Raw genomic sequence first — 902,416 nt, forward strand, 5'->3', positions numbered from 1 at the left:
TTTGATGTTCATAAGGGAACGACCTCGATCCTCGAGATTGCTTCCGCACGCCCACCGTTCCGAGCTGACATTTGGCACATGGATTGGTCGTGCCGAGATGCCTATCCCAAGATTTCGGTGCTGCGGGGCGTTGTGATACCGCCACTCGGCGGCGACACGGTGTGGTCGAACACCGCAACCGCATATCTGGACTTGCCGCTGCCGCTGCAACGGCTTGCCGATGACCTCTGGGCTATTCACAGCCTCGTCATATTTTCTCGCCCCAGCGAAGCCGATAAGAATCTTTATGATGAGGGCGTTGCTAGGGTGAGGTTCGAGACCGAGCATCCCGTCGTACGCGTCCACCCCGAGACCGGCGAGCGCACGCTGGTGCTCGGCTCTTATTTGGAACGTTTTGTTGACGTCCGGAAATATGATGGCCAGAGGCTATTCGATCTATTCGAGTCTCATATCATCGCGCCGGAAAATACCGTACGTTGGAGTTGGAAGCAGGGTGATGTTGCTGTCTGGGACAACCGCGCTACGATGCATTATGCGGCGAGAGATTACAACGACCAGGCCCGTGTCGTTCATCGTGCGATGATCGAGGGCGAGGTGCCGGTCAGCGTCGATGGTCGGCGCAGTGTCGCGCGTGTCAAGCTCGTCGAGCCGCCGCCTCCAACATAGCCTGAGTTTTCGAGATAGTTTGCGTACTCCTGCTTGGAGAAGCGATCGAGGTGTTCATCGACCTTCGCTAGGTTGCGTCGACATAGCAAGGTTCTGCCGCTCGGATTAGAGGTACTTGAGTTTGGCGAAGACCTGCTCGATCGGATTGAGATCCGGGCTAACGCGGAAGCGCAAATGCGCTCCGGTGAACCTCCTCCGAATGAGTAGACACCTGTAGTAGGCTCGTTGAGCCCGGAGGTGTCGAATGGAACGTCAACGTGGCACGAGTAGCGCGGATTGCGTTGTGGTCAGGTTCGCCCTTGCGACTGCCGAGGCTGTCGAGAATGGCGATCTCGCCCTCTGCCAAGGCTGGCGCCAGCACATTCTGGACGTAGAGTGTATCGACAACTGGATGGACGATACAACAACACCCCGCATTCCGGCTCGCCGCGGGAGGATATTGTATCAATCAAGCGTGCCAAGTCTATCGGGCTCAACTCCATTTGAAGCCGGCAATATCCGCATGCAGTCGTACTTAATCGATGAGGACGTCACCGGCTTGCGCACCAACTAGTGACAGCTGCTGCATCCGACTTATCGAAGCTTGCAATTCATGCTGTCCCACCTTTGCGATTTATACTTCAGCTTCTGGTCTGTCGGCAGTATCGCAAGATTCCAAAATGCAGTGACCGAGCACAACATTTTAGGAGTGTCGCATTCTGTCCTTAATCCTCCGCTGTCCAATCCATGACAGTAGCCGAGCACTTGGGGCAGGAGCGGTTGATCATCTGCAGGCAATGGCAGTTACATCACCCTCGTTGAGCATGCCATGCGGAAGTACGAAATCGTAGGCTCGCCGGCTGCCGCCTTCGGAACGTATCCCCGATCATTTGTAGTATGGAATGCCAATTCTCTGGAGTGACCTGGCTCGGGATATCGTGTCTCCCAGACCAAAAATTGACAAACCGCTCCTCGCTCATGGTTATCGCTTCGGTGGTAGCGAGTGAAATGCAGTTACCCAGACCGGGATATTGGTTGAGGAGCGCCGCGTATGTTCCCATCTGACCGAGGAGTTGAGTAAGCGCCCGGCGTAAAGCCGGTGCCATGTCACGTATCTGATTTTCGATTTCTAGTTGAAAGGGGTCAGTCTCAAGATCTGCAAAGAGGGTTACAATTGTGAAGAACCCGGAAGGTTTTAAGAGTCGCATGCTTTCGCGAAGCGCTTCCCTCGCGTTCGTCAAATGGAATGATGTGCTATAGCAAATCCAGTCCAGCGAACCGTCAGCTAGGCCCGTGCACTCGCCCGGCGTATTGATCCACGATACGGCTGGATACTTTGGGCCGAGCCTCTGCCCCACCGCGACCATTTGACTCTCAGGTTCGACCGCATAACCCGAAAGCCCCATATCAGCCAGAGCATAGGCGATCGCACCCGTGCCAGCGCCGATATCACCGAATATCGGGCTCTGAGTTACTTGCTTTACCTGGTCAGCGAGCATCTGAAGCAGTCGCCGTGAATAGGACGGGAACGCCGGATAGGAGTCTGCTATTTCGGAAAAGCTTCCAAAGGATGGCCTCTTATCAACTTGCATCGTTTTCTCCATCTCGTTGATGATTTGTTAGGGTGCAGCTCATCTGAGATGTCCCCCAGTTGGCAGTCACCCACCCGCGTCCTTGCAAGAAAGAATTCAAAAATCGTGCCACTGGCTGATCGAAGTCGAAGGGAGAACTACCCGGCAATGACCGACACACGATTGTCCTATTCACGACAATGGTGCTTGGACAATTTCCTAAGGACCTCTCATCTAAGCCCCTTGAGTAACTTTTAGTGGAACTCTGCGAGGTCTTTTCTCCGCGGTTGGCACGGATCTTGAAGCGACGGTCGAGAGGCTGCAAATGCGCTTCGGAATGTCGGAGAATCGCTCCCAGTCATCGAGTGCCAGGTCTTGATCACCGGCTACAAAACTCAACTGCGACTCGTAATCTATGAGGTCGACTATGCGTGCAACAGAGGGCTGAGTCGTTGCTCAACGGAGCTCTTAATGAATGGAGCAGAGAATATCTTAGGTTGTGCTTTGGTGAAGTTCCGGGAGTCTGCTGAATGCAGAAGATAGTAGTAGTTGGCGGTGCGCTGCACGAAGCGATCAGACAAGAGATCATGCGGCGAGTAGCCAACAATGAATATAAGGCAGGGGAAACTCTACCCTCTGCCGCGGCGTTGGCAGAGGAGTTTGGCGTAAGCGCAATAACGATTAAGCGTGCGCTGCGGGACCTTCAATCTACCGGAATCCTGCGTGCCGTCCCTGGGCTTGGAACATTCATATGTGAGACGCGTAGGTTCGTTTGCAACACCGAGTTCGGCTTTACATCTTTTAAAGATGTGCAGCGACTTGGACTAAAGCCGCGCATTCAATTGACATCAGTAACAAGGGAGGCGATCCGCCATTCAACGTTTTGCGAGTTCGATGCGCCGACTCGAACAATGCTTTGCCTAAGAAGGATCATATCGGTCGATGGTATACCGATCATATTTGACACTTCGTACTTGCCGCTTTCCTTAAGCGACAGAATGGTCAACGAGTTTGGAGGCAAGCTTTTCTGCGAGGCATTGCACGCTTGCGGGGCACGCCTTCGAGAGACCACCCTCCTCATCGCAGCCGCACCGGTCTCGGAAGAGGCTCAACAAGTATTCGGGATTCCTAATGGATATGCAGCCCTCCGACGCCTTTATGAACTAACGATTATGGAGCCTTCCTTTAAAATATTCGGAATGGCGGAATCTCCGTTTGACCGGCTAGCCTTCTCGGTCGATATGAGATGCGGGTGTTCCGAGTTGTAATCCTTCATCCAGTTGTCGATCCGCATTAGCGGTGCTGGCGGCGGGAATCGGATTCACACGAACGTAGTCGCGCTTGATGGTGATCTTGCCCCCGAGCTTACCAAATCCTGAGTTTACCCTGGCGGTTGGATTTGTCCGGTTGGGCGGTAGGAGTGACGGGAGCTGGCGCGGAGCTTGCGACCTAGCCCGTCTTATTCATCAGCGGATTGTTGAGAGGCTGGCGAGCGTGGCGGAAGCCGCTGAGATGGCGTAGGATTCGGTTGCTAACACCCACCCTCCGCGCATCCGGGCCGCCACACTGGCCATGACCGACGATACGAGCCTGCCGTTCTCATGTCCAGCCGTTTCCCGCAAGAAGATCACAGCCTCGTTCGACGGCGGCAAGCTGACGTCGGATGGCGGCGTCATGCTTCTGGCCATGGCGGACCGGCGCCTCGGCTAGGCCGCGAAGTTGTCCTGCGTATTCCCCGAGCGGCGGGATCCGGGACGCATCGTGCACAGCTTTGCGGATATGATCCGCGCCCGCATCTTCGCCATCACGTGCGGCTACGAGGATGGCAATGATCTCGATCGTTTACGCGGCGATCCGGCGTTCAAGCTGGCTTGCGGCCGGCTGCCGGACACTGGCCGGGATCTATGTTCGCAGCCGACCCTATCGCGCCTGGAGAATGCACCGCACCTGCGCGAGGTGATCCGGCTGAGCTATGTGCTGGTTGACCTATGGATGGACAGCTATGCGCGAGCGCCGAGCGCAATCACGCTCGACATCGACGACACGGTCGACGTGGTGCATGGCCGTCAGCAACTCTCGCTGTTCGACGCCCATTATGACGAACACTGCTTCCTGCCGATCCACGTCTACGACACCGAGCACAGCCGGCCTGTTGCGGTCATCCTGCGCCCCGGCAAGACGCCGAGCGGAATCGAGGTGCGGGCCCACCTGCGCCGCCTGGTTCGGCGCATTCGCCGGCGCTGGCCCGATACGCGGATCACCTTCCGCGGCGACAGCCATTACGCCTGCCCCGAGGCGATGACTTTTTGCGGCAAAACGGCGTCGATTACATCTTCGCGCTTGCCGGCACGAAGCACGCTCGCCAGAAAGGTCGACGAGGTCTGCGATGCAGTTCGAACCGAACGTGCGGTCGAGAACAAGACCGTGGTTTGCGGCTACACCGGGACCCGCCACGCGGCAGGGTCCTGGCATCGTGAGCGCCGCGTCGTCCCCCGCATCGAGGCAACCCAACAAGGGCTCGACGTCCGCTACGTCGTCACCAGCCTGGATATCGGCCCGGCTGAGTGGATCTATGATAGCCCCTACTGCGCACGCAGACAGGCCGAAAACCTGATCAAGCTGCACAAGACCCAGCTCGCCTCCGATCGCACCAGTTGCCGCTCGGCGCTCGCCAATCAGGTCCGCCTCGCCTTCCACACCGCCGCCTATTGGCTCATCCTCGCCCTGCGCGACACCATCCCAAAGCCGCGTGATCTGGCAACGGCCGAGTTCAACACGATCAGGCTCAGGCTTCTCAAGATCGCAGCCCGTGTCATCGAGACCGCCGCCCGCGTCCGTCTTGCCTTCGCTGCGGCGTGTCCCGACGCCGACCTGTTCCGCGGCAAACGCTCTGGTTCCGCAAGCGCCCTGACGCGCGGGGCATCAGCCCCGGTCATCCCCGCCGCCGTCCTCCAACGCGCTCACGAAGTCCGGTCGACAAGCGGCGAAAAAGCCGAAGCGTTCGCGCGCCTTCACGCCGACCAGAAATGTTCCAGCAACCGTGCCCGGCAATCATGAATAAGACGGGCTAGGTGTTTAGTCCCGGCATTTGCTGGAGCGGATTGAGAGTGAATCGTCCGGGCTCTTTTGTCCAGGCTCTGCAGATGTATTCGTAGGGTGTGAGGCCCTTCAGGGTCTTCAGCCGCCGAGCGTAGTTGTAGGCGCTGATGAAGTCGGCAAGGTGTGCTTCGAGCTGATCGTGTCGATCGTAGTGGTAGCGTTGGATGGTCGCTTCCTTGATCGTGCGGTTCATGCGCTCGACCTGGCCATTGGTCCAGGGGTGCTTGATCTTGGTCAGCCGATGTTCGATGCCATTCTCTTGGCAGCGCATATCGAACATATGCGTCACGTATCTTGCCGTCGCCCCGTCCGCGTAGCGCGGCGGGAAAGTGAACTGGACCCCATTGTCGGTGAGAACCGTATGGATCTTGTAGGCGACAGCCCCGATCAGAGCTTCGAGGAAGGTCGAGGCCGAGGTTCTTCCTGTCTTCTTGACCAGTTGCACGAAGGCGAACTTGCTGGTGCGATCGATGGCGACGTAGACGTAGAGCTTGCCTTCAGCGGTCTGGAGCTCAGCGATTTCGATGTGGAAATATCCGATCGGATAAGCCTTGAACTTTTTCTTCGAAGGCTTGCTGCCTTCGACCGCGGGAGGCGCGCAGTGAATGACCCGCGAGGTTCGCCTGACACGTGATCTCCGTCCGTCGTTCCTGAGGAAAGAGGCCGAACACCTGACGAAGCTGTCGGATTTGTCGCATCAGCGACAACGTGTTGTTCATGGCCTTTTTCTGCGCTCTATATATGCGACAGGACCGGTGATGGAAATTCTTGTGAACCCGTATCTGCGCGGTTGGCACGGCTTTTGAAATCCCTTGTCTAGACCGCAAAGCGCTGCTCATCGTTATCTGATGGTGAGCGAGGTATTCATGCGGTCTTCGCCAGAGCCAAGCCTCGCTGATAGGGAGATGCAAATGCGTGCGACGCTGAAAACGTTGTCACACCTTGATTACGCCATGGTTGCCCATTTGGACCTTGGGCCGGAGCAAGAACAGTTCGTGGATCCATTGGATTGGGTGTTTGCTCAACTTCGAAATAGCGCACATCCTGAACTAGAGCACCCGTTCGCGATCGTCTTTCGCCAAGAGGTTGTTGGCTTTTTCGTTCTTCGCGAAAAGGCGGCTTCGCCTGAATGGGCACCGCCAAACGTGATTACATCGCATAGTATTCGGATTGGCCGCGTATACCAAGGGAATAGATATGGTAGGGCAGCGATTGGACTTATCGTCGAATGGGTATTGGCAAATCGACCAGGTATCAACCGTATCATGGCAGCCATCAACGCACGCAATTCAACGTCTAGAAACGCTTTTATGAGGGTTGGTTTTCGAGATACGGGCGCTACTTACTTAGGCCCAGTCGGGCTTCAGAACATTTTTGAATACCAGTTCAGTTCGGGATGATTATCGCGGTCCTGCTACTCTTTCGATTATCACGGCAGGCATTTGTGACGAAAGCCGAGTTGGATTTTGCGAGCGCGGGTGCAATCATCTACGGTGAGGACGCGGAAGCGGCCGCCGCAGGTCAGATGATCCGACACGAGGTCGAGCGACCAGTCAGTCGTTCGCAGCCATCGGCGCCATAGGTGTCCCTATGGCTCGCTTTAGATCGCCGAGGCGGTGCATCTCTTCCCGGTAGAGGCGGAACCGCTTCTTGTGGCTGCCCCCTATAGGCTTCCCACTTGAGCAGAATATGCACACGCCGATAGCCGAAGCCGCGGCGCTCATCAGCGATCGCCTTCATACGTTCGGCAAGGCCGCCATCGTCCGTTCAGATCGCCTTACATCTCATAGTCATGCGGCAGCTGCCGATGGCTTGACGCGCCCGCCGTTCGATCATCCCGTGGGCATCGATGAGATGGGAGACAGCTTTCCGCTCAGCCGCGGCCGTCACCATTTCTATCCCAGCAAATCCCTCAGCGCGACATTATCGAGCATGGCATCCAGCCAGCAACTGCTTCAGCCGCGTGTTCTCATCCTCCAGTGTCTTCAGCCGCGCGGCCTCCGACACCTCCGTACCGCCGAACTTCACCTTCCATTTGTAGATGCCGGCGTCGCCGACGTCGAGGTGCGGCACAGGCCGGCAACAGAAACGCCGGCCTCGTACTCCTGCAAAATGAAGATGATCTACTCTTCCGGGAGGCAGCTGCGCTTCATACTTTGGTCCTTGTCTTGGGCCAGAACGAACTTCAAACTGGATCAAGCCTTTCGGGCAAGGTCAGGTGCTCTATCCACGGGAGAGGCCGCCTTGGTCCTTGCGCCGGATCATCAGGCGGAACGCGCGGCGATGATCTCGCGTGCCTCGACCTAGATTCGTACGTCCGCTTCAATCGCCGCGACCGTGACGGTCTCCGCGTTCGTGAGCAAGTCTCGCTTGACAACGGCGCGAGATCGTTCTGGCCGACGGAATCCTCCTTAGGTTTCGAGCGTCGACCTTTTCAGAGGACCTCCGACATCGCGCAGTGTGAAATGTCGACCGTGATAGCGTTGGAAATGAGCTACGTGAACGTGTGATTTGTCGCGGTCGATAGCCGAACCCCGGAGAACGAACGTCAGCTGGCGTAGCGGTGTGCGCGCTGCCGCATAGTCCGGTCCATGGTTCTGATGCCACACCGACGTGTGATCGGTTCCAACCGCCGTACACACCAGCCGCTCGCAGACCTCATAGCGAGCTAAGGGGGACCGACGGCCTCACGCTTGGCGGCGGGCGCCACCATTTTGCTAAGACGTCCGTAGCAAGGCATTGTCGAGCATCGTCTCCGCCGGAACTTCTTCAGCTTTGTGTTGCCGTTCTCCAGTGCCTTCGGTCGCTTGGCATCGGATGCGTCCAGCCCTGTATTTGGTCTTGCACTTGTAGAAGGTTGTGCCGCGAGCCCGTGTCTGGGACACGTCGGCTGTCCTCGCCCCGGCTTCCTGCTCCCGCAAGATCCTGAGGAGGCGTTCTTCCGCAAATCGGCTCAGCTTCATATCGATCTCATTCCGAGGTGTTGGACCTACCACTCTTAGGAGCAGATTATGGGGCTCGGGTCGGTTAGGAGCTTTTTGAGGCCGCGAGGCTGGCAGGAAGGGTCTATGCCACCTGATAACCGCATTGCCGATGGAACGACATTCTTGGTGTTGCTGTATCGGATTTTGCTGGGTCTGTCCGCCATCACCACAGCAATCCTTTTCGCTTGGCTGCTATACTACAGCCGTTACGGCCTCAATCCCGCCGACGAAGGTCTCTACCTCAACTCGATCGCGAACCCATTCGCCTACACCATCAATAGTCCACCGTCCCTTTTCGGCTTCTTCTATCATTGGCCTTATCAGTGGGCGGGAGGCGACATCGCAGTGCTTCGTATGGCGAACGTCACGCTCAGCATGGCGCTGGGCTGGATTCTCAGTTTCCTGGTGATCCGGCGCCTCTGGACGGTGCGCTGGCCGCATGCGGCGGCGCTATCCGCAGGGATCGCAAGCCTGGCTTTAGTCGGCTGGTACTCTTGGGCACAGCTTACCCCAAACTACTACACACTGAACATTCAATCGCTTTTGATGGTGATGATCGGTCTGCTGCTGGCCGACCGGCCAGGGCGCATCGGCTGGGTGTTGGGGGGGGGCCTGATCGGCATTGGCGGCTGGTGCTGCTTCATGGCTAAGCCGACCACCGCCGCGGCCATTGCCCCCGTGGTTATGCTCTATAGCGCCGTTTTGCGCCGAAAGTCGCCGCTGGCCATACTTGGCGCGGCGCTAGTCGCTGTCGCTCTACTGATCATTACCGCGCATTTGATCGACGGCAGCATCACCGGGCTGGTGACCCGTATGGTCAACAGTGCTGAGATGGAAATCCTGCTCGGTGCAGACCACGAGGTATCTCGCATGTTTCGGATCGACGGGCTCGCCACAAGTCGATCCGAGCTCGCTATCGCTGTGTTACTGGCGACAGCTCTTTTGCTCAGCATTCTCATGGGGCCTGCGCACTGGTTGTTCTCATCGTTGGCGCTCGCTGCAGTGTCGATCGTGACAATAGCAATTGCGCTGCTTGGGACCGATCCGATTATTATCAAGCGGTCGACCCTGTTCCTGGTGCCGAGTTTCACATGCCTTGGCGCGATGTTCTATCGTGGGGGATTGCTTCTGCGCAGCCAGGCGCCAGCCAGTATCGGGCTAGGATTAACATTTCTTATTCTGCCGCACCTGCACGCACTTGGCTCCAATGTCAATTACTGGATCATCGGTTCCGGTGGCGCCTTGTTCTGGATGCTAGCGGTCGTTGCCTTCCTGAGCCCACTTGCGCAACAGGAACGCAGCGTCGCCACCCTACTGCCTCTGACCGTGATGGCACAGTTGCTCACTGCATCAACGATCAATGCCGGCATCCTCAATCCGAACCATCAGGTGAAAGATCTACGCGCTTATGGCGCTGTCATGCTCCTGCCGGGTGGTGGAAAATTGGTGCTCTCGCAGCCCTTCCACGACTATCTGGCGACGGCCAAAGCTCAGGCTCGTGCGGCCGGCCTGGGAGTCGGTACCCCAGTGATCGACCTATCGGGCCGCTCGCCGACGTTGCTGTATGTGCTCGAGACGCGAGCACTCGGTCTGCCATGGTTGCTGGGGACATATCCCGGCGGTAGTAAGGCGGTCGAAATGTTCGGTCGATCATCGCTGATCGGGGGGGTGGGTCTCGGCAGTAACGCAGCCGCAGTGGAAGCGCTCGGACTTGAGAACTGCGCCGAACTGGCCAAAGCGTGGGTATTGATCGAGCCGGGGGGCCCGCGTCATCTTGACCAAGTCAGTGTCATGGCTTCCTTTGGGGCCGGGCAGGCGGACTACGTCGTCGCCGCTACGTTCGAAACCCCCATCAACAATGGGGCATTTCCGAATGCTTACAGGCAGTTCTTGCTCAAGCCCATCCGTCCCGCCGCGCTGGCGGAACAACCCTGCCGTGAAGCCGGGCAACAACGGCCGGATCGCCAGAAATGGAGCCAATGGTGAAAGCTGTGGTCCTCGCGGGTGGCCTCGGAACCAGAATCTCTGGGGAAACCCACCTTCGGCCCAAGCCCATGATTGAGATGGCGGCAAGCGGCACATCCTCAAAATCTCCTCGCACTATGGCATCAAACATTTCGTCATTCCGACGGTAGCATTGGTCAGCTGCATTCGTTGCGCGATCGCATCGTTGGGCTCCATCTGCACCACTCAGTATAATGCACGCTCGACCGCTGAGCCTCGCGGGCAGGTCGACCAGCGAATACGAGTTCGGCGCCAGATTGTCGTGCGACAGCATCGCGCCTTTGGAGCGGCCGAGCTGCTACGTGCAAACGTTTGAAGCTGTGAACGCTCCTGGTCCGATAACAGCAGATCAGCCGTACGCGTACGACGAAGGCTTCATCGTAGGCGTACGATCAGCCTTCGGTCTGCTCATCGTCATCGCCATCTCTCCATCCAAAAAGATCGCAAGAACGATGCAGAATCAATGCCAGTTGTTTGCGGGACAGCACGCTAGGATACCACAACAACACAATGAGTTTACGAACTCCCTTTGCGGACGAAATCGCACTGCACTCAATCTACTCATAAGAAAATTACCGAATAAAAATGTAGCTCACTTACTACTCAGTCGCTGCGTTTGATCTGATCAATAATAAAAAGTGGCCTGTTCTTCGTGCTGAGATAGATGCGACCAATGTATTCGCTGATAATGCCCAGCGAGGCGAGTTGGAAGAACGACACGACCAAAAGCGGAATCATCACGCCGGTCCAGCCGGGGACTCGTTCAAAGTAAAGCCAAGAGCAAAGTGAGTAGACGGAGACCGCAACGATCGATATCAACAGAAAGACTGCGCCCGCTGATGGTAGGCGAAACAAGGCTGACGAATAGCCGAGGAAGGCATCGATCGCAAGACGAACAAGTTTTGATGCTGGGTACTTCGTTTCACCAGAAAATCTCCGGTCCCTATCATACAAGAACGGTACCTGCCTGAAGCCAACGGAGGCTACCATTCCTCGTACAAACCTGTCCCGCTCGGGCATCTGTGCTACAAGTCTAGCGACTCGGCTCGTCATTAACCTGAAGTCGCCGGTGTCGACGGGGATCGAAAGACTGCTCGCTTGTTTGAGCAGGCGATAGAAGATGCTGGCTGACTTCGTCTTGAACCAGCTTTCACCGATGCGTGTCTTCCTCTGGCCATATACGACATCCGCCCGCTCGCGCCTCATGACCTCTAGCATAGGTGAAAGCAATTCTGGGGGATCCTGTAAATCCGCATCGACAACTAGAACCGATTCGCCACTTGCCGCTGACAAGCCTGCCGTTAGCGCAGCTTCGTGCCCGAAATTCCGCGATAGCCTGACGCCAACGACATTCCGCCCGCGCTCGGTCTCTGATGAGATTGCCTGCCACGTTCCGTCGGCAGAACCGTCATCCACGAGTACAATCTCATAGTCATCGCCGGCTACATCAGAAGCACTCTGCCGACACCTTCTAATCAGTTCAGCGATACCATCCTCTTCATTGTAGCAGGGGGCCACAATAGAAAGCAGCTTCGGCCGGCTTTGCGCTGGTCGGTCCTCGATTAAGTTATCGATAACACTTCGACCCAAAGTTATCCCCCTTGCAATGAGCTACCTATGATCTGCGCTATCGTTCGGTGGCTCCGACGCCTCTTCTGGGCATCTATTGAAGCCGTTTCATCAAATTCGCCGGCTCCTACGAAGCAAGATTTGAGAGGCGCGTTGCGATTCCCGATCGGCGCATTCATTTGCGATGAAGTTGAGGTAGTAGCCATAGTCGACCAGGTTGAGTCCGTGACCGCCGTAGTGTAGGAGCCAAGCGAAAGACCATTGCTTTGGTTGGACAGGGCCAGCCAAAGTCCAATGTAGACTAGCCAGCGTCCCTCCGTTGGCGAATTGATTATATCTTGGCGTGCGGCCATTCCCGCCAGCTTCCTAGACGAAGGCCCGTTCCAATGGATATTAGCTCGAGGAATTCTAACTGACTTGAGCCCCCGTAATCTCCTCCAAGAATTGGTAGAGAGCATCACGTTGTGCGGCGAAGTTTGGCAATCGGGAGTAGAGCTTGCGCGTTAGTCACGCTGGCGGTTGCGCCGCGGTGGCCAATCTCCACTTTTTTCTCAGCGTCCGCTAGGCTGACGGACCAATGAGCGTTGAGGCATTCGACCCGGAATCTGTTGAAGCCGATAAACGCATTGGGTCGGCTTGCCAGGCCCCAAGAAGTCCAGCATGATGCCGCGCCGAAAGGCCCCAGAGATCAAGATCGCGCTACACTCCAGACCGTCGCCGGGAAGCCCACTTCCTTGCGGGTCGTTTCCAGGACCTATGACGTCAACGCCGTGGAAGGTGGGCCGTGGCTCGAGCGCCGGCGAGACCCGGGTAGATATCGACAATGATCAGCAGGCGAAGCTTGTGTCCGATTGGTCGTGCACGAAGTCCATCGCCCGGGCTCGTTTGATCGCGTCGTCGGCTTGCGGTCATCGAGCAGCTTGACCTTGACGCGGCGCGCCGAAATCGCGGTAGACGTGCCGTGTCATGTTCTGGCTGTCGCGTCAGCCTTCGCAAGGAAGCAGGATATGCTGACACTGATAGTTATGGCGAACATGCCGCTAGGCGAGTTCGCGAATACGTTTCCAAAGCGCGTCTTGCGGCGGACGTGCGGATTGATGGTGTACGTGGATCGCCGCGCCGGAGCCGCTCGACAGGCGCGGCGTGTGGAGACTTGAAACTCGGTCGTCACAGTATCGATCGTCTCGCGCCCTCGCTCCGCGGACCATATCTGAATGACTTCGGTGAGCATCTCTTTGTCCAGCGTAAGATCGGCGATAAGTGTGCCAGACCGCGCATTCTCCTTCTGGAGTGCTTCAGCTTTCGAACTTCGGACGGCATTAGGCCGCTATGCACCCTCTTCCACCGGAAAATGGGTTGCTTGGCCGATCTCCAACTCGCGACAGATCTCCTCAACTGAATACTACATTCCGCCTGCCGAGAGGCGAAGGCGATCTGCTGATCTGTGAGCTTCGACGACTTCATGGGCCACAGCCCCTCAGGGCGATCGTAGCCAGAAAACCCTCACTCAGACTGGCTCAAGAGTCTGGGAGAAGACCACATCGAGTGGGTGCGAGTGCCGAGCCCAGGGTGCGCGTCAGGTAATCGGAGAGTCCGGATGACGGAACCGTGGATCCGGGACTGTCCTATCGAATCAGGTAGTCTAGAAGTTCTGGTTCGTCCTTTCACGATCTCCATATTCGTGGGGTGACCAATTGGGAGTTGTCAGGAAATGGACACAAACGACGTTGGGCGCAGGATCCCACCGACGGGTAGTGTGGTTTCTGGCCGCCGCTGTCTGGCCTGTGACGCGATCGAACCAGTGGCCGGCGATGAACCGATTTGGCCGCTCGCTTGGCGCTGCCCTCGATGTGCGCACGTCGTTCCACAAGTGGAGGGGATTTCGATGTTCTCCCCCGAGCTTGCGAATACCACCAGCGGATTTGATCCCGATGCATTCGACACGGTTGCCCAATTCGAGGCGGGACATTTCTGGTTTGTCACCCGCAACCGCCTGATCGTCGGTTTGGCGGATCGATTCTTTCCGCGAGCGCGCTCGTTCATGGAAATTGGCTGTGGAACTGGCTTTGTACTGCGGGCAATCGCGGGTTCACGGGAGTGGGATCGCCTGGTGGGCTCCGAATTACATCCTGCAGGGCTTGCGTATGCAAGGAAGTACCTGCCGCCGAAGGTGGAATTTGTTCAAATGGATGCACGTGACCTTCCAGCTGAGCGCATCGTCGACCTCACCGGCGCATTCGATGTGGTTGAGCACATTGCGGACGATGAGGCCGTTCTGAGAGGCTTGCGCTCGGCCACGAAAAGCGGAGGCGGAACGATCATAGCCGTGCCGCAGCATCCGTGGCTATGGAGCCGCGCAGACGAGATCTTTCACCATCAGCGCCGTTATCGTCGAGGTGAGCTGGAAGCGAAGCTGCGTTGCAACGGCTTTGAAGTTCTTTTTTCATCGTCTTTTACTTCATTGCTCTTGCCGCTGATGATGGTCAGTCGCTTCAAGCCCAGAAAAGCGAGCGCGATCGAAGACGTTTATGAGTACAAACTGAATCCCGCCATCAACGCGTTGTTTCGCGGCATACTTGAAGCTGAGGTCCGGATGGCGCTCGCGGGCGTTCGATGGCCCGTAGGAGGCAGTCGCGTTGTAGTTGGACGTGCAATCTAAAGTGGCGGCGGCTCGGCTCTGTCGGGGCACGTGCGATCAGAGTTCATGGTGAACGGGACAGATGATTTCGAGAAGCGTGCCAGGAACGTGCAGGGCAGCAGCTTCATTTGGAATCGGCGCGTTTCTCGTTCTGGTCTCCTGCTTGCCGACCAAGCCCAGTCCTCCGCGCAACATTATCTCGTCTTGCTGCTCTATGACGTAGGCCAAGCGCACCGCCAGCTATCGCGGAAAGCTAGCAACTGGCTCAGCCTATTCGTGGTGACTAGCCCGTTCTACGCGAAGCGCGACAGCGGATCCGTGATTTCGCTTCGCGGACACGTTGCGTGGCGAGGTCACGGATCAGCACCTGCGGATGCCAAGGACCGTCAGAAAGATTAGCCCGAGGATGATCGTCGCGATGCCTAGCTCAGCGGGCTACCTGTAAGATAAGACTGATGACTGAGGCCCGCAAGAAGCCAGGTCAAGCTGAACTGAGCCGAAACTGAATCTTATACCAATCCTCAAATTGATCGACCGATGTAGGCCCAATCGCGGAGCGCGATTGACATGATCTTCCAGGGCTGATCGATGAGAGTGTTCCAGGCGTAACAGCAGTGATCGACGATGTTGTCGTAGGATTTGAAGACGCGGTTTTGGCGCATGAACTGCCAGATATTCTCCTGGCTGTTGAGCTCGGGCGAACGCGGCGGCAACGGCATCAGCGAGATGTTGTGCGGGATCTTCAGCTCCTTCGCTCCGTGCCACCCGGCCTGATCGAGGATGACGATGGCGTGGGCGCCAGGGCTGACCTTGCTTGCGATCTCGCTGAGGAACGTTGATCAGACCATCAGGCCCTTGCTCGTTGAATCTGATCACCCAGTCGCGAAGCGTCTGCCGGTCCATCCCGCCGACCTTGGCGGCCTCCGCCCGCGATGCGCCATCGAGCACCGCAGCGATCGCCAGAAGGCGCCGGACCTGATCGCTGTCCTTCGCCCGCCGCGCGAGCCGGCGCACCTCAACCGCTGCAAAATCCGTTCGAACCGCAATCGGCTGGCCCATGGCAACTCTCTCCAGTTGCCATGTTGAATCATCGATCCTCTGATTTGGGAATGCCCGCCGTGAGTCAGCACCTCAGCGGATTGGTATTAGGCATCCCTGATCGTCTCTCATTGAAACACAGCGTCACGATCGAAATCGTCTTCGTCGAGGACTGCCAAATACAAGATAGCGATTGATCGCGTAAGAGATCAGAGCGAGAATGGGGATCGCAAGGAGTTGCCCGGCGAGCGGCGGAATTCTGAGGGCGGTCAATTCGTCCAACAGCAGGATATTGACGAGCCAGATGGCAGCGTGACCAGCCACAAAGGGCAGGAGTGCGGAAAGTCTTCGACTGCGAAACACCAGCCTTCCGGTGGAATGAAAATTGAAAACAACGCCGCAAGCAGTCGCGAGCGTTATGGCAAGTAGATGTGATCCGAGCAACAGGTAGAAAAGGGCAAACAGAGCGTAGCCGAAGGCCGTGTTGGCAACACCGACCAGTACAAATTTGACGAATGTGACCGTTGTGCGCTCGTCTTCGTGGCCAGTGGCGCCATGTGTCTGATTGTCATTTGCCATGGCTGGCCCTCGCGCCGCCCGCAAGCGTCTCCAGGACAAGCAATACGAGCGAAACTGCTTTCGGAACTTCCGAGCAAGCATCGTCTTGGATATCGTGGGGCTGCTGCCGGCAGTCCGTGTAAAACTGGATCTGAATGGGGAAGCGCGTGGCAGCCAATTCGAGGAGTTCGTGCTCTCAGACATCATCGGAGTCCGGCGAGGACAAGCACCCCGTTGCATGCAATGGAGCAGGCGACGTCCACAGAGCAGGAATCGGCTCCCGAGAGAGGATCGCGATGTCGGCATAACCGATGATGCGGACGTCGAGCATCTCCGTGTTGTGGCAAGAGACGATGGCGCGTTTCAATTTAAGGTCCGCCAGCGTGTAGGTGGGAAAAGACCTAAGTCGATTGATTGACTGGTACAGTTGCGGCTCTTGGTCGATCGTCGAGGAAATCCCTCACCGCAGACTGCGCCACTCGACAAGAACATACCGCATCGAACAGAGCCGTTGACGAAACAGATTGTGATTGATCTTGATGCTGACTCCTTGCAAGATCGTTTGATCAGCCTAACGCTCATCACCGAAACGTGGCATGTTTTTGTGCTCTAGATCAATCGCTGGCGTTGGTAGTTGACCGTCGCGCAGACTATTGCATCTCAGCAATAGCGGGCAATCACAAGGTGTACAGTCGTTGATGGCCGGAAGTTCAAAAGAAAGGCACGCACGACAGCCAAGAGAAGTCTCGACCATACCAGCTGGCTTAACCAAGTGGAGCGCCTCTTTGCATTGATCACCGACAAGGCGATCCGCCGCGGCTCTTTCCTCCAACGTCAAACAACTCGTCCGGAAAATCGATCGCTTCGTCACACACAACGCCACCTGCCAGCCCTTCCGATGGACCGCTATGGCAGACGCAATCCTCGAAAACTGCGTCGACTTTGCTCACGAATTACCGGGACAGGACACTAGACCAGAATTCAAGGGCTACGGATGATCAGAAGAAATGGATTCGGAGCAAGATCCGTATTGGGCTTGTCTACCTAGCTAGCGGCTTCTCTTCACTGGCCGTCTCAGGAACTCAGCAGGCTCGACGTCGAGCTTGTCGGCAAGGCGACCAATGATTTTGATGCTGACGAAGTACGCGCCCTTTTCAAGTCTGCTCAAATAGCCCCGGCTGATCTTGGCCTCGAAGGCAAGTTCGTCTTGGGACCATCCCCTCGCATTGCGCAGACGGCGCAAATTTGTGGCGAATGTCTCCCGCAAGTCCATGCGGAAAAGGAAGCCGCTTGCTCGATATACTGCACCTCGATATACTTCACAAAACGTCGTCTCATGCACGTTGTGAATCGAAACTGCGTCCATCTGCTGCGCATGCGTAAGATCATCCGGATCCCAACCCTCAATTCTCGCTGATCCGGATAATTCAGTGCTCACTGCACATGGTGCGCAGCATCTGGTGACCCGCTGGCGACTTCTTGATGCGGAAGCCGCCGACGCCGACCGGGCAGAGGTCGCTCGGACCGTGCTGCATGTCGAACCGGTGCGCGGTCACGAAGCGTTCATTGGCCATTTGGCGGGGGCTTAAAGTGGATGGCAACCGAGATTACCGCGGCTTTCGTCGCGGTGGGGCGCGATCAAATAGCAAAATTGGTCACGTGGAGATCGAAATTGAGAATGAAGTTCCCACCAGCAGGCTGGACCGAGCAGCCAAATCATCGGCCCGCGATCACGCAATGAAATTGCCCGTCAAACCAAACGCGTCCGCCTTCTGGCTGGAACAAGCGAGCGGGCACTTGCAGGACAGCAAATCTGCCAATCGCGCTCCGAGTGAGGTGGACCATGGTCAAATCCAACTGACCAAATCGGAGTGAGCGAAATGGAAATAAACGATGGAACCAGGTACGCGAGGATATCTAATGGCAGCCTTGAATCAAGGTTTCTGCGGGGAACATTCCGCACAGATCGCGACAATTGGACGGTACCAAGATGCCATGAATACGGCTAGCATCGCCTAGATTTTTGTCGAGGTTTTTCAGTTTGATGGGAGTTCAAGGCTGTGCCGGCCGATCCGAAGATCGCAGATTTGGCGCCCACCGCGCCCGAGCTTTCTCCATACGACGAGCAGCACGCTCTTACCTACATGCGTCTCCTCGATGCCGAAGCCGATAACGCTGATTGGCACGAAGTCGCGCGCATTGTGCTTGGTGTAGATCCGATCCTTGAGCCGGATCGTGCGCGCCGTGCTTTCGAAAGTCATCTGGCTCGCGCCAAGTGGGCGGCGCGTCACGGCTATCGTGAACTCCTGCGCCGGGGGTGGCCGAAAAGTGAAGGATGAGACGTAACGGGTTGTCTCCTCTCCAATCGCAAAAGTAGATCGTTCCATCGCGCAAGTGCGTCAACATTGAATGGCTGCGAGAACGCAACCAAAAATCGTCACAATTGTTGGACTGCAGTATCCTTGCGTGCGCATTGAGAACATGCAGGGAAAATAGTGCGATGCTAGGTGCCGACTGGAGATCAGAGAGCGCATACCACGATGTCAAGCAGGCAGAAACGGCCGACATGGCCTGGGAGTGGCGACGCCGCGATCGCGAGTATCAACAGGACTTCCGGGGCCTCCTCAGCAGCAAACAATCCAGTGTGACGGATCACTTCCGAAGGAAGTGGGGGCTGACGTTTCGCTGCTGATCCGCAAAAGACGTTCGACGAACAAGCCATTTTCTGGGCGCCTGAGGCGCTGTCGACCGTGCTAACCGTCCGCACGGCGATTTTCTCGACCGCGTCCAAACTGTACGAGCTTGATTTCGCCGACCTGGAAGGCAACGAGCTTCGTGAAGCACCGGATGGATGCATGCCATCGTGCCGCTCGGAGGAGCGAAGCATCGGCTTTGGCTAACACAACGTTCCACCGCGCGGCTCATTGGTTGCCGTCGACCTGCCACTCGACCGCAACTTCGACCTCCGTTTGCAGGCCGCACATCGATTTTGGTTGGCGCTCCAACAGCACCCCGTTGGACCGCCCCCTCTTGCTCAATCGATCGGGACCCGGCATCGGCACATCCTCGCTTTGCGAGCAGTGGATGGGTGGCTGGAAGGCAACAGCTATCGCAACATCGCCCAAGGCCTGCTTGGCAAGCTTCGCATTCCCGATCGAGGTTGGAAAACGCACGATCTGCGTAGCCGGACCATTCGTCTGGTCCAGATGGGGCTACGTCTCATGCGGGGCGGCTATCGTGACTTGCTCCGTCACAAGCGCAAAGACAAGGACGACACCTCCTGAGCTCATGGGTGATTGGCTCGGCATCGCGTCAACTTGCGGGTTGGACTACAGTAATGGAGATTGCCTGGTGCACGGTCGAGTAACGACGTCAGCCCGACGATGTGATGCCATGTCTTAACTCGGTGCACCAAGTCTTCGTCTTGAACGCTGGACCACGAGATCTCCCGCGCGGCAAGAACGTCGCCTCCCATCTGCGCAGCACTCTGCCGCGTCGACCAACGACGATCGTTCGCAATCGCCGTTACCGGAATTGGCCCATGAACGCATTCGTTCGAAGCCGGCAAGATGGGTCCGGACGCCGAGAGGTAGAACGACGTCATCCTGCGGTCGCGTCCGCATCCGGAACAGGGCTTCCGCTCAGCCATCGGGATCCTTAGGCTCGTCACCAGGAACAGGTCGATGCTGCCTGCGTCCGTTACCTGCCGCTGCTACAAGCCAGTCGCCGCCATCCTCAAGAACGGCACCGACAGAACCGTCCCGCCAGCTCTCCATCCTTTTCAACGCCAACATGCGCGACCGCAATTACTACAATTGATCAGGAGACCTTCGTGCTCATTCACTCCATCGTTGAACGCCTGCGCGCACTTGGCCTCGCCGCCATGGCGGATACTCTTACCGAACTGCAGAACAGTCCCGAGGCGGCCGAGATGCCGCACTCCGATTGGTTCGGTCACCTCGTTGATCGCGAGGTCTCGGCCTGCGACAACCGCCGTCTCGTACGGCACTTGTGCGAAGGTGCGTCAAGTCGCCAGCATCGAGAATGTCGACTATCGCACCGCTCGCGGTCTCGACCGTTCGCTCTTTCATACTTTCGCCACCTGCCAATGGATCCGCGAGCACAACCATCTCGTCATCGTGAGGCGACCAGGACCGGCAAGTCTTGGCTGGCTTGCGCGCTCGGGGCCGCACAAGAACGGCGAGTGAGCAAAAAGTCCCCGTCCGGTCCGCCAGGTTGGCTCCATCTTGCGAGCATCAGGCGTTGCGAGCATATCGCCGAGATCGCCCGCTCAAGAACCACGCGACTTACGCGGCAGAAGGCCTGCTCGATAGTTTTCCCTCATGGCACGTAGTTTCTCAGATGTCTGATCTTAGCTGGTTCGCCGCCTTGATCTTTGCTCCCTTCAACGGCTTCAAACCACCTCGATGCCTATAAAGTGATGGCCCCAGCAGTTGCAAGTGTTGCGTCACCCCAGGCTCGTCTTGCCGATGTCGCCCCGAAGATCGTTGCGACGAGTTCAACGACCACATCGACGCGCTCCAGCGTCGGGCCATCTCGAACCGATATCAGCCGCGAAGCCCACGCGCGGCCGCTAGGAATCACTTAGGCGAGCTTTCAAGGGCTAGGGAAGAGACCAGAAGAAATGGATTAGGAGTAAGACGTGTATTGGGATGTGTCTACCTAGCGGCCTCTCTTTGCGGGCCGTTTCAGGAACTCAGCAGGCTCGACGTCGAGCTTGTCGGCAAGGCGACCTATGATTTTGATGCTGACGAAGTACGCGCCCTTTTCAAGCTGACTCAAATAGCCCCGGCTAATCTTGGCCTCGATTCGTCCTGGGACCATCCCCTCGCATTGCGCAGACGGCGCAAATTGGTGGCGAATGTCTCCCGCAAGTTCATGCAGGAAAGGAAGCCGCTCGCTCAATATACTGCACCTCGATATACTTCGCAAAACGTCGTCTCATGCTCGTTGTGAACCGAAACTGCGTCATTGTCCCACGCGTTCGTAAGATCATGCAGGCTCGGTCACTCGATGCTGTCGTCGCTGATTCTGCTCCGGATGACTCGGTGCTCGCGAGTTCGAAATCGAGAACGACGTTTTCGTCAGACGGCTGGGTCGCACAGCCAAGTCATGAGCAGGCGCGTCGCTGGACGGCAATCTGCCGATCGCGCTCCGAGCGAATATGGACCGTAGTCAATTCCACGCCGACCAAGTCGGAGCGAGCGAAATGGAATAAGCGACGGAACCAGGTGCGCGAGGATATCTGCCGGCAGCCTTCAATCCAGTTTTCCTGCGGGAAATATTCGCGCAAATCGCGACAATTGGACGGTACCAAGATGCCGTGAATGCGGCTAGCATCGCCTAGGTTTGCGTAAGTTGTTCGCCTTGACAGGAGTGTCCGACAGTGTCAGCCGATCCGAAGATCGCAGGTTTGGCGCCCAGCGCACCCGAGCTTACACCATACGACGAGTAGCACGCCGTTACCTACATGCGTCTCCTCGATGCCGAAGCCGATAACGCTAATTGGCGCGAAGTCGCGCGCATTGTGCTTTGTATTGATCCCACCGTTGAGCCGGATCGCGCCGTGCTTTCGAGAGTCATCTGGCTCGCGCCAAATGGGCGGCGCGTCACGGCTATCGTCATCTCTTGCGTCGCGGTTGGCCGAAGAGTGAACAATGAATGCCTTTGGATCGGACGAAGCCTCTTATTGAGGTCCAATCGAAAAAGTAGACCGTTCCATCGAGTAAGTGCGTCAACGGCGAATAACTGCATTAGCGCAACCAGAAATCGTCACCTTTGTCGGGCTGCAATTCCTTTGCGTGTGCATCAAGAACATACGGGAAAAGCAGTCGATGCCGAATGCTGACTGGAGATCAAAGGAAGCTTATCCTGACGCCAAGAAAGCAGAAGCCGCCGACATAGCCTGGGAATGGCTACGCCGGAATCGCGGGTACCAAAGAAATTATGGAAGGCTGGTCAGCAGCGAACGATCCAGCGCGATGGCGGAGCAGTTCCGTCGGAAGTGGGGGCTCTCGTTTCGCAGCTGATCCGCAAAAGACGTTCGACGAACAAGCCATCTTCTGGGCGCCTGAGGCGCTGTCGACCGTGCTCGCTGTCCGAGCGGACATCTCCTCGACGGCGTCTAAACGGTACGACTTGGATTTTGCCAAACTCGCGAGCAGTGAGCTTCGTCATGCGCCAGATGGATGGCATGCCATTGTGCCGCTCGGAGGAGTGAAGCATCGCCTATGGCTAAGAGAGCTTCTGCCGAGCGGCTCATCGATTGCCGTCGACCTGCCGCTCGATCGCAATTTCGACATTCGTTTACGCGCAGCACATCGATTTTGGCTAGCGCTCGAACAGCGCTCCCTCGGACCAGCCCCTCTTGCTCTATCGATCCTGACTCGGCAGCGGCTCATCCTCGCTATGCGAGCAGTGGATGGGTGGCTGGAAGGCAACAGCTATCGCAAAATTGCGCAAGGTCTGTTTGGCGCGCGTCGTATTCCCGATCGAGGCTGGAAAACGCGCGATCTGCGCAGCCGGATCATTCGTCCGGTCCAGACGGGGATACGTCTCATGCGCGGCGGCTATCGTGCATTGCTCCGTCGCAAGGGCAAAGACAAGGATGACGCGTCATGAGCACTGGCTGATCGGCTACCGCACGCTGGTCCCTCGAAAATGACACTTCGCGAGTATGCGAGCGATGTCATCATCGCGCGCGGTATCCTCTGGGCATCGCTTCCGCGCGGTCTTCGCGACGGCGGAGGGAGGCGCTATCGTCGAATATGAAAGGTACAGGCTGGTTTGCATCATTCGTCTCGCCACTGGAGCGGACGATCGCCCTGCCACGTTGAGTTATGGGGTCTAATCCAATCCATGGATCGAACGTCTGATATCGCCGGAGACGTGTTAGACGGCCTCCGGAATTGCGGCCTTTTTACAGAGCCGAGCGACCCATCGGCAAAAGGCTCGAGCGATTTCGGGATTGTCACTGCGGTCCACCGCATAAGCTCGATACTGCATCCCACTTGCAGTACGCGATCCTGGTATCACTTGCAGCGCGCCTGCGCGCGCGAGATCGCTGTCAATGATTTCAGGCGCGACCAGCAGGCATTTTCCCGTTATCGCGGCCGGCAGAGCCAGGTAATTGTGATCGTATCGCGCCCCGGACTTTATGTCGCTCGCGGCCAGGTTCATCGCCCTCAGCCATGTGGGCAGTATGTCGGGCCGTGATGTGATGCTCAGAATTGGCATTGAACGAGCAATTGAGAGTGGTTTTCCCGCCACGTGAAAAGCGCTCGCAAGGTCAGCGGCCTTGCAGTGGAACTTACGAGGACGGTCAGAGTTGCTGCTCGATAATGCGCACATCAACAGGTACTGTGCCAAAATTCGGCGGGTGCCGGCCGTGTTCTGCTCATCAACGTGGATACGTTGCGGTCGGTGCGGACGAATAATGCGAGTACTATGGGCAGTGAAATGCTCGTCGCGAGCATCCCGCCGTTGATAGCGCCGATGTGAGCCGGGCGGCCTGTCGGGAGCTCGTAGATCGGTTCGACGACTGCGGGGCGTGCGCGTGTATCTGTCTGAAACCAAACATACCTGATGTTGAGAACCTGCTCAGCTGTTTGGAGCGCGACATTGCGCGCGCAAGAGTCGTCGGCGTTTCGCCGCGTCGCACTGGCATAAATCCTGCTCCGCTCCTTCTGGGAGAAAGCCAGGAGGATGCCATGCCACTCGACCATCCGCTTCCCGTTGTCTTCAACCACGCAAGAATTTGCGTATCGTTTTACTGCAATCTTCATTGCGAGCACTGCTATGTTCCCGAAGAGTATCGAGATCAGTACAAGCGGCTTTTGGAGCCATCGCAGTTGGCTACATGGGAGATAACAGAGTTCGTCGACCTTCTCGTCGACAGGTATTTTCTGAAAAAAGTCTCGGTGACGGGTGGCGAACCGCTTCTCAAGGTTGTATTTCCGCGCTCCGCAGCCGTGATGGCGCATGCGAACAAACGAGGCCTGCAAGTCCAGTTAAACACGGGGGGGCTCGGCCAGGTTCCAATTCCTGATGTGGTCTCCATCTTCGACAATCCTGAGAAGCTGGCGTTCCAGTTCAGCTTTGACGGTGCCAAGAGAGACACGGTGGACCGTTTCCGGCGCAGGTCAGGCGTTTACGATTCCGCGCTCCGACAGATGGCTGAGGCGGTCAATTGCGGGGCCGTGGTGCAGGCCAGGATGACGGCCAATCGGCACAACATCGGTGAGTCGCTGGATGCCTATCGGCTGCTGTCGTCGATCGGCGTCGATTCCTTCAGGATCAAGCCGATGTTCGCCTCGGGTGTCGCCCTCGGCAATGAGGACGCGCTCTTGGGCTCGGCTGAGGAGATTAGAGAGCTGCAGGAAGCCCTGATCGGGGTGGCTGCGCAGCCGAGCTCAGCACGCCTCGACCTGCCGCCGCCGATTTTCGTCGACACGTCGGAGCCACGGCCAAACGTCAAATTTACCGAATGCGACTGTGGGACCACCTCGGTCTACCTCTCGACAAACGGCGACATCTATCCTTGTCCCTACGTCGTCGGGGATCCCGATAGCCTCGAGTTCCTCGTCGGCAACATCCGAGCGCCGGAATTCGACCTGGACAAGGTTTGGCGGACCTCGCCGGCTCTCAAGCACTACCGGGCGAACAGCGGCTGCGCTCAATGCCCTAGCCAGGTCGCGCTCCTGAAGAATGTCGAGAATCGTGCGCTTGCCTGCGCATGACCAAGCGATCGATGAAACAAAGGCCGTTTCCTTAGCTGCGATTCTCGATGCTCGGCGGCAGCTCCCCCTTGTCGGGTCCCGTCGAACGAGCCTGTGTCGGCTCTGATCGAAGCCGAAGGTCTGATTGAGGCAAAAGCGAGAGGATATGGGAGGCATGAGAGACCATCTCATACTCGTCGGGCTCGGTCCCTTTGCTCGGGCGAAGTATATTCCTCTGATCGAGGACGCCGTCGCCCGCGGCCGAGCATCGGGTTTTCATGTCGTCGAGCTCGCGAGCGCACGAGACGATGTGGTTGCCTTCTTCCGTGCCCGCCCATGCAAGCCGGCGAGCGTCACATGCGTGCCCGATCTCCGGCGGCAGGGGATTTGGTATTCCGGACATGGAGAAGATGCCCTGACGGCTCTGGCAGGTCCAGGCACCAAAGTGATCGTCTCGACCGAACCGAAGGCGCATTTAGGCTACCTTCGCGCGGCTCTCGGACTTGGTCTGGATTGCTTGGTCGACAAGCCGGTCGTGCTTCCGATGGGTTCGAATGGTCGCCCTGCAGCAAATGGTCTGGTGAGTGCCGTGGCAGAGCTCAAGCAGATCTGCAATCGGACTGGCGGCCGCTGCGTTGTGATGACGCCGCGCCGCTACAACGCTGTCTACGAATTGATCGGACGCTATGCGCGTCGCGCCTCCCGGAATCTCGGCACGCCGGTCACCTATATTGGTATCGAGCATCACGAGGGGGTGTGGAACACGGAGGAGGAGATCCTCTCCCGGGAGGACCATCCCTACCGCTACGGCTACGGCGCGCTTTGCCATTCCGGCTATCATTACATCGACATTCTCTCCGGCGTCCTGGCTCACAATGAGGATCACTTCGGGACGTTGAAGGTCGAACTGGACGTCCATCGGGCGACCGCCGCCGACCAGATTAGACAAATCGGCCCGGATCCGGTGCGCAGGCTTCGCGGTCCCGCGCCGGTCCCTGGACGTTTTCCCGCTCCGCCGGTTTGGGGGGAGACGGACTTCGTCTCGGCCGGAGCCGCTCGCCGCCATGGGAGCGGTAATACCGTCTGTCTCTTCCGGCTCGACCTCCTGCAGACCAGCGTATCGCTGCGCAACTGGCGGCAATTGCCGACCAACGTCTACAACAAAAACGGGCGGTACGCGTCCGAGACGATTCGCTTGAATATCGGTCCCTTCGCAGCGATCGAGGCCAGGGTCTTGAAGCGCCCGCACGCGAACACGGAAGGTCATCCGCAATTCGCCAAGGAAGCGCACATCACGCTCTGGCGGAATGGCGGGTTCCTCGGCCGCGCAGCCTTGCGGGAGAGCGCCTATTCTACGGGGAACACACTCGTCCGAAACGCCGACCTTGGCGCTGCCCGCAAAAGATTGTTCGACGATTGGCTGGAGGGGCGAAACAGCAAGAGCAGCCTCGAATCACACACCCGCACGATCTCGCTCTTCGCTCGCTATCTGGCGGCGGTCACGGGGGATCAAGGTGACGTTACCGCATCACTTGCCATCAATAAGGTGCCGGCATGAGTGTCGCCGCTTTAAGTTCGGCGCGCTCTGCGCATTTTCGGCTTGCGATTGTCGCTGGATGCGGCGTGATGTTGGCCATCGTACCGGTCGTGACCGCACCGAAGGTGAGGCTTTGGAGGATGCGCGCGCCCTGTCCGAAGTACATTGTCTGAGCAACCCGGAGACGATTGATGAATGTCGCACGATCAACTATTTGACGCTCGTCATCCTTTCCCGAGCGACTACCGTGCCTACAGGAACTCGGTTCATGCGCGCCTGCTCCAGATCCTTCGACACCATCGGGGCCGCCGCTTTCTCGAGATCGGGGTAGGGCCGACCTTCAAGCAGGAGCGGTTCAGGACCATCGACGACCTCGGCATCCACTATGTCGGCTTGGACTTCGAGCATGTTTGCGCCGAACGGCCGGGCCGACCTGGCAGCGGCCGGCATCGCCGATCGGCACATCCGCTTGGTGGGAAATCGGTCAGGAACATATCTGCACAATTTGATCAGGTTGGCCAGGAATCTCGAGACTTTCGATATCATCTATCTCGACGGCAACCATTCGATCCATGTCGATCTGGCGGCCGCCATTGCAGCAGTGCGGCTGTTGAAACCTGGTGCCTTATTCCTTTTCGATGATGTGAGGTTCTGCTTCGGCAAGCGACATCTGATCCAGAGCGCCGCTCAATATGCGGATAACGAGGAGACCAAGCAGTTGACCGAGGATGAGGCCAACGAGCCTCACGTCACGATCATTATCCGGGACTATCTGATCCCCTTGTTCGGCTTTGAGGTGGAGCGGTCGTGGTCGGATCCTGATTGGATCGCACTCCGCGCCCCCAACTCCGCGTGGTGGATGCGGATATGACAATTCTCGCGATTTCCGGCTTCTCGATCGACGTCTACACCCGGATCACGATCAATGCCGGCAGGAGTTGCCTTCCAGGCATGCATCAAGGTGTGGTCGCGGATGTTCGCAGCCTTGAACCGGTGACCCTCGATCATCGCGCTTTGCGTCTGCGAGAGGCCCAGTTGCCGGCACATCACAATGGCCTCCGCGCAAGCGGTTTGCCCTTCGTTCACTGGAGGAAGACATGATACGCTTGCCGCTTCTGAACGGCGCTTGCCGTTTTTCGCCGACGATCGCCGTGCTTCTGGCGGCTCTTCTGAGTTCGGCAGGCAACACGCCTGCAGAGGACATGACGCCGGCCCGCATCAAGGCGGCGACGTCGGCCGTCGACACTGCCATGATCAAGGCAAACACCGCGACGTCGCAGGACTGGCCAACCATCGGTTTCGACTATGCCGAGACGCGCTTCTCGAAACTGAATCAGATCACCTCGGACAACGTCAAAGGCCTCGGGCTCGTATGGAGCTACAGCCTCGCCTCGGAGCGGGGCATCGAGGCCACGCCCGTCGTGGTCGACGGCATCATGTTCCAGACCGGCCCCTGGAGCATCGTACATGCGATCGACGCGCACACCGGCAAGAAGATCTGGAGCTTTGATCCCGGCGTCAACCGCGGCGAGGCCTACAAGGGCTGCTGCGACGTCGTCAATCGCGGCGTTGCCGTCTACAAAGGCAAGGTGTTCGTCGCCGCCTATGACGGCCGGCTGATCGCGCTCGATGCTGCGACCGGCGAGAGGGTGTGGGACAAGGACACGCTGATCGACCACGATCACTCCTACACTATCACGGGCGCGCCGCGCGCCTTCAACGGCAAGGTCGTGATCGGCCAGGGCGGCGCCGAATACGGTGCGCGCGGCTATGTCACCGCCTTTGACGCCGAGACCGGCAAGCAACTCTGGCGCTGGTTTACGGTGCCGGGCGACCCGTCCAGACCGTTCGAGGACGCCTCGATGCAGGCGGCTGTAAAGACCTGGGATCCATCAGCCAAATACTGGATCAATGGCGGCGGCGGCACGCCCTGGGATACGCTCACCTTCGATCCCGACTTGAACATGGTTTACATCGGCACCGGCAACGGCGCGCCATGGAATCGCAAGATTCGCAGCCCCTCTGGTGGCGATAACCTCTATCTCGGCTCGCTGGTTGCACTGAACGCCGACACCGGCAAATATCTCTGGCACTATCAGGAGACGCCCGGCGACAATTGGGACTACACGTCGACCCAGCCGATGATCCTGGCCGACATCAACATCGATGGCGCGCCGCGCAAGGTGATCCTGCACGCGCCGAAGAACGGCTTCTTCTTCGTGATCGACCGCACCAACGGCAAGTTTATCTCGGCAAAGAACTTCGTCGACGTGAACTGGGCGACGGGCTACGACGCCAAGGGTCGGCCGATCGAAGTGCCGGCTGACCGCAGCGACGAGCCATATGACGCCATCCCCAGTTCTGACGGGGCGCACAATTGGCATCCGATGTCGTTCAACCCGCAGACCGGCCTCGTCTATCTGCCAGCACAGAATGTGCCGCGGAACCTGACGCCGGAGAAGAACTTCACGCAGAACGCCGCGACAGCCGGCAAATTCGGCGGCATCCTGGGTTGGAATGTCGGTTTCATGCTGGATGCGACCCGCTCGAAAGCGCCTGCCTTCGGCCGCCTCATCGCCTGGGATCCGGTGAAGCAGAAGGAGGCCTGGCGCGTCGAGTATCCGTCGCCGTGGAATGGCGGTACGCTGACGACCGCTGGCAATCTGGTGTTCCAAGGTACGGCCGACGGGCGCTTCGTCGCCTATGATGCCACAAGTGGCAAGAAGTTGTGGGAGACACCGACCGGGACCGGCGTCGTGGCGGCGGCCTCGACCTACCTGGTCGACGGTGTGCAATATGTCTCAGTCGCCGTCGGCTGGGGCGGTTCCTTCGGCATGGCCGCGCGTGCCACCGAAAACCGCAGCCCGGGAACGGTCTACACGTTTGCACTTGGCGGCAAGGCGAAGCTGCCCGAGTTCGTGAGGTACCAGACCGAGAATCTGCTCGAAGGCGTTCCCTACGATCCCAAGGACTATGAATCCGGCGCCGCACTCTATGTCGCGGCCTGCGCCCCCTGCCACGGCGTGCCCGGTGTCGACAAGGGCGGCGTTGTCCGCAACCTCGGATACGTCCCGAAGGACGAGATCATCAAGTTGAAGGACATCGTGTTCGACGGGCCTTTCAAGGATCGCGGCATGCCTGACTTCACCGGCAAGCTGAAGGACGAGGATATCGTGAAGATCACGGCCTACATCCAGGGCACGGCCGATGCCGTGCGGCCAAACAAATGACGTTGTGCAGGCCGCTGTCTCCGCCCCGGATCTTTCGCGCTGGCTCCGATTCCACGAGCCCGGGCATCTTATGGCTATTCGACGAGGCTTTCGCTGTTGAGATCCGGTTGCTCGATGGCCGAATTTTACAGCGAAATGGGGCTTGGCATGTGCATGTGGAGGTGAGTTGAGGCTTCCAGGTGACTGGATGGCGTCCAGATTGATGTCGGAATGGACGAAGAGCGGTCGCCAAGGACCAATCGTTGAACCGCATGCTCGGTCAACGCGCCAGCCGAGATCGCAGCCGCCAACTGAAGCCAAGGACGAATGACTCACAGCCGTAGCGAAGAAGAACGAGGCTACGAACTGCCGCATAAGCCTCGGTCTGGGGTCTGAACCAGTTCGGACTTTCGTTGTGTTGGCGCATACGGCCTGCAGCTTCATAGGGGTGAGAATGGATGACCGCATCTGCGGTTGATCCGATCCGAAGTCGAGTGTCAGAGGTCATTCGGCGCTACCGGGACCATCATCGGCGCCCGGATCAGCCCGGGGAGGGCCTTATCGATCTTGCCAGCGGCCATTTGTCTGGATTCCTGCCTAACGGCCACGACAATGCTGAATTTCTGCGCCGCGTGGTCCGGTCTTGCAGGTTTATATGACGACAAACCGCTATCCCCTTTAGAAAGACTGTCCAGGGAGGTAGATTGTGAGGGAAGGTCAGTGTTCGCACGGAAATCAAGGAGCTCGACTATCGCGCGGGCCTTTGCGCCTGGAACCGTCCGCGAAGACGTTGCGGCTCGCCGCAGAGTGATGGTCGAACCGATGACGGCGCCGGCATTCGCGCAACCAACGGCAATGACCGGGAAACGCTACGCAAATGATTCTGGAATCCGTTCGCGAGATGTTAGCATTCGGCGCAAGTGATCGTAGGGGTCCAGGAGCGCGCTTCCTCCCGGAGGGATGCGGTCGCGAGAAAAGCAGATCCTCTTCGCTGATCTGCAGCTGGCGCGCTTCTTTCGCAAACGAGAATCTGCATGGCTGAGAAAGCAATCAAATGAGCACCTGCAGCGAGCGCGTATTCGCCATGGCGCGCGAGCGTTTCAGCGAAGCGTTCGGCCCTGTCGGTAAGATCATCGCGGCCGAGCGCCATGCCCCGGACACGCACCGGGACGTCTCCCGTTCTCAGCTTGACCAGAAGCTGGACAATCGGCGCATCCATTGTGCCGTGGTCGAGGATCCGCTTTTGCGGGTCAACTGTTGGCGTGCGGGCGCTCTGGCCGCAGCGCTCTGCGGCGAGGGCGCTTCATGAGGATCGACTGCGAGGTCCACGCCTTCCGCCGAGAGACGAGGTGTGCCGCGCCCGTCATTGACGGCTCCTTGCAAGAGCTGGAAGGTGCCGCGCGCGACTGCGCGGTCACCGGGCTGGTCCTGGTCCAGCCCGCCTTCCTGAACGATGACCCGACAGAGCTGTTCGCTCAGGCGAGCGAGGCCACAATGCCGGTGAGGCTCATTCCGCCCCTCGTGCAACCGCTGGCATCTGAGGTCCTAGAGGCGTGGGGCCGATCAGGCGCCGCGGGGTTGGCGGTAAGCCTCGACAATCCCGATCCGCTGGCCGAGTCCTTCAAGGCCGCGCTTCAGCTGGGCTTGCATCTGGAGGTGTCCGGCGGCATCGACGGACGTGAGCATCTGGCCGAGCTGCTTCTGGCGGACGGCCATCGCCTCGTGTTCCGAGGCTTCGGACTTGCGGACTGCGTCCGCGATCCGGCCTGGGATCAGCGCCTGGAGCGGCTTCTGGCGCTTGCGAAGGGCGCCGAGGTGTGGGTGAAGATGTCGGGAATCGCACGCGTCCCTGATGGCTGGGACCGGGCAGCAGCGCGCAAGATGCTGGAGGCGCTCGGACCGGAACAGCTGCTGTTCGGGTCGGAGTGGCCGCACATGACAGCCGCCCACGCCTATGTGCCATCCTACGCGCAGACTATCGCATGGTTCGAGACACTCGTCCCGGACGAGCACGCCCGCGGGCGGATGCTTGGCGAGACGGCTGCTGCCCTCTACGATTTCCGCAACCAAGACCCGGTATATGTTCGAAAAATAGCCGAATAAACATGCAGAGCGCGTCCCTTCGCTGGGCTGTATGGCGCCGAAGAACCTTTGGCTTGAGGGGCGCCGGCAGAACAGGCGACCCATCAAGGCTTTCTTGGACCCCATACCGCAACGGGCGTAGAATAAGTAGAGCACAACAGTAGGCCGGCACCGGCGCAGGTTGGGCTATGAACCCAGGAATGCAGACCACGGGTGGAGGTGTGGGTTGAGGGGCTGATGGATGTCTGATCGATTTCCGATCTTCGAGATTGTCTTGAAACAGCGCGGACGAAGGTTGCTGTGGTCGCTCTACACGAGAGAAGGCACGCTGGTCATGACAGGTACAAGAAACAGTCGATCCGCTGCCAATTATGAAGCGAACAGGGCGCTTTTTCTGATGCTGCTGAGCGCGCCGTACTATTCGCGGCTTTCGGGTGGAGAGATCCAGGCGGAACACGAAGCGCGCGCGCGGCGCTCTCTTCCGCCAAAGACTAGAATGACATGACGTTCGAGAAACGGCGGCGCGCGTAGCCGTTCGGGTTCGGGTTGCAGGCTTCAGGGATTTCTTTTGTCAATGCTGACGCTGGCAACGCGACTGTCGAGGCGCCGCGATAGCTCACGCAATCTTAAGTGGCCTCCAGAAGGGCGGCCTTTTTGCAAAGCCGGACCAGCCACCGGCAAAACGCACGCGCCATTTCGGAATTGTCACTGCGATCGACCGCATAGGGCCGACATTGCATGCCGCTGCCGGTCCGTGCCCCCGGCACCACGTGCAGAACGCCTCCGCGCACCAAGATGTTTTCTTAAAACAGCGCGGGCGAAGGTGGCTGTGGTCGCTCTACGCGAGCGAAGGCACGCTGGTCATGACGGGTTCAAGAAGCAGTCGATCCGCTGCCAATTATGAAGCCAACAGGGCGCTTTTTCTGATGCTGCTGAGCGCGCCGTACCGTTCGCGGATTCCGGATCGAGAGATCCAAACTGACCACCAGGCGCGCGCGTGGCACTCGCTTCCGCCAAAAGATTAGGGTCATGTGGCGTTCGAGAAACGACGTGCGCTTAACCGTTGAGGTTCACAAATAGAAGTATCCAGGGCTCTTCTCAATACTGACGCGGACAGTGCGACTTTCGAGGCGTCGCGATAGCTCACGTGATCCTTAAGCGGCTTCCAGAAGAGCGGCCTTTCTGCAAAGCCGGACCAGCCAGCGGCAAAAGGCACGCGCCATTTCGGAATTCTCACTGCGGTCGACCGCAAAGGCCCGATATTGCATGCCGCTGCCAGTACGTGACCCCGGTAGCACGTGCAGAACGCCCCCGCGCACGAGATCGCTGACAATAATCTCGGGCGCTACCAGAAGGCATTTTCCCGTCATGACCGCCGGTAGAGCGAGGTAATTGTGGTCGTAGCGCGCTCCCGACTTGATGTCTGCAAAGGTCAGGTTCATCGCCCGCAACCATATTGGCAGTATGTCGGGCCGAGATGTGATGTTCAGAATCGGCATCGCGCGAACGACTGAGAGGTCCTTACCATCCACGTAATCTGGCGCGCCCACACAGACGAGTTGCTCGTTATAGACCTCCCAATCGTCGGCCGGTTCGATGACGGAAAGATCGCGCGTAATCAAGACATCGTAGTGGTCGGAAGATGTCGGCTGAGACAATGAACTGATCACATCCACGATGACGCCGCCCATCTCAGCGGAGAATGCCTGAAGATTCGGAATCAGGAGAGAGTAAGCAAAGGTCGAAAGCGACGTGCGGACCACAATCCGATTGGCGTCCGGACGATTCCGCCGACGCATTCGTTTGGCGGTGAAGCACACCGTATCGAGCGGTTCGGCAACTGTATTGACAAAAAGCCGTCCGAATTCCGTCAATTCGCTCCGCCCACCGCGCCGTTCGATCAGATCCGTACCCAGATAGTCCTGCAGCACGGCCAGATACCGGCTGACGGAGCTCTGTGCTGCTCCCAGCGCGCGAGCGGCGCGCGTTACGCTTCCTTCTCGCGCGATCGCCACGAACACGCGGATCGCACTGAGAGGCACTTCATCGTCTCCGCGGGCCATCTGCAGTTCCGACACCTTCCGGGAAGTCCGCCAATGTTCACGGTGATGCGTTGCCAACCAAGGATATTCCATCACATTATTTGATGCTTACAACTTATTTGACGTATGTAGCCGGATTGCTGCTCATTAATGACATCTCGCGCACAAAACCGGGTGCGGTCGGTACGATCCGTACAACCAGCCGCAACACTTCAATTTGATCGCCGGCTTCAGAGCCGAGTCTTGAGCGCGCCGTGAGATTGGTTTGCGCGAACGCTTCTTCTCGCAGTCGACACACCACCCGGCTTTCTGGAGGGGAGAGCCGTTTACTCAAATCTTCTCAACAGAGCCACGATAGCACCTGATCGGAGCTCGCGCGCCATCTACGGTGTTAGAGTCTTGACGGTTGCTGCGGGAAGGACGGTTGCGTTCAGCGCAGGAACCGAGCTTCAGCGGCCTTAACCTGGTCCATCGTCTGAAGTCTGAAAATCTCCTCCACCGGCAGAATGTCCTTGTGGACGTTCTGGACGCCGCCGTCGGCGATGATCCGGCGGAAGGTCTCCTGCATGGCAGTTGCAGCCGCGCGAACGCCGTAGTTGCCGTAGATCATTATGCGGATATTGCCGAGCGCCTTGACCCGCTCGGCATTGAGATCCGGGTAGGCGTTCGGCACGATCACCAGCGGCACCGCTCCGGTCCAGGCCCGTGAAAAGCTTTCGATCTCGGAAGGATCCTTTTTTTTCGAATGGATCAGGATCATGTCGGCGCCAGCCTTCACATAGGCTTTTGCGCGATCGAGGGCTTCCGCTTCGCCAAGGCCGGCGATCAGCGCTTCGGTGCGGGCGATGACGAGAAAATTCGGGTCCCGCCTTGTCGCAACCGCAGCCTCGATCTTGCCTTGAAACTCCTCAATGCGCAGCAGTTCCTGGCGGCCGCCGGCAACAAGACTAGTCACTTTCGGAAAGGTCTTGTCCTCGATGACAACGGCGCTGGCGCCGGCCCGCTCGTATTCGCCGATGGCATGGATGACATTGATCGCGTTACCGTAGCCCGTATCGATGTCGGCGACGATCGGTAGCCTCGTGCGTCCGGCAATTGCCCGCAGCATGTCGAGATGCTGTGTCATCGAGATCAGGCTCATGTCCGGCAGGCCGTAAAGTGCCGACAGCTCGAACCCGGAAGCCCACAGGCCATCGAACCCGGCTTGTTCTGCGAGGATCGCCGAAAACGGGCTATGGGCGGCCATGATGTGAACAAGACCGGTCTCGGCCATGCGGGCGCGGAGGCGTTTGGCAGGGGACATCGGACGGTCTTTCAGGACAGGGCCGCGCAGGCGGCGATGATACGGTCGCAGGCGCGGGTGAGATCCTCGAGTGAGGAGGCATAGGAAATGCGGATATAGGGCGAGGCCATGAAGCCGCTCCCCGGCACGACGGCCACAGCGAAAGCATCGAGCAGATACATGGCGAAATCGGTGTCGGTTTCGATCACCTTGCCGTCCGGTGTGCGCTTGCCGATGACGCCCGCGCAGGAGGGGAAAGCGTAGAAGGCACCGTCCGGCACCCGGCACGAAAGTCCATCGGTCTGGTTCAGCTTGGCGACGACGACATCGCGGCGCTCGAGAAACGCGCTCGCGAATTCCTTGATGTGATTCCTGCCGCCGGACAGCGCCTCGACGGCGGCATATTGCGAAATCGAGCTGGTATGCGGGGAGGTCTGGCCTTGGACGAGGTTCATGGCCTTGATGAGCGACAAAGGTCCCGCGCCATAGACGTTTCCATCTCTGATGAACGCTGCGATCGCTCACTTCCATTGCGTGCCTCGCTCTCGCACAGATTGCGATGAGCATACGCATCCCGAGCCGCTTCGTCCGACGTCCACCAATGTCGCGGCTGCTGCAAAAGGCGGTGCCCCATTTCCGACTTATGTCGCAATTGTTTCGATGGCTTGAAGCGACGCAATCGATCGCCGTTGTTCTCAAGCGTTTGTTTTCCGCGGCTGATCTCGCTGGCGCCGCAGCTGGTACGATACTTGCTATCCTCATCTCGGGTCCTCGGAAGTTATGGAGAGGAGCGCGTGCACGGTATCGTCTCCATCATGCAGCATCGTCAGCTTTATCGCAGCCGGAACTCCTGCGGGTCAGTTCCAGCGAGAGGCGTCGACGTGATCCCCACGATCTACAACGAAGAACGCAATGCTCCTCAACCTCGCCTCTACCGCCAGCGGAAGTCACCGATCCGGTGGCGGGAACCACTTGACGCCGCTTTCGTTCGCGTGTGCCGGTGCGCATTCGCGCGGCCGGATCTAGGTCAAGTGCGGCATAAAGGTACCGCCGCGGTAGCCGCGCAAGCGGGCGCAAGTCGGCCGCACCTGGTACGAGCGCATAGTTCGAAGAAATGAGCACCGCTTCTCATACGGCTATGCGTGAACAAGAACTGAAGCGTTTTGCTCCATGGTGACCACTTACAGGCGCGGCCTGAAGCATGAATATCGAGTGGTGTTGCAGCGCGCTGGCCCAGGAGGATCCAAGTGCGGCGTCATGCCTTCCAATTTCCCAGAGCATCAATCAGAGCTGGTACCGATGATACCTATTAGGAAGACGTCAGCGATCCGAGAACTGCACCTCTTACGTTGTTATGTGTTGCGGCCGCTGCGATGCTGGCCTCATCACAAGCTAACGCAGATGATGATCTGATGGAGGCTGCTAGGCAGAGTTTCAGACCTATCCCCTCGGTCGTACTCGCGGTAAAGGACAACCCGGTCACCCACGAGAAGGTCGAACTCGGTAAGATATTGTTCTTCGATCCACGAGTGTCGGCGAGCGAAATCATTAGCTGCAATACCTGTCACAATCTTGGTACGGGCGGAGTGGATGCCGGTCCGACTTCGGTTGGTCACGGCTGGCAACTGGGACAGCGTCGGGCCCCAACCGTCTATAGCTCAGTCTTCAATGTGGCGCAGTTCTGGGATGGACGCGCCGCAGACCTCAAGGCGCAAGCAAAGGGACCTGTGCCGGCGAGCGTCGAGATGAACGCGACCCCAGATCATGTGATCGACACGCTGAACTCGATGAGCGAGTATGGGGTCATGTTCAAAAAGGCGTTCCCAAGCGAGGCGTCGCCGGTCACCTTTGACAACTTTGCCAAGGCGATCGAGGCCTTTGAAGCGACTCTCATTACACCCGCGGCCCCTTTCGATCAGTACCTTGAAGGCGATACGAATGCTCTCAATAATCAGCAGAAGTCAGGTCTGAAGCTATTCATGGAAACGGGATGCTCCTCTTGTCACAACGGGATCAACGTCGGTGGACAGGACTATTTCCGGTTTGGTCAGATCGAAAGGCCGAGCACAAGCCTACGTCCGACCGCCGACAAGGGCCGCTTCGCGGTCACCAAAGTTGCCAGCGACGAATACGTATTCCGCGCAGCGCCGTTGCGTAATGTCGCGTTGCGACCGCCATACTTCCATTCGGGTCAGGTTTGGAGCCTGAAACAGGCTGTTGGCGTGATGGCGAAAGTCCAGCTTGGTGCCAAGCTTAGCGATACGGAAGAGAACGATATTGTCGCATTTCTGAATTCGCTGACCGGGCAGCCGCCCAAGATCGAGTATCCGATATTGCCCACGCGTACCGACGCGACGCCGCCGCCAGCTTTAGGCAAATAGGATGGTTCTTCGCTGTCGGTGACATTGCGCGTGGCTGAATGCAAGGTCTGCAATGAAGAGAGTCGGGCGTCGGCAAAACATCACGTTGATAAGGCGGACAACGATACAAGCAGGATGCGTACGCAAGTGCCCGATCGGAAATCGAGAGCAGCTGCGGCGAGCACCAGGTGACCACGCCCCTACGCCGCGCTTCAGGCTTGGCGCGCCTGTGACAGCGCGGCTAACGCAGCCGAGGAGTCGGTCGCCTGCGACCTTGAGCTACCAGCAGGCACGATCGCGTTTCTCCGGCTTGTCTGCGCCTGTTGAGCCAACATCAAGCTGAGCATTGCAGGGCACAGAAACGGCAAAAAAGAACCCCGGCCTGGGGCCGGGGCGCTCGTTTCATCGTCTTGACGCGATTAGATCAGTATCTGGGAACTACCGGGCCCCAGAACTTGTAATTGAGCCGGGCGGTCACAACGTCGAAATCCTGCCCGATGCGGTCGCTCGCGGTCGCGCCAGCGGCAGTGGCGAAGTTCACGTTAGCGTCCTGCCTGAAGAGGTGGTCATACTCGACGCCGAACGACCAGTTCGGCGTGAAACCGACTTCGACGCCCGCGCCGACCGTGCCGCCCCAGCGGGTGTTGTCGGTGCTCGCCAGCTGGGCGCCGGTGAGGGTGGAGTTGACCTGATAGGTGTTGCTGGTCTCCGCGGCACCGACCTTTGCGTAGAGCAGTACGTTGTTGATGGCGTAGCCGATCTGGCCAGTGAAAAGGCCGAACCCACCAGTCTTGGTCTGATTGATGTCACCCGGGAAGGCGAGGCTGACATTGGAGCCGCTGAGACCAGCCCAGTTGCCCTGGCCTTCGATACCGAAGACGACCTGGCCTGACTGCCAGCGATAACCGACCTGGCCACCGAGCGTCCCGCCGCTGGCGTCATGGGAGCCCTCCGGCGTGACGCCCGAAAAATCCCAGGAGCTATGGCTCGAACCCAAACCGCCATTGGCACCAAGATAGAAGCCGCTCCAGTCATAGATCGCGGCCGCGACCGGTGAAGGTGGCGGCGCTTTGTAAACGGGCTGCGCAGCGAGATCCGCGGCAAAGGTGGGCGTCGCCGCATTCAGCGCGACGATGCTGGCAGTCATAAGCAACAAGTAGTTCTTCATTCCGAGTACGCTCCTTCACATGTCCCCTGCACCGTGCGCACTGTTAACAGTGCCGTTGCAAATTGATGTAACTGCTGCGCAACACTCGCGTCCAGGAAATGACGTGAAGCAAACGCCGCGTCAGGTTGTGCGCCGGGACGCGAGGTAAAAACTTACATAATGGTCCCTCGCGTATCGGAGCCTGAAGGCGGGCGCGTCAATCCAACATTGGAATGAAGCAAGAGTCTGTTCGAACCAACGCTTACAAAGAAACTCGTTGCGACGAAGCTGGCGATGGCAACCTCGAATAGCCTGACCGAACCCCATTGCCAGGCATCTCCTTGGACGGCCGCCGGTTAAACGGCAAACACAACGCGACCATCGACGTCCCCGCGACTTTTCACGGCCGTGGGCGGACCGAATCCGCTTGAAAGCGGACGGCATGAAAGCGGCCAAGCCATGTTGAGATGATCTTGCATGGCCGTTCCGGCCAGCCGTCATCACGGGAGACTCTGCGCGCGATCGGAGGGTTCGAATTGTCTGGAGCTCGCGATGGGGAATCTGACGTTCGACGTCGTTCTGCAACGAGCCGGCGATAGCGATCGGGTCAAAAGCGTTGCCAACGCGCGTCAAATAAGGCGGAGGGATGCGATCGATGCCGTACTCTCATGGCGGATGGTGTATGCGGGGCATCCAACGCGGACCTTATGCTCTTGCTTCGCAAACAACCGTATTTGGGCTCCAACGCCGCTGGCGTGCAGGCATTCGCCCGCAACACTCATCGGAAAAACTTGGTTCGACCATGATCGACCCGAAGTGGTGGATTCGGGACATGACGTGTTGACTTTCGAACAACGCAGACCGACCGCGGTGCAAGCTGATCTGCGCGTTTCCGGGCAATACGCTGATCGCGTGCATAGATCAGCGCTTGTGGCCCGGCTCTTGCTTCCAATGCGCGCAGCGGCCTGCGGTGCTTGGCAACAGGCGGTGAATGCGAGGGCTATTGGGAATCTTGCGAAGCAGCGCGCTTGAGAGTCGTCGTCGCCGCCTGTGTACGAGCCATTCTCGATGAGGCGGACGCAACGCACGTGGTGAGGGTGCAAAAAAAGAGGCTGCCCGATGTCGACCGTATACGAAGAAGCCGCCCGGGAAGGGGGCTCACCGTTATGAAGTTTCATCTGAGCGGTTGGCTAGCGTCGCCATGTCCTTGAGCAGGCCATCCACAATCCCACCAGAAAGAAACAATGAAGCATCTGGACGACAGCGGAAGCCTTAAGACCGAGACGCGACTTTCTCATCTCGGCCGTTCGCCCGCCAAACATGCCGGGATGGTCAACGTGCCTATCTATCGGGGCTCGACTATCTTGTCGGAGACCCTGGAGGAATACGGATCGCGAATGCAAGACGATCCGACGGCGAATTACGGGCGCTTCGGCTCGCCTCTGTCGCGAGCACTTGAGGCTGCCGTTTGCGAGTTGGAGGGCGGGTATCGTTCGATCCTCTTCCCGTCGGGGCTCTCTGCTTGCGCGCATTCGCTTCTCGGGGTCCTCAAGGCGGGCGATCATGTTTTGATCAGCGACGGCGTCTACGCACCTCTGAGAACCTTCGCCGACCAGGTTCTCACGAGGTTTCAGATCAGAGTCCAATATTTCCATCCAACGCAACCCTCGGAGCTCGCCGCGAAGATCAACGCAAATACCCGGGCGGTCTATCTGGAATCGCCTTCATCCCTGACCTTTGAGGTGCAGGATATCCCAGCACTCGCTGCCATCGCGCATCAGTCGGATGCGCTTGTGATCCTGGATAACACATGGGCAACGCCGCTTTATTTCAAGCCGTTTGAGCATGGCGTCGACATCTCGATCCAAGCCGCCACAAAATATATCGTCGGCCACTCCGATGCCTTGCTTGGGATTGCCACTGCGAACGAAGCCGCCTGGCCCGCGCTGCGGTCAAGCGCCCATGATTTTGGGGAGATCGCTGGGCCAGATGACATCTATTTGACCCTGCGCGGACTGCGCACGCTGGCGGTTCGCATGAAGCAGCATTGGAACAATGGCCTCGAGCTGGCCAAGAGCCTGCAGGCGCATCCGGCAGTCGACAAGATCTTGCACCCGGCGCTTTTCAACGATCCTGGCCATGCCATCTGGAAACGAGACTTTCTGGGTGCGAGTGGTCTCTTCGGCGTCGTGCTCAGACCGATGTCGCAGCGTCAGCTTTCGGTTCTGTTCAGTCGGCTGCAGCTTTTTGGCATCGGCTGGTCCTGGGGCGGGTATGAAAGCCTCGTGATGCTTGTTGACCCGTCGAAACGAACGGAGACGTCGCTGCCTTTCGCGGGACCGCTGATTCGCACTCACGCGGGCATGGAGAGCGCGAGCGATCTGATCGCGGACCTGCATCAGGCGCTGCGGGCGGCTGGCGAAATGACGGGCGGTGGTGTTGTTCGCAACGAAGAGGCCGCGCTCATGGCTGGGCTTTCCGAGCCAGCTTAAAGTCAGCAGCGTCCAGAAATGAAGGCTGGTCTTGTCAAGAATTGCTCCGTTGCTGCCCAGCCACAGTCGTCTCAGGATCAGGTACGTCCGTCACATGAAGAACGTTTTGGAAGAAAGAACAGGAAAATCACCAGCAATGCCACGACGTCTTATAGCTCATCGTCAGAAACAACGCCCTGAATCCAATACCAGTGGGCCGAACATCGGCGACGTGCTGGCGAAGGACTAGAGACGCGCTCGTGCTTTAAGTCGTTTTCGGAACCATTTTCGCGCGGGCGATTGGTGCGTCGGCTGGATGGTGGTGCCGGAGCTCGGACGCCCGATCGAACGGGCTGCCGCAGAATAGGGGAGAAGCGCTATGACCACCATGACCGCCGCGGTGCCCGCGCGGGCCCTTCGATCCTGGTACAAGGTTCTCTACGTCCAGGTCCTGATCGCGATCCTGATCGGCGTCATCGTCGGCTGGCTATGGCCGTTGGTTGCGACCAACGACTGGATCAAGGCGCTCGGCGACGGCTTCATCAAGCTGATCAAGATGGTGATCGCGCCGATCATCTTCTGCACCGTGGTCTCCGGTATCGCCCATATCCAGGATGCGAAGAAGGTCGGCCGGGTCGGCCTCAAGGCGCTGGTCTATTTCGAGATCGTGTCCTCCTTTGCTCTTGTTTTCGGCCTGATCATGGGCAATCTGTTCCAGATCGGTCATGGGCTCGCCACCAAGCCCGATGCTGCGGCAGTCGCCAACTACGTCAAGCAGGCGGAAGCCGCGAAGTCCGTCGATTTCATCCTCAACATCATCCCAGACAGCGTGGTCGGCGCGCTCGCGCGCGGCGACATCCTGCAAGTGTTGTTGTTTGCGATCCTGTTCGGCTTCTCGCTGATGGCGCTCGGCGCGCGCGGTGACAGGCTGCGCGGCTTGATCGACGACGCAGCGCATGCCGTGTTCGGCGTGATCGCGATCATCATGAAGGCAGCACCGATCGGCGCGTTCGGCGCCATGGCCTATACGGTCGGAAAATTCGGGCCGTCCGCGCTCGGTAATCTGATCGGCTTGATCGCGCTGTTCTATGCCACGGCAGCGCTGTTCGTGGTGATCGTGCTCGGGCTGATCGCGCGCTTCGTCGGGTTTTCCATTTTCAAGTTCATCGCCTATATCAAGGACGAGTTGTTGATCGTGCTCGGTACCTCGTCCTCGGAAAGTGCGTTGCCGCAGTTGATGGAGAAGCTCGAGCGGCTTGGCTGCTCCAAGCCCGTCGTCGGCCTCGTGGTGCCGACCGGCTATTCCTTCAACCTCGATGGCACCAACATCTACATGACGCTAGCGACGCTGTTTATCGCGCAGGCGCTCGGGGTCGATCTCACGTTCGCCCAGCAGCTGACCATCCTGGTCGTGGCGATGCTCACCTCGAAGGGCGCTAGCGGCGTCTCCGGTGCGGGCTTCATCACGCTGGCCGCGACGCTCTCGGTGGTCAATCCGGCGCTGGTGCCTGGCATGGCTATCGTGTTCTCGATCGACAAGTTCATGAGCGAGGTGCGCGCGCTGACCAACCTCACCGGCAACGGTATCGCCGCAGTGTTCGTGTCCTGGTGGGAGGGCGAGCTCGACCAGGCCACGCTGCATGCCGGGCTGAACCACGAGATCGATCCGGCAGACGTGGAAAGAGCGATCACGACCGCTGACGTCATTCCTCAACGCCCCCGAAGGGAGGCGAATCAGAAATCCAGGGATTCTGGGCACGAGAGCACGAGCCCGCCTCGAACGCGCGCGACACCCTGACGACATGAGACACCACGGAATCGCAAGCATTGGAACTCGAAAGAGCGCTTCGGCCTGCAGGGCACAAGAGGAACCCTACCAAGTGTCAGGCGGCATGAGGCGCTCGTCGGTAGGTTCGAAGCCACGGCGCCAATATCGGGGCGGCAGAGAAGGCGCACTGGTCGGAAAAAGTGGTAGGGATCGAACCGCAGCGCCGACGCCGACCGGCGTGACGCGATCGACTCGTCAAGGATGGTGTAAGCACGGCTGTCGAACCGTCGTCCGGATGATTGGACTCCTAGTGGACACGCTGCCACGCTAAATGATCTCGAAGTACCGCTGGCGTTCAAAATCGGTGACTCGATCTTGAACAGCTTCCCATTCCCAGCGGCGGGAGCAAGAGAAGGCGTCAACAAACCCGTCACCAAAAAGCTCAAGAGCCTTTGGCGATTGCGCAAACCGGCTCGTTGCCTCCGACAAGTTCTGCGGAAGCCGCTCGAAGCAGGGGTGTTCTTCCTCGCTTGCATCACCAACAATCGGCGCTGCTAAGACAGCATTCTCTTCAATCCCCAGAATGCCGGAGCCGATAGCACACGATAGGGCGAGATACGGGTTCACGTCTGCGCCACTCAGCCTGTATTCAAGGCGGTGTGCCGTCGGGTCTCCCGGAATGACCCTCACCGCACAGGAGCGGTTATCAACGCCCCAGCTTGGGCAGGTAGGAGCCCAGTAGCCGGCCACCAGTCTTTTGTAGCTGTTCGCGTTGGGGGCGGCGAGCACACAGAAGTCCTTCATGTACCTCAGCTGTCCGCCGATGAATTGCCTCATCATGTTTGAGACGTTCTGGCTGGTCTCGCCGTCGTGAAACGCATTTCGACCGTCCAATGACATTGAGATGTGAATATGTCCCGACTGACCCGGCCAATTCTCAGAAACCTTGGCCATAAAGGTGGCCATCATGCCCCGGGTCTGCGCCCAGGATTTTATCATCGACTTGAATACCACGGCGCGATCCGCAGCATCCAAGGCGTCACAATGACGAAGCGAGGCCTCAATCACACCAGGCCCGGTTTCAAAGTGGAGTCCACTGAGAGGTAGTCCGGCGTTCTCACAAAGCGCGAGGATCTCATCGAACAGCGCTTTATTCGCCACCGCGCGCGTTACGGAATAGCCGAATGGCCCGCGCGTCAACGGCGTCCATTGATCAAAGGGCTTCTTATCGATTGTCTCGGCGCTCTCCTTGAAAAGCATGAATTCAAACTCGAACGCAGCGGTGTAGCTGTGTCCGTGATCGGCGGCTCTTCGCAGGATCTTGCGCAAAACACCACGCGGGCAGAGGCTCTCATGAACACCTGTGAACTCAGCAAGGTAGACAGGCTGATCATGACCGATGGACACAGCACGGCCCGCGCCTGGTAGAATACGCAGCTCGGCGTCTCCGAATGCTGATGGCGGCCTTTGGGCAAAACTGGCCGGTATCACCTGGTCCGAACAGTCCCAGGCGAGCACGGCTTCAGAGAACCTGATCCTGCTTCCATCCGAAATATCTTCGACCCTTACGTGCTTCCCTCGAAGGATTCCGTCAAAGTCGCAGACTCCAATCAGCGCCACGCGGGACCCATCGGTGCCAGTCACCCGGATTTCGCTCGGCATTACCCGTGACCTTGGGGAATCAAGTCAAAGATTTGGTCCATCCGCATCGCTCGCAACTTGCGATAGTCATCTTCAAGCTGGGTCGGATCATCGTTTACAAGATATACGATTCCTGGTGTCGATGCTAAATCGGTCGTAGGAAGCAGAGTTTGGCCTACGGGAACGAATGCAATTGCATCCGCAAAGCTCGAGAGCTCGTGGATTGCGCCAAGTCCCGGATAGCCGCCAACAACACCGCTCACATCGGAGATAAGCGAGACACACAGTGCGTGGGCCCGCCGTCGGTAAGGCCCGCGTTGCCTCATATACTCAAGAAAGCCGACCGGATCTGCGTAGCGCCACGCCGTGAGCGTCAAGTGGTTGTGACCCAGCGCCATCGTCCGAGCTATTCTCGACATCGTCCCTTGAAGCCTGGCGCCAAAGTCCACCAAAACCGGCCCGCTATGGTCGACGATGATCTCGGCATGAGCGGGTCCGTTAACAATCTCAAGTGCCCGCAACGCGCGCATCAGATAGTCGGACAGCTCTTCCACAACGGGGTCCCTGCCATCCAGCAACCGCTCCAGTGAGCAGACCGATGCCGCGCCCTTGATGGGAACGGTGTGATAGGTCCAGACCTCGGTGACGAACGGTTCCCCTTGGATCGAGACAGCGTTCACAGTGTATTGCTGACCGCTTATCTTCTCCTGCCCAAGCGCAAAACGATTCAACGCTCCGGCACGATTGGTCTTTCCGACGATGGTGTTTGAAGCTCGCTCGACATCAGCATTGCTCGCGCAAAAGAACACATCTTCGGTCCCGGTGCTGTTCAGCGGCTTGACCACGATTTCATCGAAGCCCTCCTGAAGCATCCAACCCTTGAGGTCCGCCGCACGGTTGGACACGATTTGTCGGATCGATCGCAGGCCTGCAGAGGTCAAGGCGTCAGACAACAGCGATTTGTCACGCCTTGCGGCCGATAGGGCGGTCCCATTCGAAGGCAAGCCAAGCCGTTCGGACAAGACATCGGCCAGTTCAACTCCGGTCTCGCACCCGGCTATGATGAACTCGAAGTCTCGACCTCGGAGAGCCTCCAGATGATATGCGACGAGTTCCTCGCCGGTCATGCCCTCGGGCGGTCGAATGAGTTCATGATAGAGGTCAGCGTTGAAATGCGGACGAAAAACCGGTGGTATCTGCGCAGACGACAAGACGTGCACAGTCTTGATTCCGTAACGCTTGAACTCGTCCGGCAGGTATCGGCCGGTTGAGAATGCGTCGACTATCACACAATGCCGTTCGTTCATGCGGATCTCCGATACTGCATGTAGATGCTGGATACGGCGACAGCCGTGATGAGGACATCTCCAAAGAACGTATAAGAAGAAAACGCGATACGAGTATCGAAAGACTGGAACAGAAACGTAATGATCGGACTGGTCGACAGGACCATGTTGACCGTGAATGGTTCGACGCGGCGAATGCCCTCCTGGATCACGAGCAAGGGAACGATGATCGTTGTTAGTGCGACCATGACGATCGCAGGCCAACGCTGTGAGATCTCGAGGACAATCGAGGAAGGATCGCCCAAAACCAGCAGCAGGAGGATTGTCCCGTAGAAGCGATGAGCCAACACTCGTCGACCGGAGAATCCACGGTCGAAGAGCCACTTCACGAGAATATTGGTCAGCGCAAGCGATAGGCCGGCTACAATTGCCAGGCAAATGCCAAAGGATGATCGAGGCCCCCACGCGATGCCGGCGTTGCCGCTTGCTGAGATCCAAATCATGTAGCTGCCAATAATCGCAACCAAGGCGCTTACGGCAATGTCCGATCTGGCGGGGAGCCCCTGTTTGCGGATCAGTGCGTTCAACCACACTGTCGCAGACGGTCCCAATGCGACCATGAACGTGACAACGATAGCGGGTTCTGCGTACTTCAGTCCGACAAATAGGCCAACCCAACTAACGGCTGTGACGACGTTGAGCGAGGCAAAGGCTATCAGAGACGACGTCGTGACTCCTGGTTGACCGCCGTGGCGGCCAACCAGGCAGTTGAACGTCACGGATACCAGGACAAAGGACAACAGGAGAGTGCTGTATATATCGGCCTGCTGAAAATATGCGGCCGCATAGACCTCGCCTGCCGCGCTCACAACGACGTAAAGGGCCACGAAGAGCACGCCTGCGGCAAAGCGATTCACGAACCGCCCGCTCAGCCTGTGCGCCGTGAGCGAAACAGCGCGAAACGAGGACCGAGTTCTCGAACCACTTCCGAGAGGTTCTCCTTTCGCCTGCAAATGACCGCGTTTTGATTGGAATTGCACGACGCGCGTCCTATCGGTTGTTTCTTTGGCAGTACGCAACGCAAGCCGCTCCAAATGCACTGAAAATGCGCTGGCTGAGTGGATCGGTTGCAGCGTGCCATTCGGGGTGCCACTGCACACCGATCTGCAGCGTCGGCGCGTTCGCTATTGACGCTGCTTCGACGAGGCCGTCCGACGTCCAGGCTTCCCGCTTCAGCGCATCGGCGAGTTTCGCAATGCCTTGATTATGCAGGGAGTTGACTTGTGCTTCGGTCGCATCCGCGATGGCAAACAGCGCGCCATCAGAACAGATCTTGACGCCGTGCGTCACATCGTATTGGCGATCCCTTGGCAGATCTGCGTTCTCAGCATGCATCTGGCCACTGTCTGGGTTCCACTGCGAAAGAGATGAGTGAAGCGTCCCTCCATAATAGACATTGAGCTCCTGAAGCCCGCGGCAAATACCCAATATCGGCATTCCGAGGGCGACGGCTCGCTCGATGGCGACAGACGACAACCTGTCACGTGGACGATCGCAGATGCCAAATTCAACGTCTTGCCGGCTTGTCACGCTACCGGATGTGGGCGCCGTCAAGATGGCAGGATCAATATTCGATTCATCACCTGTCAGCACCAGGCCGTCGACCCTGCGCATCATCGTCTGGACAATATCGGCTCTTGCATCCTCAGCATCGATTGTTGGCAATATCACGCACGACACGCCCGCATAACGAACGAGGGCTTGGACGTATTTGCGGCGCAACCAGTCGCGGTGAACACCATCGACCAGAAGGCGGTTCGAGGTGACGGCGACCACGGCTCGGATCGGGTATGCCCCTGGCGCCATCACGCGACTTGCTCCCGCGCACGTGCGCCGGCCTGAGACTGCTCATACAAGCGTCGGTTTCGTTCCTTCAGCTGAGTCATGACGCTCGGTTGGCCTTGGGGGCCTTTGACGAAAAGCCCGCCCCAGGTGGAGGCAACACGTGAGTACCGAGGGTCCTGCATTCGGAGCTTTTGAGCTTTGGGCAAGTGCCAGAACGGGATGCCGGGCGACAGATGGTGCTCGAGGTGGTATTGATCCAGGTTCACCCCAAAGATGACCCGCTCCAGAAGGGTCCCTTTCCTGTTCCGCGTCAGATGGACGTTCGTGGTCTCGGTCTCGCACATGGGCGAGTGTTCGGCGATTTCGACAAACCAGCCGAGGATCTGAAACGTGGTGAGATAGGGCACGATCCAGAACAGGACGAGAATGTGGATGAGCCCAAGAGCATAGAAACCGACCAGTATGGCGATCCAGAAAACATAGAAGCCATACGTATCGATCAGGATGCTCGATCGATCCAATTTCTGGTCCTCGATATCTGTTATCGAAAACCGATTCTTCCAAAGATATTGCAGATACGCGACTGTCGCGCCGCCCAATATGGGCTTCCAGATGATAGTAAAGTCGTACCGACCTGGAGATTGGACGTCGTAAACGCCGCTGGCCAGAAAGAACTTGAGATCCGGGTCCTTCTCCGGGTCGCCGAGATTCGGATGATGCAAGTACACATGTGAAATCCGATATGCCCAATGGCGCTGGAACAGGGGGTAGGCGGCAAACAGAATCCCCAGGACGTTATTCCAAATTGTGTTCCTTGCGAGCGTGCGGTGAGCCGCGTCGTGAGAGATTGTCGTTAATCCACGCTGATGGGCGCCGATCATGAGAACCGCGAGGGGATATAGCCACCACGACAGATAGACCGTCGCGAGCGCGCAAGCTGCCATGATCGCATAATCTTTTGCGATATAGGCGACCGCCGTTACGTTGTCGGTTTTCAGCTTCGCGAGCTGCCTATTGATCTCGGGGCTGAATTGAGCCGCCTCAAAGCGTGACGACCTCAGTTTCCAAGCATCTGTCTGTGTCATGACAATTCCTTCATGATAGCCCTTCAGCGGGTCAGATTGCGGAAAGCGCCTTGGTTAGATCGTTGATGATGTCGTTGACGTCCTCGATGCCGACGCAAAGCCGGATCGAGCCACCGAATATGCCTGCGGCTTCGCGCTTTTCCCGCGGGACGGTGGTGTGAGTGGTCGAAACAGGATGCGTCACGAGCGTGCGGGTATCCCCTACGTTCGAAACGTGATACATCAGGTCGACGTTCTGGATGAACTTACGGCCGGCTTGCTCGTCCTCGACCTCAAACATGACCATCGCCCCGTATCCGTACGAAGCGTCGAGTGTCTGATCGACGATTTCTCGATCAAATCCTTCAAAGAGACCTGGGTAGAAGACACGGCGCACTTTTGGATGGTCTTGAAGAACGTCGGCCACGATCTTGGCGTTTGCGCAGTGCTGCCTCATGCGAAGAGGCAGTGTTTCAAGCCCCTGAATGATTTGAAAGCTTGCAAAGGGGGAGATGGCCGCGCCGGTGTCCCGCAACCAAGTCATTCGAGCTTTCAACAGATACTCGCTCTGTCCAAGATCATCGAGATTGCGCAGTGCATCGCGCCAGATAATGCCGCCGTGAGCGTCGTCGGGATTGTTGAACAATGGGAAGCGGGAATTTCCCTGGTAATTGAACGTACCGTTGTCAACGATCAGTCCACCGAGCGTTGTGCCATGGCCGCAAATATATTTGGTTGCGGAGTACGTCGTAATCGCAGCTCCAAGGGCTGACGGCTGGCACAGCAGTGGGCTCGTTGTATTGTCGACAACCAGGGGGACGCCATGCTTTCTGCCGATCTCTGCCAGCTGCCCGACAGGAAGCGGTATCAGGCAGGGATTCGAGATCACCTCCCCGAACAGGCATATCGTGCGATCGTCAATGGCAGATTCGAAAGTCTCGGGCTTTCGAGGGTCGGCCGTCCTGACACTGATACCAAGGCGCCTTAACGTGTTGTGGAGCAGGTTCCAGGTATTGCCGTAGAGGTACGGAGAGGCGACGACATTATCCCCCACCTCGCCACTCGAAAGGTTTACGATCGCAAGAAACGTCGCCGCTTGGCCTGATGCGACAGCGAGCGAGTCGCTTGCCATGTCGACGGCGGCATACCGTCTTTCCAGCGCGCGCGTGGTTGGATTGATGATCCGAGTATAGGTGAATCCATCGGCCTTTACGTTGTAGACGTCGGCAATATGGCTGAGATCACCGTCGAGCTCATAGGCCGTATTCTGGTAAATCGGTACTGCCACAGCTTTGGTCGTGGGATCGCGACGGTATCCCGCGTGCAGAACGGCAGTTTCGGTAGAAAACGGGTGCCGCGAGGTGACAGGCCGTGGATGCGACATCTCGGCATGACTCTCGCAACTGTCCTGGGCGGACACCGGTCCTGCAAAAGAAGTCCGACCGGACCGGAAAAATGCGCGAACGGCACACCCCAACTGCTCGATCCAACTGGATTGGATTTCCCCGATACAGCCAATCCGAAAGCTTCGGGTGGGCAGATGTAGTCTCGAGTAGACGTAAAGATTATGGGCCGCCAGGTACCGGTACAGCCGATCAAACGCGACCTGATCCGCAATTCCAGTCGGCGCGGTGAACGCTACGCAAATGGGTGACTGCAAGTTCGCCGAGAGAAGAGGGTGCACGACACCGTCGAGTTCGTCGATGATGCGGTGCCTGATCGTCTCGTACCTGCGGCGCCTGCCATCGATGCCTTCATCGTCGAGAATCTCCAGCGCCTTTGTGGCAGCCTGAACAATATGTGTAGGAGGTGTAGATCGCCATTCACCTGTGCGCTCGAGCGAAAGCCATTGATCTCTCACGTCGAGCACAAAGGACCGTGGCGGTTGAGCCGCATTCTCAAGAAGGGCGCGGGAAGAAATGACAAATGCGACGCCCGGGGGGCCTTCTATGCACTTGTTGCTTGAGGTAACCAGGACGTCTGGTCCGCCACAGGTGAGGTCGATGTGGATCGCGCCGAACGAACTCATCCCGTCAACGATGGTCTTTACCCCCCGTCGCCTCGCCCGTTCTACGATCGGCTCGAGCGGATTGATGATCCCGGTCGTGGTCTCGCAATGAACAAAACATAGGTGCGTGATGCCTGGATCTCGGCTCAGACGTTCGGCAATTTCCTCAGGGTCCAAAGCCTCGGTGGCGCGTTTGACCAGCGCCAGCGCAGGAACACCCCACAACCGTAGAATTGTGAGAATACGCTCGCCATAGATGCCGTTGATACAAACGAGCGGCCTGTCGGCCTGGGAGACAAATGAAGAAAGGGCGGCTTCCATTCCGAACGAGCCGCCTCCCTGGATGGGGACCACCGAATAGGCTTCTGCGTTTCCCGACAGATTGAGCACCAGCCGCCTCATGCGGGCCGTCACTTCCTTGAATTCGAAATCACGAGATGCAAGGTCAAGCTGCATCTGGGTCTTAACCGTCGACGAGAGCGACATTGGACCAGGTGTCAGCAAAGAGCGCGGCTGAGTTGTCACGTCATTCTCCATCATAGTGGTATCTACCAATGGGTCCGGAGCATTACCGCACGCCCGGCGGACGAAGCCCGATCAAAGCTGCGGTAAAGAGCGAGGAACGACCCATCTCCTTCGCTGTGGTGCGGAACGCAGTAAGTCCCGTCTCTGTCGATGCGGCTCTGTCGATGCGACGCTTCGCCTGACGACCGCCGGAAGCGAACCGGAAACCACGCTTCACAGCTTCCCCCAGATGCCGAGCCGCGCCGTCAAAGCATCTCGCTGATATCATCCGACCCTCCTGAAAATCGAGTTGCGACCACGTTGCCGATCGCAATCGGTGCGACCGCCAGTCTCTCCTGGCACTGAGCGTCGTTGTACCGCCGACCGGTACCGCGCCGCTGCGAAGCCATTGCAGCTGTGCGGGTTTGAGCTCTGTCGCGAGTGCGGAGAATTGCCAATCTGCTATGTCTGGCCGGTGGTCGTCAGTTGCATATCGACAAGTTCGCCAACGGTCTGCTTGGGACCATCGCGCGTGAATGCCAACTTAGCCTCAGCTGATCTCGAACAGCACTTGGTGGCGGAACACGTGTCGCTTGATACAGAGACTAGAGACATTCGCAATCTCGTTACTCATGGGAGAGCTGTAGAGAACCGAAGACCGCCGCCGCCCGGCTTCGAGAAGGTACAACTTGACGCTAGGTGCGATTCAAGCCCCCTCGAGAACTCGTTCTTAAATATATTTCCAGGCTCGAAGTGTCCGGGTGCGACGACAACAAGGGCCGCATCCACGATTACGAGTCGTCAAGGGATGCGTGTTTCGGAAAGCCCGGGACGTCGATTTCGGCAATCGGCGGACAGCGCTCTTAATTGTTGAGGCGTGCGTTTTGGTGAGTCGTGGATTCGTTCTCGCAGGCGATCGGTCTTCGCTGACGCTTGAGGCGTTGGGGCTATCTTGCTCGCAAACGACACTATGCCGGACGATCTACTCCATGGCGTACGGCTGCACCGAGCTCGCGAAGCGCCAAAGTGCAGTCTCCTTGCGTATTTGTCGCGATGTCTTGCCAGGGGCCCTTGATTGGGAGGCCTCCTGAGGGGCCGCGGCCATCCTGGTCGCGGGCGAATTTGCTCGAAAGATGCTTCACAATGCGAGGGCGCAACATGCTGCGCGAGGTCCGTTCGACCAAAGTGCTGAGAGGTTCATGAATTGTGCCGTCAACCCGGCAGGCGAATCGCGCGTGCGACATGGGCTACGTTCGGATTGGCGTGCTCTTCCACTGGCACGACGACCAGCGCGGCGTGCCGTCGTTTCCTTGCATCTTATCTCGCTCCGGGAAGAGACACTCCTCTTCGTTGTTCATTGAGCTCGCTTCGCCGCAAGTGAGCCCGGCAATTCGAGGGCCGGAGAACGGGAATGATCGTGGCGGTGCGTGACTTTCAGCACCCAAATCGCCAAAATGGCGCGTGGCGATACATCGGATAGTGTGTGATCGAGTTTAGCGAGCTCCGCCGCAGTGCCGAAAAGCCAGTGGCGCATCAATGGCAGCACCGAGCAAGGACATGGTGCTGTGCGCGCCGGGAGGGAGACGAAGATCGCGTTCGTGCGTGCTTCGCATTGTTGTCCAGAACCAAACATGCTTGACGTCAGGAATCAGCCAAGTTGTTCGCGAACGGACACTCGTCGGCTAAACCGCTCGGTGTTACCGTGGCCAAAACCCTGCAGCGCGCTGACCGGCGGGTGCGCGAAATGGGCGCTGTGTGCGTGTCTGGAGTGCGTTGCTCACGTGTCGCACCCGCAAGTTGGAGTATGATGATGCGCCGCATGGAATTGGCATGAATGCGATCGCATCGCGCGAAGGCCTGGACGGACATTTAGTCGCAGGATACGGCAGCGTGTCTCCGCGCCAAACATCACGCGCGTCGCGGTGCGCCTGGTCAGATGCACAAGAAGAGGGCGCCGGTGCCATTTTCCTATATTCGGGTGGGCAATGTGCCTAGGGCCGAGCGGGTAAACTATCTTGCGAGCACTGAGATGCCCTTGCGTGTTTGCCAACAGCTCGTGATCGTTGACTGTCCGGATCGGAAGAGCGAAGACGACGCACGCAACATTGATGGAACTCGTGTTGCACTCTGAAATCGCGTGACGATTTTTCTAAGAAGAAAGTCAATGCCGCTGTTCGTTACAACGATGCCACAAAAATGCGCTATCGGTCGCCGGAGTCCCGGAAGCGGACGCGAGATCGAGGATGAGACGCAACGCATACTCGCAACATCCGAGCAAGGTGGTAGGGCGATGCTCGGAACAACGGAGACGTCGTCATGCTGAATATAGCTTCCGTACGTGAAGGGTCTCAGTCAGTGTCGGAGACCGACCACGCCGTCCCCATCGTACCGTTGCACGAAAGCGCGCTCACCGGCGTCTTTGAAATTGCGAAGGTGCTTACCAGCCTGTGCCGGCTGGAAGTCACGTTGGCCAACGTCGTGGATCTCCTGCAATCCTTTGTGCAGACGCGGCACGGCATCATCTCTCTTTTCGACAATGATGGCCTTCCAGACGTTACCGTGGGCGCCGGCTGGACTGAAGGCAGCGATGAGCGGTACCGGATGTGTCTGCCGCAGAACGCCATCGACCAGATCGTTGCGACAGACATGCCGCTTGTGACCGACGACATCGCAGTCCATTCGGCCTTCAGTGACGCCGACCGGGACGTGCTCGGCGTCTCCGAAGCCACACGGGTGTCATTCATCGGGGTTCCGATCCGCATCGACACGAAAATCGTCGGCACGCTGACGGTCGACCGTATCCTGGACAACAGCTCGAACGTTCGGCTCGAGTCCGACGTGAGGCTGCTTGCTATGGTCGCCAATCTGGTGGGCCAAACCGTGAAGCTGCATCGGCTGTTCGCGAGCGACCGCGAGCGACTGATGGCGGAAAAGAACCGATTGCAAAAGCAATTGTCCGAACTCCAGCAACCTGCGCGCGAACGCAAGAGAATTGATGTGGAAGGGATCATCGGCGACAGTCCGGCGCTGAGCCGGCTGCTCGAGAAGATCGCGGTGGTTGCCAAATCGAACAGCACGGTTCTGTTGCGCGGCGAATCCGGTACCGGGAAGGAGCTGGTTGCCAAGGCCATTCACGCGCAGTCGTCACGCGCCAAGCGGCCCTTCGTCAAGCTCAACTGTGCGGCACTTTCCGAGACGGTGCTGGAATCCGAGTTGTTCGGCCATGAGAAGGGTGCATTTACCGGCGCCTTCAGTTCACGCAGGGGGCGCTTCGAGCTTGCCGACAAGGGGACGCTGTTTCTGGACGAGATCGGCGAGATCTCAGGCGCGTTTCAGGCAAAGCTGCTGCGCGTTCTGCAAGAACAGGAATTCGAACGCGTCGGCGGCAACCAGACCATCAAAGTCGATGTTCGCGTCATTGCCGCCACGAATAAGAACTTGGAAGAGGCCGTGGCAAGCAACGCGTTCCGCGCCGATCTTTATTACCGCATCAGCGTGGTTCCTCTGCTGCTGCCGCCGTTGCGCGAACGGCGTAGTGATATTCCGCTGCTCGCCGCCGAGTTTCTCAGGAACTTCAACGCTGAAAACGGCCGTACGTTGACTTTCGATTCGAGCGCGACCGACGTGCTGATGAATTGCGGTTTTCCAGGTAATGTGCGCGAGCTCGAAAATTGCGTGCAGCGGACGGCGACTCTCGCGCCGGGACCGTCGGTCCGCAGGGAGGACTTTGCCTGCTGCCACGGCCAATGCCTTTCCGCGATGCTGTGGAAGAGCGGACCGGAAGACATGCCGCTGCACGGACGTTCGATCGGACCAGGGTCCGTAAGGGCGAACGCGGCCTGCGCTGGAGCCGCTACGTCCGCCGCGGTTGCGCTCACGCCTGTCGACAGCGCGCAGGCGTCGCTCGGACCTGTCGGCGCTGCCCTCGTAAATGCTGGAGGGATGACCGATCCTGAGCGTGTCGTTGCGGCCATGGAGAGGTCAGGCTGGGTTCAGGCAAAGGCGGCGCGCCTGCTTGGCTTGACACCCCGCCAGATTGGTTACGCGCTGAGGAAATACCGCATCGAGATCAAGCGCTTCTAGGGGATTCTCGGTGTCGTGCCGTGTTGGTGCGCATGAGCGCTGTCGCGATGACGACGGATGTCGGACGTCTGTCGCCGTCCATGTCGGGCTACATGATCCTGACGCTCGCGGCACTTATGGTATGTTTGGTGACTCTTTGAACCACCAAATGGTACGACACTTGCTGTTCTCTCTCCGGTCCGCGAAATTTTCTGGAGAAGCACATGCACAATGTTGTCTGCGTCAAGCAGGTCCCTGATTCCGCACAAATCCGCGTGCACCCCGTGACCAACACGATCATGCGTCAGGGAGTGCCGACCATCATCAATCCCTATGACCTCTTCGCGCTCGAAGCTGCGCTGGAGCTGCGGGATAAGTTCGGCGGGGAGATCACCGTCCTCACAATGGGGCCGCCCTCGGCCGAAGACACCTTGCGCAAAGCACTGACCTTTGGCGCCGATCGCGCTGTACTGCTTACCGACCGCTACTTCGCGGGCGCAGACACCCTGGCAACGACCTACGCACTCGCGACCGCCATCCGCAAGATCGGGAGGGACTACGGCCCGCCCGACCTCATCTTCACAGGCAAGCAGACCATCGACGGCGACACCGCGCAGGTTGGGCCAGGTATCGCGAGGCGGCTTGGCGTGCTCCAGCTCACTTATGTCGCCAAGATCGGGACTCTCGATCTCGCCACACGCACAATTGAGGCGGAACGGCGCTCCGAAGGCGGCGTGCAGGTGCTGCGCTCCAGGCTGCCGTCGCTCATCACCATGCTCGAGGCGACCAGCCAGATTCGCCGCGGCACAATGGCGGATGCTCTGCGGGCGGCCCGAGCTCCGATCGTGAAATGGAATGCGCAGCAGGCCGGCGTCGAGGATATCTCCAAATGCGGTCTCAAGGGCTCGCCGACCGTCGTCAAACGTGTCTTCGCGCCCTCTGCGCGTGCTGAGAAGGCAACGCTGGTGGATGCTGCCGCGCGGCCCGCGCAAGCGTTGATCGACGCCATCTTCAAGCACGAGCCCAAGCTTGAAACCGAACTTGCGGCCCTGGCTCGGGGCTGATGATTTCGACAGTGTTGCACAACGAGCAATGTCAGACGACGTCCGTCGACAATGGGTTCACGTTGGCGGACGGCAGGTGGGTGAACATGGCGCTGCAAGTTGCGCGGCGGCTCTCGACTGTCAAGACAGCTTGCCGGATTCGAGTTCTCATTCCGTCCGCTCTCGGCCGGGGCGGGTTCGATGATCCTGCGATTGCACCGTGCCGTCGAGCATTTGGACGTATGGAGCGCAAGCGACGATGGCTTTTCGTTCGTGGTGACCTATCAGAGCCCCACGGGCCGCGGCTTTCGCGGACGTCCCGGCTATGTGGCGTCATGGCGTCGCCTTCATGGGGGGCGTGGCGCGATCAAGATCGCCGGCTCGCCCTTTAGAAGGTTCGCGGATGCCGAGGAGGCTTGCAACAAGATGCTGGAACTTCTGACGAGGTGAGGCTCAAAGCCAAATGACGGCGCGCAACGGGAGCGCGACCGCGATTCAAGGCACGCGGTTTGTGGACAGGATCTGAACGGTGAACCGCTTGGCCCAGTCCGGTTCGAAGCCGCTCTGCGCACCTCATCATCCGCGGCAGATCGTCGTTTCCTAACAACGGGCATCGATGCCTATCGACCTCTAACAACGCTGAAAAGACGCTCCTTTTCTAGGTGAAGATGCCGATCCAGCGTCGTGTGCAGCGCCGCCCGTAGCTCAAGCGGGATCGAGTCGTCTGTGTCGATCAATGCCCGAATCTTCAGAAACATCCGTTCGATTGATTCGAGCGTTGCCATCATTCGCAACGGTATCATCATTGCTTGTCTCCTTCGCGACAGCGCACAGGCGCGATCAAGCGAACCGCCACAGACTCTGGCGGTTCGGCAATTGCGGCGGGCGCGGGGCCGGCTTTCGCCGCAGCCCATAGCTGTCGACGTTTACGCGGTTTAGGTATGGTCATTGTCGCCATGTCTACAATCTGACGCAGCGTCCGGTTCAAGCCGTTTCGATAGCGTAGTTGAACTTATTTCCGTTCTGGAAACAATGTGACGCGCCTTCCGGCAACTGCGCGGCGTGACGGAACAGGCTGCTTCGGAGTCACCGGCCGGCTATGTTTGGATAGCGCTAACCGTAGGTCTGTCCATACCGGCTGCGCCCAAGGTTCTCCATGGGCGCATCAGGTGTTTCGCGACCAAACCATGATGCAGGCAGCGGAAGGTTTGACAGACGGCGCGGCGCCCGACGGCCCAGGCTTGGCGATTCTCTTTCCTCTACCTTCGTATCCGAGTGCGAGCACTGCCGATGTCGGTATCGCCGTGGTGCGACCGGGCGTCGCAGGTATCGCTGCAGTGGGTCTGCAGAGCGCAGGAACGCATCGGTAGCCATCGAACCCGCTGCTCAAATCGGGGGGATGTATTTGCAAACTGACCTGCGTCCGACAGACGCACCGCTCGCGCGCCAAGCGCCGCGCGTGAGTTCGACCTCGGGATCGCCCCGACTCTCGCGGCGACGTCCAGAGCGAGGGCCGGATCGACGGTCAGCGAATCGGTTTCATGGTCGTCACCGATTCGTCGGTGGTGACACCGGACAAGACCTCGATCGCCCGGTCTGGGCCGCGGTCCTCGCGCAGCCAGTACAACGCGACCGTCGCCACCATGGTGCTGTCGAATGAGGCATCGTCGGAGAACCTGCTCGGGCGTTAACTTCCTGTCCAGGCTGAAGCGGTTGAGTTCGCCGACGGCCAGACGATCCTGTGCAGTAGCTCGGCGCCGCGGTCGCCGGGTCGACCGGCGAACTCTTACGCGCCGTGCGGCGCGACGGTACGCCAAATATCGCACATTGTCCGGCGACTGAATTCGGACCCAGCGATAGGGTGCGCGCGACCACGGCCTGATCTCCGGGGTCAAATTGTCGAGCACCAGGTCCCTGGCGCTGGTCCGTACCACCAGAACGAGATGATGCTTGCCCCAACTGGTCACGACCTCGGCGAGAAGCAGCGTCCGCGCGGGCCATCCGCCGTTGAGAAGCCTATGGCGCTTGTTGACGGCGTAGTCGTTGCAGTCGCCGCGCTCCGGATCAATGAGCCAGGCTTCTGGCACCAGACCGAGCTCGCTTCGTTCTGGGATGATGGCGAGGTTCACGGTCTGGTTGATCTCGTTCAGACGTCTCCACCGTGCCTCCGTCAGGAGGACCGGACCGCCTCGAAAGAGCGGGCCGCCACGGCATTCCTTCTGGTAGCGCTCGCAAAACATGGTGTGCGCCATCGGGGGCAAGCGCCGGACCGTCAAACTTGAGATGCGCGGGCGTCGACGGGGGGACGGTCGGCATGCCCGCCAACGTCCCGTCGTCCGATCGAGCGGCCGTCATCGTTTGACAGATGATCATGATCGTGGCGGCTGCGATCGCAGCCAGGATCGACGTCCTGCGCATGCTGTTGCTGACAGACGACCGATCGGATCCGGAGATCGCGAGCAGGAGTCGACCGACCAATTGCGGTGCAGGTCTGAGGCTGCCCAGCGGTACACGGAACGCCACCATCCGAACGTTCGGTCATCTGCAGCGCGTCCGTGACGCCGCAATCCGCAAATCATTGACGGGTCTACTTCGATCCGGCAACCAGTTCGGCGTGACTCCAAAAATGCAAGAACAAATGCAAGAAAGAATGCAAGACATGTGCAGTCGCTGTTACCGCCCGAGGAGAGATTGGGGACGAGCAGAAGTCCCAACAACCCGGTCCGAAATCGTGCAATCTGACGCCACGTGCGATTCAAGCCCCGGTGTAGTGCGATATGTTCGGACTCATATCGCTCCTGAACAATTTTCTGTGCAGAAGCGTTCACCAAAAAGTGGCAGTTCTGTTTATCGCCGAGGAGGGTCTGACCGACACCGTGATCCGCGCAGAGAGCCGCGGCCAAGGCAATCGGTCGGGGGAGGAATCCCAAAGCACGTCACACCAGCTTTCGTCGGTAGACGATGACGGACAGTTCATTTGCGGTCAGACACGGTCAGTACATTGCCGTTAACTGGAGGCCTGGTTTCACGGAAGTCCGTTTGGTCGAACAGTGGTTTTGCGTCCTTCTTGAAGAAATTGCGACTTCCGCGCGTGAACTCCCTACGTATCAATACGGAAACCGGATGCCGCATCGCTTGGTCCGGCCGTTGCATGTCGATCGCCATGAACCGCAAAGATCCATTGCACGGTCCGAAACATTGGCTGCAGCGAGCTGAAGCGACGCTGGCTAAGGCGGAGTCGTTCGCATGTCCAAGGTCGAAAGGCAGGCTGCTTAAGATCGCGGACGAATATTACGAGCTGGCACGATCGGCGGCGGAGCGGGAGAGGTTGACAAATGACGCCAATTGAATTTGCCGACCTGGCCGCTTCCCGACAAGAGTCCAGCTAGCTCGAGCCACGAGCATTTGAAGTGTTTCCTTCGCTCGCATCGGCCAATCTGCTCGCCAGTCGGTGTCGCACGGGTCATAAACCGCACGCAGGAATCTATTCTCGACTTTGGAATCCCAAAGATATTTCAGCCGCTCGACCCGATCGATCGGTCAAAAGGGGCGCAGCCATCGCGAGAAGAGTGGGTGCGCCCGTCCATGATCGGGCGCGTCTTGCAAATATGAATGGGAGTCGTTCCTGCTATTCGCAGACGCGACGGATTATCATCGGATCATGCGGGGCGGCATGTGTCTTGCTGAAGCGTCGTGGGGAGGTGGCGCGGTCTTTGCCGCACCTGTGCCTCACCGGCCCGACGCACCTTCTGCCCGGCAAGGTGCGTCGGGCTTCTTCAAGCGGCTCGACTGAGGGAGGGGCGGTCAGCCGCATCGGAAGGTCCGGGTCGTGTTGGCGCGATGTTGAATGATTGACACCTTCCATCGGCGTTGTCGGAGTTCGGACACCGCCGGGCGCCCTGGACATTGTGAACCGGTTATGTCTCCGGGGAGCGCCAACACGGGCAACAATCACTCGGCTTAGAATAGTGAGTGTTCCGCCCAAAACCTTTCGGCGACCGCCGTGGCATATAATTTGCTGCAATCATCTTGGGCATGAGCATGGGTACCCCCTGCGCCGCGTTGATGCCCCAACCTAACCAGGTTGTGCTCGACGCACCTCCAATCCCCCCGGGGGGCGTCGAGCTTTTTCGTGCCGTTTCGTCGGTGGGATGTCTTGTATCCTTGCTCGGACCCGGTCGTCACTTGGAGCCATGACGCTGCCCGAGGAAGGCAGGAATCCAGCTCACGATCCGACGTCCAAGAGGTGGCTGAAACAAGGAAATCCTGGTCACGGATCGACGACACCGGACTCCAGCAAGAATGCCTTGGCGTCGGCAGACTTGCATTTCACGCCGGTAGGCCAGCTAACTGAAGAACTCGTGGCGGAACTGCCACCACACGCTTACCGCTGCGGCAACAGCCGCGCCGATGAATGTCTTGGGAGCGTCAGCGTAGTAGGCGATGAACATCGTCCACACGCTCACTGAGAACGCGACGCACCAAATCACTCGTGTCCACCTTTGGTGCTGGCGCTGTCGGCGAGGGGCTTGGGCAGCGCGCTGAACACAGCACGCGCTTGCGGCGAGCTGCGGCCGCTCATCGAACGACGCTGGGTACAGCTGCTCATCCAGAGGAGCGCGACGAGGAGGATTGCTACAAGCGACCAAAAAAAATGCAGCAGGCACACGTCAGAATGCGATGCGCGCACCGCTTTCTGCGCTTTGATCGGGAGGCGTCTTCGTTCGCGCCAGTACATCGTCGGTACCCATCCATGTGCTGATCGATCCAGGCTCGAGCTGGGATCACAGCGTTCGGCGATCATCAGGTCAGGTGAATGGCCCGATGCTCGCCGGATGATGATCGAAACCTTGCCGGCGCTGGTCGTTGGTCGAGCGTCGGATCCCAACCGGCAACGCGTCCACGCGCCAGTCGAGCGCCTCGAGCACGGGGCCGTGGCGTACGATGATGCCGGGAGCCGTCGGCCTCCCAGCGAATCGCTCTCCGGCCCTTGCGTCGCCTCACGCAGCGCTCCTTTGTGCAGCGCGGCGTCTTGTCAGATGACCATCGAGCTTCGGCGGCATCAGCCAAGCGCGGGGCTGGCCTCGTAGACGACCAATTCGGACGTTCGGACAAGCCGAACTCTCACAGCCGACCACGAACTGATCGACACGCCTGATCTTCACGACCCTCTACAGGTCTCGACGGCAAGGAGTCATGAACGCCGAACGAACTCACCGCCTCAAGCACGGCGACTCTAAAAAGCGTCTCGGTACGATTGCCGATGCGACTTTTCCAAGCATTCCGCTCGGGGCATCTCTGCGCAGTGCGCGCACGTCGCAGTCCTGTGCTAAAGCACGAGCTCGCTGGAGTTCACCTGGTGTTTCAGTGTGTCGGCGCCATCGGCGCCCAGCGTTTTTAGTGGTCAAGGTCCGTCCGAGGAAGATCGGCAATCTCGTCGGCTCCGTGATGTGGCGGAACAATTGTCCGGTCGCGCCAAAGCTTAATACAGCCGCATCACCGGCAGATCGCTTCATCGTTGTGGATATTGGTCCGGCGAAGGTGGCGCCGACCGCAACGTCGATATCTGCCGCCTGCCCAGTCACGATTTGGTTCAAGGCCGTCTTGATCAGGGTGGATCGAGCAGGTCTCATAAGGAACTCCCGCGTTGGTGGCTTGTGAGCAATCGTTGAACTGCCGCGTTATCCGTCTCAGCAATCGGTGTGCCGCGCGAACCGGCGCTGTGGCTATGCCAAGATGCGAGAAAAAGGCTGGTCTTGGCGTCGCCGCGACCGAATGGTGTCGTGGCTGTCGTCCGGTTGCCGACATCTTTGTCTCGAACTGGACACGATTGAGAGATGATGGCGACCTCTCCCGCGACCCAGTGACCGCATCGCGTTGGCACTTGCGACCGCCTGAGGTTCGATCAGTCATCACGGCCCGCCGTTCGCCGCCGGCCGCCCTCTTCAGATCAACCAAAGGACCATCTTCGTTGGACCGCCTTGTTTGTTAGAGGAGCAATTGGGTGGCGACACGCATTGCATGTGGTTCAACTAGGCCAAAGCCGATGGCTTCATCAGGGGCCGACCCCTGACGTATCGGCTCACGCGTCTGTGGTCGAAAGGCCAGATCACTCTGACATCCCCGAAGCCAAGATCAGCTACACCAGCCAATAAATCACTAGCGGAAGATAGTGGTCGAGAATTTTCGCATTGGCGGCTGGCGTGTCGCATGCAGAGCGGTCATGGCGTGGGAACAGCAAGGCCAGGCAGCAATCGCGTCTTCAATTTTATTCTTCACATCGCGAATCTGGCTTGCCTAGGAAATATTTTGTGCTGTTCATGAAATTGGCGGTTTCGGCGATCTCGTCCAGCGAGGCGACCGACGGACCAAGGATATGGAATACGGCAAAGATGATCTGGCCGGATCTCACCGCATCCAGGAATCCGGTGTCGCGCAGGACGCTGGTCCATGCCCAGATCAAGTTCATCCCTTGCATCGTTGGGCTTGCAATCCTCCGCGCGGTCTTGAGGCCGACCAGTGCCAATTCGTCGGAGCAATTGTCGGGGTCCCGAGCTCACGACACCGCGCGGTTCGATCATCGGAAGTGCTGCGTTTCACCGTCCGCTCGGAACCGAAATCCATTTGCAATTGGAAGCGTCCCAAGCATGGTTTGTCGGCACCCTTCGTATTGTACGACCTGCGAGTCGATCGCCGCCATGTGTTGAGCTTTTAAGTAATCAAAATCGGGGATTCCGCGGGCGATCGCGCCTGCATTTTGCAACTCATTGAAAGCCTCGCGCGTGACCGGCACCCGCTTGTTTGGACGGCGACCGTGGCTGCCAAACGGCTGCGACTAGCCACTACTGGTCGTATCTTCGGTAATTAGCGAATAGCTTGTGCTGCGACCGCCGGCCGCGTCCTTGGTCAGCACGCGCTTTGCGACAAGGTCGTCGATGTCGCGCAGAGCTGTATCCTGCGAGGACTTCGTTAGCTGCGCCCATTTTGACGAGGTAAGCTTGCCTTTAAAGCCCTCGAACAGGCGCTCGATCATCGCTCGCTGCCGGTCGTTAAAGGTCTGGTCGGCGTGCTTTTTCCAGAAGCGCGCTTTTCTAAGAACTGACGCCAGGATGGTGTCGGCGCGATCGAAAGCGCGGTCGAGACAATCGAGAAACCATTCGAGCCACTCGGTAATGTCGAGATCGCCTTTCTGTGCGGCTTCCAGAATATCGTAGTAGGCATTGCGCTCCTGCCGGATCTGGGCCGACATGCTGTAGAAGCATTGCGAACTGTTCTCGGAGCGGGCCAGCGCCATGTGGGCAATCGCACGCGCGATACGACCATTGCCGTCTTCGAACGGGTGGATTGTGACGAACCAGAGCTGTGCAATCGCCGCCTTCAACACCGAATCGATATCTTGCGTGTCATTGAACCAATTGATGAAGGCTTTCATCGCATCGGCTAGCAATGCTGCTTTGGGGGCTTCGTAGTGCACACGTTCGCGGCCGATCGGCCCCGAGACGACCTGCATCGGTCCGGATGCGTCGGTACGCCAGTTAGCGACAGTGATCTTGGTCATTCCGCTGTGTCCCGTCGGGAAGAGAGCGGCATGCCAACCAAACAGACGTTTGGAGGTGAGGGGAGCGTCGTACTGTCCTGTCGCGTCGAGCATCATCTCGACGATGCCCTCGACGTTACGTTCCGAAGGGGTAAGCGCGCCGATATCGACCCCAAGGCGGCGCGCCAGCGACGAACGCACCTGCTCCCGGTTAAGAACCTCGCCTTCGATCTCGCTCGATTTGATGACTTCCTCGGTGAGGGCCTCGAGGTTGGCTTCGGTCTTAAGTTTGAAGCCGAGTTCCTCCATGCGCCCAGCAAGGCGTCCCTGGTGATTGCGCACCGCCGCCAGCTTCTGGGTGATCTTTGAGGCGTCCCAGGTGAACTGGGGCCGGTCCTTTAGCTCATGGATATAGGTCGCCATTCTCCGCATCCTCTGCGGAGAATATGGCCCCTAATCTCCGCAAGAGCAATATTATTCTCGCATCCAATGCGGTGAAGATGGTGAGTAATCTCCCCAACTTACCGAGATAGCCCCAGCAAGAGGTCGCTGACCGGCTCGGTGTCAGCCGGACACCATCCAGAATTGGGAAAGTAACACCCCGATCCCGCAAACCGTCGATATGAGTTGCAAGGTCTGGGAGCACCGTCTCCAACAGGAGAACCCCGCAGTCGGTCCGCTCACGCTGATCTACAGCGATGCGCCGATGTTCGTGGACCCCTAATCGTCGTCGATTATATTCAGCTCATGCAAGGCACATCCCATCGGGCTGCGCCGAACCGCGTGCGGGAGGTGACGGAGATTACGGTTGGCCTGAAGGCCCTCGCCAAGCAACTCAACGTGCCGATCATCGCCTTGTCGCAATTGTCGCGGCAGGTCGAGAACCGGGAAGAGAAGCGTCCGCAACTGTCGGACCTGCGAGAGTCCGGCTCGGTTGAACAGGATGCCGACGTAATGCTTTTTGTCTTCCGCGAGGAGTACTGCCTGAAAGGTCGGGAACCGGCAGCCGGGACCGATGCTCATATCACGTGGGCGGCGGAGCTCGAGGCCTCCCGCGGGAAGGCCGAGATCATTATTGGGAAGCAGCGGCACGGGCCGACGGGCACTGTCAATCTGTCATTCCAAGGCGAGTTCACGCGATTTTCCGATCTCGCCGCTGCGCCCCGTTCATTATTGCCCGTCGCCTTGAAGTCGGCGCTCATCGGCTGAATGCGCCGCGTTTGGTTACCGGAGCGCCGGGCGGTGGGCTCGCTCTACGAGCTTGTTTTGGTCGCCGGCCGCGGCACACCGAACCGAGTAGGGTGTGCCGCAGCGATCCCGGCCTCTCTCGGCGTTGCCGACGATGGCAAAGCGTGCTCGCCGGAGGAACCCCGATTCTTGCTCGCATCGCCTATTGTCAGCCGATCACCCGCAGCGAGCTGTCGCCCCGTTCCGCAAACGGATCCCTTGAAATCATGAGCCGAAGACGTTATGTTCAACGAAAGCGAAATTTGTTGTACAAGAGCGCCGAATGCCGAAAGTCGCGACAAGGAAGTCCACATCCCGAGTCAAACGATCCGCGGTCAGCCGCCACGCCAAGACCGGTAAAATTGCGGCGAGCGGTGGCTCACGCTTTGCCGCGATCATGACCGCTGCTGAACATTCGGGATTGCTCGGGGAGAAGAGGGCACGGATCGCCGGCCGCATCAGTCCGGAGCTTATCCATCGGGCGAAGCAGCAGACCGGGATCGCGACTGATACGGATCTCATCGAGTTCGCGCTCGCCAGCGTCGCTCTCGATGACAATTTTGGCGAGACGTTCCGGAAGACGATGGGTTCGGTCGATCCCGACCTGAAGCTCGGATTCTGAGGTGGCGCAATTCGACTTCGCTGCGGCGCTTCGCTGGGCACGCTTCGACCCTGGCGCGACATTGACGAGGCGTTCGGATCATAGACTTCCGTTCGCTGGTGATACGCCCGAGGCGGGGCAAGAGCTCTTGCTCGATACCTGCGTCTACATCGATGGTCTGCAGGGGCGCGCCCCGAACGCGGTCGCTGACCTGTTGAAGATCAGGCACGCCAATCACTCGACCATCGCTATCCAGGAGTTGATGCATACGGTCGGGGTGCTTGATCCCAAGCATCTTGGCACGCGCGTGGCGGTCAAGCAGATTGGCACATTGATCGCGAACATGCCGTCTCACCGGATCTTTGCGCCGGATGCCGAGATCGCCGGCCGCGCCGCGCTCCTCTCGGGCATGCTCTGCCGCCTGCAAGGCTACCAGAAGGACCACAAGCTTCGTGCACTTCAGGATAGCATTCTATTTCTGCAAGCCCAAAAGGCCGGATTCACTGTCCTCACGGCCAATGTGGCGGATTTCGACTACTTGTTGCAACTGATCCCTGCCGGTCGTGTGCTGTTCTATCGACGATGAGGTTAATACATTGCTTCCCGGCTTGGTTCAGGTTGTGGATGTCACCGACATCGAGGACGTCGACCGCGTGGAAGGAGTTACCATCCCGACTTGTGGCCGGTTTCTCATCAGCAGTTTCTTTACCGCCTTTGACAAAGATTCCCAGGGAGTGAGTCGTGAGGCCGAACGATTATGATGCGATGGCAGCCGCCTACAGCGCTGACAACGAGCACAACGCTTGGAACGCGCTCCATGAAAGGCCTGCCATTCTCGCCTTGGCTTGGCTGGTGACGTGGCGGGCTTGCATGTTCTCGATGCGGCCTGCGGTAGTGGCGCCCACGCCGCAGCGCTGATCAATCGCGGTGCGCTTGTATCGGGCTTTGATCTCAGAAGGCCTCTTGGCCATCGCACGAGAGCGTCTTGGCGATGCTGTTCCGTTAGCACAGGCAGATTTGAGTTCGGTGCTCCCCTATGCCAATGGTCAGTTCGATATGGTGCTTTCTCCCCTTGCCATGCACTATATCGAGCACTGGGCCGTGCCACTTGGGGAATTCGCGAGGGTTCTAAAAAAAGGCGGTCGTCTGGTATTTTCAACTCATCATCCCTTCATGGATCATACGGCAGCCAAAGGCGAAAACTATTTCGCGATCTATCCGTTCGAGGAAAAATGGCAGCGCGGCGACCTACAAATTTCAATGCAGTTTTGGCATCGCCCTTTATATGACAAAAGCCGTCAACGAAGCCGCCTTTTCGATCGAGCGAATCGATGAACCAATGCCGCTCGATCAAGCTCAGGAACCATATCCGGACGCGTACCGGATGCTGACAACATCGCCACGCTTCATATTTTTCTCAGCACGAAAGCTCTAGTCGACTTGGCGTTCGCCAGATCGCTGAAGGTGGAGATCGAGCGGGCCGGCCTCACCCGAAAGAAGTCGTTGAGCGGGGTGGCCTCAGCGTGCCCGACTATGGTGGCAGCGAACGTGATGAGATCAGGAAGCGGGTCGAGAGTTTCAAATCGCATCAAGAGCGCTTCACCCCCGCGAGTTCACTCCGCTGCGCCCCGTCTGACACGCTATTTCTTTTGCTGGCGCACGCCGAATGAAGGCCGGATTACAATTGGACTGCACCCCGTAAGTGAGACACGCTAATTTCTGTGACAGGTTGTCCCTGAGGATGACCGATGACAGACAAAATGGCGATCAGAACGTTTCCGACTTCGTTGGTGCGGCGGGCGCCGGGGTTGTCATGTTTCGCGCCTGCCGTTATGCTTCACCTCGGCACATACTGACCTGCAACCAATAGGATCGCACTATGCCGACCGCGGGCCTGGCCCCCCTCGACGAGACCATCACCATCGAGCAACTCACGCGCGATCCTTATCCGATCTACCGGCGCCTCAGACGCGAAGCGCCCGTATTACGGGTCAAATCCGTGGGGCGCACCTTCCTCACCAGGGCCGCCGACACCAAAGACGTGAAGGACAATGCGGCGTTGTTCAGTTCCAATGATCCGAACACGCCGATGGAGCGCGCCTTTCGCGCGCGTACGCTGATGCGCAAGGACCACGACGAGCACCGGTCCGAACGCATGGCGATGATGCCGGCCTTGATGCCCAAGACGATCGAAACCGACTGGGCGCCGTTGTATGCGAAACTGGCCGCGGCGTATCTTGACCGGCTGCCTCGCGGCGAGGTGGTCGATGTCTTTCCCGCCCTCGCGGGACCGCTTGCCGCGCGGATTCTGGCGCATGTGATGGGCGTTCCGGACGCCAGCGATGAGGACATGCAGCGATGGTCGCAGACGCTGATCGACGGCGCCGGCAATTTCGGTTGGACGCCGGGGCCTTTCGAAGCGACCGACATCGCCAATGCGGAGATGGACAGATGTATCCGTGCCAACGCCGAACGCGTGCAGGCCGAGCCGGATTCCTCAGCGCTCTCCTTCATGGTGAACGCGAAGAACCCGATTCCAGAAAGCCAGATGATCGCCAATGTAAAGATCGCGATCGGCGGCGGCATCAACGAGCCGCGCGACGCCCTGCTGACGATTCTCTACGGGCTGCTCACCAATCCTGATCAGCTTGAAGCCGTGCGTGCAGGCGGCAAATGGCGCTCCGCCTTTGAGGAAGGGGTGCGGTGGGTAGCGCCGATCCAGGCAAGTTCACGGTTCGTTATGGAGGACACGGAGATTCGCGGCTGCTTCATCCCGAAGGGCGACACCGTGATGACGATCCAGGCGTCGGCCAACAGAGACGAGGACGTCTTCGAAGATGGCGAGAACTACAACGGCCTGCGCGAGCCCAATCCTCACCAGGCCTTTGGCAACGGCCCGCATCATTGCGCGGGCGCGCACCTGTCGCGGCGCACCGTTGGCGTCATCCTGCTCCCCATGCTGTTCGAGCGCTTCCCCAACATGACCTTGCCTGATCCCGGGAGCGTGCGCTGGCACGGATTCGGTTTCCGCGGCCCGCTCAATCTGCCGCTTCTCCTGCAATAGGACCGGCGCGAGGTGCATAGTTTCCTTCTCGCCGGTCTCAGTCATCGCGCAAGCTGGCGAGGCGATTGAATAACTTCGGGAGTGGGATGTCGAACAACGCCGAGATGCTGCGCGTGTTGCGCAACGTTAACGCGCGGATTCGTTTCGTGCGCTGGATCGACATGGACCGCATCAACCGCTCCAACACCCAGGCCGAACATCGCGCCGTCGTCGAAGGATTGAAGGCGCGCGACAAGGACACCTGTGTCTCCGTGCTCGAGAAGCATATCGACGCTTTGCGCTCAGCAATCCCGCCTTGGTGAGCGCTCCTTCTAAAAAATCGTTCTCCAGCGTCAGCTCTCCGATCTTGGCGTGCAGCGACTTCACATCAATGGCGGGTAACGCCGCCGCTGTACTGCTGCCGCCCGGACCGAACACATCGGCGGCGCCGCCCTCAAGCTGCGCTTTCCACGATGTGATCTGATTGGGATGAACGTCGAATTGCTCAGCCGACTGAGCCAGTGTCCGGTCACCCTTGACCGCGGCAAGCGCCACCTTCGCCTTGAAAGCCGGTGTGTGGTTCCGGCGTGCTCGTCTGCTCATCGTCTCTCCTGATTCGCGGGCCAATCTTGCCCGCCGTCAGGCAGAAACTCCACTTATCGACCTGTTCAGATTTGCGGAGCCGGCTCTAGCACCCGGTCGTCTGCTGCAGGGAGATCGAGTTGTTTCCAAACGGTCGAACGCAACGTAAAGGCCCGGCATTATTGCCGAGCCTTTGTTGTTTTGATCGAGCCTCAAAGCTTGGACTTAGAAGTCCATACCGCCCATGCCGCCCATTCCGCCGCCACCCGGAGGCATGCCGCCGCCGCCAGCGTTCTTCTTCGGCAGTTCAGCTACCATGGCTTCGGTGGTGATCAGGAGCGCTGCCACAGAAGCCGCGTTCTGAATCGCCGCACGAACCACCTTGGTCGGATCGATGATGCCCTTGGAGATCAGGTTGACGTATTCGCCGGTCTGCGAGTTCGATAACGTGGGTCATGAGAGCTGACCTGTTGCGTGAATTGAGACCCGCGTCGCACCGGCAAGTGAAACCATTTCGAATTCTCGGGGGTTGGATGCCAGGAGAATCGCCCGTGAAGCGAATTCTGAAACCGGTCACTTATGTTCTGGCCGCCGCCCTGTACTTTTTGGTGGACGCGGCTTTCATGGCCATCGCCAAGCCGATCTCGGACTGGCTTGCCAGGCATGTCGCGCTGAGGCGATTGAGCGCCTGGATCAGATCGTTGCGGCCCTACCCGTCGCTGGCGTTGTTCTCGGTACCGGTGATCATGCTGGAACCGGTCAAACCGGTGGCGGCTTATCTGGCGGCTACCGGCCAGCTGGTCAGCAGCGTTGTGACATTGATCGTCGGCGAACTTCTAAAGCTCGTGCTGGTCGAGCGCCTGTTCAGCCTTACCCGGGACAAACTGATGAAAATTCCAGCCTTTGTCTGGGCGTACACAAAATTCCGCGAAGCCAAGGCTTGGCTGGAAGCCACCGAGGCTTGGCAAGTCATTCGCGCAATCAGCAAGGCCGCCCGCCAGCATCTAATCCGAGATGAAAAAATCCGCTGCGGTGGCGTTTCGGCAGTCTTGAACACTGCGGTGGGCGCTAATCCGAGAGAGGCCCCGGGCCTTCGATCCCGGCGAGAATGGGCAAATAGCAATCGCCTATGCTGAGGCCAAGCGGGCTAGCGCGGCCGTCTAATCCTGGCAGCTGCCGAAACTGCCGAAGAGCCGCTTAGTCTGTTGTGCGCTCAAAGCGACATCGGCGGAGGGTTAGATCAACGCGTTCGTGGTGTCTTTCGCACACTGAGGCGGTAACGTTGATCAGTTAGGTTAACGGGCGAGTTTCGTTGTGCTGTAGCCACTGGCCGTTATTGTCCCGCAAAACGAACTCTTTTGTTTTAATGATTGATCGCGATGAAAAGACCGCTCGAAGTTTTGAGTGAGGTAGTTTGCCCTGCCTGCGATGGCACGGGGCTTCAGAAGGTCAATCAGCCAACGCAACCGGGTCACAAGATCTTTCCCCCGAAATGCACACGATGTCTCGGAAAAGGTCGCATAACGAAACCCGCCGCACCGTGAGTCAAATCCATCCGCCGGTCGCACTAGAGCGTGATGTTTTTATACGGAAACATACCCTGAGTTTTTGAAGTAGTTGGCGCACTCCTGCGTGGAGAAGAGATCGAGGAGTTTGCCGACCGTTTGCCAGGTTGCCTCGACATCGCGGGGCTCTGCGGCTCGGAGCAGGTGTTTGATTTTGGCGAAGACCTGCTCGATGGGATTGAGATCAGGGCTGTAGGGCGGCAGGAAGAGCAGATGCGCTCCCTTGGTGCGAATGGTGTTGCGGGCCGGCTTACCCTTGTGACTGCCGAGGTTGTCGAGGATGACGACCTCGCCCTTTGCCAGAGTTGGCGCCAGCACCTTCTCGACATAGAGGGTAAAGAGTTCGCCATTGATGGGACCATCGATGACCCACGGCGCGCTGATCCGGTCGTAACGTAGCGCCGCGATGAAGGTCATGGTCTTCCAATGGCCGAATGGCGCAGGTGCCTCGAGACGCTGCCCACAGGGTCCCCAGCCACGCAGCGGCGCCATGTTGGTTTTGATCCAGGTCTCGTCGATGAAGACCAGGCGCGAAGCGTCAATCCTGCCTTGATGCGCCTTCCAGCGCGTCCGCCTACGGGCGACGTCGGGGCGATCTTGCTCGGCCGGCTTGATCGTTTTTTTTGAAGGTCAGCCCCTCGGCGTGAACAAAAGTCCACACTGCCCGCACGTCTGTCTCAATGCCGCGCGCCGCCAGTTCCCTCGTCAGCTTGCGCAGGGTGAACGGCCCCGAGCGAACGCGTTTGCGCAGCCAGTCGGCGTTGGCGCCGGACAGAACCGGCCTCTTGTGACCACCAATCTTGCCGGGCGACAGGCCTCCGGTCTCCCGCCTCAGATTCTTCCACTTTGTCACACAGGAGGGACTGATCTGAAGTGCTTCGGCAATCGAACGAACCGTCTCGCCGGTGTCAGCCCGCGCCAGAGCGCGTTCGCGAATATCTTCCGAGTAGGGTCGTGTCATCCATGCTGGCCTCCGTTCCCCAGCACGGAGCTTGAATCAGAAATTCTCCCAGCTGGGAATCCCGATTCCGGTAAAAAACAACATGCTCTAGCGAGCCTTGCCCGACCGAGCTGACGGCCACGTGCATCTGTCGAGGCGCGTTGTCTTCGGCAGGTTGCGCTTACTTACTCCCGCTCTAGTTGAAGGCGACCGCGCGCTTAGCTCCTTCGGATCACCCGTCCAGGGTTGGCCCGCGTTATGCCTCTAAGATGGCGGAGGGGAGCGAAGCGCAAGGAGGCGGGACCTTTGGGCCATCAGTGGGGGAATACTTGCGGTCGGCGTTATCGCTTGGGTAATTTGGGGCAATCCAGAAAGCATCCCGCGAATGCATGCGCCTCAGGCGATGGCGGCAGATCCTGATCTAAGGCTCGTCTCGCAGCAAAGTCCCTACATGCGAAACGAGCGATAAGGCTATCGCTCTATAGGGCGCGTACTCCTAAACGTCGGCTTCCAGCCATAACGGAGAAGTTGCCCAGTTCGGTCGTCATCGGCGGCTTATGCTCACCCAAGTGCGGCCGCGTTTCTAACTGTGCCGCGCCCTAGGGCGGCGGACGAATTGAAGGCAAAACAGCGATGACCAGCATGGCGATAGCGAGGATCGTAACCAAGCTAGGTGTTGAGCGGAGCAAACGGGTCATGCGGAGGTTCGGTCATCTCCGAAGCGACGCGATTGTCCGGCCCACTCGGAGCGCCGGGCGTAAGAATAGTTGTTTGCGAGCGCTTTGAGGCCGCTCTCCGTGCGAAAAAGATGTACAGCAAATAGGCGTCGACCAAAATTGTGAGGGCCAGGACGACATAGGCCCAGGGGCTTTCGATCAAATTCAACTCGATCAATACGCGGGAGAAGCCGAATCCCACGACCCACGCGTCAAAGCTCATACATACCCGACGAAATGTCTCGGCATCCAGATGGCGGATGACGTAGGCACCGAGCGGTACTCCAACCGCAACGCAGGGAACCAACACCCATAAGAGCTTCCCGCTTTCAGCTGTAAACAGGCCAAGCTGGTAATAGACGATGGCGGTCACGCTCGACTCGACCACGCGAACCAATGCCAGACCGGCCCGAAACTCGGTTTTGACCAGACCTTGGTTGTTGAACAGGATCGCCAACGGCGGTCCCGAAATGGTGGAGACCGAATACAGGACGCCCAGCGCGGTTCCAAAGGGAAGACCGACCAGCCATGTCGACCGAATTGGTCTTCGCCAACCGGCTGCCTGAACCAGGATGAGAGGCAGAATAAGTGTGTAGGTCCCGAGTTTGATCCAGCCTGGCTGAAGCGAAGTGAGAACCAAGGCTCCGATTCCGATGCCGGGGAGGAGTCCGGTGACGATTGGAAACACCCTTTTCCATACAGCTGCAACGCCCTTCAGATTGATGAATAGAACGTAGAAGTTGGTGACAACCTCGACCAGGACGACGGCGGGATTCAGGATGCGATTTGTATAGAAAACTAGAGCCACCGGCACGGTGAGTGATGAAAACCCATAGCCGAGGGCGCCATTCATGAAGGCTGCAAATACCGCGATCCCGGCGAGAACGATCACCGCAGTATCAAGAGGAGGCATCGTTGGCTTCTCCAATTGCCAGAGTTTTCACACAGCTTGGGCCCAAAGCCCACATGCAGCGATGTCGGCTTCAACGTCAGCTTCCGAGATCAAAGCGGACGCGACGAGCTTATAAGTACACGCCCTAGGTCATGTCGATGGCGGGTGCATGGCGGATATTTTGTTAGTCTGCAACCCCAAAAAGGTGGCTGCGGCTATTTTCGCGATCTTGCCTGCTTCCAATCGATGTAGACGCGACCGGTCGCCTCCAAACGGTCAACCAATATGGCCGAACGGTCGTGATTTACGAGTCCCGTGGTGACGAGGGCTGCGTGTCGGGTAAGTGCTTCGCTGGTCGGCCTGCTGAGCGGATGCTCTTGGATGATGACGCCACTCGGTCTGCGGGCGACGATCGCCGTCAGGCGCGCGAGCTGGCAATGTTGATCTGCTCAAGTGAGGAAGCAGTTGAGACACTCATTGCGCATTGCGATGTCGCGGCGCGTGATTTGTTGATGCCTTTGATCCCTTAACGGAAATGATCGCGAAGAAGATAATCAAGATCGCGCAAACCGGCATCATGGACCTTGCACAGATTTCGGCCTTGGCGATCAAGGAATTGGAGCTTCGGTGAGGCCGCCGCTGCATCTCATGCCAACGCGCTTGGAACTAAAAGCGCAGTCGCCAAGTCGCTCGGGTGAGAGTACTCACGCGACTGCAATCGGTTCCCCTCGCGCATCATTCGCGTTGGCGAGCTGCGCTAGGTTGTTCGCGCTAGTGGCAGTGCATTCCTTGAAGTGTTCTGAGAGTGCAGCAGCCGCCAGGTGATCCCAGTACTCTGCCTCCGCGAGCAGCTTCCAGCTTCTGTCAGAATTGTATGCGGCACTCTGTCGGCACAGCGACGCCATCGCGCGCAAGCGGCGTACGGTTTCCATTGCGATCCTCCCGTCGTTTTCCCACCTTATTTTTTGTTTTTGCATCGGAGCCATCATGATTATGACTCAGAACTAATTTTTGCGTTCTCGCGGCAGCGAATGGCGCGGTTGATTGCGAATTATTTTCGGTTCGGGTTCACATCAGTCTCGAAGCGTCCGAACACTGTCTCGTCGGGAGCTGGCGGCAGCTTTATTCCGTGGAGACGCCACGTTATAGGCGATCGACGGCACACCAAAGGCCAAGTTAGCGTGGGACACTTCGTACGGCATCTGATCCCCACGTCCCGGCGGCCTTCTTAGGCAGCCTTGCTTGACATAAGCTCCGATGCCGCCAATCGCCCGGCTTCGGTCAGGCCCCCCAAAGTTTGATCTCCACTCGCCGCGCGTTTGATAATCCTGCGCGCGATGTAACGGCGCGCCGCATGATTATCGGTGCCCTTCGGCAAATGCTGACAGGCCCTTTCCAGTGCGACATCCATGTTGGCAAAGGTCCGACTGTCAAACCTTTCTGCAATCACCATGATCGACCTCCTGAACAATCACTTCGGTGGGACGAATTCAGCGCTGCCGATCCATCACATCGCCTCGGAGCTAAGCGGGTCGGCCTGCACCTGAACGTCTTGGACCTTTCCGCACTTGATGCAGCGCAATGTCCAGTGCTCGAAGCCGGGCCTGGCCTCGACCACGTGCAGTACGGTCATGCGGACTTGGCATCTAAGGCAGCGGGGATGCTGCATCGCCCGAGGCGGAAGGACGGATGGCGTTGACTGCGTTTCGGACATGGTGGTGCACGTCTGAGAGCAAGTTCCAACACCCATATTTAGAGCCGGAAATTTTCACTTTGCAATCACATTCTTATCGCCCGACGTGAACTGGGTGCGATGCAACGTGGGCTCTGAGGGGGGTCTCAGTCGGAAAGCGATCCCACGCTAACTCGGCCTTTGGTGTGCCGTCGATAGCCTGCGCGGTGTCTCGCAGAATATAAAGCCGCCGCCCGACGGGGACGGTATTCGGACGCTTCGAGACCGATGTGAACCCGAACCGAAGTTGCAAGCCATGGGTTCGAAGAAAGGCCATCCGGGCGCATCTTGGTACACTCCTGGTCAAACCACTGGTACGAACACAAAGCGTAGCAACTGACAATCATCTAAAATTGCCAATAGCAAGAGCCGCCGCTGTCTCAACCCGGCGGCAGCTATTTAAGGCCTCTGAACGATCCGAGTGCGGTGATGAGGTGTTGCGGATCACTGGAGCCGGGTAAGTCGGGAAACACCGCCCGGCATCGGCGGATCGCAGCTTGGTTGGTGGAGATGCTGTAGAGGTTGCAGATGTGGACGGCCCCCACTTGTCAGGATTGTAGCAGACTTCTGGCCAGATCGCTTGCTATCAGATGTCCGGCCTGTTTGCGCGGGCAAAGCCCGCTGGCCGAGATGGTGTTCGCTACGCACGTTCCAAGCACATGGGCGACATTCTTGGTGCCAGTGTAACCTTCGGAAGCTCGCGCGTATCGACCGATCGGTCCTTCCATCTACTGCGTCCTGCAAGTTCATGGGCAATCCGCCGAGCAACCTTGCTCGCGGGCCGATTTCAGATCAAGTCGGCATGGCGGCTACCGGCTGCTTGTACACGCCACCCGAAATCATCAAGCGCCAAGCGATGCGGGCAAACTTGTTGGCCAAGGCCACCGCGACCAGCTTCGGCGGCTTTCGCTCCAGCAGCGCGGCGAGCCATGGTGTGGGCTTATGACGACCCTTTCGGACATGCCTCAGCAGCGCAGTTGCACCGACGATCAACGTCGATCGCAGTACAGAATCTCCAGCCTTTGTGATGCCGCCGAGTCTTTGCCGGCCGCCAGTTGAATGGTCCTTGGGCGTCAGTCCGAGCCATGCCGCAAAGTCGCGACCCGATCTGAACGTCTCGGGCGGCGGTGCCTTCATGCTGAGCATCGACGACCCAATCGGACCGACGCCGGGAATTGTCGCAATACGCCTGCTGATGTCATCCTCGCGATGCCACTTCATCAGCTTAGCCTCGATCTTTGCTAGGCGAGCTTGGACCGCGGCATACTCGTCCGCCTGAAGGCGGAAGAGATCCCGCGCCATTTCCGGCCGGCTATCGTCTTCGAGCACGCGTTTGATGAGTGCCGCCACGTTCTGCCGGCCGGCGGGGCCGACGATACCAAACTCAGCGGCATAACTCCTGAAAGCATTGGAGAGCTGCGACTTCACGCTGACCAGGCGTTCCCGCACGGTCATCAACATGCAGGCCGCTTGCCGTTCCTTTGATTTCACCGGTGCTGGGCCGGGTGACCGCCTCGCAAAGTGCCTCGGCGTCAGCCGCGTCGTTCTTGCCGCGCTTCACGTAGGCCTTCACGTATTGAGGAGGAATTAGCCTTACCTCGTGCCCGAACGATTGGAGCAGGCGCCCCCAATGGTGCGAGCTGCCGCAAGACTCTATGGCGACGAGAACCGGCGGAAGCCGCTCGAAGTAGCGGATCATCTCGGCTCGCCGAAATTGGCGCCGGACAACCACGACCTCATTCTCATCAACACCGTGAAGCTGGAACACCGACTTCGAGGTATCCATGCCGATACGAACGGGAATATTCATCAGACTTTCCTCTCATCTTTCTGTGACGCCAAGAGCGCCATCAAACCGCGGGGATGAGAGGCCGTCCACACCAGCACATCGCTTGCTTTTGCGCGGACTGATCACGGCGTGGCGACTGTTACGGTCTCTTCCATTATCTTGGGCTGATCACCCTCGCGAACAACTATTGCGGTGTAATAACCGTGGAACGATTGATCACCTAGCTTGGCCTGCCATCTTCCCGCATTGAAAACGAAGCTGCCCTCCGAACGCGAGATTACCCGTTGAACCGAGTAGTCGTGTAGTCCCAGCTTGAGGGCGTCCTCGAACCCTCGCCGGATTGCATCTCGGCCCTGGAATATGCCACTAGGTGTCACCCTGACGGCGTTCTCTGCAAATGCGGCGGCCATGGCGTCTGCATCCCCGCGATTGTACGCCTCGGCGAAATGCTTCTGCATCTCAGCAATGGCGTCGTTTTCGAGTTGATCCTGGGCCATGGCGTGGTTTGGCATTGCAAACAGCAGGCAAAGTAGGGGGAGTAGCTTGATCGCCATATTCCTTCCTCCTCGCATCTAACGGCTGCATTCGGCCTATCGCTCCCCCGGCCACCACGTCGATGGCGGATCGTCAGCCGAAATCTTGGTCCGCCGCACGCCACGAGATGGGTCCGCTTGTACGGATAACCCGGCACCTCCGAGCAGTCCTTGCATCGCATGTATCGCCCCAACTCGTGGATCGGTGTCGTCTTCAGCCTACGCACAACGTCGAGCGCGACAGTCTGATGCGTCTCGCGCCCGAGGCATTTAACCTCAAGGTAGCAGTACCCGGCGTTCAGGGCGTCGCCGAGCGCAGGCGAAGATTGTGCGGGTCCTTGGCGAGCATGCGCTTGTTCCGGTCGGCTTTTCGTCGAGCCTCGACAGCGCGCTCGGCAGCGGCGCGGACCGATACGCCGATTAGGTATTCGCGGGATTTGGTGCCCATACCGACCATCCAACCGGAACTGGAGATCGTGCAAACAATCAAAATCTTGGGGTGCGATTGAACCTGAAGACGCATTGAGCGGGGGTGTTGAAAGGCGACTCGGCTGGGAACGAGGTCTCACCCGGGAGAGTTGTCCTACCAAACCCGGGAGTGGAACAATGCGCACCTTGACTGAGGAGAACATCCGGACACGGGCCTATAAGCTTTGGAAGGCCGCTGGTGAGCCCAGAACGAAGTTGGATGCCTTTTGGTACCAAGCAGAGAGACAACTATTGGCCGAAAGAGCAACGAGGGATTCCAGGTCCCACGCGCCGAATTCCGCAGGTCGCCGAGCCGTTGGACGGCGGCGCGATATAGTTCAGACGGACGTTAGCTAGCGCTGGATCATAAAAGCGTGGCGGCGGGACTTACGGGGCAAGAGTACCCTTCACGAGGGGTAGCTGGGCCTCGACCGGAACGCCATAGACGGGAATGTGCTCACTTTCGTGAGCTACAAGGTTTACCACGCTCTTGCAGATCGAGCAGGCAAACCAGCGAAGCTGATAGTGCTCCGCAATTGGAGCGATGCCCGTTAGCTTGCGCTCGACATCGCAGGTTGTGCAAATTTGTGGCGTCAAGGGACGGACTTTTCCTGGTGTGAAGGGCCATCTTATCGACCAACCTATGGAAAGCACCGTTAACGTCGCAGGCCGTAAGAATACGGTCTCTGCCAGACCCCGATGTCGGCCCACCAATGCGCGACCAGAAACTCGCGCATCGCAGCGGCGAGGGCAGGGTGATTTCTTACTGTTCCGCCCCGTGGATATCACGCAGAACCAAACGCGTTTTCGGAACACCAGCCCGGAATGGAGAGCATCCTGGTCGCTTTCATGACCGGAGGGTATTGCGATGACTGGCACAATAACCCGCAAATTCTTTGAAGAGTCCGATTCCGCGATTGATGAGATCGTGGCCCACTGCGATGCCGATATGCGCAGCGCGTTAGAAGCTCTGCTGCTCATCAATGAGCACCTCGAATTGGAAAATCGCACGCTCAGTGCGGCGATAACCTTCCAGATCCCGCCGCCCAAAGTACCGTCCACTGACCTCGTGCAAGCTCAAGGGCGCGAGTTGACCTTCGGGAGCGCCTGCGTCAGGTTGGCCTAACAGTCTGACTTGGTAGGTTTGAGTTCATGAGCATCTTTGACAGACATCGCGGCACGTTAGTGCCCATCCATGCGGACAAGGCCAGTACAAGAGATTGGCTGGTTCTACTGGAAGCGGCCACCATTGTTGGCCATCAACGTGACAAGCTTCGGGTAGCTCTGACCACTCAGGAGCGAAAGCTGGTCAAAAGGCGTAGGCTGTTCGGCAAGCCGGAGCATTTTCTGGTCATAGATGGATATGATCCACGAATACACGCGCTCTACTTTTGTCCGCAGCTTTACAAGAACGAGGACGGCAGCCTTGTGCTGCTGACTGGGCCAGAAATTGGAAAGTTGATGGCTCAAGCCCTTGAGGGCGGAGCGATTGAGAAAGCCCCGTGGTACGAGCCTGCCGACAGCTTACCGAAGGAGCCTGTTATCAAATCTTCTCCCGGAATGGAGTTTGACAGTTTGGTTGTCGATGCGCCGAGCCCCGAAGCAAATAAGCCAGCGGCGCTCCGCGCGGTGGTAAGCACTGACAAGGCAAAGACCTGATCGCCCAGCGTTGCGCCGGTTCACGCGTCCCTCTGCTGATCGGACCGCGCGTTAACTCGGCCCCGTTGGCCCCTCAAATCTCCCAAGGGTACCTATTGGCGACTTTGGAGCTTCATTGGCCTGTCGACGTCCGTTGTTCGGGGGTACAGCGGACGCCGCAGTGACCGAGCGCGACTTCCGAGTTTGACCCATAGCCGAAGTCGCACCACTTCATACAACATTGACCATTCGACGTGTAAAGGTTGACGCGGTGAATTTGTGCAACGTAATGCTACTTCAGCGATCTAGTATTGTTAGACGCTGAACGTTTCCGGACTTCCATCAAGAAAATGAACCCTGTCTTACGCCTTGTTCGAAACTATGGCATTGCGCTGATCGTTGTCGGGGCTTTGATCTGGTTTCCATTTACCGGGTTCTTCCTAACGATCCTGACAGGCGGGTTGTTGCCTTCTCTCATCTGCAACCTTTTCCTAGTTCATCTTATGTACTTAGCCTGCACGAGAAGAGCCTCATTCGGATGGTTAGCAGTACCAATCGTCTGCTACAGCGCATGGCTTAGTTGGGTCACTTGGCAAAATAACGCTGCCTCAGACGAAAAGAACAAGCTTGAGAGCGAGAACCACCTAACAGTGGCTACACCGCCGAACGCAACGTTGGTGTTTCCCGCAAATGAGCCAGACACCTTGGCTTTCCTTGCAAGGCGACACCTTGCTCCCCCGGTACGAGTGTTCTTCGGCCCGACTGAGCTTTGCTGCTCCACCGAGCGCCCCTCGGCGCCACCAGCCGACGCGATTGTTTTCCACCAGCTCGAACGGCCTGATCTTAGTACGAAGTCTGGGACGTTTCGCTATCGCTACGAATTGACGCAAGGTGTTTCGCCGACAGGTGATCCTGTGGTCGGCCATTTCAATCACGGATGGTTGCAGGCACCCGTGTGGGCGCCGGTCTTTATCGCGGGCTGCTTTCTCATCGATCAGCCTCCCGCGTGGAAATGCGTTATGTCACCGATGCAGCGCAGGGTCCCGGTTGGCGAGACCGGATACGCGGATACCTATGAACGCGCGTCAGGAAAGAAAGACCCTGTTATCGCGACCCTCGCCAATATGTTTGGCGCTAAATTTATAGAGGGTGAGCCCTGAGCGTTGAGCGTGTGTCGAATTTCTCGGACCGGTATTCCTCGTTCAATAGCTTCCGCTTCTGGCCCGTATGAGACGTGCCGACTGGCTCTCACGATGTCTGTTGTCAGAGGTGAACCGGAAGCGGTCAGCCCTCGTTAGAATGACGCGATCGACCCGTAACTGACATTGCGGTTGACCGTCGCCGCGCCCGGCGTCGGCCTAATTCATGGCGACCTGGCGAGCGTGAAGGACGTAGTTTGAACGACACGGCGCTGCAAGCCTCCCTAACATTTCGGATTTCGGCCATTATGTACTCGACCTGTTGAGGTCGCCAAGCAGGGCCGACGTCATAATGGTCTGCGCAATTCCCAGCATTGATGCCGGCGTTTAGATAGTCGTGACCGCTGACCATGCAGATTTTCGCGCTCGGTATCGAAAGGACGCGAATTCTATGGTCGAAAAAGTTTCGGCTTTCTACCATCCGGACCAGATCAAACTGCGCTTGCGATAGGTCAAGATGATACTCGCCGTCCACAGCTGCTCCGCGTATATCTACGTCAAACTCGCAGGGAGCCAAGCGCTTGATTGTGGTCGTCGTCGGACGCAAACCATCCACCTGCGTTGTCGAGTGAAGAACACTATCATTCTGCGTCGTAACGATGTGGGTATTTTCGTTTTCTAGCAATCCACCACCTAGAGCGAGCCAAAGGATCGAGTCGAGGAGAGTTTCCGCGTGCGTAACTCTCACGTCTGAAAAGAGAAGCCCGATTGTCGTGAGGAAAACTGCCGTAAGCGACCGCCAGTACCTGATAGAACATCCAGCGCAGTCGTGCGCGTGCTCAGACTTGTTATTGACGGGCCTTCTCATCACTGAAGATATCCCGTTCACGGCCGTCAATGGCTCCCGATACGTTGAATACGTGACAAGGATCGCCTGCGCCCCATTCGCCTATCACCCCATAGCACGTACTAGTTGCGCAATTTGCTGGCCACTCCGGGCGATTTGCAGCTCGACATTAATTGAGCGTTAATCGAGTCGTTTTGAGAAATTGCTGATCCGATCCTAAACGAGTCTGTTTTTGGCCCAAATGCGAAGTGCGGGCGGCCACTGAGACGGTCCGCTTATCAGGGTAGACCGGAAGTGTCTGGCCGACCTCCCAAACGACTCTGTTGACCCATAGCAGAAACCACGCCTGTTCATTCAGGATTGAGCATTTGACCACGCTATCCGGCATAGGAGGTTGAAATGCCGCGTATTCGCTCGTTCAATACACCAAGATCAAGCGACCGATGGGTCGCTGAGGAACGAAAGGCAGCGTTTATGTGGACGGTGAAGAATGGTCTCATCTCCGCGAGAGGGGGCGCGTTTGAGCGTTTCTACGTCGAGGACGAGTATGGTACGAAGCTCATCTTTCTCGGGTTGGTTGGCCGCGTCGAAGACGCTCAGGAGGAGTTTGAGTACAGGCGAGGAGACTTGTCGTTTGAAGTCTTAGCGACACGTGTCGACACCAACTCGAGAACCGTTCGCGACTACTATACTGTATGGCTTGGAATGGCGTTCAAGGGGGTTTCTCGCAGGCTGTCGGCCGACCAGCTAACTCTAGATTGGGCCCGCACCATCGCTCTGGACATCAAGGGTGCGTTGCTAGTCTGGGTGTATCGGGGCGCCGTAGCTGATGCTCTCTCGTGCCATTCACCGGCACATGACGTCGCTTTTGTGATGAAGCAATGGGATCGATGGGACGCTGGCATGGAAGATCGTTGGCCATGAGCCACGATGACGGTTTCCGCTTGTGGCCGATTCTGTTGAAAAAGACGGCTGTTGCGACGCAGGGGTATCAGTGATTCAGTCTGTCTAATTGGCAGGACTGAAGATCATGATGGGGCATCGGCAAGTCGAACAGGCTGCGTTGTTCTATGAGTTCTCGCTCGAAAGGCATATCCCCAGCGACCACTTGCTCCGGTCGATCGATAGATTTGTCGACCTTGATCAGGTCAGGCAGGAGCTGGCGCCTTTCTACAGCAGTATCGGTCGACCTTCGATCGATCCCGAGCTCATGATCCGGATGCTCTTGATCGGTTACTGCTTTGGCATCCGATCGGAGCGGCGACTGTGCGATGAGGTTCATCTCAATTTGGGCTACCGGTGGTTCTGCCGGCTCGGCCTGGATGGGACGGTGCCGGATCACTCGACGTTCTCCAAGAACAGGCATGGCCGCTTCCGGCAGAGTGATCTGTTTCGTCGTGTGTTCGAGAGCGTCTTGCGCCGCTGCATCAGGGAGCGGCTGGTCGGTGGGGACGGATTTGCAGTCGATGCGAGCCTGATCAAAGCCGATGCCAATCGACAGAAGGGGATCGAAGGTGACAAGGGGCTTCCGGCTGAGGCTACTGGACGAGCCATCGATGAGTATCTGGCTGCCCTCGACGATGCCGCCTTCGGCGCAGCGACTGAGGTTACCCCGAAGTTTGTGTCGCCCTCCGATCCGGCGGCGCGCTGGACGGGAGCGCACGGCGGCCAAGCCTTCTTCGCCTACTCGACGAACTACCTGATCGACATCGAGAATGCGATCATCGTCGATGTCGAAGCGACAACAGCAATCCGGCAGGCTGAGGTCTTGGCCGCCAAGCGCATGATTGAGCGCTCGCTCGAACGGTTCGATCTCTATCCGAGCCGACTCCTTGGCGACAGCGGCTATGGCTCGGCCGAGATGCTCGGATGGTTAGTCTATGAGCACGGCATCGAGCCACACGTCACAGTGTTCGACAAGTCGGTCCGCACAGACGGGATATTCTCGCGCGAGGACTTCACCTATGACCACGCAGGTGACGTGTACCGCTGTCCCAGCGGCAACGTACTCACCACGACGGGAACGCTGGTGAATGATGGCGCCACGATGCTTTACATGGCCAGAAAGCGCGATTGCGATCGGTGCGCACTGAAATCCCGGTGTTGCCCCAAGCAGCCTTCACGGAGGGTGCCGCGCTCAATCTATGAGGGCGCTCGCGACATGGCCCGCCAGATCGCAGGCTCGTGGGAAGGAGGCACCTCGCGTCGGCTCCGCAAAAAGATCGAGATGCTGTTCGCGCACCTCAAGCGCATTCTCAGGCTCGACCGTCTACGTTTACGAGGCCCAAACGGAGCCCGAGATGAGTTCATCCTCGCAGCCACCGCCCAGAACCTTCGAAAGATGGCCAAGCTGATCCCGATGCCCACTCCGAGGCTCGCATAAGAACAGCCGGAGCCGTTCGCCTGCATCAGTACTCGTCATTGCGACGAATTACTTCCGGTCTTTTTCAACAAAATCGGCCCTTTTGAGACCTTCCGCAATGTCCATTGTCCGGTCGCTATCGGGGGACAAGCGGACTTAGCGCCGACACACCAAAATCGCCGCGATTGACCCCTTGCAGACATTGCGGACTCGTTCCCGCGTGAGGGGACGAGCCCACATCTCAGGGTTGATTTAATGTGGCTGCCATCCGGTGACACATCTCGAACTGATAGCCAAGCCCGATCCCGTTGCTATAATAGCAGTTCATTGATCGCACGAGATCGGCGAGCGCGGTGCGAATGCCGGGCGCGAGGCTGCTCCGGAATCCGGCGGCTTTACCCGCCAGATCGACGGCCAGATCGGTCAGGGCTCCCCGTTGCCTTGAGCTCTCGGAGATTGGCAGGGGCTCCATCTGGGAAGGACTTTCACCCCGGTCGATGACCGTCGAAATGTCCTCTTTCTCGTCCTCTATCTTTTCCGTCATAAGTCACACAATATCATATAGTTGTGTAAAATGCAGGTTGATTGAAGCCCGTCAAAATGTCCGCTTTAAGGTCCGGAAACACAACGATTTTTTTGAGGGCTGGCCTGTCCAGAGAATGCGTGGGACCGCTATTACCGCTGACATGGAAAGTCGGCCAATGACCGCGGAGATCTTCTGGCATCGACGCAGCTACGAACTATTCCTGGGCATGCAGGCCTTTGCTGAATTGATGCTGGAGCCCTTGACGCCTTTCGTCGCGCCTTGCCACCTTTCATTTTAGCGAGACAGGAGATGGCGTCGGTTGGCTATCCGACCGTGCGCGCTTTCTGAACTTGCGGGGCTTCTTCGATGGTTTTGATCGTTTGTATGCGGCCTTTACTCTGGAGGGCCTGCTCGACAACCCTGCGGAGTTGTCCGCCCGCGCTGCCGACTTTGTCGAACAGGGAGGGAACGTGAGAGTCAATAGGGCCTTGGCAACGCTCCGGGAGTTCGGGCTTGGGAGCCTCCCCGACTGACGCAGAAAGGCATGGCATTACCCACAGAAGCCAAACCGAGCGCGCCGCGTTCGACCGCGCCTTTCATGTTGGAGAATGTCGGGCCAGTCTGGACCGATCCAAGCTCGCTGCGATGTAAGGCCCGCAAAACTGGACGTCGCCGGATGCTGCGGGAGCTTGGCATCATGTGACAGCGTGGTGTTTGGTCCGATCAGCCAGATGTGGCGGGAGGTGAGAAATGTCAGCCCGCCGGCAAACAGCTCTGACAGCCGAGCCGGCTAATTCTCCGTCCGGTTGGCCGGCACGATGATCCCTCGTGTGGCCAGGCAGTTTAGCACCGTATCGGCCAAGCGTTCCGGCTGCTGGTTCAGGGTTGTCAAATGGATCTCCGGCGCGCTCGGCGCCTCGTACGGCGCATCGATGCCGGTAAAATTCTTGATCGTGCCTGATTTCGCCTTGGCGTAGAGCCCCTTCGGATCGCGCCGCACGCATTCGCCGATCGGCGTGTCCACAAAGACCTCGATGAATTCGCCGTCGGCCACGAGATCGCGAACCATGTCTCGCTCGGCCTTGTAGGGCGAGATGAACGAGCAGACCACGAGCAAGCCGCTATCGACCATCAGTTTGGCAACCTCGCCGGCGCGGCGGATGTTTTCAACCCGATCGGATTCGGTGAAGCCAAGATCTTGATTGAGACCGTGCCTGAGATTGTCGCCGTCCAAGAGCATGGTGTGATACGACATCGCAAACAGCTTCTGATCGACGAGATTGGCGATGGTCGATTTGCCCGCGCCGGAAAACCCGGTAAACCAGATGATGCACGGTCTTTGGTGCTTGAGAGCGGCGCGCTCCTTCTTGCCGAGTGAGTGCGGCTGCCGGGCTATGTTGGCGGCACGCCGCAAGGGGAAGGCGATCATGCCAGCGCCGACGGTCCGGTTGGTGTCGCGGTCGATCACGATGAAGGAACCGGTGCGTCGATTCGCTTCATAAGCATCGAAGGCTGCCGGCAGTACGGTTGCAATATTGCAAAAGCCGATTTCATTGAGGCTCAAAGTGCGGGCTGCCACGTGCGCGCCGGTGTTGACGTCGATCCGGTATTTCATCGCGGTGATGCTGCCGGACGCAATCGATTGCGTGCCGATCCGGAAGGCATAGGACCGGCCCGGGACCATGTCCTCCTGGTCCATCCAGATCAGGTGGGCGGCAAACTGATCAGCGACCTCCGGTCGTTCCGTCGGCTTAGCGATGATATCTCCGCGGCCGATGTCGATCTCGTCAGTCAGCGTAATGGTCACCGCATCGCCGGCTTCCGCGCGCACAAGGTCGCCATCGTACGTCACGATCTGCTTGACGCGCGAATTGCGTCCCGATGTCGGAACGACGATTTCGTCGCCGACCACAATGCTGCCGGAGACCACCGTTCCAGCGTACCCGCGGAAATCCAAATTCGGCCGGTTCACCCATTGTACCGGGAAACGGAAGGGCAAGCCGGCCGTCTCGGACTGGATGTCGATATTTTCGAGATAGTCCAACAGGCAAGGGCCGCGATACCAGTCGGTATTGCGGGACAGGCTGATGATGTTGTCGCCGTATCGTGCGGAGATCGGGATAGCCGCGATCGACGTGAAGCCGAGGTTCGAAGCGAAATCGACATAGTCGTCCACCATTCGATCAAACACTTCCTTGCGGTAATCGACCAGATCCATCTTGTTCAGGGCCACGATCACGTGCCGGATGCCCAAGAGCGAGCAAATGTAGGAGTGGCGTTTGGTCTGCACCAGGACGCCTTTGCGCGCATCGATCAAGATGACCGCGAGCTGGGCGTTGGAGGCGCCGGTCGCCATGTTACGCGTATATTGTTCGTGACCGGGCGTATCGGCCACCATGAACGATCGGCGCGGCGTGGTGAAGAAGCGATAGGCGACATCGATGGTGATGCCCTGTTCGCGTTCGGCCTCGAGTCCATCGACCAGCAGGGCAAAGTCGATATCATCTCCGGTTGTGCCGTGCTTGACGCTGTCGCGCGCAAGGGCCTGCAGCTGATCCTCATAGATCGCCTTGCTGTCGTGCAGAAACCGGCCGATTAGCGTCGACTTTCCGTCGTCCACCGAGCCGCAGGTGATGAAGCGCAGCTGATCCTTGCTGCCGGTGAAGGTGAGCTCTCGCAGCGCATCAATATCCATTCAGAAGTAGCCTTCCCGCTTCTTTTTCTCCATCGATGCCACTTCATCGGTATCGATCAGCCGTCCCTGACGCTCGGAGAGTGTCGCAACCTGCATTTCCGCAACGATGTCCTTGATGGTGGCGGCGTCAGACTCGATGGCGCCGCTCAGCGGATAGCAACCAAGCGTGCGGAAACGCATCGTCTTAAGCTCGGGCGTCTCGTCAGGAGCCAAGGGCAGGCGCTCGTCATCCACCATGATCAGAGCGCCATTGCGATGGACCACCCACCGCTTTTGCGCGAAATAAAGCGGCACGACCGGAATGTTCTCCAGCATGATGTATTCCCAGACATCGAGTTCCGTCCAATTCGAAATGGCAAACACGCGCATCGTCTCGCCTTTTCGGCTGCGCGTGTTGAAGAGATTCCACAGCTCCGGCCGCTGGTTGCGCGGGTCCCAGACATGTCCGTGCGAACGGAAGGAGAAGATGCGCTCCTTCGCCCTGCTTTTTTCCTCATCGCGCCGGGCGCCCCCGAACGCCGCGTCAAAGCCGTAAAGGTCGAGCGCCTGCTTGAGCGCGTCTGTCTTCATCACCTGCGTGTGCAGCGTCGATCCGGAATCTATCGGGTTGATGCCGCGCTCGATCCCGTCCTGGTTCACATGAACGATCAGGTTGATGCCGAGACGCTGGGCCGTCTCGTCGCGAAAGCTGATCATCTCGCGAAACTTCCAGGTCGTGTCGACATGCAGCAGCGGAAACGGGACCTTCGCCGGATAGAAAGCCTTCTGCGCCAAGTGCAGCATGACGCTCGAATCCTTGCCGATCGAATAGAGCATAACGGGCTTACTAAATTCGGCAACGACTTCGCGCATGATCTCGATGGACTCGGCCTCCAGCCGCCGCAGATGGCGCGGCAGCGTGCGCGTCTGTGGTTTGGTGATATTTTGTGCGTCCATTCTGAACATCTGCGGTTCCCCGCGCGGCAAGTCGCCGTTTCGATAATCTAACTTGCCATAGCTCATGGTGCCGCTCTCAGGGTCCGTAACGTTGAACAGCATTCACGCCGATTATCCGCGCGAGCTTTCGAAACTCATCCAGATCAAGTGTCTTGCTTACGTGTAGCTTTCGTTTCCGTGCCACGCCGATGGATCGAGAACGGAAAAGTAGAAAAGTTGGCACCAGGAACGAAGCATGGACCTGAGTGCTCGAAGCCATTGGTTATGAGATGAGGAGATCAAGATCAACACCTGAAGCGGCTGTCTCTATTCAAATTCTGGATGTGCTCCATCGAAACAATCGATTTTACCAGTTGTACGAAATGGCGGATAACAAACGCTCAGTTGGAGAAATAGACCATCAGGCCGGTTTCCATCGTATTCATGTGAGCGTCGTCTCAGATAGCGGTCGTCGGTTCTCGACGCGCCTGTCATCGCGCAGCTTTTCGACGAACGTCATCCGGCGAACGGCATTCAATTGACGTTTTGCAAAAGGCTTTGTGAAGAAATATTGACGCCGCTGTCGACTTGCCTACGCGCAAGTGTTGGGCCGAATTGCCTGAAGCGCATTTTCTATAGAGCAGTCAGCCGCGACAGCACGCTGTGTTCGTCATGGATATCAGCCTGCTCGTGGCCAAGGTTAACGGCGAATGCCCTCGCCGTAAATGAACCGCCGGTAGCCCTCCTTCTGCCGACGGAAGCTGGTGCGATGTCTTGTAGCATCGCTCCTCCCAGACTGAACTTCGCCGGCCCCAAAAGGGTCGGCCCTTTTTTATGCGGCCGGATCCATCTAGCCCTCAGTGGGTCAGGGCTCGCAAGCGAGCTCAACGCCTTTGGGCGAGCCCTTGGGACGCATCTGTCCATTCTAGCCAAGACCAGACTATCTATGGCTGGAATCGTATAGCGATCCGCCTTTGTATCCATGTCGTGGATACATTCGATCATAACAATCGGTTTTACCGATCGACTTAACGCTGGATATTCAGCGCGCCGGTGAATTTGGAACTGAGACGCCGCAGGTCGTCAAGGCCGATTGTCGATTGATGAGGCAGTCGGCCAGCCCTGCGCAATCGGCTGGCCGGCAGGTCTCAATCTTCAAATTCGCGTGCCAGAAGGGTGCATGAGGCAGCCACGTCGGTTGCTTGGCTCATCCATCAGATGCGCAACGCATCCTCTTCGAAGAAGACATCGCCTTCGAGTAGGAAGCAGTCTCCGGAAAGAAGCGCATCGCGCGCCAACCAAAGGGAATAGGCGCTGCCGGTGCGGTCGAAGACAGACGATTCGACATAATCGATTTCGAGCTCACCAAAGCGGCTGCCGCAGGCATACTGAATAGCGTCCTTGCGGTAGCCAACCACAATTGTGAATTTTTTCCACGCCGAACGCTTCCAAATTTCGCAGAGCGATATGGAGTATCGGCGTTCCATTGACCTCGACCAGCGGCTTGGGCCGCAGATCGGTCAGCGGTCGCAAGCAGGAGCCGAAGCCCGCGGCGAGAATAACGGCTCTCTTGGGGGCACTGGCGGTCATTTCATTCCGCCTCGTGGTTGTTGAAAATCGCGTCCTCACGCTAAGCTTCAAGAATTTAGATAAGCCGGCTCCGACTTCCCCAAGAATTTAGTTCCGCTTTTACAGAGTTGCGGTCAGGCGCCGCTGGGCTCGTGCGAGCAATTCGAGATCGCTGCGTAGGAGAGCCGGACCCCGGCGGGACGCGAAAAGATGTACCCGAAAACTATTGCGACATTGGCATGCATCAGCAGCGCGCTGGCGACATCATCGGTACTCAATCCGTTGGCGGACCGTTGCAGGTCATCGAGCTCTGAAACTGTCGATAGCCTGCGCGCTCGCGTGTCACCAAGGTGGTGCCGTGATTGATTCCTCAGCACAAAGTCAATGTGCCAAGTTGCGATCAAGACTGGCTTGCCGACGGCTACGACAATTTGACCCAGGATAGCTGTCCAACAGGGCGCGGGGATCAGCACGTCGCCCGCGGGATTCAAAGGAGCCATCGTCGGATTGCCGCGCATCACTGCCGTTTCGTCTGCCGACCAGAGTTGATCGGTCTCGGCAGAATTCCTGCGAGCAAGGGAGGCGCGCAACTCTGTCAGACCAAGCGGGTCAGTGCAGCTGTGGCATGTTTGATTCCTTGCGGCGATCGTGCTCGCGCGCGCCATGGCACAAGCTAGCCTAGCTCCCGAGTTTTCGCGAAGTCCGATCGATGATTCTTGCCACTCGTGGCAACTGCCTTAGCAGCAGTCCTCGCCACAGCGGTGCCCGACGATTTGAACAAGGACTATCCGTTGCCCCAGCACAAGCGCTCCCAACCGGTCCACGATCTCGCTTGTGGTTGTCCACTGCAATGTGGAGTTTACGGGCTACTTGAAACACAGACCCCACATCTCAGGAAAGACGGATCATCGTTCGCGTTGGCGTTTCTCCAAAAGAGGAATGAGCTTGTGGGCCTTCGTCGGTGACTGGATGATTGTTGAGATGGGAGATCGGGCCGAAATATTGCGCCAATCGACAGATCGGTCGCGTAAGAGCTGTCGCGGCAATCGATCGTAAGCCCACTTTCAGGAGTAAACACCTGTACGCCGCTGATAAGTGCGGTTGAGTTTGTTGGAGCGGCAGCAGGTTGCATTGCGGTGGTCTTTCGAGAATGAGTATGTTGCAGTGCGAACGAGACGTCATAGCGGTCGGTTCAGGCGGGGTGAAGATTAGGCGCTCCCGCACGGGCGAGTTCGTCGTACCTGAAGAGTTGGAACACCTCGTCAAGCGTCGCAATATTCGGCTCAATGCAGGCTGTGGTCTCCTCAGTGAGGCTGCGATGGCAGACCTGCCGCATTGCTGCCATTGCGGCTCGCATGGCATGGTTGGCCCAGATCACCGTGGAGACGCGGGCTTTACCATACGCCGAGACCGGTGTTCGATAGCATTTCGTTGGAACGATCACGACGGGCAATCTGTTCTGCCAGGCGTGTACGAACGAAAGGACCTCGTCCGCAGTGCTCTTTCGCGAGTGGATGAGGATCGCATCGGCATCCGCATCCGCGTAAGCATGGGCACGCGAAATTGCTTCGTCCATTCCATGGCCGGCGATCAGCGCCTCGATCCGGGCCACGAGGACCAAGTCTTCTGCGACTGTATCCTTCACCGCCCGTACGGCCAGAGAATTCACCGGTATCGGCGAGGGGATGCCGCTCGCCAGGGTCTTTCAATTGCCCCCTCTCGTCATGCGCTTCCATGAGGAAGGAGAGTTCGCTGCTGGAGCAGATCTGAGTGTGCAGCATTTGTGACGATGAGGAGTCAGCGGATCGATCAGGCGCTTTGACGAGAACAGATTGTGATTGGTTGTGCATGGTGAGTGCCTGCGTGTGCTGTTGACCGAGCAACGGTCATCTGTGAGGTGACATGTTTCTGTCATCTAGATCAATTGCGTGGATTGGTAGTCGACCGGGGCGCACAATTATTGCGCCTTGCTGTAGATCTGCAGTAATCGTGGCTAGGCCCGAATAATCACGGGATGTACGATCGTTGGTGACGACGGTTGAAGAACGCGCGCGTGGATGCTGGTCCATGCCCTGATCAGGTTCATCCCTTGCATCGTTGGCCTTGCAATCCTCCGCGCGGTCTTGAGGCCGCACGAAGCGCGCCAGCAGTCTCGGTGCGGTGCAAGTCGCGCCTGCCGATTTCGTCAGGCCAGACGGCATTGGCCGACTGAAGCCAAAAAACGTCGTCTCTGGGCTAGACCAAGTCGATTTTGTCTGGTGTCTGACAGCTGCACGAACCTCTGTCGGCTTGAGAGCGCGCACCGTCATTTGGCCGACCTCACCTTCTCGTGCCCAATCAACGGCTTAAATTGAAGATGCCATTGGCACGACCGTTGCTATTGAAATTAAGCAATATTGATTGGCTGAGCGCACTAGATCCGTAAGACGACCGATGCGCTCCTTTGCTTGAGCCCGCATGCCTTGTTCCTGAGAGAAAGTCGGCACGTCCTCAAATGCAGTCGAGCGCACGAAGAGATTTTCCTTTTGTTCGAGCCCAATCGGCGCATGAGCCAGCCGTTGGGCTCTCACCAATGCGGCCGAGCGGGCAACAATGCTTGCGCCACCGGCCATTCCAATGGGGCGCTTGGATGCCAACTTGTGGTGGCAAGCAAGCCTGAAGGTGTGGAATGCATCTCATACTCGAAATCCTCGGAGAGAACGCCGAGCCCATGGGCCGCAACGCAAGACAGGCGTTTGGACCGGATGGGGGCTCCGTCGGACGCGGGAGCGGCTGCAACTGGCGGATTCCAGATCCAACCAATACGCTGTCAGGACACCACGCGCTGATCGCATTCAATGGCACCGGTTTCACGATCACCGATACAAGCACCAATGGCGTCTACATCAACACCGTGGACGCGCCACTGGGACACGGCAATACCGCGCCGTTAGCCGATCGCGATACACTATACATGGCGAATTACATCATCTCAGTGATGATCGAGAACGATCCTGTCGAGGAACGTCAACAGCTCGGCTTGACGGGCTCGAAAGCGGTGCCCCTCGGCCGTGCAACGCGGACGTTGCCGTCGCCTTCACTCACCCAGGAGTCCCCAACTGCAGCTCTTCCGACCGCCGGACAGTTGGGCTGCGATGCCAAACTTCCTCTCGATCCGCTAATGGTGATTGGCCCGCGCCAGTCCTCCTATTCAGCTGCCCAATGGGAGCCGCACGCACCTCATCCGGCGTCCTCGCTCAGCAACGGCGTCGGCGCTGTCGATCCGACACTGGCGGATCTTCCTCGGCGGCTGTCGAGCGTGGCCACGACTGCGATGCCGTCCTCCCACACCCGATCGGAAAATATCGGATCGGGTCCGTTGTCGTCGGTCGACGCTCCATTTGTCGGTTCATCGCAGCCGCTGCCTTCAGTACCCTTGAATGGCGTTGGCGGACCGTCGAATGGCTTTACTGTGCCAATTGTTCCCGAAGATCTTGATCTTAGCGATCTGTTGCCGGGAGCGGTCTCGTGCGGGATGCCATTGGTGCTACCGCAGCGGACAGATGCGCGCCTTGATGAGTCGGACGAAGCGCTGCAGATCACGTGCAAGCGGCTTGCTCCTTCCCCGACGACCGATCTCGGGAGATTATCTGATCCTGGCACGTCGTCCCCTCGAACCGATGAGCTTGATCGGTTGGCGAGCCTGAAGGAGGCTGCTGCGCCGCGCGCGGTTGGCGCTCCCGAGATGAGCAGCGAGACAAGGAGCGGGGCTTCGCCGTTGCCTGCGGCCTCTCCATCCGACGCAGACGAACTGCAGGCGTTCTGGAATGCTCTCGGGTTTAATCCGGAACTTGTGCCACCAGCGCAGCGTCGAGAGTTCTTTGCCGAACTCGGCCGTGCGATCGCCGAGATGGCGAACGGGCTGCATTCGATACTGGCGGCGTGGGCCATGGTCAAGAATGAGTGCCAGATCGGACCGGCGCCGACACGCGCTGGAAACGACAACGCATTGCAGTTCGCGAAGAGCGGGCATGCCCTGCGCGAGGCGCTCGCAAAGGATCACGGATTCCTGCTGCTCTCCCGGTCGGTACGTGCAGGCTTCGACGACATCAAGGCGCATGAGGTTGCGGCCATGGCGGCAATGAGAGGGGCGGTCAGCAATGTGCTAACGCATATGAGTCCTCAGCGTATCGAGAGCGACGGTGCAAACCGCGGTCTTTTCGGCGCCTGCGTCAACAAGGCCAGGTTGTGGGACCGATTTGTGGAACTGCACGCATCAATGGTCAGTGACATTGATCGAACTGCTCGCTCCTATATCGCAGAAGAGTTTACTCGAAGCTACGAGATGCAACTCACCGCACCTGCCCTGAATGAAGGGAAGACGGCGTAATGGCGCCGCCGAGCAACGTCCAGCGGTTGTCCGTTATTGGCGGTGCGTTGCTGGCGGCCGCTGCAGTCAGTTGCTCGACTGACAAGAGCTCTAAGACGACGCCGATCAGGTTCGTGATCGAGGCCGATGAGCTCGTCAATCCAAACACGCACGGCAACCCCTCTCCAGTTGTCATCCGTATCTATGAGCTGAAGTCAACGACCAGTTTCACGCAAGCGCAGTTCTTTGAGTTGTTCGACGATGACGCCAAACGCCTCGGGCCCGATCTGGTGGCTAAGCGCGAGGTCGAGCTGACGCCAGGCGACACAGTCGATTTCGAGCGTGACACGCCGATCGAGACTCGAAATGTCGGCGTGATCGCCGGCTTCCGCTCGGGCAACGATGCGCAATGGCGCTCAACCGCCGAAATCAAGCCGAATCGTGACAACAAAATCTCGGTAAAGCTGACTGCGCAGGCCGTCAGCATTGAGGAGGAGGCTAGCCGAAAGTGGTGGAAAATCTTCTGACCGGTCCGTCGTGATCGCAGCGGCCATCCGACAGATGCACCTTTTGGAAAGTCAGCGAAGAGGCCCGTGAAATAGTGTCTACGACAAGCAAACCGATCTGGTCCGAAGGCATGTTGGTGCGGCCGCAGCACTTTCAGCAATATGACCGCTGGATCGAGCAACTGGTCGAGAACCGCGTTGCTGGTCTGGTCGGCTATGGCTGGGGCATTCGAAGAATTGCCTTTGATCGTAATCTTCTGCCGCTTGGCCAAGTCGCCCTTACCGAGCTTGAAGCCATGATGCCCGACGGTACGGCCCTTCATGCGCCGGAGCATGTCGGCCTTCCGATCGGACGAACCCCTCCGCCCGCTGCGGAAAACCTGCTGGTCAAGATCGCCGTGGGTACACGGCGGCCGGTTAGCAGCGGCGTTTCTTCTGGGGATGCACTCGCGCGCCGCTACGATCAGGAGGTCTTTAAGGTCCGGAATGCGAGCGCGCCGGAAAAGGCGCCAGTCGATATCAGGGTTGCGTCGCTAACAACACACCTCATGTTCGACGGCGAGGAACAAAGTGATCTGATCACGCTGCCTATTGGCCGGATCCGTGACGTCGATCCGGCCGGCGCGATCACTTTATCCGACACCTACGTTCCGCCGGCCATAGACATTCACGCAGTCCAGCCGCTCATCGCGCTGTTGAACGAAGCCCGATCGCTGTTGCGATCACGCGCAGAAGCCCTTGCTGCGCGCGCGGATCCCTCACGCGCGTCGGTAGACGGAGCAGGACTGATTGATCTTGTCGCTTTGTCGATCGTGAATGGCGCTGAAGCGATCTTCGACCATTTCGCAGCAACACGTGGGCATCATCCTGAAACCCTCTTTCGGGCACTGCTCGGCCTTGCAGGGCAGCTGTCGAGTTTTGCCGGCGACCGCCGCAAACCGCAAGAGATGCCTCCCTATCGGCATGAGAATCTCGAGAGCTGCTTCACGCCGTTGGCTGATGTCCTGCGTAAGCTGTTGTCTGTCGTGTTGCAGAGCGCCGCAATATCGCTTCCGTTGCAGGACCGAGGCTACGGCATCCTGATCGGCCTGATCACCGATCGTACCTTGTTCCAGGACTCTCGGTTCGTTCTCGTCGCTGTTGGAAGCGTACCGGCCGAGACATTGCGCAACCAGCTTCCGGCGCAGATGAAAGTAGGCTCGGTGGAGCAGATTCGGGACCTCGTCAATCTTCAGCTCCCCGGTGTTCCGATTCGTACGCTCGCCGTGGCGCCGCGCGAATTGCCTTACATCCAGAATGCCGTCTATTTCGAGCTGGACCAGTCGGCGGAGCCGTGGCGTATCCTGCCGCGCTCGGCGGCCTTTGCTTTTCACGTCAGCGGTGACTACTCGGATCTCCATCTCGAATTCTGGGCCATCCGTGGGAAACGTGCGTAACGGGCTCGACACATGGATGAACCAACAGTCATTGGACGCAGGCCAGTCGGTCCGACCCGCAACACTCAATGCTGGCGATCCTCCGGCTATGTTCCACCGAACGTGGCCGCGCCGACCGGCCCTCACCTGCCGTCGCCTGTATCTGAATCCGATGACGTATGGGCGGCCAACCATTCCGAGATGGTTGTGCAGGGTCTCTTCGAGCCAAAGGCGGTGGAGGACGCCTTGGTCGCGGCCGCGACGCCGCTCCTTTTGATCGTCGCGCAGCTTCGCATGATCAACAATGCCGATATCGGCGTGCTGCGTCGCGGGATTGTCAAGCAAATCCGTTGCTTCGAGGAGCGTGCCGCCAAAGATCAAGCGGGCGGCAGCGATGTAGCAGTCGCCCGTTACGTGATGTGCGCGCTGCTGGACGAGGCGGTGATGACCACCCGTTGGGGCAGTGAAAGTACCTGGAGCGACAACAGCCTGCTCAACCAATTCCATAACGAGACCTGGGGTGGCGAGAAGGTCTTCCAGATACTCGAACGCGTCCAGGTAAAGCCGGGCAAATACCTCACGTTGCTTAAGCTCATCAACATCTGCTTGTTGATGGGGTTCGAAGGCAAATACCGCGTGGTGGAAGGGGGGCGCGAACGGCTCGAAGACCTGCGTTCCGACGTTCAGCGTCTGATGCGGGACTATACGAGCGCACCACCTGCCGAACTATCGAGCCAATGGCGCGGCATCAAAGCACGTACGGGCGTCCGTCGCTACGTGCCATTGTGGACCATCTTTGTCGCCGCCGCGGTTGTTATGCTGACCGGCTACAGTTTCTTCCATTGGCGCCTATCGGACGAACTCGCGCCGGCCGAGCGGCAGCTAGTCGTGATCGGCCAGTCTCGGCCACGGTAGGAGAGGTGCTGGTGTTTGGCGCTCAATTCGCTGTACTTTGTTCGGCCCGAAGCATCATCACGCTGATCGCCTTGTTGGTGGTCGGCGTGTTCATCTGGTTCGCCGCCCCTTACCTTGACCTGTTCGGTCAACATCCGTTCGTTTCGGTGACTGTTCGCGCCACCACAATCGCCTGCCTCTTCCTGGCGGTCGTCGTCACCATCCTTGTCCGTTACTGGCTAGCGCGCCGCGCTAACCGGCGTGTCATCAAGTCGCTGATGGAGAGCGAAGGCCTCGCCACGACCTCCAAAAATCGTACCCAGGAGGAGGTCGAGCTGATCCGCAGACGCTTTGAGGACGCGCTGAAGGTCCTGCGCGATACGGTGTTCGCCGGCAAGCGCGGACCAAGCTATCTGTTCGAGTTGCCCTGGTACGTCATCATTGGGCCATCGCGCGCCGGCAAGACAACGGTCCTGCGCAACTCGGGCCTCGAGTTTCCGCTGGCCGAACGGCTCGGCGTCGACCCGGTGGCCGGCGTCGGCGGCACGCGAAACTGCGACTGGTGGTTCACCGAAGAAGCAGTCTTCATCGACACGGCAAGCCGTTACACGACACAGGATACGGATGCCGAGGTCGATCGCGCAGCCTGGCACGGCTTTCTCAATCTTCTCACGATTTATCGACGCCGGCGGCCGATCAACGGTATCTTGGTTGCGATCAGCCTATCCGATCTTTTAATGGGCAATGCAGAGGAGCGCAGGCTCGCCCAGTCGATTCGTTCGCGGATACAGGAGCTATTGAACACGTTTGGCATGCGCATTCCGGTCTATGTTCTGGTGACCAAGTGTGATCTCGTGCCTGGCTTCGCTGAATATTTTGACGATCTTGACCATGAGGGCCGCGCCCAGGTCTGGGGCAAGACCTTTCCTCTCGAGGGGCCAGGCGATCACATCGACGACGTCGTAATCCTTGCGATCGAGGAACTTGCCAAGCGGCTCGAGGGCAAATTGGCCTTTCGCATGCATGACGAACGCAACCTCAACCGTCGTGCAATGATGTATATGTTCCCGAAAGAATTGTGGAGCATCCGGACCGCGGTCGCCGCCTTCGTTAGCGAGGTCTTCCGGCCGAGCCGTTTCGAAGTGCGACCAATGCTGCGCGGAATCTACTTTACAAGCGCCGCTCAGGAGGGAATGCCGATAGAGAAGATGAGCGGTGCAGTCAGAGGGAGTTTCGGTCTGCGCGCAGCCCCGCCTAGGTCGTCAGTCGGGCCGGGAAAGACATTCTTTATCAAACAGTTGCTGACCGATGTGGTCTTCGCCGAGCAGGGACTGGTCGGCCGCAATCTCAAGCTCGAACGCAAGCTCGTGATGGTGCACTGTGGTGGCTATCTCGCGGCCGTCATGGTGGCGGTAACCGCATTGACTCAGTGGTACGATGCTTTCGCCCGAAGCGAAGCGCGCTTCGCTGAAACCAAGATGGCCGCACAGACAATGCAAGTGCGCCTCAAGGAAGTGCGCGAGCCGCTGGACCTGAAGAAGCTCTTGCCGATCCTCAATGCCGCGCGCCAGCTGCGTCTGGCAGCCGGCGAGAGCACTTGGTACGAATGGCTCGGTGGCCTCGGGATTTCAGCGACCCCGGTGCTCGCGCCAGCTGCGCAACAAGCCTATGATCAGATTCTGGTCGACCACCTGCTGCCGGCTTTTGCTGGAAGGCTTGCCGTTCGCATCGACGGGCTATTGCGTACTGGCAATGATACTCTGCTGGATCAGGCCAAGGAAGTGTTCCGCACGTATTTAATGCTGAGCGATCCGCGGCATTTCGATCCCGGCAAGGTCGAACAGGCTGCGCGCAGTGAAGTAGCGCTTGCGTTTGCGCTCGATACGACATCAGCGGGCGAACTGAAGGAGCATTTTTCGCGCCTCATCGAGTTGTTGCCAAAGCCCATCACGAGTGACCAGAAATTCGTGATGGCGGTGGGCCTGCGGCTGATGGAACGTCCCCTCGTCGAGCAGATCTACGCCCGGCTTTTGCGCGAAGGTGCTCAGAACATGCGGCTCCGGCCAATCGACCTGGTTAGTGTGTTGGGCGCCGGCCAGCTGGAGATAAAGCTCCAGGCTGTTTTTCCCGCCATTGGTCGGCAGGAGTCACCTTCTTCGGGGGGCATTGCGATCATCCCGGGCATCTTCACACGGGATGGTTTGATCGATTTCGTGCTACCGCACCTTCCACTCATCGTTCAAGGCGAGCAGAGCGGCGACTGGGTCCTTGCCGGCAGCTCGTTCGACGCGGCGGATACACAACAGATCGTGCGCGAGGTCATCGATCGTTATGTCGCCGATTACATTCGCATCTGGACCAGCGCGCTGAGCGGCGTCCGCGTCGTCAAGTTCGACGATATGCAGCGCGCTTCGGCGATCCTGCGTGGGCTGGCCGGCCCGGAAAGTGCACTTCAGCAGATCATTTCCCTCGTGCGCGACAATACGAACCTGCCGCCGCCCGGAGGGCAGACCGCGGCCAAGGCGGGTGAGACAACTTCCGCCACGTTCTTGGCGGCATTCGGCGACGCCCCGTGGCCGGGAACACGGATCACCGAAGCCTTCCGGCCTTTGGTCCAGTTGGGCATAGGCGGGGCCTCCGGGCAGGCGGCCAGCATGGATCGCATCCGCGATCTTTTCGGCGGCCTGTATGTCACGACGGCCAATATTGCGACCGCTCCGGATCCCGGCCAGGCCGCATTTCAGCTCTTTCAGCGGCGCGTCAAGGATCCGAGCAACGATGTCTTCGGTACCTTGCGCGCCGACTCGGCGCTACGACCCGAGTTGGTCCGCACCATCATGAACGACATCGCGCTCTCGACATGGAGCGTCTTGCTTCAACAGGCACACGGTTACGTTAATGCTGTGTGGACGCGGGAAGTGGTGCCGGTCTGCCAGGCGGGCGTCCACCAGCGTTATCCATTGTTTGCGGCCGCGACCGAGGATGTAACATTAAAGGACTTCGGCGACCTCTTTCGACCTGGCGGCATCCTCGATGATTTTTTTCAGAAATACCTGTCGCCATTCGTCATCGAGCGCAGAATCGGCCTTGGGCTGGCGACCATCGACGGTGTGGCGGCGCCGATCCATGCCGATGCCCTGACCCAATTTCAGCGCGCGCGACAGATTCGCAGGGCCTTTTTCAGCGGCGCGGGCTCCGCACCGGCCGTGAAGTTCAGCATCAAGCCAGTTTATCTCGCCTCGAAACTTCTGCGCGCGGCTTTTGTCATAGATGGCAAGGAGATCCCCTATCGCCACGAGGCGCCCCGTGCCTACGACCTCGAATGGCCGAGTCGAACCGAGGCAAGCACGGCCTCCGTCACCCTTGCTTCCGTGGATGGAACTGAGGAGAAGGTTGAGCGCTCGGGCCCTTGGGCTCTCCTTCGTCTCATCGACGCCTCGCGGCCTTCCTCACGTGGTGCTTCCGACCGTTTCACCATCACGATTGGTCGACCTGACCGGCCCGACGTGATCTATGAACTGCGGGCGGAGAGTGTGAGCAATCCGTTCAGCTTGGACGTCCTTCGTTCGTTCCGATGTCCGGATCACCTATGATAGGAGCGTCGTGAGGTTCTGTTCGGCTTTTTCAGGGGGAGGCGGGCACATGCCACTGGCGGCACCTTGGCGCGAGCGGTTGGTTCGGCCGCGACGCTTGTGCGCCGTCCCCTGCTGGCGACGAGTGAGCTACGCGACACGTTCCAGTTACGCTGCAACCAGATCGAAACGGCGATTCCGTATCGGGAGCTCAATGGATTATTGGCGGTCGACGTTCAGACGGGCAAGGGTCCTGCCTTGCGCTCTTGCGAAACGGGCTACCGACGATGCGAGTGCGATCGTCGAATGCTTGGGCGAGTCTGCATTGTGAGTGCTGCTCCCTCGGGATACCTGCTCGGCGGTCGTTTCGACCTGGTAGAGGTCATTGGCGAAGGCGGCACCAGCACCGTCTATCGAGCGGTTGATCGGATCGGCCTGTGGGCCCGTGAACAAAGTCCCGAAGTGGCAGTGAAGCTCATCCAACCACATGCGAAGATGCGTCAGAAATTAGTGCAGTTGCTGCACCGCGAGGCGCGTCTTTTGCGTGACTGCGTACACCGGAATTTGGTGCGGATCTACGATTCCGACTACGACGGCACGTACCATTACCTGGTCATGGAGTTCTTAAAGGGCCGCTCGCTAGCGCAGATTCTGGCCGATCGTCAGGGGCGGCCGCTTTCACCCTCTGTGTCCTTTCATATGGTTTGCGCCGCCGGGCAGGGCCTTGCCCACATGCACAGCCTAGGTATCGTTCATGGTGACCTCAAACCAGGAAACATTTTCATGACCTCGACGGGCGAAGTCAAAATTTTGGACTTTGGGACAGTCCTCAAGCCCGGCGTTTCGCCGCAACGCGACAGGGCCGCGGCTCTGCTCGACGAGATTGGATTGTTGACGCCGACTTATGCGTCGCCAGAGATGCTGATGGGTGAGCCACGGGCGGAAAGCGATGATGTCTATTCTCTCGCAGTGGTCGCCTATCTGGCCTTGACAGGCACGCACCCGTATGCGCGGTGGCCAGCCGACGAGGCACTCAAGGCAAATCTCACACCGGAGGCGCCGCCGACTATTTCGCCGGCGCAATGGAGGGTGCTCGCTTCGGGCCTTGCCCTCAACCGCCGCCACCGTATCAAGACCGTCGGTGAGCTCGTCCAGCGTCTTGCCCGTCCGCGCTGGTTCTACCGATGGCGCGGTCGGCGCATGCCGTTGTTGTAAAGCGAGACTAAGCGCCGCTTATTGGTGGCCTTAGACGCTGTTATGACCGCGGTTCTCTAGCTTGCGCCGGAGCGCAACTTGGAGGCCAAGTCTTTCCTCGTGGCCAGACGTCCACTTGCCCGCGCAAAGGGTCAACCAGGTAAAGCCTTTCGATGCCATGGATCGAGACGGCTCCGTGCCAGCGGACAGCTTCTATGCGCCGGAGTTTTGCCCGGAATGGGTTGAACGATCGACTCGATAGCGCAAACTGTGAATCAAGAGGAAGGTTGGGCCGGGCGATGCGGCGTCAACCTCGCCAATGCGGCAATAATCACCCGGGAGCAAAACCAGGCGCCTTGATGTTCGGTCACGATCGTACCCCAAAGTGGGACGCTCGCTTTCGGACGCCGCTCGAAATATCTAAGTCAGACATTACAACCTCATCGGTGGTCGCGTCGGCACAGTCTTTGCTGATGAGAGGCTTAGTCATTCTCATTCACATCGGAGATGGATATGTCAGGCACCCGAGGGAATTCGCGCATCTCCCAATTTTGGACTGACAGCACCGATCGCGCGACCAGGTCTCGAAATGAAATAGGTTTTGTTCCTGGCGAAAGTAGCCGAACCTCCCGTTCTGTCCCGCTCGAGATGGGCCCTGAACCGTCAGACGTGGTGACTCCGGCCGCTCGCATGGAACGCGGCGCACCAAGTCGGGAAGTCAACTTGTCGGGCTCCGGTGGTGAGCCCGGATCCAGCAATCAAGCGCTGCGCCGGCGAGCTGCGCTGGTTCCTTATCCCGAAGACGCGACGCTGATCGACGCGGCGGCCCAGGCGACGAAGGCCAATCTTGCGGCGCGGCATCCCTGGGACCAGCTCCGGACTCTGTCACAAATCTCCTGTGCCGCTTATTATCTTCGCAAGTTTAGCGATTGGCTTCGAAGAGAACATAAAGAGGCGATAGCCGGCCGCCTCGACGACGACTCGGTCAATGAAGATTGTGCGACGTTCCGACGTGCGCACCCCAAGCGCTCCCCCAGCGCTGGCTTGAGGATGCTTCGAAGCCACGCTGGCACACCCGGGTCCAGCGCTCGTCCTCCGCTCCGGCGATCCGCGCTCGTTTGTTATCCCCAAGACGCGGCGCTGATCGACGCGGCCGCCCAGGCGGCCAAGGCCAACATCGCGGCGGGGCGCCCCTGGGAGCAGCTCGGGCGTCGGAAACTCGCCTCCAATGCGGCTCATGAGCTTCGCCAGTTTAGCAACTGGCTCCGAAGAGAGCACAAAAGCGCCATAGCTGGCCGCATCGGCGAGGCGTCGCTGCAACAAGATTCCATCTTGTTCTCTCGCGCCTACCCGAGGAGCTCCCTCAGTGTCGGCTTCATGATGCTTCAAAAGCACCGTGGCGAGCCCATGCCCAGCGGTCAAACGCAGCGCCGGCGAACTCGGCCGGTTCCTTATCCAGAAGACGAGGCGCTGATCAACGCGGCGGCCGAGGTGGCCAAGGCGAACATTGACGCCGGCACGCCCTGGCCCTTCGTCGGAACTCGCAGAAGAGTCAATCAAGCCGTTAAGCATCTTAAAGAGTTTAGCGGGTGGCTCAAAACGATGAGCAAAAGGGCTATCGCCGACCGCCTCGACGACGCCTCGCTAAAAGAAGACATTACGACATTCTATAATGCTGAGCGCCGGTACAGCGTGGACTCCGGCGTCAGGATGCTGCGGGAGCACGCGAAGGACCTCGAGGAGTTCGCCGCAGGCCTGGAACAGCAGCTTGAAATCGTTGAGGCACCGTCGGCGGCCGGAGAAGGCACTTACCAGCACGGCCCGCTAAAGTCCGTCTTCGCGCAATTATTTGGGGAATCGCCGCCACGGGAATCCCCACCGTCGTCTCCAGGATTGCGCAGCGGCGGTTCGGATCGTAACGCAGCCACATCGCGCATGGTGCGTGACGATGCTATCGATGCGCCGATGCCCGACATCCCTGAGCAATTGCTATCTGCACGATCCGGTGGTTCGCACTCGAGAGAGGACGCTCATCACAGCTCGCTGCAACCGCTCTTCACGCAGCTGTTCGGGGAATCCCCGCCGCCATCGGAATCACCACAGTGGTCTCCAGGCTTGCGCGGCGGCTCAGATCTTAATGGCGCCATGTCGCCCACAACGCGCGACGCTGTGGCGCGTGAGGATTTCGGACAAATCGTCGGTCTTGGCTGGAGTCACGGCCCCCAAGCGGCCCCGGACGTTCTGATCGGTGCCCTCAACAGAAGAAGCATTTTGCCGACTCCGCTCCAGCCGATGATAAACTTCTACATCTGCGGTCAGCCCTATACTGCGCAGCTTGGGAGAGGGATCAGGGAAGTGAGCCCGAACAATCCGCTGGGCGTGAGTATCACCCTGATCCCTCTACTTAAAGGAGGCTGATTACCGTCCTTGCAGATCTAGGAGCTGAGTAGCCGAAGACCTGGGCGTTCTCAGCTCCAATTCGATTCGCCGACGCGCGTTGGAAAAAAGGACAGAATAACTCGGCGCACTGGGGTCGGGCGGCATCGACGACTGGAATCCCAGATACGGAGCGTGGGGTCGGTACTTAATGTGATCTCTGTGCAGCTGATCAGCCAATTTTTCACCCACCGTACGCAGCTGTCGGCCGCGTTCTTTAACGAACTTGGGGTCGATGGATCACAAGGACGCGGCCGCCTGGCCCCGATTCGGCCGTGTACGGCTCACGGTGGATGTAGAAACGTGTCATCGGAACCGCCTGGGTCGGCAGAAGTCTGAACTCTCCCAGTACACTGATTAGGAAGTCGTTCGCCACTTGGGGTCCGTGGATCCAACCAACGCCGAGTCTCTCGCCGATATCGGGTGGCCCGACTTCATTCATGTGCTCAACTCGAGGGTGGGGTAGCTGCCCTAACTCCCTGTATCCAGGGGTGAGAATAATGTTTTCGCCTTCCGGGTTGTTGGGGGTCACGGGCGCCCGCCCTGGCCACAATACAGCAGCATAGCGCATAGCGTTGATAAGCACACTTTGCGGCCGTAATAGCGTGGGCAGGAGGCCGCTTTCCCGCAATGCCGCGATCAGCGGGTCCGGGGCAAGGCCGCCCCCCCAATTGGGGAGGACATAAGCTCCGAAATCACGCTCTGCCTGCCCAGCCCCTGCGCCGGCTGCAATGGTCGGCCTATCCAACGGCATTGTGGGCGCCAGTGGTGATGACGATGGTCCGGCGTCTTCGATGCCCTGAAACATTGCACCCCTCGCACGAGCCCAGTTCTCGGATTTGACCTGGCGGTGAAAATCCCGAAGCATGTCGCGCAAATTCATGAGACGGTTACGAAACCCGCCAATCGCGGGTGCGTCGCGTCCAAAATAGGCGTCTGCATAGGCTTGCACGTCGGTATCCAACGACGGCAGCGCGATCCGGTCGACCATTGGGGGTCTGTTGGTCTCGCGGATCCACTCGAGGAAATCGTACATATCGCCTGCGGCATGGTCGGCGCCGCCGGAGCGGTGGTTCGGGAGCTTCTCAGTAAGCCAATTCCAAAAGTCCTTATGGAGTGGCCAATCCACGTCATGGGGGCCGGAAACTTGATTGGAGCCGGTGCGGTTACCGCTGTCACCACTGTTACCGCTGTCGCTGCTACCGCTGCTGTCGGCGGTATCGCCGCTACTGCGGCTGCCCGACGACGTCCCGGCTCCATCAAAGCCCTGAAACATCACATGCCTCTCACGAGCCCAGTTCTCGAAATGCCGGTCCCGAAGAATATCTCGCAGGTTCAGGAGGCGGTTACGAAACCCCCCAATTGCCGGTACATCGCGCGCTATATAGTCGTCTGCATAGGCCTGCACGTCGGTGTCCAACGACGGCCGCGCAATCCGGTCGGCCACTGGCCGTCTGTTGGTCTCGCAGATCCACGCAAGGAAATCGTACATATCGCCTGCGGCAATGTCGGCGCCGCGGGACCGGCGGCCCGGGAGCTTCGCGGCAAGCCAGTTCCAGACGTCCTCATAAAGCTGCTTATCCACCACATAGGGGCGCGGCCACTGATTGGAGCCGCTGCTACCGTCACTCACGCGAATCTCCGGCAAAAAGGTGCAGTGGCATCGCATGCTCCCTCGATCCGAAGCGCGCACGTTGCCTGAGTTCGGTCGAGGGCCGTCTTGCCAGACGTGTTCGAATTGAAAAGAGCGCGATTCACTGCCGCTCCAATTTGCTCGCGATCAATCTTCCAACAGCCCACACTCCGTCATTCGGCAACGCCATATGTGATGCAATGACCATGAGGAATTCGACGACGTCGACCATCTGAACTTCTCGAGACTCGTTCTCGCGTTCGCTCGAAGGCAGTTCTATTGGAGCAATAAACGAGTCAATCGGCTGCCGTATATCGCGATCGACGAGAATCTCAAATCGCCAGCTCATCTGCGCCTCATGCTCTGCTCCTCGGACCCTTCATGTCTGCGCATGGACAAGAGTCAATGGCTGTCCTGTCCGCTCGTAATGTCCGCGCCCTCGATAGATCCGGGGTTATCTCGGCCTCGCATCCAAGGCGGTCACAATCTTCAGTGGCGCGTCTAGGCATGAATCGATCATGACGTGCCTCCTCTTTAGGAGCGCAAGGCGCGTCGCGCTTTTTTCTGAGGTGCGCAGGCCAGGAGAAGAGATCACGATGCCAGAAAGTGAAACGACCCATCTGCCCTGTCCGCTCGATCACAAGCACATTCTGTTCAATGATCGACATGTCTGTTTGTCGGGCATTGTTAGAATCGACGTACCATCTTCGATGTTGTGACTCACCGAACAGGCTCGCCATCAGCCGTCGAAGGCCTCTCTTGGGCAGCCTCGCGCGGCACGTCACTTGCTAATCATCTTGGATCGTCCCTCTGAAGTTCGGTTTCAAAAATAGCCAGCCTTGTCGAGCGAGAAATCATGGGATGCAGCGAAAGACCTTATATCAGGGTTCGACCAGCTTGACTCTTGTCCAGTGTCCGACAGTCGCGCCACCGCTGTTGGATTGACAACACCTATTTGGCAAACGGCAGCGTTTCAAAACCCAATCAGCGGCTCAAATAAGGAGATGCCATTGGCACGGTTGTTGCTATTGATGGGATGCAAGGACATTGATGGGCTGAGTGCACGAAACGCAAGAGGAACGAGGTTCTCTTTCCCTCGAACCCGTCTGCATCGTCTTGACAAGGAAACCCATCGTATCTTCCACCGAACCAGAGAGCACTCACAACAGGCGCATAGGCCAGTCGACCGGCTTCACAACAATGGCGCGAAAGAGGCGGTCAAACCTAGCGGCGCAGGCAATTCGAATGCAACACCCGGGTGTCGATCCGTGCTGACGGGCAAGGCTCGCGGTGAGACGCATCTTGCGTTCGGAGCATTGGAGAGAGCGATGAACTCTTCAACATCAAGGGCGGTAGATGCGCGGCTGGGACCTGCATCACGGCGCCGCTAGCCGATCGCCATACCTTATGCACGGCAGCGAAAAACTGACATCGGGCCGGCCGCCTACCATCTCGCCAGCGGAATGGCCGGTTTCGCTTCAGGTCCTAAACCGTCGCGACCGTATCGAGCCTGTCGGCGAGTTCGTCGAGCACCTCGACGGTCCCGTGTCTGCCTCGGCTGTGGGCGCTTGCTGCTGTCGTAAAACGAGTAGGGTAGGAGAGATATCGTTATCATCAAGTGCTTCGGCTCCCAAGCGCCCCTCGTTCCGTGGCGCGGTGACAAGCGTTGTTAGCACTGCCGCAGTTTGATTTGGTGCACCAATGACCAACGAATCCAATCTCAGCATTGACTTGGAGATTCGCAGCAAGCCCGGCATTGAGCTTGACGTCCAAGGCTTCGAAGGCACAGAGTGCATTTCTTTGCCGTTCAGCTACGTGATCTACGCCACGACATCGAGCGATGTCGACACCGGCTCTTTGATAGGCGAGCGCGCCAAGCTGTCTGTAAAAACGGCATGCGGGCGATGGATTACCTCGGGCCTCTGCGCCCAAATCGAGGAACTCGACCCTACGGTGACTAACCTGCGGGTGCTCCAGTTTGTCCTGCGGCCGCGTTTTGCCGTCGCCGAGCTCTCAGTTGCGAGCCGCATTTATGGTCCAGGCCAAGCGATGGGCGTCGATGACATTATCAAACTGCAGTTGAGCAAGGTCAGCATCAGCATTCCGAGCGAATACAATATTGATCGCTATCCCAAGCGAAATTATGTTGTGCAATACAATGAAAGCGATTTGACGTTCATTTCCCGCCTTTGCGAACGAAATGGAATTTTCTATTTCTTCAAGCAAGAAGACGACGGTGAAACCGTCGTATTCGGCGACAAAAATCTGGCCTTCCCCAACGTCAAGTTCGGCGCCAAGTCGACGCTGCCTTATGCGCGCCAGCACGAGCGCAAGCCACCGCGAGGCGTTGACGAAGCCGCCGTTCGGTCGTTCCGGCAGCGCCGGGTTCTCTCGACAAAGACGATTGCGCTCCGCGATTACAACGAAACGGTGCCTTCCGTCGTGTCCGTCGATAAGCAGGTCGGACAAGGCAGCGGTTTCTTAGGCAAAGCCTCGCGCTTCGGCGGGCATTTCGCGAACGAGACGGAAGCGACCGCGCTGGCCCGGATCCGTGCCGAACAGATCTGCGCGGGCCAGATAATGTACATCGCCCACAGCGACGCACCGGAACTGCGCGCTGGCGTCATTTTCGAACTGGAGGGCCATCCCCGCTTTGACGGTGAATATCTCGTCATCGCCGCGGATCACTCGGCCTATCGCCCGGCGCCGACCGGATTCCGCGGGCCCGGGCAGGACGGGCGAGCTTACCAGAACATGGTCCATTGCATCCGCTCGGACGTGCCTTATCGACCAGTTGCGATGACGCCTGTGCCTCTGGGCGTCGGCCTCCACACCGCCACAGTCGATGGAGAGGCCTGGAACGGGCGGGCTGAGATTGACGACCAGGGCCGCTACACGCTGCGGTTTACGTTCGCCGATGAACCGGCCGAGGGCCGTGGTAGCGATTACGTGCGCAAGCTCGAACCTTATGTAGGTCCGAATCAAACCGGCTTGCATTGCCCGTTGGTGCCAGGCACGGAAGTCCTGGTCAGCTATTTGAACGGCGACATTGACCGACCAGTCGTGATCGGGGCGGTCCACAACCCCGATATGAAGGGAGGAGTGACATCGGACACGCACTTGTTCAATCGGCTCAAGTCGCAATCTGGCGCCTCGATCGAGATGTTCGACGGATCTTCGTGATTTCTTCTCCTCATGGCGCATTATGACCCTCTGGTGTCCAGCGACACACGAGATCGACCCGCTATTGGAAGCGGTCACCAATACGGCACGGGCGACCATCTTGCCGAGCGCATCGATCACCATACCGCCGCCGTCGACGGATGGCATTTGGTCGCAACGGCTTCGTGACGGACGAGAAGTTCGCCTCAAATTGTCGGCGCACTGTCTCGAGCAGGAACAGCGCGGTCCGCGCGCGGTGCTGGTTTACGCACTGCAGGGCAATGCCGTTGTCGATAACGGCATGGGTTACCGTGTGACGGGGCAGGCTGTCCTCGACGTCGCCACGCGTGCATTTCTTGATGTCAAGTGTCAATTGGAATGGGTCGGCCCAGTTACGCCGTGACAGTTCGCTGTCACGATCGCGACGACGTCGTCGCTCGATGGTGTCGGTGTCTGGAAAACCGCGCAGTGCTGTGCCGTCAGATCCGGAAAGGGCTCGCGATATTAGGTATTTGATGCCACGGCTCTTGGCATGGATGTTGCGATATCAATTGTGCCGGCGTATGTCAGAAAATGGGAGCCGAAAATGTCACTTGACGCCTACTTGAAAATCAAGGGAAAGAAGCAGGGCGAGATCTCCAAGGATGCCTCTAAGCCGGACAGCATCGGGCAGGTCGCCAAGGGTGACTCGGGCAAGCAAGGGAAGATCACCATTGTCGCCTTCACCAGCGGCATCATCGTTCCCCGCGATGCCACGAGCGGTGTCGCCACGGGCGCTCGCAACCACCAGCCGGTGCTCTTCACGAAGTTCTTCGATCGAGCCTCGCCGCTACTATGGCAGGCGCTGGCTACTAACGAGGTGCTCGAAGAAGTGGTTTGCGAGTTCTACCGTACCGACCCTGGGGGCATGCCGCAGCCGCAGAACTTCTTCCAGATAAGCTGGAAGAACGCGACGTTAGTCGAAGGCAAGGCCTATGTGCCGCTAACGATCAATCCGCAGAACAACTTCTTTCAGAACATGGAAGACTGGTCGTTCACCTACAAAGAAGTGAAATGGGAGCACGTTCCCGGCAGCACTAGCGGCGAGGATAAATGGTGACAACGCCGACACGTTCGCGCTGTCGCCGTTTTTCCGCACCAACGAAACGCTATGCTCCCCGCCAAGCCAAACACAGCGACTTGGTCCCAGCACCGATCGGACAATGGCGGATATATTGCGTATATTCCGACGGGTCTACAGGTTTCGGAGGTGGCGATGCCGGGTCTGCTTCGTCGCAGCGTGTGGACGCTGCGAAGAGCAGGTAGATTGGTCCAGCTTTGCTCGACAGAATGTTGGATCGAGCTTTGCCCTTCTGGGCCGCGCGGTCGAACCTTGCCGGTCCGCTCGTTTGGGAGTTCCACAAGTCATGCCCGAGCCTCGATGGGTTTGTTCCGTGCTTCATCAATGCCGTCAAATGGCGCCGGAACGCTCTTCTCCAATCCGATAGCCGTCACCACGTATGCTGATCACCGGCGATAGATGAAGCAGGCGATCAAGAACTGCGGCCGAGCAGTTACAGCCAGACGTCGTACGTCTGCACGACATCTGCGGCCCCGTCGACCCGGTTTATATTGTTGAAGGGGGTCAGCAAATTCTCCTCCGAGTCTGGCCAGATCAAGCCAGACCGCTGACTCCTAGATAGAGACGTTCTCATGGGCGGCAAGTCTCGTGTGATGCCGCTCGGATTTCACTCCAAGGCCGCGCACATTCCTGACGCAATCGGCGATCGCCGGCTTCGTCATTGGTCGGATGATGAGCTCCCGCCTCGTCCAATGCTCGATTGCCCCGGCAATGCTGATGCCGCCGAGCGCACCGTTAACTCGAAAGCGATGCTGGCATGGCATTTGCAAGTTAGAGCGCGGAGAGCGCCGTTGCTCACATCTTGCTGTCCTCGAAAGCGCGAAGGGAGGAAAGTCGCTCACCGCAAACGGGAAGCTTGACGATATCAGCGCATGCCGAGGGACATTGATGAATTCCAATTCGATCAACGCGGCCGGACAACAGCATGGCAATGCGAGCGCACAAGCCACTTCACCAGCGCATACACCGACTGCGTTAGATGCTGGATTGCCCGCGCCAGAGACGGAAGGCAATGCGAGAGCGGGCACTATCCGCGCGAACGAACGGTGCAAGGCCTCATCGTTTGTCAAAGCGCGCGCCCAGCTTGCCGCAACGCTGGCCGGCGCGAACGTTGAGGCGCTCAGGAGCGAAATCAGGCAGGCAGAGCTCCGATCCGCACAGTGGACAACAGCGAACGGGTCTCCAGCCGACGCTTTCGATGGTAACCGCATTCTGAACGACGTGGTCGCTTCGTCGTACTTGCAACTCCAGCGTTTCCAAGACCATGCAGGTCATTGCCTGCCGCTGCTGAACGTCGAACAGACAGGCATCTCGCATGCGCGTGATCTGCGTTTTTGCAGTGTCCACCAGGAATATACTCGGCGACAATTTCTCGCGCGCACGGCTGCGGCTCACACGAGAGGTAATAGGGTTTCTCCTTTTGTGTCATTATGCGCTGACTCCTCACAGCTGCTCGCGTCGCCGGATGCAACCGGACGCGAAATCGCAAGAAGCGCTAGGAGGTTGCACGCCTACACTGTACCTAGGACCATGATATGGACGCCGGAAGGTATCATCACTGTTCTTGTGCAGGGGGACTGCGACGATCTTCGCTATGATGCTAATGATATAGAGTGGTTGAACGGAACACCGACCTCAGAGTCCGAAGCGCTGTTTCTGGGCGGCAATCTCGATGATTATCAGACCGCCAGCGAACCGAATCCATACAGAACGCCCACGCCAGGAAACTAGACCGAGTGTAGGCGATCCACTTTCTCTCATTCCTTTTCTGGGTGTACAATATGCAGCAGAGAAGGAATGTGATTTCGGCACTAGCAAGGCTGCGTGTCGTCGGTCCCGTGAGGGCGCAGCGGGACGCTCGGCCGGACGGCTCCCGTCTGGTGCAGACCCTTTCGGCGCTTCCGCAATGGCAATGCGTCGACCGACAGATCATGTTTGAGTTGATGCCATCGAGCGCGATCGGGCGACGCCACACTGGCAGATTCTGCGGGGTGCGCCCGCCCCTTGCCTACCGGTCTTTTTGTAATCGCACGTCGGCAACCTGACAGAGGGATGCGCCTGCGATGTCGCATTATGTGCGGGTCAAGTGACAGGTCCGGTGGCGCGCATCAGGCAGGTTGGTCATGTCGACCCCAACCGGAAAGTCCAATCGACAATCCGGTCTCCCTAGCACTCTTGAGCGGACCTCGCGATCCTCAGCCTTGAAGATACCGCAGCCTTCCAGACGTGCTCGTGGAAGCACGCTACTCAATCGCTCGTTGATGCAGCAGCGCCTCAAGCCGACGCCGCCCTTCATTGATTGCCCCAGCCCAGTCACCGAGTCGTTCCTGCACGACGACTTCGAACGATGGGTACCACAGTGGCTTGCCGTCTGCCTGAGCCCAATACCAGGGATAGCCGCACGGCACGAAGACCACGCCGGGAACGCCGAGCGCTCCGGCGATATGGACGGCGAAGCTGTCGGGCCCGACCACGGCATCGAGATTGGCGATCGCTGCGATCAATTCCGCTGGGCGCTCGATATGCACACCAGCATCGATCGGGCGACTCCATCGCTTCATGTCGTGCCGTTGCGCCTCGGTCACCAAACTGACCGGCGTGACGCAGTTAGGAATCACGGCGGCGACCTGCTCCATCGATAGGCCGAGAGCGCCACTCTCCCACACGACGCCTACCAAAGGCCTTGCGAAAACAGCCAGGGCATCACGCCATTTGGCGGATAGCTCGGCCTCAGGGAGCAGGTAGGGGATCCCATCGGCAATGTTGCTGGCATCGTTCGACAAAACGCGAAATAACGACTGCAGCGGCATAGCGGAGAGCTCGGGCGTCACCTCGTCGAAAATGACCTGCTCAGCAAGGCTGGTAAGAAGAGCCTGGTAACGTGGCTCCGCGACCACATGCACGTCTTGCTGGCTCGCCAGCCGACGCAAGAGACGAACGAGTGCGACGAATTCGAGGGCGCCCGTCGTCGGCGGTACGGCTATCCGCGTTACAAGCGCCGAGGCGACCGGCTCGGGCGTCGGGAAGCGACCGAGCGTCAGTTCAAGTGTCGTCTGTAGAGACTTCGCTGCTTCATTTTCAGGTCGCGTGTGCACGACGTGCCTAACAAGGTTGAGCGATTCATCGAACCGGCCAACGAGCTGCAGGACACGCGCCAGTGCAAGCACGGCGGAAGGATCAGATCTGCGAGCGCGAGCGAATTGCGTCAGTTGCGCGATGCCTTGGTCCACCTCACCCTTGGCAATCGTAACGCGGGCCAGGATTTCGCGGGCTCCAACATGAGCAGGCGCATAGGCGAGCAACTTCCTGCAAGTGGCCTCCGCTTGGGGCCACAGTCCAGTTGCGGCGCGGCAATAGGTCAGATGCAAGAGCCTGGCCGTATCGAGCGGGGCGCGCAGATGCGCCCGTTCGGCAAGGCTAAGCGCCTCGTCGAGGCGGCCGCGTTCGAACATGAGCACCGATAAGTTGCCGAGCGCATCGGGATCGTCCGGAGCAATCTCAAGCGCACGAAGCAGGGCGGCCTCAGCCGACGAGCTGTGGCCCAAGGCGAACTCGATGGCGCCGAGTTGAAGGAGGGCCCGCGCATTCCCAGGCTCGCGTTGGACAACGATCTTTGTCACCGCGCAGGCTTCCGCAACCTTGCCGCGACTCAACAGGGCATGAGCGAGCGCTAGCTTGATCTCCTCGTTGCGCGGCGCGAGAGCGGCCGCGCGTTCGAGGCAGATCACCGCCTCCTCAGCGCTGCCGAGCAATCCGTGGGCGATGCCGAGATTGGTGGCGATGCCCGCGTGTTCGGGGTGGAGTGTCGCCGCTTCCGCAAGCATGTCGAACGCGAACTCGATCCGTCGCCGCGCAAGCGCCAAAGCGGCCCTTGCATTGAGCGTATCAGGATCGCTAGCGGCGACGACCTCCTCGAGTAGTGCCTCCGCCTCCTCGAGACGGCCGGCCGCAATAAACTCCCGGGCCGTTCTAACCCGGTCCTGCCGGGTCGGAGTCGGCGTGCCAGTGGGTGGCATCTACGCTATGCAACCGTGACGCGCTTGCCGTCGAGGCGGAGATCCTCGCTCACCGCGATCACTTTGCTGTGAGCCATCTCGGTGGCAATACCGGTGACCCTAGTGGCCTGGGTTTCGGTCTGCAACGAGTCGATATGCTCGATCACCGCGACACGCTCGACCGCCTTTACGGTAAGCGACTCGGCGCTCGATTCCTGAATTCGCGCCGAGCATCGGACACGGTCCGCGATCAACGTGTAGAGCTTGCCGATCCAGGTGCTTTTATCCGCGAGCACGGCAAACAACTTGGCCTGCAGATCGATACTATCGGCGCGCAAGGAGAGGCGCTGGCGCGCGGCGAAAGTGATGGTGTCGCCCTCAATCGACATGTTGCGCCCCCCGGGCAGGCTGACCATGCCACCACCGGAAGCCGCCCGCTCGAGCACGGTCACGACGAAGACCTGTTCCACGTTGGTGAAGAGCAGTACCAGGTCCTGTGGTGTGGGCCGGACCAGGCAGCCAACAGCTACCGTCGCCGTGTGACGAGCGCCAGCGACTTCGACTTCCGCCGCCGTGCCGTCCTCGCTGACTGACACGACGCGAGCGGTGTGATGTCCAGGTTGAAGCAAGCGCTCGGCCATCGCCAAGATGTCGGTGTTTGTGGCGCGGATCGTCATCGTCATTCTTGCTCTCCAGGCGGCTATATGAAATTGATCGATTTCTTTTGTATGACTTCCTCATTGCCGGTGCTGGACATGATCTCAGCGTTTCGGGTCACAAGCTTGTGCTCTTCCGTGTTCGACTGTCCCTTTCTAAATTCTTCTTCTGTCATCGAAACGCTGGTCTTGCATACTTTGAAGTCGCGGCCGACCGACTTAAAGTCATCGACGGGAACGATCTTGCGATCGCTTGTCCTGAGAATCTTGGTATCGCTGTCAGCCGACTTGAAGTCGGGTCCAAAAACACACTTGGTCGAGCTTCCAATCACTTGCTTGATGTCGTTTCCTTCGACAATGTCGAGTTTGTTGCCGATCGTGATGGAGTTCATATCGCTGAGATTGAATGAACATTCTCGCGACATTTTGAAGGTGAACGCTTCTCCAAAGAACATGTACACGTTCCTGGCCATCGTCAGCGTGGTAGCTGCGCCTCTCATGCAGGTGAATTTGGTGCCCTGGAAGAATTCCTTGGTGTCGCCCATCGTGTGCTTTTCCGAGTTGCCAACGGTCGTTTCCAGCTTGTGGCCATTGTTGATTAGCTTGACGCGGTTCGAGGCCGTCAGGATGATGTCCGCAGGCGTACCATTAGCGCCAGCACTGATTGATACGCCATTCTCGGCGGAAATCTCATAAGTACCTTTCGAGACCCGATGTTGCGAGTTGCCGTCCGTGACCTCCGTAGTTTGACCTCGACCGATTTTGAGCAGTGCAGCGCCTTCGACATTTGCCTGAAAGTCCTTATTGGTGAAGGCTAGCATGCCGGCGTTGTCGCTTTCGTGTTTGCTGGTCGCAGCTGGACTTTCGCTAGTAGTTGTCGTGAGACCGGTGACGAGTTCTTCTTCTTCGCCCGAATAAGAACCGAGGCGCAGATAAGTTGACTTGGTCAGGGGAGAAGTCAGGGTTTCTGGAACGACCAGTCGCGTGTAGGCATTTGGCATAGCGGGTTTCCCAATCGTATGGCTGTCGGCACCTTAGCGCTGCGCCGTCAAGCGGGTTTGAGAAGGCGATATCGAAAGTCCGAACGCGTTCGGGTTGGCACCATTCTGCTTGGTCGGCATCCCCATTTTGGTTGCCGGTGATCCGCCGATTGACAAATTGTCCGACCCCGCCTTGGCACGGCCCGGACCCATGACAAGGCCAGAGATGACGCCGAGGGCTACACCTGCGCTATCACCCATCGATGTCGCGCGCTCGGTCGTCATGTTGTGTGCAGGCATACACATGATCAGGCACCGGGACTGCGTGGGAATAGCCGTCGTGTTCAGAGTGACGTTTGGGTAGGGGGTAGGCACGACGGCGGGACCGGATGGCGTGTTGCAGACGTCGGGAAACGCATGATCCTCCGCCGACATCGGGCCACTTGAATTGACAAAAGTCATCTGTCTAGCCTGCTCCGTTGAGAGGAATGACGCGGCTTGCATCGTAGAGTTCGGCGACGGCGCGTTCCGGCACGGTTTGCAGGGCACTCCCATATTGGCCCACGAACAGAGTGCCTTCAGTCGACGCGCAATGAAAGTCAGTGCGCAGAAAGCGCGCGCCGGAAAAGTCGCTGCCATCAATCTTGGCGTGGTGCATTAGCGCGTAGGACATGTCGGCGCGGGCAAACAAGGCAAACTTGGCCGATGCACGCGTGAAAACGGACGTTCCCAATTTTGTGCCCGAAAGATCGCAGCCGTCGAGGCTCGCTTCTTCGAAGATGCATTGCGTCAAATCGGCATTGCGGAGCCTTGCGGCTCGCAGGTTAGCCCGCACAAACAGCGCGTTCGGAGCGGTAGCGCAGGAGAGATCAGCGCCCACGAGGCTCGCACCCGCCAATACCGAACCGGAGAGATCGGCTCCGGACAGGTTTGTGCGGTTCAGCTTGGCGCCACTCAGGTTCGCTCGCGCAAGCTTCAGCCCGGAGAGATCCCGCTCCGACAGATCGCATTCCGAGAAAAGGATCGTGTCGCAACGAAGTCCCGTGACCTGTGCACTACGCAAATCGGCCTGAGTTATGGCTGCGTTCGTCAGCGTGGCGCTGTCGAGCACGACTTCGGCCAACCCACAATCCATGAGAGCGCTTTGAGATAGGGTCGCCCCGCGCAAGAGGCTGTGGGCCAACGCGCAACGCATCGCTGTCGTCTGGCTGAACCGCGTCTCGCTGAAGTCGCTATGCCTGAAATCCGATGACATGAACGTCGATTGGGTGAAGCGCGCCGCCTGCCAGTCGGATCCGCCAGCGCGACAACCGACGAATATGCACTTTTCAAGACAAGCGTCGGCGAAGGACGCGCCGCTGAGGTCGCAATCCTGAAACGTCATGCCAGTCAAGCGGGCACCCGTGAAGTGGCTGTTGCGAAAAGAAGAACTCAGCACAACGCCATCGTTCAGGCTCAGCCCGGATAGCGTCTGGCCATCGAGATTGGCGTCGCGTACCGGTAATTTATGGGCGATCGACTGCAGAAAGAGATCAATTGGCATGGCGCGTGACCATCAGGACGGTGCGGTCGATATTTGCGTTGCTCAAATCGGTCGCGGCCAAAGCAGCATCCATCAGGTCGGCGCCGTAGAGATTTGCATGGCGTAGGCTGGCGCCGGTCAGGTCGGCCTGATTGAGATGTGCCTCGAGCAGGTTGGCGGCATAGAAGTCGGCGCCGCGCAGATCGTTGCCGGTGAAGACGGCGCGTTTCAGCGATGTCATTCGGAAGGTGGCGCGCGCCAGCGTCGACTTGCCGAAATATACACCGTTCAGTCGAGCCATGGTGAAGTCGGTGCCGCTAAGGTCGGTCGCCTGAAAAGAGAGCGCCTCGCCGCTGCTGCGGCCGAAGTGGGCGTCGCGTAGATTGATGTCGCCGATGAAGCTGACTTGGTCAAATTGCGAGCTTCTGAGATCGAGTTGAGGCGCCCCCACCTTGAGAAAGCAGGTCTGCTCGAGTCGTGCGCCAGCAAAATTCGCGCCGGATAACGATAAATCCATGAACTGTCCGCGCTCAAGGATCGCGTTCTCCCAAACGCTGTTGTCGAGGGCGGCTCTAATGAAGGAGCATTGTTGTATTTGCGCACGGCGGAAGGTTGCCCCGATCATCGGTACCCGCAAAACCTGAAGCTCGGCAAGGCGCGCTTGGTCGAAGCATGCGCCCACCATGCGCGCGCCGAGAAGATTGGTGCGCACAAGTTGGCTGCCCGCGAAACGCGTTCCGCGGCAGTCGGCTTCACCCAGATTGGCTTCGGTGAGATCGGCCGCGCTTAAATCAGCATTGATGAGCGTCGCGCCGGTTAGTGCGGCCTTCATCAGCTTTGCACCGGTCAGGTTGGTCCCGTTCAGGTTCGCGCGTTCAAGGAAGGCGCCGGAGAAGTCCGCATTCGCGAATCGCCGCCGGGAGAGGTCGGCACCGGCGAGATCCCGACCGGCAACACTGCCGCCACGCCGGAACTCCTCTTCCACCAGATCGCCCAGCGCGCGTGCGACAGCTGGTGCCAGCGCCGTTTCCGGCTTGAGCGGCTTCGGTGAGGCGAGCCTTGCCGCGGCCATGCCGGCTGCCAATTGTCCTTCCGCTTTGTCGATCTCGGTCCGCAGCACCGTCAATGCTTTCGTAGACTCGATCTTCGCCGCGGCAATCTGTGCTTCGGGTTCATCAGCACTGGCCGTTTGATGCGGCGCACTTAAGGCCCCGAACGGCGCGCCGTTATCGGACGGTAGCGCAGGAATGGCTCTTCTGAGCGCCGCTTGAGCATCGGCAAGCGCCTTACGCGCTCGTCGGGTGGCGTCGGGCGGCGTCCCGGAGGCCTCGATCTGCGCCAGGATCTCGTCAATGGTCAGGTGCGGCGGCGCCTCCGCGGTGACGCTCCGGGCTTCTTCCGGCAGCACCAGCGCCGGAATATCGGGAAGTGAAAAGGCGTTATCCGATATCGCGTTGCGCATCGATTCGAGCGGTCGTCCAGCCGCCAAGTTAAAGAAACGAGCATGTGCAAGTTCGAATTGTTTTTGCTCGTCGAGCGGTTGCGGTGCCGCGCCAAGGATCTCGCCACGCCAGTTTTTCGCCCGCGCGAGCTTGTCTTCGATAACGCCGATGAGGGCCGGATCAGTGTCCGGCAGCGCAGGGAGTGGCGGAGCCTGCTCAAAGCTTGCGTCCATCGACTGCGCAGCGTCAGTGGAAGAGATCGCGGCAAGCAGGGCGTCGATGTCGCTTGATGCGGCGTTTCCACCGGCAATCTTTTCATAGGCGGCACGTATGGGTTGACATTGGGCGTCAAGCTTGTCGACATCGAATTCTGCCTTCGCCTGCAGCGTCTCCAAGGCGTCGAGGATCTCGGCCAATTCGATCTCGCCACTATCGAGTTCCTCCGGCAACAATTCCGGAATGCTTGACGGTTCGATCGACGGTATCTCGATCGTCGGACGCAGCGAAGGTGGAAGCTCAATGCCCGCGAACTCTTGCTCGAGCGCCCAGCGCATGGAGGCCAGCTGCCGCGCTGCGCGCTGTTCGGCCAATTGGCGACGCCGCGCTGAGCGGCGCTCGCGTTCGGCAACCGAAATCTCGGGGGCAAGTTGGTGCTCCGAAAAGGCATGGCGTGGGGCGCTCGTCGGGTCGAGCCGCAGCTGTCGGACATTCAGATAATGATCTAACGGCCGCGCTGGCTCGCCTTGTTGTTCGTAAGCGACCATAATGTCGCCAACGTCACTGCCGTCTAATTCCTGCACGGCGATCGCGGCGCGGTAGATCATGACGCCGCGGCAGGCTCCTGCGAACAGCCACAGGGTATCGATGCGCGTCGGTAGTTCCGTGACGCCACGCGTCGCATCGCTCCAGCCAACGAAGCAGCGCACGCGCAAGGTCGGCAGGTGGCCCTCGATTAACGGATGCGCGGCGGAGAAGTTCTGCAGCACGTAACGTTCTCCGCCGCTGATGAAGCCACTCAGGCGCTGGTCTGGCGGAGCGAACAGAAAAAGCCGCGGATCGGCATCGCTCGCCAGAGCAGGGGCAACTGATTTCAACCACGCGGTGTCATAAGTTCCCGCGTATTGCAGGCGTTCCTTATCATCAATCGCGATTGGTCCGAAGGTTGCGGGCGGTGCGATCGTGTCGATGAACTGAATCGCGTGCTCGGGGTTTTCTATGTTGGGCAGGGCCACCAGTTCGCCGGCCATGCTGCGGCGGAGAGCCTCATGGCCGGTACCCGTCCGGTTCGCCGCGCAGCCGGGCCCGCCAAACGCGCGTTGCCGCGTCAGCGGCATTTGCTGGAACGGTTGCACCGCTGTCGGTCGCCAGCCGGAGCCGGTCATCTGCCAATAGCGGTCGCCAGTCACCTGAAGATGCTTCCGAATCGGTCCGAGTGCAAAGCCCAACATCATGCGCTCGGTTATCCGTCCCTCAGGTGCCGCCGCATGTCCGCCGATAAGCACCTCCGCTTGCGGCTTGGGCATGCCGATGTCGAGAGAGGTGCCGGGCGGAAGCTCCTTCGCCGCCATCACCCAAAGCTCCTGCTCGCCTTGCAGACGGTCGGCGCCCGGGTTGGCGAGGTCGAACATCGCGAAGACCGAAATGATGAGGCTGGTTCCGGGGGGACGACGCTCGTATTTGGTCAACAGACCCAATGTGCGCGGCTTTACCAGAATGGGCATGAGACCTACCGAGACGAATTCGTTTTCAACCAATATCTCTCGACTGTGACGCACGTTCGATCCACCATGCGGAACGCGCCTTTGTGTCGCATACCAAGTCAGGTAGGCAGCAATTCGGCTCGGCGTCGCGTAAATGGTCGCTCCGCATCGCAACGGTTAATCGAGAGACAGCCGCGATTTGCTCCTGCGGATTCATCGGCTCGCAGGCCGCTCGAGCGGCCAGAGGATCGCGTAGGGGGGCGGCTCGCCGAAGAGTACAAGCCCTTCTGTCTGCAGAAAATCGGTGCTTCGTTCTCCTTGGGAAAGCTGCCCTCGGTAGCCGAAAGTTGTTGGCGCGCTCGGCGCCGGAGTGGCCACATTTGTCTTGCAGGTCATCGAGGGCCTACGTGGCACGCCCGTTATTCGAGGCGGGTCGCTGGATCTATTAACAGTCGACAAAGCGCACATGAAATCGTCGAGGCCGGTCAGGCGTCGGGTCGCAAATCTTCGGTGATCAAGCGTGGCAAATTGATCGAACGCCTAGCTAAACGGCAGATCAGACGAGAAGGGGTGACTTGTGAATCTTGTCGTCGTGTCGAACCGGGTTGCCGGCAGCGACGTCAATGAACCCAAGACAGGCGGGCTTGAGGCGGCGCTGGTTCCCGTGGTGCGACAATCCGGAGCAATTTGGGTAGGGCCATCGCGCCCTTTGGAGGCTGAAACGTCCGTCATGGCGCTCGGCGGAGGCAAGCTCGTGAGGGTGGATCTGCCTGCCGAGGACTATCGCCGATATTATGAGGGCTTTGCTAACTCGCAACTATGGCCGGCGTTGCATTCGCTGACAGACCGGATCTGCTTCTCGGAAGGCGATTATGACAGCTACCGTGTAATCAACGCCCTCATGGCGGACGCGCTGCTCGAGCATAGGGCGCGAGATGCGTTCTGGGTGCATGATTATCATTTCCTCACGCTCGGCGCTGAGCTGCGTGATCGGGGCGTCGACCGGCCGATCGGTTTCTTCCTGCACACGCCATGGCCGGCGCCCGACGTGCAACTGGTGCCGCATCATCGCGAATTGACCGAATTGATGCTTGCGTATGATTTGGTAGGCTTTCAGACGGACGAGGACCGGCAGAATTTCCTTGCCTGTGTCCGTGCCGATCTCGGGCTCACACCCAGCGAAGACGGCCTTGTGATCTCTCGCAGTGGTGGCGTAACCAGATGCCGAGTGTTTCCGATCGGCATAGATACAGAGAAATTCGCACAAGATGCTGCAGACGCGGGTTCGAATGCCGATGTCGCGTCGCTAATGGATGGTCTCGATCGTGAGAAGCTCGCCATCGGCGTCGACCGGCTCGACTACACCAAGGGTCTCGACAGTCGCGTCCGGGCTTTCGATCGCCTTTTGAACAAAAAGCCGGGCAGCATCTCGCTTTTGCAGATCGCCACCCCCTCGCGATCCAGCATCGAGAGCTACAGAGCCTATCAGAACGATGTCGCTGCTCTCGTCGACGATGTCAACGCACGCCATGGTGCGGATACCTGGAAGCCGATCCGTTACGAGACGAAGCCTGTGAGTCAGGCCGTGCTCGCGGGTCTCTACCGCGCCGCACGCGTCGGCGTGGTAACCCGTTGCGTGACGGGATGAATCTCGTAGCGAAGGAACATGTCGCCGCGCAAGATGCGAGTGATCCCGGCGTGCTGGTTTTGTCGAAATTTGCCGGCGCTGCCAAAGAGCTGGAGGGGGCGCTGCTCGTCGATCCGAACAACATCGATGATATAGCAGACAAGATTTCGGCGGCATTTTCAATGTCGCCTACCGATCGCACCTCGCGCTGGCACGACATGATGGTTGCGCTTCGAGCGTATCCCATCCAGCAATGGACCGCGGACTTCATTGCGGAGTTGGAGAAGATTCGGACCGAGAAACTCGCGGGACAGAGCGCGCGGGATGCGCGGGAGCCCTTCGGCTCGAAACGGAAGGTCGAGGGGAAATTAGCCGGCGGTGCGAGCCACTTGGACCCGCCGTGGCAGTTATCACGTCCAGCGTTCGATGTGCGGGCTAGGAGATTACATGATGATTTCTCGCATATCGTAAGCACGGGCTGGAACCACGGTCCCCCGCCGGCCCTGGATATCCTGCTCGGCGCGCTGAATGGAATGGGCGCCTTCCCGGAGCCATTCCTGCCGACGACTGATTTTTACATCCACGGCCGTCCCTACATGGCGCAGTTGGCCGCAGGGATCAGGGAGGTGACCCCTAACAATCCGCTGGGTGTCAATGTTATTCTCATACCTCGGCTTAAGGGCGGCTGAACAGCTCGTCCGGACTGCAAATCGTCCCTAAAGCTTTTCCTCTATTGCCCATAACTTTGAGCGCTCTGGTTAGCCCGGCTGATCGGCGAAATCTTGAGCCGAAAGAATCACTTGTGATTCCTTGCCGAGCATCTGGCTCGCGAGGGGGAGCTTCTATGAGGCCGACATTAAGGGATCAATCGACAAGAGGCAGTTTGCGGCTTCTGGGCGTTGAACGTTGGATTGATCGAAAGATTCGTGGATATGAATGTAGGGACGCGCCGCCCCGGCAACGTTAGGTAGTCCTGGCCACTCCTACGCCGGTGGTGTTGGTCGACGGAGGCGAAGCTGTGCGGATCATCGAGGAGAGTTTCGAGCTGGGCGAGACGGTGTCGGCAGTAGCCTGGCGCAACGGCGTGGCGCTCGACTTGAACGAGTTACGCTAGCGTCAGCTCCGCACCATACGCAAGAAACTCGAAGACAATCACAATAGAACAAAGCTTCCGGTTCCTTTGGGCGGCTCGATCGATGTAGTCCAGCCCAATTCTCCTTCCCCCAGAGTCCATTCCGGCGTCTCTCCGGGCGCCAATTCCAGCTGTAGATCCCATGCCAAAGGCTCGCGGAGAATGACGTTAATGAAATGGCAGAGGGTGACGTAGGTCTCGCAACTGGGCAGCAGTGATCGAAACTGCTGCTGGTTGACCGGGCCGAGGCAAAGCCGGAATTTGCCCACCATGTCCGGCATGGTTTCGCCAGCAAGGGTGTCAACGCCGAGTTCAAGACCTGACCGGCCAAGGCGCCACTGTGCCTGCGGTGGAATGTCGATCTCGCGCCAGATGAATTCTTCGACTCGGGCTGAAATGTTCAGATGGCTAGAAATGACGCCGGCCACAAGCTTGGCCGACCGGCTGCACAATGCAAGGACACCGGCATGAGGCAGCAGCCGCCCCCGCCATTCCCGTTCCTTGGCCGTGTCGTCCCCGGGCATGAGCCCAAAGAGCGCACCAATCAGCATCGAGATCGCGTCGGTTGCGCCCTCCTCGAACCGCAAATGGTGGCGGTAGTACCGCCAGATCCGCGGCAGCAGGCCAATCAGACGGTGATTGAAGAAATCAAAAAAATCGCCGAGCGATCCCATACCGTCCGCGTGCATGACCCGCTCGGTGTAGAAGGGCGGCAGCGGCGAGGAGGGGCCGTGCAGCCCGAGGAAATTGACGTTTACCTCCACGCGCTCGCCGGCGGCCTTCACTCGTCTGACTTCCGCGATCTCTTCGGCAGGAAAGCCAAGCGTCGGCGCCGCGCGAAAGCGCACCGCTTCACGCTCGGGATCGTCGGTGGATCCGATCGGGGGAGCGTCGCTGAAGCGCCGCTCAAGAAGCGCAGCGAGCGCGAACAACCCGCAAGCCGAAAGCTCATCGAGCTCGGTCAGAATGGGGTGATCGATCCGATTCTCGCTGGCCATATGTAGTGTGCGTTGCTTTCCGTGCCGCGGACCGAAAACCGGTGCAGCATGTTCATGCCGGCGAAGGTCGCAAAGAAGGCGTCAAGCACCGAACCCAACAGGAACAATTCACCATCACCACCGATCTTGCTGTCGATCACGGCCAATTCGATATTTCGCATTCGGATCGGCGCGCCGCGTACCACGTGGTCAGTGTCCGTGGTCACGAACTGGTCGAGGCCTTCGAGCAACAACTCCAGGCGGCGACGCGCCTGAACGTCGTAGACCGCACGGAATTCGTAGCTGGCAAGAACGGTCCGCAGCGTATCTACGTTGACCATGGCGCCGTAATTGCGCGCCAGGTTGGCCGTCAGCCGCCGCAATAAGCCATCATTGATCGGTGGCGGCACTTCTGCAACGACCGCCGTGATGTTGGAGAACGTGACTGAGCGAGGCGTATCAGAGGTCGGGAGATCCACGCCACCAACTGGCAACCGGTCGGCGATGGGGCCGTTGGAGCAGGTCAATTGCAGGGATGCGACGTCGATCGGCGGATGCTGGCCGATGTCGAGCCGATCAACGAAGCTCACATAATGATCGATGCCCCGGCCGACCACCGCTGGCCGGATACGCTCGCGAAAGTAAGCTCGATTGCGCTCGGCGCCGGGCAGGTCGTGGCGCAAAAGCTCGAATGGCTCGAACTCGGTGCGTTCAGGCCGGCCTTGCACATAGCCGGTCACACGATCGACGGAACGGATGGAAAAGTTCGGCCCTCCCGACGCAAGCACGCGGTATTCGGTCTTCGCCCGCTTGAAGCGAATCGGCAAGGCCTCGTGGCTGAAGACGTTGATTGCCGGCGTGCAGTTCAAGCAAATCTGGCCCTTGCCCAGGCGCATCTGCGCGGGGAACGGGCGCAGAAACTCGAGGCTGAGCCTGCACTCAGTCTCCGTGTGGGCTGTGAGCGGCTCGAGACCAGACAGTTCGACATAAAGAAATTTCGACGGATAGCTCAGATACTCCTGAATGATCCTGAATCCTGAGAAGGCGTTGCGTGGCCAGGGCAAAACTGCCTCGTCGTCGCTGAGGCCAACTGGCGTGATCTGTGCTGGGCCGATTGTGGCGACCTGTCGATCCGTCACGGTGACAGTTGCTTGCGAGACGTGACGGCCCAGCCAGGCCAGAAGGCAGCGCCCCACTTGCGGCTCTCGCTCGGTCGAGAAGAAGAGGCGGAGCCGACCATTTTTGAGACATGACAGGTTTTGCTGGCCAGTTGCTTTGATACCCAGAGTAAGGCGAGCGGAGTTCGTCCGGTTCTCGAGCTGAACGTCATTGATCTCCAGCGGCAGCACGTCAATTGAGTAGCAGGTGACAAACGTGCAGCTCGTTCCTTCAACTGGACGCGAGCGGACGCTCGTGCCGGCCGGCACGCTCAGGCTCGCGGCGCTCGCCGACGACTTCAAGGCAAAGGCCAGAGTTGTAACGGGCGGCAGGGCTTGAAGATATTGCGGCCATACCATCCGCAACAGACCATGGACGAATTCGGGAAACTCGTCGTCGAGCTTTTGCCGCAGCCGCGCGACAAGGAAGGCGAAGCCTTCGAGCAACCGCTCGACGTCGGGATCAGTGGCATCCCGGCCGAGAAAGGGCCCAAGCTTCGGATTGGCTAAAGCGAAGTCGGCGCCGAGCTCGCGCAAATAGGACAGCTCATCCTCGTAATAGGGATTAATGGCCACCGCCGCCTCAGCCCCTCACCCGAACGTGCTTCTCGAAAATGGCATCGAAGGAGACAGGCTCAATGTGGTCGTTATAATCGAGCGTCGCGTTGACCTGGAATCTGAGCTGCAGCGGGTTGTCGGGATCAGCATGAAAGCGGATCAAAACATTCTTCAAGCGCGGCTCAAACGCCTCGATCTGCTGCTTGAGCGAACGGGCGAGCGCCCGCACCGCCTCGGCTCCCCGCCCGCCCGCCTCGTTGAGGTCGGGCATCCCGAAGTCCGGCCGTGTTTCGCAGCAGCCCTGCCGCGAGTTTAGAACCCGACGTAAGTTCTCCAGGACACTTGCTCGGAAACGGTCGAACGACCCCTGATTGGTCGCCGTCCCGTCCTCCAAGCGCTCCATAAGGCTACGATCGAACATGACCCACCACCTTTATTGCTTGTCAAGTTTACCTTTGAGCGTCAAAGCAAAATCCGCGCCCATGTACTTCAAGTGTGGTACGACGGCGATGCCGACGCGATACCAGCCCGGTTCACCTTCGACGTCCTCGACAATGATCTCCGCCTTTCGCAAAGGCCGCCGCGAGCGCACCTCTGCCGACGGATTCTCCTGATCGGCGACATACTGGCGGATCCAGTTGTTCAACTCGCCCTGCAACTCTTCCCTGCTTTTCCACGAGCCGATATTCTCGCGCTGCAACACTTTGATGTAGTGTGCGAAACGATTGATGATGAACATATAGGGTAGCTGGCTGCCGAGCTTGTAGTTGAGCTCGGCCGCCTTGCCTTCCTGACTGTTCCCGAAATATTTCGGCTTCTGTACCGAATTTGCCGAGAAGAAAGCGGCATTGTCGGCGCCCTTGCGCATGGTCAGCGCGATGAAGCCCTGCTCGGCAAGTTCGAACTCACGCCGATCCGAGATGAGAACCTCCGTCGGCACCTTGGTCTGCAATTGCCCCATCGCCTCATAGGTATGCAGATTGAGGTCCTCGACCGCCCCGCCCGACTGAGGGCCGATGATGTTCGGGCACCAGCGATATTTGGCGAAGCTTTCGGTCAGCCGCGTCGCAAACGCAAATGCGGCATTGCCCCACAGGTAGTTGTTGGTTTTGCCGTCTGAGGCCTCCTGGTAATTGAACGCCTTCAGCGGGACCGTCTCTGGGCCATAAGGCAAGCGCAGCAGGAAGCGCGGGAGCGTCAGAGCGAAATAGCGAGCGTCTTCGCTTTCGCGGAACGATGCCCACTTGGCGTATTTGGGTCCCTCGAACACCGATTGCAGGTCCTTCAGACCCGCGATCTCCTCATGACGTTCGACGCCGAACATGTCGGGTGCAGCAGAGGCGATGACTGGCGCATGCGACATGGCGGCGACTGCGCTCATGTACCGCATCAGCTTAACATCCTGGCTGCCACTGCCAAACTCGTAGGCCGATATCATGGCAGCGACGGGTTGGCCGCCGAATTGGCCGTACTCTGCGGTGTAAACTTGCTTGTACAGGCCGGACTTGACGATCTCAGGGCTGTCCTCGAAATCGGTGAGCAGTTCGTCCTTGCTGACGCTGAGGATTTCCACCTTGATGTTCTGACGAAAATCAGTGCGGTCGACCATGAACTTAAGCCCGCGCCAGGCCGACTCGAGCCGCTGGAACTCATCCGTGTGCAGCACATCGTCGAGCTGAGCCGAGATTTTGCCGTCGATCTCCGCGATCATCTGATCGACGAGCGCGTTGTTGACCTGCTCGTCGGCCCGGCTCGGTTTGATGAGCTCGGCGAGGAAAGCTGCGACGCCCCGGCGGGCGAGATCGTACTCCTCGTCGCGCGGGGTGATCCTGGTTTCGATAAGGACCTGATCCAGCAGCGAAAGGTCAGTGGTCGAGGTGGCGACTTCGGCCAGCTGCTGCGCACTTGTGTCGGTCATGGTGACCTCGTCCTCAAAACAATTGGTTGATCCGCTCACTCGCTCTTGCTGGTGAGCTCGCTCAAGAGCCGCGGCCGCGCGCCGTGGTCCTCGAGCAGATTCTGGATGGCTTTGCGGAAACTAGGCACGTTGCCGAGCGGGCTCTTCAGGGCGATCAGGGCTGCGCGCAATTCGGTCAGGGCACGCAATTCAGGGATTTGCTGCGCGACGCGCTCGGGTTCGAAGTCCTTCAGGCTCTCAAACGTCAGCGACACCGATAGCTTGCCGGCCCCGGGCTGGTCCTCGAGCCTATTCTCAGCGGAGACATGAAGAGTCAGTTCCTGGCTCTTGAGAACCTCGTTAAAATTGTCTTTGTCGATATTGACGAGCTCGCGCGCCTCGATCGGGCGGTCATCAACCCGTCCGGTGAAGTCGCCCAGAACCAACAATTTGAGCGGCAGCTCGACATCCTCCTTCAGGTTGCCGGTTGCCGGCTTGAAGCGGATATTGATGCGCTCCTTCGGAGCGACCGAGCTTTCCTGTGCCATATGAGCTCCTGTTGAGACTTCGTTCCGGTACTAGATCAGTTGGCGATCAAGCTGGCTCGCGCGTGCGATGTCGATGCCTGCGACCCGCATTCGGATCTGCTCGAGCGCGGCGCGACGGCGAGGCTCGTCAATCATCTGCTGCGAATCGGAATGGGTCATCGCGCGAAAGCGCAATTCGGCGACATCGAGCGCGAGCGCAGGCTCCCAGCTTTCAAGGTTGCGCTCGGCAATGACCTCTTCCATGTGCTCCAGCAGCGGGATGGCGGTCGTGATGAAGCCGGTTTTGATGCAGAAACGCGCTTGTGCAAGCTGGCCGACGAACCGCGCGCGGCCTCCGGTCGCGCCATTCTGCGCTTGCGACAGCTTCTCAAGTGCAGCCTGCGGCTGCCCGCCGCCGATCAGCCTGTGTGCCTCGGCAACCGCTTCGTCGACAGGATCACAGCCCGTCGATACGTCCACACCACCCACGGCGGCCCAAGCACGAGTGTCCTCGTCCGCGAACGGCCGGCCGTCGTTGAACTGACACTCCAGAATTCGCGGATAGCGTGTGACCAGCAGGGCGACGCCCGCGCGCACCGCCGCGGCCGCTGGCTCAAAGAGCGGTCCCATTTTCTCCAGCGCCCTGGCAGCATGCCGGTGAGCGTCAAGCCAGAATGGTGCCGTCCAGACGATCTCTTCGGCCAGATTCACGACGTCGGCATGCTGACCGGCGGCCATCTTTGCTTCCAAAGCGGCGATATTGTCGGCGGGTGGAAATATTGTCGTGCGGCCCTCTGTATCGGGCGGCAGCGCATCAAAGCGCAGCCAAGAGCCGAGGCGTTTGAGCAGATAGGCCTTTGGGTCTGTGGGCGATGTGACGCGCCGGGCGGCCGCAGCCTGCCGCAGCATATCAGGCAAGTGGTCGATAACGCCGGCCCGGTCGCCGTAGGAAGGAGCCGGTAGCGATACCCCCGCCGCTGCCGGTTGAACCTCGTCAACCGGCGAAGCGGACACTGCCGGTGCGGGCGCAACCTCATCGGCATCTTCCGCCGCCTCAGACGCACGTTCGGCCGCCGCGGCGATCGCTTGCTTGGCCCGTTCGTGATGCGGTTTGAGCGCCCTCAATAACTCGCCCAAAGCGGTCTGCTCATTGACCAGCTTCTCGCGCAATTGGCGATCGAGATCATCAAGCGCCTCATAGGCGGCGAGCACTGCCGGATACTCGGTTTCGATCGGCGCGTTCTCTGCGACCGCTGGCTCAACACGACCAACGAGCCAATCGATCGCTCCGGCCCGCGCCCGTTCCCGCTTGATCGGCGGAAAGAGCCCCTCCCAATGCGCGTCCACCATGCCGCGCAAAACGCCTAAGCCGACAGCAAGGCCCTGGTATCCTCCGGTCCGAAACAAACCATAGGTCGCCCAACAGGCGACCAAAATGTCCTTTGACTGGTTGGCCAGGATATGGAGCGACAATGTACTGACCTTGCTCCAATCGACCGCAGCCGGTCCGTCGGCATCCATGTGCCGCACCTCGGCTTCGAGTCGTTCGAATTCGGCCGTATCACGGACATTCATGCCGGCGGCCGCGGAGCCTGGCACAGGCGCAGCACCGTGGCGCGCACGCGAATTTATATCGTCTCGAACCATCACCCAGTAGTCAATCACTATGACACAGCCATACGCGACCGCGCATTGTGACGGATCGCGACATTGGGACAGCCAACATCGTACCCGCCGCATACAACAAGCTGAGATGCAACACTCTTGTAAGCCACCACTGTCCCTCCTTGCACAGGCGTACTGGATGACGCCCCTGTTTCACTCTCACCTCCTTCAAACCTTGTGCCAATTGCAACGGCTTGATTTGCAGCAGCGATTTTCTCAATCGGAGGCGTCTGGCCCCGACAGCATGTTGCAAACCCGACATCAAAGGCGGTGGCTGTTGGGTCGGCTTCGTTATTGGCTATTGGCCTCAAGGAGCCTTGGGCTCAGGCAAACCGCGTCGCGCGCGCTCGCCTCGCTAAACGTCGAAAGAAGATGAGGCGAGGATCTTCAATTCGGTGCGTCGATGGATCGTCGTTGGAACATCTCATGTCGCACGCGACTTTAAGCGCACTTCCGACTTGAGATGCAGCCAGTATTGAGAAAATGATGAGCGATGGTGAGTTCTGGATAATCAAAGACCTCCCGATCCGGAGTTGATGCGACTGAGCGCAAGGACAAGCCCCTGGTTGAAGCCGGTTCTTCGGCCGTCGAGGCTCACCGAGGCATCAGGTCGGTCCGGGAGCGGATGCGCTCTGAACCGGAGGATTTGGGGACGTCTTCAGTTGGCGCGGATCGTGGTGCGCCAAGCCGCGAAGGACATGAGGCGCGTTCCGGCGAAGAGCCCCGGTCGGGTCATCGATCACCAGTTGGGCCGTCCGCGCGCGACCCGGAAGTCAGATCCGGCGCTACCACCGCTAAGTCGATCCCGGAGAGCCTGCCGATCGGCGACGAGGTTGTCGAGGTGAAGCGGCTCGCCATCAGGCCGCTGTCCTTCCGCCAATCGAGCAGCCAGCCTCCGTGTGGCGTCCACCACAAAGACGCCGCAATCATAACCGTTCCCCTGCTGGGTTATGCGGGCGGTCTCGAGGCGAGCGCCCAGCTTGACTGCAAGCTGTTTTGCCCCGGCGCTGTGAGAAGATTTCCGGGAGGAGTCGTAGTGATAGGCAACGATCCCTTCCGGCTTGCGGCGATCAACGAGGAGCAGCGACCAATGCGTACCGTCGCTACTGACACCGCCATTGTTCACTGGCACGAACAGGAAGCTAGCGGTATCGTTACCATCCTCGTCATTGACGATCCCCTGCAAGGTTTCCTGCTGGACGTTCTTGTCCTGGGTCAAACCCAGCAGATGGGCTTGTGCGGGCCGCAGAAGCCGCGTGCAGGCGGCCAGATCCGTATTGTCCCTCTGCAACTCCCCCTCGAGCAGTGTGTAATCCGCCGTGATATGCTCGTCACCCAGCCACTCCGTGCGGCGGAGCAGCAGCGCAGGCTGCACTGGGATGCTCGATGCGAAGGCCGGTTTATCCGGTTGATCCAGACGGCCGGACGATTTTTCGCGACGACTTCCTCGGAGGGCTTTGCTAAAGGCTGACTTAAAACACGTCCACAGTCCACCGCCTTTGGCATCCTTCGTCGGCATCGCAGACGTCGCAGCCCTGATCGATGGCGATGTCTTTCCCATATAACCCGGGAAGCCTTCGATGCCTGCCCCTACGGGCTCGTGAGATTCGAGTCCAAGTCCAGGGATGAGCGTGACGCCAAGTCCTCCCGGACTGTTTGGGGTCGCCTCCCTTGTTCCTTGCCCCAACTTCGTTGTGTAAGGCCGACCATGGATGTAAAAATGTGTTCCCGACTGGAGCGGTGACGTCGGCAGGAGGCCTTTTCTGTTCAGTGAACCGATCAAAACATCGGGGGCCGATTGGCAACCATGCTCCCACCCCAATCCGACGATATGTGTGAAGTCTTCCGCATGTGGGAAGTCCTCCGCCGGCACGCCGGCCTGTGTGTCGACTGCGCGGTGTGACAACTGGGCCGGCAGGTCCAAGTGGCTCCAAGCCGCGTTGGATCCATGAGGCCCCGGTCGCTCAAGATGGCCGGAGGTCGCGGGGATGGCCCGGCCGCTTGCAGACTGCGATGGCGACATTGGCTGTGCCCTCCCAAAGGTCCCATCCGCCGCGATTGGTTAAATTGAAGGCGGCATAGTCTCCGCGGCAATCAACTTCGAACATCCGGCGCTGGAGCGCCGGATTGGAGTCCACACCATGCCGAGCACTATCAACGTCAGTGATCGCCGGTGGGTGGTCTGCGTGCGATAAGGAATGAGCTCTCGGAGTTCATAGCCGCGGATACCCTCGGTCGAAGCTTGTGATGCAATTGGAGCGGCGACCGTAGGACGCACTTTGTCACTTTGGCCGCACCGGCTTCTTTGAGCTGAATCAACTCACAGAATACGAAAATATACATAGCGCCGATTCGAGGCCGCGCCTTCAAAGGTCGCACCCGTACATTTCGCTCACGCAAGCCTCACTTTTCCGAACGGGTAGAGACGCCTCAATTCAGGAGCGCCATGTTAGGTAAGTCGAGACCATGTCGCGTCCACCTGCGAAGCCGCCAGCAAGACCTGGTCCTTCAACTCGCGATGACGTTCCTCACCAGTACTGGCATGAAGCCAGCCATGCTTGACAGTCGCCAACGCTTTCGAGCAACTGAATTGAAGCAGCTCGCGGAGGTGAGCCAGAGGTCTTCGGGAAGAGCCACTGGCGAATACTTTGTTAGCCGGCATGATTTTGCGCAAGCTCCGCCTGGGCCGGAGATCCGCCAACTTCGCCTGAAAAGAAGCCTGTCCCCGGAAACTAGCGGATCGATGTGGTATTCGGGCGCTCCCGAAGCTCCGCCGAAGATGCCGCCGAACGTCGGGGGCTCGGTCGGTGGCACTTTCCCGGCCCAACCGGAGACAAGGGTGAGCTGTTCGCGCAACGGTAAACCAGTCCCGTGCAATTGAAGAATTTGGTTAGGCGCAGCGACGCGGGTCTGAGATTCCACACTCCACCGCGTGCGTCATGAGCACAGGCCGAGGTAGGAAGACGCCAACTATCATCGGTAACCCGAACCGGTGATCGCGATATCCTCGGTACCAAGACTGAGATGGTGAAGACAGCCAAGCGGCCGGCGAAACGACCAGGCAGAGGACGCAATGGTTCTCGCGGAATGGAAGCATTCCGCAGCTAAAAAACCGGCGACACCGCCGACATCGCGGGTTGTATCCGCGAATCCTTGCGCGCCGGCTGGCGCTATCTCACGCGGACCCGCGATCTGCAGATCGTGCAGTATGAACTCACCTTGTACGCGCTCCGGCGCGACGATGCGGCCGGGCTCGCGGGCTACCAGTATGATGCCTACGTCAAACTCTATCAGGACATCCTGCAAGGCGTTGCTGCGCGAACCGGCGAGCTCGATGCAAGGGGGTGCGCCGATCTCTCACGGTTCATGCTGGCCGGCATAGACGGGTTACTGCTGCAGGAGCTGGCGAAGCCCAACAAGGTCCGGTCCTCGCGGGAAATCGAGGTGCTGATCGCAGCGACGCAAGCCTTCGCCGTCGATCTGTCTGGCATCCGCGAGAAGCCGCGGGAAAGTAAGCTACTAACGGATTAGTCGCCAAGATGGTCGGAGCCGCGTTAGAGGCGCGTCTGATGCGTCCGCAATGACCGCGAATGGCTCAAAGGATGATCCCTTACGCGCGTTTTCCCATCGGCACCACGTTTCCATCACTCCGCGGCACCACGGACACGACTGCCGCCCTTGCGAGGTCTTCCAAGGCGGTCGCAATGTATTTCGCGTAGTGCCGCTCGATCATCTTGACTGAAGTGTTGTGCAGTTTGGCGACCTGTTGGATGGCAAGCCCTTTCGGAGACCGCGCACGATGCTCGAGTGCCGCAAAGCATAGGGAATCACTTGCGGCATACCGGCGCGCTAACGAAACCTCGGTTCGAATTCCTCCTCATGGACTCACGTCCTGTTTCGCCGCTTCGCGGGGTGTCACGTCTGCAATCTCCACCCTCAGTCGTTCATCGCAAGACACCAGGAAAGTTCCTCTGCCGGCATCCGCGAGATAGTCGTCTTCCGCTCCTCAGACGACGAACTGTTTCCCGTATCAAGGAACCTTCGCTTTTACCTATGCCCTGCTTTGTCCGACAGACAGATAGACCTCGCGCCGGTCGATATGATCGATATCGTGAAGTCGTCCGGATGAGACATTAAAAGCGAGATGGATTTGCACGTGCAGGACAAAGTAAAGCACGAGGGGATCGCTTCCGCGCAATCGATGCGCGCGTTTTTGTCGAAACTTGCCGACGCCGGCGAACTCGTCACCATGCCCGAGGCATTAGATCTCAAATACGATATCGCCGCCTTCCTCGCTGAGGCAAAAGACGGTCCGGCGATCAAAATTCGCCGAGGTTAGAGGCCGCGGTGCCGCTGCGATGCCTATCGTCGGCAATTTGGGGACGCGGCCGCCGCTGCCGCGAAGCTCCGCGGGATGATCACGAAAGAGGTGCTGAGCGTCGAGGGACGCCCAAAATTCTCGACGAGCCTCGAAGGCTACTACTCGATGGCCATGCATGTGATGGTGTGGTTTGGGCGTTGGCAGGACATCATCGAAGCGTCCATGCCCGGCGAACCAGACCTCTACCCCGTTCGGCCATGCATCACTACGAAAATGCGGTCGCTCATGCGACGCTGAAGCAATTCCCCGAAGCCCTCGCCTAACGCGCATCCTGCCTAGAGTCGCTTGGACGAATATCGCCGCAGCGAAAGGTCTTCAACAACAGGCCGCAGCATCCTGTCGTGCCGCCGCGTGACTATCCAGAGCTCCCGCGAAGGCGGGACATGATCCAAAACGCAGATGTCGAGGCGATCATCTGGCCTTCCGATGAAATGCGGAAGCAAGGCGACGCCCGCATCCTGTCGGGCGGCCTCGGCGTGGCCCAGGTAATTGTTCGTCCGAAAGGAGATTCGAGCGCGAGAAAACTGTCTAATCAGCCGTGCCGCATCGGGAACATACGCGCTCGCTTCGTCGAAACGGACGAAGACCGGGGATTCCTTTTCCCGATGAGCTTCCGCCATTTAGCCGAAGCGTAGAAGCGAACCCAAGGGTCACGAGACGTGTCGCGATCAAATCGCCGTCCTGCGGCCGCCCGAACCGCAACACGATGTTGGTCTCTCTCCAAACTGACGGAACGGAGGTCCGAGGCGAGGTCGATGTCCAGGCCTGGACGCCGAGCCGGCAGCTTCGGAAGGATCGCCACAAAGAGCCCAATGCTGCTCCGTCCCGCACGCGAGGATATGACAACCGACTGCTCGAAGGCCTCGAACCGCAAGCGGTTGCCATTGTTAAAAAACGAACAGCGACTGCGCGCTGTTGAAGGATAGCGCGCAGAGCCTGTAGGGGCTACTCGATGGACACATCATTGGAATGGAACAACGGGTCATGAGCAGCAATATTGAAGATAAGGTTGTCGTTATCATGGGGGGAGCCGGCGGTATCGGCTCCGAAACCGCGCGGGAAGCGGAGTGTACAGCGCTGCCTGGGGACACTTTCGATTGCGGCTTTTCATGGCAAGCGCTGTACCGTACCGAGGTGCATAGCACGGTGGTGTGGGAGAAATTCAAAGCTTTGCGCCAGGCGCGGATTTGGCGACACGGCGGCTGTGGGGCAGCGCCTAAGGACCCGCCAGCGGTCTGCCGCAAGACAACAACAGCTTTCATTCTGTCACGGAGAGTCTCGAAGCAACGAGTTCGCCCTTCGTAATCATGCTGCGCTGACTGCGACATTGCGGCGGGGCAACACCCCATCCCATTTCATGGGCAACGTAAGAGGCCCTCGGAAGGCCCAGCCGCCGATGCGCACGGACTCCTCGTCGGCAAGCCGGAGGTTTCTCAGCCGAGAAAAGATCGTCGGCAGCGCGACATCCGTGACCATCGCCCGCGACGCCCACGCGCCGGCGCAGAAATGAGGTCCCGCGCCAAAGGCGACGCTTTTTGACGCGTCGCGGCGGATATCGAACTGGTCCGGATCATTGAAATATCTTTCGTCGCGGTTGGCGGACCCGAACATCAGGAAAACGCGATCGTCGACCTCGAACGCAACGTCCCGAATTGTCCAAGGTTTTGCAATCCGGCGCGGCGACATCCCGATGGGCGAGATCCAGCGCGCATATTCCTCGAACGTCTGAAGCCATGGAATTTGTCCGCTACGCGCCAGCTCGAGCTGATCGGGATGGGTGAGCAGCGCCCAGACAGTGCCGGCGATCGCGTCGCGCGGTTCGTTTTGTCCACCGCTGATTGCGAGCTTGATGTTCGCCCGCACGCTCGCCATCGGCATTCCAGATGCGACCATCACGCCAAGCAAGCTCTTATCCGCGCGCTTGGTGATAACGGGGAGCATGTCGTCAATTGCCGCATCGATGCCGCCGGTTGCCGCATGGCAACGCGCCTCAACTGCGGGATCGCCGATGTAATTCGCGATCCCGTCGATCATGCCTTGGGACCAAGCATTCATGTCCTGGTAGCGCATGTTCGTAAGGCCAGTGATAGACTTCAGGCATTCCGCGGAGAAGGGCAGCGCGAACTGCTGAATGAAGTCAATGGACGTCGAGAAGGAGGGCAGCTCGTCGATAATGCGATCGGCATGTGCCTGGAACTGGGCGATCCAATGGGACGCCACGGCTTTCGGCGAAATGGCGGGAAAGAAGACCTTGCGCTCCGATAGGTGCGCCTCGCCGTCCTTGCGCATCATATTGTGGCCCATCAGCTTGGTCATCAGCCCATCCGGCTGTTCAGAGCTGAACACGTCGATCTGCTTCTCGGAAACGAAGATGTCATCGCGGCTGGACAGCAGCGTGCTCCCAAGCTGGGGCACATAGGCGATCGGCGCCTCTTTCCGCAGTTTGGCCAGGGTGGGGTAGGGATCGTTCCAGAATGCAGGGACGTCAATGTCTATATGGGGAGCGGTGCTCACGATGTGGCCCTCGGTTTTCTAGGCGTAAGCGTAGGATCGGGAGCTCTGAACGTCTGTCCCTGTAGAATGGGACAAAACCGAAGCTAACTCAATTGAGACGGTGCGGCGAGGCCAGCAGACGCAGCACAATTGTAAACAGTTCGTTTTGAGCGGAAATGCCGAGCTTCCGGTAGGCGCGCTTTCGATAAGTGAATGTCGACTGCAGGCTGATTCCCAAGTCGACGGAGATCGCCTCGGAGGTGAAGCCCGAGAGAATACGCAGGCACACCTCCTTTTCGCAGTGGGTCAGCCGCCTCAGCGGGTCGCAAGTCGAGAACAGAAGTTCAAGCTTGTCGAAGGGGTTATGGTCTGACGGGCTCTGTGCTTGGAAATGACGCGCCACGGCCGCACCCAAGGCAGGTGCGATGCTGCTGAGCCGCTCGACTTGTTGAGGGCTGAAGCGGCCCTGCTCAGCCCGCTCTTTCATTTGTGAGCCATACGGCCGTTCTTCTAACCGCACGGGAGTTTCGCCTCGGATGCCGAGTTAAGGGAGGCAGCCCAGGCGAACGAGAGAAGCCGGTCAAGCCCCACATCATGGCGAAGCAGCGGGCAAGGATCGGAAGACCCCAATTTGCTGATGAGGAGCTTCAGGAATTCCGGTCCCGGACCGCGCTGTGACATCAAAAGCGGTTCGTGCCTCAGTTCGCCCCAGTGAACGACATCACGATCTGTCAGCGGATGGTTCTCGGGGAGGGCGGCGACGACACGTTCGCTCCAGACCGATAATGACCTGTCGCTCCACCTTGGATTGGGCTCGGCCACGACGGCGACGTCAATGGCGGAACCGGCGAGGTCGGAAATCAGGTGGTTGCTCGATCCGTCGACCAGATGCGTATCGACATCGGGGAAGCGGCGCCGGTGGTCGAGGAGGGTGGCCCGGAGATTGCCGGCTGAGAGTGAGGCGTGGATGCCGATGGTCAATCGACCGCTCTCGCCTCGCGAGCGGGCCTTGAGGCGAGCGACGGTCGCTTCAGCATCATCCACGATGCGTCGGGCCGCATCGAGGAACTCCTGACCTTCAATGGTTGGTTGCGTGCCGCTATTGGTGCGCTCGAAAAGAGTGACACCCAACTTGTATTCGAGGTCCCGCAGACGACGACTAAGAGTCGGCTGCTTGATTCTGAGCGTCTCTGCCGCTTGGCGAAGGCTTCGGTGTTGGGAAGCGGTGATCGCCCAGCGTAGATCTCGAAATTCCACAGGCACGGTGGAAGCCCTATGGCGAGTTGCCGTTGACCAGGTTTGAACGGGTCATTTCAGTTGCTTGCACTACTTCACATCCTCCGATCCGGCCTTGGCGGTCGCTCCCAAAGCTCTGCGTATCTCTGTCCCTCACTCCATCGATGTAGTGGCCGTTATTTCGTCAGTGAGGACTGCTCATGATGCCGCTTGCCTGACGGTAGGCCCGCAGCGCATCGATGAAACGCTCACCAGCGACATTCAACGACCCACTATTGTCTATGTGCAGCACATCCTTTCCGATCGGATTCAGGTTGCTTCGCGCAAGCCGCTGCTTCAATGATGCTTCGTTTTCTCGTCCGCGTTCTGTTAGGCGCTTGGACAAGATCTCAACCGGTGCAGTGACATTAATGACCCGAAGTTGCGGGTAGCGCCGACGGGCCAGGGGCAGGATCCCCGGGAGCCGTTGGCGACCACGGCTATGCCGCGATCAAGCTGGTCTTCGACTGCGGCAGGAATCCCGTAGAAGAGCCCATGCGACTCCCAATGCAGGGCGAACGCGTCGGCGCTGGCTCGGCGTTGGAATTCGTTGATATCGACAGGTTCGTGATCCTCGCCAATGGAAGGAGGCTTGGTGATGATCCGGCTGGCAAAATGAAAATTGGCATCGGACCCTAACTGTGCGCGGGCAAAATCGATCAGAGTGTCCTTGCCCGCCCCGCTGGGGCCAACAACGAGAACCAGGTGGCCGCGCGCAGAGGTCATCGGCTCATACGGCCTCGACGAGGATGCGGCTCCTCAAGGCGAACTGCGACCGCACGACGAAATCTGCGCTGGAATGCTCCTGAACAAAGAGGGAAACAGCATCGATAGTGTAGTCTTCGAAGAGCAACGGTCCGAAGACCGCTTCCAACCCTTTCCGCACGTCGGGCCGACTTTCGGCGGGAACACGATCGGTCAGGGTCATGTGGAAGCGAAAGCGATCAAAGACATAAGGATAACCCCATAGCACGAGATGGGTGGTCTCAATCTCGTCGAGTGGGCTGCGCAAACGCCGTTGAAACTCATCCTGGCTCAAGGGTGCCCGGAAACGATCCAACTCCTCAACGATGTGCGAGGCAAAGCTACGCAGAGTGGGCATCGAGCTCACAGGAATCAGAGCGAAGAAACTGCCGAGCAGATCAATCTTCAGGGGGCCGATTGGGCAGGGGGGCCAAGCTGCCACGAACGTGCGGAGCGCTCGCTCCAGTTCTTCGACCGAATAATCCTGCCGCAGCCGGAACGGCGCCTTGAGCGTTGCATGGAACCCGTAGTGGCGGGCCGTGCTAGTCAGCGTCCCGCGAGCCAAGTCCGTACCAGTGGCAGCGAGTCCTGCGGCGGCGGTGTGCGAGCCTCGAGCAAACGCGTCACGCCCGAGCCAGCTTTTCGCCGCCACCGTCAGCGGATGTTCCGGTGCCGGCGTGTAGTAGATCGCGTAACGGGGCGAGCACGGTTCGGGCATTATCCGACGGGCTCCGCCGCTGTGTTAGTGCGCCGAGACATGCGAACGGGCGACCGGCCCACCTCGAATAGGCGGCCGGCCACAGCCTCGCGCACCTCCTCATCATGGAAAATGCCGACGATGGCAGCCCCGCGCGCCTTGGCCTCGTTGATCAGCTCAACCACGCTCTGGCGGTTGGCGGCGTCGAGCGAAGCTGTCGGCTCGTCGAGGAGCAGGACCGGGTAGTCGACCATGAAGCCGCGGGCGATATTGACGCGCTGCTGCTCACCGCCGGAGAAGGTGGCAGGCGCCAGAGACCACAGCCGCTTAGGGATATTGAGGCGGGCGAGCAGCGCCTTCGCCTTCGTATGCGCTTCATCTGCCGGAATACCAATGGCGATCACCTGTCCGGTGACGATGTCGATGGTGGCGACGCGCGGGACGACGCGTAGGAATTGGCTGACGTAGCCGATCGTCCGGCGCCGCACCTCGATCACTTCCCAAGGCTCGGCGCTGACAAGGTCGATCGATTCGTCGCCATGTTGTACGACGACGTGCCCGGCGTCCGGCTTGTAGTTGGCGTAAAGCGAGCGCAGCAAGGTCGACTTGCTGGCCCCGGAGGGACCATGCAGGCAGACGCACTCTCCCGCGCGGACCTCGAGCGAGAGGTCGTCGAAGACCGCGATCTCTGCGCCGCCCTGGGTATGAAGCGTGAATGTCTTGGAAAGGCCGACGACGCTGACGAGGATGGTCATGACCAGTGTCTTTCCTTAGACCTGCAGGACGGAAGAGACGAGTAGTTGCGTATAGGGGTGGTGAGGATCATCGAGCACCTGGTCGGTGCTCAATCACTCGACCGCGCTGCATCACCATCGACGGATAATAACCGAGCTCCTGCCATTGCTGGTCATGAACGAACCGGTCCAGCTGCACGGGGCAGCGACTTCTCACATCCGAACATTTCTTCGGTTTTTGTATTGGGCCGGCCACCATGACCAGGATCTCGCCCACGTTGTCCCAGGGACGCCCCATTGGCGTTTGGCGCATTTGCCGCCGCGCCTTGCATGGGATGACGTTCGGCGCGCAATCGATGCGGTCGGCGCAACGACGCCGGTCGACATCCGCGATCGAGCCGTCCTGTTGCTGCTCGCCACCACGGGTATGCGCAACGGCGAGCTACGCGCCATTCAGCTGCAGGATATCGACTGCCGAACTGGCGAGGTTTTTGTCCGGCGCACCAAGGGCAAGCGTGATCGGGGGGCGCCGCTCCTCGAGGAGACCGGCGCCGCGCTCGCCGACTACATCCTGCGCGCTCGACCGAAGGTGGATAGTCCTGTTCCTATCCTTCACGCCGCCCGTGTTCAAGTACGCATCACCTGTTTCGAGGATCGTGCGGAAGCGGTTGCGGCATGGCGGAGTCGAACCCGGGCGGGTTGGAGGTGCGCATTTCCTACGCCACAGCCTTGCTACCCAGCTCGTCAGGCAGCGAAGGCAGATCAACGAGGTCGCCGATCTTTTCGGGCACCGGAGCATCAACACAACAGCGCTGTACGTAAAGGTCGCGGCTTCGCAGCTCGCCGAGGTCGCACTCCCCTTTCCGGGAGGCGTCGCATGACCGTGTTTGCCCGGTTTCTCGGCGAGAAGGCCGAGCGTTACATCGAACTGCGCCACTCCCTCGGCTACACCTTCAGTAAGCAAGCTGGCAAGTGGCGGGCTTTGGTCCTCTACGTTGAGCGCGCTTAGGTCAATGGGCCCGCCGCCCGGACGATGGCGCTGGACTTCGTCCTGTCGTTGGGCGGCGCCGCCAACGGTCGCGCCACTCGTCACGGCGTGCTCCGCCGATTCTACGAGTATCTGGCCGTCTATGACGCGCGAACCGAAGCCTTGGGGCGCAGAGCTTTCGCCAGATCCAGGGCGATTCCGCCGCCCCGTATCCTCAGCGAGGCTGAGTTGGCGTCGCTCATCGACGCATGCGACCGCATTTTGCCAGGGATCCCTCGCAAGGGGCGGACGATGGCGATGGTGATCGGATTGTTGGCGAGTTCGGGACTACGATCGGGCGAAGTGATCAGGCTTGATCGTTCTGACGTCGATCTGGCCAGTGGGATTCTCCTTGTTCGGAAGACGAAGTTCCGCAAGGACCGTCTCGTCCCAGTTCACACCACGACCCAAACAGCCCTTCGTCAATATGTGCGTGGCGGCAATGACGTGCCGCTACCGTCCGACCGAGCGGGCCTTAACGGCGGGGGTGGAAATATCGCGCTTCGGCACGGGCAAGCTCGTCGTACTTCAACAATTCGAAGACCTCGTCGAGCGTCGCAACGTCTGGTTCAATGCCAGCAATGCTTTCGTCGGCAAGAATGCGACCGCAGACCCGCCGCGTTGCCGCTATTGCAGCGCGCATGGAGTGGTTGGCCCAGATCACTGTGGAGATGCCAGCATCACGGTATGCCGAGACAGGGGTTCGATAGTATTTCGTTGGAACGATCGCAACAGGCAGGCGATGTTGCCAAGCAGTCGAAAAGGAGAGGATCTCCTCCGCGGTACTCTTGCGCGAGTGAATGAGAATCGCATCGGCCCCCGCCGCGGCGTAGGCGCTGGCGCGCACAATCGCTTCGTCGATTCCATGACCGGCTATCAGCGCTTCGATCCGCGCCACCAGGACTAACTCTTCCGCGACTGTATCTTTCACAGCCCGCAGTCGGCCGGAAAATTCATCAATATCTGCCAAAGGATGCCGATCGCCAACAAACGAGTTCATCTTCGGAAAACAGCTGTCCTCCAGCGCAATCCCGGCAGCGCCACGCTGCCGAAGTTTGCGTGCCAAAAGGCGCGCATTGTTGAAGTTACCGAAGCCGCCATCGCCGTCAACGAGCACAGGCAATTCGGTCGAGTCGACTATTCGCTCGACGACGTCGACGAGTTGACTCCATGACGCTTCGTTGGCATCGCGGTAGCCGAGAGAGCTGGCAATGGACAGGCCTGACGCCCAGAGGCCCTTGAAGCCTGCGCGTTTGGCAATCGCCCCGGAAAGCGCATCATGAGCCTCCATCAGGAACGAAAGGGTGCTCCGGGAGCAAATCTCAGCGCGCAGCATTTGCGAAAGTAAGGGGCCTGCACGTCGTTCAATGACATTAGCGACCGCCGATTTTGGTTGATGTTGCATGCCGCCTCCTTGCACGAGCGTTTGACTTGTCGGGCGTTCAGCACGTGCTTGCGCCAGCTGTCGTTGACGAGGGAATTCGGGCAATCCCACGGCTCGATCAGCAGGTGACATGAATTTGTCATTCTGATCATTACCAACGTTAGTAGTTGACCGAGGGGCATCGTGTTCTATCGTTGACTGGCGGAAAGTGGAAGAGCGCTCGCGTTTGAGGTCTCGACTTACTCCTGGTATTGCCTGGCGTGATTGAGGCAAATCGGGTGGTAGTATCCCGGTGGACGCTGCGCTCGTTCACGTTCCTTACTCGGATAGTATCACACGCTGATGCAGAAGATGATTTGATGATGGCTGCGAGGCGCACGTTCAAACCGATCGCCTCGGCGTCCCTGCGGTGAAGGACAACCCGCAGTATTCGATGTGGCGCAGTTCTGGATGGGCGGCCGCCGGATATCAAGGCGCAAGCAAAGGGCCCCGTGCAGCGAGTGTTGAAATGAACGCGACCCCAGATAATGTGATCAACACGCTGAGCTCGATGAGCGACTATGTGGTCATGTCCAAAAAGGCGTTTCCAAACGAGGCGTCGCCAGTCACCTTTCACAACTTCGCGCGGGCGATCGATGCCTTTGAAGCGATTCTCATTACGCCCGCAGCCCCTTTCGATCAGGACCTTGAAGGCGATACAAATGCTCTGGATGATCGGCAGAACGCAGGATTGAAGCTATTCATGGAAACAGGATGCTCCTCCTGTCACAATGGAATCAACGTCGGCGGAAGAAAGGATGGCGCAGACAGTCGGGCGTCCGCCAGCGGCCAAGTGCCGCTAAAGAGCCGAACATATGACCGCACCGTCATCTCTTGTTAACCAGGGAAAATCTCGCAGCCCGGGCCGTTCCACATATGGGGCAGACCCATGCGTCTGCGCCGATTCACATTTTGGACGAAGTTGTCCCGCGCCGTGCTGAATGAAAAGCACGACAGGCTCAAACTTAGACGGCATATCGAGGAAGGCAACGCGTAGGTGTATATAGAAGAAAAGAACAAATGGGGGTTGTGCGCCTCGAGAGAGAGGTTTATCGGCAAAGCGCGACCTTTCTGAAGCGACATGGAGACGGCGGTGCATCAAGAAAACTGGAGACTCACGAGATGGATGGCTTTGGCCGGCCTTGGGCTGCTACTGGCGGCACCCGCGCAGGCGCAAACTATCTGGATGTGGAACAACCAATACGGCTCGGTTCTGGCGGTCAACAGCTACAACCAGAGCACGGGCGCCATTTCCGGCACCTATACGAATAACGCGACGAATAGCTGCGACGAAGGCGCCCCTCAGCCGATGACGGGCTGGCTTGCCCAGACCAATAGCGGCACAGCGATCAGCTTTACAGTCAACTTCGGGGGCTGCGGCTCAACGACCGTGTGGACGGGACAGCTCAACGCCGCATCGGGTTTTCAAGGGCTTTGGCTCCTTTCGCTCGCCGAGCCCGTGGTATGGAATGGGATCAGTGCCGGCGCGGACACTTTCACGTTCAGCAGCGGCGACAAGTCGAAATTGATATCCGCTGGTCAAGGGACGGCCAAGGATGGGCCAGGCGAGAAACTCTCCAACACGAAAAACCGCAAATAGCGCCACCTTTGGCGTGACGACGTTCAGCGTCGTCACGCTGACATTACCGAATGGATCCGGTTTTGCGCCGAAGGCGCGTTACAATCATGGTGGCAGTACACTCTTAGAATACTCGACAAGTGCCAGGGGCATTTGCCGGTGCTTTCGAAGATGAGCGCCATTAAGCATGCTGCCCTCCGCTGTACGGCTCGATCTGAATGGTTGCCGCGTTTTCTGGATGACGGCGGGGAGGATCGGTGCGTGCCAGCACGGCTCTGAGAGCTTCTCGCCATTTTTGAATGTGCCGACCCATGGCTCGCCCACGGCGGCGCTTTCAGGTACGAACGATCGGTCAGGTCGAATGGTCGAATAATAGCGCAAGCCGGAGTGCAGCTCCCTGTCATGATGAGGGGAGCGCGAACTGGCGTTCACTTCCATAATCGTTCTTCGCACAACCGTTCACCTGATTGCAGCGTCATCGCGAGCTATCGCTCAACTTTGCTGACGGCGTGGCCGGTCAGCTGGCGGCGGTTGGCGGTTGACTGGGCTAGAGACGGAATGTCACGCCGAGATCGAGATTTTGGCAATCGATTCTAACCATCGAGACGACCCCCGCCCTTCTGCGCGGCCGCAAGCAATTTGACACCTCGGCACCCGAAGATGAACCGACGGGACACCGATGAGAATGCCCGGCTGCGTCTGGCGGAAAATACAATCGCACCGGCGGTTGATTTGGTTGTGGGGGGCTCCTTTAGGCATTGCCTGGGCGATCAGGCGATAGGTCCTGATCTTTGCGGTCGCATGCTGATGTCAGTTGTCCATATGCAGTAAGCAGGGGGCCATCGCCGCATTGTATTGGCATCGAACGAGCGAGCGAACTAGACAGCCGGGGGGAGTTGATCGTTTGCAGCGACAGTTCCGCGGTCCGACGTCGCATTTCCATGTCAACTGCCGTTGTCAGGAGCCTCGGATGCGTTGGCGATAGTGGCTCCCCCGCATATGCAAGCGAGCGGTCTGCCGCCCCGGTGGAAGCGGTAGCCGTGTTTCGGAAGATGTGGCTTGCTGTCACGGGCGAAACGAAAGTCGAAATTGATGTCTCCTTTTCCTTCACTTGCGGAGCCGGAAAGTCGGCGGCGACTCCTGCGGCATCTGGCCGAGGCGGCCTTCTTGGCCTGTATGACAAATGACGTCGTGAGGGCGAGACGGATTGCGAAGGGGCTTGAGGTGGTTGCCCCGGGAGGTCGGGAGTGCGTCATTGCTTACGCGCTCTCAGATCTGTTGGCCAACGACGTTGACGCGGCGCTGGAGCGGCTCCGTCCTCTTGCCCGCACCAATGATCCGTATGGCATGGCATTTCTGGTGCTGGCTCTAGGCATTGCTGGACGGCTAAGGGAGCGGGAGGCGGTGCTTAGATCTCTGCCCCGCGACGATCCCGCTCTCGACGAGCTCCTTACGGTGCTGAGCAATCCAGCAAGAGCGCATACTGCAGGAATTCCAGCCAATGAACAACGTGTCTAACATCGCCGCGCAATTTGCGGCGGCGGCGTCAGTGACGGAACGGCCGACTCTACCGCAACCTTCAAGTGACTCGGTCGAGGCCTTCCATGCCGCACTCGAGCAGCCGGAGCTGTCGCCACGAGGCGACCGGCCAATCGCGTTCAACGGCGGCGGCCGGGCCGAAGATGGATGGGCGGCCGGGCTTGTTCCGATATCTAACGGCATCCTCAGTGGAATGGGGCAGCTAAGCGTCAACTTCGACCATGCTGTGAAGTCCGTGGTCGCAGTCGCGGACGGCGCGAGCTCGCGAGACGTCCGTTCGGCCGAGTGGCTGAAGGTCCAGCTCGCCCTCTCGGCTGTGACGCTCCAATACGACATTGCGACGAAGGTGGTTGGAAAGGTCGCGCAAACCCTCGATACGTTCCTGAAGAGCCAATGACCGGCGGTTATACGGGTGCGGCCTGGTTGAAGCAGGCAGTGATACTTCTTGTGCTATTCACACTGACAGGTTGCGAGAGAAAGATCGAACTTTATCACAATCTTCCTGCGCGTGACGCCAACGAAATGCTCGCGCTGCTCATGCGGCACGGCATCGATGCCGAACGGATAGCAGATCACGGCGGCGCTGCATCGCTGGTGATTCCAACCAAAGACGTGCCGGATGCCATGAATGTGCTGGATAGCGCCGGATGGCCTCGCGATCGCTTTTCCGATTTGGGCACGCTGTTTAAGAAGGAAGGCCTGATCTCATCACCGACAGAAGAGCGTGTGCGCTTTGTTTACGGAACCACGCAAGAATTGTCAGAGACCCTGTCTAGGATCGACGGGGTGCTCAATGCGCGCGTTCATTCGGTCTTGCCCGAAAGCGAAAGTGATGATCGCCTGCCGGGCACTCCCCCAACCGCCGCCGTGCTGATCCGCTACATGGCTGGTGCTCCCATCGATCAAGCCGTACCAAAGATCAAGGAATTGGTCGCAAATAGCTTGAAAGGCGTATCCTACGACAGGGTCTCAGTTACGCTTGTCGAGGCCACTCAGGATGATACCGCGCCACGGCCGCATGGAGCGGCGACCTTTGGCGCCGAGGGTAGCGATCCGCCTTATCTCGTCGTCGGGCTGGTCGGCGCAATAGCGACATCGCTCATCGGCAACGCAGTGCTCGCCTTTTTCGTGTGGCGAGAGCGATTTGGCCACACACCGGCCTAGTGGGGCGCCATGAGCTCAATGCAAGAGAGCAAAAGCCGTATGATCGCGACAGGCTTAGCAGCGAGTTCGGATGTTTGGCTCGATAAGCCATGGGCGGGAGCGATGATGCGCTGCATCGCCGATCCGGCTGCCGATCTCGATCCGTCCATGGCGAAAGACTGGCCCGAATGGATGCCGCTGGGACCCGCGCAGGCCGATCCATTTATTCGTTTAAAACTTGGAGTCTGGCTGCTCAACGATCAAAATCAGGCAGCATCTGCGATCATTTCGGCCGCCAAGGCCCCCCGCGTGCGACTCGCATTTCTGCCGATCTCAGACGCTATGCGGCTCATGAGCCTGGCCGCGGCCTGGATCGGAGCGCCCAGTATCGTCGGCCGTGTTCGCAGGACCGATGTTGTGGCGGCTCGCACCGCGCTCGGAGAAGACGCCTTCGCATTCGCTTTCCACGCTGCGCTGCTGCCGCGACCGACCCACGGGCTAATGTCGGCGATTGGTGTCGTCGAGCTGCCTACCCAGCCGGCTGCATTGCTCCGCTGTGGCGCGGCGATGTTCGGCCGGGCGATGGGTTGCATTCCACACACGCTGCAGGAGCGGCTGCGGTTGCGCCATCCTGCTTCGATCTGGAAGGCGGTGGCTGATGCCTGCCTCAACGACGGAGCTGGGGAGGATGCCTTTCGCGCGATGCGCCGCCTGATCCGCACAAGGATGCCGGCATGGTCGCACTGGTTCAATTGACATCCGAAACGGTCAACATTCTCGGCCCGGGTCGAATCCTGCCCGCGGCAAACGCGCAGGTGTTGTTGGAGGCCGAACAACTTCTTGCTCGCGCGCGGCGCGAGGCGGACACCCTCGTTGATGAGGCTCGCAAGTCCGCCAACATGATAGAGGCGGCCGCCAAGGAGGCGGGGCTGAGACAATCGCAAGCGGACTTTCAAGAGCGATTGACCGCAATTGCCGTGGAGTCGCTTTGGATCATGGAGCAAAACAAGGAGAGGATCGTCGACATGGGTCTGCAGATCGCACGCCGGGTGATCGACACCATGGCGCCGGATGAGGCCGCGGTGCAGATTGCGTTGCGAAGCCTGAGAGTCGCTGGCCATAGCACCCTCGTTCGGCTGCGCGTGGCACCATCGCTTGTCGAGACGGTTCGCAGACGGGTCGACGAGATTGTCCCGGCGTTGACATCGCGTGCGGTCGTCGATGTCATTTCTGATCCGGGCATCAAGGATGCCGGGTGTATCCTCGAGACCGATGCTGGACTGGTCGACGCGACGATCGAAAGCCAACTCTCGTTGATCGAAAGCGGCCTGCGCAAAAGCCGAGAGGCCTCTGCAACGTGATGTCAGAGCCAGCCGAGCCATCAATGGCAGCAACTCCCGTGGGTTCTTCGCACGAGAACATCGGTCGATTCTTCCAACTCGCAAGAAGCGCGGTCGAGCAAACGCCCACGATGAATGTCCGTGGCCGGATCCTCGAGGTTGTTGGAACAATCATCCGTGCGACGGCCCCGGGTGTCCGCATCGGGGACCTCTGCGCGCTTCGCAACTCGGAAGACGACCATGAATTGTCGGCCGAAGTTATCGGTGTTCAGCGCGATGTCGCAATTATGACGCCGCTCGGGGACATGAAGGGACTTTCCACCCTTACGGAAGTGGTTCCGACAAGAAAGCCTCTGCTCGTGCCCGCGGGCTGGAACCTGCTCGGTCGGATCCTTGATGGTCTTGGTCGCCCTCTCGACACGGCCACGCATGGTCCGTTGCCGGCCGAAGCTTGCGTGCCAGTCCACGGCAGCGCACCGGATTCCTTGACCCGGCGTGGCATAGATCGCGTTCTTCCGGTCGGTGTACGGGCGATCGACGGCCTTCTGACGTGCGGGGAGGGGCAGCGCATCGGTATCTTTGCCGCGGCAGGCGGCGGCAAGAGTACATTGCTCTCAATGCTCGCGCGCGGCGCAGCGGTTGACGTCACAGTGGTCGCATTGATTGGCGAGCGCGGCCGTGAGGTGCAGGAATTCATAGAACACAATCTTGACTCACGATCGGGTCCGAATTCGGTCTTCGTGGTTGCGACATCCGACCGTCCTGCCCTGGAGCGGGTGAAGGCGGCTTTTGTGGCCACCGCAATCGCGGAATGGTTTCGCGACCAAGGTGCGCGCGTGCTGCTTCTCATGGATTCGGTGACGCGCTTCGCGCGGGCGCAAAGAGAGATCGGTCTTGCGGCAGGTGAGCTGCCCACCCGGCATGGTTTCCCACCATCAATGTTCGCGGTTCTCCCGCAGCTGTTGGAACGCGCCGGCAACAACGATCGTGGATCGATAACTGCCTTCTACACCGTGCTCGTCGAGGGTGACGATATGACCGAGCCGGTTGCCGATGAAACGCGCTCCATCCTCGACGGTCATATTGTGCTCTCACGCGCCCTGGCGATGTCGAACCACTATCCTGCTATCGACATTTTGGCGAGCGTTAGCCGAGTCATGAGCACGATCGTGGGTGCGCAGCATGAAGGCTTGGCGCGCAGGCTACGGGAGCTGATGGCCAAATACCAAGAGGTTGAACTGTTGATTCGCGTTGGCGAATACAAGAATGGAGCCGATCCAATCGCCGATGCGGCGATCGCCAGAATGGAGGATCTAAGAAGCTTCTTGCAACAGTCGACATGCGAGCAGATCGACTTCGACACTACGGTTCAGGAGCTTGCATCGTGCCTTGGATGATTTCCAAAGCTGTACCTCAGCTCCTCGAGGTGAGGCAATTGCGGTTTCACCGTGAGCAAGATGTTCTGCGAGTGCGTCAATTAGCCCTCGACCAGGCTGTCGCTGCCGCCGAGCTCGCCCTGACAGACCTAGGGAGCTGGCAGCAAGACCGCCGTCGCCTGGAAGATGCGATATATCATTCGCTGATTGGAGAAACTATTGCTCTCAGCGATCTTTTAGGGCTGAAGGAGAAGATAGTCTCGCTGCACGAACACGAACGACTGCTCGAACGGCGAGTTCAGGAAGCAGTCGTCGAAGCCGACCAGGCGCTGCAGGCGCGCGACGAGGCGCACAAGGTCGCACGTCACCTATACAATAAATTCCATAAATGCGAACACCTGCTGCAGGCCTTACGGGATGGTGATCTGAGATCGGCAAACCGGACCAGTTTTGGCTAGAGTTTTCACTGCCGAACCACCGTCGCTGGGAGGAGCGGAAGACGACGAAGGCGCCGAAGCAGGCCAATAACGGCGTTCCGGTTGCGGAGATCTGCCGCAAGGCACGATCAGACAAACGATCTATTGGAAGAGGAAGTACGACGAACTGGTGTCGACCGAGATGCCGCGCTTGAAGCCGCTCGAGGAGGAGAAGAAGAAGCTGGCCGCCGATTTGTCGCTCGACAAGGACATGCTGTAACTTGATCCGACGAATGCTCTGCTCCGCCTGCGCAGGGCTCACGAACAATCCAACTTCGGCAGCCTGCGTAATGTATGCGCCCTCTCGCCAGTAGGCTGAGGCTGCAGCCAAGCCATGATGAGATCAGCACGCCAGGTTCCCAGATAGCGGCATTCGCCCGGTTTCGGGAGCTTACACGTGCAGCGACCACCTGTCTCCTTGTCACCACCCGAATCTCGCAGTCTGCTGCGCCGGGCCAATGGGAATGCGCGAGGGCAGCGCTCGTCGTTGGAGCGCGCAGCGTGAGGATGACCCCCGTATTCGAGGCAAACGCCCGCAAATGGCAGACGAGCTGAGTTCGCAGCAACCTTCTGGTCTCGGATGCGGTGGCGCCCTGGATGTCGCGTTCGGCTTCCAGTTGATCTCGACAACGCGCATCGCGGGCCGGGCGGCGGCCCATACGGATCTGTGCGGGAGCACGGAGAAATCCAAGTCCTTATCGAATCCAGACAACGCCACAGCATAGTAAGTGAAAGGCATATCACTGTCAGCTGGACCAATATCGAAATTGTATTTGCTTCGGGTCGGTCCAAAGCAGATGAGAGGTGAAGGGTTGCTCCGCCGAGCGATGCGTCGCCGTCTTTTGGCCTCCGCACGTATGGACTAAGACGACGCTTGACCAATGCTGGAGGGGAGATCCATGGCCGCGGGGAAGCGCTGTGAACACAGTAGGAATGAGGTGTCTTGCGCCGCGTTTCAGCCTGCGGTCATCGCGATAGGGTTGACGTCTATAATAAGCGGCAATGTGGCTGGTTTGATGAATGTTCGCGCTCGTACGAAGCTCTCCGATGACCGCAATCACGCGACGTGACCGTCCCGTCCCACCTGCGGCGGCCGCCCCGCTGAAGCGCGCGCATATTGCGGATTCCGAGCGCTTTGATCAAAGGTTCGAGGGGTCCGCTCTAGATCGCTGTCAGACATCCGAAGAGGGTTCCGGCTCCAGGAGTCTCGGCGCTGATCGGCGTGAGCCGACAGAGACCGAGAGTGCCGCCCCACATTTTCTAGCTGCCGCCTCGCTCGAAGGTGCCGTACCGGATCCTGCAGAGCGTCCGCCACTAGACGGAACCTCACGATCTGCTGAGCTCGTCGAGCTAGCGGAGGCGATACGGGACCATCTCGGTCCGCGCGGCATGATTGCAGTCGTCGCCCCCGGCTCACTTTCGACGCACAAGACAGCCATCAGCGTTCTCGCGGATTCGCGCCAACAATCAGACAACGCTGAGAAGGACGCGTGATCAATCTTCCATTCTATAGCCGATGTGAGGCAGCCGCCGTCTCGCAAATTGCCGCCCGTCTTCCGGTTGCTTTCAGCCTGGGCAGCATCAAGGTGCAAGCCGTCATGACCGATTGGGGGCTGCCCCGCCTTCCGGCCGATACCTATACTGTTGCAATGCATGCGCGCGGCCACAATATACGCCTCGCATTGGGCTCGGCGCTCGTTCCGCAAATGGCCGTGGAACGCTGGCCAGAGATCACCGCCCTGCCTCCAGCTCACGGCCTTGCCGAAATATGGCTCGATATTGTTCTGCGAGATCTCGCGGTCGAGGTGGAGCAATGGTGCGGCCAGAGGCCGACCTGGTCCTGCTTGAACATTGCAGAATCGCGTCCCTACGCTTTGAAGCTCGTTCGGCAAGAGCCTCCGAACGATCTGGTTGGCTTAGTGGAATTCGATGCTGGCGGATTGCAATGGATCGCCGACTGCTGCTCTGACCTGCCGGTCATGCATGCTCCGCTTGATGATCTTCCGCTGCATCTGGATATGCGAATCGCTCGCATTAGTGTTGTCTTGGCGGATCTGCAGCAACTCGCGCAAGGTGACGTCATCCTGCTGGACCATTCTCCGGTCGGCCAAGATGGCGAGATGGCCGTTGTGATGTACATCTCTGACAGTCCTCGGTTTCGTGCCTCGATCTTGAACTGTCGCCTTTCGGTCCTTACAGCGGTGGAGTGTTTGATGGGTACACCAGAGCCGCTCCCGCCCGAAAGCTTCGACAGCGTTAACCTGACGGTTGACGTGGATGTTGGGCGTCTGACTATGCCGCTCAGGCAGCTTCGTGAACTCGCCGTCGGCCAGGTCCTGGATCTCGGTTTCGATGCAACCACCAATGTTTGTTTGCGCGTCAATGGCCAAGTGGTCGCAACCGGCGAGCTCGTGCGCATCGCCGAGCGGACTGGTGTGCGCTTGCTGGATCTGCGCTTACGACGAGCAGAACGATGAACCGGTTACCCGATCCAGTTACGCTAATGGTTCTGATGGGGGCCATCGCGGTCATCCCCTTCCTTGCAATTACAGTAACGTCTTACGTGAAGCTCATCGTTGTCCTGGGGTTGGTTCGCAACGCTCTCGGACTCCAGAACATTCCGCCGAACATGGCGCTGAATGCGATCGCCATCTTGCTCTCGGTCTACATCATGCAACCAGTCGCCAAGAGCGTGTATGAAATCCTGCGTGACAAGCCGATCGCGTCCGAAAATCTTGGAGAACTGGTCGGCACCATAGCTGCAGCCGCCGAGCCAGTTCGTGACTTCCTCATGAAGCACACCTCACAAACGAAACGTCAATTCTTCCTAACTGCGACCCGCAAATTGTGGAGCAAGGATGACTCTGCCGTCGTCACCGATCATGATTTTTTGGTCCTGATCCCGGCCTTTCTCACATCCGAACTTGAAGACGCATTCAAGATCGGGTGTTTGTTGTTCTTGCCCTTTATCGTCGTTGATCTCGTCATTTCCAACATTCTTCTGGCGATGGGCATGATGATGGTATCACCTATGACGATATCCCTGCCGTTCAAGCTGTTCTTGTTCGTTGCAGTAAACGGGTGGCAACGCCTCATTCACGGTCTCGTCTTGTCCTACGCGGGACCCGGGCCATGAATTCCGCCATCCTCACCCACCTCGCCATTGAAGCGCTCAAACTGTCGGTTGTCCTGTCAATGCCGGCAGTCCTCGTGGCCACGATAGTCGGGCTAATTGTCGGCGTTGTGCAGGCTATGACCCAAGTTCAAGAGCAGACACTTCCTTTCGCGGTGAAGCTGATATGCGTGAACATCGTACTGGTGGCCACCGCGAGCTGGTTCGAGGAGCTAGGCCGGTATACGACGCAAATCTTCGACAAGATCGGCACGATGTAAGCGTTAGGAGCTCGAGGATATGCTCAATCGCCCATTTTTTAGTGCGGCTTCTACGAGCGCGACCGCAGGGAGCCCGCGCGTTATCATTTTGGTTGTCCGTTTGATGCTGCCAGTTGATCCGGCTGACTTGCATAGTACCTTCATTACTTTTGTGCTCGCGATCGCGCGCATAGCGGGTATGATGCTGGTCGTTCCTATTCTGGGGCGCCGCGTGATGACGGGAGTCGCGCGCAACGGCGTGATCATTGGCTTGGCGTTCCCCGTCATTGTGCTGGCTTGGGCAACAAAGCCTAGGGACCTCGATATGATGGGCCTGACGCCGCTGCTGGGCCTCGGACTCAAGGAACTCCTGCTCGGGGTTGTACTAGGTCTGCCAGTTGCCGCGATCATGTGGGGCATAGAGGCCGCCGGCACGTTCATTGACAACCAGAGGGGCGCCATGATGACGAGCCTGCTTGATCCGGCAAGCGGCAATCAGGCGTCTCCGCTTGGGACATTCCTGGGTGACCTTTACGCCATATGGCTGTTCGTCACCGGTGGCTTCTCTAAGCTCTTGGAGGCCCTCTATCGCTCGCATGAAATCTGGCCTGTGTGGAGCTTTCATCCTAGGATTGGCCCTGCATTCGTTGCAGAGGTCCTGGGTCTCGCAGACGTCGTGATGCGGTTGACATTGCTTCTCGCCGGTCCAGCCATCGTTGCCATGCTCCTCAGCGAACTAGGGCTGGCCCTCATCGGTCGGTTCGCGCCGCAATTGCAGGTCTTCTACCTCGCTATGCCAGTCAAAAGCATAGTCGGCCTTCTGCTGCTGATTCTTTCGCTGACGGTTGTTTTGTCCCATGCCGACAATCACGTGCTATCCCCGATCGCGTTTGTTAGCCGGATTGCCGAGTGACTCTTCATGGCCAGTCGAAAGAGCGAAAAGCCGACCAGCCAAAGGCGGCGCGACCTGCGCAAAAATGGACAGGTCCCGCTGAGCAAGGAGGCAGTGTCCGCAGCGGTAACTATTGCGTTGTTCGCCCTGCTCTTCGCTTGCTCGGACAGCTCAATCGACCGACTTGAGTCGGTGGTTCTGTTACCTGTCTCGTTTCTGACAGAAGACTTCGTCGTGGTCGCGCCGCAGCTGCTCGACTGTTACATCCGCGACATACAGAGCCTAATTGCACCATTTCTCGGCGTCGTCCTGATCGTCGGTGTGGGTGGCTACCTGCTGCAGAATGGAATCCTGTTCGCGCCGAAAGCAGCCGCGCCGTCGCTCAAAAAACTAAGCCCAAGCGAAAACATCGCAAGGATATTCTCCCTGCAAAGCGTTATCGATCTGGGGAGGTCGATCGTGAAAGTGGTGCTACTCGGCCTCATTCTAGTGTGCGTGCTTCGCGCCGGCGTAGGCGCGCTCGTGTGGGTCCCAAGCTGCGGGATAGCTTGCCTAAGTTCCGCTACAGGCGGGCTTCTACGCTATCTCGCGGTTGGTGTGGCGTCGAGCCATCTCGTGGTGGCAGTTGCGGATTTCGCGTTTCAGCGATGGCAGTTCGAGAGGAGGAACATGATGTCGCTGGACGAAGTGAAACGAGAATATAAGGAAAATGAAGGCGACCCCTTCATCAAGGGGCGTCGCAAGCAACTCCGTTCGCAACTATTGACCAAAGATGCACTTGCCCAATCTCGTCAAGCGACCGTCTTGGTCTCCAATCCCACGCGTATTGCAGTGGCGATTTATTACGACCGGCGGCAGACTCCATTACCAGTGATCGAGGCTATCGGTACCGATCTTTTGGCGCAACGAATGATTGATGCTGCGGCCGCTGCTGGAGTGCCGGTGATGCCAGACATTCCGCTCGCCCGCGCACTCCTGGAAGACGGCCTGGTCGATGAGTACATCCCGTCGCACTTGATCGCACCTCTCGCGGCGATCCTGGGAGCGCTCGGGAAATCCTACCGCTGAGACGCTCGATCGGCTCTGATGTCCGTCGGGGCAATTGCGGTTTTCGACTGGAGGGTGGCTCTTTGCTCCGTGGCTGGTTGCGTTTGCGCAACGCCATCCCAAAAATGTTCCTGCAGCCGGGGCGGCCCTCCCTGATTTCGGTGTGACGTGCTAGCCGCTACGACGCAACTGGCGCAAAAGCCGTTGCCAGGAAATTCGGTGCTGCAAGCACCTAGAGCATTTTCACAATTGGTGGAATCGGAGGATTCCCAGCGCGGTTGCTCCATGATTCAGTTTCCGCATTGATTCGAGGCGGAGGCTTTGATGGGAGCACCTTATTCTCAAGATTTGCGTGAACGGGTCATTTCCGTCGTCGACGGCGGAATGGGAGCGTATCAGGCAGCGCCGCTGCTGCGGGTCAGCGTTTCCTACATTTACAAGGCGCTGGGGCGTTGGCGGGCGACTGGCGAGACGACGGCTCGCCCGTCGGGCCGCGGGCCGGCTCCGAAACTTGCTGCTCACGATGAAGCGCTGCGCCAGCGGATCGTGCACAAGCCAGACGCCACGCTGGAGGAGATCCGGGCGTGGCTGCTGGCCACGCACGACGTGAAGGTCAGTATCGGCTGCTTGTGGAAGCGCCTGCGCCAGCTCGGCCTGACGCTCAAAAAAAGTCACTGAGAGCTGCGGAGCAAGATCGGGCCGATGTCGCCGAGGCGCGTGTGGAATGGCGCGCCGGTCAGGCGGAATTGAGCCCGGAGCGCCTGGTCTTCATCGACGAGAGCGGCGCGTCCACCAAAATGACCCGGCTTTACGGCCGCTGCGCGCGCGGCAAGAGGCTCGTTTGCACAGTCCCGCACGGCCATTGGAAAACAACCACCTTCGTCGGAGCTTTGCGCCAGGACGGCATGACCGCGCCGTGCGTCTTCGACGGCCCGATGAACGGCGAGACATTCCTCGCCTGGGTCGAGCAGTTCCTCGTTCCGACGCTGCGGTCGGGCGACATTGTCGTGATGGACAATCTGTCGAGCCACAAGGTCAGGGGCGTCCGCGAAGCCATTGAGGCGGCCGGTGCGATGTTGCGCTATCTGCCGCCATACAGCCCGGACCTCAATCCGATCGAGCAGTTCTTCGCCAAATTAAAGTCCCTGCTGCGCAAGGCAGGCGCACGAACTCTCGAAGCCCTCGACAACGCAATCGCCGACGCCCTTACCCGCTTCTCGCCAACAGAATGCCTGAACTTTCTCGCCGATGCCGGTTATCGTCACCAACCATGAAAACGCTCTAGTGCAGCAGATGGTTCAACTGGGTCGAGGCGGGAGCGCCGCACTCGCGGAGACCGGCCGTGCCATCATGCCCGGCTATGTCCACATAGCGAGGAAGTATTTCTGACCTTGCGCGGCATCAGGTACTGGTCTCGTGCAACACCCCGTCTGGGGGCTCGAGCAGTCAATCCGTTCTCGGCAGAGTGTTGCTGCGAGTTAACGCAATTGGCGTGGCAGGCGAGTTGGCCTTGCCAAATGCGGAGCCGCCAACTCGGCAGTATGCGGTCGACTCACGCGTCGCATCTGCTCGCTTGCGCGGCGTCGGCGCAAGTGCTGCTTTCGAGGGTAGAGACATGAGAACGAACGTGGACCTCGACGAAACGATGCGGAATGCCAGGCAGACGATCGCGCAGATGGACAGCCTGTTGAGCAGGGTTGAGGATCAACGCGATCAGTGGGTTCGATTGTTAGACGGCGCAGCTGAAAGGGCTGCTTCATTTGCGGCACAGATCGACGGCCGCGAAGAAGTAGACTATTCGCACGAGCTAGCGGCCCTGAGCGAAATAATGTCCTGGTCCGATTGAGTCTTGAGGTGCCCCCGCGTCAACCGGCGCGACCGAGATCATGGTGTGAGGCGGAGGCAGGCTCGTTGAAGAACCGTGACGCAGTCGATGCGTTTGAGGCTGGCAGGTTGGCGCAACTCGCCCTTGATCTTATGACGGGGCGCGCCAAGCTGGCCGACGTCATTGGCATTACGGATGACGAGCTAGAGGCGCTGTATGTATCGGGTCGCCGCTACTACTGTTGCGGTCAGTACGAACACGCGGTGACGTTTTTCCGCTTTCTGTGCTTACATCAGCACACGGATGCAAGATACTGGTTCAGCTTGGCTGCTGCTAGCCAGATGTTTGGGGATGCGGAGAACGCCCTACACGCCTACAGGGTGGCTGCGCTTCTGAACAAACAGGAGCCGCAGATACCACTTCGGGCCGCAGAATGTTTCATCAAGCTCAAGCAACCGGCAGGAGCCATCGGCGCGCTCGCTGATGCCTTAGCGCTGAGCGCGGCAAAACCCGGGCACAGCGCTTTGGCCTGGCGGGCACGCAGGATGCTCAGTCGCCTCAAATCGGAAGCGAATTCGAACAATGCATAGCTTGACCATGGTTCGCGCAATCAGCGTACCGCTGCCTGAGGCCGGCTCGCCGCCTCTGGATGGTCACTCCGCAACCGCCTTTCCGGGCCGCCTCTATATCTCGCCGGCCAGCCTCTACATGTCGGGCGTCGATCATTTGCCGTCACTGGCTTCCGGACAGCTGTCCGCGTCAGGGTCCATCCCGAATTTACCGGCACCGCGTGAGATCGGTTCGGTCGACCTTCTCACCGCGTTTCTGGCGCTCAAGCTCAAGGTCGATGACGGGTTGATCAGGAGTGGTCTGGAGGATGTCCGATCCAGGGGTGAGCAGCAAAAGCAGTTGCACGAGAAGATTGGTCAAGAGATCATCGAAGCCGCACAAGCGCTGTCGAGGTCGAAGAAGACCTCGCGTATAATGAAATTCCTCGGGTGGCTTGCCGTCGGATTGTCGGTCGCGGCTGCCGCTGTCACTGGCGGCACTCTGGCTATAGTGGCGGCAGCAGTCAGCGTTGGCGTAGCGGTTCTCAATGAAACGGGTGTCGTCGGCAAGATGACGCAGGCGATTGCCAAAAGGCTCATGAAAGATCAGGCGATGGATGCCGGCAAGGCGAATATGGTGGCCTTGGCTATCACGATGGGCATCATGTTCACGGTCTCAGCGTTGGCAGGAGGCGCTGGGTTTATCCGTGGTGCTGCGAATTGGTTACGCACTCCCGCCATGTGGAGCCGCCTCGGTGAGGCCGGCGCCTCAGTCCTACGTGGACTTGCCTCGCTCGCAGGCAAGCCCGGGGCGCTGGGGACCGTCATTGCGAGGGTCATGGATCAAATGGCATCCCATCTCGCTAACGCAGCCTCAGACTCCGCCAAAATCGCTCAGATCAGCCAGACGGTTTCGACCCTTGCTCAAGCCGGCGGGGCGGCTGCTTCGATGGCTGAAGCCGTTGCCGGACTTGTAAGTGGGTGTCAGCAGAAGAAGGCCGCGGACGCTCAGGCGGAAGCGGTGGATGTCAGGACGCGCCTGACCGCGTTGAGGCAGCTGCAAAGCGATGAAATGGACTTCATCAAGCAGCTGATCGGCGACCGGGAGTCGACCACCCAGAAGGTTGCTGAGGCCATCGAGGGCCAGATTCACTGTAACGCGACTCTAATCAGTCACTTCCGTTAGCAGTTGCTAGAGGCCCTTCATCTGCCGAGGTTACGCAATGAGAGTTATGCCAGGTGCTGTTGAGCACGCGAGCTTGGCCGGTATTGATCGCTCGGACACTGCCGCCGATCACCAACCTCCGCTGATTTCGCTATCCGCAGCCAACGACGATGGAAGCAAACCAGAGGAGAAAATAACTCGTTCGCTTGCGCAGGTTGATGACGGCACGCCGGCATCTTTTGGCGTATTCCAGGAGAAGCTCTCAACCACCCAAACTAAGCTGAAGGACTTCGCCACGGGGACCGAACTATCGGCAGTCGCCACGCTCATTGTCCGCCTCAATAGCGACTTCCGCAAATCTGCAAGGGAGGATCTGTGGGCTGCAGTTTCTACGGATGTCGCCGCGCAGGAAGCCGCCGCCAAGGCGCTTCGGGATTCTGGGCTCTGCCAGATGATTGGCGCAATACTGACGTCAAGTGGAGCGATCGCCGGCGCCTTTATGAACCTCAGGGGTGCTCGTCAGAGTCAAGTAAAATTCAATGAACAGCTCACGACGAAAATCGAAGGGACGCTTCCGAAGTCTGATTTGAAGCCGGAGCTGTCGAACAAGCCGGCAGGTCAGCCGCCGCGGCTCGCAGCAGTGGAAGACGCGCCGCAGGACATCGCACGGCAGGACCGCACGGCAAAGCGCGGGGGCGGGGATGTGACGCCGCATTCGAGCGAGATCGAATCATCGAGTGAAAGCGATGCACCTAGCGCCTCGGCCGAAAATGATGTCCAGCCGCATGATACCACTGGCCCTCTTCAATTTACGCGCATCGCCATGGCGCAAACCGCAGCCCAGCGCGAAATCATGAAGTGGGGCGGATTGGGTACGATCACATCGGAAACGACCAAAATTCTAGCCGCCGGCGTGAACATGGGGGCCACGCATTTTCAGGAGGAGAAGGCGGAGCGGGACGCGGACAGCACCAAGGCGAAGGCCCAGACCGACAGCGAAAAGCAGTTCATCGAATATTATCAGACGGTGATCCAGGACCTGCTGGGCAAACTTGCTGAACTCCGTAGTGCGGATAGCGAGACCAGAAGCAAACTCGTCAATATGGCGTGAGCGCAATGCATCGCTTGAATGCGCAATGTTCGGGCCAGAAGGATTAGCATACGATGATCGCCTCAATTTCCGGAGGTCAGCTCTATAGCGCAGACTATGCCCTCGGGTATGGAGAGTCGCTGTGCTCGACCATGATTCTGATCCTGACGGTGCGGTTCGTCATCTACGACACCCAAATCCGATCTGAATACGACAGCATGCGGGCCCGGAATGATCTGCTTAAAGACATGAATGCCGTATTGGCGGCCCTGCGTACCAACAGGCCCAATGATGAGAAGAGCGTCAAAGATTATGGGACCTTCGTTAATTCACGTGGTGAGACAAAAGATGTCTTCGACTGGATGGACGCAAATGGCATTTCCATCGAGCATAGTGGTGACAAGGCCGGTGTGCAGGCGGACTTCGACGCTGCCATCAATAATGTCAAAGGTGCGATGGATAGCGCCAACAGCGAGACGCAAATGATGATCATTCGCTTGCAAGACCTTCTGGGTAAGTTCAACAGCGTGGCCGAACTGATGTCTAACCTTGTTTCGAAAGATCAAAAGCTCAGCGAAATGATCGTCGGCAATATTCGCTGACGAGCAACAGGGAGCGGTGCGGGGCCGGCCTGTTATCGGTACCGCGCCCCGAGCTTTCAGAGGATCTGCGTCTTTGCCACGGTGCATGGAAAACTTGAATGGATGCGGACTCTCTGCGAGAGCGCCCCTCGTCGCCGTTACGCCGGACTTTACTCGCGCTCTTTTGTCTCATTCTGCCCGGATGCGCTGGCTCCGACTCGACTGCTAAACGGGGGCTTCTACTGAGTTCGCCGAGTGAGGGCCAGCATGAGGCCAGATACACCCGCGAGGAGCGCGCTCCGCAAGCAGGTGGTTTTGAACTGCTGACGGAACCGTCTGCCCAGCCGAACAACGCGACCTCGGAGCGGCGGCTGCCGGTCACATCCGATAGCACGCGCGTGAGTCTCAACTACATCAATGCCGATATTCGTCAGGTTGTGAATGACATCATGAGCAATATCTTGGCGATGCCTGTCATTATTGATCCGGCCGTGAGCGGGACGATGACGCTCGTGACCTCGGGCAAGGTCCCAGCCAGTGACGTTCCGCGACTGCTCGACGAGGCGCTGGCAAAGTATGGCTACGGACTGTCGGCAGTTGAGCAGGGAGTGAGGGTGGCGCGCTTAACTGACCTGTCTGGTGGAGGCCGGAGCGGTTTTGAGGTGATTCCGCTTCGCTATGTCAATCCAGCGGACGTCATCAATGTCATCCGGCCGAACGTCGAGGAGAGCGTGCATTTGGCGCCAGCTGCCAAGGAGCGAGGCATCGCTATCGATGGACCCGCCGGAGGCGTGAGTTCCGCGCGCGAACTCATAAGCGTGATTGACACCGATGCCATGCTTCACAAGTCATTTGCCCTGTATACCTTGTCTCAGGCGAATCCCGCTGCAGTCGAGCGAGAACTCAGCTTTTTATTCCACCAGAATGCCTCGGGTGCGACGCGCGTTCGGTTTGCGACGCTGGAGCGCTTGAACGGCATCCTTGTGGTGGCGGACGAGCCTGCGGCGCTCCAACAAGCGCGTCACACAATCGAAAAGCTGGATAGGCCGTCGGAGGCAGCAGCAAACATTTACGTGCGCCCACTGAAGTACCGAAGGGCCACGGAAGTGGCGCAGGTGCTGGCCCAACTCGTCGGGGCTGAGCCGCATGCTGCAGTACCTCCTGCCCAGCCTGCGGGAGAGTTTGAGAAGACGTCAGACACAGGCGTCGCCAAGCGATCCGGCCTTGTCCTCAACCAGCCCAGCCCGTTGGACGAGCAATCTCCCTCGATCACGCTGACGACGCAGGTGGTGGGCGGCATTCCCGCGGTTAGTCTCGGTCTGTCGGCGCCAGTAAGGATCGAGGCGGATCGCAGTCAAAACGCGCTCGTGATCCTAGCCGCGCCGCACGATATCAAGATCATCGACGCTGCGCTTCGCCGCCTTGACGTCAGGCCTCGCCAGGTTCTGATCCAGGCAATTGTCGCGGAGGTCCGGCTTAATGATCGCCTGGCGTACGGAGTGGACTACCTTCTATCCTCGCGCGACCTGGGTGGCGTTCCAAAAGGTGGTCTGTCCTATGTGTTTCCCGGGACGGGAGTCAATGCTGTGCTACATGCGCTGAACGCGGTGGCTGACGTTAAGGTCGTATCCGCGCCCCGCATTCTGGCGCTCGACAATGAGCCCGCAACGATCCAGGTGGGCGATCAGGTTCCGGTCTTGTCGCGATCATCCCAATCCACGTCAAGCGAGAGCTCACCCATCATCAGCAGCGTCGAATTGCGCGACACAGGCGTCATTTTGGCCGTTACGCCGCGGATCGGCACCGGTGGCAGTCTCACGCTCGAGACCCTTCAGGAGGTCAGCACCGCCAACAAGAACACACTCACCAACGTTCAGTCCCCGGTCATTTCGGTGCGCCGCCTCCAAAGCAAGGTCGTGACACGAGACGGCGATACGATCGCGATCGGTGGTTTGATGGAGGATTGCACCGACCAGGTTGCCTCCGGGATTCCAGCGTTGATGGACATTCCGCTTCTGGGACCTCTATTCCGCAGTACGGAGCGGATCAAGGTCCGAACGGAGCTCTTGGTGTTGCTCAATCCTCGTGTGCTTGAAAGCGAGGCAGAGGCCTCGGCGCTCACCGGCGAGCTGCGGGAGAAGTTCGAATCGCTCGCCCCCGACCTGGCCGGTCAATTAGGGGCCCGATCGCGACGAAGCACCGCCCCACCGAGGCGCGGGCAAGCTGTGGAGGAGCCGGGCTGGTCGGCGACCCCCGCTGTCGCCGGCCCCTCTTTTGGACCCAAACCCTCTCCTGAAACCCTAACGGCTCGCCACTCAGCGATAGCACGCTAGACGGGCTGACAGGAATGAGGGCGGGGCGCTTTGGAGCGCAGAGCACGCGCGAAAGGAGAGTTGGCGCAGCTTGCTGGCTCGATCAGATGGTAAGGCCGGATGCCCGAAGGCTATCAGAGGCGAGAGCTATCGATGATGTTGCGCGCAGTCAAAAACTCCGAACCACGCCTCCAGCCGTTTCAGCTGGGCTGGCTGACGGCCGGACCAGTTGCTCGTCGATCCCTACTGTTCGAGCTGCTATCCCAGGTGCCCGCTGTGGACGAGATGATGATCGTGGCGTTCGCCTGCAGATCGAAAGCACTGTGAGGCTCGAATCGACGATGTGCGGGCCGATGGACGCAATATGGCTCAGCGATCTGGCGGACCGTCGTGGATTTGCCGACTGTATCGGGCTTCGCGAGGCGCTAACGGCCCCTGAGCAGGAAGAGCAGGATCGATTTCATTTTGATCTTCCTTGATCGAGCGTGGCGATGATAGATGCGCTTATCAGTCCAGCTAGGCTCGACAGTCCGTCGCTCGTTGCTTGCCTCTCTGTATTGTTAAAGTGTCCGCCGAATTCGGCCAAGTTGCTGCAAGCACAACAAGGTCTCTATCCCGAGGCGCGCCGGGATAAACATGCGCGCCCTCTCGCACGCCTCCAAGCTGGGCACTGTGAGGAGCCAGCCGCCCATCCGGGGTGGCTTCGTCTACCCGTCGCGGCAAGCGTGAAACCCGGGATCTTGCGGCTTTTGGTGCGGACGAACTGGCAACTCAGCTTCGGCGGAGAGGTAAGCGCCTTTCAGCGCGCGGCTGTGTCTCTGAGGCCGAACCTCGTCGTACAAGGCAAGTCGCGCGGGTGGATGACATGAAGTTATTCGAGAAAATCCTGGCGATCGTAACCGGTCGCAATGATATCGTTCTGGTGGCGTTGCTCGTCACCATTGTTTTCTTGATGATCATTCCACTTCCGCCAGTTCTTATGGATGTGCTGCAAGCCGTCAATCTGGGAATCTCGGCACTCCTGCTTATGGTGGCGGTCTATATTCAATCCCCCCTTGAGTTCGTCTCCTTCCCGTCGGTGCTTTTGCTGACAACGCTCTTTCGGCTGTCGCTTGGGATTGCGGCCACACGCACGATCTTGCTGCACGCCGACGCCGGCCAGATCATCAAAACCTTCGGCGAATTTGTCGTGGCCGGCAATCTCGTCGTAGGTGCCGTCACCTTTCTGATCATGACAATCGTGCAGTTTGTTGTCATCACCAAAGGATCTGAACGCGTTGCCGAGGTCGCTGCACGCTTCTCCTTGGATTCGATGCCGGGCAAGCAGATGAGCGTCGACGGCGACTTGCGTGCGGGCAGCATCGACATACGAGAGGCGAGCAGGCGCCGTGTTGCAATCGAGCGCGAGAGCCAGTTGTACGGAGCCATGGATGGCGCAATGAGGTTCCTCAAGGGCGACGCGATTGCGGGCTTGATCAGCATTATCATCAACATCATAGGCGGAATTACGATTGGTTCGCTTCAAAAGGGGATGGGAGTGTCCGAGGCGCTTGAGGTCTATGCGATCCTAACTATTGGGGATGGCCTTGTCGGCCAGATTCCGGCTCTCTTCACCGCGATCACGGCGGGCTTTATCGTCACGAGGGTAAGCACCGAGGACCATGGCGCAGATCTCGGCAATGCGATCGGTAGTGAAGTGAGCGCGCAACCACGTGCACTCATCGTTGGATCCTTCATCCTCCTTCTGTTCGCGTTGATCCCTGGCTTTCCAACATTGATCTTCATCGTGCTGGCAGGCGCGGTGGGGGCTGGTGGCTGGCTGCTGCGCGGCCGGCGGCCTTCACGGGCAGGCTCCGAGTCATACCTCTCCAGCAGGGGAGCGCTCTCGACGAGTCCGGGCCAATCCGCCGAGCGGAACGGCGCAGGCGGCGATGGTATCGCGCTTACGGTCCCTCTGATGATCGATATTGGTCGCGATATCCAGGCGATGATTCAGCCGGAGGTGCTGGAAAAGGTGTTGGCGGCTGTGCGCCACGCACATCTGCTCGATTTCGGTGTTCCTATCCCAGAGATCAATGTGCGGGTGAACGACAGCTGCCTGAAGGATGAATATATCATCATGGTAAATGAAGTTCCGTATGGGGAGGGACGCTTGCGGCCGCAACACATTCTGGCGCGTGATACCCCCGAGAACCTGGAGATGATGGACATTCCATATGTCCTGGGAAAAACCTTCTTGCCTCAAATCGAGACCGTCTGGGTCGATGTCGCACATCTCGAGTCGCTGCGAGGTGCGAGCATTCCATATTTTGAGTCAGCTCAGGTCCTTGCCTATCATATTGGCCAAATCCTGCGCCGGCTTGCCGAGGAGTTTGTCGGCATCCAGGAAACGAAAGCTCTTCTAAAACAAATGGAGGCATCGTCTCCGGAGCTCGTAAAGGAGGCGCTGCGATTGCTCCCTCTGCAAAAGATCTCGGAGGTTCTTCAATGCCTTATTTCCGAATGTGTTTCTGTCCGGAACATGCGCACCATCCTCAACGCACTGGTCCAATCGGGACAGAGCGAGAAAGATACAATCCTGCTAACGGAGCATGTGCGAATTGCGCTGAAGAGGCAGATCTGCTTCCAGCACTGTGCCGGTATGAACCTGCTGCCGGCCTATATTCTGACGCCGGAGGTGGAGGAGATGGTCCGCAACGCTATTCGGCAGAGCTCTGCCGGAAGCTATCTCGCCCTCGATGCGCGAACCACACAGCAGATCATTGCTGCCATACGAGAGGCGATCGGTCCCCTCGAACAGCAGCTGTGCAAGCCGGTGCTACTCACCTCGGTCGATATCCGCCGATACATGCGCAAACTCATTGAGGTTGATTTGTACGGCCTCCCAGTGCTCTCCTATCAGGAGCTCACGCCCGAAATTTCCGTGCAAGCCTTGGCCAGGATTTCGCTGCAGTGACGGATACGGAACGACAACACGACGTTCTGACAGCTGATCGGGCCAAGCTCACCTTACGCGTGCTGTCTGGGCCAAACATCGGGGCAGAGACACGGCTGGGGGAGGGCACTTGGCTCATCGGGAGCCATGACAGTGATGACCTCACCTTTGGGGATCCGGAACTCCTTGGTTCACATGTTCGCATCGCCATCGCGGCCGGGACACTCGAGGTCACTGCGCACGCCCCGGGTGTGTTCATCGGCAATAGGCAGTGCCCAACAGACAGCCCGAGGATCCTCGCCCCCTTCACCCCGGTTCGGATTGGCCGGACGATTTTTAGCCTGGGTCCGGTCGGGCAGAACTTTCCCGACGTCAATTCGCTGGGCGAGTACGAAGAGGTGGATGCGAACCACGTTTCTTCCGCTCCCGCAGACTCATCGACCCCAGACGGTCGACGAACACGCCTCGCCAAGGGCTCGATACGGCCGCTTCTGAGGGTGGGGGCGGTGATTTCTGGCGTCCTGATTGCCGTATATGCATCCTGGGTAGGGATCGGGCGGCTTCGCTCGTCGAGGTTGGCTACCATTTTGAGTAGGTATCCGATCACGATCGCAACGGATATCTCTCCCGCGAGACTCGGGCCCAACGTCAACGTCACACGGCCCGATGATAAGGTAGCCAGCCACTTGGGGCCGAGAGAGACTGCTCAGGTGCAAGGCAGCGGCCCTGGGGGGGCGGCAGAGGCGGCGCCCCAACGGCCGAACGTCACCACGTTATCTCATGCCAAGCTCATCGACCTCGCAACCACGGTATTACGCGCGTTTGATATCGAAGGCAGTATTCGCGTGGAAGATGCCGGACAAATCGTCGTAACGGGATATAGCCGGAGCGATGCCATGGTCAAAGCGGCCCTTTACCGTCTGCAGCAGGATATTCCGGGTGTGCACAAGGTTGATGATGAAGTGATAACACCAGACCGCTCCCGAGCGTTTTTGGAGGCGGCGGCGTCAATCGAACTGCGTCGCTCCATCCGCATTGTGGCGAAGCCGGATGTCGTATCCGTTTCGGGAGTGCTAACGGCGACGACCTACAGCGATTGGCAGAATGTTGCTTCTCGCTTCGAGCAGAGGTTCAAGCCGTACATCCGCCTCGAGTCGCATTGCGAGCTGATGATGTTGCCCGCGACACGAGGTGTGCATCTCGGCCGCGTTCCCTTCATCGTCCTTCAGAATGGGACGCGCGTGAAAGTGGGCGACAATATCGATCGGTTCGGCAAAATCACTGCAATTGATGGCGAGGGGGTATTCGTGCAAGTCGCAACGTCTAACCTGCGCGTTCCCTACTCAAGCAAGCCGGAATGGATAACTGAGGAGGATCAAAGGTGAGCCAGCAATTCGTGGTGTTCGAGCTGCAGAAGCTGCTGCTGAATGACGCAGATGGCGCTAACAAATCTGCCATCAATCAAGAACTGCAAAGTTGGCAACAATCTTTCAAACGTGAAATTGATCGCGGTGCCACGAAGAGCCAATTCGAAGCATTGCGCGCACTATTCGATGCAATAGATGCTGCAACAGAAGTTGTGAATGCAACGTGGTTACGGCACCATCGCGAAGCCGTCGTTTGATCGAGGAAGATCAAATGGATGTCAGCGCGATAAGCAACTCTCTTGGTAGATCGGTTGCCGAGTCAGAGCGCAACGTTAGAAGTCACATGGCAACTATGAATCCAGCCGACCCCATGGACGAGCTTCGGCTTCAGGCCTCGATGAGCGCGTACAGTACGCTCTTGCACTTGGACTCGACCATTATCAAAGCGATTCACGAGGCGCTCAATGGTATCATCAAGAACATCGCCTGAGCCTTGCAAGCATCCGAACCGGTTCGTAGACCGTGATGTCGTGCCAAGTCCCAGCGTTGCGGGGCATTTCCGATACACGTCTGGGACGGCACCGGACACGGCCGCAGTTCACTTTAGGCGCGATTGATGTCGTCCAGCTTCTTGCAACTTCGGCACCTTCGCTATTTCCTGGGCGTCGTGGATGCCGGTAGCTTTTGCCGGGCCTCGGCCACAATCAATGTGGCGCAGCCGGCCCTGAGCCAGCAACTGGCTGCGGTCGAAGCCGAGTTTGGAGTCACGCTGCTGCAGCGCAGCTCACGGGGCGTTCGCCTGACGCGCGAGGGCGAGGTCTTCTATCGGGAGGCCGCTTCCATCCTTCAGCAGGTGGATCAGCTTCATGGTATCGTCCGCTCTACGGCAAGAGAACCGGAAGGTTTGGTAAGGCTAGGCATGTCCTCGGCTCTCGTCGTGTCGTGGGCTTGCGAGTTTATGGAAGCCTGCCGGACAATGCTTCCGAAAGTGGATGTCCGTCTGGTGACGGGTGACGATCTGCGCATGAGGTCGCTCGTCGCATCACGCGCGCTCGACATCGCTCTCGTGTTGGAAGATGAGCCTATCCAAGGTATGGCCCGCCAGCCGCTGTTTCATCAGCCACTATCCCTGGTTCGGCCTCCGGTTGCTGAAGCTGTCGCGCCTTCCATTTCGCTCAAGGCAGTAGCTGACGTTCCTCTTGTGCTGCCGGCACGGCCCAACACGCTTCGCAGCGTATTGGACCGGGCGTTTCAAGCGGCGGGCGTGCTTCCCAACTGCATCGCCGAGGTCGATACGTTCGTCAGTGCGCTCTCCTTGGTCAAGGCTGGTATCGCCAATGCGGTCGTTCCGAAGTGCGTTGTCTCCGGCATCCCTGCCTATGGAGACCTGAGGCCGATCGTGATAGATCCCCCCATATCTGTGACAGGCTGCCTGATCTCTTCCGGCGATACTCCGCTCCCATCCAACGCGCAGGCGGTAGGTGCCTTGTTGGCCACCCATGTGGAAAATATGCTTCCGAGAGATCTCCTGTCGCTTGAAGCCTCCTCGCGATAGCAGCCTAGCGACGGCGACTTTGCTCGGACACCACTTCGTCGGTCTGGTCCCGGCTCGAAGCATCGACCATGCCTTTGCCGGCGTGCTCAGCCCGCATTCCTGGCCACCCAGGTCAGTTGCTGGTTCAGCGGCCGATAAAGATGCGCACCTGTCGCAGCCCATGAGTGCGCCGGGCGTCGAGCCGAGCATCTCGAGGCGCGATGGTTGCGGCGGTCGGAACTGATGATACCAACGAAGACCTCGACTGAGGAATATTCGTATTGGGTGGATACGTTCGACCGGTCGCATAGAGCGACGGTACTGCTCACCAATCCCGCGCGAATTGCCCCGGCGACTTATGACGATCGGCAGTTTGCTTCCTGATCCGTGATCGACGCCATCGGTACCGATCTCAATGGCGCAGCGAACGATTGACGACGCAGCCACTGCCCGGTGCCGGTGACGCGAAATGTTCCTCCGGCGCGCGTTCCTAATCTCGCGGAGGATCTCGTGGACAAGTGTGTTCGGTCGCACCTGATCGAACCTCTGCAGCGTTCTGCGGGCAATCGGATAACTCGCGACTGAGACGGCCTATCTGCCGTGATGGGCCATGTGGATTGCGGTCTTCAACAGCCGAGGACGTGCTTCCGATCCGATGGATCTGCGACTCTCTTTGCAGCCATAGGCATGAGATATCGCTTCATAATGAACAGCTATTTGTTCTGGGCCTAGGGATTATCTATCTATCACGTACGTAGGAGCCCGCGCATCGGGAACGAGCCTCGGCAGCACTGTGGGAGTAGAAGGTGAGATGAAGCCACTGACCACAATGTATCGACACGTGGCGGACTAAGTGGAGGCCGAGGCCGCAATTCATCGGCTTCTCGAAGGAAGACAAGGCAAGTGTTGGCTCTAACGCTTCTATCGCGCGGGCGACGTTTTCGAGGATTTCGGCCGCGGATTTGGTTCAGACAAAGGACTTTGAGTCAGCACTGTGGTTTTCCAGGTATTCCATGATCTCAGCGAAGGGGCATGTGTTCGGACTTGGCAGACCGGTTGATGCGCCGGTCCATATCTCGCGCACGGTCGCCGTATTGTTTCGATTCCGCAGTAGGAATGAAGGAATTCGTGAAGCGTCGCCACCGCCTCGCCTGCGTGCACTGAAGGTCGACTATGACGGGGATTGACGGGCTCGGTAAGTCGCACGCAACTGACTTCAGAGCCGACCATCCTGAGGGTGGGGACGCGTCTTGTTCTGAAGCGAGTCATGGCTTTGAACAAGGGACCCAAACTTTCAGCTCTGTCGGGGAGCGAGCACGGTCTCAGTCTCAACTATTAGGATCGTCCTCCAGCAGCGGCATCTTTCGGGGCGGATTTGCCGATCGTTCGTTCGGCGCATCTCGGATCTTCGCGCAGGCGCTGCAGGACGCAACCGATGGGGGCCGTCCCGGTTCAGGCCTACCGGAAGCCAGCTCCTCGCGTGCCGATCGGGAACTGCGGCGCGATGATCGACACCCTAATCCGAAGAGGAGGTTGCGGATTACAGATTGCCCTCAACGGCCTCTGGAATAGGACAGTCAGGATTTCGTCGAGGCCTTCGAGTGATTGACGACATGAGATGTGAGTTGGGGGTAACCAGCCTGGACGGCGTTCGGGACTTAACCGGCGGATTGATCATGGACTCTGACAGAGTAGCTCGATGACCACGTTTCACAAAATTGGCAATTCCCTTGCTTCTCTACGTTCCCAGGTTGGGCAGATCGTTGGCGGACAGGCTGAGGCCCCGAGAGCGATGACTGCGCTCCAAGGAGAGGGGCATTCAGTTGCTCCGCTCTATACTCGGAGTGTGGCAACTCCAGCTGAGAGGAGCTCTGCACTGCGGCTGGTCGGGAAGGCAACGAACAATGGAGACGGAGCGAAAGACGGTAGGGGAGACGGGCCAAACTTTGCGCGCGGAGTGAAATTCGGATTGTGTCTCGCGGGAGCAGGCTACGTCTACAATGAGGTCGCAAACAACTTCTTCCTTTCTACCACATCACTGCATGACGGGAAGAAGGGTTTCACCAGCAACGATCGGCTCAGGTTGGTTCAGGCGAAGGCGCGGGAGTATTACACATCGTATCACGCTGCCGGACCTGACGCTCGGCGCCTCCACGAATGCCCCCTCAATCCAATCCGTACCTGCGGCAACAACCTGTTCGTAACGATGATCGACTACCGGGCGGCGACCTATGTACATGTTGGCCGCCTGGCGGATTCCACAAAGGCGCGCACTTCTCTTGCGCTGAACCTGAGCTGCATGAAGGGTCATCTCGTGAAGGACGGGTGCGTGGCCAAGTATAGGCCACCCAAAGCGCCGAAGGATCCGGATCTGACGAGCAGTGCGTTATACGACAGAAAGAACAAGTATGCATTGACGGGCGTGCTCAACGAGGAAACCGGTGCTTACGGCTACACCTCGAGGTCGGTCACTCAGCCATTCGTGAACAAGGGCGTTCAGCACTTCCGGGACGCCACCTTCCGGAGCGAGAATGGACTAACTTTGAAGCGATGCATCGAAAAGCTCGAGGCGTTACTCGACAAGGACAAGGGTCTCAGAGAGGAATCCCAGTTCGCAGCTGGCCAAGCCATCCTGAACTTTAGGCAGGTCTACGCTGCGGACGAGCATTGGGGACACGCTGAGAGCGTCGTGATGCGGACCCTGGCCGAGCACGGATGGCTATCACGGACGGAGACCGAAAGGCTCGATGCGACTCTTATGTTCGAAGATCCAAATAAAAATCCGCTCAAACGCAACAAAAGCTGGGTTGGGCCTAGACTACACCAACTTGACATCTGGCTTCAGCAGAGGTGGTCGGGTCATGATCCTGTGATAAGCGAGGAGCTGAACCACCGGGAAATCGACAACATGAGCAATCTACCCATCGCGCACGTGAAGTTGAACGAGCGGGGCAATGGGTTCGAGGACTGCTCCGGGCTGGGCGACTCGTTCACGTGCGCAAATGCCGTCGCCTGCATCAATCACGCGCGCTTGATGAGTGGTCAGCCACGCCTCTCAAAGGAGGAGGTCATAGTCATCGTCGCGTGTCTTAACGCCGTATACGACGATACGACGTCAATACGGCATACGCTCCACGAGGTGGCACGAGGCTGCTTCGCCGGCGCTGGTTTCACCATCGAAGACGCGGATGAATTCTATGAGGAGGTATGTCGGAAGGCCGCGCGAGAGTACTACGGCGGCAGGTATCTCTCCAACCAGAGCTGACGCCATAAGAAGTCGCCTGTCAATCGGCGTTCAAATTTGACGGGGGGTCAATATTGCAGGCCGAATGACACATCTGGTCAGCTGACAATCGTTCGCCGCCTTCTGATTGATCATTGAAGATCACTGGTCCATCGTTTTCTCGCGGTTCGTACGGGGTCCAAACCGCCTCTCGCTGGATCACTTCAAGAGGAAATTCAAAACGGCCTCGAAATGATGTGTATCACCACAAGTCAATCGCACCAACGCAGTCGCGCGCAAAATGGCTGTCATCCTCCATGCGATCTGGACCGATGGCACCGAGTTCCAGGCAGAGATGCGCACCGCATGAACCAGCCTTAAACAAATCCAGATCCGCCTCGGCGGAAGTCCCTGCCGGGACGAAGGTGTTGGCAATCTCGAAGTCGTCCCTGCGGGCGTTACGCGCACCGCGCTCTTCTCATCGAGATGCCGCGCCTCTTGAACGCCACCATGCGGCGCCTCTGCATAGAGACGACCGCGGAAAGAACCATGAACCCAGCGGTGGATCATTTTTGTCTATCGGGGTGTTAAAGAACAGACGACTGGTTATGATCGGAACTGCGGGCTGGCTTGCCGGCTACTTCTACATACACGACGGTGACGATTCAGGTTTCGTTTGCGAACGGCTGCGTTCTTCAACAGCCTGGCAGGTCCGAGCGCGGTCGGGACAAATGACGTACTCGTAGCTGTCCGCGTTACCCGCCTACGGTACAGGTCGTCTCTCATCGCAGCTTCTGGGAGCAGCCTGGACATAGGCACGCGACGAGTTCTCGATTCGCCTTGAATCGCACGTAGCGTCATATTGTATGATCTCGAAGTAGACGACAACCGTCTCTGGCCCGACAAAGCGCTTTCCAACAAGCAACAGAGGTTGCAAATGTCTCAACTCTTGGCTCGTGCAACACGAGCCCCATTATCAGCGGCGGTTTGGCGCTGTCCACGTTTTCATCCGCGATCGCGGATACAAAATTGGATTCGAAGCCACGCGGGCTCAAGGCCTGCGCGGCGGTTTGTCCTCCCGATGCACGAGAAGTCGCTCCCACCGTTTCGCTTGAGGAACTGGCTGAGCTCCCCCTTTGTGTTGCCGACGCGCCCAAACACAGTTCGCGATGCGCTAGACCGGACGTTTGAAGGGGCCGGCGTGATGCCGAACTGCATCGCGGAAGTTGACACGTTCGCCAGCGCGCTCTCCTTGGTTCAGAGGCGGTCTCGCGAATGCGATCATACCCAAGGGCGACATTCCCGATATTCCGGGCCACGAAGATCTGAGGCCGCTCGTGAGAGATCCACCGATCCATATGACAGCCTGCCTCATCTCCTCTGGCGACCTCGCCTCCGCCGCCGAAGCCGTGAGCGCCTTGCTGATTGCGCAGGTGGGTGCTTCAAATAAGACCTCATGCCGGATGCGAGCTGATTGCGATATCTGATCTCGCTTCAAAAGCCGAGGCCCTAACAGCTGCTGAGTGACAATTCAGTGGCAGGCGGTTCAACTACTAAAGGTGATAGGAAATGCGTATCACAAATAGTCAATTGGGAAGGGTGTTTCAGGCGGCGCAACGCACCGAGATCGCACCACAGGGCTTGATGGTTGCGCCCCACAGGGCCAACTCGAATACGACTCCACTGACCAACTGTCTTGCCCCTCGACAAGTCACTTCTGGTCTTCGTGGGCCAAATCAACGCTCGAAATCCAGTGGCGGAGAGGAAACACGCGGAAGCGGCAATTCGCCTGACTTGGCCTCTCGCGTGATGAAGTACGCTTTGGGCACGGTCGGGGCGGCCTATCTTTATGACAAAATGGCCAACGACTTCTTCCTCTCCACTACGTCTTTGCACGATGGAAAGGGGGGATTTAGCAGCGACACCAGACTTACCAAGGCCGAAAAGCAAGCGGAAAAATACTATCAAGTTCATTGCAGCCTTTCCGATGAAGAGAAGAATCGTATTGCCAGCCGGGCTAAAGCCCCAGAAATCGTTGGAGCTAACAAGTTCGCATCTATGATGGACTACCGTGCGGCCACCAAGGTTCACATCAAGAACTTGGTAAATACGGAGCAGGCACACGGCTCCATCATGAAAAATATTAAATGCCTCAAAGGGCGTGAGATGACAATTGAGGGTATCTCAAAACATGTCCCGACGATCGTGCCGGACTGCTTAGATTTGACGAGTTCACCAGAATACCTCAGGAAGAACAAGTACTCGCTGTCAGGTGTTAAAAATGAAGAAACCGGTTCGACCGGTTATGCATCCAGAACGATAACGAAGCCGTTCATTGAGAGAGGGCTGAATCATTTCATTGCAGAAGTTGAAAGCGACAGATCTCTGTCACCCAAGCAGGCCGTCGAGGCACTGGAAGCCCACCTCAATAGCGACAGACGCCTTGGTGACAACGCTCAGCTTGTCGCGGGCCAAGCTTTTTTGATTTTCAGTCGGGTCTATGAGAGCAACTGGGGAACCGCACACAAGGTTCTGATGCCTTATCTTCATGAAAAGGGATGGCTGTCTCTGGCGGAAAATGAGAAAATGGGCAAGACGAGGCCATTTGCTCGGGAAGATATGGAAAAGGGCTTGCTTAGGAGAAACACCAGCGTGATCGGCCCATTTTTTCATGATGCGTACGTCCGTGTGCATAGCGCACTTTCTGAAATGGAGCTGGTACCATCAAAAGACTTTTCGGATAGGCAAGTCAGAGAAATGAGATACCTTCCGATTGCTCATTTTAAACTGAATGATAGCGGAGATGGATTTGAAGACTGCTCGGGTCTAAGCGACTCGTTCACATCGTTCAACGTTGCCGTTTGCATCAATCACGCGAGAATGATGAATGGCGACGAGCGTTTGTCAAAGGATGATGTGGTGGTACTTGTTGGTTGTCTAAATGCGGTTTTTGATAGTGCGAGCGGGGTGAGGCATACACTACAAGAAAACGCGAGAGGATGCTTTGCCGGGGCTGGATACGCAACCGAAGACGCGGACGACTTCTACAGAACTGTATGCAAGAATGCGTCCGATAAGTTTTATGGTGGCAAGAGCCAGATACCGTGAGGGCGTCGCCGCGTAAGCCACTGTCGAGGCTTTGAAGCGCTCGACGGCGCACTTCCTTAATCGCTTTAGTGGTTCATCACAGTGGTTTTGACGTTTTGGTACCGAGCCATTCGAGGATGGGCAAGTTTTCGGGTGGCAAGAGAATCTCGATGCTTCGGGGAACGCCGGGCTGACGGCGAATGAAACCGTTCCGGGGGTGACGATCAACCGGTCTCGCGACTGCGCTCGGTCCCGGGTCCGGCCGCTACGCGTCGGCGCTATGCTGACCCTCCTGCGGGTGCCTTTTTTCTTTAGCCTCCGCTTCGCTTCGGCACCCCGCCCTTTACTTCATGGTCAGATCGCCATGTCAGCGACATCGGCAAGTGAGGAACGATCGGGCTGTAAAGCCAAGAACGATGAAGTTGCGAGTCCGATTCTCGGGACCGTCGGAGATGATCATTGTTCTCCAGCGGAATTTCGCATCAACGCGCTTTGAGAGTGAGAGTGCCGGCCGGGTTCGCCGTGACGGGTTGAGGGTTGGGAGAGAGGCTCCCGACGCCCGTCGCGGAGAACCGCCTTCCACGAACTCTCACATTGGAGTGGCGCAGCTTCCCGACTCGGTCGGGATCTCTCGGGCTCATTCGGCTCCAAATCCTACGCACGCGAGGAGTTGGTCGCGGAGATGGCCGGTGCATTCGTCTGCGCCTCACTTGGCATCGTGCCGACCGTGCGCCACGCCGACTACGTTGGATCGTGGCTGGAGGTGCTGCGCGAGGACAACCGCGCCGTCGTGCGCGCGGCGAGCACGGCATCGAAAGCCGCCGATTTCCTGCTTGCCTTTCTACCGCACACGATTGCCGCTGACGGCGCGAGGAATGAGGAAACCGCGTGATGGATCACCACCTTCCTGAACCGCCTGCTCGCGCTCACCATCGACCTGCAAGCCGTGTTGTTTACGGCGTTCGAGCAGCTCCTCAATGCAAAGGTCGAGGGCGCGATCGCCAGCGGCGTCTACGATGTCGGCCTGGAGACATTGCAGGCCGAAAGCTTCGGCGTCACCGATCGGCGCACGATCTACACGCACCCTGCCACCGGCGCGGAAACCCGGCTGCTCACGATCACCGAACGCCGGCGCAATCGCCCCACGACGCTGCATCAAGCGCTCGACTATCTCCCCGATGCTCAAGCGGTGCTCCTAGTCAACGAGCGCTCGGGGCGCGCCGCGATACAGATTCCGGCGCCGAGCCTCATGCTCGATGACGGCGAGATCGAACGCCGCGTGCGGCTGATCCGTCCGATGGAGCACCATCACGCTTCGACGAAGATGGTGGACGAAAGCCACTGGCAGCCAGCGGATCGCGAAACATTCGCCGCGGCATGGAACGGGGAGGTCGTCGACGTACCGGAGTTCGCCGACAGCACCCTCCATATTGTCGCCGGCTTGCTGTTGCCGATCTGGAAGCGACTTCCAAACGAGTCGACCCGGGTCTATCGGCTCCAGACCGACGAGGGCGAGCGCCTCATTGGTCGCAGGGTCTCGCCAGCCTGGGCGGCTAAGCGTAGGATCGGGAGCACCGAACGTCTGTCCCTGTAGAATGGGACAAAACCGAAGCTAACTCAATTGAGACGGTGCGGCGAGGCCAGCAGACGCAGCACAATTGTAAACAGTTCGTTTTGAGCGGAAATGCCGAGCTTCCCGTAGGCGCGCTTTCGATAAGTGAATGTCGATTGCAGGCTGATTCCCAAGTCGACGGAGATCGCCTCGGAAGTAAAGCCCGAGAGAATACGCAGGCACACCTCCTTTTCGCGGTGGGTCAGCCGCCTCAGCGGGTCGCAAGTCGAGAACAGAAGTTCAAGCTTGTCGAAGGGGTGATCGTCTAACGGGCTCTGTGCTTGAAAATGACGCGCCACGGCCGCACCCAAGCCAGGTGCGATGCTGCTGAGCCGCTCGACTTGTTGAGGGCTGAAGCGGCCCTGCTCGACGGTTCTGTAGAAATTCATGTAGAAGCAGGTGCGATCGACCCAGATAGCCGCGGCGAACTTGTCGACGATGTCGGCGTCTTCGAAGAAGATTTTAGCGTATCTCGCGCTATACATTCGGCGCGCGAAGGCGGGTAGTGTGATTGGCGAGGCACTTGTTCGCTCGCGAAAGATCCGATCCCGATTTGGATCAGCCAGATGAAAATGGCTGGAGTAGGCGGAGCCGAGATCCGGTCCAATCGGGATGTTGCCGATATCAAGCAGGCAACGCGCCGAACGCTCGTCGGCGAACGCAAATACCATGCAGTGCCCGACACCTGCTATGCGCCGCGTGGTGTCGATCAGGACTTGCCCGAACGAGGGGCGTCCAATCGCGAGCACTGCAGGCGCGATATCAGTGTCTCCTGACCTGTCGGTAGGCCGGGAAGCCTCCATGGTTTCCTCCGTCAAATCTGCTTTTTCGCAAGCTTACCAGCGGCCTGCGGATCTTGGAAGCGGCTGCGGGTGCCCGCTCGCGCAAAACTCTAGCGCTCCATCTTGTGTCACTACGGATAGGGACAGACGTACGGGTCCGGTCTGTCTAGGGTCCAATTACTTTAGGGACGCAAGCAGGGGGGCCGGTCTAGTGAATCTCGCTGTGTTCCGGTTACTTGTTCAGGACGAAGTGCCGCCAGCCTTCATCGTGGTGCTGGTTTTTGCACCCGCGCTCACGACGTGGCGCGCAACAGAGAGCGCCGTGCGGCGACGGGCCGGAGCGGCATGAGCGAAATCCGACAAACGGTATTTGTGGTTCCGCTGCCGCTGATCATCGCGGAGTCTAGGGGGGCCTCAAAGATCTTGCGATCAGCACCACGCTGACCCGATCGTCACTGGAGCAGGAGGCCGTCCTGAGGGCCGGCGCCGTGGATGTCGCAATCACCGCCATGGACAATGTGATTGCCTGGAACCGTCGCGGCGGCGATTTCATCATCATCGGCCAGATCGAGCAGACCACGCCCCTGACGTTATGGGGCGGTCCCAGCGTCCGCGAGATCAGCGAAGTTGCGGGTGCTCGCCTGGCAGTCGACGCGGCCGACAGCGGCTTCGCAATTGCGCTGCGCGCTTTGCTAAAGCGGCACCGCATACCAGACCAACACTGTTCATGGCTCCCTCTCGGAGGCGTCAAGCAAAGATCCGAGGCGCTGCTGGCCGGCCGATGCGACGCAACGCTGCTCGGTCCGCCTTTCGACGATCTTGTCCTCCGGGCCGGGTGTCATGCGCTCACGGATCTTCAGGAGTCCTGGCAACAATTTCCGGGCCAGGGGATCGTTGCACGCAAGACGACGATACAAGATCACGCGGCTGCCTTGAGAAAGTATCTTGAAATAATTGGAGCGTCGCTCTCATGGGCAAACGAGCATAAAGAGCGCGCCATGAACGTTCTCGTCGAGGCGCAGCTCCCGCCCACTGCTGCTCAGGCAATGTTGCGAACCGCAGCCCGCGACCTTCGCCCATCGCCAGCCGGAATAGACCTCCTTATCCAGATGCGTTCCGAACTCAATCTGTTGGATGGGCCAGCTCCGAACTACGCGTCCCTCGTGGACCAATCCCTCCTGCCACGCAAGCTCGCTTAGGCCGACGAGATAAGACGTCCGGCGCAGTTGACCGTGCGAGGCATCCGGCTTGCCAAGCGTCTTGACCATCCTATTTCGAAACGATACGGTTAGTAATTAATATGTCAAAAAGACATCGCTTGGGACGGAAACGGAGGAGGCAAAAGATGGACGATGAAACTCGTTCGGAAAGCGAGCTTTGGCGCGGTCGGTACCTGATCGCAGGCTGCCTGCTCGGCATGATGATGAGCGTCTCATCGATTTACTTTTATACGTCGGGCCTGTTCTTGAAGCCGCTAGCGGCGGAGTTCGGCTGGACCCGCGGGATGGCCTCGCTCGGGCCTCTGATCGGAATTCTGACCATCGGTCTTGCCAGTCCCTTCGCGGGCCGCCTGGTAGATAAGTTCGGTGCTTTCCGGATGGCGCTTCTGTCCGCGGGCGGGTTAGCTTTGTCGTTTCTCTTGCTGGGGATAGCGACGGCGGGCCTGGTCAGCTTCCTCTTTCTGACGTTCCTGCTGGCCATTCTTGGTAGCGCCACAACTCCGGTCTCGTACGGACGCATGGTCGTCGGCAATTTTCCGATGCGCTTGGGACTGGTATACGGGATCGTGTACTGTGGACCCGGGCTTGGAGCATTGCTGTTCCCAATCTTGGTCAGTCCCCTGCTAGGCGCCTATGGCTGGAGGGGTGCATATTTTGCGCTCGCACTGGTGACCATTGGCACCATCCCGCTGATCGCGTTGCTGCTGAAGGCGCAGGCTGGGACGAGCAAATCCAATTCTGGCAGCGCGCAGTGGAATTGGCGTTTGTATGCCGACCGGCGCTTCATGCTGCTGGCAGCCGTCTTCCTGCTCGCTTCAACAGGCATATTCGGCACCATTGTTCATTTCGTCCCAATGCTGACGGACCGTGGTATTCCGCCGGCCACCGCTGCGGGGCTGGCTGGCGTGATTGGCTTCGCCGTCATCGCCGGGCGGCTGATTACCGGCTTTCTGCTGGACCTTGTCGAGACGAACCTGCTCGCGGCTGGGATCTTTCTCTTGTCCGCGTGCGGGGTGCTCATGCTGGCTTCGGGCAACTCGGAGCTGATTCTTCCGGGGACCTTGGCGATGGGCTTCACCATAGGATCGGAGTTCGACCTTGCTCTTTTTCTGGTCGGCAGGCGCTTCCCGCCCACTCATTTCAGTGCGCTATTCGGTGGCATCTATTTGGCGGTGTCCGTTGGTGGCGGCGGTGGGCCGATCCTGGCCGGAGTGATGTACGACGCGGCCGGCAACTATCTTCCCTGGTTCGTGGTCGCGGCCATTTGCCTGCTCCTTTCGTCTGGACTTTGTCTGGTGGGTCGTCTGGCCGTGTTCCGAGATAGCGCCATCGCGCCGAGCACCGCGTAGAATCAAAGCGGCTTCTCAGGTCCAACAAGGAATCGGTGGCTTTCCGCCGCCCAGATGGTTTCTCAGACCGCGGCACCGGCGGGTTGCGTGTCTAGATTTGGAAATGTAATGAACCTGGATCAACAGCTTCTACGTCAATACCGGTCGGGAGAAGGGTTGCCGATCGCGATCAAATCGACCCCTCTTGCTGAATCGCTCGGGACCAAGCTTGAAACAATCGATGCCGCGGGATCGCGTATCGAACTGTCCTTTGTTGTTGGACAGCAATTCCTGCAAGCCGAGGAAGTTGTTCACGGCGGCATCGTTACGACAATGTTGGGCTTCGCCATGGCCTATGCAGCGCTGCTAGCAATTCCGGAAGGCCTTTCGGTTGCGACAATCAACATGAATGTCTCCTACCTTAGGTCGGCAATACCGGGTCACCACAGCGCCGTTGCTGAGATCGAGCGGTGCGGGAGAAACATCGTGTTCGCGCGGGCGCAGTTACTGGAGCGCGAGAACAAGCCAGTCGCCACGGCGGTCTCCTCGCTCGCAATCGTGAGGCCTCGCCGCAACGATGTGCACGAGCTTGTCACCGGCGCGCCCAGGCAAGTTATCGTATAGGATACAGAGCTATTTCTTCTTCAGCCGCGAGACCCTTGCTCTTGCATCGATCGTAAACAACGAATCGACGCTGTCGCAAAGCAATTGGATGAATTCTTCATCCAGCGATTGGCCGAAGATCAGACGACGATAGATCGGCGAATACAGCATCTCGACGGCCCAGGCCGCGTCGATATCAGGCCTAAATAAGCCTTCCTGCTGCCCTCGCTGGAATGTCTCCTGAACCAAGCGCCGACGGTTCTTGGCAAACCGCTCGTTGAACTCGGCCAGGAGTGCATTGTTGTCGTGGCCTTCACAGAGGATCTGCACCACGAGCTTGCCGGCGCGACCGCTGAAATATTGCACGAGAGACGTCAGGTGCCGCTTGAGCGCCGTCCGCGGATCAACCGCAGTTGGCATCGGGGTATTGCTGAAATGGGATTCCATGAACGCATCGATGACCAGAGCGCCCTTGCTGTCCCACCAGCGATAGATCGTCGCCTTTGAAACCCTTGCCTCGCGAGCGACCGCTTCAATTGCGAGGTCGGCGACCGACATGGTCTGCAGCAGGCTCATCGTCGCCGACAATATCGATCGCCTGGAGGCGAGGTCGCGTGGTCTCCCGATCGCCCTTTGATCCGACGTGTCGGCATCTTGAGTAGTCATCTGTCCGCCGGCCGCAGCTCGCTTTGGCGCGCGCCTTGCCTGAATGGGTGATGCCATGGTGCTGAGCATTTCAAAACGAAATTCGAACCTGTTCGTTTCCGTAGCACAGCATCGCGTCCTTCGACAAACAGGTTTGCCTCGCTATTCCTAAGTGATTGGTGCGGCCAACTCCTTGACAAGCAGTCTCGTTATAGATACGAAACGGATCGTATAAGAAATAGGGAGGAATACGGTGAAGCTCGGACGAATCTCAGTCGATACTCCTTTTGGTCCGGTAAGCCGGCTCGTGGCGGTCGAGACAACGAAGAACAGGGTCGTCGATCTCGCAACGGCGGAAGTTCTTCGCCGCCAGGCCAAAGGCGCCACGCGAGAAGCTGCCCAGCGGTTCTCGTCGGCCATCTTTCCCGGGAGCATGTCTGCCGCCATTGCTCTCGGTGATATCTTCCTGGCGACCGCGCATGAGGCGCTCGAGGTGCGCGGGGATGACGCCGCTTCTCCCATTTCAAGTGTGAACTGGCTGAGCGCCGTTGATCCACCTGTGATCAGGGACGGTCTCACTTTCGCGAAGCATATCCGCCAGTTTCATGAGCGCGTCGGCGCCGAGCCGACGGAGGCACTGCTCGAGATTCCCGGCTACTTCAAGGGCACTCCCTTCACCGCCGTCGGCCACGATGCCGAGGTGCCGAAGCCGTTCTACACAGACTACTTCGACTACGAGCTGGAGCTCGGCTATGTCGTCGGGCGGGTCTGCCACAACGTTACGCCCGACGAGGCGCGGCAGGCGCTCTTTGGCGTGACCATCTTCAATGATTGGAGCGCGCGCGATGTTCAGAAGCTCGAAATCAAGATCGGCATGGGTCCGGGAAAGGGTAAAGATTTCGCGTTTGGAATCGGGCCATGGATCGTGACAATGGACGAAATCGGCCGCCTCGACGATCTTGAAATGACCGTTCGCATCAATGGCAAGGAATGCTCGCGCGGAAACAGCACCGAGACGATCTGGAGCCCGGCCGAGTTGGTCGCCTATATGTCGATATCCGAGTACGTCCAGCCGGGTGACCTGATTGCCTCCGGCACGGTCGGCAACGGATCCGGCCTGGAGATCGACCGAAAGTTGGAGGTCGGTGACGTCCTTGAGCTTGAAGTCTCGCGGATCGGCACACTCCGCAACAGGATAGGCCCGCCGGAGGAAAAACGCTGGTGGCCCGAGCGGCGCAAAAAGTTCTGGTGAGCCATTTCCTCCAGCTTTGGCCGCCGACTTAATCCAGGTTGAGAATTGATCATGGCAAGACCAGTTCGTCGCATTGTGACCGGACACCGCGCTGACGGCCGTTCGGTTATCGTCTCCGATGACGCCGCGCCCAATGTTCATGTTGTACCGGGCACCCCCGGCCTGGCAGGGACCGTTGTTTGGGTAGCGGATAAAACGCCTGCGGACATCGTGCAGCAGCAGGAAACAGCTCCTTCCGATCGCAAGCTCGCCATTGAGCCGCCCCCCGGCGGTAACGTCCTTCGCATTGCCGAATTTCCGCCCGACCACCTCTATTCCCGCGAAGAGCTTGAGAGATTCAGGCGCGGGATCGGCAGCCCCGAAGCCTTCGACACCAAGGCGCGACACTTCTTCTTCCACAAAACGCACACGCTGGATTACGCGATCGTGCTGGAAGGGGAGATCTGGGCGATGCTCGACGAGGGCGAGGCCTTGATGCGGCCCGGCGATGTCTTGATTCAGCGCGGTACCAACCATGCATGGTCGAATCGCTCCGAACGAATCTGCAGGGTGGCGTTCGTGCTGATCGATGCCGAGCACGACTAGGAGCGAGGTGGCTGAAAACGATGTCCAATCCAACCATCATCAGTTGCGCGCTAACCGGTGCCGGAGACACGGTCAGCAAGAGCCCAGCCGTTCCCGTCACGCCTACGCAGATCGCGGATCAGGCGATCGACGCGGCGAAGGCAGGAGCTGCCGTCGTGCACATACATGTGCGCGACCCTGTCACCGGCGCGCCGTCGGTTAAATTCGAGCTCTATGCCGATGTCGTGGAGCGTATCAGGGCATCATCGACCGATGTTGTCATAAACCTGACCAGTGGGCCCGGTTCTCTGTACGCCGCAGATGGCTTGTTGCTTCAGCCGGCTCCCGGGATCAATCCGCCCATGACGGCGCAGCAGCGGCTCGACCACATCCTCAAGCTGAAGCCGGAAATCTGCAGTCTTGATGTTGCGACCCTGAACTTCGGTCGCATTGCAATGGTCAACCTCGTCAACGACCTCGAGGTCATGGGCCGAACGATATCGGATGCCGGGATCAAGCCGGAGATCGAGGTGTTCGATCTCGGACACATCCGGCTGGCCAAACACCTGCTGGACACCGGCGTGCTGAGGGCTCCGGCCTTCTTCCAGTTCTGTCTCGGCATTTACTGGGGCGCTCCGGCCCAATCGGACGTTCTTCAGTTGATGCGCGGGATGCTTCCGCCCGGCGCACTCTGGAGTGCTTTCGGTATTGCGCACGATCAATTCAAGATCGCAGCCGCAGCGTGCGAGCTTGGAGGCCACGTGCGAGTCGGCCTTGAGGACAATCTCTATATCGCGAAGGGTAGGCTTGCCTCCAGCAACGCCGAGCTCGTTGAGGAGGCAGCCCGGCTCGTGACGAGACATGGGTCCAGGCCAGCTTCGCCGAGCGAAGTCAGGAAGCTATTGCTCGGCATTTAGCCTTTCGCACCGAGAAAAAGGTCAGAAGGGTCATCTCGTCGGAACGCCGATTTCTGATCGCCAAGATCGTTTCGGCAGAGCTTGAGCCAGAGGATGCAATGATCGAGCCGTTGCGGACTGAAACTTCTGACGGGATGGGAATCGATTGGGACGTCGGCATCCAAATGGATGATGGCATCGTGCTCCGTGCCGACGTTTTCAGGCCGATTGCAGATGGAAAATATCCGGCGATCCTCACCTATGGACCCTATGCCAAGGGGTTGCATTTCGAGGATGGCTACCCGACCGCCTGGCAAATCCTGATCAGAGATCATCCGGAAGTGCTACGAGGCACGAGCGGAAAATACGCGAATTGGGAAGTTGTCGATCCTGAAAAGTGGGTGTGCGACAATTTTGTCTGCATTCGCATCGACAGCAGGGGCGTTGGAAGGTCACCGGGCGTGATTGATCCCTGGTCGCCACGCGAAGCAAGAGATTGCCACGATTGTGTCGAGTGGGCGGCGGCTCAGCCCTGGAGCAACGGACGCATCGGCATCGCCGGAGTTTCCTATTTTGCGACGAATGCATGGCATGTCGCGGCGTTGAATCCACCTCACCTGGCCGCAATCTGCGTCTGGGAGGGCGGCGGAGACTTCTATCGCGATTTCACCCGCCAAGGCGGTATCGTCTGCGACTTCCTGCTCAATTGGTACGACATACAGGTCAAGAGCGTTCAGCACGGACTGGGCCTGCGCGGAGCCCGAAGCCGAGTGACCGGCCTACCGATCGCTGGAGACGAGACGCAGTCCGAGGAGGAGCTCAGGCGCAATCGCGTCGATTTCGCGCAGGACATTCTCCGGCATCCGCTTGATGACGTCTATAACCGCGCCCACTCAGCGAATTGGTCAAAGGTTCGTGTTCCCCTCCTGTCGGCGGGAAGCTGGGGCGGAAACGGCTTCCATTTGCGCGGTAACGTCCAAGGCTTTCTCGAAGCTGCGTCCGAACAGAAGTGGCTCGAGATGCACGGCTTAGAGCATTGGACGCACTTTTACACAGATTATGGAGTCGGGCTACAAAAGCGGTTCTTCAGTTACTTCCTGAAACGCGAGCCAAACGGATGGGACGCGCATCCGCGCGTGCAACTCCTAGTCCGGCATCCCGGCGAACGTTATGTCTTGCGGTACGAGCATGAATGGCCATTGGCCCGAACCAAATGGACCAAAATGTATCTTGCTCCAGGCGGCGCGGAATTGCGATCGGAGAGTCCGGCGAGCCTCGAACAGGCGACCTTTGAGGCGGAAGGGGAGGGGCTAACGTTCAAGACTTCGCCAATGGCGTGTGAGACGGAGATATGCGGGCCGGCGGCCGCCAAGCTCCATGTTTCATCGACGACGACGGATGCGGACCTGTTCGTGGTGATCCGTCTGTTCGATGAGATGGATCGCGAAGTTCATTTCGTGGGCGCTGCGGATCCCCATACACCGATCGCACAAGGCTGGCTGCGCGCCTCACACCGCAAGCTTGATCCGTTAAAGAGCACCCCGGTCCGCCCCTTTCACACGCATGACGAGGTCTGGCCGCTTGCGCCAGGTCAGACATATGAGCTCGACATTGAGATCTGGACGACGAACATCGTGATTCCGGCTGGTTATCGATTGGGATTTTCGGTTCTGGGGCATGACTACGAGTATGGGGGACTAGGCATCCCCATGTCGAACTTCAAAAACAAAATGAAGGGTTGTGGGCCAGCCATCCATACAATGGATCGGCAGTCCGATGTGTACAAGGGGACGACATCGATCTACTCCGGACCTGGGCAACCGAGCTACATTCTACTGCCAATCATCCCAACGGCCGATGCATCTTCGAGCTGACGCGAATGAAGGTCTTTCCAAGTAGCCAGATGGAGCGATCGGCAACTTGCCGTCCCCACTCGGGAGCCTCAGCACGCATCCTGGAAAGTCGGGGAACTGCAATGGAGGCCTCCGTTCCTTCGCAAAGGATTGGTTTACGGGCAGGAGGTTGTGCCTGATGATGCCGAAAGACGATCTCACTGGCAAGCTTATCGTCGTCACGGGCGGCAGCAGCGGCATCGGTGCGCCCACAGTTCGCGAATTCGCGGCGCTTGGTGCGGGGGTTGTCATCGGCTATCACAAGGGAGAGGAACGCGCGAAAGCGCTGCTGCAAACGTTGCCTGCGGCTGAGCACCGGATTGCTCACCTAGAGCTCCAAAACCCGGCAAGTTTTAGCGCCTTAGCCGAATCCCTCACGTGGGAGTTCGGCCGGCTCGACGTCCTCGTCAACAGTACTGGATACACGAGGGCTGTTGCGCATGCGGATCTCGCAACCCTCGATGACCGGCAGTTCACAGAAATCGTCACGGCGAACCTTTGCGGACCTTACGCCGCTATCCGGTCTTTTCTGCCTTTGCTCCAGGCCTCCGGCGAGGCGACCATTATCAACGTGTCCTCGATTTCAGGGTTTACGGGCTCGGGCAGCAATATCGCCTACTGCGCCGCCAAGGCCGCTCTCGACAATTTAGCCATGTCCCTGGGGCGCGCTCTTGGCCCCGCGATCAGGGTGTTGAGTGTCTCACCCGGAGCGGTCGACACGGATTTTGTCCCCGGTCGCGATCTTGCTGCCGTGCACGCGGCTGCCAAGTCGACGCCACTGCGGCGCATTGTCGAACCGGAGGACGTAGCTTCCGCGATTGTTGCCTGCGTTACGCGTTTGCGGCGAGCACCGGCATTCGATTAGTTGTTGACGGTGGGCGGCATCTGTAACGATCTCGCGAGGCAATGATGGAGCAGACTGAAGTGGAAGCTCCCTCGCCTAGGCTTGCCGACGGGGCTGGACACAAGACCTTTGAACAGTTCCGCGAGATGCTAAAGCCCATTCGCGGACCGGCGGGGCGTGGCTGCAGCGAGGCGGACGTCCTGATCGTGGGAGCCGGTCCCATCGGGTTGACGGCTGCCAACTTACTTGGCTCATTAGGCGTTAAGACGCTTCTGATCGACCGTAACGAATTCACCGCGGATCTACCTCGCGCGCTGGTGATCGATGACGAATACATGCGTCTGCTGGACAATCTCAGCATTCTTCCCGCAATGCGGGACGATATAGCTCCGCCCTTTGGGATCTACTTTTACTCATCGTGGGGAACGCCGATCATCAAGGTTCTTCCTTTTCTGACTCCGAACGGGTTCAGTACGCGAACGGGCGTTGTGCAGCCGGTTTTTGAGAAGACGTTGCTATCGAGCGTCCAGCGGCTTCCAAGTGTGGATGTTCAATATTCGACAACCGTCATCGGCCTGGAGGTGACACACGACGGAATCCGCTTGCGCGTGCAAAAGCTCGATGGGACGGATCGAACCATCGAAGGCCGCTATCTTCTGGCGTGCGACGGCGCGAGGAGCTTCGTCCGATCCGAGCTTGGTATCCCATTTGAGGGGACGCGAATCGATCAGCCGCACCTGGTGATCGATCTTGCCGAATTTCCGGATCAATCACCGTACTCGCGATTTTTTTGCAACCCGGCCCGACCACTCAACAGCATACCGACTCCCTATGGCGGTCGCCGCCTAGAGTTCATGCTTGCTCCCGACGATGATCGGGAGGTTGTTACGACTCCCGAGAGCATCCGCTATTTGCTCGACCATCATTCTCCATACAAAGGGATCGAGGCCAAGATCATCCGTTCGGTCGTCTACGGATTTTCCGAGCGCATCGCCAATCGTCTGCAGCAAGGACGAATCTTCCTCCTGGGCGATGCCGCCCATGTCATGCCACCGTTTGGTGCCCAGGCCATGAACACCGGTGCAAGGGATGCGAACAATATTTGCTGGAAGATCGCAGCTGTGCTGTCGGGACGCGCAAGTGAGCGCATCCTTGATACATATGAATCGGAGCGACGCCCCCAAGTCGAAGCGATTATCCGCTATTCGGTCACAATCGGCAGGCTCGCAAACATCCACAGCAGACCTCTCGCCGTGCTTCGAGACATCGTGTTTTCGATGCTGAACAAGGTTCCGCCGATAAGGCGCTTTTTCTCAAGCATGCGCTACATGCCAAGACCGTGGCTGGAGAGGGGCTTCTTGGTTCGTCGAGACAAGCGGAGCACTGGGCTTGTCGGCCGCACACTTCCCCGTCTCAACTTGACCCTAAGTGACGGGAGGGTTCGAACTGTCGATGATATTTCCGGACGCGAATTCCTGCTGGTGGGAATCGGGGTGGACGGGACATCGCTACGCGAACTGTTGGCCCATCCTCTCGCTCAGCAACAGCGCTGGCGCGCCATTGCGATCAACATCGGGCAGCGCCAATTGCGAGCGGACGACGGAATCGAAGTGGCGCGGATTCTCGGTGAAGACATGCAACGGATGTTTGCGGCTTACCGCGGGGACGTGGTGCTGGTGCGGCCTGATGGATATGCGGCGCTGGCAGGCGATCGAAACTCGGTGAAGGCCGATATGGATATCCTCTGGCAAGCATATGGCAAACAGCCAAGTGAGCACCGCGAAGCTAGACCGGCCGCACGCAGTCAAGTCGAATGAACGCGTCGCCGCCATTCGACAACGACCGGACCAGAACAAGGAGGATAAGGTTGAGCGGCACGGCAGCGGCCTCGCCACGCGAAGATGGAATCCGCTTCGCTGGCGTTCAATGTTTCAGCGCGACCTTCTCGATCCCGGCTGCGACCACTCTTTGTGCCGCGCCGATCTCATTCAACTGGAAAGTTCTGGCGATCGGGATCGTCAATAACCTCGTGATGCGGCATCGGCGACGCCATATCTTGGAGGTCGCCACGCGCTTGCGGCGCTCGCAGACCGCATCAACTGCGGATGGGCCGAAGCGAACGGCGCGGCCTTCAATGCGGTCTTCGTCGTTCGGCTTGGCCTGACGGCTCGGTGAAGAGTGACGCAGCCGATTCGCGCAGCCATTTAAGGGCCGGATCTTTATGAAATCTTGCATGCCAAAACTGATGGATGGCGTAAGGCTTGATATTGATCGGCGGCTCGACGATCCTGAGATTCTCGATCCGGGCATAGTAGTCAGCGATGGAGCGGGGAACGGTCACGATGAGATCAGTCTGGGCGATTATCGCGGGGACCGATAGGAAATGCGACGAAAGAAGCTGGATTCTTCTACGTAGACCCTGCTTCTTGAGCAGCATTTCGAACAACTCGTTGCTCCGACCCACAGAGCGCACCACCGCGTGAGACAATTCGAGGAACGTCGCGAGCGGCACGGTCTTCGACCTTACAATCGGGTGGTCGGTCCGCACAAGGCAGACGAGCGAGTGCATGAACAGCCGCTGCCTGAGCACGCCGTGCCCCTCGAGGTTCGGGAAGTATCCCAAAGCGAGGTCGATCTGACCGGAGGACAAAGCTGTCTCCATCTGATCGTCGATGATCTGCTCGCACCGCAGATTGCAAGTCGGCGCATGTTTAGAGAGAAACGCCGTCAGCCGCGGCAGAAAGTGAATCTCGCCGACATCGGGCATAGTCACGACGAAATCCCGCCGTGCTGTCTCAGGGTCAAATCCAGATCGTCGCAGCACAGTTGTATCGATCGTCGCAAGTGCCTGTTCTGCAACAGATGCAAATTCCACACAACGGGACGTCGGCATCATGCCTGCGGCAGTTCGCACAAAGAGAACGTCTCCTACTGCTTTGCGAAGCCGCGCGAGGGCAAGACTGGTCGCCGGCTGACTCAATTCGAGTTGTTCCGCCGCTCTGGAGACGCTCTGCGTGCGATGTAGAGCGACCAACAGGCGCAGCAGATTGAGGTCCAAGGGTTTATCAAGTGGCATGTCGTCCCGGGTGTCGTGGAAAGCCCAATATTAGCGTGACAAATATACTAGATAAATCTGGCTTTATTGCGCAAATATAGGCCAGGCCCCATCTTGCGAGATCACGAGGCTGATAAGCAGCGGACAAGAAGGGGAAAACGCATGGAGCCGGCACAACAGAGTACGAGATTATCCCTTGACGACCGCTATGTGGTCGAGGACGGCCGGGTGTTTTTGACCGGCAATCAAGCTCTTGTCCGGATGTTGATCGAGCAGATGAGGGGCGACCGGGCTGCAGGGCTGCGCAGTCGCGCATTCGTGACCGGATACCCTGGCTCTCCGCTGGGAAGCATCGACATGGCGCTACAACAGGCGAAGAAGCATCTCGATGCCCACGGTATCACACATCTTCCCGCGCAGAACGAGGAGTTCGCCGCATCATCGCTGATGGGGACGCAGATGCTGGATGAGCACCCGCACCCGGATGTCGATGGGGTTGTGGGCTACTGGTATGGCAAGGGTCCGGGATTGGATCGGGCTGGCGACGCGCTCAAGCATGGCAACTTTGCCGGCACCAGCCAGCATGGCGCAGTTGTCCTTCTCAGCGGCGAGGATCACGAGGCGAAGAGCTCAACCGTCCCCTATCAGCAGGAATTTGCCTTCGAACATCACGGCATTCCGGTGCTTTACCCGGCTGATATTCAGGAGTTCCTGGATATGGGACTTCATGCCGCTGCGATGTCGCGCTTCAGCGGATGCTGGGTGGCTCTTAAGCTCGTCGGCGCCCTCTGTGACGGGGGCGAAGTGGTGAAAGTCCACGGGAGCGGCGTTCCGATTGTGATACCGGACCCGCAAATCTCCGGTAAGCCGTTCGTGAAGGTTGCAAATCATCGTTTCTTTCCGGTGGTAAATGTCGAAACGGAGCGGAAGCTTTACGAGGAACGGCACGTCGCAGTGCAGGCCTATGGGCGAGCTAACACGCTCAACAAGATCATGGCGCAAGGACCGACTGACCGTACCGGCATCCTTAGCGCCGGGAAAAGCTGGTCAGACACCTTGCAGGCCTTGGAGGATCTGGGTCTTGCAGAAGATCTGTCGTTATCCGGCATTCGGCTGGGCAAGATCGGTCTGCTATGTCCGATCGACCGTGACTTTGTCCGGGAATTTGCGGAAGGTCTGACAACGATTGTTATCGTCGAAGAGAAGCGGGACTTTCTGGAGCGACAAGTCGCTGCGGCGGCGATCGGTACCGGGGTCGTGCGGGTGCTCGGCAAGAAGGACGAGAGTGGAAACACCCTCTTTCCGGTGCAGGGCGGCCTCAACAGCGACATGATAGCCGACGGCTTGGCGAGGGTGCTCGCCGATTTGGGCAGACCGGTGGTCGGTCCCGAAAGGCGGGCTCCCGTGGCGACCGTCGCGGCCGCTTCGGGAATTCAAATCAAGCGAACCCCCAACTATTGTTCGGGTTGCCCCCATAATGCTTCGACCCTTCTCGCCCCGGGCCAGGTCGCCTGGGGCGCGCCCGGCTGTCATCTCTTTGCTGCCCTGATGGACAAGCCCCAAAAGCGTGTCGAGGCTACCACTCAGTTGGGCGGGGAGGGCCTCCCATGGATCGGATTGGCGCCGTACACCAGCCGCCACCACATCGTGCAAAATCTGGGCGACGGCGCGCTGTTTCATTCCAGCTACCAGAATATCCGGTACGCCGCCACAACGGGCGTCAACATCACCTTCAAGATCCTTCTCAATGGAGTGCTCGCCAACACCGGAGGCCAGGAGGCCGTGTCCGTGACAACGGTGAGCGACCTCCTCGGTCACCTCTCCCTGGAGAAGATCTCGAAGATCGTCCTTATCACCAAGGAGCCGGACCGATACCGGGGCGTGACGTTTCCTTCGGGCGTGACACAACGACCGCTGGACGAGCTCGAGAGCACGATGGCGGAGTTGGCTGCCATTTCCGGCGTGACGATCGTCATCTACGACGGGATGTGCGCCAACGAGCGCAGGCGGAGGCAGAAGCGTGGACTGTTGCCGCCGCCGTCACGGTTCACGTTCGTGAACGAGGACGTCTGCGAGAATTGTGGTGATTGCGGCGCCAAGGCAAACTGCATGTCACTGCAAAAGGTTGAAACCGAATTCGGCCTCAAAACTCAAATCCATCAATCGTCCTGCAATCAGGATCAAGCGTGTGTCGCCGGAGATTGTCCTTCGTTTGTTACGGTTGATGCGCCGTCCGGCGCAGCTCTCCGCAAACCGTCCCCGTCTGAGATCGACGCATCCATGTTGGTTGATCTGCCGCCTAACCAGATCGAAAAGCCGTTCAACGTCTATATCCCCGGCCTCGGCGGTACCGGTGTCTTGACTGCAAGTGCGATACTCGCACAAGCGGCGGCGCTTGATGGCCTCAACGTCAAAACCTACGACCAAACGGGCGCCGCCCAGAAATGGGGGCCAGTGCTTTCGAGCCTCGTTCTTTCTCCTCGCGGAATTGCGCCGCCGACCAACACGGTCGGACGCGGAAAGGCGGATCTTTATCTGGCGCTCGATCTTCTCGCCGCTGTCGAGCCTATGAATCTCGCGCGGTGCAACAGCGATCGCACCAAAGCCGTCATGAACACCAGCGTGCTCCCTAACGGCGAAATGATCCGGGATGTCCGGGTGCAGGTATCGGCCGAGCGGCTTTGCGAGGCCATCGGCACGGCGACGAATGGGACGGCGGCTGTCGCGATCGATGCGCGTCGAATTGCCGAGTCTCTGTTCGGCGATTACCTGATGACGAACATGGTCGCGATCGGCGCGGCTCATCAAGCAGGCTGGCTACCAATCTCTGCCGCTTCGATCGAGGCGGCAATCGCCCTGAACGGCACTCAGGCAAAGGCCAACATACACGCGTTCAGGGCAGGCCGGCTATCGCAAAGCGATCCCGATGCACTCGCCAGGATGGTGCATCCTCGGGCCCCGCTGCTTTCGAACCGGCTGGAACAGCAAGAGCGTCGAGCCGGACCCAAGGCCGTGAAGATGTGGAAAGAAGTCCTTGCAGCAAATTCCTGGCTGGATTCCACGACCAGAGACTTGATCGAGAAACGCTTCATGGACTTGGTCGACTATCAGGACCTCGACTACGCCAGAAAATATCTGCACGAGGTTCTGCGCATTGCGGATGCAGAACGAGCCGGGATGGGAAAATCCTTCGATGCCACCATCGTTCGGATCGTAGCCCGCAGTCTGCACCGGCTTATGGCGTACAAGGACGAGTATGAGGTCGCGCGCCTGCTTACACAATCGAGCTTCGAGGACAGGTTGCGGGCAATGTTCACGGGACCTGTTCGCATCAGCTACAACCTCCAGCCCCCCCTCGCGCGCCAGATCGGAGTCCGTCACAAGGTGAAGTTCGGCACCTGGTTCAAGCCTGCCATGACCGTTTTGGCGCGCCTGAAGTTTCTGCGCGGCACGCCCTTCGATCCTTTTGGTCGGCTTGCCGTCCGACGCGAGGAACGGGAGTTGGTCCGCTGGTACATGGATCTGATCGACCAGGCGATTTCGCTTCAGCATCGCCAAGACGTGTCGACGGTCGCGGCGATTTTGGCTTTGCCGGAGGACATTCGCGGATATGAACAGATCAAGTCGGCGGCTGCCGCAAAGGCTGAAGTCCGGGCTCGCGAATTGCTGGGATCGGTGAGGCCTGACACTCCCGGCGAAGCCAAGTCCGCGGCCCTGGTGGCTGCTCGGTAATCGTCATAGGCCGGCTCTCAGGGCGAAAAGGATACCCCCGTCGGAAACGCGGCTTCGGCGGGGCGTGGGAGGCAGCATAGCGTGGCCAGTCAAGGTTTCATGCTGCGGGCTGCGTTCGAACCTCTAAGCTGAACGATGCGCTCATACATCCGGCTGAGCGTCTGGCGCGTTGTTTCGACGTCCTTGCCTGGTAGTCCTTCCAGGATCGCAGCCTCATATTCGAGGGCTCTGGGCGTAAGGGATTCCACGAGATCCCTGCCGCGATTTGCCAGAGAGACCACGATTTCGCGTTTGCTCTGCTTTGAGCGAGTTTTAGTGATAAGACGCCGGCGACCCATGGCCTCCGTGGTTCGCGAGAGCGTCGATGCGTCGATGCTCGTGTGAAGTGAAAGATCGATCAGCTTTTGCTCGCCGAAGTCGTGCAGGATCGTTAGCACCCTCCAGTTCGCAATCGTGAGATCATACTCGGCCAGATCGCGCGAGAAGAGCTCATTGATCGCCGACGCCAGCCGGTTCGTGAGATAAGGTATCCTCTCCTCAAGAGAGTAGTTGAGATTCATCATCTGCGGTCATTTCGAAAACCGCAGATTAGTCATAGGACCCGAGCGAGGCAAGCCGCAGGGCGCGCTTGTCGCGGAAGCGTCAGACATCGGTGGGGATAACGGGCCGATCCCAATGCTCGGATCATGCCTTCTCTTCGCGGAATAGTCCCAACTTCTCGTGCACAGGGCGGTCCGAGAAGGAGAAAAGGACACAATCCCCTTTCGAGGCGCGAATGCTATAGCGGAGCCATCCAGGCATCGCGAAGATGTCATTCGGTCTCATCATCACGGGCGATTGTCCCTCGGCTGCGATCTCGGCTTCGCCCTCCATGAGTACGAAAACAGCGCTGTCAGTCGAGCGGTAGGACCGCGTGGAGAAGCCCTCCGGCAACAATCTCATACTTGTCCCGAGTGTAGGCATGACCCAGTCTCCGTTCACCGGATTCACATACCGGAGACAGATTCCGAGATGAGGATCGGCTTCCTCGTTCTGGGAAAGCCTATGCAACGCCTCTCGCGTCCTTGAATACGGATAGTTGAACACAGGCGAAGTTAGAGAGCCGGGCACATGTCCGACGGGCAGCAGCCCGCTTCCGTACCTCGCCTCGGAATAACCCTCGGGCCTGGACGACGTCTGCGCCGTGTCGGCGTGCTCTTCCCTGAATCCGGTCTTCAGGAATCCCACCAGCGGAACGTCGAGCCCGTCCATCCAGATCACCGGACCGACGCCGTCGTGCCCGTGATCATGCCAGGTCCAGTAGGGGGTCAGGATGAGATCGCCCCGATGCATGGTCGTCCTTTCGCCGGAGACGGCAGTGAAACCGCCTTCACCTTCCAGAACAAAGCGCAGCGCCGATTGAGTATGACGGTGTGCGGGCGCGATCTCGCCGGGCAGGATGAGTTGCAATCCCGCGTACAGCGTATCGGTAATCTGCGACTTGCCGCGTAATCCGGGATTCTCGAGAACGAGAACTCTGCGTTCAGCTTCTTCGGCGCTGATCGCGGCTCCGGCCGCCAGCAGATGCGGCCGAACGGTCGCCCACGACCATTGGAATGGCACCGCGGCTGGTCGTGGACCGGTCGGTACGAGACCTTTAAGAACCTCCCACAGAGGCGCCAGATTGAGTGTGTCGAGCTCCTTATAGAAGGCCGCCCGATCGATGCTGTTCTTGAGGTGGGGCTCGTTCATCGTAACTGTTCTTTCATTCGCCGGCGTGACCATTAGAGTTTCACCTTCTTATCTCCAAGCCGGTCCGCGATGACCGTGCGCAGTGCGGCGCGATCCAGTTTCCCCACGCGTGTCGTTGGGAACGCGTCGATTGGCTCGATCCGCTCCGGCAGCTTGAATTTCGCAAGTCCGCGCTCGAGGAGGAATAGGCCGAGGCCTTCAACCGACGGCAGCGGTCGCCCTGGCTTCTGAATCAAGAAGGCGCACGCCTTCTCGCCGTAGACCTCGTCGGGCATCGCCACGACCTTGCCGTCGGCGATGTCGGGGTGAAGCGCAATCAAGCGTTCGATATCTTCGGTCCCGAACTTCTCGCCGCCGCGATTTATGTTGTCGCGAGTTCGACCTTCGAACGCATAGGCGACGCGACCATCGAGCTCGACACGTCGCACCATGTCAGCCGACCTGAAGAATCCAGAGCTGGTGAGGCACTCGACCGAAAGCTCGGGCGCCGCGAAATAGCCCCTCAACGAGGATGGCCCCCTGAAGCAGAGTTCTCCGACTTCGCCGGGGCCAACCTCGTCCTCGGAATCAGGGCGCAACAGCCTGACTTCGTCAAAATCCGAGCAGGGCGCCCCGACGGTTCCATGCCGCAGCGAAGGCGGGTCGTCGAGCGTGCTCGTAAGAACGAGGCCCTCGGTGATGCCGAACATGTTGGTGGCGCGGACGCCGGTGGCGCGCTCGATCGCAGACGCGCCCTGCAACGTGAAGAAGAAGCGCAGCGAGGACAGATCGAACTTGCCGATATCGTGAAAGGCGGCGATGGCTGGGGCGTGTGGGCCGATTGTGAAAGCATGGTTCACGCGCCATCGCTCGATCAGAGCAAAAAAGCGTGCCGGATCCCAACGTGGCATGAGCACGGTCGTGCAGCCGTAAATCACCGTTCTGAGCAGCGCAAACATCATGCCGGCGTTGTGCATCAGCGGCAGCGCCCAAATCCCCACATCGCCCGCACGCATGCGATACCTGTCGCACCACAGGCGCACGTGCCCCATATATTCAGCGTGAAACCGCGGGATGATCTTCGGTATCCCGGTCGACCCTCCGGAAAGCTGAAGAACCGCCACATCCTCGCTGCCGGTCGGCATGGCCCGCCGCGTCCAGTCGCCGGAGTTCGACAGTTCTGACAAGTCAATCGTGTCCGGCTCGCCCCTGCCGCCTGCGACGACCACATGCGGTATCGATCTCCGTCGAGCCATGTGCTTTGCGAAGCCTATCAGATCGAACGATCCACCGTCGTCCTGCACGAAATAGGCGGAGGGCTGTGTGAGGGTTGCTAACTGGTCTATTTCGAGCTCCCGGTATTGCGGGATAGTACAGACTGGTATCACGCCTGCTCGTAAGCAGCCGAAAAAGGCGATGACCGTATCGAGCGTTGTTCCCATCTGAAACAGGGCACGATCGTTTACCCTTAGCCCGCTCTGATGAAGTCCATTGGCCAGGGCATCAGCCCGGCGATCCAACTCACCGAATGTCAGAACGTCATCGTCGCAGATGAAGGCAGGATCGTTCCGGTTAGTTTCACCCCAGATCCTCAACTGGTCATCAATCCTGCGATCGATCCAGGCACCCTGCGCGAAGTAGCGGGCCGCCGATGCTGCATCCGCGTAAACGACGCCCTTCAAGGGAAGCCTCGGACCTGTCATTCCCACTTTCCTCCCCGAATTTTGCCATCGGTTCCCGAAGCGGAAGTCAGGCAGCTTGACGTTTCCGTCACAGCAATATACTGCAAATGCATTAAATGCAAATGCAGCATTCTTTTGAATGCGGCTGGGGAGGATGCCGGAGTGAGAATCTGCAGATTCAACAACGACAGGATTGGCGTCATCGAAGGGTCCGGCCTGATCGATGTCAGCGACCTGTTGGATATGCGCCCGAAGTGGCCGTTGCCGCCCTGGGATTGGGTGGCACCGCAACTCGACACGCTGAGCAAGGACAAGTGGGCGGGCCGCGCCTCCATCGCGCTTTCGGGGGTGCGCCTGGAAAGTCCGATCGCAAATCCCGGCAAGATCATCGGCGCGCCGATCAACTACAAGGCCCACATTGACGAGGCCAACGCGGACCGGGAGATCAACCAGGGAAAGACCTACACGTCCCTCGACGAGTTCGGTCTGTTTCTCAAGGCCGGAAGCTCTTTGATTGGGCCATCGGACTCGATCCGACCACGGTTTAAGGATCGTCGAACGGATCATGAGGTCGAGCTGGCCGTGGTGATCGGAAAGACGGCCAGCCGCGTACCCCGCGAACAGGCCCTGAGTTTCGTGCTCGGCTACACGATAGGCCTCGACATCACTGTCCGAGGCAGGGAATTTCCGGGCTTCCGCAAGTCTCCTGACACGTTCGCCGTGCTCGGCCCGTGGCTGGTGACGGCCGACGAGATCGCCGACCCGAACAAGCTCGACTTGTCCCTCAGCGTCAACGGCGAGGTCAGGCAGAAATCCAACACGAGCCGGATGATCTTCGATGTTGCGCGCCTGATCGAGTACGCCTCGGCGTTCTACACGCTTTATCCGGGAGACGTCATCATGACCGGCACTCCGGAAGGCGTGGGACCGGTATCCCCCGGAGATCAGTTGGTCGCGGATATCGATGGTATCGGGCAGCTCAACATCCGGGTCGGAGAGATGGCGAATTGACGACGTATTCATACGAGCGGCGATTGCAATGGAGTGAATGCGATCCCGGCGGGATCGTGTTCTTTCCGAACTATGCGAAGTGGGCGGTCGATGGATTGAACGAGATGCTGCAATCGTCCGGCTACGTTCCAAATCGCAAGCTGGCGCATGGGGAAATAGAAGGCATTCCATGCGTCGAATTCAACATGCGGTTCTTCGGCGCGCCCGGTCTGCATGCGATGGTCCGGCATGAGATCGCCGTTATCCGTTCCGGAACGACCTCCTTCACCTTGCGTCACCGGTTCTGCTCCGAGAGCGACAGCTACGCTGAAATCCTCGACACCCGCGTGTGGTCGGTTCACGGCGAGAATGGGCTTCGGAAGAGCCCTTTGCCGCCCGAGGTCGTTGCCATTCTGAATGATCATCTCGATCCGCCTAACCGGGAGTAGAAGTCATGCCAACCGGCGGTGCTCGCAACATCAAGATTCTCGGCGCCGGCCCGGCGGGGCTTTATGCCGCTTACAGGCTTAAGCGCCTGCTTCCCGAAGCGAACGTGTCGGTGATCGAGCAAAACATGCCCGACGTGACGTTCGGCTTCGGCGTCGTCTTCTCCGCGCAGGGCCTCCAGTTCTTGGCAGACGATGATGCAGAGCTTGTCCGATCAATCTCTGCCGGATTGGAATCCTGGGAAGACATCGAGATCAGGGTCGGAGGCGAGCGGATCAGAATCGACGGGATCGGCTTCACGGCGATCAGCCGGGTGACGCTGCTGCGCATTCTGAACGACAAGGTGGGGGAAGTGGGCATAATCCCGACCTTCGGAAAAGTGATCGCAGATCCCTCAGAACTCGGCGAAGCGGATCTCATCGTGGCGGCCGACGGCGCGAATTCCGTGCTGCGAAGCCGATATGAGGCGGAATTCGGCACGCGAGTCGAGATGTTGACGAATTGGTTCGCGTGGTTCGGTGCCTCGCGGCCCTTTGATGCGTTGACCCAAACGTTCAAATTCACCGACCAAGGGCCGTTCAACGCGCACCATTATCGGTTTTCTCCGAGCCATAGCACCTTCCTGGTGGAAACCACCGCCGACAACTTCCAGCACCGCGCTCTCGCAAGTCTCTCGGTCGAGGAATCCCGTGCTCTCTGTGAACGACTTTTCGCCGACGATCTCGAGGGAGCCCAGTTGATTTCGAACCGATCGATCTGGCGGCAGTTCCCGAAGATCACGAATGCCCGCTGGTTCCATGGAAACATGGTGTTGGTCGGCGACGCGCTTCGCACCGCGCACTACTCGATCGGTTCCGGCACGCGCCTCGCGCTCGAGGATGTTCAAGCCCTGGTCGGCGCGATTAGTTCGACCGAGGGCGACATTGCAGCCGCCCTGCCGCTCTACGAGCAGCGGCGACGGCCTGTCGTGCAAAAGCTGCTTGATGCCGCGTCGAGAAGCGCGGATTGGTACGAGCATTTTGCGGAGAATATGAACCGTCCGGCCTGGGACTTCGCGATGGACTACATCAGTCGTTCCGGTCGGGTCGATCCAACCCGTCTCGCGTCGATCTGTCCCGCGTTCATTGGAGAATACGAACGACGAAAGGAGAGCCGACAGCCCGATGTCGGGGCGGAAGCGGGCGCGCAACCAGGCGTTCCGTGACACGATAGAGTTCTTAAAAAAATAATTCAGGGGGAAACAATGTCCACAAACGATCAGATAGCTGTTGCAGCGCCAAAGCTCATTGCCAGGCAAGTCCCAGACACGGACAGAGCGGCTCATCGCAGGCTCCTCGTCGCCGGGGCAATCGGAACCACCATCGAGTGGTACGATTTCTTCATCTATGGGTTGATTGCTCCATTGGCTTTCGAGCGGCTTTTCTTTCCGAAAGTGGACGCAACGGTTGGGACCATCGCTATCTTTGCGACGTTCGCGGTTGGCTTCGTGGCACGTCCGTTGGGAGGGCTGGTATTCGGCCATTTCGGCGACCGCATCGGTCGCAAATCGGTGTTGCTGACGACCATGCTGATCATGGGGGTGGCCACCATGCTGATAGGCTTTCTGCCCACATACGAAAGCGTGGGTATCGCCACGACAGTAGCCCTCGTCGCCCTTCGCTTCCTGCAGGGATTTGCCCTCGGAGGCGAGTCCACCGCCGCCGGGCTCATGGCGATCGAGTCGGCGGAGGAGAAGTCGCGCGGATTTTCCGGATCCATCATTCAGGCGGCCGGGCCAATCGGGGTGGTGTTTGCATCGCTGTCGACACTGCTGATCACCAAATTGCCTGAAGCCGAACTGCTGTCATGGGGCTGGCGCGTGCCGTTTGTGGCGAGCGGCATCCTGGTCGGTATCGGCCTCTATTTGCGCTACGGAATCGATGAATCGAGAACGTTCCGGGAATCCGCTCGCGTGTCGCCGTTGCCCGCAGTCGAGGCGATGAAAAAACACACCAAACCGATCCTGATCGTGTTCTTCATCGAACTTGCTCAAACGTCCTACTTCTATCTGACCGCGATCTTCACTCTTGCCTACGCCACCCGCGAGCTTGGGATTGCCCGCGACGTGCTCGCTCAAGCCGTTCTCATCGCCAACATCTTTGGTCTCTTCCTGGTACCGTTGTTCGGGGCATGGTCGGACATAATAGGACGAAAGCCGATCTACGCTTTCGGCCTGACTGCAGCGGCGCTCTCCATGCTGGTGTTCTACAATGTTTTGGCCCTCCAGAGCCCACTGCTGATAACCGTGGCTATCATCGTGGCAGCCGGCGTCATCCACCCAATGATGTTTGGTCCCGAGGGAAGCTTCTTTCCGGAGTTGTTTCCGACAGCGGTGCGGTTCAGCGGCGTTTCCATCGGCAAACAATTCGGCACGGTCCTTGGGGGCGGCATCGCACCGCTCGTCGCGGCGAGCCTTTACGCTTGTTACGGCACGACGGGGGCGATCACCGCCTACTATATCGTGCTCGCCGTTGGCGCGGGCATTGCGCTTACGTTTGCTGCCGAAACCAGGGATAAAGCGCTCAACGACTGATCCGACGGCAACGCCCGGCATCCAGCCGGGCCGCGCTGAGGGCGTGTTGCTCTGGCGTACCGAAATTGCTTTGCGTAGCGAACGGTCACGGCCGTTCAACAAAATGAGGGAGGGCTGACATGATCCGTCTGATGGTCGTTGCGCTCGTATGCCTGGCGTTTGGCCAGGCCAGGGCGGAGATATCGGGTAACGTGGTGCGCATAGGCGTGCTCAACGATATCTCGGGGATATTCCAGGATACCAATGGCATGGGATCGGTGGAGGCGGCACGGATGGCCGCTGAGGATTTCGCCGGCGGCGGCAAGAACATCAAGGTCGAGATCGTATACGCCGATCATCAGAACAAGGCTGATGTGGGCTCCGCCATCGCTCACAAATGGCTCGAGGTGGATGGCGTGGATGCGATCGTCGACGTGCCCAATTCGGCCGTCGGCCTCACGATCAATTCCCTGCTGCGCGACACCCGCATGACGTTCCTGGCGTCGTCCACGGCGAGCTCCGACCTTACCGGCAAGGCTTGCTCACCCAACACGATTCAGTGGGTCAATGACGTGTGGGCGACCGGAAACGCCACGGCTGCGGCGATGATGGGGCGCGGCGGTGACAGCTGGTATTTCCTGACCGTGAACTTTGCGCTCGGTCAGGGCATAGAGGCGGAAGCGACCAGGTACATCGAGAACCACGGCGGCAAGGTTCTGGGCTCCAGCAAACATCCCCTAAATACGTCAGACTTTGCGTCGCTGTTGCTCCAGGCGCAGGGATCAGGAGCCAAGGTGATCGGGCTCGCCAACTCCGGCGGCGATGCAGTGAACGCGGTAAAACAGGCGGCCGAATTTGGCATCCAGCAAAATGGCCAATCCCTCGTCGCGTTCCTGGTATTCGTGAATGATGTGCACGGAATGGGATTGAAAGTGGCGCAGGGGTTACAGCTGCTTGAGGCCTTCTATTGGGACATGAATGACGACACGCGCGCTTTCGCCAAGCGGTTTGCGGGAAGACCGGGCATGAACGGCAAGATGCCGAGTGGAAACCAGGCCGGCGTCTATGCATCGACGCTCGCTTATCTCAATGCGGTCGCCGCGATCGGAAGCGATGATGCCAAGGAGGTCGTGCCGCAGATGAAGAAATTTAAAGGGAAGGACGAGCTGTTTGGCGACGTCACCATCCGGAAGGACGGCCGCGTCATTCACCCGATGTATCTATTCGAGGTGAAAAAACCTGCGGAATCCAAATACCCCTACTACTACTATACGCTCGTTTCAACGATTCCTGCCGATGAGGCCTTTCGACCGGTCGCGGAAGGAGGGTGTTCTTTAGCCAGATAGACAGCGTACTAGTAGCTTCATTCCTCGAAGCCGACGTGTGTCATCTGCTTTGATACGTCCCACAGACGTTTCGCAACGGTCTCATCTTTTGCATCGGGCGGTATCTTCGCATGTGCGGGAAAGCCTTTCATTTCCTTAGAGCCATCGGGTCCGTAATACCCGCCACTTTCCGCTTCCGCGGAGGTTGCCGCAAACAGCAGCGGCAGAGCGCCTTGTTCGGGAGGCTGAAACAGAAGCGGCGCAATCAAGCGGAGCAGGAAGGGCATCCTGTTTTCTCTCGTCTTGTCGGCTCTCAAACCCGACGAATCTGTTCGCGCCAGCCCCGGATGGGCGGCAATGCTCTTGATCCCCCACTGTCCTGCAATGCTACGGCGATGAAACTCAAGTGAGAACATCAGGCTTGCCAGCTTTGACAGCCCATATGCCGCCATTGGGGCGTACCGATGTTCCGACTGCAAATCGCCGAAGTTAATCGCGCCGCGGTTGGCAGCGAGCGCACAGACACTGACGACACGCGGATCGCGTCCCTTCCGCAAGAGTGGCATGACATACGCCGTCAGCGCAAAATGGCCAAGATAGTTCGTGCCGAAATGCAGTTCGAAGCCATCCTTTGTGACCTGTCGACGGGGCGTCATTATCACAGCAGCATTATTAATGAGTACGTCTACTCTTTCGCATGTATCGCGCAGTCTTCGCCCGAACTCCTCAATAGAGGCAAGATCGGCAAGGTCAAGTTGCTCAAAGCGAATGTTTGCTGAAGCAACGCTTGAGCGAACTTTCGCGATCGAGGCCTCTCCTTTGTTTCTGTTGCGGCCGGCTAGAATAATGTCCGCGCCCGCTCGCGCCGACGCCAAAGCACATTCATAGCCTAACCCACCGGTGCCCGTGACAACGATCAGGCGGCCAGTCTGGGGTGGCATGTCTGAACTAGTCCAATGACTTTTTCTCTTCACTTCTTCCATGACCTCGCAACTTTTATTTGAGCCGCAGACCCCAATGTGCAATTACTTAGCTCTCTTATCGTGGAAGAGCTTGCGGCTTGTCCTCAAAGTCAATTCAAGAGCTGTTTATGCGGCAGAACCAATAGCACTCTCAATCCCGTCGTCTGTCTCGGATGCATTTCAATTGAGCCGCCATGGCGCTTGACGATATCCCGTGCGATCGAAAGTCCAAGACCGAACCCGGTGCTGTCCTGGACGCGCGCATCGTTGCCCTTAAAAAATGGTTCAAACACTTTGTCGAGAAGCGCTGATGGAATTCCCGGACCGTCATCGACTACCTCAATTTCGACCAGATCCGCAGGCCGGATTCCGAGACTGACCGTGGCGTTACCCGCGTGCTTGACAGCGTTCTCCACAATGTTGGTGACTGCACGCGACAATGCGCGCGGCCGGCAGGCGCAGGAAAGCCGCGCTAGGCCCACATAGGCGACGGGATGTCCGGTATCGGCGAAGTCAGAGCAAATCGTCTGAAGAAAGCTTGACAGATCGATCAGGAACATCGCCTCGGAACGGGCATCGTCGCGTAAATACTCCAGCGTGTCGTCCAGCATTCTGGTCACGTGGGTGATCGTTCTGCATTCCGGTGCGCAGGTTGTCCTGGTCGACGCGCTCGGTGCGCAGCCGCAGCCGCGTCAGCGGCGTTCGCAGATCGTGACTGATCGCTGCAAGCATGCGGGTGCGGTCGTCGAGCAACTCGCCGATGCGGGTGCGCATCTCGTTAAGCGCGTCGGTCACCTGCACGATTTCGCGGGGGCCTCTCCGGTGCAGGGCCTCATGATCCTTTGGCGACCGCCCGAACGCCACCGCGGCCGTAGCGACCTCGGCTAGTGGAGAGATCAGCCAGCGCACAGCGTAGACCGACAGGAACAATACGGAGACCAGAACGATGATCAGCATCATAGCTGTCGGAGTCAGGAGCAAGCGCCACAGGTTTGTATCGAGCGAGATATCGAACGTCAGCGCATGTCCATCATCGAGTTTGGTGACGATCTGTGATCGCGTACTACCGGGATATCGGAGATCTTCGCCCCCTTGGATGCCCGGCTGGAGCGCGAGCTGCCGGAGCGCGAGTCTAAGAATGAAGGGCGGGCTGTCGGTGTCCCGCGGTACGAGGTCCGACACGGCAATGCGCTCGACTTTCATTCCGGTCCGCTGCACCGCCGCAAGGAGGTCGTCTGCTTCGACCGGGCTCCTGGCAGCCCTCAACAGTCGCGTGGCGTCGGCCACGCGCGCGACCGTAAAGGTCGGGTTGCTGGGCGGGTCGAGCAGCAAAACCAAGATGGCGACGACGGCGACGAATCCGAGCGTCACGGAGATGGCGACAAGACTGCTGATCTGCGTGGTAATGCTACGCGGCATCAGGCGCTCCGGCCATCCCATCAGAACTGCCTTCAACCTTGCTCTAGAGTTGGAGTAAACAAATTGCCGCCGAGCCTTGCTGTCTTGGATCATTGAAGGATCGTTGGTGTTGAGTCCGAAGTGCTGCAACTTGGGGTGAATGATCGCTTCGGTGTTCGTCTCTGTGTCTCGGAGTAACAGTACCTAGCGGTACGATAAGGCGGCCGATCATTCGGAGTCAATAGATGTGTACCATACGGTTCGGTTCTGTTTACTTTGGTCGGGACGCGCGCTAATCTTGGTTGGTCGGCGGGTGTCTCGGAGCCCGGTCTGTATGAAACAGGCAAGAGGTGGATCATGGAAACGGGGGTGAAGCCGAGGGCTCCTGGAAAGGCCGTCCGCATGGGGCGGCCGCCAAAGGATCTCGCGGCGGAAGTGGACGAGCGGATCCTCGCCGCCGCGCGAGACCTGTTTCTCGCACGGGGACTCGCCGGCGTTAGCGTTGAGGAGATCGCGCGCCGAGCCCGCGCCAGTAAGGGAACGATCTACGCGCGGTTTCCCACCAAGGAGGCGTTGTTCGCCGCGATTGCGATGCGAAACGCGGCGAAGGTGCAGGAGGGATACGGGAGCGAAGCGCCGCCCGGAGACACGGTCGAAGAGCGGCTCTCGAATCTCGGAAATGGAATCCTGAAGCATCTGTTGGCCGGGGATAGCGTTGACTTCATCCGTCTTGCAATCACGGAGGCGCGACGCTTTCCGGATCTCGCCAAAGTGGGAGGGATGATGCGCGAACGCGGAGCTCAGCACGCCGCCGCTGTCTTCAAGGAAGTCGCCCTGTCGAAGCAGGGCAGGGCTTATCCCGCCTTCGCTCCAAAGCGCCTGATGAAAACGACTTATTTCTTCCTCGACCTCGTCGTGGCGCCTCTCCTGATGCGTGCGGCGTTCGGCGAAGACCTCAAATCGGTTCGGGGACAGATCCGGAGCCATGTGGCCGAAAGTGTCTCGTTCTTCCTGACGGCCTGCCGGAGCGCCGAGACTGAAAGATAGCGGCCCGCGGCGGCCGCCGGTTCAGCGGGCATACGTCTTATCTGTTTTCTCGATAGTTCCGGTCGGAGGTCATTGGCTATCGGCCTCGCCGTCGGGCAGCGATCCTGGCTACTGAGATTTGTGCGCGCAACTGGATTGCAGGCGAATCGGGTGCGCCGGGCGAAAACGAACCTCGCGGTACGGTTAGTTGACAGAACGTTTAGCTCCGAATAACGGTACAGAACCGTACGGTACGGTTCGATTAACCGACAAAAGAGTATCGTTTTGCAGAATCACCAAAGATGCAGGGATTTCCGAGGCGCCGAAGAGGCCCTCCTTCCGCCGTCGGTCGCCATGTTTCCGCCTCCGAGAGCCGGGCTTTCGATAAGCATCCTCGCGCCGGCAGTCCTACTTGCCTCCTGCGCGGTTGGCCCCAATTTCCTCGCGCCCGATGGCCCCGCAGCAGAAGGCTACACGGGCGAGCGTCTCCTTCCTTCGACGGCCAGCACGAAAACGCCCGGTGGCGATGCGCAGTCCTTCTCTCCAGGGCGCGATGTGTCGGGCGTTTGGTGGACGCTTTTCCGGTCGAGGAAGGTCGCCGCGTTCGTCGAAGAGGCGGTCCGCAATCACCCCGATGTTCAGTCCGCCGAATTCGCCCTACGCGCGGCACGGGAAACTGCGTTCGCCGAGCAGGGCTCACTGTTTCCGCAAGTAACCGGGACCGGGTCGGCGGCACGCGAGCAGGGGCCGCTATACAAGCTTTTCAATGCGTCCGTCAGCGTCTCCTACGCCTTGGACCTCTGGGGCGGCACGCGCCGACAGATCGAATCGCTTCAGGCCCAGGCCGATTACCAAGCCTTCAGGCTAGAGGGGACGTATCTTGCGCTGACAGCCAACGTGGTTACGGCCGCGATCACGGACGCTTCACTGCGCGACCAGATATCGGCGACCGAAGACATTATCAAGGCGGAGAGCGATCAGCTCGCGCGCATCCAGCACCAGTTCGACATAGGCGCGGTCTCACGCTCGGATGTGCTGTCGCAGGAGTCGACGCTGGCGCAGGCAAAGGCGACGCTGCCGCCGTTGCAGAAGCAGTTGGCGCAGCAACGCAATCAGTTGATGGCCTATCTCGGGCGGCTGCCCAGCGAGGATCGCGGCGAGCATGTCACGCTGACCGAACTGCACCTGCCGGCGGGGCTGCCGGTCTCGCTGCCATCGGCACTCGTCGGGCAGCGTCCGGACATCCGCCAGGCCGAGGCGACGCTGCATCAGGCGACGGCAACCGTGGGGGTCGCGGTCGCGAACCTACTGCCGCAGATCACGCTGTCGGGCAGCTATGGCGCGAGCGGCACCGGCAACCTGTTCTCGCCCGGCACGGTCGTCTGGAATGCGACCTCCGCGATCACCCAGAAGCTCATCGACGGTGGCACGCTCTATCACACTAAGGAAGCCGACGTGGCGATCTTCGAGCAGGACATGGCGTCCTACAAGAGCACAGTGATCACTGCGTTCCAGAACGTCGCAGATTCGCTGCGCGCCATCCAATACGACGCGGCGACCTTGAAGGCGCAAGCCGAGGCCGAGAAGGCCGCCTCTGAAAGCCTCGCGATGGCGATCGAGCAGTTCAAGACCGGCGCGGTGCCGTACGCGAACGTCATCACCGCCCAGCAATCCTATCTCAACGCGCGCATATCGCGGATCAGGGCGCAGGCTTCGCGCTTCACCGACAGCGCGGCGCTTTTCCAGGCGCTCGGCGGCGGCTGGTGGAATCGAGACGATCAAACCCCGGATGCGCTGCCACGTCAAAACCCCGGCTACTTCTCAGGCCCTGACCGTTCTACCAAGGAAGCGTTGCGATGATCAAGCGTATGACCATCATGCTGGGCATGATGACGGTCCTGTTCGGGGGCCTTCTTGGCTTCCAGACGTTCAAGGACACGATGATCAGAAAGGCGATCGGCGCGATGTCGAACCCGGCGCAGGTCGTCTCGACGACCGCGGCCGGAATGGCCTCCTGGCAATCAAGCCTGTCTTCCGTGGGCTCGCTGCGCGCCGTAAATGGCGCCGACCTCGCACTGCAGGCTTCCGGAATCGTGCAGAGCATCCAGTTCAAATCTGGAGACGCGGTCGCCGAAGGACAACCGCTGCTCCAGCTCGTCGCCACCGACGACATCGCCAAACTGCAATCGCTGCAGGCGACTGCGGAGAACTATGCCATCGTCGTCAAGCGCGACGAGGAGCAGATCAAGTTCAACGCCGTGAGCCAGGCGACCCTCGACAGCGACCGCGCGAACCTGAAGAATGCCCGGGCGCTGGTCGACCAGCAGAAGGCCATCGTCGAGCAGAAGACCCTGAAGGCGCCGTTCGCCGGCCGGCTCGGGATTCGCTCCGTCGACCTCGGCCAGTTCTTGAGTGCCGGCACCACCATCGTCACGTTGCAGAGCCTTGATCCCATCTATGTCGACTTCTACCTGCCGCAGCAGGCGCTGGCGTCCATCAATATCGGCCAGGACGTCACCGCGACCCTGGACGCCTTCCCCGGAGAACGCTTCGCGGGCCAGATCTCGGCAGTCAATTCCAAAGTCGATACGGCGAGTCGCAACGTTCAGGTCCGCGCGACGATCAGGAACAACCAGGCGCGGCTGCTGCCGGGCATGTTCGCCAAGGTCGACATCGCGGTCGGCAAGCCGGAGCAGATCGTCACGGTTCCGCTCACCACAATCGTCAACAACGCCTATGGCGACCAAGTTTATGTCGTCGACAGCCTTCACGACGGGCAGGGCACTGCACGGCAGATGTTCGTCAAGACGAGACCGGCGAAGGGCGACCACATCGCGGTGACGGAAGGGATCAAACCGGGAGAGACAGTGGTGGTCGCGGGCCAGATTAAGCTCCGCAACGGCAGCCCGGTCAAGATCGACAACTCTCACGTTCCGGTCGCCGAGCCGGCGCCCTCCATCATCGACCGGTAACCGGCGTCAGCAGCGGAGCAGACACGATGCACTTCACGGACATCTTCATCCGGCGGCCGGTGCTGGCCATCGTCGTCAGCGCGCTCATTCTGGTGCTCGGCCTACGCTCGATGACCTCGCTGTCGATCCTGCAGTATCCGCGCACCCAGAACGCCATCGTTACCGTGATGACGGCCTATGCAGGCGCCGACTCCGACATCATCGCGGGCTTCATTACCACGCCGCTCGAAAATGCCATCGCACAGGCGAACGGCATCGACTTCATGAACTCCAGCAGCATCACGGGAACCAGCACCATCACCGTGAACCTGCGGCTGAACTACGACTCCGGTAAGGCGATGACGGAGATCAACGCCAAGGTGAATTCGGTCCTCAACCAGCTTCCGACCGGCACCCAGCAGCCGACCCTGACGCTGAAGGTAGGTCAAACCATCGATGCGATGTACATCGGCTTTGCCAGCGATGTGCTGGCCCCTAACCAGATCACAGATTATCTGACGCGCGTCGTGCAACCTAAGCTGCAGGCCGTCGCGGGAGTGCAGACGGCCGAGCTGATCGGCGGCAAGAAGTTCGCCCTGCGCGCATGGCTCGACGCCGACAAGCTAGCGGCCTACGGGCTCACCGCAAGCGACGTCTCCACTGCCCTGTCCGGCAACGACTACATCGCCGGCCTGGGCTCCACCAGGGGGCGTCTTGTGCAGGTTGATCTCTCGGCCTCGACCAACCTTCACTCGCTCGAGCAATACCGCAATCTCGTCGTTAAGCAGGTCAACGGTGCCATCATCCGGCTGAAGGACGTCGCAAACGTCACGCTCGGCAACGACGACTACGACAGCTCGGCCAGGTTCAACGGCGAGACCGCCGTCTATCTCGGCATCCAGGTCGCACCGACCGCCAATCTGCTCGACGTCATCAACGGCGTGAAGGGAGTGCTCCCCGACATCGGCGCCAACCTGCCGAACGGCGTCAAGAGCGAGATCCTCTATGACTCGACCGATTTTGTGAACAGTTCGATCGACGAAGTCGTCCGCTCGCTGGTCGAGGCGGTGGCCATCGTGATCGTCGTCGTCTTCCTGTTCCTGGGGTCGTGGCGATCGGTGCTGATTCCGGTGATCGCGATTCCGCTTTCCCTGGTCGGCACCTTCGGCCTGATGCTGCTGATGGGATTTTCGATCAATCTCTTGACGCTGCTCGCGCTCGTGCTTGCGATCGGACTCGTCGTCGATGACGCCATCATAGTGGTCGAGAGCGTCCATCGCCTGATCGACGGGGGCGTGCAGCCCATCGAGGCGGCCATCCAATCGGCCCGCGCACTCGGCAGCCCGATCATTGCGATGACCGTCGTCCTGGTCGCCGTGTACCTGCCGGTCGGCTTCCAGGGCGGTCTCACCGGTGCGCTGTTCACCGAGTTCGCCTTCACGCTGGCAGGCGCGGTGACGGTCTCGGCGGTGATCGCGCTCACCCTGTCGCCCATCAACTGCGCCTGGCTGCTGCGCCGGACCGAGCGGGACGCCTCGGACTGGCAGGCGCGCCTGGTGCGCGGAATCGACCACGCGCTGGAGTGGCTGACCGCCGTGTATCGCCGAAGACTCGAGGCCGTGTTTTCCATGAAGCCGGTCGTGGCCGTATTCGCACTGCTGCTGCTCGCCGGGATTCCATGACTCTATGCAACGTCCAAGAGTGAACTCGCGCCCGACGAGGATCAGGGCATGATTCTGGCGCTGACCTACGCCGCGCCTTCGGCCACGCCCGAGCAGCGTCAGTTCTACGGCCAGCAGCTCTACGACGTCGTGGCCAAGCGCCCCGAGACCGGGACCGTGTTCCAGATCGATACTCCGTCCCAGGCAATTGGCGGATGGGTGCTGAAGCCTTGGGACAAGCGGGCCGCAACCACTAAGACGCTGCAGCCAGAATTCCAGGGTCTGCTCAACAGCATCGCTGGCACGCGCTCGGTCGCGTTCCAGCCGTCCCCGCTGCCGGGTAGCAACGGCTTGCCGATCCAGTTCGTCATCGGCACGACGGGCTCGTTTAACGAGCTCGACGAGGCCGCGCAGAATTTCATGGCTCAGGCGCTCAAGACCGGGCAGTTCATCTTCCTCGACAGCGACCTTAAGGTCGACAGGCCGAAGAGCACGGTCGTCTTCGACCGCGACAAGGCCGGCGACCTCGGGCTGAAGATGAGCGACCTCGGAGGCGCGCTGGCGACCATGCTGGGCGGCAATTACGTCGAGTATTTCAGTCTCGACGGCCGTTCCTATAAGGTGATCCCGCAGGTCCGGCAGAACGACCGCCTTACCACCGAGCAACTGCTCGCCTATCAGATCCGCGCCAACAGCACGATGGTGCCGCTGTCCACCGTCGCGCACCTGGAGCAGAAGACCGTTCCGGAGGCGCTCAATCATTTCCAGCAGCTCAACGCCGCGACCATCTCGGGCGTCGCCATGCCGGGCGTGCCGATGGGCGATGCGCTCGCGACCATGAAGGACCTCGCGAAGTCGCTGCCGGCCGGTTACACCATCGACTTCGCCGGCGCGTCCCGGCAGCTCGAGCAGGAATCGGGCGGTTTCGTCACAACCTTCCTGTTCGCGCTGATCATCATCTATCTCTCGCTTGCCGCGCTCTTCAACAGTTTCGTCGATCCCGTCATCATCCTGGTCTCGGTCCCGATGTCGCTCGCCGGCGCGTTGATCTTCATCAGCGTCGGAATCGGTGGGGCGAGCATCAACATCTACACCCAGGTCGGTCTCGTCACCCTGATGGGCCTGGTCAGCAAGCACGGGATCCTGATGGTCGAGGTGGCGAACGAACTGCGCGCCGCCGGCAGGAATCACGCGGAGGCGATCATCGAGGCGGCGTCGATCCGGCTGCGGCCCATCCTGATGACGACGGCGGCAATGGTGCTCGGGGTCGTGCCCCTGATCACGGCGAGCGGCGCCGGTGCCGTCTCCCGCTTCAACATAGGGCTTGTCATCGCGACCGGCCTTTCGATCGGCACCCTGTTCACTCTCTTTGTCGTTCCGGTCGCCTATGCCCTGATCGCCCATTGCGGGCAAGGAAGCACGCCCAAGGCTTCCGAACTTGGTTTGCGACAGCCGGTCGGCAGGGACACATGACCAGGGGATTAGGCAAGCTCGCTCTCTTGATCGACGGCTTCAACTTGCGGTCCACAACGCGAGCCTTGGGATTCGACGTCGATTACAAGCGGTTTCTTGAACAGTTCGAGAGCCGCGGGACGGTACTGCGCGCGTTCTACTACACCGTTCTGGTAGCGGATCGGGATTATTCCTCCGCGCGGCCGCTGGTGGACTGGCTCGACTACAACGGCTTCACCGTGGTCACGAGGACGGTCAAGGAGTTTGTCGATGGCCGAAGGTCGGCCCCGGCGACCAGCAAGCGGCGGGTAACGTGGAAAGGGAGAGATCAATATCTATCTATCGATAGGTGACTGATTCGATCGATTGCGGTTGCTCGGCGTCGCGAGGAAAACCTCGGAAATCGCGTACAAGATTTGCTCGTAGGCCGCCTCCACTCTTCCGATTAGTGCCGTCTTCCACAGTCGAAAGCATTTGCCGGCCTCCATCCAATCGGAGTATCTATCAATAGATAGATATTGGGGGCCGGCGAGGTGAAAACGTCATCACCTCGCCTTAGATGGAGGACACAAGGAAGTGAGTATTGCGGCCCGCGTAAGCGCTGGAGCCTGGACCTGGCCTGGGAAGGGCTGGGGCCGGTCTGGAGCCTTCTTACGGCGAATGCTTCAATTGAGAAAAATCTGCGGACGCTGTGCCAAGGTCGACGCTTGAGCGTGGGGGCCGACTCTACGCAGGAGTTTTTCGGCTTCTTTCTGGATTGCCTCCATCGCGCGAACGTACGGAAGGTTGCCGTAGCTAACTCGCGCGACGCCGAGGTGGGCGAGGCGGTCGTTCGCGGGGACGCCTTCCATGTACATCACGTTGACCGGAAGAGAGACCTCCTCGCAGATACGGCCGATCAAGCTTTCCTGCTGCAGCCCCGGGATGAAGAATCCGAACGCGCCGGCGTCCGCGTAGAATTTGGCCCGCTCGATGGCCTCGTCTACGGATTTCGCGGGATCCTTTTTGCTTCCGAGAAAGAGATCGGTCCTCGCGTTGATGAAGAGTTCAACCCCCTTCTGCCCCGCCGCCCTCCGGATCGCGGCGATCCGCTTCGCCTGACGATTGACTGTGTAGAGTCCGGATCCGTTGACGACCCGGTCTTCGAAATTGATACCCACGACGCCGAGGTGTAGCAGCCGTGAAACGTTCTTCGCCAGTTCGTCGTCGTTCTCGCTGTAGCCGCCCTCGAAATCAACGGCGACCGGCACGTTCACGGCCTCTACGATGCCTGCCGCAAGCTCCTCAACCAGCGTCCTCGGAACCCTCTCGCCGTCTTCGTATCCCAGTGCAGCCGCGACCGCCCAACTGCTCGTGGCGACCGCCTTGGTTCCCGCCTGGACGATGGCTTTGGCACTGCCCACGTCCCATGCGTTGTACAGAAGAAGCGGTTTCCCCTTCACGTGGAGCCTCGAAAATTTGTTCGCTTGGTCGCTCTTGCTCACAACGCTCTCCTTTTTGTTTCACAGCTTCGATGAGGCATTTCGACGAGCCTGGCTGGGCTGGGCGCGGGGAAGGCGATGCTTGGATCATTCCAGGGCCGCCTCACTTGGCGGCCTCTTCGCGAAACTCTTTTCAAGAACGACTGTCAGGAAAACAGAGCCGCACCGGCGGGCGTGAACTTCACGTAGGTCCCGCTCTCGAACGAAGCCGCCACGCCGATTATGATGGCGCGGCGGCTTTGACCTGGTGGACCCGGACGATGGGCAATGTCCGGTGAACGCAATCTACGCAGCTGTGAGCTTGCACAAATGAAGTCGCGGGTTAAGCTTGATGCCGGAGAAAAGGGTTAAAAACCCCGCGAATTTACGGGGCGCGTGGCCTGATTTTTGCGGTGCAACTGCCGGTTTTCGGTACTGGTCGAAAGTGCGCGGTCACGGCAATGCCGCATTCGCTGGCTCATCTGGCGATAAGTCGGCGCCCTGGGCGAGGGCGCGGGTGACTAAGAGAACCCGGAGTTGAGCGCAGGTTCTGCACCGCCAGCCGCAAGCGGCGCTCCTCCGGGTCCCCTCACTGAAACAGCACCCAAGACGGGGCCCTGATAAGTCTCCCGGTTGCAGCTCACGCGGGCACGCGGCGCTTTCGGTTTTAATGGGCATGGGGTGTTATTGCCTTCAACCGCGAGAGGCCGCCCACCTGAGCCGGCTTCAAACTCCAAACGAATGCCTCATCTGGATCACCATGCGCTGGACGGCGTAGGTGTATTTGCCCTGTGCGTATTGTTGGTCAGCGAGGTAAAGGGTAGCAATAATGCCTGCAGCTATCAGCAGTCCCTTCATGAGAAATTCTCCAAAGAATCGATGCGATTCGCAGAGCCAGCGCAGTTGAGCCTCCTACCCCAACTCTCTAAGCAGGTGCTCAACTTCTTGCTCGTGAAGTGTCTGTGCGTCTTTCAATACGGCCAGGATCTTTCAGGCTTCCACGGTATTGTGGCCGTCCCGTTCCATACTCACTATCAGCGCCTCTTGAACAGCGATGGCGCGTCTGCCTTCGGCTGCTGCCGGCCTTACATGTCGATCCCGAAGAGCGCGAAGAGGAGCGAGGTCGCCATTCTCACAATGGCGAAAAGCGCGATGATCGCCAGCCATGGTACGGGGCGTGAGGCGGTAAGATCGGTTGCGGGCTTAGAAATTGCGGTCATTAAAATACTCCAAGCACAATGCAATGGAGCGACGCTAGACAGCGACTGTTGCAGGCGGATTTCGCGAATTGTTTCCTCTCTGTTTCTTGGGAACCGGCTTCATTGGGAACCCGAGCCCGGTGTCGGTGCCTGAAGAAGCTACGCCGCCGGGCTCGAAATACATTGTCCCGGCGGCGCCCTGTTGCAAACTGGGCCCCGCAATTCCCAGTGCCATCGAATTAGCAAAGCCGGTGCCAAAGCGTCGGTGCACTTGTGGACAGAGGCCTCGGAGCAACGCGACGTCGTCCCGCCTGTGAGCGTAGGTGTGCACCGGCAGGGCTCCGCAATCATACGGACTCGAATTTCATCGCGCTGTAACGGACGCCGCCCTTTAATCCCTGCATCCTTTACCTGTTTATATTTGCGAATTGCCCGGCAAGCTTTCTGCCGGGTTTTTCGCGCGACCGCCCAACAGCGCATGTCAGCTCAGTGTCAGCTTCTCGAACTACATCTGCGGTTTTGGGGTTGTCCCGGTGCGAAAGAGATTAGCCACGGTGGGTTTGACCTACGCGGCCCTTCGCAAAGAATGCCTCCACGCCGTTCGGCAGCGGCCCGGCTGCGAAACGATCAGCGGCATCCAGATCATTCGACAGAACGATGGGAGTTTCGCGGTAAAGGTTACTCTGTACGGGGCATCGCAGACGCGGCTCGCGGATCGAGCGATGAAGGTCGTTCAGCGAGAGATGCGGCACCGGTTTTCATTTGATCGAGCGAACTTTTGGTTGAGGTGAGCCCTCATTTCCTGCCAGGCGCTCAAGTCCCGTGTGATCAATTTGGGCCATGAACCTTTTGCGCCCTTTGTGCCACCTAATATCAACGGGATTTTGCAATCACCTTCCCGGGGCTAGGACCAGCGCCGTCTGCAATCATTTCAAGCAGGCGGCGTTGTGTTGTCGGGGGCCGCAAACCAACCCGCATCAAAAGTGGAAGGCCCCAACGCGGGGCTGGCTGCGTCGAGGACTTCGGATGGTGCTGAGACGTGGGAAACGCGCATTTTCCAAATCGTTCCCGCGGCCAACGTCTGGGATGCTGGGAACCTTACGCCAACCTGAAACTTGGATCCCCCGTTCCGGGCAGGGAACCAGAAGGGAGACGCCATCATGGAACGCCGTCGGGTGAAGCATGGTCTCACACTTGAGGAGAGGCTGGCGAATGAAGCGAAAGAGCTGAGCGCGGGCCAAGAGCATGCCGCCCTGTGTCGAGCGCGACGCGCTGATCCGCCGGGCGCGGCAGAATGAAGCCGCAGCGCACATGACGGATTGGTTGCAATCGCCCGGTTTGCAGTCGCCAATCTAGCTAGGGAACTAACCTTCAGAGGGGCCTCACTGAGGCCTCCTCCCGGTTCATAAATTTCAGCATGTGGATGGCGAAACGCTCTTCGGACAGACGCCGTTCGATGAAGTGCATCTCGACGTCGTTGAGCCTGGTGCGCAGCAGTCCCTGGTAACGCTCGATGTTTTGCTCGTGCGCGCGCAACATCGCGATCTTTCGCTCTTCCATGTACGCCCCCTTGGTTCTTGGAGGTGCTTTCGCGCCAATTCCAGCCAGCGTACATGCAAGAGTCAATGCCACAGTGACGGTGACTTGAGGTGGCCGTCAAATTGTCAGGAGCGGGGGATGCCGCCTTGAATTGCGGGGAGATCAGCCCATGCGTCACGAAACTGCAATGCGAGATTGGTGAAATCTTCACGGACCATCCTGCGACGGATCACCAGCGCGGGTAAGGCGCGGTCACTCGTGTTACGCGGCCGAGTGGCCCCGCTGACGCCCTGCGGGACGCTTAGGCTGGATCGTAAGCCGATAGGCGATGAGCTTGGCCCCGTCGAAAACCTCCAGGGCCGTATCGCAGACCGGACAGCGATACTCTCCTTTAGGGCCAGGTTCGGACCACAACTCCAGCCGCTTGAACCCGGCCCCACAGCTAGGGCAGGTTATGTCCGATTTTTTCATATACGCGTCCCCAAGCCGCTCGTGGCCGATGACACTTTAGCGAACGGTGCGCGGCGGAACTATGTCCTGTGGAGAACGCTGCTATCCAGCTTAGTTAGGTTGCGATAGCCGGTATTCGTGTCAATCACGCGCATAACCCCGCAAAACTACGGCTGCGAAAGCGCTGATCAGTTCTGCGCCAAGGTTTTTCTGAATGCCCCCAGAGGTCGTTATGAGGTGATAAGGCCTTTGATCACGATAAGAAATTCTAAGTATTTGCCTCGTACGCTCGGCGAATGGAGCACGCATCGGCGGAAACATTCCGACAGATGGCGCGGCGAAACTACATTCGTCTCGCTGCATGGATGACGCGTGACGGGCGCGTTTCTGAACCGGCGCGGGCGCCAGAGGCTGCGCGGCTTGAAGCTCAAACCAGGTCGCCCCAACCGGCCCGGCAACCTCAACCTCCGCGGCGGTGAGGCGGAGCCGGTGCGCCGGAAATGGGCGCATGTCCGAGGATAATACTCTCAGGCAAACAAATCCGCACCGGCGTGAACTTCACGTAGGTCCCGCTTTCGTGATACTCGAGCCAGCCCTGCGCGATCGCGAACTGCAGGCCGGCCCAGTATTCCGCCGCCGTCGTCTTGTCCTCGTAAAGCATCTTGCCGTTGACGTACTCGATGTAGATCCGGCCATCCTTCAGCGGCGGGAAAGAGTTGGCGTGCTCCAGCAGCCGGCGAGCGGCTGGCGTAGGGGCGATCTTCGGCAAGCTTTTTCATGCTGCGGCTTTATCTTCCTTATAGTCCTTGCTCTGCTATCCCGCACGCTCTTCATCGTCGGGTCACGCATATTGCCGGGCCAGATCGTTGCGACAGTTAGGGATGCGAAGGCGGGGCGGGTGTGCGCTTAATCCGAGGCCAGCGCAGTTTTGAATCGAAAGGCGCCACTCACGCGCGCCCCCTTGCCGGTTTTCAGAAATGAAAATCTAAACGGGATGAAATCTAGCCCCGGCAAGAGCCATATTGCACTTGTCCACATCGATGCGGATTACGTGGAAACACGGCAAAGGGCCCCGACGCGGGGTTGGATGCGTCGACGGAAGTCGACGGACCGGGGGCCTCTACCTGAGACCCATCCGCGCTACTGCCATTCCCGCAATCTCGCGCGGATCGCTGATGCCGGCTGCATGGATGTCGATAACGTCGCGGGCCACCATCCTGCAAAGTGGATCGTCACGATCAAGCACGCCCAGCAAATGGAGCGCCTGGCCGAAGGCCCTGTTCAGAAGTTCGATTTCCTCAGGCACGCGTTCGCGGCCCTTCAACAACTGAGTGATTGGCATTGTTCCTGCCTTCAGCAAGTTCGCCTGGCAAAAGCTAGATTCCTCTCATTATAGCACAGCGGATTCCAAAAGACTTCTCTGCGACGCGAAGGCGGGGTGGTGTCGGTTGTGTGAGGGCCGGCTTAGCTCACGAGTCACTTTCCGAATGCTTTTTTCCAACCGTGAGGGCTTTCGATCGTATATTTTCTAATCGTTGTCTCCGCACGCACTCTTGCATTGCGGCTGAGATTGATTGATGGGCTCTTCAACCCATAGGGTGTTTTGCGTTTTGCGCTCAATCGTTATTGTGGTCTTGAAGCACCCGAATGCACTATCATCCACGGCAACAACTTCGTAAGGCGTCCACTTTCGAATTTCGAATTCGTAGGGCGCATCCATTCTCCCGATTTGTTGCGCTCCAATCGCCTGCACCGAAGATGTCCAACATTCCTTTCGATCCTTGATGCAGGCGATGCTGAAGGTGTTGTTCGGATAGCCCAATCCTTTGCCGGCAAGCGTTCCAGAAACTGCAACAACTGCCTCGCTGTCATAAAAATTCTTGGGAGCAAACATGATAGCCATATCGTCGGGCTGTTTATCTCGCGCTTGCAAGAATAGAAGTGAACCCGCACCAACGATTAGGCCAATCAGTCCTCCAACAAGAAAGACAGCAGACTTCATTTTCTTCGCCCAGATGTACAGAAAAACGCGGGAGCGACAATCCGTTCTGTCTGTGACGGCCGATTCAATGGAATAAATGTGACAACGCCGTTCTTAGGCGTTCGCATTCGACAAAACCCGAGGCGTATTCACATTCGATCATGGCAACGCGCCGCTCCTGCTGATCGCGCTGATGAATCAAGATTTCAGAACGGGACATTTGGTGAGCGCCGTCAGGCGTGACGACGGTGCAATTACCATTACCAAAGCAGGTTGTGACATCAGCTGCGGCTGGATCGAGCATAAATGCTATTATGGTAACGATGAAGAGGATGCTGCGCACCGAGTCATTCATTTGCTTTGATCCCATCGCGCGCCGTAGTTGCCCAGACCACAATATCGGGAAGTTCGGGCTTATTTGTTTGCATTAGCCATCGCAGGCCGTCGTGGGGCGGCATTTGATATTCGCGCGCCGGAAAGATGGCTGCAGAGATGTCTGGCGCCTCAAACTGGGCTTCATGAACGCATGGTCTGTTGATCTGACCATCAGGCCTACGTGTAGCGACCTGCGGCCTGAATTTTGGCATTTTCACCCCGTTCGTCCCCAGCCCAACACCAAGGGGTAAATGGCCTCGGAGTGTCCCAAAAAATCCACCCCATCCCGCCGCCACCATAAGGCGAGTGAGCCGGGCGGGGCAACTAGCCCTCGGTTTCTTCAACACCACCGCCATCATGGCCCGCATTGCCTCGGGCCGCGTGGATCCAGTCTATTTCAGCGACCACACCAACGGTGCCACTCATATTCAGCGACTTTCTTACCGCGTGTGAACAGCGCGATAGTCGGGAAGAGAATGCCGCCCAAGAAGCCCAGGAGACAGAACCCGCCGAAAAGAATGACGGGTATCAGAAATAGTATCGTGGCTGTGCCTTTCGGAAAATAATCCGGAAAGATGACGGTCGCGACCCAGCCAAGGCAAAATGCAACTACTATCCAGCGAGTACCCGTCATCGATTTTGCCTACAGCCCAAACTAACCCTTAGTCTTCCCCTTCAACCCCAACTCCACCAGCCGCCGAATGGCCTCCGGCCGGCCAGGCAGGTCGTCTTGTTTCCGGCGCCAGTCGTCGAGCGTGCGGAGAGCGTCAACCGTCATGCGGACGGTCACAGGCTCGCTCTCGACCGAAGGCCTACCGCGCTTTGAATTTTTAATGTTGTTTATTGTTGACGTCATAAAGTTAAAATGGCATTAATTAGCGAGACGAGCAATCGCTCGATTCTTAGGGGCGGGAAAATCATTACATGACAACGACCGAAACGGACAATAGAGACCACCTCGTTGACCTTTCTCATACTCAGGTGGGAATTTCGGATCTGAAGACTGCGACGGATATTATCTACTCGCTAGTCATAACGATGGGGACGAAGACCAATTGAGATGGTGGCCGCTAAGCTTCTCGACGACGCCCACGTTCTTTCCGAACAGTTCTCAAAAGCATTCGGCGCCAAAATAGCCGCGCTGCGCCAGATCGATGGACTGGACGTGTTAGCGGAAGCTGCGGAATAACAGCGCTTGGCTGCCAGTCATTGCCTGATACCTATCAAGCCCGCGCCGCCGAGACGCCTCACCTGAAAGGGTGGGGCGTTTTACAATTGAGGGTAGGGCTCCGGTCATGGTGGCTGGCTTTACCCCCGTCGATCTTCAAAGGTGAACAGCGCTTTCATGAGCGGGCCGTCGTCGTCCCTAATCTCGATGGCCAAGCGATGTGCACCGATCGTCTGCTCCATCACCAATTCCGCCAAGGTGCGGGCGGCCTCCTCCTGTGCTGCCTCAATGGACGGAAGCTCGATTCCCAGCTCATCAAAGATGACGGAATCGCCGTCCAGCAAATCAAAAAAGTAGCGTGTCATAGGGCCGCCCCGGATCATTGATCGCCAGGCCAAACGGCAGAGGCGGGCAAACGATGCGAAACTCGAATTAGGACACGCTCAAATCCAACTCAGGACACTAAAGGCTTCAAATACGGATAGCGGGCCGGCCAGACCATTGGATGCATTGTGGAAAATGATATGGCACAAACTGCATGTTGGGTAGCTAGCCGAAAGGCGGCCGGGCCCTGGAACACGGAACCGAACCGTTAAAGCAATGGGTGCCTGCCGCTAGGCGCCCGATCCTAGTACTTCTGCACAGTGATTATGACTTTTTGGAAGTGTCTGGGTAGACGCGCTCCAATTTGGCGCGGGCCTTTTCTGTCGCCAGATTGTGGAGACGATCGACCAACCGCGCATTGACGCTGCCCTCGGTGAGCATGCACGCGTCCTAGAAATGAGTATCGCGGGCAAGACAGCGCGAGAGATTGCCGCAGTGTGCTGCCTGGGCGGCGGCAAGGCCGGCGAGCGGAAGGCTGTTGCTGCGCAGGACGCCGCGTTGGCGGCGCTCGCCGCGTAGCCTGAAATCACGGTCTGGCCTTAGTTTGAGCAGGAATCGCCGATCAATTCACCGTCACTATAGCGGAGGAGACGGCGAGACGTGGCGAATGAGCGGCAGCGGAATGTCTGTGCAGGCCAGATCGTGGTTGATGGCGCTCCTCTGCGCTGCAAGGTACGCCACCTGACGGCTTCCTCCGCAATTGTACAAACTCCTGACGCACCCTTCGTGCCCGCAGCCTTCGGCTTGCGCGTTCCGAGCATCGGACTTGATACAAATTGTGCTGTAGTGTGGCGGGACGGGCGGCGCCTCGGCGTGACGTTTTTTCCGAACTAACCGCGAACTTTCTTTCGGGGGCGCGTCCCTCGGTCGGAGGGTCGGACCCTATTAATTAAGACGGGCAATGTGCTGCCCAACGCGACGTAGCGCCGGTTCAATCCCGGCCATCTCCCTTTTCATAACTCGGTGACATTCGGCTCCGTTGTCATCGCGCGAAACTGAGACTCCACGGAGTCTCTTTTTTCGACATTCCATATTCCGATTTTAAGGAAACGACATGAGGAAATCAGAAGTCGCCCGCCTCTTGGCGCGGCGGCTCATGCTTAGGCCGACCAGACTTGCGGCGCTGGTACAACGATTAGCCGTAAGTGGCCAGATGCATAGCTATGTAGGTCCGCCTTACGCCGACGTCTCAATGATCGAGGCCGCCCGCATGCTGCTGGCCGGCGTTGTCGACGAAGGCATCGCAGCGGCGCCCAGCGTTGGCGCGAAATACGGTAGCTTACGTGGGCTGGGATCGAGTCTTAAGGAAGCGTTGGCTCATGCGCTGTCGCGGCCCGACTGCCTGGCGCCGATTTGCAGCAGCTTGGAAATCCACGCGATTGAAAATCCATACGTGCTGCTCACCGTGAGTACAGCGGACGGTGCCAAGACGACCGTTTTTGGCGACATGCCAGAGGTGGAAAACGTTGATCGTGTCGTGACCGTAAGCGGCGCGGCGTTATTCGCAATCAGTCAAGAGCTCGCAGGAATGCCTCCGGGCGAGGTTGATGATTTGCTTAGGAGGATGTAGGGGCGGCGTGTCGCGCTTTGTCGAGACGCCGCTGATGCCGATGGTCGATGCTGTTCGCCTCGGCTCGAGCTACGCAACGCCGCAGGTGGAGAATTACACTCGTATGATCTGGCGCGGCTGTTGCTCGGAACGCGAAGATATAAGCTGCAGGCTCAGATGAGCGAGAGATCACCGGCGGAAGGCTCAGCTGCCGCGCGATCTGGAAGAGCCTGCGCCGCGCGGGAGTTCCCGTTGCGCTGCGCTGGACGCTTTCGCCTTGAGGCCCGCGATCTCGCCGATCAAATCCTCTATCCGCTTCTGAAGGTCTCGAATCTGCTCCCGGTCTTCGCGTCGATTGCGCTCGAAGCCGTCGATCGTGCGTTGTGCAGCGCGAACGTCGGCCTCCGCGTTGCGCAGCGCCGATTGGAGGGTGCCAAGGTTCCGGACAAGATCGTCCCTCTCGATCGTGAGTCGCTTCAGAGCGGCGTCCTTCTCCTTCCGCTGGCTCTCGGCCAGGGCTGTTCGCTCCGACGCGGCCAGCGCGTCGTTCTCAAGATCCTCAATGCGGTTCCGAAGCCTTGCGTTCTCTTCCCCAATCGTACTGGTTGATGTCGTGGGTGTGGCTGCCCAATACTTGGCGAGAACAAGAAGGATTTGCTGGGAGGTTTCGGTCGTCAGGTGCTGCAGCTCACGTTTCAATGCACCCGGCAGGTTGGTAGCGAGGGCTGGGCTCGGGGTGCGCCGTCGAGGCATGCCGGCAATGATGGCCTTGATCCGATTGACGTTTCCTCCTCCCAATCGGACCCGGACCCGCATAGGATTGATTTCTTCGCCCTCTGCAATCAATGCTTGCGCAGCCGCCAAGATTTGGGAATCGGTATACTTCTGCGGACGGGACATGGGATTTGTTTGATTTATGCTAACTTATTTTACATCCGGTTCCATTCCGATGAAAGACGAGAATGAGCTTTCTTGATGTCATTCCCCACACGTTGTTTCGCCTGCTGTCGTCGCCGGCGCATGTTCGCAACGTCGCGGTCCTGGAAGCCATCTTTGATCAGTTCTTCGATGATTTTGCTTTCGCACCGAAGAAATCCGAAGTGCTGCAGGTCATTCGGCAGGTGCTTGTGAATCCGGATTTCCGGAGCGTCTCTGAGGACGACGGGACAAGCCCGACTCCGGAAACCGCCGATCACGTCATCTATGGGCGATTGCGTGAGGATGGCTGGATCATGGAAGTGGCGAACCGAAAGGCCGCCGAGGTCTACATGCCCCGTGAGGCCCACGCTCTGCTTTCCTCGCTGATCACGCTCAAGGAGGAGCTGAAGGTCGATATCTCGGCCGAGGCGAGCCTGATCGACAGCGGCATCATCGCGGCCTACCAGGACCCCGTGGGCAAGGTCATGAACATTGGGAGCGCGCGCCGCCAAGCGGTACAGCTGCGGCGTTCGATCGACGGTGTTCTGACATCACTCCACCGGATCGAAGAAGACTTGATGCGGTCCGAAGGCCTTGCCGACCTGTTGGCCAGATTCATGGAGCGTTTTGTCGAGAAAATACTGCTTGAGAATTATCGCGCGCTCAAGGCATCTGCGTACAACCCGATGCGCTTCCAGCGCAGCATCCAGACGAATACCGACCGATTCATCAATGACGAGGGCCAGGTGGCGCGTGCCGCCGTTGCGCTTGCGGATCAGGGATTGGTCGCCGACATTGCTACGGCCGAGTCCCAGATCATCCAGGATCTCATGCGCATCCGCGCTGTGTTTGCTGGTCTCGGGGAAAAGCTCGACGTCATCGACCGCTTTTCGCATCGGCTCGAGCGCCGGATTGCGACGACCGTGCGATACCAGGAGACGGCTCGAAACGTCCGCGAGGAGCGGCTGCGGGATGCGATCCGCCTGGCGTTCACCCATTGGAGCGCCGGCAACATCGAATGTGTCACGCCGCTCGTCGAAATCCCGGTTCCCTACTCGACAGCGACTCTGGCCCTGGCCAAGAAAGCGCGCGAGCCGGTCGAACCGCAGACGCGGGAGCCAAAGATGGTTGATCCGGCCGACGTTAAGCGCGAGCAGATGATCGACGCCTATGTCACCGCGATGGATGTCACTCCGCGTGCCGTCGCCGAACGTATGCGGATTCTGGTGCCGGATGATGGCGGCTTCTTCGATCTCGACCAGTTCGAGCCCGAATCCGCGCGCGATATCGCGATCCTTTACGAGGCGCGGGCCGGGGCACTCGCATCGAACCCCGAATTCGAAGTGCGAGCGAGCGCGTCTCGGACTGTGAACCGGTTTATTTCCGGACCCGGCGTTCTGGTGCGCCGCAGACAGGGCAAAGCATGACCTACTTCTCGCGTTGGGCGACCCGGCAAGCCGCCCAGGATCCTAATTTCAGCGCCGAGCAGCTGACCGAGACCGCAAACCGCCTCCTGCATCGGCAGTTCGTTGCCCGCGGCGATTTCGGCGGAGCTGCTCATTTCGACCGCATCGCGAGCAACCTTGACTACTTCAAAGATCTGTTCGCAAGCTTCGGTTTCAGGTTCGTCTTCAACGATACCTGGGGCTATGCAGGATTCGTCAGCCCCGTTGCCTATAGCAATGCGCGGGTGCCGACGCAGGAAACCATCGTTCTTCTCTGCCTTCGCATGCTCTACAACGAAGGCGCCGAGAAAGGATATTTCGTCGACTCGAGCGCGCAGATCCTCGTCGAAGAAGAGGAGATCCAGACCGTCTTCTCCTCCATGGGATCCCGAACCCTCAAGCCTGGGGAGTTGCGAGCGATTCTGACAACATTCAAGCGCAAGGGTTTGGTCACCTTCGACCAGAGCCACTCCCTGCAGGTGTCAGCCGATATCCTCATCCGCCCAACCATTACCGAGGTGGTCGACGGTTCGTTCCTGGCCCGAATTGAGGTCTGGGCAGGTCAGCCAGCGCGGGCCGCTGAAATTGCCGCTGGCGAAGATGATACCACAGATGACGACTCCGACGTTGCTCCGGAGCCATCATGATTCCGGCCTTCGTGTTGCGGAACATTACCGCCGTCAACTTCTACCTCTATGCCCAAGACTTCCCCATTTCCGGGCGCGGCAATGCCGTCTTCCTCGGTGGCAACGGATCGGGCAAATCGGTTCTGCTCGATGCGATCCAGATCGTCATGACGGCCATGAACCGGCGTTACCTTGACCTCAACAGCCGCGTCTCCGAGGGAGGGCGCAGTACGAGAACCGTGCGAGAAGCCTGTCTCGGTCTCCTCGACGACGGAGAAGGCTATCAGCGCGAAGCCTGCTTGACATATATCGCTCTCGGTTTCGAGGCCGTCGACGGATCACGTCGCTGCACGGCGGGAGTCTGTCTCGAGGCGAAAGCATCTCTCAGTGAGGAGAACGTCCTCGGCCTCTTTATCGTGGAGGGCGAGATCCTTGGCTTCGCCGACTTCGTGCATCCGAAACCCAAGGGTTTCGAGGAGAAGGCGTGGCAATCCTTTCTGGATGAGCAGCGTCGCAAGGGCCGCAACGTCCAGACCTTCCAGCGGCAGAAAAATCAGACTTTCTTGCGAGAACTTTACTCGATCATCAACGCGAACGCCCGCGGCACCCAGCTCGATCCCGATCGTGCGCGCGCGGCGCTGCGCCAGGCGCTTTCCTTTGACATCGGACAAATCACGAGCGTCACCGATTTCGTCAAGCGCTTCCTACTCGACGATCTTCCGATCGAGATCGAGACCTTTCAGGCGCGCTATAACACCTGGCGCGACATGCAGAAGACCATCGAGCGCGTCGAAGCGGAGATCAAGACGGTCGAGACAATCCGCTCGGCATGCGAGCGGGTCACGGAAGATCAGTTCAACACGCGGATGTGGAACTACGCTGCTCAGCGCGCGGAGTACGATCGATACGGTGCCTTCATCGCCAAACAGCGTCAAGAGATCGACGAGATGCAGGAGCAACTCGAGAGCACAAGATCTTACCAGCACACGCTGGGCGAGGCGATCGAGCAGACCCGGCGCCGGCTGGAAGCTATCAAGGACCAGATCGACGGAACGCCGGCCTATAAGCAGATCGAGAAGGCGGAGGCTGAGAAGAACAGTCAGGATGCCATCCGCAGGGCGGCAGCCATCGAGGCCAAGCCGATCTTCGATGGCCTCAGCGCCTTGCGCGAAGCCGCAACGAGCCCCGCATTTCCGACTGATTTTATAGGCATCGCAGATTTTGCCTCGCGCCTGACGTCGGGCCTGTTTGGCAACTACGATGCCGCCTGGCCCAAGTCCCCCAAGCAGATCGCGGCCCTCGTGACGGCCGTGCCGCAGCTATCCGACGCCCGGGTTCGGCTCGACGAACGCTATCAGAACGCCGCATCCGACAAGGCAAGCCTCGCCAAGGAATTCGAGGAGGGGGATCGCGTTCTGAAGAAGCTGCGATCGGGCGGTACCTACATGTCCAACGACACGCAGAACTTCCTGGCCGACATGGCGAAGATGCGTGTGCCGGCGCAAAGCCTTTCGGAGGTCGCCGATATCGCGCCTGCCTTTGCCGAATGGCGCGCAATCATCGAATCGATCCTCGGCGATTGGGCCGATGCCCTCATCATCGAGCCGCGTTTCATGGACCAGGCCTACCGGCATTTCGACAGCCACTATAAAGCAACCAGGGCCAAGCTGATACAGTCGGAGAATGTGCTGGCCCAGGACCAGAGTGTCCGCTCCGGCACGTTAGCCGAGGCGGTGGTCACCAATAATTCATATGCCCGCGCGTTCCTCAACGTGCGGCTCGGTCGGATCATTCGGGCGCGCTCGGCCAATGATATCCGTAAGGGCGACCTCGCGGCATCAGCCGACGGCAAATACGCTCACGGCCGCGGTATCGAGTATCGTCAGCTCAAGCAAATTCCGCGGCTGGGACAATCGGTCCGCGAGCAGCAGATCGCCCAGCTCAGTGAGCAGCAACGCGAGCTCGAGACGAAGTTGCAAACCGCGCGGGACAATGAGCGCCGATCATTCGCCGTTCTTGAGGCCGTCAAGCGCGCAGAAACTGCCCTCGTGACCACTCGGGGCGCGGCGACCCAACTGCTCGAGAAGATCGAATCCGCGGATCGTGAAAGCGAGCGCCAGGCGGCCCTCATTCGCGACCTCGAGGCCGAATTGCCCCAAGGGGTGATGGAGGAAAAACGCGAAATCGAGCAAATGTTCGGTCAATACAAAAAAGAAAGGGACGAAGAGGAAGAGAAGGAAGACAAATTCATTGATGCCATCGGCCAGCGCAAGGGCGCCATGAATGCGAATGCAGAAGAACGCAAGAAGGCCGCTGACCGGGCTTGCGAGGCGTTCCCGCCATTCGACCGGCGCCGGCAGAGACACGATCCTGCCATCGGCCTCGAGGCATTTGTCCGCCGCGCCCGTGCTGCCTATGTGCAAGAGCGCGCCATACGCGGGCATCCCGCGCATGTCCGCAATCATTTTGAGGGTCTTCTCAAGGACAGGGCGCCGGCCCAGCGGGTGGCGAGGCTGAACGCCGCGATCCAGGACTATGTACAGGCGAATCCGGACCAGCATCCGGGATTCGAATGGACTCAATTTGTCGCCACCGAACAGACGACCACTCTCTATGACTGGATCGACTTGAGACATCGCGAGCTCACTCAAACCATTCTGCGCAACTTCAAGGGCCAGATTGATAAGGCCGTCGCCGCCCTGGTCGAGACGATGGTGCATGACTTCCTGAGCCGCCTTAGCGGCAACATCGACGCGGTCGATCGCATCAAGGACGATCTGAACCGGGCGTTGCGCAGCAGCGTCTTCATGGGGGAAGTCTATCAGATCCGCCAGGAGCGTGACCAGGACAAGGAGACCATCCGCTACCTGATCGATCGGCTCGACATCGTGGCGCCAAAGGCCACCGCGCTGATGCAGAGCAATCCGGATCCAAGCGATCCCGACCAGGTGAAAATCAAAGAGTTGATCGACATGCTGACGATCGAGAATGGCGACGATGCCCAGCATCGCCGCCGCATTCGCGAGCTGGCGGACTATCGGAGTTACTTTCGTTTCAGCATCGATATCTGCGATCCGGAGCAAGGCTACCGCAGAATCTCGGATCTCGAGCAGCGTCGCGGCAAGGCCAGTGGAGGGCAGAAGTTCGTCCCGTTCTATATCTGTCTTGGCGTTGCAGCCGCATCAGCCTACTTCAATCACCTTGGAGGCAGTCGCGATGCGCCGCCCCAATCGGCCCTTATGCTGATGGACGAGGCCTTCGAGAAACTCGATCCGGACAATATCTACAAGATCATCCGGTTTTACCATCAGCTCGGCCTGCAGCTCATCATGGCCGCGCCAAAAACGCATCAGGCGCTCTATCAGGAGACGTTCGATACATTGATTTCGATCATCCGGGTCGGTCGCGCGATCCAGGCGATCCCACAGCACTTCCATCACGAGGCACACGTTCTCTTGCGGAAGGAAAATCCGATGCATCAGCCGCGCAGCTTCTTTGAAGAGCGCGTCCGCGAGGAGCGGAGGCATGCCGCGGAATAGCCAATACACCGCCGAGACCCTGCTCAATCGGCTCCTTGACCGCTTTGAGGCCCCGCTGGCTCGCACGCGCGACATCACGCAGACGATCGACTACACCTTGGTCGGTGGTCCCGCCGCGCAAGACGAGTTTCACCGTGTGCTGCGGGATGCGGAACGAGCGGGCGGTGTCGCACTCGAGCAGGATCGGGTTGGTCGCTTCACGGGCGAGTTCGCACGGGTGCGCCTGCTAGACCCTGATAAGCTTTATCGGTTTCTGGTCAGAGCCCCCGCAGGAGTGACCGCTGCGACCGCACACCAAACAATACTCGCTGCTGTTCCCAAAATCCTCGCCGATCCATTCTTTCGGGACATCGAGCAGGAGGCGATCACTGCCTGGAGAGGCAACAAGAGCTTTCTAGGACTCTCGGTGGGCGAGGTCGACACGTTCCTCACGATTCTCCGTCTCACGTATGGCGTCACAAATCTGTCGGGTCGCGATATCGACCACCGAACCTTTTCTCGCCGCACCGTAAAGGACAGCAAGGCCCTGGAACGGATGGAAGGACGCATCGCCCAGCTGCTCAGGCGTCGTGATCCGAATCTGGTCGGCGAGGAGCCGCGAGAAGTTCTGGAGGCGAGCGGCATCGTACGCCGCGCTCACCTTCTGCAAGTCAAGGGTCCGCTCCGTCTCTCCTCCGATGCGCTGAATATCTACGGTACCGGAGGCGCTTTCATCGGCCTACCATGGCTCTCAGTTCAACACGCATCTTTGGCTCATGCCGTCGACTACGTCATTACGGTCGAGAACCCGACTAGCTTTTGGCGTTACAGCGTGGAAGTCGAGGGTAACTATCTTGCCCTTCTGACTGACGGGTTTCCGGCGCGCGATGTCCTCTCGAGCATGGAACATTTCGTTCGATATGCTCTTCTCTTGGCGCCTGATACGCCGGTGTATCATTGGGGCGATATCGATGCCGGCGGCTTGAGGATCGCCGCGCACCTCGAGGACGCTTTCGGAACTCGTATTCGACTGCATCAGATGAATGCTGAACTGGCATTGGCCTTTGGATCTCCGCTGCAGTCGCAGAAGGGCCTCGAGAGACTCTCGATGCGTTCGGGCGAAATCGGACAATTGGCGCGCTGGCTCCGCAGCGAAGCCGCAAGAATGTTGGAGCAGGAAGAGCTCGATCCGACGGTGCCCATTTTTGCGGCCAACGCACCTGCGACGTCATGAGCGCGACTAGCTAGCCGCCGCCCGCTGATCCGAGGTAGGCCGATCAAAAATCAGCGTGTCTCTTAATCAGCGGGTCTCAGGTTCGAGCCCTGGTGCGCCCACTATCGCGAAAACATCTTCCTTCAACAAGTCATAGGAAAAGTGGATGAGACAAAACGGGGCTCGTGCGACGTTTTTTGTGATTGGACATTGCACGGCCGGACTGGTGTTCGACTTTTCCTTTGTTTCGGTACCTTCACCTATTCGATACAGCCTGCAAGAGCTCGCGGGGGCTCAATCGGGGCTTGGATGCCACCGTGTGATCACGGCTCTCCTGCGGAGCCGGCTACGTTGAGGGCAGGTGCGAGATGAGTCGCATAGGTGAGACGAACAACCATTTGCGCTAATAGCTTCACGCGTGTCAGCAATGCGCGGATGTATCGGAGGATCGTGCGTGCCTGCTTGCGATCTGTTGCGATCACAAAGACTGTGCCGCGTTCGCCCGGTGTTAGGTGTTTCCGATAATCGTAGAAGCAGGCCAAAAAAACCGCGAATAGTGCCAGGACAAAACTCTTGCCCGTACGCCGCCCGCTTATCAGCCAGCCCTCTTTCGGGGCTCACGAGGTGCGCGCTTCCGTCCGGTGCAGTCGCGATAGATCGCCAGCTGCTTCGTATCCATCGGAAGTGCAAAGAGGGCAGCTATGAAGGCGAACCACGGCGCCCAAGTGCTGGCGTCTTTAAACCACGGTTTGAAGAGGTGAGGGTCGTCAGCTCATGACCGCAACGTTTGAGTTCGTCCATGATCTCGGTCAAGCCCGCATCGCGATCGATGACGGCCTTTCTGATGCGGTTCTTCAATTGGAGTCTGATCGTGCATCGCCATCACGATCGCGGTTTCCTCCTGTGCGGAAATTGCCTCGATCTCAATGTTGGTTTGAGGGGGCTGACTCCTGCCTCCTTTTTCGCACACCCATCTTGCGCGGGATTTGATCGAGCTTCAGCCTTTCCATGCGTTTGGTGCTCGGTCTGCCGCTGAGTAGTCGTTACTCCAATCTACCACGTGGTTCTCCCTTTCGGCTCGATCGCGCGATCGTGTCGCCCACTGCCCATGTGTCACGCCCGGGGGTGTGATCACGCTCCGATTGACGGGTGCCAGGGTCTGCTGCGCCGTCCCCACATCCGCGTTTCCCGTTTTGATGGTCAGGGACCCCTGTTATGCGGTTGGGGAGCTCTGTGCCGCACGAGCTTGTCAGTGATGACGTCTGAACCGCTGATGGGGAGGCTTGATGGACAAGCCAAACACTGAAATTGAAACTGAATAGTGAAAGCGATTTTTTACCAAGCCAGTTGAGAAACATTCAATCTCGATATGCCAGACATTCTATTTGGGTAGAACGGTATCCCTTCAACACTGGATCAAACGTAATGTTGAATCCGAGCAAAATGCGCGGCCACGAGATTCTGATCTTTTGGGTTTTGACGCTCACGACCGTTTTTGGTGGTTTGATTTATTTGGCTTACTTGGGGGTGGTCTATCGCATGGACCGCGATAGCCCGATCGTCGGTCAACAAATACTTACGCGCGAGGCCGTTCTTGCGAAAGACGCGCAGGAGCGCCGCGACTCATTCTTCCGCTTCATCAAGAACCGGTACGTGTGGGGTTCACTCGCTGCCATTATCGTTCTCCGATTGATCTATGTTGGGGCACATCCCCCGGTCGTCCCGGCAACTGTGGCGGCGGTGACTCCGTCTGCACTGCCCATATCTGACGGATGCGATCTTGCCGGTGCCGTAGCCGACTGCAAGGCGGTCGTCGCGGGTTTAGTCGCGAAGGGGGTGAAAGGAGCGGGGGCTCCCATGGAGGCTACCAAGTCACCTGAACATGCTGATGGGATGGATAAGCCTATTATGTCGAAAGAGGAGTGGGCTGAGTTTCAGGCGAAGGTATCGCGGCAACGGCTTGAACAATACGAGGCGGAGCGCGAGGTTGATGATGCGCGGAAGAACGTCGACAATGTAAAGCGGATGATGGAGCAGGAGCGACTCGCCGGCCGGGCGCCGCTGCGCTAATCGTCACAGCCTTTCTCGAATAGCCAGTCTTTCACGTCGAATAAGCGCGGGGCCATGTTCATGAGGTCCTTGATCACGCAATGCATGTGTTATCCCATTGATTTCGTTGGATAGGCGTTTTTCAGCACCTGAATTTCGTTTTGCGCCCACACCAGTCTTTTGCCACATGGACCATGCGATTATTCGTGTGCAGTCTAATGCGCGGGTATCCTCCGTGCTCGATTACGCAGCACGCCAGGGCGCCACGTACAGTGGCGGTCAAGGCATCACTGATCCTGAAGTGGGGCCGACGCACGGATGGCGGCACCTGTTCCAGCGGATCGCGGACAGCGTGGATATCGCGGAGAAAATGAGCGATGCAATCACTGGGCACGCTCCGGCGAGTATCCTACACTGCGGGAACGCCGACGAGTGGACACTGTGCGACTTTATCAAACGTGTCCCCGTAAGTGAGCAAATGCGCCCATAAGGAAATTCAATGTCAGTTGATAAGGCCAAAGACCCTCCGCCCAAAAAAGCGATCGCCGGCTGTAGAAGCGAAAGAAGATTCCACTAGCAAGATTGAGAACAAGCCAGATTCGTCCTCCAAGACCGAAAGCGCACCGGACGCTCCGGCACTCAAGCAAGGTATGGGCGAGGGTCAGAAAGGCAGTATCTAAAGCATACAAGGATAACTGGAACGACATTTTTGCGAAAAAGAGAAAGCGATAGCACCCGGTCGTCTGCTGCAGGGAGATCGAGTTGTTTCCAAACGGTCGAACGCAACGTAAAGGCCCGGCATTATTGCCGAGCCTTTGTTGTTTTGATCGAGCCTCAAAGCTTGGACTTAGAAGTCCATACCGCCCATGCCGCCCATTCCGCCGCCACCCGGAGGCATGCCGCCACCGCCAGCGTTCTTCTTCGGCAGTTCAGCTACCATGGCTTCGGTGGTGATCAGGAGCGCTGCCACGGAAGCCGCGTTCTGAATCGCCGCACGAACCACCTTGGTCGGATCGATGATGCCCTTGGAGATCAGGTTGACGTATTCGCCGATCTGCGAGTCGAAGCCGTAAGCATACGTTTTGTTCTCGAGGATCTTGCCGACGATGACGGACCCGTCTTCGCCTGCGTTGATCGCGATCTGGCGCGCGGGAGCCGACAACGCCTTGCGCACGATCTCGACGCCGGTCTTCTGGTCGTCGTTCTTGGTTCGAAGCCCCTTGAGGTGCTCGGAGGCACGCAGCAGGGCGACGCCGCCGCCCGGCACGATGCCTTCTTCAACCGCCGCACGGGTCGCATGCATCGCGTCATCAACGCGGTCCTTGCGCTCCTTCACCTCAACCTCGGTAGCGCCGCCGACGCGGATCACCGCGACACCGCCTGCGAGCTTGGCCAGGCGCTCCTGCAACTTCTCACGGTCGTAGTCCGAGGTGGTTTCCACGATCTGCGCCTTGATCTGATTGACGCGTGCTTCGATGTCGGTCTTCTTGCCGGCGCCGCTGACGATCGTGGTATTTTCCTTGTCGATCATCACCTTCTTGGCGCGACCGAGCATGGCGAGCGTGACGTTCTCCATCTTGATGCCGAGATCTTCCGAGATCGCCTGACCACCGGTCAGAACCGCGATGTCCTGCAGCATCGCTTTGCGGCGATCGCCGAAGCCGGGCGCCTTGACGGCCGCGACCTTCAGGCCGCCACGCAGGCGGTTGACGACGAGGGTGGCAAGCGCCTCGCCTTCGACGTCTTCTGCGATGATGACCAGCGGCTTGCCGCTCTGCACGACAGCTTCGAGCAGCGGGAGCAGCTCATTCAGCGAGGAGAGCTTCTTCTCGTTGATGAGAACGTAGGCATCTTCCATTTCCACGCGCATCTTGTCGGCGTTAGTGACGAAGTAAGGCGAGATATAGCCGCGGTCGAATTGCATGCCTTCGACGACTTCAAGCTCGGTTTCGAGCGACTTAGCTTCTTCAACAGTGATGACGCCCTCGTTGCCGACCTTTTTCATCGCGTCTGCGAGGAACTTCCCGATTTCGGCGTCGCCATTGGCGGAAATGGTGCCAACCTGGGCGATTTCCTCGTTCGAGGTGACCTTCTTGGAGTTCTTGACGAGATCCGCGACCACGGCATCCACTGCCAGGTCGATACCGCGCTTCAGGTCCATCGGGTTCATCCCGGCGGCAACCGACTTGGCACCCTCCCTAATGATGGCCGCAGCCAGCACGGTCGCGGTGGTGGTACCATCGCCGGCAGCGTCGGCCGACTTGGAGGCGACTTCGCGCACCATCTGGGCGCCCATGTTTTCGAACTTGTCCTCAAGCTCGATTTCCTTGGCGACGGTGACGCCGTCCTTGGTGATGCGGGGAGCGCCGAACGACTTCTCGAGCACGACGTTGCGGCCCTTGGGGCCGAGCGTGACCTTTACCGCATTGTTGAGAATGTCGACGCCGCGCAACATTTTGTCCCGCGCTTCAACGCCGAATTTAACTTCTTTACTCGCCATGTTTGCTTATCCTTGTGAGATGATTTTAGGGAGACGGCGCTTAAGCAGCCTTCTTCTTGGTGGCGGGGACGTCGAGGACGCCCATGATGTCGCTTTCCTTCATGATCAGCAGTTCCTGACCATCGAGCTTGACCTCGGTGCCGGACCACTTGCCGAACAGGACGCGGTCGCCGACCTTGAGGTCGATCGGGATCAGCTTGCCAGCTTCGTCGCGGCCACCCGGGCCAACGGCGGTGATTTCGCCCTGCGAGGGCTTTTCCTTGGCACTGTCCGGAATGAGGATGCCGCCAGCAGTCTTCTCTTCGGCGTCGATGCGTTTGACCACGACGCGGTCGTGAAGCGGACGGAATTTCATGCGATCCTCCTTGTTTGCTTGTTGATTTTGGATTGGCAGTCACAATATGTGAGTGCTAATCATGCGTATACACGCTCATAGGAACAAGATACAAGGGGCGACCGGCCCTCGCTGCTGGAATAGCGCCGGCTTTGGTTCTATCGGCGCGGATGCGAGGGCAAGATTTTCGGTCCTGAGACCTGCGCAATTATGCCTCTGGCAATTTCTCTGGCTAGCGTGGTCTTGCTGAAATTGGGGCGAATTATTGTTTCGTCCCGTTATCTGCATCGCAAATTTCCGTTCCTGGCTCCGCAGCGGAGACCGGTTCGATGCCAACCAGTTCGAGCCCTTCTGTCTCCACCACCCGGTTAAAGGGTGTAGACCCTCGCAAGTAATCTGGCAGACTGCGCGCGGAAATCGGGCATTTCTCGCTTCCAGCACGTCTCTGAGTTGGTCTCCGTTATCTTCTCGGCCAGTTTTTGTCGGCCTGTCTCTGCAGAGGGAATTTCCGTTCCCGGCGAAAGCGGAGACCGGTTCGACGAGGGAGAAATCCCAATTCGAGTCGTCCCGGACTGACAAGCTTTCTGACACTACCTGATCAGTCTCGGGTCACCGGGGCATGTTGACACGGCATGAGCCGTCAGGCTCATAACCTGAAGGTCATAGGTTCAAATCCTATCCCCGCAACCACTTTCGTCATAACTCAATCACCCTCCAGATCTAGCGATCTGGGTGGTTTTCGCGTTTGGACGAACCGTGGCGCGTTCAAATAACCCCTTACGCACAGCGCCAGGACCATCCACACGGCCACCCAAGCTATGAGGAGGGCAACGCAGACCACCGCCAGCCATATGGCGGCCTCCGGCGACCTTGCCCGTTGTGTGATGCGCTCCCACCAGTCCGTGCCCCATGGATTCGGTCAAAGTTTTTTCTTTTTCCGTTCTGGATTGACGCTGTCGGGACGAGCGTCGGTTAACGATGCCAAATTCCGCCCAAATTAGGACTTATGGCCGATGCCCCCGGAGGTACCTATGGTTGAGCAGCCCAAGCCGAGTGAAATCTCGAATGTGTTCGGGATGGACCACCCGCAACACATGTGGACGAAGCTGGTCTGGGAGCTGAATGGCCTCATGAGTTCGATGTCCGTTTGGAAGGACAATGAGGCGGCTCCTGAGCCGCTGTTTCACGCGTTCAATACAGCTGTCACCACATGGCACATGACCGACTGGCTTTGGCAGTATGATTGTGCGACTCGTAAGAAGCTCGCAACCAAATTTCAATTTGTCTTTGAATGCACTCCCACCGGGATAAAGCGGGGCCTTGAGAAATTCCAGGAAGCCGTAGTTCTCCACTGCGACGAGTTGAAGGTATGCCGCGAGATTGCGAACGGCTCCAAGCATATGCGGAGGAACAAGGTCGACCCCAGCATCAAAGCCCAAGCGGTTTGGGCAAAGGCAATCGATGGCGCCGGGTTCGCGAGGCCTAGTGGCTCTGCACAGTGATTTTGACGGGTTGGGTCGGCGGTCAGATTAGCTCCGGCAGGTGGTTGGGATCAACGAGGACTTCGATACTACGAGGTGTCCTGGGCTGCCTTTTGATGAGGCCGCCTCGCTCGAGCGAGAGCACCATTTGGTGAACCGAAGGCGGGGTGACGCGAAAATACTCTCGCATGTCGGGTTCCGCCGGGGGTCTGCGGTGCAGACGCGTATAGAGGTGGATGAAGGCGAGGTACTGCCCCTGTTTGGGCGTGAAGGCTTTTGCCGAAGGACTCACGCCGGCCATCCGATTCAGTTGTTCGTGCGTGCCTCGATCAAGGAGGCAGGCATGAATGTACGCTATCGGGTCGAACTCAGCCAAGTCGAGCGGACCGAACTCAAGGCGCTGCTTAGCGGCGGCAAGCATGCGTCCCGCAAGCTCAAGCGAGCACAGATTTTGCTGGCTGCCGATGCCGCGGCCGGCGACGAGGAGATCGCCAGGAGCGTTGGCGTGAGCGGCTCGACCGTGTACCGGACCAAGCGACGCTTCGTGGAAGGCAATCTGGAGCGGGCGCTGAGCGAAGAGCCGCGTCCCGGAGCGGAGCGCAAACTCACGGGCAAGGAAGAAGCCTTGCTGGTGGCGACCGCCTGTGCCAGCCCCCCAAAGGGCCGTGCCCGCTGGACGCTCAAGCTGCTGGCAGGTGCGATAGTCAATCTCACCGAACACGACAGCCTGTCGCACGAGACGGTTCGGCGACGCCTGGCGGAAAATGACCTCAAACCATGGCGCAAAGATATGTGGTGCATTCCGCAGGTCGATGGCGAATACGTCGCCCGCATGGAGGACGTGCTTGATCTCTATGCCGAGGTGCCCGATCCCAAGCGGCCGGTCGTGTGCTTCGACGAAAGTCCGGTGCAACTCATCGGCGAGGTCCCTCAGCCAATCCCGATGAAGCCGGGCCGGCTCGAACGTTACGATTACGAGTATCGTCGCAACGGGACGGTCAATCTCTTCGTTCTCCTCGACGTGCATCGTCCCTGGCGCAAGGTCAAACTTACAGAGCGACGAGCGGCAAAAGATTATGCCGAACGCGTACGTGACTTCGTCGACATCCATTATCCCGATGCCGAGACCATCCGGGTCGTGCAGGATAACTTATCGACCCACTCCGCCGGCGCCCTGTATCAGACCTTTCCGCCCGCCGAAGCCAGACGGATCTTGCGGCGGATCGAGTTCCACTTCACTCCCAAGCACGCAAGCTGGCTCAACATGGTTGAGATCGAGATCGGCGTCTTGCGGGGACAGTGCCTCGCTCGCAGGATCGACGACCCCAAGCGACTGCGCCGCGAAATCACCGCTTGGGAACGGCAGAGAAATGCTGCACGCTCCCGCATCAAATGGATGTTCACGACAGAAAAAGCCCGCGCAAAAATGGGCCGAGCCTACCCAGACGCTTCCAAAGAGTTATAATCACTGTACTAGGCTATCGGCAGGCGGGAGAAATCTTATCGACATAAACAGGGTCCGCCTGTACCTGAACTGTGCAGGTATAAACGTATTGGGGGCAGTTGAATGGAGCGCAGTGATTGTTGATGTGCTCACCTGAGCCTGTCGATTGGAAACTACCTCCAGGAAATTCTCCCCGAAGTGCGCCAATCAAGTTATTGCACCACTCTGATTGGTTGTGCCCGCCCCCCATTTCTGGAGAGTCTCTTGTAACCGCGAGCGTCCGGCCATACTTTTCAACGCCATGGCTTGGATCTCGACATGATCGCTTGTTAGGATCGGGATTTATAGTGATTGGGCTGTTGTTATTGTCACGACCAATTACAACGCCGCCCTGCGCGATCGTCGAAGAGGGTGAATTCTGGCCCTCTACAATAACGAGGTTCGGAGTGTACAAGAACGTTAGAACGAAGAGAGCGAGTGCACCCCCGGCACGGATTGCCAAGCCAGTACCTGACCATCCGACCTCCAAGAAGCCCGGTATCGTCGCTCCCAAAAGAGCGGTGCTAAAGCTGAGCAGCACACGCATCACCAGGAACAGTCTGGGATCGGCGATTGGCTCGTTGCGGACGAGCAGATATACCCCTAAGCAGACGACTACCAGCGCGGCGCATGTCGCCACTATGCGGTCGAATTGAGGACGTTCTGTTTTTTTTGACCTCGCCATTGTCGTTCGTCCTCGGACTCGCAATACGTCCTAGGAAACACGTTCAGGTCGACTGTTTTCCGTTGCTGATGATTTCTTGCCAAATCGCGAAATCAGAGCTGCCGATCAGCTGCGGCTGAGGCCCCGCGGCGGACATAGATAATTTTCCAATAGTGCACGAAAGTTTTCGTCATGCAACCCAGGGGGGCGGCGTTTATTTACTTTGTCATAATCGTTCCGAGTGCCCCTCGCATCCCTCGTGACCTAGGAAGTTATCAAGCGTCGGATGTCTGTTCGGGAAATAGGCTGGGCATCCAGCGGGAGGCGAGGGCGGTCGGAAGTGCTGCGCGGCCGTCCGTTTCATCCCCGGCGGATATACGCCGAAGAATGACAACAGTGGTGGAACTCTTTCCCTGACCGATGGCGTCCACATGGCTGATATCGGCTTGCTCGGGCAATTTGGTATCGTCTTTTGCGACATCCAGCTACGGGCACGGCGGAACGCTAGTCGCCGTTCAGCCTCCGGACCAGCAGCAAATTGTGGCCTCAGCTCACGCATAACCCCTTTTGCGGGTCCTGAAAGTTCTTGGGGTGCCTTAACGATATCGTCTCCTCAAATACTACCACGAATTTCGTTGCGACGTTCTGTCATCGTGCGACGAACGCCCATCTTCGGCCGGATAAGTCCAGTGGTGCGACCGGTAAGTCATTGATTGTTCTCAATCCGAGGTTGACTCTTAATCAGCGGGTCCCAGGTTCGAGCCCTGGTGCGCCCACCAAGCTTCTCAATAGCTTTGGGACCTTTCGAGAGAGCCATTCCGACAGGCGGTCGTGGCTGTTCCGGCAAACCGGCTGGTTTTGTTTGCCGCGAAGATCAGAAATGCCGCTCTAGGGTGGCGATTTCATGTCGCGAACGATATCGAAGCGAAGGCCTGACCGCCCGGAGCTTTGCTTTGTCCTGACTTGCGCGCCAGCCAAAGAAAGACGGAGCCATCGGAAGAGCGCGTGTAGCGAAAGAAGCGGTCCACTTGGACGCGTGATCTCGGGACGGCGTGGTCGATCACCCGGGCGTCGAGATCGCCCTGCAATCGAGTCTCTACGGCCCACGCCATCGCCGCCATGTCGTCGCGCAGGAAACGGACCTTTTCGATAGCGGCCGCATCACTGACCACGCCGAGCGTTGGTGCCATCAGAATGAATCCGATCGAACGCCGTCTCCAGAGATTTTGTACATCGACCATGGCGTTTCACCTGGATTGACCTCGGTTTGCTCGGCTGGCCGGATCAAGGTGCGAACACCGAACGTGTCGGTCACCACGGGCGTGGTCACGCGCGTCAGCGTCCCGCGCGGTGAAGCGGTGGAGGTTCCGATTGTGACCGGCACGGGCACGCTGAACCCGGTAACCCAGAAGCGCGTTGAGGCTGGTCGCTCGGAGCATTCGATCGATCGCCGATGGATGACGTCCTTCCTCCAGCGGACCCCCTTCGCTGGCGTTGTTCAGCGCTGCACCAGTACCGCGCCTAACGCGCGGTCTTCATCGATACGTCAAAGATCTTGCCACTCATGAGGAGGGCGATCTCGGTCGCGGGCAGCGGCTTCTGGCATTCGGACAACGGATTGAGCCAGAAATTGGAGTCAGGCAACATCTCGAACAGATTGCGCGCGGCGGCGCCAAGGCACACTTCGGGCTCCTTGATATAGTCGTAGATTCGCTTCTTCGATGTAAAGGCGGGGTGCCATCTCATGTTCTGGAAGCCGACTGTCGCAACATTGATCTCTTCTTGAAATTTAAGCGAACGGCGGCGTCCAGGCTTCATGGGCGCTTCCGGTGTCAGAACATAAATTTCGGTCTCCAGCAGTGCGCGATAGAATGCCGGAATAATGCCGGAATCCCTTCCCGCGGCTTGCATAAGGGCTTCGAGACTGTTCTCCGGTTCAAACATGGCAACCCTCCCAATTGAACGCGACGAGGAACTCGACGTCGGCGCCTTCAGTTAAAGCCAGATCGCGCCGTCGTCCCGGAGCCCTCGCCTCGGTTGGCTAATCTTGCTTGCCGCGCAGGGCGCGATAGATCGTATTGCGCGAAACGCCGAGGCGGCGTGCGGTCTTGCTGATGTTGTTGCCGGTTTCCGCATACGCGGTCAGCACATGCGAGCGCTGAATCTCGTGCAAATTGGCCTTGAGTCCGCCGCTGCCCGCCACCCTGCCAGCCAGGCGCTCGCCGCCCAAATGCACAAGAGCCGATTCGATCGAGGTCTCGTCGATCAAATCTCTCGGCTCGGTCAGGGACAATCGGGAAAGAACGTTGCGCAATTCGCGGATGTTTCCGTCCCAATCCAGTTCGGCCAGGCGATCGATCGCGCCTTCGGTGAGATCCATCAAGGGATCGATCTTCTGGATCAAGTGGCGGGCGATTTCGGCGAAATCGGACCGCTCGCGCAACGGCGGCAACGTCACCTCCAGCGTGTTGAGGCGAAACAGCAGGTCCGATCGGAACCGGCCCTTGGCGATTGAGTCGTCGAGATTGGCATTGGTGGCAGACACCAGGAGAACGTCGACCTGACGTTTGGTGCCACCGACCGGACGGACGGTCCAATCGTCGAGAAAGCGCAGCAGCACGGCCTGCAGCGTCACCGGCATGTCGCCGATCTCGTCGAGGAAGAGCGTGCCGCCGTCCGCTTCCTTGAACAGTCCCCCAGCCCCGCCCTTCTTGGCTCCGGTAAAAGCGCCTTCGGCGTAGCCGAACAACTCTGCCTCGATCAGGCTGTCGGGAAGCGCCGCGCAATTGACGGGGACGAAGGGGCCGGCCCGTCCACTGGCCGCATGGGCATGGCGGGCGAGTTGTTCCTTGCCGGTGCCGGTTTCGCCGCGGATGAGGATCGGCATCTTCCGGACGGCCGCGATGCCCACCTGCTGGACAACGGTTGCGATCGCCGGATCGGCGGAGACGAACTGGGTGGGGACGTCCTTGGGTGCCGGCGGCCGGGGCCGCGAGACGGCCTGGATCATCGAGAACTGACGCGCGTTCTCGATTGTCGCGATGAACTGGCTGCCGACCTCGTCCTCGAGGCGCTGACGTTCCTTGCGCCGGCCCTCATCGACAAAGGCGTTGAATTTCGTACGAAAGACGTCGGCGAAGCGGCGCCCCGGCGATGCCGGCAAGCCATGCAGCAGGACGCTTGCGGCCCGGTTTGCCGCCAGGATCCGGCCCTCGTTGTCGACGGCCAGCAGGCCCGCGCTCAACGTGTGCAGATATTCGCCGCGGTTATGGAACGCGATCAGAATATTTCCGCGGTGATGTTCGCGGAACAGGCCGTTCTCGATCTGGGTTGCCGCCATCGCGACGAGCGCCTGGGTGTGAGCCTGCCGCGACATGCAATCCGATGACGCATCCAGTATTCCGGCCAGTTCGCCATCGGGCGCGAAGATCGGTGCTGCGATGCAGGTGAGATTGTTGTAGCGCGAGAAAAAATGGTCGCGCCCGTGAACCACGATGGCGCGCTTGAGATAGGCGGCGGTGCCAAGGCCGTTGGTGCCGCAGATGGCCTCGGTCCAGACGGTGCCGGGCCGAATGCTCGCCGCGTTCGAGGCGTCGCTGAAGCTCGAGTCGGAGATGATGTCGAGCAGCAGGCCGTCGGCGTTGGCAAAGGCGATCATGAAATTGGAGCCGGCAATCTGCTGATGCAGCGTGTGCATCTCCGCGAGTGCGAGGCCGCGAATGAGCGAACAGCGCTGCTGCTCCTGACGCAGGATTGCGGCGTTCACGAACTCCGGTGAAGGCGGACGCAAGGTGTCGAGGCCAAGCGAAATACAGCGCATCCAGCTGTCATAGATATCGGCCGACAGAAGTTCTGCCGGTGGCGCTCCGCGCTGCTCGAGCGTCATCAACGCACTGTCCAGGCGCCGGCTGGCGGTCAGCATCATTGCTCCTCCTGAAATCGCTGTCTGCGATTTCCTCTTGGTCGCCGCCCGGTTTCGGGCGTTGTCGCGCGCCCGCGATTTTCACAATCATAGATCAAACAATCAAAAATCCAAATTTTCACCCACGCGCTGTTAGCGCCGCCAAACTGTTCCGTCTCGGAACAATCCGTCGCGAAGTCTGCTCCGAGGCGGATCGGCGCGAGCACTGTCGAAATTGCAAGAACGATAGAAAGATCAGGCTGTTGTGTGCTTGGCACAGGCCTTGCTCACTTCTTCAGCGGGATGGCGATCGCGTCTTGCCGGCAGAATAAAAAATTTCCAAGGGGAGGATCACTCAATGAAAGCTGCGGTGCTTCACGAGTTCGACGAAAAATTGACGGCGAAGGAGTTCGTCAGATTCCAGGACGTGACTGACCCAAAGATTTCGCGCCCAATGGACGTGATCGTGCGCATCGGCGGTGCCGGCGTCTGCCGCACCGATCTGCATATCGTCGAAGGCATCTGGCGCAGCAAGGTTGAGGTCAAACTTCCCTATATCATGGGTCACGAGAATGCCGGTTGGGTCGAAGCGATCGGGCCGGGGGTCGAAGGCGTCAAGGTCGGCGATAGCGTGATCTGCCATCCGCTGGTGACCAGTGGGCATTGTCTCGCATGCCGGCGCGGCGACGACATGCATGCGTTGGACAGCTCATTTCCCGGCATCAATGCCAATGGCGGCTATGCACAGTATTTGCTGACGGGACAGCGCTCCCTCATCAAGCTGCCGAAGTCGCTCGCGCCGAAGGATGTCGCTCCCTACACCGACGCCGGCCTGACGGCCTATCGCGCCGCCAAGAAGGCGTCCCGTCATCTGTTGCCCGGTGAGTATGTCGCCGTGATCGGCGCCGGCGGGCTGGGCCATATCGGCATCCAGGTTCTCGCAGCACTTTGCGCGGCGGAGATCATCGTGATCGATCGCGCCGAAAAGTCGCTCGAACTCGCCAAGAAGTGCGGCGCGCATCATCTCGTGAAGGCGGATGGCAACGAAGTCGAGGCGGTGTTGGCGCTGACCGGCGGCCGTGGCGCAGAGGCCGTGATCGATTTTGTCGGCGAAGGCGACGCCATCGCCAAGGGCCTGTCGATGACGGCGAACGGCGGCTACTACTACATCGTCGGTTATGGCGGAAAGATCGACATCCCGACCATCGACATGATCACGTCGGAAAAGACCATCGTCGGCAACCTGGTCGGTACCTACGCCGAGCTGGTCGAGCTGATGGCGCTCGCCGATCGCGGCCTCGTCGAACTCCATACCAAGGAATACCGGCTCAGCGAGGCCAACGACGCGCTTCATGATCTGCATCATGGGCGCATCCATGGCCGCGCGGTCCTGATCCCGTAAGGCATGTGCCGCGAAATGCCCAGCTTCAGTCCGGACCATCGAACGAGAGTGGCGCGAGTGACAAACGACAGCCCGCGCGGGCCACAGATCACCGTCGAGCAAGCTGCTGAATTGCAGCGTGCCCGCGATCGGATGAATGCCCGCGACAGGCTGATCGACGAGATGGTCGACAACAGCGAGCTGCAGATCAGGAATGAGCATGCGCGCGGCGGCGCCGAAATTGAGCTCGCGTGCGCCCTGCGCGACGCAGCGAGCGCCGGTGCCGGAAGCGAGGCGCATGCCGAATTGGGGCGAGCGACCGCGCGTCTGGAGATGCTCCGGGAGCAGCATCGGCGTCTGGTGGCGGAGCGGGAATGGCTCAACACATCCTTGCTTGAAATTGAAACCGGCCCTTCGTCCGGCGAACACCAGCGTTCGGGGCATGCATGATGAGCAAGAGCAAGGCGACAACGAAGATTGCGTCTGAGGGGCAGCAGCGAGCGCCGTCTCCGCAATCGGACATGAGTGACGAAGAGAGGTCGAAAGATGCCTTCTTCGTTCAGCTTGCCGAGATCACGGAAGCCATGATCGCCGGCCACGGCAAGGATTTCGCAATCGGTGCGTTGGTCCTCTCGGCGAAGTTCGTCGCCGAAGGCAAGCCTCTCATCAAACGGACCAACGGAGGTGGCGAGACCGTCAGCGTCGAGAAACCGAGCTGACGGGAGACAATGAGTTAGCAGATCAGGAATCCATTTAACGAAATCAAAGTGTGTTTTGCAGCCGAGAATTTCAAAGACTGCGATCCAGGAGTTTCGACCTGGAACTGACGCGAGAATGCCAAGGATAACGCAACGTTCAAAGGAGCTGGAAATGACTGCAAGTCTGACACTGAACAAGATCACCGCCCAGAAAGGAATCAGCATCGCTGAGGCGGCAAACCGTGTCGCGGATCTTGGCTGGACGCCAAGCTACGTGCAGGAGGCTATGACCTTCCCGACCGACTACAAGATATCGAAGACGCCGCGTGACCCGATGAAGCAGGTCCTGCGGTCGTATTTCCCGATGCAGGAAGAGAAGGACAACCGCGTCTACGGTGCGCTCGACGCGGCGTTGCGCGGCGACATGTTCCGCAACGTCGAGCCGCGATGGGTCGAGTGGATGAAGCTGTTCCTGGCGATCATCCCGTTCCCGGAGATCTCGGCAGCGCGCTCGATGGCGATGGTCGGACGGCTGGCCCCCGGCGAGGAACTGCGCACCGGGTTCACGATGCAGATGGTCGACGAGTTCCGTCACTCGACGATCCAGATGAACCTCAAGAAGTGGTACATGGAGAATTATATCGATCCCGCAGGGTTCGATATCACCGAAGCCGCGTTCGGCAAGTGCTATGCGACCACGATCGGCCGCCAGTTCGCCGAGGGCTTCCTGACCGGCGACGCAATCACCGCAGCCAACGTCTACCTGACGGTCGTCGCCGAGACGGCCTTCACCAACACCTTGTTCGTGGCGATGCCGTCGGAAGCGGCGCGCAACGGCGACTATGCGTTGCCGACCGTGTTCCTGTCGGTTCAGTCGGACGAATCCCGCCACATCGGCAACGGTCACTCGATGCTGATGGCGATGATCAACGATCCGTCGAACCACCAGTTGCTTGAGCGCGACCTGAAGTACGCGTTCTGGCAGAATCACGCGATTGTCGATGCTGCGATCGGGACGTTCATCGAGTACGGCACGACCAACCGCGACAAGAACAAGGAGTCCTACGCCGAGCTCTGGCATCGCTGGATCTACGAGGACTATTACCGGACCTACATGCTGCCGCTCGAGAAATACGGCATCAAGATCCATCACGACGACGTCGCTGCCGCCTGGGACCGGATCGTCAAGAAGAACTACGTCCACAAGACCGCGCAATTCTTTACGGTCGGCTGGTCGGTGAACTTCTGGCGCATCGAAGCTCAGACCGAAAAGGACTTCGAGTGGTTCGAGCACAAATATCCGGGCTGGTACGCCGAATTCGGCGACTTCTGGAAGTGGCACGCCAAGCTCAGCGTACCCGGCGAGACCAATATCCTCTTCAACAGCGAGGTGGGCTATGTGTACCCGCACCGGTGCTGGAGCTGCATGGTCCCGTGCCTGATTCGCGAAGACTTCGTCTGCGACGAGGTCGACGGCAAGATGTACACCTACTGCTCGGAAGGCTGCCGTTGGACCCACAAGGTGGCATTCGCCGCCGAATACGAGGGTCGGGCGACGCCGGCGATGGGCCGCTTCAGCGGTCGCCGTGAATGGGAAGACTGCTATCACGGCTGGGATGTCGCCGATGCGATCAAGGATCTTGGTTTTGTCCGTCCTGACGGCAAGACCATGATCGCGCAGCCGCATCTGCGCTTCGACTCCAAGGACATGTGGACGCTCGATCACGTGCGCGGACACACGCTTGGCAGTCCGTTGCGCGGCTTCAGGGCGTTGTCGCCGATCGAGCGAGAGGTCGCTACCGCCGAATACCGCAAGGGCTTCAAGATCAATCCCTGCAACTAGCAATGACGACGGGAGGGGCCGCTTTCGGCGGCCCCTCTTGCCGGGATCGGCAAGCGAGTTGCCCGATCGTTCTATTCAACTGCGATGACGAAGGCTGGGATGATGACCGACGTGCGGGTTCACAAGGTTCGTTTCGAGCCAGTGGGTATCGAGATGGAAGTGGAAGAGGGCGAGACCGTCCTTGACGCGGCGTTTCGTCAGGGCATCTCGCTGATGCACGGCTGCAAGGAAGGCCAGTGCGGTAGCTGCAAATCGAAGCTGGTCGATGGCGACATCGAGCTGCTGAAATATTCGACCTTCGCGCTGCCGGATTACGAGAGCGAGACCGGCCATGTCCTGCTGTGCCGGACGCATGTCTACAGCGATATCAGCGTCGAGCTGCTCAACTACGACGAGGACCTGCTCAGCCGCTCGATTGCGGTGAAGGCATTTGCCGGGCGTGTAGCTGGGGTCAGCGCGCTGACACCCGACATCAGGTTGCTGGAGATCGAGATCGAGAAGCCGTTGAAGTTCTGGGCCGGCCAGTATGTCGATCTGACGCTTCAGGATGGCACCATCACCCGCGCCTTCTCGATGGCGAACCCGCCGGGCGAGAACACCAATCTCCGCTTCATCATCAAGAAATATCCGAACGGGGCGTTTTCGTCCCAGCTCGACGGGAAATTGGCCGTCGGCGATTCCGTGACCGCCAAGGGACCATACGGCACCTGCTTCCGGCGCGAAGAGCGGCCGGGTCCGATGCTGCTGATCGGCGGCGGTTCGGGCATGTCGCCGCTGTGGTCGATCCTGGCTGATCATATCGGGAGCGGAGAGCAACGGCCGGTGCGGTTCTTCTACGGAGCCCGCACCCGCGCCGACCTGTTCTATCTCGAAGAGCTTGCGGTCATCGCGGAACAACTCAATGACTTCAAATTCGTACCGGCGTTGTCACACGCGGACGCGGGCGACAGCTGGGATGGCGAGACCGGGTTGATCCACGAGGTCGTGCTGCGGCATCTGCGCGAGGAAAAATTGAGCGGCGCCATCGACGCCTACGCATGCGGGCCGACTCCGATGATCGACGCTGTGTTGCCCGTCCTGCAAATGAACGGCGTCGAGCCGGACCACATCTATTTCGACAAGTTTACGCCGGCGGTGCGATGACGGCGTTCAAAGTTCGTCGCAGAACAGAATGGCAAAAAGGGAGTGAGCAATGAGCGCACAAACGAGCAGAGCAGCAGCGACCAAGCCCGCAGTCATCGTCAAGTCCGGGGCGGCCGGGGCAGCGGTATTTCCCGGCTCCGACAGCCGCAAGTACAACTACTTCGAACCCAAGGGGCGCAAGGCGACCCACTACGAAGACATGACGGTCGACGTCCAGCCGGATCCCGAGCGCTATCTGCTGCAGGACTGGATCATCTCCTTCCCTGACGGAACGCCGACCTATTCCAAGGACTGGACCGCGGCGAAAAGCTCGAACTGGCACAAATTCCGCGCCGTCGATCAGGAATGGGAGCGCACGCATTATCAGCGCCAGTCGACGATCTGCGGCATGGTGCAGAACACCATCGAAAACGGCCGGAAATCCGGTGCGCCGACTCGCTTCGATCCCGCCTGGGTGAAGATCCTGCAGAACCATCTCGGCGCTTACAAGCACGCGGAATTCGGTCTCGGCACCTCGACGATGCAGGCACAGCGTTACGGCTACACGCAGATGGTCAACAATGCGATCCTGACCAACTCGTCCTACAAGCTCCGCTTCGCGCAGGATCTCACGCTCTATCTGAGCGAAATCGGTCTCGACCTTCCGGGCTTCGACATTGCCGCCGGCAAGCAGCACTGGCTGGAAGATCCGATCTGGCAGGGCGTGCGCAAGTCGGTTGAATCGGTGATGGGTTCAAACGACTATCTGGAGCAGTATTTTGCGACCAACGTGGTGTTCGAACCGCTGATTGGCGAACTGTTCCGCTCCGGTTTCCTGATGCAGGCGGCGTCGGCGCAGAACGATTTCATCACGCCGGCCGTCGTCTCCGCTGCGGAGGCCGACTATGAACGCAATCTCGCCAATACCGTCGAGCTGTTCCACATCCTCGGCACCGATCCGACCTTCGGGACGCAGAATCTCGCGCTGTTCAACAAGTGGTTGGTCAAGCATGGCGATCTCGCGCTCGATGCGGCCAATCATCTGCAGCCGATCTGGTCGCAGCCACGTGTCAAGGTCGCGGCCTTCGCCGATGCCATGGCGCACGCAAAGAACCGCATCAGGGGTATCGCTTCCGAACTCGGCCTGACGGTGCCGGCAACTCTGGCGTCGTAACCGACATCGCTTCACGTCCTTCACACTCAATCCTTCAGGAGATCGACATGCTGCACGAGAATGACAACATCTTCAAATCGATGAAAGACATCACGTTCGAGGACACGGTGTCGCATCAATGCGGAGTAACCATGAACGATAGCGTCGAGGCGCGCGCTATCGCCGAGGTCATGAGCCGTCATGAACACATCAGGGTGACCTACATGCCGGCGATGATCCGCATCGACGGCGACGGCAAGATGGAATTCAAGATGGATGAGATTTCGGAGGAACTCGGCCGGGTCATGACCCCGCATCTCTTCGAGATTTCAACCTCGACGCACTACGGCCGCATGGTCATGACCGATGACAACACCGTCATGCTGTTCGGCGACATGAACGAGATGATGAAATACATCGTCTGACCGGACGTCTGCGGACAAGTCCCGGCCGGCGCAAAGCCGGCCGGGCGCATTCGACGACATCAATCGCGCGCCTCATAGCAACACGCAATCCAGCGGGACCAGGAGAAACGCCATGTACAGGACAGCCAAGGGTGAAGAGATTTTTGTCATCGATGGGCACACGCATTTCTGGGATGGTAGCCCGGCCAACCAGAAGAACATCCACGGCAAGCAGTTCATCGAATGCTTCTACGCCTATCATTCGAATCTGAGTCCCCCGTCGGAGAAGTGGCCGCTGGAGAAGTTCGAGAAGTACGACGCCAAGACGATGTTCGACGATTTGTTCGTCACCGGCTACGACGACATGGCGATTCTGCAGCCGACCTATCTCACCGACTTCTACAAGAACGGCTTCAACACGACCGAACGAAATTCGGCAATGAAGAAGAGCCATCCGGACCGCTTCATCCTCAATGGCGCTTTCGATCCGCGTGACGGCACCAAGGGCATTGAGGATCTTCATGCACTGTCCGAGAAGCACAAGCTTAAGGGCGTCAAGCTCTACACCGCGGAGTGGCGCGGCGAATCCAAGGGCTACAAGCTCACCGACAAGGCGTCCTATAAATATCTCGAGGCGGCGCAAAAGCTCGGGATCAAGAACGTTCACGTCCATAAGGGGCCGACGATCATCCCGTTGAATCGGGACGCGTTCGATGTGGCCGACATCGATGACGTCGCGACTTCGTTCCAGGATCTGAACTTCATCGTCGAGCATTGCGGCCTGCCGCGTCTCGACGATTTCTGCTGGATCGCCACCCAGGAAACCAACGTCTACGCCGGTCTCGCGGTGGCGTTGCCCTTCATCCATTCGCGGCCGGGGTATTTCGCCCACGTGATTTCCGAGCTGCTGTTCTGGGTCGGACCCGACAAGATCCTCTACGGCAGCGATTACGGCATCTGGACGCCGAAATGGCTGATCGACAAGTTCATGGCATTCGAAATTCCAGCCGATGTCACCAAGGAGACCGGCTCGGTGTTGTCGATGGAAGCCAAGACCAAGATCCTCGGCCTCAATGCCGCGCGCATCTACGGCATCGATGTCGAAGCGCAGAAGAGGAAGATCCGGGCGGGCGGCGGTTATGCCCATTTGCCCGAAGCTGTGCACGCACCGAGGTGACGGTCATGAATGGTGGTGGTGCGGGGGCGGTTCGGCCGAACCGCCTGTCGTCCAACGACAAGCAGGCCCAGATTTGGGCCTGCCTGCAAGGCGTGATGGACCCGGAGCTCGACGAATCCGTCACCGATCTGAATTTCGTGACCAGGGCCGATGTGGACGCCAAGGACCGGGTCCACATCGAGTTCCGCTTGCCGACCTATTGGTGCGCCGCGAACTTTTCGTTCCTGATGGCGGACGACATGCGCCAGGCGGTCAGCGCCTTGGACTGGGTCAAGGGCGTCAGCGTGGTCTTGGGCGAGCACATGTATGCCGACAAGATCAATGCCGGTCTTGCCGAGGGGCGCTCGTTCCAGGAGACGTTCGGCGCGGAGGCCGATGGTAGCGTGGATGATTTGCGGCAGACATTCCTCGTCAAGGCATTCCAGCGCCGGCAGGTTGCGCTGCTCAATCATCTCGTCGCGCTGGGACAGTCTGCCGGTGAGATCGTCAGCCTGACATTGGCAGAGCTCGCCTGCCTGCCGCTCGACGATGCCGGTGAGAAGCTGGTTCAGCGTTATCTCGAGCGACGCGCCGTTGTCGGCCCGGCGAGTGCCGATGCGCCGGCCTTTGTTGATGCAACGGGAGCGCGGCTGAAGGCCGACGGCCTTGCCGGCTACGTTTCGAGCCTGCGGCGCGTCGGCATCAATGCGGAGTTCAACGGCGCGCTGTGCCGCGGCCTGCTGGCCGCGCGCTTCGACCTCGAAACACCGTTCATACCGAAATCGAAAACGCTGCCGGCGTCGCCGGGCACGTAGCACGTGCCACGACGGCGGTGCGGAGCACCTAGACCAAGTCCAGACCAGGCGACCCTCAAGGCAAAAATCGGGGATATCCAATGCCGAAGATCATGCTGCACGATGAAGATGCAAGGGCTGCGCTGGGCAGGGGCGTCGCCAAGCTCGCCAAGGCGGTACGGGGGACCCTGGGGCCAAAGGGCATGAACGCGATCATGGATCGGCCGATCGGCACGCCGATCGTGTCGCGCGATGGCGTCAGCATCGCCAGCGAGATCGAGCTCGAATGCCCGTTTGAGAATATGGGCGCGCAGGTGCTGCGGGAAGTTTCTGCGCGGACCAACGAGGTGGCGGGCGACGGCACTACCACGGCCACCGTGCTCGCCGACGTCCTTGTCCAAGACGGCCTGAAATGTCTCGCGGCCGGCGCCAATCCGGTCGAGCTGGTTGAAGGGCTGGAGCTGGCGGTCACCGAAACCATCGCTGCACTGAGGCGTTCGGCAAAGCCGCTGCAGGGCGCGAGCGGTCTGCGTGCCGTTGCGAGCATTGCCGCCAACGACGCGGCGCTTGGCGACATGGTGGCCGAGGCCTTCGAGCGGGCCGGCAATCACGGCATCGTCGCCGTTGAGTATGGCAGCACGGTCGAGACGACGCTGGAAATCGTTGAGGGCATGGCCTTCGATCGCGGCTATCTCTCGCATCACATGGTGACCGATGTCGAGAAGATGCAGGTGGTTCTCGACAATCCGTTCATCCTCATGACCGATATCAAGATCGAGACCGGGGAGCAGCTGGCTGGTGTGATCTCGCTGATCGAGAGGAGCGGGCGACCCTTGTTGATCATCGCCGAGGAAGTGGCGCCATCGGTGATCATGCAACTGCTCGCGCGTCGGGAAAAAGGCGGCTTCAAGGTCGCCGCGATCCATCCGCCGGAGTTCGGCCATTGGCGCAAGGCAATGCTCGAGGACATTGCGATCACGACCGGAGGCCGCGTCATCTCGGTTGATCTTGGCGGCCGGCTCGAAAAGGCCGAGCTGCACGACCTCGGGTCCGCGCGCCAGGTGCGTATTTCTGCCTCGAAGACCCTGATCACGGCGGGCGGTGGCGATCAAAAGACCATCGCCGCGCGACGCGAGCAAGTGTTGCGCCAATACGATGCCGCCCCTGAAAATATCGAGCGGGACAAATTCCAGGAGCGGATCGCAAAATTGTCGGGCGGCACGGCGATGATTCTCGCGGGCGGGGCGACGCCGGTCGAGCAGAAGCGCCGAACCCAGTTGATCGAGGATGCGATCAACGCGACCCGCGCGGCGATCGAAGAGGGCATCGTGCCGGGCGGTGGACTGGCCTTGCTCAGAACCGCTGGAAAACTAGACGAGTTGACCGGTCGTCTGGGCGGTAGCGCGAAGCAGGGCGCGGAACTGCTGCAACGCGCGCTCAGCCGTCCGCTTTTCTACATTGCAGCCAATGCCGGCCTGAACGGAGAGGCGGTGGTTGCGAAAATCGCCAAGGAGAGGAACGGTCACGGGCTCGACGCGCGCAATGGCAAGGCCGTCGATCTGGTCGAAGCCGGCATCATCGATCCGGTCAAGGTTTGCTATAGCGCGGTTCGCAATGCGGCATCGGTGGCCGGGCTGATCCTGACGACGCAAACGTTGATCGCCAAGAAGCCGGATGATTACGATCCGACCGCCGGACCAGCTCGCGGCGGCGGCGCCGAACTGCTCTGATGGAGGATCGTCGGTCTGAGTTGATCAGCTGGCGTTCGATTGCCACGCGCGCTGCGATATCCGCAGTACCGACGGTTGACGATCCTATGGCTTCATTCGGGCTTCTTTTGCCCGAGGGCGCGATAGATGGTGTTTCTCGAGACGCCGAGACGTCGCGCCGTTTCGCTGACGTTTCCCGCGGTCTCGGCATACACCACAAGGATGCGGGCCCGGTGGACGTCGTGGAGCGATCCGGGCTCTGCCTCCGGGCGTTGAGCGATGATGTCCTCCGCACCGGCCTCTTTGATGGAGCTGTTTGCAGCGGCGAGGGTGAAGCGTGCCAGCACATTGCGAAGCTCGCGGATGTTGCCGGGCCAGGGACGTGCGGCGAGATGCGCAATGTCCGCCGGCGTGATGCCGCAATTCGGGTCGATCGCATCCAGCAGATGGCGAACGATGGCGTCAAAATCGTTGCGTTCCCGGAGCCTCGGCAGCGTCACCTCGAGCGTGTTGAGGCGATAGAGCAGGTCGGAACGGAACCGGCCTTCGGCGATGGCCTTGTCGAGCCTGGCGTTCGTGGCGGAGATCAGAAAAACATCGACCTTCGATCGGACGCCGCCGACCGGGCGTACAGTCCAGTCGTCCAGCAGACGCAAAAGCACCGCCTGCAATGCGACAGGCATGTCACCGATCTCGTCAAGGAACAGCGTGCCTCCGTCCGCCTCCTTGACCAGTCCAGTCGCGCCACCGCGCCGCGCCCCGGTGAATGCGCCCTCGGCATAGCCAAAGAGTTCGGTCTCGATCAGGCTTTCGGGCAAGGCGGCGCAATTGACGGGGATGAAGGCACCCGTTCGCCCGCTCGCCACGTGGGCGTGGCGGGCAAGCTGTTCCTTGCCCGTCCCGGTCTCGCCGCGGATGAGGATGGGCATCTTGCGCGCCGCCGCCGTCTCGACCTGACGGACGATGGCTCGCACCGCGGGATCGCGGGCGACGAATCCGGCGGCTGTGCTCCCGGCCGCGTGCTGAGGAGACCGGCCGGCCGGCTTCAAATCCTTTCGCGCCGACACCGCATTCGCGGTCTCGTCGCGTTCAACTTCGGATCTCGACTTCTGAACGTCGCGATGCACGATCAGGGGGCGCCGTCGTGCATGCAGCACCACAATGGCGCCGATGCCGGAGCGTTCATTCTCGACGAAATTAAAACTGGCGTTTGGAAGCAGCTCCTTCAACCTGCTTGGCCACTCCTCGAAGGGAACCGTCTTTAGGAATCGGGTTGGCGCGTCGTCGTGAATGCCGTGGTGGTCACGCCGAAAAGCGTTCAGGGCGCGTTCGGTGGCATGGAGGATCGTGCCTCGGCGGTCGAGCACGATGCATTCGTCGTTCGACCATTGCGATCTTTTGGCGAGAAAGCGGCACAACAATTCCTCATGTTCCTGTCGCACTGATTGTGCCAGAACGCTTTCCACATGGTGGCCGACCGCGACAGCCAAAGCGAGGCTCTGCGGATTGAATGTGCTCGCGGGGCCCGAGATGTCCACCACGCCAAGCAGCTCGCCATCGCTCGGATCGTGAACCGGAACGGCAGCGCAGGTCCACCGCTGGACCTCCGAACAGAAATGCTCTGCGCCGCGGATCTGGACCGGCTTCGATTCCGCTATCGCGGCGCCGATCGCGTTGGTGCCGATGTCGGCCTCGCTCCAACGTCCACCGTGTTCAAGATGAACCGCGCGGCCGGCGTCAATGACCCTATCGTCGCCCTGCGTATCGATGATCAGCCCACTGGGATCGGTGAGGATCATGATCGAATTTGCGTCACGCAGGAATGTCTTCGAATTCTCGAGCGCGCACCGCGCGGCATGACGGAGCGAAGCGTATTTGGAGCGATGGCGAAACAACTCGGCGTCGGCGACGAGGGGCGCCTGCGCACGGTCGATGGTGACGTGGTGGTTCCTGGATCTCTGCCACGACGCTGCCACCGACGACCTCAAATCGGACGACAACGCTCCGCGCTCGACGAACTTCTCCCACGCCGCCAGCACTTCTCCTTGGTCCATCCCGGCTCCTCCGAGGTGAAAAGCGGCTGGACCCGGTCGTGACGGGCCCTGCGATCAATCACCTGAATGCGGGGACTGCCTGTCGCAACTGCCGGTTCGATCACGCAAGGCGCGACGGTTAAACCCAGCCAGGCTGCTCGGACGGCCGCCTGCATCGGATCCCATACCCGTCGCACCCGCTGTGAAGCCGGCCGCGCCGTGCAATCAAACAACCCCTTCAGCGTCCCACTTCCCTGAAGTCCCAGGCCGTTCTCTGAAGCCCGTTGACGAGATCAGCGTATACTTTTTGAACGGTTCTAGCAAAGGTAGCGATCGGAGGTTTCGCTGTGTTGCGGTGGAACCGGTCAAGCAGCGGGTTCCGATCTCTACTCCGCTGCAGCGATCGATTTGCCGAGGGGGCGGCTCGATCTGTTCAAAAATCGGGGCGAGAGCTCGTTGTGACCAGTGCAGCGCAGCATCCGTGAGTGGCCTGCGGTAGTATCCTCGGCCGTGGAAAGCTCATCCGTTGAATCTCCCGTTTACCAGACGCTGCTGTTTGATTCGCTGGAGGAGGCCTTCATGTCAGATGGGGACGAACGTAGCATTCCTCGGCATGTCTTTCATGATCGAGGCGTTCATGGCTCCCAGTTGGGAGATAACTTCAGTGCGAGACGAATAGAATGACCACTCTTGCTCTCTTGGCGCAGATGCGGACCTTGACTTCATGACGGCTTCGATCGTGGCGCGCAGGATGCCTGTATCAGGAAGGTAAACCGCGAATCCATCGCCCTTGAGCGCCGTGACATCCATGCCCAGCTCCTGGCAAATGTCTGCCTTGTATCCGATGTCATCGCGATCGGCCTGACGCGATTGCTCGATCAATTGGGCAAGTGCCCCGTCGACCACGCGGCCGTCGCTGTAAACCATCGGGCCGGTCTCGTCCCAGGTTTCGGGAGCGCAGTCCTTGTGCTCCGGGCGGAGCTGAATATGCGGGTTGATCTCAACCGGGTATATCTGACACACGAGGGGGCGGTGCTCATAGATACCGCAACGCTTGTCTTTCGTCAGGAACCGGCAGGTACCGATGTTATACGCAGCGAAAGTGATGGTAACGTAGGCATTGGCTCCTCCACAACGCACTTTCAACGATCGGCGCTGCGCGTGGTCACGCTGTACAGGGGGAACTCCGTCGCCATTTTCCAGGAATGCTTCGATCAGTATGACCAACAGGCCGCCGTCATCAACCCAACGCAAGGCCTCGTGCAAGGTCAGTGAAATATGATGTCCGTGGCAACACTTGCCGCAACTGTTGCATGCGAAATGGAGATTCATCAAGCTGCTTCCCCAAGGTTCTTGTCTCGATACGTGAACCCTGCGCGGTTGTTACGCGTCGAAGAAAAATAACAGGCAGAGAGCCTTGGTACACCCACCATCCTCTCGGGGATATAGCCGCAGCCAATATCGGCCAAAACGCCGGGATCGTTCCTCCCGGAAGGGTGCCGCCTGCCTGCTGCGGGAGAGCCGTCGGCGGAGGTAACGCAAAGGCAGCGCCTTGCGGCTTCAACCCGGCAACGCCGGTTCGATCGGAAGCGGGCGGACCGGGACATGGCAACCGCGCCCCAGCCTCGCATCATCCGCCCGCTGACATCGCGGCTGCATCCAACTCGATATTGAGGATCAGGCCTGTCCCAGTACTGGTCGTCACTACCGCAAGCGGATCGTGAAGGTCGACGATCTCGGTCCTGCACTCGTCGAGGATGGTCGCCGCAGGTCGCTGCTCATCACGTCTTCGTGGTCAAACTCACCTCCAGCCAACTGCAAGCCACTGCTCACGAAAATGACGCATCAGTGCTTATCGAGGCCTGCACCGGCGAGCTTCGGGCCGGCGCGCATTAACCTCCACAGGTTGATGTCCTTGACGATATCAGCGCGAAGTTGGAGGGTTGGTGGAGATGCTACAACGAAGAGCGCCGATACGGCGCAGTCGGACGGGTACATCCGATTTCGTTGGGCCAGTACGAAGACCGCCCGGGCGCACCATCAGATAGGAGCGATGAGGGGACAGGGTCATCGAGATTTGATCATCATTGATACTGACGTTCGACGATGCCGTTACGATGATTGGGCGGGAAATTGAGTAGCGAAGCATGCTGAATTCAATGTTCCATATTGCTGGCGTCCGCGCTGCCGATCTGTGTGGCGCGCCTGACGACCCCGTATCGAACCTTGCGCGCTAGAATGTCGCAACTCGAGACATCAATGCCTGTTGATGTGCCTGCCAAGCGCAAGGGCGCCGTCAGGCCGATGACCGCTGCGGACGTGCCCGCGGTCGCTCGGCTTTTCCTCAAGATCTTCAGGGGGGCCGACAGGCAGGTGGGACCGGACCTTGAAAACTATCTGCGAGTGCTCACCCTGGGCTCTCCGTCCTACAGCGAGACGGCGGGTACGCAGATCTACGAGCAACAAGACGGGAGCATCCGCAGCGCTCTGCTTGCTGTGCCAATGCGTTTCGTTGCTTGCGGAAATGTCGTGCCCGGGCGGCTTCTCGGCGTCTTCATGACCGACAAAGAGGCCGTCGGCGCGGCGCAGCTCATCCTTGCCTTGCGGCCCAGGCGCGCCGATTTCTCCTTCTGCGACAGCGCTTCGCCGACGAGTTGCAACCATATGCTGGCTATTGGTGGAAAGCCGATTTCCGTACAGAATCTCGAATGGTCGCGCAGCTTCCGTCCTCTGGGGGCTTTGGCCGGACGCCTTGCGGAGCGTCTGCTGCGCCGCAGGGATCCGGGTCTGGCGGCCCTCGCACGTCCCGTCGATGCCCTGCTCCGACGCCGGCTCGCCGCAAAGGACGCAGTTGACCCGGCCGGTCCGAAGGTGACGGAGATGTCGGTCTCGGCCTTCCTCGAGCATGCGCCCCGGCTCATTGCCCACTACGCGGTACGCCCCTTGTGGCCCGAGGACGAACTCTCATGGCTGGTTTCCCTGGCCGCGCAGAACACCCAGCTCGGCACGTTCACGATCCGCGCGGTCGAAGACCGCACCGGTGCGATTACCGGTTGCTTCGTCTATTATGCCGCGCCGGGTCGGACCGCGCATGTTCTCAATATCATGTCGCTGCCAGGTCAGGAGACCGCTGTGCTGGACGCGATGTTTCGCGATCTCGACCGCGCCGGCCATCTGGAAGCCCGCGGTCGTGCGCAGCCTGCTTTGATGGCCGGGCTCGCGCTTCAACGCTGGCTTGTCTTCCGGCACAAGGCCTTCGCGATGGTGCTGACGCGGGTTCCGGAAGTGAACGATGTCGTCGCGCGCGGAGATATCTATATCGGTGGTCTCGCCGGCGAGGACTGGAGCCGGCTCATGTCTGATTTTTACTAAGGCAGGTGATCGCGATGGCAGTGTCGGTCATCCTCAAGACGCTCAACGAAGAGGCCAGGATCGGTCCCGCGATCGAGAGCGTGCTGGCTGCGCTCGAAGCGATCGGTGGCGAGGTCATCGTGGCCGACGGCGGTTCGCGTGACCGCACACTTGCTATGGCGGCGAATTATCCGGCCCGCGTTGTCCAGCTTGAGCCCGCGATCCGTCCGAGCTGCGGCATCGGTCCGCAACTCGGCTTCCAGTACAGCCGCGAGCCGTTCATCTGCCTGATGGACGGCGACATGTTGCTCGATCCGGACTTCCTGCCCGACGCTCTCGCCTATCTCGCAGCCAACCCCGGCGTTGCCGGCGTGACCGGCCACGTCGAGGAGATGAACGATACCAGCCTCGAATATGTGCGGCGCGGCCGGAGGATTTCGCCGGAGAACCGGACGGGCGCGATCGACCGCATGAATGGCGGCGGGCTCTATCGGAGAGAGGCCGTCGAGCAGGCCGGATATCTGTCGGACCGCAACCTGCACGGCTACGAGGAGTTCGATCTCGGTGTGCGGTTGCGGGCGCGAGGCTGGACCCTGCATCGTCTCGACCGCCGTTTCGTCCGCCATTTCGGACATGCGCTCAACGCCTATGCGCTCCTCGTCCGGCGTTGGAAATCGGGTTACCTGCGGGGGATCGGCGAATTGTTGCGGGCGGCATTCGGAAAGCCGCAATGGAAGCAACTGGTTGAGGATCTGCCCGAGCTGAAGCTTTGGGTCGCGGTCTATCTCTGGGTGATCGCGATGGTCGCGCTGCCGTTCGTGACACCGACGCTCTCGCTGGGGCTCGCGATCGACGTCGGTCTGATCGCCGGCGTCGTCGGATTGATGAGCCTGCGGCAGCGGAGCCTGTCACTCGGCTGCTACGCGATCGTCGCGTGGTTCTTCCACGCCGCCGCCTTGCCGCTTGGCTTCTTCCAGAGCCGCAAGGCTCCGGCGGTGTGGATCGACAGCCGGGTCGTGCACGACGCTCCTTAAGGGGAGAGCGGCTGTGACAATGCGCCAGCGGTGGGGCGGGGGCCTGCCGCGTCCTGGCGGCTCCGGCGCGAGAGCTCGAGCAGAACCAGCCACGCGGAAATGACCACAGATCCTTCGATGACATAGAGCGCGACGAACGTACCGATGGGTGCGGCGAGCCACGTCGCTGCCGCGATAAGACCGCTGCCCAGGATGTTGGTGCCGTTCAGGATCAGGGCCTCGTGCGCCCTGCCGCCCTGATGCGCCCAACAGGTCGACCGCCACCGCCCAGGCGCCGACGAGGACGATCGTGCCCGAAAGGCAGCGCACGAAGAACGTCAGATCGTGATAGTCCCGACCGAACAGCAGCGGAAGGTATGGTGCCAGCACGAACAGGATGAGGAACGTCGCGACGCCAAGCACGAGCGCCGCGCCGAGCGCACGCTTCGCCGCGGGCAGCGCCAAATAGAGCCCGTCGCGGCTCGCGCGTGCGAAGCGCGGATAGACCAGCCGGTTGAAGGCGTCGATCGAGAGATAGCTGCTGTCCATGATTCGTCGCGCCACGCCGTAGCTGCCGACCGTCTCGACCGGGGCAAACAGGCCGATTACAAACAAGTCCACGTTGGATCGAACCGCCCGCACCACGAATTGCGAGCTGAAGAGAATGCCCAGGCGCAGCTCCTCACGCAGGATCACAAAGCGAGGCCGGCCGAGTGGTCGCAGCCACGCCGTTGCCACGAGCGCGTAGATCAGGTGGCCGCTGAACTGCCAGACCGCCCATTCGGACAGGCTCGCCGTGCCAAAGACGATACAGGCGAGGGCCGCGGTGGCCGTGCGCACGAGAGCAAAGCCGACGACCGAGCGATTTGCCGAGCGCACCTCGCCGAAACTGAGAAACACCGTCTCGACGAGAAGGATGACCCGGACGAGCACGACGTTGCCGAAGAACAGCAGGGCGATGGTCGAGATGCCGGAATCGATGTGGGGCCAGGACGACATCGCCATGACTCCGCCGAACACGAGCACGACACCGGTGAGGCCGATCAGAAGAAGGTTGTGGCCGAGAAGGCTGGGATAACTTCCGGGATCGCGCGACACCCCGCGAACCAGGCAGTCCGCGGCGCCGAGGCCGCAGATCTGAACCGCGATCGCGGTGACGGCTGATATCTGCACGAACAGACCGAACTCGGCTGGCCCCAGCGCGCGCGCCAGAATCGCGAACGTCACAAGCTGGGCAAGACTGGCCGAGGCCAGCGATCCGCTCGAGAGCAGATAGCTGACGATCAGCGGAGTGGCCGTCGAGATTGTCCGGCTAACAGCTTTGAGGTGTTGCACTGGTCCAGCGGCCCTGGTTGTCGGCGGATCGCCCGAGCACAACATTATCAGGCTCGGATGCACTTCATATCGCGCGCGGTGTGCTGTTCGAAATTGACGTTAATGGCGCACGTCGGTGCAACGACGCTATCCGCGCGCATTTACGCGACTGCATGCGATGCGAACGGCGCTTCTCATTGTCGTCGTCCCAAATGTCGCACGCACGCGTGCATGTTCGACGCAATCTCTTGAATCCACAACGAGTAGTGCAAAGAAAAATCGCATTGTGCGTCTGCACGGCGAGCAAACTGCTGCGCGACAATTCAATCAAACGTCGAACGAGTTCGCCGTCGGCATAAATGTTGATGGATGCATCATCATAAATGATGCCATCAACGAAACCGATAATACGGTTAACGCTAAAATCCACTTAAAGTTGTCTGCATCTATGAGAGGAGGATAGTGGGCCTACACCAAACAAATCGACGTTTGGGCAAAGAGAAAAATGGAGGCCGTCATGATGCGCACCACAAGTGTGCCGCTCGCTATGATTTGCGTTTTGTCGACTGATGTCGGCGTGAACGTTTTGAGCAATCGCAGGGCCGGCGTGTCGGCTGTCGCTCCGATCAGTCCGACCAACAGCAACGCACGTTCCGGAATCGTCGTCGTCGGCTTGCGTTGCTGCTGCGATCTGGCCGGATGATCCGGCGTGGATGCGCTCTCTCATTGAAGTCAAGCGAGATGTACACAGTGACCGATACCAACAAGACGCAACGCGGCGACGCGCCTTCCTATCGAGGGGCGGCGGTAGCGATTGCCGTGCCCGGAGTTGCGATCGATGCCTTCCAGGTCGCGGGCTGGGTGCTGCGCGGTTGGCTATGGATACTGATTGCAGCTCTCGCCGGTGCAATCGCAGGCGTCGGCCTCACGGAGCTCCTGACACCGCGGTTCACTGCGATAACGGACCTCACGATCGCGCCGTCCAACTTGCTGGTCACTCCGAACGATCTCTATGCGACGAACATCCAGAGCGACAGCCAGATCCTGGATGTCGAAAGCAAGATGAGGATGATCACCTCCGGAAATGTCCTGCGCCGCGTCGTCGACAAGCTCGGGCTCGAGATCGATCCGGAATTCGCATACAAGCCGCGGCTGTTCGACCTCGGTGCGCTGTTCGATCGCGGCGCGCCGGAGACTGCCCAGCGGATGGATCTTTCGGGGGTTCTGGCCAAGCGCATCAGCGTCACGCGTCAGGAGCGTTCCTACGTCGTGACACTGTCGGTCTGGGCGAGCCAGCCGGAGATGTCGGCCCGGCTGGCGAATACTATCGCCGAGACTTTCCGTGGAGAAGTCGTGCGCGCCGACGCCGAGCGGTCGGGGCGGGCAGCGCAAGGACTGGCTGCTCGGCTCGACGAACTCAAGGCGGCTGCGACCGAGGCGGAAGACAAGACCGAAGCATTCCGACGCGCCAATGGCTTGCAGCAAGGTCAGTCCGGGCAGCCTCTCAGCTCCGACGCGATGGAGCAGATGAACGCGAAGCTGACCGATGCCAAGGCGCGGCTGGCCGAGGCGGAGGCGCGCTATCGCGAAGTTTCGCAATCGGTCTCGCTCTACGGTGTACAGGGAGGTGCCCTCCAGTCGCAGACCCTGTCCGGATTGTTCGCCGACGAGGCGGCCTTGCGCCGCCAGATCGCGACGCTTTCGCAGACGTTGGGACCGCGCCATCCGGCCCTGATGAATGCACTGGCCGAAGCCGGCGCCCTCAGTAACGCGATCAACGCCGAAACCGAGCGGCTCCGTCGCGCGGCGCGGATTGCGGTCGATCAGGCCAGAGCAGCGCTCGACACACTGACCAACGAGACAAGTGCTTTGCGCGGCAATGTGGCCGTCGACGACCAGGCCAAAGTGAAATTGCGCGAACTCGAGCGCGAAGCGAGCGCCAGGACTGCGCTCTACCAGACTTTCCTGAAGCGCGCCGGCGAGGCCGCCGAGAGACAGCAGATCGATGCGACCGACGTGCGCGTGATTTCGCCAGCAGCCGCTCCGTTCCGTCCGACCTGGCCACCGCGCCCGATCATCGCCGCGGTCGCAGGTGCGGCGCTGGGCTTGCTTCTCGCCGCGGGGATGCTCGCAGGCCTCGGCTATCTCGGCGCGTTTCGGCTCGGCAGGAAAGGAATTGCGTGATGCACACCGATGACATGCGCGGGGGCTCAGGTATCGGCATTCTGGGGCCGCCGCTGTTCGTGGCGACGCTGTTGTTCTACCTGATCACGCTGACACCGTTCATTGATCTATCGGCGGCCAATGCGGGAGATCCGGCAGCCGACAAGTCGAGCACGATCAACCAGATCGTCTTCCTGGGACTGACCGCCAGCCTCTGGCTGACGGTCTTCAGCTCACCGGTGCGGCATCTTGCCGTGCGCCCCCGTGGCGTTCTGATCGCGACACTGTTCTGGTTTGCGATCGTCTCGGCGATCTCGGCGCATCCCGACATTGCGCTCAAGCGTGTCGTGCTGGCGACGCTGACGATCGTGAATGCCGGGATCTTCCTGCTGCTGCCGCGTTCGGAGCGTCAGTTCGCCAGTCTGCTCTCGATGTGTTGCCTCGGCACACTGGCTCTCGCCTACCTTGGCGTCATCCTGTGGCCGCATCTCGCCATCCATCAGGCCAGCGAGGTTCGCGAGCCGATGAATGCCGGCCTCTGGCGCGGCCATTTCGCACACAAGAATGTCGCGGCCGCCGCGATGGTGATGATCAGCTTCGCGGGCCTCTATCTGTACAGCACCGGCCGCCGCGTCACGGGGGGAGCGATCACGTTGCTCGCGATCGTGTTCCTCACCCAGACCGGCGGAAAATCCTCCAGCGCGGCATTGCCCGGCATTCTCGTCGTCGCCTGGTTGTTCGAGCGATGGCGCGCGATCCGGATCCCGATGGTCTTGCTCGGAATCGCAGCCTTCAACACCGTCACGATCGGCTGTTCGATCTCGCCTGCGATGCGAAGGCTGGTCGCTGATCTCGGCATCGATCCGACCTTCACCAATCGCATCGACATTTGGCGCGTTGGCGTCTCCGCCGTCGGAGACAAGCCGCTGACCGGTTACGGCTTCCAGATGTTCTGGCAGACCGACGAGATGGTCTACAAGGCCGGGGGAGGCGCGAGTTGGGCGGTCGGCGCCTTCAACGCTCATAACGCCTATCTCGATGCGGCCATCACAACCGGCATCCCGGGCCTCTTGCTGACCCTGGCTCTGCTTGTCTGGTTGCCGCTGCGCGATGTGACCCGAGCAGAGACCAGGGACAACGATCCTGCGCTGACCCGTCTCTTCATCCGGATCTGGCTCTATGGTGTGTTCTCGGCCTGCGTCGAGAGCCTGTACTTCCAGTCCGGAAGCCTGATCTGGTTCATGGTGATTGTCGCGATCTTTGGCCTTCGTCTCCAGGCGAGTGCGCACGAGATCCGGGTGCCGGAAGTCGAGTTGCGTGGCGTGGAGCCGGCCCATGCATAGTCCGTCCATCGTTCCAAACTTGCGTGGCGGCATGCTTCGCCTGCCGATCGACCGGCTCGCCGGCCGTTTGACGAACAGGCTGATCCGGGCCACGCCCTGGCAGGTCATCCGAATCCCGACCCGGAAACCGATCGTCTCCTTCACGTTCGACGACGTGCCGGACTCTGCGCTCCACTCGGGTGCAGCAATCCTTGAAGCGCACGGAGTGCGCGGCACCTTCTATATCGCGGGCCGCCTGGCGGGCCGCGTCGAGCCGGATCGCACGTTGATCGACGCGGCGGGCTGCAAGGCACTCGCCGCGCGCGGGCACGAGATCGGCTGCCATACCTATGACCACCCGGATATCCGGCATGTCGACCGCTCCTTCCTGGCTGCGGACCTTGCTCGCAACCAACGCTACCTCAACGCGATCGATCCGCGGCCGAGCCGGCGCAATTTCGCCTATCCCTACAACAGCGGGTGTCTCGGCAAACGGCCGATGTTGGCCTATTCGTATCGGACCTGCCGCGCCGGCGGCGAGGCGATCAACCGCGGCCCGACGGACCCGACCTTTCTCCGGTCGGTCGAGATACGGCAACCCGAAACGCACGTGTCCGGGCTGACTCGCTGGGTCGACGCGCTGGTCGCGGATCCGGGCTGGCTGATCTTCTTCACGCACGACATTTCGCCGACGCCGACGCCCTACGGCTGCACGCCTGCTGCCTTCGAGCGGCTGGTCGCGCATACCGTCGAACGCGGCTGCCACGTGCTGACCGTCGATGCGGCGCTCGACAGCATCGGGTTCCGGGAGAGTGCCCGATGACGGGTGCCCGACGGCTTCTGGCCATCAACAATTACTTCTACCGGCGCGGCGGCGCCGAGAGCGTCTTCCTTGATCACATCGACCTGTTCGCGGATGCCGGCTGGGACGTCGTGCCCTTCGCGATGGAGCATCCCGACAATCTGCCGAGTCCTTGGTCTGACTATTTCGTCTCCGAGATCGAGTATGGCCGGACCAGCGGGCCGCTGACGAAGGCAAGACAAGCCGCCAAGATCATCTTCTCGTTGGAGGCGCGCCGGAAGATCCGTGCCCTGATCGGTCGCGTGCCACCGGCGGTGGCGCACGCTCACAACGTATATCATCACATCTCGCCATCGATCTTCGAAGTCCTCAAGGCCGAGGGCGTGCCGATCGTGATGACGGCGCACGACCTGAAGCTTGCCTGTCCTGCCTACAAGATGCTGAATCAGGGCAGCGTCTGCGAGCGTTGCCGCGGCGGACGAATCCACAACGTCTTGCTCAACCGCTGTGTCAAGGACTCGGCTGTGGTGAGCGGGCTGGTCTTCCTCGAGACCTTGGTTCACCGGAGTCTCGGACTCTACCGTGACACGATCGACCGTCTCGTCACCCCGAGCCGCTTCTACCGCGACAAACTGGTGGAGTGGGGCTGGGACGCAAAGCGGATCGCCTACATCCCGAACTGCATCGATGCGAGCCAGTTCACGCCCTGGTGCCACGAAGGCAACTACTTTGTTTACGCAGGACGGCTAGCACCGGAGAAGGGGCTCGCCACACTCGTGCGGGCTGTCGCGTTATCGCGCCAGCGGCTGGTCGTGGCCGGTACCGGCCCCGAAGAGGCGGCCTTGCGCCGTCTCGCGGACCAAGTCGGCGCCGACATCGTCTTCGCGGGCCATCTGGACAAGCCGGAGCTGAAGCGGCTGATCGGAGAAGCGCGCGCACTGGTTCTGCCCTCCGAATGGTACGAGAACGCGCCCGTCAGCGTCCTCGAGGCCTACGCACTCGGACGCCCCGTTATCGGCACAGAAATCGGAGGCATTCCGGAGTTGGTCGTTCATGGCGAGACCGGCGTTCTGGTGGAGCCCCGCAACGCCGCAATGTTGGCCGATGCGTTAGCTGTTGTCGCTGGCCTGCCACGAACCGAGCGAAACAGGTTTGGCGCGAACGGCCGCAATTGGGTGCGTCGGGAGTTCACTCCCGACAAGTACCGCGACCGCACGATGGAATTGTACGACGCGGTGGTCCCCTGATGTACACGTTCATACCAGCAGGCGGAGCAGACCGGAGAAAAGTGATCTTCCTCGGCTTACGGGGCATCCCGGAGGTTCAGGGCGGGGTCGAAACCCATGTCGCCGCGCTCTCGGTGCGAATGGCGCAGCGCGGCTGGAACGTCGAAGTGCTCGGACGCAGGCCGTATCTCCCGGTGCGAAGGCCGTTCGTCTGGAAAGACGTCACCGTGACCCCGATCTGGTCGCCGCGATCGAGAAGCTTCGAAGCGCTGCTGCACACGGCCTTCGGTCTATGCGTCGCCGCCCAACGGGGCCCGGATCTCGTTCATATCCAGGCCATCGGGCCGGCCCTGCTGACCCCGTTCGCCCGCCTGCTGGGCCTTCGAGTCGTGGTGACTCATCATGGCTTCGACTACGAACGTCAGAAATGGGGACGGTTCGCAAAGTCGGTCCTGCGTGCCGGCGAAATGATGGGAATGACGTTTTCGAACGCGAACATCGGCGTTTCGAAGGCCATTGCCGATGCGGCTCGTCGCAATTTCGGTGTCGCCGCGACCTTTATCCCGAACGGAGTGGAGAGCGACCTTCCGAAACTCGGCACCTCTTATCTGGACCAGATCCAGGTTGCGCCGCGCGCTTATATTTTATGTGTCGGCAGAATTGTCGAGGAGAAGCGGCAACTCGATCTGATCAGCGCCTTCTCCCGCGTGAACGAGCCTGAGACGAAGCTGGTCATTGTCGGCACCGCTGATCACAACGGCAGCTATCTGCGCGCGGTCGAGGAGGCGGCGGCAGCGACGCCCGGGGTCGTGATGACCGGCTTTCAGCGCGGGGAAGCCCTGTTGCAGCTCTATCAGCACGCGGCGCTGTGCGTTCTCCCGTCGAGTCACGAAGGAATGCCGATGGTGCTGCTCGAAGCGCTCAGCCACGGGACCCCGTGTCTGGCAAGCGACATCGATGCAAATCTCGCGCTCGAACTCGGGGCGGAGAACTATTTCCCGCTAGGTGACGTGGATGCTCTCGCGAACGCGATGAAGGAGAAGCTTGCAGCTCCCGACAGTGCGCAGAGCAGGGAGGAGCGTGCGGCACAGATCATCGGTTCCTTTGGATGGAGCCCGATCGTCGATCGCACCATCGAGGTCTATGAGAGCGCGCTTCCAGTTTGGAAGCCGCGCAGAGCGCTTCGCGGCGCGGCCGTCAACAAGCATCTCGAGTTTGGAGGCTGATAATGACGCATGACTTGCGAAACCTGGAAATGATAATACTCGGCCTCGGCTTCCTCGGCCTTGCATGGAGCAAGTACAGGTTGCGCGGCTATGTCACGCCGAACACCGTGGCAAAGTCCGACGTCGTGGGGCAGATAGCCTATCTTCTCGACATCTTCGCCTCGCTGCGCCGCTTCATGCCGCCGGATTTCGATCTGCGCGGGCGGGACGTGCTGGAGCTAAGCCCTGGGGCATCGCGCGGGAACGGCGCGCTGTTTCTCGCCATGGGTGCGCGATCCTATCACGCTATCGATGTGTTCGATCTCGCCGCGAGCGAGGATCCTGCCTTCTACGGGCTGCTGCTCGATCGCTTTGCCGAAGCCACGGAGGAGGACCGCGAGCGCGCGCGGGCCATCACATCTGCCTCCGCGGCCCGCGAGTTCGGCTATGCCGTCGGGCGGGATTTCGATATTCCTGGCCTCGCCGAGGGACGGACCTTCGACCTGATCGTCAGTTGCGCTGCCTTCGAGCACTACGACAACGTTCCGGATGCCGTCGCCGGCCTGACGCGGGTCGCCAGGCCGGGATGCCAGACGGTTCACATCATCGATCTGCAGACGCATTCCCGCTGGATCCGCGAGCACGACCCCAACAATATCTATCGCTATCCCGAGGCGATCTACCGGCTGTTCCGGTTTCCCGGGCAGCCGAACCGGCAACGCCCCAGCGACTACGTGCAGGCCTTCGAGACCCAGGGGTGGAGCGACGTCCATTTCGTGCCGTCGCGAACGATCGAGCCCGAGCTTCGGGATGCTTCGCTCCGTGGCCTCGCTGCGCGCTTTGCGGGCCAGGATGACATGAATGTACTCGATGGTGCCCTGACGGCGCGCCATCCCGGAAAGGTCGGCGTACCGCAGCCGCTCGATCGGCAGGAGGCGTCGTGACCAGCCGCCGCTCCGTTCTCGGCAGCATTGCCGGCATTGCGATGCTCGCCCCGTTCGGGGCGTTGCGGGCCGCCGCCGAGTCGCCAAGCGAAATCCCCGTATTCCGGCGCGGGATCGGCGTCTCGCATGCGTTGGGATGGGCCGACGTCGATGCAGAGGGCGCCTATGGCGATGCTCCTTTCTCCGCCCCACGGTTTCGCTTCGACGCGGCGCAGCGGCGAGCGATCCGTGCGGCAGGATTCGATTTTGTGCGTCTCGTCGTCGATGTCGGCCCCTTCCTTGTCGTTGATGGCGCGCGCCGCGACCGACTGGATGACCTTCTCATAGATACGGTCCGCGAACTGCTCGACATCGATCTTGGCGTGATCGTGGATCTGCATCCGAGCGCGATGAATCCGGCGTACCGGCCCACCGCGTTAACCGCAGGTGTCGATACGCCGAATTTTCGGGCCGTGTTGGCGTTGCAACGCCGTCTCGCCGCCCGTCTGGAGCAGGTCGTCGAGGGCAGGAGAGCCGCTGGCCCGCCAAGGCTTGCGCTTGAACTGATGAACGAGCCCGAGATCAACCAGACGACATGGCAGCCCATGCTGGAGGCCGCTTACGCCGCTGCGCGCAGCGGTTCGGCGAAGCTGCCGCTCGTGCTTGGTGGCGGCGCGATGAACACTGCTGCCGCCTTGACGCAGATCGACACGCGTCCGTTCGCAGGCGATGCGCGCCTGATCTATACGTATCACGACTACTCGCCCTGGCAGTTCACCCATCAGGGGGTGCGCGGAAATCCCGCCTATGCGCTGGATGCGATCGCCTATCCGGCGCCGGCGTCGACGGATGCCATGAAGCAGGCAACCGAACTTCGCCTGGCCTTTCTCGAACTCGACGGCTCCGCGCTCGAGCAGGCACGGAAGGCGAAGCGGACGCTTGCAAGCTACGTCGGCTCCGGCTTCGATCAGTCAAACCTCGAACGGACGTTTCGACAGGTGACGGCGTGGCGGATGGCGCGGCGCCTGCCCGCACATGCGATCCTGCTCGGCGAGTTCGGTGTACACAAGACGTCCTATCAAAAGACTGTCGAGGGTTCGGCCGCACGCGAGCGCTGGTTGCGCGACATGCGCGAACTCGCCGAGACGCACGGCTTCGCCTGGGCGTGCTGGACTTATGCGGGGACAGGCGGCTTTGCGCTGGCCCAGAACGAGATCGGACCCGGCTTTGATGCGGCGACCAGCCGCGCACTCGGGCTTGTCTCAACATGAGCAGCAGCATGACACCCCAGCGCTACGCCAACATCGACGGGTTGCGGGCCATCGCAGCGCTCGGCGTCATGATCGAACATCTGTTCGGTGACCTGCTCAGGCAGACTCCTCCCGCCGCCGGACCGATGAATGCGGTGGGCGAGATACTGGTTCAGAATGTGAGTCTCGGCCGGTTCGGCGTGGCGCTGATCTTTCTGATCAGCGGCTTCGTCGTGCCATTCAGTATCGGCGGCGAGCGGCCGCTCGCTCATTTCGCGATCTCGCGGGTGTTTCGGCTCTACCCTGCATTCTGGCTCGCGCTGGCGGTGCTCGCGACGATGGCATGGCTTGCGGGCGAGCCGCCGGGCATCGCCACCGTGCTGGCCAACATGACGATGGCACCCGCGCTGTTCCGCCAACCCTGGCTTTTGGCGATCCACTGGACGTTGTTCATCGAGCTGGTCTTCTACGTTCTCGTGGCGCTGCTCTTCTCGGTCGATAGGTTGAGACATGTCGGCGTGCTGTCCACTCTCAGCCTGGCCCTGATTGCCGCAACGGTGCTGCCGGTTCAGCTGCGGACGCACGGCGTGGCTAATTTGCCGGTCCAGTATCTGGGGATGCATCTGTCGTCGCTGTTCCTGGGCCTGCTGCTGCGCTTGTGGCTTGTCGAGCGGGTCCAGAGCGCGCGTCTGGCCGTGTTGGTCGTTGCCTTCGCGCAGTTTGCGGCGCTGCTGTCGGTCTCGGACTTCTCATTGGCGCGCGGTGACAACTTCGTCATGGGAGGACGCTTACCGATCCTGGCCGCTTATTTGCTCGCTTTTGCGGTCTTCCTTGCTGCCGTCAGGTTCGGTCGTCCGCGTCCGCGCTTGCTCGCGCAGACCGGGATGATCAGCTACTCGATGTATCTCTTCCACTGGACCGTCAACGTGACGGTGTACCGGTTCGTGCCATTGACCGGACAGATCAGCGACGTTGCCGTGATGCTGATCTGCATCGCGCTCACCCTGGCGGTGTCCTTGCTGGTTTACCGGATGGTCGAGCGTCCGATGATCATGCTCGGCCGCACCATCGTGCTTTGGCGTGGACTACGGGCTCGTCCCTGAGGCGCACCCTTCGATCGCCTGAACAACAAGTGTGATGCGTTCGCCGCGCATGCCGGGCCTAATTCGGCCTGAGCGTTCGAGTTCAGCGAGCCCATGAAGGGCTGCCCAAAAAGTCTCGGTCACGTCAGCTACATCGACGCAAAACGGCGTTACGACTGCCGCAAGTGCTTCGAAGGCAGCCCGTAGTTCCGGTCTGGTTCCAGCTTCGGCGAACCGCAAAACCGTCGGCAGGATAAACATGGCCTCGTAGAGTGCGGGGCGACTTAGCGCAAAGGCGAGATAGGCCATGGCGACATTCTCGAGGGCGTTTCGCCGTCCGGTCGATCCGCTTGCCGCTTCCCGAAGATCTGCTGTGAGTTCCTGAAAACCCTCGACCGCAACTGCCGCGACAATCGCATCCCTATTCTCGAAATGTGAGTAGAGCACCGGCTGACTGAATTCGATCTCATCGGCCAGGCGGCGGATGGTAACGGCGTCCCATCCTTCGCACTCTGCGATCGCGCGCGCTGCCGCGACAATGCGATACTCGCGCTCAGCCCGCTCCCTACCTTTTCGCTCGGCGACACCCAATCCTCGATCTCCAGACCTGGAAGGCCCACATATCTGTGATCATACCAATGCTTGATGATCTAGCAATGCTATATTATCTTCCTAGCGATGCTAGATCATCTTATTTGGCTAGATAGGACAGTGTGATGGACGGTGTGGTGCATTGGCTTTCGCTCGGAATGGCGTTGCTCCTGGCTCTCGCGATTATCGCGATCGGCACCCAATATGTCGCAAGCCCGACGACCGCGACACGCAGTTTCGGCCTGCCGCTTCCTGAAAACGGCACCAACGTCGTTTGGTGGCTTCGCCTCAAGGGGGTGCGCGACATTGCTGCGGGATTGGCCGTATTGGGGCTCATGGCGTGGGTCGGGCCCCGGGCGGTCGGCATTCTCCTGCTGGTCGAGGCCATCATCCCTGTCGGCGACATGCTGCTCATTCTTGCCGCGAAAGGTTCGGCCAAGAGCGCCTTCGGCATCCATGGTTTCACGGCATTGCTGATGATCCTGGCAGCGATCCCCCTGATCATGGGGGTGTCCTGAGATGCTGCATGCCCTCTCGATCTGGCTTCTCGTCGCCGGGTTCTTCGGCGCAGGGCTGTTCAATGCGATCGGCACCCCCGCGACGCAAAGCAGCTTCGCCCGCTGGGGGTTATCCTCCGTGGTGGTGCCGCTTAACGGGCGGGCTGGAGATCGCGAGCGCCGTTGTGATTGCGCTTCCCGGCAGTCGCGAAGTGGGCCTCATTCTCGGTGCAGTGATCGTTGCGGCAGCGGTTTTGACCGTGGTGCGTCACCGTGAGTTTTCGCATCTCGTGCCGCTCGGCGTCTTCGTCGCCTTGCTTGCACTGGCGGAGATCTCGTCTTGAGGGTTGCCAAATTTGACGCCGATTGACCATTGGCCGCATCCGTCAACTGCGCGCCTCCCGTAGCAACGGTTCGCGGGCATTTTCCTTCGCGCGCAGCAAGGCGTCGGCGAAGATCGGCTGCCAGGAGCGGATGTGGCTTCTGAGCAGGGTCGTCAGTGCCTCGGCCTCGCCGGTAAGCGCGAGTTCGATGAGCCGGTAGTGTTCGGGGACCGACGCCTGTTGTCGCTCCAGGCCTGCGCGTGAGCTGATGCCGTAGAGCCGCATCTTGTCGCGCAGGCCCATCACCATGTCGGTCAGCAGTTCATTGCCGGCGGCCGCGATCAACTCGCGATGATAGTTGCGATCGGCTTCCAGATAGAGCTGTACGTCGTCGCTCTCGACCGCCATGGCGATCTGGTCGGCCCAGCCACGCACGGCTGGAAGATCCGACGGCGGATGTGCGGCGAGCAATGCGGCTGCGTGCAGTTCCAGCACCTCGCGCATGTCAAACAGGTTGTGCAACTCGGTCAGCGACGGCTCCACCACCTTGAATCCGCGGTTGCGCATCGGCTCGACCAGGCCGCCGCGGCTGAGTTCGAGCAGCGCCTCCCGCACCGGCGTGCTCGAGACACCGAGGCTCGCCGCCAGACTCGGTACCGAATACATCGTGCCTGGAAGGCTTTGCCCGGAAATGATCTCGGCGCGGACGCGCTGCAGCACCTGCTCTCGCAAATTCTGGTCCATGGGTGGTCCCGACCGCCTCTCGTTGGGAACTCCGATTCGTCCTAGCCTATTACTTGGCCTTGACGAAATCAGTAGCGTGTGACGTAAATGTGTAACGCATTACTAAAATGCGTCACTTTTCGCGAGATGGTGAGGCTGCTGAGTTGAAACAACGCCTGCCCGGCTATTGCACGCTTTGTCGCTCGCGCTGCGGTTCAGTCAGCGTCGTCGAGGACGGGCGGCTCATCGGTGTAGAGGTGTTGAATAACCATCCGACCGGCGGCGCACTCTGCGCGAAGGGACGGGCAGCACCGGAAATCGTGGCTAGTCCCCGTCGCCTGACCGTGCCGCTGAAGCGCACGCGGCCACGCGATGCAGCGGATCCGGGCTGGATCGAAGTGTCCTGGGACGAGGCGTTGACCGAGATCGCCGAGAGGCTCGGCGCGATCAGGGCGGAGAGCGGCGCCGAAGCGGTCGCCTTTGGCGTCACCACTCCGAGCGGCACGCCGATGGTGGATAGCTTCGAGTGGGTCGAGCGCTTCATCCGCGGCTTTGGCAGTCCCAACCTGATCTATGCCGTCGAAATCTGCGGCTGGCACAAGGACCATGCCCACGCACTGACGTTCGGCCGCGGCATCGGCTTTCCCGATTACGACAATGCCGACGCGATCGTGCTGTGGGGCCACAATCCGGCACGCACTTGGCTGGCGCAGGCTATGCGGATCGCCGACGCGCGCCGGCGCGGTGCACAGGTTGTGGTCGTCGATCCCAAACCGAACGGGTCGGGTCAGCAGGCGGATCTCTGGCTGCGCATCCGTCCCGGCGCCGACGGCGCGCTGGCGCTGGGTGCGATCCGTCACCTCATCGCAACAGGCAGCTACGATGCGGATTTCGTCAATACATGGACCAATGGCCCGCTGTTGGTCGATCGCGCGACCGGACGTTTCTTGCGCGCCGACGCATTGTGGTCCGACGGCGCGGCGGGCGCCTACGTTCGCCTCGATGCGTCGGGCTCGCCTGTGCCTTGCGATACAAGCTGCGCGCCGGAGGAGGGCGGCCAACTTCGAGGTGCCCTGTCGATCCGCGCGCGCGACGGCCGGTTGATCTCAGCGGCAACTGCGTTCGAGCTGCTGGCTGAGAGAGTTGCCGATTATACGCCCGCGCGCGTGGCCGATTTGACCTGGCTTCGTGTCAACGACATCGAAGCGTTCAATGCCCTGTTCACCAATCGGCCGCGGCTCGCTTATCACTCCTGGACCGGCGTCGGCCAGCACACCAACGCGACCGCGATCGAGCGCGCGATCGCATCGCTCTATGCACTGACGGGCGCCTGCGACCGGCCCGGCGGCAATCGCTGGCCGGTGCCGCCGCCGACCCGCGCGCTCAACGACTACAATATCCTGCCGGCCGAACAGCAGGCCAAGGCGCTCGGCCTCGCCGAACTGCCGCTCGGGCCGCCGGCGAAGGGATGGATCACGGCGCGGGATTTCAGCAGGGCCGTGCTCGATGGTGAACCTTATCGGGTGCGTGCGCTGGTCGCCTTCGGCACCAATTTCGTCGTCTCGCAGGGCCATTCCGAACGTAACCGCGAGGCGCTGAACGCGCTCGAATTCCAGGTTCATGTCGACATGTTCATGAACCCGACCGCGGAAAGCGCCGATTTCGTTCTGCCGGCCAGCATGCCGTGGGAGCGCGATGCGCTCAAGATCGGTTTCGAGATCACGCAGGCCGCCGTCGAAACCGTGCAGTTTCGCCCGCGCGTGACCGAGCCGGTTGGCGCAGTGAAGGCCGACTACGAGATCGCTGCGGCGCTTGGGCTGAAGCTCGGGATGGGAGAGCTGTTCTTCGGCGGCGATATCAAAGCCGGATGGAATTATCAGTTGGAGCCGCTCGGCGTCAGCGTCGACGATCTGCGCAATCATCCCGAAGGACGCCGCTTTCCGCAGACCTTCCGTAACGAGAAATACGCTGTCGCGCGCGAAAACGGAACCGTGGCCGGTTTCGCGACGCCAACGCGTCGCGTCGAACTCTATTCGGAGCTGATGTTGGGTCACGGCTATGATCCCTTGCCCGATCACGCCGAGACCGCAGAGAGCCCGCTGGCAGGAGGGACCGACGAGCGCTTCCCGCTCGCGCTAAGCACCGCCAAGAGCGGATGGTTTGTTCATTCCTCCTATCGGCACGTCGCCTCGTTACGACGGAAGTCTCCCGACCCCGCGGTCGAAATCAGTCCGTTGCTCGCTGAGCAACGCGGGCTTGTCGAAGGCGACTGGGCCGTGGTGGAGACACGCGGCGGCGCCGTTAGCCTGAAGGTGCGCCTCAATGCGGCGCTCGATGCGCGGGTGGTGGTCGCCGAATTCGGCTGGTGGGAAGACTGTCCGCCGCTCGGCCGCGATCGCTCCGCCGCCGCCGGCAATCATACCCGCAACATCAACGCCGTGTTGCATGACGACGCCCGCGATCCCGTCAGCGGCTCCGTGCCGCTGCGCGCGATCGTCTGCGATATCAGGCGCGACGCGGTGGCGAGCCGCGGCGTGTGGAGTGGTCGGCGGCGGTTCGTAATCAGCGAGCGTCGCGCGGAAGCCGACAATGTTATCGCGTTCCATCTGCTGCCGCAGGACGACGGTCCGTTACCGGACTTCCTGCCGGGGCAGCACGTCATGATCTCGCTGCCTGACGCTTCGGAAGGGCGCGCCTATTCCCTGATCGGATCCGGTGATACGCCAAATGTCCTTTCGATCGCGGTCAAGGGGCGATTCCCTGGTGAATCGCGACGCAGCGACGCGCCTTTCTTCATGCCGGATCGCCTGCATGGTCTCGCCATCGGAGGCGAGGTCGTGTTGGAGCCGCCGGGCGGCATCTTTACGCCGCCGCTGAAGGGCGCGCGGCCCCTGATCTTCCTTGCCGCGGGCATCGGCATCACCCCGTTCATGAGCCATCTCGAAACGCTGCAGCGCGTCGCTGCGCAGGATCGCGTTGGTGAAATCCTGCTGCTGCATGGTTGCCGCAGCGGCAGGGAGCATCCTTTCGCACAGCGGCTCGCGGAGCTGGAGACCCGCACACCGGAGCTGAGGCGCGTCACGTTCTATTCCGCGCCACTCCCGCGGGACTCGATCGGCTCCGGTTCGCTGCGCAAGGGCCGTCTCGACCCCGGGCTGGTGAAGCCGCTGTCGACACGCCGACCGCTGGTCTACATCTGTGGCTCGCCGGATTTTGTCGCGGCCCAGATCGAATCCGTGACGGCGCTCGGCGTGCCGCGCTTCGACATTTTTGCCGAGAGCTTTGTGTCGCCGCCGTCGGTGCCGAGCGACCTTGCGCCGCGCACCATCCGGCTTGCCAACAGCGAGCAAAGCTTTTCGTGGGCGCCGGAGCAGGGGACGTTGCTTGATGCGGCCAATGCGGCCGGCGTCGCGCTGCCAAGCGGCTGCCGCGTCGGCCAATGCGAAAGCTGTGCCGTGCAGGTCGTCGATGGGGAGTTCACCCATCTCAGCCCTGTCGACGGCAGCGAGGGGCAATGCCTCGCCTGCCAGGCCGTGCCACTGACCGACCTCACGCTGGCGCTGTGACCACCAACTCAGGACTTAGGGCTGTAACCGCATCACCGGAAGGGGAAGTCATGACGAATGCAACGCACGATGGGACCGCGAACCTGCGAAAATCGGGGCCAGACAATGTCATGGCGCGATTTTCGCAAGCCCTGGTGGCTTTTGCGGAGCGGTGGTTTCCCGATGCTTACGTCTTCGTGCTGATCGCGGTCATCGCTGTGGCCGTTGGTGCGATCCTGCATGGCGGCTCGCCGCTCGCCGTCAGCCGTGCGTTTGGCGACGGCTTCTGGAATCTGATCCCCTTCACCATGCAGATGGCGCTGGTCGCAATCGGCGGCTATGTCGTTGCGATGTCGCCGCCGGTCGCCGCGCTGCTTGCCCGGCTGGCGAGCGTGCCAAAGACCGGTCGCGGCGCCGTGGTCTTCGTCGGGATGCTGAGCATCGCCCTGTCGCTGCTGAACTGGGGCCTGAGCTTGATCTTCTCCGGTCTGCTGGTGCGCGAGATCGCGCGCCGCTCGGACATCCGGCTCGATTATCGCGCCGCCGGCGCTGCCGGTTATCTCGGGCTCGGCTGCGGCTTCACGCTCGGCATCACGTCTTCGGCGGCACAGCTCCAGGCCAATGCCGGCAGCATTCCCGCATCCCTTTTGCCGATCACCGGCGTCATCGGTTTCTCGGAAACAATCCTTACCTGGCAGAACATGGCCACCGTCGTGACGGTGACCGTGGTTTCGGCAGTGATCTGCTATTTCACGACGCCGGCACCTGAGCAGGCGAAGACGGCAGAGGACCTCGGCGTTGCCCTCGGAGACGATCGCATCGAGGCCAAAAAACCGTCACGGCCGGGTGACTGGCTCGAGTTCAGTCCGCTCCTGACGATCCTGATCGCGCTTCTGGCCTGCGGCTGGTTGTGGCAGACGTTTCAGTCGGGCAATCCGCTGATCACCCTGTCAGGGCTCAACACCTACAATTTCGTCTTCCTCATTCTCGGCATTGTCCTGCACTGGCGCCCGCGCAGCCTGGTCGAGTCGTTTTCCAAGGCGATGCCGAGCGTATCGGGCGTGCTGCTGCAGTTTCCCTTCTATGCCGGAATCGCGCAGATCCTGACCAAGGTCCCGAACAGCAACGGCACGACGCTATCCGACACGATTGCCCATTGGTTCGTCGGCGCCTCGAGCAATTCCACCGTCTTTTCATTCCTGGTCGGAATCTATTCGGCGCTGCTCGGATTCTTCGTGCCGTCGGCCGGCGGCAAGTGGGTCATCGAGGCGCCCTACATCATGAAGGCCGCCAACGATATCGGCGCGCATCTGGGCTGGACGGTGATGGTCTACAACATCGCCGAGACTCTGCCGAACTTCATCAACCCGTTCTGGATGCTGCCGCTGCTCGGTATCCTCGGCCTGAAATCGAAGGATCTGATCGGCTACACGTCGGTGCAGTTCTTCATCCACTTCCCGATCGTAATGCTGCTGGCGGCCATTCTGATGGCCACCTTCTCCTATCATCCGCCGATCGTGCCCTGAGCCGCCAGGATTCGGACGTCAGGACGCAGCGGCGAGCGGAGGAGAGACGACTTCCGGCGCCGCGGTCACCTCCGCGGATGTGGTCGCAAGCTGGAAGCGGACGCCGTGCAGGGTGTAGGTCAGCGGGATGCCGCGGAAATCGTCGTGGAAGGCACGAACCCGGCGCGCCAACTCGGTGGCGCTGATGCCGGCGGGAAGCTCGCACATCTCCCGGTACATCTGCTTCGTGCTCTTCATTCCGCACCAGGCAATCGGCAGCTCGGCCAGTGGCGAGGGATCACAGGCGAGTTCGCGTGACATCCGCCAGAACAAATGCGCAAGCCGCACATAGGCGACCTGCTCGAGCCCGCGGACGCTGATCTTGTCAGGGATGATGAAGGACTCGACGCCGATGATCGGACCGGAATCGACGCGCTCGGCCATCGCATGCGCGGTGGCGCCGAACATGCGCGCGCCGTCATAAAGCGCGAAATGCGCCGGCGCCCAGCCGGGATATTGCGGCGGGCCGGGGTGGAAATTGTAGGCGCCGTGGCCGAGCGCCGCTAGCGTGCTGCCTGATACGACGACGCCGGTGGTGAACGCCAGCAGCCGGGCGTCGCGCAGCACTTCGGGCTCGATCGCTGCGAGCTCGTCGGCTGTCGTGGCGCCGCGGAAGGAGAGGGCCGGGTTGTGCTCCCTCAACAAGGCGCTCAGCGCCATCTGCTGATCGGCGACGCCGGTGAGAAGGATGATGGTCTTCATGATGCGATGTCCTTCCCAAGTCTCATTCCGAGTCTCATCTAAAGTCTCATCTCAAGTCTCATCTCAAGTCTCATCCCGCGGCCCGGGTCAACCGCGATGGCCCGCCATGACGACGACGCTTCCGGAATCCCGGGATTGCGCCACGGCGCGGAACAGATCGGCGGGCAGCGTCTGCCACGGTGCAATCTCGATGACCCGGTTGTTGGCGCTCTTTGCCGCCGACTTTGCCGCGCGGATATCGTCCAGCCAGGGGCACAGCGAGAGTTCGAGCCGGCCGAAACCGCCGCAGTCGGCGGCAAACGCCCCCGTCACCGCCTCGATGCTGGCCGCCACCTCGCGCGCGTCGCTGGTGGCGATATCGCGCATGATCACGGTGATCGCATCGGTCGCCGCCGCCTGCGACGTCACCACGATCATGGAGTCGCGGCCGCCGCTGCGGCTGGCGCGCCGCGCGCCGCGCATGGCGATGCCGAACTCGGCGTCAGGCCCGAGATCGGCGTTGTCGGCGGGAAGATTGTGAACGATCGTGGTATGCCGGGGCGTGCCGAGGTCTTCGGTCGGTGCATGATATGAGCGCGGCAGCCAGACGGTGTCGAGCGGCAGCTGCGACGATGTCAGGCTCCAGGCCTGATCGAGCAGATAACCGTCCCAGACCGGCGGATACGCTGCCGCAATGTGGTGCCAGTTGCGCAGCAGCGCTTCGGCTGCGGCCGAGCGGCCCAAATAGAGGGTGCGAGCCGACATCTCCCACCGGTTCCACTTGTGAAGTGCGACGTCGCAATCGAGGTTCGAAGGCAGCAGCGGCGGCTCGCTGAGCGTTGCATCGGCCTCGATGAAGAGCAGCGGCTCGCGGTGTTGTTGCCACATCCGAAGGATGAAGGCGGCCTTCTCGGACGCGCACATGCATCCGTCGGCCACGGTATCGATCGGTGCGATGTCGCAGGAGATATGGAAGTCGGTCAGCGTCTCGCGAAGCTGAGCCGCATGATCGTCCCCGAATGCGCGGGGATAGCACGAGACGACGCGCAGCGGAGCATCGGTGCGGGAGCCGTTCTCGGGGGCAATCGCGCGCCAATTGACTCCGCCCCACCACATCTCATGGGGGCCGTCGAGGCTCGGCCCAATCGTGCCGAAGTCGGTCAGCTTGGACTTGAGGAAGTCGAAGGCCGGGTTCTCGCCGAACGGAATAATGACCGCGCAATCGGCGCGGAGCGACCGATAGAGCGTCTCGGCGGCGGGCCCGCTTGGTGGTTCGACGACGATGACGACGCCGCTACTGCGGACCGGGACCGAGCCGCCATGGCTGAGGACCGCAGCCCCGAGCCGTTCGACCAGCCAGTCGAGCCGCCGGCGCTGCGCGGCGTTCAGCCTTATGCCGTTCGATAACAGCAATTGGTCAAGATCTGTCTGCAAGCGGTCAGCTTGCATCGTGTCAGCCGGTATCATGCCCACGCCACCCCTCGTTAACTTTTACGTTCGGGGCGGCCGGATCAGGCGGACAATCAATGGCCGTTGATCGCCGGATTGCGCCAGGTGAGCGTGGCCGAGGGGACGCCGTTGGCGTTGCGGTTTTCGACCGCCAGGATGCGGTCGTGGCTGAGCGAGGTCAGCGCGATGGTGTAGATCGCAACGTCGTCTTCGAAGGACTCGACCGGGATCAGGAGCGTGCCTTCGTCGCTGCTGGCGCGGAAATGACGGCCACTCCGCTCGAGGCCGGCATAGACCAGCCGCGCGTTAGCGATGGCCTTCGGGGCCGGATTTCTCGCCGCCTCCACGGCATCCTTGCCGGACTGGACAACGACGCCGTGAAGAATCCCCTCGCGCGCGAGCTTTGCGAGCGGCAGGGCGATGGTCGTCACCGCCATGCGGCGAGACAGCGGGATGCGCAGCCTGATATCGCCGAGCCCGGTATGATAGACGGTGATGGGTTCCAGCGAGGCCTGGCCATCGCTCCTGAACAGGCCGACTTGCAGCGTCCCGCAGGGGGACTCGCCGAAGACGTTCGCCGGCAGGCGATTGGCGCCGAACAGCGCGTAAAGGTAAGCGTGCGATGGCGACAGGGCGGCAAAGCTGCCGGCAAGCCACATCGGCGGCGCCGGCGCCGTGCAGGCAGCGCCGATGCCGCGCGCGATCACCAGATCGTTGACGAAGTTGGCGTCGAGCAGCAATGCCAGCGCCTGGGTGCCGAGATTGACGTCATGCTTGAAGCCGCTCAGAAGCACGAGCTCGTCATCGTCGGGAAGCAGCAGGAATCGCCCAAGGACCGCGGCGGTCCAGCGTGCGGCGATGGCCTGGTCGGCGTAGGGCCGCAAGGCGTAGCGCGGCGCGAGTTCGCGGGCGCGCGATGCGTAGCTCACTGCTCCGGACTGGATTTCGGCGGTAAGAGCCAGTTGCGCCGCCGGGCGCTGGTCGCCCTCGCGCAAGACTTCGCCGCCGCGATAGTCCCGCGCCGAGCCCTCGGCCGAACAGCAGAGCTGCTCCAGCAGCGCGACGTTGCGGATCAGCATGCGCTTGATATGGGGCGTGACGACGCGATCGGAGATCAGTCCTTCCGCGGTGTCGTCATCGGCGATGTCGTCGAACGCATCATCGAGCGTCAGCAGGTAGGCGCCGTGCAGGCGGATGTTGATGCCTTCGCGATCGAAGATGCGCCGCAACGACTTCTGCACGCTCGCGGAATAGCCGAGATCGGCCAGGATCAGGTCGGTACAGTTGTCGAAATCCGGGATCTTGGCGCGCAGATAGGCGAGCAGCCGGGTGCGGACACCGGCTGAGATGTCGGTGATCTCGCGCGGGTCCATCAAGTCGGGCAGGGCATCGGCGAGATCTTTGCCTTCCGCGATGCCGTCCGGGTATTGCGCAAAGAAGGCCGTGACCGCCGGCGGTTGTACCTTGACGATGTCGGCGAAGGTTGCCGCGTCGATCTTGACGACCCGGCCCAGCAATTCGCAGAGAGGTTCGAGCGTATCTGCGGACCCGACCAGGCTGACGCGGCGGTTGATCTCAAGATAGGCGCCGGTGCCCTCGTGCGCGTCTTGCCAGATCCGATGCTGTAGAAAGCCGTCACGGCCGAGAAAGCCGACCGAGACGCGCGCGCCTTGCCGGACCAGAGCCGCGCGCCGCGCTTCGATAAACGCGTCGAACGCCGTCATCACCGGGCCGAGCACGGCAACGCCGAGGTGGAAACCCGGCGTGCGTTCGGCGCTCTGCGCCGTCACCGCGCGCCGCAATGTGCGGGCGCCGTGATCGAGCCGAGACGGCTGTTCGGGGGAAAACAACTCGAAGATCGACGTCTCGCGCTGCAGCTTCGATGCCAATGCCGCGCTCGCCTGCGGATAATAGCGCGGGCGGATGCCGTGACGGCGAGCCCCCTTGATGTCGGCATTCTCGTTGTCGCCGATGTGGAACGAACCTGCCGCATCGATGCCTTGTTCGGCGAGATAGGTCCGGAACAGCGCTTCGCTCTTGCTGCTGCCATGATCGCAGGAGGCGTACAGGAAATCCCAGGTCAGCCCGGGACTGCAGGCGTGCAGGAGGCGCGCGAGCTGCTCCGAGTTCCAGTAGGTATCGGAAATGAAGCCGACGCGAAGACCATCGCCCTTCATTTCTAAATATTGCTGAATCATTTCTGGATTAGCACGGCAGAGCTCCAGCTCAGCCGCGAATTCGGCTTCTGTGAGATCCTGCAGCGCGGCGCGGTTCAGGCCGAAGAGCCTGAAAGGAAAGTACTTATAGATATCGGAGATGTGGACTTCCGCCGATCCACGCTGCTCCGCCGCCAGTTTGCGCGCGCGCGCCTCCGCCTGGATTCGATGCTGAACGAAACTCGCAGACATATTTGGAAATTTTTCAGAAACATTCGAAAGCTGAAAAACCCTTTCAAATACGCCATCTGGCGTCGTGCATGCTCGCAAAAGAAATGTATCGAAAACATCGAACGAACATGCAGAAACATTTCGCGCGCGACGCGTCGCGTCGACTGTCACGATCGTCATGCGCAAAAACCCCCGCCAATTCTCGTGGGTAGAACGCGATCGTGCGACAAATCAGGCGCGCTGATTCAAAAAAGTCGACGCGAGATTCCAAATCGCGCGCTTCGCGACTGACAGATTCAAAAAATTCGATAACGTCGAATTGGTGATTCGGAAAAAATTGCCTAGTCGCAATCGTCGAATGCAAGATCGCGACCGCGTGCTGACGAACCACCCGCATGCCAGGCGCATGCATGTGTTCGCGTAGTGTTTATACGTGTGAAACAGCGTTTTCAGGCGCAATCATTCCTGCCGCGGAATTCAAGGCGATGCTGAACGACAGCTCCGAACCATGCCGATTGTCTGCCTGCGGGCCGGCGAGGCGGCATCTTTTGCCGGGCAGTCGGCAAAAAATTCCACCTAAGTATTTGAAAAATAACGAAAAAACTTCGCCTGGATTGCCTGGCCTCCCCGTTCAACCATCAGAAGCCGCGTGGGATGTGTGCCAGCGGCGTTGGGTTGGAGAGTAGGGGATGACCTACGCGCTTGATATGAGGGCACCGGCCGAGATCGAGGTCGCGACGGCCACGGTCGCGCCGATCACGGCCACGGTCGCGCCGATCGATGCGACCTCTCCCTGGAGCGACGTGCCGACTGTTGTCGAGGCGGTCCCGCTGGATACGGTCGAGATCCAGGATGAAGACAAGGACCTGCTCGACCGCCTCGCCGCCGGCGACGAGGTGGCGTTTCGTCTTCTCGTCGAACGTCATGTCGATCGCGCCTACGCGATTGCGCTTCGCATCGTCGGGAATGCTGCCGATGCCGAGGACGTGGTGCAGGACACGATGCTGAAGGTGTGGACGCATCGCGGCCGCTGGCAGCACGGCCGCGCCAAGTTCTCGACCTGGCTCTACCGCGTGGTCAGCAACCGCTGCATCGACCTTTGCCGCAAGCCGCGCACCGAGAATGTCGACACCGTGCCGGAGGTCGCCGACACCCAGCTCGACGCCTCCAGCCTCATCGAGCGCAACGAGATCGGTAACCTTCTGGAGGTCGCGATGCAGCGGCTGCCCGAGCAGCAGCGCGTCGCGGTGATCCTCTCCTATCATGAGAGCATGAGTAACGGCGAGATCGCCGAGGTCATGGACACGACCGTGGCCGCGGTGGAGTCGCTGTTGAAGCGTGGGCGGCAACAATTGCGCGAAATGCTGCGACGGCACGAGCGCGACCTCCGCGGCGCGTTTACCGATTGCTAACCATAAAATCCGGCTTCTGAAGATTTCGCGCCTGACCACCGACGGCCGTTCCGTTTGATCGGACGGACGGGGGCTGGATCCGCGTCACCTCTCTCTTTCACGATGCGGCATGTCATGCCCATCACCACAGGAGCTATACATGCCCGTAATTTCCACCAACAGCGCCGCCAACTCCGCGGTTATGTACCTCAACATCAACTCGGCGCAGGAAGGCAGCGCGCTCTCGAAGCTGTCCAGCGGTTCCCGCATCACCTCGGCCTCCGACGACGCGGCCGGCCTCGCCATTTCCACCCGCATTTCCTCCGACATCACCACCCTGCAGCAGGCCGCGACCAACGCTTCGCAGGCGACCTCGATCCTGCAGACCGCCGACGGCGGCGCCTCCAACATCTCCGACATCCTCGCTCGCATGAAGTCGCTGTCCTCCGAGTCCGCCTCGGGCACCGTAACCGACTCCAGCCGCGCCTACATCAACTCGGAATTCTCGCAGCTCACGAGTGAAGTCGATTCGATCGCGAGCGGCACCCGCTATAGCAGCCAGAGCCTGCTCGACGGCACGAGCGCGTTCTCGTCCGGCGTCGCAGTGCTGGTTGGTTCGACCGCGTCCGACACCATTACGATCACCCTGACGAGCCTGACCGCGTCCTCGCTCGGCCTGACCTCGCTCGACGTCTCGACCCTGTCCGGCGCCACCAGCGCGCTGTCGGCGCTCGATACCGCGATCAACAGCGTGTCGGCCGCGCGTGCCACGATCGGTGCTCAGGAGTCCCGCTTCAACTTCAGCGCAAGTTCGATCTCGACCCAGACCCAGAACCTGCAGTCGGCCAACTCGGTGATCAAGGACGTCGATATCGCGTCCGAGCAGGCGATGCTGTCGTCGGCCGAAGTCAAGACCCAGGCCGCGGTGTCGGCCGAAACGGCGGCGAACCAGATGCCGCAGTACCTGCTGAAGCTCCTTGGCTAATTGAAGACATGTCGGGCCGGCCTCGCGCCGGCCCGATCCCCATAGCGGCGGACGTGTTGACATGACTGTAAGCAGCGCTACCTCCGGCACGTCCACCACGCCGAGTTCGTCGGATACGGTCACGACGACCGGCACGACCACCTCGACCAGCATCGACTGGACGACGTTGATACAGTCAGAAGTCGACGCCAGGCTCGCGCAGGCGACGTCGATCACGACCAAGATCACCGCAAACCAGGCCAAGGTATCGGCGTATCAGAGCCTGCAGACCGACCTTTCGACGTTGTCGACAGGGCTGGAGTCGCTGGCCACGTCGGTCGATAACTCGCTTGCGACCAACGCATTCGCAACGCGCTCGGCAACAATCTCCTCGACCGGTGACGTCAGCTCCTCGTCGGCGCTGTCGATGAGTGTCAACAGCGGCTCGGCGACCGGCAACCACACCCTCCAGATCAGCCAGCTTGCGACCGCGCAGAAGGTGATGGGCTCGGCGCAGTCCAGCTCCTCGACGGCGCTTGGCTATTCCGGAACGTTCTCGCTGGGGCTGGCGGGCGGCACCAGCAATTCCATCACCGTCAACAGCAGCATGTCCATGCAGGACGTCGTCGACGCCATCAACGCCCAGAGCTCGACCACGGATGTTCAGGCATCGATCATCCAGGTTACAAGCGGCTCGTACCAGATGGTGCTGACTGGAACGCAGGATGCGGCCAACATCAGCTATTCGTCGACGTCCGGCGACGACATCTTCAACAAGCTTGGCGTTACCAATTCGTCCGGCGCATTCACCGACGTGTTGCAGACGGCCCAATCCGCGAAATTCACGCTGGACGGAGTTTCGCTGACACGCAATACGAACGACATCTCCGACGTCCTCTCGGGAGTGACGTTCGACCTGCTGCAGCCGACACCAAGCGGCACGTCGCTGAACATCAGCATCGGCACCGACACCACCCAGGTAAGCTCGGCCATACAGACGTTCGTGACGAATTACAACGCGTTTCGCGACGCTGTCCTCGCACAATCGACCACCAATTCCGACGGCACAGCCTCGTCTAGCGCTGTGCTGTTCGGCGACAGCACGATGCGCGATATCATGACACAGCTCCAGGGCGTGCTCAGCGGCTCCGTGGGCGGACTGAGCATGGCCGACCTTGGTCTGTCCTTCAACGTGAGCAACGAACTGCAACTCAATACCGGAACCTTGTCCACCGTGCTGAGCACGAACCTGAGCGGCGTGACCGCGCTTCTGTCGGCGCAAACTACCACCTCGTCGAGCCAGCTCAGCGTCATCAATACCGGGACGTCGCCGCAATCATTCACGCTGGATCTCGCGGTCGACGCAAACGGCAAACTGACATCGGCCTCGGTCAACGGTGACAGTTCACAATTCACGATCAGCGGCGACAGCATCGTCGGCAATTCGGGGACGATCTACGCCGGCATGGCCTTTAGCTATACCGGGTCGACATCGCAATCGATCAACGTCTCCTCGACATCGGGCCTGGCGGCGCAAATCTACCAGATTGCGAAGAGTGCCTCCTCGACCAGCACCGGTTCCTTGCAGACGGTGATCTCCAATCTGCAGTCGAACGACAATAGCCTGCAAGACCAGGTCAACACCATCCAAAGTAATGCCGCGACCTACCAAACGCAGCTCCAGCTGGAATACGCCAACTATCAGGCGACCATCCAGCACTCGAACAACACGTTAAATTACCTCTCAGCACTGCTGAATGCCAACTCGAGCAATTCATGACACAGAATCCCGCTGCGTATCGTGCCAACAACGCCTATCGATCCGCCGCGGTTGCGGTCCCGCCGCTGCAGGCAGTGGTCATGCTTTACGATGGCGCGATCACGTTTCTGCAGAAGGCGCTGGAGGCGCACGAAGCCAAGCGGTTCGAGGAAGGCCAGGCCTATCTGATGCGGGCGACCGCGATCCTGCGCGGGCTGAGCCACAACCTCGATTTCACCCGCGGCGCTGCGCTGGCTGATCGCCTTTACAAAACCTACAACGCCCTGATCATGGCGTGCCTGCGCTCCTACGGCCGGCCGCAGGCCAAGGAGAGCTTCCGGCGCATCATCGCCAGCCTGACGGAACTCCGCGACGCCTGGAAGTATGTCGACGCGACCGTCGGCAAGGCCAAGGCGGCCGAATCGGCCGCCAGGCGTTAAGTAGCGAACGAGCGCGAATCGGTTGGGGAAGCCCGCCTGGCGCGGCGGACGGGCAGGCCACCGCGTTGTTTTGGTGGGGGAAAATGACCGTCCGGTGGATACCATGGTGGGCCTAATGTCGCACCGGCGGAAATTGATTTCCGCCGTCTCGCGAATGGATTATGACAGCCTCGGCGACGAGGCTGGGTCTGCGCGCGCGATGGACGTTGCGACATTCGAGGATCTGATCGACCGGCTGGGGGAAGACCTGTCCCGCTGGCCAGACGACTGGCGCCTGCCCGCCATGCAACTTCTCGCATCCTCGGCCGAGGCGCGCGCGCTCTACGAAGAGTCGAGCATGGTGCGACGGGCGCTCGCAGCGCCTCCGGTTCGGGCGCCTGCGGGTCTTGTCGACCGCATCGTCTTCGCCGCGGCGAAATTGCCCAGGGAACCGGCCGCGCCTGAAGACCAGTCGAAGGATGCGGAAGCTCCCGCCGAATCTGTGCATCCGGGGAAAGCCCTGCCTGCGCTGTAGCCGGCGTTGAGCCTGCTGGCGCCGCTCACATTGATGTTGGACACGCCAGGTCCGCCTGTCGCTCTGCGCGACCTGGTATCAACTCCCAAAGCACGAGCTGGAAAGCGCGAGGCGATTTCGCTTGCGCCGAAATTATCCGCAAACAAATCCTAACCGCAGCCACGTTCGACCTGATTGCTCAGCGCTTCAGCCGGCCGGCCGAGCGCCTGCCGGTTGCGCCTTCTGAGGTTGCCTGTGCCGCCGAACGACACGGCCAACACGGCAAATTCTGCCGATTAATCAAATGATTCCGCGTGCGTGAATCCGCGCCTGAAATCTGCGCGCCATCCGTTTTATCTGCGAACGACCTTCACGGCCTCGATCTTCAAAACGCGTTCCGTCGCACAACCCGCGGCGAAGAGAGTCTTGTCATGACCGTATCCTCAGCCGCCTCTGCTGCAAGCTCGACCTCCTCGACTTCGTCGACGGCCGCGTCGATGGGGCTGACCTCGACCGATTTTCTCAATCTGCTCGTCAGCGAGTTGCAGAACCAGGATCCGCTCAACGCGACCAGCACGACCGACTTCATCAATCAGCTCACGTCCTACGCCAATTTCAACGAGCAGCAGTCGATCAACAGCAGCATGACGTCCTTGGCCAGCTCGTTCTCGAGCCTGGTGACGCTCAATTCCGTCAACTACATCGGCCACACGGTCGAAGCGAAGACAAACACGGCGCAACTGACCAACGGTTCGGCGACGTTCGGTTACTCGCTGTCTTCGGCCGCTTCCAACGTCGCGATCTCGATCCAGGATTCGTCCGGCAACGTCGTGTGGAGCGGTACCGGGACCGGAACCGCCGGTGCCAACACTTTCACCTGGAACGGCAAGACCACGAGCGGCACCCAGCTCAGCGACGGCGGCCAGTACACCATCTCGGTCACCGCGAACGACTCCGCCGGAAACTCGCTGCTCAACTACATGACGATGACCGGCAAGGTCACCGGGATCGACGCCTCGGGCTCGACGCCCGAGTTGCTCGTGAACGGCGTCCCCGTCAGCGCCTCAAACATCATCGGCGTCACGTCCTGATTGTATCCGGAGTATTATCATGAGTCTTACTGGTGCTCTTTCCTCGGCGATCACGGCGCTTAATGCGCAGAGCCAGTCGCTGTCGATGATTTCCGACAACATCTCCAACGCCGATACTACGGGTTACAAGACCACGTCGGCGGCGTTCGAGGATTTGGTGACGGCGTCGAGCAGCTCCCAGTCCTACAACTCCGGCGGCGTCACCGTGTCCGGCTTTGCCAACATCACCCAGCAGGGTTTGCTGGCGGCCACCACCACCGCCACTAACGTCGCGATCCAGGGCAGCGGATTCTTCGTCACCACCAACTCGACGTCCAGCGGTACCACCGCCTATACCCGCAACGGCGGGTTCACCACCGACAATTCGGGTTACCTCGTCAACAACGGCAACTATCTGGAAGGCTGGCGCACCGATTCGTCCGGCAAGATCGTGGGCAACGCTTCGGCCAGCAGCCTTGCGCCGATCAATACTCAGGTCGCCGCCACCAGTGGCTCTGCGACTACCTCAGCCACGATTGCCGCGAATCTGCCGTCGGATGCGGCAACCGGCGCCACCTTCACCAGCTCGATGACGGCCTACGACTCGCTCGGCACCGCGAATTCGATCCAGATTACCTGGACCAAGACCGCCGCCAACGCCTGGAGCGCAAGCTTCGGCAACCCGACGCTCGCGTCCAACTCGAGCACCACCACTGGCACGACGGGCACCGGCACGGTTGCGATCACCTTCAACAGCGACGGCTCGCTGGCGTCGACGACTCCGAGCCCGCCGACAATCTCGGTGACCGGCTGGACCGATGGTGCTGCCAATAGCAGTATCGCGCTCAATGTCGGTACCGTCGGCAAGACCGACGGCCTGACCCAATACGCTTCGGGGGAAACGACGCCCTCGATCGACCTCACCGGCATCACGCCGAACGGACTTCCCTTCGGCAAGCTGAGCAGCATCTCGATCGGAAAGAGCGGCATGGTTGATGCAACCTATTCCAATGGTCAGACCATCCCGATCTACCAGATCGCAGTCGCGACGTTCAGCGATCCCAACGGCCTGAACGCGGGCAGCGACGGTATGTACACCGCAACTGCGGCCTCCGGCAACGCGACCTTGCAGACCTCGGGAAGCAACGGCGCGGGCAAGATCTACGGCAGCGAGCTCGAATCGAGCACCACCGACACCAGCGGCCAGTTCTCCAACATGATCTCGGCGCAGCAGGCTTATTCGGCGGCCTCGCAGGTGATCACTACGGTCGACAAGATGTACCAAACCCTGATCCAGGCAGTGCAGGCGGGATGATGGCGGGTAAAAAGAATCAGGGGAGCCGCCTGCTACGCAGGTTTGAGCAGCTGAAGGCACGGGCCGCTTCGGTTCAACCCGACGATCGGGCGCAACTCTATGCACTGCTCGACGATATCGGAACCGTGCGGGACCAGCTGATCCGCGAATGCGCACGGCTCGACGAGCAAATCAACCGGACGACGGTCCAGGCAACGGCCATCACTGCCTATGGGCGCAGTGCACGATTGGTCCGCGGTCCGCGTCGCGTACATTAGGATGAATGGGAGCGATAGCATGACACCGGCCGGCAACATCAAGATCAATCCCGCAGGCGGCGACGAGCGCGCCCGATCGCTGATCACGCTGATCGACAGCCTGATCGTGGTCGTGAACGAGGAGAATGTGGAGCTTGCCAAGGGCATGCCCGCCTCACGGCTAAAGCAGGTTGATGAAAAAAACCGGCTTGCCAATATATTCGAGCGGTGCGTCGCTGAAGCGGTGGGCAAGACGGCAAGTCTCAACGTCCAGGACCGCGTGCTGCGCGAGCAGCTCATGGAGCGGATCCTGCGGCTTCGCGCCGCAATGGATGAGAACGTGATGCGGCTGCGCGCCGCCATCGAAGCCAGCAATCGGCGGATCGAGGCGATCATGCAGGCGATCCGCCAGCAGATTGCCAGCGTCTCGCCGTATGGCGCCGGGGGTCGTCGCGTGACCACGGCGGTGTCTTCCGGGACCAACGTCCGGGCCTGACCGGGTCAGGCGCGAGGAGAGTTAGCCGTGTCACTCAGTAGCGCGCAACGCATTGCATTCAGCGGAATCGCCGCCACGCAAGTGCAGATCAGCGTGACCTCGGCGAACATCTCCAACGCCGACACCAAGGGCTACACCGATAAGACCGCCAACCAGAGCAGCAATGTCACCGCCGGCGTCGGCACCGGCGTCGTCATCAGCGGAATCACCAGCAACGTCGACCAACTGCTGTTGAAGTCGCTGATCGGAGCCAACTCCAATCTCGGTTCTGCCAACACGGCCAACAACTATCTGACGCAGCTCGAGCAACTCTACGGCACCACCTCGGGTGGCAGCAGCTCCACGACCGGAACCTCGCTTGCCAACACCCTGGCGTCGTTCGAGGCGGCCCTGTCGTCGCTGGCGAGCACGCCGAACAGCCTGTCGCTGCAATCGAACGCGGTGAGCGCGCTCAACGCGGTGACGCAGCAACTGCAGAATACGTCGAAAGGTATCCAGCAGCTGCGTTCCAACGCCGACCAGGATATCGCGTCGTCGGTCAAAGATATCAATTCGGATCTGCAGCAGATCGCCAGTCTGAATGGAGAGATCAAGCAGACGGCCGCGGCGGGACAGTCGACTGCCGACCTCCTGGACCAGCGCAACAACGCGCTGCAGGATCTCTCGTCGATGATGAACGTGAGTTACTTCACGGCATCGAATGGCGACCTGCAGGTCTACTCGGGTTCGGGCCAGGCGCTGGTCGACACCACGGCGCACACGCTGAGTTACTCGCCGGCGTCGGATGTCACGGCAGCGACCACCTACACCCCCGGCTCGTCGAGCGGCTTCAGCGGCATTACCGTGAACGGTGTCGACATCACCTCCCAGATCACCTCCGGCAATGTCGGTGCCCTGATTACGCTGCGCGACCAGACACTGCCGAACGCGCAATCGCAGCTCGACCAGCTCGCCCAGCAGCTTTCCTCGAGTGTCAACGCGGTCTCGAACCAGGCTACCGCGGTGCCGCCGCCGACCAGCCTCACCGGCTCAACCACCGTCAGCGGCACGACACCGCTGTCAGCCACCGGCACGGTGCGCCTTGCGGTGGCGGATCAGAGCGGAAACCTGGTCTCCTATCAGGATATCAACCTCGCGTCTTATTCGACGGTTGGCGCTCTCGTCTCTGCGATCAATAGCGGCACCTCGGGAGTTACCGCATCGATCAATTCGAGCGGACAGCTGACGCTCTCGGCAAGCGGATCGGGCCACGGCGTCTCGATCAACGAGATGACGAGTTCGGTTGGTAGCTCGGATGAGGGATTCTCGGACTATTTCGGCCTCAACAATCTGATCACCGGAACCAACGCGTCCAATATCGCGGTCCGCAGCGATATCCTCGGCGGCGCATCGGGATTGCCGACCGCTACGCTCGATTCGTCGTCTACGCTGACCGTCGGAAATTCGGTTCTCGCATCCGGCTCCGCCACGGTGCTCAATGCCCTGCAAAGCGCGATGACGGGCTCGACGAACTTTGCCATGGCCGGCGGAATGGGCGCGACCACCGGCTCGTTCACAGATTATGCCTCGGCGATCATAGCCAACGTCGGCAGCAAGGCGAGCCAGGCGACGACGACCTACAACAACCAGACGACCGCGCAATCGACCTACGCGAATTCGCTATCGTCGGAATCCGGTGTCAACATCGACCAGGAAACCGCGAATTTGAGTTCGCTGCAAAACAAGTACGCCGCGGCGGCCCAGCTGATTCAGGCCATCAACACCATGTTCTCGGCGTTGGTGTCGGCGATGCAGGCGGCATGAGTGTGAGGTAACGGTCATGGCGATGCGTGTTGCGACCTTTGCTCAGTCGGAGCTGATGACCGCCAGCGCGATGCGCCTGGAAGCGGTGATGGCGAACGAGCAGGTGCAGGAGTCTTCCGGGCAGCAATCGCAGGACATCGCCGGCTACGGCTCCAATGCCGGTCGCGTGGTCAATCTGCAGGTCTCGGTGACCCGCTCGCAGTCCTACATCGACGCGGCCCAGCTTGCCGACAGCAAGGTGCAGGTGATGTATTCGGCGGTGGGGTCGATGACCAATCTCGTCACACAGCTCCGGTCGCAACTGACGGCCGCCAACACAGGCTCCAGCGCCAGCGTCGCATCGGTGATCAGCTCCGCCCAGCAGATGCTGTCGCAAATGGGGTCGCTGCTCAATACGCAATATGACGGGCAATATGTCTTCGGCGGCGCCCAGACCAATTCCGCGCCGGCTGACTTGACGAGCTTCGCGACGGGGACGGGTTCGTTGACGACTGCCGATACCAGCTACTATAAGGGTGACAGCGAGATCGCATCCGTTCGCGTATCCGACAGCCAGTCGGTCTCCTACGGCGTAACGGCCGACAATTCGGCATTCGAGCAGGTGATGCGGGTGCTGAAATACGTCGCCAACAGCACATCGCTGTCGTCGAGCACGATCAGCCAGGCGCTCAGTTTCGCCAGCACCGCGCTGGACGCAACGTCCACGGTGCAAGCGAAGTTGTCGTCGGCCGCGTCGCAAATCGAGACGGCGAGCGCAGACCAGTCCGATTACCAGAATTTCGCCTCGACCCTGTCCACCAACCTCACCAGCGTGGATGTTGCCGCCGTCACGGCGCAACTCTCAACCTATCAGACGCAGCTCACGGCGTCGTTTTCTGCGATCGCAAAGATCCAGAGCCTCAACCTGGCGAACTACGTTAAGTAGCCCGGACCTCAGTTTCGTCGTCCCTTGGTGTCATCGGTTCATGACTTTCAGCCGGGGCAACCAGGCAGGCCCAGGCGCTGCTGGAATTGGCGGTCGACAAATAACGCAGCGCCGGTTTGATCGGTCGGTGGCCAGTCCCTATCTTTGGGGTTGGTTCCGTGCCCGGGGAGACGCCATGACCGCCGCCATCAATCCGTTTCGCATTTCCGTCAGCGACGAATTGCTCGAGGATCTCCATGCCCGGCTGCGCCGGACGCGCTGGCCCGAGGCCGAACTCGTCTCCGACTGGAGCCAGGGCGCGCCGCTGACTTGGATCAAGGACGTTTGCCGCTATTGGGCCGAGGACTATGACTGGCGCGCGCGCGAGGCGCAGCTCAATCGCTTCTCGCAATTCACGACCGAGATCGACGGGCTCGACATCCACTTCATCCATGTCCGCTCGCCGCATCCGAACGCGATGCCGCTGATCATTACCCATGGCTGGCCGGGATCGGTGGTCGAATTCCACAAGGTGATCGAACCGCTGACCGATCCGACGGCGCATGGCGGCCGCGCCGAAGATGCATTCCACGTGGTATGCCCGTCATTGCCGGGCTTTGGATTTTCCGGGAAGCCGACCACGACCGGCTGGGGCGTCGACCGCATCGCCAGGGCTTGGGCCGTCCTGATGGAGCGGCTGGGTTATGGGCGCTATTTCGCGCAAGGCGGTGACTGGGGTTCGGCGGTCACGACCGCAATCGGTGGCTTGGATGCCGCGCACTGCGCCGGCATCCACATCACGTTGGCGATGTCGACACGGCCCAACGTCGAGGGACAGCCGACGCCGGAGGAGACCCGCGCCCTCAACGGCATCAAATACTATGCCGATTGGGATTCCGGATATTCGAAGCAGCAATCCACCCGGCCGCAGACGCTCGGTTACGGCCTGACCGATTCACCAAGCGGGCAGGCGGCCTGGATCCTGGAAAAATTCTGGGCCTGGACCGATTGCGACGGCCATCCCGAAAATATCCTCAGCCGCGACGAGATGCTCGACAACGTGATGCTGTACTGGGTCACCGCGACGGCGGCGTCGTCGGCGCGGATCTATTGGGAGAGCTTCGGGCCTAGCAAGCGAACGGTGCACAAGGTCGCGGTGCCGACCGGCGTCGCGGTCTTTCCCAAGGAGATCGTCACGCCGGTCCGCAAATGGATGGAAACGAATTTCACCAACATCCAGCACTGGCGTGAGATGCCGAAGGGCGGCCATTTCTCGGCGTTCGAGCAGCCGGAGCTCTTCGTCGGCGAGGTGCGCGGGTTCTTCCGGACGCTGCGCTAGAGCGTTTTCATGGTTGGTGACGATAACCGGCATCGGCGAGAAAGTTCAGGCATTCTGTTGGCGAGAAGCGGGTAAGGGCGTCGGCGATTGCGTTGTCGAGGGCTTCGAGAGTTCGTGCGCCTGCCTTGCGCAGCAGGGACTTTAATTTGGCGAAGAACTGCTCGATCGGATTGAGGTCCGGGCTGTATGGCGGCAGATAGCGCAACATCGCACCGGCCGCCTCAATGGCTTCGCGGACGCCCCTGACCTTGTGGCTCGACAGATTGTCCATCACGACAATGTCGCCCGACCGCAGCGTCGGAACGAGGAACTGCTCGACCCAGGCGAGGAATGTCTCGCCGTTCATCGGGCCGTCGAAGACGCACGGCGCGGTCATGCCGTCCTGGCGCAAAGCTCCGACGAAGGTGGTTGTTTTCCAATGGCCGTGCGGGACTGTGCAAACGAGCCTCTTGCCGCGCGCGCAGCGGCCGTAAAGCCGGGTCATTTTGGTGGACGCGCCGCTCTCGTCGATGAAGACCAGGCGCTCCGGGCTCAATTCCGCCTGACCGGCGCGCCATTCCACACGCGCCTCGGCGACATCGGCCCGATCTTGCTCCGCAGCTCTCAGTGACTTTTTTTGAGCGTCAGGCCGAACTGGCGCAGGCGCTTCCACAAGCAGCCGATACTGACCTTCACGTCGTGCGTGGCCAGCAGCCACGCCCGGATCTCCTCCAGCGTGGCGTCTGGCTTGTGCACGATCCGCTGGCGCAGCGCTTCATCGTGAGCAGCAAGTTTCGGAGCCGGCCCGCGGCCCGACGGGCGAGCCGTCGTCTCGCCAGTCGCCCGCCAACGCCCCAGCGCCTTGTAAATGTAGGAAACGCTGACCCGCAGCAGCGGCGCTGCCTGATACGCTCCCATTCCGCCGTCGACGACGGAAATGACCCGTTCACGCAAATCTTGAGAATAAGGTGCTCCCATCAAAGCCTCCGCCTCGAATCAATGCGGAAACTGAATCATGGAGCAACCGCGCTGGGAATCCTCCGATTCCACCAATTGTGAAAATGCTCTAGCCGCGTAGGATGGGTGGAGCGAAGCGATACCCATCTGTCGTGTCTCGGATGTGAATTGATGGGAATCGCTTCGCTCCACCCATCCTACGGACTGCTGCGCATGGTGTGTTGCAGGGCCGCGGCGAACCATGGACCACCGGGCGGAGTAGCGGCTACCGAGGCGGTGCCCGGCCGCTGCTTTTTGTCACGCGAGACTTCAAATCATCCACTTTCGTGAGGATGAATTTCAGCAGTGGCGATGGGTTTGCCTCATTGTAACCGATGACCAGATCGACCGTTGGCGGCGCACCACGGATCGGCCGGCAGACGACGGTTTTCGGCAACAGATTCTGGGCATAGAGCGGGAGCAGGCTGACGCCTCCGGTGGACGCCACCAGCGAAATCGCCATGGCTAGATTCTCGGCCTGGTGTTTGGGTTTCACGCCGAGGGGTTTGATGTAGTCGCTGATGGCAGCCAACAGGGTTGGTGCCCGGACCGAAGACACGCCGATCAAGGTCTGGCCTGCGATGTCCTGCAGGCGGATGGAGTTCCGCACAGCCAAAGCGTGGTCGCGCGGCATCAGGACGATCAGAGGATCCTTTCGCAACAGCCTGAATTTCAGACCGGACGCCTGCTTTTCCGGGCGCATGAAGGCGAGGTCGATCCTTCCGAGAGCGAGACCTGCCGCGAGATCCGGCGAGTCCTGGCTGTGGATGACGACTTCAGTGCTCGGTAGTTCGGCGCGCAGGATTTCCATCACCGCCGGCAGCCAATCCATCTCGTAACCGGTGAGGAAGCCGATCGCAAACAATGTCCGCGGCGGTTGCGCCGCTCGCCGTGCCGCTTCCGTAGCTGCCTCCGCCTGTGTCAGCGCCAGCCGTGCATGGTCGAGAAAGGCCCGGCCGGCAGCCGTCAATTCGATGCCGTGCACGCCGCGTATCATCAACTGAACGCCGACCTCATATTCGAGATCGCGGATTTGCCGGCTCAGTGACGGCTGCGCGGTGTGCAGCCGCTTTTCAGCTGCGAGCGTCAGGCTGCCCTCTTCGGCGACCGCGATGAAATAACGAAGGTGCCGCAGCTCCATCTCGACTTCCATATCTCTCAGGCATGCCCACCAACTTATAAAGTCTTTGGCGGAGACACCGCCGGTTCCTACCTGCCCAATCACGCGAGCGCCCTCGGGAGACACCTGCAGGGCTTATAGGCTTCCGGGCGAGATAATCCATGCTCCGCCGGCAGGAACGTCAATGGGGAATCGGAAGATGAGCATTCCAGTCGAATCGATCATCGGCACGAAACGGACGAAAAACGGCGAGATCGAAGATCTCGATGTCATCCTGGTCGGCGCGGGATTTGCCGGTCTCTACCTCCTTGACCGTCTGCGCAGCACCGGCATGTCCGTCCAGGTGTTCGAGGCCGGCGATGCTCCTGGCGGTATCTGGTATTGGAATTGCTATCCGGGGGCTCGCGTCGATTCTCCGGGCCCAATGTATCAATTCTCGCGCGACGACCTGTGGCGAGACTGGAAGTTCAGCGAGCTCTATCCTTCGTGGCAGGAAATCCGCGAGTATTTCCACTACGTGGACAAGAAGCTCGACCTTAGTCGGGACATTCGCTTCAACAGACGCGTGAACGAGGCCGAGTTCGATCCGGCGCGCAATCGCTGGATTGTCCGTTCAAGCGATGGCTCGGTCGCGACGGCTCGCTACTTCGTGCTCTGCACCGGCTTGGGTTCGAAGCCTTACATACCGGCGTTGCCCGGCCTGAGCGATTTCGCCGGCGAGCGCCATCACACCGCGCTTTGGCCGCAGCAAGGTCTGGACCTGGCTGGCAAGCGGGTCGGCGTGATCGGCACGGGAGCAAGCGGCGTGCAGGTGGCTCAGGAAGCGGCCGCCGTGGCCGCCCAGCTCACCGTCTTCCAGCGTACGCCCAACCTGGCCCTGCCGATGCGTCAGAAGAAGCTCGACGACGATACGATCCGCCGCATGAAGGAGGGCTATCCGCTCGCATACCAGAAGCGCAGAACGTCGTTCGGGGGATTTGACTACCAGTTTCTCGACAAGGCGGCATCCGAGGTGTCCAGCGAGGAGCGGCAAGCGACGTTCGAACGAATCTGGGAGATTGGCGGCCTTGTGCCGTGGGTTGGCTCGTTCAACGACCTCTTTGTGAACGAACAGTCGAACCGTGCCGCCTACGATTTCTGGCGCGACAAAACGCGGGCACGGATCAAGGATCCTGCGCTTGCCGAGATCCTCGCGCCGATGGAGCCGCTTCACCCCTACGGCACCAAGCGGCCGTCCCTCGAGCAGAACTTTTTCGATATCTTCAATCAGTCCAACGTGAGCCTCGTCGACCTCCGCAAGGACCCGATCGAAAGAGTAACGCTTAGTGGGATCAAGACGACGGCCGGCGAGCATGATCTGGATATTCTCGTGCTGGCTACCGGCTTCGATGCCATCACCGGCGGGCTGACCAGCATTGATATCCGAGGCACTGGCGGCCAGACGCTCAGGGAGAAGTGGGCGAAGGGCGTTCAGGCTCATCTCGGAATGGCAGCAGCCGGCTTTCCGAATCTCCTGTTTGTCTACGGCCCGCATAGCCCAAACGCTTTCGCCAATGGCCCGACTTGCGCGGAACTTCAGGGCGACTGGATCGCTCGGATGCTGAACCACCAGCGCGAACGCAATTGGGCACGGTTCGAGGCAACGGTCCCCGCGGAGGAGGCATGGCGCGCGCAGGTGCTCGAGATAGCGGATGCCACTCTCTTCCCCCGCGCGGACTCCTGGTACTTCGGCGCGAACATACCCGGCAAGCGGCGAGAAATGCTTGCCTTCGCCGGTGGTCTCTCGACCTACATGGCGAAATGCAACGAGAGCGCCGAGCGAGGATACGAGGGATTCACGATCGGTTGAATTTTGTCGAACCCCATGCGTGACCGCACCGCTGCTTGGTCGCCTTCCAAAGGCCTCGCACGACCCGCTTCAAATTCAGAAGGAGAGACATCATGGATAGACTGATAAAGATTCCGAATCCCGACCATCCCATTGCGATCGAGGCGAACCGGTCCCGCGTCGTGGTCAAAGTGGGTGGAAAGATCATCGCCGACACCAGCGATGCGCTGACACTTCGCGAGGCGTCCTATCCGCCGGTTCAATATATCCCCCGCCGCGATGTCGATATGGCCGCGCTCACGCGCAGCGAACACACGACGTACTGCCCCTACAAGGGCGACGCGTCCTACTACAGCATTCCGGCGGGCGGTGATCGCTCCGTCAATGCGGTGTGGACTTACGAGACCCCGTTCGAAGCGATGGCGCGGATCAAGGATTACGTCGCGTTTTATCCAGACCGTGTCGACGAGATCAGGGCGATCTAGAGGAGAGAAGGCAGATGCCGACGACAAAACGTACCGCGCTCGTCACAGGTGCTTCCGGTCTTGCCGGCAGCTATCTGCTCACCCACCTGCTGGAGCAGGGCGGCTGGGACGTCATTGCGGTGTCGCGCCGCAAGCCGCGGGTTCCCGGCGACTACAGGTACATTCCCGTGGATCTGCTCGATCCCGCCGATTGCCGGGCAAAACTCGCGCCGATCACGAACATCTCGCACCTGTTCTATCTGGCCATCACCGAGCGTCAGGATCCAACTGAGACGATATCGGCGAATGCCAACATGTTCTTCAACCTCGCCAAGACCGTGGATGCGGCTTCGTCCGCGCTCGAGCACGTCCATCTTTCTCAGGGCACCAGATGGTACGGAAATCACCTCGGTCCGTACAAGACCCCAACGAAGGAGGACGATCCGCGGCACATGCCGCCGAATTTCTATTACGACCAGCAGGACTTTCTCGAGGAATTCCAGAAGGGAAAGCGCTGGACATGGTCGGTTGGGCGTCCGCACGCTGTCTGTGGATTCTCCACCGGCGGACCGATGAACCTGACCCTGGCGATCGCGGTCTATGCCAACATCTGCAAGGTATTGGGACTGCCGCTCAGCTTTCCCGGCAAGCCGGGCGCGTACACCGCACTCTACCAGTGTACGGACGCCGCGCTGCTGGCAAAGGCCGTCGCGTGGATGGCGACCGATCCGAAATGCGCCAATCAGGCGTTCAACATCACCAACAGCGATCTGATCAGATGGCAGAATTTGTGGCCCAAATTCGCCAGGTTTTTCGAGATGGAGCCGGCGCCGCCACGGCACATCAACCTTGCGCGCTCCATGGCAGACAAGGGACCGGTCTGGGAAAAAATCGTCGAGAAGAACGGGCTGCATAAATTCCGGTTCGAGGAGATTGCGGCCTGGGGCTACCCGGACGGCGTGTTTGCGTCCGATTACGATATCGTCTCCGACACCAGCAAGGCCCGCCGTTTCGGCTTTCACGATCTGGTGGATACCGAGGAGATGTTCCTTCGGATGTTTTCGGACTTCCGGCGTGAGCGGATCATTCCGTGACACCGCAAGCCTTCGCGCCCCGCGCGATCAATCTGCGTCGTCCCCCGCGACGGGGGAGCGCTGGTCCAAATCCCCAAAAATTTGTGAAACAGGTACGACGGCGATGACCGAGACAGCGCCAGCATTCATTCGCCGTGCGGTGGCGGACCGGGCTCGGCCTTCGCGCGGGCGGTTTGTCCTCGGGCGTCGCGCAAGCCTGCTGGTTTCGGCGGGCGTCGTCGGCCATACGCTTTGGACCAGTGCGGCGCCCGCCCTGACCTATGGGCTTTATGCCAAGCAATGGCATCTCACCCACACAGTGACGGCGGCACTCTTCGCCGTCTATCCGATCGCCGTCGTTGTCATGCTGGCCGGCTTCGGTGGAATTTCCGATCAGATTGGCCGACGTACGACGATGTTGGCCGGCCTCTTTGCGTCCCTGGCCGGTGCCCTGCTGTTTGCGGTTGCACCTGACGTGTGGTGGATATTCGCCGGACGTGGCCTGATGGGCATCGGCGTCGGCCTGGCGGCGGGCCCGTCGACCGCCGCGATCCTGGAGTTCACGCGCCCCGAACGTGCGAAGAGTGCGGCCTCGGTCACGATGGGGGCGCAGGCTATTGGCTTTGCTGCCGCCTTGCTGCTCGGCGGAGCGCTGACGGAGTACGGGCCGTGGCCGACGCGCCTGTGCTTCTGGATGCTGGCTGTTCTTCTCGTCATCCTTCTCACCGGCACCTGGCTCTTGCCCCGTCATGCGGTCGGCGATGGAGCCGCCAAGCGGCGCTCCCGGATGCCGTTCGTTCCAAAGGACGCACGCCGGGCCTTCGCGGTGTCATCCACGGCCATGATGGCGGCCTATACGTTCGGCGTGCTGGTCCTCTCGCTCGGTGGCCAGGTCGAGCATGACCTGATCGGTTCGCCCAACGCGTTTCTCAACAGCGTTGTACTTTCACTGTTTCCTGTCGTGATGGTCGGCACCGCGCTTGTCTCTCGGACCCTCTCGCCGCGAGCAGCGCTCACCGGCGGCGCGTTGGTCTCTGCACTGTCGATGCTGCTGCTGATCCTGGCGATCAATCTGCGCCATCTGGTGATCTACCTGCTCGCGACGGCCGGTGCTGGAGCGGCGTATAGCCTGTTATTCGTCGGCGGCCTGCAAGTTATCAGCACGGCGGCAGCCGAAACCCACCGGGGCGGCATCCTCTCCGCCCTCTATCTCCTCGGTTACCTGTCGATGGGTGTGCTCGCCCTCGTATTGGGCGCGATCGCCACGACCCGTGGGCTCGGTTTCGCCGTCGATGTCGGCGCGGCAGCGATCATCTTGATGAATTGCTCCACGTTCGTGCTCGCAATGACCATGCCAGCCGCACCGGCGTCCGGCGCGTCGAAAGACACCGGGTGACACAGGACACCCGGCGCTTTGATGGCCTTGGTGATGGCTTTGGCCAGCCACACGATGCGAAACGCAAGCGCGAAGTGGTCAATTACTTGCGGCAAATCGACCCGACGGGCAACTCGGCGAAAACCCGTCAAGCCCTGGTATCAAAAATATTTCGGTTTATCGAAAGTGCAAACCGATGTTACAGATGTGCCGTCTCATCCGATTGAGGGGCGCGTCGCGATCGTCACGGGTGTTGCGGTGAGATGCGGTGGACGCTGATGTCACGATCGACGAGCGTGGCAGACAGCGGACGGCGAAGTCGTGCAGGCCTGACGCCCTAGTGGCAGGTGTCCTGTCAGCGAGGGACTGACGTCTCTTGCTGACGGCGGTGACAAGCAAGCCTAGTCTCGCCGGGGAGAGCACGTATAAGCCGTAACCCATCGCGCAGGGAAAGCCGGAGTTCCCGGTTACACCTGTGGTCCTACCCCGGTGCTTTCTGTTGCACCGGGCCCATGGGTGCGATCGGCACCCGGCTTTCCCTGCGCCCTCTGCATGATAAGAGGGCGGAACGAAATGCAAGACTCGGGCAAATCATGTCGCGAGAACGCGAATGTATGACTTCGCTGTCCGCAACACATTCGATGTCGTGCCTGCGAAAGCAGGGACCCATAACCACAAATGCTGATTGTTACGCAACGCGGAATGACGAGTCTCGTTCACAACGTCGCCGCGGAGTATGGGTCCCTGCTTTCGCAGGGACGACGAATGGAGAGCGGCTTGTCTTGCAACTACAAGCCCTCCTCAATCCCGATACGACGGATCGGCACGATCGAGCTTGCGCAGCAGAGCGGGCCAGGCGAGTTCGCCGTTGCGCGCGGCGCGGTCGGGCTTCGGCAGCATGCGCTCGTAGGTGTCTTCGAGAGTTTTTTTCGGCGGGTAGACCAGCTTGGTGTTGCAGGACAGCGCCATCACCTGCGTCTGGCAGGCGCGTTCCAAACGGAACAGCACGTTGAACGCCGACGGCACGGTCTGGCCGACAACCAGCAGGCCATGGTTGCGCAGGATCATCGCCTCGTTGTCGCCGAGGTCGCGGACCAGGCGTTCGCGCTCGTCGACATTGTCGGCGATACCTTCGAAGTCGTGATAGGCGATATGCAGGAAGCGCATCGAGGTCTGCGCGAGCGGCAGCAGGCCGCATTCCATCGCCGAGACCGCCATACCGGCGGGCGTGTGGGTGTGCGCGACGCAGTCGATCTCGTGCTTGGCCATATGGATCGCGCTGTGAATGACGAAGCCCGCGACATTGACGTCATAATCCGAGGCGTTGAGCAGCGTGTTGCCCTGCACATCGACCTTGATCAGGCAGGACGCATCGATCTCCTCGTAGAGCATGCCGTAGGGATTGATCAGGAACTGGTCGGTGGTGCCGGGCACGCGGCAGGAGATGTGGTTGGCGATCATCTCCGTCATGCCGTAGATCGCTGTCAGCCGGTAGCAGGCGGCGAGATCGACGCGGGCCTGCCACTCCTCGGTGCTTACCTGATCGCGAACCGATTTGACGACCTTGATCGCGGGGGAACTGACAGCGGAATTCATGGCGTTCTCTCCTGAAGATCTGGATTGGCCGAGGCCGGCGGTTGGTGTGCAAGATAGCAGAATCCGCACGGCAGCAAGGCGCGCCCTGTCAGCTTATTTGCAGGTCTGGCGGGCAAAATTCGAATGCGCCATTGGCCTGCAGCGGGTTCGATGTCAGTATGCGAAAAAAGAGCCGAGGCGCACATAATGAGCGAGCGCAAGATACGTATCGCCGTCCTGCATTTCTCCCACGAAACCGTCTCGTTCCTACCGAACGAGACCACGCTCGACGATTTCATCTATCCGGGCTCGCCGGCCAAGGGCGAGGCGCTGCTGCGCTTCGATGCCAGGAATTACATGGGCGGCTTCGTGCAGGTGGCGCGGGAGTTTTCCGAGGTCGAACTGGTCGGCATCGAATCTCCGTTGTGGCCGAGGACCGGCACCGGATCGGGCTGGATCACCCAGGAAGCCTATCGGACCTTTGTCGGCAAGATGATCGCGGGCCTTAAGGAAGAGGGGCCGTTCGACGGCGTCTATCTCTGTTTGCATGGCGCCATGGCGGTGCGCGATGTTCCACGCCCCGAGGCCGATCTGGCCCGGCAGGTCCGCGAAGTGGTGGGCCGTTCCGCCTTCATCGCCGCGACCTTCGATCTTCACGGCAACGAGGACGAGGCGTTCCTCGAACAGGCCGACATGGCCTTCACCGTCAAATATTTTCCGCACTATGACGCGCATCTGCAGGGCGAGCGTGCCGCACGGATGCTGGTGCGGGCGATCCGCGGGGACTACACGCCGACGCACACAACCATCAAGGTTCCCGTGATCTCGCCGACCGTGCTGCAATGGACCGGAGCGCGGCCGTGGATGGACCTGGTGCAGCGGGCGCTGGTGTGGGAGGCCCGCGAGGTCGACGTCTATGTCAACATCTTCTTCGGCTTTCCGTTTGCCGATGTCCCCGATGTCGGCATGACCGTGCAGGTCCTGACCAATGGCAATGCAACACTCGCCGAGCAGGTTGCGCGCGACCTCGCCGCGACGATCTGGCGGCTGCGCACGGAGTTGCTGGAATCGACACAGCTCGACAGTATTACCGAAGGTGTTGCGCTGGCAAAGCAAGCCATTGCGGATGGAAACACGCCGGTCGTGCTGGCCGATCACAGCGACCGGTCGGGATCGGCGACCTGGCTGCTGCGCGAGATCATCGCGCAAGATCTGCCCAACACGCTGATCGCCACCATCGCGGACGCCAGGGCGACCGCGAGCCTGAGGGCGGCCGGCGCCAAGGCCGGCGACGCCTTCGATATGGAGATCGGCGGACTGGCCGACGAGTCGGCGGGCGAACCGGTCCGAATCCAGGGCACGATTACGGCGGCTGGCGAGGGGCAGGGGCAGTTCTGGGTCTGCGTGCGCTTCGGCCGCGACAATGTGCTGATCCTCTCCACCTATCTGGTGCAGATCATGGAGCCGTTGTCGTTGAAGACGCTGGTGCCTGACATCGGCGCCTTCGACGTGATGGCGATCAAGTCGCGGGTTCATTTCCGGCGCGGGTTTGACGACAACGGTTTTGCCAGGACGATCCTTCTGGTCGAGCCGGAGCAGCCGTTCCTTGGGACGACGCGTCTGGACCAGCTGCCGTACCGGAATGTCGACCTCGCGCGGTTCTATCCGTACGGCAACCCGGCGTTTTCCGTGTAAGCGTCATGACCGACAGCCGCTATCGCGTGATCGGATCGACGGCAACGCACACTTTGATTTACAACCATAAGATGTTAGTGTTGGGTCTTACCTGACGAAGACGATGGTTTCTTTTCCTGGACGTGCTTTGGCGAAACTGCATTTTCCGGCGTGACTGACCCTCGACGGGTCGATTTGAGATGCTGGCCCCGTCCACCATTGCAAGCGGGAGATATCAATGAGCGGCAGCGATAAACTGAATCGGCGCGACTTCATCGTGACGACGGCGGGCGCCACAAGCGTCCTGGCCGCCGGCACATCGATTGCTGCGGCAGATCAGGCCGATCCGCTCGGTCCCGGCTTTGACCAGCAGGACCCGCTCAAGCAGTACTGGACGAAGCCGCTCGGCGAACTCGTGCACGTCGATTACGGCCGGGATACGAGGGAGCTGGAGCGGCCGGAGAGCCAGGAGCGTCACCGCATCTACAGCTATCTGCTGATGAAGCTGATCCTGCGTTTCTGGAACGGCAACAAGAACGGCCCGATCGGCAACTATCCGCAGCGCGCCAACCAGCTCGATCCGTCCGTACCCAACCGCTATCGCGGCGATCTCAATGAACGCGATGACCGCAGCCATACTGCGGGGGATCGCTATCTCGGCCACAACATCGCCTGCATCGCGGTCGACGGCCTCGGCCACATCATCGATTTCGACTTCAACCATAATGCATTCTTCCGCAGCTCTGCGGAGCACGCGGAATCGCGGCTGGTCCGGCGTCTGTTCAGCCTGACCGACGTCTTCGACAGTTGGAAGACCGGGGCGCATGTCGCGGCCAGGCCGCATGCCGCGTTCCTGAGCGAGGTTACGCTCTACACTTCGCTGGAATCCTGCGCGCAGTGCTCCGGTGTGATGTCGCTCGCCGGTGTGAAGCAGATCGTTTACATGCAGAATGACTTCACGGCCTACAAGATCGGCAACATCATGTACAATCTGGCCAATCGCACGCCGATCAAGGACAAGGACGGCAATGTCACCGGAAGCTTCGCTGGAGCTCCGGTGCCGATCCCGGCCTCAAAGGTCGGAATCGCGGAGTTCGACCGGCTGAATCAGGGCAATCTGGGCTTCATGAAGAAGATGAACGACGGCGGCGAGCCTTTCTTCCGTTCAGCCAGCTTCGCCGATCACGATCCGTCGATCACCTCGTTCCTGTGCACCGACGACGCCTATGACATCTTCAAGGCCGGTGCGGCCAATCTGGACAGCCTTCAGCTGCAGTTCGGGGGCTATCGGTTTCCAGTGCAGGATCCGTTGCCCGACGATCCCGCCAAGCAGACCCTGACCAATGACGAATGCCTGGCGGAGGCGCGCAAGTTCTTCGAGTATGTCGACATCGAGGGGTATCGCGGATCGCCCCACAAGCTGTGAGTCCGACGTCGAGCCTACTTGCGTCGAGCCTATTTGCGGTGCCTGCTTCCGAGCGCGAGCGTGATCGTCTCCGGCCTTTCGATCCGCTCGATCAGCAGGTCGATCCGATCGCCACCCCAGAACAGCTCGCCGTTGAACACCATGCAGGGAACGCCGAACACGCCGAGCGCTTCGGCTTCGTCGATGATGCGGTCATGCTCCGTGCGGGCCGGTCCGCGCACATAGGCTTCGAAATCGTCGGCGGAGCCGCCGATTGCGGAAATCACGCCGGAAATATCGGAGAGTTCGTCGATCTCCAAATCGTGGTTCCAGAACCGCTGGAAGACCGTGTCGTGATAGGGTCGAAACAGTCCATGACGCTGGGCAAACAGCATCCCCGCGCTGGAATAGAACGCATCATAGATCCGGCGCGGACCCTTCATGACGAGACCTTGCGCGTTGGCGAAGCGCCTCGCGTCCATATACAAATAGCGCACCTTGCGCCAGAAGTGCGGGGTGCGCTCTTCGACGGTGCCCATGAACTCGGGAATGCGCAGGGTGTACGGGAGCCACTCCAGTTCGACGCCGTGTCTGTCCTCGAGCTCGAACAGGCGTTTGTTGGCGACGTAGGCGTATGGGCTCTTATAGTCGGTATAAATCCGTACCCGCGGCTTTTCCATCATCGTTCCTCACCTGGCTCGGATAATTGTTTCCGATCTGGAGCGGTGAGGCAATGCGGCGTGACGATTGAGACGGCAGCCAAACGAACGCGGGGCAAACGAATGGGCCCCGGTGCAGTCAAGCAGCGCGGGGCCCTGATACTTCGTTTTAGCGAAGGATGTCTGGTACACACCAGTGAGACTTCGGGACCTAAAAGCGCTTGGCCTTCGCGCTCTCGTCCTGCGGATATGCTTGAATTGTCGGTAACGCAATGTGGCGAGCAGCTGCTGTTCGCCTCAATTTGCGCCGAGACCTTGCCGTTGAGCAAGGTCGCTGGCTTTCGCCGGTGGCGTCATGCTCCTCTCCAAGGGTGGGCCGACGGACATCTGTCCGCTTCTGCTGCCTGGCGGCCGATCATGTCATCGTCCGCCAATTCCCGCGACGCCGGGAGCGGCGCTCCCGCACTCCAACAGGTGCAGTCACCGAAATGCTGCGGCAGTTATGGTCGCCTGTCAAGTTAATGAGAGAGCGAATTCAGGTCAGCGTTCCTGTCAGGCCTTGGTCTGGCGATACTGATTGAAATCCGGATCGTGAGTCATCTTCCAGTAGTCGACGAACCGCCACGGCATTGCCGAGAACACGCGCCCGCGGCTGTTGCGGTAGTAGGTGGTCATGCCCGGATGCGTCCAGATCAGCTGCTCATGCTCGGCATCGACCTCGCGGATATACTGATCGTGCGCGTCGGGATGCACATCGATCGCGGCGATGTCGTTCTCGATCATCTCGACCAGGCAGGCCGAGATGTAACGGCTCTGGCATTCGGATTGAAAGATCACGCTGCCGCCATGTGCAGGCCCGAGTTCGGACCGAGCATCAGGAAGAGGTTGGGAAAGTCCGGCACGGTGAGACCGAGATAGGCGGTCGGATTGTCGTCACCCCAGGCCTGCTTGAGGTTCTTGCCCTCACGTCCAGTGATATTGAGCCGCGCCGCCATCTCGGAGACCTTGAAGCCGGTCGAGATCACGATGATGTCGTGCCGCCGCAGCCCGCCATCCGCGGTGACGACCCCCTCCGGCGCAAAACGGTCGATCTTGTCGGTGACGAGCTCGACATTCGGCTTAGTCAGCGTCCTGAACCAGTTGTTGTCGAGCAGGATGCGCTTGCCGTAGGGCGGATAGGTCGGCACGCATTTCTCGATCAGGTCGGGACGATCCTTCAATTCGGAGAGGATGAAGTCGGTCAGCTCCTGGCGATGCCGGTCGTTGCCCTTGTTGACAGCGCGATCGGGATGCGGCCAGGCCGGATCCTTGCGCAGGAACGGCAACAGCCCGTCGCCGTAACGCCAGAACATGTTGAACCGGTACCACTGCACATAGAATGGCAGATGTGCGAGCAGCCATTGCGCGCCTTCAGTGATCGGATCCGAATAGCCCTTCACCGGCCGCGCCCATTGCGCGGTACGCTGGTAGACCGTCACCGAGGCAACGCGATCCGCGATCGCCGGCACCAGCTGCATCGCAGTCGCGCCGGTGCCGATCACGGCGACATGTTTGCCGTCGAGCTTGATGTCTTCGGACCACATTGCAGAATGGACCTTCAGGCCCTTGAAGTCTTCATCGCCCTCAAAGCGCGCAGGCGAGGGGTCGTTGAGCTGGCCGATGGCGCTGACCAGCGCGGTCGACTCGAACGTCTCTTCGCCATCCTTGGTCTTGAGCATGGATATCCAGCGCCGTTTGCTCTCATCCCAGCGCGAGGCGACGAGTTCGGTGTTGAGACGGACATTCTTGCGGATGCCGTATTCGCGTACGACCTTGAGCAGATAGTCGAGCAATTCCTGGCGCTGTGCGAAGTAGCGCGTCCATGGATTGCGGGCACCAAACGAGAAGGAATAGGAGTGGTTCGGTGTATCGACGCCGCAGCCGGGATAGCGGTTGACGTACCAGGTGCCGCCGATCTCGGCCTGCTTCTCGACGATCGTGTAGGGGACAGCGAGCCGCCCGAGCGCAACACCGAGCGCGATCGCGCAGACGCCGGCGCCGACGATCAACACATGCTGTCGCGCAAGCGTCTCATCGGCCGGCCGCTTGTGCCAGCGAGCCTCACGCGGAACAAAGCCCATCTCCTCGCGCATCAGCGGCGCATATTCCGGCGTGACGTTCTCACCGAGTGTTGCGCGCATCATCTTCAGCACCAGCTCGTCGCCGGGATCGGTGATGACGGGCTTGGGCGTGCCGGCCGCGAACAGGTTCAGCACCGCGGCGCGGATCTCGTCCTGGATCTCCTTCGGCACGCCGGCATCGAGATCGGGGATCAGGCGGATGTCGCGCTTCGGCTTGTAGGGCGGCTCCAGCCACTTCTCGTCGCCGGTCATGTGCATCAGCACCATCAGCAACACGCGGATATCGCCTTCCGCGATGGCGGACGACAGATCGAAGGTCTTGCGCGGGAGCTCGATATTCATGTTGCTGTCTCCTTAGCTCGTCGGTGCGTCCGGCAGACCGCCATAGGCGGCCCAGGTGGTGCCCGCGATGTAGCCGGCATCCACCGGCAGGTTGATGCCGGTCACGCCGCTGCTCAGCGGCGAGAGCAGCCAGGCGATCGCCTGCGCCACTTCCATCGGCTCGACCAGCCGGTTCATGGCGGTCGGGTGCGCGAGCAGGTCCTTGTTCAGGGCGCCCGATGCGATGCCGGCTTCGAGCGCTGCCGTGCGGGTGAAGCCGGGCGACACCGCGTTGACACGGACGCCGACGCGGCCCCATTCGGCGGCGAGCGTCTGCGTGATCTGGATGACGCCGGCCTTCGCCGCGGTGTAGGCATGGATCGGTCCCGACGTCATGCCGGCGACCGACGCGACATTGACGATCGCGCCGTGCCGGCGCTTCGCCATTCCGATCCCGACGCTGCGGGCGACCAGAAATGTGCCACGGAGATCGATATTGATCTCGCGGTCCCACTGCTCCATCCGCACCCGCTCGATCGCATGCATCTTGCCGAATACGCCGGCCGCATTGACGAGGCCTGTGATCGGGCCATGCGCTGCCTCGATGTCGGCAACACCGGCGACGACGGCACTTTCGCTCGCGACGTCAAATGCGGCCGGCCAAAGGATCGCCTTGCTGCCGACCAGCGGTTCGGGCGCGATATCGACGATGACGACGCGATGCCCCTGATCGGCGAGCAGGGTCGCGATCGCAGCGCCGATGCCGCGGCTGCCGCCGGTGACGAGGATGGTGCCGTCAGCGCTCATGACTTTGTTTCCTTGTCGCCAGTGTTGAACAGGCCATGCGTGACCAGCTTCCGGTAGGCCGAGATGACGTAGTCGGGCACTGCCGTGACGCCGTGTTCGGAATAGGAATAGCGGCGGCTGAGATAACCGCGCGCGCCCATCAACACCTGAACGATGGCCTCGAACTCCTCGTCGCTGAAATTGTTGGTGGCTCCCGCAGTCCGCGCCCGCTGCAGGATCCGGACGTAGGCGATCGAGATGTTGTCGAAGTGCTTCTGATAGCCAATGGGCGCAAAGAACTCGGCCTCGTTGAGGATGCGCAAAAACTCCGGCACCTCGCGGATGAAATCGAAGAAGGCGCTGAAACGTTCGACCTCCTCCCGCGCCGCGCTGGCAGTGCCGGTCCGCGCGCGGATGAAGCGGACCATGTCGAGGCCGATCTTCGGCAGCAGCTGATCGAGCAGTTCCTGGCGGTTCTCGAAGTGATTGTAGAACGTGCCCTGCGCGACGCCGGCGGCTTCGGTGATGCGGGCAACAGAGGCTTCGGCATAGCCATATTTGCCGACGATCTTGGTCGCGGCGTCAAAGATCTTCTGCTTGGTCCAGGCATTGCGTTCGACGCGGTTCAGCTTGGCCACCTTGGCGGATGTCGGTTGCGTCATGCAGTAGCCTCGAGTTCGGCGCGGAGCACGCATTATATGAACTATGACTCATAGTTCATATAATGCGCCGTGTCATCCTCTTTGTTCTAAAGTCGTCGGCGAAATGCCGACGTCGCACAGCCTCTTTGCGCAACACAATGCTGATCGAAGTTGAGCGCCGCCACGCCGGGGCCGTCGGCCCTGTTGGCCACATCGTATTGGTGATGGAGGCCTATCGCACCAGCAAGCTGCTGCGGCGACTTCGCGGCCCCGGTGCCGCGGTATTCGCGGAGCAGAACATGCATTTTTGCCTTGGCCTTGCGAGCCAGGCGACGGTTATCGACAAAGGGCAGATCGTCTACACATCCTCCATCGAAGAGTTGAAAGCCAACGACAACATCCGGCAGCGCTATCTGGCGCTGCAGGGCTCTTCGCAAGCCGTGGGAGGACAAATGGCGGGCAAGTTAACGCCGACGCACGAGGCGCCGTATCGGGGACTGAAGGTGCTCGATTTCGGGCAAGGCATTGCCTCGCCCTATTGCGCGATGTTGCTCGGGGTCTATGGCGCCGATGTCATCAAGGTCGAGCCGCCCGAAGGCGACTGGTCGCGCTATCTCGGGACGACTTACGGCAATCACACGACCCTGTCGGCGGTCTACAACCGCGGCAAGCGCAGCCTGTGTCTCGACATGAAGCACACGGACGGGATTGCGATCGCTCAGCGGCTGGCCAAAGAGGCGGACGTTCTGATCGAGGGATTCCGCCCCGGTGTCGCCGAGCGCCTCGGGCTTGGGTATGAAAGCCTGTCGCTCGACAATCCAGGTCTGATCTATTTGTCTGTCAGCGGCTTTGGGCAGAGCGGGCCATATTCAAAGCGGCCCGGCTCGGATTCGGTGGCACAAGCGTTCTCCGGGCTGGTGTCGATCAATGTCGGAACCGACGGCGTCCCGCACCGGGTCGGCACAACGATCTCGGACGTGGTCACCGGCGTTTACGCGTTCCAGGCCATTGCCACGACCCTGTTCGCGCGTGCGACTGTCGGCACCGGCCGCTGGATCGACGTCAATCTCTGCCAGTCGACGGCGGCCTTGCTGGGCCACAAGGTCGCCGAGTTCATCCTCGAAGGCGGAACGCCGCGGGCTCTCAACGTGCCCGCCGGCACCTACCAGACGCAGGACGGCTGGATGATGGTGACGCTGGTCAATGAGCCGCAATACAAGCGCCTGTGCGCCGCAATCGGCCGCGACGATCTCGCCAGCGATCCGCGCTTTGCCGATTTCGCGGCGCGTGCCGATTCGGCGGATACGCTGATCCCGGAGATGCGCGAGGTCTTCCTGATACAGCCGACACAGGCTTGGCTGACCCGGCTGCACGCGGCCGATATCATCGCCGAGCGGATCCTCAACCCCGGCGAATGGCTGCGCAATCCCCATGTCGAGGCGACGAAGGCCTCCGTATGCCAGGATACGCCCGGTGTCGGCCCCGTCTACTCACCGCGGACACCAGGGATCGCAAGCCAGTCTGAGGATCTCTTGTGTCCTGCGCCCGATGTTGGACAGGACAGCCGTGCGGTTCTCGCGGAGGCTGGCTTTGAGGCCGCCGCGATCGATGATCTGCTACAGTCCGGCGCTGTGCGACAGGCCAAGAGATAGCGGGGAAGGCGGCATATCATGAGTACAGACCTCGTTCGTTACTCGGTCGCGGACCAGATCGCGGAGATCGTGCTGGATCGCGCGCCGGTCAATGCGCTCAGCATACCCTTGATCGACGCGCTGCTGGCCGCGCTGGCAAAGGCGCGCGACGATGAGGCCGTGCGCGCCGTCATCGTCAGCAGTGCCCACAAGGTGTTTTGCGCAGGGCTCGACCTCGACATCGTCAGGGGCAAGCCCGCGATCGAGACCAAGGCGTTCCTCGAGCGTCTGTATTTTGCGCTTAACGATACGCAGTACCGCCTGGGCAAGCCGACGATTGCGGCCGTCGATGGCGCAGTCCGGGCCGGCGGCATGACGATCGCGATTTCCTGCGACATGATCATCGCGGGCGACGCATCGACATTCGGCTACCCCGAGATCGATGTCGGCCTGATTCCGGCAATTCATTTCGTGCAGCTCCCGCGGCTGGTCGGAAAGCACCAGGCCTTCGGCCCTCTATTTCTCGGCGAGCCCTTCGATGCGGCAACCGCCTATCGCATGGGTCTGCTCAGCGAAGTTGTGCCGAAGGGGACGGCGCTCGATCGTGCCCGTGCGATCGCACAGAAACTTGCGACGAAATCGCCGATCGTGATGAAGATCGGCCGCGATGCCTTCATGCGCGCGATCGATACCGATTTCCGTCGCTCGGTCGAGAACACGGCGGAAAGCTTCGTGGTGGTCGCATCGACGGAAGACTGCCAGGAAGGACTTAACGCGTTCGTCGAGAAGCGGACGCCCAACTACAAGGGACGATGATGGCTGGATTATACTTTGAAGAGTTCGAGGTCGGGCAGGAATTCCATCACGAGTTCAGCCGAACCGTGACCGAGATGGACAACACCATGTTCAGCCTGCTGACCATGAACCCGCAGCCGCTACATCTCGATGCGCATTTCTCCGAAAAGACCGAATTTGGTCAGCGGCTGTTCAACAGCCTCTATACGCTCGGCATCATGATCGGCATGAGTGTGTACGACACCACGCTAGGAACGACCGTCGGCAATCTCGGCATGACCGACGTCAACTTTCCAAAGCCCGTCTTCCACGGTGACACGTTGAAGTCGCATACCAAGATCATTTCCAAGCGCGCCAGCAAGTCGCGGCCGACCCAGGGGCTGGTGGAATTCGAGCACACCATGACCAATCAGCGCGGCGAGGTGGTCGCAAGCTGCCGCCGGACCGGCCTGATGCATTGCAAACCGAAGGCATAAGCGATGCGATCATTCCTGTTCGTTCCCGGTGACAGCACCCGGAAATATGAAAGCGCGAAGAAGACCGCGGCCGATGCGCTGATCCTGGACCTCGAGGATTCCATCGCGCCGGACCAGAAGGTAGTCGCGCGCGGCATGACACGGCAAATGCTCGACGAGCGAGGACCGACCCAGAAACTCTACATTCGCGTCAACGCACTCGACACGAACATGACGCTTGGCGACCTCGCCGCCGTAATGCCGGGGAAGCCGGATGGCATCGTGCTGCCGAAATGCGCTGGCGCCGCCGACGTCAACAAGCTGGGGCTTTATCTCGACGCCTTTGAGGCTGCCTCGGGCATCGCGCAGGGCACCACGCGGATCGTGACGGTCGCGACCGAGACGGCGCGAGCCGTCCTCAAGATCCTCGACTTCGAAAATATGAGCCCGCGGCTGTGGGGTATGATGTGGGGAGCGGAAGATCTTGCGGCCTCCCTGGGCGCCACGCGCAACCGCACCGATGGCCGCTACCATTCGCCGTTCATCCTGGCTCGCGATCTCTGCCTGCTCGGCGCAACTGCCGCAGGCGTCGTGGCGATCGATACGATCGCGACCGACATCAACGATCTCGATGCATTGAAGGCCGAGGCGATCACCGCGCGTCAGGACGGGTTTCAGGCCAAGGTCGTGATCCATCCCAAGCACGTTGATATCGTCAACGCGGCATTCATGCCGACGGATGAGGAGGTCGAATGGGCGCAACGTGTCGTAGCCGTGTTTGCGGGCAATCCGTCCGGCGTCGCGAAGATGGATGGCAAGATGCTCGACAAGCCGCACCTTCGTGCCGCGGAGAAGATCCTGGCATCGCGCGGGCAGTGATCAGTCATCGGGCTTGATCAACGCGCCATCGGCGACCAGGGAGGCAATCTCTGCCTCCGCGAGCCCCGCCTCACGTAAAATATCTTCGCCGTGCTCACCGAGACGCGGCGGGTAGCTCCGGATCGATGGCGGTGTCTTGCTCCAGGTCGCGGCAGGGCCGGCAACCCGTAATGTGCCTTCCGTCGGATGCTCGATCGACTGGATCAGTCCGACGGCCTTAAGATGCGGATCGTCGATCAGGCTGTCGAGGTCGTGCAGCGGCGCATGCGGAATGTCGGCGTCCGCGAAGAAGGCCATCCATTCCGCCGTCGTGCGGGTCTTGACCATCTGCGAGAACCAATCGTAGACGAAGTCGTAGTTCCGCGCTCGCGCTGCGATGTTGTTGAGCCGGGGATCGCGGTCGGCTTCGTTGGCAAGCCCGATCCTGGCGAAGAACGCGTTCCACTGCTTGTCGGTATAGACCAGCGCGCAGATGTAGCCGTCGCTGGTCTGGTAGGGGCGGCGGTCGGGCGACAGCAACCGTGAATAGCCAGCCGGTCCGATCGGTGGCTCGAAGCTGCGGCCGGCCATGTGATCGCCGAGCACGAATTGCGCCATGGTCTCGAACATCGGGATTTCGATCGCCTGGCCTTGGCCGGTCCGCTCGCGGTGAAACAGCGCCGCAAGGATCGCGTGGACGGCGTTGAGGCCGACGATGCGGTCGGCCATGGTCGCCGGCGAATAGCGCGGCTCGCCGGTGACTTTGCCGGTGAGCGCGGGGAGAGCGGTCAAGCCCTGGATCAGATCGTCATAGGCGGGCCGCCCCGCATAGGGCCCGGTTTCGCCGAAGCCGTGCAGGCTGGCGTAAACCAGCCTTGGGTTGACGGCGAGCAGGTCGGTGGCCCCGAGCTTCAACCGCGCCACCGCCGCGGGGCGGACGTTGTGGACGAAAACGTCGGCATTTGCAGCCAGCCGCAGCAACGCCGCGCGGCCGCCCGCCTGCTTCAGGTCCAGCACGATCGAGCGCTTGTTGCGGTTCCCTTGCAGGTACATCGCGCCCATCGCCGGATGGCGCATTGGGGCCGCATGGCGCATGACATCGCCATCGGGGCTTTCGACCTTGATCACGTCGGCGCCGTAGTCGCCGAGGATCATGGTCGCGTAAGGCCCCATCATCACGCTGGTGAGGTCGATGATCCTGACCCCGGCGAGCGGTCCCGCCGGCGCGGATGGCGTGTCTTTGGTGGGCGTTCCGCTCAATGGGTTGCAGCCAGCGCTTCGGTGAACGCCTTGAAGACGTCGGTGCCGGGCTTGCCGCGCTTGTCGACGTCCTTCACCCAATCCAGCGCGACGGATTTGAAGGCGGTGTCGAACACCTTCTTGTCGTCGGCGCTGAAGTTGATGACCTTCATGCCCTGTGACTTGATCTTGTCGGTGGCAGCCTTCTCGCCGTCCTCGAAGCGCCTGCAGGCCTCGCGCGTGGTCTGCTCGCCGGCTTCGACCAGCGCCTTGCGCACGTTCTCGGGCAGCGATTTGAATTTCGTCTCGCCGATCGAATAGGTGAAGATCGCGGTCCCGAAGTTCAGCCTCTCGGTGCCGGATTTCAGGATCTTGCCGAAGTCGTAGGACGCCGAGCTCTGGTAGGAGAAGATCAGCCCGTCGAGCGTCCCGCGGGTTAGCGACTCGTAGATTTCAGGGGCAGCCATCCGCACCGGCACGCCACCGATCGAGCGCATCATCAGATCCATGGCGCCGCCCGTGGTGCGGATCTTCAGCCCTTCCAGGTCCTTTGCAGTCTTGATCTCGCGGCTGGTCGCAAGCTGGACCTGATAGGCCGGCAGCGCGAGCGTCACCAGCGGGCGGAGCTGGTTGGGAGCGAATTCCTTGGTCTCCAGGATGCCGCCATTATGCGAGATCTTGTAGAAGGCGAGCGAGCCTTGACACTCGCTGTCAAAGATACCGGGCAACTCGGCGACAGCCGTCAGCGGAAACTTGTCGGACGAGTACGACGGCACGATGTAGGAGACATCAGCCACGCCGAGCGCGGTGAGCTGGGCCATATCCTTGGCCTTGCCGAGCTGCTCTGCCGGGAAGTGGTGGAATGTGACCTGGCCGTTGGTCAGTTTCGTCACCAGCTCCGAAAATGGCTTGCCGACGAGTTCATGGATCACGTGGCCGGATGGCAAGCTGTCGGAGAGGCGGAGCGTGATCTTCTCTTGCGCCAGGACCGATGACGCAGACGTCGCCAGCAAGGCTGCCGCAACGCCGGCGTGGGTGAACAATCGAGAATAGAACTTCATTATGATCTCCCAGTAGATGGCCGTCTCAACCGACGGCTTCTTCAACGTTGCATATGGTTCGGCAGCCAAAGGATGATGTCCGGAAATGCCACGAAGATCGCGATCGCGATCAGGTGCGCGATGAAATGCGGGAACGTGCCGTGGAACACCTCGCCCACAGGCCGTCCTGCGTAACGCGCCACGATGAAGCAGTTCAGCCCGATCGGCGGGGTGATCATGCCGACCTCCGCGGTGACGATCTTGATGACGCCGAACCAGATCGGATCGAAGCCAAGCGACTTGATCAGCGGCAGCACGATCGGAACCGTCAGAACCAGGATCGCAATCTGATCCATGAACGAGCCCAGCACGATATAGCCGCACAGGATCAGCGCGATGATGATCCAGCGCGAGACGTCGAGGGCGCCGACCCAGCTCACGATGTTCTGTGTCACCTGGGTGAGCGTGAAGAAATAGCCGAAGATCTGGGCGCACATGATAATCAGCACAATCATGCAGGTGCCCTGCGCTGCGTGCCGCAATGTCACATAGAGCGACGTCAGGTTGATCTTGCGCTTCCAGCAGGCGAGGCAGAAGGCACCGAACGCGCCGAAGGCCGAGGCTTCCGTTGGCGTCGCGATCCCGAGATAGATGGTCCCGGTCACGATCGAGAACAGGACCACCATCGGGCTGACCTGCCAGAGCAGGCTGAAGCGCTCCGACCATGTCACCGCCGATATCATCGGTGCGCGTGAGGGATCCAGCCACACCAGGATATAGATCGTCGACATGATGATGACGGTGACGAAGATCGCGGGAATGATGCCGCTGATCAGGAGCTTTCCGATGTTCACTTCCGCGAGCAGGCCGAAGATGACGAGCGCCACCGAGGTCGGCAGCAGCATCGCGAGCGTGCCCGATATCGCGACGACGCCGGCGGCCATTCTCGGTTCGTAACCCTGGCGGATCATCGCGGGCAGGCTGGTCGAGGACAGCGTTGCGGCTGAAGCGGTGCTGGTGCCGCAGATCGAGCCGAAGCCGGCGCCGGCAAGCGCGGTTGCCATGCCGAGGCCGCCGGGAATTCGTCCGACCCAGGCCGCGGCCGTCTTGAACAGATCGTCGGCGACGCCGGACAACAGCACAAGATCGGCCATCAGAAGAAACATCGGGATCGTGATCAGCTCGTAGGAGCTGACGGCCGACAGCGGCGTCGTCTGCAGCACACCGAGCAGGATCGGCAGGCCGCCTGTCAGATAGAGGCCGAGCCCGCCGGAGAAGGCCATGGCGAACGCCACCGGCGTTCCGATCGCCAGCAGGAGGAACACCAGGCCAAGCACAAGGGCGGGGATCATTCGAAACCTCCGGCGGCCTTCTCCGCATGACCCGAGATCGCCGGCAGCGGCAGCAGATTCTCGCCCGTCAAGAGGCTCGCGGTATTGGCAATGAGATGAACGGCGAGCCGCAGCGCCAGAATTCCCGCTCCGATCGGGACCAAGGCCGCGGATGCCCAGGTCGGCCAGGGGATAGCGCCGGCCATCACGTCGCCGGAGACGTAATTGTCGAGCGCCCGCTGATAGCCGAGCCAGGTGATCGGGACGAAGATCGCAAGGCCGACGAGGTTGGAGATGATGATGCAGAGGCGCTGAATGAGGGCCGTGAAGCGCGGCAGCAGGATATCGACGCTGATATGTCCATTGACCGCGTATGTGCCGGACAGCGAGAGGAAGAAGACACCGGCCATGACGTAAAGCGAGATCAGGTCGTAGGCCCAGGAGAACGGCCGATTGAAGACGTAGCGCATCACCACGTCGGAGAAGACGATCATCATGATCGCAAACATGAATGCTGCGGCGACAGCCGAGGTCACCTTCTCGATGGCGCTCAAAGCCTTCAGGCTTGCCTTGATCACGTTGGGCTCCGTCACGTTACTTGGCCGGCACAGCAGCGGCGGCGGCGCTGAATTCCATCAGCGCGTCACTGCCATGCTTGCCCCGCGCATCGAGCCCATCGGCCCACGCTTTGCCGACGTCCTTCGTCAATTCCTTGAGCTTTGCGACCGCCTCGGGCTGCAAGGTCTCGAATTGGACGCCCGCGGCTTCCATCGATTTCATGGTCTCGCTGTCGGCCTTCTGAACTTCCTTGCAGGCGGACGGCAGGATATCGTCGGCCGCATCGACCATCGCTTTCTGAATTTCGGGAGACAGCTTCTTCCACGCGTTATCGCTGATCGAGTAGGCGACCACGAAGCTTGCGAAGCCGAAGCCGTCGGTGGAATATTTCACCAGCTTGTCGGCGCCGTAGGCGACCACGCTCTCGAGTGGAAACAACAGGCCGTCCATGGTGCCGCGTGACAGCGATTCATAGGCATCGGGCGCTGCCATGCGCACCGGCACGGCGCCGATCGCGCGCAAGGTGAGATCCTGCGCGCCACCGGTCGAGCGGAGCTTCAATCCATTGAGATCTGCGACATCCTTGATCGGGTGCTTCACGGTCAGGATCCGATAGGGCGGCAGGCTGACCGCGAGCAACAGGCGGATGCCGTTTGCGGTATAATCCTGCTCTGCGATTACGCCACTCCGGGCGGCCTTCCAGTAGGCCAGCGTGCCCTGGCAGGAGTGCTCGAACGCGCCCGGCAACATCGCAACTTCGGAGACCGGCATCTTGTCGGACACATAGGCGGGTGCGACATAGCCGATATCGGCTACACCGGTCTGCGTCAGCTTCAGCATGTCGGCAGCCTTGCCGAGCTGCTGTGCCGGATAGTGTTCGAAGGTCACCGCATTGTTGGTGCGCTTCTGGACCTGCTCCATCCAGGGTTCGAGCACGAGCTTGACGAGGTAGTGGCCCTTCGGAAAGGAGTCCGCCACGCGCAGCTTGATCGGCTCCGCTGCCGCCAGATTGACGGATGTGATGAGGAGGCCGTAACCGACCAGTGCCCGCCGAGCCGCGCCCATATTTCCTCTCCCGGAAATCTCTTGTTTCAATTAGCTGCGCATAAACGAATTTGCGCGTCAAGCTTGGCTCGGCTGAACATGGCTGACGCGACAACCCGGAGGCGCGCGGCGAAGGCGTGGGTCGCGAATTGACTCCGATCGGGGATCGGCGGCAAATGTCTCAAACCAATATGCCGAGAGGAAATCATCATGGCCGACGCGCTGATCATCGATACCTGCAGGACTCCACGAGGGATCGGCAAGGCCGGCAAGGGCGCGCTTTCGGGTATCCATCCACAGCAACTCGGCGCGACCGTGCTGCGAGCGCTGGCTGAGCGCACCGGCATCAACACCGCCGACGTCGACGACATCATCTGGGGCACCAGCTCGCAGCGTGGTCCGCAGAGCGGTGACCTCGGTCGGATGTCGGCGCTCGATGCCGGCTATGATGTGCGCGCCTCAGGCGTCACGCTCGATCGCTTCTGCGGTTCCGGCATCACCAGCGTCAACATGGCCGCCAATGCCATCATGGCGGGCTCCGAGGATCTCGTGATCGCCGGCGGCACGGAAATGATGTCGATGGAGGGCCGCCGCGGCGAAGGGCCGTTCATGATGGACGCCGGCAACCTTCGCTTGCGCGCGCGCCACCCGCAGTCGCATCAGGGCGTCTGCGCCGACGCGGTGGCGACGCTGGAGGGGATTAGCCGGCAGGACGTCGATGCGCTCGGCCTCGAAAGCCAGAAGCGCGCGGCGGCAGCGATCAAGGGCGGTCATTTTGACAAGAGCTTGGTTCCGGTCCATCGCGAGGACGGCACGCTGGCGCTCGACCGCGAGGAGTATCCGCGGCCGCAGACGACACTGGAAGGTCTCGCGGCGTTGAAGCCGGCATTCCCCGCCATTGCGGACTACGCGCTCGACGACAAGGGCACGACTTACCGCAAGCTGATCCTGGAGAAATATCCCGATCTCGACATCAATTTTGTCCACCACGCGGGAAATTCCTCGGGCGTGGTCGATGGCTCCGCTGCGATCCTGCTGGCGTCGCCGGACTACGCCCGCAAGCACGGTTTGAAGCCACGCGCTCGCGTGGTCGCAATGGCCAATATGGGCGACTCGCCGACTCTGATGCTGAACGCACCGGTGCCGGCCGCGCGCAAGGTGCTAGCCAAGGCCTGGCTCACGCTCGACGACATCGACCTGTTCGAGATCAATGAGGCGTTTGCGGTAGTCGCCGAGAAGTTCATCCGTGATCTCAAGCTCGACCGCGACAAGGTCAACGTCAATGGCGGCTCGATCGCGCTCGGTCATCCGATTGGTGCGACCGGCTCGATCCTGATTGGAACGATGCTGGACGAGCTGGAGCGGCGCGATCTGAAGCGCGGCCTGATCACGATGTGTGCCGCCGGCGGCATGGCGCCGGCCGTCATCATCGAGCGCGTCTGAGCCCGGTCAGACGGCGGGAAACTGCAGCTCGAAGGCAACGCCTCGGCTTGACGGCACGAGACGGATCGAGCCGCCGTGGGTCACCATGACGGCTTGCGCGATCGCAAGCCCCATTCCGGTGCCGCCGGCATCGCGGCGGGTGGTGAAGAAGGCGTCGAAGATCTTGTCGCGATTGGCGTCGGAGATCGGGTCGCCGTCGTTGCTCACCGTCAATCTGACGGTGGACAGTTCGCCGGCCGCTTCGATCTGGACGGACTTTGCGTTGTGACGGATGGCGTTGTCGGTCAGGTGCGCCAGTACGATCATGGCCTTCTCGCCGGACATGCCGATCGAGCGCTCGAGGCTGCCGCTGGCGGTGATTGTCCGCGTCGGAAAGCGGCTCTTCAGGCCTTCGATGATGGTAGAAAGCTGGGTCTGCTCATTCTGCGGGGCGCTTTCCGCTTGGGCCAGTTCGCGGAGCCGGCGGCTCATGGCGTCCAGCCGTTCGACGTCGCCGAGGATGTTCGAGATGAAGTTCTTTTGCTCGGTCCGGGTCAGCGTATCCGACTTGCTTTGAAGCGAATCCAGCAGCAGCTCGGCGGCGCCCTTGATCGATGTCAGCGGCGACTTCAATTCATGCGTCAGATGCGCGGAGAAGGTGGCGATGTAGTCGGAACGGCGCGACAGCTGGTGGGCCATGTCGAGGAAGCTGTCGGAGAGCTGGGCGAGTTCGCGTGTGCCGTAGTGCTGCAGCGGCTGAAACGCGTTGCGATCGCCGCGGCCGATCCGCACGGCGCGATCGACGAGTTCGCGCATCGGCCGGGTGACGGTGCGCGAGAAGACCAGCCCAATCGCGATCGTCGCCAGCACCACGGCCAATCCAGCGAGCAGGAACTTGCCGCGTTCCTGATAGAGATGTTCGAAGATGTTGCTTGGCGTGCGCGAGGTGTAGATCACGCCGGCGACGTGGTCATTGACGATGACGGTCGCCGAGAAAACATGCACCCCGACGCCGCGGCTGATCGAATAGATCGGCGGCGGAGGCTTGTCGGGCACTCGGATGCGTAGCGCTGCGCTATACTGGCCGCGCAGCGCGATCGCCACCTCCTCGATATGGGCGAGCGATTGCCCGACCTCCTGACGTCCCGCGATGACCACACCCTGCGGGTCGAGAATCCGGAAGCCTGCCAGCGTGACCTTCTGGGTCTCGCGAATGATCGGCGTCAACCGGGCGCCGATGTCGAGATAGGCCTGATCCGCCGGCTTGGCCGCGGGCAGGGCATCGGGTCGCCGGCGCAGCAAGTCGTTGCCGGCGAGATCGAGCGTAGGCCGGATCGGCGTGACCTGATCACCGGGATCTGGGAGTGCCTCCGGTGGAACCACCGCACCGAGCGGAATCCCCTTGTCCAATCGCGCTTTCACTTCGTCGGCGTAGATTGCGGCGAGCACGCGGCTTTGCGCGATCAACTCGGCCTGGGTCTGGTGGATGAGCTGGTTGTCGTAGAGGCGGAAGAAGAACAGCCCCAGCAATGGTAAAGTCGCGACCTAAGCGAGCACGGTGAAGATGACGAGAGTGAGCGACGGTCGCCACTTCTGGCGGGCGCGGAAGGACGTCATGCCTGTGGCTCGCACCGGCCGAGTTTGAAGCCGACGCCGTGAACGGTCTCGATGACGTTGTCGCAGTTCACGGCGGCAAGCTTGGCTCTGATGTTGCGGCCAGCGTGCGATCTCCGATGATCCCGCCAAGGTCAGCAGGATCGCGAGCGCCTATATCCACGGCCTCGAGGCGTCAGGCGTCGGCGCGACCGTGAAGCATTTTCCGGGACTGGGCCGCGTGCGCGCCGACACGCATCATTTCAGCGCTGATCTCGATATGCCGGTTGGTGAGCTGGAAGCGACCGACTGGCGTCCCTTCCGGGAGGTGCTGTCGACGACCGGCGCGAGGCTGATGGTCGGGCACGTCGCCGTGAGCGCGCTCGACCCGGGGCGCCCCGCGTCGCATTCGAAGGCCGTCATCGACGGGCTGATCCGGAAGACCTGGAACTATCAGGGCATCGTCATGACCGATGATTTGGTTATGGGGGCGATCTATCAGCACGACGTCTGCACCGCGGTCGTCGAGGCGCTCAACGCCGGCGTCGATCTCCTGCTGGTCGCCTATGATGGCGCGCAGTTCTACCGCCTCTTTGCCTGCGCCTCCGACGCAGCCAGTCGGAATGCCCTCGATACCGTGATGCTGCATGACAGTGAGACGCGGCTCAAGCGCGCGCTGATCGTCGACTAGATGGCAGGTCCCTTCAGATCTTCCACCAGGAAATCAACAAGCGCGCGTACCTTGTTGGACGGTCGAGGGCCACCGGGAAATACCGCATGCACGTCGATGGATGAGAGCGTATAGCCGCGCAATAGCGGAACCAGAAGGCCTGCCTTGATCTCCGGACCGGCCATCACCGTGGAGACCATCGCAATGCCGAGCCCGGCCATCACGCTGGCGAAGGCGCCGGGGCCGGAGTCCGTGTGAATGCGGCCGCGCACGTCGACCGAGACCTCGGTGCTATTGCGGCTGAACGACCAGCTCTCCCGACCAAAATCGCGGGGGCCGAAAATGCAGTCGTGTGCAGCGAGATCGGCCGGCGTTTTCGGCGTTCCACGTGCGGCAAGATAGGCAGGCGAGGCGACCAGCATCCGCTGCAGTGTCGCAAGCTTGCGCGCGCCGAAGATGGAGTCGTCGAGGTCGCCCATGCGAATCGCAACGTCGGTGCCCTCGGCCACGAGATCCTGCCTGTGGTCGGCAACCGACAGTTCGACTCGCACCAGAGGATGAATGGACATGAATTTCGCCAGTCGCGGAATGATTTCGCGCGTGCCGTAGACGGTCGGGATCGCGAGCCGGATCGTGCCGCGCAGTGAATCCAGGCCACGCGCTGCTTCCTCGGCATCCTCGATGTCGGCCAGGATCTCGCGTGCCCGCGCAAGGAACAGCGCACCCGCATCGGTCAGGGTGATGCGGCGGGTGGTGCGCAGCAACAGGATAACATCAAGCCGCGTTTCCAGCTCGCCGATGATGCGCGACACCGAGGGTTGCGACAGGCCGAGTTCGCGGGCAGCGCGCGAGAAGCTGCCGCCATCGGCTACCCGGACGAAAACTGACAATTCCTGCAGCCGGTCGCTCATTCGTATCTCGAATAAATGTTGTCAACATTTACCGTATACACCCTGTGCAGCAAATGAACCAGATTTCGCAGGCCAACCCAACCAACGGAGACTTCTCATGGCCCTGCAAGACCGTCTCGATGCCCTCAAGGCAGATTTTGAATCCGGCCGCTTTCCCCTGAAACCGACACGGGAAGCGCTCGACACCATGCACCGCGCCACCGCCGAATTGATTGCCCGCGGACAGGCCCAGCGCGCCCGCAAGGCCGGCGATCCCGCTCCGGAATTCACCCTGAGGGATCCCGACGGCAAACCGGTCTCCTCGCGCGAACTGCTCACCCGGGGACCGCTCGTCGTGTCGTTCTATCGGGGTGTTTGGTGCCCGTACTGTAATCTCGAGCTGCAGGCCCTGCAGGCGGCTCTGCCGGACATCGCCGCGCGCGGCGCCAGCCTAGTGGCGATCTCGCCACAGACTGCACCGAACAGCCGGAAGTCGCAGCGGGAGAACAAGCTCGACTTCCCAATTCTCATTGACGTCAGGAGCGAGGTTGCTGACGCCTTCGGCATCCGCTTCGCATTGCCCGACTATCTCGTCGAGCTCTACAAGAGCTTCAAGAATGACTTGCCCGTGTTCAACGATGACCCGTCCTGGGTGCTGCCGATGCCGGCGCGCTACGTGATCGGGACGGGCGGCACCATCGCCTATTCAGAGGTCAATCCGGATTACACTCAGCGTCCAGATCCGTCGGAACTGCTCCCGGTCCTGGATCAGCTGAAGGCTGCGAGGGCGGCTTGACTTGGTATTCGAGGCGGCGGCAGTGCTGCCGCCTCCCTTCACCCGTGGGAGCAGGTTCGGGTCGCCGCGGCGTGCCAGTCAGGACCCTGCTCCGACGGCTGATTTGTAGTCCTGGTGCTTCGACCACGAGACGTAATAGGCGACGCCGGTCATGGCCACGATGCCGGCGATGCTGACGACGATCTGCATCGCCAGCGAGTTCGGGCCGGTAATCAGCACGAAATGCGCGGCAAAAGAGAGGAAAACGCCGGAGCAGAACACAGCCAGCCACTCCTCGCCACACTTGATGATCGGCTGTAGCGCGTAGGATCGCAGACCCGCCCACCCCTGTGGGACCAACAGAGTGAACAGGAACGTCAGCGCCAGGAAATGCAGGATACGGTGAAGCTCGACGTCTTCCTTGTCGTTTGGCAGGAATGCGTCGGCAAGCGGGCCCGGGATCACATCAGCAAGTGCGGGGATATTGCTGCTCGAGACCATCACGAGTGCAAACAGCAGATACAGCAGCACCGCGGCGCGCAGCACCGGTATAGCCTGCAGGTTGCGGATCACGCGTTTGTACCGCTTTCCCATCAGCGCGAACCAGCCGCCCATCACGAACAGCAGCTGCCAGCAGAAGGGATTGAAGTACCAGCGCCCATCTGGATACGACGTCAGATTCCAGTCGAGCACGCGCGCGGCGACATAAAGCGCCACCGATGCGGCGAGCGTCACATTCGGCACGCGCAGCAGCCCAAGCAGAATGACCGGCAGGAGCGCCATCAAGGCAATGAAGAGCTGCAGGACGTCGAGATTGAGCGGCTTGGCCTGCAGGAACAGGCCATAGATTAGTGTCCGGAGCGGGTGGTCGATAAACCCGGTGATGTTGAACTCGCTGAATATCTCAGGCGCTGCGGTTCGGGTGGCGACATAGCTGATCAGGTCGACGTAGATCACAAACAGCACAATATAGGCCGCATAGAGCTGCCACACGCGCTTGAAGATGCGGGTTGCAGCGACCAGGAACCCGCGTTCCAGTGTCATCCTGGCGTAGATCAGCGTCGCCGCATAGCCGCCGACGAACACGAACAGGTCGGTCGCGCCGCTAAAGCCGAAATTGCGCATCGTCAGTGCACTGACCGCGTCGTGCGGGATGTGGTCCAGGAACAGAAACCAGTTCGCAATGCCAAGCAGCAGTGCAATTCTGAGATCGCTACCGCGTGCTGCGATCTCGGCGTGTGTTGTCGGATTCATTTGCAGGCAAGCGTTTGTGAAAGCAAGAGTCTGTGAAAGCAGGGGTTTGTCGGCCCGAGAAACGAATCGGTAATCTAGTGCGAACTTCCGCTCAGTCCGAATGGACTTTGCAAGTCGTATCTAGTCTGCTTCCAATTCAGTTGTAATGGCCGATGTACCGGGAGGATCACGTTTTCGAAATCACCACGTGATCGACCCCGCCTTCAGACAGGCTCGTGTTTGCGCAAATCCCGGGCGTGATCGAGGGCGGCGGCCTGCAGATCGGCGCCGGTCAAGCCGAGTTCGGGCAGGGAAGCCTCGGCGAGGATGTCGCCGGTGATGTCCTCGACCGATGACTCCGCAATCTCGTGGATGAAGCTGATATTTGTATATTCCCCCGAAGCGACCCGCGCGACGACCTCGCGCCGCGTCATTTCGGGATCGACGATCGCCTCACGGCCGCGGCGTCCGTAGTCGATCATCACGACGAAATACTGCATGTTCGAAGGTTCGATGCCTTGACTGCCACCGGCCGCAGTATTTCCGATAATCGGAAATATGTCAAGCTAAACTTGCCGCACCCGGGAAGCCGGGCTCGCCGGACGCGAGCCTTTCGGTTTCGCTCCGCCGACCTCGGCCCGGCCGTCCTGGAAGGAACGGCTACTTTTCGGCAGGCCGTGCCCGGGTCGTCTTGCGGCTCTTTGACGCCGTCTTGCCGCGCAGCCGTTGGATCTGGCCGCGGGGCAAGGTGACGCAGATTTCGCCGATCCATTCGAGCTTCACGCCGTTGATGGGCTTGGCGTTGAAGCTCGTGAGATTGACGAGGCCCGTAGAACTGCCGCGCCCGATTGTCTTGAGATAGCGCTCGCCGCTCTTCAGCCGTACCGCGGCTTCTTCTCCGTAAAAGCTCGACAGCGGATAGCGCTGCTCGCGATAGACCACGACGACGTCGCCATTCTCGTATTTCGGAAGCATGGAATCGCCGGAGACCTCGAAGGCGATAGTCTCTTCCACGATAGGAAATGGCAGCTCGACCTCGCCAAGGCCCTCGGGGGGCACCTGCTCGAGCTCCGGCTCGATCAAGGCACCGGCGCCGACCCGGCCCATGATCGGCACCGAGTTCAGCTCGAGATATTCCATGATAGGCGCGATCTCCGAGGCCTTGATCAGCCGGATTCCCGAAAGTATCTCGGATACCGCCCCGGCCCGAACGCCCATCGCGCGCGCCAGCCCGCCCTTGGACTTGCCCGTCTTTTCCAGTCCCCGCTCAATCAAGGTCACATCCAGCACGACTCATCCTCCTTAGGCCTGAACATGTCATACCCGTTCCGATAATCGGAAATCAAGCCTGACTTTTTCTTCGGAATATCGGAAGTTAATCGAGGCGCCGGCGGAATGACAACGACGGGAACTTGGAATGGAAGCGATGAACTGGCTGCCGGAGCATTCGGCAGCGCTGCGGGACCTTCGCGTCCGCGGCATGTCTTATTCGGAGATTGCTGACTCAATCAACGCGAGATTCAACACAGCCTACACGCGAAACGCGGCACTTAGCCGGGGTCAGCGCATGGGCCTGGGAGGCCTCGAGCGACTTGAACCGTCCTTGCCGGGACATCTCGACCGACCCGTGCCGGCCTTGCCCGGGCGGTCAAATGTCGATCACGCGCACGAGCTTCGCGCCGAGTCGAGGGCCGATGTGCTTCGCTGGCCGAAAATCTTCTCGGAAAAGGTAGACCTGCCCCGGCTCCGCTGCGTCGAGATCGCGCCACGCCATCTTTCATTGATCGAACTCGAACACGAAGACTGCCGGTATCCATACGGCGGTGACAGCGAGGATGAACCGATCACCTTCTGCGGTCATCGGCGCCGGCCGGATTCGAGCTACTGCACGCCGCACTTTCACCTGAGCCGCGATCCCCAGGGGTCAGCGGCTCCGTTGCTGAGCGCCGACTGGCTTCGCGTCGTCGGGGCGGACTGAGACAGCTCATCTCCTGACCATTGGAGTTCGGTCCGCGATCTCAATCGCGCGGATGCTTTGTCCGCGCGCCCTTCCATCAGGCATCAAGGAGATATCAATGCCGAAAGCCAGACGCCGAAGACCGTATGATCCTGCCGGGCCGCACGACCGCCGCTCCCAGGATCTGCCGTATAACGCCGAGGTGGCGACCGTCGAGGTCGACGATCCTCTCGGGTTGGAGGCGGGCGAGAAAATCGTCGCGCTGCGCTCGATTCGAAACGATCCGCTCGGCCGGTTGCACGCCCACCGCCAGATCGACGAGGCGCAGTATCGGGGCGGCCGTGCCTTTCAGGGCGATTCGGAAAGGGCCGAGCGTGGTCCCCGTGCGGTGGACACCACACGTGATTACGTGGATGGAGGCCAGCGGCGTGAGCCGGTTACGGAGGGACAACGTCAGGCAGCCCTGAGGTTGAATCGCGCGGAGCATGAGCTTGGCGCCGACGGCTCGATGCTCGTGCACGAGGTCCTGATCCTCGGCATGACCATGGAGCAGATTGGACAAAGGCGCGGACTGCATACGCAGCGTTGGCAGGACTATTTCGCACGGCGGCTAAAGGAATGCCTGGACCGACTGGCGCTTCTGTATGGATTTGCCACGCAGCATCCGGTTCCATTGAAGGACCATCAGCGCTGAGAATGAAGCCATGAGTTCACTTGCATTCGCCGCACCGTCATTTGAGTTCGGTGCGGCGAACTCCTTCTGGAGATTGGTTCAAGTCGTAGTGAGGTCTGCCTGCGAGTCGGTGTCGAGCGACGTCCCGAAAATCGAGCGCCAACGTTCGCCGCGTTGCTGTGTGACTCTGTGGCGTACCTCACACTTCTCTTCGCATCCTGTATGTCATTGGCGCTCCGTCTGACAGGATCGTGCCCAAGACGGTCGACAGCGGTGCGGAGTTTCATATAACCTGCCGCTCGTGCTGAAGATCCCGTCTTCAGTGGATCACAGAGTGATGGCCCGCAAATCGTTTCAAGCAACACGGGGCGCACTTCATTCCCCGTTGGTCGAATGGAGGATCTGCTGTGCGAACTGATCGATCAATTCACCCAAGGAGAACTGACTGATGAAGCACACTGGAAACTGCTTTTGCGGCGCCGTCGAACTGCAGGTCACGGGTGATCCGGAGGCCATGGGCTACTGCCATTGCCGCTCGTGCCGTTCCTGGTCCGGCGGTCCCGTAAATGCGTTCAGCCTTTGGAAGCCCGAAGCGGTTGAGGTTACCAAGGGCGCGCAGCACGTCGCGACATTCGAGAAGACAGCGATGAGCCAGCGCAAATATTGCGCCAAATGCGGCGGTCATCTGATGACCAGCCATCCGACGCTCGGGCTTGTTGACGTCTTCACGGCAACGATACCGACGCTCACCTTCACGCCCGGCGTCCACGTCAATTATGCCGATACGGTGTTGCCGATACGCGACGGTCTGCCGAAGCTGAAGGATTTTCCGGCTGAGTTCGGCGGCTCCGGCGAGATGATGGCCGAGTAGCGCCACGATTCTCCACCTGCGAGGATCGCGTGGCGGAGGGGGCGTCACCACGCGATGATGTCGTTCTTCGCCGTCCAATGTCCGAGCAAACAGGATATTCGACCGGTTTCCTTGCAACTGCACGGGTGACTGTGCCGGATCCCATTGATCCGCTGGCAGAGGGATCCGTGCGGCCGGCGACAGCCATGTCAGGCGGAAGTCCCGCTCTGCAAAATCCGGATTTGGTTTTGGCGACGGGCATCCGCTAAAAGGCGATTGCGCCGCCCAAAATGGCGATTGTCGCATTTCGCCTGGTAAAATAAGCAGAGGAAACCTCCGATCATGACCGCCAGACCAGAATTGCCGGAGCGCACGCCGCGCGGAGAGGGCGTTCCGACAGCGCTCGATGGTCTGCTGGTGGTCGATTTTACCCGCGTCGTAGCAGGCCCCGCCTGCACGCAGACGCTGGCAGATTTCGGCGCCGACGTCATCAAGATCGAAAATCCGGACGGCGGCGACGACACGCGCGCCTACGAGCACGCGGAAATTGGTGGCGAGAGCGCCGCGTTCCTGAGCTTGAATCGAAACAAGCGCGGTATTGCGCTGGATTTCAACAACCCGGCGGCGCTCGACGTGGCGCGCGAGTTGATCGCCAAGGCCGACGTCGTGGTGGAGAATTTTTCCGGCGGCGTGATGAGGAAGTTCGGCCTCGACTACGCGTCGGTCGCACCAGGCAACCCGCGCTTGATCTATTGTTCGATCTCGGCCTATGGCCGCAGAGGCGATTTTGCATTGCGTCCCGGCTTCGATCCGATCACGCAGGCCGAAAGCGGTTTCATGTCGCTCAACGGCTTTCCGGATGGTGAACCGGTGCGTACCGGTCCACCGATTGTCGACATGGCAACGGGCATGTCGGCTTGTAACGCTATCCTGCTGGCGTTGATTGCGCGTGATCGCCTCGGCCGCGGTCAGCAGGTCGAGGTCGCGCTGATCGACACGGCGGTGGCGATGACCGGATTCTACGGCATGGCCTATTTGATCAACGGCAACAATCCGGGCCGTTTCGGCAATTCGCCAAACGGGTCGCCGACCGTAGGCGTCTACCGGGCATCGGATGGGCCGCTCTACATGGCTTGCGCCAATGATCGCCTGTATCGCCGGCTCGTGACCGACGTGCTGGAGCGACCCGATCTGGTCACGGACCCCGAATTCGCTCACCGCAAGGCACGGACTGCCAACAAGGAGAAGCTGCGCGCCATTATCGCCAGCGTGTTTGCGAGCGACACACTCGATAACTGGATGGCGAAGATGAAGAAGGCCAATATTCCGGTCGGTTATCTGCGCACGGTCGAGGAGGGCTTCAATGCGCCTGAGGTGCGCAATCGCGACCGCCTCAGCAGGATCCCTCATCCGACCGCGGGCTCGGTTCCAAACATCGAGTCGCCGGTCAATATGAGTTTGACTCCGACGATCAATCCAGTTGCCGCGCCGTTGCTTGGCCAGCATACCAGAGACGTGTTGCGCAAGACGCTCGGCTACGACGACCGGCGCATCGCGGCTTTGGCCGAGGCGGGCGCTTTCGGCAAGGCAGCAACGACCAGTTAGCCCTGCCGCACGGGCCCGATCAGGCGCTTTAACCACCATTCATTGCCGGGCAACCGACGCCGGCGAGCAGGCAATCGCCCGCCGATACTGGCGCGCGCCGGCCCGATGTCACGGGTCGGGCGGCGCGTGCCAATCGTTTCTATGCCGAAATAGGGCCGTTTCGGTGCTCAGTTCGGCTTGCTGCGCAGGTTGTTCCTTGGCATACTTTCAACTTCCTCGGGCTCCGCCCGATCGATTTCGAGGCGTGCCATCCGGAGTATCAAGGTTGCGGTCGTCAGGCCGAGACGTTCGGCCTCCTGGGCTGCAGTATCGACCTTCTGAGCCAAGCCTTCGCGTTTACCTGGGTATGCCATTCCTGATCCTCACTTACGGTGCGAGATGAAAAATCCAACTTGTGTTGCAGAGCTGCAGAAGAAGCTCGGAGCTCCGTCGAGCGAAACAATCGAAAGCCTGCGACTGTTGAAGGCCTTCCTTCGGCTAGCGCCCGACCAGCGCGGCGAAGTGATCGAACTGGTCGAACGTTTGGCGGCTCAACCGCCAGATAGTCCCTCGTTGTCCTGAAGGGCTTGACGTTCCCCTTGGCTATTAATTGCTGATTGGCCTGGCCGGCGGCTGCGTCGCGATCACGTAGACGGCGCCACCTTCGAGCGCCTCCGATTGATGACGGGTGCCGGCCGGCAACATGATGGTGTCGCCGGCGCCGACGATGCGCTCCCCGTCATCCCAGATGAAATTCAGACGGCCGCTGATGATCATCAGAATTTCGTCCACCGGGTGGGTGTGGAACTGATGCACCTTGCCCGCGGCGTCATGCTGCAGCTCCACGGAACCCTGCGCGGGAAGCAGGTTCAGAATCGCCGGATCGATGGCAAATTCGGTCTTCGTGCTTGCGATGATCCGGGTCATGCTGCCTGCTCCTTGTTCTCGATGGATGGTGTCTTGTTCTGTGCGAGCTTGGCGAAGGGGCAGCCTCCGCCGGTGTTATTGTCGTCGTGCAGAAAGTACTGCAGATATTCGCGCCCGTCGGCTGCGCCATAGCGGCCAAGCGACGGCGAGGGGCTCGCGCTGTCGTAGGGGATGAGACGCTTGCGCACCTCGGCGAAGGCGGCGTTGGCCGTCTTCTCGGTCCCGAGGATCTTCTCGAACACCCAACGCGGCTGGAAGGTCAGCATGAAGGCGCTGGATCGACGGCTCTGCCGCATGACGTGCGCAGGCGTCGTGCACACCACGAAGATCGGCTCGCCCGCGAACGAGAACTCCCACATCGGATGATCGATCTGCTCGGGAATTTCGGCAGGCCATGGATTTTTATCCAGACATGCGAGCTGGTCGAGCGTCATCCACATCTTGCGATAATAGGCATCGAGCGTTTGCACCGGACGAGGCCGCGTGAACACGATCAACGAGGTGTTGGGGCCAAACGAGCGCGCCTGCGAAACATATTGTGCGAGCTGTTCGCCGAGGACGGCGACATCGTACGGATCAAGGAAGAGATAGCGCAGCTGATCCTGGCGATGCCCCGTCACTCCGAATACGCAAGGAAACGGTCTCGCCTCGCTGCTCATCTGCGCTTCGAATTCGGAGAACATCACGCTTTGCCAGCTGCTCACCGGATAGTTCGACGCAACTTCGTCTTTTCTCAAAAACAAGCGCTCCATAATACCCCCTTCACCCTTAATGAGACTAACGAGCAATTAACTTGCTCCTCATCAGCAACGGCCCGGCGATGCCCGGCAGTGACATGAGCAGCAGAATGGCAATCAAGGCACTGTAGCCGGCATCGCCGATGACAGCCGCGTTGTGCACGGCGTCGGTTCCTGAGACCTGGCTGGCGGCGAGCATGGCGAAGCCGATGACGGGCTGCGAAGCGCCGGCGAAGATTCCCGCGGCGGTGGTGTTCACCGAAGCGCCAACTCCGATGAGGTCAGCGGTGTAAAGCTTTTTGACAGATTTCAGCACCAGCGGAACGGTGCCGCCGGCGACGAGACCCAACGCCGTAAACACGACGGTGACATAGACAAAGCCGAGGGCGTGCGCGACCGGGGGCAGCAGCATCGCGATCAGAACCATGCGCAGCAAACAGATGCGGACCAGCGCGCTGTCGAGCGCAGTGGCGGCGCGGTCGGCGACGTGTCCGAGGAACACCGAGCCAAGTGCGTTGCCGATCATGAAAGCGAGCAGGGGCGTGCCCGCGGTCGTCGGTGAGATGTGGAAGAAATGCGCCACCATCGGAATGCCCCACACGCCTGATAGCGTCGTGACAACTGCGAAGTGCGACGCAAACGTCATCGCGCAACCCCAGTTCGCGGCATGAGCCAACGACTGCCATGCAGCCGTGGCGACGCCCTTGAGCGTCTTGCTGCTGTGCGAGACTGGATCAGGCTTGAGCGCAAGTTTGGCGAAAGCGAGGTTGGCGAGGCCGATGCAGGCGATGAACAGAAAGCAGGCCCGCCAGCCAAAGCCAGAGACTGCAGCGGCGAGCGGCGTGGTCGCGATGACGCCTCCGACGTAACCGGAGACCTGTGAAATGCCCGACATTACGCCGAACCGCTCGTCAGAGAAGCTTTGCGCGACGAGTTTGAGGAGCGCGGTGAAGACCAGTGCGTCGCCGCAGGCGACGACGAGACGGGCTGCAAAGACGTCCAGCAAATTCGGCGCCAGCGCAAATGCCGCGCTGCCAAGCGAAGAGGCGATCATGCTGGCCAGCACGACGCGCTTGACGCCGTAGCGGTCGACCAGAAGGCCCGCCGGAATCTGCATCAAAGTGTAGCCCCAGAAGTAGCTGGAGGCGAGCATCGCAACACCGGCCGCGTCGGTGTTGAAGTCGTGCATGAAGCTCAGGCTCACCGATTGCGGTGATACGCGCTGCAGGAAGGCGATCGCGTATGCAATGGCGACCGCCGCCCATGCCAGGTAGGCACGATCGGTCAGACGCGACGTGGGGGCGTATACGGCTTGTTGTCCAAACGTCGACATCACACCCTCGCGTAGCCAACCGAGAAAACGGCATCTGCTGAATTCGGGATCTTGCGCGACATCGCCACATCGACGAGCGATGCGGCGCCATGATAGGTCTGCCGATGGTGCTTTATGTGGCCATAGGCGCCGCGCATGATCATGTCGGGCAGCTCGAGCGGCTTGCCCGGATAGAGCGACGCGCACATTTCGACACAGGCCGCCTGCAATCCGGGGTCCTGCATGTCGTCGAGCAGCGACGGCGTCACCTTTTCACATATCTTGGCGTTGGCGGCCCACACGATGGGATTGCGGGTCCGCCAACCGTAGAGCACGCTGCCTTCAATTCTTTCGGCAGCGCCCGAGCGTTTCAGGACTTCGGTGGTGAAGAAGCCGTAGAGGCCGCGGCCCTGATGCGCCGGCAGCACCTCGGTGCCGCTGCGATAAATCGCAAGCCCGGCCGACATTTGCAGCACACGATAGACCGAAAATGCCACGAGACCGGAGCCGTCATAGACCAGGACGAGACTGTATTTCCTGTCGAATGGCGAGGAGGCGGCCGTCCAGTGCGGTTCGGCGGCTTGCCAGTTGACGGCAATGATGCCGTTCATGGCGTCCATCAGAGGCTGACGGTCAGCGTCCTGGATTTGGGATGCGTCGGGAAAGCTATAGATCGCGTAGTCCGTCCACGACGATTTGATCGCCTGATATCGGCTGCCCAGATGTCGCGACATGGCAGAACTCCCGTATTCCACCGCGAGCTATACAGGGGAGCCTCGAATGGCTTAAAGGACAATATGCCCTCGAAATCTGCCAAGTCCCGGCCCGAGCCGCCCGACAAGACCGCCATGCGACGGATCGCGATCGTCGCCTTTCCGGGCGTGACCTTGCTCGACATCTCGGGGCCGGCGCAGGTGTTTGCGGAGTTGGAGGCGATCGAGCTGTCCGGGCCGGGCTATTCGCTGTCCTATCTCTCGGCCTCGGGCGGGCTAGTGACGACCGATGTCGGCATGATGGTCGACACCGCCTCGATCGACAGTGTCGGGCCTGGCGAGATCGATACGCTGGTGATCCCCGGTGGGCCGGGCATCTGGAAGATCCGCAATGACGCGAAACTGATGAACTGGATTGCGCAGGCGCTGCCGAAGTCGCGCCGTGTCGCGTCGGTATGCCTCGGGGCATTCGCGTTGGCATGGACCGGCATTTTGGACGGCAGGCGTGCTGCGACGCACTGGCGCTATTGTCCGCGGCTGCAGGACAGTTTCCCCAAAATCCGTGTCGAGCCGAATGCGATCTTCGTCAAGGACGGACGGGTCTGGTCGTCGGCTGGAGTCAGCGCCGGCATCGACCTGGCGCTCGCCATGATCGAGGAGGATTTCGGTCACACCACCGCACTCGATGTTGCACGCAGGTTGGTGGTGTTCCTGAAGCGGCCGGGCGGACAGAGCCAATTCTCGACCGTCCTTGCGGCGCAGGCATCGGATGTCGAGGGGCGCTTCAGCGAGCTGCATGCGTGGATCATCGAGAACATCGCCAGCGACCTCAAGGTAGAGACGCTGGCGGAAAAGGCCGGAATGACGCCGCGCACATTCGCCCGCACCTATGTCAGTCGCACCGGTATGACGCCCGCGAGCGGCGTCGAGGCATTGCGCGTCGAGACCGCGCGGTTGCTGCTCGAGAGCCGACAGATTGGCGGCGTGGTCGAGGTGGCCAAACGTGCAGGCTTCGGGGATGACGAGCGGATGCGCCGCGCTTTCCTGCGGCACCTCGGCGTCTCCCCAACGGAATACCGAAACCGGTTTTCGGGCAGGTAGAGCGATGCCCGCCGCATGGCACGAGTTGCCGAAATCCTGGCACTGATGCCGATCCATCCCGCACGCGAATAGCAGACCTTCGAAGACGGATTCAATCGTTCAAGGCGGTAGCTTTTCCAGTTTGTCTGCGGCTAATGTGCCGGCCAAAATCGGGAGAGAAACAGCATGAGCGACGGGACCCCCCTTCAACCGACGCGCAATGTCGAACTCGGCGCCAGCGGCGAGGAATATCAGAATCTGCATGAATTCGTGCGCAAGGCCCGCGCCAAGCTGAACCAGAATGCCTGGGACTATATCGTCGGCGCCTCCGAGACCGAGACCACGATGCGCCGCAACAGAATGGCTCTGGACGAGATCGCTTTCCGGCCGCGCGTGTTGCGCAACGTCGCCCGTGTCGATGCCTCCACCGAAGTGTTCGGGCGCAAACTCCGGATTCCCGTGATGATTGCCCCCGTCGGCGCGCTCGAAATCTTCGATCCCGAGGCTGGCGGCGCCGTCGCGCGTGGCGTCGAAAGGTTCGGTGCGGCGCACATGCTGAGCTCGGTCTCGGAGCCCGGGCTGGAAGCCACCGCGAAGGCCGCGCCTGACGCGCTGCGTATCTATCAGCTCTACGTGCGCGGCGACGATGCTTTCGTCGAGGGCGTCGTGAGCCGCACCATCGCCAATGGCTATGCCGCATTCTGCCTGACCGTCGACACCGCCCACTATAGTCGCCGTGAGCGCGACATCGCCAAGCGCTACGTCCGCGAAAGCCGCATTCGCGCCACCGGGGGTGATTTCCAGAAGGGTCTGGAGTGGCGGACGGTGAAGTTGATCAAGGACAAGTTCAAAATTCCGCTCGTCATCAAGGGTATCGCCACCGCCGAAGATGCGAAGATCGCCGTCGATCACGGGGTCGACTGGATCTACGTGTCGAACCATGGCGGCCGGCAACTCGACCACGGCCGCGGCTCGATGCACGTATTGCCCGAGATCGTTCAGGCCGTCGCCGGCCGCGCCAAGATCATGGTCGACGGATCGTTCTACCGAGGCACCGACATCGTCAAGGCGATCATTTCGGGAGCCGATCTGGTCGGCATCGGCCGGCTGCAGTGCTGGGCGCTCGCGGCCGCGGGCGAGGCTGGCATTGTGCGCATGCTTGAATTGCTGGAGGACGAGGTGATCCGCTGCCTCGGGCTACTCGGCGCCACCAGTTTTGCAGAACTGGACAAGTCCTATCTGCATCCGGCGATGCCGACCAATCTGCCGGGCGTGTTCAGCGCCTTCCCGCTTCTCGACATCGAACCGTACCGTTACTGAGTCACAGCGCGGGCCGTGCAAATCGACTTTGCAAGCGTGATCGCGGTCGTCGAGAGCTCGATCGCGCCTGCCGTATCATTCTGTGATGTCCATGAAGACGCCGCGGCACCGTCAAAGTCTGAGCGAAATGCCGCAATAGTCGAAGCGAATGGCAGATAATCCGTTCGCTGAATTTTCCCTCGAGAGAGCTATTGGTCTGCGCTGGACGCTGCGGGATATCCAGGCTGGTCGACTTAAATTGTCACCGGTCAGCGACGAGGATCTGGATGTCCTCACGGTGCTCGGTCTGATCGAATTGGATGATGACGGGCCGGTGCTGACGCCGGCTGGGACCGCGGTACTGAGCGGGTAGTCCGAGGTCTAGCGCGCCTTCAGGAAGCTCTCGCCGGAATTGCAGGGCGTGCACTGATAGGTCAGCACATCATAAACATGGTCACGCGGCTCGATCACCGCGAGCCGCATCTGCGAACCGCACTTCATGCACGGCATTTCAATGCTGGTCTTGAACCGGGTGCAGGTCGGCGTCGGACGGAAAGTGTGCAGCATCGTATCCCCATGTCCCCAAGAGAGACGCAAACGCCACCAACTCAAGACCGAATCACTATGCCACAGTGCTGACATGATTGGAATCCGGGCGGTAACGGGGACGGGAGGTTCCCGTTTGGGTAAATTTTCCTCGACGGGTTAGGGCGGCCGATCGCCATCGTGGCTGGCGATCCGGCGCTGACGTGATCGCAATATGTGCTAACGTTACGGGAAGCAAAATTCAGGGGGGCGAAAAATGATCGAGCCGAAGCTTGAAGTTCCTGCCGAACTCCGCGACCTTGCGGAAAAGACCATCGACCAGGCCGAGAGGGCGTTCGGCATGTTCTTCGATGCCGCCAGCAAGTCGATGACGGCGATGCCGGGTACCGGAACGGATATCTCCAAACAGGCGCTGTCGTTCACCGAGCAGAACATGAAGGCCGCATTCGAGCATGCGCGAAAGCTGGTGCATGCGACCGATCTGCAGGAGGCGATGCGGATTCAGTCGGAATTCCTCCGCAGCCAGTTCACCAATGCCGGCGAACATATGCGGCAGATCACCGGAAACGTGATGGCTGCCACGAAGGACGCGACAAAAGGCAAATTCTAGGCAGCGCTTCTCTTAGAGTAATCTCGTCGCCTTGGCGTTCAGCGTCGGCGGGCAACGGCTACGCCAAGCAGGAAGGCGACGAACAGGCTGGCGAGTGGTGCTTCGCGCGTGACCGCGCTCACGGTAGCGAGTGCTCCGCCTGGCCGGCGCGAGGCGGCGATTGCGCTACTCAGCCGATCGACAGCGGCTCGCAGTCCGTCCGATACGTCGGTGATGGTACGTGAAACGTCGGTCGCCGCATCGATCGCTCGCTCGCCGAGGCTGGGTTGCAGCGGGGATTCGGGTGATTCGAAACTCATATGATTTTGCCGCGGTTGCACCGAAGGTCGTCGGAAGTGGGCCGCCACCTTTGGCTATCTGCGACAGGCGCCGTTTTGAACGGCGGGTGACGGCCACATTCATCCAATGCCGGTGCCGCGGATTGGTTCCGCGAACATACCGCGCTTTCAGCGCGGGGGACCGGAAACTTCCGGGCAAGTCGGCGCTTGGTTCAGCGAAGGACAATTACAGCGCAGGCCTATGCCATGACGAATGTTCACACGATGAAAGAGAGAAAACGGCACGGCGGCACGCCACTCGTGGTGGCCGCGGTAGTGGCGATCCTCGGTGTTTTGGGCATGTTGATCGTCGACCACGGTCCCTGGAATAAGCCTAAGGTGCAGACAGCCGACACAGCCAATTATTCGACGACCGGCGAGGCCGCGCGTGCAGTTGGTGCAACGGTGATGCCGACCGAACCCAAGGCGCCGATTGAACCCGTTCCGCCTGGCCCAAAGCCGGTTCAACCGGCGAGCCCAAGCTCGCCGTAACGGATTTCGTTGGATTGTCGGACGATCACACGGTTGCGGACCGGGCTCAGCGCGAAGCACGCGGCGCCTGGGACTTCAAATGAGCCGCAAAACAAAATTTGACTCGTCGGGCAAATCAGCGGCACAGCGCCATCATCGCGAACGTTGAGAGGCGGTCAGCGCATGCTGACGAACATGCCCCAGGCTGCTGACAGCCCGGCTGCGACCACAACCAGGAACGGACTGTCACAGAACAAGCCGCCATACTCGCACATGGTGGTGCCGAGCGAACCGGCCTGATGATGACCCGCGGCATAGAACAGGCCCGACAGGACCGCGAGCACGGTAGCAACGAAATACATCGACGCCTCCTTGCGATGCGAGTACGGCGCAGGCCAATCCGACCAACGCCAGTCAAAACCGTCTTGATGTCGATCCGAATGATTTGCTCTCCGCCCGCTTGACGCGTCGGGCAAATCAGCGGCACGCTGACATCATCCCGACAAGCATACGGTGGTTAGGTGTGGAATCGGCAGCATGATTGCCGTGCGTCCGCCGATTTTCGATCAAGGCAGTTTCTTGCTGTCGAAGCGGATGCGTAGCATTTTAAAAGTTTCGTTCAGTTTACAAAAGGTTTGACACGTCGGGCAACTCACCCGCATAATGCCACCATCGAAATTGTTGAGGCCCGCGCGGAGAAATCCGCGGCGGGCTTTTTCTATGCCGCTTTGCCAATCGGACGGCGGCCGCACGTCACGACGCCGCACCTCCCCACGCCCGTCGCCTGAGCGTCGGAAGCGCGCCGCCGTCCGAACCCCTTGAATCGAATATAGATTGGCCGGTGCGCGCGAACGCGCCGGCCCGCGGCGAGGCGAAAGCCGGCGCCGCACGCGGCCCCTGTCGTCAGGGATAAGGTTCGCGCCCAAAGATCGCAGCAATTGCGCGATCTGCCGCACGTTTAATTCCACGGCCCGCGCCGCGCGTTGCCGGCCGATCAACGAGGCCTTGAATGACTGCCTATCTGATATCGCTCGCGCTCGCGGGCCTGTTAGCCATTGCCCTTTGGGAGGCCCTTGCGTGAGCGCGGAGATCATTCAACTCATTCCGCGGCCGCAGCCGCGTCATGACCGCGAACAGACGGATTTTCCGACGATCGCATTCCGCTCCGCCGTTGCCTATCCCGACACGGATTACGGTGACACGGCTCCGTGCGAGTACCTCCCGTCAGACTGGCAGGAGAAGTAGGTGGCGAAGTCGATCACCCAGCTACGCGCAGATTTCCAGCACCTGAGGCGTTGGAGGAAAAGCGTCGAGCAAGCCCAAAGCTACACCTTCAAGGCCGTCATCACCATCATCGCTACCGGTTTTGTAGGCGCCGTGTGGCTGGGACTCAAGGCGACGCTCGGAAAGTGACGCTGTTCGGGTCGCGAAAGTTCGCGATCTATCAGATCCGAGAAGTTGATGGCCGCGATGACGAGATTGCGGACACGCTTTGCGATCTTCATCGACTGACGTTCTTTGACGGGGCGCGTATTCCTGACTTCGAGCAGGGCCATTGGTGGATGGCTTTTCATCAAGCAGAGCCCATTGCCTTCGCGGGAGTCGTCGCCTCAACTCATGCCGCCAACGCAGGATACTTCTGTCGCGTCGGCGTGTTGGCTCAGCACTGTGGTCGCGGCCTGCAGTTGCGACTGACGCGTGCGCTGGAGGCGCGATCCCGGCGGAATGGCTGGAGTGCCATTGTTTCTGACAGCACCGACAACGTTTTCTCCGCGAACAACTTCATCCGTGGAGGATACCGACTTTATCAGCCCGAATCGCCCTGGGCGTGGCCCCATACGCTCTATTGGCGAAAGGATCTGAGAGCACCAAGAGCCGACTGATCTTATGCGAACGGCGCCAACGGCTCGACATGTCGGAATACGCAAAACGCCCGGTGGCCGATGGCCCCCGGGCATTTTGCATTTTCAAACTCAATCTTCACTCACCGACGCCTCGCCACGCTCGCCGCTTGGTTGGAGGACCGCGGCTCCCGAGGCACAATATTAGGCGGAAAGCTGTGCGAGGGCGCCTTGATCCTCGGTGATCCATCGATAGACTGCCTAGCGGTTCGATCCGATCCCCGATAAAGGGACGAACGAAGGGAACCGTCAATGGCTGGGGACGGCCGCAGGTCTGATGCTAGCACGCCGCCAGGGTCGGGCTCCGGCCGCAGCTTGATCATGGTCGCACGGGCAAAGGAGCTCATTCCCGTGCTGCGTGAACGGGCACCCAGGACCGAGGAGTTGAGACGATTGCCGATCGAAACGGAGCGGGATCTTCACGACAGGGGCCTGTTCCGGATACTGCAGCCCAGGCGCGTTGGCGGAAGCGAACTCGACTATGTCGCTCTAGTCGATTGTGCCGATGCGCTCGGTCAAGGTGATGCTTCCGTTGGGTGGAATTTTGCCAATCTCGCCAGCCATCACTGGATGCTCGGTATGTTCGCGCCCGAGGCGCAGAGTACCGTGTGGGGCAATGATCCCGACACGCTGATCGCATCGTCTTTCGTTTTTCCGGCCGGTCGCGCCAGGAAGGTGGACAGAGGATACGTACTGAATGGTCATTGGCCGTTCTCGTCCGGAGTGGAAGCATGCGATTGGAATATGCTCGCCAGCATCGTCGCGTCCGATGATGAAGCCGATGGCGTCGAGTACCGGCTGTTTCTGTTGAACAGGCGAGACTACAGCATCGACGATACGTGGAATGCGACCGGCCTGCGCGGAACGGGATCAAACGATGTTCGGGTGATGGAGGCATTTGTTCCCGAGCATATGACTGTTCCAGTTGGAGACCTGACGGGCGGTCCAACGCCTGGCAGCGTTGCTAATCCGAATGCGCTCTACGCGCTTCCTGTGTTCTCGTTGTTTCCATACGTGCTGTCGGGTGTTGGGCTGGGGAATGCCCAAGCTTGTCTTGACGATTACGTCGAAATCGCACGACATCGCGCCTCGACGTACAACAGGGCCAAGATCGGTGACTTGCAGAGTACACAGATCAAGATCGCGGAAGCGTCCGCGAAGATAGATGCAGCTCGTCTTATCATGCGAACCAACTGCATCGAGATGCTCGCTCAAGTTCGGCGTGGTCATATTCCGAATATCGCGGCCAAGACGAAGTTGCGCCGCGATGGCGCCTTCTCGGTGAACCTGTGCACCGAAGCAGTGTCCCTTCTGTTCACGGCGAGCGGAGCCCGCAGCCTGTTCACCTCTGGAGCCCTGCAACGGCAGTTCCGCGACGCGCACGCAGTGAATTCGCACCTCGCATTCAATTTCGACGCGGCGGGGACTAACTATGGACGGGTCGCGCTAGGGCTGCCATCCGAGAATCTGACGCTCTGAGGCCAGTGGATGTCTGACGCACCCAAACATCCGGTGGATCCAGCCAACGAGCTCGCAAGTGACAATTCGGCGATCGATCCCCGTGATTTCAGAAGCGCGCTAGGCTCATTTGCGACCGGTGTCACCGTTGTCACGGCGATGTCGGCCGAAGGAAAGCCGTACGGAGTGACGTGTAATTCCTTCGCATCGGTGTCTCTCAATCCGCCGCTCGTGCTGTGGAGCCTCGGGATGTTCTCGCAAGGGCTCACGATCTTCCAGAACGCCAGCCATTTCACGGTGAACGTCCTTGGTGCATCGCAGCAGATACTGGCAACGCAATTTGCAAGGTCTTCGGGGGACAAGTTCGCCGGCGTGAACTGGGCGCCCGGCCTCGGAAATGCCCCGGTACTCGGCGACGTGGTCGCCAGCTTTCAATGCCGGGCTGCCAACCGCTATTATGGTGGCGACCACGTCATTTTCCTTGGAGCAGTGGAGGCCTACGCCTACAACCGACAAGAGCCTCTCCTGTTCGCGCGCGGGAGCTTTGGCCGATTTCTTGCTGGTGATGGTGACGAAGCATCATGAACCGAAGGACACCAGCGAAACAAACCCGCGCCAAGCAACGGCGATTATCGGCTGATGACCGCCGCAGCGAGTTTGTGGCCAAGGCGACCGAACTTTTCGCGGAAGAAGGATTTGCCGGCGGCACCAGAGCACTTGCGCGCAAGCTCGGTGTCACGCAGCCGCTGCTTTACCGTTACTTTCCCAGCAAGGACGACCTCGTCAAGGAGGTCTACCGCAAGGTATATCTTGGTCCGCTTGAGACTGGTTGGGAGACGTCGCTATCCGATCGTTCCCGTCCGCTGCGCGTGCGGCTACAGGAATTTTATCAGGTCTATACGGACACAATTTTCACTCGCAAATGGCTCCGAATCTACCTTTATTCAGGTTTAAAAGGCCTCGACATCAATCGTTGGTACGTCGGCATGGTCAAGGACAAGATCCTGACCAGCATCATAAAAGAGTGCCGCCACGAAGCGGGCCTTGTGATGCAGAGCAGGCCAAGTGCGGCTGAGCTGGAGCTGGCTTGGGTGTTTCACGGCGGCATCTTTTACTACGGCGTGCGGAAGTACATTTATGAAGCGCCAGTTCTCGAGGACAAGGCGCAGATGATAGGCGACGCGCTGGATATCTTTCTGGCGGGATTTGAACGGATAGCCGAAGGCTCCGCCGATCGCCAACGAGCGTCGATCAAGGTCGTTGGTTGAGTGGCTCCTTCGCCATCTCGCCACGATACCAATCTCCAATCTCACTCGCCGTCATCAGCGCCACGCCGTCATGGCCGATGACATAGTCGAGCAGCGCCTCCAGATACTTGATTCGGTGGGGCACTCCCGTGATGTAGGGGTGTACCGAGATTGCCATGATCCGGGCGTTTTCCGCGCCCTCAAGATAGAGCCGGTCGAACTGATCGGTGCAGCGCTTCAAGAATTGTTCCGACGGAAGGTGCTGCAGAGCATGAATGACGATGTCGTTGGTTTCGACGGAATAGGGTATCGTCGTGATGGTTCCATACGGTGTTGCGATGTCCTGCGGAAGATCATCGATCACCCAGTCTGCCAGATATTCGATCCCGTTGAGACGCAAGAGGTCGAGGGTTTCTTCCGTCTCCGTCAAGCCCGGGCTCTCCCACGACCGCGGCGGCTTGCCGGTGAATCTCGCGATAGTATCGACTGAGCGCTTGATGGCATCGGCTTGGTCTTCAACCTTGTGCATCGGCCCTTGAATGAATCCATGCCCCATGAATTCGAAACCTGCCTCGAGCGCCGCGGCAGCCACACGTGGATAGGAACTGCAGACATTGGCATTTATGGCTAGCGTTACGGGTATCTTCCGGTCGGTAAGTGCCTTGAACTGTCGCCAAAAGCCAGCGCGCATCCCGTATTCATGCCAGGACCAGTTCGGGACGTCGGGTAGCAGAGGTGCGCCCATCGGTGGACTAAGAACGGTACGTGGCATGGCATTCTCGATGCGCCACTCCTCGACGTTGAGGATTACCCATACCGCGAGCTTCTTGCCCGGGGGCAATGCGAGTTTCGGTCGATCGACCTGAGCTTGATAGGGAATGCGATCAGTGAAAGCCACCTTGGGATCTCCTTGATCACGTCGACGATCCGGCAGCGCCGGCATTGACCCGCGGCAAAACCTTCTCGGCCATCAGGATCATCGATTGGCGGCCGAGTTCGCGATCCTTCCAGTCCTTGCCGGCATAAAGCAGCGTTCCGAACGCGCCGACCTCCTCCTGGAACGACAGCAGCTGGTCGGCCACACTCTCGGCCGTACCGTAGATGACGAGCTTGTCGCAGATCGACTCCAGCGTGATCTCCGAGTCCGGCTGCTCCCGTCGCGTCTTGAACAGCTCAAGCCGGCCGCTACGCTTCAGCTTGGTGAACAGCTGGTGATAGTAGTACACGTAAGGTCCGTTCGCGGCTGTGGCGTAGGCCTTCGCCGTCGCCTCGTCCTTGGCAACGAATACGCTTTTGGCGACCCGCCAATTGGCGGTGTCAACTGTGCGATTCACGCGCTCGCAGCCTTCGACATATTTGGGCCAATGGCTCTTCACCCAGGCGGGCATCAGGAAGTTTGCCGAGATCGGATCCCAGCCGCGCGCAGCTGCTTCCGTGACGCCCTTTGAGAACGGCGCGACCGCGGTCACGATGATGGGAGGGTGCGGGGTTTGCAAGGGACGGGCGACAAATCCCTGGCCGATGTCTTCGATCAACGTCTTCCTGACCGAGATATCCCAATACTTGCCGTGCAACTCGTAGGGCGGCTTACTCGCCCAGATATCCAGCACCTGATTGATCGCCTCCAGGAACATCGCATTGCGGTCCGCGTCGAGATTGCCGAAGATCTCTGCGTCAGAGAGCAATCCGCCGGGGCTGATGCCGAGGATGAAGCGGCCATCGAGCATGTGGTCAAGCATCGCGATAGACGCGGCAACCGCGGCTGGATGCGTGTTCGGCATGTTGATCGTGCCGGTTCCAAGCCTGATCTGCTTGGTGGCAGCCGCAATCCAGGCGATGAAAGCGATGCTGGAGGTGATGTTCTCGGCCTTGTCGGTGACATGCTCGCCGACATAGGCCTCGCTGAAGCCGAGCTCATCGGCGAGTACGAACGCCTCACGATCCTCCCGGAGCGACTGCCGCCAATCCTTCTCGATAGGATGGATCGGCATCGTAAAGAATCCGAGCTTCATGATTGGCTGCTCCCCGCGGGCAGACTTTTCTGTTGGTGAGGAACCTGCGTCCTTCGCGCCACGAAGACAAGCCCCGGCCGAGCAAATAATCACTTGATAAACAAGCTTGACCTTTAGAAAGGGCCGCCCTCTAATCCGGCAAAGCGAAGCTTGGGCCAGGGAGGCCACGCCCATATGAAAGCCGCGGCTTTCGCCTACGCACGCGCGACCAGCGTCATGAATGCGCTGGAATTGCTTGCCGTGCATGGCGACAAGGCGAAGGTGCTGTCGGGCGGCCAGAGCCTGATGCCGGCGATGAATCTCCGGCTCATATCTCCAGACATTTTGATCGATATATGCGACCTCGCCGAGTTGCGCGGCATCGCGGTGAATGGAAATATGCTCGTTGTTGGCGCATTGACCCGCCACGTTGACCTGCAGAGGTCGGCGGATGTTGCGGTGTGCGCGCCGTTGTTGCGTGACGCCACTACCCATGTCGCGCATCCCGCAATTCGCAATCGTGGCACGATTGGCGGAAGCTCGGCCCATGCCGATCCCGCATCGGAGCTGCCGGCCTGTATGGTCGCGCTTGACGCGACCATTATCGTCCGCGGTCTCGATGGGGAGCGCAGGATCGCCGCGGCTGAATTTTTCAAGGGCATATACGAAACGGCGCTGTCGCCGCAGGAATTGCTCGTTGCAATCGAATTGCCAGTTGCCCCTGCGGGCTCGACCCACTTCTTTCAGGAGTTTGCACGGCGGCACGGTGACTACGCCATCGTCGGTCTTGCAGCTCGGGCGGTTGTCAAGGATGGCACGTTCGCAGATCTTCGCCTCGGCTTCTTTGCGGTCGGCGATCGGCCTCTGCTCGCCGCGGCTGCCGGCAAGCTGATCAACGTGCTCGTTACCCCTGCTTTACTCGCTGAAGCCGCGGCTGCGCTGGTTGAAGAACTCGATCCTCACGAAGATCAGCAGGCGTCGCCGGCCATGCGCCGACACATGGCAAAGGTCTTGCTGCTGCGCTGCGTGGCCGCGCTTCTTGCGCGCCCCGAACTCGACACGGGAGCCGTCGGGTGATCGCACCGTTGCCGGTCTCGCTTCTGGTAAACGGCGAACCCGTCGATGCCTTTGTACTGCCGCGGCTCAATCTCGCCGATTTCCTCCGTGAAAATCTGAAGCTCACCGGAACGCATGTCGGCTGCGAGCATGGAGTCTGCGGTGCATGCACAGTCCGTATCAATGGCGAGATCGTTCGTTCGTGTTTGATGCTGGCGGTGCAAGCGCAAGGCGCGTCCGTTGAGACGATCGAAGGGCTTTCTGACAGCGGCGAGATTGCCGATCTTCAGGCGGCATTTCGCGAGCGCAACGCGTTGCAGTGTGGTTACTGCACACCTGGAATGCTCCTGACGGCACAAGATTTGCTAAAACAATCGCCTGCGCCTGATCGCGAAGCGATTCGGGAGCATCTTTCGGGCAACTATTGTCGTTGCACCGGCTATCAGGCCATCGTCGATGCCGTGGAGGCGACGGCGAGGGCGCGCGCGAGGCGATCGTCATGACTCCGATTCGTCCGGCCGCGGATCGGCTCTCGGTGCTCGATCGTCCGAATTCCTACATCGGCAAGACGGTGCCGCGGCCGAATCTCGACCGGCTGCTGCAGGGCCGCGGACAATATGTCAGCGATCTCGAATTGCCGCGCATGGCGCACGTGGTTTTTCTGCGATCGCCATACGCCCACGCCAGAATCGTGGCGATCGATGCCGACGCGGCGAAGCGTATGCCGGGCGTGATTTCCGTGGTTACCGGCCGCGAACTTGAAGCGGTCGTCACGCCTTGGGTCGGTGTGCTCTCGCATTTGAAGGGATTAAAGTCGGCGCCGCAGCGTGCGATCGCGATTGACCGGGCTTGCTGGCAGGGCGAGGCGGTTGCCGCGGTCGTGGCAACTAGCCGAGCAGCCGCTGAAGACGCGATGGAACGCATTGGTGTCGACTACGAAGAACTCGATGCGGTCACCGACATGTCTACCGCGCTCGATCCGTCGACACCGGTCATTCACGCTTCGCTCGGAGACAACCTTGCTTTTGAGCGGAGTCACAATGCGGGCAATGTCGACCAGTCATTCTCTGCGGCCGATGCTGTGGTCGAAGCTGAATTTGTCTTCGGACGTCACACCGGCGTGACGCTCGAACCGCGAGCGGTTGTTGCCGAGTGGAATGCAGCTGAGGCCCGACTCACGATCTACCAGGGCACGCAGGCGCCTCACATGGTGCAGAACATTGCGGCCCTGCACTTGGGGTTGAAGGAATCGCAGGTTCGCGTGGTCTGCAAGGATGTCGGCGGCTCCTTCGGCATCAAGGTTCATATTTATGCCGATGAGATGGCGACCTATGCGCTGTCCAAGCTGCTGCGACGACCTGTCAAATTCGTCGCCGACCGCGTCGAGAGCTTCAACACCGACATTCACGCCCGCGATCATCGCTGCAAGGGCCGGGTAGCGGTCAAGCGGGACGGTACGATCACAGCCTTCGAGATTGACGATTTGACGGGGATCGGTCCTTATTCGATGTATCCCCGGACCAGTGCCATCGAGGCAAATCAGGTAGTCAATCTCGTCGGCGGCCCGTATGTCGCGGAGAACTATCGAGCGCGAACCCGGGTTGTCTTCCAGAATAAGAACGTCATGTGCCAGTACCGGGCGGTCGGACATCCGATTGCCTGTTCGGTAACCGAAGGTTTGGTCGATTTGGCGGCCGCGAAGATCGGCATGGATCCGGTCGAAATCCGCCGTCGCAACCTGATTGCTGACGACGCTTATCCTTGCGCATCGCCCTCCGGCATGAGGTTCGAGCGGCTGTCGCATCACGCCTCACTGGCGAAGTTGCTTCGGATGATGAACTATGACGTTCTCCGCGCCGAGCAGGCAGCCTCGCGCGCCCGGAACGTTCACCGGGGTATCGGCATCGCGAGCTTCATCGAAGTGACCAATCCGAGCGCCGCATTTTACGGCGTTGGCGGCGCAAGGATTTCGTCACAGGACGGCGTTGCAATTCGGCTCGATGCGCAGGGCTCGGTGATCTGCCAGACTAGCATCACAGAGCAAGGACAAGGGTCGGAATCGCTTACCGCTCAGATCGTAGGCAGTGTGCTTGGCGTTTCAATGGAGCGCGTCCGCGTCATACTCGGGGATACCGACAATACGCCCTATGGCGGCGGCACATGGGCCTCTCGCGGCGCTGGCATTGGCGGCGAAGCCGCGCTGCAGGCTGCCAAGATCCTGCGCAGCAACATCCTGGATGTCGCCGCGGCTATCCTGCAATCGGCGCCGGCCGAGCTCGATATCGTCAGCGACAGCATTGTGAACGCCAGTGATGGCACGCAGCGGATTGAACTGAGCGAGTTGGCGCGGATCGTTTATTTCCGACCGGATACACTCCCGCCGGGCATCCAGTCTGAATTGATGGCGACCCGACATTTCGTTCCGCGGCAATATCCCTTTGCCTTTACCAACGGTGTTCAGGCCTCATGGCTCGAAGTCGATACCGACACCGGGTTCATCAAGCTGCTGAAGCACTGGGTGGTCGAAGATTGCGGCACGATCATCAATCCGCAACTGGTCGATGAGCAGATCCGGGGCGGGGTGGTGCAGGGGCTCGGCGCGGCGCTTTTTGAGAAGTGCATCTATGACGAGCGCGGTCAGCTCACCAACGCCAACATGGCGGACTACCTCGTTCCGATGTCCGGAGAGATGCCCGATATCGAGGTCGGTCACGTGGTGACGCCGACGCTGGAAACGGAGCTGGGAGCCAAGGGGGCGGGCGAGGCGGGCACGGCCGGTGCGGCCGCCGCGGTGGCCAATGCTGTTAATGACGCGCTCCGGCCTTTCGGCGCTATAATTACCGAGATTCCGCTCACGCCTCAGGTTATCCTGACGGCTCTGAGACGAATCTAAGCTGGAGACGTCCGGGCGAGGATAAATATAATAAGCCAAACAAAACATTCTTGGGGAGGAATAGTCATGACGAAGACGGTCACCAAAGCCGGGTCGATATCGCGCCGTCGGCTGCTGACAACCGCGAGCGGCGCTGTCCTCGCAGCCTCATCCTTTCGTATTAACCTGGCTCAGGCCCAGGAAGCGTCGATCAAGATCGGCTTCCCGGTCCCCCTCACCGGTCCTTATGGCGCCGAGGCACAGGACCAGGTCCGTGCTGCGCAGCTCGCCGTGGCGCAGTTCAACGATGCCGGTGGTCTCAATGGCCGCAAGGCTGAACTCGTCGTGCGCGACGACAAGCTGAATCCCGGTGAGGCCGCGACGCGGACACTGGAACTGGTCGAGAAGGAGAACGTCAATTTCGTCGTCGGAAGTCTGTCCGCGGCCGTTCAGCTTGCGATAAATAACGTTACCAAAGAGCGCGGCATCATCTTCAATTCGATCAGCCAGTCCGACGCCATCAACGAGGCGAGCGACTTCAGCAAGTACACATTCCACGAAGCATTGAATCCGCATATGACGGCGGGCGCGGTCGGCCGATACGCCTTCCCCAAGTTTGGCAAGAAGGTTGCATTCCTCACCGCGGACTATGCCTATGGTCACGAGATGGTTCGTGGCTTCCTCGAGGTGGGCAAGGAGTTCAACATCGAGAATCTCGGCGACATCCGCCATCCGTTGGGTACGACCGACTTCTCAACCCTGCTCCCGCGTCTTCAGGCGCTAAAGCCCGACATCCTGTGCATCAGCAATTTCGGCCGGGATCAGCAAGTCGTGCTCAAGCAGGCAACCGACTTCGGAGTCAAGAAATCGATCCAGATCATAGCGCCGCTGCTCTCGCATGCCAGTCGTGTTGCAGCGGGCGCTCAGGCGTTCGAAGGCGTCGTCGGAGGCTGCTCGTTTTACTGGGGTATCGAGGATAAGTTCGCTTCGACCAAGGCGTTTAACGACGCCTTCCGCAAGATGAATGATGGCAAGCTGCCAACCGACTACGGTGCGCTCGGCTATGGTGGCGTTCGGACCGTGCTCGAGGCGGTCAAGGGTGCGGGCACCGTCGAGACCGACAAGGTGATCGCGGCATTGGAGGCCTTGAAGTACGATTACTACAAGGGACCGCAATACTATCGCAAATGCGATCATCAGTCTGTGCAGTCGGTGCTCGTCATCAAGTCGAAGTCCAAGGACATGAAAAACGACTCCGATGTGTTCGAGGTGATTTCAACCGAAGAACCCAGCGAGAAGAACCTGCGGACCTGCGAAGCGCTAGGTCACAAGAGCTGAGTTCGCGAGATGGCGCGCGCCGCGAGGTGCGCGCCAATTGGGGGGTATGGATGGCGGGCCTGAGCTTTGACCTGATTGCCTTGCAATTGTTCGCCGGGCTGGCACTCGGCGCGATCTACGTGCTGTTTGCGATCGGACTCTCGCTGATCTTCGGGATGTTGACCGTCGTCAACTTCGCCCATGGGGCGTTCTACATGGTCGGCGCCTATGTCGGGCTCTATCTGATCTCGCTCGGCGGCAATTTCTGGCTCTGCCTCGTGGCCGTGCCGCTCCTGGTCGGGCTGTTCGGGGTTGCCGTCGAGCGCATACTGATCCGGCCGCTGTATGGCCGCGGCATTGACTATCCCCTGCTGCTGACCTTCGGGCTGAGTTACGTGATGGTCGAATGCGTGCGCATTGCCTTTGGCAAGACTGGTTATCCTTTCGACACGCCCGAGGTTCTGCAAGGCGCCGTCGATATCGGCGTTGGGTATTTCCCGCTGTATCGCTTGTTCGTGATCGGTGCGACGGCTGTCGTGTTGCTGGCGCTCTGGCTGTTCCTCGAAAAAACCAGCTTCGGGCTCATTATCCGTGCCGGGGCGCGTGATCCGCAGATCGTCCGTGTCCTCGGCGTCGATGTCTCGCGGGTCTGGCTGATCGTATTCGGAATCGGAACCGGGATTGCAGGCTTCGCAGGCCTGTTGGCAGCCCCGCTTCAAGGTGTCATTCCGGAGATGGGTGGCACCATCCTCGCCGAAGCCTTTGTCGTGACGGTGGTAGGAGGTATGGGCTCGATCGGCGGCGCGGTGCTGGCAGGTCTTTTGGTCGGCGTGGTCGTCAGCATGACGTCGCTGTTTGCGCCCGAAATGGCCAAGGTCTCGATCTTCGCCTTGATGGCAATCGTCCTGATCCTCCGGCCCCAAGGCCTCTTCGGCCGCGCTGGATTGATGAGTTGAGCCGGGCATGACCGAGGCCACCACCGAGTCTATCAAGCAACCTCGGGCCGCGACGGTCGGTTGGTACGAGTTCGCGACGCGACATCGTGCCAGCCTCGCAGCTGCGGTGATCCTGATTTTCCCTCTGGTGATGCCGTTCACAGCCTTGGCCGCGAATATCCTGATCTACGGGCTGTATGCCCTCGGATTCAACCTCGTGTTCGGATATCTGGGGCTCCTCTCGTTCGGTCACGCCGCGCTGTTTGGAACGGGGGCCTATCTTTGCGGCATCGCGATCGTGCACTTCGGTTGGCCGTGGTACGCGGCCATCGCAACCGGCGTTCTGGGCGGCCTCTTGATGGCGCTGCTGATTGGTGTGCTCGCGATCCGTACCCGCGGTATCTACTTCGCCATGGTGACGATGGCGCTGTCGGAGTGTGTCTATTACCTGTTCTATCAGGCCGTTGACTGGACCGGTGGCGAGAACGGTCTTCGCGGCATCAATGTGCGCACCATTGATCTGTTCGGCTGGCAGATCGATTTCATCAATCCAATGATCCGGTACTACGTCATTGCAGCTTTCGTAGTTGCCGCGTTCTTCGTGATGTCGCGCATCCTCGCGTCGCCGTTTGGTGCTGTCATCGAGGCGGTGCGGGAAAACGAGATGCGCGCGCGCGCATCGGGTTATAACGTCACCCTGACCCGGTTGCTGACCTTCGTTCTGTCAGGCGGATTTTGCGGCCTCGCGGGGGCGTTGCAGGCGCTTCATCTTTCGATCGTGCCGATCGAGATCCTGCATTATGAGACGTCGGGTCTGGTGGTGATGATCGCGTTGCTGGGCGGCATGGGGACATTTTTCGGACCGATGATTGGCGCGGCGGTTTTCCTGGTCTTGGAGAACCTGGTCTCGGTATGGACGGTCCACTGGCAATTGATCGTCGGAGCCATTTTCGTGGCGTGCGTGTTGTTCTTCCCAGCCGGCATCTGGGGGACATTGATTGGGCGGGGCAGGCGATGAATGCCGTGCCAGGGCGATCGGGAGAGATTATTCTGCGCACCACGGGCGTCGGCAAGACGTTCGGTAAATTTGTCGCGCTCAGCAACATCTCGGCGGAGTTCTCCAAGGGAGCGATCACCTCCATCATTGGTCCGAACGGCGCGGGAAAGAGCACCTATTTCAACTTGCTCTGCGGCGCATTTCCGCCGTCGAGAGGCAACGTCGAATTCGAGGGCAGAGATGTCACCGGGCTACCGCAGCACCGCTTTGCTCATTTGGGGATCGCAAAGTCATTTCAGATCACCAGCGTGTTCCCCCAACTCACGACGCGCGAGAACATCCGGATCGGTCTGCAAGCGCTGGTGTCGCGATACGACATCTGGCGGCCGCGTGCGCGTCTGACCGAACTGATCGAGCGCGCGGACGAGTTGCTGGCCCTTGTCGGGTTGTGGGAGGCCCGCGAACGCGCAGCCAAGACGCTGGCACATGGCGAGCAGCGGGCCCTTGAAATTGGCATGGCGCTGGCCAGTCAGCCTCGTCTGCTGCTGCTGGACGAGCCGACGGCGGGGATGAGCCCGGAGGAAACCAGGACCATGATGGATCTGATCGTGAAACTCGCGAAAGAGCGGACGGTCATCCTCGTCGAGCACAAGATGAAACTGGTTCTGGGGATCAGCGATCGCATCCTGGTGCTGCACCATGGAGAACTCCTTGCCGAGGGAACGCCACAGGAAGTCCGGCAGAACGAAGCGGTGAAGCGCGTCTATCTCGGCCAGCGGGAGCACTGACTGGATGCTGCAGATCAGCAAGCTCAATGCCTGGTATGGAGCAAGCCACGCATTGCAGGACATCAGTCTGGAGATTGCCAAGGGTGAAATCGTCTGCCTGATCGGTCGCAACGGAGCCGGCAAGACGACGACGTTGAAGTCGATCATGGGTCTGATGGATCGAACCCGCGGCTCGGCAATCTTCAAGGGCAGGGAGCTGTTGAACCAGCCGGCGCATACGCGTTTCGCGCTGGGGCTCGCCTATGTACCCGAAGAACGGCGGATCGTGCAGGGATTGTCGGTGCGCGAGAATCTGCGGCTTGGTCTGGTCGCGTCGCCGAAGAAGAAGTGGGAAGCCGAACTGATTGACGAGATCGCAGGGATATTCCCACGATTGGCCGAGCGCCTGGACCAGGAAGCCGTCACGATGTCCGGCGGTGAGCAGCAAATGCTGGCGATTGCGCGGGCCATGATCGCAAAGCCCGACCTGATCATGCTTGATGAGCCATCGGAGGGCATTATGCCGGTGTTGGTCGACGAGATGTTCGCGCTGTTCCGCAACATGAAGGCGCAAGGGACAACCGTGCTGCTCGTCGAGCAGAATGTCGAACTCGCGCTTGACATTGCTGATCGCGCCTATGTGTTGGATCACGGCTCCGTGGTGCATCACGCGACGGCGCGGGAGCTGCTGGCTGACAACGAGATCAAGGAGCGGTACTGCTCGGTGTGAAGAGTTCTTCTCGAATTGGTGTTGCCACAGCCTGACCGGTGCACTCCTATTCCGCCGCGCTCGCGATCACCTCGGCGTTTCTGATAGCGATGACGACCTTGATAGCGTCGTCTACACGATCTCGCGCATATCTAAGGGCTGTCGGCAGGTCGGCCAGAGCGAACGTATGCGTGTGTATCTTCGTTGCGTCGAACCGCTTCTCCGCCATCAATTCCATCGCACGGTGGGTCGCGCTGCGGCCCTCGCCACGAATGCCGTAGGCGTAAATGTTGTTCCTCACGAGATGCGCGATGTCCAGCGTTGCGGCCTCATGCGGAAAAGCGGCAAGGCAGATCTTGCCTCCGCGGTTGGTCATGTGAATGGCCTGGTTGAGCGTCGCTTCGGTCCCGGCGCATTCGACGACATAGTCCGCACCGATCCCACCAGTTAGTTGCCTCACAACATCAACTGCGTCTTCATCGTTGATGTTGATGACCCGGTCGGCACCCAGTTCCCGACCGGTCGCCAGTCGCTTGTTGCGTGTTCCCGTCAGGAACACCGGGCTTGCCCCCAGCGCCTTGGCGACAGCCACCGCGAGCAGTCCGATCGGACCAGGGCCGATCACAACGACGCTCTCACCGGCAACCAATCCCCCCAATTCCGTCAAGCCATACATTGACGTCCCCGCAGTCACCACGAGCGTCGCTTCCGCGTCGCTCATGGTTTCGGGGACACGCGCAAGCGTATTGATGTGATTGATGGCGTATTCCGCGAATCCGCCATCGGTCGTGAAGCCGTTTGCCCGATGCCCTTTCTCGGGCTTTCCATAGTTGAGGCATGACGTGTACATGCCCTGGCGGCAGCGCTTGCATTGGCCGCAGCCGGCATGAATTTCAACGCTGACCCTCTCACCGATCCTGAACTCGTCGACAGCAGGCCCGAGGGCGGCAACCGTGCCCATATACTCATGGCCCGGTGTGAAATTCTTGTTGAAGGGCAGCCCGCCCTGAATGCTCGCCGGCGAGCCGGAATGAATGATCTCCAGATCAGTCGCACAGATCGCGACGGCGTCAATGCGGACCAACACCTCGGCACGCGACGGGACCGGCGTCGGCTTTTCGCGAAGGAAAAGCTGGTCGGGATCACCGAGAACCCAGGCCTTCATCTGATCCGGAATGGGAAGGTCGGACGATGTGGTGACACCGGAGGGCTGATACACGGGCGCATCCTCTTTTGGTCGTTAGCCTAGCCCAAAACGGTCGGCCGCCGCGAGCGTTCCGCTCGCTCGGTTCGGCCTGCGCCAATTGTTGCACGGCAGCATGGACGTCGCAAAACCTTCATACGCGGCCTATACTTGGTCGCTCAGTTGATATTGAAGCCTTCATTGCGCCGCCGCCAAATCGGAGTCTCCCATGAAGACCGTCCGCCTTGTCCTCGCCTTGCTGGCGCTGACGCTGATCGCGCCATGGCAGTCTGCGAAGGCAGCCGACGTGATCTGTTACAACTGCCCGCCTGAATGGGCAGACTGGGCGTCGATGCTGAAGGCGATCAAGGCAGATCTCAACTACGATATCCCGCACGACAATAAGAATTCCGGCCAGGCGTTAGCGCAAATCCTGGCCGAGAAGAGCAATCCGGTCGGCGACATCGGCTATTTCGGCGTGACCTTCGGCATGAAGGCCAAGGCGCAGGACGCGCTCGAACCCTACAAGCCCGCTCACTGGGACCAGGTCCCCGCGGGTCTCAAGGACCCTGACGGCTACTGGACCACGATCCATTCCGGCACGCTCGGCCTGTTCGTGAACAAGGACGCGCTCGGTGGCAAGCCGGTGCCGGCCTGCTGGAAGGACCTCTTGAAGCCCGACTACAAGGGCATGGTTGGCTATCTCGATCCGTCGTCCGCGGCGGTTGGCTATGTCGGGGCGGTCGCGGTGAATCTGGCGCTAGGCGGCTCGCCGACCAACTTCGATCCGGCGATCAATTTCTTCAAGGAACTGCGCAAGAACGATCCGATCGTGCCCAAGCAGACGTCCTATGCCCGTGTGGTCTCGGGCGAAATGCCGATCCTGTTCGACTACGACTTCAACGCCTACCGCGCGAAGTATTCGGAGAAGGGCAATTTCGAGTTTGTCATTCCCTGCGAGGGCTCGGTGGTGTTTCCCTACGTCGTCGGCCTCGTGAAGAACGCTCCGGACAAGGAGAAGGCCAAGAAGGTGATGGACTATCTGCTGTCCGACAAGGGGCAGGCGATCTGGACCAATGCCTACCTCCGTCCGGCCCGCCCCATCGAGTTGCCGGCCGCCGTTAAGGGCAAATTCCTTCCTGACAGCGACTATGCCCGCGCCAAGAGCGTGGACTGGGGCGAGATGGAAGACGTGCAAAAAGCCTTCGTCGACCGCTATCTCGCCGAGGTCCGCTGAGGCAATATGGCACCCTTGGCCGGGGCACCATTCTCACGATGTCGCAAAAGTCCTTTGTTTGGCTCTGTCTGTTGCCGCTTGCGGTCGTGACGACCGCATTCTTTTTGCTGCCAATGGCACGGCTTGTGGCCGCTGGCGCAGAAGGCGAGCACGGCCTTGCCGGATACCTCGCGATCCTTGCGGAACCGCGTTATCGCGCAACCCTGATCAATACAGTGCTGTTGGCGACGGCAACCACGATTGTCACGCTGATCGTGGCAACGATTGCAGGAATGTTCCTGCAGCGGCACCGCTTTCCCGGGCGTGCCGTCCTGATCGCCATGCTGACCTTTCCATTGGCCTTTCCGGGTGTGGTCGTCGGTTTCATGATCATCCTGTTGGCCGGGCGGCAAGGACTGATCGGCGAGTTGTCGAACCGGCTGTTCGGCGAAAAGATCGTCTTCGCGTACTCGATCTACGGGCTCTTCCTCGGCTATCTCTATTTCTCGATTCCGCGCGTGATCCTCACCATCATGGCTGCGGTGCAGAAGCTGGACGTCGGCCTTGAAGAGGCTGCACGTTCGCTTGGCGCCAGCCCGTGGGCGGTCCAGCGCGATGTCGTGCTGCCGGCGCTTGCGCCCGCCTTCGTCGCGTCCGGCGCGATCGCCTTTGCAACGGCGATGGGGGCGTTCGGAACCGCCTTCACGCTGGCGACGAACATCGATGTGCTGCCGATGCTGATCTATACCGAGTTTACCCTGGCGGCGAATTTCGCGACTTCAGCGGCATTGTCGGTTGGGCTCGGCCTGATTACCTGGCTGATCCTCGCGCTCGCCCGCTCGTTCAGCGGCAGCGCGGTCGCGGCGGCCGGGTGAGCCATGCGCGATCGCCTGATCTTCACCGGCCAACTCGTCTTTACGCTCCTCGTCGCGGCTTTTCTGGTGGTACCCGCCGGGCTTTCGATTTCCGCCGGCGTCACCGTCAACTATTTTCGGGGTATTCAGTCCGGCGTGACCTTGCATTGGGTGGCGCAGGTCTGGGAACTGTATGCCGGCACGATCCTGCTCTCCTTCGTGATTGCGTTTGCGGCACTTGCGGTCACGCTGCTGGTCGGTGTCCCAGCAGCCTATGCGCTGCATGTGCGGGGAGGCCGTCTTGCGCGGATCGTCGAGGAGATCATCACGCTGCCGCTCGCGATCCCAGGTCTTGCGATCGCACTGGCGCTGCTATTGACCTATGGCAGCTTTGGCAGCTTTCGCCGCTCCTGGCTCTTCATTCTGGTCGGGCACGTCATCTTCACCATGCCGTTCATGGTCCGATCGGTCATGGCGGTGTTTGCGACCGTGGACATCAAGACCCTTGATGAGGGGGCAGCCTCGCTGGGCGCGCCGCCATGGCGGCGATTTCGCGATGTGATCGTCCCGAACGCGGTACCGGGAATCCTCGCCGGCGCCCTGATGGTGGTCACGCTGTCGCTCGGCGAGTTCAACCTGACATGGATGCTGCATACGCCACTCACGAAGACTCTGCCGATCGGACTTGCCGACAGTTACGCGTCGATGCGGTTGGAAGTGGCCTCCGCCTATACGCTGATCTTCTTCGTGATGATCATTCCGCTCCTGGTAGCGATGCAACTACTGGCCGACAGGGATCACAGGCGATGAGTACGGCCGGGCATGGTGCGGCAGTGCGGATTGAGACTTGCGGCAAGACCTTTGCCGACGGCACGCGCGCCCTTGATCCCGCAACCCTCGACATTGCACGTGGCGAGACACTGGTCCTTCTGGGGCCGTCTGGCTGCGGCAAGACCACGATGTTGCGTATCATCGCAGGCTTGGAACTCCCGGATTCCGGCGGCAAGGTCTTGTTCGATGGGAAGGATGTGACGACCGTTCCGATCGAGCGCCGCAATGTCGGAATGGTGTTTCAGTCCTATGCCCTGTTTCCCAACATGACGGTGGCGGACAATATCGGCTATGGCTTGAAGATCCGTGGTATCGCCAGGGAGGAACGTGCCACGCGCGTTGCCGAACTGGTCGCTCTGACAAACATCACCGGATTGGAGAATCGCCGTATCGATCAGCTTTCCGGCGGCCAGCGCCAGCGTGTCGCATTGGCGCGTGCCGTTGCAATCCGGCCGGGCATATTGTTGCTGGACGAACCGTTGACCGCCCTCGATGCGTCCCTGCGGGACCGGCTGCGCGGCGAACTGAATCGATTGCTCCGAGCGCTCGGGATCACGACGATCTACGTCACGCATGACCAGGCTGAGGCCATGGAATTGGGCGACCGCATCGTGGTGATGCGGAAGGGCGCGATCGCCCAGATCGGAACACCGCGAGGCGTCTATTTCGCGCCAAAAGACCGGTTCGTGGCAGAATTTGTTGGCGCGGCGAATATTGTTGAAGCGTCGGTGGAGAAAGGTGAGCTGATCTTGCCGGGCGGACGGCTGCCCGTTGGTGGTGAGGCGACCGTGCCGAACGCAACCATCATGGTTCGCCCCGAAACAATTCACGTGGTGGAAGCAGGAACCGGATCGCTTTCCGGTATCGTGGACTCCGTCAGCTTCATCGGCGATCGACAGCGGCTCGTCGTGAGTGGTGCCTCGACCAAGGCGCTTAATGTCGACGCCCCCAACACAATTCAAGCCAGGGCTGGCGACCGGATTGGGCTTTCGATCTCGCCTGAGGCCATTCGTCTGCTGCCGTCCGGAGATTGAGAAAATCGATGTCGCCGAAACCTGTCTTGATCGCTCAGATATCCGATCTCCACATTAAGCCGCCGGGAGCGCTGGCTTATGGCAAGGTCGATACCGCGAAGGCGCTCGAACGGTGCGTCGCGGCGCTGAATGCGTTCGAACCTGCACTCGATTTCGTGGTGATATCGGGTGATCTCGTCGATACGCCGACCGCCGAAGAGTACGATTACCTCAAGCGACTGCTTGAGCCGCTCAAGCTGCCGTTTGCCGGCATTCCCGGCAATCACGACTCGCGTGAGTTGATGCGTACCGCGTTTCCGGCTGCGCCTTATGTGCGGGCAACCGGCTCTCTCGACCAAAAGATCGAGGTCCACGGTCTCGATCTCCTGCTACTTGATTCAAGCGTGCCCGGGAAGCCACATGGCACCCTCGAGGCCTCAACGCTGCAATGGCTCGACGCGACGCTGGCGATGTCGGCCGATCGACCGGCACTGCTCTTCCTGCATCATCCGCCGTTCAAGGGCGGCATCTGGCACATGGATCAACAGGATCTGTTCAACGCAGATCAACTGGCCGGAATAGTGAGGGCTCACCCGCGCGCGCGGTCTATCGCGTGCGGGCACGTTCATCGCGCCATGCTGACCATTTTTGCCGGAATTTCCGCTACCATATGCCCCGCGCCGAACCACGCCGTCGATCTGGACCTGGCGCAACTCCGCGTGCCCTCGTTCAAGGTCGAACCGCCTGCCTTTCACATCCATGGCTGGTTTCCAGGCGAGGGCTTCGGGCGGGTGGTCACGCACCAGGTCCCGATCGGCGAGTTTGGCGGACCGCATCCGTTCTTCGGTCCGGACGGCAAATTGCTTTGAGATGGCCGGTGTGATCAGCCCGCGGCGCTGCGTCCGGGTTTATCGTGACTCGGAATGATCGCGATGTCCGCCGGATCGCCGCGCGACATCATCTCATGCATGTTGCGAAGATCGTGGACCGCCTGATCCATGGCCGGGTCCGCATTCCGGATCGCGGCGATGAACCTTGCCATCAGCTCGGGATCGAGCTTTGCGCGAGTCATTCCATCGCAACTCTTCTTTCGGTCCAGCGCGCGCTGGATCGTTGCGGCACGCGCGGTCTCCGCGTCGCAGCCCAGCATCTCGGCGATCTCGTGATAGGTCATCCAAATCTGCGGCATTCTTCGCACTCCCTTTTTGGGGGAAGACTGGCGGAAGTTGATGAATAGTGGGTTGCCCATCCCTGGTGGTCCATGCGCACGGCATGCAAGGCTTCGTTCTTGGTTAAGCGAATGGCCAAGTCAGGAAGGTAAGCGCAGCTGCCCCCGAAAAGCCAGCAAGGCAGCCGACCGCCCGGAGGCTGGCGGAGGTTCTGCGGAGAACGTTCGGGTTCTCCGGCGCGCGATTAACCCGCCTAATACGCGCGTTTGATCGAAGAAATAGGGATATCAACCAATCGGCCTGCGACCGCAGCGTGCGGCCGGGCCATCGAGCTACGATGACGTGCAGAATGGTTCGCCCGGCGGAATAACAACTATAAATTTTTAAAATAAGTTTTATTTATTTGAAATTGTATTTAGCGAAACGCTCTGGCGAATGATGACGGCGCCGGACCTTTTGTTGCTGTAGGCCCGCAGCGGAGCTATAACCGCATTTGCTCTCATTGATCGATGGCTTGTCGGTGTCCGCCGTGGTCGCAGGCCGATCATACGCAACACAATCTTTCTGGATGACGATGACCGGTGCGCCCATAGAAAGAACCGTCGTCGCGCCGCCGTTTTCAAGCAGCAAGCTGTCGGTGCTGCGCAAGCATCCCTATTTCGTCGGTCTGGAGCCTGAGGCTTTCGACCAGCTCTGCCGGTACGCCAAGCATATTACGCTAAAGCGCGGGACGACGATCTTTTCCAAGGGGGATGCGGGCACGAGCCTGATTGCGGTGATCTCCGGCACGGTGAAGATCAGTATCTCCTCGCCGGACGGTCGCAACGCGATCCTGAACCTGATCGAGGCGGGAGAGATATTCGGGGAGATCGCGCTGCTTGACGGGTTGTCGCGGACCGCGGATGCCACTGCCAATACAAATTGCGAGCTGTTCGTCATTGACCGGCGCGAGTTCATTCCATTTGTGCGCAGCCAGCCAACGCTTGCGATGAAGTTCATCGAACTGCTCTGTGCGAGATTGCGCTGGACCAGCGATCAGGTCGAGCAGGTCATCCTGCAAGACTTGCCTGGCCGCCTTGCCAGTGCACTGCTGCGCCTCAGCGATAAGCACAAGAGTGCGCCGCAAGGCCGTACCATCTCGATTACCCAGCAGGAGATCAGCGAGATGGTCGGCATGACGCGCGAGAGCATCAACAAGCAGCTGCGCGCGTGGGCGGCACGCGGTTGGGTCAGGCTTGAACATGGTGCGATCGTCGTGCTGAAGCCGGATGCGCTTCAGGAGTTGGTCGCTGCGGGATCGAACGACGGCGAATAAGCCTCCTGGCGCCTAGTCAGCTGGATACCTCACAAATTGGTGAACCGGATAAGCCTGTGAAACCATTCACATTGGATTGCCGTGCGCTGCGGTAAGTGAGGCTTCGGGAATCTCATCCGCAATGAGGAGGAATCCATGCACGGCTCTTTCGACAAGCAACCGCAAGACGAGCAGAACAACTACCAGAGTTTCAGCATCAAGCTTGTCGCTCTGCCCGTGCTCGTCCTCATCGCAGTGATCGGGATGGTGGTCGGCCACCCGGCGGCGGTCAAATGGATATCGGACGCGGCGCAAGCGGAATTCGTCGGCTCTGAGTTCGCCGGCACCGATCTGGCGCCTGACGTTCCGCGGCCGGCGCAAATGGCCCAGCCGAGCAATGCAATCCGGACGGTGACAGCCTACTGACCGAGGACGTTGGCGCCGCGCCCATCACGCGACGCCGGCGATTGAGGTCGTCCGACAACCCGGCGCCATCTCCTTACGCCGCAATGCCGAGCAGCCTTGCGGCCGTGCGGCCAAGAATGTTGGCCTTGTCATCATCGCTCAGCGATGCGCAAGCAAAGATGTGGTCGACCGGCGCCAGTTGCCATGGATAGGGGTAATCGCTCCCCAGCACGATTTGCTCTGCCCCGACCTGGGCGGCCAGGTGCCGGATTGCCTCGGGTGTGAAGAGCAGCGAGTCGAAATAGATCTGTTTGAGATACTCGGTCGGTGGCTTCTTCAGCCGGATGTCGGGGTTACATCCCTTTGGCCCGACCAGGCAGGCATGATCCGAACGATCGGCGTACGAAGGCAGATAGCCGCCGCCATGTGCCGCAATGACCTTCAACCCCGGGAACCGGTCGAACGTGCCCTCGAAGATCAGATGGGAAAGCGCGATCGTGGTCTCCAGCGGATTGCCGATCGTATTGCCGAGCCAGCCGTTGCCGGAGAATCGTTTGTTGAGTTCCGGCACGCCTTGCGGATGAATAAACAGAGGGACGCCAAGTTCTTCGGCCTTGGCCCATACCGGGTGAAATTTCGAATCGGAGAATTCGACACCGTCGACGACGCCGCCGATCGCCGCGCCCTTCAGCCCCTGCTTCCTGACCGCGGTCTCAAGCTCCTGGACAGCGAGATCCGGTGCCTGCAGGGTCAGCGAAGCGAAGGCCGCGAACCGATCAGGCTTGGAGGCGCAAAGCTCGGCCAGCTTTTCGTTCTGGATCTTGACGATCTGTCCCGCGAGGTCGCGGTTCCGATCGTACCAGAACGGATTGATTGAGAGCACCTCCATATCGACAGCTTGGGCGTCCATCGCAGCGAGGCGCTTGTCGATTTCGATGAAGGCTTCGATCGCGCCATTGACCGGCGGCACCTGCAGTTTGTCGGCATCGGCCCCGAGCAGCGCGCCGGCCTCACGGAAATGGCAGTGCGAGTGAATATCGATCGTCTTGACGCGTCGGCCGTCGACCGTAACCGGCAACTTCTGTCGCGATTGTTGCGCATCTGCGTTGTGTACGAGCCCGCAACTGCAAAACACGATGCCGCTGGCCGCCGTGGCTCCCGCCTTCAGGAAATCCCGCCTCGTGGTCATGACCATTGCCTCCCTGATATTGTTTTTGTAGGGAAGCAGCGTAGGCATGCTGGGAGGCGGTCGCAAGACTACACGCTGCGCGTGTCGCGCAATCTTGATCTGATCAGACCGGCTTGATCCCTGCCTTCACGATGACATCATGCCATTTCGGCACTTCATCGGCGATGCGCTTGCTCCTGCCGTCGGGGCCGTTCGCGAGCACCTCGAAGCCGTCATTGCGCAGCTGCTCGGCAATCCTCGGTGTCTTCAGAATCTCGATCGACTTGGTCGAGAGCCGCTCGACAATGGAAGTTGGCGTGTTCGCGGGCGCGAGAAATCCCTGGAACGTGTCGGAGATGAAGTCCTTGTAGCCAAGGTCGACCATCGTGGGCACGTCTGGCAGATCGAACCATCGGTGGATTGCAGTCACAGCCAGCGCTTTCAACGCCCCTGACTCGATGTGCGGATGCGCGGGCGGAAGTGCAGCAAAGGCTACCTGGGTCGTTCCGCTCAGGATCGCCTGGATTGCCGGACCAGCGCCGGAGAACGGAACATGCGTCATCTGTACGTTGGCTACGATCTTGAACAACTCACCCGAAAGGTGAGGCGTTGTTCCGAGGCCAGGGGCTGGCGTAGTTCAATTCGTCCGGATTGACCTTTGCGCGAGTGATCAGGTCGGCGACCGAATTGATTCCGAGCTTCGGATTGACCAGAATCACGTTGGGCGAGGTACCCAGCTCGGCGATCGCTGCAAAGTCCTTGAATGGATCGTACGCAATTTTTGGCGTATAGGCCAGGATTGACGACATAGGCGCTTGACGTGATCAGTAGCGCATGGCCGTCCGGCTCGGCGTGGGCCGCGATGCCAATTCCGATATTGCCGCCGCCGCCGGGGCGGTTCTCGACCACGATTGTGCCGTTCAGTGCCTCTCCGAGGTAAGTACCGAGAATGCGGGCCATGATGTCGGTCGGCCCGCCGGGAGCGAAGGGCACGATGATTTTAATCGGACGTTCCGGATAGTCCGCGGCGCCCGCGTGCGATGCGGTTGCGGCCGCGGCGGCGAGTGCGACGCCGGCTCTCAGGACTGCGCGGCGTGAGGGATCGGCCGACCATCTGCCCGTCATCAGGTTCCTCCCGCAGTATCGCGACGTTACAAGCCGAACACCGCTACCGCCCGGATTGGCGACGCTGTTCCCTCGCGCCACTTCATCGGCAGGCCGATGAAGGTAAACTGCCCTTGGCCGAGCAATGCCTCGAGATTGCAGAGGCTTTCGATGTGGGTGATGTCGAGGTCGAGGCAGGCCTTGTGCACCAGCAAATTCGCATCGCTGTCGGGGCCCGGGCGCATCGAGTCGATGCCGAAATGAACGATGCCCTGTCTAGCCAGCCATTCGGTGGCGGCGACGTTCACTCCGGAATTGTCGGTAGAGTACTCCTTGCGCGGAAACGTCCGGGCGTGGTGGCCGGTGCAGAGCAGAACGGTACCGCCTTTCGGCACCGGCGCCCCGGCTGTCGTCACGGCGGATTCAAGGTCGGCAGGGGTGATCTCGGCGCGCGGCGCAATGTGGCGAAGATCGAGACAGATGCCGGGAACGATGCACTTCTCGAGCGGATATTCATTGATCGGTATTCCGCTCGGGCCAAAATGCCGGGGAGCATCAATGTGGGTGCCCCCGTGATCAGGCATCGAGATGAACATTGACGCCAATCCGTAGACGCTCCTGGATTCCACGAAGGCCTCTTCATGGCTCTTCCACATCCCGTGCATGATTGGCGGGTGGCCGGGATAACTTGGGGCGCGGTGATAGAGTTCTCGGCTCAGGTCGACGATCTTCACGGCTTGTGCCCTTTCTTGACGGAGCTGGCGCGAGCGCGCTTCTGGCGGCCATGCTGACGCGTTTGCCGCAGTTCCGCAAGATGCGCGCCGCGTTCAGTGCAGAACCTGGAGTTGCCGAGGGAGCCACAGCGAGATTTCCGGCAGATAGGTTACGCACATCAGGACGAAGAACATCACGGCGTAGAATGGCCAGATCTTGCGCATGACCTGTTCGATCGTGACCTTGCCGACCGCGCAACCGACGAAGAGGATCGAGCCGACCGGCGGATGGCACAGGCCGATGCCGAGGTTGAGCAGCATGATCATGCCGAAATGGACCGGATCGACGCCGAAATTCTTCATCACCGGCAACAGGATCGGTGTCGCGATCAAAATCGACGGCGCCATATCGACGAGCGTGCCGAGCACCAGCAGCAGGATATTGATCAGAAGCAGGATGACGTATTTGTTGTCGGAGATCGACAAAAAGAACGCCGTCATCTTGGCCGGCATCTGGGTCAGCGCCATGATGTAACCGACGCTGGATGCGCAGGCGATCAGGGTCAAGACTACCGCCACCGTGCGCAGCGTGCGGTGCAGGAGCACGGGCAGATCGCGCCAGCGATAGTCGCGATAGACGAACATGGTCACGAAGAACGCCCAGATGCAGGCAACGGCTCCGGCCTCGATTGCGGTGAAGATGCCGCCCAGAATGCCGCCGAGGATGATGACCAGCGTAATCAGCCCCCAGGCGGCATCGATCGTGATCCGGATCGCATACTTTGCCGGCACTACTTGACCCTGCGGATGTTTCTCGCGGTAGGCGATGGCCAGGCACAGGATGACCAGCGAGAAGCCGAGCAGCAGGCCGGGGAAGACTCCCGCCATGAAGAGGGCGCTGATCGAAATGGTGCCGCCGGTAGCAAGCGAATAGAGGACCGCATTATGGCTCGGCGGAACCAGCAATGCTTGAACCGACGAGGTGATCGTCAAATTGGTGGCGAAAACGCGTGGATAGCCGCTCTTCTCCATCTGCGGGATCATGACTGAACCGATCGCGGACGTGTCGGCGACGGCCGAGCCAGAAATACCGCTCAGGAATGTCGTCGCGAGCACGTTGACGATAGAAAGGCCACCGCGCAAGCGCGTGAAGCCGACCAGCACATCCGCAAATGCGACGAGGCGTCGCGCCATGCCGCCTTCCGCCATGATCGCCCCGGCCAGCACGAAGAATGGAATCGTCAGCATCGCCACCTTGCTGACACCGTCGGATATCTTCAGCATGACGGCTTCCAGTGGAATGCCGATCCACAGCGCTCCGACGATCGCCGCCATCGCCAGCGAATAGGCGATCGGCATCCCGATCAGGAAGCAGAGCAGCATCGTCGCGAGTAGAATGAAGATATCCATGATGGCTACTCTCGATCAGTCGAAGGACATTTCGCGATGCTGCCCGATCGGGTCGGGCGGCGCGCCAAGCAAGATGCGTTCGATGATGAAGAGCAGCAGGCACACCCCGCCGACCGGGATCGGCAGATAGGTGACACCGACCGAAAGGAATGGAAAATCCGCGATCGTGTTGTGCCAGGTAACCTCCACAAGGCGCCATCCCCAGATGATCATGAACAGCGAGATCGATCCCATCAGGAGCTGCACAATCAGATCAGCCAAAGACCGAAACGGGTCCGGCAGCTTGTTGGCGAAGTAGGCAACGTTCATATGCAGGTTGAGCCGATACCCCGCGGCCGCGCCGATGAACGTCACGACGATGGTCAGCAGAACGGCAAGCGGTTCCGGCCACGACGCTGCACTATTCAGGACATAGCGCGTAAACACCGCCCAGGGGATCACCGCCGAAATCAGCACCAGCGCGATGCTGCCCGTGACGACGCATGCAAGGTACAGAAAATCCATCGCTCGGCGATATGATCCGGCCATATCCATCCCCCCTGCAACAACCCCGTATCAGGCCGACTGGATGCGATTGATCATGTCCTGGTATTTGGGACCGTACTTGTTCCATACGGGCTTGACCGCGATCTGGAACGGCGTCTTGTCTGCAATCTCGACGATCTCGCACCCGGCAGCCTTGGCTTTCTCCATCGCCTGCTGCTCATACTTGTTCCAGAATCCGCGCTCTTCCATCTGCGCTTCGCGAGCAAGTTTCTTCATCAGTGCCTGATCGTCGGCCGAAAGCGCGGTCCACGCCCTTTTCGAGAACACCAGCAGTTCAGGAACGATCAGGTGTTCGGTGAGCGAGAAGTGCTTCGCAGCTGTGTAGTGGTTGCTGAAGACGTAACTCGGCGGATTGTTTTCGGCGCCATCGATCACCCCGGTTTGCAGCGCGCTGAAGACCTGATCATAACCCATCGCGACGCCGTTGCCGCCAAGTGCGTTCATCATGTCGATGAAGATCGGATTGCCAATCACGCGGAATTTCAGACCCTTGATGTCCTCAATCGCCTTGATCGACCGCTTGGTGTTGTAGAGGCTGCGCGCGCCGGAATTCATCCAGCACAGTGCAACCAGTCCGGCGTTGGCATTTGCCGTGATCTTGTCGAGCAGCTCCTGTCCGATCGGACCGTCCATCATTTCTTCAGCATGGGTCATGTTCTTGAACAGGAAGGGCATGTTGACGACGTTGATGTCGTCGACAATCGGGCCGATCGATCCCGCGCTGACGCGCAGCATCTGGATCGCGCCAATCTGGGTCTGTTCGATGGTTTCCTTCTCGCCGCCGAGCTGCATCGACGGGAACATCTGTACCGAGAGGCGGCCGTTGGTGGCGGCCTCGAGTTTCTTGCCGAGGTTTTCGGTCGCGACGACGGTGGGGTAGCCCGGAGGTTGTACGTCGGACGCTTTGAAGACTGCTTTCGATTGGCCGCGGACCGGCGACATTGATGTCGCCACCACCGCGCCAAGACCTGTGCTCAGCCTGATGAAGTCGCGACGGCCGAGCGTCGCAACACCGTGTTGCGATTGACGTGTGCTGTCCATGTCATTTCCTTCCCTGAATGCCGCGCCGGATTCCGGCTGCGGTCGTGTCGGCTAGCTTCGCTGGTCGAAAAACTCCGGATTGTTGTGTCGTGTGGCCGAGATGTCGGCGAGAAGCCGTTCGAGATGCCTAACCATCGCAATCCCGGCAGCAGCGGGATTCCGCGCTTCGATCTCTGCCATGATGGCCTCGTGCTCGGCGATCACCTCGGCCATCCGCCCGCGTTGCGGCAGGGTGAGCCGTCGGAAGCGATCGACGTGAACCTTGACCTGGAGGATCAGCTTCCAGATGCCCGGATGCCCGGCAATGTCGGCGATGGTGGCATGAAACGCCTCATCGGCCTGATGGAATGCCTCGCGATCTCCGGCGACATCGGCCTCGCGCTGGCGCTCGAGGATGGAACGCAGGCCGAGGATCTGGCTGGAACTGGCCCGCTCGGTTGCCATGCGTGCGGTGGTTTCTTCCAGCGATCTCCGGACAATGATCGCCTCGGGGAGTGCAGCCAGCGGGATGCGGGAGACGAAGATGCCCGATTGCGGGAAGATCTCGACCAGGCCCTCATCGGATAATCTCAGAATGGCTTCGCGCACCGGCGTCCGGCTAACGCCGTAGGACAGGGCGATTTCCGCTTCCAGGATCGGGTCGCCTGGCCGGCGCAGTAGCGAGACCAACTCCGCACGCAGATCGGTGTAGATTCGCGCCGCTGCCGTCGCCGTGCGGGGCCGGCCGGTTCGCCTGTGGCCGCCCGCGGAGCGAAGCTCGGATTTATTTGGCGCGCGCACGGGTATCTCTGCTTAGTTAATATATTAGTATATGAAGTGAGATTTGAACGCAAACCCGGGTCGGGCCCACTCCCGGGGCGCTTTGCTACTGAAGGGAGCTTTGACGTGACCGATTATCGCAAGCTGTTTGATCTCACCGGCAAGAACGCTGTCGTGCTGGGCGCAGCCTCGGGGATTGGCAGATCCTCGGCCGAGGCATTGGCGTCGCTGGGTGCAAGCGTGTTGTGTGCCGATCGAACGGCGGAGGGCGCGGACGCAACCGCCGCCGCGATCCGGGAGCAGGGCGGATCGGCGACGACGGCAAGGTGTGATGCCGCCGATCGCACCGACGTTGAGGCGTTGGCGGCGAAGGCGCTGACTGAGTTTCCGCGCATCGACATCGCCGTCACGACGCCGGGACTGAACATTCGCAAGACCATCCTCGACTACACCGACGAAGATCTCGACCGTGTCATCAATTTGAACATCAAGGGCACCGTGTGGTTCTTCCAAGCCTTTGGCCGCATCATGGTCAAGCAGTAAGGCGGCAGCCCGATCGCCTGTTCCTCGGTGCGTGCGGTCACCATCGAGCCGGAGCTTGCGGTCTATCGCGCGACCAAGGCGGCGATTGGGCTGCTGGTGAAAGGCTGCGCGTCCGAAGTCGGGCGTTTCGGCGTTCGGGTCAATGCGATCGCGCCGAGCATTGCGGAAACTGCGCTGACCGGACCCTTCAAGCAGCGGCTTGACATCTACAACCTCTATGCCGGTCACACCGTGTTCAATCGCTGGAGCAGCGCGGACGAGGTCGCAACCGCGGTCGCCTACCTGGCATCGGACGCCGCAAGTTACGTCAGCGGAAGCACGCTGTTCGTCGACGGCGGCTGGACCGCGGTCGACGGGCCGCCGACGGGGCTGACCCAGTTGGCGCGTTAGGCCGCAATGCGGCTCCGCTTCCCTTATGCGACGAACCCGGATCGGCCGCGGAGTTCCTGCGCATCGGACGAGGTCAGCAGTGCGATCAGCCGTTGCGCTTGCGGTGCGGCGGACGCCTGGGTCGCCAGAGCCGCCGTATACATGGTCGCGAGCTCACATCCCGGCGGTAACGCACCCGAGAGCGTCACGCCTTTGGTGCTGATGATCTCGGTCGATTGCGTGCAGCCGATCGGCCGCCGAGCCTCGGACTCGGCCAGATGGCGCATCGCGGTCGCACCGTTTGGAAACACGCGCACCCGGTTGGCGACGTCGCTGTCGATGCCAAGCTGCGCCAGGACTTTGGCGACGTGAATTCCAGCCGTCGATGCCTTGGTGTCCGGCACGAAGATCGCGTCCGCGGCCAGCAGCGCATCTCGCAGACTGGCGGCGTCGGTAATTTTTACCAGCGGATCGCCTGTGCGAACGGCGAGGGCGGTTTCAACCCGGCCGATATCCGTGATCGAACCGCGCACAACCAGCCTTTCGTCGGCGAGTCCTGCGATCAGTGCGGCCGTAAGGATGACGACGTCGGTCGGCACGCCGGAGCGCAATTTGTCGGCCATGACGCCGACGGCGCCAAACTCGCCGGCGATGTCGAAACCGGTCTCGGCCTTGAATGCAGGCCCAACGCTGCCAACCAGGCCCTGCGCCGCGCCGCCGCTCAGAATGTTCAAGGTCGTCATCTGCTCAATTCCATGGTTGCGATCACGGCTGGCCTGGTGGCCACAGCTACTGGGTTTTGTCCAATCCTTTGACGACAGCAGCCCATTTCACAATATCGGCGCGCAGGAATTTGTCGAACTCCTCCGGCGACATCTCCATCGGCACCGCACCCTGGGCGGCCCAGAGCGTCGCAACCTCCGGCCGCTTGATCACAGCGTTCACTGCGGCATTGAGCTTGTCGATGATCGGCTTCGGTGTGCCCGCTGGTGCCATCAGGCCGAGCCAGATCGTCGCCTCGTAACCGGGAACGCCCGCCTCGATCACCGTCGGGACGTTGGGCAGCACGGTCGAGCGCGTCTTGCCCGTGGTCGCAAGCGCCCGGACCTGGCTTTCGGCAACATTCGGCGCCATTGCCGGAACAGCATCGATCATCATCTGGACCTGGCCGCCGATCACGCCGCTGCGTGCTTCACCGCTGTTCCGATAGGGCACATGAACGAGATCGATGCCCGCCATGGCTTTGAACAGCTCACCCGCCATGTGGTACGGCGTGCCCTGGCCCGATGAAGCATAGTTCAGTTTCCCGGGCTGTGACTTCGCGAGCGCGATGAATTCCTGCAGAGTCTTGGCTGGTACGGCCGGATCAACCACGATCACGAGATCGGAATAGTTCAGCGGCGCGATCGGCGTCAGGTCGCGCATCAGTTCATATTTGCGTTGCGGCACCAGTGATTCATTTGCGGTCTGGGTATTCGACATCATGAGCAGGGTGTAGCCGTCGGCCGGCGCCTTCGCGACCTCGAGCGTGCCGATCACACCGCCCGCGCCGGTGCGATTCTCGACCACGAAGGGTTGGCCGAGGTTTTCCTGCAAGATGCTGCCGATCTGACGCGCGACGACGTCGGCCGGTCCGCCGGGGCCAAAAGGAACGATGATCCTGACCGGACGCGCCGGATAGTCCTCGGCTTGTGCGTGTGCGCCTGGAATCGACGCGGTCAGCAGACCCGCGAGCAGCGTGAGCGCGATCCGTGTGCTCGCCATCGATCCTCTCCCCGACTTTAGTCTTCTTTCTTGACCGCAAGTCTAGCTGCAACCTGACGAGGCTGTCGATGACAGACTCCGTTTCCGGCCTCGGAATAAAGGACCGGAAGCGGTGTACCCAACTTCGCCATCAAGCGCGGGGAATCATATGAGGAAACGTCTAGGGATGTCGCGCCGCGACGTGCTGAAGGGCACCGGTGCGGTGCTTGTCGGTGCCACGCTTTCTACGCAGGTCGTGGCCGCCGCGCCTCCCGTCGAACCGATCACGCCGGCGTTGATCGATGCAGCGACAAAGGAAGGCCAGGTCATCTACTACACCTCGACCGATTTGCCGGTCGCGGAGAAACTGGCCAAGGCCTTCGAAGCGAAATATTCGGGCATTTCTGTGCGCGTGGAACGCACCGGTGCGGAGCGCGTGTTCCAGCGGATCGGCCAGGAATACTTGAGCAATATTCATGCGGTCGACGTCGTCAACTCCTCCGACGCGGCGCATTTCATCGTCTGGAAGCGGGATGGCATTCTGGCGCCTTACGTTCCCGAGGAAGTCGCAAAATTCTATCCGGATGAGCACCGCGATCCGGACGGCCAGTTCGCAAGCTTCCGTGTCTGGCTTTCGATCATCGCTTACAATAACAGCCTGGTGAAGGCAGAAGAGGCGCCGAAGAGCTTTGCCGATCTGCTCGATCCCAAATGGAAAGGCAAGATCGTCAAGGCGCATCCCGGCTACAGCGGCACCATCATGACGGCGACCTATCAGATGCAGCGTGATCTCGGCTGGGGATATTTCGAGCAACTCGCCAAGCAGAATATCATGCAGGTGCAATCTTCGACCGACCCGCCGAAGAAGCTCGATCTTGGCGAGCGCGCGGTGATGGCCGATGGCAACGAATACAATATCTTCCAGCTGAAGGAGTCGGGCCGGCCGGTCGAGCCGGTCTATGCCATCGAAGGATCTCCGATCATTGTCGGCCCGAATGGAATCTTCAAGGATTGCCCGCATCCGAACGCTGCAAGGCTGTTTCAGTCGTTCGCGCTGGGACGTGAAGCGCAGCAGCTCAACATTGACGTTGGGGGTCTGCGTTCCGTGCATGCACAGACCCAGGAAAAGGCTGGACGCAAGCCGTTGAAGGACATCAAGACGATGAAGGATGACGCTGCGGCGGTAGAGCGGGAAGGGGAGTCGATCAAGTCACGCTATACTCGTATCTTCCACGTTTGATTGGGGCGATCCCACTAATGGCGGGCCGATTTGGGCGTCCGACGCATGGCTCTGCCCGGTTTTTGCACAAACTGGCGGGACAAACCCCCTCGGCGGACTGCCCGTTTGGTGTTACCTATTTGACATGAACCAGCATGCCAAGGTCGACATCCGCCATTCCACCTGTCCGCACGACTGCCCCTCGGCATGTGCGCTTGATGTTGAGGTCATCGAGGGACGCTCGATCGGCCGTGTCAGGGGCTCCAAGCAGCAGACCTACACGGCCGGCGTGGTCTGCGCCAAGGTGGCGCGCTATGCCGAGCGGATTCACCACGCTGAGCGGCTGATGTATCCGATGCGCCGGACCGGGCCGAAGGGTTCAGGCCAGTTTGCGCGGATTTCCTGGGACGAGGCGCTGGACGAGATCGCGGCGCGTTTCGACGCTGCCGAGTGCGAGTTCGGCGCCGAGTCGGTCTGGCCTTACTACTACGCGGGCACCATGGGGCTGGTGATGCGCGACGGCCTCAACCGTCTGTCGCATGTCAAGAAATACTCGCGCTTCTACGGCACGATCTGCTCGACCATCGCTCGCATCGGCTTCACGGCAGGGACCGGCAAGATCGCCGGCGTCGACCCCCGCGAGATGGGTGTCTCCGACCTCGTCGTGATCTGGGGCACCAATCCGGTGAACACCCAGGTCAACGTGATGACGCACGCGTCGCGCGCGCGGAAAGAGCGCGGGGCGAAGATCGCGGCAATCGACGTCTACAACAACGACACGATGAAGCAGGCCGATATCAAGATCCTGCTGCGGCCGGGCACCGACGGTGCATTCGCTTGCGGTGTGATGCATGTGCTGTTCCGCGAGGGTTTTGCCGACCGCGACTATCTCGCGCGCTACACGGATTGTCCGGAAGAGTTCGAAGCGCATCTGAAGACCCGGAGCCCGGAATGGGCCTCGGCGATCTCAGGCGTGCCGGTCGAGGAGATCGAGGCGTTTGCACACACGGTCGGGCAGACCAAGCGCTCGTTCTTCCGTCTCGGCTATGGTTTCACGCGCAGCCGCAATGGCGCCGCGCAGATGCACGCTGCGCTCTGCATTCCCGCGGTCACCGGCGCCTGGCAGTACGAGGGTGGCGGGGCGTTCTTCAACAATGCCGGGATCTGGCGCTTCGACGAATCCATCATCGAGGGCCATGACGCGATCGACCGCAATACGCGCGTGCTCGACCAGTCGAAGGTCGGCCGCATCCTGACCGGCGACGCCGAGGCACTAAGGGGCGGTGGCCCGGTCAAGGCGATGCTGATCCAGAACACCAATCCAATGACGGTCGCGCCGGAGCAGGCATTGGTGCGTCAGGGATTTGCCCGCGAGGATTTGTTCGTCGCGGTGCATGAGCAGTTCATGACCGAGACGGCGCAGATGGCCGATATCGTGCTGCCGGCGACGATGTTCATGGAGCACGACGATCTCTACTATGGTGGCGGCCACCAGCATATCTCGGTCGGTCCCAAGCTGATCGATCCGCCCGGCGAATGCCGCTCCAATCACGATGTGATGCAGGCGCTCGGCCGCCGCCTGAATGCGGTGCACCCTGGCTTCGACATGACGGCCCGTGAGCTGATCGACGCGACGCTGAAGAAAAGCGGCCATGGCGATATCGCCACGCTCGAGGCCGAACTGTGGCGTGACCTTCAACCCGACTTCCGCGCGTCGCACTATCTCGACGGCTTTGCCCATGCCGACAACAAGTTCCACTTCAAGGTCGAATGGAGCAAACTGCCGGTCGGGACCGGCGGCCTGATGGGGGCGTGGGACAAGATGCCCTCGCTGCCCGACCACTGGACGATCATCGAGGAGGCAGACGCGCAGCACCCGTTCCGGCTCGCCACCTCGCCCTCGCGCAGTTTCCTCAACACCAGCTTCAACGAAACGCCGTCGTCGCAGGCCCGCGAGGGTGTGCCGACCGTGATGATCCACCCCGAGGACGCGGCGACCCTTTCGATCGCCGATGGCGAGGCGGTGACCCTCGGCAACACGCGAGGCGAGACCACGCTGACCGCGAAATTGTTCGATGGCGTTCGCCGCGGCGTGCTGATCGCGGAGTCGATCCATCCGAACAAATCGCATATTGGCGGTCGCGGCATCAACATGCTGACCGGGGCCGAGGCTGTCGCACCCGTCGGCGGCGCCGCGTTCCACGACAACAAGGTCTGGATCAAGAAGGCGTCGGCCGCCGCTTAAATCCCGCTTGCAGTCGGCGCCGATCCTGCCGCAAATGTGGGCTGAAAACAGCGCACAGGCAGGAAACATGACCGACAACAGTGTCATTCTCGAAAAACGCGCGCAGGCGTTCTGGATCACCATCAATCGACCGGAGAAGCGCAACGCGCTCAATGCCGAGGTGATCGCGGGCATCGCGAAGGGCTATCGCGACGCGCATGACGACAAGGACGTGCGCGTCATCGTGCTGACGGGCGCGGGCGACAAGGCCTTCTGTGCCGGCGCCGATCTGCAGAACAGCGGCGCGGCATTTGCGATGGATCATTCGCGCCCCAACGTCGACTATGCCGACCTGTTGCGGCTGTCGCAGAACTCGACCAAGCCCGCCATCGCGCGGGTTGGCGGCGTCTGTATGGCGGGCGGCATGGGATTGTTGTGCATGACCGACATGGCGGTCGCCGCCGATCATGTGATCTTCGGTCTCCCCGAGGTGAAGGTCGGCGTGTTTCCGATGCAGGTGATGAGCCTGCTGCAGTCGATCGCCCCGCCGCGGCTCGTCAATGAATGGGCGCTGACCGGCGAGCCCTTCGACGCTGGCACTGCGCGGGCGGCGGGTTTGCTGAATTACGTTGTCCCGGCTGCCGAGCTCGATGCCAAGATCGACTGGCTGATCGGCCGCATTGTCGACAAATCGCCGACTGCGATCCGCCGTGGCAAATATGCGATGCGGGCGATTGCCTCGATGTCGTTTGACGAAAGCATCGCCTACACCGAAAGCCAGATTGCGCTGCTTGCGATGACCGAGGACGCCAAGGAAGGCCTCAAGGCATTCGGCGAGAAGCGCAAGCCATCTTGGCCCGGACGGTAGGGCACCATCGGCGGTCGATTGGCGAGCTCAAGCATGCTGTTCTGGCACCTTTCGATCTTGCGGAGCCAGACAGCAGGTCGACCCTATGTGGTCGAGCGCCGAGGAGTGAGCTGACCCATGGAAAGGAACGCCGTTCTGGTTCGCTCTCCACGGCGCTTCTTGGTGGCCGCGATTAGCTGCCTGGAGGTGCGCTTGGCATATGTCGGTAACTGATATTTCGAACGATGGCGGCCCGCAGCTCGTAACTCCGCATCCGTGAGATCGCTGTCGGCTCCTTCGGTGAAGCCACCGTGACGAAACGAAGTAAAGGAGAGCTCGTGTCGAAGCCCGGCCGTGACAATTATCTTTTTGACTACGCTTCGGAGATACCGCAGATCCTTGCGCTCTGTGATCCATGGTAGCGGAACCCTCGACCTGCGATGTGGATGGTCACGCCGAAACGCCAGTCCCGAGGCGACGGACGCTTTGATGGCGTCCAGCTCTGCCATCAACTCAGGGAAGAGCGGCTCGTCGAATTCGTCGAAGAGGGGCCACCAGGCCTCCTCGTTGTTCTTCGGGTGCAATATCCTGACGCTATCTGGTCGCTGTTTGGGCCGATAATGAGCGACTTCGAACACGCCGAACACGTGTTCTTCGCGCTGTAGCCATTCCCAACTTAGAAGCGCGGCTGTACCAATCGAGTGATACCCCAGTGTCGTGGCACACTGTCTAAATGCGACGAGCTCTTCCCACGTCGCCGTGGGTGTCTCACGCACTAACTGGCCGGGCGAGCGGGATTTTAAGCCCATCCGCGAGAACGGATTTACTTCCGGTACTTTCTTTTCTTGGGCGCGCTGGCCGACGAACCAGGCACGCCTGCAAGCGGTCATGGCTGCATTTGCGAAGCGGCGGCGCTCTCGTCTGATGATATTGCCAGCTGCATCTTTGTCGTCTACGACCAGCAACTTTGCATAAACCGCATCGACAAATGCTTTGGTAAAGTCAGATATCTGCTTTGAGCCAGCTCGGCTGCCATCTCTCAGCGTGTGGTTGGCGAACAGCGCTAGACCTTGCTCATAGAGACGCTGCGTTTTTCTATCGATCTCATTCCACTTCTGGTGCGCTTTGAAAATACCGACGAGCCAATCGAACGTGCCGGGCGCGGGCGTAACTGGAACCATGTCGGTTAATCCTCCGGAACGCCAGCTGTCGAAGGCGGGCAATAGAACACTCTCGGCTCGGTCTACTGCGGCCGCCAAGTCTTCCCCTAACGCCTCAGCCTCGACATGGCAGCCCTGTTTGCGGGCCCAAGTCGGGGATTCAAAAAAGTACGCCAATCGACCACACTTCAACGGCTTTGACCTACAGTAGCGGGGTAGCTTCAATGCAGGATCCGGTGTTTTCATACGAGAGAGGCCAAATCCTCGCCTTCCGATCTACCTGGACTTCTGGCTCTGGCTGGCGCCGTGAAGTAGTCGATGACCGCCTTAGACCAGACTGGCTGTCGAGCGCGCCCTACTCCGTGATAGCCGGTCGGCGGTGGAGCCTGCCCGCGGGCGACGGCGCGTGAGAGTTCGCCTGTGTCGTGGCAATCCAGATAGGCTGCAGCCATGTCAGCTCGCATGAGTGCAGGCCATGTTCCGAAGGGCGGATAACGGGCGGGGAGGGCGGAGCGGGATGCCATGAACGCAAGCTCGCGCGTCAATCGGTCTACGCCGTTAACCTAGCGGAATGACGCCATCGTTCGAGAGAATCCTCCCTCGCGCCGTGCGTCGGAAAGCAGAAATCCAGATTCACCAAGTCGAGCTCGACGTTCTTTGTGCCCTTTATCAGCATGCTTCCGAACCTTCCAGTCAAGCGTACATCCGAATTGGAACCTACGAAGGCAGCAAGAAAAGAGCCGCCAATAGCTGATGCGGGAATCGGCAGCGCCAGGGTACAAATGAGTGGTGAGCGCCGATTGAAGGGGTCGTTCGGCGCGGCTGCCTGGAACCGGAACGGCACTGGTCGACACTTAGGTTGCGCTATCTCCAGCTGCTTACAGGCGTCAGATATAGACTGTCACGCAATTGGGCCGCCCAACGAGCATATTGTTGGCACAGCCGATGTTCGTCCGCTCGTCGAGAGTCATATGATTCTTGCGAGTGATCAGTTCTCATTCCGACAGGTCTGCCGCTCAACTGACGTTGAGACCACAATAGGTCCTTGCGGGTGTCGGAATGGCAAGCGCCACCCAGCCATAGCTGCTCCCGTCGATGGATCCCTCCCGAGGTGACCGATTAGATCAGGAGACAAGCAGGCCTTGGGCAACCTCGGGCCGGTGATGCGGTGAAGGCGGAGAACGATTGCGCCTCAATCGCGCCGATAACTAACGGAAGCAATCCCCGTAAAATAGTTGTATCGCCCCAGGGGGACGTCGCCCTAGCAGGCCGGGCTGTCGGCTGCGCTGAAACTCAGGCTCCGCCGGATTTTCACCCTTCGGGCTTCCATCCCTGACGCGGTGCGTGCTGTGCAGTCGGATATCCCCATCCGCGCTGCGCAAGTGGAAGCAGCAGCAGACATGGAGAGTAGGAGGGCGGCCGCGGGAAGCCGTGACGGGTTGGAGCTGCGAGAGAGTTGCGGCGTCCGTCGCGGAGATCTGCGATGTCCAAACATCATCCTCGGGCGCGCACCGGTCAGGACCGGTCGAGCCTCTATGACGAAATTACCAGCGAGATTATTGCCGAGCTGGAGGCAGGCTATGTGCCCTGGGTCCTGCCATGGGAGACTGCGGCAGCGGGCGTATCGTTGGCCATGCCGAGAAACGCCGCGACCAATCGTCAGTACAGCGGCGTCAACGTACTGATACTCTGGATCACGGCCCGCAAGCGCGGCTTCTCAGGCCAGAGCTGGCTCACATACCGTCAGGCGCTCGCACTCGGTGGTTATGTCCGCAAGGGCGAATGCGGCACGACGGTCGTCTATGCTGATCGCTTCGTACCACTCGAAGAAAAGCGTCGGGCGTACGAGACCGGCGAGGAGGCCCAGGCTGTTCCATTTTTGAAGCGTTTCACGATCTTCAATACTGATCAGTGTGATGCACTTCCTACGGAAATAGCGACTGCTGCACCACCGCTGCGGCCCGGCATAATTGAACCGACGGTCGAGGCCCTGATCAAGGCAACTGGCATTGATTTTCGGATCGGCGGCAGCCGCGCCTTCTATGCACCCGCGGAGGACTATGTCCAGGTACCGCCTCCGGCGGCCTACTTTGAGCCGATCAATTGGCACCGGACCGCGCTCCACGAACTTGGCCATAATGCCGCGATCCAGATTATGCCGCATGGCCTGCGCTGGAGGCCGGATAGCCCGGCATTGGCCATGCGGCTGTTCGGCATAATCAGAGCCCTTCCAGGAACGCGAGGAGTTGATCGTCAGGCCGGAACCGGCCCGGCGGCGTGGCTGGGGCGGCGACGCGCGCGAGCGCCTTTTCCTTCATCCGCATGTCGGCATGGATGTAGATCTGGGTGGTCTCGACGTTCTCGTGACCAAGCCAGAGCGCGATCACCGCTTGATCGACGCCGTGGTGGAGCAGGTCCATCGCCGTGCTGTGGCGCAGCGTATGTGGCGTGACCCGCTTGGTGCCGATGCTCGGGCACACGCGCGACGCCGTGAGGCAGTGCTTGCGGACCAGATGCTCAAGAGCGTCACGGCTCAGCCGTTCGCCCCGGATCGACGGGAACAGCGGCTTGCCTTCATCCTTGTCGGTGCCGATCCACGTCGCCAGCAGCTTGGCTGTCTCGCGGCGAAGCGGGGTGGCGCGCTCCTTCCGGCCCTTGCCCGTGCAACGGATGTGCGCGCCGGTCCCCAGCACGACATCGCCCCGCGTGAGGCCAACCAGTTCGGAAGCCCGCAGGCCTGTCTGGACCGCAAGCAGCAGCAGAGCATGATCGCGCCGCCCCGCCCATGTTGTACGATCTGGAGCCGCCAACAGCGCCGCCATTTCCTCAGCATCGAGGAACGTGACCGCACGCTTCACATAGCGCTTATTGGGCATGGCGAGGATGCGCTGGCAGTGCAGCAGCCGGGTCGGATCGGTCATCGCGACGAAGCGGAAGAACGATCGGATCGCGGCGAGCCGGGTATTACGGCTGCGAGCGCTATTACCCCGCGCGGCCTCGGTGTGGGCGAGGAAGTCCGCGACCAGATCGGCGTCGATGTCTTCGACCGTCAGGTTGACCGGCGGCTTTTTGCGGCGAGCGCTCGCATATCTGAGCAGCAGCCGGAACGTATCGCGATAGCCGGCGACCGTATGTCGGCTCGCCTCCAGTTGCGTGCAAAGCCGGTCGGTGAAGAAGCGCTGGATCAGCGCAGGCAAGGTGATAGCGTTCATTGTGCCGTCTCCCCGCCGCTCGCGGTGGCGCGGGCCATCGCCAGATCGAGCAGTTCCGGGACCGCCTCCAGATCGCAGGCCATGACGGCGCATTACGCCAAGGTCGATATCGCGCTGCTGTCGGCCATCGCGCGGCCCTGGCCCGGGAGGTCACCATGCTGATCGATGATGTTGATCGCTACATTGAGCTGCGCCGCTCGCTCGGCTTCAAGCTCGCAAAGACGGCCCGACACCTCACCGCGTTCGCGCGTTATGCGGTCGACCGGGGTGATACCCATGTTCGCCGCGAGACCGCGATCGCCTGGGCGGCGGCCGTCTCGTCGACCCCGCGCAGTCACCAGCGGCGGCTTCAGGAGATCGCGCTCTTCGCACGCTTCCTGCATGCGGAGGATCGCGCGCATGAGCTCCCGCAGCAGCATCTCAAGCGCAGTCCTGCGACACGTCCGGCACCCTATATCTACACGCGGGAGGAACTGGCGCGCATGCTCGATGCCGCAGGCAATCTGCGGCGCCAGAAGCCAAGCCCGCTCAGGCGCCACATCTATGTGATGCTGATCGGGCTGCTCGCGTCGACGGGTCTGCGGATCTCCGAAGCCCTGAACCTGAGATTGGACGATCTGCTGCCCGACGGCGTGCTGCACATCCGCCAGACCAAGTTCAACAAGAGCCGGCTCGTGCCGATGCACCCCAGCGTGGTCGAGGCGCTGCGGGCCTATCTTGAGATCCGGCGGCGGTTCGCCGGGATGGATGATCATGTGTTCCTGTCAGTGGATGCCAAGCAGATGGGGCATGGAACTGTCCTGAGCAACTTCGACGTGATCCTGCGCAAGGCTGGCGTCGGCCAAGCCCGGTCGCGTCGCCCACGTATCCATGATCTGCGTCACACCTTCGCAACGCGCGTTCTGGAGCAATGCGCGATGCATCGTGATGATGTTGCGCGCGACTTCGTCGCGCTCTCCACTTATCTAGGCCACACGAACATCCGGCATACCTACTGGTATCTGGAAGCCACGCCGGATCTAATGGCCGACATTGCTGGTGCTGCCGAGGCGCTGGTCGCCGGGGAGGTCGCATGACGCCGATCGCCCCGCTCATCACCAGCTTCATGCGCGAGCACATGCCACAGCCTGCGCGTCTCCGAGTTGATCGGCCTCACCCTGGAGAACGTCACGCTGCAACCGAGGCCAAGCATCCTGGTGGTCGGCAAGGGCCGACGCGAACGCAGCCTTCCACTCTGGAAGGAAACCGCGCGCGACTTGCGCGCCTGGCTAGCAGTGCGAGGAAAGCCGCCGGCCACAGAGCTGTTCGTCAACGCACAAGGGATGGCGATGACCCGCGCCGGCTTCGAGTACATCCTCGAAAAGCACGCAAAAGCCGCCGCGGCTCGATGCCAGACCCTGAGCGGCCGCACGGTGTCGCCACATCTTCTGCGGCACAGTTGTGCAGTCCTGATGCTGCAGGCCACACGCGACATCCGCAAGGTCGCACTCTGGCTTGGCCACGCCGATATCCGCACTACCGAGGTGTACCTGCGGATGGATCCGTCCGAAAAACTTGAAGCCGTCGAAGCAGTGCTGCCGCCGGCGCTTCGACGCGGTCGGTTCAAGGCACCCGACGCATTGATCGCGTCGCTGATGACCGATGTGCGCACCGTGCCGACGTGACCGTGAGCGGACCGGGGGGCCATTATAGCAGCGCTACCCGACTGGAGCCGGATGGTTCTCCTGTGCCGTGATGCCCTGCGACCGACGGGCCTTGCTGGGCGGATCTGCCCCGAGATGCGGTCTGCGACCCGGCCTGTTCCCCGCAACAGCGTGCCGGCGATCTTCTTCCCCGCGGCTGCGCCGCTCCTCGCGCAGCAACAAGATCGCCGCACGCCGTCCTCCGCATGCGCTGCGGCCTGACGGTGCGGGTCGGCCGTCCCGGGGCTTTCGATCGCCACAAGGCCGCGATGGTCGCGGGCTTGAACACAGCACAGGAGATCCACCATGTCCCAGATCGGTTCGTTCACCCGCAGCAACGATGGCACCTATACCGGCACCATCAAGACGCTCGCGATCGATGCCAAGGCGCGCCTCGTCCCCAGCGATCCCGCCTCCACCAGCGAGAAGGCGCCAGACCTGCGCGTGATCGTCTCAGGCGTCGAGATCGGTGCCGCCTGGCGCCGGACCTCGAAGGACGACCGCACCTACCACTCGGTCAAGCTCGACGATCCGTCCTTCACCGCGCCCATCTACGCCAACCTCTTCGAAGCCGACAATGGCGAGTTTGCGCTGATCTGGTCGCGCTGACCCACACCGCGGCGTCTCGCAACAGCGCGAGGCGCCGCGGACAGCGCTCCGTTATTATGCGGAGCGACACAGCGGCAAAATCCCGGGAAACCGGGGCTGCCAGCCAACGACTCCGCATAATCCCGCGCTACGCATAATCGGTGTTATGCGGTGCACCGCATAAGGCCGAGATCGGGGCCGCCTGGTCGAAGCGCTCCGAGGAAGGCCGCGACTACCTCTCGCTCAAGCTCGACGACCCCTCGTTCAACGCACCGATCTACGCGAACCTGTTCGACGACGAGGAAGGCGAGGGCTACACCCTCATTTGGTCGCGGCCGCGCAAGACCGGCGACTGAGGTTCTGCAAAAAGCCCCGTCCGGTCCGCCGGGCGGGGCTTCTCAATCTCAGGCACGCATCTCGCAGTGAAGACTCCGGCAGATCGAGCCGCTCGGCCCCTTATCGGCTGTTCGGTCTGCCCGCGCGTCTACTTCCTCTAGTCTATCCGTCGCCGCCGGTTGGCAAGCCGGCCCGGCGGCGATGACGCGTGCCGTGTCCGGCGCTCGCAGAGCCTTCTGCTCGGCTCGCGAAAGCAAGCATCTACGACTATCGAGATGGGCTGCTCAGATCCAATTACTTCCGTTTGGAAGACTTTGTTCGTTCGGCGCGCGCCTCTTCGTCAGGCAGGACGAGATCGACGTGGCTGACGCCCAATGTGCTGGCGAGTTCAAACAAGGTTACGACAGTTGGATTACGGCGGCCGCGCTCCAGGTCACTGATATATTGCTGCGTGAAGCCAGACACTTCGGCGAATTTCTCCTGCGTGAAGCGCTTCTGCTTCCGCAGTCTTGCGAAATTCCGCCCGACCAACTTGCGCATGTCCATACGCGCAACTTGCGGCTTTACATACTATGAGGTTTATCTCCTATAATATGTATTGGGGCTCGTTCGCTGGCCGCAGGAGCTGGAATGAGGCCAAAGTGAGACCTGCGGGATCGTACTCGGCCCTCGATAGATTAGAATCATTCGCCGTTTGCTGGGACACTCATGAAGAAGCCGGAGCTAGACCCTGACGTCGCGGATGTCGCGCCAACCGATTCGGCGCTGACGGTCTATGACGAGCAACACGTCGTGACGTACACGCGCCTTTTGCAGGCCGAAAGCGAGGGGGCCGACTGGCGGGAGGTCGCACGAATAGTATTGCACATCGATCCGGAGCACGAACCCGATCGCGCGCGCAATGCATACCTGACTCATCTCAAGCGCGCCAAATGGGCTACAGAACAGGGACGTCTCTTGCGCGGTACTGGCTCGAAATAGAAGAAATTCATCGACGCTCTTCCCGTCGAGGACACAATCTTCTTCGACTGATCGGTGGTCATCCCGGAGCACCACGTGGTGCCAAATTAGGGACTTCCTACAACCAAATCGATCAGAATTATTGCTCCGCAATCCTCGTTAGCTAAGTGAAATGGGGCGGAAGCAATGCCTGAATTCGACTGGCGGTCGCCGGAGACTTACAAGAGCCTACAAGAAGCTGACATCACCGACATCGCCTGGGAATGCCTGCGCCGCAATCTCGACTACCAACGCGACTACCAGGCGATGATCGCAAACGGTAGCGATGCTGAAGTGACGCCGGAATTCAGGAGGAAGTGGGGCATCTGCTTTCGCGCATGACCCGCGGGGGTCTTTTGGCGAGCAGGCCATCTTTTGGGCGCCCGAGGTTTTGCCGACTGTCGTGCCTGTTGTACCGACCACGACGCCGTTTGACGGTGACACGCCTCAGCGACTGCTAGATCTCGCAGCCGGCCAGGTGCGGCGCGCCTCGGATGGATGGCACGCCATCCTTCGTGCCGGCACAGTGGAACACCGCGTCTGGCTAAAAGAGCCGCCTGCGATCGGCGCCAACTATGTGGCGGAGTTGCCATTAGATGGCGATTTCGATGCACGCGCCTATGCAGCCCGACGGCTGTGGCGCACGATGCATGGGCGCAGGCCGGGACCAGCTTTTCACGAGTTGTCCAAACAGAGACGCGAGCGGTTAAGCACCGCCATACACGCGCTCGACGCGCGCGCGGCCGGCAGTACTTACCGTGCGATCGCCGAAGCGCTGTTCGGCAAAAAGCGCATCCCCGAACGTGCGTGGAAAACGCACGATCTCCGCAATCGTACAATCCGTCTCGTGCAAGGCGGCCTCGCATTGATGCGAGGCGGCTATCGCGAATTGCTGCGTCCCAAGCGCAAGGACAAATAGCGCTTCCAGTCGGGGTATCGAAATCATACCCCACAATCATCGGCATCCTCCTTCGCGGGCCTTCTCCGCGATTGTGACCGTCGACGCGCCGCTGTTCGCATCGGCGCTCCAGATGCTCCCGGAGCTTCTCAAATGCCGATCCGAACGCCGGCTTGCCGCCGCGATACTTGCGCACGCCCGAAGCCGCGCGATTTCTCGGCCTTTCCGGCCGAACGCTGGAAAAGCACCGCACCTACGGCACAGGGCCGACTTACCGGAAGATCGGCGGTCGCGTTGTCTACGCGCTCGATGACCTGAAGGCCTGGGCCGATCTCGGCGCCAAAACGTCGACGTCCGATCCTGGCAAGGGGACCGTACTGCCTGCCAAGAAGCATCCGACCCTGCGCCCGTATGCGGGCCAGGAACGCCGCTGATCGTCAGGAAAGAGCACTGGTGATGCGGCGCAAACACCTATCCGAACGCGATCAACTGGAGCTGTTTCGTGCGCTGCCCGGTGATCTCGCGCCGCGCGATGCGCAGGATCTGATGGCTTATCCGTTCTTTTCGCTCGCAAAGGCCAAACGCATTGTGCCGATCGATTTCCGTGCCGGCGCGATCGCCATTCGGGTCGAAGCCGTGCCGGAACACGGCATGGCAACCATCTGGGATGCAGATGTCCTGATCTGGGCTGCGTCGCAGATCGTCGAGGCCCGTGACTCAGGCCTGAAGACCTCGCGTCTGACGGCTGCAACCCCCTACGAGATTCTGACGTTCGTCGGCCGCGGCACCAGCGCACGTGACTATGATCGGCTGAAGGCGGGTCTCGACAGGTTGCAGTCAACGACTGTGCTGACGTCGATCCGCCAGCCAACAGAACGACGGCGGCATCGCTTCTCCTGGATCAACGAATGGAAGGAGACGTCTGATGCAAATGGTCGTCCCTTCGGGCTCGAGCTGATCCTGCCGGATTGGTTCTATGCCGGCGTGATCGACGATGCGCTCGTGCTCACGATTGATCGCGCGTACTTCGACCTGACGGGCGGGCTTGAGCGTTGGCTTTACCGTCTTGTGCGCAAGCACGGCGGCCGGCAGGAGGGCGGCTGGAGTTTCGATCTTGTGCATCTCCATGCCAAGTCCGGCGGCCTGTCGCCGCTCAAGCATTTTGCATACGACGTGCGCCAGATCGTCCAGCGGCAGACATTGCCCGGCTACCAACTCGTGCTCACGCGCGATCCTAATGGCGCCGAGCGATTGAACTTCGCGCCAGCCGTCGCCGATCCATTCACCGAGAGGCTTCGCAGGCGCGATCTCAGTCCGCAGTCGGGAGGCAGCCTGTGAATCAGCTCGTGCTATCGGGGACCACAACCCTCGTGCCATCAGGGACCGGATCCTCGTGCTATCGGGGACCGGAATCGGAATTAAGTCCTTATCGCCAAACGCCTTCCAGCCGCCCTAACTCTTCTAACATACTGACACTAACTTCTTGTTGTGAATCAGTACGTTGTGAACAAGTCGGCCGCGCGTGCAACGAGGATGCCGCATGCATCCACTCTCTCACGCGCAACATCCACTCTCTCACGCGCAACATTGTCCTGCAACGCGAATCTTTTCTCCAATCTGCGCGCGCGTGCGCGATCACGCGCAACACTGCGCGATCGTCAAACTCAGCGTCACCGCATCACGATCGTTGCTTCCCTTTGCGGCCACTCGCTCGTCGAGGAGAACTCGCTAACATCCGTGGTTGGCACGATGGCCACCACAAGCCGGAATCTGGAGAATGGGCGGTCAGGCTAACCAGCGCCGTGCTTGATGGCTTCAATGGTCTGCATGAAGCCGCCGGCAAGAAAAGTTGCGATCTCACCCAAATCCCCGTCTCCTCGGGAGACGCCGCTCCGCCGTGGCGGAAGGAGAAGGCGCGCGTGGAAGCGGCCGGGTCGCGGAGGCCCTTACTTCGCCGCAGCGACCCGGCCGCGCTTGCCGCCGGCGCCAAACCGGAACGTGGTGCCACTGGTCCAGATCTTGTGCAGCAGCACGGCGAGCGCGCGCGCCACTGCGGTCGCCGCGCGCTTCAAACCCTTCTTCCTGGCGAGCCGCAGGCCCCACAGCCGCAGCTTAAAGTTCTTCGGAATGCGCGTCAGGATCGCGATCGCCGCCTCGTACAGCATCGCCCGCGTCAACTCGTCGCCGCATTTGGAGATGCTGCCCGTGCGGTCGGTCTGTCCGGATTGGTAGCGCCGCGGCGTCAGGCCAAAATGGGCGCCGACATTGGTCGACTTCCTGAATCGCGCCGGGTCGTCGACAGTGGCGCGGAATGTCAGCGCCACGAGCGCGCCGACACCGGGAACGGTCATCATCCGCCGCACGGCGTCGTCGCTCCGCGCCGCCGCCAGCGCCAGGCGCTGCAGTTTTGCCAGCTGCAGCCGCATTGCGCCGCGGGCGTCCAGCAACGGCGTGACGATGGCCTCCAATTCCTTCTTCCCGGCCACGATCTCGCGCACCCGCGCGTCAAAGCGGCCGACCGAGATGTCGCCGACCTTCAGGCCAAACGGGCGCAACAGGCCGCGGATCATGTTCTCCATGTCGAGCACCTTGCCGAGCAGCGCCTTGCGTCCGACCAGCAGCGCCCGCAGCGTTTGCGCGCCCTCCGATTTGACATGGACCGCACGGAACCAGCCGGTTCGCATCATCTGGGCGATGCCCTTGGCGTCGTTGCGATCGGTCTTGTTCAGCATCGCGTTCAGCGCCGCCTTGGCATGCCGGGTCTCGATGCACGTCACGGGGAGGCCCTTTTCGGCGAGCGCCGTGAACAGCCAGGCGCTGTACGAGAACGCTTCCAGCCCGACGCGCTTGAGGTGAATGCCCCATTCCGCCAGAAACAGCTCGATCGCGTCCGGATCGGTGTCGAGTTTCGCCTCCCGGATGACCTTGCCGTCGCCATCCACCACGCAAACGTTCGTCGCCTCGAGCGACACGTCGAGCCCTGCATAGAAGTCCATCGTTCGCCTCCACCGTCGACCGCCGGAACGCACCGCGCGTTCCGTTCGCGAATCGCTGCGAGGCATCATCGCCGCAATGCGGCCGGCGAGGGGGCACCGGTCAGTACCCCGGCTAACCAGAAATCCTTCGGATTTCTTCTAACGGACTGCATCGCTCGCGCAGCTGCGGACAACCACCAACAACCATTCGCCTGTTCAGCCTCGCCTCGCTGTCAACGGCGACGTCGATGCGCTGTCGCGATCGTGTTCCAGCGAGGCGATCGGACCGTCTCTCAAAATCGGAACGTCTCATGAGCGATCTTACCGAAGTCGAGCTCCTTTGGCTCGAGAAGCGCATCGAGAACCGCATTTGTTTCGGACGTTCCGTCGAGGAGAAGATCCTCGATCGCCGCCGGCGTCTGCTGTCGTTTACGCCGGGCAGCATCTTTGCGTTCGTTCGCTGGACGTCGAACGACTTTGGAACGGCGATCTCACGGATAGACATTCTGCGAGCGGTTGCGCCCGGACAACGGTGCTTGACCGTACCTTATGTGAAGCCCGGCGGAGAGATTCTCCTGCGTCTGTCGGGCTGGCCCAAGGTCGAACGGGTGCTTCAATTGATCGAAGCCGTCGAAGCTTCGGCATCGATCCAGCGGACGCCGCCCCCGACTATTGGCATCATGTTCATAACCGCATGTCGGTCAACGAAAGCCCACGCCCTTACACAAAAGGGCGGCACCAGGCGTGGCTTCATCGGCAGAGGGTCACGCGATGACCAGACACTGGAAGACGTTGACCGCGATGCTCGCCAGCGCTGCGGCCTTGCTCGCACCAACGGTTATCGAGATCACTCCGGCCTACATCTGGAACGCATCTGATAGCGTGCCGATCGGCCTCTATCGTTTGCGCTCCGCTGACAAACTATTCGTCACGGAACTCCTCGCCGTACAGCCGCCAGAACCGCTTGCGACCTTCCTCGACCTGAACGGATATCTGCCGGCCGGGGTGCCGATGCTCAAACGCGTTCTGGCACTTCCCGGGCAGACCGTCTGCCGAAGCGGGCTCACTGTCTCTGTCGACACGATCGAAATGGGCGAGGCCCGAGATCGCGATGGACGCGGCCGGCCGCTCCCGAAATGGCGGGGCTGCCGCGTCGTCGGCGAGGGCGAACTTTTTGTCATGAACTGGCAGTCCGCCGACTCGCTGGACGGACGATATTTCGGGTTCTTGCCGGCATCCGCCGTCATTGGACGTGCGCTCCCTGTGTGGACCTGGGAGGACTGATTGTGCGCGTGACCGGAGTCCAATCTGCCATTCCTCTGTTCGGCCGAGTGCTGCACCATTCCTCCGTCCCGACCAACAACTGCGCAGCCGTCGCGCGCAGGGCCGGTCCAGGGCGGCCGAGAGGCCGGCGCGAAGCGGCTTTACCCTGGACGGGCACGAGCACGGCGGCATGCTTGCGTTCAGTCCGGACGAGCGTTCGCGCTGTCGTGCTGTTGTTCCTTGCGCTGACGATGAGTGGTGCTGCGGCTGTCGCCGAGACACGATCCGCAGAACACACAGAGAGTTCTCGGATCAACGATCGGTTTGCGCAGTTAATTGACGAGGCCTCACATCGCTTTGAGGTACCGGCGCACTGGATACGCGCAGTCTTGGATGTCGAGAGCGCAGGAGATGTGCGCGCGACGTCCCCGAAAGGCGCCATGGGACCGATGCAGGTCATGCCGGAGACGTGGGCCGAGCTCCGATTGCGGTATGATCTTGGCAACGATCCCTATGATCCCCACGACAACATCCTTGGTGGTGCGGCCTATCTGCGTGAACTGCATGATCGATACGGTTCGCCGGGTTTCCTGGCTGCCCACAATGCGGGACCTGCTCGCTACGAAGAACATCTCGCTGGTCGACCATTGCCAGCCGAAACCCAGGCCTATTTGGCGAAGCTTGTGTCAGCGATCGGCAGCGACATTGCCGTTTCCGGAGCAGTTGCCAACCTCCGGCCATCAGCGGCGACTCTCTTTGTTTTGCTGTCCGCCAGTTCAAAAACCTCTAACTCGGCGCAGATGGCCGCGTGCCAAATCGCGCTCTGATCGTCGTCTCTGCTCACGACGTTTCAGCCATTGTGCCGCAAGCTGACGGGCTATTTGTGGCGAGATCCGATGCGGGAGGTCGCCAATGAGCGAATGCGCGAGCTCGCATGCAAAAGTGTGCCCTGGCGAAGAATGGGCGGAATGGCGGGGGCGGTGGGAAGGCACGACAGAACGACGGCCGCCCGTAATCGGCCTGCAGCGGGATGTGCGGCGGGTGACCAAGTAGCCTGCGCGATGAAGGACGGGCACAGTGCGCCGCCTCAGCAACGCGGGAGGCGTGTGATGGAATTCTTCTGTGGCCTGGATGTCGGCATGGACGAGACGGCGATCTGCGTGGTGGACGACAAGGGCAAGGTGATGCTGGAGACGGCGGTGGTGACCGATCCCGACGCGATCAAGGCGGCGCTTGTGCCGTATCTTGGCCGCTTGCGGCGGCTCGGCCACGAGGCGGGCTCGCTGTCGCCCTGGCTGCACCCGGAACTGTTGAAACTCGGCCTGCCGGCGGTGTGCCTGGAAACGCTGCATGTGCGTGCCGCGCTGAAGGCGCAGCGCAACAAGACCGACAAGGCAGACGCGCTCGGCATCGCCCACATCATGCGCACCGGCTGGTTCAGAAGGGCGCATATCAAGAGCGCGGCGTGTTACCGGCTGCGGCTGCTATTGACGCACCGGCGCAATCTGAAGCGCAAGTTCCTGGATCTGGAGAACGCGATCCGGCACTCGCTGAAGGTGTTTGGCATCCGCCTGAACCGGGTCGGGCGCGGCGGTTTTGCGCAGGCCGTGCGCGAAGCGGTGGCACACGATGCGCTGGTCAGTGAGCTGATCGACGCCATGCTCAACGCTCGCGGGGCGCTGTGGAAGGAGTATTGCCGGCTGCACGATCTGGTGGTGCGCCTGGTTGCCGGGCACGAGCTGTGCCGGCGCTTCATGCAGATTCCAGGCGTCGGTCCGATCGCGGCCTTGAGCTTCATGACCGCGGTCGACGATCCCTCGCGCTTCAAGCGTTCGCGCGACGTGGCGGCGTATTTTGGCCTGACCTCGCGGCGCTGGCAGTCCGGATCCTCGGTCGACATCAAGGGGCGGATCAGCAAGGCGGGCGACGGCGACGTGCGGCGGGCGCTGTATGAAGCGGCGAGCGCGCTGCTGACCCGCTACAAGAAAAAAGACAAGGTCAAGACGTGGGGGCTGGCGCTGGCCAGGCGCTCCTCGCACCGCAAGGCGACGGTCGCGGTGGCGCGCAAGCTCGCCGTGATCATGCACGCGATGTGGACCAGCGGCACGTTCTACTGCGGCGATCCGGACGTCGCGGCGGCCGACGTCAGCGCGCGGGCCGCGGCCAAGGACCACCGGCTGCTGGGAGCCTACGCATGACCAGGGCAAGGGATTTGCACGTCGGCGGCACGATGATCGCCACGCATTGAACACGGAGCTCCGCGCGAGCGGATGAGGACTGGTGCAGCACAACGACGACGGAACGCACGTTATCTTGCCTGCGACGGTGCATCTTCGGATTGCCGATCGCGCCGGATTGCCTGTGATGTGGCTCCGTCATCCCGATGGAAAGATGCGCCGCGACGGCGTCCACGCTGCCTCGCTGCAGCGATCTTGTGCCGTCGATGAGCGCGGAAGACTGCACGGCGCATCAGGACTCGCAGCTATCGCGGCGCATCGTGTCATGGCGTGGATCAGAGAGACTTGTCGCAGGAAGGAAAGGAAGCGAGAATGGCTGAGAACAGAGAGACGACACGACCGATTAAGACGGCGAGATAAAAGGGGCTCGCCGGTCGAACCGCAAGCCATTGGCATGGCTTGGGTTCTGGCGGGCCGGTCGGTCGGGGCGCGTGCCGCGCCCTACATTTTGAACAATGCAATCAACGACATTTTCGGCACTCCATGTGCTTTGACGCTCTTCGAGGCCCGGCCATGACCGTCGGCGACAGCGATCTGCGTATTCGGCCCGGGCGCATTCGCAGCACCCGCGCGCGGAAGCCGAAGAGCTTCATCAACCAGGTGCTACGCGCAGCGAAGAAGGCCGGACACACCTCGGGTCAGACCGCCGCCGGCAGGCGTTCTGCGGCCTATGGGCGCTCGACCTTTGGCCGCGGCCGGCTGGCCTTTGGCCGCGCCCGGTTGTTCAGCCCGACACGCCGCGTTGTCGTGAAGGCGCGCGTCGTGCGTCACAAGGGACGTTCGTTCCGCTCGGCGCCGCTGACCGCTCATCTTTCATACCTAAAGCGCGATGGGGTGACCCGAAGCGGCGAGAGGGCCGAGATGTTCGACGCCGGCAGCGATGGTGCTGACGGCGCGGCTTTCGCGGAACGCTGCAAGGACGACCGCCATCATTTTCGGTTCATCATCTCACCCGAGGAGGCCGGCGACATGACCGACCTTCGGGCCTTCACCCGCGACTTGGCCAAGCAGATGGAGATCGATCTCGGCACGCGGCTCGAATGGGTGGCTGTCGATCACTGGAACACGGACAACCCTCACGTCCATCTCCTCGTTAGAGGAGTCGATGAGGAAGGGGCCGATCTCGTAATCTCCCGCGACTACATCAGTCGAGGCCTGCGCTCACGCGCCGAGGAACTGGTAGCTATCGAACTGGGTCCGAAACCGGAGCATGAAATCCGCAATTCGCTGGAAAGGGAAGTCACGGCGGAGCGATGGACGCGGCTCGACCGGGAGATCCGGCAAGCCGCCGACGAAACCGGCTATATCGATCTTCGCCCAGAAAGTCCCGGCAGCTCTGACTCCGAGATCCGGCGCCTGATGGTTGGCCGCCTTCAGCATCTGGAGAAGATGGACCTCGCGATGTCAGGCGCACCGGGGGAATGGATGGTGGGGCTCGAGGCCGAGCGTAGCTTGCGCGACCTCGGCATGCGCGGCGACATCATCAAGACCATGCACCGCGCCTTTACCGAGCGTGGGGAGGCGCGCGGCGTTTCCGACTATGTCATCGAGAGCGGGCAGCCGACGTCTCAGATCATCGGGCGACTGGTCGATCGTGGATTGCATGACGAATTGACGGGTGAGGCCTATGCCCTGATCGATGGAACAGACGGACGTGCGCATCACGTGCGCTTCCGAGGAGTCGAGGCCTTCGAACAAGCTCCGCCGGTCGGGGGCATCGTCGAGGTCCGTCGCTTCGGTCAACCCGGCGATCCACGCCCCACCTTGGTGGTCGCGATCCGTTCCGATCTCGATCTTGCCGATCAGGTCAACGCGAAAGGCGCCACTTGGCTCGACCACCGGCTGGTCGACCGCGATCCGATCCCACTCGCCATGGGCGGGTTCGGCCGCGAGACGCGCTACGCCATGGAAGCCCGTGCCGACCGTCTGGTTTCCGAAGGTCTGGCGCGGCGGCAGGGACAGCGCATCATCATTCAGCGAGACCTCCTGAACACGCTCCGCCGACGCGAGCTGGACGAGGTAGGGGCAAAAGTCTCGGCCGACACCGGCTTGCCTCACGTGAACGCCGCCTCCGCGGAGCAAGTGGCGGGCACCTATCGCCAGCGTCTGACGCTCGCCTCGGGGCGTTTCGCCATGATCGACGACGGTCTTGGCTTCCAGCTCGTGCCTTGGTCGCGCGAGCTCGAAAGGAGGCTCGGCCAACACGTCGCCGGCGTTGTGAAAGACAGCGGCGGCATCGAATGGGGCTTTGGTCGCAAGCGCGACCTGGGCCTCTAACCATCTCACCAATGTAGTAGCGGAAGGGCGTTCGGGATGTCCGGAACCAAAATCCTCTGGGGCCAGGTGATCGTTGTCGGCTTGATCGTTCTGCTGGCGATCTGGGGAGCAACCGAATGGACGGCGTGGCGGCTTGCCTACCAACCGGAGCTTGGTCCGCCCTGGTTCGAGCTGTCGGGCTTGAAGATCTATTACCCGCCGGTCTTCTTCTGGTGGTGGTTCGTCTACGACGCCTATGCGCCTCAGGTCTTTGTCGAGGGAGCCTTCATCGCGGCGTCGGGGACCTTCGTTTCGATTGCGGCGGCGATCGGCATGTCGGTCTGGCGAGCGCGTGAGGCGAAGAACGTCGAGACCTATGGCTCTGCGCGCTGGGCCAGCCAAGAGGAGGTGAAGGCTGCCAGGCTTCTCGGCCCGGATGGCGTTGTGCTCGGCAAACTCGACCAAGACTACCTTCGCCTACGGACCGGAGCACGTGTTGTGTTTCGCGCCCACCCATGATGCGCTTGATCTCGTGTGAATTCTATTCGCGCGCTGGCGCCAGCGAGCGAGCGTAAATTTGGGTGGCCCGGATAAGAGCCTCAATCCCTCGCTTCGATCGCGTTTGATTGGGTTTGGCCAGTTCCTGCAATAGCAGCCCGTCCACGCCGGCAAGCATGAAGCGGACAACGGCGGTGCACCCGGCGGGGGAGAGTTCTCCGCTCTTTTCGGAGACGGCGATCAGGAAATCGCGATAGACCCGAACATAGGCGTCATATTGCTGCTCGGCGAGCCACCGGGCGCCCTCGCGAAGCGCATACAGGGTCAGCTCATATTGGACGATCTGCAGCACCCGCGTTTGCATGGCCCAGCGCCATGCCGCCTTGAGCACCTGTTCGATGCAATCGTCAAGCCCGGTGCTGTCCTTTACCTCCTCGCGAAATGCCAGGACCGTTTCATCGATCAGCGCCTCGAACACCGCCAGAAGCAGGGCGCTCTTGCTGTCGAAGTGATAGTGAAGGGTTGCCAGGCGCACGCCGGACTCATTTGCGATCCTTCGCGTCGTGGCCCCGATGACGCCCGTCGCCGACAGCACCCGTATCGCGCCTTCGATCACTTGAACTCGGGTCGCATCGCTCTTGGTCTTTGCCATGTGTCATTCCTTTGTCGTTCCGGGCGACCTTGTCAATTTCAAAGCGCGGTTCTGCCACGCGCCGATCGTCGGCATCCCGGCTGCCGCGTCGGCAGGACGGTGGATCAAACGCAGGCAAGTCGCCGCCTCTAATCTGGTCATCTGACCATATTTGGTCGCTTGACCAAAAAGTTATTTTGAGCCTATGGTGTTGAAAATAACGGCGGCGCGATTGCGGATCGGCAACAGGCGTTGGCCCTGGAACGGGAGACTGTGTCATGCAAAGCGAAATGCACCTCGCCAACAACAGACTCACCAAGGACATCGTCTACCCGTTCGCGAACGCCAATTTTCTGGCAAAACATCCGCCCCTTTGCATCGAGGGGGGCGAGGGCGTCTACATCATCGACGGGCGCGGAAACCGTTATATCGACGGCCAGGCTGGATTATGGAACGTCAATGCCGGCCACGGGCGGCCGGAAATCAAGCGGGCCATCGTCGAACAACTCGACAGACTGAGCTTCTATTCGATGTTCGGCAATACCGCGACCATGCCGATGATAGAGCTTGCGGAATTGCTGTGCCGGCTGACGGCGCCCGAAGGCATGAAACGGGTATTTTATTCCTCGGGAGGCTCCGAGGCGGTCGAAGCGGCGATCAAGCTGACGCGGCAATTTTGGCGGCTGTCGCAAAAGCCGGAACGAACAAAATTCATTTCGCTTCAACAGGGCTATCACGGCGTGACGCTCGGCGCGCTCTCGCTGAACGGCAAGACGGCGTATCGCGAACAATACGAACCGTTGCTGCAAGGCTTCTTCCAAGTCGAGACGCCCTACCTCTATCGCAATCCCTTTACCAGCGATCCTATGGAACTGGGCCGCATCTGCGCCGAGCTTTTGGAGCGGGAGATCATCTATCAGGGGCCCAACTCCGTGGCGGCGTTCATTGCCGAGCCGATTCAGGGCGCAGGTGGCGTCATTGTTCCGCCCGCGAATTTCTGGCCGCTGGTTCGCGAAATCTGTGATCGGTATGGCGTGCTCATGATCTCCGATGAAGTCGTGACCGGCTTTGGACGGTCGGGCAGCATGTTCGGCTGCCGGGCTCACGGGGTTAAGCCTGATATCATGGTTTTCGCCAAGGGGATCAACAGCGGCTATGTGCCGCTGGGAGCCACGATGATCAACGCGCGCGTGGCGGCAGCGTTCGATTCCGATGACAACAGTGAGTTCACGCCGCGCGCCTTCATGCACGGCAACACCTATGCCGGCCATCCCCTGGCCTGCGCGGCGGCGGTCGCGAACCTGCACATCGTTGAGCGCGAGAATTTGCCGGCGAACGCGGGGGAAGTCGGCAAATATTGCCTCGACCGGCTGAAGGAGCTTGAGCCGCGCCATCGCAACATCGGCGACATCAGGGGGATGGGATTGATGATCGGGATCGAACTGGTCGCCGACAAGAAAACCAAGCAGCCGTTCGACCTCGCGGAGAGATTTGGCGCGAAGATATGGGAGCGTTGCATGGAAAAGGGCGTGTTGATCCGCAATCTGGCGGACACCTTCATCATCTCCCCGCCGCTGACGCTCAGGAAGGAGCACGTCGACGTCATCGTGGAGACATTCGACAAGGCGATATCGGCGGTTGAATGAGAGATTTGGCATGGGGTTTTGCGCCGCAGCGCAATCGGGGCGATGGCAATGACGACGGGTTGGCTCAGTCACGAGCTCTATATGTGGCACGACACCGGCGCCTCGGCGGGCGTGCTTCCGCCAGGCCTCGGCGTGCAACCCGGTACACCCTACGAAAACCCGGAATCGAAGCGTCGCTTCCGTAATCTGGTCGAAGTCAGCGGTCTGATCGATCATCTCAAGGCGCTCAAGCCGCGCGCCGCCACCGAAGATGAAGTCGGACGCGTTCATACTCGCGCGCATATCGAAAAGATCAAGGCCATGAGCGCGGCCGGAGGAGGCGACGCCAGTTTGCTGTCGCCGTTCGGCCGCGGCAGCTTCGAGATCGCGTTGTTGTCCGCCGGCGGCGCGATCTGCGCGCTGGATGCCGTGGTGCATGGCGAAGTGAAGAATGCGTACGCGCTGGTGCGTCCTCCCGGACATCACGCCGTCCCCGACCTCGGCATGGGTTTTTGTCTGTTCGGAAATGTCGGCATCGCGATCCGGCACGCCCAAGTGACCTACGGTCTCGAGCGCATCGCAACGGTCGATTGGGATGTGCACCACGGCAACGGCACCCAAGCGATCTTCTATCGTGACGCCGGCGTACTGACGATCTCCCTGCATCAGGACAATCTGTTTCCGGCGGACTCCGGCGGCCTGGAGGAGAACGGCGAAGCCGAGGGCAAGGGATTCAACATCAACATTCCGTTGCCGCCGGGATGCGGCAACGGCGCCTATGTCGAAGCCATCCGCCGCGTCGTGATCCCGGCGCTGCAGCGCTACAAGCCGGAACTGATTGTGGTGCCATGCGGCTTCGACGCATCGGGCGTCGATCCCCTGGGTCGCATGCTGGTGTCGAGCGAGGGCTACCGCGACATGACGCGCCTGTTGTTGACCACGGCGGACGAATTGTGCGGCGGCAAGCTCTTGATGGTGCACGAGGGCGGCTATTCCGAAAGCTACGTCCCGTATTGCGGCCTCGCTGTGCTGGAGGAAATGTCCGGCGTGCGCACGACGATCGAAGATCTCTGGGCGCCGCTGATGGCGAATTGGGGACAACAGGCGCTGCAACCGCATCAGGCTGCGGCCATCGCGCGAGCAGCGCAACTGATTGAGAATTTGCCTTAGGTGTTTTTGGAGGAGGAAGTCATGTCTCGATCCGATATCAAGAAGCCGAATGTCATCCCCAGTCGACGATCTGTTCTAACCGGTGGCGCGGCGGCCCTTACCGGGGCAGCAGCGGTGCTGGCCAGCATCAACGACGGCGCCCGCGCCGCCGGTGCCGCCATTCCGGTGGGACAAGCCGCGCCGCTCACGGACTTCGCCGCCGCTGATGGCGTCGAGTTCAAGAACGGGCTCACCCTGGCGTGCGAGGAAATCAATGCGCTGGGCGGCATTCTGGGCCGTCCGCTTGAACCCTATTTCGAAGACACGGTGCAGATGGGCGACGCCACCAACGTCCAGGCCGTTCAGCGGCTGATCGACCGCCGTTCGGTTCACGCGGTTATCAATGGCTACAATGTCGGCTCGGGCGCTGCGATCCAGGATGTGATCGCCGATTCCGGTATCATCTATGTGCACTACGACACCACGATCGCTCACAATAATCTGATCAAATCGAACAAGGAGAAATATTACGGCTCGTTCCAGGGCGACCCTGCCGAGTACTGGTATGGCCCGGGGTTGCTCGACTATCTGAAGGCGCTGTCGGCAAGCGGTCAGTGGAAGCCCGCCAACGACAAGGTCGCCATTATCACCAGCGCGGGCGTCTATAGTGTGAATATCGCCAATGCCGTGAAGGACAAGGCCGGTCAATATGGCTGGAAGGTCAGTCTGTTCGAGACCGTCAATGTGCCGATTTCGGAATGGGGTCCGACGCTCGCCAAGATCCGGCAGGAGCCTCCGGGTCTGATCGTGATCACGCATTTCTATCCCGGCGATCTCGCGCAGTTCATGATACAGTTTATTCGCAATCCGACCCCAAGCCTCGTCTATATGCAGTATGGACCGTCTATCCCTGCGTTCCGGGACGTCGGCAAGGAGGCCGTCAACGGCGTGCTTTACGCAACCGTGGTCGCCGCGCTGCAAGACGAGATCGGCACCGATTTCGAGAAGCGCTACAAAGCCAAATTCGGCCCGAATGCGGGGCACCTGTCGGGATGCCAACCCTATGACGGCGCCTATATCTGGGCGACGGCTGCGGCGATCGCCGGCGGCACCGGAGAACCGGGCAACGACGCGCAAAATCGGAAGGTGGCCGATCGGATGCGCGTCATGATTTATCGCGGCGTCAACGGCACGACGAGGTTCATTCCCAACGAGCAGGCGGCCTATCAATATCCGGTCCAGACCAAGGATCCGTCGCTGGGGATGCCACATCAATTCCTGCAGATTCATGACTTCAAGAAAGGGCCTGCCCTGATCGGTCCGGAACCCTATGCGACCGGCAAGTTCATGACGCCGCCCTGGATCAAGGCATAGCCGCCGATGAATGCCGCCGGCGCGCCCCTTCTGCAATGCAGGAATCTGTCCAAATATTTCGGCGCGCTGGCGGCAGTCAAGGATTTGAGCTTCGACGTCGTCGAGGGTGAAATTCTCGGCATCGGCGGACCCAACGGCGCAGGCAAAACGACGCTGTTTGAAATGATCTCGGGTTTGAATCCAGCAAGCGCGGGCGAGATCCTGTTCGAAGGCCGCGACGTCGCAAGGCTTGCTCCCGAGCGCGTCTGCCACCAGGGCATCCTGCGAACCTTTCAGCTCAATGCGGGCTTTGACAGCCTGACGGTTGCGGAAACCGTCTTCGCCTCCGCGCAATTCGGCGCGGCCAACCGGCTCTGGCCGGGCCTGCGCCTCGATAAACGATCCCGCGAGACCACGGCCGACGTTCTCGCGCTTGTCGGGCTCACCAGCGTTGCCGCTGCGTTGACCGAGAAATTGCCGATCATGGAGCGCAAATTGCTGATGATCGCCAGCGCGATGGCGGCAGCCCCAAAGCTGCTGTTGATGGACGAGCCGGCGGGCGGCCTGACGCCGAGGGAAATCGATCGCGTGATCGAGGTCGTCGAGAGTGTCAGGAAGCGCGGCGTGACGATCATTCTGATCGAGCACGTGATGCGGTTTCTGACGCGGCTTTCCTCTCGCGTCATGATCATGCATCACGGCGAGAAGATCTACGAAGGGCTTCCGCAGGGGCTCGCTGGTGACGCCAGGGTGGTGGACGTCTATCTCGGCGCCGGCGCGTCGTCACGCCTGAAAGCGCAGTTTGACGGAAAAGCGCAACCATGATGGCGACGCCACTGCTCGCGATCGAAAACCTGTCGGTCGGCTACGGTGGGCTCAATGTGCTCGACGGCCTGTCGCTGCAAGTTGGCGCGGGGGAGTTCATTGCGGTTGTGGGACCCAACGGGCACGGCAAGACCACGCTTCTGAAGACCATTTCCGGGCTCCTGTCCGCCAGCGCGGGCTCCATCACGCTCGCCGGTCTCGATCTGACACAGCGACGCGCCGATCAGATCGTCGCGGCCGGAATCGTGCACGTGCCGCAGGGCGACCTGCTGTTTCCCGACATGACGGTGCGGGAAAATCTTCTGATGGGTGCCTACCTCCCCGAAGCCGCGGCGCAGGCCAGCATGCGCCTGGAGGAGGTATTTCAACTGCTTCCCAAACTGGGCGAACGGCAGGGGCAGATCGCTTCCACTCTGTCCGGCGGCGAGCGGCGGATGACCGGGATCGGGCGCGGCCTGATGAGCGGTGGAAAGGTTCTGATGCTCGACGAGCCCTCGTTGGGATTGGCCCCGATTATCATCGACCAGATCTACGAGCTGATCGACCGTCTCAAGGCGAGCGGGCGCACGATCGTGTTGGTCGAGGAGAACGCCGCCCGCATCTTCGATCGTGCCGATCGTGTCTATCTGCTGGACAATGGTCATTTCGTCTGGTCGGGCAGCGGGCCCGAATTGATGGAACGTCCTGAGGTCCTGCAAACCTATCTGGGGGGCTGAGGGCCGTGGAAGTCTTCACTCAAATCGTCGTCTCCGGCTTGACGCTCGGCGCGATGTACGCGATTTCGACGGTGGGCCTGTCGCTAGTCTACGGCTCGCTCAACATGCTGAACATGGCGCATGGCGGGATCCTGACCATTGGCGGCTATGCCGCCTACGCGGTCTCGCAGCAATTGGGCTGGCCGCCCGCATTCGGCTTTCTTGCGGCGCTGGTCGTCGGTGCGGCCGTGGGGCTGTCGATTTTCGTCGCCACGGCTTGGCCGTTGCTGAGTTCGAAGAATTTTGAAACCAACGTGTTTATCGCCACGATCGGCGTCGGGGCGGTGTTTGAAAATCTCGTGCTTAAAATCTTCGGCCCTTACGCGAAGCCGCAACCGCTCAACATTGCCGGAGGGATTAAGGTCGGTGCGGTCCTGGTTCCCTACCAGAATATTTTGATCCTGGTCGTCGCGGTAGTGATGATGATTTTGGTCGCGCTGCTCCTCCAACGCACCCGCACCGGCCGTGCTATCCGCGCCACGGCACAAAACCGTGACGCCGCCCAGCTCATGGGCGTGCACGTCGTCAGGGTCTATGCGCAGGTGTTGGCGTTATCGGGGGCGCTCGCTGCGCTCTCGGGCGTCATGATCAGCTCGCTCGCGACGCTGTCGCCGACCATGGGGGGCGATCCGATGCTAAAGGCGTTCATCATCTGTGTCGTCGCGGGATTGGGCAACACCTATGGAGCGGTGGCGGCCGCGGTGGCGATCGGGCTGATCGAAGCCTCCACGCAGTATGCGCTCGGCGTTCGCTTCGGGTTCGCGTTGCTGTTGCTGCTGGTCATTGCCGTGTTGATCTGGCGGCCCTCGGGCATTTTCGGCAAAAGCCGGGTGGTGCGGCTTTGAGCGCCGGTCGCCGCGACCTCATGGTCGGAGTGGTGATGCTCGCCTGCGCGAGCGCGGTGCCGTTTGTGTTTCCCGAGCGCTATCTCATCACCCAGATCACGGTCTTCTTCATCTGGGCAACAGTGGTCGCGCAGTGGAACCTGGTACTCGGCGTCGGCGGAATTTTCTCGCTGGCGCAGATGGCGCTGTTTGCCTTCGGCGCCTATGGCACCGCGATGCTCGGCTATTACTTTCACTGGCCGCTCTGGCTCGCGATGCCGGCTTCGGCGGTGCTGGCGCTCGCTGCCTCGATGCTGATCGGGCTCGCCTGTCTGCGGCTGAGAGGTCCCTATGTCGCGCTGCTGACGCTTGCGATCGCCCAGGTCATCTATCTCCTGATCATCAATGACACCGAATGCTTCACTACCAACGAAGGCGGCTGCATGCCACTGTTCGGCGGTGTGCGCGGCATTGGAAAGTTCGGCGATCTCGGTTTTCGTGATCTGTTCGGGTCGAAATTCATCGTGGCGAACTATTTTCTCGGCCTGGTACTGCTGGCAGCCGCTTTCGCGTTTTCCGTGATCGTCATTCGCGGTCCGCTCGGTCTGGCGTTTCGGGCCTTGCGCGACAATCCGGGCTACGCGATGTCGCGCGGCATCGGCCAGTTCAAATATCAATTGTGGATTTTTGGGCTGTCGGCCTTTTTCACGGCGCTCGCCGGCGCGGTCTATGCCGCCGACTTTCGGGTGGTGGGGCCGACCATCTTCTCATTCACGTTGCTGCTATTCCTGCTATCCATGATCGTGGTCGGCGGCATGGGGTCGGTCTGGGGCCCCCTGGTCGGCGCGGTCGTGCTGATGGTCGTGGACGAGGGGTTCAAGGAATTTCAGGATTGGCGCGCGCTCGGCATGGGATTGATATTGCCCTTGTTCGTGGTGTTGCTGCCAGGCGGACTTGTCGGTCTCTTCAGGCAAAGACGATCCAAAACCGTCGCCAACAACGAAGCGCGATCATCGGGTCTGTCGGGTGCGGAAGCGCAAAAGCCTTGAAGCATGATTGATTGGTCGCTTGCGTCGATTTCGGCGAAATGTCGGCTTAACCTACCGAGGAGGAATGAGGTGACGAGAATACTCTCAATTGCGGTCACTCAGATGGCGTGTTCGTGGGATCGGGACAAGAACATCCAACGCGCCGGCGAAATGGTCGAGCAGGCGGCGTCGAACGGGGCACATGTTGTTTTGCTTCAAGAACTGTTTGAAACGCCCTATTTTTGCATCGACAGAGACCAATCATTCTTCAAGCAGGCGACAACCGTCGAGGCTAACCCCGCGATCCAGGCCATGCGGAAGCTTGCGCGCAAGCTCAATGTCGTCATTCCCATTTCCTTCTTCGAACGAGCCAACGAGCGCTATTTCAACTCACTGGCCATGATCGACGCGGGCGGGGAATTGCTGGGCGTCTATCGCAAGAGCCATATCCCCGATTTTCCGGACTACGAGGAAGCCTACTACTTCGAACCCGGAGATACTGCCTTCATGGTTTTTGATACCAGATTCGCCCGCCTTGGCGCGGCGGTCTGTTGGGACCAATGGTTTCCGGAAGCCGCGCGCATCATGGCCTTGCAAGGCGCTGAGGCGCTGCTCTATCCGACGGCGATCGGCCGGCCGATCGAACCCTCGAAGAGCAAATTCAAGAACTCGAAGCTACACTGGCAACAGGTCATGCAGGGGCATGCCGGTGCCAACGTCATGCTTCTGGCAGCATCCAATCGAATAGGCGCGGAATTCGGTGTTGCCGGTCAAACGCAATTCTACGGCGGTTCATTCATCGCCGATCATACCGGGACCAAAGCCGTGGAGGCGGATGAGGGGACGTCGGACGTCATGGTCTCCTCTTTCGACCTCGATGAAATTGCGAGGTATCGAAAGGATTGGGGAATCTTCCGGACCCGCCGGCCGGACCTCTATGGTCCTATTCTCTCCGACCGTGCGATGGAATGATCCCGGGAGTTTGCTCGAGTCATTCTGATAATGATTGATGAGAATCGGATTCCAACACTTATGCTGCGATATCCGAGCTTTCCGAGAGTTAACAAACGTGGATGATTTACCAATCAGCAGATTGCTGCCATTGCTGCAGCCGTGGTCATCAGGCCGCGAGGCGGAGCGGCGAAAATTCTCGCAAAACGAGCCGAGCCATGACAACTGCTGGACGAAGGCGAGGTAGTTGGCGGCAAGTTTATCGTGGCGCGCCGCCACCCGACGACATTGCTTGAAGAACCGTTCGATCCGGTTGCAGGCGCGCGAAATCTGTCTGGTCATAGAGATCGATTTGATTGCGGTGACGGTGTACCAAATTCGCCTATAGTGCGTAGGACAGATTTGCGCGACGTAGTCCACGATCTCTTGTGTCGCATAGCGACGCTTCGATATCAGCACCTCAGGAATTGGTCGTCTTCGCAGCTGGCGTTGGTACCAGGCTGGTCTTTCTCGCTTTCCGAACATCGCCGCTGGCTACTGGGGTAGCACAGCGCGCCGCAGGCTGGCGGGCCGAGAGAGATTCGAACTCGTCTTATAGAGGGTGGCCATGCTGCTAGCTTTGGGATGGCTCTCTCGATCAATCGCAAGAATCGGGTGTTGCGTGTCCGCGATTTGAACCTATTCGAGCACCATAAGGGGCGGCGGGGAACGGTGCGCGGACGGTAGCTTTTGGCGGGCTATCAAGAGGCTATCTCGCGAGTTAAGCTGCCATCCGGTAAGAAAACAGGGCTCCTGGAGTAGTGGGTATCGCGATGTAGCGGACCTCTGGCTTGAACCCCCGATGCCCCACGATAGGGCTTGTCAACCGCTGTCGACGAACGAGTATTAGCCCGGATTCGGCTTCAGCCCGGCGACCTCGATGCCCGCCACCGCGCAAGTCTCGTCGTTATCGGACGTATCGCCGCTGACGCCGACGGCGCCCAGCAGCGTGCTGCCGTCGAGGATCAGGACGCCGCCGGGAACAGGCACCATCCGGCCCTGCGCCAGCGTGTTCACGGCGTCGATGAAATAGGCCTGCTCCTGCGCGCGCTGAAACAGCGCCCGCGACCCCATTCCCATCGCCAGCGCGCCATAGGCCTTGCCGTGCGCAATCTCGGCCCGCATCAGGCTGGTGCCGTCCTGGGCGGCGGTCACCTTCACGGCGCCGCGGGCGTCGAGGATCGTGATCACCAGCGGTTTGAGCTTCTTCTCGATCCCCTTGGCCAACGCGGCATCCAGGATCTTGCGGGCAATGTCGAGGGTGAGCTCAGCCATGGGTCATTCCTTTGCGGGACAAATTGTTGGAACTGGATTTCGCACAATTAAGGCTCATCGCCAATACGCGGGCGACGTGAAGCGGGGTGCGTCCGCTGCCGTCCTTGATCTGGTGCCGGCAGGAGGTTCCGTCGGCCACGATCAGTGTCGCCGGATCGGCGCGCCGGACCGCCGGCAGCAAGGATAGCTCGGCCATGTCGATCGAGGCCTGGTAGGTCTCGGCACCATATCCGAAAGCGCCCGCCATGCCGCAGCAGCTCGACTCGACCGTTTCGACGCTCAGATCGGGCACCAAACGAAGCACCTTCTCGACCGGTTTGAAGGCGCCGAATGATTTCTGATGACAGTGCCCGTGGACCATGGCCTTCGCGGCGACGGCTCCGAGCGGCAGGCTGAGGCGGCCGGCCTCGGCCTCAAGCACCAGAAATTCCTCGAACAGCAGCGCGTGCGCACTGACCTGTTTCGCGATCGCATCCGATCGCAACGAAAGCAGCTCGTCCCGGAGCGTCATAAGACAGCTCGGCTCAAGCCCGACGATCGGCACGCCGCGTGCCGCGAACGGCGCGTAGGTCGTCACCAGCCGGTCCAGTTCGGCACGGGCCTGGTCAACGAGACCCGCCGACAGGAACGTCCGTCCACAGCAGACGGGCCGGCCTTGGTCCGAGGGACGTGGCAAGTGCACCCGATATCCACCGGCGATCAATACCTCAAGTGCAGCATCGAGGTTTTCACGCTCGTAGCCGCGATTGAATGTATCGGCAAACAGCACCACCTCGCGACCGTCAGGCGGACCAAACGCCGTGGCGTCAGGCCGGAACGTGTCACGACGAAACGGCGGCAGGGCGCGGTTGGCGCTGATGCCGGCAATCTTCTCGAACAGCGCACGCAGCAGCGGGCTGCTGTTGCGCCAATTCGCGATCGGAGCGAAGCGCGACGCCAGATCGACATAGCGGGGCAGATAACCCACCAGACGGTCGCGCAGCGACAGGCCGTGCCGTGCCACGCGGGCCGCCAGCACTTCGATCTTCATCTTGGCCATGTCGACGCCGGTCGGGCATTCGTGGCGGCAGGCCTTGCACGACACGCAAAGCTTGAGTGTTTCTATCATGTCGTCCGAGGCCAGCGCATCGGGGCCCAGCTGACCTGAAATCGCGAGCCGCAACGTATTGGCGCGGCCACGGGTGACGTTCTTCTCGTCGCGGGTCGCGCGATAGGACGGGCACATCACGCCGCCCTCGAGCTTCCGGCAGGCGCCGTTGTTGTTGCACATCTCGACCGCGCCCTGGAAGCCGCCGCCGGCGCCAGGGTAGGCCGACCAATCCAGCACGGTCTTCAATTCGCCGACGCAATAATCCGGAGAAAAGCGAAACAGCGAGCGGTCGTCCATCTTGGGCGGATCGACGATCTTGCCCGGGTTGAGCGTGTTATCGGGATCGAAGCGCTGCTTGACCTCGCGGAAGTCGGCAACGATGCGCGCACCGAACATTGCCTCGTGAAACTCCGAGCGCATCAGGCCGTCACCGTGCTCCCCGGAATGCGAGCCTTTATACTCGCGCACCATCTCGAACGTCTCCTCGGCAATGGCGCGCATTGCCTTGACGTCCTTTTCAAGCTTGAGGTTGAGCACCGGGCGTACATGCAGGCAGCCTTCGGAGGCGTGTGCGTACATCGTGCCGCGGGTGCCATGTTTGGCGAAGATCGCGTTGAGCCGCTCGGTATAGTCGGCCAGATGCGGCAGGGGCACCGCGCAATCCTCGACAAAGGAGACCGGCTTGCCCTCCTGCTTCATCGACATCATGACGTTGAGTCCGGCCGCGCGGAAATCGGCGATGCCGGCCTGCAACCCGGGCTCGACGATCGCGACCACGCCGCCCCATTTGCGTTGCGCCTTGTCCCAGCCGAAGCCGAGATCGACCATCAGCTCGCCGAGTTGCTTCAGGCGGGCGAGATTGTCTGCCTGATCCTCCTCTGCGAACTCGACCACCAGGATCGCGTCCGGATCGCCGCGCACGGCCGCGGAGATAATCGGTTGGAACATCGCGATCTCGCGGCCGAGCGCGATCATGGTGCGATCGACCAGTTCCACGGCGATCGGCCGCAGCTTGACCAGGTGCTGTGCTGCGTCCATCGCCTCGTAGAAGCTGCCGAAATGGCAGACGCCAAGCACCTTGTTGCGGATCACCGGCCACAGCTTGAGCTCGACCTGCGTCGTGAACGCGAGTGTCCCCTCCGACCCGACCAGGAGATGCGCCATATTGTTCGGCGCATTGCGCGGCACCAGCGCGTCGAGGTTATAGCCGCCGACCCGGCGCTGCACTTTCGGAAATTTGTCCGATATCTCTTCTGCCTCACGCTCGCCGAGATCGAGCATGTTGCGGAACAGCTTCAAGCCGCTGTCGGGAGAATTGACCTGCGTGAGATCACGCGGCACCTCGCCGAAATGCAGCAGCGTGCCGTCAGCGAGTGCCGCATCCATCGATAGCGTGTTGTCGCGCATGGTGCCGTAGCGCAGCGAGCGGCCGCCGCAGGAATTGTTGCCGGCCATGCCGCCGATGGTGGCGCGCGACGCCGTGGAAACGTCGACCGGAAACCACAATCCGTGCTTCCTGAGTTGCCGGTTGAGATCGTCGAGCACGATGCCGGGATCGACGACGCAGGAGCGGTTCGCCACATCGAGCGAGATGATCCGGTTCAGATGCTTCGAAAGATCGACGACGATGCCGTCGTTGACGGTCTGTCCGCACTGCGACGTACCGCCGCCGCGGGGGGTAACGATGCGTCCGTCGCCGCGCACGATCGAAAGCGCCAGCAGCGCTTCGTCCATGGTCCTGGGGACCACAACGCCGGCCGGCATGATCTGGTAGAACGAGGCGTCGGTGGCGTAGCGCCCACGGTTGAAGGCATCGAAAAAGATGTCGCCGGTCAGTTGTGACCGCAGGCGCTGCTCGAGCGATGAGGCGTTCTTCATCCCGAATCCGAATTCATCAGGGAGGGCCGTCCGAGTTCTCCCTTCGATTATGCATTCTTGTTGGGTGATAGTTACATTATGAATTCATAATCGGCAAGGCTAGCTGCCTCGAGGCGTGACGGCAGGTTCGGTCGGCTCTTCGGTGAGGTGCTCAATCGCCGCGGCCCGCTTGTTTCGCAGATGCTGAAACATGATGTCGCTCAATTCGCTCCCGGCGCGCCGGCGCAGGGCGTCGAGGATGGCCTCGTGCTCGCGCATCGCCTCGGCCCAGCGCTGCCGCTTGCGGGCGAAATTGGCGGAGTAGCGGACGCGCCGGATTCGCCCGGCGAAGTTGGCGTAGGCGACCTTCAGCGTCTCGTTGCGCGCGGCCGTCACGATGCTTTCGTGGATGCGCTGATTGACCTGAAAATAGCCGTGCATGTCGCGGTGCAGATAATAGCCGTACATCTCGTAATGCAGCCGCTCGATTTCGGTAATTTCCTCGTCCGTGATGGCCTCGCAGGCCAGTCGTCCGGCGAGGCTCTCTAGTCCGGCCATGACGTCGAACAGCTCTTCGAGGTCGTGTTCGCTGAGCTGGCGCACCCGCGCGCCGCGATTGGGCAGCAGTTCGATCAGGCCCTCGGCGGCCAGCACCTTGAGCGCTTCGCGTAGCGGCGTCCTGGAAATGCCGAACATCTCGCAGAGCTGGCGCTCGGGAACGCGCGCGCCGTCCGGAATGTTGCCTTCGACCACATAGTCGCGCAGCCGCAGCAGGATCTCCCCATGAAGGGAGGACTCCTGGCGGTCGCTGCCATTGCCGGTGGCCGATTCGGCGATCGGAACCTCGGCTTCAAGAATCGTGGATTTCACATGCACGACAGTAATTTACCAGCTTGATCGCGTCGACGTCCACAATCGAATTACAAAATTAAATTGTAAAGACCAAAAATGAATGCAAAACTGACGCGACAGCAGACCAAAGAAGCCCGATCGGGAGGATATCATGCATCAAGGACGCCATTTTCTGCAGATTCCGGGACCGAGCCCGGTCCCCGACCGCGTTCTTCGCGCCATGGACATGCCGGTCATCGATCACCGGAGTGCGGAATTCGGCGAGCTCGGCCTCACCGTGCTCGAGGGCAGCCAGAAGATCTTTCAGACCGCGGGACCGGTGGTGATCTTCCCGTCGTCGGGAACCGGCGCCTGGGAAGCTGCGATCGTCAACACGCTGTCGCCGGGCGACAAGGTCCTGATGGTGGAGACCGGCCATTTCGCGACCCTGTGGCGTCAGATGGCCGGCCGCTTCGGCATCGAGGTCGACTTCGTTCCCGGTGATTGGCGCCGCGGCGCCGATCCCGGCCAGATCGAAGCGCGGCTCGCGAATGACACCGCGCGCGCGATCAAGGCCGTAATGGTCGTGCACAACGAAACGTCTACCGGCGCGACCAGCCGCATCGCAGACATCCGCGCCGCGATCGACCGCACTTCGCATCCGGCGCTGTTGATGGTCGACACCATCTCCTCGCTGGGCTCGGTCGACTACCGGCATGACGAATGGAAGGTCGATGTCAGCGTCAGCTGCTCGCAAAAGGGCTTCATGCTGCCGCCCGGCCTCGGCTTCAACGCGATCTCCGAGAAAGCCCGCGCTGCGGCGAAGACTAGCCGGATGCCGCGCTCCTATTTCGATTGGGAGGAGATGCTGAAGCCGAACGCGAAGGGCTTCTTCCCCTACACGCCGGCGACGAACCTGCTTTATGGCCTGCGCGAAGCCATTGCGATGCTGCTGGAGGAGGGGCTCGACAACGTGTTCGCCCGCCATCAGCGGCTGGCTGCGGCGACGCGCGCTGCCGTCAATCAATGGGGCCTCGAGGTGCTCTGCCAGGAGCCCTCGGAATTCTCGCCGGTGCTGACCGCCGTACTGATGCCGCCCGGCCATGACGCCGACCAATTCCGCAAGGTCGTGTTCGACAATTATAACATGTCGCTCGGCTCGGGCCTGTCAAAGGTCGCCGGCAAGGTCTTCCGTATCGGTCATCTCGGCGAATGCAACGAGCTGACGCTGCTCGGTGCGTTGACCGGCGTGGAGATGGGGTTGTCGGCCGCGGGCGTCCCGCACCGCTCCGGCGGCGTGGATGCCGCGATGAAGTCGTTCGAGCAGCGGACGCAGAGTAATTCGCCGCCGCGCCTGGAGTTGGCCGGCACCTAGCGGCCACGGCGATACCGCACGCGCACAACTCAAAAAAATACAAATTCGGGAGGGAAAACATGAGGCTTCGGCTCAAGGCCACGCACGTCGTGCTGGCGCTGCTCTGCGTGATGTATTTCATCACCTATGTCGACCGGGTGAATATCGGTACGGCGGCGGGCGAGATCCAGAAGGAGCTTGGTCTCAGCAATACCCAACTCGGTCTGGTGTTCTCGGCCTTCGCCTATCCGTATCTGCTGTTCCAGGTGATCGGCGGCTGGGTCGGCGATCGCTTCGGGCCGCGCAGGACCTTGTTCTGGTGCGGCATGATCTGGGCCGCGGCGACCATCATGACCGGCTTTGTCCATGGTCTCGTCGCGCTGTTCATCGCGCGCTTTGCGCTCGGGTTCGGCGAGGGCGCGACCTTTCCGACCGCGACGCGCGCGATGCAGTACTGGACACCTGCGAGCCGCCGTGGCTTCGCACAAGGGCTCACCCATTCGTTCGCGCGGCTCGGCAATGCCATCACCCCGCCGGTTGTCGCGCTGTTGATACTCTGGCTGACATGGCGCGGCGCATTCGTGATACTTGGTCTGGTCAGCCTGGTGTGGGGCATGGTCTGGCTCTGGTATTTCCGGAACGAACCGAAAGACCATCCCTCGATCACCGCGGCTGAGCTCGCGGTGCTGCCGGCGCGTCCGCGGGGCGAGAGGCCGACGGTGCCGTGGGGGCCGCTGCTGCAACGCATGTGGCCGGTGACGCTGACATACTTCTGCTATGGCTGGAGCCTGTGGCTCTACCTCAACTGGCTGCCGTTGTTCTTCAAGAACAACTACAGTCTCGACATCAAGAATTCGGCGCTGTTCGCCTCGGGTGTCTTTTTCGCCGGCGTCATCGGCGATAGCCTTGGCGGCGTCATCTCGGATCGCATCCTGGAGCGGACCGGCAACGTACGCTTCGCACGGCTCAGTGTCACGATCGTGGGATTTGCCGGCGCGCTGCTGTCACTGCTGCCGATCCTGTTTGTCCACGACATCACGGTCGTTGCGATTTGTCTGTCGGCCGGCTTCTTCTGCGCAGAACTGGTGATCGGCCCGATGTGGTCGATCCCGATGGACATCGCGGCGAAGCATTCCGGCATCGCGGCGGGGATCATGAACTCCGGATCGGCGTTCGCGGCCATCGTGTCGCCGCTTGTCGCCGGGTTCGTCATCGACGCTACCGGAAATTGGTACCTGCCGTTCCTGATGTCGATGGGGTTGTTGCTGCTCGGCGGCTTCTCCGCGCTGTTGATGCATCCCGAGCGGCCGTTCGAGGAGGCCGACGGACTGGCGCCGTCGGGCAAGGTGGTGGCCGCCGAATAAAGCGGCGGTGGGCCGGCGGAGAGGCGAGGGAAGAGGGTCTTGGATATGCATGACGGCCTCCCGTCTGGCGAGGGACAAACCCGGCGAATAGTGATATGCGAGCGGTTTAACAAGCCGTACGCAAGACCGGGAAGGACGCCCATGACCGTGCATACTGGAAGGCATTTTCTGCAGATTCCGGGACCGACCAACGTGCCGGATCGGGTGCTGCGGGCGATGGATATGCCGACCATGGATCATCGCGGTGCGGAGTTTGCCGAGATCGGCTTTGCGGTACTTTCCGCGATGCAGCGCGTGTTCCGCACCAAACAGCCGGTCATCATCTTTCCCTCGTCCGGGACCGGTGCCTGGGAAGCCGCTATCGTCAACACCCTGCAGCCGGGCGACAAGGTCCTGATGTGCGAGACCGGGCAGTTCGCGGTGCTGTGGCACGGCATCGCCGACAAGTTCAAGCTCGACGTCGATTTCATTCTGGGCGACTGGCGCCATGGCGCCGATCTCGAACAGATCCAGGCGCGGCTTGCCGCCGACAAGGCGCACAAGATCAAGGCGGTCTGCGTGGTCCATAACGAGACCTCGACCGCCTGCGTCACCCATCCGCGCGACGTGCGCAAGATCATGGATGATCTCAAGCATCCGGCGCTGCTGATGGTCGACACCATCTCGGGCCTCGGCTCGCTGGAGTACGAGCACGACGCCTGGGGGATCGACGTCTCCATCGCTGGCTCGCAGAAGGGGCTGATGCTGCCGCCGGGTCTCGGCTTCAACGCCGTCTCGGAAAAGGCACTGGCGGTGGCCAAGGGCAATCCCGGCATGCGCTCCTATTGGGATTGGCAGGAAATCATCAACATCAACAAGGCCGGTACCTGGCCGTACACGCCGGCGACCAATCTGCTGTTCGGCTTGAAAGAGGCGGTGAAGATGCTGGAGGAAGAAGGCCTCGACAACGTCTTCGCCCGCCACAAGCGCCACAGCGAAGCGACGCGCGCGGCGATCAGGACCTGGGGCCTGGAGACGCAGTGCCAGCAGCAGGGCGCGCATTCGCCGGCGCTAACCGCGGTGCGGATGCCGGAAGGGCACGACGCCGACCATTTCCGCAAGATCGTGCTTGATAATTTCGACATGTCGCTCGGCACCGGCCTCAACAAGGTCAAGGGCAAAGTGTTCCGGATCGGCCATATCGGCCACTTCAACGACCTGATGCTGATGGGCACCTTGTCGGGCGTCGAGATGGGTCTCGACCTGGCCAAGGTGCCGCATCGCGCCGGTGGCGTGCTGGCGGCGATGGACGTCCTGAAGGGACGCGACATCGTGCAGAAGGCCGTTGCCTGATATCGAATCCTCCACAACAGAAAGAGCGAGACATGAACGCGCCCGTCACTCCGACCGAAGACCTGATCTACGCCGTCGAGGACGGGATCGCGCGGATCACGTTCAACCGGCCGCAGGCCCGCAACGCGCTGACCTTTGCGATGTACGAGCAGATGGCGTCGATCTGCGAGGCCATCAACCAGGATCACTCGATCAAGGCGCTGATCCTGACCGGCGCGGGCGACAAGGCGTTCGCCTCGGGCACCGACATCTCGCAGTTTCGCGCCTTCAAGACCGCGCAGGATGCGCTCGACTACGAGGCGCGGATCGATCGCGTGCTCGGCACCCTCGAGCAGTGCCGCGTGCCGGTCATTGCGGCAATCGCCGGCGCCTGCACCGGCGGCGGCGCGGGAATCGCGGCCTGCTGCGACATTCGCATCGGCACCGAGGCAACCCGTATTGGCTTTCCGATCGCGCGCACGCTCGGCAACTGCCTCTCGATGTCCAACATTTCGCGCCTGGTGTCGCTGATCGGTCCGGCGCGCACCAAGGATCTCATCTTCAAGGCCCGCCTGGTCGAGGCGCCGGAAGCGCTGGCGCTGGGCTTGCTCAGCGAAATTGTGCCTGATGTTGCGACACTGCAGCGCCGCGCCGACGAGACCGCGAAACTGGTCGCGAGCCACGCGCCGATTACGCTCGAAGTGACCAAGGAAGCCGTGCGCCGCATCCGCCGCACGCTGTCGCGCGACGAGGGCGAAGATCTGATCCTGCGCGCCTATATGAGCGAGGATTTTCGCGAGGGCATGGACGCCTTCCTCAACAAGCGAACGCCGAACTGGAAGGGCAAGTAGCGGCAGCTTCTATGCTGGGCTGACCTGTACGGTCGCAGGACTGGAGGCTTCGATGAAGTGCCTGCGGATTTACTCCACGGCGGATAGCGAGCCGCACTTTGATGAAGTCGACATTCCGACCAACCCGCAGCAGGTTCATCCCAACGCTGCGATTCAAGATATCCGTCGTCACATATCAGCTTCACGCGCATTCCGGCGGGCGCGCGACAGGTCGATTGGCACACTGTTCCTGGGCGCGTGCTCACGGTGAGGCTTGATGGATCGGCCGAATACCAGACCAGTGACGGAGACCAGAGGCACGTCCCGACCGGGAGCTTCATTTTGTTCGAGGACACTCATGGCAAAGGACATAAAACGGAACATTCGCCCGAAGAGCAGACAGTCATCTGGATCAGTTACGATGAATTGCTCTGATCGGGTCGGCAATCGGCCCTTAGAGACGTGTCGAGCTGGGGCGTGAACGTCCGCTTCTTGAGCGCCACCAGAAGTCAACTACGGTGGGTCAAATCGACGCTGATGACTGTGCGCCCCGAGGGCGCGAACTACCAGTGAGGGAGGAACTCACCCGGATAATTGTCGATTGGTCCGGAAGCTGGCAGGCGGCTCGGCCGGGTAACTGGCTGGGTCGGAGCCCTGCGACGAAGGCAGCCGTGGGCTGCTGAGCGATCTGATGGGCCGTAACAAAAGTGAAGCCCGAGCAGGCCTCGAAAGTTCTAATGCGGATGCCGACCCTCCGGTCATTTGGGGAAGGCCGCACGTGTGGGGAAGCAATCGACACGCGCACCCACGCGATCCGCCGGGGTAGTGGGCACGGCACGTCGGAAGGGTAGTTCGCAGTTACAGGGGGAGACCCGTCGCGGACGAGGGTAGCGGCCTCAGCATCGCATCAGGCGGTGGTCACGGCGGGAGTCGGACGGGGCCATAGGAGCGTTGATGCCGGGTAATGCCGGTGGAGCAAAGGGCCCCGACTTCTGGTGCGCTTTTGAAGATGGTGAGGTGAAGGTGATTGGTGATGAGCCTGACAACGCCTGATAAGATCCGGAGCCTTCAGAGAAAGCTCTACTGCAAAGCGAAGGCGGAGCCCACCTTCCGCTTCTATCTGCTCTACGACAAGATCTGTCGCGAGGACATCCTAGACCACGCCTATCGGCTTGCCCGCGTTAATGGGGTGCACCAGGTGTGGACGGGATGACGTTTGCTCAGATCGAGAAGCAGGGCCTGGAAGCATGGTTGGCGGGCTTGCGCGCGGAACTGGTCTCGAAGACGTACCGACCTGATCCGGTGCGGCGGGTGATGATCCCGAAAGCGAATGGTGGCGAGCGTCCGCTCGGCATTCCGACCATTCGTGATCGTGTGATTCAGACTGCCGCCAAGATCGTGATCGAACCGATCTTCGAGGCTGACTTCGAGGACAATGCCTACGGCTACCGGCCCGCTCGCGGGGCGGTGGACGCGGTCAAGGAAGTGCACCGGCATTTATGCCGGGGCTATGCCGACGTAGTTGATGCTGATTTGTCCAAGTACTTCGATACGATACCGCATTCCGAGCTGATGAAGTCAGTAGCCCGGCGTGTGGTGGATCGAAACGTCCTGTGCCTCATCAAGATGTGGCTGAGGGCGCCGATCGAGGAACGGGACGCGGACGGAGCCCGGAGTATGAGTGGCGGCAAGCGAAACACGCGTGGCACGCCGCAAGGCGGTGTCGCAAGTCCACTGCTGGCCAACATCTACATGAACCGGTTCCTGAAGCATTGGCGTTTGACTGGCTGCGGCGAGAGCTTCCAGGCTCACGTCGTCTCCTATGCCGACGACTTCGTTATCCTCAGCCGCGGTCGTGCGGCGGAGGCACTAGCGTGGACGAAGGTGGTGATGACCAAGCTCGGGTTGACGATCAACGAGGCGAAAACTTCGTTGAGAAACGCCCGACAGGAACGCTTCGACTTCCTCGGCTACTCGTTCGGCGCGCATCGGTTTGAGGCGAACGGGAATTGGTATCTGGGTGCAAGCCCGTCCAAGAAGAGTGTGCAACGGCTCAAGACAAGAATCGGCGACCTTCTGGTGCCGAGCAATATCGATCCATGGCCGGAAGTATGTGACAAGCTGAACAGGTCTCTGCGAGGCTGGTCCAACTACTTTGGCTACGGCTCGCTGAGCAAGGCATACCGCAGCGTCGACCAATACGTCTTTGAACGATTGCGCAGGTTCCTCGCGCGAAGGCACAAGGTGCAAGGGCGCGGCAATCGCCGATTCACATTCGATGTTATTCATCGAGAACTCGGCGTTCTGTGCCTCCAACGCCTGCCCCGAGCGGTCCCGTCGCGTGCCTTGCGGTGAAGCTGGTCGGAAAGCCGGATGCCGGAAATCGGCCCGTCCGGTTTGATGAGCGGGGATGGGAAACGGGGCGTTGGCCATAGGCCCCAAGCTACCGCGCCCATCCTCGACTCTACCAAAGGCGACTTGATCAGAGTGCCAAATGTCTGCTTCGCGCTGCTTTCAGACGTTCGAAGTGTTATTCTATTTGGGATAGGTACGACGGCCTATTGTTGACTGTTTCAACATCGAGGCCTGCAGCCGCCGCAAAGGATTTCGTGATGACATCCAATTCATCCTGCGAAATCACGTCTTCGACGCGGGCAAACCCGTTTGGCGCTCGCTCTTCGGCGAGCCGCATCGCGGCCTCGGGTCCGAGATTCCGATTCCGCAAGATGATGTCATTCATTGCGGGTCGACGCTCTGCGTCATAGGACGCCAGCGCCGCGACAGGATTACTTGTCTCGGCCAAGGCACGCGTCAGGCTGCGGGCGTCCAGGATGGCTTGCGACCCAGCCTGGCCACCAATGGGTTGCATTGGATGTGCGGCGTCGCCGAGAAGTGTGACGCGGTCGAACGACCAGCCCGCGACGGGATCTCGATCGACCAGCGGAAACTCGTAGATATTGTGCGAATGCTCGATTAGCGCCTGCAGGTCGAGCCAAGGGAACCGCCAGCCCCGGAATGCCTCAAGTACTGTCTGGTTTTCGACGCGCCTGTTCCAGTCTTCGCGCGGCGGCGCCTGATCCGGCACCGTCATCTGACAAATCCAGTTGGTCAGCAATTTGCCTTCAGCCCGGGCGATCGGATAGACGATGATCCGCTGGTGGTAATGCCCAGCAATGACCATTGTTTGTCCGTCGAGGAACGGTTCGGCCTTGACTGCTGCACGCCAAAGGATTTGCCGCGCAAAACGGGGCCCGCCTTCATCGGGATAAAGTTGGTGCCGAGCGACGGAATGGATGCCGTCGGCGCCGACGAGGATATCGGCCTCTTCGAACATCTCCGATCCAGATTCCCGATCGCTGAAACGAGCTCGGACACGGCTCCCGCTTTGATCGAAGCCGACAAGCCTCGTCCCCGCGCGGACATTGCCTTCACCGATCCGCTCGCGCGTCGCTCGGAGCAGGATCAGCTGCAGTTCGCCACGATGGATTGAAATTTGCGGCCAGCGATATCCCGCCGCTAGTCCCCTCGGCTCCCCATAGATCAATTGTCCGAACCTGTTGCAGAGATTCAGCCGTTGGGTCGCAATCCCGGCGCTCGCAACGGCGTCGCCCAGTCCAAGCTCCGTCAACTCGCGTACGGCCGTCGGCTGCAGGTTCATCCCGACGCCAAGCGGAAGCGGGTCGCGCACGGCTTCGTAGACACAGACGGATATCCCAGCCTGATGCAGGCTGAGCGCGAGGCTCAGCCCACCGATCCCGCCTCCAGAGATGATAACTCGCAAAGGTTTCATTTCGCCGCTACGCGCGGATCCCTGACGTCGTTGAAGGTCTCGAACTCTGCATTACGCAGTTCGCCGTCTACCTTCTCGACCCTGCGGATGTAGATGTTATGCACGATCTCGCCGCTGTTGCGGTCGATCGACACGGGGCCGCGCGGGCTTTCCCAGCTCATGCCCTTCATCGCAGCGACTAGAGTCTTGCCGTCGGTCTCGCCGGACGTCTTCTTCAGCGCCTCATAAATGAGATGCATGCCGTCATAGCCGGAAACCGCCATGAAATTTGCACGCATATTCGCCTCCTTCCGATAGGCCTCGGTGAAAGCCTTGTTCAGGGCGGAAGCGTGCGCCGCGGAATAGAAATGCGCCGTGACGGTACCCAACATCGCATCGCCCATGTTCTGAAGGGATTCGTCGTCGGTGAGGTCGCCGGGACCGATCAACGCAATGCCGGCCTTGTCGAGGCCACGCTCGACGAACTGCCTGGCGAAGGCCGCGGCCTGCGTCGAGGGGATGAACACGAACAGCGCTTGCGGGGCGGCTTCCTTCACGCGCTGCAGGAACGGCGCGAAGTCCGGGCTGCGGAGCGGCACGCGGATCGCTTCGGCGACCTCACCACCAGCCGCCTTGTAATTGTTGGTGAAGGTTTCCTCTGCCTCGAGCCCAGGGGCAAATTCGGTAACCAGCGTCACGGCCTTGCCGAGCCCCTTCTTCACTGCCCAGTCTGCGAGAATGGCCGAGGACTGCGCCAGCGTGCAACTTGTGCGCACGAAGAAGGGCGATTTCTCGACCACGGCCGTCGTGCTGGAAATCATGATCACGGTCGGCTTCTGCGCTTCGGTGAGGAGCGGTGCGCTCGGCATCAGGTCGGCCGTCAGGCTGCCACCGATGATGTCGACCTTATCGTTGACGACGAGCTCCTGAATCAGGCGCTTGCCGGTCTCACCGGACGAGGCGTCGTCCCTGACGATCATCTCGATCCGCTTGCCGGCCACGGTCTCACCATGTTGGTTGACGTAAAGACGTGCGCCTGCGAGCACCTGTTGTCCTGCCGCCGCCAGGGGGCCGGTCATCGGCATCACCATCCCGATTTTGATGGTGGATTGGGCGCCGACGCTGCCGGTTGCGGCAATCGAAGCTGCGAGAACGGCAGCCGAAAGAACGTAATGCCTTGGCATCGTTGGCCTCCTGCGTTGGGCTCGGCGCGCATCCCGGTCGGGATTCAGGATCGCCGACTGCAGGTTGAAATACTGGCCCTCCGTGCTGTAGTTTGAAAGTCCGATTATGACACATCCCTGTAGTGCTAAGACTAAGGGGGCGAGAATGGACTGGTCGGATCGCATTGGCCGTCGCATCAGGTTGCGCGACCTTCACATCGTGCTTGCGGTTGCGGAATCGGGCGGCATGGCAAAGGCATCGCAGAAGCTCGCGATCTCCCATCCCGTCGTGTCCAAGACCATTTCCGATCTCGAACATACGCTCGGGGTGAAGCTGTTCGATCGCACTGCGCGGGGGGTCGAGCTGACCAGCTATGGAGCGGCCCTGCTCAAATGCGGTGTCAACGTCTTCGACGAATTGCGGCAGGGGCTGAAGCTAATCGAATTCCTCACCGATCCGACGTCGGGCGAACTGACGGTGGGGTGTCCTGAAATCATGAATGCCGGCATCGTGCCGGCGATTTCGGAACGGCTGCTCCAGCAACATCCAGGTGTACAGTTGCGGGTCATCCACGCCGACATCGCGTTGTCGCAGTTCGATCCGCTGCGTGAGCGCAAGGTCGAACTTCTGGTTGGACGCTTGCCGGATCCCTTTGTCGAGGATGACCTGCTGTTCGAACCGTTGCTGCAGGAGCCGTTTGTCGCAGTTGCCGGTACAAATAGCCAATGGGTACGCCGGCGCCGCATCAAATTGGCCGATTTGATCGAGGAGCCTTGGGTGCTCCCGCCGTATGACAGTACGCCCGGCGGAATCATTTCGGGAATCTTTGCAGCCAGCGGATTGAAATCGCCTCGACCCGGCGTTGCGACGCTCTCGATTCAGCTGACCACCACGCTGATCGCGACCGGCAGGTTCGTTGGCATCCTGCCGAATTCCGTTGCCCGGTTCAGTGCCCGGCGCGTGGGGCTGAAAGTCCTGCCTGCGAAAATTCCGGCCACGCACTATGCTATCGCTATCCTCACCGTCAAAAGCCGTACTCCGGGTCCGTTGGCTAGATTGTTTATCGAGCATGCGAGAGCTGTGGCAAAAACGTTGTCAACGTGATCTGAGCTGCGGCTTCTTCAACCCGTCGCCAAATACTGTGGCTCATGTCTGCTCCTGTGACAAAACCGGCCGCTAGGGTGAGTTCGCCTTCTGGCCCATCCTGACAAAATTCGCAGGCTTCGCCCGGTCTCCTTTCGAAGGAAGAGCCGACGTGATTTGCTGACTAGGAGTATTACGGCTCGTGAGACCAAGACCCGGTGCAGACATCCTCCGGGTCAGGCAGACGATGTCTTGCTCCACTTGTTCCGGAAACGCGTCGACGCATCGCTGGCGATAGGGTTGCCGTGGCCGAACCCGGCGGCATCGAATGAGAGACTGGCGAGCTTGCGCTGGCTTGCGCGACCGTCCTCCAGACTTTCGAAGCCGATCGGATCGCCGAGGCCCAGGAGGTTCATGCAGACATCGGCCGCGAACAGCATACGTCCTTGACGCCACAGCAGCGCCACCTGCCCCGCGCAATGCCCGGGAATATGAATGATCTGGAGGCCCCCGGCGATGGGCAGGATCTCTCCATCGCGCAAAGGCTGGTCGATGACGACCGGCGCCACGCGCTTGTTATGATCATAGAACAGCCTGCACATCACCCGCCGCAGCAAGCCCGGTGCCGGGCTCATGGGCCGAAAGGGACCTCCACTCTCGGCCAAAGGAATATCGAGCGGGTGCATGTAGGTCCTCGCACCGGTTTTCTGCACGATGGCTGCGGCGCTCCCAATATGATCAGGGTGGCCGTGGGTGAGAATCAGGTGCTTGAGCTCGTCGGGTCGACGGCCAACGCGGCTAATCGCCTCGAAGACGGTTGCGGGTCGCCAGCGTCGACAAGTGTCAATCCATCCTCGCCCTCGATCAGGAATGCATTTGCATTCCCCATCGGGACAACGTGCACGCCTTCGATCACGCGCTTCATGGGCAAAACCCCGCGCACGGTTTCCACCAAACAGTGAAGCCGTGTGCCCCTAGATCCTTTGAGATATGAAGACCGCTTCCTTGATTAGCCCCGGTGACCAGGGCGAGGGGTTTGTCGTATTTCATGGGAACTCCTTTTGCAGTACGGACACCTATGTCTCCGCAGCCGAACTTGCTAACATCAGAAGTCCAGATTTCGTTTGCAGGAGTCCATTGTGGTCGAACCGCTCTCCGAGGTCGTCACGCTGCTCCAACCGGGCGCTCCGTTTTCGAAGATCGTCAGCGGCGCAGGTCATTGGCGCGTACGCCGCTCGGAGTACGGGCGACCCTTCTACTGCGTGATCCTCGACGGTTCGTCCCGTCTCGCGGTCGACGGACACGAGCCGGTCGCCCTCCGGGCGGGCGACTTCATCCTGGTCCCCGCTGCCTACGGCTTCACGATGTCGAGCCTCGAGCCCGCGACGTCGGAGGACACCGATATCCCGCCCGTCACGCTGCCCGATGGCCAATGCAGAGTCGGCACTCAAGGCTGCCCGCCTGACGTTCGATTGCTGATTGGCTACTGCGTGTTTGGTTCGCCGGACGCGGCCTTGCTGGTCTCGCTCCTCCCGCAACTTGTGTACGTTCGCGGCGAGACGAGGCTGGCCACCCTCGTCGAGCTCGTGGTCGAAGAATCTCGCCAGCTGCGGCCCGCGCGGGATATCATCCTGGCGCGCCTCCTGGAGGTTGTTCTGATTGAAGCCCTTCGATCCACGGCGGGCACTGCCGCGTCGCCAGGCCTCTTGCGCGGGCTTGCCGACGCACGCCTCGCGGTCGCGATCCGACGGATGCACGAAAGTCCGACCCGGCCTTGGACGGTTGCGCAGCTCGCGAAAGAGGCAGCACTCTCCCGCTCGGCGTTCTTCGAGCGATTCAGACGCGCGGTCGGCGTCTCCCCGATGGAGTACCTGCTCGCCTGGCGCATGGCTTTGGCAAAAAACCTGCTGCGGCGGAAAGAAGGTGGCGTCGCCGAAGTTGCCGAACGCGTAGGCTACAGCTCCGCAAGCACCTTCAGCGTCGCGTTCTCCCGCCATGTCGGACTACCGCCGATGCAGTATGCGCGGGAGCAGACGGGAAATCGTGACGCTGTCGCTAGGGCGCCGGACCTCACCATCTCACCCACGCTACTCGCGCGCGCCGACGAAGTATTCGAATAGACACCACAATGTCGGTTCGTGGCACATCGCGACGAAATTCGCAGGCTTCGCCCGGTCTCCTTTCGAAGGAAGAGCCGACGTGATTTGCTGACTAGGAGTATTACGGCTCGTGACCCAATTCGGACCACAGTTAGCCGGGTGACCGAGCCCGCGCAAACCGTTCCCAGCACCGGGCCCGGCTGTTGCCGTTCGAGCGCGAGACTTGAGAACGGGTTGGGCAAGGCACCATGCGAGGTCCTGCCCTGGGTCCGTGCATGCAGGCGTCGCGCGTCGTGGTTTCCACGACACCCATAATACTACAAATGTAATCCTTTATCGCGTCCCAGCAATAAATCTGAAATTCCGCACGCGCAGTGTCCTGCTTCGGCTGAATCGAAGCTTGGTAATTATCAAGAATAGAGACCGCTGATACCGGGCGGCCAGCTTGAGAAGGTTCAAGCATGCACCAACGACAATAGGAAGAAATGGTGATGACGCGTCGCGACTATCTGACAACGAGCGTTCTCGCATTGAGCGGATTTGCACTTTCTGAAGTGCGCGGCAACGCGGAAGGCGCCAAGCATTCCCTTCGCGCGCGCCTCTCGCTCAATGAAAACCCGTTTGGACCTTCGCAACTCGCGCTCGCAGCGATTCAGGAGCAGTTCGGCGAGCTTTACCGCTATGTTGACAACGGAGCTGACGTTCTGACGCCAGCCATCGTCGAGCGCGAGGGCATATCAGCCGACCAGATCGCGCTCGGCGAAATTCTCGAAGCTATGGGGCTTCATTTGGCAACGAACGGCCCAAGCGGAGGAGAGTTCATCTATTCCGAGCCGGGCTACACCGCCTTGGTGAATGCGGTGGGGACAGGTGGAGGCGTCGTCGTCGGCGTCCCACTTAACCAAGACTTTCAAAATGATCTTGCCGCGATTGCTGCGAAAGTAGGTGCGCGAACACGAGCAATCTACCTCGTCAACCCGCATAATCCCACCGGGACGGTGAGCGATGGCGCAATATTCGAGGCTTTCGTGCGCGAGATCTCAAGGCGCGTCACCGTCATTGTCGATGAGGCCTATTTGGAATTTGAGCCGGATTTCGACCGGCGAACGGTCGTCGGCCTGACCCGGGCCGGCGAGAATGTGGTCGTGTTCAGAACCTTCGGCAAGCTCTATGGCCTGGCCGGTCTTTCCGTAGGCTATGCGGTCACCCCCAAAGCGCTCGCCGCATCGTTGAAGCGCGCCGGCATCGGCACGCCCGAGACGCTCAATCGTCCCGCTCTTGCGGCCGCAGCAGCCAGCCTGCGGGATGAGAATTACGTGACGGCCACGCGGGCAAAAGTAACTGCGGAGCGCGACAAATGGAACCTACTCTTCGATGCCTTGAAACTTCGGCACTCGGACGCCAGAGGAAATTTTGTCTTCTTCGAGACGGGTCGTCCCCACCACGAGGTCGCGGAAGCGCTTCTTGCAAAAGGCATCGAGATCGGTCGTGCATTTCCGCCCTTCGACGGCTGGGTCCGCATCTCCATCGGCTTGCCCGAGGAAAATGCGGTGGCGCGAACTGCCATCGCCGAATTGCTGAGGTGAACTAGGTATGCTCCGGCCCGTGCGGACGAAGGGGATCGAATAAAACCCGTCGATAACCGCTTTCGGGCCCTAAGCGGACCTTGTACAAGGTCCGCTTCTACTCCGCTGTTGAGGGCTGAGCAGACATTGCGGCTTTATGAGCACCAGGCGCGTGCCCTGCGCCGTCGCAATGACACCGGGGACTTTAGTGCATGGCACTGATTTGCCCGACGAGGCAAGTCCCCATGAGAAAAATATTTCGTTTTATCAGAAATGAAAATCGGTGTATAGATATGCCCGTCCCACCCGATTGAGGGGCGAGCGCACGTCACGAACGCGCGGTGGGATGCGGTGGACGCGAATTGCGCAACAGACGAGTGCGCATGAAGCGGACGGCGAAGTCGTGCAGGCCTGACGCCCTAGTGGCAGGTGTCTCATCAGCGATGGGACTAACGTCCCTGCTGACGGCGGTGACAAAAGAGCCCAGTCTCACCGGGGAGAGCACGTATAAGCCGTAACCCATCGCGCAGGGAAAGCCGGGTTGTTCCCGGTTACACCTGTGGTCCTACCCCGGTGCTTTTTGTTGCACCGGGCCCATGGGTGCAATCGGCACCCGGCTTTCCCTGCGCCCTCTGCACAATGAGAGGGCAAACGAAATGCAAAACTCGGACAGATCATGTCGCGAGAACGACAAGCTGTATCCGCCGCCGTCTTCCCTGTTTTCGCACGGAGCTTGTGGCATTGGTGGAACCCATCATTGCGCGCGAAGTGCCGCACCCTGCCTCATTCCAAAGTCATACAAGCCGCGGCAGTTCGCGGCTTGAACTCATCTGTGCTATCCGCAGAATGCGCCGCCAGCCGTCGTCGGGTTTTGACAAGCCGAACAAATAGATGGGGAAGAAACAAGTGGGACAGATTGCGAGAACCACGGCCGCCATTTCGGCTTTGCTGCTCAGCGCGCTGGCCTTCGCCGGCTGGGAGCCGAGCAAGCCGGTCGAGATCGTGGTCGCGGCCGGCGCAGGCGGCGCGTCCGACCAGATGGCGCGCATGATGCAGGCGGCGATCCAGAAGAACAATCTGATGAAGCAGCCGATCGTGGTCTCGCTGAAAGGCGGCGCGTCGGGCGCGGAAGCGCTGATGTACATGAAGTCCAGCGAGGGTGATCCCAACAAGGTGCTGATCGCCTATTCGCTGATCTACATGCTGCCGCTGTCGGCCAAGATTCCCTTCAACTGGCACGAGCTCACGCCGGTGTCGGTGATCGCGCTCGATCAATTCGTGCTTTGGGACAATGTGTCGGGCCCCAAGACGGTGAAGGATTTCATCGCGGCGGCGAAGGCTGCCAGCGCGCCGTTCAAGATGGGCGGCACCGGCTCGAAACGCGAGGACCATGTGCTGACGGTTTTCGTGGAACAGAAGACCGGCGCGAAATTCTCCTATCTGCCGTACAAGTCCGGCGGCGAGGCTGCGACCCAGCTGGTCGGTGGGCACACCGAATCCAACGTCAACAACCCCAGCGAAAACCTCGAGGTCTGGCGTGCCGGACAGGTTCGCGCGCTCTGCGTGTTCGACAAGGAGCGCATCTCCTACAAGACCAAGGTTACCGACACGCAGTCCTGGAACGACATCCCGACCTGCAAGGAAAAGGGACTGGACGTGCAGTATTTGATGCTGCGCGCGATGTTCCTGCCTGGCAAGGTCACGTCCGAGCAGCAAGCGTTTTATGCCGATCTGTTCCAGAAGGTGACGCAGACGTCCGGGTACAAGGATTACATGGAAAAGCAGGCGCTGAAGCCGATCTTCCTCACCGGCAAGGACATGCTGGAGTTCCTCGAGGACGACGACAAGCTTAACGCCACGCTCATGAACGAGGCGGGCTTCGTCGCGAAGTAGGGATCGCTGTGGTGGCGCACCCCGTAAGTGGTCATTCCGGGGCGATGCGAAGCATCGAACCCGGAATCTCGAGATTCTCAGGTGCGCAGTTGCGCACCACAGTTCACGCTGCGCGTGCCCCGGAATGACGGCGGCAACATCGAGCAGCTAACGATGGCCAGGAGCGACCATATGTCCCGCGGCCGCGATCGCTTTACCTTTCGCTCGAAATTGCCTTGCAAGCGGTTGGCGAGCGGTGATTATTGCGCCGCAATATGGTCGGACGTCCGGCGTGCCCGATCGGGCTGGGGAAACCCTCTGTCGCTGCCGCAGGACCCAGAGGAGCGATCATGACCAAAGCCGTTCTCGGGATCATCGGCGGATCCGGAATTTACGACCTGCCGGGTCTGGAAAACGTTCGCGAGGAGGCAATCGGGAGCCCGTGGGGCGAACCGTCGGCGTGCTTGCGGCGGGGCGAGATGGCGGGATTGCCGATCGTGTTCCTGCCGCGACACGGCAAGGGGCATGCCTTGTCGCCGTCCGACATCAACTACCGCGCCAATATCGACGTCTTGAAGCGGGCAGGGGTTACCGATCTGGTCGCGCTGTCGGCGTGCGGCTCGTTCAAGGAGGAGTTTCCGCCGGGCACCTTCGTGCTGGTCGATCAGTTCGTCGACCGCACCTACAAGCGCGAGAGTTCATTTTTCGGCAAAGGCTGCGTCGCGCACGTCTCGATGGCGCATCCGGTATCGCCGCTACTGCTTGGGCATCTGGGGGCCGCGGCGGAATCCGAGGGCATCGATTGCGCGCGCGGCGGCACGTATCTCTGCATGGAGGGTCCGCAATTCTCCTCGCTTGCGGAAAGCCTGACCTACAAGGCGCAGGGCTATTCGGTGATCGGCATGACCAACATGCCGGAAGCCAAGCTCGCCCGTGAGGCCGAAATCTGCTACGCAAGCGTGGCGATGGTCACCGATTTCGACTGCTGGCACCCGGCCCATGACGCCGTTACGGTGCAGGATATCATCCGTGTGCTGAACTCGAATGCCGAGAAGGCAAAGGCGCTGGTCGCGCGTCTGGCACAGGATTTCCCGCGCCAGCACGAGCCGTGCCCGATCGGCTCGGATCGCGCGCTCGATAGCGCGCTGATCACGGCGCCCGATGCACGCGATCCCGAGCTTCTCAGGAAGCTCGATGCCGTCGCCGGACGGGTGTTGCGGTCGTGAAGGTCGACGGACAGCATTTTCGCAGCATCTGGCTCGAGCCCGACGGCTGGTCAGTCGGTGCGATCGATCAGCGGCGGCTGCCGCACGAGTTCATCGTCACACGGATCACGACGGCGGAAGAGGCCGGCGAGGCGATCCGCTCGATGCTGGTCCGCGGCGCGCCCTTGATCGGCGCCACCGCCGCTTACGGCATGGCGCTGGCGATGCGCACTGAGGCATCCGATGCAGCGCTCGAGCGCGCGGGCAGGATGTTGATCGCGACGCGGCCGACCGCGATCAACCTGAAATGGGCGCTCGACGAAATGCATCGTGCGCTCGCGCCGCTTCCGGCCTCGGCGCGTGCCGAGGCGGCCTATGCTCGTGCCCGCGAGATCGCCGACGAGGACGTTGCGATCAACAGGGACATTGGCCGTCACGGCCTCGACCTGATCGAGACGATCGCCGCGACGAAGCCGCCGGGCGAGCGGGTCAACGTCCTGACGCACTGCAATGCCGGCTGGCTTGCAACCGTCGATTGGGGAACGGCGACGTCACCCATCTATCAGGCGCATGATCGCGGCATTCCGGTTCACGTCTGGGTCGACGAGACGCGCCCGCGCAATCAGGGGGCCTCGCTGACCGCCTGGGAGCTCGGCCATCACGGCGTGCCGCATACGGTGATCCCGGACAACACCGGAGGTCACTTGATGCAGCATCGAATGGTCGATCTGGCGATCGTCGGAACCGATCGCGTCGCCGCCAACGGTGACGTCTGCAACAAGATCGGGACCTATCTGAAAGCGCTCGCCGCGCGCGACAACGGCGTGCCGTTCTATGTTGCGCTGCCGTCGCCGACTATCGACTTTAGTATCGATGATGGCATCCAGCAGATTCCGATCGAGCAGCGCGCGGCCAGCGAAGTGACCCACCTCACCGGGCGAACGGCGGATGGACGGATCGAGACCGTGCGCGTGGTCCCGGAAGGCTCTCCCGTGGCCAATTTCGGCTTCGACGTGACGCCGGCGCGGCTGGTGAGCGGATTAATCACCGAGCGTGGCGTGCTCAAAGCGGACCGTGCCGCGCTTGCGAGTGCGTTTCCCGAACGCTCTGCCGCTAGCTGAAGGCTCATTGACGTTGATTGCATCAGCACGCTATCCAAATCGCAGCCCTCGCTAGCGCAGATTCTTCGCATCCATGTCCAATTCCGATATTGAGATCGTCGTCGACGATCCGACCGCGCCCGAAGCCGGCTCACCTGCGGTCGTCAGTACCGGCGCCGTCGAGGTCGTCGTGTCGCTGGCGCTGCTTGCGTTCGCGATCACGCTCGGCTAGGAAAATTGGCGCACCGGCGCGTCATGGGACTCGACCGGACCGCAACCGGGCTATTTTCCGTTCTATCTGTCGGTGATCCTCGGCGGCGCCAGCCTTTACGGTCTCGGCACAGCGTTTGTCTCGCGCCGCGAAGCTGCTGAAACATTCGTTACCCGTGCCCAGCTTCGCCGCGTGATGGCGGTGTTCGTGCCGACATTTCTGTTCTGCCTCGCCACGCAATTCCTCGGGCTCTATGTCGCGAGCTTTCTCCTGATCGCAGGCTTCATGCGGCTGGTCGGCAAGATTGCGCTGTGGAAGTCGCTACTGACCGCCTTCATCTTCACCGCCGTGATGTTCGTGACCTTCGACATCGCGTTCGACGTCATCATGCCGAGGGGCCCGCTCGAAGCGGCGTTCGGCTACTGAGCGATCGACAGGATCTCGAGACATGGAAGCCTTCGGGTCTTGCTGCACGGCTTCGTCGTCCTGCTGACCTGGAAAACGCTGCTGCTGATGATGGTCGGCCTCGTGCTCGGCATCTTCGTCGGCGTGCTGCCCGGTCTTGGCGGACCGAATGGCGTTGCGATCCTGTTGCCGTTGACCTTCACGATGGATCCAACCTCGGCCATCGTGATGCTCTCCTGCATCTATTGGGGCGCGTTGTTCGGCGGCGCCATCACCTCGATCCTGTTCAACATCCCCGGCGAGGCCTGATCGGTCGCGACCACGTTCGACGGCTATCCGATGGCGCAACAGGGCAGGGCCGCGGAAACCCTGACCGCGGCGTTCACCTCGTCGTTTATCGGCTCGCTGGTCGCCGTGCTCTTGATCACGTTCCTAGCGCCGATGATCTCGTCATTTGCGCTGAAGTTCGGGCCGCCGGAATTCTTCGCCGTCTATCTCCTGACCTTCTGCTCATTCGTCGGTCTCGGCCGTGAAGCCAAGCACAAGACGGTGATCTCGATGTCGCTCGGGCTTCTGCTTGCCGGCGTCGGCATGGACACGTTGTCGGGCCAGCTGCGCATGACCTTCGGGTCAGCCGACCTGCTGCGCGGCATCAACTTCCTTGTCGCCGTGATCGGGCTGTTCGGCATCAGCGAAATCCTGCTGACCATGGAAGAACGTCTGGCGTTGCGCGGACACGCCGCCGGCATCAGCCTGCGCGTGGTGCTCTCGGCCTGGAAGGACCTGCCGAAATACTGAGCTCATCCTTCATCGGCTGCTGGCTCGGCATCACGCCGGGCGGCGCGATCGCGGCCTCGTTCATGGGCTACAATCTCGCCAAGCGCTTTTCCAAGGGCCCGGAGAGCTTCGGCAAGGGCCGTATCGAAGGCGTGTTCGCGCCGGAAACCGCGGCGCATGCGTCCGGCACGGCCGCGCTGCTGCCGATGCTCGCGCTCGGCATTCCCGGCTCCGGCACCGCGGCGATCCTGCTCGGTGGCCTGATGGAGTGGGGCCTCAATCCGGGCCCGCTGTTGTTCGTCGAGCACAAGGATTTCGACTGGGGCCTGATTACCTCGATGTATCTCGGCAATGTCGTCGGCCTCGTGCTGGTGTTGACCACCGTGCCGATCTTCGCCTCGATCCTGCGGGTGCCGTTTGCGGCCGTCGCGCCGATGATTGTGGTGTCCTGCGCGATCGGCGCCTATGCGATCCAGAATGCGATGTTCGATATCTGGCCGATGCTGGGCTTCGGCGTCGTCGGCTATTTCTTCAAGAAGATCGACATCCCGCTGGCGCCAGTCACGCTCGCATTGGTGCTCGGCAGCCGCGCCGAGGACGCATTCCGCCTCTCGATGATCGGATCGGGCGGCGACATGACGGTGTTCCGGTCGCGCCTGTGGCGGTCGGCGAAGGCCTGAGGCGTCACACCACCTTGCGCTGCCTGAGCTCGGCGATCTCGTCCTTGCCGAAGCCGAACTCGGCCAGCACTTCCTCGGTCTGCTCGCCGAACTCCGGCGGCCGCGCCGCCATCTTGCTCGGTGTCCGCGACAGCGTCACCGGTTGTCCGACCAGCTGGATGTGCCGGTTCTCGTCATTGGGCACGTGCTGGGCAATGCCGAGATGCTTGACCTGGGCATCCTCGAACATCTGGTCGATCGAATAGATCGGCCCGCAGGGAACGCCGGCCTCGTTCAATTCCTTGACCCAGGTCTCGGTGGATTTCTTCTCGGTGAGCTTGTTGATGGTCGCATTCAGCGCATCGCGGTTCTTCGAGCGCAGCGGGGCGGTGACGTAGTCGGGATGGCTGAAGAGTTCGGGCGCGCCGAGGGCCTGCGCGCAACGTTCCCAGATCCGTCCGCCTGTCGTGGCGATGTTGATGTAGCCATCGGAGGTCTTGAACACGCCGGTCGGAATCGAGGTCGGGTGATTGTTGCCGGCCTGTTTTGCGACTTCCTTTTCCATCAGCCAGCGCGCGGCCTGGAAATCCAGCATGAAGATCTGTGCCTGCAACAGCGAAGTCTGCACCCATTGGCCCTGGCCGGAGACCTCGCGTTCCAACAGCGCGGTCAGGATCCCGATCGCGCAGAACAGTCCGCCGGTGAGGTCGGCGACGGGAATGCCGACCCGCATCGGGCCTTCGCCGGGGGCGCCGGTGATCGACATCAGCCCGCCCATGCCCTGCGCGATCTGATCGAAGCCGGGCCGCTTGTGATACGGGCCGTCCTGCCCGAACCCGGAGATGCTGCCATAGACGATCTTTGGATTGATTTGGCGCAGGCTCTCGTAATCGATGCCGAGCTTGCCTTTCACGTCGGGCCGGAAGTTCTCGACCACGACGTCGGCCTGTTCCGCCAGCCGCTTGAAGACCTCAAGTCCTTTGGGGTCCTTCAGATTGAGCGTCATGGCGCGCTTGTTGCGGTGCAGGTTCTGAAAATCGGATCCTTGGCGCGCCCCGCCAAGCTGTTCGCCGCCGGCATCCTCCAGCAGCGCATCGATCTTGACGACGTTGGCGCCCCAATCCGCGAGCTGCCGGACGCAGGTCGGTCCGGATCGGACACGGGTCAAATCCAGCACGGTGAAACGGGACAGCGCTTGGGATGCATGAGGAAAGGGCATTGAGACACCTCTTGTTTGGCGGGCCGATCCGGAAATTACGCCCTGTCTGGCTTAGACAATTTGGCAGGCTTTTCCAACTGTTAGGCGTTATGGCCTGGAAACGATCGTTCGGCCGAGGGCGGCGTTCCCGGCCCCGGATACGGCTGGGCTGATGCGATATCCGCAAATCTACGGGGCCGTCCGACTGGGGGCAGCGGGTTTATGGCTGAGTTCACGGCGGACATTTGTCCAGGCCATAGCGGCCGCTTCACCCCTAGTTTGATGATTCTCCAACGACACTTCCGCAAAAATGCGAAGTAACGAAATGCCCTTGGGGCCGTGTTATTCTCGACGTCTTCGTTAGTTGATTCATCCAAGAGTCGCCGAAGGATAATTCTGTGACTTCTCGTGAGCAAGATCTACAGTTAAGTGAAGCGTCCTCATTCTCGCGACACGATCTGTCCGAGTCTTGCATTTCGTTTGCCCTCGTTCGATGTAGAGGGCGCAGGGAAAGCCGGGCGCCGATGCACCCATGGGCCCGGTGCAACAAAAAGCACCGGGTAGGACCACAGGTGTAACCGGGAACTCCGGCCTTCCCTGCGCGATGGGTTACGGCTTATATCTGCTCTTCCCGGCGAAACCGGGCTTTCTTGTCATCGTCGCCTGTAGGAAGCACCTGCTTCCTACGAACTTCCAGCCTGCCAGTGGAGCTCCGGACCACACGACTTCGCCGTCCGCGTCGCATGCGCTCGTCAGTCGCACGCTGAGCGTCCACCGCATTCCACCGCGCGTTTCTTACGTGCGCTCGCCCCTCAATCGGGTGGGACGGGCCAAAATTATACTTCAGATAAACCGAAATATTTCTGATGCGGGAGATTGCGCCCTCGGGCAAATCAGCGGTAGCGGCCTGACCGCTCGGCACCGCCAGTGGTTCGGTTCTGATTCCAATCCGAGCCGAAAATGCTCTAGTGTCGGCACCGGCGCTACGTGATGGGATCGATGATGACCTGCCTTGAGGATTTGAGCCAGACGACCCGCAGCCTTCTCTCGTGGCTTTCGGCTCTCGTGGCCGCGATGGCCGTGCTGATGCTCACGACCGGTAGCGCACCGGCGCAATCGCTGAGTCGGGGCGTATCGGCCCTCGATCGGCAGGACTATCAGCGGGCGTCAAGGATCTTCATTCCGCTGGCCGAACACGGCAATCCGTCCGCGCAGGCCTATCTCGGTTTCCTGTTCGAGACCGGCCGAGGCGTCCCGCAGAACTACACGGAAGCCGCGATGTGGTATCGCCGCGCCGCCGAACAGGGCGACAGCGTCGCGCAATATTCGCTCGGCCTGCTCTATGACCGCGGCCAGGGCGTGCCGCGCGATATCGTGGAGGCCGGCAAATGGCTCAATCTGTCGACCGCCGCCGCACCGCCCAAGGCGCGCGAGGCGCGGCAGCGCATCCGCGATGCCGTCACCAGCAAGATGTCCCGAGGCGAAGTGGCGCAGTCGCGGCAGCGGGCGTTGGAATGGGCGCCCACAAGGGAGCATTGACGGGCGGGGGCTGGTCAGAAGGACCAAAGGCAAGCTGCACCCGCCTGCAAATAGATGGCGTGAACTCAGGTTGCCACGCTCACCGCTCCCTTGTCTGTCCATGCCGGCGTTGCCCGACGCCATCAAGCCAATAAGGCCGGGAGATCGACCGAAGGCTTCGCACGGAGATACTTGGGGGCGCCGCCGAGCAGGAAGCCAAGCCTTTCAGCGGACGGAAGAGAGGGAAGCGCTTTGCCGAACGGCTGGTTCCGGTGACCAACATTTCGCTGAAGTCGCCACCAAACGCTGCCGCCAAGGTGTATGCATCGGCCTCAACCGCGATGCGGCCGGACTCCGTCGGCACATTGGCACCGCGCGCCCATATCATCGCGGCTTTCTGGCTTCCGCGCAGGTCGTGGGCCTCGGCTTCAAGCGATAGGCTGCCCAATCCGACGGGAATGCGCGGAAACGGGACGGGTACACCAGGAAGGAGAACGTCCTTCGCTACGGACAATCCCTTCGACATTCCGACCGCGACGGAGTCGGTCGGGGTCAACTACGTAACGACGGCGTGGACGGTCAGGTCGGCCGGCTCTGATTGACCTACGACTTCGAAGCGTTCGCTGAAACCTGCGCACAGCAATCGGTCGACGGCGTGGGTCACAAGGGCTGATCCGCCCTGAGAGATGTGTGTTCAGGCGGCTCCGAGAAAGCTGTCGGAATGATCCTCACTGTTTTCGCAGCAAGTACGTCCTCCTTGCTCACCCTGAGAAGCGAACGCGTCAGCAGGCCATCAGACTGCTCCAGGTCGCCGTAGGATTGAAGCGAACCAGCTCGATCCAGGGCAGCCGTGGCGCAGCCTGCGGCCTGCAAGCCAAGGAAGATCGCGCTCAATCGGCTTGCCCCCCTGGCTAAGCCTCTTCCGGGACCACAGCTCGAAGAAGGCGGCAGGCGCCCGGTGGCAAGGTATATTCAAGCCAAATTCAACAATCTAAGAGCTGAGATCGGTTAGTCGTTGGCAGGCAACGCCGCGACAGCGAGACGAAGGCATCGACGGAAGCCATCGCAACGAGCCGGAGGCGCTCGCGGCGGTCCTTGGCCGGCCACAGTTCGCACGGTGCTTCATACACCGCCTGCTCATGCTGGAGAAAATTACCTTGTCGACGCAGACGCAGTGACTCATTTTCACGAACCATCTTCGCGATTGCAATCGATCGGCTCGATTGAAGCTGTTCGAGGCCTTGAGCAACGCTTCCCTCGCCACATCGAGCGGAGTGTCTGTAATCGATCCCTGCAAGACCGTCGCTTTGAGAAAAGCTTCGTAACCCTCCAAATGAGCAACCAGGATGTCGTCCTTGCTTCTGAAATAATGGAAGAAGGTCCGGCGGGATATCCCGGAAACCGCAGCGATTTCGTCGAGAGTCGTTGCTTCGTAGCCTTGGATAGAAACAGCTCAACACCGATACCCGCGATGCGCTGAAGCGTCGCGCGACGATACAGTTCGCGCAGTGTTTCCGCCGATGGCCGGCTTGCATCATGAAAAGCGGACACCCGCGGGTTGTGAGCAAATGTCCTAGCCCAGCAGCGCCTCGGCCAGCCAGCCGAGCCAGATGGCGGGCGCCAGGAACAGGCCGAAGGGCAGGAAGGCGTTCGATCTCAGCGGCCGCCGCAGCAGCACGCCATTGGCGAAATAGGCCGCCAGCGCGGCCAATGTTGCGGCCTCGAACACGGCAAACACGGTGACCAGACCGAGCCAGGCGCCGGCAACCGCGGCGAGCTTGATGTCGCCGAGCCCAAGCCCGTCGCGGCCGCGCCAAGCCCGGTAGGCCGCCATCAGCGCCAGGAACGGCAGCGCGATAGCGAGCGCCCGGCCGGCCGCCCAGAGCAGCCCAAACCAGCCGGCGTCCGGGCCCACGGTGGCGGCCCTGAGCAGCGCCAGCCCCGCTGCGGCCCCCGACAGCTCGTTTGGAATGATGTAGCGTCGTGCGTCCGTGGCGGCGATCGCCAGCATCAAGGCGCCAAGGAATGCGCCCAGCAAGCCGTCCGGCCCGGGCGCGGCCAGCAAGCTCGCCGCCACGACGGCCACCAGCGCGATGGCGAGGCTGAATTGGCGGAGCGCGTCGTTCATGATCACCGGATCAGGCCAGCGGGGCACATCGCCGGCGGTCGGGGCCGAAATCCCGGGCTTGTGGGCGGCGGCCGCTAATGCGGCTGCACCCCGGGCGGGGTCGTCACGACCACGGGATTGCTGGTCCCCACCAGGCGGCTGTTCATCTTGCTGCGCATCTCCTCGGCGATCACGCGCGCATCGACGGCGTCGCGGATCATGGTCGGGCGGATGAACAGGATCAGTTCGGTGCGCGCCCGCGAGGTGACCTGATGCGAGAACGCATCGCCCATGCCGGGAATCTCGTCGAGGACCGGGATGCCCTGGCGTTGCTTGTTCTCGGTCTCGCTGATCAAACCTGCCAGAAGCACGGTCTGTCCGCTCGCGACGGCGATCGAGCTCTTGACCCGGCGCTGCGCAATCGTCGGCGTCAGGCCGTTGGCGCCGGTGGAGGAGACGCTGGAGATCTCCTGCTCGACGTCGAGCACGATATGGCCGTTGGAATTGGCGCGCGGCTGCACGCGCAGGATGATGCCGGTGTTCTTGTAGTCGATGGTGTTGACGACGGTGTTGTTGGCGGTCAGGACGGTGGCGGTGCCGGTCGAGAACGGCACCTGGTCGCCGACCTGCAACGTCGCCACCTGATTGTCGAGCACGACCAGCGACGGGTTGGATAACACCTTGACGTCCGTGACGTTGTGCAGCGCGTCGAGGATGACGCGCGGCGAGTTTTCCGAGCCGATCAGGAAGTTGAAGCCGGGAAGCGCGCGTGACAGCAGCGCGCTGGCGGCGGCGTTCACGGCGTTGCTCGGCGGTTCGACACTGTTGGTGCTGCCGCCTCCGGTCGAGACCGTGTTGGAGATCGAACCTTTCTGGCTCGCCAGGAAGAACTGCACGCCGTAGTTCAGCTGATTGTTCAGCGTCACCTCGGCGATGGTCGCCTCGATGGCGATCTGGCGCTGCGGCCGGTCGATCTGGCGGATGGTCTGGTCGACGATGCGCTGCGAGTCCGCATTGGCGTAGACCAGCACCGCGTTGTTGGTGACGTCGGCGGTGATCCGGACGTTGGGCAGGAAGCTGCTGACGGACGCCTTGTTGCCGGATGCTGAATTGGCCGACAGCTGGTCCTGGCCGGCCGAGGGGGCGCCGCGCGTGTTCAGCGCCGAACTGCCGCCGCCACCGCCGCCACCACCAACACCGCCGCCGGTGACCGGCGTGGCCGCTCCAGACGCCGCGGTCGGCACCGCGCTGAGCGAGGCGATCGGACTGCTGCCCGACGAGGACGCGGAGATGCCCGAGCCCGGTGCGAGCTGGCTGGCGCCATTGTCGAGGGACGACGAGTTACCGCTTGGGGCGATCAGCATATCGGTGAGCAGCGCCACCACCGTCTTCGCATTGCCGTAGCGCAGCGGATAGGATTTCAGATTGACCGCATCGGTGTCGGAGCGGTCGAGCCGCGCGATCCAGGTGGCGGCGCGTTTGAGATAGTCGGGCTTCTGGCTCACCACGAGGACGGCGTTGAGGCGGTTGATCGCCTGGAACTTGACGACATTGGCGCTGAGGCCGCCCTCGCCGGAATCCATGATCTTCTCAAGCTCCGTTATCAGCGGCTCGGGCGATGAGTTATGCACCGGGAAGATGCCGACCGATTGTCCGCGCATCCAGTCGGCGTCGAAGCTCAGGATGGTGTCGATCGCGGACGCCCGATCGGAACCGCTGCCGGTGACGATCAGCGTGTTGCGCCCGTTGTCGGGTCGTACCGCGGTCGCCTTCACGCCGAAGCCATCGAGCAGCTTGAACATCGTCTGTGCCGAGACGTAGCGCAACGGCACCACGCTGATGCCCTGTCCGGCGCTGGCGGTGTCGCCGCGGTCGATGCTGCCGGGGCCGGCTTCCGCCGCGGGCAGCAGGCGGTAGCTGCCACTGTGATCGCGCACCAGCGCGACGCCCGACATCCGCAGCGCGTTCTCAAGAACGTAGATCGCGTCGGCTTTCGGAACCGGGCGGACCGAAGCCAGCGTCACGGTGCCCTGCACGCGCGGGTCGATTGTGTAACCCGCGTTCATGACGTCACCAAGAATGACCTTTGCGACGGTCGCGACCGGCGCATTCTCGAAATTGAGATCGTAGCCGTTGCCGCCGCCATCGCGGTCGGCAAGTGCGCCGCCTTGGGGTGTGGTGCCGTCGCTGAGATAGATCGCCGGCCGAGACGCGTTCTGCTGCCGGAGGCCGCCCGCGCCCGCGTCCATAGTTTGACGGGGCAGCAGGTCGATCGAATTGACTTTCTCGGTGATGTCCTGCGGGCTGGGATCTTTCGGGTTCTTCTCGACCGACTGGTCGGCCGTGACCATGCACGCGGTCAGCGCCAAGGCGGACAAAAATAGAACGAGCGGTCCAGCCAACCCTGAACGCAGGCGCGAAAGCGGGTGCACCACTTTGAACAAAGGACGCCTACCGATACGACAGTTGGAACTGAAACTACGTCCGATCCCCCACGGCCCGGACATTGGCAGATTTGCGCTGCGATTATGTTTTTGCTACTAGAAGAGTCAAGCGCTAAGGCCCTGTTGCTGCACGCGATCGCTGTTGTATTCCGGTAACAAAGTTAGCGGTGGGGATTCGATGCGCGATCTGTCCGCAGAGACCTTCCGACAGCATCTCCTCGAAAAATATTCCTTGCCGCCACGCGCGCGTGCTCGTGCACAACATCCTGCCAATTCAACCCTGGCGCGTCCCTTGCGCGAGTTGTGGGAGGCGACCGATCTGTCGGCTGCCGAATTCGCCGACGAGGTCTCCGATTATTTCGGCGCGGTGCGCCTGAGCCTGCCGCAATTGCTCGCGGCAACGCCGTGTCTGGACGGATTTTCGCGTCGCTTCCTGCGCGAGTCCACGGTCTTCCCGTTCCGCGCCCCGAATGGCGGCTATCGCATCGCGGTCGCCGATCCCTCCGACACCGCCGCCATTCGCGCCGCCGAGATCGTGTTCGGCGAGCCGGTCGAGGTCGCCGTGGCGTCCTTCGAGGATGTCACGACAGTGCTCGACCAGCGCATCGAGGCCGCTGACGCCGGCGCTGAAGAAAGTGCGAAGGGATCGAGCCAGCAATCCGACGACGATATCGAAAGCCTGCGCGATCTCGCCAGCGGCGCGCCGGTGGTGCGCGCGCTCAACGATCTGCTCGAGCGCGCCGTCGAGCTGCGCGCCAGCGACATCCACATCGAGCCGTTCCGCACCGGTCTCGTCGTCCGCTTCCGCGTCGACGGTCTGCTGCGCGCGATCCCTTCGCCCTCGGGGATCCCACCGCAGGCCTTGATCTCGCGTGTGAAAATTCTCGCAGGGCTGAACATTGCCGAACGCCGCCTGCCGCAGGACGGTGCGGCGCGCGTCCGCGTCAGCCGCGCCGAGCTCGACGTCCGCGTGGCGACGATGCCGACGCAGGGCGGCGAAAGCGCCGTGATCCGCCTGTTGCCGCGCGATCGCGGCCTGCTCGAGATGAGCAGGCTCGGGCTCGCCGCGCGCGACGAGACCATCCTGTCGCAGCTATTGGCGCTGCCGCATGGCATGATCGTGGTAACGGGCCCGACCGGCAGCGGCAAGACCACGACGCTTGCCACCATGCTGTCGATCCTCAACGAGCCAACACGCAAGATCCTGACCATCGAGGACCCCGTCGAATACGAAATTCCGGGCATCAACCAGTCGCAGGTGAAGCCCTCGATCGGGCTGACCTTCGCGTCGGCGATGCGCTCGTTCGTCCGCCAGGACCCCGATGTGATCATGGTCGGCGAAATCCGCGACGCCGAGACCGCGCATATCGCGATCCATGCCGCGCTGACCGGCCATCTCGTCCTGACCACGCTGCACACCGAGACCGCGGCGGCCGCGGTGCCGCGGCTGATCGATCTCGGCATCGAGGGCTTCCTGCTGAAGTCGACCTTGCGCGCGGTGGTGGCGCAGCGGCTGGTGCGCGTGCTGTGCGACCGCTGCAAGGTGCCGCACACGCTCTCGAGCGCCGACATCGGCAAAGATCCGCGCTTTGCCGTGATCGGCTTCTCGGCCGGCGAGGTGATTCACGAGGCCGGCGGTTGCGAACGCTGCGGCGGAACCGGCTATCGCGGCCGCAACGGCGTGTTCGAAATCCTCGAAATGAGCGATGACGTGCGCAGGCTGATCGGACCACAGACGGACTCGCACTCCATCGACCAGGCGGCGATGGCCGGCGGCATGACCACGATGCTGGTGGATGCGGTCGCGAAGTGCCGCGCCGGCATGACCACCGTGCCCGAGGTGTTCCGCGTCACGACGATCCGGTGATGTAATGCCGAGCTACCGCTACCGCGCAATGAACCCCGACGGCGAACTGGTCTCCGGCGCGATCGCGGCGCCCGCACCCGGCGACGTCGCGGCCAGAATCGAGCGGCTGGGTCTCGTGCTGGTCGACAATGTCACGCTGGAGGAGGGCGGCTCGGCGGGCGGCGCCTTCAGCCTGTTCAACAAGCCGAAACCGGAGGACGTCACGATCTTCACCCGCGATCTCGCGTTGCTGCTGCGTGCCGGCGCGCGGATCAATGACGGGCTCGAACTGCTCGCGGCCGACCGCGATTTCGGCCGGTTGCGGCCGGTGGTCGCCGACATCCGGTCCCGCGTCGTGGCCGGCGAGAGTTTTGCCGAGGCGCTGGCGCGGCATCAGGGATTGTTTCCGCCGATGTATGTCGCGCTGATCCGGGTCGGTGAGGCGTCCGGCTCGCTCGACCGCGTGCTGGAGGTGCTGGCCGACGAACGCAGCCGCTCCGAGACGCTGAAGCGCCGGCTCAGCGATGCCGTGCGCTATCCGCTGTTCGTGCTGAGTGCCGCCGGTTGCGTGCTGCTGTTCTTCCTGACCTTTGTGCTGCCGCAGTTCGCCAGCGTGCTGCAGGATTTCGGCGCCAAGGTCGATCCGATCGTCCTCGGCGTCCTCAATCTCTCGACGTTCCTGCGCGCCAATTCGGATGCGGTACTGGCGACCCTGGCCGCGGCGATCGCGGTGGCCTGGTTGTTGCTGAGGCGGGAAGGGGTCCGCCACGGCCTGATGACCGCGGTGACCCGGCTGCCGATGATCCGGGAGGTGACGAAATATTACCGGACCTCGCTGTTCTGCCGGAACCTCGGGCTGCTGCTCGGCAGCGGCGTCAATTTGACGACGACGCTGCGCATCCTGGTCGACATGATGGCGTCAATCGGTTCGACTACAGTATGGACGGATGCCGCCGATCGGGTCCGGCATGGGGCGAAATTGTCGGACGCGCTGGCCGACACCGACGCGTTGCCGGCAATGGCGGTGCGTATGCTGCGGCTCGGCGACGAGACCGGGCAGTTGCCGATGCTGGCGGGCCGGGTCGCGGAGTTCTATGAGGCCAAACTGCAGCGCACGCTGGATCGCGTGGTCGGGATCGCCGGCCCCGCGGCGATCATCGCGATCAGCTTCGTGGTCGGCGGATTGATCGTGTCCGTGATGACGGCGCTGATGTCGGTCAGCCAGCTCGTCGATTGAGGTCTGTTGAGTGGAGGTTGTTTGGGATGAAGATATTGCAGAAATCCGTCGCGAGGCCGGCGCGCCTCCGGCACAGGTCCGAAGCCGGCTTCACGCTGGTCGAGATGCTCGTCGTCATCGCCATTATCGGCCTCATCATGGGGCTGGTCGGGCCGCGGGTGCTGAGCTATCTCAGCGAGTCCAAGACCAAGGCCGCGAAAATCCAGATCGAGAGTTTCTCCAGTGCGCTCGATCTCTATTATCTCGACCTCGGCCGCTATCCGAACAGCAATGAGGGGCTCGCTGCGCTGGCCCGCGGCAACAATGCGCCGGGCTGGAACGGGCCATATTTGCGCGGCGGCCTCGTGCCCAACGATCCCTGGGGCCATGGCTACATCTATCGCTCGCCGGGCGAGCGCGCGCCCTATGACATCATTTCGCTGGGTTCGGACGGCCAGGAGGGCGGCAGTGGCGCGGCATCGGACATCGTCAGCGGCACACGCTGATCGGGCGCGAGGCGAGGCGGGTTTCGCGCTGATCGAAATCCTCTGCGTGCTCGCGATCATCGCCATGCTTGCGGCGATTATCCTGCCGGGGATTCCGCGTGCCACCTCGCGGGCACGGCTGGAGAGCTATGCGGTCGCGACCGCGGCGCTGCTGAAGGCCGACCGCAGCGCGGCCTTGCGCCGGCACGCCCAGATCGCAACGCTGGTGGATGCCGAGGGCCGCGCGATCCGCTCTGGCGCGACCGGCCGCATCGTCCGGCTGCCCAATGACGTCACCATCGACACAACGCTGGCGTCGCGCTGCGCGGACCGCGGTGCCGGCCGCTCGATCGACTTCTTTCCGTCAGGGATGTCCTGCGGCGGGACGATCGCGCTGGCGCGGCCCGGCATGGGATACGAGGTCCGCGTCAACTGGCTGACCGGGGGGGTCGATATTGTCGTACAGACGCAAAAGATCCTCTGACGGGGAGCGGGGCTTTACGCTGATCGAGACGCTGGTGGCGCTGGCGATCATCGCAGCCGTGCTGGCCCCGATCGGGGCCGTGATCGCCACCACGGTGCAAGGCACCCGTGTGATCGACCAGAAGCTTTCGCTGAGCGGCGCCGCCGAAACCGTGCTCGCCGGACTTCCGGGGCGCAGCGCGCTGAAGCCGGGACAGCAGTCCGGCGCACTTGCCGGGCATCGCTGGCGCATCGACGTCGCGCCGATCAATGCCGCCGCTCCGGATGCTCCGCCGAGCCGCTTCGTGCCGCTTGCAATCAACATGCGGATGCAGGGGCCGGGCGGGGCGCAGATCCAGGTCACGACCGTGCGCCTGGTGCCGAACGTCGCCGCTGAACCGGGGCCGAAAGCGGCCGAGCCGGGACCGAAGGCTGCCGAATGAGACGGCGACGATCATGGCGTGTCTTCTGGCGTGATCTTTGGCGCGATGAGGCCGGCTTCACGCTGCTCGAGGTGCTGCTGGCGACGCTGTTGATGACGGTGATCCTCGGCGCGCTCGCCACCGTCACGGCGCAATGGCTGCCGAACTGGAACCGCGGCATCACCCGGGTGCAGCGCGCCGAACGGCTGGCGATCGGGCTGGAGCGGGCGCTGGCCGATCTCTCGGTCGCCGAGATGGTGCCGATGAGCGGGGATGGCAAGCGGCCGCTGTTCGAGGGCAGCGAGCTCTCGGTCAGCTTCGTGCGCACCGCAGTCGGCCCCAACATCCATCCCGGCCTCGAGATCATCCGCCTGATCGAGAAGGCCGATGCCCAGGGGCTGGCGCTGGTACGCGAGCGCGTGCCGTTCCGCCCGATGCCGGCGGAAGCGCAGATCCGGTTTGTCGATCAGGTGGTGCTGATCCGCGCGCCGTTCCGCGTGACCTTCGCCTATGCCGGGCCCGACCAGGTCTGGCACCCGACCTGGCACGATCAGCTCGAGTTGCCACGCACGGTCCGCGTCTCGGTGCGCGATGCCGGCACCGGGCAGGTGCTGGCGGTCTCCAGTGCCGCGATCGTGCATATCAACGCGCCGGCGGAATGCGCTCGCGCCAAGAGCGTGGCGGCCTGCATCGCGGCGCGGGCCAATCCTGCTGTCGACAAGAAGGAGGAGCAGCTTTGACGACCGCGCCCGGCCATGCTGGACGGCAGGGATCGGAGCGTGGCTTCATCGTGATCGCGGTGTTGTGGATCCTCGCTGCGCTCGCAGCACTGGTGCTGGTCTATCTCACCTACGTCACCAACACCGCCGTGGTCGTGGCCGGCAGCACCGACCGGATCCAGGCCGAGGCAATGGTCACGGCCGGCCTCGAACTGACCGCGCTGAAATTGTTGGGCGACACCAACACCACGCGGCCGAGCAGCGGGATCTTCAACGCCCGGGTCGGCCCCGGCCGGGTGTTCGTGACCTTCCGTTCCGAGGCAGCGCGGGTCGATCTCAATCTCGCGTCGAAGGGGCTGTTGTCAGGCCTGATGGCGGGGTTCGGCGTCAGCCCGTCCGATGCCGACATCTACGCCGACCGCATCCTGGCCTGGCGGGCGCCGACCGAGCTTGGTGACAGCGATCCCGAAACGGTGTTCTACAGGACCTCGGGCGTCGCCTATGCGCCGCGGCATGCGCCGTTTCCCGCGCCCGAGGAGTTATGGCTGGTTTATGGCATTCCGCCCGCGTTGGTCGAGCGCATGCTGCCGTTCGTAACCGTGTTCAGCAATGTGGCGCAGATCAACGTGCTCGACGCCGCGCCGCAGGTCCTGGCGGCGCTGCCGAACATGACGCCGCAGGCGCTGCAGGACCTGTTGTCGCAGCGCAGCGACCCCACGGTCGATCGGCGCGCCCTGATCGCCGCGAGCGGCGGCGAAGGGGTGACGCTCGCGGCGTCCACGGCCTACCGCGTCACCGTCGATGCCGAGTTCGGCGACGGCAGGCGCCGCAGCAGCGAGGTGGTGATCCTGCTTCTCGAAAGCGGCGACGAGCCCTATCGTGTATTGTCGTGGCGCAACAATTCCGACGGCAGCACGGCGTCGCAAAGGACCTCCTCCAGATGACCACGTTTTCGACCATCCGCGCCGTGCTCAGCGCCTGGACCGGAAGCGTCGCGAACGCGATCATTGCGTGCCTCAATCGCATCGTCTCGCCGCGGGTGGTTCGTCTGGTCGAGGGCGACGACGGCGGCTTTGCCGTGGAGGCGACCGGCAAGGTCGACAACCTTCCCTCGCGCATCGCCTACGCCGACGGCGCGCTGTCGGCGCCGAACCTCGCGCCGCTGTTCCGCGGCAGGCGGGTCGAGATCATCCTGCAGCCGAGGCGCTTCCTGTTCCGGCCGCTGGAACTGCCGGCGCGGGCGGCGGATTTCGTGGAAGGCATCGTGCGCGCGCAGATCGACCGGCTGACGCCGTGGACTGCGAGCGAGGCGGTGTTTGGCTGCACCGTGCCGGTTGCCGGCGGCAGCGACACCATCAGCACCATGATCGCGGCGACCACGCGCAAGGTCGTGACCGGCTACGCGCAGGCCGTGGCTGCGTTCCATCCATCGGCGGTCGCGGTCTGCACCGGCGTCGAGGGCCACGCGGACCCCGTCAAAGTGTTCGAGCAGAGCGCGCGCGGCCATCTCGATGCGGCACGGCTGAGCCGGATGCTGCAGACCGTGCTCGGCGCCGTCGCCGTGGTCGCGGTGGTATCGGGCGGCGTGTCCGCCTACGTCGCTAGCAGCCTCGGCGCCCAGGAGGAGGAACTGGCGCGGCAGATCTCGACGCGCCGCGCGGCGATCCGCGGCGGTGCCGATGGCGGCGACCGCTCGCCGGTCGCGGTGCTGGAGCGGCGTAAATACGAGAGGCCGGCGAGCGTGATCGTGCTGGAGACGCTGAGCCGTGTGTTGCCCGACCACACCTATGTCACCGAGCTGCATCTGGCCGGCAACAAGCTGCAGATATCGGGCATTACCAGCGACGCACCGTCGCTGATCCCGCTGATCGAGCAGTCGCAGCACTTCACCCGTGCCACCTTCTACGCGCCGACCACGCGCGCGCCGTCCGATCCCGGCGAGCGCTTCCATATCGAGGCCCGGGTCGAGCCGAAGAACACCGTCGGCAATACGGGGGCGGGGACGCCATGAGTGCGGGCAACCTCGTGACGCGCACGCTCGTGCAGTCGCCGCTGATCGCGGTCGTGCTCTATCTCGCGGTGCTCGGTGGGCTCGTGACCGCGAGCGTGGTCGCGATCGCCGACATCTTCGATCACCAGCGCGCGCTGGCCCAGACCTCGGACCTGCTCGAGCAATTGCGCGGGCGCAAACCGCGCAGCGTCGGCGCGCTATCGGCCGACCATCCCGGCGTGCCGTTCCTCGAGGGGCCGACCGTAACGGTCGCGGGCGCGGCGCTGTTGCAGCGGGTCGCGGCCGCGATCGGCAATGTCGGCGGCACCGTGCAATCCTCGCAGGTCGACGTGCTCGGCACCCAGGCCAAGGACGGCTTCGTCGGCCTCGTCGTCAGTTGCGAGATGGAGCAGCCGGCGTTGCAGAAGCTGCTGTACGACCTTGAGGTCGGCATGCCATTCCTGTTCGTCGATCAACTCGACGTCCAGGTGCCCCAGACCACCACCATCAGCGACAACAACACCGGACGCATTCGCGTCGTGCTCGGCGTCTCCGGGCAGTGGGTGGGCGGCAAATAGACAACGAGCGGCAGCAGGGCGCTTACGCAACCTTCGGCGTGTCGATCGGCTCGGCCACCAGCTTCACCCCGAGCGAATTCATGACCTTGCGGACGGTCTCGAACTCCGGCCGCGCCGTTTCCTTGAATGTCTTGTATAGACTCTCTCGCGACAGTCCGGTGGCCTTCGCGATGTCGGCGATTCCCTTGGCACGCGCCACCGTGTCGAGCGCCGTACAGATATAGGCCGGATCGTCGGTCTCGAGGGCTTCGGTCAGGTAAGCCGCAATCGAAACCGGGTCCTTCAGATAGTCCGCCGCGTCGAACTTCGAAATCTTGACCATCGTGCCGCCTGTCAGAGTTGTGCCGCGATTTCCCTGGCGCGTTTGATGTCGCGGTCCTGAGTCGATTTGTCCCCGCCACACAAGACCAGAATGATGCGTTGTCCCGTTTGCTTGTAGTACATGCGGTATCCCGGACCGTATGCCAGTCGCATTTCGCTGACGCCTTCGCCCACCGGCCTGACGTCTCCGGGATTGCCGAGACCAAGCCGCTCTATTCGGGACGCGATCCTGGCGGCGGCTCGCCGGTCTGGAAGGTTTGAAAGCCAACTATCGAACAGGTCGGTTTTCAGGACCCCCAAACATCGATGTAGCCTATAGGCTACAAATCCCGCAATGTCAACAGAGTGCCGCCGTTCCAGGTGTAGCCAGCGGCTACCAGCTGTACTTGGCGACGCCCTTGCCGGCGTAGCTCGTGACGTTGTCGGAGAACTCTCCCTCGAAGGTGGCGGCGAGCGAGAACCCGTTCAGCCACTTCACCTCGGCGCCGGCGCTGACCAGCCCGGCGTCCGGATTGGCGCGTGCACCGTTGACCACGAAGTTCGAACCCGGCAGCGACTGGAAGATCGCGCTCACCGAGCGGTCGTTGTCGTAGTCATGCGCCCAGGCGGCGCGGCCGCGCAGCGTCAGCATCGCGTCCTGTAGCGCGTAGGATTTGTCGGTGCGCAGGCCGAGCTCGGTGCGGGTCGCGGTCGTGGTCTGGCTTGCATAATTGAGCGCGAACATCGGCGTGCCGACCAGGGCGGTTTCGGCGTAGGACGGCAGGTGGAAACTGACCACCTGGGCCGCCGCATAGGGCGTGAAGGCGACCACCGGCGTCACAAAGCGGTAGCCGCCTTCGAAGCGGGCCGAGAACGACTCGGCCTGGAAGCGGCCCTGCAGCTGGTCGAAGCCGGCCAATGTCACGTTACGGGTGGTGGTGACGTCGTGCCAGCCATAGGCCAGCGCCGCCGACAGATAGGCCGCGCCGATATTCTGGCGGCCGTACACGCCGGCCTGGAACAGGTCGGCCGAGCCGTTGCCGAGGCCATTCGCCAGCGAATAATTGGTGCCGCCGCCGCCGAGCGCGAAGCCGATCAGCGAGTCCGGCGAGACCTTGTAGTCGGCGCCGCCAGCGACGCCCCAGACCCGCGACGTGGTGTCCCGCGAGCCGACCACCGCATTGCCGTCGGTCTTGGCCGATCCGCCATAGCCGGCCGCCCAGACGCTCCAGCGGTTGAGGGGCTGCGGGGCGAACAGCGGAGCCTTGGTCGCCATGGCGTAGGCGGCGCGCTCGCTGGCGGTTGCCGGACGCTGGTCGGTATAGGCGTTGCCATCGTCGGCAAAGTGCGAGGCGCCGCCCGGTGCCGCAAAGCCTGCGCCGCGGCTGGCGATCGTCGGATCGAGCAGCAAATTAAGGAACTGGCTGTCGGCATTGATCGAGGACTGGATCACGCCGGTACCGAGCTCGCCCGAAACGGCGGTCAATCCGGCCGCATTGAGCGAGGCAAAGGCCGTCGGGATCGAGCCGGTGGAGTTGAAGAAATTGACCAGCGTGTTGGCGACGTTCTGCTGATTGATGTTCAGCCCGCTTGGCGATGGTGGTGTCGGCGGAGGAGGCGTTGGCGGTGTTGGTGGCGTTGGTGGCGGCGGGTTGTACGACAGCTTGACGTTCAGATATGCCTTGTTGGCGTCGTAGATCAGCGACGTCTGCAGGTTCGTCATGTTCGACGTGACGACTGAATTGAACGTGGTGCCGCCGAGTCCGCCGGCTGCGTAGAGGATGGTGTATTGCTTGTTGACGTAGCCGCCGGGCTGGAACACCGCGTTGACCTTCCCGCCGCCGAGATTGGCGATGCCGGTCACATTGGTCAGGCCGGACGTGGCCGGCGTGACCTGGACCAGGTAGCTCGAGGCTGCGGTGAAGGAGAGATTGCCCTGCACGGTGAGCGGTCCGAACACGCTGCCGCCGACCGATCCCGGCGCCAGCGTGCCGCCCATGATCGACGTGTTGCCGATGGTGCCGGAGCCGGTCAGCAGGGCGTTGGTCGTCACTGTTGTCATCGATGACGACGTAGTCGAGCCGTCGACAACCAGCGTGCCGTTGACAGTGGTGGTGCCGGTATAGGCGTTGATGCCGGAAAGGATCTGCGTGCCGCCTGCGATCACAAGGTTGCCGCCTGCGCCGCCATCGCCGATTACGCCGGCGAAGTTGCCGTTCGCATTGGTGATCGTGAGCGTGTTGCCGCCGAGATTGACTGAACCGGTCGCTGCGCCCGACAGCGACTTGATCGAGGTGCCTCCGCTGGTGAGGTTCGAGATATCGAAGATGCCGTTGTTGACGACGCCGCTGGAGGTGGCGATGCTGCCATTGGCTATGCCGGAGTTGACGAGGTCGAGCTCGCCGCCGGCGACGATCATCGTCGTGCCGGTATATGTATTGGTGCCGGCGAGTTGCTGGTCCGCGCCATTGGCAATGACGAGATTGCCGCCGGTGCCACCGCCGATGCCGCCGTCCTGAACGATGCCGGCGAAAAGGCTGCCATTGGTGATCGTGAGCGTCTTCGAGCCCAATGCGACGATGCCAACGCCGGCGACGTCGAACAGCGCGCCGACCGATGCGCCGGTATTGGTTTGCGAGATGTCGAAGGTCCCGACCTGACCAGGACCACCGGGCGAGAAGCCGACATAAGCCGAATTTGCGATCGAGCCGTTGCCTTTCAGCGCCAGCGTCGCGGTGGGATCAATCTGGGTGGCGTTGGCGTAGGTATTGACGCCGGACAGGGTTTGCGTTCCCCCCAGCACCTCGAGGCCACCGGTGCCTTGGATCGTGCCGGCAAATTCGGTTGAGCCGTTGCTGATGGCGAGGCTCTTGGCGCCCATGTTGAACACGCCGGCAGCGCTTCCGGCGAGCGTCGTGATCAGGTTGAATGATGCTGTCGTCCCGGAGATATCCAATATCCCATTCACGGTGACGACGCTGGAGTTCGCGATGCTGCCGCTTCCTGTCAGCGCCAGAGTGCCGCCATTGACGGTGGTGGCGCCGGTATAGGTGTTGGTGTTGGTCAGCGTCATCGTGCCGGTGCCGACCTTGGTCAGGCCGCCGCCGGCGCCGGAGATCACGCCATCCACCTGGGTGGAGAGATTGTTGCTGCCGGTGGTCAGCGTCTTGGAGCCGAGGACATAGCTGCCGGCGCCCTCGATCGAACCCGCGGTCATGCCGCTCGTCGCCAAGCCGGACACGTCGAACGTGCCGCCCGCATTGGTGATGAACCGCGCGTTGCCGCCGGTGCTCGATCCGCTGAAGATGGTCGTCGCAAGGTTGTTCGTCGTGATCGTTGCGGTGCCAGCGGTCGAGGAACCGGTGAAGCTCAATGTTTGGTTATTGGTGATATTTGCCGTCGATGCCGTGGCCGACGTGTCGAGGGTCAATGTGCCGTTGTTGATGATGGTCGAGCTGCCGGCAGACGTCGAATCGTTGAAATTCAACGTCAAGCCGTTCGTGATCATCGCTGATCCGGCGCTGCTGTTGGCGTTGAACTCGACGTCCCCAGACGTGTTATTGATAGTCGCGGTGCCTGCGGTGCTGGTGCTATTGAAGTTCAACGCTCCACCGCCGTTGATATTATACGTCACGGCTCCGGTGCCTGAGTTCGCGCTGCCTGCACCCGTAAAGACCATCGACGCGTTGACGTCGAAAGTCTGCGTGTTGGTCGAATTGTTGGATACCCCGGCGCCGTTCACGAGGAAGAAGTCGTTGGTGTTGATGATATAGGCTTGTGCGTTAGGCGCGGCCGTGAAGACGATGCTGCCGATATTGACCAGAGAGCTGCTATTGAGGTTGCTCGGACCGGTGTTGGTGAACGTCGCGGCACCGTCCGGGACGACGGGGGTGGACGTCCAGTTGGTACCGTCCGTCCACTCGTTGCTGGAAGCGCCGGTCCACGTGCCATCAACCGCATGTGCCGAGACGACGCCGAGCGCCGTGGTCGCGAGCAAGACCGCAATCGAATGGCGTGTCGCGGATCGCAATCCGCTCTGCACGTCCCGTCCGGGCAATTTCAGATCGGCCATAGCGCCTGTCTCAATATTATTGTTGGGTGAATGCGTCAGAACCAACTCGCAAATCAGCGCGACGAACTGCACTGATTTTAGCCATGGTCTCACAGGGTTACGACGGCTGGCAACGCGCTAGGGCAGCCTATGTCGGCGTTTTGGGGCGGGTGCCTGTGTATTTTAGTCGGCGTGACTGTTTCGCAACATTAGCGGCCTGGTCAGCCGGTGATGGCTTCGGGAGGTGGGCGGCCCCAACGTCCTCGGGCGGCCGATCGCGCCTGGTTGCTGGAATGAACCGGTACGGATAGGGTGGCAGCCGGTCGGTTGCGCCCGCGATCGTGCTTGGCGGCTGGCGTCAGGATCAGAATGGTCAGGTGGCCCAAAATCGCGACCTTCGCGCTGCTGTGCGGCACGACGGTTTCCGTCAGTGTCTTGCCGGAACTCCGGGCCGCGACCTCGTCGCTCGAGGTTCTCCCCGCTGACCGCGCCAGCGATGGCACCGATTCCGTCGATATCGGGGGCCTGAAGCCGCTTGGGCAGCCGATGCGGGAGCTGGCGCGACCATTGCCGAGCGGGAATCCACTGTGGGCGGTGCCGCTGTCGGCGCTGACAGCGACACAGGCAAGGCCGATCTTCTCGGCCTCGCGACGACCGCCGCAGCGTGCGGTGGTCGCCCCGACGGCCGAACCTGTCGTCACGCCGCCCCCGGCTCCAGTGAAACCCGAGCGCCCGGCGCTGGCGCTGATCGGGGCTGCCGTCGGCGATGGCGATGCGATTGCGGTGTTCCTCGACCAAGCCACGCAGAAGATCGTCCGCCTGCGACAGGGCGATAGCCATGCGGGATGGCAGCTCAGCGCCATTCAGGGACGGGAAGTCACCTTCAAGAGAGCCGGGCGCAGCGACGAGGTCCTTGCGATGCAGCGCCAAGAGGGCCGGGCGCCCGGGGGTGGGGGGGCGCCAGCGAAGCCGCAGCCATTAGCGGGTGCGCTCGACGGCTCGTACGCACCGTTCACCCCGCGCTCGACGCCGAAGAACGGCTTGCCGGACGGGCTTTGAGAGTCCGGGCCGGTTGTCACGTTCCGAGAATCGTCCCCAGACGTTTGCAAACACGCAGCTGCAGACTCTCGGTGATGCAATCCCCATCGACCCATCTGGTTTAGAACAATTTGGCGAGCCTTTCCAATTGTTCCGGCTCGGAAGGGCAGGATCAATCTCGAGGCGGCCCTAGCTTGACCCTCGACAATTGCTGCGTTGGCTGCTAGCCCGCTTGCTATACCGAGCAGTTTTTACCTTGATCGATGAGGTACTTGAGGCGCATCGAAGCGGTGGCCCGAAAGCTGACATGGCATTGAAGAAAGGTCCATCCGATCTGCTCGGCAACTCGGCATGGAATGCGATTGCCTTCGCGGTCGCGGTGCTGCTCAATCTGGCGATCCTGCCGTTCGTGATATTCCGTCTTGGCCTCGCAGCGTTCGGCGTCGCGGGCCTGGTGACGGCTTGCGTCGCCCCGGCCCTGATGTTCAGCAATGCGCTTGGCCTGTCGACGGCGCGCGAGCTCGCGCAACGGCTGGCGGCGTCCGATCGCGGCGAGGCGCGGCGCTACTTTGCAACCGCGCTGGCGCTCGCCCTCGTCGTCGGCAGCGTGATCGCGGCGCTGCTTTGCCTCGCCGGAGCGCCGCTCGCGCGGCTGGGATTTCATTTGGGCGGGCCGGCCGCCGACGATCTCCGGCTTGCCTTTGTGCTGGCCGGTATCGGCTGGCTGTTGCAGTGCCTGTTCATGGTCTTCCTTTCGTTGTTCACCGCGCGCCAGGATTACCGGCGGATCGCGTCGATCAGCGTCGCGGGCACGTTGGTGACGACGATGTCGATGTTGCTGTTGATCCCGCACGCGCCGCGCGCCTCGACGTTCCTCGGCTGCCAGGCACTGGGCTTTGCAACGAATTTGCTGATGGCCCTCGGCTGGTCGCGGCGCATGCTCGGTGAATGGCTGGCGCGGCCTGCGTTCGATCGCAACGCGCTTGCCGCGCTGGTCAAGCTTGGCAGTTGGCAAATGGCGGCGCAAAGCGGCGCGTTGCTTGCCGGGCAGGCGGACCGCTATCTGCTCGGAGCGCTGCTGCAGCCGCAATTCGTCGGATTCTACAGTGTCGCGCAGCGGCTGGAGGAGGCGGTCTATATCGGCGTGCTGAAGATCGGCGAAATCTTGTTCCCGTTCTTCAGTACGCTGCAGAAGGAGGCCGACGATCGCAAGGTCGACCTTTTGCTTCGCTCGTCCTGGATCCTCAACGTGCTCGCCGCGAGTGCGCTGGGCGGCATCATCCCCGTCGCCGGCGCACTTCTGTATCGATGGACCGGTGCCGAAGTCGCCGCCGAGGCGCAACTGGTGCTGGTGGTGCTGTCGATCAGCGGAATATTGGGGTCCAGCGCCAACGTGTTCGCGTTCTACCTGCTGTCGCAGGGGCGGTCGCGTTCCAACGCGCTGATCTCCCTGCTCACGGGTATCTTCACGCTAGCGACCAGCGCCATCGCCTTGCCGTATTTCGGCTGGCCGGCGGCCGGCTGGAGCACCTGTGTCGGCATGATCGCGCAGATGGTCACCACGGTGTTCCTGCTGCGGCGGACCTTCGAGGTGCCGGGCATCTGGTCGCGCGTCGTGCATTTTGTCCTGACGCCGCTCGGTGTCGGGATCGCGACCGCGCTGGCGCTGTATTCTCGCCTCGGCCACGTGTCATTCGACCACGCGCCGTCATGGTGGTATGTGGTGTCGCTGTATGCGGTGTCGGCGGCGGCGATCTTTGTCGCTACTGTTGCCGCGTCGCAACTCGGCCCCTATCGCGCGGTTTGCTGGCGGGATCTCCGCGCCATCGTGAGTCGCTTCTTGCCCTTCAAGACGGTCTAGACATGTGCGGCATCGCAGGCATCGTTAATCTTCGCGGCAGCCCCGTCGAGCCGGCCGATATCTCGCGGTTGACCTCGCTGCTCGCGCATCGCGGTCCGTTCGGCGAGGGCACCTGGTTCAACGCCAAGCGAAACCTGGCCTTCGGTCATCGCCGGCTTGCGATCATCGATCCTACCGACGGCGGTTATCAGCCGATGGCGTCAGGCGATGGTCGCCATGTGATCCTCTACAACGGCGAGATCTACAACTTCCTCGAATTGCGCCGCGAGCTCGAGGCGAAGGGGGCGGTGTTCCGCAGCCAGTCGGATACCGAAGTGATCCTCGCCGCCTGGCAGGCCTGGGGCGAGGACATGCTGCCGCGCTTCAACGGCATGTGGGCACTGGCGATCTATGACACGGTCACCGACGATCTGTTCCTTGCGCGCGATCGCTTCGGCATCAAGCCGATGCTGTATGCGCTGTCGCCCGAGCGCTTCGTGTTCGCCTCCGAGCTGCGCGCGCTGGCGCGCAGCGGCCTCGTCGAGGCGACGGTTGATACCGACGTGGCGCGACGGCTGTTGCTCGATCCGTTCGGAATCGAGGGCAGCAAGCGGACCTTGTTCCGGCAGGTGCGCCGCCTCCAGGGCGGCCACTGCATGTGGCTGCGGCAGGTGCGCGTCGAGGTGCGGCGCTGGTGGCGGACGGTGGATCACCTGGCTGACATCCCGACCAACGAAGCCGACCGCGTCGGGCGCTTTCGCGAGCTGTTCGAGGACTCCGTCGCCTTGCGCATGCGCAGCGACGTTCCGATCGGGACCTGTCTGTCCGGCGGCTTCGATTCCTCCGCGGTGATCTGCGCGATGGCGGCACACGAAAGGGCCGGGATGGGCCCGCGTGACTCGACCGCCTGGCGCCATGCGTTTGTCGCGACGTTTCCGGGGGCGATCAACGACGAGCGGCCGATGGCCGAGGAGGCGGCGGCCTGGGCCGAGGTCAAGCCCATCTTCCTCGAGATCGGGCGGTGCGATGCGCTCACCGACCTTGACCGGATCCTCGACGACAATGACGACGTCTATATCGGACTGCCGAGCGCGCCATGGCTGATCTATCGCGAACTGCGGCGCCAGAACGTCACGGTGTCGCTCGACGGCCACGGAGCGGACGAATTGATGGGCGCCTATTTACAGGAGGGCCAATCGGCCGCATTCCGAATCCGGAACGCCGCGGCCGCGCTGACCTCTCGATCCGCGCTGGCGCAGCGCGGGGTCGATTTCCTGCGGGCGCAGATGATCAAGCAACAGGGGCATTATTTCCTGCGCGGCGGCCTTGCCGAAATTCCCGCGCCGCTTCCGTTGGTCGCCGAGGACGACGAACTGCCGCGCGAGTGGGGCGCATTGAACCGGCGCCTCTATCGCATGTTCCACTCCACCACGCTGCCCACGATCCTGCGCAATTTCGACCGGCTCTCAATGGCGCACGGGATCGAGGTCCGGATGCCGTTCATGGACTGGCGGCTGGTGACCTATACGATGGCATTGCCGGAAGCGAGCAAATCGTCCGACGGCTACACCAAGGTAATAGCGCGGCAGGCGATGGCGAATCTGATGCCCGAAAGCATCCGGACCGCGCGCCGCAAGGTCGGCTTCAACTCGCCGATGCCGGAATGGCTGAACGGGCCGTTGGACGGCTGGACTGCCGATTTGCTCGGCCGCAACGTGCCGGCATTCACCGAGCTTGTCGACGAGGCGCCGCTTCGGCAAGCCGTCGGCCGCTTGACGGCGTCGCAGAGCTGGGATTGGGAGAGCGTCGGCCGGATCTGGCCCTATCTGAACATGAAATGGATGTTGGCAAGGTACGCGTGAGCGATGCGTCTGTTCCAGAATAGCGGCCTCTATCCGTCCTATCTGCCGCGGCTGAACCAGCTCGCCGCGAACGCGTCGAGCTTCGAGGTGCGGCGCGACGTGTTCCTGCACGATCGCTTCGGCGCGGCGCATTTCCTCAAACCGGTACTGGATGGGGCGCCGGAGGCTTTCTTCACCAATGGCGACGACGAGGTGCTACAGCGGCAATGGGCGCGTGCACAGGGCATGGCTGGGACGCCGAAATTGGAGGCCGTCCTGCTGGCGCAGATCGAGCACCACGCAACCGAGATGTTCTACAACCTCGATCCGGTGCGCTATCCGAGCGCGTTCGTTGCGAAGCTTCCTGGCTGCGTGAGGACAACGCTGTGCTGGCGCGCGGCGCCGTCGGGCAATGCCGACCTGACGGCCTATGGCGCGGTGCTCGGGAACTTTCCCTCGATCCTGGAATCATGGCGAGCCAAGGGATGCCGGGCCGAGTTGTTCTTTCCCGCGATCGATCCGGTGATGGAGGAAAACGGCCATGGCGAGCGGCCGGTCGACGTGGCGTTCGTCGGCGGATATTCGCGGCATCACAGCGCGCGGGGGAGGACGCTGGAACAGGTGGCAGCGCTCGCGTCCGGTCATCAGATCGTGTTCTGTCTCGATGCGTCGCCGCTGACGCGACTTGCTGAAAGCGCGGTCGGCCGGTTGTTGCCGCTCGGCAAGCACCGTCGCCCTGACTCGATCGCTGGGATCGCGCGGCTGCCGGTGTTCGGCCGCGACCTCTACAAGCTGTTCGGGTCGGCGAAGATCGTGCTCAACGGCGCGATCGACATGGCAGGAAACGATCGCGGCAACATGCGCTGCTTCGAGGCCATGGGGTGCGGGGCGCTGCTCGTATCCGACACCGGCAGCTATCCGGCGGGGATGGTGGACGGCGTCACCATGCAGACCTACGAGACCCCTGAGCAGGCCGCCGCGGCGATCCTGCGCAGCCTGCAAGACTGGCCGCAATCGGCCGGCATCGCCGCGCAAGGCAGGAAGGCTCTCCAGGAGACCTACAGCAAGGCCGCGCAATGGGCCCATTTTGTCGATCTCGCCGCACGGATTAAGCCGTGCTAGAGCGTTTTCGAGCGAAGTGGATACCGGTTCGCGTTAAGAAAACGCGTCGAAACAACAATCTGGCGCCCTGTTCCGATTCCATCGGAACGGAAAAGGCTCTAGAGCGGCGCATGGCCGGCCAGCGGGGCGGGCGATCGGGAATTGATGATGTCTGCGGGTGACGTGATCCATCAGCTGAAATGGGCGGCCGACGGGCTTGCCGTGCCGCTGTTCAAGCTGCGGCCGCGGCCGTTCGGCCCGGGCTATCAGACGGTCAAGCGCGACACCATCACCTCGGCGATCGATGCAGGCCTGCTGAAGGCCGGACACGATCTGCCGCAGGGCTACGGCATCGCCATGGACGAACGTGTCGTCGAATATCCGTGGGTGTATGCCCGGCTCAACAAGGTCGGCAAGATGCTCGACGCCGGATCGACCTTCAACCACGACTTCCTACTGCAGCGCGCACCGTTGCGCGGCGCGGATCTCACCATCATGACGCTGGCGCCCGAGAAAAGGTGCTATTGGCGCGACGGCTATTCCTACGTGTTCGGTGATCTCAGGAAGACGCTGTTCGGCGATCATGTCTTCGACACGGTCGCCAGCATGTCGACGATCGAGCACATCGGCCTCGACAACCAGATGCTCTACACCGGTGATCCGCAGGATGCGGAGACCGACCGGGACGGCTTTGTTCCGGCGGTGCAGGAGTTCAAGCGCATTCTCAAGCCCGGCGGCGTTTGCTTCATCTCGGTGCCGTTCGGCAAGAGGGACAATCTCGGCTGGTATCAGGTGTTCGATCTTGCCATGGTCGAACGGATCATCGAGGCGTTCGGGCCGACGTCGTCTCATGTCGACTATTTCGGCTATGCGCGGAACGGCTGGTCGCGCCAGAGCGCGGCGGCGCTTGCGGATGCCAGCGTCCACGACGTCCATAGCGGCAAGGGACGGGGCGACGACCTCGCGGCATCGTCGCGCGCCGTGGCCTGCCTGCAGTTAACGGCGTGAATCTCGATTACCTGATCCAGCGCCTGATCGGCCGCGCGACCTGCCGGCTGCAGCCGGACGCGGTGCTCGGTCGCCACGCCCGGATCAGAAACATCCGCGGCGATGCCGACCGAATCGTCGTCGGCCGGAACAGCCGCATCCTGGGCGAGCTGCTGACATTCGCGCATGGCGGAGAGATCAGGATCGGCGAGTGGTGCTATGTCGGCGAGGGGACCCGGATCTGGTCGGCATCCTCCATCGAGATCGGAAACCGGGTCTTGATCTCGCATTCGGCGAATGTGTTCGACAATCTCACGCATCCGCTGCGGGCCGCGGAACGGCACCGGCAGGTCCGGGAGATCTTTACGCGCGGTCATCCGTCCGAGATCTCGCTTGACGAGAGCCCGGTCCGCATCGGCGATGATGCCTGGATCGGCGCCGGCGCGATGGTCATGCGCGGCGTCACGCTGGGGCAGGGCGCCATCGTCGCGGCCGGCGCGGTCGTGACGAAGGACGTCCCGGCGTTTTCGATCGTGGCGGGCAATCCGGCCGTGCTGGTGAGGGAGCTCGCGCCCGATGAACGATGAGCGCAAGTTCACGACCTGGGAGGATGCCGTGGTCTGGCTCCGCCACCAGCCGGACCAGTATCAGCTCGTGCTCGACGCGTTCTACGACGATCCCCTGATCGGCGCTGCGAAGCGCTATTTCAGGAGCACCGAATGGCAGGCGTTCGCTTCGCTGCTCGCCGGGTGGTCCGGAACAGCGCTCGACGTCGGCGCCGGACGCGGCATTGCGAGTTATGCGCTCGCCCGCAGCGGCTTCGCTGTGACCGCGCTCGAGCCGGATCCAAGCGCTATCGTAGGAGCGGCGGCGATCCGCGAGCTGGCGGCGCAGGCGGAACTGCCGATCCAGGTGGTCGAGGAGTTTTCCGAGCGGCTGCCGTTCGACGACGCGACCTTCGATCTGGTCTTTGCCCGCGCCGTGCTGCATCACACGCGCGACCTAGAGAGCGCGTGCCGCGAGATGTTCCGGGTGCTTCGGCCCGGCGGCACGCTGATCGCCGCGCGCGAGCACGTCATCAGCAAGGAAGCCGATCTCCCGCAATTCCTCGCGCAGCATCCGCTCCATCACCTCTACGGCGGCGAACATGCCTTTCTGCTTGATCGCTACACCGGCGCGCTGACGGCCGCCGGCTTCTTCCCGATCGACACGCTGACGCCGCTGCGGAGTCCGATCAACCTGTTCCCCTATACGCTTGAGACACTGAGAGCCGCCGTCGTGGCGAAGCTGACGCGGACGATTCCGGTGGGGCCGGTGTGGCGGACCGCACTCGCGTCGCGCTCCGTCTTTGCTTCACTGCTGTCGGTCGCGGAACGGTTCGACAATCGGCCGGGCCGACTCTATTCGTTCGTCTGTCACAAGGCTTGAGCCATGTTGATCTGGGTCACCGGTGCGAACGGGTTCATCGGCCGCCATCTCGTCCGCGAATTGGCCGTTGCCGGCCATGTGATCCACGGGGTCGGCCACGGGGCACTCGATGACGCGGAAGCGCGCCGACTTGGTTTGCAGAGCTGGATCAACGGCGAGATCGACGCGGCCAATCTCAATGCGCTTGCGGCCGCGCACGGGCTGCCGTCGCTTGTGTTCCATCTGGCCGGCGGATCGTCGGTCGGCCTGTCGATCGAGCGGCCGTTCGAGGATTTCTCCCGTACCGTCGCGAGCACGGCCCGGTTGCTCGAATGGTTGCGCGGCTTCGCGCCGAACAGCCCGCTGGTCGCGGCGTCGAGTGCGGCGGTCTACGGGGCCGACCACGCCGGTCCGATCCCGGAGAGCGCGGTGCCGGCTCCGATGTCGCCCTATGGTCAGCACAAGCTGATGATGGAGCAATTGTGCCGGAGCTACGCCCACTCGTTTGGCATTCGCTGTGCCGTGGTGCGGCTGTTCTCGGTCTATGGACCCAACCTGCGGAAGCAGTTGCTCTGGGACATCTGTTCGCGGCTGAAGGCACAACCGGAGGAACTGCGTCTCGGCGGAACGGGCGGCGAAATCCGCGATTGGACTGACGTCCGCGATGTCGCTAGATTGCTGGTCGGCCTCGCTGAACCATCGCCGCAATACACATTCCGCGCCATCAATGGCGGCTCAGGTAGGGGCACTAGCGTCACTGACATCGCGGAGGCAATCATCCGGCACTGGGGATCTAACACGGCCGTGCATTACTCCAGCGTCGCGCGGCCCGGCGATCCAGCGAGCCTGTTGGCGGACGATAATATCTTACGCTGTACCGGGTTCAATTGGCGGATTCCACTGGACCGCGGCATTGCCGACTACGTGGCGTGGTTTAAGAGGCAGACGCGTGGCTGAGCTAGCACCGTTGCGGGTCGCTTTTATCAACGTTCCGCGTCGCCTCTGGGCCGGAGGACACAACTATCAGCGCAATCTCTTTTTGGTCTTGAACCGACATCAGCCGGGCGCAATCTCTCCGGTGCTTTTTGCCGGGCTGAATGAGAGCTCGGACGAGATCGCTGCCTTCTCCAACATTCCCGACGTAGAGGTGGTGCGTTCGCACGCTTTTGACCGTCACGTTGCGGGGTTGCTGGGCGCGTTGGCTTTGGGGATCGACTACGCGGCCGCCGCAGAATTTCGCGACCGGCGTATCGACCTAGTGTTCGAATCCGCTCGCTTCTTCGGCTGGCGCCTGCCGGTTCCGACGATCGCGTGGTTCCCCGATTTCCAACATAGACGCCTGCCGCATCTCTTCTCGACGGCGGCATGGCTTCGACGCGATCTCGGCTTCAGGATCCAGATCGCCTCTGGTCGCCATATCATGCTAAGCAGTGTCAGCGGGCTGAAGGACCTGCGCCGATTCTATCCGAACCCGAAAAACGATGTGTCGGTGATCCGGTTCGCTACGGAACCGCCCTCGGCAATGCTGGGTGCGAACCCTGCTGACGTTCTTGCGAACTATAAATTACCGTCCAGGTACTTTTATCTGCCCAATCAATTTTGGCGGCACAAAAACCACTACGTCGTCATCGATGCGCTTGCCATACTGAAGCAGCGTGGATTCGATCCGGTGGTCGCAGCGTCCGGCAGCACGGAGGATCCGCGCGAACCCGGCTATTTCGAAAGCGCGATGGAGCAGGTCAAGGCGCGCGGCCTCGACACAAATTTCCGCCACCTAGGGTTGATTCCGCTGGCTCACGTCTATGCGCTGCTGCGCGCATCGATGGCGCTGATCAATCCGTCTCAGTTCGAGGGATGGAGCACGACGGTGGAGGAGGCTAAATCGTTCGGCGTCCCGTTGATCTTGTCTGACATTGACGTTCATCGCGAGCAGACTGCAGGCTCGGCGCGTTATTTTGGCGAGAAGGAGTCCGCGGTTCTCGCTAGCCATATGTCGGAGATGTTGAATTGTGTAGGGCCTGTGGTTGCTCGAAATCTTCGAGTGAACCTCGACGAAGATGTTAGGGCGTTTGCTTCGAACTTTGTTAGCCTTGCACGGGAAGCAGTCGCCTCAGCCAGCCAAGACCGGTGGCGCCGAGATATTTCCAGCGTACAATAAATCGAGGCCCCTTTGGCTGTGCCCGGACATCGCTCGGAATGGAGAAGGTGCAACTGGGACGATGTCAAGCTGCGCGCAAGGCGCAGCCGGCTGATACAATCGGTGTAGCCGCGAGTAGCGATAATTGTCGCAATCTATAGTTGTTGAATGCGCGATTCAAGCCCTTGCCGGACCGTAGACCCTCGGCTCTACGATTTATCACTTGAGGATATTGTTCCCACCGGGGTGAGAAACTCACCGGATTATGCAGCGAGAGCGCTCGAGCACATCTGCCTTGAGCGGCGGGGCATGCGTGTTGTTGGAGAGTGGCGATGCGCTGCGTCAACTGGCTGCTGACCGTGCGATCCAGGCTGCCAAGTTGGAGAACAGGCTTGTACTACCCCGGCCACTCGTTGCGCCACGGTCTAGCAGGCTGTTGAAGAAGTCTTTGAACGACGTGCGATGAATGGGATATCGTCGCCGTTGAGGAGGCAGATTTCACCTTCGAGTGAGCCGTCATCCCGTAGTTCGGCCCAGCCGGACGAAGACGGCATCCACGCGGTCGCGGCCTCGCAGCTTGACCTTGGCCAAGCCGGCGGAACTCTTGATCCAGCCGAAGACTTCTTCGATGCGTTTGCGGCAACGCTGGGTGATGTCATAGCCGCTGTGACGTGTGGTATGCGCATCGATCGCCGTCTTGCGCCGCTTGCCGGTCTTACTCAGATGTCCGTCGATCGCGATGTGCGGGGTAACCAATCTAACTCTCAAGTCGTGCACGAACTGCGTGACGTCATAGGCCTTGTCCGCCCCCAAGGTGATCCGCTTCGCGCATCCGCGCCTGTCGATCATCGCAAGCGCAATCTCCCGTTCGGCGGTGCCCGTCGCTTGGCTCACTCCACCCAAAATCGCTAAACCATTGCGGTTCTCCATCAGCGCATGGCCCATATAGCTCAGCTTGGCCGGCTGGCCGTCACCTTCTTGTAGAGCCGGGCCTCGGAATCGGTCGTGCTCGCATGGGTCTCGTTGGATCGCTTATCCTTGTGGAAACTGCGCTCGGCATTGCGTCCCGGACCGCCCCGGTCTTCGTCGCTGCCATCCTTCCTCCGGAAGCTCTTGATCGAAGCCCAGGCTTCAATCAGCGTACCATCCACCGAGAAGTGATCGCTCGATAGCAGGCGCTTGACCTTCGGCTGCGCCAAAAGCGCATTTAAGAACTTGGCCGCAATCTCGCCTTCAAGCAGCCGGTCGCGGTTCTTCGAGAAAGTCGAATGGTCCCAAACCGCATCGTCCACCCCAAGCCCGACAAACCAGCGGAACAGAAGATCGAATTCCATCCGTTCCATCAGATGCCGTTCCGAGCGAACCCCGTAGAACGCCTGTAGGAGCATCGCCCGAAGCAACTTCTCCGGTGCAATCGAAGGGCGGCCGAAGTCCGTGTAGAGCTTGCCGAACTCCCCAGAAAGATCGCCCAGCGCCGCATTCGCCAAGTTCCGGATCATCCGTAGCGGGTGGTCGGCGCGAACCCGAGCCTCCAGGTCAACATAACTGAAAAGCGAGCCAGACCGTTCGTCACTTCCCCGCATCGCGCCACCCCAGCAAAATCCTGATCCTAGGGAATCACGATCCAAAACGCTTCGCCAGAGACTTCTTCAACAGCCTGCTAGAGCAGATTCTGATCAGGCGCGATCATAGCCGGCTGCGGCGAAGAAGTTCAGACAGTCTTCGGCAGTGAGGGCAGCAATGGCAGCGGCGATCGCGCTGACCAGGGTCTCGATTGATCTGGCAGGGGCCTTTTGAAGGGCGGCTTTGAGCTTGGCGAAGGCATTTCGATCGGATTGAGGTCGGGCGAGTAAGGCGGCAGATAGAGGAGCCGGGCGCTCGCGGCCTCGATTGCGATGCCGACCCCGGCCCGCTTGTGTGCTGCGAGATTGTCCATCACGACGATGTCGCCCGGTTTGAGCGTCGGCACGAGAACTTGCGTCACGTAAGCCTCAAACGCCAAGCCATCCATGGGACCGTCGAGGACCATCGGCGCAGTCATCCCGCTCGCCCTGAGCGCGCCGACGAAGGTCGTCGTCTTCCAATGACCGTGCGGCAGCGCTGCGACACAGCGCTGGCCATAGGGCGAACGACCATAGAGCCGCGCCATCTTGGTGGAGGCTCCCGTCTCATCGATGAACACCAGCCGTTGGATGTCGATTTCAGGCTGCCATGCCTTCCACGCCGCACGTTCAGCGGCCACGTCTGGTCGATCCTGCTCGCTGGCGTGCGATGTTTTTTGAACGTGATGTTGCGGCGATCGAAGAACCGCCAGACCACGCTCGGCACGAAGCGTTCCCCATGCGCTTTGAACAAATGGTCAGCGATCTCGGCCAGTGTCATGTCAGGCGTAACCTCGACCAGAGCGAGGATCTCCGCAGCATGACCCTAGATCCGAGCTGAACGCCGGTCTCCGCCCTGCGCTCCTGCTTTCACAGGCGCCGGTGCTTCGCCACTCGCTGACCAGGTCAATTGCTGTCGACGGCGCCACGCCGAACCGGCCGGCGGCGCCTCGACAGCTCATGCCCTCGTCTTCCACGGCCCGAATGATGCGAAGCCGAAGGTCCGGCGAGAGTGGTTTGGCCATGCGGGCTGGCCTCCACTACCAGCCCCCATGATGAATACGATTTGCCCCGCAGGAATCCCTTCCGATTCCGCTGGATCGGAAAATGCTCTAGCAGCGTTCGGAAAGCTATGATGAGCTCCTTTGGTATCGAGTCTGGGATATAGATTCGCGTTGGGCTGACAGGGGGCAGCGATGTCAGCCGGATCCGAGATTCGACAAAGTACAATCCTGACATGAATGCTCAAGTTAGCCCGTGGGGAGACTTTCTTGGTTCTTTCCTGAAATCATGCGATATTGAGTTGCTAGCCACCATCTCAAAGGCTGCGATGCGGGCTGGTTAGCGCTATCGTCTGGTCGCGATCGGCCCAAAACGGAATTGCTAACGTGTGCAAGCGGCTCGCTATCGTGCTCAAACCATGAACAATCGAATTGCCCTGCTTACTGGCGCAACCGGGTTTATTGGCCGGCATCTCGTACCAGTCTTGCAACGGGAAGGCTGGAAAGTACGATGTGCAGTACGGGCCACCAAGGCAAGAGAAGATGAAGTGATAGTCGGACCCATTGGTCCTTCGACCGACTGGTCCGAGGCTGTCCGAGGAGTTCAAGCTGTCGTTCATTTGGCCGCGCGCGTACATCGCGTTAGTGAGGAAGGCGAGATTGATCTCTATCGAACAATCAATACCGAGGGTACCCTAAAGCTCGCGCGCTGCGCTGCACAAGCTGGTGCTAAGCGGTTTGTCTTCGTCAGCACCATGCTGGTCAATGGTAGCTGTTCTGATGGAAGGGAGCCGTTCCGCGAAAGCGATCAGATCGCACCACGTGGCGTTTACGGTGCATCAAAGGCAGCTGCTGAACTTGGATTGTTCGGTATGTCTGCCCAACTGTCCATGAAGATTGTGATCATTCGTCCGCCATTGGTTTATGGACACGGCGCTGCCGGCAATTTTGGACTTCTGGTACGAGCAATTCAGTCGGGCGTGCCTCTGCCGTTTGGTTTGATTTCCAATCGTCGGGCATTCGTAGGCGCACAAAATCTGTCATCTTTCATAGCAAATCGACTTTCATTTCACGATAGTCCATATGATGTCTTTTTTGTCGCTGACAAAGAGCAAGTCTCAACACCAGAATTTATCGAGAGAATTGCGCAAGCCATGAATAGGAGAGCCCCCCTCTTTCCATTTCCGATCAGGGCTTTGGAGTTGTTCTTGCGAGCTAGCGGTCGGCCGAGGATTCGCGACAGCTTAGTCGGTAACCTAGAGGTTGATCTTTCAAAACTTGACGAGACCGGATGGAGGCCCGAGCTAAGCCTAGACGAGGGCCTTGCAAGGGCTATTGGGAAGCTCGCTTGAGTAAGCCCAAGAGGGGTCGTTGGGTTCCGCAGCGCTTCCCATAGGCATTTTTATTGTGCGCGCCGTCCGTGGTCGCAATATCCTAAGGCAGATTACCCAGTCCGGCTCGCCGCGTTCGGTTTGTAAGCGTGTAGGTCATCCCACGTAGCGGATGATGTTCGATTGTCAGAGAATCTCCTGGTGATTTGTCCTAGGAGTTCATGAGAGCGAACATATGTCTGATACCAAGAATTTCGAAGTTATCACAGCGGCGGCCGAGCGGCTTTCGGTGAGTCCCGGGCGGAGCTACCGCACCTGGTCGCGGGAGGAGAAGGATCGCATCGTCGGGGAAACGTTTGCGCCGGGGGCGAACGTGTCGGCGATAGCGCGCTGTCATGGGATCGATCCATCGCAGTTGTTTGCGTGGCGACGCAAGGCGCTGGCCTCGGGAATGGTGGCGCCGCTCTCTGGGGCGCGAGACCGAGCGGTTAAGTTCGCGCGCTTTGAGACCATGGCGGGGGAGATGGTGGAAATCGTCATCGGCGATGTCGTGGTGCGCGTTGGTGGAGATGTGGAGGCGGGGCGGCTTGCTGCTGTGATCCGGGCGGTTCGGCAGGCATGATCCCGGCGGGTGTTCAGGTTTACGTGGCCAGCACGCCGGTCGACTTCCGCAAGGGAGCCACGGGTTTGATGGCGCTGGTTCGAGATGGTGGGGCCGACCCCTTCAGCGGAGCACTGTACGTGTTCCGTTCGAAAAGGGCGGATCGGATCAAGGCGGTTTGGTGGGACGGCAGCGGGGTATGCCTGTTTGCCAACTAATTGGCTTCATACTACAGCCCTTTCTTTGGGATCGGTGCATTTTGATGAGTTGAGCTGACGAATGATCTCAGCGCGGTGGGCAAGCTGATTCCATCGGCTGCATTGCTTGGCCGGAACGTGCGGTCCTGGCGGTTCATAGAGGCCGATATAGCCATTGTAGGCATGTCTTTTCACGATGCCGTATTTCGCCCATCTGACCAGGGTACTTTCGGTGATGCCGAGTTTGGCGCAGGCCTCCGCTTTTGTCAGCATCCCCCGTTCGCGCAGCCGATCATAGCGAGAGCGCAGACCATATTGTTTAACAAGATAGATGACCCGCAAATCAGTGAACTTCGCGTCGGCTTTAGCACGGCGTGCTGAGCCGCCGGGGCGGATCCCTCGGTCATTCAGGATGTCAGCGATTTCGGCGCAGATATGATCGTCGAGAAGCTTGTCGACCAGTTCGACCACCTCGGACCGGGTCTTTACCTGTTGTGCGGAGGATTTTGGGTTCTGAGTGGTCAATGTTTCGGTCTTTCCGCCTTTGAAGCGGATGTGGATCCGGGTCTCTCCCTCGGCCGGGAACTTGAGCAAGGTGACGTCTTCGACGAGATAGGCAAGGAGCCGCTTGCGTTCGCGGTTCGGCAAGGTCCGATCACACCAGACTGTTTTGAAGTCGGCCGTCATGGCGATCAATCGATCCCGGATCGCATCGTCGAGCGTCACCCGATCTTCGCACAGAGCACGTTCTCTTTCTTCTCGCACATCAGCCAGCACGCGCAGTTTTTCGTTCCATTCGCGTTCAAGAGTGTCCGCAACCAGGCGGTTGTTCGGATCAACCAGCATGAACCGCCGCTGTGCAAGATCGGCATCGATCTGGGCGCGTTCGACGGCACGGAGCCGGAGTTTGTCCGCTTCGTCATGACGCGCTTCGATCTCTTTTCGGATCTCCAATGCTAACTCCACGGCGGCAGGCGTCATTTCGGCGGCGATCAATTCGCCGACCGCTTCGTCGACAGGCCAGCCTGCGATCGACTGACAGTGGGGTTCGCCGCGAGAGGCGTAAGCGCGGTGACAGACATACCAGGTGTCCACCTGGCCGCGTCGGGCCGCGTAACGGGCGCTCATATGACTGCCGCAACGCCCGCATATGACACGCCCTTGTAGTAAAGCCGCGCCTTCGCGCGGTGGCGAAGCGCGAACGGCTTGATAACCTTGGCCATTGGCCTCGAGTACCTTGAGGTTGTGCTGGAACTGCTCCCAGCTGATATAGCCGGGATGGGCGTCCGGAATGCAGGCGAGCCATTCCTTGGGGTCCCGTTTGCGGAGCTGCTTCTTTCCATCGACGGTCCGGCGGTAAAGGCGCTGGCCATAGGCATAGACACCCGCGTAACGAGGATTGTGCAGCATGCGCATGGCGGTCGATGTGGTCAGCTGTTGGAAGACCACTTGTTTGCCGTTGCGCAGACGTGAGGGGAAGAGCAGACCTTCCCTGGTGAACGTCTTGACGGTCTGCGTAGCCGACCCGACCCGCGAGAACGTCTCGAAGAAGTGGGAGATCATCTCCCGGATCTGAGCGTCCGGATCGAGAACGACATCGCCAATCTCATCATAGATAAAGCCGGTCGGCAGAGGGCAACGATATTCACCACGACGCACCTTGTTGAGGATGCCGCCGCGTAATCGGGCCTTGATAACATGCAGTTCAGCTTCGCTCATCGTGCCCTTGAGCCCGAGCAACAGGCGGTCATTGAAGTTGGCCGGGTCGTACACGCCGTCTTCATCGAGGATAAGCGTGTCAGCCAAGGCGCATATCTCTAGCAGTCGGTGCCAGTCTGCATTGTTTCTGGCGAGGCGGGATACCTCCAGCCCCATGACGATCCCCGCGCGCCCCATGCCGACATCGGACACCAAGTGCTGGAAGCCTTCGCGCCATGACGCAGATGCGCCGGATACGCCCTGGTCGCTGTCGATGACGATGATCTGGTCGTCGCGCCATCCAAGTCCGATCGCGCGACCGCGAAGATCGTATTGACGCTTGGTGCTTTCGACGTTCTCCATGACCTGTCGCATCGACGACTGCCGGATGTAGAGATAGGCGCTCCGCTCGAGATGATGCGATTGGACCTTGAGCTTTTCGTTCATGCTGTTTTCCGTTCAGGGGTTGCCATCACGATGGCGGCGAGCAAGTGGATGATTGTGTGTCGCTCGGAAGTTTCGTCCGCGATGGGCAGGCCAGCCCTCAGCGGCACGGCAATGGGTTGGCGCCGGCAAGGCTCACGCAAAATCGCACGCGTCCACGCCCACATGCCGCGGTGTAGAAGGATGGTAAGGCCGCTGCGCGCCTCCGGCGGCAAAACGGCGCCGAGCGCGGCTGCGCGCAGTATTTCGTATTGTTCGGTGGCGTTGGACGACATCGTGCAATGCGGTCCCGGGCCACGATTGGTCACGCTGTTTTTTTTACGCCGAGCGCACGTTCGATTGTTCTGGGATGGATATCGAGGCCGAACTCGGTCCGAAGCTGGTTTGCCAGTGCGCGCGCCCGAATGGGTTCGCCGGGCTCCACCTGTGCCTTGAGGAAGGCCAGTACGTCGCCTTGGATCTTGTGTGGCCCGCGCGGTCCGCGTTTCCTGGGCACCAGACCGGCCAGACCCGCGTCCTCGAAGTCCGCTTTGGCCTGGTAGAAAGTTGGCCGAGAGACGCCATATTCGTCGGACACCTCCGTTACCGACATTTTGTCGACCGATACGCGCCGCAGCATTTCGTACTTCACTTGCACGATGTCTCGCGGGTCGAAGAAGTCGTTCTCCTGGAATTTCGGGTCGCCGACTTTCTCCGGAGCCGGATTGAGCACCCCATCCGCGGCCAGAGCGCTGACCTTCGATCGCTTGTGTTTGACGCCGTCCGACACCTGCGTCGCTCTCCAAGGTCGACTCAATAAACGTAACTATTAATATGCCGCACAAGACTAAATGGTCAAGCACCACGCTGCCGCCTAATGGTGTATTTGAGATCTACAAATAGGCAACATTTAGCGAAGCGTCCATGGGCTTTGCGGCGTTATTTCGCTTACATTTCCGGCAAAATTTACTTTACAGCCTTTCGGCGTCATGCACCTGCCTTGCAACATGAGGCGCTCTACAAGGCCGCTGAGAGCCAGTAGATCGGCGAGACTGCACAGTGCGCGCCCATCTCCCACCACCCCCTCGAGATTGGGGCCTGCTGCATCGGTCCATTGCGGCGGAACAGAGCAAATTCGGCCATCGTCAAAGCGCAGCAGCAACAGCTTGCCCGCTCGGTTGCCACGCCTCCCGACGCAGGCACCTCTCTGGCCGGAATACGGATGAAAGGGATGGCTCACCGTCACAAGCTGCAACGGGACTGATGAACCGCTTGCATTTCCAACTGAGTTACAAGACTCTCGAGGAGTCAAAGTTCTGCTGGCCGAGGATTGCGCCGACCCGGGTGCAGCTGAACCATGCGCAGTTGCTCGCGCTGATTGACGGGCTGGACTGGACGAAGGTGCGTCCGGTGGTTGTGAAGCGCCCAGAAACGGTAGGCTGACAAGCTGCGGCGAATTGAATCAGGGTGCTGAAAAGTTTGGAAGAGTGGCGGCGACTCTGCTGTGATGGCGACGATGACGACGCCCGTTACAGAGCTCCCGACGACGCTTGCCGAAGCCCACGCGCTGATCGTCGCCTTGGCGGAAGAGCGGGCGGCGATCGAGGCCGAGAACAGCCGCATTGCCGCTGCAAACACCGATCTTACGGCGATCAACAAGGCCGCCGATGCGCGGATCGTGGAGCTGACGGCGATCGTCAAAATGCTGGAGCGCACGCTTTACGGCACGCGCTCGGAACGCTTGCGCAGCGACAAGCTGAGCACGGAGCAGATCGCCTTCGTGTTCGAGGAGATTGAGACCGGCGTGTCGGCGGTTGAAGCCGAACTGGCCAAGGCTGGCGGCAAGGACATGCCGAAACGCGTGCCGCGGCCGCGCAAGGAGTTCGGGGCGCATCTGGAGCGGGTGGAGATCGTCATCGAGCCGGAGGTTCCTGCCGGGTGCGAGGGGCTGGAGAAGGTGCTGATCGGCGAGGACGTGTCGAAGCGGCTGGATGTGACGCCGGCGAAGTTCCGCGTGATCGTCACGCGCCGCCCGAAATACGCCTATCGCAACCGCGACGGCGTGGTACAGGCGCCAGCGCCTGCCCATTTGATCGAGAGCGGCCTTCCGACTGAAGCGCTTCTGGCCCAGATTGCCGTCTCCAAATATGCGGACGGGCTGCCGCTTTACCGGCAGGAAGCGATCTACGCCCGCGATCGGGTCGAGCTGGACCGCTCGTTGATGGCGCAGTGGATGGGCAAGGTCGGCTTCGAATTGCAGCCGCTGGCCGACTATGTGCTGGAAAAGGTCAAGCAAGGCGAACGGATCTTCGCCGATGAGACGACCCTGCCAACGCTCGCTCCCGGATCCGGCAAGACGCAAAAGGCCTGGCTGTGGGCTTATGCCCGTGACGACCGGCCGTTTGGCGGCATCGGTCCACCGATGGTCGCTTATCGCTTCGAGGACAGCCGTGGCGGCGAATGCGTCGAGCGCCATCTGGCAGGCTTTGCTGGCATCCTCCAGGTCGATGGCTATGCCGCCTATAATCGGCTCGCCAGGTCGGCGGGCGCCAACGAGGGAGTGCGGCTTGCAGCGTGCTTTGCCCACGTCAGGAGACGGTTCTACGAGCTTCACGTCAACGAGAGCTCGCGCCTGGCGACACAGACCGTCACCACCATGGTCGAGCTGTGGGAGATCGAGGCCGATATCCGCGGCCAGGATCCTGAGACGCGGCTGAATGCGCGCCAGCAAAGGTCCGCCCCCATCGTTGCGGCGCTGTTCGATCTGTGGGAGAAGGAGCTGCCGCGTCTGTCCGGCAAATCCAAGCTCGCCGAGGCGATCCGCTATGCCACATCCAGACGCGCCGCACTCGAGCGCTTTCTGAGCGACGGTCGTATCGAGATCGACTCCAATATCGTCGAGCGGACCATCAGACCCCAGGCAATCACAAGAAAAAATGCGCTCTTCGCGGGTAGCCCTGGTGGCGGCCGCTCCTGGGCGACCATCGCTACGCTTCTGCAGACCGCCAAAATGAACGACGTCGATCCACTCGCCTGGCTCACGCAAACGCTCGAGCGCATCGCGAACCGGTGGCCGATCACTCAGATCGATGCCCTCATGCCGTGGAACTTCAGAGCCTGAACGGCTTCGGCTACACGCTTACTTCGGTTTGCCAAATTTTGACGCTGCTCCAACAACGCGCCTCTGATGGCTATGGCAGGTAACTAACGTGCCCTCAATTTGGCGGTAAACAGACGAGTTCTCTTCGTAGTTCGGGCATCGGGGACGTCCAATTTACGGAACTCATGCGACGCTGACTATCCACGATTGAGGAGATCCCGCTCCTGTCTTAGTCTGAGATGACGCGATCCTTAAACTACCCAATTTGGAGCTCGGCCCGCATGTTGCGTCCAAAACTGTTGCCTCTCACGTAAGGGCCCGCATTTGGAATATACATCCCCTCCTTTCCGCCGAATTTGTAGTGTGTTGCTCGTCGCGCACATTGGAATTTGCTGCATTTCTTTGATTGCGCTCGCGACCACTGCTGCGTCGAATCCATTCGATCCTGCTGTCTTTCACATATTGTTTCTTCCTCAGCGGTTAGTGGTTGCTGTCACGGTTGTTGCGGCATTCGCGCTGATTGCCATTTGGTTTGTGTATGCGCCGGCTACAATTGGCTACTACATAGGGATTTATCTTTATTCGATGGTCCTGAGCTATCTCTGGCTCAACTGCTTCAGTGATCTCGACTACAACCATATCCTGTCCGGATCATCTGCTTTCTTGTCGTGTATGTTGTTCCTACTGCCGGTACTGTTTGTGGCTCGTCCGTTTTCGATCGATGTTCGGCTCTCCTTGGCTGCTTTTGACAGGCTGTTGGTTCTGTTGCTTTGTTCTGCAGCAATCGTCATCTTCGCTGGAGCGAGTTACAGTTTTAGCTTTGTATCGATCGACGAAATGGCCGCGGCTCGAGAGAGTTTGGCAACGCCCAAGGTGCTTAACTATTTCCTAGCAATAACAATGAGTGCCGTCCTTCCATTTACCTTCGCGGGCCTCGTAGCGCGGCAGAACTATTGGCTTGCTGCGGTCGCGATAACCTTACAGTTTTTTCTCTATCCGATAACGCTTAGCAAGCTCGCGCTGTTTGCGCCGTTCTGGCTTATTGCCCTTCTTTTGCTTACGAAAGCCTTTGAGTTTCGGCTCGCTTCGATTCTTTCGCTTCTGCTACCTATGCTCCTAGCACTCCTTGCGGCACTCATGATCGGACGCAAGGCAGAATTGCCGTTCTCGGTCGTCAATTTTCGTATGATTGCCGTGCCTGCTGTAGGGCTCGATATATATAATGATTTCTTTTCGAGGCACGAGCTCACACACTTTTGTCAGGTCTCTATCGCAAAAGCCTCCTTGGGTTGCACCTATGATGTGCAGCTCTCTATTATAATGCACCAATACTACCATCTCGGTAATTTTAACGCCTCCCTATTTGCTACCGAAGGTATAGCCTCGGTAGGGCCATGGCTTGCTCCTCTTGTCGGTTTTGGATGTGGCTTTGTCGTTGCTATTGGAAATCGAGTGTCGGTGGATCTTTCTCCGAGATTCGTATTGCTTTCTGGAGCCGTGCTTCCACAAATCCTTCTCAACGTTCCCCTGACGGTGGCACTTGTCACCGGCGGCATGGGGCTGCTTTATCTGCTCTGGCTCGTTACGCCACGCGCGCTACATTTCAGTCAGGATTCTAGTTCGTCAGATGCACCTTTAAAAGAGGTGCCAACGCAGCAAATTAAGTGAGTCCCCGCGTGAGGAATGAAGGCCCGAAGCGCTGGAGGGGACGTTGACCGGGCCGTGCTGCCGACGGCGTCCGGTCTGGCGGCCCGCGGCGGTGGCAACACGTGAATGAGGAGGGATCTGCGGTTGTTGCTGGGTGGTTACTCCGGGGTGTGTCGGGGCAGGAACACGCGCGGTATGTAGGTGCTAGGATTTCACACGGTGGCTGAGAGGGCCGTTAATATTAGATTCGAGGCAGATCGATAGAGGTCGTGGCATTATATGCCGTTGATAATGCGTTAAAATCATGTGATAGGTCTTATGCTGGTTGACTGCGATTTCGAGGGGGCGATTGGTTGGTCCGCGCTGGCCGAACGGCCAATGAATAGCTCGCGCCTTCGATGACGGAGGAACACATATTCATGTAGAGTCGACTGGCATTGCTAGCGTTGCGCTGTCGTCGGACGCATGTTACCCACATCAGAGGCTCTGGATGATCAAATTTGGCCTGCTGGGATGCGGACGTATCTCCAAGCGTCACTCCGATCTGTTGGGCGGCAATCATATCGAGGGCGCAAGCCTCGTCGCAGTCTGCGATTCTACTCCCGCACGGGCCGATGCACTCGCAGCGAAATTTGGCGTTCCGGCAACCTACGAGATTGACGACCTTCTCGCCCGGAAGGATATCGACGCTGTGGCTGTCCTCACTCCGAGTGGCATGCATCCCGAGCACGTGATTGCCTGCGCCAGGGCTGGTAAACACGTCGTCGTGGAGAAGCCGATGGCGCTCCGCTTACAGGACGCTGACGAGATGATTCGCGCTTGTGATGAAGCGGGAGTGAAGATGTTCATCGTTAAGCAAAATCGGTTCAACGTCCCGATCATGAAAGCGCGCGAAGCTCTGGAATCTGGTCGGTTTGGTCGCCTGATCCTCGGCACTGTGAGGGTTCGCTGGTGTCGCGATCAAGCCTATTATGATCAGGATTCCTGGCGTGGAACCTGGGCCCACGACGGTGGCGTGCTAACCAACCAGGCAAGTCACCATATCGATCTGCTGGAATGGTTTTTCGGCGATGTCATCAGCGTTCATGCTCGTGCGACAACGGCGCTCGCAAAGATCGAGACAGAGGATACCGCTGTAGCCACATTGAAGTTTAGGAGTGGTGCCCTGGGCATTATCGAGGCGACTACTGCCACGCGTCCGCACGATCTGGAAGGTTCCCTGTCGATTCTCGGCGAGAAGGGGGTTGTCGAGATCGCGGGTTTCGCCGTGAACCAGATCAGGCATTGGCGCTTTGTCGATGAGACCCCTTTTGACAAGGACGTGGTCGAGAAGTTCTCAGTCAACCCTCCGGATATCTACGGCTTCGGTCATCGGGCTTACTACCAGCATGTGGTCGATTGCTTGATCAACCAGCGCGCTGCGCTCGTCGACGGTCTCGAGGGTCGCAAGAGCCTGGAGCTGATTTCTGCGCTTTACGAAGGGATCGAAACCGGCGAGGAAGTCGCCCTGCGTTTCATGCCGCGGTCGAGCCGGCTAGGGGGCGTTTCGTGAACAATCCGGAGCTTCTCCAGGCAGGCGTCTGCGATGTCGAGTTCGGCCTTCGTACCAAAGTGATCGAACCTTGCAATCTCTACGGCTGCAAGATCGGCGACGACTGTTTCATCGGACCGTTCACCGAAATTCAAAAAGGCGTCGTTGTCGGTGCGCGTACGCGGGTGCAGTCGCATACGATGGTTTGCGAACTGGTTACGATCGGCGAGGATTGCTTCATCGGTCACGGCGTAATGTTTGTGAATGATACGTTCTCGATCGGCGGTCCAGCGGGAGGCAAACGGAATCTGTGGCGCGAAACTCACGTCGGAAATCGCGTTTCAGTCGGCTCTAATGCCACGATCATGCCTGTGAATATCGTCGATGACGTTGTGATCGGTGCGGGATCGGTAGTCACGCGCGACATTGTCACGCCAGGCACGTATGCTGGCAACCCGGCGCGCCGTCTGCTCTCGGGTAGATAGGTCATCTCTATGTCCGTACCGTTCGTCGAACTAACATCGCAGTATCAGAACATCAAACGTGAAATTGATGACGCAATCGCGTCCGTGATCCGCGACAATGCTTTCATTCGCGGCGCCTATGTTGATGATTTCGAGCGCGCCTTTGCCGCCGCTGCTGAAGTCAAGCATTGCGTATCCTGCGCGAACGGCTCCGACGCCCTGTATCTCGCAATTGCCGCGATGCGGCCGAAGCCGGGCGACGAGGTCATCACGTCAGCACATTCCTGGATCTCGACTGCGGCAATGATCACGCACGCCGGGGCTAGCGTCGTATTCTGCGACACCGATGGCGCGACATTCACAATCGACCCGGCGGGAATCGAGGCAGCGATAACCCCGCGCACCGTCGGCATTGTCCCGGTTCATCTCTACGGGCAGCCAGCCGATATGAGCGCCATCATGGCGGTTGCGAAGAAACATGGCCTATGGGTCATCGAGGACTGCGCGCAGGCGCACCTTGCTCGTTACAAGGGACGTATGGTTGGAACGTTCGGTGCAGCGGCGACCTATTCGTTCTATCCCGGTAAAAATCTCGGCGCTATGGGGGACGCCGGCGCGGTTGTTACGAACGACGATGCGCTGGCTGAGCACATGACGATGCTGGCGCGCCATGGCGGTCTTGTAAAACACCAGCACCGGATTGAAGGCATCAACAGCCGGCTCGACGGCATGCAGGCGGCAATTCTATCGGCGAAACTGCCTTATCTATCGGGCTGGACTGAGGCCCGACAGCGGGTTGCGGGGAGATATGACGACGGGCTCAATCAAATTCCGGATCTTGCCGTTCCGAGTATCGCCGCTGGCCGCAGTCACGTTTATCACCTCTATACTATCCGGCACCCGCGCCGCGATGCGCTCGCTTTGTATCTGAGCACTCGCGGAGTGCAATCCGCGATCAACTACCCGACGGCGCTCCCATTCGTGCCCGCCTACAAGCGACTCAATTGTCGTCCCGAGCAGTTTCCAAATGCGTTCGGTGATCAAGGCCAGATTTTGTCGTTGCCGATGTTCGCAGAAATCACACAGGCGCAGCAGAGCGAAGTGATCGAGCTTGTGCGCGGATTCTCGTGAACAAGGGGCATTCGCTTCACCAAAATTTGCTGTTAGAAAGCCGGCACCTTTGCCGTCGCCGACGATGCTTAGCTGAAAGTGGCTGATGCCGCCTGGGAATCCGAAAATTGTCGTGCTGCTCGCGACCTTCAATGGCGCCGAGCATATCCGAGAGCAATTGGATTCCATTGCGACCCAGTCCCACGAAAATTGGGAGCTCATTGTTTCGGACGATGGCTCCGCCGATCGAACCGTCGAGATCGTAGAGAAATTTGCGTGCTCGGTGCCTCAGAGCGTTCATTTGGTGGAAGGTCCCCAAAAAGGATTCTGGCGGAATTTTCTATCTTTGGCCAAGCACGCTGGATTGCTCGACGCTGAGCTATATGCATTTTGCGATCAAGACGACATTTGGTTGCGCGATAAGCTGGAGAGGGCGGCAAGATGGTTTTCGAAGGGGGCTTCCGATTCGCCGCGGCTTTATTTCACCAGAACCGAGTTGATCGAGGAGAACGGTCGACCTGCAGGGCTCTCACCGCTGTTTCGACGCAAGCCGAGCTTTCAGAACGCGCTGGTGCAAAACATCGGTGGCGGAAACACAATGGTCATGAACAAGGCGGCCAGCCTCCTGCTCGCCCAGGTTCCCGACGACGTTACGTTGATTGCGCATGATTGGTGGACGTACCAGATTGTAACCGGGGCAGGCGGGACGGCGTTTTACGATTCTGTGCCGAGCCTGAAGTATCGGCAACATGGAAAAAACTTGATCGGATCGAACAGGGGCTTTTCTGCAAGGTTATTTAGGGCGGTCGCGTTCGCGAGCCAGCGGATGAGACACTGGAATGAAGTAAATACAGCGACGCTGAACGGTATGCGCGGATTGTTGTGCCAACCGGCACTCTCAGTTCTCGATGATTTTACGGTGGCGCGCCGAAGTAAGCTGCCGAAGAATATCTACCTGCTTGTCCGATCGGGCGTATACCGACAGGGTTTCCTGGAAACGATCGGACTTTATCTTGGAGCGATTCTGGGGTTGATCTAACCGTCTACCAAGCGCGTACTACGCATTATTCTCAATCGTCTCAGCTGGAGTATGCCTCCAGTACAGCATTGATGTCACCCGCCATCCGAATTCTTCCTTGTTCCATCCAGATTGCTCTGGTGCACCATCGTCTGCAAATCTCGACGTTGTGTGAAGCCAGCACCAACACGTTCGCACGCTCCACAAATGATTCAACTCGGTGCTGCGCCTTGGTGAGAAATCCGGCGTCGCCGGCCATGATCCACTCATCCATCAACAGGATTTCGGGCGAAAAGCATGTCGCGACACCAAACGTAAGCCGCGTGACCATGCCGGAAGAATATGTGCGGACCGGAATATCCAAATAATCGCCGAGTTCCGTAAACTCCGCGATACCCGGCAAATAGCCTTCGATTTCGCTGGCACTTAGGCCCAACAACATTCCGCGCATCCGGATATTGTCGTATCCGCTCAACTCGCCGTCGATGCCGAGGGAAATGTCGAAGAGCGGCGATATGCGGCCGTAAGAGGTAATGAAACCGACACTTGGTTCGTAGATGCCAGCCATGAGGCGCAGCAGCGTCGTCTTTCCCGCGCCATTGCTACCCACGAGGGCGACGCGATCGCCTGCTACCAGAGACGTAGAGAAATCCCTCAAGGCTTCGACGGTAACTCGGTGGCTTGCGTCTGTGGCAAGCTGTCCGCCCGTTCCGCGAAACAATAGATGCTTCTTTAAAGAGCGAGATCCGCTTTGATAAACAGGAAAGGAGACACTCACGTTCTCGATCGTGATCCGCGGCAAGTTAGAGAGATTGTCGGATGTCAGCATCAGTTAGACCCAGTAGGCGATCCGAGCGCGAAAGCGCACGAATAACGCACCTGCGACGGCAACATTTATGAGGGTGATGATTGCGACCGCGGCCCAATTCGACAATGTCGGCAGGGTTCCCAAGAGCGGAGCTCGCACGATTTCCAGCAGGTGATAGAACGGATTCCATTCCACGATGAAGGCGTGGTCTTTCAGGGAATTGGGCTTCCAGATCACGGGAGTCAGGAAAAACACGATCTGCACCACCGAGCTGATCAGCTGCGGAATGTCACGAAAGCGCGCGGAAACGATCCCGATTGACAAGCTCACGACCGTTCCATTGAATACAACGACCATCAACGCCGGTATTGCGACAATCGCAATGGCTCCTGGCCATATTCGGAAATACGCAATGGTGGCGAAGTAGATGATGACGTTGTGCGCGAATATGATCAATTTAGACCAACTTGCTCGATAGGCGTAGATCGAAAAGGGAAGGCTGATTTGCTTGATATACGCTTCAGAGCCCGTAAACAGCGTTCCGCTTTCGGTCAGGTAGCCTGATATCAAGCTCCAGACCAGGATGCCGACACAGAAAAAGGGCAGAAAGTCGTCGATAGCTTGCTTGAAGAGCTTCCCGTAGAGCACACCCAGTGCTGCGACCATGATCCCCATACTGACCGTCAGCCAGAACGGGCCTAATATTGAACGTCGGTAACGCTGTCGAATGTCATTCCAGCCGAGACGGCCCCACAGCCTCCAAAGCAACAGGCCGGATACAACGTCTGCGCGAGCGGCCGAAAGCTTGGAGCGATCTGTTGTCCGCACCACTGTCGCTTTTCTCGCCAGCATATGCTCGGTTTCGATAGTTGCGCTCATATCCCAAAAGTTCCTTGGCTGGCGGCGTTTAAGCAGGTCTGTAGCTGGAAATCAAAGCATTTAGCCGGCCGAGAAGATTGGACTCTGGCGATAGTGTAGCCTGGTGCAGTAAAGCCATCCGCGCGCGTGCCCTGAAATAGGGCCGCAACGGCCGGACGACGAAGGATTACCGGCGCCAGAATTGCGACTCACCGAAGCGGCTGAAGAACCGCCGATGAGCGACCAGACAATAGACCCATGCATGGAAGAGCCCCCGGTTCATCGTGCGAGATGATGATCGTACCACGTGAAGCAGCCGAGACAGGACCGTGACCTTCAGCCCGGTGTCGCTGCGGAACTGCAGCCAGTTCGCGATGACGGCACGGGGCATGCACGTCATACGTCGCCCATCAGCTCTTCAGCTCTTCAGGCACAGCGGGTGGAGAACCTGACCCGAGGTTTTGCTCGGCTGATCGAGGCGTAGACGATGGCAATTCGAGGCGAAGTACGCAGTGGCATGGGATTGTTGCAAATAGATTCCATCCCCATGTAATATGTCGAAAATTTCTCCTAGGAAGTCAAAAGGTTGATGGGTAATTTGAGATGCGATCTGGAACTTGTGCAGCAGAGAAAAGAATGGTCCTCGATGATCTTTGAGCGCTTAGCGATCCCTGCCGTAGTCTTGATCGCGCCGAATAAGCATTCGGATCCGAGGGGGTTTTTCTCAGAAACGTTTCGCGCTGATGCCTTCAGCTCGAACGCGGCGGATGGGCTCGTCTTCGTGCAGGACAACCATGTCAAGTCTTCCCAGCGGGGTGTGCTTCGCGGGCTGCATTTTCAATTGCCTCCCCGCGCGCAAGGCAAGCTGGTGAGATGCGCGCGTGGCGCCATCTTGGACGTTGCGGTCGACGTAAGATCAGGCTCACCAACCTATGGGGATCATGTCGCCGTCGAACTTTCGGCCGAAAACTGGAAGCAACTCTGGATTCCACCCGGCTTTGCTCATGGTTACGTGACGTTGGAAGACCGGTGCGAAGTGATCTACAAGGTCACGGACTACTACTCTCCGGAATGCGATCGCGGCATCGCGTGGGACGATCCCATGCTGTCTATCAATTGGCAGCTCCCGAAGTCTGAGATCATTTTATCGCAGAAGGACAAGAACCAGCCGAGACTGGCAGAGATGCCGGCTTCATTCCACTTCGTCGATTAAAGATTGTTGACATGCGCGTATTGGTTACAGGCGGCGCGGGATTCATTGGATCGGCAGTGTCGCGCCATTTTGTTCTCGATCTGGGTTATGAGGTCATTGTCATTGACAAGTTGACCTATGCCGGAAACCTCGCCTCGCTCGCGCCAATCGCATCACATCAGAAATATTTTTTTGAACGACATGATATTTGCGATCTCAAAGCCGTCGATGCAATTTTTGCGGAGTATCGACCGGACGCAATCGTCCATCTGGCCGCTGAAAGTCACGTCGATCGCTCCATTTCCGGATCGGATGTCTTTGTCAGGACGAATGTGAACGGCACGCTCACGCTCCTTGAGGCGGCGCGGCGCCATCTTTCGTTCAACAACAACGCAGACTTTCGCTTCATCCACGTGTCGACCGACGAGGTCTACGGTTCAGTCGGCAATGAAGGATTATTCACCGAGAAGACGCCGTACGATCCCAGTTCGCCTTATTCGGCAACCAAGGCAGCTTCCGACCACTTGGCGAAGGCCTGGCACCGCACCCATGGACTGCCGGTCATCGTGACGAACTGCTCGAACAACTATGGCCCGTATCACTTTCCGGAGAAGCTCATACCTCTTACGATCTTGAATGCGCTGGAACGCAAGCCGCTGCCGGTTTACGGGAGCGGTCTGAACATACGCGACTGGCTTTACGTCGAAGATCACGCGTGCGCCCTTGGCCTAATTCTGAGCCATGGCAGGCCTGGCGAGACCTACAATATTGGCGGACGCAACGAGCGCCAGAACATCCAGGTTGTTCGGCAGATTTGTGCGTTGATGGACAGGCTGCGACCACTTGATCATCCTCACCATAATCTCATACAATTCGTGTCAGATCGGCCCGGCCACGATCAGCGTTATGCGATCGACGCTTCGAAATTAGAAGACGAACTGGGATGGCATGCCCAGGATAGTTTCGACACTGGAATTGAGAAGACTGTTCGCTGGTTTCTTTCCAATGAAGACTGGTGGCGGCCTTTGAGGCAGCAGGTCTACCGCGGAGAACGGCTGGGGCTTGCAAGACCATGAGGCGATGATGCGGCTATATGTCATCGGGACCCAAGGTCAGGTAGCGCGCTCGCTACACGACGCGATGATCGGTCACCCCGACATTGTCGCCGGCTTCGGTTCGCGGCCGGGTGTTGACCTTCTCGACCCAGCTTCACTTGTGCGGGCGATCGACGAGTTCGGGCCTGATATCGTCATAAATCCGGCGGCCTACACCGCAGTCGACAAGGCGGAAGACGAGCCTGATCTGGCGTTCGCAATCAACCGGGATGGCGCGCAAGCAGTAGCCAGCGCGGCTAAACAGTCCGGGGCGTCGATAATCCATCTATCGACCGACTACGTTTTTGACGGAAGGAAGGAGGTCCCGTATCTGGAGACGGATGATCCTAATCCGCAAGGGGTTTATGGCAAGTCGAAGCTTGCAGGTGAGCTCGCCGTTATGCATTCAAATCCGCGCCATATCGTTCTTAGAACATCATGGGTTTACGCGCCGTTCGGTAACAACTTCGTACGCACTATGCTGCGGCTTGCCGGAGAGCTAGATCAGATTCGAGTTGTCAATGACCAGAAGGGGTGCCCTACTTACGCTCCTGATATTGCGGTATCTATCATTTCGCTAGCGCGAAAGCTGATTAGTTGGCGGCCAGAATATGCAGGTGTGACGCACCTAGTCGGCCCGAACTCGATGACATGGTGCGAATTTGCACGTGAGATTGTCAGCCAGAGTGCACGGAAAGGTGGTCCTTCATCATGCGTCGATGCGATTGCGACATCCGAATATCCGACGCGAGCATCCCGACCTGCAAATTCGGAACTTTCGACGCGAAGATTGCGGTTGCTGTTCGATATCGAATTGCCGAAAATGGACACTTCTCTGTCTAATTGTATTGACCGAATTCTTGCCACGCGGGGAACTCCATGAAGGGAATCATTCTGGCAGGCGGCAGCGGCACAAGGCTGTACCCGATGACCTTGGTCACGTCGAAGCAGTTGCTCCCCGTCTATGACAAGCCAATGATCTATTATTCGCTGACCACGCTGATGCTGGCGGGAATTCGCGAGATTCTGATCATCTCGACGCCTCACGATCTGCCCCTCTTTCAATCGTTGTTGGGTGATGGGAGCCAGTGGGGAATAGCATTGTCCTACGCACCCCAGCCGAAACCTGAAGGGTTGGCACAAGCCTTCATAATCGGAGCCAAATTCGTCGAGGGGGGAGGTTCAGCCCTGGTCCTTGGGGACAACATTTTCTTTGGACATGGCCTTCCTGCACTGTTTGCAAATGCCCGGTCGCGCACGTCGGGAGCTACCGTGTTTGCTTACCGCGTAGCCGATCCGGGGCGCTACGGCGTGGTCTCTTTCGATGAAGATGGTCGCGCGCAGTCGATCGAGGAGAAGCCAAAGCAACCCAAATCACACTTCGCAGTAACAGGACTGTACTTCTACGATAGCCAGGTCGTGGATTTGGCGGCCAATATTCGCCCGTCGGCCAGAGGCGAGCTGGAGATCACAGATCTCAACAAGAGCTATCTCGATCGTGGTCAGCTGACGGTCGAGCGCATGGGGCGCGGCTTTACTTGGCTTGATGCTGGAACTCCAGACAGTTTGCTTACGGCTGCAGAATTTGTCTCTATGCTCGAACGGCGGCAGGGAGTTCGGATAGCATGTCCGGAGGAAATTGCCTTTGGGCAGGGCTTCATAGATAGGAGCCAACTTCTGAAACTGGGAGAAGCGCTGGGTAAGAGCGATTACGGTCGCTATATTATGAGCATCGGGATGGACCAGTAAATCTGAGGGGCGAGAGTTGTATTTACGCGAACATAGACGCCGAGTTTGCTTCATCGTTCAGTGAGTCGCTTGCACGATGAGACTATTCGACAAAGCCGTACTGCTTCAGTCACTCGCTGAACATCTCCCGGCGTCCCTCAAGGCGCAATTGAAACGTGTTGGACGCCGCCTCGGAAGTCAAAGCCGTAGCTATGCTCGCTGGCTTGGCGAGTTTGATACCTTGTCGGAGTTGGATCGCCTCGCGATTGCGCGTCACATCGAGAAATTCGAGTATAGGCCACTCATATCAGTGGTCATGCCAACATATGAGACCCCGCATTGGGCGCTTCGGGAAGCGATCGATAGTGTCCGTGGTCAGCTCTATCCGAATTGGGAATTGTGCGTCGCCGACGATGCGTCGCCCAGCCCGCACGTAATACAGATCCTTCGCTCCGCCGCATTGGAAGACCGTCGGATCAAGTGGATGGAGCGCGAGGAGAACGGTAATATTTCGACCGCCACAAACTCGGCCCTCTCTCTCGCGTCGGGAGAGTTTGTTGCTCTGATGGACCACGACGATATCATCGCCCCGCATGCGTTGTACGAGGTGGCGGTCGCGCTGAACAATAATCCCAGCCTCGACGTCATCTATAGCGATGAGGACCAGATCGACAGGAAAGGACGGCGTCATAGTCCCCATTTCAAGACGTCGTGGAACATCGAGCTTCTGCTAGGCTACAACATGATTAGCCACTTGGGAGTCTATCGACGTGCGCTAGTTGAGCGCTTAGGCGGATTTCGAACAGGCTTTGAGGGCAGCCAGGACTATGACCTTGCGTTGCGATGTGTGGACGCGACGTCGGCTGATCGTATTCATCACATTCCGTCGGTTCTATATCATTGGCGGCGTGACTATGGTTCTGACTCATTTTCGGAACGGCGGCTTAAATTGTGTTCAGATGCTGCGCAACGCGCGATCGGAGAGCATTTGCATCGGCGCGGCGAGGCAGGTGTGGTTGGTCCACACCCCACGCTGCCGCAGTGGAGCCGCGTCAGTCGTCCTGTGCCGTTGCCGGCCCCGTTGGTTTCATTGATCGTGCCAATGCGGGATAGAGCTGATTTGCTCGAAAGATGCGTGAGAGGCCTGCTCGATCACACGGATTATCCTAACGTGGAGGTAATAATGGTTGATCACGAAGGCAAATCTCCTGACGCGCACAGACTATTAGAACAATTGAGGTCTGATACGCGTGTGCGCAGTGTCCCTTGCATGGGGATGTTTAACTACTCTGCTTTCAACAACATCGCGGTAGCTCAGAGCCGCGGGTCAATTGTGGGGTTGATCGATAGCAAGATTCAAGTGATCAATGCTAATTGGTTGGCGGAGATGGTTTCGCTGGCGACCTTGCCAGGGTTAGGCGCCGTTGGGGCAAAGTTACTCTACCCGGATGACATGGTGCAACACGGCGGTATTGTGTTGGGCTTGGGCGCCGTGGCAAGCCATCTTGGTAACCGTCTCCCTCGCCAAGCCAGGGGCTATTTCGGAAGAAATCAGCTCACTTCATCGGTATCTGCCGTAACTGCGGCATGCCTAATCGTGAAGAAATTGGTCTATGAGGAAGTGGGCGGCCTCGATGATAAGCACTTGCCAGCTGTATTCAATGATGTCGACTTCTGCCTTAGAGTGAGCGAGAGAGGGTATCGCAACATTTGGACTCCTCACGCTGAACTTTATCATCACGGGTCGTCCAGCCGCAGTTTTGATATTCCATCGGATCAATTTCAGGCGGAGATAGAGTACATGCGTGGAAGATGGACGAATGAACTTAAGTCCGATCCGTTTTACAACGATAACTTCTCGCTCAGTCTAGGTCGTGACTTTGAATTGGCGTTCCCTCCGCGTTGCCCGAAACCTTGGAGGTGACTTGCGACCGTATATTTGATGGAAAGCCCAAAGTAGTCCGGAAGGATGATGAAGCAAGATTCACAGACGATTAGACTATCGCGATGTGGAATAGGCATGAGGCCAACTTCAGGATGTAGTTCAGCGCCTTGGCCAGGTTGTGCCTACAGGACAGCTTGGCGGGTTGCTTCCGCACACAAATCTGAAGCTTCCCGACCGAAGGCCGGCTCGGTTTTTGCCGAAGCTAAGCGGTTTCCTCGTAAGCGTGTAGGTCATCCCACGTAGCGGATGATGTTCGATTGTCAGAGAATCTCCTGGTGATTTGTCCCAGGAGTTCATGAGAGCGAACATATGTCTGATACCAAGAATTTCGAAGTTATCACAGCGGCGGCCGAGCGGCTTTCGGTGAGTCCCGGGCGGAGCTACCGCACCTGGTCGCGGGAGGAGAAGGATCGCATCGTCGGGGAAACGTTTGCGCCGGGGGCGAACGTGTCGGCGATAGCGCGCTGTCATGGGATCGATCCATCGCAGTTGTTTGCGTGGCGACGCAAGGCGCTGGCCTCGGGAATGGTGGCGCCGCTCTCTGGGGCGCGAGACCGATCGGTTAAGTTCGCGCGCTTTGAGACCATGGCGGGGGAGATGGTGGAAATCGTCATCGGCGATGTCGTGGTGCGCGTTGGTGGAGATGTGGAGGCGGGGCGGCTTGCTGCTGTGATCCGGGCGGTTCGGCAGGCATGATCCCGGCGGGTGTTCAGGTTTACGTGGCCAGCACGCCGGTCGACTTCCGCAAGGGAGCCACGGGTTTGATGGCGCTGGTTCGAGATGGTGGGGCCGACCCCTTCAGCGGAGCACTGTACGTGTTCCGTTCGAAAAGGGCGGATCGGATCAAGGCGGTTTGGTGGGACGGCAGCGGGGTATGCCTGTTTGCCAAGACTCTCGAGGAGTCAAAGTTCTGCTGGCCGAGGATTGCGCCGACCCGGGTGCAGCTGAACCATGCGCAGTTGCTCGCGCTGATTGACGGGCTGGACTGGACGAAGGTGCGTCCGGTGGTTGTGAAGCGCCCAGAAACGGTAGGCTGACAAGCTGCGGCGAATTGAATCAGGGTGCTGAAAAGTTTGGAAGAGTGGCGGCGACTCTGCTGTGATGGCGACGATGACGACGCCCGTTACAGAGCTCCCGACGACGCTTGCCGAAGCCCACGCGCTGATCGTCGCCTTGGCGGAAGAGCGGGCGGCGATCGAGGCCGAGAACAGCCGCATTGCCGCTGCAAACACCGATCTTACGGCGATCAACAAGGCCGCCGATGCGCGGATCGTGGAGCTGACGGCGATCGTCAAAATGCTGGAGCGCACGCTTTACGGCACGCGCTCGGAACGCTTGCGCAGCGACAAGCTGAGCACGGAGCAGATCGCCTTCGTGTTCGAGGAGATTGAGACCGGCGTGTCGGCGGTTGAAGCCGAACTGGCCAAGGCTGGCGGCAAGGACATGCCGAAACGCGTGCCGCGGCCGCGCAAGGAGTTCGGGGCGCATCTGGAGCGGGTGGAGATCGTCATCGAGCCGGAGGTTCCTGCCGGGTGCGAGGGGCTGGAGAAGGTGCTGATCGGCGAGGACGTGTCGAAGCGGCTGGATGTGACGCCGGCGAAGTTCCGCGTGATCGTCACGCGCCGCCCGAAATACGCCTATCGCAACCGCGACGGCGTGGTACAGGCGCCAGCGCCTGCCCATTTGATCGAGAGCGGCCTTCCGACTGAAGCGCTTCTGGCCCAGATTGCCGTCTCCAAATATGCGGACGGGCTGCCGCTTTACCGGCAGGAAGCGATCTACGCCCGCGATCGGGTCGAGCTGGACCGCTCGTTGATGGCGCAGTGGATGGGCAAGGTCGGCTTCGAATTGCAGCCGCTGGCCGACTATGTGCTGGAAAAGGTCAAGCAAGGCGAACGGATCTTCGCCGATGAGACGACCCTGCCAACGCTCGCTCCCGGATCCGGCAAGACGCAAAAGGCCTGGCTGTGGGCTTATGCCCGTGACGACCGGCCGTTTGGCGGCATCGGTCCACCGATGGTCGCTTATCGCTTCGAGGACAGCCGTGGCGGCGAATGCGTCGAGCGCCATCTGGCAGGCTTTGCTGGCATCCTCCAGGTCGATGGCTATGCCGCCTATAATCGGCTCGCCAGGTCGGCGGGCGCCAACGAGGGAGTGCGGCTTGCAGCGTGCTTTGCCCACGTCAGGAGACGGTTCTACGAGCTTCACGTCAACGAGAGCTCGCGCCTGGCGACACAGACCGTCACCACCATGGTCGAGCTGTGGGAGATCGAGGCCGATATCCGCGGCCAGGATCCTGAGACGCGGCTGAATGCGCGCCAGCAAAGGTCCGCCCCCATCGTTGCGGCGCTGTTCGATCTGTGGGAGAAGGAGCTGCCGCGTCTGTCCGGCAAATCCAAGCTCGCCGAGGCGATCCGCTATGCCACATCCAGACGCGCCGCACTCGAGCGCTTTCTGAGCGACGGTCGTATCGAGATCGACTCCAATATCGTCGAGCGGACCATCAGACCCCAGGCAATCACAAGAAAAAATGCGCTCTTCGCGGGTAGCCCTGGTGGCGGCCGCTCCTGGGCGACCATCGCTACGCTTCTGCAGACCGCCAAAATGAACGACGTCGATCCACTCGCCTGGCTCACGCAAACGCTCGAGCGCATCGCGAACCGGTGGCCGATCACTCAGATCGATGCCCTCATGCCGTGGAACTTCAGAGCCTGAACGGCTTCGGCTACACGCTTACGTTTCCTCGGCACTCCTGCCATTGATGGATCGCTCGATCTGTACGCATCCTCGCACATTATCGTGGTACGCATACGACGAAGACCGCCTGATTGACGCATGCGCGCGGGCATGGCGAGCTCTATGATGGCGTTGCGCGAAGGTCAGGCGGCCTGCTGATCGGCAGGCTTGCCGGCTTGGCGCAGGAGCTTCCATTCCCAGGGCAGCAGTTCGTGCAGACGCGATGCGGGAAGATCTGCGATACGGGCGAGGACGTCGGCGAGCCAGGCCTTGGGATCGACGTCGTTGAGGCGACAGGTCGTGATCATCGTCAGCATGATGGCGGCACGGTCAGCACCCCGCCGGCTGCCAGCGAAGGTCCAGTTGCGCCTTCCCAAGGCGATGCCTCTCAATGCGCGCTCAGCGCAATTGTTGGTCAAGCAGATCCTGCCATCGTCGAGGAAGCGGGCGAAGTCGTCCCAGCGCCTGAGCATGTAATTCATCGGTTTCAGGACCTCGGCAGAGCGCGACAGGGTTTCGCGCTCACGCAGCAACCAGGCGTGCATGTCCTCGAGAAGCGGCTTGCTCTTTTCCTGGCGCACGGTGCGCCGCTCGTCGGCGCCGCAGCCGTTAATGGCGCGCTCGATCTCGAACAACGCATCGAGGCGTCTGACCGCCTCCAGCGCGATCGGAGAGACCGGTTTGCCCTTGTTACCTTCCCGAGCATTTTTCTCGATGTCGGCCAGCTCGAAGAAGCCCCGCCGCGCATGGGCCAGGCAAAACGCCGGTGTGATCGGCAGCACCTTCTTGCGCGGGTCGAACAACGGCTCAAAACCATTGTAGCAATCGGCTTGCAGGATGCCGGCGAAGGCGGCCAGATGCTTCTGCGGGTGCTCACCTCGCCGGTCGCTCGAGGCGTAATAGACCGCCGCCGGCGGCGCAGGCCCGGCAAAGGGCCGGTCATCCCGCACATAAGTCCAGATCCGACCGGTCGTGCACTTGCTTTTGGCCAGGATGCGGATGGTGGTGTCGTCGCCATGAAGGCGCTCGGCAGCGAGCACATGGCGCTCGATCAGGTGGAAGAGCGGCATCACGGCGAAAGTCCCGTGGCCGACCTGATCGGCCAGCGTCGACAGCGGCAAGTCGATCCTCTCGCACTTGAAGCGCGCACTCTGGCGGTTGAGCGGGATATGCATGCCGAACTTGTCGAACAGGATCGTCGCCAGCAACTGCGGGCCGATGAAGCCGCGCGGCGTGGCATGGAACGGCGCCGGCGGCTGGGTGATCTTCTCGCAATCGCGGCAGGTGAACTTCTCGCGCACCGTCTCGATGACCTTGAAGCGACGCGGGATCTCCTCCAGCGTCTTGGTCACATCCTCACCGATCTTCGCCAGCCGCGATCCACCGCAGCAGGCGCAGGCCGTTGGAGCCTCAATGACGACGCGCTCGCGTTCGATATCATCCGGCCATGGCTTGCGCACCGGCCGCTTGCGCATGAAGGGGCGGACGTTCTGCGTCTTCGCCGCCGCGGCCTGTGCGGCAAGCTCATCCTCGCTCGCCGTGGTGACGAGTTCTTCGAGCTCCAACTCCAGCTGCTCGAGCAGCCGTGCCGTGCGCTCGGAGCGCTGCCCGTACAGTTCGCGTTTGAGCTTCTCGATCCGCAACTCGAGATGCGCGATCAGCGCCTCGTTGTCCGACAGCTCCGCCCGCGCATTGGCCGCTTCGGCTTGCCAATTGATGGCTTCGGCTTGTATCTGGGTGACCTTCGCCGCGGCCGCATCGCGTTCGACCTCGACCCGCAGCCGCGCTTCGCGTTCAGCCCGCAACGCCTCACGTTCGATCAATAGCGCCGCCTGGGCGCTGGCAAGATCCGAAGGAAGATCATCCGGCTTCAAACTCATGAAGCCAGTGAATCAGATTTCCCGGGAGGTTCAATCGCAGAATGCTATCCAACCCGCGTTGGACGCAAAGTTTCTTGAGGATTCCGCCAGTCGATCCCAGACAGCAGGTAAGAAAGTTGTGCCGGAGAGATCGTTACGGCTTCACCAGCAGCCGAAGGCCAAATGAATCTTCCTCTTTCGAGTCTTTTTGTAAACAGGCACGCTCCCTGAGAATCGTGCCAAATGATTTTTATCAGGTCTGAACGGCGCCCCCTGAAGCAAAACAAATGACCCCCCAGTGGGTCATGCTTCAAGACTTCCTGCACCTGCAAAGCCAAGCTCGGAAAGCCGCGCCGCATATCGGTATGGCCCGTCGCCAGCCATACCCGCACGCCAGAGGGGATCGGAATCATCGCAGCGCCTTCAACACCGCCGACACCAGCAAGGGCGGCGCCGACCCGCAAATCCTGATCCGTCCGCTCCCCGTCAATTCCACCACGATCACTTCACCGGACGGCGCCGCTTCCTTGATCGGCTCCGCTTCCATCGAAGCTTCCACAAAGCCCTGGTCAGCAAGGTCCTGGCGAAGCCGGCGACGCCAAGTGTAAATCAGACCCGTCGAAATATCGTGATCCCGCGCAACCTGCGCCACACACGATCCCGGCGCAAAGGCCTCCGCAACGATCCGGCACCGTTCATCCTCGCTCCAACGCCGCCGCCGTTCCGGCCCCGTCAGCACCGAAATCTGACCCATCAACCGCTCTTAAGCTCGCTCTTAAACACGTGCTTATGAGTGCTCAATCCACCTCTCAGAACAAGGCGGTCTTCATCGTAGGCGTACTTATCGTGGCATCACGCCAATCTGGATCGACGCCTCGTGGGCGGTTCCTCATTCCTCATGCGTGTTCGGACGTTCGGACCGCTATGACCGCCATCTAAGCGGGCTTGTGCCGAACCGTACTCATTGCCCGCGGGGAAAGCGGGTGCTCCGGCATCGCAGCAGCGGGATGTTCGATCCCACAGGCCCCGAAAAGTCAGCGCGCAACCTTCAAGAGCGCGATATCCGCTTACGATGTGATGAATTCTCGGATGATCTCTTACCTACTTCGATTGCTGACGTGCAGTCTCGTCACCGACGGTGCCGTGAACCTCTATCGTGACACCGCCGATCAAATCGGCTGACTTTGCAACGTCTTCTCCCACGAAACAACAATACGCTGACATGCCCAAGAGCTGCGCGTGGGATGCCCCGCGGCCCCGATGATGGGAAACTTCAGCGGGCGGGGAGCGCCTCGCTGGCCGGACGAGGGCTTACTAAATTACGAATCAGTCGTTGAGTGCGGCATTAGAGCTCGCGCGGCACTGGCAATGGTGTGATTAACTTTCCTTTGTAACCTTTCGCGCGCAATTTGGGCGCGAGCTCTTCGGCAATGTGCCAGGAGAAAATGATGGCGCAATCGGGCTGATCCTCAAACATGCGGCTCTCCTCGACAACGGGGATCGAGGTGCCGGGCATACACTTGCCGATCTTCAACGACCCCTCGATTTCGCACACGTAGTCGATGATCCCGGAGTCGAGGCCGACGTAGTTCACCAGCGTTGACGCGCGGGATGGCGCGCTGATGCCGCAGATAGTTTCGTCATTCTCCTTGATCTCGCGGATCATTGAGTAAAGGCGCAACTTGGAAAGTGCTACGTCATGACTGAATGAGGCGAGGCGGGCGCGCATCCCGCTGCCACGCGGTTCGTTTGCGAGCAGGGCGCCTACACTTGGCCGAACAGGGCGAGTTCCCTTGCGCGCTGCGTAAACACGGATCGAGCCGCCGTGCGTTGGGATCTTGCGTGCGTGAAAAACCTCAAGCCCGTGCATTGCAAGCAAATAGGAGAGGCTGCCAACCGAATAGTAGCGAAGGTGCTCATGATAAACCGTGTCGTACTGCAGATCGTCGAGCAATCCGATGAGGTAGTGTGATTCCGATATGAACACGCCGTCCGGGGCAAGCATCTCCTCGATTCCATCGACGATCGCATGCACGTCCTCGATGTGAGCAAAACAATTGGCGGCAGTCACAACTTTGGCGGCGCCGTATTTTTCCCGTACCTCCTGTCCCACGTCCTTGCTGAAGTAGCGCTGGATTGTCGTAATGCCGCGCTGGTTCGCGATTTTGGCAACATCGGTCGGTTCGATTCCGAGGATACGGTGACCGCCCTTCTGAAAGTTCGAGATGAGTGTCCCATCATTCGACCCGATATCAACGACCAGATCTTCCTTGCCGAGGCCCAGCAGTTCCGTTGACTCGGAATAGAGTTCAGCAAAGTTGTCGCGAAGAATGCGGGTCATGCCGCTCGTGTAAGGATACTCTGGTGGAAATATGATGATGGGATCAACGGCCAGTCCGAGTTGGACCAGATCGCATTTTGGGCAAAGCAACAGGTTGGTCGGAAACCAGGGTTGTTGGCGCTGAACTTCGCCAATCGGCACCATCTGGTTGACCGGGGGCATGTAACCAAGCGAAAGAACTCCCTCAAGCTCGCCGTGCCCGCAAACTTGACAGCATTCGACGGGTACACTGGCACCCGTTCCGGCGGCGCGGGCAATTCTTACTGGAAACATAAACTTCTCCCTATGAGAAATTGGTTAGCTACGCGGCGCCAAGTCTTGGTGCTCCCAATACCAGTCCACCGTTGATGGCAGTCCTGCATCTAGCGTAACCTGCGGTGAATAGCCGAGCTCACGAAGCTTGGAAATATCCGGGCAGCGCCGCGGCGTACCACCCTCCGCCGGGGAGCCCGCTATCAGTTCGATTTCGCGGCCGGCACGCCTGGCTATTCGCTGAGCAAGATCGGCCATCGTAACTTCCTCTGTGGTACCAACATGGTAAATGCCCAGATGTGCGCCTTTGGCCCGCATGACCAGTACGCCTCTTACGAGATCGTCGACGTGGCAGAAGCTGCGGGTCTGGCTGCCGTCCCCTTGAAGCTTAAACCCGAGCTTACCGTTATCCTTTTCGGCTGCAAGTGCCTTAAGTCGTAACGCGAACTGCGGGATGACGTGCTCCCAGCCCATATCTTGTCCATAGATGTTATGGGGTCGGAATATCAGCACGCGATCGAAGAACTTCCGTCCATAATTGATCGCCATCAGCTCGCTGATGATCTTCCCTCCACCATAAGAGTATCTCGGGTTGGTGACGTCAGGTACCAGCAACGGAGCGCGCTCATCGGTGGGTGTGTGCGGCGGCGTTTGATAAACCTCTGAACTGGACGCGAGGATAAGCGAGCCGATGCCGGCATTTCGGCATGCGTCGATGACATTGATCATCCCCTTGACGCCGACGTCCAGCACCAGTTCCGGAGCGCTGTAGAAGAACTCGGTGCCGTTGACATAGGCCAAGTGATGAACCTCGTCGACGCCCTTCACGGCACGCGCGACGGCAGCCGGATCGCGAACGTCTCCAGCTATGAACTCGACATCGTTGGCGACCTCTTTCAGACGTCGAGGGGCGCCGCGCGAGTTATCATCGATCACTCGCACAGAGTGCCCGTCACGGACCAGAGCCGTCACCAGGGCCGAGCCGATGAAGCCGCTGCCGCCAGTTACAAGAATTGAGCTCACAGTTGCTTTTCCGTATTTTCCATACCCATATCGAGCCAGGTACCGACATCATTTGCACGCCGCGCGATGTCAAGCAACACTTGAACGCGGAAGCCCTCGGCAAACCCAGGAGGGGTGTGCAGCCCGCGTTCGATCCCGTCGATAAACGCGGTTGCTAGTCGGGAAACCGGGGCAATCCGTCCATCGGATGGGAATCTGAGATCGGTCTCGTCAACAGTTTCAACGTCACTCATGGCGGTTGCAGGTCTTTGCGCCAACCTCAGCCGAAACCCGCGCATATAATCGGTGCTGTCGTTGATCAGCATCAACGTTCCGTCCTCACCGTAAAACTCGAGCCTATGGCCGGATCCGAGATAGGATGCGCAGCTCATTACGAGGTTACCGGCCGCTCCTGACGCGAAAGACATGCTGATACCTGCGTTTGTTTCCATTGTCGGCTCATCCGGTAAGCTTGAGAGCCGAGCCGACATTCCGTTGATGGGACCACAGAACCATTCCAGATAGTGCAGGCAGTGGCTCACGAAGTTGCCCAGTACGCCGCCGCCGTTGCCGAGTGTCTTCCAGTTCCGGATGCGCATCCGCGTGCCGTAATTTTCGACATTCCAGCTTACCTCGACATGGCGCAGGCGGCCTATCGCGCCTTCATCGAGCAATGCCTTTGCCCTACGCCAGGTCAATATCTCGCAGAAATTGAAATCCACCGTCGTCATGCGGCCGCTCTCTTCTGCTGCGTGAGCCATGCGTTTAGCTTGGGCGAGATCGGCGGCCATCGGCTTTTCGGCGAACACTGGCTTGCCAAGCCCAAGGGCGCGAACAGCAATCTCTGGTTGCAGATTTGGCTCGGTGGCTATAGCGACAGCATCCACGTCGGGATGCTCGACGAGTTGCTCCCAGTTGCCGAATGCCAGCGGTACGCGGGCAGCCTTTGCGAGCTCCGTGGTGCGGTCCGCGTCACGCCCAGCGAGTGCTACCACTTCGCAGCGGGGATCGACGCGAAACGCAGGCAGCTGTACCAAGCGGCCGTAGTTACAACCGACAATGCCAATTCGGACCAACGACACTCCAGATTGCTGTTTGAGTTCAATGCAGCAGCGATTCCCGGATCGGCGGCATAACCCTCGAGATTATGCCAATACGATGAATGACCTTAGCTGCGCAAGCAACAGTGCGCCAAGGTGCAATTGTGATACAAATTCGCCTGACTTGATCATGCCAACCAGCTCGGAGGCCGTCACGAGCCTAACGGAAATACCGGGTTCGGGCGCGAAGTCGCTGACGCGCTCGCCCGTTTCGAGAAAGAATGAGTGAATCCGGTTGCTGAGACGCCCGCTGCACGGTGCTGCCGTTCCCAGAGGATAAATCGAGCGTGTGGTATAACCTGTTTCCTCGAGCAACTCGCGCCGGCAACCTTCGCCGAGATCCTCGCCACTCTCGGTAAGGCCAGCCGGAAGCTCCCAAGTAAAGGCTTCGAGCGCGGGCCGGTATTGATAGACGATGGGAAAGTGCCCGCTGGGAGTTTGCGCCACGATCGCGAGATAGTCCTGCGTTTTGACCGCATGGTAAATCTCGGTTGTTCCAGGTGAGAACTCGACTTCTCTGGCGATGATATCGACCCACGGTGACACCGCGATCGTTGCTCGGGATTTGATCTTGGGCCACTCTGACATGGACTAGACCGCTTTCACAGAATGGAGGGCTTAGAACGGATAGTAACTGTTTTCGGTGACCGGCGCAGGTAAGTGGTAGCAAAGGCGTATCTGAACCAGCGCAAATAGGCTGGTAGCCATTTCAGCACACGAAACCGACTCGCCCCGTGCTGGCGCTCGAACCAGAGGGCGGGGACCTCGCCGATCGGCCAGCCTAGCCGGTGAACCTTCACCAGCAATTCGATGCTGTAGCAGAAGCCCTGGTCGGATTCGACTTTGACCCTATCAATGACCCTCCGCGAGAACATCCGAAAGCCACTTGTCGGATCTCTTGTCGGAACTGCCGCCAAATAGTACAGGGCAAACGCCGCCGACCGCACCAACGCGGCCTTGAGCCAAGGGCACCCTTGCATCGTTCCGCCGGGTAGAAACCTACTTGCACAGACGACGTCACAGCCGTTGCGGATAAGGTCAGCCATGTTGTCGATGATCCCGGCATTGAAATCGTCGTCGGCTGGGTAAGCGACAACAATAGGAGCGGTGCTCGCGGCAAATCCAGTCATCACTGCTGCGTGCGCTCCCCGGCTGTGATTTCGGACGAAGGTGACCTCAAGTCCATCATGTGTCTTCGGGCAATTTCGTACCGCCGGCAGGGTATTATCTCCCTCAAAGTCGTAGCATATCAGGACCCGTGCGGGCGTCCTGACTTCGCGCGCGAGTGCTCCGAGCGTTGAGAGGATGTTCGAACCCTCATTGTAAACTGGAATCACGATGTCGAGTAGGTGTTCCATCGTTATGCTCTGGCGGCGCATATGGTACAGATCGGCTTCGCATCCACTGACGGCCTGGGTTGGAATACATACGCGCCTCAGGAAATCAGATTGGCGCCCTCGAGCAATCCCCAAACGTCTACGACCGGCTTCCCCTTGAGGTCGGCATTCCTGTAGTTGCTGTGAGGGGTGCAAAGGATGAGGATGTCGCTGCGAGCGATCACCTCATCCAGAGGCAACAGCTCAGGATCGATCGTCACAAATGGATCGGTCGTCAACACGTCGTGCGCAAATCCGCTCAGGACCTTTTTGAACTTATAGCTCAGTGAAGCACGTATGTCGTCGATCTCCGGCTTAAACGCCATTCCCAATAGCCCGACCGTCATTTTTCCAAGATCGTAACGGCGGCGTAAATCGCCGATAACGTGCAGCGGCAACCCCTCATTGATCAGCATTGCCGCGTTGCCGAGGCTGAATTCATTGCGAGCGAACGCGGTCAACTGCATCGTATCCTTCATAAGACACGGCCCGGCCGCATAGCCGGGCTTGGGAATATTCCTTGCGCGGGGATAGTTGTACTTCATCGCCTTGAGGATCCGCTGATAATCCAGCCCAGCCGATTGGGCGATCAAGTAGAACTGGTTCGTCGCTGCGAACTCAATGTAGCGATAGGCATTGCCGAACAGCTTCGCAAACTCGGCCTCGATCGGTTCGAGCGTAACGATTTCCGGCGAAATCGTTCGGAACAACGCGGCGGCCTGCTCGACAGCTTCGGGGGTCGTGCCACTCACAAGCTGAGGCATCTGGCTCAGCTCCTCAATACCGTAGCCCTGTACGATCCGCTCTGGACAAAACGCAACGTTCAGATTGCGGTTCTTCCGCTTGAGGTGCTCGGAGATCGAGTCCGTCGTTCCCGGATAGAGAGTGGAGCGCAGGACTAGGAGCTGTCCATCGGTGAGGTGGGGAAGAAGGCTGTCGATGCAGTTTAAAATGACTTGGCGTTCCGGATTCAGAAATTCGTCGACCGGCGTTCCGATCGTAACGATCACCGGGCCTGACTTCGAAATCCGGCTCGGTACGCTCGTAAAAACCAGCTTTTTGTCGCGGAGGGCGTTTGAGAGAATATCTTCAGCGCCGTATTCCATAAACGGGAGACGGCCAGATCTCAGCGCGGCGAGGCTGTCTAGGTCGAGGTCGTTGACATTGACCGTGAACCCCTTGGCAGCAAACGACAGAACGAGCGGAATGCCGACGTGGCCCGCTCCCCCGACCACCGTCAGGTCGGCTGTGCGGGTTTCGCTGGGGCGCTCAGCCTCTGGAAGATCGAGAACGGTCAAGGCTTTTCACCATAGGTTAAAACAAAAGACCTTAGCGGCTTCATGAAACCGGGCGCAAACAGCGCACGGTCGAGCGCATTGTAGGCTGGAAGCAGCCAGCGCATCTTGGCTGATGCCAGGTAACGGTAGCTGAGATCGGATATGTAGTCCGTTCCAACAGTAAATCCTGCACCACGGAACACCGTCGCGATCTCGCGCGCTAACACCGGGCGTTCATTCTCCGTCACACCGACCGAGCTGTAGAATGGCGACGAGCGGTCGCGATAAAGATACATAAAGGGATTCATTCGATTTGGATCGAACGCGACGAAAGAGCCTCCCGGCTTCAGGATGCGGAAGGCTTCGGCCGCGCAACGCGAAGGATCAGAAAAATGATGCACAAGTCCGCTCAGCAGGACGCCGTCGAAAGTTGCTGATTCAAACGGCATGTGCTCCACGTCGCCTTCAACGAACTCGACGTCGGGAAATTTGATCCGGCCTAACGCAACGAGTTTCGGGCTGATATCGAGGCCGACCGCCTTGTAGCCCCGCTGTGCCAACAGAGCAGTAAATACACCGGAGCCGCACCCCAGATCGATGACACGCGCTCTCGGCCTAAACTTGGCCAGTTGTGAACACGCGCCTATAAGCCTCGCGTTGCTCTCGGGTGTAAAAACGTCGTACGTGTCCGCCGCGGCATGGCCGTCGAAAAACTCGATTTCCTTCCGTTTGTTTTGAGTTGAACTTTTCATGTGATCATTAAAGGCTCTTATCAGACTTATCAGGACACTATCTCAGGCAGTGATTATAACCGCAGCTTATGCTATCAGCAACAACGAGACATAACGGCTTTGAACCATAGTAGTTGTGGTCAGCATCGTTGACTGTTGCGGATTGGACACATTTGAGAAGTCATTTTGACGCCCCGCCCCCCACCGCCCTCGGCAGAGGTTGCGGTAAGCTAAACGAGAATGTGCCGACCGATGCGGCGGGCTTCCCCTCTATCGGCGCGGGGGGTCGCTCTCAAGGTTGATTTCGATATCGCAAGGGACATCCAGGGCCGTTGACCAAACTTCGCTAGACGTCGGTCCATCGTCTGACGATGCTGATCGCGACGAGATCGGGCTGGCTGATACAAAGTCTACCGTCCAGTTTTGCACGCGTTCGCTGATGGTTCTGCCGAGCCGGCGTCTCGCTTGTACTTGAACCGTGGGTCCCTTCGCCATCGTTCAGCTCAGGGCTGAGATCGGAATCCGTCGGCGCAGATGATTGCAAGCCGCGGTCGCAGCGACATCGCAAGGCGCCGCGGCGGGGGGAACTGTCGCCGACAAAGCGAGCTGTTGATTCCTTTTTTGGGCCGGGTATTAGTGATTGCGAGGGGAGGGACTATGTCTGGTTTAGGGGACGCGATATTACTTGTCGAGCCACGAACCTGTAGCCGTGAGGTTTGGCTCTCTGCTAGAATAGCGACTGTCGTAGTTGCGTTGGCAGTTTTGTATCTCAGGACGCCCGTCACGTTCGTCACCCCTCAAATGTGGGCGGAAGACGTTGATTTCTTCCGGCTCGCTCATGAGTACGGCTGGTTCGCGCTGAGCATTCCCATGGGTTATTTGGTCGTAACGCAATTCTTCGCGGCCATTATGGCAAGCTATCTCGACCCAGCCTTCGCCGCGGGAATCTATTGCTACGCCGCCATAGCGCTGACGTTGGTCGTGGTCTGGATCGTAACCTCGCCAAGACTGGATATGCCGAGCAAGCCGCTTTTGGCAGTCGCGATCGTGGTCGTCCCAATGGCCTACGAAGAAGTCGGCACGCTGGCCAATATTCAATGGATATTGCCGATCGGCATATTCGCGATGTTGTTCATGAGAGCCCCGACGTCGTGCTACGTTTTGGCGGCTGAGGTTCTCCTCGCCGCATTCATGGCTGTTAGCGGTCCATTCTCGATTTTTCTGACCCCGCTGTTCACGTGGCGACTATGGACTGTCCATGTTCCTCACGACCGCCGCCGGCTGCTTCTACTCTGTGCGACGGTCGGAGCGGGAGCTCTGCTTCAGTTCCTTGCTGTCGCAAGAAGTCCATTCAGCGGCGGTATCGAGCCATCTCCACACTCTTGGACGCTTTGGTTCAATCTACCTGCCTCGCGAATAATGACCACGTTTGGAGGACTGTCACCAAAGTTGTCCAACATGTTTGCCGGGATCAGTGGCGTCCTGCTTACCGTGGCATTGCTCACTCTCGCCATGTTCCTGGCCTGGCAGCGGCCCTATCGAACGCAGAAGCTTTTTATGATTGCATTCTCCCTGTGCATCATGATTGGCGGAATGTACAAGTTTCGGGTGGCGCTGGATACGCAGGTATCCGCCAATCGTTATTTCTATGTTGCGAGTGTTTTTTCGCTGTGGTTCATCTGTTGCCTCACGGACAAGAGATGGCTGCATGCGGCCTTGGCCGCCTTCGTCGCGGTGACTGAATTGACGCTACTGCCAGCGGTTGCGCATACGCCCAGAAACCCTGCCGACCTCGAGTGGCCAAGTTGGACGCGCTATATCGACAGTGGTCTTTCAGTTACGATTCCAACGTCGCCGGGCGGCTTTTATCTCAGCTTGCCCGGCTCGGAAGAAGGACGGTTCGCCCGCTACTCGTCGTGGGTCGGAAGAGAAATCGGTCGGCTCGCCGGTGAAGCTCCGCCGTCGACTTGCCCGGGGGCCATAGGTCCGATCGAGGTCCTTCCCCTAATTTCGGGGAGGATCCCCGGAGTGCTCCCGCAAGGCTCCGACCGAATATGGGGTGCGAACGGATGGGCGTGGGATACCGCTCGTCAAAAGTCGCCAGATCTTGTTGCTCTCGTGGACGAGGGCAATCGTGTGATTGCGCTTGCCATAACGGGCTTTAAAGCGCCAAGCGTTGTGGCGGATCTTCCGGCAGGGACGGGTTGGAGAGCTATATTCGGCTCGACGTCGGCGGGAGTCGTTGGAGCATATGCCATCCTCGACGAAGGGAAGCACGTTTGCCGCCTCTCGGGCAGACGCTCACTTTCGACCTTGACCGAGTCTCTCGTTTCTGGTCCCCCGGCGAATGTGGCAGCAATAGCGCCGGGAACCGAAGTTTCGCAGCGCTTTACACCAAAAGGCGCGCTGCTCGGCATCAATGTGACGTTTGTTACGTGGGGACGAACGCCCAGCCGATATAGGGTCAACTGGCGAGTTGTTGCGTACAAAGGCGGCGAAAGTCATGAAATCGGGGCTGGCAAAATCGAGGCTGTGGCCGTGGCGGACTGGCAAGCGGTCGATTTGCCGCTTGCGACGCGGGATGAATTGGAAGACCAGATAGAGGTGATCTTTACCGCAGACGAGCCGGCGTCGGCCTTGATAGGGATTCCTCTCTATCGGCCCGATGACGAAAGGGGAGGAGGATCGTCGGCTAAGATCAACGGACTTGCAATAGCGAACGGCACGCAGCTGGGATTGACACTTGCGTACGAAGCGCATTGAAACGGGCGCAAAAAAGGGCGCGGTGTGCCGGCGAGCGCCAACACCGGATTTTTCGGACCCGAACTGGGGGGCTCCGATTCATGGGAATAAATTCTCTATTCCCGCTATGGTGATGTCAGGTCACGGCTATCGCAACGTGCTAACGGATTTGCGCTTCAGCGGATGGGACTGAGAATGACCGATTTAGCCGTCTTGTACCTGGCGAGGTTCGCCGATGGATTTGACGAGTTTGAGCGCTTCGCGGCCAGCTATCGGAAGCATCCGCCCGGCCATCGGCATGACTTGATCATCATTGCGAAGGGGTTTGAGAACGGAGGGCAGCTTTCACTGCTGGGAAAGATATTCTCGAACATCTCGCATTCGATTGTTGAAATGCAAGACGATATCGGAGTGGACATCCATGCATATCAAGCGGCTTGTCGACAGATAAGCCACCATACCGTCTGCTTTATCAATACGCACGCGAGGTTGCAGGCCGATCAGTGGCTCGAGAAGTTGTACAGCAACTTCAGAAAGCCCGGTGTAGGTATTGTCGGCGCCACTGGGTCTTATGAAAGCCTCTACTCCTCAATCAAACTAACGTACCAGATTTGCTGGTTGATCGATAACGACAGCGCTTTTAATCCGAAGCTCACTCGCCAATTCAAATGGCTATTCGCGCCCCGCAGTCCCGCATCCGTCGATGCACTTTGGTCACCTCTTAAGCGCATCAAGATAATGCTTGATGATCGGCGAGAAAAACGCAAATCGGCGGACGAAGTATCGCAGACTTACGAAGCAACATGGAGCATGGCTACGGAGCCTGGAGCTGGCTTTCATGACATCAGCAATATTCCGGAATTTCCTAACCCGCATATACGAACGAATGTCTTCATGCTGTCTCGAGAACGTTTTCTCGATTGTCCGATCAATGGCGACAACAAGTTTGCCGCTCTGCAGTTTGAGAGTGGCCCGAGTGGTATTAATGCTTGCATTCGCAAAGCTCGACTGAGATCACTGGCGGTCGGTGCTGACGGCGTCGGATATGACGTAGAACAGTGGCCGTTTGCCAAAGGCTTTCGCTCGGGGAATCAATCCAATTTATTGGCGATTGACAATCAGACCGAAGAATTCAGGCATCTCTCGCGGAACGAAAAACGCATGATGGCAACCATGACGTGGGCTGGCTATCAATCCAAGCACATAGGTCCGAATGAAGCTGTTCTGGGAGTACCTTTTCTGTCGAATCACCCGCTATTTTTGATGTCAATACCAGTTGCAAAGAGCCCGCACCGCAAACTATGACAGGGCGCCTTGCTTCTTCATGAGTTCGGCGCTTTGTACTTTGTTTCTTCCTCAATATAGCAATATTGCCATTCTGACTCAGCGGGTCATCGTTATCGTCTGGTGAGCGTCGCAGCCAAGGCACTTCACCTCAATATAGTCGGCGAGAACGCGAAACACTTCGGCGTAGAACGGCACCGGTCTCGATGGTCGGCAAAAGCTCTGGGCCGAAGTCGATCCGATCATCGGAGAGTGGTGCGATGGGTTAATTAAAGGATCGCTGCGGATAGCTCCGCCATTCTCTCCGTTAAGAGGATGCAGATATCGCTACAAAACGGTGCGGTATAATGGTTTGTCCGGCAAGAGCGTCGTATATAGATGGGCGGATCCAAAGAGTAGCTCGCTCCTCTTCGGGAGTTCTGGTGTCATCTGAGCAGATACAAGCTTGCAAATGTCAAAGAATCAAGTCAGCTATCGCATCACATCTCTTGATCTATTGCGCGGGATCGCCGCCATTATTGTCGTGATCTGGCACTACCAGTTCTACTTCAATTCAAAACCGCTGCTAGGGCTATTGTTTCCATTTTTCACCGATGGACAGCTCGCGGTTGATACATTCTTTGTTATCTCCGGATTTGTGCTCTCTTACGCCCACGGCAATCGGCTGGTCATTGATGGTGGCCTGCGCCGATTCTTGATCAAACGAATTGCCCGGCTGTATCCGTTGCACCTCGCATCGCTCTTGGTCACGGCACTCCTCTTTCTTCTCGTTTATGTCAAGACGGGCAAGCCAGCCTATTATGTCAACGACGCCTTCCATTTCGTCTTGAACCTGACCCTGACGCAGTACATTGGCTTGCAGGATTCATATTCGTTCAATGGGCCGTCGTGGAGCATTTCGACCGAATTTTGGGTCAATGTCCTCTACGGGGTCATCATGGCCATGTGGGGGCGGTTCATCGTGCCCATCTCGCTCCTGCTCATCGTTGCGGCCAGCGCGTTCCTATTGCTCGTCATCGGGCAATGGAGCGTCGGTCCAAAATATGACGGCTGGATCGAATCCGAGCTCCTTCGTACGATCGCTGATTTCTTTGCCGGCGTGATGGTCCACTACGCTTGGTCTCGATACGGACGAGACAATGTGCTCGGTACCATTGCATTGCTGCTGGGGGCGGCGGTTACGCTGTGCGCTATGATGGTCGGTCATACGCATGCCGTTATCGAAATGTTGGCTTCCGTCGGAGGCGGCTCTCTGCTGGTTTGGGGCTGCTCGTGTTCTAGGGGGGCGAAAGTACTCGCGAAGACGCAGCCGGGTCGATGGATTGGTGATATATCGTATTCGATATATTTGTGGCACTTTCCTGCAGCGATGGTGTTATCGCTTTTGAACGTCGATGTGCTGATCGGTACCGGACCCGGATTCCTTTGCCTCTATCTTGTCTTTATCCTTACGGTCTCGCACTTCTCATACGTTTACCTCGAGAATCCCGCGCGTTTGTGGGTTACGCGGATTGCCCTTCCAGACACTCCGCGTACGCATCTTTTGGTCGAGAAGACCTCAACCCCCGCGGTGACGCCCACGCCGAACGAAGGCGCATCTTGACTAGAGCGTTTTCATGGTTGGTGACGATAGCCGGCATCTGTAAGAAAGTTCAGGCATTCCGTTGGCGAGAAGCGGGTAAGCGCGTCGGCTATCGCCTGGTCGAGGGCTTTGAGAGTTCGTGCGCCCGCCTTGCGCAGCAGGGACTTCAATTTGGCGAAGAATTGTTCGATTGGATTGAGGTCGGGGCTGTATGGCGGCAGATAGCGCAACGTCGCACCACCAGCCTCGATGGCTTCGCGGACACCCTTGACCTTGTGGCTCGACAGATTGTCCATCACGACGATGTCGCCCGGCCGCAGCGTCGGAACGAGGAACTGCTCGACCCAGGCGAGGAATGTCTGGCCCTTCATTGGGCCGTCGAAGACGCACGGCGCGGTCATGCCGTGCTGGCGCAGAGCTCCGACGAAGGTGGTTGTTTTCCAATGGCCGTGCGGTACTGTGCAAACGAGCCGCTTGCCGCGCGCGCAGCGGCCGTAAAGCCGGGTCATTTTGGTGGACGCGCCGCTCTCGTCGATGAAGACCAGGCGCTCCGGGCTTAATTCCGCCTGACCGGCGCGCCAGTCCACACGCGCCTCGGCGACATCGGCCCGATCTTGCTCCGCAGCTCTCAGTGACTTTTTTTGAGCGTCAGGCCGAGATGGCGCAGGCGCTTCCACAAGCAGCCGATGCTGACCTTCATGTCGTGCGTGGCCAGAAGCCATGCCCGGATCTCCTCCAGCGTGGCGTCTGGCTCGGCCGCGATCCGCTGGCGCAGCGCTTCATCGTGAGCGGCCAGCTTCGGAGACGGCCCGCCGCCCGACGCGCGGGCCGTCGTCTCGCCCGTCGCTCGCCGACGCCCCAGCGCCTTGTAAATGTAGGAAACGCTGACGCGCAGCAGCGGCGCCGCCTGGTACGCTCCCATTCTGCCGTCGACGATGGAAATTACCCATTCACGCAAATCTTGAGAATAAGGCGCGCCCATCCAAGCCCCCGCGTCGAATCAACACGGAAACTGAATCATGGAGCACCCTTGCAGGGAATCCCCCGATTCCACCAATCGTGAAAATGCTCTAGTCTGAATAGTTATCGGTGACGACGAGGTCGCGCGTCTCATCGCGGCGCTGAGTCACGGCTGGATGATGCGTGTCTGGACATAGACCTGCGACGTTCAGCTGCGGCAAGTCAGCGTCGTCGGAAGAAATTGATGAGCGCACGCAGAGGCGCCGTGATGCGCCAAGATGTCGAGGCACGCAGGGCGACGGCTTCCGAATGAAGTGCCGCAGATTCCGCGCGCGATGTGTCCCGTTCCTGGCGCAGGACGTCTGCTTCCGCGCGCGATACGTCACGTTGCTGGCGGAGTGCGTCTGCTTGCGCGCGCGATGTGTCCCGTTCCTGGCGCAGGACGTCTGCCTCCGCGCGCGATGTGTCCCGTTCCTGGCGCAGGACGTCTGCTTCCGCGCGCGATACGTCACGTTGCTGGCGGAGTGCGTCCGCTTCCGCGCGCGATGCGTCGCGTTCCTGGCGGAGCCCGTCTGCTTCTACCCGCGTTGCCGCCCGCTCGAGCTCGACATTGCGAGACGTGACAAGCCGCCGCAACGGTTCGAGATTTGGCGGTGACGATGCTCTCGACTTCGCCGGAACGGCTGCACGCGGGGGCCAATCGTACGGCCGGAGTTCTGCGAGGTCGCACAACTGCGATGCGGCGACCCCAATAGCGATTACCGCACAGCCGCGCCGAGCCCCGGTCTCCTCGCGAGCTGGCAGCGCGGGAAAAAAGAGGCTCGCTCCGTTGGAATCCGCCTGCGATAGTAGTTCGAGGGTGAGGGCTTTCCCAGGACCGTAATCGTCGAACTCATACACCGGATCGAAAGGAACGGCAAAATCGTCTATGATGATCACTCCGGCCCGTTCGTTCGAAAGAATTAGCTCGAGTTCACCGATGAGCGGTAAATCCTCCTGCCAGTGCGCATCGAGATAGTAGAGTAGCGTGTCGCCTTTGACTTTCGCGAGAACCTCTTTCAAGAAGTCACGTGAATCCTGTCGCCGGATCTCGATGTTCGGGAAGCCTGCCAAGTTGGCTCGGGAAAAAAGGTACCACCTCGGATCGAGCTCGCACGTGAGGATCGGCCCATCAAAATTCTCGCCCATGTATGCAGTCGTGGTACCGCGGAACGTACCGGTCTCAATTATCGCGGCCGGTCGAACCTCATTCAGCACCCGTAGAAACAACTCACTACGGCCCTTCTGGCCGTTAAAGGGAGCGCTCCACCAACCCTGCCTTGCGGGCAACACTTGATCAAGGGCGGATGCTCCGCTGTGTAGGTGGAGCGCAGCGACAGAACATCCAGCACCATTGAGCGAGAGAGCGAGCGCATGAATCTCCTCAGCTGCGGCCGCCAGCAGGTCGAACTCGGTCTCGAGCGGATGATTGTGAGTGTCTTCGAAACTGCTCGCTACCAGCTCAGTCTGGTCCGAAAAAGCCGATCGCAAGGCCGTCTCCTCTGTTGTTTCCTGCTATCGAAAGACCGTCGCAGGGGGGCGCTCACTGTGCGGTCAGAAGCGAGCCAAGTCGGCCGCGCACAGAATCCGAAGCCGATATGTCGTTTTCAGCCAGAGTTCCGTGCCGCCAAGCGCAGAATGCTTTATAGATCTGGATGAGTGTTGATGCCATCGTTTCCCAGTACTCCTTAGACCACCTTCCGATCAATGGTATCCGGATTTTCGTGCCCCTTACTGTCCCGCCTTTGTGATTTGTAACAACGCGGCTGCGCGATCTCGACTTGACACGGGTCGACTGTCGCTGCCATTGTCGAGGGTTTTGGCTGAGTTAGCTGCGGCGAAACGGTACGAGCCTGCCGCCACCAAGCCGGTAAAGCGCATTCTTCATCGTGGTAGTGGGATTCGGCGAATTTGAGGATCGATTTTCCCGCCCCCGATCACATCACACCATGCAGTGCTTTGACGATGAGCATTGGCGACGGTCGGTTTGGACGAGAACCTGCCGCCTTTCCAGAAGACGGTCATTGGCGCGCAAAGCCGGAGGACGTAACCGGAGGGACCTGATACAATTCGAAAGCTTGATTTAGGCCCTCGCCGCAATGTAGATCCTCTACGGTGCTGGAGAGGCTGGTGGAACTGATCGGGTCGTTCTGCCGAGCTTTTCTGAGTTTAGGAAAGTCGGAAGCCGGTGGACCATCCGGGCTGCTGAATGAACGAACGTTTGCACCGCAGCCTCGAGTGCCAGGAAATTTGAACTTCCACGAATCGGGCGCTAGCTGAGCCGGAGCAGCCAACGCCTAAAACAAATTGGGTTTCTTGCGGTGATACTGAGAATCAGAAGAGAATTGACCGACTTCTGGATCCATGCTAGAAGTAGATATCCAATTGAAATGCACGCGCTGAACATATGTCTCGACGAAATCAAATATCGCTTGGCGCGGATCGGCAGAGCCAACAGCCATTCGCGTGAGAACAGCCTTTCGCAGACACGTTCGGTCGCGGTCATTTATCTGGCTCGCGGACGGACCAGAGAAGAGTTGAACTCAATTCGTGTTTTTCTGGACTCCTACAAGAGATTTCCGGCCGGATCCGCTCATAGTTTTTACGTCATCTACAAAGGGTTTGAGACTGAATCCTCCAGGAGCCAAGTGCAGGCCTTGTTTGACGTGCCGCACGCAGCGATCGCATTGGGGGACGGAAATCTTGATTTAGGCGCGTACATCGAGGCCGCGGGGATGGTTGAGGACGATTACGTGTTCCTCATGAATACTCATTCCGAAATTCGTGCCAGCAATTGGCTCGAGAAGGTAATGAGCCCATTTGCGGATAAGAAAATCGGTATGGTTGGCTGCACAGCCTCTTTCGAGAGCCTTTCGCCGTTATCTCCTCTGTTTCCACCGCGCCCCAATCCGCATGTGAGGTCTAATGCGTTCGCCTTGGAACGATTCATGTTTGTCAACATGATGCGCGATGAAAAGATCGCCACAAAGTTCGATGCGTGGCTCTTAGAAAGTGGACCCAACTCGATTACCAACCGGATAAAATCGTTGAATAAGAGATGCGTTATCGTGGATAGGGATGGAGCGATTCAGGAAGAAAGTACGTGGCCCCAAAGTGCTGTTTTTCGACACTTGTTCAGGCGGCAAGCGCTCATAATCGATAATCAAATAAGGGATTTCGAGTCCGCAAAGCTTATCAAGAAGCTCGAGATGTCTTTTTATGCATGGAGCGTGCCGTCTTGATCAAGGCTGACATGAAGTGTGCGATCGTAATTCCCACACATAAGCCGAGGCCCGATGAGGAAGACGAGGCGTCGCTGCGAAATACGCTAAAGGTTTTGGGCGCACGGCACGTGTTTGTTGTGCTTCCCCACGGCGTAAGCGGGGACCACTACGAGCAGTACAGACAAGATGCGCATTCGCTGGCCATTCTAAATCTCGAACCGGGGCATCTGGGTTCGATAGAGAATTACAATGCGATGGGGCTATCGTCCAGCTTCTATAAGAGGTTCGAGCAATTTGACTACCTGTTGATTTGCCACCTGGATTCGTGGGTGTTCCGGGATGACTTGGATCACTGGATGTCGCTGGGCTATGACTATATTGGTGCGCCATTATTTCTTGAGGAACCAAGCCACTACACGAAACTCTTCGATCTTGCGGCGCCCATCGGTGGCAACGGTGGACTTTGCCTTCGACGCACAAGAAAGATGATAGAGCTAACGGAAAAGCTGCCGGTCAAGTTCAACTACATTCTGTTCGTCCGCGGCGCGTTTTTTCTCTTGCGAAACCGCAGGTTTGATCTTTTGCGCCTCTATTTGTACATCTGTCACGAGATATGTTCTGATCACGTCGCATTCCAGCGCAAGCATAGCGTCTATGAAGATGTAATGATCAGCGTTCTGTATGCCTTGTTGGATTCCGGCTTACGCGTTGCCCCTCCCAGCGTGTCGAAGAAGTTCTGCTTGGAGGTGAATATGGGTGAGATTGCCAATACGGGACTAAAATTGAGGCTTCCGTTTGGCTTGCACGGTTGCGACAAGTATGTATCAGAGGGCAACTTCCGTGCGTTGCTGCGACGTCAAGCCAACGCCTATGCCAACCAGCCTGGCTCGGGCTACGACAAGCCGACCACGAACGATCCGCTCGTTACGGTCGTTACCCTTGTGAAAAATATTGAAAGAGGCAATCGCATTGAGACTCTGATGCAGTGCATTGAGTCCGTGCGACGACAAAGTTACACGCATATCGAACATTTGATCGTCGACGGCGCGTCGGACGACAGGACACTTGAAATTCTTGCTGAATACGAAGCAGCAGGTGTAGTGAAAATCCATTCGTCGCCGGACAAGGGAGTCTGGGACGCCATGGAAAAGGGGACCAGGCTGGCATCTGGAGAATTTATCAATTTTATGAATTCGGATGATTATTTCTGTGACAGCGAGGCTATAAAGATTGCCGTTGGAATGATGTTCAAGGATCGGGCCGATTGGTTCTTTTCTGGCGCAACCGTCATAAGAGCTGACGGATCGAGCTACGATTTTCCAACTTCAATATATGGCGTGTTCAGCTGTATCGGAATTATGCATCAGGCCGTTTTCGTGCGTAAGGACATTTTGCAGGCTGCCGATCCATTTTCGACGCCATACACGACCAGGGAGAACTACCTTTTTATGCTGCTCTTGGTGAATGGCTTTAAGTATTCGTACTTTCCCGGTTCTCTTGTTCACTATCGTGAGGGCGGATTGAGCACCAACGAGTATGGCGGCTCGAACTTGGAGCGTACAAAGAATGACTTCGCGAATTATTTTCACGAGTTGGTCGGAAAGCGTTGGCGTATGAGCCATTCAGATTGTTACGACATGTTTGCGTGGCAAACCTTCAATAATAGGGGGGTGAAACACAGTTTGCTGCTTGGTTTGAAGCTACGGTTTCTTGGGCTGAGAGCCGACTATTTCAAGCGGCTAGTCAGTTATGGCTTTCATCACCGTGGCATGAAGAGGATCGTTCGTAGTCTGTTGTCGGCGCCGTCTTCCCCTAGAACCTGATTCTAGGTGCTTGCGGTGGCTGCCTGTCGGATAAGGCGCTTCAGCGTGGCTGCTGGTTCAAGCCTAGGTTTGCGCGCCCGGGTTGGTTCGAATAATTTTCAGAGGTCAAGCCCGCACACGGGAGTGGCCTTTTTGGACGAATTTGCAGATTGGCAGCGACCGTCCTAATTGGTACTGTCCATCGTCTAATCCATGGTGGCCGATTTTGCGCTGGCAGTGGCCTGATTTGGTACTATAGCGTGCGGTAAATTTTAAGACCTCGTCACGGTTAGCCAAGGCGATCGGGATGTAACCCCTCTCTGCGGTCTATTGCGCGAATATTATGGGAGATTTTATGAAAACGCGTGTTGGGATTCTGGCCATTCTCCTGGCTTTCGGACTGGTGTTTCCGTTTTTGGCAATCGCGCCTGCACAAGCCCAAGCGACCCGCACCTGGATATCAGGAGTCGGTGACGACGCCAATCCTTGCAGCCGAACAGCGCCATGCAAGACATTCGCGGGAGCTATCTCTAAAACCGCTGCGGCTGGTGAGATCAATGTTCTTGATCCCGGTGGCTTCGGCGGTGTCACGATCACGAAGTCCATCACACTCCGCGCCGATCATGTTGAAGGCGGCGTGCTGGTAGCTGGTACAAACGGCATCACTGTCGCTGCTGGCGCTACTGATTCTGTAACGATTGACGGACTCGATATCGAAGGGCTTGGATCTGGTATCCACGGAGTAAGCGTTACATCCGGCCTGAAGGTGTATGTCGTGCGGTGCCGCATTCACGGCTTCACACAAAATGGCATCAACATGGCGAGTTCGACGAGCAGTGGCAACATCTTCGTCACCAACTCGTATATTTACAACAATGCTGGCGGCATCAACCTGAGCGGTACCAGTAATCTCGCAAACGTAAACAACACCCAGATTTACTCCAACTCGTCGTTTTCGGTGCAGACGAATGGCGCCGGGAACGTCGTTGGTCTGCAAAATAGCGCCCTCCTCGACAGTCCCGCATCACTCATTACCCTCAATGGAGGGACCGCAATTTCGATTGGTCCAAGCAACCTCTTCACCGGCACCGGAGCGTTCAATACGACGATCCCTTACAAGTGAGCTTCGCTTGATTGTTTGCCGTCGAGTTCAAGGAGAGGCCGCCTGAGTGGCGGGCTTGACTTATGGTCAGGTGCGGTGGTCATCTCGTTGCACCACTACAGCGTGCTGCATTTAGACGGAAACATATCCTAAATTTCTGAGATAGTTTCGGCATCCATCAGACGAGAAGAGATCCGAGGATTTCACCAACTTTCGCCAAGTGTCCAGCTGGGCATCTCTCATCAAATGTTTGAGTTTGGCGAAGACCTGTTCGATCGGATGTGAGCGTCACGAGGGGATCACCGGTGCCCGGGCTTGACTTGCGCGGAATGTTCTGGATAGCGCGGTCGGGATGATTGACGCCGCCCGCGCGCGGTGATGGGTTGATCCCGGTTCGGAGCGGGCAACGGGGATCAGAATGACCAGCGAGTCGCAGCTGCGCGAGAAGCTTCGGAAGATCGAGGCGTTGTTCGTGGGTGCCGGAACTGCTGGTGAGCGACTTGCAGCGGAAGCCGCGCTGCAGCGGGTGCGGGCCCGGGTCGAGGAACTCGCTCGCCACGATCCACCGATCGAACAGCAATTCTCACTTCCCGACCAGTGGTCTCGGCACCTTTTTCTGGCGCTTTGCCGCCGATATGGGCTGCGGCCGTTTCGTTATCGCCGGCAGCGACGCAACACGGTGATGGTCCGTGCGTCACGGGGCTTCGTCGATCGAGTCCTGCTGCCCGAGTTCACCGAGCTGGAGGGTGCGCTGCAAGTGTATCTGCACGAGGTAACGCTGCGCGTGATCCGCGAAGAGATCTACGACGACGCCAGCGATGCGCAGGAAGTTCCCGACGCGTTGCCGTCGAACTGATCAAGCGGCGAGCTTTGCCTCCGAACCATCGCGCTCGGCTTTCCAATTCCACGGCAACAGCGTGTTCAGCTGATTGATCTTGGTGCGTCCGGAGACGATGCGTAAGCGTGTAGCCGAAGCCGTTCAGGCTCTGAAGTTCCACGGCATGAGGGCATCGATCTGAGTGATCGGCCACCGGTTCGCGATGCGCTCGAGCGTTTGCGTGAGCCAGGCGAGTGGATCGACGTCGTTCATTTTGGCGGTCTGCAGAAGCGTAGCGATGGTCGCCCAGGAGCGGCCGCCACCAGGGCTACCCGCGAAGAGCGCATTTTTTCTTGTGATTGCCTGGGGTCTGATGGTCCGCTCGACGATATTGGAGTCGATCTCGATACGACCGTCGCTCAGAAAGCGCTCGAGTGCGGCGCGTCTGGATGTGGCATAGCGGATCGCCTCGGCGAGCTTGGATTTGCCGGACAGACGCGGCAGCTCCTTCTCCCACAGATCGAACAGCGCCGCAACGATGGGGGCGGACCTTTGCTGGCGCGCATTCAGCCGCGTCTCAGGATCCTGGCCGCGGATATCGGCCTCGATCTCCCACAGCTCGACCATGGTGGTGACGGTCTGTGTCGCCAGGCGCGAGCTCTCGTTGACGTGAAGCTCGTAGAACCGTCTCCTGACGTGGGCAAAGCACGCTGCAAGCCGCACTCCCTCGTTGGCGCCCGCCGACCTGGCGAGCCGATTATAGGCGGCATAGCCATCGACCTGGAGGATGCCAGCAAAGCCTGCCAGATGGCGCTCGACGCATTCGCCGCCACGGCTGTCCTCGAAGCGATAAGCGACCATCGGTGGACCGATGCCGCCAAACGGCCGGTCGTCACGGGCATAAGCCCACAGCCAGGCCTTTTGCGTCTTGCCGGATCCGGGAGCGAGCGTTGGCAGGGTCGTCTCATCGGCGAAGATCCGTTCGCCTTGCTTGACCTTTTCCAGCACATAGTCGGCCAGCGGCTGCAATTCGAAGCCGACCTTGCCCATCCACTGCGCCATCAACGAGCGGTCCAGCTCGACCCGATCGCGGGCGTAGATCGCTTCCTGCCGGTAAAGCGGCAGCCCGTCCGCATATTTGGAGACGGCAATCTGGGCCAGAAGCGCTTCAGTCGGAAGGCCGCTCTCGATCAAATGGGCAGGCGCTGGCGCCTGTACCACGCCGTCGCGGTTGCGATAGGCGTATTTCGGGCGGCGCGTGACGATCACGCGGAACTTCGCCGGCGTCACATCCAGCCGCTTCGACACGTCCTCGCCGATCAGCACCTTCTCCAGCCCCTCGCACCCGGCAGGAACCTCCGGCTCGATGACGATCTCCACCCGCTCCAGATGCGCCCCGAACTCCTTGCGCGGCCGCGGCACGCGTTTCGGCATGTCCTTGCCGCCAGCCTTGGCCAGTTCGGCTTCAACCGCCGACACGCCGGTCTCAATCTCCTCGAACACGAAGGCGATCTGCTCCGTGCTCAGCTTGTCGCTGCGCAAGCGTTCCGAGCGCGTGCCGTAAAGCGTGCGCTCCAGCATTTTGACGATCGCCGTCAGCTCCACGATCCGCGCATCGGCGGCCTTGTTGATCGCCGTAAGATCGGTGTTTGCAGCGGCAATGCGGCTGTTCTCGGCCTCGATCGCCGCCCGCTCTTCCGCCAAGGCGACGATCAGCGCGTGGGCTTCGGCAAGCGTCGTCGGGAGCTCTGTAACGGGCGTCGTCATCGTCGCCATCACAGCAGAGTCGCCGCCACTCTTCCAAACTTTTCAGCACCCTGATTCAATTCGCCGCAGCTTGTCAGCCTACCGTTTCTGGGCGCTTCACAACCACCGGACGCACCTTCGTCCAGTCCAGCCCGTCAATCAGCGCGAGCAACTGCGCATGGTTCAGCTGCACCCGGGTCGGCGCAATCCTCGGCCAGCAGAACTTTGACTCCTCGAGAGTCTTGGCAAACAGGCATACCCCGCTGCCGTCCCACCAAACCGCCTTGATCCGATCCGCCCTTTTCGAACGGAACACGTACAGTGCTCCGCTGAAGGGGTCGGCCCCACCATCTCGAACCAGCGCCATCAAACCCGTGGCTCCCTTGCGGAAGTCGACCGGCGTGCTGGCCACGTAAACCTGAACACCCGCCGGGATCATGCCTGCCGAACCGCCCGGATCACAGCAGCAAGCCGCCCCGCCTCCACATCTCCACCAACGCGCACCACGACATCGCCGATGACGATTTCCACCATCTCCCCCGCCATGGTCTCAAAGCGCGCGAACTTAACCGCTCGGTCTCGCGCCCCAGAGAGCGGCGCCACCATTCCCGAGGCCAGCGCCTTGCGTCGCCACGCAAACAACTGCGATGGATCGATCCCATGACAGCGCGCTATCGCCGACACGTTCGCCCCCGGCGCAAACGTTTCCCCGACGATGCGATCCTTCTCCTCCCGCGACCAGGTGCGGTAGCTCCGCCCGGGACTCACCGAAAGCCGCTCGGCCGCCGCTGTGATAACTTCGAAATTCTTGGTATCAGACATATGTTCGCTCTCATGAACTCCTGGGACAAATCACCAGGAGATTCTCTGACAATCGAACATCATCCGCTACGTGGGATGACCTACACGCTTACGACGATGCGCTCGAGAACATCAGTGAGATAGTGCGTACGCATACGACGAAGACCGCCTGATTGACGCATGCGCGCGGGCATGGCGAGCTCTATGATGGCGTTGCGCGAAGGTCAGGCGGCCTGCTGATCGGCAGGCTTGTCGGCTTGGCGCAGGAGCTTCCATTCCCAGGGCAGCAGTTCGTGCGTACGCATACGACGAAGACCGCCAGATTGACGCATGCGCGCGGGCATGGCGAGCTCTATGATGGCGTTGCGCGAAGGTCAGGCGGCCTGCTGATCGGCAGGCTTGTCGGCTTGGCGCAGGAGCTTCCATTCCCAGGGCAGCAGTTCGTGCAGACGCGATGCGGGAAGATCTGCGATACGGGCGAGGACGTCGGCGAGCCAGGCCTTGGGATCGACGTCGTTGAGGCGACAGGTCGTGATCATCGTCAGCATGATGGCGGCACGGTCAGCACCCCGCCGGCTGCCAGCGAAGGTCCAGTTGCGCCTTCCCAAGGCGATGCCTCTCAATGCGCGCTCAGCGCAATTGTTGGTCAAGCAGATCCTGCCATCGTCGAGGAAGCGGGCGAAGTCGTCCCAGCGCCTGAGCATGTAATTCATCGGTTTCAGGACCTCGGCAGAGCGCGACAGGGTTTCGCGCTCACGCAGCAACCAGGCGTGCATGTCCTCGAGAAGCGGCTTGCTCTTTTCCTGGCGCACGGTGCGCCGCTCGTCGGCGCCGCAGCCGTTAATGGCGCGCTCGATCTCGAACAACGCATCGAGGCGTCTGACCGCCTCCAGCGCGATCGGAGAGACCGGTTTGCCCTTGTTGTCAATCGGCGTTCAAATTTGGCTCAAACTCATATGTGGAACGGCCCGGGCTGCAAGATCTTTCTCTGGTTGAACAAGGGATGACGGTGCGGTCATATGTTCGGCCTGTGAACGCGGCACCTGGCCGCTGGCCACGATGATATCCGCGGAAGCAATCGCTCAATCAATTTCTCGCGCTCGGAGCGCAGTGAGTCAGGCGGTCTGATTGCTGCCGGGAATGTCGTCATTCGAGGTTCATCCAGCATTTGCACCTTGCCTCCTCGGCAGCTCTTCTTCTGCCGGAGAGCTCTTATCTCAGGATTTCAACATTGCCGCCGGCGCCTGATAGATGCCGCCTCTAACCAGCAAGGCCCAGATGGTGCGCGCAATCTTGTTGGCAAGCGCCACCGATACGACCTTGACCGGCCGTCTTTGCAGCATAGTCCGAACCCAGAGCGGAACCTTCAAGCCTCGTTTCGCAAGCTTGATGATGGAGGTCGCACCAACGATCAAGAGGGTCCGTAGTTGCCTATTTCCACGCTTTGATATCGCCCCCAGCCTTTCTTTCCCGCCGCTTGACTGTGCCCTCGGGGTCAGCCCAACCCAAGCCGCAAAATCTCGTGCAGTCGCAAAAGCATGTGCATCGAGTACAGATGTGCGCACCGTAGCGGCGATGAGAGGACCGACGCCGGGGATGCTCATTAGACGTCTCGCATCGGCGTCCTGCCTTACGGCCACCAAGATCTCCTTGTCGAGCTTTTCTACGCGGTCTGTCAGCAACTCAATCTGCTCGGCGAATTGAATCAGGGCAAAGCGGGCGGCGCCTGGGATCCTGTTGTCTTTCTCGTCCCGGAGAAGCACCAAGAGTTTTGCGATGCTCGCCATGCCCGTCCCGGCGATAATTCCCAATTCGGCCATATGTGCGCGCAGGGCGTTTGCCGTCTGGCTGCGCTGCCTCATCAGCATCTCTCGCGTTCGCAGAATCATGCCTGCTGCTTGTTGTTCGTAAGCGTGTAGCCGAAGCCGTTCAGGCTCTGAAGTTCCACGGCATGAGGGCATCGATCTGAGTGATCGGCCACCGGTTCGCGATGCGCTCGAGCGTTTGCGTGAGCCAGGCGAGTGGATCGACGTCGTTCATTTTGGCGGTCTGCAGAAGCGTAGCGATGGTCGCCCAGGAGCGGCCGCCACCATGGCTACCCGCGAAGAGCGCATTTTTTCTTGTGATTGCCTGGGGTCTGATGGTCCGCTCGACGATATTGGAGTCGATCTCGATACGACCGTCGCTCAGAAAGCGCTCGAGTGCGGCGCGTCTGGATGTGGCATAGCGGATCGCCTCGGCGAGCTTGGATTTGCCGGACAGACGCGGCAGCTCCTTCTCCCACAGATCGAACAGCGCCGCAACGATGGGGGCGGACCTTTGCTGGCGCGCATTCAGCCGCGTCTCAGGATCCTGGCCGCGGATATCGGCCTCGATCTCCCACAGCTCGACCATGGTGGTGACGGTCTGTGTCGCCAGGCGCGAGCTCTCGTTGACGTGAAGCTCGTAGAACCGTCTCCTGACGTGGGCAAAGCACGCTGCAAGCCGCACTCCCTCGTTGGCGCCCGCCGACCTGGCGAGCCGATTATAGGCGGCATAGCCATCGACCTGGAGGATGCCAGCAAAGCCTGCCAGATGGCGCTCGACGCATTCGCCGCCACGGCTGTCCTCGAAGCGATAAGCGACCATCGGTGGACCGATGCCGCCAAACGGCCGGTCGTCACGGGCATAAGCCCACAGCCAGGCCTTTTGCGTCTTGCCGGATCCGGGAGCGAGCGTTGGCAGGGTCGTCTCATCGGCGAAGATCCGTTCGCCTTGCTTGACCTTTTCCAGCACATAGTCGGCCAGCGGCTGCAATTCGAAGCCGACCTTGCCCATCCACTGCGCCATCAACGAGCGGTCCAGCTCGACCCGATCGCGGGCGTAGATCGCTTCCTGCCGGTAAAGCGGCAGCCCGTCCGCATATTTGGAGACGGCAATCTGGGCCAGAAGCGCTTCAGTCGGAAGGCCGCTCTCGATCAAATGGGCAGGCGCTGGCGCCTGTACCACGCCGTCGCGGTTGCGATAGGCGTATTTCGGGCGGCGCGTGACGATCACGCGGAACTTCGCCGGCGTCACATCCAGCCGCTTCGACACGTCCTCGCCGATCAGCACCTTCTCCAGCCCCTCGCACCCGGCAGGAACCTCCGGCTCGATGACGATCTCCACCCGCTCCAGATGCGCCCCGAACTCCTTGCGCGGCCGCGGCACGCGTTTCGGCATGTCCTTGCCGCCAGCCTTGGCCAGTTCGGCTTCAACCGCCGACACGCCGGTCTCAATCTCCTCGAACACGAAGGCGATCTGCTCCGTGCTCAGCTTGTCGCTGCGCAAGCGTTCCGAGCGCGTGCCGTAAAGCGTGCGCTCCAGCATTTTGACGATCGCCGTCAGCTCCACGATCCGCGCATCGGCGGCCTTGTTGATCGCCGTAAGATCGGTGTTTGCAGCGGCAATGCGGCTGTTCTCGGCCTCGATCGCCGCCCGCTCTTCCGCCAAGGCGACGATCAGCGCGTGGGCTTCGGCAAGCGTCGTCGGGAGCTCTGTAACGGGCGTCGTCATCGTCGCCATCACAGCAGAGTCGCCGCCACTCTTCCAAACTTTTCAGCACCCTGATTCAATTCGCCGCAGCTTGTCAGCCTACCGTTTCTGGGCGCTTCACAACCACCGGACGCACCTTCGTCCAGTCCAGCCCGTCAATCAGCGCGAGCAACTGCGCATGGTTCAGCTGCACCCGGGTCGGCGCAATCCTCGGCCAGCAGAACTTTGACTCCTCGAGAGTCTTGGCAAACAGGCATACCCCGCTGCCGTCCCACCAAACCGCCTTGATCCGATCCGCCCTTTTCGAACGGAACACGTACAGTGCTCCGCTGAAGGGGTCGGCCCCACCATCTCGAACCAGCGCCATCAAACCCGTGGCTCCCTTGCGGAAGTCGACCGGCGTGCTGGCCACGTAAACCTGAACACCCGCCGGGATCATGCCTGCCGAACCGCCCGGATCACAGCAGCAAGCCGCCCCGCCTCCACATCTCCACCAACGCGCACCACGACATCGCCGATGACGATTTCCACCATCTCCCCCGCCATGGTCTCAAAGCGCGCGAACTTAACCGCTCGGTCTCGCGCCCCAGAGAGCGGCGCCACCATTCCCGAGGCCAGCGCCTTGCGTCGCCACGCAAACAACTGCGATGGATCGATCCCATGACAGCGCGCTATCGCCGACACGTTCGCCCCCGGCGCAAACGTTTCCCCGACGATGCGATCCTTCTCCTCCCGCGACCAGGTGCGGTAGCTCCGCCCGGGACTCACCGAAAGCCGCTCGGCCGCCGCTGTGATAACTTCGAAATTCTTGGTATCAGACATATGTTCGCTCTCATGAACTCCTAGGACAAATCACCAGGAGATTCTCTGACAATCGAACATCATCCGCTACGTGGGATGACCTACACGCTTACTGTTGTTCGGCGGTCTTTACAGGTACAAAGCGCATTGTCGGACGAGTGACCGCCTCACAGATCGCTTCCGCATCGGCTGCGTCTGTCTTGTTGCGTTTAACGTATGGCTTTACATAGGCTGGCGGCATCATGCGGACCGAGTGGCCCAGCGCCGCTATCTCGCGCGCCCAGTAATGGGCACTCGCGCAAGCCTCCATCCCCACCGTGCAAGAAGCGAGTCCTCGAAAGAAAGGCAGCACCTGCGATCGTCGCAAAGTGCGGCGAACTATGATCTGCCCGTTTTCGCCAACGCCATGAACCTGAAAGATCGATTTAGCCGAGTCCAAACCCACTGTGATAATCTTTTCCATGGAACGGTCCTTCCTTTGTGGCGCTTCTCGAAGCGACCACGCTAGGCACTTTTGATGCCGTTTCGAAGGGCCGTTCCACACCATCACTTTCGATGATGAAGAAGCGCGCCGATCACCAAATTCACCGGTCGATCTCGTTGAAAAAACTCTCGATTTTTCAGCCATGCTTCTGGCCACAGAGGTGCGACCATGAGCTAACCGCGCATCTCGGACAGAGCATGCTTATGTTGATGGAATGACTCAGTGAATCACCCTGATGCGAAGCGGCGCATCATCGAATTTGCGTCAGAGCCAATATTGCCGAATGACAGCCGCCTTCGCATCCGTCGACCAGCGCCGACGCCGGCCCGTCCCGGTGATGATCTCGACACGCTGCAGCGTGTCGGCGCCGTGTTCGAGGATAGGCATATGCCTATCCTTATCGCTATCCTTACGACTATCCTTTGACATTGTGACCTCGCGACAAACCATTCCGCGAGATCTTCTAGCCTACCAGATCAGCCCTCAGCGCGTGGTCTCTGCATGACGCTCACCGTTGGTCGGATAGTCAGACGTACGCTGTTTTTCGGGCCCGGTTAAGCTTTGTGCAATCGGTCGAGCTTTTCAGGTACGCCCCAAAATGCGAATGGCTCGTAGTCCGGATACGGGTAGTAGCCGCGATTGAGTCGGATCGAGCTGGCGCGGGTCTCGCATCGCTGCTGTACCATGTCCAAAACCGAGATCGGATGCCCGCTGCAGCAGTTAATCACACCATTGCAGCTCTCGGGGTGGGTGGCTGCCCGGACAAAATTGGCCGCAACGCCTTCGACCGGCAGATAGTCTCGTAACTGATTGCCGGCAGACATGTTGAAAACGGCATCGCCACGCTCGATCGCGAGATCAAGCTGGGCCAGCAGGCTGTTCGGATTCTGGCCCTCGCCATAGATGTAGAATAGCCGCAGCCACTGCAACGCGAAGGGCTTCTGCTTTTGCAACAACTCCAGGCTCTTGCGCAACGCGTCTTTGGCGAAGCCATAGGGCGTATTGGGCCTCGTCTCCATCTGTTCTGTCAGGGGCCCGTACTGCATGCCATATTCGAGGCAGGTGCCGGCCACCATTAGCTGACTCGTCCCGGACGAGACGGCGGCTTCCAGGAAGGCGAGATCGGATGGCAGATTGCGCCCGATGTGAAAGAATCCGCGATAGTTCGGCAGCCCGGGCCATGCCAGATGGACCAGTGCATCAGCCCGTTCGGAATGCTCAATCACGGGCGTAAAGTCCGCGGCAAGATCGCAAGCCAGCAATTCTACTTGCTTGCGCCACGGCATCGTCGCAGCGCGCTGAACCTCGCGAGCCACGGCGACAACGGAATGTCCCTCGCGCAGGAAACACGCAACGACATGACGGCCAACGAAGCCGGTGGCACCCGTCACCACGACCTTCATGGCATGACTTTCAACTCCGGAACCGTCACCACGAACCTGCCGCCCCATGACTTGATCTGCTCGTGCAGTTGCAGGACTTCGGTGGCAATGTTCCACGGCAGGATCACGACCCAATCAGGTTTGCGCCTGGCAAGCTCTTCTGGGTGCAAGATCGGAATGTGACTGCCGGGCATGAATTTGTTCTGCTTGGAGGGCGCGGCATCGCAGATGAAGCTGATAAGGTCGCGCTTGAGGCCGGCATAATTCATGAGCGTATTGCCCTTCGCTGCGGCGCCATAGGCGGCGACCGACTTACCGGCACGCTTTTGCTCGATCAGGAAGGCCAGGAAGTCGTCCTTGACCTTTTCCGCCTTTTGCTGAAACGCTTGATACAGGCGGAGGTCCTGCAATCCGAACTGCCTCTCCTCGGTCAACTTGGCCGTTACCGACGCCCTCGTTTGCCGCGGATCGTCTTGATGGCAGCCATAGATCCGCAAGGAACCGCCATGGGTCGGCAGTTCTTCGAGATCGAACACTCGCAGCCCGGCCTTTTCGAAGATGCGGGCCACCGCGGTCAGCGACAAATACGAGAAGTGCTCGTGATAGGCCGTGTCGAACTGATTTTGGGCAATCATATGCTTGAGATGCGGAAACTCAAGATTGACCGTGCCGCCCGGCTTGAGCGCGATCCGGAGGCCTTCGGTGAAATCGTTGATGTCAGGCACGTGAGCGTAGACGTTGTTGCCACAGATCAGGTCGGCCTGTCGTCCGCTTTGAGCGAGTGTTGTTGCCGTCGCTGCACCGAAAAACGCGCGGAGCACCGGTACACCGATTTTCTCGGCGGCATCCGCCGTGCTCGCGGTAGGTTCGATGCCGAGGCAGGGGATGCCCGCAGCGACGAAGTTCTTTAGAAGATATCCGTCGTTCGAAGCCACCTCGATGACGAAGCTGCCGCGCGTGAGATTCAACGCTTTCGTAATCTGATCGGAATAGGCCTTGGCGTGTCTCAACCATCCCTGCGAGGTCGATGAGAAGTAAGCGTAGTCGCCGGAGAACAGCTCGTCCGCCGCGGCGTAATCCTCCGTTTGCACCAGCCAACACGTATCGCAGACGAGGATCTGCAGCGGGAAGGTCGTTTCCGGCGCGCGAAGCTGCACCTCAGACAGATAGGCGTTCGAGGGTGGTGCGTGCCCGAGGTCGAGGAACACGTGTTGCAATTGCGCGTGGCAGTGTCGGCATTTCATGGCTCTATGCCCTTATAGTTCGCATCAAGAAGGGGATGTGACGAGTCGCGTGCGGACAAGTCTCTCACTGGCAGTGGCCAGGCGATCCCGATCGTCGGATCGTCAAATCGGACGGCGCCCTCGTCCGCCAGCGAATAGGACGCTGTGTGCAGGTACAGTAGTTCGGAGTTCTCCTCCAAAACCTGAAAGCCATGTGCACATCCTTCGGGGATCACGAAGGAACGGCGATTGTGCGGTGCAAGTTCGATCGCCGTCCATTTCAGAAAGGTGGGCGAATTGCCACGAAGGTCGACCGCCACGTCGAACACCTGACCTCGCAAGCAGCGCACGATCTTCATTTCCGCCATCGGTGGCTTCTGAAAGTGCAGGCCACGGATCGCGCCGACAGTGCGCGTGACCGAGTGGTTAATCTGGACAATCCTGCGCGCACCGAAGAAGGACCGTTCCTCATTGGCGCAGAACAGACGTTGGAACGAACCGCGGTGATCTGAAAGCACGTCGGTCTCGGCGATCCAGACGCCGGCGATCTCCGTTTGGACCAGTTTCATGCCTCGCGGCCCGCTGTCCAGGCAAGACCGCGCGCGCTGGCCGCGGCAACATAGCGTTCGAGTTGAATTCGGCTCAATACCTCATCGCGCTCGAGCCAAGCCCGATACCATTCGGCAGTTGCCCCGATACTCTCCTGGAAGCTCCAGACTGGTCGCCAACCGAGTTCGCTCTGGGCCTTGCTGGTATCGAGTTGAAGCAGCTTGGCCTCATGCGGATGCTCCTGATCTGTGCGTTGCCACGCGACTGCCGGCCAAGCGTCTTGCATCTGTTCAAGAACGTTCTTCACGGTTCGATTGCCGTCGCGGTCCGGACCGAAATTCCAGGCTCCGAGGCAAGACCGATCGCGCTTGAGCAGACGCTCACCGAGCAGAAGATAGCCGGAAAGACATTCCAGGACATGCTGCCAAGGCCGCGTGGCGTTGGGCGAGCGTATCTCGACCGAGTGGCCTGTACCGATCGACCGCACCACGTCCGGGATCAGCCTGTCTTCCGACCAGTCACCGCCACCAATCACGTTACCTGCACGCGCAGTTGCCAGCAACGGGCTGCTCGCTTCATGGAAGAAAGAGCGCCGAAAGCTCGCAGCTACCAGCTCTGTACCTGCTTTCGAGGCGCTGTAGGGGTCGTGGCCTCCTAGCGGATCGGTTTCGCGATAGCCCCACACCCACTCTTTGTTCTCGTAGCACTTGTCCGTTGTCACCACCACCATCGCCTTGAGCCCGGACAGCTTGCGACAGGCCTCCAGCAGGTGGGCCGTTCCCATGACATTGGTGGCCCAGGTTTCAATCGGGCTGCGGTAGGAGTGGCGCACCAAGGGCTGCGCCGCCATGTGGAAGACCATGTCGGGCCGCGCGTTCAGAACGGCGCCTTCCAGCGCCTCCTTGTCGCGGATGTCGATGAAGTTCGAGTTGATGTCGAGACGCAGGACTTCCCAGTGGTTCGGGTTTGTTTCCGGTGGCAGCGAAATGCCGGTAACTCGTGCGCCCAGCATCTGCAGCCAGAGCGTCAGCCAGCTTCCTTTAAAGCCGCTGTGGCCTGTTACAAGGACGTGCAGGCCCCTATAGATATCGGAAAACATCTCTACCAACTTTTCCAGGGCGCACGGCCCTTCGCCCACATCTCCTCAAGTTGATTTTTGTCGCGCAATGTATCCATCGCGTGCCAGAAACCACTATGTTGGTGCGACGTGAGTTGCCCCTCGGCCGCAAGCGTCTGTAGAGGCGCCTGTTCCCAAACCGTATCGTCGCCCTCGATATAGTCGATCACGGATGGCTCGAGCACGAAGAAGCCGCCATTGATCCAAGCGCCGTCGCCGGCGGGTTTTTCCTGGAACTGCTCGACCTTGCCGTCGTCGATGCGAAGCGCGCCGTAACGTCCGGGAGGCTGGATCGCTGTGACGGTGGCCTGTCGGGCCGCCTTTCTATGCGCCGCAATTAGTGCAGTGATATCGATGTCTGATACGCCGTCGCCGTAGGTGAAACAAAAGGTCTCGTTCCGGAGATAAGGCGCGACCCGCTTTAGCCGTCCGCCAGTCATCGTGTTCTCTCCGGTGTCGACCAGCGTGACCTTCCACGGCTCGGTAAACTTCTCGTGGATTTCCATCCTATTGTCGCGCATGTCGAACGTCACATCCGACGTGTGCAGAAAATAGTTCGAAAAATACTCCTTTATCACGTAGCCCTTGTAGCCAAGGCACACGATGAATTCGTGGATGTCATAGTGGGAGTACATTTTCATGATGTGCCAGAGAATTGGCTTTCCGCCGATTTCGATCATGGGTTTGGGCTTCAGGTGGGATTCTTCGCTGATGCGAGTTCCCAAGCCGCCCGCCAATATCACAACTTTCATCCGCCTTCCCGTTCCCGTTTAGCCGGCCCTCTATAGACGTCCAGCCGATCTCTTGCGCGAAAAATATGCGCGTTGACGAATTTACAATGCCCACCGTTGCCGTTCAATCGGCCGGCGTCTCTACCGTGTTGTTTCTTATGCGTATTTCGAAAATCGAGCCCAAATCACATTGGGGGAGCGACCGATCGCTTGTCAACCGGTATTGACGGAGTGCTCGTGGAGAGTGCGGCAAGGCCGCTCGGCCCGTCAATCCCGTCGATGGAACCGCTTATATCATAGCCGAGTTCGGGCATTATCGGACTCGATCCTTTCAACAGTTGGAGACGGGCGACATAGTCGCTGCACTTCGGCAGCCGATTCCGATCACCGCTCTGGACGGTCGGTACCAATCGCAACTATCTCCGAACTCGACCAGCTTCGCGCCTCTGCGGCTCTTTGAATCGCTGCGGAGGATGGCGAGGTGGGAATCGATCAAGCCGTAGACGACCGTTCCTGTGCCGCAATTGGTCCATTTCTTCGGGTCCACGATTTCGCTCAAAACCACGAGATCGTGGCATCGATCTGACCGCGTGATTCCAAAATTAGATAAAGCGAAATCTAGCGCCCCAAGAAAGCGATGGCCGTCAGCGGGATGGCTGAGATCCAAGTTGTCGGGACATGGCAGGGCGCGAAGCCGTGATTGGCTTCTTGTGGGAGTGTCGGAGACGTCGGACTGCGATCGGGTGACTAGACTTTTTGCCATGAAATGGGATATTGCCAAAAACGCGGATGACGCCAGGCTAGGTTCTCAAGCAGTCTCTTGAATTCAGGGTGCGCCTCAGCGTATTCGCGCGTGCGATTATCGGAGACCAGCAGGTTCTCTTGCTCATTCCTCCACAACGTCGAAGATTGTTGCCATTCTTCGATATTGAAAATCTTTCCATCTCGACCGACCACGACAGGTGTGAGCCCGCGGGCGATGATCTGATTGGTCATCGATCGACGCCCACTCTCGAACTGATAAGCCTGCTCCTTGGTCTTCAGAGGTGGAAATTTGAGCGACAAAAACAGCTTGCGTTCAACCATGAAAGCGTTCGTTCGGATATGAGGATTGGGATGTCTGCTATAGTGTCGCAATATATTCACGTAGGCTATAGGCGCGTGGGCGTACCGAAGAGCCTGGCGCACGGTAGTGATGGGACGCGGCGCGGCTTGGTAGGCAAGGTCACTGCTCTCGGCTGTCTTGCCATGATTGAATAAGCGAGTCGCCGTTCGCATAAAGCTACTCAAGATCAGCAGGACTTGAACCTCATAGCCGGTCGGGCGCGCCAGCCAGGACCCAGTAGCCCCCGCAATTCCAACGTCGGGACGATCCAATGCCCTGCTCAGATGAGCCAGCCAGTTGGCGCTCTGAACAAAGCTGAACGTGTTGAGAAAGACCAGCCGTCGGTTAGACGCTTGCCGCGCGGCCTTCAGATATGAGCCGACATCGTAGCCGAAATCGTCGACTTCGATCGAATTAAAAGCGACGCCTTTGAAGACGTTTTGGGCCCGCTCCAGCGACTGGTGGTCCGGAAACCCCTTGAATAGCACGTGCAGTTGGTGTGGCACGCCAGCAGGAAACCGTCGCAATCCTTCGATAAAACGACGCGCGTGATCCTCGCTCTCAGAGTAACGATAGAGATATGCTACGCCAAGATCGGACATTGCGAGCTGTCTGTCGGAGCGCCAGCCATGGTATGGAACGTGTGGAGTTCTCTATGTAACTGAAGATATTTACCACAGTCCACCGCAAAATTGGAGGGAAAGTCTGATCTTCCCCCGAAAGTGGACAGGTTTAGGCGGCTTTTAGCTCCATTTCGATCGGGGGGATATATCCACGGCGGAATGGACCCTTGTTCGGTTGTACAATCGCGCATCAGAACACCCATCTGTCTATGTTGTTGAAGAGAAGAGAGTTTGCTGATTGGGATGCGATCCCGTGGGGTATCTTGGGTTCTGTCGCGCTCGCTCGGCGATAGAGTGAGCGGCAGCTGTTATCAGCGAGGCGCGAGCAAAGATCCACGGGCCGTCCGATAGCGGATGGATGGCTGCGATTTCGTCGGTTTCGGCGGCGAGCCGGAGCGTCTTGGGCGCAATCTTGAGGAGCTTTGCCGCGTTGCTGAGGTTTAGCCAGGGCTCGATCCCGTCCTCGGCGGGCTTGAACACCGGGATGCGATAGTTCGAGCGCATCGAGGTGACACGCTCGCGCGTCCAGCGATTGCCGTTACCGGTCTTGAGGCTGTTGCGGTTGAGCAGGCCGGCGATCAGATCGTCGCTGGCGATCAGCACCAGTTGGCGCACAGCTTCGATGATGTTGGCGGAGGTGCTGTTGCGCTGCCCGCGCCGGCGCTTGGGCAGGCGTATCTCGCTGTGAACGCCGCCGACCCAGTGGACGATGAGGACGATCTCGGAGGCCGCATCGTCGATATCGGCCACGATCTCATGGATGACGGTGCGCACAATCCGCTTCTTGAGGCGAGCATCCGTCGTCGGCGCATCCCAGACCGTTTTGAGGTTCGAGGCCGGAACGCCAAGCGAAGCTGGATCGGCAATGGGGGCGGGCATCGCCGCATCATGCATGGCGATCTTGCCCTCGACCTCCGCCACGTGGACGAGCGCCCTGTTCCAGCGCGCTTCAAGCTCACCCGCCACCAGCCGGTTCGCGGGGTCAGCGGCATCGTATTGCCGGAAGGCCCGGTCGACGGCATAGCGCGCCGCTTCGAGGTCGCGACTGAGAGCATCGCGCACCTGATCCCGCCGTTCCCTGGCTTCCTTGGCGGCAGCGGTCGCCGCGGCGATAGCGCCCGGACCGACGACGCCGAGCAGTGCTTCCTCGATTGCATCATCGACGCGCAGTCCGCCGAAGCCGATGCAGTGAGGGCCGCCATTGTCCATCCAGGCGCGGCTGCAGCTATAGCGCGGAATATGGCGCTTCATGCCGGAGTACCGGAGTGTGAGCTTGCGACCGCAGCGCCTGCAGCGGATCAGACCGGCCAGCAGCGCGTCACCATGCTTGGGCGCGCCGTGATACCGACTGGTGGGAACGTTGTTGCTGACCATGGTGCGGATCGCCTCGAACCTCTCCCAGCTCACGTACCCATCGTGGGTGTTGGGCTTCAGCGCCAACCATTCGTCCCGCGCCTTGCGGCGGATCTTCACGCTCACGCCCTCGGCACCGTATCCCGCCGCGACAGCCGTCTTACCATAGGCATAGGCGCCGCCGTAGACCGGGTTCTCAATGATCCGGTGGATGGCGGAGTAGCTTGGTCGTCGCCAGGCCGTGTCGCCATTGGTCTGCTTTACCGGCAGATCGAGATTGTACTCGTGGAGCCAGCAGAGCGCCTGTCGCGCGCTGCCGAGTTCCTCGACCTTGTCGAACACCAGCTTGATCGCTTCCTGGACCCGCCGATCCGGATCTTTCTCATAACGGTCGCCGGACTTCACGAACCCGACCGGCGCCGCCACAACCAACTCGCCCCGGCGCGCCTTCTCGTAGCGGGCCGAGAGCGAGCGCTGGCGCAACAGATCCAGTTCGTACTCGTTGAGGCTGCCCTTGAGCCCGAGCAACAGGCGATCGTTGCCGTGCCTTGGCGCATAGATGGTCTCCTGATCGACCAGAACGGTATCGACCACGCGGCACATCTCGATGAGTTGCTGCCAATCCCGGCTGTTGCGAGCGAAGCGCGAGACCTCGCGGGCGCAAACCGCACCAACCTTACCGAGGCAAACCTCCGCTACCATCCGCTCGAAGCCGGCGCGTTGTACCCCGCCGGCGGCCGAACGACCGAGATCATCATCAATCACGTCGATCTCTGACCACCCGAGCGCCGTCAGCCGGTCCCGCATGGCGTATTGCAACGCGCTGCTCTCGCGATTGTGCAACACCTGATGCGCCGAGGACTGACGCACGTAAAGAATCGCCTTGCGCTCGAGATGATGAGGCCTGACCTTGTCAGAGATCATGGCCGACCTCCTTCGCGCGCGGCATCGCTGTCGTCGCAGCATGGCCGAGGATCAACTGCGTCATCAGACTGGTCAGCGCCGCCCGCGCTTCCGCCGGCAGCTCCGACCATGCCGGCGCGCCGAGGGCGCCGTTCGGCAGGCCGCTCCCGAACAGATCCATCTGCTGCTGCGACCGCGGTTGTCGATTGTGTCGGTATCCGCTCCCTGGCATTGCCGTCTCGCGTGACATGAGCCGCTCCCCGATTCTGGTCGTGAGAGCCTCTGGATGCGCCAGAAAGCGGGGCAGCTGATGGCGTTCGATCCTTCAACGCCAGATCGAGAAGCGCAGCGAGCGCCGCAAGTGCATCGATGCTAACAAACGGCTGAGCTGTCAGAAGCTCGGCGTCAGGGCAGGCCGTCCGGTCGAACATCCATGCTGGAACTTCCAGCCAACGGTCTGCTTGCGATCCGTCCAGGGTGCAGCGAAAACGACATCGTCCGCCTTGTCGACCGCCCCATGAACGCAAACTCGGCGACCAAACCAGGGATGATGCCGATAAAGAACCTCGCGAAGAACGGTCCTGTGGGCGTTCTCAAACGTCGTTGTACAAGCCCTCGATGAAGGCGAAGATATCGCGCTGGGCCTCGGCGCGATGTTGTAGTTGCGATGGTGAACGAGATCTGTCTTCAGGGTATGGAAGAAGCTCTCCATCGAGGCGTTGTCGTAGCAAATCGGCCTTGCGGCTCAGCGGTGATGCCGGCGCCCGCGAGCGCGTTGCGATAAGCGTTTGAGGCATACTGCACACCGCGATCGGAGCGGTCGATCAGCCCGGCCTGGGGCCGTTGTTGCCGGATGGCCATCATCAGTGCCGCGGATGCGAGTTCGCCGACCGCGCCTATCTGCAGCCCGACCGCATGGGGCGTCTGCGCGAGGCCGGTGCGGACTTCGTGATCCGATCCGGCTGGAAGAGTGCGCGTTGGCTCGATGCCGAAGGTGATCTGATTGATCTTGCGGCCGAACTGCGCAAGGCCGCGGCCCGCGGCGTGATCGATCGGCCAATCTGGATCAAACGCAAGTCTGGTGCGCCGCTGGCGGTGCGTCTGGTAGCGGTGAGAAAGCCGGCGCAAGCTGCCGCGGATGCGCGGTGCAAGGCGCGCCGGGCCGCGCAAAAAGGAGGTCATCAGCTCTCCAGACAAACACTCGATGCGGCAGATTGGGTGATCCTGGTGACCTCGCTCGAGCCAAAGCACTTTACGACGGACGATGTTCTTGCCCTCTATCGGCTGCGATGGCGTATTGAACTCGGCTTCAAGCGGCTGAAAAGCCTGATTGGCCTGAAAGGGCCTCCGGGAACGGACGAGCGATCCGCCAGACCGCATATCCTTGCTCATCTGCTCATCATTCTTCTGCTCGAGCCGCTCGTGGACGAACTCGAGGACTCTCCCCACTTGGCCGATGCCGCCTGACCCGACCAGCGGCCTGGCGTCTGCTGCGCCAGCTCCTTGCTTCACTACGACAAGCGATCATTCCCCAGCCCGCAATTGCTTGCCTGCGCAGACTTCGCTCCAAACTACACCGACACCTACGCGAACCACCCAGACAAAAGCGGCGATATCAAGCAATCCAACTATTTTAGCGCCTATGGGCGAAAGCCGGGACCTTATCCACCCAGCGCCGCAGCACCGCGTCACGCAGACCCGAGTTCCTTGCCAACTGACGTGATCGAGCGGCCGCTCGACAACACCAGCTCAACGGCTTGGCGCTTGTACTCGTCGGTAAATAACCGACGTTGACGTCCCGTTCGACACCTCCGGGCTCTATGAGCCTACTACAGGTGTCCACTCATTCGGAGGAGGTGCACGTGATCGCCTTTGATTCCGACTACAGCGACGAGCGCACGGGTCAATCGCCCTCCTTCTCAAGCGTGTTGAGAACCGCCGATTTACGGCTGGAGGTATTTGAATGGATCGACATGCCAACGTTGTCTGAAAAAAGGGTCAGCGCAACTTGCGGTGTAGCGCAAGGATGAACGGTCTCCGCAAAAAGACGGGGTCCTTGGGAAACGGTGAGCTACTACGCGGTGTGGGTGCGGAAAAGAGGCAAGTTACCTTTGATCACGTTTCTCGGGTCGACGTCATGAGGCGGCGTCGGCGGCACCAGCGTAACCGGCAGCGGCTGGCGGCTCACGCCAGACGGTTAGGGCGATAACGACCGAAGGCACGGGGCTTCAATCCCGCGCCTTCAGCTTCGATTGCGGGTGATTCAGTTAGAACAACCGGCCCGTGTATGTCGGGTCCTTGAGAAAAGGCTTTGTGTGCCCATGCCTGCGCTCGCCTTTCGATAAGCAGCCAGCTCAGAAGCCCGCAGATCAGTGACAGGAAAAGCGAAGCGACGAACATCTTCCAAAGCGATAGACCCGGTCGAAAGAACACAAACATACTCTGGATAGGCCATGCGTAAAGGTAGAGGCCGTACGAAATGTCGTATCGTGTTGTAAGGCCGCGGAGGGCGATTGGAGACACGACGAACGCCAGCCAGAAAATAAGGTATCCACCAAAGATGAACAGGACTGGTTCAGCGAGGCGCGGCACGAACATACAGAAAAAAAGAACTGTTGCGGCAAACGCGACGTAGGCCGTACGGAAGGAAATTACGTCACGATAGAGGTAAAAGACCGAACCGCTCAAGAAGGCAGCCGTCAGGCGGATCGCGTCAGGCGGATTACCGTAGAAAACATTCGAAGCTGGAATTGGTGTTGGTATCTTGGCGGCAAGCATCAGGACAAACACAGCAGCAACTGCGAGCACGTATTCGCGGTGGCGCAGGACCCCAGCCAAGCCCAGTGCCGCAATCAAGAGATAGCAGCGGAACTCGTACGCGATGGTCCACATCGAACCATTCAGGGCCGGATAATGAGTACCAGGAAACGCTGGTACCGAAGGTGTCTGTAGCAAGGCCATGCTCTTGAGCGCTAACTCCCAATCCTGAATTCCTAGTTGCGTCAGCGGTGTCCCCGACAACGGAGCGAAGAAGACTATCGAAAGCAGCGTGGCAACCACAAATGCGGGATAGATGCGAGCCACACGCTTCCTTAGATAGTTGAAAACGCTCGAAGACGTTTCGAAGCTCTTCGTAATCAGGTAGCCGCTAATCAGAAAGAAGCCGTCGACTCCAAGCTCCCCGAAAGACAACGTCCCAAATAATCGCGTCAACAGTTCGCGTGAGCGGTCGCCGTCAACCAGTTCAGGGGCATGTGAGAGGACAACCATGGTCGCGAAGGCAACCCGAAGAACTCCGAAGTTGTTGTGCGAGCTTATTGAGGATTTCATTCGTCTTTAGTCGTTCCGGTAAGCCGAGTTCTTATCGATTGTTCGGCTATCGCGTGCGCCCTCGGGCGCCTACCGAGGACAATCCTCGCCAACGATCCAGCCTGCTAGTCGATCTAGCATTTTGCACGGCACTGACACAACGCCCTCGAAGATAGCACCGGAAGCGTACCCGCGCGCGGCTCATGGCTCATGACGCACAGGCGGCGGCTGACCCGCTAGTCCCGAAAAATGCGCCGCCGGGCTCGAAATAGGTTGTCGCGGTACGGGAGCAGTTGAAGCGAATCGCTATCGCGGCCGATCCCGTAGAACTACGCCCTTCTTTTTGAACCTTTCTACCTCTGCCAGAAGCGCGTGTTCCCATGCGAGGATCGTTGGTTAAAACGTGGTCCACCACAATTGGGTCGAAGCGCTTAGGGTAGAAAACTTCTGGGTCGTTCCTCATCGGCAACCCCTGTTGAAATTGCGACTCGAACGCCATGCTTATCATATGGGAACGAGGCGGCAGCACAACGGCAACCGTTTACACTTGACTGCGAATCCGCGCGAGATTCTAATCGGCGCCATTGGCGGAAGCGCACCCGCGCGCGGCTTATGTCGCACAAACGCCGGCGGGGCTGAGAGAGCAGGGCGCGGGGCTACGGCCCCGCGTCAGCGTTAGACCTAGGGGGAACGATAGCGCTCCAACGTTCACGTGAGCCGATAAATCGATACTGCCGGGCCTGTTGGCTCAGTTCGCCAATCCCGTAGAACTACGTCCCAAGTGGGCCTACGGACCGCGTACTATTATTTTGGCCTTTCTACCTTTGCGAGAAGCGCCAATACTGCTGGCCTTCAGCAAAAGGGGAGGCTGACTATGTTCTTAAGATTGCTGTCTGCGATGGTTCTCTTGGCCTTGCTTCTCAACAAGGCATCGGCGACCGACTACCTCAATTCTGATCAACTCAATCAATCCTATCCGCAGCCGTTGCGTGTTACTTCCACTCCGCTCCCGACGCAGCTCGACTATGCCAACTCGTTCTTCAACCTAGGACAATACACCGTGCTACCTGATGGCGGTGGTACCGTAGTGAATGGTGGTATCGTAAACAGCAACGCGTTCATTGCAGGCGGACCAGTCATCACTTCCTTGCAACAACGCCTGGATGGAGCGCTCTCTCAAATTCAGCAGACGCAGCAGGGGCTAGCCACCGCTCTGTCTCAAATTCAACAAACACAGCGAGGGCTGGCCGCGACGGCGGCAATGGCAAACATCTGAATGCCGTCTGCTCCGGGCAAGACGGCATGGGCAGTCAATGGCGCGACGTTCATGGGCGAGATGGGGGCAGGCTTCAGTGTTGCCCATCGACTAAATCTAAGCGTTCCGATCGCTGTGACGGCGTCTTACGGCAACGGCGGCAGCAACGTGCACGTTGGAAGGATTGGTTTGATGGGCGAGTTTTGAGCGCCGGCTCGCTATGACCTGTTTGGGTCATTGACACCGGTTGCGCCATCGGGTTCTCACTTCGTGCAGTACTGTTACAAATTATTGCAAGGTCGGGGCCGCCGGTCGGCTCGGGAGGATCGTAGTGGAGTACGCGACTTTTAATGCGCGCCTTGAGCTTGTCCTCCGGGTCGTTCGCCGAACTCCGAAAGCGGCAATGATCGCGATGATGACGGCCGTTTCGGTCATCATTTTTACGGACACCTACTGGAAGGCGCTCTGGATAGGCGCTTTCGCGTTCCTGTTGTCCATGTTCACGACCTGGCGGCGCTTCGTGGAGCCGATTTCCTTCATCGTGTTCCTCGCCGCGGTGGTCGTTGCCTGCATCGAACCGTCGACGTTGGACAGGATCCAGACTTCCGTTCGGGCAATGGTTGCTCGCTAGAGTGCTATTGGCTGGCTGGCTTCAATTCGTCGTGGCGGCGTGAAATGATCTCGGCGAAGTAGGTCCGATCCCTATAAGTGCACTCGGTCACCGAACGGCTTCCGTCGGGGTGAACGATGATTTCTCGATCGGTTTTGATGTTATCGCCGCGCGGAATGCTTTCGTAGATCGCGGTATCCATTTCGACATTGCTCCGTTCACACGCCCCGTTCATCAGATGGTCATAGATGGCGGGACCGCACCGTTTGTTCACGTTAAAACGCTGAAAGGAGTGATCAGGTTCCGGTGAGCTGATTGTGATTGCCGGCTTGCCGCCAGCCCTTGCAGGCAACAAGTACCGCGGGTGCGGCCCGCGCCTGACTGCTGAAAGCGCAAGCTGCGACGATCTGTCCACGATGGTAATTGGCTACGCCTTCGCGGGTCGTGATATCAAAGGGAATGCCGTCGGAGACCTTCGTGACGCGGGCCAATGCGATAACCACTGCAGGGCTTATAGCCTCGCCGGCTTGCTCTCCGCGTGCGCGCAGTTGCAATCGAGTCCGACGGCTCAAGCGGCAGCGCCGTGGGCGCAGAACCTTGGCGAGCCCCCGCCAAGCAGAGAGCCCGCGAGCGCAACGGCATCACGGCTGCAAACCGATCTTGATACTGCGCGTGCGAGATCGCGCTAACCACCGGGCCGGTAAAGCGCCATCGGCACCTCGCATCGGAGGCGTGGTCGCCTCGCTAGCGGCTATTGGTTGGCCGGCGCCAATTCTCCGTGGCGGCGTGAAATGATCTCGGCGAAGAAGAGCCGGTCCCTATAGGTGCACTCGTTCGCCGAACGGCTCCCGTCGGAATGAATGACCGTTCCGTCGCGCCTGCACGGTATAGATGCGTGGGCGCATGTCGGGATCACCCCGTCGGCCACAGCCTTATGCGCCCCTCGGACACCAGCGCTTTTCAGTTTTCCGTTTCGCATGGCTTGAACTTCAGCTTCCGAGAGCGCCGCCGAGTTCGCATACGCGCCGGCCGGCGGCTTCCCGCTAGACCAATCCGTGCGATGATTGCCGAACATCGCGGATCGATATCGCCAAGCTGTCGGCTGGTCAGGATTCTGAGTTCCTGTCGACCTGCACTTGCCACGAAGCGCCGTAGGCCGATACATCGGCCCATTGATGTTCGCCCATCGGATCCTCTCCTCGAAATCGGCTGTTTTTCTCTCCGCCTGCTGGTGATTTAGCTATATCCGGAGCTGGCTCTGCAACAGGTGCGACAGAGGTTGAGAAAGTCGTGCCGTCTGTAGTTCTCCGGAATCGACGCCTCCTCCTTCAGCACACGATTTCGTAGTGGCGCACTTAAGCGGGTCCCAAGCGTTTGAACGTCAGTCACGTGAAGCGCTGCGCCGCATTATCTCTCGGCGTCGTTAACAAGCCCGAGCCATGCTGCGCGTTCCTGGACGAAAGGCGCATTTGTCGGGCGCCGACTCCGCGAATGAGGCCATCTTCCGCCGCGTCAAACATCTCGCTGCCCTTGACAAATTGGCCTTTTGATAGTGTTACAGGCGACACGTGGAAGATGTACGGCGAGTATTTGTCTTCCAATCGATCTAGCAACGCGCGAAATCTGTGGTTGCCACTCGCTCTCAAGACGATGGCATTGACGCCAGCCATCCAGGCCTTCTCGGACAGCGTTTGATAGCTCCGAAGTGCCTGGTGTGTCCGTCGTTTAACCGCCTCAAAAATCTGAACCTTGCGGTATCTGGCGAAATCAGGACGCCGTTTCGGATCGCCAATGACGTGACTAACCTGCGCCATAGTGGGCATGTATTCAGAGTTATAGCGATTGCTAGGCAAAAGGCGGCTGGAGGCGTCCTTGGTGACCTCATCGAGGCCGGATGTCGCGATAGATTCCCCACAAGGGATGGATTTTCGGGCAAATCCGAGCGCTCAACGCCTTCGGACGCGCCCGGTTCCTAACTCCGCGTTTCTTAGGTGCGGTTGGTCCCGAATCGGTCGCATACTATGCCCATGCCACACTTGGACGATTGCTTAGGCATCCTGCGGCGACTGATCGCAAAAGGCGACCCGAATGGCCATCCGCTCGCCGAAAGAGCTATCAACGAATATTGGGATGCGACCCTCTCAGGCGCCCGGAAAAGTGGGCTCAGACTGATCCAGGCGGATGTCGTGGTCCAAGCAACCGTAGTCGGGGATCGACGTTCCTTCGCAGAGGCCGTGAACGCCTACATTGAAAAGAAGCTGGCGGAGTAAGGCATCAGCGGATTCCCTTGTTGAAGTTGATCACCTCGCTCCAGTCGAGCCGGGCGTCGACCCAGCCGACCCTTCCGCAGCCGGTGCACGCGAGACGCGCCGAGATGTCGTACCAATCCCAACCGGGCAGGGCGGCAAGCTGGAGCCGGCCGCCTTGGTGGCAATTCACGTAATAGACCAACACCGACTTGAACTGCTTGCCGTACGCACCGGTGGCCTCCCGACCGACGGGACCGGTCCAGTAGCGGAGGAAGTGAGCGGGCTCGCGGCGCCAGGGCATGAACCATGAAAACGCGGCTCGCCCGCGGTGCGCAAACTATCAATCCCTTGCGTATCGAAACAGCGCCAAGCTACCGCGCCTCGTGGTAGATTTCATCAGCTCCGCAGACGCCTGCTCCTGGGCGGCCCGGTAATAGTTCGCTGCGAGCAGTCGGAATGCTTCTCGGGCGTCCGCCACCGTACAGCGCTCGGCCTGCTGGAGACAGGTCTGCTCCATCTGACTGAAGTAGTTCTGGCGCGATTGTCCTGCCATCGCTCGCAACTCCCAATACCCCGCGCACCGTAATATAATACCAAAACGATATAAAGGTTATTTTGTGGGCACCCGAAGAACGCCTGCTAGGCAAGAGGTGCCAAGCTGCCGGACAGGTCCAAACAAGGGGGAGCAGAGAAGGGCGACAAGGCATCGGATTCAACCGCGACCGAAGCGCGAGCGGAAAATTCAATCGACAACCTTATCAAGCATGCCGCGAACCGGCGATCTAAGGCTGAAGGTATTTGAACGGATCGACCGACATCCATCGGCACAGTATCAGATACATGCCTACGCTATCTAATGGTCTCCCGTTCTCTGACCTGTACCATGTCGAATAATGCATATCGTAGAGCGCGGCAGCTTGTCTAAGCGAAAAATCACAGGCCTCGCGGGCCTTCCTAAGGTCTAGACCAAATTGCTTCCAACTAATCTTCATGGGGAAACCGCATCCAGGGGCAAATTTTAGCTTGCGACGAACGGGGGTGAGCTATCGCAAATCGTGGGAGTGGAGGTCAGACGTCACTCTCGGCTTCTCCGAAAGAGTCTCTTCGTGGCCTCGATCGCTTCAAGCAGGAAGGGGGACAGCACGAAAAATGCACCGTGAGCTGCACCCGGTTCGAGGCGATGATCCACCTCGCCACCGCCGTCATCCATTCTAGATGAATCTCAACAGACCCTAACTAATCTGCCGAACTGAAGCTTTTATAACTGGCACCGATTGGTGGTCTCCGACGGCAGGATCTCGATGGACTTTCTCCAGATCGGCATTTCCGGAAGATAGCCGTTCGGAGAGGCCTTCGTGAATCAGCGAATGCCTCTCTTGAAGTTGATCACTTCGCTCCAGTCGAGCCGGGTGTCGACCCGGCTGACCCTACCGCAGCCGGTGCACGCGAGATGCGCCGAGATGTCGTACCAATCCCAATCGGCAGGGTGGCAAGCATCAGCCGGCCGCTGTGGTGGCAGTCACGCAGTAGACCAGCACGGACTTGAACTGTTTGCCCGATGCAGTATGGCGTGACGGTCGACTGGGCCGGTCTAATAGCGAAGGAAATGGGCGGGTTTGCGGCGCCAGGGCATGAACCATGAAAACGCCGCTCGCCGCCGTGCGCAAATTTGCAAGCGCTAGCGTCTCGGAACGGCGGCTAGCTACTTCTCGTCGTGGGTGTGGAAAGCTCACCGAGCGGCAGTTCGCGAGGCCACCCACCCGACCTTGCCGCTTGAAGTGAATGCCTAAACGCGTCCGGCTTTCTGATCTTCGCGGTACTCGGGTTTCTCGTCTGAGAGCCAGCATGATTCAAAGACCGCGCAGATCGCCCCCGTGATCCTGTTTCTATGGCTGTAGGGATTTCTATGATTGTAACCATGGTTTAGCGCCTCGTACATGTTCTCGTAAAGAACGAACAGCACGAACAGGAGTGTCCCGACTATCCTCGCTTTCTGCGTCAGGTGAGCCGACATGCGATCGACGGGTGATTGGTTGGTGACCCATCGAGATATCCCGGCCCCGATGGCAGCAGCACAGACCGCAAGTCCGATCAGGTAAAGTTTGTCGCCGATGATGATTACTCGAGCCACGAGCAAGCGTGATGCCACCATTATCGCGAAACCGAAACAGAGCGAATAATTCCCAATCGCGGTCATCGATTATGCCAAGCGTTCATCCGCAGGATTTGCTGCCTATGTCGTCCATCAAAGTCCGGCCGGCCACGTTTTACAAATCGTCAATCTCTCACGGCAGAGAACGGCGCTCAGCTACTGCAATCGTTAGTGTGGAGGTCAGACGTCACTCGCGGCCTCTCCGAAAGAGTATCTTCGTGGCCTCGATCGCTTCAAGCAGGAATGGGGAGTGGCAATCGAGTCCGACGGCTCAAGCGGCAGCGCCGTGGGCGCAGAACCTCGATGAGCCCCCGCCGAGCAGAGAGCCCGCGAATGATATGGCATCACGGCTGCAAACGGATCTGATTGCTGCGCGTGCGAGATCTCGCTAATCGCCCGCTGCCCCATCACAGGCGCGAACGTCCGGCCACAACATTTTCAAACTTTCACTTGGCTATCGAGAGACGTCAGCCGGAGAATGTACCCGCTGAATCATCGGTGGGGAAGGCACATGCCTGCTTTGCAGGATTGCGACCTTTGGCGCGACTAGCCTCAGGTTTGCGGCCTTGAGGGGTGGCGACTGATCTCCTTGGACCGAGCCGTCACAGGTACGCGTCATCCGGCCCAATGGCGGGCCTCCGAGAGGACGGCTTCCAATCCGGTCCTAGCTACACCGTGACCGGGGGATGGCCTGCCGCTCTGTCAACCGTGCCCTGTGATGCTTTCAAGAAGCAAGCAGACGGGAGTTGGCTGCAAACGGGGACTATTTTGTACAGCCGGGCGATCTTACCATGACGGGTAGCCGCTACATGGGCGGCCAGGAAGGCCGCATGTTGGATCGACAATAAGTAGTCAGCGACGCCATGGCCCCCGACAGGGTAGCCAGATATTCCCATGGCTTTGCGCCATAATATTGGAAAAGCCGCCATCGGGCGGCGGCGCGGGCACCGATTGGCATTTATGCCATTGACACGGATAGGGTCGCCGGGTTCTCAATCCGTGCATGTTGCGATTTGCTTGACCGAGGTCTCGATGGTCATTTCTACCGGGCGGGCATGATGGATCATCTTGTGCTCCGTGTTATCCGCCTGAATAAGGCGGCGATGATCGCGATGATGACGGCTGTTTCGGTTCTCGTTTTTGCGGAGGCTTACTGGAAAGCGCTCGCGATAGGCGCTTTCGCGTTCCTATTGTCCATGTTCACGACCTGGCGGCGCTTCGTGGAGCCGATTTCTTTCGTCGTGTTCCTCGGTGCCGTGGTAGTTGCCTGCACGGCGCCGGCAACATTAGCGAAACTCCAGACAGCCTTGCTGACAATCACCTGCTCTCGCTAGGAGAGCCTACGGCTCGGGTCCAGTTCCTCATGCCGGCGCGAAATGATCTCGGCGAAGTAGATCCGATCCCTATAAGTGCAGTCGGTCACCGAAAGGCTGCCGTCGGAATGGATGACCGTTTCGCGATCGGTCTTGACGTCCTCGCTTCGAGGAATGCGTTCGTAGATGGCAACGTCCATTGGGGTCTCACTCCATTGCTGTTCCCATGGATAAGGCTGGGATATATGGCTTAATGCGGTCGGACCTCATTTGTTCACGGTAAAGTGCTCCAAAGGGGAGACTACTCGCGGGAGTATCAGTCAGCCTGATCCTTGCTATCGAGAGGCCAAACGTAGTTCGCGACTGCTTCATTCGCCTTGGCGCGATCGTGTCGTTCCGCTCCGGACAACCGGATGATCGGGTTGTAGAGGCGGCCGTCCAACATGAGACGGCTGTCGGGATGCTTGTTCGCCTATTGCCAGTACAGATCGAAGGGCCCGTCACAGGTCAGCTCTCGTGATATTTGAGCCAGCCGCGTGCGATCGCAAAGTTCAGGCCGGCCCAACATTCCGCTGCCGTTGCCTTGTCCCCGTACGGCATCTTGGCGTTGATGAATTCGATGTAGATTCGGCCATCCTGAACCGGCGGGAAGGCGTTGGCGTGCTCCGGCGGTCGGCGCGTGGCCTTCGCAGGATCGGCATAGGGCGATCTTCGGTCATTTTCATCGGCGGATTCCGTCGCGCGCCTGCGCTTTCGGCCAGCACATGGCTATCAAACCGGGCGCCGCGCGGAAATGAGCGCTTTTCAGTTCTCCGTATCGCGTGCCAGGGCTTGAACTTCAGCTTCCGAGAGCGCCGCCGGATTCGCATACGCGCCGGCCGGAGGCTTCCCGCTGGACCAATCCGCGCGAAGATTGCCCAACATCGCGGATCGATACCGCCAAGCTGTCGCCTGGTTAGGATCTGCTTTCATGTCGACCTGGACTTCCCACGGATCGCCGTAAGCCGATACATCGGCCCATTGATGTTCACCCATTGGCTTCTCTCCGCCCTGCAGGTGATTGCCTGCGTTGACAGACGAGAGAGCATGACGACGGCCACAACGAAACGCAAGCCAGCGAAGGCGAAAGCCAAAAAGGCCAAATCGATGGTGAAGGACGTCAGCCAACTCATCTCGCAAGGCAATACGACAGCCCCCCTAACCCATCGACTTGCATGGCGCTGACCACGGCATAGGTCTTAATTATTGCTCTGGGGCTTGAGCGAGCGCGCGGCGAGATCGATCGCTGCGCGGGAGGAGCACCGTGGCAAACGCACTTGTTGTAAACAGGGACCGTTTACCTCAATCGCAAAAGATGCACCGGGCCGCGCGATACGTCCGTATGTCCACCGACTATCAACAACATTCAATCGAAAATCAGGCGGTGGTGATCGCTACCTATGCCGAACTTCATAAACTCGCGATTATTCGCACTTATCGCGACGAAGGTGAAAGCGGCCTGAAGATCGAGAATAGAGGCGGTCTGGCTGAATTGATTGAGGACGTCCGGTCCGGGCAGGCTGGCTTCGGTCATTTGCTGGTCTTTGATGTCAGCCGATGGGGCCGCTTTCAGGACGTTGACGAGAGTGCGCACTATGAGTTCATTTGCCGAAAGGCCGGCATTAAAGTTGCCTATTGCTCGGAGTAATTCGAGAACGACGGAAGGCTGCTTTCCAGCATTGTGAAGAATATCAAGAGAGTCATGGCGGCAGAGTTCAGCCGGGAACTGTCAGCTAAGGTTCTTGCGGGAGCTTTGCGACTAGCCGGCCTCGGCTTCAAAATGGGTGGTCCAGCAGCTTATGGTCTGCAACGACTGGTCGTGGACGAGCAATGCCGGCCGAAAGGAATCCTGAAAGCCGGCGAGCGGCGGAAGTTTTTGATTACCGACCGCGTAAGGTTCCGTCCAGGAACACGCGATCAGACAGAGGTCGTGAAGTGGATCTTCAATGAGTATCTTCGACACAAATCGCAGTCGGCAATTGCCGGGAGCTTAACCGCCGAGGCGTTCTTACCAACCGAGGAGGGCCATCGCGCCAAAAGGCGATAAATGCAATTCTTCATAACGAAGCCCATATCGGTAACTTCATCTACAATCGCGACACCGAGAAGCTGGGAGCGAAAAGAGCGCACAATCCAAGAGACCTCTGGGTCAGAAGTGAGGGCACTATCGAACCGATCGTCGAGCGTGACGTATTTCTGCGCGCAAGGAGGGCGATGGAGCAGCGTCGAGTCTGCGTCACCCTTCGAAATCTCTACCAACCAAGGCTACTTGGACAAACTTGTTGCGCACAAGCGGTGGGTCAAGCTGCTTCTCGAAAATGCGGCCTGTCTTTGCAACGCTTTTGAGAAAGCAGGCCGACGCACAGCTCTTGATCCCAAGACCGAATGCTTGCGGGTGGACGACGCAATAAACGTCTGCGTCCGAGTGGCCAGGTGCTATGAGTATAGAGTGAGCGATGTCCCGGGGGCACCTTCCTGAAGATGTCATGACCTGCGAGTTTGGCGGCTGTCATATCCTCGAATAGGAAGGACGCGTTGATCTCTTGGATACAGATCGGGCGTGCTGAACGACCTCGAACACATTGACGCGCTCGGTTCCCTCGGGCTCCTTCTTTGCGGCCGTTCCGGTATGATTTAGCGGCGTGATCGAACGCGGTTGCTGTGATGATCAGGCTACCGCAGAAACAACGAGATTCGGCCAAAGGCAATTGAGTTGGCGGTTCCCAGGCTTGGACTCCGCGTTTTGTATTTCCGTCCGGTAATGTCTCGCAGTCCGCGTCAAGCCTCGAAGGCCACCTTAGTGAGCGAGTCCACGCCACCCGGTCTCAAAGACCGCTCGCTACTCTTCGAAGGTAGGGCCCGATCCGTTTGAAGATTGTCCGAGTTCCAACTCCGGATAGAATTCCCAGTGCCAGCCTGATCGGCCGAGGCCTCGCGGCATCCCCGCGCGGATGCCGATTTACCCCGATGTGAACGTCGCTATGTTTGCCTATAGCTCTGTCTCGAATTTCTTGGCCCGGTAGAGTAGGAAGTGAGCGGGCTTGCGGCGCCAGAGCATGCATGGAAACGCTGCTCACTGGCCCGTGCAAATTTACTAGCTCTAAACAGCGTCGCGGAACGGCGCCGTACTACCGCGCGTCGTGGCTGTGGAAGAAGCGGTTGACCACCGCGATCTCCTGGCGCGATACCAAACCGCAAAAGCCGGGTTGCTCTCGAGGAACTCCGAGCGGCTTCTTGCGGCATCTGCCCGGTTAGCTATAGGCGCCGAACTGATCAATCGAGATATCCCCTGAGGGATCGTGCCTTGTTGGGTTTATGTGTGGGCATAAATCGAAGAAAGTCGCGAAATGCTGCAGAAAATCGCAATAAATGGCGGAGACGGAGAGCAATGGGGCGGTGAAGGCAAGGTCAGGATTCGAACTCATCGAGGGCCCGTTGAGGAGGGGGATTGGTGGCTTGCACGTCCCCGACGGACGCTGTGGCGCTCGGCGTGATAGGCCTGCATGCCCGCCACAAGCTGGCGGGTGGCCTAAGGCCGGATCTCTGTTGGCTTTCTCCGTAGCGCAATTCCCGCAACATAGCTGTTCGAAGGTCGCCTGCGCGAATTGTGGACACCCAACGCCGCGGTATCTTCGGTTTTGCACAGCAACTTGAATTCGCAATGTCGATTCCGATTGTCGAAACGGAAGCGGCCGTTAACTGAGGCGACGTTACTTGACCTGAGCTTTGCTGCACCGATCGCAGAGCGAGCATCTGTAGACTAGGACAGTGCGGCCAGTTTTCGTATCGGGCGCGGCGCCGATTAATTCCATCAGCCTTCTGCACGTACGGCAGATCAATTGCGGAGCGTCCTTAACGTTTGAGGCTGGGGCGCGCATACGATTCTTCGGTCGTTCGGTGCCTTCCGCGCCAGATCGGCACTTGCCGTATTTGATTCAGCCCTGCAGACGCGGAGGCGCTCGATTGTGTGTGTTGCTAGCCCGTTCCTGGGCGGCCCGGTAGTAGTTCACTGCGAGCAGGCGGAAGGCTTCTCGGGCATCCTCCAGCGCACATCGCTCGGCTTGCTTGAGACAGGTCTGCTCCATCTGCCTGAAGTATTCCTGACGCGATAGTCCTGCCATAGTTTGCACCCCCCAATACTCTACATACCGTAAAGGATTACCCAAACTTCATGAAGGTTATTTTGTAGGCACCCGAAGAACTGCCCAAAGCACGAGGTGCCGGTCTGCCGTACAGGTCCGAACACGCAGGGGCAGAGAACGGCAGCGACCTACCGCGCGCCAAGGGCGCGATATGTTGTGGAAGATAACCTGCTCATCAGCAATCATCCCAAGTTGCCAAGCTCTCGACGATACGACCCGCGCTCCGGTTGCGCTCCTCAACGGTCGCAGTGATCTACCCTCAGGACTGAACGTAAGGCTCCTGAGCCCCGCGCTTTCCACGCCTCAAACTAGGCGCCGAACCTGTGACTGCGTGAATTGGAATGCCAAGGCCATCGGCGCAGGGGATCACATTATCCCACCCGCGGAGGGGAATTGTCAAATTAGGCGTTCGGTGTTGGGATACTAGACGGAGCGTCGAAACGCCTGCCAAAAAGCACTGCCGGGCTGACTGGCATACAGAGCGCAGGCGGGGCGATCCTTGCCGCATCATTGATGTCCCCGATTGCGACCGTGCCGATGCTCGCTTGGCTAATTCGCCACGGCCGGGCGGTTACTAATTGTTAACCATAATGTCGGACCCTTGATATCGCCATTAATCGGGGGGTGAGGACGGTGCATCATTCGGAGCAGACCGCGAGGCGGCTTAGCGATCTTGAGAAAATCTGCCTATCCCAAGCGGAGCGCTGCGTCTTGGCCGAAAGCGCCGTGCCCTTCCGTGATCTTGCTTTGATATACAGAGCAGCGGCTAACGAAGCGGCGCACCCGCTGGGCCCCACAAGGAAATCGCGGCTTTACATCTCCGTTGAGCGGCGCCGAGGCATCACTCTGTCGGGCTACATTCGCGCCTGTAAATAGTCGTCCGTGAAGAGCGGCTAAGCGATTGAGCTAGAATCGCATTTGTCGTTGTGGACTGTTTTGCGATTGCAGGGTTTTGATGCTTCGAGCATCGGAACCCTGCAATTTCATTTTCAGGATTCCGTCGAATCGCCAGTCATGATTCCGTCGTCGCATCGGAGGTGGCGATGCGACCGAAGAAGCACAGGACGACGGGATCGGGCGATCTGTTCCGGGCCAGGCTGGACCAGATCATCAATATGAAGCACGAGCTGGTTCAGCTCGCCGGCAAAGTCGATTGGGACTGGATCGACGGTGAGATCGCGCCGCTCTATAGCGAGAACGGTCGGCCAGGCATCGCGACCCGATTCATGATCGGGCTGCTGTTGCTCAAGCACATTTATGGCCTGTCCGATGAGGGGGTGTGCGAGCGCTGGGTCCACGACCCGTACTTCCAGTTCTTCACCGGCGAAGAGTTCTTTCAGCACGCCTTCCCGCACGAGCGCTCGGACCTGAGCCACTGGCGCAAACGGCTCGGCGACAAGCTGGAGCTGTTGCTGGCCGAGAGCTTGCGGGTGGCGCACGAGGCCGGCGCGTTACGCAGCCAGGACCTCAAGCGGGTCACGGTCGATACCACCGTGCAGCCGAAGGCGATCACCTTCCCGACCGATGCCAAGCTGCTGCACGCGGCGATCAAGGGGCTCAACCGCCTGGCGAGGAAGCACGGGGTCAAGCTGCGGCAGTCCTACCTTCGCATTGCCAAGACCGCGGCAATGATGGCGGGGCGCTACGCCCATGCCAAGCAATTCAAACGGCATCAGCGGCAGTTGCGCATCCTGCGTAGCCGGCTGGGCCGGATCATCCGCGATCTCCGCCGCAAGATCGAAGGTCAGGCTGTGATCGAGAACGCGTTCGCCCTCCCGCTCAGCCGGGCTTCGCAGATCCGCTCGCAGCAGCAACGCCAGCGCGGCTGGAAGCTCTATTCCTTCCACGCCCCGGAGGTGGAGTGCATCGGCAAGGGCAAAGCAGCCGCGCCTTACGAGTTCGGCGTCAAAGCCTCCATCGTCACCAACAACCGCCTGGCTCCTGGGGGCCTGTTCGTGCTGCACGCCACGGCGCTACCCGATAACCCGTACGACGGTCATACCTTGCAGGACGTCATTGACCGCACCGAGACACTCACCGGCTGCGCGATCGAGCGGGCCTATGTCGACAAGGGATACCGCGGTCACAACGCACAAAATCCCCGCCGAATCTTCATCTCTGGCCAGAAGCGCGGCGTCTTCGGTGTCATCAAGCGCGAGCTGCGCCGCCGCTCCGCCATCGAACCCATCATCGGACACCTGAAGACCGATGGTCACCTCGGCCGCTGCTACCTCAAAGGCCGCGCCGGCGATGCGGCTAACGTCATCCTCTCAGCCGTCGGCCACAACTTCCGCCGCATCATCGCCTGGCTAAGGGCTCTTTGGTGCCTGATCCTGACCACCCTCATCGCTGCCGCCAGCGACCGCTCTCCGCTTAATTCGGTTTCTTAACGGACGACTAAATAGTGCTCGGCCCGTCGGAGGCAGGGCTGCGGCGCTCGTGACCATGTGGGGGCTAACGGTCGAGCAACCGGCGGAACGATACTGTAAGATGGCCCGGGTCAGCTCGCAGTCGAGCGCCGTCCTGACCAAGGCGGAGGCATGGTTCAATTCCATTGGTCCGCTTCAAGTTCGTCGCACCGCGAAAGGCTCCGGGCTGCGGCAACAACCGGCCAAGGTGGCTACCCAGGCCGCTTCCCTGCTGCCAGAGCTTCACCAGCCCCGGCATTTCAGGCCACAAACCAGTCTTGGTCGTCGCGGATGACGATGGTGCCGTCACGCCAACGCATTCTTGACCAAGTGCGTCGTCGGGCGCTTGGGGTTTTCGATCTTGTTCGGTCCTTTGACCGACCGGCGGCGCGAGATTGATTCGTCGATGCGGTCGGCGAGTAGTACGCCTTGGCGCTGGGCTGTTGCCAAGACGACCACGATGTGGGGATTTACGCGCAAGCGCGCAGCACTCGAGGAGCTTGCGTGCCTGATAGATCGCCTGAATCGGTCGGTACGACGCGATTCCCATCGCGGTCACCAGGCGGGGCTCGCCGGGAAACGGGCACCGGAAGCGGACTGTCCGGCGAGATCGCGCGCAGGATCTCGTCAGGATCCCTCGGCGCCGCAGCGGTGCCCGCCGCATAGCGCGCGCCGCCCTCCGGGTCCAGGTCGGTTCGACGCCGAGCGCCACGCCGAGCTGGGCGATCTGTGCTGCGACCTGGTCGGCGAGCCCCACGGTCGAGACGCCCTGTCCGAGTATGTCGAGGCACAGATTGTCGAAGCCGAAATAAAGGTTCGTGCGCAGCGGATTGGCGAGGAGCTCGGCGAGATCGCCGCGGAAATCCCACAACGCATCGTGCACGTCGACGTTCTTGCCGGTGAAGGCGGCGGAGGAACGCCGCAGTCGGTGTCCATTTCCCTGGTCGAAATGCCCTGTTTCATTTCGTTTCTATCGTTGTTGGCAGTGGCGGGATGCTAGTCACACGGCTCGCCCTTGAGCATCCCCCAGTATCCGCTAACCGCGAGCCGGTTGCCGGCTACCAGGGCCACTCGAATCGTAAACGCCGGCAGCCTGCCATAGCGAAAATGACGATCAAGAGGAGCCATGGCCAGCGACCGCAGGTGGCGCGTAGGGGACTCAACGGCGAATGGCGCCTTGCCACGCTTGGTCGAATCATTGCTCACTAGGCTTCCTGGTCGAACTCGGCAGCCGTTGCAAGCGATCCCGAGTTTGGCCTATTCGTTTAGGGGCGCTGTTTGATTAAGTTGCCGGTTTCGATTGTCAGAATGGTCTATTCCGGCCAGTGCCAGCGATCCTGATGGCATTCGGGCTCGGAGGGGCACTTCGGCGGTTCTCGTTTGGACCTTGATCCGATAGGGTTACTTCGGCAGCGGGTACTGGTCGAAATAAGCCACTTGCGGAATCAAAATGGGCCAACAAGCAAAACCCCCGTCCGGGGCTGGGTCGGACGGGGGTGGGTAGAGATGAACGTCCCTAACCAATAGGGCGCTCGCGGGATGGCGGTAGGTGGGCGAGCGCCACGCGGAAGACTAACGCTCAATTGGTTGGCGAGAAACAAAATCGGTTGTGCACCACAGCAAAACACCGCCTTCAAAACGGTGTGGGTCGGCGGCAGCTCGCGCCAGGCGTCTCGAACGCCGCGCGGGCGTCGGCGAACGTCGCATCTCACCGCTCGATGCCTGCCCCCGCTCGCAGCCGGGAGTGAAGCCGCAGTGCCAACCTCACTGGTCGGGGTGGTTCGGCACGCCGAGAAAGCCAGCGTCGAGTTCATCCCAGACAATGGGCGCGGGACGGGGGTTAGGCTGAGAAGGCGAGGGCGGCGGGCTAAATGACGGCTGCAGCCCCGACTGTGAACGAGGGAGCTATGCCCGGCTACAAAGTCTACAAACTCAAATCAGAGGGATGGCAATGGGGCGCTAGCGGTTGCCAATAATACGAGCATCAATTCGGCAGGTTAAAGCGGCGAGAGCTTTGCTTGGTTGGTCGCGGGCCGACTTGGCCAAACAGTCCGAACTCGCAATTCCCACGATCAAGCGTCTCGAAGCGGCCGGCGGGGAAATCGGCGGCCGTCCCTAAACCGGACAGGCAATCGTGTTTGTCCTTGTAAATGCAGGCATCGACCTCATTGAAGAGATTGTCGTCGGCGTGATCCGAAGAATTCCGAAGTTGTTGTGAGAGCCTGTTGAGGATTTCAACGTCTTTCATCGTTTCGTTGGCCAAGTCCTTGCCGATCATCGGGCTATAGCGGGGCCACCCGTGCCCTTACCATAGACAGCCGTCGCCAGCGATCCCGGCTAAGCTTTGGACCACGTCCGGACAGTGGATGCAGAAAATGCAAGTGGAACCGAAATGGCTATTGCGAATGACGGAAACGGCTAGCCACCACCGCCTTCGATGATGCATGGGCGAGGGGCCACGCCTCGTCCGATCATGTTCAGAATAACCTATTTAGGCCGTTGACACGGGTAGCGCTGTTGGGTTCTCAATTTTATGCAAGTTACGATTTCTTAGCCGATGCTTCGACTACCGGGGACGGGTCATGGACTACGCGACTTTTAGTGCACGTTTCGATCTTGGGTTGCGGGTTCTCCGGATAATTCCGAAGGCGGTTATCGTCGCAATGATGACGGCCGTTTCGGTCGCCATCTTTACCGGCGGTTACTGGAAAGCCCTTTGGATAGGGACTTTCGCGTTCCTGTTGTCCATGTTCACGACCTGGCGGCGCTACTTGGAGCCAATTTCTTTTTTCATATTCCTTGCGGCGCTCGTAGTCACCTGTACGGAGCCGGCAACGTTAGCAAAAATCCAGACCGCCTTGTTGACGCTGAACTGCGGTCAGTAGGTGGTGTGGACACTTATCGCATCCATAAGACGATTGCAGCGAGAGTGATGACGGCCAGGTAGTTACGGGCTATCTTTTCGAGGCGGGTAGCGACGCGGCGGAATTGCTTGAGCTTTGAGAAGCAGCATTCGACGAGGTGGCGCTGAGCGTAGAGATGCTTGTCGAGCGGATATTTGAGTGCACGTGATGGATTGTTGGGAATCACGGCAGGCGCTGCCCCTTGGCTGCGATCGCTTGTCGCAGATGATCCGCATCATAGGCTGTATCGGCCATAACCACCTCGGCTTGTAATCACCCGATCAAGGCCGCGGCTTGCGGAGCATCGCCCTTCTGACCCGCGGAGAGATGACACGCGGGCAGTCTGCTTATCGTGCCCGATGAAGACAGGCGCTAATACCCTGGGAGCTATGTTCAATCGCGAATGCGGACGAGGATACAGCAATATCTGGCGCCATCTTGCCGACGAGAGCGTCTGATCCCATCGCCGTACAGATTATAGTTGAGATCATCCCACCTTAGCGTCCCTGCATCATAATTGAATTGGAATCTTCCGCATTTGACCTGTAGCTAAATTGCTTGCCAAGAAGCTGGGCCGGTCGTTCGACAAACCGGTAAAGTCCCAGGCAAAAGACGATGGTCACGGCTGCCGAGACAGCCATGAGCAGCGCGTCGGATGCCGTCTGCAATCGCTCGGCGGCGCCATAGAACGCGTAAAACACAAGGCCCTTGGCGGGGGTGTGAAACAAATAGAGCGAATAACTGATCAGTCCGAAAAACCTCAGGACATTGGAGCGCAGAACGGATTTGATTCCGTTATCTCCAGGGCATGTCGCCAGGATGAGAATAAGGCCGTACATCAAAGCCAGATAGAGATGGCCGACATAGTAAAGCACCTGGTGGGCGGATGCAGATCGAAGCGACCACGCAAAGAAGGGCGCGATCGACACCAACAGCAAGCACGCCGATCGGATGGTTTTGATATGTGCGAAAATCCGGGCCCGGATTGCGTCATTCCTGTAGGCAATGGCGATCGCTCCTCCGATGGCAAGACCGTCGAGCCGCAACGGCGTCATGACATAAGGTCCATATAGATCGGTGGCACGGACCAGAAATAGACGGCGCGCGCACAGGCGGAAGCCAGGCAGATGGCCAGCAGAATGGACAGGAGATATCGACGCGGGACGCACCAAACGAGCGCCGGGATGACCAGATAGAACTGCTCTTCGATGGCCAGCGACCACGTGCCGGTGATGGCCGCCGGTTCGGTTCCCTGGGTCGACACGAAGAACCAGTTCTGAATGAACGTCAACAAGGCCCATACCGGCACTCGTGAGCCAAGGTAGTAGTGTGTGCCAAGGAGCCTTGTGAGCAGATAGAATCCGCAGACCAGGATGAGGTAGGGCGGCAGGATACGGAGCGCTCGACGGGCATAGAACGTCGAAAAGTAGCTCTTGCTCTCCTTGTGATCGCTGAGAATTCCGACGATCAGGAATCCCGACAGGACGAAGAACAGGTCAACGCCGCTCTGACCGAAGATCGAAAACCTCCAGATCAAATAGCTGATCGCTCCCTTTGCTGGGTCGATCAGCATCACCGAGTGCCAAACCGTGACCAAAATGATCGCGCAGCCGCGCAGTCCGTCGAGTTCTGGTATTCGTTTTTCTGCGTTCATGCCCACCGCGCCCGAGACGCGCGGACGCTACTCTGCCGCATTCCCACGGATCAAGACGAATAGCGCAGAGGTGAGACAACCTCGTGTGAGCGATGGCGGTCATCGCTCGTCCGCGATCACCTTGCCGTCGTTCGGCAGCGCGCCTGCGCCAACCAGCTCGACATTGCCGCCGAGCTTGGTCACCGCGCGCAGGCTGGCGGCGACGGTGTCGCGGAGCGGTTCGCTGGCGGACGCCGCCTCGGCCTTCAACGTCATCACATCGGTCTCGCCGGCGCGCGTGACGACGAGGCGCAGCCGCCCGAGTTCGGGATGGCGTTTGCCGATCTCGGCGATCTGTTCGGGATGGACGAACATGCCTTTGACCTTGGTGGTTTGGTCGGCACGGCCCATCCAGCCCTTGATGCGCATGTTGGTGCGGCCGCACGGGCTCTTGCCCGGCAGCGCCGCGGTAAGGTCGCCGAGCGCGAGGCGGATCCACGGATGATGCGGGTCGAGCGAGGTCACGACGATCTCGCCGACATCGCCTGCTGCCACCGGATCGCCGGTGCCGGGTTTGACGATCTCGAGGATCAGGTCCTCGTTGACCGTCATGCCCTCGCGCGCGGCAGTCTCGAACGCGATCATGCCGAGATCGGCGGTGCCGAAGGCCTGATAGGCCTCGACGCCGCGCGACTTCATTTCCTCCTGCAGAGATTTGGGGAATGCGGCACCTGACACCAGCGCGCGCCTGATCGAGGAAGCGTCGCGCCCGGCATTTGCCGCGGTGTCGAGCAGGATCTTCAGGAAATCCGGCGTGCCGCTATAGCCGATCGGGCGGTATGCCTCGATCAGCTCGAATTGTTGCTCGGTATTGCCGGGGCCGGCCGGTATCACCGCGCAGCCGAGCGCCCGCGCGGAGGCGTCGAAGATGAAGCCTCCGGGGGTGAGGTGATAGCTGAAGGTGTTCAGCACCACGTGGCCGGGGCGAAAGCCCGCGGCAAACAGGGCCCGCGCGCCGCGCCAGGGATCGGCCTCGCGGCCCTCGGGCTCGAAGATCGGCCCCGGCGAGGTGAACAGGCGGGCGAACGAACCGGGCCGGTCGGTCACGAAACCGCCAAACGGCGGAGCGGCCTTGTGCAGGGCGGGCAGCTCCGACTTGTGCAGCACCGGCAGGCGGGCCAGCGCGGCCCGGCTGGTGACCAAAGCAGGATCGATGCCCTCCAGCCGCTCGGCATAGGCCGGCGCTGCCATGGCCTTGCGCAGCACCTCCGGCAACCGGGCAAACAGCGCGGCCTCGCGCTCGGCTGCATCGCGCGTTTCAAGGGCGTCGTAATGCTCGGTCATGGCGGGTCCTTGGGAAGATTTGCGCGGGTTGCGCGCCGCCCTGCGCGTGCTATCAGACGGCGACTACCGGTGTCGGAACGGGTCCAGGGAACACAATGGCGGAACCACACAACGGCGCGGCGGACGAAGCCGCCGACGTCGTCGCAAGATTGAAGCGCCGCATGATCGATCACGCGCTGCCGCTGTGGTCCACCGTCGGCTGGGACGGCTCGGCCGGCGGGTTCATCGAACGGCTGCATCAGGACGGGAGTGCCGATCACGCCGCGCCGCGCCGGGTTCGAGTGCAGGCGCGCCAGATCTACTGCTATGCCAGGGCGGCGCAGATGGGCTGGTATCCCGAAGGCCGCGAGATCGCGCTGAAGGGGCTGGAGTACCTGCTTGCAAAGGCGAAAGCGCCGGATGGCCGGCCGGGCTATGTCCATCAGCTGACGCCCGAAGGCGGCTTGCTCGACCCGCTTCGCGACACCTACGACCATGCCTTCGTGCTGCTGGCGCTGGCGACCGTCCATGGGCTCGACCACGACGCCCAGATTCGCGCCGAGATCGACGCGTTGCTGTCGTTCCTCGACACGCGGCTGCGCTCGCCGCATGGCGGCTTCCAGGAAGGGCTGCCGCCCTCGATGCCGCGCCGGCAGAACCCGCAGATGCATCTGTTCGAGGCGATGATCGCCTGCTTCGACGCCACCCACGATTTGTCGTTCCAGAACCGCGCCGGAGAGTTCTTCGCGCTGTTCCTGGCCAATCTCTTCGACAAGCAGACGGGCGTGCTCGGCGAATATTTCGAGGAGGACTGGTCGAAGATCCCGCCGGTCAGCGTCGAGCCCGGCCACCAGGCGGAATGGGTCTGGCTGCTGAAGGGGTTTGAACGCATCACGGGATGCCCGACCGGACGACAGCGCGGCGAACTGCTGGCGTCGGCGCTGCGCTATCGTGACGAGGCCACCGGCTGTCTGATCGACGAGGGCGACGCCGAAGGCAACATCCGGCGCCACTCGCGGCGGCTGTGGCCGCAGACCGAGATCGCAAAGGCCTGGATCGCGCAGGCTGAGGCGGGCGAAAGCGGCGCCGCGGACGAGGCGCGCGCGGCGCTGCTGCGCATGGAGCGGCATTATCTCAGCCATCCCGTGACCGGCGGCTGGTACGACCAGTTCGACCGCGACGGCAATTCGCTGGTCGCCTCGATCCCTGCGTCCTCGTTCTATCATGTTCTGTGCGCGGTCACGGAAGCGGAGCAGGTGCTCGGCTGAAGCCGCCTTGGTGTTGTGATACGTTTGCTGCACGCGAACCGGTCTCCACTTCGCCCGAAAACGTCATGACGCTTCAGAGCCAGCGCTTGCGCCGTTTGAAGCTCTTCAGGTTCTTGAAACTCTTGCGCTGGTCGCCGGCGCCGCCGAGATAGAATTCCTTGACGTCCTCGTTGTCGCGCAGCTCGTCGGCGGAGCCGTCCAGCACCACCTTGCCCTGTTCCATGATGTAGCCGTGGCTCGCGACCGAGAGCGCGGCGCGCGCATTCTGTTCGACCAGCAGGATCGTCACGCCGAGATCGCGGTTGATCTCCTTGATGATCGCGAACACTTCCTTGACCAGCAGGGGCGACAGGCCCATCGACGGCTCGTCCATCAGGATCATCTTCGGGCGCGCCATCAGTGCGCGGCCGATCGCGAGCATCTGCTGCTCACCGCCGGAGAGATAGCCGGCGAGACCGGTGCGCTCCTTCAGGCGCGGGAAATATTTGAAGACCATGTCGATGTCGCTGCCGACCTCGTTGTCGCGGCGGGTAAAGGCGCCGAGCCGCAGATTCTCCAGCGACGTCATGTCGGAGACGATGCGGCGGCCTTCCATCACCTGGAAGATGCCGCGGCGGACGATCTTGTCGGGATCGATGCCGTTGATGCGCTGGCCCTCGAACAGGATTTCGCCGCGGGTGACCTCGCCGTCCTCGGTCTTGAGCAGGCCGGAGATCGCCTTCAGCGTCGTCGACTTGCCGGCGCCATTGGCGCCGAGCAACGCCACGATGGCGCCCTTCGGCACTTCGAGGCTGAGGCCGCGCAGCACCAGGATGACGTCGTCATAGACGACCTCGATGTTGTTGACGCTGAGCAGCGCCGGCGGCGGGACCGCGGTCGGCGTCGGGCGCGTGGCTTCGAGGGTCTGGGTCATGGTCCGTATCAATCTCCACTGTCGTCACCCGCCACCGGGTCGGCGCTCCGCGCCGCCCGATGACAGGCTCCACCGGGTGACCCAGTATTCCAGAGGCGCCAGCGATCAATCGAGAGGTCGCGGCGTACTGGGTCCCCCGCCTTCGCGGGGGATGACGATTTATGTTGAGGCTGCGCTCAAAGCAGCCTCACGGCCTTACCACCCAAACCATTCCGGCTTGCGCGGCAGTTCGACGGTCTTCACCTTTTTGAGCTTGATCGTGCCCTTGGCCATCAGGTCGTTGATGTCGCCATCGGTCGCGCCCGAGATCTTGGAGCGATAGAGATCGACCTTCATCGTTGGGCGATGATCCTTCTCGGTCCAGGTCGAGGGATTGCAGACACCGTCCATGCCGGCCGGCACCCAGTCCTTCTTCTGGTAGAAGCCCTTGGCGACGTTCTCGCCGGTCGCGCCGCCGTTCTTGGCGGCCCAGTCGAGCGCCTCCTTCATGTAGAGCGCGCTGCAGATGCCGGCGATGTAGTGCACCGGACGATAGACCTTGCCCGTCGGGTCCGACATCTTGGAGATTTCCATCACGGTCTTCATGCCGGTCGCATCGCCGCCCCAGCCGACCGCCGTGCGCAGCGGGAAGATCACGCCATCGGCGGCATCGCCCGCGGTCTTGGCGGCGTTCTCATCCATCCCCCAGACGTTGCTGAGGAACTGGATATCGACGCCGGCGGTCTTGCAGGCCTTCATGACCGAGATGTTGGAGGCGGCGGTGTTGCCGAGATAGGCGTAGTTGGCGCCCGAACTCTTCAGGCTGAGGCACTGCGCCGAGTAGTCCCCCGGAGAAAGCGCGAACACTAGCGGCGGCAGCACCTCGAATCCGAGCTCGGTGGCGAGCGCCTCGCCGGCGGCCTTCGGCGCGTTCGGGTAGGGATGATTGGCGCCCATATGGACGAATTTCGGCTTGCCGGACTTACCCTTGGACTTCCAGTCCTCCGCCGCCCAGGTCAGCTCGGCGCGCAGCGCGTCCGAGTAGCTCGGGCCGTAGAAGAAATTGTACGGCGCGGGCTTGGCCTTGCCGCTGGTGCCTTCCGGATCGGTCAGCGCGGCGGCATAGGAACCGGAGATGTCGGGGATCTTGTCCTGGGCGAGGAAGCCGGTCAGCGCCTCGGTATCCGCGGTGCCCCAGCCCATGATCGCCGCGACCTTGCTGTCGGGCGCCGACCACTTCTTGTACAGTGCGATCGCACGCGGCACCTGGTAGCCGTAATCGTTGCTGTCGACGTTGAGCTGCTTGCCGCCGACGCCGCCGTTCTTGTTGACCCAGGCGAAGGTGTCCGCGACACCCTGGCCGTAGGGGGTGCCGACGTCGGACGTGCCGCCGGAGAGGTCTTCCAGATGGCCGATCGCGATCTGCGCCTGCGCGGTGGCGGCTGCGCTGCCGATCAGCAGCGCCAGTGAGACTGAACTCAAAAGGGATCTAATCGTCATTTTGGTTTCCTCCTGCTATTCGTTGAACTGTTCTTGTGAATTACGTCTCGCTCCGCTCTCAATACGAGAATGGGTAGAGCTTCCAGTACGTCTTGATCTGCCGCCAGCGATGCGCGAGCCCGTCCGGTTCGAACATCAGGAAGCCGATGATGATCAGGCCGATCGCGATTTCGCGCAGAAAGGTGATGTTGTTGTTGAGCTGCAGTGCCTTGTCGACGGCGCTGCCTTTGAGCCCGGCGCTCAGCCACTCCATCGATTCCGGCAGCAGCACCACGAACGCCGTGCCCATCAGCGTGCCCATCACCGAGCCGGTCCCGCCGATGATCACCATCGCGAGGAACAGCACCGAGCGCTCGATGCCAAAACCTTCCTGGGAGACGATGAGCTGGTAGTGTGCGTAGAGGGCGCCGGCGATGCCGGCAAAGAAGGCGGCAAGCCCGAACGACAATGTGCGGTACTTGGTCAGGTTGATGCCCATGATCTCGGCGGAGAGATAATGGTCGCGGATCGCGACCAGCGCGCGGCCGTCGCGCGTACGCATTAAATTGGTGACCAGGAGATAGCAGACCACCACATAGGCCAGCACCACGTAGAAGTATTGCTTATCACCGCGGAAAGTGTAGCCGAAGATCGAGAACGGGTTGGCGCTGGCCGGTACCGAGCCGCCCGTAAACCATTCGGCGCGCGAGAAGAAATCGAGCAGGATGTACTGCGCGGCGAGCGTCGCGATGACGAGATAAAGCCCCTTCAGCCTTGCCGCCGGCACGCCGAAGATCAGGCCGACCAGCGCGGTGACGACGCCGGCTAGCGGGATCGCGAAGAACACCGGGATCGGGGCGTTGTTGGAGATGTAGGCCGAAGTGAAGGCGCCGAGCAGGAAGAACGCGGCGTGGCCGATCGAGATCTGCCCGGTGAAGCCGACCAGGATGTTGAGGCCGAGCGCTGCGATCGCGAAGATGCCGATCTGGATCGAGACGCTGAGCATGTAGTTCGACAGCACCATCGGCGCGAAGCAGGCGATGATGATGCCGGCAATTGCGAAATTGCGGCTGGTCGATGTCGGAAAGATCGTGGTATCCGCCGCATAGGTGGTGCGGAAGTCGCCGGACGGGATAAGGGTGCTCGTTGCCATCGATCAGATCCGCTCGATATCCTTGGTGCCGAACAGGCCGTACGGCTTGATCATCAGGATAATGATCAGGACGTAGAACGGCGCGATCTCGTAGAGATTGCCCCAGTGCAGATACTCGCTGTCGACATATTGGGCGACGTTCTCCAGTACGCCGATGATGACGCCGCCGAGCACGGCGCCGCCGATCGAGTCGAGTCCACCGAGGATCGCGGCCGGAAACACCTTGATGCCGTAGGCGGAGAGGCCCGATGACACGCCGTTGACCACGGCGACGACGACACCGGCGACCGCCGAAACCGTGGCCGAGATCGCCCAGGCCATCGCGAACACGCTTTTCACGGAAATGCCGAGCGACTGCGCGACCTGTTGGTTGAAGGCGGTGGCGCGCATCGCAAGGCCGTATTTGGAGGCGCGGAAGAACCAGGCCATGCCGATCATCATGGCCAGCGACACCACGAGGCTCATCACATAAACGGTCTGGATCTGCAGCCCGAACAGGCTGACCGACTGGCTCTCGAACACCCGCGGGAACGGCTGCGGATTGACGCCGAAGATCCACTTCAGCGCCGCCTGCAGCACCGTCGATAGGCCGATCGTCACCATGATCACCGAGATGATCGGTTCGCCGATCATCGGCCGCAGGATCACCACCTGGATCGCGATGCCGAAAACGAACATGAACACCAGCGTAACAGGCATCCCGATCCAGAACGGCAGCTGGTACTTCGTCAGCAGCGCCCAGCACACCCAGGCGCCGACCAGCAGCAATTCGCCCTGCGCGAAATTCACGACCTGCGTTGCCTTGTAGATCAGCACGAACGACATCGCGACCACGCCATAGAGCGTGCCGACCACGAGGCCGTTGACGATGAGCTGGATCAGGAATGCGGTGTTCATGTGCTACACTGAGCTTTTCGCCTCGCCCCGCTTGCGGGGAGACGGGTGAGGGGGAGTCTCCGCATGCGCGGTGCCAATGAGTCCAAGACCGAACGCGCAAGGACCTTGCGAAATGCCTCGACCGACGCTGAAGGAACGCTCTGGTACCGTCTTCGTGCCCGCAGGCTGAATGGCCACAAGTTCGTCAGACGGGAGCCGATTGGTCCGTACACCGTGGACTTCATCTGCCGCGAATGCCGTCTCATCGTCGAAGTGGATGGCGGGCAACATGCCGATAATCAGCGCGACGCTGTTCGCGACAAGTGGCTCACCGAGCACAACTATCGTGTCTTGCGGTTTTGGAACAACGACGTCTCCAGCAATTTGGCGGGTGTTCTCGAAACGATCGTCACCGCTCTTGCGGAGGCTCCCCCTCACCCGGATCGCTGACGCGATCCGACCTCTCCCCGCAAGCGGGGCGAGGTGAACGGCTGGGCGTGCCGTGAGGGCCATCATTCCGCGGCCTCCGCGGTGACCGCACGGCCAAGATCGACGACCTGCAGCGTGGTCCGCACCCGCTGCGTCGTGCCGTCCTGGAAGCGGATCACGGTGTCGATGGGGATGTTGGGTTTGCCGCGGTAGATCGCGTCGATGATCTCGGTGTATTTTTCATTGATGACGCCGCGGCGCACCTTGCGGGTGCGGGTCAGCTCGCCGTCGTCGGCGTCGAGCTCCTTGTAGAGCAGCAGGAACCGTGAGATGCGCTGCGCGGGCGGCAGCGTGGCGTTGACGGTCTCGACCTCTTTGCGCAGCAGCGCATAGACCTCGGGACGCGAGGAAAGGTCGGTGTAGGTCGTGAACGAGATCCGTTTCTTCTCCGCCCATTTCGAGATGATCGAGTAGCGGATGCAGATCATCGCGGCGAGCGCGTCGCGGCCGGCGCCGAGCACGACGGCTTCGGCAACATAAGGCGAGAATTTCAGCTTGTTCTCGATATATTGCGGCGAGAAGCGGTCGCCGCGCGCGGTCTCGGCGAGATCCTTGATGCGGTCGATCACGACGAGCTGCCGATTGTCGTTGTAGTAGCCGGCATCGCCCGAAAGCATCCAGCCATCCCTGATGTCGGCCACCGACGCTTCAGGATTCTTGTAGTAGCCGAGGAACATGTTGGGGTGGCGGACCACGATCTCGCCGACGCCGTTGACGTCAGGGTTGTCGATCCGGATCTCGACGTCGTCTGCCATCGGTATGCCGGTCGTATCAGGGTCAACCGCCCCTTCGGGATGCAGCGTGTAGGCGCCGAGCAGCTCGGTCTGGCCGTAGAGCGTCCGCAGCGGCACGCCCATCGCCCGGAAGAACTTGAAGGTATCGGGCCCGAGCGCGGCGCCGCCGGTCGCGGCCGAGCGCAGCCGCGTGAAGCCCAGCCGGTCGCGCAGCGCGCGGAACAACAGCTTGTCGGCGAACATCGAGTGTTTGCCCTGGCCAAGCGCGGCGAGGCCGGTCTTCATGCCGAGATCGTAGAGCTTCTGCTTGAGCGGGGAGGCGTCCATCACGCCGGCGCGGACATCGGCGGCGATCGATTCCCAGACCCGCGGCGCGAACAGCACGAAGGTCGGCGCGATCTCGCGGAAATCGTTCATCATGGTGTCGGGCTCTTCGACGAAGTTGACCTTCATCCGGCAGAGCAGCCCTTTGCCGAGCGCGTAGACCTGCTCCATGATCCAGGGCAGCGGCAACACCGAGACGTATTCGTCGTCCGGGCCCTTGGGGTCAAAGGCGAGATAGGTCGCGCAATGCCGCAGCACCCGTCCGGCCGCGAGCATCGCAAGCTTCGGGTTGGCGGTTGTCCCCGAAGTGGTGCAGAGGATCGCGACGTCCTCGCCGCGGGTCGCGTCGACAAGCCTGTCGTACACGCCGGGCTCGCGCGCGGCGCGGTCGCGGCCCTGTGCTGCGAGCTTGCTTGCGTCGATCAGCCGCGGGTCGTCATATTTCCGCATGCCGCGCGGATCGGAATAGACGATGTGCTTGAGATGAGGCACGCGATCGGCCAGCGTGAGCAGCTTGTCGACCTGTTCCTCGTCTTCAGCGAACACGAGCTTGGCCTCGCCGTAGTTCAGGAGGTAGGCGGCTTCCTCGTCCAGTACGTCGCGATAAAGACCGAGGCTCATCGCACCGATCGCGTGGCTGGCGATCTCGGCGGCGACCCACTCCGGCCGGTTGTCGCCGATGATGCCGATGACATCACCGTGGCCGAGGCCGAGCTCCACCATCCCGAGCGCGAAATCATGAACCCGCGTCTGGTAGTCGTTCCAGGTGAACTCACGCCATAGCCCGAGATATTTTTCGCGCAGCGCGATCTCGTTGCCATGCTCCCTGGCGTTGAGGCGCAGCAGCTTCGGATAGGTGTCGGCCTGCGCGGCGCGTGCGGCGTAATCCATCATGCGGCGCTCTCCCGCACCGCCGGCTTGTCGTCGGGATCGACCAGCACTTCGTCCTCTTCGCCGAGATAGGCGCGCTTGACGTGCGGATCGGCGAGCACCGCCGCGGGGTCGCCCTCGGCGATCTTGCGGCCGAAATCCAGCACCATGACGCGGTGGGAGATGTCCATCACGACGCCCATGTCGTGTTCGATCATCATGACGGTCATGCCGAACTCTTCGTTGAGGTCGACGATGTAGCGCGCCATGTCTTCCTTTTCTTCGAAGTTCATGCCGGCCATCGGCTCGTCGAGCAGGATCAGTTGCGGCTCGAGCGCCATCGCGCGTGCCAGTTCGACGCGCTTGCGCAGCCCGTAGGGCAGCGTACCGGCGGTTGCCTTGCGGACCGACTGCAGGTCGAGGAAGTCGATAATCTCCTCGACCTTGCGACGGTGCTCCAGTTCCTCGCGGCGTGCGCCGGTCAGCCAGTAGAGCGGTCCGGTGATGAAATTGTTCTTTAGCAAGTGATGGCGGCCGACCATGATGTTGTCGAGCACGCTCATGTGGTGGAACAGCGCGAGATTCTGGAAGGTGCGGCCGATGCCGAGCGCGGGCCGCGCATTCGGATTGAGGCCGGTGATGTCCTTCCCGCGATAGAATAGCTGGCCTTCGGTCGGCTTGTAGCGGCCGGAGATGCAGTTGACGATCGAGGTCTTGCCGGCGCCGTTCGGACCGATGATGGAGAACAGCTCGCCGTCGTTGACGCCGAAGCTCACTTCGGTCAGCGCGCGGACGCCGCCAAAGCGCAACGAGACCCCGCGCACCTCCAGACCGTAAGCCACCCTGTTCCCTCCAGATACGGCGCTTGGCGCGCTCTTTATCGATCGTTCGAAACCAGCTTACATCGGCGGCTGCCGGAAACCATCCGACTAATGAAGCCCGGTGTCCGAGCGTTTATTCGCCCAATCACCGGCGCCATGCGCGGTAACGTCGCACCCGCCTGCAAGTCCAGCCTCAGCCATCCACCATCCGGCGATCCATTAAGGGTCGCGCGCGGCGTCGGGCGAGGTGGCCTCAATACGGGAAAGCGTTAGGTTGAATTGTCATGTGCCCGACAATTGGTCAGGAAATTTCGCTGGCATTCCACGCTGCGGGTTTCTGACCAAGCGGTGTTGTTGCGGTGCAATATATCTGGGGATGTCGTCGCTCGCATGATTGCCGCTGATTACCTGAAGCGCATCGCGGCCTGGTCGCGCGAACTGACGGAGCAGGAGATCGAGATCGCGCGCGCCGGGGTCTCGGAGAAATCGTACCGTGCCAACGAATTCATCTTCATGCGCGGTGACAATTTTCAGTACTGGACCGGCATCGTCACTGGGCTGGCACGCATGGGTATCGTGTCGCGCGGCGGCAAGGCCGCGAGTTTCGCCGGCCTCACCGCCGGCGCGTGGTTCGGCGAGGGGACCGTGCTCAAGAACGAGCTGCGGCGGTACGACGTGGTCGCGCTCCGGGATACGCGATTGGCGATGATGGACCGCCGGACCTTCGTCTGGCTGTTCGAGAACAGCGTAGGTTTCAACCGTTTCCTGGTCGGACAGCTCAACGAGCGGCTCGGCCAGTTCATCGCACTGCTCGAATATGGCCGCACGCTGGACGCGACTGCGCGGCTGGCGCGTTCGATCGCCTCGTTGTTCAATCCGATTCTCTATCCGGACCTCACCCTGCACCTGGAGATCACCCAGGAGGAGATCGGCGCGCTGTCGGGGATCTCGCGGCAGAACGCCAACCAGTGCCTGAAACGGCTGGAGCGGGAGGGGCTGCTCCGGCTCGAATATGGCGGGGTGACGATTATCGACCTCGACCGGCTGCGTCGCTACGGCGAGTGATCGAGGCCGGCCGGTGAGGACCGTTTTGCGGGCTTCGGGACCTCGATTCCGGGCGGCCGAGCCATTAGACTTGGGCCGGGTCGGATGCTACAGACCGGCCCGATTGGGGCCGCGGGGTTCGCGCCCTCTGGAGAAGACATGACAGCTCAGGATTCGAAACGGCGCGTTGCATTGATCACCGGTGTCACCGGGCAGGACGGCGCGTATCTCGCCGAATATCTGCTCGGCCTCGGCTATACCGTGCACGGGGTCAAGCGCCGATCATCCTCGTTCAACACCGCGCGTGTCGATCATCTCTACCAGGACCCACACGCCGGCTACGTGCCGTTCCTGATGCACTACGGCGATATGACCGATTCCACCAATCTGATCCGGCTGATGCAGCAGATCCGGCCGACCGAGGTCTACAATCTGGCCGCGCAGAGCCATGTCGCGGTCAGCTTCGAGAGCCCGGAATACACCGCCAACGCCGACGCGATCGGCGTGCTGCGGCTCTTGGAAGCGATCCGGATCCTCGGCATGGAGAAGGAGACGCGGTTCTACCAGGCTTCGACCTCGGAACTGTACGGTCTGGTGCAGGAAGTGCCGCAAAAGGAGACGACGCCGTTCTATCCGCGCTCACCCTACGGCGTGGCCAAGCTCTACGGCTACTGGATCACGGTGAACTACCGCGAGGCCTACGGCATGTTCGCCTCCAACGGCATCCTGTTCAACCACGAGAGTCCGATCCGTGGCGAAACCTTCGTGACGCGCAAGATCACGCGTAGTGTCGCGCGGATCGAGGTCGGCCTGGAAGAGACGGTCTATCTCGGCAATCTCGAGGCCAAGCGCGACTGGGGCCATGCGCGCGACTATGTCGAGGGCATGCACAAGATCCTGCAGGTGGACGCGCCCGACGATTTCGTGCTGGCGACCGGCGAGACGCGCTCGGTGCGCGAGTTCGTCGAGTTTGCGTTTGCCGAGGTTGGCCGCAGCATCGAATGGCACGGCAAGGGCGTCGATGAAACCGGCGTCGATAAGGCGTCCGGTAAGACCGTGGTGCGCATCGACCCGACCTATTTCCGCCCGACCGAGGTCGACCTCCTGATCGGCGACGCCAGCAAGGCGCGCGCCAAGCTCGGCTGGGCGCCCAAGACGCCTTTCGCGCAACTGGTGAAGGAAATGGTCGCCGGCGATCTCGCCGAGGCCAGACAGGACGCCGGCAATGACAAGCACTCCGTTTGAGCTGAACGGCAAGACCGCCTTCGTCGCCGGCCATCGCGGCATGGTCGGCTCGGCGCTGATGCGCCGTCTGGCACGGGAGGGGGCCGAACTCCTGACGGTGTCGCGCAGCGAGGTCGATCTGTGCAATCAGGCCGCCGTGAATGCGTGGTTCGCCGCGAAACGGCCGCAGGCCGTGTTCCTCGCCGCGGCCAAGGTCGGCGGCATCGTCGCCAACAATACGCTGCGCGCCGAGTTCCTCTACGACAATCTGGCGATATCAACCAACGTGATCCAGGCCGCCCACGCCAATGGGTGCGAGAAGTTGATGTTCTTTGGCTCGTCCTGTATCTATCCGCGCCTGGCGCCGCAGCCCCTGCGCGAGGATTCGATGTTGACCGGCCCGCTGGAGCCGACCAACGAGCCTTATGCGATCGCCAAGATCGCCGGCATCAAGATGGCGGAAGCCTATCGCAGCCAGTACGGCTCCGACTTCATCAGCGTGATGCCGACCAATCTCTATGGCCCCGGGGACAATTATCATCCCGAATACAGCCACGTCGTCGCCGCGCTGATCCGCCGTTTCCAAGAGGCCAAGGTGTCGGGCGCGACCAATGTCGTGGTGTGGGGCACAGGCACGCCGCGCCGCGAATTCCTGTATGTCGACGATCTCGCCGACGCCTGCATCCATTTGATGAAGACCTATTCCTCGCCTGAACTGATCAATATCGGCACCGGCGAAGACATCACCATCGCTGAATTCGCCCGTGTGGTCGCTGCCACGGTCGGCTATCGCGGCGAGATCAGCTTTGATGCCTCGCGGCCGGACGGCACGCCCCGCAAGCTGCTCGACGTCAGCCGTTTGGCCAAGCTCGGCTGGCGCGCGACGACGTCGCTCGAGGACGGCATAAAGCTCGCCTATCGGGCCTATCTGAGCGAGACGAAGCAGGCGGCGGAGTAGGGCGCCGAATCCTCTCTACCGTCATTGCGAGCGAAGCGAAGCAATCCATGCTTCGGCGTACGCGGTCAGATGGATTGCTTCGTCGCTTGCGCTCCTCGCAATGACGGCTGTGCAAATTACTTGGCCGCCATCCGCGGCGAGTTCTTCGCCAGTGCCGTCGCCATCGCCGAGATCAGCGGCTTCATGAAGAACGCATCGTTCGCCGGATAGATGTCCGTGCGCAGGCCATAGGCCTTCAACTCGTCCGACACCACGGGTCCGACGGAGGCGATCGGCGTGTTGTTCAATCCATCGCGCAACTGCGCTTCGCAATGATGCGCCTTGGCCACGTCCATCAGGCGGCGAACCTGGCCGGAACTGGTCAGCGCGATCGCATCGATGCGGCCCTGCGCCATCTCCTCGATCGCGGTGACGATGTTGGCGTCGGCGGCCCGGGCGTCGTAGACGTAGGGCAGTACGGGATCGACCTCGGCGCCCTGCGCCTCGATGGCGCCGGTCAGCCGGCCGTGGTCCTTGTCCGGATAGAGCTGCAGGCCGAGGCGACGGCCTTTCAGGTCGAGCTTCGACAGCATCTCGGCGACGCCTTCCGAGGTCGGTTTCTCGGTCGTCATCTGCGGCTCCAGCCCGATCTCGCGCAGCGCCCGGCCGGGTTTGGGGCCGCGGGCGAACTTGCGCGCTTTGGCGAGGCTGCCGACAAACTCCGTCTCGACCCCGATCCGGCGCACGACGGTCATCAGGCGGCGCAGGCCTTCGCCGGTCATCAGCACGAGATCGTCGAGCGGCTGTTCGATCACGCGCCAGATCCAGGCCTCGATCGGCGCCGAATCCGGCGCGTCGTGAATAGTGAACATCGGGCATTGCAGCACGTCCGCGCCCTGTTCGGACAGCAGGCGGGAGAATTGCGCCTCCTCGCGCGTCTCCAGGATCAGGATGCGGTAGCCGTTCAGCCGGTCAGCCATGGTCAAGCTCTAACTGATGTTGCGGTGATTTGTTCGATTTGAACCCCGTGGCGGGATTGGCGCAAGGGCGCGAGCGGTGATAGACGGAGGCCGAAAAATTCGCCCCTCGTTGCGTCTCTGCTCAAGTCCTGGTCAATTGCCATGCCCGACCATCAATTCGTCCTGACCCTGTCCTGCCCGGATCGCCCGGGCATCGTCTCGGCGGTGTCGACCTTCCTGGCCCATAATGGGCAGAACATCCTCGACGCCCAGCAGTTCAACGACATCGAGACTCAGAAATTCTTCATGCGCGTGGTGTTCACCGCCGCCGATCTCGCGGTCGAACTCGCGGCGCTGCAGACCGGCTTTGCCGCGATCGCCGAGCGCTTCGGCATGGCATGGCAGATGCGCGACCGCGCCAGCCGTCGCCGGGTGATGCTGCTGGTGTCCAGGTCCGACCATTGCCTGGTCGACATCCTCTATCGCTGGCGTACCGGCGAACTCGAGATGATCCCCACCGCTGTTGTCTCCAACCATCCGCGCGAGAGCTATGGATCGCTGGATTTCGGCGATATCCCGTTCCACCATCTGCCGGTGACCAAGGAGACCAAGCGCGCGCAGGAAGATGCGGTGTGGCAATTGGTGCGGGACACCCAGACCGATCTGGTGGTGCTGGCGCGCTACATGCAGATCCTGTCGGACGAGATGTCGGCACGGTTGTCCGGCCGTTGCATCAACATTCATCACTCGTTCCTGCCGGGCTTCAAGGGCGCCAAGCCCTACCACCAGGCCCATGAGCGCGGCGTCAAGCTGATCGGCGCCACCGCCCACTACGTCACCAGCGATCTCGACGAGGGGCCGATCATCGACCAGGACGTCGAGCGCATCAGCCACCGCGATATGCCCGACGATCTGGTCCGCAAGGGCCGCGATATCGAGCGCCGGGTGCTGGCGCGCGCGCTCCGTTACCATCTCGCCGACCGCGTCATTCTCAACGGCCGCAAGACCGTGGTGTTCGTCGATTAGTGAACCGCGTCCTGCGAAGTCGACGTCGGCGCCGGCTTGGCCGCGTCCTTGGGATCGTCGCCGCGTTCGGTCGCGGGCAGCAGGCGTTTGCGCTCGCGCTCTTTCATGTACGCGTCGTATTGAGGTGTTCCCTCACGCGGCGGGGCGTCCCGGGGCAGCCCACCGGCCCAGGCGGGCAGGTAATCGCCGGTGCCGGCCGCCAACTTCTCATTGATCGTGCCGCATCCGCTGAGCGCGGAGGCGGCGAGCACGAGGGCGGTCATGACAAGAATCTGGCAGAGGCGGTTCGGCATGTGGCGACGATACAACCCTTGTCTTTAAGGATGATGGATTTGAGGCGCGACGCTTGTCCGCAATTGTGCTGCTTTGTTGACAGCGTCGTTCAGTTTGTACGATCGTACAAACAGGGATGGTCGATTTTGGCAGGCGACGCGTGGTGGCGTGGTGCGCCGTGGGTGTTGAATTTCAAACAATGCTCGTGGTATTTAATTACCATTGAACGTCCTGGCGCATTGTCGGAGTCGGGATGCGACGCTCGCCCATCGTCCGATTGACAATGAGGCGGCGGAAGACGCCTTGTCGCGTGGCGGCTTGGCCGCAAAGCATGTGGGTTAACGTGAAGCAGAGCCGGGGACTCGGTTCGAGAAGACCACAAGGGGGAAAGGACGTCCATGTTCAATCGTCGCAAGATGTTGCTGTGGGCGGCCACGACGGCCGCCATGTCGGCGCTGTGCATCGCTGCGCCCGCGCACGCGGAAGATTCTGTGAAGATCGGCCTGATCCTGCCGATGACCGGCGGCCAGGCATCGACCGGCAAGCAGATCGACAACGCCATCAAGCTCTACATGCAGCAGAACGGCGACAGCGTCGCCGGCAAGAAGATCGAGATCATCCTGAAGGATGACGCTGCGATGCCCGACAACACCAAGCGTCTCGCGCAGGAATTGATCGTCAACGACAATGTCAATTTCATCGCCGGTTTCGGCGTGACGCCGGCGGCACTTGCCGCGGCGCCGCTGGCGACGCAGGCAAAGATCCCGGAGATCGTGATGGCGGCCGGCACCTCCATCATCACCGAGCGTTCGCCCTATATCGTGCGCACCAGTTTCACGCTCGCGCAGTCCTCCACCATCATCGGCGACTGGGCGGTCAAGAACGGCATCAAGAAGGTGGCGACACTGACCTCCGACTACGCGCCGGGCAACGACGCGCTGAATTTCTTCAAGCAGCATTTCACGGCCGGCGGCGGCGAGATCGTCGAGGAGATCAAGGTGCCGCTGGCCAATCCTGACTTCGCGCCCTTCCTGCAGCGGATGAAGGATGCCAAGCCCGACGCGATGTTCGTGTTCGTGCCGGCCGGGCAGGGCGGCAATTTCATGAAGCAGTATGCCGAGCGCGGCCTCGACAAGAGCGGCATCAAGGTGATCGGGCCGGGCGACGTCATGGACGACGACCTGCTCAACGGCATGGGCGATGCCGCACTCGGCGCGGTGACCGCGCATCTCTATTCGGCTGCGCATCCCTCGCAGATGAACAAGGATTTCGTCGCCGCCTACAAGAAGTCGTTTGGCACCCGCCCAGGCTTTATGGCGGTGAGCGGCTATGACGGCATCCATTTGATCTACGAGGCGCTCAAGAAGACCGGCGGCAACACCGATGGCGACAAGCTGATCGAAGCGATGAAGGGCATGAAGTGGGAAAGCCCGCGCGGCCCGATCTCGATCGATCCGGAAACCCGCGACATCGTGCAGAACATCTATATCCGCAAGGTCGAGAAGGTCGACGGCGAGCTCTACAATGTCGAGTTCGAGACGTTCGAGGCCGTCAAGGACCCCGGTAAGACCAAGAAGTGAGGTGCGAGAGCGCGTTATTCCCGGGCGCGCATGAGCGCGAACCTCAGATGCGCAATTGCGTATCGGGGGAGCTAGAGATTGTTGAAAAGATTCCGGGTTCAGCGCGTGCGCGCTGCCCCGGAATGACGAGTTGTTAGCAGGTTTCCCCGGCTCTCCATGGCTTCTGTCCTTACCAACCTGTTCGACGGTGTCGCCTACGGCATGCTGCTGTTCGTGCTTGCCTGCGGGCTTGCGGTGACGCTTGGATTGATGAACTTCGTCAATCTCGCGCACGGCGCCTTCGCGATGGCCGGCGGCTATGTCTGTGCGGTGCTGGTGAACAATGCCGGCTGGCCGTTCTTCGCGGCGCTGCCGCTCGCTTTCGTGGCAAGCGCCGCGATCGGCATATTGCTGGAGCGCCTGCTGTACCGCCATCTCTACACCCGCAGCCATCTCGACCAGGTGCTATTCTCGATCGGCCTTGTCTTCATGTCGGTGGCGGGGGTCGATTTCATCATGGGATCGTCGCGGGTCTTCATGAAGCTGCCGGCGGCGCTGGAAGGGCAGATCGATCTGTTCGGCGTCGGCATCGGTCGCTACCGGCTGATGATCGTCGTGATCTGCGGTCTGCTGACGGTGGCGCTGCAACTCGTCCTGGCCAAGACGCGGTTCGGCAGCCGCCTGCGCGCCGCCGTGGACGACCCGCGCGCCGCGATCGGGCTCGGCATCAACGTGCCGCAGGTGTTCGCCTTCACTTTCGCCTTCGGCTGCGGGCTCGCCGGTCTCGGCGGCGCGTTGAGCGCGGAGATCCTCGGGCTCGATCCGTATTTCCCGTTGAAGTTCATGATCTACTTCCTGATCGTCGTGACGGTCGGCGGCTCCTCCAGCATCACCGGGCCGTTCCTGGCGTCGCTGCTGCTCGGCATCGCCGATGTTGCCGGGAAGTACTACTTCCCGAAGGTTGGTCCCTTCGTGATCTACACCGTCATGATCGTGATCCTGATTTGGCGTCCGAACGGCCTGTTCGGCCGCACCGCCGCACGTTGAGCCCGCCATGACCGCGCTCTCCGACGTCTCCTCTCACGCAATGGCCAGCGCGCGCTGGCGCATCAGCGAAGCCGTGTTCTGGGTGATGGCGCTGGCCTGCGCCTTCCTGTTCCCGTCGCGCTATCTGATCATGACCGACATCGTACGACTCGCGCTGTTCGCGCTGTCGCTGGATCTGATCCTCGGTTATGCCGGTATCGTGTCGCTCGGCCATGCGGCGTTTTTCGGGGTCGGGGCCTATTCGGCCGGGTTGCTGGCGCTGCACGGCATCATCAACGAGCCCGTCGTCGCGCTGGTTGCCGCCGGTCTCGTCGCGGCCGTGCTTGGTTTCCTGACCAGCTTCCTGGTCATCCGCGGTGTCGACCTGACGCGGTTGATGGTGACGCTCGGCATCGCGCTGCTGCTGGAGGCGCTCGCCGAACGCTTCTCCGACATCACCGGCGGTAGCGATGGCCTGCAGGGCATCGAGATGCAACCGATCCTCGGGCTGTTTGCCTTCGACATGTTCGGCAAGACCGGGTTGTTCTATTCGCTGATCGTGCTGTTCGTCCTGTTCCTGCTCGCGCGTCGCATCGTGCATTCGCCGTTCGGCCTGTCGCTGCGCGCGATCAGGAACAATCCGCTGCGGGCGGCCGCGATCGGCGTGCCGGTCAACCGCCGGCTGATCGCGGTCTATACGCTCGCTGCCTTCTATGCCGGCATCGCCGGCGCGCTGTTCACCCAGACCACGGCGCTGGCCTCGCTGGATGTCTTCGCTTTCGAGCGCTCGGCCGACCTGATGCTGGTGCTTGTGATCGGCGGCACCGGCTATCTCTATGGCGGCCTGATCGGCGCGGTCGTGTTCAAGATGCTGCAGGAGCTGTTTCAGAGCCTCACTCCGCAATACTGGCTGTTCTGGATCGGCCTTGTGCTGGTCGTGATCGTGATGGTCGGCCGCGTGCGCCTGCACCGCTGGGTACTGTTCGTGCCGAATTTGATCATCCGCCAGTTCGCCGGACGTAAGGCCGTCGTCGCCGTTCCCGAGAGTGACGCCTCATGACGATCGCGCTCGAAACAAGCGGGCTGGAAAAGTCGTTCGGCGGACTGCGCGTCACCCGCGATCTCTCGCTGAAGGTGGCGCAGGGCGCCCGCCACGCGCTGATCGGGCCGAACGGCGCCGGCAAGACCACCGTCATCAATCAACTGACCGGCGTGCTCAGGCCGAACGGCGGACGCATTCTGCTCGAAGGCAATGACATCACGGATCTGCCCGTGCACAAGCGGGTACTGCGCGGCCTGTCGCGCACCTTCCAGATCAATCAGCTCTATGCCGACCTGACCCCGCTCGAAACCATCGGGCTCGCCGTCTCGGAGCGGATGGGCCGCGGCGGCGACTGGTGGCGGCCGATGGGGACCCGCGACGACGTCAACGCCGAGATCGCCGAGATCCTGTCGCGCTTTCATTTGCTTGACGTGATGACCGAGTTCACCTCGACGCTGCCCTATGGTAAACAGCGCCTGCTCGAGATCGCGGTCGCGATCGCGGCAAAGCCGCGGGTCCTGCTGCTCGACGAGCCCGCCGCCGGCGTGCCGGAGAGCGAGCGTCACGACATTCTGGCGGCGGTTGCGGCGTTGCCGCGCGACGTCACCGTGCTGCTGATCGAGCACGACATGGATTTGGTGTTCTCGTTCGCCGACCGTATCTCGGTGCTGGTCAATGGCGGCCTGCTGACGGAAGGCGCACCCGACGAGGTCGCGCGCGATCCGCAGGTCAAGGCGGTCTATCTCGGCGAGGCCGCCGATGCCTGATCTCTTGTCCATCCAGGACCTGCGCGCCGGATATGGCGAAGCAGTGGTGCTGCCTGGCATGTCGCTTGCGCTCGCCCAGGGGCAGGTGCTGGCGCTGCTCGGCCGCAACGGCACCGGCAAGACCACACTGATCAATTCGATCGTCGGCATCGTCAGACGTTTCGGCGGCAGCGTCGCGCTCGCGGGCGTCGACATCACCGCGATGCGGCCGGACCAGCGCGCCCGTGCCGGGATCGGCTGGGTGCCGCAGGAGCGCAACATCTTCCGTTCGCTGACCGTCGAGGAGAACATGACCGCGGTGGCCCAGCCCGGACCGTGGACGGTCGAGCGGGTGTACGAGATGTTTCCGCGACTGAAGGAGCGGCGAAGCAATTTCGGCAACCAGCTCTCTGGCGGCGAGCAGCAGATGCTGGCGATCGGCCGTGCGCTGACGCTGAACCCGAAGGTGCTGCTGCTCGACGAGCCGACCGAAGGGCTCGCGCCGATCATCGTTGAGGAATTGTTAAAGGCGATCGGAACCATCACGCGGGCCAGCGGCATCTGTTCGATCATCGTCGAGCAGAATGCGCAAAAGATTCTGGGGCTCGCCGACCGCGTTGTGATATTGGAGCGCGGCACGATCGTGCACGACGCGGCGAGCCACGCGCTGAAAGCCGATCCGTCCGTCCTGGAGCGCCATCTCGGCGTGTCCGGGGCCAAAGCACACTGACGATGCGGGAGTAGACCATGCAGCGAACCAAGCCTCCGTTCCGTGCCGACGAGGTCGGCAGCCTGTTGCGGCCGCCGAAGATCAAGGGGGCCCGCGCCAGGCTCGAGAAGGGCGAGATCTCGGCCGACGAGCTGCGCAAGGTCGAGGACATGGAGATCGAGAAGGTCGTGCATAAGCAGGCCTCGATCGGCCTGAAGCTTGCGACCGATGGCGAGTTCCGCCGCTCGTGGTGGCACTTCGATTTCCTCAGCCACCTGACGGGCTGTGAGTTGTTCCACCCCGACATGGGCATCCAGTTCGCCGGCGTGCAGACCCGGCACGACGCGATCAGGGTGATCGGCAAGCTCGACTTCTCCGACAGTCACCCGATGCTCGACCATTTCAGGTTCCTGAAGAAATACGCCGAACAGGCGCATGTCACGCCGAAGATGACGATCCCCTCGCCGGCGGTGCTGCACTTCCGCGGCGGGCGCAAGCTGATCTCGAACGAGATCTATCCGGATCTCGAGGAGTTCTTCGAAGATCTCGGCAAGACCTACCGCAAGGCGGTGAAGGCGTTCTATGACGCCGGCTGCCGCTATTTGCAGTTCGACGACACGGTGTGGGCCTATCTCTGCTCGCCGGACGAACTGCAGAAGGCGCGCGAGCGTGGCGACAATCCCGATGGCCTGCAGGAGCGCTATGCCCGCGTCATCAACTACGCGATCGCCGATCGTCCGTCCGACATGGTGATCACGACGCATGTTTGCCGCGGCAATTTCCGCTCGACCTGGATTTCGTCGGGCGGCTACGAGCCGGTGGCGGAGACCATGCTCGCCGGCACCAATTACGACGGCTATTTCCTCGAATATGATTCCGACCGCGCCGGCGGTTTCGAGCCGCTGCGCTTCCTGCCCAAGGGCAACAAGGTCGTGGTGGTCGGCGTCATCACCTCCAAGTTCGGCGAGCTCGAGAGCAAGGACGACATCAAGCGGCGGCTCGACGAGGCGGCGAAATTCGCCCCGATCGAGCAGCTCGCGGTATCGCCGCAGTGCGGCTTCGCCTCGACCGAGGAGGGGAACGTGCTCTCGGAGGAAGAGCAGTGGGCGAAGCTCCGGCTCGCCGTCGAGCTCGCCAACGAGGTGTGGGGCAAGTAGCGCGCAGCGCTGCCGCGCTACTTTTTCGGCTGACGGGTGCGGACCTCGATGGGGCCACCGGCCATCTGAACCTCGAAGCGCGACAGGAAGCTCATGCCGAGCAGGCCATCGACGCCCGCGCCGTAGCTCTTGTCGTCGCCGTTCCGAATAGCGGCGGGCACGTTCGTCGCCGCCAGTTTCCCGAGCACGACCTTGTCGGCCTCGGAGAGCTTCGCCTTGGCTTGCCCGCTGGCGGTCATCAGCGTGATCTTGCAGAATTGCTTCGGTGCCGCATAGCTGCTTGCCAGATGCACGAACAGGCTGCTCGAAATCATTTTGTCGCCGTTGAACAACTCGATTGTGTGGGAGTAGTCGACGAGCGCGCGGCGGTAGTTGCCGGCTAACAGCGTAGCGACGCAACATCGCCCAAACGTGTTCGCCCCAAGGTTTGGTTTTTTGGCTCGTATAGCGTCGGAATATGTCAGTTGCCGACGCGGCGCGGCAGGGGTTTCCTTTGTGGGCAATGGGTGATAAGAGAGAAAAAGCATCAGTATCTGCCCACATCTGTCCCAACCACCGGCGCGGATTCCTGGCCCGATGAAGAACGACGAAATCCTGAGCCAGATCTCCGACTTCAGCCGTCGTTTCGATATGGCGGAGACGACGTTCGGCCGCCGGGCCGTCAACGATGGCAAGCTCGTGCACCGGCTGCGCGAGGGCAAACGCATCACCATCGACACGCTCGACCGCATCAACGCCTTCATCGCGGCGTCGACGCCGGGCGGGGTGGCGCCGCCCCGCGGCCTCGTCGTGCCGCCGGAGAAGCGCGATCCCAAGGCAAATTTCCGCTTCTTCGAGAACCGTCAGCGGTATTTGTTGTTCGTCCATACCTGCAGCGAAAAGCGGGTGATTGCCGACCGAGTTGCGCTGGAATTGTCTGCAATCCAGCCGCGGCCGCCGGCGCTGCGGGTGTTTGATGCCGGCATGGGCGACGGCACGGTGTTGGCGCGCGTGTTGCGCGCCATGCATGTCCGCTTTCCCCATATGCCGTTCTACGTCGCCGGCAAGGAACTGAGCCTGGAGGACGTCCGGCTGACGCTGGGCAAGGTGCCGGATCGCCTGCTCGAGCATCCGGCGAGCGTCTTCGTGTTCACCAACATGTATTACGCGGAGGCGCCCTGGCTGACGCCCAAGGCGAGCGCGGCTGCGGCCAGCATGATCTGGCACGAGGTGCCGCTGCGTGGGTCCTCCTCGGGCGAATTCGAGGCCCAGATCGTGGAACTCGGCCCGTTTCTTGAGCAAAACTGGCGGGCGAATGTCAGCCCACGAACCTCCATGCCCATATACGAGCGGCCGGTGGCGCTCGTCCTGTACCGGGACGACCACCGGTTCCTGCTTGATTCCATCATCCCGCGGGCGGGCCGGACCGAGGCCAATTTCGACCTTGTGGTCGCTTCCCAGCCCTATCGGGCCAAATCCTCGGTGAATTTCCGCGCCAAGCACATTGTTGCGCCACTGGCGCGCGCATTGCGGGCAGGCGGCCGCCTGATTGGAATCCACTCCCATGGTCACGATCCGGGACTGGAAATTATTCAGGCAGTTTGGCCTGGAGAAAATCCTTTCGCGGTCAGCCGTCATGAGATATTGCGCGCCGTGAAGTACGAACTGGGCGCGGCCGGGCGGGACCTCAACTTCAACGCATACGCCGATAACCGATCGATCTTCCGTTATGATATGGAAGCGCTGCCCAATGAAGTGACCGGCACGATCGGAACATCGACGGCCTTTGCGGCGTGGAACGCGGCAGTGTATGTCGCCCAGATCGAGGATGATCGGTTGACCGATATGACCGAAGGCGGGCGGGCTCTCGAGGCCACGCGCGAAGTTCTCCGCAAACACAACGGGCTGTGGTTCTACGACGAATCCTACGTCATCTCGCGTCGACGAGACTGACATTCCAGGGACACATTCAACAACGAACGTCAGAGTACGACGAAACAAGGGGTCTGCTTGATGCGCGCGTCTTATCTGTTCACCAGCGAGTCGGTTTCCGAAGGACATCCGGACAAGGTCTGCGACCGCATTTCGGACGAGATCGTCGACCTGTTCTACCGCGAAGGACCCAAGGCGGGCATCGACCCGTGGGCGATCCGCGCGGCCTGCGAGACGCTTGCGACCACCAACAAGGTGGTGATCGCCGGCGAGACCCGCGGACCGGCTTCGGTCACCAACGACCACATAGAGAACGTCGTCCGCGAGGCGATCAAGGACATCGGCTACGAGCAGGACGGCTTCCACTGGAAGACCTGCGACATCGAGATCCTGCTGCATCCGCAGTCGGCCGACATCGCGCAGGGCGTTGACGCGCTGCAGCCAGGCGAAGTCAAGGAAGAGGGTGCCGGCGACCAGGGCATCATGTTCGGCTACGCCACCAACGAGACGCCGGATCTGATGCCGGCGCCGATCTTCTACGCCCACAAGATCTTGCGGCTGATCTCCGAAGCCCGCCACTCCGGCAAAGAGAAGGTGCTCGGCCCGGATTCCAAGAGCCAGGTCACCGTGCAGTACGAGAACGGCAAGCCGGTCGGCGTGCGCGAGATCGTGGTTTCGCACCAGCATCTGGTTGAAGATCTGACGTCGAGCCAGATTCGCGACATCGTCGAGCCCTATGTGCGCGAGGCGCTGCCGAAGGACTGGATCAACGGCAAGACGATCTGGCACATCAACCCGACCGGCAAGTTCTACATCGGCGGTCCCGACGGCGATTCCGGCCTGACCGGCCGCAAGATCATCGTCGACACCTATGGTGGCGCGGCCCCGCATGGCGGCGGCGCGTTCTCCGGCAAGGATCCGACCAAGGTCGACCGCTCCGCGGCCTATGCGGCGCGCTATGTCGCCAAGAACATCGTCGCGGCCGGTCTCGCCGACCGCTGCACGCTGCAGCTTGCCTACGCGATCGGCGTGGCGCGTCCGCTGTCGATCTACATCGACACCCACGGCACCGGCAAGGTGCCGGAGGACGAGCTCGAGAAGGCCGCGGCGAAGTCGATGGATCTGACGCCGCGCGGCATCCGCAGCCATCTCGATCTCAACCGCCCGATCTACGCGCGGACCTCGGCCTACGGCCATTTCGGCCGCACGCCGGACAATGAAGGCGGCTTCTCCTGGGAGAAGACTGATCTGGTCGAGCCGCTGAAGCGCGCGGTCTGATTTCCGTGTCATTCCGGGGCGCCCGCGACAGCGAGCGAACCCGGAATCCTTAGTCCTCATTTCGAGATTGCGGGTTCGCCTCTGCGAGGCGCCCCGGAATGACGAGCTCAACAACAGGAAGCTCTTATGAACGCCCCCACGAAGCCTGGCTTTACCGACTACATCGTCAAGGACATGTCGCTCGCCGATTTTGGCCGCAAGGAAATCTCGCTGGCCGAGACCGAGATGCCCGGCCTGATGGCCACCCGCGAGGAATACGGCCCGAAGCAGCCGTTGAAGGGCGCGCGTATCGCGGGCTCGCTGCACATGACGATCCAGACCGCGGTCCTGATCGAGACGCTGGCAGCCCTCGGCGCCGACATCCGCTGGGTCTCCTGCAACATCTATTCGACCCAGGATCACGCGGCCGCCGCGATCGCCGCCGCCGGCATTCCGGTGTTTGCGGTCAAGGGTGAGACGCTGAGCGAGTATTGGGACTACACCGCGAAGCTGTTCGACTGGCATGGCGGCGGCACGCCCAACATGATCCTCGACGACGGCGGTGACGCCACCATGCTGGTGCATCACGGCCTCCGCGCCGAGCAGGGCGACGTGGCGTTCCTCGACAAGCCGGACTCGGAAGAGGAAGAGGTCTTCTTCGCGCTGATCAAGCGCCTGTTGAAGGAAAAGCCGAAGGGCTGGTTTGCCGAGATCGCGAAGAACATCCAAGGCGTCTCGGAAGAAACCACCACGGGCGTGCACCGTCTCTACGAGATGGAGAAGGCGGGCAAGCTGCTGTTCCCGGCGATCAACGTCAATGACAGCGTGACGAAGTCGAAGTTCGACAACCTCTATGGCTGCCGTGAATCGCTGGTCGACGGCATTCGCCGCGGCACCGACGTGATGATGTCGGGCAAGATTGCGATGGTCGCGGGCTTCGGCGATGTCGGCAAGGGCTCGGCCGCCTCGCTGCGCCAGGCCGGCTGCCGCGTCATGGTCTCCGAGGTCGATCCGATCTGCGCGCTGCAGGCGGCGATGGAAGGCTATGAGGTCGTCACCATGGAAGAGGCCGCGCCGCGCGCCGACATCTTCGTCACCGCGACCGGCAACAAGGACATCATCACCATTGAGCACATGCGCGCGATGAAGGATCGCGCCATCGTCTGCAACATCGGACATTTCGACAACGAGATCCAGATTGCGTCGCTGCGCAATCTGAAGTGGACCAACATCAAGCCGCAGGTCGACGAGATCGAATTCCCCGACAAGCATCGCATCATCATGCTGTCGGAGGGCCGCTTGGTGAACCTCGGCAATGCCATGGGTCACCCGTCCTTCGTGATGTCGGCGTCGTTCACCAACCAGACGCTGGCGCAGATCGAGCTGTTCGCCAACAACAAGGGCGGCAAGTACGAGAAGAAGGTCTACGTGCTGCCGAAGTCGCTGGACGAGAAGGTCGCCCGCCTGCACCTCGCCAAGATCGGCGTCAAGCTGACCGAGTTGCGCAAGGACCAGGCCGACTATATCGGCGTCAAGCAGGAAGGCCCGTACAAGTCGGATCACTACCGCTACTGATCTGCTGCCATCGCAATCGATCAAGTGAAAAGCCCCGGCATCGTCCGGGGCTTTTTGCTGGGGCGGGCGGTCTTGTCCGCGCGTCGATCGGCGCCATGCGTTGTTTCGCGTATACGCAGTCCGCCGTGAATCGGCGATCTTTCGGCGAAGGGTTAACGCCGGATTAACCAACGGCGCATAGGTTCGTGGGTTCGAGGCTGCAGCAGAGGACTTGTTCCCATGGAAGCCCAGAGGATTGCGGTTGACGCCGTGGTTGCGCTGACCGATTGCGACCGTGACGCCGTCATCGCCTTCATACGCAAGCTCTATCTCGCCGGCGTGCGCGACCCCAAGCGCCTGACCTTCAAGGGCCTGCAGGCGCTGCGGGCGTAATCGTTTCGCTGATGCGCGCATTGAAACTGCGGTCCCATTGACGGTGTCACCGCCCGCGCATGCGGGCGATCCAGTATTCCAGAGGCAGTCGCGCTTGAGCCGATGGGCCGCGGCGTACTGAATCGCCCGCTCGAGCCTGTCATCGGGCGCGCATTCGCGCGACCCGGTGGCGGGCGATGACAGCGGTGGGTGTGGCTGCGCATTCTCGCGACATGATTTGCCCGAGTCTTGCATCTCGTTCCGCCCTCTCTTCGTAGAGGGCGCAGGGAAAGCCGGGTGCCGATCGCACCCGTGGGCCCGGTGCAACAGAAAGCACCGGGGTAGGACCACAGGTGTAACAGGGAACTCCGGCTTTCCCTGCGCGATGGGTTACGGCTTATACGTGATCTCCCCGGCGAAACCGGGCTTTCTTGTCACCGTCGCCCGTGAGACGCATTTCGCGTTCCACGAACTTTCTGCCTGCCACTGGGGCGTCGGGACCACACGACTTCACCGTCCGCCGAGGTTGCGTTCGTCTCGTGCACCTCGGCGTCCACCGCATCCCACCGCGCGTTCGTGACGTGCGCTCGCCCCTCAATCGGGTGGGACGGCCAAATCTATACACCGATTTATCGTTACGATAAACCGAAATATTTTGCCGCGAGGGCTTGCGCCGTCGGGCAAATCAGTGCCAAGGGGCCAACCCTCCACGAATATGCAGAGTGCGGCAACGCGCGGCGTGTTCGTCTGGGCCGCTTGCGCCACCGGCTGATTCCGCCGGGCTCATTGCCAAGCGCAGGTGAGAACGAAGGCGTTGCCTCGCGCGGGTTTTGTCTCCGATCCGTTGCGCTGAGGTGGTACAGTCCTGCCTGGCATTTGCATTGAGGAACCCTGTGATGTCTGACACGACTGAAGCGTTCGCGACCACAGCGCTGAGTGGATACGAGTTGTTGGCGGATCCGCAGCTCAACAAGGGTACGGCGTTCTCGGAGGCCGAGCGCGATGCGTTCGACCTGCACGGCCTGCTGCCGCCCAGTGTCCTGACGCTGGACGAGCAGGTGTCACGCCGCCTCCAGGCGTTGCGTGGCTACGAGACCGACCTCGAGCGCTACGCCTTCCTGCGCGAGCTGCAGGACACCAACGAGACCCTGTTCTACGCGCTGCTGGTCGAGAACCTGGAAGAGCTGCTGCCGATCGTCTACACGCCGACCGTTGGCGAGGGATGCCAGCAATTCAGCCGCCTGTTCCGCAAGCCGCGCGGCCTGTTTCTCAGTATCCCGCACAAGGGGCGGATTGATCGTATCCTTGCGCATCCGCGCTTCGACAAGGTCGAGGCGATCGTGGTGACCGATGGCGAGCGCATCCTCGGCCTCGGCGACCAGGGTGCCGGCGGCATGGGCATCCCGATCGGCAAGCTCTCGCTCTATACCGGCTGCGGGGGCCTGCACCCCGCGACGACTCTGCCGATCCTGCTCGATGTCGGGACCGACAATCCCGATTGCCTGGCCGATCCGCTCTATATCGGCTGGCGCAATGAGCGCGTCCGCGGCCAGGAGTATGACGACTTCATCGAGGCCTTTGTCTCGGCCGTGGTGAAGCGCTGGCCGCGCGTCCTGCTGCAGTGGGAGGATTTCGCAAAGAACAATGCAACCCGCATGCTCGAGCGCTATCGCGACCGGCTCCTGACCTTCAATGACGATGTCCAGGGCACCGCAGCGGTAGCGACGGGCGCCTTGCTGGCCGCCATCAACGTCACGGGCGTGCCGCTCACCGAGCAGCGCGTGGCCGTGCTCGGCGCAGGTTCGGCCGGCTGCGGCATCGCCGGCCTGATCCGCGCCGCCATGCGCGATGCCGGCCTCTCGGAGAGCGAGGCTGCGACACGCTTCTTCATGGTCGACCGTGACGGGCTCCTGGTCGAGGGCATGACCGGACTGGCCTCGTTCCAGCTTCCATTTCTCCAGAAAAAGCAGGCGCTGCGGGACTGGAAGCTCAACCATCCCGACAAGATCGGGCTGCTCGACGTCGTGCGCAACGCCCGGCCGACCGTGCTGATCGGCGTATCCGGCCAGGCCGGCGCCTTCTCCGAACCGATCGTCCGCGCGATGGCCGACTGCAACAAACGGCCGGTGATCTTTCCGTTGTCGAATCCAACGTCGCGCGAGGAGGCCACCCCCGCCGACATCGAGGCCTGGACCGAAGGGCGGGCGCTGATCGGTGTCGGCAGCCCATTCCCGCCGATTACCCGCGACGGTATCAGGTTCAAGGTCGACCAGACCAACAACTCCTACATCTTTCCAGGTGTCGGCCTCGGCGCGCTGGCAGTCGGCGCCAACCGCATCAGCGACGGGATGTTCATGGCCGCGGCCAAGGCGCTGGCGAGCGTCTCGCCCGCGCGCAACAATCCGAAGCACAATCTGCTGCCTCCGGTCAGCGCGCTCCGCGAGGTCGCGTTGACGGTCGCGCTTGCGGTGGCGCTCCAGGCGCACAAGGAAGGGCTTGTCAGCGATATTCCGATCGACCAGATCGAGCAGCGCATCCGCGCCAAGATGTGGACACCCCGCTACGTCCCGTATCGCCGCAGCGATCGCGCTTAGCGCGCAGGGCGTGCCAAGCGCGATCAGTGGTGGCTGATCGCGCCTTGCGGGCCGGTTCCGCTCACGGCCAGCCGTCGCGCGGGCCGACTAAAGTTCTAGCCTCGATGTGCCGTTCGGACGGAACCCTCCGGGGCGCCATTTCGTTCGTGATCAAACGACCCAATCAGGCGCAATCCACGCGGGGGGCTTGTCCGAGGAAGACAATCCCATGGCAACAATCGGCCTCGATGCCAGGCAACTCACTCCATCCGAACATCAGCTCCAGCTTCGTCGCGCCGTCATCGCTTCCACGATCGGAACTGCGATCGAATGGTATGACTTCTTCCTCTACAGCACCGTCACGGGTCTGGTTTTTGCAAAACTGTTCTTTCCGCATTCCGACCCCTGGGTCGGTACGCTGGAGGCGTTTGCGATCTATGCGGTCGGCTTCATCGCGCGCCCCATTGGTGCAGCGATCTTCGGGCATTACGGCGACCGCATTGGCCGCAAATCGACGCTGATCGCGACGCTGCTGTTGATGGGACTGGCGACGGCGGCGGTCGCCATCGTGCCGACCTATTCGAGCGTCGGCATCTGGGGTGCCGTCATCCTCACCGTGTTGCGATTCATCCAGGGCGTCGGTGTCGGCGGCGAATGGGGCGGCTCGGTGCTGATGTCGATGGAATGGGCGCGCAACGACCGCTCGCGCGGCCTGGTCGCATCATGGCCGCAATTCGGCGTGCCCTGCGGCTTGTTCCTCGCCAATCTCGCCGTGCTCGCGTTCAGCCAGATGGCGGGCGATCAGTTCCTGGCGTGGGGCTGGCGCATTCCGTTCGCGCTCAGCCTCATCCTGGTCGCCGTCGGCCTCTACATCCGGCTCGGCATTCTGGAAACGCCGGTGTTCACCAAGCTGCTCGCCGAGCGTCAGATCGACCGCACCCCGATGCTGACGGTGATCCGGGAATATCCAAAGGAGATCCTGCTCTCCGCTTTCGCGCGGATGGCCGAGCAGGCGCCGTTCTACATCTTCACCGCCTTCGTGTTTTCCTACGGCATCGGCACGCTGCATCTCTCTCGCGACCTGTTGCTGACCGCGGTACTCGCGGCCTCGGTGGTGTCGTTCGTCTCGATCCCGCTGTTCGGGCATCTGTCCGACCGGATCGGCCGCAAGAACATGTACATGATCGGTGCGGTCGCGACCGGCGTGTTCGGCTTCATCTATTTCGCGATGCTCGACACCGGGTCGGCGCCGATCGTGTTCCTCGCCATCGTGCTGTCGCTGATCCCGCACGACATGTTGTACGGGCCGCAGGCCGCCTTGATTGCCGAGAGCTTCACGGGTCGGTTGCGCTACAGCGGCTCGTCACTCGGCTATCAGCTCGCATCCGTGATCGCCGGCGGTCCGGCGCCGCTGATCGCAGCCTGGCTGTTCGGCACGTTCCACTCGGCGACCGCGATCGCGGTCTATATCGCCATCTGCGCCGTCATCACCCTGATCGCGACCGCGCTGATGACCGACTACACCGGCAAGGACATCGACGCGGCAAATGCGCATCGGCGGCGCGTTTGAGCAAGCAAGAAAGGACTCGATATGAAGAAATGGCGGAGCGAATCGGCGCTTGATCTCTACAATCTCGCGGCAGCGATATTCCTGCTCGCCGCGCCGTGGCTGTTTGCCCATGCGAACCGGACGGCGGCGATCGATCTCAGGACCAGCGGCGCGGTGATCGCGGTGCTGTCGCTGGCGGCGATGGTTGCGTTTTCGGTCTGGGAAGAATGGATCAATTTGCTGGTGGGGTGTTGGCTGATCGTCTCACCCTGGCTGCTCGGCTTCGCGCACACCCGCGCGATGCATTTCAGCATTGCTGCCGGAATCATCGTGGCCTTCATGGCGCTGCTCGAGCTATGGCTGGAATACGAGAAGACACATCTCGGCCCGGCCGCATCATCGCAGGCCGCGGAAAGGCGCTAGGGCCTGTCGGCCGTCGCGGCGCTCGCGCTTCGGTGATCGCAAGTGATGAAATAATTCAGACGGTCCGCCGCTCTTGGTCTCAGGAGCCGAGCTTGCTTGGCTTCGCCAATCGTGTGGAGAACACCCATGACCAAATTGATCTTCGTGGCGGCCGCTCTGATCGCGGCAGCCGCATGCACGACCGAGGCCTCTGCCGCCCGCAATGTCGCATCAAGGCACGCGCAAGCCGCGACAGCGGCCAGGACCGACATCGATTGTGTGCGGGCTCCGAATGTCGGATCATACGCCACGGCGCCCTATACGGTGCCGCCCTGCATGCCCGGCACCCTGCGCTGACGAGGCCCGCAGCCCGTCGGTCAGCTCGATCGCCTCAGATGAAAAAACCACAGCAAAAAGCCCCGGACGTAACGTCCGGGGCTTGGTCTCGTCCGTCACGATTAGCCTACTCAGGCTGGCCGATCGATACCTTCAGCGTGCCGACACCGTCGACGCCGCATTCAAGCTTGTCGCCGGGTTGCAACTGCGACACGCCGGCCGGCGTGCCCGTCATGATGATGTCGCCGGCGGCGAGCTTCACCTGCTGCGAGAGCTGCCAGATGATCTCCGGCACATTCCAGATCAGCTCGGTGAGGTCGCCCTTCTGGGTTTCCTTGCCGTTGACGGTGAGCCAGATCTTGCCCTTTGAGGGATGGCCGATCTTGGCGGCTGGCTCGATCGCGGAGCAGGGCGCGGAATAGTCGAACGACTTGCCGATCTCCCAGGGGCGCTCCTTCTTGCGCGAGGCGATCTGCAGGTCGCGGCGGGTCAGGTCGATGCCGACCGCATAGCCATAGACATGCTCGAGCGCCTTGTCGGCCGGAATGTTCAGCCCGCCGCTCTTCATCGCGACCACCAGCTCGACCTCGTGATGCAGGTCCTTGGTCAGCGGCGGGTAGGGAATCGTGGCGCCGTCGGGCACCAGCATGTCGGCATGCTTGGCGAAGAAGAACGGCGGCGCGCGCTCGTCATTGCCCATCTCCCTGATATGCTCGAGATAATTGCGGCCGACGCACCAGATGCGGCGCACCGGGAAAACGCCTGCCTCGCCGACGACGGGAAGCGAGGCTTGCTTGGGAAGCGGGATGACAGTGGAGGCGGCGTTCATGAGAGTGTCTCGCTGCTCGTGAGGTTGACGTGATCTAGCCGGTCGCGCTGATCGGCGCCAGCGCCACCGGGGAGGTGTCGTGATGGTGCTGCAGGCGGAAGAACGAGGCGTAGCGGCCGCCGCGGCGGAGCAGCTCCTCGTGCCGGCCACGCTCGACGATCTCGCCGCCCTCGACCACCAGGATCGCGTCGGCGTGCATGATGGTGTGCAGGCGGTGCGCGATCACGATCGTGGTGCGGTTCTGGCAGAGATGCTCGATGGCTTCCTGCACCTGCTTCTCGGATTCGGAATCGAGTGCGGCGGTGGCCTCGTCGAGCAGGATGATCGGCGCGTTCTTGATCAGTGCGCGCGCGACCGCGATGCGCTGGCGCTGGCCGCCGGAGAGCTGGGTGCCGTGCTCGCCGACCGGCGTGTCGTAGCCGAGCGGGAAGCTCATGATAAAGTCGTGGGCGCAGGCGGCCTTCGCCGCGTCGACGATGTCGGCCTCGGTGGCGCCGTCCTTGCCGAAGGCGATGTTGGCGCGGATGGTGTCGCGGAACAGATAGACGTCCTGGCCGACATAGGCGGTCTGCTGCCGCAGCGATTTGCGCGACACCGCGAGGATCGACTGTCCATCGATCAGGATCTCGCCCTCACGCGTTTCGTAGAAGCGCAGGAGCAGCGCCAGCACGGTCGACTTGCCGCCGCCGGAGGGCCCCACCAGCGCGGTGACCTTGCCCGGCTCGGCCATGAAGCTCATGCGGTTCAGCACCGGCTCGCCAGCGCGATAGGCAAAGCTGACGTCGCGCAGTTCGATCCGTGCGTCGGTCAGTTTCAGCGCCGGTCTGTCGTCATCGGCGTGCTCGCTCGCAGGGCTATCGACAACTTCGAGCAGCATGCGCGCGCCGACCAACTGGCTGTTGAGGTCGATATTGAGCCGGGACAGGCGCTTGGCCGGTTCGGTCGCCAGCAGGAAGGCGGTCATGAAGGAGAAGAACTGGCCCGGCGTGGCGCCCAGCGCGACCACGCTGTAGCCGCCATAGAGCAGGCAGCCGGCCACCGCGAAGCCGCCGAGGGTCTCCATCAGCGGATTGGCGCGGTTGGCGACGCGCGCCATTTTGTTGGCATTCTGCTCGACGGCGGCGATATTCTCGTCGATGCGCCGCTGCATGGTCTCTTCCAGCGTGAACGCCTTGACAGTGCGGATGCCCTGCAGCGATTCCTGCATCGTCTCCATGATGTCGGCGGTGCCGGTGAACTGGTTGTAGGCGAGCCCTTTGATGCGCTTGACCAGTTTGCGCAGCATCAGCATCGCCGGCGGCACCACGACGAGGCCGATCAGCGACAGTATCGGATCCTGAAACACCATCACACAGACCAGGCTGATCAGCATCATCAGGTCGCGCCCGACGGCGTTGACCAGCATGCTCAGCACATCGGTGATCGATTTGGCGCCGGCGGTCATCCGCGCCAGAAATTCGGAAGAGTGGCGCGCCGAGAAGAAGCCGATGCTCTCGCTCATCAGCTTGGCAAACAGTCGCCGCTGGTTGCTGGCGAGAATGGCGTTGGAGATCTTGTTGAGGATTACGGTGTGGCCGTAGGTCGCCACGCCCTTGATGAACAGCAGCAGGACGGTGACACCAGACAGCACGGCGATGCCGACGACGTTCTTGTCGATATAGGCCTGGTTGATCACCTGGCCGAGGATATAGGCCGAGCCTGCGGTGGCGCCCGCCGCGATGCCCATCAGCACGAATGCGACGAGATAGCGGCGCCAGAAGGTGACCCCCTGTTCCATGACCAGGCGGCGAATCAGGATCGCCGCGCCATAGGGATCGTCGGTGATTTTCTTAGGAAATTGAGCCATCCGCGTTCCGTTGGCGGCAGGTACTGCCTGCCGTCAGGTTGCGGAGACTCCTTGCCCGCTTGTCGGAGCTTTTTCAAGTCCAATAACGGCTTGATTTTTAGGCCGATTCTGCTGGCAACGGGAGGCCGCCGCGGTCCCGGAACAGCTTCTCCTCCCAGGCCAGCGCGTGGGTCGCGATGGTCTCGAGATCGTCGTAGCGCGGCGTCCAGTCCAACAGCGAACGCAGACGGCCGGTGTCGGCGACCATCGCCGTGATGTCGCCGGGCCGGCGCGCGGCGTAAGCGACGGCGAAATTGCGCATCGAGACGCGGCGCACCGCCTCGATCGTCTCCAGCACCGAATAGCCGCGGCCATAGCCGCAGTTCAGCGTCATCGACTGGCCGCCGGCGCGCAAGTAAGCCAGTGCCGAGCGATGCGCCTCGGCGAGATCGCTGACATGGATGAAGTCCCTGATGCAGCTGCCATCCGGCGTCGGATAGTCGGTGCCGAACACATCGACCTTGGCGCGCTGGCCGGTCGCGGCCTCGACCACGATCTTCAGGAGATGCGTGGCGCCGAGTGTCGCAAGCCCGACGCGGCCTTTCGGATCGGCGCCGGCGACGTTGAAGTAGCGCAGCACGACGTAGCTCATGCCATGTGCCGAGGCGACATCATGCAGCATGATCTCGGTCATCAGCTTCGACGAGCCGTAGGGCGACAGCGGCCGCGTCGGCGCGATTTCGGGCACCGGCACCTGGTCCGGGTTGCCGTAAACCGCCGCGGTCGAGGAGAAGACGAAGCGGCTGACGCCGCCCTTCACCGCCGCATTGAGCAGGCTGCGCGTCGTCATGGTGTTGTTGCGGTAATAGCCGAGCGGATCGCGCATCGAATCCGGGACCACGACGGAGCCCGCGAAATGGATGATGCTCTCGATCTTGTGCTGGGCGATCACGCCCTCGACCAAATTCTCGTCACCGGCATCGCCGATGAACAGCGGCACGCCCTCGGGCAGCAAGGCGGAGAAGCCTGTGGACAGATTGTCGATCACGACGACGCTCTCGCCGGCATCGACCAGCGCGTGGACCATGTGACTTCCGATATAACCGGCGCCGCCGGTCACAAGCACGGTCATGGATGCAGCTCTCCCGATCTCGTTTGCCAGTAATGCTAGCGGGAGCGCGGTGAAGAGGGGGTTTCGTCATGGCCGAACTGGCCACTATGCTTAATGTTGCGTATAGGAACTGGCGCGAAACGGAGATCTGCGTGCCGATCGAGAACACATCTGCCGGCGAGTTGCAGCTGATTGTACCGAATCTGCACAGACGCTATTCCGGCGTCACCGCGACCAACCGCATGGTGGCGCCGAAGCTCGCAGCGATGTTTCGCGCGGCCTGGCTCGGCTCGCATCGGCCCGACGGCATTGCGGCGATGGGAGCGTCCGATCTGATGCGGCTGTGGCGCCGCGCGCGGCCTGTGATCTGGCACGCGCGGCGCAACGACGAGATGATCGCAGGGCTCGTGCTGCGCGCGCTCGGCTGGCCGCTCAAGCTGCTGTTCACCTCGGCAGCACAGCGTCACCACACCTGGCTGACGCGCTGGCTGATCCGAAAAATGGACGCCGTTATCGCGACCAGCCCGCTGTCGGCATCCTATCTGAAGCGCGAGGCCACGGTGGTGATGCATGGCGTCGACACCGCCACCTACGCGCCGCCGGCCGACCGCGCCGCGGCCTTTGCCGAGAGCGGATTGCCGGGGCGCTACGCGGTCGGATGCTTCGGCCGCGTGCGCGCGCAGAAGGGTAGCGACGTGTTCGTCGACGCGATGTGCCGATTGCTGCCGCGCTATCCTGATTTCACCGCTGTGATCGTCGGCGCCGTGGTGCCGGAGCGGCAGGTCTTTGCCAACGATTTGAAGCGGTGCATCGAGGCGGCAGGCTTGCAGTCGCGCATCGTCATCACCGGTGAACTCGAGATCGAGGATGTCGTGCGCTGGTACCAGCGGCTGACGATCTACGCCTTCACCTCGCGCAATGAAGGCTTCGGCCTGACGCTGATCGAGGCGATGTCGGCGGGCGCGGCGCTGGTGGCGTCGCGCGCGGGTGCGGCCGAATTCGTGGTCGAGGACGGCGTCACCGGCGTGCTCACGCCGCCCGGCGACGTCGATGCGCTGGTGGCGGCGCTGGAGCCGCTGATGCGCGATCCGGCGTCGGCGGCGGCGATGGGCGCGCGGGCGCGGGCGCGCGTTGTGGACAAGTTCAGTCTCGATGCGGAAGCGAACGCGATCGCCGCGGTCTATCACACGTTGATGTGAGCGATCGCGTAGGCGACAAAGGCGTCAATGTCGCCTCCAGGAAACAGGAAGCCGCGCAAGCCTGCCGCCTGCGCCGCCTGGATATCGGTCTCGCGGTCACCGATCACAAAGCTGCCTTCGTGCCGGACCGGCCAGTGCGCCATCAGGTCGTAAATCATTCCGGGTGCAGGCTTACGCCAGAGATGATCTTCGATATAGCCGGCAACCGATCCGGCAGGATGATGGGGGCAATAGCGAATGTCATCCACGTGTGCGTGAAGCGAAGCGAGCTCGTTGAGCATCCAGTCGTGAAGATTCCGGACGTCAAGTTCGCTGAAGAGACCTCGGGCCACTCCGGATTGGTTTGTGATTAGGAACACGAAATAACCCGCGCGATTGAGACGCCGGATCGCGTTCACGACATTAGGCATCCAGCGGACGCGTTCCTTCGTACTAATATAGCCGTCGTCATAGTTGACGACACCGTCGCGATCGAGGAAGGCCGCGGGACGCGGTGCAATGCGGGCCGGGCTCATCTCGCCGCTGAGCCCTGTAGCACGCGCTGCGCAATGTCGACGACCTCTTCGGCCAGGATGTCACGCATGCAGCGGTGGTCGTTCATCGTGCAGACCGTGCGCTGGCAGGGTTGGCACGACAGCTTGGTCTTGGTCTGCGTCACCGTCGCGGCGAGGCCGTTGAGCGGAGCCCAGAGATAGGGGCTGGTCGGGCCGAAGATTCCCATGGTCGGCGTGCCGATCGCCGCCGAGATGTGCATCAGCCCGGAGTCGTTGGTTACAGCGACGCTGGCCGCCGCCATGGCCAGAATGCCGTTGCGCAGATCGGTACCGGTGAGGTCGCGGACGCGCGCGCCGCCGACGGCTATGATCTCTTGCGCTAGCGCCTTTTCGCCGGGACCGCCGACCACCCACACGTCAAAACCGCGTTCGGCGAACAGGCGCGCGGCCTCCGGATAATAGGTCCAGCGTTTTGACGCGCCGACCGATCCGGGCCCGAGCGCGATCGCCGGACCCATGCCAAGCCCGTTGGCCTGCCGCCAGTGCTCGACTTCGTCGGTGGGAACCCGGAGCTGTGGCGCCGGCCATTCCGGCGGCAGCTTGGCGCCGTCGGGCAGCGCCAGCGCGGCATTCTTGTCGATGAAACGCGGCAGCTTCTTCTCGCCCCAGCGCATCGCGTTGATCAGGCCGAACCGGGCCTCGCCGAAAAAGCCGATCCGCTCGGGGATACCGGCCAGTGCCGGTGCGATCGCCGCCTTCCAGGTGCGCGGCAGCACCAGGGCGCTTCCATATGCGCGGGAGCGCAGTTCCGCTGCCAGTGCGAGTTGCCTTCCCATCGCGAGCCGGCCACGGGGCAGGTCCCAAACGATCCCGGAGCGGACGCCCGGCATGTAGTCGACCAGGGACGCACATTGCGAGGTCACCAGCAGGTCGACCGGCCGATTCGGCCAGCGCTTCCGGAGCACCCGCACCACGGTGTGGCCGCGAACGAAATCGCCGATCCACATATAGGGGACAACCAGGATCGGGCGGCTATCCACCGCATCCTCGGTCTCAATCCCTAATATTGAATCTTCATTCATATCTAAAAGCGTGTTGGGCCGGGTCAATTGCGGTCCCGTCGGTATCCGGTCCGCGCCGGGAGGTAAAGCGCCGTTGCCTGTGACGCGGGAGTGGGGCAAAGCTGGCGGCCACAGTGGATTTGGGCAGGATTGCGCAATGTTTCTGGTAACCGGGGGTGCCGGTTTTATCGGATCGAATGTCGTGGCCGCGTTGAACGACGCCGGGCACAGCGATGTCGTGGCCTGCGATATCCTCGGTCATGATGGTAAATGGCGGAACCTGGCCAAGCGCCAGCTCGCCGATTTTGTGCCGCCGGCGGAACTTGGCGACTGGCTGAAGGGGCGGCGCCTCAAGGCCGTCATCCATCTCGGTGCCATTTCGGAGACCACCGCGACCGACGGCGATCTCGTGATCGAGACCAATTTCCGGCTTTCGCTGCGGCTGCTCGACTGGTGCACGGCCAATACCACCCCGTTCATCTACGCCTCGTCGGCGGCGACCTATGGCGACGGTGAGCAGGGGTTTGCCGACGATGCATCGGTCGCTGCGCTGAAGCGGTTGCGGCCGATGAACCTCTACGGCTGGAGCAAGCAACTGTTCGATCTTGCGGTCGCCGAGCGCGCGGCGAAGGGCGACAGGCTGCCGCCACAATGGGCCGGGCTGAAGTTCTTTAACGTGTTCGGCCCCAATGAATATCACAAGGGCGCGATGATGAGCGTGCTGGCGCGCCGCTTCGACGACATCCGGGAAGGCCGCGGCGTGCAATTGTTCAAGTCGCATCGCGATGGCATCGCCGACGGCGACCAGCGCCGTGACTTCATCTATGTCGACGATGTCGTGCGTGTGATGATGTGGCTGCTCGCGACGCCGCAGGTCTCGGGGCTGTTCAATGTCGGAACCGGCAGGGCGCGCAGCTTCAAGGACCTGATCGTCTCGGCCTATGGTGCGCTCGGCATGCGGCCCAATATCCAGTATGTCGACATGCCCGAGCAGATTCGCGGGAGTTACCAATATTTCACCCAGAGCGAGGTCGATCGTCTCGGGCGCGCGGGATACAACGGCGGCTTCACTCCGCTGGAAGAGGCGGTTGACGCCTATGTGACGGGTTTTCTCGACCGTACCGATCGCTATCGCTGAGACACCGATGTTCGATTTTGAAACCCTCTCGCATGCGATCTCCGGCCAGACCGTGCTCTGCGTGGGCGATCTCATGCTCGACGAGTTCGTCTACGGCGAGGTGTCGCGGATCTCGCCGGAGGCGCCGGCCCCGGTGATCGCGGTCCGGCGCAGCGAGATCAATATCGGAGGCGCCGGCAACGTCGCGCGCAACATCGCTTCGCTCGGCGGACGTTGCATCTTCGTCGGCCTGATCGGCGAGGATGCCGCTGGCGCGATGTTGGCCGCGGCGCTGGCCAAGGAAGGCGGCATCGAAAGCGTGCTGGTGCGCGATCCCGCCCGCCCCACCACGCGCAAGGTCCGCTTCGTCTCCGAGCACTTCTCCACCCACATGCTGCGCTCCGATTGGGAGCTCGCTGCGCCGGCCGCGCCTGACATCGAGCAGCAGCTGATCGATGCGATTCTGCCGCAGCTTGCCCGCGCCGACATCGTGCTGCTGTCCGACTACGCCAAGGGCGTGCTGACCGCGCGGGTGATCCGCAACGTGATCGATGCCGCGCGCAACGCCGGCAAGCGCGTGATCGTCGACCCGAAGAGCGCAAATCTCGCGATCTATCGCGGTGCCACCGTGCTAACGCCGAATCGCAAGGAATTTGCCGAGGCGACCCGCAGCCGCGCCGATACCCAGGAGAGTATCGCGCAGGCCGCGCCGGATGCGATGATCCTCGCGGATTGCGAGGCGATGCTGGTGACGCAGGGCGAACAAGGCATGACGCTGGTGACGCGCGCGGGCGAGGCGGTGCATGTTCCTGCGCTGCCGGTCAAGGTGCGTGATGTCTCGGGCGCCGGCGACACCGTCGCGGCGATGCTGGCGCTGGCGCTGGCGGGCGGTGCCGACTGGGAGGGCGCGTTGCGGATGGCCAGCGCCGCGGCCGCGGTCGCGGTCGGCAAGACCGGCACTGCCGTTGTGACGCCGCAGGAACTGCGGCGAAGGATTCTGCCGCATGCCTCGCTCGCTGCCGAGGACAAGATCGTGGCGGCCGGCGGCGACATCGACGCGCATCTGGCGGATTGGCGGGCACAGGATTTGCGCATCGGCTTCACCAATGGCTGCTTCGATATCCTGCATCCCGGTCACGTCAAGGTGCTGACGGCAGCCCGCCGCGCCTGCGACCGTCTCGTCGTCGGCCTCAACGGCGACGCTTCGGTGAAGCGGCTGAAGGGAGAGGGACGTCCGGTGCAGGACGCGCGGGCGCGCGCCGAGGTACTGGCGGCGCTCGAAGCCGTCGATCTCGTCGCGATTTTCGAGGAGGACACCCCGATCGATCTGATTGCGAAGGTGCGGCCCAGCGTGCTGGTCAAGGGCGGCGACTACACCCGCGAGCAGGTGGTCGGCCATGAGATCGTCGAGGCTGATGGTGGTGAGGTCGTGCTGGTCGACATCCTGCCCGGCCATAGCACGACATCGCTGGTCGATCGCGCCCGTGGAGGCAAGACTTGAGCACGAGTGTGGCGTTCCCATCGGCTGCGGGCCTGCGGGCCTGGCGCGATCCGGCCCGTTGGATGGCGGCTGCCGACGTTGTCGTGGTTCTGACCGCGCTGTCTCTGCCATGGTCGACCTCGGCGGTCGGTATCTTCGGCGTAGTGCTGCTGATCACGGTCGCACCCACGCTCGACGTGAAGGCATTCGGGGCACATTTGAAGCGGCCGATCTGCGCAGCGCCGATTGCGCTGTTCGTGCTGGCGCTCGCCGGTACGCTCTGGTCGGACGCCGCCTGGGGAGCGCGGCTCTATGCGGTAGGTCCGACGGCGAAGCTCCTCGTGCTGCCGGTGCTGCTGTATCATTTCGAACGATCGACGCGCGGCACCTGGGTTTTCGCGGCCTTCCTCGTTTCGTGCACGCTTCTGATGCTGATGTCCTGGCTGGTACTGTTGCATCCGAGCCTTTCGCTGAAGCCGCCGAACGGCCTCGAGCGAGGCATCTTCGTCAAGAACTATATCGACCAGAGCCAGGAATTTACACTCTGTGCGGTTGCGCTCGCCTATCCCATCTTTGTGCTGCTGCGGGAGAAACGGACCGCGCTTGCGCTGCTGTTGATCGCGGTCGCCTTGAGCTTCTTTGCCAACATGGCTTTCGTGGTGGTGTCGCGGACTGCGCTGGTCACAGTCCCGATTATGTTTGCGGTATTTGCGCTGCTTCATCTGCGCTGGCGCAGTATCGCGCTGATCCTGTCCGCGATCGCTATGCTCGGCGTTGTAGCTTGGTACGGCTCACCCCCGTTGCGACATACCACCGAGACCTTCTCGCGCGACTACCAGCTTTACAAAGAAAGTAACTTGCCGACGTCGATCGGCCTGCGGCTCGAGTTCTGGCGCAAGTCGCTCAGCTTCTTTGCCGAGGCGCCCGTGATCGGCCACGGGACGGGGGCGACGCGGGGCCTGTTCGAGCGTGTCGCGACCGGCCAGAACCAGGCTTCGAGCGAGGTGATCGGCAACCCGCACAATCAGACGCTGAACGTCGCGGTTCAGTGGGGCATTGTCGGCGTCGCCGTATTATATGCAATGTGGGGTTTACACCTGCTGCTGTTCCGCGGCGACGGGCTCGCCAACTGGCTCGGCCTCCTCGTCGCAGTTCAGAATATCTTTACTTCGTTGTTCAATTCCCACGTCTTCGATTTTCATGAAGGCTGGATGTATGTGCTGGGTGTCGGAGTGGCCGGCGGCATGGTGGTGAGAGCACGATCAACCGCACGCCTGGAACCTGAGGGTCCATACGTTGACGATCACTAGCATGTGCATAGCAGATGCGCTATGAGCCTCAATCTCTTCTCTGGTGTCTCGCCGCAAAATGCAAAGCTGCCGATAGTCTTTCGACACATGACGCGTCTTTCACAGCTCACGCTGCGCAATGCCCTGATCGTTGCCCACGACGCGATCGCTACGGCGTTTGCGTTGTTGGCGAGCTTTTATCTGCGTTTCGAAGGCGACCTTCTCACAGAGCGGCTGCCGTTGTTACTTCGAATCCTGCCCTGGTTTGTATTGTTCAGCGTGCTTGTTTGCTATTTTTTTAATCTGACCACGGCAAAGTGGCGGTTCGCGTCGCTGCCCGACGCGCTCAACTTTTTGCGTGTCTCCCTAACGTTAACGCTGACGCTCGTGATACTTGACTATGGCTACATATTTGTCGCGCCGACGTCTCAAGTACCGGTTCTGTTTGGCCGCGTCACGATTGTTCTCTTTTTCTTCCTTGAGGTGTTTTCACTGAGCACCTTCCGCTTCGGCTATCGCTATTTCCGTTATTCGCGTACCCGTCATCATGCGCGCTCCGAAAACGCCGCGCCCGCGTTACTTGTTGGCCGTACCGCCGACGCGGAGGTTGTGGTGCGCGGGATCGAGAATGGCGCCATCAAGCGGCTGTGGCCAGTTGGCGTGCTGTCTCCCTCGGCGTCCGATCGCGGCCAGATGATTCGCAACATTCCGGTCCTGGGCGGTGTCGATGATATCGAAACCGTAGTTCGCGACTTCGAATCTCGCCACAGGCCGATAAAGCGCGTCGTTATGATGCCATCGGCGTTCGAGCCGGACGCGCGTCCGGAAAGCGTTCTGATGCGCGCCAAGCGGCTTGGACTGATCATCAGCCGTCTGCCGTCGCTGGAAGGCGGCGATGCGCCTCGGCTAACGAATGTCGCAGTAGAGGATCTGCTGCTGCGCCCAAGCGAGAAGATCGACTACGCCCGACTCGAGACGCTGGTAAAGGGGAAGTCAGTCATCGTGACGGGCGGCGGCGGTTCGATTGGCGCGGAAATCTGCGATCGGGTTGCGACCTTTGGCGTATCACGTCTGCTGGTGATCGAAAATTCGGAACCGGCACTCTATGCTGTCACCGAAGCGCTGTCCGCCCGGGATACCGGTGCTGCGATCGAAGGCAGGATCGCCGACATAAGGGATCGTGAGCGCCTTGCGCGGCTGATGGGCGAGTTCAAGCCGGACATCGTGTTCCATGCCGCGGCGCTCAAGCATGTGCCGATCCTGGAACGCGACTGGAGCGAGGGGGTTAAGACCAACATCTTCGGCTCGGTGAACGTCGCCGACGCTGCACTCGCTGCGGGCGCTACCGCCATGGTAATGATCTCGACCGACAAGGCGATTGAGCCGGTGTCGATGCTCGGTCTGACCAAGCGTTTCGCCGAAATGTACTGCCAGGCGCTCGACCACGATCTGATGGCGCAGGCGGGCGGGCAGCTGCACATGCGTTTGATTTCGGTGCGGTTTGGCAATGTGCTGGCGTCAAATGGCTCAGTAGTACCGAAATTCAAAGCTCAGATCGAGGCCGGTGGTCCGATCACGGTGACGCATCCTGACATGGTCCGCTACTTCATGACGATCCGCGAGGCCTGTGATCTTGTCCTCACTGCGGCGACACACGCGCTGACGCCGGCTCGACCCGACGTTTCGGTCTACGTTCTGAATATGGGACAGGCTGTCAAGATCGTCGATCTCGCCGAGCGAATGATCCGTCTGTCCGGTCTGCAGCCCGGAGTCGATATCGAGATCGTGTTCAGTGGTATTCGTCCTGGCGAGCGGCTGAACGAGATTATGTTCGCAAGCCAGGAGCCGACGATCGAGATTGGTGTGGCCGGGATCATGGCCGCGAAGCCGAACCAGCCACCGATGTCGACGCTGCGGAAATGGCTAGCAGCGCTGGAGGATGCGATCGCCAGGGACGATCGGGTGACCATTCGCGCCGTTCTGAAGGATGCCGTGCCTGAATTCGGATCGAACGCCGCCTGATCGTGATGGGCGTGGTGAGATCGTTTCGAAAGCCATTGATGCCCAAGACCAACAAAGTCGTCGTTGTCAGCCAGCACTATCCGCCGGATCATTCGACCACCGCCGTGATCATGGCTGCAGTCGCCGAGCGGATCGCACAGGATGCAGAGGTGATGGTGGTCTCCGGCATGCCGGGCTCGGTGCGCGCGCCGGCGCCGGGACGGCCGACCGTCGTCGAGGTCAGGAGCTGGCTGCCGAGCAAGGCGGCGTTGGTCAAGCGCGCCATGGCGGAGGCGCTGTTCACGGCGCGGATCTTTTTTGCGCTGCTGAGGCGGCTCAAGCGCGGTGACGTGGCGCTGACGGTGACCGCGCCCTTCGTGTTGCCCTACGCGGTGGCGGCGGCGGCGCGATTGAAGCGCGCGAAGTCGGTGCTGATCCTGCATGATCTGTTTCCCGACGTGCTGATCATGGCCGGTCTGCTGCGGTCAACCTCGCCGGTCGCGCGGGCGATGCGCGCCATCAATGCGCTGATGTTCCACGCGCTGAGCGCGGTCATCGTGATCGGGCGCGACGCCGAGAAGCTAGTGCTGCGCTATCGCGGCATGACACCGGGCAAGATCAGGTTCATTCCGAACTGGACCACGCTCGCACCGGGTGTTCGACCCCTCAATCCCGACAATCCGTTTCGCAAGACGCTCGCCGCCCGCTTCGTGGTCGGGCTGTCGGGCAATCTCGGCTTCACCCATGATCCTGACACCGTGTTCGAGGCGGCGCGGCAGCTCGGCGGCGATCGAGATATCCATTTCCTGCTCTCTGGCTGGGGCATCGGATTTGACCGGCTGAAAGACATGCAAGCCTCAGCTCGGTTCGCCAACGTCACGCTGGTCGATCGCGTTGCGGACAAGGATCTGGATGCGCTACTCTCCAGCGCCGACGTCTGGCTCATTCCCTACCGCAAGGATGTCGCCGGTGTGTCGGTGCCGAGCCGGTTCTATAATCTGCTCGCGACGGGACGATCCGTCATTCTCGTTTCCGAACCTGAGGCCGAGGCTGCACTAATTGTGAAGGACAACAGGCTGGGCTGGGTCGTGACACCCGGCAGACCCGATCTGCTCGCCGCCGCGGTCAAGCAGGCCGCGCAGGCCCAGGATTCCGCGATGGCCGAACGCGCGGTCGCAACGGCGCGGAACTTCAGTCCGGAGCGCGCGCTCGGCAGCTACGCCGCGCTGGTTCACGACCTGCTGGGCAATGCGGGGCAGGCGCGATGACGGCCGGCCGGCCGAGGGTGCTGGTGACGGGCGCCAATGGCTTTGTCGGGCGCCACATCGCGCCCGAGCTCGCTCGCAATGGCTGGATGGTCCGGCGTGCGCTTCGAAGCTCCGCCGAGGACGCCAGCGACGTGGTGATCGGCGCGCTGGGGCCGACCACCGAGTGGCAGGCTGCGCTTGCCGGCGCGGATGCAGTGGTGCATCTTGCGGCGCGCGTCCATCACCGAAAGGAGGAGCACGCGCACGAACTCTACCACAACGTCAATGTTGAGGGCACGCTGCATCTGGCGCGTTGCGCGATCGCGGCCGGGGTGCGCGATTTCATCTTCGTCAGCACGATCCTGGTGCACGGGCGCAGCAGCAACGGACGTCCGCCGTTTCGCGAGGACGACATCCTGACGCCGCGCGGTCTCTACGGAACATCGAAAGCCGCCGCGGAAGCCGGCTTGAAGGAGCTGATCGCGGGGAGCGGTATGCGGGTGACGGTGATCCGTCCGCCGCTCATCTACGGCTTTGGGGGCAAGGGGAATTTCGCGCTGCTGGAGAAGGCGGTGAGGCGCGGCATCCCGCTTCCCCTGGCTACGGTTAAAAACCGCCGTGCGTTCCTGTCTGCGGAGAACCTGGCGTCGTTCGTGCTGTACCGTTTGTCGCATCCGGGCGAGGCTTTCGACGTTTTCCTGATCGCCGACAGCGAACAGGTGTCGACCGGGGAGTTCATCGAGCGCTTGGCTCGTGCGGCGCGGACCTCGCCGCGCCTGTTCCGGATGCCGACACCGCTCTTGAGCGCGATGCTCAAGGCCAGCGGCCGGAAGGAGGTCCACGAGAGTTTGCTGGGGTCGCTCGAGCTCGATCTGTCCAAGGCCGCGACCATCGGATGGCGGCCACCGCTCAGCCTCGATGAAGGGTTGAAGCGCGCGCTGAACCAGGAGATTTGATCGGACCGGCGCTGAGCATTACCTCGATCAGCAGGTATGCGTTCGCGAGAACCGGCGGAGCATGAGGGTGACCGCGAGCGTGCCGGCCAGGAGCAGGGCGATGTCGGCGGCTAGCGAGTGGAGGGCGACGGCTACGACCGCGAGCAATGCCAGCGCGAGATTGAGCCCGAACACCTCGCTGACGACGCGCCACACGGTAAATCCGTTATCGGTCGCACGCTGATAGAAGTGCGAGCGATGCGCGGCCCAGAACGGCTCGCGCCGGGCCACGCGGCAAAGCAGTGTAACCGTCGCGTCGGTCAAATAATACAGCGGCAGCAGCAGCGCGGCGGCGAATTGCTGGTGCAGCGCGAGTTCCAGCAGGCACCAGCCGAGCAGCAGGCCAATCGGCAAGCTGCCGACGTCGCCCAAAAAGATCCTAGCGACGGGCCGGTTGAACGGCGAGAAGCCGAGCAGGGCGCCACACAGCGCGGCGGCGACGATCGTCGTCGCAGCCGGGACGTGGCCGAAGATGCCGAGCAGGGCGACCGCCGCCGATATCGGCACGGCCTCGGCTGCGGTCATCAGGTCCAGCCCATCCATGAAGTTGACGAGGTTCACGAACCAGAGGCCGGCGACCAGCAGCAAGGCGCGCTCGAGCCATAGCGGGCAGGCGGCAACGATCCGGAGATCGTCCGGCGCCGCGAACACCACGGCGGCGACGGCTGCGGCCTGCAGCAGCAGCCGCGGAACCACCGGCAGCGACCGGACGTCATCGGCGAAACCGACCACGGCGATGAACAGGCAGGCCGCGAACACGGCGAACGGAATCGACAGGTCCGGCGAGCCCGCGAGCGTGATGACGATCCCGCCGGCGAGCAGCGTTGCCGCCGTCACCGCGATGCCGCCGCCTTGCGGCGTCGGAACCCGGTGCGACGATCGCGCATTCGGTTTCGCCAGCGCCACGCGCAGCAGCAGCGGCCGCGTCGCCTGGATGACGACCGCCGAGACCGATGCAGCCAGGATCGCCGCAATCAACGACAGCAGGATTTCAAAATGGGTCATACTGGTCGACGGCCTATTCTGATCCGGGCACTTCGATCGGCTCAGCGCCCCTGGCGGCTTTTTCCGGGCTCAGGATCCAGGCCAGGCCGCCGAAGACGCCGACCACGAACGACACCGCGCCAAACAGCAGCGAGACGTTGACGCCTTCATTGGCGATCAATCCAGCATATCCGAAGGCCAGCCCCATGGTGGCTTCCCGCACTCCCCAGCCCGCGATCGAGATCGGCATCATCGTGATCAGCATCACCGGCGGCAACAGCTGGAACAGCTGGCCGAATGTCACCGGGGCTGTGATCGACTGCACCACGCACCAGCCGATCACGGCGGTCACCGCGTGAATCAGCAGGGAAAGCACCGTGACCTTCAGCCCGCGGTCGCGGCTGAACAACACCCGGTTCGCGATCACAGCGCAGGCATGCACGTGATGCGTCGCCCACCAGCTCTTCAACCAGGGCCACGGCAACATGCCGATCAGCAGAAATCCAAATCCGGCCGCGAGTGCGGCGAGATCCAGCAGCAGCAATGCCGACCAGCCGCGGGGATCGGAAATCAGCCGGTAACTCCACGGCAGCGTCGCGGCGATGAGGACGGCCAGCGCGATAAGTCCGATCGCGCGATCGACGAAGATCGAGTAGGTGGCTGCGCGCCAGCCCGCGCCGCCGCGCGCGACGAGCCACAGCCGCACCGCGTCGCCGCCGATCGATGATGGCAGCGTCTGGTTGAAGAAGGTGCCGATCACGTTGAAGCGCATCGCCTGACCGGTCTCCAGCGGCGCGCCGCATTCGACGCTGATCTCCCGCCAGCGCAGCACGCCGAGAAAGATCTGCAGGAAGGTGACCGCGATCGCCAGCGCGAGCCAGCCCAGGCTGTCGACCCGGATGCGCGAGGCGAGGTCGTACAGATTGACCTTGCGCAGCGACAGATAAAGCAGCGCAGCCGAGATCAGTATCTTGACGATAGAAAGCAGGATCCCGCGCATTTCGCCCGCGCTTGCCGAGTTTCAGAATGTGTCAAAAACAGCGCAAAACGCCTTCGCGCGGCCGAATTCGTCGCCTTGGTATGGTTTTCGCGCCGATCTGGCAATAGCCGTACCGCCGGCGCTTGCGACCAGCCTGACAGGGCGGTTAAAGTAAAATCCGGCCGGGCGCCCGGATTCGCGTGATATTGCTCCGTGGCACGGCTGCGTGGCGCGGCTCCTCGAGCAGACATCGCGACCATGTTCGCGCAATTTTGATGTGTCATTCGCCAGGACTTGCGCGGATATGAAGGACTTGAGGCATCGATGGACCGGCGAATAATCCCCCTGATCATGTGCGGCGGTGCTGGCACGCGGCTATGGCCGGCCTCGCGCGAGGTGCATCCGAAGCAGTTCCTGTCGCTGTTCGGGGCGCGCTCGACCTTCCAGGAGACGCTGCTGCGGGTTGCGGATGCTGATCTGTTCGAGCGTCCGATCGTGATCACCAACGAGGCCTACCGCTTCATGGTGCTGGAGCAATTGGCCGAGATCGGCCGCGAGGCCGATGTGCTCTTGGAGCCGATGCGGCGCGACTCCGGCCCCGCGATCGCGGCCGGTGCGGCATTCGCCGAAACACGCGACAGGGACGCGGTCGTGCTGGCGCTCGCCGCCGATCATCTGGTGCGCGACACCCATGCCTTCGTTGCCGCCTGCCGCGAGGGACTGGTCGCGGCGGAAGCCGGACGCATCGTGACCTTCGGCGTCAAGCCGGAGCGGCCTGCCACTGAATATGGCTACATCAACCCGGGCGAGGTTGTCGCAGGCGAGGTGCGGGCGGTCACAAAGTTCGTCGAGAAGCCGGATGCCGCAACCGCAACAGGCTATATCGCTTCCGGCTATCTCTGGAACAGCGGCAACTTCATGTTCCGCGCCGCGATGCTGCTCGATGAGTATCGCAATTTCGACGCGGACAGCATCGCCTCGGTCGAGCAGTCGGTGGCGAAGGCCGGGCGGGATCTCGGCTTCGTCAAGCTTGATGCGGCGGCCTTTGCCGCGGCGAAGGCGATCTCGATCGATTATGCCGTGATGGAGAAGACCGCGTATGCGGCGGTGGTGCCGGTGGCCTGCGGCTGGTCGGACATCGGCTCCTGGCGCCAGGTCTGGGAGCTCTCCGACAAGGACAGTCAGGGCAATGCGGCGCGGGGTGTCGCGGTGTTCGAGGATTCCCGCAACTGCAACGTGACGACCGACCGCGCGCTGGTCGCGCTGGAGGGCGTCGACGACCTCGTCGTGGTCGCGACCCAGGACGCCGTGCTGGTGTCGCGACAGCAGGACGCCAACGGGCTGAAGCGCCTGGTCGCGAAACTGAAGGTGACGGCGCCCGAGGTGACCGAGAGCCACATCAAGGTGCACCGGCCCTGGGGCTCCTACCAGTCGATCGACAATGGCGACCGCCACCAGGTCAAGCGCATCATCGTCAAGCCGGGCGGGCGGCTCAGCCTGCAGAAGCATCACCATCGCTCCGAGCACTGGATCGTGGTGCGCGGCACCGCGCAGGTCATCGTCAACGAACTGGTCAAGACCGTGCACGAGAACGAATCGATCTACATCCCGATCGGCGCGGTGCACCGGCTGGAGAACCCCGGCAAGATCCAGCTCGAGCTGATCGAGGTGCAGACCGGCAGCTATTTCGGCGAGGACGATATCATCCGCATCGAGGACGATTATCAGCGTACCTGAGGTGGGTTCCGATGCCAAAAAACGCCAACGGGACGATGTAACTCTTTGAATCAAAACGTGTCCGGAATTCGTGCTTGCCATTCGCCACATTTGTGGCGGCGTGCTATAGCGGCTGCCAACGAAGCGGATCGGGGTTCGCGCCAAAGCGTAAGTGCGGGATGCGAAGCCGTCGTCCGGTTCTTCTTGAGGCGCCGGGGTTGCGCCTGGGAAGTCGGGATACCCGCCAGAAAATCACTTGGGGTCAATGCATATGAATTCAAAAGTGTCCGCATCGGGCGCGAGGTCTGACATCAATCGTGCAGTGCGCGTCGGCGTGATCGGGGCCGGCGTGATGGGCAGCAACCATGCCCGCGTGCTGGCCGGACTGCCCGGTGTCGTGCTGGTCGGGATCGTCGATCCGCTGCCGGAACATCGTGCTCGCGCCATCGACATGGTCGGCTGCCGCGCCTTCGAGAGCCTCGACGACCTCCTCGCGGAGGGGGTCGATGCCGTGACGATCGCAGCGCCCACTCATCTGCATCACGAGATCGCGCTGGCCTGCATCGCGCGCAACATCCACATCATGGTCGAGAAGCCGGTCGCATCCACCGTCGAGGAGGGGCGCGAAATCGTCGCTGCCGCGGAGCGCGCCAACGTGACGCTGATGGTCGGCCATGTCGAGCGCTTCAACCCGGCGGTCGCCGCGATCAAGCAGGCGATCTCGGGCGAAGACATCCTGTCGATCGGCATTACCCGCGTCGGGCCGTTCCCGCCGCGGATGTCGAATGTCGGCGTCGTGATCGACCTCGCCGTGCACGACATCGATCTGATCCGCTGGTTCACCGAGTTCTGATATCATCGAGGTGCAGCCGCAGCTCTCGAGCGCGATCGCCGAGCGCGAGGACATCGCACTCTTGCAGTTCCGCACCGCTTCCGGGGTGCTCGCCCACATCAACACCAACTGGTTGACGCCGTTCAAGGCGCGCAACGTGACAGTGGCGACACGCGGCAAATATGTGATGGGCGACCTGCTCACGCGCCAGGTCACCGAATGCTTCGGCTTCAAGCCCGACGGCAGCTATTCGATGCGTCATCTGCCGGTCGGCCACGACGAGCCGCTGCGCGCCGAACTGATCGCCTTCCTCGATGCCGTCAGAACCGGCAAGGTGCCCGCGGTATCCGGCGACGAAGGCGTCGCGAGCCTCGAGATCGCGATCCGCTGCCTCGAATCGCCGATCACGCCTGCCGCCTCGACGGCGCGCAAGGGACCGCGCCGCATCGCCGGCTGATTGTCATCCAGAACACGCGCGAAGAGCTCCATGAACCAGCACATGCGTCCAGAACCCATCCCCTTCGTTGATATTGCCGCGCAGCGCCAGCGGCTCGGCAAGTCGATCGATGAGGCAGTCGCCCGCGTCCTCAACCATTGCCAGTTCATCAACGGCCCGGAGGTCACCGCGCTGGAAAAGGCGCTCGCAGCGTACAGCGGGGCCAGGCACGTGGTGACCTGCGCCAGCGGCACCGATGCGCTGCTGATGGTGCTGATGGCGAAGAATGTCGGGCCTGGTGATGCGGTGCTGTGCCCGTCCTTCACGTTCTGTGCGACCGGCGAGGCGGTGGCGCTGACTGGAGCGACGCCGGTGTTCGTTGACGTCGATGCGGCGACCTTCAACATCGACGTCAATTCGCTCAAGCGCGGCATCGCGACCGCACGGGCGCGCGGCTTGAAGCCGGTCGGAATCATTCCGGTCGACCTGTTCGGCCAGAGCGCCGATCACGACGCGGTGGCCGCGGTCGCCGAGGCCGAGGGCCTGTTCGTGCTCGACGACGCCGCGCAAGGGTTTGGCGCGAGCTTCAAGGGCCGCAAGCTCGGCACTTTCGGGCTTGCGACCGCGACGAGCTTCTTCCCAGCCAAGCCGCTCGGCTGCTTCGGCGACGGCGGCGCGATCTTCACCGACGACGACGAACTGGCGAACACGCTGCGCAGCATCCGCGTCCACGGCCAGGGCTCGGACAAATACGACAATGTCCGCCTCGGCCTGACCGGGCGGCTCGACACCATGCAGGCCGCGATCCTGATCGAAAAACTCAAGATATTTGACGACGAGATCGCCGCGCGCAACCGGGTGGCGGAGCGCTATTCCCGCGGGCTCGGCAACCTCGTCGCCGTGCCGCATCTCGCCTCCGGCTGCACCTCGGTGTGGGCGCAGTACACCATCCGGCTGCCGAAGGGGACCGACCGTGACTCATTTGCCGGGGCGCTGAAGGCGCAGGGCGTGCCGACCGCAATCTACTACACGAGGTCGATGCACCAGCAGACGGCCTATCGCAACTTCCCGGTCGCCGACGGCGGCCTGCCGGTCAGCGAGAGCCTGTCGGACGACGTCATCAGCCTGCCGATGCACGCCTATCTCGACGAGGCGAGCCAGGAGCGCGTCATTCAGGCTGTGCGCGGCGCGCTTCAGGCGTGATTTGATCGTTTTTCTGCACCACCGCATGCGCTAGAAGCACGCATGCTTGGGCGCATCTTCACGGTCGGCGGCTATACCCTGCTTTCGCGGCTGACGGGGCTCGCGCGCGACATCATGCTTGCGGCGATCCTCGGCGCAGGACCGATCGCCGACGCTTTCCTGGTCGCCTGGCGGCTTCCCAACAATTTTCGCGCGATCTTTGCCGAGGGAGCCTTCAACACCGCGTTCATCCCGGCCTATGCCCATGTCCATGGCAAGGGCGGCGGCAGCTCCGCGCGGCTGTTCGCCGACCGCATCTTTACGCTGTTGTTCCTGACCCAGCTCGTGCTGCTCGTGCTGGCCTGGGTGTTCATGCCGCAGGCGCTGCGCGTGCTTGCGCCCGGGTTCACCGACGAGCCCGAGCAGCGCAAGCTCGCGATCGAGCTGACGCGGATCACGTTCCCCTATCTGCTGCTGATCACGATGGTGACGCTCTATGGCGGCATCCTTAACGTGATGCAGCGCTTTGCGACAGCAGCGGCTGCATCGATCTTCCTCAATCTGTCGATGATGGCGACGCTGGCGCTGGCGGCATTCTTCCCGACCGCCGGTCACGCCGCGGCATGGGGCGTGCTGATATCCGGCTTCCTGCAATATTTCCTGCTTGCAGGCGATCTCGCACGCCACGGCGGCCTGCCGCGGTTTGCAATGCCGCGCCTCGATGAGGACGTCCGCGCGTTCTTCCGTGCGATCGGCCCGGCCACGCTGGGCTCGATGGGCACGCAAGTCGCGGTTTTCGCCGATACGATCATCGCGACGTTCCTGCCGGCCGGCGCGCTGGCGGCGCTCTATTACGCCGAGCGTCTCTATCAATTACCGATCGGCGTGATCGGCATCGCGGTCGGGACCGTGCTGCTGCCGGAGATGTCGCGGCGCATCTCGGCCAGTGACGTTGCCGGCGCCGCGGCGTCGCAACGCCGGGCCTTCGAGCTGACGCTGCTTGCAACCATGCCGTTCGTCGCGGCCTTCATCGCGGTACCGGCTCCGATCGTGCGCGCCGTCTTCGTGCACGGCGCCTACACCAGGGCGGATGCTGCTGCCGCCGCCGCCACCCTTGCAGCCTACGCGGCCGGCCTCATTCCATTTGTGATGATCCGCAGCGCAATCGCCGCTTTCTACGCCCGAAAGGACACCGCAACGCCGGTGAAGGCCTCGCTGACCGGGCTCGCCATCAATGTCCTCCTCAAGGTGCTGTTGATGGGCACGCTGGCGCAGGTCGGGCTCGCGCTGGCGACCGCTGTCGGCGCCTGGATCAACCTCCTGCTGGTGCTGTTCTTTGCCGTGCGCCGCGGCTATCTCGATCTCGACCGGGCGCTGCTTCGCTCGTTCGCCAAGTTCGCGCTCTCCGGCCTCTTGCTGGCTGCTGCCCTCTGGGCGACCGCGCATTATGCGGCCTTCTTGTTCGCGCCGATGCAAATGTTTCGCGATGAGCTGAGCCTGGTGCTGCTGATCGCGGTCGGTGCGTTCGTCTACGCCTTCTGCATCCTGGTGCTGTTTGGCCGCGGCTGGCTGTTCGCGCTTCGGCGGGGCTAGTTTATCCTGTTAAGTCAAATGGATAGGAGCAGGTTGGGGATCACCCCACGCCGCACGGAAAGCGGTTTGCGCTTCGGGAACATCCACGCCAATATGCGACGAACAAACCAAGGCAATTGGAGATGAGATGGCTGCTCCCATCAAATTCGGCGTCGGTCAAAGTGTGCGCCGGAAAGAGGACGACGCGCTGATTCGCGGCAGGGGCCGCTACACCGACGATGTAGCACCGTCTCCCGCATTGCACGCGCTGATGCTGCGCTCGCCGCACGCGCACGCGACATTCACCATCGACGCGACCAACGCCCGCGGCATGCCGGGAGTGTCGCTGATTTTGACCGAGGCCGATGTCGCCGATCTCGGCGGCTTGCCCTGCCTGTTCAACCTCGAAACTGATCCGTTCACCGCGCCGCCTTATCCGATCCTCGCCAAGGATGAAGTGCGCCATGTCGGCGACGCCGTCGCCTTCGTGGTCGCGGACACGCTCGATCATGCCCGCGACGCAGTCGAGGCTGTTGATGTCAAGTGGACGCCGCTGCCGGCCGTCGCCGGCCTTGCCAACGCGGTGAAGAAAGGCGCGCCGCAGGTCTGGCCCGAAAAGCCTGGCAACGTGCTGTTCGATGTCTCGATCGGCGACAAGAAGGCCGCGGAAGATGCTCTCGCCAAAGCGCATGCGGTCGCCGAGATCACTATCATCAATCCGCGCGTCATCACCAATTTCATGGAGACGCGCGCCGCGGTCGCCGAATACGACGTCAAGAAGGATCATCTGACGCTGACGATCGGCAGCCAGGGCAGCCATCGCCTGCGCGAGATCCTCTGCGACATGATCCTGAAGATGCCGAAGGAGAAGATGCGGGTGATCTGCCCCGACGTCGGCGGCGGCTTCGGCACCAAGCTGTTTCCCTACCGCGAATATGCGTTGATCGCGGTGGCGGCGCGCAAATTGAAGAAGACCATCAAGTGGACCGCCGAGCGCTCCGATCATTTCATGGGCGACGCGCAGGGCCGCGACAACCTCACGACGGCGAAGATGGCGCTCGCGGAGGACGGCAAGTTCCTCGGCATGGATGTCGACCTGATGGGCGACATGGGCGCCTATCTCTCGACGTTTGCGCCCTATATCCCGCATGGCGGCGCCGGCATGCTGCCGGGCCTCTACGACATCCAGGCCTTCCACTGCCGCGTCCGCACGGTGTTCACCAACACGGTGCCGGTCGATGCCTATCGCGGCGCCGGCCGCCCGGAAGCCGCCTACGTCATCGAGCGACTGGTCGATGCTGCTGCGCGCAAGCTCGGCATGACGCCCGATGCCATCAGGCGGAAGAATTTCATTCCGCCGAAATCGCTGCCCTACAAGACTGCGACCGGCAAGGTCTACGATTCCGGCGACTTTGCCGCGCATATGAAGCGCGCAATGGAGATCGGCAACTGGAAGGAGTTTGCCAAGCGCGCCAAGGCTGCCAGGAAGGACGGCCTGGTGCGGGGTATCGGCATGGCGAGCTATGTCGAGGTCTGCGGCACCATGGGCGAGGAGACCGCCAATGTCGCGCTCGATCCTAATGGCGATATCTCCGTCCTGATCGGCACGCAGTCGAGCGGGCAGGGCCATCAGACGGCCTATGCGCAGATCGTCGCCGAGCAGTTCGGTGTGCCGCCGGAACACGTTCATGTGCTGCAGGGCGACACCGACAGGATCGCGACCGGTCTCGGTACCGGCGGCTCGGCGTCGATTCCCTCCGGCGGCGTCAGTGTCCAGCGCGCGACGCGCGAACTCGGCGAGAAGCTCAAGGAGCTTGCGGCGCAGGCGCTGGAAGCCGGCGCGGGCGACCTCGAGATTGCCGATGGCCGCGTCCGCATCGCCGGCACCGACCGCTCCGTCAGCTTTGCCGATCTCGCCAAACGGCCGGGCGGCGAATCCTCCGACATGAATGCGAGCGCGACGTTCTCCAGCGCCGACGGCACCTATCCGAACGGCACGCATCTCGCCGAGGTCGAGATCGATCCGGCCACCGGCATCATCAAGATCGTCAGCTATGTCATCGTCGACGATTTCGGTGTGACGCTCAATCCGCTGCTGCTCGCGGGCCAGGTCCATGGCGGCGCGATGCAGGGCATCGGCCAGGCGCTGATGGAGCAGGCGGTGTACAACTCGGCCGACGGCCAGCTCGTCACCGGCACGTTCATGGACTATGCGCTGCCGCGCGCTTCCGACGGGCCGTCCTTCGTGTTCGAAACCAGCAACGTGCCATGCACCACCAACCCGCTCGGCGTGAAGGGGGCGGGCGAAGCGGGTGCGATCGGCTCCTGCCCGGCGGTTGTCAATGCGATTGTCGAGGGGTTGCATCGCGAATACGAGATCGATCACATCGACATGCCGGCAACGCCCGAGCGGGTCTGGATCGCGATCCGCGAGGCGCAACGCCGGCATAATCTCTGATAAAGTGCCCCAGGCGGAATGAAGGTCCGCCCGTGGTGTTTGCAAACAAGCCGGCTCGCAACGTCGCGGGCGGGATAACCGGAATTGAGGGGATTTTACCGATGAAGCGGATCGTCGTCGTCGCAGCGGTGCTTGCGTTCAGTGCCGGTGCAGTCGTTGCACAGCAGGATCAGATCAAGCAGACCCAGAGCCAGATGAAGGACAACGGCAAGAACGCGGGCGCACTTGCGGCGATGGTCAAGGGCGAGAAGCCCTACGACCAGGCGACCGTCGATGCCGCATTGGCGCAGTTCGAAGACACCGCCAAGAAGCTGCCGACGCTGTTCCCCGAGAGCACCAAGGGTCTAAAGCTAGACGGCGATTACTCAGCCTCGCCAAAAATCTGGGAGGACAAGGCCGGCTTCGAGCAGCATATTGCAAGCTTTGCCAAGGTCGTCGGCGACTCCAAGGGCAAGATCAGGGATCTCGAGACGCTGAAGGCAGAACTGCCCGTCATCGGCAAGCAGTGCGGCGGTTGCCACGAGACCTACCGCGTCAAGAAGGGCTGATTGCCGCTTCGTTCGAACACACAGAGATCAGCGAGAAAAGGGCAGACGCTGCGAAGCGTCCGCCCTTTTGCTGTGTCGGCCTTTTCTTATCGGGATTACGTCTAGAGACCTATTTCGTCACCTCGCCGCGGATTTCGCCGCCAGGATTCGCTGCGGTGTGGACGTTGACATAGTACTTGCCGGCTAAGAGGTCCGCAGCCTGCGCGTCGGTCAGCGTCGCGCTGCCATCCACCGGGCTCGTGCCAGCGTTCGGGATCGCGACGGCGACGCCGGCGTTCTTGCCGGGCTCGGCAGGGCCATGGAAATGCGCGGCGGTGGCCGGGCCGGTCAGGCCGGAATAGGTCAGCTTCCAGGTCAGCTTCTTGGTGGCGGCGTCGTAGTCGATGTCGGCCGTGCCGGTGCCTGCCGTGGTGTTCGGCGGCACTTCGGACTTGCCGTTCAGCGTCGCCTTGAGCTTCTCGGCGAAGGCCGGGCCGGCGAATACGATCGCAGCACCCAGCACCAGCGTGGCAAGCATGGTCTTGTTCGGCATAGGTCTCTCCCTGTTGACGTCACACGTTAGTGTCAGTTTCAAAACATTGGTCTCTCGGATTTATTCCCAAATCGACCGCGACCGCGCAGAATTTGATGGAAGCATATGTGCCGACTTGCGTTCATACTAGCGGATACGATGAAGGGGACTCGACCTCTTTAGACGTGCTTTCTTCGAGCGAACCGGTGCCCACTTCGCTGCAAGGCGCTTCAATGACGGATCAGTGAATGCTGCGACGAATTCTCCTCCTCTCCATCGTGATGGGCATCGTCGGCTTCGGCGTGTTCTGGTGGCTGACCATCCCCGCGACCGTTGCTGCAAGTGCGCTGCCCGCCTACCAGCCCAACCTGGCGAACGGGCTCACAACGTTCAATGCCGGGGGATGTTCCTCCTGCCATGCCGTGCCGAAGCAGGACGATCGGTTGAAGCTCGGCGGCGGGCTCGCGATACCGTCGCCGTTCGGCACGTTCTACGCGCCGAATATCTCGCCCGATCCGAATGACGGCATCGGCCGCTGGAGCGAGGCCGATTTCGTCACCGCGGTCATGAAGGGCACGTCGCCGTCGGGCACGCATTACTTCCCGGCGTTTCCCTATACCTCCTATCAGCACGCTGGGATCAAGGACGTCAGGGACCTGTTCGCCTATCTGAAAACGTTGCCGCCGGTCGCGGGCAAGGTGCGCGACCATGACGTGCCGTTTCCGTTCGACATCCGCCGCAATATCGGCATCTGGAAATTGCTGTTCATGGACGGCAGGCCGTTCGTCGCCGACGCAAGCCGCTCCGCGCAGTGGAATCGTGGCGCCTATCTCGTCAACAGTTTTGGCCATTGTGCCGAGTGTCACAGCCCGCGCAATGCCCTCGGCGGCATCGTCAGCGCGCAGCGCTTCGCTGGCGGGCCTAATCCGGAAGGCGAAGGCTGGGTGCCCAACATCACCGAGAGGGGGCTGTCGGACTGGAGCGCGAAGGATATCGCCTATTTCCTCGAGAGCGGCCAGACGCCGGACGGCGACAGTGCCGGCGGATCGATGGTGCGCGTGATCCGCAACACCTCGCAGCTCTCATCCGGGGATCGCGATGCGATCGCCGACTACGTCAAGTCGCTGCCCCCGGTCGAGGGACCGCCGAAGCCGAAGAAGAAGGAATCCTAGGTCGCGCCGAACGCCTTGAAGGTGATGATGGTGAGGGTGTCCTGGATGCCCGGGAGCACCTGGACCTTCTCGTTGATGAAATGACCGATGTCGGTGTCGTGGTCGACGTAGAACTTGACCAGCAGATCGTAATTGCCCGCGGTGGAATAGATCTCCGACGCAATCTCGGCCTCTGCCAGCGCATTGGCGACGGTATAGGACTGGCCGAGCTTGCATTTGATCTGGACGAAGAAAGGAACCATCGCTGTGTCTCCGGGGATTTTGCGACAATAGGCCAAAAACCGGCGGTCAAGGCAAGCAAACTTGCTGCCAATGGGAGGCCGCGCTAGGACAGGCCATGTGCTCATCCCGATTAACCCCTTGCGCCATCCGATGACGCCGATCGCACTCACCATCGCCGGCTCGGATTCCTCTGGTGGCGCGGGGATCCAAGCCGATCTGAAGAGCTTTGCCGCGCTCGGCGTGTACGGCGCCTCCGTGATCACGGCGCTGACGGCGCAGAACACCACGGGGGTCAGCGGCATTCACCCGGTGCCTGCGGCGTTCGTCACCGCGCAGATCGACGCGGTGTTTTCCGACCTTGCGGTCGGCGCGGTCAAGATCGGCATGGTGGCGCAGGCCGAGACGATCACGGCGATCGCCGATGGATTGGCTCGGTGGGCGCCGCGCCATGTCGTGCTCGATCCGGTGATGGTTGCAACCTCGGGCGATCGCTTGCTCGCGGCCGAGGCGGTCGACGCGCTCAGGACCAGGCTGTTTCCGCTGGCATCGTTGATCACGCCGAACCTGCCCGAGGCGGCGGCGCTGTTGGGCGAGCCGGTTGCCGTGAGCGAGGCCGCCGTCGAGAGCCAGGGCCGGCGCTTGCTGGCGATGGGATGTCGCGCAGTGCTGGTCAAGGGCGGCCATGGGCACGGCGCCGAGAGCATCGACTATCTGATCGACGGCGAGCGCTCCATCGCGCTGGCTGTGCCGCGCATTGCCACAGCCAACACGCACGGCACCGGTTGCTCATTGTCGTCGGCGATCGCAGCAGGTCTTGCCAAGGGTGATGACATGGAAACCGCCGTGCGCAACGCCAAGGCCTGGATCACGGAAGCGATCGCAGCGGCGGACCGATTTACTGTCGGTCACGGCCACGGGCCCGTGCATCATTTCCACAAATATTATTGAGCGTCCCGTAGCACGGATGAAGCGCTGCGAAATCCGGGACAGTTGATTCGCGATGCAAATCCCCCGGATTGCGCTGCGCTTCATCCGGGCCGCGCACTGTCATTGCTTCGCTTCACAACTCACGATCTCGCGCAAGCAGTGGAACAACGCGTGTTCCGTCCACTCACGACTCCCATGTCGCCAGATTGTCGCATCGCGCTGTTATCCGCAGTGAAGGGGCGTGTAACTGATTCTCGTTAACGTTTATGGGGCCTTCGGTCACGGGGATCGTCATCGCCTTGTCACAGGAATCTGTTAGGTGCACAGGCATGGGAAGTGACTCCTTGAGTGAAGAAAGCCCCGAACGGCGCTTTCGCACTTTGTTCATCTCCGACGTTCATCTCGGAGCCCGCGGTTCGCAAGCCGACCGCCTGCTGGACTTCCTCCGGACCCACGATGCCGACACGATCTATCTGGTTGGCGATATCGTCGACGGCTGGGCGCTGAAGTCGAACTGGTACTGGCCGCAGACCCACAACGATTTCGTGCAGAAGATGCTGCGCAAGGCGCGCAAGGGCGCCAAGGTGATCTACGTCCCGGGCAACCACGACGAGTTCCTGCGCAATTTTTACGGCACGCATTTCGGCGGCATAGATGTGGTGGAAAACACCGTCCACACCGGTGCCGACGGCAAGCGCTATCTGGTGATCCACGGCGACATCTTCGATCTCGTGGTGCAGAACGCGCGCTGGCTCGCCCATCTCGGCGACAAGGCCTACGACTTCGCGATCCAGATGAATCGCTTCGTCAACTTCTTCCGCCGCATGTTCGGCGTGCCGTACTGGTCGCTGTCGCAATGGGCCAAGCTGAAGGTCAAGAAGGCGGTGAACTATATCGGCGCGTTCGAGTCCACGCTGGCGGGCGAGGCGCGGCGGCATGGCTGCGACGGCGTGATCTGCGGCCATATCCACTACGCGACCATTCATGACGAGCACGGCATCCGCTACATGAATTGCGGCGACTGGGTCGAGAGCTGCACTGCGCTTGCCGAACATGAAGACGGCCACTTCGAGATCATCACCTGGACCGACCCGCAGCGCCGCGTCGCGCCGGTTCCGCGAGTAACGGCACGCGCTGCATGACGCATATCCTGGTCGCGACTGATGCGTGGCATCCCCAAGTCAACGGGGTGGTCCGCACGCTGACCATGATGGCGCAGGCGGCAAAATCGCTCGGCGTCGAGGTGAGCTTCCTGACGCCGGAATCGTTCCGCACCTTTGCGATGCCGAGCTATCGCGATCTCCGGCTCGCGCTGCCGGCGCCGGCAAAGATTGCGAAGCTGATCGAGGCGGCGAAGCCCGACAGCATCCATATCGCGACCGAAGGCCCGATCGGACTTTTGGTCCGCCGCTATTGCCGCAGGCACGGCCTGCCGTTCACGACGAGCTTCCACACCCGTTTTCCCGAGTATGTCTCTGCGCGGTCGCCGATCCCGGAATCCTGGATATGGCGCGCGCTGCGCTGGTTCCACAAGCCGAGCCAGGCGGTGATGGCAGCGACACCGGCGCTGGCCAACGAGTTGCGCCAGCGCGGCTTCCGCAACGTGGTGCTGTGGTCGCGCGGCGTTGATACAGGGCTGTTCCATCCGCGCGATGTCGATCTCTGCCTGCCGCAGCCGGTCTATCTCAGCGTCGGCCGCGTGGCGGTGGAGAAGAACCTCGAGGCGTTCCTCGATCTCGATCTGCCCGGCACCAAGGTCGTGGTCGGCGACGGACCCGCGCGTGCGGCGCTGGAACGCAAATATCCGGAAACCGTGTTCCTTGGCGCGCGCCATGGCGAGGAACTGGCCGAGATTTATGCCGCCGCCGACGTGTTCGTGTTCCCGAGCCGGACCGACACCTTTGGCCTCGTGCTGCTCGAGGCGCTGGCGAGCGGGCTGCCGGTTGCCGCTTTTCCGGTCACAGGCCCCCGCGACGTGATCGGCGCGGCGCCCGTCGGCGTGCTCGACGAGGACTTGCACCATGCCTGCCTGGAGGCGCTGAGCATTCCCCGGCAGGCCTGCGTCGATTTTGCAGCCCTTCATACCTGGCAGGCCTCGGCACGGGTGTTCATCGACCGTGCCACGAATGTTCGGCCCATCCTGCCAGATGATGAAGGGGAAATCGCGGTCGAATTCGGCGCCGAAGAGCATCATTTTGCTATTCTGCCGGCCACCCAGCCGATCTCACGCTAAAGCGTCTTGCTCCTTCATCGGCTACCGCGATACAAATTGCGGATGATGGAAACCGCTTCGAATCCCCTCGTCGTTGCCGCGGACATCGATGCCGCTGCAAGGGTGGTCGCGCCGTTTGCGGTGCGTACGCCGCTTCTGACCTTCCCCGTTCTCGATGAGCGGATTGGCACCAGGATCTTCCTGAAGCCTGAGATGCTGCAGCGGACCGGATCGTTCAAGTTCCGTGGCGCCTTCAACAAGCTGGCCTCAATTCCGCAAGCGCAGCGGAGTGGCGGCGTGGTCGCATTCTCTTCGGGCAACCATGCCCAGGGCGTCGCGGCCGCGGCAAAGATCCTCAACATGCAGGCGACCATCGTGATGCCTGCGGATTCGCCGTTGACCAAGCGCGAGCGGACCAAATCCTATGGCGCCGAGGTCGTGCTCTACGATCGCGACCGCGACGACCGCGAGGCGATCGCCAACGGCATCGCCAGCAAGCGCGGCGCGACGCTGGTGCGTCCCTATGACGATCCCTTCGTGATCGCAGGCCAAGGCACCGCCGGCCGCGAGATCGCCGAGGACATGGCCGCGCTCGGGCTGATGCCCGATATCGTCGTGGCGCCGGCGTCCGGCGGCGGCCTGATCGCAGGCGTCGCCACCGCGGTGAAGGCAAAATTCCCGCAGGCCCAGGTGATCGTCGCCGAGCCTGCGGGCTACGACGATCACGCGCTGTCGCTCAAGGCCGGGCATCGTGAAGCGCATCCGGTTGCAGCCCGCACCATCTGCGATGCGCTGATGGCGGCAATGCCGGGCGAACTCACTTTCGCGATCAACAGCAAGCTGCTGGCGAACGGCGTCAGCGTCTCCGACGAGGAGGTCGGCGCGGCGGTCGCCTTTGCCTATCGCGAATTGAAGCTCGTGGTTGAGCCCGGCGGCGCCGTCGGGCTTGCCGCGCTGCTGGCAGGACGGCTCGACACCAAGGGCAAGAACGTCGTCATCGTGCTTTCTGGCGGCAATGTCGACGCCGAGTTGTTCGCCAAGCTGGTCGCCTGACGCGACGCGCGGAGAACTTGTTCCGTCATGCGCGGGCTTGACCCGCGCATCCATCACAAGAAGATCGTTCGATGATTGATGGATTGCGGGCGCGAGCCCGGCAATGACGCGCGATCACGAAAATAACGCGATCTTCTCGGCCTGGGTCATGCGGCGGATCGGGGCCAGCGGATCGTTGGCGGCGGCGTTGGGCTTCTTGACGAGGCCGCTCGCGATGATGGTCGAGCCGAGCGACACCTCCATCGCGGGCTGGGGCGCAGGTACGATGTCAGCCTGCGGTGCCGGATGGCTCTGCGGTGCTTCGGCGGCCGGTACCTCGACCGTCGGCGCGGGAGATGCGACGACGGGCTCGGGCGCGCGCGTCAATTCCGGCTGTGGTGTCTGAGCGGCTGTTTCGGGCTCGACCAGCGGCGCCTCGGCGATCGGCATCTCCGCGACCATCATCGCTTCGTCACCGTTGATCGAATCGGGCGCGCCCATCTCCATCGCGATGAGGTCGAGCACGGCCTCGTCATGCGCGTCGGCCGCCGCGTCGGTGGCGCGGGCGAGCTCAGCGGCCTCAGCTTCGGCCAGCGCCGCCTCAGCCCTTGCGAACGCTGTTTCGCCCGGCTGCGGCATCGCGGCCGCGGCCATTTCGTCGTTCGGTGTCGCGGCCACCGACGGAGCCGGCAACGGGTCGGCGGCTATGATCTCGGGTGCGGCCTGCTCGGCCACCGGAGGCGGCGAGGGGGAAGCCGCCGGCGCTTCCGCGACCGCTGTCTCGGCCACCGCCGGCTCGGCCGAAGGCGCGACCGCGGGTTCCGCGTTGAACTCGGCGAGCCGGCGCGCCAGCGTGGCGAAGGCGGCATCCAGCACGGTCTTGGCGTCGTCCATCGATATCTGTGCGGCGCCGGTCTCGATGGCGCTGGCCTGCGAATCGATGATGTCGCAGATCCGGCCGTCATTGCCGATCTCGCGCAGCCGCCAGGAGATTTCGCGGATCACCCGCACGCCCTTGCGCACCGGCACCAGCAATGGCTCGAAGCTGAGGTCATCGAGCGCCGCTATTGCGGAAGCCTGAGCGGCCTCGACCACACCGCGCAGCGCGGCCAACGCCTGTTCCAGCTGCTCGTCCCTGAACGCGTCAGCGGCAGCTTGCCGCTGCGCTGCAAGGCTTTGCTCGATCCGCGCCACGGCATCGAGCACCATGCGCGTATCGGCATTGCGGTTGCGCTTGGCGTATTCGCCGAGGAACCAGCGGCCTCGCGCGGTCTCCATGAAGGCTTCGCTGATCGCAGCATAATCCTCCTCGCTCGGCTGGGCCGCGCGGGCGGAAATCGGCGACAGGGCGAATGCTTGTTCAGCCATCATATTCTCTTCGCGCAAATCACTACGCGTTACGCTAACGATCATCACGATATCGCGCGAATCGCAATTGAATTGATGTCTATCGAATCACAAATCCCCACCGCAGCCGAGTCTGCATCGAGGCGATTCGCAGGCCGCCTGGCGGCATTTTATGCCACACTGTTCGGCACGACCGGCGTCCTCTGCCGTTTTTTACGGTGTGGCTGAAGGCGATCGGTATCGATGCCGCCTGGATCGGCATCATCACGGCGATTCCCGCGGCGACCCGCTTCACCGTTCTGCCGCTCGTCACCGGCGCGGCCGAGCGGCGCCAGATGCTGCGCGGCGCCATCATGCTGACGGGCTTCGCCACCGCGTTCGGATTCATTGTCATCGGCACCCAGCGCCAGCCGTTGCTCGTGCTGCTCGCCTATGCGCTGACCTGCTGCGTCTGGACGCCGATGGTGCCGCTGACGGACGCCTATGCGCTGCGCGGTGTGGCGCGTTACGGGCTGAATTACGGGCCGCTGCGGCTGTGGGGCTCGGCCGCCTTCGTGGTCGGCGCGCTCGGCAGTGGGCTGCTGTTCGGCTATATCGCCGAAGCCCAGCTGATCTGGATCATCGCTGCCGTCACTGTAACAGGCGCGCTCGTGAGCTTGACGCTGCGGCCGCTGGACCGGGCCGCTGCGACCTCGGCGCCGACGCGTGGCGGGCGCAAGCTGCTGCGCGATCCCGGCTTCCTCGCCATCATCGTGTCCTCGGCGCTGATCCAGAGCAGCCACTCGGCCTATTACATCTTCGCGTCGATCGCCTGGCAGCAGGCGGGCCTCAGCGGGCTCACGATCGGAGCGCTCTGGACCATCGGCGTCGTCGCCGAGATCGTGCTGTTCGCGCTGTCGCCGCGCTTCGCGCTGCCGCCGGCCGTGCTGGTGGTGATCGCCGCGGTCAGCGCGGTGGCGCGCTGGACCATCACCGCGTAGAATCCTCCGCTGCCGATCCTTGCCGTGGTCCAGCTCGCTCACGGCCTGACGTTCGGGCTGACGCAGGTCGGCATCATGGGGCTGATGGTGCATCAGGTGCCCGCGCACATGATCGCGCGCGGGCAAGGTTATCTCACCGCCTGCGGCGGCATGTTCGCGAGCACGACGGCGATCCTGTGCGGCATGGTCTATGCGCGCTACGGGCAGGGCGTCTACCACATGATGGCCGCGATGGCGGCCACCGGCGGGCTCGTGATGTGGCTGGCGCGGCACCGATTCACCCATTATCCCCAGAGCGCGGGCTCCGGCGGATAGACCAGGCTGCCGTCGTAGCGCAATCCGTTGTCGCGGTCGCGCGCCAGCAACAGTGGGCCATCGAGATCGACGAAGCGCGCGGCTTGCGCGATCAGCATCGCCGGCGCCATCGACAGCGAGGTCGCGACCATGCAGCCGATCATGATCTCGAAGCCGAGCCCGCGCGCGGCATCCGCCATCTCAAGCGCCTCCGTGAGTCCGCCGGTCTTGTCGAGCTTGATATTGACGGCGTCATAGCGGCCGCGCAGGGCCTCGAGCGAGGCGCGGTGATGCACGCTCTCGTCGGCGCAGACCGCGACCGGCCGCTTGATCCGCGACAGCGCCTCGTCCTTGCCTGATGGCAGCGGCTGCTCGATCAAAGTGACGCCGGCGTCGGCGCAGGCCGCGAGGTTGGCCGCAAGGTTGTGCTCGGTCCAGGCCTCATTGGCGTCGACGATCAGCTCGGATCTGGGCGCCGCCTTGCGAACCGCCCTGATACGGTCTCCATCGCCGTCGCCACCCAGCTTGATCTTGAGCAGGGCGCGATGGGCGGCCTTGGCGGTTGCCTTTGCCATTGTCTCGGGGGATCCCAGCGAAATCGTGTAGGCGGTTGTGCAGGGCTTGGGCGCGGGCCGGCCCAGCAGGTTCCAGATACGCTCGTCCGCAACCTTGGCCGCGAGGTCCAGCAATGCGCAATCCAGCGCGTTGCGAGCGGCACCCGCTGGCATCCGCTCCTGCAATGCGCTGCGGTCCATGCCCATGGCCAGCGGCTCCTGCATCGCCAGAACCGCCTGCAGCGTCGCTTCCGGTGTCTCGCCATAGCGCGGATAGGGCACGCATTCGCCGCGACCGGTCAGGCCGCCCTGGCTGATCTCGGCGACCACGACGACCGCTTCGGTCTTGGCACCGCGGCTGATGGTGAAGGAGCCTGCGATCGGCCAGCGCTCGATGTGGGCAGAAAGTATTCGGGAGGGGGTGGAAGTCATTTTAAAGTCTACTATTTCCTGAACCGTATGCTTGCGACTTGCAACCAATTATGGCTGGTTAGTGACAGATTCGACAAGGCGACCCGGGAGCGCCGGTGACCGGCTTTTCGAGCGGCCGACCAGCCGAGGGGTGGCAAGGTGAGCGGTGACCCGATACTGGAGCGGATTGCTCAGGGCGAGGGATTGGCGTTGTGCGCGTCCGGCAACTGGACGGCCCGATTTGCCCCCGTGCTCGAACGAATCGTCTCCGACGCCGAGAAGCTGCGCGGCAGCCGTCCGAACATCTTCATCGACGTCTCGCAGGTCGCCAAGCTCGATACGTTCGGCGCCTGGCTGATCGAGCGGCTGCGCCGCAGCCTCAGCGACCCCAGCGCCGAAGCCAAGATCGCCGGGCTCTCGGCCGATTACTCGACGCTGGTGGACGAGGTCCGCCGCGTTGGTGCCGTGCCCAAGGTCGACAGCGATCCGCTCTCGGTCACCGGGATGTTCGAGCAGATCGGCCGCACCGTGGTCGGCATCGGCGGCACCATCCTCAGCCTGGTCGACATGCTCGGCGCCGTGATCGCCGCGGCGGGCAAGGTGCTGATCCACCCGCGCAGCTTCCGCTTGACCTCGACGGTCCATCACCTCGAGCAGGTTTGCTGGCGCGCGGTGCCGATCGTGGTGCTGATCACCTTCCTGATCGGCTGCATCATCTCCCAGCAGGGCATTTTTCATTTCCGGCAATTTGGTGCCGACATCTTCGTGGTCGACATGCTGGGCGTGCTGGTACTGCGCGAGATCGGCGTGCTGCTGGTCGCGATCATGGTCGCGGGCCGTTCGGGTTCGGCCTATACCGCCGAACTCGGCTCGATGAAGATGCGCGAGGAGATCGACGCGCTGCGTACCATGGGTTTCGATCCGGTCGAGGTCCTGATCCTGCCGCGGATGCTCGCGCTTGTGCTGGCGTTGCCGATCCTCGCTTTCCTCGGCGCGATGGCCGCGCTCTATGGCGGCGGCCTGGTTGCCTGGCTCTATGGCGGCGTCGATCCGGAAGCGTTCCTGCAGCGGCTGCGCGACGCGATCTCGATCGATCATTTCATCGTCGGCATGATCAAGGCGCCGGTCATGGCCGCCGTGATCGGCATCGTCGCCTGCGTCGAGGGGCTTGCGGTGCAGGGCTCGGCGGAGTCGCTCGGCCAGCACACCACTTCGTCGGTGGTGAAGGGGATATTCTTCGTGATCGTGATGGACGGCGTGTTCGCGATCTTCTTCGCCTCGATCGGAATGTGACCATGGCGGAACAGGAGCTGGACGCCATCATCCGGGTCCGCGACATTACCGTGCAGTTCGGCAAGACGCGCGTGCTTGACGGCCTCAACCTCGATGTGAAGCGTGGCGAGATCCTGGGCTTCGTCGGTCCGTCCGGCGCCGGCAAGTCGGTGCTGACCCGTACCATCATCGGGCTGGTGCCAAAAGTCTCCGGCAGCATCGAGGTGTTCGGCATCGATCTCGATGCCGCCGGTACCGCCGAGCGGCGCGGAGTCGAGCGGCGCTGGGGCATCCTGTTTCAGCAGGGCGCGCTGTTCTCCTCGCTCACGGTGCGGCAGAACATCCAGTTCCCGGTGCGCGAATATCTGCGCGTGTCGCAACGGCTGCTCGACGAGATCATGGTCGCCAAGCTCGGGATGGTCGGCCTGAAACCGGAAGTGGCCGACCGCTATCCGTCAGAACTCTCGGGCGGCATGATCAAGCGTGTCGCACTGGCGCGCGCGCTCGCGCTCGATCCGGAGCTGGTATTCCTCGATGAGCCGACGTCGGGCCTCGATCCGATCGGCGCGGGCGATTTCGACGAGCTGGTGCGTACCCTGCAGCGCACTTTGGGGCTGACCGTTTTCATGGTAACCCACGATCTCGACAGTCTTTATACCGCCTGCGACCGTATCGCCGTTTTAGGGAACGGTAAGATCATTGCAGCAGGATCGATCGCCGACATGAAGGCGTCGCAGCACCCATGGCTGCAGCAATATTTCAATGGCAAGCGCGCCCGCGCCGTTGTGGGCTAGCGCATGATCCCGAAAGTGGAGGCCGGTTTTCGGACGAGGTCATGTGCCAACAGGTAATTCGACGGGCTCTGGTGCAGCGCAGCGGCGACGGAGCCCAAGAGGGATTGAGAGTGATTGAGAGTAATTGATGGAAACGCGGGCGAACTATGTGCTGATCGGAGTCTTCACGCTGGCGGTGATCGCGGCGGCGTTCGGCTTCGTGCTCTGGTTTCAGAGCCTGCACACCACCAAGGCGCGCAGTCCGCTCCGGGTGATCTTCGAGGGTCCGGCGTCGGGCCTGCGCAACGGCGGCGCCGTCAATTTTAACGGTATTCGGATAGGGGAAGTCGTTTCGGTGAAGCTCGACAACCCGCGTCGGGTGGTTGCGCTCGCAATGATCGAGAACAACGCCCCGATCCGCAAGGACACCCTGGTCGGCCTCGAATTCCAGGGCCTGACCGGCGTTGCCGCGATCTCGTTGAAGGGTGGCGAGGAGGCCGCGCCACCGGTGCCGCTCGACCAGGATGGCGTCCCCGTCCTCACCGCTGATCCGAACGCGCTACAGGACGTCACCGAGGCGATCCGCGCCACCTTGCAGAATGTCAACCGCATCGTCGCCGACAATCAGGAATCGGTGAAGAATTCGCTGCACAATGTCGAAATCTTCACCGCGGCATTGGCGCGCAATTCCGAGAAGATCGACAACGTCATGCTCAAGGTCGACGGCGTGATGGGCAAGGCTGACAATCTCATGCTCGGGCTGAACGCAATCGCGGGCGGCAACAATGGCGGCGAACTCAGTTTGATGGTGAAGTCGATCCGCGACCTCGCCGAGGATCTCGACAAACGTTCCAACGCCCTGATCTCCGACGGCCGCCGGACGCTCGGCGACATCAGCCGCGCCGTGAACAATTTCGATCGCAACCCAAGCCGGGTGATTTTTGGTGGCAGCAACAACGCACCGGAGCCGGCTCCTGCGGCAGCACCGGTTGGGCCGAGGCGGCGGCAGTAGGGCGTTTACGCATGCGGCCCGTATGACGGTGAAGGGCGTCAGCCTAACCAATGCTCAGCGCGGCGCCCTCTGTAGAAAGGCACTGGATGTTCTCAGGATGGCCATGGGGCCGACGACTAAGGCGGGGATAGCGGCAGCCGTGCTAAACAGCCCATGACGCAGGACGCTTCCCCTGCTGACGTGCAAGGCATTGCGGGAGCGAGGGCTGTGCTTACAGGATTTCGGAATATTAGAATAATACCTCTGATTTGCCCGGCGTGTCAAGTTGGTCGAACGCCGTCCGCCGGCGGCTACTTTGCATGGGGTTGTTTTCGATATTTTGTGAACGCGCCCTTGCGACGGCCCTTGCGGGGGAGGTGCACCGAGGTTGCGGCCAGACCGATCCGACCCAATTTCAATGGTCTCAGGCGGCGCATCCACGCATCGGTCAAAAGCAAAACGGAGGCATCGCGGCCTCCGTTTCTCGTCTGCGATTGACCTCGCCGTTACCCCAGCCGACCCGCCGCATGCGCGAGCAGCGTGTACACCAGGCCCGTTTCCGAGGTCAGGTGGTTGCGCAGCTCCTGCGGGCCGCGGCCGTCGCGGGCGACTTCGTCGAGCAGGCGTTCGAACTCGCCGATGTAGCGGTCGACCGTCTGCTTGAAGCCGCGGTCGGAGCGATACTTGCGGGCTACTTCATCGAACGCCTTCTGGCCGGCCGGCGTATAGAGGCGCTTGGAGAACGCCTTGTTCTCGCCACGCTGGTAGCGGTCCCACATCTCGGCGGCGAGGTTGCGGTCCATCAGCCGGCCGATGTCGAGCGACAGCGCGTCCAGCGGATTGGCGGCAGCCTGCGGCGCCGGGCGCGGACGCGGGGCCTCGCGGCTCGGCGCGGGCGGCGGCGGCGGTGCATCGCTGCGATTGAGCAGGTCGGACAGCCAGCCGTCGCGGCCGTTGTCGGAGCTCGCCGGGCTGACCGGCGGCGCTTCGGTGCGGCGCGAACTCTGCATGCCCAGATCGGGCGGCGGCAGCGTCGAGGCGCTGTTGCCGTTGTCACGTATGCCGTTGTCACGCATGCCGGTGTCGCGCATCCGCGTCTCGGCACGGCCTCCGCCCGCGGCCGCCATCAATGGCTCCTCCTGGCGGACGCTGGCGCGATTGGCGCTGACGACGTCGAGACCACGGCCATGATGCGCGACGATGCGGTTGAGTTCGGCCAGCGCCTCGATCTGGTCGACGATCACCTTGCGCATCTGTGCGGTGTTCTCGGCGGCCTCCTGCGGCATTTCGAGCACGCCGCGGCGCAGCTCGTTGCGCGTGGCCTCGAGCTCATTGTGCATCTCGGACGCCATCTGCTTCATCGCCATGACCATCGCGGAGAACTTCTCCGTCGATTCCTTGAACATCGAGTCGGTCTCGGCGTTGCTCTGCTGGTAGAGGTCGTTCATGGCGTCGATCGTCTGCTGACGCTCGTTTTCGGCGGCCATGCGCACCGCCTCGAACTGCCGGCTGATCGTTGCCGAACCGGCGCCCGCAGTCTCCGCCACCACGCGCGCGATATCGCGGGCACGTTCTTCGGCCGCGGCCAGCGATTCATCAAGCAGGTTGGTGAAGCGCGACAGCCGCTGGTCGAGATCGGTGGTGCGCAGGTCGATGGTGGTGACCAGCGATTCCAGCGCCGTCTTGCGGTCGGCGACCGAAGCCGTCGTGCTGCGATTGGCTTGTTCGACCACGGCAGCCGCCTCGATCAGCGCCTTGCCATGGGTCTCGAACTGGCTCGAGAGCGAACCGAGATCCTCCAGCGCCTTGCCGGTCTTGCTGTTGAACACCGTCAGCTGGTCCTCCAGCGTTTGGGTTGCCACGCCGTTGCGCGAGGTGACGTCGTTCATGGCGGACACGAAGTCGGCCACGCGAGTCACCAGCGCGCGCTCCAGCGAGTTGAGGTTGTCGTGGGCGCCGGTCAGCACCTCCTGCAGCAGGATGTTGCCCTCACGCAGCCGCTCGAACAGCGCCACCGTATCGGTGCGCAGGATCTTGCTGGTCTCCTGCATTTCGGTGACGGCCGAGATCGAGACCTGGCGGGACTGGTCGATCGCGGCGCGGGAGGCCTGCTCGAGATCCTTGAGCGATTTCGCCACCGCGCCGGTCGCCTGATCGCCGGCCGAGGTGATGTTGCGCGCAACATCGCCGCCATGCGCCGCCATCGACTGCGAGAACGCCTGGCCGCGGGTTTCGATCGACTTCAGCGCATCCGCGGTGGCGCGATCGATATCGGTTGCAAGCTGGGTGGTCTTGGCAGTCAGCGCCTCGACCAGCGAGCCGCGTCGGCTGTCGACCATCTGCGACAGGCGGTCGGTCTGCTGCTGCACATAGGTGACGATCTCGTCGGTCTTGCCGGTCATCGTCGAGCCGAACGAACTGGAAGCAGACAGCACCGAACGTTCGATGTCCGCCGAGGTCGTCTTGACCTTGGTCGAGACCTCGTTGGACATGTTGACCAGTGCCGCCTGCGCGTTCTGCGCCGAGGTCTGGATGTTGTCGGTGGTCTTGGCCGTGACCGCGCCGAGCGTACGCTCAATGTCGGTGGAGATCGCGCGGATCTGGTTGGCGGCATCACCGGAGGTCGCCACGAACGAGCTCTGGGCCTCGCGGGCGCTGCCGAGGATGGTCTGCGCGGTCTCCGCACTCGCCGCGGTCAGCGTGTGCTCGATCTCGGCCGAGATCGCGCGGATCTGGCTTGCCGCTTCGGTGGAGGTTGCCGCGAACGAGCTCTGGGCGTCGCGGGCGCTGCCGACGATGGTCTGTGCGGTCTCCGCACCGGCCGTGGTCAGCGAACGCTCGATCTCGGCCGAGATCGCGCGGATCTGGTTGGCGGCCTCACTGGAGGTCGCCACGAACGAGCTCTGGGCCTCGCGGGCGCTGCCGAGGATGGACTGCGCCGTGCTGGTGCCGACCGCAGTCAGGGTGCGCTCGACATCGATCGCCAGCGACTTGACGTGGTTGGCAGCCTCCGACGACGCCGTGACGAGGGTGTTCTGCGCCTCGCGGGCTCCGGCGGTGATCGTCTCTGCGGTGCCGGTACCGGCCATCGACAGCAAGCGCTGGACGTCAGCGGCAAGCGCCGTGACCTTGCTTGCAGCGTCGGCGGACGCGTTGACGAGGGTGTTCTGGGCGTCGCGGGCACCGGCGGTGATCGATTCCGCGGTTGCGGAGCCGGCCATCGACAGCGAGCGCTGCACGTCGGCGGTCAGTGTGCGGACCAGATTGGCGGCTTCGGTCGACGCACCGGCCAGCGTACTCTGAGCCTCACGTGCACTTGCGACGACAGATTCAGCCGTGGCCGTTCCGGCAGTCGAAAGCGAGTGTTGCATGTCAGTGGCGAGCGCACGTACCAAGTTTGCACTCTCCGTGGACGCACCGGCCAGCGTGCTCTGAGCCTCGCGGGCGCTTGCGACGATAGCTTCGGCGGTGGCCGTGCCGGCAGTCGAGAGCGAATGTTGCACGTCGGCGGCGAGCGTACGGATCAGATTTGCAGTCTCCGTGGACGCACCGGTCAAGGTGCTCTGCGCCTCGCGGGCGCCGGCGACGACGGCTTCCGCGGTGGCGGTGCCGGCCATCGAGAGCGAGCGCTCGACGTCGCTCGCCAGTGACTTGACCTGGCTCGTGACCTCGGTCGACGACGAGATCAGCATGGTCTGGGCTTCGCGGGCGCCTGACGTGATGGCCTCGGCGGTGGCCGAGCCAGCCATCGAGAGCGAACGCTCGACGTCGGCAGCGAGCGACTTGACCTGGCTTGCGGCCTCTGCGGAGGCTGAGACCAGCGTGGTCTGCGCTTCGCGGGCCCCCGAGAGCACCGAGGCTGCAGTGGCGCTGCCGGCCGCCTGCAACGTGCGCTCGACGTCGGCCGACAGGGCCTTGATCTGGGTAGCGACGTCACCGGAGGCGGACACCAGCGAGGCCTGCGCATCGCGGGCGCTGCTCAGGATCGAATTGGCGGCGCTGGTGCCGACGGCCGTCAGCACGCTTTCGACCTCGGCCGAAGTGAATTTCAGCTGGGCGCCGACGTCCGACGACACGGCAAGCAGCGCCTGCTGCGCGGTGCGTGCACCGGTCTGGATGGTTTCGCTGGTGTTGACCACGAGGTTGGTCAGCGAGCGCTCGGCGTCCTCGACATGGGACTTGATGCCGGACGACAGCAATTCCGCGCGGGACATCAGGTCCTCGCTCGCCTGGCGGCCGCTGCTCTCGATGCGGCCGGCGACGGCCTCGACGCGCGAACCCAGGAGGTCCTCGAACTGCGCGACGCGGGTGTCGATGTCGGTGGCAATGGCGCCGACGCGGCTCTCGATGCCGTGCTGGATGTCCACGAAGCGCGCCGAGATGGTGTCGGTCAGGTGCGCGCTGCGGCCGTTGATGGTCTCGGCGAGGCGGACGCTGTGGCCGTCGATGGTCTCGCTGACGCTGTTGATGCGGTGGTCGACCGCAGCGATCGCCTGCACGGTGCCCTCGGTCAGGGTCGTGGTGAGGAGGCCGAGCCGCGAGTTGATCGACTGGATCGCCTGGGCGGCGCCTTCGGTCAGCTCGGTCGCGAGCGTGCCGAGGCGGCCCTCGATGGTGTCGGTCACCGACTTCGCGCGGTTGTCGAACGTGACGTCGAGGTTCTTCAGGCGGCCGTCGATGGTTTCGTCGAGCGACTTGAGGCGGCTGTCGAGCGACGTGTCGAGGAAGGAGAGGCGACCGTCAAGCGAGGTGTTGAGGAAGGAGAGGTGGCCGTTGAGCGAAGAGTCGAGCGCGCCGATCTTGCCGGCGAGCGAGCCGTCGAAGGTCGACAGCTTGTTGTCCAGCGAGCTGTCGAGATTGGTGACGCGGCTGCCCAGCGTGGTTTCGAACTGCAGCAGACGCTGGTCGAGCGTCGCGGTGATCTCGCCGCCGCTCGAGTTGACGCGGTGATCGAAGGTGTCGACGTAGGTCTTCAGGCTGTCGGCGATGTCCTGGGTGCGCTGGCCCATGCGCTCGACGATGTCGCCGCCGAAGGTCTTGACGGTACGGTCGAACTCCGAGATGTGGCGGGTGATCAGCGCGCCGAGCGTGCCGGAGTCGCGGGCGAATTTCTCGGCGAGCTCGCTGCCGTGGTTCTTCACCAGCTCGTCGAACGCGCTCATCTGCAGCGACAGCGAGTCGTGCGCGGTCTCGGTCTGGTTCAGCACCTTGGCGACCAGCGAATTGACGGTGACGTCGAGCGCCTCGCTCGCCTTGTCGCCGGAGGTCATGATCTGTCCGGCGAGGCGGTTGCCGGCGTCGTCGATTTTGCCGACGAGGTCGTTGCTGCGCAGCTCGAGCTCCAGCAGCAGCGAGTCCGAGGAGTTCTTGAGCGAGTCGTGGACCTGCTCGGTGCGGTCGGAGATGCCATCGACGATGGTCGACGAACGCTGCTCGAACTCGTTGGTGATGCGGTCGACGCGCTCGTTCAGCATCTCGTGGACGCGATCGGCCAGATCCGCAAACTCGTCATGGACGTGGCCGGTCTTGAAGTTGAGGCTCGTGGTCAGCCGCTCGGAGGCGTCGAGCACGGCGCGCGTGGTCTCGGCGCTGGCTTCCTCGAGGCGGTCGAGCAGGTCGCCGCCGCGCTCGCCGAGCGCGAGGATCATGTTGTCGCCAGCATGGCTCAGCGCAGTCGTGATGTGCTGGCCGCGCTCTTCCAGCGCGCCGGTGATGCTCTTGGCAACCTCGTCGACGCGCGAGGCGATCGCGTCCGAGATCAGCGCGATGTCGTGGCGCAGGTCGATCTGCACGCCGGAGATTGCGCTGCGCACCTGCTCGGCCTGGCCGACCAGATTGTCGCGCTGATGGGCGATGTCCTGCAGCAGCGCGCGAATGCGCACTTCGTTGTCGGAATAAGCGCGTTCCAGCGCCGCGACCTCGTTGGCAACCAGGGTTTCGAGTTCGCCGGCGCGCGCGATCGCGCGCTCGACGCCGTCGCCCATCGCCGCGACCTCGCGGCGGATCGCCTGGCCGACCGTGACCATGGAATCGGCGGCGGCGTTTTCAGGCTCGGAGAAGCGCATCGCGACCTGCGCCATCGATTGCGCGATGATCTGCATTTCCTGGCCGCGCCAGGCGAGGCTGGAGAGGAAGTAGAACAACATGATCGGCGCGAGGAACAGCGCCGCGAGACCGGCGAACACCAGCACGCCGCTGCCCTGGGCCATCGCCGCCTGCAATGACGACAGGAAGGCGATGGTAAGGATGCCGCAGCCGATCAGCCAGGCACCGGCGCACAGCGCAAAGAGCGTATAGACGTTGCGGGCAGGGCGGCCCTTTTGCAGCGACTGAAGCAACTGACCGATGGTTTCGCGATCATCGTTGGCTGCACGGCGCGGGCTGCGCGGTTCTTCGATCGGTTCGAACATCGGACGGTCGGTGTTCGCGCGGGGCTCGAATGCGCTGGCCGAGAAATCGGGGGCGGCCGGCGGAAGGCTCGGCGGCGCCACCTCGTCGTTGATGGCGGAGCGGTTCTCCGCGCCATGTTCGCTGATGTTGAGGGCTTCCTGAATGGCAGAAAGCGCGACTTCGGTGGGATCTTTGACCTTCTTGGGAGTGTTCGCCATGTTGAGTCTGAGCCCTCTTACTATTTTACGCGTCGGCGACCTTGCGAATGTCCCCCCGCAAGCTCGAAGCCGGTGCCCACAGCGGAGTGCAAGCGTGCCCGTGGGCGGCTTGTCCGCTACATCCGCAAACATCCTATTGGCTGAGCGATGCGAATGAAATGGTTCGGATTAAGACTTTCTTAATCATCGTTAACAGCTTTGCGCCATAAGGCCTTCTGGGTACTCGAAATTCCGTCCGGACTCCCTCGATTGTGTCGGGATCTTGTCTGAAATCAGGCGGTTTTGCCGTTAATCCTGACAAGAATTCGTTAACCAGTTTCGTGATTGGCTGGGTCCAAACCGCCCGCCGGAAGCGCCGGTGGATATGACCGGGGCCGTCAATGTCACTTCATTTCGAACGGATTGAATGGATGCCATCGCCGCCGCTCGCCCCCGATGACGGTCCGATCGATCTTGGACACCTCCAGCGCATGACGCTTGGCGATGTCGGGCTCAAGCAGGAGGTGCTGGCGATGTTCTCGGCCCAATCGGCCAGGATCTTCGGCGAACTCGCTGCCATGCCGGCGGGCCGGGGTGCCCATGCCCACACCTTGAAGGGTTCGGCGCGCGCGATCGGTGCATTTTCCGTGGCTGACGCCGCCGCGCGGCTGGAAACGGCGTTCTCCACCGGTTCCGATCCGTCCCAACCGCTCGCCGAGCTCGGGTCCGCGATTGCCGAGGCCCGGGCGGCGATCGACCTGATCCTGCGTAGGTCCTAGAATTCAGCGCTTTCAGCGACCCGCCCGGGGCCTTCGCGCCTCATCGGAACCGGCCGGCCCGTTTTCAGCCCCCGGGCGCTAGCGCAGCGCGGATCGACTCGTTATAGGACTGCCGGGGACCTTTCCATCCGAGATCCGGCGTATTCCGGCAGCACGAGCGATCATGGCCAAAATTCACTTTATCGACCATTCCGGCGAGAAACGCACCGTTGAGATCGAGAACGGCGCGACCGTGATGGAAGGGGCGATCCGCAACGCCATTCCCGGCATTGAAGCCGAATGCGGCGGAGCCTGTGCCTGCGCAACTTGCCATGTCTATGTCGATGAAGCCTGGCGCGAGAAGGTCGGCGCACCCTCGCCGATGGAGGAAGACATGCTGGATTTCGGCTTCGATGTGCGGCCGAATTCGAGGCTGTCCTGCCAGATCAAGGTGACCGACGAGCTCGACGGTCTCACCGTGTCGACGCCGGAGCGGCAGGCCTAACGCCTGCTCGAACACGCCAAAGTGCCCTTACGCGACGTCCGGATTGACGCCGCGACGGATCCAGTGCCGGAAATTCTCTTTGACCTCGACCGGCAGCGGTGTCGGCCTGCGCGTGGCCTCGTCGATCATGACGGTGATCGCCTTGGCCGACGCCACGCACCGTCCCTCGGAAAACACCACCTGATCGAAGGTGGTCGACGTCCGCCCGAATTTGACGAGACCAAGCCCCAGCTCGATCGTGCCCGGCCAGTGCAGCTCGGCGCGGAAATGGATGTCGAGCCGCACCATGATCCAGCTGAGCCCTGTCGGCATCAGTCCCATGCTGGCGTCCTTGACCAGCGTCACGCGGCCGGTTTCGAAGTAGCTCGCATAGACCGCGTTGTTGACGTGCCCGTTCGGGTCGAGATCGGCGAAGCGCACATTGTCCGAGAGGCGATAGGGGAAGTCTTCCAGGCGCGGCGTATCGTCGGCGCTAACAGGGGCGTTCACGAGGGGGATCTCCGTCGGTTTCCCGCCCATACAGCCGACTTGTCTGATCTCGGCAAGGGGTTGCCGCGCCAGCCTCTGCCCCTATTATGCATGTCCCGATCCGGCCCCTCCGGCTGGACAGGCGAAAGCCGTCCAGCCGCATTCAACTGAAAAGAAACGGATATGAGCGAAGCGATCAAAACCGATGTGCTGATTATTGGCGCGGGTCCGTGCGGACTGTTCGCCGTGTTCGAACTGGGCCTGCTGGATATGAAGACGCATCTGGTCGACATCCTCGACAAGATCGGTGGCCAATGCGCCGAGCTCTATCCGGAGAAGCCGATCTACGATATTCCCGGCATCCCCTTCGTCACCGGCCAGGGCCTCACCGAGCAGCTGTTGGAGCAGATCAAGCCGTTCAACCCGACCTTCCATCTCAACGAGATGGTGGAGACGATCGAGAAGATCGGCGATCCGCTGTTTCGCGTCACGACCGACGCCGGCCAAATATTCGAGTGCAAGGTGGTGGTGATTTCCGCCGGTGGCGGCTCGTTCCAGCCGAAGCGCCCTCCGGTGCCCGGCATCGAGGCCTATGAGGGCAAATCGGTGTTCTACGCCGTGCGCAAGATGGAGCAGTTCCGCGACAAAAGCATTCTGATCGTTGGCGGCGGCGATTCCGCGCTCGACTGGACGCTCAATCTTCACCCGATCGCGAAACGCATCATACTGCTGCACCGGCGCGACGATTTCCGCGCAGCGCCGCACAGCGTCGAGCAGATGCGCGCGCTGGTCGCTTCCGGCAAAATGGATCTGACGATCGGCCAGGTCACCGGCCTCGAGGGCGAGGGCGGCCAAGTCTCCGGTGCTCACGTCAAGGGCAACGACAATGCGATGTCGAAGGTCGATTGCGATACGATCTTGCCGTTCTTCGGGCTGACAATGAAGTTGGGTCCGGTCGCCAATTGGGGTGTGGCGCTGGAAAACAATCTGGTTCCGGTCGAGACCGCCTCATTCGAGACCAATGTTTCAGGCATCTTCGCGATCGGCGACATCAACACCTATCCGGGCAAGCTCAAGCTGATTCTTTCCGGCTTCCACGAGGGCGCGCTGATGGCGCAAAAGGCGCACCGCTACGTCTACCCGGACAAGCGGCTGGTGTTCCAGTACACGACCTCGTCGTCGAGTCTGCAGAAGAAACTTGGAGTCAACTGATTCCAACCAAATTATGACCGAGGGCCGCGGTACAGGCCGCTCCAGGTGCCAGACGGGTACTGGAACACTCCGCCAAATGGCCGTAGACTCCAGCCTTCGGTTTGTTGATTGATCAGGTGATGACGATGCGGAACACGCTATCCCAATTTCGGCTGATCCTTGCGATCGCGGCGACCCTTGTTGCTGCGGTCCCACTTGCAACCAGGGCCGCTGAGCCCAGCGCGGCCGGCCTCTGGCAGAAGACCGTCGACGGCAAACCGGACGGCTGGTTCCTGGTGGTCGATCACAGCGGCATTTTCGAAGGCGTGATCGCCAAGATATTCTCCAGTCCCGGCGATCCGCCCAATCCGGTCTGCGCGAAATGCACCGATGATCGCAAGAACGCGCCGTGGCTCGGCATCTCCTTCATCCGTGACATGAAGCGCGATGGTCTGAAATACGAGAACGGAAACGTGCTCGATCCGCGCGACGGCAAGATCTACCGAGCGAAAATGACGCTGAGCGATGACGGTCAGACGCTGACCATGCGCGGCTATCTCGGCATCTCGCTGTTTGGCAAGGACGAAGTCTGGACCCGGCTGCCGGACAGCATGATCGCGCAGCTTGATCCGGCGATCATCGCCAAATACCTGCCGTTGCAGGCCGCTGCGATGAAGCCGCCGCCGGCACCGTTGCCCGCGACGAAGCGGCACTAAGATCTGTTGAATAATCTCTTCGCGCTAGCGCTGCTCAGGCGCGGCTGGCAGCGGTTCGACCGGCTGGGAAATGACCTCCGGCACGACCGTATCGAGTTGCAGCACGCTGGCGGCCGCGGGCAGGGCGGCATCGGCCATCGCCGCGTGTCCCTCTGCGCTCGGATGCACCGCACCGCCATAGACCGCCGAGAGGATGCCCCAGGTGGCGTCGTGGATGTCGGTCGGCTGCATCGAGGACGGCAGCCCCTGCGGGTAGGTCATCGCCGCGAAATAGCTGTCATTGGCATCGCGGATCCAGCGCGCGCGCGGCAGGTAGGCGCGATATTCACCGGCACTGCGGCCGCATTTGAGCGGCTGACTGGCGGCGGAGACGATATTGGGATCGAAGCTGTCGCCATTGGCGGCGAAGCAGTCGCGGTCGAACTCCGGATCGGTCGAGGCGCGCGCGCAGAAGCCGTGGCTTGCGAACGCGTCCTGGTGCGCATCGACGAAGGTCATGCGGTCGGTCTGCGGGTTGCGGCAGATGGCACCGGATTCGCACAGCGCCAGCGCCTTGAGCTGCGGCAGGAACTCGTTCTGCACGAAGCCTGAGACGTTGGCGAGGCGCTGCGGATCGGCATTGAAGGAGGGGTGGATCTCAAAACCGGCGCGGCCGCCGGGGCAGGCCGCGCCGCCATTGGTCAATGTCGGATTGGCGTAGGTCGTGTAGATGACATGCGAGAGGTCACCGCCGACCAGCGGCTTCAGCGCATCGCGCAATCGGGCAAAGCCGGACGGCAGATCGTGCGCCAGGGCCGAGCGGGCATCGTCGACGCTGGCCATCGAGCCGCCGCGCTTGAACAGCGTGCGCTCGGTCGGCGTGTCGACGATGACGTCGGCGACGAGGCCCGAGAAGTAGATGTCGTTGGCGCCGACCGACAGCAGCAAGAGGTCGAGGGTGCGGTCTGGCTGGCGCCGCTTCGCGGCGGCAAGCGCATCGCGCAGCTCGGCAAGCTGGCCGTTGACGGTGCCCGCGCAGGTATTGGCCGACTTCGTCGGCAGGCACTCTCGCGCGCGCTGCGAGCCGAACAGTCCGTCGGCGATGGTGGCGCCGGTGCAGGCCAGCGGCAGGTAGGTTACCGCGATATGCGGATATTGCACCGCGAGCGCCAGCGCGGTGCGGGTCTGGTAGCTATAGAGCGAGCGGTGGCAGGCCGAATTGAGCCACAGCGCGCTCTGGCGCTGCCAGTTCGACAGGCTGTCCGGCGCTTCGCAGGCCCGCCCGCCCTTGAAGCCGGCGCGGCTCGGCCGGTAGTATTGCGCGCCGCCGAGATAGGAGCGGAAGCAGAAGCCCTCGTCGGATAGTCCGATCGCACGGTCTGGATTGCCCTCGCCGGAGGCGATGCTGTCGCCGATCCCGGCGATGAATAAATCGCGCACCGCGATCTGGGTCGACACGCGCTGGGTCGCGTCCGAGCCGCTCGCGACGTCGACGGTGGCGACCGTGGTACGGCCGTAGCGGACGCGCAGATTGACCGGTTCGGCGCAATCGAAGGTCGAGGATTGCGGCCCGTCGCCGTCGTCGAACGACCATGCGCAGGTCGCGCCGACCGGGACCGGCCCGGTGAGGCGGACGGAGATCGCGTGGTCGATCGGCGTCAGGTAGTTTTCCTTGACGCCATCGCGGGTGCAAGGCTCGTTCAGACGGCCCTGAGTGTCGATGCAGAGCCGGTTGACCATATTGCGCGCCCAGCCGCGGCCGTCGCTCTGCACTTCCAGCGCCTGTTCCGAGGCCAGCACGCTGCGGCCAAGGCCGCTTTCGACATGGAGCCGGAAGTCACGTTCCTCGCGGAACAGGCGGAAGCGGTTGCGGACCTCCCAGGAGATCTGCAACGGGGCTTCCTGGGCGTGCGCGGCCGATGCGAATACTGCGAGCAGCGCGCCGCCGAGCAGCGTGCCGCAGACCGCCAAACGAAATGAAAATCCAGCCAAAAAACCAACCATGGCGCGTTTGACGTTAGCGGTAAGGCGAAATAAGAGAACAGCGACGGCGGCCCGAAACACCGGGGCGCCTGTTACCGTTTCAGCCGCTTGATCCGCTGCTGCCGGCTTTCGATCGGCTGCCGCACGGTCGCCGAAGCCGTGCAGGCCTCGCTTAGTCTTTTTCGTTCCTGCCATGGCTGCACCACATTGAGCCACAGCTCGCGCGCGCCCATGATCGAGACCGAAATCCCGAACGGGATCAGGAAATACAGGATGCGGAACACGACCAGGGTCGCCAGCAACTGCTCCTTGCTGAATTCCGGCAGCGCCACCAGCATCGCGGCATCGAACACGCCGATCGAGCCCGGCGCGTGGCTGGCAAAGCCGAGCAGCGTCGCCAGGATGAACACGACCGCCAGCGAGACGAAATCGATATGCGGATCGGTCGGCATCAACAGATACATCGCGAGCGCGCAGAAGCCGAGATCGACCACGCCGATGAGGATCTGCAGCAACGTCAGCTTGGCCGAGGGCAGCACCACCTTCCAGCCGTTCTGGCCGAGCTCGCGGCGCTTGTCGCCGCTCAGGAGCCAGACGAAATAGGCGCCGATGCCGGCAAGGCAGCCCAGCGCGATCAGCCGGTTCATCGCCGGCGGCAGCAGGTCCATCGCCGACGCGGCGGCCGGATGCCAGGCCATGCCGAAGCCGAGCACGAACAGATTGCCGAGCCAGAAGGTCAGTCCCGACAGGAAGCAGATCTTGGCGACGTCGATCGCGGTCAGGCCGTAATCGGAATAGATCCGGAAGCGGATCGCGCCGCCGGTGAAGACGGTGGCGCCGATATTGTGGCCGATCGTGTAGCTGGTGAAGCTGGAAAGTGCCGCGATGCGGTAGGGGATGTGGGTCTTGCCGATCGTTCGCAGTGCGAAGAAATCGTAGAAGGTCAGGGTGCAGAAGGCTCCGACCACGCAGAGCGCCGCCAGCGCGATCCGGTGCGGCGCGATGTCAGTCAGCGCGGTCAGGATGATACCGGTGTTGACGCCCTTCAGCGTGTGGACCAGCGTCATGATCGCGAACGCAATGATAAGCACGCTTGCAGCGATCCCGAGCCGTTTCCAGCCGATCTTTTCCTTGAAGCCACGCCCAAGCGCGGTCAGCAGCCGATGCATTCATCCTCCCGGCGGGGCGGTGATTTCAGTTAGGACCCGGTCACGGACGGCGACGGGCGACGGGCAAACGCTCCGTGCGCGATGATCCATAAGGCAAAATCGATGCCTTGTGCAGCCCTTGACAAGCCAAGCTTCTACCCCCGTCAGTCCTCATTGTCATATGGGCTACATATGGTGGGCCGCTTGCGAGTGCGAGTCGCGGCCCAGCTATTCCCTGACAGCATTCCTGAATAGCCAATTTGGCGGGAATAGGCCGTTCCAGGTGCGGTTTCCGAATTTCACGGGTTTCAGGAACGAAGACCGACCGGAAGCTGACCTCGCTGGCGGAAGGCCAGGTCAACCTGCGGGCCGCCGGCTGATATCAAGTCTTAGGTCTATTGAGGCAAAACGCCGCGCGGGGAAAGCTCGCGGTGCTCTGCCTCGATCTCGACCATTTCAAGGAAATCAATGACACGCTTGGACATCCGATCGGCGACGCGCTGCTCCGGGAAGTCGCGCGCCGGCTGGGCGAATGCGTGACCGAGCACGACACCGTGGCGCGGCTCGGCGGTGATGAATTCGCCATCGTGCAGTTCTGCAGCAATTGCGAGCCTTTGGTGGTGTCCGCGCTCGCCAGCTACGTCGTCGAGAAGATCGCGGCGCCCTACGAGATCGGCGGCCATCAGCTCGTGATCGGCGTCAGCGTCGGCATCTCGCTTGCGCCCGAGGACGGCACGGATCCCGACGAACTGCTGCAAAAGGCCGATCTTGCGCTGTACCGCGCCAAGGCCGACGGCCGTGGCACCTACCGGTTCTTCGAGTCCGGCATGGATGCGCGTGCGCAGGCCCGCCGCGTGCTCGAGCGCGACCTGCGCCTCGCGCTGCAGCGCGACGAGTTTGAGGTCCACTACCAGCCGATCCGCGACATCGCCGGCGACCGGGTGGTCGCGTTCGAGGCGCTGGCGCGCTGGAATCATTCGCTGCGGGGGTTGATCGCCCCGAACAATTTCATTCCTGCTGCGGAGGAAACCGGCCTCATCGTCCCGCTCGGCGACATCGTGCTGCGCAAGGCCTGTGCGGATGCAACAGGCTGGCCGGACGACATCGCGGTCGCCGTCAATCTGTCCCCGGTGCAGTTCAAGAATCCGAACCTGGTGACGTCGGTGAACGCGGCGCTGCAGGCATCCGGCCTGTCGGCGGATCAGCTCGAACTCGAGATCACCGAATCGGTGCTGCTGCAGAACAGCGAGGCGACCCTTGCCGTGCTGCACGAATTGCGCGGCTTCGGTGTCCGGATCTCGCTTGACGACTTCGGTACCGGCTATTCTTCGCTCAGCTATCTGCCCAGCTTCCCGTTCGACAAGATCAAGATCGATCGCTCCTTCGTCACCGATCTGGCGACCCGCGACGACTCGATGGCGATCGTGCGCGCGGTGACGGGGCTCGGCAAAAGCCTGGGAATCGTGACGACGGCGGAGGGTGTCGAGACCGATGCCCAGTTCGATCTGCTGCGCCAGGAAGGCTGCACCCAGGCGCAGGGCTATCTGTTCAGCCGGCCACGCCCGGCTGCCGACGTCGCCAAGATGCTGCGCAGGGCCCCCGAACGGTCCGTGGCCTGAGTAAAGGCAGATACCTACGTTTTGCGCAGGGCGAAATAGGCGCCGCAAAACGCCATCGCCGCGCCGAGGCACAGCGCAGCGAGGCCGGCGAGCACGGCGGAAACGGTCGAGATCGCACTGGGCGCCGCCGCGGCCTGGCCGGCGCCGGCCAGCATCAACACGCCGACGACGACCAGGAAATACCGCATCCGCTGCGGAATTTGGCCGGACACCGCGCTGTGCATCAGGTTGGCGGTGAAGTAACCGCCTGAAAATCCGACGGTCGCGATCAGCCACCAGGCGATTGCGGCGCCTGCGGGCATGAATTCGTGCGTATCGGACCGCCACAGGCCGCCGAGATCGAGCCCGTAGCGCGCGCCGAGCATGTGCACGGCAAGCGCCAGCAGCACGCCTGAAATCATCGCGCCGCCGAGGATGAGGTAACGCGGAAAATGGATCGTCTCGGGCATATCTCGCTTGTAGGATAAGCATAACCTGCCGCGCAAGCGTGCGGGCGTTCGTATCGGTGGAAGGCGAGATTGCCAACAAATTTGCCGCAGCAGCCGGAAGCAGGCGGAGGACCGCCGGTCAGCTATGCCTACAAGGCCTCCTTGATTGGTTCGGCGCATCAGTTCGAACTCACCGATGCCGGGCTGTCGTGGCGGATCGCCGGCAGGTCGGGCGTGTGGGACTATTCCGATATCTCCGTCGTGAAACTGTCCTATCGCCCGGTGTCGATGCAGCAGCAGCGATTTCGCGCCGACATCGACAACGCCAAGGGTGGCCGCATCGCGATCTTGTCGATCACCTGGCAGACCGCGACGCTGATGGCGCCGCAGGGCCAACTCTATCGCAATTTCATCATCGCGCTGCATCGCCGGATGCAGGCGGCTGGCAGCACCGCCATGCTGACAGCGGGCCTTGGGCGGAAGACCTATACCGCGGCGCTGGTACTGCTGGCGCTACTTGCCGTCTCGATGACCGGGCTGTTGCTGCGCGCGCTCCTAACATCCGAATGGATCGGCGCGCTGTTTCTGGTCGGCTTCGCGCTGCTGTTCACCTGGCAAGTCGGCGGCTTCGTCACGCGCAACCGGCCGCGGCGCTACAGCTTCGATCACTTGCCCGATACGCTGCTGCCGGTGGCCGCAATCAAGCGCAATGAAACGTGACTTCGTGTGCGCGCCCGCGCGCGGCATCGTCGGCATCGAGATGCCGTGACCGGGGAGCAGGGGCGTGGAGGATCGAAGTCTGCGGATACCGTCGGATGACGAGATTGCCGCGATCAATGCGCAGCACCTGATCGAGACGCCGCTCCGGCCTGCCGACCTGCTGTTCGTGTTTGGGACCCGCCAGGACGTCGCCGAGCGGGTCGACGCAGCGATTCGTCTCTGGCGCGATGGGTTAGTGCGCTGGTCGATCGTGAGCGGCGGCGTGACACCGGGCGATCACCGTTCCGAATGCGAGATCATCAAGGCTGCGATGGTCGCGCGTGGTATTCCTGCCGAACGCGTCCTCGAGGAACACCGCGCGCAAAACACCGGCGAGAACGTGATCTTCTCGCTGCCGGTGATCGACGCGGCGCTTGGGCGCAACACGATCAGGAGCGTGATCTGCCTTGGCAATACGTGGACCGCGCGGCGTTATCCGATGACATTGCAGCGCCACCGGCCTGAGCTTGAGAAGATGCTGGTGACGGTCGACAGTTTTGCGACGCCGCGCGCGCGCTGGCACACCGATCCGGAATTCCGCCGCCGCGTGCTGATCGAATGGGACAAGATCGAGCCCTACAAGGCGAAAGGCTTTATTGCGCAATGGCCGGTCGCTAATGGCCGGTCGCTTAAGGCAAGAATCGTTTCGCTATTCCGTCGAGTTCGAAATCCTCTTCGGTCGCGCTGAGGATTCCCGCCAGCGTCCGCAAGGCGAGGTCGAGTTGCTCCATTGGGGGCGCGGCAAGTGCGAGCCGCACGGCATTGGGCGCGTGCCCGGGCGTGACGGCAAAAGTCGTCGACGGCGTCAGCGCAATGTCGCGGCGGGCCGCGGCCGCGACGAAGGTCTGCGAGCGCCAGTGATGCGGCAAGGTAAGCCACAGATGATACGATTTGGCGTTGGTCTGCACCTCGAAATTCGCAAAGTATTTCGCGGCCACCTGCTGGCGGCGCGCGGCATCGATCCGCTTCAGCCGCGATAGTTCAGCAGCCGTGCCGTCGCCCATCAGCCGCTGCGCCGCGGCGAAGGCGTAGCCCGAGGCGGTCCAGCCGCCTGACCGAACCGAGGCCATGATGCTCTCGCGCAGCCGCGGCGGCGACACGATGAAGCCGAGCGCCAGCCCGGGCGCCACCTTCTTCGACAGGCTGTCGAGCACGATGCAGCTGTCGGGTGCGAGCGCCGCCAGCGGCACCTCGTCGTCGAGGAAGCTGTAGACGGTATCCTCGATGATGGTGAGGCCGAGCTTCTCGACCACGCGTAACAGCTCGGCGCGGCGCTTCGCCGGCATGGTGATGCCGAGCGGATTCTGGATCGTGGGCTGGATGTACAGCGCGGACAGATGCGCTTCGCGGTGCGCCTTCTGCACTGCGTCCGGACGCACGCCGTGCTCGTCCATCGCGAGCGGCACCAGCGTGACGCCCAACCGCGCGGCGATGCCCTTGATAAAGGGATAGGTCAGCGCCTCCACACCGCAGCGTCCGCCGGGCGGAGCGACGGCGGCGAGCGCGGTTGCGATGCATTGCCGCCCGTTGGCGGTGAAGACGATCTGGTCGGGATTAGGCGTCCAGCTCTTGCGCGAAAGAAACTCGGCGGAAATGGTCCGCGCCGCCCGCGTGCCGAAGCTGGTGGCCGGTCGCAGCGCGACCTCGAGCACTTCGGGCCGTTCAAGCCCCTCGAGGCTTTTGGCGATCATCGTGGCTTGGTGCGGCAGCAGCGGATAGTTGAATTCGAGGTCGATGCGGGCGCCGCGCGGCTCCGTGGGGGCCGCGACACCACGCCGCGCCTCGCCTGAGACGAAGGTTCCGCGGCCGACCTCGCCGACCACGAGCCCGCGCCGCAACAGCTCGGTATAGACCCGGCTCGCCGTCGAGACGGCGATTTTGCGCTCATAGGCGAAATGGCGCTGCGGCGGCAGCCGGTCTCCGGCCTTGAGCGCGCCGTTGGCAATTTCGGCGGCAACCACGTCCGCCAGCTTTAGATACTCGAACCTCGACATTATTGCACCGAGAGCAATGTTTTGCTTGCTCCGAGCAATGTACCGGATCATTTAAGAGCGAACAAGCCCGCGATTGTACTGAGGAGTGCGCAAGCAATCCGAGGTCATGACGGCACAGGCGCTGAAAATGCGTTTGCGTCGACGGCGTAACTTTGCCACGCGGGCACTGAAGGAGATGACAATGACGACGGTATATTCAACCGCCATGCCGCCAGCGCGGCTAGGTATGCTGGGCGGATTGCTCCGATTGATCCGAGTTTGCGGCGACGCGCTCACCACCTATTGGGTCCGCCGCGAGGCCATCAAGACGCTGCAGCAGCTCGACGACCGGGCGCTGCGCGACATCGGGATTTCGCGCTGCCATATCGAGACCGCCGTCACCGGCAACTTCGATCGGCTGGAACTGGTTCGGCTTCGTTGAGCCAAAGGGTGCGGTGCTGCGAAGGCGCTGAACTAGTGCCGCACCACCAGCACCGAGCATTTGGCGTAGCGCACGACGTGGCCGGCATTCGAGCCCAGGAAGTAGGTGCGCATCGCCGGGCGGTGCGAGGTCATCACGATGAGGTCGGCCTTCATCGCGGCCGCCTCTTCGAGGATCTCGTGATAGATGCCGCCCTGGCGGACCACCCCCGAGATGCGCGCCGCCTCGATGCCAGATTCGCGCGCCACGATCGTCAGCGCCTCTTCCGACGTTTCGCGCTGCTGGCTGTCGAAATCCGCCGGCACGTATTCGGCGAGCATCACCGGCGTCATCGGCAGCACGTTGAGCAGGCGGACCGAGCCGCTCCAGGTCTGCGACAACGTCGCAGCGGTTGCGATCGCAGGCTTCGCCAGATCGGTATCGGCGAGGTCGATCGGCACGAGAATGGATTTGTACATCTGCGCCTCCTGTCCGCGATTGGTCTGGAGCCGTGCCGCCCGGATCGCACCGGGACGTGTGCCCTCTTTGTCTTGTGACGACGCGAACGGGTCCCCTGTCGCGCACAGGCAACATAGCACGGCGGAGCGGCGATGTCCGCCTGCGTCAGTCGCTTGAGGATTGCTTCAACAGTTTCGGACTGACGAACAGAATCAGTTTGCCGCGGCGAAACGACACCTCGTTCCAGTCGTCGGTCGCGAACTCAAAGATCGCGAGCCCCGAGGTCGGCAGATTGTCGCTGAGCGCCTTCTTCGCGGCCTCGTCGCCGCTGCCGGTCAGCGTCAGCGCGAGTTCGTGCATGCCCGGATTATGGCCGACCAGCATCAGCCGCTTCGGATCGGTGGCTGAGGCCATCCGGATCGTGGTCAGCAGTTGCGTCGGATCGGCGCCGTAGAGTTCCGGCAGGAATTCGACTTTCGGCTGCGGCGCGACGTCCTTCATCGCCTCGTGCGCGATCTCCCAGGTTTGCGCGGCGCGGACGGCGGGAGACACCAGGACCAGGTCGGGAAGCGGCGGATGGCGGCGGATCCAGCCGCCGATCTCCGCCGCATCGCTGCGGCCACGATCGTCGAGGCGACGGTCCTGGTCCTGTCCCGAAGGCGCGTCGGGTTCGGTCTTGGCGTGACGCAGCAGCAGCAAACGGCGCATGGACTTCAATCTCGATTCGGTCGGGTCGAATTAATTCTACAGGCCCATCCCCTGGACAAGGTGACAAGCGCCGCAGCGGTTCGTAAGAAACGCCATGAGCGAGACTTCCACAAGTGCGGCGGACAGCCCTGATGGCGCGGCCTCGCCGTTCCGCGCGCGTCTGGCGTTCGATCTCGACGTCGACATCTGCGTGGTCGGAGCGGGGGTTGCCGGCCTGACCGTGGCGCGCGAGGCGGCCCGGCTCGGTGCAAGCGTTGCCGTGCTCGAGGGTCGCCATGTTGGCTGGAACGCCTCCGGCCACAATCTCGGCACCGTGATGCCGGGCTTCGGCGTCCCGGTTTCGGACCTGATCGAGCGCGTCGGTCTCGACGATGCCCGTGAGCTCTGGGGGCTGGCGAAGGAGGGCGCCGACTATGTCCGCGCCGCCGCGACCGAGGAACTGATCCCGGGTATCGGCACCAGCGAAGGTGCGCTGGAAGTTTCCAATGTCGATGCCGGCGAGACGCTGATCCGCCGCCTGCAGACGCTGGCGGAGGATTTCGCGACGGAAGTCGAAGGCTGGCAGGTCGACCGGGTTCGCAGCGTGCTCCGGACCGGGCGTTATTTCCACGGCATCTACTACCCGAAGGCGTTCCAGCTCAATGGTCGCAAATATGTCCATGGCCTCGCGGCGCTGGCGACGCGGATGGGCGCCCGGATATTCGAGGACACGCCGGTCGTCAGCATCGACTTCACGGGCATCCGCAAACGCATCGTGACGCCGTCCGCGCGGCTGCGTGCCACCCACATCGTGCTCGCCGGCAATATCCATCTCGGCGCGCCGCTGAGGCGATTGTCGGACACGTTGCTGCCGGTCTGGCGCTATGCGGCACTGACCGAGCCGCTCGGCAAACAGCTGGCCGACATCATTGCCTTTCAGGGCTCGGTGACCGACAGCGACGGTATCGACCATTTTCGCGTCGTCGACGGCGATCGCCTGCTGTGGGCGAGCCCAGAGAGGACCTGGGAGGCGCGGCCAAGGCGCTTCGGCGCGGCGGTGCGGCGCCGGATCGCGACGGTGTTTCCAGAACTCGGCAAGGTGCCGATCGCGGACGTGTTCGGTGGCGGGGTCGGCGTGACGGTGCATGGCATGCCCCAGATCGGGCAGTTGCGCAGGGGTCTGTGGGTGGCGAGCGGTTTCGGCCGGCAGGGGCTCAACACCTCGGCGATGGCGGGACAGCTGATCGCGCGCAGCATCCTCTGGGGCGACGACCGCTGGCGGCTGTTTTCGCCGTTCGAACTGGTCTGGGCGGGCGGCGCCACCGGCCGCGTCGCCGGCCATGCCATTGGCCTGTGGGCGAGGGGAGCTTCGTCCGCCGCAGGCGCGCTGGCCCGCTACCGCGAGGGCGCGCGCGCCAGGGAGCGGATACGCGAGGCGCGGCTGGCCGAGGCCAATCTCAAGGCGGGAACCCGGGGTCCGCCACCCCGCCGACCACCGCCGGGTGCCGTGCGGCCAGTGCCGCCGCCCGCTCCGGTGGTACAGGAGGGGGATGAGCCTGATCCCGTGGCCTCGCAAGAAAGTGAGAGATTCCCCGGCGGGCCGATGTAACTTCTCCCGACGGCGGCCGTATTTGATGGCGAACCATGGGCCGTCCGCATCGGAGAAGATTGATGATCGATCGCCGTATCCTGCTCGCTTCCGTCGCCGGCCTGTTCGGCCTGGCTGCCTTCCGCTGGCTGCGCGCCTCACCGGCGCAGGCCGCAGAGAAATTCGAGGTCGAGAAGACCGACGCCGAGTGGCGCGCGCAACTGACGCCGCAGCAATACGAGATCCTGCGCCAGGAGGGCACCGAGCTGCCGGGATCGAGCCCGCTGCTCAAGGAACATCGCAAGGGCGTCTTCGCCTGCGCGGGCTGCGACCTGCCGCTGTTCTCGTCAGAGACCAAGTATGAGAGCGGCACCGGCTGGCCGAGCTTCTATCAGCCGCTCGAGAACGCGGTCGGCAAGACTGAAGACCGTACCTTCGGCATGCTCCGCACCGAAATTCATTGCCGGCGCTGCGGCGGTCACCTCGGTCACGTCTTCGACGATGGTCCGAAACCGACCGGATTGCGTTACTGCATGGACGGCTTTGCGCTGCTGTTTCATCCGGCCGCACCGTCGGCCACCTAACGGACTTTTCCCGGCAATTGTTGCCCGCCCGGCAATTGTGCCCCGGCCTAACGGCCGGGGCTTTTTTTTCAAGCGCATGATGTTGTTACATTTTGTTTCCTGGCACGGCAATTGCGACATGCTTCGCCGGTGCGGCCAATTTTCTGAACGCGAGCGGCCGGGAATCGATTTGGAGAACATGTCATGGGTATCTTCGGCGCTCTTACGACCTCTGTCGGCGGCTTGCGCGCAGAGTCGTATGCCCTCGAAAACATCTCTGGCAACATTGCCAATTCGCAGACCACGGCGTTCAAGCGCATCGACACCTCCTTCCTCGACCTCGTTCCGCAGACTGCGCTGACGGCGCAGCTTGCCGGCGGCGTCACCGCGCAGTCCCGCTCCACCAACACGGTGCAGGGCGACGTGCAGTCCGCCTCGGTCGCAACCTTCATGGCGATCAACGGCAATGGCTTCTTCGCGGTGCAGAAGCCCGGCAGCTTCTCCGATGGCTCGCCCGTGTTCGACGGCGTCGACCGCTACACCCGCCGCGGCGACTTCCAGCTCAACAAGAATGGCAACCTCGTCAACGGTGCCGGCTATTATCTGGAAGGCGTGCCGATCGACCCGACCACCGGCAACCCGGCGGGCTCTTCGCCGCAAGTGCTGAAATTCGCCAACGACTTCCTGCCGGCGCAGCAAACCACCAAGATCGACTACCGCGCCAACCTCGCGTCGTACCCGCTGACCACCCAGCATGACGCCTCGGTTCCCGGCTCCGAGTTGCTGCGGCCGGGTTCGTTCAGCTCCGGGCATAATCCGCTGGTGCTGGGCACGCCGGCAGCGCCTTACACCGACTCTTCGACATCGGGCACGGTCCAGAACAACAAGGCGACGCCGTCGGTGGCCAATACCGGCAACACCGCGCTGTCGGGTGCTGCCGGCACCGACTCGATCAGCGCGAGCTTTGCCGCGGGCGACACCATCACGGTCAATGGCACCGTCCTCACCTTTGTCGCCTCGGGTGCGACTGGCAACCAGCTCAACATCACCGACAACATCTCGACCTTGCTGAGCAAGATCGACACCCTCAGCGGCACCGCCACGCCGTCGAGCATCACGAGCGGCGCAATCACCCTCCATTCGGGCACGTCAGCCGATCTCTCGATCACGACCTCGAACTCGACCGCCTTCGCCTCGCTCGGCTTTGCCGGCGGCAAGGCGATCGCAAACCGGGGCGGCGGCGGAACGGTCGGCACCGGCCAGGTGGTCGGCAACGACGCCTCGACCTTTCGCGACGAATCCATCGCCGGCGGCTCGGTCACGGCCTACGACGTCTCCGGCGCGCCAGTGAACCTGCAATTGCGCTGGGCCAAAGCGGACAGCGCCTCGATCGGCGCCGGACACACCGACACCTGGAACCTGTTCTATCAGGTCAATCCCAATGCCACCGGCACGCAGGTCGCCTGGCAGAATGCCAACGTCAATTTCACCTTCTCGTCGAGCGGCCAGATGTCGCCGGCGATCCCGTCGGTGACGCTCGGCAACGCCGTCGTCAACGGCGTGTCGCTCGGCAGCCCGGTGATCAACTTCGGCACCGGCGGCGTGACCCAGTTCGCGGACTCTAATGGCAACGTCCAGGTGAACCAGATCCAGCAGGATGGTTTCCCCGCCGGCCAGCTGCAGTCGGTCAGCGTCTCCACCAACGGCCGGATCGTCGGCACCTACACCAACGGCCGCAACATCGATCTTGCCGAGATCTCGGTTGCGACCTTCAACGGCACCAACTTCCTGAAGCGTATCGACGGCGGCGCGTTCGAGGCAACCGACGAGTCCGGCGCGGCGCTGTTCGGCAACGCGGGCACCATCGTGGGCTCCTCGCTCGAATCGTCCAACACCGATATCGCCGACGAGTTCACCAAGCTGATCGTCACGCAGCAGGCCTATTCGGCGAACACCAAGGTCATCACGACCACCAACTCGATGGTGCAGGATCTCCTGAACGTCATGCGCTGATCCGGACGGTCGCGCATGCGGCATGAAGTTAGAGGCGAGTAGCAAGTCATGGGTTTGAGCCAAGCCCTCTCCACTGCGATGTCGGGCCTGCGCGCTACGCAGGCCTCGCTTTCGCTCGTGTCGTCGAACGTCGCCAATTCGGAGACGCCCGGCTACGTCAAGAAGACGCTGAACCAGGTCGCAGGCACGACCGGGGACTACGGATCTAGCGTTCTCCTCAACGGCGTCAACCGCCAGCTCGACCAGTATCTGCAGACCCAGCTTCGCACCGAGACGTCGGGAGCGGCTTATGCCAACGTCCGCTCGGACTATCTGGCCAATCTGCAGAGCGTGTATGGCAATCCCGACTCCACGGGCACGATCGAGGACGCCTATAGCAAGTTCCTGACCGCGGTCCAGGGCCTGTCGACCAGCCCCGACTCGCAGTCGGCGCGCATCGGCGTCGTCAACGCCGCGCAGTCGATGGCGCAGCAGCTCAATGCGACCTCGCAGGGCATCCAGAGCCTGCGCGCCAACGCCGAGGCCGGCATCAGCGATTCCGTCAACACCGCCAATAATGCGCTGACGCAGATCGCCACCATCAACAAGCAGCTGCAATCCGGCGGCATGACCGATGCCTCGACCGCCGCATTGCTCGATCAGCGCGATCAGTACGTCACGCAGCTGTCGCAGTTGATGGATATCCGCACCGTCACCAATGACCAGAACCAGGTGACGGTGTTCACCAATTCCGGCGTGCAACTGGTCGGCACTGAGGCTGCGAAGCTGAGCTTCAACGCGCAGGGCACGGTGACGCCGAATACGCTGTACAATTCCGATCCGGCCAAGAGCAATGTCGGCACCATCAGCATCACGTTCCCGCATGGCGGCAGCTACGATCTGGTGTCGACCAACTCGATCCGCTCCAGCAAGATCGCTGCCTTGCTCGATCTGCGCGACAATACCCTGGTCAAAGCGCAGACGCAGGTCGACCAGTTCGCCGCGTCGATGGCAAGCGCGCTGTCGGACAAGACCACCGCCGGCACCGCGGCGTCAGCGGGCGCGCAATCCGGCTACGACCTCGACCTCTCCGGGCTGCAGAGCGGCAACGTCATCCATCTCAGCTACAAGGACAACACCACCGGCGCGACACATAATGTGTCGATTGTCCGTGTCGACGATCCGAGCGTGCTGCCGCTGAGCAACACCGCGACTGTCGATCCGAACGACGAGGTGCTCGGGGTCGATTTTTCGGGCGGCATGAGCTCGGTGCTGTCGCAGCTCAACGGGGCACTCGGCACGACCTCGGGGCTGCAGTTCTCCAACCCGTCGGGATCGACGTTGCGCGTGCTCGATGACGGCGTCGCCAACCGTTCCGACGTGACGGCGGCATCCGTCACCACGACGGCATCCTCGCTCACTGGTGGCGGTGCGCAGCTTCCGCTGTTCACCGACAATGGCGGGCTCTACACCGGCGCGATCACCGCCAACGGTTCGCAGATGACCGGCCTCGCCGGGCGCATCAGCGTCAACACCGCGCTGGTCGGAGATCCCTCGCGTACCGTCGTATACGCGACCAATCCGGCGACGCCGGCCGGCGATACCACGCGCGCCAATTTCATACTGTCGCAGCTGTCGACGGGGACCTACAGCTATTCGGCACAGACCGGCCTCGGCACCACCAATGCTCCCTTCACCGGCACGCTGCTGAATCTCGCAAAGCAGTTCATCAGCCAGCAGGGCGAGTCAGCAACGGCCGCCAAGCAGCTGGCCGACGGACAGGACGTCGTGCTCAACACGCTGCAGAGCAAGATGAGCGCGACCTCCGGCGTCAATATCGACGACGAGATGGCTCATCTCCTCGCGCTGCAGAATGCCTATTCCGCCAACGCGCGCGTGATGTCGTCCATCAAGCAGATGTACGACACGCTGCTGCAGATTATGTGAGAGTTGAATGGCGATCAGCGGCGTTAGCGACAGGACCTCCTATATCGGCTCCACGATCCTGAATCTGCGGAGTCAGCTCAACGACCTGACGACGCAGCTTGCGACCGGCAAGGTGTCGACGACTTATGCCGGGCAGGGGCTCGACCGCGGCTTCGCGCTCAGCCTGCGCGCCCAGATCAGCGGCATCAACGCCTTTTCCGACACCGCGACCAACGTCAACACGCGGCTGAGCGTCGCCAATCTGGCACTGCAGGGATTGTCCAATATCGGCACCCAAGTGAAGAACGCATCGACGACGGCCACGCTGACGCTCAACAACAGTGGCCAGACCTCGGGTCAGATCACGGCGCAGGCCGCATTCGCCAATGCGGTTGCGATGCTGAATAGTCAGTCGGGCGATCGATACCTGTTTTCCGGCCGCGCCACCGATACGCCGGCCACGGTTCCCGCCGACACCATGCTCAACGGCACCGCCACGCAGGCCGGCCTCACGCAGTTGATCAACGAGCGCAAACAGGCCGATCAGGGCGTCAACAATATGGGTCACCAGACCGTCTCGTTGCCGCCGGCGACGACGACGGTGACCAGCGTCGCCGAGGACGGCTCGGCATTCGGCTTGAGGCTCCTGTCGGTCCAGTCGTCGTTGACCGGCGCCACCGTGACGCAGCCGACCGGCACGCCGAAGGCCGCCGCGGTTGATCTTGGTGCCGTCAATCCGAGCAGTGGCGACAAGGTCAAGTTCAATTTCGCGCTGCCCGACGGTACGACGGAAGCGATCGAACTGACGGCGACCACGACGAACCCGCCGCCATCGGGCTCGTTCCTGATTGGCGCCGACACATCAGCCACGACAGCGAACCTGCAAGCGACGTTGAAATCGTCGATCCAGACGTTGAGCGATACCTCGCTGGTCGCGGCATCGGCGATCGCTGCGTCCAACAATTTCTTCAATCCGGTAGCGACGATTTCCGGCTCCGCGGTCAACAGTCAGAACACACCGACGCAGCTGTCGGGCGCAGCGGGCACGGACTCGCTGGCGACGAGCTTCGCAGCCGGCGACACCATCACCGTGAACGGCACGCCGATCACCTTCGTGACCTCGGGCGCGACAGGCAACCAGCTCAACGTCACCGACAGCGTTCAGACGCTGATGGCGAAGATCGACCAGATCACCGGAACCAGCAATTCCTCGACCATCAGCAGCGGTGCGATCGCGCTGCACGGCGCCGATGGCCAAAACCTGTCGATCTCGAGCTCCAATCAGGCGGCGCTCGCCTCGCTCGGCATCGCCAACAACACGACGGCGACCCCGGCGCCGCTGCGCGTCGGCGGGCCGCCGTTCAACACCGCGACCAGCCTGGTGGCCGGGACGCCGGCGAACACCGTGTATTGGTACACCGGCGAGAACGGCACGGATTCCGCGCGCGGTACGGCGGTCGCGCAGGTCGACCAATCGATCTCGGTGCAGTACGGCGCGCGCGCCAACGAGCAGGCGTTCCGCCAGCTGCTGCAGAACGTCGCGGTCTATGCGGCGGTCACGACGAACGCCAGCAATCCGAATGCAAATGCGCAGGTGACGGCCCTGGCGCAGCGAGTCTCGGCGAAGCTCGCTCCGCAGAATGGCCAGCAGCAGATCCAGGACGTGCAGGCAGAACTCGCCGGAGCTCAAACGTCGGTCAAATCGGCGACGGACCGCCAGACCCAGCTCAAGGGGATGGCGCAGACGATGCTCGACTCGATCGAGGGCGTCAACCAGGACGAGGTCGCGACCAAGATCCTGGCGCTGCAGACGAGCCTGCAGGCGTCGTACCAGACCACGTCGATGCTGTACCAGACGACGCTGCTCAAATATCTGCCGATCGGCTGACCGGTGAGTTCGAGTCCGAAAAGCAAAAAGGCCTCCGTGTGGAGGTCTTTTTTTGTTGTCAGTGCGAGTAAGCGCTCACGCGCTCTTGCGGGTATCGTCCTGATCGGCGGCTTGCAGGCTCCGCGCGCTTTCAAGCAGCTTCTCTTCGTGACCGATCAGCTTCTTCGATTCCTTCAGGGCGTGATAGAGATCGCCGTTGAGGATGCAGTTGTTGATGCCTTCGATGAACGGCCAGGCGCTTGGCGTCGCGGTGAGAATGTCGCGCACCAGGCTGAAATAGGTCGGATGGTGCGCCATCGGGTCCGGCGACAGGTACATCAGCTGGACGGCGAGGTAGACGAGCTTCGCCGGCGTGTCGGCGGTCTCGGGCGTCAGGATGTCCTTTTCGCGCAGGATCGGAATCCGGTCGCCGTCGATCAGGAGACGGGCGCGCTGATCGGTGTTGGTGATCACGCAATTGCCGACGATGATGCGCTCGTTGGGCTTGAGTTCGACCTTCAAGGCCATGACCGTTCTCCTTTGCCGCCGGCTGCTTAGGACGTCGTTGCAGCAAATCGGATGTGATGTCGGCTCTGCTTAGCAGTCGCCATTGCGGCTGTGGGCGGATGCTGCAGCGATCCTTTCCCATGATGGTTAACGCTTGGTAAATCAGGCTTGGGCGGTGGGGCCGGGCAGGAATTGGCGGCCGTCTCAGTAGTTTTCGGGGTCGAATTCGCCTGGTCGCAGCAATTTTATTCTCGGGCATTTGTCTTAAATGCCGCCGCGGAGATTTCTGTTTCCTTGGCGGCTTGTGCGGAGGATTGGCGATCCGCCCGATCAGAAAGGATTGGAGCGGTCGTTCCCTCAGTTTCACACCAGAAAGGTATGAAAATGTCCAATCTCGTTCTCTCCGCGTCGGTTCGTCAGAACCTGCTCTCCCTCCAGTCAACCGCCGATCTGCTCTCGACCACGCAGAACCGTCTCGCCACCGGCAAGAAGGTCAATACGGCGCTCGACAACCCGACCAACTTCTTCACCGCGCAATCGCTGGACAACCGTGCCAGCGACATCAACAACCTGCTCGACGGCATCGGCAACGGCGTGCAGGTCCTGCAGGCGGCCAACACCGGCATCACCTCGCTGCAGAAACTGGTCGATACTGCGAAGTCGATCGCAAACCAGGTGCTGCAGAGCCCAGTCGGGTACACGACCCGGTCGACCGTCAGCTCCGCGGCGGCGCTCGGCGGCACGGCCGCGAACCTCGTCGACGCCACTACCATAAAGAGCGGCGACGTCCTGTCTGTCGCGGCGTCTGCCGGCCAGCCCGCCTTCACCTTCACCTTCGGTGCGAGCAACTCGCTTGCGCAGTTGAATGCGTCGCTGGCAGCCAGCAATTTGACCGCCAGCCTCGACAGCTCGAACAAGCTCGTGATCACCACGACGAACGATGCGGCCTCTTCGACGATCGGCGCTGTGACGCTCAGCACCGGCGGCGGCACCGCGACGTTTGGTACCGCGACCGCTCCGGTCGCCGATCAGGCCTCGCAGTCGGCGCGCGCCGGTCTGGTGGCCCAATACAACAACACGATCGCGCAGATCACGACCACAGCTCAGGATGCTTCGTTCAACGGTGTTAATTTATTGAATGGCGACAGCCTGAAGCTGACCTTCAACGAAACCGGCAAGTCCACGCTCAGCATCACCGGCGTGACCTTCGGTGCTTCGGGCCTGGGTCTGGGCTCGCTGACGTCGGGGACCGATTTCCTCGACAACAACTCGGCGAACAAGGTGCTGACCGCGCTGGGCTCGGCGAGCTCCACGTTGCGCAGCGAAGCCTCGACCTTGGGTTCGAACCTGTCGGTGGTGCAGATTCGCCAGGACTTCTCCAAGAACCTGATCAACGTGCTGCAGACCGGTTCGTCCAACCTGACGCTGGCCGATACCAACGAGGAAGCGGCGAACAGCCAGGCGCTGTCGACCCGCCAGTCGATCGCGGTCTCCGCACTGGCGCTCGCCAATCAGAGCCAGCAAAGCGTGCTGCAACTGCTCCGCTAAGCGACCTCACAAGCGGTTTCGAAGCGGCGGGGGAAACCCCGCCGTTTTTCTTTGGCGGCGCAGCAGCGTCGGTTGTTGCCGCGCGAAAGGCACATTTGGTAACGGCTGCTAACCATATTTAAATGCGTTTCTGGCATATAAATCGAGAAACGTTTGCAGTCTCGCGGCCCAAGAAATTCGCTTCCACCGAGGTCATTGAATGTCGAATGCAGCTAAGGCCTACGCCCGCACGTCCACGACGACGGCGTCTCCACGTGAAATCGAAGCGCAGGCGTTGTTGAAGGCGGCCCGGCAGCTGCAGGACGTCCAGACCAACTGGACCGGTCCTGGCAAGGAGATGGACAACGCGCTGCTGTTCAACCGCCGCCTGTGGTCGATCTTCATTAGCGCGGCCGAGGGCGACGACAATCCGCAGCCGCTCGAGATCCGGCAGAACATCGCCAATATCGGCGTGTTCGTGATGAAGCAGACCATCGACATGCAGATGAATCCCGATCCCGCGAAGCTGAAGTCGCTGATCGATATCAACTGCAATCTCGCCGCCGGCCTGTCCGGCCGCGGCTGATCGATCTGTTGTCGAAGGAGGCCCGCCATGGCCGATCTGCTGAGCATCCTGTCGGCCAACTTCAAGACCGTCGGACTGACGGTACCATCCAGCACGCCCTACGTGGATGTCGATCCAAAGCTCTATCAGGGCAGCTGGAGCGGCAAGTACGCCAACAACAAGTCGTTCAACATCACGGTGTCAAACGTCTCTGGCTTCCGTGCCAAGGTTCATTATCAGAGCGACGGCACCAGCAAGTATCAGGACGTGCTGATCAAGGACAACGGATTCCGGATCGGTGATACGAAGTTCACGCTGACCCAGTCGGGCACGGCGTTGATCAAGAACGTCGTTAGCGATCCGGCGACCGGATCGACCTATCTGGATCAGGCCTACGCCACGCAGGCGACCTGACGGTTCGTTGTTCGCTGTTCGGGCCCGTTCAAACCTGGCGATCGGTTGCGGGCACGCGCGGCGACGCATCCTTGCTCAGGTCGAGCGTGCGGAAATAGGCGCGGCGGCGCAACGCCGCCTCTTCCGGAAACTGCCGCACCACCAGGTTCGTGCGATTGTCGACCACCTGGTAGACCACTTCGCCTGCGTCGTGATCGATGACGACCTGATCCTTCGTTGCAGCCTGATTTGATTGGGAGGCATTGGCCGCGTTCGAGTCGATACGGACGCGCACGCTCGGTTCCGGAGCGGTGACGCTCTGGCTTGCCGGCAGTTCGGTCGAAATCGCCTTCTGCGTCGTCTGGCTCGCGGGTGATATCATCGGCGCCGCGACCGGTGCGCCCACCGGCTTGATGTTGAAATCCGTACTCATGGTAGCCTCTTAGTGCACCGGCACTAGTTTGCTTGAGTCAAATCCCAACCCTTCCCAATCCGCAACTCTACGGGGAACCTCTCTACAGGCTGTTAGGGAACACGCTGAACGTCGCGCTGATCGGCGCGCGGCGAATTGAATCAAATTGTACGAATTGCGCGGGCGTTCAGAGCGAACGGCTGACGGAGAGCGGCGTCATGTTGCGCGGGCCGGGCGCTGCGCGCTTTCCGGCCGCGGTGTAGGTGTTCGGAATATTGCGACGCTGCACCTCGGCGTTGACGCCACGCACGATCCCTTCGGAGACCGCGTGCGCGGTCGCAAGCACCGTCAAGTTGACCTGCAGCATGGCGCGGAATGTGTCGTGATGGCGCCGTATCGTCGCCACCAGTTCGGGCTCGGTCTGCGACAGCATCTTTTGCATGGATTTCAGATGCTCCACCGCGATCATGTAGCGCCGCGACAAGTCCGCCTTCTGCACCTCGAGCCGCATCCCCTCGCGCACCTCGCCGGCGCGCACCAGCTCGGTCTCCTGCTCGACGACGCCGAGCAGCGCGCTCATCACGTCGATCAGCTCCTTGGCGAGCCTCGTGACATCAGGAGGCGTCGACGTCGCGGGCCGCGCGGCGGGGGTGGGTGCTGGCCGCTGCTGGTGACGCTGATTCATCGTGCTTCTCCTCGGGGGCCGAATTAGCTGTGGTTCGCTTGCTGCATGATCAGCGAGCGGAACACTTCGTTGGAAATCCCGACACCGCCGGCCTTGGCGAAGTTCTTCGCATACTGGTCGGTCAGCATCGACCGCCAGACGCCGGTGCCGACCGTGTCGCCGAAAGGTCCGTCGCCCTTCAGGCCGCTCGTCATCTGCGAGAACATCGAGTTCAGGTACATCGATTCGAAATCGGTCGCGGTCGCCTTGGCCTTGGCTTGCGCCTGCGGCGACACCTTCTTGAGCGCATCCTGCAGCTGGGGATCGGGGTGGCCCTTGAACATCGGCATCAATGCCTCTTTCGGCATGCTGCCTGTGGCGCTTGGGTCCTGCAGCGCAGGATCGGCGCGGCCGTTGAGCATCGGCATCACGGCGTTCTTCGGCATGCTGCTCGGGGTGCTGTTGATCAGGCTCGTCATCACATCACCTCGATGTCGGCTTCGATCGCGCCGGCGGCCTTGATCGCCTGCAGGATGCTGATGAGATCGCGCGGCCCGATGCCGAGGCCGTTGAGTCCGTCGACGAGCTGCTGCAGCGAGACGCCGTCCTTCACGACGGCCAGTTTCTTGCCGTCCTCGGTGACCGAGACACTGCTGCGCGGCGTCACCACGGTTCGTCCGCGCGACAGCGGATTGGGCTGGCTGACCTGCGGGCTCTCCGAGATCGTCACGGTGAGGTTGCCCTGCGCGACGGCAACGGTGGCGACGCGGACGTCGCGGCCCATCACGATGATGCCGGAGCGTTCGTCGATCACGATCTTGGCCGCGAGGTCCGGTTCGACCTGCAACTGCTCTATCTCGGTCAGGAAGGCGACGACGTTGCCCTTGAACTCCTGAGGGATCGTGAGCTGCACGGTGGAGGGATCGATCGGCTCGGCGGTCTTGACGCCGAGATAGTCGTTGACCGCGGCGGCAATGCGCTTGGCGGTGGTGAAGTCGGCGTTGCGCAGCGCGAGCCGAACATTGGGCAGACGATTGAGCGCGAACTCGATCTCGCGTTCGATGATGGCGCCGTTGGCAATGCGGCCGACCGTCGGCACGCCGCGCGTGATCTTGGCGGCGTCACCTTCGGCCTGGAAGCCGGAGATCGCGAGCGAGCCCTGCGCCACCGCGTAGACGTTGCCGTCGGCGCCGAGCAGCGGGGTGACGAGCAGGGTGCCGCCCTGCAGATTCTTGGAGTCGCCGAGCGCGGACACAGTGACGTCCATCCGCGTGCCCTGGGTGCCGAAGGCCGGCAAATTGCCGGTGACCATCACGGCGGCGACGTTGCCGGTGCGGATCGTGGCGCCGCGGATGTTGACGCCCATGCGCTCGAGCATCGCCTGCAGCGATTGCTTGGTGAAGGGGATGTTGTTGAGCGTGTCGCCGGTGCCGTTGAGGCCGACCACGAGGCCATAGCCGATCAGCTGGTTCTGGCGCACGCCCTCGATATTGGCGAGATCCTTGATCCGCGACGTCGCGGCCGCGGGCATGGCGGAACACGCCAGCGCCAGCAGCGCGGCGCAGGCCAGTCCCAATAGTCTTGCCGAACGGACGCCGGGCATCCAGTGCTCCCCTCAAACCTAACTCGCGGAACACGCGACACTCCCATGACGGTGATCCGCCATTAACCATGCGAGCCCTGTGCCATGTTGTTTCGCAGGGGCAATACGTTGATATATCGATCGAAATTCTCGAGTTGCCGTTTCGCCCCGGTTTCCCAGCCCGCGCGAAACTGCCGTGCAGCGGCAGAAATTGCCGGGTCGTTTACGCACCGTTAACCATAAAGCGGCGATGCTCGCGGCGACGACAGCGAGAGCATCACGATGCGCATTTACGGACCGAACGGCACCACGCTTGGCACGTCCACCAGCAGCACGCGCCGTACCTCTTCGTCCGGCTTCTCGCTGCCCGATACGACATCGACGGCTGATACCGACGACGTCCGCGCCACCGCGGCGCCAAAGGCCGCAACCAGTCTCGATGCGCTGCTCGCGTTGCAGGGCGTGGAGGACCCGAGCGAACGCCGCAAGCGCTCGGTGGCCCGCGGCAAGGGCGCGCTCGACGTGCTCGACGATCTCAAGCTCGGACTGCTGTCCGGCAGCTTCGATGCTTCCACGGTGAACCGGCTGCGCAGCGCGGCCGCGAACCTCAAGGAATCCTCCGGCGATCCCGGCCTCGACGCCGTACTGGGCGAGATCGAGCTGCGCGTCGAAGTCGAACTCGCCAAAGCTGGACAATACTGAAGGCCGGGCAGTACTAACTCTCCAGCATCCACAACTCGCCTCAGGCCGCCAGCTCCTTGCGCTGGGCGTCGTAGCGGCGTTGCGCAGCCAGCACCTCCTTCAAATTCCCTTCGGCCCAGTCGCGCAACGGATCGACCGCGGCGGCGAGCGTCACCCCGAGCGGCGTGATCGAATATTCCACCGTGACCGGAACGGTTGCGATCGCGTGGCGGCGGAGCAACCCGTCACGCTCGAGACTCTTCAGAACCTGTGACAGCATCTTCTGCGAGATGCCTTCGATGGCGCGGCGGAGCTGGTTGAATCGCATCGGCTCGCTACGCAACAGCAGCAGGATCAGCACCGCCCATTTGTCGCCGACCCGGTCGAGGATATGGCGCGTCGGGCAACCGGCCGAATAGGCGTCCGGTTTGGGAGCGGCGGCTTTCATCGCGGTTACTCCGGTGTAATCAGGTGACGGATAAGTGCGCTCTTCACACCTACATCCGTTTCGCTATCTAGTCACCATCATAAACCACCTAATCGGAGATTTGAGATGAAGATCGCCATCGTCGGCGCGTCCGGCCAGGCCGGTTCGCGCATCACAGCGGAACTCGCCCGCCGCGGCCACACCGTGACCGCCATCGCGCGCAACCCGGAAAAGATCGCCGACCTGCCCAACGTGACGGCCAAAAGCGGCGACGTGCGTGACGAGGCCGGGCTCGCCGCGCTCTGGGCCGGTCATGACGCGGCGATCAGCTCGGTCCATTTCACGGCCAGCGACCCGGCCAAGCTGATCGGGGCAGCCCGGGAGTCCAGGGTCGGCCGCTATTTGGTGGTCGGCGGTGCCGGCAGCCTCGAGGTGGCGCCCGGCGTCCGGCTGGTCACGACCCCGAACTTCCCGGCCCAATACAAGGCGGAAGCCGAGGCGGGCGGCGCTTTCCTCGATCTGTTGCGCCAGCAGCGGGAACTCAACTGGACCTTCCTGTCGCCTTCGGCCCTGTTCGTGGCGGGCGAGCGGACGGCTAAGTTCCGCCTCGGGACCGACCAGCTCCTGACCGCAGCCGACGGGAAAAGCTCGATCTCGTTCGAGGATTTCGCAGTTGCACTCGCCGACGAAATCGAGCGCCCGGCCCATCTCCGCCGGCGTTTCACGGTCGGCTATTGAGGCGGCGGGGTGGCTCCCGGCCGGGGCGGATAGTTTTGCCTGTGCAAGGCCTTGGGGGTACCCCCCGTTTCCCGGTGGCAGGCATTGTCTGTCACATGTCATGGCTATATAAGGCGCCGCGCGGAGAGGTAATTTCCTCTCCGCCTGACAGGGACATGGCTGCCTTTGGAAAAGCTGAAGAACTACCGGCCGACTGAAAAAGAGCCTTTCATGAATGAGCGGCAGCGCGACTATTTCCGCGCCAAGCTCCTGGCCTGGAAGGACGAGATCCTCCGCGAATCGAAGATCACGCTGCAGACGCTGCAGGAAGAAAACGTCAATCATCCCGACCTTGCCGACCGCGCGTCTTCGGAGACCGACCGCGCGATCGAGCTTCGCGCCCGCGATCGTCAGCGCAAGCTGATCTCCAAGATCGACGCAGCACTCCAGCGTATCGAAGACAACACCTACGGCTATTGCGAGGAAACCGGCGAGCCGATTTCGCTGAAGCGGCTCGAAGCCCGTCCGATCGCGACGTTGTCGGTGGAAGCGCAGGAACGCCACGAGAAGCGCGAGAAGGTCTACCGCGACGAGTAGTGGCGGCTGATCGCCACACACTGATCCCGGCGCGCGCCGGTTGTAGGGTCGCGCTGCCATGATGACACGTACTCTCAACATCGCTTCGGTCTTTTTCCTGGGCTGATTGCGCTTCCACCCGGAAGCACTGATCGGCCCCGCGCGCTTTGGCTTGCGGGATTCCAGTGAACCGAATGAGCCGGCCAGACTTCGCGTATCGCGGAGTTCCGATGGATGCGGCGCGCGCTTGGCACGGGCTAGGCAACGGACCGCCAGATGACACTCAGGCCATCCCGGCTCCGAGTGTCGCCTCGCTTGTCACCGCGCTCTGGCCGATGCCGTAGGTCTTTGACCACGCCAGCAATTCGCGGAATGTCGGCAACAGACCCCACGCCAGGTCGGTCAGCTCGTACTCGACCTGCAGCGGCTTTGCGGCGAGCAACTTTCGCGAGACCAGCCCGTCGCGCTCGAGCTCGCGGAGTTGGGCCGTCAGCATATGCTGGGTAATCGGCGCGAGCGCGCGGCGCAGTGCACCGAACCGCACGCCGCCGTCGACCAGCGTGCCGAGAATTTCGAGCTTCCACTTGCCGCTCAGCGCGCGGATCGCCTGCCTGAACGTGATCAGCGCGGCAGGATCGGGGCAGCCGCCGCAATCGGGGCTGTCACACTCTTCGGTAGTATTGTTTTCCATACCAGTCTCGAAATTCATCCTACTTGTGCAGGTTCAAATAGTGACCAGATGCGGCCTGTGCAGGCTGGGCGGCGCGATATTGGCGCCGCCGGGCAAACACGGAGGGCGACGAAATGAGCACGGTTTTGGTCACGGGCGGGTCGGGGTTCATCGGGGCGCACGTCATCCTGCAGCTTCTTGCCGCCGGGCACGAGGTGCGGACCACCGTGCGCAACCTTGATCGTGGCAAGGATGTGGTCGCGATGTTGCGCGAGGGCGGCGCAGCCGCGCCCGACAAGGTCAGCTTCGTCGCCGCCGACCTGACGCGCGACGAGGGCTGGCGCGCGGCGGCGGCCGGTTGCGACTATGTGCTGCACGTGGCCTCGCCGCTGCTGGCCCACACGCCCGAGGACGAGAATGAGCTGATCGTCCCGGCGCGCGAAGGCACCTTGCGCGTGCTGCGGGCCGCACGCGATGCCGGGGTGAAACGCGTCGTCCTGACGTCTTCCTTTGCGGCGGTCGGCTACGGCCATCCGCCGCGCGCGACGCCGTTCGACGAGACCATATGGACCAACCTCGACGGCGACGGCGTACAGGCCTACCCGAAATCCAAGACGCTGGCCGAACGTGCGGCCTGGGATTTCATCGCGCGCGAAGGAAATGGCCTCGAACTCGCCGTGGTCAATCCGACTGCGGTGTTTGGCCCGGCGCTGGGTCCGGACTTCTCGGAATCGATCGGCATCATCAAGGCGCTACTCGACGGCGCGATGCCGGCGGTGCCGCGAATCTATTTCGGCCTCGTCGACGTGCGCGACGTCGCCGATTTGCATCTGCGCGCCATGACATCGCCCAAAGCGAAGGGTGAGCGCTTCCTCGCAGTCTCCGGTGAAACAATGTCGATCCTGCAGGTCGCCCGCATCCTGCGAGCCAAGCTCGGCAGCAAGGCGCGGCGTGTGCCGTGGTTCCAGGCGCCGGACTGGTTGATGCGGCTCGCGGCGCGGCGCAATCCATTGGCGCGCGCGGCCCTGCCTTTGCTGGGCAAGGTCCGGAGCTCGACCGGCGCGAAGGCGCGAAACCTGCTCGGCTGGAGCCCGCGCGGCAACGAGGAGATGCTCGTCGCAACCGCCGAGAGCCTGATCAAGCTCGGCCTCGTCAAGGCGTGACCGCACGCATTGCTTGGCGCGCTTGCCAGACTCGTCCCTGAGTGCTGAATTGCCCCGAGCCAACAGCACGACAGGGAGGCTGTGCCGATGGACAGGATTCTGGCGGCTGCCAAGGCGATCGCCACCGCCCGCCGCAGCCGCGCGCCGCTGAAGGCGTTGGCAAAGGACGTCGTGCCGCGCGACGAAGCCGAGGGCTATTCCGTGCAGCGCGCGTTGCACGATTTGCTGCGCTCCCAGGTCGGCGGTCTCGTCGGCTACAAGATCGGCTGCACCAGCGCGGTGATGCAGCAATATCTCGACATCCCGCACCCCTGCGGCGGCGGCGTGTTCGAGAAGGTCGTGCACGACAGCGGTGTGCGACTGGCGGCCGGCGACTTCGTCCATGTCGGCGTCGAGTGCGAGATTGCGGTCAGGCTGGCGCGCAATCTCGCCGCCGGCGAGGCGCCGTTCACGGCCGAATGGGTCGCGGAAGCGATCGAGGCCTATCATCCCGCGATCGAGATCGTCGACGACCGCTACGTCAAATGGGAGACGCTCGGCGCGCCGACATTGATCGCCGACGACTTCTTCGCCGCCGGCTGCGTGCTCGGTCCGGCGGTGCCACGCAACACAGCGCCGGAGCTGCTCAGCGTGACCGGCCGCGCGATCATCAACGGCGAAGAGGTCGGTCGCGGCACCGGCGCCGACGTGCTCGGCCATCCCCACAATGCGCTGGCCTGGCTTGCCAATCATCTCGCGGCCGAGGGCAGGGGCCTGCATGCCGGGCAGATCGTGCTGACCGGCAGCCTGGTCAAGACGATCTGGCTGAATGCGGGCGACGCCGTGGTGATGGAGCTCGATGGTCTCGGCAAGGTGGAGGCGACGTTCACGTGAGGTGGCGTCGTGAGCCTGTCTCCGCATAATGATGTCGTCCCTGCCTAGTGCGCAATTGCGCACTAGGCAGGGACGACACCGAATTTGTAGCCGCCTCGTCCGCTCCAATCACACGATCAGCTCGACCTTGCCGTCGCCGAGGCGATAGATGCCGCCGACGACCTTGAGCTTGCCCTGGTCGACCGCGGCGCTGAGGATCGGCGTTGCCGATTTGAGCTTTGCAATGTTGTCGATGACGTTTTGCCGGATCGCATTTGCGAGCCGGTCGCCGGGCTTGCCTTCGGTCGCCTTCACCGCGGGCGCGATCGCGCTGACCAGCGAGGGCAAATGTCCAGGCAGCGTGGTGTTGTCCTTCAGCGATTTGATGGTGGCGTCGACAGCGCCGCAGCTGTCGTGACCGAGCACCATCAATAGCGGAACGTTGAGCACGGCGACGGCGTATTCCAGGCTCGCGACGCTCTCGTCATTGGCGAAATTGCCGGCGACGCGGCAGACGAACAGATCGCCACGGCCGCTGTCGAAGGCATATTCCGGCGCGATCCGCGAGTCGGCGCAGCCCAGGATGCCGGCGAACGGGTTTTGCCCGCCGGCCAGCGCCTCGCGCTCATGCGTGAAGTCATGCCGGCGCGAAACGCCCTCGACATAGCGGGCATTGCCCTTGATCAGCCGGTCCAGCGCGGCATCCGGCGACAGCAGGTTCTCGGGCTTTGGCGGTGGTTTTGTTTCTTTGGCGAAGGCCTGTGGCCCGAAGGCGAGACAGGCGGCGATAGCCCCGGCAGCAAGGAAAACTCGGCGGGACGTTGGCGCGGGAGCGGTGGCTTCGCAAAACTGGCACATCAGGGTTCTCCGTCAGCGAGGGCCAAGCGATTGTGGCTGTGATCCGGCGCGATTCAAGTGTGTTTTTGATCTCGTTGCGGCCAGGGTGCACCAATGCGGCCCCAATCTCACTGTCGTCCCTGCGAAAGCAGGGACCCATATGTGGACGGCCCCGTGGCACAAGAGCTTTTTGAGCGGATCGGATCGCTTGCATCCATATGTCCGGCCTTTTGAGTGCGATCGGTTGGATCGCTGGCCAAGATGGTTTGCGCGATGCGAGTTCCAAACAACCACGCGGCCTGTTGACGGCCGATGGGTCCCACGGACTGTCTCGCATCGTTGCTCGATCGATCGCTCCATCTGCTCCTGCAGCTCCGGGTCGGCTGACGAGCGAGCCCGCCAGCCGGCCAATCTGTTAGACGGCGACTGCCGCGGTGGCATTGATCCGTGCGGCGTCATAACTCTCGCCGGTCGCCATCAGCTTCCAGGCGATGCGGGCCACCTTGTTGGCGAGCGCCACGGCGGCAAGCTTCGGTGGCTTGCGCTTGATCAGGGCCAGCAGCCAGCGCGAGTGATGGCCGCGCCCGCGTCTGGCCTGCTGGATGACCGCCGTTGCCCCGATCACCAGCAGGCGGCGCAGGTCCTCGTCGCCCGCCCGCGTGATCCTGCCAAGCCTGGTTTTGCCGGCGGTGGAGTGATCCTGGGGGGGGGAGGCCGAGCCAGGCTGCGAAGTGACGGCCGGAGCGGAAAGCATGGGGATCGGGTGTCTTCATCACGAGCGTCGTTGCAACGATCGGCCCGACAGAAGGGATCTGCGCCAGACGCCGGCCCACGGCGTCGGAGCGGTGCCAGGCCATCAATCTGGCTTCGATCTCCTGCAGCTCGCCCACGAGTCTGGTGTAGTCGCGGCCCAGCACCGTAAACAGCTCGCGTGCCAGGGCAGGAAGCGTCTCGTCCTGCGCAATCCGCGCCAGCAGCGGCTCGATCTTGTCGGTCCCTTGGGCCCCGATCAGGCCAAACTCCGCCGCATGGCCGCGGATCATATTGCCGAGCTGGGTGCGCCGGGCGATCAATCCAGCGCGGACACCCGTCAGCATCAGCGCGGCCTGCTGCTCGACCGTCTTGACCGGCACGAACCGCATGCTCGGCCGGCTCATCGCTTCACACAGCGCCTCCGCATCCCGACCGTCGTTCTTGTTCCGCGACACATAGGGCTTCACCAATTGCGGCGCCATCAACTTCACCTCGTGGCCCAGCTTGCGAAGCTCCCGTGCCCAATGGTGCGAGGCCCCGCAGGCCTCCATCCCGATCACGGTCGGCGGCAACTTGGCGAAGAACTCCAGCACCTGCTTGCGCGCAAGCTTCTTGCGCAACACAGGCTGTTCCGCCGCATCAACCCCATGCAGCACAAAAATATACTTCGACGTATCCATTCCAATGCGGATAATCTCTCTCACGGACGGCTCCCTTGTCTGAGATTTGCAACAACCTCATTCTGGCACACTGATGCCGTAGGGGGCCGTCCACACCATCAACCACAGGATTGTGTTGTTGAAGTAAGCTGTAGCCACAGCATCGCAGAACAATTCAGAGCTGTGGTTGGGTCCCGGGTCAAGCCCGGGACGACACCGAATTTGTTGCGCGGATTGCGAGCCATACATTCGCGTTCTCGCGACACGATTTGTCCGAGTTTTGCATTTCGTTTGCCCTCTCCTCTAGCAGAGGGCGCAGGGAAAGCCGGGTGCCGATTGCACCCATGGGCCCGCTGCAACAAAAAGCACCGGGGTAGGACCACAGGTGTAACCGGAAACAACCCGGCTTTTCCTGCGCGATGGGTTACGGCTTATACGTGCTCTCCCCGGTGAGACTGGGCTTGCTTGTCACCGCCATCAGCAGGGATGTTAGTCCCTCGCCGATGAGACACCTGCCACTAGGGCGTCAGGCCTGCACGACTTCGCCGTCCGCTATCTGCCACGATCGTCAATCGCGACATCAGCGTCCACCGCATCCCACCGCAACACTCGTGACGACCGCGAAGCGCCCCTCAATCGGGTGAGACGGACAAATCTATAGCACTGAGTTGCACTTCTGAAAATCGGAATATTTTTCGCGCGAGACCTTGCGCCGTCGGGCAAATCAGTGCCATGGCCCAGAATGACGGAGAGCTAGCATATCTGAAACGCCGGTTGACTTACTCATAACTCAATCGTTATAAATATACCCATAGCCAGCGAGTTATGAATACAAATGCCTCATGCTCACGATATTCTGTTCAGGACGCTTGCCGACCCGACCCGGCGGGCGATCTTCGAGCGATTGTGCCGCGACGGCGAGCAGACGGTCGGGGCCCTGACGGCGCGGGCCGGCGTCTCGCAGCCGGCGGTCTCAAAGCATCTCGGCGTTCTCAAGCAGGCCGGGCTGGTGCGCGACCGCCATGAGGGACGCCAGACCCACTACAGCGCGCAACTCAGTGCGTTGGCGCCGCTGATCGACTGGACTGGCCAGATGGCCAACTTCTGGCAGAACCGGTTCGACCATCTCGAAGACCTCCTCAAAAGGATGGACCAATGACCAAACCCCAAACTGAAACACGCTCGGTGATTGTCGAGCGCGACATCTCCCATCCCCCGGAAAAACTCTGGCGCGCGCTCACGCAACCGCATCTGATCGAGGAGTGGCTGATGAAGAACGACTTCAAGCCGGTCGTTGGGCACAGCTTCAATCTGCGCGGCGACTGGGGCGGCGTGCTGGACTGCAAGGTACTGGCCGTCGAGCCGAACAAGACGTTGTCCTACACCTGGAATTTCGCGCACGAGGACGCGGCCTTCAATCTGGAGAGCGTGGTGACGTTCACGCTGACGCCGACGCACACCGGCACCCACCTGCGCGTGGAGCAGACCGGTTTCCAGCCGAGCCAGAAGCAGGCCTACGGCGGCGCCCACGCCGGATGGAAGCAGTTCCTTGGAAAGCTCGATCAGATCCTGGCGCGGCCGGAGTGAGGTGGCGTCACGCTCTATTGCCGTCATTGGCGAGCCACCCGGTCGGCGCGAAGCGCCACCGGATGATAGGCTCCGCGAAAGCAATCCATTGCGCCACGCAAGCGGATGAATGGATTGCTTCGTCGCTACGCTCCTCGCAATGACGAAACTCTATATATTTCGCAACATGAGGAGGTCTCATTGAACTGGAGTAACCTGTTACGCCAAACCCACCGCTGGCTCTCAATCGCATTTACGCTGGCCGTCATCGTCAACGTCGTCGCGATGATCCAGCAGCACCAGGCCGTCTGGATCGGCTTGCTGGCGCTGTTCCCGCTGATCCTCCTGCTACTCAGCGGTCTGTACTTGTTCGCGTTGCCCTATCTGCGGCCGTGGCGGATGCGTGGGGGATCGACCCGGGCATCCTGAGTGTGGTTGCATAAAGCAGGATCAGAATACGGGTACATCCAATGACTCCTTCAGAACGCATCGACCAGCTGATTGCCGGCATTACTGATTGGCGTAGCAAGACATTCGCCAGCATGCGCAAGAGCATCCTCGGCGCCGACCCTGAGATTACGGAGGAATGGAAGTGGATGGGAAGCCCGGTGTGGGAGCGCGACGGCATCATCGCGGTCGGCAATGCCCACAAGGGGAAGGTGAAACTGACCTTCATGTACGGGGCGAGCCTGCCGGATCCCGACAGACTGTTCAACGCCGGGCTGGAAGGCAACGCGCGTCGTGCGATCGATTTCCTCGAGGGTGACAAGGTCAATGAGCGCGCCCTAAAGGCCCTCATCCGCGCCGCGATCGCGTTCAATCAGGCCAAATCAAACAAGCCGGCGAAGAAGGCATCGGCGCCGGCTCGCGCGACCAAGCGCAAGAAGGCATGACGCGCGCTCGCGCATTGCTTCAAGCAAGCAGCGCCTTCGGTTGCAGGTAGTCAGGATTGAAGTCGGCCAATTTCTCAAGCTCCCGGCGTTTCGGCAGCACGACGATGTGGTCACGCCATTCCAGCAGCTTTCGTTGCCTGAGAACCTGCAAGGTGCGGTTGGTGTGCACAGCCGAGAGACCGCAGGCGGCCGCGATGTCGGCCTGGATCAACGGGAAGGCGAAGCTGTTCTCGTTGAGCAACCCGACGAACTCGAGCCGCGCTGCGATCTCGCAAAAAACGTGGGCAATTCGCTGGATTGCGTCCCGGGAGCCCAGGCTTCCGACCCATTGGCGAAAACTCGCGGCGTCGAGCAATGTTTCGCGCCAAAGCGCATGGACGAGAGACGGAGAGCCATCCAGCAACGTTCTGAGCGCGGAATGCGCGATCAAGGCGACAGTGCTTTGTCCCACGCTGCAAAGGTCATGGTCCATCACCGGCAAATACAACGTCATCAGATCGGGTATGTCACCCGGGACATGCAGGGACAGGATCTGGCCACGATCGCCGATAATCTTTCGGCGATACAGGAAGCCGCTGATCAGGACGACGCAGCGGTCCGCGGCATCACCTTCCTTCAGCAGGCAGTCGCGATCACCGAGTGTGCGGATCGTATGCGGGAGCGCTGCCAGCGCCGCACGGTCCTGATCGGAAATGCCAGCGCCGGCCTGCAGGCGCGTCACCAGCTTTTTGTGCATGGCTCGCTCGTCCCCGAAGTTGGATGTAAGCATCGTTTGGTCTGACCGAGATGCTGGTCAGTCAGGCCTGATCCGGCTGCAAATGCAGCACGGGAATTTACTCTTCTCCAGGTTCGAGGCGGTTGGTCGACATGGTGACGGTCGCGGCCGCGACGGCATGCTCGCCATCCCTGACCACGATCATCAGTCGATCTTCGTGCCCCTGCCGTGTCATATCGCGCGCAACGTCGCCCAGCGCGGCCAAAGCCATTTCCCGCGCTGCGTCCACGCTGGGAAGATCTTCGCCGATCTCATCCTTGATGACGCCGTTCGCGTCGCGGTAATCGAAGAAATAGCGGGTCATTCACGGTAATGCGCGGCGAGGGAACTTGTTCCTGATCGCCATGGCGTACGCCTGCCCGCGCCGAAAGACGCCACGGGCATCGCTTCGCGGGTTCAGCCGAAGCGCTTGCTGATGAACTGCTTTGCCATGCGGCGGTTGGCGGGGATTTTCGGCAGCCGCGCCAGACCCGCCTGCGCCGGCGGAGATTTTGGAGCAGGCGCGGGTGGCGTCTCCTGCTGCTGCAGGAACAGCGTGGCCTCGAAGCGCACGCCGGGCGCCTGCCTGGCGGTTCCCGAGCACACCGCGGTGGTGCCGTTGAACTTGCCCGTCAACAGCGCCTCGACCTCGTCGCAGCCGAACACGGTGGTCGGGCCGTCGGCGTATCTGCGCGTCGTCAACGTCGCGGTGAAGCGGTCCTCGTCGACCTCATAGCAGCCGCCATAGGCGAACATGCAGTCGCCGCCGGAAATCGTGCCGTTTGCGAGATAGACGATGCCGGTGCCTTCGCCGCGCGGTGTCCGGAACCAGGCCGCATATTGACCGTCTCTGGGCATGGCGATCATTGCAATTGGAAAACCCTGCGTTGTCCTCTAGCTACGTTGCAAGCGTGCGAACGGCTACTGCGCTTTGTTGCGACGGTTAACGAACCGAAAAAGCGAATGCGCGACTTGTGCCAAGAGGTATTCGGTTGAAGGCGCGCCGCGATCAGGCTGCCTTGTGCACCATACCGTCCCTGTTTTCGCCGGTCATTTCGTCGGTGGTAACCGTGAACCGCGCCAGTTGCGTGATGCCGAACGCGGTGGAGATCGCGACGTCGGCGGCGTCGCGGCCGCGTGCGATCACCACGCGTCCGATCCGGGGATGGTTGTGGCGCGCGTCGAAGGTGAACCAGCGTCCGTCGAGGAAGACCTCGAACCACGCACTGAAATCCATCGGCGCGGGATCTCTGGGAACGCCGATGTCGCCGAGATAGCCGGTGCAGTAGCGCGCCGGGATATTCATGCAGCGGCACAGCGTGACGGCGAGATGGGCGAAGTCGCGGCAGACGCCGATCCGCTCGGCATGACCCTCGGAGGCGGTACGGTCGCAGCGTGCGTGGTGATAGCCGAACTCGATGTGCCGGTGGACGTAATCGCAGATCGCCTGGACACGCGGCCAGCCTTCCGCGACGCCGCCGAACAGCGACCAGGCGAGATCGGACAGTCTTTGCGTGTCGCAGTAGCGGCTGCCCATCAAATAGACCAGCACGTCATCCGGCAGCGCGTCGATCGCCCATTGCCGTGCATCGGGCGCCACCTCATCGGGCCGGCCGCTGTCGGCGATGACGAAATCGTTCCGGATCTCGATCAGGCCCGGTGGAGCGACAAGCCGCGTGCAGACATTGCCGAACGTATCGAGATAATCGCGTGACGCGATGCCGCCAGAGAGGATGATGCGATGCTCCGACAGCAAATCCTGCGCGCGGGACGGATGGACGCTGAGCATCAGCACCATCGGAGTCTCTTGAACGCACTGGAACGCGATGTCGTAGCCTGCCCTGATTTTCAACGTTCACTCCAAAGGTTTGCTTGGGGTTGCCTGCTGGGTTCACTCGTCGATTGGCGGACACCAAGCGTTGGTGATGCGGGTTGGTTCCTCGCGACCATCGGTCCAGGCTGCTGAAATTGCAGGCGCTCGCGGCGCTGAAATCGGCGTTCGGTTGAGGAACCGTTCGCTCTCCCAAGGCGCGCGCGATAAAAAAGCCGCGGCCTCCGTCAGGGGAGCTGACGGAGGCCGCGTTGGTACATCGCGCCGCGCCTAGGTTCGCGACGTGATGTGGGAGCTCATGAAGTCTCTTAGTTGGGCATGATCCGCTTCCGAAAACCGGTTCCCACTTTTCGGGATCATGCCGTTAGAACGGGAGCAGGACGTCCAGCACCTGTTGGCCGTAGCGCGGTTGTTGCACGTCCGTGATCTGGCCGCGGCCGCCATAGGCGATGCGGGCCTCCGCGATCTTCGAGGAGTCGATGGTGTTGTCGCTCTGGATATCCTCCGGGCGGACGATGCCGGCAACGATCAGCTCGCGCATTTCGAAATTGACCCTGATCTCCTGCTTGCCTTCGACCACGAGGTTGCCGTTCGGCAGCACCTGGGTGACAACAGCAGCGACGTTGGTCTGCAGCGCTTCCTGGCGGTTGACCGAGCCCTTGCCGTCGCTCGATGAGGTGGAGTCGGCGGTCAGGACCCGGCCCGGCAGCACCTTCTGCGCCTGGGCCCCGAGTGTCGCCGCGCCAAGGAAATTGGTGACGCCGGTGTCTTCGGTATTGGTGCGGCTGCGCTGCGTTTCGTTGGCGATCACGGCCTTGTCCGTGATGTTCACGGTGACGGTCAGGATGTCGCCGACGCGCGCGGCGCGCTGGTCCTTGAAGAAGGCCCTGGAGCCGCTTCGCCACAGCGAGTTCGGGCTGTAGGAGGCGACTTCGGGCTTTGGCATTGGCATCTGCACCGGCTTGTAGCCGGGCGCCGCGGTCGGATTGTCGATCGAGGCGAGCTTCGGCTGCTCGCCGATCTGGGACAGACGATCGACTGCCGAGCAGCCGCTGGCGATCGCTCCAAGCACGAGAAGGGAGCTGGTCAGGAGCAGGCGGTTGATACGAAAGCGGGACATGAACTTTACTCGGCGTTTGGAGCGACTGAACTGAGCTTGACGGGCGCCGCAGGCTGGGCGGCGCCGAGCGAGGAGGTGACGTCGGCGGCCGGTGCCGGGCGCGGCGTTGCGACCTCGATCGCAACCTGTCCGCGGCCGATCACGGTGCCGGAGACGATGCGCTTGGACTGCAAATTCATGACGCTGACGACGTCGCCTTCGGCGCCGCCATCCATCGCCTTGCCGCGGACCGTGAGGTAGAGGCCGGCGTTCTGGTAGATCAGCGTGACGTTCTGATCGCGGGTGACGAGATCGGGTTTGGCCAGATCGAGGACGCGTAGCGCCCGGCCGGCACCGAGCTGGCGACGAGCCTGCATGCCGACGACGCTGTCGCGCGCCGCGGCGTCGGTGCCGACCTCCGCTTTGGCGCGACGTTCGACCACCACGTCGGAGGCCTTCAGCACGTCGCCGCGCTCGACGCTGCGGGTCAGGATGGCGGCCTCGACGGTCTCGATCGCGGTTCCGGTAAAGCGCAGCTTGAGCGGCGCCGCGCCGGAATTGTTGCCGATCTCGAAGGTGACGTCGAAGCGGGAGCTGCGCGGTTCGTAGCGCACCGCGACCGGCTGCAGCGCGCCGGTGTTGGTGACTTCGAGGCGGAGGTCGCCGGGATCGCGGTCGAAGGTCAGGCTGATATTGCCCGCATCGCCGAGGCCGTGACGGCGCTCGAGCGCGCGCGCGACCTGCTGCTCGAGCTCCTTGTTGTCGATCGTGCGCGCCAGCCGCGTCACCGTGATCTCCTTGAGATCGCGGGTGTCGACGCCGATGACCTGGCGCGCGCGCAGCGTGGTCAGGACCTGCGCAACCGGCAGCGTGCCTGTCGTGCCGAGGTCCGGCGCGCGATAGATCGCGACGGTGGCAGCGCTCCCGGCATTCTCGACGAGGTCGCCGACCCGCACGATGTCGTCGGCGACGGTGATGCTGGCGCGCAGGGTCGGGGCCGCGATGGTATCGCCGCTGCTTTGCGCGACCGCGGAAGTCGTGGTCATGACCGTGACCGCGGTCGCAGCGAGCAGGACCGTGGCAAGGAGGAGCGAGCGGGCGATCATCGACATTATCCTCAACGGAACAGGGCGGAGGTGGACTGCATCATCTGGTCGGCGGCGGAGATCACCTTGGAGTTCATCTCGTAGGCGCGCTGCGCCGCGATCAAATTGGAGATTTCCGAGACCACTTCGACGTTGGCCTGTTCGAGGTTGCCCTGCTGCAAATCGCCATAGCCGTCGGTCGAGGCGATGCCGTCCTGCGGCGGACCGGACGCCGGCGTGTCCGAGAACAGATTGTCGCCGATCGGGTTCAGCCCGGCCTCGTTGATGAAGCGCGTCAGGCCGATCTGGCCGATCGTGGTCGACGCGGTCGAACCCGGCAGCGTCACCGAGACCTGGCCCTGCGTGTTGATGGTGATGCCAGAGGCGTTTTGCGGGATTGTGATCGTCGGCTGCACCGGATTGCCCTGCGCGTTGACGATGCGGCCCTGGTTGTCCATCTGGAACGAGCCGTCGCGGGTGTAGTTGTAGGTGCCATCCGGCATCAGGATCTTGAAGAAGCCATCGCCGCGGACCGCGAGGTCGAGGGTGTTGCCGGTCGGCGAGAGCGTGCCCTGGGTCATCATTCGCGGCGTGCCGACGGTCTTGACGCCGCCGCCGAGGTCGATGCCGACAGGCAGGATGGTGCCCTGCGAGGACGCCTGCGCGCCGACCCGGCTGACATGGTCGTAGATCAGGTCCTGAAACGCGGCGCGTTGCTTCTTGTAGCCGGTGGTCTGCAGGTTCGCGATGTTGTTGGAGATCACCTGAACGTTGAGTTCCTGTGCCGCCATTCCGGTCGCAGCGGTATAAAGTGCGCGCATTGGTCAATCCTCCGGATCAGGTCGGCATTTCGGCGAGCTTTTCGATCGCCGATTTGTGCATGTCGCTCTGCTGCTGCAGCAGCGTGGCAATTTGGGTGTAGGTCCGCGTGATCTCGATCATGCGGCTCATCTCGGTGACGGAATTGACGTTGGACTTCTCGATGAAGCCCTGGTGGATCTGCGATTTGGTGTCGGCCGCCGCCGTGGCGCCTTCACCCGGCGCGTAGAGGTTGGAGCCTTCCTTCAGCAGGCGTTGGGCCTGCGCGAACGACACCAGGCGCAGCTTGCCGCGCACCGAGTCGGTGCGGGCCGTGCCCTCGACCACCGTGATGTTGCCGTCGGTGGCGATGTTGACGTCGTGGTCGGTCTGCTGGAACACGATCGGGCCGGAATTGCCGAGAACCGGGTAGCCCGAACTGGTGACGAGCTGGCCCTGGTTGTTGATCTGCAAATTGCCGTCGCGGGTGTAGCGTTCGCCACCGGGGGTCTGGACCACGAGGAAGCCGTCACCGTCGATCGCGACGTCGAGCGGATTTTTGGTCTGTTCGGTCGGGCCCGGCGTGAAGTCGCGGTAGGTCGCGCGGTCCTGCACGAACGAGACACGGCGGTCCGGGGCGGCGAAATTGTCCTCGTGCGCGCTCGACGACAGATATTCCTGGAACAGCGAACGGTCGGCCTTGTAACCGTTGGTGTTCATGTTGGCGATGTTGTTGGCTACGACATCGATCTGCCGCTCCAGCACCATCTGCTTCGATAGTCCGATCAGAAGCGCATTCTGCATCGGTGGTTCTCCCCTGTGAGGTGGATCCGATGCGAAGCTCTCCCAAGCCTCGAGGTCGGACCGTCGGTAACCTTTGGGCTCTCCCAAGCCTGTCGGTTACGCTTGTCCTCTCAGCGAAAGCCGTGCCAACTGGAAATATGATTTCTTTTGAATGGGTTAGGTGGTTTTCCGGATGCCGGACGGGGCGGCAGAAAGGTCTTGTTGACCATGTTTGCCCGGCAGTTTTTTCCTAGTGGATGGTTAATCCTAAGGTTCCGTTAACCATTATTACCGCAAAGTTGCCGCTATCAGGGCGCGTGTGCGCCGGCGGCATTTGTATCGCGTGTTCAGGCCAAGGCTGGCGGCAATCGCGTTCGCATCCTTCACGTGAAGCGGGCGGACGATGGCGGACGAGGAAAAGACGGAAGGCGGCGAGGGCGCGCCCGCCCCGAAGAAGGGCAAGCTCAAGCTGGGCATGGCCGTCGTCGGCTTCCTCGTCATCGTCGGTGCCGGCGCGGGCGGATGGTTCTTCTTCATGCGCGGCCACGGCGACGAGCAGCACGCCCAGGCGCCGCCGCCGAAGCCCCCGTCGTTCGTCGACGTCCCCGACATGCTGGTCAATCTGGTCGGCGCTCCCGGCGAACGCGTGCAATATCTCAAGGTGAGGCTGGTCCTCGAAATCAAGGAAGAGAAGCAGGCCGAGAGCATCAAGCCGGCGCTGCCGCGCGTCACCGACCTGTTCCAGACCTATTTGCGCGAGCTGCGCCCGAGCGATCTCAACGGTTCGGCTGGGCTGTTCCGTCTCAAGGAGGAGCTGACCAAGCGGGTCAATCTGGCGCTGGCGCCCAACCAGGTGAACGCGGTGCTATTCAAGGAAGTCGTGATCCAGTGACGGGGTGGATGTAAAGCCATGGCCGGCAACGACCAGATGGACCAGGACGCCATTGCCGCGCAATGGGAAGCCTCGCTCGATTCCGAGGATCCCGTTGCAGCTGCAGAGGAGGCGGCCAAGAACGAACTCACCGAGAACATGGCGCTGCAATGGGCGGCCATGGTCGAGGACGGCAGCCGCGATTTCGGCAGCAAGACCGCCAATGGCGAGCGCGTGCTGTCGCAGGAAGAGATCGACAACCTCCTCGGCTTCACCGTCGGCGACGTCAGTCTCGACGATCATTCCGGCATCCGCGCCATCATCGATTCCGCGATGGTGTCCTACGAGCGCCTGCCGATGCTCGAAATCGTGTTCGACCGCCTGGTGCGGTTGATGACGACATCGTTGCGCAATTTCACCTCCGACAACGTCGAAGTCTCGCTCGACCGCATCACCTCGGTGCGCTTCGGCGACTACATGAACTCGATCCCGCTGCCGGCGGTGCTCTCGGTATTCAAGGCGGAGGAGTGGGAGAATTTCGGCCTCGCCACCGTCGATTCCAGCCTGATCTATTCGATGATCGACGTGCTGCTCGGCGGCCGCCGCGGCCAGACCCAGCTCCGCATCGAGGGCCGGCCCTACACCACGATCGAGACCAATCTGGTCAAGCGCCTGGTCGAGGTGGTGCTGTCGGATGCCGAACAGGCGTTCCGGCCGCTGTCGCCGGTGACGTTCTCGATCGACCGGCTCGAGACCAATCCGCGCTTCGCCGCGATCAGCCGTCCGGCCAATGCCGCGATCCTGGTGCGGCTGCGCATCGACATGGAAGACCGCGGCGGCAACATCGAATTGCTGTTGCCCTACGCGACCATCGAGCCGATCCGCAATGTGCTGTTGCAGATGTTCATGGGCGAAAAATTCGGGCGCGACGAGATCTGGGAAGGCCATTTCGCCACCGAAGTGGCGCAGGCCGAGATCTCGGTCGACGCCGTGCTCTACGAGGCCGACATTCCGCTGAAGCAGCTGATGCGGCTCAAGGTCGGCGACACGCTGCCGCTCGAGATTCGCGCCGACTCGCTGGTGTCGGTGCGCTGCGGCAACGTGATTTTGACCGAAGGGCGCATGGGCCGCGTCGGCGACCGCGTCGCGATCCGCGTCACCAAGAATTTGCGCAAACCGCAAACCACCTTCGCGATGTTCGAGAGGGCGGACGAGCAGACCAAGATGATGGAGGCACCATGAGTCACGGACTTGGAATGGCAATCGAGAGTCTGGTGGCGGTGCTGCTGATGCTGACGATCGGCTATTGCTGGCTGCTCAACAAGCGGCTGCAGCGGCTCAAGGCGGACGAGCATTCGCTGAAGGCGACGATTGGCGAACTGATCACCGCGACCGAGATCGCAGAGCGGGCGATCGGCGGGCTGAAGCACGCCGTGCGCGACGTCAACGAGAACCTCGGCAACCGGCTCGAGGCGGCGACGCAGATGTCTGCGCATCTGAAGACCCAGCTGGCCGAAAGCGATCACGTGGTACGCCGCCTGTCCAAGATCGCGCAAGCGGCACGGCCGGCTGAACGCGCACCGGCACCGGCGCCTGCTTCGGTCCCGCCCGCAGCGGCGGCGCCGGCGCCGAGAGTCTCGGCCGCGCGCGCGGTCGCCGCGGCCGCCGAAGCCTTCACCGAGCGCCGGAGGGCCAGCGGCCTCGCTGCATGAAGTGGTTCCGTGACATCAGGGTGATGCCCGTCGTACTGGTCGCGATCTTTGGCCTGATGGTGCTGAAGATCGCCGGCCTCGTGCTCGATGGCGGCTATGTGTTCGACTATAATCCGCAGTCGACCACGCAGTCGTGGGCGCAGGAGACCTTCAACTTCCCCGGCGGCAACAAGGTCGCATCCGACAACAAACCCAGGATCGATCCCGGCGACATCACGGGATCGGTGGAGGGCAAGGAAGAAAAGAAGGAAGGGAAGAAGGACGAGCCGCCCAAGGAGCCGCCCAAGCCCGCGGCACCGGCGGCGGAAGCCCCGAAGCCCGACGGCGTGGTGGTCAACATGGACCAGCCCGCGTCAGTATCGGCTTCGGAACGCGCGATCCTGGAGCGGCTGCAGGCGCGCCGCCAGGAGCTCGAGCAGCGCGCGCGTGAGGTCGACATCCGCGAAAGCCTGTTGAAGGCCGCCGAGAAGCGCATCGAGGCCAAGGTCGAGGAGGCCAAGGCCAACGATTCCCAGGCCAGCGCCGCCGCGGCCGAGAAGGCCAAGGCCGACGCCGCCCGCTTCAAGGGCATCGTCACCATGTACGAGAACATGAAGCCGAAGGACGCCGCCAAGGTGTTCGACCGGCTCGACATGAGCGTGCTCTACGAGATCGCCTCGCAGATCCAGCCGCGCAAGATGTCCGACATCCTCGGCCTGATGCAGCCGGAGGCCGCCGAGCGGCTCACCGTCGAACTTGCCCGCCGCGCCGGCAGCAACACGACGAGCGACGACCTCCCCAAGATCGAAGGCAGGCTGCTGACGCCGAAGACGAATTGAGAGGCATACTCAACGCTGCAAATTTGGAGCAAACGCCCGTCACGGTTTCGGGTGATATCTGGCGACTCCAACAGCGCCCGCTGGAATGAGAACTGCGACGGCGCCCCGGTTCTCGGCGCTAACCATGATCGCTTCGAGAGATGAGGGCTCAGCTACGGCTTCGCCGTCTTCGGCTAATCCTTCAAGATGAAAGGCCAAAGCGTCAGCGGCCATTGCGCGGGCATCGTCCAGATCGGTACCTGCGGTGATCAAGCCCGGCAGATCGGGAAACGAGACGCCGTAATCGCTGTCGGGATCCTTATGGATCAGGGCGATGTAGTGTCGCATCGTCGTCATTGGTGGCTGGCCTTCTAGGCGACCTGGTTCCATCCATCGGCCTTGAGCGCTTTGATAATACTTGCTCGCGGCGTTCGCAATCCATTGACGTTAACAGCTCCTTAACGCCGCCAATCCAAGATCGGGGCGCGTGGGCGAGGGCGCTTCGCGCTGGCATCGTTGAGGCTGTGACAAGACGTTTCGAGATGGCGCGAACGGCTGCCGCTGGAACATGGTCGCGAGGCCGCGCTTGGGCGCGGGCCGCCCGGCTGTGCGCGCTTGCAACCGGCCTGGTCCTCGCCGGATTGACATTGCCGACCGCCGCGCGCGCCGATGACCCGGTCCCTCCGGTGCCGGGTGAGGCGACATTCTCCGCCGCCAACGGCTTTGCCCGGCTGACGCTGAAGCTGAAGGAGGACGTCGAGTCCGAGGTGACGACGGCGGGCTCGATCATCGTGATCCGCTTCAAGCGTCCGGTCGACATCCCCGTCGAGAAATTGTCGGAGGCCGTGCCCGACTATGTCGGCTCGGCGCGCCGCGATCCGGACGGCTCGGCCATCCGCCTGTCGCTGGCGCGCCGCGTCACGATCAACACCATGACCGCGGGCGAGCGCATTTTCATCGACTTCCTGCCTGACGGCTGGACCGGCCCGCCGCCGACGCTGCCGCAGGAGGTGATCCGCGAGCTCGCCGAGCGGGCCCGCACCGCCGAGCGCCTGCTTCGGCTGCAGCGCGCCGCTGATGCAGCGAAAAAGCGGCCGCCGGTGCGCGTCCGCGCGCTGCTGCAGCCGACCTTCGTGCGCCTCGTCTTCGAGGTCCCCGACGGGGTCGGCGTCTCCTCGGTGCTGAACGAGCAGAAGCTGACGCTGTCGTTCAATACTCCGCTGACCTTCGATCTGGCGGACGCCAAGATCGCTGCACCCCCGAACGTTGCCTCGATCGGCGCGCGCGCCGACACCGATACGTCGGCCGTCGACATGACGCTGATCGGCGATGTCGACGTGCATTCGTTCCGCGAGGAAAAGAACTACATCGTCGACGTCGCCTTCCAGCGCAACGACCAGCAAGCCCCGGCGATGCCCGCCGTCACCTCGCTGATGCCCACGGTTCGCGGCAAGCAGAAGGGGGCGGCATTGCAGCCGCCGGCTGCGATCGCCCCCGTGACGTCGGAAGGCTTCGCGCGAGAGGCCAAAATCGAGATCAAGCCCGAGCAGGCCAAATCCGAGCCGCCACAGTCTGAGCCGGTCAAATCCGAACCGGCCAAATCCGAAGCTGCGGTGGCCGAGCCGCAGCAAGCCCCTGCCGTCGAAAGCGAGACGGCTTTGCCCCACGAAGGCCGGCAAGCACAGCAGGCCGCTGTCAGCGAGGCGCCAAAACCGTTGTCGTCGGCATCGGAGCGGCCCGCGACGGAAGCGCCGAAGATGCCGCAAGCCGCCGCGCCGCCGCCGCCTTCCGAGGCGCGCCCGGGCAGCAAGGCTGCGTCGGTCGAGGCGCAACGCGACAGCGACGGGCTGCGCGTTACGTTTTCATTCCCAGCGGCCACGCCCGCCGCCTTGTTTCGCCGCGCCGACGCGGTGTGGATGGTGTTCGACACGCTTGATGCCATCGACCTCGATGCGATCCGCGAAAAGGCCGGCGCCATCATCGCCGATGTCACCCGGATCCCGCTGGAGAAGGGGCAGGCGATCCGTTTCCGCCTCAATCGGCCGCAGATGCCGTCGCTGGAGAGCGACGACCGTTCGCGCGGCGTCAGCTGGACGCTGACCTTCGCCGAGCGCGTGCAGAACCCGCCGTTGCCGCTCACCGTGGTGCGCAACATCTCCGATCCTGCGCTGGCCAATGTCAGCGTGCCGCTAGCCAATCCCGGCCTATTCCACAGACTGGTCGATCCCGATGCCGGCGACACGCTCTGGGTGGTGACTGCGCCGCCGCCGACCCGCGGCATCATCAAGCGGCAGGACTTCGTCGAGCTGTCGCTGCTCGAATCGATCCACGGTCTCGTGGTGCGTCCGAACGCCGACGATGTGAAGGCGGAGGTCGGCGCCGACAAGGTGACGCTGGGGCGGCCCGGGGGGCTGACCCTATCGTCGGCCGATGTCGCGGCCGAGCGCGCCACCGCCGCTGTCAAGCCGCTGTTCGACGTCGACGAATGGCGCAAGAACCAGTCGGAGAACTTCCTCAACCGCCTCGACAGCCTGATCACGGCCGAGTCTGTGGCCAATGCCGGGCAGATTCCGCAGGCCCGGCTCGATCTCGCCAATCTCTACATGGCACGCGGCATGTATCCCGAGGCCCATGCGGTCACCAACCTGATCCTCTCCGAGAGCAAGCGCGGCTCGGAAGAGCCGGCGGTGGTGATGACGCATGCGGTTGCGAGCATCCTGGTCGGCCACCCGGAACAGGGTCTCAAGGATCTCGCCAATCCCGTGATCGGCAATGGCTACGACTCCCAATTGTGGAAGGCGCTCGCCTTCGCGCGCGAGGGCAAATGGGCCGACGCGCGGGAGAAGTTCAAGAATGCGGAATTCTCGGTCGCGACGCTGCCCGCCGACCTGCAGCGCATCATCACCATGGATGCGATGAAGGCCTCGCTCGAGGTGAAGGACTATGCCGGCGCGGCGCGGCGCAAGAGCGACCTCGACGTGATCGGCGTTCCCGACGAGCTCAAGCCCGCGGTCGCCGTGCTGAAGGGCCGGCTCGCCGAAGCCCTCGGCCAGGAAAAGGACGCGCTCGACGCTTATCGCTTCGCCGCCAATTCCGCCGACCGCCAGGCCGCCGCCGAAGGCAAGCTGCTCGAAACCCTGCTGCGGCAGAAGCGCGGCGAGATCAACCAGGCCGAGATGCTGAAGGAACTCGAGCTGCTGTCGATGATGTGGCGCGGCGACACCATCGAGCTGAAGACGCTGTTCGTGCTCTCCAAGATCTACGCCGAAACCAAACGCTATGCCGACGCCTTCGCCGTGACCCGCGCCGCGACGCTGCTGCGGCCGAACTCTCCGGAATCGCGGCAGGCGCAGGATGCGGCCTCGGCGCTGTTCACCGAGCTCTTTCTCGGCCCCAAGGGCGACGAGATGCCGCCGATCGATGCGCTCGGCACCTTCTACGAATATCGCGAGCTGACCCCGATCGGCCGCCGCGGCGATGAAATGATCCGCCGTCTCGCCGATCGCCTCGTCGGCGTCGACCTGCTCGACCAGGCCGCCGATCTCCTGCAATATCAGGTCGACAAGCGGCTCGAGGGTGCGGCGCGCGCCCAGGTCGCCGCGCGGCTTGCGATGGTTTACCTGATGAACCGCAAGCCCGACCGCGCCATCGGTGCACTGCGCCTGACTCGCATCGCCGATCTCTCCGGCGAATTGCGGCAGCAGCGGCTGCTGCTCGAGGCGCGTGCGCAGAGCGATGTCGGCCGGCACGACCTCGCGCTCGACATCATCTCCAACATCACCGGCCGCGAGGCGATCCGGCTGCGGGCGGACATCTATTGGGCATCGCGGCAATGGCGCGAGGCGTCCGAGCAGATCGAGCTCTATTACGCCGACCGCTGGCGCGACTTCACGCCGCTCAATGCCGCCGAGAAGGCCGACGTGATCCGCGCCGTGGTCGGCTACGCCCTCGCCGAGGACGCCATCGGCCTGTCGCGATTCCGCGAGAAATACGCACCGCTGATGTCGGGCGAGGCCGACAAGCTGGCGTTCGACGCCGCCAGCAAGCCGGTTGCGACCTCGAGCGCAGAGTTCGCCCAGATCGCCAAGATGGCCGCTGGTGTCGACACGATGGACGGGTTCATCCGCGAGATGAAAAACCGCTTCCCCGACGCCACCGCCCGCGCGCCGCTGCCGGATCCGGTCTCGACCGGATCGCTGCCGGACAAGGCCAAAGATAAGGCCGTGCCGGTGGGCGCCCTGCCGGAAATCAAGGGCGAGCGGCGCGCCAGCGCGGAGCGCTAGTCGCCGATCAGGGCGATATGGCCGAATTGCCATCGCACCGTGAAGTAGCAATCTTAGATTGCAATTGAAGAGTTGCGATATTACTCTGGCGGCGCCACACCGCTTCAGGAATCATGCGGTCGTCCCGGCTCGAATTTCTGGCGCTGCCTTGCGCGGATTACAGGTACCAATATGGCGAATGCAGACGCAGGCCAGGGCGGCCCGCCCGGCAGAGGATTTTGGCAATCGATCAAGTCCGGCATTGGTTGGGTGGAAGGCGAGTACTCGCTCGTCAAAGGTCTGACCGTATTGAGCCTGTTTGGAACCTTGATTGGTGCCTACTTTCAGAACCTGTCGGCGTACGAAGCCAAGGTGACTGCGCAGGCTGAGGCGGACATGAAGGCGGCGACGCAGACATTCGCCGAAGTATCGAGCGGGTTGGCTGCGCCGCTCAGTCTGCAGCGGCAGCTCATTACCGACTACCACAACGCAATTGCCGCAGGAACGGATGCCGACCCCAAAGGCTACGAGACGACCAACGCGCATGAGGTCTACAAAGCCTATGTCCAAGCCTATGCCAGTCTCAGTCAGAACTACAATCTGCTGGCGAGGAAGTCAGAACTCTATATCGACGCTGCGAGCGACCTCTCGCGCAATCCTACCGCGGATGGTGCGCCATTGTCGCAAGAAATCGATATGTCGGTGCTCAACGAATTCGGTTTCGATTGCGAACAGAACATGCCGTCGTTCGATCGGCACGCCAAGGACAAAAACGGCAAGGAAGAGGACGATTCAAAACTCGTTCTGACCGATCCAAAGACCAAGAATACCCTCACCGTGGATTGGTTCAGCACCAAGCATCACGTGCTGGCGATCGAGACTTGCTTCGACATCACCCACCGAGCCATGACACCGGTGCTGCAATGGGCTTCGGACAGTGCTGTCGATCCGAAAAAAAAGGCCAGCTTTGAGCAGAAGACCTTTGACGTCTTCCAGAGCCGGGCGAGCAATCAGGTTCTGCGGCTGAATGCGTTCATGAGCCTTGCCATGTTCGACATCGACAAGATTCGCATCAAGTATCGGCCGAGTGGATTCTTCTGTAGCATCCCCGGACTCAGCGCCGCCTTGAGCCTGGCCGGCAAGTGTACGCCGGTGAAGACGTCAGGTCCGCTCGGCTAGAACCATCGTGAACCACGACACTTAAAGCGCGATGAGATTGGGTTGAATCGTCATCGCGCTTTAGCTCTTTGTTTGAGCATGATCTCCGCGCAAACGCTCCGCGTTTGTCGCGAGGAAAAGCCGCTTCACACTTTTCCGGATCATGCTCTAGCTGTTCACGGCCGATCATCGCCACGGGGCCAGCATCGCCAGGGTTGTCGGTGGGGCCTCGACAGACCCCCATATAATCGGCCACCTTAGCGCCCTTGCAAGCGCCGGAAGGAAGCCATTCAATGAGCAAGCCGATCAAGACCGAAGTCGAACTGATCGCGATGGCGCGCATTGAGCTGAAGGTGCACGCCGATTGTCCCGACGGCATCGATATCTCGGTTCTGCGCGATGGCGACAGCTGGGAATTCCGTGCCAGCGCCGACGAGGCCACGATAGCGAGGCCCGGCTATCCCGAATGCGTCGCGATGCTGGTGCAGATCGGCGATCACCTCAGCAAGCAGTATGATTTGAAGGGGTAGGGGGCCGGCCGCCTCGAACCGGGAGATCGGATGGACCGCATCGACGCCATGAAGGTCTTTGTCGCGGCGGTCGATGAGGGCAGCCTCGCGGGTGCGGGGAGGCGGTTGCGGCGGTCGCCGGCCGCGGTCAGCCGGGCGATCGCGTTCCTTGAACATCACGTAGGCGCCGAGTTGCTTCATCGCACCACGCGGTCACTGAAACTGAGCGACGCCGGCCAGCGCTATGCCGCGGCGTGCCGGCGTATCCTCACCGAGCTCGAGGAAGCCGACATCCTTGCCGGCGGCGAACGAACCGCACCGCGCGGCATGCTGACGATCACGGCACCCGTGGTCACCGGCGAAGACGTGCTGCGGCCGGTGCTCGACGCCTTCATGACGGAATATCCGGCCGTCACGGTGCGGCTCGTCATGCTCGACCGCACCGTCAACCTGATCGACGAGGGCATCGACGTCGCGCTGCGGATCGCCCATCTCGCCGATTCCAATTTCGTGGCGATCAGGCTCGGCGAAGTGCGCCGCGTCGTGGCGGCATCACCCGGCTATCTCGCGCAGCATCCTGTCATCACCGAGCCGGCCGATCTGGCCAAACACCGGATCATCGCGATGACGCATTTCGGTATCGACTCCTGGAGCTTCCCGCCGTCCCGGAAGTCGAAGGTCGCGCGCGCGGTCCAGTTCACGCCAAGGCTCGTCGTCAACACGGTGCGCGCGGCGGTCGCCTCGGCTGCGGAAGGGCACGGCGTGACCCGGCTGTTCTCGTATCACATCGCCGACGAAATCCGTGACGGGCGGCTGCAGATCCTGCTGGCCAAGGACGAGCATCCGCCGCTGCCGGCACACCTGCTCGCGCCGCAAGGCCGCCTCGACGTGCCGAAGGTGCGCGCCTTCGCAGATTTCGCCGTGCCGCGGCTGAAACGCTATTTCGAGAAATTGTCGCGCGAGGCCAGCCGCAACGCCGGCGCCATTCGTTCGCCGCGCGGAAGAGTGTCTGCCGAATAGCGGGCATTCGGCGGAAAGCGCATGTATCTAGGTTCTCCTCCATCGACGCGGCGCTGAGCCGCTTCAGCAACGGACGGAGAGAGATCATGGGTGCAGAGCAGAAGGTTGCCATCATCACCGGCGCGTCGCAGGGGATCGGCGAGGCCTTGGTCAAGGCGTATCGCGATCGCAATTACCGCGTCGTGGCCAATTCGCGCGGCATCAAGCCGTCGTCCGATCCGGATATCCTGGCGGTCGCAGGCGACATCGGCGATCCCGCGACCGCGGAACGTCTCGTGGCGCAGGCGCTGGATCGCTTCGGCCGCATCGACACGCTGGTCAACAATGCCGGCATCTTCATCTCAAAACCGTTTACCGATTATACCGACCAGGACTATGCGTCGATGCTGGCGATCAACCTCAACGGCTTCCTCTACACCACAAGGCGCGTTGCCGCGGAGATGGCGAAGCAGGGATCGGGGCATATCGTGCAAATGACGACCAGCCTGGTCGATCATGCCAACAGCCGCGTTCCGTCGGTGCTGGCATCCCTCACCAAGGGCGGATTGAACGCGGCGACCAAGTCGCTCGCGATCGAATACGCTGCCAGGGGCATTCGGGTGAACGCGGTTTCGCCCGGCGTGATCAAGACGCCGATGCACCGCCCCGCGACGCATGATGTCCTCGCCAAACTGCATCCGGTCGGACGGATGGGCGAGATCAAGGACATCGTCGACGCCGTGCTGTACCTCGAGAGCGCAGGCTTCGTCACCGGCGAGATCCTGCATGTCGACGGCGGCCAGAGCGCCGGCCGCTAGAGCATCTGAAGGTCCACGAAAATCACCGGCTCGCGCGCCGCGGCCTTGGGGCTTCGACGCGCGGCGCGTGATCGCTGCGAACGATCGCTGCGATCGGAACTAATCATTTTTCACGAACTGCGGAAGGCCTTACGCCATGTCGATGTCCGGGACCCATGTCGATCATCATCGCCGCTATAACCATTCCGCGCCGCAGGACGCGGGAGGGCCGGTGTGGCTGTCGGCGGCCGCGGGCTTCTGCGCGTCGCTGGTCGGGCTCGGGCTGGCGCGCTTCGCCTACACGCCGCTGATCCCGGCGCTGATCGCGGCGAAATGGTTCACGCCATCGGAGGCCGTCTATCTCGGCGCCGCCAACCTTGCCGGCTATCTCGCCGGCGCGCTGATCGCCCGCGATCTCGGTGCGCGCATCGGCTCGGTATGGGCGCTGCGCGGCATGATGGTGCTGGCCGCGCTGTGCTGCTTTGCCTGCGCGGTGCCGATCTCGTTCGTCTGGTTCTTCGGCTTCCGCTTTCTCGCAGGCGTCACCGGCGGCGTGATCATGGTGCTGGCGGCATCGGCGATCCTGCCGCACACTGCGCCAAGCAAGCGCGGCTTTGTCGGCGGCGTGATCTTCGCTGGCGTAGGCCTCGGCATTGCGGCATCCGGCACGCTTGTTCCGCTGCTGCTGCAACAGGGCGTCAAGCAGGCCTGGTACGGTCTCGGCGTGTTGTCGGCGGTGCTGACGCTGATCAGCTGGAAGGCGTGGCCGACTGACGCGCCTGTGGCGCATGCCGGCGCGGAGCATCATGCCGCCGCCCATCATGCTGTCGCTCATGGCGTGCGGTCGCCGATGGTGGTGATGCTGTGCGTGCAGTACGGCCTCAACGCGCTGGCGCTGGTGCCCCACATGGTGTTCCTGGTCGATTTCGTGGCCCGCGGACTCGGGCAAGGGATCGGCGCGGGCTCGTATTACTGGGTGCTGTACGGCCTCGGCGCTGTCGTCGGCCCGCTGTTGACCGGGCATCTTGCCGATCGCGCCGGATTTGCCGCGGCGCTCCGCGTTGGCTTCCTGGTGGAGGCCGTGGCGGTCGCGATGCCCGCCGTGAGCTCGTCGCCGGCCGCGCTGATCGTGTCGAGCATCATCGTCGGCGGCTTCACGCCCGGCATCGTGCCGCTCGTGATCGGCCGCATCCACGAGTTGATTCCGCATTCCGCCGCCGGCCAGCGCACCGTGTGGGCGCAGGCCACCACGACCTTCGCGCTGTTCCAGGCGGCCGGCGCCTACGGGATGTCGTATCTGTTCGCGCGGAGCGGCGGCAATTATACGCTGCTGTTCGTGATCGGCGCAGTTGCAGTGGCGGCGGCGCTGGCGATTGAACTGGTCGGCGTCGTCGCGACGGGGCGCAAGCGCGCGGCCTGAGGCGCGCTAGCCCCGGAGCTGCTGCTGCAACGCTGCGACAAACCGGTCGGCGTCGGCCTCGTCGTTGAAGACGTGCGGCGAGATGCGCATCCGGCCGAGCCGCAGCGCGACGTGGACATTCTCGGCGGCAAGGCCCGCGATCAGGTCTTTCGTCATGCCGCCGGCCATGCCGAGGCTCAATATGTGCGGCGCGCGCAGGCGGCGCTCCAGCACGCTGACGCCGAGGTCGCGAACCCCGTCCGCGATCCGCTGCGTGAGCATCGCGAGGCGTTCGCTGACGGCGGCTGCGCCCCAGTCCGCCATCATCTCCATGCCGATCGACGCCATCTCCAGCGAGATGAAATGATCGCGTTCGCCCATGTCGTAGCGTCTGGCGTTGTCGACATAGGCGAGATCGCCGAAGTAGACCGGGTTCTCGGAGTTGATGCCGCGGCGTCCCGCCGAGGTCTGCTCCAGCGGCACGCCGTTCTGGTGGCGTTTTGCCACGTAGAGGAAGGCGCGGCCGTAAGGGCCGATCAGCCATTTGTAGGTCGGGAAGATCACGGCATCGGGATCGAGCTGCCCGACGTCCATCGCCACCACGCCGGCGGTCTGCGTCGCGTCGATCACGAACATCGCGCCGTGCTTCCGCAACGCCGCCTGCACCTGCGCGACGTCGATCATGCCGCCGTCCGACCAGTGCACCGAGGAGATCGAGGCGAGGCCGACCGGCGGCGCGCCTGAGCGGTCGATCGCCGCGAGCACCGCCGAGGTCCAGCCGCCATCGGCCGGCTGGCGAACCGTTTCAACGACAAACCCTTGCGCCTCAGTGCGGGCGTGCCATTCCAGCACCGGCGAGGAATGATCGCTCTCCAGCACGATGACACGGGTGCCGCGCGGAACGGTGAGTACTTTCGCCACCGTCGCGACCCCGTAGCTGATCGCGGGAATAAGAGCGACATCGCTGGCGTCGGCATTGATCAGGCGGGCGGCAGCGGCACGGGCGCGCTCGTGCTGGCGGCCGGCGAAGCCGGCATCGAGTGTCCAGGGCTGGCCCTTGCGGCCGACCGCGGCGCGGCCGGCATCCAGCGTTTTCAGCGGCAGCGGGCTGTAGGACGCCGAGTTCAGGTAACAGACGTCGCGCGGAATCTCGAATAGATGGCGTTGCGAAGGAAGCATGTCGGCTCGTTGGTCTTTGCGAATGATCGCTCACATGCGGAGAAGGCGGCGGCGCGGGCCGAACCTTTATCCGTCGTACTGGTCGGGGCCCATCGCCCAGAGCGCCTGGTCGTGGCCGTGCGCGAAGGTGCGGTTGGTCTGTGACGGATTGCGGTTGATCAGCGGCCGCAGGTACATCGGGTGCGTGGCGCTGCGCACCTCGTGCTCGATGGTGAACAGGTGCCGGCCGTCGGCGGGATCGACGATGTCGCAGAAGCGGTATTGGTACTGATTGTCCTCGCGAGAAATCAGCCCGCGCTCACGCAGCCGCCGGTAGGGCCCGGAGAAATCCGTGATGTAGATCTGGACGTGATGGCCGTCGAACTCGGGCTGCGCCCGGTCGCTTTCGCGGAATTGCAGCACCTGATCCTTGCCGACCTTGACCCGCGCCACCGCGCCGTCGCCGTTGGCAAGGCTCGCGGGAATGCCCATGATCTCCGGATAGAACCGGCTGATCGCCTCGGTGGTGCCGTGCGGTACCTCGAATTCGACATAGGGCAGGCCGAGCGAAACGCGCCCGAACCGCGCGGCGTCGGGCTCATAGCAGCGCAGCCGGTTGCCCCACGGGCAGGTCGCCTCGACATGATCGTTGCGCTCACGATACGAAAACGCAGTGCCTTCGAGTTTGGATGCAACCGAGGCCAGGCGATCGAGGATCGCCTGCCGCCCAGCGATCACGATTCCGGTATGGCCGCGCAGCACCTGCGGCCGGCCGCTCGGCAGATGAAACTGGCTGCGGCCGACATTCACCCACATGTTGCTATCAGACACCATCAGGTAGGGATCGCGGGTCAGGCCGATGCCGGCGACATAGAACAGCGTGGCCAGGCGCTGGTCGGGCACTTGGACGTTGACGTGCTCGAGATGGATGGAATTGCCGAGATCTTCTGCGGTGCGGTCGAATTGCTGCTGCATGGGCGCGGATCCGGAGGATTGCGATGCCGCGTATGATAGTGGAATGCGGCGGCCGATCCAGCGGCGTGGCCATGAATGTTCCGGGGGCTACCCCCGTAACTCTGCACCAGGCTGCTCAGGCCGCGCTCTTCCGAGTGGGGCGGATCAGCACTTCCGCAGAAATGCCGAGGCGCTCATGCAAGCGTCGGATCATCCCGACCGAAAGTCCTCGTTTTCGGTTCAATACTTCAGCGATGCGGGTGCGGGTGCCGATGATCTCCTCCAGATCCCGCCGCGTCAGCCCCTGCTGTTCCATTCGAAATTTGATCGCCTCGATGGGGTCCGGCGGGTCCATCGGATAGTGTTGAGCTTCATAGGCATCGATAAGCGTCGCGAGCACATCCAACCTGTCGCCGTCGCGCGTTCCTGCCTTCGCACCCCAGAGGCGCTCGACCTCTTTGAGCGCGGCCTCATAGTCCCGCTCCGTCCGGATTGGTTTGACCTCAGCCGCCATGTTGCACACCTTTCACATCGATCTTGTCGTAGTCCTTGTGCGTGCCGATCCACTTGATCCACACGATGCCTTTCTCGAAGTCGGCGGCCACGATCAATCGATAGTCGTTTCCCTTGATGTTGAAGACGATCCGGTCCGCCGAAACGATGCTTGCCGTTGCGTAGCTGTGCTTTACGTCCGCCGTGCCGGTCCACCGCGCCTTTTTGACTTCGTCGAACCACGCATCAAGGGCAGCCTTCAGCGCCGCGTGGTCCTTGTGCCGCCTGCGCCCTTCGACAAACTCTCGCAAAGTACGTCGGGCGATCACGCGCATAGCCAAGATTTATCATGCGCCCAATTTGGGTGCAAGCTGGTACGAGCTACCCCCCGTAACTCTGCACCAGGCTGCCGGCGACCAGCGACCAGCCGTCGACCAGCACGAAGAAGATCAGCTTGAACGGCAGCGAGACCACGACCGGCGGCAGCATCATCATGCCCATCGACATCAGCACCGAGGCGACCACGAGATCGATGATCAGGAACGGTAGGAACAACAGGAATCCGATCTCGAAGGCGCGCCTCAGCTCGGAGATCATGAAGGCCGGCACCAGGATGCGCAGCGACATCTCCTCCGGCGTCGCCGGCGGCGGTTCGCCCGAAAGGTCCATGAACAGCTTCAGGTCCTTCTCGCGCACGTTCTTCTGCATGAAGCCGCGCAACGGCCCGGAGGCGCGCTGCAGCGCTTCCTCGACGCTGATCTGGTTGGCGACCAGCGGCTTGATGCCGTCGTCATAGGATTTCTGCAGCACCGGCCCCATCACGAAGGCAGTGAGGAACATCGCGAGCGCAATCATCACCGAATTCGGTGGGGCGGTCGCGGTACCGAGCGCGGTGCGCAGCAGCGACAGCACGACCACGATGCGCGTGAACGACGTCATCATGATCAGGATCGACGGCGCGATAGACAGCACCGTGAGCAGCGCGATGAGCTGGATCGCGCGTTCGGTGACGCCGCCATTGCCGCCGCCGAGATTGATGCTGATGTCCTGCGCCATCGCCGGGTCGGCGAGCGATCCGGCGGCATTCAGAACAGCGATGAAAAAAACTCTACGCGGGACTGTCCCGGATCTCACGAAGGGGTCTTCGGTCGGCCGAGCAGGGACGCCATCTCATCTTCGAGATTTTCGAACCCGCTCTTCTGCGGGGCCGGCGCGGGCGGCTCGCTGGGTGCCGGACGGATCGACGGCGCTTCGGGGGCAACCGGCGGCGCGACGGTGTCGCCCCCGCCGGAGGGACGGCGCAGCGCCGCTTCAAGCCGTTGCGCCATCTCGGCGAGATTGGCGTCGGCGTTCGAGACCGCCGGCGGGGCTGATGGAGCCGGAGGGACGACGGGCGGCGGAGGAGGTGGCGGTGGCGGTGCCACGGCCCGCTCGGGCGCACGCAGCGGCGGCGGCGCCTTCGGCGGCTCTGCGGCGCGCGGCGGACGTGGCATCGCGGGCTCGGCGCGCGGCAACCGCGGCGGCATCGGATCGGGGCGCGGTTCGCTGCGCTCGGGCCTGGTCCCGACCGCGTCGGCCGTGAAGCCGGCGAGCGGATCGTTACGGCGCTCCGCGACCGGCGCGGGTCGGCGGACCTCGTCGGCAAAGGCGGGGCGCGCCGGACGCGGCGGCGGCTCCGGCAGTTGCGGCTCGGGATGATCGAAGATGTCGCGCGCGCCTTCGCCATCGTTCCAGGCGGCGTCCGGGAGCGGCGCGACCCGCGGCGGGACCGAGTCCGTAGCAATTGCCGGCCGTGCCGACATCTGGTCGCGGCCCGGAGCCGCGCGCACGATGTTGGGCTCCACGACGATGTCGCTGGGGCCGCCGATCATCAGGAGATGCTCGACATTGTCGCGGCGGACCAGCACGAGGCGGCGGCGGCCGTCGACGGCGGCGGCGTCGATCACGGCGAGCCGCGGCATCCGTCCGCGATTGGCGTTGGCGCCAAGACGGTTGCCGGCGAAGCGGCGGACCAGCCATGCGGCGACGCCGATCAGCAACAGCACGACGACGAACGCCAAGATGAATGTAAGTGGTGCCTGCATACTGGAGTCCCCGGCCATCGTGGCCTTCCTCAGCTTCCGCTGTCAGCGAGCGCAGACCGATAGCGCGGATCGCGCAGCGAATCGCGCCCGAGACTCGCCATATTGCTTAATTCCCCACGGCTTACAGCCGAGCGTTCTATTAATAGACCAAGAATCGCCTGTCCCAAAACGACTTCTCAGCGCGCCACGCTGCCTTGGTCCACGCTGGTTAACGCAGCTTTCATGGCGAAAATGCGCTCACGAACCACGGTTATAGCGTTCTCCACGGCTGATATCCGCATTTTAACCAACCGTTAACCATACACCGGGCAAATTCTGCCTACCTCGGGAGGGCCCCAGAGGTTAACGGAGCGGCGCCCATGGCCATGAACGATCTACCGATCCTGTCGGCGCTGCGCACCAAGATGCAGTGGCACCAGGAGCGCCAGCGGGTGCTCTCCGAGAACATCGCCAATTCCGACACGCCGAACTTCCAGCCGCGCGACCTGGTCGAGCCGAAATTCGACCGAACCGGCTCCACGATCGGCGGCGGCAGCGGAACGCTGCCGATGATGCAGACCAGCGCGACCCATATGACGGCTTCGGGCGCGGCCGAGACCTTCGAGAATGACCGCGGCAAGAGCGGTTTCCAGACCCGTCCGGCCGGCAACGCGGTCAACCTCGAAGACCAGATGATGAAAGTGACCGACAACCAGATGGATTACGCGGCCGTCACGTCGCTCTACAGCAAGAGCCTGCATCTTCTGAAGACCGCGATCGGCAAGGGCTAGGCCGCATAGAGGCGGCGGGAGGACATCATGGCAGACGAGATCAGCGACTTCGCCCGTTCGATGAGCATCGCGACATCGGGCCTCCGCGCGCAGTCGGGACGGATACGGGTCATCTCGGAGAACATCGCCAACGCCGATTCGACGGCGCAGACCGCCGGCGGCGATCCCTATCGCCGCAAGGTGCCGACCTTTTCGTCCACGCTCGACCGCACCATTGGCGCCCAGGTGGTGTCGCTCGGCAAGGTGCGTCCCGACCAGTCGGCGTTCCGCGTCAAGCAGGAGCCGGGCAATCCGGCGGCGGATGCCGCCGGCAACGTCAAATACCCCAACGTCAATCCGATGGTCGAAATGACAGACATGCGGGATGCCCAGCGCTCCTATGAGGCGAACCTCAACATCATCAGCGCGACGCGGCGGATGATCCAGCGCACGCTCGACATCCTCAAGTCCTGACACAACAGAACAAGACAGGGATCGTAAATCATGGCCACACCAACAGTCGCCGCCAACGCCTACGCCAGCCTCGCCAAAATGATGGAGCGGGGTGGCGCCGAGAAAGCCGCACAGACCACGGCCGGCACCGGCGGCCCGTCGTTCAGCGCGCTGGTCAAGGAAGCCGTCGGCAGCGTGATGGAGGCCGGCCAGAAGTCCGACGCACAGACCATGGCGATGGCTTCCGGCAAGGCGAATGTGATGGACGTGGTGACGGCGGTTGCGGACACCGACGTCGCGGTGTCGACGCTGGTCTCGGTCCGTGATCGCGTGATCCAGGCCTATGAAGACATCATGAAGATGTCGATCTGAGAGGGGAATAGCGAGTGGCGAATAGCGAATAGGAATGCGTCGCTGCGGCCCGCATGATCCATTCGCTATTCGCCACTCGCTCATCCCCATAACTGAAGTAATCAAAAGCGAGTTCCTGACATGACCGGCCCTGAAACTCTCGACGTGGCGCGCGATGCGATCTGGACCATTGTGGTGGTGTCGTCGCCGATGCTGGTGGTCGGCCTCGTGGTCGGCGTGGTGGTGTCGCTGTTCCAGGCACTGACGCAGATCCAGGAGCAGACCCTGGTCGCCGTGCCGAAGATCATCGCGATCTTTGTCACATTGCTGTTGTCGCTGCCGTTCATGGCGGACCAGCTCAGCGCCCACATGATGCGGATTTCGTCGCGAATCATCGGCGGTTGATGCAGTAATGCCCCGGTCATGCGCATCGATATCTCCCTGCTGCCGGCGCTGGCCGCAACCTTCATGCTGGTGTTCGCGCGCGTGGGCGCGATGGTGATGCTGCTGCCCGGCTTCGGCGAATCCAACATCCCGACGCGGGTGAAGCTCTCGATCGCGCTGCTGTTGACGCTGATCATCCTTCCGCTGCATCGCAACGCCTATCACATCGATCTGACGTCGGTGCCATCGCTCGTCGTGCTGATGGTGCATGAGCTCATCATCGGGATCGTGCTCGGCGCTACCGCGCGCGTGACGCTGTCGGCGCTCACGGTCGCGGGCTCCGTGATCGCCCAGCAGCTCGGACTCGGTTTCGTCACCGCCGTCGATCCGACCCAGGGTCAGCAGGGCCAGATCATGGGCAACTTCCTCACCATGCTCGGCATCACGCTGCTGTTCGCCACCGACAGCCATTATCTCGTCATCGCGGCGTTAAGCGAGAGCTACCGGATCTTCTCGCCGGGCGAGGTGATGCCGACCGGCGACGTCGCCTCGCTCGCGACCAGCGCGTTCGCCGCCGCCTTCAAGATCGGCCTGCAACTGTCGGCGCCGTTCCTGGTGTTCGGCCTCGTCTTCAATATCGGGCTCGGCGTGCTGGCACGGCTGATGCCGCAGATGCAGGTCTACTTCGTCGGCGTGCCGCTCACGATCTTCATCGGATTCCTGATGTTCGGCGGCGTGCTTGCCGCGATGATGGGCACCTATTTCGACTACTTCCTCGGCGTCATGCACCAACTCTCTCCGATGAACTAGAGCGTTTTCAAGCGAAGTGGACGCCGGTTCGCGTGAAGAAAACGCGTCAAAACAAGAATCTAGAGCTTCGGTTCCGATTCAATCAGAACCGAAAATGCTCTAGCGGGCAAACGGAGCGGCCATGGCCGACGATACCGAAGACAAAACAGAAGACCCTACGCAAAAACGTCTCGACGAGGCGCATGAGAAGGGCGACGTCGTCAAGAGCCAGGAGGTCAACACCTGGTTCATCATCGCGGGCGCCACGCTGGTGCTGTCGACATTTTCCGGCTCGATCGGCGGCGGCATCCTGATGCCGCTGCGGAACCTGATCGCCAATTCATGGATGATCCGCACCGACGGCGCGGGACTGCTCCAGCTCACCCAGACGCTCGGCTATGCCGTGATCGCCGCGGTCGGCGTACCGTTCCTGATGCTCGCGCTGGCCGCGATCGCGGGCAATATGATCCAGCACCGCCTGGTGTGGTCGGGGGAGAATCTCAAGCCGAAATTCTCCAAGATCTCGCCGGCCGGCGGCCTGAAGCGCCTGTTTGGCAAGCAGGCGGCGGCGAACTTCCTCAAAGGCCTGTTCAAGCTGATCGCGCTCGGCGCCGTCATGGTCGCGGTGCTGTGGCCCGAGCGCCTTCGCATGGAATCCTTCATGCGCCTCGACCCGGCCGAAATCCTGCCCGCCATCACCGGCCTGACCCTGCGGCTGCTGAGCGCGGTGGTGGCCTTCCTGGCGGTGGTCGCGATCGCCGATTACTTCTTCCAGTACCGGACCTGGTACGAGCGCCACAAGATGTCGGTGCAGGAGATGAAGGAGGAGTTCAAGCAGTCGGAAGGCGACCCGCATATCAAGGGCAAGATCAAGCAGTTGCGGGCCCAGCGCGCGAGGAAGCGCATGATGGCCCAGGTTCCCAAGGCCTCGGTGATCATCACGAATCCGACCCACTTCTCGGTCGCGCTGGCCTATGACCGCGGCAGCATGTCGGCGCCGGTCTGCGTCGCCAAGGGCGTCGACAATCTCGCCTTCAAGATCAGGGAGATCGCCAAGGAGCACGACATTCCGATGGTGGAGAACGTGCCGCTGGCCCGCGCGCTCTATGCGACCGTCGAGGTCGACCAGGAAATCCCGGTCGAACATTATCATGCGGTTGCCGAAATCATCGGCTACGTGATGAAGCTGAAGCGCGGGCTGTCCGGGCTGCGTTCGTGAAAACAGGACAGATATCCGCTTGAAATGCGCGTAACTTGCGAATTAGCGTCCTGATGGACTTGCGTTTTCGGGTCCGATTCAGGCACTCAGGGGTGGGCGGCCGGACCGGGCGCCCCAGCGATGCCGACGAGCCATGTCTCTCCAGATGACCGCCGAAACCAAGGATCATCCCGCGACCGAGCCGTTCGTGGCCCACGGACCGGTGCGGCGCGGCGGCAGCATCGTGCTGGTGCTGCTGATCGCGGCAGGTATCGTCGCGGTCGCGGTCTGGCTGATGACCATCGGCCGCAGCCAGGCGCAGCCCTATATCCTCGGCGTCCTGGCGCTTTTGGCCACCGTCGGGCTGTTCAACCTGTTCGCGTTCGCTGCCGGCATCATCCGCTTCTCCGACCGCGCTTCCGACGACCCCGTCATGGGGCGGATCGCCGACCATGCCCATGACGGGCTCGCGGTGACGGACTCGCGCGGCCACGTGGTCTATTCCAACGCCGCCTATCTCACATTGACCGGCGCGGCCGGACCGCAGGACGTCCGTCCCGTCGAGCGCGTCTTCATCGGCAACCCGGATGTCTCCGAAGCAGTGTTCCGCCTGTTGAAGGCGGCGCGCGAGGGCAAGCGGCAGCAGGAGGAGGTCCGGATCGCCGGCCATGACGGCGGCCAGGGTGGACAAGGCCGCTGGCTGCGGATGCGGGTGCGTCCGCTCGGCCAGACCAAGCGCGAGGCGAAATATTCGGTGTGGTCGGTCGCCGACATCACCCGCGACCGCGAGCGCCAGGAGGACGTGTTCCAGGAACTGCAACATGCGATCGAATATCTCGACCATGCGCCCTGCGGTTTCTTCTCGGTCAATCCGGCCGGCGAAATCGCCTATGTCAACGCGACGCTGGCCAACTGGCTCGACTACGACCTCGCCGAGATCGGCTCGGGCGGGTTGAAGCTGACCGACATCGTCTCCGGTGACGGCGCATCGCTGCTGACCTCGATTGTGCCGGTGCCGGGCGAGGTCAAGACCGAGGTGTTCGACATCGACCTGCGCATGCGCGGCGGCAAGACCGTGCCGGTGCGGCTCTATCACAAGCTCGCCTTCGGTGCCGACGGCGCGGCGGGGGCTTCGCGCACGCTGGTGATCAGCCGCGCCCGCGACGGGCGCGGCGATCCCGAACGCGCGGCCGAAGTGCGCTTCATGCGCTTCTTCGACCACACGCCGATGGCGATCGCCACCGTCGACCGCGGCGGCAACGTGGTCGGCGCCAACGCCCGCTATGCCAAGCTCGCGCAAAGCCTGAACGGCGAGGGCGGCGCCGCCAAATCGATCTTCCGTGCGGTCAATCCGCGCGACCGCGGCGTCCTGATTGCGGCGATCAACCACGCCGCGGAAGGGCAGGGTGACATCGCGCCGGTCGAGGTGATGCTCGACGCGACCAAGGAGCGCTTCGCCCAGTTCTTCGTCACCCTCGTCGAGAAGGACGAGCGCGAGGCCGAGACCGCGATCGTCTACATCCTCGAGACCACCGAGCGGCGCGCGCTGGAAAACCAGATCAACCAGTCGCAGAAGATGGAGATGGTCGGGCAGCTCGCCGGCGGCATCGCGCACGACTTCAACAACGTGCTCTCGGCCATCATGATGGCGAACGACTTCCTGCTGAACGCGCACAAGCCGACCGATCCGTCGTTCCAGGACATCATGCAGATCAAGCAGAACGCGACCCGCGCCGCGACGCTGGTGCGCCAGCTGCTCGCGTTCTCGCGCCGCCAGACGCTGCGGCCGCAGGTGCTCGATCTCGGCGACGCGCTGAGCGATCTCACCATGCTGCTGCGCCGGCTGATCGGGGAAAAGGTCAAGCTCGACCTCGTGCACGGCCGCGACCTGTGGCCGGTCAAGGTCGACGTCTCGCAGTTCGAGCAGGTGATCGTCAACCTCGCGGTGAACGCGCGCGACGCGATGCCCGACGGCGGCAAGCTGATCATCCGCACCTCGAATGTGGCGACCGAACAGGCCGCGCAGCTCGCCAACAAGGGCATGCCGGCGGCGGACTATGTGAAGATCGAGATATCGGATACCGGCACCGGCATTCCCGCCGAGATCCTCGACAAGATCTTCGAGCCGTTCTTCTCGACCAAGGAGGTCGGCAAGGGCACCGGCCTCGGCCTCTCCACGGTCTACGGCATCGTCAAGCAGACCGGCGGCTTCGTCTATGTCGATTCCACGCCGGGCCGGGGCACCACCTTCCGCATCTTCCTGCCGCGGCATCGGCAGGAGCAGGAGGTCGCGCCGGAGGCGCAGGCCGGCAACGGCGCCACGAAGGAGACCGCCGCCGCAGAGGCTGCGAAGCCGAAGCCCGATCTCACCGGTCAGGGCACCATCCTGCTGGTGGAAGATGAAGACGGTCTGCGCTCGCTGAACGCACGCGGCCTGCGCTCACGCGGCTACAGTGTGATCGAGGCCGCCAATGGCGTCGAAGCGATGGAGGCTTTGGAGGAGAGAAACGGCGCCATCGATCTCGTCGTCTCCGACGTGGTGATGCCGGAGATGGACGGCCCGACGCTTCTCAAGGAGATGCGCGGCCGCAATCCGGAGCTGAAGATCATCTTCGTGTCGGGCTATGCCGAAGACGCGTTCGAGAAGAGCCTGCCCAAGAACCAGCAATTCGCCTTCCTGCCGAAGCCATTCACGCTCACCCAGCTGGTCGCCGCGGTGAAGGAAACCATTGCGGCGCAATAGAGCGTTCTCCGGCGAAGTGGTAGGACGCATTCCGGCATCCACAAGGACCATATCGTCACATCGCCGCGACGGAGGGCCGCAGCCGCGGTTCCCGTTTCCCGCTTCACTTTTAGCCAACCCTGCCCATCTTAGGGGTCGGTTCCCCATGCTGGGGATTTCTCGAGGAAACCAACATGAATTTCTCGCAACGCACGCGTGGACTTGTTCGGGCGGTTGCCGTCGCGATGGCGCTGGCGCTGCCCGTGATGATGACCGTCTCAGTGGCCGACGCTCGCGTCGGCGGCGGCGGCTCACGTGGCTCGCGGACCTTCTCCGCACCGCCCTCAACCAGCACCGCGCCGGGAACGGTCGCGCCCCTCAACCGCACGTTCGGACAGCCGGGTAGCCCTGGGATGGGTGCGCCGGCCGCAGCGAACTCAGGCGGCCTGTTCGGTCGTCCGGGCATGGGCCGTGGCCTGCTCGGCGGATTGGCCGCAGGCTTCCTGGGCGCCGGCCTGTTCGGCATGCTGTTCGGCGGGGGTCTGTTCTCCGGTCTCGGCGGCCTGTCGTCGATCCTCGGCCTGTTGCTGCAGATCGGCCTGATCGTGCTTGCGGTGCGGTTTGCAATGTCGTGGTGGCAGCGCCGCAATATGCCGGCCGCGGCCTATGCCGGCGGTCCCGCCGCCGGCGCCGGCCCGCAGCCGAATGCCCGCTCCGGCTTCGGCTTTGGCCTCGGCGGCGGATCGGACGCGCCGGTCGAGATCACGCCTGCGGACTATGAGGCATTCGAGCGGCTGCTCAGCGAGATCCAGACCGCATGGTCGAACGAGGACGTCGCGAAGCTGCACACGCTGGCGACGCCGGAAATGGTGTCGTATTTCGCGAAGGACCTCCAGGACAACAAGGCGCGCAACGTCACCAACAAAGTGACCGATGTGAAGCTCTTGCAGGGCGACCTCGCCGAAGCCTGGCGTGAAGGCGACAGCGAATATGCCACGGTCGCGATGCGCTACTCGCTGGTCGACACCGTGCGCGACCGCGTCAGCGGCCGCTTGGTCGAAGGCAGCGAGCAGCCGCAGGAGGTCACGGACGTTTGGACCTTCCTGCGCCAGCGCGGCGGCAATTGGGAGCTCTCGGCCATCCAGGAGACCAACTGAGAGACCAACTGACCGATTGCCTGATACTGATATGACAATGCAAGCGCCGCGGCTGACCCCGCGGCGCTTTTGTTTTGGCAGTTTCATTTGCGCGTCGCCGGACTGGAATATCTGAACGCGCCGTGGGTTGATGTCGAAGAACCATAACAGCCATCGGGAGGACAAGATGACCATCCTTGCTCGGATCACCGTTGCCGCCACTTTCGTTCTCGCCATCGCCGCCGTGTCGCCGGCTCAGGCCCAGACCGCCGACACCAGCTTCTTCGTGACCGGCAACGGCATCGGCAATGGCGGCAATCTCGGTGGGCTCGCCGGTGCCGACAATCACTGCCAGGAACTGGCGCAGGCGGCAGGCTTCGGCGCGCCAAAAACGTGGCGCGCCTATCTCTCGACGCAGGCGGCTGATGGCAAGCCCGCGGTGAATGCACGCGACCGCATCGGCAAGGGACCGTGGAAGAACGCGAAGGGCGTCGTGATCGCGAAGGATGTCGCCGATCTGCACAGCGGGGCGAACAATCTCAGCAAGCAGACCGCGCTCTCCGAAAAGGGCGAGGTGATCAACGGCCGCGGCGATACGCCAAACCGTCACGACATGCTGACCGGCTCGCAGCCCGATGGCACCGCGTTTGCTACCGCCGAGGACCACACCTGCAAGAACTGGACGAGCAGCACGCAAGGAGCGGCTATGCTCGGCCACTCCGATCGCATCGGTCTGCGTGACGACGACGCGTCAAAATCGTGGAATTCGTCGCATGCCTCGCGCGGCCCCGACGGCGGCTGCTCACAGGCCGATCTGAAGAGCACCGGCGGCGACGGTCTGCTGTATTGCTTCGCGGCGAATTGAACCAGGATTGATGCGTTGACGCCCGTGATATCGCCCCGCAGATTGCGGAGCGATATTGGTCGTCAATGATCTGCGGGACTCATCCATGCGCTATCAGCTCTATTACTGGCCCTCGATTCAGGGCCGCGGCGAATATGTCAGGCTTGCGCTCGAGGATGCCGGCGCCGGCTATGACGATGTCGCCCGCGGCAAGGGCGGCACCGGCGCGATGATGAAGATGATGGAGGGGCACAAGGGCACGCCGCCGTTTGCGCCGCCATTCCTCAAGGCTGGCCAACTCGTGATCGGCCAGACCGCCAACATCCTGCTCTATCTAGGCAGCCGCCATGGCCTGGCGCCGAAGGCGGATGCCGGAAAGCTGTGGCTGCACCAGCTTCAGCTCACCATCACCGATTTCGTAATGGAGGTTCACGACACCCATCACCCGATCGGGACGTCGCTGTATTACGAGGACCAGAAGGCGCCGGCCAAGAAGCGCACCGAAGAGTTCTGGTCGTCGCGCGTGCCGAAATATCTCGACTATTTCGAGGATCTGGTGAAGGCCAATGGCGGATCGTTCGTGACCGGCCGCCGTGTCACTTACGTCGACCTGTCGCTATTCCAGATCGTGGAAGGCCTGCGCTACGCGTTCCCGAAGCGGATGCAGGCGTTCGAGAAGCAGGTCCCGCGCCTGATCGCGCTGCACGACCGCGTCGCCGAGCGGCCGAACATCAAGGCCTATCTCGCGAGCGCGCGGCGGATCCCGTTCAACGAGGACGGGATTTTCCGGCGCTACAAGGCGCTGGATATTTAGCCGGCCCCCGGCACCCGATTTGTCGATCGTCATGGCCGGGCTTGACCCGGCCATCCACGACTTCGGCTCACGCAGACAGAAAGACGTGGATGCCCGGGTCAGGCCCGGGCATGACGGAGTGAGGTGCGGGCGCTCTACCGGCTCCGCCCATCCATCGGCGTCATCGCGATCTTCGACAGGTCGATGCCGTCGATGCAGCTGACATTCAGCGCCACGACGTCGGCGCCATCAGGCTTGTTGCCGCGGGCAAACACGTCGACGCCGCAATCGATGCAGATCTGGTGGCGGATCGCGTGGCGGTTGAAGAGATATTCGCGCAGATTGTCGGCGCCGGCGCGGAGCTGGAAGCTCGACGGCGGCAGGAAGACGAAATGCAGGCCCTTCTTGGTGCAGATCGAGCAGTTGCAGGCCGTGACAACAGCCATGTCGGTGGTGCATTCGAAGCGGATCTGTCCGCAATGGCAGCCGCCAGTGTAGGTCTTGCTCTCAGCCATGACGATCCCTCACCAAAGGCCTGGCACCAGCCGATAGCGCACCCGCGCCGTGTAGTCGGCATAGCCGGGCAGTCCGGCCGCCAGCGTACGCTCCTCGATCCGGGTGCGGAACGCGAACATCAGGAAGAACAGCGGCGCGAAGGCAAGTCCCCACCATGAGCCGAGCACGAGCGGCACACCGGCGAAGAACAGCATGACGCTCGCATACATCGGATGGCGGACCAGCGCATAGGGACCGGTCGAGATCACCTGATGGTCGCGCTCGGTCTGCACCTTCACGACCGGGGATGCGAAGGAGTTGGTGCGGAACACCCACATGATCAGGACGGTCGAGAGCACGTACATCGCGAGGCCTGCGGCCATCAGCGGCACGCCGGGGTCGCCGCCGCCAAAGCGGCGGTCGAGCCCCATCGCGACGAACCACCAGAATGCCGCCGCCAGGAACAGCAGCATGAACCATTTGTCGGCGGCGGGCTGACCTTCGCGCGCCGTGAAACGCATGCGTTCGGCGAGCAGCCCGGGATCGGTCCTGGCGAGCCACAGTCCGCTGGCCGGGCTGATTACGGCCGAGGCGATCAGGAACGCCCATGCACCCGGCCAGTGCAGCGTGCCGGCAAAGGCAAACAGCAGCGCGCCCATGGCGACGAGGAACAGCACATTTTGCACGAGGAGCTTGGCGATCATTGGCGGCTCCGCAGATTCCAGTCGCACGCTTTCCGGCAAACGTGCGGGCGGTCGCTATCAACTTTCAGATCACCGCAAGCGTTCCCGGCCTGACAAACATATCATTCGTTGTTGCCGCGCCGGATCGTGATCGAGGCCTCGGTCTTGGTGCGCGTGCATTCGAGGTTGAGGCGCTTGTAGCGCATCGTGATCGTGCTGCCGCGCAGGATGCCCATGCGCTTCAGGCAGCGTGTGGTGCCGGTCGTGGTGTCGTCCTTCGGCACGGTGAAGACCAGCGCTGTGGCGGCGCCGACCAGATTGAAGAACTCCGGCTTCATCCTGCGGTCGCTCTTGGCATACAGCTCGACCGAATAGTCCTTGCCGCGGCAGCCGAGCGACAATTCCTTGGCCGCCGGATGGGTGAGATAGGTGATGTTGGCGGCGGTGAAATTGACCTTCAACCCGTCGATCTGGCCGGCGAGCTGCTTGGCGATGTCCTCGCAGGGATCGGCATGCGCAGGCGCCGCGGCCAAGGCCGCGACCAATGTCAGCAGCGAAGCCGGCAGGATGAAGCGTCGGCGCAATGGTCTGGTCATGAATAACTCCGCGGGATGAAATGCGCGAAGGTTCATGCAGGCTCCCGCGGAGCGCGTCAATACATGCCGTGGCGGTGATGCGGGGCGAGGGTGCCCCGCATCGGGGGGCCAGGCGTCACTCGCACTTGCCGTCGTGCGCCTTGGAGACCCCGGCGGCCTGTCGCTCGCAATCATTGCCAAAGGTCTTGCCGTCACAGCCGCATACGGGCCGGAAGATCTTGTTGCAGAATCTCGGTTTGCGGGTGCAGGTGCCCAACAGGTCAAAGCGGCCGCACGTCCCGGGCTTGAACTGGCAGAACTCGCCTGGGCCACACTGGAGGCCCGCAATGCCGCCGCACTCCCGACCGGCGCGGGCCGCGGCGCCTGTTGGGACCAACGTCAGCAATGCCAGCGCTGCGAACGAGACGAAAAGCCCTGTTTTCATGATTGCCTCCCTGGGTTGGCGAAGTATCGATCAATAAAACAACCTTAGATTACATCTATACATGGGATCGCACAATGATTGTTGTTGCGCGCATGGCTGGGCGGCGGCCGGCTTCCCTTTCCTTTGTCCTAAAAATGCTTAGAACGGCTCTATATCGCGGCTGGCCCCTCGCAGGCCAGGTCCGGCCCTCGAACCGACGAGCAGCCCATGAACGCCCCCAGCGCCTTCCCCGACCCGCAAAAGCCCGTTCCGCCCTACAAGCACACGCCACTGTTCCCGCTGGGTGCGGACACCACGCCCTACAAGAAGGTGACCAGCGAGGGCGTCCGGGTCGAGAAGGTTTTGGGCAAGGACATGCTCGTGGTGTCGCGGGAGGCGCTGCGGGCGCTCTCCGAGGCCGCGTTCGGCGAGATCAACCACTATCTGCGGCCCGGCCACCTGAAGCAGCTCCGCAACATCCTCGAGGACAAGGAAGCCAGCGACAACGACAAGTTCGTCGCCTTCGATTTCCTGAAGAACGCCAACATCGCCGCCGGCGGCGTGCTGCCGATGTGCCAGGACACCGGCACCGCGATCATCATGGGCAAGAAGGGCTGCAACGTCATCACCGACGGCGAGGACGAGGCCGCGCTCTCCGAAGGCGCGCGCGATGCCTATCTGCGCCGCAATCTGCGCTACTCGCAGGTGGCGCCGCTGTCGATGTATGAGGAGAAGAACACCGCCAACAACATGCCGGCGCAGTGCGAGATCTACGCCGAGGGGGATGACGCCTACAAGTTCATGTTCATGGCCAAGGGCGGCGGCTCCGCCAACAAGAGTTTCCTGTTCCAGGCGACGCCGTCAGTCTTGACCAGGGATCGCCTGCTCGCCTTCCTGAAGGAGAAGGTGCTGACCTTGGGCACCGCGGCGTGCCCGCCGTATCATCTTGCGATCGTGATCGGCGGCACCTCGGCCGAGCTCTGCATGAAGACGGTGAAGCTGGCGTCGGCGCGCTATCTCGACGCGCTGCCGACCCACGGCTCGGCCGACGGCAATGCGTTCCGCGATCTCGAGATGGAGCAGGAAATCCTTAAGATGACGCAAAGCCTTGGCGTGGGCGCGCAGTTCGGCGGCAAGTATTTCTGCCACGACGTCCGTGTGATCCGCCTGCCGCGCCATGGCGCATCGCTCCCCATTGGGCTCGGCGTGTCCTGCTCGGCGGATCGCCAGGTGCTCGGAAAGATCACCAGGGACGGCGTCTATCTCGAGGAGCTCGAGCACAACCCGGCGCAGTATCTGCCGGCAGTCGAGCAATCGCTCGGTGGCGAGGTCGTCAAGATCGACCTCAACCAGCCGATGAAGGACATCCTCGCCACGCTGGCCAGGTATCCGACCAAGACCCGCGTGTCGATGACCGGCACCATGATCGTCGCCCGCGACTCCGCGCACGCCAAACTGCGCGAGCGGCTGGAGAAGGGCGAGCCGCTGCCGGATTATTTCAAGAACCATCCGGTCTATTACGCAGGCCCCGCCAAGACACCCGACGGCTACGCCTCCGGTGCGTTCGGTCCGACCACGGCGGGACGGATGGATTCCTTCGTCGACCAGTTCCAGGCCGCCGGCGGCTCGATGGTGATGGTCGCCAAGGGCAACCGCGCGGCCGCAGTGCGCGAGGCCTGCAAGAAGCACGGCGGCTTCTATCTCGGCTCGATCGGCGGTGCGGCGGCGAACCTCGCCGAGCACTGCATCAAGAAGGTCGAGGTGGTCGAGTATCCCGAGCTCGGCATGGAAGCGATCTGGCGCATCGAGGTGGTGGATTTTCCGGCCTTCATCATCATCGATGACAAGGGCAATGACTTCTTCAAGGAATTGAATCTGGGTTGAAGGCGATCGGCCTCGACGGCTTTTCCAAAGGCTGGGTCGCTGTCACGATCGACGGCGACCGGCGTACGATTTCCTTCCATCCCGATATTGCGGACGCGCTGGCGGGTCCGTTCGACCGCGCCGGCATCGATATCCCTGTTGGTATGACCGACGACGGCGCGCGCGATTGCGATGTTCTGACGCGCGCGAAGTTGAGGCCGCATACCTCGCGCGTCTTCACGGGCGCGCGGCGCTGGCTGTGGCAGGAGTTTCGTGATCCCGATGAGGCGAACGAGGACGCGCTACGCCGCGGCCAAAAGCGGGTGTCACGCCAGCTCTGGCATCTCGGCAAGAAGATCATGAAAGTCGACGCGTATGTGCGGGCATATTCCAGACGCGACATCCGCGAGGTGCATCCCGAACTGGTGTTCCTGCAGTTGAACGGCGGCAAGCCGCTCGCGCGGAAGAAGTCGGAGGAGGGCGATGCGCTCCGCCGCAAGCTGCTCAAGCGGGAGGGTTTTCGCGAGATCGATCGGTGGCTGACGGAAGTGCGGATCGGCACCGGCGCGAAACGGGACGACGTGCTCGACGCCTGCGCTGTGGCGCTCGCCGCCTGCGAGCCTCACGGCAGCGTTCCCTCGGGAACGCCGCCGTTGGATGCGTATGACCTGCCGATGCAGATCTGGTTCTAAAGCGAGATGAGTTTTGGTCGATCGGTTTGCGGCGGTTTCGGTTCACCTCTCCCCACCGGGGAGAGGTCGGCGCGAAGCGCCGGGTGAGGGCTCTTGCTTCTCGATAGACCGTAACCCCTCACCCGATTTGCTGCGCAAATCGACCTCTCCCAAGGGAGAGGTGAAACTTCGGCGCCGTTCCAGTTCGACCTTATCTCGTCACGCTCTAGAGGCCGCCTACGCCCGGCTGCCGGTGAACGGAAAACTGCCCATCGGGCCGATGCCCATTTCGCCGGAAATGCTGTCGCCGGAGACCTTGCCGCTGAAGTCGAGCGTCAGCGGCATCGGGTTGGTGATGGATACTTTCCAGGCGACGGCGTCACCGTTCACGGTCCCGTCGAAGATTTCGGTCGAATTGCCGTCGGCGCCCTGGGTGCCCGTGAGCGCGCTGCCTGAGCTTGCCAGCGACAGCGTCGCGTTGCGCTCGCCCATCGGCGTCGTCATGGTGAGATTCCAGTTTCCGTCCACCGCCATTGATGTCTCCCCTCGAGATCAAGTGTGGGCGGCGGTATAACCCATCTTGCCGCCGACGCCTAGTTTACTCCCGCGGCGATCAAGCGCAGGCGGTTGATGATCAGGAAGCGGAAGGCCATGTACTGGATCGCGAAGGCGGCGATCTTGGCGCCGGCCGCAACCACGGTTACGTAGGTCGCCCACAGCTTGATGTCGCCGGTCGATGCAATCGCGATCGTGCCGGCGCCGAGCGCGAACATCAGCAAGGCCCAGGCATAGCCGGCCAAGGTGACGTATTCCGGGATCACGTCGGTGACGCGAGCGGGCATGTAGCGCAGCATCCAGTCGCGCTTGAGCATGATGGCGCCGATCGCGAAATGCGCGATTGCAGGCTTCGCCAGCACGAAGCGCGGGTCATTGGTCAACAGCGTGGCTGCGCCGAGCACGATGGCCAGCGCCAGGCTCGCCCAGGTCATGAAGCCAAGCGCTTCGCCTGTCAGGCGGGCACGGATCGCTTGCGCAATGGCACCTGCGATCGCCACGCCGGTGGCGAGCAGAACGTTGTCGGTGACGAGATAGACCACCAGGAACACGATGGTGGAGAGAAAGTCGGTCGCAAGCTTGGCGAATACGCTCTTCATCGTCGTGCCTTCCGTTTCCTTTAGCCTTCCTTGGGGCGGGATGTTTCGTGTCGAAGTCTCAAAGCGAGGGCAGCGCGTTCGCCGGCGGCGTTCCGTACTTGACGTACTTGGCCTTGCGATACTGCGGATACCATCTGGTGAAGCACACCGCGCTGTTGCGGGCGGCGACCGCGATCAGCAGGCCCGACCACAGCGGCAGACCGGGCACATACAGCACCGCGAAATTGCCGACCATCATCAGCAGCATGGCAGCGGTCCAGGCCCAGGTGATCCGATAGTTGACGCCCTCAAAGCTGGGCAGACGCGCCGTCTCGGCGTCGACCACCTCCATCGCATATTGCCGCGCGAAGGGATGACGAAAAACGATCGACGAGAGCGCCACCAGGAAGATGCCGGCATCGACCGCGATCTTCACCGCCGTCGAACTGAGCGTCGCGTCGGCGAAGGTGAGATAGCTGCCGACCGCGGTGAACACGACCACCGAACCGAGGCTGAGGATTTTGATGCTGCGGCCGCGCGCGATGTCGAGCGCGATCACGGCAAGGCAGGCGAGAGCGCCGCAGAGCAGGCTCACAGGGGCTGACGTCACCAGCATCAGTGCAGCGAAGGCGCCGTAGGGGGCGAGGATCAGGAAGATCGTCATCGGAAGCCTCATCGGCCAATCTTTACAACGTAAAGATACCGTAGGGCTGCATGGTGGGACCGTCGAGCAAAATCTTTACAGTGTCAAAATAACGAGAATTCGGGAGAATACAAAGTTATTTCAATGGGATGGTGGCAAGGTCGTCGCGGCGACCTCCGTCGGCAGTCATCCCCAGTCGTCATGGCCGGGCTCGTCCCGGCCATCCACGTCTTTCCATCCTTGAGGAGCGCGTCAGCCGGCGTCTACTCCGCCCCCACCCAATTGCCGTGGAAGCCATCCGGCACGCGATGGCCGAGATGCACCAGTGCGGTCGGGCCTGACTCGACGTCGGTGGCGTTGAAGACGGCGAGGTCGCTGCGGTTTTCGCCGGCGCGCCAGACCACGGCGAGCAGCCAGCCATCGTCTTCGGCGGAGTCGTGGCTGCGCTCGACGAAGACGGGTTCGGAAATCGTGTCGCCGGCAGGCAAGAGGTAATGCCCGAGCCGCTTGCCCTTGCCGTCGACATGGACGATTCCCGACAGCGCGCCGAACATCGGTAGATCGGGGTTGGCGCAGGCGTACCAGCCGTGATTGCTGGTCATTCCGGCACGGCGATCGTCGATGCGGGGGAATTCGCCGGTGAGATCGTCGAGATAAACTTGCGTGAATCGGTCGGTATTGCCGGCGAGATCGAAGGTCCAGCGGCAGTAGCGCGCCCGGTTCTTCTTCGGATCGGTCGGCGAGCCGTCGGGATGGTTGAACAGCGGCGCTTCCTCGAACTGCATCACGTCGGCGATGATGCGATTTCCCTCTTCCCACGCATTCATGACGTGGAAGACGTAGCAGCTCTCGGCGCGGAACCAGACGATGTCCTTGGAAGAGCCGCTGCGCTTCATCACGCCGACATAGGCGCCTATCTCCGGCTCCCAGGCATAGGGCGCCTGTCCGCGCATCGCGCGCGGCATGCTGCCGGTGATGGGGAGGATCGGAAACAGCACATGGTTGGTGGTGACGATGAAGTCGTGCACCATGCTGGTATAGGGCGCTTCAAAGCGCTCGAACCGCGTCACCACGCCGGATGCACTGACCGAACCGAACGACAGCGCCGGCGTCAGCGGGCCAGCGGCGTTGTAGCCGAAGAACACCATCTCGCCGGTGACAGGATCGATCTTGGGATGCGCGGTGAAGGGGCCGGAGATCGCGCCCTTGTAGTCGCAATAACCGAGGCGATTGAGCGTGCCGGGCTCGATCTCGGTGGGCAAATGGCTCTCGACGAGCGCGAGCAGCTTGCCGCCGTGGAAGATGATGTTGGTGTTGGCGACGCAGCCATCGGTCGTTGTCGTTGCTGGCGTGTCGGGCAGTTGGCGGCCGAAGCCGCCGAACAGTGCGCGGCCGGCATCGTGCTCGGCCTGCCACTTGGCAGTGCGGACCCAGCGGTTGCGGTAGCTGGCGCGGCCGTTCTCGAGGTGGAAGGCGTGCAGCATGCCGTCGCCGACGAACCAATGCGCACCCGGCACATCGAATTGCGGGTTGGGGCCGTTGCGATAGAGCGTGCCGTTCAGTTCGCGCGGCAATTCGCCGGTGACTTTCAGGAACGGCGCATCGGCTTCAAAGGGGATCGGCGCCAGGTTGGTCCGCGCCGCCGTTGATGTCACCTGGTCGAGCATCACACGCCTCCTCGATTTTATCTTTACACCGTAAAGATAGAATTAGAGGCGTGATCGTCGATCGTCAAGCAAAATCTTTACAGTGTAAAAATTGCGTCATATAAGGAGCCGCATGGCAAGATTATCCAAGGAAAACAAAGCGGCTCGCCCGGCACGAGCCCGGCGGGTCGCGCGCAAGGCTGCCGCTCGTCCGGCGCCGCGGCGGCCCAGCGACACGCCCTATCATCATGGCGATTTGCACGAGGCGCTGCTGCGGGCGGCCGAGCGGGTGCTGGAACGTGACGGGCTGCCGGGCCTGACCTTGCGCGCGGTGGCGCGCGAGGCCGGCGTGTCGCACGCAGCACCGACGCATCATTTCGGCGATCTCACCGGGCTCGTCAGCGAGCTTGCTGCGATCGGCTTCCGCCAGTTCAACGACGAGATGATCGCAGCCGGGGCGACCGGCACGACGCTGCTGGAGAAGGGGTTGGCGCGCGCCAAGGCCTACATTGCCTACGCGCAAGCGCATCCCGGCATGTACGGGCTGATGTTCCGCACCGAGCGGCTCGACATGTCCAGGCCCTCGCTGCACGAAGCCGCGAACGCCTCCTTCGCCGGCCTCGCCGGTTCGATCGGCGCCAGCCGTCATGAGCAGATCCATGAAATGGCGCTGTCGCTCGACCAGGCCGCGGCGATCGTGCGCGCCTGGTCACTGGTCCACGGCTTCACGATGCTGCTACTCGACGATCGGCTCAGCGACGTGCTCAACCGGATGCCACCAGGCAGCACCATCGACATGCTGCTTGAGGCGATGCTGATGGGCGCGTTCAGCAAGCCGCCGGGACCTGGCGATGCAACCTCGTCATGCTAACCCGGGCCGAACCGGGCCCTCGGCGCGGTCGACGTACGGCTGCTGCTGATTGTTTCTGCGCCAGCCTGACCAAGGTTTGCGCTGACGAGAGCCGGCGCCGGCCGTTGCAAATGTGACGTATTCATTGGTAACAGCCTGCAATCCGGAACGACTCCGGGTCTGACATGCGCAATCTGGGGAAGGTTCAGCCAAACAGTGGGAAATATCTGACAGGCGCGCGGAATCGTCCTAGAAGAGCGGCTTCACAATTTCTGTCGCCTGCACCTCGCGTGCGTAGCCTCGATCGTCATGCCCACGATATCATCGAACAAGCCCTTTCGCGTCGGCCGTTCCCGCACCGGACTCGGCCTCTTCGCCACCAAGCCGATCAAGAAAGGCGACAAGATCGTCCGCTATTTCGGGCCTCTGCTGGACTCGAAGAAGAAGGATGAGGACGCGATCGAGAACAAGTATTTGTTCGAGCTCACCAACCGCTGGACCATCGACGGCTCGGTCCGCGAAAACGTCGCCCGCTACATCAACCACGCCTGCCGGCCGAACGCGGAATCCGACGTCAAGCCGCGCAAGCGCAAGGTGTTCATCCGCGCCATCAAGAACATCGAGCCCGGCGAGGAGATCAACTACGACTACGGCACCGACTATTTCAAAGCCTATCTGAAGCCGATCGGCTGCAAGTGCGACGCCTGCGAGAAGAAGCGCAAGAAGAAGCGCGCCGAGGCGAGGGCAGAGCGGCTGCGGCTGAAGGAAAGGGCCGAGCGCAAGGCGCAAAGGAAGGCCGAGAAGCTCGCCAGAGAGCGGGCCGAGGCCAGGACAAAGGCAACCGCAAAGGCGAAGAAGACGCCTGCCAAGACCCTTGCGAAGACCCTTGCGAAGACCCTTGCCAAGACCGTTGCGAAGACCGTTGCCAAAACCCCTGCCAACAAGACCCCTGCCAAAACGCCTGCAAAGACGAACGGCAAGCTGAATGGCGAGCACCTGAACGGCCATTCCTACGTTAAGGTTGCCGGCGAGGGGGCCGTCGCCTCGAAGCCCGGCACGACGCCGGCCCTGCACGCCTGAGACCCGCGAACCTAGCCGCCGGGGCGGTGCGTCGATGACGGCAACGGCGCGTTGCCGAAATCCAGTGTCGCGCGCTGGATGATCGTGCCGTGCTCGTCGATGACGAGACGAAAGCGCCTGGTCTCCGAAAAGAATGTCAGGCGATGCCGGCCATGATCGGCGTCGATCCCGCGCTCCGACAATGTCGTGATCCTGCCGGACCGCATTTCGGCCTGCAGCAGCGGCAGCGCGATGCCGAGGCCCTCGGCGACGATGTCGGCATCGACCTCGAACGCGCCGTCCGCGACCGCGATCCCCGTCATCGCGCCCTCGCTGGATTCCTGGACGGGATCTTGGACGTATTCTTGGAGGGACGCGGCAGCCAGGCGCATTCGGCCAGCGTGGTTCCGTCGAGTTCGCGCATGAAGGCCTCGTGCGCCGATGCAAGCTTCGCCTTCAGCCGGCAGCGCGGCAGCAGCGCGCACATTCCGCCATCGTCCCTGAAACATTCGACCAGCGTGCTGTCGCCTTCCAGCGCGCGCACCACTTCGCCGAGCGTGATCGCCTGCGGCGCGCGCGCCAGCGCAAATCCGCCGCCGGCGCCGCGCTGGGTGGCGATGAACCCGGCCTCAGCCAGGTCGCGCACCACCTTGGCGAGGTGATTGCGGGAGATACCGAATTCGGCCGCGATCTCGCTCGTTGCGAACGACCGGCCCGGCTCGCCGGCCAGCCGCATCAGGGCGCGCAGCGCAAAATCCGTGAACGACGTCAGGCGCATGGAAGCCTCGCAAAAACCGGCCTTGGCGGATCTCGCATAGCGCGCTAAATCGGTATTTGAAATACCTATTTAAGGAGCCCAGCCATGACGGAGGCCGCGCGCCGCGAGCAGATCACCGCCGGCATTGTCGCGCGGACCGGGATCACCGAGGCTGTTATTGAGGAGTTGGTGCAGGGCTTCTACGCGAGGGTTCGCAGCGACGCGATGCTGGCGCCGGTGTTCGCAGCTCGGATCACCGACTGGGCGCCGCATCTGGCACAGATGTGCGCGTTCTGGTCCTCGGTCGCGCTGATGACCGGGCGCTATCACGGCACGCCGATGGTCAAGCATATGCCGCTGCCGATCGATGCCGCGCATTTCGACCGCTGGCTTGCGCTCTTCGAAGCGACCGCACGCGAATTGTGTCCGCCCGCGGCGGCGGCGCATTTCATCGAGCGCGCCCGGCACATCGCCACGAGCCTGGAGATGGGCGTCGCCAGCGGGCAGGGAGTCATGCTCGGCGTCGGCGAGCGGTATAAGCTGGGCGAGGCCGGCGCTGCGCGAGCGCGGTGACTTTCACACGGGGATTGGCGGTGATGGAGCGCGCCTTTCATAATCCCCAGCACCTCGACAAGATGTCGAAGCAATTCATCCGCATCCTGTTGCCGGACGCCAAGGTCCGCCGCCGCTGAATCCGCAAGTCCCTCCGTCATTGCGAGGAGCGTAGCGACGAAGCAATCCCCCTATCCCCGAGCCGGGAAATGGATTGCTTCGCTTCGCTCGCAATGACACTGGATGGTTACGCCGTCCCGCCGACATATTGGAGCTCGGCGAACAGGCCGCGTGCCAACGCGTTGCGGCCAAAATCTGTGACGATCGGGAACTATTCCGCGCGCAGGGCGCTATGAAAGATGAGGAGAAATTCATGTTCCGGACAGGACGCCTTCATCCGTAAGTATTAGCTATCCGGCAAGCCGCGATAAAACTCGGCAAGATTGACTGGGATGGACACGATGAGGAGAGGAATCACAGTCTTGATCTGCATCTCGGCCCTGGCGGGCGCGGTGTATTTCGGCATCAGCAAATGGGGCATCCGGCACGAGACGCTGAATCTGTTCGATACCGCCAGGCAGCGGCCCGTCGCGGTCGACCTTGCCGTGCGCTGGGACTACGAGATGAAGGCCGATGACGGCTTGTGGAAGCTTCCAGTCGCCATCATCAGCAACGGCAATACCGTCAAGAATACCGAGTATTCGTTCCTGGCCAACGTCTTCGCTGCGCGAGGATATCTGGTCGCCAGCATTCAGCAGGATATTCCGACCGACCCGCCCTTGATGACCGTTGCCGACCGGCCCTATGTCGGCCGGCGCGGCGTCTATGAAAAAGGCGAAGCCAACATTCTGTTCGTGATTAAGGCATTGAAGAAACTGCAACCCAACGCCGATTACGATCACTTGACATTGGTTGGACATTCGAACGGCGGCGACACCGCGATGTATTTCGCAAAGCAGCATCCGGAACTGGTGTCGAAAATCATCACGCTGGATAATTTGCGGGTTCCGTTCGTGCTCAACAACAAGCTGAAGATACTTTCATTCCGTTCGAAGGATCCGAACTTCACGACCGATCCCGGCGTTCTGCCGACGCCGCAACAGGCCAAGGCTGACGGCATCGATATCATCAGGACGCCGTTCCAGCACACCTGGTTGAGCGACCGCGGCCCGTACTCTGCCAAGGAGAGGATTCAGGAGACTCTCGACAAGTTCCTGGGCGGCGGAAAAGCCAATGAATTGGCGCCGCCCGATAGCGACAACCCGATGGTGACGAACGCCGCAGCCGCGCTTCCCTGAGAAGCATGTCGTCAGCGGAACCAGGACTTCAGCTGCTGGCAGAGCGCCTTGCCGACCCGCATCTCGACCGCATAGACCTGCGCGGCCACGAACACAGAGGTCGCGTGGACGATCGGCTGTGGCAGGTTGAGCGACCGCGCCACCAGCCAAGTGGCCAGATGGAGTAGCCACGGGGTGGCGGCGGCGAGGGCGCGGATAACGGACAGCATCAGCATGGTCATCTCCTGTGCCGATGAAGATGACCGGCCGCGCGCGGCAATTCGATTACCTCCGGCGTAATGGAACCGGCGAAATCCGCATGGTAAGTTCTGCACCATGAACGCACATGCATCCACGGCGCGGATTGAGCCCGCAACACCCATCCATATCGGCGAGCACCTGCGCGGCTGGCGGCAGCGCCGCCATCTGAGCCAGCTCGACCTTGCCGGCGACGCCGAGATCTCGGCGCGGCATCTGAGCTTCGTCGAGACCGGCCGCTCGGCGCCGTCGCGCGACATGGTCCTCAAACTGGCGGAGCGGTTGGACGTGCCCCTGCGCGAGCGCAATGTGCTGCTGGTCGCCGCCGGCTTCGCGCCGGCCTTTCCGCAACGCTCGCTGGATGACCCCGCGCTGAAATCGGCGCGCGAGGCGATCAATCTGGTCCTGAAGGCACATGAGCCCAATCCGGCGCTGGCCTATGACCGGCACTGGAATCTGGTGTCGGCCAACCGCATGGTGGCGCCGCTGCTGGAGGGCGTGCCGCAGCGGCTGCTCGGCCAGCCCTTCAACATCCTCCGCCTCGCCTTCCACCCCGAGGGCCTGGCGCCGCGCACCGTCAATTTGCCGGAATGGGCCGGGCATCTGCTCGAGCGGCTGCACCGGCAATGCGAGGCGACCGCCGATCCAGAGCTCATGAAGCTGTATCACGATCTCAAATCCTATCCCATCCCGGCGCGCTCGGGCCCGTTGCAGCCCGATAACAATGTCGCGATCCCGTTCAAGCTCCGCCTCAACGGCGAGGTGCTGAGCTTCATCTCGACCACGATGGTGTTCGGCACGCCGGTCGACATCACCTTGCAGGAATTGGCGCTGGAGACCTTTTTTCCGGCCGACGACCTCACCGCGGAGCGGATGCGGCAGATGGCAGCCAGTATGAAATAGCGGCTTGCGCGGGCGCACTTTCGCCCTAACTTTGGGGTTCCATTGCCGCGAGGAGCCCGCCATGAGCGCCCTGAAACCGCTTCGCCTCGACATCGTCTCCGACGTCGTCTGCCCCTGGTGCTATATCGGCAAGCATCGGATCGAGGAGGCGCTCAAGCTGGTGCCTGACGTGCCGGTCGAGGTGCACTGGCGGCCGTTCTTCCTCAATAACTGGATTCCGCGCGAGGGCATCAGCCGCGACGAATATCTCACCGCCAAGTTCGGCTCGGTCGAGGCCTACAAGGGCATCGCCGGCCGCGTGGTCACGGCCGCCGGCGAGGAGGGACTGAGCTATCGCCCTGAGCTGGTCAAGCGCCAGCCCAACACCATCGACTGCCATCGCCTGATCCTGTGGGCCGAAGCGAACGGCAAGGCGGCCGAGATGAAGCAGCGGCTGATGGAATTGTATTTCCGCGACGGCGGCGATCTCACCGACGTCGACGTGCTGGTGCAGGCCGCCGCCGATGTCGGGCTCGACGCCGACGACGTGCGCAAGCGCCTTGCCACCGACGAGGACGTTGGACGCGTCTCGGCGGACGCCCAGGAAGCCTCCGAGAAGGGCATTTCCGGTGTGCCGACCTTCGTGTTCGCGCAGAAATACGCGGTCTCGGGCGCCCAGCCCGCCGAGCAACTTGCCCGCGCCATCCGTGGGGTCTCGGCCGAGATCAACGCGCAGGCGGCGGAGTAGATCGCAATCCTTCTCAAAAGCCCGGCTCCCGCCGGGCTTTTCGTTTGCACGCCAGACCCATCAGGGGAGACCACCATGATCTATGAACTGCGGACCTACACGGTGCGGCCCGGCACCGTCGGCGAGATGGTGAAAGCGGCGAGCACGATCTCGCGCGACATCCGCGGCGACAATTTCGGCAAGCTCGAAGGCTACTGGATCACCGAGATCGGCCCGCTCAACCAGGTCATGCACATGTGGAGCTATGCCGATCTCAATGAGCGGACAAGGCTGCGCGCCGAGTTGGCGAAGAATCCGCGCTGGACGGGCGAGTACATTCCGGCGATCCGGCCGCATCTGGTGCACCAGGACGTCCGCCTGCTCAACGCCATCATCCCGCCGGTCGCCCCTGCGACATCAGGCAACATCTACGAATTCCGCAACTATCGCGCCAAGCCGCTCGGTGCTGCCAGGCAATGGCTCGACCACTTCACGGGCGCGCTGCCGGCGCGCGAGAAATACTCCAAAATCGTCGGCCTCTGGCAGACCGACACCGCGCAGCCCAACGAGGTCTGCCATATCTGGGCCTATCCGAGCCTCAACGCACGTGTCGAGGCGCGCGCCAATGCGACAAAGGATCCGGTGTGGCGGGAGTTTTTGGGCAAGGGCGGACCGCTGCTCGAGGAGATGCACGCGACCATCATGCTGCCGGCGCCGCACTCGCCGTTGCAGTGATCCGCACCCCTTAGGAAGGTGCCTACGCCGACGGCTTCGTCGCCGTAAAATAGGCCATGCGATCGTTGGACGCGTACTGACCGGACTCGATAGTCGGACGCATCGCGTTCTCGAACAACACTCGCTCGTCCAAGGTGAATTGCTGCTCAAGAATTTCGCGAAGCGTCGGAGCCAGGGGATGCGGCGCAATGTCAATAAAGACATCCCAGGATGTCACGTTGCCAGGAATGATATCGATGTGAAGCTCCAGATGAACTTTGGAAAACCCGACGCCGTGGACGAGGCGAAGCAAATCACGTTCGGAATATCGGGCCAATGTACTTTTTGCGATTTTCTCCAGAGTGTCGGGAAACTGCGCTGATTTCCAGCGATGCATCAGTGGCAAAACTGGATCAGGACTCTTCGCGTCGAGTTGACCTTTCAAGTGGACGGTCTCGAACGCATCGTCCAAAAAAACGGGCTCGGCGATAGAGATACGGCCGCCTGGCTTGAGGATGCGGAGAAATTCGCGAAGCGCGGCCGGCTTGTCGGAAACATAAGCGAGGACCGACCTCGTCGTCACGACATCGACGGTGGCGTCCTGGATGCCGGCAAGTCTTTCAGCAGAACATTGGAGGAAGGTGCATTGAGAGCTTACGTTACGTTGAATCGCAGTGGCTTCGGCGTAGGCCAATAGTTGCTCGGAGATGTCGGTGAAAATGACACGAAGAGAAGGGCCAATTCGATCAATGCCCCCGAACGCGACAAGACCTTTGCCGGTGCCGATATCCGCAAGCGTCATACCCGGAGCAAGCTCGGCGTTATCAAGGACGCGTTTGCAGAAGCGCTCTGTTGCGGCCTGGACCGATCGCTCGTAAGTCTGATCACTGCCGTTACGACGGCGCAGCAACCAGTCGGACCAAATGTCGGATTGCGAAACAGATGCGTTTCCCGTCATGATCGAGTCATCTCAAGCAAGCTTTGAAGTAGATGCAGGGTCGAATCATTTGTGTATAATCATACCATTATAGCGAGGAGGAAACATTTGCAGCACAGTACGTCGGATCAAATGCCTCATCTTCACGCCAAGGCCGCGCATCGATAGCGAACCATCGACGTCAATCATCGGCTCACGCCGGTGCCATGTCCGCTGCGGGCCCAACAGGCGACGTTCGTTAGCAAACATGATGACCGCCAAGGGAAAGGTCACTCTGCCGGCCGCGAGAGGCCATCTCGAGAGACGGCGAAGATGACCGCCTTGCGGCAGCTTTAAGACTATCGTCAGAACTCACTCGCCTCTTGCAGTGCGGACAATTCGACGGCAGCTTTTGCACACCGGGTGATCGACCATCCCTGCCTTGGAGGACGGACTATTTCGCTTCGCACGCCCCTGGCGCTTCTCCTGATATCCCTGGGTGCGATTGCCGCAGCGTGGTGGTGGCTGGCCATGCCGATCAAGTTGGCGCGCGCACCGATCGATCCGAATGCCAAACTGCAATGCATCGCGTATGCTCCCTTCCGCGCCAACCAGACGTCGGAGTCGCCGGCGACGCGGGTGTCGCGAGAGCAGATCGAGGAGGATCTCGCCCAGCTTGTCAAAATAACCGACTGCATCCGGATCTATGCGACCGATCTCGGTCTCGATCAGATCCCCGAACTCGCGGCCAAGGCCGGACTGAAAGTCATGCAGGGAATTTGGCTCAGCGAAGACCAGCAGAAGAACGCGACGCAGATATCGACGGGCATACGCCTCGCCCAGCAATATCCGGAAACCATCATCGCGCTGGTGGTCGGCAATGAAGTCATGTTGCACCGGGTCATGTCTGCCGCCGACCTTGCCGCCATCATCCGCTCGGTCAAGGCGCAGGTGTCCGTCCCCGTCACCTATTCCGACGTCTGGGAGTTCTGGCTGCGCTACCGCGAACTTCAGGACGCCGTCGATTTCGTCACCATTCATATCCATCCATATTGGGAAAATGACCCGGTGCCGGCGGAATTGGCCGCCGCACACGTCGATGCCATCCGCAGGCAGATGGCGTCGGCATTTCCGGGCAAGGAAGTCCTGATCGGAGAAACTGGCTGGCCGAGCGAGGGGCGGATGCGCCGGTCGGCGCTGCCGTCGCGGATCAATCAGGCTCGCATGATCTCGCAGCTGCTCGATCTGGCCCATCGCGAGAATTTTCGCGTCATCCTGTTCGAAGCCTATGACGAAGCGTGGAAGCAAAAGCTTGAGGGCACGGCCGGCGGATACTGGGGCGTGTTCGATTCCATGCAGCGCACGCTGAAATATCCGCCCGGCATCCCTGTCAGCAACTATCCGCTCTGGAAATCGCTGATGAGCAGCGGAATGGTGCTGGCGATCCTGGTATTCGGCGTTGCGTGGCAGACCTTGCGCCGCAAGCCGCGGCAGCCTCAGCTTGTCGCGTGGGTTGCGGTCGCAATATCGGCAACCACAGCCGGAATCCTGTTTGGCGTGGCGACCCAAAAGATGTTCAATGAGAGTTATGGAGCGGGTAGCTGGCTTCTGTGGGGCACGCTTCTCGCGGCGGCGACGGCTTCGCCGCTGTTCGGCGCCAACGCCCTGATGTCGGGGCGCGCACCGCCTACATTTCTGGAATTGCTGGGTCCCGAGGACTACCGGACCCCCTCGATGCCGGCGCTCATGCACGGATTGGTCCTGATCGTCATCACCGTAATCGGCACGGAGACCGCGGTCGGCTTTGTGTTTGACTCGCGTGAAAAGGATTTTCCGTTTGCGGCCCTCACCATGGCGGCGGTCCCGTTCGTTGCCATGATGTTGCTCAATCGCCCCAGGAAGGGAATCCGCCCGATCGCGGAATCGATATTTGCCGGGGTGTTTTTACTGGCAGCCGTCTTTACGGGATTTTCCGAAGGGCCGGAGAACTGGCAGTCGCTGTGGACCTGCGCGGCCTACGTGCTGCTTGCCGTTACGCTGTGGCGGGCGCGTGCTTGAGCAGTCTGGCCGGCCGGCTTCCGCCGAGTTCTCCTTGGCCGCCATGTCAATGGTAGTCATCGGCAGGAATCCTTCCCTCGGTGGCCAAGTTCGGAAATTTCGGCTAGTTGATCATGTTGGGACGGAATGTCCGTCCTCGAGAGGGCGTGGTCATGAGAAAGTCGCCAAGCTTAGTCGCGCCTTCCGCCATCGTTGTGTTGTCAACTATCTTGCTGTGCGGCCCGGCAGTGTCGCAAACCGCAACAGGCTCCGCCGCCCCGCTTCCAAGCATTACGGTCGAAGCGCCGAAGCAGGCGGCAAGGCCACATAGGCCGAAGCAGGTGGCAAACACAGTGGTATCTCGCCGGAGATCGCCAGCCGCTCAAACGTCATCGTCAAGGGCTCGAACGCCATCGGCTGCGCCAGACTCAATATTGGGGAGGATTGCCAAGCTCGAGAAGGTCGCCAGCAATTGCAACGGTGGTTGCGAATCAAGCGTCAGACACGGCAATGACCCCTGGGTTGGGTGTAGCGAGTCGGCGGGCGGACAAACACACGGACCTTTCTCGTCAACGTGCAGAGACAACCTCAACTACAAGTCCTACGTGGACTGCGTCGAGACCAAAATGTTCTTGGGCGAGTACCGAAATAGAGCCTACTGGGTTTGTAGCAGCCTGGACGCCAGCGGGAAGTTCAAAGTCGCCGAACTCAAGCGATCAAGACGTCCGCACTAGGCGATATCTCCCGCAGGCTCTCTGGGTCAAAAAGCGAACATCGCTCGTTCCAGCAATCCACGCCCTAGGCGGACTTGCGCCGGCTGCGAATGAACTGGACAGCGCCGCGCGCGGCCTCGTAGGCGAGGCTGTGCATCCTCAGGGCGGCATGGATCACCGGGACCAGCGGGTCACGGCGGCGCAGCGGGATCAGCACGTCGCCGATCGCGAAGCGTTCGCGCCAGATCGGGTCGATCATGGGGTGGCCGGGCGCCGCGGTGGAATCGGCTGACGCGATCGTGGGATCGGCGCAGAGGTGGCGCGTCAGGTCGAGCGTCAGTTGCGCGCCCGGCGAATATTTCGCAAAGCGTTCGTCGATGCCGATCTTGAAAAAGAAGGCGCGGTCCTGGTGGCGTACCACGATGCCAGCAGCGACCGGCGTCGCTCCCGCATGCAGCGTGATGATCTCGCAACGGCCGGTTTCGGCCATCGCCGACGTCGCGCGGCGGATGAACGCGGCGTCGCCGGCGTGCTGGCTGAGCGCCGTGCCGCGCTTGCCCTTCCAGCCGCCGGCTTCGAGTGCGAGGAAAATCTCGAGCGCGGCCGCGACCTCGCGCGGGCGGCGGGCGACGCCGAAGCGCACCGCACCTTGATCGGCGAGGCGGTGGCGCTGGCGGCGCAGCTCCTTCAGCTTCTTCGTGCCCAGCGCCTCGCGCAGCAATTCATCCGCATCGCGGGTCGCATCCAGCGCGGCGCGCGCATAGGCGCTCAGCACGCGTGGCCGCATACCGTCACGCGCCAGCACCGCCTCGATGGCGCTTATGGCGGGGCCCTGCAACGACATGGTGCGCAGGATCAACGCGTGTGCGCCCGCATCGCGCGCCTGCCGCAGCAATTGTGCCGCGGCATCCTCCGCCGCGCCGCGATCGAGCAGCGGCGTGCACAGCGTGCCGTAGGGCTCAGCGCCGACGAGGGCGGGCAGGGGGATTTTGGTGATGCGCTGCATCGGGATCACCGGCAGCAGGCCGATCAACTGGCCGGCCTCGTTGACCGCGCTGAGCGCTGTGGCGCCGGTGCGGTCACGCGCGGAGGCATCGACCGCCAATTCCCAGTCGGGCTGATAGTAGCCGTTGGCCTCGATCGCGCGCTCGGCGAGCGCACGCCACTGGCTGACCGGGATGTCTGTCAGCGGCGGCAGCGCATGCGCATCCGTGGCATCCCTTCGCGATGCACGGTGCAGCACTGCCTGGTCAGCAAGTTCGGCCACGTCCCGTTTCCCCGGGCGCAAGGCGTCCCCCGATCGGCCTGCGCGCGTCAGGACAACGCTAGCCGAAAGAAATGGAAAATGCCGTTGAGGCCGTCAGGCAATTCGAGCGGTAATGTTAACGGGGCGTTCAGCATGCGGTCGGGGATGGCGGTCATGTCAGAGGGCAGTCCGCGGTCCTACGGCGACCAGGGCGGTCCGACGATGAAGCTTGTGTCGTCGGTCCAAAGCGCCTTGGTGTCCCACGGATTCGTGCCGCTGCCGTCGCCGGCGATATAGACCTTGCCATCGTAGTGGCGAATGTATCTCGCGGGGTCATTGACCGCGCGGAACGAATGTCCTTTGCCGTCCTTCCCGGGCTGCGGACAAAAGGTCGCGTCGGACCGGTTCAGGGCGCTGCCGTCGAACGGCTGTAGATGCAGGGCAAAATTCTGATGCCGCAGGAAGTCGCCCGGATTGTCTTTCGACTCAAAGGAGACGCATGAGTTGTCGGCGAGGCCGCGGCGGACGATCCAGGTGGCGTCCGCCTTGTCCTGCGCAGCGCTGCCGGATGCGATCGGTGCGATGACAGCGGTGCCGTTCCGGTTGCGGATATAGTCTCCGGTGCAGCATGCGGTGGTCGCCTGGAGCGAGATTTCCGATCCCGGTGTCAGCGTTCCCGACAGGCCGCTGGGCGCGCCATAGCCGGCGGCAACAATGTTGGACTGGACCGCGTTATTGGTGCTGTCCGGCGGAAAACCTGACGTCATCACGCCTTCGAAGAAGGAGCCCGCGGAGGCATTGCTGTTGTCTCCTCCCATGCCGAGGATGATCGCGCCTTCCTGGCGCATCGGCGCGTATCCTGATGGAAGGGCGCCGGAATAGATGGTGTCGAGGCCGCCCGACTGTGCGTCGCCCCGTTTCAGCGCAAACCGGGTCTGACCATTGTTCTTCAACCATGCCGATATGAACGGACGTGGCCTGCCGCCGATTTCGGCAGCGGGATTGCAGCTTCGTTTGTCCCAGTGGAAAATTCCGTTCTCGAGGTCGGCGTGCACCCCGGCCCCCGGTCCTGCGTGGCAGTTCGGCCATGACAAATCCCGGCTGACGTTGACGGTATCCATGTGACCGGCGCCGGTGTCGGTGCCGCTCGTCTCGGCATTGCCGTAATCGAAACAGCACCCCGAATTGAAATGGGTTCCGGAAGAAACCATGTACATCCCTTCCGGCTCTCCCTTGACCGCAACGCCCGATGTCCGGTTGTTGCGATAACCCATTCCCGGCGAAATCGACACGCCATAGACCTGGTGACCGCCTGCCGTGACCGGCAATGCATCTGCCGCGGCGCCGAGGTCGGAGCCGTTGGGCCCTGGTCCCTTATAGTGTCCGCCAAAGGCGATGGTGAGGTCGTTATGTTTGGACGACTGATCGTAAATCTTCGTGATGATGCAACTGGTGTTCGCGCAGAACGCATCTTGTGCCGCAGCGTTGGCGTAGCCGTCCGGAAGTAGGCCGATGTTTCTGATGGCACCGTCTGAAGCTCGCTTCACCTCATACAATACGCCGGCATATTTGGCGTAGAGCGCTCTCACCGTACTATGCGCGGCGACACATGGCGTATGTCCGGCCGCGTAGAGGTCGCAGGGCCTTGGCTTGATGATCTCGGCACGCGCGGCGCGAGAGCCGATCAAGCTTGCAGCCATCAGAGCGGCGATGATCATCAAGGCAGCGCGGACGACTCGCTTTGGCCTCGATAGGGATAGGTGCGAGCCGGAGACGTCATTCGCCGTTCTAGACCTGACGCCTGTCATCATCGTCTCCGCCACATCGTTGTTCGCTTTGCTGTCGTCGCAATCCGTCGGAAGAATGGCAACACCCAAAGCGATCATTCACCGGTTGTCGTCAAATTGTAATTTCGTTCATTTTTGTCAGCCGAACGGCGCGCTAACCACTGATTTGCCCGACGGGGCAAGCCTTTGCTCCAAAAATAATTCGCTTTATCAGAAACTAAAATAAGTGTATGAATCCACTCGTCCCACCCGATTGAGGGGCGAGCGCACGTCACGAACGCGCGGTGGGATGCGGTGGACGCCGAGGTGCACGAGACGAACGCACCGAAGCGGACGGCGAAGTCGTGTGGTCCTGACGCTGCAATGCAGGCGGAAAGTTCGCGAGAGGCTGAGGCCAACTCACGGACGACGGTGGCAACAAAGCGCTCACCGGGGAGAGCACGAAGGAAACCGTAACACCATCGCGCAGGGAAAGCCGGCGTTCCCGGTTACACCTGTGGTCCTACCCCGGTGCTTTCTGTTGCACCGGGCCCATGGGTGCGATCGGCACCCGGCTTTCCCTGCGCCCTCTATCAAGATAGAGGGCGAAACGAACGGCAAGACTCGGGCAAATCATGTCGCGAGAGCGAGAATGCGTATTTTCCGTCATTGCGAGCGAAGCGAAGCAATCCATGCCTCCACTTGCGGAAGCATGGATTGCTTCGTCGCTATCGCTCTTCGCAATGACGGCGCGCCACGCGCGCCACACATTCTGTGTCGTCCTGGCGAAGGCCAGGACCCATTACCCCAAATGGGAATCGTTACACGATGCTGGGGCTACGATCCCCTTCACAACAAATTTCGGTGGTTGGGTCCCCTCCTGGCTTTCGCCAGGACGACGATGGGAGATGTCGCGGGCTCTACACTGTCTTCATTCTGTGCGAGGAGGGATTGCGACGATCTGATCGGAAACCATCGATCTCACCGCGTGGCCGTCGTGCCGATCGGAACGGGGTTCTCGATCGGCTCGTAGTTTTCAGTCAGGCAATTGTCGTCGGCCTCGGCCTGCCGGCGATCGGAGATCACGCCGCCTTCGATGAAGACGCGATAGGTCTGGGTGCCGAGCGGCTTGCCGACCACCGAAGTCAGCTCTGCGCGCACGCAAGCCGTCCAGCCGGGACCGCGCGGATCGTGCAGCGGCGCGGAGACCCGCACATGGGCTGGCAGCGAGCCCGCGGTGAACACCGAATCCAGCTTTGCGCCGACCAGTTGCTTGACATCCGGAGGTGTTTCGAGCGGCGCCGGATCGGTAGCTTTGACCTTCAATATCTCCGGCCACACCGCGTGGCTGTCCGCCAGCCCGCAGCCGCTCAACACCAGCGCCGCGCCGGCCAGCAGCGCCGCAACACAAACTCGTCCCTGTCCCATGGAATTAATTTAATATGCGGGCGCCAAGATTGCGCCCCCCTGGTGGCGTTGAATTCGTTTCGCGCGGTGCGTTTGGTCGATCAACAAATGCTGATAGACAAGCTATCTTTGACGTCTGGGTGTTGCCGGACATTTCTGTGACCGGTGGGGAGAGGTTGACATGAAGAGATTCACGATTGCGGCCGTCGTTCTGGCTTTCATTACGACGCCGGCGTTGGCCCAGGGCCGACACGGCGGGCAGAAGGAAGACAACGCGACGGCGACCAAACCCAAGGTCGATGAGAAGGCCTACAAGGCCGCGCTCGATCGCATCCCCGAGCCCAAGGAGAAATACGATCCCTGGGGCGTCACCAAGCCTGCCGCCGATCCCGCCAAGAAGCCGAAATAGGTCCTGCTACGGAGTCGCCTCGCGCGGTTTGCGACAATTCAGTCGTCGAACCCCGCAGCCGTGGCGCTTCACTTTGACGCGCAGCCATGAACCTCCACCCCGACGCGCCCGACCAAGTCCTGATTAATAAATTGTCGGGAGGTTGCTATGATCGGTCGTTCGCTGCTCAGCATACTCGTGCCTGCCGCGATCCTGCTCGGCGGTTCGCCATCGTCGGCCGAGAACCGTCTTGCGCTGGTGATCGGGCAATCGGCCTACAAGTCGGTCCCCGCATTGCCCAACCCGGCCAATGACGCCAGGGCTGTGTCACAGATGTTGACCGATTCCGGGTTCGCTGTGACGTCGGCGTCCGATCTGTCGCAGGACGAGATGCGGGCCAGGATCAGCGACTTCGCCGGCCAGATCGCCGCGAAGGGCGCCGACACTGTGGCGCTGGTGTTCTATGCCGGCCATGGCGTGCAGATCGACGGCGAGAATTATCTGGTGCCGGTCGATGTCGATCCGAAACGTGAGGCTGACATTCCGATCCAGGCGGTCCGCCTCAACGATATCCTGAACACGCTGACCTCGGTGCCGAGCCGGATGCGCATCCTGCTGCTCGATGCGTGCCGCAACGATCCATTCCCCGAGCTCAACAAGACCGCAGGCCACGGGCTCGCCATCATCGACGCCAGGGTCGGCGCACCCGGCACGTTCGTGTCGTTCTCGACTTCACCGGGCGCGGAAGCCGAGGACGGCAGCGGGACCAACAGTCCCTACACGACGGCGTTGCTGGCCTCGGCGAAGGAAAAGGGAATTCCGATCGAGGACACCTTCAAGCGCGTTCGTCTCGCCGTGAACAAGGCGACCGACGGCCGGCAGACGCCGTGGGATAGTTCCTCGCTCACCGAAGATTTCAGCTTCGCAGCCGGTGCAGCGCCATCGCAAGCGACCAGCCCGAAGCCGGCCGCGGCCAAACGCAGCGTCGACGACTGGAAGCGCGACTTGCAGGGCAAGCCGGTCGAGACGGCCAATGAATTGATCGTGGCCGACGGCACCGATGAGGCCTATCAGGCGTTCGCTGCGCTCTACACCGGTACGCCGCGCGGCTTGCAGGCGCGCGACTGGCTCGACCGCCATCGCCGCATGGTGGCGTGGAACAGCGCGGTTCTCGTCAACACGGCGGCGGCCTATCGCGCCTTCCTGGCGCAATATCCCGACAGCGATCTGACGGCGACGGCCAACAAGATGATCGAACGGCTGCGCTACCGTCCCGACGCGATGGCCATGGCCTTGAGCGTGCCGGCGACCAATGTCGCGCTCGCTGCGCCGACCTGTCCCTGCAACAGCGCGCCGCGGCTTCCGCTGCAGAAGGCCAATCTCCCGGCGCCGAAGGCCGATATCGCTGTGAAGAAGCACGTTGATCCCAACCCGCCGAAGCGCGCAGGCAAGCGGCCGCCTCGCTATGTCGATGACGGCGATGATGTCGTCGTGGTGCGCCGTCCGCCCCCGGCCGTGGTCTATGAGCCGGTCGGGCCGCCGGTCGGCGTCGGCATCGGGATTGGCATCGGTGGCGGTCACTTTGGCGGCGGCGACCGCTTTGGGGGCGGCGGCATGCGCAGGGGTGGATACTGACCCGCCGATGGCGTAAATGCTTGCCGCGCGAGATGCGGCGGCTTGTGAGAATCGCATCGGCGGGACGGATGCGATGCGATCACTGCTTCGCCTGCTTGCGCTGCTGTTGCTGTGCGCGACGCCGGCCCTGGCCTGGGATCATTGGGGCGGTGACAGCGGCGGCATGCGCTTCTCGCCGCTGACGCAGATCACGCCTGACAATGTCGGCACTCTCGTGCGCGCCTGGGCGTTCCACACCGGCGATCTCGAGGTCCGCGCGCCCGAGGTCATGAAGCGCACCAAGTTCGAGACGACGCCGCTGTTCGTCGAGGACAGCCTGATCTTCTGCACGCCATTCAACGAAGTGATCGCGCTCGATCCCGGCACCGGGGCACAGAAATGGCGCTACGATCCGAAGATCAGCACCGCACAGCGCCCGGCCAACCGTTATACCTGCCGCGGCGTCGCCTACTGGGTCGACGATCACGCCGCGGAAGGCGCCGCCTGCCGGTCGCGGATCTTCACCGGCACCAACGACGTGCGCGTGATCGCGCTCGACGCCAAAACCGGCAAGCCGTGCGCCGACTTCGGCACCAACGGCGAGATCAGGATCGACGTCGGGATGAAGCTGGAATGGCCCGGCGAATTCCAGATCACGTCGGCGCCGGTGATCGGAAACGGCGTCATCGTGGTCGGATCTTCGATCGCCGATAATAGCCGGGTCGACGCGCCGCTAGGCGCGGTGCGCGCCTATGACGCGCGGACCGGCCAGCCGCGCTGGAGCTTCGACCCGTTGGTGCATGACGGGGTCACCGCCGGCCACAGCAATGTCTGGGCGCCGATGTCGGTGGACGAGGAGCGGGGCCTGGTGTTCCTGCCGACGACATCGCCGAGCCCGGATTTCTGGGGCGGCAAGCGGCCCGGCAACAACGAACATGCCAACTCTGTGGTGGGGCTGCGGATCGCGACCGGCGAACTGGTATGGGCGTTCCAGACCGTGCATCACGACGTCTGGGATTACGACCTGCCGGCGCAACCGACATTGGCGCGGATCGACACCGGCGAGGGCATGCGCGACGTCGTGATCCAGCCGACCAAGCAGGGTTTTGTGTTCGTGCTCGACCGCGACACCGGCAAGCCGGTTTGGCCGATCGAGGAGCGGCCGGTGCCACAGAATGGCGCGCCGGGCGAACTTCTGTCGCCGACGCAGCCATTCCCCACCCACGTGCCGCCGCTGATGCTGCAACAGATCTCCGCGGCCGATGCGTTCAACCCGCTGCCGAGCTTCGGGCGATCGGCCTGCGACAAGCTGCTCGGCGACTCCCGCAATGAAGGCCTCTACACGCCGCCGTCGACGCAGGGCACGGTGGTCTATCCGATGACCGGTGGTGGCGTGAACTGGGGCAGCGCGGCGTTCGATCCGGTCAACCAGATCCTTTACGCCAACACCAGCCACGCCGCGCACATCGTCAAGCTGATCCCGCGCGAGGAAGCCAAGGACTTCCATCCGCCGCCGGGCCATGATTTCGGCCGGCAGCAGGGCGCCCCGTTCGCAATGTCGCGGGCGGTGGCGATGTCGCCGCTCGGATTGCTTTGCAACAAGCCGCCCTGGGGCGAGATGGTGGCCGTCGACCTGAAGGCCGGCAAGATCCTCTGGCATTCGACGGTCGGCACCAGCGAGGATCTGGCGCCGCTCGGCATCGCGTTCCATTGGGGCTCGCCGCTGCTCAGTGGCGTCGCGATCACCGGAGGCGGGCTCGTCTTCACCGGCGCGTTGGATGCCTATCTGCGCGCCTTCGATGCCAAATCGGGCCGGGAGCTGTGGCTGGGCCGCCTTCCGGTGCCGGGCGTCGCCAATCCGATGACCTATCTCTGGAAGGGCGAGCAATATGTCGCGATCGGCGCCGGCGGACATTCCGAGGCCGGCACCTCAATCGGTGACAGCGTGGTGGCGTTCCGCCTGCCGCGCCAGGGCGAGGGGCCGTCGCTGTGGTCGCGCATGATCGACCGCCCCGGCGGGCGCTTTGCGGTCAAGGCGGTCGAGGCCGTTCTCGGGCTGATCGCGTTGATCGCCCTGGTCGTGCTGCTGTGGCGCTGGCGGCGGAGCCGCCGCGTGAGAGCCGTCTGATGTCGCAGCCGTGTGTCACACGTCAGAAAATGCAAATTCTCATTCCGTGCATCGAAACGACGTGCGGTTTGATCCCGCGCGGTGCCATGCTCGCGTCCGCCACGACGTTTCGTTGACGACGTCGCGAGCGGAAGCGCCTACGAAACGCTTCCCGACGACCTGTTTATTTTTAAAATCTTTGCTCATGGAGATTGCGATGAAGATCACCGCTTCGATCCTGCTCGCCGCCGCGCTCGCGCTGCCGTCCGCACCCGCCAATGCCGTCGTATTCGATCTCTCGACCATGACCTGCAAGCAATTCATCGAGAGCGGCGACGATACGATCAAGCTGGTGCTGACCTGGATGGACGGCTGGTACAAGGGCGATTCCGACGAGGCGATTATCGACACGGACGTGTTCGTCGAGAACGCCAAGAAGTTCGGCACCTATTGCGGAAAGAATCCGACCATCAGCATCGTCAATGCGGCCGAGGCCGTGCTCGGCAAGTAGTCCTTCTTGTTTGAGCATGATCTCCGCGCAAACGCGTCGCGTTTGTCGCGAGGGAAAACCGCTTCACACTTTTCCGGATCATGCTCTATCCGGGCAGCATGGCGAACGCGCTCGACACCATCGCCACCGGCTTGTTGTCGGCGGCGGAGGACAGCGTGACGCGGCCAAAGCTCATGGTGCGGCCGAGCCTGATCACGCGCGCGTCGGCGAGCACGTCGGAGGCGGTCGCCGCGCGCATGAAGTGCGTGGTCTGGTCGACCGTCGTCATCGGGCGATAGCCCTTGTTGGCCGCCAGATTGGCGAGCACCATCGCAGTGTCGGCAAACGCCATCAATGCCTGTCCGGACACGACGCCGCCGCTGCGGCAGATCCGTTCCGAGAATGGCATGCGCAGCACGGCGCCGGGCTGCCAGTCGGCAGCGTTGGCGGAGGGGGCTGCGAAGTCGAACTGCTCGACCGACAGATTGAGGTCCAGCACCCACGGCGCAAAGATCTCGCCGAGCGCGCGTCTGGCCTCGTCGATCCCGAACTCTCCGGCTTGCTGCATGACGTCCCCGTACCCCTTCCCGATGCGTTGTTGTGCATCCTGCCTCAGTTGCGCGTGACGTGCACGCCCGGCTTGTTGCCGCCATTCCATTTGCCGCCGATCGCCCGCTCGATCTGGGCGGCGAGCTGCAGGAGCAGCCCGTCATTGGCCTGCTTCGCCATCGCCTGGATGCCGAGCGGCAGGCCATGCTCGTTGGTTGCCAGCGGCAGCGAGATCGCGGGGATGCCGCAGAGATTGGCGAGCGGGGTGAACGCGAAGTTGCGCCAGAGATTACCGAACCAGTCCGGCACCGATGGATTGTCGCTGATCGTCAGATATTCAGTCGTGCCGATCTTCGGCGTCGGCAGCGCCGTGATCGGCGTCAGGATGATGTCCCAATCCTCGAAGAACGCGCCGAAGCCGCGTGACGTGGTGTTGAAGGTGGCCTGCATGCGTGCGCGATCGGCAAACGAGGTGTGCCGGCCGTGCTCCCAGATCCGGATGTTGACCGGCTCGATCAGGTCCGCAGGCGGCCGCTCCAGGGAGCGTGCGGCGAGCATGTTGCCGATCACGACGGCGAAATTGCTGATGTAGCAGGTGGTCTGCGCCGCGAAGGCCTCCTGGTAGTCGATAACAGGCAGGGCGTAGTCGACCTGATGGCCGAGGCCTTCCAGGAAGCGTCCGACCTGTTCGAGTTCTGCTGCGATATGCGGCGTTGCGCGATAGTCGCCCCATTGATGCGACAGCGCGATTCTGAGCCGCGCCGGATCACGCGTGATAGCGGCGGTGTAGGGCTCGGCCGGAGTCCAGAACGGCATGAACTCGCCCGGGGCAGGGCCGCGGCAGGCATCGACAAAGGCCGCGGTGTCGCGCACCGAGCGCGACTGGCAGCCCTGGATCGAGACCAGCCCGGAGAGATCGGACAGATGCGGCGACAGCGAGAACACGCCGCGCGATACCTTTAGCCCGATATTGCCGTTGACCCCTGCGGGAATGCGGATCGAGCCGCCGCCGTCGGTCGCATGCGCGATCGGGACGACGCCGGCCGCGACCATCGCCGCGCTGCCGGCCGACGAGCCGCAGGTGGTGTAGTCGGTGTTCCAGGGATTGCGCGTGACATAGACCGCGGGGTTTTCGGCCGAGCTGCAGACCCCGAACTCCGGCGTCGTGGTGCGGCCGATCAAATTGAGGCCGGCCTTGCGCATCCTGGCGGTGAGGAAGGTGTCCGCCGCGGCGCGGTTGCCGCGCATCATCAGCGAGCCCATTTCCTGCAGCCGTCCCTTCAGCGTCGGGCCGAGATCCTTCATCAGGAAGGGCAGGCCGGCGAACGGGCCGTCGAGATCGGCGCCGTCCTTGGCCGGGTCTGCGATCACATCCTGAAACAATTCGACAACGCCGGAGAGCACGGGATCGACCTTGGCGACAGCGGCTGCAGCCTGGGCCGCCAATTCCCCGGGCGTCAGCTCGCCTGTCCTGACGCGGGCGGCGAGCGCCGTTCCGTCGTGTTGCGTCCATTCGTCCCAGCTCATCGCCAAAGTCATGCCGTCGATCCCTTATCTTGCTTTGTTTCACACTGTAATTTGAGCGGCCGCCGGGTCAAACCACCTCCGGGTGTAACGGCGTTCCCGGCTTGAAAATGCCCCAGTTTTGGGGCCTATTCGCCCCCGTCAGGGGATGGCCATTCATGTTTCGCAGACTGGTAATGCTGGGCAGCGCGATTGCGATCGGGCTTGCGCTCAGTGGCTGCACCAAATGCGGTCCGATCTGGGATGACTGGATGCAGTCGCCGAAGTCCTGCAAGTCGGACAATCTTTAGGCTCACTTGCTCTAGGCGCGCTTGGCGATGGCCTTTTTGCGGTGGTATATCCCCTCACGAATATGCAAGGGAGCGTCTTCATGAGAATTTTGATCGCGGTCGCCGTCGTGGCGTTGGTGGCGGCGCCGGCCTATGCGCAGCTGCCGCAGATCAACCTGATGCCTGAGGTCAAGAGCAAGACCCAGGACGAGAAGGATCAGGACGCAGTCAACGACAAGGCCTACAAGGAATCGCTTGGCAAGATTCCTGACGCCAAGACATCGTCCGATCCGTGGGGCGCTGTGCGCAGCGATACGCCCAAGGCGGCGGCCCGTCCTGCCAAGCCGAAGACCAAGACCGGAAGCTCCGCGCCGACCGGAAGCAACGCGCAGCGCAGCCAGTAGCGCCGGTCCGCTCCGCATTGATCGTCTCACGCCGACTCGGATTCCGCCGGCGCCAGCGCTATATTGGTGGGGTCGTCAGATGGTCCGGAGTTGCGACAATGGTCTTGCGTCCGCGCGATCTCGCCAACCGAATGGCCGACCGGCGGAAGCCGGATGACGGCTATCTGCGCGAGACCTTCATCCTGCCACGCGGTGCCGCCCGCTCGCGGGCGCGCGACTTCCTCGACCGCTACCCCAAGGCCGCCTATATGAGCGCCGTCGAGAGCTGGCGCGAGCTTCCCGGCGGCGATATCGAGTTCACGATGCGGCGGCTTGCGAGCGCGGACTAAAACGTTTTCGAGCGAAGTGGATCCCCGTTCGCGTGAAGAAAACGCGTCAAAACAAGAATCTAGAGCCCCGTTCCGATTCATCGGAACGGAAAAGGCTCTAGATCATCAACTGGCCGCGTCGGGGCGGCGTCAGCGCGACGGATCCTGTCTGGCCTTCTTCAACTCGCGGTCGATCCGCAGCTGCACGCGGCGGATCGCCAGCAGATTGAGCTTTGCCTCGGTCTTGCCTGTGAAGATCCGATCGTCGATCTGAAAGCGCCATTTCCAGACGCCGACCGTTACCTGCGTGACGGTGAATTCGATACCCTTGTGGGTCATTTGAAAGCTCCGCGGGAATCAGGAGCGGGGCGCTCGGATATTAAACTATAAGTTGTGTTAAATACATAAAACTCGTCAAACGATATTATCGCGGCGCTACGCCGGACCGGGTTCGGTAATCGGCTTCTTCGGGCCAACTCGGAGGCTCGCCGTTCACGCACAGTTTCGATCAAGGAAATTGACCGGGCAGTTACCGTGACGAACACCAATGGAACCCGCGTGTTCCCCTGAAGGCTACGTAGTTTTTTCAGACCTCAGGAGGTGTACCAAGGTAGTAGGCGCGACGAGGCGTCGGCCCCAGTCTCAAGTCGTTCAAGGTGAAGCGGGGGTGGTTTTGGATACCTATCCAAATGTCTGATCTTGAAAGAGAAAAATTAGCGCAAGGAAAGTTGCGGCCGGCTCGGAACTTTGTTCTGGGCCGGAGAACTACGGACGCCAAGCCTCCCGTCGCTGCGCCCCCTGCGCAATATGATATTGGCTGGGCGCGTCGGAGCTACGGCTGCGGGATGGAACCCTACGATTCGCAGGAGAAGGTCAAAGTCACAGCGGGTGCGGTGGCGGCCGTCGTGATGACCGCGATGCCGTTTGTGATTCTGTTCGCAGTCCTGATCGCCGCATAAAGACCGACGCCGCCTGAAGTTCTCGACGCCAATAAATCGAAGAGAACACCGCGCAAGGCGAGTTCGGTAGTCCTACTGAGAACGCATCAAGTCACGGTTACCACTGGCTTAATTCAACAATATCATCGCCGGAATTCGACTTCGGATGCCGCGGCTTATGCGGCGGCGACGATGAACGGCTTTCGCCGGCCGGTACTGGCCGAAATAGGCCACTCGCGGGATCAAAACAGGCCAGCGCGCGACGCTGGTTCTTGTGCCGTATTCGGCATATTTGCTACACCCAAAGATTGTTCTCGAACCGGCTTGAAACTCTTAACCGATGACGGCGATCTATCGATCGATACGTGTTGGTAGCGTCGGGGGTAATCAAATGAGAAGGCCATTATACATCGCTACCGCGCTCGCCATCTTCATCGTGGCGTTTCTTCATGGCGCCGATGCTCACGCGGCGAGTGGCTACCCGCGAGAGCGCACGGCGTGACGTGCTGAAATGAAAGAGGCCGCCAACTGAGGCGGCCTCTTTTGCAGATCGATTAGGCTGTCTTGTTGACTGCGCCTTTTGCGGGGGCGGCAGCTGAGGGGGCGGCAGCTGCGGGCGCAGCGGCCGGTTTTACCTTTGGCGGGTGTGCCTGATGAGGTTGGTGAATGGCAGGCGAATGTGCTGCGCCGCCGGCGGGTGAAACGCTCATTCAAATGACCCCTTCTGGTTTACTCAGGTCCCTTCTACTCCCTGGACAAGAATCGTCCGTTAAGCGATGCTCGGACTTCCAACCAATTCAGACCACTACCAAAATCAAACTAGGCCACTAGGGGATAAAACAGGCCAGCACCCGTCGGTGCTGTCCTAATTAGGGCACTCGCGGGAACAGATTAGGACACCGCACGTTATCTAGCACTCAGCACCGTCCAAGGCCTCGACGCATCCAGCCCCGCGTCGGGGCCTTTTGAGTTCCGCTGTGCGGAACACCGTGCTCTTACGGAATTCCCAAGCCCTGTGGATAAGTGTAAACAAACTCTTGCCGGGGCTGGAGCATTTCATCCCGTATCGCGTTTTTTGAGAATTTCCCGGTAAGGGGCCACTGCGTGAAGTGGCCCCTTTCGACTCAGCGGCACCGTAAGACGGCCTCAGCATCAACCTCCAAGTGTGCTGAGGACTACCCTATCTAGCGACAGCTATCAGGACTTGGAGGACCGGTTGGAGATCGTCCTTCGAGGACTGAAACGGCGGTTGGTGGCAAGAGCGGCACCTGAATCGGCATCTCAGACGTCAGCGCAGGTTCCCTTCATGATTACGCAGGCTCAGAAGGAAGCGTTGAGAGCCAAAGGTTTTGAGGACTGTCAGATCGCCCATATGACGCCGGAAAAAGCCCATCAATTGCTGGGAATAATGTCGCCGCCGCCGTACTGAAAAATGAAAGAGGCCGCCAACTGAGGCGGCCTTTTCTAAAAATAGCAAACGAAACCAATTTCCTAAGTGGGGCCCGGAATGGGCCCCAAGTGTCATCGCCGTTTGATGGTGATGACGATCTTGATGCTGATAAGCATCTGATCCTCCTTCCCACCACCGTGCACGGTGGCTTGCGGATTTACAGACGGCCTGCTCCGCGAGGGCGCTTGAAGGCGCGCTCTCCCGATCGGTACGGTTGATGGACTTGCCAAGTTCGTTGCTGGGTGTGGGCTCGATCCAGGCATAGAGCATTACGTCGCTATACTCAGGTCTCAGGGGATAGAGACTTGCCAGTCATGCGAAGGCGGACCGGGCCACGCCTACCTTGAACCGACTGTGGATTTTCTGGGAGGGAAGGCGGAAGGGCCGCGCGCCGTGGCGGCGGCTCTCGGGTATGGTCTCCCCGTCTCCGAATTGCGCCGACTGTGGCACGTCGTTGACGGGGAGTTAGAGGGGCCAATTTGGTCTATGACCTTTAGTTCCAAGGCGCACACTCATTTGGCGACTCAAAAAGCCAGGGCCGCTGATTATTTTAGACGGAGGAAAACGCGCCGCATCTAGCCAAGTTTTTTGCAATCATCGCATCGCGGCCGTCCGGCCATCCCTGACTTTCTGTGCTGCGATTTAATCGTTTTCCCAGCCGGGCAATTGTCGTGGTCGTGATAAACGTTGCGATGAGACGGCGGATATTCGGGCGAATCCGTGTGATAGGCAGGCACCTTAGACATTAATTTTCTCCAATAGCTTTATAGTTGAAACAGGCTATTGGTAGCAATCATAAGTTGAATTTGCAGCTGCAACCTTTGGGGGAGAGCATCACGCCTTCCCACCTTCAATTACGGTGAACTTCCGACGCCGATCCGGCGGGGTCTCAGTCGGCAGCGCAGGCGCAATAGAGAGCGCAGCATCAACAAGCTGCGCAATGGTCCAAGCCTTCTCAACCACTCCCAGCGCCTTCGCTGGCGTCGTGCGGAGGGCTTCATGCACCCGGCACAGATTGTAATGCGCGACGTACAGCGCGACGGCTGCAATGTGGTTGTCCAGCTTCTTTGAAAAGCCGTTCGTCAACCGGGTGAACCGGCGCGATCCCATGCGCAGGGAAAGGTTCTGCCGTTCGATGTAGCTCGTTGAGATGTACTGATCCGGATCGCCCGTTACTACCTCACGGCTTACCGCTACTACCTGAGCGGGGCTGTAGCGGGTAACGGCATGCTTGGCGAGGTTGGTTACGCTGTAGGTCTTTACGATCACGCCATGCGAGGCGTCGCCGCCAAAGGCGTCACGGATCGCCATGCGGTAGGGATGGAAGCCATCCGTGCTGATCTCGGGCTGGCCGATGACACGGCTGCGGAGGTCATGCAGGAAATCCATTGTGCTTTCGGTATTCCGCTTGCCGACGCCCCAGCTAATAATTGCCTTCTGCGTTCCGGCCATGCCGATGAAAACGTACTGATCGCCTTTAGCATTGATCTCGTGGCGCTGGACGTTCTTTTGCTTCTTGCCGACGAAAGACCATGCCTCATCAAGTTCTAGGCGGTTCACTCGAATGCCGACCATAATGTGATCGTGCAATTCCTGGCACCCGCGACCGAGTGGTGTTCACTGAGGGGAACAATCCTCAGACCTACCTCAAGCTGATCGCTAGCGGTGAGGTTGACGAAACGATGCTGGACGCACTTGAGGATTATGTGAAGCGCCAAAAGAAACGCCTTGGGCTTCCTGCAAAAAATGAGGCCGCCAACCGAGGCGGCCTGACCACTTTTCGACAATAACTGATCCTCTCACCACGAACAGGGTCCGCTTGCCGTCGGTTACTTCGGTAGCGACATAGGTATTTTTGGATTCTAGCTCAGCCCCTTTCAGGCCAGTCGGCATCCGCTGCACGGCTCGGTGACAGGCTGCACTATCGGTCGGGAGTAGTGTTCCATGCGGGTCTTCAGTCTTTTGCCCGCGTACATACTGATGGAAGAAATAGCGATACATCGCGCCTCTCCATTTGGGGATCAACGTCCGCAGAGAGGCATGGTTCAAAAGTCAACTCTATTTAGGGGCAAGTGCGCTGGGGAACTCCGGCGCCGAAGCGCCGGAGTCCTAGCGCGGCCTCGGTCCCCCGTGCACGGGCTCATCCCGGAAACCACCATAGCAGTATAGCCCTGTGTCCGGTTCACGACATAGGCAAAAATCAAATCAGGCCACTAGGGGGATAAAACAGGCCAGTACCCGCCGGCCGGTGCTGGCCGAAATAGGCCACTCGCGGAATCAAAACAGGCCACTAATCAGGAACGATTGCCGCCATGCCGTGTTGGTTTCAGCCGCCGGATGCCGCGCCGCCCCCGTCGGCATCCGTTGGAATGACGGCCCTAGCACCTCCCCGGGCTGGGGCCGTTTCTTTTGGCCACTCGCAGATGCGCACTTGCATTTTTCAACTGATTGTGGATCGATGCAACCTATAGTTAATTGGCATTAACCATAAGGCTGAGAGAATCAGCTATTATAAACCCGTTGGCCCGCAGCAGCGGCAAAATCTATGCTTTGCTCCAAGCACATAAGGCTAAGGGCGGGGAACGGGCCAAAAAGCTTTTTCAGTTCTTGAATGAGATTGGCGCTCGCGCGCTGGGGCGGCATCTTGGCCGAGTTTTAGAAATGGCAGAATCTTCGGCAGATAAGTGGGAGTATGAGGGGAAAGTCGCCCAGCGGTTTGGTTTCGAGCAACAGCTAGAGTTGCCCATGCCAATGCCGGCACCCGAAACGAAAGAGGCCGCCAACTGAGGCGGCCTCTCGATAAACCTGCCCCAGGTTGGGAGCCGTGTCGGGGTCCGATGCGGCCTACAACAGGAGCATTGCTATGCCGATGATGACGAGCGGGCTTAGCCCGAGCAATACGATGCAAATGCTTCCAAATGGACCGCCGCCCATGACGCAACTCCTGCATGGAGTTGGAACCTACGCCCGATGGAACTCGGCAGAATAGTGCAGATTGCGCCTCCGCAATTCGCAGAAACAAGAATCGCCAATCACGGTTACCACCGAATATCGGCAATCCTCGGAACTCCGTTCACCCATGGAGAACTACGAGGCTTCTCCTTTCGTTCACTGAGATAAAATTCCTTGATGGGGATCAAAATTCCATCGGTGTGGTGGCGGCCGAACCGTCAGTAATCCTACTGAGAACATCGGCCCAACCAATTCAGGCCACTGCGAAAATCAAATTAGGCCACTAGGGGTCAAAACAGGCCAGCACCCGCCGGCCGGAAAGAACATATTGCGAACAGAGAACAAACATGGTACAGACTTGCCCATCAACAAACTATTCCGCCTGACCTCTTCGCCCGTTTGTCCCGCTAGCGAATCCCCGCCATAAGGAGCACATCCCAATGTCCGCCTCTGCCCTGCGTATCGTCGAAGGATCCTCCATGGACAAGTCGAAGGCCCTCTCAGCCGCGCTCTCCCAGATCGAGCGCCAGTTCGGCAAGGGCTCGGTGATGAAGCTGGGCAAGAACGACCGCTCGATGGATATCGAGACGATATCGTCGGGTTCGCTCGGGCTCGATATCGCGCTCGGCGTCGGCGGCCTGCCGAGGGGGCGCGTCGTCGAGATCTATGGGCCGGAATCGTCGGGCAAGACCACGCTGGCGCTGCACACGGTGGCGGAAGGCCAGAAGAAGGGCGGCATCTGCGCCTTCATCGACGCCGAACATGCGCTCGATCCGGTCTACGCACGCAAGCTCGGCGTCAACATCGACGAGCTCCTGATCTCGCAGCCCGACACCGGCGAGCAGGCGCTGGAAATCTGCGACACGCTGGTGCGCTCCGGTGCGGTCGACGTGCTGGTGGTCGACTCGGTTGCGGCGCTGGTGCCGAAGGCCGAGCTCGAGGGCGAGATGGGCGATGCGCTGCCGGGCCTGCAGGCGCGGCTGATGAGCCAGGCGCTGCGCAAGCTCACCGCCTCGATCAACAAGTCAAACACCATGGTGATCTTCATCAACCAGATCCGCATGAAGATCGGCGTGATGTACGGCTCGCCCGAAACCACCACCGGCGGCAACGCGCTGAAATTTTACGCTTCCGTCCGCCTCGACATTCGCCGCATCGGCGCAATCAAGGAGCGCGACGAGGTCGTCGGCAACACCACCCGCGTCAAGGTCGTGAAGAACAAGCTGGCGCCGCCCTTCAAGCAGGTCGAGTTCGACATCATGTACGGCGAGGGCGTCTCCAAGATGGGCGAAATCCTCGACCTCGGCGTCAAGGCCGGCATCGTCGAGAAGTCCGGCGCCTGGTTCTCCTATGACAGCCAGCGGCTCGGCCAGGGACGCGAGAATTCGAAGGCGTTCCTGAAGGCCAACCCGGACATGACCGCCAAGATCGAAACCGCGATCCGGCAGAACTCCGGCCTGATCGCCGAGCAGATCCTCGCCGGCGCGCCCGAGCGCGATGCCGACGGCGAAGAGCCGGCAGCCGCAGAGGACTAAGCCTCAAGGCTTGCATGATTTCGCTGGAAGCGGGCGCTGAGGACGTTGAGTTGCCGACGTCGTCGGCGCCCGCTTCGTTTGGTGCGTATGGCAGGTGATCTCGTGAAACGCCTGATATTAACCGGTTGGCCGTTACTAGAGTTCACCAAGTCCTACTTCGCCGATCTCTCGGTTGATTTCTCCTTCCGCTTCGTCTGGGGATCGCTGCCGTCCAAGGACGAACTGGCAAACTATCTTGGCGCGCGCACATCCGATCACCGTCCCGGCTGTCATTGGTCGGACTTTGCTGCTCGATGGGGTCAGAGCAATAACAGGAGTCGCAAGGACCTGGGCCTGGTTGACTTCTGTCAGCAGTATAAAACGGTCGAGCTGTGGTTTGATACGGACCCGAACGCTCAGTTGCAACTGGTCTGGCTGCTAGATTACTTTCGACCTCACCCACGGCTATTGGCTAAATTGAAGTTGCGTCTTGTTGACCTCAAGATGGTCACGCTTGCTCAGGATGGACTTGGCAAGTGGCGACCGGCGGCTGTCGATGTGACTGAACAGGTACTGGCGACGGCGAGTGCGGCATGGCACGCATTTCAGGCGGCGACGCCGGAAGGCTGCTTTGATCTGCTCAGGCAGGACTTGAGCGCCCTGCCGTTGCTGAGACCCGTGTTGCTAGATCTGCTTGAAGAGCTTCCGTCTCAATCGACGGGACTCGGCGCCACGGAAATGCGGATGCTTGAACTGGTCGCGAGAGGATACTCGCTTACGAACGCGCTGTTCCATCTAGAACAGCTGCGTCAGACTCGAATCTTCAGCGAGTCGGAGTATGGCTACCTGCTTGACGGACTCGCGCATGGCCCGAGGCCGGCTGTGGAAGGCCTTGATGACGAATTACGCACGCTCAAGAGGACAATTTCAGGTCTCGCTTGTTCGCCTATCGCCGAAGCGAGCTTTCCCTGACTGAATTCGGCAAAGGGATTGTCGCACACAAGGAAGACTTTTCTCTCCACAACCCGATCGATCGCTGGTGGGGCGGCACGCACCTCACCAACGATAACCTCTGGCGCTGGAACCCGACGCTGGTGAAGCCGTAGCGTGCGGCTCGCGGCCGCTCACCCCGGCGCCAGCGCCTTTTCCCGGCTCGCAATCAGCGCCCGCAGCTCTTCCGTCACGGCGACCGATTGATGCGTCTTCTGGTCGGTTGCCACCCACACGATCTCGCCCGTCGCGCGAAGATCCTCGGAGCCTCTGGCGAAGATCGCAAGTGCAAGCGTGATCGAGGAGCGGCCGATCCTTGCGACCCGCACGCAGACGTCGATCTCGTCGTCGAACCGGATCGGCGCTTTGTATTCGACGACCGATTTCACCGTGTGGAAGTCGACGCCGGTCCGCGCGACCTCGCCGAGGTAGTCATAGCCGAGGGTGCGAAAATATTCGGTGATCGCGGTGTCGAAATAGGTGAGGTAGTGGGCGTTGAACACCACGGCCTGCGCGTCGACCTCGGAATAGCGGACGCGAAACGGGAAATGAAACCAGAACTCCTGGCGCATGAATCCTCCTGGCTCGGCTTTGCTCTCCAGCAATCGGGTGAACCTTATAATGGCCGAGCGTAGGATGGTGGAGCGAAGCGATACCCATCTGTTGCATCCGCGCGGTGAGATGATGGGTGTCGCTACGCTCCACCCATCCTACAGGAGCGGCTTACTCTGCGGCCTGCGCGTAATCCTCGATCGGCGGGCACGAGCACACCAGATTGCGGTCGCCGTAGACATTGTCGACGCGGCCGACCGGGCTCCAGTATTTGTCCGATCGCGACACGCCGGCCGGGAAGCAGCCTTCGGCGCGGGTATAGGCTCTGCTCCAGGCATCGTCGGCGATGTCGTGCACCGTGTGCGGCGCATGTCGCAGCGGCGAGGCCTCGACCTTCCAGCGGCCCTTCTCGATCTCGGCGATCTCGTTGCGGATCGCGATCATGGCGTCGCAGAAGCGGTCGATCTCGGCTTTCGATTCCGATTCGGTCGGCTCGATCATCAGCGTGCCGGCGACCGGGAAGCTCATCGTCGGGGCGTGGAAGCCGTAGTCGATCAGCCGCTTGGCGATATCATCGACGGTGACGCCGCTGGTCGTCTTCAGCGCCCGCGGATCGACGATGCACTCATGCGCGACGCGGCCCTTGGCGTTACGGTACAGCACCGGGAAATGCGGCTGCAGCCGTGCGGCGATGTAGTTGGCGTTGAGGATCGCGATCTCGGTCGCGCGCGTCAGGCCCTCGCCACCCATCATCAGGATGTAGATGTAGGAGATGGTGAGGATCGACGCCGAGCCGAACGGCGCGGCCGACACCGGGCCGACCGTGTGCACGGTCGCGCCGTCGGTTGCGGGATGACGATTCTCGGGATGACTTGGCAGATAGGGTGCCAGATGCGCTCTTACGCCGATCGGGCCCATGCCGGGGCCGCCGCCGCCATGCGGGATGCAGAAGGTTTTGTGGAGGTTGAGATGGCTGACATCGGCGCCGTAATCGCCGGGCCGGGAGAGGCCGACCTGCGCATTCATGTTGGCGCCGTCGAGATAGACCTGACCACCGTTGACGTGGACGATGTCGCAGATGTCACGGATGTGCTCTTCGAACACGCCATGCGTCGATGGATAGGTGATCATCACGGCAGCGAGGTTGGACGAGTGCTTCTCGGCCTTGGCGCGAAGATCATCGACATCGACGTCGCCGCGCACATCGCAGGCGACCACAACGACATCCATGCCGACCATCGCCGCCGACGCCGGATTGGTGCCGTGCGCGGAGGAGGGGATCAGGCAAATCTTGCGGTGCGGCTCGCCGCGCGCGAGGTGATAGCCCCGGATCGCGAGTAGGCCCGCATATTCGCCCTGTGCGCCGGAGTTCGGCTGCAGCGAGATCGCATCATAGCCGGTGATGTCGCACAGCCACGTCTCCAGCCGCTTGAACAGCGCATGATAACCCTTGGCCTGATCCGCCGGCGCAAACGGATGCAGATTGCCGAATTCCGGCCAGGTCAGCGGGATCATCTCTGTGGTGGCGTTCAGCTTCATCGTGCAGGAGCCGAGCGGGATCATCGCACGGTCGAGCGCGAGGTCGCGATCGCTGAGCTTGCGCATGTAGCGCAACAGCTCGGTCTCGGAGCGATGGGTGTTGAACACCGGATGGGTGAGGAAGGCGCTGGTGCGCTTCAGCTCCTTCGGCAGCGCGTCGCGCGTGGTGGCCTCGATCTCGGCATAAGCGAGCTTGCCGCCGAAGATGCGCCACACCGCTTCGATGGTCTGGGGCGTCGTCGTCTCGTCGATGGCGATGCCGAGCGTGGTCGCGCCGATCCGCAGGTTGATCTGCTCGGCAAAAGCGCGGGTGACGAATTCGCTCTGCCTGGCGCCGACCTCAACGGTCACGGTGTCGAAGAACGCCTCGCTATCGGGCGTAAAGCCGAGCTTGCGCAGGCCAGCCGCCAGCACGGCGGCGCGGCGATGCACGCTGCGCGCGATATGGGTCAGGCCTTCGGGGCCGTGATAGACCGCATACATCGAGGCGATCACGGCGAGCAGCACCTGTGCGGTGCAGATGTTGGAGGTCGCCTTTTCGCGGCGGATGTGCTGCTCGCGGGTCTGCAGCGCCAGCCGGTAGGCCGGCGCGCCGCGCGAATCCACCGACAGGCCGACAAGCCGGCCGGGCAGCCAGCGCTTCAGCGTGTCGCGCACCGCCATGTAGGCGGCGTGCGGACCGCCATAGCCCATCGGCACGCCGAAGCGCTGCGCCGAGCCGACCGCGATGTCGGCGCCGAGTTCGCCGGGTGAGGTGATCAGGGTCAGCGCCAGCAAATCTGCTGCGACGATCGCCAGCGCGCCCTTCGCGCGCAACGATGCGATGGCGGGCCGCAGGTCGCGCACCGCGCCCGTCGTACCCGGATATTGCAGCAGCGCGCCGACCACATCGGTCTTGTCGAGCTCGGTCAGGGGATCGCCCACGATCAGCGCCCAGCCCAAGGGCGCGGCGCGGGTGCGCATCACCGCGAGCGTCTGCGGATGGACTTCCTTGTCGACGAAGAACGCCTTCGCCTTCACCTGCGAGTGCCGCTCGGCGAGCGCCATCGCCTCCGCCGCTGCGGTCGCCTCGTCGAGCAGCGAGGCGTTGGCGACATCGAGCCCGGTGAGGTCGCAGATCATGGTCTGGAAGTTGAACAGCGCTTCCAGCCGGCCCTGGCTGATCTCCGGCTGATACGGCGTATAGGCCGTGTACCAGGCCGGATTTTCCAGGATGTTACGCTGAATTACCGCGGGCAGGATGGTGCCGGAATAGCCCTGGCCGATCAGCGAGGTGAACACCTGGTTCTGCGCGGCGAGCTCGCCCATATGCGCGAGCGCCTCGGTTTCGCTCAGCGCACGGCCGAGATCAAGCGGCGCCTGTTGCCGGATCGAGGACGGCAGCGTCTCGCTCATCAGCGTTTGCAGGCTCGCGGCGCCGACCGTCTCCAGCATCGCGTTGACATCGCGCGGCGAGGGGCCGATGTGGCGGCGGACGAAATCGGTGGCGGCGTCGTTGGTCGGCTTGAAGGGCGCGTTCATGGGATGATCCTTACGCGATGTGCGCTGCGTAGGCGGCCTCGTCCATCAGGCCACCGAGTTCGCTCTTGTCCGATATCTTCAGCTTGAAGAACCAGGCCTTGCCGCCCGCGTCGGAATTGACCAGCGCAGGCTCGGCGACGAGCGCCTCATTGACCTCGAGCACCTCGCCGGTGATCGGCGCATAGACGTCGGAGGCAGCCTTGACGGACTCGACGACGGCGGCAGCCTCGGCCTTCTTCAGGCTGCGGCCGACCTTGGGCAGTTCAACGAACACGACGTCGCCGAGCTGCGATTGCGCATAGTCGGTGATGCCGATGGTGGCGACATCGCCCTCGATGTGGAGCCATTCGTGGTCGGACGTGTACAGCGTCGTCATTGTTGTCCTCTAGCGTTTGTAGGTGTTGGGGACGAAGGGCGTGGCGGCGACCGTGAGCGGCAACCGCTGGCCGCGCACTTCGGCGAAAACCGTGGTGCCGGCGGCAGAAAGGGAAATCGGCAGATAGCCCATCGCAACAGGGGCATTGAGGCTCGGACCGAAGCCGCCCGACGTCACCTTGCCGATCTGTTCGGTCGCGGCGGCATCGGCAAACAGCGCGGCAGCTTCGCGCACCGGCGCGCGACCGTCCGGCCTTAAGCCAACGCGGCGGCGGGATGCGCCTTGCGCGAACTGCGCGAGGATCTTGTCGGCTCCCGGAAATCCGCCGGCACGGGCGCCGCCGCTGCGGCGGACTTTCTGCACCGACCATTCCAGTGCCCCCTCGACCGGCGTCGTCGTGGTGTCGATGTCGTGGCCATAAAGGCAAAGCCCGGCCTCGAGCCGGAGGCTGTCGCGTGCGCCGAGGCCGATCGGCAGCACGTCGGGGTTGTCCAGCAGTGCGGTGGCCAGCGCCTCGGCGTTGTCGGCCGGAACGGAAATCTCAAAGCCGTCTTCGCCGGTATAGCCGGAGCGTGAGACGAAACAATCGATGTCACCGACGCGGCGCGGGCCTGTGTCCATGAATTTCATCGAACCGACATCTGCACAAAGTTTCGCCAGCGCGGATTCGGCCTTCGGTCCCTGCAACGCGATCAGTGCGCGGTCGGGCAGCGACACGATCTCGCAGGTGTCGGAGAGATGCGCACGGAGATGCGCCTCATCCTCGGCCTTGCAGGCGGCGTTGACCACCAGGAACAGGTGATCGCCGAAATTCGCGACCATCAGGTCGTCGAGCAGGCCGCCGTCATCGTTGGTGAATTGCGCGTAGCGCTGCCGTCCCGGCGCGATGCCGAGAATGTCCTGCGGCACCAGTCTTTCCAGCGCCAGCGCCGCGTCCGCGACCTTGCTGGATTTCGGTCGCAGCGCGAGCTGGCCCATATGGGAGACATCGAACAGGCCCGCATGGCTGCGGGTGTGCAGGTGCTCCTTCATGACGCCGGCGGGGTATTGCACCGGCATGTCATAGCCGGCGAACGGCACCATCCTGGCCCCGCGGGCTACATGCAGCGCGTGCAACGGGGTCTGTTTGAGCGGGGAATTGTCGCGTGCAAGCATCACGGAGCCCTCGCGGTTCCACGGGGGACCTATTTCCCCTTGAGAAACCTGCAGAAAGCCCCATCTGTCGCTGTGCCTGAGAGTATTATCCCGTCGGCGGACGCAGCAGGGCAAAACCCTCCAGCGCCTCTTTCCAGATGTCAGACGTCACGCGGTCCGTTTGCCTGAGAGTTTCCGGGGCGGTTGCTCCTTCGGCGCCGGCGCAAGGCCGGTCTCTCCCGACGTGACTTAACAACAGGTAGGAAAGAAACACGGCGGCGCCAAGGCTGTCAACGCGGCTCTGGCTGCTATCAACGGGCTTTGTGCTGTTGCGGCAAGCCTATGATCCGCCTGCACAGTTTCTGGACACCAAGGCCTGCAATGTCTAAAAGCGTTCGGCCGGAAAATGACGCTGTTTGCGCCTGATCCGGCCCATTTTCCCGATTGGATGAACATGAGCAGCGTCAACGACATCAGGTCGACCTTTCTGAACTATTTCAAGGAGAACGACCACGAGATCGTGGCGTCGTCGCCGCTGGTGCCGCGCAACGACCCGACCCTGATGTTCACCGCGGCCGGCATGGTGCAGTTCAAGAACGTCTTCACCGGTGTCGAGAAGCGTCCCTATCAGCGCGCCACCACCGCGCAAAAATGCGTGCGTGCCGGTGGCAAGCACAACGACCTCGACAATGTCGGCTACACCGCGCGCCATCTCACCTTCTTCGAGATGCTCGGCAACTTCTCGTTCGGCGACTACTTCAAGGAGCGCGCGATCGAGCTCGCCTGGAATCTGGTCACCAAGGAATTCGGACTGAACAAGGACAAGCTGCTCGTCACGATCTACCACAACGACGATGAGGCCGCGGGCTACTGGAAGAAAATCGCCGGCTTCCCAGACGACCGCATCATCCGCATCGCGACCTCGGACAATTTCTGGGCGGCGGGCGATACCGGCCCGTGCGGTCCGTGCTCGGAGATCTTCATCGACCGCGGCGAGCACATCTGGGGCGGACCTCCGGGCAGCCCGGAGGAGGATGGCGATCGCTTCCTCGAATTCTGGAACCTGGTCTTCATGCAGTTCGATCAGGTGACGAAGGAGGAGCGCGTGCCGCTGCCGCGCCCCTCGATCGACACCGGCCTGGGGCTGGAGCGCATGGCCTCCATCCTGCAGGGCGTCGACAGCGTGTTCGAGACCGATCTGTTCCGTCATTTGATCGACGCCACTGCGTCTGCTCTCGGGCACGGACCGACCGAGCAGACCGTCGCGTCGTTCCGGGTCATCGCGGACCATCTGCGTTCGTCGGCCTTCCTCGTCGCCGATGGCGTGCTGCCGTCGAACGAAGGCCGCGGCTATGTGCTGCGCCGGATCATGCGCCGCGCCATGCGCCATGCGCAGCTGCTCGGCGCGCACGACCCGCTGATGCATCGTCTGGTCTGGGCGCTGGTCCGCGAGATGGGGCAGGCCTACCCGGATCTGGTGCGTGCGGAGAATCTGATCGAGGAGACGCTTCGGCTGGAAGAGACCCGATTCCGCAAGACGCTGGAGCGCGGCCTGTCGATCCTCGACGAGAAGAGCGCCTCCTTGAAAAAGGGCGACATGTTCGACGGCGACACCGCCTTCACGCTGTACGACACCTATGGCTTTCCGCTCGATCTGACGCAGGACGCGCTGAAGTCGCGCGGCATCAGCGTCGACCAGGCGTCGTTCACCGATGCGATGAACCGGCAGCGCGAGAAGGCGCGTGCGTCCTGGGCAGGCTCTGGAGACGCAGCGACCGAAGCGATCTGGTTTCCGCTGCGCGAGAAGCTCGGCGCGACCGAATTCCTGGGCTACGAGACCGAAAGCGCGGAAGGCGCGGTGACGGCGCTGGTCAAGGACGGCACCGAGGTCGAGGGCCTCAAGGCCGGAGAAACCGGAATGATCGTGCTCAATCAGACGCCGTTCTACGCGGAGTCCGGCGGCCAGGTCGGCGACACCGGTATGCTGACCGGCGAGGGTGTCAGGTTCCGCGTCACCGAAACGCAGAAGAAGGTCGGCGATCTTTTCGTGCACGTCGGTACCGTGGAGCAGGGGGCGCTGAAGATCGGCACCGCACTGCTGCTCGTGGTCGATCACGGCAGGCGTTCGTCGATCCGCGCCAACCACTCGGCGACGCATCTGCTGCACGAGGCGTTGCGCCAGGTGCTCGGCGATCACATCGCGCAGCGTGGCTCGCTGGTCGCACCCGACCGGCTGCGCTTCGACTTCGTGCATCCGAAGCCGATCACGCCGGAAGAGCTCGCTCGCGTCGAGGACATCGCCAACGACGTTGTGCTGGACAATGACGAGGTCACTACCCGCATCATGGGGGTCGACGACGCCCGTGAGGCTGGCGCGCGTGCGCTGTTCGGCGAGAAGTATGGCGACGAGGTCCGCGTGGTCTCGATGGGCAAGTCTGCCCGCGAGCACGGCCAGAACGCACTCGGCTGGTCGGTCGAACTCTGCGGCGGCACCCATGTGCGCCGCACCGGCGACATCGGCCTGATCTCGGTGACCGGCGAGAGCGCGGTGGCTTCGGGCGTGCGCCGCATCGAGGCGCTGACCGGACGCCATGCGCGCAAGCACGCCAACGACACGATGGCATTGGCCAAGACCGCGGCAGCCGAGCTGCGCACCACGGTCGAGGATGTGCCGGCGCGGATCTCCGCATTGATGGAGGAGCGCAAGAAGCTCGAGCGCGACCTGTCCGACGCCCGCAAGAAGCTCGCGATGGGCGGTGGCGGCGCGTCGAACGGCGCGGCCTCAGGTGTCCGCGAGGTCGGCAACGTCAAGCTGCTGGCACGCGCGGTCGAGGGCGTCGAGACCAAGGACCTCAAGAGCCTGGTCGACGACGGCAAGAAGCAGATCGGCTCCGGCGTGGTCGCGATCGTCGGCGTCACCGAGGACGGCAAGGCCGGCCTCGTGGTTGGCGTCACCGCCGATCTCACCTCGCGTTTCAACGCGGTCGAATTGGTCCGCAAGGGCTCGGAAGCGCTCGGCGGCAAGGGCGGCGGCGGCCGTCCCGACATGGCGCAAGCCGGCGGACCCGACGGGGCCAAGGCAGATGCCGCATTGTCGGCGATCGAGCAGGCGATGGCCGGCGCCTAAGCTCCCGCCATTCCGCCTCAACCCTTGCGCAGGAACACGTAATCCGCCGAGTAGGGCGCGCTCTTCAGGGTGCCGGCCTTGTCGCAGGCGCCGTCGATCTGGCCGCCTGACGTGTTGATCCGCTGCACGGTGGCGGCGGCTGACAGCACGCCATTGCCGCGGTGGGAGATCACTTCGAGCTTCAGCCAGGGAATGTCCGACGCGGCGGCGCCCGGCGCGTTGCCGGTGACGCGGCCGGTCACGGCGCTGCCGTCGGCGTCTTCCCAGTTCGGGCCCGCATAATGCCGTCCGACCGTCTTGCCGTCGGCGATCAGGGTCGCGATCGGCTCGCGGAACGACCAGGCGAGTTTGCCGTCGGTGACCGGCTTGCACTCATAGATCTGCGCGCCCTCGCCGCGGACCGTGAGGATGACGGTCTCACCTGACGCCACGATGGCGCCGGGGAGGGGATCGGCGGCAAGCGCCGCCGACCCGGTCAGCAACAAGGCTGCGAGCGTTACGTTTCTGAGAAAGATCATGGTCACGCTCGCTGTTGCGGTCGGTAACGGCGGCTTAGGCCGCCATCGCCTTCGTCAGGTTCTCGGCGACCTTGTCAAGGAAGCCGGTGGTGGAGAGCCAGCGCTGGTCGGCGCCGACCAGGAGCGCGAGGTCCTTGGTCATGTAGCCGTCCTCGACGGTGTCGACGCAGACCTTCTCGAGCGTGGCGGCGAACTTGGCCAACTCGGCGTTGTTGTCGAGCTTGGCGCGGTGGGCGAGGCCGCGGGTCCAGGCAAAGATCGACGCGATCGAGTTGGTCGAGGTCTCCTTGCCCTTCTGGTGTTCGCGGTAATGGCGGGTCACCGTGCCGTGGGCGGCTTCGGCTTCCACCGTCTTGCCGTCGGGGGTCAGCAACACCGAGGTCATCAGGCCGAGCGAGCCGTAGCCCTGGGCCACGGTGTCGGACTGCACGTCGCCGTCATAGTTCTTGCAGGCCCAGACATAGCCGCCGGACCACTTCAGGGCGGAGGCCACCATGTCGTCGATCAGGCGGTGCTCGTAGGTCAGGCCCTTGGCGTCGAAGTCCTTCTTGAACTCGCGCTCGAAGACGTCCTGGAAGATGTCCTTGAAGCGGCCGTCATAGATCTTGAGGATGGTGTTCTTGGTCGACAGGTAGACCGGATAGTTGCGCATCAAGCCGTAGTTGAACGAGGCGCGCGCGAAGTCGATGATGGAGTCGTCGAGATTGTACATTTGCATCGCGACGCCGGCGCCGTTCGCCTTGAACACTTCCCGCTCGATCACGGCGCCGTCCTCGCCGACGAACTTCATCGTCAAGACGCCTTTGCCGGGGAATTTGATGTCGGTGGCGCGGTACTGGTCGCCGAAGGCGTGGCGGCCGATGATGATCGGCTTGGACCAGCCGGGAACCAGGCGCGGCACGTTCTTGCAGATGATCGGTTCGCGGAAGATGCAGCCGCCGAGGATGTTGCGGATGGTGCCGTTCGGCGACTTCCACATCTGCTTCAGGCCGAATTCCTTCACCCGGGCTTCGTCGGGGGTGATGGTGGCGCACTTCACGCCGACGCCGACCTTCTTGATGGCTTCGGCGGCGTCGATGGTCACCTGGTCATTGGTGGCGTCGCGGTATTCCATCCCGAGGTCGAAATAGAGCAGTTCGACATCCAGGAACGGGTTGATCAGCTTGTCCTTGATGTACTGCCAGATGATCCGGGTCATCTCGTCGCCATCGAGTTCGACGACGGGATTGGAAACCTTGATTTTTGCCATGACGGGGAGGCCCTCTTGGGAACGGCACGCTTTTGACGGCGGGGATGGGATACGCCTGCGCTATAGCACCGCCCGGGGGCGGGCGGAAGCGGAGCGGTTATGCAGTTTCAGCCCATCTTTTCACCTAAAACGCCGCCTGCGTCGCCGTCCCCGCCACGACATACCAGGTCACGAATAAGCCCGCGATCAGGGCGCCCGGCAGGCTCGAGCCGGTCCGCCGCCAGGTGAAGGTCGCGATCACGGCGACGATTGCCAGCAGCGGGACGAACTGGATGGCGACGATGGTCGACAGCGGCACGAAGCCGGGGTCCGAGAGCGGGTTGAACAGTTTTCCGGTTAGCCACAGCAGGCCGTATTGCAGCACCAGCAGCACGATGAAGCCGAGCGTCAGCGCCAGGATGTTCGTGAGATAGAGCGCGCCGCGCGGGGCGCCGAGGGTCGAGAAATTCCGGTGCAGCACGTGCAGCGCCACGACGAAAAACGCCGTGAACGGAATCAGATAGATCAGGAAGATGAGGAATTGCTTCGCGCTCATCAACTTCAAGGCGACGATCCAGAACCGGAAGTCGATCTTGAAGGCCAGATCGCAAAGCCGCAGCGCCGCATAGCCGACCGCAACCGACGCCACCGCGATCATGACAGATTGTCCGATCAGGCCGGCCCGGCTGGCGCGCTTCGGGGCGAAGCCCATCAGGGCGAGCGTGATCAGGCCGTTGATGATGGCCCAGACCAGGATCTGGTTGGTGATGCCCTGGGGCAGGAACGCCGACGGCGTCACGAACGCGCCGCCCAGTGCAAACGCCGGGTAATAGGTCAGCGCCGGGATGAACGCAGACAGGATCAAGGCCGCGGTCCAGCGCCGGCCCTTGGCGGCCCCATGCTGCGGCATGGTACCGTCGGCGACCGCGGGCAGCCGCAGGCGGGAGAACATCGGCGCCTCGAGCAGCCCGTCGAACGTGCCGATGACAAGTGCGACGAAGCCGATCAGCGCGATCAGGGTGCCGATCTCCTTACGGAACCAGATCTGGTCGTCGGCCGGGCGCGGGGTGCCGCCCTTCAGCGTCCTGGCAAACCAGTCGAGGCTGTAGCCGATCGCCTCATCGGAGATGTGCTCGGCCGGGTGGGTCATCGCCGGCGCATAGAGCACCCGTGCGGTGCCGGCGGCCGGATCGCCGTAGATCTTGCCGGGCTCAACCGCGCCCTTGGTGTCGAACAGCGCCCAGAGTTTCTGGCTTTGGGTGACGTCGCGGGCGAGGTCGACGCCCCACATCAGGGTGGCGAATTCTTCGTATTGGGCGAACACCAAAGCGAGGTTGCGCGGCCAACTCGGCGTGCCCTCGGCGGCGAACGGTTTGCCGGTCGAGGAGCCCTCCAGCACCATCGACTTGTAGTCGTTGGGCATGGCGGCGGCTGCCGCCAGCACGGTCCAGCCGCCCATCGAGTGACCCTCGAGCCCGATATTGTCCTTGTCGACGATGTCGAGGCTACGGAGATAAGCGAGGCCGTCGGGACCGCCAAACCCGTTGGCGAAGGAGGGCGGGTCGCTGTAGCCATGGCCGGTCTGGTCGAGGGCGAGCACGACATAGCCGCGCCGGGCGAACTCGATCGCAAAGCCGTCCTGGGTCTCGCGCGAATTGATGTAGCCGTGGACAGCAAGGATGCCCGGCGCCGGGATCTGCGGCGTGGCATTCGGTGGGATATAGAGCAGGGCGCTCATGGTGTTGCCGTTGGCGCCCTTGAACCTGACGTCCTGGATGCGGATGCCGCCGGCAGTCTGGGTGACATAGGCGAGCAGGCCGCCCGCCACGATCAGGACGATTCCAAGAATCGCCAGTGTCCATCTGCCCCGCATCGTCGTCTCCCCCTTGCGCCCGGCCGTTAAAGCGGCGTCTGAAGCCCCGCTTTACAGCTTCGCTTTGATTGTGGTTGATAGCCTATCCGAGGGTGAAGCGCGCGCAAGGCGCCGTGCGGTGCTTGCGCAATTGAGATTCCGATTGAGGATTCGCAAACGCCGCTAACCCTGTTATCTCCTTGGAGAAAATGGTCCTGGCGAAAACCGGTGCATAGCCGGTTCGGGGCCCTCGCATGAGGTGTTGAATCAGCGTCTTCGGAAGCTCGTTCAGAATCGTCAGACGTTGAATCAAAGAGTTCAGACGTTGAATCAGAAAGTGAAGTGAGATGTCCGGCACCGACAAGACCAAGGCAGGGCACGACCTTGCCGGTCCCGTCGTCATCCTGGTCGAGCCGCAGCTCGGCGAGAACATCGGCATGGCGGCGCGTGCCATGGGCAACTTCGCGCTGAGCCGGCTGCGCCTGGTCAAGCCGCGCGACGGCTGGCCGAATGTTGCCGCGCAACGCGCCGCCGCCGGTGCCGACCACATTCTCGATTCCGTTGAGCTGTTCGACACCGTCGAGCAGGCGATCGCCGACCTCACGCTGGTGTTCGCGACCACCGCACGCGCCCATGACCAGGCCAAGCCGGTGGTCGGACCGGAAGGCGCAGCGAGCGAGATCGTCGGCCATGTCGGGACCGGCGGGGCCGGCATCCTGTTCGGGCGGGAGCGTTCGGGCCTGACCAATGAGGAGGTCGCGCTCGCCAACCGCGTCATCACCTTCCCGGTCAACCCGGGCTTCGCCTCGCTCAATCTGGCGCAGGCGGTGCTGCTGATGGGCTATGAGTGGTTCAAGCTCTCGACCGCGGGCGCGCTGCCCTTCGCGATGCCCGAGCGGTCCGAGCCGGCCTCCCAGCACCAGATGCAGGCATTCTTCGACAACCTCGTTGCCGAGCTCGACAAGGTCGAGTTCCTGCGCCCGGCCGAGAAGCGCGACACCATGCTGGTGAACCTGCGCAACATCTTCACCCGGATGGACCCGACCAGGCAGGACATGCACACCCTTCATGGAGTGGTGATGGCGATCGCCGAGGGGCGCAAGGGCCCGGCCAAGGGCGGTGTGCTCGACGGCGCCCAGGCGACCCGGCTGCGGGCGCTGCTCGCCGAGCAGGGGAAGGGCGGTGCGGTGGCCGACAACTCTAGCACCGTCCGCGGGCTGGCCCGGCTGCTCCGCCGCAACCCGACCGACGCGGAGCGGATCCTGTGGCAGGCCCTGACCAGGGACCGCCGCTTCGCCGGCCTGTTCAAGCGCCAGACCCCGGTCGGCCGCCACATCCCCGACTTCGTCTCGTTCGTGCAACGGATCGCGATCGAACTGGTCAACCCGGGCGAGAGCGATGCGATCGCGGCCGATCGCGCCGGACGACGGGCCTGGCTCGAGGCGCGCGACTACCGCGTGGTCGACATGCAGGTGGCCGATGTCGAGCGTGATCTGGCTGGTGAGCTTGAGCGGCTGGAGGGGAGTGTTCAGCAGGGGCGGTGATCTTGTGCCGTCTGCCCACGAGGCAAGGAGGGATTTGAGTGCGGGGTTCTCTCCGCTGGGTCGTCCCTGCGAAAGGAGGGACCCATAACCACCGGGTTGTGTTGTTGAAGCGAGCTGTGGCCCCAGCGTTGCAAACCAACTGGCATTCGTGGCTATGGGTCCCTGCTTTCGCAGGGACGACACTGAGTTTTTTTGCACGGCTTGTGAGTCATACGTTCGCGTTCTCGCGACATGATTTGTCCGAGCTTTGCATTTCGTTTCGCCCTCTCACTTGACAGAGGGCGCAGGGAAAGCCGGGTGCCGATTGCACCCATGGGCCCGGTGCAACAGAAAGCACCGGGGTAGGACCACAGGTGTAACCGGAAACAACCCGGCTTTCCCTGCGCGATGGGTTACGGCTTATACGTGCTCTCCCCGGTGAGACTGGGCTTGCTTGTCACCGCCGTCAGCAAGAGACCTCAGTCTCTTGTGACAGGACACCTGCCACTAGGGCGTCAGGCCTGCACGACTTCGCCGTCCGCTATCTGCCACAATCGTCAATCGTGACATTGGCGTCCACCGCATCCCACCGCGCGTTCGTGACGATCGCGAGCGTCCCTCAATCGGGTGAGACGGGCAAATCTATACACTGAGTTGCACTTTCGATAAACCGAAATATTTTTGATGCGAGGGCTTGACGGATTTTGCTGAGTTGCCCGTCGCCATGGCTGAGCGGCCGACGTTGCGGCTGAAGCGGAAGCCGGCGGTTTCCGCTGGGTCGAATGTCCTGCCGGTTATCTCCGGCGCCGCTGTTTCCTGGGAAACAGGCGGTCGCGGATATAGCGTGACGTTGGCGTCAAGCGGACTCCCCGGGGCTTCTGCCAGACGGCGCGGTCGATCTCCTTCTTGTCGCCGATCGCCAGCCTGCCCTTGGCGTTCTTGGCAACGAAGATCGCGTCGCTCATCTTGCGGCCGGAGCGATCGTTCCTTGCTGTCACTTCCTTCCAAAGGCTGAGCCTGCCGAGCTTGAGCTTCGGCAGCTCCTCCTTGATTTCGCGCCGAAGGCAATCCTTTGCGGACTCTCTCGCGCGCCTGCGCCCGCCGGGAAACATCCACAGACCGTCGGATCGGCGTCGTACCAGGAGAACCTTGCCGCGTTTCGCGGCCACCAGCTTGGAAGATTTGGTCATTGCTGCAATAGATCTAATCCAAATGGAATCGACGACATTTTAACTTGTCTAACTAGATAGACAAGTTCGATGGCGCATTGTTCCACTGGCCCGTGCGGGTTGTCCGCCCCTGACACAGGCCCGCGAATGAATACAGCCGCTAGCGGACTTCAAGTTCCGCGCTGGAACGAAGCGGCGCCGCGCAGTGCTTGCCTCAACCCGCGACGTCGTGACGCTGCTGAAAATGAATAACGCTTTCGTCATGGCCGGGCTTGTCCCGGCCATCAACGTCTTTTCCAGTCGATGACGACGGGAGCGCCGATCCTGTCGGATGGCGCTCCCGTCTCGGAAGATCAGGCCCTCGAAATGCCGCCGTCGATGACAGGTCCGAGCATCTCGTAGCGCTCGCCGCTGAAGCGCACCAGTTGCAACTGCTCAAGCGGGTAATAGTCGGTCGGCGAGGTGTTGACCTTGATGCCAGACAGCAACAAATCGGATTCGAAATCCTTCAGGTTTGCCGCCTGCTTCATGATGTTTGCAGACGATACGTCGTCGCCGCACTGCCTGAGCACCTGAACCATCGTTTGGCTGACGACATAGGCGATGGCGGCATAGATGTCGTTCTTGGCGGCCGCCGGATCGTATTTGTCGAGAAACGCGCGCCAGGTCTGGACGGCGGGATCGTTGTCCCAGGCGGCGTCGACCGGATCCTTCATGTAGGCGCTGGAGATGATCCCCTTGGAAATGTCGAAGCCCGCAGCCTTCAGCGTCGAGCCCGCGGAGGACGCGTTATTGCCGATGTAATGCGCCGGCTGCCAGCCCAGTTCGGCAACCTTCTTGATGCCTTGCGCGGCGAATTTCGGCGTGGTCAGGCTCATGAACACGTTGGCGCCGGCGGATCTGCACCGCACCACCTGGCTGTCGATCGTCGGGTCCGCTGTTTCATACGACAGCTCCGCCACGATCGCGGAGGCTTTGGCGCCGAGTCCGTCCTTGAAGCCCTTCAAGACGTCGCGTCCGAAGTCGTCGTTCTGATAGATGATGCCGATTTTGGCATCGGGCTGGGTCGAGAGAACATGTTGCGCGAATGTCCGTCCCTCGATTTGATAACAGGGCATGAAGCCCATGGTGTACGGGAAATTCTTGTAGTCGCCGAACTTGGTCGCGCCCGAGGCGATGAAGAGGTGAGGGACCTTCTTCTGGTTCATGTACTTCATGATCGCTGCGTTGGTCGGCGCGCCGAGCGGAGAAAACAGCACGTCGATCTCATCGCCTTCGACGAGCTTGCGTGCCTGCTCGACGGTCTTGGGCGGGCTGTAGGCGTCGTCATAGGTGATGTACTTGATGGTGCGGCCGTTGATGCCGCCCCCCTCGTTGATCATCTTGAAATAGGCCCCCGGCGTGCGGCCGATCGCCGAGTAGACCGCAGCGGGCCCCGAATAGGCGTCAATGTTGCCGATGACGATCTGTTTCTTGCCTTGGGCAATCGCGGGCTTACCCAGCAGGACCGCGGCACCCGTGGCGGCAGCACCTTTCAAGAGATGACGGCGGGTTGGCTCTGACGAACTTCTCATTGGATTCCTCCTTGTTTTTCTCTTTGGCCATCGGGCGGCCGTTAACGGACCAACCTTCCAGCAGCGATCCGGATCATCCCACAGCGCTCAATCCGGATCAAACCAGTCTTGGGAGAGGGGCATGTCTGGACTTGTGCGCAGGCGCTACTCGCCAGAAATATTCCTGCGGCGTCAGCTCCTGATCGGCGTGCTTAACCTTTATACGCGCCAGAACCGAGTTGGGCCGCGCCCGCGATCCGTTCCAACGGAATCGAAGTTAGAACGCAAATATGACGGCAGCTTCAGCCGGATCAAAATCGAGGAGCGGCCGTCGGCGGCGCGAACAGGGTAACTGCGGGGCAAGTCATTCGGGCGTCATCTCGCTGGTCTGTGATAAGCTTGCGTGACCGCAATATCGAGGTGGGGCATTCGATGATTTATTTTGCGACCTTCTCGACCTGGATCGGCATTGCCGCCTGCATTCTGCAATCGGCGGTGTTCTCCGGACTCAATCTGGCGGTGTTCAGCCTCAGCATGTTGCGGCTTCAGATCGAAGCGGATAGCGGCAACAAGAACGCGGCAAGCGTGCTCGAGCTTCGCGCGAGCGCCAATCAGATCCTGGCGACCATCATCTGGGGCAACGTCACCACCAACGTGCTGCTCACGCTGTTGTCGGACTCGGTGCTCGCCGGCGTCGGTGCGTTCGTGTTCTCGGCTGTCGCCATCACGTTGCTTGGCGAGATTTTTCCCCAAGCCTATTTCTCGCGCAACGCGCTGGCGATGACCGCGCGGTTCCTGCCGTTCCTGAATTTCTACCGGTTCGCGCTGTATCCGCTGGCCAAGCCCACCGCCATGCTGCTCGATTGGTGGCTCGGCGCGGAAGGCATCACCTATTTGCGCGAGCAGGATTTGCGGCACATGATCGCCCGCCACGTCGTCGACGGCGGCGATATCAGCAAGGTGGAGGCGACCGGCGCCCAGAACTTCCTCGACCTTGACGACATCTCGGTGTGCGAAGAGGGAGAGGTCATCCACGCCGACAGCATCCTGAGTCTGCCGCTGGCCAATCAGCGCTGCGTGTTGCCGAGGTTCGACCGCGTTCCCGACGATCCGTTCCTGCGCAAGGTCGACGCGTCGGGGATGAAATGGGTGATCGTGACCGATCTCGCCGGCGAGCCGGTGTTCGTGCTCGATGCGCATCATTTCCTGCGCGATGCGCTGTTCAACCAGCTCGAGAGCGACCCGACCGCCTATTGGCATCGCCCGATCATCGTTCGCGATTCGAAAGCGCGGCTCGGCGACGTGATCGGGCTGATGAAGGTTGTGCCGGAGGTGCCCGGCGACGACGTGATCGAGCACGATCTGATCCTGGTGTGGAGCGGCGAGAAGCGCATCATCACCGGCTCCGATCTGCTCGGGCGGCTGCTGCGCGGCATCGCGACGGTGGAGAAGAGGTCGGCGGCGTAGAGGGTTACAATGGACAGAGAAGTCGAAGCCGTTCTTGCCGGCTATGATCAGCGGGCCGCCGTGGAGCTTGCGCTGATGCAAGAGCTCACGCCGGAAGAGATGCTACGGCGCGTCGATGAATTCCTGATCCCGATCGGGCCGGACGCCGGCAGGCTGTTGAACCTCATCATCAGGTCGTCGCAGGCTCGAACGATACTCGAGCTTGGCACATCCTACGGCTATTCGACTATCTTCTTTGCCGAGGCCGCGCGCGCCTGTCAGGGAAAAGTGATCAGCGTCGATATCAACGCCGACAAGCAACGCTATGCAAACGAGCATCTGACGGCGGCCGGTCTCGATTCATTTGTGGAGTTTGTTACCGGCGACGCGCGCGAGGTTGTTGCGTCCCTTCCCGGACCGTTCGATTTCGTCCTTATCGACCTTTGGAAGGACCTGTACGTTCCGTGCTTCGACCTCGTCCATCCGAAGCTGTCGGAGGGCGCGTTCGTTGCAGCCGACAACATCCTTCATCCGGAGTTCTTCCGAGCCGAAATGACGGCGTACCGTCAACATGTGCAGCGTCAGGCTGGATTTGAATCGATCCTCCTGCCGGTCGGCAACGGAATCGAGCTTAGTCGATACACGGGCAACACCGCGCAGATCGACTGAATGCCGAACGCAACCGTCGCAGGCTACGAGTGCGGAGCCTAACGCATGATGGGATTAGGTCGAACCGGAGCCGCGTCCAAAGTTCACCTCTCCCTTGGGAGAGGTCGAGTTGCGCAGCAAATCGGGTGAGGGATTACGGTCTATCGAGAGAGCAAGATCCCTCACCCGGATTGCTTCGCAATCCGACCTCTCCCCGACGGGGAGAGGTGAGCCGAAACCGCGGCTGGCTGATTCTACCTACCTCGTCCGGTTTTAGACCGCGACGAGCTGCTCGGCCGCGCTGCCCGCGCGCTTGGCCTTCTTCACCTTCGACGGCGCGAACAGATTGCCCGCGGCGAGGCCTGCGGTGTCGGCCACGCCGGGATCGCACGACACCATGGCGGCGACGATGGCGCCGTCGATCAGGAGTGCGAGCTGATGGGCGAGGCTTGCCGGCTCGACCGCACCCATTTCGGCGGCGAGCTTCTCGATATGCGCCAGCACCACCTTCTTGTGGCGCAGCGCGATATTGCGGAACTGCTTCGCATCCTTGTCGTGCTCGGCGACCGCGTTGATGAAGGGGCAGCCGTAGAAGCGCTCCTCGGCGAACCAGATCTTCAGCGCCGGGAAGATCCGCGTGAGCTTGGTCTGCGGATCGCCGCCGCCGGCTTCGATCGCACCGATGAACCATTCGCGCCACTGCTTGCCTTCGCTCTCCAGCACGGCGTGGACGAGGTTGGTCTTCGATCCGAATAATTTGTAGAGCGTGGTCTTCGCGGTTCCGGCCTCGTCGATGATCGCATCGATGCCTGTCGCGTTGATGCCGTTCTTGCAGAACAGCCGCGTCGCCGCGTTCAGCAGGCGACCGCGCGCGGATTCATCATCGCCGGCAGCGAACGCCGCGGCAGGTTTTTTCTTTGCAACTGATTTGCCCATGCGCGGCAGTAAATCGGACCGCGGCACAATCATCAAGTCGCATCTTCACGTGACCGGTCATGCGTCCAAAATGATCGCGTTCTGGAAGCAGATGCATCGCGTTTGGGCAGCGAAGCCCTGATCAATCCATGGGCATGGCAGGTTAAGCGCCTGCGCCGCTTCGCATTTTGTTTTGGCCCCGGTCTGGCACGCTTCGTGCAGGAAACAGACCGTTCGGTATCCTTATATTTCACCGCTCCAGGGAGAAAACTGATGACTGCTGTCGCTCAAAAAACGGCGCTGACGGGCTGCCTCGCCCCGATCGACAAGGACGGGCTGGAACAGCTGATTGCCAACGGCAAGGCCAACCCGAAGGTCATCAAGACCTTGAAGTGCAAGACGGTCGCCGAGGGCAGGTTCCGCCACGCCAACTACATCCGCAACCTCGCGCCGTACATCGTCGACGAGCCGCCCGGCCTGCTCGGTGACGACACCGCGCCCAATCCGTCGGAAGCCTCGCTTGCCGCACTCGGCTCCTGCCTTGCGGTCGGCCTGCACGCCAATGCCGTGCATCGCGGCTGGACCGTCAACAAGCTCGAGCTGCAGCTCGAGGGCGACCTCAACATCACAGCGGTATGGGGCACCGGCGACGTCAGCGAGAAGCCGGTCGGCTTCACCGATGTCCGCGTCAAGGTCGACATGGAATGCGAAGGCGTCCCACAGGAAGAGATCGATGCGCTGGTGACCCACGTGAAGAAGTGGTCGCCGGTCGCCAACACCTTCACCCGTCCGGTCAACCTCGAGGTCAGCGCGTAACGCAAGACCGGCAATCACCAAAGGTGCGGAGACGATCCATGGGTTCAATGGGTTCACTGGCCTTATCGCGGGTCGACATTGCAGGTCCCGCACCTACCATTGCCGACGAGGTCGCCCGGTTGGCCCGTCAGGAGCTGGCACCGCTTGCATCCGCAATCGATGCCGGCTCGGTCTATCCGGGGGAATTCCTGCGCCGGCTCGGCGAAGTCGGCGCCTGGGCCAGCCACGTCCCGCAGGAAGGGCCGGCCGATTTGCGCTGTGCGATCCAGTCGATGGCTGCGCTCGGCGAAGTCTGCGGCGCCACCGCCTTCATGGCCTGGTGCCAGAACACGCTGGTCTGGTACGCCGCCAATTCCACCAACATGAAGCTCGCCGTGCGCTTCGGCGACAGTTTTTCGAGCGGTCGCGTGCTCGGCGGCACTGGCCTCTCCAATCCGATGAAGAGCTTGTTCGGCATCGAGCGGCTGAAGCTGAAGGGCCGCAAGGTTGAGGGCGGCTATGTCGTTCGCGGCGCGCTGCCCTGGGTGTCGAACCTCGGGCCTGACCATTACTTCGGCACGATCTTCGAGCGGGAGGACGAGGCAGGCGGCATCGCCAAGGGCGAGCCGGGCAGTACCGTGATGTTCCTCGCTGATTGCGCCAATCCCGCCATCACGCTGCAGCCGTGCAAGCCGTTCCTGGCGATGGACGGCACCGGCACCTACGGCGTGCAGTTCCGCGATGTGTTCGTGCCGGATGAGCTGATCCTGGCCGAGGCGGCGGCGCCGTTCGTCAAGAAGATCCGCGCCGGCTTCATCCTGCTGCAGGCCGGCATGGGCCTCGGCCTGATGAAGGACTGCATCAACATCATGGACGAGGTCCATGCGCCGCTCGGCCACGTCAACCGCTATCTGCCGCAGCAACCGCTGCAATTCCGTGAGTTGCACGCCGAGTTCGAGAAGGAGGCGATGACGCTGGCGCGCGATCCCTACAATGAAGACGACAGCTACTGGCGCCGCGTCGTCGCGCTGCGCTTGCGGATCGGCGATGCCAGCGTCGCGGTCGCGCATGCGGCGATGCTCCATTGCGGCGCGCGCGGCTATTTGATGAGCCACCGCGCGCAGCGAAGACTGCGCGAGGCCTATTTCGTCGCCATCGTTACGCCCGCCACCAAGCAGCTTCGCAAGATGCTGGCGGACGGTTGAGGAGTTCGGGACCACCAAGACTGCAACTGCAAACAGGAGAGGCTGCCATGACGGACGTTCTGATTACCGCCGGCGAACTTGCCGAGCTCATCACGAAAGAACCCTGTGTCGTCATCGACACACGGAATCCGGATGCCTATGCGGCGGGACACTTGCCCAACGCCGTCAATGTGCATGACATCTTCACCTATCTCGCGACCTCGACGCCGGAGGGTATGCACGAGTTGAAGACCAAGTTCGCCAATGCATTCGGCGCCGCCGGGCTTTCCGGTACCGAAACCGCCGTCATCTACGAGCAGTCGATGAACTCCGGCTTCGGCCAGTCCTGCCGCGGCTACTATCTGCTCACCATGCTCGGCTATCCCAAGATCAAGGTCCTCCACGGCGGCTACGAAGCCTGGAAGGCGGCGGACCTGCCTGTTACCACCGACGTTCCGGTGCCGATCAAGGCGTCGTTCACGGTCGTCCCCGAGGCCGGCGACATCCTGATCGACGCCAAGGCGATGCTGGCGGCGCTCGACAAGCCCGGCATTGCGATCCTCGACGTGCGCGATGTCGACGAGTGGATCGGCGACAGCTCCTCGCCCTACGGCAAGGATTACTGCCCGCGCAAGGGCCGCATCCCCGGCGCCGTCTGGCTCGAATGGTACCGCATGATGAAGCCGACCGGCGAGGGCCAGCGCTTCAAGTCCAAGGACGAGATCCTCGCGGAATGCGCGACCGTCGGCATCGCGCAGTCGACGCCGGTCTATCTCTATTGCTTCAAGGGGGCGCGCGCCTCGAACACGTTCCTCGCGCTGAAGAACGCAGGCGTGAAGGACGTGCGCATGTACTTCGGCTCGTGGAACGAATGGTCGCGCGATCCGTCGTTGCCGATCGATGAAGGCTTGCCGACCGCTGACGTCGCAACAAGCAAGGCGGCATAGAACCTGCATGATTTTCATCGACCGGCGGCGCAAAGCGCGGCCGGGCGGTGATCAATTGGCCGGATCGCGGTATCCGCCGCGGCCCGGTGCGACAATGAGGCGCAGCATGTCCACCTTCGACGATCCCTTCGACGCCGACCGCGAGCTCACGCGATCGGGCTGCGTCTGCGGCCAACATCGCTCCGTGGCCGAGCACGATCATGTCGAGCGTGCGCTGCGTTGCGAGCCGGTGTTGCCGGCTGACAGTGAGGAGAAGCGTTACGAAGGTATCGTCGCCTCCGCCGTGATGCGCGCCGTGTTTCCGCAGGACGCCGCGCGCCGTGCCTTCCTGAAATCGGTCGGCGCTTCGACCGCGCTCGCCGCGCTGTCGCAGTTCTTCCCGCTGAAGACGGCAACCGAGGCGTTTGCCGAAGCTGGAGCGCCGGAGAAGAAGGACCTCAAGGTCGGCTTCATCCCGATCACCTGCGCGACCCCGATCATCATGGCGGCGCCGCTCGGCTTCTATGCCAAGCAAGGTCTCAATGTTGAGGTCGTGAAGACCGCCGGCTGGGCGGTGGTGCGCGACAAGACCATCAACAAGGAATACGACGCCGCCCACATGCTGGCGCCGATGCCGATCGCGATCACGCTGGGCTTGGGCGCTACCGCGATCCCGTTCACGGTGCCCGCGATCGAGAATATCAACGGGCAGGGCATTACGCTGGCGATGAAGCATAAGGATCGGCGTAATCCTGCGGACTGGAAGGGCATGAAGTTCGCCATTCCGTTCGACTACTCCATGCACAATTACCTGCTGCGCTATTATCTGGCCGAGCACGGGATCGATCCGGATACCGACGTGCAGCTCCGCTCGGTGCCGCCGCCCGAGATGGTCGCCAATTTGCGCGCCGACAACATCGACGGCTTCCTCGCGCCCGACAACATTTGCCAGCGCGCGATCTATGACGGCGCGGGCTTCCTGCACATTCTGTCCAAGGAGATCTGGGACGGCCATCCCTGCTGCAGCTTCGCCGCGAGCCGGGAGTTCATCACGACGGCGCCGAATTCGTTCGCCGCACTGACGCGCGCCATCGTGGATGCGACCGGCTATGCGTCGAAGGCCGAGAACCGCAAGCAGATCGCGGAGGCGATCGCGCCGGCCAACTACATCAACGCGCCCGTGACGGTGCTCGAGCAGTCGCTGACCGGCATCTACGCCGACGGCCTCGGCGGCGTGAAGACAGATCCCAAGCGCGTCGATTTCGATCCGTTTCCCTGGCAATCCTTTGCGGTGTGGATGCTGACGCAGATGAAGCGCTGGGGCCAGATCAAGGGCGACGTCGACTACAAGGCGGTGGCCGAGCAGGTCTATCTCGCCACCGACACCAGGAAGGTGATGACCGAGATGGGGCTCTCGCCGCCGGCCTCGGCCTACAAGTCGTTCTCGGTGATGGGCAAGGCCTTCGATCCGGCCGCGCCCGACGACTATCTCGCCAGCTTCAAGATCAGGAAGGTGACGTGAGCGAGATGAGCCTCCGCCTTCGCGCTGCGATCCTCTCCATCGTGCTGCTCGCCGGCTTCCTCGGCATCTGGCATCTCGCGACCCGGGGCACCGGCGCGGCCGCCACCATGAGCCCGGAATACGCCAAGCTGATGGGGCTGACGGCGACGCAAGGCAAATCGGCGATGCCCGGACCGTTGGATGTCGGGGCGAAGCTCTGGGAGCATTTGAAGCGGCCGTTCTACGACAACGGGCCGAACGACAAGGGGCTCGGTATCCAGCTCGGCTATTCGATGGGGCGCGTCGCGCTCGGCTATCTCATCGCAGTGCTGGTCGCGATTCCGCTCGGCTTTCTGATCGGGATGTCCCCCCTGATCAGCCAGGCGCTTGATCCGTTCATCCAGATATTGAAGCCGATCTCGCCGCTGGCCTGGATGCCGCTCGCGCTCTACACCATCAAGGATTCCTCGATCTCGGCGATCTTCGTGATCTTCATCTGCTCGGTGTGGCCGATGCTGCTGAACACCGCCTTCGGCGTCGCCGGCGTGCGCAAGGAATGGATCAACGTCGCGCGTACGCTGGAGGTCGGCACCGTCAGGCGCGCCTTCACCGTGATCCTTCCGGCGGCGGCGCCGACGATCCTGACCGGCATGCGGATCTCGATCGGGATCGCCTGGCTGGTGATCGTCGCCGCCGAAATGCTCGTCGGCGGCACCGGCATCGGCTATTTCGTCTGGAACGAGTGGAACAATCTCTCGATCACCAATGTCATCATCGCGATCCTCTTGATCGGCGTCGTCGGCATGCTGCTCGACCAGGTCCTTGCGCGCTTCACGCGCATGGTGACGTTTCCGGAGTAGTGATGACCGACAAGTTCATTTCTATCGAAGGCATCGCGCGGCGCTATCCTGGCGCCAATGGCGGTACCACCGCGGTGTTCGAGAATCTCTGGCTGTCGATGATGCGCGGGGAGTTCGGTTGCGTGATCGGGCATTCCGGCTGCGGCAAGACCACCGTGCTGAACATCCTGGCCGGGCTCGACGAGCCGAGCGAGGGCACCGTCATCGTCGACGGGCAGGGCATCGAGGGCACCAGCCTCGACCGCGCCGTGATCTTCCAGAGCCATGCGCTACTGCCGTGGCGCACGGTGCTGGGCAATGTCGCTTACGCCGTCAGCTCGAAATGGCGCAAATGGGATCGCGCGCGGGTGAGGGCTCATGCGCAGAAGTTCATCGATCTCGTTGGCCTCACCGGCTCGGAGCACAAGCATCCGTCGGAGCTGTCAGGCGGCATGAAGCAGCGCGTCGGCATCGCGCGGGCGCTGTCCATCACGCCAAAGATCATGCTGATGGATGAGCCGTTCTCGGCGCTGGATGCGCTGACCCGCGGCACCCTGCAGGACGAGGTGCGGCGTATTTGCCTGGAGACCGGGCAGACCACCTTCATGATCACCCATGACGTCGATGAGGCGATCTTCCTCGCCGACAAGATATTTCTGATGACCAACGGTCCGGGCGCCGTGCTGGCCGAGATCGTCGAGAACCCGCTGCCGAAGGAGCGCGGCCGCATCGATCTGCATCGCCACCCGTATTACTACGCACTGCGCAACCATATCGTCGATTTCCTGGTCAGCCGCAGCAAGAGCTTTGCGACCGATGTGACCGATCACGATCCGCGCCACGTGCCCACCGTGCGGCCCGGCGTCGGAGAACCGACCATCGTGTCGTCGCCGCGCATCGTCGAACTCAACCCTGCGCAGAGCGTTGCGCGCTAAAGTCCACCAGGAGGAAACCATGAAACGCGAAGATCTCACCGAAAAGCTGCTCGACATCAAGCGCGAGAAGGGCTGGAGCTGGAAGTACATCTGCGAAAGGATCGGCGGCTATTCCGAGGTGCTGATCACCGGCGCGATTCTCGGCCAGATGAAGCTGACAAAACCTCAGGCCGCCAATGCGCAGGAGCTGTTCGGGCTGTCGAAGTCCGAGACCGCGATGCTCAACGAGACGCCGATGCGCGGCATGCCGATGCCGCCGACCGATCCGCTGCTCTATCGCTTCTACGAGCTCGTGATGGTCAACGGTCCGGCCTGGAAGGCGCTGATCGAGGAAGAATACGGCGACGGCATCATGTCGGCGATCGATTTCGACATGGTGATGGAGCGGCAGCCGAACCCGAAGGGCGACCGCGTCAAGATCACGATGTCCGGCAAATTCCTGCCCTACAAATATTACGGCGCTAGCGGCAACGTGCCGGAATACGGCTTCAAGGAGGGCTGAGCCGAAGGGAACGTCATTCCGGGGCGCGCAGCGAACCTCAGGTACGCGATTGCGCACCGGGGAATCTCGTCATTCCGGGTTCGTGCTTCGCACGCCCCGGAATGACGACCTACGTGGAGGTTAGGGCTCTGCCGTCCCCCTCGCAAAGGCTTCGCGCACCTCCTTCACGGGCGCCATATCGCGCACATATGTGAACGATCCCTCCTTCATCTCGCGGGCACAGCGCAGAAACGCTGCCAGCGCGTGGCGTTCCATCGCGCCGCCGACGCTGATGCGCTTGACGCCGGCGGCCGACAATTGCTCGACCGTCAGGCTCGGGTCAGCAAAGCCCATCACCAGGTTGAACGGCTTGCGGAGCGACGACACCACCGTCTTGATGGTCGTGAGGTCGTACAGGCCCGGCGAATACAGGACGTCGGCGCCGGCGGCCTCGAACGCCTGCAGCCGCTTGATCGTGTCGTCCATATCCTTGCGCCCATGGAGAAAATTCTCAGCCCGCGCTGTCAGTGCGAACGGGAAGGAGAGGGAGCGTGCGGCTTCGACCGCGGCCTGCACCCGCTCGACCGCAAGTGAGAAATCGTAGATCGGATGTTTGGGGTTGCCGGTCGAATCCTCGATCGAGCCGCCGACGGCGCCAGCCTCGGCCGCGCGCACGATCGCCTTCGCCGCCGTCTTCGGATCATCCGCGCCGCAATTCTCCAGATCGGCATTGACGGGCAGGTCGGTGGCCTCGGCGATGACCCGGCAGTTCTCGATGATAGCGTCGAGGCTGATGGTTGAGCTGCCGAGGGTGTTGGCAACCCCGAGGCTCGTGGTCGCGAGCGCCTCAAAACCCATGGAGGCAAGCAGCTTCGCCGTTCCGGCGTCCCACGGATTTGGAATGATGAAGGCGCCGCTCCGCTGATGCAGCTCTCGGAATCGTGCTGCCTTGTCCGCCTGGGTGCGCATGTGAACTCCTGTCTGTTCAGAGAATAGATCGCGTGGCTGGAGCGATAGGTCGGTTTTCCCCATCAGACAAATCTGTTATTCCTTCTGATATCATCAGCTTTTTGCATGCGATCCGGGATGGATAGCGACGCGCTCAACACGTTCCTCGTCGTGCACCGGCGCGGCGGGATATCCAATGCGGCGAAGGCTCTGCATCGCTCGCAGCCGGCGATCTCGCGGCGCATCGCGCTGCTTGAGCAGGAGCTCGGCGTGCCGTTGTTCGAGCGGATCGCGGGCAAGACCCGGCTGAGCGATGCCGGGCGGGTGATGGTGCCCTATGCCGAGCGCGCGGTGGCGGCGGTGCAGGATGCCGAGAATGCGGTGCGTGCATTGCTGCGCGACAATTCCGGGCCGGTCGCGCTTGCCGTCACCGGCACGTTGGCCGGAGAACGGCTTTCGAAGGTCCTGAAGCGCCTTGCCAGCCAGCATCCCGATGTTGATCTCACCTTGCGCACGGCGACCAGCGCGGAGGTGAGCGATCTGATCCGGCGCGGCGATGCGACCATCGGGCTCCGCTACGACCGCGACCGTTCGCGCGACCTCGATTGCGAAGTGCTGTTTGCCGAACGGCTTCTGGTGGTCTGCGCACCGGGTCACCCGCGCGCCGGCCGCCGGGTCGCCAGGCTGGCCGAGTTGCGCGGCGAACGCTGGATCGCCTTCCCCATCGTGCCGGGGCGCCGCGAGATCACCGCGTCACATGTCTTCGCGCTGTTTCAGACCCATGGATTGGGTGAGGTCTCCTGGACGCCGGTCGACAGCCTGACCGCGCAGAAGCGTCTGGTCGAAGCCGGCTTTGGCATCGCGCTGCTATCGGAGAGCAATGCTGCCGAAGAACTCGGTCGTTCCGCGATCTCGACCATCGGCGTCGGCGATCTCGCTGCGAGCCACCACGTCGTGACGGTGACGCGACGCGGCGGCTTTTTGAGCGCGGCGTCGCGGCTGTTGCTGAAGACGATTCGCGCCGAATATAGCGGTCCGAAACCGTAGGCTCGTTGACCAACGAGCCTACGGCGGCCGTGCTAATTCGTGACGACCTGCACGGCGTAGGCGTAAGGTCCGTTCGGACTGCGTTGCGCATTCCACGCGCAATACCAGCCGCTTCCCCAAGGCAGACCCGTATCCCATCCACTCGAACTAACGTTATCCCACTGCCATGTCTTGACGTTATCCTGGGGGTTGGACGGGAAAAACTGGCCCGTATAGACCATGATTTGTCCCTGCTGGGCCCTGAAAGGCGCGTCAGTCTGCCAAGCCAACCACAGGTGGCCGTGCAGTTGATACGCGCTGAGATACCAGGTGTAGGATGCGGATGGGGTTTGGACCGATTGGGCTTGGTCTGTCATTTGTGGCGAAACCATCTCGTTCATTTTGCGATCTCCCTTAAGGTTGTCATGGAAAGTGACGTGCACTTTAGATTTCATCATTGATTTATACAACCTAAGATCGATCACAAAGTGGTGTTTCCGCGCGGGCTCTCTTCACGTGTGTCACCGTTAACGCTCGATGAAGCGGCATGATGGTTTTTCTCAGCCGCGGTTTGTCTTGTTGCAACTGAAGGTAGCTATGAACCGGACCTGTCATTCCAGAACAAGGGTCCGCCATGCCATCGCCCACGAGCTTCTCCGCAACCGCAATCAGCCTGCTCTTCCTGACGGTTCCTGCCTTGGCCCAGTCTCCGGGACAACGCATCATCGTCGAGCAATCCACCGGCGCTTCGCGTCAGGAGGGCTTCGTGCGCGTCCAAAGCAACATCAACCTGTTCATGCCGGGGCCGACCGGTGACGGCGAAGAGGCGCAGAAGCTGCGCGAGCGCGCGCGCCGCATCGTCTACGAGATGGCGGCGCACGAATGCGACATTCTGCGGGATGTGCTGGCCAAGGACTGCCGGCTGGAATCGATCAACAGCAACATCGGCCGGCAATTCGGCCAGCAGCAACAGGAAGGCTTCAACGTGAACGGCTCGATGAGCCTGCAGATCACGCTGAAATAGCCGTCGCGGGGCTAGGTCCCCGCCTTCACCTGGGCGATGGCCTGGGCCAACAGCTCGTCCATCTTGGCGCGGATATCGCGTTCGGTGACGGCATTGCCCTTGGCGGCGAGGTCCGTCAGGACCTTGTGGAGCACGTCATTGTCGCCGGCTTCCTCGAAGTCGGCGGCCACCACCTCCTTGGCGTAGGCGCTGGCCGCATCGCCAGACATGCCGAGCTTCTCGGCAGCCCACAGGCCAAGCAGCTTGTTGCGACGGGCTTCGGCCTTGAACTTCAGCTCCTCGTCGAGGGCGAATTTCTTCTCGAAACCTTCCTCGCGCTTGTCGAATGTGGTCATGGCCTGAAGTTCCGATCCCCTGTTGGATGGTGGGCCGCCACTCCGTTGCGACAACCCCGATGACTGCCTAAATAGGGGGAGGAATCGGCAACACAACGAGCCGTTAAGCCGCAGGCAAAACACAGAATCGCCCGTCCACGATAGGGGGCGGATAAGTGTCCCCGATCGGTCTGTATCGATTGTGCTCGGTGGGCCAATCGGATAGGTTGCCTGAAGGCTTGGTTCTTGTTCTGTTTCCGGTTGGAGTACCAAGGTTCCAGGCCTCCGCGGCAGCTCCGTCGTGGGTCGTAACCCAATGTCATCCGGAGCACCCAAATTCATGGATTTCAACAAAACACGGTACATCCCAATGAGCCGTCGACGCCGTATTTATGAAGGCAAGGCCAAGGTCCTTTACGAAGGCCCGGAGCCGGGAACCCTGATCCAGCACTTCAAGGACGATGCGACCGCGTTCAACGCCAAGAAACACCAGGTGATCGAGGGCAAGGGTGTCCTCAACAACCGGATTTCGGAGTACCTGTTTCAGCACCTCAACGACATCGGGGTGCCGACCCACTTCATCCGCCGCCTCAACATGCGCGAGCAGCTGATTCGCGAAGTCGAGATCGTGCCGCTCGAGGTGGTGGTGCGGAACGTCGCCGCCGGCTCGCTGTCGCAGCGTCTCGGCATCGAGGAGGGCACCCAACTGCCGCGCTCGATCATCGAGTTCTATTACAAGAACGACCAGCTCAACGACCCCATGGTGTCGGAAGAGCACATCACCGCCTTCGGCTGGGCCACGCCGCAGGAGATCGACGACATCATGGCGCTGGCTATCCGCGTCAACGACTTCCTGACCGGATTGTTCTTGGGCATTGGCATCCGCCTGGTCGACTTCAAGATGGAATGCGGCCGGCTGTTCGAGAACGAGATGATGCGGATCATCGTCGCCGACGAGATATCGCCGGACTCCTGCCGGCTCTGGGACATCAAGTCGAACGAGAAGCTCGACAAGGATCGCTTCCGCAGGGATCTGGGCGGGCTTCTTGAGGCCTATACCGAGGTCGCAAGGCGGCTCGGCATTCTCATGGAAAATGAGCGGCCGGCCGGAACCGGCCCGGTGCTGGTGAAGAGCTGATTGGTAGCCGTCATCCTGAGGTGCTCGCCGGCTCCGGCGAGCCTCGAAGGATGGAGATGAAATACGAGGTCGCCCTTCGAGGCTCGGGCTTTGCCCGAGCACCTCCAGCAGTAACGGCGAAGCCGTTATGCAGGGGTGACGTCCTGAATACTGGGCCAAGAAGATGAAGGCACGTGTGACCGTTACGTTGAAGTCGGGCATCCTCGATCCGCAGGGCAAGGCGATCGAGGGTGCGCTGAAATCGCTCGGCGTCGATGGCGTCGCCAGCGTCCGCCAGGGCAAGGTGTTCGACATCGAATTGGCTGATACCGACAAGGCCAAGGCGGAAGCCGCGTTGAAGGCGGCCGCCGACAAGCTGCTGGCGAATACCGTGATCGAGAATTACCGGGTTGAAGTTCTGAGCTAGCCGAGCGAGCCAAATGACAACAGCCGCTCCCGCTCTTCCCGGCAGCCATCGCGCTTTCGCCCGATCGTTGTGGCTCGCCCTGCTCACCGCTGCCGGAATCGGTGGTGCTTCGGCGCAATCGGCGCCGCCGCCGCCGTCCGCGCCGCCGCCGGTTGCGATGAGCGGGTGGCGTTACGAGCGCAGCGGCGCTGACACGCATGTTTTTCGCTGCGAACAACCAAGCTGCGGTGCGGGGTCCAAGGTCAGCTACCGGGTCTACGCCGCCGGCAATCCGATGACCTTGGACCAGTTCCGTGACAGCCAGGGACAAATCATCAAGGCGTTGGAGCAGCGGACGCCGGGACAGCGCATCACGCTTCTCGGTGTTGATGGCGACAAGGGCGCTGCGCTGCCGCGCAAGTTTCGGGCACGGCGCCTGACGGTGACGCCCGACGGTGTCAGCGAATACCAAGTCAATGGTTTGCTGTTCGGGGCGAAAGCCTCTGCCAGCCTGATCAGTTCGGCGCGCGACGAGAAGGCCAGCAACGATAACTACGCCAAGTTCATGCTTGTTCTAGTGCCTAAAATCCGGTGATCCCATGAAATCAGCCGTTCTCGTCTTCCCCGGCATCAATCGCCAGCGCGACATGGCGCGTGCGTTGAAACTCGCATCCGGCCATGAGACCGCGATGGTCTGGCACGCCGACACCACGCTGCCCAAAGGGACCGACCTCGTGGTGGTGCCCGGTGGCTTCTCCTACGGCGATTATCTGCGCTGTGGCGCGATCGCGGCGCGGGCGCCTGTGATGGATGCGGTGCGCGACCATGCGGCCAAGGGCGGCCTCGTGCTCGGCGTCTGCAACGGCTTCCAGATCCTGTGCGAGTCCGGTCTTTTGCCCGGCGTTCTCATGCGCAATGCGCAGCTCAAATTCGTCTGCCGCGACGTGCACATGAAGGTCGAGCGCTCCGACACGCCGTTCACGCGCGGCTACAATGCGGGCCAGGTGATCCGCGTGCCGGTCGCCCATGGCGAGGGCAATTACGAGGCGGACGTGGACACGCTGAAGCGCCTCGAAGGCGAGGGGCGCGTGCTCTATCGCTATTGCTCTGCCGATGGCGTGGTCGACGAGGCCTCCAACTTCAACGGCGCCGCGCATTCGATCGCCGGCCTCGTCAACGAGCGCGGCAATGTGCTCGGCATGATGCCGCATCCGGAAAACCACGTCGAAGAGATCATGGGCTGCACCGACGGCCGCGGCCTGTTTGCAGGCCTGGTGCAGCATCTGGAAAAAGCGGCGTAAGCCTCATGCTGAGGCCCGCAAGCGCGTTGCCAACCGACTCGATCCGGAGAAGCTGTACCGCGACCTGTCCGACCGGCTCGCGACGTCGGACACGATCGCCAACCGCGCGGCGCTTGCCGCCGAGTGCCAGAATGTCGGCCGCTTTGACGAGGCCGAGCACCACTACGACCACATCATCCGGCTGCCGCTGGGTGACGATCCCGCCTATGCGCTTGCAAGGCGCAATCCCAGTTCGCCCGCAAGCGCGCCGCCGACGCGCCCGATAGCTTCAGCAGCGAGGCCGGCTCGTGCCGTGTGATCGCCCAGGTGATGAGGAAGGCAAAAATAGGTGTCGTCGAGGCCAGCACCACGGTGTTGGACGCCGGCACATATTGCTGCGCCCAGGTGATCACCAGGAACGGGATCGTCGAGTTGATGGTCTGCTGGAAGGCGAACAGCTTCCAGGCCTTGGCGTCGGTCGGAATGCGGATGCCGCGAATCCGCAGCACGGCGAGCAGGAAGAAGGCAGCGACCAGCGAGCGGGCCGAGATGAAGGTGACCGGCGGGATCGAGCCGAGAGCGATCTTGGCCAGCGGATAGGTCGAACTCCAGCAGCAGGCCAGCGCCAGCAACAGCGCATAATCGCGCCAGCCGCGCGCGGAGTGCGCGGCGCTGGACGGAGTGGGCGTTTGCACGGGAGCCGTCACGCCGCCCGTCGTCGTCGTGCTCTTCGGCACCTTGATTGGCTCCCGGCGCATTGGCGCGCGCTGAGGCTGATATAGCGTGGCCGCGGGCCGCAAGGCTAGGGCGTTCGGCGCAGATTGGCGCGAAGCTCGAGCACGTGTCGCGTATTTATATGATACATGTCATCTTCATCGCCGGCGCCGCCGGGCGACTGGGCACGGCAGTTAAAGAACCTACAAGGAGCGCGCAATGAAAAACGCTTTTGCTGCCGTCCTGGCTGCGCTGATCATCTGCTTGATGGGGGCGGACACCGCGCACGCGCAACCCGCAACTCCGCCGGTGCCGACCACCCGAATACTTGCGATCGGAACCATAAACCCCGGGGTCGATCCGGCAGCCGCACGCGCAATCCTGCCGACCGAAGTCCGCGAGACCGTGAAGCTCTATCTGGATGGCAAGATCGACCAATGGTATTCGCTTCAAGGCCGTCCCGGCGTGGTGTTCATCTTGAACGTCACGGACACGGCAGCCGCTCACGAGATACTTGAACAGCTTCCCCTGGGCCAAGCTCATCTCATGAGCTTTGAGTTGATTCCTCTCGGGCCCCTCAATCCGCTTCGTCAGTTGCTGGGCACGAGCACCAAGTCGCCTTAGGAGGCAGCAGGCGGCTTCCGCTTCATCCGCTTGATGGTGCCGGAGAAGGTGAACAGCATCCGCATGCCCGAACGCAGCGTGCCGCGCAGGAAGATCAGCGAGCCGCCGGCGCGCGTCACCTCGCCGTCGCACTCCACCAATTCGCCCTCGCGGGCCGCGTCGAGGAATTCGCACGAGAACCCCACGGTGACGCCGGAACCCTGCAGCTCGGATTTGGCGAGTGCGAACAGGCAGTAGTCGGCGAACGTCATGAAGCAGCCGCCATGGACGTTGCCGGAGCCGTTGAGGTGCTTCTCGGCGACCCGGAAGGCGCATCTGACCCGGCCATTCTCGTCGACCCGGTGGTAGAACGGCCCGGAATGGGTCTCGAAATTGTCACGCCGCCAAGTGCGCCAGCCGGCGAATTCGCCCTCGGTTTCGATCTGAATGCCGTAGTTGTCGAGTGATGCAGTCTGGGAAAGGTCGTTCACGAAATCCAGGCCTTCAATTAAGGGGTTACGGTCCTTAAATCCGATCCATCCCCATTGTGCAAATCCCATACCTGGCGGGTAGCAGCTCCAAAGCTCTGGACAGGCCGGAAATGCCCCCTAAAAGGCCTTTTCGCTCCCGTTCGATCTACCTAAAAGGGACCCATGAACGCGCCCAAGAACGAACCCAAGATCACCCCCGAACTCGTCGCCGCCCACGGGCTGAAGCCGGACGAGTATGAGCGCATCCTGAAGCTGATCGGGCGGGTTCCGACCTTCACGGAGCTCGGGATCTTCTCGGCGATGTGGAACGAGCACTGCTCGTACAAATCCTCGCGCATCCATCTGAAGGGGCTGCCGACCAAGGCGCCCTGGGTGATCCAGGGCCCGGGCGAGAATGCCGGCGTGATCGATATCGGCGACGGCCAGGCCGTGGTCTTCAAGATGGAGAGCCACAATCATCCGAGCTACATCGAGCCCTATCAGGGCGCGACCACCGGCGTCGGCGGCATTTTGCGCGACGTCTTTACGATGGGCGCGCGGCCGATCGCCTGCCTGAACGCGCTGAGCTTCGGCGCGCCGGAGCACCCCAAGACCCGGCACCTGGTGTCCGGCGTGGTGGCCGGCGTCGGCGGCTATGGCAATTCGTTCGGCGTGCCGACGGTCGGCGGCCAGGTCCGCTTCCACACCCGTTACGACGGCAACATCCTCGTCAATGCGATGGCGGTCGGTCTCGCCGACGCCGACAAGATCTTTTATGCGGCCGCCTCCGGCGTGAACATGCCGATCGTCTATCTCGGCTCCAAGACCGGCCGCGACGGCATCCATGGCGCCTCGATGGCGTCGGCCGAATTCGACGACGCCTCCGAGGAGAAACGCCCGACCGTGCAGGTCGGCGATCCCTTCGCCGAGAAGCTGTTGCTGGAGGCCTGCCTCGAGATCATGGCCGCCGACTGCGTCGTCGCGATCCAGGACATGGGCGCCGCGGGGCTGACCTGCTCGGCGGTCGAGATGGGGGCCAAGGGCGACCTCGGCGTCGACCTCAACCTCGACGCGGTGCCGACCCGCGAGACCGGCATGAGCGCCTACGAGATGATGCTCTCGGAAAGCCAGGAGCGCATGCTCATGGTGCTCAAGCCCGAGAAGGAGAAAGAGGCCGAGGCGATCTTCCGCAAATGGGGGCTCGACTTCGCCATCGTCGGCTACACCACGCCGACCAAGCGCTTCGTCGTCAAGCATGGCGGCGACGTGATGGCCGATTTGCCGATCAAGGAACTCGGCGACGAGGCGCCGCTCTACGACCGTCCGCATGTCGCCTCGAATGCGCTGCCGGTGATCCGCGCCCAGGATGTGAAAGCGCCGGTCGGGATTTCACAGGCGATCGAGAAGCTGATCGGCACGCCCGAACTCGGCTCGAAGCGCTGGGTGTGGGAACAGTACGACCACGTCATCCTGGGCAATACCGTGCAGCGCCCCGGCGGCGATGCCGCGGTCGTTCGCGTCGAGGATGGCCCGAAGGGCCTTGCGCTGACCGTCGACGTCACGCCGCGCTATTGCGAGGCCGATCCGTTCGAGGGCGGCAAGCAGGCGGTCGCCGAAGCCTGGCGCAACATCACCGCGGTCGGTGGCCGGCCGCTCGCGATCACCGACAATCTCAATTTCGGCAACCCTGAAAGGCCCGAGATCATGGGCCAGTTCGTCGGCTGCCTGAAGGGCATTTCGGAAGCCTGCCGTGCGCTGGACTTCCCGGTCGTCTCCGGCAACGTCTCGCTCTACAACGAGACCAACGGTCGCGGCATCCTGCCGACGCCCTCGATTGGCGGCGTCGGTGTGCTCGACGATTTCACCAAATCGGCAACGCTGGCGTTCAAGACCGCCGGCGAGGCGATCCTGCTGGTTGGCGACGTCAAGGGCTGGCTCGGCCAGTCGGTCTATCTGCGCGACATCTGCGGCCGCGAGGAGGGCGCTCCGCCCCCGGTCGATCTCGCCGCCGAGAAGCGCAACGGCGACGTTGTCAGAGGCATGATCCGCGCCGGCACCGCGACCGCGGTGCATGACGTCTCCGACGGCGGGCTTCTGATCGCGCTCGCGGAGATGGCGATCGCGAGCGGCATCGGCGCGCAGCTGTTGGCGGCGCCGAGCTCGATCGTGCCGCATGCCTACTGGTTCGGCGAGGATCAGGCGCGCTACATCGTCACCGTGCCGGCGGCGGAAGCCGGTCTCGTATTGGCGAAGATGAAGGGGGCGGGCGTGCCCTGCGCGCGCATCGGCACCACCGGCGGCGATGCGATCGTTGTCGCGGGCGAGCCGGCTGTGTCAGTCGGCGAGCTCTCCCGCGCCTTCGAACACTGGCTGCCCAATTACATGCGCGGGGCTGCCACCTGATCCGACAGGATCAGGCGTTCCCGCGTCAAGAAAATACGACCGCTACCTTCCGCCGCGAATGGCGCGCCAGGCAAAGATGATGATGCAGGCGCCGATGAAGCCGGTGACGAGGTAGCCAATCCAGCCTCCGCCCAGCGACACGCCGAGGAGACCCAGCAGGAAGTTGGCGAGCGCGGCGCCGACGATGCCGAGGACGACGTTCATCAGAATGCCCGTTCCGGACTTCATGAACATCTCGGCAAGCCAGCCGGCCAATCCTCCGACGATGATTGCGGCGATCCATCCAATTTCAGGGTTGTTCATCCCAGAACTCCGTGAGGTCGATCAAGTCCGGCCAGCATAGCCGAGAATCGCCCGCCGGCATGTGACCAAAGTCGGGTTGCACGCATATTGTCGGCCGCACTCCGCGCGGCGCGGCTCAAGCAGTGCCGCGGAATGGATGTCCGCGGCATCGCCGCGCAAGCTACAGCACGTGCTTGGCGCCAGGGATCTTGCGCAGCGCCGCCGTGACAGCCCAGCTCAGGACGATCGTGGCAAAGAACGCGATGGCGGCCTTGGCAATCGCCGGCAGTTCGAAGTCGAACAGCCAGTACTGCAGCCATAGCACGATCGGATAGTGCACCAGGAACATGCCGTAGGCGTCGGCCTGCATGCGGTCGAGCAGTGTCGGCCCCGGCGCATGCGACTGCAGGAAGTAGGCCAGGATCGCAAACAGGATCGAGGCGCTGAACAGCACGTAGAACAGGCCATAGATCGCGAGATACCAGGACGGCAGCGGATCGGGATTGCCGATGATCCCGCGCTTGACGTAGATCATGACCCACATCATGGCGTACGGAATCAGCGTGACCATCATCCAGAACCAGCGCCGCTCGGTCAGCCGTCCATGTGCGCTGAGCAGGCCGTTCTCGAGATTTGCCGCACCAATGCCTGCACCGATGAAGAAGTACGCCGCATAAAGCAGGACGCGGCTTGCCTGCACCGAAAACGGTCCGAATTCGAACCAGTAATTTTGGCCGTAATGGACCAGCGCGGGAACATAGACGATCACGCTGACGACGACGATGAACAGCCAGAATTTCGAGGGACGTTCAAATCCCTTCAACGACAGCCGGTTGATCGGATCGAGCAGCTTCGACGACACCCGGTAGAGCAGGCTCGCGGTCACGTCGAAGGCCATCAGCACCCAGACGAACCAGACCGGGCCGCTCGGCCATGGCCCGACCGTCACCGTCTTCCACCAGAACTCGGAGAAGGTGATGTCATGGTTTGCGCGCAACGCGATCGCATAGTAAGCGATCGGAATGACCGTGACCGCGCAGATCGCAAACGGCAAGCCGAGCCGCAGCAGCCGGTCGCGCAGGAAAATCAGCCACGGCTTGTGGCCGAGGCCCGGCCACACGAACAGCCCCGACAGGAAGAAGAACATCGCCATGAAGAAGCTGTCGGTGGCGAGCACGACCATGTCGAAGCCGATCCACGACGTCGGGTCGGTGTGTCCGAAATAGGTATAGGGGATCACCGCGTGGTGCAGCAGCACGACCAGCGTCAGGAACGTGCGCGCGCGATCCAGCGACACGTTGCGGGCATGGGCTTTCGGGGCGACGTGAACGTCGACGGCCGGAGCCGCGTGTGCAATCGATTTCATGGTGCCCCCAGCCGGGTTAACGGCCGGATGTTGCAATCGGGAACTGGATTCAGCAAGGGCGATTTGCGCCGAATCCTTCGTGTCGAGGTCTGTCATTTGCGCGTATTTGTTTCTTTTTGGAACCGTGATCGTTCGTACACGTTGGCGGAACGACGCGCGAAGCGCGCGCGGACTGAGGAGCAAGCGATGACAATTCTGAAGTGGGCGTTGATCTTCCTTGTTGTCTCGATCATCGCGGGCTTGCTCGGCTTCACCGGCATTTCAGCAGCCTCAGCCGACATCGCACGCTTCCTGTTCTACGTGTTCGTGGTGATCTTCCTGGTGCTGCTGATCCTCGGGCTTACGATCTTCAGAGCCTAGCTGGGAGCCGGCCGCGCACCTCCATCGTCGTGCCGGGCCTGTCCCGGGCATCGACGTTTTCGGGCTGAGAAAGAGCGACAGTGGATGGCCGGGGGAGTCCGGCCGTGAGAGAAGTCGGCCTAGGCGACTTCCTCGATCTTCACCTTGTCCGGATAGAACGCCAGGTGGCCCGTGATCTCGGCCATCGCCGGGAAGGGCGTCTCGTAGGTCCAGATCGCATTGTCCAGCGTCTTGCCGTTGGCCTTGATGCTGAAATAGCTCGCGTCGCCCTTGTAGGGGCAGTGCGTGGTCCGCTCGGTGCGGGCCAACAGCTCCATATTGGCATCCTGGCGCGGCAGATACTGCACGGCGGGATAGCTCGCTTCCTTCAAGGTCAGCGCATGGGTCGTCTCGGCGATGACGACGCCATCGGCGGTGACGCGGATGCGCTTGGGATTGGGCGTGATCGTGATCGGGTGGTCGGGGCCGGGAAGCTTCATGGTTCTGCGCCTTTTGTGGTCATTTCAGCGTGATTGCTTGTGACCGATTGATGCAGGTTTAAATCGCTGGGAATGGGCATATAGTATCTCGAGGCATGACCTAGAAGACCGCTGGCGCTAGGTTTTGCTGTCATGGCTGCCAAGCCGGCCATGATTCGAATGGCCTGATGGAGGTGGACTGGGATGCCGATGGACGCCCGCGATATCGAATCGATGATCAAGGCAGCGATCCCGGATGCCGAGGTGACGATCCGCGATCTGGCCGGCGACGGCGATCACTATGCGGCGACGGTCATTTCCGCGTCCTTCCGCGGCAAGTCCCGGGTCCAGCAGCACCAGATCGTCTATCAGTCGCTGAAGGGGCAGATGGGCGGGGTGTTGCACGCGCTGGCCCTGCAGACCGGCGTGCCGGGAGGCTAGGCGGGGCTAGCGGCGATGGCGGACAATCCGCGCGGCGCGATGTTTCGCGTCATCGTGCCGGACCAGCACAGCCGCGTCAGCAACGCCGAGTTGCTGTTCGATCTGGTCTTCGTCTTCGCCGTCACGCAGCTCTCGCATACGCTGCTGAACCATTTCACCCCGCTCGGAGCCGTGCAGGTCACGCTGCTGTTCCTCGCGGTCTGGTGGGTGTGGGTCTACACCACCTGGGTCACCAACTGGCTCAATCCCGACCTGACGCCGGTTCGCCTGCTGCTGTTCGTGCTGATGCTGGGCGGCCTCGTGCTGTCGACCTCGATTCCATCGGCGTTCGACGGGCGAGGAATATGGTTTGCCGTCACCTATGCGGTCATGCAGGTCGGCCGGACCCTGTTCTGGCTGCTGGCGACGCCGCCCCACCGCACGGCAGTGCGGCACAACGCCATCCGCATCCTGGCCTGGCTGTCCTGCTCGGCCGTGCTCTGGATTTCAGGCGGCCTGGCCGAGGGCCAAACCCGCTTGTGGCTTTGGATCGCGGCGCTGACGATCGAATATGTCGCCCCGGCGCTGCGGTTCTGGACGCCGAAGCTCGGGTTTTCCTCGATGGAGGCCTGGTCGGTCGAGGGCGGCCACATGGCCGAGCGCTGCGCCGGCTTTATCATCATCGCGCTCGGCGAGGCCATCGTCGTCGACGGCGCGACCTTCGCCGACCTGACCTGGACGCCCGAGAACGTCAGCGCATTCGTGTCGGCCCTGGTCGGTTCGATCGCCATGTGGTGGATCTACTTCCACAAGGGGGCCGAGGCCGGCTCGGAGATGATCTCGAAATCGACGGAATCCGGACGCGTGGCGCGGATCGCCTATACCTATCTGCACATGCCGATCATCGGCGGGATCATCCTGAGCGCGGTTGCCGACGAACTGGTGCTGAAGCATCCAACCGGCCATTCCGATCTCAAGACGGTTGTGAGCTCGGTCGGCGGTCCCTTGCTGTTCCTGGTCGGGACCATCCTGTTCAAATACGTGATCCGCAAATTCCTGCAGCTCTCGCACGGCGTCGGCATCGTTGCGCTGGCGGTGACGGCCTATTTCGCAAGCGAGATGTCGCCGTTGCTGCTCTCGATCGTTACGTCAGCGATCATGATCATGGTCGCGGCATGGGAATCGCTCTCGTTGCGGTCCACGGAGGCGGAGGCATAGCGCCTCACGGGCGAGCGGCTTGCGCCACGCGATGCTGCCAGGCGACGAACAGCGGGGCACCGATCAGCTCGAGCGCGGTAAAGCCGACGAACGGAATGGGCGGCGCGCCGACAAGCAGGATCGAGAGCAGCCGGCCGACGCCCCCGAGAAAGATCGCGCCCCAGATCACGCGGAACAGGATGGTCTGGCTTTCGATGCGCGGAATAAGCCAGAGCAGGGCGAGGCCAAGGCCAAGCCAGGCGCCGCCAAAAAAGCGGAGATTGCTGTCCAGCACCGGCAGGGCAGGAATACCCGCCGAGGCGTAAAGCGGGTCGCTGACCCCCAGCATGGTGATGAGGCCGGTCAGAATCGGCACCAGGGCAAGCAAGCCTGTCGTGATTTGCAGCGCTCGCCTGCCCATGATCGTTTCCGATCCCGCCGGTCCGGCCTTACTCTGCGGTTAGCGCATGCACCGAGAACATCCTCGCCGGATCGGTCCAGGATTCCCGCACCAGCCAGCCGGAGCCGCGGGCAAGCGCGGTGAAGCGCTCGAGCGAGTACTTGTAGCTGTTCTCGGTGTGAATGCTCTCGCCGGGGCGGAACGCGAAGGTGTTGCCGAGGATGCGCACGGTCTGGGCCTTGCGGCTGATCAGGTGCATCTCGATGCGATGGCGATCGCGATTGTAGATCGAGCGGTGGGTAAATCCCGACAGGTCGAAATTGCCGCCGAGCTCGCGGTTGATACGAACCAGCACATTGAGATTGAAGCGCGCAGTGACGCCGGAGGCATCATTGTAGGCGTCATACAGCACGCGCTCCTCTTTTTCGAGGTCGACGCCGATGATCATCTGCGCGCCGCGGCCCAGGATATTGCGCGCGCTGCGCAGGAAGGCGGCGGCCTCATGCGGCTCGAAATTGCCCAGCGTCGAACCAGGGAAGAAGCCGACCTTCGGCATTCCTGCAACCGCTTCGGGCAGTGCGAACCGCGTAGTGAAGTCGGCCGCGACCGGATAGATGCCCAGATCGGGGAAATCCTTGCGCAGGCCGTCGGCCTGCGCTTTCAGGAAATCGCCCGAGATGTCGACCGGCACATAGGCGCCGAATTCGCAGTGTTCGAGCAGCAGCCGGACCTTGGTGGTCGCGCCGGCGCCGAACTCGATGAGGGCTGCACCTTCCGGGATGATCGCGGCGATCTCGTTGCCACGATCGCTGAGGATGCCGAGTTCGGTCCGGGTCGGATAGTACTCCGGCAGCACCGTGATCTGCTCAAACAGCTCGGAACCCGCAGCATCGTAGAAGTATTTCGGCGACAGCCGTTTCGGGTGGCGGGCAAGATCGCCGATCACGTCGCCGGCGAATGCCGAGGTCGCTTCGTCGAACGGATACACTTTGGCCAAAGCGGCGGCATGCACATTCATGATACTCTCCTGAACGCGCTTTCCGGCGCGCTATTGATGTCGACGGGAATCAATCAGGCGTAGTCGGCGAGGCGTAACCCCGTGAATTGCCAGCGATGGAAGGGATAGAAGAAATTGCGGTAGGTGACACGGCTGTGACCGGCCGGCGTCGCGAGCGACGAGCCGCGCAGCACCAGCTGGTTGACCATGAACTTGCCGTTGTACTCGCCGAGCGCGCCCTCGATCGCACGGTAGCCGGGATAGGGCGAATAGGAGCTGCGGGTCCATTGCCAGACGATGCCGTAGGCGTCATTGAGCTGGCCGGCGCGGGCTCCGACCTCCCATTCCATCTCGGTCGGCAGATGCTTGCCGGCCCAGCGAGCGAAGGCGTCGGCCTCGTAATAGCTGAGGTGGCAAACGGGGGCTGACGGATCAATTGCTTGCAGGCCGCCGAGCGTCATGATCTTCCATTCGCCATCGACCTCGCGCCAGTGGCCGGGGGCCTGCCAGCCTTCGTTGCTGACCGCGCCAAAACCGTCCATTAGCCACAGCGTGGCGGTCGAATAGCCGCCGTCTTTCATGAAGGCGAGCCATTCGGCATTGGTGACGAGATTTCTGGCGAGCTTGACCGGACCGACGAGGGCGCGATGCGCGGGCTTCTCATTGTCGAAATGGAAGCTGTCGTCGGCATGGCCTACGGTATGGATGCCTTCATTCAGCGTGAGCCATTCTTCGCCGCTATGATTTGCTTCGCCGCCACGATTTGAGGCGGGGAAGCGCCATGCCGGATCGTAGGCCGGCGGGATCGGGTTTTGAGCGAAGGCGTGCAGGATATCGGTGAACATCAATTCCTGATGCTGCTGCTCATGATTGAGGCCGACCTCGACCAGCGGCACAAGCTGATGCAGTTTTTCCTCTCCCGCGGTCTGGAAGAATTTGACGATCTCGGCGTCGACATGACGGCGGTACGCGGTGACTTCGTCGGCGCTTGGGCGAGTCAAATGGCCGCGCTGGTGGCGGGCGTGCCGCGGACCGGCGCTGACATAGTAGGAGTTGAAGAGATAGGCATAGTCCGGGTGGAACGGGGTGTAGCCGTCGACGTGTTCGCCAAGCAGAAACTGCTCGAAGAACCAGGTGGTATGGGCGCGGTGCCACTTCGCCGGGCTTGCGTCCGGCATCGACTGGATCAACTGGTCTTCCGGCGATAGCGGCGCGGCCCGCCGCTCGGTCTCGTGGCGGACGGCCAGATAGGCGTCCACGAGCCGCTGCGCCAGCGACCCGGACTCCGAAAGCAGTGACGGGGAAGCGGCGGAAATGGCGGCCGCAGCGGATGCTGGTTTCGTCACAATGGGCTCCGGTTCGGGGGTAGAACGTTGCTTCAGCGGACTGGTTCCTGACGGACAGTTCGTCCTAGATAGGGGCTGCCGTTCGGGAAAAAAGCCTCCCCGGCGTTCATATTGGCCCCATCAGACTATGACCCGCCCTGATCGGGGCGCCGTCCGCCTTCTGCCGCATGCCAGATTCCCGCCATTTTGCTTTGGATGCACAATGGTTTGGGCTACATATATGACAGGTCATGGGTTAGACAGGGCGGGCCGGCCCGTAAGGCTTGAGAGCGCCGCCCCCACAAGGAAGCGAAAATGAGCATCGAGCAATTCATTGACAACGAAGTGAAGTCGAACGAAGTCGTGCTGTTCATGAAGGGCACGCCGCAATTCCCGCAGTGCGGGTTTTCCGGTCAGGTCGTGCAGATTCTCGACCACATCGGCGTCGGCTATAAGGGCCTCAACGTTCTCGAGTCCGCCGAACTGCGCAACGGCATCAAGGACTATTCCAACTGGCCGACGATTCCGCAGCTCTATGTGAAGGGCGAGTTCGTCGGCGGCTGCGACATCATCCGCGAGATGTTCCAGGCCGGTGAATTGCAGCAGCTGTTCGCAGACAAGGGCGTCCCGGTCGACGCGGCGGTCTGATCTTGACGGCGCGCCAAATCGGCAAGGCGCGGCTCGAAATTATCGTTGCCGACATCACGACTCTGCGCGTTGACGCCATCGTCAACGCCGCCAATTCGTCACTTCTCGGCGGCGGAGGTGTCGATGGTGCGATCCATGACGCCGCTGGACCCGGATTGTTGGCGGAGTGCCGGACGCTCGGTGGTTGCCAAACCGGGGACGCCAAGATCACCCACGGCTACCGGCTTGCCGCAAAGCATGTGATCCATGCCGCCGGACCGATCTGGCACGGCGGTGATCGCGGTGAAGATGGCCAGCTCGCATCCTGCTATCGCCGTTGCATCGAGCTTTGCCGTGGCAACGATCTGGCTTCGGTTGCGTTTCCAGCGATCTCGACCGGTGTGTTTCGTTTCCCGGCCGACCGGGCTGCAAAAATCGCCGTCAAAACGGTCGTTGATGCCCTTTCCGCGGCGCCCGGCGTGAACCGCGTAATCTTCTGCTGCTTTTCCGCCCACAGCGCCGAATTGCACGAAGAGGCGTTGGCCTTCTTTGGCAGCCCTTGTGCCTGACGACGGTGCCGCTACACTTCCCCGTGATGTCCGGGGAGGGATTTGATGCGTTCATTTCGATTGGTGTGCGGAGCGGCGGCCGGTGCGGTGTTGCTGGCGGTATCGCCGGCTCACACCGAGGGTACCTACGAAATTCCGGCCGGCGCGCATTTCAACCCGGACAAGCTCGCCAAGATCGGCGAGTTCTTCAACAACCAGGTGGCGAACGGCAAGATCGCGGGTGCCATCGTACTGATCCAGCAGCACGGCAAGCCGGTCTATCACGAATCCTTCGGCGTGCAGGACGCGGTCAGCAAGGCGCCGATCACGGACAAGACCATCTTCCGCCTGGCCTCGATGAGCAAGTCGATCACCGCCGTGGCGTCGGTGCAACTGCTCGCGGAAGGCAAGTACAAGCTCGACGATCCCGTTTCGAAATACATTCCCTCCTTTGCCAATGTGAAGGTGGGTGTCGAGAAGAAGGCCGAGGACGGCACCAAGACGCTCGAACTGGTGCCGCCGGACCGGCCGGTGACGATCCTTGACCTGATGCGACACACCTCCGGCATCACCTACGGCTTCTATGGCGACAGCATGGTACGCAAGGCCTATCGCGACGCCAACATCTATGCCGGCGATTTCGACCTCGCCGAGTTCGCCGAGCGCATCGCCAAGCTGCCGCTGCACAACCAGCCCGGCGCGCTCTGGCAGTACGGACACTCCACCGACATTCTGGCGCGGGTGATGGAGATCACGACCGGCGAGAAGCTCTCGACGATCGAGCGCCAGAACCTGCTGGATCCGCTCGGCATGAAGGACACCGGCTTCTTCGTCACCGATCCCGAGAAGCAGAAGCTGATGGCCGAGCCGCTGCCGAATGACAGCGATTTCCACGTCGGTCGCATCAACGATCCGACCAAGATCAAGAAATGGGAATCCGCCAGCGGCGGCATGGTCTCGACCATGGCGGATTACGCGCGCTTCGCCCAGATGCTGCTCAACGGCGGAACGTTTGAGGGCAAGACCATCCTGAAGCCCGAGACGTTCAAGGAGTTGACGACCGATCGGGTCGGCCCGGGCTCCGGCGTTGGGCGCGACGTTTTCTATTTCCCCGGCGACGGCTTCGGCTTCGGACTTGGAATTGCGGTCCGCACCGATCCCGGCAACGCGAAGCCGCCGCCGCCCGGCGACCTCGGTGAACTGAAGTGGGACGGCGCCAGCGGCTGCTATTACGTGATTGACCGCAAGCAGGACATGTTCTTCATCCTCCTGGAGCAGACGCCGACCTGGCGTCAGCCTATCCAACGGATGCTGAAGCAGTTGATCTATGAAGCGATGGAGAATTGATCCGTTCGGGCGCCGGGCTTTCGCCGCGGCGCTCGTCCTGCTGGTTGGCGCGATCGGTGCGAAAGCGGGCTCCGAGGGACGCGCCGAGCATGATCTCGCGCCGGAGCGATTGGCGAAGGTCTCCGACTACATCAGGAACGAGGTCGCGACCGGCAAGATCCCCGGCGCGGTTTTGCTGCTGCAACAGCACGGCAAGCCGGTCTATCAGGAGAATTTCGGTGTCCGTGACATCGCAACCGAACTCTCGATGAGCGCGGATACCATCTTCCGTATCTATTCGATGTCGAAGCCGATCACCGCTGTGATGGCGATGATGCTGGTGGAGGAGGGCAAGCTCAAGCTTGACGATCCGGTCTCGAAATACATTCCGGCGTTTGCCGGCATGAAGGTCGGTGTCGAGAGGCACGGCGATGACGGCAAGGTGACGTTGGCGCTGGAGCCACTCAAGCGGCCCATCGTGATCGAGGACTTGATGCGCCAAACCTCGGGGCTGCCTTATGGCTATTATGGTGGAGGCGAGGTGAACAGGCTCTATGCCGACGCCGGCCTCTCCCAAAGCGACGATCTCACCAATGCCGAATTCGCGGCGAAGATCACCACGCTGCCGCTCGCCGAGCAGCCCGGCACGCTGTGGGACTACGGCCATGGCATCGACGTTCTCGGCCGCGTCGTCGAGGTGATCTCGGGAAAATCGTTGTTTCAGTTCGAGAAGGAGCGCCTGCTCGATCCGCTTGGGATGACGGAGACCGCGTTCTATGTCGCCGATCCTTCCAAATGGCCGCTGATCGCCGAGCCGATGCCGAACGACCGCTCGATCGGTCAGGTCTCGCAGGTGCGCGATCCCAGGAAGCCGCTGAAATTGCAATCGGGCGGCGGCGGGATGGTCAGCACCGTCGGCGACTATGCGCGCTTCGCGCAGATGCTGTTGAACGGCGGCATTTATGAGGGCCGGCGCTATCTCAAGCCGGCAACCATCGCGCTGATGGCGTCGGACCATATCGGTCCCGAAACCGGGGTTGTGCGCGATCAGAACTACTATCCGGGTCCGAATTCGGGTTATGGGCTCAGCTTCGCGGTCCGCACCTCGGTGCCGGCGGGCACCTCCTGGCCGCTTGGCGAGTACCGATGGGATGGCGTCGGGGGCACCTTCTTTTTCATCGACCCCGAAGACGATTTGCTCGGCATCTTGATGGTGCAGACGCCGTCGCAACGCGGCCGGATCCAGCAGGAGCTGAAGACGCTGATCTACCAGGCGATGGGGCGCTGAGCGTTACGCTCCGCGCACGATATCCCTGACGTGGCCGACCATTTCCTCGATCTGGCCCGCGGTCACGTCGAGATGGGTACAGGCCCTGATCCGGCCGTCCATCATCGCCAGCATCACGCCGCGCTTGCGCAGCTCGGCGACCATGCTGTTGCCGGGCACGCCGGCGCCGTCGGGCTTGAAGAAGACGAGGTTGGTCTCGGGCGCCTGAACCTCGATGCCGTCGATCTGCGACAGCCCGCGCGCCAGCGCCCGCGCATTGGCGTGGTCATCGGCGAGGCGGTCGACGTGATGGTCGAGCGCGTGGATGCAGGCGGCGGCGCAGACGCCGGACTGCCGCATCGAACCGCCGAGCCGCTGCTTCCAGCGCCAGACGTCATCGATGAAGGCGCGGGTGCCGGCGATCGCGCCGCCGATCGGGGCGCCCAGCCCCTTGGAGAAATCGATCCACGCGGAATCCCAGCCCGCCGTCATGTCGCGCGGCGAGATGCCCGATGCGACGGTGGCGTTGAGGAGCCGCGCGCCGTCCATGTGGGTGGCGAGGCCATGGGCCTTGGCTGTCGTCACGATCTCATCGAGCGCAGCCTTCTTCCAGATCGTGCCGCCGCCGATATTGGCGGTCTGCTCGACGCTGACGAGGACCTGCGGCGGCTGATAGCGGGTGCGCGGATGCAGCGCGGCGCGGAACGTCTCCGGCGCGAATTGTCCGTCGTCGCCCGGCAGTGGCGTGATCTGGAAGCCGCCGAGTGCTGCATGGGCGCCGCCCTCGCGCGCGATGATGTGCGCGGTCGCATGCGCCAGGATCTCGTCGCCGGGGCGGCAATAGGCCAGCGTTGCGGCGACGTTGCACATCGTGCCCGACGGCATGAACACGGCCGCCTCCTTGCCGAGCAGATCGGCGACGCGTGCGTTGAGCAAATTGGTGGTGGGGTCGTCGCCGGTCTGCTCGTCGCCGACCTCCGCGCGCGCCATCGCCTCGCGCATCGCCGGCGTCGGCTTGGTCTGCGTGTCCGACAACAAATTGATGCGGACGGGCGGTGCCTTCGGATCGGGCAAAGCGGGGGTGTAAAACATGATGGGGTCTCTCGGTCGGGGTGCGGCGACTTTAGCGAAACAAAAAGGCCCCGGCAAAAACCGGGGCCTTGATATCTCGCAACGCTGCAATGATCAGCGCGAATAGAATTCGACGATCAGATGCGGATCCATCTGCACCGGGAACGGCACGTCGGTGAGCGCCGGAATGCGGACGAACTTCGCGGTCATCTTGCCGTGATCGACCTCGAGGAAATCGGGCACGTCGCGCTCGGGCAACTGGGCGGCTTCCAGCACCGGCGTCAGCTGCTTGGAGGATTCCTTGACCTCGATGCTGTCGCCGATCTTCAGCTTGTAGCTGCCGATATTGACCTTGCGGCCGTTCACCCTGACGTGGCCGTGGTTGATGAACTGGCGGGCGGCGAACATCGTGGAGACGAACTTGGAGCGGTAGACCACGGTGTCGAGACGGCGCTCCAGGAGGCCGATCAGGTTCTCACCGGTGTCGCCCTTCATGCGGCCGGCCTCGACATAGATGCCGTGGAACTGGCGCTCGGAAATGTTGGCGTAGTAGCCCTTGAGCTTCTGCTTGGCGCGGAGCTGCACGCCGAAGTCGGAGAGCTTGCCCTTGCGGCGCTGGCCGTGCTGGCCGGGGCCGTATTCGCGGCGGTTCACGGGGCTCTTCGGGCGGCCCCAGATATTCTGGCCCATGCGGCGATCGATCTTGTACTTCGCCTCACTGCGCTTTGTCATCGCGTCCTCTTTCAGGTTTCAGGTTTTGAGGAAACGCGCCCTCCTGTGTACCGGCCAAAAAGGCCCATACCGACAGGTCCACCTCGAAGCTCGAGGACAAACCACGGGTCGCGAAACGCATCGCGGGCCGAAACCGGCCCGCGAGCAAGCGGGGTTCTAGGGAGAAAGCACCTCGCTGTCAAACGAAACGACCGGCTGTTTTGGCCGATTTGGCATCAAAACCGGGCCTTTCGGCGCATCACGGCCGGTTTCCGACGGCCCGGACCGGCCGCGGGTCGGTTTGCGGATGAATCATGCCCAACTCGGCCGCGATCTGATGCCGAACCACGTCCACCTGATCCTGGTGCCGTCAGATCCCGACCGGGCTGCGCCGCGCGCTCGCGCGGGTCCATCGCAGCTATGCGGCATCATCCAGGCGCGGCGCAAGCGCAGCGGACATTTCTGGCAGGGCCGATTCGGCGCCGTCGCCATGGACGAGCCGCATCTGGCTGCGGCGCTGCACTACGTGTCGCTCAATCCGGTGCGGGCGCGATTGGCGGAACGGGCGCAGGATTGGCGATGGTCGAGCACGCGGGCACATCTGCGTGGCAAGGACGACGGCGTCACCGCGCTGAAACCGATCCGGGATCGCTTCCCCAACTTCGCCGAGCCGCTGGGAAGCGAGCCGGAGGCCGACATGATCGAGCGCCTGCGCGCCGCCGAGAGCATCGGCCGTCCGCTCGGAGATGATCGCTTTCTCGCCCGCCTTCAGCGGTTGACCGGGCGTGTCCTCAAACCCGGCAAACGCGGACCACCCGCATCGCATCTTCGATGCGATGCGGCCTAAGAGCGAGCTTCGCTCGTCTCGACCCCGCAAGCAGGAGAGGTGTAGCCAGTCTGCCGCAAGACCGATTCAACCTGACTTCATCGTGCTTCCCTGGCTCGGCGCTTGATCCCTTGGAACGCCGCCGCGATCCCGCGCTGGAATAGCGACCAGTCGAAGCCGAGTGCGAGCGCCAGATAGCCACGGTCGATCATCGCATTGGCTTGCTCGGCGGTGCGCGCGACGCCGCCGATCGGCACGCCGCTCTTCATGATGCCGGCTTCGGCGCGCTGCATCAGGGCTACCACCTCGGGATCGTCGGGCAGGCCACGCTTGTTGATCGAGGTGGCGAGATCGCCGGGGCCGATCACCGCGAGGTCGATGCCCGGTGTCGCCATGATCTCGTCGATGCGGTTCACCGCCTCGACATGCTCGATCGTGATCATGCAGATCATGTCCTCGTCGGCGGTTGCCATGTAGTCCGCCATCGAGACGCCCCAGCGGAACGGGGCGTGGAACGGTCCCCAGAGCCGGTCGCCGTTCGGCGGGTAGCGAACGCTGCGCACCGCCTTCACGGCATCCTCGGCGTTGCAGATCATCGGAAAATTGATGCCGAGCGCGCCGATGTCCATCGGCGCCTTGGCAAGCCAGGGCTCGTTGGCCGCGATCCGCACCATCGGCACGCATGGCGTGCCCGACGTCGCCACGATCATCGCATGCGCGGTGCCGAGATCGATCGGACCGTGCTCGAGGTCGACGATGATCCAATCGAGCGACTGCGCCATGATCTGCACGGTCTGGATGCTCGGAATGGTCGCGATCGCGCCGAAGGTCGGGCGCTTGTCGCGCCACTGCTTGCGCAGGCGGTTGAGCGGCGTCAGCGGTGCTGATGTCAAAGTGATCCTCCCTCGGCGGATTTTCCCAAGCGCCCCCTCTTGGAGAGCAGCGAAGGCTGGCAGCACGGAACCCGATTGCAAATATCGGGTTCCTTTTGACAGCTGACAAGTTTCCTATGTCGGGAATCGTACATAGAGAGTAGGATTGAGCGGCCCAGCGCCGGCTCAAAGGGCTGCGCTTCACACCGGCGAAAGCGGGAAGCGGGCTTATGGTTCGATATTTCTTTGACATGCGATACGACGACGATCTGGCGCCGGACGAGGAAGGTCTGGTTCTTCCGAGCGTCGAGGCAGCACAGGACGAAGCCGCCATTTCCCTGGCCGAGATGGCGCGCGACGTCGTTCAAAATGACCGCTGCCGGCGTATGGCGATCGAGGTGCGCACCCTCGACACGCCCGTGCTGGAAGTCGTGTTTCAGTGGCACGTTCAGCGCAAACTCTGAACGTTGTCCAACACCGGCGAACCGGCCGTCAAGCTTCTTCCCGAACCAGCTTCTGTAGCTCGCGGCTCAGTTCGTGCAGTTGGTAGGGCTTGCGCAGGATCGCAAATTGCGAACCGACATCCATCGTGGACGAACTGTAACCTGTGGCCAGCAGCACCGGGATTTCAGGCTTCTTCTCGCGAATCGCCTTGGCCAATCCGACCCCGTCCATCTTCCCCGGCATCACGACGTCACTGAAAACGATGTCGACGCCGTTCTTTTCCAACTCCGCCAGGGCTGATGGCGCGTCGACAGCCCAGCGCACGTTGTAGCCGAGTTGTTCAAGCAGGCCAGTGCTGGCCACCGCCACGTCAGGATTGTCTTCGACCAGCAGCACAGTTCCGCGCCCCTTCGAAAGCAATTGCTCTGGATTTGATGCGCGTTGCGCGGTTGCCTTCGGAAGGTAGATGGTGATGGTGGTGCCTTCGCCGAGGACGGTGCTGAGCTCAACGGTCCCCTCGGCCTGATGCGCAAAACCGTGCACCTGGGACAGGCCAAGACCGGTGCCTTTGCCGACCGGCTTCGTGGTGAAGAACGGATCGAAGACTTTCGTGGCGATGTCGTCCGGAATCCCGACGCCGGTGTCGCGAACGGAAATGGCCACCTGGGCCTTTTCCGGAACGTTTTTCGCACTGACAGTCACCGAACCGCCGTCGGGCATCGCATCCCGCGCGTTGACGACGAGGTTCACGAGCGCGGTCTCGAGCTCATTCGGATCGGCGACGACACTCCAGACATCGTCGGCGATATCGACGGTCAGGGACACGGCGTTCCCGAGTCCGCTGTTGAGCATGTCGCGGAGCGCGCCGACACGCTCGGGCAATGCAATGGATTGCGGCTGGAGGCTTTGCCGCCGGGCAAAGGTGAGCAATTGCCGGGTCAGCGACGTGGCGCGCTGGGAAGCGCCCTCGATCGCTTGCAGCGCCTTGAGCGCTTTGTCTCCGGTGATCTCTTTCCGTATCGTGTGAATGCTTCCGGAAATGATCATCAGGATGTTGTTGAAGTCGTGTGCAACACCGCCGGTCAGTTGGCCGAGCGCATCGAACTTCTGCGATTCGGCGAGCTGGCGTTGCATCGCCGCCAGCTTTTCCTGTGCTTCTTTCCGTTCGCTGATGTCACGGGTGATCTTGGCGAAGCCTATCAGCTCGCCGGCGTCGTTGCGGATGGGGTCAATGACGACACTTGCCCAGAAAAACGAGCCGTCCTTGCGAACCCGCCATCCTTCTTCCTCGTAGCGTCCGCTCTCCCGCGCAATTTGCAGGGCCCTGGCAGGCTTTCCTGCCGCCTGATCGGCGGGCGTGTAGAACCGCGAGAAATGCTGGCCGACGATTTCCTCGGCGGAATAGCCCTTGATCCGTACACCGCCGGAGTTCCAGTTCGACACGATGCCCGTCGGATCAAGCAAATAGAGGGCGTAATCGGTGACGCCTTCGACAAGTGTCTTGAGCTGGTTTTCGCTTTTCGAAATCTTGGAAAGCGCGTTTTGGCGTTCCGTGATGTCGCGGGTGATCTTGGCAAAGCCGATGAGCTTGTGGCTCTCGTAGATCGGGTCGATCACGACCGAGGCAAAAAATCGGGTACCGTCTTTTCGGATGCGCCAACCTTCGGCGACGAAATGCTTTTCGTTTCGGGCTGTTTCCAGCGCCCGTCGCGGAAGATCGACCGCGCGGTCCTCGGGCGTGTAGAAGACCGAAAAATGCTTGCCGAGGATCTCGCCGGCTTTGTAGCCCTTGATGCGCTCAGCCCCCTTGTTCCAGTTGGTGACGTGACCCTCTGGATCGAGCAGATAGATCGCATAGTCGGTGATGCCCTCGATGAGAAGGCGGAAATTGCGTTCGCTCTCGTGGAGTTCTTGCTCGTGGAGATATTGCTCGTGTTTGCTGCCGGCCATTAGACCCCCTCGCTACCCCAACAAACCGGTTTGGTGAATGATAGTTCCATTAACGGCGTAGTATCTTCGTTGAAGCTGAAATGCGAGCTGGCACGGGCCGCGAGGCAAGTATCGATTGGCGCTGGCCCGAGGCCGTGATCGGTGAAAATAAGGTTCAGGCCGGGACGCGGCCGCCGAAAAACGGCGTCAGCGCCTGCGTCAGCGCGTGCGGGCGCTTCGAGGTGAAGATCATCTCGGCGCCGGCGGTGTCGCTCTCGCTGCCAACAGGGCCGAGCAGGTCGGAGACGCGGCGGGCGATCGCCGGCGCCGGATCGATCCAGTCGACCGGCCAGGGCGCGAGCCTGGTCAGCCGGTCCAACAGCAGCGGATAATGCGTGCAGGCGAGCACGACGGTGTCGGTGCGGGAGGGGTCGTCGGAACCCTGGCCGACGAAGCATGGCGCGAGTTCGGCGGCGATGTCCTCGTCGCGCACGGCATGCCCGCTGAGGGCGGCTTCCGCCAGCGAGGCGAGCTCGCCGGAGCCGACCAGCGTCACCTCGCAGCCCTGTGCGAAGTCGGAGATCAGCTTGCGGGTATACTCCCGCTTCACGGTGCCCTTGGTGCCGAGCACCGAGACGCGCCTGGTTTTCGACGAGGCGCAGGCCGGCTTGATCGCAGGCACGGTGCCGACGAACGGCAGCCGGTAGGCGTCGCGCAAATGCGACATGACAAGCGTGGACGCGGTGTTGCAGGCGATCACGACGAGGTCGGGCGCATGCGCCTCGATCAGCTCGCCGACCAGCGGCACCACTCGGGCGATGATCTCGTCCTCGCCGTGGTGGCCATAGGGAAAGAAGGCGTCGTCCGCGACATAGACGTAGCGCGCCTCGGGCCGGGCCCGAACCACTTCGCGCAGCACGGTGAGGCCGCCGAGGCCGGAGTCGAAGATGAGTATCGTTGGAGGGGCTGACACGGGCAAAACTCTATCCGAACCAAGGTTACCATTCAGTTGTTTTTGGCCTCCGCGTGACCCGGGGTCACACAAGCTGGTGAGCCGGGAATTTCAGATGGCCTTGGCCGATATCAACGGCTATGAGGCCAAATTATTGCTGCGACGTCCGAAATTCGAACGGGCCGGAGGGGGCAAGCCGACCATGATCCGCAATACCTCGTCGAGCTGGGGGGCGCTTGCATGTGGCGGCCGCGGCCTTCCATCATTTCGTCAGGCGCGACCGCATCGCCGCGCGCATGGTCGGCGCGACGCAGGCGGACCGGGCGGGTTAAGTCTGCTCAGGCGAGCCGGGTCCCTGCGACGGTTTCCCCCAGACTCTCCCTCTGATTGTACCTTGCCTCCAAAGCAATTTCGGGCAAGCATGCTGCCTTTGCGGATTTTTAGGCGGAAGCATCATGCCAAAGAACATTGTCCTCCTGTCCGACGGGACGGGAAACAGTTCAGCGAAGGTCTTGAAGACCAACGTCTGGCGGCTCTTTCAATTGCTCGACGTGCGCGATCCGGCCAGCCAGATCGCGTTCTATGATGACGGGGTCGGAACATCGTCGTTTAAGCTGTTCGCGATGCTCGGCGGCATCTTCGGCTTCGGGCTGAAGCGCAATGTGATCGCGATCTACAGCTTCTGCTGCCGCAACTATCAGAAGGGCGACCAGATCTACTGCTTCGGCTTCAGCCGCGGCGCCTTCACCATCCGGGTCGTCGCCGGCCTGATCGCCTCGCAGGGCATTATTCCCTTCAACAACAGCGAAGCCGATCTGGCGCGATTTGCGGCCGACGCTTATCGCGCCTATCGCCGGCGCTACAGCGGCGGAATCCTCAAGGCGTTCAGCCGCGTCGGCATCGACCTGCGCGCCATCCGGGATTGCGGCATTCGCCGCTGGCGCCACATGTGGGGCCAGGCAGAGACAGCACCGGCGATTGCAGGCGAGAGCATCCGCTTTGTCGGGATCTGGGACACGGTCGACGCCTATGGCGGACCGATCCAGGAGATGACGCGCGCGATCGATTACTGGGTCTGGCCGCTTTCGATGCCGGACCATTTCATGAGCGCCAGGATCCATCGCGCCTGCCATGCGCTGGCGCTCGAGGACGAGCGCGATGCGTTCCATCCCGTGATATGGGACGAGCGCTATGTCCGTGACAACGCCGTCGTCGAGGGCCGATCGAAAACCAGTTGGTTGTTCGACATCAATCACGATCCGCGGCCGGCGGCGCTGCAACTGGCCGACCCGCCGCCGCATCTGCGCACCGACCTGCCGCTCGCCGATCGCGAGCGGATCAGTCAGGTGTGGTTCACCGGGGTCCATTCCGACATCGGCGGCGGCTATCCGCAGAACGGCCTGTCCTACGTGACGCTGGACTGGATGCTGGATCGCGCCAAGGCCTATGGCCTGCGCTACCTCGACCAACAGCGCGAGATCACGGTGGATCCGCTGATCGATCCGACCGACAAGCTCAACGACTCCCGCAAGGGGCTTGCGGGCTATTACCGCTACAAGCCGCGCAACGTGCTCGATATCTATCGCGAGCCGTCCTACAAGCTTTCGGTGCGCGACGACATGCGCCGCATCTGGCGGCTGCTGCGTCACCAGCACGATCCGCAGACGGAGATCCTCAACGATCTGCATCCGAGCGTGAAGCGGCCGGTAGAGCCTGTGCCGACGCCGGCCATCCACCATTCGGTGTTCGACCGCATCATCGAGGGCATCGACCGCTATGCCCCGGTGGTCATCCCGCGGGCTTACAAGTGGGTCGACGCGACGGGGGCGGCGAACGCGGGGCCATACCAGGCGGTCGACAAGGGCGAGCCGCGGTCGCTGGTGCAGGACGATGTCTGGAATTGGGTCTGGCTGCGGCGCGTGGTGTATTTCCTGACCGCGTTCGCGACCGCCTTCGTCGCCTTCATCCCCTATTTCGTGATCTACGCGCCGGGCTTCGGGCGCGATACGGTCGGGCCCGTCATCAATCCGATCATCAATGCCGGCGCCTCGTTCCTGCCTGGCTTTCTCGATCCCTGGTTCGTCGCCTTCCGCAACGCGCCGGGATTCGTGTTGATCGGCGTGGTCGCGATCTTCGCCTTCATGTATTGGGGCGCCGTGCTGCAGCAGAAGGTCCGCGACGTCGCGCGGATCGCCTGGCATGCGCCGCAGGATTATCCCGAGCTTGCCGGCTGGCGCGCTGCCGTCTACCGGCTGCGCCGGTGGGGCTGGTACCGGGCGGCATTCTACATCCTGACGCACTGGATCCTGCCGACGCTGATCATGTGGTGGCTGTTCTGGTGGCTCGCCTTCGGCGCTGCCAACACGCTGGGGCTGGTCTGCAAGGGGACCGGCGGCATTGTCGTGGAGGGAACGGCGACGATGCCCACGCCGATGCTCACGGCCAGCGCATGCAATGCGACTGGGCTGCGCGTGCTGCAGGACGAGACCTATCGAATCACGCTGACGGTCGACGACCCGTGGTTGGACAGCACGATCGATACCGATCCCAACGGGTTCAGCAATCGGCGCGCCTCATGGTTTCAGATGCTGGGCTGGCCGTACAAGCGTCTGATCTGGTCGAACTGGTTCGCGACCATTCTTCGGGTCGGCGGCCCCGGGTTCGAGGAGCATCGGTTGCAGCTTGAGAAAGGGCAGGACGGCGGTTGGACGACCACCTTCATGCCGCGGGCCAATGGCGAAGTGTTTCTCTATGTCAACGACACCGTGCTCAGCCTGCCGTGGATCTATGACCTGTTCTACTGGAACAACCACGGCAGCGCCAAGGTCCGGATCGAAAAGCTCGCGAAGCCGGCCACGACCTGATCGTCAGCGAGGGCGACGGCCCGGCAGAGGAGCTATCCCGCGGGCATCTGCTTTTCGACCAGGCGCACCCAGTAGGATGCACCGTGGCCGAGGATGTTGTCGTTGAATTTGTAGGCCGGATGGTGGCACATCGGGGTGTCGCCCATGCCGAGAAACACCATGGCGCCGGGGCGCGCTTCGAGCATGAAGGCGAAATCCTCGCCTCCCATCATCGGCACCAGGCGCTCGTTGACGCGGTCCGCGCCGGCTACGTCGCGGGCGACCTCGACGGCAACGCCGGCTTCGTGCGCATGGTTCACGGTGGCCGGATAGAGGCGGATGTACTTTGTCTCGGCCGTTCCGCCGTACGCGCTGGCGACGCTGGCGGCAACCTCGCCGATCCGGCGCTCGACGAGATCGCGGATCTCGGGATGGAGCGTGCGCACGGTGCCGCCCAGCGTAACGGTCTCCGGAATCACATTGAACGCGTTGCCGGCTTCGAACATCGTGATCGAGATGACCGCCGATTTGAGCGGATCGACGTTACGCGACACGATCGACTGCAGCGCATTGATGATCTGGGCGCCGATCAGCACGCTGTCGATTGCCTCATGCGGCGCGGCACCGGCGTGGCCGCCCTTGCCGTGGACGAAGATCTGCACCGAGTCCGACGCTGCCAGCATCGGGCCTGGCGTCGTGGCGAAATGGCCCTCGGGAATGCCCGGCATGTTGTGCAGGCCGTAGACCTCCTGGATGCCCCAGCGGGTCATCAGGCCATCGTCGACCATCGCCTTGCCGCCGGCGCCGCCTTCCTCGGCCGGCTGGAAGATCACGATCGCGGTGCCGTCGAAATTGCGGGTCTCGGCGAGATATTTCGCCGCACCCAGCAGCATCGCGGTGTGGCCGTCATGGCCGCAGGCGTGCATCTTGCCGGGGATTTTCGAGGCATAGGCGACGCCCGAGGTCTCCTCGATCGGCAGCGCGTCCATGTCCGCGCGCAGGCCGATGGTCTTGCCCGAATTGCTCTTGCGGCCGCGGATCACACCGACCACGCCGGTGCGGCCGATGCCCGTCACCACCTCGTCGCAACCGAATTCGCGCAGGCGATCGGCGACGATGCCGGCGGTGCGATGGACTTCGTAGAGCAACTCGGGATTCTCGTGGAAGTCATGGCGCCAGGCGGCCATTTCGTCCGAGAGGGCGGCGATGCGATTGACGATGGGCATGGGGAGGGTCCGTTTCTTGTGAATTCGTAGGGCGTGAGCGTAGCGTAATCGGCCGCGATGTCACGGAAAAGAGACCGTCATTCCGGGGCGATGCGAAGCATCGAACCCGGAATCTCGAGATTCTCAGGCGCGCAAGTGCGCGCCGCAGTTCGCCCTTCGGGCGCCCCGGAATGACGTCGGTAGGTCCGATGTGTTTCTCCCTCAACTCTCGCCGAACACCCGCTTGAAGATCGTGTCGACGTGCTTGAGATGGTAGCCGAGATCGAACCGCTCCTCGATCTCCGCATCGCTCATGTACTTCTTCACGTCCGGGTCCTGCTTCAATAGCGTCTGGAAGTCGCCTTCGCCGCGCCACACCGGCATCGCGTTGCGCTGCACGTATTTGTAGGCGTCCTCACGGCTGGCGCCCTTTTGCGTCAGCGCCATCAGCACGCGCTGCGAATGCACGAGGCCGCCGAGGCGGTCCAGGTTCTTCTGCATGTTCTCGGGATAGATCAAAAGCTTCTCGATTAACCCGGCGAGACGGACCAGCGCGAAGTCGAGCGTCACGGTCGCATCGGGAGCGATCATGCGCTCGGCGGAGGAGTGCGAGATGTCGCGCTCGTGCCAGAGCACGACGTTCTCCATCGCCGGCAGCGCAAAGGCGCGCACCATGCGCGACAGGCCGGTGAGGTTTTCCGACAGCACCGGGTTGCGCTTGTGCGGCATTGCCGAAGAGCCCTTCTGGCCCTCGGAGAAGAACTCTTCCGCTTCCAGCACCTCGCTGCGCTGCAAGTGACGGATCTCCACCGCCAGCCGCTCGACCGAGGACGCGATCACGCCAAGCGTCGCAAAATACATTGCATGACGGTCGCGCGGGATCACCTGGGTCGAGATCGGTTCCGGCCGCAAGCCCATCGCCTTGGCGACATGCTCTTCGACCCGCGGGTCGATCTGGGCGAAGGTGCCGACGGCGCCCGAGATCGCGCAGGTCGAGATTTCCTCGCGCGCGGCGACCATGCGGTCGCGGGCGCGGCTGAATTCGGCATAGGCATAGGCGAGCTTGAGGCCGAAGGTGACGGGCTCGGCATGGATGCCGTGGGAGCGGCCGATGGTCGGCGTCATCTTGTGCTCGTAGGCGCGCTTCTTCAGCGCCGCCAGCACCCGGTCGAGGTCGTCGAGCAACAGGTCGGCGGCGCGCTTGAGCTGGACGTTGAGGCAGGTGTCGAGCACGTCGGAGGAGGTCATGCCCTGGTGCACGAAGCGCGCCTCGGGGCCGATGATCTCGGCCAGATGGGTCGTGAAGGCGATTACGTCGTGCTTGGTCTCGCGCTCGATCTCGTCGATCCGCGCGACGTCGAAGGTGGCGTCCTTGGCCTTGGCCCAGATCGTCCTCGCGGCCTCCTTGGGGATCACGCCGAGTTCGGCCTGGGCGTCGGCGGCATGCGCCTCGATCTCGAACCAGATCTTGAAACGCGTCTGTGGCTCCCAGATCGAAGCCATTTCCGGGCGGGTATAGCGGGGGATCATCGAAAACTCCGAAACGAGCGAGGCGGGGGCGCGCGGCGACTCCCGGCCAAATTGTTTTTACGCCACGCTTTAGCAGAGCCGGGGGCAGACAAATAGGCCGATAAACAGCCTGGGACATCGCTTCGGCCGCCCGACCGGGTCCAGTTCCCGGGCCCGGCCCGGTCGGGCAGTCAATCAGCTGAAAATATTTGTCTGACAGATATTGAAATCTGTCAGCGAGATGGTGTATATAAAATTCGGCGCCGGAGCTCGGGCGTCGTGGCTTTGCCGGCGTTTGGCTGGCGGGTCTGCCCGAACCTCGATGACGACCTCTAATCTGAAGTGACTACCTCTAAGGACTACCGCCATGACTATCGAAATCATCCATTTGACTGCCCAGATTCAACAATGGCTCAACCACCGCGTCGCCCGCCATTTGGCCGCCCAAGCTGCCAAATTCTCCCGCGGGCAGGACAGCGATAACCAGACGGTAAACGCATGAACGAGGCGGTGGTTTTGACACCCGAGCGGATCCTCGAAGCAACCGAGGATGTTCTAAGGCGCTTCGGGCTCGCCAAGGCCACTGTCGTCGACGTTGCCCGTGCGCTGGATGTCAGCCACGGCAGCGTCTACCGCCATTTCCCCAGCAAGGCCTCGCTGCGCGATGCAGTGGCAAAGCGTTGGCTCGACCGGGCCAATGAGCCGCTGTGCAAGCTCGCGGCGGCCTCAGGCCCGGCGCCGGAGCGGCTCGATAAATGGCTGCGTACGATGTTTGCGATCAAGCAGAAGAAGGTCTGCGACGATCCCGAGATGTTCGCAACCTATTTGGCGCTGGCACAGGACGCCCGCGAGGTGGTGGAGGCCTACAAGGACAAGCAGGTCGACCTGCTCGGGAAGATCCTGTCCGACGGTGTGGCGCAGGGCGTGTTCGAGATCGACGACGTCAAGGCAACGGCACGTGCCGTGTTCGACGCGACCGCCCGCTACCACCACCCGGCGCACGCCGAGGAATGGGCCAAGCCGGAATGCCCGTCGCGGATCAATGCACTGATCGGCCTGCTGCTGAAGGGCCTGGAAGCGCCGTGTAAGCACTAGCTTCTGGCGATTTCATCAGGCGTCGGAGCAAGCGGCACCCTTCTCCCTAACCCTCCCCCGCAAGGCAGGGGAATCGCATGTGCGTGCCTGCAAGTAGTTGCCAAATCGGAAGAAAAGGATTCTGAGGATAGCTCCTGATCTTGAGGGAGCAGCCGATGCAGAGATTTGCGGAATGCTTTTCGGAGTTGCCCGACCCGCGGGCCGACAACGCGCTGCATGACCTGACCGAGATATTGTTCCTCGCGCTGATGGCGACGCTGTGCGGGGCGACGAGTTGCACCGACATGGCGCTGTTTGCCCGGATGAAGGCCTATCTTTGGCAGGATGTGCTGGAGCTTAAGAACGGTCTGCCGAGCCACGACACATTCAGTCGGGTGTTCCGGATGCTTGACCCGAAGGCGTTTGAGGTCGCGTTTCGGCGCTTCATGAAGGCCTTTGCGCAAGGCGCGAAGATCAAGCGGCCACGCGGGGTGATCGCGCTCGACGGCAAAGCGTTGCGGCGCGGCTACGAACGCGGCAAGAGCCACATGCCGCCGGTGATGGTGACCGCCTGGGCGGCGCAGACGCGCATGGCGCTCGCCAATGTGCTGGCGCCGAACAACAACGAAGCCGATGGCGCCCTGCAGTTGCTTGCGCTTCTGCAGCTCAAGGGCTGCGTGGTCACAGCCGACGCCCTGCATTGCCACCGCGCGATGGCCAAGGCGATCGTGGAACGGGGCGGCGACTACGTGCTGGCGGTGAAGGCGAACCAGCCTACTCTGTTGGAGGATGCCAAAGCCGCAATCCGCGCCGCCAAACGCAAGGGCAAGACCTCGCTCACCACCAAAGACGCTGAACATGGACGCAACGAAAAGCGTGTTGCTCTCGTTGCACCGGCTCCCGACATGGCCAGGAAGCACGACTTTCCAGGCCTCAAAGCTGTTGCCCGCATCACCAGCAAGCGGGGCCAGGACGACACGGTCGAGCGCTACTTCCTGATGAGCCGCCCCTATAGCCGCAAAGAGGTCCTGCGCATCGTCCGCGCTCATTGGGGCATCGAAAATAGCCTTCACTGGCCGCTCGACGTCACCCTCGACGAGGATCTTGCTCGCAATCGCAAAGACAACGGACCGGCCAATCTGGCCGTGCTTCGCCGCCTGGCCCTCAACGTCGCCCAGGCTCACCCAGACACCACAGTCTCCCTGCGCGGCAAGCTCAAACGCGCCGGATGGAACGATGCCTTCCTTTTTGAACTCCTCGGCCACATGCGATAGCCCTGCCCCGCAAGGGGGGAGGGAACCGATCCCTTGGTGCTTCCCTTACGTCCGCGCTGATTTTCTGCGATGCCATGCGACGCGCACGGGCTGACTCTCGGCGAGGTGAGCGCGCGGGTCGGGACCTCGTTGCCAGGGGCGCGATCGCCGTGCGCGGCAATCATGACAATGCAGGTGATCCGTGGCTGGCCATGCGATGCAGCCGGGGCGCCGAGATCGATGGCTTCACCACGGTCGGCGAACGCCTCCACCGCGGCGGCATGGCCACGCTGTGGAGCGTGACGCGTTGGCATCGACGTGCCGTTGCTGATGAAGGTGCCTCGCAGGCGACCAGCGATGGAGCGGCGGACCAACCGGCCAATGAGGCTGCGGTCACGCCACCCGGCTTGTTCTGATCAAACGTCGGCTCACAAGCTGCGGAGCACCGTCAGATCCGGCGCAGAAGAACGTAGCCTGTGCGTGCCGCATTGGCCCGATCGGGTGACGTCACGCAAACGCGCCGGGCTACGAACGCGACGTTCAAGCCGAGCCACAAAGCCATCCCTGTGCAGACAAGGGCCATCGTCATGATGCCCGCCTCCCTCAAATATATTTTGAGGTCTGTTGTGCATCGGATTGGATGAGTCTGTGAAGACCGTATGAACACGACGCGCGCATGAATGTTGTGCATGCGGCAGCGCAGCAGGTTGGTGTGCGCCGCACCTGCAGGCATCGGCGCACGCATTGCCCGATTAGATGGCTTCTCCGCGCGCCTGCGCGGCGGCGTTGCGGATCGCCGAGATGTTGGTCCTGTAGGCCTCGACGGTGCCGCCCTTGAACACCGCCGAGCCGGCAACAAAGGCGTTGGCACCGGCAGCGGCGAGCTGACCCGCGACATCGGACGCGACACCGCCGTCGACCTCGATGTCGATCGGGCGCCCAGCCGTCATCGCCCTGATGTCGCTGACCTTGCCGACCGATGAGCGGATGAAGGCCTGGCCGCCGAAGCCGGGATTGACCGACATCACCAGCACGATGTCGACGAGGTCGAGCACGTATTCGATCGCGCTCGGCGGGGTTCCCGGATTGAGCGAGACGCCGGCCTTCTTGCCGAGCGCGCGGATCGCCTGCAGCGAGCGATGCAAATGCGGGCCGGCCTCGGCATGCACCGTGATGTGGTCGCAGCCCGCCTTGGCGAAGGCTTCGAGATACGGATCGCACGGCGAGATCATCAGATGTGCATCGAAGATCTTGCTGGTGTGCGGTCGCATCGCCTTGATGACGTCGGGGCCATAGGAAATGTTCGGCACGAAGTGGCCGTCCATCACGTCGAGATGGATCCAGTCGGCGCCGGCCTGATCGACGGCGCGGACTTCCTCGCCAAGTCTGGAGAAATCCGACGCCAGGATCGACGGCGCGATAACGAGAGGACGCGGAGCGAATGGCTGGGACATGTGCGCTTTCCCTGGAGGCTTCGAGGGCCGTGTGATGGCCCCGCCTAACATGCGGATACGTGGCGGGCAATGCGAGGGGATGCGGCAGCCCGTGGGCGGAAAAATCTGCCGCAGCGGCAGCTCTTGCCGGGTGGGTGGAACGGTGCCCGATGCAGGAAATACCGGATTTTATTGGGTTTTTGTCATGGCATGGCGCTTGCTCCAAAATTGGCATGGGTTTGAGCCGCCGCGCGCGGCATTGTTTGGAGTATTGCCATGTTGTTCGCCCTTGGCGCCGCGTCGTCGGCCCTGGACATCCTGGGCTTGCTGACCTCGTCGAAGTCGTCGTCATCGACCGCATCGGGGTCCGCATCGTCGGCCAATTCGAGCCAGAGCAGCGGCCTGTTCGATGCGTCGACGGTGCTATCGAGTTCGAGCGTCGGCACCACGAGTGCCGGATCGAGCAGTGGCTCCGCGCAGATCTCGCCGGAGATGATGAGCGCGCTGCTCGACGCACAAAGCCAGTCGCAGACCACGGGCTCGACCGGCGCGACCACGAGCGACTCTTCGAATCCGTTGCAGAGCCTGTTCTCGCAGATGAAGGCGGACGGCGGCTCGATGACCAAGTCGCAATTCGAGAGCGCACTCAGCGCCGACGGCATCAGCACGTCGCAGGCCGATGCCTTGTTCTCCAAGCTCGACGCCAATGGCGACGGCTCCGTCAGCACCGAGGAGATGTCGCGGGCGCTGCAGGGCGGCAAGGGCCATCACCATCACCACATGGGCAGCGGATCGGCCGATCAAGCCAACTCCAGCAGCGGCACGGACTCCGGCAGCGGCTCGAGCTCCAGTGGATCGAGCTCCGACCCGCTGATGCAGGCGCTGGCCGGAGCAACCAGCTGCTCGGTGACCAACAGCAACGGCTCGACCACGACCACGATGACCTACGCCGATGGTTCGACGGTGTCGACGACATCGGCGGCGGCATCCTCCGCCGCCAGCAACGCGACCACGTCCTACAATTTCATCGAGCAGCTGATCCAGCGCCAGTCGCAGGCCGTCGCCGCGCAGGCGTCATCATCGGTGGCGATCAGCGCCTAGCAAGGTGCCCCGTCATTGCGAGGAGTGATCGCTTTTTGCGCGCACGTGTGAAGCAGATCATTCGGTCCGACGCTCGACGACGTCTTCCGGCTTGACCGCCCAATAACTCCGGCCATTGGTCTCCGGGTCGGAGTTGTCGCTGGAAGAGAACACGAACATCGACGTGTTGCCGGTCTTCCATTGCGAGAAGCGGCGGTGGCCGATGTCGCTGATCGTGCTGTGCGGCGTGCCGTGAGCGGAGCCTAGCGGCTTGCCGTCCTCATAGAGGATGACGGGCGAGTTCGAATCGAATTTCCCTGCCACATCCGCAACTTCCGAAAACCGCAAATCCTTGGCGATGACGGCAAAGTCCGAATTTCCAAAGCGCCTGAAGGGCCGGACGAGATGATACTTTTCCCCTGCCACGTTCGGCTCGATTCCGGAGTCGGGCAGTGGCGGCGGGGTCGCCGATTTAACCGCCCAATAGGTGCGGCCGTTGGTGCGCGGATCTGTGTTGTCGCTTGATGAGAAAACGAAGACCGAGTAATTGCCCTTCCAGTGCGAAAAGCGTCCGTGGCCGAGTGCGGCTATATCGGTGTGTGGTGTGCTGTGGGCGGGTCCAAGCGGCTTGTCGTCTTTATAGATGACGATGGGCGAGCGGGATTCATTGTCGGCGGTGCTTTCGTCAGCGAGGTCACCAAACCACGGGTCGACGCTGGTCATGGCAAACGTTGAATTGAACGGAATGAATGGGTGCATCAGCTCATGCCGTTCGCCGCTGACGTCGGGTTGGACGAGCCTGGGATCACACGCAAATGACAGCCACGTTGCCAAGGCAAAGTAGATTGGCGCGGCGCTCGCAAATGCGATCCAGCATTTCCGATTTCGCGAGGTCATTTGCTGTGCGTCCGGTCGAGCATTGTATAGGTGGCGTCCATGCCCGCCTCCTGCCCACGGCGATAGCCGCGGCGAAAGGCCAAGCTGGCGACACCCAGCGACCATCCAGCCAGCAAAATGGCTGCACCCAGATTCCAGAACATCCTCCCACCCTTAGTCGAGGCAATTTCCCTGCAGATTCCCGGGAAAGTTGCAATCACTCAATCGAACAAAGGACTGCAAGTCGCTGGATTTTCTAGAAATTTTGGGCTGAAGCGGAAACGTCCTCGAAGCCATTTACCAAGGTCGCCAAACCCGAACCGCCTCTTTTAAGGTGTCTCGTATTTCGCCCTGTGTCTACTAGCCGAACCGGTCCTGCCAACTCGGCAGTGCACCGGGGAAAGGCAGGGCGGTCGCGGCATAGACGCCGCGGGCGATGGCGCGCGCCACCGTGTTGGCCGCCACCCCGCCGAGCGTGGTCAGGCCGAACAGCGGGTCGATTGGTTTTGCGCCGGTCGCGGCGGCAAATACCACATCGCCATCGAGCGGCGCATGCACCGGATAGATCGCGCGCGCCATGCCGGTCTGCGCGATGACAGCCAGCCGCTTGGCCTGCGGCTTGGTCAGTTGCGCGTCGGTAACCACGACGACGAGCGTGGTGTTCTCCGCGGCCGTCGCGTCGGTGCCGCCCTTCAGCCGCATCTTCAACATATCAGGGCTGAATGACGGCGGCAGGCCGCGACCGCCAAATTCGGCGTCGACTTCGAACGGCGCGGCCCAGAACCAGGGGCCGGTTCCGACGATGACGCTGCCGACCGCGTTGACCACCGCAAGCGCTGCAACCATCACGCCGTCATCGGTCTGCGCGGACGCCGAGCCGAGGCCGCCTTTCAAGGCGGCCGTGGTCGCACCCATCCCGGCGCCAACGCTGCCGAGGCGGAACTCGCCCGCCGCTGCATTCGCCGCCGCGTAGCCGAGATCGCGATAGGGCGGAAAGCGTCCCCACGCCTTGTTGCCGCCGTTGAGCAGATCGAAGCAGATCGCGCCGGGCACGATCGGAATCACCGCGTCGCGAATCCGAAAGCCGCGGCCGCGTTCGGCTAGCCAGGCCTGCACGCCGCCGGCGGCATCGAGCCCGAGCGCGGAGCCGCCTGAGAGCGTGATGGCGTCGATCGCCTCGACGACGTTTTCCGGCGCAAGCAGCGCGTCTTCGCGGGTGCCGGGGCCGCCGCCACGGACATCGATCGAGGCCACCGCCGGTCTGTCGAAGATGATGGCGGTGACGCCGGAGGCGACCGCAGCGTCGTCGGCGTGGCCGACGCTGACGCCGGCAATGTCGGTGAGAAGGTTTTTCACGATACGTTCCCGTCGGAGCCTTCGCTGGTCGATTGGCTGGTCGATTTGGCTGGTCGAACCGGTATAGCAGCCGCGACAGGCTCATCAACCAAGGTAACCAGCCCTTTACCGACCGGTCCGATAATTTGCGGCCATACCTCTTGATTCCCGATTTTTGACCCTAGCCTGACCGCCAAAGCTCTATTGCATTTTCGAGCGAAGCGGAACCGCGTCAAACCAAGGGGCCAAAGCGCGGATCTGATTCACTCAGCGCCTGGCTCGAGGAAAGCTGTCATGCCGCGTATTCTCGTGATTGATGATCAGGCCGACGTCCGGGCGATGATCGCGATCCTGCTGCGTGTGCAGCGTTTCGATGTCGTGGAGGCGTCGAACGCCCCGGAGGCCATGGCGGCATTCGGAGCGTCGTCCTTCGACCTTGCGATTGTCGATATCTTCCTGGACGGCAAGAACGGGATCGACGTCATCCTGGCCATGCGCGCGCGGGTGCCCGATCTTCCTGTCGTCGCCATCTCCGGCATGACGGCGCTCGATTTCCTGCCGGGGTCGCTCGAGCTTGCCGACATCGTCTGCCTGCAGAAGCCGTTCCGGCCGAACCAGTTGGTGAGCGCGATCGAGACCGCGCGCGGGATGGTGTCGCGCCAGAATGCCGCAGTCGCGGCGAGCTAGACCAGATCATCAGCGTTCGGGTCCAGGGCGCGGTGATAGCAGCGTCTAGGCCCTCATCATCCGGGCAATGGCTTCGCCAATAACGACCGTTGTGAAGTGGGTGTTGGCCCGGCAATCGGACGGCATGATCGATGCGTCGGCGACCCTCAGACCGCTGATCCCCTTCACGGTCCCATCGGGATTGACCACACCCGCGGGGTCGTTGACGCCGGCCATGCGGCAGCTGCCGGCGGCATGCTGGATATCCCCGGTCTCCCGCCGCAACACCGCTTCGAGTTCGGCGTTCGGCAACGCCGCCGCGGCCGGCAGGGTCAGCTCGGTATCTCCAAGGCGGATCCAGTCCGATATGCTGGCCAGCGCCGGCTGCGTCGCCAGGACGGCGAGCCGCTTCACTGCATCGGTCATGCGCAGCATGTCGCGTGGATCGACCAGCATGTTCTCCTCGACGATGGGATCGATCGTCGGATCAGGCGAAGCCAGCTTCAGCACGCCACGCGAATAGGCGTTGAACAGTCCCGCGCCGATCGCTCCGGAATTTCCGATGCCGCGATGGTTGAACCCAATCATGATCATATCGCGCTTGCCGCCGTCGGCGAGACCGGACGAGTAGGTCACACAGCAATTGGTGTGTCGCGTATCCGGATCAGTGGGCCGCAGATCCTCACGCAGCTGGATCGTCGTGCGAAACAGCGGATGATCGAAGAAGTGGCGGCCGACCGGCAAGTCACGCTCGACCGCGATCCCCATGGCTTGCAGCTCGTCTGCGGGGCCAATGCCCGATCGCAGCAGGATCGCCGGGCTGTGGATGGCGCCGCCGCACAGCACGATCTCGCGCGCGGCGATCTCGCTGGTGCCCTGGCCGTCGATGTGCACACGGACACCGGTGGCCTTGCCGTCGCGGATCACGACCCGGTCGACCAGCGCCTTGCCGCGGATCTCCAGATTGGCGCGGCCACGCGCCGGCTCGAGATAGCCTTCGTTGGTGGTGATGCGACGACTGTCGCGGCTGTTGATCGGATAGCAGGCAACGCCCTCGCCATCGGGACCATTGACATCGGCGCACCACGGATAGCCGCTGGCGAGTGCGGCATCGCGCAGGCCGCGATCGATCGGCCCCCATGTCTCTGATGACGCGCGATAGACCGGCAGCGGGCCGCCGCGTCCATGTCCCTTGGCGTCGCCGAACTCCTGATCGTCCTCGATCACCGCGAACAACGGCATGATCTCGCGCGCGGACCAGCCGGTGCAGCCGAGCGCGGCCCATTCGTCGAAGGCGTCCGCGACGCCGCGAATGGCGATCTGGCCGTTCATCATCGAGCTGCCGCCGAGACCCTTGCCGCGCCAGTAGAAGCGCGGCTCCTGCCCTGCGATGCGGCGGCTCAGGAGGTTGGGCCACTGCCATTTCTCCTGGAATTCCCGCCTGTGAATGATGGGAATCGGATTGGGCGTCTTGATTTCCCAGGGCGCCTCATCGGCGCGCCAGTCGAGGCCGGCTTCCAGCAGCAGCACCCGGCGGTCTCGATCTTCGGACAACCGGGCGGCAATGGCAGCGCCGGCAGAGCCGCCGCCGACGACGATCACATCATACATCTTTTTTCTCGGGTGAACGCTGAACGGACAGCAGGTGGCGTTGATGAGCGTGTCGGTTGAATGGAAATCGTTCGGCGGTGCGCGATGCCTTTCACGGCCTCGCGCGCCCGCGTCGCACGCATGGTCGTTACACTGACGAGGCCAGCGCAGACGAGATATGGTGCGCTGCCAAACCGGGCAAGGCTAAACTTCAATCGGGGCTGCCCAGAACATATGCGATCAAACAAAGAAAAAAACGCCCCGGCAAACCGGGGCGTTTTGACTCAACACGTGTCCTGAAGCGTCAGGAGCCCTTCGGATTGATCTCGGCGTAGTTGCCCTTGCCGTCCCACTTGTAGACGACATAGTCGATCTGCTTGATGTCGCCCTTGGCGTCAAAACCCATCTTGCCGAGCACGGTGTCCCATTCGCCGGCCTTGATGGTTTCCATCACCTTCTTGGCGTCGGTGGAGCCGGCCTTGGCGGCGGCCTGGGTCCAGACCTGGATCGCGGCGTAGGTGTAGAGCGTGTAGCCTTCGGGATCGATGTTCATCGCCTTGAACTTCTCGACGATCGCCTTGGCGGTCGGCTTGTTGCGCGGATCCGGGCCGAAGGTGAACAGGGTGCCTTCAGCGGCGGGGCCGGCGATCGAGGCGAACTCCTTGTCGTTCATGGCGTCGCCCGCCATCAGCACGGCCTGCAGGCCCTGGTCGCGCATCTGGCGCAGGATGAGGCCGGCTTCCTGATGATAGCCACCGACATAGACGAGATCGATGTTTTCCTTCTTCAGGCGCGAGACGATCGCGTTGAAGTCCTTGTCGCCCTTGTTATAGGCCTCGTTGACCTTCTCGGTGATACCGGCCTTGTTGAGCGCCTTCTTGGTCTCGTCGGCGAGGCCTTTGCCGTAGGTGGTCTTGTCGTTCAGGATCGCGATGTTCTTGCCCTTGAAGGCCTTCGCGATGTAGTCGGCGGCAATCAGGCCCTGCTGGTCGTCGCGGCCGCAGACGCGCGCCACGTTCCAGAGCTTGCGCTCGGTGAACAGCGGGTTGGTCGAGGCGGGCGTGATCTGCAGGACGTTGGCGTCGGCATAGGCTTCCGAGGCTGGAATCGAGGACGACGAGCAGAAGTGGCCGGCCACGAATGGGATCTTCGCGCTGCCGATCTTTTCCGCGACCGAGCGCGCCTGCTTGGGATCGCAGGCATCGTCGTCGGATTCAAGCGCGAGCTTCTTGCCGAGCACGCCGCCGGCGGCGTTGATGTCGGCGACCGCCTGATCCGCGCCGTTCTTCATCTGCCGGCCGAAGGCGGATTCGGAGCCCGTCATCGGGCCCGCCACTGCGATGGTAATGTCCTGCGCGAACGCGCTCGCCGATAAAGCGAACGAAGCGCCCAATGCCAGGCCGATGATCTTCAGTGATTTCATGACAAGTCCTCGTGGTCGTTGCCTCTTGGGGAAAAACCCGGACGGGCCGGGTACAATAACCGGCGGCATTCTCGGCTGATTTCGCCGTGAAGTCACCGGCAATTTTCAGGCAAATCGACGCTTCACCCGCTGCAGGGAGCGCCGGACTCATGGCTAGCCGCGCCGTCCGCCCTCCAGATAGGCGGCGCGGATTTCCGGCCGCTGCAGCAGCTCGGCGCCGGTTCCGGCCAGCGTGATCAGGCCGTTGACCATGACATAGCCGCGATGGGCGAGCTTCAGCGCGTGGTTGGCGTTCTGCTCGACGATCAGCACGGTGAGGCCGTCCTGGCGGTTCAGCGTGCGGATCGCATCGAAGATCTGCCGGGCGATCAGCGGCGCAAGGCCAAGCGAGGGTTCGTCCAGCATCAACAGGCGCGGCCGGCTCATCAGGGCGCGGCCGATCGCGAGCATCTGCTGCTCGCCGCCCGACAGCGTGCCGCCGCGCTGCGCGGTGCGTTCCTTCAAGCGCGGGAACAGCGCAAACACACGTTCCAGCCCGGCCTCGCGCTCAGCCTCGCTGCATTCGGTCGCATCCGCGCCCATCTGCAGGTTTTCGGCCACGCTCATGCGCGGAAAGATCCGCCGCCCTTCGGGCGATTGGGCGATGCGCAGTCGCGCGATCTCGTGGGTCGGCTCGCCGGTGATGTCGCGACCGTCGAATTCGATCCGCCCGGCGCGGGCGCGCGGCCTGCCGAAGATCGTCATCATCAGCGTCGACTTGCCGGCGCCATTGGATCCGATCAGCGCGACGATCTCGCCGGCACTGATCTCGATGTCGACGCCCTTCAGCGCCTCGATCTTGCCATAGGCGGCACGCACGCCGCGCACCGCGAGCAGGGGACCAGTCATCGCTCGCTCCCTTCGTTGCCCGGAGCGCGACTGTCTGTTCTCCCTCCCCCTGAAAGGGGGAGGGTTGGGGTTGTCGCCGCTTGCGACAACCTTTCCATGTGCGCAAGCAGATCGCTCAGCACGCCCTCCAAATTCGACAGCACATCGTTGTTCCAGTAGCGGACGACTGTGGCGCCTTTCTCCGCGAGCCACGCCGTTCGGCGGTCATCGGCTTGCTTGCGCTGCTCGGCGTGTTGACCTCCGTCCACCTCGACAGCGAGACGGAGGCGCGAGCAATAGAAGTCGAGCGTGTACGGACCGATCGGGTGCTGCTTGCGAAATGAAAAGCCATTGAGCTGATCGCGACGCAGGGCACGCCACAAGCGAGATTCTGCTTCGGTCATATTGACGCGGAGAGATCGCGCACGTGCCGTCATATCTTTCGTGCGGGAAAAGCGTGACCCCCACCGGCCCGCTTCGCGGTCGACCTCCCCCTTGCAGGGGGAGGTGGGATTTTCGGGCGTCGCGCTCACGTGGCGCTCTCCATCACCGCGATCGCCTCTTCCTCGTCGGCGCCGAGATAGGCGGCGATCACCTTGGGATCGTCGCGCACGGCCTGCGGCGTGCCTTCCGCGATCTTGACGCCGTAATCCATGACCACGACGTGGTCGGAGATTTCCATCACGACCGACATGTCGTGCTCGATCAGCAGGATCGAGGTGCCATGGTCGGCGCGGATCGACAGCAGCAACTCGTTGAGCGCGCCGCTCTCGCGCGCGTTGAGGCCGGCCGCCGGCTCGTCGAGACAGAGCAGCGCCGGCTCGGTGCACATCGCGCGCGCGATCTCGAGGCGGCGCTGGTCGCCATAGGGCAAATTGCCCGCGGCATCGTCGGCGCGATCGAGCAGCCCGACGCGCGTCAGCCAGGTCCGCGCCAGATCGATGGCGCGCCGTTCGGCATGACGCCATGAAGGCACGCCGATCAGGCCGAGGAAGGTCAGGCCGGAGGCGCGCATCAGCGCGTTGTGCTGCGCGACCATCAGGTTCTCCAGCGCCGTCATGCCGGGAAACAGCCGGATGTTCTGAAAGGTGCGCGCGACCTTGGCCCGCTTGGCGATCCGGAAATCGTTGAGGCGTTCGAGCTGGATGCTGCGGCCGTCGTCATGGGTCAGGCGGATCGCGCCGCCGCTTGGGCGATAGAAGCCGGTGATGCAGTTGAACACCGTGGTCTTGCCGGCGCCGTTCGGTCCGATCAGCGCGGTGATCTTGCCCCGCTCCGCGGCAAAGGAGAGATCGTTGACGGCGACGATGCCGCCGAAACGCATCATCAGATGATCGACGGCGAGGATATGATCGTCGCTCATCCGTGGCCCTCCTTGACGAGGTCGGACGAGATCGCCTGGCTGCGCTCCAGGAACACGGTCGGCGCGCGATGGCCGATCAGCCCGCGCGGACGCCAGATCATCAGGAACACCATCGCCATGCCGAACACCAGCATGCGGTATTGATCGAAGCCGCGGAACAGCTCGAAGCCGCCGATCATCGCAAGCGCCGCGAGCGCGACACCGAGCTGCGAGCCCATGCCGCCGAGCACGACGATCGCGAGCACCAGCGCCAATTCCTGGAAGGTGAAGGATTCCGGGCTGATGAAGCCCTGCCGCGTGGCGAAGAACGCGCCGGCGAGGCCGCCAAACATGGCGCCGGTCGCGAACGCCGTCAGCTTGGTCGTCGTGGTGTTGATGCCGAGCGCGCGGCAGGCCACCTCGTCCTCGCGCAGCGCCTCCCAGGCGCGGCCGATCGGCAGCCGCCGCAACCTGATCGTTACCCAGTTGGTGAGCAGCGCCATCGCCAGGATCACGTAGAACAGGAAGACGATGCGGTGGGTCGGCGAGAACTCGATGCCGAGCTTGGCGGCAAGCCCGCCGTCGGTGTTGTCGAGCGGGATGCCGAACAGCGTCGGGCGAGGGATGCCGGAGACGCCGTTGGGGCCGCCGGTCAGGCTCTGCCAGTTGATGATGACGAGGCGGATGATCTCGCCGAAGGCGAGCGTCACGATCGCCAGATAGTCGCCGCGCAGCCGCAGCACGGGGAAGCCGAGCAGCACGCCCCAGAATGCCGCCAGGATGCCCGCGAGCGGCAGGCAAACCCAGAACGACAGGTCGAAATTGGTGGCGAGCAGCGCGTAGGAATAGGCGCCGACCGCGTAGAAGGCGACGTAGCCGAGATCGAGCAGGCCGGCGAGGCCGACCACGACGTTGAGGCCCCAGCCCAGCATCACATAGGTCAGGACCAGGATCCCGAGGTCGAGAATGTAGCGCTGGTTGTAGAAGATCACCGGGACGAGGAAGGTGAAGATCAGCAGCGCCGGCGCGAGCAAGCGGCCCGCGAACGACAGCGTGGCCTGCACCTGCGGCGGAACGGCCCTGATGGTGCCGACCGGACCCCACCACTGCCGCAACAATTCGACGATGATGCTGCCGCCGAACACGATGCCGACCATGGCGGCAAGGTCGCCGAACCGCGTCCAGTAGATCAGGTTGCCCTGCGGGCCGGCTTCGGTGCGCACACCGATCATCAGCGAGAACAGCACCAGCGCCACCACGGAGCTGATCAGGGCTTTCTTGAAGATGAAGGCGGCGCCCGAAGGCTGCGAGGCGTGCGACGGGTGGGCTGCTGGGGTGACGCTCACTGAGGGCCGTCCGTCAGACTTTTTCGACTGTGGGACGGCCGAGCAGGCCGGTCGGCATGAAGATCAGCACCACGATCAGGATCGAGAACGCGGCGACGTCCTTGTACTCCACCGAGAAATAGGCCGACCACATGGTCTCGATCAGGCCGATCGCGAGCCCGCCGAGCATCGCGCCGGGCAGCGAGCCGATGCCGCCAAGCACGGCCGCGGTGAAGGCCTTGATGCCGGCGACGAAGCCCATGAAGAAATCGACCAGGCCGTAATAGAGCAGGTACATCACGCCGGCGACCGCGGCGAGGGCTGCGCCGATCACAAAGGTCATCGAAATGGTGCGGTCGACGTCGACGCCGAGCAGCGATGCCATGGTCTGGTCCTGCTCGCAGGCGCGCATGTCGCGGCCGAGCCGGGTGCGCGACACGATCCAGGTGAACATTGCGAGCAGCACCACGGTGGTGATGACGACGACGATCTGGACGTTGGAGAGCTGCACCGCAAAACCCTCCGGTCCCTCGTGCAGCGTGTAGCCGCCGGTGATGATCGGCGGCACCGGCTTGACCCGTGCGCCCTGCGAAACCTGCGAGTAGTTGGTCAGCACGAACGACATGCCGATCGCCGACAGCATCGGCGCGAGTCGGAACGAGTGCCGCAGCGGCCGGTAGGCGATGCGCTCGATGGTCCAGCCATACAGCGCGGTGATCGCCATCGAGACCAGCAGCACGATCAGGAGGATCACCGGGATCGCGGTGAGGCCGAGCGACACCAGGATCAGGAACGAGATCAGCGCGATGAAGCCGCCGATCATGAAGATGTCGCCATGGGCGAAGTTGATCATGCCGACGATGCCGTAGACCATTGTGTAGCCGATGGCGATCAGGCCGTAGATCGAACCGAGCACCAGGCCGTTGATCAGTTGCTGCGCGAAATAATCCATGCACTGCCGCTGTTAGAGACGAGAAACGCGGCGAGGGCCCCCGGTAGCCTTAACCGACATGTCCGATGGTTTTCTAACAGTGGGAACCGAAGGCGGCAACAGCGGCAATCTGCAACTGGGGTGGCTGTACACGAGTCATTTGCTCGGTTCCGCACTTTAAACTCGCCCGACATGACCTTGCCGCGGGCAGGATGCCTGCGTTCCGGGCAGGGCCTTTCTATTTGAGAGAGGCTTCTATTTGAGATGGCTTGCGATCGCAGCGCACCATGGCGCCGTTTCCGCGAGCGACAGCGCCGGGTTCCGGATGGCGCGTTTTGCGGCCGGCGTTGCCACAGTTTGACTGCTGAAGTGCCCAAGGTTCCCATCGAACCAAACGCAGCGCTCCCGGTTGTCCCGGACTGTGTTCAACAAGGGAGATACCCGAATGAGCAACCAGAACCAGAACCCGGGACAGCAGAACCAGAACCCGGGTCAGAAGCCCGGTCAGCAGCAGCAAGGCGGCGGCCAAAAGCCCGGCCAGCAGCAGCAGGATCCGAGCCGTCAGGGCGAGAACCCGGAGAAGGGTCGCTAGTTCGGACCCGATCATCGCGTATCAGCAAGGGAAGGGTCTCGCCGCAAGGCGGGACCTTTCTTTTTGCCCCCGTTTTGGCACGGACCGAACGTGCCCCAAACAATCCCCAAACAATCCCCAAGGCAGTTAAGGTAAACAAAGGGTTTAAATTGCCGCTGGCGGTTTAAGGGCGTTACCTCGGCCGAACCGCCGCCCGCTCCTTGGGCCCGCGGAAGCGTGGGAAGCGTCATGTCCAGCAATTGGCGGATCAGTTCATTCAACGGCGCGCTGCTTGCAGCCTATTTCATCCCGGTCTGGACCATCATTGCCTTCAACATCATGGTGTCGCCGGTCCACGGGCTGTATGAGCGGCCGAGCGTGTCGATCGCGCTGTACGCGAGCGACTATCTGCAGCTTTCCAAGATCGCGACCGTTCGGCTCGCTTGGCTGCTGGCGCTGGCGCGGATTACCGTGGTGGCATTCTTCACGGTCTTCCTCGCCATGATGACGCGGCCGTCGGCGAGAAAGAACGGCGGTTACAACGAAGCGCTCGTCGTGGCGCTGTGCTTCGGCAGCGTGATCAGCTTTGCCAGCATGTTGATGGCCTCGAAGGTCGGCGAGATCCAGGCGTTGCGCATGCATGCAGCCGAGCTTTTGATGCTGCTCGGCACCGCGATCGTGATGCTGTTCGAGGAGCCGGCGAAGCCCGCTGCCAAGGCGCCGGCCGCTGAGGCAATCGCTCCGTCCGAACCGGCCGGCGAGCTATCCCTGCAGCCCTAACTCCGAAATGATCGCATTGGCTTCCTTGACGGCGTGATTGGCGGCCGGCACGCCGCAATAGATCGCCTGCTGCAGCAGGATCTCCTTGATGTCGTCCGGCGTGAAGCCGCCTTCAGCGAGCGCTGCCCGCACATGCAGGCGGAATTCGTCCCACTGGCCGAGCGCGACCATGGTGCCGATCACGAGCACGCGCCGTGTGCGGTGATCGAAATGCGGCCGCGTCCAGATCTCGCCCCAGGCATAGCGCGTAATCAGGTCCTGGAAGTCGGTGTTGAACGCATTGCGGTTCTGAAGCGACTTGTCGACCCATTCATCACCCAGCACCTTGCGGCGCTGCGCCATGCCGTCGTCGCGGCGCTGATTGTCGTCCATTGATGTCTCCTCTCGTCATTGCGAGAAGCGAAGCGACGAAGCAATCCATCTTTCCGCAAGCGGTGACATGGATTGCTTCGCTTCGCTCGCAATGACGGCGTTAGCGTTGCGTCAGGAAGCCGACCATGGCTTCGGTGAAGGCGTACGACTGCTCGACATTGGAAATGTGCGCGGCGTCGAGCAGCGTCATGCTGGCGCCGGGAATGAGGCTACGGATCATCTCCGCCGCTGACACCGGGGTTGCCATGTCCTGCCGTCCCGCGATCACCAATGTCGGGCTCTTGATCTGGGGCAACAGCGCCCGCTGGTCGAGCGTGGACAGCGCTTCGCAGCAGGCGAGATAGCCCTGCACCGGGGTGGCGAGCAGCATCGCCTTCATGTGGGCTGCGATCTGCGGCTCGCGCTCGCGGAAATCAGCGGTCAGCCAGCCCGCGATCACGGTGTCGGCGACGGCGGCGATGCCGCCTTCCTTCACCGCCTTGATGCGGTTCAGCCAGTTGGTCGGATCGGGATAGTAGCAGGCGGTGTTGGCGAGGATGATCTTGCCGAACCGCTCGGGCGCGTTGGCGCCGAGCCATTGTCCGACCATGCCACCCATCGACAGGCCGCACCAATGCACTTTCTCGATGTTGAGGTCGTCGAGGATCGCGAGCACGTCGCGGCCGAACCGCTCCATCGAATAGGGGCCGGGCGGGACGCCGGATTTGCCGTGGCCGCGGCGGTCGTAGCGGATGACACGAAACAGCTGCGTCAGCGACCGCATCTGCGGCTCCCACATTTGCAGGGTGCAGCCGAGCGAATTCGACAGCATCAGCGTCGGTCCGCCGTCGCGGCCTTCCACCTGGACATTGAGCAGGCACCCGTCGGCGTCGATCATTGGCATCGGACAATACTCCGGTCTTTTATGTCGCGTTGAGAGAGGCCAGCAGGCGGTCGATCAGGGCCTGCGAAGCGCCTTGATAGGCCATCGGCTCGAACAGTTCCGCGATTTTCTTGCCATCGAGCTGCGCGGTGACCTTCGCATCCGCCGACAACACGTCGCGCAGATGCTTCTTCTCCGCGACCGCCGTCTTGCTCGCGGCCTCGATTAAATGATGGGCGTCGCTCTTGCCGATCTTTTCCGCCAGCGCCATCGTCACCGCCTCCGCCATGATCAGGCCGCCGGTTGTGTCGAGATTGGCGCGCATGCGCGCCGCATCGACCTCCAGCCCCTCGGCGAGGTCGACAATGGCGGCAAGCGCGCCCGAGGTGACCAGCATCAGGGCCGGCAGCGTCGGCCACTCCGCATGCCACGGCCCGGCGCTGCGCTCGTGGTCCTGTACTTGTGCTGCAAAAATCGTGGCGGCGAGATTGGGCGCCATAGTGGCGGCGCCAAGCGCGCTCGCGGCCGCCACCGGATTGCGCTTGTGCGGCATGGTCGAGGAGCCGCCACGGCCGACACCCGCCGGCTCAAAGGCTTCGGCAACATCGGTCTGCATCATCAGCGAGACGTCGCGCGCGATCTTGCCGCAGCTGCCGGCGAGGATTGCAAACACCGATGCCGCCTCCGCGATACGGTCGCGATGGGTGTGCCATGGCGCTTCCGGCAACGGCAAGTCTAGCTCGCGCGCAAGCTGCTCGGCAACCGCGAGCCCGTTGTCGCCGAGCGCGGCCAGCGTTCCGGCCGCGCCGCCGAATTGCAATGCCAGCGTCTCGGAGCGCAGGCGTTGCAATCGCTTGCGCGAGCGATGCAGCGCCGCGGCATATTCGGCGAGTTTTAATCCGAACGGCATCGGCAGCGCGTGCTGCAGCCAGGTGCGCGCCACCACCGCCGTATCGCGATGTTGCCGTGCCAGCTTGGCAAAGCCTGCGACCGCACGATCGGTATCCAGCAGCAGCGCGTCGATGCCGGCGCGCAATGTCAGCATGGTCGCGGTATCGATCACGTCCTGGCTGGTCGCGCCCCAATGCACATAGCGCGCGGCCTCGGCATCCAGCTTCGCAACGTTGGCGGTCAGCGCCTTGACCAGGGGGATCGCCAGATTGCCCGACTGGGTCGCGGCCTCCGCCAACGCGGTCAGATCAAATGATTCGCTCCTGCAGGCGGCACCAATCGGTCCCGCGGCCGAGGATGGAATCACGCCGCAGGCCGCCTCGGCGCGGGCCAGGGCGGCCTCGAAATCCAGCATGTTCTGCAAGGTGGCGGCATCGTCGCATGTCGCGCGCATCGCGGCGCTCGACAGCATCGGCGCAAGCAGGGGAGAGAGGGCTGTGCTCATGTCGCGCGACCTAACCATTCCGGTGGGCTGATGCCAATGCCCGCCGCCGGTTTGCTGCTATTTTCACCCACGTGGCCAATGGTGCGATTTTGTGAACGGGGCGCCGGTCTTGCTGCAGTTGCGAATATGCATCGCTCATCCTCCAAAGGTGGCCTTTCCTTTGCCCGCCTGCTGCATTACTTGGGGAAACAGGTTTTAGCGATCGATCCAGGAGGTCCCCATGGCCATGACGATGACCGGCGAAGTCCAGCTTGCGGCGCCGCGTGAGGCTGTGTGGGACAAGCTCAACGACCCCGAGGTGCTGAAGGCCTGCATCCCCGGCTGCGAGGAGCTGGAGAAGACCGACGACCACGGCTTCCGCGCCACCGCCAAGATGAAGGTCGGACCGGTCTCCGCCCGCTTTAAGGGCAAGGTCACCTTGAGCGATCTCGATCCGCCCAACGGCTACAAGATCTCCGGCGAGGGCGAGGGCGGGGTCGCCGGGTTCGCCAAGGGCGGCGCGACTGTCGGTCTCACCGACAAGGATGGCGGCACGCTCCTGAGCTACAACGTAGAGGCGCAGATCGGCGGCAAGCTCGCCCAGCTCGGCCAGCGCCTGATCAACGGCAGCGCCAAGAAGCTCGCCGACGAATTCTTTGCCAATTTCGCCAAGGCGGTGCAGGGCTAGCTGCGCTGGAGGGCCGGATCAGCCGTATCCGGCTATGCCCTGGATGAGTGGCTCGAAAGGTTGCTCATTGGGGGGCCGGCCCATATTATGCCGTCTGGAATGATTTTAAACCGCCTGTTCTGCCGATATGCGGCAGCGCAGATAAGAGAGTGCTGATGGCCAAGATTTCCATGATCGTGAACGGCAACCCCGTGAACGCGAACGTCGACCCCCGTACCCTTCTGGTTCAGTTTCTGCGCGAAAATCTGCGCCTGACGGGCACCCATGTCGGCTGCGACACCTCCCAGTGCGGCGCCTGCGTCGTGCACCTCGACGGCAAGGCGGTGAAGTCCTGCACCACGCTCGCGGTCATGGCCGACGGCCATGAAGTCAGGACCATCGAAGGTCTCGCAGCAGATGGCGCGCCGCTGCATCCGATGCAGGAGGCGTTCCGCGAGCATCACGGCCTGCAATGCGGCTTCTGCACGCCCGGCATGATCATGACCGCGGTCGATATCGTCCATCGCAAGGGCCACGATCTCTCCGATGCGCTGATCCGCGAGGAGCTGGAAGGCAATCTGTGCCGCTGCACCGGCTATCAGAACATCGTCGCTTCGATCGCCGCCGGCGCCAAGGCGATGGCGAAGTCGGACCTCGCTTAGCAAGTCGGACGTCGCTTAAGGCAGCATTTCATCGCGCTTCCCGCGATCGGGACATTCCCAGGAAACTTCAATGTACGAATTCAAATATCATCGTCCGGAGACCGTGCGGCAGGCCGCCAATCTCCTGGTCAAGAACGAGGACGCCAAGCTGATCGCCGGCGGCCACACGCTGGTGCCGGTCATGAAGCAACGGCTCGCGAGCCCGCCGCATCTGGTCGACCTCTCTCACATCGAGGGCCTCGACACGATCGAGATGAAGGGCCGCGCGCTGGTGATCGGCGCCACCGCCAAGCATGCCGATGTCGCGAACTCCGCCATCGTCGGCGAAGCGATCCCGGCGCTTGCCGAGCTTGCCGGCCTGATCGGCGATCCCGCCGTGCGTCACCGCGGCACCATCGGCGGCTCGCTCGCCAATAATGACCCGACAGCCGACTATCCGGCCGCGGTGCTGGCGCTGGATGCGACCATTGTGACCAACAAGCGCCGCCTCAAGGCCGAGGAATACTTCCAGGGCCTGTTCACGACCGCGCTCGAGGCCGACGAGATCATCATCAAGGTGATGTTCCCGCTGCCGAAGAAGGCGGCCTATGTGAAATTCCGCAACCAGGCCTCGCGCTATGCGTTGGTCGGCGTGTTCGTGGCCAAGCGTCCGTCCGACGTGCGCGTTGCCGTGACGGGCGCGGGCTCCGACGGGGTGTTCCGCGTCACCGCGTTCGAGGAGGCGTTGAAGACGCGATTCTCGCACAAGGTGCTCGACGGCCTGACCGTTCCGGCCGACGGGCTCAACAGCGACCTGCACGGCAGTGCCGAATACCGCGCGCATCTGATCGGCGTCCTGGCGCGCAGGGCCGTGGAAGCTGCGACCGCCAAGGGCTAAACTCCAGGGCACGCTTTAAGGCGCGCTTTGCTAACTCCTGCTGCAAGATTGGCCGTTTCATGAGTGCATCGGCGTTACCCACCTCCGTCGATGCTCTGCTGGAGCTGTTGACCTCGCGCGGCTATCTGGCCGAACGGTCGCTTGCGACGGTGACCTATCTCGCGCTGCGGATGGGTCGGCCGCTGTTCCTGGAAGGCGAGGCCGGTGTCGGCAAGACCGAGATCGCCAAGGTGTTGTCGGCGGCGCTCGGCCGCAAGCTGATCCGGCTGCAATGCTATGAGGGCCTCGACGTCGCCTCCGCCGTCTATGAGTGGAGTAGCGCGGCGCAGATGATCGCGATCCGGCTGGCGGAAGCCTCCGGCGACACCGATCGCGACCAGCTCGCCAGTGACATTTTTGCCGAGCGTTTCCTGATCAAGCGGCCGCTATTGCAGGCGCTCGAGCCTGATGTCGCCGGGCCGCCGGTTCTGCTGATCGACGAACTCGACCGCGCCGACGAGGCGTTCGAGGCGTATCTTCTGGAAATCCTCAGCGACTTCCAGGTCACCATCCCCGAACTCGGCACCGTGAAGGCGCCGGCGCCGCCGATCGTGATCATCACCTCCAACCGTACCCGCGAGATCCACGACGCGCTGAAGCGCCGCTGCCTCTATCACTGGGTGGACTATCCCTCCGCCGAGCGCGAGCTGGCGATCGTCAAGTCGCGAGTGCCCAACATTTCCGCAAAACTCTCGCAGCAGGTCGTCCGCTTCGTGCAGGCACTGCGTAACCAGGATTTCTACAAGTCGCCGGGCGTGGCCGAGACCATCGACTGGGCCACCGCGCTCTCCGAGCTCGATGCGCGCTCGCTGACGCCGCAGGTGGTCGGCGACACGCTGGGCGCGCTGCTGAAATACCAGGACGATATCGCGCGCCTCCAGGGCGACGCGTTGCAGAAGACACTGAAGGACGCGACGAGCGAGAACTAGCTCGCGCGCCGCAACAACATTCGTCATTCCGGGGCGCACGCAGTGCGAACCCGGAATCCCGAGCTTGTGGAGCGAGATTCCGGGTTCACGCTTCGCGTGCCCCGGAATGACGGGGTACCAAACGATGGCGATCAATCACCTTGCGCCTCCGACCGGTTACATGGCCGACAATGTCATCGGCTTTGCCCGCGCGCTGCGGGCGGCCGGGCTTCCGGTCGGGCCGGGCTCGGTGATCGACGCGCTCAATGCGCTGCAACTGATCGAGGTCGGCAACCGCGCCGATCTCTTCACCACGCTGGAATCGATCTTCGTCAAGCGCCATGAGCACGCGCTGATCTTCCGCCAGGCTTTCGACCTGTTCTTCCGCGCCGCCGAGGAGTGGAAGAGCATGCTGGATTCGGTGCCGCTGCCGGATCACGCCAAGAAGAAACCGCCGCCGGCCTCGCGCCGCGTCCAGGAGGCGATGTCGCAGCCCGCGATGCGCGAGGAGCGGCCGCAGGCTCAGGAGCAGGAGCTGAAACTCTCGGTCTCCGACAAGGAAGTGCTCCAGAAGAAGGATTTTGCGCAGATGACCGCGGCTGAGATCGCCGAGGTCGTCAGAGAGATCGCGCTGATGCGGCTGCCGCAGGCCGAGTTGCGGACCCGCCGCTACCAGCCGGTTGCACGGGGTCTGCGGCTCGACATGCGCCGCACCCTGCGCGCCTCCTTGCGCACCGGCGGTGAGATCATCGACATCCGCAAGCTCGGCCGGATCGAGAAGCCGGCGCCGATCGTGGCGCTGCTCGATATCTCCGGTTCGATGAGCGAATATACCCGCCTGTTCCTGCACTTCCTGCATGCCATCACAGATGCCCGCAAACGGGTCTCGGTGTTCCTGTTCGGTACCCGGCTGACCAATGTGACGCGCGCGTTGCGGCAGCGCGATCCCGACGAGGCGCTGGCGCGCTGCTCGTCCTCGGTCGAGGACTGGGCCGGCGGGACGCGGATCGCCACCTCGCTGCACTCTTTCAACCAGCTCTGGGCCCGCCGCGTGCTCGGGCAGGGCGCCATCGTGCTGCTGATTTCCGACGGGCTGGAACGGGAGGCCGACGCAAAACTGGCCTTCGAGATGGACCGGCTGCATAGGTCTTGCCGCCGCCTGATCTGGCTCAACCCGCTGTTGCGCTATTCGGGCTTCGAGGCCAAGGCGCAGGGCATCAAAATGATGTTGCCCCACGTTGACGAATTCCGCCCGGTGCATAATTTGACGTCTATCAAGGGGTTGATCGAGGCGCTGTCATGTCGGCCGCCGGTGCAACACCGCAGCCTGATCCGCTCCGTAGCCTGAGAAGAATGCTAAGCAGGAGGCCACCATGTTGAACCGCGACGAAGACATCCTTCAGGCCGCCGAGACCTGGCAGAGCCAGGGCCACGGCGTGGCGCTCGCCACCGTGGTCGAGACCTGGGGTTCGGCGCCGCGCCCGGCCGGCTCGAGCCTCGTCATCAACGACGACGGCACGTTCTTAGGGAGCGTTTCGGGCGGTTGCGTCGAGGGCGCTGTGGTCACCGAGGCGCTCGACGTGATCGCGAGCGGTCAGGCCAAGATGCTCGAATTCGGCGTTGCCGACGAGACGGCCTGGAATGTCGGCCTGTCCTGCGGCGGCACCATCCGCGTCTTCGTCGAGAAGGTCGGCTAGCCGTGAAACTCGCAACGCTGAAAGAGCTGAACGCCGAGCGCGCCGCGCGCCGCCCGGTCATCGTCGTCACCGACACTGCCAATGGCGAGCAGCGCCTGGTGAAGGCGAACGACATCGCCGCCGATCCGCTCCGCGCCGAACTGTCAAAACAGTTGCGGATGGGCAAGAGCGGCAACGTCGAAGCCGGCGGCAGAAAACTGTTCCTCAACGTCTACGCGCCGACCGCAAAGCTCGTGATCATCGGCGCGGTCCATATCAGCCAGGCCTTGGCGCCGCTGGCGCGCTCGCTCGACTACGACGTGACCGTGGTCGATCCGCGCGCCGCGTTTGCAAGTCCCGAGCGGTTTCCCGACGTGCCGCTGGTCGCGGAATGGCCCGACGTCGCGCTGCCGCCGCTCAATGTCGATCACTACACGGCATTCGTCGCGGTCACCCACGATCCGAAGATCGACGATCCCGCGCTGCTGCACGCCTTTGAGCGCGATTGCTTCTATATCGGCGCACTCGGCTCGCGGAAGACTCACGCCAAGCGCGCCGAACGGCTGCGCGCGCAAGGCGCCAAGGACAGCGACATCGCGCGCATCCATGCGCCGATCGGCCTCGATATCGGCGCGGTGTCGCCGTCTGAGATCGCGGTGTCGATCATGGCCGAGATCACCGCGCAACTGCGCCTGTCTCCAAAAGAAAAAGAAGAAGCGGCATGAAGTTCGGTCCCGCCAGTCCGGCCGACGCGATTGGCGGCGTCACCGTGCACACGCTCCGTCAAGGCGCGCTGGTGCTCAAGAAAGGCACCACGATCGGCCCCGAGGAAGTCGAGGCGCTGACCAAAGCCGGCGTCAAGGACGTCGTCGTGGTGCGGCTGGAGGAGGGCGATGTCTCCGAGGACGTCGCGGCCGCCAGCATCGCGCGAGCCGTGGCGGGCGAGGGCGTCAATGTCGAGCGCGCCTTCACCGGCCGCGCCAATCTGTTCGCGGCCCAACCGGGCGTGCTGATGGTGGACCGCGCCGCGGTCGACCGCATCAACGGCGTCGACGAGGCGATTACCTTTGCGACGCTCGCGGCGTTCAAGCCTGTGGTCGAAGGCGAGATGATCGCGACCGTCAAGCTGATCCCGTTCGGCGTCGAGGCGAAGCTGTGCGATGCCGCCGTTGCGGTCGCAGGCCACGACGCGCTACGCATCGCGCCCTACACGATCAAGAAAGTCGGCGTGGTCTCGACGCTGCTGCCGGGACTGGCGCCCAAGGTGATCGACAAGACCCTGCGCGTCACTGCGGAGCGATTGGCGCCGGCCGGAGCTGCAATCATCGCCGAGCGCCGCGTGCCGCATGACGAGACCGTGCTCGCCGCCTCGATCAAGGAGTTGCTCGCGCTCGGCGCCGAACTCGTCATCGTGTTCGGGGCTTCGGCGATCGCCGACCGGCGCGACGTGATCCCGGCCGCGATCACCACGATCGGCGGCGCCATCGAGCATTTCGGCATGCCGGTCGATCCCGGCAATCTGCTGTTGATCGGTAGCGCTGGCGGCGTGCCGGTGCTGGGCGCGCCGGGCTGCGCGCGCTCGCCGGTCGAGAACGGTTTTGACTGGGTGCTGATGCGGCTGCTCGCCGGCATCAAGGTCTCGCGGTCCGACCTCACCGGCATGGGCGTCGGCGGACTGCTGATGGAAATCGTGACCCGGCCGCAGCCGCGCACCGTTCCCGATACCGAAGGCAACCGCAACGTCGCGGCAATCGTGCTCGCCGCGGGGCGTTCGACCCGGATGGGCGGCCCCAACAAGCTGCTCGCCGAACTCGACGGCAAGAAGCTGGTGCGGATCGTCACCGAGCAGGCGCTGGCGTCCAAAGCATCGGAGGTGATCGTCGTCACCGGGCATCAGGCCGACCTCGTCGAGCAGGCGCTGAAGGGCCTCAAGGTGAAATTCGCCCGCAATCCGGATTTCGCCGGCGGACTTGCCAGCTCGGTGAAAGCGGGGATATTGGCGGTGTCGGACAAGACCGACGGCGCCATCGTCTGCCTCGGCGACATGCCGCTGATTTCGTCCTCGTTGATCGACCGCCTGATCGAAGCCTTCGAGCCCGATCGCGGCCATCTGATCACGGTCCCGGTCAGCGACGGCAAACGTGGCAATCCGGTGCTGTGGTCCCGGCGCTTCTTCCGGGAATTGATGACGCTCGACGGCGACATCGGCGCCCGTCATCTCATCGCCAAGCACGCCGAGGCGGTCGCCGAAGTCGCGGTCGAAGGCAATAGTGCCTTCCTCGACATCGACACCCCGCAGGCGCTGGAAGCGGCGCGGCGGGGGTGACCCCATCCGCCGCCGCCGCGGTTGTCGCTGGACCTTTCAACCCGTCATTCACCATCTGGAAACGACCCCCCGGTAGATTCGCCGCCGGACTTTGGGGGATTTCCGTCTTGATCATTTCCACCGCCGCCGCGCAGCGCCGCGCGCTGACTATTCTTGTCCTGACATTGCTGCTCGGCGCCTCGCGTGTCATCGCGGATAACTTTGTCAGAGAGGCCCACGCCGCCGGAGCGTTCGCGGTCGGCAAATGCGGCGCCTACGGCCAGGCCTATGATTACCCGGCGGAAGCGGCAGCCCGCGCGGCCGCGCTAAAACAATGCAAGGGCGAGTGCACGATGGTGACCATGAAGCGCGCCTGTGCCGCGTTGTCGGTCGACATGGCCAACCCCTGCGGCGCCCATGGCTATGCTGTCGCGCCGAAGATCTCGACCTCGCTCAATGCCGCGACCAGGAAATGCTACGAGTTCGGCGGCAAGGAATGCGTGATCCGCGCGTGGGCCTGCGACGCCAAGGGGTAGCGCGCAATCGTAGCCCGGATGAGCGAAGCGACATCCGGTTTCGCAGCGATCCCGCATGTCGCTTCGCTCATGCGGGCTACTGGCACCGATTTGGCCGCAAGCAATGCGTGATCCGCGCCCGGGCCTGCGACGCCGGGGCTGGTCCTGGTCGGTGCAATTCCGCTAGATTTGCGCCATGCAATTCGACACCAAGATCGCGGTCGTGATCCGCAACGACCTGGAAGCCTGGCAGAAGCTCAACGTCGCATCCTTTCTTTCAGGCGGCATCGCGGCTTCCTTTCCCGAATGTATCGGCGAGAATTACGAGGACGGGTCGGGGACCAAATATCTGCCGCTGATCGGCCAGCCGATCCTGATCTACGGCGCCGAGCGCGCCGCGCTGTCGCGGGCGCTCGAGCGCGCGCTGGCGCGCAACGTGGTTCCCGCGCTTTACACCGAGGACATGTTCACCACCACGCATGATGCGGCCAACCGCGAGGTGGTGAGGGCGGTAGCGCGCGCCGATCTCAACCTCGTTGGCTTGGCCATCCGCGCCGAGCGCAAGGTGGTCGACAAGATTGTCGACGGGCTGAAGTTCCATAGCTGAGCGCGCGAGGTCGTCGTCACGCGGTCGTCATGCAAATCGGTCCTGAACCCGTCCGTTCACGCGAACCCAAGGGCGGCTGGCGATCATCTTGTATATCGGGTTGAGGTGTGGTGGACGCCGTGCCCGCAACCGCTTGAACTCTTTTTCTCAATATAACATTGTGTCCGGATATGGTCTGCTTTCTTGCTTTGGAGCGAGCCAGGCTGGTAGCTGGATTTCAAGCGATGCGACGGAACTATTGGATGTTGGCGGGTTGCGCCGTGCCGATCTATTTCGCATTGGCGACCTGGCTGTCCTACGCGCGCGACCCCGGGATCGTGGTGCCTAACGTGCGTGGCGAAAGGCATCAGCTGATGCCACCGTTCCTCCCGCTTACTCCAGGTTCCAATTTTGCCATGATCAGCATTGACCCTTGGTTCGGTAAGTTCGCGGACGTTGCAGGGCTGCACGATTCCAGTTCACCGATCGTGCTCTACGAGGATGACAAGCTGCTCGGTCCCGCTCACTCCACGCCGCATGCCGAGATCGCCACTCTCGGCCATGGACGCTTTTCGCACTGGAAAGGCAACTTTTCCGTTTTTGTGTTCTCCTCCAGCGACAATACAGATCCCCGCACCAATGGCCGTACCTACTGGGCGGTGAAACCGCCGGACCTTGCGAAGTCCGGAGTCGCGGCCAACGTGCCTTGAGCGAAGGCAGCTTCTCCCTGGGCCGTCGGGTGCGCTGAAGGGAGGGAACGTTCACCGGTCTCTCCCTCACGCCAATCAGTGATTTGCTCGACGGCGCAAGCCCTCGCCGCGAGAACGCGGCTATGCGCCGGCCCGCAATACGAGACCATCGCGCTGACCGCTCTGATGCTGTTGGCCACGAGCATCGCCGTGACGCGCTTTCGGCGCACGCTCGATTGAGGCAGAATGCGGCAGGGTTGATTATCGTCATTCCGGGGTGCCGCGTCAGCGACGAACCCGGAATCTCGAGATTCCAGGTTCGATGCTTCGCATCGCCCTGGAATGACTGGGGCGGGGGAAATGATCGGATTCTCGGGCAAGCAGAAGACTCAGGATTCGACCGTATCGGTTGACTTCCACCATGCCCTGATGCGGGAAGTGATGACCACGGAGCTACTCCGCATCAAGGTGCTGATCGGCACGGTGGTGCTGTTTTCCGTTATCCTCTGGATCCTGTATTTCGCCGAGGCCGAGGCGCTCACCCGCGTCTGGCACGGCCGTATCACGCCGGCCTATCTTTTTTCCATCCTCCTTCCGTTCGTCGCGTTCGAATTGTGGGTGCACGCTGCGATTACCCGGCACATGCGGCAGGGGCGCGATCTGCCGGTCATCAGGCGCTACCTCGGCGCGCTGATCGAGACATCGATGCCGACGGCGGTGCTGGCGCTGCATATCGACAGGATGGGACCGGCGGCTGCGCTCGGCTTCGTGGCGCCGTTGATCTATTTCATCTTCATCATCACATCGACGTTGCGGCTCGATTTCTGGCTGTCGACCTTCACTGGGTTTGTCGCGGCGGCCGAGCTGTTCTGGATGGCGATGTACTATCACGCCGATCCCGCGCCGGACCTGTTCTATCACGCGGCCCGCAGCTTCGTGATTCTGGTCGGCGGTATCCTTGCAGGTGCGGTCGGCATGCAGCTGCGGCGGCAGTTCGGGGCCAGTATCCTCGCCGCCACGGCACGCGACCGCATCACCAATCTGTTCGGCCAGCACGTCTCGCCGCAGGTGGTCGAGCGGCTGATGGCGGAGGGCGCCGGCACCGGGAGCGACATCCGCCGTGTCGCGGTGATGTTCGTCGACTTCCGCAGCTTCACCGCAAGCGCTCGCACCCGCTCGCCGCAGGAGGTGGTGGATCGGCTCGACGGCGCGTTTGCCGTGCTGGTCGAGATCCTCGATCGCCATGGCGGCATCGTGAACAAGTTTCTCGGCGACGGCTTTCTCGCGCTGTTTGGCGCACCGTTCGAGTCCGAAGACGCCGCACAACACGCGGTCGCCGCGGCGCGCGAAATGCTGACGGCCAATGAGCGCGTCAACGCCGCTTCGGGCTGGCCGCTGCGCATTGGCATCGGCATCCATGTCGGCGAGGTCGTCGCCGGCAATATCGGTTCGCCGCGGCGCAAGGAATACACCGTGATCGGCGATACCGTGAACTTCGCCGCCCGGCTCGAAGCGCTCAACAAGGACCTCGGCTCGCAATTCCTGATCTCGGCCGCGGTGCGCGATGCCCTCGGTGACGATGGCAGCGATGCCGTGCCGCGCGGCGAGGTGCCGGTGAGGGGGTACGAGCACCCGGTACCGGTCTGGCAGTTGGGGTAGGCATACGAGAGGTAATTTGGTAGTGATTGACGCGAATTCTTATATTCATATAGATGACTAGATGAACTCGGCCATCGACGACCGCCTGCCGCGCTACCAGCGTCTTCGCGACGACCTGGCTGCGCGCATCAACCGCAACGAATGGCGTCCGGGCGACCCGATCCCGTCGGAGGCCGAACTCGGCGCGCATTACGGCGTCGCCATCGGTACCGTGCGCAAGGCGATCGATCAGCTCGTCAGCGACGGCGTGCTGGAGCGCCAGCAGGGGCGCGGCACCTTCGTCCGCCGCGCGCGGTTCAACTCCTCGCTGTTCCGCTTCTTCCGCTTCCAGTCCGAAAGCGGCGAGCGCCGCGTGCCGCGGAGCCGCATCCTGCGCCGGAAGTCCGTGCCGGCGACCTCGGCGGTCGCGTCGGCGTTGCGGCTTCCCGTCGGCGAGCCCGTCATCAGCCTGTCGCGCCTGCGTCTGATCGACGATGTGCCGCTATTGGCCGAGGAGATCTGGCTGCAGAGATCGCGCTTCGAGGCGATCCTTGCGCTCGAGACCGCAGAATTCGGCGACCTGCTTTATCCGCTCTATGAGGATCGCTGTGGCCAGATCGTGGTCTCGGCCGACGAAATCCTCACCGTCGAGATCGCCACCGAGATGCAATCGCGCCTGCTGCGGCTGGAAGCGAGTGCGCCATTGATCGTGATCGAGCGTCTCGCCTTCGATATCGAGCGCAGGCCGATCGAATGGCGCCGCTCGCGCGGGCCGGCCGATCGGTTCCGCTACCACGCCGAGATCAGGTGAGCGCGGCATCCAAACCAGACGACAGAAAAAACAACGACAGAAAAAATCAAGGGGAGAAATAATGTTAAACTGGTACAGCGAATGCTCGCCGCTCGAACGGCGCACGTTCTGGGCAAGCTTTGGCGGTTGGGGCCTCGACGCGCTCGACGTCCAGATGTTCAGCCTCGCCATTCCGGCGCTGATCGCAGCCTTCGGGATCAGCAAGGCGGACGCCGGCCTGCTCGGCTCGGTCACGCTGTTCTTCGGTGCGTTCGGCGGCTGGCTCGGCGGTGCGCTTGGCGATCGCTTCGGACGGGTGAGGGCGCTGCAGATCACGGTTGCAACCTTTGCGCTGGCGACCTTCGCCTCCGCCTTCGCCATGACCTACACCCAGCTCGTCATCCTGAAAGCGATCCAGGGCATCGGCTTCGGTGCCGAATGGGCCTGCGGCGCGGTGCTGATGGCCGAGATCATTCGCCCCGAGCATCGCGGCAAGGCGCTCGGTGCCGTGCAAAGCGCCTGGGCGGTCGGCTGGGGCGCTGCGGTGCTGCTCTCGGCACTCGTCTTCACCTACGCGCCGCCGGACATCGCCTGGCGGATCCTGTTCGCGGCGGGGCTGGTGCCGGCGCTGCTGATCCTCTACATCCGCCGCGGACTGAAGGAGCCGCCGCGCGCCGCGTCGCGCGAGGCCGCGCCGCCGTTCTTCGCGACACTTGCCGGAATCTTTCACCGCGACGTCTTGCGTTCCACGCTGATCGGCGGCTTGTTCGGCATCGGCGCCCATGGCGGCTATTCGGCGCTGACGACCTTCCTTCCGACCTATCTGCGCGAGGTACGGCATCTCTCGGTGTTGGGCTCCAGCGCCTATCTCGCCGTGATCATCGCAGCCTTCTTCTGCGGCTGTGTGGTGTCGGGCGTCATCAGCGACCGGCTTGGGCGCCGCGCCAACGCGGCGCTGTTCGCGGCCGCCTGCGTGGTGACCGTGCTGGTTTATATCTTCGCGCCGCTGACCGACCAGCAGATGCTGGTGCTCGGCTTTCCGCTCGGCTTCTTCTCGGCCGGCATCCCGGCGAGCATGGCCGCGCTGTTCAGCGAGCTCTATCCGGCCGGCGTTCGCGGCACCGGCGTCGGCTTTTGCTACAATTTCGGCCGCGTCATCTCCGCGGCATTTCCGTTCCTGGTCGGCTTCCTCGGCGATCGCATCGGCCTCGGTCCGGCGATCGGAATCGACGCCGCGTTTGCCTATTCGCTGGTGCTGATCGCGGTGCTGATGCTGCCGGAGACCCGGGGCAAGGTCTTCGAGCAGGCCGCCGTCGGCACACGCGCGTAATGATGAGGGACGAATATGTCATCGCACAAACATGGTATGACGCGGCGCCGGTTTGCCGCGGGATTTGTCACAGCTCTGTCGGCGACCGGCTTGAGCAAAGTCATGGCTGATCCGCGACTATCGATCGATACCCATTCTCACGTCTTTCATCGCGGGCTGAAGCTCGCGCCCGGCCGGCGCTATGCGCCGGACTACGACGCACCGCTCGATCTCTATCTGCAACAGCTCGACCAGAAGGGCATGACCAACGGCGTGCTGGTGCAGCCGAGCTTCCTCGGCACCGACAATTCCTATCTCGTCGAGTGTCTGAAGGCGACGAATGGCCGCTTGCGCGGCATCGCCGTGGTCGATCCCGTTGTCCCGCCGGATGAGCTTCGTGCGCTCGACCGCGCGGGCATCGTCGGCATCCGCCTCAATCTGGTCGGCCAGCCGCTGCCCGATCTGATGCTTCCGGAGTGGAAGGCCCTGCTGGCGTCGATCAAGCAGATCGGTTGGCAGGTCGAGATCCAGCGCAACGCCAGCGATCTCGCGACGCTGGTGCCAAAACTGCTCGACCACGGCGTGAACGTCGTGCTCGATCACTACGCGTTGCCGGATCCGAAGCTCGGCGTCGCCGATCCCGGCTTCGAGTCCGTTCTCAAGCTCGGTGCGTCGCGCAAGGTGTGGGTCAAGATATCGGCGCCCTATCGCAACGGCGCGGCCGGTGAACAGTTCGCCAAGCAGGCCTATCCGTTGCTGCGGACCGCCTACGGCCTCGACCGGCTGTTATGGGGCAGCGACTGGCCGCACACCCAGTTCGAGAAGACGGAGAGCTATGCGAAGAACCGCAAATTTCTCGACGAGCTTGTCACCGATGCCGATGAGCGCGCGCGCATTCTCGCATCGCCGCGCGAGTTGTTTCGATTCTAGCCCACGCGATTGCACCGAGTGCTCTGAAGAGCGTGGTTTTGGCCGTGGTATGGTAGCCGCGATCCGGCCGATGATGGCTGGAGTGGCATGAGGACGAGCAAGATGCAGCGGCGCTATATTACTGTCGACGTGTTTACCGACCGGGCCTTCGGTGGCAATCCGCTCGCCGTGGTGCTCGACGCCGGTGGGCTGTCGACGGCGCAGATGCAGGCGATCGCGACCGAGTTCAACTATTCCGAGACGACCTTCGTGCTGCCGCCGCAGGATTCCGCCAATGATGCGCAGGTTCGTATCTTCACGATGCTCAGGGAAATTCCGTTCGCCGGCCATCCCAATGTCGGCACCGCCTTCGTGCTGGCAACGCAGGCGGCGAGCGTGCCGGCGCGGTTGAAATTCGAGGAGAAGGCGGGGCTCGTGCCGGTCGAAATCCTGTCGGAGCAGGGCAGGGTGACCGGTGCCGAGCTGACGGCGCCGCAGACGCTGCAGCGGATCAACGAGGTCAGCGCGGTCGAGGCCGCTGCTTATCTCTCGCTGTCGGCAAGCGATGTGAAGACCGACCGACATGCGCCGCAGGTCGTCTCGGTCGGCCTGCCGTTCCTGGTCGTCGAGATCGCCTCGCGTGAGGCGCTGAAGCGCGCGAAGCCCGATCCGGCGGCCTTCGCCGCGGCATTGCCGCGCATCGGGCGCGACGTCGTCTATTTCTATACCCGCGATATCCCCGCAAGCGAGCAGCCACTCGATTTGCAGGCGCGCATGTTCCATCCCGGCGCGAGCGGCTTTTCCGAAGATCCGGCCACCGGCAGCGCGACCGCAGCGGCCGCAGGCTTGCTTGCCGATATCGATGCCACGCGCGACGGCGAACTGCGGTTGCGGATCGGGCAGGGCGTCGACATGGGCCGGCCGAGCCTGCTGCTGACGCGGGTGCGCAAAGAGCGTGGCACCGTGACGTCGGTGCATATCGGCGGCAGCTGCGTGAAGATGATGGAAGGGACGCTGAACGTATCTGGTGAGGCGTAGCTAAAGCATGATCCGGAAAAGTGTGAAGCGGTTTTCCCTCGCGACAAACGCGGAGCGTTTGCGCGGAGATCTAAAGCGCGATGATGATTCAAGCCAATCTCATCGCGCTTTAGACCTGCGGCGCCGCCAAATTCTCCACCGTCACGCCGTCGCGATCCTCGATGATCTCCGCGATCCATTGCCGGTGGCAGTGCGAATGGTCGCGCTCGTAGCAGAGGATGCAGACGGGGCCGGACTTCTTCACCAGCGACGACAATTCGTCGAGTTCTTCCCTGGCCTGTGTCGTCTTCAGGTGAGCCGAATAAATCTTGTGTAGCAGCTCGTATTGCCCGCTGCGCGCCGCCTCGCGGCCGTTCTTCGGCGTGCCCAGGCCGCGCAGGTGCAGGTATGCGATGCCGCGCTCGTCGAGGCCGGCAGCGAGCTGGTTCTTGGAGAAGCCCGGCCGCCGCGACGACGCGATCGCGCGGACGTCGACCAGCAGCTTGACGCCGGCCTGTTGCAATTCATCGAGCACCGCCTTCGACGGCGTCTGCTCGTAGCCGATGGTGAACAGCTTCCTTGCCTTCGCCATCGCTACCTCGCCTATTTCACGCGTTCGATCAATTCCATCGCACCGGCCGGCGCGCGGATCTTGCCCTCATGGATCACATAGGCGAACACATCGCGCGGCGCCTTCTTCGGCTTGGTCTTGTCGACCCGCGGCAGGTCATCCGGCTCGCTGCCTCCGGCCCAGTCCTGAAATCGCTTGGCCCAGGCATCGAGCTGCTTCGGCGGATAGCAGGTCTTGAGCTCGTCATCGCCCTTCTGCAGCCGCGCATAGACGAAGTCGCCGGCGACGTCGGCGATTGCCGGATATTTGCCGTGCTCGGCGAACACCACCGGCGTCTCGAATTCGCGGATCAGGGTGACGAATTCCGGGACGCAAAAGCTGTCATGCCTGACCTCGACGACATGGCGCAACGCGCGGCCCTCGAGCTTGCGCGGCAACAGCTCGAGGAACTTGCCGAAATCGGCGCCGTCGAACTTCTTGGTCGGCGCGAACTGCCACAGCACCGGCCCGAGCCGGTCCTTCAACTCCAGCACGCCCGAATCATAGAAGCGTTTCACGGAATCGCCGGCCTCGGCCAGCACGCGGCGGTTGGTGGCAAAGCGCGGGCCCTTCAGCGAGAAGATGAAGCCATCAGGCACCTCGCTCGCCCATTTGCGGAAGCTTTCCGGCTTCTGCGAACCGTAATAGGTGCCGTTGATCTCGATCGAGGTCAGCTTCGACGCCGCGTAGGCGAGCTCCTTCGATTGCACGAGTTTATCCGGATAGAACACCCCGCGCCACGGCTCGAAGGTCCAGCCGCCGATGCCAATGTAGATGTTGCCTGCGTCTGTTTTTGTCGGTTTGTTGGGAGCTTTGGCCACGACTGCACTCATCGCGAGGAAGGAACGGAGTTGAGAGTAGTCAAAATAATCGTGATTGGCCAGTTTGCCAGAATTGCATGGCCGGGCGCTTATCGTGGCCACCGGTCTTGGTTAGAATGCTGAAAACCGGGAGAAATGAAAATGCGCATGCTGGTTGCCATCCTCTTGATCATGTCCTCTGCCGCTGTTGCCGACGAGGTCGATGATGCGCACAAGCTCGCCATCACCGGCCGCGACGATTACTGGAATTGCCTCGCCCGCGAATACCCCCGCGACAGCAACAAGGCGATGTCCGACCAGGAGTTCACTACGCTGATTGCCTCCGTCTGTCCGTCGGAGCGGCAGAATTTCCGGGTCTCGCTGATCGACTTCCTGTCGTTGCAGTTTCCCAAGGAAGAACCAGACGCGCATCTTTCGACCGCCAATCGCGCTATCGAGCTCGCCCAGAAGGACATCGTCACCGCCTTCGCCCGGCGCCGGGCCGCGGTCAAATAGGTGTCCAAATCCTGTTGCGGGTGGCCGATTTTTGATATCAATCCGCGCACAGGCGAGGGGGACGATCCGGCATGAATTCACAATCGACCGCAGGCTTCTTGGGCGCAGTGGTCGCGGCCATCGCGCTGGCGGCAGCATTTATCTACGGGCCGTCGCCGAGCCAGATCCGCAATCCGGCCAAATCAGCCACAGTGCAGCAGGCGACCCCCGCCACGGAGGCAGCACCAGTGGCCCCGGCGCCGCGGGGCCCGGTGATCCGCGAAGTCCCGAACAATTAGCCCGCCACGTTGGTGGCCCCTTGCGGACCGCCTCGGGACTTCCTATATAGCTCGTAACGGCGACGTTGCAGCTTTCAAGGGCTCCGGCGCCGGGACGACCACGAATGGTAGGCTGCGCCGGATGTACGCGCGCCCCTTGTTCGTGGTCGTTGGCATTTTCAGGGGAATTTTGCCCCGTTTTCCCACCTTCCGAGAGGTGTCTCGGCTTGCCCGCCTTGGCAGCAGGGGAGGCTGCGGTTATACGCTGGCGCTCATGAATGACGCCATCAAGCCGGGCCCCGAAACCCCGTCGCAGGCCACCGGTTTGCTGCAACTTTCGGTCGTCGTCCCAACCTTCAACGAACGCGACAATGTCACGGTGCTGTACCGGCGGCTCGACGCGACGTTGAAGGACGTGTCCTGGGAAGTCATCTTCGTCGATGACAATTCGCCTGATGGAACCTGGGACGTGGTACGCGGTCTGTCGCGGCAGGATTCTCGCGTGCGCTGCATCCGCCGCGTCGGCCGGCGCGGCCTGTCCGGCGCCTGCATCGAGGGTATCCTGGCCTCGAGCGCACCCTATGCCGCGGTGATCGACGCCGACCTGCAGCATGACGAGAGCCAACTCCCGAAAATGGTCGCGCTGCTGCAGAGCGGCGAGGCCGAACTCGTGGTCGGCAGCCGCTACATCGAGGGCTACAAGGCGGAAGGCTTCAACAAGCAGCGCGCCGGCGCCAGCGCCGTCGCCACCGAGATCGCCCGCCGCGCGCTCAAGGTCGAGATCGCCGATCCCATGAGCGGCTTCTTCATGATTCGCCGCGACCGTTTCGAGCAACTCGCGCCGCAACTGTCGACGCAGGGCTTCAAGATCCTGCTCGACGTGGTCGCGACCGCGCAAGGCAAGCTGCGCGCGGTCGAAATTCCCTACACCTTCGGCGCCCGCCAGCATGGCGAGAGCAAGCTCGACTCCATGGTCGCGTTCGACTTCCTCGGCCTCGTGCTGGCGAAGCTGACGCACGACGTGATCTCGCTGCGCTTCCTGTTGTTCGCGATGGTCGGTGCCATCGGCCTGCTGGTGCATTTCGCCGTGCTGTTCATTGCGCTGAAGGTCTTCGGCGCGCCGTTCGCGGAAGCGCAGGCCAGTGGCGCGATCATTGCCATGACCAGCAACTTCATTCTCAACAACTTCCTGACCTACCGCGACCAGCGGCTCAAAGGGCTTGCGATCGTGCGCGGCCTTCTGCTGTTCTATCTCGTCTGCAGCGTGGGCCTGCTCGCCAATGTCGGTGTCGCGTTCTCGGTCTACGACCAGGAGCCGATCTGGTGGCTGGCGGGGGCTGCCGGCGCGCTGATGGGCGTGGTCTGGAACTACGCGATGTCCGGGCTGTTCGTCTGGCGCAGGCGATGATTTCGGTATGAACGCGAACGAGGCGCGGCTCGCCCTCAACACCGCTCTCGCGGTCTGCGCGCTGGTCGCGCTACGACTGGCGGCCGCGGCCTGGACGCCGCTGACCTTCGACGAAGCCTATTACTGGATGTGGTCGAAGGCGCTGGCCGGCGGCTATTACGACCATCCGCCGATGGTGGCGATTGTGATCCGGCTCGGCACGCTGATCGCGGGTGACACGCCGCTCGGCGTGCGGCTGGTATCGATCCTGCTCGCGTTGCCGATGAGTTGGGCGATTTATCAGTCGGCCGCGATCCTGTTCGGCGGCCGCCGCGTTGCCGCGAGCGCAACGATCCTGCTCAACGTCACGCTGATGGCCGCGGTCGGCACATTGGTCGTGACGCCGGATGCGCCGCTTCTGGTCGCCGCAAGTTTGCTGTTGTTCTCGCTTGCCAAGGTGCTGGAGAGCGGCCGCGGCGCCTGGTGGCTTGCGGTCGGCGCCAGCGCGGGCGCGGCGCTGTTATCGAAATACACCGCGCTGTTCTTTGGCCCGGCGATCCTGATCTGGCTTGCGATGGTGCCGAAGCTGCGGCGCTGGTTCCTGTCGCCCTGGCTTTATCTCGGCGGACTGGTCGCGCTCGCGATGTTCGCGCCGGTCATCCGCTGGAATGCCGATCATCAATGGGTGTCCTTCATCAAGCAGATGGGCCGCGCCCGGATCGAGGATTTCCGGCCGGTCTTCATCGCCGAACTGATCCCGACCCAGTTCGCGTTTGCGACGCCGCTGGTCTTCATCCTTGGCGTGATGGGGCTCTATGCGCTCTCTCAGCGCCGGGCCGGCGCAATGGGCGCGCGGGTGCTGGTCAACACGATGTTCTGGACCATCGTCGTCTATTTCGCCTGGCATGCGCTGCATGCGCGGGTCGAGGCCAATTGGCTCGCGCCGGTCTATCCGGCGTTTGCGGTCGCCGCTGCAGTCGCCGCGATCCAGGTGCAATGGGCGCCGCGCGAGCAGCGTACCGTCGATTTCTGCCGGCGCTGGGCGGTGCCGGGTGGCCTGGTGCTGTTCGCGCTGCTGATCGTGCAGGCCAACACCGGGGTGCTCTCGGGTTATCGCCGCGACGCCACCGTGCGCAGCGTCGGCGTCGGCTGGCGCGAACTCGCCGATGAGATCGAGGCGGCGCGCGTCCGCGTCGGTGCGACCTGCGTCCTGGCGCCCGATTATGGCACCACCGGCTGGCTCGCGTTCTATCTCCCCAAGGGGACATGCGTCGCGCAGCAGGGGCAGCGCATCCGCTGGATCAACCTGCCGGAGCCGGGCCCGGCGCAGTTGTCCGGCAAGCTTCTATATGTGCACGAGGTCGGCCAAACCGTGCCGTCGTCAATGCGCGACAACTTCGCTCGCATCGAGACCGTCGCGGAAGCCAAACGGATGCGCGGGCCGTTGACCATCGAGACCTACGCGCTCGACCTGCTGGAGGGGCCGAAAGGCGACGTGCTCGACCGCTCGCCCCCGCCAGAGCTGCAGTAGGGACCGAGGCAATTCTTGCGAAATCCCCGCGTGACTACGGGGTGGTCTGCAATGAAATTCTCCGCGCTTTCGCCGCTCCGCGCCCGACCAGTCATGGTCTGCCCGAATGTCCCACGATGAGACAAAAATTCCGTTTTTGCGATCGAATGTGATCTTAAAAAAGCCCGATGCCGCAGGCACTTCGCCTGTCGCAGGGGATCGCATCCGGTTAAGTCGCATTTAACTAAAAGCCTCCTTAATGGCCGTCCGCGCCCCTGCGAGACGCTGAGCCGAAGCATCATTCGGCGCCCAGTCGAGCGAGGGACTTAGGTGGAACTGTTTCGGGCGGGCGTATGAGTACGAGTGCAAGTGCGTATCTTCTTGGGGCCCCCAGCCGCAAGAAATCTTCCCGGAAGATTCTCCCCCAGCATTTCCTCGGCAGCGCCGCTGTTGCGGGACTGGTGCTTGGCTGCGCCTGGACGGTCTACGCCAATATCTTCGCGGCCAGCGTCTATCCGTCGGTGAGCAACGCGGCGTTCGACGCGCCGGTGGCCAAGCGGCCCGTTACGGTCGCTGCGCGGCCCGCGCCGCCCTCGTTCAACGATGTGTTCGCATCGCTGGCGCAGCCATCGGCTTCCGGGAAAGCCGAGGCCGCGAACTCCGAGGCCGCCACGCCTTCGCTTATGTTTAACGAAAGGTTTGCCGCAGCCGCGCCGGACAGCGTGGCGCCCAGCGTCATAGCCGACGCCACGCCGCAGACCGATGCGGTCAAGCCGGCCAATACGCCGAAGGTTGCTGAAGCACCGAAGCCCGCAGCCACCTCGAGGCATGCCGAGGCGTCGAAGCCGCTTCCCGCGCCGAAGTCCGTGGAGGCCGCAAAGAAAGAAGCCGCGGCCAACCTGCAGGTCGCGCTCAATACGCCACCGACCGCGTCCGTCGAGACCAAGTCAGTTGACTCCAAAGCCGCCGAGGCAAAACCGACCACAAAATCCGGCAGCGTCACGGTGCGTAGCATGGCCGCGCGTGCCAAGGCCGCCGTGCTGTCGATCGCGTCGAACGAGCGGCAGACCATGGTCGAGAAGCTGTGGGGCAAGCGCGAGTCGAGCGGCGGGCTGCTTGCCTTCGCGTCCGCCGATGCCAACGTCACCGGCAGCATTCCTTCGACGCTCGACCAGAACCCGATGCTGGGCGGCTCGCCGCCCTATGATCGCCAGACTGCGGTCTACGACATCTCGGCCAGGATCGTGTACCTGCCCGACGGCACAAGGCTCGAGGCGCATTCGGGCCTCGGCTCCAGGCTCGACGATCCGCGTTCGGCTCCTCTGAGGATGGTCGGCGTGACGCCGCCGCACATTTACGAGCTGAAACCGCGCGAAGCGCTGTTCCACGGCGTGCCGGCGCTGCGGCTCAATCCGATCGGCGGTGAGGGCAAGATCTTCAACCGCGCCGGCCTGCTCGCGCACACCTTCATGCTGGGTCCGAACGGCGACTCCAACGGCTGCGTCTCGTTCAAGGACTACTACGCATTCCTCGACGCCTACCGCAACAAGGGCATCCGCCGCCTCGCGGTGCTGGCAAGGGTTCAGTAGCCGACCGATTTTTTTGGGACGGCTTGCGCGCCTCAGCCGCCGCTTGGCGGCATGGCCTCGACTTTCAAGTCAAAGGTCTCCATCTCGTCCAGCAGAGCCTGTGCCAGCCCCTTCTGCTGATCCGGCAGTCCGCGATTTCGCGCGGCCTTTTCGAGTGCAAACGTCGCTTCCATGTGGATGCGGAAATGCGCGGTGTTTTGTTCGACGCCGGTCCCAGTGGACGTGTCGCCGAACACGACCTCGTGGCAGCGCGTCACCGATCGCGACGTGAAGGCGCGGCAGGACAGCGGCCGCACCTCGTAGACGGAGCAGCGATCGTCGCTGCCGAGCAGGGGACAGCGCAGGCGCAGTTTGGTCGGGTCAGGCGCTTCGCGTGTCGCGACGGCGGACACTTTCAATCTCTCACGCAACGTCTCGCGATCGGCGGGCGTAAAATGTGTGGCGATGTGTTCCGTCATTACGGCGGCCGTTCCGGGTGGCACCTGGACATAGAGATGGCAGCAGGCGGCGCAGCCGCTGCTGCAGGCAGTGGCCGGCTGGTTCGGAATGTTGTGGCGAAATCCGGCCGCCGCGGCATCGGCAAGGGCTGCGGCATCGCGGGCCGCCTCGGCGAGGCTGTCCGCCCGTTCGAGCACGACGCCATAGGCGCTGCGCAGATCTTCGAAGATGCCCTCGTAGCGGCCGGACAGTGATCGCATCAAGGTGCCGACTTCGGCGATGTCGTCCGATATGAAGTCGATGGCGTCCTGTGCGCTCATGCCGCTGATCCGATTCGTCCCCTGTATAGGCCGCGAATCAGTCGGACGTCACGACCAATGCCGATCGAGCCGCTTCAACGCACCGGATCGATCGGTGTCGTCAGGCCGAGGCGTGCCTCAATCGCCTCCGCCGCCTCAAGACATTGATCCTCCCGAAAACGCCGACCGGTGACCAGCACGCCGATGGGCAGTCCGGTGGTTTTATCCTGTCCGGCCGGGACACAGGCTGACGGCAGCCCAAGCAGGTTCGCCGGGACCACCGGACGCATCAGCTCCTTGGCATCAGCGGCTCCGCCTGCTGTGGCCGAATCGACGCCGTGCTCGAATGGCAACTGCGTCCAGGTCGGTGACAGCAACAGCGGCCGTTCCGCCATGAAGGTCGACCAGGCCCGTGCGATGCCGTGGCGCTCGATCATCAGGTTCGACCAGGCAACCGTGTCGGCCAGCGGCGGTACCAGCGTCTGGAAATTCTTCAGGAACGTCATGGCGTCCGCGCCCATGATCTGCGACATCAGATCGAGCGTCGATACGATGTCGCCCATGATCAGGCGCGACCAGCAGCTGATCGCCTGCTCGTAGCGCGGCGGGGCAACCTCTTCCACCGAATAGCCGGCGTCCGCCAATGCCTCTGCCGCACGGCGGACCGTCGCTGCGATCACCGGATCGGTACGTCCACCGGGTGGCTCGGGCAGAACCGCCACACGGATCGGCTGGGTCGCGGCCGGCCCCTCAAATGGCGCATCGATCGACCACGGGTCGCGCGGATGCGCCCCCATCAATACGCGAAACGCAAGCCGCACATCGGCTACGCGGCGCGCCATCGGCCCTTGAACGTTCATCAATTGGACGGCCAGCAAGTTGCCCTCAATCGGTCCGCAATCAGCGTCAGGCACGCGCCCCGCAGACGGGCGGATCGACGCGATGCCGCACGCGTTGGCCGGATTGCGCAGCGAGCCCCCAATGTCATTGCCCAAGCCGATCGGGGTCATGCCGCTGGCAATCGCGGCCGCGTCGCCTCCGCTCGAACCGCCCGCCGTGCGATCCGGATGCCAGGGATTGCGCGTGAGCCCATGCAGCGAGCTGACGGTGTGGATGCGCAGCGCCATGTCCGGCAGATTGGTCCGGCCGATCGGTATCGCGCCGGCGGCACGCATCCGCTCGACAACGGGCGCATCCATCGGAACCACCGCTTGTGCCAGTGCCGGCACGCCCCACGTGGTCGGCAGGCCCGCCATGTCGATGTTCTCCTTGACCGTAAACGGAACGCCATGCAGCGGGCCGATCCTTTCGCCGGCGGCCAACCGCCGGTCAGCCAGATCCGCGTCAGCAAGGGCCTGATCGGCCAGCACCCGGACCACCGCGTTTAGCGCCGGATTGACCGCATCGATGCGAGCCAGGTGTGCGTTCACGACCTCCGCCGAACTCAGTTTTCGCTCCGCAATGCGGCGTGCAAGTTCAGTCGCAGGCAGTTGCCATATCTCGCTCATCGCTCACTCCCGGTTTATCCGGCCCGCGGCGCGGGCTTCGCGTTTCTTGGGTCACCCGAGGGGCCGGATCAGAAGCGACCGATGCCATCTCCGGGGCTGACAATTCCGACAGCATGCATCATTCCGGGCGTGGCTGGAACGGGAGACTCGATTATACTCCGGCAACCCAATCAGCAGTCGAAGCGAATGTGCCCCACGCCGCTCATTGAAACTCCACCGACTTTCGCCACCGAAGCATTCGTCGATGCCGGCGCGGCCGTCGGCCGTCTCGAAGAAATCTACGAGCGCAACACCCGGTTTCTTCGCGACCGATTTGAGGCCTACGTCAACGGCGGACCGATCGCAACACGCGTCCGCGCGTATTATCCGCTGGTGCGCATCACGACATCGTCCCATGCGCGGCTCGACTCGCGTCTAGCCTATGGTTTCGTCGCGGGGCCCGGCGTGCATGAGACCAGCGTCACGCGGCCGGACCTGTTCCGGACCTATCTCACCGAGCAGATCGGCCTGTTGATCAAGAACCACGGCGTGCCGGTCGAGATCGGTGAGTCGAACGAACCGATCCCGATTCATTTCGCCTACCGGCGCGACATCAACATCGAGGCCGCGTTGACCATCGCCGACAGCTCGGCTTTCACGCGGTCGCTGCGCGACGTGTTCGATACGCCGGATCTTGCCGCCATGGACGATGCGATCGCGGACGGCACGTTCGAGCTCGCGCCGGGGGCTCCCGAGCCGCTGGCTTTGTTTCGCGCGGCGCGGGTCGATTACTCCCTGCGCCGGCTTTATCACTACACCGGCACCGATCCGGAGCACTTCCAGAATTTCGTGATCTTCACGAACTACCAGTTCTATGTCGATGCCTTCGCGCAATCGTGCCAGCAACGGCTCGCCGCGGGTGAGGCCGGCCCCGAGGCCTTCGTGGCGCCTGGCAATTTGATTACCCGCAACGCGCGGCTTGGCGGCGGCACCATCGGGACCACGCCGAACCGCGTGCCGCAGATGCCGGCGTTTCATCTTGTCGAACCCGGCTATCGTGGCATCTCCCTGGTCAACATCGGGATCGGTCCGTCGAATGCGCGCAACATCACCGATCATGTCGCGGTGCTGCGGCCGCACGCCTGGCTGATGATCGGGCATTGCGCGGGCTTGAGGAACACGCAGCGGCTCGGCGACTATGTGCTCGCCCATGGCTATGTCCGCGAGGATCACGTGCTCGATCGCGAGTTGCCGCTCTGGGTCCCGATTCCGGCGCTTGCCGAGATGCAAGTCGCGCTCGAGGAGGCGGTCGACGAGGTCACCGGACTGTCCGGCTTCGAGCTGAAGCGGCTGATGCGCACCGGAACGGTCGCAAGCGTCGACAACCGCAACTGGGAGATCAGCGGCCCACAGGTGATCAGGCGGCTGTCGCAATCGCGCGCCGTCGCGCTCGACATGGAGTCGGCGGCGATCGCGGCCAACGGCTATCGTTTCCGCGTTCCCTACGGCACGCTGCTGTGCGTCTCCGACAAGCCGCTGCACGGCGAGATCAAGCTTGCGGGAATGGCCAGCGAGTTCTACCGGCAGCGCGTCGGCCAGCATCTCGAGATCGGGCTGAAGGCGCTCGAACGCCTCAAGCAGCAGGAATCCGAGCGCCTGCATTCGCGCAAGCTGCGCAGCTTTGCGGAAGTCGCGTTCCAGTAGGCGGCGCATGTAAGCCTATCCTCAGCAGTCTTCGATCAAGAGGCATGGACCGCGAAGGACAAAATGCCCGAGCCTGATTTTCAGCCGACGCTCGTCGGCCCTTCCATCACTATTCGCCCCATCACGGTCGGCGACTGGCAGGAGCTGTTTGCGGCCGGCTCCGATCCGAAGATCTGGGAAGTCCATCCGGTACCCGACCGCTACACGGAGCCCCGCTTTCGGACCTTCTTCGATGCGGCGGTGACTTCGAGGATGGCGTTCGTCTTTGTCGACCGATCGACCAACCGCCTGATCGGGTCCAGCCGGTATTACGGTTATACGCCCGCGACCGGTGAGGTCGAGATCGGCTGGACCTTCCTGGCCCGCAGCCATTGGGGCGGCGCTGCCAATCGCGAAGTGAAGCGGCTGATGCTCGATCACGCCTTCACCTTCGCCAATACGGTGGTGTTCTGGGTCGGCGAAGACAATGTGCGGTCGCGCGGTGCGATGACCAAGATCGGCGGCATCCTGCGCGACGCATTGTTCACGCGCGAGCTGTCTGGCGACGAGCCGTACGTGATCCTGGACATCACCAGGGAGCGTTATCTGCAGGGCGGCCGGAAGCTCGTGGAGTGAACCTGTCTCGCGTGATTCCGGAGCGTCCGCCGAACTCGCACCAGGTCAGGTCATGTTGAAGAGCTCGACGCCCGAGACCAGCGTCGCCTTCACGGCCCCCAACTTCTCGATTTCCTCCGCCACACTGACGGACGCGACCGGGGCGATGCCCGTGATCACGCTGATGTAGTCAAATGCGGAGCCCTTGGTCGAGTAGAGCCGGCATTGTCCGCCGGCCTGTCGGACAGCCTTGGTGACGTCGTTGGCGCCGCGCTTCCGGTCGGCGGCGCTTTGCGTTCTGCCTTTCTCCGTGTGGGTGAGCAGGTAGATATAGGTCACCTCATCCTTTTCCTTCGCGGCCCCTTTGGCAATTTCTCTCATAATGCGTTCCTCCAGTATAATTCCGCTCGCGGACGGCCCGATACAATCGAGCCAGTCGGGATGACTGTCAATATTGGTTGACGGAGTTGATCCCCACCATTCCGGCTTATTTATCGTGCGCGCTGACGCGTCAGGTCCTTGAAGGTGAAGTTCAGTTCAGCTCAGCTCAGCTCAGTTCGGTGAGCAGCGTCCTCGCGGCCTTCAGGTCGGGTGCGTCCTGCCCCTCGGTGAACCAGGCGTAAATCGGCGCGAGCAGATCATGAGCCTCGGTTCGCCTGTTTTGCCTGCGCAGCAGGCGCGTCAGGTCAACCGACGCGCGCAGCTCGAAGACCTTCGCGGCTTGCAGACGAGCGACCTCGATCGCGTGACGATAGCCCTGCTCGGAGGCGGCTTGATTGCCAATGGCGTCAAGCAGGCTGCCCCGCAGGCGATGCAATTCGGCTTCGCCGAACCGTTCGTCCGTTGCCTGGATGATCCGTTCGGCTTCGGCGAGGCAATTCAGTCCGTCGGCGGGCCGGTCGAGCGCTGCATAGGTGCCGGCGAGCATGATCAGAAGGTCCGGCGTGCCGGTGACGGCTCCGGTCGTCTGGATCGTTTTGGAGGCCTGCTCAAGTAGCGAGAGTCCCTGCAGCGGTTGTCCGGCCAGGGTCAACGACACCCCCCGGTACCCCATGGCCCAACCCTGGTGCAGCGGAAAGCCGCGCTCGGTCGAGAGGGCGAGCAACTCCTCCTCATGGCGCGGCAGGTCGGGCGAGTCGAGGAAGCGCTCGACCGGGCGCGCCGTCAGTAGCACGTCGGCGAGCGTCTGGGCATGGTTGAGCCGACGTGCCTCCGTCAATGCTTCGTGCAGCCGCGTCCGCGCCTGGTCCATGTAGCCTAGCGTGGCGAGGGTCCATGCCAGGTACGAGAGCGTCAACACGTAGGGGTCCGAGAATGAGACCCAGCTGCGATGCGCCGGATCGGCAAGACCGTGGCAGCGCTCCAGCAGTTCGCGGGCAACGACGAATTCGCCGAGGAAGAGGCGGGTGCGCCCGTTGGCCCAGCGGCCGACCAGCTGAGCCGAGATGTCGTTTCGTGCCTCGCCGACCCGCTCCAGCTCTTCCGCGAGCTCGAGCGCGCGCCGATGTTCGCCGCGCACCCGGTGAAACGACGACTGGCCGAGCATCACCGGCCAGAGGTATCGCGGCTGATCGATTTGCTCGGCGAGGGTCCGGGCGCGGCCCAGCGTCTCGCCGACCTCGGGCGCCGAGTAGCCCTTCATGGCCATCAGAGCCAATCCCAACGCCAGTTGCAGGTCGAGTTCCTGCTTCTGGCGCACAGCACCCTCCTGCACGCCACCTAACGCCTCGAGCCCTTTTCGCAACTGGGCGGCAGCTTCGATCATGGCGGCTCGCGCGAGCGCCTGCTGGCCGGCCTTGAGCCAATAGGCCGCTGCCTTCTCGGCCAGCCCGGCCTCTGAGCAGTGCCGGGCGAGCAGTGCAGGCTGCGTTGCGACAATGTCCGGGAATTGCGCTTCGAGGGCCGCGGCAATGCCGCCATGGACTCGTTGGCGAACGCCGCGGAGCATCGTGCCGTAGGCCGTATCCTGCACCAGAGCATGCTTGAACGTATACTCTGCGTCCGGTGGCACGCCGCGCCGGAAGATCAACTCGGCGCTCTCGAGCTGCTGCAGCGTCTCGTCCAGCACGTCCGGCGGCAGGCCGGCAACGGCGCTGATCAACTCGTAGGAGAATTGCCGTCCGAGGGCGGCGGCGATCTGCGCCACATTGTTGGTCGAGGCGAAGCGATCAAGCCGCGCCAGCAGCGATTCCTGCAACGATGTCGGGATCGCAAGCTGGGTCACCGGACCGGCAGCGACATACCGATCATCCTGTTCGACCAGCGCGCCGCTTTCGACCACCGCCTTGGTCAGTTCCTCGACGAACAGCGGCACGCCGTCGGTTCGCTCCGTGATCTGGTCTGCGATCTCCTGCGGCAAGACCTTGCGGGCGGTGAGATTCGCGATCATCTCGGTGCAGTGCCGCCGATGCAGGCGGTCGAGACCGATCGTCGTCACCTGGGGACGGCCGGCCCAGGGGGGAACGAAGTCCGGACGGAAGGTGGCGATCGCGAGAAGCGGCAGGGCAGGGGCGCGATCGACGATCTGCCCGAACAGTTCGAGCGAAGTCGGGTCGACCCAATGCATGTCCTCCATCAGGAACAGCAATGGTTGGCGCGTCGCCAGTCCTTCCAACTGCGCCAGCAGCGCCTGCAGGGTTCTTTCCTTGCGCTTTTGAGGAGTCAGATCGAGCGCCGCGTAGCGTCCGCCGCCGGGTATTGACAGCAGGCCTGCGAACAGCGACACGGTCTCGCCGCGGCTGCCGGGCGCCGTGACGAGCGTCGACTCCAGCTTCGCCAGCCGCTGCTCGTCCCGGTCGTCGCGGCGAAAGCCGGCGGTGCGCTCGAGCTGCGTGATGACGGGGTAGAGCGCCGTGTCCTGGTGATAGGGTGAGCCGAACTGGCGCACGACCATATGCGGCTCGCTGCTCAGCTGCTCCAGCAGCGTCTGTGCGATCCGTGACTTGCCGATACCGGCCTCGCCCGAGAGCAAGACGACCGAGCCCTCTCCGCGCTGCACGCCATCCCAGCGTTGTATCAACTGGTCGAGCTCCTCGTGGCGATTGACCAGCGGCAGCGCGCTGGTGCGCAGCGCCTCGAATCGGCTTTCGGTCGGGCTGACGCCCAGCGCCTGCCACACCTTGACCGGCTCATCGAAGCCCTTGAGCGGAAACGTCCCGAGCTCGCTGTAATCGAACAGGCCGCCGGTCAGGCGGCGGGTGCTCGATGAGATCACTACGGTACCGGGCTCGGCCATGGTCTGCAGCCGCGCGGCCAGATTTGGCGTCTCGCCGATCACCGCCTGCTCCTCGGCGAGGCCGGCCGAGATCAGGTCACCGACGACGACAAGTCCCGTGGCGATGCCGACGCGGACCTGCAACGGGCCGCTGACAGGCGAGGCAAGCTTCGGCACCGCCTCGATCAGCGCCAGGCCCGCCCTCACGGCGCGTTCGGCATCATGCTCGTGCGCCTGGGGATAACCGAAATAGGCAAGGACTCCGTCGCCCATGTATCTGGCGACGAAACCTTTCGTACCGGTGATGATGTCGGCGCAACAGCTCTGGTAGCTGCCGATGATCTCGCGCAAATCCTCGGGGTCCAGTCGCGTCGACAGCGCGGTCGAGCCGACCAGGTCGCAGAACATGATCGTCAGTTGACGGCGTTCGGCCGTATCGGGCTTGCGCGGCGGAACGGATGCCATCAGCCCGACGGGAGAAGCTCCCTTGTCGACGGTTCCGAGTGCGGCGACGGCCCGCAGGAACTTGCGGCGGTGCCCGAGCAGCACGCCGAGCTTCTCCAGATCCGCATCGGTCAGATAGGGGACGACGCTGAGATCGACAGCGTTCTCCCGGAACGTCTGCGCATATCGTTCCAGACCGATGCTGTGAAGCCAACTGTCGATGTCCAAGTCAGGGCCCCTTGGCTGTTGCCAGCGGCAGCGTGCGACCGGCCACGATTTCAGGGGAATTTGCTTGAATCGACTGCCCGAACCGGTGCCTGACCGCCGACAAAGCGAGGATCCCCCCCGCATGTTGTAGATTTCCCGTCGCAAGCAGTCAAAGCGTCTCGCTCATGGTCGCGCAAGGATCGGTGGATCGCCGGTCGGACGGCGATTGACCGTCGTACGGACTTTTACCGGCGGTCATAACGCCCGACCTCGGAACGACGCGCGGCTTTCGTCCCAAACAAAAACCCCGGCATTGCTGCCGGGGTTCTGCATGTTTTGTGCCGTGAAGCGTGGACTTATTAGAAGTCCATGCCGCCCATGCCGCCGCCCGGAGGCATCGCGGGGCCGCCGGCGTTCTTCTTCGGCAGCTCGGCGACCATCGCCTCGGTGGTGATCAGCAGCGCTGCAACCGACGCAGCGTTCTGGATCGCGGTGCGAACGACCTTGGTCGGGTCGATGATGCCCTTCTTGACGAGGTCGACATATTCGCCGGTCTGGGAGTCGAAGCCGTAAGCGTAGGACTTGTTCTCCAGGATCTTGCCGACGATCACCGAGCCGTCTTCACCGGCGTTGATCGCGATCTGGCGAGCGGGAGCCGACAGCGCCTTGCGCACGATCTCGACGCCGGTCTTCTGGTCGTCGTTCTTGGTACGCAGGCCCTTGAGCTGCTCGGAGGCACGGAGCAGGGCGACGCCGCCGCCCGGGACGATGCCTTCCTCGACAGCCGCGCGGGTCGCATGCATCGCGTCATCAACGCGATCCTTGCGCTCCTTCACCTCGACTTCGGTCGCGCCGCCGACGCGGATCACCGCGACGCCGCCTGCGAGCTTGGCGAGACGCTCCTGCAGCTTCTCACGGTCGTAGTCCGAGGTGGTTTCCTCGATCTGCGCCTTGATCTGGGCGACGCGGGCGTCGATGTCGGCCTTCTTGCCGGCGCCGTTGACGATCGTGGTGTTTTCCTTGTCGATCATCACCTTCTTCGCGCGGCCGAGCATGGCGAGCGTGACGTTCTCGAGCTTGATGCCGAGATCTTCCGAGATCGCCTGGCCGCCGGTCAGGATCGCGATGTCCTGCAGCATGGCCTTGCGGCGATCGCCGAAGCCCGGAGCCTTGACGGCCGCGACCTTCAGGCCGCCGCGCAGGCGGTTGACGACGAGGGTGGCGAGCGCTTCGCCTTCGACGTCTTCAGCGACGATGACCAGCGGCTTGCCGGTCTGCACCACGGCCTCGAGCAGCGGCAGCAGCTCGTTCAGCGAGGAGAGCTTCTTCTCGTTGATGAGGATGTAGGCGTCGTCCATCTCAACGCGCATCTTGTCGGCGTTGGTGACGAAGTAGGGCGAGATGTAGCCGCGGTCGAACTGCATGCCCTCGACGACGTCGAGTTCGGTTTCGAGCGACTTGGCTTCCTCAACCGTGATGACGCCCTCGTTGCCGACCTTCTTCATGGCGTCGGAGAGGAACTTGCCGATTTCGGCATCGCCGTTGGCCGAGATGGTGCCGACCTGGGCGATCTCGTCGTTCGAGGTGACCTTCTTGGAGTTCTTGACGAGGTCGGCGACCACGGCTTCCACAGCCAGGTCGATACCGCGCTTCAGGTCCATCGGGTTCATGCCGGCGGCAACCGACTTGGCGCCTTCACGGACGATCGCAGCCGCCAGAACGGTGGCGGTGGTGGTGCCGTCGCCGGCCGCGTCAGCGGACTTGGAGGCGACTTCGCGCACCATCTGCGCGCCCATGTTCTCGAACTTGTCCTCGAGCTCGATCTCCTTGGCGACGGTGACGCCGTCCTTGGTGATGCGGGGAGCGCCGAACGACTTCTCGAGCACGACGTTGCGGCCCTTGGGGCCGAGGGTGACCTTCACCGCGTTGGCGAGGATATCGACGCCGCGCAGCATCTTGTCGCGCGCATCTACGCCGAATTTGACTTCTTTGGATGACATACTTGTTTTCCCTGGGTTGATGTTGGTCTCTCACCCTTCTCGGAGACGCCGGCGGCGCTCCTCAGGGTGAGCGTGCGGCGTTGGCTTAAGCAGCGGCCTTCTTCTTGGTGGCGGGGACGTCGAGGACGCCCATGATGTCGCTTTCCTTCATGATCAACAGGTCTTCATTGTCGATCTTGACCTCGGTGCCGGACCACTTGCCGAACAGGACGCGGTCGCCGACCTTGAGGTCGATGGGGATCAGCTTGCCAGCTTCGTCGCGGCCGCCCGGGCCGACGGCGATGATTTCGCCCTGGGAGGGCTTTTCCTTGGCACTGTCCGGAATGATGATGCCGCCAGCGGTCTTCTCTTCGGCGTCGATGCGCTTGACCACGACGCGGTCGTGAAGCGGACGGAATTTCATGCAGTCCTCCTAAGCATTTGCAGATGTTGTTGAATTTTCGAGCATTGGCAGTCCATCCCAGCGAGTGCCAGGGGACTGGGCAGGAGATAGGCCAAGCCTGGGCGGCGGGCAAGGGCTTCTAGCAGAAAAATTGGCACTCGAATGGTGCGGTTGCCAGCATCACCGGTCATGCTTAACGCGCGTCGCGGAGCCGCGCAGCCCTATTAGCACGTGCGGTAAGCTGCTGCTAACGCGGGAAATTTCAACAAATCGTTAAACATTTAGGCTTGTGATGGGTTAGTCGCGTGCGTCACATTTCTCTCATGTGAGCGCATCTTTTGCCGGGGTGGCTCCGGCAGGTCGGCCACCCCATGCAGAAGCGCTCCGTCACAGGAGGTTTGGCATGGTCTCGCGGGTTGGTGGGGTTGCTTCCGAGGACTTCAGGAAGCAGTTGCTGGGGTACGGGCTGACGACGGCGCAAATTCTCTATCGGATGCCGGATCATCCGTCGCTGCTGCAGACCTATGTCTGGCAGAACTACGATCTGTTTCCGAAATTTCCGGCGCTCAAGGATTTCCTGACGTTCTGGGAAGAGAAGTTGGAAGGCCCGCTGTTCGCGGTCACGATCGCGCATTCCAAGCTGATCAAGCCCGCGGAACTGCGTGCCGTCGACGGTGTGTTCAGATTGCACTGACCGTGCGGCGAACTGGCTTTCGCAGTTTGGAACGCATACATTCATGGTGTGTACGGAAGGCCCGACAATGCGCAAGCGAGCGGTTGATTTATCATTGGAGGAACTGGCGGCCATGGGCGCCAACGCTGCGCTCACGGCTGCTCAGAGAGCCTACGACGCTGGTCTCTCTGTCGCCGGCACGGCGGATGTTGCCCAGGCGGGTCGCGTGGCGTCGTCGTTGGTCGAGCGGCGTCCGTCGGGCACAGTCACAGGGCTTGCCGCGTCGGCATCCGATGTCACAACCGACCTGTCCGTTGCGGACACGCCCAACGCTAGGAAATCGGCTGATTGAGCGAACCGCCGCCTTTTCTTTTGGTCCTTGCCGGTCCGAACGGCTCGGGAAAGAGCACGCTCACGAACTACTTGATCGAGGCCGGAATCGACTTCGGCGAGTACATCAATCCCGATGAAATCGCCCTTGCAGTCTTCGGACCGGAACCCGAACGGTCGAAGCGAGCGCAGGAGATTGCGGACCGTCGTCGCGACCGTTGTCTGAGCGGGCAGTCGAACTTCAGTTTCGAGACGGTGATGTCGCATCCGAGCAAAGTCGATATCATGATCCGTGCGGTTGATGCAGGATACGACGTCACACTCTATTTCGTCTGCACCTCCGATCCGGAGATCAACGTTAGACGGGTCGAGAACCGTCAGTTTGGGCGGTCACGATGTGCCGCGCGACCGAATCGTCGCACGCTATTGGCGCTCACTGGACTTGCTGTGTCATGCGGCGTTGGTTGCGCGCCGCAGTGTGCTTTTCGACAACAGCGCTGTCGTCGGCTATCGCGCCAATCCGCGGCTGCCATATCCGCAGAATGGCCTGCGGCCGGTCTGTCAAATCACCGGGAACGGAAGAGAGTACGCAGTCGTGCTGGGGTCGGATATGCCCGGCTGGGTCGTTCAATTCCTGGTCAACCCGTTGGACGCGCTGGCGCGCAGTCCCGGAAGCGGAATCACCTTAAAGATCGAGCAGAAAACGGGACCGCTGGGGTAGCTTGGCTTTGCAATTGCCGCGTGGTCCGGGACTCGATAGTCTCCGCGCAGGTTGTGCCCGCTCGTCGGGTGAGGCGCACAGCAGGGAGGTCGGCAATGGTCAGGAAAAAGACGGCGGCAAGACCCGCAGCCAAGACCGCGGTGAAGAAGAAATGGACGGGGCTCAAGGGCGCGGCCAAATCCTCCGCGCGCAAGACCGTGAAGTCCAAGGGCCGCGTCTCGACGGCAAGGCCCAAAGCTGCAGCGAAGCCGACGTCAAAAGCCCGGCCGAGGCAGCGCATCGCCATCAGCCATCACCGCGAAGAGGATTTCAAGACCGACGGGTTGCGCACCTACGCCAAGTACCGCGACCTCGGCATCGCTGCGGCATCGCATGGCCTGGCGCAGGCGCATGTCATCCGGCTGCAAGGTCCGTGCAATCCGGAAGAGGTCTCGAAACTGCATTTCCACGACGTCGAATTCCAGATGGTCTATGTGCTCAAGGGCTGGGTGAAGACCTACATGGAAGGCGAGGGCGAGACCTTGATGAAGCAAGGCAGCGCCTGGACCCAGCCTCCGCGCGTCAGGCACATGATCCTGGATTACTCCGACGACGTCGAATTGCTGGAGGTGATCCTGCCGGCGGAATTCAAGACGGTGGAGTTGACGGCGTAAGGACGTCGTATGCTGCTCGCGCCAATGCTCGTCATGGCCGGGCTTGACCCGGCCATCCATCTCGCTTCGCACGAATGTTTCCCGATTGATGGATGGCCGGGTCATAGTCCTTCGGACGGCGATTCCCGGGCACGACGACCTAAGTCAAAACCCCCACGATCGCGCCCATCAGGCACGTCGTGAGCGTGCCTGAGACGATCGACTTCAGCCCGAGCGCGTTGATCTCCTCGCGCCGCTCGGGCGCCATGGTGCCGAGGCCGCCGATCATGATGCCGAGGCTGCCGAAATTGGCGAAGCCGCACATCGCGTAGAGCATGATCAGCCGTGAGCGCGGATCGAGCGCGTCGGTGCCGAGCTTCGAGAAATCGACATAGGCGATCAGCTCGTTCAGCACGGTCTTGGTGCCCATCAGGCTGCCCGCCGTCACCGCCTGCGACCAGGGCAGGCCCATCAGCCAGCACACCGGCGCCATCACATAACCGAGCAGCCGCTGCAGCGAGATTTTCGCGCCGCCGACTTCCGGCAGCAGGCCGATGATGGCGTTGACGAGATACACCAGCGCGACCAGCACCAGCAGCATCGCGATGATATTGATCAGCAGCTCGACCCCGGCCGCGGTCCCCTTGACGATCGCATCCATCGTCGAGGAGACCTGAACGTCGGGATCCTCCAGCGATCCGCCGGTGCGCCTGTCAGCTGTTTCAGGCACCATGATCAGGCTCACCAAAATCGCGGCCGGCGCGCCGAGCACGGATGCAATGACAAAATGGGCGGCCGCATCGGGTATCAGCGGTGCAAGAAGCGTGGCGTAGAGCACCAGCACAGTGCCGGCGATACCGGCCATGCCACCGGTCATCACCAGAAACAATTCGCTGCGCGTGAGCTGCGGCAGATAGGGGCGGATGAAGAGCGGCGCTTCCACCATGCCGAGGAAGATGTTGGCCGCGGTCGAAAGCCCGACCGCGCCGCCGACGCCGAGCGTGCGCTCGAGCAGCCATGCCATGCCGCGCACCACCGGCGGCAACACGCGCCAATAGAACAGCAGCGTCGTCAGCACGCTCATGAGCAGCACGATCGGCAGCGCCTGGAACGCGAGGATGAAATCGGTGCCCGGCGTTTTCGGATCGAACGGCGCCGGGCCGCCGCCGACATAGCCGAACACGAAGGCGGTGCCGGCGCGGGTCGCCGCGGCGATGGTGCCGACCGCGTCGTTGATCGCGCCGAACGCTGTCGTCACCAGCGGCACCTTGATCAACACCAGCGCGGTGACGATGGTGGCGGCAAGGCCAATCGCGGCCTGTCGCAGCGACACCGCATGGCGATTCTCGCCGAACGCCCAGGCGATCGCAAGGAGCGCCACCACGCCGAACGCCGATTGCAATTGCAGCATCAAGCCCCCGAAAACCCGTCACCGGATTATGGCAGGCGCTTCGCACAGCGCAATGCTGTTGCGCGCTGACACAAGCGGCATTGACAAGTTGCAGGCGGTCGGCCACGGCTCCGTGATGTCCTCCGTTATGCCGGTCGGCGCCCGCGATCTGCTCGCCGACAGACCCTTCCTGTTTTTCCTGTCGTCGCGCAGCCTGTCGCGCTTCTCCAGCCAGATCGGCGCCGTTGCGATCGGCTGGCAAATCTACGATTTGACCGGCAGCGCCTTCGACCTCGGCATGGTCGGGCTGGTCCAGTTTCTTCCGACGGCGCTGCTCGTATTTGTTGCCGGCCACACCGCCGACCGGTTTGAGCGCAAGCGCGTGGTGCAGGCCTGCCAGCTTCTGGAGGCGCTGGCCGCGCTGTTCCTGGCGGTGAGCACCTACGCCGGGACCATCTCCGAGCTGCAGATCTTCGCCGCCACTTTCGTGCTGGGAATCGCCGGCGCATTCGAGAGTCCGGCGACTGCGGCGCTGCTCCCACTGATCGCGCCGCAGGGCTCGCTGCAGCGGGCGACCGCGATCTCGAGCGGCGCGGCGCAGATCGCGACCATCACGGGACCGGCGCTCGGCGGCTTTGCTTTTGCATTCACGCCGAGCATGCCCTACGCCGTCATGGTTGTGTTCTGGCTGTTCGGCATGATCCTGACCGGCGGCATCGGCCGGCTGCAGCAGGCGCCGGTGAAGGAGACGGCGTCGCCGGACGACTTGTACGCTGGCGTCACCTTCGTCCGCAGCAATCCGGCGATCCTCGGCACTATCTCGCTCGATTTGTTCGCGGTGCTGTTCGGCGGCGTGGCCGCGCTGTTGCCGATCTATGCGCGCGACATCCTGGCGGCCGGTCCGCTCGGGCTCGGCATCCTGCGGGCGGCGCCGGCGGTCGGTGCGCTGCTGATGACGATGGTGTTGGCGCGGCACACGATCAATCGCCGCGTCGGAATGCGGATGTTCCAGGCGGTGATCGTGTTCGGAGTGGCGACGGTGGTGTTCGCGCTGTCGCGCTGGATGTGGCTGTCGGTGCTGGCGCTGGCAGTGCTGGGCGCGGCGGATACGATCAGCGTCGTGATCCGCTTCTCGCTGGTGCAGCTTGCAACACCCGATGCGATGCGCGGCCGCGTCGGCGCGGTGAATTTCCTGTTCATCAACGCGTCGAACCAGCTCGGCCAGTTCGAGAGCGGCGTTACCGCGGCGCTGCTCGGCGTCATGCCGGCCGCCGTGCTCGGCGGCGTCGGCACGATTGCGATCGCGCTACTCTGGATGAAGCTGTTCCCGACGCTGCGGAACGTGGAGAAGCTGGAGTAGGTGCGCCGCTCTCTTTCCATTCGTCATTGCGAGGAGCGAAGCGACGAAGCAATCCATCTTTCCCCGCGGGGATCGATGGATTGCTTCGCTTCGCTCGCAATGACGGTCATTCTTCACTTCGCCCTGCTTGCCGGGAGAGGTAGGATTGTACGATTTCGGAATAATGGAAGAATGCCGCTGATTTGCCCGACATGTCAAGTTACCGTGTCGGACGCCGGCAACCCCCGCTACTTTGCATGGGGTTGTTTTCGATATTTTTCGCGCACCCCCGCTATAGCCCTGCCGCAGGCGGGAAGAAGAAGATCAACCCCGCCCCACGAACGGCATCTTGCTGGCCATGACCGTCATGAACAGCACGTTGGCGTCGAGCGGCAGGCCGGCCATGTAGGCGACGGCATCGCCGACGGCTTTGGCGTCCATGCGCGGTTCGTGTTTCATCGTGCCGTCGGGCTGCATCACACCGGGGCCGGCCACCATGCGGTCGGTCATCGGCGTTGCCGCGTTGCCGATGTCGACCTGGCCGACGGCGATGTCGTACATGCGGCCGTCGAGATTGGAGGCCTTGGTCAGGCCGGTGATGGCATGCTTGGTCGAGGTGTAGGCAGCCGAGAACGGCCGCGGCGCATGCGCCGAGATCGAGCCGTTGTTGATGATGCGGCCGCCGCGCGGCGTCTGGTCCTTCATGATGCGGAAGGCGTGCTGGGTGCACAGGAACGGCGCGGTGAGGTTGGTGTTCACCACCGCCTGCCACTGCTCGAGCGGCAGATCCTCGAAGTTCACCGGCGGCGCACCCATGCCGGCGTTGTTGAAGAGCAGGTCGAGCCGACCGTAAGTGGACTTCACGGTGTCGAACAGCGCCGCGATCGAGGCGGGATTGGCCATGTCGGCGGAGACGCAAAGGCTCTTGCCGGCGGGGCCGAGCTTGCTGGTCTCTTCCAGCATCTCCTTGCGGCGTCCGACCAGCACGACGGTGAAGCCTGCGTTCATCAAAGCGAGCGATGCCGCGCGTCCGACGCCGGTGCCGGCACCGGTGACGACGGCGATCTTGTTGGTGGCCTCAGTCATCTGGTTTCCTCTTATTTGGTTTTTGCTTCGGTTTCGTTCTTGTAGGGCGGCCGCGGAATATTCTGGTGCGCCGCGCGCAGTGCCGCCGACCAGCGCGACCGCAGATCGTGGAAATAGGGCTCGCCGGCCTCGATGCGATGGTTGAGATCGGCCTCGCAGGCATCCGTACGCACCAGCAGCACGTCGATAGGCAGGCCGACGCCGAGATTGGAGCGCATGGTCGAATCCATCGAGATCAGCCCCGTCTTGAGCGCCTCGTAAAGCTCGACGTCGTAATGCATGGCGCGGTCAAGCACCGGCTTGCCGTATTTGTGCTCGCCGATCTGCAAATAGGGCGTGTCGGTGGTGCATTCGATGAAGTTGCCCGCGGTGTAGACCATGAACAGCCGCATCCGCGAGCCCTTGATCTGGCCACCGAACAGGAACGAGACGTCGAACGAGACGTCTTCCGACCTCAATGCTTCGCCCTCGGTAGAGTGCACCGAGCGGATGGCGCGGCCGATGCGCTGGGCCGCCTGGAACATGGTCGGCGCATTCATCAGCGTCTCGAGCTCGCCGGTGTGCGGATCCTCCATGCCCTCGGTCAGGGTCGACAGCACCGACTGACTGATCGCCAGATTGCCGGCGCTCGCGATCGCCATGATCCGTTCGCCGGGCTTGGAGAAGATGTGCAGCTTGCGGAAGGTCGAGACATTGTCGAGGCCGGCATTGGTGCGGGTGTCGGCGATCATCACGAGGCCGTCGCGCACCAGAATTCCGCAGCAATAGGTCATTTCCAGTCCCCAACGGTCCGAGTTTCTCGGCGCAGAACTAGTAGCCAATTTCGGGGGCGCATCCAACCCAAATTCCCCGGCGAAGGCAGGGCCGTCACGCGTCCTGCGTTGGTCCTATCGATGAATTGACGAGGAACTCCTCGTCGACGGGCACGCCGAGCGCAGTGACCAACCGGTTCGTTTCGGCGGCCATGCCGACGATCGCCAGCATCTCGTGATATTCGGCCTCGGTCATGCCCTTCGCACGGGCGCCTGCGGTGTGCGAATGAATGCAGTAGCTGCAGCCATGGGCTACCGAGACCGCAACGTAGAGCATCTCCTTGATCTTTGGATCGAGCGCGCCTGGCGCCATCACTTCCTTGATGCTCTCCCAGGTTCGACGCAGGGTCTTCGGATCATGCGCGAGCGCGCGCCAGAAATTGTTGACGAAGTCCGACTTCCGCGTTTTTCGGATATCCTCGAACACAGCGCGCGCCTCGGCCGAGAGCTCGTCGTCGGAAAGCAGTTTTACGGTTGCCATGCTCGTCTCGCTGGTCTGGGGTTGAAGCGATGTCTCAGCATCGGATTTTGCCGTCATTGCGAGGAGCGCAGCGACGAAGCAATCCATGTTTCGATTGCTTCGCTCCGCTCGCAATGACGGCGGCGATGGAGCGGAGCCGCGCCTTACGACTGCGTCTGGCTCTGCCACTGGCCGGGACGCCCGGCCTGGTCGACCTTGACCGCGACCGTCAGCGTTTCCGTGCCGCCGCCATAGCGGGTGCCGCGGACGGGGGCCGCGCCGAGATAGTCGAGACCGATCGCGACGCGGGCGTGGGCGTCGGTGACGCAGATGCCGTTGGCGGCGTCGAAGCCGACCCAGCCGAGACCGGGCACGTGGGCTTCCGCCCAGGCATGGCCGGCCTGCTGGTTGACCGTGCCGTCGGAGCGCAGGAAGTGTCCGGAGACGAACCGCGCCGGCACGCCGCCGGCGCGGGCGCAAGCGATGAAGATATGGGCATAGTCCTGGCAGACGCCGCGCTTCAGCGCGAATGCCTCGGCGGCCGAGGTGCCGCTGGTGGTCGGGTCCTCGTCGAACGTCATGTGCTCGTAGATCTGCACCATCAGCGCATGCAGAAAGCCGAGCACGTCGCCGTCGGCCTCGCTGCGCATATCCCGCACAAAACCCGCCATCGCCGGATTGACGTCGGTCAGCGGCGTGGAGCGCAGGAACAGACTCGGCGGAAACCGCTCGTCGGTGCCGCGCAGCACGCCACCGGTGTCGTGGGTCTCGACCAGGCCTTCGCAATGGACGGTGAGGTCACCGATCGAACCATGCGTCAACACATGGGTGAAATTACCGAAGGCATCCTCATGGGTATCGAGCCGGGAATCGGTCGAGACGTCGATCTGCCACTCCGCGACATATTGGCCGTCATGGCTGCCCGGCGTCATCCGCAAAATCTGGATCACGCCCGTGGCAGCCGGCTCGTAGCGATAGGTGGTGGTATGGGCTATTCGCAGGCGCATGGTTTAACCAACAGGAGGTTGGGATCGTTGTGCCCGGCCTCTTGCCGGGCATCCACGTCTTTCGTCCTTATCGCCCCTCTAAGCAAGGCAGGGATGGACGGGGCAAGTCCGGCCATGACGACATTTTACGGTCTTTTTGTCCTACGAACCGGTCAAACCAGGTATTGCCTGGTGACGATTTCACCCAGCCGAGAGTTGTCCGCGATGAATTCCTGGATGAACTCGTGCACGCCATGCTGGAAGATATCGTCCATGTGGCTGTGCTCAAGCCGGTTCCTGATGCCGCGGGCGTGGCGCTGGGCGGCGCCCTGGCGGCCATAGGCGACGCCGATCTGGTCCAGATTCCGCACCAGATTGCTGTAACAGCTCGCCAGCGATCGCGGCAGCGTGTCGTTCAGGATCAGAAGGTCGGCGATCAGCCAGGGTTTCAGGGTTTCCCGGTAGACCCAATGATACGCTGTAAGCGCCGAAACCGAGCGGAGGATCGAGGTCCACTGATAGTAATCCAGCGGGCCGCCGACATGCTCCTCCTCGGGCAGCAGCACATGGTATTTCACGTCGAGAATGCGCGCGGTGTTGTCGGCGCGCTCCAGATGCACGCCGAGGCGTGAGAACCAATAGGCATCGTTGCGCAGCATGGTCCGGTAGGCCGAGCCGTCGAAGCGCAGCGAGGTCTCCTGCACGAAGCGTAGAAACTTTGCCAATTCCTCGCGGCTTCCGGTGCCGCCCTTGGTCCAGACCGCCTGCAATTCAATCCAGGACGAGTTGATGGTGTCCCACATCTCCGATGTCAGCGCAGTGCGCACCGAGCGGGAATTCAGCCGGGCCGACTCGATACAGTTCTTGATCGAGGAGGAGTTTGCATCGGAGAACGACAAATACTCGACGACATTGTGCTCGTTGGCTTCCTCGTAGTGTTCGTAAAAGGCGGCGCCGACGCCGGCCGTGAGCAGCGCGGAGTCCCATTCGTTGGTCTTGCCGATATAGGCTGCCGGCAGCGCGGTGACCCGGAGCGTCGCATCGATCGTGCGCGCGAGATATTCGGCGCGCTCGACATAGCGGGCGAGCCAGAACAGGTTTTCGGCGGTGCGCGACAGCATGCTCTGACTACTCGCTCAGTATCCAGGTGTCCTTGGTGCCGCCGCCTTGGCTCGAATTGACCACGAGCGAGCCTTCCTTCAGCGCGACGCGGGTCAACCCGCCCGGCACGATGGTGGTGTGGCTGCTGCCGGTCAGCACGAACGGCCGCAGGTCGACGTGGCGCGGCGCCAGGCCCTTGGCGGTGCAGGTCGGACAGGTCGACAGCGCCAGGGTCGGCTGGGCGATGAAACCTTCCGGTTCGCGCTTGAGCTTGTCGCGGAACGCCTCGATGGTCGCCTTGGTGGCGGCCGGCCCAATCAGCATGCCGTAGCCGCCGGAGCCGTGCACTTCCTTGACGACGAGGTCGGCAAGATTGTCGAGCACGTAGGACAGATCCTGCGGCTCGCGGCAGCGGAAGGTCTGCACGTTCTTGAGGATCGGCTCCTCGCTGAGATAGAACTTCACGATGTCGGGCATGTAGGAGTAGATCGCCTTGTCGTCGGCGATGCCGGTGCCGACCGCGTTGGCGAGCGTGATATTGCCGGCCGCATAGGCCGACATCAGCCCGGGGACGCCGAGCGCGGAATCAGGGCGGAAGGTGAGGGGATCGAGGAAATCGTCGTCGACGCGGCGGTAGATCACGTCAACCCGTTTCAGCCCCTCGGTGGTGCGCATGAACACCTCGTCGTTCTTGACGATGAGGTCCCGGCCCTCAACCAGCTCGATGCCGAGCTTGTCGGCCAAAAACGAGTGCTCGTAATAGGCCGAGTTGTAGATCCCGGGGGTCATCAGTGCGACCGTCGGCTCGGCCGCGGCGCTGTGCGGCGCCACCGAGCGCAGCGCCGACAGCAACTCGTCCGGATAGCGCTCGACCGGTGCGACACGGTGCCGCGAGAACAGGTCCGGAAACAGCCGCATCATGATTTCGCGGTTTTCCAGCATGTAGGACACGCCGGACGGCGTTCGCGCGTTGTCCTCCAGCACGATGAAGTTGTCCGGATCGGTGCGGATAATGTCGATGCCGGCGATGTGGACGTAGATGTCGTGCGGTACGTCCTGGCCGTTCATCTCCGGGCGGAACACCGGATTCTGGAAGATCAGGTCCTCGGGGATGATGTTGGCGCGCAGGATGTCGCGGCCGTGGTAGATGTCCTTGAGGAACATGTTGAGGGCGAGGACGCGCTGCTTCAGGCCCTTCTCCATCAGCGTCCATTCGGAGGCTGAGAGGATGCGCGGAATGACGTCGAAGGGGATCAACCGTTCCTGGGCTTCGGCATCGCCATAGACCGCGAAGGTGATGCCGATCCTGCGGAACAGCAGCTCCGCCTCTTGGCGGCGATATTCAAGCGCGTCCGGCGGCGTCTCTTTGAGCCAGCGGGAGAGCTCCTGGTAGGCCGGGCGGAGGTCTTCGCCGAGGCCGTTCATCTCATCGAACGCAACTGCCATATATCCTGACTGTCCTTCGAAGCCATGCGACACACAGTGCATGACTTGAGGTGGTGGTAGCAAGGGGCGGGCCAGCGCGATATGCATTGGCTTGCGGCATTTGCCAGGGGATGTCCGTCGGCGTTGCCCGAAAAACCGGCTTGGGGCTGCTTAATTCGGCGGCAATACCCCGTGACATCAAGGCGTTGGGTCGGCAATGTGAGGGGATCAGTTAAGGAATGAGACCATGAGCGAGATCGTCACGGCAGGGATATTGGTGATCGGCGACGAAATCCTGTCCGGCCGGACCAAGGACAAGAATATCGGCTTCATCGCCGAATACCTGACCAATATCGGCATCGACTTGAAGGAAGTGCGCGTCGTCGCCGACGACGAGGCCGACATCGTCGCCGCCCTTGATGCGCTGCGGCATAGGTACAACTACGTGTTCACCACCGGCGGCATCGGGCCGACCCATGACGACATCACCGCCGACAGCGTGGCGAAGGCGTTCGGGGTCGAAATCCATCATCACCCCGACGTGGTGGCGCGATTCAGGGAGCGCTGGAGCGAGCAGGACCTGAACGAGGCCCGGCTCCGCATGGCCCGCGTCCCCGATGGCGCCGAGCTGATCCAGAGCGCGACCATCCTGGCGCCCGGATTCAAGCTCGGCAATGTCATCGTGATGGCCGGCATTCCTACCATCATGCAGGCGATGATGGACATCGTGGCGCCGACGCTGAAGTCCGGCGTGCGGATGCTGTCGGACTCAGTGCGCGCCGACGCGCGGGAAGGCGACATCGGCGGGCCCCTGCGGGCGATCGCGCAGGCGCATCCCGACACCATCATCGGCAGCTATCCGTTCCAGGATGAGAACCAGAAGCCGAATACCAACCTGGTGGTGCGCTCGCGCGATCCGGAAAAGCTCGCGGCGGCGATGGGTGCGGTGAAGGAGATGTTGGTGCAGGTGAACGCCGCACGCAACAAGCCGGCGACAGGTTGATACGGCATGGCTGATAAAAGTTCAGAGCCGAGCGCGCGGGAGCGGGCTGGCCGGCCCTTTCCGGTCTCGTGGGATCAATTTCACCGGGATTGCCGGGCGCTGACCTGGCGGCTCAATGAGGTCGGGCCGTTCCATGCGGTGATCGCGATCACCCGCGGCGGGCTGGTGCCGGCCGCGATCGTAGCGCGCGAACTCGGCTTGCGGATCATCGATACGGTCTGCGTCGCAAGCTACGACCACGACAAGCAGGGCGACCTGCAGGTGCTCAAGGGCATATCGGAGCAGACTGCCAAGCTCGGCGGCGGTACCGGCAAGGGACTCCTGATCGTCGACGACCTCGTCGACACCGGCAAAACCGGCAGGCTGGTTCGCGAGATGCTGCCCGATGCACATTTCGCCACCGTCTATGCCAAACCGAAAGGGCGGCCGCTGGTCGATACCTTCATTACCGAGGTGTCGCAGGACACCTGGATCTTTTTCCCCTGGGACACCGCGCTGTCATTCCAGCCGCCGATCCGCGACGGTGCGGCGTGAGGTCACCGTCATTGCGAGCGAAGCGAAGCAATCCATCGCGCCACATTCGCGGATCTATGGATTGCTTCGTCGCTGACGCTCCTCGCAATGACGATTGCTGATAGATTGGCGTCATGCCCCTGCAAAACCGCGTCACACCATCAGGCGACGTCGTCGCGTCAGAACATCGCGGGACCTTTACCGGCAATCGCGGCATCATCCACGATCCCGCGACGCGGACCCTGCTGAACAGGCGCTGGTCGTCACCGGCCTGGCTCACCTGTGTCTGCGAGTTCAGGGGACGGCGGCGCGAGGTGATGAGCCGGCGGAGTTGGACCGAGCTGTTCTTCCTTGACGAAGCCACTGCCTTCGCCGCCGGGCACCGGCCCTGCTTCTACTGCCGCCGCGACGATGCCAAACGCTTTCGCGCCGCCTGGGAGGAGGGCAACGGCGTGAGCGGCCTCAGCGCCAAGGCGATGGATGCGGTGCTGCACGCTGAACGGCTCGACCACGGCAACAAGCGGCTACATCCCCTGCCGACGCCGCTACACGAGTTGCCCGATGGCGCGATGGTGCAGGCGAACGGGGAAAGCTATCTCGTCGCTGGTGGCCACACGTTGCGCTGGTCGTTTGCCGGCTATATCGGTGCCGATGTCGCAGGTTCCGCGAAGTTGCTGACGCCGCCATCCACCATCCGGGCGTTTCGGGCCGGCTATCGGCCGGTGCTGCATCCGAGCGCAGACGTCTAACGGGCCTCAGCGCAGTGGCTTGCCCTGTTCGTCGACGCTCATGCGGGAATCCCGCAGCGTCCATTCCTTGATGATCTGCCGGCAGCGCGCAACTTCGGACGCGTCTTGCGTACCAGGCGATTGCGCCGTGCGCGCAACCATATCGCGGCAAGCGTTGAGCTGATCGCGTTCGCCGCCATGCGCTGGCCACGCCACAGCCAGCAGCGCCGCCGCAGCCGCGATACGAAGCGGCATTGCCATCACCCCAGCTTCTGCCGCGCCAGCCTGGCGCCGGCGCCGAGCGCAAGCAGCTTGGCCTCCGCGATGTCCCGCCGCATCGGCGCCATGCCGCAATTGGTTGTTGCGACGATGTTGCCCTTCGGCACAAACTTTGCCACCGCCTCGATCACCTTGACGACGTCCTCCGCGGTCTCGACCTCGTCGTTCGCGACGTCGATCACGCCGGCCTGCACGATCTTGCCCGGCAACAGCGCCAGCAGTTCCAGCGGTACCTTTGAATTGCGGCATTCGATCGCGACCTGCTGGATCGTGCTCTTGTCGATCACCGGGAACGTGTCTTCGTACTGCCGCCACTCGCCGCCGAGCGTTTGCTTCCAGTCGGTGTTGGCCTTGATGCCGTAGCCGTAGCAGATGTGCACGGCGGTGGCGCAGGTCAGTCCCTCGGCGGCGCGCTCCAATGCCTTGATGCCCCAGTCACGCACCTCGTCCATGTAGACGTTGAAGGCGGGCTCATCGAACTGGATCATGTCGACACCGTCGGCTTGCAGCGCTTTTGCTTCCTCGTTCAACAGTTCGGCAAAGGCGAACGCCATCTTGACCCGGTCGCCGTAATATTTGTCGGCGATGGTATCGATGATGGTCATCGGACCGGGCAGGGTGAATTTCAGTTTGTTCTTGGTGTGGGCGCGGGCGACCCGGGCTTCGCCGTCGTGGACGCGGCCCTTCAGCCTGAGCGGCGCGACCACTTGAGGGACCATCGCTTTGTAGCGGTCCTTGCGGATGCCCATCTCCACCTTGTGGGCGAAATCGATGCCCTCGATCTTCTCCAGGAAGCCGTGCACGAAATGCTGGCGCGCCTGCTCCCCCTCGGTGACGATATCGACGCCGGCATCCTCCTGCAGCTTGACCGCCAGCATGATGGCGTCGCGCTTGGCGCGGGCGAGTTCGGCGCCTTGCGACTTCCAGGGCGCCCACAGGATGTTCGGCTCGGCCAGCCATTCCGGCTTCGGCAGGGAGCCTGCAATCGTGGTTGGAAACAGCATGGGAGCCTCCCGGACGGTTCGGATTGAGCGCCTGTCTGCCATGTCTTATGGTGGAGGTACAGAACAACAAAAGTCCTTGTGACCGGGATCGGGAGCCCAATGATCGACCTGCACCATGCGCCGACGCCGAACGGCTGGAAAATCTCGATCATGCTGGAGGAACTGGGGCTGCCCTACAGGGTCATCCCGGTCAACATCCGCGCCGGCGAGCAGTTCAGCCCCGAATTTCTGGCGATCAGCCCCAACAACCGCATCCCCGCGATCGTCGACCATGCGCCGGCCGATGGTGGCGGCCCGTTCCCGGTATTCGAGACCGGCGCCATCCTGATCTATCTCGCCGACAAGGCCGGCCGCTTCTTAGCCACGGAGATGCGTGCGCGGTCGACCGTCATCCAATGGGTGATGTGGCAGATGAGCGGCCTCGGTCCGATGCTCGGCCAGCACGGCCATTTCGCGCTCTATGCGGCGGAGAAGATCCCTTACGCGATCGAGCGCTATCGCGACGAGGCGGCGCGGCTCTACGGCGTGCTCGACCGCCAGCTCGGCAAGACCGGCGCCTATGTCGCCGGTGACGAGTATTCGATCGCCGACATCGCCTGCTTCCCCTGGACCATGACGCACAAGGCGCAGGGTTTTACGCTCGACGACTATCCGAACATGAAGCGTTGGTACGCCGCCGTGCGCGCCCGCCCGCAGGTGCAGGCGGGGCTGGCGATCGGCAAATTCGTCAAGGAGCCGTTCGACGAGGAGGCGCGCAAGAACATGTTCGGCGCGAAGGCGAGGGAAGTGTTGGGAAGACAGTAGATGCTCCCACGCCGTCATTGCGAGCGAAGCGAAGCAATCCATGCCGCCACGTGCGGAGACATGGATTGCTTCGTCGTTTCACTCCTCGCAATGACGGAGGATAGATAAATTCAAACATAACAAAGGGAAACGCCATGATCGAATTCTTCTTTGACTGCTCCAGCCCCTGGACCTATCTCGCCTGGCACAACATCCAGCCGCTGGCGAAGGAGTTCGGCACCGAGATCGTTTGGCGGCCGATCCTGGTCGGCGGCATCTTCAACACCGTCAATCCGTCGGTCTATGCCCAGCGTGAAAAACCGGTGCCGCTGAAGGCACGCTACATGAAGAAGGATCTCGCCGACTGGGCGCGCTCGGCGGGCCTTGCGATCAAGATGCCGCCGACGGTATTCCCGGTGAACAGCGTGAAGGCGATGCGCGGCTGCATCTGGCTCGGCAACGACAAGATGGTGGCGTTCGCGCGCGCCGCGTTCGAGGCTTATTGGGGCGATGACAAGGACATCTCGCAGGATACGGTGCTGACCGAGATCTGCGGCAAGGTCGGCATCGATCCGGCAAAATTCCTTGCCGGCATCGGCGAGCAGGCGATCAAGGACCAACTCAAGGCCAACACCGAGGAGGTGATGGCACGGGGTGGCTTCGGCTCGCCGTCGATCTTCGTCGACAAGACCGACATGTATTTCGGCAACGACCGTCTGCCGCTGATCCGCGAGGCGCTGGTGCGCCTCAAGGCGCGGGCCGCCTGATGCCGAAGGCCGTCGTCTGCCGCGAGCTCGGGCCGCCCGAGCGTCTGCATTTGGAAAGCCTTGCCTCGATGCCGCTGAAAGCGGGCGAGGTGCGCGTCGCGATCCGTGCTGCCGGGATCAATTTCCCCGATATCTTGATGGCGGCCGGCGAGTACCAGCTCAAGCCGCCGCTGCCGTTTACGCCGGGCTCGGAGGCATCAGGTGATGTTGTCGAGGTCAATGATGTCAAGGGCGTCGCGGTCGGCCACAAGGTAATCGTCAAGATGCGCTTCGGCGCCTATTGCGATGAGACGGTGGCCGTGCCGTCGCAACTCGTACCGCTGCCGTCGACCTTCGACTACGCGGAGGGCGCCACGTTCCTCGCCGCGCACGGCACCGCGTATCACGCGCTGATCGACCGCGGGCAGATCACGCCGGGCGAGGTGCTGCTGGTGCACGGCGCCGGCGGCGGCGTTGGCCTTGCCGCAGTCGAGGTCGGCAAGCTGCTCGGTGCCACCGTGATCGCCGCGGCGTCGAGCGAGGAGAAGCTTGCGATTGCGAAGAGGCGCGGCGCCGATCATGTCGTGCTCTACGAACGCGAGCCGTTCCGCGACGCTGTCAAACGCCTCACTGACGGGCGCGGTGCCGATGTGGTGTTCGATCCCGTCGGAGGCGAGGTGTTCGAGAACTCGATGCGCTGCATCAACTGGGGCGCCCGGATACTCGTGGTTGGCTTCACCGGCGGCATCGGGCAGGCCCGGACCAATCTCCTGATGATCAAGGGCGCCAGCGTGCTCGGCGTTCGCGCCGGTGAGGCGGTGCGCAAAAACCCTGCGCTCGGCGAGGTCAGGATCAAGGCGCTGAGCGAGTGGGCGGAGGCCGGCAAGGTGCGGCCAAATATCTCGCATCGCCTGCCGCTGGAGGACTATGCGAAGGCGATGCGGCTCCTGATGGAGCGCAAGGCGATCGGGCGGGTGGCGTTGATCACCCGGTAGATTGCGCAGCTTTGTAGGGTGGGCAAAGGCGCGCTTGCGCCGTGCCCACCATCCAGAGTCGTGCAAGAAGTGGTGGGCACACTACGCTTTGCCCACCCTACGAATTGGGTCGAAACCTACCGTCCTGCAAAAACGCGGTCGTCTGCGCGATCGCTTCCGCGTTCCGCACCAGCCAGGGATGCGAGGTGCGGATCACGATGTGGTCGGTCATGCCGACGAGCTTGGTGTTGGCGACCGACACCCGTCCGTCATGCGGCCGCGGCAGCCCCATTGCGGTGATCGGATAGACTGAGCGGTCGCCGGCGATGATGCCTATCGCGTAGTCGACGGCAGGCAGCATCGCGCTGGTCGCGGCGTCGCGACGGGTGCCGAGTTGTTGGCCGGCCGGACCCAGGAAGGCGCGATAGGCTGCGAGGTTCTTGAGGCGGTCGGCGATTTCGCTGCCACCGTTCGGTGTGCCGAGCATCACGACGCGGCCGAGCCGCGGCGGACGATGCCTTGCCAGATAGGCGCGGGCCAGCAGGCCACCCATGGAGTGGCAGACGAAATGGACGGAGCCTTGAAGACCGCCGGCGAACAGCTCGATCGCCGGATGGATGTCCTCAACCAGCACGTCAAGCGCCTTGCGCCGGCTCTCGTAGTCGAGATTGACGGTGGCGAAGCCGGCGGCCTGCAACGCCAGCTCCATCCTGCGGAACGAGCGCGCCGTCCTGCTGATGCCGTGCAGCAGGACGACGCCATCAGGTGTGGACGTCGCGAGACGCCGTTCGCTCACTGATAGTCACGCTCCTGCCACCACGGGAAATAGTCGGGCATGTCCGACGACACCTTGTTCTTGAACTGCGCCGGACGCTTTTCCAGGAACGACACCACGCCTTCCTTGACGTCGTCGGAGCGGCCGCGGGCATAGATGCCGCGGCTGTCGACCTTGTGCGCTTCCATCGGATCGTCGGCGCCAATCATGCGCCACATCATCTGGCGGATCAGCGCCACCGACACCGGCGCGGTCTTGGCGGCGATCTCCTTGGCGAGCGCGTGTGCGGTCGGCAACAGATCGTCCGGCGGCACCACCTTGCTGACGAGGCGGCCGGCAAGCGCTTCCTGCGCCGGGAAGACGCGGCCGGTGTAGCACCGTTCGAGCGCCTGCGAGATGCCGACGATGCGCGGCAGGAACCAGCTCGAAGCGGCCTCCGGTACGATGCCGCGCTGGGAGAACACGAAGCCGAAGCGCGCGGCTTCGGATGCGATGCGGATGTCCATCGCAAGCTGCATGGTGACGCCGATGCCGACCGCGGGACCGTTCACGGCGGCGATCACCGGCTTCAGGCATTTGAAGATGCGCAGCGTCACCTGGCCGCCGCCGTCGCGCACTTGCGGGTCGCTGTAATCGACCTTGCCGTCTGCGAACCGCTTCACCGGGCCGCGCCGCGCGTCGCGATCGAAGGTGTCGGCGCCGGAGGACAGGTCGGCGCCGGCGCAGAAGCCGCGGCCTGCGCCGGTGACGATGATGGCCCTGACATCGTCGTCCTTGTCCGCCTTGTCGAACGCGTCGATCAGCTCCTGCTGCATCGCGGCGTTGAAGGCGTTGAGCTTGTCGGGCCGGTTCAGCGTGATGGTGAGGATCTGCTCGGCGACCTCGTACTTGATCGTCTCATACGCCATGGGGCTTCCTTCCTTTTATTCGTTCGTCATTGCCGGGCTTGACCGGCAATCCAACTCTTATGAAGAAGATGGATGCGCGGGTCGAGCCCGCGCATGACAATCGAGAGGCTGCGACGCTACTTCTTCGGCGGCGTCGGCCACGGCTTCTGCGCGCCGCGCAGGCCCTCGAAGGCTTTGCCCATGCCGAGCACGCCGATGTCGTCGAAGCGGCGGCCGATGATCTGGACGCCGATCGGAAAACCCTTTTTGTCGTAGCCGCCATTGATGGAGAGTGCCGGGTTCTCCGACATATTCCACGGCACGGTATAGCAGATGTGCTCGAACGGCTTTGCAGGGTCGTTGAGTGGGGAGGCGAACTCCGCCGGGAAGTTCACGACCGGCGACACCGGCGAGATCACATAGTCGAACTCGCAGAACAGTTTTACGGCCGCCGCGCGCATCGCCATCGTCATGTTGAAGCCGCGCACGGCGTCGACGCCCGACAGCTTCGCGCCGGCCTCGCCCCATTTGAGGATGTAGGGCAAGGTCTTTTCGCGCTGCGCCGGCGCCAGCTGCGAGAGATCCCCCCACATCCGCGCACGCCAGAAATTGTCGAGACCCTCGAGCATCTCGGGGGTCAGGATGCCGTCGGTCTCGGTGATCACGGCGCCGGCGGATTCGAACGCCTTCGCGGCCTTGACGACGACATCGCGAACCTCCTTCTCCAGCTTCTGGCCGGCGCCGGCCTCGAGCATCAGGCCGATGCGCAGCTTGCGTGGCGACTTCTCCAGCGCCTTCCAGTTGACCTCCAGTGCCGGCAGGCTCATGCCGTCGCGGCGATCGGGACGCGACAGCACGCTCATCATCAGCGCGGCGTCGTCGATCGTGCGGGTCATCGGCCCGGCGACGCGGCCGACATAGGGCGGATCGATCGGAACGCGACCGAGACTGGGCTTCAGGGCAACGAGGCCGTTCCAGCAGGCCGGCAGCCGAACCGAGCCGCCGATATCGGTGCCGAGATGCAGCGGACCGTAGCCGGCCGCGCCGGCCGCGCCGGCGCCGGAACTCGATCCGCCGGGGTTCTTGCTGACATCCCAGGGATTGCGGGTGAGCGGATGGAACGACGACAGTCCCGACGACAGCATGCCGTAGTCCGGCATCGTGGTCTTGGAGAAGATCACGGAGCCTGCTTCGCGCAACCGCGCGGCCGGTGGCGCGTCCTTCTCGGCCGGCACCAGCTTGACGCTCGCAGCACCGAGCGGCACTGGCTGGTCCCTGGTTGCGACGTTGTCCTTGATGGTGACGGGAACGCCGTCGAGCGTGCCCGCCGGCTCACCCTGCTGCCAGCGCTCGGTCGAGGTCTTGGCGACCTTGCGCGCCCGGTCGGGGTCGTAGAGGTACAGCGCCTTGATGTGCGGCTCCCATGCCGCGACGTGGCCGATGACCTCTTCCAGCACTTCCGACGGCGAGAACTGCTTGGCGCGATAGCCGGCAAGCAGGTCGACGGCGGAAAGATCGTGCAGCGACGTGATGGTGTCCTGCCTGACCTTATGCATGGGCACCTGCCGGCATGCGTTTCTCGATGATGCGGGCGAACATGCTGGCGCCGATCGGCAGGATCTTGTCGTCGAGAACGTAACCGGGATTGTGCACGGGGACAGAGCCGTCATGGCCGACCCAGAAGTACGCGCCGGGAACGGCCTGCATCATGTCGGCGAAGTCCTCGCTGCCCATCTTCGGGGTCGTGCGGGTCACCACCTTGGCGGGATCGACGACGGTGCGTGCGACTTCCTCGACCACGCGGGACTGCTCTTCCTGATTCACGAGCACGCTGAACGTGTCGCGGATGTCGGCTTCGATCTCGACATCGAAGGTCGCGGCGATGCCGGCACAGATCGCGCGCATGCGCTTGCGGATCAGCGCGCGGGTGTCGTCGTCGAAGGCGCGGACCGTGCCGCACAGCCAGGCTTCGCCCGGAATGACGTTATAGGCCGAACCGGAGTGGATCTGCGTGATCGACAGCACCGCCGCGTGGTGCGGATCGACGTTGCGGCTGACGATGGTCTGCAGCGCCTGGCCCAGCGTCATCGCGATCACGACCGCATCCTTGGAGCGTTCCGGCATCGCGCCATGCGCGCCGTAGCCATGGATCTTGATGTCGAAGAAGTCGGCGCCGGCCATCGCCGGGCCCGGCAGGATCGCAATCTCGCCGTGGTTGAGGTCCGGCGCGTTGTGCAGGCCGTAAACCTCGTCGCAGGGGAACTTCTTGAACAGGCCGTCCTTGATCATCGCGCGGGCGCCGCCGAGGCCTTCCTCGGCCGGCTGGAAGATGAAATGCACGGTGCCGTCGAAATTGCGGGTTTCGGCGAGGTAGCGCGCCGAGCCGAGTAGCATCGTGGTGTGGCCGTCATGTCCGCAACCATGGAAGCGGCCGGGAATGGTCGAACGCCACTTCAGATTGGTGTTCTCTTCCATCGGCAGCGCGTCCATGTCGGCGCGCAGCCCGATCCGCTTGGTGCCGTTGCCCTTGCCCTTGAGCACACCGATCACGCCGGTGCCGCCGAGGCCGCGATGCACCTCGATGCCCCAGCTTGTCAGCTTGTCGGCGACGATGCCTGAGGTGCGAACCTCCTCAAAACCGATCTCGGGATGCGCGTGCAGGTCCCGTCTGATGGCGGTAAGTTCGTCAGCGAATCCGTCGATGCGGTCAATGGTTGGCATGGTCTCTATCCCTTTGTGCGTGATGGGGAGGTGGGTGTGAATACGCGGCCGTTCGGCTTTATACGGATGCCGGGCCGCAAATGCTTCCAGGGTAACGAGGCCGGATCCGCCGGCATCGCGCCGGGGGCGGCGCAGATCAGGAGCTTTTCGGCGATCGGCTCGAAATCGGCGCGGAAATGCACCGAGCTTTTGTTGACGAGGATTTTCTGCGCCGTGGGCTCGATGCCGACATAGCGGTACATCGATTGATCGGCGAGCTGGGCCTTGTAGGAACCGACGACGACGCGCACGTCGCCGATGCGCAAGGCTGCCGACGGTCCCATGTCCATGTCGCGGCCACCGTAGAACGGGCCGGGCGCGATGAACTTGCCGTCCGAGAGCTGTTCGACGACGAAGGTTTCCCGGTACGGCGCATCGTCGGGAATGCCTGACTTGCCGCCGAGATCGAGCGTGACTGTCGCGCCGACGCCGGCCGCATGCGCGGCCCTGGCCGACTGCGGATCGAAGATCACGCCGGTGGCGGCGCTGGCCTTGTTGCGCACCAGCGCACGCAGCATCCCCGTGGTATCCGATGTGCCGCCGGCGCCAGGATTATCCTGGGTGTCGGCGATGACGATCGGCTTGCTCGCCGATTTCGCCAGCTCCATCGCTAGCAGCACGCCCTCATCGGGCGAATAGATGCGGCCGTCGAAATCGTCTTCGTGGCCTTCGACCAGCGCGACGAATCTGTCGGCGGCTGTATCCGCATCGGCCTGGGTACGGCCGTAGGCGAACACGCTCGGCCCGCAATCCCTGAAATCGGCCGCCGGGAAGCCCGGCGCGAACGAGAGCGTTGGTACCGCGTCGCCTTGCAGCGCCGCAAGCTTCTCATAGAGACCCTTGGTCGGCTGGTCGTTGGTGCATTGCCAGCTGATCGGGATCAGGAACGGCAATTGCCGGAATGCCTTTGCCAGGCGTTGTTTCCCGTTGAGCAACAATGCGAGGTGCTTCGCGCAGGCGCGGCCGGTGTCGGCCATGTCGACATGAGGATAGGTGCGGTAGGCGATCAGCGCATCGGCATGCGCGATCATCTCCGGCGAGACATTCGCGTGCAGGTCGAGGCTCGCGACCAGCGGAGTGTCCTTGCCGATCACCCTCCGCACGCGGGCGAGGATCTCGCCTTCGCCATCGTCGAGATGTTCGGTCACCATCGCTCCGTGCAGGTCGAGATAAACGGCATCGATCGGCCCGGCGGCGGCGATGCCGTCGACCATCTCCTTCACAATACGTTCGAAGGCGTCCTTCGTTACATGCGCCGACGGGGTCGCGCCGGCCGCAACCGTCGGAACCAGCTCCCAGCCATTGGCCTCGGCGGCCTCGACGAAACCGGCGAGGCCGGCATTGATCCGGCGCATGACCTTCAGCACGCCGGCGCCATGCGACATCGATGGCCAGCCGCCGCCATGCACGAAGTCGTCATAGGTCGCCTTCGTCGGCGCGAAGGTATTGGTCTCGTGCAGGAAGCCGCCAACAGCGATGCGGGTCATCAAGTGGGTCTCGACGTGTTTCTTAGCGGGCGACGTTAAGCGTGTCGTCGCGCCAAGCGCAAGCCATCGAGCACTTCCGGATTTGCATGCCGCATGGGCGTAACGAATGGCCCAAGGCTTCGAATGGCCCAAGGCTTCGAATGGCGCAACCTTCGAATGACCTAAGGCTAAAGGATTACGCGGTTGCTACGACGCCTTCCGAAACCGGGCGGAAATTCGCAAAGTCCCAGCCGCGGCCGGGGGCGGCGTCGAGCAAGGCGCGGGTGTAGGCCTGCTGCGGATTGGTCAGCACTTCGGCTGCCGGTCCCTGTTCCACGACGCGGCCATGCTGCATCACCACGACATCGTCACAGATCTGTGCCGCGACGCGCAGATCATGCGTGATGAACAAGAGCGCGATGCCGAGCCGCTTCTGGATTTCGTCGAGCAGGTCCAGCACCTGCGCCTGTACCGACACGTCGAGCGCGGACACCGCTTCGTCCGCCACCAGCACGTCCGGATCGAGCGCCAGTGCGCGTGCGATCGCGATGCGCTGGCGCTGGCCGCCGGAGAATTGGTGCGGAAAACGCGAGATGGCGTCGGGCGGCAGGTGGACCAGTTCGAGCAGCTCGCGCGCCCGGCTAAGCGCGTCCTTGCGCGGTGTGCCGTAATTGATCGGGCCTTCCGCGATGCTTTCGCCGACCGTGACGCGGGGATTGAGGGAGCGGTAAGGATCCTGGAAGATGATCTGGATCTTCTTGCGATGCGGCTGCAGCAGCCGCCGCGACAATTCGGAGATCTCGCGGCCGGCCAGGCGCACGCCGCCGGAGGTCGGGTCGATCAGGCGGACGATGCAGCGCGCCACCGTCGATTTGCCGGAGCCGCTTTCGCCGACGATGCCGAGGGTGCGGCCCTTGCGCAAGGTGAGGGTGACGTTCTGCGCGGCGGCGACCTCGCGGGATTTGCCGAACAGGGATCGTTCCCGGTAGACCTTGCCGAGCTCGTTGGCCTCCAGCACCACCGGCTCGGTCGTCGCCTCCCGTGGCGCGCGTGGCACGAGGCTCGGCACCGCCGACAACAAATTGCGGGTGTAGTCCATCTTGGGCGAGCGCAAGATATCGTCGAGCTTGCCGGTCTCGACCAGCCGGCCATGCCGCATTACCGCGACCCGGTCGGCGATTTCGGCGACCACGCCCATGTCGTGGGTGATGAAGAGCACGGCAGTGCCGTGGTCGCGCTGCAGGTCACGGATCAAGGCGAGAATCTGTTTCTGCGTGGTTACGTCGAGCGCCGTGGTCGGCTCGTCCGCGATCAGGAGCTTTGGCTCGAGCACCAGCGCCATCGCGATCATGATGCGCTGGCGCTGCCCGCCCGAGAGGCGATGAGGGAAGGAGGAGAAGATGCGCGCCACGTCCGGCAGCCGCACATGTTCCATCATGACCAGGATCTTCTGCCGCCGCGTACGGGCATCGAGATCGGTGTGGGTGCGCAGCACCTCGTCGATCTGGCGGCCAACCGGCACCACCGGATTGAGCGCGGTCATCGGCTCCTGAAAGATCATCGCCATCCGCGTGGCGCGCAACTGGCGCAGCCGCCGGTCGGTGGCCCCTAGCAGTTCCTCGCCGACCAGCTTGACGCTGCCGCCGGAGGGAACCAGCGTGCCCTTCTGCAACAGGCCCATCACCGTCAACGAGGTCACGGATTTGCCCGAGCCGCTTTCGCCGACGAGGCACAGCGTTTCGCCTTCGTGCACCTGCACCGAGAGGTCGTCGATGATGCGGGGACTGCCTGCCCTGTTGCCGAGACTGACGACGAGATTGTTGATGTCGAGGACGACGTTGGTGGTCGGATTGGCTGCGGTCACTTGCCCTCACGCTGTTTCATGCGGGGATCGAGCGCGTCGCGGGCGGCGTCGCCGATCAGGTTGATGCTGAGGATGGCGATCGAGAGTAGAAGGCCGGGCCAGAAGATCAGCGACGGCTTGATCTGAAAATAGGCGCGGCCTTCGGCCATGATGTTGCCCCAGGTCGGCGTTTCCGGCGAGATGCCGGCGCCGAGGAACGACAGGATCGCCTCGGTGAGGATCGCAGACGCGCAGACATAGGTGCCTTGCACGATCAACGGAGCGATCGTGTTCGGCATCAGATGGCGCCACATGATCTTGGGCAGGCTGGAGCCGACCGAGATCGCGGCCTCCACATAGGGCTCCTCGCGCGCGGTCAGCACCACCGAGCGCACCAGCCGTGCCACACGCGGGATTTCGGGGATCATGATCGCAATCATCACGGTCCAGATGCTGGCGCCCGACAGCGACACCACGGCGATCGCGAGCAGGATGGCGGGGATCGCCATCAAGCCGTCCATCACCCGCATCAATACGGCATCGACCCATCTGAAAAATCCAGAGACAAGGCCGATCAGGAGTCCGAAGCCGACCGCGCAGACCGCGCTGCCGATTCCGATCAGGAGCGAAATCCGCGCGCCGTAGATGATGCGCGACAGCACGTCGCGGCCGTAGCCGTCGGTGCCGAGCAGGAATTGCGAGCTTGACGGTTTCAGCCGTTGCGCCGGCACCAGCAGCAGCGGATCGTGCGGGGCCAGCAGCGGCGCGAAGATCGCCATCAGGATGATGAGCGTGAGGCAGATCGTCGCGACCGCGATGATCGGCGTCGCCGTGAGGAAGCCGAACCTCAGCCGGAACGGTCGGGTGATCGGAATCGAGGACTCGGGGAGGGTTTCGATCGCCATTGCTCAGTACCGGATACGAGGATCGAGCAGGATGTAGGAGAGGTCGATCAGCAGGTTGACCCCGACATAGATGCCTGACGTCAGCAGGATCATCGCCTGGATCACCGGGTAATCACGCGCCAGCACCGCATCGACGGTGAGGCGGCCGATGCCGGGCAGGTTGAACACGCTCTCGGTGACGACGACGCCTGATATCAGCAGCGCGAAGCCGGAGCCAATCACGGTGATCACGGGCACCGCGGCGTTGCGCAGCGCATGGCGCAGCAGCACGCCGGTCTCGCCGATCCCCTTGGCGCGGGCGGTGCGCACGTAATCCTCGCCCAGCACGTCGAGCATCGAGGCGCGCGTCATGCGTGCGATCAGCGCGACGTAGATGAAGGCGAGGGTGCAGGTCGGCAGAATGATGCGCTCGAAGAACGGGCCGAAGCCGGCCGTGATGCTCTTGAAGCCTTGCACCGGAACCCAGCGCAGATCGATTGCAAACACCTGGATCAGCACGTAGCCGATCACGAACACCGGCACGGAGAAGCCGAGCACGGACAGACCCATCACGCAGCGGTCGATCCATGTGCCATGCTTCCATGCCGCAATTACGCCGAGCGGCACGGCGACCAGGATCGACAGCACGAGGGTGGTCAGGGCGACCGAGATCGACGGCTCGACGCGCTGGCCGATCATCTTCAGCACCGGCACGTTGGAGATCAGCGAGACGCCGAGATCACCGTGCAGCAGTTTGCCAATCCAGGTGTAGAACTGAACATAGATCGGTTCGTTCAGCCCGAGCGAGGTCCTGATCCGCTCGAGCTGCGCGGGCGTCGCGTTGTCGCCGGCGAGAATCGCGGCGGGATCGCCCGGCGTCAGCCGCAACAGCAGGAACACAAACAGTGCCACCACGCCCATCACGGGAATGGCAGCAAGGATGCGGCGAATGAGATAGCCGAGCATCGTTGCTATCTCCTTTCGCCAGACGCTGCGAAGCCAAGACTGGGCCGCATCATACTCATGGTGTCCCCGTGATCTGTGTCGTGCGCTTCTGCGTCTTTGCTCTGAAGCTTAGCGCGAAAAGTGATGAATTTGCAGGCAAATATTGTGCCAATGGCAGCGTTACATCAAGGCGCGATTCGGGCCGTTTGCAGCCCGGGGAACGCGATGTGACGTCAGTGCTTGCGCCGTCTTGACGGGTCTCAATCGTCTCCTCCTTCTCATCTGAAGCTGCTATCTCGAATTGCTTATCGTGTAGGGGGCATCGACCTGAAGCGATAGCTCCGTTCACATTCTCACCACTCCGCACCAGTTGGCCACGAACAGCGCGATGCTCTGCGTTATCTTGCGAAGGCTAGCGAGCTCGACACGTTCGTTGAACGCATGTGGGCCGATGCCGTAAGGGCCATAGCAAAGCGCAGGGATGCCGTAGTCGACACAATAGTAGCGGGTGTCGTTGACGGCCGTGGACAGGCGCTCCTCCATCGGGGGCTTGAAGACAGATTGATGGGCGGCCGACAGAGCCGCTTCCGCTTCGCTGCCGGGCTCGCACACCGCCGGGTCCGCCTGAAAACCGCTCCACACCAGTTCGGCCGGGTTGTCGGACAGGAAGTCGTCGGCCTTGTGCGCCTCGGCCAGGCATTCCTCGATGCCACGCATCGCCTCTCGCGGTGTCTCGCCCGGCAGCAGGCCGAGCCGGCAATCCAGCTCGCACCAGGCCGCGGTCGAACTTGCCCAGTCGCCTCCCTTGATAATGCCGACGTTGAACTTGATCGGATTTTTGACGCCACGGAACCAGCTGTTGTCGAGCGCCCTTGTGTTGAGCGTTTTGGTGTAGTCCTGGAACGCACGCACCAGATGCATCGCCGACAGGATGGCGCTGGTGCCGCTCTCGGAATAGGCGACATGCACCGGTGTGCCGCGCACGCGCAGGCGAAACCAGATCGCCCCGACCTGGGCGCGCGTGAGCGTGTGGCCGGTGGGTTCGGGAATGAGGCAGGCGTCGGCGCGATAGCCGCGCATCAGAGTCGATAGCGCGCCGTTGCCTGTGCTCTCCTCCTCGGTAACGGTCTGCAGATGGACGCGGCCGTTCGGCGAATAGCCGGCGCCTCTGAAAGCATCGAGCGCGAAGATCATGGCCGAGACACCGGCTTTCATGTCCTGTGCACCGCGCCCGAACATCCAGCCGTCGCGCATTTCAGCCGCGAACGGCGGCAGGTCCCAAAGGTCAGCGGGTCCCTCCGGCACCACGTCGATATGACCTTGCAAGATCAGACTGCGCCCGCCGCCTTTGCTGTCGATCGTCGCGACAACCTGCTGCGATCCGGCAAGATCGATGCCGTCCATTGGTGCGGCCTTCGGGTGGCTCATCAAGTTGACGTCCGCAAGGCTGAACGCATCGACGTCGTAGTTGCGTTTTGCGAACTGCTCGGCCAGCCAAAGCTGTTGCGGGGCTTCCTGTCCGCGCAAGCTGCGGAACTGCACCATACGTGACAGGAACGCGATCTGATCGTCGAAGTTTCGATCGACGGCCGCACATAGCTCGCCGGCAATCTGATCCGGCTTGGTCAACGTCTCAGTTGTCATGTCTCGCCTTTCCTTGCGCCCCATACGGAAGCTTGCCGGCCTCGGTATGGGCCGCCGTGACATGCGTGCGCGCTGCCGCAAGGCGCATTGTCCGCTCCTGAGATGACTCGCTTCTTCCCATCGTAAAGCTAATCCTTGTCACTCGGTGGTTCTCAGCGAATTCCGACTTGGCCACAGGCGCGTACGCTCATATTCTCTCGCTTCGACCAGCAAATTAGAGGAAAGCTGCGTGGGTAGTCTCGGTCGTATCGGCCTGCGACGGCACCATTGAGGGCGCGCAAAGGTCGCGCCAGTCGTCGATCGCCTCGGCAACCATCTGTGCTGTGGCGGCCGACAGGGTCCAGCCGAGATGGCCGTGACCGGTGTTGTAGAACACGCCCGGAATGCGTCCGGCGCGAGCGACCGGCATCATGTTCGGCATCATCGGCCGCAGGCCCGCCCATGGCACGATCTTCGACGTGTCGACCTCGGGAAAATGATGCCGCACCCAGTCCACAAGTGGCTGGATACGGTCGGCACGTATATCGCGGTTGAAGCCGTTGAACTCAGCGGTGCCGGCGACTCGGAAGCGGTCGGCGCCAAGCCGGCTGGTGACGATCTTCGCGGCCTCATCGAGCAGGCTAACGAACGGCGCGGCCTGCTGGCTCTGCGGCGCATCGAGCTGCACCGTGATCGAATAACCCTTCACCGGATAGACGTTCACGCGCTCGTTGAGCATGGCGGCGAAGTGGCGGCTCGCGACACCGGCGCAGATGACGATGCCGTCCGCCTGCAGGTCTTGTCGTGTCGGCGCCGCGGCGTCCTGCGATGCCGTATCATTCCAGCCGATGTGGAAGCCCTCGCCGGTGCGGGATATCGCATCGACGTCGGCTTCATGGACGAAGGTCGCGCCGCGGCGGACGCAGGCGTCGGCCAATCCACGAGTGAATTTGTGGATATCGCCGGTTGCATCCGACGGCGTGAAGAAGCCGCCATAGCAGGCCGATTGCAGCGCGGGTTCGATGATACGGATTTCGTCCGGCGTCACAGGCCGGCGGTCGAGGCCGCCTTGCTGAAGCAGCGCGTTGACACGCAGGCCTGCGTCGAAGCCGGCCTTGTCATGACAGATATGGAGGATACCGCGGCGCTCGAGATCGAAGGTGATCTTCTCGCGCTCGGCGATGGCAAACAAATGCCGCCGCGCTTCGATGGCGAGCCGCGTCGTTGCGATGGTGTTGGCGCGATAGCGGCCGATGCTGCCGACAAACTCACCCATCCAGGAATATTTGTGCCAGCTCGGCTTCGGATTCATCAGCAGCGGCGCGTCGCTTCTGAGCATCCAGCGCAGCCCCTTGAGGATGGTCGCGGCGCTGTTCCAGACTTCGGCATTGCTGGCGGAGAGTTGTCCGCCGTTGGCGAACGAGGTCTCCATCCCCGCGTAGCGATGCCTGTCGAGGACAGTCACCTGGTAGCCGCGTTCGAGCAGGGCATAGGCAGTCGTCACGCCGGTGATACCGGCGCCAATAATGGCAATGTGAGGCATGATGGTCTCTTGGTTCCCGTGTGTGAGAGTCGCCGAACCGCCGGAAAAAACCGGTGGCGGCGCCCCATCTGTCACGGTACCTGAGAGCTTGATCCGCATTGGGCCGAGGCCCGGCTGCGGACTATCCCCTTCGGTGGACGTCACGGCCCATGATGTATGGCCATGTCGTCTCTCTCCAGATCGTCCTGACGATACCGTCCTTTTGCCTGAGAGTTTCCGGGGCGGTTGCTCCGTCGGCGCCGAAGCGAACGCTTGCGCATTCGCTGCGATCTCTCCCGCATCGTCGCGTTGGACGGCCGGACCCTAGGCGAAGCCTTAAAACTGGACAAGGCTAAATTTCGGTCCGGCTGTGCCGACGCATTGTGCAGTGCAAATTGATCTCACTCCAGCGTCGCCAGCAGTGCCGCCATCAGGCGGCCGCGCTCGGCAAGGCTGTCAACCTCGATATGTTCATTGAGCGTATGCGCATCGGCGCCGCGAACGCCGAGCCCGTCGAGGGTGGGGATGCCCATCGCGCCGGTGAAATTGCCGTCGGAGCCGCCGCCGGCGCTGCCATGCGGCAAATCGAGGCCCATCTCCCTGGCGAGACCCTTGGCTTTTTCATAGAGCGCCATGGTGCCGGCGTTCGGCTCCCAGACCGGGCGGGTGACGCCGCGCGTCACCTTAAACGTCACGTCGTTGGCGGTGCCCGACAGCGCCAGCATCCGTTCAACACCACGATCGAGATCGGCCTGGCGCTTGGCCATGCTGAGGGCTTCGCCGGTGCAGGTTGTGGCAACGCAATTGACCCATTGGCCGCCATGCACGATGCCGACTGAGAAGGTGCAGTCCTCGGTGGTCATGCCGTCGATGGCGACGATCTGCCGGGCCATCTCGCGGATCGCGGAGCGTCCGGAGGACAGCGTCGCGCCGGCATGGCTCGGCTTGCCGGTCGCTTCGAGATTGAAGCGCGCGATCGCGTAGCGTCCGGTGACGACGCCGTTGTTCGGTCGGCCCGGCTCCGGCACCAGCACATATTTGTTGCGCGCGGCTTCCGCCTCGATGATGTCGCGGGTCGACGGCGTGCCGACCTCTTCATCGGGCGTGAACAGCACGGTGATCGGCAGCGGCGTCATGAAGGAGGCGCGCGCCAGTTGCCGTATGGCCTCGAGCGACAGATAGTTGCCGCCCTTCATGTCGAAGATGCCGGGGCCGAAACATTTGTTGCCCTCGCGCCGCCATGAGAGCTTCTCGATGGTGCCGACCGGATGCACGGTGTCGAGGTGTCCGGCGATCAGGATTCCGGGCTGGCCTTGCCTCGGATGCGGAAAGCGGGCGCGAACGCAGCCGGCAAAACCCTGCCGGCCTGCGATGCGTTCGATGGTCGCGCCCATGATCGCCATCTCGCGCGCGGCGAGGTCGAGCATGCGCTCAACCGCTCCCGCATCCCAGGTCGGACTTTCGCATTCCACCCAGCCGCGCAGACCCTGCAGCATCGTTTCGGAATCAAAGGGAAGATTGGCTGGGTTCATGGATTTTCTCTCTTGGTTCGTTGGCATCGCGTGCGCTACGAAAGTCGGCGGCGGCGATTTTGTAAAGTCAAATACGTCGCGCCGTCTCATTCATTTGTATGCGTCCGATCCCGACCAAAACCGGATTGACGCGCATCATGCTTGATGCAAGTCTTGAATCCACAAGTCTTGATTTCACAAGCCGCACAGCATGTTAGTCCGCCTAAATAACGAACTGCTTGCATAACGAATAAGCCGGCTTTGACCAGTTTCACCTCAGGAGAGAATCGAATGTTCCAGAAGTCGCGTTGGAAGCATCGCACGATAGCGGCGGCGTTGTCGGCGCTCGCGCTGTCGTTTGCGCCGCAGGCCATGGCAGCGGGCAAGACCATCACCGCGGTGATGCACGCTGATCTGCGTACTCCCGGGATGATGACGACCGCCTACATCGTGCGCGATTTCGGCTACATGATCTTCGACACGCTGTTGGCCGAGGACGCCAACTTCAAGATCCAGCCGCAGATGGCGGAATGGAAGGTGTCCGACGACAAGCTCACCTATACTTTCACGCTGCGCGACGGCCTGAAGTGGCACGACGGCACACCGGTCACGGCGGACGATTGCGTGGCGTCGCTGAAGCGCTGGGGCAAGGCCGACGGCATGGGCCAGAAGCTGATGGATTTCACCGCGAGCCTGGACGCTCCCGACGCCAAGACGATCGTGCTGAAGCTGAAAGAGCCCTACGGACTGGTCCTGGAATCGATCGGAAAACCGTCGTCCTTCGTGCCCTTCATGATGCCGAAGCGCCTGGCTGACTCGCCGCCCGACAAGCCGCTTCCGGAGTTGATCGGATCCGGTCCCTTCAAGTTCGTGCCCGGAGAATTCCAGCCCGGCGTGAAGGCGGTGTTTGAGAAGAACACCGATTACGTGCCGCGCAAGGAGCCGCCGAGCTGGACCTCTGGCGGCAAGGTGGTGAAGGTCGATCGCGTCGAATGGATCACGATGCCGGACGCGCAGACCGCGGTCAACGCGCTGCAATCCGGCGATATCGATTTCATGGAAGCGCCGTCTTACGACATTTTGCCGGTGCTGGAAGGCAACCCGGACCTCAAGGTCGAGACGCTGAACAAGCTCGGTCTCCAGACGCTCGGGCGCATGAACTTTCTCCAGCCACCTTTTGATAACGTCAAGGTGCGCCGTGCCGCTTTCATGGCGATGAACCAGAAGGACGTGCTGGATGCGCTGGTCGGCAATCCCAAATACTACCAGGTCTGCGGCGCGGTCTTCGTTTGCGGCACCCCGCTGGCGACCGATGTCGGCGCAGAATCATTGATCAAGGGCAACGGCATGGCGGAAGCGAAAAAGCTGCTCGCCGAGTCCGGCTACGACGGTACGCCGATCGTGATCATGGCGCCGGGCGATGTCGTGTCGCTGAAGGCGCAGCCGATCGTGGTGGCGCAGCAGTTGCGCGAAGCCGGCTTCAAGGTCGATGTCCAGGCCACCGACTGGGGAACCGTAGTTAGCCGCCGTACCAACAAGAAGCCCATCAAGGACGGCGGCTGGAACATGTTCTTTACCAACTGGGTCGCCGCAGACGTGATCAACCCCGTCGTCAATGTTTCGATCGGCGGCAGGGGCGAGAATGGCGGCTGGTTCGGCTGGTCGAAAGACGAGAAGATCGAAGCGATGCGCGACGCCTTTGCGCGCGCGTCGACCCCGGACGAGCAGAAGAAGATCGCCGCGAATATCCAGAAGGAAGTCTACGATCAGGTGATCTATGTTCCGCTCGGACAGTTTTTCGGGCCGAGCGCGTGGCGGAAGTCGCTCACCGGCGTGCTCGACGGGCCGGCGACGCCGATCTTCTGGAATATCGACAAGTCGGAGTAGGGCGCGAGGCTCATCCGAGAACGCAGAATGGCCGGGCTCGTCCCGGCCATTTCCGTTTCATGTTCGCGGCACACTGCTCCCGTACGACTGGTGCGCGTCAGTCGTGGCGGTCGCGCATCTTACGGGCAGGCGGAGCGCCACCTTGCGGCCGAGGCGTTCCAGCCGGTCGCGACCGGAGACGAAGTCACCTTGCCTAGAAGTGTGCTTTTGCCCAATTGTCCTCCGCCGATCTGGCAGGACCGTGGGTCGACAGGCTGCTGAGTTCGATGGGGCCGACGTGTGCGGTGCTGATCAAGGCGAGAATGCCGGCCGCCAGCACGACGACGGTATAGACGACAGCCGTTCCGCGGATCCATCGTCGATAGGTTGCGTGCTCCTCCGGCGTCGCATCGCGGAATTTCTGCGCGTTCGATCCATTGCTGCAATGGCCGGCGTCGTCGCCGTAATCGCTCATGACGATCTCCGTGTGTTGGTTGGAAGAGACGCGGCCTACGGAAACACGATCATCGAGGCGATATCGCCCGATGCGGTGCCGCGTGACATCGCAGCCCAATACAGCGCAAGCGAGAAGATGATCGCCGCGATCAGGTAGCCAGCCACGACGAGTGCATCGTGATGACGCACGTCACTGCGCGCGACATGAGTTCGGTCGGTCATTGTCATGGTCTCATCTCCAACGGAAAACAGGGCTTGGGATGTGGCGACCGCGCAATGTGCGGCCGTAGATTCCGGCACCCCGACATTAGGATGAAAGGCCGTCGCAGTTTGTGAACCACGCCACAACCTGGCAACACGAGGCGGTGATTGAGGGCTTACGATGTCGCGAGGGAGGAGGCGGACCGCAGGCATCCTTCGCGCGAGTGGCTGGCATGCAAGCTCAAGCGGGGTCGTTTGCCGCACCTTAACGTCGCAGAAATATTGTAAGCTTGGTGTCAGGTTCACGCCGTAATTTGACTGCCTGCTTCAGTGCACACCGCGACGAGTCGATGGCAGAAGACGACAACAAGCCCGCGCCGACCGGCGCGCATCGGCCGTTACCGACCGAGGAGCGTCGAGCCGCTCCGCGCCGCCGGGTCCTCAAATCGGGGACGATCGAGTTCGGCAGTGAAGCGATCCCGTGCACCGTCCGAAGCGTCTCGGCCTTGGGCGCCGGCGTTGAGATCAACTCGCCATTGTGGTTTCCCGACCGCTTCGTCCTTGCCGTCGACGGCGAACGGCATGCGTGCCGCATCGTGTGGAAGAAGGAGAGGCGGCTGGGGGTGGAATTTGAGTGAGGTGGGGCCTGCCAATCCAGCATCGACCCAAAAGCATTGAAGCGGGCGGTCTCGTGCGCGGTCTTGCGCGCGACCTGCCGACCGCGGCCATTTCCTGGAAGATCGTGGGAGGAAGCGCGACTATTTCGCGCCGGGGGGGAAGCATGACGGGATCTTCGACGCGAACCAGGGTCGGTCGGCTCGACGCCGAACAGGCGCGGCTTCTCGACGACCAAGGCTATCTGCTGTTGCGCGGCGCTATTCCCGCGGCCTGGATCGGGCGGCTTCGCGACGCCTTCGAGGCCGGTGCGCTGCCGTCGGAGAAGTGGCCGGGCGCCCCCCGCGGGATCGATTGGCGGCATTCCTTGCTGGACCTCGATGCGACAGTGCAACACGTCTGCCGCCTGCCGGCGATGCTGGCCGCCGTCCATCATATCCTGCGACAACCATTCTTCCTGGGGCAAGTCGAGGGCCGCGAGCCGCGTGCGGGCGGCGGCGCGCAAAGACTGCATCGCGACGGCTTCGACCGCCAGGTCACCGACGGGGTTTCCGCGCTGGCATTCCTCGACACATTCGGGCCGGAGAATGGCGCCACGCAGGTCGCGCCAGGCTCGCATCGCGGCGAGGCGGAGGACGCAGGCGTATATCCGCAGGCAAAGGTCGTGGGAGGTGAGGCCGGCGACATCTTGCTGTTCGATGTCAATCTTTTGCATGGTGCGACGCGCAATTGCAGCGGGGCGCCGCGCAGGTCGCTGCTGATCACCTATGCCAACGTGTCGCAGCAGCAGGATTGGCGAAAGACCCGCGCGTTGCGGAACGTGCGCATGGATCAGGACGAAGCGTTCGACGTTTGACGGACGGGAGAGAGCCCAGCGGCCACGGTTGCGCTGGCGTCCTGTGCCGGCATCGGCGCGTCGTTTTTCACGCTGCCGGTATGGGTCACGTTCGCCATCGACCTTGCTGGGAAGGAAGTAGAACTGATCGGCTTGGCTTGGCGGGCAACACCGCCACCGCGGCAACTGGCCGATCGCGTTCGAGGCCATTCTACGACCGAGAAGCTGGCTTCATTTCCAACAGCCGGTTCGCAAAGAGAGGTTAATAGCGCTGGAGAACACGCTTTAGTTGTGAGAGGATGGCGCCCATTCTTTCACACCTTTGGATATTTTGGCCAACCTCGGGAGATGATCATGACAATCAGTGTCAAGGCCTATGCGAACGCCGATGATGTCCTGATCGCATGGCAGCCGGACACATGGTCGAACGGCTGGGTCGGTTTCCAACTCGAGCGGCGCAACAACATCACGCAGCAGTCGATCGTGCTGTCTAACCGCATCCCGCCACAGCCCGGCCAGAAGCCGGTCGCCGACGCTGGCATCTCCTCGACGCAATCGCCGTTCCGGCGCTGCATCTGGACCGATCATAGCGTCGTTGACACCGACAACGTGTCGTACCAGGTCACTGCGATGAAGAACGGCGCGAACGGCACTTTCACGCCCGATCCCGCCTCGGTGTCGGCCTGGACCGCCGCGGCAGTTGCCTCGGGTGAGGCCGGCGGCGGCCTATCGGCATATTTCAACCGGGGCACCCTGATGTCCCAGATCGTCAGCCGCTTCGTGCACGGCGATACGTCCGACGATACGCTGCGCAATTTCGTCAAGAGCCTTTCGGACCCGTCCACCCCGGCGCGACGCTATCTTTCGGGCGACGCCTTGCACCAGATCCTGGCCTTTCTGCACGATGCCGACCTCCGCGGCAGCCAGGTTCATGCCGCCATCTACGAGATGAACGACGAGGAGCTGGTCGGCGCGCTAAAGCCGTTCGGAAAGCGCGGCAGTGTGCTGCTCGGCAATGGCAGCGCGACCAAGCCGAACATCGCGGTCGAGCTCAGTGGCGCCGGCCTGACGGTCAAGCACCGCGACCTGTCGAATGCGGGCAGGTCGTCGCCCAGCGTCCACAACAAGTACGTCGTCGAAAGCGACGCGCAAGGCAACGCGATCCGCGTGCTGACCGGCAGCACCAACTGGACCACCACCGGGCTGTGCACACAGCTCAACAACGTGTTGATCATCGAGAATGCCGTGATCGCCAAGCGTTACCTCGATCAGTGGGGCAAGCTGGTTGCCGCCGGCAACGCCATGCCGCCCGCCTTGAAGGCCTCGAATTCCAATCCGACCAGCGACGGCGAGATAAGTGTCTACTTCGCAGCGACCAATGGTGAGGCGGAGTTCACGCCGGTGCTGGATCTGCTCAAGAACGCAAAGGACGGCGCGCTCTTCCTGATGTTCATGCCGGGTCAATCGCCGCTGCTGGACGCACTGCTGGACCGCGCACAGCAGAATGATATCTACGTCCGTGGCGTGGTTTCGACCATGATGGCCAGCAAGAACGGTGACATCGTCTCGGTCGGCGGCGAGGTCGTGAAATCAGGCGCTCCGAAGCAATCCTTTCATGACGACGTCCAGTTGCCGAAGGGTGTCCAGGCCACGAACCAACCCTCATGGGCCGACGTGGAATTCAGCGTTTCCCAGATGCGCAGTGCGGGAATGATCGCGATCGTTCATTCCAAGACCATCGTGATCGATCCGTTTTCCGACAATTGCGCCGTCATCACGGGGTCGCACAATTTCTCTGTCGCCGCATCGCAGAAGAACGACGAGAATCTGGTGATCGTGCGCGGCAACAAGAAGCTTGCCCAGGCCTACGCATTGCACATCAACGGCGTCTACGATCACTATTCCTGGCGCGGCTATCTCGGCAGTGGCGGCAATCCGGATCAGATCTATTCGCTCGACGGCTGGAAGCCCGGAGGCGGAAAAGAGCAGGAACTGGATTTCTGGATGGAGGAGCCCGTGCCGCCCCGCCGCGGCGGAGGAGTTGGAGCAGGACCCGGCGCTGGTGGAGGAGCTGACAACGGGAACAAAGCAGTCAAGAAAGCCGCCAAGAATCCTCCAAAGAATCCTCCAAAGAAATCTTCCAAAAAATCTCCAAAGAAATCCGCTAAGACCCCGAAGGCCAAGAAGTCGGCGAAAGGCGCAAAATCAAAGGCCAAGAAGGCAGGAGCCAAGAAAGCAGGAGCCAAGAAGGCGAAGGCAAGCAAGGCGAGGGTGAAGAAGTCGAAGCGGTAGCGGGAAAGCCAGCGCGCCATGACCGGACTAGGAACAGCAAGGGTATGTTTGGTGCGGGCGGTGGGAGTCGAACCCACACGACGTTGCCATCGAGGGATTTTAAGTCCCTTGCGTCTACCAGTTCCGCCACGTCCGCTTCGTTGATTTCCATAGCTTTTTTGCCTTTTTACCGCAAATGTTTTGCAGGATTTCCCTCGTGTTTTGCAAAATCGATGGAAAACCTGTTCACGTCTTGTCTTTCGCGCGCTCGAAAGCCCGGATCACGTTGACCTCGCGCTCGACATGGCGGGTATAGTGTTTGCCCATCGCTTCCGACTTGTCGCCGAGCAGATCAGCCACCTCGGCGTTGCTGGCGCCGCCGGTTCGCTTCCACCATGCGGCATAGGAGACGCGCAGGCCGTGCAGGGTGGTTCCGGCGCCGATCTTGCCGGCGCGCTCCTGGTCGCGCAGCCAGTGGCTGACGCGGGTTTGCATGTCCTTCTCGTTCTCCCATGGCGTGCCGGCGTCGCGCAGGGCGATCGGACCGTCTGGCGTGCGCACCTTGATGGTGGCCAGGAACGCTTGCAGCTCCGGCATCGCCGGCAGGAAGTTCTTTTCGTTGTTCTTCTTCGTGGTGAGCCGGATGCACATGCCGGTCAGCGGGTGCGGCTGGTACTGCTTCCAGTTCGCCACCACGATGGTCTGCCCGCGCAGGCCGGCATAGCGCGCCAACATCATGGCGGTCTTGATCTCCATCGGCGCGATCGCGATCGCGGCCTGCCACTCCTCGAGATACCATTCGCGGTTGGCGTTGGGATCCGCGCTGTGGCCCTTGTCCATGCCGAGGCATGGGTTCGACAGCATCTTGTTGCGCTTGACCGCCTGTGTGAACATCGAGGAGAGCGCCGCGATCATCTTGTCGGCGAAGCGGCCCCACTTCTCCTTGGCGCAGCGATCGCGCACCTCATAGAGCGAGGGCGTGGTGATGGCGTCGAGCGGGCAATCGAACTCAGGCCGCAGCCATTCATAGGCCGCGTCATAGTCCTTGCGTGTGGCGTCGGCGAGCTTGGCATAGCGCGGGCAGTCGGCCTTGAACCATGCCACCAGCGATCCCAGCGTGCCCTCGGGATAGACGCGATTGAGATCGCGCTTGCGGCGACCATTGTAGGCGCCGATCATGTCCGGCTCGGCCAGGCGGGCCAGGAGCTCGGCGCGCGTGCCCTCGAATCCCTTGAGCAGTGCGCCACCGTCGCGGAAATAGACGTACCAGCGCCCGCGGGCGCGCACGATGTTGAGTCCTTCAAGTCGCACCGTGATCACCATGTAGCTTCTCCCCGAAACGGCGAGGTGCCGGCGGCGGGGATGGTTGCGCATCTGCAGGGACAAGGGAAGCCACATCGACGGGCTTATCCGCGACAATCAGGGTGCCGTCGGGCTTGACGCCAACCACAAGGCGGCCGGCCTTCTCGACGCCCTTGATGGCGCGGGCGAGGGACGCTTCAGTGAAGGAGAGGGCGCGCGTCATCAGGCTGCTTCCCGTCGCGCGGGGGCGTAGACAGCATCTTCGAATGCCGCGATCAGCGACCGGATCGTTCGCCCACGATCTTTCGATCGGGTGTCGCGCCACTCGCCAGTGGCCGAATCCAAGATAAAGCGGCCGGCGATCAGATATCGATCACCGCCGATGCCAGAGGTGCCAATTTCTGCGGCATGAAGTGAGGCGATGCGCGAGGGTACTGTGGTTTCAACCGTGCCAGTCATCAGGCCGACACCTTCTTCAGCGGCGGCGCAGCGTCCATGGCGTCGCGAGCGATGCGGACGATTTCGGAAGTTCTGTTTGAGCAGTTGCGCTCGGCTCGGTACATGAGCCACTCGTCAACGTCGAGTGGGATGCGTATCAAGACCGCTTTGGTGTCAGATCGTCGTCCTTCAGAAGACATAGTTAGGGCTCCGTCCCGCTGTGTGTGTCGTCACCAGCGGGGCGGAGGCCCCTTCCGAATCATCTGTGTGATAGAGCAGCAATATCCTCTGGAAAAAATAAGTCAATTTAAAACCTGAAGATGTCTGCCTAAGTCGTTCCGGTATTGGCATTTCGGAGGACATTTATACGGGGCGGTGAGGTCAGATCGCCCTGCCCATCGTCGCCACATCGCGCACGAGGCCAGCCGTGAATCGCGCAAGAAAGACAGCGTACGGAGTCGCCTTCTCGGCCTTGGCGACCTGCGCCTGCCGATAGGCTTTGTACTCGGCATTGACCTGCTTCAGCCCGCCGGCCTGCCGCATGGCCTCGACCCTCGCGGTAACCTTCTCGACCTCCACCGCCGCGGCGGCCCGGATCTCGGCGGCCGTATTGAACGGCGCGCCGATGGCTGCGGCCGTGCGCTCGATTAGCTCGGCAACAGCGGCCGGCGCCTCATCGATCGGATCGGTGCCCAGGCCGGCGGCGCCGAGCACCAGGTCGAGATGAGAGGGTTTGAAGAAATAGCGGATCTCGCCTGGTGCGCCTGTCTCGACACGACAGCCGCCGCCCGGAACCGCGATGATGGCGATCGCGGCGAACGGCAGCGCTGTGATGTAGGCCTCGACCAGCGACTCGCGAGACATGGCGACGGCATATAGAATCACGATCGTTAATTTTTCACCAGCCCGCCCGGGCGCCCTTCAGGACGCCGCCCATGCGCCTGCGATCCGGGTGGCCATCAACCCCCGCCCAGGATGGAAAATAATCGACAGGCGCCGCGCGCTGCTTGATCTGGCATGGCCCAAAAAGAAAGGCCCCGCGGCGAGGCGGGGCCGATCGTCGGGGCGCGACTTATTTCACTCTGCGGGCGGATCAGCCGGCACCTTCCAGACTTGCCTCGCGTAGGCGGTGAGCGCGTTGAAGATGGCAGGCTCGAGCGCGACGACATGATCGCCGTTCTCGCGTGGCGCTCGCAACCAGATCGCATAGCCGTCGAAGCTGCAGTAGCAGCCGTCGCCCAAATATTCTTCGCGCTCGCTCATTGTGATGCCTTCGCGGGCGCATCGTCGTCCGCGGCCGCCATTTCGATGAGCGCGCGCAGGAGCGGCTGGTAGTTCCGGATCACCTCTTTCGGAATGCGCAGCGTGATAACGATGTGATTCTCTTGATCGTCGATGATCTCGGCGGCCTCCTGTAGAATGCCCCACGGCAGGATAAATCGGACGCCCGGGATGTCGCCGATAAGTTGCGCAGGCGTTCCCACGGGTGTCTTAGGTAAGGACGCGGTGATATTCTTCTTTGCAGCCTTGGTCATGGCGTTCTCCTTGATCAGGGTCAGGGGTCGGCCGGACGTGCCCCGGCCGGCTGGCCCCGCTCGCTCGATGAGCGGCAGACCAAAGTTAGCACGCAACATCAACAGAGTGCCTGTAATCGGAAAAAACCGAAAATTATTTTCTGCTGCAAAATCAAGCGCGCCGGTTTGGCGATGCATATGTCTAACAGAAGTTCTGTTACTGGAGACGAAGAAGTAGGAGATGCACATGCGCGGCTGGTTCAGCATTCCCCTTGGGCAAGGGCTTCGTCTCGGCATCTCGCCCACGCGAACATGGTTTAGTTTTCCGCTGTTCGGATTCCGCGCCGGGATCAGCGCGCCCGTGCCGCGCAAGAGGAAGCCGCGATTGCCGCCGGCATTGCCCGCGGTGCCGCCGGCATTGCCCGGCAGGATGCCGGGCGCCTATGTCGACTGACGGTCCACCGCCTGGTCGAGACTTCACGCTGAAGGTGAAAAAATGATCGAACCGACGAACGACGACATCGGCCGCGCGGTCGTGTACACGGGTAACCGCTGGCCGGGTGGCAAGCTCGAGCAAGGCATCATCACGTCTTTCCATGATCATGCAGTATTCGTGCGGTACGGCGCCGACACGCATAGCAAGGCAACATCGCGCGCGGATCTGGAATGGATGCGGCCGAAGACTAGCGGCGAGCGTTGAGAAGCGGCCGGTGTGGGGTACGTCCGCCAGCACCGGCCGCAATGCTCAACGTCAGATCAGATCGACGCTGACGGCTTTTGTTTTTCCGGACTTCTTATCGACACCGACTTCGAAGCTGACCGCCTTATCCTTCGCGATATCATCGCCCTCACGTAGGGCAGAGATGTGGAAGAAAACGTCGCCGCCACCATCGTCCGGCTTTATGAAACCAAAGCCCTTGTCCTCGTTGAACATCTTAATTTTGCCGGTTGGCATGCTATCCCTCAATTTCTAATAACCGATCCCGTTATAGCACACCGGCGCGCGAGCCATGCCGCCATTCTCGCCGCCGACCGTTCCTGCCGCGATCGGCCAAGGCCCTGGGATGTCCTCGGCCAGCAAATGACGCGGCGCTCGAACTCCGCCGCAACCTGTGAGCCAGGCACCGGACATGCTCGCCGCGCGTACGTCCGGCGCGGCGAGCACCGTGCCGAGGTGCCGAAGCACCGCGACGATCTCAATTCAAGCTCGACGTCCCGCCGTTGGCCTCGAGCTCGCGCCGGGCGCTGATCACCGCCGGGATAAAAGCCTCGCAGATCGTGTTAGCCGTGGCCGGACCAAATTTCGGCGTGAGCTCCTCGCGCAGGGCTTCGCGCGCCTGGTGCAGCACGTTCATCATCTCCGCGTCGGGCATACCGACAAACCAGCGTGCGTAACCGGCCACCAATTGCATGAGGTGCTGGACGTCTTTATCCGTGATCGTCGCGGTGCTGCTCATTTCGTCGTTACTGTGGTGTTGCCCTTGCCGTCATGGACGGTGATGGCGCCATTGCCATCGGTGTGCGTCAGCGAGCCGTCATTCTTGAAGTAGATTTGGGCGCCGTAACCACCTTGCCCGCTCGGTTCTTCGTCGTTGTCGCCGCCACTTCCCCCGTCCGACGTGTCGTCACCGAGGGGTGATTTTCCTTCGGTCTGCTTGAACTTCGTCCATATGACGATTTCGCCGGACTGCACCTTCGGCGGCTGCTCGTCATCGGAGTGAACACGCTGAACGATCTTGCCGCTCTCGAGGTCGCCCTCTTGATGGCGAACGATGACCTGGTCGCCGGTCGACTTGCCGTCGCCTGGCTGCAGGCCGATGGCGATGCCGTAATCGTTGCCCGTGTGAGCGGTTTCGATTGGCAGCCAGCCGGTCTCTTGCCCCTCCGGCCAGAGCATGACCTTGGCCAGATGCTTGTCGGGATCGTAGCTGGTAACGAGGCCGTGGCGCTCGTGGTAGCGCGGGCCGCCAATCGATCCCGTGCCACCGCTCAGGTAGCGGTCGATCAGGCTGTAGATTAGTGCTTCGAGGTTTGACATGGCTACGGCCCGTAGATTCCAGCGCCGTTCGACGCCGGCGTGTCTGTTTGGTAAGTCGACGATGAGGCTTGCTGCTCAGAGACGGCCTGCGCCAGCGCTCGGCCATCGATGTTGAGATTGAGGTGGATCGGCGGTACTGGCGCGGCGCGCTGCGTGCCGCCGGGAAGGAACGGCGACGATGGATTGAGGCGGCGAAGCTGATCGGATCTTGCATTGGCGCGCTCGCGGTCCTCGCGTTCCATCCTTTCCTTGCCGATCGCGGCCTGCTGCTCGAGATAGCCATACGCGGCGCCGACAACCCCGCCGATCGCTCCACCGGCAACGGCGCCAGGCCCCAGAACGGCGCCGGCGCCGAGGCCGATCAGTGCGCCCTCACCAGCGCGCGCGCCGATTTTTGCGTTTGACCAGCCAGCCGCGCCCGGCAGCGCGGCGCGGATCCCCTCCAAGACGCCGCGGAAGTCTCGCAGCATCGCGTTGAGCGTGGGCAGCGCGTGTTGGCCGAGATCCATCGCGAGGACGTTAAATTCCTGCATCGCCGTGCGGGCGCCCTGCGCCGTAACCTGGTCGGTGTAGTTCTCGGTGAATGAGCCGTAGCGGTTCTTGAACTCCGGCGAGTTCATCTCTTTCGACAGCGCCTGCACCTGTTCGCGCACCTTGGGATCGGCGAGCAGCGCGAAGCCGCCGCCGCCCTGCGCACCGAACAGCTGTCGCTCATAGGCCGCGCGCTTATCGAGCGGGATCGTCTGCGCCTTGGCGCCGGCGATGTCGAGCATCTTCAAAATATCTGGCTTGCCTTCGGTGAACCAGGTCGGCTTGTGCTGCTCGTCGACCAGTCCGAACTCTTTCAAGGCCTCCTCGTGCTTTTTGAAGGCCATCTTTGACATCATCGACGTGCCCGGCATCGCGCGCAGCGCCATCTCGCGGAGCCAGGTGCCGGACTTCGTATTGGTCGCGCCGGCCCGCGTCAGCGCGGTGCCGAGCAGCAGCGACGTCATGGGATCGATCTCGAGACCGGACTGCAGCAGCGGCACAGCATAACCGGCGGCGCGCTCGATCGATGACAGCGAGCCCGGATTGGCCGTCGACAGGAATGCGAAGGCGGGGGCGAGCTTCTTGATGTCCTCCGGGCTGTACTGCTTGGTCATATGCGCCAAGCCGATGAGCGCGCGCATCGATTCTTCCGGGCTGTCGCCCTTGAGCCGTGCCTCGGTCGTCGCCGCGCGCAGCATCTCGGGCAGCACGTCAATTCCACCGCCGGGCGTGCCCTGGAACATCCGGATTTCCTGCTTCGCGCTCTCCGAGACGTCCTTCAGGCCATAGCCCGAACTGATCATGGAGTCCTGCAGGATCTTGCGAAACTTCGCCTTGTTGGCGTCGTTGTTCTCGACGCCGGAGTGATAGATCAACTGGAAGACCGCGTCCTCCATCTCCGCGGCTTCATAGGCGCCATAGCCGACGAGGCCAGCCGCCGCCGCCGCGCCACCGCGGAAGTTGATGTGGCCTCCGCCGGGGATCGCCGCCGAGGGACCGCTGAGATGCACGCCCGCGCCTCCGCGGGTGGCCATGAATCCAGGCTGATGCCGGCCGCCTCCGCCGCCGCCTCCGCCGCCGCCGCCGCCACCGATGCCGGCTCCGCCCCTGCGCGATGCCGCCGCTATCTGCCTGGCGTTACCGCTCGTCGTCGCCGACGCGATCGCGGTGCGCTCCCATGCGCTGGCCAAGGCTTGGGCTTCGGCGACCCCGGTTGCGCCGGGGCCTGCCAAAGCCAGATTGCGGCTGCCGCCCACAACCCCAGCACCGCCGGAGCCAACGGACGCGCGCGATGCCGAGCCGATCGCGAGACGCGCGGCGCCCGCCTGCTTGGCGACGTCGCCCCAAGCCTTCGCCAAGCCGCCGGTCTCGGCCATCGCGGCAGTCATCCCGGCCGGCTTGCCGATGAAGGCGAGACTCTCGCGCGTCTTGTCGACCTCGAGGCGAAGTTCGCGGACCTGCGCCAGTATTTTGCGCAGGGCTGGCGAGGCCTGGTCGATCAATCGGAACGTTGCGCCGACTTCGAAACTGCTGATCATCTCAACCTCTCAATATTCAAAGGAAGGCAGCGGCGATCTTGACCGCCCTGGAAAAAACCGCCGCCGCCAGCAGACGCGCGGCGAGGAGTAAACGCGCGCGGCTGATCTGATTGATGCGCCCGGCGCCATCGAGGAAGCGCCGGGCGCGAGGTCGAATAGCCAAAGTGCGTTCACTCACCTTGCTATCGACCAGACGCGAAAACCGATGCCAGCGGAATCCACGAACGCCGGCGGTCGGTCACCGCGTGTTTCATGCGGTACCGATCAGATCGGTCAAGTCGGCACTCGGACTCTCGATCAATCGATCTAGCGCTTTCGTCCAGTCGGCCTGCGCCGCAAGCGTCGTTCGTCGCGTCTCGCCGGTGCCGTCGGTCGGACCGTGCCGATGAGTTGAGGTCTCGGCATGCGGCACCATCCGGAACAGCGGAATTTCAAGAGCGGCATGCCCGTGCTCGCCGAGCAATGCCTGCTTGACGCCGATGAGCTCGTCGTAAATCTCACAGAGGGTAACAACGTGCTTGTCGTACTCGGCGAGCACGGCGTCGGCTTCAGCCGTCAATTCGCGCTTGGCGGCCTCGGTGACCGCGGCGCGCAAGCGCGTCACTTCACTCTGCGCGGTCGCGAGTTTTTCCTCGGCGGACGGCAACGCCTCCGCCGCCAGCGCGCCGTTCGCGATCTTTGCCGTCAGGTCACCGCCGTTCGCCAGCGCTTGGCCGCCGGCTGCGTGAAGCCCGGCAATAGCTGAAGTTTTTGCGCGCTGACCGGCCGCGATTGTTTCGCGCAAGGCGGTAATCAAGGCAATTCCCTCACGCTCCGCAGTCAGGGCGCCGGCGAGCTCGCGATGCCAGAATTTCAAATCTTCGCGGCCTGGGGTCTCCGGCGGCGAGCTCCCGGCGTTGCCCGACTTCTTCAGATTGACGCTCATGCTACAACCTCGCCTGATTCGAAATCCGGCGATCGGTGGAAGCCAGCAGGCCATTCTGCTCCGTCGCAAATTTGACCTTGATGCGATCAGCGGTCGTCAGGCTCGTTGCAGAGAGCCGCTTGTCGAGCTCGGCCAGGCTGATTTTGTGCCCGGTCGCGCCGTATGGCATGCCTGAGGCCGCCAACGCTTTGACGGCCGGCGGCAGCGGCATGTTGAGACGATCGAGGATGTCGGCGAGCGCGGCAGCGTTGAGATTTTGTGGGATGAAGGTGACGGGCCGCTTGGCGGCTGCGTTGCCGTCATCGGCGGCCGCATAGACCGGGTAGTCATGGTCGCGCCAAGCCGACGGCACTTTGCCCATAGCGGCCTCGGCTCGCATGCTGTCAGCCATCCGGCGCAGCACATGCACGTGACCGTTGGTCGGATGCGTGCCGATACCTGCCGCTGCCATCGCTGCATGGCAGGCGTCGAGGGCTGCGGCGTGCGGCTCGACCATGTCACGGGTCGCGGCGTTGGCCGCGACGGCGGCATGTAGCCTGTGAAACATGATGGTAGTCATGTGGTCTTTCCTCTCGATGGTTGGTCGCGCGGGAAACCGGCCGCTGCGCGTAGAGCGGTTATCGATCGTTCCGGTGTTTCAATGGCAAGCTTTCGGAGGGCGTGCCCGACGGCCTCGGTGTTCGGCCTTCATAATCGCTGCGCGGCACATGGCCGCCCTGGGGCCGGCCGTTTTCGATTGGCGCCGCGCCGGTTCGAGTGGGTTCCGCAAGGCCGTCGTGTCGGCTCGGGGATGGGTGGTTGTTCGGATTTTCGGTCATGTGATTCCCTTTCCTTTTAGGCTGCGCTCAAGAGGACGCCGAAGTTCGTAATCGTGGCGGCGCTGGCGGAAGTATTCGAGATCGTGATCTGGAACGACTGGAATGCAATGCCGTCATCGGTGATCGTGGCGAACTGCCCGACGCCGGCGGCAAAAGCGCCGCTGACCACGGCCGCGCCAACCAGGACAAGCCCGGCGCGGTCGATGAAGCGCTGGATGCTGATCGTGCCGCCTGACTGGTTTGACTTAGCGCCAACGCTGATCGACCGGAAGCCGTCAGAGATGATGACCGCCGAGACGTAGGTGCCGGTGGTGGCCGGGATCGTGCCGGTGGTCGGTAGCGTCGCGCCAATCAGAGCGGGATCGTTCGCGAGCAGGTCGACCTGCGCAGCTGGCCCGTTGGCAACGGGTTCCCAATACTGACCGGTTGCTTCTGTGCCGACGAGGGGCATGGTCAGTGGATCCTTTCGCTGTGCGCCCGCCAGACCAGCGTGACCGCACCGAGCCGCACATCGGCGGGCAACAATGTCTTCCATTCGCCACTGAGCCGCATCTCTCCGATGGGGAGAGCCGTGTCCATGAATTCCGTCCTCAGCAGGCGTTCGTTGCGATCGCGCAGGTCATTTACCTGCTCCTGAAGCTCACGCTCGCGCTTCGCAAATCCGAACAGGCGGCCGATCAGTTTACGAATCATCGCCGCCCCCATGCTTCCGGTAAAAATCGAGCTCTTGCGCCCATCTCGGTTTCGGCTTGGCCTGGCCGCTCAACATCTGGTCGAACAGGCCGTCGAGCGAACCGAGCGCCTTTGCGCCGTGTTGTTCGCCGGCGCGCTGGACGCCGAGAAGCCGCAAAAGCCTGTCGACGGAGGATTCGAACATTAGAAGATCCCTCCCTCGCCGTAGTAACCGCCAGTGCCGGGATTGAAACGTCGTTGCGGAATGCCGCTAAAGAGCAAGACCGGTTGCTGCTGTCCGACAGAGGCCAGCACCATTGCGAGACTGGCCGCATTTGCCAGATCGTCTTTTTGACCCTTTTGATGGTCGATCTTGTCACGGCCCATCGAGCTCGTCGTGCGCTGAAGTCCGGCGAACTGGACCACCAGCCGGTTCTTGGGGGTGTCGATCAAACGAGCGCGGCCGCTGGTGAAACACGCCAACACGTCCTGATAGATTTTCGATCGATCGCGTTCTGAATGTCGGTACGTCACGTCGTGCTTGGCAAAGGCCGAGACCACAAATTGCGCGCTGTACCTGTCACCGGTGCACTCGCTGAGACCGTACGACTTGAGCAGGCCAGCGACTTGCTCGACGGCATAGGCGGGGTCGAACGGTGGTCGGATTTCGAGCACAGCATCCAGGACGATGTTGCCATCTTCCTCGGCATGGCTGATCGCCGCGGTAAATGAGTCTGAAACCCCGCCGCTTGGATCGACCCCGCAATGATAGGTGAACCACTTCTGCGGCGGCCTCACCATCACACCCTGGTCGACGCTGCTCTCGATCATCTCGAGCGGCATCAGGGCGCCGATGTCATCACGGAATCGGCCGAACAGCTCGCTGACGGCCGCCGCCGGATCCGCCTCGACCTCGGCGTCGATCTGGGCTTGGGTGATCGTTGGGTTAAGCTGCCTGAGGCTGGCCTGAATCACCAACGTGTTGTCGTCGTTTTCGCCAAAGCATTTCTTATAGCGGTCCCAGAGCAACCCGGATTTTCGATACGGCGAACTGATGATGACGATCCGTGAGCCCGGGATCGTGAGCAACGCCGGCTTGAGCGCCGAATATAACTCAGTGTCCGGTGAGGCGCTGAACTCCGAGCGCATGAACGCGGCCTCGTCCATGACGGCAAGTAATACTGGCTTGCCGCGCACGGCGCGAAATGAACTGGTTGCAACCGTGACGACGACGTTGTTGCGCAATTCGAAGCCGGTCGCTGTCGTCCGCAAGACCATCTTCGCCATCGCAGGGATGTCCGTGAAATAGCTCCTGATGTAGTTCAGGACGATTTTGGCCTGGTCGCGGTCAGATGCCAAACAGAGCACCTGCGCTCGCTCTCCCGGCCGAAGCCGGTCCTGCTGGTCGAACAACGCCGCAGAGTGCGCAGCGATGACGCTCGCGACAGCGTCTTTTCCAGTTCGCCTGGCGCACGCGGCGACAAACTCCGATACGCGGCGCGTCGGTGGTTCGCGATCACCGGCGATCGACTTGAAAAACTCGATCTCGGCGGCAGACATCGGCAAGGCATCCATCGCCTTTAGGACCGCCTTCCAGTTGGCCCACGTATCAACCCCGTCGATCGGCGGAAACCACGGCTTGAAAATGCCGTCCATGGCCTCGACGATATTGGCGCGCTTCGGTTTCATTCGGCGCTGGCCTCGTCGACGGCAAAGAGATCATCGATTGAGGGACCAGTCGAAGGTCTGACCTTCACCGCCTTGGCTTGCAACAGGCCGATCACGCGGCGGGCCTCGCTGTTGACACGAACCAAGGCGTCAACGTCGTCCGGTTCGCCGTTCACACTGCGCGCCCGCAATCGCTCGCTCGCGAGCGTCAGGTGGGCGGCCTGCAGGACAATCGATTGATCCGCCGCGCTGAGGTTATCGCCAAGCTCGCGCGCAAACTGGGTGACCAAAGTGCGAAACCGCTTGGCGTCTTGCGTGCGGCCGTTGGCTACGCGAGGCAGCGGGATGCCGTGGGCGTATCTCGTCCGTTTGACGGCAGGGGCCGACATCTCGGTGTTCTCCGGGCGGCGCCGGAATGGCGCCGTTCTGGAAACGGGTACTGTTTTGGATTTCCCAAGACGCCTGCGTCGCATAGCCCGCCTGGGAAAAGCGGGGTGCGGAAAGAGCGGGGCGCCAGGCTGGTGCGTACTGCCTGAGATGGCGTGGGGCACCTAAACGGCGATTGCTCTCAATGTGCGACACCATTCGACATCGCAACGGCAACCATCGTACATGATTCGCTATTGCCGCGTCCAGAGGCCGAACGTTAACGCGCATTCGGCTTTCGTTAACGATTGCGCACCATCGAGGCCACAGCTGATGCCGCGTAGGGATTACCCTTCGGCGTGATATAGCCGGCCTCCTGTAGCGCTGCGCTGATCTGGCGCAGCGACAGCCGCGGGCGCTGCTCGCTCAACTCCCTGGCCTTCGCAAGCATGGCGCGATCGCGGTCTGAGTCGCGCTCGGCATAGGTCTTGCGACCGCCGCACTTGCCGTTCTCTTCCCGTTTGCGGTCGCGGGCGACCTTGAGCCGGTTCACAAGGCGGCTCTTTTCGTACTGATGAAAGGCGCCGGCGATCTGTCGCATCATGACGCGGGTCGGATCGCCGCTGTCGGTGAGATCATCGCCGCCGGCTGTCAGCACGCGGACGCCGCGGTTGATCAGCGCCAGGATGCCAAGCTCTTGTGTGATGAGATCGCGAGCGAAGCGGCTGGCGTCCTCCACAATGACCGTCCGGACGCCGTTGCTCTCGATGCGGTCAAGCAACGCAGCAAAGCCAGGTCGGGTCTCGATGGGGTCGACGCCGGAAACGGCGGGATCATAGTACTCGTCGACAACATCGAAGCCGGCCTGCTTGGCGTATCCCGCGATCGACGCCCTCTGGCGCTTGTCGCTGTCCTTGTCGGCACCGACGCCTGCAGCGGATGACGTCCGCAAATACGAAACGGCCTTAACCTGTTTTGCCTTGCGTGACATTGGCTTAACCTCGATTTGTACTTTTTGCTAACGAATAAACTACAGTTCTGGCGGCGGAAGTCAATCTGCATTCCGGGAATTTGCCAGCGCAATAATCCGTTGCGGTCATCGCCGCTCGCGCCGTGCACGTGGCGGGTGACCCGCCACCTGTGCGAGAAGGGTATCGATAGTATAGATACCCCTGGCATCCGCGCGACGACGTCGCGGATCCGTCGCGGTCGCAAGACGACCAGGCGGGCGCCGACCTCAGATTTGAGGGCGGCTCGGCGGGCGGGCGCGGCGTCAGCCGCCATCGCAGCACCGAATTTTTTCGGCGTGGCGGTTTTTGTTTAGGAGAGCTCTCCAGCGAAGGTGATCTCCGGTCGGGGGTCCGTTCCGCCAGTCAGTTACGCCGTTCCTTTTAATAAGGAACTGGCGAACTGGCGAACTGGCGGAAAAACCGGACCCTTCAAGCGAATTGGCACCGCCAGTTGTCCGCCAGTTTCCGCCAGTTGTGAAAGTTCGATCAGTCATCATCGGAATGCGCCGGCTGTTCGGGCTTGAATGAGCCTGCGACCATGAACTCGCGGGATTTACCCTCCTCGTCTTTTCGCTCTTCGATTTTCAGGACCTTGTTGCTAAGCCATGTTTTGATGATGGTTTTGAGCCGCTCCAAGTCTTTCGGCTGGTTGTTGCCCTTATGAACGATCGGCAGATCGAAGTGTTTGGCGAGCGCGTACCCGATCCATTTTGGCGAGCGCATGTCGGCTCGATATTCTCCAGTCGCCGCCAGTGTTCGCGCCAGTTCCATGTCCGCGGTAGTGACGTTTTTGAAGGGGTCGGGAGGGCTCCACGAACTGGCGACAGCTACAGCGTCACCATTTGCCAAGTTCTCAACCACGAGTTTCATCCATTTGGCCTTGCCGAGCGGGCCCATATTGGCCTTTCCGTTCGTGATCCGGATGTGCAGCCGGCGCTCATCTTCCGACAGCCCAAGCTTCGCGGCCTCTTCCGGCGTCATGAAATTGAACACCCGGGCCGAGCGCACCGCCCACACGATGGCCGAGGCGCCGCGCCCATCCTCAACGGTCGCGTCCGTCTGGCCGGGCCGCAACTTACCGGTGTGGTGGAATACCTCGCCGGCCGTATCGGTCTGGCTGGCGATCGCGCCGAAGCCCTCCTTGATCAGAACATCCATGTGCGAGTTGTCGTTCTCGATCACGGCGTGGAACGAGACCAGCGGGTCGACGGTGAAGACGTCAATGTCGTTTCGGTTGATCACGTCGACCATGTAGCTTTTGACCGTCTCGTCGACGACCGGCCTGTTGTTGACCAGCGCGGCGAGGCGCAGCGGGTTGTCGCGGACGGACTGCACAAGCAGCCGATCGCCGAGGTCGGCCTGGCTGATGCCGTAGCGCTGGCAAACCGCGGCCACGCGGCGATCAAGCTCGTCCTGGTCTTCCTCCCCATTGCAGACCCACACCCGCAGCGCGCCGCCGGGCGAGGGGGTCTTTGTGGCGATGTCGAACCCCGCCGCCATGCAAACCGCTTCGTAGATCCCGAACGTTGTCTTGGCGCGGCCGCCGCCGCCGATGGTGGCGCCGATGGTGCGGCGGAAATAATGGCCGTCGAAAAGGCTTGATCGCGCCGGGATCGTTGCCGGATCGCGCCACCAGGCGCGTGGCATATCGCGCTTGGGTTTTTCGGTCTTCTTTCCGTCGGCCTTGCGCGGCGTGCCATCGTGCCCGTTCGCCAAGTGCGGCTCGTCGGCGATGCGTGGCGCCGGCTGCGGCCCATCGGTGTAGACGTCGAAGCCGTCCAGATCATCCGTCATGGCGCACCTCAACCAGGTCGGCCATGTCGGCGCCAAGGCGCCGTGGCATGACGCGCCGGACCTCACGCCCGGCCTCAACCCAGCGTTTCGAGCATTCGGCCGCAGCCTCCTGGCCGGCTTGGCGGCCGTTGCGATCGGCCTCATCGTGGTCGACCAAGATCGTGAGCGCGGTGATGCCGCTCAGCACCGGAGGCTTCTGATCGCGCCGGCCGAGCCCAATGACCACACCGGCCGCAAGCCGAGCTGGCGCGCTGCGATGCAACTTTCGACACCTTCCCCGACGACCAAGGCTTGCTCAATGTCGGTATCGTCGTCGATCTTGACGGCGGCGCCCCTTGTCGGGCCCAGCGAAAGCCTGCCGATCTTGATGCCATTGGGACCGAGCGCGGTGCGCTGGATCGCTCGCGGCTGGTCGGTGTGGATGTCGCGATAGAGCGTGAGCATGCAAAGGTAGTTGGCACCACCGAACGGGCAGCCGCCGTAATAGCGCAGCACGTCGCCAGCTGGATCTTGAAACGCGAGCCCGCGGCGCTGCAAATAGGTTTCTGCCAGCGTGCCAGCGATCGGCGAGCCCTCTTCCCAAATTGCCAGCGCGCGTTTGATGTTTGTGGCGTCATCATCCTGCGGCGCCGTCGCCTTCGGCGCGGGCCTGATGATCGGCCGCGTCTCGTCGCCTCCGAGCATCTTGACCGCCGTCTGGAAGTCGCATTGGTCTATGTGCTGCACCATGGCAATGACATCGCCGGACCGGCCGCAACCGCGACACAGGAATATTTGTTTTCGGATGCTGACGCCGAACCGGTCGCGACCTCCGCATTGCGGACATGGTCCGATGAGCTCGCCACCGATGCGTTTGAGCTCGAGACCACCACGACGCGCGACCTCGGCCTCGATGCGCACGCTCTTTGCGAGGTCGACGATCATGACGCACCTCCGAGGAGCTGCGCATAGGTTGCCAAGAGATGCCGGCGACGGAGCGCGGGCAGGCGCTCTAGCTGTTCAAACGCGGCCGGCAATGCCGTCGCGTCTGTCTCGGCTCGCTGCAACGATTCGAGGAAGCCGGTCTCAAGCCGGCAGTGCACGAGCGCGAGCGCGCGCATGCTGCGCAACCGCGCCAAACGCTCGGCCGGATCGATGCCGGGGGACCACGGACCGAAGGTCATGCGCGGCCTCCGTCGCTGTACACGATCGCGCGGGCCCGGATGCCGGGCTCATTGGTCTTGGGATCGCGGGCCAGCGCCACATGAACGATCGCGTCGCGCCCGCTCTCGATCGCGCCGGGCGGAAATTCGCCTTCGATCGCAAATCGGATTCGCCTGTTGAGGTGAGGCCGGCGGCGGAAGTACTCGAGGTCATCTTCGCCGCGGTCATCGGGCGGCGAAGGCGCTTGCGGGCTGCGCGCATTCAAGGTATCTGTTGAACCGAGCCTGCTGCCGAGCTGCTCAGTCTTGAGGGGTCTTCCGATGGTTGTGGCATCGGAAGGCCCTTTGCTTTTCACGGTCATATTTCTATTCCCACCTCCCGTGCTTTGCGTCGTTTGGAAAGGCAGGCACGGCCCCGCGACGACGCGGGAAGCGTCGGGGCCGATTCGGATGGGGGAGACTGTCGCTGAAGGCCGCCGATGGTGGCGCCGCCGTGCCCGCGAAGGGCTGGGGCTAAGGTGACCCTCAACCCACCCCGCTAGCTGAAATTCCGAAGCCCGAATTGTTTTGCAAACGGGCCGGGTCCGCAGCTATTTTGGCGGGTGCGCTGGATGATGTTTTGCAGGAATGTTGAGGACTCTCAGTGGCGCCGTGAGATTTTAAGTCCCTTGCGTCTACCAGTTCCGCCACGTCCGCATGTCGCCAGGCGCGCCGATATCTAGCGCGTTTGGGCCTTCAGTGGAATTCTCAATTTCTCGCTCGAACGGGCGCGGTTTCAATGGTTTAGCGCGCCAGCTCGCAATACCATTTGCTTTGCCGGCACGTTGTGGATAAGGGCAACGCGCTGCCGTGCTGAAGCCTCAATCCGGACACCGGCGGCTGCTTTAGGCAATCTCAACACTGTCTGATTAAGAAAGCCGCATGTCCGCTCGTTTTTCACGTCGCTTGAGCCTGTCTCGCGCGGCCGCAATTGTTGCGCTGCTCGCATTGGCCGCAGGCGCGTCCGGCTGCGCGCAGATCGGCGACGCCGCGCCGTCGGCATTCGCCGATCCCGCCAAATACGAGCTCTATGATTGCAAGCAGCTCGAGGCCGAACGCAAGGCCCTCATCGACCGCGCCAAGCAGCAGGAAGCCTGGTTGGCCAAGGCACAGACCGGCGTCGGCGGCGCCGTGGTCGGCGAAATGGTCTACCGTAATGAGCTGATTTCGATCCACGCCCAGCAGAAGCTTGCCGAGGAGGCCTGGCGCCGCAACAACTGCCATGAAACGCCGCCGCCGAGCGCCGCGCCAACGCCGACGCCCACACCTACGCCCACCCCGAAAGGCTCGCGGCAGCCGCGTTCCCTGATCCATTAAAGCGTTTTCGAGCGAAGTGGACGCCGGTTCGCGTGAGGAAAACGCGTCAAAACCAAGAATCTCGAGCTTTGGTTCTGATTCAATCAGAACCGAAAATGCTCTGGAGACAGCCTCACGCCCGCCAGTCGTAGATCCAGTCCTGCCGCGCCAGCATGCGCTGAGGTCCCGTCGCGCGGATGGCGAGGTCGCGCGCGATCGCGGCCGGTCCGGTCAAATGGTAGATGCGGCCCTGCTGCCGCGCCATGCGCTGCACCTTCAACACGCGCGGGCGCCGCATCCGCGCGTAGCGTTTCAGCGCGGCGGGAATCCCGGCAATGTTGTCGCCGGTGCTGCCGCTCAAGGCCTTTGCGAGCACCGCCGCATCCTCGATCGCCATGCCGGCGCCTTGCGCGGCGAATGGCAGCATCGCATGCGCGGCATCGCCGAGCAGCGCGACGGAGCCAGCGTTCCAGTCGCCGATATCTGCCAGGGTGAACAGCGCCCATTTGCGCCAGCCGTCGACCGCGCCGATCAGCATCCGTGCCGTCGAGGGCCAGCGCCGCGCGGCGAATGCAGCCTTGATCTCGTTGGCATCGCCTGGCGCGCTCCAGCCCGGCCGGTTCCAGGTATCGGGTACGATGGCGACCACGTTGATCTGGCGTCCGGCCGAGATCGGATAGGCCACCAGATGCGCGTCCGGCCCCATCCATAGCTGCACGCGCGGCGCGGTGTATTCGCGTGGCAACGCGTTGGCCTCCAGCGTGCCGCGCCAGGCAATCAGGCCGGAGAATTGCGGCTGCACATCCGGAAACAGGTGGCTGCGCACCGACGACCAGATGCCGTCGGCGCCGATCAGCGCGACCGCCAGTTCCTGCTGGCGTGCGTTGCCGCGGCGTTGGACCACGGTGAGCCCCTTGGCGTGCTTGGTCACGTCCTCGAACTGGCAGCCGAGGCGCAGATCGATGTCGGGATGGTCATTGACCTCCGCCTGCAGCGCGGCCTGCAGGTCGGCGCGATGGATCACCCAATAGGGCGCACCGGCCCGAAACGCCGCCGCCTCGCCGAGCGGCATCCGCGCGATCTCGCCGCCGGCCCGCGCGCTGATGATGTTGACGGAGTCGGGCGTCACGGCGCGCGGCGCAAGCCGCTCCTTCAGCCCGAGCTCGACCAGGATCCGGCTGGCATTGGGAGAGAGCTGGATGCCGGCGCCGGCTTCCTCGAGCCGCTCGGCCTTTTCCAGCACCACGACGCGGAAGCCTTGCGCTGCCAAGGCCAGCGACGCGGTCAGTCCTCCGATCCCGGCGCCCGCAACGATGACGGTTCGCGTCAGCGCCACGGAGCGGTCAGGCGACCTTGTCTTTCAGGACACATTCGGGCGGGCGTGCCTCGCCGGCGCCGAGGTCGGGCGCGAAGCGATAGAGCGTCGAGCAATACGGGCAGATGATCTCGCTGTCGTTGCCGAGGTCGAGGAACACGTGCGGATGGTCGAACGGCGGGTTGGCGCCCACGCACATGAACTCCTGCGAGCCGATCTCGATCACCGAGACACCGGCATCGTTATGGAAGTGCGGGACGACGTGGTCGGACATATTCTCACCTTGGATAGCAACGATAGGCGGACGCACTCAGCAGCGCGCGGCATCGCGAAATGCAGCGCACCATACTGGCGGGAACCGTTGATTCCAAGTAGCCCCGGCCGCGCATTTGCTCATGCAAATTCGACACAATCTTGTCGTCCCAGAGAAGCCCTTCTTTGGTCGCAGCCGTTGTGTCTCAAAAACGGCACACTATTTCCAGCGTGAATTAAACAGCGAGTTTCGCCGAATGAACCGGGTGCGCCTCAGCCTTGCGATAGCCGGCATAGCAGCAAGCGCTGCCGTGGCCGCGGCTATTTGGCCGCATGCCCGTGATGCCGGCATCGTGTTGGCGGCGCAGGACGATCCCACAGCGCTTGCCGATATCAGGCTTAATGCTGTCCTGCGCAGCAATCCGGCGTTGATTTCAGACAATATCGAGGCGGCGCTTGCCTCCGGCGATGCCGACCTTGCGGCGAGCTTTGTGGCGCTCGCGCATGACAAGAACATCGCGCTCAGTGACGACCTCACAAAACGCGTCGACGACGCCGTCACCGAGCAGGCGTCCACCACACATTTTGCCAAAGGTTTCGCAACCGGCCTCGTCACCGGCAATGCCGACGACGCAGCCAGCCTGTCGGGGACCGTCGCGGGCGATCTCTTCGTGTTCGGCGACATCCGTGACGTCGTGCGCGAGGGCAAGCATTTGGCGATGGGCGAGGAGACCGATCGTCTGGTGCTCGGGCTTGCGACCGCGGGGCTCGCGGTGACGGCGGCGACCTATGTCTCGGTCGGCAGCGCCGTGCCGCTGCGCGCCGGACTGACGCTGGTCAAGGATACGCGCAAGGCGGGACGGCTGAGCGAGGGGCTGATCGAATGGGCCGGCCGCTCGACGCGCGACGTCGTGGACGGACCGGTTCTCGAGCAGGCGGTCGCGTCCGGCTCGGTGTTTCGGCCGGCGGAGACCGCAACCGCGATCCGCGCCGCGTTTCGTGCCGACAAGGCCGGCGCGCTGGTTCGCGTCGCCAAGGACGTGGGACGCGTTGGCGAGGCGGCCGGTGTTCGCGCCGCACGGGATACGCTGAAGGTCGCGGACAATCCGAAAGAGATTGCGCGTGCAGCCCGGATCGCCGAAGCGAAGGGCGGCCAGACCCGCGCGATCCTGAAGTTGCTCGGCCGCGGCGCACTGTTGCTCGCGGTCGGTGCGTTCAATCTGTCGATGTGGCTGTTCGGTGCGCTGCTCACGTTGTTCGGCTTCCTGTCGTCGATCAAGGCGACGGCCGAGCGAGCCACCACGTCATGGCTGGCGCGAAGCAAGGCGCGGCGTCTGAAGCGGCAAATCGCGGCCGAGCTTGCGCTGGCGGGTACGTCTGCGCAGGGCTAAGCTTGCGATCGCCCTCGATCGCCAATCCCAATCTCTCCTAAACAGCGGAATTGAAGATGCCGAGTTTTCATCACGGCGATGTCCAGATTGCCTATCTCGACGAGGGCGAGGGCGAACCGATCGTGCTCGTGCATGGCTTTGCCTCGAGCAAGAACGTCAACTGGGTCTATCCGACCTGGGTGTCCGAACTGGTCAAGGCCGGACGGCGCGTCATCGCGCTCGACGATCGCGGCCATGGCGATTCCACAAAGCTTTACGATGCCGCGCAGTACGAGATCGCGATCATGGCAAGCGACGTGATCGCATTGATGGATCACCTCGGAATCGCGCGCGCCGACATCATGGGCTATTCGCTGGGCTCGCGAATGACGGCGGTCCTGGCACTCGAGCATCCCGAGCGGCTGCGCTCGGCGATCCTCGGTGGCATCGGCATCGGACTGATCGAGGGCGGCGGTCCCGGCGAGAACGTCGCCGCCGCGCTGGAGGCGCCGTCGCTCGACGACGTCACCGACCCGGTCGGCCGTACCTTCCGTGCTTTTGCTGACCAGACCCGTTCCGACCGCCGCGCGCTCGCCGCCTGCCTGCGCGGTTCGCGGCGGCTGATGACGCGTGAGGAGGCAAGCGGCATTCGCGTGCCGGTGCTGATTGCGGTCGGCAGCAACGATGAGATCGCGGGCTCTGCCTCCGCGCTGGGCAGCATCATTCCGGGAGCCGAGGTGCTCGATATCCCGAACCGCGATCACATGCGGGCGGTCGGCGACAAGGTCTACAAGACCGGCGTCGCCGATTTCCTGTCACGGCGACCCTAGCTGATCGGCCTCTTGCTCGCCGAGGGCTTTGGCGGCCGCGATCAATACCACGAAGGTTGCGATCCAGACGATGCGCGCGCCGTAGCGATCATGCGGGCCGGAGATCACGCCGCAGATGACGGCATTTCCGAGCAAGGCGAGCGTGACTGTTCCGGCAAGCAGCGTGATGTCATCGCCCCGCCGCCGCCACAGGCCGCGGCCGAACAGGATCGCGACGACGAACATCGAGGCCAGCGCGACCGGCACATGGACGCGGTTGATCGCAGTGAAATCGAGGTGCCAGCGCTGCTGGCGCGCCGCACGCATCGGCGCGACTTGCGACGGGATATAGCGCTCGATGATGCCGTAGGTGTGGGGAATCCAGCCATGGGTGCCTTCACCGGTCGCCACATCAAGGAGCTGATGCGCGGTCGCGGCCAGCGCGGCCTCGGCCTGCCATGCTGGGTATTCGGCGAGCGAGTGCATCGCGATGAAGCCCATCTCGTCATTGAGCGCCTGGAAGCGGCCGAGCTTGTCGAACATGCTGTGGCCCCACAGGAAGTCGTCGGCGGTCGGCGGCAGTTCGTCGCGATAGGGACAGAGCTTCAGATTCTGCTTCGCGCAATGGTCCCGCAGATATTGCGTGACGATGCCATCCTGCAGCATGCGGCCGAAGGCAACGCCGGCGCCGCCGGGCGTCCAGGCGAGTTGCCCCGACAGCGCGAAATTCGCCGCCAGCAGCATCGCCGCGCCGGCGATGATGGTCAGGCTGCCCTGCACGAGGCCTGCGGCCGGAATTTGCCGGCGCAGCCACGGACGCACGATCCAGCCGACGCAGCAAAGGCCGAGCAGCACTGCGAGTGTCGCGCTATGCGTGGCACCCGAGAACGCGATGAACGCGAACAGCACGGATTTCTCCAGTGTCGAAATCTTCCCGCTGTGCAGGACGAGGACGAACAACGCGAGCACCGACAGCCCGGCAAAGATGTCGGTCAGGAGCATGCTCGCGAGCCAGGGCAGGGCGGTGGTCAGGATCAGCACCAGGCTGATCGGGACCAGCCGGACCATCCGGCCGAGGTTGAGCACCCGCAGCGTCAACTGCAGGATCCACAGCGTCGCCAGCGCCTGGATGCCGAGATTGAGCCAGAAGCTCGAATCCTCGCCGAGATGCAGGTAGATGCCGAATACGGTGGATCGGCTCGGCACCAGATACCCTTCATACCAGCGGGCCAGATAGCCGCCGGTATCCCACTGGAGCAGCGGATAGCCGTTCCAGAAGGCGGGTGCGAGCAGCAAGAGGGGAATGGCTATGGTGGCGACCCAGACCAGCCGTGCATCGGCCAGGCGCGCGCGTAAAATCTGCGTGTTGATGGCTTATCCCCCGTTTTGCGGCCGACCATGCCCAAAAACCCGAAGCGGACGAAATCCGCCAATAGTTGCAAGAGCACGGCTTGATTTCGGCAAAATCCCGACCAATTCCCCTAGACGTCCGCCGGGGGCGTTCGGCTGGGGTTTACCGTACCGAGCCGTCCCGGGACGTGCTCAATCCGTCGTGCTATAACGCACGGCCAAACAACCGAATTGCGAGAGCAGCCCATGGCAGTTCATCAGGTCAATACGCAGGGGGGAAAGCTGGCGGCGCTCGATCCCATCTGGGATCGCATCCGTGGCGAGGCCGAAGACATCGTCCGGCGCGAGCCCGAGCTGGCGTCCTTCATCTACGGGACCGTGCTGCATCATGAACGGCTGGAAGATTCGGTGGTGCATCGGATCGCCGAACGCCTCGATCACTCCGCGGTCTCCGGCGACCTGATCCGCCAGACCTATGACGAGGCGCTGCGCGATGAGCCCGATCTCGGCAATGCGTTCCGCGCCGATCTCGTCGCCGTCTACGACCGCGATCCCGCGACCGCGCGCTTCATCGATCCTTTGCTCTACTTCAAGGGCTTTCATGCGCTGCAGACGCATCGCCTCGCGCACTGGCTCTATAAAAAGGGCCGCAAGGATTTCGCCTATTACCTGCAGAGCCGTTCCTCGGCGGTGTTCCAGACCGACATCAACCCGGCGGCGAGGATTGGCCGCGGCATCTTCCTCGATCACGCCACCGGCTTCGTCTGCGGCGAGACGGCCGTTATCGATGACGATGTCTCGATCCTGCACGGCGTGACGCTTGGCGGCACCGGCAAGGAGAACGAGGACCGCCACCCGAAGATCCGCCATGGTGTGCTGATCGGCGCCGGCGCCAAGATTCTCGGCAACATCGAGATCGGCCATTGCGCGCGCATTGCGGCGGGCTCGGTTGTCGTCAAACCGGTGCCGCACAATGTCACGGTGGCGGGCGTGCCCGCAAAGATCGTCGGCGAGGCCGGCTGCGCCGAACCGTCGCGCACCATGGACCAGATGCTCAACGCGATTGGGCTTTGATTTCGCGGCCTTTGATTTCATTCGCCTTCTGACGGCGATCCAGCTTCGCAAATATTGCGTCGCCAGAGCCTGAAAAGGCGCTGGCGGTCTCTGCCGTCTCGTCCTAAAACTCCCCGGAAAATCATCGACCCGATTGGAGACTGCCGTGGACATTCAGGAAGTCAGGAAGCTTGACGCGTATCTCAAACGCGTGTTCGGCAATCCCAAGATCCGCGTGATGCCGCGGCCGAAGAAGGACGACTCGGCCGAGGTCTATATCGGCGAGGAATTCATCGGCGTGCTGTTCGTCGATGACGAGGACGATGATCGCTCGTTCCAGTTCCAGATGGCGATCCTGGAAGAGGATCTGAGCGAGTAGGCTGAACAGCCGCGCTGCCTGCCAAGCCGTCATTGCGAGGAGCCAACGGGTCGCGCGAAATGCGCGCCCGATGACAGGCTCCGCGACGAAGCAATCCATGCTTCCGCACATGCGGCCTGATGGATTGCGTCGCTCCGCTCGCAATGACGGGAAAAATCAGCCTTTCGCGCTGTGCGTCTGCGCGGACAGGCGATCCATCGCGGTGGCGATGTCGCGCCATTGCGCGAGCCAGCTTCGCGGAAAGCGGAAGGTCAGGTCGGCGCCCTCGATGCGGCGCTCGCTCAGGCACATGCCCGGCGTGGTGGCGTCGCGCGTGCAGCGCGCGGCCAGCGCCGGCTCACCAGCGATGAACAGGTCCTCGCCCGCATAGGGCGAGCCGTCGCGAAACGCCCGCGCCGTCAGGCCGTCGTCGGTATTGGCGGCGTCTTCAAGATAATGCGGATAGATCGTGCGCAGGCGCATGTCGGGCGCCAGGGAATCGTGGTGAGCGGCGATCGACACGAAGATCCGGTCGATCGGCTGCACCTTGTCCTCGACCGTTTCGGCGCTGTAGTGCTTGGGCGCTGCGGGCGCCTCCAGCGACGGATAGAGGAAGCTGAGGTCGACGCGCTCCTGCGGCC

Annotated in this window: 833 protein-coding genes, 1 tRNA gene, 54 pseudogenes and 3 riboswitches (2 of these 891 running past the window's edge); of the genes and pseudogenes, 495 read left to right on the forward strand and 393 right to left on the reverse strand. The window is 61.6% G+C overall.

Features of this window, described 5'->3' with window-relative positions; translation table 11 throughout:
* Positions 1 to 666, forward strand: partial view of a TauD/TfdA dioxygenase family protein gene (locus ACP2YO_RS13670; RefSeq protein WP_426443182.1) — the 3' portion only. 246 nt of this gene lie to the left of the window's left edge; 666 of the gene's 912 nt are visible here — the last part of the coding sequence; its start codon lies off the left edge, out of view; the stop codon is at positions 664 to 666.
* Positions 667 to 910: 244 nt separating this feature from the next.
* Positions 911 to 1,219 (forward strand): hypothetical protein, encoded by a 309-nt coding sequence (locus ACP2YO_RS13675; protein ID WP_426441310.1) that lies wholly within the window; start codon positions 911 to 913, stop codon positions 1,217 to 1,219.
* 235 nt (positions 1,220 to 1,454) lie between these two features.
* Here the strand turns inward: ACP2YO_RS13675 and ACP2YO_RS13680 are convergent, their stop codons facing one another.
* Complete coding sequence (locus ACP2YO_RS13680) at positions 1,455 to 2,237, reverse strand: class I SAM-dependent methyltransferase (protein ID WP_426441311.1); 783 nt, start codon at positions 2,235 to 2,237, stop codon at positions 1,455 to 1,457.
* 509 nt (positions 2,238 to 2,746) lie between these two features.
* Here ACP2YO_RS13680 and ACP2YO_RS13685 point away from each other — a divergent pair.
* A complete protein-coding gene (locus ACP2YO_RS13685) occupies positions 2,747 to 3,484 on the forward strand; it encodes a GntR family transcriptional regulator (protein ID WP_426441312.1) in 738 nt (245 codons plus the stop codon).
* 283 nt (positions 3,485 to 3,767) lie between these two features.
* A pseudogene (locus ACP2YO_RS13690) lies at positions 3,768 to 5,096 on the forward strand (IS1380 family transposase); the annotation flags it as partial.
* A 187-nt stretch (positions 5,097 to 5,283) separates the two neighbouring features.
* On the opposite strand, the pseudogene ACP2YO_RS13695 reads toward ACP2YO_RS13690, so the two are convergent.
* Positions 5,284 to 5,907 (reverse strand): annotated as a pseudogene (locus ACP2YO_RS13695) (integrase core domain-containing protein); the annotation flags it as partial.
* Between the two features lie 13 nt (positions 5,908 to 5,920).
* On the opposite strand from ACP2YO_RS13695, the gene ACP2YO_RS13700 reads away from it, so the two are divergent.
* Both ACP2YO_RS13700 and ACP2YO_RS13705 read left to right on the forward strand, forming a co-directional pair.
* Positions 5,921 to 6,121 carry a hypothetical protein gene (locus ACP2YO_RS13700; RefSeq protein ID WP_426441313.1) on the forward strand — a complete coding sequence of 67 codons (201 nt, stop codon included), beginning with the start codon at positions 5,921 to 5,923 and terminating at the stop codon, positions 6,119 to 6,121.
* 105 nt (positions 6,122 to 6,226) lie between these two features.
* Positions 6,227 to 6,715, forward strand: a complete 489-nt coding sequence (locus ACP2YO_RS13705) for a GNAT family N-acetyltransferase (RefSeq protein WP_426441314.1) — start codon at positions 6,227 to 6,229, stop codon at positions 6,713 to 6,715.
* A 74-nt stretch (positions 6,716 to 6,789) separates the two neighbouring features.
* Here the strand turns inward: ACP2YO_RS13705 and ACP2YO_RS13710 are convergent.
* A pseudogene (locus ACP2YO_RS13710) lies at positions 6,790 to 7,438 on the reverse strand (transposase); the annotation flags it as partial.
* Between the two features lie 945 nt (positions 7,439 to 8,383).
* Between ACP2YO_RS13710 and ACP2YO_RS13715 the strand changes: the two are divergent.
* Together ACP2YO_RS13715 and ACP2YO_RS13720 are read left to right on the forward strand one after the other, a co-directional pair.
* Entirely contained in the window at positions 8,384 to 10,285 is a 1,902-nt protein-coding gene (locus tag ACP2YO_RS13715; RefSeq protein WP_426441315.1) for a hypothetical protein, read from the forward strand.
* Positions 10,282 to 10,424: pseudogene (locus tag ACP2YO_RS13720) on the forward strand (sugar phosphate nucleotidyltransferase); the annotation flags it as partial. The gene ACP2YO_RS13715 and the pseudogene ACP2YO_RS13720, both read left to right, overlap by 4 nt.
* A 482-nt stretch (positions 10,425 to 10,906) precedes the next feature.
* Here the strand turns inward: ACP2YO_RS13720 and ACP2YO_RS13725 are convergent.
* Positions 10,907 to 11,821, reverse strand: a complete 915-nt coding sequence (locus ACP2YO_RS13725; protein ID WP_426443183.1) for a glycosyltransferase family 2 protein — start codon at positions 11,819 to 11,821, stop codon at positions 10,907 to 10,909.
* 1,936 nt (positions 11,822 to 13,757) lie between these two features.
* On the opposite strand from ACP2YO_RS13725, the gene ACP2YO_RS13730 reads away from it, so the two are divergent.
* Entirely contained in the window at positions 13,758 to 14,531 is a 774-nt protein-coding gene (locus ACP2YO_RS13730) for a class I SAM-dependent methyltransferase (RefSeq protein ID WP_426441316.1), read from the forward strand.
* A 36-nt stretch (positions 14,532 to 14,567) separates the two neighbouring features.
* On the opposite strand, the gene ACP2YO_RS13735 is transcribed toward ACP2YO_RS13730, so the two are convergent.
* From ACP2YO_RS13735 to ACP2YO_RS13745, 3 genes and pseudogenes are all read right to left on the reverse strand, one after another.
* Complete coding sequence (locus ACP2YO_RS13735; RefSeq protein ID WP_426441317.1) at positions 14,568 to 14,738, reverse strand: hypothetical protein; 171 nt, start codon at positions 14,736 to 14,738, stop codon at positions 14,568 to 14,570.
* A 293-nt stretch (positions 14,739 to 15,031) separates the two neighbouring features.
* Positions 15,032 to 15,569 (reverse strand): annotated as a pseudogene (locus tag ACP2YO_RS13740) (helix-turn-helix domain-containing protein).
* A gap of 123 nt (positions 15,570 to 15,692) precedes the next feature.
* Positions 15,693 to 16,127, reverse strand: a complete 435-nt coding sequence (locus ACP2YO_RS13745; RefSeq protein WP_426441318.1) for a GtrA family protein — start codon at positions 16,125 to 16,127, stop codon at positions 15,693 to 15,695.
* Between the two features lie 730 nt (positions 16,128 to 16,857).
* Here ACP2YO_RS13745 and ACP2YO_RS13750 point away from each other — a divergent pair.
* A pseudogene (locus ACP2YO_RS13750) lies at positions 16,858 to 17,079 on the forward strand (IS630 family transposase); the annotation flags it as partial.
* 75 nt (positions 17,080 to 17,154) lie between these two features.
* Here ACP2YO_RS13750 and ACP2YO_RS13755 read toward each other — a convergent pair.
* Both ACP2YO_RS13755 and ACP2YO_RS13760 read right to left on the reverse strand, forming a co-directional pair.
* Positions 17,155 to 17,472, reverse strand: a complete 318-nt coding sequence (locus tag ACP2YO_RS13755; RefSeq protein ID WP_426441319.1) for a helix-turn-helix domain-containing protein — start codon at positions 17,470 to 17,472, stop codon at positions 17,155 to 17,157.
* 61 nt (positions 17,473 to 17,533) lie between these two features.
* Entirely contained in the window at positions 17,534 to 17,680 is a 147-nt protein-coding gene (locus tag ACP2YO_RS13760) for a hypothetical protein (RefSeq protein ID WP_426441320.1), read from the reverse strand.
* A gap of 16 nt (positions 17,681 to 17,696) precedes the next feature.
* Here ACP2YO_RS13760 and ACP2YO_RS13765 point away from each other — a divergent pair, with 16 nt between their 5' ends.
* The 4 genes from ACP2YO_RS13765 (at position 17,697) to ACP2YO_RS13780 (ending at position 19,390) form a co-directional block, all read left to right on the forward strand.
* Positions 17,697 to 17,981: a hypothetical protein gene (locus ACP2YO_RS13765; protein WP_426441321.1), complete on the forward strand. Its 285-nt coding sequence runs from the start codon at positions 17,697 to 17,699 to the stop codon at positions 17,979 to 17,981.
* 185 nt (positions 17,982 to 18,166) lie between these two features.
* Positions 18,167 to 18,445, forward strand: coding sequence for a DNA -binding domain-containing protein (locus tag ACP2YO_RS13770; RefSeq protein WP_426441322.1), 279 nt, complete (start codon positions 18,167 to 18,169; stop codon positions 18,443 to 18,445).
* A gap of 161 nt (positions 18,446 to 18,606) precedes the next feature.
* Positions 18,607 to 18,798, forward strand: coding sequence for a transcriptional regulator domain-containing protein (locus tag ACP2YO_RS13775; protein ID WP_426441323.1), 192 nt, complete (start codon positions 18,607 to 18,609; stop codon positions 18,796 to 18,798).
* Positions 18,799 to 19,030: 232 nt separating this feature from the next.
* Positions 19,031 to 19,390, forward strand: a complete 360-nt coding sequence (locus ACP2YO_RS13780; RefSeq protein ID WP_426441324.1) for a DUF2285 domain-containing protein — start codon at positions 19,031 to 19,033, stop codon at positions 19,388 to 19,390.
* A 1,399-nt stretch (positions 19,391 to 20,789) separates the two neighbouring features.
* On the opposite strand, the gene ACP2YO_RS13785 is transcribed toward ACP2YO_RS13780, so the two are convergent.
* Positions 20,790 to 21,032 (reverse strand): helix-turn-helix domain-containing protein, encoded by a 243-nt coding sequence (locus ACP2YO_RS13785; RefSeq protein ID WP_426441325.1) that lies wholly within the window; start codon positions 21,030 to 21,032, stop codon positions 20,790 to 20,792.
* Positions 21,033 to 21,513: 481 nt separating this feature from the next.
* Between ACP2YO_RS13785 and ACP2YO_RS13790 the strand changes: the two are divergent.
* From ACP2YO_RS13790 to ACP2YO_RS13800, 3 genes and pseudogenes are all read left to right on the forward strand, one after another.
* Positions 21,514 to 21,788 (forward strand): annotated as a pseudogene (locus ACP2YO_RS13790) (DNA -binding domain-containing protein).
* A 173-nt stretch (positions 21,789 to 21,961) separates the two neighbouring features.
* Entirely contained in the window at positions 21,962 to 22,156 is a 195-nt protein-coding gene (locus tag ACP2YO_RS13795; RefSeq protein ID WP_426441326.1) for a transcriptional regulator domain-containing protein, read from the forward strand.
* Entirely contained in the window at positions 22,074 to 22,748 is a 675-nt protein-coding gene (locus ACP2YO_RS13800) for a DUF2285 domain-containing protein (RefSeq protein ID WP_426441327.1), read from the forward strand. Before ACP2YO_RS13795 ends, ACP2YO_RS13800 begins: the two co-directional genes overlap by 83 nt.
* 270 nt (positions 22,749 to 23,018) lie before the next feature.
* Here the strand turns inward: ACP2YO_RS13800 and ACP2YO_RS13805 are convergent.
* Positions 23,019 to 23,399 (reverse strand): annotated as a pseudogene (locus ACP2YO_RS13805) (LysR family transcriptional regulator); the annotation flags it as partial.
* Between the two features lie 437 nt (positions 23,400 to 23,836).
* Here ACP2YO_RS13805 and ACP2YO_RS13810 point away from each other — a divergent pair.
* Together ACP2YO_RS13810 and ACP2YO_RS13815 are read left to right on the forward strand one after the other, a co-directional pair.
* Positions 23,837 to 24,865: a radical SAM protein gene (locus ACP2YO_RS13810; RefSeq protein WP_426441328.1), complete on the forward strand. Its 1,029-nt coding sequence runs from the start codon at positions 23,837 to 23,839 to the stop codon at positions 24,863 to 24,865.
* A 154-nt stretch (positions 24,866 to 25,019) separates the two neighbouring features.
* Positions 25,020 to 26,402 carry a hypothetical protein gene (locus tag ACP2YO_RS13815; protein WP_426441329.1) on the forward strand — a complete coding sequence of 461 codons (1,383 nt, stop codon included), beginning with the start codon at positions 25,020 to 25,022 and terminating at the stop codon, positions 26,400 to 26,402.
* Positions 26,403 to 26,591: 189 nt separating this feature from the next.
* On the opposite strand, the gene ACP2YO_RS13820 is transcribed toward ACP2YO_RS13815, so the two are convergent.
* Entirely contained in the window at positions 26,592 to 26,789 is a 198-nt protein-coding gene (locus ACP2YO_RS13820; RefSeq protein ID WP_426441330.1) for a hypothetical protein, read from the reverse strand.
* Here ACP2YO_RS13820 and ACP2YO_RS13825 point away from each other — a divergent pair.
* The 5 genes from ACP2YO_RS13825 (at position 26,788) to ACP2YO_RS13845 (ending at position 32,177) form a co-directional block, all read left to right on the forward strand.
* Positions 26,788 to 27,252: a class I SAM-dependent methyltransferase gene (locus ACP2YO_RS13825; RefSeq protein WP_426441331.1), complete on the forward strand. Its 465-nt coding sequence runs from the start codon at positions 26,788 to 26,790 to the stop codon at positions 27,250 to 27,252. The genes ACP2YO_RS13820 and ACP2YO_RS13825 overlap by 2 nt on opposite strands.
* Positions 27,253 to 27,478: 226 nt before the next feature.
* Positions 27,479 to 29,611 (forward strand): PQQ-dependent dehydrogenase, methanol/ethanol family, encoded by a 2,133-nt coding sequence (locus ACP2YO_RS13830; RefSeq protein ID WP_426441332.1) that lies wholly within the window; start codon positions 27,479 to 27,481, stop codon positions 29,609 to 29,611.
* Between the two features lie 1,033 nt (positions 29,612 to 30,644).
* Positions 30,645 to 30,899 (forward strand): hypothetical protein, encoded by a 255-nt coding sequence (locus ACP2YO_RS13835; protein ID WP_426441333.1) that lies wholly within the window; start codon positions 30,645 to 30,647, stop codon positions 30,897 to 30,899.
* The gene (locus tag ACP2YO_RS13840; protein WP_426441334.1) at positions 30,896 to 31,693 is read left to right on the forward strand and encodes an amidohydrolase family protein; all 798 of its coding nucleotides are present in this window, start codon (positions 30,896 to 30,898) and stop codon (positions 31,691 to 31,693) included. The genes ACP2YO_RS13835 and ACP2YO_RS13840 overlap by 4 nt, the downstream gene beginning before the upstream one ends.
* A gap of 220 nt (positions 31,694 to 31,913) precedes the next feature.
* Positions 31,914 to 32,177 (forward strand): hypothetical protein, encoded by a 264-nt coding sequence (locus ACP2YO_RS13845; RefSeq protein WP_426441335.1) that lies wholly within the window; start codon positions 31,914 to 31,916, stop codon positions 32,175 to 32,177.
* Positions 32,178 to 32,826: 649 nt separating this feature from the next.
* On the opposite strand, the gene ACP2YO_RS13850 is transcribed toward ACP2YO_RS13845, so the two are convergent.
* From ACP2YO_RS13850 to ACP2YO_RS13860, 3 genes are all read right to left on the reverse strand, one after another.
* A complete protein-coding gene (locus tag ACP2YO_RS13850; protein ID WP_426441336.1) occupies positions 32,827 to 33,735 on the reverse strand; it encodes a LysR family transcriptional regulator in 909 nt (302 codons plus the stop codon).
* Positions 33,736 to 34,144: 409 nt separating this feature from the next.
* On the reverse strand, positions 34,145 to 35,017 hold the full coding sequence (locus ACP2YO_RS13855) for an isocitrate lyase/phosphoenolpyruvate mutase family protein (protein WP_426441337.1): 873 nt from the start codon (positions 35,015 to 35,017) through the stop codon (positions 34,145 to 34,147).
* Positions 35,018 to 35,028: 11 nt separating this feature from the next.
* Positions 35,029 to 35,469, reverse strand: a complete 441-nt coding sequence (locus tag ACP2YO_RS13860) for an aminotransferase class I/II-fold pyridoxal phosphate-dependent enzyme (protein WP_426441338.1) — start codon at positions 35,467 to 35,469, stop codon at positions 35,029 to 35,031.
* A 900-nt stretch (positions 35,470 to 36,369) separates the two neighbouring features.
* Here ACP2YO_RS13860 and ACP2YO_RS13865 point away from each other — a divergent pair.
* On the forward strand, positions 36,370 to 37,377 hold the full coding sequence (locus tag ACP2YO_RS13865; RefSeq protein ID WP_426441339.1) for a cytochrome-c peroxidase: 1,008 nt from the start codon (positions 36,370 to 36,372) through the stop codon (positions 37,375 to 37,377).
* A 403-nt stretch (positions 37,378 to 37,780) separates the two neighbouring features.
* On the opposite strand, the gene ACP2YO_RS13870 is transcribed toward ACP2YO_RS13865, so the two are convergent.
* On the reverse strand, positions 37,781 to 38,524 hold the full coding sequence (locus ACP2YO_RS13870) for an outer membrane protein (RefSeq protein ID WP_426441340.1): 744 nt from the start codon (positions 38,522 to 38,524) through the stop codon (positions 37,781 to 37,783).
* A gap of 1,223 nt (positions 38,525 to 39,747) precedes the next feature.
* On the opposite strand from ACP2YO_RS13870, the gene metC reads away from it, so the two are divergent.
* Positions 39,748 to 40,995 carry a cystathionine beta-lyase gene (gene metC, locus ACP2YO_RS13875; protein WP_426441341.1) on the forward strand — a complete coding sequence of 416 codons (1,248 nt, stop codon included), beginning with the start codon at positions 39,748 to 39,750 and terminating at the stop codon, positions 40,993 to 40,995.
* 358 nt (positions 40,996 to 41,353) lie between these two features.
* A pseudogene (gene dctA, locus ACP2YO_RS13880) lies at positions 41,354 to 42,670 on the forward strand (C4-dicarboxylate transporter DctA); the annotation flags it as partial.
* A 399-nt stretch (positions 42,671 to 43,069) separates the two neighbouring features.
* On the opposite strand, the gene ACP2YO_RS13885 reads toward dctA, so the two are convergent.
* From ACP2YO_RS13885 to ACP2YO_RS13910, 6 genes are all read right to left on the reverse strand, one after another.
* Complete coding sequence (locus ACP2YO_RS13885; RefSeq protein WP_426441342.1) at positions 43,070 to 44,404, reverse strand: glutamine synthetase family protein; 1,335 nt, start codon at positions 44,402 to 44,404, stop codon at positions 43,070 to 43,072.
* Positions 44,404 to 45,690, reverse strand: coding sequence for an ATP-grasp domain-containing protein (locus ACP2YO_RS13890; protein ID WP_426441343.1), 1,287 nt, complete (start codon positions 45,688 to 45,690; stop codon positions 44,404 to 44,406). Before ACP2YO_RS13890 ends, ACP2YO_RS13885 begins: the two co-directional genes overlap by 1 nt.
* Entirely contained in the window at positions 45,687 to 46,586 is a 900-nt protein-coding gene (locus ACP2YO_RS13895) for an EamA family transporter (protein WP_426441344.1), read from the reverse strand. The genes ACP2YO_RS13890 and ACP2YO_RS13895 overlap by 4 nt, the downstream gene beginning before the upstream one ends.
* 133 nt (positions 46,587 to 46,719) lie before the next feature.
* A complete protein-coding gene (locus ACP2YO_RS13900) occupies positions 46,720 to 47,505 on the reverse strand; it encodes a gamma-glutamyl-gamma-aminobutyrate hydrolase family protein (protein WP_426441345.1) in 786 nt (261 codons plus the stop codon).
* A 29-nt stretch (positions 47,506 to 47,534) separates the two neighbouring features.
* Positions 47,535 to 48,599: a fatty acid desaturase gene (locus ACP2YO_RS13905; RefSeq protein ID WP_426441346.1), complete on the reverse strand. Its 1,065-nt coding sequence runs from the start codon at positions 48,597 to 48,599 to the stop codon at positions 47,535 to 47,537.
* A gap of 31 nt (positions 48,600 to 48,630) precedes the next feature.
* Positions 48,631 to 51,126 (reverse strand): 2-aminoethylphosphonate--pyruvate transaminase, encoded by a 2,496-nt coding sequence (locus tag ACP2YO_RS13910; RefSeq protein ID WP_426441347.1) that lies wholly within the window; start codon positions 51,124 to 51,126, stop codon positions 48,631 to 48,633.
* A gap of 2,280 nt (positions 51,127 to 53,406) precedes the next feature.
* Between ACP2YO_RS13910 and nifA the strand changes: the two genes are divergently transcribed.
* The 3 genes from nifA to ACP2YO_RS13925 all read left to right on the forward strand — a co-directional run bounded on the left by nifA (position 53,407) and on the right by ACP2YO_RS13925 (position 56,645).
* Complete coding sequence (gene nifA / locus ACP2YO_RS13915) at positions 53,407 to 55,173, forward strand: nif-specific transcriptional activator NifA (RefSeq protein ID WP_426441348.1); 1,767 nt, start codon at positions 53,407 to 53,409, stop codon at positions 55,171 to 55,173.
* Positions 55,174 to 55,376: 203 nt separating this feature from the next.
* On the forward strand, positions 55,377 to 56,216 hold the full coding sequence (locus ACP2YO_RS13920) for an electron transfer flavoprotein subunit beta/FixA family protein (protein ID WP_426441349.1): 840 nt from the start codon (positions 55,377 to 55,379) through the stop codon (positions 56,214 to 56,216).
* Between the two features lie 180 nt (positions 56,217 to 56,396).
* Complete coding sequence (locus ACP2YO_RS13925) at positions 56,397 to 56,645, forward strand: hypothetical protein (RefSeq protein WP_426441350.1); 249 nt, start codon at positions 56,397 to 56,399, stop codon at positions 56,643 to 56,645.
* A 170-nt stretch (positions 56,646 to 56,815) separates the two neighbouring features.
* Here the strand turns inward: ACP2YO_RS13925 and ACP2YO_RS13930 are convergent, their stop codons facing one another.
* A complete protein-coding gene (locus ACP2YO_RS13930; RefSeq protein WP_426441351.1) occupies positions 56,816 to 57,001 on the reverse strand; it encodes a hypothetical protein in 186 nt (61 codons plus the stop codon).
* A 735-nt stretch (positions 57,002 to 57,736) separates the two neighbouring features.
* On the opposite strand from ACP2YO_RS13930, the gene ACP2YO_RS13935 reads away from it, so the two are divergent.
* Entirely contained in the window at positions 57,737 to 57,886 is a 150-nt protein-coding gene (locus ACP2YO_RS13935; protein WP_426443551.1) for a hypothetical protein, read from the forward strand.
* A gap of 192 nt (positions 57,887 to 58,078) precedes the next feature.
* Here the strand turns inward: ACP2YO_RS13935 and ACP2YO_RS13940 are convergent.
* From ACP2YO_RS13940 to ACP2YO_RS13960, 5 genes and pseudogenes are all read right to left on the reverse strand, one after another.
* A pseudogene (locus tag ACP2YO_RS13940) lies at positions 58,079 to 58,447 on the reverse strand (transglutaminase-like cysteine peptidase); the annotation flags it as partial.
* A 721-nt stretch (positions 58,448 to 59,168) separates the two neighbouring features.
* The gene (locus tag ACP2YO_RS13945; protein ID WP_426441352.1) at positions 59,169 to 59,360 is read right to left on the reverse strand and encodes a hypothetical protein; all 192 of its coding nucleotides are present in this window, start codon (positions 59,358 to 59,360) and stop codon (positions 59,169 to 59,171) included.
* Positions 59,361 to 60,681: 1,321 nt separating this feature from the next.
* Complete coding sequence (locus ACP2YO_RS13950; protein WP_426441353.1) at positions 60,682 to 60,933, reverse strand: hypothetical protein; 252 nt, start codon at positions 60,931 to 60,933, stop codon at positions 60,682 to 60,684.
* Positions 60,934 to 62,463: 1,530 nt separating this feature from the next.
* Entirely contained in the window at positions 62,464 to 62,721 is a 258-nt protein-coding gene (locus ACP2YO_RS13955; RefSeq protein WP_426443552.1) for a hypothetical protein, read from the reverse strand.
* Between the two features lie 309 nt (positions 62,722 to 63,030).
* A complete protein-coding gene (locus ACP2YO_RS13960; RefSeq protein ID WP_426441354.1) occupies positions 63,031 to 64,155 on the reverse strand; it encodes a Fic family protein in 1,125 nt (374 codons plus the stop codon).
* A 246-nt stretch (positions 64,156 to 64,401) separates the two neighbouring features.
* Between ACP2YO_RS13960 and ACP2YO_RS13965 the strand changes: the two are divergent.
* The 6 genes and pseudogenes from ACP2YO_RS13965 to ACP2YO_RS13990 form a co-directional block, all read left to right on the forward strand.
* A pseudogene (locus ACP2YO_RS13965) lies at positions 64,402 to 64,941 on the forward strand (DnaB-like helicase C-terminal domain-containing protein); the annotation flags it as partial.
* 301 nt (positions 64,942 to 65,242) lie between these two features.
* Complete coding sequence (locus tag ACP2YO_RS13970; RefSeq protein ID WP_426441355.1) at positions 65,243 to 65,581, forward strand: hypothetical protein; 339 nt, start codon at positions 65,243 to 65,245, stop codon at positions 65,579 to 65,581.
* A gap of 1 nt (position 65,582) precedes the next feature.
* Positions 65,583 to 66,146, forward strand: a complete 564-nt coding sequence (locus ACP2YO_RS13975; RefSeq protein WP_426441356.1) for a type II toxin-antitoxin system VapC family toxin — start codon at positions 65,583 to 65,585, stop codon at positions 66,144 to 66,146.
* 155 nt (positions 66,147 to 66,301) lie between these two features.
* Positions 66,302 to 66,995: pseudogene (locus ACP2YO_RS13980) on the forward strand (class I SAM-dependent methyltransferase).
* A 444-nt stretch (positions 66,996 to 67,439) separates the two neighbouring features.
* Entirely contained in the window at positions 67,440 to 68,624 is a 1,185-nt protein-coding gene (locus ACP2YO_RS13985; RefSeq protein ID WP_426441357.1) for a cytochrome P450, read from the forward strand.
* Positions 68,625 to 68,728: 104 nt separating this feature from the next.
* The gene (locus tag ACP2YO_RS13990; protein WP_426443184.1) at positions 68,729 to 68,926 is read left to right on the forward strand and encodes an FCD domain-containing protein; all 198 of its coding nucleotides are present in this window, start codon (positions 68,729 to 68,731) and stop codon (positions 68,924 to 68,926) included.
* On the opposite strand, the pseudogene ACP2YO_RS13995 reads toward ACP2YO_RS13990, so the two are convergent.
* Both ACP2YO_RS13995 and groEL read right to left on the reverse strand, forming a co-directional pair.
* Positions 68,890 to 69,206: pseudogene (locus ACP2YO_RS13995) on the reverse strand (transposase); the annotation flags it as partial. The gene ACP2YO_RS13990 and the pseudogene ACP2YO_RS13995 overlap by 37 nt on opposite strands.
* Positions 69,207 to 69,410: 204 nt before the next feature.
* Positions 69,411 to 69,626: pseudogene (groEL, locus tag ACP2YO_RS14000) on the reverse strand (chaperonin GroEL); the annotation flags it as partial.
* Between the two features lie 110 nt (positions 69,627 to 69,736).
* On the opposite strand from groEL, the gene ACP2YO_RS14005 reads away from it, so the two are divergent.
* A complete protein-coding gene (locus ACP2YO_RS14005) occupies positions 69,737 to 70,321 on the forward strand; it encodes a hypothetical protein (RefSeq protein ID WP_426441358.1) in 585 nt (194 codons plus the stop codon).
* Positions 70,322 to 70,768: 447 nt separating this feature from the next.
* Here ACP2YO_RS14005 and ACP2YO_RS14010 read toward each other — a convergent pair.
* The 8 genes and pseudogenes from ACP2YO_RS14010 to ACP2YO_RS14045 all read right to left on the reverse strand — a co-directional run bounded on the left by ACP2YO_RS14010 (position 70,769) and on the right by ACP2YO_RS14045 (position 77,800).
* Positions 70,769 to 71,711 (reverse strand): IS630 family transposase gene (locus tag ACP2YO_RS14010; protein WP_426441359.1). Its coding sequence is split into 2 segments (ribosomal slippage): positions 70,769 to 71,374 and positions 71,376 to 71,711, totalling 942 coding nucleotides; the frame shifts between segments, so codons are not numbered across the junction.
* A gap of 648 nt (positions 71,712 to 72,359) precedes the next feature.
* Positions 72,360 to 73,319, reverse strand: coding sequence for a sulfite exporter TauE/SafE family protein (locus ACP2YO_RS14015; RefSeq protein ID WP_426441360.1), 960 nt, complete (start codon positions 73,317 to 73,319; stop codon positions 72,360 to 72,362).
* 683 nt (positions 73,320 to 74,002) lie between these two features.
* Positions 74,003 to 74,230 (reverse strand): hypothetical protein, encoded by a 228-nt coding sequence (locus ACP2YO_RS14020; protein WP_426441361.1) that lies wholly within the window; start codon positions 74,228 to 74,230, stop codon positions 74,003 to 74,005.
* Between the two features lie 296 nt (positions 74,231 to 74,526).
* Complete coding sequence (locus tag ACP2YO_RS14025) at positions 74,527 to 74,751, reverse strand: hypothetical protein (RefSeq protein ID WP_426441362.1); 225 nt, start codon at positions 74,749 to 74,751, stop codon at positions 74,527 to 74,529.
* Between the two features lie 54 nt (positions 74,752 to 74,805).
* Positions 74,806 to 74,931 (reverse strand): hypothetical protein, encoded by a 126-nt coding sequence (locus ACP2YO_RS14030; RefSeq protein WP_426441363.1) that lies wholly within the window; start codon positions 74,929 to 74,931, stop codon positions 74,806 to 74,808.
* Between the two features lie 891 nt (positions 74,932 to 75,822).
* A pseudogene (locus ACP2YO_RS14035) lies at positions 75,823 to 76,840 on the reverse strand (IS110 family transposase).
* A gap of 101 nt (positions 76,841 to 76,941) precedes the next feature.
* Positions 76,942 to 77,373: a nuclear transport factor 2 family protein gene (locus tag ACP2YO_RS14040; protein WP_426441364.1), complete on the reverse strand. Its 432-nt coding sequence runs from the start codon at positions 77,371 to 77,373 to the stop codon at positions 76,942 to 76,944.
* A 36-nt stretch (positions 77,374 to 77,409) separates the two neighbouring features.
* A pseudogene (locus ACP2YO_RS14045) lies at positions 77,410 to 77,800 on the reverse strand (hypothetical protein).
* A 158-nt stretch (positions 77,801 to 77,958) separates the two neighbouring features.
* Here ACP2YO_RS14045 and ACP2YO_RS14050 point away from each other — a divergent pair.
* From ACP2YO_RS14050 to ACP2YO_RS14075, 6 genes are all read left to right on the forward strand, one after another.
* Positions 77,959 to 78,177 carry a DUF2934 domain-containing protein gene (locus ACP2YO_RS14050; protein ID WP_426441365.1) on the forward strand — a complete coding sequence of 73 codons (219 nt, stop codon included), beginning with the start codon at positions 77,959 to 77,961 and terminating at the stop codon, positions 78,175 to 78,177.
* A 511-nt stretch (positions 78,178 to 78,688) separates the two neighbouring features.
* Positions 78,689 to 78,946, forward strand: coding sequence for a hypothetical protein (locus tag ACP2YO_RS14055; protein ID WP_426443553.1), 258 nt, complete (start codon positions 78,689 to 78,691; stop codon positions 78,944 to 78,946).
* 26 nt (positions 78,947 to 78,972) lie between these two features.
* The gene (locus ACP2YO_RS14060) at positions 78,973 to 79,479 is read left to right on the forward strand and encodes a hypothetical protein (RefSeq protein ID WP_426441366.1); all 507 of its coding nucleotides are present in this window, start codon (positions 78,973 to 78,975) and stop codon (positions 79,477 to 79,479) included.
* A 290-nt stretch (positions 79,480 to 79,769) separates the two neighbouring features.
* A complete protein-coding gene (locus ACP2YO_RS14065) occupies positions 79,770 to 80,618 on the forward strand; it encodes a hypothetical protein (protein WP_426441367.1) in 849 nt (282 codons plus the stop codon).
* A gap of 1,225 nt (positions 80,619 to 81,843) precedes the next feature.
* Positions 81,844 to 82,368 carry a hypothetical protein gene (locus ACP2YO_RS14070; RefSeq protein WP_426441368.1) on the forward strand — a complete coding sequence of 175 codons (525 nt, stop codon included), beginning with the start codon at positions 81,844 to 81,846 and terminating at the stop codon, positions 82,366 to 82,368.
* Positions 82,369 to 82,474: 106 nt separating this feature from the next.
* The gene (locus ACP2YO_RS14075; RefSeq protein ID WP_426441369.1) at positions 82,475 to 83,827 is read left to right on the forward strand and encodes a transposase; all 1,353 of its coding nucleotides are present in this window, start codon (positions 82,475 to 82,477) and stop codon (positions 83,825 to 83,827) included.
* A gap of 220 nt (positions 83,828 to 84,047) precedes the next feature.
* Here the strand turns inward: ACP2YO_RS14075 and ACP2YO_RS14080 are convergent, their stop codons facing one another.
* Positions 84,048 to 84,350 carry a hypothetical protein gene (locus ACP2YO_RS14080; RefSeq protein WP_426441370.1) on the reverse strand — a complete coding sequence of 101 codons (303 nt, stop codon included), beginning with the start codon at positions 84,348 to 84,350 and terminating at the stop codon, positions 84,048 to 84,050.
* Between the two features lie 157 nt (positions 84,351 to 84,507).
* Between ACP2YO_RS14080 and ACP2YO_RS14085 the strand changes: the two genes are divergently transcribed.
* Positions 84,508 to 84,630, forward strand: coding sequence for a hypothetical protein (locus ACP2YO_RS14085; RefSeq protein WP_426441371.1), 123 nt, complete (start codon positions 84,508 to 84,510; stop codon positions 84,628 to 84,630).
* Between the two features lie 492 nt (positions 84,631 to 85,122).
* Here the strand turns inward: ACP2YO_RS14085 and cysN are convergent, their stop codons facing one another.
* Both cysN and cysD read right to left on the reverse strand, forming a co-directional pair.
* On the reverse strand, positions 85,123 to 87,027 hold the full coding sequence (cysN, locus tag ACP2YO_RS14090; protein WP_426441372.1) for a sulfate adenylyltransferase subunit CysN: 1,905 nt from the start codon (positions 87,025 to 87,027) through the stop codon (positions 85,123 to 85,125).
* Positions 87,028 to 87,963, reverse strand: coding sequence for a sulfate adenylyltransferase subunit CysD (gene cysD, locus ACP2YO_RS14095; protein ID WP_426443185.1), 936 nt, complete (start codon positions 87,961 to 87,963; stop codon positions 87,028 to 87,030).
* A gap of 245 nt (positions 87,964 to 88,208) precedes the next feature.
* On the opposite strand from cysD, the gene ACP2YO_RS14100 reads away from it, so the two are divergent.
* Entirely contained in the window at positions 88,209 to 88,484 is a 276-nt protein-coding gene (locus ACP2YO_RS14100; RefSeq protein WP_426441373.1) for a hypothetical protein, read from the forward strand.
* Positions 88,485 to 89,162: 678 nt separating this feature from the next.
* Here ACP2YO_RS14100 and ACP2YO_RS14105 read toward each other — a convergent pair.
* The 4 genes and pseudogenes from ACP2YO_RS14105 to ACP2YO_RS14120 all read right to left on the reverse strand — a co-directional run.
* Positions 89,163 to 89,532 (reverse strand): annotated as a pseudogene (locus ACP2YO_RS14105) (sugar phosphate nucleotidyltransferase); the annotation flags it as partial.
* A gap of 113 nt (positions 89,533 to 89,645) precedes the next feature.
* Positions 89,646 to 90,176, reverse strand: a complete 531-nt coding sequence (locus ACP2YO_RS14110; protein ID WP_426441374.1) for a hypothetical protein — start codon at positions 90,174 to 90,176, stop codon at positions 89,646 to 89,648.
* 527 nt (positions 90,177 to 90,703) lie between these two features.
* A pseudogene (locus tag ACP2YO_RS14115) lies at positions 90,704 to 91,208 on the reverse strand (isocitrate lyase/phosphoenolpyruvate mutase family protein); the annotation flags it as partial.
* A 648-nt stretch (positions 91,209 to 91,856) separates the two neighbouring features.
* Complete coding sequence (locus ACP2YO_RS14120; protein WP_426441375.1) at positions 91,857 to 92,123, reverse strand: hypothetical protein; 267 nt, start codon at positions 92,121 to 92,123, stop codon at positions 91,857 to 91,859.
* A 56-nt stretch (positions 92,124 to 92,179) separates the two neighbouring features.
* Here ACP2YO_RS14120 and tagH point away from each other — a divergent pair, with 56 nt between their 5' ends.
* The 7 genes from tagH (at position 92,180) to ACP2YO_RS14155 (ending at position 103,858) form a co-directional block, all read left to right on the forward strand.
* Entirely contained in the window at positions 92,180 to 93,880 is a 1,701-nt protein-coding gene (gene tagH, locus ACP2YO_RS14125; protein ID WP_426441376.1) for a type VI secretion system-associated FHA domain protein TagH, read from the forward strand.
* Complete coding sequence (gene tssJ / locus ACP2YO_RS14130) at positions 93,880 to 94,386, forward strand: type VI secretion system lipoprotein TssJ (protein WP_426441377.1); 507 nt, start codon at positions 93,880 to 93,882, stop codon at positions 94,384 to 94,386. The genes tagH and tssJ overlap by 1 nt, the downstream gene beginning before the upstream one ends.
* 74 nt (positions 94,387 to 94,460) lie before the next feature.
* Positions 94,461 to 95,801 carry a type VI secretion system baseplate subunit TssK gene (gene tssK / locus ACP2YO_RS14135; RefSeq protein ID WP_426441378.1) on the forward strand — a complete coding sequence of 447 codons (1,341 nt, stop codon included), beginning with the start codon at positions 94,461 to 94,463 and terminating at the stop codon, positions 95,799 to 95,801.
* A 12-nt stretch (positions 95,802 to 95,813) separates the two neighbouring features.
* Positions 95,814 to 96,695, forward strand: coding sequence for a type IVB secretion system protein IcmH/DotU (gene icmH / locus ACP2YO_RS14140; protein ID WP_426441379.1), 882 nt, complete (start codon positions 95,814 to 95,816; stop codon positions 96,693 to 96,695).
* A gap of 11 nt (positions 96,696 to 96,706) precedes the next feature.
* Positions 96,707 to 100,267 carry a type VI secretion system membrane subunit TssM gene (tssM, locus tag ACP2YO_RS14145; RefSeq protein ID WP_426441380.1) on the forward strand — a complete coding sequence of 1,187 codons (3,561 nt, stop codon included), beginning with the start codon at positions 96,707 to 96,709 and terminating at the stop codon, positions 100,265 to 100,267.
* Between the two features lie 66 nt (positions 100,268 to 100,333).
* A complete protein-coding gene (locus ACP2YO_RS14150) occupies positions 100,334 to 101,461 on the forward strand; it encodes a serine/threonine-protein kinase (RefSeq protein WP_426441381.1) in 1,128 nt (375 codons plus the stop codon).
* A 702-nt stretch (positions 101,462 to 102,163) separates the two neighbouring features.
* Positions 102,164 to 103,858, forward strand: a complete 1,695-nt coding sequence (locus tag ACP2YO_RS14155) for a hypothetical protein (protein WP_426441382.1) — start codon at positions 102,164 to 102,166, stop codon at positions 103,856 to 103,858.
* A 235-nt stretch (positions 103,859 to 104,093) separates the two neighbouring features.
* On the opposite strand, the gene ACP2YO_RS14160 is transcribed toward ACP2YO_RS14155, so the two are convergent.
* Positions 104,094 to 105,509 (reverse strand): hypothetical protein, encoded by a 1,416-nt coding sequence (locus ACP2YO_RS14160; protein WP_426441383.1) that lies wholly within the window; start codon positions 105,507 to 105,509, stop codon positions 104,094 to 104,096.
* Positions 105,510 to 105,630: 121 nt separating this feature from the next.
* Positions 105,631 to 105,858: a hypothetical protein gene (locus ACP2YO_RS14165; protein ID WP_426441384.1), complete on the reverse strand. Its 228-nt coding sequence runs from the start codon at positions 105,856 to 105,858 to the stop codon at positions 105,631 to 105,633.
* 1,352 nt (positions 105,859 to 107,210) lie between these two features.
* On the opposite strand from ACP2YO_RS14165, the gene ACP2YO_RS14170 reads away from it, so the two are divergent.
* The 4 genes from ACP2YO_RS14170 (at position 107,211) to ACP2YO_RS14185 (ending at position 111,522) form a co-directional block, all read left to right on the forward strand.
* Positions 107,211 to 108,692, forward strand: coding sequence for a type VI secretion system Vgr family protein (locus ACP2YO_RS14170; RefSeq protein WP_426441385.1), 1,482 nt, complete (start codon positions 107,211 to 107,213; stop codon positions 108,690 to 108,692).
* A 64-nt stretch (positions 108,693 to 108,756) separates the two neighbouring features.
* Entirely contained in the window at positions 108,757 to 109,074 is a 318-nt protein-coding gene (locus tag ACP2YO_RS14175) for a hypothetical protein (protein ID WP_426441386.1), read from the forward strand.
* 183 nt (positions 109,075 to 109,257) lie between these two features.
* Positions 109,258 to 109,770 (forward strand): Hcp family type VI secretion system effector, encoded by a 513-nt coding sequence (locus ACP2YO_RS14180; protein WP_426441387.1) that lies wholly within the window; start codon positions 109,258 to 109,260, stop codon positions 109,768 to 109,770.
* Positions 109,771 to 110,679: 909 nt separating this feature from the next.
* Positions 110,680 to 111,522, forward strand: coding sequence for a hypothetical protein (locus tag ACP2YO_RS14185; protein ID WP_426441388.1), 843 nt, complete (start codon positions 110,680 to 110,682; stop codon positions 111,520 to 111,522).
* Positions 111,523 to 112,034: 512 nt separating this feature from the next.
* Here the strand turns inward: ACP2YO_RS14185 and ACP2YO_RS14190 are convergent.
* From ACP2YO_RS14190 to ACP2YO_RS14215, 6 genes are all read right to left on the reverse strand, one after another.
* Complete coding sequence (locus ACP2YO_RS14190) at positions 112,035 to 113,654, reverse strand: tetratricopeptide repeat protein (protein WP_426441389.1); 1,620 nt, start codon at positions 113,652 to 113,654, stop codon at positions 112,035 to 112,037.
* A gap of 158 nt (positions 113,655 to 113,812) precedes the next feature.
* Entirely contained in the window at positions 113,813 to 114,469 is a 657-nt protein-coding gene (locus ACP2YO_RS14195; RefSeq protein ID WP_426441390.1) for a DUF3540 domain-containing protein, read from the reverse strand.
* A 17-nt stretch (positions 114,470 to 114,486) separates the two neighbouring features.
* Positions 114,487 to 115,443 (reverse strand): hypothetical protein, encoded by a 957-nt coding sequence (locus ACP2YO_RS14200; protein ID WP_426441391.1) that lies wholly within the window; start codon positions 115,441 to 115,443, stop codon positions 114,487 to 114,489.
* Between the two features lie 33 nt (positions 115,444 to 115,476).
* A complete protein-coding gene (locus ACP2YO_RS14205) occupies positions 115,477 to 115,977 on the reverse strand; it encodes a DUF4150 domain-containing protein (protein WP_426441392.1) in 501 nt (166 codons plus the stop codon).
* Positions 115,889 to 116,965 (reverse strand): pentapeptide repeat-containing protein, encoded by a 1,077-nt coding sequence (locus tag ACP2YO_RS14210; protein ID WP_426441393.1) that lies wholly within the window; start codon positions 116,963 to 116,965, stop codon positions 115,889 to 115,891. Before ACP2YO_RS14210 ends, ACP2YO_RS14205 begins: the two co-directional genes overlap by 89 nt.
* Positions 116,955 to 120,140, reverse strand: a complete 3,186-nt coding sequence (locus ACP2YO_RS14215; RefSeq protein ID WP_426441394.1) for a DUF2169 family type VI secretion system accessory protein — start codon at positions 120,138 to 120,140, stop codon at positions 116,955 to 116,957. The genes ACP2YO_RS14210 and ACP2YO_RS14215 overlap by 11 nt, the downstream gene beginning before the upstream one ends.
* A gap of 523 nt (positions 120,141 to 120,663) precedes the next feature.
* Here ACP2YO_RS14215 and ACP2YO_RS14220 point away from each other — a divergent pair.
* Positions 120,664 to 122,021: pseudogene (locus tag ACP2YO_RS14220) on the forward strand (alpha,alpha-trehalose-phosphate synthase (UDP-forming)); the annotation flags it as partial.
* Positions 122,022 to 122,865: 844 nt separating this feature from the next.
* On the opposite strand, the gene tssG reads toward ACP2YO_RS14220, so the two are convergent.
* From tssG to ACP2YO_RS14255, 7 genes are all read right to left on the reverse strand, one after another.
* A complete protein-coding gene (gene tssG / locus ACP2YO_RS14225) occupies positions 122,866 to 123,843 on the reverse strand; it encodes a type VI secretion system baseplate subunit TssG (RefSeq protein ID WP_426441395.1) in 978 nt (325 codons plus the stop codon).
* Positions 123,807 to 125,555, reverse strand: coding sequence for a type VI secretion system baseplate subunit TssF (gene tssF / locus ACP2YO_RS14230; RefSeq protein WP_426441396.1), 1,749 nt, complete (start codon positions 125,553 to 125,555; stop codon positions 123,807 to 123,809). Before tssF ends, tssG begins: the two co-directional genes overlap by 37 nt.
* Before the next feature lie 7 nt (positions 125,556 to 125,562).
* Positions 125,563 to 125,958 carry a type VI secretion system baseplate subunit TssE gene (gene tssE, locus ACP2YO_RS14235; protein ID WP_426441397.1) on the reverse strand — a complete coding sequence of 132 codons (396 nt, stop codon included), beginning with the start codon at positions 125,956 to 125,958 and terminating at the stop codon, positions 125,563 to 125,565.
* Positions 125,959 to 125,970: 12 nt separating this feature from the next.
* A complete protein-coding gene (tssC, locus tag ACP2YO_RS14240; RefSeq protein ID WP_426441398.1) occupies positions 125,971 to 127,455 on the reverse strand; it encodes a type VI secretion system contractile sheath large subunit in 1,485 nt (494 codons plus the stop codon).
* A gap of 35 nt (positions 127,456 to 127,490) precedes the next feature.
* A complete protein-coding gene (gene tssB / locus ACP2YO_RS14245; protein WP_426441399.1) occupies positions 127,491 to 127,982 on the reverse strand; it encodes a type VI secretion system contractile sheath small subunit in 492 nt (163 codons plus the stop codon).
* Positions 127,983 to 128,012: 30 nt separating this feature from the next.
* Positions 128,013 to 129,536, reverse strand: a complete 1,524-nt coding sequence (gene tssA / locus ACP2YO_RS14250) for a type VI secretion system protein TssA (RefSeq protein ID WP_426441400.1) — start codon at positions 129,534 to 129,536, stop codon at positions 128,013 to 128,015.
* An 829-nt stretch (positions 129,537 to 130,365) separates the two neighbouring features.
* Positions 130,366 to 131,145: a Ulp1 family isopeptidase gene (locus tag ACP2YO_RS14255; RefSeq protein ID WP_426441401.1), complete on the reverse strand. Its 780-nt coding sequence runs from the start codon at positions 131,143 to 131,145 to the stop codon at positions 130,366 to 130,368.
* A 1,634-nt stretch (positions 131,146 to 132,779) separates the two neighbouring features.
* Between ACP2YO_RS14255 and ACP2YO_RS14260 the strand changes: the two genes are divergently transcribed.
* Positions 132,780 to 133,157 carry a hypothetical protein gene (locus ACP2YO_RS14260; protein WP_426441402.1) on the forward strand — a complete coding sequence of 126 codons (378 nt, stop codon included), beginning with the start codon at positions 132,780 to 132,782 and terminating at the stop codon, positions 133,155 to 133,157.
* 79 nt (positions 133,158 to 133,236) lie between these two features.
* Here ACP2YO_RS14260 and ACP2YO_RS14265 read toward each other — a convergent pair.
* Positions 133,237 to 133,475 (reverse strand): annotated as a pseudogene (locus ACP2YO_RS14265) (tyrosine-type recombinase/integrase); the annotation flags it as partial.
* 295 nt (positions 133,476 to 133,770) lie between these two features.
* On the opposite strand from ACP2YO_RS14265, the gene ACP2YO_RS14270 reads away from it, so the two are divergent.
* Both ACP2YO_RS14270 and ACP2YO_RS14275 read left to right on the forward strand, forming a co-directional pair.
* Complete coding sequence (locus tag ACP2YO_RS14270) at positions 133,771 to 133,965, forward strand: hypothetical protein (protein WP_426441403.1); 195 nt, start codon at positions 133,771 to 133,773, stop codon at positions 133,963 to 133,965.
* Between the two features lie 75 nt (positions 133,966 to 134,040).
* A complete protein-coding gene (locus ACP2YO_RS14275) occupies positions 134,041 to 134,244 on the forward strand; it encodes a hypothetical protein (RefSeq protein WP_426441404.1) in 204 nt (67 codons plus the stop codon).
* A 38-nt stretch (positions 134,245 to 134,282) separates the two neighbouring features.
* Here ACP2YO_RS14275 and ACP2YO_RS14280 read toward each other — a convergent pair whose 3' ends face one another.
* Positions 134,283 to 134,492, reverse strand: a complete 210-nt coding sequence (locus ACP2YO_RS14280; protein ID WP_426443186.1) for a hypothetical protein — start codon at positions 134,490 to 134,492, stop codon at positions 134,283 to 134,285.
* Between ACP2YO_RS14280 and ACP2YO_RS14285 the strand changes: the two genes are divergently transcribed.
* On the forward strand, positions 134,391 to 134,642 hold the full coding sequence (locus ACP2YO_RS14285) for a hypothetical protein (RefSeq protein ID WP_426443554.1): 252 nt from the start codon (positions 134,391 to 134,393) through the stop codon (positions 134,640 to 134,642). The genes ACP2YO_RS14280 and ACP2YO_RS14285 overlap by 102 nt on opposite strands.
* Before the next feature lie 670 nt (positions 134,643 to 135,312).
* Here the strand turns inward: ACP2YO_RS14285 and ACP2YO_RS14290 are convergent.
* From ACP2YO_RS14290 to phnK, 9 genes and pseudogenes are all read right to left on the reverse strand, one after another.
* Complete coding sequence (locus ACP2YO_RS14290; RefSeq protein WP_426441405.1) at positions 135,313 to 136,521, reverse strand: cytochrome P450; 1,209 nt, start codon at positions 136,519 to 136,521, stop codon at positions 135,313 to 135,315.
* Positions 136,522 to 136,609: 88 nt separating this feature from the next.
* Positions 136,610 to 136,987, reverse strand: coding sequence for a helix-turn-helix transcriptional regulator (locus tag ACP2YO_RS14295; protein ID WP_426441406.1), 378 nt, complete (start codon positions 136,985 to 136,987; stop codon positions 136,610 to 136,612).
* A 23-nt stretch (positions 136,988 to 137,010) separates the two neighbouring features.
* Positions 137,011 to 137,631: a LysR family transcriptional regulator gene (locus tag ACP2YO_RS14300; RefSeq protein ID WP_426443187.1), complete on the reverse strand. Its 621-nt coding sequence runs from the start codon at positions 137,629 to 137,631 to the stop codon at positions 137,011 to 137,013.
* Positions 137,632 to 137,763: pseudogene (locus ACP2YO_RS14305) on the reverse strand (helix-turn-helix domain-containing protein); the annotation flags it as partial.
* Positions 137,764 to 137,920: 157 nt separating this feature from the next.
* Positions 137,921 to 138,076 carry a hypothetical protein gene (locus tag ACP2YO_RS14310; protein WP_426441407.1) on the reverse strand — a complete coding sequence of 52 codons (156 nt, stop codon included), beginning with the start codon at positions 138,074 to 138,076 and terminating at the stop codon, positions 137,921 to 137,923.
* A gap of 29 nt (positions 138,077 to 138,105) precedes the next feature.
* Positions 138,106 to 138,501: a hypothetical protein gene (locus ACP2YO_RS14315; protein WP_426441408.1), complete on the reverse strand. Its 396-nt coding sequence runs from the start codon at positions 138,499 to 138,501 to the stop codon at positions 138,106 to 138,108.
* 4 nt (positions 138,502 to 138,505) lie between these two features.
* Complete coding sequence (locus ACP2YO_RS14320) at positions 138,506 to 139,237, reverse strand: DUF1045 domain-containing protein (protein WP_426441409.1); 732 nt, start codon at positions 139,235 to 139,237, stop codon at positions 138,506 to 138,508.
* Positions 139,237 to 139,971, reverse strand: coding sequence for a phosphonate C-P lyase system protein PhnL (phnL, locus tag ACP2YO_RS14325; protein WP_426441410.1), 735 nt, complete (start codon positions 139,969 to 139,971; stop codon positions 139,237 to 139,239). The genes ACP2YO_RS14320 and phnL overlap by 1 nt, the downstream gene beginning before the upstream one ends.
* A 15-nt stretch (positions 139,972 to 139,986) precedes the next feature.
* Positions 139,987 to 140,092, reverse strand: a pseudogene (gene phnK, locus ACP2YO_RS14330) (phosphonate C-P lyase system protein PhnK); the annotation flags it as partial.
* 33 nt (positions 140,093 to 140,125) lie between these two features.
* Here phnK and ACP2YO_RS14335 point away from each other — a divergent pair.
* The 3 genes and pseudogenes from ACP2YO_RS14335 to ACP2YO_RS14345 form a co-directional block, all read left to right on the forward strand.
* Positions 140,126 to 140,470: pseudogene (locus tag ACP2YO_RS14335) on the forward strand (tyrosine-type recombinase/integrase); the annotation flags it as partial.
* Positions 140,471 to 140,606: 136 nt separating this feature from the next.
* Positions 140,607 to 140,831, forward strand: a complete 225-nt coding sequence (locus tag ACP2YO_RS14340) for a tyrosine-type recombinase/integrase (RefSeq protein WP_426443188.1) — start codon at positions 140,607 to 140,609, stop codon at positions 140,829 to 140,831.
* Between the two features lie 152 nt (positions 140,832 to 140,983).
* Positions 140,984 to 141,355: pseudogene (locus tag ACP2YO_RS14345) on the forward strand (tyrosine-type recombinase/integrase); the annotation flags it as partial.
* Positions 141,356 to 141,452: 97 nt separating this feature from the next.
* On the opposite strand, the gene aepX reads toward ACP2YO_RS14345, so the two are convergent.
* Positions 141,453 to 142,313, reverse strand: a complete 861-nt coding sequence (gene aepX / locus ACP2YO_RS14350; RefSeq protein ID WP_426443189.1) for a phosphoenolpyruvate mutase — start codon at positions 142,311 to 142,313, stop codon at positions 141,453 to 141,455.
* A gap of 457 nt (positions 142,314 to 142,770) precedes the next feature.
* Here aepX and ACP2YO_RS14355 point away from each other — a divergent pair, with 457 nt between their 5' ends.
* The 29 genes and pseudogenes from ACP2YO_RS14355 to ACP2YO_RS14495 all read left to right on the forward strand — a co-directional run.
* Complete coding sequence (locus tag ACP2YO_RS14355) at positions 142,771 to 143,241, forward strand: cytochrome-c peroxidase (protein ID WP_426441411.1); 471 nt, start codon at positions 142,771 to 142,773, stop codon at positions 143,239 to 143,241.
* A 285-nt stretch (positions 143,242 to 143,526) separates the two neighbouring features.
* On the forward strand, positions 143,527 to 144,000 hold the full coding sequence (locus ACP2YO_RS14360; RefSeq protein ID WP_426441412.1) for an avidin/streptavidin family protein: 474 nt from the start codon (positions 143,527 to 143,529) through the stop codon (positions 143,998 to 144,000).
* A gap of 1,480 nt (positions 144,001 to 145,480) precedes the next feature.
* Positions 145,481 to 145,915, forward strand: a complete 435-nt coding sequence (locus tag ACP2YO_RS14365; RefSeq protein WP_426441413.1) for an EscI/YscI/HrpB family type III secretion system inner rod protein — start codon at positions 145,481 to 145,483, stop codon at positions 145,913 to 145,915.
* Entirely contained in the window at positions 145,912 to 146,682 is a 771-nt protein-coding gene (gene sctJ / locus ACP2YO_RS14370; RefSeq protein ID WP_426441414.1) for a type III secretion system inner membrane ring lipoprotein SctJ, read from the forward strand. Before ACP2YO_RS14365 ends, sctJ begins: the two co-directional genes overlap by 4 nt.
* 102 nt (positions 146,683 to 146,784) lie before the next feature.
* Positions 146,785 to 147,417 carry a hypothetical protein gene (locus ACP2YO_RS14375; protein WP_426441415.1) on the forward strand — a complete coding sequence of 211 codons (633 nt, stop codon included), beginning with the start codon at positions 146,785 to 146,787 and terminating at the stop codon, positions 147,415 to 147,417.
* Positions 147,396 to 148,022 (forward strand): FliH/SctL family protein, encoded by a 627-nt coding sequence (locus ACP2YO_RS14380; RefSeq protein ID WP_426441416.1) that lies wholly within the window; start codon positions 147,396 to 147,398, stop codon positions 148,020 to 148,022. The genes ACP2YO_RS14375 and ACP2YO_RS14380 overlap by 22 nt, the downstream gene beginning before the upstream one ends.
* 23 nt (positions 148,023 to 148,045) lie before the next feature.
* On the forward strand, positions 148,046 to 149,398 hold the full coding sequence (gene sctN / locus ACP2YO_RS14385; protein ID WP_426441417.1) for a type III secretion system ATPase SctN: 1,353 nt from the start codon (positions 148,046 to 148,048) through the stop codon (positions 149,396 to 149,398).
* Positions 149,395 to 149,835: a type III secretion system stalk subunit SctO gene (sctO, locus tag ACP2YO_RS14390; RefSeq protein ID WP_426443190.1), complete on the forward strand. Its 441-nt coding sequence runs from the start codon at positions 149,395 to 149,397 to the stop codon at positions 149,833 to 149,835. Before sctN ends, sctO begins: the two co-directional genes overlap by 4 nt.
* Positions 149,836 to 151,343: 1,508 nt before the next feature.
* Positions 151,344 to 152,330 carry a FliM/FliN family flagellar motor switch protein gene (locus ACP2YO_RS14395; RefSeq protein ID WP_426441418.1) on the forward strand — a complete coding sequence of 329 codons (987 nt, stop codon included), beginning with the start codon at positions 151,344 to 151,346 and terminating at the stop codon, positions 152,328 to 152,330.
* Positions 152,327 to 152,989 carry a type III secretion system export apparatus subunit SctR gene (gene sctR, locus ACP2YO_RS14400; RefSeq protein ID WP_426441419.1) on the forward strand — a complete coding sequence of 221 codons (663 nt, stop codon included), beginning with the start codon at positions 152,327 to 152,329 and terminating at the stop codon, positions 152,987 to 152,989. Before ACP2YO_RS14395 ends, sctR begins: the two co-directional genes overlap by 4 nt.
* Positions 152,986 to 153,246: a type III secretion system export apparatus subunit SctS gene (sctS, locus tag ACP2YO_RS14405; protein WP_426441420.1), complete on the forward strand. Its 261-nt coding sequence runs from the start codon at positions 152,986 to 152,988 to the stop codon at positions 153,244 to 153,246. Before sctR ends, sctS begins: the two co-directional genes overlap by 4 nt.
* Positions 153,247 to 153,265: 19 nt before the next feature.
* Positions 153,266 to 154,138 (forward strand): type III secretion system export apparatus subunit SctT, encoded by an 873-nt coding sequence (sctT, locus tag ACP2YO_RS14410; RefSeq protein WP_426441421.1) that lies wholly within the window; start codon positions 153,266 to 153,268, stop codon positions 154,136 to 154,138.
* A gap of 6 nt (positions 154,139 to 154,144) precedes the next feature.
* Positions 154,145 to 155,185 (forward strand): EscU/YscU/HrcU family type III secretion system export apparatus switch protein, encoded by a 1,041-nt coding sequence (locus tag ACP2YO_RS14415; protein ID WP_426441422.1) that lies wholly within the window; start codon positions 154,145 to 154,147, stop codon positions 155,183 to 155,185.
* A gap of 303 nt (positions 155,186 to 155,488) precedes the next feature.
* Positions 155,489 to 156,438, forward strand: a protein-coding gene (locus ACP2YO_RS14420; RefSeq protein ID WP_426435017.1) for an IS630 family transposase whose coding sequence is annotated in 2 segments (ribosomal slippage) — positions 155,489 to 155,825 and positions 155,825 to 156,438 — 951 coding nt in all. Because the reading frame shifts where the segments join, the coding sequence is not laid out codon by codon here.
* Positions 156,439 to 156,791: 353 nt separating this feature from the next.
* Positions 156,792 to 157,010, forward strand: a complete 219-nt coding sequence (locus tag ACP2YO_RS14425; RefSeq protein WP_426441423.1) for a hypothetical protein — start codon at positions 156,792 to 156,794, stop codon at positions 157,008 to 157,010.
* A gap of 65 nt (positions 157,011 to 157,075) precedes the next feature.
* Positions 157,076 to 157,579 (forward strand): SycD/LcrH family type III secretion system chaperone, encoded by a 504-nt coding sequence (locus ACP2YO_RS14430; RefSeq protein ID WP_426441424.1) that lies wholly within the window; start codon positions 157,076 to 157,078, stop codon positions 157,577 to 157,579.
* Positions 157,572 to 158,723, forward strand: a complete 1,152-nt coding sequence (gene sctE, locus ACP2YO_RS14435) for a type III secretion system translocon subunit SctE (RefSeq protein ID WP_426441425.1) — start codon at positions 157,572 to 157,574, stop codon at positions 158,721 to 158,723. The genes ACP2YO_RS14430 and sctE overlap by 8 nt, the downstream gene beginning before the upstream one ends.
* A 73-nt stretch (positions 158,724 to 158,796) precedes the next feature.
* Positions 158,797 to 159,813 (forward strand): hypothetical protein, encoded by a 1,017-nt coding sequence (locus ACP2YO_RS14440; RefSeq protein WP_426441426.1) that lies wholly within the window; start codon positions 158,797 to 158,799, stop codon positions 159,811 to 159,813.
* Between the two features lie 53 nt (positions 159,814 to 159,866).
* Positions 159,867 to 160,394, forward strand: a complete 528-nt coding sequence (locus ACP2YO_RS14445) for a hypothetical protein (protein WP_426441427.1) — start codon at positions 159,867 to 159,869, stop codon at positions 160,392 to 160,394.
* A gap of 377 nt (positions 160,395 to 160,771) precedes the next feature.
* Complete coding sequence (locus tag ACP2YO_RS14450) at positions 160,772 to 162,706, forward strand: secretin N-terminal domain-containing protein (RefSeq protein ID WP_426441428.1); 1,935 nt, start codon at positions 160,772 to 160,774, stop codon at positions 162,704 to 162,706.
* A gap of 844 nt (positions 162,707 to 163,550) precedes the next feature.
* Positions 163,551 to 165,641 carry a type III secretion system export apparatus subunit SctV gene (sctV, locus tag ACP2YO_RS14455; RefSeq protein ID WP_426441429.1) on the forward strand — a complete coding sequence of 697 codons (2,091 nt, stop codon included), beginning with the start codon at positions 163,551 to 163,553 and terminating at the stop codon, positions 165,639 to 165,641.
* The gene (locus tag ACP2YO_RS14460; protein ID WP_426441430.1) at positions 165,638 to 167,005 is read left to right on the forward strand and encodes an FHA domain-containing protein; all 1,368 of its coding nucleotides are present in this window, start codon (positions 165,638 to 165,640) and stop codon (positions 167,003 to 167,005) included. Before sctV ends, ACP2YO_RS14460 begins: the two co-directional genes overlap by 4 nt.
* Entirely contained in the window at positions 167,002 to 167,244 is a 243-nt protein-coding gene (locus tag ACP2YO_RS14465; RefSeq protein ID WP_426441431.1) for an EscE/YscE/SsaE family type III secretion system needle protein co-chaperone, read from the forward strand. Before ACP2YO_RS14460 ends, ACP2YO_RS14465 begins: the two co-directional genes overlap by 4 nt.
* Positions 167,241 to 167,477 carry an EscF/YscF/HrpA family type III secretion system needle major subunit gene (locus ACP2YO_RS14470; RefSeq protein ID WP_426441432.1) on the forward strand — a complete coding sequence of 79 codons (237 nt, stop codon included), beginning with the start codon at positions 167,241 to 167,243 and terminating at the stop codon, positions 167,475 to 167,477. Before ACP2YO_RS14465 ends, ACP2YO_RS14470 begins: the two co-directional genes overlap by 4 nt.
* A gap of 126 nt (positions 167,478 to 167,603) precedes the next feature.
* On the forward strand, positions 167,604 to 168,542 hold the full coding sequence (locus ACP2YO_RS14475) for a LysR family transcriptional regulator (protein ID WP_426441433.1): 939 nt from the start codon (positions 167,604 to 167,606) through the stop codon (positions 168,540 to 168,542).
* Between the two features lie 1,678 nt (positions 168,543 to 170,220).
* The gene (gene xopAG / locus ACP2YO_RS14480; protein WP_426441434.1) at positions 170,221 to 171,786 is read left to right on the forward strand and encodes a XopAG/AvrGf1 family type III secretion system effector; all 1,566 of its coding nucleotides are present in this window, start codon (positions 170,221 to 170,223) and stop codon (positions 171,784 to 171,786) included.
* Positions 171,787 to 173,313: 1,527 nt separating this feature from the next.
* The gene (gene xopAG / locus ACP2YO_RS14485) at positions 173,314 to 174,852 is read left to right on the forward strand and encodes a XopAG/AvrGf1 family type III secretion system effector (RefSeq protein ID WP_426441435.1); all 1,539 of its coding nucleotides are present in this window, start codon (positions 173,314 to 173,316) and stop codon (positions 174,850 to 174,852) included.
* A 547-nt stretch (positions 174,853 to 175,399) separates the two neighbouring features.
* Positions 175,400 to 175,723 (forward strand): annotated as a pseudogene (locus ACP2YO_RS14490) (zincin-like metallopeptidase domain-containing protein); the annotation flags it as partial.
* Positions 175,724 to 175,726: 3 nt separating this feature from the next.
* Positions 175,727 to 176,386 (forward strand): annotated as a pseudogene (locus tag ACP2YO_RS14495) (strawberry notch C-terminal domain-containing protein); the annotation flags it as partial.
* Between the two features lie 62 nt (positions 176,387 to 176,448).
* On the opposite strand, the gene ACP2YO_RS14500 reads toward ACP2YO_RS14495, so the two are convergent.
* A complete protein-coding gene (locus ACP2YO_RS14500; RefSeq protein WP_426441436.1) occupies positions 176,449 to 177,246 on the reverse strand; it encodes a helix-turn-helix transcriptional regulator in 798 nt (265 codons plus the stop codon).
* Positions 177,247 to 177,713: 467 nt separating this feature from the next.
* On the opposite strand from ACP2YO_RS14500, the gene ACP2YO_RS14505 reads away from it, so the two are divergent.
* The 3 genes from ACP2YO_RS14505 (at position 177,714) to ACP2YO_RS14515 (ending at position 180,397) form a co-directional block, all read left to right on the forward strand.
* Positions 177,714 to 178,424, forward strand: a complete 711-nt coding sequence (locus ACP2YO_RS14505; protein WP_426441437.1) for an ABC transporter substrate-binding protein — start codon at positions 177,714 to 177,716, stop codon at positions 178,422 to 178,424.
* Positions 178,425 to 178,570: 146 nt separating this feature from the next.
* Entirely contained in the window at positions 178,571 to 179,794 is a 1,224-nt protein-coding gene (locus ACP2YO_RS14510; RefSeq protein ID WP_426441438.1) for an MFS transporter, read from the forward strand.
* Positions 179,795 to 179,902: 108 nt separating this feature from the next.
* Complete coding sequence (locus tag ACP2YO_RS14515; RefSeq protein WP_426441439.1) at positions 179,903 to 180,397, forward strand: PaaI family thioesterase; 495 nt, start codon at positions 179,903 to 179,905, stop codon at positions 180,395 to 180,397.
* A 9-nt stretch (positions 180,398 to 180,406) separates the two neighbouring features.
* Here the strand turns inward: ACP2YO_RS14515 and ACP2YO_RS14520 are convergent, their stop codons facing one another.
* Positions 180,407 to 180,964, reverse strand: coding sequence for a TetR/AcrR family transcriptional regulator (locus ACP2YO_RS14520; protein ID WP_426441440.1), 558 nt, complete (start codon positions 180,962 to 180,964; stop codon positions 180,407 to 180,409).
* 310 nt (positions 180,965 to 181,274) lie between these two features.
* Between ACP2YO_RS14520 and ACP2YO_RS14525 the strand changes: the two genes are divergently transcribed.
* The 6 genes from ACP2YO_RS14525 (at position 181,275) to ACP2YO_RS14550 (ending at position 188,286) form a co-directional block, all read left to right on the forward strand.
* A complete protein-coding gene (locus ACP2YO_RS14525) occupies positions 181,275 to 182,273 on the forward strand; it encodes a fumarylacetoacetate hydrolase family protein (protein ID WP_426441441.1) in 999 nt (332 codons plus the stop codon).
* A gap of 51 nt (positions 182,274 to 182,324) precedes the next feature.
* A complete protein-coding gene (locus tag ACP2YO_RS14530; protein ID WP_426443191.1) occupies positions 182,325 to 182,858 on the forward strand; it encodes a cupin domain-containing protein in 534 nt (177 codons plus the stop codon).
* A gap of 20 nt (positions 182,859 to 182,878) precedes the next feature.
* Positions 182,879 to 183,754 carry a 3-keto-5-aminohexanoate cleavage protein gene (locus tag ACP2YO_RS14535; RefSeq protein WP_426441442.1) on the forward strand — a complete coding sequence of 292 codons (876 nt, stop codon included), beginning with the start codon at positions 182,879 to 182,881 and terminating at the stop codon, positions 183,752 to 183,754.
* 98 nt (positions 183,755 to 183,852) lie between these two features.
* Positions 183,853 to 185,607: a CocE/NonD family hydrolase gene (locus tag ACP2YO_RS14540; RefSeq protein WP_426441443.1), complete on the forward strand. Its 1,755-nt coding sequence runs from the start codon at positions 183,853 to 183,855 to the stop codon at positions 185,605 to 185,607.
* Between the two features lie 157 nt (positions 185,608 to 185,764).
* Complete coding sequence (locus ACP2YO_RS14545; protein ID WP_426441444.1) at positions 185,765 to 186,490, forward strand: SDR family NAD(P)-dependent oxidoreductase; 726 nt, start codon at positions 185,765 to 185,767, stop codon at positions 186,488 to 186,490.
* Between the two features lie 44 nt (positions 186,491 to 186,534).
* A complete protein-coding gene (locus tag ACP2YO_RS14550; protein ID WP_426441445.1) occupies positions 186,535 to 188,286 on the forward strand; it encodes an FAD-dependent monooxygenase in 1,752 nt (583 codons plus the stop codon).
* A 314-nt stretch (positions 188,287 to 188,600) separates the two neighbouring features.
* Here ACP2YO_RS14550 and ACP2YO_RS14555 read toward each other — a convergent pair whose 3' ends face one another.
* Complete coding sequence (locus ACP2YO_RS14555) at positions 188,601 to 189,527, reverse strand: LysR family transcriptional regulator (RefSeq protein ID WP_426441446.1); 927 nt, start codon at positions 189,525 to 189,527, stop codon at positions 188,601 to 188,603.
* Positions 189,528 to 189,686: 159 nt separating this feature from the next.
* Between ACP2YO_RS14555 and ACP2YO_RS14560 the strand changes: the two genes are divergently transcribed.
* Positions 189,687 to 193,256, forward strand: a complete 3,570-nt coding sequence (locus ACP2YO_RS14560) for an indolepyruvate ferredoxin oxidoreductase family protein (RefSeq protein ID WP_426441447.1) — start codon at positions 189,687 to 189,689, stop codon at positions 193,254 to 193,256.
* A gap of 89 nt (positions 193,257 to 193,345) precedes the next feature.
* Here the strand turns inward: ACP2YO_RS14560 and ACP2YO_RS14565 are convergent, their stop codons facing one another.
* From ACP2YO_RS14565 to ACP2YO_RS14575, 3 genes are all read right to left on the reverse strand, one after another.
* Positions 193,346 to 193,819, reverse strand: coding sequence for a MarR family winged helix-turn-helix transcriptional regulator (locus tag ACP2YO_RS14565; RefSeq protein ID WP_426441448.1), 474 nt, complete (start codon positions 193,817 to 193,819; stop codon positions 193,346 to 193,348).
* Between the two features lie 121 nt (positions 193,820 to 193,940).
* Complete coding sequence (gene gtdA / locus ACP2YO_RS14570; RefSeq protein WP_426441449.1) at positions 193,941 to 195,020, reverse strand: gentisate 1,2-dioxygenase; 1,080 nt, start codon at positions 195,018 to 195,020, stop codon at positions 193,941 to 193,943.
* On the reverse strand, positions 195,020 to 196,648 hold the full coding sequence (locus tag ACP2YO_RS14575; protein ID WP_426441450.1) for an AMP-binding protein: 1,629 nt from the start codon (positions 196,646 to 196,648) through the stop codon (positions 195,020 to 195,022). Before ACP2YO_RS14575 ends, gtdA begins: the two co-directional genes overlap by 1 nt.
* 42 nt (positions 196,649 to 196,690) lie before the next feature.
* Here ACP2YO_RS14575 and ACP2YO_RS14580 point away from each other — a divergent pair, with 42 nt between their 5' ends.
* The 5 genes from ACP2YO_RS14580 to ACP2YO_RS14600 all read left to right on the forward strand — a co-directional run bounded on the left by ACP2YO_RS14580 (position 196,691) and on the right by ACP2YO_RS14600 (position 201,982).
* Positions 196,691 to 197,659, forward strand: coding sequence for a fumarylacetoacetate hydrolase family protein (locus tag ACP2YO_RS14580; RefSeq protein WP_426441451.1), 969 nt, complete (start codon positions 196,691 to 196,693; stop codon positions 197,657 to 197,659).
* On the forward strand, positions 197,656 to 198,087 hold the full coding sequence (locus tag ACP2YO_RS14585; protein ID WP_426441452.1) for an acyl-CoA thioesterase: 432 nt from the start codon (positions 197,656 to 197,658) through the stop codon (positions 198,085 to 198,087). The genes ACP2YO_RS14580 and ACP2YO_RS14585 overlap by 4 nt, the downstream gene beginning before the upstream one ends.
* Before the next feature lie 104 nt (positions 198,088 to 198,191).
* A complete protein-coding gene (locus ACP2YO_RS14590) occupies positions 198,192 to 199,289 on the forward strand; it encodes an FAD-dependent monooxygenase (protein WP_426441453.1) in 1,098 nt (365 codons plus the stop codon).
* Positions 199,290 to 199,328: 39 nt separating this feature from the next.
* A complete protein-coding gene (locus ACP2YO_RS14595) occupies positions 199,329 to 200,657 on the forward strand; it encodes an MFS transporter (protein ID WP_426441454.1) in 1,329 nt (442 codons plus the stop codon).
* 119 nt (positions 200,658 to 200,776) lie between these two features.
* Complete coding sequence (locus ACP2YO_RS14600) at positions 200,777 to 201,982, forward strand: ABC transporter substrate-binding protein (RefSeq protein WP_426441455.1); 1,206 nt, start codon at positions 200,777 to 200,779, stop codon at positions 201,980 to 201,982.
* 17 nt (positions 201,983 to 201,999) lie between these two features.
* Here the strand turns inward: ACP2YO_RS14600 and ACP2YO_RS14605 are convergent, their stop codons facing one another.
* The 3 genes from ACP2YO_RS14605 to ACP2YO_RS14615 all read right to left on the reverse strand — a co-directional run bounded on the left by ACP2YO_RS14605 (position 202,000) and on the right by ACP2YO_RS14615 (position 204,435).
* Complete coding sequence (locus tag ACP2YO_RS14605) at positions 202,000 to 202,944, reverse strand: SDR family oxidoreductase (protein ID WP_426441456.1); 945 nt, start codon at positions 202,942 to 202,944, stop codon at positions 202,000 to 202,002.
* 89 nt (positions 202,945 to 203,033) lie between these two features.
* Positions 203,034 to 203,534 (reverse strand): sensor histidine kinase, encoded by a 501-nt coding sequence (locus tag ACP2YO_RS14610; RefSeq protein WP_426441457.1) that lies wholly within the window; start codon positions 203,532 to 203,534, stop codon positions 203,034 to 203,036.
* Positions 203,437 to 204,435 carry a histidine kinase dimerization/phospho-acceptor domain-containing protein gene (locus ACP2YO_RS14615; protein ID WP_426441458.1) on the reverse strand — a complete coding sequence of 333 codons (999 nt, stop codon included), beginning with the start codon at positions 204,433 to 204,435 and terminating at the stop codon, positions 203,437 to 203,439. The genes ACP2YO_RS14610 and ACP2YO_RS14615 overlap by 98 nt, the downstream gene beginning before the upstream one ends.
* A 243-nt stretch (positions 204,436 to 204,678) precedes the next feature.
* On the opposite strand from ACP2YO_RS14615, the gene ACP2YO_RS14620 reads away from it, so the two are divergent.
* The 5 genes and pseudogenes from ACP2YO_RS14620 to ACP2YO_RS14640 form a co-directional block, all read left to right on the forward strand.
* Positions 204,679 to 205,368, forward strand: coding sequence for a TetR/AcrR family transcriptional regulator (locus ACP2YO_RS14620; RefSeq protein WP_426441459.1), 690 nt, complete (start codon positions 204,679 to 204,681; stop codon positions 205,366 to 205,368).
* A 333-nt stretch (positions 205,369 to 205,701) separates the two neighbouring features.
* The gene (locus ACP2YO_RS14625; protein WP_426441460.1) at positions 205,702 to 207,207 is read left to right on the forward strand and encodes an efflux transporter outer membrane subunit; all 1,506 of its coding nucleotides are present in this window, start codon (positions 205,702 to 205,704) and stop codon (positions 207,205 to 207,207) included.
* Positions 207,204 to 208,319 (forward strand): efflux RND transporter periplasmic adaptor subunit, encoded by a 1,116-nt coding sequence (locus tag ACP2YO_RS14630; RefSeq protein WP_426441461.1) that lies wholly within the window; start codon positions 207,204 to 207,206, stop codon positions 208,317 to 208,319. Before ACP2YO_RS14625 ends, ACP2YO_RS14630 begins: the two co-directional genes overlap by 4 nt.
* Before the next feature lie 26 nt (positions 208,320 to 208,345).
* Positions 208,346 to 211,432: pseudogene (locus ACP2YO_RS14635) on the forward strand (efflux RND transporter permease subunit).
* A pseudogene (locus ACP2YO_RS14640) lies at positions 211,429 to 211,692 on the forward strand (NYN domain-containing protein); the annotation flags it as partial. The pseudogenes ACP2YO_RS14635 and ACP2YO_RS14640, both read left to right, overlap by 4 nt.
* 384 nt (positions 211,693 to 212,076) lie before the next feature.
* Here ACP2YO_RS14640 and ACP2YO_RS14645 read toward each other — a convergent pair.
* Complete coding sequence (locus ACP2YO_RS14645; protein WP_426441462.1) at positions 212,077 to 212,895, reverse strand: isocitrate lyase/PEP mutase family protein; 819 nt, start codon at positions 212,893 to 212,895, stop codon at positions 212,077 to 212,079.
* 717 nt (positions 212,896 to 213,612) lie between these two features.
* Here ACP2YO_RS14645 and ACP2YO_RS14650 point away from each other — a divergent pair.
* Positions 213,613 to 214,224 (forward strand): hypothetical protein, encoded by a 612-nt coding sequence (locus ACP2YO_RS14650; RefSeq protein ID WP_426441463.1) that lies wholly within the window; start codon positions 213,613 to 213,615, stop codon positions 214,222 to 214,224.
* 1,217 nt (positions 214,225 to 215,441) lie between these two features.
* Here the strand turns inward: ACP2YO_RS14650 and ACP2YO_RS14655 are convergent.
* From ACP2YO_RS14655 to ACP2YO_RS14675, 5 genes are all read right to left on the reverse strand, one after another.
* Positions 215,442 to 215,630, reverse strand: a complete 189-nt coding sequence (locus ACP2YO_RS14655; RefSeq protein WP_426441464.1) for a hypothetical protein — start codon at positions 215,628 to 215,630, stop codon at positions 215,442 to 215,444.
* A gap of 889 nt (positions 215,631 to 216,519) precedes the next feature.
* A complete protein-coding gene (locus ACP2YO_RS14660) occupies positions 216,520 to 216,828 on the reverse strand; it encodes a hypothetical protein (protein ID WP_426441465.1) in 309 nt (102 codons plus the stop codon).
* A gap of 351 nt (positions 216,829 to 217,179) precedes the next feature.
* Entirely contained in the window at positions 217,180 to 217,419 is a 240-nt protein-coding gene (locus ACP2YO_RS14665) for a hypothetical protein (protein WP_426441466.1), read from the reverse strand.
* Between the two features lie 168 nt (positions 217,420 to 217,587).
* Positions 217,588 to 218,061: a hypothetical protein gene (locus ACP2YO_RS14670; protein ID WP_426441467.1), complete on the reverse strand. Its 474-nt coding sequence runs from the start codon at positions 218,059 to 218,061 to the stop codon at positions 217,588 to 217,590.
* 64 nt (positions 218,062 to 218,125) lie between these two features.
* Positions 218,126 to 218,395 (reverse strand): hypothetical protein, encoded by a 270-nt coding sequence (locus tag ACP2YO_RS14675; RefSeq protein ID WP_426441468.1) that lies wholly within the window; start codon positions 218,393 to 218,395, stop codon positions 218,126 to 218,128.
* A gap of 1,080 nt (positions 218,396 to 219,475) precedes the next feature.
* Between ACP2YO_RS14675 and ACP2YO_RS14680 the strand changes: the two genes are divergently transcribed.
* Positions 219,476 to 219,604, forward strand: coding sequence for a hypothetical protein (locus ACP2YO_RS14680; protein WP_426441469.1), 129 nt, complete (start codon positions 219,476 to 219,478; stop codon positions 219,602 to 219,604).
* A gap of 119 nt (positions 219,605 to 219,723) precedes the next feature.
* On the opposite strand, the gene ACP2YO_RS14685 is transcribed toward ACP2YO_RS14680, so the two are convergent.
* A complete protein-coding gene (locus ACP2YO_RS14685) occupies positions 219,724 to 219,948 on the reverse strand; it encodes a DUF6894 family protein (RefSeq protein ID WP_426441470.1) in 225 nt (74 codons plus the stop codon).
* A gap of 1,211 nt (positions 219,949 to 221,159) precedes the next feature.
* Here ACP2YO_RS14685 and ACP2YO_RS14690 point away from each other — a divergent pair.
* Positions 221,160 to 221,537, forward strand: a complete 378-nt coding sequence (locus tag ACP2YO_RS14690; protein ID WP_426441471.1) for a hypothetical protein — start codon at positions 221,160 to 221,162, stop codon at positions 221,535 to 221,537.
* A 183-nt stretch (positions 221,538 to 221,720) separates the two neighbouring features.
* Here ACP2YO_RS14690 and ACP2YO_RS14695 read toward each other — a convergent pair whose 3' ends face one another.
* Positions 221,721 to 222,416, reverse strand: coding sequence for a DNA-binding protein (locus ACP2YO_RS14695; RefSeq protein ID WP_426441472.1), 696 nt, complete (start codon positions 222,414 to 222,416; stop codon positions 221,721 to 221,723).
* A gap of 62 nt (positions 222,417 to 222,478) precedes the next feature.
* On the opposite strand from ACP2YO_RS14695, the gene ACP2YO_RS14700 reads away from it, so the two are divergent.
* From ACP2YO_RS14700 to ACP2YO_RS14720, 5 genes are all read left to right on the forward strand, one after another.
* A complete protein-coding gene (locus ACP2YO_RS14700) occupies positions 222,479 to 223,861 on the forward strand; it encodes a Wadjet anti-phage system protein JetA family protein (RefSeq protein ID WP_426441473.1) in 1,383 nt (460 codons plus the stop codon).
* Complete coding sequence (locus ACP2YO_RS14705; RefSeq protein WP_426441474.1) at positions 223,858 to 224,526, forward strand: DUF4194 domain-containing protein; 669 nt, start codon at positions 223,858 to 223,860, stop codon at positions 224,524 to 224,526. The genes ACP2YO_RS14700 and ACP2YO_RS14705 overlap by 4 nt, the downstream gene beginning before the upstream one ends.
* Entirely contained in the window at positions 224,523 to 228,044 is a 3,522-nt protein-coding gene (locus ACP2YO_RS14710; protein WP_426441475.1) for an SbcC/MukB-like Walker B domain-containing protein, read from the forward strand. Before ACP2YO_RS14705 ends, ACP2YO_RS14710 begins: the two co-directional genes overlap by 4 nt.
* Positions 228,031 to 229,257 (forward strand): Wadjet anti-phage system protein JetD domain-containing protein, encoded by a 1,227-nt coding sequence (locus ACP2YO_RS14715; protein WP_426441476.1) that lies wholly within the window; start codon positions 228,031 to 228,033, stop codon positions 229,255 to 229,257. The genes ACP2YO_RS14710 and ACP2YO_RS14715 overlap by 14 nt, the downstream gene beginning before the upstream one ends.
* Positions 229,258 to 230,661: 1,404 nt before the next feature.
* Positions 230,662 to 231,306 carry a hypothetical protein gene (locus ACP2YO_RS14720; protein ID WP_426441477.1) on the forward strand — a complete coding sequence of 215 codons (645 nt, stop codon included), beginning with the start codon at positions 230,662 to 230,664 and terminating at the stop codon, positions 231,304 to 231,306.
* 826 nt (positions 231,307 to 232,132) lie between these two features.
* Here the strand turns inward: ACP2YO_RS14720 and groL (ACP2YO_RS14725) are convergent.
* Positions 232,133 to 233,785: a chaperonin GroEL gene (gene groL / locus ACP2YO_RS14725; protein ID WP_426441478.1), complete on the reverse strand. Its 1,653-nt coding sequence runs from the start codon at positions 233,783 to 233,785 to the stop codon at positions 232,133 to 232,135.
* A gap of 40 nt (positions 233,786 to 233,825) precedes the next feature.
* Positions 233,826 to 234,140 carry a co-chaperone GroES gene (locus tag ACP2YO_RS14730; RefSeq protein ID WP_426441479.1) on the reverse strand — a complete coding sequence of 105 codons (315 nt, stop codon included), beginning with the start codon at positions 234,138 to 234,140 and terminating at the stop codon, positions 233,826 to 233,828.
* A 1,010-nt stretch (positions 234,141 to 235,150) separates the two neighbouring features.
* Between ACP2YO_RS14730 and ACP2YO_RS14735 the strand changes: the two genes are divergently transcribed.
* Positions 235,151 to 235,621, forward strand: coding sequence for a hypothetical protein (locus ACP2YO_RS14735; RefSeq protein ID WP_426441480.1), 471 nt, complete (start codon positions 235,151 to 235,153; stop codon positions 235,619 to 235,621).
* A gap of 322 nt (positions 235,622 to 235,943) precedes the next feature.
* Complete coding sequence (locus ACP2YO_RS14740; RefSeq protein ID WP_426443192.1) at positions 235,944 to 237,065, forward strand: IS630 family transposase; 1,122 nt, start codon at positions 235,944 to 235,946, stop codon at positions 237,063 to 237,065.
* A gap of 1,584 nt (positions 237,066 to 238,649) precedes the next feature.
* Here the strand turns inward: ACP2YO_RS14740 and ACP2YO_RS14745 are convergent.
* The 3 genes from ACP2YO_RS14745 to ACP2YO_RS14755 all read right to left on the reverse strand — a co-directional run bounded on the left by ACP2YO_RS14745 (position 238,650) and on the right by ACP2YO_RS14755 (position 241,669).
* Positions 238,650 to 238,988 (reverse strand): hypothetical protein, encoded by a 339-nt coding sequence (locus ACP2YO_RS14745; protein ID WP_426441481.1) that lies wholly within the window; start codon positions 238,986 to 238,988, stop codon positions 238,650 to 238,652.
* Between the two features lie 280 nt (positions 238,989 to 239,268).
* Positions 239,269 to 239,691 carry an SseB family protein gene (locus ACP2YO_RS14750; RefSeq protein WP_426441482.1) on the reverse strand — a complete coding sequence of 141 codons (423 nt, stop codon included), beginning with the start codon at positions 239,689 to 239,691 and terminating at the stop codon, positions 239,269 to 239,271.
* A gap of 97 nt (positions 239,692 to 239,788) precedes the next feature.
* Positions 239,789 to 241,669 carry a sigma-54-dependent Fis family transcriptional regulator gene (locus ACP2YO_RS14755; RefSeq protein WP_426441483.1) on the reverse strand — a complete coding sequence of 627 codons (1,881 nt, stop codon included), beginning with the start codon at positions 241,667 to 241,669 and terminating at the stop codon, positions 239,789 to 239,791.
* 337 nt (positions 241,670 to 242,006) lie between these two features.
* On the opposite strand from ACP2YO_RS14755, the gene ACP2YO_RS14760 reads away from it, so the two are divergent.
* The 10 genes from ACP2YO_RS14760 (at position 242,007) to groL (ACP2YO_RS14805) (ending at position 251,929) form a co-directional block, all read left to right on the forward strand.
* On the forward strand, positions 242,007 to 243,050 hold the full coding sequence (locus ACP2YO_RS14760) for an NAD(P)-dependent alcohol dehydrogenase (RefSeq protein ID WP_426441484.1): 1,044 nt from the start codon (positions 242,007 to 242,009) through the stop codon (positions 243,048 to 243,050).
* 57 nt (positions 243,051 to 243,107) lie between these two features.
* Positions 243,108 to 243,479 carry a hypothetical protein gene (locus ACP2YO_RS14765; RefSeq protein WP_426441485.1) on the forward strand — a complete coding sequence of 124 codons (372 nt, stop codon included), beginning with the start codon at positions 243,108 to 243,110 and terminating at the stop codon, positions 243,477 to 243,479.
* Positions 243,480 to 243,550: 71 nt separating this feature from the next.
* Positions 243,551 to 243,748, forward strand: coding sequence for a hypothetical protein (locus ACP2YO_RS14770; RefSeq protein ID WP_426441486.1), 198 nt, complete (start codon positions 243,551 to 243,553; stop codon positions 243,746 to 243,748).
* Positions 243,749 to 243,899: 151 nt separating this feature from the next.
* On the forward strand, positions 243,900 to 245,570 hold the full coding sequence (locus tag ACP2YO_RS14775; RefSeq protein WP_426441487.1) for an aromatic/alkene/methane monooxygenase hydroxylase/oxygenase subunit alpha: 1,671 nt from the start codon (positions 243,900 to 243,902) through the stop codon (positions 245,568 to 245,570).
* Positions 245,571 to 245,669: 99 nt separating this feature from the next.
* The gene (locus tag ACP2YO_RS14780) at positions 245,670 to 246,713 is read left to right on the forward strand and encodes an FAD-binding oxidoreductase (RefSeq protein ID WP_426441488.1); all 1,044 of its coding nucleotides are present in this window, start codon (positions 245,670 to 245,672) and stop codon (positions 246,711 to 246,713) included.
* Between the two features lie 49 nt (positions 246,714 to 246,762).
* On the forward strand, positions 246,763 to 247,866 hold the full coding sequence (locus ACP2YO_RS14785) for an aromatic/alkene monooxygenase hydroxylase subunit beta (RefSeq protein ID WP_426441489.1): 1,104 nt from the start codon (positions 246,763 to 246,765) through the stop codon (positions 247,864 to 247,866).
* A 47-nt stretch (positions 247,867 to 247,913) separates the two neighbouring features.
* Complete coding sequence (locus tag ACP2YO_RS14790) at positions 247,914 to 248,270, forward strand: MmoB/DmpM family protein (protein ID WP_248879294.1); 357 nt, start codon at positions 247,914 to 247,916, stop codon at positions 248,268 to 248,270.
* 112 nt (positions 248,271 to 248,382) lie between these two features.
* Positions 248,383 to 249,426 (forward strand): amidohydrolase family protein, encoded by a 1,044-nt coding sequence (locus tag ACP2YO_RS14795; protein WP_426441490.1) that lies wholly within the window; start codon positions 248,383 to 248,385, stop codon positions 249,424 to 249,426.
* Positions 249,427 to 249,431: 5 nt separating this feature from the next.
* Entirely contained in the window at positions 249,432 to 250,220 is a 789-nt protein-coding gene (locus ACP2YO_RS14800) for a metal-sulfur cluster assembly factor (protein WP_426441491.1), read from the forward strand.
* A gap of 80 nt (positions 250,221 to 250,300) precedes the next feature.
* Entirely contained in the window at positions 250,301 to 251,929 is a 1,629-nt protein-coding gene (groL, locus tag ACP2YO_RS14805) for a chaperonin GroEL (protein ID WP_426441492.1), read from the forward strand.
* Between the two features lie 92 nt (positions 251,930 to 252,021).
* On the opposite strand, the gene ACP2YO_RS14810 is transcribed toward groL (ACP2YO_RS14805), so the two are convergent.
* Together ACP2YO_RS14810 and ACP2YO_RS14815 are read right to left on the reverse strand one after the other, a co-directional pair.
* Entirely contained in the window at positions 252,022 to 253,962 is a 1,941-nt protein-coding gene (locus ACP2YO_RS14810) for a sigma-54-dependent Fis family transcriptional regulator (protein ID WP_426441493.1), read from the reverse strand.
* A gap of 561 nt (positions 253,963 to 254,523) precedes the next feature.
* Positions 254,524 to 255,273, reverse strand: coding sequence for a YkgJ family cysteine cluster protein (locus ACP2YO_RS14815; protein WP_426441494.1), 750 nt, complete (start codon positions 255,271 to 255,273; stop codon positions 254,524 to 254,526).
* Between the two features lie 927 nt (positions 255,274 to 256,200).
* On the opposite strand from ACP2YO_RS14815, the gene ACP2YO_RS14820 reads away from it, so the two are divergent.
* Together ACP2YO_RS14820 and ACP2YO_RS14825 are read left to right on the forward strand one after the other, a co-directional pair.
* Complete coding sequence (locus ACP2YO_RS14820; RefSeq protein ID WP_426441495.1) at positions 256,201 to 257,313, forward strand: GNAT family N-acetyltransferase; 1,113 nt, start codon at positions 256,201 to 256,203, stop codon at positions 257,311 to 257,313.
* A 14-nt stretch (positions 257,314 to 257,327) separates the two neighbouring features.
* On the forward strand, positions 257,328 to 258,326 hold the full coding sequence (locus tag ACP2YO_RS14825; protein ID WP_426441496.1) for a glycosyltransferase family 2 protein: 999 nt from the start codon (positions 257,328 to 257,330) through the stop codon (positions 258,324 to 258,326).
* 381 nt (positions 258,327 to 258,707) lie between these two features.
* Here the strand turns inward: ACP2YO_RS14825 and ACP2YO_RS14830 are convergent.
* Positions 258,708 to 259,685: pseudogene (locus ACP2YO_RS14830) on the reverse strand (oligosaccharide flippase family protein); the annotation flags it as partial.
* 451 nt (positions 259,686 to 260,136) lie between these two features.
* Between ACP2YO_RS14830 and ACP2YO_RS14835 the strand changes: the two are divergent.
* The 9 genes from ACP2YO_RS14835 to ACP2YO_RS14875 are packed head-to-tail and all read left to right on the forward strand — an operon-like array spanning position 260,137 to position 269,613.
* Positions 260,137 to 260,322 (forward strand): hypothetical protein, encoded by a 186-nt coding sequence (locus ACP2YO_RS14835; RefSeq protein ID WP_426441497.1) that lies wholly within the window; start codon positions 260,137 to 260,139, stop codon positions 260,320 to 260,322.
* 47 nt (positions 260,323 to 260,369) lie between these two features.
* Entirely contained in the window at positions 260,370 to 261,803 is a 1,434-nt protein-coding gene (locus tag ACP2YO_RS14840; RefSeq protein ID WP_426441498.1) for a GumC family protein, read from the forward strand.
* On the forward strand, positions 261,803 to 263,125 hold the full coding sequence (locus tag ACP2YO_RS14845; RefSeq protein WP_426441499.1) for an O-antigen ligase family protein: 1,323 nt from the start codon (positions 261,803 to 261,805) through the stop codon (positions 263,123 to 263,125). Before ACP2YO_RS14840 ends, ACP2YO_RS14845 begins: the two co-directional genes overlap by 1 nt.
* Positions 263,118 to 263,927 carry a polysaccharide deacetylase family protein gene (locus ACP2YO_RS14850; RefSeq protein WP_426441500.1) on the forward strand — a complete coding sequence of 270 codons (810 nt, stop codon included), beginning with the start codon at positions 263,118 to 263,120 and terminating at the stop codon, positions 263,925 to 263,927. Before ACP2YO_RS14845 ends, ACP2YO_RS14850 begins: the two co-directional genes overlap by 8 nt.
* Entirely contained in the window at positions 263,924 to 265,153 is a 1,230-nt protein-coding gene (locus tag ACP2YO_RS14855; protein WP_426441501.1) for a glycosyltransferase family 4 protein, read from the forward strand. Before ACP2YO_RS14850 ends, ACP2YO_RS14855 begins: the two co-directional genes overlap by 4 nt.
* A 41-nt stretch (positions 265,154 to 265,194) precedes the next feature.
* A complete protein-coding gene (locus tag ACP2YO_RS14860) occupies positions 265,195 to 266,358 on the forward strand; it encodes a glycosyltransferase family 4 protein (RefSeq protein WP_426441502.1) in 1,164 nt (387 codons plus the stop codon).
* A 29-nt stretch (positions 266,359 to 266,387) separates the two neighbouring features.
* Positions 266,388 to 267,281 carry a methyltransferase domain-containing protein gene (locus ACP2YO_RS14865; protein ID WP_426441503.1) on the forward strand — a complete coding sequence of 298 codons (894 nt, stop codon included), beginning with the start codon at positions 266,388 to 266,390 and terminating at the stop codon, positions 267,279 to 267,281.
* A complete protein-coding gene (locus ACP2YO_RS14870) occupies positions 267,278 to 268,531 on the forward strand; it encodes a glycoside hydrolase family 5 protein (protein ID WP_426441504.1) in 1,254 nt (417 codons plus the stop codon). Before ACP2YO_RS14865 ends, ACP2YO_RS14870 begins: the two co-directional genes overlap by 4 nt.
* Before the next feature lie 8 nt (positions 268,532 to 268,539).
* A complete protein-coding gene (locus ACP2YO_RS14875) occupies positions 268,540 to 269,613 on the forward strand; it encodes an acyltransferase family protein (RefSeq protein ID WP_426441505.1) in 1,074 nt (357 codons plus the stop codon).
* Here ACP2YO_RS14875 and ACP2YO_RS14880 read toward each other — a convergent pair.
* The gene (locus ACP2YO_RS14880) at positions 269,596 to 270,183 is read right to left on the reverse strand and encodes a TetR/AcrR family transcriptional regulator (protein ID WP_426441506.1); all 588 of its coding nucleotides are present in this window, start codon (positions 270,181 to 270,183) and stop codon (positions 269,596 to 269,598) included. The genes ACP2YO_RS14875 and ACP2YO_RS14880 overlap by 18 nt on opposite strands.
* Positions 270,184 to 270,308: 125 nt before the next feature.
* Here ACP2YO_RS14880 and ACP2YO_RS14885 point away from each other — a divergent pair, with 125 nt between their 5' ends.
* Together ACP2YO_RS14885 and ACP2YO_RS14890 are read left to right on the forward strand one after the other, a co-directional pair.
* A complete protein-coding gene (locus ACP2YO_RS14885) occupies positions 270,309 to 270,701 on the forward strand; it encodes a DUF4267 domain-containing protein (RefSeq protein ID WP_426441507.1) in 393 nt (130 codons plus the stop codon).
* 62 nt (positions 270,702 to 270,763) lie between these two features.
* Entirely contained in the window at positions 270,764 to 271,024 is a 261-nt protein-coding gene (locus tag ACP2YO_RS14890) for a DoxX family protein (RefSeq protein WP_426441508.1), read from the forward strand.
* A 42-nt stretch (positions 271,025 to 271,066) separates the two neighbouring features.
* Here ACP2YO_RS14890 and ACP2YO_RS14895 read toward each other — a convergent pair whose 3' ends face one another.
* A complete protein-coding gene (locus ACP2YO_RS14895; RefSeq protein WP_426441509.1) occupies positions 271,067 to 271,747 on the reverse strand; it encodes a GntR family transcriptional regulator in 681 nt (226 codons plus the stop codon).
* A gap of 143 nt (positions 271,748 to 271,890) precedes the next feature.
* Here ACP2YO_RS14895 and ACP2YO_RS14900 point away from each other — a divergent pair, with 143 nt between their 5' ends.
* Together ACP2YO_RS14900 and ACP2YO_RS14905 are read left to right on the forward strand one after the other, a co-directional pair.
* Complete coding sequence (locus tag ACP2YO_RS14900) at positions 271,891 to 275,292, forward strand: molybdopterin-dependent oxidoreductase (protein ID WP_426441510.1); 3,402 nt, start codon at positions 271,891 to 271,893, stop codon at positions 275,290 to 275,292.
* Between the two features lie 50 nt (positions 275,293 to 275,342).
* Positions 275,343 to 276,797: a short-chain fatty acid transporter gene (locus ACP2YO_RS14905; RefSeq protein ID WP_426441511.1), complete on the forward strand. Its 1,455-nt coding sequence runs from the start codon at positions 275,343 to 275,345 to the stop codon at positions 276,795 to 276,797.
* 18 nt (positions 276,798 to 276,815) lie between these two features.
* Here ACP2YO_RS14905 and ACP2YO_RS14910 read toward each other — a convergent pair whose 3' ends face one another.
* The 3 genes from ACP2YO_RS14910 to ACP2YO_RS14920 form a co-directional block, all read right to left on the reverse strand.
* Positions 276,816 to 277,541, reverse strand: coding sequence for a formyltransferase family protein (locus ACP2YO_RS14910; RefSeq protein ID WP_426443193.1), 726 nt, complete (start codon positions 277,539 to 277,541; stop codon positions 276,816 to 276,818).
* Between the two features lie 84 nt (positions 277,542 to 277,625).
* Positions 277,626 to 278,984, reverse strand: coding sequence for a hypothetical protein (locus tag ACP2YO_RS14915; RefSeq protein WP_426443194.1), 1,359 nt, complete (start codon positions 278,982 to 278,984; stop codon positions 277,626 to 277,628).
* A 56-nt stretch (positions 278,985 to 279,040) separates the two neighbouring features.
* Positions 279,041 to 281,374 (reverse strand): hypothetical protein, encoded by a 2,334-nt coding sequence (locus ACP2YO_RS14920; protein WP_426441512.1) that lies wholly within the window; start codon positions 281,372 to 281,374, stop codon positions 279,041 to 279,043.
* Between the two features lie 668 nt (positions 281,375 to 282,042).
* Here ACP2YO_RS14920 and ACP2YO_RS14925 point away from each other — a divergent pair.
* The 12 genes from ACP2YO_RS14925 to ACP2YO_RS14980 all read left to right on the forward strand — a co-directional run bounded on the left by ACP2YO_RS14925 (position 282,043) and on the right by ACP2YO_RS14980 (position 293,563).
* Positions 282,043 to 282,765, forward strand: coding sequence for an RNA polymerase sigma factor (locus tag ACP2YO_RS14925; RefSeq protein ID WP_426441513.1), 723 nt, complete (start codon positions 282,043 to 282,045; stop codon positions 282,763 to 282,765).
* A 139-nt stretch (positions 282,766 to 282,904) separates the two neighbouring features.
* On the forward strand, positions 282,905 to 283,729 hold the full coding sequence (locus tag ACP2YO_RS14930; protein ID WP_426441514.1) for a flagellin: 825 nt from the start codon (positions 282,905 to 282,907) through the stop codon (positions 283,727 to 283,729).
* A 61-nt stretch (positions 283,730 to 283,790) separates the two neighbouring features.
* Positions 283,791 to 285,488 carry a flagellar filament capping protein FliD gene (gene fliD / locus ACP2YO_RS14935; protein WP_426441515.1) on the forward strand — a complete coding sequence of 566 codons (1,698 nt, stop codon included), beginning with the start codon at positions 283,791 to 283,793 and terminating at the stop codon, positions 285,486 to 285,488.
* A complete protein-coding gene (gene fliS / locus ACP2YO_RS14940; protein WP_426441516.1) occupies positions 285,485 to 285,907 on the forward strand; it encodes a flagellar export chaperone FliS in 423 nt (140 codons plus the stop codon). The genes fliD and fliS overlap by 4 nt, the downstream gene beginning before the upstream one ends.
* Before the next feature lie 103 nt (positions 285,908 to 286,010).
* Positions 286,011 to 286,421: a hypothetical protein gene (locus tag ACP2YO_RS14945; RefSeq protein ID WP_426443195.1), complete on the forward strand. Its 411-nt coding sequence runs from the start codon at positions 286,011 to 286,013 to the stop codon at positions 286,419 to 286,421.
* Positions 286,422 to 286,831: 410 nt separating this feature from the next.
* A complete protein-coding gene (locus ACP2YO_RS14950; RefSeq protein ID WP_426441517.1) occupies positions 286,832 to 287,491 on the forward strand; it encodes a flagellar hook assembly protein FlgD in 660 nt (219 codons plus the stop codon).
* Positions 287,492 to 287,510: 19 nt separating this feature from the next.
* On the forward strand, positions 287,511 to 288,785 hold the full coding sequence (gene flgE, locus ACP2YO_RS14955) for a flagellar hook protein FlgE (RefSeq protein ID WP_426441518.1): 1,275 nt from the start codon (positions 287,511 to 287,513) through the stop codon (positions 288,783 to 288,785).
* Positions 288,785 to 289,042, forward strand: a complete 258-nt coding sequence (locus ACP2YO_RS14960) for a hypothetical protein (protein WP_426441519.1) — start codon at positions 288,785 to 288,787, stop codon at positions 289,040 to 289,042. The genes flgE and ACP2YO_RS14960 overlap by 1 nt, the downstream gene beginning before the upstream one ends.
* A 19-nt stretch (positions 289,043 to 289,061) precedes the next feature.
* The gene (locus ACP2YO_RS14965; protein WP_426441520.1) at positions 289,062 to 289,517 is read left to right on the forward strand and encodes a flagellar protein FlgN; all 456 of its coding nucleotides are present in this window, start codon (positions 289,062 to 289,064) and stop codon (positions 289,515 to 289,517) included.
* Positions 289,518 to 289,544: 27 nt separating this feature from the next.
* Positions 289,545 to 291,320 carry a flagellar hook-associated protein FlgK gene (flgK, locus tag ACP2YO_RS14970; protein WP_426441521.1) on the forward strand — a complete coding sequence of 592 codons (1,776 nt, stop codon included), beginning with the start codon at positions 289,545 to 289,547 and terminating at the stop codon, positions 291,318 to 291,320.
* 16 nt (positions 291,321 to 291,336) lie between these two features.
* Positions 291,337 to 292,245 carry a flagellin gene (locus ACP2YO_RS14975; RefSeq protein WP_426441522.1) on the forward strand — a complete coding sequence of 303 codons (909 nt, stop codon included), beginning with the start codon at positions 291,337 to 291,339 and terminating at the stop codon, positions 292,243 to 292,245.
* A 175-nt stretch (positions 292,246 to 292,420) separates the two neighbouring features.
* Complete coding sequence (locus tag ACP2YO_RS14980) at positions 292,421 to 293,563, forward strand: epoxide hydrolase family protein (protein ID WP_426441523.1); 1,143 nt, start codon at positions 292,421 to 292,423, stop codon at positions 293,561 to 293,563.
* Between the two features lie 7 nt (positions 293,564 to 293,570).
* Here the strand turns inward: ACP2YO_RS14980 and ACP2YO_RS14985 are convergent.
* Positions 293,571 to 294,520, reverse strand: a protein-coding gene (locus ACP2YO_RS14985) for an IS630 family transposase (RefSeq protein WP_426441524.1) whose coding sequence is annotated in 2 segments (ribosomal slippage) — positions 293,571 to 294,184 and positions 294,184 to 294,520 — 951 coding nt in all. Because the reading frame shifts where the segments join, the coding sequence is not laid out codon by codon here.
* A gap of 244 nt (positions 294,521 to 294,764) precedes the next feature.
* Complete coding sequence (locus tag ACP2YO_RS14990) at positions 294,765 to 295,679, reverse strand: LysR family transcriptional regulator (RefSeq protein WP_426441525.1); 915 nt, start codon at positions 295,677 to 295,679, stop codon at positions 294,765 to 294,767.
* Between the two features lie 178 nt (positions 295,680 to 295,857).
* Here ACP2YO_RS14990 and ACP2YO_RS14995 point away from each other — a divergent pair, with 178 nt between their 5' ends.
* The 4 genes from ACP2YO_RS14995 (at position 295,858) to ACP2YO_RS15010 (ending at position 300,419) form a co-directional block, all read left to right on the forward strand.
* Positions 295,858 to 297,507, forward strand: coding sequence for a flavin-containing monooxygenase (locus ACP2YO_RS14995; RefSeq protein ID WP_426441526.1), 1,650 nt, complete (start codon positions 295,858 to 295,860; stop codon positions 297,505 to 297,507).
* Between the two features lie 89 nt (positions 297,508 to 297,596).
* Positions 297,597 to 297,971, forward strand: coding sequence for a DUF427 domain-containing protein (locus tag ACP2YO_RS15000; RefSeq protein WP_426443196.1), 375 nt, complete (start codon positions 297,597 to 297,599; stop codon positions 297,969 to 297,971).
* Positions 297,972 to 297,985: 14 nt separating this feature from the next.
* A complete protein-coding gene (locus ACP2YO_RS15005; protein ID WP_426441527.1) occupies positions 297,986 to 299,044 on the forward strand; it encodes an SDR family oxidoreductase in 1,059 nt (352 codons plus the stop codon).
* Positions 299,045 to 299,147: 103 nt separating this feature from the next.
* Entirely contained in the window at positions 299,148 to 300,419 is a 1,272-nt protein-coding gene (locus ACP2YO_RS15010) for an MFS transporter (protein ID WP_426441528.1), read from the forward strand.
* 780 nt (positions 300,420 to 301,199) lie between these two features.
* Here ACP2YO_RS15010 and ACP2YO_RS15015 read toward each other — a convergent pair.
* Positions 301,200 to 301,994 carry a class II aldolase/adducin family protein gene (locus ACP2YO_RS15015; RefSeq protein ID WP_426441529.1) on the reverse strand — a complete coding sequence of 265 codons (795 nt, stop codon included), beginning with the start codon at positions 301,992 to 301,994 and terminating at the stop codon, positions 301,200 to 301,202.
* A 186-nt stretch (positions 301,995 to 302,180) separates the two neighbouring features.
* Between ACP2YO_RS15015 and ACP2YO_RS15020 the strand changes: the two genes are divergently transcribed.
* Together ACP2YO_RS15020 and ACP2YO_RS15025 are read left to right on the forward strand one after the other, a co-directional pair.
* Entirely contained in the window at positions 302,181 to 303,668 is a 1,488-nt protein-coding gene (locus ACP2YO_RS15020; protein WP_426441530.1) for a M81 family metallopeptidase, read from the forward strand.
* A 217-nt stretch (positions 303,669 to 303,885) separates the two neighbouring features.
* The gene (locus tag ACP2YO_RS15025) at positions 303,886 to 305,073 is read left to right on the forward strand and encodes a hypothetical protein (protein WP_426441531.1); all 1,188 of its coding nucleotides are present in this window, start codon (positions 303,886 to 303,888) and stop codon (positions 305,071 to 305,073) included.
* 29 nt (positions 305,074 to 305,102) lie between these two features.
* Here the strand turns inward: ACP2YO_RS15025 and ACP2YO_RS15030 are convergent, their stop codons facing one another.
* The 5 genes from ACP2YO_RS15030 to ACP2YO_RS15050 all read right to left on the reverse strand — a co-directional run bounded on the left by ACP2YO_RS15030 (position 305,103) and on the right by ACP2YO_RS15050 (position 309,600).
* On the reverse strand, positions 305,103 to 305,732 hold the full coding sequence (locus tag ACP2YO_RS15030; protein WP_426443197.1) for a 2-hydroxychromene-2-carboxylate isomerase: 630 nt from the start codon (positions 305,730 to 305,732) through the stop codon (positions 305,103 to 305,105).
* A gap of 531 nt (positions 305,733 to 306,263) precedes the next feature.
* Positions 306,264 to 306,548 (reverse strand): hypothetical protein, encoded by a 285-nt coding sequence (locus ACP2YO_RS15035; RefSeq protein WP_426441532.1) that lies wholly within the window; start codon positions 306,546 to 306,548, stop codon positions 306,264 to 306,266.
* Positions 306,545 to 308,173 (reverse strand): flavin-containing monooxygenase, encoded by a 1,629-nt coding sequence (locus ACP2YO_RS15040; protein WP_426441533.1) that lies wholly within the window; start codon positions 308,171 to 308,173, stop codon positions 306,545 to 306,547. The genes ACP2YO_RS15035 and ACP2YO_RS15040 overlap by 4 nt, the downstream gene beginning before the upstream one ends.
* 12 nt (positions 308,174 to 308,185) lie before the next feature.
* On the reverse strand, positions 308,186 to 308,959 hold the full coding sequence (locus ACP2YO_RS15045) for an SDR family NAD(P)-dependent oxidoreductase (protein WP_426441534.1): 774 nt from the start codon (positions 308,957 to 308,959) through the stop codon (positions 308,186 to 308,188).
* Positions 308,956 to 309,600, reverse strand: coding sequence for a TetR/AcrR family transcriptional regulator (locus ACP2YO_RS15050; protein WP_426441535.1), 645 nt, complete (start codon positions 309,598 to 309,600; stop codon positions 308,956 to 308,958). Before ACP2YO_RS15050 ends, ACP2YO_RS15045 begins: the two co-directional genes overlap by 4 nt.
* Positions 309,601 to 309,737: 137 nt before the next feature.
* Between ACP2YO_RS15050 and ACP2YO_RS15055 the strand changes: the two genes are divergently transcribed.
* Genes ACP2YO_RS15055 through ACP2YO_RS15070 form a run of 4 tightly spaced genes read left to right on the forward strand, consistent with a single transcriptional unit; the run spans position 309,738 to position 313,339 of the window.
* Positions 309,738 to 311,231 (forward strand): CoA transferase, encoded by a 1,494-nt coding sequence (locus ACP2YO_RS15055; protein ID WP_426441536.1) that lies wholly within the window; start codon positions 309,738 to 309,740, stop codon positions 311,229 to 311,231.
* Positions 311,232 to 311,249: 18 nt separating this feature from the next.
* Positions 311,250 to 312,026 (forward strand): enoyl-CoA hydratase/isomerase family protein, encoded by a 777-nt coding sequence (locus ACP2YO_RS15060; RefSeq protein ID WP_426441537.1) that lies wholly within the window; start codon positions 311,250 to 311,252, stop codon positions 312,024 to 312,026.
* Positions 312,026 to 312,481: a MaoC family dehydratase gene (locus ACP2YO_RS15065; protein WP_426441538.1), complete on the forward strand. Its 456-nt coding sequence runs from the start codon at positions 312,026 to 312,028 to the stop codon at positions 312,479 to 312,481. The genes ACP2YO_RS15060 and ACP2YO_RS15065 overlap by 1 nt, the downstream gene beginning before the upstream one ends.
* Before the next feature lie 3 nt (positions 312,482 to 312,484).
* Positions 312,485 to 313,339, forward strand: a complete 855-nt coding sequence (locus ACP2YO_RS15070; RefSeq protein ID WP_426441539.1) for an HpcH/HpaI aldolase/citrate lyase family protein — start codon at positions 312,485 to 312,487, stop codon at positions 313,337 to 313,339.
* On the opposite strand, the gene ACP2YO_RS15075 is transcribed toward ACP2YO_RS15070, so the two are convergent.
* The 5 genes from ACP2YO_RS15075 to dctP (ACP2YO_RS15095) are packed head-to-tail and all read right to left on the reverse strand — an operon-like array spanning position 313,340 to position 318,551.
* Positions 313,340 to 314,578 carry a CaiB/BaiF CoA transferase family protein gene (locus ACP2YO_RS15075; protein ID WP_426441540.1) on the reverse strand — a complete coding sequence of 413 codons (1,239 nt, stop codon included), beginning with the start codon at positions 314,576 to 314,578 and terminating at the stop codon, positions 313,340 to 313,342.
* On the reverse strand, positions 314,575 to 315,618 hold the full coding sequence (dctP, locus tag ACP2YO_RS15080; RefSeq protein WP_426441541.1) for a TRAP transporter substrate-binding protein DctP: 1,044 nt from the start codon (positions 315,616 to 315,618) through the stop codon (positions 314,575 to 314,577). Before dctP (ACP2YO_RS15080) ends, ACP2YO_RS15075 begins: the two co-directional genes overlap by 4 nt.
* Before the next feature lie 41 nt (positions 315,619 to 315,659).
* Entirely contained in the window at positions 315,660 to 316,949 is a 1,290-nt protein-coding gene (locus tag ACP2YO_RS15085) for a TRAP transporter large permease (RefSeq protein WP_426441542.1), read from the reverse strand.
* A complete protein-coding gene (locus ACP2YO_RS15090) occupies positions 316,946 to 317,506 on the reverse strand; it encodes a TRAP transporter small permease (RefSeq protein ID WP_426441543.1) in 561 nt (186 codons plus the stop codon). Before ACP2YO_RS15090 ends, ACP2YO_RS15085 begins: the two co-directional genes overlap by 4 nt.
* A 16-nt stretch (positions 317,507 to 317,522) precedes the next feature.
* Positions 317,523 to 318,551, reverse strand: a complete 1,029-nt coding sequence (dctP, locus tag ACP2YO_RS15095) for a TRAP transporter substrate-binding protein DctP (RefSeq protein ID WP_426441544.1) — start codon at positions 318,549 to 318,551, stop codon at positions 317,523 to 317,525.
* Between the two features lie 189 nt (positions 318,552 to 318,740).
* On the opposite strand from dctP (ACP2YO_RS15095), the gene ACP2YO_RS15100 reads away from it, so the two are divergent.
* On the forward strand, positions 318,741 to 319,973 hold the full coding sequence (locus tag ACP2YO_RS15100) for an acetyl-CoA C-acetyltransferase (RefSeq protein WP_426441545.1): 1,233 nt from the start codon (positions 318,741 to 318,743) through the stop codon (positions 319,971 to 319,973).
* A gap of 6 nt (positions 319,974 to 319,979) precedes the next feature.
* Here ACP2YO_RS15100 and ACP2YO_RS15105 read toward each other — a convergent pair.
* A pseudogene (locus tag ACP2YO_RS15105) lies at positions 319,980 to 321,569 on the reverse strand (ATP-binding protein).
* Positions 321,566 to 321,667, reverse strand: a pseudogene (locus ACP2YO_RS15110) (two-component system response regulator CreB); the annotation flags it as partial. The pseudogenes ACP2YO_RS15110 and ACP2YO_RS15105, both read right to left, overlap by 4 nt.
* On the opposite strand from ACP2YO_RS15110, the pseudogene ACP2YO_RS15115 reads away from it, so the two are divergent.
* Positions 321,667 to 322,236: pseudogene (locus ACP2YO_RS15115) on the forward strand (glycoside hydrolase family 3 N-terminal domain-containing protein); the annotation flags it as partial. The pseudogenes ACP2YO_RS15110 and ACP2YO_RS15115 overlap by 1 nt on opposite strands.
* Here ACP2YO_RS15115 and ACP2YO_RS15120 read toward each other — a convergent pair.
* The gene (locus ACP2YO_RS15120) at positions 322,233 to 323,126 is read right to left on the reverse strand and encodes a LysR substrate-binding domain-containing protein (RefSeq protein WP_426441546.1); all 894 of its coding nucleotides are present in this window, start codon (positions 323,124 to 323,126) and stop codon (positions 322,233 to 322,235) included. The pseudogene ACP2YO_RS15115 and the gene ACP2YO_RS15120 overlap by 4 nt on opposite strands.
* A gap of 97 nt (positions 323,127 to 323,223) precedes the next feature.
* On the opposite strand from ACP2YO_RS15120, the gene ACP2YO_RS15125 reads away from it, so the two are divergent.
* The gene (locus tag ACP2YO_RS15125; RefSeq protein WP_426441547.1) at positions 323,224 to 323,901 is read left to right on the forward strand and encodes a peroxiredoxin-like family protein; all 678 of its coding nucleotides are present in this window, start codon (positions 323,224 to 323,226) and stop codon (positions 323,899 to 323,901) included.
* Positions 323,902 to 323,979: 78 nt separating this feature from the next.
* Here ACP2YO_RS15125 and ACP2YO_RS15130 read toward each other — a convergent pair whose 3' ends face one another.
* The 3 genes from ACP2YO_RS15130 to ACP2YO_RS15140 all read right to left on the reverse strand — a co-directional run bounded on the left by ACP2YO_RS15130 (position 323,980) and on the right by ACP2YO_RS15140 (position 326,403).
* Complete coding sequence (locus tag ACP2YO_RS15130) at positions 323,980 to 325,134, reverse strand: OpgC domain-containing protein (RefSeq protein WP_426441548.1); 1,155 nt, start codon at positions 325,132 to 325,134, stop codon at positions 323,980 to 323,982.
* Positions 325,135 to 325,337: 203 nt separating this feature from the next.
* Positions 325,338 to 325,613, reverse strand: coding sequence for a hypothetical protein (locus tag ACP2YO_RS15135; RefSeq protein WP_426441549.1), 276 nt, complete (start codon positions 325,611 to 325,613; stop codon positions 325,338 to 325,340).
* A gap of 160 nt (positions 325,614 to 325,773) precedes the next feature.
* Positions 325,774 to 326,403: a S24 family peptidase gene (locus ACP2YO_RS15140; RefSeq protein WP_426441550.1), complete on the reverse strand. Its 630-nt coding sequence runs from the start codon at positions 326,401 to 326,403 to the stop codon at positions 325,774 to 325,776.
* A 127-nt stretch (positions 326,404 to 326,530) separates the two neighbouring features.
* On the opposite strand from ACP2YO_RS15140, the gene ACP2YO_RS15145 reads away from it, so the two are divergent.
* From ACP2YO_RS15145 to ACP2YO_RS15160, 4 genes are all read left to right on the forward strand, one after another.
* Positions 326,531 to 327,091: a GcrA family cell cycle regulator gene (locus ACP2YO_RS15145; RefSeq protein WP_426441551.1), complete on the forward strand. Its 561-nt coding sequence runs from the start codon at positions 326,531 to 326,533 to the stop codon at positions 327,089 to 327,091.
* 97 nt (positions 327,092 to 327,188) lie between these two features.
* Positions 327,189 to 327,764 carry a hypothetical protein gene (locus ACP2YO_RS15150; RefSeq protein WP_426441552.1) on the forward strand — a complete coding sequence of 192 codons (576 nt, stop codon included), beginning with the start codon at positions 327,189 to 327,191 and terminating at the stop codon, positions 327,762 to 327,764.
* Between the two features lie 427 nt (positions 327,765 to 328,191).
* Positions 328,192 to 328,614 carry a GFA family protein gene (locus ACP2YO_RS15155; protein ID WP_426441553.1) on the forward strand — a complete coding sequence of 141 codons (423 nt, stop codon included), beginning with the start codon at positions 328,192 to 328,194 and terminating at the stop codon, positions 328,612 to 328,614.
* 321 nt (positions 328,615 to 328,935) lie between these two features.
* Positions 328,936 to 330,198, forward strand: coding sequence for a CaiB/BaiF CoA transferase family protein (locus tag ACP2YO_RS15160; RefSeq protein ID WP_426441554.1), 1,263 nt, complete (start codon positions 328,936 to 328,938; stop codon positions 330,196 to 330,198).
* A gap of 167 nt (positions 330,199 to 330,365) precedes the next feature.
* Here ACP2YO_RS15160 and ACP2YO_RS15165 read toward each other — a convergent pair whose 3' ends face one another.
* Positions 330,366 to 330,551 carry a hypothetical protein gene (locus ACP2YO_RS15165; RefSeq protein ID WP_016847356.1) on the reverse strand — a complete coding sequence of 62 codons (186 nt, stop codon included), beginning with the start codon at positions 330,549 to 330,551 and terminating at the stop codon, positions 330,366 to 330,368.
* A gap of 25 nt (positions 330,552 to 330,576) precedes the next feature.
* Here ACP2YO_RS15165 and ACP2YO_RS15170 point away from each other — a divergent pair, with 25 nt between their 5' ends.
* The gene (locus ACP2YO_RS15170; protein WP_426441555.1) at positions 330,577 to 330,759 is read left to right on the forward strand and encodes a hypothetical protein; all 183 of its coding nucleotides are present in this window, start codon (positions 330,577 to 330,579) and stop codon (positions 330,757 to 330,759) included.
* A gap of 24 nt (positions 330,760 to 330,783) precedes the next feature.
* Here ACP2YO_RS15170 and ACP2YO_RS15175 read toward each other — a convergent pair whose 3' ends face one another.
* The 4 genes from ACP2YO_RS15175 to ACP2YO_RS15190 are packed head-to-tail and all read right to left on the reverse strand — an operon-like array spanning position 330,784 to position 333,887.
* On the reverse strand, positions 330,784 to 331,104 hold the full coding sequence (locus ACP2YO_RS15175) for a cupin domain-containing protein (RefSeq protein ID WP_426441556.1): 321 nt from the start codon (positions 331,102 to 331,104) through the stop codon (positions 330,784 to 330,786).
* Entirely contained in the window at positions 331,101 to 331,841 is a 741-nt protein-coding gene (locus tag ACP2YO_RS15180; RefSeq protein WP_426441557.1) for a YqcI/YcgG family protein, read from the reverse strand. Before ACP2YO_RS15180 ends, ACP2YO_RS15175 begins: the two co-directional genes overlap by 4 nt.
* A gap of 40 nt (positions 331,842 to 331,881) precedes the next feature.
* On the reverse strand, positions 331,882 to 333,174 hold the full coding sequence (locus tag ACP2YO_RS15185) for an MFS transporter (RefSeq protein WP_426441558.1): 1,293 nt from the start codon (positions 333,172 to 333,174) through the stop codon (positions 331,882 to 331,884).
* Positions 333,174 to 333,887, reverse strand: coding sequence for a hypothetical protein (locus tag ACP2YO_RS15190; RefSeq protein ID WP_426441559.1), 714 nt, complete (start codon positions 333,885 to 333,887; stop codon positions 333,174 to 333,176). The genes ACP2YO_RS15185 and ACP2YO_RS15190 overlap by 1 nt, the downstream gene beginning before the upstream one ends.
* Positions 333,888 to 333,950: 63 nt before the next feature.
* Between ACP2YO_RS15190 and ACP2YO_RS15195 the strand changes: the two genes are divergently transcribed.
* The 3 genes from ACP2YO_RS15195 to ACP2YO_RS15205 all read left to right on the forward strand — a co-directional run bounded on the left by ACP2YO_RS15195 (position 333,951) and on the right by ACP2YO_RS15205 (position 336,618).
* Positions 333,951 to 334,967, forward strand: a complete 1,017-nt coding sequence (locus tag ACP2YO_RS15195) for a GlxA family transcriptional regulator (RefSeq protein WP_426441560.1) — start codon at positions 333,951 to 333,953, stop codon at positions 334,965 to 334,967.
* 165 nt (positions 334,968 to 335,132) lie between these two features.
* A complete protein-coding gene (locus ACP2YO_RS15200; RefSeq protein WP_426441561.1) occupies positions 335,133 to 336,266 on the forward strand; it encodes an alpha-hydroxy acid oxidase in 1,134 nt (377 codons plus the stop codon).
* Positions 336,267 to 336,414: 148 nt separating this feature from the next.
* Entirely contained in the window at positions 336,415 to 336,618 is a 204-nt protein-coding gene (locus tag ACP2YO_RS15205; RefSeq protein WP_426441562.1) for a hypothetical protein, read from the forward strand.
* Positions 336,619 to 336,626: 8 nt separating this feature from the next.
* On the opposite strand, the gene ACP2YO_RS15210 is transcribed toward ACP2YO_RS15205, so the two are convergent.
* Positions 336,627 to 336,812 carry a hypothetical protein gene (locus ACP2YO_RS15210; RefSeq protein ID WP_426441563.1) on the reverse strand — a complete coding sequence of 62 codons (186 nt, stop codon included), beginning with the start codon at positions 336,810 to 336,812 and terminating at the stop codon, positions 336,627 to 336,629.
* A gap of 235 nt (positions 336,813 to 337,047) precedes the next feature.
* On the opposite strand from ACP2YO_RS15210, the gene ACP2YO_RS15215 reads away from it, so the two are divergent.
* Positions 337,048 to 337,401 (forward strand): phasin, encoded by a 354-nt coding sequence (locus ACP2YO_RS15215; protein ID WP_426441564.1) that lies wholly within the window; start codon positions 337,048 to 337,050, stop codon positions 337,399 to 337,401.
* A gap of 38 nt (positions 337,402 to 337,439) precedes the next feature.
* Here the strand turns inward: ACP2YO_RS15215 and ACP2YO_RS15220 are convergent, their stop codons facing one another.
* Positions 337,440 to 337,700, reverse strand: coding sequence for a hypothetical protein (locus ACP2YO_RS15220; RefSeq protein ID WP_426441565.1), 261 nt, complete (start codon positions 337,698 to 337,700; stop codon positions 337,440 to 337,442).
* Between the two features lie 186 nt (positions 337,701 to 337,886).
* On the opposite strand from ACP2YO_RS15220, the gene ACP2YO_RS15225 reads away from it, so the two are divergent.
* On the forward strand, positions 337,887 to 338,210 hold the full coding sequence (locus ACP2YO_RS15225; RefSeq protein ID WP_426441566.1) for a hypothetical protein: 324 nt from the start codon (positions 337,887 to 337,889) through the stop codon (positions 338,208 to 338,210).
* Positions 338,211 to 338,365: 155 nt separating this feature from the next.
* On the opposite strand, the gene ACP2YO_RS15230 is transcribed toward ACP2YO_RS15225, so the two are convergent.
* Positions 338,366 to 338,551, reverse strand: a complete 186-nt coding sequence (locus ACP2YO_RS15230; protein WP_426441567.1) for a hypothetical protein — start codon at positions 338,549 to 338,551, stop codon at positions 338,366 to 338,368.
* A gap of 715 nt (positions 338,552 to 339,266) precedes the next feature.
* Here ACP2YO_RS15230 and ACP2YO_RS15235 point away from each other — a divergent pair.
* The 6 genes from ACP2YO_RS15235 to ACP2YO_RS15260 all read left to right on the forward strand — a co-directional run bounded on the left by ACP2YO_RS15235 (position 339,267) and on the right by ACP2YO_RS15260 (position 342,816).
* Positions 339,267 to 339,434 (forward strand): hypothetical protein, encoded by a 168-nt coding sequence (locus ACP2YO_RS15235; RefSeq protein WP_426441568.1) that lies wholly within the window; start codon positions 339,267 to 339,269, stop codon positions 339,432 to 339,434.
* Complete coding sequence (locus tag ACP2YO_RS15240; RefSeq protein WP_426443555.1) at positions 339,435 to 339,602, forward strand: hypothetical protein; 168 nt, start codon at positions 339,435 to 339,437, stop codon at positions 339,600 to 339,602. It abuts the gene before it with no gap.
* Positions 339,603 to 339,628: 26 nt separating this feature from the next.
* Complete coding sequence (locus ACP2YO_RS15245) at positions 339,629 to 340,072, forward strand: GNAT family N-acetyltransferase (RefSeq protein WP_426443198.1); 444 nt, start codon at positions 339,629 to 339,631, stop codon at positions 340,070 to 340,072.
* 339 nt (positions 340,073 to 340,411) lie between these two features.
* Positions 340,412 to 341,569: an acyl-CoA dehydrogenase family protein gene (locus ACP2YO_RS15250; protein WP_426441569.1), complete on the forward strand. Its 1,158-nt coding sequence runs from the start codon at positions 340,412 to 340,414 to the stop codon at positions 341,567 to 341,569.
* A 9-nt stretch (positions 341,570 to 341,578) separates the two neighbouring features.
* Positions 341,579 to 342,133 (forward strand): flavin reductase family protein, encoded by a 555-nt coding sequence (locus tag ACP2YO_RS15255; RefSeq protein ID WP_426441570.1) that lies wholly within the window; start codon positions 341,579 to 341,581, stop codon positions 342,131 to 342,133.
* Entirely contained in the window at positions 342,130 to 342,816 is a 687-nt protein-coding gene (locus ACP2YO_RS15260) for a TetR/AcrR family transcriptional regulator (RefSeq protein ID WP_426441571.1), read from the forward strand. Before ACP2YO_RS15255 ends, ACP2YO_RS15260 begins: the two co-directional genes overlap by 4 nt.
* Here ACP2YO_RS15260 and ACP2YO_RS15265 read toward each other — a convergent pair.
* The gene (locus tag ACP2YO_RS15265; RefSeq protein ID WP_426443199.1) at positions 342,800 to 343,693 is read right to left on the reverse strand and encodes a polysaccharide deacetylase family protein; all 894 of its coding nucleotides are present in this window, start codon (positions 343,691 to 343,693) and stop codon (positions 342,800 to 342,802) included. The genes ACP2YO_RS15260 and ACP2YO_RS15265 overlap by 17 nt on opposite strands.
* Positions 343,694 to 343,709: 16 nt before the next feature.
* Positions 343,710 to 344,807, reverse strand: coding sequence for an LLM class flavin-dependent oxidoreductase (locus tag ACP2YO_RS15270; protein WP_426441572.1), 1,098 nt, complete (start codon positions 344,805 to 344,807; stop codon positions 343,710 to 343,712).
* 216 nt (positions 344,808 to 345,023) lie between these two features.
* Between ACP2YO_RS15270 and ACP2YO_RS15275 the strand changes: the two genes are divergently transcribed.
* The 8 genes from ACP2YO_RS15275 (at position 345,024) to ACP2YO_RS15310 (ending at position 353,460) form a co-directional block, all read left to right on the forward strand.
* Positions 345,024 to 345,863 (forward strand): FAD binding domain-containing protein, encoded by an 840-nt coding sequence (locus ACP2YO_RS15275; RefSeq protein WP_426441573.1) that lies wholly within the window; start codon positions 345,024 to 345,026, stop codon positions 345,861 to 345,863.
* The gene (locus ACP2YO_RS15280; protein WP_426441574.1) at positions 345,860 to 346,345 is read left to right on the forward strand and encodes a (2Fe-2S)-binding protein; all 486 of its coding nucleotides are present in this window, start codon (positions 345,860 to 345,862) and stop codon (positions 346,343 to 346,345) included. The genes ACP2YO_RS15275 and ACP2YO_RS15280 overlap by 4 nt, the downstream gene beginning before the upstream one ends.
* Positions 346,342 to 348,735, forward strand: coding sequence for a xanthine dehydrogenase family protein molybdopterin-binding subunit (locus ACP2YO_RS15285; RefSeq protein WP_426441575.1), 2,394 nt, complete (start codon positions 346,342 to 346,344; stop codon positions 348,733 to 348,735). The genes ACP2YO_RS15280 and ACP2YO_RS15285 overlap by 4 nt, the downstream gene beginning before the upstream one ends.
* A 66-nt stretch (positions 348,736 to 348,801) precedes the next feature.
* On the forward strand, positions 348,802 to 350,052 hold the full coding sequence (locus ACP2YO_RS15290; protein WP_426441576.1) for an ABC transporter substrate-binding protein: 1,251 nt from the start codon (positions 348,802 to 348,804) through the stop codon (positions 350,050 to 350,052).
* A 50-nt stretch (positions 350,053 to 350,102) separates the two neighbouring features.
* Entirely contained in the window at positions 350,103 to 350,987 is an 885-nt protein-coding gene (locus ACP2YO_RS15295; protein ID WP_426441577.1) for a branched-chain amino acid ABC transporter permease, read from the forward strand.
* Between the two features lie 7 nt (positions 350,988 to 350,994).
* The gene (locus ACP2YO_RS15300) at positions 350,995 to 351,984 is read left to right on the forward strand and encodes a branched-chain amino acid ABC transporter permease (protein ID WP_426441578.1); all 990 of its coding nucleotides are present in this window, start codon (positions 350,995 to 350,997) and stop codon (positions 351,982 to 351,984) included.
* Positions 351,981 to 352,751 carry an ABC transporter ATP-binding protein gene (locus tag ACP2YO_RS15305; protein WP_426443200.1) on the forward strand — a complete coding sequence of 257 codons (771 nt, stop codon included), beginning with the start codon at positions 351,981 to 351,983 and terminating at the stop codon, positions 352,749 to 352,751. Before ACP2YO_RS15300 ends, ACP2YO_RS15305 begins: the two co-directional genes overlap by 4 nt.
* A gap of 4 nt (positions 352,752 to 352,755) precedes the next feature.
* Complete coding sequence (locus ACP2YO_RS15310) at positions 352,756 to 353,460, forward strand: ABC transporter ATP-binding protein (protein ID WP_426441579.1); 705 nt, start codon at positions 352,756 to 352,758, stop codon at positions 353,458 to 353,460.
* A gap of 46 nt (positions 353,461 to 353,506) precedes the next feature.
* On the opposite strand, the gene ACP2YO_RS15315 is transcribed toward ACP2YO_RS15310, so the two are convergent.
* Positions 353,507 to 354,658: a zinc-dependent alcohol dehydrogenase gene (locus tag ACP2YO_RS15315; protein WP_426441580.1), complete on the reverse strand. Its 1,152-nt coding sequence runs from the start codon at positions 354,656 to 354,658 to the stop codon at positions 353,507 to 353,509.
* Positions 354,659 to 354,851: 193 nt separating this feature from the next.
* Here ACP2YO_RS15315 and ACP2YO_RS15320 point away from each other — a divergent pair, with 193 nt between their 5' ends.
* From ACP2YO_RS15320 to ACP2YO_RS15340, 5 genes are read left to right on the forward strand one after another with little or no spacing between them, the layout of a single operon-like run.
* Positions 354,852 to 355,859 carry an ABC transporter substrate-binding protein gene (locus ACP2YO_RS15320; RefSeq protein ID WP_426441581.1) on the forward strand — a complete coding sequence of 336 codons (1,008 nt, stop codon included), beginning with the start codon at positions 354,852 to 354,854 and terminating at the stop codon, positions 355,857 to 355,859.
* A 38-nt stretch (positions 355,860 to 355,897) separates the two neighbouring features.
* The gene (locus ACP2YO_RS15325; protein ID WP_426441582.1) at positions 355,898 to 356,713 is read left to right on the forward strand and encodes an ABC transporter permease; all 816 of its coding nucleotides are present in this window, start codon (positions 355,898 to 355,900) and stop codon (positions 356,711 to 356,713) included.
* Positions 356,714 to 356,716: 3 nt separating this feature from the next.
* Positions 356,717 to 357,502 (forward strand): ABC transporter permease, encoded by a 786-nt coding sequence (locus ACP2YO_RS15330; RefSeq protein ID WP_426441583.1) that lies wholly within the window; start codon positions 356,717 to 356,719, stop codon positions 357,500 to 357,502.
* On the forward strand, positions 357,499 to 358,557 hold the full coding sequence (locus tag ACP2YO_RS15335) for an ABC transporter ATP-binding protein (RefSeq protein ID WP_426443201.1): 1,059 nt from the start codon (positions 357,499 to 357,501) through the stop codon (positions 358,555 to 358,557). The genes ACP2YO_RS15330 and ACP2YO_RS15335 overlap by 4 nt, the downstream gene beginning before the upstream one ends.
* Before the next feature lie 8 nt (positions 358,558 to 358,565).
* The gene (locus ACP2YO_RS15340; RefSeq protein WP_426441584.1) at positions 358,566 to 359,405 is read left to right on the forward strand and encodes a phosphodiesterase; all 840 of its coding nucleotides are present in this window, start codon (positions 358,566 to 358,568) and stop codon (positions 359,403 to 359,405) included.
* Between the two features lie 14 nt (positions 359,406 to 359,419).
* On the opposite strand, the gene ACP2YO_RS15345 is transcribed toward ACP2YO_RS15340, so the two are convergent.
* Both ACP2YO_RS15345 and ACP2YO_RS15350 read right to left on the reverse strand, forming a co-directional pair.
* Positions 359,420 to 359,725: a hypothetical protein gene (locus ACP2YO_RS15345; RefSeq protein ID WP_426441585.1), complete on the reverse strand. Its 306-nt coding sequence runs from the start codon at positions 359,723 to 359,725 to the stop codon at positions 359,420 to 359,422.
* A 379-nt stretch (positions 359,726 to 360,104) separates the two neighbouring features.
* Positions 360,105 to 360,353 (reverse strand): hypothetical protein, encoded by a 249-nt coding sequence (locus ACP2YO_RS15350; protein WP_426443556.1) that lies wholly within the window; start codon positions 360,351 to 360,353, stop codon positions 360,105 to 360,107.
* Here ACP2YO_RS15350 and ACP2YO_RS15355 point away from each other — a divergent pair.
* Together ACP2YO_RS15355 and ACP2YO_RS15360 are read left to right on the forward strand one after the other, a co-directional pair.
* Positions 360,280 to 361,020, forward strand: coding sequence for a Crp/Fnr family transcriptional regulator (locus ACP2YO_RS15355; RefSeq protein WP_426441586.1), 741 nt, complete (start codon positions 360,280 to 360,282; stop codon positions 361,018 to 361,020). The genes ACP2YO_RS15350 and ACP2YO_RS15355 overlap by 74 nt on opposite strands.
* A gap of 135 nt (positions 361,021 to 361,155) precedes the next feature.
* A complete protein-coding gene (locus ACP2YO_RS15360; RefSeq protein WP_426441587.1) occupies positions 361,156 to 361,425 on the forward strand; it encodes a hypothetical protein in 270 nt (89 codons plus the stop codon).
* 73 nt (positions 361,426 to 361,498) lie between these two features.
* Here the strand turns inward: ACP2YO_RS15360 and ACP2YO_RS15365 are convergent, their stop codons facing one another.
* The 8 genes from ACP2YO_RS15365 to ACP2YO_RS15400 form a co-directional block, all read right to left on the reverse strand.
* Positions 361,499 to 362,593, reverse strand: coding sequence for an amidohydrolase family protein (locus ACP2YO_RS15365; protein WP_426441588.1), 1,095 nt, complete (start codon positions 362,591 to 362,593; stop codon positions 361,499 to 361,501).
* 103 nt (positions 362,594 to 362,696) lie between these two features.
* Positions 362,697 to 363,161, reverse strand: a complete 465-nt coding sequence (locus ACP2YO_RS15370) for a Bug family tripartite tricarboxylate transporter substrate binding protein (RefSeq protein ID WP_426441589.1) — start codon at positions 363,159 to 363,161, stop codon at positions 362,697 to 362,699.
* Positions 363,146 to 363,697: a tripartite tricarboxylate transporter substrate-binding protein gene (locus ACP2YO_RS15375; RefSeq protein ID WP_426441590.1), complete on the reverse strand. Its 552-nt coding sequence runs from the start codon at positions 363,695 to 363,697 to the stop codon at positions 363,146 to 363,148. Before ACP2YO_RS15375 ends, ACP2YO_RS15370 begins: the two co-directional genes overlap by 16 nt.
* Positions 363,698 to 363,723: 26 nt before the next feature.
* Positions 363,724 to 364,410 (reverse strand): cyclase family protein, encoded by a 687-nt coding sequence (locus ACP2YO_RS15380; RefSeq protein ID WP_426441591.1) that lies wholly within the window; start codon positions 364,408 to 364,410, stop codon positions 363,724 to 363,726.
* 93 nt (positions 364,411 to 364,503) lie between these two features.
* Entirely contained in the window at positions 364,504 to 365,799 is a 1,296-nt protein-coding gene (locus ACP2YO_RS15385) for a TRAP transporter large permease (RefSeq protein WP_426441592.1), read from the reverse strand.
* 15 nt (positions 365,800 to 365,814) lie between these two features.
* The gene (locus ACP2YO_RS15390; protein ID WP_426441593.1) at positions 365,815 to 366,327 is read right to left on the reverse strand and encodes a TRAP transporter small permease; all 513 of its coding nucleotides are present in this window, start codon (positions 366,325 to 366,327) and stop codon (positions 365,815 to 365,817) included.
* A 27-nt stretch (positions 366,328 to 366,354) separates the two neighbouring features.
* Positions 366,355 to 367,386, reverse strand: a complete 1,032-nt coding sequence (locus tag ACP2YO_RS15395; RefSeq protein WP_426441594.1) for a TRAP transporter substrate-binding protein — start codon at positions 367,384 to 367,386, stop codon at positions 366,355 to 366,357.
* A 51-nt stretch (positions 367,387 to 367,437) separates the two neighbouring features.
* The gene (locus tag ACP2YO_RS15400; protein ID WP_426443202.1) at positions 367,438 to 368,172 is read right to left on the reverse strand and encodes a GntR family transcriptional regulator; all 735 of its coding nucleotides are present in this window, start codon (positions 368,170 to 368,172) and stop codon (positions 367,438 to 367,440) included.
* 147 nt (positions 368,173 to 368,319) lie between these two features.
* On the opposite strand from ACP2YO_RS15400, the pseudogene ACP2YO_RS15405 reads away from it, so the two are divergent.
* Positions 368,320 to 369,078, forward strand: a pseudogene (locus ACP2YO_RS15405) (SDR family NAD(P)-dependent oxidoreductase).
* 23 nt (positions 369,079 to 369,101) lie between these two features.
* Here the strand turns inward: ACP2YO_RS15405 and ACP2YO_RS15410 are convergent.
* Both ACP2YO_RS15410 and ACP2YO_RS15415 read right to left on the reverse strand, forming a co-directional pair.
* On the reverse strand, positions 369,102 to 369,800 hold the full coding sequence (locus ACP2YO_RS15410) for a molybdate ABC transporter substrate-binding protein (RefSeq protein WP_426441595.1): 699 nt from the start codon (positions 369,798 to 369,800) through the stop codon (positions 369,102 to 369,104).
* 46 nt (positions 369,801 to 369,846) lie between these two features.
* On the reverse strand, positions 369,847 to 370,821 hold the full coding sequence (locus ACP2YO_RS15415) for a tripartite tricarboxylate transporter substrate binding protein (RefSeq protein ID WP_426441596.1): 975 nt from the start codon (positions 370,819 to 370,821) through the stop codon (positions 369,847 to 369,849).
* Positions 370,822 to 370,987: 166 nt separating this feature from the next.
* Between ACP2YO_RS15415 and ACP2YO_RS15420 the strand changes: the two genes are divergently transcribed.
* The 3 genes from ACP2YO_RS15420 to ACP2YO_RS15430 all read left to right on the forward strand — a co-directional run bounded on the left by ACP2YO_RS15420 (position 370,988) and on the right by ACP2YO_RS15430 (position 375,111).
* Entirely contained in the window at positions 370,988 to 372,040 is a 1,053-nt protein-coding gene (locus ACP2YO_RS15420) for an ABC transporter substrate-binding protein (RefSeq protein ID WP_426441597.1), read from the forward strand.
* A gap of 124 nt (positions 372,041 to 372,164) precedes the next feature.
* Positions 372,165 to 374,264, forward strand: a complete 2,100-nt coding sequence (locus ACP2YO_RS15425; RefSeq protein ID WP_426441598.1) for a molybdopterin oxidoreductase family protein — start codon at positions 372,165 to 372,167, stop codon at positions 374,262 to 374,264.
* 67 nt (positions 374,265 to 374,331) lie between these two features.
* The gene (locus tag ACP2YO_RS15430; protein WP_426441599.1) at positions 374,332 to 375,111 is read left to right on the forward strand and encodes an enoyl-CoA hydratase/isomerase family protein; all 780 of its coding nucleotides are present in this window, start codon (positions 374,332 to 374,334) and stop codon (positions 375,109 to 375,111) included.
* 83 nt (positions 375,112 to 375,194) lie between these two features.
* On the opposite strand, the gene ACP2YO_RS15435 is transcribed toward ACP2YO_RS15430, so the two are convergent.
* Positions 375,195 to 376,313, reverse strand: a complete 1,119-nt coding sequence (locus tag ACP2YO_RS15435; protein ID WP_426441600.1) for a hypothetical protein — start codon at positions 376,311 to 376,313, stop codon at positions 375,195 to 375,197.
* 1,420 nt (positions 376,314 to 377,733) lie between these two features.
* Here ACP2YO_RS15435 and ACP2YO_RS15440 point away from each other — a divergent pair.
* On the forward strand, positions 377,734 to 378,702 hold the full coding sequence (locus ACP2YO_RS15440) for an ArdC family protein (RefSeq protein WP_426441601.1): 969 nt from the start codon (positions 377,734 to 377,736) through the stop codon (positions 378,700 to 378,702).
* On the opposite strand, the pseudogene ACP2YO_RS15445 reads toward ACP2YO_RS15440, so the two are convergent.
* Positions 378,632 to 379,555: pseudogene (locus ACP2YO_RS15445) on the reverse strand (tyrosine-type recombinase/integrase); the annotation flags it as partial. The gene ACP2YO_RS15440 and the pseudogene ACP2YO_RS15445 overlap by 71 nt on opposite strands.
* A gap of 62 nt (positions 379,556 to 379,617) precedes the next feature.
* Here ACP2YO_RS15445 and ACP2YO_RS15450 point away from each other — a divergent pair.
* The 4 genes and pseudogenes from ACP2YO_RS15450 to ACP2YO_RS15465 all read left to right on the forward strand — a co-directional run.
* Complete coding sequence (locus ACP2YO_RS15450) at positions 379,618 to 380,538, forward strand: tyrosine-type recombinase/integrase (protein ID WP_426441602.1); 921 nt, start codon at positions 379,618 to 379,620, stop codon at positions 380,536 to 380,538.
* A gap of 66 nt (positions 380,539 to 380,604) precedes the next feature.
* The gene (locus ACP2YO_RS15455; RefSeq protein WP_426441603.1) at positions 380,605 to 381,126 is read left to right on the forward strand and encodes a tyrosine-type recombinase/integrase; all 522 of its coding nucleotides are present in this window, start codon (positions 380,605 to 380,607) and stop codon (positions 381,124 to 381,126) included.
* A gap of 324 nt (positions 381,127 to 381,450) precedes the next feature.
* Positions 381,451 to 381,753 carry a DUF736 domain-containing protein gene (locus ACP2YO_RS15460; protein WP_426441604.1) on the forward strand — a complete coding sequence of 101 codons (303 nt, stop codon included), beginning with the start codon at positions 381,451 to 381,453 and terminating at the stop codon, positions 381,751 to 381,753.
* Positions 381,754 to 381,914: 161 nt separating this feature from the next.
* Positions 381,915 to 382,088: pseudogene (locus tag ACP2YO_RS15465) on the forward strand (DUF736 domain-containing protein); the annotation flags it as partial.
* 274 nt (positions 382,089 to 382,362) lie between these two features.
* Here ACP2YO_RS15465 and ACP2YO_RS15470 read toward each other — a convergent pair.
* Positions 382,363 to 382,614 carry a helix-turn-helix domain-containing protein gene (locus ACP2YO_RS15470; protein ID WP_200517657.1) on the reverse strand — a complete coding sequence of 84 codons (252 nt, stop codon included), beginning with the start codon at positions 382,612 to 382,614 and terminating at the stop codon, positions 382,363 to 382,365.
* Between the two features lie 162 nt (positions 382,615 to 382,776).
* Between ACP2YO_RS15470 and ACP2YO_RS15475 the strand changes: the two genes are divergently transcribed.
* From ACP2YO_RS15475 to ACP2YO_RS15495, 5 genes are all read left to right on the forward strand, one after another.
* Entirely contained in the window at positions 382,777 to 383,049 is a 273-nt protein-coding gene (locus tag ACP2YO_RS15475) for a DUF2285 domain-containing protein (RefSeq protein ID WP_426441605.1), read from the forward strand.
* Positions 383,050 to 383,214: 165 nt separating this feature from the next.
* Positions 383,215 to 383,409 (forward strand): transcriptional regulator domain-containing protein, encoded by a 195-nt coding sequence (locus tag ACP2YO_RS15480; RefSeq protein WP_426441606.1) that lies wholly within the window; start codon positions 383,215 to 383,217, stop codon positions 383,407 to 383,409.
* Between the two features lie 49 nt (positions 383,410 to 383,458).
* Positions 383,459 to 383,986 (forward strand): DUF2285 domain-containing protein, encoded by a 528-nt coding sequence (locus ACP2YO_RS15485; protein ID WP_426441607.1) that lies wholly within the window; start codon positions 383,459 to 383,461, stop codon positions 383,984 to 383,986.
* Positions 383,987 to 384,138: 152 nt separating this feature from the next.
* Positions 384,139 to 384,399, forward strand: a complete 261-nt coding sequence (locus ACP2YO_RS15490; RefSeq protein WP_426441608.1) for a helix-turn-helix transcriptional regulator — start codon at positions 384,139 to 384,141, stop codon at positions 384,397 to 384,399.
* Between the two features lie 22 nt (positions 384,400 to 384,421).
* Positions 384,422 to 385,303 (forward strand): replication initiator protein A, encoded by an 882-nt coding sequence (locus tag ACP2YO_RS15495; protein ID WP_426441609.1) that lies wholly within the window; start codon positions 384,422 to 384,424, stop codon positions 385,301 to 385,303.
* Positions 385,304 to 385,911: 608 nt separating this feature from the next.
* Here ACP2YO_RS15495 and ACP2YO_RS15500 read toward each other — a convergent pair.
* Positions 385,912 to 386,961 (reverse strand): IS110 family transposase, encoded by a 1,050-nt coding sequence (locus tag ACP2YO_RS15500; protein WP_426441610.1) that lies wholly within the window; start codon positions 386,959 to 386,961, stop codon positions 385,912 to 385,914.
* A gap of 290 nt (positions 386,962 to 387,251) precedes the next feature.
* Here ACP2YO_RS15500 and ACP2YO_RS15505 point away from each other — a divergent pair.
* The 6 genes and pseudogenes from ACP2YO_RS15505 to ACP2YO_RS15530 form a co-directional block, all read left to right on the forward strand.
* Positions 387,252 to 387,715 (forward strand): annotated as a pseudogene (locus ACP2YO_RS15505) (DUF2840 domain-containing protein).
* Positions 387,712 to 388,224, forward strand: a complete 513-nt coding sequence (locus ACP2YO_RS15510; RefSeq protein ID WP_426441611.1) for a S26 family signal peptidase — start codon at positions 387,712 to 387,714, stop codon at positions 388,222 to 388,224. Before ACP2YO_RS15505 ends, ACP2YO_RS15510 begins: the two are co-directional and overlap by 4 nt.
* 230 nt (positions 388,225 to 388,454) lie before the next feature.
* Positions 388,455 to 389,119: pseudogene (locus ACP2YO_RS15515) on the forward strand (lytic transglycosylase domain-containing protein).
* 193 nt (positions 389,120 to 389,312) lie between these two features.
* Complete coding sequence (locus ACP2YO_RS15520; protein WP_426443203.1) at positions 389,313 to 390,401, forward strand: IS110 family transposase; 1,089 nt, start codon at positions 389,313 to 389,315, stop codon at positions 390,399 to 390,401.
* Between the two features lie 552 nt (positions 390,402 to 390,953).
* Entirely contained in the window at positions 390,954 to 392,717 is a 1,764-nt protein-coding gene (locus ACP2YO_RS15525) for a relaxase/mobilization nuclease domain-containing protein (RefSeq protein ID WP_426441612.1), read from the forward strand.
* 36 nt (positions 392,718 to 392,753) lie between these two features.
* Positions 392,754 to 393,210 (forward strand): annotated as a pseudogene (locus ACP2YO_RS15530) (conjugal transfer protein TraG); the annotation flags it as partial.
* Positions 393,211 to 393,237: 27 nt separating this feature from the next.
* Here the strand turns inward: ACP2YO_RS15530 and ACP2YO_RS15535 are convergent.
* Positions 393,238 to 393,846 carry a TetR/AcrR family transcriptional regulator gene (locus ACP2YO_RS15535; RefSeq protein ID WP_426441613.1) on the reverse strand — a complete coding sequence of 203 codons (609 nt, stop codon included), beginning with the start codon at positions 393,844 to 393,846 and terminating at the stop codon, positions 393,238 to 393,240.
* 257 nt (positions 393,847 to 394,103) lie between these two features.
* Here ACP2YO_RS15535 and ACP2YO_RS15540 point away from each other — a divergent pair, with 257 nt between their 5' ends.
* The 8 genes from ACP2YO_RS15540 to ACP2YO_RS15575 all read left to right on the forward strand — a co-directional run bounded on the left by ACP2YO_RS15540 (position 394,104) and on the right by ACP2YO_RS15575 (position 402,356).
* Positions 394,104 to 395,471 (forward strand): aminotransferase class III-fold pyridoxal phosphate-dependent enzyme, encoded by a 1,368-nt coding sequence (locus ACP2YO_RS15540; protein WP_426441614.1) that lies wholly within the window; start codon positions 394,104 to 394,106, stop codon positions 395,469 to 395,471.
* A 48-nt stretch (positions 395,472 to 395,519) separates the two neighbouring features.
* Positions 395,520 to 396,620, forward strand: coding sequence for a class II histone deacetylase (locus tag ACP2YO_RS15545; RefSeq protein WP_426441615.1), 1,101 nt, complete (start codon positions 395,520 to 395,522; stop codon positions 396,618 to 396,620).
* A 21-nt stretch (positions 396,621 to 396,641) separates the two neighbouring features.
* Positions 396,642 to 397,973, forward strand: coding sequence for an ABC transporter substrate-binding protein (locus ACP2YO_RS15550; protein WP_426441616.1), 1,332 nt, complete (start codon positions 396,642 to 396,644; stop codon positions 397,971 to 397,973).
* 6 nt (positions 397,974 to 397,979) lie between these two features.
* The gene (locus tag ACP2YO_RS15555) at positions 397,980 to 398,777 is read left to right on the forward strand and encodes an ABC transporter ATP-binding protein (protein WP_426441617.1); all 798 of its coding nucleotides are present in this window, start codon (positions 397,980 to 397,982) and stop codon (positions 398,775 to 398,777) included.
* A complete protein-coding gene (locus ACP2YO_RS15560) occupies positions 398,774 to 399,493 on the forward strand; it encodes an ABC transporter ATP-binding protein (RefSeq protein WP_426441618.1) in 720 nt (239 codons plus the stop codon). The genes ACP2YO_RS15555 and ACP2YO_RS15560 overlap by 4 nt, the downstream gene beginning before the upstream one ends.
* 5 nt (positions 399,494 to 399,498) lie before the next feature.
* Positions 399,499 to 400,377 (forward strand): branched-chain amino acid ABC transporter permease, encoded by an 879-nt coding sequence (locus ACP2YO_RS15565; RefSeq protein WP_426441619.1) that lies wholly within the window; start codon positions 399,499 to 399,501, stop codon positions 400,375 to 400,377.
* Entirely contained in the window at positions 400,374 to 401,405 is a 1,032-nt protein-coding gene (locus tag ACP2YO_RS15570; RefSeq protein WP_426441620.1) for a branched-chain amino acid ABC transporter permease, read from the forward strand. The genes ACP2YO_RS15565 and ACP2YO_RS15570 overlap by 4 nt, the downstream gene beginning before the upstream one ends.
* 102 nt (positions 401,406 to 401,507) lie before the next feature.
* On the forward strand, positions 401,508 to 402,356 hold the full coding sequence (locus tag ACP2YO_RS15575; protein ID WP_426443204.1) for a nitrilase-related carbon-nitrogen hydrolase: 849 nt from the start codon (positions 401,508 to 401,510) through the stop codon (positions 402,354 to 402,356).
* Positions 402,357 to 403,220: 864 nt separating this feature from the next.
* Here ACP2YO_RS15575 and ACP2YO_RS15580 read toward each other — a convergent pair.
* From ACP2YO_RS15580 to ACP2YO_RS15590, 3 genes are all read right to left on the reverse strand, one after another.
* Positions 403,221 to 403,649, reverse strand: coding sequence for a GlcG/HbpS family heme-binding protein (locus tag ACP2YO_RS15580; protein ID WP_426441621.1), 429 nt, complete (start codon positions 403,647 to 403,649; stop codon positions 403,221 to 403,223).
* Positions 403,642 to 406,617 carry an FAD-binding and (Fe-S)-binding domain-containing protein gene (locus ACP2YO_RS15585; RefSeq protein WP_426441622.1) on the reverse strand — a complete coding sequence of 992 codons (2,976 nt, stop codon included), beginning with the start codon at positions 406,615 to 406,617 and terminating at the stop codon, positions 403,642 to 403,644. Before ACP2YO_RS15585 ends, ACP2YO_RS15580 begins: the two co-directional genes overlap by 8 nt.
* A gap of 99 nt (positions 406,618 to 406,716) precedes the next feature.
* Positions 406,717 to 407,466 carry a GntR family transcriptional regulator gene (locus ACP2YO_RS15590; protein ID WP_426443205.1) on the reverse strand — a complete coding sequence of 250 codons (750 nt, stop codon included), beginning with the start codon at positions 407,464 to 407,466 and terminating at the stop codon, positions 406,717 to 406,719.
* Positions 407,467 to 407,599: 133 nt separating this feature from the next.
* On the opposite strand from ACP2YO_RS15590, the gene ACP2YO_RS15595 reads away from it, so the two are divergent.
* From ACP2YO_RS15595 to ltrA, 6 genes are all read left to right on the forward strand, one after another.
* On the forward strand, positions 407,600 to 408,802 hold the full coding sequence (locus tag ACP2YO_RS15595; protein ID WP_426441623.1) for a pyridoxal-phosphate-dependent aminotransferase family protein: 1,203 nt from the start codon (positions 407,600 to 407,602) through the stop codon (positions 408,800 to 408,802).
* Between the two features lie 59 nt (positions 408,803 to 408,861).
* Positions 408,862 to 410,145, forward strand: coding sequence for an MFS transporter (locus ACP2YO_RS15600; RefSeq protein ID WP_426441624.1), 1,284 nt, complete (start codon positions 408,862 to 408,864; stop codon positions 410,143 to 410,145).
* Between the two features lie 141 nt (positions 410,146 to 410,286).
* Positions 410,287 to 411,477, forward strand: coding sequence for a pyridoxal-phosphate-dependent aminotransferase family protein (locus ACP2YO_RS15605; protein WP_426441625.1), 1,191 nt, complete (start codon positions 410,287 to 410,289; stop codon positions 411,475 to 411,477).
* A gap of 32 nt (positions 411,478 to 411,509) precedes the next feature.
* A complete protein-coding gene (locus ACP2YO_RS15610) occupies positions 411,510 to 412,307 on the forward strand; it encodes an enoyl-CoA hydratase/isomerase family protein (protein WP_426441626.1) in 798 nt (265 codons plus the stop codon).
* A gap of 1,012 nt (positions 412,308 to 413,319) precedes the next feature.
* Positions 413,320 to 413,499, forward strand: a complete 180-nt coding sequence (locus ACP2YO_RS15615) for a hypothetical protein (RefSeq protein WP_426441627.1) — start codon at positions 413,320 to 413,322, stop codon at positions 413,497 to 413,499.
* Positions 413,496 to 414,641 carry a group II intron reverse transcriptase/maturase gene (gene ltrA / locus ACP2YO_RS15620; protein ID WP_426441628.1) on the forward strand — a complete coding sequence of 382 codons (1,146 nt, stop codon included), beginning with the start codon at positions 413,496 to 413,498 and terminating at the stop codon, positions 414,639 to 414,641. Before ACP2YO_RS15615 ends, ltrA begins: the two co-directional genes overlap by 4 nt.
* Before the next feature lie 175 nt (positions 414,642 to 414,816).
* Here ltrA and ACP2YO_RS15625 read toward each other — a convergent pair whose 3' ends face one another.
* Together ACP2YO_RS15625 and ACP2YO_RS15630 are read right to left on the reverse strand one after the other, a co-directional pair.
* Positions 414,817 to 416,076 (reverse strand): flavin-dependent oxidoreductase, encoded by a 1,260-nt coding sequence (locus ACP2YO_RS15625; protein ID WP_426441629.1) that lies wholly within the window; start codon positions 416,074 to 416,076, stop codon positions 414,817 to 414,819.
* A complete protein-coding gene (locus ACP2YO_RS15630) occupies positions 416,073 to 417,239 on the reverse strand; it encodes an ABC transporter substrate-binding protein (protein WP_426441630.1) in 1,167 nt (388 codons plus the stop codon). The genes ACP2YO_RS15625 and ACP2YO_RS15630 overlap by 4 nt, the downstream gene beginning before the upstream one ends.
* 145 nt (positions 417,240 to 417,384) lie before the next feature.
* On the opposite strand from ACP2YO_RS15630, the gene ACP2YO_RS15635 reads away from it, so the two are divergent.
* Positions 417,385 to 418,323 (forward strand): LysR family transcriptional regulator, encoded by a 939-nt coding sequence (locus ACP2YO_RS15635; protein ID WP_426441631.1) that lies wholly within the window; start codon positions 417,385 to 417,387, stop codon positions 418,321 to 418,323.
* A gap of 215 nt (positions 418,324 to 418,538) precedes the next feature.
* Here the strand turns inward: ACP2YO_RS15635 and ACP2YO_RS15640 are convergent, their stop codons facing one another.
* The gene (locus ACP2YO_RS15640) at positions 418,539 to 419,105 is read right to left on the reverse strand and encodes an MBL fold metallo-hydrolase (RefSeq protein WP_426443206.1); all 567 of its coding nucleotides are present in this window, start codon (positions 419,103 to 419,105) and stop codon (positions 418,539 to 418,541) included.
* Positions 419,063 to 419,227: a hypothetical protein gene (locus ACP2YO_RS15645; protein ID WP_426441632.1), complete on the reverse strand. Its 165-nt coding sequence runs from the start codon at positions 419,225 to 419,227 to the stop codon at positions 419,063 to 419,065. The genes ACP2YO_RS15640 and ACP2YO_RS15645 overlap by 43 nt, the downstream gene beginning before the upstream one ends.
* A 214-nt stretch (positions 419,228 to 419,441) precedes the next feature.
* Here ACP2YO_RS15645 and ACP2YO_RS15650 point away from each other — a divergent pair, with 214 nt between their 5' ends.
* From ACP2YO_RS15650 to ACP2YO_RS15680, 7 genes and pseudogenes are all read left to right on the forward strand, one after another.
* Positions 419,442 to 420,422 (forward strand): AraC family transcriptional regulator, encoded by a 981-nt coding sequence (locus ACP2YO_RS15650; protein ID WP_426441633.1) that lies wholly within the window; start codon positions 419,442 to 419,444, stop codon positions 420,420 to 420,422.
* A 470-nt stretch (positions 420,423 to 420,892) separates the two neighbouring features.
* Positions 420,893 to 421,987, forward strand: a complete 1,095-nt coding sequence (locus ACP2YO_RS15655; RefSeq protein WP_426441634.1) for a pyridoxal phosphate-dependent aminotransferase — start codon at positions 420,893 to 420,895, stop codon at positions 421,985 to 421,987.
* 894 nt (positions 421,988 to 422,881) lie between these two features.
* Positions 422,882 to 423,859, forward strand: a complete 978-nt coding sequence (locus tag ACP2YO_RS15660) for a tripartite tricarboxylate transporter substrate binding protein (protein ID WP_426443207.1) — start codon at positions 422,882 to 422,884, stop codon at positions 423,857 to 423,859.
* 329 nt (positions 423,860 to 424,188) lie between these two features.
* On the forward strand, positions 424,189 to 425,064 hold the full coding sequence (locus ACP2YO_RS15665; protein WP_426441635.1) for an S-methyl-5'-thioadenosine phosphorylase: 876 nt from the start codon (positions 424,189 to 424,191) through the stop codon (positions 425,062 to 425,064).
* The gene (gene mtnA, locus ACP2YO_RS15670; protein ID WP_426441636.1) at positions 425,061 to 426,164 is read left to right on the forward strand and encodes an S-methyl-5-thioribose-1-phosphate isomerase; all 1,104 of its coding nucleotides are present in this window, start codon (positions 425,061 to 425,063) and stop codon (positions 426,162 to 426,164) included. Before ACP2YO_RS15665 ends, mtnA begins: the two co-directional genes overlap by 4 nt.
* A gap of 73 nt (positions 426,165 to 426,237) precedes the next feature.
* Positions 426,238 to 426,780, forward strand: a pseudogene (locus ACP2YO_RS15675) (tripartite tricarboxylate transporter TctB family protein).
* Between the two features lie 22 nt (positions 426,781 to 426,802).
* Positions 426,803 to 428,189: pseudogene (locus ACP2YO_RS15680) on the forward strand (tripartite tricarboxylate transporter permease); the annotation flags it as partial.
* A gap of 31 nt (positions 428,190 to 428,220) precedes the next feature.
* Here the strand turns inward: ACP2YO_RS15680 and ACP2YO_RS15685 are convergent.
* Positions 428,221 to 429,414 (reverse strand): CaiB/BaiF CoA transferase family protein, encoded by a 1,194-nt coding sequence (locus tag ACP2YO_RS15685; protein WP_426441637.1) that lies wholly within the window; start codon positions 429,412 to 429,414, stop codon positions 428,221 to 428,223.
* Between the two features lie 969 nt (positions 429,415 to 430,383).
* Between ACP2YO_RS15685 and ACP2YO_RS15690 the strand changes: the two genes are divergently transcribed.
* Positions 430,384 to 430,932 (forward strand): tetratricopeptide repeat protein, encoded by a 549-nt coding sequence (locus tag ACP2YO_RS15690; protein ID WP_426441638.1) that lies wholly within the window; start codon positions 430,384 to 430,386, stop codon positions 430,930 to 430,932.
* 79 nt (positions 430,933 to 431,011) lie between these two features.
* Here ACP2YO_RS15690 and ACP2YO_RS15695 read toward each other — a convergent pair whose 3' ends face one another.
* The 4 genes from ACP2YO_RS15695 to gspD all read right to left on the reverse strand — a co-directional run bounded on the left by ACP2YO_RS15695 (position 431,012) and on the right by gspD (position 435,369).
* Positions 431,012 to 431,467: a hypothetical protein gene (locus tag ACP2YO_RS15695; RefSeq protein ID WP_426441639.1), complete on the reverse strand. Its 456-nt coding sequence runs from the start codon at positions 431,465 to 431,467 to the stop codon at positions 431,012 to 431,014.
* Positions 431,468 to 431,902: 435 nt separating this feature from the next.
* Positions 431,903 to 432,355, reverse strand: coding sequence for a TetR/AcrR family transcriptional regulator (locus tag ACP2YO_RS15700; RefSeq protein ID WP_426443208.1), 453 nt, complete (start codon positions 432,353 to 432,355; stop codon positions 431,903 to 431,905).
* A gap of 129 nt (positions 432,356 to 432,484) precedes the next feature.
* Positions 432,485 to 433,039, reverse strand: coding sequence for a prepilin peptidase (locus ACP2YO_RS15705; protein ID WP_426441640.1), 555 nt, complete (start codon positions 433,037 to 433,039; stop codon positions 432,485 to 432,487).
* A gap of 74 nt (positions 433,040 to 433,113) precedes the next feature.
* Complete coding sequence (gene gspD, locus ACP2YO_RS15710) at positions 433,114 to 435,369, reverse strand: type II secretion system secretin GspD (RefSeq protein WP_426441641.1); 2,256 nt, start codon at positions 435,367 to 435,369, stop codon at positions 433,114 to 433,116.
* Positions 435,370 to 435,640: 271 nt separating this feature from the next.
* Between gspD and ACP2YO_RS15715 the strand changes: the two genes are divergently transcribed.
* The 9 genes from ACP2YO_RS15715 to gspM are packed head-to-tail and all read left to right on the forward strand — an operon-like array spanning position 435,641 to position 443,180.
* Positions 435,641 to 437,329, forward strand: coding sequence for a GspE/PulE family protein (locus tag ACP2YO_RS15715; RefSeq protein WP_426441642.1), 1,689 nt, complete (start codon positions 435,641 to 435,643; stop codon positions 437,327 to 437,329).
* A gap of 4 nt (positions 437,330 to 437,333) precedes the next feature.
* On the forward strand, positions 437,334 to 438,545 hold the full coding sequence (locus ACP2YO_RS15720) for a type II secretion system F family protein (RefSeq protein WP_426441643.1): 1,212 nt from the start codon (positions 437,334 to 437,336) through the stop codon (positions 438,543 to 438,545).
* Positions 438,546 to 438,571: 26 nt separating this feature from the next.
* Positions 438,572 to 439,030, forward strand: a complete 459-nt coding sequence (gene gspG / locus ACP2YO_RS15725; protein WP_426441644.1) for a type II secretion system major pseudopilin GspG — start codon at positions 438,572 to 438,574, stop codon at positions 439,028 to 439,030.
* Complete coding sequence (locus ACP2YO_RS15730; RefSeq protein WP_426441645.1) at positions 438,951 to 439,493, forward strand: prepilin-type N-terminal cleavage/methylation domain-containing protein; 543 nt, start codon at positions 438,951 to 438,953, stop codon at positions 439,491 to 439,493. The genes gspG and ACP2YO_RS15730 overlap by 80 nt, the downstream gene beginning before the upstream one ends.
* On the forward strand, positions 439,465 to 439,914 hold the full coding sequence (locus tag ACP2YO_RS15735) for a prepilin-type N-terminal cleavage/methylation domain-containing protein (protein ID WP_426441646.1): 450 nt from the start codon (positions 439,465 to 439,467) through the stop codon (positions 439,912 to 439,914). Before ACP2YO_RS15730 ends, ACP2YO_RS15735 begins: the two co-directional genes overlap by 29 nt.
* Positions 439,911 to 440,633: a prepilin-type N-terminal cleavage/methylation domain-containing protein gene (locus tag ACP2YO_RS15740; protein WP_426441647.1), complete on the forward strand. Its 723-nt coding sequence runs from the start codon at positions 439,911 to 439,913 to the stop codon at positions 440,631 to 440,633. The genes ACP2YO_RS15735 and ACP2YO_RS15740 overlap by 4 nt, the downstream gene beginning before the upstream one ends.
* The gene (locus tag ACP2YO_RS15745) at positions 440,630 to 441,556 is read left to right on the forward strand and encodes a general secretion pathway protein GspK (protein WP_426441648.1); all 927 of its coding nucleotides are present in this window, start codon (positions 440,630 to 440,632) and stop codon (positions 441,554 to 441,556) included. Before ACP2YO_RS15740 ends, ACP2YO_RS15745 begins: the two co-directional genes overlap by 4 nt.
* On the forward strand, positions 441,553 to 442,623 hold the full coding sequence (locus ACP2YO_RS15750) for a PilN domain-containing protein (protein WP_426441649.1): 1,071 nt from the start codon (positions 441,553 to 441,555) through the stop codon (positions 442,621 to 442,623). The genes ACP2YO_RS15745 and ACP2YO_RS15750 overlap by 4 nt, the downstream gene beginning before the upstream one ends.
* Positions 442,620 to 443,180 carry a type II secretion system protein GspM gene (gspM, locus tag ACP2YO_RS15755; RefSeq protein WP_426441650.1) on the forward strand — a complete coding sequence of 187 codons (561 nt, stop codon included), beginning with the start codon at positions 442,620 to 442,622 and terminating at the stop codon, positions 443,178 to 443,180. The genes ACP2YO_RS15750 and gspM overlap by 4 nt, the downstream gene beginning before the upstream one ends.
* A 22-nt stretch (positions 443,181 to 443,202) precedes the next feature.
* Here the strand turns inward: gspM and ACP2YO_RS15760 are convergent, their stop codons facing one another.
* From ACP2YO_RS15760 to ACP2YO_RS15770, 3 genes are all read right to left on the reverse strand, one after another.
* Positions 443,203 to 443,502, reverse strand: coding sequence for an addiction module antidote protein (locus tag ACP2YO_RS15760; RefSeq protein WP_426441651.1), 300 nt, complete (start codon positions 443,500 to 443,502; stop codon positions 443,203 to 443,205).
* An 11-nt stretch (positions 443,503 to 443,513) separates the two neighbouring features.
* The gene (locus ACP2YO_RS15765; RefSeq protein ID WP_426441652.1) at positions 443,514 to 443,801 is read right to left on the reverse strand and encodes a type II toxin-antitoxin system RelE/ParE family toxin; all 288 of its coding nucleotides are present in this window, start codon (positions 443,799 to 443,801) and stop codon (positions 443,514 to 443,516) included.
* Between the two features lie 73 nt (positions 443,802 to 443,874).
* Positions 443,875 to 447,552 (reverse strand): autotransporter outer membrane beta-barrel domain-containing protein, encoded by a 3,678-nt coding sequence (locus tag ACP2YO_RS15770; protein WP_426441653.1) that lies wholly within the window; start codon positions 447,550 to 447,552, stop codon positions 443,875 to 443,877.
* 348 nt (positions 447,553 to 447,900) lie between these two features.
* Here ACP2YO_RS15770 and ACP2YO_RS15775 point away from each other — a divergent pair, with 348 nt between their 5' ends.
* The 9 genes from ACP2YO_RS15775 to ACP2YO_RS15815 all read left to right on the forward strand — a co-directional run bounded on the left by ACP2YO_RS15775 (position 447,901) and on the right by ACP2YO_RS15815 (position 457,903).
* Positions 447,901 to 448,590, forward strand: coding sequence for a hypothetical protein (locus ACP2YO_RS15775; RefSeq protein WP_426441654.1), 690 nt, complete (start codon positions 447,901 to 447,903; stop codon positions 448,588 to 448,590).
* A 286-nt stretch (positions 448,591 to 448,876) separates the two neighbouring features.
* Entirely contained in the window at positions 448,877 to 450,430 is a 1,554-nt protein-coding gene (locus ACP2YO_RS15780) for a lipopolysaccharide biosynthesis protein (RefSeq protein WP_426441655.1), read from the forward strand.
* Positions 450,431 to 450,432: 2 nt separating this feature from the next.
* Complete coding sequence (gene asnB / locus ACP2YO_RS15785; RefSeq protein ID WP_426441656.1) at positions 450,433 to 452,271, forward strand: asparagine synthase (glutamine-hydrolyzing); 1,839 nt, start codon at positions 450,433 to 450,435, stop codon at positions 452,269 to 452,271.
* 3 nt (positions 452,272 to 452,274) lie between these two features.
* Positions 452,275 to 453,372 carry a glycosyltransferase family protein gene (locus tag ACP2YO_RS15790; protein WP_426441657.1) on the forward strand — a complete coding sequence of 366 codons (1,098 nt, stop codon included), beginning with the start codon at positions 452,275 to 452,277 and terminating at the stop codon, positions 453,370 to 453,372.
* A gap of 147 nt (positions 453,373 to 453,519) precedes the next feature.
* A complete protein-coding gene (locus tag ACP2YO_RS15795) occupies positions 453,520 to 454,359 on the forward strand; it encodes a methyltransferase domain-containing protein (RefSeq protein WP_426441658.1) in 840 nt (279 codons plus the stop codon).
* Positions 454,356 to 454,925, forward strand: a complete 570-nt coding sequence (locus ACP2YO_RS15800; protein WP_426441659.1) for an acyltransferase — start codon at positions 454,356 to 454,358, stop codon at positions 454,923 to 454,925. The genes ACP2YO_RS15795 and ACP2YO_RS15800 overlap by 4 nt, the downstream gene beginning before the upstream one ends.
* The gene (locus tag ACP2YO_RS15805) at positions 454,915 to 455,766 is read left to right on the forward strand and encodes a class I SAM-dependent methyltransferase (protein WP_426441660.1); all 852 of its coding nucleotides are present in this window, start codon (positions 454,915 to 454,917) and stop codon (positions 455,764 to 455,766) included. Before ACP2YO_RS15800 ends, ACP2YO_RS15805 begins: the two co-directional genes overlap by 11 nt.
* Positions 455,767 to 455,769: 3 nt before the next feature.
* Complete coding sequence (locus ACP2YO_RS15810) at positions 455,770 to 456,702, forward strand: NAD-dependent epimerase/dehydratase family protein (RefSeq protein ID WP_426441661.1); 933 nt, start codon at positions 455,770 to 455,772, stop codon at positions 456,700 to 456,702.
* Positions 456,695 to 457,903, forward strand: a complete 1,209-nt coding sequence (locus ACP2YO_RS15815; protein WP_426441662.1) for a glycosyltransferase family 4 protein — start codon at positions 456,695 to 456,697, stop codon at positions 457,901 to 457,903. The genes ACP2YO_RS15810 and ACP2YO_RS15815 overlap by 8 nt, the downstream gene beginning before the upstream one ends.
* 495 nt (positions 457,904 to 458,398) lie before the next feature.
* Here ACP2YO_RS15815 and ACP2YO_RS15820 read toward each other — a convergent pair.
* A pseudogene (locus ACP2YO_RS15820) lies at positions 458,399 to 459,465 on the reverse strand (IS5 family transposase).
* A 93-nt stretch (positions 459,466 to 459,558) separates the two neighbouring features.
* A pseudogene (locus tag ACP2YO_RS15825) lies at positions 459,559 to 460,508 on the reverse strand (IS630 family transposase).
* 395 nt (positions 460,509 to 460,903) lie between these two features.
* Here ACP2YO_RS15825 and ACP2YO_RS15830 point away from each other — a divergent pair.
* The 3 genes from ACP2YO_RS15830 (at position 460,904) to tnpB (ACP2YO_RS15840) (ending at position 462,634) form a co-directional block, all read left to right on the forward strand.
* Complete coding sequence (locus ACP2YO_RS15830; RefSeq protein ID WP_426441663.1) at positions 460,904 to 461,836, forward strand: NAD-dependent epimerase/dehydratase family protein; 933 nt, start codon at positions 460,904 to 460,906, stop codon at positions 461,834 to 461,836.
* A 214-nt stretch (positions 461,837 to 462,050) separates the two neighbouring features.
* Positions 462,051 to 462,437: a transposase gene (locus tag ACP2YO_RS15835; protein WP_426433795.1), complete on the forward strand. Its 387-nt coding sequence runs from the start codon at positions 462,051 to 462,053 to the stop codon at positions 462,435 to 462,437.
* Positions 462,434 to 462,634, forward strand: coding sequence for an IS66 family insertion sequence element accessory protein TnpB (gene tnpB / locus ACP2YO_RS15840; RefSeq protein WP_426441664.1), 201 nt, complete (start codon positions 462,434 to 462,436; stop codon positions 462,632 to 462,634). The genes ACP2YO_RS15835 and tnpB (ACP2YO_RS15840) overlap by 4 nt, the downstream gene beginning before the upstream one ends.
* Positions 462,635 to 462,640: 6 nt before the next feature.
* On the opposite strand, the gene ACP2YO_RS15845 is transcribed toward tnpB (ACP2YO_RS15840), so the two are convergent.
* The 4 genes from ACP2YO_RS15845 to ACP2YO_RS15860 all read right to left on the reverse strand — a co-directional run bounded on the left by ACP2YO_RS15845 (position 462,641) and on the right by ACP2YO_RS15860 (position 465,980).
* On the reverse strand, positions 462,641 to 464,758 hold the full coding sequence (locus ACP2YO_RS15845; RefSeq protein WP_426441665.1) for a recombinase family protein: 2,118 nt from the start codon (positions 464,756 to 464,758) through the stop codon (positions 462,641 to 462,643).
* Positions 464,755 to 465,030 (reverse strand): hypothetical protein, encoded by a 276-nt coding sequence (locus ACP2YO_RS15850; RefSeq protein WP_038388924.1) that lies wholly within the window; start codon positions 465,028 to 465,030, stop codon positions 464,755 to 464,757. Before ACP2YO_RS15850 ends, ACP2YO_RS15845 begins: the two co-directional genes overlap by 4 nt.
* Before the next feature lie 29 nt (positions 465,031 to 465,059).
* Entirely contained in the window at positions 465,060 to 465,524 is a 465-nt protein-coding gene (locus ACP2YO_RS15855) for a helix-turn-helix domain-containing protein (RefSeq protein WP_426437455.1), read from the reverse strand.
* Positions 465,525 to 465,644: 120 nt separating this feature from the next.
* A complete protein-coding gene (locus ACP2YO_RS15860) occupies positions 465,645 to 465,980 on the reverse strand; it encodes a DUF5372 family protein (RefSeq protein WP_426443209.1) in 336 nt (111 codons plus the stop codon).
* 17 nt (positions 465,981 to 465,997) lie between these two features.
* On the opposite strand from ACP2YO_RS15860, the gene tnpB (ACP2YO_RS15865) reads away from it, so the two are divergent.
* From tnpB (ACP2YO_RS15865) to ACP2YO_RS15895, 7 genes are all read left to right on the forward strand, one after another.
* A complete protein-coding gene (tnpB, locus tag ACP2YO_RS15865; RefSeq protein ID WP_426441666.1) occupies positions 465,998 to 466,177 on the forward strand; it encodes an IS66 family insertion sequence element accessory protein TnpB in 180 nt (59 codons plus the stop codon).
* 73 nt (positions 466,178 to 466,250) lie between these two features.
* The gene (gene tnpC / locus ACP2YO_RS15870) at positions 466,251 to 467,855 is read left to right on the forward strand and encodes an IS66 family transposase (protein ID WP_426443210.1); all 1,605 of its coding nucleotides are present in this window, start codon (positions 466,251 to 466,253) and stop codon (positions 467,853 to 467,855) included.
* A 342-nt stretch (positions 467,856 to 468,197) separates the two neighbouring features.
* A complete protein-coding gene (locus tag ACP2YO_RS15875; protein WP_426441667.1) occupies positions 468,198 to 469,502 on the forward strand; it encodes a hypothetical protein in 1,305 nt (434 codons plus the stop codon).
* Positions 469,503 to 469,971: 469 nt separating this feature from the next.
* Positions 469,972 to 471,033 carry a Gfo/Idh/MocA family protein gene (locus tag ACP2YO_RS15880; protein ID WP_426441668.1) on the forward strand — a complete coding sequence of 354 codons (1,062 nt, stop codon included), beginning with the start codon at positions 469,972 to 469,974 and terminating at the stop codon, positions 471,031 to 471,033.
* A complete protein-coding gene (locus ACP2YO_RS15885) occupies positions 471,030 to 471,497 on the forward strand; it encodes an acyltransferase (protein ID WP_426441669.1) in 468 nt (155 codons plus the stop codon). The genes ACP2YO_RS15880 and ACP2YO_RS15885 overlap by 4 nt, the downstream gene beginning before the upstream one ends.
* 9 nt (positions 471,498 to 471,506) lie before the next feature.
* Positions 471,507 to 472,607 carry a DegT/DnrJ/EryC1/StrS family aminotransferase gene (locus ACP2YO_RS15890; protein WP_426441670.1) on the forward strand — a complete coding sequence of 367 codons (1,101 nt, stop codon included), beginning with the start codon at positions 471,507 to 471,509 and terminating at the stop codon, positions 472,605 to 472,607.
* A 112-nt stretch (positions 472,608 to 472,719) separates the two neighbouring features.
* Entirely contained in the window at positions 472,720 to 473,625 is a 906-nt protein-coding gene (locus ACP2YO_RS15895) for a glycosyltransferase family 2 protein (RefSeq protein WP_426441671.1), read from the forward strand.
* Between the two features lie 40 nt (positions 473,626 to 473,665).
* Here ACP2YO_RS15895 and ACP2YO_RS15900 read toward each other — a convergent pair whose 3' ends face one another.
* The gene (locus ACP2YO_RS15900) at positions 473,666 to 474,433 is read right to left on the reverse strand and encodes an ABC transporter ATP-binding protein (RefSeq protein WP_426441672.1); all 768 of its coding nucleotides are present in this window, start codon (positions 474,431 to 474,433) and stop codon (positions 473,666 to 473,668) included.
* A 3-nt stretch (positions 474,434 to 474,436) separates the two neighbouring features.
* On the reverse strand, positions 474,437 to 475,291 hold the full coding sequence (locus ACP2YO_RS15905; protein WP_426441673.1) for an ABC transporter permease: 855 nt from the start codon (positions 475,289 to 475,291) through the stop codon (positions 474,437 to 474,439).
* A gap of 625 nt (positions 475,292 to 475,916) precedes the next feature.
* Between ACP2YO_RS15905 and rfbC (ACP2YO_RS15910) the strand changes: the two genes are divergently transcribed.
* The 8 genes from rfbC (ACP2YO_RS15910) (at position 475,917) to tnpC (ACP2YO_RS15945) (ending at position 483,944) form a co-directional block, all read left to right on the forward strand.
* A complete protein-coding gene (gene rfbC / locus ACP2YO_RS15910) occupies positions 475,917 to 476,483 on the forward strand; it encodes a dTDP-4-dehydrorhamnose 3,5-epimerase (protein WP_426443211.1) in 567 nt (188 codons plus the stop codon).
* An 11-nt stretch (positions 476,484 to 476,494) separates the two neighbouring features.
* The gene (gene rfbB, locus ACP2YO_RS15915; protein ID WP_426441674.1) at positions 476,495 to 477,538 is read left to right on the forward strand and encodes a dTDP-glucose 4,6-dehydratase; all 1,044 of its coding nucleotides are present in this window, start codon (positions 476,495 to 476,497) and stop codon (positions 477,536 to 477,538) included.
* A complete protein-coding gene (gene rfbD, locus ACP2YO_RS15920; protein ID WP_426441675.1) occupies positions 477,525 to 478,439 on the forward strand; it encodes a dTDP-4-dehydrorhamnose reductase in 915 nt (304 codons plus the stop codon). The genes rfbB and rfbD overlap by 14 nt, the downstream gene beginning before the upstream one ends.
* Positions 478,436 to 479,305, forward strand: a complete 870-nt coding sequence (gene rfbA, locus ACP2YO_RS15925) for a glucose-1-phosphate thymidylyltransferase RfbA (RefSeq protein ID WP_426441676.1) — start codon at positions 478,436 to 478,438, stop codon at positions 479,303 to 479,305. The genes rfbD and rfbA overlap by 4 nt, the downstream gene beginning before the upstream one ends.
* Before the next feature lie 76 nt (positions 479,306 to 479,381).
* On the forward strand, positions 479,382 to 481,208 hold the full coding sequence (locus tag ACP2YO_RS15930; protein WP_426441677.1) for a glycosyltransferase family 2 protein: 1,827 nt from the start codon (positions 479,382 to 479,384) through the stop codon (positions 481,206 to 481,208).
* A gap of 330 nt (positions 481,209 to 481,538) precedes the next feature.
* Entirely contained in the window at positions 481,539 to 481,925 is a 387-nt protein-coding gene (locus tag ACP2YO_RS15935) for a transposase (protein WP_426435284.1), read from the forward strand.
* A complete protein-coding gene (gene tnpB, locus ACP2YO_RS15940) occupies positions 481,922 to 482,266 on the forward strand; it encodes an IS66 family insertion sequence element accessory protein TnpB (RefSeq protein ID WP_426433797.1) in 345 nt (114 codons plus the stop codon). Before ACP2YO_RS15935 ends, tnpB (ACP2YO_RS15940) begins: the two co-directional genes overlap by 4 nt.
* Before the next feature lie 73 nt (positions 482,267 to 482,339).
* Positions 482,340 to 483,944, forward strand: coding sequence for an IS66 family transposase (gene tnpC, locus ACP2YO_RS15945; RefSeq protein WP_426443210.1), 1,605 nt, complete (start codon positions 482,340 to 482,342; stop codon positions 483,942 to 483,944).
* 164 nt (positions 483,945 to 484,108) lie between these two features.
* On the opposite strand, the gene tnpC (ACP2YO_RS15950) is transcribed toward tnpC (ACP2YO_RS15945), so the two are convergent.
* The 10 genes from tnpC (ACP2YO_RS15950) to ACP2YO_RS15995 all read right to left on the reverse strand — a co-directional run bounded on the left by tnpC (ACP2YO_RS15950) (position 484,109) and on the right by ACP2YO_RS15995 (position 493,924).
* Positions 484,109 to 485,845, reverse strand: a complete 1,737-nt coding sequence (gene tnpC / locus ACP2YO_RS15950) for an IS66 family transposase (RefSeq protein ID WP_426440095.1) — start codon at positions 485,843 to 485,845, stop codon at positions 484,109 to 484,111.
* A 44-nt stretch (positions 485,846 to 485,889) separates the two neighbouring features.
* The gene (tnpB, locus tag ACP2YO_RS15955; RefSeq protein WP_082758020.1) at positions 485,890 to 486,237 is read right to left on the reverse strand and encodes an IS66 family insertion sequence element accessory protein TnpB; all 348 of its coding nucleotides are present in this window, start codon (positions 486,235 to 486,237) and stop codon (positions 485,890 to 485,892) included.
* Positions 486,234 to 486,578, reverse strand: a complete 345-nt coding sequence (gene tnpA / locus ACP2YO_RS15960; protein WP_426440094.1) for an IS66-like element accessory protein TnpA — start codon at positions 486,576 to 486,578, stop codon at positions 486,234 to 486,236. Before tnpA ends, tnpB (ACP2YO_RS15955) begins: the two co-directional genes overlap by 4 nt.
* Positions 486,579 to 487,169: 591 nt before the next feature.
* Positions 487,170 to 488,438 carry a class I SAM-dependent methyltransferase gene (locus ACP2YO_RS15965; RefSeq protein ID WP_426441678.1) on the reverse strand — a complete coding sequence of 423 codons (1,269 nt, stop codon included), beginning with the start codon at positions 488,436 to 488,438 and terminating at the stop codon, positions 487,170 to 487,172.
* Between the two features lie 24 nt (positions 488,439 to 488,462).
* Positions 488,463 to 489,440: an NAD-dependent epimerase/dehydratase family protein gene (locus ACP2YO_RS15970; protein ID WP_426441679.1), complete on the reverse strand. Its 978-nt coding sequence runs from the start codon at positions 489,438 to 489,440 to the stop codon at positions 488,463 to 488,465.
* Complete coding sequence (locus ACP2YO_RS15975) at positions 489,437 to 490,495, reverse strand: Gfo/Idh/MocA family protein (protein ID WP_426441680.1); 1,059 nt, start codon at positions 490,493 to 490,495, stop codon at positions 489,437 to 489,439. Before ACP2YO_RS15975 ends, ACP2YO_RS15970 begins: the two co-directional genes overlap by 4 nt.
* 69 nt (positions 490,496 to 490,564) lie before the next feature.
* A complete protein-coding gene (locus tag ACP2YO_RS15980) occupies positions 490,565 to 491,107 on the reverse strand; it encodes an NUDIX hydrolase (protein ID WP_426441681.1) in 543 nt (180 codons plus the stop codon).
* 14 nt (positions 491,108 to 491,121) lie between these two features.
* A complete protein-coding gene (locus tag ACP2YO_RS15985; RefSeq protein ID WP_426441682.1) occupies positions 491,122 to 491,877 on the reverse strand; it encodes a glycosyltransferase in 756 nt (251 codons plus the stop codon).
* A gap of 77 nt (positions 491,878 to 491,954) precedes the next feature.
* A complete protein-coding gene (locus ACP2YO_RS15990; RefSeq protein WP_426441683.1) occupies positions 491,955 to 493,193 on the reverse strand; it encodes a nucleotide sugar dehydrogenase in 1,239 nt (412 codons plus the stop codon).
* Positions 493,190 to 493,924 carry a class I SAM-dependent methyltransferase gene (locus ACP2YO_RS15995; protein ID WP_426441684.1) on the reverse strand — a complete coding sequence of 245 codons (735 nt, stop codon included), beginning with the start codon at positions 493,922 to 493,924 and terminating at the stop codon, positions 493,190 to 493,192. The genes ACP2YO_RS15990 and ACP2YO_RS15995 overlap by 4 nt, the downstream gene beginning before the upstream one ends.
* 732 nt (positions 493,925 to 494,656) lie before the next feature.
* Between ACP2YO_RS15995 and ACP2YO_RS16000 the strand changes: the two genes are divergently transcribed.
* The 3 genes from ACP2YO_RS16000 (at position 494,657) to ACP2YO_RS16010 (ending at position 499,532) form a co-directional block, all read left to right on the forward strand.
* A complete protein-coding gene (locus ACP2YO_RS16000; protein WP_426441685.1) occupies positions 494,657 to 496,666 on the forward strand; it encodes a hypothetical protein in 2,010 nt (669 codons plus the stop codon).
* Between the two features lie 174 nt (positions 496,667 to 496,840).
* Positions 496,841 to 497,950, forward strand: coding sequence for a hypothetical protein (locus ACP2YO_RS16005; RefSeq protein ID WP_426441686.1), 1,110 nt, complete (start codon positions 496,841 to 496,843; stop codon positions 497,948 to 497,950).
* A gap of 430 nt (positions 497,951 to 498,380) precedes the next feature.
* Positions 498,381 to 499,532, forward strand: coding sequence for an acyltransferase family protein (locus ACP2YO_RS16010; protein WP_426441687.1), 1,152 nt, complete (start codon positions 498,381 to 498,383; stop codon positions 499,530 to 499,532).
* An 11-nt stretch (positions 499,533 to 499,543) separates the two neighbouring features.
* Here ACP2YO_RS16010 and ACP2YO_RS16015 read toward each other — a convergent pair.
* Positions 499,544 to 500,493 (reverse strand): IS630 family transposase gene (locus ACP2YO_RS16015; RefSeq protein ID WP_426441688.1). Its coding sequence is split into 2 segments (ribosomal slippage): positions 499,544 to 500,152 and positions 500,155 to 500,493, totalling 948 coding nucleotides; the frame shifts between segments, so codons are not numbered across the junction.
* 200 nt (positions 500,494 to 500,693) lie between these two features.
* Entirely contained in the window at positions 500,694 to 502,001 is a 1,308-nt protein-coding gene (locus ACP2YO_RS16020; RefSeq protein WP_426441689.1) for a hypothetical protein, read from the reverse strand.
* 854 nt (positions 502,002 to 502,855) lie between these two features.
* Here ACP2YO_RS16020 and ACP2YO_RS16025 point away from each other — a divergent pair.
* The 4 genes from ACP2YO_RS16025 to ACP2YO_RS16040 all read left to right on the forward strand — a co-directional run bounded on the left by ACP2YO_RS16025 (position 502,856) and on the right by ACP2YO_RS16040 (position 507,494).
* Positions 502,856 to 503,752 carry a hypothetical protein gene (locus ACP2YO_RS16025; protein WP_426441690.1) on the forward strand — a complete coding sequence of 299 codons (897 nt, stop codon included), beginning with the start codon at positions 502,856 to 502,858 and terminating at the stop codon, positions 503,750 to 503,752.
* Positions 503,749 to 505,557, forward strand: coding sequence for a DUF5672 family protein (locus ACP2YO_RS16030; RefSeq protein ID WP_426441691.1), 1,809 nt, complete (start codon positions 503,749 to 503,751; stop codon positions 505,555 to 505,557). Before ACP2YO_RS16025 ends, ACP2YO_RS16030 begins: the two co-directional genes overlap by 4 nt.
* Positions 505,558 to 505,891: 334 nt before the next feature.
* On the forward strand, positions 505,892 to 506,659 hold the full coding sequence (locus ACP2YO_RS16035) for a right-handed parallel beta-helix repeat-containing protein (protein WP_426441692.1): 768 nt from the start codon (positions 505,892 to 505,894) through the stop codon (positions 506,657 to 506,659).
* 397 nt (positions 506,660 to 507,056) lie between these two features.
* Entirely contained in the window at positions 507,057 to 507,494 is a 438-nt protein-coding gene (locus tag ACP2YO_RS16040; RefSeq protein WP_018268855.1) for a hypothetical protein, read from the forward strand.
* Positions 507,495 to 507,617: 123 nt separating this feature from the next.
* On the opposite strand, the gene tnpC (ACP2YO_RS16045) is transcribed toward ACP2YO_RS16040, so the two are convergent.
* The 19 genes and pseudogenes from tnpC (ACP2YO_RS16045) to ACP2YO_RS16135 all read right to left on the reverse strand — a co-directional run.
* Positions 507,618 to 509,222 carry an IS66 family transposase gene (gene tnpC / locus ACP2YO_RS16045; protein WP_426443210.1) on the reverse strand — a complete coding sequence of 535 codons (1,605 nt, stop codon included), beginning with the start codon at positions 509,220 to 509,222 and terminating at the stop codon, positions 507,618 to 507,620.
* A gap of 73 nt (positions 509,223 to 509,295) precedes the next feature.
* Positions 509,296 to 509,640, reverse strand: a complete 345-nt coding sequence (gene tnpB, locus ACP2YO_RS16050) for an IS66 family insertion sequence element accessory protein TnpB (RefSeq protein WP_426433797.1) — start codon at positions 509,638 to 509,640, stop codon at positions 509,296 to 509,298.
* Positions 509,637 to 510,023, reverse strand: coding sequence for a transposase (locus ACP2YO_RS16055; protein WP_426433795.1), 387 nt, complete (start codon positions 510,021 to 510,023; stop codon positions 509,637 to 509,639). Before ACP2YO_RS16055 ends, tnpB (ACP2YO_RS16050) begins: the two co-directional genes overlap by 4 nt.
* A 353-nt stretch (positions 510,024 to 510,376) precedes the next feature.
* Positions 510,377 to 510,922 (reverse strand): annotated as a pseudogene (locus ACP2YO_RS16060) (IS66 family transposase); the annotation flags it as partial.
* A 297-nt stretch (positions 510,923 to 511,219) separates the two neighbouring features.
* Positions 511,220 to 511,909: pseudogene (locus tag ACP2YO_RS16065) on the reverse strand (IS110 family transposase); the annotation flags it as partial.
* 22 nt (positions 511,910 to 511,931) lie between these two features.
* The gene (gene tnpC, locus ACP2YO_RS16070) at positions 511,932 to 513,536 is read right to left on the reverse strand and encodes an IS66 family transposase (RefSeq protein WP_426443212.1); all 1,605 of its coding nucleotides are present in this window, start codon (positions 513,534 to 513,536) and stop codon (positions 511,932 to 511,934) included.
* A gap of 73 nt (positions 513,537 to 513,609) precedes the next feature.
* The gene (gene tnpB / locus ACP2YO_RS16075) at positions 513,610 to 513,954 is read right to left on the reverse strand and encodes an IS66 family insertion sequence element accessory protein TnpB (protein ID WP_426433797.1); all 345 of its coding nucleotides are present in this window, start codon (positions 513,952 to 513,954) and stop codon (positions 513,610 to 513,612) included.
* A complete protein-coding gene (locus tag ACP2YO_RS16080) occupies positions 513,951 to 514,337 on the reverse strand; it encodes a transposase (RefSeq protein WP_426433795.1) in 387 nt (128 codons plus the stop codon). The genes tnpB (ACP2YO_RS16075) and ACP2YO_RS16080 overlap by 4 nt, the downstream gene beginning before the upstream one ends.
* Positions 514,338 to 514,428: 91 nt before the next feature.
* Positions 514,429 to 514,779: pseudogene (locus ACP2YO_RS16085) on the reverse strand (IS110 family transposase); the annotation flags it as partial.
* A gap of 285 nt (positions 514,780 to 515,064) precedes the next feature.
* Positions 515,065 to 515,187 carry a hypothetical protein gene (locus ACP2YO_RS16090; RefSeq protein ID WP_426441693.1) on the reverse strand — a complete coding sequence of 41 codons (123 nt, stop codon included), beginning with the start codon at positions 515,185 to 515,187 and terminating at the stop codon, positions 515,065 to 515,067.
* A 167-nt stretch (positions 515,188 to 515,354) separates the two neighbouring features.
* Positions 515,355 to 516,203 carry an NAD-dependent epimerase/dehydratase family protein gene (locus ACP2YO_RS16095; protein ID WP_426441694.1) on the reverse strand — a complete coding sequence of 283 codons (849 nt, stop codon included), beginning with the start codon at positions 516,201 to 516,203 and terminating at the stop codon, positions 515,355 to 515,357.
* On the reverse strand, positions 516,200 to 517,426 hold the full coding sequence (locus ACP2YO_RS16100) for a methyltransferase domain-containing protein (RefSeq protein WP_426441695.1): 1,227 nt from the start codon (positions 517,424 to 517,426) through the stop codon (positions 516,200 to 516,202). Before ACP2YO_RS16100 ends, ACP2YO_RS16095 begins: the two co-directional genes overlap by 4 nt.
* A complete protein-coding gene (gene rfbC, locus ACP2YO_RS16105; protein ID WP_426441696.1) occupies positions 517,423 to 517,974 on the reverse strand; it encodes a dTDP-4-dehydrorhamnose 3,5-epimerase in 552 nt (183 codons plus the stop codon). The genes ACP2YO_RS16100 and rfbC (ACP2YO_RS16105) overlap by 4 nt, the downstream gene beginning before the upstream one ends.
* Positions 517,971 to 519,053 carry a CDP-glucose 4,6-dehydratase gene (rfbG, locus tag ACP2YO_RS16110; RefSeq protein WP_426441697.1) on the reverse strand — a complete coding sequence of 361 codons (1,083 nt, stop codon included), beginning with the start codon at positions 519,051 to 519,053 and terminating at the stop codon, positions 517,971 to 517,973. Before rfbG ends, rfbC (ACP2YO_RS16105) begins: the two co-directional genes overlap by 4 nt.
* 2 nt (positions 519,054 to 519,055) lie before the next feature.
* A complete protein-coding gene (gene rfbF, locus ACP2YO_RS16115; RefSeq protein WP_426441698.1) occupies positions 519,056 to 519,823 on the reverse strand; it encodes a glucose-1-phosphate cytidylyltransferase in 768 nt (255 codons plus the stop codon).
* A gap of 726 nt (positions 519,824 to 520,549) precedes the next feature.
* Complete coding sequence (locus tag ACP2YO_RS16120) at positions 520,550 to 521,509, reverse strand: hypothetical protein (RefSeq protein WP_426441699.1); 960 nt, start codon at positions 521,507 to 521,509, stop codon at positions 520,550 to 520,552.
* A gap of 228 nt (positions 521,510 to 521,737) precedes the next feature.
* A complete protein-coding gene (locus ACP2YO_RS16125) occupies positions 521,738 to 523,807 on the reverse strand; it encodes a recombinase family protein (RefSeq protein WP_426441700.1) in 2,070 nt (689 codons plus the stop codon).
* Positions 523,797 to 523,967 (reverse strand): hypothetical protein, encoded by a 171-nt coding sequence (locus ACP2YO_RS16130; RefSeq protein WP_426439182.1) that lies wholly within the window; start codon positions 523,965 to 523,967, stop codon positions 523,797 to 523,799. Before ACP2YO_RS16130 ends, ACP2YO_RS16125 begins: the two co-directional genes overlap by 11 nt.
* 421 nt (positions 523,968 to 524,388) lie before the next feature.
* Positions 524,389 to 524,671, reverse strand: a pseudogene (locus tag ACP2YO_RS16135) (transposase); the annotation flags it as partial.
* A 30-nt stretch (positions 524,672 to 524,701) separates the two neighbouring features.
* Here ACP2YO_RS16135 and ACP2YO_RS16140 point away from each other — a divergent pair.
* Both ACP2YO_RS16140 and ACP2YO_RS16145 read left to right on the forward strand, forming a co-directional pair.
* A complete protein-coding gene (locus tag ACP2YO_RS16140) occupies positions 524,702 to 525,253 on the forward strand; it encodes a transposase (protein ID WP_426443213.1) in 552 nt (183 codons plus the stop codon).
* A gap of 395 nt (positions 525,254 to 525,648) precedes the next feature.
* Positions 525,649 to 525,816, forward strand: coding sequence for a hypothetical protein (locus tag ACP2YO_RS16145; RefSeq protein WP_426441701.1), 168 nt, complete (start codon positions 525,649 to 525,651; stop codon positions 525,814 to 525,816).
* 154 nt (positions 525,817 to 525,970) lie between these two features.
* On the opposite strand, the gene ACP2YO_RS16150 is transcribed toward ACP2YO_RS16145, so the two are convergent.
* A complete protein-coding gene (locus tag ACP2YO_RS16150; RefSeq protein ID WP_426441702.1) occupies positions 525,971 to 527,116 on the reverse strand; it encodes an acyltransferase family protein in 1,146 nt (381 codons plus the stop codon).
* An 853-nt stretch (positions 527,117 to 527,969) separates the two neighbouring features.
* Between ACP2YO_RS16150 and ACP2YO_RS16155 the strand changes: the two genes are divergently transcribed.
* Together ACP2YO_RS16155 and ACP2YO_RS16160 are read left to right on the forward strand one after the other, a co-directional pair.
* Positions 527,970 to 528,371: a hypothetical protein gene (locus ACP2YO_RS16155; protein ID WP_426441703.1), complete on the forward strand. Its 402-nt coding sequence runs from the start codon at positions 527,970 to 527,972 to the stop codon at positions 528,369 to 528,371.
* 310 nt (positions 528,372 to 528,681) lie between these two features.
* Positions 528,682 to 528,981 carry a hypothetical protein gene (locus ACP2YO_RS16160; protein WP_426441704.1) on the forward strand — a complete coding sequence of 100 codons (300 nt, stop codon included), beginning with the start codon at positions 528,682 to 528,684 and terminating at the stop codon, positions 528,979 to 528,981.
* 4 nt (positions 528,982 to 528,985) lie between these two features.
* On the opposite strand, the gene ACP2YO_RS16165 is transcribed toward ACP2YO_RS16160, so the two are convergent.
* The 6 genes from ACP2YO_RS16165 to ACP2YO_RS16190 form a co-directional block, all read right to left on the reverse strand.
* Entirely contained in the window at positions 528,986 to 529,162 is a 177-nt protein-coding gene (locus tag ACP2YO_RS16165) for a hypothetical protein (RefSeq protein WP_426441705.1), read from the reverse strand.
* A gap of 94 nt (positions 529,163 to 529,256) precedes the next feature.
* Positions 529,257 to 529,451: a hypothetical protein gene (locus ACP2YO_RS16170; protein ID WP_426441706.1), complete on the reverse strand. Its 195-nt coding sequence runs from the start codon at positions 529,449 to 529,451 to the stop codon at positions 529,257 to 529,259.
* A gap of 894 nt (positions 529,452 to 530,345) precedes the next feature.
* A complete protein-coding gene (locus ACP2YO_RS16175) occupies positions 530,346 to 530,774 on the reverse strand; it encodes a hypothetical protein (RefSeq protein ID WP_426441707.1) in 429 nt (142 codons plus the stop codon).
* A 460-nt stretch (positions 530,775 to 531,234) separates the two neighbouring features.
* A complete protein-coding gene (locus tag ACP2YO_RS16180) occupies positions 531,235 to 531,510 on the reverse strand; it encodes a hypothetical protein (RefSeq protein ID WP_426441708.1) in 276 nt (91 codons plus the stop codon).
* 481 nt (positions 531,511 to 531,991) lie between these two features.
* Positions 531,992 to 532,201: a helix-turn-helix domain-containing protein gene (locus ACP2YO_RS16185; RefSeq protein ID WP_426441709.1), complete on the reverse strand. Its 210-nt coding sequence runs from the start codon at positions 532,199 to 532,201 to the stop codon at positions 531,992 to 531,994.
* A 794-nt stretch (positions 532,202 to 532,995) separates the two neighbouring features.
* A complete protein-coding gene (locus tag ACP2YO_RS16190; RefSeq protein WP_426441710.1) occupies positions 532,996 to 533,406 on the reverse strand; it encodes a hypothetical protein in 411 nt (136 codons plus the stop codon).
* Positions 533,407 to 534,419: 1,013 nt separating this feature from the next.
* Here ACP2YO_RS16190 and ACP2YO_RS16195 point away from each other — a divergent pair.
* Positions 534,420 to 534,695, forward strand: coding sequence for a hypothetical protein (locus ACP2YO_RS16195; RefSeq protein ID WP_426441711.1), 276 nt, complete (start codon positions 534,420 to 534,422; stop codon positions 534,693 to 534,695).
* Here the strand turns inward: ACP2YO_RS16195 and ACP2YO_RS16200 are convergent.
* Positions 534,692 to 534,874 (reverse strand): hypothetical protein, encoded by a 183-nt coding sequence (locus tag ACP2YO_RS16200; RefSeq protein ID WP_426441712.1) that lies wholly within the window; start codon positions 534,872 to 534,874, stop codon positions 534,692 to 534,694. The two genes, ACP2YO_RS16195 and ACP2YO_RS16200, sit on opposite strands and share 4 nt — an antisense overlap.
* A 604-nt stretch (positions 534,875 to 535,478) precedes the next feature.
* Positions 535,479 to 535,709, reverse strand: a complete 231-nt coding sequence (locus tag ACP2YO_RS16205; protein ID WP_426441713.1) for a hypothetical protein — start codon at positions 535,707 to 535,709, stop codon at positions 535,479 to 535,481.
* Between the two features lie 51 nt (positions 535,710 to 535,760).
* On the opposite strand from ACP2YO_RS16205, the gene ACP2YO_RS16210 reads away from it, so the two are divergent.
* The 5 genes from ACP2YO_RS16210 to ACP2YO_RS16230 all read left to right on the forward strand — a co-directional run bounded on the left by ACP2YO_RS16210 (position 535,761) and on the right by ACP2YO_RS16230 (position 541,245).
* The gene (locus ACP2YO_RS16210) at positions 535,761 to 535,898 is read left to right on the forward strand and encodes a hypothetical protein (protein WP_426441714.1); all 138 of its coding nucleotides are present in this window, start codon (positions 535,761 to 535,763) and stop codon (positions 535,896 to 535,898) included.
* Positions 535,899 to 536,028: 130 nt separating this feature from the next.
* Positions 536,029 to 536,361 (forward strand): recombinase family protein, encoded by a 333-nt coding sequence (locus ACP2YO_RS16215; protein WP_426443214.1) that lies wholly within the window; start codon positions 536,029 to 536,031, stop codon positions 536,359 to 536,361.
* A gap of 54 nt (positions 536,362 to 536,415) precedes the next feature.
* Positions 536,416 to 536,760 carry a hypothetical protein gene (locus tag ACP2YO_RS16220; protein WP_426441715.1) on the forward strand — a complete coding sequence of 115 codons (345 nt, stop codon included), beginning with the start codon at positions 536,416 to 536,418 and terminating at the stop codon, positions 536,758 to 536,760.
* Positions 536,679 to 537,059: a recombinase family protein gene (locus tag ACP2YO_RS16225; protein ID WP_426443215.1), complete on the forward strand. Its 381-nt coding sequence runs from the start codon at positions 536,679 to 536,681 to the stop codon at positions 537,057 to 537,059. The genes ACP2YO_RS16220 and ACP2YO_RS16225 overlap by 82 nt, the downstream gene beginning before the upstream one ends.
* A gap of 2,839 nt (positions 537,060 to 539,898) precedes the next feature.
* Positions 539,899 to 541,245, forward strand: a complete 1,347-nt coding sequence (locus tag ACP2YO_RS16230; protein WP_426436472.1) for an IS5 family transposase — start codon at positions 539,899 to 539,901, stop codon at positions 541,243 to 541,245.
* Positions 541,246 to 541,309: 64 nt separating this feature from the next.
* Here ACP2YO_RS16230 and ACP2YO_RS16235 read toward each other — a convergent pair whose 3' ends face one another.
* Complete coding sequence (locus ACP2YO_RS16235) at positions 541,310 to 542,146, reverse strand: hypothetical protein (protein WP_426441716.1); 837 nt, start codon at positions 542,144 to 542,146, stop codon at positions 541,310 to 541,312.
* 1,101 nt (positions 542,147 to 543,247) lie between these two features.
* A complete protein-coding gene (locus ACP2YO_RS16240; protein WP_426441717.1) occupies positions 543,248 to 543,541 on the reverse strand; it encodes a hypothetical protein in 294 nt (97 codons plus the stop codon).
* Between the two features lie 304 nt (positions 543,542 to 543,845).
* On the opposite strand from ACP2YO_RS16240, the gene ACP2YO_RS16245 reads away from it, so the two are divergent.
* Entirely contained in the window at positions 543,846 to 544,148 is a 303-nt protein-coding gene (locus tag ACP2YO_RS16245; protein ID WP_426441718.1) for a hypothetical protein, read from the forward strand.
* 13 nt (positions 544,149 to 544,161) lie between these two features.
* On the opposite strand, the pseudogene ACP2YO_RS16250 reads toward ACP2YO_RS16245, so the two are convergent.
* The 4 genes and pseudogenes from ACP2YO_RS16250 to ACP2YO_RS16265 form a co-directional block, all read right to left on the reverse strand.
* Positions 544,162 to 544,493, reverse strand: a pseudogene (locus ACP2YO_RS16250) (transposase); the annotation flags it as partial.
* Positions 544,494 to 544,663: 170 nt separating this feature from the next.
* Positions 544,664 to 545,221: an acyltransferase family protein gene (locus ACP2YO_RS16255; protein ID WP_426441719.1), complete on the reverse strand. Its 558-nt coding sequence runs from the start codon at positions 545,219 to 545,221 to the stop codon at positions 544,664 to 544,666.
* Positions 545,218 to 545,820: an acyltransferase family protein gene (locus tag ACP2YO_RS16260; protein WP_426443216.1), complete on the reverse strand. Its 603-nt coding sequence runs from the start codon at positions 545,818 to 545,820 to the stop codon at positions 545,218 to 545,220. Before ACP2YO_RS16260 ends, ACP2YO_RS16255 begins: the two co-directional genes overlap by 4 nt.
* 99 nt (positions 545,821 to 545,919) lie before the next feature.
* Complete coding sequence (locus ACP2YO_RS16265; RefSeq protein WP_426441720.1) at positions 545,920 to 547,143, reverse strand: phenylacetate--CoA ligase family protein; 1,224 nt, start codon at positions 547,141 to 547,143, stop codon at positions 545,920 to 545,922.
* A 95-nt stretch (positions 547,144 to 547,238) separates the two neighbouring features.
* Between ACP2YO_RS16265 and ACP2YO_RS16270 the strand changes: the two genes are divergently transcribed.
* Positions 547,239 to 548,390 (forward strand): AGE family epimerase/isomerase, encoded by a 1,152-nt coding sequence (locus ACP2YO_RS16270; protein WP_426441721.1) that lies wholly within the window; start codon positions 547,239 to 547,241, stop codon positions 548,388 to 548,390.
* A gap of 73 nt (positions 548,391 to 548,463) precedes the next feature.
* Here ACP2YO_RS16270 and ACP2YO_RS16275 read toward each other — a convergent pair whose 3' ends face one another.
* The 4 genes from ACP2YO_RS16275 to ACP2YO_RS16290 all read right to left on the reverse strand — a co-directional run bounded on the left by ACP2YO_RS16275 (position 548,464) and on the right by ACP2YO_RS16290 (position 552,811).
* Positions 548,464 to 549,303: an ABC transporter ATP-binding protein gene (locus tag ACP2YO_RS16275; protein ID WP_426441722.1), complete on the reverse strand. Its 840-nt coding sequence runs from the start codon at positions 549,301 to 549,303 to the stop codon at positions 548,464 to 548,466.
* A gap of 195 nt (positions 549,304 to 549,498) precedes the next feature.
* Complete coding sequence (locus ACP2YO_RS16280; protein WP_426441723.1) at positions 549,499 to 550,782, reverse strand: ABC transporter substrate-binding protein; 1,284 nt, start codon at positions 550,780 to 550,782, stop codon at positions 549,499 to 549,501.
* 58 nt (positions 550,783 to 550,840) lie between these two features.
* The gene (locus tag ACP2YO_RS16285) at positions 550,841 to 551,914 is read right to left on the reverse strand and encodes a branched-chain amino acid ABC transporter permease (RefSeq protein ID WP_426441724.1); all 1,074 of its coding nucleotides are present in this window, start codon (positions 551,912 to 551,914) and stop codon (positions 550,841 to 550,843) included.
* A gap of 3 nt (positions 551,915 to 551,917) precedes the next feature.
* Positions 551,918 to 552,811, reverse strand: coding sequence for a branched-chain amino acid ABC transporter permease (locus tag ACP2YO_RS16290; protein ID WP_426441725.1), 894 nt, complete (start codon positions 552,809 to 552,811; stop codon positions 551,918 to 551,920).
* A 63-nt stretch (positions 552,812 to 552,874) separates the two neighbouring features.
* Between ACP2YO_RS16290 and ACP2YO_RS16295 the strand changes: the two genes are divergently transcribed.
* Entirely contained in the window at positions 552,875 to 553,240 is a 366-nt protein-coding gene (locus tag ACP2YO_RS16295; RefSeq protein ID WP_426441726.1) for an endonuclease domain-containing protein, read from the forward strand.
* A 62-nt stretch (positions 553,241 to 553,302) separates the two neighbouring features.
* On the opposite strand, the gene ACP2YO_RS16300 is transcribed toward ACP2YO_RS16295, so the two are convergent.
* Both ACP2YO_RS16300 and ACP2YO_RS16305 read right to left on the reverse strand, forming a co-directional pair.
* Positions 553,303 to 555,231, reverse strand: a complete 1,929-nt coding sequence (locus ACP2YO_RS16300) for a long-chain fatty acid--CoA ligase (protein ID WP_426441727.1) — start codon at positions 555,229 to 555,231, stop codon at positions 553,303 to 553,305.
* Positions 555,228 to 556,049: an ABC transporter ATP-binding protein gene (locus ACP2YO_RS16305; RefSeq protein WP_426441728.1), complete on the reverse strand. Its 822-nt coding sequence runs from the start codon at positions 556,047 to 556,049 to the stop codon at positions 555,228 to 555,230. The genes ACP2YO_RS16300 and ACP2YO_RS16305 overlap by 4 nt, the downstream gene beginning before the upstream one ends.
* 369 nt (positions 556,050 to 556,418) lie before the next feature.
* On the opposite strand from ACP2YO_RS16305, the gene ACP2YO_RS16310 reads away from it, so the two are divergent.
* From ACP2YO_RS16310 to fcl, 3 genes are all read left to right on the forward strand, one after another.
* The gene (locus ACP2YO_RS16310; protein WP_426441729.1) at positions 556,419 to 557,093 is read left to right on the forward strand and encodes a Crp/Fnr family transcriptional regulator; all 675 of its coding nucleotides are present in this window, start codon (positions 556,419 to 556,421) and stop codon (positions 557,091 to 557,093) included.
* 138 nt (positions 557,094 to 557,231) lie between these two features.
* Complete coding sequence (gene gmd / locus ACP2YO_RS16315) at positions 557,232 to 558,317, forward strand: GDP-mannose 4,6-dehydratase (protein ID WP_426441730.1); 1,086 nt, start codon at positions 557,232 to 557,234, stop codon at positions 558,315 to 558,317.
* On the forward strand, positions 558,298 to 559,254 hold the full coding sequence (gene fcl / locus ACP2YO_RS16320; protein ID WP_426441731.1) for a GDP-L-fucose synthase: 957 nt from the start codon (positions 558,298 to 558,300) through the stop codon (positions 559,252 to 559,254). Before gmd ends, fcl begins: the two co-directional genes overlap by 20 nt.
* 116 nt (positions 559,255 to 559,370) lie before the next feature.
* Here fcl and ACP2YO_RS16325 read toward each other — a convergent pair whose 3' ends face one another.
* A complete protein-coding gene (locus ACP2YO_RS16325; RefSeq protein ID WP_426441732.1) occupies positions 559,371 to 560,213 on the reverse strand; it encodes a uroporphyrinogen-III synthase in 843 nt (280 codons plus the stop codon).
* 141 nt (positions 560,214 to 560,354) lie between these two features.
* Between ACP2YO_RS16325 and purU the strand changes: the two genes are divergently transcribed.
* Complete coding sequence (purU, locus tag ACP2YO_RS16330; RefSeq protein WP_426441733.1) at positions 560,355 to 561,218, forward strand: formyltetrahydrofolate deformylase; 864 nt, start codon at positions 560,355 to 560,357, stop codon at positions 561,216 to 561,218.
* On the opposite strand, the gene ACP2YO_RS16335 is transcribed toward purU, so the two are convergent.
* Positions 561,215 to 561,511 carry a hypothetical protein gene (locus ACP2YO_RS16335; RefSeq protein WP_426441734.1) on the reverse strand — a complete coding sequence of 99 codons (297 nt, stop codon included), beginning with the start codon at positions 561,509 to 561,511 and terminating at the stop codon, positions 561,215 to 561,217. The genes purU and ACP2YO_RS16335 overlap by 4 nt on opposite strands.
* A gap of 378 nt (positions 561,512 to 561,889) precedes the next feature.
* Between ACP2YO_RS16335 and ACP2YO_RS16340 the strand changes: the two genes are divergently transcribed.
* The 6 genes from ACP2YO_RS16340 to ACP2YO_RS16365 all read left to right on the forward strand — a co-directional run bounded on the left by ACP2YO_RS16340 (position 561,890) and on the right by ACP2YO_RS16365 (position 567,730).
* A complete protein-coding gene (locus ACP2YO_RS16340; RefSeq protein WP_426441735.1) occupies positions 561,890 to 563,071 on the forward strand; it encodes an ABC transporter substrate-binding protein in 1,182 nt (393 codons plus the stop codon).
* 156 nt (positions 563,072 to 563,227) lie between these two features.
* Complete coding sequence (locus tag ACP2YO_RS16345; protein ID WP_426441736.1) at positions 563,228 to 564,097, forward strand: branched-chain amino acid ABC transporter permease; 870 nt, start codon at positions 563,228 to 563,230, stop codon at positions 564,095 to 564,097.
* A 7-nt stretch (positions 564,098 to 564,104) separates the two neighbouring features.
* The gene (locus ACP2YO_RS16350; protein ID WP_426441737.1) at positions 564,105 to 565,136 is read left to right on the forward strand and encodes a branched-chain amino acid ABC transporter permease; all 1,032 of its coding nucleotides are present in this window, start codon (positions 564,105 to 564,107) and stop codon (positions 565,134 to 565,136) included.
* The gene (locus ACP2YO_RS16355; protein ID WP_426441738.1) at positions 565,133 to 565,885 is read left to right on the forward strand and encodes an ABC transporter ATP-binding protein; all 753 of its coding nucleotides are present in this window, start codon (positions 565,133 to 565,135) and stop codon (positions 565,883 to 565,885) included. Before ACP2YO_RS16350 ends, ACP2YO_RS16355 begins: the two co-directional genes overlap by 4 nt.
* A complete protein-coding gene (locus ACP2YO_RS16360) occupies positions 565,878 to 566,594 on the forward strand; it encodes an ABC transporter ATP-binding protein (RefSeq protein ID WP_426441739.1) in 717 nt (238 codons plus the stop codon). Before ACP2YO_RS16355 ends, ACP2YO_RS16360 begins: the two co-directional genes overlap by 8 nt.
* A gap of 17 nt (positions 566,595 to 566,611) precedes the next feature.
* Positions 566,612 to 567,730, forward strand: a complete 1,119-nt coding sequence (locus tag ACP2YO_RS16365) for a cobalamin-independent methionine synthase II family protein (protein ID WP_426441740.1) — start codon at positions 566,612 to 566,614, stop codon at positions 567,728 to 567,730.
* Between the two features lie 17 nt (positions 567,731 to 567,747).
* On the opposite strand, the gene ACP2YO_RS16370 is transcribed toward ACP2YO_RS16365, so the two are convergent.
* A complete protein-coding gene (locus tag ACP2YO_RS16370; RefSeq protein ID WP_426441741.1) occupies positions 567,748 to 568,044 on the reverse strand; it encodes a retropepsin-like aspartic protease family protein in 297 nt (98 codons plus the stop codon).
* Between the two features lie 262 nt (positions 568,045 to 568,306).
* Here ACP2YO_RS16370 and ACP2YO_RS16375 point away from each other — a divergent pair, with 262 nt between their 5' ends.
* The 8 genes from ACP2YO_RS16375 to ACP2YO_RS16410 all read left to right on the forward strand — a co-directional run bounded on the left by ACP2YO_RS16375 (position 568,307) and on the right by ACP2YO_RS16410 (position 577,705).
* Positions 568,307 to 569,662 (forward strand): hypothetical protein, encoded by a 1,356-nt coding sequence (locus ACP2YO_RS16375; protein WP_426441742.1) that lies wholly within the window; start codon positions 568,307 to 568,309, stop codon positions 569,660 to 569,662.
* Between the two features lie 60 nt (positions 569,663 to 569,722).
* Positions 569,723 to 570,919, forward strand: a complete 1,197-nt coding sequence (metK, locus tag ACP2YO_RS16380; protein ID WP_426441743.1) for a methionine adenosyltransferase — start codon at positions 569,723 to 569,725, stop codon at positions 570,917 to 570,919.
* Between the two features lie 126 nt (positions 570,920 to 571,045).
* Positions 571,046 to 572,473: an adenosylhomocysteinase gene (gene ahcY / locus ACP2YO_RS16385; protein ID WP_426441744.1), complete on the forward strand. Its 1,428-nt coding sequence runs from the start codon at positions 571,046 to 571,048 to the stop codon at positions 572,471 to 572,473.
* Between the two features lie 219 nt (positions 572,474 to 572,692).
* Positions 572,693 to 572,845 carry a hypothetical protein gene (locus tag ACP2YO_RS16390; protein WP_197082603.1) on the forward strand — a complete coding sequence of 51 codons (153 nt, stop codon included), beginning with the start codon at positions 572,693 to 572,695 and terminating at the stop codon, positions 572,843 to 572,845.
* Positions 572,846 to 573,720: 875 nt separating this feature from the next.
* Complete coding sequence (locus tag ACP2YO_RS16395; RefSeq protein ID WP_426441745.1) at positions 573,721 to 575,418, forward strand: NAD-dependent malic enzyme; 1,698 nt, start codon at positions 573,721 to 573,723, stop codon at positions 575,416 to 575,418.
* A gap of 208 nt (positions 575,419 to 575,626) precedes the next feature.
* Entirely contained in the window at positions 575,627 to 576,967 is a 1,341-nt protein-coding gene (locus ACP2YO_RS16400; protein WP_426441746.1) for an MFS transporter, read from the forward strand.
* Between the two features lie 21 nt (positions 576,968 to 576,988).
* Positions 576,989 to 577,369, forward strand: coding sequence for an SPW repeat protein (locus tag ACP2YO_RS16405; RefSeq protein ID WP_426441747.1), 381 nt, complete (start codon positions 576,989 to 576,991; stop codon positions 577,367 to 577,369).
* 126 nt (positions 577,370 to 577,495) lie between these two features.
* Positions 577,496 to 577,705: a hypothetical protein gene (locus ACP2YO_RS16410; RefSeq protein WP_426441748.1), complete on the forward strand. Its 210-nt coding sequence runs from the start codon at positions 577,496 to 577,498 to the stop codon at positions 577,703 to 577,705.
* A gap of 106 nt (positions 577,706 to 577,811) precedes the next feature.
* On the opposite strand, the gene ACP2YO_RS16415 is transcribed toward ACP2YO_RS16410, so the two are convergent.
* The 3 genes from ACP2YO_RS16415 to galE all read right to left on the reverse strand — a co-directional run bounded on the left by ACP2YO_RS16415 (position 577,812) and on the right by galE (position 581,470).
* Positions 577,812 to 578,513, reverse strand: coding sequence for a fumarylacetoacetate hydrolase family protein (locus tag ACP2YO_RS16415; protein ID WP_426441749.1), 702 nt, complete (start codon positions 578,511 to 578,513; stop codon positions 577,812 to 577,814).
* Positions 578,514 to 578,547: 34 nt separating this feature from the next.
* Complete coding sequence (locus tag ACP2YO_RS16420; RefSeq protein WP_426441750.1) at positions 578,548 to 580,359, reverse strand: ABC transporter ATP-binding protein; 1,812 nt, start codon at positions 580,357 to 580,359, stop codon at positions 578,548 to 578,550.
* Between the two features lie 97 nt (positions 580,360 to 580,456).
* Positions 580,457 to 581,470: a UDP-glucose 4-epimerase GalE gene (galE, locus tag ACP2YO_RS16425; protein ID WP_426441751.1), complete on the reverse strand. Its 1,014-nt coding sequence runs from the start codon at positions 581,468 to 581,470 to the stop codon at positions 580,457 to 580,459.
* Between the two features lie 86 nt (positions 581,471 to 581,556).
* On the opposite strand from galE, the gene ACP2YO_RS16430 reads away from it, so the two are divergent.
* A complete protein-coding gene (locus tag ACP2YO_RS16430) occupies positions 581,557 to 582,648 on the forward strand; it encodes a glycosyltransferase family 4 protein (RefSeq protein WP_426443217.1) in 1,092 nt (363 codons plus the stop codon).
* Here the strand turns inward: ACP2YO_RS16430 and ACP2YO_RS16435 are convergent.
* Both ACP2YO_RS16435 and waaF read right to left on the reverse strand, forming a co-directional pair.
* Positions 582,633 to 583,163, reverse strand: a complete 531-nt coding sequence (locus ACP2YO_RS16435; RefSeq protein ID WP_426441752.1) for a D-glycero-alpha-D-manno-heptose-1,7-bisphosphate 7-phosphatase — start codon at positions 583,161 to 583,163, stop codon at positions 582,633 to 582,635. The two genes, ACP2YO_RS16430 and ACP2YO_RS16435, sit on opposite strands and share 16 nt — an antisense overlap.
* Positions 583,160 to 584,224, reverse strand: coding sequence for a lipopolysaccharide heptosyltransferase II (gene waaF, locus ACP2YO_RS16440; RefSeq protein ID WP_426441753.1), 1,065 nt, complete (start codon positions 584,222 to 584,224; stop codon positions 583,160 to 583,162). Before waaF ends, ACP2YO_RS16435 begins: the two co-directional genes overlap by 4 nt.
* Before the next feature lie 136 nt (positions 584,225 to 584,360).
* On the opposite strand from waaF, the gene rfaD reads away from it, so the two are divergent.
* From rfaD to ACP2YO_RS16470, 6 genes are all read left to right on the forward strand, one after another.
* Complete coding sequence (rfaD, locus tag ACP2YO_RS16445; protein WP_426441754.1) at positions 584,361 to 585,341, forward strand: ADP-glyceromanno-heptose 6-epimerase; 981 nt, start codon at positions 584,361 to 584,363, stop codon at positions 585,339 to 585,341.
* Positions 585,342 to 585,348: 7 nt separating this feature from the next.
* On the forward strand, positions 585,349 to 586,821 hold the full coding sequence (rfaE1, locus tag ACP2YO_RS16450; protein WP_426441755.1) for a D-glycero-beta-D-manno-heptose-7-phosphate kinase: 1,473 nt from the start codon (positions 585,349 to 585,351) through the stop codon (positions 586,819 to 586,821).
* A gap of 62 nt (positions 586,822 to 586,883) precedes the next feature.
* Positions 586,884 to 588,110, forward strand: coding sequence for an O-antigen ligase family protein (locus ACP2YO_RS16455; protein ID WP_426443218.1), 1,227 nt, complete (start codon positions 586,884 to 586,886; stop codon positions 588,108 to 588,110).
* 87 nt (positions 588,111 to 588,197) lie between these two features.
* Positions 588,198 to 590,111: an SDR family NAD(P)-dependent oxidoreductase gene (locus tag ACP2YO_RS16460; RefSeq protein WP_426443219.1), complete on the forward strand. Its 1,914-nt coding sequence runs from the start codon at positions 588,198 to 588,200 to the stop codon at positions 590,109 to 590,111.
* 38 nt (positions 590,112 to 590,149) lie between these two features.
* Positions 590,150 to 591,358 carry a glycosyltransferase family 4 protein gene (locus ACP2YO_RS16465; RefSeq protein ID WP_426441756.1) on the forward strand — a complete coding sequence of 403 codons (1,209 nt, stop codon included), beginning with the start codon at positions 590,150 to 590,152 and terminating at the stop codon, positions 591,356 to 591,358.
* Entirely contained in the window at positions 591,355 to 592,293 is a 939-nt protein-coding gene (locus tag ACP2YO_RS16470; RefSeq protein ID WP_426441757.1) for an NAD-dependent epimerase/dehydratase family protein, read from the forward strand. Before ACP2YO_RS16465 ends, ACP2YO_RS16470 begins: the two co-directional genes overlap by 4 nt.
* A gap of 27 nt (positions 592,294 to 592,320) precedes the next feature.
* Here ACP2YO_RS16470 and ACP2YO_RS16475 read toward each other — a convergent pair whose 3' ends face one another.
* Both ACP2YO_RS16475 and ACP2YO_RS16480 read right to left on the reverse strand, forming a co-directional pair.
* The gene (locus ACP2YO_RS16475; RefSeq protein ID WP_426441758.1) at positions 592,321 to 593,337 is read right to left on the reverse strand and encodes an MraY family glycosyltransferase; all 1,017 of its coding nucleotides are present in this window, start codon (positions 593,335 to 593,337) and stop codon (positions 592,321 to 592,323) included.
* Between the two features lie 13 nt (positions 593,338 to 593,350).
* Positions 593,351 to 594,316: a lysylphosphatidylglycerol synthase transmembrane domain-containing protein gene (locus tag ACP2YO_RS16480; protein ID WP_426441759.1), complete on the reverse strand. Its 966-nt coding sequence runs from the start codon at positions 594,314 to 594,316 to the stop codon at positions 593,351 to 593,353.
* Positions 594,317 to 594,619: 303 nt separating this feature from the next.
* Between ACP2YO_RS16480 and ACP2YO_RS16485 the strand changes: the two genes are divergently transcribed.
* The 6 genes and pseudogenes from ACP2YO_RS16485 to ACP2YO_RS16510 all read left to right on the forward strand — a co-directional run bounded on the left by ACP2YO_RS16485 (position 594,620) and on the right by ACP2YO_RS16510 (position 603,039).
* Complete coding sequence (locus tag ACP2YO_RS16485) at positions 594,620 to 596,032, forward strand: mannose-1-phosphate guanylyltransferase/mannose-6-phosphate isomerase (RefSeq protein ID WP_426441760.1); 1,413 nt, start codon at positions 594,620 to 594,622, stop codon at positions 596,030 to 596,032.
* Positions 596,033 to 596,282: 250 nt separating this feature from the next.
* Positions 596,283 to 597,300, forward strand: a pseudogene (locus ACP2YO_RS16490) (Gfo/Idh/MocA family oxidoreductase).
* Between the two features lie 30 nt (positions 597,301 to 597,330).
* Complete coding sequence (locus ACP2YO_RS16495) at positions 597,331 to 598,482, forward strand: DegT/DnrJ/EryC1/StrS family aminotransferase (protein WP_426441761.1); 1,152 nt, start codon at positions 597,331 to 597,333, stop codon at positions 598,480 to 598,482.
* 42 nt (positions 598,483 to 598,524) lie between these two features.
* Entirely contained in the window at positions 598,525 to 600,054 is a 1,530-nt protein-coding gene (murJ, locus tag ACP2YO_RS16500) for a murein biosynthesis integral membrane protein MurJ (RefSeq protein ID WP_426441762.1), read from the forward strand.
* Positions 600,055 to 600,181: 127 nt separating this feature from the next.
* On the forward strand, positions 600,182 to 602,491 hold the full coding sequence (locus ACP2YO_RS16505; protein ID WP_426441763.1) for a xanthine dehydrogenase family protein molybdopterin-binding subunit: 2,310 nt from the start codon (positions 600,182 to 600,184) through the stop codon (positions 602,489 to 602,491).
* Positions 602,492 to 602,592: 101 nt separating this feature from the next.
* Positions 602,593 to 603,039, forward strand: coding sequence for a c-type cytochrome (locus ACP2YO_RS16510; protein ID WP_426441764.1), 447 nt, complete (start codon positions 602,593 to 602,595; stop codon positions 603,037 to 603,039).
* A gap of 109 nt (positions 603,040 to 603,148) precedes the next feature.
* Here ACP2YO_RS16510 and ACP2YO_RS16515 read toward each other — a convergent pair whose 3' ends face one another.
* On the reverse strand, positions 603,149 to 603,571 hold the full coding sequence (locus tag ACP2YO_RS16515; protein WP_426441765.1) for a CHRD domain-containing protein: 423 nt from the start codon (positions 603,569 to 603,571) through the stop codon (positions 603,149 to 603,151).
* 227 nt (positions 603,572 to 603,798) lie between these two features.
* On the opposite strand from ACP2YO_RS16515, the gene ACP2YO_RS16520 reads away from it, so the two are divergent.
* Complete coding sequence (locus ACP2YO_RS16520) at positions 603,799 to 604,722, forward strand: c-type cytochrome (RefSeq protein ID WP_426441766.1); 924 nt, start codon at positions 603,799 to 603,801, stop codon at positions 604,720 to 604,722.
* Here ACP2YO_RS16520 and ACP2YO_RS16525 read toward each other — a convergent pair.
* Entirely contained in the window at positions 604,719 to 604,964 is a 246-nt protein-coding gene (locus ACP2YO_RS16525; protein ID WP_426441767.1) for an Lrp/AsnC ligand binding domain-containing protein, read from the reverse strand. The two genes, ACP2YO_RS16520 and ACP2YO_RS16525, sit on opposite strands and share 4 nt — an antisense overlap.
* Before the next feature lie 130 nt (positions 604,965 to 605,094).
* Here ACP2YO_RS16525 and thiD point away from each other — a divergent pair, with 130 nt between their 5' ends.
* The 4 genes from thiD (at position 605,095) to ACP2YO_RS16545 (ending at position 609,136) form a co-directional block, all read left to right on the forward strand.
* The gene (gene thiD, locus ACP2YO_RS16530; RefSeq protein WP_426443220.1) at positions 605,095 to 605,892 is read left to right on the forward strand and encodes a bifunctional hydroxymethylpyrimidine kinase/phosphomethylpyrimidine kinase; all 798 of its coding nucleotides are present in this window, start codon (positions 605,095 to 605,097) and stop codon (positions 605,890 to 605,892) included.
* A gap of 308 nt (positions 605,893 to 606,200) precedes the next feature.
* Complete coding sequence (locus ACP2YO_RS16535) at positions 606,201 to 607,013, forward strand: UDP-2,3-diacylglucosamine diphosphatase (protein WP_426441768.1); 813 nt, start codon at positions 606,201 to 606,203, stop codon at positions 607,011 to 607,013.
* Entirely contained in the window at positions 607,010 to 608,104 is a 1,095-nt protein-coding gene (locus ACP2YO_RS16540) for a glycosyltransferase family 4 protein (RefSeq protein ID WP_426441769.1), read from the forward strand. Before ACP2YO_RS16535 ends, ACP2YO_RS16540 begins: the two co-directional genes overlap by 4 nt.
* A 42-nt stretch (positions 608,105 to 608,146) precedes the next feature.
* Positions 608,147 to 609,136, forward strand: a complete 990-nt coding sequence (locus ACP2YO_RS16545) for a threonine/serine dehydratase (protein WP_426441770.1) — start codon at positions 608,147 to 608,149, stop codon at positions 609,134 to 609,136.
* Positions 609,137 to 609,250: 114 nt separating this feature from the next.
* On the opposite strand, the gene ACP2YO_RS16550 is transcribed toward ACP2YO_RS16545, so the two are convergent.
* The gene (locus ACP2YO_RS16550; protein ID WP_426441771.1) at positions 609,251 to 610,483 is read right to left on the reverse strand and encodes a hypothetical protein; all 1,233 of its coding nucleotides are present in this window, start codon (positions 610,481 to 610,483) and stop codon (positions 609,251 to 609,253) included.
* A gap of 75 nt (positions 610,484 to 610,558) precedes the next feature.
* Between ACP2YO_RS16550 and ACP2YO_RS16555 the strand changes: the two are divergent.
* Positions 610,559 to 611,757: pseudogene (locus ACP2YO_RS16555) on the forward strand (MFS transporter).
* On the opposite strand, the gene dgcA reads toward ACP2YO_RS16555, so the two are convergent.
* Complete coding sequence (gene dgcA, locus ACP2YO_RS16560; protein WP_426441772.1) at positions 611,727 to 612,722, reverse strand: N-acetyl-D-Glu racemase DgcA; 996 nt, start codon at positions 612,720 to 612,722, stop codon at positions 611,727 to 611,729. The pseudogene ACP2YO_RS16555 and the gene dgcA overlap by 31 nt on opposite strands.
* Positions 612,723 to 612,860: 138 nt before the next feature.
* On the opposite strand from dgcA, the gene ACP2YO_RS16565 reads away from it, so the two are divergent.
* The 3 genes from ACP2YO_RS16565 (at position 612,861) to ACP2YO_RS16575 (ending at position 615,758) form a co-directional block, all read left to right on the forward strand.
* Positions 612,861 to 613,994, forward strand: a complete 1,134-nt coding sequence (locus tag ACP2YO_RS16565; protein WP_426441773.1) for an MlaE family ABC transporter permease — start codon at positions 612,861 to 612,863, stop codon at positions 613,992 to 613,994.
* Between the two features lie 2 nt (positions 613,995 to 613,996).
* Entirely contained in the window at positions 613,997 to 614,767 is a 771-nt protein-coding gene (locus ACP2YO_RS16570) for an ABC transporter ATP-binding protein (RefSeq protein WP_426441774.1), read from the forward strand.
* A gap of 127 nt (positions 614,768 to 614,894) precedes the next feature.
* Positions 614,895 to 615,758 carry an MlaD family protein gene (locus ACP2YO_RS16575; protein ID WP_426441775.1) on the forward strand — a complete coding sequence of 288 codons (864 nt, stop codon included), beginning with the start codon at positions 614,895 to 614,897 and terminating at the stop codon, positions 615,756 to 615,758.
* Between the two features lie 485 nt (positions 615,759 to 616,243).
* On the opposite strand, the gene ACP2YO_RS16580 is transcribed toward ACP2YO_RS16575, so the two are convergent.
* Positions 616,244 to 622,345 (reverse strand): negative regulator of septation ring formation, encoded by a 6,102-nt coding sequence (locus ACP2YO_RS16580; protein ID WP_426441776.1) that lies wholly within the window; start codon positions 622,343 to 622,345, stop codon positions 616,244 to 616,246.
* A 380-nt stretch (positions 622,346 to 622,725) separates the two neighbouring features.
* Here ACP2YO_RS16580 and ACP2YO_RS16585 point away from each other — a divergent pair, with 380 nt between their 5' ends.
* Both ACP2YO_RS16585 and ACP2YO_RS16590 read left to right on the forward strand, forming a co-directional pair.
* Positions 622,726 to 623,103 (forward strand): Hpt domain-containing protein, encoded by a 378-nt coding sequence (locus ACP2YO_RS16585; protein ID WP_426441777.1) that lies wholly within the window; start codon positions 622,726 to 622,728, stop codon positions 623,101 to 623,103.
* A 163-nt stretch (positions 623,104 to 623,266) separates the two neighbouring features.
* Entirely contained in the window at positions 623,267 to 623,587 is a 321-nt protein-coding gene (locus tag ACP2YO_RS16590; protein WP_139485185.1) for a 2Fe-2S iron-sulfur cluster-binding protein, read from the forward strand.
* Between the two features lie 27 nt (positions 623,588 to 623,614).
* Here the strand turns inward: ACP2YO_RS16590 and ACP2YO_RS16595 are convergent, their stop codons facing one another.
* Positions 623,615 to 624,076 (reverse strand): acyl-CoA thioesterase, encoded by a 462-nt coding sequence (locus ACP2YO_RS16595; RefSeq protein WP_426441778.1) that lies wholly within the window; start codon positions 624,074 to 624,076, stop codon positions 623,615 to 623,617.
* A gap of 162 nt (positions 624,077 to 624,238) precedes the next feature.
* Between ACP2YO_RS16595 and ACP2YO_RS16600 the strand changes: the two genes are divergently transcribed.
* Positions 624,239 to 625,267, forward strand: coding sequence for an NAD(P)/FAD-dependent oxidoreductase (locus ACP2YO_RS16600; RefSeq protein WP_426441779.1), 1,029 nt, complete (start codon positions 624,239 to 624,241; stop codon positions 625,265 to 625,267).
* Positions 625,268 to 625,392: 125 nt separating this feature from the next.
* Positions 625,393 to 625,962, forward strand: a complete 570-nt coding sequence (locus ACP2YO_RS16605) for a DUF2147 domain-containing protein (RefSeq protein WP_426441780.1) — start codon at positions 625,393 to 625,395, stop codon at positions 625,960 to 625,962.
* 24 nt (positions 625,963 to 625,986) lie between these two features.
* On the opposite strand, the gene ACP2YO_RS16610 is transcribed toward ACP2YO_RS16605, so the two are convergent.
* Together ACP2YO_RS16610 and ACP2YO_RS16615 are read right to left on the reverse strand one after the other, a co-directional pair.
* Positions 625,987 to 627,945 carry a hypothetical protein gene (locus ACP2YO_RS16610; protein ID WP_426441781.1) on the reverse strand — a complete coding sequence of 653 codons (1,959 nt, stop codon included), beginning with the start codon at positions 627,943 to 627,945 and terminating at the stop codon, positions 625,987 to 625,989.
* 71 nt (positions 627,946 to 628,016) lie between these two features.
* Complete coding sequence (locus ACP2YO_RS16615; protein WP_426441782.1) at positions 628,017 to 629,093, reverse strand: lysylphosphatidylglycerol synthase transmembrane domain-containing protein; 1,077 nt, start codon at positions 629,091 to 629,093, stop codon at positions 628,017 to 628,019.
* A gap of 401 nt (positions 629,094 to 629,494) precedes the next feature.
* On the opposite strand from ACP2YO_RS16615, the pseudogene ACP2YO_RS16620 reads away from it, so the two are divergent.
* Positions 629,495 to 630,691 (forward strand): annotated as a pseudogene (locus ACP2YO_RS16620) (putative bifunctional diguanylate cyclase/phosphodiesterase); the annotation flags it as partial.
* 14 nt (positions 630,692 to 630,705) lie between these two features.
* Here the strand turns inward: ACP2YO_RS16620 and ACP2YO_RS16625 are convergent.
* The gene (locus tag ACP2YO_RS16625; protein WP_426441783.1) at positions 630,706 to 631,140 is read right to left on the reverse strand and encodes a hypothetical protein; all 435 of its coding nucleotides are present in this window, start codon (positions 631,138 to 631,140) and stop codon (positions 630,706 to 630,708) included.
* A 69-nt stretch (positions 631,141 to 631,209) separates the two neighbouring features.
* Here ACP2YO_RS16625 and ACP2YO_RS16630 point away from each other — a divergent pair, with 69 nt between their 5' ends.
* Both ACP2YO_RS16630 and ACP2YO_RS16635 read left to right on the forward strand, forming a co-directional pair.
* Positions 631,210 to 631,839, forward strand: a complete 630-nt coding sequence (locus ACP2YO_RS16630; protein WP_426441784.1) for a hypothetical protein — start codon at positions 631,210 to 631,212, stop codon at positions 631,837 to 631,839.
* Between the two features lie 64 nt (positions 631,840 to 631,903).
* Positions 631,904 to 632,566 (forward strand): YdcF family protein, encoded by a 663-nt coding sequence (locus ACP2YO_RS16635; protein ID WP_426441785.1) that lies wholly within the window; start codon positions 631,904 to 631,906, stop codon positions 632,564 to 632,566.
* On the opposite strand, the gene ACP2YO_RS16640 is transcribed toward ACP2YO_RS16635, so the two are convergent.
* Entirely contained in the window at positions 632,508 to 633,872 is a 1,365-nt protein-coding gene (locus ACP2YO_RS16640) for a PLP-dependent aminotransferase family protein (RefSeq protein WP_426441786.1), read from the reverse strand. The two genes, ACP2YO_RS16635 and ACP2YO_RS16640, sit on opposite strands and share 59 nt — an antisense overlap.
* A gap of 85 nt (positions 633,873 to 633,957) precedes the next feature.
* Between ACP2YO_RS16640 and ACP2YO_RS16645 the strand changes: the two genes are divergently transcribed.
* Complete coding sequence (locus ACP2YO_RS16645; RefSeq protein WP_426441787.1) at positions 633,958 to 634,293, forward strand: DUF1127 domain-containing protein; 336 nt, start codon at positions 633,958 to 633,960, stop codon at positions 634,291 to 634,293.
* A gap of 32 nt (positions 634,294 to 634,325) precedes the next feature.
* Here ACP2YO_RS16645 and ACP2YO_RS16650 read toward each other — a convergent pair whose 3' ends face one another.
* Entirely contained in the window at positions 634,326 to 634,751 is a 426-nt protein-coding gene (locus ACP2YO_RS16650; RefSeq protein WP_426441788.1) for a universal stress protein, read from the reverse strand.
* Between the two features lie 145 nt (positions 634,752 to 634,896).
* Entirely contained in the window at positions 634,897 to 635,439 is a 543-nt protein-coding gene (locus tag ACP2YO_RS16655; RefSeq protein ID WP_426441789.1) for a SixA phosphatase family protein, read from the reverse strand.
* 94 nt (positions 635,440 to 635,533) lie between these two features.
* Between ACP2YO_RS16655 and ACP2YO_RS16660 the strand changes: the two genes are divergently transcribed.
* The 5 genes from ACP2YO_RS16660 to ACP2YO_RS16680 all read left to right on the forward strand — a co-directional run bounded on the left by ACP2YO_RS16660 (position 635,534) and on the right by ACP2YO_RS16680 (position 643,375).
* Complete coding sequence (locus tag ACP2YO_RS16660) at positions 635,534 to 637,027, forward strand: NAD(P)/FAD-dependent oxidoreductase (RefSeq protein ID WP_426441790.1); 1,494 nt, start codon at positions 635,534 to 635,536, stop codon at positions 637,025 to 637,027.
* Between the two features lie 62 nt (positions 637,028 to 637,089).
* Positions 637,090 to 637,590, forward strand: coding sequence for a peptide-methionine (R)-S-oxide reductase MsrB (gene msrB / locus ACP2YO_RS16665; protein WP_426441791.1), 501 nt, complete (start codon positions 637,090 to 637,092; stop codon positions 637,588 to 637,590).
* Positions 637,591 to 637,773: 183 nt separating this feature from the next.
* Complete coding sequence (locus ACP2YO_RS16670; protein ID WP_426441792.1) at positions 637,774 to 639,582, forward strand: flagellar hook-basal body complex protein; 1,809 nt, start codon at positions 637,774 to 637,776, stop codon at positions 639,580 to 639,582.
* A gap of 48 nt (positions 639,583 to 639,630) precedes the next feature.
* Positions 639,631 to 641,508: a flagellar hook-associated protein FlgK gene (gene flgK, locus ACP2YO_RS16675; RefSeq protein ID WP_426441793.1), complete on the forward strand. Its 1,878-nt coding sequence runs from the start codon at positions 639,631 to 639,633 to the stop codon at positions 641,506 to 641,508.
* 7 nt (positions 641,509 to 641,515) lie between these two features.
* Positions 641,516 to 643,375 (forward strand): flagellar protein, encoded by a 1,860-nt coding sequence (locus tag ACP2YO_RS16680; protein WP_426441794.1) that lies wholly within the window; start codon positions 641,516 to 641,518, stop codon positions 643,373 to 643,375.
* A gap of 75 nt (positions 643,376 to 643,450) precedes the next feature.
* Here ACP2YO_RS16680 and flbT read toward each other — a convergent pair whose 3' ends face one another.
* Positions 643,451 to 643,882 carry a flagellar biosynthesis repressor FlbT gene (gene flbT, locus ACP2YO_RS16685; RefSeq protein WP_426441795.1) on the reverse strand — a complete coding sequence of 144 codons (432 nt, stop codon included), beginning with the start codon at positions 643,880 to 643,882 and terminating at the stop codon, positions 643,451 to 643,453.
* A 363-nt stretch (positions 643,883 to 644,245) separates the two neighbouring features.
* Here flbT and ACP2YO_RS16690 point away from each other — a divergent pair, with 363 nt between their 5' ends.
* The 3 genes from ACP2YO_RS16690 (at position 644,246) to ACP2YO_RS16700 (ending at position 646,367) form a co-directional block, all read left to right on the forward strand.
* A complete protein-coding gene (locus ACP2YO_RS16690; protein ID WP_426443221.1) occupies positions 644,246 to 645,409 on the forward strand; it encodes a flagellin in 1,164 nt (387 codons plus the stop codon).
* Between the two features lie 199 nt (positions 645,410 to 645,608).
* Entirely contained in the window at positions 645,609 to 645,974 is a 366-nt protein-coding gene (flaF, locus tag ACP2YO_RS16695) for a flagellar biosynthesis regulator FlaF (protein WP_426441796.1), read from the forward strand.
* Positions 645,975 to 646,001: 27 nt separating this feature from the next.
* Positions 646,002 to 646,367: a hypothetical protein gene (locus ACP2YO_RS16700; RefSeq protein ID WP_426441797.1), complete on the forward strand. Its 366-nt coding sequence runs from the start codon at positions 646,002 to 646,004 to the stop codon at positions 646,365 to 646,367.
* Positions 646,368 to 646,395: 28 nt separating this feature from the next.
* On the opposite strand, the gene ACP2YO_RS16705 is transcribed toward ACP2YO_RS16700, so the two are convergent.
* From ACP2YO_RS16705 to ACP2YO_RS16720, 4 genes are all read right to left on the reverse strand, one after another.
* Positions 646,396 to 646,779 carry a flagellar protein FlaG gene (locus tag ACP2YO_RS16705; protein ID WP_426441798.1) on the reverse strand — a complete coding sequence of 128 codons (384 nt, stop codon included), beginning with the start codon at positions 646,777 to 646,779 and terminating at the stop codon, positions 646,396 to 646,398.
* A gap of 166 nt (positions 646,780 to 646,945) precedes the next feature.
* Complete coding sequence (locus tag ACP2YO_RS16710) at positions 646,946 to 647,443, reverse strand: hypothetical protein (RefSeq protein ID WP_426441799.1); 498 nt, start codon at positions 647,441 to 647,443, stop codon at positions 646,946 to 646,948.
* A 23-nt stretch (positions 647,444 to 647,466) separates the two neighbouring features.
* Positions 647,467 to 647,790, reverse strand: a complete 324-nt coding sequence (gene flgJ / locus ACP2YO_RS16715) for a flagellar assembly peptidoglycan hydrolase FlgJ (RefSeq protein ID WP_426443222.1) — start codon at positions 647,788 to 647,790, stop codon at positions 647,467 to 647,469.
* A gap of 110 nt (positions 647,791 to 647,900) precedes the next feature.
* Positions 647,901 to 649,025, reverse strand: a complete 1,125-nt coding sequence (locus ACP2YO_RS16720; RefSeq protein WP_426441800.1) for a flagellar basal body P-ring protein FlgI — start codon at positions 649,023 to 649,025, stop codon at positions 647,901 to 647,903.
* Between the two features lie 261 nt (positions 649,026 to 649,286).
* Between ACP2YO_RS16720 and ACP2YO_RS16725 the strand changes: the two genes are divergently transcribed.
* A complete protein-coding gene (locus tag ACP2YO_RS16725) occupies positions 649,287 to 649,706 on the forward strand; it encodes a flagellar assembly protein FliX (protein WP_426441801.1) in 420 nt (139 codons plus the stop codon).
* 40 nt (positions 649,707 to 649,746) lie between these two features.
* Here ACP2YO_RS16725 and ACP2YO_RS16730 read toward each other — a convergent pair whose 3' ends face one another.
* Positions 649,747 to 650,133 (reverse strand): winged helix-turn-helix transcriptional regulator, encoded by a 387-nt coding sequence (locus ACP2YO_RS16730; RefSeq protein WP_426441802.1) that lies wholly within the window; start codon positions 650,131 to 650,133, stop codon positions 649,747 to 649,749.
* Between the two features lie 105 nt (positions 650,134 to 650,238).
* On the opposite strand from ACP2YO_RS16730, the gene ACP2YO_RS16735 reads away from it, so the two are divergent.
* A complete protein-coding gene (locus ACP2YO_RS16735; RefSeq protein WP_426441803.1) occupies positions 650,239 to 650,850 on the forward strand; it encodes an NAD(P)-dependent oxidoreductase in 612 nt (203 codons plus the stop codon).
* 210 nt (positions 650,851 to 651,060) lie between these two features.
* On the forward strand, positions 651,061 to 651,426 hold the full coding sequence (gene dksA / locus ACP2YO_RS16740; protein WP_171707889.1) for an RNA polymerase-binding protein DksA: 366 nt from the start codon (positions 651,061 to 651,063) through the stop codon (positions 651,424 to 651,426).
* A gap of 262 nt (positions 651,427 to 651,688) precedes the next feature.
* Here dksA and ACP2YO_RS16745 read toward each other — a convergent pair whose 3' ends face one another.
* Positions 651,689 to 652,096, reverse strand: a complete 408-nt coding sequence (locus tag ACP2YO_RS16745) for a winged helix-turn-helix transcriptional regulator (protein WP_426441804.1) — start codon at positions 652,094 to 652,096, stop codon at positions 651,689 to 651,691.
* Between the two features lie 113 nt (positions 652,097 to 652,209).
* Between ACP2YO_RS16745 and ACP2YO_RS16750 the strand changes: the two genes are divergently transcribed.
* Entirely contained in the window at positions 652,210 to 653,238 is a 1,029-nt protein-coding gene (locus ACP2YO_RS16750; protein ID WP_426441805.1) for an SDR family oxidoreductase, read from the forward strand.
* An 87-nt stretch (positions 653,239 to 653,325) separates the two neighbouring features.
* The gene (locus ACP2YO_RS16755) at positions 653,326 to 654,111 is read left to right on the forward strand and encodes a 2-keto-4-pentenoate hydratase (protein ID WP_426441806.1); all 786 of its coding nucleotides are present in this window, start codon (positions 653,326 to 653,328) and stop codon (positions 654,109 to 654,111) included.
* A 108-nt stretch (positions 654,112 to 654,219) separates the two neighbouring features.
* Here ACP2YO_RS16755 and ACP2YO_RS16760 read toward each other — a convergent pair whose 3' ends face one another.
* Together ACP2YO_RS16760 and ACP2YO_RS16765 are read right to left on the reverse strand one after the other, a co-directional pair.
* Positions 654,220 to 654,948: a carbonic anhydrase gene (locus tag ACP2YO_RS16760; protein ID WP_426441807.1), complete on the reverse strand. Its 729-nt coding sequence runs from the start codon at positions 654,946 to 654,948 to the stop codon at positions 654,220 to 654,222.
* A 394-nt stretch (positions 654,949 to 655,342) separates the two neighbouring features.
* Positions 655,343 to 656,384 (reverse strand): annotated as a pseudogene (locus ACP2YO_RS16765) (IS110 family transposase).
* A 790-nt stretch (positions 656,385 to 657,174) separates the two neighbouring features.
* Here ACP2YO_RS16765 and ACP2YO_RS16770 point away from each other — a divergent pair.
* The 4 genes from ACP2YO_RS16770 (at position 657,175) to ACP2YO_RS16785 (ending at position 658,798) form a co-directional block, all read left to right on the forward strand.
* On the forward strand, positions 657,175 to 657,498 hold the full coding sequence (locus tag ACP2YO_RS16770; RefSeq protein ID WP_426441808.1) for an ArsR/SmtB family transcription factor: 324 nt from the start codon (positions 657,175 to 657,177) through the stop codon (positions 657,496 to 657,498).
* A complete protein-coding gene (locus tag ACP2YO_RS16775; protein ID WP_426441809.1) occupies positions 657,495 to 657,926 on the forward strand; it encodes an SRPBCC family protein in 432 nt (143 codons plus the stop codon). Before ACP2YO_RS16770 ends, ACP2YO_RS16775 begins: the two co-directional genes overlap by 4 nt.
* Positions 657,927 to 658,106: 180 nt before the next feature.
* Positions 658,107 to 658,334, forward strand: coding sequence for a hypothetical protein (locus ACP2YO_RS16780; RefSeq protein WP_426441810.1), 228 nt, complete (start codon positions 658,107 to 658,109; stop codon positions 658,332 to 658,334).
* A gap of 41 nt (positions 658,335 to 658,375) precedes the next feature.
* A complete protein-coding gene (locus ACP2YO_RS16785) occupies positions 658,376 to 658,798 on the forward strand; it encodes a DUF1801 domain-containing protein (RefSeq protein ID WP_426441811.1) in 423 nt (140 codons plus the stop codon).
* Between the two features lie 19 nt (positions 658,799 to 658,817).
* On the opposite strand, the gene ACP2YO_RS16790 is transcribed toward ACP2YO_RS16785, so the two are convergent.
* Positions 658,818 to 659,153, reverse strand: coding sequence for a Crp/Fnr family transcriptional regulator (locus ACP2YO_RS16790; RefSeq protein ID WP_426441812.1), 336 nt, complete (start codon positions 659,151 to 659,153; stop codon positions 658,818 to 658,820).
* Positions 659,154 to 659,216: 63 nt separating this feature from the next.
* Here ACP2YO_RS16790 and ACP2YO_RS16795 point away from each other — a divergent pair, with 63 nt between their 5' ends.
* Positions 659,217 to 659,579: a hypothetical protein gene (locus ACP2YO_RS16795; RefSeq protein WP_426441813.1), complete on the forward strand. Its 363-nt coding sequence runs from the start codon at positions 659,217 to 659,219 to the stop codon at positions 659,577 to 659,579.
* A 52-nt stretch (positions 659,580 to 659,631) separates the two neighbouring features.
* Here ACP2YO_RS16795 and ACP2YO_RS16800 read toward each other — a convergent pair whose 3' ends face one another.
* The 7 genes from ACP2YO_RS16800 to flgF all read right to left on the reverse strand — a co-directional run bounded on the left by ACP2YO_RS16800 (position 659,632) and on the right by flgF (position 665,169).
* Positions 659,632 to 659,877, reverse strand: coding sequence for a DUF6894 family protein (locus tag ACP2YO_RS16800; protein ID WP_426441814.1), 246 nt, complete (start codon positions 659,875 to 659,877; stop codon positions 659,632 to 659,634).
* 92 nt (positions 659,878 to 659,969) lie between these two features.
* Positions 659,970 to 660,410: a hypothetical protein gene (locus ACP2YO_RS16805; protein ID WP_426441815.1), complete on the reverse strand. Its 441-nt coding sequence runs from the start codon at positions 660,408 to 660,410 to the stop codon at positions 659,970 to 659,972.
* 151 nt (positions 660,411 to 660,561) lie between these two features.
* Complete coding sequence (locus ACP2YO_RS16810) at positions 660,562 to 661,404, reverse strand: transglutaminase-like domain-containing protein (protein ID WP_426441816.1); 843 nt, start codon at positions 661,402 to 661,404, stop codon at positions 660,562 to 660,564.
* 343 nt (positions 661,405 to 661,747) lie between these two features.
* Complete coding sequence (flgH, locus tag ACP2YO_RS16815; RefSeq protein ID WP_426441817.1) at positions 661,748 to 662,503, reverse strand: flagellar basal body L-ring protein FlgH; 756 nt, start codon at positions 662,501 to 662,503, stop codon at positions 661,748 to 661,750.
* A gap of 5 nt (positions 662,504 to 662,508) precedes the next feature.
* Entirely contained in the window at positions 662,509 to 663,594 is a 1,086-nt protein-coding gene (flgA, locus tag ACP2YO_RS16820; RefSeq protein ID WP_426441818.1) for a flagellar basal body P-ring formation chaperone FlgA, read from the reverse strand.
* Between the two features lie 5 nt (positions 663,595 to 663,599).
* The gene (gene flgG / locus ACP2YO_RS16825; RefSeq protein ID WP_426441819.1) at positions 663,600 to 664,388 is read right to left on the reverse strand and encodes a flagellar basal-body rod protein FlgG; all 789 of its coding nucleotides are present in this window, start codon (positions 664,386 to 664,388) and stop codon (positions 663,600 to 663,602) included.
* Between the two features lie 16 nt (positions 664,389 to 664,404).
* Entirely contained in the window at positions 664,405 to 665,169 is a 765-nt protein-coding gene (gene flgF, locus ACP2YO_RS16830) for a flagellar basal-body rod protein FlgF (protein WP_426441820.1), read from the reverse strand.
* 382 nt (positions 665,170 to 665,551) lie between these two features.
* On the opposite strand from flgF, the gene fliL reads away from it, so the two are divergent.
* Genes fliL through ACP2YO_RS16850 form a run of 4 tightly spaced genes read left to right on the forward strand, consistent with a single transcriptional unit; the run spans position 665,552 to position 668,549 of the window.
* On the forward strand, positions 665,552 to 666,040 hold the full coding sequence (gene fliL, locus ACP2YO_RS16835) for a flagellar basal body-associated protein FliL (protein WP_426441821.1): 489 nt from the start codon (positions 665,552 to 665,554) through the stop codon (positions 666,038 to 666,040).
* Between the two features lie 18 nt (positions 666,041 to 666,058).
* Complete coding sequence (gene fliM, locus ACP2YO_RS16840; RefSeq protein ID WP_426441822.1) at positions 666,059 to 667,261, forward strand: flagellar motor switch protein FliM; 1,203 nt, start codon at positions 666,059 to 666,061, stop codon at positions 667,259 to 667,261.
* Complete coding sequence (locus ACP2YO_RS16845; protein ID WP_426441823.1) at positions 667,258 to 667,731, forward strand: DUF6468 domain-containing protein; 474 nt, start codon at positions 667,258 to 667,260, stop codon at positions 667,729 to 667,731. Before fliM ends, ACP2YO_RS16845 begins: the two co-directional genes overlap by 4 nt.
* Entirely contained in the window at positions 667,728 to 668,549 is an 822-nt protein-coding gene (locus tag ACP2YO_RS16850; RefSeq protein WP_426441824.1) for a MotE family protein, read from the forward strand. The genes ACP2YO_RS16845 and ACP2YO_RS16850 overlap by 4 nt, the downstream gene beginning before the upstream one ends.
* 81 nt (positions 668,550 to 668,630) lie before the next feature.
* Here the strand turns inward: ACP2YO_RS16850 and ACP2YO_RS16855 are convergent.
* Positions 668,631 to 668,876: pseudogene (locus ACP2YO_RS16855) on the reverse strand (type II toxin-antitoxin system HicB family antitoxin); the annotation flags it as partial.
* Positions 668,877 to 669,070: 194 nt separating this feature from the next.
* Between ACP2YO_RS16855 and ACP2YO_RS16860 the strand changes: the two are divergent.
* The 6 genes from ACP2YO_RS16860 (at position 669,071) to ACP2YO_RS16885 (ending at position 677,673) form a co-directional block, all read left to right on the forward strand.
* On the forward strand, positions 669,071 to 672,811 hold the full coding sequence (locus ACP2YO_RS16860) for a tetratricopeptide repeat protein (protein WP_426441825.1): 3,741 nt from the start codon (positions 669,071 to 669,073) through the stop codon (positions 672,809 to 672,811).
* Positions 672,812 to 672,982: 171 nt separating this feature from the next.
* A complete protein-coding gene (locus tag ACP2YO_RS16865) occupies positions 672,983 to 673,969 on the forward strand; it encodes a hypothetical protein (protein ID WP_426441826.1) in 987 nt (328 codons plus the stop codon).
* A gap of 272 nt (positions 673,970 to 674,241) precedes the next feature.
* Positions 674,242 to 674,478 (forward strand): hypothetical protein, encoded by a 237-nt coding sequence (locus ACP2YO_RS16870; RefSeq protein WP_426441827.1) that lies wholly within the window; start codon positions 674,242 to 674,244, stop codon positions 674,476 to 674,478.
* Between the two features lie 30 nt (positions 674,479 to 674,508).
* Positions 674,509 to 675,477, forward strand: coding sequence for a LysR family transcriptional regulator (locus ACP2YO_RS16875; protein WP_426441828.1), 969 nt, complete (start codon positions 674,509 to 674,511; stop codon positions 675,475 to 675,477).
* A gap of 86 nt (positions 675,478 to 675,563) precedes the next feature.
* Entirely contained in the window at positions 675,564 to 676,274 is a 711-nt protein-coding gene (locus ACP2YO_RS16880) for an SDR family NAD(P)-dependent oxidoreductase (protein ID WP_426441829.1), read from the forward strand.
* A 136-nt stretch (positions 676,275 to 676,410) separates the two neighbouring features.
* Entirely contained in the window at positions 676,411 to 677,673 is a 1,263-nt protein-coding gene (locus ACP2YO_RS16885) for a YbfB/YjiJ family MFS transporter (protein WP_426441830.1), read from the forward strand.
* A gap of 6 nt (positions 677,674 to 677,679) precedes the next feature.
* Here ACP2YO_RS16885 and ACP2YO_RS16890 read toward each other — a convergent pair whose 3' ends face one another.
* The 6 genes from ACP2YO_RS16890 to ACP2YO_RS16915 all read right to left on the reverse strand — a co-directional run bounded on the left by ACP2YO_RS16890 (position 677,680) and on the right by ACP2YO_RS16915 (position 682,340).
* Entirely contained in the window at positions 677,680 to 678,831 is a 1,152-nt protein-coding gene (locus ACP2YO_RS16890) for an aminotransferase class V-fold PLP-dependent enzyme (protein WP_426441831.1), read from the reverse strand.
* A gap of 66 nt (positions 678,832 to 678,897) precedes the next feature.
* Positions 678,898 to 679,785 carry a hypothetical protein gene (locus tag ACP2YO_RS16895; RefSeq protein ID WP_426441832.1) on the reverse strand — a complete coding sequence of 296 codons (888 nt, stop codon included), beginning with the start codon at positions 679,783 to 679,785 and terminating at the stop codon, positions 678,898 to 678,900.
* A gap of 115 nt (positions 679,786 to 679,900) precedes the next feature.
* Positions 679,901 to 680,278 carry a helix-turn-helix domain-containing protein gene (locus tag ACP2YO_RS16900; protein ID WP_426441833.1) on the reverse strand — a complete coding sequence of 126 codons (378 nt, stop codon included), beginning with the start codon at positions 680,276 to 680,278 and terminating at the stop codon, positions 679,901 to 679,903.
* Entirely contained in the window at positions 680,268 to 680,591 is a 324-nt protein-coding gene (locus ACP2YO_RS16905; protein WP_426441834.1) for a type II toxin-antitoxin system HigB family toxin, read from the reverse strand. The genes ACP2YO_RS16900 and ACP2YO_RS16905 overlap by 11 nt, the downstream gene beginning before the upstream one ends.
* 46 nt (positions 680,592 to 680,637) lie before the next feature.
* Positions 680,638 to 681,390, reverse strand: coding sequence for a flagellar type III secretion system pore protein FliP (gene fliP, locus ACP2YO_RS16910; protein WP_426441835.1), 753 nt, complete (start codon positions 681,388 to 681,390; stop codon positions 680,638 to 680,640).
* On the reverse strand, positions 681,387 to 682,340 hold the full coding sequence (locus ACP2YO_RS16915) for a flagellar biosynthetic protein FliO (protein ID WP_426441836.1): 954 nt from the start codon (positions 682,338 to 682,340) through the stop codon (positions 681,387 to 681,389). The genes fliP and ACP2YO_RS16915 overlap by 4 nt, the downstream gene beginning before the upstream one ends.
* A 359-nt stretch (positions 682,341 to 682,699) precedes the next feature.
* On the opposite strand from ACP2YO_RS16915, the gene flgB reads away from it, so the two are divergent.
* The 10 genes from flgB (at position 682,700) to ACP2YO_RS16965 (ending at position 691,780) form a co-directional block, all read left to right on the forward strand.
* Positions 682,700 to 683,110: a flagellar basal body rod protein FlgB gene (flgB, locus tag ACP2YO_RS16920; RefSeq protein WP_426441837.1), complete on the forward strand. Its 411-nt coding sequence runs from the start codon at positions 682,700 to 682,702 to the stop codon at positions 683,108 to 683,110.
* A 27-nt stretch (positions 683,111 to 683,137) separates the two neighbouring features.
* Positions 683,138 to 683,563, forward strand: a complete 426-nt coding sequence (flgC, locus tag ACP2YO_RS16925; RefSeq protein ID WP_426441838.1) for a flagellar basal body rod protein FlgC — start codon at positions 683,138 to 683,140, stop codon at positions 683,561 to 683,563.
* 30 nt (positions 683,564 to 683,593) lie between these two features.
* Positions 683,594 to 683,914: a flagellar hook-basal body complex protein FliE gene (gene fliE, locus ACP2YO_RS16930; RefSeq protein ID WP_426441839.1), complete on the forward strand. Its 321-nt coding sequence runs from the start codon at positions 683,594 to 683,596 to the stop codon at positions 683,912 to 683,914.
* A gap of 120 nt (positions 683,915 to 684,034) precedes the next feature.
* Positions 684,035 to 684,298: a flagellar biosynthesis protein FliQ gene (fliQ, locus tag ACP2YO_RS16935; RefSeq protein ID WP_426441840.1), complete on the forward strand. Its 264-nt coding sequence runs from the start codon at positions 684,035 to 684,037 to the stop codon at positions 684,296 to 684,298.
* Positions 684,299 to 684,316: 18 nt separating this feature from the next.
* Positions 684,317 to 685,087, forward strand: coding sequence for a flagellar biosynthetic protein FliR (gene fliR / locus ACP2YO_RS16940; RefSeq protein ID WP_426441841.1), 771 nt, complete (start codon positions 684,317 to 684,319; stop codon positions 685,085 to 685,087).
* 121 nt (positions 685,088 to 685,208) lie between these two features.
* On the forward strand, positions 685,209 to 686,285 hold the full coding sequence (flhB, locus tag ACP2YO_RS16945) for a flagellar biosynthesis protein FlhB (protein WP_426441842.1): 1,077 nt from the start codon (positions 685,209 to 685,211) through the stop codon (positions 686,283 to 686,285).
* Positions 686,286 to 686,430: 145 nt separating this feature from the next.
* Positions 686,431 to 689,007, forward strand: coding sequence for a cell cycle histidine kinase CckA (cckA, locus tag ACP2YO_RS16950; RefSeq protein ID WP_426443223.1), 2,577 nt, complete (start codon positions 686,431 to 686,433; stop codon positions 689,005 to 689,007).
* A gap of 173 nt (positions 689,008 to 689,180) precedes the next feature.
* Positions 689,181 to 690,143 carry a Tim44 domain-containing protein gene (locus tag ACP2YO_RS16955; protein ID WP_426441843.1) on the forward strand — a complete coding sequence of 321 codons (963 nt, stop codon included), beginning with the start codon at positions 689,181 to 689,183 and terminating at the stop codon, positions 690,141 to 690,143.
* 166 nt (positions 690,144 to 690,309) lie between these two features.
* Positions 690,310 to 690,987, forward strand: a complete 678-nt coding sequence (locus tag ACP2YO_RS16960; protein WP_426441844.1) for a lectin — start codon at positions 690,310 to 690,312, stop codon at positions 690,985 to 690,987.
* An 85-nt stretch (positions 690,988 to 691,072) separates the two neighbouring features.
* Positions 691,073 to 691,780: a glutathione S-transferase gene (locus ACP2YO_RS16965; RefSeq protein ID WP_426441845.1), complete on the forward strand. Its 708-nt coding sequence runs from the start codon at positions 691,073 to 691,075 to the stop codon at positions 691,778 to 691,780.
* Between the two features lie 134 nt (positions 691,781 to 691,914).
* On the opposite strand, the gene ACP2YO_RS16970 is transcribed toward ACP2YO_RS16965, so the two are convergent.
* From ACP2YO_RS16970 to ACP2YO_RS16985, 4 genes are all read right to left on the reverse strand, one after another.
* Positions 691,915 to 692,274 (reverse strand): GFA family protein, encoded by a 360-nt coding sequence (locus ACP2YO_RS16970; protein ID WP_426441846.1) that lies wholly within the window; start codon positions 692,272 to 692,274, stop codon positions 691,915 to 691,917.
* A gap of 9 nt (positions 692,275 to 692,283) precedes the next feature.
* Positions 692,284 to 692,958 carry a methyltransferase family protein gene (locus ACP2YO_RS16975; RefSeq protein WP_426441847.1) on the reverse strand — a complete coding sequence of 225 codons (675 nt, stop codon included), beginning with the start codon at positions 692,956 to 692,958 and terminating at the stop codon, positions 692,284 to 692,286.
* A gap of 101 nt (positions 692,959 to 693,059) precedes the next feature.
* Positions 693,060 to 693,533 carry a hypothetical protein gene (locus tag ACP2YO_RS16980; RefSeq protein ID WP_426441848.1) on the reverse strand — a complete coding sequence of 158 codons (474 nt, stop codon included), beginning with the start codon at positions 693,531 to 693,533 and terminating at the stop codon, positions 693,060 to 693,062.
* Between the two features lie 115 nt (positions 693,534 to 693,648).
* Positions 693,649 to 693,957: a Kazal-type serine protease inhibitor family protein gene (locus ACP2YO_RS16985; RefSeq protein WP_426441849.1), complete on the reverse strand. Its 309-nt coding sequence runs from the start codon at positions 693,955 to 693,957 to the stop codon at positions 693,649 to 693,651.
* A 207-nt stretch (positions 693,958 to 694,164) separates the two neighbouring features.
* Here ACP2YO_RS16985 and ACP2YO_RS16990 point away from each other — a divergent pair, with 207 nt between their 5' ends.
* A complete protein-coding gene (locus ACP2YO_RS16990; RefSeq protein ID WP_426441850.1) occupies positions 694,165 to 695,820 on the forward strand; it encodes a fumarate hydratase in 1,656 nt (551 codons plus the stop codon).
* Complete coding sequence (locus ACP2YO_RS16995; protein WP_426441851.1) at positions 695,817 to 696,491, forward strand: DUF429 domain-containing protein; 675 nt, start codon at positions 695,817 to 695,819, stop codon at positions 696,489 to 696,491. Before ACP2YO_RS16990 ends, ACP2YO_RS16995 begins: the two co-directional genes overlap by 4 nt.
* Positions 696,492 to 696,707: 216 nt before the next feature.
* Here the strand turns inward: ACP2YO_RS16995 and ACP2YO_RS17000 are convergent, their stop codons facing one another.
* The 4 genes from ACP2YO_RS17000 to ACP2YO_RS17015 form a co-directional block, all read right to left on the reverse strand.
* A complete protein-coding gene (locus tag ACP2YO_RS17000) occupies positions 696,708 to 697,004 on the reverse strand; it encodes a hypothetical protein (protein ID WP_426441852.1) in 297 nt (98 codons plus the stop codon).
* Between the two features lie 59 nt (positions 697,005 to 697,063).
* The gene (locus ACP2YO_RS17005; protein WP_426441853.1) at positions 697,064 to 697,624 is read right to left on the reverse strand and encodes a septation protein IspZ; all 561 of its coding nucleotides are present in this window, start codon (positions 697,622 to 697,624) and stop codon (positions 697,064 to 697,066) included.
* Positions 697,625 to 697,682: 58 nt separating this feature from the next.
* The gene (locus ACP2YO_RS17010) at positions 697,683 to 698,267 is read right to left on the reverse strand and encodes a hypothetical protein (protein WP_426441854.1); all 585 of its coding nucleotides are present in this window, start codon (positions 698,265 to 698,267) and stop codon (positions 697,683 to 697,685) included.
* Between the two features lie 242 nt (positions 698,268 to 698,509).
* Positions 698,510 to 699,913, reverse strand: coding sequence for a carotenoid oxygenase family protein (locus tag ACP2YO_RS17015; protein ID WP_426441855.1), 1,404 nt, complete (start codon positions 699,911 to 699,913; stop codon positions 698,510 to 698,512).
* A 112-nt stretch (positions 699,914 to 700,025) separates the two neighbouring features.
* On the opposite strand from ACP2YO_RS17015, the gene ACP2YO_RS17020 reads away from it, so the two are divergent.
* Positions 700,026 to 700,763 (forward strand): TetR/AcrR family transcriptional regulator, encoded by a 738-nt coding sequence (locus ACP2YO_RS17020; protein ID WP_426441856.1) that lies wholly within the window; start codon positions 700,026 to 700,028, stop codon positions 700,761 to 700,763.
* A gap of 288 nt (positions 700,764 to 701,051) precedes the next feature.
* A complete protein-coding gene (locus ACP2YO_RS17025) occupies positions 701,052 to 701,822 on the forward strand; it encodes an SET domain-containing protein (RefSeq protein ID WP_426441857.1) in 771 nt (256 codons plus the stop codon).
* An 11-nt stretch (positions 701,823 to 701,833) separates the two neighbouring features.
* On the opposite strand, the gene ACP2YO_RS17030 is transcribed toward ACP2YO_RS17025, so the two are convergent.
* Positions 701,834 to 702,124 (reverse strand): DUF6522 family protein, encoded by a 291-nt coding sequence (locus tag ACP2YO_RS17030; protein ID WP_426441858.1) that lies wholly within the window; start codon positions 702,122 to 702,124, stop codon positions 701,834 to 701,836.
* Positions 702,121 to 702,579, reverse strand: coding sequence for an RrF2 family transcriptional regulator (locus tag ACP2YO_RS17035; RefSeq protein ID WP_426441859.1), 459 nt, complete (start codon positions 702,577 to 702,579; stop codon positions 702,121 to 702,123). Before ACP2YO_RS17035 ends, ACP2YO_RS17030 begins: the two co-directional genes overlap by 4 nt.
* An 84-nt stretch (positions 702,580 to 702,663) precedes the next feature.
* Between ACP2YO_RS17035 and ACP2YO_RS17040 the strand changes: the two genes are divergently transcribed.
* The 3 genes from ACP2YO_RS17040 (at position 702,664) to ACP2YO_RS17050 (ending at position 704,408) form a co-directional block, all read left to right on the forward strand.
* A complete protein-coding gene (locus ACP2YO_RS17040) occupies positions 702,664 to 703,131 on the forward strand; it encodes a group III truncated hemoglobin (protein WP_426441860.1) in 468 nt (155 codons plus the stop codon).
* Positions 703,128 to 703,250 (forward strand): hypothetical protein, encoded by a 123-nt coding sequence (locus ACP2YO_RS17045; RefSeq protein ID WP_426441861.1) that lies wholly within the window; start codon positions 703,128 to 703,130, stop codon positions 703,248 to 703,250. The genes ACP2YO_RS17040 and ACP2YO_RS17045 overlap by 4 nt, the downstream gene beginning before the upstream one ends.
* 321 nt (positions 703,251 to 703,571) lie before the next feature.
* The gene (locus ACP2YO_RS17050) at positions 703,572 to 704,408 is read left to right on the forward strand and encodes an alpha/beta fold hydrolase (protein ID WP_426441862.1); all 837 of its coding nucleotides are present in this window, start codon (positions 703,572 to 703,574) and stop codon (positions 704,406 to 704,408) included.
* An 11-nt stretch (positions 704,409 to 704,419) separates the two neighbouring features.
* Here the strand turns inward: ACP2YO_RS17050 and ACP2YO_RS17055 are convergent, their stop codons facing one another.
* Positions 704,420 to 704,623 (reverse strand): hypothetical protein, encoded by a 204-nt coding sequence (locus ACP2YO_RS17055; RefSeq protein WP_426441863.1) that lies wholly within the window; start codon positions 704,621 to 704,623, stop codon positions 704,420 to 704,422.
* A 100-nt stretch (positions 704,624 to 704,723) separates the two neighbouring features.
* On the opposite strand from ACP2YO_RS17055, the gene ACP2YO_RS17060 reads away from it, so the two are divergent.
* The 3 genes from ACP2YO_RS17060 to ACP2YO_RS17070 all read left to right on the forward strand — a co-directional run bounded on the left by ACP2YO_RS17060 (position 704,724) and on the right by ACP2YO_RS17070 (position 706,989).
* Positions 704,724 to 705,548 (forward strand): helix-turn-helix domain-containing protein, encoded by an 825-nt coding sequence (locus ACP2YO_RS17060; RefSeq protein ID WP_426441864.1) that lies wholly within the window; start codon positions 704,724 to 704,726, stop codon positions 705,546 to 705,548.
* A gap of 61 nt (positions 705,549 to 705,609) precedes the next feature.
* Entirely contained in the window at positions 705,610 to 706,275 is a 666-nt protein-coding gene (locus tag ACP2YO_RS17065; RefSeq protein WP_426441865.1) for a DsbA family oxidoreductase, read from the forward strand.
* Positions 706,276 to 706,350: 75 nt separating this feature from the next.
* Positions 706,351 to 706,989: an NIPSNAP family protein gene (locus ACP2YO_RS17070; RefSeq protein WP_426441866.1), complete on the forward strand. Its 639-nt coding sequence runs from the start codon at positions 706,351 to 706,353 to the stop codon at positions 706,987 to 706,989.
* Between the two features lie 22 nt (positions 706,990 to 707,011).
* Here ACP2YO_RS17070 and ACP2YO_RS17075 read toward each other — a convergent pair whose 3' ends face one another.
* A complete protein-coding gene (locus ACP2YO_RS17075; RefSeq protein ID WP_426441867.1) occupies positions 707,012 to 707,926 on the reverse strand; it encodes a class I SAM-dependent methyltransferase in 915 nt (304 codons plus the stop codon).
* 489 nt (positions 707,927 to 708,415) lie between these two features.
* On the opposite strand from ACP2YO_RS17075, the gene ACP2YO_RS17080 reads away from it, so the two are divergent.
* Positions 708,416 to 709,942, forward strand: coding sequence for a glycosyl hydrolase family 17 protein (locus tag ACP2YO_RS17080; protein ID WP_426441868.1), 1,527 nt, complete (start codon positions 708,416 to 708,418; stop codon positions 709,940 to 709,942).
* A gap of 777 nt (positions 709,943 to 710,719) precedes the next feature.
* Here the strand turns inward: ACP2YO_RS17080 and ACP2YO_RS17085 are convergent.
* Positions 710,720 to 711,901: a GNAT family N-acetyltransferase gene (locus tag ACP2YO_RS17085; RefSeq protein WP_426441869.1), complete on the reverse strand. Its 1,182-nt coding sequence runs from the start codon at positions 711,899 to 711,901 to the stop codon at positions 710,720 to 710,722.
* A gap of 176 nt (positions 711,902 to 712,077) precedes the next feature.
* A complete protein-coding gene (locus ACP2YO_RS17090; RefSeq protein WP_426441870.1) occupies positions 712,078 to 713,598 on the reverse strand; it encodes an alpha-L-arabinofuranosidase B in 1,521 nt (506 codons plus the stop codon).
* On the opposite strand from ACP2YO_RS17090, the gene ACP2YO_RS17095 reads away from it, so the two are divergent.
* Positions 713,591 to 713,893, forward strand: coding sequence for a hypothetical protein (locus ACP2YO_RS17095; RefSeq protein WP_426441871.1), 303 nt, complete (start codon positions 713,591 to 713,593; stop codon positions 713,891 to 713,893). The genes ACP2YO_RS17090 and ACP2YO_RS17095 overlap by 8 nt on opposite strands.
* Positions 713,894 to 714,627: 734 nt before the next feature.
* Here the strand turns inward: ACP2YO_RS17095 and ACP2YO_RS17100 are convergent.
* Positions 714,628 to 715,074, reverse strand: a complete 447-nt coding sequence (locus ACP2YO_RS17100; RefSeq protein WP_426441872.1) for a hypothetical protein — start codon at positions 715,072 to 715,074, stop codon at positions 714,628 to 714,630.
* Between the two features lie 160 nt (positions 715,075 to 715,234).
* On the opposite strand from ACP2YO_RS17100, the gene ACP2YO_RS17105 reads away from it, so the two are divergent.
* The 4 genes from ACP2YO_RS17105 to ACP2YO_RS17120 all read left to right on the forward strand — a co-directional run bounded on the left by ACP2YO_RS17105 (position 715,235) and on the right by ACP2YO_RS17120 (position 719,673).
* Positions 715,235 to 715,462, forward strand: a complete 228-nt coding sequence (locus tag ACP2YO_RS17105; protein ID WP_426441873.1) for a hypothetical protein — start codon at positions 715,235 to 715,237, stop codon at positions 715,460 to 715,462.
* A gap of 147 nt (positions 715,463 to 715,609) precedes the next feature.
* Entirely contained in the window at positions 715,610 to 717,076 is a 1,467-nt protein-coding gene (locus tag ACP2YO_RS17110; RefSeq protein WP_426441874.1) for a caspase family protein, read from the forward strand.
* A 73-nt stretch (positions 717,077 to 717,149) separates the two neighbouring features.
* Complete coding sequence (locus ACP2YO_RS17115; protein ID WP_426441875.1) at positions 717,150 to 719,183, forward strand: pyrroloquinoline quinone-dependent dehydrogenase; 2,034 nt, start codon at positions 717,150 to 717,152, stop codon at positions 719,181 to 719,183.
* Positions 719,184 to 719,379: 196 nt separating this feature from the next.
* A complete protein-coding gene (locus ACP2YO_RS17120; RefSeq protein WP_426441876.1) occupies positions 719,380 to 719,673 on the forward strand; it encodes an HdeA/HdeB family chaperone in 294 nt (97 codons plus the stop codon).
* Positions 719,674 to 719,758: 85 nt separating this feature from the next.
* On the opposite strand, the gene ACP2YO_RS17125 is transcribed toward ACP2YO_RS17120, so the two are convergent.
* Both ACP2YO_RS17125 and ACP2YO_RS17130 read right to left on the reverse strand, forming a co-directional pair.
* On the reverse strand, positions 719,759 to 720,220 hold the full coding sequence (locus tag ACP2YO_RS17125; RefSeq protein ID WP_426441877.1) for a PaaI family thioesterase: 462 nt from the start codon (positions 720,218 to 720,220) through the stop codon (positions 719,759 to 719,761).
* A gap of 44 nt (positions 720,221 to 720,264) precedes the next feature.
* Positions 720,265 to 721,740, reverse strand: coding sequence for an amidase (locus tag ACP2YO_RS17130; RefSeq protein WP_426441878.1), 1,476 nt, complete (start codon positions 721,738 to 721,740; stop codon positions 720,265 to 720,267).
* A 143-nt stretch (positions 721,741 to 721,883) separates the two neighbouring features.
* On the opposite strand from ACP2YO_RS17130, the gene ACP2YO_RS17135 reads away from it, so the two are divergent.
* From ACP2YO_RS17135 to ACP2YO_RS17145, 3 genes are all read left to right on the forward strand, one after another.
* The gene (locus ACP2YO_RS17135) at positions 721,884 to 722,015 is read left to right on the forward strand and encodes a peptidylprolyl isomerase (RefSeq protein WP_426441879.1); all 132 of its coding nucleotides are present in this window, start codon (positions 721,884 to 721,886) and stop codon (positions 722,013 to 722,015) included.
* 80 nt (positions 722,016 to 722,095) lie between these two features.
* Positions 722,096 to 722,398, forward strand: a complete 303-nt coding sequence (locus ACP2YO_RS17140; protein WP_426441880.1) for a hypothetical protein — start codon at positions 722,096 to 722,098, stop codon at positions 722,396 to 722,398.
* 98 nt (positions 722,399 to 722,496) lie between these two features.
* On the forward strand, positions 722,497 to 722,727 hold the full coding sequence (locus tag ACP2YO_RS17145; protein WP_426441881.1) for a hypothetical protein: 231 nt from the start codon (positions 722,497 to 722,499) through the stop codon (positions 722,725 to 722,727).
* 129 nt (positions 722,728 to 722,856) lie between these two features.
* On the opposite strand, the gene ACP2YO_RS17150 is transcribed toward ACP2YO_RS17145, so the two are convergent.
* Positions 722,857 to 723,045: a hypothetical protein gene (locus tag ACP2YO_RS17150; protein ID WP_426441882.1), complete on the reverse strand. Its 189-nt coding sequence runs from the start codon at positions 723,043 to 723,045 to the stop codon at positions 722,857 to 722,859.
* Between the two features lie 350 nt (positions 723,046 to 723,395).
* Between ACP2YO_RS17150 and ACP2YO_RS17155 the strand changes: the two genes are divergently transcribed.
* Entirely contained in the window at positions 723,396 to 723,665 is a 270-nt protein-coding gene (locus tag ACP2YO_RS17155) for a hypothetical protein (protein WP_426441883.1), read from the forward strand.
* 1,267 nt (positions 723,666 to 724,932) lie between these two features.
* On the opposite strand, the gene ACP2YO_RS17160 is transcribed toward ACP2YO_RS17155, so the two are convergent.
* From ACP2YO_RS17160 to ACP2YO_RS17170, 3 genes and pseudogenes are all read right to left on the reverse strand, one after another.
* Entirely contained in the window at positions 724,933 to 725,364 is a 432-nt protein-coding gene (locus tag ACP2YO_RS17160; protein ID WP_426441884.1) for a hypothetical protein, read from the reverse strand.
* Between the two features lie 564 nt (positions 725,365 to 725,928).
* Positions 725,929 to 726,705 (reverse strand): annotated as a pseudogene (locus ACP2YO_RS17165) (IS1 family transposase); the annotation flags it as partial.
* Positions 726,706 to 726,753: 48 nt separating this feature from the next.
* On the reverse strand, positions 726,754 to 727,095 hold the full coding sequence (locus tag ACP2YO_RS17170; RefSeq protein ID WP_426441885.1) for a DUF6894 family protein: 342 nt from the start codon (positions 727,093 to 727,095) through the stop codon (positions 726,754 to 726,756).
* Between the two features lie 519 nt (positions 727,096 to 727,614).
* Between ACP2YO_RS17170 and ACP2YO_RS17175 the strand changes: the two genes are divergently transcribed.
* The 3 genes from ACP2YO_RS17175 (at position 727,615) to ACP2YO_RS17185 (ending at position 730,532) form a co-directional block, all read left to right on the forward strand.
* Positions 727,615 to 727,881 carry a hypothetical protein gene (locus ACP2YO_RS17175; RefSeq protein ID WP_426441886.1) on the forward strand — a complete coding sequence of 89 codons (267 nt, stop codon included), beginning with the start codon at positions 727,615 to 727,617 and terminating at the stop codon, positions 727,879 to 727,881.
* A 605-nt stretch (positions 727,882 to 728,486) separates the two neighbouring features.
* A complete protein-coding gene (gene recA, locus ACP2YO_RS17180; RefSeq protein ID WP_426441887.1) occupies positions 728,487 to 729,581 on the forward strand; it encodes a recombinase RecA in 1,095 nt (364 codons plus the stop codon).
* A 102-nt stretch (positions 729,582 to 729,683) separates the two neighbouring features.
* A complete protein-coding gene (locus tag ACP2YO_RS17185) occupies positions 729,684 to 730,532 on the forward strand; it encodes a hypothetical protein (protein WP_426441888.1) in 849 nt (282 codons plus the stop codon).
* Between the two features lie 152 nt (positions 730,533 to 730,684).
* On the opposite strand, the gene ACP2YO_RS17190 is transcribed toward ACP2YO_RS17185, so the two are convergent.
* From ACP2YO_RS17190 to gcvT, 4 genes are all read right to left on the reverse strand, one after another.
* Positions 730,685 to 731,122, reverse strand: coding sequence for an acyl-CoA thioesterase (locus tag ACP2YO_RS17190; protein WP_426441889.1), 438 nt, complete (start codon positions 731,120 to 731,122; stop codon positions 730,685 to 730,687).
* A gap of 151 nt (positions 731,123 to 731,273) precedes the next feature.
* Positions 731,274 to 734,162: an aminomethyl-transferring glycine dehydrogenase gene (gcvP, locus tag ACP2YO_RS17195; RefSeq protein WP_426441890.1), complete on the reverse strand. Its 2,889-nt coding sequence runs from the start codon at positions 734,160 to 734,162 to the stop codon at positions 731,274 to 731,276.
* Positions 734,163 to 734,172: 10 nt separating this feature from the next.
* Positions 734,173 to 734,538, reverse strand: a complete 366-nt coding sequence (gene gcvH, locus ACP2YO_RS17200; RefSeq protein ID WP_426441891.1) for a glycine cleavage system protein GcvH — start codon at positions 734,536 to 734,538, stop codon at positions 734,173 to 734,175.
* A gap of 9 nt (positions 734,539 to 734,547) precedes the next feature.
* Complete coding sequence (gcvT, locus tag ACP2YO_RS17205; RefSeq protein WP_426443224.1) at positions 734,548 to 735,693, reverse strand: glycine cleavage system aminomethyltransferase GcvT; 1,146 nt, start codon at positions 735,691 to 735,693, stop codon at positions 734,548 to 734,550.
* 142 nt (positions 735,694 to 735,835) lie between these two features.
* Positions 735,836 to 735,925, reverse strand: a riboswitch (glycine riboswitch).
* A gap of 201 nt (positions 735,926 to 736,126) precedes the next feature.
* On the opposite strand from gcvT, the gene alaS reads away from it, so the two are divergent.
* A complete protein-coding gene (alaS, locus tag ACP2YO_RS17210; protein ID WP_426441892.1) occupies positions 736,127 to 738,799 on the forward strand; it encodes an alanine--tRNA ligase in 2,673 nt (890 codons plus the stop codon).
* A gap of 17 nt (positions 738,800 to 738,816) precedes the next feature.
* Here alaS and ACP2YO_RS17215 read toward each other — a convergent pair whose 3' ends face one another.
* The 3 genes from ACP2YO_RS17215 to ACP2YO_RS17225 all read right to left on the reverse strand — a co-directional run bounded on the left by ACP2YO_RS17215 (position 738,817) and on the right by ACP2YO_RS17225 (position 742,418).
* On the reverse strand, positions 738,817 to 739,317 hold the full coding sequence (locus tag ACP2YO_RS17215; protein ID WP_426441893.1) for a DUF3455 domain-containing protein: 501 nt from the start codon (positions 739,315 to 739,317) through the stop codon (positions 738,817 to 738,819).
* A 34-nt stretch (positions 739,318 to 739,351) separates the two neighbouring features.
* Positions 739,352 to 740,566, reverse strand: a complete 1,215-nt coding sequence (locus ACP2YO_RS17220) for an NADP-dependent isocitrate dehydrogenase (RefSeq protein WP_426441894.1) — start codon at positions 740,564 to 740,566, stop codon at positions 739,352 to 739,354.
* 124 nt (positions 740,567 to 740,690) lie between these two features.
* Positions 740,691 to 742,418 carry an alpha/beta hydrolase family protein gene (locus tag ACP2YO_RS17225; RefSeq protein ID WP_426441895.1) on the reverse strand — a complete coding sequence of 576 codons (1,728 nt, stop codon included), beginning with the start codon at positions 742,416 to 742,418 and terminating at the stop codon, positions 740,691 to 740,693.
* Positions 742,419 to 742,744: 326 nt separating this feature from the next.
* Here ACP2YO_RS17225 and ACP2YO_RS17230 point away from each other — a divergent pair, with 326 nt between their 5' ends.
* Positions 742,745 to 743,941: a TrmJ/YjtD family RNA methyltransferase gene (locus tag ACP2YO_RS17230; RefSeq protein WP_426441896.1), complete on the forward strand. Its 1,197-nt coding sequence runs from the start codon at positions 742,745 to 742,747 to the stop codon at positions 743,939 to 743,941.
* Between the two features lie 773 nt (positions 743,942 to 744,714).
* Here ACP2YO_RS17230 and ACP2YO_RS17235 read toward each other — a convergent pair.
* Positions 744,715 to 745,110, reverse strand: a complete 396-nt coding sequence (locus ACP2YO_RS17235; protein WP_426441897.1) for an NUDIX hydrolase — start codon at positions 745,108 to 745,110, stop codon at positions 744,715 to 744,717.
* Between the two features lie 332 nt (positions 745,111 to 745,442).
* Positions 745,443 to 746,663 (reverse strand): ABC transporter substrate-binding protein, encoded by a 1,221-nt coding sequence (locus ACP2YO_RS17240; RefSeq protein ID WP_426441898.1) that lies wholly within the window; start codon positions 746,661 to 746,663, stop codon positions 745,443 to 745,445.
* A 121-nt stretch (positions 746,664 to 746,784) separates the two neighbouring features.
* Here ACP2YO_RS17240 and ACP2YO_RS17245 point away from each other — a divergent pair, with 121 nt between their 5' ends.
* The 3 genes from ACP2YO_RS17245 (at position 746,785) to ACP2YO_RS17255 (ending at position 748,757) form a co-directional block, all read left to right on the forward strand.
* A complete protein-coding gene (locus ACP2YO_RS17245) occupies positions 746,785 to 746,994 on the forward strand; it encodes a hypothetical protein (protein ID WP_426441899.1) in 210 nt (69 codons plus the stop codon).
* Between the two features lie 80 nt (positions 746,995 to 747,074).
* The gene (locus ACP2YO_RS17250) at positions 747,075 to 748,109 is read left to right on the forward strand and encodes a DUF21 domain-containing protein (protein ID WP_426441900.1); all 1,035 of its coding nucleotides are present in this window, start codon (positions 747,075 to 747,077) and stop codon (positions 748,107 to 748,109) included.
* Between the two features lie 9 nt (positions 748,110 to 748,118).
* Positions 748,119 to 748,757: an O-methyltransferase gene (locus ACP2YO_RS17255; RefSeq protein WP_426441901.1), complete on the forward strand. Its 639-nt coding sequence runs from the start codon at positions 748,119 to 748,121 to the stop codon at positions 748,755 to 748,757.
* Positions 748,758 to 749,009: 252 nt separating this feature from the next.
* Here ACP2YO_RS17255 and ACP2YO_RS17260 read toward each other — a convergent pair whose 3' ends face one another.
* Positions 749,010 to 749,672 carry a TetR/AcrR family transcriptional regulator gene (locus ACP2YO_RS17260; RefSeq protein WP_426441902.1) on the reverse strand — a complete coding sequence of 221 codons (663 nt, stop codon included), beginning with the start codon at positions 749,670 to 749,672 and terminating at the stop codon, positions 749,010 to 749,012.
* Positions 749,673 to 749,924: 252 nt separating this feature from the next.
* Between ACP2YO_RS17260 and ACP2YO_RS17265 the strand changes: the two genes are divergently transcribed.
* The 7 genes from ACP2YO_RS17265 to cynS all read left to right on the forward strand — a co-directional run bounded on the left by ACP2YO_RS17265 (position 749,925) and on the right by cynS (position 756,333).
* Positions 749,925 to 750,467, forward strand: a complete 543-nt coding sequence (locus ACP2YO_RS17265) for an OsmC family protein (protein WP_426441903.1) — start codon at positions 749,925 to 749,927, stop codon at positions 750,465 to 750,467.
* A gap of 38 nt (positions 750,468 to 750,505) precedes the next feature.
* On the forward strand, positions 750,506 to 751,651 hold the full coding sequence (locus ACP2YO_RS17270) for an acyl-CoA dehydrogenase family protein (RefSeq protein ID WP_426441904.1): 1,146 nt from the start codon (positions 750,506 to 750,508) through the stop codon (positions 751,649 to 751,651).
* 47 nt (positions 751,652 to 751,698) lie between these two features.
* Positions 751,699 to 752,577, forward strand: a complete 879-nt coding sequence (locus tag ACP2YO_RS17275) for a sulfurtransferase (protein ID WP_426441905.1) — start codon at positions 751,699 to 751,701, stop codon at positions 752,575 to 752,577.
* A gap of 106 nt (positions 752,578 to 752,683) precedes the next feature.
* A complete protein-coding gene (locus tag ACP2YO_RS17280; RefSeq protein WP_426441906.1) occupies positions 752,684 to 754,078 on the forward strand; it encodes a CmpA/NrtA family ABC transporter substrate-binding protein in 1,395 nt (464 codons plus the stop codon).
* A gap of 5 nt (positions 754,079 to 754,083) precedes the next feature.
* Positions 754,084 to 754,917 (forward strand): nitrate ABC transporter permease, encoded by an 834-nt coding sequence (gene ntrB, locus ACP2YO_RS17285; protein ID WP_426443225.1) that lies wholly within the window; start codon positions 754,084 to 754,086, stop codon positions 754,915 to 754,917.
* 2 nt (positions 754,918 to 754,919) lie between these two features.
* A complete protein-coding gene (locus tag ACP2YO_RS17290; RefSeq protein ID WP_426441907.1) occupies positions 754,920 to 755,831 on the forward strand; it encodes an ABC transporter ATP-binding protein in 912 nt (303 codons plus the stop codon).
* Between the two features lie 19 nt (positions 755,832 to 755,850).
* Positions 755,851 to 756,333, forward strand: coding sequence for a cyanase (gene cynS, locus ACP2YO_RS17295; RefSeq protein WP_426441908.1), 483 nt, complete (start codon positions 755,851 to 755,853; stop codon positions 756,331 to 756,333).
* A gap of 120 nt (positions 756,334 to 756,453) precedes the next feature.
* Here the strand turns inward: cynS and ACP2YO_RS17300 are convergent, their stop codons facing one another.
* Positions 756,454 to 757,281: an isocitrate lyase/PEP mutase family protein gene (locus tag ACP2YO_RS17300; protein ID WP_426441909.1), complete on the reverse strand. Its 828-nt coding sequence runs from the start codon at positions 757,279 to 757,281 to the stop codon at positions 756,454 to 756,456.
* A gap of 117 nt (positions 757,282 to 757,398) precedes the next feature.
* Here ACP2YO_RS17300 and ACP2YO_RS17305 point away from each other — a divergent pair, with 117 nt between their 5' ends.
* Positions 757,399 to 758,307: a LysR family transcriptional regulator gene (locus ACP2YO_RS17305; protein ID WP_426441910.1), complete on the forward strand. Its 909-nt coding sequence runs from the start codon at positions 757,399 to 757,401 to the stop codon at positions 758,305 to 758,307.
* A gap of 32 nt (positions 758,308 to 758,339) precedes the next feature.
* Here the strand turns inward: ACP2YO_RS17305 and ACP2YO_RS17310 are convergent, their stop codons facing one another.
* Positions 758,340 to 758,687, reverse strand: coding sequence for a hypothetical protein (locus tag ACP2YO_RS17310; protein ID WP_426441911.1), 348 nt, complete (start codon positions 758,685 to 758,687; stop codon positions 758,340 to 758,342).
* A gap of 233 nt (positions 758,688 to 758,920) precedes the next feature.
* Here ACP2YO_RS17310 and ACP2YO_RS17315 point away from each other — a divergent pair, with 233 nt between their 5' ends.
* Positions 758,921 to 759,310, forward strand: coding sequence for a hypothetical protein (locus ACP2YO_RS17315; protein WP_426441912.1), 390 nt, complete (start codon positions 758,921 to 758,923; stop codon positions 759,308 to 759,310).
* Positions 759,311 to 759,321: 11 nt separating this feature from the next.
* Here ACP2YO_RS17315 and ACP2YO_RS17320 read toward each other — a convergent pair whose 3' ends face one another.
* Complete coding sequence (locus ACP2YO_RS17320; protein WP_426441913.1) at positions 759,322 to 759,645, reverse strand: DUF1476 domain-containing protein; 324 nt, start codon at positions 759,643 to 759,645, stop codon at positions 759,322 to 759,324.
* Positions 759,646 to 759,994: 349 nt separating this feature from the next.
* On the opposite strand from ACP2YO_RS17320, the gene purC reads away from it, so the two are divergent.
* The 4 genes from purC (at position 759,995) to purQ (ending at position 762,448) form a co-directional block, all read left to right on the forward strand.
* Positions 759,995 to 760,762, forward strand: coding sequence for a phosphoribosylaminoimidazolesuccinocarboxamide synthase (gene purC, locus ACP2YO_RS17325; RefSeq protein WP_426441914.1), 768 nt, complete (start codon positions 759,995 to 759,997; stop codon positions 760,760 to 760,762).
* Positions 760,763 to 760,925: 163 nt separating this feature from the next.
* Positions 760,926 to 761,168, forward strand: a complete 243-nt coding sequence (purS, locus tag ACP2YO_RS17330) for a phosphoribosylformylglycinamidine synthase subunit PurS (protein WP_044541512.1) — start codon at positions 760,926 to 760,928, stop codon at positions 761,166 to 761,168.
* Positions 761,169 to 761,235: 67 nt separating this feature from the next.
* Entirely contained in the window at positions 761,236 to 761,742 is a 507-nt protein-coding gene (locus ACP2YO_RS17335; protein ID WP_426441915.1) for a hypothetical protein, read from the forward strand.
* Positions 761,743 to 761,746: 4 nt separating this feature from the next.
* Positions 761,747 to 762,448: a phosphoribosylformylglycinamidine synthase subunit PurQ gene (purQ, locus tag ACP2YO_RS17340; RefSeq protein ID WP_426441916.1), complete on the forward strand. Its 702-nt coding sequence runs from the start codon at positions 761,747 to 761,749 to the stop codon at positions 762,446 to 762,448.
* A 254-nt stretch (positions 762,449 to 762,702) separates the two neighbouring features.
* On the opposite strand, the pseudogene ACP2YO_RS17345 reads toward purQ, so the two are convergent.
* Positions 762,703 to 763,164, reverse strand: a pseudogene (locus ACP2YO_RS17345) (DMT family transporter); the annotation flags it as partial.
* A gap of 196 nt (positions 763,165 to 763,360) precedes the next feature.
* Here ACP2YO_RS17345 and ACP2YO_RS17350 point away from each other — a divergent pair.
* Complete coding sequence (locus ACP2YO_RS17350; RefSeq protein ID WP_426441917.1) at positions 763,361 to 763,765, forward strand: muconolactone Delta-isomerase family protein; 405 nt, start codon at positions 763,361 to 763,363, stop codon at positions 763,763 to 763,765.
* On the opposite strand, the gene ACP2YO_RS17355 is transcribed toward ACP2YO_RS17350, so the two are convergent.
* Entirely contained in the window at positions 763,762 to 764,235 is a 474-nt protein-coding gene (locus ACP2YO_RS17355; RefSeq protein WP_426441918.1) for a PaaI family thioesterase, read from the reverse strand. The two genes, ACP2YO_RS17350 and ACP2YO_RS17355, sit on opposite strands and share 4 nt — an antisense overlap.
* A gap of 162 nt (positions 764,236 to 764,397) precedes the next feature.
* Here ACP2YO_RS17355 and purL point away from each other — a divergent pair, with 162 nt between their 5' ends.
* Positions 764,398 to 766,617 (forward strand): phosphoribosylformylglycinamidine synthase subunit PurL, encoded by a 2,220-nt coding sequence (gene purL, locus ACP2YO_RS17360; RefSeq protein WP_426441919.1) that lies wholly within the window; start codon positions 764,398 to 764,400, stop codon positions 766,615 to 766,617.
* Between the two features lie 42 nt (positions 766,618 to 766,659).
* Here the strand turns inward: purL and ACP2YO_RS17365 are convergent, their stop codons facing one another.
* A complete protein-coding gene (locus tag ACP2YO_RS17365; protein ID WP_426441920.1) occupies positions 766,660 to 766,920 on the reverse strand; it encodes a GlsB/YeaQ/YmgE family stress response membrane protein in 261 nt (86 codons plus the stop codon).
* Between the two features lie 160 nt (positions 766,921 to 767,080).
* On the reverse strand, positions 767,081 to 768,265 hold the full coding sequence (locus ACP2YO_RS17370; protein WP_426441921.1) for an acyltransferase family protein: 1,185 nt from the start codon (positions 768,263 to 768,265) through the stop codon (positions 767,081 to 767,083).
* A 186-nt stretch (positions 768,266 to 768,451) separates the two neighbouring features.
* Between ACP2YO_RS17370 and ACP2YO_RS17375 the strand changes: the two genes are divergently transcribed.
* Positions 768,452 to 768,625: a DUF1328 domain-containing protein gene (locus ACP2YO_RS17375; protein ID WP_044541507.1), complete on the forward strand. Its 174-nt coding sequence runs from the start codon at positions 768,452 to 768,454 to the stop codon at positions 768,623 to 768,625.
* Positions 768,626 to 768,744: 119 nt separating this feature from the next.
* Here ACP2YO_RS17375 and ACP2YO_RS17380 read toward each other — a convergent pair whose 3' ends face one another.
* The gene (locus tag ACP2YO_RS17380) at positions 768,745 to 769,104 is read right to left on the reverse strand and encodes a DUF427 domain-containing protein (protein WP_426441922.1); all 360 of its coding nucleotides are present in this window, start codon (positions 769,102 to 769,104) and stop codon (positions 768,745 to 768,747) included.
* 183 nt (positions 769,105 to 769,287) lie between these two features.
* Here ACP2YO_RS17380 and ACP2YO_RS17385 point away from each other — a divergent pair, with 183 nt between their 5' ends.
* Together ACP2YO_RS17385 and ACP2YO_RS17390 are read left to right on the forward strand one after the other, a co-directional pair.
* Positions 769,288 to 769,524: a BolA family protein gene (locus ACP2YO_RS17385; RefSeq protein WP_426441923.1), complete on the forward strand. Its 237-nt coding sequence runs from the start codon at positions 769,288 to 769,290 to the stop codon at positions 769,522 to 769,524.
* Between the two features lie 15 nt (positions 769,525 to 769,539).
* Entirely contained in the window at positions 769,540 to 770,721 is a 1,182-nt protein-coding gene (locus ACP2YO_RS17390; RefSeq protein WP_426441924.1) for a low temperature requirement protein A, read from the forward strand.
* Between the two features lie 4 nt (positions 770,722 to 770,725).
* Here ACP2YO_RS17390 and ACP2YO_RS17395 read toward each other — a convergent pair whose 3' ends face one another.
* Genes ACP2YO_RS17395 through egtB form a run of 3 tightly spaced genes read right to left on the reverse strand, consistent with a single transcriptional unit; the run spans position 770,726 to position 773,443 of the window.
* Positions 770,726 to 771,121 (reverse strand): DUF4345 domain-containing protein, encoded by a 396-nt coding sequence (locus ACP2YO_RS17395; RefSeq protein ID WP_426441925.1) that lies wholly within the window; start codon positions 771,119 to 771,121, stop codon positions 770,726 to 770,728.
* Positions 771,122 to 771,149: 28 nt separating this feature from the next.
* Entirely contained in the window at positions 771,150 to 772,118 is a 969-nt protein-coding gene (egtD, locus tag ACP2YO_RS17400; RefSeq protein ID WP_426441926.1) for an L-histidine N(alpha)-methyltransferase, read from the reverse strand.
* Between the two features lie 53 nt (positions 772,119 to 772,171).
* Positions 772,172 to 773,443: an ergothioneine biosynthesis protein EgtB gene (gene egtB, locus ACP2YO_RS17405; RefSeq protein ID WP_426441927.1), complete on the reverse strand. Its 1,272-nt coding sequence runs from the start codon at positions 773,441 to 773,443 to the stop codon at positions 772,172 to 772,174.
* Between the two features lie 294 nt (positions 773,444 to 773,737).
* On the opposite strand from egtB, the gene grxD reads away from it, so the two are divergent.
* From grxD to ACP2YO_RS17425, 4 genes are read left to right on the forward strand one after another with little or no spacing between them, the layout of a single operon-like run.
* On the forward strand, positions 773,738 to 774,070 hold the full coding sequence (gene grxD / locus ACP2YO_RS17410; protein ID WP_426441928.1) for a Grx4 family monothiol glutaredoxin: 333 nt from the start codon (positions 773,738 to 773,740) through the stop codon (positions 774,068 to 774,070).
* A gap of 2 nt (positions 774,071 to 774,072) precedes the next feature.
* Complete coding sequence (locus ACP2YO_RS17415; protein WP_426441929.1) at positions 774,073 to 774,618, forward strand: O-acetyl-ADP-ribose deacetylase; 546 nt, start codon at positions 774,073 to 774,075, stop codon at positions 774,616 to 774,618.
* A 45-nt stretch (positions 774,619 to 774,663) separates the two neighbouring features.
* Positions 774,664 to 775,944, forward strand: coding sequence for a serine hydrolase domain-containing protein (locus tag ACP2YO_RS17420; protein ID WP_426441930.1), 1,281 nt, complete (start codon positions 774,664 to 774,666; stop codon positions 775,942 to 775,944).
* Entirely contained in the window at positions 775,925 to 777,211 is a 1,287-nt protein-coding gene (locus ACP2YO_RS17425) for a serine hydrolase domain-containing protein (RefSeq protein ID WP_426441931.1), read from the forward strand. Before ACP2YO_RS17420 ends, ACP2YO_RS17425 begins: the two co-directional genes overlap by 20 nt.
* 3 nt (positions 777,212 to 777,214) lie before the next feature.
* Here ACP2YO_RS17425 and ACP2YO_RS17430 read toward each other — a convergent pair whose 3' ends face one another.
* Both ACP2YO_RS17430 and rpsD read right to left on the reverse strand, forming a co-directional pair.
* Entirely contained in the window at positions 777,215 to 778,282 is a 1,068-nt protein-coding gene (locus tag ACP2YO_RS17430; RefSeq protein ID WP_426441932.1) for a threonine aldolase family protein, read from the reverse strand.
* A 93-nt stretch (positions 778,283 to 778,375) separates the two neighbouring features.
* A complete protein-coding gene (gene rpsD / locus ACP2YO_RS17435) occupies positions 778,376 to 778,993 on the reverse strand; it encodes a 30S ribosomal protein S4 (RefSeq protein ID WP_426441933.1) in 618 nt (205 codons plus the stop codon).
* Positions 778,994 to 779,279: 286 nt separating this feature from the next.
* Between rpsD and ACP2YO_RS17440 the strand changes: the two genes are divergently transcribed.
* Entirely contained in the window at positions 779,280 to 779,819 is a 540-nt protein-coding gene (locus ACP2YO_RS17440; RefSeq protein WP_426441934.1) for a transposase, read from the forward strand.
* 77 nt (positions 779,820 to 779,896) lie between these two features.
* Here the strand turns inward: ACP2YO_RS17440 and ACP2YO_RS17445 are convergent, their stop codons facing one another.
* Positions 779,897 to 780,691, reverse strand: a complete 795-nt coding sequence (locus ACP2YO_RS17445) for an HpcH/HpaI aldolase family protein (protein WP_426441935.1) — start codon at positions 780,689 to 780,691, stop codon at positions 779,897 to 779,899.
* Positions 780,692 to 780,900: 209 nt separating this feature from the next.
* Between ACP2YO_RS17445 and ACP2YO_RS17450 the strand changes: the two genes are divergently transcribed.
* Positions 780,901 to 781,134: a DUF6894 family protein gene (locus tag ACP2YO_RS17450; RefSeq protein WP_426441936.1), complete on the forward strand. Its 234-nt coding sequence runs from the start codon at positions 780,901 to 780,903 to the stop codon at positions 781,132 to 781,134.
* A 28-nt stretch (positions 781,135 to 781,162) separates the two neighbouring features.
* Here ACP2YO_RS17450 and ACP2YO_RS17455 read toward each other — a convergent pair whose 3' ends face one another.
* Positions 781,163 to 783,064, reverse strand: coding sequence for a PAS domain S-box protein (locus tag ACP2YO_RS17455; protein WP_426441937.1), 1,902 nt, complete (start codon positions 783,062 to 783,064; stop codon positions 781,163 to 781,165).
* A gap of 154 nt (positions 783,065 to 783,218) precedes the next feature.
* Positions 783,219 to 784,016 (reverse strand): glutamate racemase, encoded by a 798-nt coding sequence (gene murI / locus ACP2YO_RS17460; protein WP_426441938.1) that lies wholly within the window; start codon positions 784,014 to 784,016, stop codon positions 783,219 to 783,221.
* A gap of 434 nt (positions 784,017 to 784,450) precedes the next feature.
* Here murI and ACP2YO_RS17465 point away from each other — a divergent pair, with 434 nt between their 5' ends.
* Entirely contained in the window at positions 784,451 to 786,859 is a 2,409-nt protein-coding gene (locus ACP2YO_RS17465) for a DUF2235 domain-containing protein (protein WP_426441939.1), read from the forward strand.
* A 32-nt stretch (positions 786,860 to 786,891) separates the two neighbouring features.
* Here the strand turns inward: ACP2YO_RS17465 and ACP2YO_RS17470 are convergent, their stop codons facing one another.
* Both ACP2YO_RS17470 and purB read right to left on the reverse strand, forming a co-directional pair.
* Complete coding sequence (locus tag ACP2YO_RS17470; protein ID WP_426441940.1) at positions 786,892 to 788,064, reverse strand: M20 aminoacylase family protein; 1,173 nt, start codon at positions 788,062 to 788,064, stop codon at positions 786,892 to 786,894.
* Positions 788,065 to 788,265: 201 nt separating this feature from the next.
* Positions 788,266 to 789,573, reverse strand: a complete 1,308-nt coding sequence (purB, locus tag ACP2YO_RS17475) for an adenylosuccinate lyase (RefSeq protein ID WP_426441941.1) — start codon at positions 789,571 to 789,573, stop codon at positions 788,266 to 788,268.
* A 346-nt stretch (positions 789,574 to 789,919) separates the two neighbouring features.
* On the opposite strand from purB, the gene ACP2YO_RS17480 reads away from it, so the two are divergent.
* The 4 genes from ACP2YO_RS17480 to ACP2YO_RS17495 all read left to right on the forward strand — a co-directional run bounded on the left by ACP2YO_RS17480 (position 789,920) and on the right by ACP2YO_RS17495 (position 792,295).
* A complete protein-coding gene (locus ACP2YO_RS17480) occupies positions 789,920 to 790,054 on the forward strand; it encodes a hypothetical protein (RefSeq protein ID WP_426441942.1) in 135 nt (44 codons plus the stop codon).
* Complete coding sequence (locus ACP2YO_RS17485; protein ID WP_426441943.1) at positions 790,051 to 790,647, forward strand: TetR family transcriptional regulator; 597 nt, start codon at positions 790,051 to 790,053, stop codon at positions 790,645 to 790,647. The genes ACP2YO_RS17480 and ACP2YO_RS17485 overlap by 4 nt, the downstream gene beginning before the upstream one ends.
* A gap of 155 nt (positions 790,648 to 790,802) precedes the next feature.
* Positions 790,803 to 791,900, forward strand: a complete 1,098-nt coding sequence (locus ACP2YO_RS17490) for an ISAs1 family transposase (protein WP_426435191.1) — start codon at positions 790,803 to 790,805, stop codon at positions 791,898 to 791,900.
* 149 nt (positions 791,901 to 792,049) lie between these two features.
* Positions 792,050 to 792,295, forward strand: a complete 246-nt coding sequence (locus tag ACP2YO_RS17495) for a hypothetical protein (RefSeq protein ID WP_426443557.1) — start codon at positions 792,050 to 792,052, stop codon at positions 792,293 to 792,295.
* A 336-nt stretch (positions 792,296 to 792,631) separates the two neighbouring features.
* Here the strand turns inward: ACP2YO_RS17495 and rpe are convergent, their stop codons facing one another.
* The gene (rpe, locus tag ACP2YO_RS17500) at positions 792,632 to 793,333 is read right to left on the reverse strand and encodes a ribulose-phosphate 3-epimerase (RefSeq protein WP_426441944.1); all 702 of its coding nucleotides are present in this window, start codon (positions 793,331 to 793,333) and stop codon (positions 792,632 to 792,634) included.
* Between the two features lie 255 nt (positions 793,334 to 793,588).
* On the opposite strand from rpe, the gene ACP2YO_RS17505 reads away from it, so the two are divergent.
* Positions 793,589 to 794,413 carry an EF-hand domain-containing protein gene (locus ACP2YO_RS17505; RefSeq protein ID WP_426441945.1) on the forward strand — a complete coding sequence of 275 codons (825 nt, stop codon included), beginning with the start codon at positions 793,589 to 793,591 and terminating at the stop codon, positions 794,411 to 794,413.
* Positions 794,414 to 794,470: 57 nt separating this feature from the next.
* Here the strand turns inward: ACP2YO_RS17505 and ACP2YO_RS17510 are convergent, their stop codons facing one another.
* The 3 genes from ACP2YO_RS17510 to ACP2YO_RS17520 all read right to left on the reverse strand — a co-directional run bounded on the left by ACP2YO_RS17510 (position 794,471) and on the right by ACP2YO_RS17520 (position 796,624).
* Positions 794,471 to 795,115 (reverse strand): hypothetical protein, encoded by a 645-nt coding sequence (locus ACP2YO_RS17510; RefSeq protein WP_426441946.1) that lies wholly within the window; start codon positions 795,113 to 795,115, stop codon positions 794,471 to 794,473.
* Positions 795,116 to 795,285: 170 nt separating this feature from the next.
* Positions 795,286 to 795,432 (reverse strand): hypothetical protein, encoded by a 147-nt coding sequence (locus tag ACP2YO_RS17515; RefSeq protein ID WP_426441947.1) that lies wholly within the window; start codon positions 795,430 to 795,432, stop codon positions 795,286 to 795,288.
* Between the two features lie 196 nt (positions 795,433 to 795,628).
* Positions 795,629 to 796,624, reverse strand: a complete 996-nt coding sequence (locus ACP2YO_RS17520) for a P1 family peptidase (RefSeq protein WP_426441948.1) — start codon at positions 796,622 to 796,624, stop codon at positions 795,629 to 795,631.
* Between the two features lie 273 nt (positions 796,625 to 796,897).
* Between ACP2YO_RS17520 and ACP2YO_RS17525 the strand changes: the two genes are divergently transcribed.
* A complete protein-coding gene (locus ACP2YO_RS17525) occupies positions 796,898 to 797,290 on the forward strand; it encodes a response regulator (RefSeq protein ID WP_426441949.1) in 393 nt (130 codons plus the stop codon).
* Between the two features lie 45 nt (positions 797,291 to 797,335).
* Here ACP2YO_RS17525 and ACP2YO_RS17530 read toward each other — a convergent pair whose 3' ends face one another.
* The 7 genes from ACP2YO_RS17530 to ACP2YO_RS17560 all read right to left on the reverse strand — a co-directional run bounded on the left by ACP2YO_RS17530 (position 797,336) and on the right by ACP2YO_RS17560 (position 804,768).
* Positions 797,336 to 798,880, reverse strand: a complete 1,545-nt coding sequence (locus ACP2YO_RS17530; protein ID WP_426441950.1) for a GMC family oxidoreductase — start codon at positions 798,878 to 798,880, stop codon at positions 797,336 to 797,338.
* Positions 798,881 to 799,163: 283 nt separating this feature from the next.
* Positions 799,164 to 800,282, reverse strand: coding sequence for a branched-chain amino acid ABC transporter substrate-binding protein (locus ACP2YO_RS17535; RefSeq protein WP_426441951.1), 1,119 nt, complete (start codon positions 800,280 to 800,282; stop codon positions 799,164 to 799,166).
* A 153-nt stretch (positions 800,283 to 800,435) separates the two neighbouring features.
* A complete protein-coding gene (locus tag ACP2YO_RS17540; protein WP_426441952.1) occupies positions 800,436 to 801,170 on the reverse strand; it encodes an ABC transporter ATP-binding protein in 735 nt (244 codons plus the stop codon).
* Positions 801,167 to 801,682 carry an endonuclease domain-containing protein gene (locus tag ACP2YO_RS17545; protein WP_426441953.1) on the reverse strand — a complete coding sequence of 172 codons (516 nt, stop codon included), beginning with the start codon at positions 801,680 to 801,682 and terminating at the stop codon, positions 801,167 to 801,169. Before ACP2YO_RS17545 ends, ACP2YO_RS17540 begins: the two co-directional genes overlap by 4 nt.
* The gene (locus ACP2YO_RS17550) at positions 801,679 to 802,512 is read right to left on the reverse strand and encodes an ABC transporter ATP-binding protein (protein WP_426441954.1); all 834 of its coding nucleotides are present in this window, start codon (positions 802,510 to 802,512) and stop codon (positions 801,679 to 801,681) included. Before ACP2YO_RS17550 ends, ACP2YO_RS17545 begins: the two co-directional genes overlap by 4 nt.
* On the reverse strand, positions 802,509 to 803,777 hold the full coding sequence (gene livM, locus ACP2YO_RS17555) for a high-affinity branched-chain amino acid ABC transporter permease LivM (RefSeq protein WP_426443226.1): 1,269 nt from the start codon (positions 803,775 to 803,777) through the stop codon (positions 802,509 to 802,511). Before livM ends, ACP2YO_RS17550 begins: the two co-directional genes overlap by 4 nt.
* A gap of 73 nt (positions 803,778 to 803,850) precedes the next feature.
* Positions 803,851 to 804,768: an ABC transporter permease subunit gene (locus tag ACP2YO_RS17560; RefSeq protein ID WP_426441955.1), complete on the reverse strand. Its 918-nt coding sequence runs from the start codon at positions 804,766 to 804,768 to the stop codon at positions 803,851 to 803,853.
* Positions 804,769 to 805,192: 424 nt separating this feature from the next.
* Between ACP2YO_RS17560 and ACP2YO_RS17565 the strand changes: the two genes are divergently transcribed.
* Complete coding sequence (locus ACP2YO_RS17565; protein ID WP_426441956.1) at positions 805,193 to 805,339, forward strand: hypothetical protein; 147 nt, start codon at positions 805,193 to 805,195, stop codon at positions 805,337 to 805,339.
* A 228-nt stretch (positions 805,340 to 805,567) separates the two neighbouring features.
* On the forward strand, positions 805,568 to 806,098 hold the full coding sequence (locus ACP2YO_RS17570) for a hypothetical protein (RefSeq protein ID WP_426441957.1): 531 nt from the start codon (positions 805,568 to 805,570) through the stop codon (positions 806,096 to 806,098).
* On the opposite strand, the gene ACP2YO_RS17575 is transcribed toward ACP2YO_RS17570, so the two are convergent.
* The 3 genes from ACP2YO_RS17575 to ACP2YO_RS17585 all read right to left on the reverse strand — a co-directional run bounded on the left by ACP2YO_RS17575 (position 806,081) and on the right by ACP2YO_RS17585 (position 808,728).
* The gene (locus tag ACP2YO_RS17575) at positions 806,081 to 806,470 is read right to left on the reverse strand and encodes a carboxymuconolactone decarboxylase family protein (RefSeq protein WP_426441958.1); all 390 of its coding nucleotides are present in this window, start codon (positions 806,468 to 806,470) and stop codon (positions 806,081 to 806,083) included. The two genes, ACP2YO_RS17570 and ACP2YO_RS17575, sit on opposite strands and share 18 nt — an antisense overlap.
* Positions 806,471 to 806,570: 100 nt before the next feature.
* The gene (gene pcaD, locus ACP2YO_RS17580; protein ID WP_426441959.1) at positions 806,571 to 807,353 is read right to left on the reverse strand and encodes a 3-oxoadipate enol-lactonase; all 783 of its coding nucleotides are present in this window, start codon (positions 807,351 to 807,353) and stop codon (positions 806,571 to 806,573) included.
* Between the two features lie 19 nt (positions 807,354 to 807,372).
* A complete protein-coding gene (locus ACP2YO_RS17585) occupies positions 807,373 to 808,728 on the reverse strand; it encodes a 3-carboxy-cis,cis-muconate cycloisomerase (protein ID WP_426441960.1) in 1,356 nt (451 codons plus the stop codon).
* Positions 808,729 to 808,948: 220 nt separating this feature from the next.
* On the opposite strand from ACP2YO_RS17585, the gene ACP2YO_RS17590 reads away from it, so the two are divergent.
* The 16 genes from ACP2YO_RS17590 to ACP2YO_RS17665 all read left to right on the forward strand — a co-directional run bounded on the left by ACP2YO_RS17590 (position 808,949) and on the right by ACP2YO_RS17665 (position 823,315).
* The gene (locus ACP2YO_RS17590) at positions 808,949 to 809,395 is read left to right on the forward strand and encodes an SRPBCC family protein (RefSeq protein WP_426441961.1); all 447 of its coding nucleotides are present in this window, start codon (positions 808,949 to 808,951) and stop codon (positions 809,393 to 809,395) included.
* 155 nt (positions 809,396 to 809,550) lie between these two features.
* A complete protein-coding gene (locus tag ACP2YO_RS17595; RefSeq protein ID WP_426441962.1) occupies positions 809,551 to 810,036 on the forward strand; it encodes a (2Fe-2S)-binding protein in 486 nt (161 codons plus the stop codon).
* A gap of 70 nt (positions 810,037 to 810,106) precedes the next feature.
* Complete coding sequence (locus tag ACP2YO_RS17600) at positions 810,107 to 810,913, forward strand: FAD binding domain-containing protein (RefSeq protein ID WP_426441963.1); 807 nt, start codon at positions 810,107 to 810,109, stop codon at positions 810,911 to 810,913.
* Positions 810,914 to 810,972: 59 nt separating this feature from the next.
* A complete protein-coding gene (locus ACP2YO_RS17605) occupies positions 810,973 to 811,881 on the forward strand; it encodes an AAA family ATPase (RefSeq protein WP_426441964.1) in 909 nt (302 codons plus the stop codon).
* Positions 811,882 to 812,005: 124 nt separating this feature from the next.
* Positions 812,006 to 813,208, forward strand: a complete 1,203-nt coding sequence (locus ACP2YO_RS17610) for a vWA domain-containing protein (RefSeq protein WP_426441965.1) — start codon at positions 812,006 to 812,008, stop codon at positions 813,206 to 813,208.
* Positions 813,209 to 813,233: 25 nt separating this feature from the next.
* A complete protein-coding gene (locus ACP2YO_RS17615) occupies positions 813,234 to 813,557 on the forward strand; it encodes an XdhC family protein (RefSeq protein WP_426441966.1) in 324 nt (107 codons plus the stop codon).
* Between the two features lie 2 nt (positions 813,558 to 813,559).
* Positions 813,560 to 814,261 (forward strand): XdhC family protein, encoded by a 702-nt coding sequence (locus tag ACP2YO_RS17620; protein WP_426441967.1) that lies wholly within the window; start codon positions 813,560 to 813,562, stop codon positions 814,259 to 814,261.
* A complete protein-coding gene (locus ACP2YO_RS17625; RefSeq protein WP_426441968.1) occupies positions 814,258 to 815,862 on the forward strand; it encodes an NTP transferase domain-containing protein in 1,605 nt (534 codons plus the stop codon). The genes ACP2YO_RS17620 and ACP2YO_RS17625 overlap by 4 nt, the downstream gene beginning before the upstream one ends.
* Positions 815,863 to 816,026: 164 nt before the next feature.
* Complete coding sequence (locus ACP2YO_RS17630; protein WP_426443227.1) at positions 816,027 to 816,377, forward strand: DUF4189 domain-containing protein; 351 nt, start codon at positions 816,027 to 816,029, stop codon at positions 816,375 to 816,377.
* Between the two features lie 175 nt (positions 816,378 to 816,552).
* Positions 816,553 to 816,963: a DUF2000 family protein gene (locus ACP2YO_RS17635; RefSeq protein WP_426441969.1), complete on the forward strand. Its 411-nt coding sequence runs from the start codon at positions 816,553 to 816,555 to the stop codon at positions 816,961 to 816,963.
* A gap of 260 nt (positions 816,964 to 817,223) precedes the next feature.
* Positions 817,224 to 817,652: a hypothetical protein gene (locus ACP2YO_RS17640; protein WP_426441970.1), complete on the forward strand. Its 429-nt coding sequence runs from the start codon at positions 817,224 to 817,226 to the stop codon at positions 817,650 to 817,652.
* Between the two features lie 339 nt (positions 817,653 to 817,991).
* Positions 817,992 to 819,290 carry an adenylate/guanylate cyclase domain-containing protein gene (locus ACP2YO_RS17645; RefSeq protein WP_426441971.1) on the forward strand — a complete coding sequence of 433 codons (1,299 nt, stop codon included), beginning with the start codon at positions 817,992 to 817,994 and terminating at the stop codon, positions 819,288 to 819,290.
* Between the two features lie 61 nt (positions 819,291 to 819,351).
* Positions 819,352 to 820,080: a GntR family transcriptional regulator gene (locus ACP2YO_RS17650; RefSeq protein WP_426441972.1), complete on the forward strand. Its 729-nt coding sequence runs from the start codon at positions 819,352 to 819,354 to the stop codon at positions 820,078 to 820,080.
* Between the two features lie 61 nt (positions 820,081 to 820,141).
* Positions 820,142 to 821,389 carry an MFS transporter gene (locus tag ACP2YO_RS17655; protein ID WP_426441973.1) on the forward strand — a complete coding sequence of 416 codons (1,248 nt, stop codon included), beginning with the start codon at positions 820,142 to 820,144 and terminating at the stop codon, positions 821,387 to 821,389.
* Between the two features lie 15 nt (positions 821,390 to 821,404).
* On the forward strand, positions 821,405 to 822,298 hold the full coding sequence (locus tag ACP2YO_RS17660) for an amidohydrolase family protein (protein WP_426441974.1): 894 nt from the start codon (positions 821,405 to 821,407) through the stop codon (positions 822,296 to 822,298).
* Between the two features lie 102 nt (positions 822,299 to 822,400).
* Positions 822,401 to 823,315 (forward strand): PhzF family phenazine biosynthesis protein, encoded by a 915-nt coding sequence (locus tag ACP2YO_RS17665; protein WP_426443228.1) that lies wholly within the window; start codon positions 822,401 to 822,403, stop codon positions 823,313 to 823,315.
* Positions 823,316 to 823,424: 109 nt separating this feature from the next.
* On the opposite strand, the gene ACP2YO_RS17670 is transcribed toward ACP2YO_RS17665, so the two are convergent.
* The gene (locus ACP2YO_RS17670; protein WP_426441975.1) at positions 823,425 to 823,886 is read right to left on the reverse strand and encodes a DUF488 family protein; all 462 of its coding nucleotides are present in this window, start codon (positions 823,884 to 823,886) and stop codon (positions 823,425 to 823,427) included.
* Between the two features lie 11 nt (positions 823,887 to 823,897).
* Positions 823,898 to 824,737 carry a DUF72 domain-containing protein gene (locus tag ACP2YO_RS17675; protein ID WP_426441976.1) on the reverse strand — a complete coding sequence of 280 codons (840 nt, stop codon included), beginning with the start codon at positions 824,735 to 824,737 and terminating at the stop codon, positions 823,898 to 823,900.
* A 129-nt stretch (positions 824,738 to 824,866) separates the two neighbouring features.
* On the opposite strand from ACP2YO_RS17675, the gene ACP2YO_RS17680 reads away from it, so the two are divergent.
* The 5 genes from ACP2YO_RS17680 to ACP2YO_RS17700 all read left to right on the forward strand — a co-directional run bounded on the left by ACP2YO_RS17680 (position 824,867) and on the right by ACP2YO_RS17700 (position 829,963).
* Positions 824,867 to 825,220, forward strand: a complete 354-nt coding sequence (locus ACP2YO_RS17680) for a hypothetical protein (RefSeq protein ID WP_426441977.1) — start codon at positions 824,867 to 824,869, stop codon at positions 825,218 to 825,220.
* A 71-nt stretch (positions 825,221 to 825,291) separates the two neighbouring features.
* A complete protein-coding gene (locus tag ACP2YO_RS17685; protein ID WP_426441978.1) occupies positions 825,292 to 825,498 on the forward strand; it encodes a hypothetical protein in 207 nt (68 codons plus the stop codon).
* Positions 825,499 to 825,751: 253 nt separating this feature from the next.
* The gene (locus ACP2YO_RS17690) at positions 825,752 to 826,885 is read left to right on the forward strand and encodes a glycosyltransferase family 2 protein (RefSeq protein ID WP_426441979.1); all 1,134 of its coding nucleotides are present in this window, start codon (positions 825,752 to 825,754) and stop codon (positions 826,883 to 826,885) included.
* 7 nt (positions 826,886 to 826,892) lie between these two features.
* Positions 826,893 to 828,395, forward strand: coding sequence for a glycosyltransferase family 39 protein (locus ACP2YO_RS17695; protein ID WP_426441980.1), 1,503 nt, complete (start codon positions 826,893 to 826,895; stop codon positions 828,393 to 828,395).
* A gap of 332 nt (positions 828,396 to 828,727) precedes the next feature.
* Positions 828,728 to 829,963, forward strand: coding sequence for a tlde1 domain-containing protein (locus ACP2YO_RS17700; RefSeq protein ID WP_426441981.1), 1,236 nt, complete (start codon positions 828,728 to 828,730; stop codon positions 829,961 to 829,963).
* A gap of 32 nt (positions 829,964 to 829,995) precedes the next feature.
* Here ACP2YO_RS17700 and ACP2YO_RS17705 read toward each other — a convergent pair whose 3' ends face one another.
* Both ACP2YO_RS17705 and ACP2YO_RS17710 read right to left on the reverse strand, forming a co-directional pair.
* A complete protein-coding gene (locus ACP2YO_RS17705; protein WP_426441982.1) occupies positions 829,996 to 830,721 on the reverse strand; it encodes a YkgJ family cysteine cluster protein in 726 nt (241 codons plus the stop codon).
* A 74-nt stretch (positions 830,722 to 830,795) separates the two neighbouring features.
* Complete coding sequence (locus tag ACP2YO_RS17710) at positions 830,796 to 832,208, reverse strand: amidase (RefSeq protein WP_426441983.1); 1,413 nt, start codon at positions 832,206 to 832,208, stop codon at positions 830,796 to 830,798.
* A 186-nt stretch (positions 832,209 to 832,394) separates the two neighbouring features.
* On the opposite strand from ACP2YO_RS17710, the gene ACP2YO_RS17715 reads away from it, so the two are divergent.
* Entirely contained in the window at positions 832,395 to 833,891 is a 1,497-nt protein-coding gene (locus ACP2YO_RS17715) for an AMP nucleosidase (RefSeq protein WP_426441984.1), read from the forward strand.
* A gap of 63 nt (positions 833,892 to 833,954) precedes the next feature.
* Positions 833,955 to 834,506, forward strand: coding sequence for a GNAT family N-acetyltransferase (locus tag ACP2YO_RS17720; protein WP_426441985.1), 552 nt, complete (start codon positions 833,955 to 833,957; stop codon positions 834,504 to 834,506).
* Positions 834,507 to 834,551: 45 nt separating this feature from the next.
* On the opposite strand, the gene ACP2YO_RS17725 is transcribed toward ACP2YO_RS17720, so the two are convergent.
* The 4 genes from ACP2YO_RS17725 to ACP2YO_RS17740 form a co-directional block, all read right to left on the reverse strand.
* The gene (locus ACP2YO_RS17725; protein WP_426441986.1) at positions 834,552 to 834,866 is read right to left on the reverse strand and encodes a hypothetical protein; all 315 of its coding nucleotides are present in this window, start codon (positions 834,864 to 834,866) and stop codon (positions 834,552 to 834,554) included.
* A gap of 166 nt (positions 834,867 to 835,032) precedes the next feature.
* Positions 835,033 to 838,371: an AAA family ATPase gene (locus ACP2YO_RS17730; RefSeq protein WP_426441987.1), complete on the reverse strand. Its 3,339-nt coding sequence runs from the start codon at positions 838,369 to 838,371 to the stop codon at positions 835,033 to 835,035.
* A 338-nt stretch (positions 838,372 to 838,709) separates the two neighbouring features.
* On the reverse strand, positions 838,710 to 840,350 hold the full coding sequence (gene groL, locus ACP2YO_RS17735) for a chaperonin GroEL (protein WP_426441988.1): 1,641 nt from the start codon (positions 840,348 to 840,350) through the stop codon (positions 838,710 to 838,712).
* A gap of 85 nt (positions 840,351 to 840,435) precedes the next feature.
* A complete protein-coding gene (locus ACP2YO_RS17740; RefSeq protein WP_426441989.1) occupies positions 840,436 to 840,753 on the reverse strand; it encodes a co-chaperone GroES in 318 nt (105 codons plus the stop codon).
* Between the two features lie 382 nt (positions 840,754 to 841,135).
* On the opposite strand from ACP2YO_RS17740, the gene ACP2YO_RS17745 reads away from it, so the two are divergent.
* The 3 genes from ACP2YO_RS17745 (at position 841,136) to ACP2YO_RS17755 (ending at position 843,109) form a co-directional block, all read left to right on the forward strand.
* The gene (locus ACP2YO_RS17745) at positions 841,136 to 841,426 is read left to right on the forward strand and encodes an usg protein (protein ID WP_426441990.1); all 291 of its coding nucleotides are present in this window, start codon (positions 841,136 to 841,138) and stop codon (positions 841,424 to 841,426) included.
* Positions 841,427 to 842,117: 691 nt separating this feature from the next.
* On the forward strand, positions 842,118 to 842,456 hold the full coding sequence (locus tag ACP2YO_RS17750; RefSeq protein WP_426441991.1) for a hypothetical protein: 339 nt from the start codon (positions 842,118 to 842,120) through the stop codon (positions 842,454 to 842,456).
* A 95-nt stretch (positions 842,457 to 842,551) separates the two neighbouring features.
* Positions 842,552 to 843,109: a cupin domain-containing protein gene (locus ACP2YO_RS17755; RefSeq protein ID WP_426441992.1), complete on the forward strand. Its 558-nt coding sequence runs from the start codon at positions 842,552 to 842,554 to the stop codon at positions 843,107 to 843,109.
* A gap of 139 nt (positions 843,110 to 843,248) precedes the next feature.
* Here ACP2YO_RS17755 and ACP2YO_RS17760 read toward each other — a convergent pair whose 3' ends face one another.
* Positions 843,249 to 844,499, reverse strand: coding sequence for a NupC/NupG family nucleoside CNT transporter (locus ACP2YO_RS17760; RefSeq protein ID WP_426441993.1), 1,251 nt, complete (start codon positions 844,497 to 844,499; stop codon positions 843,249 to 843,251).
* A gap of 115 nt (positions 844,500 to 844,614) precedes the next feature.
* Here ACP2YO_RS17760 and ACP2YO_RS17765 point away from each other — a divergent pair, with 115 nt between their 5' ends.
* On the forward strand, positions 844,615 to 845,838 hold the full coding sequence (locus ACP2YO_RS17765; protein WP_426443229.1) for an MFS transporter: 1,224 nt from the start codon (positions 844,615 to 844,617) through the stop codon (positions 845,836 to 845,838).
* A 303-nt stretch (positions 845,839 to 846,141) separates the two neighbouring features.
* On the opposite strand, the gene ACP2YO_RS17770 is transcribed toward ACP2YO_RS17765, so the two are convergent.
* The 6 genes from ACP2YO_RS17770 to ACP2YO_RS17795 form a co-directional block, all read right to left on the reverse strand.
* The gene (locus ACP2YO_RS17770; RefSeq protein ID WP_426441994.1) at positions 846,142 to 846,903 is read right to left on the reverse strand and encodes an SDR family oxidoreductase; all 762 of its coding nucleotides are present in this window, start codon (positions 846,901 to 846,903) and stop codon (positions 846,142 to 846,144) included.
* Between the two features lie 11 nt (positions 846,904 to 846,914).
* Positions 846,915 to 847,676, reverse strand: coding sequence for a peptidase (locus ACP2YO_RS17775; protein WP_426441995.1), 762 nt, complete (start codon positions 847,674 to 847,676; stop codon positions 846,915 to 846,917).
* A gap of 94 nt (positions 847,677 to 847,770) precedes the next feature.
* Positions 847,771 to 848,196, reverse strand: coding sequence for a carboxymuconolactone decarboxylase family protein (locus ACP2YO_RS17780; RefSeq protein WP_426441996.1), 426 nt, complete (start codon positions 848,194 to 848,196; stop codon positions 847,771 to 847,773).
* Between the two features lie 143 nt (positions 848,197 to 848,339).
* On the reverse strand, positions 848,340 to 849,182 hold the full coding sequence (locus ACP2YO_RS17785; RefSeq protein WP_426441997.1) for a transglutaminase family protein: 843 nt from the start codon (positions 849,180 to 849,182) through the stop codon (positions 848,340 to 848,342).
* A gap of 152 nt (positions 849,183 to 849,334) precedes the next feature.
* Positions 849,335 to 850,282 (reverse strand): alpha-E domain-containing protein, encoded by a 948-nt coding sequence (locus tag ACP2YO_RS17790; RefSeq protein WP_426441998.1) that lies wholly within the window; start codon positions 850,280 to 850,282, stop codon positions 849,335 to 849,337.
* A 7-nt stretch (positions 850,283 to 850,289) separates the two neighbouring features.
* The gene (locus ACP2YO_RS17795; RefSeq protein WP_426441999.1) at positions 850,290 to 851,708 is read right to left on the reverse strand and encodes a circularly permuted type 2 ATP-grasp protein; all 1,419 of its coding nucleotides are present in this window, start codon (positions 851,706 to 851,708) and stop codon (positions 850,290 to 850,292) included.
* A gap of 226 nt (positions 851,709 to 851,934) precedes the next feature.
* Here ACP2YO_RS17795 and ACP2YO_RS17800 point away from each other — a divergent pair, with 226 nt between their 5' ends.
* The 3 genes from ACP2YO_RS17800 (at position 851,935) to ACP2YO_RS17810 (ending at position 853,952) form a co-directional block, all read left to right on the forward strand.
* Positions 851,935 to 852,690 (forward strand): competence/damage-inducible protein A, encoded by a 756-nt coding sequence (locus ACP2YO_RS17800; RefSeq protein ID WP_426442000.1) that lies wholly within the window; start codon positions 851,935 to 851,937, stop codon positions 852,688 to 852,690.
* A gap of 6 nt (positions 852,691 to 852,696) precedes the next feature.
* Complete coding sequence (gene gpt, locus ACP2YO_RS17805; protein ID WP_426442001.1) at positions 852,697 to 853,224, forward strand: xanthine phosphoribosyltransferase; 528 nt, start codon at positions 852,697 to 852,699, stop codon at positions 853,222 to 853,224.
* Positions 853,225 to 853,337: 113 nt separating this feature from the next.
* The gene (locus tag ACP2YO_RS17810) at positions 853,338 to 853,952 is read left to right on the forward strand and encodes a hypothetical protein (RefSeq protein ID WP_426442002.1); all 615 of its coding nucleotides are present in this window, start codon (positions 853,338 to 853,340) and stop codon (positions 853,950 to 853,952) included.
* A 6-nt stretch (positions 853,953 to 853,958) separates the two neighbouring features.
* On the opposite strand, the gene ACP2YO_RS17815 is transcribed toward ACP2YO_RS17810, so the two are convergent.
* Positions 853,959 to 854,186 (reverse strand): hypothetical protein, encoded by a 228-nt coding sequence (locus tag ACP2YO_RS17815; RefSeq protein ID WP_426442003.1) that lies wholly within the window; start codon positions 854,184 to 854,186, stop codon positions 853,959 to 853,961.
* A 5-nt stretch (positions 854,187 to 854,191) separates the two neighbouring features.
* Positions 854,192 to 855,214 carry a methionine synthase gene (locus ACP2YO_RS17820; protein ID WP_426442004.1) on the reverse strand — a complete coding sequence of 341 codons (1,023 nt, stop codon included), beginning with the start codon at positions 855,212 to 855,214 and terminating at the stop codon, positions 854,192 to 854,194.
* 99 nt (positions 855,215 to 855,313) lie between these two features.
* Between ACP2YO_RS17820 and ACP2YO_RS17825 the strand changes: the two genes are divergently transcribed.
* The 3 genes from ACP2YO_RS17825 (at position 855,314) to ACP2YO_RS17835 (ending at position 857,738) form a co-directional block, all read left to right on the forward strand.
* On the forward strand, positions 855,314 to 856,018 hold the full coding sequence (locus ACP2YO_RS17825) for a glutathione binding-like protein (RefSeq protein ID WP_426442005.1): 705 nt from the start codon (positions 855,314 to 855,316) through the stop codon (positions 856,016 to 856,018).
* A 134-nt stretch (positions 856,019 to 856,152) separates the two neighbouring features.
* Positions 856,153 to 856,764, forward strand: coding sequence for a 2-hydroxychromene-2-carboxylate isomerase (locus tag ACP2YO_RS17830; protein ID WP_426442006.1), 612 nt, complete (start codon positions 856,153 to 856,155; stop codon positions 856,762 to 856,764).
* Positions 856,764 to 857,738, forward strand: a complete 975-nt coding sequence (locus ACP2YO_RS17835; protein WP_426442007.1) for an NADPH:quinone oxidoreductase family protein — start codon at positions 856,764 to 856,766, stop codon at positions 857,736 to 857,738. Before ACP2YO_RS17830 ends, ACP2YO_RS17835 begins: the two co-directional genes overlap by 1 nt.
* 97 nt (positions 857,739 to 857,835) lie before the next feature.
* Here the strand turns inward: ACP2YO_RS17835 and ACP2YO_RS17840 are convergent, their stop codons facing one another.
* From ACP2YO_RS17840 to ACP2YO_RS17890, 11 genes are all read right to left on the reverse strand, one after another.
* Positions 857,836 to 858,513, reverse strand: coding sequence for an esterase/lipase family protein (locus ACP2YO_RS17840; RefSeq protein ID WP_426442008.1), 678 nt, complete (start codon positions 858,511 to 858,513; stop codon positions 857,836 to 857,838).
* Positions 858,510 to 859,400, reverse strand: coding sequence for a crotonase/enoyl-CoA hydratase family protein (locus tag ACP2YO_RS17845; protein ID WP_426442009.1), 891 nt, complete (start codon positions 859,398 to 859,400; stop codon positions 858,510 to 858,512). Before ACP2YO_RS17845 ends, ACP2YO_RS17840 begins: the two co-directional genes overlap by 4 nt.
* Positions 859,401 to 859,516: 116 nt before the next feature.
* Complete coding sequence (locus tag ACP2YO_RS17850) at positions 859,517 to 860,935, reverse strand: amidase (protein WP_426442010.1); 1,419 nt, start codon at positions 860,933 to 860,935, stop codon at positions 859,517 to 859,519.
* Positions 860,928 to 862,100: a M20 aminoacylase family protein gene (locus ACP2YO_RS17855; protein ID WP_426442011.1), complete on the reverse strand. Its 1,173-nt coding sequence runs from the start codon at positions 862,098 to 862,100 to the stop codon at positions 860,928 to 860,930. The genes ACP2YO_RS17850 and ACP2YO_RS17855 overlap by 8 nt, the downstream gene beginning before the upstream one ends.
* Before the next feature lie 5 nt (positions 862,101 to 862,105).
* Positions 862,106 to 863,626: a M81 family metallopeptidase gene (locus ACP2YO_RS17860; RefSeq protein WP_426442012.1), complete on the reverse strand. Its 1,521-nt coding sequence runs from the start codon at positions 863,624 to 863,626 to the stop codon at positions 862,106 to 862,108.
* Between the two features lie 175 nt (positions 863,627 to 863,801).
* Complete coding sequence (locus tag ACP2YO_RS17865; RefSeq protein WP_426442013.1) at positions 863,802 to 865,469, reverse strand: ABC transporter ATP-binding protein; 1,668 nt, start codon at positions 865,467 to 865,469, stop codon at positions 863,802 to 863,804.
* Positions 865,466 to 866,353, reverse strand: a complete 888-nt coding sequence (locus ACP2YO_RS17870) for an ABC transporter permease (protein ID WP_426442014.1) — start codon at positions 866,351 to 866,353, stop codon at positions 865,466 to 865,468. Before ACP2YO_RS17870 ends, ACP2YO_RS17865 begins: the two co-directional genes overlap by 4 nt.
* Positions 866,354 to 866,356: 3 nt before the next feature.
* Positions 866,357 to 867,298 carry an ABC transporter permease gene (locus tag ACP2YO_RS17875; RefSeq protein WP_426442015.1) on the reverse strand — a complete coding sequence of 314 codons (942 nt, stop codon included), beginning with the start codon at positions 867,296 to 867,298 and terminating at the stop codon, positions 866,357 to 866,359.
* Positions 867,299 to 867,622: 324 nt separating this feature from the next.
* Positions 867,623 to 868,921, reverse strand: a complete 1,299-nt coding sequence (locus ACP2YO_RS17880; protein ID WP_426442016.1) for an ArgE/DapE family deacylase — start codon at positions 868,919 to 868,921, stop codon at positions 867,623 to 867,625.
* A 214-nt stretch (positions 868,922 to 869,135) separates the two neighbouring features.
* Entirely contained in the window at positions 869,136 to 870,443 is a 1,308-nt protein-coding gene (locus ACP2YO_RS17885; RefSeq protein WP_426442017.1) for a D-amino acid dehydrogenase, read from the reverse strand.
* Positions 870,444 to 870,509: 66 nt separating this feature from the next.
* Positions 870,510 to 870,624, reverse strand: a riboswitch (glycine riboswitch).
* A 3-nt stretch (positions 870,625 to 870,627) separates the two neighbouring features.
* Positions 870,628 to 870,731: riboswitch (glycine riboswitch) on the reverse strand.
* A gap of 92 nt (positions 870,732 to 870,823) precedes the next feature.
* Complete coding sequence (locus tag ACP2YO_RS17890; protein WP_426442018.1) at positions 870,824 to 871,954, reverse strand: M20/M25/M40 family metallo-hydrolase; 1,131 nt, start codon at positions 871,952 to 871,954, stop codon at positions 870,824 to 870,826.
* A gap of 270 nt (positions 871,955 to 872,224) precedes the next feature.
* Between ACP2YO_RS17890 and ACP2YO_RS17895 the strand changes: the two genes are divergently transcribed.
* Positions 872,225 to 873,820: an ABC transporter substrate-binding protein gene (locus tag ACP2YO_RS17895; protein ID WP_426442019.1), complete on the forward strand. Its 1,596-nt coding sequence runs from the start codon at positions 872,225 to 872,227 to the stop codon at positions 873,818 to 873,820.
* Between the two features lie 193 nt (positions 873,821 to 874,013).
* On the opposite strand, the gene ACP2YO_RS17900 is transcribed toward ACP2YO_RS17895, so the two are convergent.
* Positions 874,014 to 874,274, reverse strand: coding sequence for a hypothetical protein (locus ACP2YO_RS17900; RefSeq protein WP_426442020.1), 261 nt, complete (start codon positions 874,272 to 874,274; stop codon positions 874,014 to 874,016).
* 35 nt (positions 874,275 to 874,309) lie between these two features.
* Positions 874,310 to 874,483 (reverse strand): hypothetical protein, encoded by a 174-nt coding sequence (locus ACP2YO_RS17905; protein ID WP_426442021.1) that lies wholly within the window; start codon positions 874,481 to 874,483, stop codon positions 874,310 to 874,312.
* A gap of 323 nt (positions 874,484 to 874,806) precedes the next feature.
* Here ACP2YO_RS17905 and ACP2YO_RS17910 point away from each other — a divergent pair, with 323 nt between their 5' ends.
* The 3 genes from ACP2YO_RS17910 to ACP2YO_RS17920 all read left to right on the forward strand — a co-directional run bounded on the left by ACP2YO_RS17910 (position 874,807) and on the right by ACP2YO_RS17920 (position 878,198).
* The gene (locus ACP2YO_RS17910) at positions 874,807 to 875,094 is read left to right on the forward strand and encodes a PilZ domain-containing protein (RefSeq protein ID WP_426442022.1); all 288 of its coding nucleotides are present in this window, start codon (positions 874,807 to 874,809) and stop codon (positions 875,092 to 875,094) included.
* 143 nt (positions 875,095 to 875,237) lie between these two features.
* A complete protein-coding gene (locus ACP2YO_RS17915) occupies positions 875,238 to 875,927 on the forward strand; it encodes a phytanoyl-CoA dioxygenase family protein (protein WP_426442023.1) in 690 nt (229 codons plus the stop codon).
* 333 nt (positions 875,928 to 876,260) lie between these two features.
* Complete coding sequence (locus tag ACP2YO_RS17920) at positions 876,261 to 878,198, forward strand: phospholipase D-like domain-containing protein (protein WP_426442024.1); 1,938 nt, start codon at positions 876,261 to 876,263, stop codon at positions 878,196 to 878,198.
* A 49-nt stretch (positions 878,199 to 878,247) separates the two neighbouring features.
* Here ACP2YO_RS17920 and ACP2YO_RS17925 read toward each other — a convergent pair.
* The 7 genes from ACP2YO_RS17925 to ACP2YO_RS17955 form a co-directional block, all read right to left on the reverse strand.
* Positions 878,248 to 878,334 (reverse strand) — tRNA-Leu (locus ACP2YO_RS17925).
* Between the two features lie 89 nt (positions 878,335 to 878,423).
* Positions 878,424 to 879,500 (reverse strand): tyrosine-type recombinase/integrase, encoded by a 1,077-nt coding sequence (locus tag ACP2YO_RS17930; RefSeq protein ID WP_426442025.1) that lies wholly within the window; start codon positions 879,498 to 879,500, stop codon positions 878,424 to 878,426.
* Positions 879,478 to 879,702 (reverse strand): hypothetical protein, encoded by a 225-nt coding sequence (locus ACP2YO_RS17935; protein ID WP_426442026.1) that lies wholly within the window; start codon positions 879,700 to 879,702, stop codon positions 879,478 to 879,480. The genes ACP2YO_RS17930 and ACP2YO_RS17935 overlap by 23 nt, the downstream gene beginning before the upstream one ends.
* A complete protein-coding gene (locus tag ACP2YO_RS17940; protein WP_426442027.1) occupies positions 879,702 to 879,938 on the reverse strand; it encodes a hypothetical protein in 237 nt (78 codons plus the stop codon). Before ACP2YO_RS17940 ends, ACP2YO_RS17935 begins: the two co-directional genes overlap by 1 nt.
* 360 nt (positions 879,939 to 880,298) lie before the next feature.
* The gene (locus ACP2YO_RS17945; RefSeq protein ID WP_426442028.1) at positions 880,299 to 880,781 is read right to left on the reverse strand and encodes a hypothetical protein; all 483 of its coding nucleotides are present in this window, start codon (positions 880,779 to 880,781) and stop codon (positions 880,299 to 880,301) included.
* A gap of 213 nt (positions 880,782 to 880,994) precedes the next feature.
* Positions 880,995 to 881,180 (reverse strand): hypothetical protein, encoded by a 186-nt coding sequence (locus ACP2YO_RS17950; protein WP_426442029.1) that lies wholly within the window; start codon positions 881,178 to 881,180, stop codon positions 880,995 to 880,997.
* The gene (locus ACP2YO_RS17955; protein WP_426442030.1) at positions 881,177 to 881,680 is read right to left on the reverse strand and encodes a hypothetical protein; all 504 of its coding nucleotides are present in this window, start codon (positions 881,678 to 881,680) and stop codon (positions 881,177 to 881,179) included. Before ACP2YO_RS17955 ends, ACP2YO_RS17950 begins: the two co-directional genes overlap by 4 nt.
* Between ACP2YO_RS17955 and ACP2YO_RS17960 the strand changes: the two genes are divergently transcribed.
* Positions 881,679 to 881,885, forward strand: coding sequence for a hypothetical protein (locus ACP2YO_RS17960; protein ID WP_426442031.1), 207 nt, complete (start codon positions 881,679 to 881,681; stop codon positions 881,883 to 881,885). The two genes, ACP2YO_RS17955 and ACP2YO_RS17960, sit on opposite strands and share 2 nt — an antisense overlap.
* Before the next feature lie 42 nt (positions 881,886 to 881,927).
* Positions 881,928 to 882,131 (forward strand): hypothetical protein, encoded by a 204-nt coding sequence (locus tag ACP2YO_RS17965; protein WP_426442032.1) that lies wholly within the window; start codon positions 881,928 to 881,930, stop codon positions 882,129 to 882,131.
* Between the two features lie 51 nt (positions 882,132 to 882,182).
* On the opposite strand, the gene ACP2YO_RS17970 is transcribed toward ACP2YO_RS17965, so the two are convergent.
* From ACP2YO_RS17970 to ACP2YO_RS18060, 19 genes are all read right to left on the reverse strand, one after another.
* Positions 882,183 to 882,386 carry a cold-shock protein gene (locus tag ACP2YO_RS17970; protein ID WP_426442033.1) on the reverse strand — a complete coding sequence of 68 codons (204 nt, stop codon included), beginning with the start codon at positions 882,384 to 882,386 and terminating at the stop codon, positions 882,183 to 882,185.
* A gap of 15 nt (positions 882,387 to 882,401) precedes the next feature.
* Complete coding sequence (locus tag ACP2YO_RS17975; protein WP_426442034.1) at positions 882,402 to 882,617, reverse strand: hypothetical protein; 216 nt, start codon at positions 882,615 to 882,617, stop codon at positions 882,402 to 882,404.
* A 10-nt stretch (positions 882,618 to 882,627) separates the two neighbouring features.
* On the reverse strand, positions 882,628 to 882,888 hold the full coding sequence (locus tag ACP2YO_RS17980; RefSeq protein ID WP_426442035.1) for a hypothetical protein: 261 nt from the start codon (positions 882,886 to 882,888) through the stop codon (positions 882,628 to 882,630).
* Positions 882,885 to 883,469: a hypothetical protein gene (locus ACP2YO_RS17985; protein WP_426442036.1), complete on the reverse strand. Its 585-nt coding sequence runs from the start codon at positions 883,467 to 883,469 to the stop codon at positions 882,885 to 882,887. Before ACP2YO_RS17985 ends, ACP2YO_RS17980 begins: the two co-directional genes overlap by 4 nt.
* A 2-nt stretch (positions 883,470 to 883,471) precedes the next feature.
* Positions 883,472 to 885,538: a hypothetical protein gene (locus ACP2YO_RS17990; RefSeq protein WP_426442037.1), complete on the reverse strand. Its 2,067-nt coding sequence runs from the start codon at positions 885,536 to 885,538 to the stop codon at positions 883,472 to 883,474.
* A gap of 16 nt (positions 885,539 to 885,554) precedes the next feature.
* Positions 885,555 to 885,716 carry a hypothetical protein gene (locus tag ACP2YO_RS17995; RefSeq protein WP_426442038.1) on the reverse strand — a complete coding sequence of 54 codons (162 nt, stop codon included), beginning with the start codon at positions 885,714 to 885,716 and terminating at the stop codon, positions 885,555 to 885,557.
* A 72-nt stretch (positions 885,717 to 885,788) separates the two neighbouring features.
* Complete coding sequence (locus tag ACP2YO_RS18000; protein ID WP_426442039.1) at positions 885,789 to 886,463, reverse strand: hypothetical protein; 675 nt, start codon at positions 886,461 to 886,463, stop codon at positions 885,789 to 885,791.
* 1 nt (position 886,464) lies between these two features.
* Positions 886,465 to 887,022, reverse strand: a complete 558-nt coding sequence (locus ACP2YO_RS18005) for a hypothetical protein (RefSeq protein ID WP_426442040.1) — start codon at positions 887,020 to 887,022, stop codon at positions 886,465 to 886,467.
* Positions 887,023 to 887,297: 275 nt separating this feature from the next.
* On the reverse strand, positions 887,298 to 887,732 hold the full coding sequence (locus tag ACP2YO_RS18010; protein ID WP_426442041.1) for a hypothetical protein: 435 nt from the start codon (positions 887,730 to 887,732) through the stop codon (positions 887,298 to 887,300).
* Positions 887,733 to 887,734: 2 nt separating this feature from the next.
* On the reverse strand, positions 887,735 to 887,986 hold the full coding sequence (locus ACP2YO_RS18015; RefSeq protein ID WP_426442042.1) for a hypothetical protein: 252 nt from the start codon (positions 887,984 to 887,986) through the stop codon (positions 887,735 to 887,737).
* A complete protein-coding gene (locus tag ACP2YO_RS18020) occupies positions 887,964 to 888,158 on the reverse strand; it encodes a hypothetical protein (RefSeq protein WP_426442043.1) in 195 nt (64 codons plus the stop codon). Before ACP2YO_RS18020 ends, ACP2YO_RS18015 begins: the two co-directional genes overlap by 23 nt.
* Positions 888,158 to 889,609 carry a terminase large subunit domain-containing protein gene (locus ACP2YO_RS18025; protein ID WP_426442044.1) on the reverse strand — a complete coding sequence of 484 codons (1,452 nt, stop codon included), beginning with the start codon at positions 889,607 to 889,609 and terminating at the stop codon, positions 888,158 to 888,160. The genes ACP2YO_RS18020 and ACP2YO_RS18025 overlap by 1 nt, the downstream gene beginning before the upstream one ends.
* A gap of 29 nt (positions 889,610 to 889,638) precedes the next feature.
* On the reverse strand, positions 889,639 to 890,010 hold the full coding sequence (locus tag ACP2YO_RS18030; RefSeq protein ID WP_426442045.1) for a hypothetical protein: 372 nt from the start codon (positions 890,008 to 890,010) through the stop codon (positions 889,639 to 889,641).
* Positions 890,011 to 890,288: 278 nt separating this feature from the next.
* Positions 890,289 to 890,978, reverse strand: coding sequence for a recombinase family protein (locus ACP2YO_RS18035; protein ID WP_426442046.1), 690 nt, complete (start codon positions 890,976 to 890,978; stop codon positions 890,289 to 890,291).
* 505 nt (positions 890,979 to 891,483) lie between these two features.
* Complete coding sequence (locus ACP2YO_RS18040) at positions 891,484 to 892,791, reverse strand: AAA family ATPase (protein WP_426442047.1); 1,308 nt, start codon at positions 892,789 to 892,791, stop codon at positions 891,484 to 891,486.
* Complete coding sequence (locus ACP2YO_RS18045; protein ID WP_426442048.1) at positions 892,781 to 892,978, reverse strand: hypothetical protein; 198 nt, start codon at positions 892,976 to 892,978, stop codon at positions 892,781 to 892,783. Before ACP2YO_RS18045 ends, ACP2YO_RS18040 begins: the two co-directional genes overlap by 11 nt.
* Positions 892,972 to 893,715, reverse strand: a complete 744-nt coding sequence (locus ACP2YO_RS18050; RefSeq protein ID WP_426442049.1) for a DUF7146 domain-containing protein — start codon at positions 893,713 to 893,715, stop codon at positions 892,972 to 892,974. Before ACP2YO_RS18050 ends, ACP2YO_RS18045 begins: the two co-directional genes overlap by 7 nt.
* Complete coding sequence (locus ACP2YO_RS18055; RefSeq protein ID WP_426442050.1) at positions 893,712 to 893,954, reverse strand: hypothetical protein; 243 nt, start codon at positions 893,952 to 893,954, stop codon at positions 893,712 to 893,714. The genes ACP2YO_RS18050 and ACP2YO_RS18055 overlap by 4 nt, the downstream gene beginning before the upstream one ends.
* Positions 893,951 to 894,295 (reverse strand): hypothetical protein, encoded by a 345-nt coding sequence (locus ACP2YO_RS18060; RefSeq protein WP_426442051.1) that lies wholly within the window; start codon positions 894,293 to 894,295, stop codon positions 893,951 to 893,953. Before ACP2YO_RS18060 ends, ACP2YO_RS18055 begins: the two co-directional genes overlap by 4 nt.
* Before the next feature lie 559 nt (positions 894,296 to 894,854).
* On the opposite strand from ACP2YO_RS18060, the gene ACP2YO_RS18065 reads away from it, so the two are divergent.
* The gene (locus tag ACP2YO_RS18065) at positions 894,855 to 895,289 is read left to right on the forward strand and encodes a twin-arginine translocation pathway signal (protein WP_426442052.1); all 435 of its coding nucleotides are present in this window, start codon (positions 894,855 to 894,857) and stop codon (positions 895,287 to 895,289) included.
* A gap of 112 nt (positions 895,290 to 895,401) precedes the next feature.
* Here ACP2YO_RS18065 and ACP2YO_RS18070 read toward each other — a convergent pair whose 3' ends face one another.
* Positions 895,402 to 896,604, reverse strand: coding sequence for an FAD-dependent monooxygenase (locus ACP2YO_RS18070; protein WP_426442053.1), 1,203 nt, complete (start codon positions 896,602 to 896,604; stop codon positions 895,402 to 895,404).
* 7 nt (positions 896,605 to 896,611) lie between these two features.
* A complete protein-coding gene (locus ACP2YO_RS18075; RefSeq protein ID WP_426442054.1) occupies positions 896,612 to 896,857 on the reverse strand; it encodes a zinc-finger domain-containing protein in 246 nt (81 codons plus the stop codon).
* A 235-nt stretch (positions 896,858 to 897,092) separates the two neighbouring features.
* On the opposite strand from ACP2YO_RS18075, the gene ACP2YO_RS18080 reads away from it, so the two are divergent.
* Complete coding sequence (locus ACP2YO_RS18080) at positions 897,093 to 898,226, forward strand: hypothetical protein (protein ID WP_426442055.1); 1,134 nt, start codon at positions 897,093 to 897,095, stop codon at positions 898,224 to 898,226.
* A 56-nt stretch (positions 898,227 to 898,282) separates the two neighbouring features.
* A complete protein-coding gene (locus tag ACP2YO_RS18085) occupies positions 898,283 to 899,035 on the forward strand; it encodes an alpha/beta fold hydrolase (protein WP_426442056.1) in 753 nt (250 codons plus the stop codon).
* Here the strand turns inward: ACP2YO_RS18085 and ACP2YO_RS18090 are convergent.
* Entirely contained in the window at positions 899,021 to 900,385 is a 1,365-nt protein-coding gene (locus ACP2YO_RS18090) for a hypothetical protein (RefSeq protein WP_426443230.1), read from the reverse strand. The two genes, ACP2YO_RS18085 and ACP2YO_RS18090, sit on opposite strands and share 15 nt — an antisense overlap.
* A gap of 225 nt (positions 900,386 to 900,610) precedes the next feature.
* Between ACP2YO_RS18090 and cysE the strand changes: the two genes are divergently transcribed.
* On the forward strand, positions 900,611 to 901,438 hold the full coding sequence (gene cysE, locus ACP2YO_RS18095) for a serine O-acetyltransferase (RefSeq protein WP_426442057.1): 828 nt from the start codon (positions 900,611 to 900,613) through the stop codon (positions 901,436 to 901,438).
* A 145-nt stretch (positions 901,439 to 901,583) separates the two neighbouring features.
* Positions 901,584 to 901,796, forward strand: coding sequence for a DUF3126 family protein (locus ACP2YO_RS18100; RefSeq protein ID WP_426442058.1), 213 nt, complete (start codon positions 901,584 to 901,586; stop codon positions 901,794 to 901,796).
* Positions 901,797 to 901,952: 156 nt separating this feature from the next.
* Here ACP2YO_RS18100 and ACP2YO_RS18105 read toward each other — a convergent pair whose 3' ends face one another.
* Positions 901,953 to 902,416 carry the 3' portion of a hypothetical protein gene (locus tag ACP2YO_RS18105; protein ID WP_426442059.1) on the reverse strand. It continues 247 nt past the right edge of the window, so the window shows 464 of its 711 coding nt (coding positions 248-711); the start codon falls outside the window, past its right edge — the gene reads right to left on this strand; it ends in the stop codon at positions 901,953 to 901,955.

The sequence above is a fragment of the Bradyrhizobium genosp. P genome, from assembly GCF_049949265.1.
Taxonomy (GTDB): Bacteria; Pseudomonadota; Alphaproteobacteria; order Rhizobiales; family Xanthobacteraceae; genus Bradyrhizobium.

Excerpts from the sequence above, each read along its gene's own strand:
- ACP2YO_RS18030 (WP_426442045.1), bottom strand. The coding sequence starts at position 890,010 with ATGTCGGCCCCTGCCGTCAAACGGACGAGATACGCCCACGGCATCCCG.
- ACP2YO_RS15760 (WP_426441651.1), bottom strand. The coding sequence starts at position 443,502 with ATGGTCAAGATTTCGAAGTTCGACGCGGCGGACTATCTGAAGGACCCG.
- dctP (WP_426441544.1), bottom strand. The coding sequence starts at position 318,551 with ATGGGCGCGGCTCGGCGGGCACTGGTCGGTTACGGCCTCCTCATCACA.
- ACP2YO_RS14415 (WP_426441422.1), top strand. The coding sequence starts at position 154,145 with ATGGCCAGTCGAAAGAGCGAAAAGCCGACCAGCCAAAGGCGGCGCGAC.
- ACP2YO_RS17255 (WP_426441901.1), top strand. The coding sequence starts at position 748,119 with ATGGACAGAGAAGTCGAAGCCGTTCTTGCCGGCTATGATCAGCGGGCC.
- ACP2YO_RS17525 (WP_426441949.1), top strand. The coding sequence starts at position 796,898 with ATGCCGCGTATTCTCGTGATTGATGATCAGGCCGACGTCCGGGCGATG.
- sctE (WP_426441425.1), top strand. The coding sequence starts at position 157,572 with ATGCATAGCTTGACCATGGTTCGCGCAATCAGCGTACCGCTGCCTGAG.
- ACP2YO_RS17250 (WP_426441900.1), top strand. The coding sequence starts at position 747,075 with ATGATTTATTTTGCGACCTTCTCGACCTGGATCGGCATTGCCGCCTGC.
- phnL (WP_426441410.1), bottom strand. The coding sequence starts at position 139,971 with ATGACCATCCTCGTCAGCGTCGTCGGCCTTTCCAAGACATTCACGCTT.
- ACP2YO_RS13775 (WP_426441323.1), top strand. The coding sequence starts at position 18,607 with ATGCTAGGTGCCGACTGGAGATCAGAGAGCGCATACCACGATGTCAAG.
- ACP2YO_RS17710 (WP_426441983.1), bottom strand. The coding sequence starts at position 832,208 with ATGAGCGAGATATGGCAACTGCCTGCGACTGAACTTGCACGCCGCATT.
- ACP2YO_RS13865 (WP_426441339.1), top strand. The coding sequence starts at position 36,370 with ATGCTGGCCTCATCACAAGCTAACGCAGATGATGATCTGATGGAGGCT.
- ACP2YO_RS14030 (WP_426441363.1), bottom strand. The coding sequence starts at position 74,931 with ATGACCGTACTGCACGTGGTCGAGGCCAGGCCCGGCTTCGAGCACTGG.
- gspM (WP_426441650.1), top strand. The coding sequence starts at position 442,620 with ATGAGTGCGGGCAACCTCGTGACGCGCACGCTCGTGCAGTCGCCGCTG.
- ACP2YO_RS18010 (WP_426442041.1), bottom strand. The coding sequence starts at position 887,732 with ATGCCCCTCGTCGGCACAGAAGCAACCGGTCAGTATTGGGAACCCGTT.
- ACP2YO_RS17595 (WP_426441962.1), top strand. The coding sequence starts at position 809,551 with ATGGCCAAGATTTCCATGATCGTGAACGGCAACCCCGTGAACGCGAAC.
- ACP2YO_RS16035 (WP_426441692.1), top strand. The coding sequence starts at position 505,892 with ATGAAAACGCGTGTTGGGATTCTGGCCATTCTCCTGGCTTTCGGACTG.
- ACP2YO_RS15015 (WP_426441529.1), bottom strand. The coding sequence starts at position 301,994 with ATGAATTCCGCTGTCAGTTCCCCCGCGATCAAGGTCGTCAAATCGGTT.
- ACP2YO_RS17265 (WP_426441903.1), top strand. The coding sequence starts at position 749,925 with ATGACTGCTGTCGCTCAAAAAACGGCGCTGACGGGCTGCCTCGCCCCG.
- ACP2YO_RS14750 (WP_426441482.1), bottom strand. The coding sequence starts at position 239,691 with ATGTTTGAACCGGAGAACAGTCTCGAAGCCCTTATGCAAGCCGCGGGA.
- ACP2YO_RS14075 (WP_426441369.1), top strand. The coding sequence starts at position 82,475 with ATGATGGGGCATCGGCAAGTCGAACAGGCTGCGTTGTTCTATGAGTTC.
- ACP2YO_RS17845 (WP_426442009.1), bottom strand. The coding sequence starts at position 859,400 with ATGGCGTATGAGACGATCAAGTACGAGGTCGCCGAGCAGATCCTCACC.
- ACP2YO_RS18000 (WP_426442039.1), bottom strand. The coding sequence starts at position 886,463 with ATGAGCGTCAATCTGAAGAAGTCGGGCAACGCCGGGAGCTCGCCGCCG.
- ACP2YO_RS15155 (WP_426441553.1), top strand. The coding sequence starts at position 328,192 with ATGAAGCACACTGGAAACTGCTTTTGCGGCGCCGTCGAACTGCAGGTC.
- tnpB (WP_082758020.1), bottom strand. The coding sequence starts at position 486,237 with ATGATTCCGATCCCCTCTGGCGTGCGGGTATGGCTGGCGACGGGCCAT.
- ACP2YO_RS17100 (WP_426441872.1), bottom strand. The coding sequence starts at position 715,074 with ATGGGACAGGGACGAGTTTGTGTTGCGGCGCTGCTGGCCGGCGCGGCG.
- ACP2YO_RS13925 (WP_426441350.1), top strand. The coding sequence starts at position 56,397 with ATGATCCTGCGATTGCACCGTGCCGTCGAGCATTTGGACGTATGGAGC.
- ACP2YO_RS13855 (WP_426441337.1), bottom strand. The coding sequence starts at position 35,017 with ATGTCCCCTGCCAAACGCCTCCGCGCCCGCATGGCCGAGACCGGTCTT.
- ACP2YO_RS15580 (WP_426441621.1), bottom strand. The coding sequence starts at position 403,649 with ATGGCTGAGCTCACCCTCGACATTGCCCGCAAGATCCTGGATGCCGCG.
- tnpB (WP_426433797.1), bottom strand. The coding sequence starts at position 513,954 with ATGATCCCGGCGGGTGTTCAGGTTTACGTGGCCAGCACGCCGGTCGAC.
- ACP2YO_RS16915 (WP_426441836.1), bottom strand. The coding sequence starts at position 682,340 with ATGCAGGCACCACTTACATTCATCTTGGCGTTCGTCGTCGTGCTGTTG.
- ntrB (WP_426443225.1), top strand. The coding sequence starts at position 754,084 with ATGAGCCTCCGCCTTCGCGCTGCGATCCTCTCCATCGTGCTGCTCGCC.
- ACP2YO_RS13745 (WP_426441318.1), bottom strand. The coding sequence starts at position 16,127 with ATGGCAAATGACAATCAGACACATGGCGCCACTGGCCACGAAGACGAG.
- ACP2YO_RS16470 (WP_426441757.1), top strand. The coding sequence starts at position 591,355 with ATGACGGCCGGCCGGCCGAGGGTGCTGGTGACGGGCGCCAATGGCTTT.
- ACP2YO_RS17040 (WP_426441860.1), top strand. The coding sequence starts at position 702,664 with ATGACGGAGGCCGCGCGCCGCGAGCAGATCACCGCCGGCATTGTCGCG.
- ACP2YO_RS16985 (WP_426441849.1), bottom strand. The coding sequence starts at position 693,957 with ATGAAAACAGGGCTTTTCGTCTCGTTCGCAGCGCTGGCATTGCTGACG.
- ACP2YO_RS15850 (WP_038388924.1), bottom strand. The coding sequence starts at position 465,030 with ATGTCGTCCAACGCCACCGAACAATACGAAATACTGCGCGCAGCCGCG.
- flgB (WP_426441837.1), top strand. The coding sequence starts at position 682,700 with ATGGCCATGAACGATCTACCGATCCTGTCGGCGCTGCGCACCAAGATG.
- ACP2YO_RS14365 (WP_426441413.1), top strand. The coding sequence starts at position 145,481 with ATGAACAACGTGTCTAACATCGCCGCGCAATTTGCGGCGGCGGCGTCA.
- gmd (WP_426441730.1), top strand. The coding sequence starts at position 557,232 with ATGACAGCTCAGGATTCGAAACGGCGCGTTGCATTGATCACCGGTGTC.
- ACP2YO_RS14320 (WP_426441409.1), bottom strand. The coding sequence starts at position 139,237 with ATGCCCGAACCGTGCTCGCCCCGTTACGCGATCTACTACACGCCGGCA.
- ACP2YO_RS16850 (WP_426441824.1), top strand. The coding sequence starts at position 667,728 with ATGAAGTGGTTCCGTGACATCAGGGTGATGCCCGTCGTACTGGTCGCG.
- thiD (WP_426443220.1), top strand. The coding sequence starts at position 605,095 with ATGACGCCGATCGCACTCACCATCGCCGGCTCGGATTCCTCTGGTGGC.
- ACP2YO_RS14895 (WP_426441509.1), bottom strand. The coding sequence starts at position 271,747 with ATGGACCAGAATTTGCGAGAGCAGGTGCTGCAGCGCGTCCGCGCCGAG.
- groL (WP_426441988.1), bottom strand. The coding sequence starts at position 840,350 with ATGTCATCCAAAGAAGTCAAATTCGGCGTAGATGCGCGCGACAAGATG.
- ACP2YO_RS14085 (WP_426441371.1), top strand. The coding sequence starts at position 84,508 with ATGACCGCGGAGATCTTCTGGCATCGACGCAGCTACGAACTATTCCTG.
- ACP2YO_RS16890 (WP_426441831.1), bottom strand. The coding sequence starts at position 678,831 with ATGCTTCCTTCGCAACGCCATCTATTCGAGATTCCGCGCGACGTCTGT.
- ACP2YO_RS17665 (WP_426443228.1), top strand. The coding sequence starts at position 822,401 with ATGCAGCGGCGCTATATTACTGTCGACGTGTTTACCGACCGGGCCTTC.
- ACP2YO_RS16080 (WP_426433795.1), bottom strand. The coding sequence starts at position 514,337 with ATGTCTGATACCAAGAATTTCGAAGTTATCACAGCGGCGGCCGAGCGG.
- ACP2YO_RS14790 (WP_248879294.1), top strand. The coding sequence starts at position 247,914 with ATGCTGCACGAGAATGACAACATCTTCAAATCGATGAAAGACATCACG.
- ACP2YO_RS15750 (WP_426441649.1), top strand. The coding sequence starts at position 441,553 with ATGACCACGTTTTCGACCATCCGCGCCGTGCTCAGCGCCTGGACCGGA.
- ACP2YO_RS17390 (WP_426441924.1), top strand. The coding sequence starts at position 769,540 with ATGGCGGACAATCCGCGCGGCGCGATGTTTCGCGTCATCGTGCCGGAC.
- tnpC (WP_426443210.1), top strand. The coding sequence starts at position 482,340 with ATGACGACGCCCGTTACAGAGCTCCCGACGACGCTTGCCGAAGCCCAC.
- ACP2YO_RS14760 (WP_426441484.1), top strand. The coding sequence starts at position 242,007 with ATGAAAGCTGCGGTGCTTCACGAGTTCGACGAAAAATTGACGGCGAAG.
- ACP2YO_RS16010 (WP_426441687.1), top strand. The coding sequence starts at position 498,381 with ATGTCAAAGAATCAAGTCAGCTATCGCATCACATCTCTTGATCTATTG.
- ACP2YO_RS17820 (WP_426442004.1), bottom strand. The coding sequence starts at position 855,214 with ATGCTGTTTCCAACCACGATTGCAGGCTCCCTGCCGAAGCCGGAATGG.
- ACP2YO_RS17370 (WP_426441921.1), bottom strand. The coding sequence starts at position 768,265 with ATGAAATCGATTGCACACGCGGCTCCGGCCGTCGACGTTCACGTCGCC.
- ACP2YO_RS17280 (WP_426441906.1), top strand. The coding sequence starts at position 752,684 with ATGTCCACCTTCGACGATCCCTTCGACGCCGACCGCGAGCTCACGCGA.
- ACP2YO_RS13885 (WP_426441342.1), bottom strand. The coding sequence starts at position 44,404 with ATGCCGAGCGAAATCCGGGTGACTGGCACCGATGGGTCCCGCGTGGCG.
- ACP2YO_RS14515 (WP_426441439.1), top strand. The coding sequence starts at position 179,903 with ATGAACCTGGATCAACAGCTTCTACGTCAATACCGGTCGGGAGAAGGG.
- ACP2YO_RS17635 (WP_426441969.1), top strand. The coding sequence starts at position 816,553 with ATGCAATTCGACACCAAGATCGCGGTCGTGATCCGCAACGACCTGGAA.
- ACP2YO_RS17830 (WP_426442006.1), top strand. The coding sequence starts at position 856,153 with ATGATCGAATTCTTCTTTGACTGCTCCAGCCCCTGGACCTATCTCGCC.
- ACP2YO_RS13795 (WP_426441326.1), top strand. The coding sequence starts at position 21,962 with ATGCCGAATGCTGACTGGAGATCAAAGGAAGCTTATCCTGACGCCAAG.
- ACP2YO_RS17505 (WP_426441945.1), top strand. The coding sequence starts at position 793,589 with ATGTTGTTCGCCCTTGGCGCCGCGTCGTCGGCCCTGGACATCCTGGGC.
- ACP2YO_RS14925 (WP_426441513.1), top strand. The coding sequence starts at position 282,043 with ATGACCTACGCGCTTGATATGAGGGCACCGGCCGAGATCGAGGTCGCG.
- ACP2YO_RS15325 (WP_426441582.1), top strand. The coding sequence starts at position 355,898 with ATGTCGCAAAAGTCCTTTGTTTGGCTCTGTCTGTTGCCGCTTGCGGTC.
- ACP2YO_RS14990 (WP_426441525.1), bottom strand. The coding sequence starts at position 295,679 with ATGGAGCTGCGGCACCTTCGTTATTTCATCGCGGTCGCCGAAGAGGGC.
- ACP2YO_RS14545 (WP_426441444.1), top strand. The coding sequence starts at position 185,765 with ATGATGCCGAAAGACGATCTCACTGGCAAGCTTATCGTCGTCACGGGC.
- tnpC (WP_426443210.1), bottom strand. The coding sequence starts at position 509,222 with ATGACGACGCCCGTTACAGAGCTCCCGACGACGCTTGCCGAAGCCCAC.
- ACP2YO_RS16860 (WP_426441825.1), top strand. The coding sequence starts at position 669,071 with ATGGCGCGAACGGCTGCCGCTGGAACATGGTCGCGAGGCCGCGCTTGG.
- ACP2YO_RS14180 (WP_426441387.1), top strand. The coding sequence starts at position 109,258 with ATGTCACTTGACGCCTACTTGAAAATCAAGGGAAAGAAGCAGGGCGAG.
- ACP2YO_RS15200 (WP_426441561.1), top strand. The coding sequence starts at position 335,133 with ATGAGCGACGGGACCCCCCTTCAACCGACGCGCAATGTCGAACTCGGC.
- ACP2YO_RS16550 (WP_426441771.1), bottom strand. The coding sequence starts at position 610,483 with ATGGCTGAACAAGCATTCGCCCTGTCGCCGATTTCCGCCCGCGCGGCC.
- ACP2YO_RS15030 (WP_426443197.1), bottom strand. The coding sequence starts at position 305,732 with ATGGAAAAGCCGCGGGTACGGATTTATACCGACTATAAGAGCCCATAC.
- ACP2YO_RS14380 (WP_426441416.1), top strand. The coding sequence starts at position 147,396 with ATGGTCGCACTGGTTCAATTGACATCCGAAACGGTCAACATTCTCGGC.
- ACP2YO_RS17190 (WP_426441889.1), bottom strand. The coding sequence starts at position 731,122 with ATGCGCCAGGAGTTCTGGTTTCATTTCCCGTTTCGCGTCCGCTATTCC.
- ACP2YO_RS17775 (WP_426441995.1), bottom strand. The coding sequence starts at position 847,676 with ATGACCTATTGCTGCGGAATTCTGGTGCGCGACGGCCTCGTGATGATC.
- ACP2YO_RS17135 (WP_426441879.1), top strand. The coding sequence starts at position 721,884 with ATGTTTCGCAGACTGGTAATGCTGGGCAGCGCGATTGCGATCGGGCTT.
- ACP2YO_RS14850 (WP_426441500.1), top strand. The coding sequence starts at position 263,118 with ATGCATAGTCCGTCCATCGTTCCAAACTTGCGTGGCGGCATGCTTCGC.
- ACP2YO_RS14025 (WP_426441362.1), bottom strand. The coding sequence starts at position 74,751 with ATGGTGATTGCAGAAAGGTTTGACAGTCGGACCTTTGCCAACATGGAT.
- ACP2YO_RS16300 (WP_426441727.1), bottom strand. The coding sequence starts at position 555,231 with ATGATGGATTACGCCGCACGCGCCGCGCAGGCCGACACCTATCCGAAG.
- ACP2YO_RS17385 (WP_426441923.1), top strand. The coding sequence starts at position 769,288 with ATGCCGATGGACGCCCGCGATATCGAATCGATGATCAAGGCAGCGATC.
- ACP2YO_RS16865 (WP_426441826.1), top strand. The coding sequence starts at position 672,983 with ATGGCGAATGCAGACGCAGGCCAGGGCGGCCCGCCCGGCAGAGGATTT.
- ACP2YO_RS14360 (WP_426441412.1), top strand. The coding sequence starts at position 143,527 with ATGGCTTTGGCCGGCCTTGGGCTGCTACTGGCGGCACCCGCGCAGGCG.
- rfbC (WP_426441696.1), bottom strand. The coding sequence starts at position 517,974 with ATGAAACTGGTCCAAACGGAGATCGCCGGCGTCTGGATCGCCGAGACC.
- ACP2YO_RS14945 (WP_426443195.1), top strand. The coding sequence starts at position 286,011 with ATGGTGGGCCTAATGTCGCACCGGCGGAAATTGATTTCCGCCGTCTCG.
- ACP2YO_RS16365 (WP_426441740.1), top strand. The coding sequence starts at position 566,612 with ATGCAGCGAACCAAGCCTCCGTTCCGTGCCGACGAGGTCGGCAGCCTG.
- ACP2YO_RS14530 (WP_426443191.1), top strand. The coding sequence starts at position 182,325 with ATGGCAAGACCAGTTCGTCGCATTGTGACCGGACACCGCGCTGACGGC.
- ACP2YO_RS17905 (WP_426442021.1), bottom strand. The coding sequence starts at position 874,483 with ATGACAATGACCGACCGAACTCATGTCGCGCGCAGTGACGTGCGTCAT.
- ACP2YO_RS15295 (WP_426441577.1), top strand. The coding sequence starts at position 350,103 with ATGGCGGGCCTGAGCTTTGACCTGATTGCCTTGCAATTGTTCGCCGGG.
- ACP2YO_RS17000 (WP_426441852.1), bottom strand. The coding sequence starts at position 697,004 with ATGGCGGTGGACGGAAACTGGAATCTCACCATGACGACGCCGATGGGC.
- ACP2YO_RS17070 (WP_426441866.1), top strand. The coding sequence starts at position 706,351 with ATGATCTATGAACTGCGGACCTACACGGTGCGGCCCGGCACCGTCGGC.
- fliD (WP_426441515.1), top strand. The coding sequence starts at position 283,791 with ATGACTGTAAGCAGCGCTACCTCCGGCACGTCCACCACGCCGAGTTCG.
- ACP2YO_RS15630 (WP_426441630.1), bottom strand. The coding sequence starts at position 417,239 with ATGCCAAGGCATTACGTTCTTTCGGCTGCCGTTCTCGCAGCTTCGATT.
- ACP2YO_RS16895 (WP_426441832.1), bottom strand. The coding sequence starts at position 679,785 with ATGCAGCAGCAATTCGACCGCACCGCAGAAGATCTCGGCAATTCCATC.
- tnpB (WP_426433797.1), top strand. The coding sequence starts at position 481,922 with ATGATCCCGGCGGGTGTTCAGGTTTACGTGGCCAGCACGCCGGTCGAC.
- ACP2YO_RS17650 (WP_426441972.1), top strand. The coding sequence starts at position 819,352 with ATGAACTCGGCCATCGACGACCGCCTGCCGCGCTACCAGCGTCTTCGC.
- ACP2YO_RS17275 (WP_426441905.1), top strand. The coding sequence starts at position 751,699 with ATGACGGACGTTCTGATTACCGCCGGCGAACTTGCCGAGCTCATCACG.
- ACP2YO_RS16100 (WP_426441695.1), bottom strand. The coding sequence starts at position 517,426 with ATGAAATGCCGACACTGCCACGCGCAATTGCAACACGTGTTCCTCGAC.
- gtdA (WP_426441449.1), bottom strand. The coding sequence starts at position 195,020 with ATGGTCACGCCGGCGAATGAAAGAACAGTTACGATGAACGAGCCCCAC.
- ACP2YO_RS15770 (WP_426441653.1), bottom strand. The coding sequence starts at position 447,552 with ATGGCCGATCTGAAATTGCCCGGACGGGACGTGCAGAGCGGATTGCGA.
- ACP2YO_RS16590 (WP_139485185.1), top strand. The coding sequence starts at position 623,267 with ATGGCCAAAATTCACTTTATCGACCATTCCGGCGAGAAACGCACCGTT.
- ACP2YO_RS15410 (WP_426441595.1), bottom strand. The coding sequence starts at position 369,800 with ATGACGACCTTGAACATTCTGAGCGGCGGCGCGGCGCAGGGCCTGGTT.
- ACP2YO_RS17375 (WP_044541507.1), top strand. The coding sequence starts at position 768,452 with ATGACAATTCTGAAGTGGGCGTTGATCTTCCTTGTTGTCTCGATCATC.
- flgF (WP_426441820.1), bottom strand. The coding sequence starts at position 665,169 with ATGCAGAATGCGCTTCTGATCGGACTATCGAAGCAGATGGTGCTGGAG.
- ACP2YO_RS15740 (WP_426441647.1), top strand. The coding sequence starts at position 439,911 with ATGAGACGGCGACGATCATGGCGTGTCTTCTGGCGTGATCTTTGGCGC.
- nifA (WP_426441348.1), top strand. The coding sequence starts at position 53,407 with ATGCTGAATATAGCTTCCGTACGTGAAGGGTCTCAGTCAGTGTCGGAG.
- ACP2YO_RS15835 (WP_426433795.1), top strand. The coding sequence starts at position 462,051 with ATGTCTGATACCAAGAATTTCGAAGTTATCACAGCGGCGGCCGAGCGG.
- cynS (WP_426441908.1), top strand. The coding sequence starts at position 755,851 with ATGAAACGCGAAGATCTCACCGAAAAGCTGCTCGACATCAAGCGCGAG.
- metK (WP_426441743.1), top strand. The coding sequence starts at position 569,723 with ATGCGCGCGTCTTATCTGTTCACCAGCGAGTCGGTTTCCGAAGGACAT.
- ACP2YO_RS16120 (WP_426441699.1), bottom strand. The coding sequence starts at position 521,509 with ATGTCCGATCTTGGCGTAGCATATCTCTATCGTTACTCTGAGAGCGAG.
- ACP2YO_RS17310 (WP_426441911.1), bottom strand. The coding sequence starts at position 758,687 with ATGAACGAGATGGTTTCGCCACAAATGACAGACCAAGCCCAATCGGTC.
- ACP2YO_RS16480 (WP_426441759.1), bottom strand. The coding sequence starts at position 594,316 with ATGCGCGGGATCCTGCTTTCTATCGTCAAGATACTGATCTCGGCTGCG.
- ACP2YO_RS16525 (WP_426441767.1), bottom strand. The coding sequence starts at position 604,964 with ATGGTTCCTTTCTTCGTCCAGATCAAATGCAAGCTCGGCCAGTCCTAT.
- ACP2YO_RS13830 (WP_426441332.1), top strand. The coding sequence starts at position 27,479 with ATGATACGCTTGCCGCTTCTGAACGGCGCTTGCCGTTTTTCGCCGACG.
- ACP2YO_RS17125 (WP_426441877.1), bottom strand. The coding sequence starts at position 720,220 with ATGCAGCAAGCCGGAGAGTTCGGGATCGACGAGGCCAGACGCGCGCTC.
- ACP2YO_RS15070 (WP_426441539.1), top strand. The coding sequence starts at position 312,485 with ATGCGATCATTCCTGTTCGTTCCCGGTGACAGCACCCGGAAATATGAA.
- ACP2YO_RS16960 (WP_426441844.1), top strand. The coding sequence starts at position 690,310 with ATGACCATCCTTGCTCGGATCACCGTTGCCGCCACTTTCGTTCTCGCC.
- ACP2YO_RS15365 (WP_426441588.1), bottom strand. The coding sequence starts at position 362,593 with ATGACCACGAGGCGGGATTTCCTGAAGGCGGGAGCCACGGCGGCCAGC.
- flgC (WP_426441838.1), top strand. The coding sequence starts at position 683,138 with ATGGCAGACGAGATCAGCGACTTCGCCCGTTCGATGAGCATCGCGACA.
- ACP2YO_RS16175 (WP_426441707.1), bottom strand. The coding sequence starts at position 530,774 with ATGGCGCAGGTTAGTCACGTCATTGGCGATCCGAAACGGCGTCCTGAT.
- ACP2YO_RS13950 (WP_426441353.1), bottom strand. The coding sequence starts at position 60,933 with ATGTACTGGCGCGAACGAAGACGCCTCCCGATCAAAGCGCAGAAAGCG.
- ACP2YO_RS13755 (WP_426441319.1), bottom strand. The coding sequence starts at position 17,472 with ATGGACGCAGTTTCGATTCACAACGTGCATGAGACGACGTTTTGTGAA.
- ACP2YO_RS14080 (WP_426441370.1), bottom strand. The coding sequence starts at position 84,350 with ATGACGGAAAAGATAGAGGACGAGAAAGAGGACATTTCGACGGTCATC.
- ACP2YO_RS14610 (WP_426441457.1), bottom strand. The coding sequence starts at position 203,534 with ATGCTGGACGACACGCTGGAGTATTTACGCGACGATGCCCGTTCCGAG.
- ACP2YO_RS17950 (WP_426442029.1), bottom strand. The coding sequence starts at position 881,180 with ATGAGCGAGCGCGAAGAATATTTGGGCGACGGCTGCTACTGCAGCTTC.
- ACP2YO_RS17615 (WP_426441966.1), top strand. The coding sequence starts at position 813,234 with ATGTTGAACCGCGACGAAGACATCCTTCAGGCCGCCGAGACCTGGCAG.
- ACP2YO_RS15420 (WP_426441597.1), top strand. The coding sequence starts at position 370,988 with ATGTCGCGCCGCGACGTGCTGAAGGGCACCGGTGCGGTGCTTGTCGGT.
- ACP2YO_RS16090 (WP_426441693.1), bottom strand. The coding sequence starts at position 515,187 with ATGCCTATCCTCGAACACGGCGCCGACACGCTGCAGCGTGTCGAGATC.
- ACP2YO_RS17970 (WP_426442033.1), bottom strand. The coding sequence starts at position 882,386 with ATGCCAACCGGCAAAATTAAGATGTTCAACGAGGACAAGGGCTTTGGT.
- aepX (WP_426443189.1), bottom strand. The coding sequence starts at position 142,313 with ATGCTGCGCGCTGAGATTTGCTCCCGGAGCACCCTTTCGTTCCTGATG.
- ACP2YO_RS16610 (WP_426441781.1), bottom strand. The coding sequence starts at position 627,945 with ATGGTTGGTTTTTTGGCTGGATTTTCATTTCGTTTGGCGGTCTGCGGC.
- tssE (WP_426441397.1), bottom strand. The coding sequence starts at position 125,958 with ATGTTCGATCGTAGCCTTATGGAGCGCTTGGAGGACGGGACGGCGACC.
- ACP2YO_RS17515 (WP_426441947.1), bottom strand. The coding sequence starts at position 795,432 with ATGTTCTGGAATCTGGGTGCAGCCATTTTGCTGGCTGGATGGTCGCTG.
- ACP2YO_RS16885 (WP_426441830.1), top strand. The coding sequence starts at position 676,411 with ATGTCGATGTCCGGGACCCATGTCGATCATCATCGCCGCTATAACCAT.
- purU (WP_426441733.1), top strand. The coding sequence starts at position 560,355 with ATGCCCGACCATCAATTCGTCCTGACCCTGTCCTGCCCGGATCGCCCG.
- cckA (WP_426443223.1), top strand. The coding sequence starts at position 686,431 with ATGACCGCCGAAACCAAGGATCATCCCGCGACCGAGCCGTTCGTGGCC.
- ACP2YO_RS17610 (WP_426441965.1), top strand. The coding sequence starts at position 812,006 with ATGGCGATCAATCACCTTGCGCCTCCGACCGGTTACATGGCCGACAAT.
- ACP2YO_RS15610 (WP_426441626.1), top strand. The coding sequence starts at position 411,510 with ATGAACGCGCCCGTCACTCCGACCGAAGACCTGATCTACGCCGTCGAG.
- ACP2YO_RS15475 (WP_426441605.1), top strand. The coding sequence starts at position 382,777 with ATGAAGAAGCCGGAGCTAGACCCTGACGTCGCGGATGTCGCGCCAACC.
- ACP2YO_RS15995 (WP_426441684.1), bottom strand. The coding sequence starts at position 493,924 with ATGAAAAGTTCAACTCAAAACAAACGGAAGGAAATCGAGTTTTTCGAC.
- ACP2YO_RS17065 (WP_426441865.1), top strand. The coding sequence starts at position 705,610 with ATGAGCGCCCTGAAACCGCTTCGCCTCGACATCGTCTCCGACGTCGTC.
- rfbA (WP_426441676.1), top strand. The coding sequence starts at position 478,436 with ATGAAGGGAATCATTCTGGCAGGCGGCAGCGGCACAAGGCTGTACCCG.
- ACP2YO_RS17705 (WP_426441982.1), bottom strand. The coding sequence starts at position 830,721 with ATGAGCGCACAGGACGCCATCGACTTCATATCGGACGACATCGCCGAA.
- ACP2YO_RS14735 (WP_426441480.1), top strand. The coding sequence starts at position 235,151 with ATGGTTGAGCAGCCCAAGCCGAGTGAAATCTCGAATGTGTTCGGGATG.
- ACP2YO_RS15595 (WP_426441623.1), top strand. The coding sequence starts at position 407,600 with ATGCATCAAGGACGCCATTTTCTGCAGATTCCGGGACCGAGCCCGGTC.
- purL (WP_426441919.1), top strand. The coding sequence starts at position 764,398 with ATGAACGCGCCCAAGAACGAACCCAAGATCACCCCCGAACTCGTCGCC.
- ACP2YO_RS16230 (WP_426436472.1), top strand. The coding sequence starts at position 539,899 with ATGCGACCGAAGAAGCACAGGACGACGGGATCGGGCGATCTGTTCCGG.
- ACP2YO_RS15100 (WP_426441545.1), top strand. The coding sequence starts at position 318,741 with ATGGCCGACGCGCTGATCATCGATACCTGCAGGACTCCACGAGGGATC.
- ACP2YO_RS17395 (WP_426441925.1), bottom strand. The coding sequence starts at position 771,121 with ATGGGCAGGCGAGCGCTGCAAATCACGACAGGCTTGCTTGCCCTGGTG.
- ACP2YO_RS16900 (WP_426441833.1), bottom strand. The coding sequence starts at position 680,278 with ATGGCGGCTGAGGTCAAACCAATCCGGACGGAGCGGGACTATGAGGCC.
- ACP2YO_RS14475 (WP_426441433.1), top strand. The coding sequence starts at position 167,604 with ATGTCGTCCAGCTTCTTGCAACTTCGGCACCTTCGCTATTTCCTGGGC.
- ACP2YO_RS17765 (WP_426443229.1), top strand. The coding sequence starts at position 844,615 with ATGTCCTCCGTTATGCCGGTCGGCGCCCGCGATCTGCTCGCCGACAGA.
- ACP2YO_RS13760 (WP_426441320.1), bottom strand. The coding sequence starts at position 17,680 with ATGGCCAATGAACGCTTCGTGACCGCGCACCGGTTCGACATGCAGCAC.
- ACP2YO_RS14745 (WP_426441481.1), bottom strand. The coding sequence starts at position 238,988 with ATGGTCGATGTACAAAATCTCTGGAGACGGCGTTCGATCGGATTCATT.
- ACP2YO_RS16660 (WP_426441790.1), top strand. The coding sequence starts at position 635,534 with ATGAGCGAGACTTCCACAAGTGCGGCGGACAGCCCTGATGGCGCGGCC.
- ACP2YO_RS15335 (WP_426443201.1), top strand. The coding sequence starts at position 357,499 with ATGAGTACGGCCGGGCATGGTGCGGCAGTGCGGATTGAGACTTGCGGC.
- ACP2YO_RS15145 (WP_426441551.1), top strand. The coding sequence starts at position 326,531 with ATGGAAGCGATGAACTGGCTGCCGGAGCATTCGGCAGCGCTGCGGGAC.
- ACP2YO_RS16600 (WP_426441779.1), top strand. The coding sequence starts at position 624,239 with ATGAGCGAAGCGATCAAAACCGATGTGCTGATTATTGGCGCGGGTCCG.
- ACP2YO_RS16455 (WP_426443218.1), top strand. The coding sequence starts at position 586,884 with ATGGCGGCTGCCGACGTTGTCGTGGTTCTGACCGCGCTGTCTCTGCCA.
- galE (WP_426441751.1), bottom strand. The coding sequence starts at position 581,470 with ATGACCGTGCTTGTGACCGGCGGCGCCGGTTATATCGGAAGTCACATG.
- ACP2YO_RS16180 (WP_426441708.1), bottom strand. The coding sequence starts at position 531,510 with ATGCCCTGGCGCCGCGAGCCCGCTCACTTCCTCCGCTACTGGACCGGT.
- groL (WP_426441478.1), bottom strand. The coding sequence starts at position 233,785 with ATGGCGAGTAAAGAAGTTAAATTCGGCGTTGAAGCGCGGGACAAAATG.
- ACP2YO_RS14560 (WP_426441447.1), top strand. The coding sequence starts at position 189,687 with ATGGAGCCGGCACAACAGAGTACGAGATTATCCCTTGACGACCGCTAT.
- ACP2YO_RS17965 (WP_426442032.1), top strand. The coding sequence starts at position 881,928 with ATGATCGAACCGACGAACGACGACATCGGCCGCGCGGTCGTGTACACG.
- ACP2YO_RS14965 (WP_426441520.1), top strand. The coding sequence starts at position 289,062 with ATGACACCGGCCGGCAACATCAAGATCAATCCCGCAGGCGGCGACGAG.
- ACP2YO_RS15010 (WP_426441528.1), top strand. The coding sequence starts at position 299,148 with ATGACCGAGACAGCGCCAGCATTCATTCGCCGTGCGGTGGCGGACCGG.
- ACP2YO_RS17825 (WP_426442005.1), top strand. The coding sequence starts at position 855,314 with ATGATCGACCTGCACCATGCGCCGACGCCGAACGGCTGGAAAATCTCG.
- ACP2YO_RS17365 (WP_426441920.1), bottom strand. The coding sequence starts at position 766,920 with ATGAACAACCCTGAAATTGGATGGATCGCCGCAATCATCGTCGGAGGA.
- ACP2YO_RS17565 (WP_426441956.1), top strand. The coding sequence starts at position 805,193 with ATGAGCAACCAGAACCAGAACCCGGGACAGCAGAACCAGAACCCGGGT.
- ACP2YO_RS16975 (WP_426441847.1), bottom strand. The coding sequence starts at position 692,958 with ATGATCGCCAAGCTCCTCGTGCAAAATGTGCTGTTCCTCGTCGCCATG.
- ACP2YO_RS15655 (WP_426441634.1), top strand. The coding sequence starts at position 420,893 with ATGACGCGTCGCGACTATCTGACAACGAGCGTTCTCGCATTGAGCGGA.
- ACP2YO_RS16690 (WP_426443221.1), top strand. The coding sequence starts at position 644,246 with ATGTCCAATCTCGTTCTCTCCGCGTCGGTTCGTCAGAACCTGCTCTCC.
- ACP2YO_RS18035 (WP_426442046.1), bottom strand. The coding sequence starts at position 890,978 with ATGTCACGCAAGGCAAAACAGGTTAAGGCCGTTTCGTATTTGCGGACG.
- ACP2YO_RS13730 (WP_426441316.1), top strand. The coding sequence starts at position 13,758 with ATGTTCTCCCCCGAGCTTGCGAATACCACCAGCGGATTTGATCCCGAT.
- ACP2YO_RS16340 (WP_426441735.1), top strand. The coding sequence starts at position 561,890 with ATGTTCAATCGTCGCAAGATGTTGCTGTGGGCGGCCACGACGGCCGCC.
- ACP2YO_RS14950 (WP_426441517.1), top strand. The coding sequence starts at position 286,832 with ATGACCGTATCCTCAGCCGCCTCTGCTGCAAGCTCGACCTCCTCGACT.
- tssA (WP_426441400.1), bottom strand. The coding sequence starts at position 129,536 with ATGAATGTCCGTGATACGGCCGAATTCGAACGACTCGAAGCCGAGGTG.
- ACP2YO_RS13705 (WP_426441314.1), top strand. The coding sequence starts at position 6,227 with ATGCGTGCGACGCTGAAAACGTTGTCACACCTTGATTACGCCATGGTT.
- purC (WP_426441914.1), top strand. The coding sequence starts at position 759,995 with ATGAGCCGTCGACGCCGTATTTATGAAGGCAAGGCCAAGGTCCTTTAC.
- ACP2YO_RS17425 (WP_426441931.1), top strand. The coding sequence starts at position 775,925 with ATGAAGCGATGGAGAATTGATCCGTTCGGGCGCCGGGCTTTCGCCGCG.
- ACP2YO_RS15665 (WP_426441635.1), top strand. The coding sequence starts at position 424,189 with ATGACCAAAGCCGTTCTCGGGATCATCGGCGGATCCGGAATTTACGAC.
- ACP2YO_RS18015 (WP_426442042.1), bottom strand. The coding sequence starts at position 887,986 with ATGGGGGCGGCGATGATTCGTAAACTGATCGGCCGCCTGTTCGGATTT.
- ACP2YO_RS16650 (WP_426441788.1), bottom strand. The coding sequence starts at position 634,751 with ATGTACAAATCCATTCTCGTGCCGATCGACCTCGCCGATACCGATCTG.
- ACP2YO_RS16485 (WP_426441760.1), top strand. The coding sequence starts at position 594,620 with ATGGACCGGCGAATAATCCCCCTGATCATGTGCGGCGGTGCTGGCACG.
- ACP2YO_RS15540 (WP_426441614.1), top strand. The coding sequence starts at position 394,104 with ATGCAAAGCGAAATGCACCTCGCCAACAACAGACTCACCAAGGACATC.
- ACP2YO_RS14255 (WP_426441401.1), bottom strand. The coding sequence starts at position 131,145 with ATGCCGACGAAGGATGCCAAAGGCGGTGGACTGTGGACGTGTTTTAAG.
- ACP2YO_RS15985 (WP_426441682.1), bottom strand. The coding sequence starts at position 491,877 with ATGGAACACCTACTCGACATCGTGATTCCAGTTTACAATGAGGGTTCG.
- ACP2YO_RS17855 (WP_426442011.1), bottom strand. The coding sequence starts at position 862,100 with ATGCCAACCATTGACCGCATCGACGGATTCGCTGACGAACTTACCGCC.
- ACP2YO_RS18005 (WP_426442040.1), bottom strand. The coding sequence starts at position 887,022 with ATGACTACCATCATGTTTCACAGGCTACATGCCGCCGTCGCGGCCAAC.
- ACP2YO_RS16575 (WP_426441775.1), top strand. The coding sequence starts at position 614,895 with ATGGAAACGCGGGCGAACTATGTGCTGATCGGAGTCTTCACGCTGGCG.
- ACP2YO_RS17300 (WP_426441909.1), bottom strand. The coding sequence starts at position 757,281 with ATGCGCACCCAGGCGGACAAGGCAGCACGATTCCGAGAGCTGCATCAG.
- ACP2YO_RS15495 (WP_426441609.1), top strand. The coding sequence starts at position 384,422 with ATGCGGCGCAAACACCTATCCGAACGCGATCAACTGGAGCTGTTTCGT.
- ACP2YO_RS13685 (WP_426441312.1), top strand. The coding sequence starts at position 2,747 with ATGCAGAAGATAGTAGTAGTTGGCGGTGCGCTGCACGAAGCGATCAGA.
- ACP2YO_RS15615 (WP_426441627.1), top strand. The coding sequence starts at position 413,320 with ATGAGCCTGACAACGCCTGATAAGATCCGGAGCCTTCAGAGAAAGCTC.
- ACP2YO_RS14740 (WP_426443192.1), top strand. The coding sequence starts at position 235,944 with ATGAATGTACGCTATCGGGTCGAACTCAGCCAAGTCGAGCGGACCGAA.
- ACP2YO_RS15150 (WP_426441552.1), top strand. The coding sequence starts at position 327,189 with ATGCCGAAAGCCAGACGCCGAAGACCGTATGATCCTGCCGGGCCGCAC.
- ACP2YO_RS15795 (WP_426441658.1), top strand. The coding sequence starts at position 453,520 with ATGTCTGCGGGTGACGTGATCCATCAGCTGAAATGGGCGGCCGACGGG.
- ACP2YO_RS14655 (WP_426441464.1), bottom strand. The coding sequence starts at position 215,630 with ATGGAAGAGCGAAAGATCGCGATGTTGCGCGCGCACGAGCAAAACATC.
- ACP2YO_RS17835 (WP_426442007.1), top strand. The coding sequence starts at position 856,764 with ATGCCGAAGGCCGTCGTCTGCCGCGAGCTCGGGCCGCCCGAGCGTCTG.
- ACP2YO_RS15320 (WP_426441581.1), top strand. The coding sequence starts at position 354,852 with ATGAAGACCGTCCGCCTTGTCCTCGCCTTGCTGGCGCTGACGCTGATC.
- ACP2YO_RS16285 (WP_426441724.1), bottom strand. The coding sequence starts at position 551,914 with ATGGCAACGAGCACCCTTATCCCGTCCGGCGACTTCCGCACCACCTAT.
- ACP2YO_RS17080 (WP_426441868.1), top strand. The coding sequence starts at position 708,416 with ATGCCGATCAAGTTGGCGCGCGCACCGATCGATCCGAATGCCAAACTG.
- ACP2YO_RS15575 (WP_426443204.1), top strand. The coding sequence starts at position 401,508 with ATGGCGTGTTCGTGGGATCGGGACAAGAACATCCAACGCGCCGGCGAA.
- ACP2YO_RS17130 (WP_426441878.1), bottom strand. The coding sequence starts at position 721,740 with ATGACTTTGGCGATGAGCTGGGACGAATGGACGCAACACGACGGAACG.
- ACP2YO_RS14710 (WP_426441475.1), top strand. The coding sequence starts at position 224,523 with ATGATTCCGGCCTTCGTGTTGCGGAACATTACCGCCGTCAACTTCTAC.
- ACP2YO_RS17075 (WP_426441867.1), bottom strand. The coding sequence starts at position 707,926 with ATGACGGGAAACGCATCTGTTTCGCAATCCGACATTTGGTCCGACTGG.
- ACP2YO_RS16405 (WP_426441747.1), top strand. The coding sequence starts at position 576,989 with ATGAAGAAATGGCGGAGCGAATCGGCGCTTGATCTCTACAATCTCGCG.
- ACP2YO_RS16730 (WP_426441802.1), bottom strand. The coding sequence starts at position 650,133 with ATGAAAGCCGCCGCTCCCAAACCGGACGCCTATTCGGCCGGTTGCCCG.
- ACP2YO_RS16845 (WP_426441823.1), top strand. The coding sequence starts at position 667,258 with ATGAGTCACGGACTTGGAATGGCAATCGAGAGTCTGGTGGCGGTGCTG.
- ACP2YO_RS15425 (WP_426441598.1), top strand. The coding sequence starts at position 372,165 with ATGAACCAGCATGCCAAGGTCGACATCCGCCATTCCACCTGTCCGCAC.
- ACP2YO_RS14855 (WP_426441501.1), top strand. The coding sequence starts at position 263,924 with ATGACGGGTGCCCGACGGCTTCTGGCCATCAACAATTACTTCTACCGG.
- ACP2YO_RS18065 (WP_426442052.1), top strand. The coding sequence starts at position 894,855 with ATGTCCGCTCGTTTTTCACGTCGCTTGAGCCTGTCTCGCGCGGCCGCA.
- sctJ (WP_426441414.1), top strand. The coding sequence starts at position 145,912 with ATGACCGGCGGTTATACGGGTGCGGCCTGGTTGAAGCAGGCAGTGATA.
- ACP2YO_RS14780 (WP_426441488.1), top strand. The coding sequence starts at position 245,670 with ATGATGACCGACGTGCGGGTTCACAAGGTTCGTTTCGAGCCAGTGGGT.
- ACP2YO_RS17890 (WP_426442018.1), bottom strand. The coding sequence starts at position 871,954 with ATGAACCCAGCCAATCTTCCCTTTGATTCCGAAACGATGCTGCAGGGT.
- ACP2YO_RS16095 (WP_426441694.1), bottom strand. The coding sequence starts at position 516,203 with ATGAAGGTCGTGGTGACGGGTGCCACCGGCTTCGTTGGCCGTCATGTC.
- ACP2YO_RS17985 (WP_426442036.1), bottom strand. The coding sequence starts at position 883,469 with ATGTCAAACCTCGAAGCACTAATCTACAGCCTGATCGACCGCTACCTG.
- ACP2YO_RS16125 (WP_426441700.1), bottom strand. The coding sequence starts at position 523,807 with ATGATCTCTGACAAGGTCAGGCCTCATCATCTCGAGCGCAAGGCGATT.
- ACP2YO_RS16195 (WP_426441711.1), top strand. The coding sequence starts at position 534,420 with ATGGATCATCTTGTGCTCCGTGTTATCCGCCTGAATAAGGCGGCGATG.
- ACP2YO_RS15780 (WP_426441655.1), top strand. The coding sequence starts at position 448,877 with ATGGCATTGAAGAAAGGTCCATCCGATCTGCTCGGCAACTCGGCATGG.
- fliS (WP_426441516.1), top strand. The coding sequence starts at position 285,485 with ATGACACAGAATCCCGCTGCGTATCGTGCCAACAACGCCTATCGATCC.
- ACP2YO_RS16510 (WP_426441764.1), top strand. The coding sequence starts at position 602,593 with ATGAAGCGGATCGTCGTCGTCGCAGCGGTGCTTGCGTTCAGTGCCGGT.
- ACP2YO_RS17450 (WP_426441936.1), top strand. The coding sequence starts at position 780,901 with ATGGTTCGATATTTCTTTGACATGCGATACGACGACGATCTGGCGCCG.
- ACP2YO_RS14295 (WP_426441406.1), bottom strand. The coding sequence starts at position 136,987 with ATGAAAGAGCGGGCTGAGCAGGGCCGCTTCAGCCCTCAACAAGTCGAG.
- ACP2YO_RS16625 (WP_426441783.1), bottom strand. The coding sequence starts at position 631,140 with ATGCCCGAGACGATCCATTTTCCGCGTTACCTCATCCTCGGCGGCGCG.
- ACP2YO_RS14070 (WP_426441368.1), top strand. The coding sequence starts at position 81,844 with ATGCCGCGTATTCGCTCGTTCAATACACCAAGATCAAGCGACCGATGG.
- ACP2YO_RS15930 (WP_426441677.1), top strand. The coding sequence starts at position 479,382 with ATGAGACTATTCGACAAAGCCGTACTGCTTCAGTCACTCGCTGAACAT.
- ACP2YO_RS14865 (WP_426441503.1), top strand. The coding sequence starts at position 266,388 with ATGATAATACTCGGCCTCGGCTTCCTCGGCCTTGCATGGAGCAAGTAC.
- ACP2YO_RS18025 (WP_426442044.1), bottom strand. The coding sequence starts at position 889,609 with ATGGACGGCATTTTCAAGCCGTGGTTTCCGCCGATCGACGGGGTTGAT.
- ACP2YO_RS16280 (WP_426441723.1), bottom strand. The coding sequence starts at position 550,782 with ATGACGATTAGATCCCTTTTGAGTTCAGTCTCACTGGCGCTGCTGATC.
- ACP2YO_RS14205 (WP_426441392.1), bottom strand. The coding sequence starts at position 115,977 with ATGGGAGTGCCCTGCAAACCGTGCCGGAACGCGCCGTCGCCGAACTCT.
- ACP2YO_RS14630 (WP_426441461.1), top strand. The coding sequence starts at position 207,204 with ATGATCAAGCGTATGACCATCATGCTGGGCATGATGACGGTCCTGTTC.
- ACP2YO_RS16465 (WP_426441756.1), top strand. The coding sequence starts at position 590,150 with ATGCCCAAGACCAACAAAGTCGTCGTTGTCAGCCAGCACTATCCGCCG.
- egtD (WP_426441926.1), bottom strand. The coding sequence starts at position 772,118 with ATGAATGTGCATGCCGCCGCTTTGGCCAAAGTGTATCCGTTCGACGAA.
- ACP2YO_RS16415 (WP_426441749.1), bottom strand. The coding sequence starts at position 578,513 with ATGAACGCCGCCTCCACTGTCATCCCGCTTCCCAAGCAAGCCTCGCTT.
- ACP2YO_RS13920 (WP_426441349.1), top strand. The coding sequence starts at position 55,377 with ATGCACAATGTTGTCTGCGTCAAGCAGGTCCCTGATTCCGCACAAATC.
- tssG (WP_426441395.1), bottom strand. The coding sequence starts at position 123,843 with ATGGCCAGCGAGAATCGGATCGATCACCCCATTCTGACCGAGCTCGAT.
- ACP2YO_RS17430 (WP_426441932.1), bottom strand. The coding sequence starts at position 778,282 with ATGTTTTACACCCCCGCTTTGCCCGATCCGAAGGCACCGCCCGTCCGC.
- ACP2YO_RS17875 (WP_426442015.1), bottom strand. The coding sequence starts at position 867,298 with ATGCTCGGCTATCTCATTCGCCGCATCCTTGCTGCCATTCCCGTGATG.
- ACP2YO_RS16770 (WP_426441808.1), top strand. The coding sequence starts at position 657,175 with ATGCCTCATGCTCACGATATTCTGTTCAGGACGCTTGCCGACCCGACC.
- ACP2YO_RS17715 (WP_426441984.1), top strand. The coding sequence starts at position 832,395 with ATGTGCCCCACGCCGCTCATTGAAACTCCACCGACTTTCGCCACCGAA.
- ACP2YO_RS14960 (WP_426441519.1), top strand. The coding sequence starts at position 288,785 with ATGGCGGGTAAAAAGAATCAGGGGAGCCGCCTGCTACGCAGGTTTGAG.
- ACP2YO_RS15355 (WP_426441586.1), top strand. The coding sequence starts at position 360,280 with ATGACCGGTGCGCCCATAGAAAGAACCGTCGTCGCGCCGCCGTTTTCA.
- ACP2YO_RS17115 (WP_426441875.1), top strand. The coding sequence starts at position 717,150 with ATGCGATCACTGCTTCGCCTGCTTGCGCTGCTGTTGCTGTGCGCGACG.
- ACP2YO_RS17015 (WP_426441855.1), bottom strand. The coding sequence starts at position 699,913 with ATGCTCGACCAGGTGACATCAACGGCGGCGCGGACCAACCTGGCGCCG.
- ACP2YO_RS17945 (WP_426442028.1), bottom strand. The coding sequence starts at position 880,781 with ATGTCTCGCGAGTCGCTGGTCGAGGCCTACATCACAGCGCTGCCGTTC.
- tnpB (WP_426441664.1), top strand. The coding sequence starts at position 462,434 with ATGATCCCGGCGGGTGTTCAGGTTTACGTGGCCAGCACGCCGGTCGAC.
- ACP2YO_RS13990 (WP_426443184.1), top strand. The coding sequence starts at position 68,729 with ATGCTGCGCGTGTTGCGCAACGTTAACGCGCGGATTCGTTTCGTGCGC.
- ACP2YO_RS15260 (WP_426441571.1), top strand. The coding sequence starts at position 342,130 with ATGAACCGAAGGACACCAGCGAAACAAACCCGCGCCAAGCAACGGCGA.
- ACP2YO_RS14120 (WP_426441375.1), bottom strand. The coding sequence starts at position 92,123 with ATGGCCGGTGGCGCAAGCATTGTTGCCCGCTCGGCCGCATTGGTGAGA.
- ACP2YO_RS14595 (WP_426441454.1), top strand. The coding sequence starts at position 199,329 with ATGTCCACAAACGATCAGATAGCTGTTGCAGCGCCAAAGCTCATTGCC.
- ACP2YO_RS15340 (WP_426441584.1), top strand. The coding sequence starts at position 358,566 with ATGTCGCCGAAACCTGTCTTGATCGCTCAGATATCCGATCTCCACATT.
- ACP2YO_RS16155 (WP_426441703.1), top strand. The coding sequence starts at position 527,970 with ATGTTCTTAAGATTGCTGTCTGCGATGGTTCTCTTGGCCTTGCTTCTC.
- ACP2YO_RS14685 (WP_426441470.1), bottom strand. The coding sequence starts at position 219,948 with ATGACACGCTACTTTTTTGATTTGCTGGACGGCGATTCCGTCATCTTT.
- ACP2YO_RS15120 (WP_426441546.1), bottom strand. The coding sequence starts at position 323,126 with ATGAGCGACCGGCTGCAGGAATTGTCAGTTTTCGTCCGGGTAGCCGAT.
- ACP2YO_RS13815 (WP_426441329.1), top strand. The coding sequence starts at position 25,020 with ATGAGAGACCATCTCATACTCGTCGGGCTCGGTCCCTTTGCTCGGGCG.
- ACP2YO_RS18055 (WP_426442050.1), bottom strand. The coding sequence starts at position 893,954 with ATGACCTTCGGTCCGTGGTCCCCCGGCATCGATCCGGCCGAGCGTTTG.
- ACP2YO_RS14315 (WP_426441408.1), bottom strand. The coding sequence starts at position 138,501 with ATGACCTCTGCGCGCGGCCACCTGGTTCTCGTTGTTGGCCCCAGCGGG.
- ACP2YO_RS17490 (WP_426435191.1), top strand. The coding sequence starts at position 790,803 with ATGCAGAGATTTGCGGAATGCTTTTCGGAGTTGCCCGACCCGCGGGCC.
- ACP2YO_RS15525 (WP_426441612.1), top strand. The coding sequence starts at position 390,954 with ATGACCGTCGGCGACAGCGATCTGCGTATTCGGCCCGGGCGCATTCGC.
- ACP2YO_RS13800 (WP_426441327.1), top strand. The coding sequence starts at position 22,074 with ATGGAAGGCTGGTCAGCAGCGAACGATCCAGCGCGATGGCGGAGCAGT.
- ACP2YO_RS15810 (WP_426441661.1), top strand. The coding sequence starts at position 455,770 with ATGTTGATCTGGGTCACCGGTGCGAACGGGTTCATCGGCCGCCATCTC.
- ACP2YO_RS16640 (WP_426441786.1), bottom strand. The coding sequence starts at position 633,872 with ATGTCGAGGTTCGAGTATCTAAAGCTGGCGGACGTGGTTGCCGCCGAA.
- ACP2YO_RS17670 (WP_426441975.1), bottom strand. The coding sequence starts at position 823,886 with ATGGCGAAGGCAAGGAAGCTGTTCACCATCGGCTACGAGCAGACGCCG.
- ACP2YO_RS14185 (WP_426441388.1), top strand. The coding sequence starts at position 110,680 with ATGAATTCCAATTCGATCAACGCGGCCGGACAACAGCATGGCAATGCG.
- ACP2YO_RS16775 (WP_426441809.1), top strand. The coding sequence starts at position 657,495 with ATGACCAAACCCCAAACTGAAACACGCTCGGTGATTGTCGAGCGCGAC.
- ACP2YO_RS15255 (WP_426441570.1), top strand. The coding sequence starts at position 341,579 with ATGTCTGACGCACCCAAACATCCGGTGGATCCAGCCAACGAGCTCGCA.
- ACP2YO_RS15625 (WP_426441629.1), bottom strand. The coding sequence starts at position 416,076 with ATGAAACCTTTGCGAGTTATCATCTCTGGAGGCGGGATCGGTGGGCTG.
- ACP2YO_RS16580 (WP_426441776.1), bottom strand. The coding sequence starts at position 622,345 with ATGGCGAACACTCCCAAGAAGGTCAAAGATCCCACCGAAGTCGCGCTT.
- ACP2YO_RS13985 (WP_426441357.1), top strand. The coding sequence starts at position 67,440 with ATGCCGACCGCGGGCCTGGCCCCCCTCGACGAGACCATCACCATCGAG.
- ACP2YO_RS15050 (WP_426441535.1), bottom strand. The coding sequence starts at position 309,600 with ATGACGCAACCGACATCCGCCAAGGTGGCCAAGCTGAACCGCGTCGAA.
- sctO (WP_426443190.1), top strand. The coding sequence starts at position 149,395 with ATGATTTCCAAAGCTGTACCTCAGCTCCTCGAGGTGAGGCAATTGCGG.
- ACP2YO_RS14625 (WP_426441460.1), top strand. The coding sequence starts at position 205,702 with ATGTTTCCGCCTCCGAGAGCCGGGCTTTCGATAAGCATCCTCGCGCCG.
- ACP2YO_RS16710 (WP_426441799.1), bottom strand. The coding sequence starts at position 647,443 with ATGAATCAGCGTCACCAGCAGCGGCCAGCACCCACCCCCGCCGCGCGG.
- ACP2YO_RS13850 (WP_426441336.1), bottom strand. The coding sequence starts at position 33,735 with ATGGCCCGCGGAGACGATGAAGTGCCTCTCAGTGCGATCCGCGTGTTC.
- ACP2YO_RS17090 (WP_426441870.1), bottom strand. The coding sequence starts at position 713,598 with ATGATCATCGCCGCTCTGATGGCTGCAAGCTTGATCGGCTCTCGCGCC.
- ACP2YO_RS16390 (WP_197082603.1), top strand. The coding sequence starts at position 572,693 with ATGGAAGCCCAGAGGATTGCGGTTGACGCCGTGGTTGCGCTGACCGAT.
- ACP2YO_RS17980 (WP_426442035.1), bottom strand. The coding sequence starts at position 882,888 with ATGAGCAGCACCGCGACGATCACGGATAAAGACGTCCAGCACCTCATG.
- ACP2YO_RS16055 (WP_426433795.1), bottom strand. The coding sequence starts at position 510,023 with ATGTCTGATACCAAGAATTTCGAAGTTATCACAGCGGCGGCCGAGCGG.
- ACP2YO_RS14815 (WP_426441494.1), bottom strand. The coding sequence starts at position 255,273 with ATGAATCTCCATTTCGCATGCAACAGTTGCGGCAAGTGTTGCCACGGA.
- ACP2YO_RS18085 (WP_426442056.1), top strand. The coding sequence starts at position 898,283 with ATGCCGAGTTTTCATCACGGCGATGTCCAGATTGCCTATCTCGACGAG.
- ACP2YO_RS16735 (WP_426441803.1), top strand. The coding sequence starts at position 650,239 with ATGAAGATCGCCATCGTCGGCGCGTCCGGCCAGGCCGGTTCGCGCATC.
- waaF (WP_426441753.1), bottom strand. The coding sequence starts at position 584,224 with ATGAATGAAGATTCAATATTAGGGATTGAGACCGAGGATGCGGTGGAT.
- ACP2YO_RS17105 (WP_426441873.1), top strand. The coding sequence starts at position 715,235 with ATGAAGAGATTCACGATTGCGGCCGTCGTTCTGGCTTTCATTACGACG.
- ACP2YO_RS17625 (WP_426441968.1), top strand. The coding sequence starts at position 814,258 with ATGAAGTTCGGTCCCGCCAGTCCGGCCGACGCGATTGGCGGCGTCACC.
- flhB (WP_426441842.1), top strand. The coding sequence starts at position 685,209 with ATGGCCGACGATACCGAAGACAAAACAGAAGACCCTACGCAAAAACGT.
- ACP2YO_RS17785 (WP_426441997.1), bottom strand. The coding sequence starts at position 849,182 with ATGCGCCTGCGAATAGCCCATACCACCACCTATCGCTACGAGCCGGCT.
- ACP2YO_RS14500 (WP_426441436.1), bottom strand. The coding sequence starts at position 177,246 with ATGGAGGCTTCCCGGCCTACCGACAGGTCAGGAGACACTGATATCGCG.
- ACP2YO_RS15690 (WP_426441638.1), top strand. The coding sequence starts at position 430,384 with ATGGGATCGATGATGACCTGCCTTGAGGATTTGAGCCAGACGACCCGC.
- ACP2YO_RS16150 (WP_426441702.1), bottom strand. The coding sequence starts at position 527,116 with ATGAAATCCTCAATAAGCTCGCACAACAACTTCGGAGTTCTTCGGGTT.
- ACP2YO_RS13715 (WP_426441315.1), top strand. The coding sequence starts at position 8,384 with ATGCCACCTGATAACCGCATTGCCGATGGAACGACATTCTTGGTGTTG.
- ACP2YO_RS15635 (WP_426441631.1), top strand. The coding sequence starts at position 417,385 with ATGGACTGGTCGGATCGCATTGGCCGTCGCATCAGGTTGCGCGACCTT.
- ACP2YO_RS13810 (WP_426441328.1), top strand. The coding sequence starts at position 23,837 with ATGCCACTCGACCATCCGCTTCCCGTTGTCTTCAACCACGCAAGAATT.
- ACP2YO_RS17860 (WP_426442012.1), bottom strand. The coding sequence starts at position 863,626 with ATGACCCGCATCGCTGTTGGCGGCTTCCTGCACGAGACCAATACCTTC.
- fliQ (WP_426441840.1), top strand. The coding sequence starts at position 684,035 with ATGACCGGCCCTGAAACTCTCGACGTGGCGCGCGATGCGATCTGGACC.
- ACP2YO_RS17790 (WP_426441998.1), bottom strand. The coding sequence starts at position 850,282 with ATGCTGTCGCGCACCGCCGAAAACCTGTTCTGGCTCGCCCGCTATGTC.
- ACP2YO_RS17120 (WP_426441876.1), top strand. The coding sequence starts at position 719,380 with ATGAAGATCACCGCTTCGATCCTGCTCGCCGCCGCGCTCGCGCTGCCG.
- ACP2YO_RS15125 (WP_426441547.1), top strand. The coding sequence starts at position 323,224 with ATGGCCCTGCAAGACCGTCTCGATGCCCTCAAGGCAGATTTTGAATCC.
- ACP2YO_RS16260 (WP_426443216.1), bottom strand. The coding sequence starts at position 545,820 with ATGAACGCAGAAAAACGAATACCAGAACTCGACGGACTGCGCGGCTGC.
- ACP2YO_RS15550 (WP_426441616.1), top strand. The coding sequence starts at position 396,642 with ATGTCTCGATCCGATATCAAGAAGCCGAATGTCATCCCCAGTCGACGA.
- ACP2YO_RS15830 (WP_426441663.1), top strand. The coding sequence starts at position 460,904 with ATGAACAATCGAATTGCCCTGCTTACTGGCGCAACCGGGTTTATTGGC.
- ACP2YO_RS17245 (WP_426441899.1), top strand. The coding sequence starts at position 746,785 with ATGTCTGGACTTGTGCGCAGGCGCTACTCGCCAGAAATATTCCTGCGG.
- ACP2YO_RS16185 (WP_426441709.1), bottom strand. The coding sequence starts at position 532,201 with ATGAAGATTAGTTGGAAGCAATTTGGTCTAGACCTTAGGAAGGCCCGC.
- ACP2YO_RS17025 (WP_426441857.1), top strand. The coding sequence starts at position 701,052 with ATGCCCACGATATCATCGAACAAGCCCTTTCGCGTCGGCCGTTCCCGC.
- fliL (WP_426441821.1), top strand. The coding sequence starts at position 665,552 with ATGGCGGACGAGGAAAAGACGGAAGGCGGCGAGGGCGCGCCCGCCCCG.
- ACP2YO_RS17770 (WP_426441994.1), bottom strand. The coding sequence starts at position 846,903 with ATGACTGAGGCCACCAACAAGATCGCCGTCGTCACCGGTGCCGGCACC.
- ACP2YO_RS17420 (WP_426441930.1), top strand. The coding sequence starts at position 774,664 with ATGCGTTCATTTCGATTGGTGTGCGGAGCGGCGGCCGGTGCGGTGTTG.
- ACP2YO_RS16720 (WP_426441800.1), bottom strand. The coding sequence starts at position 649,025 with ATGCCCGGCGTCCGTTCGGCAAGACTATTGGGACTGGCCTGCGCCGCG.
- ACP2YO_RS16605 (WP_426441780.1), top strand. The coding sequence starts at position 625,393 with ATGCGGAACACGCTATCCCAATTTCGGCTGATCCTTGCGATCGCGGCG.
- ACP2YO_RS16540 (WP_426441769.1), top strand. The coding sequence starts at position 607,010 with ATGACGCATATCCTGGTCGCGACTGATGCGTGGCATCCCCAAGTCAAC.
- gcvT (WP_426443224.1), bottom strand. The coding sequence starts at position 735,693 with ATGCTTGCACGCGACAATTCCCCGCTCAAACAGACCCCGTTGCACGCG.
- ACP2YO_RS15250 (WP_426441569.1), top strand. The coding sequence starts at position 340,412 with ATGGTCGCACGGGCAAAGGAGCTCATTCCCGTGCTGCGTGAACGGGCA.
- ACP2YO_RS17755 (WP_426441992.1), top strand. The coding sequence starts at position 842,552 with ATGGTCAGGAAAAAGACGGCGGCAAGACCCGCAGCCAAGACCGCGGTG.
- ACP2YO_RS17305 (WP_426441910.1), top strand. The coding sequence starts at position 757,399 with ATGGATAGCGACGCGCTCAACACGTTCCTCGTCGTGCACCGGCGCGGC.
- ACP2YO_RS16585 (WP_426441777.1), top strand. The coding sequence starts at position 622,726 with ATGTCACTTCATTTCGAACGGATTGAATGGATGCCATCGCCGCCGCTC.
- ACP2YO_RS15470 (WP_200517657.1), bottom strand. The coding sequence starts at position 382,614 with ATGGACATGCGCAAGTTGGTCGGGCGGAATTTCGCAAGACTGCGGAAG.
- ACP2YO_RS17215 (WP_426441893.1), bottom strand. The coding sequence starts at position 739,317 with ATGATCTTTCTCAGAAACGTAACGCTCGCAGCCTTGTTGCTGACCGGG.
- ACP2YO_RS17695 (WP_426441980.1), top strand. The coding sequence starts at position 826,893 with ATGAACGCGAACGAGGCGCGGCTCGCCCTCAACACCGCTCTCGCGGTC.
- gcvP (WP_426441890.1), bottom strand. The coding sequence starts at position 734,162 with ATGAACGCGCCCTTCAAGCCGACCAACGACGCCGCCACCGATTTCGTC.
- ACP2YO_RS17910 (WP_426442022.1), top strand. The coding sequence starts at position 874,807 with ATGGCAGAAGACGACAACAAGCCCGCGCCGACCGGCGCGCATCGGCCG.
- ACP2YO_RS14565 (WP_426441448.1), bottom strand. The coding sequence starts at position 193,819 with ATGATGAATCTCAACTACTCTCTTGAGGAGAGGATACCTTATCTCACG.
- ACP2YO_RS15965 (WP_426441678.1), bottom strand. The coding sequence starts at position 488,438 with ATGTTTCCAGTAAGAATTGCCCGCGCCGCCGGAACGGGTGCCAGTGTA.
- ACP2YO_RS17940 (WP_426442027.1), bottom strand. The coding sequence starts at position 879,938 with ATGACTGGCACGGTTGAAACCACAGTACCCTCGCGCATCGCCTCACTT.
- dctP (WP_426441541.1), bottom strand. The coding sequence starts at position 315,618 with ATGAAGTTCTATTCTCGATTGTTCACCCACGCCGGCGTTGCGGCAGCC.
- metC (WP_426441341.1), top strand. The coding sequence starts at position 39,748 with ATGAAGCATCTGGACGACAGCGGAAGCCTTAAGACCGAGACGCGACTT.
- ACP2YO_RS17225 (WP_426441895.1), bottom strand. The coding sequence starts at position 742,418 with ATGCGGGGCAGATGGACACTGGCGATTCTTGGAATCGTCCTGATCGTG.
- tnpC (WP_426443210.1), top strand. The coding sequence starts at position 466,251 with ATGACGACGCCCGTTACAGAGCTCCCGACGACGCTTGCCGAAGCCCAC.
- ACP2YO_RS17530 (WP_426441950.1), bottom strand. The coding sequence starts at position 798,880 with ATGTATGATGTGATCGTCGTCGGCGGCGGCTCTGCCGGCGCTGCCATT.
- ACP2YO_RS16040 (WP_018268855.1), top strand. The coding sequence starts at position 507,057 with ATGACCAGCGAGTCGCAGCTGCGCGAGAAGCTTCGGAAGATCGAGGCG.
- ACP2YO_RS14040 (WP_426441364.1), bottom strand. The coding sequence starts at position 77,373 with ATGGCGATCAAGCTACTCCCCCTACTTTGCCTGCTGTTTGCAATGCCA.
- ACP2YO_RS15210 (WP_426441563.1), bottom strand. The coding sequence starts at position 336,812 with ATGCTGCACACTTTCCGTCCGACGCCGACCTGCACCCGGTTCAAGACC.
- ACP2YO_RS17540 (WP_426441952.1), bottom strand. The coding sequence starts at position 801,170 with ATGACTGGTCCCCTGCTCGCGGTGCGCGGCGTGCGTGCCGCCTATGGC.
- ACP2YO_RS17005 (WP_426441853.1), bottom strand. The coding sequence starts at position 697,624 with ATGAAGAGCGTATTCGCCAAGCTTGCGACCGACTTTCTCTCCACCATC.
- ACP2YO_RS15025 (WP_426441531.1), top strand. The coding sequence starts at position 303,886 with ATGAGCGGCAGCGATAAACTGAATCGGCGCGACTTCATCGTGACGACG.
- ACP2YO_RS16420 (WP_426441750.1), bottom strand. The coding sequence starts at position 580,359 with ATGGCTCAATTTCCTAAGAAAATCACCGACGATCCCTATGGCGCGGCG.
- rfbG (WP_426441697.1), bottom strand. The coding sequence starts at position 519,053 with ATGTTTTCCGATATCTATAGGGGCCTGCACGTCCTTGTAACAGGCCAC.
- ACP2YO_RS15020 (WP_426441530.1), top strand. The coding sequence starts at position 302,181 with ATGAGCGAGCGCAAGATACGTATCGCCGTCCTGCATTTCTCCCACGAA.
- ACP2YO_RS14055 (WP_426443553.1), top strand. The coding sequence starts at position 78,689 with ATGACTGGCACAATAACCCGCAAATTCTTTGAAGAGTCCGATTCCGCG.
- cysD (WP_426443185.1), bottom strand. The coding sequence starts at position 87,963 with ATGGACGCACAAAATATCACCAAACCACAGACGCGCACGCTGCCGCGC.
- rfaE1 (WP_426441755.1), top strand. The coding sequence starts at position 585,349 with ATGTTCGATTTTGAAACCCTCTCGCATGCGATCTCCGGCCAGACCGTG.
- ACP2YO_RS17010 (WP_426441854.1), bottom strand. The coding sequence starts at position 698,267 with ATGACGATCTTCCTGATCCTCGCCCCCTACGGCGCCTTCGCTGCACTG.
- ACP2YO_RS17465 (WP_426441939.1), top strand. The coding sequence starts at position 784,451 with ATGCCAAAGAACATTGTCCTCCTGTCCGACGGGACGGGAAACAGTTCA.
- fliE (WP_426441839.1), top strand. The coding sequence starts at position 683,594 with ATGGCCACACCAACAGTCGCCGCCAACGCCTACGCCAGCCTCGCCAAA.
- ACP2YO_RS17560 (WP_426441955.1), bottom strand. The coding sequence starts at position 804,768 with ATGGATTATTTCGCGCAGCAACTGATCAACGGCCTGGTGCTCGGTTCG.
- sctN (WP_426441417.1), top strand. The coding sequence starts at position 148,046 with ATGGCAGCAACTCCCGTGGGTTCTTCGCACGAGAACATCGGTCGATTC.
- ACP2YO_RS16245 (WP_426441718.1), top strand. The coding sequence starts at position 543,846 with ATGGACTACGCGACTTTTAGTGCACGTTTCGATCTTGGGTTGCGGGTT.
- ACP2YO_RS15905 (WP_426441673.1), bottom strand. The coding sequence starts at position 475,291 with ATGAGCGCAACTATCGAAACCGAGCATATGCTGGCGAGAAAAGCGACA.
- ACP2YO_RS15130 (WP_426441548.1), bottom strand. The coding sequence starts at position 325,134 with ATGAATCCGACAACACACGCCGAGATCGCAGCACGCGGTAGCGATCTC.
- ACP2YO_RS15390 (WP_426441593.1), bottom strand. The coding sequence starts at position 366,327 with ATGGCCGGATCATATCGCCGAGCGATGGATTTTCTGTACCTTGCATGC.
- sctT (WP_426441421.1), top strand. The coding sequence starts at position 153,266 with ATGCTCAATCGCCCATTTTTTAGTGCGGCTTCTACGAGCGCGACCGCA.
- ACP2YO_RS16875 (WP_426441828.1), top strand. The coding sequence starts at position 674,509 with ATGGACCGCATCGACGCCATGAAGGTCTTTGTCGCGGCGGTCGATGAG.
- ACP2YO_RS13820 (WP_426441330.1), bottom strand. The coding sequence starts at position 26,789 with ATGCTCGAAGTCCAAGCCGACATAGTGGATGCCGAGGTCGTCGATGGT.
- ACP2YO_RS17685 (WP_426441978.1), top strand. The coding sequence starts at position 825,292 with ATGAATTCACAATCGACCGCAGGCTTCTTGGGCGCAGTGGTCGCGGCC.
- ACP2YO_RS14605 (WP_426441456.1), bottom strand. The coding sequence starts at position 202,944 with ATGGAAGAAGTGAAGAGAAAAAGTCATTGGACTAGTTCAGACATGCCA.
- ACP2YO_RS16215 (WP_426443214.1), top strand. The coding sequence starts at position 536,029 with ATGCACCGGGCCGCGCGATACGTCCGTATGTCCACCGACTATCAACAA.
- ACP2YO_RS18040 (WP_426442047.1), bottom strand. The coding sequence starts at position 892,791 with ATGACGGATGATCTGGACGGCTTCGACGTCTACACCGATGGGCCGCAG.
- sctR (WP_426441419.1), top strand. The coding sequence starts at position 152,327 with ATGAACCGGTTACCCGATCCAGTTACGCTAATGGTTCTGATGGGGGCC.
- ACP2YO_RS17535 (WP_426441951.1), bottom strand. The coding sequence starts at position 800,282 with ATGAAATCACTGAAGATCATCGGCCTGGCATTGGGCGCTTCGTTCGCT.
- asnB (WP_426441656.1), top strand. The coding sequence starts at position 450,433 with ATGTGCGGCATCGCAGGCATCGTTAATCTTCGCGGCAGCCCCGTCGAG.
- ACP2YO_RS17795 (WP_426441999.1), bottom strand. The coding sequence starts at position 851,708 with ATGGCAGTTGCGTTCGATGAGATGAACGGCCTCGGCGAAGACCTCCGC.
- ACP2YO_RS16515 (WP_426441765.1), bottom strand. The coding sequence starts at position 603,571 with ATGCCGAACAAGACCATGCTTGCCACGCTGGTGCTGGGTGCTGCGATC.
- ACP2YO_RS14885 (WP_426441507.1), top strand. The coding sequence starts at position 270,309 with ATGGACGGTGTGGTGCATTGGCTTTCGCTCGGAATGGCGTTGCTCCTG.
- ACP2YO_RS16275 (WP_426441722.1), bottom strand. The coding sequence starts at position 549,303 with ATGACCCAGACCCTCGAAGCCACGCGCCCGACGCCGACCGCGGTCCCG.
- ACP2YO_RS15430 (WP_426441599.1), top strand. The coding sequence starts at position 374,332 with ATGACCGACAACAGTGTCATTCTCGAAAAACGCGCGCAGGCGTTCTGG.
- ACP2YO_RS14770 (WP_426441486.1), top strand. The coding sequence starts at position 243,551 with ATGAGTGACGAAGAGAGGTCGAAAGATGCCTTCTTCGTTCAGCTTGCC.
- ACP2YO_RS17140 (WP_426441880.1), top strand. The coding sequence starts at position 722,096 with ATGAGAATTTTGATCGCGGTCGCCGTCGTGGCGTTGGTGGCGGCGCCG.
- ACP2YO_RS14620 (WP_426441459.1), top strand. The coding sequence starts at position 204,679 with ATGGAAACGGGGGTGAAGCCGAGGGCTCCTGGAAAGGCCGTCCGCATG.
- ACP2YO_RS16520 (WP_426441766.1), top strand. The coding sequence starts at position 603,799 with ATGCTGCGACGAATTCTCCTCCTCTCCATCGTGATGGGCATCGTCGGC.
- ACP2YO_RS17655 (WP_426441973.1), top strand. The coding sequence starts at position 820,142 with ATGTTAAACTGGTACAGCGAATGCTCGCCGCTCGAACGGCGCACGTTC.
- ACP2YO_RS14670 (WP_426441467.1), bottom strand. The coding sequence starts at position 218,061 with ATGAAGTCTGCTGTCTTTCTTGTTGGAGGACTGATTGGCCTAATCGTT.
- ACP2YO_RS15500 (WP_426441610.1), bottom strand. The coding sequence starts at position 386,961 with ATGGACTTCTATGCAGGGCTCGACGTGTCGCTCGAGGCGACGAACGTT.
- ACP2YO_RS15480 (WP_426441606.1), top strand. The coding sequence starts at position 383,215 with ATGCCTGAATTCGACTGGCGGTCGCCGGAGACTTACAAGAGCCTACAA.
- ACP2YO_RS15085 (WP_426441542.1), bottom strand. The coding sequence starts at position 316,949 with ATGATCCCCGCCCTTGTGCTTGGCCTGGTGTTCCTCCTGCTGGCGATC.
- tnpA (WP_426440094.1), bottom strand. The coding sequence starts at position 486,578 with ATGGGTCAGATTTCGGTGCTGACGGGGCCGGAACGGCGGCGGCGTTGG.
- ACP2YO_RS13680 (WP_426441311.1), bottom strand. The coding sequence starts at position 2,237 with ATGCAAGTTGATAAGAGGCCATCCTTTGGAAGCTTTTCCGAAATAGCA.
- ACP2YO_RS16990 (WP_426441850.1), top strand. The coding sequence starts at position 694,165 with ATGAACGCCCCCAGCGCCTTCCCCGACCCGCAAAAGCCCGTTCCGCCC.
- ACP2YO_RS17050 (WP_426441862.1), top strand. The coding sequence starts at position 703,572 with ATGAGGAGAGGAATCACAGTCTTGATCTGCATCTCGGCCCTGGCGGGC.
- ACP2YO_RS16705 (WP_426441798.1), bottom strand. The coding sequence starts at position 646,779 with ATGAGTACGGATTTCAACATCAAGCCGGTGGGCGCACCGGTCGCGGCG.
- ACP2YO_RS17600 (WP_426441963.1), top strand. The coding sequence starts at position 810,107 with ATGTACGAATTCAAATATCATCGTCCGGAGACCGTGCGGCAGGCCGCC.
- ACP2YO_RS17885 (WP_426442017.1), bottom strand. The coding sequence starts at position 870,443 with ATGCCTCACATTGCCATTATTGGCGCCGGTATCACCGGCGTGACGACT.
- ACP2YO_RS14915 (WP_426443194.1), bottom strand. The coding sequence starts at position 278,984 with ATGATACCGGCTGACACGATGCAAGCTGACCGCTTGCAGACAGATCTT.
- ACP2YO_RS14890 (WP_426441508.1), top strand. The coding sequence starts at position 270,764 with ATGCGATCGGCACCCCCGCGACGCAAAGCAGCTTCGCCCGCTGGGGGT.
- ACP2YO_RS16970 (WP_426441846.1), bottom strand. The coding sequence starts at position 692,274 with ATGGCTGAGAGCAAGACCTACACTGGCGGCTGCCATTGCGGACAGATC.
- ACP2YO_RS15705 (WP_426441640.1), bottom strand. The coding sequence starts at position 433,039 with ATGAACGACGCGCTCCGCCAATTCAGCCTCGCCATCGCGCTGGTGGCC.
- ACP2YO_RS16400 (WP_426441746.1), top strand. The coding sequence starts at position 575,627 with ATGGCAACAATCGGCCTCGATGCCAGGCAACTCACTCCATCCGAACAT.
- ACP2YO_RS16190 (WP_426441710.1), bottom strand. The coding sequence starts at position 533,406 with ATGACCGCGATTGGGAATTATTCGCTCTGTTTCGGTTTCGCGATAATG.
- ACP2YO_RS17915 (WP_426442023.1), top strand. The coding sequence starts at position 875,238 with ATGACGGGATCTTCGACGCGAACCAGGGTCGGTCGGCTCGACGCCGAA.
- ACP2YO_RS15645 (WP_426441632.1), bottom strand. The coding sequence starts at position 419,227 with ATGAAGCGCGTGATCGAAGGCGTGCACGTTGTCCCGATGGGGAATGCA.
- ACP2YO_RS17570 (WP_426441957.1), top strand. The coding sequence starts at position 805,568 with ATGTCCAGCAATTGGCGGATCAGTTCATTCAACGGCGCGCTGCTTGCA.
- ACP2YO_RS17605 (WP_426441964.1), top strand. The coding sequence starts at position 810,973 with ATGAGTGCATCGGCGTTACCCACCTCCGTCGATGCTCTGCTGGAGCTG.
- ACP2YO_RS13675 (WP_426441310.1), top strand. The coding sequence starts at position 911 with ATGGAACGTCAACGTGGCACGAGTAGCGCGGATTGCGTTGTGGTCAGG.
- ACP2YO_RS17930 (WP_426442025.1), bottom strand. The coding sequence starts at position 879,500 with ATGGTGATCACGGTGCGACTTGAAGGACTCAACATCGTGCGCGCCCGC.
- ACP2YO_RS15345 (WP_426441585.1), bottom strand. The coding sequence starts at position 359,725 with ATGCCGCAGATTTGGATGACCTATCACGAGATCGCCGAGATGCTGGGC.
- ACP2YO_RS17800 (WP_426442000.1), top strand. The coding sequence starts at position 851,935 with ATGAGCGAGATCGTCACGGCAGGGATATTGGTGATCGGCGACGAAATC.
- ACP2YO_RS16615 (WP_426441782.1), bottom strand. The coding sequence starts at position 629,093 with ATGCATCGGCTGCTGACCGCGCTTGGGCGTGGCTTCAAGGAAAAGATC.
- ACP2YO_RS14775 (WP_426441487.1), top strand. The coding sequence starts at position 243,900 with ATGACTGCAAGTCTGACACTGAACAAGATCACCGCCCAGAAAGGAATC.
- flgH (WP_426441817.1), bottom strand. The coding sequence starts at position 662,503 with ATGTCCCGCTTTCGTATCAACCGCCTGCTCCTGACCAGCTCCCTTCTC.
- ACP2YO_RS18020 (WP_426442043.1), bottom strand. The coding sequence starts at position 888,158 with ATGTTCGAATCCTCCGTCGACAGGCTTTTGCGGCTTCTCGGCGTCCAG.
- ACP2YO_RS15805 (WP_426441660.1), top strand. The coding sequence starts at position 454,915 with ATGAACGATGAGCGCAAGTTCACGACCTGGGAGGATGCCGTGGTCTGG.
- ACP2YO_RS17810 (WP_426442002.1), top strand. The coding sequence starts at position 853,338 with ATGCCCCTGCAAAACCGCGTCACACCATCAGGCGACGTCGTCGCGTCA.
- ACP2YO_RS17900 (WP_426442020.1), bottom strand. The coding sequence starts at position 874,274 with ATGAGCGATTACGGCGACGACGCCGGCCATTGCAGCAATGGATCGAAC.
- ACP2YO_RS15310 (WP_426441579.1), top strand. The coding sequence starts at position 352,756 with ATGCTGCAGATCAGCAAGCTCAATGCCTGGTATGGAGCAAGCCACGCA.
- ACP2YO_RS14375 (WP_426441415.1), top strand. The coding sequence starts at position 146,785 with ATGATGCGCTGCATCGCCGATCCGGCTGCCGATCTCGATCCGTCCATG.
- ACP2YO_RS16325 (WP_426441732.1), bottom strand. The coding sequence starts at position 560,213 with ATGGCTGACCGGCTGAACGGCTACCGCATCCTGATCCTGGAGACGCGC.
- flgA (WP_426441818.1), bottom strand. The coding sequence starts at position 663,594 with ATGTCGATGATCGCCCGCTCGCTCCTCCTTGCCACGGTCCTGCTCGCT.
- ACP2YO_RS17020 (WP_426441856.1), top strand. The coding sequence starts at position 700,026 with ATGGCAAGATTATCCAAGGAAAACAAAGCGGCTCGCCCGGCACGAGCC.
- ACP2YO_RS14285 (WP_426443554.1), top strand. The coding sequence starts at position 134,391 with ATGATCCAAAACGCAGATGTCGAGGCGATCATCTGGCCTTCCGATGAA.
- ACP2YO_RS14695 (WP_426441472.1), bottom strand. The coding sequence starts at position 222,416 with ATGTCCCGTCCGCAGAAGTATACCGATTCCCAAATCTTGGCGGCTGCG.
- ACP2YO_RS15195 (WP_426441560.1), top strand. The coding sequence starts at position 333,951 with ATGCCCTCGAAATCTGCCAAGTCCCGGCCCGAGCCGCCCGACAAGACC.
- ACP2YO_RS17780 (WP_426441996.1), bottom strand. The coding sequence starts at position 848,196 with ATGGCAACCGTAAAACTGCTTTCCGACGACGAGCTCTCGGCCGAGGCG.
- ACP2YO_RS15900 (WP_426441672.1), bottom strand. The coding sequence starts at position 474,433 with ATGCTGACATCCGACAATCTCTCTAACTTGCCGCGGATCACGATCGAG.
- ACP2YO_RS17170 (WP_426441885.1), bottom strand. The coding sequence starts at position 727,095 with ATGTATCGCTATTTCTTCCATCAGTATGTACGCGGGCAAAAGACTGAA.
- ACP2YO_RS17870 (WP_426442014.1), bottom strand. The coding sequence starts at position 866,353 with ATGGCGATCGAAACCCTCCCCGAGTCCTCGATTCCGATCACCCGACCG.
- ACP2YO_RS17145 (WP_426441881.1), top strand. The coding sequence starts at position 722,497 with ATGGTCTTGCGTCCGCGCGATCTCGCCAACCGAATGGCCGACCGGCGG.
- ACP2YO_RS16375 (WP_426441742.1), top strand. The coding sequence starts at position 568,307 with ATGAAGAACGACGAAATCCTGAGCCAGATCTCCGACTTCAGCCGTCGT.
- ACP2YO_RS15790 (WP_426441657.1), top strand. The coding sequence starts at position 452,275 with ATGCGTCTGTTCCAGAATAGCGGCCTCTATCCGTCCTATCTGCCGCGG.
- ACP2YO_RS15065 (WP_426441538.1), top strand. The coding sequence starts at position 312,026 with ATGGCTGGATTATACTTTGAAGAGTTCGAGGTCGGGCAGGAATTCCAT.
- ACP2YO_RS14825 (WP_426441496.1), top strand. The coding sequence starts at position 257,328 with ATGGCAGTGTCGGTCATCCTCAAGACGCTCAACGAAGAGGCCAGGATC.
- ACP2YO_RS16350 (WP_426441737.1), top strand. The coding sequence starts at position 564,105 with ATGACCGCGCTCTCCGACGTCTCCTCTCACGCAATGGCCAGCGCGCGC.
- fliM (WP_426441822.1), top strand. The coding sequence starts at position 666,059 with ATGGCCGGCAACGACCAGATGGACCAGGACGCCATTGCCGCGCAATGG.
- ACP2YO_RS15560 (WP_426441618.1), top strand. The coding sequence starts at position 398,774 with ATGATGGCGACGCCACTGCTCGCGATCGAAAACCTGTCGGTCGGCTAC.
- ACP2YO_RS15330 (WP_426441583.1), top strand. The coding sequence starts at position 356,717 with ATGCGCGATCGCCTGATCTTCACCGGCCAACTCGTCTTTACGCTCCTC.
- ACP2YO_RS16755 (WP_426441806.1), top strand. The coding sequence starts at position 653,326 with ATGGACAGGATTCTGGCGGCTGCCAAGGCGATCGCCACCGCCCGCCGC.
- ACP2YO_RS17990 (WP_426442037.1), bottom strand. The coding sequence starts at position 885,538 with ATGATCAGCAGTTTCGAAGTCGGCGCAACGTTCCGATTGATCGACCAG.
- ACP2YO_RS17740 (WP_426441989.1), bottom strand. The coding sequence starts at position 840,753 with ATGAAATTCCGTCCGCTTCACGACCGCGTCGTGGTCAAGCGCATCGAC.
- ACP2YO_RS16220 (WP_426441715.1), top strand. The coding sequence starts at position 536,416 with ATGGCGGCAGAGTTCAGCCGGGAACTGTCAGCTAAGGTTCTTGCGGGA.
- ACP2YO_RS16785 (WP_426441811.1), top strand. The coding sequence starts at position 658,376 with ATGACTCCTTCAGAACGCATCGACCAGCTGATTGCCGGCATTACTGAT.
- ACP2YO_RS14975 (WP_426441522.1), top strand. The coding sequence starts at position 291,337 with ATGGCGATGCGTGTTGCGACCTTTGCTCAGTCGGAGCTGATGACCGCC.
- ACP2YO_RS17880 (WP_426442016.1), bottom strand. The coding sequence starts at position 868,921 with ATGACAACTGAGACGTTGACCAAGCCGGATCAGATTGCCGGCGAGCTA.
- ACP2YO_RS16965 (WP_426441845.1), top strand. The coding sequence starts at position 691,073 with ATGCGCTATCAGCTCTATTACTGGCCCTCGATTCAGGGCCGCGGCGAA.
- msrB (WP_426441791.1), top strand. The coding sequence starts at position 637,090 with ATGATCGATCGCCGTATCCTGCTCGCTTCCGTCGCCGGCCTGTTCGGC.
- ACP2YO_RS16335 (WP_426441734.1), bottom strand. The coding sequence starts at position 561,511 with ATGCCGAACCGCCTCTGCCAGATTCTTGTCATGACCGCCCTCGTGCTC.
- ACP2YO_RS18060 (WP_426442051.1), bottom strand. The coding sequence starts at position 894,295 with ATGACCGTGAAAAGCAAAGGGCCTTCCGATGCCACAACCATCGGAAGA.
- ACP2YO_RS16345 (WP_426441736.1), top strand. The coding sequence starts at position 563,228 with ATGGCTTCTGTCCTTACCAACCTGTTCGACGGTGTCGCCTACGGCATG.
- ACP2YO_RS16410 (WP_426441748.1), top strand. The coding sequence starts at position 577,496 with ATGACCAAATTGATCTTCGTGGCGGCCGCTCTGATCGCGGCAGCCGCA.
- ACP2YO_RS16795 (WP_426441813.1), top strand. The coding sequence starts at position 659,217 with ATGCGCGATCAAGGCGACAGTGCTTTGTCCCACGCTGCAAAGGTCATG.
- ACP2YO_RS17510 (WP_426441946.1), bottom strand. The coding sequence starts at position 795,115 with ATGACCAGCGTCGACCCGTGGTTTGGTGACCTCGCTGACGAAAGCACC.
- ACP2YO_RS14050 (WP_426441365.1), top strand. The coding sequence starts at position 77,959 with ATGCGCACCTTGACTGAGGAGAACATCCGGACACGGGCCTATAAGCTT.
- ACP2YO_RS14540 (WP_426441443.1), top strand. The coding sequence starts at position 183,853 with ATGATCGAGCCGTTGCGGACTGAAACTTCTGACGGGATGGGAATCGAT.
- ACP2YO_RS15190 (WP_426441559.1), bottom strand. The coding sequence starts at position 333,887 with ATGTCGCGACATCTGGGCAGCCGATATCAGGCGATCAAATCGTCGTGG.
- flgK (WP_426441793.1), top strand. The coding sequence starts at position 639,631 with ATGGGTTTGAGCCAAGCCCTCTCCACTGCGATGTCGGGCCTGCGCGCT.
- xopAG (WP_426441434.1), top strand. The coding sequence starts at position 170,221 with ATGACCACGTTTCACAAAATTGGCAATTCCCTTGCTTCTCTACGTTCC.
- ACP2YO_RS14730 (WP_426441479.1), bottom strand. The coding sequence starts at position 234,140 with ATGAAATTCCGTCCGCTTCACGACCGCGTCGTGGTCAAACGCATCGAC.
- ACP2YO_RS14995 (WP_426441526.1), top strand. The coding sequence starts at position 295,858 with ATGAGCATTCCAGTCGAATCGATCATCGGCACGAAACGGACGAAAAAC.
- ACP2YO_RS15685 (WP_426441637.1), bottom strand. The coding sequence starts at position 429,414 with ATGCCCTTTCCTCATGCATCCCAAGCGCTGTCCCGTTTCACCGTGCTG.
- icmH (WP_426441379.1), top strand. The coding sequence starts at position 95,814 with ATGGATGAACCAACAGTCATTGGACGCAGGCCAGTCGGTCCGACCCGC.
- ACP2YO_RS16725 (WP_426441801.1), top strand. The coding sequence starts at position 649,287 with ATGCGCATTTACGGACCGAACGGCACCACGCTTGGCACGTCCACCAGC.
- ACP2YO_RS16750 (WP_426441805.1), top strand. The coding sequence starts at position 652,210 with ATGAGCACGGTTTTGGTCACGGGCGGGTCGGGGTTCATCGGGGCGCAC.
- ACP2YO_RS14535 (WP_426441442.1), top strand. The coding sequence starts at position 182,879 with ATGTCCAATCCAACCATCATCAGTTGCGCGCTAACCGGTGCCGGAGAC.
- ACP2YO_RS15880 (WP_426441668.1), top strand. The coding sequence starts at position 469,972 with ATGATCAAATTTGGCCTGCTGGGATGCGGACGTATCTCCAAGCGTCAC.
- ACP2YO_RS17150 (WP_426441882.1), bottom strand. The coding sequence starts at position 723,045 with ATGACCCACAAGGGTATCGAATTCACCGTCACGCAGGTAACGGTCGGC.
- ACP2YO_RS16355 (WP_426441738.1), top strand. The coding sequence starts at position 565,133 with ATGACGATCGCGCTCGAAACAAGCGGGCTGGAAAAGTCGTTCGGCGGA.
- ACP2YO_RS15230 (WP_426441567.1), bottom strand. The coding sequence starts at position 338,551 with ATGTATTTCGTTGCTACCGTGCTCGCGGTCCTGTCGGGCCTGTTCTAT.
- flgE (WP_426441518.1), top strand. The coding sequence starts at position 287,511 with ATGAGTCTTACTGGTGCTCTTTCCTCGGCGATCACGGCGCTTAATGCG.
- ACP2YO_RS13840 (WP_426441334.1), top strand. The coding sequence starts at position 30,896 with ATGAGGATCGACTGCGAGGTCCACGCCTTCCGCCGAGAGACGAGGTGT.
- ACP2YO_RS16760 (WP_426441807.1), bottom strand. The coding sequence starts at position 654,948 with ATGTGCCAGTTTTGCGAAGCCACCGCTCCCGCGCCAACGTCCCGCCGA.
- ACP2YO_RS15165 (WP_016847356.1), bottom strand. The coding sequence starts at position 330,551 with ATGGCATACCCAGGTAAACGCGAAGGCTTGGCTCAGAAGGTCGATACT.
- ACP2YO_RS15935 (WP_426435284.1), top strand. The coding sequence starts at position 481,539 with ATGTCTGATACCAAGAATTTCGAAGTTATCACAGCGGCGGCCGAGCGG.
- ACP2YO_RS15600 (WP_426441624.1), top strand. The coding sequence starts at position 408,862 with ATGAGGCTTCGGCTCAAGGCCACGCACGTCGTGCTGGCGCTGCTCTGC.
- ACP2YO_RS16370 (WP_426441741.1), bottom strand. The coding sequence starts at position 568,044 with ATGATTTCGAGCAGCCTGTTCGTGCATCTGGCAAGCAGCTATGCGGCA.
- ACP2YO_RS14785 (WP_426441489.1), top strand. The coding sequence starts at position 246,763 with ATGAGCGCACAAACGAGCAGAGCAGCAGCGACCAAGCCCGCAGTCATC.
- ACP2YO_RS14600 (WP_426441455.1), top strand. The coding sequence starts at position 200,777 with ATGATCCGTCTGATGGTCGTTGCGCTCGTATGCCTGGCGTTTGGCCAG.
- ACP2YO_RS14905 (WP_426441511.1), top strand. The coding sequence starts at position 275,343 with ATGACGAATGCAACGCACGATGGGACCGCGAACCTGCGAAAATCGGGG.
- ACP2YO_RS15715 (WP_426441642.1), top strand. The coding sequence starts at position 435,641 with ATGCGCGATCTGTCCGCAGAGACCTTCCGACAGCATCTCCTCGAAAAA.
- ACP2YO_RS17110 (WP_426441874.1), top strand. The coding sequence starts at position 715,610 with ATGATCGGTCGTTCGCTGCTCAGCATACTCGTGCCTGCCGCGATCCTG.
- ACP2YO_RS18050 (WP_426442049.1), bottom strand. The coding sequence starts at position 893,715 with ATGATCGTCGACCTCGCAAAGAGCGTGCGCATCGAGGCCGAGGTCGCG.
- flgG (WP_426441819.1), bottom strand. The coding sequence starts at position 664,388 with ATGCGCGCACTTTATACCGCTGCGACCGGAATGGCGGCACAGGAACTC.
- ACP2YO_RS14445 (WP_426441427.1), top strand. The coding sequence starts at position 159,867 with ATGATCGCCTCAATTTCCGGAGGTCAGCTCTATAGCGCAGACTATGCC.
- ACP2YO_RS16570 (WP_426441774.1), top strand. The coding sequence starts at position 613,997 with ATGGCGGAACAGGAGCTGGACGCCATCATCCGGGTCCGCGACATTACC.
- ACP2YO_RS15730 (WP_426441645.1), top strand. The coding sequence starts at position 438,951 with ATGACATCATTTCGCTGGGTTCGGACGGCCAGGAGGGCGGCAGTGGCG.
- ACP2YO_RS16495 (WP_426441761.1), top strand. The coding sequence starts at position 597,331 with ATGAACCAGCACATGCGTCCAGAACCCATCCCCTTCGTTGATATTGCC.
- ACP2YO_RS14845 (WP_426441499.1), top strand. The coding sequence starts at position 261,803 with ATGCACACCGATGACATGCGCGGGGGCTCAGGTATCGGCATTCTGGGG.
- ACP2YO_RS15775 (WP_426441654.1), top strand. The coding sequence starts at position 447,901 with ATGGTCAGGTGGCCCAAAATCGCGACCTTCGCGCTGCTGTGCGGCACG.
- ACP2YO_RS16005 (WP_426441686.1), top strand. The coding sequence starts at position 496,841 with ATGACCGATTTAGCCGTCTTGTACCTGGCGAGGTTCGCCGATGGATTT.
- ACP2YO_RS14020 (WP_426441361.1), bottom strand. The coding sequence starts at position 74,230 with ATGGAAACCGTACGCCGCTTGCGCGCGATGGCGTCGCTGTGCCGACAG.
- grxD (WP_426441928.1), top strand. The coding sequence starts at position 773,738 with ATGAGCATCGAGCAATTCATTGACAACGAAGTGAAGTCGAACGAAGTC.
- ACP2YO_RS15980 (WP_426441681.1), bottom strand. The coding sequence starts at position 491,107 with ATGTCAGAGTGGCCCAAGATCAAATCCCGAGCAACGATCGCGGTGTCA.
- ACP2YO_RS17230 (WP_426441896.1), top strand. The coding sequence starts at position 742,745 with ATGTCCGGCACCGACAAGACCAAGGCAGGGCACGACCTTGCCGGTCCC.
- ACP2YO_RS17815 (WP_426442003.1), bottom strand. The coding sequence starts at position 854,186 with ATGCCGCTTCGTATCGCGGCTGCGGCGGCGCTGCTGGCTGTGGCGTGG.
- flgJ (WP_426443222.1), bottom strand. The coding sequence starts at position 647,790 with ATGCCGAAAGAGGCATTGATGCCGATGTTCAAGGGCCACCCCGATCCC.
- ACP2YO_RS14060 (WP_426441366.1), top strand. The coding sequence starts at position 78,973 with ATGAGCATCTTTGACAGACATCGCGGCACGTTAGTGCCCATCCATGCG.
- ACP2YO_RS14720 (WP_426441477.1), top strand. The coding sequence starts at position 230,662 with ATGTTGAATCCGAGCAAAATGCGCGGCCACGAGATTCTGATCTTTTGG.
- ACP2YO_RS15375 (WP_426441590.1), bottom strand. The coding sequence starts at position 363,697 with ATGACGGGCAGATGGTCGGCCGATCCCTCACGCCGCGCAGTCCTGAGA.
- ACP2YO_RS15290 (WP_426441576.1), top strand. The coding sequence starts at position 348,802 with ATGACGAAGACGGTCACCAAAGCCGGGTCGATATCGCGCCGTCGGCTG.
- ACP2YO_RS17725 (WP_426441986.1), bottom strand. The coding sequence starts at position 834,866 with ATGAGAGAAATTGCCAAAGGGGCCGCGAAGGAAAAGGATGAGGTGACC.
- ACP2YO_RS16655 (WP_426441789.1), bottom strand. The coding sequence starts at position 635,439 with ATGCGCCGTTTGCTGCTGCTGCGTCACGCCAAGACCGAACCCGACGCG.
- groL (WP_426441492.1), top strand. The coding sequence starts at position 250,301 with ATGCCGAAGATCATGCTGCACGATGAAGATGCAAGGGCTGCGCTGGGC.
- ACP2YO_RS17260 (WP_426441902.1), bottom strand. The coding sequence starts at position 749,672 with ATGGGCAAATCAGTTGCAAAGAAAAAACCTGCCGCGGCGTTCGCTGCC.
- ACP2YO_RS15185 (WP_426441558.1), bottom strand. The coding sequence starts at position 333,174 with ATGTCGACGTTTGGACAACAAGCCGTATACGCCCCCACGTCGCGTCTG.
- ACP2YO_RS17675 (WP_426441976.1), bottom strand. The coding sequence starts at position 824,737 with ATGAGTGCAGTCGTGGCCAAAGCTCCCAACAAACCGACAAAAACAGAC.
- ACP2YO_RS16475 (WP_426441758.1), bottom strand. The coding sequence starts at position 593,337 with ATGACCCATTTTGAAATCCTGCTGTCGTTGATTGCGGCGATCCTGGCT.
- ACP2YO_RS15040 (WP_426441533.1), bottom strand. The coding sequence starts at position 308,173 with ATGAATATCGAGCTCCCGCGCAAGACCTTCGATCTGTCGTCCGCCATC.
- ACP2YO_RS17440 (WP_426441934.1), top strand. The coding sequence starts at position 779,280 with ATGAATCATGCCCAACTCGGCCGCGATCTGATGCCGAACCACGTCCAC.
- flbT (WP_426441795.1), bottom strand. The coding sequence starts at position 643,882 with ATGGCCTTGAAGGTCGAACTCAAGCCCAACGAGCGCATCATCGTCGGC.
- purS (WP_044541512.1), top strand. The coding sequence starts at position 760,926 with ATGAAGGCACGTGTGACCGTTACGTTGAAGTCGGGCATCCTCGATCCG.
- ACP2YO_RS17745 (WP_426441990.1), top strand. The coding sequence starts at position 841,136 with ATGGTCTCGCGGGTTGGTGGGGTTGCTTCCGAGGACTTCAGGAAGCAG.
- ACP2YO_RS15605 (WP_426441625.1), top strand. The coding sequence starts at position 410,287 with ATGACCGTGCATACTGGAAGGCATTTTCTGCAGATTCCGGGACCGACC.
- ACP2YO_RS16290 (WP_426441725.1), bottom strand. The coding sequence starts at position 552,811 with ATGAACACCGCATTCCTGATCCAGCTCATCGTCAACGGCCTCGTGGTC.
- ACP2YO_RS17220 (WP_426441894.1), bottom strand. The coding sequence starts at position 740,566 with ATGGCAAAAATCAAGGTTTCCAATCCCGTCGTCGAACTCGATGGCGAC.
- ACP2YO_RS16395 (WP_426441745.1), top strand. The coding sequence starts at position 573,721 with ATGTCTGACACGACTGAAGCGTTCGCGACCACAGCGCTGAGTGGATAC.
- purB (WP_426441941.1), bottom strand. The coding sequence starts at position 789,573 with ATGATCCCCCGCTATACCCGCCCGGAAATGGCTTCGATCTGGGAGCCA.
- ACP2YO_RS15545 (WP_426441615.1), top strand. The coding sequence starts at position 395,520 with ATGACGACGGGTTGGCTCAGTCACGAGCTCTATATGTGGCACGACACC.
- ACP2YO_RS16505 (WP_426441763.1), top strand. The coding sequence starts at position 600,182 with ATGGCTGCTCCCATCAAATTCGGCGTCGGTCAAAGTGTGCGCCGGAAA.
- ACP2YO_RS15170 (WP_426441555.1), top strand. The coding sequence starts at position 330,577 with ATGAAAAATCCAACTTGTGTTGCAGAGCTGCAGAAGAAGCTCGGAGCT.
- ACP2YO_RS15395 (WP_426441594.1), bottom strand. The coding sequence starts at position 367,386 with ATGGACAGCACACGTCAATCGCAACACGGTGTTGCGACGCTCGGCCGT.
- murJ (WP_426441762.1), top strand. The coding sequence starts at position 598,525 with ATGCTTGGGCGCATCTTCACGGTCGGCGGCTATACCCTGCTTTCGCGG.
- ACP2YO_RS17660 (WP_426441974.1), top strand. The coding sequence starts at position 821,405 with ATGTCATCGCACAAACATGGTATGACGCGGCGCCGGTTTGCCGCGGGA.
- ACP2YO_RS14015 (WP_426441360.1), bottom strand. The coding sequence starts at position 73,319 with ATGCCTCCTCTTGATACTGCGGTGATCGTTCTCGCCGGGATCGCGGTA.
- ACP2YO_RS16210 (WP_426441714.1), top strand. The coding sequence starts at position 535,761 with ATGACGACGGCCACAACGAAACGCAAGCCAGCGAAGGCGAAAGCCAAA.
- ACP2YO_RS18080 (WP_426442055.1), top strand. The coding sequence starts at position 897,093 with ATGAACCGGGTGCGCCTCAGCCTTGCGATAGCCGGCATAGCAGCAAGC.
- tnpC (WP_426443212.1), bottom strand. The coding sequence starts at position 513,536 with ATGACGACGCCCGTTACAGAGCTCCCGACGACGCTTGCCGAAGCCCAC.
- ACP2YO_RS15720 (WP_426441643.1), top strand. The coding sequence starts at position 437,334 with ATGCCGAGCTACCGCTACCGCGCAATGAACCCCGACGGCGAACTGGTC.
- ACP2YO_RS16140 (WP_426443213.1), top strand. The coding sequence starts at position 524,702 with ATGGGGCGTCTGCGCGAGGCCGGTGCGGACTTCGTGATCCGATCCGGC.
- ACP2YO_RS16360 (WP_426441739.1), top strand. The coding sequence starts at position 565,878 with ATGCCTGATCTCTTGTCCATCCAGGACCTGCGCGCCGGATATGGCGAA.
- ACP2YO_RS13910 (WP_426441347.1), bottom strand. The coding sequence starts at position 51,126 with ATGATGGAGAATGACGTGACAACTCAGCCGCGCTCTTTGCTGACACCT.
- ACP2YO_RS15520 (WP_426443203.1), top strand. The coding sequence starts at position 389,313 with ATGGAATTCTTCTGTGGCCTGGATGTCGGCATGGACGAGACGGCGATC.
- ACP2YO_RS17920 (WP_426442024.1), top strand. The coding sequence starts at position 876,261 with ATGACAATCAGTGTCAAGGCCTATGCGAACGCCGATGATGTCCTGATC.
- ACP2YO_RS17935 (WP_426442026.1), bottom strand. The coding sequence starts at position 879,702 with ATGACGCGCGCCCTCTCCTTCACTGAAGCGTCCCTCGCCCGCGCCATC.
- ACP2YO_RS15175 (WP_426441556.1), bottom strand. The coding sequence starts at position 331,104 with ATGACCCGGATCATCGCAAGCACGAAGACCGAATTTGCCATCGATCCG.
- ACP2YO_RS13825 (WP_426441331.1), top strand. The coding sequence starts at position 26,788 with ATGTTTGCGCCGAACGGCCGGGCCGACCTGGCAGCGGCCGGCATCGCC.
- ACP2YO_RS13930 (WP_426441351.1), bottom strand. The coding sequence starts at position 57,001 with ATGATGATACCGTTGCGAATGATGGCAACGCTCGAATCAATCGAACGG.
- ACP2YO_RS15360 (WP_426441587.1), top strand. The coding sequence starts at position 361,156 with ATGCACGGCTCTTTCGACAAGCAACCGCAAGACGAGCAGAACAACTAC.
- ACP2YO_RS16800 (WP_426441814.1), bottom strand. The coding sequence starts at position 659,877 with ATGACCCGCTATTTCTTCGATTACCGCGACGCGAACGGCGTCATCAAG.
- ACP2YO_RS16870 (WP_426441827.1), top strand. The coding sequence starts at position 674,242 with ATGAGCAAGCCGATCAAGACCGAAGTCGAACTGATCGCGATGGCGCGC.
- ACP2YO_RS16905 (WP_426441834.1), bottom strand. The coding sequence starts at position 680,591 with ATGCGCGTGATCGCCCGACGTACTTTGCGAGAGTTTGTCGAAGGGCGC.
- ACP2YO_RS16240 (WP_426441717.1), bottom strand. The coding sequence starts at position 543,541 with ATGATCGGCAAGGACTTGGCCAACGAAACGATGAAAGACGTTGAAATC.
- ACP2YO_RS17350 (WP_426441917.1), top strand. The coding sequence starts at position 763,361 with ATGAAAAACGCTTTTGCTGCCGTCCTGGCTGCGCTGATCATCTGCTTG.
- ACP2YO_RS17380 (WP_426441922.1), bottom strand. The coding sequence starts at position 769,104 with ATGAAGCTTCCCGGCCCCGACCACCCGATCACGATCACGCCCAATCCC.
- ACP2YO_RS17055 (WP_426441863.1), bottom strand. The coding sequence starts at position 704,623 with ATGCTGATGCTGTCCGTTATCCGCGCCCTCGCCGCCGCCACCCCGTGG.
- ACP2YO_RS14680 (WP_426441469.1), top strand. The coding sequence starts at position 219,476 with ATGGTGGCCGCTAAGCTTCTCGACGACGCCCACGTTCTTTCCGAACAG.
- sctV (WP_426441429.1), top strand. The coding sequence starts at position 163,551 with ATGAAGTTATTCGAGAAAATCCTGGCGATCGTAACCGGTCGCAATGAT.
- ACP2YO_RS18075 (WP_426442054.1), bottom strand. The coding sequence starts at position 896,857 with ATGTCCGACCACGTCGTCCCGCACTTCCATAACGATGCCGGTGTCTCG.
- ACP2YO_RS17035 (WP_426441859.1), bottom strand. The coding sequence starts at position 702,579 with ATGCGCCTGACGTCGTTCACGGATTTTGCGCTGCGCGCCCTGATGCGG.
- ACP2YO_RS17485 (WP_426441943.1), top strand. The coding sequence starts at position 790,051 with ATGAACGAGGCGGTGGTTTTGACACCCGAGCGGATCCTCGAAGCAACC.
- pcaD (WP_426441959.1), bottom strand. The coding sequence starts at position 807,353 with ATGCCAATGATCGACGCCGACGGGTGCCTGCTCAATGTCCAGGTGGAA.
- ACP2YO_RS14195 (WP_426441390.1), bottom strand. The coding sequence starts at position 114,469 with ATGACGATGACGATCCGCGCCACAAACACCGACATCTTGGCGATGGCC.
- ACP2YO_RS16130 (WP_426439182.1), bottom strand. The coding sequence starts at position 523,967 with ATGGATCTGTTCGGGAGCGGCCTGCCGAACGGCGCCCTCGGCGCGCCG.
- ACP2YO_RS15285 (WP_426441575.1), top strand. The coding sequence starts at position 346,342 with ATGACTCCGATTCGTCCGGCCGCGGATCGGCTCTCGGTGCTCGATCGT.
- ACP2YO_RS14920 (WP_426441512.1), bottom strand. The coding sequence starts at position 281,374 with ATGTCTGCGAGTTTCGTTCAGCATCGAATCCAGGCGGAGGCGCGCGCG.
- ACP2YO_RS17235 (WP_426441897.1), bottom strand. The coding sequence starts at position 745,110 with ATGACCAAATCTTCCAAGCTGGTGGCCGCGAAACGCGGCAAGGTTCTC.
- ACP2YO_RS14690 (WP_426441471.1), top strand. The coding sequence starts at position 221,160 with ATGATCGAGGCCGCCCGCATGCTGCTGGCCGGCGTTGTCGACGAAGGC.
- ACP2YO_RS14270 (WP_426441403.1), top strand. The coding sequence starts at position 133,771 with ATGGATTTGCACGTGCAGGACAAAGTAAAGCACGAGGGGATCGCTTCC.
- ACP2YO_RS16255 (WP_426441719.1), bottom strand. The coding sequence starts at position 545,221 with ATGACGCCGTTGCGGCTCGACGGTCTTGCCATCGGAGGAGCGATCGCC.
- ACP2YO_RS13970 (WP_426441355.1), top strand. The coding sequence starts at position 65,243 with ATGCCGAAAGTCGCGACAAGGAAGTCCACATCCCGAGTCAAACGATCC.
- ACP2YO_RS17470 (WP_426441940.1), bottom strand. The coding sequence starts at position 788,064 with ATGCCCATCGTCAATCGCATCGCCGCCCTCTCGGACGAAATGGCCGCC.
- ACP2YO_RS17575 (WP_426441958.1), bottom strand. The coding sequence starts at position 806,470 with ATGGACGACAATCAGCGCCGCGACGACGGCATGGCGCAGCGCCGCAAG.
- ACP2YO_RS14200 (WP_426441391.1), bottom strand. The coding sequence starts at position 115,443 with ATGCCAAATGCCTACACGCGACTGGTCGTTCCAGAAACCCTGACTTCT.
- ACP2YO_RS14875 (WP_426441505.1), top strand. The coding sequence starts at position 268,540 with ATGACACCCCAGCGCTACGCCAACATCGACGGGTTGCGGGCCATCGCA.
- ACP2YO_RS16745 (WP_426441804.1), bottom strand. The coding sequence starts at position 652,096 with ATGGAAAACAATACTACCGAAGAGTGTGACAGCCCCGATTGCGGCGGC.
- ACP2YO_RS13845 (WP_426441335.1), top strand. The coding sequence starts at position 31,914 with ATGTCTGATCGATTTCCGATCTTCGAGATTGTCTTGAAACAGCGCGGA.
- ACP2YO_RS14980 (WP_426441523.1), top strand. The coding sequence starts at position 292,421 with ATGACCGCCGCCATCAATCCGTTTCGCATTTCCGTCAGCGACGAATTG.
- ACP2YO_RS15535 (WP_426441613.1), bottom strand. The coding sequence starts at position 393,846 with ATGGCAAAGACCAAGAGCGATGCGACCCGAGTTCAAGTGATCGAAGGC.
- ACP2YO_RS17955 (WP_426442030.1), bottom strand. The coding sequence starts at position 881,680 with ATGTGCATCTCCTACTTCTTCGTCTCCAGTAACAGAACTTCTGTTAGA.
- ACP2YO_RS16270 (WP_426441721.1), top strand. The coding sequence starts at position 547,239 with ATGGCGGAACCACACAACGGCGCGGCGGACGAAGCCGCCGACGTCGTC.
- ACP2YO_RS16955 (WP_426441843.1), top strand. The coding sequence starts at position 689,181 with ATGAATTTCTCGCAACGCACGCGTGGACTTGTTCGGGCGGTTGCCGTC.
- ACP2YO_RS13935 (WP_426443551.1), top strand. The coding sequence starts at position 57,737 with ATGGTCGTCACCGATTCGTCGGTGGTGACACCGGACAAGACCTCGATC.
- fcl (WP_426441731.1), top strand. The coding sequence starts at position 558,298 with ATGACAAGCACTCCGTTTGAGCTGAACGGCAAGACCGCCTTCGTCGCC.
- ACP2YO_RS15160 (WP_426441554.1), top strand. The coding sequence starts at position 328,936 with ATGACCGCCAGACCAGAATTGCCGGAGCGCACGCCGCGCGGAGAGGGC.
- ACP2YO_RS17315 (WP_426441912.1), top strand. The coding sequence starts at position 758,921 with ATGCCATCGCCCACGAGCTTCTCCGCAACCGCAATCAGCCTGCTCTTC.
- ACP2YO_RS15305 (WP_426443200.1), top strand. The coding sequence starts at position 351,981 with ATGAATGCCGTGCCAGGGCGATCGGGAGAGATTATTCTGCGCACCACG.
- ACP2YO_RS16310 (WP_426441729.1), top strand. The coding sequence starts at position 556,419 with ATGATTGCCGCTGATTACCTGAAGCGCATCGCGGCCTGGTCGCGCGAA.
- ACP2YO_RS17480 (WP_426441942.1), top strand. The coding sequence starts at position 789,920 with ATGACTATCGAAATCATCCATTTGACTGCCCAGATTCAACAATGGCTC.
- ACP2YO_RS14835 (WP_426441497.1), top strand. The coding sequence starts at position 260,137 with ATGATGCGCACCACAAGTGTGCCGCTCGCTATGATTTGCGTTTTGTCG.
- ACP2YO_RS16205 (WP_426441713.1), bottom strand. The coding sequence starts at position 535,709 with ATGGGTGAACATCAATGGGCCGATGTATCGGCTTACGGCGATCCGTGG.
- ACP2YO_RS15510 (WP_426441611.1), top strand. The coding sequence starts at position 387,712 with ATGACCAGACACTGGAAGACGTTGACCGCGATGCTCGCCAGCGCTGCG.
- ACP2YO_RS14615 (WP_426441458.1), bottom strand. The coding sequence starts at position 204,435 with ATGATCCAAGACAGCAAGGCTCGGCGGCAATTTGTTTACTCCAACTCT.
- ACP2YO_RS15055 (WP_426441536.1), top strand. The coding sequence starts at position 309,738 with ATGCTGATCGAAGTTGAGCGCCGCCACGCCGGGGCCGTCGGCCCTGTT.
- tnpB (WP_426433797.1), bottom strand. The coding sequence starts at position 509,640 with ATGATCCCGGCGGGTGTTCAGGTTTACGTGGCCAGCACGCCGGTCGAC.
- ACP2YO_RS13945 (WP_426441352.1), bottom strand. The coding sequence starts at position 59,360 with ATGGCGATCGACATGCAACGGCCGGACCAAGCGATGCGGCATCCGGTT.
- ACP2YO_RS17720 (WP_426441985.1), top strand. The coding sequence starts at position 833,955 with ATGCCCGAGCCTGATTTTCAGCCGACGCTCGTCGGCCCTTCCATCACT.
- ACP2YO_RS15215 (WP_426441564.1), top strand. The coding sequence starts at position 337,048 with ATGATCGAGCCGAAGCTTGAAGTTCCTGCCGAACTCCGCGACCTTGCG.
- xopAG (WP_426441435.1), top strand. The coding sequence starts at position 173,314 with ATGCGTATCACAAATAGTCAATTGGGAAGGGTGTTTCAGGCGGCGCAA.
- ACP2YO_RS16265 (WP_426441720.1), bottom strand. The coding sequence starts at position 547,143 with ATGACCGAGCATTACGACGCCCTTGAAACGCGCGATGCAGCCGAGCGC.
- tagH (WP_426441376.1), top strand. The coding sequence starts at position 92,180 with ATGCATCTCATACTCGAAATCCTCGGAGAGAACGCCGAGCCCATGGGC.
- ACP2YO_RS15270 (WP_426441572.1), bottom strand. The coding sequence starts at position 344,807 with ATGAAGCTCGGATTCTTTACGATGCCGATCCATCCTATCGAGAAGGAT.
- ACP2YO_RS13890 (WP_426441343.1), bottom strand. The coding sequence starts at position 45,690 with ATGAACGAACGGCATTGTGTGATAGTCGACGCATTCTCAACCGGCCGA.
- tnpB (WP_426441666.1), top strand. The coding sequence starts at position 465,998 with ATGAACCGCTTGCATTTCCAACTGAGTTACAAGACTCTCGAGGAGTCA.
- ACP2YO_RS14715 (WP_426441476.1), top strand. The coding sequence starts at position 228,031 with ATGCCGCGGAATAGCCAATACACCGCCGAGACCCTGCTCAATCGGCTC.
- ACP2YO_RS14210 (WP_426441393.1), bottom strand. The coding sequence starts at position 116,965 with ATGCCAATTGATCTCTTTCTGCAGTCGATCGCCCATAAATTACCGGTA.
- ACP2YO_RS16880 (WP_426441829.1), top strand. The coding sequence starts at position 675,564 with ATGGGTGCAGAGCAGAAGGTTGCCATCATCACCGGCGCGTCGCAGGGG.
- ACP2YO_RS14800 (WP_426441491.1), top strand. The coding sequence starts at position 249,432 with ATGAATGGTGGTGGTGCGGGGGCGGTTCGGCCGAACCGCCTGTCGTCC.
- ACP2YO_RS17095 (WP_426441871.1), top strand. The coding sequence starts at position 713,591 with ATGATCATCAAGGCAGCGCGGACGACTCGCTTTGGCCTCGATAGGGAT.
- ACP2YO_RS15440 (WP_426441601.1), top strand. The coding sequence starts at position 377,734 with ATGTCCAAACATCATCCTCGGGCGCGCACCGGTCAGGACCGGTCGAGC.
- rfbC (WP_426443211.1), top strand. The coding sequence starts at position 475,917 with ATGATCTTTGAGCGCTTAGCGATCCCTGCCGTAGTCTTGATCGCGCCG.
- alaS (WP_426441892.1), top strand. The coding sequence starts at position 736,127 with ATGAGCAGCGTCAACGACATCAGGTCGACCTTTCTGAACTATTTCAAG.
- ACP2YO_RS15135 (WP_426441549.1), bottom strand. The coding sequence starts at position 325,613 with ATGCAGTATTTCGTCGTGATGATCGACTACGGACGCCGCGGCCGTGAG.
- ahcY (WP_426441744.1), top strand. The coding sequence starts at position 571,046 with ATGAACGCCCCCACGAAGCCTGGCTTTACCGACTACATCGTCAAGGAC.
- ACP2YO_RS16680 (WP_426441794.1), top strand. The coding sequence starts at position 641,516 with ATGGCGATCAGCGGCGTTAGCGACAGGACCTCCTATATCGGCTCCACG.
- ACP2YO_RS14675 (WP_426441468.1), bottom strand. The coding sequence starts at position 218,395 with ATGAATGACTCGGTGCGCAGCATCCTCTTCATCGTTACCATAATAGCA.
- ACP2YO_RS17680 (WP_426441977.1), top strand. The coding sequence starts at position 824,867 with ATGCGCATGCTGGTTGCCATCCTCTTGATCATGTCCTCTGCCGCTGTT.
- ACP2YO_RS15385 (WP_426441592.1), bottom strand. The coding sequence starts at position 365,799 with ATGGATATCTTCATTCTACTCGCGACGATGCTGCTCTGCTTCCTGATC.
- rpsD (WP_426441933.1), bottom strand. The coding sequence starts at position 778,993 with ATGACAAAGCGCAGTGAGGCGAAGTACAAGATCGATCGCCGCATGGGC.
- ACP2YO_RS16460 (WP_426443219.1), top strand. The coding sequence starts at position 588,198 with ATGACGCGTCTTTCACAGCTCACGCTGCGCAATGCCCTGATCGTTGCC.
- ACP2YO_RS17895 (WP_426442019.1), top strand. The coding sequence starts at position 872,225 with ATGTTCCAGAAGTCGCGTTGGAAGCATCGCACGATAGCGGCGGCGTTG.
- purQ (WP_426441916.1), top strand. The coding sequence starts at position 761,747 with ATGAAATCAGCCGTTCTCGTCTTCCCCGGCATCAATCGCCAGCGCGAC.
- ACP2YO_RS14705 (WP_426441474.1), top strand. The coding sequence starts at position 223,858 with ATGACCTACTTCTCGCGTTGGGCGACCCGGCAAGCCGCCCAGGATCCT.
- ltrA (WP_426441628.1), top strand. The coding sequence starts at position 413,496 with ATGACGTTTGCTCAGATCGAGAAGCAGGGCCTGGAAGCATGGTTGGCG.
- ACP2YO_RS14275 (WP_426441404.1), top strand. The coding sequence starts at position 134,041 with ATGATCACGAAAGAGGTGCTGAGCGTCGAGGGACGCCCAAAATTCTCG.
- gcvH (WP_426441891.1), bottom strand. The coding sequence starts at position 734,538 with ATGACGACGCTGTACACGTCCGACCACGAATGGCTCCACATCGAGGGC.
- ACP2YO_RS16670 (WP_426441792.1), top strand. The coding sequence starts at position 637,774 with ATGGGTATCTTCGGCGCTCTTACGACCTCTGTCGGCGGCTTGCGCGCA.
- ACP2YO_RS14550 (WP_426441445.1), top strand. The coding sequence starts at position 186,535 with ATGGAGCAGACTGAAGTGGAAGCTCCCTCGCCTAGGCTTGCCGACGGG.
- ACP2YO_RS14930 (WP_426441514.1), top strand. The coding sequence starts at position 282,905 with ATGCCCGTAATTTCCACCAACAGCGCCGCCAACTCCGCGGTTATGTAC.
- ACP2YO_RS15460 (WP_426441604.1), top strand. The coding sequence starts at position 381,451 with ATGTCCCAGATCGGTTCGTTCACCCGCAGCAACGATGGCACCTATACC.
- ACP2YO_RS17700 (WP_426441981.1), top strand. The coding sequence starts at position 828,728 with ATGAGTACGAGTGCAAGTGCGTATCTTCTTGGGGCCCCCAGCCGCAAG.
- ACP2YO_RS16435 (WP_426441752.1), bottom strand. The coding sequence starts at position 583,163 with ATGAGCCCGGCCCGCATTGCACCGCGTCCCGCGGCCTTCCTCGATCGC.
- recA (WP_426441887.1), top strand. The coding sequence starts at position 728,487 with ATGTCCGCCTCTGCCCTGCGTATCGTCGAAGGATCCTCCATGGACAAG.
- ACP2YO_RS15300 (WP_426441578.1), top strand. The coding sequence starts at position 350,995 with ATGACCGAGGCCACCACCGAGTCTATCAAGCAACCTCGGGCCGCGACG.
- ACP2YO_RS15450 (WP_426441602.1), top strand. The coding sequence starts at position 379,618 with ATGCTGATCGATGATGTTGATCGCTACATTGAGCTGCGCCGCTCGCTC.
- ACP2YO_RS17590 (WP_426441961.1), top strand. The coding sequence starts at position 808,949 with ATGGCCATGACGATGACCGGCGAAGTCCAGCTTGCGGCGCCGCGTGAG.
- ACP2YO_RS14170 (WP_426441385.1), top strand. The coding sequence starts at position 107,211 with ATGACCAACGAATCCAATCTCAGCATTGACTTGGAGATTCGCAGCAAG.
- ACP2YO_RS16535 (WP_426441768.1), top strand. The coding sequence starts at position 606,201 with ATGGGAAGTGACTCCTTGAGTGAAGAAAGCCCCGAACGGCGCTTTCGC.
- ACP2YO_RS15890 (WP_426441670.1), top strand. The coding sequence starts at position 471,507 with ATGTCCGTACCGTTCGTCGAACTAACATCGCAGTATCAGAACATCAAA.
- ACP2YO_RS15585 (WP_426441622.1), bottom strand. The coding sequence starts at position 406,617 with ATGAAGAACGCCTCATCGCTCGAGCAGCGCCTGCGGTCACAACTGACC.
- tssB (WP_426441399.1), bottom strand. The coding sequence starts at position 127,982 with ATGGCACAGGAAAGCTCGGTCGCTCCGAAGGAGCGCATCAATATCCGC.
- ACP2YO_RS17160 (WP_426441884.1), bottom strand. The coding sequence starts at position 725,364 with ATGCTCTATGCCTGGATCGAGCCCACACCCAGCAACGAACTTGGCAAG.
- ACP2YO_RS17645 (WP_426441971.1), top strand. The coding sequence starts at position 817,992 with ATGATCGGATTCTCGGGCAAGCAGAAGACTCAGGATTCGACCGTATCG.
- ACP2YO_RS14110 (WP_426441374.1), bottom strand. The coding sequence starts at position 90,176 with ATGGCGCGCGCGAGCACGATCGCCGCAAGGAATCAAACATGCCACAGC.
- gpt (WP_426442001.1), top strand. The coding sequence starts at position 852,697 with ATGGCTGATAAAAGTTCAGAGCCGAGCGCGCGGGAGCGGGCTGGCCGG.
- dgcA (WP_426441772.1), bottom strand. The coding sequence starts at position 612,722 with ATGACTTCCACCCCCTCCCGAATACTTTCTGCCCACATCGAGCGCTGG.
- ACP2YO_RS17320 (WP_426441913.1), bottom strand. The coding sequence starts at position 759,645 with ATGACCACATTCGACAAGCGCGAGGAAGGTTTCGAGAAGAAATTCGCC.
- ACP2YO_RS15415 (WP_426441596.1), bottom strand. The coding sequence starts at position 370,821 with ATGGCGAGCACACGGATCGCGCTCACGCTGCTCGCGGGTCTGCTGACC.
- ACP2YO_RS17760 (WP_426441993.1), bottom strand. The coding sequence starts at position 844,499 with ATGCTGCAATTGCAATCGGCGTTCGGCGTGGTGGCGCTCCTTGCGATC.
- ACP2YO_RS14820 (WP_426441495.1), top strand. The coding sequence starts at position 256,201 with ATGCCTGTTGATGTGCCTGCCAAGCGCAAGGGCGCCGTCAGGCCGATG.
- ACP2YO_RS17690 (WP_426441979.1), top strand. The coding sequence starts at position 825,752 with ATGAATGACGCCATCAAGCCGGGCCCCGAAACCCCGTCGCAGGCCACC.
- ACP2YO_RS16700 (WP_426441797.1), top strand. The coding sequence starts at position 646,002 with ATGGCCGATCTGCTGAGCATCCTGTCGGCCAACTTCAAGACCGTCGGA.
- tnpC (WP_426440095.1), bottom strand. The coding sequence starts at position 485,845 with ATGAGTTTGAAGCCGGATGATCTTCCTTCGGATCTTGCCAGCGCCCAG.
- ACP2YO_RS16295 (WP_426441726.1), top strand. The coding sequence starts at position 552,875 with ATGCGCGGTGCCAATGAGTCCAAGACCGAACGCGCAAGGACCTTGCGA.
- gspG (WP_426441644.1), top strand. The coding sequence starts at position 438,572 with ATGAAGATATTGCAGAAATCCGTCGCGAGGCCGGCGCGCCTCCGGCAC.
- ACP2YO_RS14650 (WP_426441463.1), top strand. The coding sequence starts at position 213,613 with ATGCCTCATCTGGATCACCATGCGCTGGACGGCGTAGGTGTATTTGCC.
- ACP2YO_RS13700 (WP_426441313.1), top strand. The coding sequence starts at position 5,921 with ATGACCCGCGAGGTTCGCCTGACACGTGATCTCCGTCCGTCGTTCCTG.
- ACP2YO_RS16165 (WP_426441705.1), bottom strand. The coding sequence starts at position 529,162 with ATGGATACCGCGATCTACGAAAGCATTCCGCGCGGCGATAACATCAAA.
- ACP2YO_RS17850 (WP_426442010.1), bottom strand. The coding sequence starts at position 860,935 with ATGCATAAGGTCAGGCAGGACACCATCACGTCGCTGCACGATCTTTCC.
- tssC (WP_426441398.1), bottom strand. The coding sequence starts at position 127,455 with ATGACCGACACAAGTGCGCAGCAGCTGGCCGAAGTCGCCACCTCGACC.
- ACP2YO_RS16980 (WP_426441848.1), bottom strand. The coding sequence starts at position 693,533 with ATGACCAGACCATTGCGCCGACGCTTCATCCTGCCGGCTTCGCTGCTG.
- ACP2YO_RS13905 (WP_426441346.1), bottom strand. The coding sequence starts at position 48,599 with ATGACACAGACAGATGCTTGGAAACTGAGGTCGTCACGCTTTGAGGCG.
- ACP2YO_RS15275 (WP_426441573.1), top strand. The coding sequence starts at position 345,024 with ATGAATGCGCTGGAATTGCTTGCCGTGCATGGCGACAAGGCGAAGGTG.
- ACP2YO_RS16200 (WP_426441712.1), bottom strand. The coding sequence starts at position 534,874 with ATGGACGTTGCCATCTACGAACGCATTCCTCGAAGCGAGGACGTCAAG.
- ACP2YO_RS17155 (WP_426441883.1), top strand. The coding sequence starts at position 723,396 with ATGTCTGATCTTGAAAGAGAAAAATTAGCGCAAGGAAAGTTGCGGCCG.
- ACP2YO_RS15045 (WP_426441534.1), bottom strand. The coding sequence starts at position 308,959 with ATGAGCGCTGACGGCACCATCCTCGTCACCGGCGGCAGCCGCGGCATC.
- ACP2YO_RS17550 (WP_426441954.1), bottom strand. The coding sequence starts at position 802,512 with ATGAGCGACGATCATATCCTCGCCGTCGATCATCTGATGATGCGTTTC.
- ACP2YO_RS15220 (WP_426441565.1), bottom strand. The coding sequence starts at position 337,700 with ATGAGTTTCGAATCACCCGAATCCCCGCTGCAACCCAGCCTCGGCGAG.
- ACP2YO_RS17585 (WP_426441960.1), bottom strand. The coding sequence starts at position 808,728 with ATGAGCACAGCCCTCTCTCCCCTGCTTGCGCCGATGCTGTCGAGCGCC.
- cysN (WP_426441372.1), bottom strand. The coding sequence starts at position 87,027 with ATGGATATTGATGCGCTGCGAGAGCTCACCTTCACCGGCAGCAAGGAT.
- ACP2YO_RS15555 (WP_426441617.1), top strand. The coding sequence starts at position 397,980 with ATGAATGCCGCCGGCGCGCCCCTTCTGCAATGCAGGAATCTGTCCAAA.
- ACP2YO_RS15060 (WP_426441537.1), top strand. The coding sequence starts at position 311,250 with ATGAGTACAGACCTCGTTCGTTACTCGGTCGCGGACCAGATCGCGGAG.
- ACP2YO_RS15005 (WP_426441527.1), top strand. The coding sequence starts at position 297,986 with ATGCCGACGACAAAACGTACCGCGCTCGTCACAGGTGCTTCCGGTCTT.
- ACP2YO_RS16805 (WP_426441815.1), bottom strand. The coding sequence starts at position 660,410 with ATGCCCAGAGACGGTCAATATGCGGCCTGGTTCCGGACACCGCGCGGC.
- dksA (WP_171707889.1), top strand. The coding sequence starts at position 651,061 with ATGAATGAGCGGCAGCGCGACTATTTCCGCGCCAAGCTCCTGGCCTGG.
- fliR (WP_426441841.1), top strand. The coding sequence starts at position 684,317 with ATGCGCATCGATATCTCCCTGCTGCCGGCGCTGGCCGCAACCTTCATG.
- sctS (WP_426441420.1), top strand. The coding sequence starts at position 152,986 with ATGAATTCCGCCATCCTCACCCACCTCGCCATTGAAGCGCTCAAACTG.
- ACP2YO_RS16430 (WP_426443217.1), top strand. The coding sequence starts at position 581,557 with ATGCTTAATGTTGCGTATAGGAACTGGCGCGAAACGGAGATCTGCGTG.
- ACP2YO_RS17455 (WP_426441937.1), bottom strand. The coding sequence starts at position 783,064 with ATGGCCGGCAGCAAACACGAGCAATATCTCCACGAGCAAGAACTCCAC.
- rfbB (WP_426441674.1), top strand. The coding sequence starts at position 476,495 with ATGCGCGTATTGGTTACAGGCGGCGCGGGATTCATTGGATCGGCAGTG.
- ACP2YO_RS17290 (WP_426441907.1), top strand. The coding sequence starts at position 754,920 with ATGACCGACAAGTTCATTTCTATCGAAGGCATCGCGCGGCGCTATCCT.
- ACP2YO_RS16545 (WP_426441770.1), top strand. The coding sequence starts at position 608,147 with ATGATGGAAACCGCTTCGAATCCCCTCGTCGTTGCCGCGGACATCGAT.
- ACP2YO_RS14510 (WP_426441438.1), top strand. The coding sequence starts at position 178,571 with ATGGACGATGAAACTCGTTCGGAAAGCGAGCTTTGGCGCGGTCGGTAC.
- cysE (WP_426442057.1), top strand. The coding sequence starts at position 900,611 with ATGGCAGTTCATCAGGTCAATACGCAGGGGGGAAAGCTGGCGGCGCTC.
- ACP2YO_RS17240 (WP_426441898.1), bottom strand. The coding sequence starts at position 746,663 with ATGAGAAGTTCGTCAGAGCCAACCCGCCGTCATCTCTTGAAAGGTGCT.
- ACP2YO_RS15205 (WP_426441562.1), top strand. The coding sequence starts at position 336,415 with ATGGCAGATAATCCGTTCGCTGAATTTTCCCTCGAGAGAGCTATTGGT.
- ACP2YO_RS14795 (WP_426441490.1), top strand. The coding sequence starts at position 248,383 with ATGTACAGGACAGCCAAGGGTGAAGAGATTTTTGTCATCGATGGGCAC.
- rpe (WP_426441944.1), bottom strand. The coding sequence starts at position 793,333 with ATGTCCCAGCCATTCGCTCCGCGTCCTCTCGTTATCGCGCCGTCGATC.
- ACP2YO_RS14755 (WP_426441483.1), bottom strand. The coding sequence starts at position 241,669 with ATGCTGACCGCCAGCCGGCGCCTGGACAGTGCGTTGATGACGCTCGAG.
- ACP2YO_RS14810 (WP_426441493.1), bottom strand. The coding sequence starts at position 253,962 with ATGGACCAAGGAGAAGTGCTGGCGGCGTGGGAGAAGTTCGTCGAGCGC.
- ACP2YO_RS13960 (WP_426441354.1), bottom strand. The coding sequence starts at position 64,155 with ATGGCGACCTATATCCATGAGCTAAAGGACCGGCCCCAGTTCACCTGG.
- ACP2YO_RS17060 (WP_426441864.1), top strand. The coding sequence starts at position 704,724 with ATGAACGCACATGCATCCACGGCGCGGATTGAGCCCGCAACACCCATC.
- ACP2YO_RS14165 (WP_426441384.1), bottom strand. The coding sequence starts at position 105,858 with ATGAGCTGGCGATTTGAGATTCTCGTCGATCGCGATATACGGCAGCCG.
- ACP2YO_RS13870 (WP_426441340.1), bottom strand. The coding sequence starts at position 38,524 with ATGAAGAACTACTTGTTGCTTATGACTGCCAGCATCGTCGCGCTGAAT.
- ACP2YO_RS14700 (WP_426441473.1), top strand. The coding sequence starts at position 222,479 with ATGAGCTTTCTTGATGTCATTCCCCACACGTTGTTTCGCCTGCTGTCG.
- ACP2YO_RS17270 (WP_426441904.1), top strand. The coding sequence starts at position 750,506 with ATGGGTTCAATGGGTTCACTGGCCTTATCGCGGGTCGACATTGCAGGT.
- rfaD (WP_426441754.1), top strand. The coding sequence starts at position 584,361 with ATGTTTCTGGTAACCGGGGGTGCCGGTTTTATCGGATCGAATGTCGTG.
- flaF (WP_426441796.1), top strand. The coding sequence starts at position 645,609 with ATGTCGAATGCAGCTAAGGCCTACGCCCGCACGTCCACGACGACGGCG.
- ACP2YO_RS15845 (WP_426441665.1), bottom strand. The coding sequence starts at position 464,758 with ATGAACGAAAAGCTCAAGGTCCAATCGCATCATCTCGAGCGGAGCGCC.
- gspD (WP_426441641.1), bottom strand. The coding sequence starts at position 435,369 with ATGGTCACGGCCGACCAGTCGGTCGAGAAGAACCCGAAAGATCCCAGC.
- ACP2YO_RS17960 (WP_426442031.1), top strand. The coding sequence starts at position 881,679 with ATGCGCGGCTGGTTCAGCATTCCCCTTGGGCAAGGGCTTCGTCTCGGC.
- tssJ (WP_426441377.1), top strand. The coding sequence starts at position 93,880 with ATGGCGCCGCCGAGCAACGTCCAGCGGTTGTCCGTTATTGGCGGTGCG.
- rfbF (WP_426441698.1), bottom strand. The coding sequence starts at position 519,823 with ATGAAAGTTGTGATATTGGCGGGCGGCTTGGGAACTCGCATCAGCGAA.
- ACP2YO_RS17030 (WP_426441858.1), bottom strand. The coding sequence starts at position 702,124 with ATGACGGGGATCGCGGTCGCGGACGGCGCGTTCGAGGTCGATGCCGAC.
- ACP2YO_RS13835 (WP_426441333.1), top strand. The coding sequence starts at position 30,645 with ATGAGCACCTGCAGCGAGCGCGTATTCGCCATGGCGCGCGAGCGTTTC.